Annotated in this window: 612 protein-coding genes, 3 tRNA genes, 1 other RNA gene, 6 pseudogenes and 1 riboswitch (2 of these 623 cut by a window edge); of the genes and pseudogenes, 346 read left to right on the top strand and 276 right to left on the bottom strand. The window is 51.3% G+C overall.

Annotation, left to right across the window (positions count from 1 at the left end; all coding sequences use genetic code 11):
- Positions 1-771: the 5' portion of a shikimate dehydrogenase gene (gene aroE, locus H1D31_RS17100; RefSeq protein WP_083847142.1), read on the bottom strand. The gene continues 45 nt to the left of window position 1, outside the view; the window shows 771 of its 816 coding nt (coding positions 1-771); the start codon lies at positions 769-771; the stop codon falls past the left edge of the window.
- Between the two features lie 31 nt (positions 772-802).
- On the opposite strand from aroE, the gene H1D31_RS17095 reads away from it, so the two are divergent.
- Positions 803-1,228 carry a group II truncated hemoglobin gene (locus H1D31_RS17095; RefSeq protein ID WP_008985065.1) on the top strand — a complete coding sequence of 142 codons (426 nt, stop codon included), beginning with the start codon at positions 803-805 and terminating at the stop codon, positions 1,226-1,228.
- Here H1D31_RS17095 and hemF read toward each other — a convergent pair.
- Positions 1,225-2,154 carry an oxygen-dependent coproporphyrinogen oxidase gene (hemF, locus tag H1D31_RS17090; protein WP_261260051.1) on the bottom strand — a complete coding sequence of 310 codons (930 nt, stop codon included), beginning with the start codon at positions 2,152-2,154 and terminating at the stop codon, positions 1,225-1,227. The genes H1D31_RS17095 and hemF overlap by 4 nt on opposite strands.
- Positions 2,155-2,288: 134 nt before the next feature.
- Here hemF and purE point away from each other — a divergent pair, with 134 nt between their 5' ends.
- Entirely contained in the window at positions 2,289-2,780 is a 492-nt protein-coding gene (purE, locus tag H1D31_RS17085) for a 5-(carboxyamino)imidazole ribonucleotide mutase (RefSeq protein WP_261260050.1), read from the top strand.
- Positions 2,777-3,907, top strand: a complete 1,131-nt coding sequence (locus tag H1D31_RS17080; RefSeq protein ID WP_261260049.1) for a 5-(carboxyamino)imidazole ribonucleotide synthase — start codon at positions 2,777-2,779, stop codon at positions 3,905-3,907. The genes purE and H1D31_RS17080 overlap by 4 nt, the downstream gene beginning before the upstream one ends.
- 21 nt (positions 3,908-3,928) lie before the next feature.
- Here H1D31_RS17080 and H1D31_RS17075 read toward each other — a convergent pair whose 3' ends face one another.
- Genes H1D31_RS17075 through H1D31_RS17060 form a run of 4 tightly spaced genes read right to left on the bottom strand, consistent with a single transcriptional unit; the run spans position 3,929 to position 7,207 of the window.
- Positions 3,929-4,468, bottom strand: coding sequence for a type I DNA topoisomerase (locus H1D31_RS17075; protein ID WP_008950627.1), 540 nt, complete (start codon positions 4,466-4,468; stop codon positions 3,929-3,931).
- 43 nt (positions 4,469-4,511) lie between these two features.
- Positions 4,512-4,985 (bottom strand): DUF494 family protein, encoded by a 474-nt coding sequence (locus H1D31_RS17070; protein ID WP_261260047.1) that lies wholly within the window; start codon positions 4,983-4,985, stop codon positions 4,512-4,514.
- A 2-nt stretch (positions 4,986-4,987) separates the two neighbouring features.
- On the bottom strand, positions 4,988-6,070 hold the full coding sequence (gene dprA, locus H1D31_RS17065) for a DNA-processing protein DprA (RefSeq protein ID WP_261260046.1): 1,083 nt from the start codon (positions 6,068-6,070) through the stop codon (positions 4,988-4,990).
- A gap of 27 nt (positions 6,071-6,097) precedes the next feature.
- Positions 6,098-7,207: a LysM peptidoglycan-binding domain-containing protein gene (locus H1D31_RS17060; RefSeq protein WP_261260044.1), complete on the bottom strand. Its 1,110-nt coding sequence runs from the start codon at positions 7,205-7,207 to the stop codon at positions 6,098-6,100.
- 123 nt (positions 7,208-7,330) lie between these two features.
- Between H1D31_RS17060 and def the strand changes: the two genes are divergently transcribed.
- From def to trkA, 4 genes are read left to right on the top strand one after another with little or no spacing between them, the layout of a single operon-like run.
- Positions 7,331-7,846: a peptide deformylase gene (def, locus tag H1D31_RS17055; protein ID WP_008606155.1), complete on the top strand. Its 516-nt coding sequence runs from the start codon at positions 7,331-7,333 to the stop codon at positions 7,844-7,846.
- Between the two features lie 12 nt (positions 7,847-7,858).
- The gene (fmt, locus tag H1D31_RS17050) at positions 7,859-8,800 is read left to right on the top strand and encodes a methionyl-tRNA formyltransferase (RefSeq protein ID WP_261260041.1); all 942 of its coding nucleotides are present in this window, start codon (positions 7,859-7,861) and stop codon (positions 8,798-8,800) included.
- Positions 8,797-10,089, top strand: a complete 1,293-nt coding sequence (gene rsmB / locus H1D31_RS17045) for a 16S rRNA (cytosine(967)-C(5))-methyltransferase RsmB (RefSeq protein ID WP_261260040.1) — start codon at positions 8,797-8,799, stop codon at positions 10,087-10,089. The genes fmt and rsmB overlap by 4 nt, the downstream gene beginning before the upstream one ends.
- Before the next feature lie 12 nt (positions 10,090-10,101).
- A complete protein-coding gene (gene trkA, locus H1D31_RS17040; RefSeq protein ID WP_261260038.1) occupies positions 10,102-11,478 on the top strand; it encodes a Trk system potassium transporter TrkA in 1,377 nt (458 codons plus the stop codon).
- Positions 11,479-11,483: 5 nt separating this feature from the next.
- Here trkA and H1D31_RS17035 read toward each other — a convergent pair whose 3' ends face one another.
- From H1D31_RS17035 to H1D31_RS17025, 3 genes are read right to left on the bottom strand one after another with little or no spacing between them, the layout of a single operon-like run.
- Entirely contained in the window at positions 11,484-12,935 is a 1,452-nt protein-coding gene (locus H1D31_RS17035) for a TrkH family potassium uptake protein (RefSeq protein ID WP_261260036.1), read from the bottom strand.
- Between the two features lie 28 nt (positions 12,936-12,963).
- Positions 12,964-14,289 carry a Xaa-Pro dipeptidase gene (pepQ, locus tag H1D31_RS17030; RefSeq protein WP_261260035.1) on the bottom strand — a complete coding sequence of 442 codons (1,326 nt, stop codon included), beginning with the start codon at positions 14,287-14,289 and terminating at the stop codon, positions 12,964-12,966.
- Between the two features lie 43 nt (positions 14,290-14,332).
- The gene (locus tag H1D31_RS17025; RefSeq protein WP_261260034.1) at positions 14,333-16,252 is read right to left on the bottom strand and encodes a transglycosylase SLT domain-containing protein; all 1,920 of its coding nucleotides are present in this window, start codon (positions 16,250-16,252) and stop codon (positions 14,333-14,335) included.
- A 197-nt stretch (positions 16,253-16,449) separates the two neighbouring features.
- Between H1D31_RS17025 and fadB the strand changes: the two genes are divergently transcribed.
- From fadB to H1D31_RS16990, 7 genes are all read left to right on the top strand, one after another.
- Complete coding sequence (gene fadB / locus H1D31_RS17020; RefSeq protein WP_261260032.1) at positions 16,450-18,603, top strand: fatty acid oxidation complex subunit alpha FadB; 2,154 nt, start codon at positions 16,450-16,452, stop codon at positions 18,601-18,603.
- A gap of 18 nt (positions 18,604-18,621) precedes the next feature.
- Positions 18,622-19,785 (top strand): acetyl-CoA C-acyltransferase FadA, encoded by a 1,164-nt coding sequence (fadA, locus tag H1D31_RS17015; protein WP_008950617.1) that lies wholly within the window; start codon positions 18,622-18,624, stop codon positions 19,783-19,785.
- 91 nt (positions 19,786-19,876) lie between these two features.
- The gene (gene tusA / locus H1D31_RS17010) at positions 19,877-20,125 is read left to right on the top strand and encodes a sulfurtransferase TusA (protein WP_065956229.1); all 249 of its coding nucleotides are present in this window, start codon (positions 19,877-19,879) and stop codon (positions 20,123-20,125) included.
- 126 nt (positions 20,126-20,251) lie between these two features.
- On the top strand, positions 20,252-21,826 hold the full coding sequence (locus tag H1D31_RS17005; protein WP_409976786.1) for an amidohydrolase family protein: 1,575 nt from the start codon (positions 20,252-20,254) through the stop codon (positions 21,824-21,826).
- Between the two features lie 127 nt (positions 21,827-21,953).
- Entirely contained in the window at positions 21,954-22,331 is a 378-nt protein-coding gene (locus tag H1D31_RS17000) for a BlaI/MecI/CopY family transcriptional regulator (protein WP_261260028.1), read from the top strand.
- Entirely contained in the window at positions 22,331-23,509 is a 1,179-nt protein-coding gene (locus tag H1D31_RS16995; protein WP_261260026.1) for a M56 family metallopeptidase, read from the top strand. The genes H1D31_RS17000 and H1D31_RS16995 overlap by 1 nt, the downstream gene beginning before the upstream one ends.
- Positions 23,510-23,597: 88 nt before the next feature.
- A complete protein-coding gene (locus H1D31_RS16990) occupies positions 23,598-24,026 on the top strand; it encodes a hypothetical protein (protein WP_008985044.1) in 429 nt (142 codons plus the stop codon).
- Here the strand turns inward: H1D31_RS16990 and H1D31_RS16985 are convergent.
- The gene (locus H1D31_RS16985; protein WP_261260023.1) at positions 24,019-26,049 is read right to left on the bottom strand and encodes a hypothetical protein; all 2,031 of its coding nucleotides are present in this window, start codon (positions 26,047-26,049) and stop codon (positions 24,019-24,021) included. The genes H1D31_RS16990 and H1D31_RS16985 overlap by 8 nt on opposite strands.
- A 65-nt stretch (positions 26,050-26,114) precedes the next feature.
- Here H1D31_RS16985 and rlmF point away from each other — a divergent pair, with 65 nt between their 5' ends.
- The 3 genes from rlmF to H1D31_RS16970 all read left to right on the top strand — a co-directional run bounded on the left by rlmF (position 26,115) and on the right by H1D31_RS16970 (position 28,355).
- Positions 26,115-27,002, top strand: coding sequence for a 23S rRNA (adenine(1618)-N(6))-methyltransferase RlmF (gene rlmF / locus H1D31_RS16980; RefSeq protein WP_261260021.1), 888 nt, complete (start codon positions 26,115-26,117; stop codon positions 27,000-27,002).
- Between the two features lie 87 nt (positions 27,003-27,089).
- Positions 27,090-27,818 carry a LytR/AlgR family response regulator transcription factor gene (locus H1D31_RS16975; RefSeq protein ID WP_261260020.1) on the top strand — a complete coding sequence of 243 codons (729 nt, stop codon included), beginning with the start codon at positions 27,090-27,092 and terminating at the stop codon, positions 27,816-27,818.
- A 192-nt stretch (positions 27,819-28,010) separates the two neighbouring features.
- Positions 28,011-28,355 (top strand): DUF3718 domain-containing protein, encoded by a 345-nt coding sequence (locus H1D31_RS16970; RefSeq protein ID WP_261260019.1) that lies wholly within the window; start codon positions 28,011-28,013, stop codon positions 28,353-28,355.
- 91 nt (positions 28,356-28,446) lie between these two features.
- Here the strand turns inward: H1D31_RS16970 and glyS are convergent, their stop codons facing one another.
- Genes glyS through dnaA form a run of 6 tightly spaced genes read right to left on the bottom strand, consistent with a single transcriptional unit; the run spans position 28,447 to position 37,510 of the window.
- A complete protein-coding gene (gene glyS / locus H1D31_RS16965; RefSeq protein WP_261260017.1) occupies positions 28,447-30,504 on the bottom strand; it encodes a glycine--tRNA ligase subunit beta in 2,058 nt (685 codons plus the stop codon).
- A complete protein-coding gene (gene glyQ / locus H1D31_RS16960) occupies positions 30,504-31,430 on the bottom strand; it encodes a glycine--tRNA ligase subunit alpha (protein WP_008606182.1) in 927 nt (308 codons plus the stop codon). Before glyQ ends, glyS begins: the two co-directional genes overlap by 1 nt.
- Before the next feature lie 59 nt (positions 31,431-31,489).
- Positions 31,490-33,907 carry a DNA topoisomerase (ATP-hydrolyzing) subunit B gene (gyrB, locus tag H1D31_RS16955; RefSeq protein WP_261260015.1) on the bottom strand — a complete coding sequence of 806 codons (2,418 nt, stop codon included), beginning with the start codon at positions 33,905-33,907 and terminating at the stop codon, positions 31,490-31,492.
- 2 nt (positions 33,908-33,909) lie between these two features.
- Positions 33,910-35,010, bottom strand: a complete 1,101-nt coding sequence (recF, locus tag H1D31_RS16950) for a DNA replication/repair protein RecF (protein ID WP_261260013.1) — start codon at positions 35,008-35,010, stop codon at positions 33,910-33,912.
- Between the two features lie 13 nt (positions 35,011-35,023).
- Positions 35,024-36,127, bottom strand: a complete 1,104-nt coding sequence (gene dnaN / locus H1D31_RS16945; protein WP_008606185.1) for a DNA polymerase III subunit beta — start codon at positions 36,125-36,127, stop codon at positions 35,024-35,026.
- Positions 36,128-36,139: 12 nt separating this feature from the next.
- Positions 36,140-37,510 carry a chromosomal replication initiator protein DnaA gene (dnaA, locus tag H1D31_RS16940; RefSeq protein ID WP_008606186.1) on the bottom strand — a complete coding sequence of 457 codons (1,371 nt, stop codon included), beginning with the start codon at positions 37,508-37,510 and terminating at the stop codon, positions 36,140-36,142.
- A 440-nt stretch (positions 37,511-37,950) separates the two neighbouring features.
- Between dnaA and rpmH the strand changes: the two genes are divergently transcribed.
- The 5 genes from rpmH to mnmE all read left to right on the top strand — a co-directional run bounded on the left by rpmH (position 37,951) and on the right by mnmE (position 41,773).
- Positions 37,951-38,088, top strand: a complete 138-nt coding sequence (gene rpmH / locus H1D31_RS16935) for a 50S ribosomal protein L34 (RefSeq protein ID WP_261260011.1) — start codon at positions 37,951-37,953, stop codon at positions 38,086-38,088.
- 19 nt (positions 38,089-38,107) lie between these two features.
- Positions 38,108-38,476, top strand: a complete 369-nt coding sequence (gene rnpA, locus H1D31_RS16930) for a ribonuclease P protein component (RefSeq protein ID WP_008606188.1) — start codon at positions 38,108-38,110, stop codon at positions 38,474-38,476.
- Entirely contained in the window at positions 38,431-38,694 is a 264-nt protein-coding gene (gene yidD, locus H1D31_RS16925; protein WP_008606189.1) for a membrane protein insertion efficiency factor YidD, read from the top strand. The genes rnpA and yidD overlap by 46 nt, the downstream gene beginning before the upstream one ends.
- Positions 38,695-38,697: 3 nt before the next feature.
- On the top strand, positions 38,698-40,335 hold the full coding sequence (yidC, locus tag H1D31_RS16920; RefSeq protein ID WP_008606190.1) for a membrane protein insertase YidC: 1,638 nt from the start codon (positions 38,698-38,700) through the stop codon (positions 40,333-40,335).
- Between the two features lie 76 nt (positions 40,336-40,411).
- Entirely contained in the window at positions 40,412-41,773 is a 1,362-nt protein-coding gene (gene mnmE, locus H1D31_RS16915) for a tRNA uridine-5-carboxymethylaminomethyl(34) synthesis GTPase MnmE (protein WP_261260108.1), read from the top strand.
- Positions 41,774-41,795: 22 nt separating this feature from the next.
- Here the strand turns inward: mnmE and H1D31_RS16910 are convergent, their stop codons facing one another.
- From H1D31_RS16910 to H1D31_RS16895, 4 genes are all read right to left on the bottom strand, one after another.
- The gene (locus tag H1D31_RS16910; RefSeq protein ID WP_008950606.1) at positions 41,796-42,971 is read right to left on the bottom strand and encodes a YbfB/YjiJ family MFS transporter; all 1,176 of its coding nucleotides are present in this window, start codon (positions 42,969-42,971) and stop codon (positions 41,796-41,798) included.
- Positions 42,972-43,064: 93 nt separating this feature from the next.
- Positions 43,065-43,556, bottom strand: coding sequence for a YbhB/YbcL family Raf kinase inhibitor-like protein (locus H1D31_RS16905; protein ID WP_261260009.1), 492 nt, complete (start codon positions 43,554-43,556; stop codon positions 43,065-43,067).
- A 98-nt stretch (positions 43,557-43,654) separates the two neighbouring features.
- Positions 43,655-44,077 carry a thioredoxin TrxC gene (gene trxC / locus H1D31_RS16900; RefSeq protein ID WP_008950604.1) on the bottom strand — a complete coding sequence of 141 codons (423 nt, stop codon included), beginning with the start codon at positions 44,075-44,077 and terminating at the stop codon, positions 43,655-43,657.
- Positions 44,078-44,209: 132 nt separating this feature from the next.
- Complete coding sequence (locus tag H1D31_RS16895; RefSeq protein ID WP_176714605.1) at positions 44,210-45,991, bottom strand: DEAD/DEAH box helicase; 1,782 nt, start codon at positions 45,989-45,991, stop codon at positions 44,210-44,212.
- A gap of 162 nt (positions 45,992-46,153) precedes the next feature.
- On the opposite strand from H1D31_RS16895, the gene mioC reads away from it, so the two are divergent.
- The 16 genes from mioC to glmU all read left to right on the top strand — a co-directional run bounded on the left by mioC (position 46,154) and on the right by glmU (position 61,995).
- Positions 46,154-46,615 (top strand): FMN-binding protein MioC, encoded by a 462-nt coding sequence (gene mioC / locus H1D31_RS16890; RefSeq protein ID WP_261260005.1) that lies wholly within the window; start codon positions 46,154-46,156, stop codon positions 46,613-46,615.
- Between the two features lie 452 nt (positions 46,616-47,067).
- On the top strand, positions 47,068-48,957 hold the full coding sequence (gene mnmG, locus H1D31_RS16885) for a tRNA uridine-5-carboxymethylaminomethyl(34) synthesis enzyme MnmG (RefSeq protein WP_065955564.1): 1,890 nt from the start codon (positions 47,068-47,070) through the stop codon (positions 48,955-48,957).
- Between the two features lie 16 nt (positions 48,958-48,973).
- Positions 48,974-49,600, top strand: a complete 627-nt coding sequence (gene rsmG / locus H1D31_RS16880) for a 16S rRNA (guanine(527)-N(7))-methyltransferase RsmG (RefSeq protein ID WP_261260003.1) — start codon at positions 48,974-48,976, stop codon at positions 49,598-49,600.
- Positions 49,601-49,631: 31 nt separating this feature from the next.
- Positions 49,632-50,429: a ParA family protein gene (locus H1D31_RS16875; protein ID WP_008950599.1), complete on the top strand. Its 798-nt coding sequence runs from the start codon at positions 49,632-49,634 to the stop codon at positions 50,427-50,429.
- Between the two features lie 25 nt (positions 50,430-50,454).
- Positions 50,455-51,330 carry a ParB/RepB/Spo0J family partition protein gene (locus H1D31_RS16870; RefSeq protein WP_008606210.1) on the top strand — a complete coding sequence of 292 codons (876 nt, stop codon included), beginning with the start codon at positions 50,455-50,457 and terminating at the stop codon, positions 51,328-51,330.
- Positions 51,331-51,462: 132 nt separating this feature from the next.
- Positions 51,463-51,837 (top strand): ATP synthase subunit I, encoded by a 375-nt coding sequence (locus H1D31_RS16865; protein WP_057788229.1) that lies wholly within the window; start codon positions 51,463-51,465, stop codon positions 51,835-51,837.
- Between the two features lie 15 nt (positions 51,838-51,852).
- A complete protein-coding gene (atpB, locus tag H1D31_RS16860; protein WP_057788231.1) occupies positions 51,853-52,719 on the top strand; it encodes a F0F1 ATP synthase subunit A in 867 nt (288 codons plus the stop codon).
- A 64-nt stretch (positions 52,720-52,783) separates the two neighbouring features.
- A complete protein-coding gene (atpE, locus tag H1D31_RS16855) occupies positions 52,784-53,023 on the top strand; it encodes a F0F1 ATP synthase subunit C (RefSeq protein ID WP_057788264.1) in 240 nt (79 codons plus the stop codon).
- A gap of 51 nt (positions 53,024-53,074) precedes the next feature.
- Entirely contained in the window at positions 53,075-53,545 is a 471-nt protein-coding gene (gene atpF / locus H1D31_RS16850; protein ID WP_057788233.1) for a F0F1 ATP synthase subunit B, read from the top strand.
- A gap of 12 nt (positions 53,546-53,557) precedes the next feature.
- Positions 53,558-54,091 carry a F0F1 ATP synthase subunit delta gene (gene atpH / locus H1D31_RS16845; protein WP_057788236.1) on the top strand — a complete coding sequence of 178 codons (534 nt, stop codon included), beginning with the start codon at positions 53,558-53,560 and terminating at the stop codon, positions 54,089-54,091.
- Between the two features lie 13 nt (positions 54,092-54,104).
- On the top strand, positions 54,105-55,646 hold the full coding sequence (atpA, locus tag H1D31_RS16840; RefSeq protein WP_057788238.1) for a F0F1 ATP synthase subunit alpha: 1,542 nt from the start codon (positions 54,105-54,107) through the stop codon (positions 55,644-55,646).
- A 54-nt stretch (positions 55,647-55,700) separates the two neighbouring features.
- On the top strand, positions 55,701-56,564 hold the full coding sequence (gene atpG, locus H1D31_RS16835) for a F0F1 ATP synthase subunit gamma (protein ID WP_008950594.1): 864 nt from the start codon (positions 55,701-55,703) through the stop codon (positions 56,562-56,564).
- 32 nt (positions 56,565-56,596) lie between these two features.
- Entirely contained in the window at positions 56,597-57,982 is a 1,386-nt protein-coding gene (atpD, locus tag H1D31_RS16830) for a F0F1 ATP synthase subunit beta (RefSeq protein WP_008950593.1), read from the top strand.
- A gap of 22 nt (positions 57,983-58,004) precedes the next feature.
- Positions 58,005-58,421, top strand: a complete 417-nt coding sequence (locus tag H1D31_RS16825; RefSeq protein ID WP_008606222.1) for a F0F1 ATP synthase subunit epsilon — start codon at positions 58,005-58,007, stop codon at positions 58,419-58,421.
- A gap of 149 nt (positions 58,422-58,570) precedes the next feature.
- On the top strand, positions 58,571-60,514 hold the full coding sequence (locus H1D31_RS16820) for an alpha/beta hydrolase family protein (RefSeq protein ID WP_261260000.1): 1,944 nt from the start codon (positions 58,571-58,573) through the stop codon (positions 60,512-60,514).
- 116 nt (positions 60,515-60,630) lie between these two features.
- Complete coding sequence (gene glmU / locus H1D31_RS16815; RefSeq protein WP_261259999.1) at positions 60,631-61,995, top strand: bifunctional UDP-N-acetylglucosamine diphosphorylase/glucosamine-1-phosphate N-acetyltransferase GlmU; 1,365 nt, start codon at positions 60,631-60,633, stop codon at positions 61,993-61,995.
- 65 nt (positions 61,996-62,060) lie between these two features.
- Here glmU and H1D31_RS16810 read toward each other — a convergent pair whose 3' ends face one another.
- The 10 genes from H1D31_RS16810 to H1D31_RS16765 all read right to left on the bottom strand — a co-directional run bounded on the left by H1D31_RS16810 (position 62,061) and on the right by H1D31_RS16765 (position 74,130).
- Positions 62,061-62,312: a DUF1289 domain-containing protein gene (locus H1D31_RS16810; RefSeq protein WP_261259997.1), complete on the bottom strand. Its 252-nt coding sequence runs from the start codon at positions 62,310-62,312 to the stop codon at positions 62,061-62,063.
- A 56-nt stretch (positions 62,313-62,368) separates the two neighbouring features.
- Positions 62,369-63,505, bottom strand: a complete 1,137-nt coding sequence (locus tag H1D31_RS16805; protein WP_261259995.1) for a dicarboxylate/amino acid:cation symporter — start codon at positions 63,503-63,505, stop codon at positions 62,369-62,371.
- A 115-nt stretch (positions 63,506-63,620) separates the two neighbouring features.
- The gene (locus H1D31_RS16800; RefSeq protein WP_261259994.1) at positions 63,621-64,070 is read right to left on the bottom strand and encodes a hypothetical protein; all 450 of its coding nucleotides are present in this window, start codon (positions 64,068-64,070) and stop codon (positions 63,621-63,623) included.
- A complete protein-coding gene (locus H1D31_RS16795; RefSeq protein WP_065955569.1) occupies positions 64,060-64,446 on the bottom strand; it encodes a GntR family transcriptional regulator in 387 nt (128 codons plus the stop codon). Before H1D31_RS16795 ends, H1D31_RS16800 begins: the two co-directional genes overlap by 11 nt.
- Positions 64,439-65,713, bottom strand: coding sequence for a hypothetical protein (locus H1D31_RS16790; protein ID WP_261259992.1), 1,275 nt, complete (start codon positions 65,711-65,713; stop codon positions 64,439-64,441). Before H1D31_RS16790 ends, H1D31_RS16795 begins: the two co-directional genes overlap by 8 nt.
- Positions 65,710-66,975, bottom strand: coding sequence for a hypothetical protein (locus H1D31_RS16785; RefSeq protein ID WP_261259989.1), 1,266 nt, complete (start codon positions 66,973-66,975; stop codon positions 65,710-65,712). The genes H1D31_RS16790 and H1D31_RS16785 overlap by 4 nt, the downstream gene beginning before the upstream one ends.
- A complete protein-coding gene (locus tag H1D31_RS16780) occupies positions 66,972-67,847 on the bottom strand; it encodes an ABC transporter ATP-binding protein (protein WP_261259987.1) in 876 nt (291 codons plus the stop codon). Before H1D31_RS16780 ends, H1D31_RS16785 begins: the two co-directional genes overlap by 4 nt.
- An 84-nt stretch (positions 67,848-67,931) precedes the next feature.
- Positions 67,932-69,023: an ATP-binding protein gene (locus tag H1D31_RS16775; RefSeq protein WP_008950585.1), complete on the bottom strand. Its 1,092-nt coding sequence runs from the start codon at positions 69,021-69,023 to the stop codon at positions 67,932-67,934.
- Entirely contained in the window at positions 69,023-71,272 is a 2,250-nt protein-coding gene (locus H1D31_RS16770; RefSeq protein WP_261259983.1) for an ATPase, T2SS/T4P/T4SS family, read from the bottom strand. The genes H1D31_RS16775 and H1D31_RS16770 overlap by 1 nt, the downstream gene beginning before the upstream one ends.
- On the bottom strand, positions 71,269-74,130 hold the full coding sequence (locus H1D31_RS16765) for an EAL domain-containing protein (RefSeq protein ID WP_261259982.1): 2,862 nt from the start codon (positions 74,128-74,130) through the stop codon (positions 71,269-71,271). Before H1D31_RS16765 ends, H1D31_RS16770 begins: the two co-directional genes overlap by 4 nt.
- A 172-nt stretch (positions 74,131-74,302) precedes the next feature.
- Here H1D31_RS16765 and H1D31_RS16760 point away from each other — a divergent pair, with 172 nt between their 5' ends.
- The 11 genes and pseudogenes from H1D31_RS16760 to H1D31_RS16710 all read left to right on the top strand — a co-directional run.
- Positions 74,303-74,917, top strand: coding sequence for a DUF1439 domain-containing protein (locus H1D31_RS16760; RefSeq protein WP_261259981.1), 615 nt, complete (start codon positions 74,303-74,305; stop codon positions 74,915-74,917).
- Positions 74,918-75,057: 140 nt separating this feature from the next.
- Positions 75,058-78,369 (top strand): two-component regulator propeller domain-containing protein, encoded by a 3,312-nt coding sequence (locus H1D31_RS16755; RefSeq protein WP_261259980.1) that lies wholly within the window; start codon positions 75,058-75,060, stop codon positions 78,367-78,369.
- 196 nt (positions 78,370-78,565) lie between these two features.
- Positions 78,566-82,360, top strand: coding sequence for an ATP-binding protein (locus tag H1D31_RS16750; protein ID WP_261259979.1), 3,795 nt, complete (start codon positions 78,566-78,568; stop codon positions 82,358-82,360).
- A gap of 51 nt (positions 82,361-82,411) precedes the next feature.
- Entirely contained in the window at positions 82,412-83,179 is a 768-nt protein-coding gene (locus H1D31_RS16745; protein WP_008950580.1) for a DeoR/GlpR family DNA-binding transcription regulator, read from the top strand.
- 54 nt (positions 83,180-83,233) lie between these two features.
- Positions 83,234-85,063 carry a glutamine--fructose-6-phosphate transaminase (isomerizing) gene (gene glmS, locus H1D31_RS16740; protein WP_261259978.1) on the top strand — a complete coding sequence of 610 codons (1,830 nt, stop codon included), beginning with the start codon at positions 83,234-83,236 and terminating at the stop codon, positions 85,061-85,063.
- Positions 85,064-85,329: 266 nt separating this feature from the next.
- Positions 85,330-88,290 carry a TonB-dependent receptor gene (locus H1D31_RS16735; RefSeq protein WP_261259977.1) on the top strand — a complete coding sequence of 987 codons (2,961 nt, stop codon included), beginning with the start codon at positions 85,330-85,332 and terminating at the stop codon, positions 88,288-88,290.
- A 60-nt stretch (positions 88,291-88,350) separates the two neighbouring features.
- Positions 88,351-89,952 (top strand): tryptophan halogenase family protein, encoded by a 1,602-nt coding sequence (locus tag H1D31_RS16730; protein ID WP_261259975.1) that lies wholly within the window; start codon positions 88,351-88,353, stop codon positions 89,950-89,952.
- Between the two features lie 10 nt (positions 89,953-89,962).
- Positions 89,963-90,670 carry a SapC family protein gene (locus H1D31_RS16725; RefSeq protein WP_261259973.1) on the top strand — a complete coding sequence of 236 codons (708 nt, stop codon included), beginning with the start codon at positions 89,963-89,965 and terminating at the stop codon, positions 90,668-90,670.
- Between the two features lies 1 nt (position 90,671).
- Positions 90,672-91,670, top strand: a complete 999-nt coding sequence (locus H1D31_RS16720) for a cupin-like domain-containing protein (protein ID WP_261259972.1) — start codon at positions 90,672-90,674, stop codon at positions 91,668-91,670.
- Positions 91,671-91,683: 13 nt separating this feature from the next.
- Positions 91,684-93,174 (top strand): tryptophan halogenase family protein, encoded by a 1,491-nt coding sequence (locus H1D31_RS16715; protein WP_261259971.1) that lies wholly within the window; start codon positions 91,684-91,686, stop codon positions 93,172-93,174.
- 93 nt (positions 93,175-93,267) lie between these two features.
- A pseudogene (locus H1D31_RS16710) lies at positions 93,268-94,332 on the top strand (family 16 glycosylhydrolase); the annotation flags it as partial.
- Between the two features lie 52 nt (positions 94,333-94,384).
- On the opposite strand, the gene H1D31_RS16705 reads toward H1D31_RS16710, so the two are convergent.
- Complete coding sequence (locus H1D31_RS16705; RefSeq protein WP_261259970.1) at positions 94,385-96,916, bottom strand: glycoside hydrolase family 3 protein; 2,532 nt, start codon at positions 96,914-96,916, stop codon at positions 94,385-94,387.
- Between the two features lie 4 nt (positions 96,917-96,920).
- A complete protein-coding gene (locus tag H1D31_RS16700) occupies positions 96,921-98,192 on the bottom strand; it encodes a sugar MFS transporter (RefSeq protein WP_008950557.1) in 1,272 nt (423 codons plus the stop codon).
- Between the two features lie 160 nt (positions 98,193-98,352).
- Between H1D31_RS16700 and H1D31_RS16695 the strand changes: the two genes are divergently transcribed.
- The 3 genes from H1D31_RS16695 to H1D31_RS16685 are packed head-to-tail and all read left to right on the top strand — an operon-like array spanning position 98,353 to position 102,086.
- The gene (locus tag H1D31_RS16695) at positions 98,353-99,687 is read left to right on the top strand and encodes a GH1 family beta-glucosidase (RefSeq protein ID WP_261259969.1); all 1,335 of its coding nucleotides are present in this window, start codon (positions 98,353-98,355) and stop codon (positions 99,685-99,687) included.
- 32 nt (positions 99,688-99,719) lie between these two features.
- Positions 99,720-101,060, top strand: coding sequence for a glycoside-pentoside-hexuronide (GPH):cation symporter (locus H1D31_RS16690; protein ID WP_261259968.1), 1,341 nt, complete (start codon positions 99,720-99,722; stop codon positions 101,058-101,060).
- A gap of 24 nt (positions 101,061-101,084) precedes the next feature.
- Positions 101,085-102,086: a LacI family DNA-binding transcriptional regulator gene (locus H1D31_RS16685; RefSeq protein ID WP_261259967.1), complete on the top strand. Its 1,002-nt coding sequence runs from the start codon at positions 101,085-101,087 to the stop codon at positions 102,084-102,086.
- A gap of 8 nt (positions 102,087-102,094) precedes the next feature.
- Here the strand turns inward: H1D31_RS16685 and H1D31_RS16680 are convergent, their stop codons facing one another.
- The 3 genes from H1D31_RS16680 to H1D31_RS16670 form a co-directional block, all read right to left on the bottom strand.
- Positions 102,095-102,613 carry a DUF3617 domain-containing protein gene (locus H1D31_RS16680; protein ID WP_261259966.1) on the bottom strand — a complete coding sequence of 173 codons (519 nt, stop codon included), beginning with the start codon at positions 102,611-102,613 and terminating at the stop codon, positions 102,095-102,097.
- 86 nt (positions 102,614-102,699) lie between these two features.
- Positions 102,700-103,347, bottom strand: coding sequence for a hexitol phosphatase HxpB (gene hxpB / locus H1D31_RS16675; protein ID WP_065955487.1), 648 nt, complete (start codon positions 103,345-103,347; stop codon positions 102,700-102,702).
- A gap of 24 nt (positions 103,348-103,371) precedes the next feature.
- Positions 103,372-105,393 (bottom strand): winged helix-turn-helix domain-containing protein, encoded by a 2,022-nt coding sequence (locus H1D31_RS16670; RefSeq protein WP_261259964.1) that lies wholly within the window; start codon positions 105,391-105,393, stop codon positions 103,372-103,374.
- 129 nt (positions 105,394-105,522) lie between these two features.
- On the opposite strand from H1D31_RS16670, the gene H1D31_RS16665 reads away from it, so the two are divergent.
- Positions 105,523-107,322 carry an alpha/beta hydrolase gene (locus H1D31_RS16665; protein WP_065955489.1) on the top strand — a complete coding sequence of 600 codons (1,800 nt, stop codon included), beginning with the start codon at positions 105,523-105,525 and terminating at the stop codon, positions 107,320-107,322.
- On the opposite strand, the gene H1D31_RS16660 is transcribed toward H1D31_RS16665, so the two are convergent.
- The 5 genes from H1D31_RS16660 to H1D31_RS16640 form a co-directional block, all read right to left on the bottom strand.
- Positions 107,317-107,913 carry a response regulator transcription factor gene (locus H1D31_RS16660; RefSeq protein WP_261259961.1) on the bottom strand — a complete coding sequence of 199 codons (597 nt, stop codon included), beginning with the start codon at positions 107,911-107,913 and terminating at the stop codon, positions 107,317-107,319. The genes H1D31_RS16665 and H1D31_RS16660 overlap by 6 nt on opposite strands.
- Entirely contained in the window at positions 107,910-108,803 is an 894-nt protein-coding gene (locus H1D31_RS16655; protein WP_261259959.1) for a histidine kinase, read from the bottom strand. Before H1D31_RS16655 ends, H1D31_RS16660 begins: the two co-directional genes overlap by 4 nt.
- 170 nt (positions 108,804-108,973) lie before the next feature.
- Positions 108,974-109,558: a DUF7010 family protein gene (locus H1D31_RS16650; RefSeq protein WP_065955514.1), complete on the bottom strand. Its 585-nt coding sequence runs from the start codon at positions 109,556-109,558 to the stop codon at positions 108,974-108,976.
- 220 nt (positions 109,559-109,778) lie between these two features.
- The gene (locus H1D31_RS16645) at positions 109,779-111,113 is read right to left on the bottom strand and encodes a sigma-54-dependent transcriptional regulator (protein WP_261259957.1); all 1,335 of its coding nucleotides are present in this window, start codon (positions 111,111-111,113) and stop codon (positions 109,779-109,781) included.
- Complete coding sequence (locus H1D31_RS16640) at positions 111,106-112,440, bottom strand: sensor histidine kinase (protein WP_261259955.1); 1,335 nt, start codon at positions 112,438-112,440, stop codon at positions 111,106-111,108. The genes H1D31_RS16645 and H1D31_RS16640 overlap by 8 nt, the downstream gene beginning before the upstream one ends.
- Positions 112,441-112,703: 263 nt before the next feature.
- Between H1D31_RS16640 and H1D31_RS16635 the strand changes: the two genes are divergently transcribed.
- Positions 112,704-113,186 carry a hypothetical protein gene (locus H1D31_RS16635; RefSeq protein WP_008950541.1) on the top strand — a complete coding sequence of 161 codons (483 nt, stop codon included), beginning with the start codon at positions 112,704-112,706 and terminating at the stop codon, positions 113,184-113,186.
- Positions 113,187-113,267: 81 nt separating this feature from the next.
- Here H1D31_RS16635 and H1D31_RS16630 read toward each other — a convergent pair whose 3' ends face one another.
- Positions 113,268-114,713: a capsule assembly Wzi family protein gene (locus tag H1D31_RS16630; protein WP_261259951.1), complete on the bottom strand. Its 1,446-nt coding sequence runs from the start codon at positions 114,711-114,713 to the stop codon at positions 113,268-113,270.
- Positions 114,714-114,842: 129 nt separating this feature from the next.
- Positions 114,843-115,505: an SDR family oxidoreductase gene (locus H1D31_RS16625; RefSeq protein ID WP_261259950.1), complete on the bottom strand. Its 663-nt coding sequence runs from the start codon at positions 115,503-115,505 to the stop codon at positions 114,843-114,845.
- A 196-nt stretch (positions 115,506-115,701) separates the two neighbouring features.
- Here H1D31_RS16625 and H1D31_RS16620 point away from each other — a divergent pair, with 196 nt between their 5' ends.
- Genes H1D31_RS16620 through H1D31_RS16610 form a run of 3 tightly spaced genes read left to right on the top strand, consistent with a single transcriptional unit; the run spans position 115,702 to position 119,235 of the window.
- Positions 115,702-117,261, top strand: a complete 1,560-nt coding sequence (locus H1D31_RS16620; protein WP_261259948.1) for an FGGY-family carbohydrate kinase — start codon at positions 115,702-115,704, stop codon at positions 117,259-117,261.
- A 29-nt stretch (positions 117,262-117,290) separates the two neighbouring features.
- Positions 117,291-118,778, top strand: coding sequence for a DNA-3-methyladenine glycosylase 2 family protein (locus H1D31_RS16615; protein WP_261259945.1), 1,488 nt, complete (start codon positions 117,291-117,293; stop codon positions 118,776-118,778).
- A gap of 10 nt (positions 118,779-118,788) precedes the next feature.
- On the top strand, positions 118,789-119,235 hold the full coding sequence (locus H1D31_RS16610; RefSeq protein WP_065955499.1) for a methylated-DNA--[protein]-cysteine S-methyltransferase: 447 nt from the start codon (positions 118,789-118,791) through the stop codon (positions 119,233-119,235).
- Positions 119,236-119,272: 37 nt separating this feature from the next.
- On the opposite strand, the gene H1D31_RS16605 is transcribed toward H1D31_RS16610, so the two are convergent.
- Entirely contained in the window at positions 119,273-120,925 is a 1,653-nt protein-coding gene (locus H1D31_RS16605) for a hypothetical protein (RefSeq protein ID WP_261259943.1), read from the bottom strand.
- Positions 120,926-121,169: 244 nt separating this feature from the next.
- Between H1D31_RS16605 and H1D31_RS16600 the strand changes: the two genes are divergently transcribed.
- From H1D31_RS16600 to H1D31_RS16585, 4 genes are all read left to right on the top strand, one after another.
- A complete protein-coding gene (locus H1D31_RS16600; protein ID WP_261259942.1) occupies positions 121,170-121,343 on the top strand; it encodes a DUF3012 domain-containing protein in 174 nt (57 codons plus the stop codon).
- Between the two features lie 113 nt (positions 121,344-121,456).
- Entirely contained in the window at positions 121,457-122,206 is a 750-nt protein-coding gene (locus H1D31_RS16595) for a hypothetical protein (RefSeq protein ID WP_261259941.1), read from the top strand.
- 55 nt (positions 122,207-122,261) lie between these two features.
- On the top strand, positions 122,262-123,311 hold the full coding sequence (locus H1D31_RS16590; RefSeq protein WP_261259940.1) for a sensor histidine kinase: 1,050 nt from the start codon (positions 122,262-122,264) through the stop codon (positions 123,309-123,311).
- Complete coding sequence (locus H1D31_RS16585) at positions 123,304-124,086, top strand: LytR/AlgR family response regulator transcription factor (RefSeq protein ID WP_261259939.1); 783 nt, start codon at positions 123,304-123,306, stop codon at positions 124,084-124,086. The genes H1D31_RS16590 and H1D31_RS16585 overlap by 8 nt, the downstream gene beginning before the upstream one ends.
- Before the next feature lie 4 nt (positions 124,087-124,090).
- Here H1D31_RS16585 and H1D31_RS16580 read toward each other — a convergent pair whose 3' ends face one another.
- Positions 124,091-125,398 (bottom strand): short-chain fatty acid transporter, encoded by a 1,308-nt coding sequence (locus H1D31_RS16580; RefSeq protein ID WP_261259938.1) that lies wholly within the window; start codon positions 125,396-125,398, stop codon positions 124,091-124,093.
- A gap of 187 nt (positions 125,399-125,585) precedes the next feature.
- Between H1D31_RS16580 and H1D31_RS16575 the strand changes: the two genes are divergently transcribed.
- From H1D31_RS16575 to H1D31_RS16555, 5 genes are all read left to right on the top strand, one after another.
- Entirely contained in the window at positions 125,586-126,374 is a 789-nt protein-coding gene (locus H1D31_RS16575) for a peptidylprolyl isomerase (protein ID WP_261259937.1), read from the top strand.
- Between the two features lie 45 nt (positions 126,375-126,419).
- A complete protein-coding gene (locus tag H1D31_RS16570) occupies positions 126,420-127,253 on the top strand; it encodes a kinase (protein WP_261259936.1) in 834 nt (277 codons plus the stop codon).
- Between the two features lie 13 nt (positions 127,254-127,266).
- Entirely contained in the window at positions 127,267-127,770 is a 504-nt protein-coding gene (locus H1D31_RS16565; protein ID WP_261259935.1) for a GNAT family N-acetyltransferase, read from the top strand.
- Positions 127,771-127,821: 51 nt separating this feature from the next.
- On the top strand, positions 127,822-128,916 hold the full coding sequence (locus H1D31_RS16560; RefSeq protein WP_261259934.1) for an SLC13 family permease: 1,095 nt from the start codon (positions 127,822-127,824) through the stop codon (positions 128,914-128,916).
- Positions 128,917-129,090: 174 nt separating this feature from the next.
- On the top strand, positions 129,091-129,984 hold the full coding sequence (locus H1D31_RS16555; protein WP_008950431.1) for a hypothetical protein: 894 nt from the start codon (positions 129,091-129,093) through the stop codon (positions 129,982-129,984).
- A 13-nt stretch (positions 129,985-129,997) separates the two neighbouring features.
- Here H1D31_RS16555 and H1D31_RS16550 read toward each other — a convergent pair whose 3' ends face one another.
- Entirely contained in the window at positions 129,998-131,755 is a 1,758-nt protein-coding gene (locus H1D31_RS16550; RefSeq protein WP_261259933.1) for a hypothetical protein, read from the bottom strand.
- Positions 131,756-132,079: 324 nt separating this feature from the next.
- Here H1D31_RS16550 and H1D31_RS16545 point away from each other — a divergent pair, with 324 nt between their 5' ends.
- The 3 genes from H1D31_RS16545 to H1D31_RS16535 all read left to right on the top strand — a co-directional run bounded on the left by H1D31_RS16545 (position 132,080) and on the right by H1D31_RS16535 (position 135,238).
- Positions 132,080-134,023, top strand: coding sequence for a DNA topoisomerase III (locus tag H1D31_RS16545; RefSeq protein WP_065955509.1), 1,944 nt, complete (start codon positions 132,080-132,082; stop codon positions 134,021-134,023).
- A 212-nt stretch (positions 134,024-134,235) separates the two neighbouring features.
- Positions 134,236-134,934 (top strand): AAA family ATPase, encoded by a 699-nt coding sequence (locus H1D31_RS16540; protein WP_008606331.1) that lies wholly within the window; start codon positions 134,236-134,238, stop codon positions 134,932-134,934.
- Complete coding sequence (locus H1D31_RS16535) at positions 134,921-135,238, top strand: hypothetical protein (protein ID WP_008950435.1); 318 nt, start codon at positions 134,921-134,923, stop codon at positions 135,236-135,238. The genes H1D31_RS16540 and H1D31_RS16535 overlap by 14 nt, the downstream gene beginning before the upstream one ends.
- A gap of 75 nt (positions 135,239-135,313) precedes the next feature.
- Here the strand turns inward: H1D31_RS16535 and H1D31_RS16530 are convergent, their stop codons facing one another.
- Together H1D31_RS16530 and H1D31_RS16525 are read right to left on the bottom strand one after the other, a co-directional pair.
- A complete protein-coding gene (locus H1D31_RS16530) occupies positions 135,314-135,736 on the bottom strand; it encodes a DUF3010 family protein (RefSeq protein WP_008606333.1) in 423 nt (140 codons plus the stop codon).
- A 13-nt stretch (positions 135,737-135,749) separates the two neighbouring features.
- Complete coding sequence (locus tag H1D31_RS16525) at positions 135,750-136,112, bottom strand: hypothetical protein (protein WP_261259932.1); 363 nt, start codon at positions 136,110-136,112, stop codon at positions 135,750-135,752.
- Positions 136,113-136,279: 167 nt separating this feature from the next.
- Here H1D31_RS16525 and ccoG point away from each other — a divergent pair, with 167 nt between their 5' ends.
- Genes ccoG through H1D31_RS16510 form a run of 3 tightly spaced genes read left to right on the top strand, consistent with a single transcriptional unit; the run spans position 136,280 to position 139,407 of the window.
- Entirely contained in the window at positions 136,280-137,713 is a 1,434-nt protein-coding gene (gene ccoG, locus H1D31_RS16520; RefSeq protein ID WP_008950438.1) for a cytochrome c oxidase accessory protein CcoG, read from the top strand.
- A 4-nt stretch (positions 137,714-137,717) separates the two neighbouring features.
- Positions 137,718-138,713, top strand: coding sequence for a serine/threonine protein kinase (locus H1D31_RS16515; RefSeq protein ID WP_261260107.1), 996 nt, complete (start codon positions 137,718-137,720; stop codon positions 138,711-138,713).
- A 58-nt stretch (positions 138,714-138,771) separates the two neighbouring features.
- On the top strand, positions 138,772-139,407 hold the full coding sequence (locus tag H1D31_RS16510) for a thiol:disulfide interchange protein DsbA/DsbL (protein ID WP_261259930.1): 636 nt from the start codon (positions 138,772-138,774) through the stop codon (positions 139,405-139,407).
- Between the two features lie 54 nt (positions 139,408-139,461).
- On the opposite strand, the gene H1D31_RS16505 is transcribed toward H1D31_RS16510, so the two are convergent.
- Both H1D31_RS16505 and H1D31_RS16500 read right to left on the bottom strand, forming a co-directional pair.
- The gene (locus tag H1D31_RS16505) at positions 139,462-139,857 is read right to left on the bottom strand and encodes a DUF4920 domain-containing protein (protein ID WP_261259929.1); all 396 of its coding nucleotides are present in this window, start codon (positions 139,855-139,857) and stop codon (positions 139,462-139,464) included.
- Positions 139,858-139,971: 114 nt separating this feature from the next.
- Positions 139,972-142,002, bottom strand: coding sequence for a prolyl oligopeptidase family serine peptidase (locus H1D31_RS16500; RefSeq protein WP_261259928.1), 2,031 nt, complete (start codon positions 142,000-142,002; stop codon positions 139,972-139,974).
- Between the two features lie 233 nt (positions 142,003-142,235).
- On the opposite strand from H1D31_RS16500, the gene H1D31_RS16495 reads away from it, so the two are divergent.
- A complete protein-coding gene (locus H1D31_RS16495; RefSeq protein ID WP_261259927.1) occupies positions 142,236-142,796 on the top strand; it encodes a DUF6942 family protein in 561 nt (186 codons plus the stop codon).
- On the top strand, positions 142,796-143,236 hold the full coding sequence (locus tag H1D31_RS16490; protein WP_261259926.1) for a hypothetical protein: 441 nt from the start codon (positions 142,796-142,798) through the stop codon (positions 143,234-143,236). The genes H1D31_RS16495 and H1D31_RS16490 overlap by 1 nt, the downstream gene beginning before the upstream one ends.
- A 21-nt stretch (positions 143,237-143,257) precedes the next feature.
- Here the strand turns inward: H1D31_RS16490 and H1D31_RS16485 are convergent, their stop codons facing one another.
- Complete coding sequence (locus H1D31_RS16485) at positions 143,258-143,485, bottom strand: hypothetical protein (protein WP_261259925.1); 228 nt, start codon at positions 143,483-143,485, stop codon at positions 143,258-143,260.
- A gap of 87 nt (positions 143,486-143,572) precedes the next feature.
- Between H1D31_RS16485 and H1D31_RS16480 the strand changes: the two genes are divergently transcribed.
- From H1D31_RS16480 to H1D31_RS16460, 5 genes are all read left to right on the top strand, one after another.
- Complete coding sequence (locus H1D31_RS16480; protein ID WP_261259924.1) at positions 143,573-143,800, top strand: helix-turn-helix domain-containing protein; 228 nt, start codon at positions 143,573-143,575, stop codon at positions 143,798-143,800.
- Positions 143,797-145,785: a DNA/RNA helicase domain-containing protein gene (locus tag H1D31_RS16475; RefSeq protein WP_261259923.1), complete on the top strand. Its 1,989-nt coding sequence runs from the start codon at positions 143,797-143,799 to the stop codon at positions 145,783-145,785. The genes H1D31_RS16480 and H1D31_RS16475 overlap by 4 nt, the downstream gene beginning before the upstream one ends.
- 179 nt (positions 145,786-145,964) lie before the next feature.
- Positions 145,965-147,287 carry an ATP-binding protein gene (locus tag H1D31_RS16470; protein ID WP_261259921.1) on the top strand — a complete coding sequence of 441 codons (1,323 nt, stop codon included), beginning with the start codon at positions 145,965-145,967 and terminating at the stop codon, positions 147,285-147,287.
- Between the two features lie 32 nt (positions 147,288-147,319).
- Complete coding sequence (locus tag H1D31_RS16465) at positions 147,320-147,784, top strand: methyltransferase family protein (protein ID WP_261259919.1); 465 nt, start codon at positions 147,320-147,322, stop codon at positions 147,782-147,784.
- 160 nt (positions 147,785-147,944) lie between these two features.
- Entirely contained in the window at positions 147,945-150,533 is a 2,589-nt protein-coding gene (locus tag H1D31_RS16460; protein ID WP_261259918.1) for a TonB-dependent receptor, read from the top strand.
- A gap of 50 nt (positions 150,534-150,583) precedes the next feature.
- Here the strand turns inward: H1D31_RS16460 and uvrA are convergent, their stop codons facing one another.
- On the bottom strand, positions 150,584-153,406 hold the full coding sequence (gene uvrA, locus H1D31_RS16455; RefSeq protein ID WP_261259917.1) for an excinuclease ABC subunit UvrA: 2,823 nt from the start codon (positions 153,404-153,406) through the stop codon (positions 150,584-150,586).
- Positions 153,407-153,428: 22 nt separating this feature from the next.
- Between uvrA and H1D31_RS16450 the strand changes: the two genes are divergently transcribed.
- The 7 genes from H1D31_RS16450 (at position 153,429) to H1D31_RS16420 (ending at position 162,018) form a co-directional block, all read left to right on the top strand.
- Positions 153,429-155,003: an MFS transporter gene (locus H1D31_RS16450; RefSeq protein WP_261259916.1), complete on the top strand. Its 1,575-nt coding sequence runs from the start codon at positions 153,429-153,431 to the stop codon at positions 155,001-155,003.
- Between the two features lie 22 nt (positions 155,004-155,025).
- Entirely contained in the window at positions 155,026-155,610 is a 585-nt protein-coding gene (gene ssb, locus H1D31_RS16445; protein ID WP_008606349.1) for a single-stranded DNA-binding protein, read from the top strand.
- Between the two features lie 329 nt (positions 155,611-155,939).
- Complete coding sequence (locus H1D31_RS16440; RefSeq protein WP_261259915.1) at positions 155,940-157,133, top strand: site-specific integrase; 1,194 nt, start codon at positions 155,940-155,942, stop codon at positions 157,131-157,133.
- Between the two features lie 246 nt (positions 157,134-157,379).
- Entirely contained in the window at positions 157,380-158,966 is a 1,587-nt protein-coding gene (locus H1D31_RS16435) for a site-specific integrase (protein ID WP_261259914.1), read from the top strand.
- On the top strand, positions 158,959-161,151 hold the full coding sequence (locus H1D31_RS16430) for a hypothetical protein (RefSeq protein WP_261259913.1): 2,193 nt from the start codon (positions 158,959-158,961) through the stop codon (positions 161,149-161,151). Before H1D31_RS16435 ends, H1D31_RS16430 begins: the two co-directional genes overlap by 8 nt.
- Positions 161,152-161,153: 2 nt before the next feature.
- Positions 161,154-161,564, top strand: a complete 411-nt coding sequence (locus tag H1D31_RS16425; RefSeq protein ID WP_261259912.1) for a hypothetical protein — start codon at positions 161,154-161,156, stop codon at positions 161,562-161,564.
- Between the two features lie 157 nt (positions 161,565-161,721).
- Entirely contained in the window at positions 161,722-162,018 is a 297-nt protein-coding gene (locus H1D31_RS16420) for a hypothetical protein (RefSeq protein ID WP_261259911.1), read from the top strand.
- Positions 162,019-162,037: 19 nt separating this feature from the next.
- On the opposite strand, the gene H1D31_RS16415 is transcribed toward H1D31_RS16420, so the two are convergent.
- Complete coding sequence (locus tag H1D31_RS16415) at positions 162,038-162,241, bottom strand: helix-turn-helix domain-containing protein (protein WP_251372534.1); 204 nt, start codon at positions 162,239-162,241, stop codon at positions 162,038-162,040.
- Positions 162,242-162,340: 99 nt separating this feature from the next.
- On the opposite strand from H1D31_RS16415, the gene H1D31_RS16410 reads away from it, so the two are divergent.
- Both H1D31_RS16410 and H1D31_RS16405 read left to right on the top strand, forming a co-directional pair.
- Entirely contained in the window at positions 162,341-163,372 is a 1,032-nt protein-coding gene (locus H1D31_RS16410; protein ID WP_215398980.1) for an Arm DNA-binding domain-containing protein, read from the top strand.
- Positions 163,373-163,378: 6 nt separating this feature from the next.
- On the top strand, positions 163,379-163,687 hold the full coding sequence (locus H1D31_RS16405) for a hypothetical protein (RefSeq protein ID WP_215398979.1): 309 nt from the start codon (positions 163,379-163,381) through the stop codon (positions 163,685-163,687).
- A 243-nt stretch (positions 163,688-163,930) separates the two neighbouring features.
- Here H1D31_RS16405 and H1D31_RS16400 read toward each other — a convergent pair.
- Positions 163,931-164,116: pseudogene (locus H1D31_RS16400) on the bottom strand (tyrosine-type recombinase/integrase); the annotation flags it as partial.
- Between the two features lie 74 nt (positions 164,117-164,190).
- Here H1D31_RS16400 and H1D31_RS16395 point away from each other — a divergent pair.
- The 3 genes from H1D31_RS16395 to H1D31_RS16385 all read left to right on the top strand — a co-directional run bounded on the left by H1D31_RS16395 (position 164,191) and on the right by H1D31_RS16385 (position 165,802).
- A complete protein-coding gene (locus H1D31_RS16395) occupies positions 164,191-164,703 on the top strand; it encodes an endonuclease I family protein (protein WP_261259908.1) in 513 nt (170 codons plus the stop codon).
- A 135-nt stretch (positions 164,704-164,838) separates the two neighbouring features.
- Positions 164,839-165,003 carry a hypothetical protein gene (locus tag H1D31_RS16390; RefSeq protein ID WP_157999935.1) on the top strand — a complete coding sequence of 55 codons (165 nt, stop codon included), beginning with the start codon at positions 164,839-164,841 and terminating at the stop codon, positions 165,001-165,003.
- A gap of 175 nt (positions 165,004-165,178) precedes the next feature.
- The gene (locus H1D31_RS16385; protein ID WP_261259905.1) at positions 165,179-165,802 is read left to right on the top strand and encodes a LysE family translocator; all 624 of its coding nucleotides are present in this window, start codon (positions 165,179-165,181) and stop codon (positions 165,800-165,802) included.
- A gap of 33 nt (positions 165,803-165,835) precedes the next feature.
- On the opposite strand, the gene H1D31_RS16380 is transcribed toward H1D31_RS16385, so the two are convergent.
- Together H1D31_RS16380 and H1D31_RS16375 are read right to left on the bottom strand one after the other, a co-directional pair.
- A complete protein-coding gene (locus H1D31_RS16380) occupies positions 165,836-167,227 on the bottom strand; it encodes a Cu(+)/Ag(+) sensor histidine kinase (protein WP_008950842.1) in 1,392 nt (463 codons plus the stop codon).
- Positions 167,220-167,906 (bottom strand): heavy metal response regulator transcription factor, encoded by a 687-nt coding sequence (locus H1D31_RS16375; protein WP_008950841.1) that lies wholly within the window; start codon positions 167,904-167,906, stop codon positions 167,220-167,222. Before H1D31_RS16375 ends, H1D31_RS16380 begins: the two co-directional genes overlap by 8 nt.
- 155 nt (positions 167,907-168,061) lie before the next feature.
- Here H1D31_RS16375 and H1D31_RS16370 point away from each other — a divergent pair, with 155 nt between their 5' ends.
- The 7 genes from H1D31_RS16370 to H1D31_RS16340 all read left to right on the top strand — a co-directional run bounded on the left by H1D31_RS16370 (position 168,062) and on the right by H1D31_RS16340 (position 174,454).
- Positions 168,062-169,873 (top strand): copper resistance system multicopper oxidase, encoded by a 1,812-nt coding sequence (locus tag H1D31_RS16370; RefSeq protein ID WP_008985531.1) that lies wholly within the window; start codon positions 168,062-168,064, stop codon positions 169,871-169,873.
- Positions 169,874-170,214: 341 nt separating this feature from the next.
- Positions 170,215-171,030 carry a copper resistance protein B gene (locus H1D31_RS16365; RefSeq protein WP_409976794.1) on the top strand — a complete coding sequence of 272 codons (816 nt, stop codon included), beginning with the start codon at positions 170,215-170,217 and terminating at the stop codon, positions 171,028-171,030.
- A gap of 49 nt (positions 171,031-171,079) precedes the next feature.
- Positions 171,080-171,475, top strand: coding sequence for a copper resistance protein CopC (locus tag H1D31_RS16360; RefSeq protein ID WP_057788395.1), 396 nt, complete (start codon positions 171,080-171,082; stop codon positions 171,473-171,475).
- Positions 171,476-171,492: 17 nt separating this feature from the next.
- On the top strand, positions 171,493-172,386 hold the full coding sequence (locus H1D31_RS16355; RefSeq protein ID WP_261259898.1) for a CopD family protein: 894 nt from the start codon (positions 171,493-171,495) through the stop codon (positions 172,384-172,386).
- Between the two features lie 38 nt (positions 172,387-172,424).
- Positions 172,425-172,910, top strand: coding sequence for a YybH family protein (locus tag H1D31_RS16350; protein ID WP_065955933.1), 486 nt, complete (start codon positions 172,425-172,427; stop codon positions 172,908-172,910).
- Between the two features lie 20 nt (positions 172,911-172,930).
- A complete protein-coding gene (locus H1D31_RS16345) occupies positions 172,931-173,437 on the top strand; it encodes a DUF411 domain-containing protein (RefSeq protein ID WP_008985536.1) in 507 nt (168 codons plus the stop codon).
- 606 nt (positions 173,438-174,043) lie between these two features.
- Positions 174,044-174,454, top strand: coding sequence for a DUF3703 domain-containing protein (locus H1D31_RS16340; protein ID WP_008985542.1), 411 nt, complete (start codon positions 174,044-174,046; stop codon positions 174,452-174,454).
- Between the two features lie 65 nt (positions 174,455-174,519).
- On the opposite strand, the gene H1D31_RS16335 is transcribed toward H1D31_RS16340, so the two are convergent.
- The 5 genes from H1D31_RS16335 to H1D31_RS16315 form a co-directional block, all read right to left on the bottom strand.
- Positions 174,520-177,642: an efflux RND transporter permease subunit gene (locus H1D31_RS16335; RefSeq protein WP_261259895.1), complete on the bottom strand. Its 3,123-nt coding sequence runs from the start codon at positions 177,640-177,642 to the stop codon at positions 174,520-174,522.
- A 9-nt stretch (positions 177,643-177,651) separates the two neighbouring features.
- A complete protein-coding gene (locus tag H1D31_RS16330; protein ID WP_261259893.1) occupies positions 177,652-178,671 on the bottom strand; it encodes an efflux RND transporter periplasmic adaptor subunit in 1,020 nt (339 codons plus the stop codon).
- A gap of 78 nt (positions 178,672-178,749) precedes the next feature.
- On the bottom strand, positions 178,750-179,994 hold the full coding sequence (locus H1D31_RS16325; protein WP_261259891.1) for a TolC family protein: 1,245 nt from the start codon (positions 179,992-179,994) through the stop codon (positions 178,750-178,752).
- A 51-nt stretch (positions 179,995-180,045) separates the two neighbouring features.
- Positions 180,046-180,411, bottom strand: a complete 366-nt coding sequence (locus tag H1D31_RS16320; protein WP_008985546.1) for a hypothetical protein — start codon at positions 180,409-180,411, stop codon at positions 180,046-180,048.
- 42 nt (positions 180,412-180,453) lie between these two features.
- The gene (locus tag H1D31_RS16315) at positions 180,454-181,359 is read right to left on the bottom strand and encodes a cation transporter (RefSeq protein ID WP_019677902.1); all 906 of its coding nucleotides are present in this window, start codon (positions 181,357-181,359) and stop codon (positions 180,454-180,456) included.
- Positions 181,360-181,381: 22 nt separating this feature from the next.
- Between H1D31_RS16315 and cadR (H1D31_RS16310) the strand changes: the two genes are divergently transcribed.
- Entirely contained in the window at positions 181,382-181,846 is a 465-nt protein-coding gene (gene cadR, locus H1D31_RS16310; RefSeq protein ID WP_011788525.1) for a Cd(II)/Pb(II)-responsive transcriptional regulator, read from the top strand.
- Between the two features lie 31 nt (positions 181,847-181,877).
- Positions 181,878-182,296 (top strand): annotated as a pseudogene (locus H1D31_RS16305) (cation diffusion facilitator family transporter); the annotation flags it as partial.
- Between the two features lie 204 nt (positions 182,297-182,500).
- On the opposite strand, the pseudogene H1D31_RS16300 reads toward H1D31_RS16305, so the two are convergent.
- Positions 182,501-183,328 (bottom strand): annotated as a pseudogene (locus H1D31_RS16300) (ISL3-like element ISPst2 family transposase); the annotation flags it as partial.
- Positions 183,329-183,352: 24 nt separating this feature from the next.
- Entirely contained in the window at positions 183,353-183,808 is a 456-nt protein-coding gene (merR, locus tag H1D31_RS16295) for an Hg(II)-responsive transcriptional regulator (RefSeq protein WP_008609174.1), read from the bottom strand.
- Positions 183,809-183,879: 71 nt separating this feature from the next.
- Between merR and H1D31_RS16290 the strand changes: the two genes are divergently transcribed.
- The 7 genes and pseudogenes from H1D31_RS16290 to H1D31_RS16260 all read left to right on the top strand — a co-directional run.
- The gene (locus tag H1D31_RS16290; RefSeq protein ID WP_001294660.1) at positions 183,880-184,230 is read left to right on the top strand and encodes a mercuric transport protein MerT; all 351 of its coding nucleotides are present in this window, start codon (positions 183,880-183,882) and stop codon (positions 184,228-184,230) included.
- Between the two features lie 15 nt (positions 184,231-184,245).
- Positions 184,246-184,521, top strand: coding sequence for a mercury resistance system periplasmic binding protein MerP (gene merP / locus H1D31_RS16285; protein WP_000732276.1), 276 nt, complete (start codon positions 184,246-184,248; stop codon positions 184,519-184,521).
- A gap of 27 nt (positions 184,522-184,548) precedes the next feature.
- Positions 184,549-184,956 carry an organomercurial transporter MerC gene (gene merC / locus H1D31_RS16280; RefSeq protein ID WP_000522993.1) on the top strand — a complete coding sequence of 136 codons (408 nt, stop codon included), beginning with the start codon at positions 184,549-184,551 and terminating at the stop codon, positions 184,954-184,956.
- A 38-nt stretch (positions 184,957-184,994) separates the two neighbouring features.
- Positions 184,995-186,677, top strand: coding sequence for a mercury(II) reductase (merA, locus tag H1D31_RS16275; protein WP_003055149.1), 1,683 nt, complete (start codon positions 184,995-184,997; stop codon positions 186,675-186,677).
- A gap of 17 nt (positions 186,678-186,694) precedes the next feature.
- Positions 186,695-187,060 (top strand): mercury resistance co-regulator MerD, encoded by a 366-nt coding sequence (gene merD / locus H1D31_RS16270; RefSeq protein ID WP_001277463.1) that lies wholly within the window; start codon positions 186,695-186,697, stop codon positions 187,058-187,060.
- Positions 187,057-187,293 carry a broad-spectrum mercury transporter MerE gene (gene merE, locus H1D31_RS16265; RefSeq protein ID WP_001087807.1) on the top strand — a complete coding sequence of 79 codons (237 nt, stop codon included), beginning with the start codon at positions 187,057-187,059 and terminating at the stop codon, positions 187,291-187,293. The genes merD and merE overlap by 4 nt, the downstream gene beginning before the upstream one ends.
- Positions 187,294-187,343: 50 nt before the next feature.
- Positions 187,344-187,475, top strand: a pseudogene (locus H1D31_RS16260) (DUF3330 domain-containing protein); the annotation flags it as partial.
- Here the strand turns inward: H1D31_RS16260 and lspA are convergent.
- Positions 187,475-187,987, bottom strand: coding sequence for a signal peptidase II (lspA, locus tag H1D31_RS16255; protein WP_004813174.1), 513 nt, complete (start codon positions 187,985-187,987; stop codon positions 187,475-187,477). The pseudogene H1D31_RS16260 and the gene lspA overlap by 1 nt on opposite strands.
- Positions 187,988-187,990: 3 nt before the next feature.
- Positions 187,991-188,887, bottom strand: a complete 897-nt coding sequence (locus tag H1D31_RS16250) for a cation transporter (protein ID WP_261259888.1) — start codon at positions 188,885-188,887, stop codon at positions 187,991-187,993.
- Between the two features lie 95 nt (positions 188,888-188,982).
- Between H1D31_RS16250 and cadR (H1D31_RS16245) the strand changes: the two genes are divergently transcribed.
- On the top strand, positions 188,983-189,390 hold the full coding sequence (gene cadR, locus H1D31_RS16245; RefSeq protein ID WP_024126910.1) for a Cd(II)/Pb(II)-responsive transcriptional regulator: 408 nt from the start codon (positions 188,983-188,985) through the stop codon (positions 189,388-189,390).
- 153 nt (positions 189,391-189,543) lie between these two features.
- Here the strand turns inward: cadR (H1D31_RS16245) and H1D31_RS16240 are convergent, their stop codons facing one another.
- Complete coding sequence (locus tag H1D31_RS16240; protein WP_261259887.1) at positions 189,544-191,868, bottom strand: heavy metal translocating P-type ATPase; 2,325 nt, start codon at positions 191,866-191,868, stop codon at positions 189,544-189,546.
- A gap of 315 nt (positions 191,869-192,183) precedes the next feature.
- Between H1D31_RS16240 and H1D31_RS16235 the strand changes: the two genes are divergently transcribed.
- Positions 192,184-192,867 carry a heavy metal response regulator transcription factor gene (locus tag H1D31_RS16235; RefSeq protein WP_261259886.1) on the top strand — a complete coding sequence of 228 codons (684 nt, stop codon included), beginning with the start codon at positions 192,184-192,186 and terminating at the stop codon, positions 192,865-192,867.
- 3 nt (positions 192,868-192,870) lie between these two features.
- A complete protein-coding gene (locus tag H1D31_RS16230; protein ID WP_261259885.1) occupies positions 192,871-194,277 on the top strand; it encodes an Imm58 family immunity protein in 1,407 nt (468 codons plus the stop codon).
- Between the two features lie 52 nt (positions 194,278-194,329).
- On the opposite strand, the gene H1D31_RS16225 is transcribed toward H1D31_RS16230, so the two are convergent.
- The gene (locus tag H1D31_RS16225) at positions 194,330-194,596 is read right to left on the bottom strand and encodes a four-helix bundle copper-binding protein (RefSeq protein WP_261260106.1); all 267 of its coding nucleotides are present in this window, start codon (positions 194,594-194,596) and stop codon (positions 194,330-194,332) included.
- A gap of 385 nt (positions 194,597-194,981) precedes the next feature.
- On the opposite strand from H1D31_RS16225, the gene H1D31_RS16220 reads away from it, so the two are divergent.
- Complete coding sequence (locus H1D31_RS16220; protein WP_261260105.1) at positions 194,982-195,488, top strand: TolC family protein; 507 nt, start codon at positions 194,982-194,984, stop codon at positions 195,486-195,488.
- 10 nt (positions 195,489-195,498) lie between these two features.
- On the opposite strand, the pseudogene H1D31_RS16215 reads toward H1D31_RS16220, so the two are convergent.
- A pseudogene (locus H1D31_RS16215) lies at positions 195,499-195,741 on the bottom strand (helix-turn-helix domain-containing protein); the annotation flags it as partial.
- Between the two features lie 524 nt (positions 195,742-196,265).
- Here H1D31_RS16215 and H1D31_RS16210 point away from each other — a divergent pair.
- The 4 genes from H1D31_RS16210 to H1D31_RS16195 all read left to right on the top strand — a co-directional run bounded on the left by H1D31_RS16210 (position 196,266) and on the right by H1D31_RS16195 (position 203,930).
- Positions 196,266-196,829: a recombinase family protein gene (locus H1D31_RS16210; RefSeq protein ID WP_261259884.1), complete on the top strand. Its 564-nt coding sequence runs from the start codon at positions 196,266-196,268 to the stop codon at positions 196,827-196,829.
- Positions 196,830-197,062: 233 nt separating this feature from the next.
- Positions 197,063-197,227 (top strand): hypothetical protein, encoded by a 165-nt coding sequence (locus tag H1D31_RS16205; protein WP_261259883.1) that lies wholly within the window; start codon positions 197,063-197,065, stop codon positions 197,225-197,227.
- A 72-nt stretch (positions 197,228-197,299) separates the two neighbouring features.
- Positions 197,300-199,339 carry a hypothetical protein gene (locus tag H1D31_RS16200; RefSeq protein ID WP_261259882.1) on the top strand — a complete coding sequence of 680 codons (2,040 nt, stop codon included), beginning with the start codon at positions 197,300-197,302 and terminating at the stop codon, positions 199,337-199,339.
- Positions 199,340-199,448: 109 nt separating this feature from the next.
- Complete coding sequence (locus H1D31_RS16195; RefSeq protein WP_261259881.1) at positions 199,449-203,930, top strand: NACHT domain-containing protein; 4,482 nt, start codon at positions 199,449-199,451, stop codon at positions 203,928-203,930.
- 141 nt (positions 203,931-204,071) lie between these two features.
- Here the strand turns inward: H1D31_RS16195 and H1D31_RS16190 are convergent, their stop codons facing one another.
- From H1D31_RS16190 to H1D31_RS16165, 6 genes are all read right to left on the bottom strand, one after another.
- Positions 204,072-204,530, bottom strand: a complete 459-nt coding sequence (locus H1D31_RS16190) for a Mov34/MPN/PAD-1 family protein (protein ID WP_261260104.1) — start codon at positions 204,528-204,530, stop codon at positions 204,072-204,074.
- A gap of 40 nt (positions 204,531-204,570) precedes the next feature.
- Positions 204,571-206,328, bottom strand: a complete 1,758-nt coding sequence (locus H1D31_RS16185; RefSeq protein ID WP_213997624.1) for an E2/UBC family protein — start codon at positions 206,326-206,328, stop codon at positions 204,571-204,573.
- 5 nt (positions 206,329-206,333) lie between these two features.
- On the bottom strand, positions 206,334-207,632 hold the full coding sequence (locus H1D31_RS16180; RefSeq protein ID WP_213997625.1) for a CBASS cGAMP synthase: 1,299 nt from the start codon (positions 207,630-207,632) through the stop codon (positions 206,334-206,336).
- A 20-nt stretch (positions 207,633-207,652) separates the two neighbouring features.
- Positions 207,653-208,711, bottom strand: coding sequence for a CBASS cGAMP-activated phospholipase (locus tag H1D31_RS16175; protein WP_261259879.1), 1,059 nt, complete (start codon positions 208,709-208,711; stop codon positions 207,653-207,655).
- Positions 208,712-208,902: 191 nt separating this feature from the next.
- Positions 208,903-209,664, bottom strand: coding sequence for a hypothetical protein (locus H1D31_RS16170; protein ID WP_261259878.1), 762 nt, complete (start codon positions 209,662-209,664; stop codon positions 208,903-208,905).
- 32 nt (positions 209,665-209,696) lie between these two features.
- Positions 209,697-210,047, bottom strand: a complete 351-nt coding sequence (locus tag H1D31_RS16165) for a YegP family protein (protein ID WP_261259877.1) — start codon at positions 210,045-210,047, stop codon at positions 209,697-209,699.
- A gap of 144 nt (positions 210,048-210,191) precedes the next feature.
- On the opposite strand from H1D31_RS16165, the gene H1D31_RS16160 reads away from it, so the two are divergent.
- From H1D31_RS16160 to H1D31_RS16115, 10 genes are all read left to right on the top strand, one after another.
- Entirely contained in the window at positions 210,192-210,779 is a 588-nt protein-coding gene (locus H1D31_RS16160) for a hypothetical protein (protein WP_261259876.1), read from the top strand.
- On the top strand, positions 210,776-211,213 hold the full coding sequence (locus H1D31_RS16155) for a hypothetical protein (RefSeq protein WP_261259875.1): 438 nt from the start codon (positions 210,776-210,778) through the stop codon (positions 211,211-211,213). The genes H1D31_RS16160 and H1D31_RS16155 overlap by 4 nt, the downstream gene beginning before the upstream one ends.
- Positions 211,188-211,991, top strand: a complete 804-nt coding sequence (locus H1D31_RS16150; protein WP_261259874.1) for an ImmA/IrrE family metallo-endopeptidase — start codon at positions 211,188-211,190, stop codon at positions 211,989-211,991. The genes H1D31_RS16155 and H1D31_RS16150 overlap by 26 nt, the downstream gene beginning before the upstream one ends.
- 58 nt (positions 211,992-212,049) lie before the next feature.
- Positions 212,050-212,394 (top strand): hypothetical protein, encoded by a 345-nt coding sequence (locus H1D31_RS16145; RefSeq protein ID WP_261259873.1) that lies wholly within the window; start codon positions 212,050-212,052, stop codon positions 212,392-212,394.
- 25 nt (positions 212,395-212,419) lie between these two features.
- Positions 212,420-213,211 carry a hypothetical protein gene (locus H1D31_RS16140; protein ID WP_213997633.1) on the top strand — a complete coding sequence of 264 codons (792 nt, stop codon included), beginning with the start codon at positions 212,420-212,422 and terminating at the stop codon, positions 213,209-213,211.
- Positions 213,212-213,306: 95 nt separating this feature from the next.
- Complete coding sequence (locus tag H1D31_RS16135) at positions 213,307-215,067, top strand: ATP-dependent nuclease (RefSeq protein WP_261259871.1); 1,761 nt, start codon at positions 213,307-213,309, stop codon at positions 215,065-215,067.
- Complete coding sequence (locus H1D31_RS16130) at positions 215,064-216,482, top strand: UvrD-helicase domain-containing protein (RefSeq protein WP_261259870.1); 1,419 nt, start codon at positions 215,064-215,066, stop codon at positions 216,480-216,482. Before H1D31_RS16135 ends, H1D31_RS16130 begins: the two co-directional genes overlap by 4 nt.
- Positions 216,483-217,944: 1,462 nt before the next feature.
- A complete protein-coding gene (locus H1D31_RS16125) occupies positions 217,945-218,232 on the top strand; it encodes a hypothetical protein (RefSeq protein ID WP_261259868.1) in 288 nt (95 codons plus the stop codon).
- A 10-nt stretch (positions 218,233-218,242) separates the two neighbouring features.
- On the top strand, positions 218,243-219,763 hold the full coding sequence (locus H1D31_RS16120; protein ID WP_261259866.1) for a hypothetical protein: 1,521 nt from the start codon (positions 218,243-218,245) through the stop codon (positions 219,761-219,763).
- A gap of 793 nt (positions 219,764-220,556) precedes the next feature.
- Positions 220,557-221,522: a cation diffusion facilitator family transporter gene (locus tag H1D31_RS16115; RefSeq protein ID WP_261259864.1), complete on the top strand. Its 966-nt coding sequence runs from the start codon at positions 220,557-220,559 to the stop codon at positions 221,520-221,522.
- On the opposite strand, the gene H1D31_RS16110 is transcribed toward H1D31_RS16115, so the two are convergent.
- From H1D31_RS16110 to H1D31_RS16100, 3 genes are all read right to left on the bottom strand, one after another.
- Entirely contained in the window at positions 221,519-223,840 is a 2,322-nt protein-coding gene (locus H1D31_RS16110) for a putative bifunctional diguanylate cyclase/phosphodiesterase (RefSeq protein ID WP_065955905.1), read from the bottom strand. The genes H1D31_RS16115 and H1D31_RS16110 overlap by 4 nt on opposite strands.
- A 136-nt stretch (positions 223,841-223,976) precedes the next feature.
- Entirely contained in the window at positions 223,977-224,714 is a 738-nt protein-coding gene (locus H1D31_RS16105; protein ID WP_065955906.1) for a YdiY family protein, read from the bottom strand.
- A complete protein-coding gene (locus tag H1D31_RS16100; protein ID WP_008950474.1) occupies positions 224,711-225,541 on the bottom strand; it encodes a mechanosensitive ion channel domain-containing protein in 831 nt (276 codons plus the stop codon). The genes H1D31_RS16105 and H1D31_RS16100 overlap by 4 nt, the downstream gene beginning before the upstream one ends.
- Before the next feature lie 158 nt (positions 225,542-225,699).
- On the opposite strand from H1D31_RS16100, the gene H1D31_RS16095 reads away from it, so the two are divergent.
- The 3 genes from H1D31_RS16095 (at position 225,700) to H1D31_RS16085 (ending at position 227,803) form a co-directional block, all read left to right on the top strand.
- Positions 225,700-225,775: transfer RNA gene (locus tag H1D31_RS16095), tRNA-His, on the top strand.
- A gap of 69 nt (positions 225,776-225,844) precedes the next feature.
- Positions 225,845-226,396 (top strand): DUF1285 domain-containing protein, encoded by a 552-nt coding sequence (locus tag H1D31_RS16090; RefSeq protein WP_065955907.1) that lies wholly within the window; start codon positions 225,845-225,847, stop codon positions 226,394-226,396.
- 117 nt (positions 226,397-226,513) lie between these two features.
- On the top strand, positions 226,514-227,803 hold the full coding sequence (locus H1D31_RS16085; RefSeq protein WP_065955908.1) for a metal-dependent hydrolase family protein: 1,290 nt from the start codon (positions 226,514-226,516) through the stop codon (positions 227,801-227,803).
- 17 nt (positions 227,804-227,820) lie between these two features.
- Here the strand turns inward: H1D31_RS16085 and H1D31_RS16080 are convergent, their stop codons facing one another.
- The 4 genes from H1D31_RS16080 to H1D31_RS16065 form a co-directional block, all read right to left on the bottom strand.
- On the bottom strand, positions 227,821-228,297 hold the full coding sequence (locus H1D31_RS16080; RefSeq protein WP_008950477.1) for a DUF2489 domain-containing protein: 477 nt from the start codon (positions 228,295-228,297) through the stop codon (positions 227,821-227,823).
- Positions 228,294-228,881, bottom strand: coding sequence for a Der GTPase-activating protein YihI (gene yihI / locus H1D31_RS16075; RefSeq protein WP_008950478.1), 588 nt, complete (start codon positions 228,879-228,881; stop codon positions 228,294-228,296). Before yihI ends, H1D31_RS16080 begins: the two co-directional genes overlap by 4 nt.
- Positions 228,882-228,916: 35 nt before the next feature.
- Positions 228,917-229,558, bottom strand: a complete 642-nt coding sequence (locus H1D31_RS16070; protein WP_065955909.1) for a class I SAM-dependent methyltransferase — start codon at positions 229,556-229,558, stop codon at positions 228,917-228,919.
- A 558-nt stretch (positions 229,559-230,116) separates the two neighbouring features.
- Positions 230,117-230,743 carry a c-type cytochrome gene (locus tag H1D31_RS16065; RefSeq protein ID WP_008606369.1) on the bottom strand — a complete coding sequence of 209 codons (627 nt, stop codon included), beginning with the start codon at positions 230,741-230,743 and terminating at the stop codon, positions 230,117-230,119.
- A gap of 182 nt (positions 230,744-230,925) precedes the next feature.
- Here H1D31_RS16065 and yihA point away from each other — a divergent pair, with 182 nt between their 5' ends.
- A complete protein-coding gene (yihA, locus tag H1D31_RS16060) occupies positions 230,926-231,558 on the top strand; it encodes a ribosome biogenesis GTP-binding protein YihA/YsxC (RefSeq protein WP_065955910.1) in 633 nt (210 codons plus the stop codon).
- 132 nt (positions 231,559-231,690) lie between these two features.
- Complete coding sequence (locus H1D31_RS16055; protein WP_065955911.1) at positions 231,691-231,873, top strand: hypothetical protein; 183 nt, start codon at positions 231,691-231,693, stop codon at positions 231,871-231,873.
- 136 nt (positions 231,874-232,009) lie between these two features.
- Here H1D31_RS16055 and polA read toward each other — a convergent pair whose 3' ends face one another.
- The gene (polA, locus tag H1D31_RS16050; protein ID WP_261259862.1) at positions 232,010-234,790 is read right to left on the bottom strand and encodes a DNA polymerase I; all 2,781 of its coding nucleotides are present in this window, start codon (positions 234,788-234,790) and stop codon (positions 232,010-232,012) included.
- 556 nt (positions 234,791-235,346) lie between these two features.
- Between polA and H1D31_RS16045 the strand changes: the two genes are divergently transcribed.
- Complete coding sequence (locus H1D31_RS16045) at positions 235,347-235,742, top strand: c-type cytochrome (protein WP_008606375.1); 396 nt, start codon at positions 235,347-235,349, stop codon at positions 235,740-235,742.
- A gap of 177 nt (positions 235,743-235,919) precedes the next feature.
- Positions 235,920-237,788, top strand: coding sequence for a diguanylate cyclase domain-containing protein (locus H1D31_RS16040; RefSeq protein WP_261259860.1), 1,869 nt, complete (start codon positions 235,920-235,922; stop codon positions 237,786-237,788).
- A gap of 22 nt (positions 237,789-237,810) precedes the next feature.
- On the opposite strand, the gene rep is transcribed toward H1D31_RS16040, so the two are convergent.
- On the bottom strand, positions 237,811-239,826 hold the full coding sequence (rep, locus tag H1D31_RS16035) for a DNA helicase Rep (RefSeq protein WP_261259858.1): 2,016 nt from the start codon (positions 239,824-239,826) through the stop codon (positions 237,811-237,813).
- A 117-nt stretch (positions 239,827-239,943) separates the two neighbouring features.
- On the opposite strand from rep, the gene ubiK reads away from it, so the two are divergent.
- Positions 239,944-240,231 (top strand): ubiquinone biosynthesis accessory factor UbiK, encoded by a 288-nt coding sequence (gene ubiK, locus H1D31_RS16030; RefSeq protein WP_008606378.1) that lies wholly within the window; start codon positions 239,944-239,946, stop codon positions 240,229-240,231.
- 46 nt (positions 240,232-240,277) lie between these two features.
- On the opposite strand, the gene H1D31_RS16025 is transcribed toward ubiK, so the two are convergent.
- The 5 genes from H1D31_RS16025 to H1D31_RS16005 form a co-directional block, all read right to left on the bottom strand.
- Positions 240,278-241,207 carry an SPFH domain-containing protein gene (locus H1D31_RS16025; RefSeq protein WP_065955916.1) on the bottom strand — a complete coding sequence of 310 codons (930 nt, stop codon included), beginning with the start codon at positions 241,205-241,207 and terminating at the stop codon, positions 240,278-240,280.
- Between the two features lie 20 nt (positions 241,208-241,227).
- A complete protein-coding gene (locus tag H1D31_RS16020) occupies positions 241,228-241,668 on the bottom strand; it encodes an NfeD family protein (RefSeq protein WP_261259856.1) in 441 nt (146 codons plus the stop codon).
- Positions 241,669-241,788: 120 nt separating this feature from the next.
- A complete protein-coding gene (locus H1D31_RS16015; RefSeq protein ID WP_261259855.1) occupies positions 241,789-242,850 on the bottom strand; it encodes a M20/M25/M40 family metallo-hydrolase in 1,062 nt (353 codons plus the stop codon).
- A 115-nt stretch (positions 242,851-242,965) separates the two neighbouring features.
- Entirely contained in the window at positions 242,966-243,313 is a 348-nt protein-coding gene (locus tag H1D31_RS16010; protein WP_065955918.1) for a RidA family protein, read from the bottom strand.
- A 141-nt stretch (positions 243,314-243,454) separates the two neighbouring features.
- Entirely contained in the window at positions 243,455-244,237 is a 783-nt protein-coding gene (locus tag H1D31_RS16005) for a YggN family protein (RefSeq protein WP_261259854.1), read from the bottom strand.
- A gap of 297 nt (positions 244,238-244,534) precedes the next feature.
- Between H1D31_RS16005 and H1D31_RS16000 the strand changes: the two genes are divergently transcribed.
- The 11 genes from H1D31_RS16000 (at position 244,535) to rsuA (ending at position 257,577) form a co-directional block, all read left to right on the top strand.
- Positions 244,535-246,349, top strand: coding sequence for an assimilatory sulfite reductase (NADPH) flavoprotein subunit (locus H1D31_RS16000; protein WP_261259853.1), 1,815 nt, complete (start codon positions 244,535-244,537; stop codon positions 246,347-246,349).
- Positions 246,349-248,067 carry an assimilatory sulfite reductase (NADPH) hemoprotein subunit gene (gene cysI, locus H1D31_RS15995; protein ID WP_261259852.1) on the top strand — a complete coding sequence of 573 codons (1,719 nt, stop codon included), beginning with the start codon at positions 246,349-246,351 and terminating at the stop codon, positions 248,065-248,067. Before H1D31_RS16000 ends, cysI begins: the two co-directional genes overlap by 1 nt.
- A gap of 27 nt (positions 248,068-248,094) precedes the next feature.
- On the top strand, positions 248,095-248,832 hold the full coding sequence (locus tag H1D31_RS15990) for a phosphoadenylyl-sulfate reductase (RefSeq protein WP_261260103.1): 738 nt from the start codon (positions 248,095-248,097) through the stop codon (positions 248,830-248,832).
- Between the two features lie 203 nt (positions 248,833-249,035).
- Positions 249,036-249,902 (top strand): hypothetical protein, encoded by an 867-nt coding sequence (locus H1D31_RS15985; protein WP_261259851.1) that lies wholly within the window; start codon positions 249,036-249,038, stop codon positions 249,900-249,902.
- Between the two features lie 292 nt (positions 249,903-250,194).
- A complete protein-coding gene (locus H1D31_RS15980; RefSeq protein WP_261259849.1) occupies positions 250,195-250,956 on the top strand; it encodes a substrate-binding periplasmic protein in 762 nt (253 codons plus the stop codon).
- A gap of 300 nt (positions 250,957-251,256) precedes the next feature.
- Positions 251,257-251,823 carry an alkyl hydroperoxide reductase subunit C gene (gene ahpC, locus H1D31_RS15975; RefSeq protein WP_008606394.1) on the top strand — a complete coding sequence of 189 codons (567 nt, stop codon included), beginning with the start codon at positions 251,257-251,259 and terminating at the stop codon, positions 251,821-251,823.
- Between the two features lie 178 nt (positions 251,824-252,001).
- Entirely contained in the window at positions 252,002-253,546 is a 1,545-nt protein-coding gene (gene ahpF / locus H1D31_RS15970; protein WP_261259848.1) for an alkyl hydroperoxide reductase subunit F, read from the top strand.
- A 227-nt stretch (positions 253,547-253,773) separates the two neighbouring features.
- Entirely contained in the window at positions 253,774-255,195 is a 1,422-nt protein-coding gene (gene cysG, locus H1D31_RS15965; RefSeq protein WP_261259847.1) for a siroheme synthase CysG, read from the top strand.
- Between the two features lie 36 nt (positions 255,196-255,231).
- Positions 255,232-255,843, top strand: a complete 612-nt coding sequence (cysC, locus tag H1D31_RS15960; RefSeq protein WP_261259844.1) for an adenylyl-sulfate kinase — start codon at positions 255,232-255,234, stop codon at positions 255,841-255,843.
- Positions 255,844-256,090: 247 nt separating this feature from the next.
- Positions 256,091-256,855, top strand: coding sequence for a 3'(2'),5'-bisphosphate nucleotidase CysQ (gene cysQ / locus H1D31_RS15955; RefSeq protein WP_261259842.1), 765 nt, complete (start codon positions 256,091-256,093; stop codon positions 256,853-256,855).
- A 26-nt stretch (positions 256,856-256,881) separates the two neighbouring features.
- A complete protein-coding gene (rsuA, locus tag H1D31_RS15950; RefSeq protein ID WP_261259840.1) occupies positions 256,882-257,577 on the top strand; it encodes a 16S rRNA pseudouridine(516) synthase RsuA in 696 nt (231 codons plus the stop codon).
- Between the two features lie 34 nt (positions 257,578-257,611).
- Here the strand turns inward: rsuA and H1D31_RS15945 are convergent, their stop codons facing one another.
- Entirely contained in the window at positions 257,612-258,160 is a 549-nt protein-coding gene (locus H1D31_RS15945) for a hypothetical protein (protein WP_008606401.1), read from the bottom strand.
- Positions 258,161-258,291: 131 nt separating this feature from the next.
- On the opposite strand from H1D31_RS15945, the gene H1D31_RS15940 reads away from it, so the two are divergent.
- A complete protein-coding gene (locus H1D31_RS15940) occupies positions 258,292-258,534 on the top strand; it encodes a GlsB/YeaQ/YmgE family stress response membrane protein (protein WP_008606402.1) in 243 nt (80 codons plus the stop codon).
- Here the strand turns inward: H1D31_RS15940 and H1D31_RS15935 are convergent.
- On the bottom strand, positions 258,531-258,773 hold the full coding sequence (locus tag H1D31_RS15935) for a DUF1289 domain-containing protein (protein ID WP_008984885.1): 243 nt from the start codon (positions 258,771-258,773) through the stop codon (positions 258,531-258,533). The two genes, H1D31_RS15940 and H1D31_RS15935, sit on opposite strands and share 4 nt — an antisense overlap.
- A gap of 401 nt (positions 258,774-259,174) precedes the next feature.
- Here H1D31_RS15935 and ilvG point away from each other — a divergent pair, with 401 nt between their 5' ends.
- The 5 genes from ilvG (at position 259,175) to H1D31_RS15910 (ending at position 264,830) form a co-directional block, all read left to right on the top strand.
- The gene (ilvG, locus tag H1D31_RS15930) at positions 259,175-260,821 is read left to right on the top strand and encodes an acetolactate synthase 2 catalytic subunit (protein WP_261259839.1); all 1,647 of its coding nucleotides are present in this window, start codon (positions 259,175-259,177) and stop codon (positions 260,819-260,821) included.
- A complete protein-coding gene (gene ilvM, locus H1D31_RS15925) occupies positions 260,821-261,075 on the top strand; it encodes an acetolactate synthase 2 small subunit (RefSeq protein ID WP_008606405.1) in 255 nt (84 codons plus the stop codon). Before ilvG ends, ilvM begins: the two co-directional genes overlap by 1 nt.
- 39 nt (positions 261,076-261,114) lie before the next feature.
- Positions 261,115-262,965, top strand: a complete 1,851-nt coding sequence (gene ilvD / locus H1D31_RS15920) for a dihydroxy-acid dehydratase (RefSeq protein ID WP_261259838.1) — start codon at positions 261,115-261,117, stop codon at positions 262,963-262,965.
- Positions 262,965-264,539 carry a threonine ammonia-lyase, biosynthetic gene (gene ilvA / locus H1D31_RS15915; RefSeq protein ID WP_261259837.1) on the top strand — a complete coding sequence of 525 codons (1,575 nt, stop codon included), beginning with the start codon at positions 262,965-262,967 and terminating at the stop codon, positions 264,537-264,539. The genes ilvD and ilvA overlap by 1 nt, the downstream gene beginning before the upstream one ends.
- 105 nt (positions 264,540-264,644) lie before the next feature.
- Positions 264,645-264,830 (top strand): ribosome alternative rescue factor ArfA, encoded by a 186-nt coding sequence (locus H1D31_RS15910; protein WP_008950507.1) that lies wholly within the window; start codon positions 264,645-264,647, stop codon positions 264,828-264,830.
- Between the two features lie 44 nt (positions 264,831-264,874).
- Here the strand turns inward: H1D31_RS15910 and H1D31_RS15905 are convergent, their stop codons facing one another.
- Entirely contained in the window at positions 264,875-265,657 is a 783-nt protein-coding gene (locus H1D31_RS15905; protein ID WP_261259836.1) for a substrate-binding periplasmic protein, read from the bottom strand.
- A 124-nt stretch (positions 265,658-265,781) separates the two neighbouring features.
- On the opposite strand from H1D31_RS15905, the gene yjjX reads away from it, so the two are divergent.
- Complete coding sequence (yjjX, locus tag H1D31_RS15900; protein WP_261259834.1) at positions 265,782-266,297, top strand: inosine/xanthosine triphosphatase; 516 nt, start codon at positions 265,782-265,784, stop codon at positions 266,295-266,297.
- Between the two features lie 61 nt (positions 266,298-266,358).
- Here yjjX and H1D31_RS15895 read toward each other — a convergent pair whose 3' ends face one another.
- Positions 266,359-266,775: an organic hydroperoxide resistance protein gene (locus H1D31_RS15895; RefSeq protein ID WP_261259833.1), complete on the bottom strand. Its 417-nt coding sequence runs from the start codon at positions 266,773-266,775 to the stop codon at positions 266,359-266,361.
- 156 nt (positions 266,776-266,931) lie between these two features.
- On the opposite strand from H1D31_RS15895, the gene H1D31_RS15890 reads away from it, so the two are divergent.
- Positions 266,932-267,378: a MarR family winged helix-turn-helix transcriptional regulator gene (locus H1D31_RS15890; RefSeq protein WP_008606411.1), complete on the top strand. Its 447-nt coding sequence runs from the start codon at positions 266,932-266,934 to the stop codon at positions 267,376-267,378.
- A gap of 4 nt (positions 267,379-267,382) precedes the next feature.
- On the opposite strand, the gene H1D31_RS15885 is transcribed toward H1D31_RS15890, so the two are convergent.
- Positions 267,383-268,363, bottom strand: a complete 981-nt coding sequence (locus H1D31_RS15885; RefSeq protein WP_261259830.1) for an MDR family oxidoreductase — start codon at positions 268,361-268,363, stop codon at positions 267,383-267,385.
- A 172-nt stretch (positions 268,364-268,535) separates the two neighbouring features.
- On the opposite strand from H1D31_RS15885, the gene H1D31_RS15880 reads away from it, so the two are divergent.
- Positions 268,536-271,373, top strand: a complete 2,838-nt coding sequence (locus H1D31_RS15880; RefSeq protein WP_261259828.1) for a M16 family metallopeptidase — start codon at positions 268,536-268,538, stop codon at positions 271,371-271,373.
- A 59-nt stretch (positions 271,374-271,432) separates the two neighbouring features.
- Here H1D31_RS15880 and H1D31_RS15875 read toward each other — a convergent pair whose 3' ends face one another.
- On the bottom strand, positions 271,433-271,678 hold the full coding sequence (locus H1D31_RS15875; RefSeq protein WP_261259826.1) for a GNAT family N-acetyltransferase: 246 nt from the start codon (positions 271,676-271,678) through the stop codon (positions 271,433-271,435).
- A complete protein-coding gene (locus H1D31_RS15870; RefSeq protein ID WP_065956219.1) occupies positions 271,678-271,944 on the bottom strand; it encodes a hypothetical protein in 267 nt (88 codons plus the stop codon). Before H1D31_RS15870 ends, H1D31_RS15875 begins: the two co-directional genes overlap by 1 nt.
- 117 nt (positions 271,945-272,061) lie before the next feature.
- On the opposite strand from H1D31_RS15870, the gene H1D31_RS15865 reads away from it, so the two are divergent.
- The 3 genes from H1D31_RS15865 to H1D31_RS15855 all read left to right on the top strand — a co-directional run bounded on the left by H1D31_RS15865 (position 272,062) and on the right by H1D31_RS15855 (position 275,415).
- Entirely contained in the window at positions 272,062-273,312 is a 1,251-nt protein-coding gene (locus H1D31_RS15865) for an NRAMP family divalent metal transporter (RefSeq protein WP_065956204.1), read from the top strand.
- Between the two features lie 10 nt (positions 273,313-273,322).
- The gene (locus H1D31_RS15860; RefSeq protein WP_065956205.1) at positions 273,323-274,591 is read left to right on the top strand and encodes a cation:proton antiporter; all 1,269 of its coding nucleotides are present in this window, start codon (positions 273,323-273,325) and stop codon (positions 274,589-274,591) included.
- An 80-nt stretch (positions 274,592-274,671) separates the two neighbouring features.
- Complete coding sequence (locus tag H1D31_RS15855; protein WP_065956206.1) at positions 274,672-275,415, top strand: hypothetical protein; 744 nt, start codon at positions 274,672-274,674, stop codon at positions 275,413-275,415.
- A gap of 81 nt (positions 275,416-275,496) precedes the next feature.
- Here H1D31_RS15855 and ilvN read toward each other — a convergent pair whose 3' ends face one another.
- Positions 275,497-275,988 carry an acetolactate synthase small subunit gene (gene ilvN / locus H1D31_RS15850; RefSeq protein ID WP_008606421.1) on the bottom strand — a complete coding sequence of 164 codons (492 nt, stop codon included), beginning with the start codon at positions 275,986-275,988 and terminating at the stop codon, positions 275,497-275,499.
- Between the two features lie 2 nt (positions 275,989-275,990).
- Entirely contained in the window at positions 275,991-277,733 is a 1,743-nt protein-coding gene (locus tag H1D31_RS15845; protein ID WP_008950521.1) for an acetolactate synthase 3 large subunit, read from the bottom strand.
- 286 nt (positions 277,734-278,019) lie between these two features.
- On the opposite strand from H1D31_RS15845, the gene H1D31_RS15840 reads away from it, so the two are divergent.
- The 4 genes from H1D31_RS15840 to H1D31_RS15825 all read left to right on the top strand — a co-directional run bounded on the left by H1D31_RS15840 (position 278,020) and on the right by H1D31_RS15825 (position 284,294).
- A complete protein-coding gene (locus H1D31_RS15840; RefSeq protein ID WP_261259823.1) occupies positions 278,020-278,865 on the top strand; it encodes a co-chaperone YbbN in 846 nt (281 codons plus the stop codon).
- A gap of 9 nt (positions 278,866-278,874) precedes the next feature.
- Positions 278,875-280,077 carry a class I SAM-dependent methyltransferase gene (locus H1D31_RS15835; protein WP_261259822.1) on the top strand — a complete coding sequence of 401 codons (1,203 nt, stop codon included), beginning with the start codon at positions 278,875-278,877 and terminating at the stop codon, positions 280,075-280,077.
- A gap of 104 nt (positions 280,078-280,181) precedes the next feature.
- Entirely contained in the window at positions 280,182-281,936 is a 1,755-nt protein-coding gene (locus tag H1D31_RS15830) for a putative bifunctional diguanylate cyclase/phosphodiesterase (protein WP_261259821.1), read from the top strand.
- Between the two features lie 9 nt (positions 281,937-281,945).
- On the top strand, positions 281,946-284,294 hold the full coding sequence (locus H1D31_RS15825) for an ATP-binding protein (protein ID WP_261259820.1): 2,349 nt from the start codon (positions 281,946-281,948) through the stop codon (positions 284,292-284,294).
- On the opposite strand, the gene H1D31_RS15820 is transcribed toward H1D31_RS15825, so the two are convergent.
- The 3 genes from H1D31_RS15820 to speA form a co-directional block, all read right to left on the bottom strand.
- Entirely contained in the window at positions 284,274-285,215 is a 942-nt protein-coding gene (locus H1D31_RS15820; RefSeq protein ID WP_261259819.1) for an acyltransferase, read from the bottom strand. The two genes, H1D31_RS15825 and H1D31_RS15820, sit on opposite strands and share 21 nt — an antisense overlap.
- Before the next feature lie 15 nt (positions 285,216-285,230).
- A complete protein-coding gene (locus H1D31_RS15815; protein ID WP_008606428.1) occupies positions 285,231-286,124 on the bottom strand; it encodes an acyltransferase in 894 nt (297 codons plus the stop codon).
- An 89-nt stretch (positions 286,125-286,213) separates the two neighbouring features.
- Positions 286,214-288,100, bottom strand: a complete 1,887-nt coding sequence (gene speA / locus H1D31_RS15810; protein WP_065956211.1) for a biosynthetic arginine decarboxylase — start codon at positions 288,098-288,100, stop codon at positions 286,214-286,216.
- 133 nt (positions 288,101-288,233) lie between these two features.
- Between speA and speE the strand changes: the two genes are divergently transcribed.
- A complete protein-coding gene (gene speE, locus H1D31_RS15805; protein ID WP_261259818.1) occupies positions 288,234-289,094 on the top strand; it encodes a polyamine aminopropyltransferase in 861 nt (286 codons plus the stop codon).
- A 72-nt stretch (positions 289,095-289,166) separates the two neighbouring features.
- On the opposite strand, the gene H1D31_RS15800 is transcribed toward speE, so the two are convergent.
- Complete coding sequence (locus H1D31_RS15800; protein ID WP_008606434.1) at positions 289,167-289,805, bottom strand: OmpA family protein; 639 nt, start codon at positions 289,803-289,805, stop codon at positions 289,167-289,169.
- A gap of 178 nt (positions 289,806-289,983) precedes the next feature.
- On the opposite strand from H1D31_RS15800, the gene proB reads away from it, so the two are divergent.
- Together proB and H1D31_RS15790 are read left to right on the top strand one after the other, a co-directional pair.
- A complete protein-coding gene (proB, locus tag H1D31_RS15795) occupies positions 289,984-291,090 on the top strand; it encodes a glutamate 5-kinase (RefSeq protein WP_261259817.1) in 1,107 nt (368 codons plus the stop codon).
- A gap of 40 nt (positions 291,091-291,130) precedes the next feature.
- Positions 291,131-292,201 (top strand): glycerol-3-phosphate dehydrogenase/oxidase, encoded by a 1,071-nt coding sequence (locus tag H1D31_RS15790; RefSeq protein WP_261259816.1) that lies wholly within the window; start codon positions 291,131-291,133, stop codon positions 292,199-292,201.
- 3 nt (positions 292,202-292,204) lie between these two features.
- On the opposite strand, the gene argA is transcribed toward H1D31_RS15790, so the two are convergent.
- The 4 genes from argA to H1D31_RS15770 all read right to left on the bottom strand — a co-directional run bounded on the left by argA (position 292,205) and on the right by H1D31_RS15770 (position 295,875).
- Entirely contained in the window at positions 292,205-293,524 is a 1,320-nt protein-coding gene (argA, locus tag H1D31_RS15785; protein ID WP_261259815.1) for an amino-acid N-acetyltransferase, read from the bottom strand.
- Positions 293,525-293,666: 142 nt separating this feature from the next.
- Positions 293,667-294,818, bottom strand: a complete 1,152-nt coding sequence (locus tag H1D31_RS15780) for a glutathionylspermidine synthase family protein (protein WP_261259814.1) — start codon at positions 294,816-294,818, stop codon at positions 293,667-293,669.
- Between the two features lie 3 nt (positions 294,819-294,821).
- The gene (locus tag H1D31_RS15775) at positions 294,822-295,439 is read right to left on the bottom strand and encodes a DUF1190 domain-containing protein (RefSeq protein ID WP_008606439.1); all 618 of its coding nucleotides are present in this window, start codon (positions 295,437-295,439) and stop codon (positions 294,822-294,824) included.
- A gap of 22 nt (positions 295,440-295,461) precedes the next feature.
- A complete protein-coding gene (locus H1D31_RS15770) occupies positions 295,462-295,875 on the bottom strand; it encodes a DUF350 domain-containing protein (protein WP_065956216.1) in 414 nt (137 codons plus the stop codon).
- A 198-nt stretch (positions 295,876-296,073) separates the two neighbouring features.
- Here H1D31_RS15770 and H1D31_RS15765 point away from each other — a divergent pair, with 198 nt between their 5' ends.
- Complete coding sequence (locus H1D31_RS15765; RefSeq protein WP_261259813.1) at positions 296,074-298,131, top strand: M13 family metallopeptidase; 2,058 nt, start codon at positions 296,074-296,076, stop codon at positions 298,129-298,131.
- 59 nt (positions 298,132-298,190) lie between these two features.
- On the opposite strand, the gene H1D31_RS15760 is transcribed toward H1D31_RS15765, so the two are convergent.
- Positions 298,191-298,766 carry a porin family protein gene (locus H1D31_RS15760; RefSeq protein ID WP_261259811.1) on the bottom strand — a complete coding sequence of 192 codons (576 nt, stop codon included), beginning with the start codon at positions 298,764-298,766 and terminating at the stop codon, positions 298,191-298,193.
- A 237-nt stretch (positions 298,767-299,003) separates the two neighbouring features.
- Here H1D31_RS15760 and H1D31_RS15755 point away from each other — a divergent pair, with 237 nt between their 5' ends.
- Both H1D31_RS15755 and H1D31_RS15750 read left to right on the top strand, forming a co-directional pair.
- Positions 299,004-301,424, top strand: coding sequence for an alpha/beta hydrolase family protein (locus H1D31_RS15755; protein WP_261259809.1), 2,421 nt, complete (start codon positions 299,004-299,006; stop codon positions 301,422-301,424).
- Between the two features lie 198 nt (positions 301,425-301,622).
- Positions 301,623-301,859: a hypothetical protein gene (locus H1D31_RS15750; RefSeq protein WP_261259807.1), complete on the top strand. Its 237-nt coding sequence runs from the start codon at positions 301,623-301,625 to the stop codon at positions 301,857-301,859.
- Between the two features lie 257 nt (positions 301,860-302,116).
- On the opposite strand, the gene H1D31_RS15745 is transcribed toward H1D31_RS15750, so the two are convergent.
- Together H1D31_RS15745 and malQ are read right to left on the bottom strand one after the other, a co-directional pair.
- Positions 302,117-304,018 (bottom strand): glycoside hydrolase family 13 protein, encoded by a 1,902-nt coding sequence (locus tag H1D31_RS15745; protein WP_261259806.1) that lies wholly within the window; start codon positions 304,016-304,018, stop codon positions 302,117-302,119.
- 110 nt (positions 304,019-304,128) lie between these two features.
- A complete protein-coding gene (gene malQ, locus H1D31_RS15740) occupies positions 304,129-306,267 on the bottom strand; it encodes a 4-alpha-glucanotransferase (RefSeq protein ID WP_261259804.1) in 2,139 nt (712 codons plus the stop codon).
- Positions 306,268-306,636: 369 nt separating this feature from the next.
- Here malQ and H1D31_RS15735 point away from each other — a divergent pair, with 369 nt between their 5' ends.
- A complete protein-coding gene (locus tag H1D31_RS15735) occupies positions 306,637-309,339 on the top strand; it encodes a TonB-dependent receptor (protein WP_261259801.1) in 2,703 nt (900 codons plus the stop codon).
- Between the two features lie 70 nt (positions 309,340-309,409).
- On the top strand, positions 309,410-310,921 hold the full coding sequence (locus H1D31_RS15730) for a tryptophan halogenase family protein (protein ID WP_261259798.1): 1,512 nt from the start codon (positions 309,410-309,412) through the stop codon (positions 310,919-310,921).
- Here the strand turns inward: H1D31_RS15730 and H1D31_RS15725 are convergent.
- Positions 310,918-312,351, bottom strand: a complete 1,434-nt coding sequence (locus H1D31_RS15725) for a hypothetical protein (RefSeq protein WP_261259796.1) — start codon at positions 312,349-312,351, stop codon at positions 310,918-310,920. The genes H1D31_RS15730 and H1D31_RS15725 overlap by 4 nt on opposite strands.
- Before the next feature lie 183 nt (positions 312,352-312,534).
- Here H1D31_RS15725 and H1D31_RS15720 point away from each other — a divergent pair, with 183 nt between their 5' ends.
- Together H1D31_RS15720 and H1D31_RS15715 are read left to right on the top strand one after the other, a co-directional pair.
- Positions 312,535-313,785, top strand: a complete 1,251-nt coding sequence (locus H1D31_RS15720) for a DEAD/DEAH box helicase (protein ID WP_261259794.1) — start codon at positions 312,535-312,537, stop codon at positions 313,783-313,785.
- A gap of 108 nt (positions 313,786-313,893) precedes the next feature.
- Positions 313,894-315,099, top strand: a complete 1,206-nt coding sequence (locus H1D31_RS15715) for an EAL and HDOD domain-containing protein (RefSeq protein ID WP_261259792.1) — start codon at positions 313,894-313,896, stop codon at positions 315,097-315,099.
- A gap of 63 nt (positions 315,100-315,162) precedes the next feature.
- Here H1D31_RS15715 and H1D31_RS15710 read toward each other — a convergent pair whose 3' ends face one another.
- Both H1D31_RS15710 and H1D31_RS15705 read right to left on the bottom strand, forming a co-directional pair.
- A complete protein-coding gene (locus H1D31_RS15710; protein WP_261259780.1) occupies positions 315,163-316,791 on the bottom strand; it encodes a methyl-accepting chemotaxis protein in 1,629 nt (542 codons plus the stop codon).
- Positions 316,792-317,049: 258 nt separating this feature from the next.
- On the bottom strand, positions 317,050-318,243 hold the full coding sequence (locus H1D31_RS15705) for a sensor domain-containing diguanylate cyclase (RefSeq protein ID WP_261259778.1): 1,194 nt from the start codon (positions 318,241-318,243) through the stop codon (positions 317,050-317,052).
- A gap of 181 nt (positions 318,244-318,424) precedes the next feature.
- Between H1D31_RS15705 and H1D31_RS15700 the strand changes: the two genes are divergently transcribed.
- From H1D31_RS15700 to dauA, 8 genes are all read left to right on the top strand, one after another.
- Positions 318,425-320,326: an alpha-amylase family protein gene (locus H1D31_RS15700; protein ID WP_261259776.1), complete on the top strand. Its 1,902-nt coding sequence runs from the start codon at positions 318,425-318,427 to the stop codon at positions 320,324-320,326.
- Between the two features lie 9 nt (positions 320,327-320,335).
- Positions 320,336-322,780 (top strand): TIM-barrel domain-containing protein, encoded by a 2,445-nt coding sequence (locus H1D31_RS15695; RefSeq protein WP_261259773.1) that lies wholly within the window; start codon positions 320,336-320,338, stop codon positions 322,778-322,780.
- A 156-nt stretch (positions 322,781-322,936) separates the two neighbouring features.
- Positions 322,937-323,860 carry an alpha/beta hydrolase gene (locus H1D31_RS15690; protein WP_261259771.1) on the top strand — a complete coding sequence of 308 codons (924 nt, stop codon included), beginning with the start codon at positions 322,937-322,939 and terminating at the stop codon, positions 323,858-323,860.
- Positions 323,860-325,746: a glycoside hydrolase family 13 protein gene (locus H1D31_RS15685; protein WP_261259769.1), complete on the top strand. Its 1,887-nt coding sequence runs from the start codon at positions 323,860-323,862 to the stop codon at positions 325,744-325,746. The genes H1D31_RS15690 and H1D31_RS15685 overlap by 1 nt, the downstream gene beginning before the upstream one ends.
- 60 nt (positions 325,747-325,806) lie before the next feature.
- On the top strand, positions 325,807-326,847 hold the full coding sequence (locus tag H1D31_RS15680; RefSeq protein WP_261259768.1) for a linear amide C-N hydrolase: 1,041 nt from the start codon (positions 325,807-325,809) through the stop codon (positions 326,845-326,847).
- Positions 326,848-326,980: 133 nt separating this feature from the next.
- Positions 326,981-328,477 (top strand): MFS transporter, encoded by a 1,497-nt coding sequence (locus H1D31_RS15675; RefSeq protein WP_261259766.1) that lies wholly within the window; start codon positions 326,981-326,983, stop codon positions 328,475-328,477.
- A 3-nt stretch (positions 328,478-328,480) separates the two neighbouring features.
- Complete coding sequence (locus H1D31_RS15670) at positions 328,481-330,187, top strand: alpha-amylase family glycosyl hydrolase (protein WP_261259764.1); 1,707 nt, start codon at positions 328,481-328,483, stop codon at positions 330,185-330,187.
- A gap of 139 nt (positions 330,188-330,326) precedes the next feature.
- Positions 330,327-332,102 (top strand): C4-dicarboxylic acid transporter DauA, encoded by a 1,776-nt coding sequence (gene dauA, locus H1D31_RS15665; protein WP_261259763.1) that lies wholly within the window; start codon positions 330,327-330,329, stop codon positions 332,100-332,102.
- 4 nt (positions 332,103-332,106) lie between these two features.
- Here the strand turns inward: dauA and H1D31_RS15660 are convergent, their stop codons facing one another.
- On the bottom strand, positions 332,107-333,147 hold the full coding sequence (locus H1D31_RS15660; RefSeq protein ID WP_261260102.1) for a LacI family DNA-binding transcriptional regulator: 1,041 nt from the start codon (positions 333,145-333,147) through the stop codon (positions 332,107-332,109).
- 81 nt (positions 333,148-333,228) lie between these two features.
- A complete protein-coding gene (locus tag H1D31_RS15655) occupies positions 333,229-333,906 on the bottom strand; it encodes a DUF3334 family protein (RefSeq protein WP_065955410.1) in 678 nt (225 codons plus the stop codon).
- 131 nt (positions 333,907-334,037) lie between these two features.
- On the opposite strand from H1D31_RS15655, the gene H1D31_RS15650 reads away from it, so the two are divergent.
- On the top strand, positions 334,038-335,243 hold the full coding sequence (locus tag H1D31_RS15650; protein ID WP_261259761.1) for a multidrug effflux MFS transporter: 1,206 nt from the start codon (positions 334,038-334,040) through the stop codon (positions 335,241-335,243).
- Here the strand turns inward: H1D31_RS15650 and H1D31_RS15645 are convergent.
- A complete protein-coding gene (locus tag H1D31_RS15645) occupies positions 335,240-335,392 on the bottom strand; it encodes a hypothetical protein (protein ID WP_176714600.1) in 153 nt (50 codons plus the stop codon). The genes H1D31_RS15650 and H1D31_RS15645 overlap by 4 nt on opposite strands.
- A 180-nt stretch (positions 335,393-335,572) precedes the next feature.
- Here H1D31_RS15645 and pyrC point away from each other — a divergent pair, with 180 nt between their 5' ends.
- Positions 335,573-336,616, top strand: coding sequence for a dihydroorotase (gene pyrC / locus H1D31_RS15640; RefSeq protein WP_065955409.1), 1,044 nt, complete (start codon positions 335,573-335,575; stop codon positions 336,614-336,616).
- 16 nt (positions 336,617-336,632) lie between these two features.
- On the opposite strand, the gene H1D31_RS15635 is transcribed toward pyrC, so the two are convergent.
- Positions 336,633-338,135, bottom strand: a complete 1,503-nt coding sequence (locus H1D31_RS15635; RefSeq protein WP_065955408.1) for a YifB family Mg chelatase-like AAA ATPase — start codon at positions 338,133-338,135, stop codon at positions 336,633-336,635.
- Between the two features lie 214 nt (positions 338,136-338,349).
- On the opposite strand from H1D31_RS15635, the gene H1D31_RS15630 reads away from it, so the two are divergent.
- From H1D31_RS15630 to H1D31_RS15615, 4 genes are all read left to right on the top strand, one after another.
- Positions 338,350-340,659 (top strand): efflux RND transporter permease subunit, encoded by a 2,310-nt coding sequence (locus H1D31_RS15630; RefSeq protein ID WP_261259759.1) that lies wholly within the window; start codon positions 338,350-338,352, stop codon positions 340,657-340,659.
- The gene (locus H1D31_RS15625) at positions 340,628-341,461 is read left to right on the top strand and encodes an outer membrane lipoprotein-sorting protein (protein ID WP_261259758.1); all 834 of its coding nucleotides are present in this window, start codon (positions 340,628-340,630) and stop codon (positions 341,459-341,461) included. Before H1D31_RS15630 ends, H1D31_RS15625 begins: the two co-directional genes overlap by 32 nt.
- Positions 341,462-341,470: 9 nt before the next feature.
- Positions 341,471-343,099 (top strand): FimV family protein, encoded by a 1,629-nt coding sequence (locus H1D31_RS15620; RefSeq protein WP_261259757.1) that lies wholly within the window; start codon positions 341,471-341,473, stop codon positions 343,097-343,099.
- A gap of 81 nt (positions 343,100-343,180) precedes the next feature.
- Positions 343,181-346,393 (top strand): DEAD/DEAH box helicase, encoded by a 3,213-nt coding sequence (locus tag H1D31_RS15615; RefSeq protein ID WP_261259756.1) that lies wholly within the window; start codon positions 343,181-343,183, stop codon positions 346,391-346,393.
- On the opposite strand, the gene H1D31_RS15610 is transcribed toward H1D31_RS15615, so the two are convergent.
- A complete protein-coding gene (locus tag H1D31_RS15610) occupies positions 346,380-346,736 on the bottom strand; it encodes a c-type cytochrome (RefSeq protein ID WP_261259755.1) in 357 nt (118 codons plus the stop codon). The genes H1D31_RS15615 and H1D31_RS15610 overlap by 14 nt on opposite strands.
- 194 nt (positions 346,737-346,930) lie before the next feature.
- Here H1D31_RS15610 and H1D31_RS15605 point away from each other — a divergent pair, with 194 nt between their 5' ends.
- Both H1D31_RS15605 and H1D31_RS15600 read left to right on the top strand, forming a co-directional pair.
- Positions 346,931-347,989, top strand: a complete 1,059-nt coding sequence (locus H1D31_RS15605) for a carboxysome shell carbonic anhydrase (protein WP_261259754.1) — start codon at positions 346,931-346,933, stop codon at positions 347,987-347,989.
- A gap of 166 nt (positions 347,990-348,155) precedes the next feature.
- Entirely contained in the window at positions 348,156-348,803 is a 648-nt protein-coding gene (locus tag H1D31_RS15600) for a hypothetical protein (protein ID WP_261259753.1), read from the top strand.
- Positions 348,804-348,806: 3 nt separating this feature from the next.
- On the opposite strand, the gene H1D31_RS15595 is transcribed toward H1D31_RS15600, so the two are convergent.
- The 4 genes from H1D31_RS15595 to H1D31_RS15580 form a co-directional block, all read right to left on the bottom strand.
- Positions 348,807-349,427, bottom strand: a complete 621-nt coding sequence (locus H1D31_RS15595) for a DUF2799 domain-containing protein (protein WP_261259751.1) — start codon at positions 349,425-349,427, stop codon at positions 348,807-348,809.
- A 28-nt stretch (positions 349,428-349,455) separates the two neighbouring features.
- Complete coding sequence (locus H1D31_RS15590) at positions 349,456-350,880, bottom strand: sensor domain-containing diguanylate cyclase (protein WP_261259749.1); 1,425 nt, start codon at positions 350,878-350,880, stop codon at positions 349,456-349,458.
- A gap of 92 nt (positions 350,881-350,972) precedes the next feature.
- The gene (locus H1D31_RS15585; protein WP_261259747.1) at positions 350,973-351,692 is read right to left on the bottom strand and encodes a polysaccharide deacetylase family protein; all 720 of its coding nucleotides are present in this window, start codon (positions 351,690-351,692) and stop codon (positions 350,973-350,975) included.
- A gap of 75 nt (positions 351,693-351,767) precedes the next feature.
- Positions 351,768-353,882 carry a DUF6351 family protein gene (locus H1D31_RS15580; protein WP_261259745.1) on the bottom strand — a complete coding sequence of 705 codons (2,115 nt, stop codon included), beginning with the start codon at positions 353,880-353,882 and terminating at the stop codon, positions 351,768-351,770.
- 62 nt (positions 353,883-353,944) lie between these two features.
- On the opposite strand from H1D31_RS15580, the gene H1D31_RS15575 reads away from it, so the two are divergent.
- The 4 genes from H1D31_RS15575 (at position 353,945) to H1D31_RS15560 (ending at position 355,918) form a co-directional block, all read left to right on the top strand.
- Positions 353,945-354,499 carry a histidine phosphatase family protein gene (locus H1D31_RS15575; RefSeq protein WP_261259743.1) on the top strand — a complete coding sequence of 185 codons (555 nt, stop codon included), beginning with the start codon at positions 353,945-353,947 and terminating at the stop codon, positions 354,497-354,499.
- 65 nt (positions 354,500-354,564) lie between these two features.
- A complete protein-coding gene (locus H1D31_RS15570; RefSeq protein WP_261259741.1) occupies positions 354,565-355,182 on the top strand; it encodes a hypothetical protein in 618 nt (205 codons plus the stop codon).
- Between the two features lie 27 nt (positions 355,183-355,209).
- Complete coding sequence (locus H1D31_RS15565) at positions 355,210-355,593, top strand: MAPEG family protein (protein WP_261259740.1); 384 nt, start codon at positions 355,210-355,212, stop codon at positions 355,591-355,593.
- Positions 355,580-355,918 (top strand): nuclear transport factor 2 family protein, encoded by a 339-nt coding sequence (locus tag H1D31_RS15560; RefSeq protein ID WP_261259739.1) that lies wholly within the window; start codon positions 355,580-355,582, stop codon positions 355,916-355,918. The genes H1D31_RS15565 and H1D31_RS15560 overlap by 14 nt, the downstream gene beginning before the upstream one ends.
- 406 nt (positions 355,919-356,324) lie before the next feature.
- Here H1D31_RS15560 and H1D31_RS15555 read toward each other — a convergent pair whose 3' ends face one another.
- Both H1D31_RS15555 and H1D31_RS15550 read right to left on the bottom strand, forming a co-directional pair.
- On the bottom strand, positions 356,325-356,606 hold the full coding sequence (locus H1D31_RS15555) for a type II toxin-antitoxin system RelE/ParE family toxin (protein WP_039924833.1): 282 nt from the start codon (positions 356,604-356,606) through the stop codon (positions 356,325-356,327).
- On the bottom strand, positions 356,603-356,875 hold the full coding sequence (locus H1D31_RS15550; RefSeq protein WP_261259738.1) for a CopG family ribbon-helix-helix protein: 273 nt from the start codon (positions 356,873-356,875) through the stop codon (positions 356,603-356,605). The genes H1D31_RS15555 and H1D31_RS15550 overlap by 4 nt, the downstream gene beginning before the upstream one ends.
- Positions 356,876-357,497: 622 nt before the next feature.
- Between H1D31_RS15550 and H1D31_RS15545 the strand changes: the two genes are divergently transcribed.
- A complete protein-coding gene (locus H1D31_RS15545; RefSeq protein WP_261259737.1) occupies positions 357,498-358,019 on the top strand; it encodes a DUF2442 domain-containing protein in 522 nt (173 codons plus the stop codon).
- A gap of 68 nt (positions 358,020-358,087) precedes the next feature.
- On the opposite strand, the gene H1D31_RS15540 is transcribed toward H1D31_RS15545, so the two are convergent.
- Both H1D31_RS15540 and H1D31_RS15535 read right to left on the bottom strand, forming a co-directional pair.
- A complete protein-coding gene (locus H1D31_RS15540; protein WP_261259735.1) occupies positions 358,088-358,573 on the bottom strand; it encodes a hypothetical protein in 486 nt (161 codons plus the stop codon).
- Positions 358,570-359,181 carry a DUF3885 domain-containing protein gene (locus H1D31_RS15535; protein ID WP_261259734.1) on the bottom strand — a complete coding sequence of 204 codons (612 nt, stop codon included), beginning with the start codon at positions 359,179-359,181 and terminating at the stop codon, positions 358,570-358,572. The genes H1D31_RS15540 and H1D31_RS15535 overlap by 4 nt, the downstream gene beginning before the upstream one ends.
- Positions 359,182-359,992: 811 nt before the next feature.
- On the opposite strand from H1D31_RS15535, the gene H1D31_RS15530 reads away from it, so the two are divergent.
- Entirely contained in the window at positions 359,993-361,030 is a 1,038-nt protein-coding gene (locus tag H1D31_RS15530) for an IS110 family transposase (RefSeq protein ID WP_008951932.1), read from the top strand.
- A gap of 296 nt (positions 361,031-361,326) precedes the next feature.
- On the opposite strand, the gene H1D31_RS15525 is transcribed toward H1D31_RS15530, so the two are convergent.
- The 15 genes from H1D31_RS15525 to H1D31_RS17340 all read right to left on the bottom strand — a co-directional run bounded on the left by H1D31_RS15525 (position 361,327) and on the right by H1D31_RS17340 (position 377,814).
- Positions 361,327-361,734, bottom strand: coding sequence for a GFA family protein (locus H1D31_RS15525; protein ID WP_261259733.1), 408 nt, complete (start codon positions 361,732-361,734; stop codon positions 361,327-361,329).
- 89 nt (positions 361,735-361,823) lie between these two features.
- Positions 361,824-362,192 carry a VOC family protein gene (locus tag H1D31_RS15520; protein WP_261259732.1) on the bottom strand — a complete coding sequence of 123 codons (369 nt, stop codon included), beginning with the start codon at positions 362,190-362,192 and terminating at the stop codon, positions 361,824-361,826.
- A 118-nt stretch (positions 362,193-362,310) separates the two neighbouring features.
- On the bottom strand, positions 362,311-362,760 hold the full coding sequence (locus tag H1D31_RS15515; RefSeq protein WP_261259730.1) for a hypothetical protein: 450 nt from the start codon (positions 362,758-362,760) through the stop codon (positions 362,311-362,313).
- Positions 362,761-362,857: 97 nt separating this feature from the next.
- On the bottom strand, positions 362,858-363,340 hold the full coding sequence (locus H1D31_RS15510; RefSeq protein ID WP_261259728.1) for a hypothetical protein: 483 nt from the start codon (positions 363,338-363,340) through the stop codon (positions 362,858-362,860).
- A gap of 101 nt (positions 363,341-363,441) precedes the next feature.
- Positions 363,442-363,711 (bottom strand): hypothetical protein, encoded by a 270-nt coding sequence (locus tag H1D31_RS15505; RefSeq protein ID WP_261257936.1) that lies wholly within the window; start codon positions 363,709-363,711, stop codon positions 363,442-363,444.
- Positions 363,712-363,843: 132 nt separating this feature from the next.
- A complete protein-coding gene (locus H1D31_RS15500) occupies positions 363,844-364,323 on the bottom strand; it encodes a hypothetical protein (RefSeq protein ID WP_261259726.1) in 480 nt (159 codons plus the stop codon).
- Positions 364,324-364,423: 100 nt separating this feature from the next.
- Positions 364,424-364,702 (bottom strand): hypothetical protein, encoded by a 279-nt coding sequence (locus H1D31_RS15495; protein WP_261259724.1) that lies wholly within the window; start codon positions 364,700-364,702, stop codon positions 364,424-364,426.
- Between the two features lie 108 nt (positions 364,703-364,810).
- On the bottom strand, positions 364,811-365,194 hold the full coding sequence (locus H1D31_RS15490; protein WP_261259722.1) for a DUF2750 domain-containing protein: 384 nt from the start codon (positions 365,192-365,194) through the stop codon (positions 364,811-364,813).
- 519 nt (positions 365,195-365,713) lie between these two features.
- A complete protein-coding gene (locus tag H1D31_RS15485) occupies positions 365,714-366,616 on the bottom strand; it encodes a DUF2220 domain-containing protein (protein WP_261259720.1) in 903 nt (300 codons plus the stop codon).
- Positions 366,616-367,863 carry a hypothetical protein gene (locus tag H1D31_RS15480; protein ID WP_261259719.1) on the bottom strand — a complete coding sequence of 416 codons (1,248 nt, stop codon included), beginning with the start codon at positions 367,861-367,863 and terminating at the stop codon, positions 366,616-366,618. Before H1D31_RS15480 ends, H1D31_RS15485 begins: the two co-directional genes overlap by 1 nt.
- Entirely contained in the window at positions 367,863-368,483 is a 621-nt protein-coding gene (locus H1D31_RS15475; RefSeq protein ID WP_261259718.1) for a hypothetical protein, read from the bottom strand. The genes H1D31_RS15480 and H1D31_RS15475 overlap by 1 nt, the downstream gene beginning before the upstream one ends.
- Positions 368,483-372,148, bottom strand: a complete 3,666-nt coding sequence (locus tag H1D31_RS15470; RefSeq protein ID WP_261259717.1) for an ATP-binding protein — start codon at positions 372,146-372,148, stop codon at positions 368,483-368,485. The genes H1D31_RS15475 and H1D31_RS15470 overlap by 1 nt, the downstream gene beginning before the upstream one ends.
- Before the next feature lie 83 nt (positions 372,149-372,231).
- A complete protein-coding gene (locus H1D31_RS15465) occupies positions 372,232-372,846 on the bottom strand; it encodes a YigZ family protein (RefSeq protein ID WP_261259716.1) in 615 nt (204 codons plus the stop codon).
- 92 nt (positions 372,847-372,938) lie between these two features.
- Entirely contained in the window at positions 372,939-375,119 is a 2,181-nt protein-coding gene (locus H1D31_RS15460; protein WP_261259715.1) for a S41 family peptidase, read from the bottom strand.
- Between the two features lie 205 nt (positions 375,120-375,324).
- Positions 375,325-377,814 (bottom strand): S8 family serine peptidase, encoded by a 2,490-nt coding sequence (locus tag H1D31_RS17340; protein ID WP_314733004.1) that lies wholly within the window; start codon positions 377,812-377,814, stop codon positions 375,325-375,327.
- Positions 377,815-378,101: 287 nt separating this feature from the next.
- Here H1D31_RS17340 and H1D31_RS15445 point away from each other — a divergent pair, with 287 nt between their 5' ends.
- From H1D31_RS15445 to H1D31_RS15425, 5 genes are all read left to right on the top strand, one after another.
- Positions 378,102-378,521, top strand: a complete 420-nt coding sequence (locus H1D31_RS15445) for a hypothetical protein (protein ID WP_261259714.1) — start codon at positions 378,102-378,104, stop codon at positions 378,519-378,521.
- Between the two features lie 23 nt (positions 378,522-378,544).
- Positions 378,545-379,972 (top strand): hypothetical protein, encoded by a 1,428-nt coding sequence (locus H1D31_RS15440; protein ID WP_261259713.1) that lies wholly within the window; start codon positions 378,545-378,547, stop codon positions 379,970-379,972.
- 72 nt (positions 379,973-380,044) lie between these two features.
- Positions 380,045-380,440, top strand: coding sequence for a curli production assembly/transport protein CsgE (locus tag H1D31_RS15435; RefSeq protein WP_238534530.1), 396 nt, complete (start codon positions 380,045-380,047; stop codon positions 380,438-380,440).
- A 13-nt stretch (positions 380,441-380,453) separates the two neighbouring features.
- Positions 380,454-380,840, top strand: a complete 387-nt coding sequence (locus H1D31_RS15430; RefSeq protein ID WP_409976793.1) for a curli assembly protein CsgF — start codon at positions 380,454-380,456, stop codon at positions 380,838-380,840.
- 2 nt (positions 380,841-380,842) lie between these two features.
- Entirely contained in the window at positions 380,843-381,595 is a 753-nt protein-coding gene (locus H1D31_RS15425) for a CsgG/HfaB family protein (protein ID WP_261259711.1), read from the top strand.
- A 7-nt stretch (positions 381,596-381,602) separates the two neighbouring features.
- Here H1D31_RS15425 and H1D31_RS15420 read toward each other — a convergent pair whose 3' ends face one another.
- The 5 genes from H1D31_RS15420 to H1D31_RS15400 form a co-directional block, all read right to left on the bottom strand.
- A complete protein-coding gene (locus tag H1D31_RS15420; RefSeq protein ID WP_008606566.1) occupies positions 381,603-382,265 on the bottom strand; it encodes a response regulator transcription factor in 663 nt (220 codons plus the stop codon).
- Between the two features lie 149 nt (positions 382,266-382,414).
- Positions 382,415-383,806 carry a class II fumarate hydratase gene (locus tag H1D31_RS15415; RefSeq protein WP_261259710.1) on the bottom strand — a complete coding sequence of 464 codons (1,392 nt, stop codon included), beginning with the start codon at positions 383,804-383,806 and terminating at the stop codon, positions 382,415-382,417.
- 1 nt (position 383,807) lies between these two features.
- Complete coding sequence (locus H1D31_RS15410) at positions 383,808-384,170, bottom strand: hypothetical protein (protein WP_261259709.1); 363 nt, start codon at positions 384,168-384,170, stop codon at positions 383,808-383,810.
- A 108-nt stretch (positions 384,171-384,278) separates the two neighbouring features.
- Complete coding sequence (locus H1D31_RS15405) at positions 384,279-385,352, bottom strand: DUF3083 family protein (RefSeq protein WP_261259708.1); 1,074 nt, start codon at positions 385,350-385,352, stop codon at positions 384,279-384,281.
- 101 nt (positions 385,353-385,453) lie between these two features.
- Entirely contained in the window at positions 385,454-386,086 is a 633-nt protein-coding gene (locus tag H1D31_RS15400) for a trimeric intracellular cation channel family protein (protein WP_261259707.1), read from the bottom strand.
- A gap of 139 nt (positions 386,087-386,225) precedes the next feature.
- On the opposite strand from H1D31_RS15400, the gene H1D31_RS15395 reads away from it, so the two are divergent.
- A complete protein-coding gene (locus tag H1D31_RS15395) occupies positions 386,226-387,176 on the top strand; it encodes a hypothetical protein (protein WP_261259706.1) in 951 nt (316 codons plus the stop codon).
- A 28-nt stretch (positions 387,177-387,204) separates the two neighbouring features.
- Here H1D31_RS15395 and leuD read toward each other — a convergent pair whose 3' ends face one another.
- From leuD to leuA, 4 genes are read right to left on the bottom strand one after another with little or no spacing between them, the layout of a single operon-like run.
- Positions 387,205-387,807, bottom strand: a complete 603-nt coding sequence (gene leuD, locus H1D31_RS15390) for a 3-isopropylmalate dehydratase small subunit (RefSeq protein ID WP_008950354.1) — start codon at positions 387,805-387,807, stop codon at positions 387,205-387,207.
- Positions 387,804-389,216, bottom strand: a complete 1,413-nt coding sequence (gene leuC, locus H1D31_RS15385; protein WP_261259705.1) for a 3-isopropylmalate dehydratase large subunit — start codon at positions 389,214-389,216, stop codon at positions 387,804-387,806. The genes leuD and leuC overlap by 4 nt, the downstream gene beginning before the upstream one ends.
- Positions 389,216-390,292 (bottom strand): 3-isopropylmalate dehydrogenase, encoded by a 1,077-nt coding sequence (gene leuB, locus H1D31_RS15380; protein WP_261259703.1) that lies wholly within the window; start codon positions 390,290-390,292, stop codon positions 389,216-389,218. Before leuB ends, leuC begins: the two co-directional genes overlap by 1 nt.
- Positions 390,289-391,875, bottom strand: coding sequence for a 2-isopropylmalate synthase (leuA, locus tag H1D31_RS15375; protein ID WP_261259702.1), 1,587 nt, complete (start codon positions 391,873-391,875; stop codon positions 390,289-390,291). Before leuA ends, leuB begins: the two co-directional genes overlap by 4 nt.
- Positions 391,876-392,247: 372 nt before the next feature.
- On the opposite strand from leuA, the gene H1D31_RS15370 reads away from it, so the two are divergent.
- The 5 genes from H1D31_RS15370 (at position 392,248) to H1D31_RS15350 (ending at position 397,084) form a co-directional block, all read left to right on the top strand.
- The gene (locus tag H1D31_RS15370; RefSeq protein ID WP_261259699.1) at positions 392,248-393,573 is read left to right on the top strand and encodes a hypothetical protein; all 1,326 of its coding nucleotides are present in this window, start codon (positions 392,248-392,250) and stop codon (positions 393,571-393,573) included.
- A gap of 83 nt (positions 393,574-393,656) precedes the next feature.
- On the top strand, positions 393,657-394,187 hold the full coding sequence (locus H1D31_RS15365) for a TIGR00645 family protein (RefSeq protein ID WP_261259698.1): 531 nt from the start codon (positions 393,657-393,659) through the stop codon (positions 394,185-394,187).
- Between the two features lie 63 nt (positions 394,188-394,250).
- Positions 394,251-394,337, top strand: a tRNA-Leu gene (locus tag H1D31_RS15360).
- Positions 394,338-394,422: 85 nt separating this feature from the next.
- Positions 394,423-394,498 (top strand) — tRNA-Gly (locus H1D31_RS15355).
- 480 nt (positions 394,499-394,978) lie between these two features.
- The gene (locus H1D31_RS15350; RefSeq protein ID WP_261259696.1) at positions 394,979-397,084 is read left to right on the top strand and encodes a methyl-accepting chemotaxis protein; all 2,106 of its coding nucleotides are present in this window, start codon (positions 394,979-394,981) and stop codon (positions 397,082-397,084) included.
- Here the strand turns inward: H1D31_RS15350 and H1D31_RS15345 are convergent.
- Genes H1D31_RS15345 through H1D31_RS15335 form a run of 3 tightly spaced genes read right to left on the bottom strand, consistent with a single transcriptional unit; the run spans position 397,081 to position 400,059 of the window.
- Positions 397,081-398,085, bottom strand: coding sequence for a cytochrome d ubiquinol oxidase subunit II (locus H1D31_RS15345; RefSeq protein WP_261259695.1), 1,005 nt, complete (start codon positions 398,083-398,085; stop codon positions 397,081-397,083). The genes H1D31_RS15350 and H1D31_RS15345 overlap by 4 nt on opposite strands.
- The gene (locus H1D31_RS15340) at positions 398,082-399,455 is read right to left on the bottom strand and encodes a cytochrome ubiquinol oxidase subunit I (protein ID WP_261259694.1); all 1,374 of its coding nucleotides are present in this window, start codon (positions 399,453-399,455) and stop codon (positions 398,082-398,084) included. Before H1D31_RS15340 ends, H1D31_RS15345 begins: the two co-directional genes overlap by 4 nt.
- 40 nt (positions 399,456-399,495) lie before the next feature.
- Entirely contained in the window at positions 399,496-400,059 is a 564-nt protein-coding gene (locus H1D31_RS15335) for a GbsR/MarR family transcriptional regulator (protein ID WP_008950343.1), read from the bottom strand.
- 270 nt (positions 400,060-400,329) lie between these two features.
- On the opposite strand from H1D31_RS15335, the gene H1D31_RS15330 reads away from it, so the two are divergent.
- Positions 400,330-401,949 (top strand): methyl-accepting chemotaxis protein, encoded by a 1,620-nt coding sequence (locus tag H1D31_RS15330; protein WP_261259692.1) that lies wholly within the window; start codon positions 400,330-400,332, stop codon positions 401,947-401,949.
- A 101-nt stretch (positions 401,950-402,050) separates the two neighbouring features.
- Here H1D31_RS15330 and H1D31_RS15325 read toward each other — a convergent pair whose 3' ends face one another.
- The gene (locus tag H1D31_RS15325; protein ID WP_261259691.1) at positions 402,051-403,895 is read right to left on the bottom strand and encodes a methyl-accepting chemotaxis protein; all 1,845 of its coding nucleotides are present in this window, start codon (positions 403,893-403,895) and stop codon (positions 402,051-402,053) included.
- Positions 403,896-404,061: 166 nt separating this feature from the next.
- Here H1D31_RS15325 and H1D31_RS15320 point away from each other — a divergent pair, with 166 nt between their 5' ends.
- From H1D31_RS15320 to H1D31_RS15290, 7 genes are all read left to right on the top strand, one after another.
- On the top strand, positions 404,062-405,288 hold the full coding sequence (locus H1D31_RS15320; RefSeq protein WP_261259690.1) for an adenosine deaminase family protein: 1,227 nt from the start codon (positions 404,062-404,064) through the stop codon (positions 405,286-405,288).
- Positions 405,289-405,646: 358 nt separating this feature from the next.
- Positions 405,647-405,835, top strand: a complete 189-nt coding sequence (locus H1D31_RS15315) for a hypothetical protein (RefSeq protein ID WP_008606601.1) — start codon at positions 405,647-405,649, stop codon at positions 405,833-405,835.
- A gap of 156 nt (positions 405,836-405,991) precedes the next feature.
- Complete coding sequence (locus H1D31_RS15310) at positions 405,992-407,413, top strand: sensor histidine kinase (RefSeq protein WP_261259688.1); 1,422 nt, start codon at positions 405,992-405,994, stop codon at positions 407,411-407,413.
- The gene (locus tag H1D31_RS15305) at positions 407,410-408,018 is read left to right on the top strand and encodes a hypothetical protein (RefSeq protein WP_261259686.1); all 609 of its coding nucleotides are present in this window, start codon (positions 407,410-407,412) and stop codon (positions 408,016-408,018) included. Before H1D31_RS15310 ends, H1D31_RS15305 begins: the two co-directional genes overlap by 4 nt.
- Positions 408,005-409,354: a sigma 54-interacting transcriptional regulator gene (locus H1D31_RS15300; protein WP_261259684.1), complete on the top strand. Its 1,350-nt coding sequence runs from the start codon at positions 408,005-408,007 to the stop codon at positions 409,352-409,354. The genes H1D31_RS15305 and H1D31_RS15300 overlap by 14 nt, the downstream gene beginning before the upstream one ends.
- Before the next feature lie 24 nt (positions 409,355-409,378).
- Complete coding sequence (locus tag H1D31_RS15295; RefSeq protein WP_261259683.1) at positions 409,379-409,735, top strand: DUF2288 domain-containing protein; 357 nt, start codon at positions 409,379-409,381, stop codon at positions 409,733-409,735.
- A gap of 24 nt (positions 409,736-409,759) precedes the next feature.
- The gene (locus H1D31_RS15290; RefSeq protein WP_008950338.1) at positions 409,760-410,317 is read left to right on the top strand and encodes an acyl-CoA thioesterase; all 558 of its coding nucleotides are present in this window, start codon (positions 409,760-409,762) and stop codon (positions 410,315-410,317) included.
- A gap of 62 nt (positions 410,318-410,379) precedes the next feature.
- Here H1D31_RS15290 and ggt read toward each other — a convergent pair whose 3' ends face one another.
- Positions 410,380-412,104, bottom strand: coding sequence for a gamma-glutamyltransferase (gene ggt / locus H1D31_RS15285; RefSeq protein WP_261259682.1), 1,725 nt, complete (start codon positions 412,102-412,104; stop codon positions 410,380-410,382).
- 74 nt (positions 412,105-412,178) lie between these two features.
- Positions 412,179-412,580 carry an acyl-CoA thioesterase gene (locus H1D31_RS15280; protein ID WP_261259681.1) on the bottom strand — a complete coding sequence of 134 codons (402 nt, stop codon included), beginning with the start codon at positions 412,578-412,580 and terminating at the stop codon, positions 412,179-412,181.
- Positions 412,581-412,595: 15 nt separating this feature from the next.
- Here H1D31_RS15280 and H1D31_RS15275 point away from each other — a divergent pair, with 15 nt between their 5' ends.
- From H1D31_RS15275 to H1D31_RS15250, 6 genes are all read left to right on the top strand, one after another.
- Positions 412,596-413,300 (top strand): 2OG-Fe(II) oxygenase, encoded by a 705-nt coding sequence (locus H1D31_RS15275; protein WP_065956024.1) that lies wholly within the window; start codon positions 412,596-412,598, stop codon positions 413,298-413,300.
- 112 nt (positions 413,301-413,412) lie between these two features.
- Positions 413,413-415,488: a TonB-dependent receptor family protein gene (locus H1D31_RS15270; protein WP_261259679.1), complete on the top strand. Its 2,076-nt coding sequence runs from the start codon at positions 413,413-413,415 to the stop codon at positions 415,486-415,488.
- Between the two features lie 188 nt (positions 415,489-415,676).
- On the top strand, positions 415,677-418,109 hold the full coding sequence (locus tag H1D31_RS15265; RefSeq protein WP_261259678.1) for a TonB-dependent receptor domain-containing protein: 2,433 nt from the start codon (positions 415,677-415,679) through the stop codon (positions 418,107-418,109).
- On the top strand, positions 418,096-418,722 hold the full coding sequence (locus H1D31_RS15260; protein WP_065956027.1) for a PepSY-associated TM helix domain-containing protein: 627 nt from the start codon (positions 418,096-418,098) through the stop codon (positions 418,720-418,722). Before H1D31_RS15265 ends, H1D31_RS15260 begins: the two co-directional genes overlap by 14 nt.
- 26 nt (positions 418,723-418,748) lie before the next feature.
- On the top strand, positions 418,749-419,240 hold the full coding sequence (locus H1D31_RS15255) for a DUF2271 domain-containing protein (protein WP_008606617.1): 492 nt from the start codon (positions 418,749-418,751) through the stop codon (positions 419,238-419,240).
- Positions 419,241-419,267: 27 nt separating this feature from the next.
- Positions 419,268-420,065 carry a DUF4198 domain-containing protein gene (locus tag H1D31_RS15250; protein ID WP_261259675.1) on the top strand — a complete coding sequence of 266 codons (798 nt, stop codon included), beginning with the start codon at positions 419,268-419,270 and terminating at the stop codon, positions 420,063-420,065.
- Between the two features lie 48 nt (positions 420,066-420,113).
- Here the strand turns inward: H1D31_RS15250 and H1D31_RS15245 are convergent, their stop codons facing one another.
- Entirely contained in the window at positions 420,114-420,587 is a 474-nt protein-coding gene (locus H1D31_RS15245; protein WP_261259673.1) for a GNAT family N-acetyltransferase, read from the bottom strand.
- Between the two features lie 167 nt (positions 420,588-420,754).
- On the opposite strand from H1D31_RS15245, the gene H1D31_RS15240 reads away from it, so the two are divergent.
- Positions 420,755-422,737, top strand: coding sequence for a PhoX family protein (locus H1D31_RS15240; protein WP_065956030.1), 1,983 nt, complete (start codon positions 420,755-420,757; stop codon positions 422,735-422,737).
- Here the strand turns inward: H1D31_RS15240 and H1D31_RS15235 are convergent.
- Complete coding sequence (locus H1D31_RS15235) at positions 422,734-423,621, bottom strand: DMT family transporter (RefSeq protein ID WP_261259672.1); 888 nt, start codon at positions 423,619-423,621, stop codon at positions 422,734-422,736. The genes H1D31_RS15240 and H1D31_RS15235 overlap by 4 nt on opposite strands.
- A gap of 157 nt (positions 423,622-423,778) precedes the next feature.
- Here H1D31_RS15235 and H1D31_RS15230 point away from each other — a divergent pair, with 157 nt between their 5' ends.
- Positions 423,779-425,896, top strand: coding sequence for a methyl-accepting chemotaxis protein (locus H1D31_RS15230; protein WP_261259671.1), 2,118 nt, complete (start codon positions 423,779-423,781; stop codon positions 425,894-425,896).
- A 21-nt stretch (positions 425,897-425,917) separates the two neighbouring features.
- On the opposite strand, the gene H1D31_RS15225 is transcribed toward H1D31_RS15230, so the two are convergent.
- From H1D31_RS15225 to H1D31_RS15215, 3 genes are all read right to left on the bottom strand, one after another.
- Positions 425,918-426,598, bottom strand: coding sequence for a TorF family putative porin (locus tag H1D31_RS15225; RefSeq protein WP_261259670.1), 681 nt, complete (start codon positions 426,596-426,598; stop codon positions 425,918-425,920).
- 71 nt (positions 426,599-426,669) lie between these two features.
- Positions 426,670-427,554 (bottom strand): cysteine synthase CysM, encoded by an 885-nt coding sequence (cysM, locus tag H1D31_RS15220; protein WP_261259669.1) that lies wholly within the window; start codon positions 427,552-427,554, stop codon positions 426,670-426,672.
- A 14-nt stretch (positions 427,555-427,568) separates the two neighbouring features.
- Positions 427,569-428,318: a TrmH family RNA methyltransferase gene (locus H1D31_RS15215; RefSeq protein ID WP_261259668.1), complete on the bottom strand. Its 750-nt coding sequence runs from the start codon at positions 428,316-428,318 to the stop codon at positions 427,569-427,571.
- 194 nt (positions 428,319-428,512) lie between these two features.
- Between H1D31_RS15215 and H1D31_RS15210 the strand changes: the two genes are divergently transcribed.
- A complete protein-coding gene (locus H1D31_RS15210; protein ID WP_065956032.1) occupies positions 428,513-428,878 on the top strand; it encodes an HPF/RaiA family ribosome-associated protein in 366 nt (121 codons plus the stop codon).
- Between the two features lie 23 nt (positions 428,879-428,901).
- Here H1D31_RS15210 and H1D31_RS15205 read toward each other — a convergent pair whose 3' ends face one another.
- The 3 genes from H1D31_RS15205 to H1D31_RS15195 form a co-directional block, all read right to left on the bottom strand.
- Positions 428,902-429,579 (bottom strand): hypothetical protein, encoded by a 678-nt coding sequence (locus tag H1D31_RS15205; RefSeq protein WP_261259666.1) that lies wholly within the window; start codon positions 429,577-429,579, stop codon positions 428,902-428,904.
- 76 nt (positions 429,580-429,655) lie between these two features.
- A complete protein-coding gene (locus H1D31_RS15200) occupies positions 429,656-431,308 on the bottom strand; it encodes an amidohydrolase (RefSeq protein WP_261259664.1) in 1,653 nt (550 codons plus the stop codon).
- A gap of 112 nt (positions 431,309-431,420) precedes the next feature.
- On the bottom strand, positions 431,421-433,391 hold the full coding sequence (locus H1D31_RS15195) for a polysaccharide lyase family 1 protein (protein ID WP_261259663.1): 1,971 nt from the start codon (positions 433,389-433,391) through the stop codon (positions 431,421-431,423).
- A 391-nt stretch (positions 433,392-433,782) separates the two neighbouring features.
- Here H1D31_RS15195 and H1D31_RS15190 point away from each other — a divergent pair, with 391 nt between their 5' ends.
- Complete coding sequence (locus H1D31_RS15190) at positions 433,783-435,144, top strand: peptidoglycan DD-metalloendopeptidase family protein (RefSeq protein ID WP_261259662.1); 1,362 nt, start codon at positions 433,783-433,785, stop codon at positions 435,142-435,144.
- Positions 435,145-435,243: 99 nt separating this feature from the next.
- On the opposite strand, the gene H1D31_RS15185 is transcribed toward H1D31_RS15190, so the two are convergent.
- The gene (locus H1D31_RS15185) at positions 435,244-436,776 is read right to left on the bottom strand and encodes a S10 family peptidase (RefSeq protein ID WP_261259661.1); all 1,533 of its coding nucleotides are present in this window, start codon (positions 436,774-436,776) and stop codon (positions 435,244-435,246) included.
- A 238-nt stretch (positions 436,777-437,014) separates the two neighbouring features.
- Between H1D31_RS15185 and bfr (H1D31_RS15180) the strand changes: the two genes are divergently transcribed.
- The 4 genes from bfr (H1D31_RS15180) (at position 437,015) to H1D31_RS15165 (ending at position 439,682) form a co-directional block, all read left to right on the top strand.
- A complete protein-coding gene (gene bfr / locus H1D31_RS15180) occupies positions 437,015-437,488 on the top strand; it encodes a bacterioferritin (RefSeq protein ID WP_008606631.1) in 474 nt (157 codons plus the stop codon).
- Complete coding sequence (gene bfr / locus H1D31_RS15175; protein WP_261259659.1) at positions 437,488-437,955, top strand: bacterioferritin; 468 nt, start codon at positions 437,488-437,490, stop codon at positions 437,953-437,955. The genes bfr (H1D31_RS15180) and bfr (H1D31_RS15175) overlap by 1 nt, the downstream gene beginning before the upstream one ends.
- A 233-nt stretch (positions 437,956-438,188) precedes the next feature.
- Entirely contained in the window at positions 438,189-438,797 is a 609-nt protein-coding gene (locus H1D31_RS15170) for a superoxide dismutase (RefSeq protein ID WP_261259658.1), read from the top strand.
- Between the two features lie 6 nt (positions 438,798-438,803).
- On the top strand, positions 438,804-439,682 hold the full coding sequence (locus tag H1D31_RS15165; RefSeq protein WP_261259657.1) for a ZIP family metal transporter: 879 nt from the start codon (positions 438,804-438,806) through the stop codon (positions 439,680-439,682).
- Positions 439,683-439,743: 61 nt separating this feature from the next.
- Here the strand turns inward: H1D31_RS15165 and H1D31_RS15160 are convergent, their stop codons facing one another.
- Entirely contained in the window at positions 439,744-440,334 is a 591-nt protein-coding gene (locus H1D31_RS15160; RefSeq protein ID WP_261259656.1) for a hypothetical protein, read from the bottom strand.
- 225 nt (positions 440,335-440,559) lie between these two features.
- Here H1D31_RS15160 and H1D31_RS15155 point away from each other — a divergent pair, with 225 nt between their 5' ends.
- The 4 genes from H1D31_RS15155 (at position 440,560) to H1D31_RS15140 (ending at position 446,079) form a co-directional block, all read left to right on the top strand.
- Positions 440,560-441,309, top strand: coding sequence for a ZIP family metal transporter (locus H1D31_RS15155; protein ID WP_261259655.1), 750 nt, complete (start codon positions 440,560-440,562; stop codon positions 441,307-441,309).
- An 81-nt stretch (positions 441,310-441,390) separates the two neighbouring features.
- A complete protein-coding gene (locus H1D31_RS15150; protein ID WP_261259654.1) occupies positions 441,391-443,850 on the top strand; it encodes a TonB-dependent receptor in 2,460 nt (819 codons plus the stop codon).
- A gap of 57 nt (positions 443,851-443,907) precedes the next feature.
- The gene (locus H1D31_RS15145; RefSeq protein WP_261259653.1) at positions 443,908-445,257 is read left to right on the top strand and encodes a 5-methyltetrahydrofolate--homocysteine methyltransferase; all 1,350 of its coding nucleotides are present in this window, start codon (positions 443,908-443,910) and stop codon (positions 445,255-445,257) included.
- A gap of 267 nt (positions 445,258-445,524) precedes the next feature.
- Positions 445,525-446,079 (top strand): phosphoribosyl-AMP cyclohydrolase, encoded by a 555-nt coding sequence (locus H1D31_RS15140; RefSeq protein ID WP_261259652.1) that lies wholly within the window; start codon positions 445,525-445,527, stop codon positions 446,077-446,079.
- Positions 446,080-446,248: 169 nt separating this feature from the next.
- On the opposite strand, the gene H1D31_RS15135 is transcribed toward H1D31_RS15140, so the two are convergent.
- The 6 genes from H1D31_RS15135 to H1D31_RS15110 all read right to left on the bottom strand — a co-directional run bounded on the left by H1D31_RS15135 (position 446,249) and on the right by H1D31_RS15110 (position 451,253).
- Entirely contained in the window at positions 446,249-446,923 is a 675-nt protein-coding gene (locus tag H1D31_RS15135) for a response regulator transcription factor (RefSeq protein ID WP_008606651.1), read from the bottom strand.
- Positions 446,904-448,511, bottom strand: a complete 1,608-nt coding sequence (locus H1D31_RS15130) for a sensor histidine kinase (RefSeq protein WP_261259651.1) — start codon at positions 448,509-448,511, stop codon at positions 446,904-446,906. The genes H1D31_RS15135 and H1D31_RS15130 overlap by 20 nt, the downstream gene beginning before the upstream one ends.
- An 80-nt stretch (positions 448,512-448,591) precedes the next feature.
- On the bottom strand, positions 448,592-449,230 hold the full coding sequence (locus H1D31_RS15125; RefSeq protein ID WP_261259650.1) for a DUF1826 domain-containing protein: 639 nt from the start codon (positions 449,228-449,230) through the stop codon (positions 448,592-448,594).
- Positions 449,230-450,429 carry a zinc metallochaperone GTPase ZigA gene (gene zigA / locus H1D31_RS15120; RefSeq protein ID WP_261259649.1) on the bottom strand — a complete coding sequence of 400 codons (1,200 nt, stop codon included), beginning with the start codon at positions 450,427-450,429 and terminating at the stop codon, positions 449,230-449,232. The genes H1D31_RS15125 and zigA overlap by 1 nt, the downstream gene beginning before the upstream one ends.
- A 312-nt stretch (positions 450,430-450,741) precedes the next feature.
- On the bottom strand, positions 450,742-451,005 hold the full coding sequence (locus H1D31_RS15115) for a type II toxin-antitoxin system RelE/ParE family toxin (RefSeq protein ID WP_261259647.1): 264 nt from the start codon (positions 451,003-451,005) through the stop codon (positions 450,742-450,744).
- A 5-nt stretch (positions 451,006-451,010) separates the two neighbouring features.
- The gene (locus H1D31_RS15110) at positions 451,011-451,253 is read right to left on the bottom strand and encodes a DUF1778 domain-containing protein (protein ID WP_008606656.1); all 243 of its coding nucleotides are present in this window, start codon (positions 451,251-451,253) and stop codon (positions 451,011-451,013) included.
- Between the two features lie 230 nt (positions 451,254-451,483).
- Between H1D31_RS15110 and H1D31_RS15105 the strand changes: the two genes are divergently transcribed.
- Entirely contained in the window at positions 451,484-451,660 is a 177-nt protein-coding gene (locus H1D31_RS15105) for a hypothetical protein (protein WP_008606657.1), read from the top strand.
- A gap of 135 nt (positions 451,661-451,795) precedes the next feature.
- Here H1D31_RS15105 and H1D31_RS15100 read toward each other — a convergent pair whose 3' ends face one another.
- Genes H1D31_RS15100 through H1D31_RS15080 form a run of 5 tightly spaced genes read right to left on the bottom strand, consistent with a single transcriptional unit; the run spans position 451,796 to position 456,609 of the window.
- A complete protein-coding gene (locus H1D31_RS15100) occupies positions 451,796-453,475 on the bottom strand; it encodes a M28 family peptidase (protein ID WP_261259646.1) in 1,680 nt (559 codons plus the stop codon).
- Complete coding sequence (locus H1D31_RS15095; protein WP_261259645.1) at positions 453,475-454,836, bottom strand: dihydroorotase; 1,362 nt, start codon at positions 454,834-454,836, stop codon at positions 453,475-453,477. Before H1D31_RS15095 ends, H1D31_RS15100 begins: the two co-directional genes overlap by 1 nt.
- A 60-nt stretch (positions 454,837-454,896) precedes the next feature.
- Entirely contained in the window at positions 454,897-455,973 is a 1,077-nt protein-coding gene (locus H1D31_RS15090; protein ID WP_261259644.1) for a CobW family GTP-binding protein, read from the bottom strand.
- Entirely contained in the window at positions 455,963-456,397 is a 435-nt protein-coding gene (locus H1D31_RS15085) for a TraR/DksA C4-type zinc finger protein (protein WP_261259643.1), read from the bottom strand. The genes H1D31_RS15090 and H1D31_RS15085 overlap by 11 nt, the downstream gene beginning before the upstream one ends.
- Positions 456,394-456,609 (bottom strand): hypothetical protein, encoded by a 216-nt coding sequence (locus tag H1D31_RS15080; RefSeq protein ID WP_138984207.1) that lies wholly within the window; start codon positions 456,607-456,609, stop codon positions 456,394-456,396. The genes H1D31_RS15085 and H1D31_RS15080 overlap by 4 nt, the downstream gene beginning before the upstream one ends.
- Positions 456,610-456,813: 204 nt before the next feature.
- Here H1D31_RS15080 and H1D31_RS15075 point away from each other — a divergent pair, with 204 nt between their 5' ends.
- Positions 456,814-458,868: a TonB-dependent receptor gene (locus tag H1D31_RS15075; protein ID WP_261260100.1), complete on the top strand. Its 2,055-nt coding sequence runs from the start codon at positions 456,814-456,816 to the stop codon at positions 458,866-458,868.
- A gap of 194 nt (positions 458,869-459,062) precedes the next feature.
- Positions 459,063-461,936 (top strand): insulinase family protein, encoded by a 2,874-nt coding sequence (locus H1D31_RS15070; protein ID WP_261259642.1) that lies wholly within the window; start codon positions 459,063-459,065, stop codon positions 461,934-461,936.
- 51 nt (positions 461,937-461,987) lie between these two features.
- Here H1D31_RS15070 and H1D31_RS15065 read toward each other — a convergent pair whose 3' ends face one another.
- The 4 genes from H1D31_RS15065 to gorA form a co-directional block, all read right to left on the bottom strand.
- Entirely contained in the window at positions 461,988-462,401 is a 414-nt protein-coding gene (locus tag H1D31_RS15065) for a phosphate ABC transporter substrate-binding protein (RefSeq protein WP_261259641.1), read from the bottom strand.
- A 10-nt stretch (positions 462,402-462,411) separates the two neighbouring features.
- Entirely contained in the window at positions 462,412-463,482 is a 1,071-nt protein-coding gene (locus tag H1D31_RS15060; RefSeq protein WP_261259639.1) for a porin, read from the bottom strand.
- 83 nt (positions 463,483-463,565) lie between these two features.
- Positions 463,566-464,912 (bottom strand): sensor domain-containing diguanylate cyclase, encoded by a 1,347-nt coding sequence (locus H1D31_RS15055; RefSeq protein WP_261259637.1) that lies wholly within the window; start codon positions 464,910-464,912, stop codon positions 463,566-463,568.
- A 122-nt stretch (positions 464,913-465,034) separates the two neighbouring features.
- Positions 465,035-466,390, bottom strand: a complete 1,356-nt coding sequence (gorA, locus tag H1D31_RS15050; RefSeq protein ID WP_261259635.1) for a glutathione-disulfide reductase — start codon at positions 466,388-466,390, stop codon at positions 465,035-465,037.
- 207 nt (positions 466,391-466,597) lie between these two features.
- Here gorA and prlC point away from each other — a divergent pair, with 207 nt between their 5' ends.
- The 7 genes from prlC to H1D31_RS15015 all read left to right on the top strand — a co-directional run bounded on the left by prlC (position 466,598) and on the right by H1D31_RS15015 (position 472,846).
- The gene (prlC, locus tag H1D31_RS15045; RefSeq protein ID WP_261259633.1) at positions 466,598-468,649 is read left to right on the top strand and encodes an oligopeptidase A; all 2,052 of its coding nucleotides are present in this window, start codon (positions 466,598-466,600) and stop codon (positions 468,647-468,649) included.
- A gap of 31 nt (positions 468,650-468,680) precedes the next feature.
- The gene (locus H1D31_RS15040) at positions 468,681-469,187 is read left to right on the top strand and encodes a hypothetical protein (RefSeq protein WP_261259632.1); all 507 of its coding nucleotides are present in this window, start codon (positions 468,681-468,683) and stop codon (positions 469,185-469,187) included.
- Positions 469,188-469,240: 53 nt separating this feature from the next.
- Entirely contained in the window at positions 469,241-469,942 is a 702-nt protein-coding gene (locus H1D31_RS15035) for a DNA-3-methyladenine glycosylase I (protein ID WP_261259631.1), read from the top strand.
- Complete coding sequence (locus H1D31_RS15030; RefSeq protein ID WP_261259630.1) at positions 469,939-470,682, top strand: class I SAM-dependent methyltransferase; 744 nt, start codon at positions 469,939-469,941, stop codon at positions 470,680-470,682. The genes H1D31_RS15035 and H1D31_RS15030 overlap by 4 nt, the downstream gene beginning before the upstream one ends.
- A gap of 45 nt (positions 470,683-470,727) precedes the next feature.
- The gene (locus H1D31_RS15025) at positions 470,728-471,201 is read left to right on the top strand and encodes a peroxiredoxin (protein ID WP_261259629.1); all 474 of its coding nucleotides are present in this window, start codon (positions 470,728-470,730) and stop codon (positions 471,199-471,201) included.
- A gap of 100 nt (positions 471,202-471,301) precedes the next feature.
- Entirely contained in the window at positions 471,302-472,042 is a 741-nt protein-coding gene (locus H1D31_RS15020) for a glycosyltransferase (protein ID WP_261259628.1), read from the top strand.
- Positions 472,043-472,054: 12 nt separating this feature from the next.
- Positions 472,055-472,846, top strand: coding sequence for a glycosyltransferase family 25 protein (locus H1D31_RS15015; RefSeq protein ID WP_261259627.1), 792 nt, complete (start codon positions 472,055-472,057; stop codon positions 472,844-472,846).
- 62 nt (positions 472,847-472,908) lie between these two features.
- On the opposite strand, the gene H1D31_RS15010 is transcribed toward H1D31_RS15015, so the two are convergent.
- Entirely contained in the window at positions 472,909-473,925 is a 1,017-nt protein-coding gene (locus H1D31_RS15010) for a glycosyltransferase (RefSeq protein WP_261259625.1), read from the bottom strand.
- Between the two features lie 110 nt (positions 473,926-474,035).
- Between H1D31_RS15010 and waaA the strand changes: the two genes are divergently transcribed.
- The 3 genes from waaA to H1D31_RS14995 are packed head-to-tail and all read left to right on the top strand — an operon-like array spanning position 474,036 to position 477,576.
- Positions 474,036-476,072: a lipid IV(A) 3-deoxy-D-manno-octulosonic acid transferase gene (waaA, locus tag H1D31_RS15005; protein WP_261259624.1), complete on the top strand. Its 2,037-nt coding sequence runs from the start codon at positions 474,036-474,038 to the stop codon at positions 476,070-476,072.
- Between the two features lies 1 nt (position 476,073).
- Positions 476,074-477,255, top strand: coding sequence for an NAD(P)/FAD-dependent oxidoreductase (locus H1D31_RS15000; RefSeq protein WP_261259622.1), 1,182 nt, complete (start codon positions 476,074-476,076; stop codon positions 477,253-477,255).
- Between the two features lie 12 nt (positions 477,256-477,267).
- On the top strand, positions 477,268-477,576 hold the full coding sequence (locus tag H1D31_RS14995; RefSeq protein ID WP_261259620.1) for a hypothetical protein: 309 nt from the start codon (positions 477,268-477,270) through the stop codon (positions 477,574-477,576).
- A gap of 77 nt (positions 477,577-477,653) precedes the next feature.
- Here the strand turns inward: H1D31_RS14995 and H1D31_RS14990 are convergent, their stop codons facing one another.
- Positions 477,654-478,319 (bottom strand): thiol:disulfide interchange protein DsbA/DsbL, encoded by a 666-nt coding sequence (locus tag H1D31_RS14990; RefSeq protein ID WP_261259618.1) that lies wholly within the window; start codon positions 478,317-478,319, stop codon positions 477,654-477,656.
- Positions 478,320-478,489: 170 nt separating this feature from the next.
- Between H1D31_RS14990 and H1D31_RS14985 the strand changes: the two genes are divergently transcribed.
- Together H1D31_RS14985 and H1D31_RS14980 are read left to right on the top strand one after the other, a co-directional pair.
- Positions 478,490-479,488: a DUF4862 family protein gene (locus H1D31_RS14985; RefSeq protein WP_261259616.1), complete on the top strand. Its 999-nt coding sequence runs from the start codon at positions 478,490-478,492 to the stop codon at positions 479,486-479,488.
- 1 nt (position 479,489) lies between these two features.
- Positions 479,490-480,509, top strand: a complete 1,020-nt coding sequence (locus H1D31_RS14980; RefSeq protein WP_261259614.1) for a zinc-binding alcohol dehydrogenase family protein — start codon at positions 479,490-479,492, stop codon at positions 480,507-480,509.
- A 91-nt stretch (positions 480,510-480,600) separates the two neighbouring features.
- On the opposite strand, the gene H1D31_RS14975 is transcribed toward H1D31_RS14980, so the two are convergent.
- Positions 480,601-481,203, bottom strand: a complete 603-nt coding sequence (locus H1D31_RS14975; RefSeq protein WP_008606693.1) for a YkgJ family cysteine cluster protein — start codon at positions 481,201-481,203, stop codon at positions 480,601-480,603.
- A gap of 114 nt (positions 481,204-481,317) precedes the next feature.
- Positions 481,318-482,499, bottom strand: a complete 1,182-nt coding sequence (locus tag H1D31_RS14970) for a 7TM diverse intracellular signaling domain-containing protein (protein WP_261259612.1) — start codon at positions 482,497-482,499, stop codon at positions 481,318-481,320.
- Positions 482,500-482,591: 92 nt separating this feature from the next.
- Here H1D31_RS14970 and H1D31_RS14965 point away from each other — a divergent pair, with 92 nt between their 5' ends.
- Positions 482,592-482,909, top strand: a complete 318-nt coding sequence (locus H1D31_RS14965; protein ID WP_261259611.1) for a c-type cytochrome — start codon at positions 482,592-482,594, stop codon at positions 482,907-482,909.
- On the opposite strand, the gene recQ is transcribed toward H1D31_RS14965, so the two are convergent.
- Positions 482,867-484,684: a DNA helicase RecQ gene (gene recQ, locus H1D31_RS14960; protein ID WP_261259610.1), complete on the bottom strand. Its 1,818-nt coding sequence runs from the start codon at positions 484,682-484,684 to the stop codon at positions 482,867-482,869. The genes H1D31_RS14965 and recQ overlap by 43 nt on opposite strands.
- A 126-nt stretch (positions 484,685-484,810) precedes the next feature.
- Between recQ and H1D31_RS14955 the strand changes: the two genes are divergently transcribed.
- Both H1D31_RS14955 and H1D31_RS14950 read left to right on the top strand, forming a co-directional pair.
- Complete coding sequence (locus H1D31_RS14955) at positions 484,811-485,263, top strand: thioesterase family protein (protein WP_261259609.1); 453 nt, start codon at positions 484,811-484,813, stop codon at positions 485,261-485,263.
- 43 nt (positions 485,264-485,306) lie between these two features.
- Complete coding sequence (locus H1D31_RS14950) at positions 485,307-485,984, top strand: DUF599 domain-containing protein (RefSeq protein ID WP_008606698.1); 678 nt, start codon at positions 485,307-485,309, stop codon at positions 485,982-485,984.
- A gap of 110 nt (positions 485,985-486,094) precedes the next feature.
- Here the strand turns inward: H1D31_RS14950 and dolP are convergent, their stop codons facing one another.
- Genes dolP through H1D31_RS14930 form a run of 4 tightly spaced genes read right to left on the bottom strand, consistent with a single transcriptional unit; the run spans position 486,095 to position 489,484 of the window.
- A complete protein-coding gene (gene dolP / locus H1D31_RS14945; protein ID WP_008606699.1) occupies positions 486,095-486,658 on the bottom strand; it encodes a division/outer membrane stress-associated lipid-binding lipoprotein in 564 nt (187 codons plus the stop codon).
- Positions 486,658-487,245, bottom strand: coding sequence for an SIS domain-containing protein (locus H1D31_RS14940; RefSeq protein WP_008606700.1), 588 nt, complete (start codon positions 487,243-487,245; stop codon positions 486,658-486,660). The genes dolP and H1D31_RS14940 overlap by 1 nt, the downstream gene beginning before the upstream one ends.
- Positions 487,246-487,256: 11 nt before the next feature.
- On the bottom strand, positions 487,257-487,604 hold the full coding sequence (locus H1D31_RS14935) for a YraN family protein (RefSeq protein ID WP_261259608.1): 348 nt from the start codon (positions 487,602-487,604) through the stop codon (positions 487,257-487,259).
- Positions 487,605-487,609: 5 nt separating this feature from the next.
- The gene (locus H1D31_RS14930) at positions 487,610-489,484 is read right to left on the bottom strand and encodes a penicillin-binding protein activator (protein ID WP_261259607.1); all 1,875 of its coding nucleotides are present in this window, start codon (positions 489,482-489,484) and stop codon (positions 487,610-487,612) included.
- Between the two features lie 75 nt (positions 489,485-489,559).
- Between H1D31_RS14930 and rsmI the strand changes: the two genes are divergently transcribed.
- Positions 489,560-490,408, top strand: a complete 849-nt coding sequence (gene rsmI, locus H1D31_RS14925) for a 16S rRNA (cytidine(1402)-2'-O)-methyltransferase (protein WP_261259606.1) — start codon at positions 489,560-489,562, stop codon at positions 490,406-490,408.
- A 39-nt stretch (positions 490,409-490,447) separates the two neighbouring features.
- Positions 490,448-490,822: RNase P RNA component class A (gene rnpB / locus H1D31_RS14920), an RNA gene on the top strand.
- A 39-nt stretch (positions 490,823-490,861) separates the two neighbouring features.
- Here the strand turns inward: rnpB and H1D31_RS14915 are convergent.
- Positions 490,862-492,121, bottom strand: coding sequence for an HD-GYP domain-containing protein (locus tag H1D31_RS14915; protein ID WP_261259605.1), 1,260 nt, complete (start codon positions 492,119-492,121; stop codon positions 490,862-490,864).
- A 167-nt stretch (positions 492,122-492,288) separates the two neighbouring features.
- Positions 492,289-495,132: a TonB-dependent receptor gene (locus H1D31_RS14910; RefSeq protein WP_261259603.1), complete on the bottom strand. Its 2,844-nt coding sequence runs from the start codon at positions 495,130-495,132 to the stop codon at positions 492,289-492,291.
- 228 nt (positions 495,133-495,360) lie between these two features.
- On the opposite strand from H1D31_RS14910, the gene H1D31_RS14905 reads away from it, so the two are divergent.
- Both H1D31_RS14905 and H1D31_RS14900 read left to right on the top strand, forming a co-directional pair.
- On the top strand, positions 495,361-496,716 hold the full coding sequence (locus H1D31_RS14905) for an SH3 domain-containing protein (RefSeq protein ID WP_261259602.1): 1,356 nt from the start codon (positions 495,361-495,363) through the stop codon (positions 496,714-496,716).
- A gap of 11 nt (positions 496,717-496,727) precedes the next feature.
- A complete protein-coding gene (locus H1D31_RS14900) occupies positions 496,728-497,822 on the top strand; it encodes a dipeptide epimerase (RefSeq protein ID WP_261259600.1) in 1,095 nt (364 codons plus the stop codon).
- Here H1D31_RS14900 and H1D31_RS14895 read toward each other — a convergent pair.
- Positions 497,819-498,664, bottom strand: coding sequence for a MurR/RpiR family transcriptional regulator (locus tag H1D31_RS14895; protein ID WP_008606713.1), 846 nt, complete (start codon positions 498,662-498,664; stop codon positions 497,819-497,821). The genes H1D31_RS14900 and H1D31_RS14895 overlap by 4 nt on opposite strands.
- A 350-nt stretch (positions 498,665-499,014) precedes the next feature.
- On the opposite strand from H1D31_RS14895, the gene mraZ reads away from it, so the two are divergent.
- The 16 genes from mraZ (at position 499,015) to lpxC (ending at position 516,577) form a co-directional block, all read left to right on the top strand.
- A complete protein-coding gene (mraZ, locus tag H1D31_RS14890) occupies positions 499,015-499,479 on the top strand; it encodes a division/cell wall cluster transcriptional repressor MraZ (protein WP_008606714.1) in 465 nt (154 codons plus the stop codon).
- Positions 499,480-500,418, top strand: a complete 939-nt coding sequence (gene rsmH / locus H1D31_RS14885) for a 16S rRNA (cytosine(1402)-N(4))-methyltransferase RsmH (protein ID WP_261259595.1) — start codon at positions 499,480-499,482, stop codon at positions 500,416-500,418.
- On the top strand, positions 500,418-500,726 hold the full coding sequence (ftsL, locus tag H1D31_RS14880; RefSeq protein WP_008606716.1) for a cell division protein FtsL: 309 nt from the start codon (positions 500,418-500,420) through the stop codon (positions 500,724-500,726). Before rsmH ends, ftsL begins: the two co-directional genes overlap by 1 nt.
- The gene (locus H1D31_RS14875; RefSeq protein ID WP_008950279.1) at positions 500,723-502,474 is read left to right on the top strand and encodes a peptidoglycan glycosyltransferase FtsI; all 1,752 of its coding nucleotides are present in this window, start codon (positions 500,723-500,725) and stop codon (positions 502,472-502,474) included. Before ftsL ends, H1D31_RS14875 begins: the two co-directional genes overlap by 4 nt.
- Positions 502,464-503,918, top strand: a complete 1,455-nt coding sequence (locus tag H1D31_RS14870; RefSeq protein ID WP_261259593.1) for a UDP-N-acetylmuramoyl-L-alanyl-D-glutamate--2,6-diaminopimelate ligase — start codon at positions 502,464-502,466, stop codon at positions 503,916-503,918. The genes H1D31_RS14875 and H1D31_RS14870 overlap by 11 nt, the downstream gene beginning before the upstream one ends.
- Positions 503,915-505,294: a UDP-N-acetylmuramoyl-tripeptide--D-alanyl-D-alanine ligase gene (gene murF, locus H1D31_RS14865; protein ID WP_008606719.1), complete on the top strand. Its 1,380-nt coding sequence runs from the start codon at positions 503,915-503,917 to the stop codon at positions 505,292-505,294. Before H1D31_RS14870 ends, murF begins: the two co-directional genes overlap by 4 nt.
- Positions 505,288-506,370 carry a phospho-N-acetylmuramoyl-pentapeptide-transferase gene (gene mraY / locus H1D31_RS14860; RefSeq protein WP_261259591.1) on the top strand — a complete coding sequence of 361 codons (1,083 nt, stop codon included), beginning with the start codon at positions 505,288-505,290 and terminating at the stop codon, positions 506,368-506,370. The genes murF and mraY overlap by 7 nt, the downstream gene beginning before the upstream one ends.
- Before the next feature lie 6 nt (positions 506,371-506,376).
- The gene (murD, locus tag H1D31_RS14855; protein ID WP_261259590.1) at positions 506,377-507,708 is read left to right on the top strand and encodes a UDP-N-acetylmuramoyl-L-alanine--D-glutamate ligase; all 1,332 of its coding nucleotides are present in this window, start codon (positions 506,377-506,379) and stop codon (positions 507,706-507,708) included.
- Positions 507,705-508,904 (top strand): cell division protein FtsW, encoded by a 1,200-nt coding sequence (gene ftsW, locus H1D31_RS14850; RefSeq protein WP_261259589.1) that lies wholly within the window; start codon positions 507,705-507,707, stop codon positions 508,902-508,904. Before murD ends, ftsW begins: the two co-directional genes overlap by 4 nt.
- The gene (gene murG, locus H1D31_RS14845; RefSeq protein WP_261259587.1) at positions 508,897-509,982 is read left to right on the top strand and encodes an undecaprenyldiphospho-muramoylpentapeptide beta-N-acetylglucosaminyltransferase; all 1,086 of its coding nucleotides are present in this window, start codon (positions 508,897-508,899) and stop codon (positions 509,980-509,982) included. Before ftsW ends, murG begins: the two co-directional genes overlap by 8 nt.
- Positions 509,979-511,433 carry a UDP-N-acetylmuramate--L-alanine ligase gene (gene murC, locus H1D31_RS14840; protein WP_261259586.1) on the top strand — a complete coding sequence of 485 codons (1,455 nt, stop codon included), beginning with the start codon at positions 509,979-509,981 and terminating at the stop codon, positions 511,431-511,433. Before murG ends, murC begins: the two co-directional genes overlap by 4 nt.
- Complete coding sequence (locus H1D31_RS14835; RefSeq protein WP_261259585.1) at positions 511,430-512,341, top strand: D-alanine--D-alanine ligase; 912 nt, start codon at positions 511,430-511,432, stop codon at positions 512,339-512,341. The genes murC and H1D31_RS14835 overlap by 4 nt, the downstream gene beginning before the upstream one ends.
- Before the next feature lie 3 nt (positions 512,342-512,344).
- Positions 512,345-513,097, top strand: a complete 753-nt coding sequence (locus H1D31_RS14830; protein WP_008606726.1) for a cell division protein FtsQ/DivIB — start codon at positions 512,345-512,347, stop codon at positions 513,095-513,097.
- Positions 513,094-514,329: a cell division protein FtsA gene (gene ftsA, locus H1D31_RS14825; protein ID WP_039924862.1), complete on the top strand. Its 1,236-nt coding sequence runs from the start codon at positions 513,094-513,096 to the stop codon at positions 514,327-514,329. The genes H1D31_RS14830 and ftsA overlap by 4 nt, the downstream gene beginning before the upstream one ends.
- Positions 514,330-514,357: 28 nt before the next feature.
- Positions 514,358-515,524, top strand: a complete 1,167-nt coding sequence (gene ftsZ, locus H1D31_RS14820; protein ID WP_008606728.1) for a cell division protein FtsZ — start codon at positions 514,358-514,360, stop codon at positions 515,522-515,524.
- A gap of 141 nt (positions 515,525-515,665) precedes the next feature.
- Positions 515,666-516,577 carry a UDP-3-O-acyl-N-acetylglucosamine deacetylase gene (gene lpxC / locus H1D31_RS14815; RefSeq protein ID WP_039924923.1) on the top strand — a complete coding sequence of 304 codons (912 nt, stop codon included), beginning with the start codon at positions 515,666-515,668 and terminating at the stop codon, positions 516,575-516,577.
- A 4-nt stretch (positions 516,578-516,581) separates the two neighbouring features.
- On the opposite strand, the gene H1D31_RS14810 is transcribed toward lpxC, so the two are convergent.
- Positions 516,582-517,049, bottom strand: a complete 468-nt coding sequence (locus H1D31_RS14810) for a DUF721 domain-containing protein (protein ID WP_261259584.1) — start codon at positions 517,047-517,049, stop codon at positions 516,582-516,584.
- 237 nt (positions 517,050-517,286) lie between these two features.
- On the opposite strand from H1D31_RS14810, the gene secA reads away from it, so the two are divergent.
- Together secA and mutT are read left to right on the top strand one after the other, a co-directional pair.
- Positions 517,287-520,007, top strand: a complete 2,721-nt coding sequence (gene secA, locus H1D31_RS14805; protein WP_261259583.1) for a preprotein translocase subunit SecA — start codon at positions 517,287-517,289, stop codon at positions 520,005-520,007.
- Positions 519,991-520,398, top strand: a complete 408-nt coding sequence (gene mutT, locus H1D31_RS14800; protein ID WP_261259582.1) for an 8-oxo-dGTP diphosphatase MutT — start codon at positions 519,991-519,993, stop codon at positions 520,396-520,398. Before secA ends, mutT begins: the two co-directional genes overlap by 17 nt.
- A gap of 9 nt (positions 520,399-520,407) precedes the next feature.
- Here the strand turns inward: mutT and yacG are convergent, their stop codons facing one another.
- The 9 genes from yacG to H1D31_RS14755 form a co-directional block, all read right to left on the bottom strand.
- Positions 520,408-520,641: a DNA gyrase inhibitor YacG gene (yacG, locus tag H1D31_RS14795; RefSeq protein ID WP_261259579.1), complete on the bottom strand. Its 234-nt coding sequence runs from the start codon at positions 520,639-520,641 to the stop codon at positions 520,408-520,410.
- 60 nt (positions 520,642-520,701) lie between these two features.
- Positions 520,702-521,451 carry a cell division protein ZapD gene (gene zapD / locus H1D31_RS14790; RefSeq protein WP_261259578.1) on the bottom strand — a complete coding sequence of 250 codons (750 nt, stop codon included), beginning with the start codon at positions 521,449-521,451 and terminating at the stop codon, positions 520,702-520,704.
- Complete coding sequence (gene coaE / locus H1D31_RS14785) at positions 521,441-522,082, bottom strand: dephospho-CoA kinase (protein WP_261259577.1); 642 nt, start codon at positions 522,080-522,082, stop codon at positions 521,441-521,443. The genes zapD and coaE overlap by 11 nt, the downstream gene beginning before the upstream one ends.
- Positions 522,079-522,957 (bottom strand): prepilin peptidase, encoded by an 879-nt coding sequence (locus H1D31_RS14780; RefSeq protein WP_261259576.1) that lies wholly within the window; start codon positions 522,955-522,957, stop codon positions 522,079-522,081. Before H1D31_RS14780 ends, coaE begins: the two co-directional genes overlap by 4 nt.
- The gene (locus tag H1D31_RS14775; RefSeq protein WP_261259575.1) at positions 522,957-524,186 is read right to left on the bottom strand and encodes a type II secretion system F family protein; all 1,230 of its coding nucleotides are present in this window, start codon (positions 524,184-524,186) and stop codon (positions 522,957-522,959) included. Before H1D31_RS14775 ends, H1D31_RS14780 begins: the two co-directional genes overlap by 1 nt.
- Positions 524,187-524,261: 75 nt before the next feature.
- Positions 524,262-525,962 carry a type IV-A pilus assembly ATPase PilB gene (pilB, locus tag H1D31_RS14770; RefSeq protein WP_261259574.1) on the bottom strand — a complete coding sequence of 567 codons (1,701 nt, stop codon included), beginning with the start codon at positions 525,960-525,962 and terminating at the stop codon, positions 524,262-524,264.
- A 188-nt stretch (positions 525,963-526,150) separates the two neighbouring features.
- Positions 526,151-526,960: a substrate-binding periplasmic protein gene (locus tag H1D31_RS14765; protein ID WP_261259573.1), complete on the bottom strand. Its 810-nt coding sequence runs from the start codon at positions 526,958-526,960 to the stop codon at positions 526,151-526,153.
- 99 nt (positions 526,961-527,059) lie between these two features.
- Entirely contained in the window at positions 527,060-527,797 is a 738-nt protein-coding gene (locus tag H1D31_RS14760) for a PilZ domain-containing protein (protein WP_261259572.1), read from the bottom strand.
- A 203-nt stretch (positions 527,798-528,000) separates the two neighbouring features.
- Positions 528,001-528,813, bottom strand: a complete 813-nt coding sequence (locus H1D31_RS14755; protein WP_261259571.1) for a nidogen-like domain-containing protein — start codon at positions 528,811-528,813, stop codon at positions 528,001-528,003.
- Between the two features lie 118 nt (positions 528,814-528,931).
- On the opposite strand from H1D31_RS14755, the gene H1D31_RS14750 reads away from it, so the two are divergent.
- Positions 528,932-529,750: an NF038132 family protein gene (locus tag H1D31_RS14750; RefSeq protein ID WP_314733008.1), complete on the top strand. Its 819-nt coding sequence runs from the start codon at positions 528,932-528,934 to the stop codon at positions 529,748-529,750.
- Positions 529,751-529,927: 177 nt separating this feature from the next.
- Here H1D31_RS14750 and H1D31_RS14745 read toward each other — a convergent pair whose 3' ends face one another.
- The 15 genes from H1D31_RS14745 to H1D31_RS14675 all read right to left on the bottom strand — a co-directional run bounded on the left by H1D31_RS14745 (position 529,928) and on the right by H1D31_RS14675 (position 544,981).
- Positions 529,928-531,265, bottom strand: a complete 1,338-nt coding sequence (locus tag H1D31_RS14745; RefSeq protein WP_261259570.1) for an O-antigen ligase family protein — start codon at positions 531,263-531,265, stop codon at positions 529,928-529,930.
- Positions 531,266-531,425: 160 nt separating this feature from the next.
- On the bottom strand, positions 531,426-531,785 hold the full coding sequence (locus H1D31_RS17335; RefSeq protein WP_314733002.1) for a pilin: 360 nt from the start codon (positions 531,783-531,785) through the stop codon (positions 531,426-531,428).
- A 192-nt stretch (positions 531,786-531,977) separates the two neighbouring features.
- Positions 531,978-532,844 (bottom strand): D-amino acid aminotransferase, encoded by an 867-nt coding sequence (locus H1D31_RS14735; RefSeq protein ID WP_261259569.1) that lies wholly within the window; start codon positions 532,842-532,844, stop codon positions 531,978-531,980.
- A gap of 17 nt (positions 532,845-532,861) precedes the next feature.
- Positions 532,862-533,734 (bottom strand): DUF4392 domain-containing protein, encoded by an 873-nt coding sequence (locus tag H1D31_RS14730; RefSeq protein WP_261259566.1) that lies wholly within the window; start codon positions 533,732-533,734, stop codon positions 532,862-532,864.
- Complete coding sequence (locus H1D31_RS14725) at positions 533,734-534,741, bottom strand: biotin-dependent carboxyltransferase family protein (RefSeq protein WP_261259564.1); 1,008 nt, start codon at positions 534,739-534,741, stop codon at positions 533,734-533,736. Before H1D31_RS14725 ends, H1D31_RS14730 begins: the two co-directional genes overlap by 1 nt.
- Positions 534,738-535,529, bottom strand: coding sequence for a 5-oxoprolinase subunit PxpB (pxpB, locus tag H1D31_RS14720; RefSeq protein WP_261259562.1), 792 nt, complete (start codon positions 535,527-535,529; stop codon positions 534,738-534,740). Before pxpB ends, H1D31_RS14725 begins: the two co-directional genes overlap by 4 nt.
- On the bottom strand, positions 535,520-536,275 hold the full coding sequence (locus H1D31_RS14715; RefSeq protein ID WP_261259561.1) for a 5-oxoprolinase subunit PxpA: 756 nt from the start codon (positions 536,273-536,275) through the stop codon (positions 535,520-535,522). Before H1D31_RS14715 ends, pxpB begins: the two co-directional genes overlap by 10 nt.
- A gap of 232 nt (positions 536,276-536,507) precedes the next feature.
- Entirely contained in the window at positions 536,508-537,302 is a 795-nt protein-coding gene (locus H1D31_RS14710) for a putative hydro-lyase (protein ID WP_261259559.1), read from the bottom strand.
- A gap of 125 nt (positions 537,303-537,427) precedes the next feature.
- Positions 537,428-539,512, bottom strand: a complete 2,085-nt coding sequence (gene recG, locus H1D31_RS14705; RefSeq protein WP_261259558.1) for an ATP-dependent DNA helicase RecG — start codon at positions 539,510-539,512, stop codon at positions 537,428-537,430.
- Between the two features lie 23 nt (positions 539,513-539,535).
- On the bottom strand, positions 539,536-539,928 hold the full coding sequence (locus tag H1D31_RS14700) for a RidA family protein (RefSeq protein WP_008984677.1): 393 nt from the start codon (positions 539,926-539,928) through the stop codon (positions 539,536-539,538).
- Positions 539,929-539,934: 6 nt separating this feature from the next.
- Positions 539,935-542,055: a bifunctional GTP diphosphokinase/guanosine-3',5'-bis pyrophosphate 3'-pyrophosphohydrolase gene (gene spoT / locus H1D31_RS14695; RefSeq protein ID WP_261259557.1), complete on the bottom strand. Its 2,121-nt coding sequence runs from the start codon at positions 542,053-542,055 to the stop codon at positions 539,935-539,937.
- Positions 542,056-542,228: 173 nt separating this feature from the next.
- Complete coding sequence (gene rpoZ / locus H1D31_RS14690) at positions 542,229-542,504, bottom strand: DNA-directed RNA polymerase subunit omega (RefSeq protein WP_261259556.1); 276 nt, start codon at positions 542,502-542,504, stop codon at positions 542,229-542,231.
- A gap of 58 nt (positions 542,505-542,562) precedes the next feature.
- Positions 542,563-543,195, bottom strand: a complete 633-nt coding sequence (gene gmk / locus H1D31_RS14685) for a guanylate kinase (protein ID WP_261260098.1) — start codon at positions 543,193-543,195, stop codon at positions 542,563-542,565.
- Positions 543,196-543,290: 95 nt separating this feature from the next.
- Entirely contained in the window at positions 543,291-544,280 is a 990-nt protein-coding gene (locus H1D31_RS14680; RefSeq protein WP_261259554.1) for a TerC family protein, read from the bottom strand.
- Between the two features lie 218 nt (positions 544,281-544,498).
- A complete protein-coding gene (locus H1D31_RS14675; protein WP_261259552.1) occupies positions 544,499-544,981 on the bottom strand; it encodes a PaaI family thioesterase in 483 nt (160 codons plus the stop codon).
- A 287-nt stretch (positions 544,982-545,268) separates the two neighbouring features.
- Here H1D31_RS14675 and H1D31_RS14670 point away from each other — a divergent pair, with 287 nt between their 5' ends.
- Both H1D31_RS14670 and H1D31_RS14665 read left to right on the top strand, forming a co-directional pair.
- Entirely contained in the window at positions 545,269-545,595 is a 327-nt protein-coding gene (locus H1D31_RS14670) for a helix-turn-helix domain-containing protein (RefSeq protein ID WP_261259551.1), read from the top strand.
- Positions 545,588-546,817, top strand: coding sequence for a type II toxin-antitoxin system HipA family toxin (locus tag H1D31_RS14665; RefSeq protein WP_261259549.1), 1,230 nt, complete (start codon positions 545,588-545,590; stop codon positions 546,815-546,817). Before H1D31_RS14670 ends, H1D31_RS14665 begins: the two co-directional genes overlap by 8 nt.
- A 198-nt stretch (positions 546,818-547,015) precedes the next feature.
- Here the strand turns inward: H1D31_RS14665 and H1D31_RS14660 are convergent, their stop codons facing one another.
- Both H1D31_RS14660 and H1D31_RS14655 read right to left on the bottom strand, forming a co-directional pair.
- Positions 547,016-547,930, bottom strand: a complete 915-nt coding sequence (locus H1D31_RS14660; protein ID WP_261259547.1) for a WYL domain-containing protein — start codon at positions 547,928-547,930, stop codon at positions 547,016-547,018.
- 54 nt (positions 547,931-547,984) lie between these two features.
- Positions 547,985-548,290, bottom strand: coding sequence for a hypothetical protein (locus tag H1D31_RS14655; RefSeq protein WP_261259546.1), 306 nt, complete (start codon positions 548,288-548,290; stop codon positions 547,985-547,987).
- Between the two features lie 317 nt (positions 548,291-548,607).
- On the opposite strand from H1D31_RS14655, the gene H1D31_RS14650 reads away from it, so the two are divergent.
- The 11 genes from H1D31_RS14650 to H1D31_RS14600 all read left to right on the top strand — a co-directional run bounded on the left by H1D31_RS14650 (position 548,608) and on the right by H1D31_RS14600 (position 564,535).
- A complete protein-coding gene (locus H1D31_RS14650) occupies positions 548,608-548,934 on the top strand; it encodes a hypothetical protein (protein ID WP_065954923.1) in 327 nt (108 codons plus the stop codon).
- A complete protein-coding gene (locus H1D31_RS14645) occupies positions 548,927-549,178 on the top strand; it encodes a hypothetical protein (RefSeq protein ID WP_261259544.1) in 252 nt (83 codons plus the stop codon). The genes H1D31_RS14650 and H1D31_RS14645 overlap by 8 nt, the downstream gene beginning before the upstream one ends.
- Before the next feature lie 239 nt (positions 549,179-549,417).
- The gene (gene hsdR, locus H1D31_RS14640; protein WP_261259542.1) at positions 549,418-552,855 is read left to right on the top strand and encodes a type I restriction-modification system endonuclease; all 3,438 of its coding nucleotides are present in this window, start codon (positions 549,418-549,420) and stop codon (positions 552,853-552,855) included.
- A 42-nt stretch (positions 552,856-552,897) separates the two neighbouring features.
- Positions 552,898-554,430 carry a type I restriction-modification system subunit M gene (locus H1D31_RS14635; RefSeq protein WP_261259541.1) on the top strand — a complete coding sequence of 511 codons (1,533 nt, stop codon included), beginning with the start codon at positions 552,898-552,900 and terminating at the stop codon, positions 554,428-554,430.
- The gene (locus tag H1D31_RS14630) at positions 554,427-556,058 is read left to right on the top strand and encodes a restriction endonuclease subunit S (RefSeq protein ID WP_261259539.1); all 1,632 of its coding nucleotides are present in this window, start codon (positions 554,427-554,429) and stop codon (positions 556,056-556,058) included. Before H1D31_RS14635 ends, H1D31_RS14630 begins: the two co-directional genes overlap by 4 nt.
- A complete protein-coding gene (locus H1D31_RS14625; RefSeq protein WP_261259538.1) occupies positions 556,055-557,647 on the top strand; it encodes an AAA family ATPase in 1,593 nt (530 codons plus the stop codon). The genes H1D31_RS14630 and H1D31_RS14625 overlap by 4 nt, the downstream gene beginning before the upstream one ends.
- A complete protein-coding gene (locus H1D31_RS14620) occupies positions 557,644-558,516 on the top strand; it encodes a hypothetical protein (RefSeq protein WP_261259537.1) in 873 nt (290 codons plus the stop codon). Before H1D31_RS14625 ends, H1D31_RS14620 begins: the two co-directional genes overlap by 4 nt.
- A gap of 46 nt (positions 558,517-558,562) precedes the next feature.
- Positions 558,563-559,444: a TIGR02391 family protein gene (locus tag H1D31_RS14615; RefSeq protein WP_261259535.1), complete on the top strand. Its 882-nt coding sequence runs from the start codon at positions 558,563-558,565 to the stop codon at positions 559,442-559,444.
- 71 nt (positions 559,445-559,515) lie between these two features.
- Positions 559,516-562,248, top strand: a complete 2,733-nt coding sequence (locus H1D31_RS17330) for an AAA family ATPase (protein ID WP_314733001.1) — start codon at positions 559,516-559,518, stop codon at positions 562,246-562,248.
- Positions 562,226-563,518 (top strand): McrC family protein, encoded by a 1,293-nt coding sequence (locus H1D31_RS14605; protein WP_261260096.1) that lies wholly within the window; start codon positions 562,226-562,228, stop codon positions 563,516-563,518. The genes H1D31_RS17330 and H1D31_RS14605 overlap by 23 nt, the downstream gene beginning before the upstream one ends.
- A 75-nt stretch (positions 563,519-563,593) precedes the next feature.
- Entirely contained in the window at positions 563,594-564,535 is a 942-nt protein-coding gene (locus H1D31_RS14600; protein WP_261259533.1) for a hypothetical protein, read from the top strand.
- A gap of 30 nt (positions 564,536-564,565) precedes the next feature.
- Here the strand turns inward: H1D31_RS14600 and H1D31_RS14595 are convergent, their stop codons facing one another.
- Positions 564,566-565,756 (bottom strand): IS4 family transposase, encoded by a 1,191-nt coding sequence (locus H1D31_RS14595; protein WP_261255181.1) that lies wholly within the window; start codon positions 565,754-565,756, stop codon positions 564,566-564,568.
- A gap of 133 nt (positions 565,757-565,889) precedes the next feature.
- On the opposite strand from H1D31_RS14595, the gene H1D31_RS14590 reads away from it, so the two are divergent.
- Positions 565,890-566,090, top strand: a complete 201-nt coding sequence (locus tag H1D31_RS14590) for a hypothetical protein (protein ID WP_261259532.1) — start codon at positions 565,890-565,892, stop codon at positions 566,088-566,090.
- A gap of 64 nt (positions 566,091-566,154) precedes the next feature.
- Here H1D31_RS14590 and H1D31_RS14585 read toward each other — a convergent pair whose 3' ends face one another.
- Entirely contained in the window at positions 566,155-566,514 is a 360-nt protein-coding gene (locus H1D31_RS14585; protein ID WP_409976785.1) for a hypothetical protein, read from the bottom strand.
- Positions 566,507-567,367 (bottom strand): YicC/YloC family endoribonuclease, encoded by an 861-nt coding sequence (locus H1D31_RS14580; protein ID WP_261259531.1) that lies wholly within the window; start codon positions 567,365-567,367, stop codon positions 566,507-566,509. Before H1D31_RS14580 ends, H1D31_RS14585 begins: the two co-directional genes overlap by 8 nt.
- Positions 567,368-567,578: 211 nt before the next feature.
- Between H1D31_RS14580 and rph the strand changes: the two genes are divergently transcribed.
- The 3 genes from rph (at position 567,579) to H1D31_RS14565 (ending at position 569,384) form a co-directional block, all read left to right on the top strand.
- Positions 567,579-568,298 carry a ribonuclease PH gene (gene rph / locus H1D31_RS14575; protein ID WP_008606814.1) on the top strand — a complete coding sequence of 240 codons (720 nt, stop codon included), beginning with the start codon at positions 567,579-567,581 and terminating at the stop codon, positions 568,296-568,298.
- Positions 568,299-568,300: 2 nt separating this feature from the next.
- Positions 568,301-568,945, top strand: coding sequence for an orotate phosphoribosyltransferase (pyrE, locus tag H1D31_RS14570; protein ID WP_008950182.1), 645 nt, complete (start codon positions 568,301-568,303; stop codon positions 568,943-568,945).
- Positions 568,946-569,012: 67 nt separating this feature from the next.
- Positions 569,013-569,384 carry a diacylglycerol kinase gene (locus tag H1D31_RS14565; protein WP_261259529.1) on the top strand — a complete coding sequence of 124 codons (372 nt, stop codon included), beginning with the start codon at positions 569,013-569,015 and terminating at the stop codon, positions 569,382-569,384.
- A 161-nt stretch (positions 569,385-569,545) separates the two neighbouring features.
- Here the strand turns inward: H1D31_RS14565 and slmA are convergent, their stop codons facing one another.
- Genes slmA through coaBC form a run of 3 tightly spaced genes read right to left on the bottom strand, consistent with a single transcriptional unit; the run spans position 569,546 to position 571,894 of the window.
- Complete coding sequence (gene slmA, locus H1D31_RS14560) at positions 569,546-570,139, bottom strand: nucleoid occlusion factor SlmA (RefSeq protein ID WP_008606820.1); 594 nt, start codon at positions 570,137-570,139, stop codon at positions 569,546-569,548.
- Between the two features lie 51 nt (positions 570,140-570,190).
- Complete coding sequence (dut, locus tag H1D31_RS14555; RefSeq protein WP_008606822.1) at positions 570,191-570,649, bottom strand: dUTP diphosphatase; 459 nt, start codon at positions 570,647-570,649, stop codon at positions 570,191-570,193.
- 36 nt (positions 570,650-570,685) lie between these two features.
- Positions 570,686-571,894 (bottom strand): bifunctional phosphopantothenoylcysteine decarboxylase/phosphopantothenate--cysteine ligase CoaBC, encoded by a 1,209-nt coding sequence (gene coaBC, locus H1D31_RS14550; protein WP_261259527.1) that lies wholly within the window; start codon positions 571,892-571,894, stop codon positions 570,686-570,688.
- 108 nt (positions 571,895-572,002) lie between these two features.
- On the opposite strand from coaBC, the gene radC reads away from it, so the two are divergent.
- The 5 genes from radC to mutM all read left to right on the top strand — a co-directional run bounded on the left by radC (position 572,003) and on the right by mutM (position 574,710).
- Entirely contained in the window at positions 572,003-572,677 is a 675-nt protein-coding gene (radC, locus tag H1D31_RS14545; protein WP_008984654.1) for a RadC family protein, read from the top strand.
- A gap of 206 nt (positions 572,678-572,883) precedes the next feature.
- On the top strand, positions 572,884-573,120 hold the full coding sequence (gene rpmB / locus H1D31_RS14540) for a 50S ribosomal protein L28 (RefSeq protein WP_261259526.1): 237 nt from the start codon (positions 572,884-572,886) through the stop codon (positions 573,118-573,120).
- 11 nt (positions 573,121-573,131) lie between these two features.
- Complete coding sequence (rpmG, locus tag H1D31_RS14535; RefSeq protein WP_008219722.1) at positions 573,132-573,287, top strand: 50S ribosomal protein L33; 156 nt, start codon at positions 573,132-573,134, stop codon at positions 573,285-573,287.
- Between the two features lie 114 nt (positions 573,288-573,401).
- Positions 573,402-573,857, top strand: coding sequence for a hypothetical protein (locus tag H1D31_RS14530; protein WP_261259519.1), 456 nt, complete (start codon positions 573,402-573,404; stop codon positions 573,855-573,857).
- A gap of 28 nt (positions 573,858-573,885) precedes the next feature.
- Positions 573,886-574,710, top strand: a complete 825-nt coding sequence (mutM, locus tag H1D31_RS14525) for a bifunctional DNA-formamidopyrimidine glycosylase/DNA-(apurinic or apyrimidinic site) lyase (protein ID WP_261259518.1) — start codon at positions 573,886-573,888, stop codon at positions 574,708-574,710.
- 13 nt (positions 574,711-574,723) lie between these two features.
- Here mutM and H1D31_RS14520 read toward each other — a convergent pair whose 3' ends face one another.
- The 3 genes from H1D31_RS14520 to H1D31_RS14510 all read right to left on the bottom strand — a co-directional run bounded on the left by H1D31_RS14520 (position 574,724) and on the right by H1D31_RS14510 (position 578,115).
- Positions 574,724-576,361 (bottom strand): BamA/TamA family outer membrane protein, encoded by a 1,638-nt coding sequence (locus H1D31_RS14520; protein WP_261259517.1) that lies wholly within the window; start codon positions 576,359-576,361, stop codon positions 574,724-574,726.
- 77 nt (positions 576,362-576,438) lie between these two features.
- Positions 576,439-577,305 (bottom strand): mechanosensitive ion channel family protein, encoded by an 867-nt coding sequence (locus tag H1D31_RS14515; protein ID WP_261259515.1) that lies wholly within the window; start codon positions 577,303-577,305, stop codon positions 576,439-576,441.
- Positions 577,306-577,314: 9 nt separating this feature from the next.
- Entirely contained in the window at positions 577,315-578,115 is an 801-nt protein-coding gene (locus H1D31_RS14510) for a hypothetical protein (protein ID WP_261259512.1), read from the bottom strand.
- A 317-nt stretch (positions 578,116-578,432) separates the two neighbouring features.
- On the opposite strand from H1D31_RS14510, the gene mgtE reads away from it, so the two are divergent.
- The 8 genes from mgtE (at position 578,433) to H1D31_RS14470 (ending at position 587,946) form a co-directional block, all read left to right on the top strand.
- Positions 578,433-579,776: a magnesium transporter gene (gene mgtE / locus H1D31_RS14505; protein WP_261259510.1), complete on the top strand. Its 1,344-nt coding sequence runs from the start codon at positions 578,433-578,435 to the stop codon at positions 579,774-579,776.
- 156 nt (positions 579,777-579,932) lie between these two features.
- Complete coding sequence (locus tag H1D31_RS14500; protein WP_261259508.1) at positions 579,933-580,346, top strand: hypothetical protein; 414 nt, start codon at positions 579,933-579,935, stop codon at positions 580,344-580,346.
- Positions 580,336-581,499, top strand: coding sequence for a hypothetical protein (locus H1D31_RS14495; protein WP_261259507.1), 1,164 nt, complete (start codon positions 580,336-580,338; stop codon positions 581,497-581,499). Before H1D31_RS14500 ends, H1D31_RS14495 begins: the two co-directional genes overlap by 11 nt.
- On the top strand, positions 581,499-583,868 hold the full coding sequence (locus H1D31_RS14490; RefSeq protein ID WP_261259506.1) for a putative bifunctional diguanylate cyclase/phosphodiesterase: 2,370 nt from the start codon (positions 581,499-581,501) through the stop codon (positions 583,866-583,868). The genes H1D31_RS14495 and H1D31_RS14490 overlap by 1 nt, the downstream gene beginning before the upstream one ends.
- Before the next feature lie 64 nt (positions 583,869-583,932).
- A riboswitch (TPP riboswitch) is annotated at positions 583,933-584,049 on the top strand.
- A gap of 72 nt (positions 584,050-584,121) precedes the next feature.
- The gene (locus H1D31_RS14485; protein WP_261259504.1) at positions 584,122-586,200 is read left to right on the top strand and encodes a TonB-dependent receptor; all 2,079 of its coding nucleotides are present in this window, start codon (positions 584,122-584,124) and stop codon (positions 586,198-586,200) included.
- A gap of 11 nt (positions 586,201-586,211) precedes the next feature.
- Positions 586,212-586,460 (top strand): hypothetical protein, encoded by a 249-nt coding sequence (locus tag H1D31_RS14480; protein WP_008606839.1) that lies wholly within the window; start codon positions 586,212-586,214, stop codon positions 586,458-586,460.
- Positions 586,457-587,086: a nicotinamide riboside transporter PnuC gene (gene pnuC, locus H1D31_RS14475; RefSeq protein ID WP_008606840.1), complete on the top strand. Its 630-nt coding sequence runs from the start codon at positions 586,457-586,459 to the stop codon at positions 587,084-587,086. The genes H1D31_RS14480 and pnuC overlap by 4 nt, the downstream gene beginning before the upstream one ends.
- Positions 587,035-587,946: a phosphotransferase gene (locus H1D31_RS14470; protein WP_261259501.1), complete on the top strand. Its 912-nt coding sequence runs from the start codon at positions 587,035-587,037 to the stop codon at positions 587,944-587,946. Before pnuC ends, H1D31_RS14470 begins: the two co-directional genes overlap by 52 nt.
- Here H1D31_RS14470 and H1D31_RS14465 read toward each other — a convergent pair.
- Complete coding sequence (locus H1D31_RS14465) at positions 587,920-588,102, bottom strand: helix-turn-helix domain-containing protein (RefSeq protein ID WP_008606842.1); 183 nt, start codon at positions 588,100-588,102, stop codon at positions 587,920-587,922. The genes H1D31_RS14470 and H1D31_RS14465 overlap by 27 nt on opposite strands.
- A 179-nt stretch (positions 588,103-588,281) precedes the next feature.
- Here H1D31_RS14465 and H1D31_RS14460 point away from each other — a divergent pair, with 179 nt between their 5' ends.
- The 7 genes from H1D31_RS14460 (at position 588,282) to H1D31_RS14430 (ending at position 596,525) form a co-directional block, all read left to right on the top strand.
- The gene (locus H1D31_RS14460) at positions 588,282-590,402 is read left to right on the top strand and encodes a S9 family peptidase (RefSeq protein WP_261259500.1); all 2,121 of its coding nucleotides are present in this window, start codon (positions 588,282-588,284) and stop codon (positions 590,400-590,402) included.
- A 269-nt stretch (positions 590,403-590,671) separates the two neighbouring features.
- Positions 590,672-593,467 carry a monovalent cation/H+ antiporter subunit A gene (locus tag H1D31_RS14455; protein WP_261259498.1) on the top strand — a complete coding sequence of 932 codons (2,796 nt, stop codon included), beginning with the start codon at positions 590,672-590,674 and terminating at the stop codon, positions 593,465-593,467.
- Positions 593,467-593,823, top strand: a complete 357-nt coding sequence (locus H1D31_RS14450) for a Na+/H+ antiporter subunit C (protein WP_008606845.1) — start codon at positions 593,467-593,469, stop codon at positions 593,821-593,823. Before H1D31_RS14455 ends, H1D31_RS14450 begins: the two co-directional genes overlap by 1 nt.
- On the top strand, positions 593,820-595,334 hold the full coding sequence (locus H1D31_RS14445) for a monovalent cation/H+ antiporter subunit D (RefSeq protein WP_261259496.1): 1,515 nt from the start codon (positions 593,820-593,822) through the stop codon (positions 595,332-595,334). Before H1D31_RS14450 ends, H1D31_RS14445 begins: the two co-directional genes overlap by 4 nt.
- Positions 595,331-595,867, top strand: coding sequence for a Na+/H+ antiporter subunit E (locus H1D31_RS14440; protein WP_008606848.1), 537 nt, complete (start codon positions 595,331-595,333; stop codon positions 595,865-595,867). Before H1D31_RS14445 ends, H1D31_RS14440 begins: the two co-directional genes overlap by 4 nt.
- Complete coding sequence (locus H1D31_RS14435; RefSeq protein ID WP_261259494.1) at positions 595,861-596,130, top strand: K+/H+ antiporter subunit F; 270 nt, start codon at positions 595,861-595,863, stop codon at positions 596,128-596,130. The genes H1D31_RS14440 and H1D31_RS14435 overlap by 7 nt, the downstream gene beginning before the upstream one ends.
- Positions 596,131-596,138: 8 nt before the next feature.
- Positions 596,139-596,525: a Na+/H+ antiporter subunit G gene (locus H1D31_RS14430; protein ID WP_008606850.1), complete on the top strand. Its 387-nt coding sequence runs from the start codon at positions 596,139-596,141 to the stop codon at positions 596,523-596,525.
- A gap of 17 nt (positions 596,526-596,542) precedes the next feature.
- On the opposite strand, the gene mnhG is transcribed toward H1D31_RS14430, so the two are convergent.
- From mnhG to H1D31_RS14340, 18 genes are all read right to left on the bottom strand, one after another.
- The gene (mnhG, locus tag H1D31_RS14425; RefSeq protein WP_008950159.1) at positions 596,543-596,926 is read right to left on the bottom strand and encodes a monovalent cation/H(+) antiporter subunit G; all 384 of its coding nucleotides are present in this window, start codon (positions 596,924-596,926) and stop codon (positions 596,543-596,545) included.
- On the bottom strand, positions 596,916-597,200 hold the full coding sequence (locus H1D31_RS14420) for a cation:proton antiporter (protein ID WP_261259492.1): 285 nt from the start codon (positions 597,198-597,200) through the stop codon (positions 596,916-596,918). Before H1D31_RS14420 ends, mnhG begins: the two co-directional genes overlap by 11 nt.
- Complete coding sequence (locus H1D31_RS14415) at positions 597,197-597,670, bottom strand: Na+/H+ antiporter subunit E (protein WP_008950158.1); 474 nt, start codon at positions 597,668-597,670, stop codon at positions 597,197-597,199. Before H1D31_RS14415 ends, H1D31_RS14420 begins: the two co-directional genes overlap by 4 nt.
- A complete protein-coding gene (locus H1D31_RS14410; RefSeq protein ID WP_008950157.1) occupies positions 597,667-599,166 on the bottom strand; it encodes a Na+/H+ antiporter subunit D in 1,500 nt (499 codons plus the stop codon). Before H1D31_RS14410 ends, H1D31_RS14415 begins: the two co-directional genes overlap by 4 nt.
- On the bottom strand, positions 599,166-599,510 hold the full coding sequence (locus H1D31_RS14405; protein ID WP_008606855.1) for a Na+/H+ antiporter subunit C: 345 nt from the start codon (positions 599,508-599,510) through the stop codon (positions 599,166-599,168). Before H1D31_RS14405 ends, H1D31_RS14410 begins: the two co-directional genes overlap by 1 nt.
- A complete protein-coding gene (locus tag H1D31_RS14400) occupies positions 599,510-599,947 on the bottom strand; it encodes a Na+/H+ antiporter subunit B (protein WP_008606856.1) in 438 nt (145 codons plus the stop codon). The genes H1D31_RS14405 and H1D31_RS14400 overlap by 1 nt, the downstream gene beginning before the upstream one ends.
- On the bottom strand, positions 599,947-602,304 hold the full coding sequence (locus tag H1D31_RS14395; RefSeq protein ID WP_261259487.1) for a putative monovalent cation/H+ antiporter subunit A: 2,358 nt from the start codon (positions 602,302-602,304) through the stop codon (positions 599,947-599,949). The genes H1D31_RS14400 and H1D31_RS14395 overlap by 1 nt, the downstream gene beginning before the upstream one ends.
- A 175-nt stretch (positions 602,305-602,479) precedes the next feature.
- Positions 602,480-602,758, bottom strand: a complete 279-nt coding sequence (locus tag H1D31_RS14390; RefSeq protein ID WP_065955446.1) for an HPr family phosphocarrier protein — start codon at positions 602,756-602,758, stop codon at positions 602,480-602,482.
- Positions 602,748-603,605 carry an RNase adapter RapZ gene (gene rapZ, locus H1D31_RS14385; protein ID WP_008606859.1) on the bottom strand — a complete coding sequence of 286 codons (858 nt, stop codon included), beginning with the start codon at positions 603,603-603,605 and terminating at the stop codon, positions 602,748-602,750. Before rapZ ends, H1D31_RS14390 begins: the two co-directional genes overlap by 11 nt.
- Entirely contained in the window at positions 603,602-604,075 is a 474-nt protein-coding gene (ptsN, locus tag H1D31_RS14380) for a PTS IIA-like nitrogen regulatory protein PtsN (RefSeq protein ID WP_008606860.1), read from the bottom strand. Before ptsN ends, rapZ begins: the two co-directional genes overlap by 4 nt.
- Positions 604,076-604,077: 2 nt before the next feature.
- Positions 604,078-604,365 (bottom strand): ribosome hibernation promoting factor, encoded by a 288-nt coding sequence (hpf, locus tag H1D31_RS14375; RefSeq protein ID WP_008606862.1) that lies wholly within the window; start codon positions 604,363-604,365, stop codon positions 604,078-604,080.
- Between the two features lie 25 nt (positions 604,366-604,390).
- Positions 604,391-605,908, bottom strand: coding sequence for an RNA polymerase factor sigma-54 (locus H1D31_RS14370; RefSeq protein ID WP_039924953.1), 1,518 nt, complete (start codon positions 605,906-605,908; stop codon positions 604,391-604,393).
- Positions 605,909-606,023: 115 nt separating this feature from the next.
- Positions 606,024-606,746 carry an LPS export ABC transporter ATP-binding protein gene (lptB, locus tag H1D31_RS14365; protein WP_008606865.1) on the bottom strand — a complete coding sequence of 241 codons (723 nt, stop codon included), beginning with the start codon at positions 606,744-606,746 and terminating at the stop codon, positions 606,024-606,026.
- Entirely contained in the window at positions 606,743-607,234 is a 492-nt protein-coding gene (gene lptA, locus H1D31_RS14360) for a lipopolysaccharide transport periplasmic protein LptA (protein ID WP_008606866.1), read from the bottom strand. Before lptA ends, lptB begins: the two co-directional genes overlap by 4 nt.
- Complete coding sequence (lptC, locus tag H1D31_RS14355; RefSeq protein WP_008606867.1) at positions 607,224-607,778, bottom strand: LPS export ABC transporter periplasmic protein LptC; 555 nt, start codon at positions 607,776-607,778, stop codon at positions 607,224-607,226. The genes lptA and lptC overlap by 11 nt, the downstream gene beginning before the upstream one ends.
- On the bottom strand, positions 607,775-608,329 hold the full coding sequence (kdsC, locus tag H1D31_RS14350; protein WP_008950151.1) for a 3-deoxy-manno-octulosonate-8-phosphatase KdsC: 555 nt from the start codon (positions 608,327-608,329) through the stop codon (positions 607,775-607,777). Before kdsC ends, lptC begins: the two co-directional genes overlap by 4 nt.
- On the bottom strand, positions 608,330-609,301 hold the full coding sequence (locus H1D31_RS14345; protein WP_008606869.1) for a KpsF/GutQ family sugar-phosphate isomerase: 972 nt from the start codon (positions 609,299-609,301) through the stop codon (positions 608,330-608,332). It abuts the gene before it with no gap.
- A 10-nt stretch (positions 609,302-609,311) separates the two neighbouring features.
- The gene (locus tag H1D31_RS14340; RefSeq protein WP_261259483.1) at positions 609,312-610,289 is read right to left on the bottom strand and encodes a calcium/sodium antiporter; all 978 of its coding nucleotides are present in this window, start codon (positions 610,287-610,289) and stop codon (positions 609,312-609,314) included.
- A 276-nt stretch (positions 610,290-610,565) separates the two neighbouring features.
- On the opposite strand from H1D31_RS14340, the gene mlaF reads away from it, so the two are divergent.
- From mlaF to murA, 7 genes are read left to right on the top strand one after another with little or no spacing between them, the layout of a single operon-like run.
- On the top strand, positions 610,566-611,372 hold the full coding sequence (gene mlaF, locus H1D31_RS14335; RefSeq protein ID WP_008606871.1) for a phospholipid ABC transporter ATP-binding protein MlaF: 807 nt from the start codon (positions 610,566-610,568) through the stop codon (positions 611,370-611,372).
- Positions 611,369-612,151, top strand: coding sequence for a lipid asymmetry maintenance ABC transporter permease subunit MlaE (gene mlaE, locus H1D31_RS14330; RefSeq protein WP_008606872.1), 783 nt, complete (start codon positions 611,369-611,371; stop codon positions 612,149-612,151). The genes mlaF and mlaE overlap by 4 nt, the downstream gene beginning before the upstream one ends.
- A 3-nt stretch (positions 612,152-612,154) precedes the next feature.
- Positions 612,155-612,619 (top strand): outer membrane lipid asymmetry maintenance protein MlaD, encoded by a 465-nt coding sequence (mlaD, locus tag H1D31_RS14325; RefSeq protein WP_261259482.1) that lies wholly within the window; start codon positions 612,155-612,157, stop codon positions 612,617-612,619.
- Entirely contained in the window at positions 612,619-613,284 is a 666-nt protein-coding gene (locus tag H1D31_RS14320) for a phospholipid-binding protein MlaC (protein WP_008606875.1), read from the top strand. The genes mlaD and H1D31_RS14320 overlap by 1 nt, the downstream gene beginning before the upstream one ends.
- A 3-nt stretch (positions 613,285-613,287) precedes the next feature.
- On the top strand, positions 613,288-613,581 hold the full coding sequence (locus H1D31_RS14315) for a lipid asymmetry maintenance protein MlaB (RefSeq protein ID WP_008606876.1): 294 nt from the start codon (positions 613,288-613,290) through the stop codon (positions 613,579-613,581).
- Positions 613,582-613,590: 9 nt separating this feature from the next.
- A complete protein-coding gene (locus H1D31_RS14310) occupies positions 613,591-613,848 on the top strand; it encodes a BolA family protein (RefSeq protein ID WP_008606877.1) in 258 nt (85 codons plus the stop codon).
- Positions 613,849-613,856: 8 nt separating this feature from the next.
- Entirely contained in the window at positions 613,857-615,113 is a 1,257-nt protein-coding gene (murA, locus tag H1D31_RS14305; RefSeq protein ID WP_065955448.1) for a UDP-N-acetylglucosamine 1-carboxyvinyltransferase, read from the top strand.
- A 121-nt stretch (positions 615,114-615,234) separates the two neighbouring features.
- Here the strand turns inward: murA and H1D31_RS14300 are convergent, their stop codons facing one another.
- From H1D31_RS14300 to H1D31_RS14290, 3 genes are all read right to left on the bottom strand, one after another.
- Complete coding sequence (locus H1D31_RS14300) at positions 615,235-616,320, bottom strand: trypsin-like peptidase domain-containing protein (protein ID WP_261259481.1); 1,086 nt, start codon at positions 616,318-616,320, stop codon at positions 615,235-615,237.
- Positions 616,321-616,411: 91 nt separating this feature from the next.
- Positions 616,412-617,773 (bottom strand): DegQ family serine endoprotease, encoded by a 1,362-nt coding sequence (locus H1D31_RS14295; RefSeq protein WP_261259480.1) that lies wholly within the window; start codon positions 617,771-617,773, stop codon positions 616,412-616,414.
- Between the two features lie 98 nt (positions 617,774-617,871).
- Positions 617,872-618,312: a YhcB family protein gene (locus H1D31_RS14290; protein WP_008606883.1), complete on the bottom strand. Its 441-nt coding sequence runs from the start codon at positions 618,310-618,312 to the stop codon at positions 617,872-617,874.
- A gap of 122 nt (positions 618,313-618,434) precedes the next feature.
- Between H1D31_RS14290 and zapE the strand changes: the two genes are divergently transcribed.
- The 8 genes from zapE to H1D31_RS14250 all read left to right on the top strand — a co-directional run bounded on the left by zapE (position 618,435) and on the right by H1D31_RS14250 (position 624,526).
- Positions 618,435-619,526, top strand: a complete 1,092-nt coding sequence (gene zapE, locus H1D31_RS14285; protein ID WP_261259479.1) for a cell division protein ZapE — start codon at positions 618,435-618,437, stop codon at positions 619,524-619,526.
- 189 nt (positions 619,527-619,715) lie between these two features.
- Entirely contained in the window at positions 619,716-620,144 is a 429-nt protein-coding gene (gene rplM / locus H1D31_RS14280) for a 50S ribosomal protein L13 (protein ID WP_008606885.1), read from the top strand.
- Positions 620,145-620,156: 12 nt separating this feature from the next.
- On the top strand, positions 620,157-620,549 hold the full coding sequence (gene rpsI, locus H1D31_RS14275; RefSeq protein ID WP_008606886.1) for a 30S ribosomal protein S9: 393 nt from the start codon (positions 620,157-620,159) through the stop codon (positions 620,547-620,549).
- Between the two features lie 241 nt (positions 620,550-620,790).
- A complete protein-coding gene (petA, locus tag H1D31_RS14270) occupies positions 620,791-621,381 on the top strand; it encodes a ubiquinol-cytochrome c reductase iron-sulfur subunit (protein ID WP_008606888.1) in 591 nt (196 codons plus the stop codon).
- Entirely contained in the window at positions 621,381-622,655 is a 1,275-nt protein-coding gene (locus H1D31_RS14265; RefSeq protein ID WP_008606889.1) for a cytochrome b, read from the top strand. Before petA ends, H1D31_RS14265 begins: the two co-directional genes overlap by 1 nt.
- 2 nt (positions 622,656-622,657) lie before the next feature.
- Positions 622,658-623,392, top strand: coding sequence for a cytochrome c1 (locus H1D31_RS14260; protein ID WP_065955466.1), 735 nt, complete (start codon positions 622,658-622,660; stop codon positions 623,390-623,392).
- 73 nt (positions 623,393-623,465) lie between these two features.
- Complete coding sequence (gene sspA / locus H1D31_RS14255) at positions 623,466-624,104, top strand: stringent starvation protein SspA (RefSeq protein WP_008606891.1); 639 nt, start codon at positions 623,466-623,468, stop codon at positions 624,102-624,104.
- A gap of 8 nt (positions 624,105-624,112) precedes the next feature.
- Positions 624,113-624,526, top strand: a complete 414-nt coding sequence (locus H1D31_RS14250) for a ClpXP protease specificity-enhancing factor (RefSeq protein WP_039924974.1) — start codon at positions 624,113-624,115, stop codon at positions 624,524-624,526.
- Between the two features lie 116 nt (positions 624,527-624,642).
- On the opposite strand, the gene ilvY is transcribed toward H1D31_RS14250, so the two are convergent.
- Complete coding sequence (gene ilvY, locus H1D31_RS14245; RefSeq protein WP_261259473.1) at positions 624,643-625,524, bottom strand: HTH-type transcriptional activator IlvY; 882 nt, start codon at positions 625,522-625,524, stop codon at positions 624,643-624,645.
- Between the two features lie 154 nt (positions 625,525-625,678).
- Here ilvY and ilvC point away from each other — a divergent pair, with 154 nt between their 5' ends.
- Together ilvC and H1D31_RS14235 are read left to right on the top strand one after the other, a co-directional pair.
- Positions 625,679-627,160, top strand: coding sequence for a ketol-acid reductoisomerase (gene ilvC / locus H1D31_RS14240; RefSeq protein ID WP_261260095.1), 1,482 nt, complete (start codon positions 625,679-625,681; stop codon positions 627,158-627,160).
- A 174-nt stretch (positions 627,161-627,334) separates the two neighbouring features.
- On the top strand, positions 627,335-627,763 hold the full coding sequence (locus H1D31_RS14235) for a methylglyoxal synthase (RefSeq protein WP_261259472.1): 429 nt from the start codon (positions 627,335-627,337) through the stop codon (positions 627,761-627,763).
- Positions 627,764-627,767: 4 nt separating this feature from the next.
- Here H1D31_RS14235 and H1D31_RS14230 read toward each other — a convergent pair whose 3' ends face one another.
- A complete protein-coding gene (locus H1D31_RS14230) occupies positions 627,768-627,965 on the bottom strand; it encodes a DUF2892 domain-containing protein (protein WP_261259471.1) in 198 nt (65 codons plus the stop codon).
- Positions 627,966-628,128: 163 nt separating this feature from the next.
- On the opposite strand from H1D31_RS14230, the gene H1D31_RS14225 reads away from it, so the two are divergent.
- From H1D31_RS14225 to H1D31_RS14215, 3 genes are read left to right on the top strand one after another with little or no spacing between them, the layout of a single operon-like run.
- Complete coding sequence (locus H1D31_RS14225) at positions 628,129-629,151, top strand: Fe(3+) ABC transporter substrate-binding protein (RefSeq protein ID WP_261259469.1); 1,023 nt, start codon at positions 628,129-628,131, stop codon at positions 629,149-629,151.
- 33 nt (positions 629,152-629,184) lie between these two features.
- Positions 629,185-630,828: an ABC transporter permease gene (locus H1D31_RS14220; RefSeq protein ID WP_261259468.1), complete on the top strand. Its 1,644-nt coding sequence runs from the start codon at positions 629,185-629,187 to the stop codon at positions 630,826-630,828.
- Positions 630,828-631,889, top strand: a complete 1,062-nt coding sequence (locus H1D31_RS14215) for an ABC transporter ATP-binding protein (RefSeq protein WP_261259467.1) — start codon at positions 630,828-630,830, stop codon at positions 631,887-631,889. Before H1D31_RS14220 ends, H1D31_RS14215 begins: the two co-directional genes overlap by 1 nt.
- On the opposite strand, the gene H1D31_RS14210 is transcribed toward H1D31_RS14215, so the two are convergent.
- The 3 genes from H1D31_RS14210 to H1D31_RS14200 form a co-directional block, all read right to left on the bottom strand.
- A complete protein-coding gene (locus tag H1D31_RS14210) occupies positions 631,886-632,653 on the bottom strand; it encodes a substrate-binding periplasmic protein (protein WP_261259466.1) in 768 nt (255 codons plus the stop codon). The two genes, H1D31_RS14215 and H1D31_RS14210, sit on opposite strands and share 4 nt — an antisense overlap.
- A 131-nt stretch (positions 632,654-632,784) precedes the next feature.
- Complete coding sequence (locus H1D31_RS14205; RefSeq protein WP_065955458.1) at positions 632,785-633,987, bottom strand: homoserine O-acetyltransferase; 1,203 nt, start codon at positions 633,985-633,987, stop codon at positions 632,785-632,787.
- An 11-nt stretch (positions 633,988-633,998) separates the two neighbouring features.
- Complete coding sequence (locus H1D31_RS14200; protein WP_065955459.1) at positions 633,999-635,300, bottom strand: GntP family permease; 1,302 nt, start codon at positions 635,298-635,300, stop codon at positions 633,999-634,001.
- Positions 635,301-635,486: 186 nt separating this feature from the next.
- Between H1D31_RS14200 and H1D31_RS14195 the strand changes: the two genes are divergently transcribed.
- Entirely contained in the window at positions 635,487-637,733 is a 2,247-nt protein-coding gene (locus tag H1D31_RS14195) for a TonB-dependent receptor (RefSeq protein ID WP_261259463.1), read from the top strand.
- Positions 637,734-637,797: 64 nt separating this feature from the next.
- A complete protein-coding gene (locus H1D31_RS14190; RefSeq protein ID WP_008950125.1) occupies positions 637,798-638,448 on the top strand; it encodes a response regulator transcription factor in 651 nt (216 codons plus the stop codon).
- Positions 638,449-638,527: 79 nt separating this feature from the next.
- On the opposite strand, the gene H1D31_RS14185 is transcribed toward H1D31_RS14190, so the two are convergent.
- The 5 genes from H1D31_RS14185 to H1D31_RS14165 form a co-directional block, all read right to left on the bottom strand.
- Entirely contained in the window at positions 638,528-640,615 is a 2,088-nt protein-coding gene (locus H1D31_RS14185) for a peptidase domain-containing ABC transporter (RefSeq protein WP_261259462.1), read from the bottom strand.
- A gap of 209 nt (positions 640,616-640,824) precedes the next feature.
- Positions 640,825-641,685, bottom strand: coding sequence for a hypothetical protein (locus H1D31_RS14180; protein WP_261259461.1), 861 nt, complete (start codon positions 641,683-641,685; stop codon positions 640,825-640,827).
- Positions 641,686-642,108: 423 nt separating this feature from the next.
- Positions 642,109-643,359 carry an HlyD family secretion protein gene (locus tag H1D31_RS14175; RefSeq protein ID WP_261259460.1) on the bottom strand — a complete coding sequence of 417 codons (1,251 nt, stop codon included), beginning with the start codon at positions 643,357-643,359 and terminating at the stop codon, positions 642,109-642,111.
- Positions 643,360-643,520: 161 nt separating this feature from the next.
- The gene (locus H1D31_RS14170; protein ID WP_261259459.1) at positions 643,521-647,003 is read right to left on the bottom strand and encodes a PAS domain-containing hybrid sensor histidine kinase/response regulator; all 3,483 of its coding nucleotides are present in this window, start codon (positions 647,001-647,003) and stop codon (positions 643,521-643,523) included.
- Positions 647,004-647,043: 40 nt separating this feature from the next.
- On the bottom strand, positions 647,044-647,793 hold the full coding sequence (locus H1D31_RS14165) for a 3-hydroxybutyrate dehydrogenase (protein WP_261259458.1): 750 nt from the start codon (positions 647,791-647,793) through the stop codon (positions 647,044-647,046).
- A 311-nt stretch (positions 647,794-648,104) separates the two neighbouring features.
- Between H1D31_RS14165 and H1D31_RS14160 the strand changes: the two genes are divergently transcribed.
- On the top strand, positions 648,105-649,703 hold the full coding sequence (locus tag H1D31_RS14160) for an AbgT family transporter (protein ID WP_008950118.1): 1,599 nt from the start codon (positions 648,105-648,107) through the stop codon (positions 649,701-649,703).
- A 160-nt stretch (positions 649,704-649,863) separates the two neighbouring features.
- The gene (locus H1D31_RS14155; RefSeq protein WP_008606922.1) at positions 649,864-650,589 is read left to right on the top strand and encodes a SapC family protein; all 726 of its coding nucleotides are present in this window, start codon (positions 649,864-649,866) and stop codon (positions 650,587-650,589) included.
- Positions 650,590-650,675: 86 nt separating this feature from the next.
- Here H1D31_RS14155 and coaD read toward each other — a convergent pair whose 3' ends face one another.
- Positions 650,676-651,161: a pantetheine-phosphate adenylyltransferase gene (coaD, locus tag H1D31_RS14150; RefSeq protein ID WP_008606923.1), complete on the bottom strand. Its 486-nt coding sequence runs from the start codon at positions 651,159-651,161 to the stop codon at positions 650,676-650,678.
- A gap of 107 nt (positions 651,162-651,268) precedes the next feature.
- Between coaD and H1D31_RS14145 the strand changes: the two genes are divergently transcribed.
- The 3 genes from H1D31_RS14145 (at position 651,269) to tdh (ending at position 654,304) form a co-directional block, all read left to right on the top strand.
- Positions 651,269-651,940: a TetR/AcrR family transcriptional regulator gene (locus H1D31_RS14145; RefSeq protein ID WP_008950116.1), complete on the top strand. Its 672-nt coding sequence runs from the start codon at positions 651,269-651,271 to the stop codon at positions 651,938-651,940.
- Between the two features lie 127 nt (positions 651,941-652,067).
- Complete coding sequence (locus H1D31_RS14140) at positions 652,068-653,264, top strand: glycine C-acetyltransferase (protein WP_261259454.1); 1,197 nt, start codon at positions 652,068-652,070, stop codon at positions 653,262-653,264.
- Positions 653,265-653,278: 14 nt separating this feature from the next.
- Positions 653,279-654,304, top strand: coding sequence for an L-threonine 3-dehydrogenase (gene tdh / locus H1D31_RS14135; protein ID WP_008984571.1), 1,026 nt, complete (start codon positions 653,279-653,281; stop codon positions 654,302-654,304).
- Positions 654,305-654,321: 17 nt separating this feature from the next.
- On the opposite strand, the gene H1D31_RS14130 is transcribed toward tdh, so the two are convergent.
- The 10 genes from H1D31_RS14130 to H1D31_RS14085 all read right to left on the bottom strand — a co-directional run bounded on the left by H1D31_RS14130 (position 654,322) and on the right by H1D31_RS14085 (position 662,780).
- Positions 654,322-656,028 (bottom strand): GGDEF domain-containing protein, encoded by a 1,707-nt coding sequence (locus tag H1D31_RS14130; RefSeq protein ID WP_261259453.1) that lies wholly within the window; start codon positions 656,026-656,028, stop codon positions 654,322-654,324.
- A 48-nt stretch (positions 656,029-656,076) separates the two neighbouring features.
- Positions 656,077-656,322, bottom strand: a complete 246-nt coding sequence (locus H1D31_RS14125) for a hypothetical protein (protein ID WP_261259452.1) — start codon at positions 656,320-656,322, stop codon at positions 656,077-656,079.
- Between the two features lie 76 nt (positions 656,323-656,398).
- Positions 656,399-656,959, bottom strand: coding sequence for a GNAT family N-acetyltransferase (locus tag H1D31_RS14120; RefSeq protein WP_261259451.1), 561 nt, complete (start codon positions 656,957-656,959; stop codon positions 656,399-656,401).
- The gene (locus tag H1D31_RS14115; protein ID WP_008606938.1) at positions 656,946-657,743 is read right to left on the bottom strand and encodes an SAM-dependent methyltransferase; all 798 of its coding nucleotides are present in this window, start codon (positions 657,741-657,743) and stop codon (positions 656,946-656,948) included. Before H1D31_RS14115 ends, H1D31_RS14120 begins: the two co-directional genes overlap by 14 nt.
- Positions 657,740-658,690: a tRNA dihydrouridine(16) synthase DusC gene (gene dusC, locus H1D31_RS14110; protein WP_261259450.1), complete on the bottom strand. Its 951-nt coding sequence runs from the start codon at positions 658,688-658,690 to the stop codon at positions 657,740-657,742. Before dusC ends, H1D31_RS14115 begins: the two co-directional genes overlap by 4 nt.
- A complete protein-coding gene (locus tag H1D31_RS14105) occupies positions 658,691-658,861 on the bottom strand; it encodes a DUF2256 domain-containing protein (RefSeq protein WP_261259449.1) in 171 nt (56 codons plus the stop codon). It abuts the gene before it with no gap.
- A gap of 9 nt (positions 658,862-658,870) precedes the next feature.
- Complete coding sequence (locus H1D31_RS14100) at positions 658,871-659,743, bottom strand: HDOD domain-containing protein (RefSeq protein ID WP_039924988.1); 873 nt, start codon at positions 659,741-659,743, stop codon at positions 658,871-658,873.
- Between the two features lie 69 nt (positions 659,744-659,812).
- Positions 659,813-660,277 carry a hypothetical protein gene (locus H1D31_RS14095; protein ID WP_008606942.1) on the bottom strand — a complete coding sequence of 155 codons (465 nt, stop codon included), beginning with the start codon at positions 660,275-660,277 and terminating at the stop codon, positions 659,813-659,815.
- A 106-nt stretch (positions 660,278-660,383) separates the two neighbouring features.
- Positions 660,384-662,186 carry a M48 family metallopeptidase gene (locus H1D31_RS14090; protein WP_261259447.1) on the bottom strand — a complete coding sequence of 601 codons (1,803 nt, stop codon included), beginning with the start codon at positions 662,184-662,186 and terminating at the stop codon, positions 660,384-660,386.
- Between the two features lie 3 nt (positions 662,187-662,189).
- Positions 662,190-662,780, bottom strand: a complete 591-nt coding sequence (locus H1D31_RS14085) for a LemA family protein (protein WP_008606944.1) — start codon at positions 662,778-662,780, stop codon at positions 662,190-662,192.
- Positions 662,781-662,921: 141 nt separating this feature from the next.
- Between H1D31_RS14085 and glpE the strand changes: the two genes are divergently transcribed.
- Positions 662,922-663,248, top strand: coding sequence for a thiosulfate sulfurtransferase GlpE (gene glpE / locus H1D31_RS14080; protein ID WP_261259444.1), 327 nt, complete (start codon positions 662,922-662,924; stop codon positions 663,246-663,248).
- On the top strand, positions 663,248-664,054 hold the full coding sequence (glpG, locus tag H1D31_RS14075) for a rhomboid family intramembrane serine protease GlpG (protein ID WP_261259442.1): 807 nt from the start codon (positions 663,248-663,250) through the stop codon (positions 664,052-664,054). Before glpE ends, glpG begins: the two co-directional genes overlap by 1 nt.
- A 30-nt stretch (positions 664,055-664,084) precedes the next feature.
- Here the strand turns inward: glpG and H1D31_RS14070 are convergent, their stop codons facing one another.
- Complete coding sequence (locus H1D31_RS14070; RefSeq protein ID WP_261259440.1) at positions 664,085-664,489, bottom strand: flagellar basal body-associated FliL family protein; 405 nt, start codon at positions 664,487-664,489, stop codon at positions 664,085-664,087.
- Positions 664,490-664,675: 186 nt separating this feature from the next.
- Here H1D31_RS14070 and H1D31_RS14065 point away from each other — a divergent pair, with 186 nt between their 5' ends.
- The 3 genes from H1D31_RS14065 to H1D31_RS14055 are packed head-to-tail and all read left to right on the top strand — an operon-like array spanning position 664,676 to position 666,481.
- Positions 664,676-665,200 (top strand): chorismate--pyruvate lyase family protein, encoded by a 525-nt coding sequence (locus tag H1D31_RS14065; protein ID WP_261259438.1) that lies wholly within the window; start codon positions 664,676-664,678, stop codon positions 665,198-665,200.
- Positions 665,197-666,060 carry a 4-hydroxybenzoate octaprenyltransferase gene (gene ubiA / locus H1D31_RS14060; RefSeq protein WP_261259435.1) on the top strand — a complete coding sequence of 288 codons (864 nt, stop codon included), beginning with the start codon at positions 665,197-665,199 and terminating at the stop codon, positions 666,058-666,060. Before H1D31_RS14065 ends, ubiA begins: the two co-directional genes overlap by 4 nt.
- A 1-nt stretch (position 666,061) precedes the next feature.
- A complete protein-coding gene (locus H1D31_RS14055; protein WP_008950101.1) occupies positions 666,062-666,481 on the top strand; it encodes a DUF192 domain-containing protein in 420 nt (139 codons plus the stop codon).
- Positions 666,482-666,488: 7 nt separating this feature from the next.
- Here the strand turns inward: H1D31_RS14055 and H1D31_RS14050 are convergent, their stop codons facing one another.
- Positions 666,489-667,106, bottom strand: coding sequence for a 2OG-Fe(II) oxygenase (locus tag H1D31_RS14050; RefSeq protein ID WP_261259431.1), 618 nt, complete (start codon positions 667,104-667,106; stop codon positions 666,489-666,491).
- Positions 667,107-667,204: 98 nt separating this feature from the next.
- On the opposite strand from H1D31_RS14050, the gene H1D31_RS14045 reads away from it, so the two are divergent.
- A complete protein-coding gene (locus H1D31_RS14045; protein WP_261259429.1) occupies positions 667,205-667,780 on the top strand; it encodes a DUF3833 domain-containing protein in 576 nt (191 codons plus the stop codon).
- A gap of 56 nt (positions 667,781-667,836) precedes the next feature.
- Here H1D31_RS14045 and H1D31_RS14040 read toward each other — a convergent pair whose 3' ends face one another.
- On the bottom strand, positions 667,837-668,415 hold the full coding sequence (locus H1D31_RS14040; protein WP_261259427.1) for a DUF4136 domain-containing protein: 579 nt from the start codon (positions 668,413-668,415) through the stop codon (positions 667,837-667,839).
- A 254-nt stretch (positions 668,416-668,669) separates the two neighbouring features.
- Between H1D31_RS14040 and H1D31_RS14035 the strand changes: the two genes are divergently transcribed.
- Positions 668,670-670,280, top strand: coding sequence for a hypothetical protein (locus H1D31_RS14035; protein WP_261259425.1), 1,611 nt, complete (start codon positions 668,670-668,672; stop codon positions 670,278-670,280).
- A 66-nt stretch (positions 670,281-670,346) separates the two neighbouring features.
- The gene (locus H1D31_RS14030; RefSeq protein ID WP_261259424.1) at positions 670,347-670,964 is read left to right on the top strand and encodes a YjaG family protein; all 618 of its coding nucleotides are present in this window, start codon (positions 670,347-670,349) and stop codon (positions 670,962-670,964) included.
- 6 nt (positions 670,965-670,970) lie between these two features.
- On the opposite strand, the gene rsmD is transcribed toward H1D31_RS14030, so the two are convergent.
- Positions 670,971-671,570, bottom strand: coding sequence for a 16S rRNA (guanine(966)-N(2))-methyltransferase RsmD (gene rsmD, locus H1D31_RS14025; protein ID WP_261259423.1), 600 nt, complete (start codon positions 671,568-671,570; stop codon positions 670,971-670,973).
- An 80-nt stretch (positions 671,571-671,650) separates the two neighbouring features.
- Between rsmD and ftsY the strand changes: the two genes are divergently transcribed.
- From ftsY to rpoH, 4 genes are all read left to right on the top strand, one after another.
- Positions 671,651-672,898 (top strand): signal recognition particle-docking protein FtsY, encoded by a 1,248-nt coding sequence (gene ftsY / locus H1D31_RS14020; protein WP_261259422.1) that lies wholly within the window; start codon positions 671,651-671,653, stop codon positions 672,896-672,898.
- Positions 672,899-672,903: 5 nt separating this feature from the next.
- Positions 672,904-673,587 (top strand): cell division ATP-binding protein FtsE, encoded by a 684-nt coding sequence (gene ftsE, locus H1D31_RS14015; RefSeq protein WP_008606962.1) that lies wholly within the window; start codon positions 672,904-672,906, stop codon positions 673,585-673,587.
- Positions 673,584-674,558, top strand: coding sequence for a permease-like cell division protein FtsX (gene ftsX / locus H1D31_RS14010; protein WP_261259420.1), 975 nt, complete (start codon positions 673,584-673,586; stop codon positions 674,556-674,558). The genes ftsE and ftsX overlap by 4 nt, the downstream gene beginning before the upstream one ends.
- A gap of 147 nt (positions 674,559-674,705) precedes the next feature.
- Positions 674,706-675,557, top strand: a complete 852-nt coding sequence (rpoH, locus tag H1D31_RS14005; protein ID WP_008950091.1) for an RNA polymerase sigma factor RpoH — start codon at positions 674,706-674,708, stop codon at positions 675,555-675,557.
- A 203-nt stretch (positions 675,558-675,760) separates the two neighbouring features.
- Here the strand turns inward: rpoH and H1D31_RS14000 are convergent, their stop codons facing one another.
- From H1D31_RS14000 to gpmM, 3 genes are all read right to left on the bottom strand, one after another.
- Complete coding sequence (locus H1D31_RS14000; protein ID WP_008950090.1) at positions 675,761-676,537, bottom strand: divergent polysaccharide deacetylase family protein; 777 nt, start codon at positions 676,535-676,537, stop codon at positions 675,761-675,763.
- A 114-nt stretch (positions 676,538-676,651) separates the two neighbouring features.
- Positions 676,652-677,791 (bottom strand): murein hydrolase activator EnvC family protein, encoded by a 1,140-nt coding sequence (locus H1D31_RS13995; protein WP_261259417.1) that lies wholly within the window; start codon positions 677,789-677,791, stop codon positions 676,652-676,654.
- A protein-coding gene (gene gpmM / locus H1D31_RS13990; protein ID WP_261259416.1) for a 2,3-bisphosphoglycerate-independent phosphoglycerate mutase crosses the window boundary here: on the bottom strand, positions 677,791-678,414 show its 3' end. 921 nt of this gene lie beyond the right edge of the window; the window shows 624 of its 1,545 coding nt (coding positions 922-1,545); its start codon lies beyond the right edge, outside the window; it ends in the stop codon at positions 677,791-677,793. Before gpmM ends, H1D31_RS13995 begins: the two co-directional genes overlap by 1 nt.

Raw genomic sequence — 678,414 nt, 5'->3', positions numbered from 1 at the left:
CTCCGGTAGCTTGCCACGCCAGATCCGAAAAGCTTCCGCTGCTTGCCCGACCAACATACCCAGACCATCAGCTATCTTTGGTACACCCTGCTGCTGACACCAAATTAAGAACGGGGTCGGCGTCTTACCGTACAACATATCATAAGCCAACTCACAGCTGGCCAGGTGCTGCGCAGCTAACTCAGGACGTGCACCGGTTAACCCAGATGAGGTAGCATTAATGATCAGTTGATACGCCAGGTCTGGGATCGCCGTTAAGGCACAAGCTATGACCTTTCCCGGAAAACTCGCTGCGATAGCCTGTGCTTTTTCGACTGTACGGTTGGCGAGGATCACCTCACTCACACCGGCCGCCAATAGCGGACCTATCACACCGCGACTGGCCCCACCGGCGCCCAGTAACAGCACCCGCTTTGCTTTTAGTGTTATGCCAAGCCGCTGCAGATCCGTCACCAGACCAATACCATCGGTATTGTCGCCCCATAGTTGGCCACTTGAATCAAAGTATAGAGTATTGACGGCGCCAGCTGCGCTGGCTCTTGCGGTTAACTGTTCAGCCAGATGAAATGCTTGTTCTTTAAAAGGTACAGTGATATTGCCGCCCTTTCCGCCAGCTGCCACAAAAGCATGCCAGTGTTCGGCAAAGCCGTCGACTGGTGCTAGAATGGCCTCGTATTGCATCGACTCTGCCGTTTGCTGTGCGAACAGGCGGTGAATAAAGGGTGATTTTGAATGCCCTATCGGATTTCCAAACACAGCGTAACGGTCCACTTTATTTATGCCTTTTAAAAAGTTAGTCCAAATGTTCAGTAAAAAAACCAGCAATCAGGATAATACGGCACATCCGACACCCGGGCAAACCCCTTACCAGCTAATGGGAGGGGAAACGGCAGTGCGGGCGCTGGCAAATCGCTTTTACGATATTATGGCAACCGCACCGGAAGCCAAAGAGTTGTACGCCATCCACCCACTGCCGCTGGATGGTATCCGGCAAAAGTTTTTTGAGTTCTTATCCGGCTGGCTTGGCGGCCCGGCCCTGTTCGAGCAGAAATATGGCCATCCGCGGCTGCGTGCCCGCCACCTACCCTTTACAGTCAATCAGCAACTCAGAGATCAGTGGATGTTCTGTATGGAGCAGGCGTTAGATGAGGTGGTAGAAAACAAAATGCTGCGTGATGGTATTCGCCAGTCGATTGGGCAACTGGCGAGTCATATGATCAACTGTTAGTTAGTCAGAATTTGCAACCAATCCTGCGGTTTTAAATAGCGTTCGTAGAGTAAGGCTTCCGGGCTGCCCGGCTCCGGCTGATAACCATATTGCCAACGTACCAGTGGCGGCATCGACATTAAAATCGACTCGGTACGGCCACCACTTTGTAAGCCAAACAGGGTGCCACGGTCATATACCAGATTAAATTCGACGTAACGGCCACGCCGGTATAGCTGGAACTGCCGCTCGCGCTCACCATAAGGTAGGTTTTTGCGCTTAGCTACTATAGGTAAGTAAGCTTGAGTAAAGGCTTCACCTACTGCTCGCATTAACGCAAAGCTTTGCTCAAAACCCGGCGCATTTAAATCATCAAAAAACAAGCCACCGACACCACGGGTTTCGCCGCGGTGTTTGAGATAGAAATAGTCATCACACCATTTCTTATAGTCTGGGTAGTAATTAGCGCCAAAGGGATCCACGGCCTGTTTCGCCGTTTGATGCCAATGGATCACATCTTCTTCAAATGGATAATATGGCGTCAGGTCAAAGCCTCCGCCGAACCACCACACTGGCTCAGCGCCTTCCTTTTCGGCAATAAAAAACCTGACATTAGCATGCGTGGTTGGCAGATAAGGGTTATGCGGGTGAATCACCAAGGATACGCCGCAGGCATTGAAATTACGCCCGGCCAGCTCCGGTCGGTGTGCTGTGGCCGAGGCAGGCATTTGCGCACCAAAGACGTGCGAGTAATTCACCCCTGCCTGCTCAAAGACCTGGCCTCCGGTGAGGACCCGGCTGCGACCACCGCCCCCCTCTGCCCGCTGCCAGGCATCTTCTACAAAGGCCGCGCCACCGTCAGCCTGCTGTAATTGTTGGCAAATCTGATCCTGCAGCGCCATTAAGAATGCCTGCACCTGCGCTAACTGGGTTTGATAGGATTGCATCAATACTCCTGACTGTCTAAGTCAGCGGGCTGTCTGGCAGCGCTGCTGTACTAAAAATTTTCTTCAGTTGCCGATGACGGGTATAATACCGCTTTACGGCCCGATGTTCATTATGTACAGAGAAGGAAACCACTATGCAGGTTGGTATTATCATGGGTTCAACGTCTGATTGGCCTACCATGAAACTCTCAGCAGATATGCTGGACCGGTTTGGTATTGCCTATGAAACCCGGGTGGTTTCCGCACACCGTACACCACAACTGCTGGCCGAGTATGCCAGCTCAGCCGCCAGCCGCGGTTTAAAAGTGATTATTGCCGGTGCCGGCGGCGCGGCACACCTGCCGGGTATGGCCGCTGCTTTTACCAGCCTGCCGGTACTGGGTGTGCCGGTACAATCGAAAGCCTTAAAAGGCATTGATTCGCTGCTATCAATAGTCCAGATGCCCAAAGGTGTTGCAGTCGGCACCCTGGCCATCGGCGAAGCCGGTGCTGCCAATGCCGGCTTGCTAGCGGCGCAAATTCTTGCCACCTCAGACGCGGCCTTAATGCAGCAAATTGATGCCTTCCGCGCCGCACAAACTGAAAGTGTATTGAGCCAACCGGATCCAGCACAGGTTGCACTATGAAAGTATTAGTTTTAGGCGCCGGGCAGCTGGCCCGGATGATGGCGCTGGCCGGTGCGCCGCTGAATATCAGCATCAGTGCTTATGATGTGAACAGCGACAATATCCTGCATCCATTGACCCAGCAATTACTGGGTAACGGTTTGGCACAAGCGCTGGCCGATGCCGATGTCGTAACGGCTGAATTTGAGCATATTCCACTGCCGGTGTTAGCACAATGCCAGCAAAGCGGTAAGTTTTTACCCGGTGCGCAGGCCATTCAGGTTGGCGGCGATCGCCGGCTGGAAAAAAGCCTGTTACAAACCGCGGGTGTCGCAACCAGTGCCTTTACTGTGATCAATAACGAAACGGACTTTAACGCCGCTATCGCGCAATTGGGTTTGCCACTGGTATTTAAAAGTGCGCTGGCCGGCTACGATGGCAAGGGACAATGGCGGTTAAAAGACGCGGCGGCCGCGCCGGCATTATGGCAAGAATTGGCGGCTTTCTTAGCAGCGGATCCGCAGCAGGCTATTGTTGCCGAGCAGTTTATTCGTTTTGACCGTGAAGTCTCACTGGTCGGTGCCCGTAACCGCCATGGCGAGATCAAGGTTTATCCTTTGACAGAGAACCACCATGTTAATGGCGTACTCAGTGTGTCGCTGGCTCGCCCGGTTGAAACCGCACTACAACAGCAAGCGGAGCAAATGTTTACCGCCGTCGCCGAGCAACTGAACTATGTTGGGGTGTTGGCTATCGAGTTCTTCGATGTACAGGGTAAGCTGCTGGTCAATGAACTGGCACCGCGGGTGCATAACTCCGGCCACTGGACACAGCAAGGCGCTGACTGTTGCCAGTTTGCGAATCATTTACGGGCTGTGTGTGGTTTGCCATTGGGCAGTACGGCTTTGATCCGGCCTACGCTGATGGTTAATATCCTTGGCGAAGATCAGGTCCCGAACAGTATCCTCGAACTACCGGCGCTGGGCTTACACTGGTACGGTAAAACCAAGCGCGCCGGGCGTAAAATGGGACATATTAATTTATCTGCCAACAGCACCGCAGAGTTAAAGGCCCGCTTTGCCCAGCTGATTGACCTGTTACCCGCCGCCACCTTCCCCGAACTGGAACAGATGCTACAGCAGCTATAACCGAGAGCACCATCTGGTGCTCTAGTCAGCCTTTGCCGGCTGCTTTTTCTGACAAGCTTTAGCGGCACAATACAGGCCGCTTTTCTTTTGCAGTAACAGTGGAAACTGACAGAACTGACAAGTTCCAAGCTGCGGCGCATCATTGACCAGAAAGCGGCAATCCGGATAACGGTTACAGCCCCAAAAGGTTTTACCAAACTTGCTCAGCCGCTCTGTTAACTGACCTTGCTGGCACTGCGGACAAGCAATGCTGCTACTGGCTGACGCTTCTTCGTGTACCACAAAATGGCAATCCGGGTAACGGGTACAACCGATAAACATGCCATAACGGCCGTGCTTCACCGCCAGCGGCGCGGCACATTCCGGGCAGGGTTCATCCTGCAGGATCTTGACCACCGTATTATCATGCTGATGTAGTGGCTTCAGATAGTCGCAGGCCGGATAACTGCTACAGCCCAGAAAAGGGCCGCTTTTACCGGAGCGAATAACTAAAGGCTGCCCGCATTGCGGGCAGGGTTCGGCGTGCTGTGGTAACTGAAACAGCGGGTTATGATCAGACATCCGTCTATATGATCTCTAGATAAGCGTAAAGTGGTGCCTTAGCTTAATGCAGCGGGCCGTCCACTTCGTCAAAGATTAAATCTTCCATCTGGGCGTAGGCGGTTTCTTTACCTGGTACATTGAACAGCACCATCAGCACTACCCACTTTAAATCTTCCAGACTGATGCTGGAGGCATCCAAATCCATCACCCGATCGATCACCATTTCCCGGGTGGTCGCATCCAGCACATTGATTTGCTCCAGAAACATCAGGAAACCCTGACCGGCAGTATCGATTTTCCGATATTCTTCTGCCGTATAAATCCGGGTGGCAGTACTGACTGCCTTGGTCAGATAGGGCTTGATATGATTTTCCTGCAACGCTGACAGGCGGTCCAGCCACTTCAGCGCACGGAAAATATCATCATCGTGAAAACCGGCTTTACTGAGCTCTTTGGTCAGATCCGCATGGTTCACATAAACATCGGCTTCGTTGTGGATGTAATTTTCGAACAGATAAACGAGGATATCAAACATCTTCAGGCACTCCTCACTCTTATGTAACCACCGGGGACTACTGCTACCCTGCCTGCAAGTTCTAGTTGCAGCAAGGCAATGGATACGTCTGTTACTGACATGCCGGAGCGTTCTGCCAACTGATCAGTGGCAATAGGCTCATCTCCTACGTTAGCTAACAACTGCTGTTCAGACAAGCTGATTTCAGGATTTTTTTCCGTTTTGGCTAAACCGTTATCGGCAAACAGCGCCCGCTCTTCCAGGATATCGGCCACGGAGGTGACAAGTTTAGCACCCTGTTGGATCAGATAATGGCAACCAGCGGCCTGAGTATTAAACAAGGCGCCAGGCACGGCAAAGACTTCGCGGTTGTACTGTACCGCCAGATGGGCACTGATTAAGGAACCGCTGCGCAGCGCCGCCTCCACCACCAGGGTACCAGTACTTAGCCCGACGACAATGCGGTTACGCTGCGGAAAAAACTCTGCCCGGGCGCGTACATCCGGAAAATACTCACTGACTAAGGCTCCGTGCTGCACTATTCTACCGGCCAGCGCCCGATTGCCTACCGGATAGATTTGCCGCAGGCCATGACCCAGTACCGCTATAGTCTTGCCACCCGCCTCCAGTGCCCCCAGATGACTCTCACTATCAATTCCCTGTGCCATGCCGCTGGTAATCACCATCCCCTGCGTACTGAGTTCAGCCGCAAACTGGCGGGCAATTTGCCGGCCACCCGGTGTCGGTGAGCGACTACCGACCATCGCAATTTGTGCCTGTTGTAAAAGCTCAGCATCGCCTTTCACAAAGAGCACAGCCGGTGGATGCGGCGTTTCTTTTAACAGCAGGGGATAACGGGGATCATCGAAGCTAAGTAAGTGATGCTGTGGGCTTTCAGCTTGCCAATGCAGCGCTTGTTCGACCCAGGGTTGGCTTTGATAACAAAGCAACTGAGCTTGTTTCGCTGTTAAGCCCAGTTGTTGCAGGGTACTGGCCGGCAGCCTGACTAAGGCTGCCAGTTCCAGATGTTGGCACAGCTGCCGGATGCGATGGCCATCTAAGCCATGTACAACGGCTGCGGCCAGCCAGTGTTGTAGCAGTTCCATCTTGTCGCATCATCCCTGAGCTACCGCTTACAGGTTGGTAATAATGTCTCCAACCCGGATCGGTTTATCGGTTTGCGTCACCACAGCGAAACTGACGTTATCTGATGTTTTAAATACCATCAGCTCGCCCACTTTTTCTTTTGGCATCTCTAGCACTTCACCGCCAAAGTCGCGCATCACTTTTTGTAATCTGGAAGCATCTTCCAGATATACCGGCTTGCCACCACCGTCAACCACAGTCGGCGATTGCCGGTAAATACCCAGCATATGGCCGGCGCGTAGCGCGCTCTGACCCAGATTTAATACCACCACATCCATCCGCGCAAACTCCCGCAAATCTGACGAGCTGGCAATAATCTTGCCGCTGACCGCCTGCTCGGGTTTCGTCATCACAAACTGAGCCGGTAAGGCCTGCTGATCATACGCCGGGATCACCTTATCACCCTGCCGGATTTCGCGGGTCACCGACAACACCCGCAGCGCAGCTGGTTCAAAACTTGAGCCCTCGCTGCCCGCCTGACCTGGTCGGAAAGCACGGGTGGTCGCAATTAAACGTGTCTCATAGCCCAGCACTTCGCCACTATCCGGGTCGACATAAGCACGGCCCGGCCGGTAAACTGCGTAGGCCGCACCCTCTACCAGTTCACCTTTCACATAAAGTGTATTGGTCTCATTGGCACTCTTCGCTGCCGAGTTACTGCCAAGAATATAAGGCAAGGCATCGATTTGCTGTTGTGACATCGCCTGATCGTAACTGAGAAATGGCCGGATAATGCCCAAAGGTAAGGTAGCAATAGCATCAGGGTTTTTGTGAATTGTCCGCCCCTGAGGGGTCAACCGCATAGCTCTTTTACTGCTGAGTCCCAAACGCGGGCGCCCTTCACTGTCAAAGGTGAGAGACAACACATCGCCGGGATAGATCAGGTGTGGATTATCCACCTGCGGATTCATTTGCCAGAGTTCTGGCCAACGCCAGGGTTGATTCAGATATAAACCCGAGATATCCCAAAGGGTATCTCCCGGTTTTACCACATAGGTTGCAGGCGCATCTGGGCGCACTTGCAATACATCCGCTGTTACCGCCGCAGAAAACCAGCATAACAAGGCCGCCAGTGTCAGTGTTATTTTTTTCAGCATGCCCGCATCCTTAACCCTATACTCATTTTTATTAATTACACGCTAAGCTGTTATTAAAGCGCAATAATGGCTAAAATTAAAACATACCACAGCGAACTAATTAAAGCATATTTTGTAGGTGTTATGGCAGTTTTAAAAGTATTACATTTTCCCGATGAGCGTTTACGCACCATTGCTAAGCCAGTGGCGGAAGTTAACGCCGAAATTCGTCAGCTGGTCAAAGACATGCTGGAGACCATGTATGACGAAAATGGCATTGGTCTGGCCGCAACTCAGGTTAACGTCCACCTGCGGGTGGTGGTGATCGATTTGTCGGAAGAGCGCAATCAACCGCAGGTCTTTATCAACCCGGAAATCATCGCCCATGATGGCGAGACCAGCTACGAAGAGGGCTGTTTATCAGTACCGCAGAACTATGCTTCGGTATCCCGGGCGAAAAATGTCACGGTAAAGGCGCAGGATATCGATGGTAACTGGTTTGAGTTACAAGCCGACGGCTTATTGGCGATCTGCTTGCAGCATGAACTGGATCATTTAATTGGTAAGCTATTTATCGATTATCTGTCACCGCTAAAACGCGATCGGATCCGGAAGAAACTGGAAAAAGAAGCCAAACTGGCTGAGCGCCACGCGCTGTAAACAGGATTTAATGTGACCACGCCTTTACGTATTATCTTTGCCGGTACGCCGGATTTTGCTGCCTGTCATTTACAGGCTTTATTAACTGGCCCACACCAGGTGGTGGCGGTTTATACCCAACCTGATCGCCCGGCGGGACGTGGCCAAAAGCTGCAGCCAAGCCCGGTCAAACAACTTGCCTTACAACATGATATTCCGGTTTATCAACCTAAATCGCTGAAAAAAGCCGCAGCGCAACAACAGCTGGCAGCATTAGACGCTGATTTGATGGTTGTCGTTGCCTACGGCCTGATCCTGCCTAAAGCGGTGTTAGATATGCCAAGGCTGGGCTGTATTAATGTGCACGGCTCGTTATTACCGCGCTGGCGGGGCGCAGCGCCAATTCAGCGCGCACTCTGGGCTGGCGACAGTGAAACCGGTATCACCATTATGCAGATGGATGAAGGTCTGGATACCGGCGCTATGCTCAGCAAAGTCAGTTGTCCGATTCTAGCCACCGACACCAGCGCCAGCCTGTATCAAAAGTTGGCGCAGCTGGGGCCGCAAGCGCTGTTAGCCGCCGTGGCGGATTTACCGGCACTGCAACAGCAGGCCGAGGCACAAAATGAGCAACTGGCGAACTATGCCGAAAAACTCAGCAAAGACGAAGCCCGGCTCGACTTTAACAAAGACGCCGCCGCACTGGAGCGTGAAATACGCGCCTTTAATCCCTGGCCAGTCAGTTACCTGGAGCTGCCACAAGGCACGGTAAAGGTCTGGCAGGCTCAGGTAGCCAGCAGCCTGTCAGGACCAGTGGGTAGCATTTTAAAAGCCGATAAAACCGGCATCTATATTGGCTGTCAGCAGCAGGTGCTACAGATCACCCAGTTACAGCCACCGGGTAAAAAACCGATGAGTGCAGCTGATTTTCTGAATGGCCGGGCCGAGTGGCTGACCGTGGGCCAGCAATTATGAGTGCTCAGTTACGCGCCCTGGCAGCAGAGATCTGTTATCAGGTGATTGATCAGGGCAAGTCTTTATCCGATGCCCTGCCGAAAGGCCAGCAAAAACTGGCGTTTGCACCGGACAAAGCCCTGCTGCAGGAAATTTGTTTTGGCGTGATGCGCCAGCTACCTCAACTTGAAACCGTCTGTCAGCAACTGATGGATAAGCCATTGATTAAACAGCTAAGGCCGCTACAGTTTCTGATCTATGTCGGCATCTATCAGCTCAAATTTTTACGCATCCCAGACCATGCCGCCATCAGCGAAACTGTAGAGGCGGCCAGATTATTAAAGGGTCAGAACCTGACCAAGCTGATTAATGCCGTGCTGCGTAATGTGCAGCGCAAGCCGGAGCTGTTTGATTTTAGCCAGGCCAGCAGCGCGGTGCAGTTTAACCATCCGGGCTGGCTGATCAGCGAGCTGCAACAAGCCTACCCACAGCAGTGGCAGGCGGTGTTAACGGCAAACCAGCAAAAGGCGCCACTGTGGCTTAGAGTTAACCAACAGCAAATCAGTGCCGCTGACTACCTGCAGGCATTACAACAGGCCGGTATCAGCGCCAGCCAGCCTTTTGCCTATTTGCCAGTGGCGATCAAGCTGGACCAGGCTTGTGATATCACCACCCTGCCAGGTTATGCCGCAGGCTGGTTTTCAGTACAGGACGCTGCGGCGCAGCATGCCGCGCTCTTTCTGGCGCCAGAGCCCGGTGAGCAGGTATTGGATGCCTGCAGTGCGCCCGGCGGTAAAAGCTGTCATTTGCTGGAGCAAACACCTGGCTTACAGCTAACAGCGCTGGATCGTGATGCGCAGCGTTTACAGCGGGTAACGGAAAATTTGCAGCGTTTGCAGCTGCAGGCACGGGTGGTAGCAGCCGATGTGCTGGATACCGCCAGTTGGTGGCAAGGTGAGTTATTTGACCGTATATTACTGGATGTGCCCTGCTCTGCAACCGGGGTGATCCGCCGCCATCCGGATATCCGCTGGCTACGCAAAAAAACCGATATCGCGCCACTAACCGAATTACAGCAGCAGATCCTGCAGTGTGCCTGGCGCCTACTTAAACCCGGCGGCACCCTGCTCTATGCCACCTGTAGCGTGTTACCGGCCGAAAACAGCGCTCAGCTGACACAGTTTCTGGCGCAGCAAAACGACGCCAGCTTGCTGCCGTTGCCGGAACTGGGCAGCAGCAGCTGGCAGATTTTACCGGGAGAGCAGGATATGGACGGCTTTTTCTATGCCTTGCTACATAAAGCGGTTTAACAGAGTACCAGTATGAAAATTATCATTCTCGGCGCCGGACAAGTGGGTGCAACCCTGGCAGAAAACCTGGTGGGCGAGCAAAACGACATTACTATTGTCGATACCAACCTCGATAAGCTGCGGGCATTACAAGACCGCTTTGACTTACAGGTGGTGTTTGGTCATGGCTCGCATCCGGATATCTTGCGCAAAGCCGGTGCTGAGGATGCCGACATGGTGGTAGCGGTAACCAGCAGCGATGAAGTGAATATCGTGGCCTGTCAGGTGGCATACAGTATGTTTAATACGCCGCTGAAAATTGCCCGCATCCGTACCAACCAGTATCTGAAATACCGCGATGAGCTGTTTCATAAAGACGATATGCCGGTAGACCACTTTATCGCGCCGGAAGCCCTGGTTACCAACTATATCCGCCGCCTGATTGACTATCCGGGCGCACTGCAGGTGGTAGAGTTTGCTGAAGGCAAAGTCAGCCTGGTGGCAGTACGGGCTTATTATAGTGGCCTATTGGTCGGGCACGCCCTGTCGGCATTAAAAGAACATATGCCGCATATTGAAACCCGGGTAGCGGCCATTTATCGTCGCGGCACGGCGATCAAGCCTTTAGGTACCACCATTATCGAAGCCGACGACGAAGTGTTTTTCGTCGCGGCAACCAAGCATATCCGGGCGGTGATGAGCGAGCTGCAAAAGCTGGAGCGCAGCTACCGCCGCATTATGATTGCCGGCGGCGGCAATGTCGGCTTTGGCCTGGCACGGGCGCTGGAGAAAACCCACAGTGTGAAGCTGATCGAACGCGGCAAAGAACGGGCAGAGTTTTTATCCAGCGGTCTGGATAATACTGTAGTTTATGTTGGTGACGCCTCGGATCCCGAGTTGCTGGAAGAAGAAAATATTGAGCAAATTGATGTCTTTATCGCCGTTACTAACGATGATGAAGCCAATATTATGTCGGCAATGTTGGCCAAGCGGATGGGTGCCCAAAAAACCATGGTACTGATTAAACGCGGCGCCTATGTCGATCTGTTACAAGGTGGCGAAGTCGATATCGCCATCTCCCCACAACAAGCTACCATCTCGGCATTGCTGACCCATATCCGCCGTGGCGACATTGTTAACGTTTACTCTCTGCGCCGTGGTGCTGCCGAAGCAATCGAGGCAATAGCGCATGGCGACAGCAGCACCAGTAAGGTTGTTGGCAAAACCATAGGCGAGATCCGGCTGCCGCCGGGCACAACCATCGGCGCCATAGTACGTGGTGACGAGGTGTTGATCGCTCACGATAATACGCGGATTGAAACCGACGACCACATTATCCTGTTTATGGTGGATAAAAAGCATATCGTTGAAGTGGAAAAGCTATTCCAGGTCAGCGCTATCTTTATTTAGGGTGTCTAATCTTTCCAAAATGCCGGCGTAAAGAGTACCAGCAAGGTAAAGATCTCCAGCCGGCCAAACACCATGGCAATAATCAGGATCCACTTGCTGGCATCCGGAATATTGCCAAAATGGGCCGCCACTTCACCCAGGCCTGGCCCCAGGTTATTCAGACAAGCCGCTGTAGCCGAAAAGGCGGTAATATTATCCAGCCCGGTAAAGATCAGCGCCAGCATAATCACCACAAATACCAGCGCATAAGCAGCAAAAAAGCCCCAAACCGCCTGTACAATACGATCTTCAACCGGCCGCCGGCCAAGTTTAATGGCATAGATAGCCCGTGGATGCACCAGCCGGTTTAACTCGCGCACCCCTTGCTTAAACAGCAGTAATACCCGAACCACCTTCATCCCGCCGCCGGTCGAACCGGCGCAGCCGCCGATAAAACTGGAGAAAATCAGTAAGATCGGTAAAAACAATGGCCAGGCAGCAAAGCCGTCAGTCGCAAAGCCTGCCGTGGTGGAAATCGATACCGCCTGAAAGGCGGCATGGTTCAGTGCTGTCAGAGCGTCCGGATAAACGCTGGTATGTAATAACACCAGAAAACAAATCAGAATCAGCGCCGCCTGAATGCCAAGAAAGGTTTTAAATTCCGGATCGCGGAAGTAGGTTGCCACACTCTTACCGCGGATAGCAGCAAAGTGCAGCGGAAAGTTCACCGCACTGATCAGCAGAAACACAATACAGATGGTATTAATCAAGCCACTGTCAAAATGACCAATGCTGGCGTCATAGGTCGAAAAGCCGCCAATGGCTACCGTTGAAAAGGCATGGCAAATTGCATCAAACCAGGACATCCCGGCTAAATAGAATGCCAACGCACAAGCCAGCGTTAGCGCCAGGTAGATATACCACAGATGTTTGGCGGTATCGGCAATCCGCGGCGTCATCTTGTTGTCTTTAACCGGCCCCGGCGTTTCCGCCCGGTACAGCTGCATACCACCGACACCTAACAGCGGCAGAATCGCAACCGCTAATACGATGATCCCCATACCACCTAACCATTGCAGCTGCTGCCGGTAGTAAAGAATTGCCTTTGGCAGTAGTTCAATGCCGGTTAATACCGTCGCACCGGTAGTCGTCAGGCCGGAAAAAGCCTCAAACATTGCCGAGGCCAGGTTCATATTGGGCCGCTCTGCCAATACCAGCGGGATGCCCCCTACCGCACCCAGCACGATCCAGAACAAAACCACGATCAGGAAGCCGTCGCGGACCTTTAGCTCAGCCCGATATTGCCGGTTTGGATACCAGATTAAAAAACCACTGAACAAGCAGAGTATAAAAGACAGGATAAAGGGCACGCCGGCACCATCCTGGTACCAGTATGCGACCAGCGCCGGCGGCACCATGGTGATGCTGAAAATGGCAATCAGCATCCCCAGGATCCGGATTATCGAACGATATTGCATAGGGTCCTTAATGCGCCCTTGCCACTGCTTATGGCAGCTGCAGCTCGCGGGTCATATTCTCATTACGTTCGCGATGGACAATAATATTGTCCTCAATCCGGATACCACCGTAAGTGCGGAATTGGTCAACCTTTTGCCAGTTGAGCTGTTTTGCCTCTGGTGTTGCCTGCAGATCGGCCAGCAACGACTCGATAAAATACAGCCCCGGCTCAATGGTAAATACCATTCCCGGCTCAATCAGGCGGGTACAACGTAAAAATGGATGCTCAGCCGGCGCCGCAACATGGGTGCCGCGCTCATCGGCCATAAAGCCACCGACATCATGCACCTGTAACCCCAAATGGTGCCCAACCCCATGCGGGAAAAAAGTCCGGCTAATGGCAGTTTCAACAAGGCTGTCGACACTGCCACGTACAAAGTCAAAGTCCAGTAACACCTGCGCCAGTAAACGGTGCGTCAACAACTGTAGCTCAGTATATTTGATACCGGGTTTAATAGTATCAACCACCTGCAGATGCACGGTATTCACCGCCTTAATCAGTTCGGCAAATTCATCTTGCCGGTTAAAGCTGTAGGTACGGGTAATATCCGCGGCATAGCCATAACAGGACGCGCCGGCATCAATCAAGAACGACTTATGCTGCGCCGGCTTAGCACGCTCCAGCGCGGTGTAATGTAAAATGGCGGCATGTTCATTCAGGGCGATGATATTGCCGTAAGGCACTTCATTTTCGCCCTGACCTACTGCTGAGAGATAGGCCAGTTGGATCTCAAACTCACTGCCAGCAGCGTAAAAGGCATCAGCGGCAGCACGGTGCCCGGCAACAGCCAGCCGGTTTGCTTCGCGCATCGAAGCCAGCTCATAAGCCGTTTTATAGGCCCGATGATAATGCAGATAGTTTAGTACCGGCTCCGGGTTAATTTCGGTAAAACCCAAAGCGCGGGCTACTTCCAGGTACTCCCCGATATAAGCCAAGCGTGCCTTATCGTACGGCAGCAAACTTTCTACCATATTGGCTTTTTCCAACAGCTGAATATCAAAGTATTCAGCCCAGAAATCTGTCGGTACCGGCGGTACCTTATGCCAGAAATCTTTTGGCCGGTAAAAAATCAGTTTCGGCTTATTAACGCCGTCTACCAACAACCAGCAATGCGGATTATCAACCACCGGCAACCAGGCTTTAAAATGCGGATTGACCTGAAACGGATAGTCCATATCGTCCAGAAACTTACGCTTGGCCTGGCCAGAGTGAATAACCAGCGCATCCAGATTTTCGCGCGCCAGCACGTTTCGGGTCCGTTGCTGCAGTTCCTGCACATGCGCCTGATACAGTTGAGGATAATTCGGGTTCATAAATACCTTATGCATTGCTGTAAAGGGAAAACCGATAATAGCATCATTTAGCTGTGCTCCCAATCTGCATGGCGACTAACGGCAGGAACACATCGTTCGGTTCATTTAAACGAATATTATAGATCTGATAATACGCCATTACCGCTTTCACATACTCACGGGTTTCGCGAAATGGAATGGTTTCTACCCAGACATCGACCGGCACGGCACGGTCACGCGGGATCCACTGTCTGACTCGGCTGTAGCCGGCATTATAAGCTGCCGTAGCCATAATCAGGTTGCCGTCGTTACGGCGCATCAGGTAGTTCAGATAGTCAGTACCAAAATCAATATTGGTGACCGGGTTATACAGCTGGCTCACCTGTACTTTCTTTTTGGCAATATAATTGGCGGTATCCGGCATAATTTGCATAAGACCACGGGCTCCAACCGGCGAGTTCGCATCCGGCATAAAGGAACTCTCACGGCGGGCAATGGCCATGGCCCAACCGGAGTCCACCTGCGCGCTTTTGGCAAAGCGTTGAATTTCTTCTTTAAAGGCCAGAGGGAACCGCAGCTCCACATCATCCCAGTAACCAGCATCGGCCAGTGTAAAAATGGCCCTTTCATGCCACTCTATGTCGTTGGCTAACTTGGCCGCCGCCAGTTTCTGCTGGCCATTGGCAGAGCGCTGCAGGAAATTCCACTCCCGCCGCGCTTCGGTTAAACGGCCCAGCGCCAGCCATTCCTTTGCCCGTTGTACCGCCGGATGCTGTTGGATCAAAGTTAAGTCTTCTGTACTCACAGGTACCGGGTTATGCGCCAGACTGGGCGGCAACCCCAGCTTGGCTGCGGCCATAAAACCATAAAAATGCCGCCGTTGCGCTAGCTCACGGAAGATACTGTCGGCTTCAGCCTGCTTACCCTGCTCTTCCAGCGCCCGGGCCCGCCAGTAACGCCAGTTAATATCCGCGGCCAGCTCCGCTGGAAAATTCTCAATCACCTGCTGTACCCGAGGCCAATCCAGCTCACGCAGGGCATGCCCAACCTGCCACTGCGCCAGGGTGCTATCCAATTGCTCCGGTGCGAGTTTGCGCATCCAGTCCGTTGCCCGGCTATCGCCGCGGTGCGCCAGAGCAATCGCAAACTGGCGCTGCACGTCCAACCGCTGCGCTGCAGTGAAATAAGGGTCACTGGTAAAACGCTGCCAGGTTTGTAATGCTAAATCAGGCGAGCGCCATACCAGACGTTTTAAACCGTAGGTCAGAATATCGCGCTCCACTACGTGACGGCCGGGGAAAAAACGTGGCCGGCTGATCACCTGCGGGTCCTGACGTACCTGCTGCCACAGATCAGCCAGATATTGCCGGTCGGCCGGTAACAGGGTTTTCAGATAGCGGATCAGGCCAACGTCGCCACCATCTGCGGCTAGCTGGATGCGGCGCAGCACAATTTCCGGCTTTAATTGCCCGGCCTGACGCCATTGGCTGAATAAAGGGTCGCAGGCTTTAGGTTGCGACTTACCTACAGTCCAGAGTGATGTCGTTTCCTGCCAGATGGCGGCCTTGGCGGCAGGCTCGGCTTTCAGACGTTGTAACAAGGCAATGCAGCTTAGCTCTGCATCATTCGAGCCGGGAAAATGCTGTAAAAAGCGCTCGGCCTGCTGGCTATTTGCTAAACTCATCAACCAGGGTCGGCGTAACGGCCAATCCAGCGGCGAACCCTGATGCTGTTGCAAAAAACCAGCTATCTCATCGTGGGCACTAAGGCGTCGCTGCAACCAGCGCTGTTGCAGGTAAGGACGTAACGGATAATCGCGTAATTCGGTCAGCCAGCTTTCAATCTGCGGTGCCGGCGCCGATCCCAGCTGCCGCTCAGCCTGTAAAAACAGCTGGCGTTGCTGTTGCAACACCGCAAGATCCGCGGTGCTGGCCAATAACCAGCCCGGTAGCAGGGTACAGCATAAAACAAGCAGGCGTTTCACAACAAAGGCTCCAAAATGCTAACTAACGATCGGATGAGAAATAGGTGGGGTCCTTCAGACTTTGCACCTACCCGGAATTCAAACACCTGTTTAAATAACTATTGATATTTTCATTAAAGCACGACACACTGGATGGGATAACCTCATCGTACCAGTTGCGAATAACCCTATAGCAAACGCGACCAAGGAGCATATTTATGATTTACCAAAGTAACAGCATCCAGGTGGAGTATCTGAAACCTGGTATTGCCAGGTTTACGTTTAACGCCCAAGGTTCGGTCAACAAATTTGATCAACAGACGCTGGCCGATTGTAAGGCAGCGCTGGCCAAGCTGCACGCGGATCCTGAATTAAAAGGCGTGCTGTTTGTCAGCGGCAAAGACAACTTTATTGTCGGCGCCGATATCACCGAGTTCTTACCTGTATTCGAGCGTCCGGAAGCCGAACTGGTTCCCTGGATTAAAACCGCTTCTGATGTATTTGATTACTGTGAAGATTTATCTGTGCCTTCGGTGGTTGCGATTAAGGGTTTTGCACTGGGCGGTGGCTGTGAGTGGACCCTGGCCTGTGATTACCGGGTGGCGGATACTACAACCCGTATCGGTTTACCGGAAGTAAAACTGGGTTTGATGCCAGGTTTTGGCGGTACTGTGCGTTTACCACGGATTATCGGTGCCGATAATGCGATGGAATGGATCACCACCGGCAAAGAGCGTGGTGCAGAGCAAGCGCAGAAAGAAGGCTTAATTGATGCGGTGGTGGCACCCGAGAAACTGGAAGCAGCAGCCCTGAGCATGCTGGAAGATGCCATCGCCGGTAAGCTGAACTGGCAGAAAAAACGTGCGGTGAAACTGCAACCGCTGAAACTGAACAAAACCGAAGCCACCATGAGCTTTAACACCGCCAAAGGTATGGTGTTCGCTACCGCCGGCAAACACTACCCGGCACCCATGGTAGCCGTGCAGACTATTGAAGCCGCTGCGACTTTAGGTCGTGACGCCGCCGTCGCACTGGAAAACAGCGGCTTTGCCAAACTGGCTAAAACCGATGCCGCAACGGCGCAAATTGGCCTGTTCCTGAATGATCAGGTGATTAAGGGTAAAGCGAAAAAAGCCGCAAAAGTTGCCACCAAGGCCGTGAAAAAAGCGGCTGTGCTGGGCGCCGGCATTATGGGCGGCGGCATTGCCTACCAATCCGCGTTAAAGGGTGTACCGGTAGTGATGAAAGACATTGCCGATAAAGCGTTGGAATTGGGGATGGGCGAAGCCACCAAGCTGCTGGGTAAACAGGTGGAGCGTAACAAGCTGGATGCAGTGGGTATGGCGAAAGTGATCTCTGCTATTACACCGACACTAAGCAACGAGCAGGTGAAAGGCGTCGATATCGTGGTGGAAGCCGTGGTCGAAAACCCGAAAATCAAGGGCGCAGTATTAAAAGAGGTTGAGGCCTTGCTGGCCGATGATGCCATCCTGACGTCAAATACTTCGACCATCTCAATCAACCAGCTGGCAGCGAATCTGAGCCGGCCACAGAATTTCTGTGGTATGCACTTCTTTAACCCGGTACCGAAGATGCCATTGGTAGAGGTGATCCGCGGCAAAGACACCAGTGAAGAAACCGTGGCCGCTGTTGTCGCTTACGCGGCAAAAATGGGCAAATCACCGATCGTCGTTAACGACTGTCCGGGCTTCTTTGTCAACCGGGTACTGTTCCCCTACTTCGCCGGTTTTAGCAAACTGGTGTTAGACGGCGCCGACTTCGCTCAGGTTGATAAGGTGATGGAAAAGCAGTTTGGCTGGCCGATGGGCCCGGCGTATCTGCTGGACGTCGTCGGTTTAGATACCGCTTATCACTGCACGGACGTGATGGCAGCCGGCTTCCCAACCCGGATGGCCAAACTGGACAATGATCCTGTTGCCGCCATGTATCAGGCTAACCGTTACGGTCAGAAAAATGGCCTCGGTTTCTATGCTTACAGCAAAGATGCCAAAGGCAAGCCGAAAAAGGATATTGATGCCGCCAGCCTTAACTTACTGTCCGGTATTGCTGCCGCCAAACAGGACTTCAGTGCCGAGGACATTATTGCCCGCCTGATGGTACCCATGATTAATGAAACAATCCGCTGTCTGGAAGAAGGCATTGTTGCCAGTGCGGCCGAAGCGGATATGGGTCTGGTTTATGGCCTGGGCTTCCCTCCGTTCCGTGGTGGTCCACTGCGTTATGTCGATACCCTGGGTCTGGCTAACTTTGTCGCACTGGCCGACAAGTACGCCCACCTGGGCGAGATTTACCAGGTAACCGAACAAACCCGCGCCATGGCCGCTAATGGCCAGCGTTTCTTCCCGGTTTAAGCGCAGGAGCAGCAGAATATGAAAAACGCCGTTATTGTAGATTGTATCCGTACCCCGATGGGCCGCTCTAAAGCTGGCATGTACCGCAATGTTCGCGCTGAACAGCTGTCAGCCCATGTTATGGCCAGCCTGCTGGAGCGCAACCCGGCTTTAAACCCGGCAGATATTGATGATGTGATCTGGGGCTGTGTGCAGCAAACGCTGGAACAAGGCTTTAATATCGCCCGCAATGCTTCTTTACTGGCGGGTATCCCGCACTCAGTACCGGGTGTCACCGTAAACCGCCTCTGCGGCTCTTCAATGCAGGCATTGCATGATGCCGTGCGCGCCATCCAAACCGGTATGGGTGAGGTCTATCTGATTGGTGGCGTCGAGCATATGGGTCATGTACCAATGAACCACGGCGTCGACTTCCACCCTGGCTTAGCCACCTCAGTGGCCAAGGCCGCCGGTATGATGGGCCTGACCGCCGAATTACTGGGCAAGCTGCATGGCATCAGCCGGCAGCAGCAGGATGAGTTTGGTGCCCGCTCGCATCGCCTGGCGCACGAAGCCACCCTGCAGGGCCGCTTTAAAAATGAAATTATTCCGACTGAAGGCCATGACGCCGATGGCGTACTGCGCCTGTTCGATTACGACGAAGTGATCCGCCCGGAAACCACGGTTGAAGCACTAAGCCAGCTGCGGCCGGTATTTGACCCGGCTAACGGTACTGTGACCGCCGGCACCTCTTCCGCCTTATCCGATGGCGCCTCAGGTATGCTGGTGATGAGCGAAGACAAAGCGAAGGCGCTCGGTTTACCGATCCGCGCTTATGTCCGTGGTATGGGTGTGGCTGGTTGTGATCCGTCTATTATGGGTTATGGCCCGGTGCCAGCCTCGAAGAAAGCGTTAAAGGCTGCCGGTATCAGCATTGCCGATATCGATTATGCCGAGCTGAACGAAGCCTTCGCGGCACAAGCCTTGCCGGTTATGAAAGACCTGGGTCTGCTGGAAGTAGCTGAGCAGAAAGTGAACCTGAACGGTGGCGCCATTGCTTTAGGCCACCCACTGGGCTGCTCCGGCTCACGCATCAGCACCACGCTGATTAATGTGATGGAAGCTAAGGGCGGTAAGTTTGGCCTGGCAACCATGTGTATCGGCTTAGGCCAGGGTATCGCTACGGTGTTTGAACGGCCTTAACCTAGCCGCAACAGCGCAGATAGCTTAAAATAGGGCCGTTTACGGCCCTTTTTTGTTACCCTTGTTATCAATTCGCGGAGCAGTTGCCATTATGGAAACCTTATTTCAGCAAGCCGATCATACGCTGGATGCCCTTGGGCTGCGCTGCCCTGAGCCGGTGATGCTGGTACGGTTGCAGATCCGCAAAATGCAGGCAGGTGAAACCTTGCTGATTATCGCCGACGACCCTGCCACCACCCGCGATATCCCGGCGTTTTGCCGCTTTATGGATCATCAGCTGGTCGGTAGTGATACCGCAGCCTTACCCTACCGCTACCTGGTTAAAAAAATCAGTAGCTAAAATTCGACTCTGCTCCAGCTATCGCAGATACGCCACCAGCCGGCTTATTGCATTGTATTTTCCCGAATTTCGGCTTAGCCTGTTTATTGCTCACCCGGCAATAATAACAACAAAACAGGTTTACCTATGCACCCGCTGCTACTGCTAATTCTTTGTCTCGCGTTATCCTTACCAATGGCTTACAGCCAAACCCCTGAACGCACGCCGTCGGCACCGACGCGAACGGAAGGTGACGGCCCCTATCCGCGTTTAATCCTGCGTGGTGGCATTTTGATTAGCGGCGAAGGGGCGCCACCGGTCGGCCCGGTGGATATCGTGATTGAGCAGGATCGTATTCGTCAGGTGGCCATTGTCGGTTATCCGGAGGTGCCGGTACTGGCGCAAAGTCGGCCTCAAGCTAAACCCGGCGATCAGGAATTAGATGTCAGTGGCATGTATATCCTGCCGGGTTTTGTCGATATGCATGGCCATATCGGCGGCTCTGCCAACGGAATACCGGCCGAATATGTGTTTAAACTCTGGTTAGCGCATGGCATTACCACTATTCGCGAGCCGGGCAGTTTTAACGGCCTGGCCTGGACCTTGCGCCATATGCAGGCGGCGGCCGCCAATCAGATTGTCGCGCCACGGATCGTACCCTATGTTGGCTTCGGTCAGGGCCTGGCGGAGCCGGTTTTTAACCCAAACCAGGCCAAAAAATGGGTGCAGGATATTAAGAAAGCCGGTGCCGCCGGGATTAAGTTTTTTGGTGCTACTCCGCAAATTATGGCCGCAGCGCTGGCCGAAGCCAAACAACAGCAGCTCGGTACCATGATGCATCACGCCCAGCTGAATGTTTACCGCACCAATGTGCTGCACAGTGCCCGCATGGGCCTGACGTCGATGGAACATTGGTATGGTCTGCCTGAGGCCTTGTTTGATGGCCAGACGATTCAGCAGTATCCGGCTAATTATAACTATCAGAATGAACAGGACCGGTTTGCCGCTGCTGGCCAGCTGTGGGCACAGGCGGCGAAGCCGGGCTCTGCCAAATGGCAGGCGGTACGGGATGAGCTGATCCAACTGGATTTTACCATCAACCCCACCCTGACCATCTACGAAGCCAGCCGCGATGCCGCTGCGCAGCGGAATGCCGAATGGCATCAGGACTATACCCTGCCCACACTACAGCGCTTTTTTACACCTAACCGCTATGCCCACGGTTCCTACTGGTTTGACTGGACGACCGAACATGAAATTCAGTGGCGGGAAAACTACCGGCTCTGGATGCAGTTTTTAAATGACTTTAAAAATCATGGCGGTCGCGTGACTGTTGGCTCCGACGCTGGTTATATCTATAAAATTTATGGTTTTGCCTATATTCAGGAGTTGGAGCTGCTGCGTGAAGCAGGCTTTAATGCGCTGGAGGTGATACAGGCCGCCACCTTAAATGGCGCTACTGCGCTTGGTTTAGATCAGGAAATTGGCAGCGTGGTCGCCGGTAAAAAGGCAGATTTGGTGATAGTGGCAGAAAACCCGCTGGCCAACTTTAAAGTATTGTATGGCACCGGCCATTACCGGCTCAATGCCGACAATCAACCGGAGCGCACCAAGGGCGTGCGCTATACCATCAAAGACGGCATTATCTACGATGCCCAGCGCTTACTGGCCGACGTACGGACTTTAGTGCAGCAGGCCAAGGCGGCAGAGCAACAACCCTAAATCAGGCTATTCCGGTGCGCTCTGCGCGCCGGATTCCCGCTGTCGAAAATAATTTAGCCGCAAGCTTGCTAAATTGGATTACATGTGTAATCTTTTAAAGACTACAAGTGTAATCTTCTGGTAAATAATGATTGAGATTAGTGATGCCGAACTGACGGTGATGCAGATACTCTGGCAGCAACATCCTAGCACGGCGGCAGAAGTAATTGCCCGGTTGCAACATAAAGACTGGCATGAGAAAACCATTAAAACCCTACTCAACCGCTTGGTTAGCAAGGGTGCCCTAAGCTATCAGAAGCAGGGCAAAGCCTATCTTTACTCACCCGCTATCGACTGCAGTCTCTATCAGCAGCAAGCAAGTAGCAGCTTTATTAAGAAGCTGTTCTCTGGCCAATTGACGCCTCTTGTTGCCAGCTTTACCGCACAGCATCAGGTGTCAGCAACCGATTTGGCGGCGTTAAAGGAACTGGTTAACCGCCTGGAGCAGGATAAGGACAACGGATAATGATTAACTGGTTATGGCAAGCCAATATCTGGCTAAGTATCCTGAGTGTGCTCTTGCTGAGCTTACACCCCCTGCTGCTCAAGTGGTACGGAGCCCGCACCCTGTATTCACTATGGTTACTGCTACCTGTTGCACTGCTGTTACCCTTGGTACCAGCGTTACCGGCTCAGAGCCCGGCCAATCTGCTGCCTGAATTCTGGCTGGTATTACCCGACGAGCCTGGCTTTGTACCACAAGCCAATGCTGTGACCTTTGTTGTGTTGCTGCTTTGGGCTACCGGCACTTTGCTGGTGTTTGGCTATGCCCTGCTCAGTCAGCTCAGACTACAACGCCAACTCAATGCCGGCCGCCATTACCGTAGCGGCACCCTGGTCTGTTACCGTACGGACAGCGCCCTGGGCCCGGCAATTTTTGGCTTACTAACACCACAACTGATTTTACCCGACAACTTTCTGCAACGTTTTGACCGGCAACAGCGGAAGTTGATCCTACAACATGAGCGTGCCCACTGGCAGAGTGCGGACCCACAGTGCAACCTACTGGCCTTAATACTGGTTGCGCTGTTCTGGTTTAACCCACTGAGTTGGCTGGCTTATCGTCGTTACCGCGCCGATCAGGAATTAGCTTGCGATGCCAGAGTTTTGCAACAACAAGACAATACCACTTTAGTTTGCTACGCCAGAACACTGCTGGCAGCAATGCAGTCGGCACCACCCACAGTGAACTTTAATTCGATTACTCAACATTATGGAGCTTTGGCTACGATGACCGAACGTCTAACCCAATTAAAGCAGCGCCGCCCGCTGTTAAAATATCCGGCGCTAAGCTGCGCCCTGGCACTCCTTTGCGCTGCATCACTACTTCAAACCACTGTCGCAGTAACAGAAAGCCAAACTACGGCAGCGCAGACGAAAACGGAAATAACCCCCATCGTCAGAATTAACCCGCGTTATCCGGTTAAGGCCGCAGCAGAGGGGATCAATGGCTGGGTACAGCTCAGTTTTAACATTGATGCACAGGGTAAGGTCGAAAATTTGCGAGTACTGGATGCCAACCCAAGAGCCGTTTTTAACGACGAGGCGTTACAAGCCGTCGCCAAATGGCGTTACCATCCCGATCACGCCGGCAGCAATCTGACCATTCAGTTAGCGTTCGAGCTGGACACTGACAGTCGCTAGCATCTGGTAAACAGCTTGTTACAATCCTCTCTTGACCCATACGAAAGCTCACATTAGTCTAAGCAGTATGATTCAGGGAGGATTTGTTATGTTATGGCCACTAATTAAGGCATCGCTGCCGGCAAAAAGCCTGCTGTTATTGGCGTTGGCCGTATTGTTCTGGTTTGCCGGCTTTCATACCTTGCTTGGTGTCGCACTCTTTCTGGCGCTGGAAGTGATAATGTGGCGCAATAGCGCGACCTATGCCAGTCAGGATTTTGTTTACAGCAAGGATATCCTGCGCCTGTTCAGTTGTGATGGCGGGCAGCTACGAGTTGGTATGGATACGACGAATATCCGCAATATTGATAAGATCAAACTGTGGCAAGACCAGCAATATGGTTTTATTGATTTTGCACTCGGTCAGCAGCTGCAAGTACGCTACAAATTTCCGCTGGAGCAATATCAGCCGCTGCGGCTTTGGCTACAACAACATCTGCCGGCGACTAACTTAGAAACCAGCTTAGCCCTTAATTAGGCTCTATTGCCAACAATAAGTTAGCTGAATGTTCCTCAGAGACACGCAATGCCGGCGCCAGTGCCACCAGCTCAGTATAGAGCGCGGGGTAATACAGCTGTAAACGTTTGGCGCGGCTAAGATGCGAGGGCTGTACTTGTAGCGGCTGGCGCAGGATCTCTGGCAAAAGAGGAAACAAGCGCCCCTGCTGGAAACTCCAGTCCAGTGCTAAATGCAGCGCATCCGGCCCGAAACGGTTTTGTTGCGGCATTACCCCCTGCTCTAACAATAATTGCACTACCTGCTCCGCCTGTTCGTGCGCAAAGGCTGGCCGGTATAGCGACATGCCAAACTGGTCGGTTAACCGGAAGTCAAAACGGCCGGCAGCCAGCTGTTGCCAATTCTCGGTGCTGGCAAAACTAAACCAGGCCATGGTCAAAGGGGCAACCGGTAAGGTTCGCCCTTCCCAGATACTGATATATTCCGGTTGCAGTAACACCCAGGCTAGCAGCTCGCTGGTCAGGAAAGGCGACAAAGGTGTACTGAACACCAATTGCTGCATCCGCTCCGCCGAGCGCCAGACCCGCATCAGCTCCAGATAGAGCTCCGTCTCCTCAAGTGCAATATCTTGCTCAATGTTTTGCCGTTGCCGGTGCTGTAACGCTACTAACAACGCTGGCTCATAGTCATGCAACGCCGCAAGCAAAGCTTCGCCGCTATAGTGCTGCTGAAACTGTGCCAGAATGGCCGCTACCTGCTGGTCACTCCACAACGCCCGGGATTGCCTTAGCTGCTGCTGCGCCGTCAGGCAAGCAGCCGTAGCGTCATCGACCGGCTGTACCGCTAATTGCCGGCGCAGCGCCGATACCAGCGCTGACTCTGGTTGCTCTGCTGCTGGCTCCAGCCATTGACCACTGGCAAGCTCATTCCGGCTATTTAGCCAGGTAAGGCGTAAATAGGGACTACTGAGGGCTGGCAATGGATGTAGCAGATGCCCCTGGTTAGCCAGCTGCTGCAGCTGCCGGACCTGTACTGCGCTGAGTTGATAGCAATTGTCCTGACATTGCCGGTTTAATTGGCGATTGCGGTTCTGTGCTGTCAGGCCCGAAATCAGATAATCCAACGCACTGACGGTGCCATTGAGCTGACTGGGTTCAATACCATATTGCGCCAGCACCGGCAGCAGGTTAGCCCGACCAGCGAGTAGCGCAGCATCAGCAAGGTTAAATACGGCTTTGTTATCCTCAGCCAGACGCCGGAATAGCGGCATGCCCTGCAGCTCTACCCCGCGCTCCAGTAATAGCATGATCAGTTCATCCGGCAGTTGCTGCTGGATAGCATGAGCGATATGTGTCGGATACAAGTTTAGGTTAGCTACCAGCTGACGGGCTTGCGACAACGGCACTGCATTAAGATTACTGACAAAGGCCAGCCCCGGCGATATACCCCGGCTACTCTGCCATTGATGCTGATGATTCAGGAGCACCATATCATAAAAGCGGCTACTATTTGCCAGGCTCTGCAGTAGCTGCAGCCAATCGGCTTCAGTTTGAGGTTCCGCTTGCGGATTAACTACATCACCGAACAAGGTTTCATAACTGGCTTCGCTATCATCCAGCACATTAAAACCCTGTTGCGCTGCCTGTTGCTGTGCAGCCTCATCCAATAGCAATTGCAGATAGGGCTGTAGTTCAGAAGATGCCTGCAACTCCTGATAAAGCCGTTCCAGGCTCTGCCCCTGCTGCAACAGCTCGCGCAAGGCGGTCGTAAGCTTTTGTTCCCGCTCCTGCTCATGCTGTTGTTGTCGCTGCTGTAACTGCGGTGTGCAGGCGACAACCTGCTGTTGCAACGCCGCATACTGCTCCGGCGTTACCTTTGGCGCAGCCAGTCCCCTTTCATCTCTGGCATCGGCGGCAGGCCGATACGGAGAGTCTGCTAATGACGGCACAACAGGGGCTGTTGCCCGGTTCTGACATTGGGTCAGGCCATAGCCGCCAGCTAAGAGCAGCAGGAGCAGTGCGGTAATTTTCAGAGGCTTTGACATATCACTGAAGGTCCTTTTCCGTTACACTGTCTGTTCGATTCCTGATTTATCATGCCTGAAAATTCATGTCATTACACCCCAATAACCCACATCAGGGCCGCTATGATTTCACCCGGCTATGCCGGCACTACCCTGCATTACAGGCTTTTGTGATTACCACAGCCGCTGGTGACAGTAGTATTGATTTTAGCCAGGCCTCAGCAGTACAGGCACTGAACGCGGCTATTCTGGCCAGCGATTATCAGGTGACATTCTGGCAATTACCACCGGGTTATCTCTGCCCGCCGATCCCGGGCCGCGCCGATTATTTGCATTATGCCGCCGATCTGGTTGCAGAACTGACCGGCGTGGCTAAAGCACAGGGTAAGCAATTTCGGTTGCTGGACCTGGGGTGCGGTGCGAACTGCATTTATCCGATCCTGGCTAGCCGCAGTTTTGGCTGGCGTGCTGTCGGTAGTGATATTGACAACACCGCGCTGAAAGTCGCCGGCGCTATTGTCAAAGCCAACGCCAATCTTAAAGGCTTAATCGAACTTAGGTTGCAGCCGAAGGCCACTGAACTGCTATTTGGTATTATCCAACCCGGTGAATACTATGATATCAGTGTCTGTAACCCGCCGTTCTATGCATCGGCGGCAGAGGCAGCGGCAGCTAATCAGCAGAAATGGCAGAAGTTAGGTAAGGCCGATCATGGCCGTAATTTTGCCGGTACCGCCAATGAGCTCTGGTGTGAGGGTGGCGAACTCGCCTTTATCAAAAAATTGATCGCAGACAGCAGTCTGTTCGCCAGCCAGGTTGGCTGGTTTAGCAGTCTGGTTTCGCAGCAAAAACACTTGCCGGCATTAGTCGCACAATTGCGGCGTCTGGCAGTAGCTGAAGTGCGGCAAATTAAAATGCAGCATGGTCAAAAAACCAGCACCATTCTAGCCTGGCGCTTTACGCCGACGACTTAATAAAGCTGCGGCAGGCCGCTCCGCTTTCTTGCAGTTCGGGGGCGGCTGACTATACTCTATTACTCTTATCTAAACTGTACTTTTCAGATGAAACCGCTAAGGGTTTTAATCGCCGATGATGAACCTATTACCAGTCAGTATCTGAAGATCCTGTTACAGCGCTTTCCTAATTTGTTATTGATCGGTACCACCACCACGGGCCGGGAAACCCTGAAATTCCTGCACCAGAATCATCTGGACCTGATTTTTCTCGATGTGGTAATGCCGGATCTCAGCGGTATTGATATTCTGCGTCAGTTCAACAAAACCTCATCTCTGACGCCACCACTTTTTATCATGCTGACAGCTTACGAGCAGTTTGCCTGTGCCGCCTATCACTTTCATGCTTTCGCCTATTTAACCAAGCCTGTCACGCCACAGCATCTGGAGCAAGTATTGCAGGATGCCAGTACCCTCCTCAGACCTGAGAGTCCGTTTAATCGTCAGGCTAAGCCACAGCTGGTATTTCAGACCGGGAGCAGTGAATTGATCTTTCAGGAGCAGGAAATTATCTTGATTGAAGCGGCCGGTAATTATCTCTGCTTACATACCCGGTATGATAATTACATTATCCGCAATACCTTAAAGGAGTTAACGGCGAGACTACCGCCGTTGTTTGTCCAGGTGCATCGCTCTGCTATTGTCAATATTCTGCATATTAAGCAGGTCGTCACTACTGCCGGTCTCTATCTGATGCTATCTAACAACAAACAGGTAAAGCTATCCCGCCGCTGTAAACCACAACTTGACGCCCTGCTCAATCTGCCTAACCGCTAAACTGCATTTTGCGACCATTCATCCCAACGCCCGGCTACTGGACGGTTCCGACCTTTCAGGATTGTTTTAGTAATCTTTAACCCGTTACCACAAGCCATTGCAGTTGACCCCAACTGCGATTTCATCCGGCAGCAAAGCTTCTACACTGGTGATGGCAGCAATTATGCCGCCACCATCAAAAGGATTGATATTATGAAACGTTATCTTACTCTGACTTCCATCTTAGCTGCAGCGCTTCTCGCTGTGCCCGCTGCTGCTGATTCCCGTTTTATTAAAGAAGGTAGTTACTTGCATACTGCGCTGGTTGAGGTGTGCACCCATACCAGAAACGATCAGCCCGCCAAGCTGTTTAATACGCTACGCGAGTATCGGATCAGCAAACAAAGCGCCGTTGATAAAGTAATGTGTAATAAGCAACAACTCCTGACCTTTGCCCGCAATAACAATGCACAGCGGGTCGTTGCGATGCTACAACCCTATGAAAGACTACCAGAGCGGAAAGTCACTATCAGCGATATTACGGCGCCAGCCAACTAGGCCAGCCGGACATCATCAGTTGCTTGCCTGAACTGGTATTGCAGGCAAAAAAATAGCCGGCATGATGCCGGCCATTTTGCTTGCTAAGCTGTTACTGCAGCACAGAGATATCGGCAACCTGTAAGAACAGTTCCCGTAATTGTTTTAACAGCGCCTGACGGTTAGCCCGCACTGCTGCATCTTCGGCGTTTACCATCACCTGCTCGAAGAAGGCATCGATAACGTCACGCAGTGCCGCCAGATGGGTTAAACCCTGACTGTAATCGCTAACCCCGGCTTGATATGCCTGCTCCGCGGTCAGTGCCTGATACAGCGCCTGCTCTGCCGCTTCCTGCAGCAGCGCCGGATTAACCGTATTGGCAATCTCGCCCTCAACCTTGGCCAGAATATTTGCCACCCGCTTATTGGCTGCAGCTAAAGCTGTTGCGGCTTCTAACTGCCGGAACTCGGCTACAGCCTTAACCCGGCGATCAAAGTCTGCCGGATTAGTTGGCCGGCGCGCCAGTACCGCCTGAATCACATCGACGCTATAGCCTTCGTCCTGATACCAGGCGCGGAAGCGGCCCAGCATAAAGTCCAATACTTCGCTGGCTACCTGCGGGTTGGTCAGTTTGCTGCCAAAGCTTTGCTGACTAACGGCAATCAGGTCGGTTAAATCCAAGGGTAGCTGTTGCTCCACCATAATGCGTAAGGCACCGATAGCAGCGCGACGCAGCGCAAACGGGTCCTTATCACCTTTCGGGATCTGACCAATGCCGAAAATACCGACCAGTGAGTCCAGTTTGTCCGCGATAGCCACCGCCGCCCCTTCCAGACGGCTGGGTAACTGGTCACCGGCAAAACGCGGCATATATTGCTCGTTCAGCGCCAAGGCTACTGCTTCCGCTTCGCCATCCAGCCGGGCATAGTGCATACCCATAATGCCTTGCACTTCCGGGAATTCGCCGACCATATTGGTCATCAGATCGGTTTTCGATAATAAGCCGGCACGGGCAGCGGCGGCCTGATCGGCACCAATTTTTGCGGCAATAAAGCCCGCAACCTTGCTGATGCGTTCCGATTTCTCAAACAATGTACCCAGCTGTTGCTGAAACAGCACCGTCTTTAAACTGTCTAACCGCTCAGCGAGTTTGACCTTGCGGTCTGTATTAAAGAAGAACTGCGCATCCGATAACCGCGGCCGTACCACCTTCTCGTTTCCGGAGATAATTTGCTGCGGGTCCTTGCTGCTGATATTGGCCACAAAAATAAACTTGTTCAGTAACTTGCCCTGACTATCCCGCAGCGGGAAGTATTTCTGATTATCCTTCATCGTCGAGATCAGCGGCTCAGCCGGTACCTGCAGGAAGCTTTCTTCAAAGCTACCCACCAGAACCACCGGCCATTCGACCAGCGCCGTGACTTCTTCCAGCAGGGCGTCATCCCATTGCGGCTGTGCTTGTAACTGCTGAGCGGTCGCTTGTACCTGCTCCGCGATATAGGCTTTGCGCTTAGCGAAATCAGCCACTACATAGGCTTGTTCCAGCGTTGGCAGATAGGCATCGGCATCTTTGATACTGACCAGCGCCGGTGCATGAAAACGATGGCCATAGGTCTGGTTGCCACTCTGCCGGCCAAGAATAGTGGCAGGCACTACCTGCTCGCCATACAGCATAATAATGGTATGTACCGGCCGGATAAATTCGGCATCTGAGCTACCCCAGCGCATCGGCTTGGCAATAGGTAGTTTGGCTAACGCTGTGCTGACCATTTCCGGTAGCAAGCTGACCGTCGCCTGCCCTTGTTGCTGTTGCCGGCATAATAGCCAGGCGCCCTTATCGGTTTCTAAACGCTCAGCCTGTGCCACCGTAATGCCACAGCCAGCGGCCCAACCCTCGGCAGCCTTAGTCGGATTGCCATTGGCATCAAAGGCCGCACTAAGTGCTGGCCCGCGCTTTTCTACCACTTTATCGGCCTGGGCTGCGGCTAACTGATTAATCCGCACTGCTAAGCGGCGTGGTGCCGCATACCAGCTAATTTCAGCATGGCTGAGCTCCTGCTTGGCTAATTCGGCTTGCAGATTGTCGGCAAAGGCTTGTGCCAAAGTGGTTAGCGATTTTGGTGGTAACTCTTCGGTACCAATTTCAACCAGAAAATCTTGTGAACGCATTAGTTCGCCTCCGACTGCTTGGCGCTCTGATTCTTGCAAAGCGGGAAACCCAGTTTTTCGCGGGCATCATAGTAAGCCTGCGCACAGGCCTTGGCCAGGGTGCGAACCCGCAGAATATAGCGCTGACGCTCAGTTACCGAGATAGCATGGCGGGCATCCAGCAAGTTAAAAGCATGTGAGGCTTTCATCACTTTTTCATAGGCTGGTAATGCCAGGCCTTGTTCAATCAGATACTGGCTTTCCTTTTCGCACTGGTCGAAGTAGGCAAACAAGGCGGCTACATCGGCATGCTCAAAATTGTAGGTCGATTGCTCGACCTCATTCTGATGGAACACATCGCCATAGGTTACCCGCCCCAAGGGACCGTCGGTCCATACCAGATCATAGATCGAATCCACGCCCTGAATATACATCGCCAGACGCTCTAAACCGTAAGTAATTTCGCCGGTTACCGGGCGACACTCTAAGCCACCCACTTGCTGGAAGTAGGTAAACTGCGTTACTTCCATGCCATTTAACCACACTTCCCAACCCAGGCCCCAGGCACCCAGTGTCGGTGATTCCCAGTTATCTTCCACAAAGCGGATATCGTGTACCAGGGTATCAATCCCCAGTTCCCGCAGCGAGCCCAGATATAGCTCCTGAATATTGTCTGGTGACGGTTTTAAGATCACCTGGAACTGGTAGTAATGCTGCAGCCGGTTTGGATTCTCGCCATAACGGCCATCAGTTGGCCGACGGCATGGCTGCACATAAGCGACGTTAGTCGGCTCTGGCCCCAGTGAACGTAAAAAGGTCATTGGATGGAAGGTACCGGCGCCAACTTCTAAATCCAACGGCTGCACGATAACGCAGCCCTGGCGTGCCCAGTAGTCTTGCAGGGCTAAAATTAGCCCCTGAAAGGTTTTAATATCGTACTTATGCATGGCGCAACAGACTCACTTTAAATGACTAAGGGGGCAAAGCTGCCCCCGTTTAATATTTATCAGACGTCGAGGTTAGCGACGTACAGCGCGTTCTCTTCAATAAAGGCGCGCCTTGGCTCAACATGATCCCCCATCAGGGTGGCAAACAATTGATCGGCGCCAATGGCATCTTCAATGGTTACCTGCAACATGCGGCGGTTTTGCGGATCCATGGTGGTTTCCCACAGTTGTTCCGGGTTCATTTCACCCAGACCTTTATAGCGTTGAATGTAGAGACCACGCTTGGACTCGGTCATTAACCAATCCAGGGCGTCTTTAAAGGTTTCAACCGGCTTCACCTTTTCACCACGGCGTATATAGCCACCCTCTTCAATCAGGTCACGAATTTCATCACCCAGTGCGACCAGACTCAGGTAATCCCGTGAGCTAATAAAGTCGTGATGCAGCAGGTATTCATTATCGATACCATGCTGACGGATAATCACCTTCGGCTGGAATAGATGACGCTCACGATCTTCAATCACATCGTACTTATAGATTGAACCGTCACCTTCTTTATCATCTAGACGTTTGGCCAGAGTTTTTACCCAGGCTTCAACGGCGGCTTGGTCTTTCATCAGCTCGGCGGTTAAACCAGTAACGTAGATCAGTTCGGTTAACAGGTTAACCGGGATCTTGCGGCTTAGGCGCTCGATAACCGCCATCACCTTATGATACTGCTGCACCAGTTTCTCCAGCGCTTCGCCACTGATCCCCGGTGCATTTTCGTTCACATGTAATGAAGCCTCATCCAGTGCTAAGGTGGTCAGATACTGCACCAGCGCCGGTTCGTCTTTGATATATTGCTCTTGCTTGCCTTTTTTAACTTTATACAGTGGCGGCTGCGCAATATAGATATAGCCACGCTCAATCAGCTCAGGCATTTGGCGATAGAAGAAGGTCAATAACAAGGTACGGATGTGCGAACCGTCAACGTCGGCGTCGGTCATTAGTACGATACTGTGATAACGGGTTTTATCCGGGTTATATTCTTCGCGACCGATGCCACAGCCTAAGGCCGTAATCAAGGTGCCGACTTCCTGCGACGATAGCATCTTATCGAAGCGCGCCTTTTCCACGTTCAGGATCTTACCTTTTAATGGCAGGATGGCCTGGTTTTTCCGGTTACGGCCCTGCTTAGCAGAACCACCCGCAGAGTCACCCTCGACGATATAGAGTTCAGATAAGGCTGGGTCTTTTTCCTGACAGTCCGCCAGTTTGCCGGGTAAGCCAGCAATATCCAGCGCGCCTTTACGACGTGTCATTTCACGGGCTTTACGGGCCGCTTCACGGGCACGGGCCGCATCCACTATCTTACCCACGATAATCTTGGCATCACCCGGATTTTCCAGCAGATATTCGTTCAGCTTTTCCGCCATCACGCTTTCTACTGCCGAGCGCACTTCACTGGATACCAGTTTGTCTTTGGTTTGTGAGCTGAATTTTGGATCCGGCACCTTAACGCTAATTACTGCGGTTAAGCCTTCGCGGGCATCGTCGCCCGAGGCCTGCACCTTCATTTTCTTAGCGTAGCCTTCCTGATCGATATAGGTATTCAGTACCCGTGTCAAAGCACCGCGGAAACCGGCTAAGTGAGTACCACCGTCACGCTGTGGAATATTGTTAGTAAAACAGAATACATTTTCCTGATAGCTATCGTTCCACTGCATCGCCACTTCAACCGCAATGCCGTCCTCACGCTGATCAGTAAAATAGAACGCCTTTGGGTGAATACTGGTCTTGCTGCGGTTTAAGTACTGCACAAAGGCTTCAATACCGCCATCGTACTTAAAGTGATCCGTCTTATCTGTGCGCTCGTCGGTCAGAATAATGCTGACGCCAGAATTCAGGAATGACAGCTCCCGTAACCGCTTCGCCAGAATGTCATAGTGGAAATTGATATCGGAAAAGATGGTTGGGCTGGGCCAGAAGCGAATTGCCGTGCCACTACCTTCCGTTTCGCCAATTACGGCTAAAGGTGCCTGCGGTACACCCAGATGATAGATCTGGCTGTGTACCTGCCCTTTACGGCGAATAGTCAGTTCCAGCACATCCGACAGGGCGTTAACAACCGAAACACCGACACCGTGTAAGCCGCCAGACACCTTATAGGAGTTGTCATCAAACTTACCGCCAGCATGCAGTACCGTCATAATAACTTCGGCCGCAGACACGCCTTCTTCGTGCATATCAGTAGGAATGCCACGGCCGTTATCACGTACCGAAACCGAGTTATCACTGTGGATGGTAACCCAGATATCGGTGCAGTAGCCAGCCAGGGCTTCGTCGATAGAGTTATCCACTACCTCGAACACCATATGGTGTAAACCGGTACCATCGTCGGTATCACCGATGTACATCCCTGGTCTTTTCCGGACAGCGTCCAGACCTTTTAATACTTTAATACTGGAGGAATCGTAGTTATGCTCTTCGGCCATCGTTATCTGTCCGTGCTGGTTATCTGACCATGTTCCACGTGAAACACTTGCCGGCAATCGGCAGCAATAAAGGGTGTCACCTGGTCAGCATTAATTGCAGTTATAAAAACCTGTGAATTAATATTAGTTAAAAAATCAAAAATCTTTTTTGTTGAACTAGGGTCGAGTTCCGACGCCAGATCATCAATCAATAGTATCGGCTGCTTTAGCCCACTTCCCGCGATCAGGTTATTTTGGGCAACTTTAAGCGCAAATAATAACACTTTTAGCTGGCCGCGGGATAATACTTCTTCAACTGAGTGGCCGGCGCTACGCAGTCGCAGATCGGCTTTTTGCGGCCCATACTGGGTAAAACCCAGCCGCAAATCTTGCTGAAAACTTTGGCTTAACAACTCCTGCAACTCAGCACTCGTCTGCAGCTTCTCCGGCCAGCCGGCGTAAAGCTGTAAGCTGACTGTCGACAGCAAGCTATCCTGATCGGTTAATGACGCAAAAGCATTTTGCAACAAGCTAATATAATGTTGGCGCAGCGCCTGCAGTTGCCAGGCCAGTTGCACAAACTGCGCATCCCAGTATTCAAATTGCTGGTTATACTGGCGGCTTTGCTTTAGCAGCGCATTACGTTGTTTAAGTACCCGGCTAAACTGCAGCCAGACGGCAAAAAAATGTTGTTCCACGTGGAACACACCCATATCAAAAAACTGCCGCCGCTCCTTAGGTCCACCAAAAAACAACTTAAAACTGTCCGGCGTTAACAACTGCACCGGCAACAACTCAGCAATATCCGCCAGACGACACTGGGCAGAGCCATTTAAGCGCAGCTGTAAATCGGCAGTCCGCTCCCGTTGAATACCGATACTATGTACTTGCTCCGCACTACTGACTTTGGCATGCAATACAAAGGCCGGCTGATCATGCTGAATTAAGCGCTGATGGCGGCTGGTGCGAAAAGAGCGGCCATGTGCCAGATAATAAATCGCTTCCAGCAAGCTGGTTTTACCGCTGCCGTTTTCACCAACCAACAGGTTAAATTGTGGATGTGGCTGCAAACTGAGTTCCGCAAAATTGCGAAATTGTTGCGCCTGCAGCAATAGCAGCGACATAACGGAGTAAAAATCAGAGACGCATCGGCATCACAACATAGGCCGCGCCATTGTTGCCGACCCCTTCGATCAGGGCGCTGGAATTCGCATCATTCAGATGCAAGATCACCAAATCGGTCGCCAGAGTATTTAATACATCCAGCAAATAGCCGACGTTAAAGCCTATCTCGAGAGTGTCGCCCTGATACTCAACTTCAATCACTTCTTCCGCTTGCTCATGCTCAGGGTTATTAGCAACGATCTGGACTTCGTGATTACTGAGCGTAAAACGCACGCCACGATACTTTTCATTCGATAAAATGGACGCCCGGATACAGGCATCCTTTAACACCGCGCGATGCGCAGTCACCAGCTTAGTGCTGTTACGTGGCAAGACGCGGCGGTAGTCCGGGAAGCGGCCATCGATCAGCTTACTGCTAAAACTAAAGCTGCTGTCGGTTAAACGGATATGATTCTGCCCTAAACTGAGGCTGACTTGCTGCTCGTCATTGGCCAGCAAGCGCATAATCTCCAACACACCTTTGCGTGGAATAATAATTTGCTTCTGTTGACCGCTGACGGCAGGTAACGCCAGCGTGCTCATCGCCAGTCGGTGACCATCAGTGGCCACTGCCGTTAAGGTGCCGTTGTCGACTTCAAACAACAAACCATTTAAATAATAACGCACGTCCTGATTCGCCATCGAGAACGCGGTGTCTTCTAATAACTTACGCAGTTGCTGCCGGCTGAGGTTAATCTCAACTTCGCCTTGCCAACTCTCTAAATTCGGGTACTCGGCAGCACTCAGGGTCGACAAGGTAAACTTACTTTTACCACTGGTCAGAACACAGTTCTCGCCTTGTACCGCGACCTGAATATCACTTTGCTCCGGCAAGCTGCGACAAATATCCAGCAGTTTTTTTGCCGGCACGGTAATCCGGCCCGGACTTTGGATCTGTAGCTGCTCGGTGCTGGCCACCAGCTCGACTTCCAGATCGGTTCCGGTCAGCGACAAAGTATCAGCCGTAACGTCCAGCAGCACATTGGATAAGATCGGCAGGTTATGCCGCCGCTCAATGGCACCAGAGACCATTTGTAATGGTTTAAGTAAAGCGTCACGGTTGATCAGAAATTGCATAACAACACCCTGTTAAGAGGACAAAGTACGAATTAAATTTTGGAAATCTTCTTTAATTTCATGAGTTTCTTCTTTCAAAGACTCAATCTTGCGGCAAGCATGTAATACCGTAGTATGGTCACGGCCACCAAAGGCATCGCCAATTTCCGGTAAGCTATGGTTAGTCAGCTCTTTCGCCAACGCCATCGCCATTTGCCGCGGCCGGGCAACCGAGCGGGAACGGCGCTTGGATAATAAATCCGCCACCCGGATTTTATAATACTCGGCTACCGTTTTCTGAATATTTTCAATGGTGACCAGCTTGTCCTGCAATGCCAGCAAATCACGCAGCGCTTCGCGCACAAAATCAATGGTAATGGGCCGGCCGGTAAAGTTGGCATTGGCTATCACCCGGTTTAAGGCGCCTTCCAATTCCCTAACATTGGAACGAAGCCGTTTCGCGACAAAGAACGCCACTTCTTCCGGCAAGCGGATCTGGTTTTCCTGCGCTTTTCGCATCAGGATCGCGACCCGAGTTTCCAGCTCTGGCGGCTCGATCGCAATCGTCAAACCCCAGCCAAAACGGGATTTCAGCCGATCTTCCACCCCGTCGATCTCTTTTGGATAACGATCGCTGGTCAGAATGATCTGCTGATTACCTTCTAGCAGGGCATTAAAGGTATGGAAGAATTCTTCCTGCGAGCGCTCTTTATTGGCAAAAAACTGGATATCGTCAATCAGTAAGGCATCAACCGAGCGATAGTAACGCTTAAATTCTTCGATAGCGTTATTCTGCAGCGCTTTCACCATATCCTGCACAAAGCGCTCAGAATGCATATAGATCACCTTGGCATCAGGCTTTTTCGCCAGAATACCGTTACCTACCGCATGTAATAAGTGGGTCTTACCCAAACCAGTACCGCCATAAATAAACAGCGGGTTATAGGCTGTACCGGGATTATCTGCCACCTGCGACGCAGCGGCCCGGGCCAGCTGGTTCGACTTACCTTCAACGAAGTTGGCAAAGGTATAGTTAGTGCGCACATTAGAGCGCACTATGCTTTTGGGGGCGGGTTCAGGCACCTCTGGCTCAGCAACCGGCGTTTCGGCTACTACTTTCTGTAGAGCCGGGCCAGGCGCGGTGACTTTATGCTGTTGATTGCTGCTGCCAACATCGAAGCGTAGCCGCGGTGCATTATCACCGCAATAATCGCGGATCAGCTCCAGGATCCGGTTCAGGTACTTTTCCCGAACCCAATCCAGCACAAAACGGTTAGGTGCGTAAAGGGTCAGCGCATCCGCTGAACTGTCGGCCTGTAGTGGGCGGATCCACATACTAAAGTGCTGCGCGGGTAGCTCTGCCTGCAATGCCTGCAAACAATTTTGCCAAACGGACTGGTACACCGTCTCTCCTGAAGCCTGAATTATGATTAATGATATAGGCTGGTGTAAAATGCCAAAACCGCATTATCGTACTATCTTATCCACAACTGCAATATTGACTTTTTAAAAAAAGCCGGGAGAAAAAGAAAACAAACCTAAGCAACTGTATTTTATAAATTTATTAGCCTTATTCTATTTCAGAATAGATCGCATAGACAGCTGTGATTTCTGGTTAAAAACAAAAGTAACTCACAATTTGTTCTATTTAACGACAGCAGCCTGTGGAAAACTTTGGATCGCCAAGGATCTATCAGCCGAAGATCGGATATTTAACTGAGGATCGCATTGACTTTCACCACCGAACTACTTAAAATTCGCGCTCATTTTTGTCAGCTGCGTTTTGGTGTATTTGCTAAAACACAGGTAACCTTAGTAAATATTTCGACCGGACGGATGAAATTATGAGTAAAAGAACGTTTCAACCAAGCGTGTTAAAACGCAAGCGCACCCACGGTTTCCGTGCCCGTATGGCCACTAAAAATGGTCGTCAGGTATTAGCACGTCGTCGTGCTAAAGGCCGCAAACGTTTAACTGCCTAAGCTGGCGGTTAAACGCTGCGTGGTCAGCTACAAATTCGGCCGGGAGTTAAGACTGTTAACTCCCAGTCAGTTTGATAATGTCTTCCAGAACCCATTTCGGGTTGCTTCTCCCCTGTTTACCATCCTTGCTAAGCCAAATCAGTTAACGCAGCCGCGAATTGGCCTTACTATCGCTAAAAAACGTGTTAAATTAGCCGTACAGCGCAACCGTATCAAACGTTGTGTGCGGAATAGCTTTCGTTTGCATCAGCACCAGCTTCCTGCTGTTGATCTGGTACTCATGGTAAAGGGGGATATCAGTAACACCCCGAATGATGAATTACTAAAACAACTGGAACGGCTATGGCAGAAGATCGCTCGCCAATACACCGCTTTGTCATCTGGTTAATGCTGGGTTTAGTGCGTGGCTATCAGTTAGTGATCAGCCCGTTACTGGGGCCACGCTGTCGTTTTCACCCCACCTGTTCGCACTATGCGATCGAGGCGATTCAACGCTTTGGTGCCGTGAAAGGGGCTTGGTTAGCCGGTAAACGCATATTAAAATGCCATCCGCTTCACCCGGGCGGTGAAGATCCCGTTCCTGATAAGCATAATGAGAAAAGCTAACACATGGATTCACAACGCAGTTTTCTAATAATTGCCCTGGCAATCGTCAGTTTTTTCCTCTGGCAGGAATGGCAAAAAGATTATGGCCCTAAACCGGCTGTCCCGCAGGTACAACAGCAGCAACAAGCCGCCGCTGACAGCAGTTCTGCGTCGTTATTTGTTGATAGCAACGAAGGACCACGCCAGACCGTGCAACCGGAAGCCACTGCCCGTCGGGTGAAAGTGCGTACCGACGTGCTGGAGCTGGAAATCGACACCCGTGGCGGCGATATTGTTGGCCTGACTTTACCACAATATGCCCTGACTAAAGGCAGCGCAGAACCTTACGTGTTGATGCGCCAGCTTGGTGGCTTTGAATATGTGGCCCAATCTGGTTTAACCGCCCGTGATGGTCCGGATCGTAGCGGTAGCCGCGCCCTGTACCGTACTGATGCCACTGAGTTTACCTTAAGCGGTGATACCCTGGTGGTGCCTTTATATCTGGACCACAATGGCCTGCAAATTGAAAAACGCTTTATTTTTACCGCTGGCCGTTATGATGTCCGGGTAGAATATTTGCTGGTGAACAACAGCAATGAAGTGAAAACGGTACAACCTTACCAACACCTGCTGCAAAACATCGATAACGGTGAAAGCAGCAGCATGTTTATGCCGATATACCGCGGCGCCGCCTATGGCAGCAGCAGCGAGCGCTACAAAAAGTATGATTTCAGCGATATGCAAAAGACCAACCTGGCAATTAGCACCCAGGGTGGTTGGGTTGCCATGCTGGAACACTATTTCGTTTCTGCCTGGATCCCCGATGCCAATAGCAATAACCAGCTATACAGCCTGGTGCATGGTGGCAACAAGGGCGTGATTGGTGCCCGCGGTGAAGCCGTGGATATCGATCCGGGTCAAACTCTGACCCTTAGCGCCGTGTTCTATGCCGGCCCGAAAGATCAGGATAATCTGGCACAGCTGGCGAATGGTCTGGATCTGACTGTCGACTACGGTTTCCTGTGGTTTATTTCACAACCACTGTTCTGGTTACTGACCTTTATCCAGGGCTTTGTTGGCAACTGGGGTGTCGCCATTATCATCATCACCCTGATTGTGAAGGGCCTGATGTATCCGCTGACCAAGATCCAATACGAGTCCATGGCCAAGATGCGCAACCTGAAGCCGAAGATTGAAGAGCTGCAGGCGCGCTACAAAGATGATCGCCAGAAGATGGGCCCGGCGATGATGGAACTGTATCGCAAAGAAAAAGTAAACCCGATGGGCGGTTGCTTACCGATGCTGATCCAGATGCCAATTTTCCTGGCGTTATACTGGGTATTTGTCGAGAGTGTCGAGTTACGTCACGCCCCCTTTATGCTGTGGATCACTGACCTGTCGGCAAAAGACCCACTGTATGTGTTGCCGGTACTCTTTGGTATCAGTATGTTCCTGATGCAAAAGCTGACGCCGATGCAGGTAACAGATCCGCTGCAACAGAAGCTGATGATGTGGATGCCGGTGGCGTTCTCAATCTTCTTCTTCTGGTTCCCAAGTGGTCTGGTGCTGTACTGGTTAGTCAGTAACCTGATTTCGCTGGCTCAGATGCTGTATATCTATAAAGGTATGGAAAAGAAAGGCATACATACCCGTAAAGCCTAATCTGCTTCCACAGTATCAGTAATCCTAGAGCCTGTTAGCTATGTCTGACAGGCTTTTTTGTTTAACCGAGGTCAAGATGTTTAGTACCGATACCATTGCCGCAGTCGCCACCGCCCCCGGACGGGCCGGTGTTGGCATTATCCGGATCTCCGGCCCGGACTGTAAAACCGTGGCCGCTGCTATTCTAAAACGCCTGCCTAAACCGCGCTATGCGGAATATCTGCCGTTTTTCGCAACAGACCAGGTACTGGACCAGGGCATCGCCCTGTACTTCCCCGGCCCGAATTCCTTTACCGGTGAAGATGTGCTGGAGCTGCAGGGCCATGGTGGTCCGGTATTGCTGGATATGTTACTGCGCCAGGTGTTGCAGACGCCAAATGTGCGGATCGCCCGCCCCGGTGAGTTTTCTGAGCGCGCCTTTTTAAATGACAAGCTGGATTTGGCACAAGCCGAAGCCATAGCCGATCTGATTGACGCCAGCAGCGAGCGGGCCGCACGCAGCGCCATGCAATCGTTACAGGGTGAGTTTTCCAAGCGCATTCATCAGCTGGTCGAAAAAGTGATTCACCTACGGATGTATGTCGAAGCCGCCATTGACTTCCCGGATGAAGAAATCGATTTCTTGTCTGACGGCAAGGTTGCCGCCGATCTGGCCGAGATTATCGACGATTTGGCACAGGTCAGAAAACAAGCCACCCAGGGCAGCATTTTGCGCGAAGGAATGAAAGTGGTTATCGCCGGGCGACCGAATGCCGGTAAGTCCAGCTTACTAAATGCCCTCGCCGGCCGCGAAGCCGCTATTGTTACCGAGATTGCCGGTACCACCCGCGATGTACTGCGCGAACATATTCATATCGACGGTATGCCGCTGCATATTATCGATACCGCCGGCTTACGTGATACCGAGGATCAGGTAGAGCAAATCGGCATTGCCCGTGCCTGGCAGGAAATTGCCAAGGCGGATCGGGTGCTGTTTATGGTCGACAGCACCACCACTGCTGATACCGATCCTCATGTTATCTGGCCGGAGTTTATCGATCGCCTGCCGCCAGGTTTAGGCATTACCGTGATCCGCAACAAGGCCGATCTGACCGGCGAAAGTCTGCAACCGGACGAACAGGCCGCCGTGCCTGTCTATCCGCTATCCGCGAAAACCGGTGCCGGTATCGATGCGCTGCGTGAACATCTGAAACGTTGTATTGGCTTTGATGCCAGTACCGAAGGCAGCTTTCTGGCCCGCCGTCGCCATTTAGATGCGCTGAACCGCGCCGCTGAGCATCTGGCAATAGGCCAGGAGCAACTGCATAGCTTTATCGCCGGCGAAATTCTGGCCGAAGAGCTGCGGCTAAGCCAACAGCACCTGAATGAAATTACCGGCGAATTTAGCTCGGATGATTTACTGGGGCGGATATTTTCCAGTTTTTGTATCGGAAAATAGTACGGTAAATAGCATTAAGCCACTACTGCAGCTGCGCTAAGGTCTGGTCAGTGCGTTTTAACCAATACAGCAAGAGTGCAGACAGCGCAACAAAACCAGCCGCCAGCAGCAAACCGGGTTGATAGGAACCAGTGGCTTTGGCCAGAACGCCGGTAATGGCCGGTGCAATAACCTGGGCTAAGCCATAGGCCAGCGTTAATTTTCCCATTAACCGCGCTGGCTTGGTCGGGTATAAACGCCCGGCCATGGTCAGTACTAAGCTGACGACCCCGATAAAGGTCGCGCCAAACAGCGCAGCACTAAATAGTACGGGCCAAAGTCCGGGCACAGTCAGCGGCAAAACGATAGCAAGGGTTTGTAATAGCAGCGCCAGAATAATTGCATTCAGAAAACCGAGACCTCTGGCCAGTAAATCCCACACTAATACCGCTGGCGCCGCCGCCAAGCCCAACAGCACAAAAGCCAGATTGCCGCTGCCTGTGAGTCCCGGCAGTCGTTCAACGATAGTAACAATAAAGGTTGCAGTGACAACATAGCCATAGCCGGCACCAAAATAACTGAATAACATCAGACGGATAAAACGACTGCCCGGCTCAGGCTGCATAGCAGTCTGTTGCTGACTGGTATCGGTCAAAACCGGCGGCGGTAACCAGCGCCAGGCCGGTACCGCCAGCGCTACGCCGAGTAAGGCTAATAAATACCACTGCTGCCGCCAGTCAAAATCCAGCCAGAGCATCAGCTCAACCGCCAGTGCAGCAAGAGCAATCCCCAGCCCCAACCCGGCAAAATGAACCCCAAGCTCGGCTCTTAGCTTATGCTGCAATAACCAGTGCAGGATCAAGCCGGAGGCAATCAGCATCGAACCGGCACTGCTAAGCCCGGCCAGATAGCGCCAGAATGCCCAGAGCCAGATATTTTCCGTTAGTGCCATACCCAAGGTGCTGATAATCGCTAACAGCAAACCAAAGCGATACAGGCGGTCTTTTAGTGCCAGTGAGTTCAGGCTGGCCGCCAATAAGGCACCGCTCATATAACCAAGGTAATTTACCGCGGCCAGATAACCGCCACTGGCGTCATCCAGCATACTTTGTTGCTGCATCAGTGGCAGTAAGGGGGTATAGGCGAAACGTGCCACTCCGAGACAGAGTAACTGACTGAAAAAGCCGGCCAGCAGAACTTTCAGGCGTAATGGCAGCAAAAGGAAGTAGCTAAGATCCTGGTAAACAGGATCTTAGCTTAGGCGATCCAAGATCCGCTGGCTATGCGCCGATAGTCTTAGTGCGGTATCGAATTAACGCGCATAGGTCGCGGTAAGGGTCGCTTTAGCCAATGCCATCGCATTTAGCATAAAGCCGACAACCGCCGCACTGGCGCCATCCGGGGCGGGTAAGGTTTCTTCCGGTAAGGCCCAGACCGTAAACTGATAGCGGTGCATACCATGACCTTCCGGTGGGCAGGCGCCACCAAAGTCTTTACTACCATAATCGTTGGTAAAACTGCGGCTACCCGGCGGTAAGCTGCCTTTACCGGCACCACGCGGCAAACCGGTAGCGGCCGCCGGAATATCGGTAACCAGCCAATGCCAAAAACCCGAACAGGTCGGCGCATCCGGATCAAACACCGTTACCGCAAAACTCTTGGTACCTTCAGGTGCATTCTGCCAGTTCAATGCCGGCGAAATATTGGCGCCGCTACAACCAAAACCATCAAATTCCTGATCTTTTGCCATAAAATGGCCTTCTTGCAGATCCGGACTACTCAGACTAAAACGGATGTTACTCATCATTCTCTCCCAGGTTTAGAGGCTGGCCTTACCTTACGCCGCGACAAGACGCAGATCAAGAGATCCGGCCAACGCCGGTAGTAAGTGGCCACTTACTTTCAACTGTAACGCTGTAGCCATTGATAGAATTGCGCCTTAGGTAAAGCACCAGCTTGCTGTGCCAGCACCTTCCCCTGGTGGATCAGCATAATGGTCGGGATCGAACGAATGGCAAAGCGCGCTGCCAGACTTTGCTGTTGTTCGGTATCGACCTTGCCGAAACGAAAGCGCGGCTCCAACTCTGCAGCGGCAGAAGCAAATACCGGTGCAAAACTGCGGCACGGACCACACCAGCTGGCCCAGAAATCCAGCACCAACGGCAGCTCAGACTTTTCAGCATGGGCGGCAAAATTCGCTGCCGTCAGTTCCAGCGGCTGGCCGCTGAACAAGGCATGTTTACATTTACCACAACGGCCGTCCTGCAGCGGGCGATCGGCAGGTAAGCGGTTGAGCGCATGGCAATGGGGGCAGGCAATAATCATCGGCAGTCTCCGCAACAGGTGATAGTGCAGATATAAGGTGATCGGACACAAATTTAAAGACGCGATAACCTACAACAGGCAGAAAAAAGCCCCGGCAGGCGGGGCTTGAACAGTTAAGTTATCGCAAAGGGATTATTCACGCGGTTTGCGTGGAGCCCGTGGCGCGGCACCCGGACGCGGGCCAGGGCCGGAACGGCGTTCACCAGCCGGTGCAGCACCGGTATCGACGGTAATATTCAGTTTTTGCTTACGCACATACACCTTTTTCAGATGCTGGAAAATCTCATTCGGGATATTCGCCGGCAGCTCAACAGTACTGAAATGGTCAAACAATTTGATATTACCGATAAACTGGCTATCAATATTGGCTTCGTTGGCGATAGCACCCACGATATCACCGGCGCGCACACCGTGCTCTTTACCTACTTCAATGCGGTAAGTGTTGTAATCACCCTGCAGCTCTCGACGCTGACGCGGACCGCGCTCTGGCCGATCACCGGCCGGACGGTCGCCAAAGCTACGCTCCGGACGATCACGGCGCTCACCACCACGATCATTGCGTTCAGCGCGGGCATGCGGCTGACGTAATTCCGGGAACTGTTTAGCCACATTTAACGGCTGATCTTTCTGTGCCAGATATAACAGTGCGGCCGCCATATCAGCATCAGTGGTTTCCAGCTTGTCACGCCAGTCGTTAATTAAATCAACAAAGAAACTCAGATTCTGGGTTTCAATGGTTTGCGCCAGTTGGGCACGGAAGCTTTCAATCCGTTTTTGCTCAATCACCTGACCAGTTGGCAGGTTCATTTGCTCGATCGGCTGCTTGGTCGCATATTCAATAGTGCGCAGTAAACGACGCTCGCGTGGCGACACAAACAAAATCGCCTTACCTTCACGGCCGGCACGACCGGTACGGCCGATACGGTGTACATAGGCTTCGCTGTCATAAGGAATATCGTAGTTCACTACCAGGCTGATACGCTCTACATCTAAACCACGGGCGGCAACGTCAGTGGCGACGATAATATCCAGCTGACCGGCTTTCATGCGGCGGATGGTTTGCTCACGGTGTGCCTGATTCATATCACCATTTAAACAGGCTACCGCATAACCGCGGGCACCCAGTTTTTCAGCAATTTCTTCGGTAGCACTTTTGGTACGCACAAAGACAATACTGGCATCATACTCTTCACCTTCCAGCAGCCGGGTTAACGCATCCAGCTTCTGGTTGGCATCCAGCATCACAAAGCGTTGTTCAATCCGCTCCACGGTGCTGGTTTTCGAGGCGATCTTAATTTCTTCGGCATTGGTTAGATGCTTCTGGGCAATAGCGCGGATCGGGGCTGGCATTGTCGCAGAGAACATCGCCACCTGACGACCGGCAGGCGTCGCATCCATAATGGTTTGCACATCATCGATAAAGCCCATCCGCAACATCTCATCGGCTTCATCCAGCACGATGGCACGTAGCTTATCCAGCTTCAGGGTGCCGCGATCCAGGTGATCCAGGATCCGGCCCGGTGTACCGACAATAACTTGTGAACCGCGTTTCAGCGATTTCAACTGATTGGTATAGCTCTGGCCACCGTATAACGGCAACACATGAAAGGCTGGCATATAGCGGGCATAAGCCTGAAAGGCTTCGGCGACCTGGATCGCCAGCTCGCGGGTTGGCGCCAGTACCAGAATTTGTGGATCATTCTGCGCCGGATCTAACCGGGCTAATAATGGCAGGGCAAAGGCGGCAGTTTTACCGGTACCGGTTTGCGCCTGGCCAAGGACATCCTCGCCAGCTAATAATTTGGGGATGGCAGCCGCCTGAATTGGCGATGCGGTTTCATATCCAAGTTCGGTGACAGCACGTACCAGGGGCTCCGGCAGCATTAGCTGGGAAAATGACATAGAGTCAGACATACTTTGTTTTAACCTCAATAACACGCAGGCTCAGTGGTCGTGCAATTGTCGTTTCTACTATGCCTGCAATGCAGTAAAAACGCGAAATCGAATAAACAGCGCTAGCGTTATTCAATTTTATTCCAGTAGTATAGCCAATCATTTCACTGGCAAGAGGCACAAATGATCGAAATCCTCGTCGGCAGCCAAATGGGCGCAGCGGAATATGTGGCAGAACAAGTTGCTGAAACACTGGTACAAGCGGGCTATGACGTTACAACGCATCTGAAACCCGAACTCAATCAGCTAAACCAGCATGCTATCTGGTTAGTGATTACATCCACCTATGGCGCAGGAGATCTGCCTGATAATATTCAACCCTTTGCGGATCAATTAGCACAAGATCAGGGCGATCTTACCACACTTTCTTATGCTGTGATCACTTTAGGTGATTCCAGTTACGATACTTTTTGTCTGGCAGGGGCGAAAATCGCCGCGCTACTGCAACTAAAGGGCGCACGTTGTCTGTTACCTGGGCTGGATATTGATGCTCAGGATCCAGAGCTACCAGAAGATCAAGCCTTGGTCTGGCTTCCACAATTTATCAACAGCTTATTCGGATCCACAGGCGCAGAAAACGCCTGACGATCCCAACTTAGGATCCGGCAAAACCCTATCAGCCCTGGCTTTGCCGATCTTATGATCCTGTTATCCTCAAATTACCCACAAAGAATACCAATTCGCTAGTCACCTGTTGATAACCGTGCTGTTTACTGCCTAACAAGCTGTACTTATCCAAAATATAACTTTATTTAAAAGCGACCATGTGGATAAGTAAGGATCTTATCCAAGGGTTAGATCCGATCAGATCCAAGCTTGATCACAGGATCTGATCCTTAATAAGCTACTGATCCTTTTTATAAAAAATGCCTTATCCACCGCAAAGCCCTTAGCTAATAAGAGTAATAACAGAAAAGATCTAAAAAGATCCTATATATATTAATCGGGATCCCGATCCGGTTTTAGCCATTTCACTCCGATGCGGATCAGGCTACAATATGTGCCCTATTTTTTATTGGTAACAGATCGAGGCAAGCATGCTCTATCAGGAATCTTTCGATGTGATCGTCGTTGGCGGTGGCCATGCAGGTACTGAAGCCGCGCTGGCTGCAGCTCGCACCGGTTTGTCTACCTTATTGCTGACACACAATATTGAAACACTGGGTCAGATGTCCTGTAATCCGGCCATTGGCGGTATTGGTAAAGGCCATCTGGTAAAAGAGATTGATGCCTTAGGTGGCGCTATGGCCATTGCAGCAGATAAAGGCGGGATCCAGTTTCGTACCCTGAACAGCTCAAAAGGCCCGGCAGTCAGAGCCACCCGTGCCCAAGCTGATCGCCAGTTATACCGTGCTGCAATTCGTCAAATGCTGGAAAACCAGCCCAATCTGAAAATCTTCCAGCAAGCCTGTGATGATCTGATCGTAGAACAGGATCAGGTCAAAGGCGTGGTCACCCAAATGGGTTTACGCTTTGAAGCCAAGTCAGTAGTACTGACAGTCGGCACCTTTTTAGGTGGTCAGATCCATATTGGTTTAGAGCAGTTTGCCGGTGGCCGTGCCGGTGATCCACCGTCGATCGCCCTGGCTAGACGTTTACGGGAACTGCCATTTCGGGTAGATCGCCTGAAAACCGGTACCCCACCCAGAATTGATGCCCGTTCCGTGGATTTTTCCGTGATGCAGGCGCAACCTGGTGATACCCCTACACCAGTATTCTCATTTTTAGGCAAGCAAAGCGATCATCCGATACAGATCCCTTGTTTTATTACTTACACCAACGAACAGACGCATCAGGTGATCCGCGATAATCTGGATCGCTCACCGATGTATACCGGTGTCATTGAAGGCATAGGGCCACGTTATTGCCCATCGATTGAAGATAAGGTCATGCGTTTTGCTGATAAAGATAAACATCAGATCTTTATCGAGCCAGAGGGCCTGACGACCCACGAATTGTATCCAAACGGTATCTCCACCAGTTTGCCTTTTGATGTACAGCTGTCGATCGTGCGTTCAATCAAGGGTATGGAAAATGCCTACATTACCCGGCCAGGCTATGCCATTGAGTATGACTTCTTTGATCCACGCGATCTGAAAGCGACGCTGGAAACCAAATTTATTAAAGGATTATTCTTTGCCGGCCAGATCAATGGCACAACCGGCTATGAAGAAGCTGGCGCGCAGGGTCTGCTGGCTGGTGTTAATGCCGCCCTCTATGCCAAAGAACAGGAGGGTTGGTCACCCAGCCGCGATCAGGCGTATCTCGGCGTATTAGTTGACGATCTGACCACCTTGGGTACCAAAGAACCGTACCGGATGTTTACCAGCCGTGCTGAGTACCGACTAATGCTACGTGAAGATAATGCCGATGCCCGCTTAACTGCCAAGGGCCGCGAACTGGGCTTGGTTGATGATATCCGCTGGACAGCCTTTAACCAGAAAATGGAACAGATCGAACTGGAGCGGCAGCGATTACGGCAAAGTTGGATCCATCCGCAACATCCAGCCTTAGCAGAGGTTAATACGTTACTGAAAACACCTCTGACCCGAGAAGCCAGCCTGGAAGAATTGATCCGTCGCCCAGAAGTCACTTATCAGCAGCTACTGGCCATTGACAGTTTAGGCCCGGTACTGGCGGATCCGGTAGCGGCAGAGCAGGTTGAGATCCAGATCAAATACGAAGGCTACATCAACCGGCAGCAGGACGAGATCGCCAAACAACAGCGTAATGAGGAAACCCGGCTACCGGCTAAGTTCGATTACAGCCAGGTAAAAGGGTTATCAAACGAAGTGGTCACCAAATTAAATCAAACCCAGCCGGAAACGGTAGGGCAAGCATCACGGATCTCCGGTATTACCCCGGCGGCGATTTCGTTATTACTGGTTTATCTGAAAAAGCAGGGTTTACTGCGTAAAACCGCTTAAGCGGAATTAAGGATCTATGGCTGAGTTGTTATCTAGGTTGCGCACCCTGGTCGCGCAAAGTGATTTAACCTTATCAGAAACACAGTTAGCGCAATGTATTCAGTATGTTACGCTGTTAGATAAGTGGAATAGCGCCTATAACCTGACATCAGTCCGCGATCCGGAAGAGATGCTGATCAAACATGTGCTCGATAGTCTGGTGGTAGCCCCCTACCTGATTGGCCAGCATTTTATCGATGTTGGTACCGGGCCGGGGTTACCCGGGGTGTTATTGGCGATCTACTACCCGGAAAAGCAGTTTACCTTGCTGGATAGTCTGGGTAAGCGGATCCGATTTTTAAATCAGGTAAAAATGCAGCTACAGCTGCAAAATATCCACCCGCTGCAAAGCCGGGTTGAAGATCATCACCCGCAGCAGGGTTATGATGGTGTGATCAGCCGGGCTTTTGCCTCTTTGAATGATATGCTGAATTGGTGCCGGCATTTACCAGCACCAGACGGCCGCTTTTTCGCCATGAAAGGGGCAGCGGTGCAAGAAGAAATTGCAGCTTTGCCGGATTTTGTTAAAGTAGACGCCATCCATCCGTTGCAGGTACCGCAACTGGATGCGCAGCGGCATCTTGTGGTGCTGAGCAAAGCCTAGCAAGCAAAGTCTGAACAGCAAGAGGGAAGCCGTGGGCAAAGTCATCGCAATCGCAAACCAAAAAGGTGGAGTGGGTAAAACAACCACTGCGGTGAATCTGGCTGCCTCAATGGCGGCCACCAAGCGCCGGGTGTTGTTGATCGATCTGGATCCGCAGGGTAACGCCACCATGGGCAGTGGTGTTGATAAATACGAACTGGCTGCCACCGCCTATGAATTACTGATTGATGAAAAACCGCTGGCGGAAGTCGTGGTAAAAGACACCAGCGGCGGCTATCACCTGGTTGGCGCTAACTCCGATGTCACTGCGGCTGAAGTCCGGCTAATGGATGTGTTTGCCCGCGAATTACGTTTGCGTAACGCCCTGAAAGCTTACAAAAACAGTTACGACTATATTTTTATCGACTGTCCGCCCTCGCTGAATATGTTAACCGTGAATGCAATGTCAGCCGCTGACAGTGTGTTAGTACCGATGCAATGCGAATACTTTGCACTGGAAGGCTTAACGGCGCTGGTCGATACCATCAACAAACTGGCCTCAGTGGTTAATCCGGAACTGAAAATCGAAGGCATACTGCGCACCATGTACGATCCGCGCAACCGGCTCGCCAACGATGTTTCCGAGCAGTTAAAGCAGCATTTTGGTGACAAAGTCTACCGCGCGGTGATCCCGCGTAATGTGCGGCTGGCCGAGGCGCCCAGTTTTGGCGCGCCGGTGATGTATTACGATAAAAGCTCTACCGGTGCCAAAGCATATCTGGCGCTGGCCGGTGAAATTCTGCGTCGTTCCGAAAAGAAAAAGCCTGTTGCCGGTGCGGTCGCTCAGTAACAGCATATAAGGATTATTTAATCGCATGTCTTTGAAAAAACGTGGTTTAGGTCGTGGACTTGATGCGCTGCTGACTGCCAGTAAACCTGCCGCTGCCGCCCCTGCCCGCGAACATTCGGAGCTTCAAAAGATCCCGGTTGAGTTTTTACAGCCCGGTAAATATCAGCCTCGCAAAGATATGTCGCAGGATGCGCTGGAAGATCTGGCCAATTCAATTAAAGCCCAGGGTGTTATCCAACCGATAGTGGTGCGGCCCTTGGCTGAAAACCGCTATGAAATTATTGCCGGTGAACGGCGCTGGCGGGCATCGCAGCTGGCGCAACTGGCCGAGGTGCCTTGTTTGATCAAGGATGTGCCGGATGAAGCCGCAGTCGCCATAGCGCTGATTGAAAATATCCAGCGTGAAGATCTGAACGCCATGGAAGAAGCCGTGGCGCTGCAGCGCTTACTGACCGAATTTGAATTAACCCACCAACAAGTCGCTGATGCGGTCGGTAAATCCCGCGCCGCAGTGAGTAATCTGTTACGGCTAAATCAGTTAAACGACGATGTGAAACTACTGCTGGAGCATGGCGATATCGAGATGGGGCATGCCCGTGCGCTGTTAGCACTGGACGGTGATGCCCAGTCTGACGCTGCCAGATTGGTGGCAGCAAAGCAGCTGACAGTGCGCGATACCGAAAATCTGGTGCGCCGCATTCTGGAGCCGGCACCGGCGAAAACGCCGCGTGAAAAGGATCCGGATGTTGCCGCACTGGAGCTGAAACTGAGTGAACATTTTGCGGCACCGGTACAAATTGATTACAACAAGAAAGGTAAAGGCAGTTTACTGATCAGCTATAACAGTCTGGATGAACTGGACGGCATTTTGCAGAAACTGAAAGCCCAGCAAAACGACTAGTGGCGTTCTGTTTACAAATCAGCGACAGGACTATAGTTGTAGCCGCTTTTTGTTGCAAAACAAGGCCAGTTCAGTATACTTGCCGCAGTTTTTTGCCTCGGATCCCAGGCAGCAAATGAAACCGGAGATGTAATGCAACCGAATCCGCGACAGGTTCGAATTTCAGCCTATAAATTAGTCGCTTTTCAGGTTGTGGTGGCGGTAATAACGGCCCTGGTGTTTGCTGTGATCTCAGGCGAGCTGGCAGCCAAGTCAGCCCTGAAAGGCGGCCTGATTGCCGCAGTACCGAATTTCGTCTTTGCCTTAATCGCCTTCTGGACCTTGGGTCAGGGCACGGCAGAGCAAGCGAAGGCCGCCATGATGCGCGGTCATGCGCTGAAAATTATTTTGACCATAGTGCTTTTTGTCGTCGTAATGCAACAGGATATCGCCGCTGGCCCGCTGATGGTCGGCTTTGTTCTGACGTTACTGGCACAATGGACAACAGCAATTTTCTTTAAACATTGATAATTGGGATGAAACATGGCTGCAGGTGAAACTAGCATTTCAAGTCATATTCAGCACCACCTAACAAATGCCAAAATGTGTACTGTCGATGGCAGTGTCGCATTTAACAAAGCATGTAGTGAGGCTGGGTTCTGGGTATTACACATCGACTCCTTAGCATGGTCTATTGGCTTAGGTGTGTTATTTCTTTGGTTGTTCCGCACTGCCGCGGTAAAAGCCACTAAAAATGAGCTGGCGGTGCCGGGCAAGTTCCAGTGTTTCGTAGAAATGCTGGTTGAATTCGTTGAAAGCAACGTCAAAAGTACCTTCCATGGCCGTAGCAAGCTGATTGCGCCACTGGCACTGACCATCTTCGTCTGGGTATTCCTGATGAACCTGATGGACTTGGTTCCGGTAGATGTGCTGCCTGCCCTTGCCGGTTGGATTGGCGCAACCTTCTTTGGTATGGACTCGCATGATGTTTACATGAAGATCGTACCGACCACTGATATCAATACCACTGCCGCATTGGCGCTGGGTGTCTTTGTATTGATGATCGGGTATTCGATTAAAATCAAAGGCGTTATCGGCTTTATTAAAGAGCTGACGCTGCACCCGTTCCACACCAAAAATGTGTTTGTACAAGCCCTGCTTGTGCCGTTCAACCTGTTATTGGAAGTGCTGGCGCTGATTACTAAGCCGTTTTCGCTGGCACTGCGTTTGTACGGAAACCTCTATGCCGGTGAGATGATCTTTATCCTGATCGGTATTATTGGCTTGTTACAGTTGCCTCTGCACTTTATCTGGGCGGTATTCCATATTCTGGTTATCGTGCTGCAGGCCTTCGTGTTTATGATGCTGACCATTGTTTACCTGAGCATGGCCAGTGCAGACAATCATTAATTTTTACCTTTATCTTTAACTTAACTTTAACTATCGGAGTAAAAAAATGGAAAATATCTTAACTATGCCAGAAGCAGTGGTAGAAGCGGTAAAACTGATCGCCGTAGCCCTGTTAATCGGTTTTGGTGCTATCGGTACTGCACTGGGCTTCGCCAACATGGGCGGTAAGTTCCTGGAGTCATGTGCCCGTCAACCAGAGCTGGCGCCTTCTCTGCAAGTTAAAATGTTCATCCTGGCAGGTCTGATCGACGCTATCTCGATGATCGCTGTTGGTATCGCAATGTACATCCTGTTCGTTGGTTAATTATCTGACGTTTTCTTAAACCAAGAACTAATTAACTAAGGAGGAGCGGACGTGAATCTGACTCTGACTATTATCGGACAGATGATTGCTTTTGCAGTTTTCGTCTTGTTCTGTATGAAGTTTGTCTGGCCACCTTTGATGAATGCCATCGAAGCGCGTCAGAAGAAAATTGCCGACGGTCTGGCTGCCACTGACAGAGCTGAAAAAGATCTGGCGCTGGCGCAAGACAAAGCTAAAGATCAGCTGAAAGATGCTAAAGCGCAAGCTGCCGCCATCATTGAGCAAGCGAAAAAGCGTGAAGCTAAGATGATCGACGAAGCAGTTGCTAAGGCAAATGCTGAGCGTGATCACATCCTGGCTCAGGCAAAGGCTGAAGTTGAAGCTGAGCGCAACCGTTTACGTGAAGATTTACGCAAACAAGTTGCTGCATTAGCGGTAGCCGGTGCAGAAAAGATCCTGCAACGCTCTATTGATGAAACTGCTCACGCAGACATTCTGGAAAAACTGGTACAAGAACTGTAAAGAGGATGAGCTATGTCTGATTTGACGAATATTGCTCGTCCGTATGCAAAGGCGGCCTTTGATTTTGCGGTTGAGCAAAATGCCTTGGACGCCTGGCTGCAAATGCTGGGTTTTGCTGCGGAAGTAGCAAAGCATGAGCAGGTTGCAGCCTTGCTTCGTACTACGGGCATTGCTGAACAGCAAGCCCACCTGTTTATCCAGGTATGTGGTGAGCAACTCAATGAGCAGGGCCAGAACTTGATTAAAGTGATGGCTGAAAATCACCGCTTGTTGGCGTTGCCGGAAGTATTAGCCGCTTTTGTTGAACACAAAGCCGCGTATGAAAAAGAAGTTACCGTTGACGTAACTTCTGCTACAGCGCTGAACGCCGCTCAACAGGACAAGCTGATTGCTGCATTGTCGCAACGTTTGCAACGCAAGGTTAAATTGAACTGTAGCGTCAACCCGGAAGTCGTCGGCGGTATGCTGATTAAAGCCGGTGACATGGTAATAGATGGCTCGGTCCGCGGTAAATTGGATCGCCTGGCAACTGCGCTGCAGTCTTAATGGGGAACAGAGAATGCAACTGAATTCCACAGAAATATCTGAACTGATCAAAAGTCGTATTGCTCAGTTCAACGTGGTCAGTGAAGCTCGCAACGAAGGTACTATCGTTCAGGTAACTGACGGTATCATTCGCATCAATGGCCTGGCAGACTGTATGCAAGGCGAGATGATTGAGCTTCCTGGCAGCCGTTATGCTATCGCACTGAACTTAGAACGTAACTCAGTGGGCGCGGTAGTAATGGGTCCGTATGCGGATCTGACGGAAGGCACTAAAGTTAAAAGCACTGGTCGGATCCTGGAAGTTCCAGTAGGTCCTGGTCTGTTAGGCCGCGTAGTAAATACGCTGGGTGCCCCTATTGATGGTAAAGGCCCAATCGATGCTGCTGGCTATGAGCCGGTAGAAAAGATTGCACCGGGCGTAATCGACCGTCAATCGGTAGATCAACCAATGCAAACCGGTTACAAATCGGTTGATGCGATGATTCCAATCGGCCGTGGTCAACGTGAATTGTTGATCGGTGACCGTCAGACCGGTAAAACGGCACTGGCGATCGATGCCATCATCAACCAGAAAGGTACTGGCGTTAAGTGTGTTTATGTCGCTGTAGGTCAAAAGGCTTCTACCATTGCTAACGTAGTACGTAAGCTGGAAGAGCACGGCGCCCTGGCCCACACTATCGTTGTGGTTGCGTCAGCGTCTGAAGCTGCTGCCCTGCAGTTCCTGGCACCCTACTCTGGCTGTACCATGGGTGAATACTTCCGTGACAACGGTCAAGACGCTCTGATCGTATACGATGACCTGTCGAAGCAAGCTGTAGCTTACCGTCAGATCTCGTTACTGTTACGTCGTCCACCAGGCCGTGAAGCTTACCCAGGTGACGTATTCTATCTTCACTCTCGTCTGCTGGAGCGCGCATCACGCGTTAATGCTGACTACGTAGAGCGCTACACCAAAGGTGCGGTAACAGGTAAAACCGGTTCATTAACCGCGCTGCCAATTATCGAAACCCAAGCCGGTGACGTTTCTGCGTTCGTACCTACTAACGTAATTTCGATTACTGACGGTCAGATCTTCTTAGAAACTGACTTGTTCAACGCCGGTATCCGTCCAGCGGTTAACGCCGGTATTTCGGTATCACGGGTAGGTGGTGCAGCCCAAACTAAGATCATCAAAAAGCTGGGTGGCGGTATCCGTCTGGCCCTGGCCCAGTACTCAGAACTGGCTGCGTTCGCGCAGTTCGCCTCTGACCTGGATGATGCAACCCGTGCCCAGTTAGAGCACGGTCAGAAGGTTACTGAGCTGATGAAACAGCTGCAGTACAGCCCGATGTCAGTTGCTGAGATGGGCGTGTCTATTTTCGCTATCGAAAAAGGTTTTATGAAAGACGTCGACGTGGCTAAAGTCCTGGACTTTGAAGCCGGTTTGATTGCCTTTATGAAAGCCGAACACGCTGAGCTGATGGCTGAGATCGACAAAACCGGTAACTACAACGACCAAATCGAGTCTACGTTTAAAGCCGCTATTGAGAAATTCAAGGCAACGCAGACCTGGTAAGCAATGTGGGTGGCCTGTGCCACCCCATTCGTTGAATAAATCGGAGATACAGTCATGGCCGGTGGTAAAGAGATAAAAAGTAAGATCGGGAGTATTAACAATACTCGCAAGATCACCAGTGCTATGGAAAAAGTTGCGGTCAGTAAAATGCGCAAAGCGCAGGACCGCGTGGCTGCAACTCGCCCATACGCTGAAGGTATGCGCAAAGTGATCGGTAACGTGGCACAAGGCTCGCTGGAATATCGCCATCCGTATTTAGCGGAGCGCGAAGTTAAGCGGGTTGGTTACATCGTTATTTCAACCGACCGTGGTCTTTGCGGTGGCCTGAACACCAACGAGTTTAAGAAAGTTGCTATTGAGCTGAAAAGCTGGAAAGAAAAAGGCGTGGATACCGAGTTTGCCATCATTGGTAACAAGGCTGCGGCGTTCTTTAAGCGGTTTGGTGGTAAGGTAGTAGCTGCCCAGGCCGGTTCAGGTGATGTACCACGGCTGGCGGACGTGATTGGTTCGGTACAGGTCATGCTGAAAGCATTTGACGAAGGCCGGATTGACCGCTTATTCCTGGTGTACAACAAGTTTGTTAACACCATGAAGCAAGAGCCAGTGATCGATCAACTGTTACCTCTGCCAAAAACAGACCTCGCGAAGCGTGAGCACAGCTGGGATTATATTTACGAGCCGGATCCAAAACCTATCCTGGATATGTTGCTGTCTCGTTATATTGAATCGCAAGTGTACCAAGGCGTTGTAGAAAATTCTGCCAGTGAACAGGCAGCACGGATGGTGGCGATGAAGGCCGCAACCGATAACGCCGGAAACCTGATGGATGACCTGAAGTTGGTTTACAACAAGGCACGTCAGGCTGCGATTACCCAAGAGCTCAGTGAAATCGTCGCGGGCGCGGCTGCTGTAGGCTAAGGTAAAGAGTTTTGCAAAATTGAGGAAACATCATGAGTCAAGGTAAGGTCGTCCAAATCATTGGCGCCGTTGTGGATATCGATTTTCCACAAGACGCGGTACCTGGTATCTATGACGCGTTAAACGTTACCGACGGTGACCTGCAAGGTCTGGTGCTGGAAGTTCAGCAGCAGCTGGGTGGCGGTACGGTGCGTGCAATCGCGCTGGGTTCTACTGACGGTTTACGTCGTGGCACTTCAGTTACCAATACTGGTAAAGCAATTCAGGTTCCGGTGGGTAAAGCCACGCTGGGCCGTATTATGAACGTTCTGGGTGAGCCAATCGACGAAGCTGGCCCAATCGGTGAAGAAGAGCGTTGGTCAATCCACCGCGCTGCACCAAGCTACGAAGATCAGGCAGCTTCAAACGCCCTGCTGGAAACGGGTATCAAGGTTATCGACCTGGTATGTCCGTTCGCCAAGGGTGGTAAAGTGGGTCTGTTCGGTGGTGCCGGTGTAGGTAAAACTGTAAACATGATGGAACTGATCCGGAACATCGCGATCGAGCACAGCGGCTATTCAGTATTCGCCGGTGTAGGTGAGCGTACCCGTGAAGGTAACGACTTCTATCACGAGATGAAAGACTCTAACGTACTGGATAAAGTATCGTTAGTGTATGGTCAGATGAACGAGCCTCCAGGAAACCGTCTGCGCGTAGCCTTAACCGGCTTAACCATGGCAGAAAAGTTCCGGGATGAAGGCCGTGATGTTCTGTTCTTCGTTGACAACATCTACCGTTATACTCTGGCCGGTACTGAAGTATCTGCACTGTTAGGCCGTATGCCTTCAGCAGTAGGTTATCAGCCAACGCTGGCGGAAGAGATGGGTGTACTGCAAGAGCGTATCACCTCAACTAAGACCGGTTCTATCACGTCAATCCAGGCCGTTTACGTACCTGCGGATGACTTAACTGACCCGTCACCGGCTACGACGTTCTCGCACTTAGATGCGACCGTTGTATTAAGCCGTAACATCGCGTCACTGGGTATTTACCCGGCGATCGACCCACTGGACTCTACCTCTCGTCAGTTAGATCCACTGGTTATCGGTAAAGAGCACTATGAAGTGGCGCGTGGCGTACAAACAGTACTGCAGCGTTACAAAGAGCTGAAAGATATTATCGCCATTCTGGGTATGGATGAACTGTCTGATGAAGACCGTACTACTGTATACCGGGCGCGTAAAATTCAGCGCTTCCTGTCACAGCCATTCTTCGTTGCTGAAGTATTCACTGGCTCACCAGGTAAGTACGTGCCGCTGAAAGAAACTATCCGTGGCTTCAAAGGCATCCTGGCCGGTGAATATGACCATATGCCAGAGCAGGCTTTCTACATGGTTGGTTCAATCGACGAAGCGATCGAAAAAGCGAAGAAACTGTAAGTTCAGGCTTTAGGAGAGCGAGATGGCGATGACAGTGCAACTGGATGTAGTAAGTGCCGAAGAAAAAATCTTCTCCGGCCTTGTCGAATCCGTGCAGGTCACAGGCAGTGAGGGCGAGTTGGGTGTGTTACCCTTTCACGCCCCTTTACTGACCACCCTGAAACCTGGCATGGTCCGTATCGTGAAGCAGTTTGGCGAAGAGCATCTGATTTATGTTGCTGGTGGTGTATTAGAAGTACAACCCGACAACATTACAGTGCTGGCCGATGTAGCGGTACGTGGCGAAGACTTAGATGAGCAGGCTGCTTTAGACGCACAAAAACGTGCTGAAGAAGCCATGCAGCATGCCAGCGCTGACTTTAATTACGCTGAGGCTGCGGCACAACTGGCGGAAGCCATTGCCCAGCTGCGCGTTATTCAGAAAATGCGGAAGAAATAAGTCTTGCGAGTTTAAAAAACCACCTGCGGGTGGTTTTTTTATATCAAAAAATTCTTTGTAACGGCCCTGTTACAACTTGTACCAAGCAGTAAACCTCCTTATAGTAAAACGGCTACGCATTCGATAATAACAACACAGGAAAACTCACCATGCGCCTGCTAATAGCCGCACTGTTTATGCTATGCCAGTTTGGTGTAGCGGCTCAAACCCTGACCCTGGAAGATTACGCCAGACAGGCTCAGTTTCTGGAGATAAAGATCTCGCCAACCGGTAAATATCTGGCTGCAACCACGCGCAGCGATGAAGGTAATATTTACCTGCAGGTTATCGATATTAAAACTAATAAAATCCTTAGTGTTCGTCACTTTACCGGAAAGGATTCGATTGGCGCCATTAACTGGGCTAATGCTGAACGGATTTTGATTAATCTGGTACGGGACATCGGCTCGCTGGAAACCCCTGTGCCAACCGGTGAAATTTTTGCGGTTAATGCTGATGGCTCTAATCCGCGGATGTTAACCGGTTATCGGGCGGATAACGATAAAGATCCGGCGGTCGTTATTAACTATCTGCCGGCGGAAGATAACTTTGTGCTGATCGTCAGCGCTACGCCAAATAGGGTGGGCTCTTTTAGCTTAATTAAGCGGCTAAATATCGATAACGGACGTACCCGGCAGATTGCGCGGGCGCCGATGCGTTCGTCGGATATGATCACTGATGGCAACGGTGTAGCACGTATTGCGGTTGGTGTTGATCAGAATAACGATAATGAAATGGTAATGATGTATCGCAAAGACGAGCGTAGCGAGTGGCAAACCTTACGTCGCTATGGTCAACGTGATGGCAGTTTTATTCCGCTACGTTTTATGGCTGATAATGTCCGCATCCTGGGTTTAAGTGACACTCAGACTGATACTCAGGCAATCAGCATTTTCAATCCTGAAACGGGTCAGGAAGAAATCATTGCTCACCATCCTAAAGTCGATGTTGCGCCAATTTATAGTGTCCGAAATGGCCTGGTTAATGAAGTCATAGGTGCTGCCTATGATTATGATATTTATGATGAAGTGTTTTTTGCTGATGTACAAAGTCAGGAGTTCAGTGCGCATTTGCAAGGATTGCGTGCCGCCTTTCCCGGTCGTCGCATAGGCATAACGTCAGGCACCCGTGACAACAGTCTGGCAATCCTCTCGGTGCGCTCTGCCAACCACCCAGTGGAATTTTATATCTATGATCTAAAAAATAAGCAATTAAGTTATTTGCTTAATGCCAGTCCCTGGCTTAAAGCTGAGCAGCTGGCGCAAACCCAGGCGATTTTTTATAAGAGTCGTGACGGCCTGGATATTCACGCCATCCTAACCTTACCCAACAACAAAGAAGCCAAAAATCTACCGCTGATTATGTTACCGCATGGTGGCCCGCATGGTCCTCGCGACTACCTGGATTACGACAGTGATGCTAAGGTTTTAGCGCAACACGGTTATGCTGTTTTACAGCCTAACTTCCGTGGTTCGGGTGGTTTTGGCCGCAGCTTTTTACAGGCCGGCTATCTGAATTGGGGCACGACAATGATTGATGATATGACCGATGGCGTGTTACATCTGGTCAAAGAGGGTATCGTCGACCAAAGCCGGGTATGTGCCTATGGTGGCTCTTACGGTGGGTATGCTGCTTTAATGAGTGCGGTGCGGGAGCCGGACTTATATAAATGTACTGTCGGTTTTGTTGGGGTCTTTGATTTGAATCTGATGTACACCGATGGTGATATTCCACAACGCAAAAGCGGGATTAACTATCTGGAAATGGCGATTGGCCGTGATAAAGAGCGGCTTGATGCCCAGTCACCGATCAAGCACTTAGACAAGCTTAAAGCACCGGTATTTATTATCCACGGTAAGGAAGATCAGCGGGTGCCTATTATTCATGCCGACCGTTTACGGGCCGAGCTGGAAAAGCGCAATCACCCGTTTGAGTGGTTGGTTAAAGAAAAAGAAGGCCATGGCTTTTACAAGCCGGAAAATAACGTCGAACGTTGGCAAAAAATGTTAGCCTTTTTCGACAAATATATTGGTGACGGCCGTGCCGCCAATTAACCAGCGATAGCTGCGATGCAGAGGGAGCCGCCAGGCTCCCTTTTTTCTGAGGGTTGGCTTACATCGCAGCCTATCCTTGTTAAAATACCGGCATCTTACACAACAGGATCGTTATTATGGGTTTAAATGTCGTCATTTTAGCCGCCGGTAAAGGCACACGGATGAAATCGGACTTACCTAAGGTATTGCACAAAGTGGCCGAGCGGCCGATGGTGCAGCATGTGATTGATACTGCCCGCGCGCTGGGGGCCGACAAGCCACAACTGGTTTATGGTTATGGTGCCGAGGCGTTAAAAGCAGCTATGGGCGAGCAGCCACTGCATTGGGTATTACAGGCGGAGCAGCTGGGCACCGGCCATGCGGTGGCGCAAGCCATCCCTAATATCGCTGACGAAGATACCGTATTAGTGCTGTATGGCGATGTGCCGTTAACCCGGCTGGAAACACTGCAGCAACTGCTGGTAGCAAAACCGGCTAACGGTTTGGCTATTCTTACTGTCAATCTGCCGAACCCAACCGGCTATGGCCGTATTGTGCGCGAAAACGGCAAGGTAGTCGGGATTGTCGAGCAAAAAGATGCTTCGCCAGAGCAACTGAAAATTCAGGAAGTAAACAGCGGCATTATGGCGTTGCCGGGTAAACAGCTAAAAGGCTGGCTGAGCCGGTTATCGAATAGTAATGCCCAGGGCGAATATTACTTAACCGATGTTATCGCTATGGCGCATAGTGAAGGCGTGGACATTGCCACTGCCCAACCGCAAAACCCGATGGAAGTCGAGGGCGCCAATAATCGGGTGCAGTTAGCCGCGTTAGAGCGCGCTTATCAGCAGCGTAAGGCTGAAGAGCTGATGCTGGCTGGCGCCAATCTGCGCGATCCTGCGCGCATCGATGTGCGCGGTACCGTTACAGTAGGTAACGATGTAATGATCGATATCAACGTGATTTTCGAAGGTAAAGTCGTGCTGGGTAAAGGCGTGACCATTGGTGCCAACTGTATTCTAAAAGACTGCAGCATTGGTGATAACACCGAAATTAAACCGAACTCGATGATTGAACAAGCGACAGTGGGCAGTGATTGCTCGGTTGGCCCTTATGCCCGTTTACGGCCAGACAGCGTAATGCTGGACGACAGCCATGTTGGCAACTTTGTTGAGATGAAAAAAACCACCCTTGGCAAAGGCTCTAAGGCTAACCATCTTACTTATTTAGGCGATGCGGTGATTGGCGATAAAGTGAATGTTGGTGCTGGTACCATTACCTGTAACTATGATGGTGCTAATAAGTTTGTTACTACTATTAAAGATGGCGCCTTTATTGGCTCTAACAGCTCACTGGTCGCACCGGTTACGGTAGGCGTGAATGCGACTGTCGGTGCCGGTTCAGTGCTAACCCGCGATGCCGCCGATGGCGAGCTGGTGGTAGCCCGCGCCAAGCAGAGGCATATCGAAGGCTGGCAACGGCCGGTAAAAATTAAAAAGTAATCGCTGTTATTAACCCCACCAAGTCGTGGGGTTAATTTTATGTCGGGACAGGCTTTGTGTAAGGCTCAATCTTGTGATCGTTTTGATGCTTGTTTTGCTGCCTGCCACTCGGCCTGCGTTATTGGGCTGGTTGTGATATTGGAGATATTTTGTTGCTGATAAGCGGCTTTACGTGCCGCCACCTGCTGCATAATAGCAGCCAGCTCAGCCTCTGAGCGACGGTTCCAGTCGACAATTTCACTGATATGCCGATAGCAGCCAATGCAGACCTTGGCACTATCTAACTTACAGCAGGCGACGCAGGGAGATTCGATCATCTTACGCTTATCTTTAGCCAAAAAAGCTGGCCGGGGAGCGCCGGCCAGCAGCTGCTTTAACTGTTATCTACCAGCACTGCTATGGCGCCATCACCGGTAACATTACAGGCCGTACCGAAGCTATCCTGCGCCATATAAAGCGCTATCATCAGTGCTATGGCGCCTTCGCCAAAGCCCAGCATTGAGCCCAATAATCCGACGGCCGACATCACAGCTCCGCCAGGCACGCCCGGTGCTGCCAGCATCACGACACCCAAGGTCAGAATAAAGGGCAGCATGGTTAGCAGAGACGGGATTTCGAGATTGCTCTTCATCATTATCACCGCAACAGCGCAGGATACGATGGTAATGGTTGAGCCGGCTAAATGGGTGGTCGCACACAGCGGCACGGTAAAGTTGGCGACATCTTCTTTTACACCATTATTTTTGGTGGCTTGCAGCGAGACCGGAATGGTAGCAGCGCTCGACATAGTCCCCAGCGCAGTAAAATAAGCTGGCAGCATATTCTTAATTAGGCTCAGTGGTGACTTACCGGCTTTCAGGCCGGCAATCAGAAAGAGCGTAATAATCCATAACCAGTGCAGTACTATCGCCATAATCAGCACTATGCCAAAGGTTTTTAAGGTAACAAAAACACTACCAGCGGCAGCCATCTGTGCAAAGACACCTGCAATATATAACGGCAACAACGGAATAATAATCCGGGTCAGTAACAGCTGAATAATATCGCGGCCCTGATCCGACAGTTGCTTTAGTGAGGTCGCCTGAGTACTGGCGATACCCAGGCCAAAGATAAAGGCCAGTGCTAACGCCGTCATCACGTTAAATAGTGGTGGGATATTCAGTTCGATATAAGGCGTTAAGTTAACACCGGCAGTACTGGCCAGATCGGCTGCCGCTGGCGCCAGCATAGGAATAACCCCGGCAGCAATTAAAAACGCGAAGCTACCGGCCGCGATAGTCGATAAGTAAGCTATGCCCAGGGTGCGGCCCAATAACTTACCAGAATTACGCGGCAGGGCGGCAATACCACTGGTAATAAAAAACAGGATAAGTAGTGGAATAGTAAAAAACAGCAACTGACCAAATAAGGCTTTAAAGGTGATCAGGATTTGCGTTAGCCAATGTGGCGCATACAGCCCCATCAGCATCCCCAGCACTATGCCGGCGACTAATTTCAGGATCAGTAACATAGGTGATTCTCGTTATTCTGGTTTGTCAGAGCACGGGTCGCTCTGCCCGGTTTTTCCCCAGGGCAGAGCATATCACACTCTGGCGCGCCTTAGCTGCTCTGGCTGGTTTAGCCAGTTAGTCGATAATCTCAGCCTGCGGTAGTTCCGTCGCCAGCCAGGCTTGCAAGGCAGCTAATTGCGCAGCCGGAAAGCGCATTGCGGTGACGCGGTAAAGGTTAAACGGGAAGTCCAGCAGCGCTTGCTGCTCATCCAGCCTACTGAGCGCCACCTTTTTAATCTCCTGCACTTTAAGTTGACGTTGTTTCACGTGGAGCACATCTTGCTCGCGCTTTAGCTGAGTAAAAATATCGGCTACCCATTCTGGCTCGTGCGAAGGGTTGAGCTTTAGGCCTAACAACAGGCTTTGCAGCAGACCATTTAATGCCGCAATCGTGAAGATAACCTCATGCTGCAGGGCATAATGTACTGTTGCAATTGCAAAAATAGTCGCAAGCAATACACGTAATGGGTGACGTTGGCAAAAGTTACGGATTTTCAGCAGTGGTGAGCGGTGTTTAAGCATCATCTGACATCCTGTCGAGTAGGTTTGATAACGTGGATATTACAATTTCTTTGGAAAGTTGCAACTGATCTGCGGCCAGCGCCAGTTGTTGCAATTGCGGCAACAGTTGCTGCAGGCGGCTGGCTTCGGTTTGGCTCGGCGCGCTGGCTGCGGCTATCGTCATCGGCTTGCCGCGCTGGCGCTCCAACAGGCCTTCGGCTTCCAGTAGGCTATAGGCTTTGGAAATGGTCATTGGGTTAATCGCATATTGCGCGGCTAATTCCCGCACTGAGGGCAGCTCAGCGCCCGGCTGCAACTGACCTCCTGCCACCATACGTTTGACCTGCTCGGTGAGCTGCCGGTATATGGGTTCGCCACTATTGGGGTTAATACTAAACATCCTGCTGCCTCACTGCTTTGGCGGCTTGGGTAAAATCCCGTTGTTGCCAGTTTTTAATTGCCCAGCCGCGTAATAACAGTGCCGTTAGCAATAAGCCGGCTAACAGCCAACTTTGGGTGTTGGCCTGGATAGATACAGGCCAGATCTCGATGCAGAAAGCAAAGATAAGTCCATAACCCCAATAAAAGCCTGATTTGGTTTGGGCCCCTAATAACAGGTAAGTACAACTGAGTAATAAAGCCAGACTAAGTAATAAGGCAACCAGCAGCTTCGCCTGAGTCAGGCCGTGGCTTAACAGCAAGAGGCATAGCGGTAGCAGTAGTAACAGCAGTTGCCGCAGATAGTAGTGCTCAAGATAGTAAAACAGTTGTTGGCGACTAAAAGGATAAAATAACCAGGCTTTACCTAAGTTCGTTAATTGGTGCCGAATTTGAAGTAACCAACACAGTAATGGGATAACTAGTAGCATATTCTTAAAGAGCGTCCAGCTGTCAGCCGGTTGCCATTGCCACTGACCAGCAGTAAGCAGGTAAACAGTGCTTTCGATCACAGGTAATGCAAAACAATAACAACAATAGATACAGAACCGGGAGAACCAGTGCCCGTTTTGTTGCAGGTGCAGACTCAGCGCTAAGGATGGCTGAATTATCCTCTGCGGCCAGCAAAATCTAACGTCAGGCTTTGATAGCTTACCTGATGCCAATAAGGTTTTGCTAACAACGGCGACGACACTCAGACTCGCAATCGCCAAAGTGAAACCAAACCATTGTTGATGGTCAAAAAACAGCAGAAAAAATCCGTTCGGCAGTATGTATAGGGTTACAACAAGCATCACCATACCTGCTTCGACTTTTTGCTTGGTTAACCATAACGCCAGAATATGCATTAGTGCATGGATGCCGGCCAATATCAGTATCAGTTGCCATAGCGGAACTGCGTTTAACTGCTCGCCAGTGACGTGAAGTAGACCCGGAATAGGTAACAGAACAACCACTGACGCCAGCAGTGTCAGACCTACCAGACGTTCAGTCTGGCTTAGCAATAACCGGCCATAACTACTGCGCATAAAATATAAGGCTTTTGGTAACAGGCTGCCGTAGTAATAGGGCAGCAACAGTAAGTTTGCCAGCACAAAACTAAAGGGAGCGGCAAAGCCTAGTAACCAGAAAAAACCGATCACCCCCCAGGCGAAGCTTCCCAGGGGGGTAAGGGTGAGTAGCCGGCCACAATTACTCACAGCGGCAGGTAGCGCAGCTTTATTACTCATAACCCACTCCTGATAGCATGTGGGTTGATTAACTTAAGTTGTCCCCAGTCCAATTGCTGCAGCTGGGCTTTAACATGGCGGCGCAATGCAGCTGCCAGCAACCATAGCCCTGCGGTGCTCAACAGTAACAGCCAGGAGCTGGTCCAGTGCGTCAGCAATAGTATGACACCGGCAAATTGCAAGCTTACCAACATCAGGCCACTTTGCCACAATGGCTGATTGATTAAACGCCAGTTTAGTAATACCGAACACGCCAGCAGGCTTGGCCATAGCAGCAAAGTGCAGGCGGCAGCGACCAAATCCGGTGCCAACAGCAGCACCAGCGGCGCTAAAATCAGGGTACAAAGCAGGATATGTTGCGCTGCCTGTTGTTCCAGCAGTGGATAAAGTTGCTCCCGGCTGACCGGCAGTTGTAACCAGGCACGTCTGACGCGTTTTAGCATCAGGGTCAGTTGTTCCAGCAGCAACACTGCGGGTAAGAAAATATATAAGGCTCGAAGCAGCAGATCTTCGGGCAAGCCGTTATTGCCAAATAAGGCACCCCAAAGCCACATTGCCGCCGGCAGATACCAGCAATAAGCCAGATAGCGTAAGCTGCGCGAAAGCCAGCTATCGCCCTGTCCCAGTAATAAGGTACCGGAAAGTGAACCTGCGCGGCGGGTCAGGCGCTGCATTGCGAGCCAGGGAGTACGGGCACCAGTGCTGCTCTGATAGCGCTTGTCCGGGGTTAACCAATTCAGGGCAAACCAGGCGAGTAGCAACATATTAAGCAGGCCAAGCAGCGTTAACAGCAATGGCAGGCTAAACAGGGGCAATTGTTGCGGTAGCTCAGCGGCCAATATCAGGATCAGTAAGCTGCTGCCAAACCAAAGTGGCCGCAAATGGCCCAGCACCAGACATGGCAGGATCAAGCTGGCAAAGGCCAGTACGCCTAATTGCAACCCCAGCATAAAGCTTTGCTCTGCCAACCCCAGCAGGGTGCCGGCTAAACAACCGAATAGTACCGCGCTCAGTAACAACTGCTGCCGGCTATGGCGGCGGAAATTGGGCAGTAAGCGCCAGCTGCCACGTCGGCAGAGCGTCATAAACTGCAACGGAATACAAAACAGCAATAACATCAGGCAAGCCAGAGGTACTACCATGGCTTTAGGGTAAGGGCTGAGCAAAGTAGCAATTAGCAGCAGTACTAGCAGGCCCCAAACAACTTTGATCACGATACTTGGCCATAACAGGCGGCCAAGCAAGGCAAACCAGGCGCTCATCGGTGCAGCTCCAGAAAAATTTCTTCCAGATTCAGGTGTTCAACCCGGATACTGGCGGCCAGCTGCTGTTCTAAGCCGGCCTGCCATTCTGGTTGCCAGTTGGTTACGGTAACAGTGTATTGAGATGCCTGTTGTTGCTGATGTAATATCTGTAGTGGTGGCAGCGATGCCGGCAAGCTTTGTTCGGTGCTCAGATGCAACCGTACCACGGACTCTTTTAGTTCATCCAGTTCACCCTGCCATAAAAACTGCTGATCTTTTAATAGCCAGACTTTATTCGCCACCCGCTCCATATCGGTAACGATATGGGAGGAAAAGATAATCGTTGTTTGCTGATCGGCGGCAATATTTACCAGCTCGGTCAGGAACTGCCGCCGTGCCAGCGGATCCAGACTGGCAACGGGTTCATCCAGAATCAGTAACCGGGGTTTGTGGCACAGCGCCAGCATGATAGACAGTTTTTGTCGCTGCCCGAGTGACAGCTTGCTAATACGGGTTGTCAGGGGGATTTCCCAGCTGCTACTCAGGCGATCTGCCAGCCGTGGGTCCCAGTTCGGTTGAAAGCGGGCGAATAACTCAAGTTGCTCGTACGGGGTCAGTTGCTCCAGCAGTTCATCTTGCTGGGGTACAAAGCCAATCAGTTGCTTTTCTCTGGCACCGATTTCGGTGCTTGGCGTGCCAAATAACCTTACCTCACCCTGCTGCGGCACTGCAAAACCAAGTACCGTTTCCAGTAAGGTCGTTTTACCAGCCCCGTTTTTGCCTAATAGCGCGACAACATCGCCTTCGTTGGCATTGGCCTGCAGTTGGTGCAGGACGGTACGGCCGCTAAAGTTGCGGCTTAAGGCGTTAATTTCGATCACTGCTGGCATATCCTTGTCTCCATCATAACTGTATTAATACACTAATACAGTGGTGGTGGTTCTGCAAGCAGTTAACAAGAAAAATTTACATTTCTATAAAATTAATTCGCGGTGCCGATACAATTGCTGCCAATGGCTACCGGCTTTGTTACTGATTTCGCTATCAAAATAGTGCAGTAAACGGCGTCGATCTTCGGGGTTATCTTTTAAAGCCGAACCCAGTAAGAAATGCAGCAACTGGCCATATTCCAGCTGGCCTTGCTGATAATAGTAACTATGTACGCAAAGCGTATGACCTACCACCACGGCTTCGGCGGTCGACATTGCCGCCGCAGCCAGCCGGTCGGTGCTGCGTCCGTCCAGTGTTTGGCCATTGCGCAGTTCATGGAAAATGGTCGCCAGCATTTCGAACAGCAATGGGTCGAGCGTGATGTCGATACCGGCTGCAGCATTCAGCTTGGCGGTTTCCCACATCACGACACTGATTTCATCGTCAATATGGCTGATCGGTTTAATATGTTCAAAGTTCATCCGGCGTTTCAGGGCGGCGCTCATTTTATGTAAGCCTTCATCGACACTGTTGGCGGTGGCGATAATATTGAAGCCTTTTTTCGCATACAGCACGCCCTGCTCGCCGCTGAGTTCAGGAATAGTAATTACCCGGTCGGATAGCAGCGACAATACTGCATCTTGCAGTGGTTGTGGGCAACGCGACATCTCCTCAAAGCGCACAAATTTGCCGTCACGCATTGCCCGGTACAGCGGGCTTGGGACTAAAGCCGCCAGACTGGGTCCTTCACGCTGCAAAATGGCCTGATTCCAGCTGTAGAGCAACTGATCGACGCTATTTACCGCCCCGCCCTGCACGATCAGTGAAGAGTCGCCGGATATAGCGGCACACAGTAATTCTGATAACCAGGATTTGGCAGTACCGGGTTCACCAATTAACAAGCAGCCGCGTTGGGTACATAGCGAGATTATGACCCGCGTCACGACATTGGGGGCGGCAATAAATTTTTTATGGATCCCGAGTGCCGGATCGCCGAGGATAAATTTTTCAGCGGCGATCGGCGATAGCTGCCAACCCGGCGGCACGGGTGCCGGATCCCAGTGCTGTAAACGCTGTAATTCTTCGGCAAAGCTCTGCTCAGCCGGCAGGCGTTGTTTATCTGCGGTAGTATGCATCAGCTTCTCCGGGTGCCGCCGCGGGCTTCAGGTGCCATCCGATCTTGCGGCAGAATTTTGGGTAGTTCAGATAGCGGAATAATGCCGTTAATTACCAGATCCAGTGCACTATCCCGCATGGTGATCAAGCCGGCATCGAGGGCTTGCCAGCGAATTTCGGTGATCGGGGGTTGGCGCGAAATGGCGCTGCGAATATCGGTATTAACCTGCATAAACTCCACCACAGCGGTACGCCCTTTGGTCCCGCGGTCATGACAATGGCTGCAGCCTTTACCCTCGTAGCAGCGGAAACTGGCTGGTACACCTTGCGGAAAGACTTCACGTAAAATCGCCGGGTCCGGGCTGGCTTCTGTTTTACAGTGCGGGCAGATGCGTTTGGCCAGACGCTGGGCAATCACCGCCAGTAATTCGCTGGCCAGCGAATTGGGATGAATATTCAAATCATACAGCCGTTGCAGCGCGTCCACCGCATCATTACAGTGCAGTGTAGATAGCACCAAATGGCCGGTTTGCGATGCGCGGATCGCTTCTAAGGCGGTTGGGTGGTCGCGAATTTCGCCAACCAGAATCACATCGGGATCTTCCCGTACAAAGGCCCGTAATGCCTCCGGAAAATCAAAGCCAATATCGCTACGGATACGGGTTTGTTGAATATTATCAATCGAATATTCGATAGGGTCTTCCACCGTGATCACTTTACGGGTGCCGTCATCAGCCAGCTCCTGTAGACCGGCATAGAGTGTGGTTGACTTACCGGAACCGGTTGGCCCTACGACCAGCACTAAACCGGCCGGGTTGTTCAGTAAGCGATGATAATAGCTGGCGACCTTGGGCGACATGCCCAGCTCCTGCATGGTCAGAGCGCGGCCGGTGTGTTTTAGCAGCCGGATCACCACATGTTCGGCATGTAATGCTGGCTGAGTCTGGATCCTCAGGTCGTAGGTGTTATTACCATGTTTTAATTGTGAGCGTCCGCCCTGGGGTAAGCGGCGCTCGGCAATATTGAGTTCTGCCCGGATTTTGATGATGTTGACCAGGCCCGCCATCTCCGCCAGGCTAAACTGAAAATGTGGCACGTTATGTAAATCGCCGTCTACCCTGAGCCGGACTCTGGCGGCATTATTATAAAACTCCAGATGGATATCGCTGGCATTTTCGCTAACTGCCTCCAGCAGAATGGCTTCATACAAGGCAACCAGATAAGGATTTACCGTATCGGCATTGGCTTCGCGGTTCTCGGCCGGTTCAGGGTTAGTGGCCGGTCGGGCAAAATTGCTGCGTTGAGTGACATCTAGATGTGACCAAAGACGTTTGAAGTCGGTTGGCGTGACCAATACACAGCGGATGCCACCGCTGCCATTCATTCCCGACAGCTCGTCCAGTTGAATATCAGGATTATCAGTGGCCAGTAACAGCTGCTGCTGTTGATAGGCAACAGGTAACACATGCTGACTGTCGAGGTATGTATGGGAGAACTGGTTGAACAACTGGCAGTCGAGCAGCTTTACCAGCTCGTCAAAATCCTGCAACGCCAACTGACGCTCTGCCGCCAGCGACGCATAGAGTTTGCGTTCATCCAAATTAAGTTTCTTGGTTAGCACCTGCAGCAGCGGTTTATGCTGTTTTTTGGCTTCCAGGCTGGCTTCACGCAGTAATTGCTCGTCGGCCAGTCCTAAATCGATAATGCTCTGCTGCAAACGGCGGCTAAAATCAATCCAGCCCAGATTTTGCCGTCGTTCCAGTTTGCCGGCGACCTTTTGATACAGTACCAGATTGGAAAATGCGGCCTGTTCTTGCTCCAGCAGCACCAAATAACCGTGTTCTGTTAACCAGGGCTCCAGATACTGCAGTTCCGTTAGCTGGCAGGTACAGAGTATCAGCTGGCAGGGTTCACGCACACTAAAAGCACTATTGGCATCGGCATGGATCAGTTCAATATTTTCCTGGCCATCAGCAGCCAGTCGTTGTGCCGCCTGATCAAGCCGCTGTTGGTCGCGTTCGACCACATAAACCCGGCGCACCAGCTTTGCCAGCACGGCTGCGACATAGCCACTGCCCCCACCGACGTGCAAAATGGCGCTGCCGGGATTGAGTGGTGGCAGTAAATTTAGCAAGCGTTGTAAAGCTGCCTGGGTTGGCATGCTGTGTCCGGAGATCAGGGCTTCACGACTCCGGTCGGCAACATAGTGTTGCCGAGGTGTAGCGGCTATCGCCGGGTGCAGCATGCTCTCTTCAGTCTGATAAGTCATATCGGATGATCTGCTATGGGTAAGGTTAACAACTGCTCAACAGGCTGTGGCAGGCAGAATTCGGGCGCGGGTTTACCGAACAGAAACCCTTGAAACAGGTCGCATTTTAGCCAGGAGAGCATCTTAAATTGTTCCGTGGTTTCCACGCCTTCTGCCACTACGGTTAGCTTTAGCGTTTTAGCCATACTGATAATGGTATCGACGATAGCGTAGTCGGTTTGGTCGCTCAGAAAATCACGGACAAAGGAGCGATCTATTTTCAGCACCTGGATCGGAACATTTTTTAAGAAAGCCAAAGACGAATAGCCGGTACCAAAGTCATCCAGTGCAAAGCGGATCCCCTGCTGATGCAGTTGCTGTAGTTTTTGCCGGGTTTGTTCGACATCCGTCATTAGCATACTTTCGGTAATTTCAAATTCCAGGCGTGAAGCCTTGATGCCGGCAGTCCTAATTTGCAGTAGCGTTTTCTCGACAAAATCAGGTGTTTGTAATTGTCGTTTGCTGACATTAATGGCTATGGTCAGCTGAGGATCGGTAAGGTGTTTAAGTGCGTTACAGGCTTCTGCCAGTATCCACTGGCCCAGTATGGTAATAAAGCCGGAAGTTTCAGCCACCGGTATAAAAAGCTCCGGACTGATCATACCGCGCTCAGGATGTTGCCAGCGCAACAGGGCTTCATAACCGGTCAGCTTGCCTTTGTTATTGACCTTAGGCTGAAAGAACAATTTGAACTGCTGTTGGCTTAATGCCAGATGCATTTCCGATTCCAACTGTTGTCGCAACAAGCTGCGCTGCTGCATACCAGGTTCGAAGAAATACAGCTGGTTTCGTCCTTGCTCTTTCGAGTGGTACATTGCCAGATCAGCAGATGACATCAGTTCATCTATGGTTTTGTTACTGCTATTAAATAATACAATGCCGATACTGGCGGTAATCTGATATTGGCGGTTTTTCAGTAAAAAAGGTTCGCGGATCTGGGTCAGTAACTTAGCGGCCAGCTGCTGGGCGTCGACTGCAGCTTCATCTAAAGTCGCTTTATAGGTTGGTGCCAGCAGGATAAATTCGTCACCACCTGGCCGTGCCAGAGTATCGGTTTGGCGCAAACTATGTTGTAAACGTGTGGAAAGCTGTTGCAGTAACTCATCACCATAGGAATGTCCCAGCGTATCATTCAGGCGTTTAAAGTGATCGAGGTCGATAAAGAGTAGCGCGGCATAAAAGCCGCTACGATCCGCTTCATGCTGGATGTCGGTGATCCGTTCCAGCAACAGACGACGATTGGGTAACTGGGTAAGAGGGTCATAATAAGCCAGTTTGTAGATCCGCTGCTGGTCAGATTTACTGGCGCTGATATCATTAAAACAGGCAATATAATGGCTGATTTCACCGTCGCTGCCCGTAATGGCATTGATGATTATCTGTTCCGGATAGATTTCGCCATTTTTGCGTTTATTGTACAGCTCACCACTCCAAACACCTTGCTGATAAAGCTGTTGCCACATTTGCTGGTAAAACTGCTCATCATGAAGCCCTGAGCGTAATATCGCCGGCGTTTTACCGCAAACATCTTGCTCGCTGTAGCCGGTGATCTCGGTAAAGGCCGGATTAACACGTACTATCCGCCGCTGGGCATCGGTAATCATAATGGCTTCGCGGGTATGAAATGCCAAGGCGTTAAGCTGTTCGGTTGCCTGGGTCAGCTTTTGTTCGGTGATATTTCGGGCGGCCAGCACAAAACGTGGTAATACCGAATCGCGGCTGGCGGGTTTTAATGAAGCTATCACCTGAAACCATTGGATTTCACCGTTTAAATCTAGAGTGTACTGTTTGGGGCTGGATAGCCCCTTGTTGTTCCAGGCTTCCCGAATCGCCTGCTGGCCGGCACTGGCGGCGGATTCCGGCAAGACTTCAGCCATGGTCTTGCCGAGGAAGTGTTCAGGCTGGAACAGCAGCTGTTGGTTTTGCCCGGTATGAGCCTGATAAAAACGACCGTTCAGGTCGACATCAAATAGTAAGTCCGGCACGGCATTCAGGGTGGCGGTCAGTTCTGCTGAGGAAAGACTGAGTTTGCGGAACGGCTCGGCCAGATTCTCATAAACCAGCGCGCGATACAAAAATAAGTAAGACAGTACCTTAAGCAAATGGCCGCTTAAGTTATATAGATCATTGGTATTCTGATATAGCGTAAAGAAAAACTCTGACAGTATAGTGGTGATCAGGGCGGCGATAAGCGCTGGCGCATGATAGGGGCGCGGTTGGTGCCGATAATGCCAGATAAAACCGAGACAAAGCAGACAAATGGCAATAACCAGATACTCGACCAAGATTTTCAAGGGCGTCAGGCCGGCACCGGGCTGATAGGTAGCAGGCACCGACTCCGGATAACCAATAAACCACAGGTGGCAAGCCAGCACCAGTAACACGCTGCCACTAATTGCCAGCCAGAGCTGAAATCGCCGCGCAGCTTTATCCGCTTGGGGTAATAATACGTACAACAGGGCGCAGGCGACAACCAGGCGGGCGGCTAACCAAAAATTAATCGCTTTTGCCGGCGAATTCGCTGTGAAGTAGGCAGGCATACCTTCAAAGGATAACAGATGCGCCAGGTCGAGCCAAAATACGGCAAAGAATGCGGCGGCCAGGACGACACTGCGCCGGCTTAGTTGGTAACGAGCCTGCTCACGTACCACAGTAAAAATCAGTGCGCTGATGGTGACAGCAATAATTTCCAGTGTCGTGTGCAGCGGCAAATAGTAATGGCTGGCAATACTGGGCAGGGTTGGTTGTAGCCACAGAGGTCCAAACGTCAAAGCGGTTAATGCCAGTAAAAACAACCCGAGTAATATTACGGAGCGCATGGGAAATGGCGACGAAGCGGTATGATTACTGGCTGGCATCAATAAGCTTAATTTGATTAATCTAATTTAAGAATACGCGCTTTTTGCTAAAACTCAATTGGCTTTGCATGACAGTTGATCCAGCACAAGCTTGCAGCTTGTTCAGGTTCTGCTAAGGTCAGAGCGGTACCTTATGCAAACTTTAGCAGCAGCCTCACCTGTCGGTGAGCAGAATCCGGAAACTCAGATGCGTAATGTCTTGCTTTTAATCCTCTCGCTGGTATTGGTTGCCTGTAGTCAACTGAATCAGGTCGCGGTGTACTCGGTCTCAGAAGCGCAGCTGGAGCAGGTGCTCCGGCAGCAAATTCCGCAATTAACCCGACAGGCTAATGTGGCCGGTATCCCGTTGAAAATGGCGGTAGAGCGGATGGCGGTGCAGATTGGCCCCGATAACTCTGATGTGGTGCGGATCGATACGGCGGCCAATGCCAGTTTAAATCTGTTTGGTTTAACCTATCCGGCCAGTCTGCAATTACAGGTAGAGGGGGTTCCTTACTATGATGCTGAGCAAAAGGCCGTGTTTGTGCGCTCAGTTAAGCTATTAAACTCAACGGTCGATGCGGCCGGCTACCGCGGCAACTTAACCCCGGTCAGCAATGAGTTATTGCAGCTGGTAAACCAGATGTTGGCGACGCAACCGGTATACCGGCTGGATACCGCTGATCCGGCTATCCGGATGTTAACGGCACTGCCTTTTGATATGGCAGTACAGCGTGGCAAAATCGCCTTTATTCCCAAAAGCCGCTAAATAAAGTGAGCGCTCAGCTTGCACAAAGGGGCGCTTTACACTAATACTTTCGGATAGTTTTTCTTTAACAGATCCGAGTCGTGCAGTTATCGGTTGCTATCCGTTTAGTTCTTATACTTTGTCTGGCTGTGTATAGTGCTGTGGCGCCAGCCAGCGCTGCAGAATCTGCTGAGCAGGATCCTGGTCGGGTATTCAGCCGCTTTATCCAATTGAGCGTGCCGGGGCGTACCCTGCCTGTCCCCACCACCATGACACAAGACCAGCAGGGATTTTTGTGGTTAGGCACCCAACATGGCCTGTACCGTTATGACGGTACCGATGTACTGGAGTTTAAAGCTAATCCGGCCCAAAGCGGTAGTTTGTCAGTCAGTTGGATTTCGGCGCTTGCCGCCGATCCGCAAGGTTGGCTCTGGGTGGGCACCCGCTACGGCGGACTTAACCGTTTTGATCCTGCAACCGAATCCTTTAGCCGGGTAGATTTACCGGCGACAGTAGACTCCTCGTCTGCTGAAATAACTTCCCTGGTGTTTGATCACTCGCAGCAGCTATGGCTGACGACTTACGGCGCCGGTTTGTTTAAGTGGCAGCAAGACCAGCTCCAGGCTGAACCCCTTCCGGCGGCTACCAGCGAGCTGGCTGTTAACTTTATTAATCATCTTTTTATTGATGCCAAGGGTGGGCAATGGCTGGCAATCGGCGAGGCGCCTATCCGCACCTATGGTCAACAGCAGGGTGGCGTCCTGTACCGCCCGGATCTGCAAAGTGCCTGGCGGGAAGTGACTTTTATTAATCAGAGTACGGCTAAAGTATCGGTCAGCCGGGTTAATCAGGGGAATGATGGTCAACTTTGGGCCGCAACCTATGGTCAGGGACTTTATCAGTTTGACCCTGTCAGTGCGACCTTCCGACTGGCAGAACAACCCGTACAGCTGCAGCAGGCGCTGTTGTCTGGTCTGCATTTGGATCCAGACGGCGGCCTCTGGCTCAGTAGCTATAATGCAGATTCCCGCGGTGGGCTTTGGTATCGCGACCCGGCGGGCAACTGGTTACATTACCCCTTTCATGCTGAGTTTAGTGAGGGGCTGGCGCGGGCTGATTTGCTGGGCCTGTTTCAGGATCAGCAGGGCATTTTATGGACCATCAGCCAGGGTGGTTTTCGCGGCTTAAGCCGTTTTGCCCGCACCATCCGGACCTTACCCAATGGCCAACTTAGCAGCGGTCTGTTGGCTGCGCCCAATGTTCTGAGCATTGATGCTGCGGCGGATGACAGTATCTGGCTGGCCAATCGCGAAGGTGGTGTGGCGCATTTTAATCCGGTTACTGCAACCTTACGTCACTGGTTGCTGCCGCAAGGACCCGAGCAACCGACCGTTGTGCAGGCGGTGCATCAGGACAGCGATGGTACTCTCTATGTCGGTACAGATCGTGGGCTTTACCAATTACAGCCTGCAACTGCGGAGTGGCGTAAAATCGGTCTGCAGACCAGTGAAGATCCCTTTGTCAGATTACTATACCGTGATAGCCGGCAGAATCTGTGGATCGGCACCCGTGGTCAGGGGGTATTCCGGCTGAGTCCGTCACGGCAGCAGGTAGAGCATTACCGCCAGGGTGGTCAGCATAGCGCTCAAATCCGGTTCGAAGATGTAAACAACCTGGCTGAAGACTATCTGGGAGCGATCTGGATCGGTTCAACGGATCAGGGAGTTGCCCGTTATCAACCCGACACCGGCCAGGTAGATTACTGGCTGCAACACCCCGGTAGCCAGCACGGTTTGCAGCTCAATGGCATTCAACTGATTTTTGAAGAGCAGCAGCAATTATGGGTTCGTGCAGGCAATATTAATCATCTTGTATTGCGTGACAGCGATGATCCGGGCCGCATTCTTGGTTTCAAACCCTATTTAACAGCCGCAGATGACGATGATGCGTTACGCCAGGCCGCCAGGTTCCGTTTGCTCTACCGCTTACACTGGCTGGACGAACAGCAAACCTATCTTGAACTGAACGAAATGCATGGTATGCAAAGTACCACCTGGATTGGCGCCTGGGAAATTGTCGGGAATACTATTTACCGGGGCGGAGCACGGGGATTTGACTACTTTGATATCAGTAAGCTACCGAAGAAAGTAGCCTTAAATAAAGTTCAACTGACCGCACTTTCCTTATTCAATCAACCCGTGCGTGCCGGTTCCGCCGTGTTACCGCAGGCACTGGCCAGTCTGGATCTGCTGACCCTGACTTACGACCAGGATATGTTTGGGATCCGCTTTGCCTCGCCGGAATATAAACAGCAGCAGCAAATCCAGTATCGTTACCAGCTAAAGAACTTCGACCGGGACTGGATCCAAACCTCAGCGCAAAGCCCGATAGCGACCTATACCCGCCTGCCACCGGGCGATTATCTGTTTCAGGTGGCGGCCCGCCTGCCCGGCGGCCAATGGACCGCGGCCACTGAACTGCCGGTGCGGGTATTGCCGCCCTGGTGGTTAACCTGGTGGTTTAAGCTGGGCATGTTATTGCTGTTAGTGCTGACGGTGATGATTGTATTGCGCTGGCGTTTACAGCGTGAATATCAACTACGCCGGAAATTAGAGTTGCTGGTTGAGAAAAGAACGGCGCAGCTGGCAGAGCAGAATCAGGCGCTGGAGTTGTCGTATCAGCGCTTGCAACAAACACAGCAGCAATTGATTACCCAGGAAAAAATGGCCTCGCTGGGTGGCCTGGTCGCCGGTGTCGCGCATGAAATCAATACCCCTTTAGGGATCTGTGTAACAGCCACCAGTCATCTGCAAACGGAGCAGGCCGAGATCGCGGCCGCCTTTGCTAACCGGACTATGCTACAAAGCCAGTTTAATCGCTTTATGCAACACCTGACCGAAGGCTTGAAAATTTTACAGGTCAATACTCAGCGTGCCGCCGATCTGGTTAACAGTTTTAAGCAGGTCTCTGTCGACCAGAGTCATGACAGTTATCGCGAGTTTGAGCTTTGTCAGTATCTTAGCGATGTTTTGCTGTCAGTGCGTTCCCGCCTGAAGCAACAACATTGCCAGCTATATTTTGATTGCCCGCAGCCGACTATCATGTTCTCAGATCCCGGCGCCATCGCTCAGGTGCTGACCAATCTGGTACTCAATGCCCTGATCCACGGTCTGGATGGTCATCCGGCACCGCAGATCCGCTTACAGGTTGAGGATACCCCAAGTGAAGTGATGCTTCATTTTAGCGATAATGGCAAAGGGATGGCAGAAGAGGAGCTGAAACAGCTATTTGACCCATTCTTTACCACTAAGCGCCATCAGGGCGGTAGCGGCTTAGGTGCCCATATTGTCTATAATCTGGTTACCGTGCGCTTGCAGGGGACTATTTCGGTGAGTAGCCAGCCTGGTCAGGGGGTACATTATTTGTTGCGTCTTCCGAAGCGGGTCACAGCTGAAAAAAATCGGGGAGCCTGAGCTCCCCGTCAATGCAGGACAAATTTCACAACGACCAGAAAAATCCCTCTCTGGGTCTAGACCCTAAGTCAAAATCCGTTGACCCACTCACTATAGCCGAATATTTTTTAAATGCAAACAATTATCATTAGTTTTTGCAAATTGTCTTTTTTGGATTAGCTGTAATACTAAATAATATCCATTCGGGGAAGTCGCTATGCCGTGCTGGTCGCCCGTTAAAGTCCTGCTGCTTTGGCTATTTTGTTTACAGGTAATGTTGCCGCTGGCTGCTAGTCCGCAGGCAGAACCTCATTTTGCCCGGATGCAACACCTGGCTGACACCCTTGCGCTGTCGCATCATGCGACGACAGTGGTGCAGGACCTGGATGGCTTTTTCTGGCCCGGCACCCAGCATGGCCTGTACCGGTTTGACGGCGCCGAGTTACGACAGTTTCGCGCCGATGCGCTGGATCCCGGGTCATTATCTGCAGATTGGATCACCGAATTGTTAGTCGATCGAGCCGGGAACCTGTGGATTGGCACCCGCTACGCCGGGTTAAATCGCTTTGATCCGCAAACTGAGCGGTTTGAACGGGTATCGGTGGCGGGTGAAACAGCCGCCAGCCGGTTAAATATCGCCCGGCTTTATTTGGATGGCGCTGGTGAGCTTTGGGTCGCAGCCTACGGCGAAGGGTTATTTCGCTGGTCTGATAGCCAGCAGCAGCTATTAGCCGTTGCGCTACCGGCAACGATTGACGGTGTTAGCACGGTCTATATCAACGATATTTTGCAGCAGGACGACAGTCTGTGGCTGGCGATAGGCAACGCCCCGTTACGCAGCAAAGCGCAGGCGACAGGCGGTTTGATCCGCTGGTCGCTAAGCCAGCAGCAGGGGGAAGCCTGGCAGCGCCAGAATAGCCCGTTAGATGTGGATTCTGTGACTTCCTTACTGCCGACAGCACAAGGCTTGCTAGTTGGCAGCTATGGTAGTGGTCTGTGGCAGATAACGGCCGCAGGTCCGTTGGCATTGCAGCAGCCAGCAGAGCTGCAGGATGCTCAGGTAACGGCGTTAAAACGCGATCAACAGGGGCTTTACTGGATCAGTACTTATGATCAGGGGCTCTGGAGTTGGCAGCCGGAAACAGCGACCTGGCGGCACTACCGGGCGCACCCCGAGGTACCGGTGAGCTTGCGCAGTAATGCGATCCAAAGCCTGTATCTGGACCCACAGCAAAGCCTGTGGCTGATTACGCCCTCAGGTTTTGTCTTATTCAATCAGATCGCCCGCGAAGTCAGGATCCTGCCTGCGGGTTCTGATCCACAACTGTTGCCGGCGGCTAATGTGCTGGGGATCAGTGTGGTGGCTGACAATGTCTGGTTAGCTAACCGCGAAGCCGGCGTCGTGCGTTTTCATCCTGCCAGTGGCGAGTTGCAGCATTTTCCGTTACCCGAGCTGGAGAACGGTCCGACTCTGGCGCGGGCGATCTTAGCTGACAATGGTTGGGTTTGGGTGGGTACAGATCGAGGGTTGTTTAAACTAAATCCGGAGTCTGGCTACTGGCAACGTTATGAACTTGGGCCCGAACTGGCGGCCGATCTCAGTGTTGGCGTGATAATCAGCGACCGCCAGCAGCGGCTCTGGTTGGGTACCCGTGGTCAGGGCGTATTGCTGCTAAGCCCTGAGCGGCAATTACTGCGTCAATTTGCTCAGGACACCGAGCCAGCCTTGCCGTTTAGCAGTGTCTCAACCCTGTTGTTTGACCAGCAAGACCGCCTCTGGGTTGGCTCGCCCGACAGTGGTTTATGGCGCTGGGATGAACGCAGCGGGCGCACCTCTTACTGGCTGCAGCGTGGGGATAGTCAGCACGGGCTGCTGTTTAACAATATCCAGCTGTTATTTGAAGAGCAGCAGCGTATCTGGATCCGCGCCGGCAATCTGAATCACCGCTGGTTGGATAATGCTGAGCCAGGCAGCGCCGAATTTTTTTCCTATCAGCCGATGCAGGCTGACGATGCGCTGATTGCCGCGCCCTGGTTTCGTCTGATGTACCGCCAGCAGTGGTTGGCTGAGATGCAGAGTATGCTGGAACTGGGCGCCGGCCATGGGATGCAGGAGGCGACCTGGATCGGGGCCTGGACGGTCGCTGATGGTTGGTTGTTTCGGGGCGGCAGTCAGGGGCTGGATATGTTCCGGCCACAGCAATTGCCAGCCAGCCTGGTGCTCCCGCAAGTTCGTTTAACGTCTTTTACGTTGTTTAATCAACAGGTGCCAGTGGGTTCCGCCTTGTTGCCGCAGGCTATTCATCGCCTGTCGTCTCTGACTCTGAAATATAAAGAAGATGTATTTAGCCTGCGTTTTGCCAGCCCGACCTTTTTATTGCCCTCACAACTGGAGTATCGCTATCGCTTGCTGGGGTTTGATCGCGACTGGTTAATGGTCAGTAATCAGGAGCGCCTGGCGACCTATACCCGGTTGCCGCCTGGTGACTATCAGTTTGAACTGGAGGTAAGGTTGCGTCAGGGCGAATGGCAACCGGGTCCACGACTGGCGATCCGTATTCTGCCGCCCTGGTGGATGACCTGGTGGTTCAGAAGCTTAGTGTTGCTGAGCCTGGGGTTTGCAATCTGGCTCTGGTTGCACCTGAAAGTAAAAGCGGAGCGACAGATGCGGCTGAAACTGCAGCAACAGGTGGCAGAGCGCACGCAGGAGTTAAAGGAAAAGCACGATGCTCTGCAGGCCTCGAATCAGGATCTGTTACTGCTGCAACAAATTGGCCGGGAAATTACCGGCTCCCTGCAGTTGGGGCAGGTGTTGTCGCGTTGCCATCAGATGCTGAGCCAACTGATTGATGTGCATGCGATGGTGATTGGCCTGCACCGGCCTCTTACCAATGAAATCGAGTTTGTGTTCTGGCTGGAAGATAGCCAGACTGCCAGCAGCTTTGCCATCGCAGCCAATGATGGTAAGGCGCCGGCGTCACTGTGTTTTTGTCGTGCCGAGGAAATTATTGTTAATCAGCATAGTGATTTTGCAACCTATTTTGATGAGTTACCCCAACCTCTGTGTGGTGAGGCTATGGAGTCGGTGGTTTATCTGCCGCTGATGTTGAATCAAAAGGTCGTGGGCGTATTCTCGGTGCAAAGCCCCAGAGCCTTTGCTTATAGCCCGTCGCAGCTAAATCTGCTGCGTACCCTGTCGAGCTATATTGCGATAGCTGTGGTCAATGCTGATACCTATACCCGCTTGCAGCAAACCCAGCAGCAATTGGTGATCCAGGAAAAGATGGCGTCGCTCGGAGCCCTGGTTGCTGGTGTGGCACATGAAATTAATACCCCACTTGGCATCTGTGTTACCGCTACCAGCCATTTGCAGGCCGAGTATGACGTGATCCAGCAGGCCTTTACCGACAAGAGTTTGCAGCAATCGCAGTTTCAGCGCTTTTTAAGTCATCTCGGTGATGGTTTAAAAATTCTGGCGGTAAATACGGAGCGCTCAGCGGCACTGATCCAAAGCTTTAAAAAAGTCTCGGTCGATCAATCGGCTGATGCACCAAGGCAAATTGAGCTGGCCTCATACCTGCAGGACGTGATGCTATCGCTGCAGCCGCAACTGCGGCCGCTGAACTGTCAGTTTCAGCTTGTTTGTCCGGCTGATATCCACTGGTACACCGATGCGGGTGCTCTGGCACAAATTCTTACCAATCTGGTAATGAACAGTGTGAAACATGCCTTTGCTGAGCAGAGCGCGCCAGCCATCAGCTTGCAGGTGCAACAGCAAGGGCGGCAGCTGTTGTTTGATTATGCGGATAACGGCTGCGGTATGGACGAACAAAATCTGGCGCTGATTTTCGAGCCTTTTTTTACCACTAAAAGAGCTGCCGGCGGCACCGGTTTGGGAGCACATATCGTGTTTAATCTGGTTACGGCGCGCTTTAAGGGGCAAATCCAGGTGCAGAGCACGCCGGGTCAGGGTTTACATTACCGTATTAGTTTACCGCTGGACGCTTGCTAAAATTCTGGCTTCGTTTAAAATATGTTTCGTTTCGAAACTTAAGCGAAAGAAATGAATAAGCGTAATACCCAGCAACGCCGCCATCTGATCGTCGCCCGCCTGCAACAACAGGGCGAAGTGACTGTTGAGCAGTTAGCCGAGCAATTTCAAACCTCCGAAGTGACGATTCGTAAAGACTTAACGGCATTAGAGGCCGCGGGGTTGTTATTGCGCCGCTATGGTGGTGCTGTGCCGGTGCCACAGGACTTTGTCTCAGACAGCAGCCTGGAAAAAGTTTCAGAGCGAAAGTTGGCGATTGCCAAAGCAGCGGCGGCGCTGATTAAAGATCATTACCGGATTATTATCGACAGTGGCCGCACCACGGCGGCCTTGTTACCTGAGCTGGCGCAAAAACGCGGTTTGGTGGTGATGACCAACTCGCTGGCCATTGCCAATGCGCTGCGCGAGCTGGAAAACGAACCGACGCTGCTGATGACCGGCGGTACCTGGGATCCGCAATCGGAAGCCTTTCAGGGCCAGCTGGCAGAGCAAATGCTGCGTAATTACGATTTTGATCAGCTATTTATCGGAGCTGATGGTATCGATCTGGCGCGCGGCACCACTACCTATAACGAGCTGTATAGTTTAAGCCGGGTGATGGCTGAGGTTGCGCGTGAGGTTATCGTGATGCTGGAGTCCGACAAGCTGGGGCGCAAAATCCATAATCTGGAGCTGCCCTGGTCACTGGTTAAGGTACTGGTTACCGACAGCGGCTTGCCGGAAAGCGCAGCGGCTGAAATTGCAGCACAAGGGGTAAGGGTGATCCGGGTTCAGGCCTGATTAACCTGAGAGCGATAACGTAGAATTTATTTATCAACTTATTGGAGTAAGAGTATGTGTGGCATTGTAGGCGCGGTCGCGCAACGGGATGTAGTGGATATTCTGGTTGAGGGTTTACGTCGGCTGGAATACCGCGGCTATGATTCTGCCGGTGTGGCAGTAGTTAACGACAGTGGCGAGCTGCAACGTTTGCGCCGCCTGGGTAAGGTTAAAGAGCTGGCAGATGCGGTTGCCGCGCAGCCGGTTCCAGGCGGTACCGGTATCGCTCACACCCGCTGGGCTACCCATGGTGAACCAAGCGAGCGTAATGCCCACCCGCATGTTTCCAGCAATATTACTGTGGTGCATAACGGTATTATCGAGAACCACGCCGTATTACGCGACGCCTTAAAGGCCAAGGGCTATATCTTTACCTCTGATACTGACACCGAGGTGATTGCCCACCTGGTCGAAGAAGAGCTAAAAAGCCACAGTTCGTTACTGACTGCGGTACAGGCCGCGGTAAAACAATTACACGGTGCTTACGGTACTGTACTGCTGGATAAAACCGATGCCAGCCGCCTGGTAGTGGCCCGTTCGGGCAGCCCGCTGGTGATTGGTCTGGGTATTGGTGAAAACTTTATTGCTTCGGACCAGCTGGCGCTGTTACCTGTTACCCGCCGCTTTATCTTTTTAGAAGAAGGCGATGTGGCGGAAATTACCCGCCACAGCGTTAGCATTTTTGATAAAAACGGCCAGGCGGTCGAGCGTGAAGTGCATGAGTCGAACGTTAGCTATGACGCCGGTGACAAAGGCCAGTACCGCCACTTTATGCTAAAAGAAATCTACGAGCAGCCAAGTGCGATCAACAACACGCTGGAAGGCCGGCTGAGCAGCGACAGCGTGCTGGATGAAACCTTTGGCAATGGCGCGGCTGAGCTGTTTAAAAAAGTAAAACATATTCAAATCGTCGCCTGTGGCACCAGCTACCACTCGGGTATGGTTGCCCGTTACTGGCTGGAAGCGCTGGCTGGCGTGTCTTGTAATGTCGAAATTGCTTCTGAGTTCCGCTACCGTAAATCCTTTGTGCAGTCAAACAGCCTGCTGGTTAGCATTTCACAATCCGGTGAAACAGCCGACACCCTGGCGGCACTGCGCTTGGCAAAAGAAGCCGGTTATCTGGGTAGCCTGACTATTTGTAACGTTGCCGGCTCGTCGCTGGTGCGCGAATCGGATCTGGCCTTTATGACCCGTGCCGGCGCCGAAATCGGCGTTGCCTCTACCAAAGCCTTTACTACCCAGTTAGTGGGCCTGGCGATGTTAACGTTGGCAGTAGGTAAATATAACGGTTTAACGCTGGAGCAACAGCGTGAGCTAACAGCCGCCCTGCGCAGCCTGCCAGCCAAGCTGGAAGAAACACTGACGCTGGCGCCGCAGATTGAAGCCCTGGCAGAAGAGTTTGCTGACAAGCACCATGCGTTATTCCTCGGTCGTGGCGATCAGTATCCAATCGCGATGGAAGGGGCGTTAAAGCTAAAAGAAATTTCCTATATCCACGCTGAAGCCTATGCCGCCGGTGAGTTAAAGCACGGCCCGCTGGCACTGATCGATGCCGATATGCCAATTATCGTCGTTGCTCCCAATAACGATCTGTTGGAGAAGCTGCAGTCGAACGTGGAAGAAGTGCGTGCCCGCGGCGGTATTCTGTATGTGTTCGCCGATGCCGACGCCCGCTTTAAATCAGATGCGACTATGCGCGTTATCAATGTGCCGCATGTAGCCGATATTCTGGCGCCCATCGTCTACACCCTGCCACTGCAGTTACTGAGCTACTATGTGGCCATTATCAAGGGCACCGACGTAGACCAGCCGCGTAATTTGGCAAAATCTGTTACAGTAGAATAATTTAGGGCATCTTTTCTAAGCTCTTGCTTCATATAATCAGGCGGCACTAATCTGGTGCCGCCTTATTTTTCTATCCCCTTTCTGTTCTTGTCTTTAAAACCTGCCAACTTAATCTGAGCTTTTTTTACACAGCGCATTGACGGCTGAAAATTCTTGTTCTACATTATGTAAGCGCTTACATTTGTGTTTCTTCCAGTGTAATTTAAATGTGAGCGTCACAGTATTATTAAAAACGACGCAAAGATAAGGTAATCCGGGAGAACACTATGAATCAAAAACGTTTCAAACTATCGCGTTTAGCGGTCAGTTTGTCACTGATCACCGGCGCGAGCGTGCTAGCCTCCGCTTATGCTCAGGAAGCGGAAGCAGAGAAAGCCAGTGAAGAGTTTGAAATTATTCAGGTATCTGGCATCCGTGGCAGTTTAGTCAAGTCGATGGATGTAAAGCGCAGTTCTACAGGCGTGGTGGATGCCATTTCTGCAGAAGATATCGGTAAATTCCCGGATACCAACTTAGCTGAGTCCCTGCAGCGGATTACGGGTGTCGCGATAGATCGTTCTAACGGCGAGGGTAGCCGGGTTACCGTACGCGGTTTTGGGCCAGAGTTTAACCTGGTAATGCTAAATGGCCGGCAAATGCCCGCTTCGTCATTGGAAGCCACAACAGCGTCATCATCACGCTCTTTTGACTTCGCCAACCTGGCCTCCGAGGGGATTGCCGGGGTTGAAGTATACAAAACCGGCCGTGCCAGCATCGCAACCGGTGGCCTGGGTTCAACCATCAATATTTTGACCACCAAACCGCTGAACGCGCCAGGTATGAAAGCCACTTTTGGTGTTAAAGGTGTGATGGATCAGTCTACTGACGAAGGGTCCAATATTACCCCTGAGCTATCAGGTTTATACAGTAACACCTTTAATGACAATAAGTTTGGTGTCGCGATCAGTGGTTCTTACCAACAGCGCGATAGTGGTAATAAACAGGCTAATACCGGCGGCTGGCGTACCTTCCCGGGCAATATTAATGGTTTTGACTGGGGTGGCGGCAATGCAGACTGGGGTGGTTTGATTCCGGATGGCCCTAATGCCCACCAAAATTACCCTGCTGTAGATTCGATTTATTCTGTGCCACAAAGCCTGGGTTATGCTTTTCACGAAGTGGAAAGAACCCGTACTAATGGCCAGTTAGTTCTGCAGTACAAACCTATTGATGCTGTTACTACGAGTCTAGATTACACCTACTCCAAAAATGAGGTGTCAGATCGATATAACGATGTGTCTGCCTGGTTTAACTTTGGTCCGTCAACGGGCCTCTGGAGTGATGGCCCGGTTGCAGCACCTATTGTCTATTCAGAGCGATTCGATGCGCCGGGCGATTTAGCGATGGGCGGTGGTCAATTCTCGACCATGAATGAGAACAAATCATTAGGTTTTAACACGCAATGGCAAGTGAATGATAACCTGAAATTAGAGTTGGATTATCACGACTCCTCAGCCGTGTCGCGCCCGAATAGTCCTTTTGGTAGTAACAATGTGATTGGCACAGCAACTTTCGTCCGTGCTGTAACAACTGCGCGTTTTGATAGTAAATTACCTACCTTAGCCATAACTTACCCGCCGGGTTTTACCGGCATCAGAGGGGAAGATATGCGCATTACCGGTAGCTCGTTCCGCAATAGCCAAATGCGTAGTGATATCGAGCAATTACAATTGCGCGGTAACTATGTGTTTGATACCGGCCTGTTAAACAGCATCGATTTTGGTGTGTCGAGTTCAGAAACTCGCAATCGTTCGGCATTTTCTAACGTGCAACAAGACAACTGGGGTGGTTTAGGCGCTGCCGGCGATATCAACCCGGCAGTCTTTAAGCTTGATCAATTAGCAGATAATTTTAATGCCTCAACCAGCAGCGATATGCTGAAAGAATTCTTCCGTTGGGATTTCAATACGCTGCGTCAAATTGCTAATGACACTTATGGCGCTCTGGGTGCAGTTGGCGACTGTGGTACCTCATTTTGTGCCTCCTCAAATATGACTACCGATCGCCGTACTACTGAAGAGCAGCGAGCAGCTTACCTGCAGTTTAACTTTGCCGGTGAGATGGGTTCGCGTCCTTATGGCTTAACTACCGGCATTCGCTATGAAAAAACCGATGTTACCTCCAGTGCTTTGGTGCCGGTATACAGCGGTATTGCCTGGGCGGGTGACAACGAGTTCAACCTGATTAGCACCGGTGAAAGTGACTTTACTGAGTTAACGGGTGGTTATACCAACCTGTTGCCAAACATCGACTTCAATGTGGAATTTATTGATGATGTGATTCTGCGTGCTTCGGTCAGCAAAACGATTGCGCGGCCAAGTTACGCCGATATCCAGGGTGGTCAGACACTTGACGCGCTGGTGCGTATCGATGGCGGCACCGGAGCTCGTGGTAATCCAGACTTAGATCCATTTGAGTCGACTAACTTCGACTTATCACTGGAGTGGTACTACGGTGAAGGCAGCTACATGTCGGTGGGATACTTCCGGAAAAAGGCGAAAAACTTTATCGGCCGTACCACTGTTGCGGAACCAACATTCAACTTGCCACACCCGGCGCAAGGTGCCCGTTATACCGAAGCGGTAGCTGCAGTGGGTAACAATGCGACCGCCATTCGTAACTATATCAGACAGAATTATCCGGATACGGTTGATGCTAACGGCTTTATTCTGGGCGTGCCCGGTGACAGACCGGCTAACTTTAATATCACTATTCCGGTTAACCAGGATGATGCGAAGTTAGATGGCTGGGAGTTGGCAGTGCAGCACCTGATTGGTGAAACCGGCTTTGGGGTTATTGCTAACGCAACCATCGTGAACGGTGACTTTAAATACGATAACTTCAGTTTAGGCGAGCAATTCGCGCTACTGGGTATGAGCGATACCTACAACCTGGTCGGGTTCTACGATCGGGATGGCATACAAGCCCGTATCGCCTATAACTGGCGGGGTAAGTTCCTGGCGTCAACGGTTAACGCTCAGGGCTTGCAAAATCCGATTTACGTAGAAGCCTACGGTCAGTGGGATGCCAGCGCCAGCTATGATTATACTGAGCAGCTGACGTTCTTTATTGAAGCCATCAACCTGACCAATGAAGCGGTACGTTCACATGAGCGCAACCCATTGCAATTAGTGAACTATACTGAAACCGGACGTCGCTTTGGTATTGGAGCCCGCTATACCTTCTAAGATGTTCTTGCCCTGAATCAGTAGCCATCGCAAGATGGCTACTTTTTAAAAGAAGTGGTCATGATGCAAGCAACCCAAACCCAGGCAACCGATAAGTTAACCGCGGCGGCAAAAGCGTCAGCCTTTGCCAATGGGCGGTTAAGTATTGTTGTGGTGGGTGGCGGCAGTGCCGGTTGGCTAACGGCTGCTTTACTGGCGGCAGATCATCAGGCCGATCCACGGGTCAGTGTGACCTTAATTGAGTCGGCTTCGGTGCCGACCATTGGGGTTGGCGAGGGCACCTGGCCATCAATGCGTGCCACCCTGGCGCGAATTGGTATTTCAGAAACCGAATTCGTTCTAAGCTGTGACGCCAGTTTTAAGCAAGGCAGTGTGTTTCGGCAATGGCGTAGCAATACACCAGCAGATTGTTATTACCACCCCTTTACCGCTCCGGTAGCGACCAATGAACTGGATATTGCCGATTACTGGTTTGCCTATCAGCAGCAGGTCGAGTTTGCCGCTGCGGTATCCAGTCAACCTGCCGTGATAGCTGCAGGTCTGGCACCAAAACGGATCGCGACACCGGAATATGCCTTTATCCAGAATTACGGCTATCACCTGGACGCCGGCAAATTTATCGCCTTACTCACGCACCATGCCAAGCGGCTGGGCGTGCAGCAGATAATCGATGATGTAGTGGCGATCCAGAGTCACCCAGATGGTCGTATTGCCGCCTTACAAACCACGCAACATGGCGCTTTGCCGGGTGATTTATTTGTCGATTGCTCCGGCTTGCAGAGTTTGTTAATCGGCCGGCATTACCAAACGCCGCTACTTAGCGTACAGCAGCATTTGCTAAATGATAGTGCCATCGCTGTACAGGTGCCCTACGATGATGAACAGGCGCCCATTGCATCGGCAACCCTTGCTACTGCGCAAGCACAAGGCTGGGTCTGGGATATCGGTTTACCTACCAGGCGTGGCGTCGGCTTTGTTCATCACAGTGGTCATACCGATGCAGCACAGGCGTTGAGCACCCTTGCCCAGTACCTGCAACTTTCAGAACAAGAGTTCAGTGCCCGTTACCAACCCAGAACGATCCGTTTCACACCGGGTTACCGCCAGCAGTTCTGGCGGCATAACTGCGTTGCGGTGGGTATGGCTGCGGGTTTTATTGAGCCACTGGAGGCGTCAGCTCTGGTAATGGTTGAACTGTCTGCCAAGTTTATCAGTGAGCAATTACCGCGCAGCCTGGCGCAACTTGACATTGTCGGTGCGCGCTTTAATCAGACGTTTCGCTACCGCTGGCAGCAAATTGTCGAATTTTTAAAGTTACATTATGTCTTGTCGACGCGCTCCGACAGTGATTATTGGTTAGCCCAGCGTGCAGAAACGTCTATTCCCGCGTCGTTACAGGAAAAGTTAGCGATGTGGCAAAACTTTGTGCCAAGCCGCTATGATTTGCCGATGGCGGAAGAGTTATTTCCTGCTGCCAGTTATCAGTATATTTTGTATGGCATGCGGCATTTCCCTGCCAGCGAACGGCCGACTAAAGCCAGCTTTCGTGCTAATCAGGCTTTTGCCGAAGTACAACAGAAAACCCAGCAACTTATGGCTGGCCTGGTCAGTAATCGCGAATTATTACAGCAAATTAAAGCCCATGGCTTACAAAAAATTTAAAGGGGAGCAGATGGCTAGTATCGAATTACTCAATAATGTTGACCATCCTGGCGTCAAAATCCGTACCGAGCGTAGTCTGCAGCTTGGCGATAACCAAATGTTTTGTTTGAGTTTCCCGGCCGAGTTTCGTACTGCTCAAGCCTATTACCCTATCTTGTTTTACAAAGACGGTAATACTGGTCAGTTTATGCCGGTGCTGTTGCTGGGTTTTCAACCCGGGGAAAATCTGTTCGTTAACCAGCAAGGCTGGCAGGTGAGTTATCTGCCATTAGATATGGCACGGCAGCCGTTTACCATCGGCTTACAACAGGGAGAGCGCGTTATCCACCTTGATACGGCGCATCCCAGAGTGAGTAGTACCGAGGGAGAGGCGTTATTTTTGGAATTAGGTGGTCATAGCCCGTATTTACAGCAAGTCGCGGCGCAACTGGAAACCTTGCACCATGGCATGACTGACGCCCGGCAATTTTGTCAGCAGTTGCTGGCTCTGGAGTTGATTGAATCCTTTGTGCTTGATGTCACCTTAAACAATGGTCAGCAGTATAGTTTGCATGGCTTTTACACCATCAACGAGCCGCGTCTGGCGCAGCTGACGGGCGAGCAATTACTGCAGTTACAACAGACAGGTTATTTAGAGGCAATCTATATGATGTTAGCCTCGCAAGCGCAATTCGCGCGCCTAATCGGCCTGAAAAATCAACAGCGGGTAGCGAACTAAGATGTGGTCTGCAGCACAACCGGTCGCGACACTGTCCGGAGTGACTGCGGATAGCATTGATATCACCACCCTGAATAGTGTCAAACCACTGTACTTGCCAGGCTTTGCTGCGCATTGGCCAGCAGTCAGCGCTGCTCAACAAGGCACGGCCGCAATCAGTGATTACTTATTGAGCCACTATAGCGGCGAACCGCTGACGGCCTATACAAGTAGTGCCGAAAGTGGCGGCCGGGTATTCTACAACACGGACTTTAGCGGTTTTAACTTTCAACCGGTACATGCCACCCTTGAACAGCTGCTGGCTGCGTCAGATAGTGGTCAGCATTGGTATGTTGGGTCGACCTTTATCCCGCGCTGGTTCCCGCATTGGTTACAACAGCAGCAGGTACCGGCGCTGGCGCAGCATGCTGATAATCCATTGGTGAGCCTATGGTTAGGTAATCAGAGTCGTGTTGCCGCGCACGCTGATCTGCCGCAAAACCTGGCGGTAGTGCTGGCTGGGCGCCGGCGTTTTACCTTGTTTCCACCTGAGCAATTAGCCAATTTATATATTGGTCCACTTGATGTAACGCCGGCCGGCCAGGCCATTAGCCTAGTCGACTTTACCAATCCGGATCTGAAGCGATTTCCCAAATTTGCCACCGCTATGGCACAGGCGCAGGTGATAGAGTTACGGCCCGGCGATGCGTTAATCATCCCGAGTATGTGGTGGCACCATGTTGAAGCGCTGAGCTCACTCAATGTGCTAATGAATTACTGGTGGCGGGATAGTCCGGGCTATGCACCCAGCCCGCAACTGGCGTTAAAGCTGGCGATGTTGAGTATCAAGGCCTTACCTGACGAGCAAAAAGCGGCCTGGCGGGCACATTTTGAACACTATGTGTTTGCTGACGATCAAGCTGAACATATTCCTGCCCATTTACGTGGTGTGCAGGGGCCGCTTTCCGAACCTTTAGCCCGCCAAATACGGGCTGAGCTATTAAATAAATTAAACCGATAACGACGAGGTTCATATGCAATCGCAAGCAGTTAAGCGAGTGGTGATTGCCGGTGGTGGCACCGCAGGTTGGATGGCGGCTGCTGCTATCGCCAAATTAATGGGCAAAAATTTACAAATTTGTTTGATCGAGAGTGATGAGATTGCCACCGTGGGGGTGGGTGAAGCGACCATTCCACCGTTATTAACGTTACACAAACTACTCGGCATTAACGAAGCGGAATTTATGGCCGCTACCCAGGCCACCTTTAAGTTGGGTATTCAATTTGAAAACTGGCGTGATCAAGGGCTGGATTATATTCACTCCTTTGGCAGTACCGGTCAGGACTGTTGGGCGGCGGGTTTTCAACATTTTTGGTTAAAAGGTCAGCAACTGGAGCTGGCCGCTGACTACGGCGATTATTGTCCGGAGCTGCTGGCGGCGAAAGCTAACAAGTTTGCCCACTTACCGGGTCGTTCCTTAAATTACGCCTTTCATTTTGATGCTGGCTTATATGCCAAATTCTTACGTGCTATGGCAGAGCAGCATGGCGCAAGACGGCTTGAAGGCAAAATTGCCCGGGTAGAAACCTGTGAGCAAACTGGCAATATCACCGCTGTGCAGATGGCCGATGGCGAACGTATTGCCGGCGATCTGTTTATTGACTGTACCGGCTTTCGGGCGCTGCTGATTGAACAAACCCTGCATACCGGCTTTGACGACTGGAGCCACTGGTTACCTTGTGATTCAGCTATCGCTGTGCAAACGCGCGCGACGCGTGAGCCGGTACCCTATACCCGCTCTATCGCCCATGGTGCCGGCTGGCAGTGGCAAATACCGTTGCAGCACCGTGTCGGTAACGGCATGGTGTATTGCAGTAAGTATTGGTCAGATGATCAGGCAAAAGCCGAATTACTAGCCAATATCAATGGTGACTTGCTGACAGAGCCGCGGGTTATTAAATTCCGTACCGGAATGCGCCGTAAGCACTGGAACAAAAATTGTGTCGCTCTGGGCCTGGCCAGTGGTTTTATCGAGCCGCTGGAATCAACCAGCATTCATTTGATCCAACGCAGTATTGTCCGGCTGCTGCAAATGTTTCCGTTAAATGGCATCAGTCAGGCTGATATTGATGAATTTAATCAACAAACGGAACATGAAGTGCTGAATATCCGGGATTTTATTATTCTGCATTATCATGTGACGGCGCGCCGGGACACTGGGTTCTGGCGTTATTGCCAAAATATGCCGATCCCTGAATCACTGGCACACCGCATCCGCTTGTTCAGGGAAACCGGCCGGGTATTTAAGGTGCCAAACGAGTTATTTGGTGAAAACTCCTGGACACAAGTGATGCTCGGACAAGGCATTACACCGCAGCAATATCATCCTATTGTTGAGCAGATGAGTAAGGAAGAGCTTAATCACTTCCTGTCGCAAATTAGGATGCAAAATCAGCGCTTTGTCGCTCAGTTGCCGAGTCATCACACCTTTTTGCAAAGCTACTGTCCGGCAATAAAAGTCTAACCGGCTGTATCTTCTGCACCATGCGACAGCCCGGAAAACGCCCTGTCGCATGGTGACCTTAAACAGTGGAAAGCAGGTATCCAGGGTATAACCATGCAAATAAAAACAACGGCACCAATGGGTGCAGTTTTACTGGCCGTTTGGCTGAGCGGCTGCAGCGGGGATTTGAAGAACGGCTCCGATTTTACCGCTAGCGACACCGTCAAACCGGTCAGTGGCTGGAAGCTGGTGTGGCGTGATGAGTTTGACGGCAGCAGTGTCGACCAGCGTAAATGGACCTTTGAGATCGATTGCCGTGGTGGTGGTAATCAGGAGCAGCAGTGTTACACCGACAGGGCGGAAAATGCCTTTGTTTCGAACGGCACCCTGAAGATTGTCGCCAAACCAGCGGCCGACGGTGCGCCCTTGCCATACACTTCAGCCCGCTTGAATACCAAATATCAGGGCGATTGGAAATATGGTCGCATAGAAGTCCGCGCTAAGATGCCGGCCGGTCAGGGCGCCTGGCCAGCGATTTGGATGTTGCCGACGGACGAGGTTTATGGCGGTTGGCCGAAGTCCGGTGAGATTGATATTGTTGAAGCCGTCAATCTGAAAACCCGGGATGCCGAAGGCAACATCGAATCGCGGGTGCACGGTACTTTACATTATGGCCGCGATTGGCCGGACAATGTTTATAGCGGCAAAGAGTACCGGCTGCCTAATGAGGCAAACCCGGCTGATGACTTTAATACCTATGCTATCGAATGGCAGCAAGGTGAAATTCGCTGGTATATCAATAATTACCTGTACCAAACACAGCAAGCTTCGCGCCTTAGTACCAATAGCAAGGGTGAGTTAATCGGCTTAAGTCATCGTGGCTGGTTTGCCGAGTACTTAAATAGTGCCACCGGCAAACGGGAAACCCAGTATAACGCGGCACCCTTTGATCAACGCTTTCACCTTATTTTGAACCTGGCGGTGGGTGGTAACTGGCCGGAAAACGTCAATAACCTCGGTATTGACGCTGATGCCTTTGCGAGCGGTCAAACGCTTGAAGTGGACTGGGTAAGGGTATACCAATGTCAGGTCAACCCCGATACCGGCATTGGTTGTGCAACGCTCCGCGCCGGCTATCTGGATGCGGATACGCTGGTACCTGGCTTAGCGCCGCTCCCCTTCTAGTTAAAAAGGCGCCATAACGGCGCCTTTGTTGGTGGGTGTTTAGATCTTACTGACAAGCCTGCGCAGTATTTTCGCTACCCCGCTGGATCCGCGCATCAGCCAAACTCAGGTTTAATTCGCCGGCGCTTTCTATCGTCAGCACATTAAATACCTGCGCCAGATTCAGCCCTTGCTGTTGTAAGCAACTGATACTGATTTGCAGCGTTTGCCATTCGCCTTCCGGCATTGCGGCCAGCGCAGGCGCAATATTCTGACTACCACGGCAGGCTTCGCCACAACTCATGCTTAGCGCGACTTGTTCTGGTACGGCACCACGGCGCATTAGCTGCAGTGTCAGCACACTGTCGGCACTGGCAAAGGCGCGCAAATCCCGTGGGAAAGGGCTACCGAAGTTCAGGCCGGCATTCGCTTTACCGCTAAATTCAAAGCGACGGGCATCTTCCTGTACCTGATTATCAAAGGTACGGCTACGAATAGCACCAAACTCCTGCACACTACTGGTTACGCCATTACGCTCTGCGCCACTCAGTAGCTGTAACTGCCAGGGTGAGCGTGGTGCGCGTTCAAAGATCACCAGCTCGCTATTGGCGGCATCGTCACCACTATCCTCTGACAGCGTATTGCTCAGGGTGCTGGCATCGCCATAGCGCAGGCCAAAGCCATAGGGCAGCAGCGGCTGATAGTCAGCATCACCAATATTGACAGTACTTTGCTGTGGTGTCGCTGGCCAGGAGAAGGATAACTTGCCGTGGAAATCATATTGCACCTCACCAGCGGCATTGCGCAGGATCACATCGGCTACGCCTTCGCCTTCACTACCCGGCAGCCAGACCGCAACAAAGGCATCAGAGGCATTGAGCTCCGGATTGACCCACATAGGCCGGCCACTGATAAAGAGTGACACCACTGGAATGCCCTGCGCTTTTAACTGTTGCAGCAGCGCCAGATCAGTTTTATTACCGCGCTGATACTCGAGGTTATCCAGATCACCATTGCCTTCGGCATAGGGTTCTTCGCCAAAGACCACGATAGCGACATCGGGTTTTTCCGTAAAGCTGCCATCACTTGATAACTCAACCTGCCCACCGGCTGCCGTAACCTGGCGGGCAATACCGCCATAGATCGAGGTGCCGCCCGGGAAATCTTCATTGGTATTACCGGTACCCTGCCAGCTGATGGTCCAGCCGCCGGATTGCTGGCCGATATTATCGGCACCAGGGCCGGTGACCAGAATACGTTGCTGTGGTTTCAGCGGCAGTAACTGCTCGTTATTTTTGAGCAGTACCAGCGACTGGCGCACGGCATCGCGGGCTACGGCGCGGTGTTCTGGCGCACCGATTAACTCGGTACGACCGGCCAGTGGGCGCTGTGCCGGGCTTGGCTTATCAAATAAGCCAGCACGTTTCTTTACCCGCAGAATACGCCGTACGGCATCATCAATCCGCGCTTCTGGGATCACGCCGGTTTTTACCTGCTCAATCAGATTGTAATACAGCGGCTTCCAGGCGGCGGTCGGCACCATATACACATCCAGGCCGGCATTTGCTGCCTGGGCGCAGTTATCATTAGTACAACCCGGGATCTGGCCATGACCATTCCAGTCGCCGACGACAAAACCATCAAAACCCATCCGCTCTTTGAGTACCTCGGTCAGCAGGTAGCGATCGCCATGAATTTTACTGCCATTCCAGCTATTAAAAGACGCCATTACTGTCTGGGCGCCAGCCTCTAAACCGCCGACATAACCCTGAGCATGGATGCGGAACAGCTCTTCTTCGTTGACCTCGGTATTACCCTGATCGACACCGCCGGTAGTGCCGCCATCGCCGACAAAGTGCTTTACCGTACTGATCACCCGCCGCTCACTGAGAAAATCCTGTTCGGCAGCGCCCTGTAACCCCCGCACGATAGCTGCGGCATAATCGCGTACGATATCCGGATTCTCGGAGTAACTTTCATAGGTGCGGCCCCAGCGATCATCGCGTACTACGGCCACGGTCGGCGCAAACACCCAGTCGATACCGGTCGCCATCACTTCGCGTGCGGTGGCTTCGGCGATCTGTTCAATCAGCGCCGGATTATTCGCGGCACCTAAACCGATATTGTGTGGAAAAATGGTCGCGCCAATCACGTTATTGTGGCCGTGCACGGCATCGGTGCCCCACATGGTTGGAATGGCAATGCCATCGCCACTGGTATCCATCGACGCCTGATACATGGCTTCGGCTAAGGCAATCCAGTCGGCCGGGGTGGCGTATTTATTGTCATTCGGGAAAGCGCCGCCGCCATTTAAATAGGAGCCAAAGCCGTATTTGCGCATATCTTCGACAGTGATATCGCGGATTTCCGGCTGGATCATCTGGGCAATTTTTTGCTCCAGCGTCATCTTCGCCAGCAGCTCACTGATCGCCTGCTCCATCGCCGGATCCTGTGCCACCGGCAATTTCAGCTGTGGCCAGACAGAGCTGGCTGCATTATCAGGCGCCACCGGCGCCGGTGCCTCGCTACAGGCGCCCAGCAGCAGGCTGCCACTGGCCGAGAGCATCAACATAGCCATAGCGGTTTTTTTTATCTTCATCCGTTTATTCCTTAGTTACAGCGGGAGTTTGCGGGATACAGCCTTTCAGGCCATAGAAGGCAATATACAGGTAACATACCAGTGGCAAGACAAAAGCCAGTTGCACCCCGATCTGGTCGGCTAACATACCTTGCAGCAGCGGCAGTATGGCACCACCCACGATAGCCAGACACAGAATACCTGAGCCCTGACTGGTATATTGTTTCAGACCCTGGATCGCCAGGCTGAAAATGGTCGGAAACATAATCGAATTACACAGGCCAACCAGCAGTAAAGACCACATCGCCAGCTTGCCGGAAGACAGAATAGTGATCGCCAGCAGCAGCACCGCCATAATGGCATTAAAGGCCAGTACCCGACCCGGATTCAGTTTTTGCATCACGGCCGCACCAATAAAGCGGCCGACCATAGCACCGCCAAAGTACCAGGAAATATAGTGCGATGCCGCCGCTGTGGTCATGCCCCCAATCTCGGGTTGCGACAGATAAATCGCTAAAAAGCTGCCGATACCGACTTCGGCGCCAACATAAACAAAGATACCAATAGCGCCCAGTACTAAATGCCGCTGCTGCCAGGCTTTACCACCCAGTGGCAGAGCCTCTGCCGGATCTTTCTTACCCATTGCCGGCAGTTTTAACCAGGCAAAAATGACCGCTAATACGATCAGACTGGCGGCCAGGATTAAATAAGGCACTTGTACGGTCGATTCGGTAACGGCACCCGGTACCGGCTCAGGGGCATTCATACCACCGAAAATCAGCCAGGCACCGAAGAAGGGCGCGACTGTGGTGCCCAGGGAGTTAAAGGCCTGCGTCATGGTCAAGCGGCTGGAGGCGGTTTCCGGTTTACCCATTACGCTGACATAAGGATTTGCCGCCACCTGCAAAATAGTAATACCTGAGGCCAGTACAAAAAGTGCAAACAGGAACATCGCATAGACATGCATCTGTGCTGCCGGTAAAAACAGCAAACAGCCGGCTCCGGCGATTAACAAACCGGTGACAATGCCCGACTTGTAGCCAATGCGGCTGACCAGCATACCGGCCGGCACTGACACCACAAAGTATGCGCTAAAAAAGCAGAACTGGATCAGCATCGCCTGGGTATAGTTCAGATCGAACAACAGTTTTAAATAGGGGATCAGGATGTCGTTTAAGCAGGTAATAAAACCCCACATAAAAAATAATGAGGTGAGAGCCGTTAACGCAAAGCGGTAGCTGGTTGGCGCGCCGGGCTGCGCCGCAGCGTCTGGCGTAATAATGGGTGTGGCAGCCATAAGGGTTCCCTTGTCGTTTCTGTTTTAATTGACGTTCGGCAAAGCGGCGTCTAGTATTAATGTAAGCGCTTTCATTTATAGCACACCTGCCGCTGAGCGCAATATTTTTTGGCGTCATTGTGTAAAAAGCATGTGCAAAAACCAGACAGAAGAAGCCTCTATGCAGAAGATTGTTTTAGCCGAAAACTCACCGCTGTTACGCTCAGATTTTATCTTTGGTGTCGCCACCGCCGCCTTTCAGATTGAGGGTGCTGCCGAAAGTCGCGAGCCCTGTATCTGGGATACCTTTTGCGCCGAGCCTGGCCGGATTCGCGACGGCTCTGATGGGCTGGTAGCCTGCGATCATCTGAACCGCTGGCGTGATGATATCGAACTCATCAGTAGCCTGGGGGTGGATGCCTATCGCTTTTCCGTGGCCTGGGGCCGGGTGATCCGCACCGATGGCAGCGTTAACCAGGCCGGCCTGCAGTTTTATCTGGATTTACTTGCTGAGTTGGAAGCACGGCAGATCAAAGCCTTTGTTACGCTATACCATTGGGATTTGCCGCAATATCTGCAAGATCAAGGCGGCTGGCTAAATCGGGACACTGCCTATCGTTTTGCCGAATATGCCGATATTGTCAGTCAGGCCTTTGGCGATAAAGTTTATTCATATGCCACCTTAAATGAGCCCTTCTGCAGCGCCTATCTGGGTTATGAGGCCGGCATTCATGCGCCGGGCGAACAAAACCGCCAGCATGGCCGGCAGGCGGCCCACCACCTATTGCTGGCGCACGGTCTGGCTCTACAGGTGTTGCGCCGTAACTGTCCGCAAGCGCTGAACGGCATAGTACTGAATTTCAGCCCTTGCTTTGCTGCGACCGAAGCCAAAGCCGATCAACAGGCCGCCTGGTTGGCCGATCAGTATCATAATCAGTGGTATCTGCAACCTTTACTGGAAGGTAGCTATCCGGATCTGAGCGCCTACCTGGCGCCAGCTGAATGGCCGCAGATCGCTGAGGGCGATCTACAAATTATTGCTCAGCCGCTGGATTTTCTCGGCATTAATTACTATACCCGTACCGTGTTTACTGCCGGTAAAGATGGCTGGTTTCATGATGTTAAACCGACACAACCGCCACTGACCGACATGGGCTGGGAAATCTATCCGCAAGGTTTAACGGAAATTCTGTTACAGCTACATCAGCGTTATCCGCTGCCGCCGGTCTACATTACCGAGAATGGCGCGGCCATGGTCGATCAACTGGTAGATGGCGAAGTACAGGACGCTGACCGACTGGCGTATTATCAAAGCCACTTAGTGGCGACCGAGCAGGCCATTGCTGCCGGCGTGAATGTGCGCGGTTATTTCGCCTGGAGTTTGCTGGATAATTTTGAATGGGCCGAGGGCTATGCCAAGCGTTTTGGTATAGTCTATGTCGATTACGCCAGTCAGCAGCGCATTGTTAAAGCCAGCGGCCGGGCATTGCAGCAACTTTGGCAAAGCAGAAAATAATAATAAGCAGCGCACTGCAACAGGGTAGAATTATGCTGACCAAAAAAGAAAAAATCGCTTATGGCCTTGGCGATACTGCCAGCAACATCATCTTTCAGACGGTGATGTTGTTTTTAACCTTTTTTTATACCGATATTTTTGGCATTTCGCCGGCTGTGGTCGGCACCATGTTTTTAGTGGTGCGGATTATCGATGCCATCACCGATCCGCTGATGGGGGCGCTGGCAGATAAAACCCAAAGCCGCTTTGGCCAATACCGGCCTTATCTGTTGTATCTGGCGCTACCCTTTGCTTTTATTAGCGTATTAGCCTTTACTACGCCGGATTTATCGCCCAGCGGCAAAATCTGGTATGCCTTTATTACCTATACCCTACTGATGCTGGCCTATACCGCTATCAATATTCCCTATTCGGCATTGGGCGGCGTGCTGACTGCCGATCCGGATGAGCGGGTGTCGGTGCAATCCTACCGCTTTGTGTTTGGTATGTTGGGGGGCTTGCTGGTCACCGCCTGCACTCTGCCCTTGGTGAGTTTTTTTGGGCAGGGCGATCAGGCCAAGGGTTATCAGCTGACGATAGCGGCAATGAGCGTGCTGGGTGTGCTGCTGTTTTTACTCTGTTTTAAAGGTACGCGCGAACGGGTTAAGCCACCTGCCGATCAGCAACTGACGTTAAAAGCCGGACTTAAGGCATTGTGGCAAAATCCGGCCTGGCGGGTGCTGAGTCTGGCGGCTTTGCTGCTACTCATCGGCATGGTGTTGAAAAACACCCTGGTTATTTATTATGTGAAGTATTTTTTGCAGCGCGAGGATCTGGTGACCACCTTTATGACACTGGGTATGCTGGGCAATATCGCCGGTTGCGCCTGTGCCCAGTTTGTTGCGGCGCGGGTAGATAAAGTGAAAGCCTATATTGCCCTGCAGCTGCTGGCTGCTTTACTTTGTGCCGCTGGCTTCTGGGTTGGTAGCAGTCAGTGGCAGCTGGCAATTGCCCTGCATATCGCCTGGTGTTTCTTTTTACAAATGGCGACACCAATGTTGTGGGCAAAAATGGCTGATGTGGTAGATTATGGTCAGTGGTTAACCGGTGTGCGCACCACCGGCCTGGTGTACTCTTCGGTGGTATTTTTTATTAAGCTGGGCCTGGCAGTGGGTGGTGCTTTAGCTGGCTGGTTATTGGCGTTTTATCAGTATCAGCCGGCGGCAGAGCAATCGGCGGTGACGCAACAGGGTATTTTATTGAGCTTTACGTTGCTGCCGGCGCTGGCTTCAGTATTGGTCGCCTGGGTAATGCGCTCTTATCCGTTGCACCGGCAGCGGGTGGCGCAGGTATCGGCCGATTTGGCGGCGCGGGAAGCCGCAATGAAAATCTGATTGAGGAAAGGATAAGTTCGCACTATGGCGACGATTTACGAAGTGTCCAAGCTGGCTGGTGTGTCACTGGCCACCGTATCACGGGTGATGAACAACAATACGCCGGTTAAGGAGTCGACCCGGCGTAAGGTGCTCGATGCCATGGCACAGCTGGATTACCGGCCAAATAGTATTGCGCAGTCGCTGGCCTCGAATCGCTCGAACAGTATCGGGGTGCTGGTATCGGAACTGCACGGTCCTTTCTATGGTGCCATGCTAACCGGTATTGAAGCCGAATTTCGCGCGGCTGGCAAACATGTGATCATTACCGCAGGTCACAGTGATCTGGCCACCGAGCAAGACGGCATCGACTTTCTGCAAAGCCGTAATTGTGATGCGCTGATCCTGCATGTCGAGGCGGTATCCGATGACTATTTACTGCAGCTAGCCGCCGGTGATACGCCCTTTGTGTTACTTAACCGCCATATTCCGGCCATTGCCGACCGTTGTATCAGTTTAAACAACGAGCTGGGTGGCTATTTGGCTACCCGGCATTTGTTGCAGCAAGGGCACCGGCAGATTGCCTATATTGCCGGCCCGATGTGGAAAACCGACGCCCGCGATCGTTATCATGGCCATCAGCGCGCGCTGGCGGAATATCAGCTTACTGCTGATCCGGCACTATTTTTTGAGGGTGATTTCCGCGAAACCGGTGGTAGCAAGGGCTTAGAGAGCCTGCTGAAAACGGGTAAAGCCTTTAGTGCGCTGGTGTGTGCTAACGATGAGATGGCATCGGGCGCCATTACTGCCGCGCGTGAGCTTGGGCTTAACATTCCGCAGCAGCTGTCGGTAATGGGCTATGACAATGTCAATTTTGCCTATTACACCTACCCGAAGCTGTCGACTATCGATTATCCGATCAGTGCCATGGGGCAGATGGCTGCCCGCTGGGTGCTGCGCGAGGTATATCAGCAAGAAAGCAACGAGGTGCAGCAGTTATTTGAACCGGCGCTAATTAGCCGGGATTCGGTGCTGGCTGCCACTTAGTCCCTTGACTAGGTGCAGTTACTACGTAACCAGCGCCCTTGCTGACTCATTTTCATCTGTTCTTGTTGACCATCAAAGTCGCTGCTAAAGCTGGCCGTGCCCTGATAGGTTTTGCGATCGATAATCAGCATTTCACCACTGCCACTGCTTGGCGGCTCCGAGCTACACTGGAAGGTATAGCTAAAGCGGTTTTTATCTTGCTGAGTCAGTTGTTGATTGCAGCCTTCCTGCTCCGGCAGCTTGCCCTGCTTCAGATCTTCTGCGGTCATACAAACTTCGATACTGCCATTCATGCCATCAAAGCTCATACCCTGTGCCTTTAGCATGTCCAGCATCATTTGCCGCTGCGCCTCTGGCATGGCGGCCAGTTGCTGCTGAAATTCCTGCATCATCTGTTCCAGCCTGCCGCTTTGGCTACTGACTTTAAAGCTGTGTTGCCACAGCCCCGGTTCCAGATCGAGTTCGATATTGGCACTGGCCATCATACTGACCAGTAACAGCGGGGTGAAAAGAAGGCGAATACGCATCAGGTTGCTCCCTGCAGTAGAGTGATTTATGGCAAGACTAGACCAATTTTCATTGTTCTGCCAGTCAGCTGTTGCTTAGCAGCAGGTTACAGCTGGGCCCAGTCAAACTCGCTAAAGCAGCGTATCTTATAATCGGCAATGGCAAATTTGCTGTGTTGCCATTCATGCTCTGCTGGAATGGCGACCACTGTCATCCCGGCGGCTTTGGCAGCCGTTACGCCGGCAAAGGAATCCTCAAAGACCAGACACTGCTCTGGAGCGACGCCAAGCTGGCTGGCCGCCAGCAGATAAATATCTGGCGCCGGCTTACCGCGACTGACCAGCTCTAAATGACAGTGCGCCTGAAAATACTGCCGGATTTGTAGTCGCTGTAAGGTGGTATCCAGCAGCAACTTAGGCGAGTTGGTGGCGACGGCCATCTTGAGCTGACGCCGTGCATTTTCGGCCAGCAGCGCCAGTAAGCCGGTTTTCGGTTCGCCGCTGCTGGCGACGCCCGAGGCAACAAAGTCGATAATCTGCTGATGCACCTGCTCCGGGCTGAGTAAGGGCCAGGGCTGATGCTGATACCAGTGCGCAATGACCGCAGCCGTGGTAAGGCCGGTACTTTGTAGTAGTGGTGGCCGGCTAAAATCAACGCCCAGCCCGCCGAGAATTTGCTGTTCGGCCTGATGCCAGAGTGGCTCAGAGTCGATCAGTACACCGTCCATGTCAAAAATTACTGCCTGAAATGCCATAGTCATCCGACGTTATACCAATGGTTAGGGCCTGAGCAGTGGGATCTGATAGATATCGCCTGCTACCCGGCCGCGTTTAACATAATAAATACTGTCTTTATTGACACTGAACTGATGAACAAAATCGGCAACCAGCGGCATCACTATTTGGGTCTCGCCAGTAGTTAAAGAATATTGCCAAATCCCGGATTGCGGACGGTAAAAATACAACCTATCGTCCAGCAGTTGCCAGTTTAACCAGTTAATCAGATCAAAATCAGCCAGTAGCAGTTCTTCATCGCCGTCAGGCAGGGTTTTGCGCCACAAGCCCTGTTGGTGATAGCGGCTAAAGTACAGTTGGCCGTCCCGGATCACGCCACTATAGCCGCCGCCCGAGGTTAATTGCGTCAGGGTCTGATCTGCTGGTTGATACTGCCAGAGCTGCCAATCACCACTGCGATCGCTACTAAACACCAGCCCTGCCGAATCATCTGTATAGTTAACCACATTAGCGCCACTGGTATTGTCGAGCAGTTGGTTTGGCCGTCTGTTACTAAGGTCAACTTCATAGGCGGCGCCATCCTGGCTAAATACCAGCTTAGTTTGATCTGGAGCCAGACTGAGTCGGGTGAAGTGCGGTCCAGCCGGCAGCTCAGCGATGGCGGCCAGCTCGCCTGCTGCCGTTTGTTGCCAGATTTGATACTGGCCGGAGCGGTTACTGAGAAAATACAGCGTCTGGCCGTCACGGCTAATCCGCGGCATGGTATTCAGATACTGTGCTGCGATGATAGCGTCTTGCTGGCCATTGGCCAGCTGATAGCGCCAGATCCCGGATTCGGCCTGTTGCTCTGCCACGTAGAGCTGATTTGCCACAGCGACAAAGGACTGAATACGCTGCTTAGCCTGATACAGCGGCTGCCATTGTGCGGATGGCAGGTGATACTGATAAAGGGTGGTGTCAGAGCTGAGCAACAGTAATTCCGGGGTTAACCATTGTAGATGACTGATCGCAAAAGGCAGTTTTTGCCGATGCGTGCTATGCCAGTTGGGTGCTTGCATTACCAGCAACTCGGTAGCCTGATGTCCGATATAGCGGGCGCTGGCCAGGGCTTCTGGCGCAGAGCCGACTGCGCTTGCCGGTGCCGCCGCCAGGCTGATTTCGCCAGCCAGATTATCACTGGCCGGTGCAGTCAGTTGTTGCCGCTGACCGGTTGCTAACAGATAGCGAAACAGCGCATAGGGCTTGGTTTTATCCTCGCGTTGCCGGAAATAAAAGCCCTCACTGCTGGCCAGCCAACTGGCCTGAAACACGCTGTCCGGCGGGCAGCCAAACAATACACGCTCAGTGCGCTGTTGCAGATCCATTAAGCTAACTTCACAGCGCTGCTGCTGATGGCGCGCAAAGACGATCCAGCGTCCGCTGGGATCCAGTGCGGCCCCCTGATGCTGCAGACTATCCATGGTTAACTGCGTTGCCTGCCCCTGTTGTAACAGCCAGATTTGACTGTGATTATGCGGATCAAGATGATGAAACAGTAACTGCTTGGCATTAGCGCTGATTGAAAACTCTGACCCCTCCAAATGCGTGAGCCGGGTTAACGGCGCACCACTGCCTAGCCACTGTGGGGCCGAGTCGGCCCGGAACCAACTGATGGCTAACCAACCAAGTAATGAAACCAATACCAGGCTCACGCCAATCATCACGGCGCCTGTTCTGGATTTGTGCTGATACTCAGGGCTGTGATCCGCCGGGCTAACTGGTGCGGCCAGGCGATAGCCCAGTTTCGGTAGAGTTTCAATATAAGGTGTGGACGGATCGAGATTGGCAAAGGCCTTTCTTAGCAATGAAATAGCCCGGTTTATCGCGCCCTCACTGACTACGCGTCCCTGCCACACCTCTGTGATTAATTGGTCACGGCTGACCTGGCCTTGTTCGGCGTTTACCAGTAATTCCAGCAAGGCAAAGAGTTTCGGCTCCAGATAGATCCGCTGCTGCGCAGTACAGAGTTCCCGACGTGAGCGGTCAAAGATCACTTGTCCAATATTCAAAAATTTTACGTCGGTCATTATTTTGCCCGGATATTCTGCATTAAGCGGCGCCCGTAAGCTTTTTATCATCTAAAAATCAGCTACACCGCTGTCGGCTAAGGCCGATGCTCACTAAGTTGGTAACTGACTTATGTTCAGGAGGTTACTATGCAACAGTTTCGGCCGATTTTCATTTTATTTGCGATAATGTTAACTGCTTGTGGTGGTGGCAGTAAATCGACCACGGGGACTGTCGTTACCCCCGGCGGCGGCAACACCAATAATGTGATCTTGGGTTCACGCAGCTATATTCTGGCTTTGCCGGCCGGATTTGAGGCCGATAAAGCATACAAGTTGTTATTGGCTTTTCATGGTTCAAGTGGCTCGTCTGCGGGCATGCAGCAAATTGCTGGCTTCGAAAAATTATCCGGTGACTATATTCTGGCGTATCCGCAATCAGAGCAAATCGAGTGGAATGAGGGCTGCGGTTGTAATATTGCACACCGGCTGGGTGCCGATGACCTTGGCTTTGTTGACCAGGTGATCGCCGATATTGCTAAAAAATACCGGCTGCAACCGGGCGAAGTCTATGCTGCCGGCTTCTCGCAAGGCGGCTTATTTACCCAAAACCTGGCCTGTAACCGCAGTACGGTGTTTAAAGCGGTCGCCGTCGTTGCTGCGCCGATGTCGAAACAACTTGCTGAGGATTGCTACCCTACCCAGCCTGTTTCCGTGATGATGGTGATTGCTAAAGATGATGGTGTATTGCCTTACTATGGCATGTTCCATCCGAATTTCGCATTGATCAGTGCCGAAGCCGCAATACGCTTATTTTCACTACGCAATCGCAGCTTACCTGAGCCGATCAAACGGAGCCTGTCGAACCAGGTTGAGCTGACTGCCTATACCAATGGCGTCGAAAAAGCGGAGTTGTATGCAATAAATAAAGGTGGGCACCAATGGCAGTTTAGTGGCTTTAATACCTCAGGCGAAGTGTTGCGCTTTTTCGCCGAGCTGAATAAGCCGACCTTGCCGCAGGGCTCGCAGCGGGTTGAGGTAGCTGGGCAGGGTTATCATGTGCGCAGCTTGGGGCAAACCACAACGGGACCCGCTGTGATCTTGCTGGCCGGACCGAATCAGAATTACCACAGCGACAGTGCCTGGTATAGCCTGCTGCAGCCTATGCTGGCACAGCAGTATCGGGTGCATGCCATTGACCGTTTGGGCAATGCCTGGAGTGACGCAGATCCTGAGCTGTCCTATCAACGCTTTGCGAAAGATTTACCGGCGATTATCAGCGCCCTGGGTGAGCAAGACATAGTGCTGGTTGCCTTTGCCAGCAGCAGCATCAGTGCCAGACTATTGTTACAGCAGGATAATCCGGGCTTTACTACCCAAGGTTTATTACTGATAGATCCGGATATTCCGTTGAGCCAATCGGTTGCGAGCTACAGCGGCTATCCGGTTGACTGGTATCAGGCAAATTTAGCTGCCTTGCTGCCGCATCTGGCCGAAGGACGCTGGACGCAGCGTACCGCCGACAAACTAGCAACAGAGCGGCAGCAGGTCGCGCAATTAGTACCGGCAGCGTATCAGCATTTGATGGATTGGCAGTACTTCGATTTAGTGCAGCAACAGCGGCTGCTGGTAGGGCACCAGCAAAGCCGGGCTCGCGAAATAGCGAACTATGCCAACGATTTACAGCTTTACAGCGAACTGGAGCTACTGACCTCTGTGCCGGTAACTATTATTGATACCGAATTCGAATTGGCGGAGATAGTAAAAAATCCGGACCAGGCAGCCAGCTATCAGCAGATGCGTGCTGAGGCAGCACAATGGGGGCAGCGCCAAGCTGAGGTTTCCGGTGGCCACTATATTGCGGTAGCCCAACAGGAGCATTTACTGATGCTGCAACAGCCAGAGCAGATTTTGCAGGCGTTGCAGCGGATGATCGAACCAAAACTATAACCAACCTTTTTGCCGCGCAATGCGCGCGGCATCAACGCGGTTAGCCGCGTTAAGTTTGCTGATGGCTTCCGACAAATAGTTGCGGGCGGTGCCTTCGGCAATATAGAGCGCACTGGCAATTTCGCCGGTGCTTTTGCCTTCAGCTGCTAACTGTAGTGCCTGGCGCTCTTTTTCGGTTAACGGGTCCTGCTCACCCAGTGAATTGAGTAACAGCTCACTGTCGACCACTTTTTTGCCTGTCATCACCTGTTGCATCGCCTGCACCAGCTGTTCGACCGGCGCATCTTTTAATAAAAAGCCGCCGACGCCGGCATCCATCGCCCTTTTGACATAACCGGCGCGGCCGAAGGTGGTAATAATCACTACCTTGGTAGCCAGCTTTTGCTGTTGTACGTACTGCGCCAGTTCAATACCGCTGGCGCCCGGCATTTCAATATCGGTGAGCAGCATATCAAAGCTGTGTTGCTTTAACTGTTGTAAGGCTGCGTTACCATCCACCGCTTCCGTCACCTGCATATTGGCTTCTAAGCGCAGTAAAGAAGCTAAGGCAGTGCGTACCATTGCCTGATCTTCAGCCAGTAAAATATTCATAGCGGCTCCTGTAGCGGTAAATCAATGATAGCCCTAAAGCCAGAGCCGTGTTCTAACGTTAACTGTGCGCCAATCGCAGCAAGGCGCTGCCGCAGGCCGGTTAAACCGTTGCCTTCTTTGAATGCTGCGGCTTTGCCGTTGTCGGTAAGTTGCAGCTGTAAGCGATGATTGTTTTGCATAAAACCTAATTGACAGCTATCGCCCTGGCTGTGACGCATAATATTAGTAACGAGCTCGGTCAGCGCCAGAATCACTGTGGTTTCACGGCGGCTATCCAGCTGTGGGATCTCACCGCTCAGTTCGACCTGAAAGCCGGCATCACGCAAGCGCGACAGCAGTTTCGCCACTTCGGCAGTTAACCCCTGATGTTTAAAACCGGAGACACTTTGCCGCACCTGACTTAATGCATCGCGGGCGATAGCGCTAAGTTCGGTCAGTTGCTGCTGTGCTGCCTCTGCTTGCTGGCGTGCCAGCAGTTTTTCCGCCAAATCAGCTTTTAAGATAATGCTCGACAGGGTGTGCCCTAAGATATCGTGCAGATCACGGCCAATCCGCTCGCGCTCGACCATGGCTCCCAGTTGCTTGATTTCGTCATGACTTTGTTGTTCCTGACGTAGGCGTAATTGCCGCTGTTGCTCAACTCTGCCCAGCAAGCTAACGCCTATTACAACAGGCAAACCAAGCAGTAAAAAGTATGGCCAGAGAATAAGACCCGTCACATCCAGCGTGATCAGGATGGCGCAAAGTGCAGCCATCAGTAACAGATAAAGCCGCAATGTACAGGCAAAGCCAATAAAAAATCCGGCAAAGCTAAACATGCTGATGGCGCCTGGGTTTATAGGAGCAATCAGGGTTGCAATCACCACCATGCCCAGCACGGGCCACAACATCTGTGAGCTATTTTGTCGGTATGCTACAAAATAGCAGTACAAAAAGCCGATAAGTGTCACAACCATGGCTGCGTAATGCCATAGCTGGTAAGGGACCAAGAGCAACGGAGCCAGGAAAAGCGTCAGATTTAACAGGTAAACCCAGCTCATTTTTTGTTCTAACCGCAGGTTCATCTTGCCACTTCCAGTTGTCCGTTGCTTTGCTGACGGTTTAACCGCTGCCAGCGCCTTTCCAGAGTAAGAATACTGATTAAATATATCGCAACAATCACCAGCGGTATCATTACCAGACTATGCTCCGGAAAGAAAACCCAGCAGAGTGTGCACAATAGAGTGCGGGCGACAGCATGGAAGAGGCCAATCCAGTGCTGAATAATCCAGCCCAGAGGTAGCCACATTAATCCGGTTAAGACCCCCACCGTGAATGGTAGCGAGCGGTAATCGGCCAGGAAAAATGGAATTGCCAGTGCGTAGACTAAAAACGCCATACCGACACCATGCAAAAATAAGGCGTCAAACGGGTTTTTCTGCTTTTTATTAAAGTTGAGACTTTCGCCGGTAAAACGGGCAAGCAGCATACCCAGATAAACAATGCCACCGGTGCCGAGAAAGATGGCAAGCGTCGCCTGATAAGGCGGTAATAACCAGCCAGTCAGTGCCAAAGTTAACCAGACCAAAAGCCCGCTTAACGGCATTGCCAGAAAACGTCTGTTACTAAAGTCTGTTCGTTGCTGTTCTAAGGTGTATTGCTGCATTTTATTACCCTCCATCTTGTTGGTAGGTAAAGTATCTGCTGTGAATGGATTGCCGGGCAGTGTCAGCTGTCAGGACTTTGTCATGACAAATGTCATCTGTATCGTTCGATAAGATCACCGCCAGCAGAGAGCGGTGATCCATAGCATGGATGAGCGGCTGTGTTGAGACTAGCAGTGGCAGGCACTAACCAGAACTTAAGCTTAGTGCTTCCCTTACGCACTAACTCAGTTGGTATTTCTCCAGCCGGTACAAAAATGCTTTATAGGGTAGCTGCAGTAGTTTGGCTGCCTGGGCGCGGTTGCCGTTGCTACGCGATAACGCCTGCAGCAGGCAGTCGCGCTCATGTTGTTGCCAGTTCAGGCCCTCCGCCGGTAATACAAAGCCGCTGCTGACGGTAGCTGCGGTGTTAAGATCGGCTAATAGCTCGCGCTCATCTGCCAGTAATACAAAGCGCTCAATACGGTTTGCCAGTTCACGCACATTGCCGGGCCAGGGGTAGTCCATTAGTTGGCGCAGCGCGGTTTTACTCAGCTCTGCTGCCGGCAGCTGATAGCGTTGCTGGCTTTTTTGTAAAAAATGCTGGATCAGTCGCGGGATATCTTCCCGTCGTTCGCGCAACGCTGGCATATGCAGTGGCACCACATTTAAGCGGTAAAACAAATCCTCCCGAAAGCGACCTTCCTGCACCGCCAGGGCCAGATCCTGATGGCTGGCTGCAATAAGCCGCACATCCAGGCTAATTTCCTGATGACTACCCAGCCGCGTGACCTTGCCTTCCTGTAGCAGTCGCAACAGTTTGGCCTGCAGCGCAGCCGGTAGCTCGGCCACTTCATCCAGAAACAGGGTGCCGCCATTAGCGGCTTCAAATTTCCCGGCTTTACTCTGATGAGCGCCGGTATAGGCGCCTTTTTCGGCACCGAACAGCTCAGCCTCGGCCAGTTGCTCCGGAATTGCACCGCAGTTAATGGCGATAAAGGGGCCCTTGCGCCCGGATAACTGATGCAATGCTCGGGCAGCCAGCTCTTTGCCGGTGCCACTTTCGCCGCTGATCAGCACAGTGGCGTGGCTGGCGCTGATACGATTGATGCGCTGAAACAACTGCTGCATACAGGGCGCATGGCCAATCAGCTCGACCAGTTGCTGTTGCTCGCTTAACTGTTCGGTGAGTTGTTGATTTTGCTGCCGTAACCGCCAGGCACTGAGGCCCTTGCTGATTGCCAGCAACAGCTCCTGCCGTTTAAACGGCTTGGTCAGGTAGTCGTCGGCACCGGCCTGAATGGCTTCTACCGCATGGCTGACCGAGCCATAGGCCGTCGCAACCACAAAACCCAGCTGCGGATAATGCTGGCGCAGATACTGCAGTACCTGCAGGCCACTGCCCTGACCCAGTTTCCAGTCACATAGCACCAAATCCAGCTGCTGTTGCTTAAGGGCCAGAATCGCAGTTTCGACACTGTCAGCGCTCTGTACCTGATAATCCTCAGCGCGTAGTAACTCACACAGCAATTGACGCTGCTGCGCATCATCTTCTACTACCAGTAGCCGCTCAGTCATGCTGTTGTGTCCTGTGAAAGGTGAGTGTCGCCACGCAGCCGCCTTGTGGGTGATTGTGTAACTGCACTTCGCCCTGATAATAGAGTTTAAGTAAACGGCTACACAGATACAGCCCCATGCCAGCCCCTTCGGCTTTGCCGGAACAATGTGGCTGAAATAAGCGGCTGGCAATAGCCGGATCCAGCCCTGGGCCCTGATCCCGGATCTGAATTTGTAGTGCGGTTGGCTGCTCCCTGACCTCAATCGTAATCTCGCCGCCAGGCGGGCTGGCCTCAACGGCGTTGGCCAGTATGGAATGTAAAATGGTTCTAAGCTCAGTTTCTGCGCCTGGTAGCCGCGCCTCCAGATCACCGGCTAAGTGAATCCGGGTCTGGTCTGAGCTAAATTCCAGTAGTAGGTCCTGTAGTACCGGCTTTAGCGCCACCAGCTTACTGCGTTCAATATCGGCACAGCTTAGCGTCAGCATTGCGGTCAGGCTGCGGTTGATATGCTGCATCTTGCGCTCGGCCTGTTCAGTTAAGCGTTGACGTAACGCAGGGTCATCACTGCAGGCAACCTGCTCCAATAACAGATTCAGGGTATGCAGCGGGTTGCGCAGCGCATGCACCATGCCGCGGCTGATTTCGCCCAGCTCCGCCAGATGTTGTTGCTGTTGCAGCCGTTGGCTTTGTTCGGCCAGTTCGGCCAGCCGGACGCTCATCTGGTTAAACTGGTCGCTAACATAACGGTACTCGCTTAAGCCGCTGACCGGCACCTGCTGTCCAAGCTGACCTTGCTGTATAGCCCGAAACCCCTGTACCAGATGCTGTAACGGCTTAATCAGACGATGCCCCAGTAGCAAGGCTATCAGTATCGCCAGCAAGGTGGTACTGACGATCAGCAGCACCGCGTAGCGGCTAAATTCGGCTAACAGCGGCGTACTTCTCGCTTGCTGGCGGCGTAGTTGTAACTGTTCCAGTTGTTGTTTTAACTGCTCGGGTTGAATTTGGGCGCGAATGCGCAATGCCGCCTCGCGTGCCAGCTCGGCCTGGCGCATCTGATCATTGATCAGCCTGACATCCAACTGTTTACCCTGATGCTCAATTTCAATAATTTCCAGTCTGGGCCGCGTAGCGGGAACCGGCGGTTCAGGTGGCAGAGGCGCCTTTGCCAATAGTTCCAGGTTAGCAGCAGTTTGCGATAACACCACCCGGGTGATTTCAGTACTTTGTTCTGTAACCTGCTGTGCCAGCTGATTTTCCAGCCGCTGTAACAGCCAGATTTGGCCAAGCGCCATTAACGCCAGCAAACAAATAATACCCAGGCTCAGCGCCCAGCGAATTGACATAACGAGGTCCTGCTTACTCTGATAATGGCTTTAGCTTACAAAGCTTATACCACTTTGCCCAGCAAGAAATTTATAAGCTTAATCAGCTGTTTAGCGAGAGTGTTGTCAAAGAGACTGTTGCGGATCTGCCGATATGGGGAAACTGATGTGCCGATATCGGGATGTTCGGTAAAGGTTTCATTTTAAGATTTTGAATTAAAAAGATAAAAATTCTGGCATTAAACTTTCATTAGCAGCTGGCCCAATCAACAGGAGGAATTGTTATGCGTCAGACCCTATTGGCGACCCTGATCGCCCTATTAACCGGCTGTGCCCTGCCAAAAGCTCAGGCAGAGCCGGCCCCGGAAGTGAGCAAAGCGCAGGAAACCCGCATTGTGGTGCTGCAGGATGGCGAGAAGCGCGAGCTACGTTTTAGCGGTAGCAACTGGCGGGAAAGCGCTGAGTGGCAAGCCTTATTGCAAGAGTTAGCACCGGAGCAGGCGGCACGGCTGGAAGCGCTGCTGGCAAAGGCTCCGTTACCGCCGTTGCCGCCGTTGCCAAAAAATGTCGAAATCATTGAGGAGAATGGTGTCCGGCGGGTAATGGTGCTGGATGCGGATGGTCAACCGCTGGAGCAAAAAATCATCAAAATTCGCGCCGAAGCTGCCGGCCACCGCTTTGAAGCAATTAAACGGCTGCTGGAAAGCGCGGAGTTGAACAAAGAACAACTACTGGAGCTGCAAAAAATCCTCGACGCTAAACACTGATCAGATGCAGGCCAGCACTGCCGTCCCAACCCGGCAGTACTGGCTTGTCCGGCATCGGTAGCGTTGCCGCTGTGATGCCAGTCAGAACCGGCCTTCCCAGCTTAGCGCTAACGCCGGCTCGATACGATCACCTTTAGCAATGCCCGGCCAGCGGCGATGTGTTAGCGCGGCGGTGATGCTCAGCTTGCCATCCTGCAACTGATACTGATAAGTCGTTTGCGCCTGTAGCACCTGTTCGTATCTACCGGGTGACACCTTGTTACCTCCGGGTTCACTGAGATCGAGACCATCGAGATTCAGGCGTAACCAGCGAACTTTGTTATGCCAGCTGATTTGAGTTGCCAGTGGCGTAATAATGCCGGCGACCCAGGTCAGGGCGTCATTATCATAGGTGCTGCCAAGGCTTTGTCGGTAATAGCGGTAGCCATCGAGGTGAAAGCTATGTTCATACAGGCAGTTATACAGCTTGCTGCTCTCAGCGGAACAGCCGACCTTGGTATCGGAAAATTCCAGGTAGATGCGGCTATCCAGTGCCTCCAGGTAGATATCCGCGCCGAGCAGAAAGGCGGTGTTAATCAGGCGCCGTTTTTCGCGGTGAAAGTCTTCTGCGGTGACCTGAGCATAGATGCCGTAAGGCACGCCTGCGATAACATCCGACCAGCGGATATCATAACCGGCCAGCATATTTTCGGTGCCTTGCTCACTGCCGCCTTGAAACAAATCTTGCCACCAATCTGAGAGGCCATTGCCATAACCTTCGCCACCCCACAGCATAGACCAGGAGGTGCCAATTTCCAGACCTGCCAACGGTTTAGCAGAAGCCCGCGCAGCCCAGAGCCTGGCATGTGGCACGGCCCGATCGCCCTCTAACTGCCCAAAGCCGGTAGTAAAGGTCCAGGGGCCCAGCCAGCGTAGCAGCGGCAGATCCAGAGTCTCCGAGTTGTAGCGGGTCAGGCTGAGCATAGGGACAGGTCTGGCATTCTGGCTAAATTGTAACGAGGTATCCCAGGATGGCCCCCAGTAGCGGTCTAGGCTGCCGGCACTGATCATCCAGTTACCCAGTCTGGCGGCGAGATAGCTATCGTCGGCACGCCAGCGCTGCCCTTCATCGCCCCGGGTTGTGGTCGTGGCGGCGAGTTTACCGCTCAGATGTTGGCTGCTGAACTGATAACGCACTTGGGCAGCGGCTTTGTCGCGGAAATGGTCGCCAAAGCTGTAAAAGCGGTTTTCGCTGGTCGCCGCATCTACCTGATAACTAAAGCCGAGCTGCTGATCTTGATGCCAGGCTGCCAGTAAACGCTGTCTGGCGGCTTGTTGCCGGGTACTCAGTGATTGTGGGTCCAGCGCTTGCAATTCTGTTGCGATAGCTGACCATACTAACGGATAGGTATTCAGTGGTTGTGACAATAAGCGGTGATCGGCCAGAAGCTGCAAGTCAGCCCTGACGGCAAGTTCACTGGGTTCAATCCACCATTTAGCAAAGGCCGGTGGTGCAATCAGTAACGCCAGGTAAATCAGATATTTCATGAAAAAGCCATAATTGGAAAGCAGGAGCGGTGCTGGCACAGCTCCTTTGAAAGATGATAAAAAACCATTGTTAGCATACAAAGATGAACAACAGATTAACTTTGTTGCGGCGCGCCGGGCAAACCGGCATTACCAGGGTAACTCGCTGCCGTTGCTGTGAAAAAAACGGCCACTACGGCTGGCATCCAGCTCATTGATGCGCTGAATTATCCGGCTGGCGGCTTCATCCGGGCTGATATCACCGGCAAAACCAACCATCTGGGTTTGCACAAAGCCAGGATGGTAAATACCGACATAAATGTTACGTGGCGCTAGATCACGGGCCAGGGACACACTGCCGGCATTCAGTGCGGCCTTTGCCATGCGGTAACCGTAGTAAGCTCCCGAGCCATTATCGCTGATAGAACCCATGCGGCTGGTGATCATGGCAATTTTGCCGCCGTTTTTGATGGCTGGCAGTAACAGCTGACTGAGTGCCAGTGGCGCCAGTGCATCAACCTGAAATTGCTGTTGGATCCGGGTCAGATCAAAATCGTCCAGCGTTTCATTGCTAAAGATCCCGGCGTTGTTGATCAGTAAGTCGATACTATTGGCAGCGAACTTGCCGGCCAGTTGCTGCAGTTGCCGGCTGTCGCTGAGCTCAATGCCGCTATAGACAGTAGCGCCACTTTGCTCCAGCTCAGCTGAGCTGTTGCGGCATAACACACTGACCAGATTGCCACGCGCCAGCAGCTGTTTCACCAGCGCCAGCCCAATACCTTTATTACCCCCAGTGATCACTATATGTTGCATTTTCGCGCTCCTGCTGCCAGTTCCGGTGTCTGGTCTGCGCCGCTGCTGCAGCAACTGACCAGGCATTTAGATAAATTAGGTACAACTTTGCCGATATCGGGTTAGCATCGCGCAATATCAAGTCTAATTGCTGAATTGACCCTCAGATTATCTGTGGTTAGAGTGAGGTTTTAGCAGGCAGATAATAACGAGAACTATGGCCAGCAACCCAACCTATGTCCTGGCGCTGGATTTTGGTACCCAAAGCGTCCGCGCCATTATTGTTGACGACAGCGGCAATATTATCGCTAAAGGTCAGCAAGCGATGCCGCCGTATCACTCACCTGAGCCCGGTATGGCGGAGTTGCCGGTTAGTGCGTATTGGCAAGCCTTAAGCGCAGCCTGTGCCGATTTATGGCAGCGCAGTCCGGTCGCTGCCAGCGACATTGCGGCCGTTACGCTGACCACCCAACGCGGCACCATGATTTGTCTGGATAAAGACCGCCAGCCGCTTCGCCCGGCGATGCTGTGGTTAGATCAGCGCACGGCCACAGTGTTGCCCCGGCTTGGTAGCTGGCGCAGTCTGTTCTGGCTAATGGGTATTACCGCAATCGTCGAGCGTTTTCAGCGCCGGGCGCCGTCAAACTGGCTCGCTGAGCAGCAGCCACAACTGTGGCAACAGACCGCCCATTATGTCTTACTCTCCGGTTACCTGACCTTACAACTGACCGGTGAGCTGGTGGATTGCAGTGCGGCCCAGGTTGGTTACCTGCCCTTTGACTTTCAACAACAGGGCTGGGCCAGCCGTTTTAGCTGGAAGTGGCAGGCATTATCGTTAAAACCAGCGCAGTTGGCGCCATTAAAGCCCCCAGCCACGGAATTGGGCAAGCTGACCGGCACCGCTGCGCAAGCGTTGGGACTGCCAGCCGGGATCCCGCTGTTTGCTGCCGCTGCTGATAAGGCTTGCGAAGTCTTGGGCTCTGGTGGTCTAACGCCTGATACCGGCTGTATCAGCTATGGCACTACAGCCACCATCAGCACCGCCAATCGGCGCTATATAGAACCCGGCCCCTGGTTGCCGGCTTACCCGGCGGCTCAACCCGGTTTCTACAATACTGAAGTGATGATTTACCGTGGCTTCTGGCTGGTAAGTTGGTTTAAAACCCAGTTTGGTTTGCAGGAGCAGCAGGAAGCGGCGGAGCTGGGCATCGCACCAGAGCAGCTGTTTGATGAACTGCTCAAAGCTGTACCGCCCGGCAGTATGGGGTTAATGTTACAGCCGTACTGGTCACCCGGTATTCGCGAGCCGGGGCCGGAAGCCAAGGGCGCCTTAATTGGCTTTGGCGATGTGCATCAGCGCGCTCATGTCTACCGGGCGCTGATTGAAGGTTTGGCCTATGCCTTGCTCGAAGGCCGCGAGCGTTTGGAGCGTCGCAATGGTGTAAAGATGCAGCGGCTGCGGGTATCGGGAGGCGGCGCGCAAAGCGAGCAAATTCTGCAGCTGACTGCCAATGTGTTTAATTTACCGGTGGAAAGGCCGCATACCAGTGAAACCTCAGCGCTGGGCGCTGCCATCACTACCATGGTGGGATTACAGCGTTATGCCGATTTCAGGCAGGCGCAGCAGGCGATGTGTCAAAGCCCGCAGCGTTTCTTACCAGAGCCAGCCGTGGCGGCACAATATCAACGCCTGTATCGCGAGGTGTATTTAAAAATGTACCGCCAGTTAAAGCCGCTGTATCAGAAAATCCGCGAGATCACCGGTTATCCGCAGTGAGGTGCTTGCAGTGGTGCGATAGCTAATCAGTGCCGAAAACTGCCAGTTATTTGGCCGGTTCTGGTTATACTGAGGCCAATTCGTTACCGGAGCCGGTTATGGTTTTTTCTGAGACAGAGTTGCAAATTTTCCAGCAGGCCCGATTAGCGCGTGATGCACGCTTTGATGGCAGCTTCTTTGTTGCGGTAACCAGTACCGGGATCTTTTGTCGCAATATTTGTCCGGCGCCGGCACCCAAAGAGCAGCATGTCCGGTATTACCCCTCTGCCGTGGCGGCGCTTGCTGGCGGTTTTCGTCCCTGCTTGCGTTGCCGGCCAGACAGCGCTCCCGGATCCGCGGCCTGGCGTGGCACAAACAGCACCCTGACGCGGGCACTGCGCTTGATTGACGAAGGCGCCTTGCAGCAGAGCGCGATGCCGGCACTGGCCGCACGACTGGGTGTCTCAGAGCGTTACTTACGGCAACTGTTTAACCGCCAGTTGGGGCTGTCACCCAAGCGTTATGCGTTATTACAGCAACTGCTGCTGGCGAAACAACTGCTGCAAAGTACCGCCTTGCCAGTGACTGAAGTGGCGCTGGCTAGTGGTTTTCAGAGTATCCGCAGTTTTAATGCGCAGTGTAAACAGGTCCTGAAACTCAGCCCCGGTGAAATTCGCAAGCGCGAGCTGCCCGCCGCAACCGGAATTAGCTTGTTTTTAGCCTATCGTCCGCCTTTTGCCTGGCAGCAGTTACGGCAATTTCTGCAGGCACGGTTATTATCGGGGTTGGAGTGGGCCGGCAATGATTATTACGGCAGAACCTTTACTTTGCGGCAGGCTCAGGGCCATTTTACGCTGTATCATCAGCCCGATTTACACCGTTTTCGGCTGCAGCTGGAGCTGGATCAATGGCCGGTATTGCCGGCCGTATTGCAACAGATCCGTCGCTTGTTCGATCTGGATGTGGACATTAATCAGGTCGAGCAGCATCTGGCCCCGCAGTTGGCCCGGCTACCCGGCTATTGCCAGGGCCTGCGCTTACCCGGCTTATGGAGCCCTTTTGAAGCTGGAGTGCGGGCAATTCTAGGGCAGCAAGTTAGCGTGCAGGCCGCCCGGCAGCTATTAAATACGCTGGTAAAACAGCTGGGTGAACCCTGTGGCGTGGCGGCTGCTATGGTGGAGGCGCCGCGTTTCTTTCCTACTGCGCAAGCAATCGCGGCTAGTGAATTAGGTTTTTTGAAAATGCCACAGGCGCGGCGGGATACCTTGCGTCGCTTTAGTGAACATATGCTGCATGATACCGAGCCGGATAATATCGACCGCTGGCAACAGCTAAAAGGTATTGGCCCCTGGACCTGCCAGTACGCCCGGATGCGCGGTTTGGGCGATCCGGATATCTGGCTGGCCGGTGACGCCGGTATTAAGAACGCTCTGCAGCAAACTGAGCTGGCGTTAACTGCAGAGAGTGGCCGGCCCTGGCGTAGCTATTTAACCCTGCAGTTGTGGCAGTCGCTGGCAAAACAGCCGCTGGCTGAATAGGAGAGTGAGAATGTATTACAACTATCTGCACAGTCCATTGGGACTGATTGAAATTGCGGCTAACGAGCAAGGTCTGACGGCTGTCAGCTTTTGTACTGCGGCGACACAGCCTTGCAGTGAGCACCCGCTGCTGCTGGCGGCCAAAACGCAACTGGCTGCCTATTTTGGCAAAGAGCTGACCGAATTTGATTTACCGCTGGCCGCAACCGGTACCGCCTTTCAGCAGCAGGTCTGGCACGCCCTGACCGGGGTGCCCTATGGTCGCACCGCCAGCTACCGTGATATCGCCATCGCCATTGCGAATCCTAAAGGCGTGCGAGCCGTCGGGCTGGCCAACAGTAAAAATCCGCTGGCGATTATTGTACCCTGTCATCGGGTGATTGGTGCTAACGGTACTTTGACCGGCTATGCCGGCGGGCTGGATAAAAAAGCCTGGTTACTGGCGCACGAGCAATGATGGGCGGCAGCTACCGCTGCCGCCAGTTGGATCAAGGCTAGGCTTCTACCCCGGCATTTTTGAGTTGCTGCTCCAGGGCGGCAATTTTTAACTGCGCCTGTTTGTTGGAGAAGGTTAAACGCTCAATGGTCGAACTGCTGTTATCTTTGACAAAGGTTAGCTGCTCTTCCAGTTTCAACACATGTTGCTGCAGCTGAGTTTTTTCCAGTAAGGCTTGCTGCTGGGCTTCGCGCAGTTGGTTGGTTTCTTCGCGTTGCAGTTTGATGGTCTCGCGCTGTCTGGTCATATTGGCGGCAGTCACTTCGCTTTGCTCTTTCAGCATCACGTTAGCATCACGTAAATGTGCCAGTTTGCTTTCAAACACCTGTAACTGGGCACGCAGCCGCTGTAATTCCTGCTCTTGCGCGGCGAATTCATGTTCAGAGCGCATTTCTGGCAATTGCGCAGTCAGTGACTCCAGTTGCCGGGTTTGGTTGGCGATTTGCTCGGCCTGCTCCTCTATCACTTCTTTCGCTTCTTTCAGCTGTTCAAGATAATGTTCCTGAGCCTGCTGCAGTTTAACCAGTTGCTGCTCCTGCTCGGCCAGTTGTGCCTGCGCCTGGTTAAAGGTTGCCAGTTGTTTTGCCGCGTCTTCCTGTTCCTGTTGCAGCTTTTTCTGCTGATTGTCATAGGCCTGCTCGGCCTTTTGTAATTGCTGCTCCAGCAAGGCAACCTGTTGTTTCTGCTGCGACAACTCCTGTTGCATCTGCTCCAGCCGTTGCTCCAGTTGAGTTACATGCTCAGATTGTTTTGAGCTGGATGAGGAGTGCAGCTCATTATAGGCAAGCTGCAGGCTGTCAAACTTCTGGGTCAGGATCTCCAGTTGCTCAGTTGCCGCTCTGGCGGCCTCATGAGCCGTGGTTTTCTGTTGTTCCAGCTGATGCAACTGTTGTTTTAATTGACTGATATCGGCCTGGTGCTGATTCAGGTTTTGCTGTAACTCATTCAGTGCTTTCTGGCGTTGGGTTGCTAACTTTTGTGCATCAGTAAACTGTTGATGCAGGTCACTGTTGTCAGCATTTTGTTCCTGAATTTGCTGTCTTAGCTGATTGAGCTGCTGTTGCAATTCCGCATACTGTTGTTCGTGCTCGGCCAGTTGCTCGGCATTAAGCTCTGTTACCGGCATTGGCGCTGCTGCAATAGTTGGCGCAGATTCTGCCGCCACCATCGCCGCAGTCTCTGTTGCTGTATTGTTCAGACTAACAGTTTCTGACTCATGAGCTGTCTCTTCGGGTGTTTCGGTTACCGCAGCCGTTACCTCAGCAACGGTTGGAGTTTGCTCCTCGGTCGCCAGCTCATGCAGCGCCTGCTGCAATTGTGGGTCTTCTGTGTTGCTATCTGCGCCGCTATGCTGTTCTGGCTGATCTTTCTCAACCTGCTGGCGTTTCCCAAGTTGTAATAATTTTGATAAAGAACCCGGTACTTTTTCTGACAGCGAAGAGAGTGCGCTCAGGCCCAGGCCACCTTTCGCGGCCTTGTCCTCATGATCGGCAGGCGGTTGATAATTATTTTTACTACACCACTGATCAAAGTGCACCATGATGCTGGTGCGGCTGCCACCGATCTGTTTAATAAGGCGTTCCAGAGTGATCGGCTGACCGCTTTGTTGTAATTGTTCACAGGCTGCTTTTACTTCATTGTAATTTGCCATGTCTTCCTCTGGTTTTTCACAAAAATGGATGCTCAGCATACTTATTTTTAACTTAAACGGAAATAGACATTTTGTGCTAGTTTCAGCACTTTTCTATTCGGGGTAAAAAAGCTGAATGCCGCGTTTTATCTTACTTGTCACGCTTTAAAATCAGGGTTTTGCCAGCAGTTCCGGCCGGGCTTCGGTTATGACTTAAAGTTCGTTATGATAGAACAGTGGCAGTGGCCCATATTAGGAGGAAAACATGAAAAAGGTATTGGCATTAGTGGCGTTAACTGGTCTGTTGTTAGTGGGTTGCGCCCCGGAAGTTGGATCAAAAAAGTGGTGTAAAGCCATGGAGGCCAAGCCGAAAGGCGACTGGACCGCCAACGAAGCGAAAGATTTTGCCAAGTATTGTTTATTCAAAGCAGAGGATTAATCAGTCTTTTTCCTTAACTCATCAGATTTTTTCCTTAGCCGGTCATAACTCAGTGGCTGGCTCTGTTGCTGTCGCAAATACTGGCTCGCGTTCAGACAGTTAATAGGAAAATAATGATGAAGATTGAAAAAGAACTAAAGTTACTGCGTATCGCTGTTGTTGCAAGCCTGAGCTTATCTGCTGTTATTCTGACTACAGGCATGAAAGCGAATAATGATGCTCGTTTTGAAACTCTGTCCGTAGAAAGGCTGAATATTATTGAAGCGGATGGTACGGTTAGAATGTTGCTTACCAATACCGCGCGCTTCCCAACCACTGAACAAGTCAATGGCAGAGTGCTAAACGAAGAACGTAAAAAGCGTGCTGGGATGCTGTTTTTTAACGAGGAGGGGATTGAAGCGGGCGGCTTTATTTACGACGGCAGCAAAACGGCTGACGGTCATAGTTCTGGTCTCTCGTTAACCTTCGATAAATACGACGGTGATCAGGTGATGCAGTTACTGACCGTTGATGAGAAGCGCGGTGATAAACGTGTTATCCGCTCCGGATTAGCGTTTAATGACCGGCCGGAATTCGAAACCCAGCAAGGTACTCGCGACATTATGCGCGAGCTGGCGCAAATTACTGATCGGGCGGAGCGGCGTAAAAAGATCAACGAATATCAGCAACAGGGCTTGATTGGTGGCGCACCACGGATCCTGCTGGGGAAAACAGCAGAACAAAATAATGGTCTGTTTTTATTTGCAAAAGACGGTTCACCCCGTGCCATGTTCTATGTAGACGAGCATGACCAGGTACAGTTACAGTTCTTAAATAGCAAAGGCGATGTAACTCACACCTGGTCGGGTGCCGACAGCAACTAAAGCTGAAATTGTGCCGGCGCCAGACGCCGGCAATGAAGCAAGGATGTTACCCCTAATGTGGCAAGCTTTTCTCAGATACTTACAGGTTGATCGCACTTTTCTGCTGCTGGTGTTTGTATTTAGTTATTTGCTGGTGATCAGTAACCGGGTGCGGGCAGGCATGATGTCCTGGTATGTGCTGACACCCGAGGGGCCGCTGGCCAGTTTTGCTGCGGCACTGCTGATTTTTGTGCTGTTGCGGTTTTGGTTAAATCAGCAACCAGAGGCGGCGCCATCCGGCAACCGCCACGCAGTATATCTACGCAGCTTTGCTCTGGGTTTGGGCGCCTACCTGCTCTTTACCAATGCTCTGGGTCTGCTGGTTGCCGCGCTGTTTGGTAATCTGGCCCGTAATTTTAATCCCGAAACGCTGCTGCATAGCAATCTTAGTCAGGTCGTTGATTTTGTATTGTATGCTGGGCTTTATCTGGCCTATCACCATAGTCAGCAGGCCGCGGCGTACCGTCAGCAACTGGCCGACTATCAGCAACAGCTGGCGGCGCTGCAATTACAGCAATTAAAAGCACAAATGAACCCGCATTTTGTGTTTAACGCCCTGAATACGCTGGATGAGTTGATTGCGGTGGCGCCGGAACAGGCCAGCAGTTATTTACAGCACTTTGCCAGTTTATACCGGATGTCATTGCGCTATGCTGAGCAGCAACTGGTGCCATTGAGCGATGAGCTTAATTTCGCCCGTCACTATTTTCAGCTAATGCGCCTGCGGCTGGGCGAGGGCTACCAGCTAGAAATCAGGGCCGATGACCAGGCCGCAATCTATTGGTTGCCCCCCTTTAGTTTGCAACTGCTGTTAGAAAATGCGCTGTTGCATAATCAGGGTTCAGTTGCTAAACCGTTAAGGGTCGAAGTGGTGGTACAGGATGGCCGGCTGGAGATCAGTAATCCGTTGCAACCCAAGCCGGTGCCGGTAACAGGCAATGGTGTTGGTTTAGCCAATCTGGCAAAGCAATGGTTATTTTTATCGGGTGAAAATATCCGCATCAGTCGTGACACAAATCAGTTCAGCGTTAGTCTGCCGTTATTAGAAGAACAAGCCCATGTTTAATATTGTCATTATTGAAGATGAACCGCTGGCGCGCAGTAAGCTGAAGCGTTTACTGCAGCAAATGGCGGATCCGATACAGGTGATAGCTGAGCTTAGCAGCGTCAGCGAGACGCAGGCCTGGCTAAGCAGCGGCGAGCGCGCCGATCTGATCTTTTCAGATATCGAATTGCTCGATGGCAATGTGTTTCAATGTTATCAACAGCAGACGCCGCCCTGCCCGGTTATTTTTATCACTGCTTATGATGACTTTATGTTGGCAGCGTTTGACTCACTCGGGATTGCCTATCTGCTAAAGCCCTACGATCTGACTAAGCTGCAGCAGGCCTGGCAGAAATTCCGGCTGTTAACCGCGAAACCAGAACATGGCAACAACGCCCTGGCGCAGCAGTTACAAACGCTGCTACAACATTTGCCCACTCCCCAGGCGTCTTACGTTACACGGATCCCAATCCGGCAGCAGCAACAGATCTACTTTCTTGATATAGCACAGATTTTGTATCTGCAGGCCGATGGTAATTTGGTGATGGCGTTTGATCAGGCCGGGAAACGGCATTTTCTGCCCTATGCCTCGTTACAGGCAGCTGAGGCGGCACTGGATCCGGCGCGCTTTTTCCGAATTAACCGTAGTGAGCTGGTACAGGGGTTACATATTCAGCGCTTAGAGCGTTATTGTAAAAACACCCTGACGCTCTATCTGCCGGCAGGTATCCAGCTGAAAACCAGTCAGAGCCGCACCAGCGAATTTAATCGCTGGTTAGGGCTAAGCGCCGGTTGAAGCATCAGGCAAAGGTCAGCACCAGACTGATAATGACACCACTGATTAGTAGCTGCAGCAGACAAAAGCCCATAATGTCCTTCGCTTTTAACCCGGCAATTGCCAGTACCGGCAGCGCCCAGAATGGCTGAATCATATTGGTCCAGGCATCGCCCCAGGCCACCGCCATCGCGACCCGATTGACATCGGCGCCCAGCTCTAATGCCGCAGGCAGCATTACCGGTGCCTGCACCGCCCATTGGCCGCCACCGGACGGCACAAAGATATTGACGATACCGGCACTGATAAAACTCCAGAACGGTAAACTCTGGGCACTGGCGAAACTGACAAACCACTCCGACATACTCTGCGCCAGCCCGGATTGAATCATTACTGCCATAATGCCGGCATAAAACGGGAATTGGATCACAATACCGGCACCACCCTGGATCGCCTGTTGCAGGCTGTGCAGTAACCGCCGCGGCGTGCCGTGTAGTACGATGGCCAGAAAGATAAACAAATAGTTGACGATATTCAGGTTTAAACTGCCGCCTTTGACAAAATACTGCACCAGATAGGCGATACCGGCAAATCCCACTAACAATGCCAGCAGCATACTGTTTTCCAGTTTATCGGCCGGCCGCTCATTACTGCCGGCCGGTGCCGGTTGATCCTGCAATTTAGCCGGGTCGACATAGATGCTGTCAGCGGCTTTGGGTAGCATTAAGCGGTTAACCAGCGGCACCGCGATAAACAGGATCGCGAGCAGCAGCAGATTAAAACTGGCAAAGATGGTGTCAGTCGTTGGAATCAGACCAATCAGGTTTTCGCTAAAGTGCCCCGGTGTGGCAATGGTCAGCGGCACTGAGCCGGCTAGGCCGCCATGCCAGACAATAAAGCCAGAATAGGCACTGGCTACCAGCAAGCGGTAATCGACCTGAATCTGTCGTGCCAGAGCTTTGGCAAATAAGGCGCCAACCACCAAACCAAAGCCCCAGTTCAGCCAGCTGGCCAGTAGTGAAATCAGTGTCACCAGTAAAATGGCCTGGCCCGGACTTTTCGCCAGCGCGGCCAAACGATTCAGCAAGCCGGTGACCAGTGGCGTACTGGCCAGCATATAACCTGCTACCAGCACCAGTAACATCTGCATCGAGAAGCTCAGCAGGCCCCAAAATCCATCGCCCCACTGCGTGACAACCGCCAGCGGGCTTTGTTGTTCAAATAACATGGCGGCAGCAAATACCACCAGGGTTAACAGCAACACAAAAATATAGGGGTCGGGCAGATAGCGTTCGACCAGTTTTACAAAGGGTTTAGCCGCAGTATTTAGCATAGGAGGCTCGCTTATCGCTGTATAGATGTGCTTTACCTTAAAGCATTTAGTTAGCCCATGCCAATTCGCAAGTTGCGATGTTCGCGCTGTTAGGACCAGCTGGCAGTGATATTGGCGGTTTTTTGGCTGGCTTCGATAGGGCGATTTGCAGTATGCTTGGCGCTCTGGGTCAGAAACGGATACAACAATGCAATTTACCAAGATGTTTGCCGGTGCGGCACTTTTAGTGGGTAGTCTGCTGCCCTTTTACACACAAGCGACCATAGTACAATTTAAAACCTCGTTAGGGACCTTTGAGGTCAACTTGTTCGATGAAACCACGCCGGAAACGGTAGCGAATTTTTTAAAATATGTCGAACAGGAACGCTATCACAATTCGGTGATCCATCGTATGGTGCCTGACTTTGTGGTGCAGGGTGGTGGTCTGTACTATCCCGGTGAATTGCCATTAAAGGCTATTCCTACCTTTGCCGCGGTGAAGAACGAGAAAAAGTGGTCCAACCGTCGTGGCACTATTGCCATGGCCAAACTGGACGGCCAGCCAGACAGTGCCACCAGTCAGTGGTTTTTTAATTTAAAAGACAACCATGCCGGTAATGCTCAGTTAGATGCACAAAACGGTGGTTTCACTGTGTTTGGCCAGATCTCAGAGCAAGGGCTGGAAATTCTGGATGAAATTGCCAAGTTAAAACGCTTCAATATGGGCGGTGCCGCGACCAGTATCCCGCTGCGCGATTACACCGCAGCGGATGCCGCGGCCGGTAAAACGGTGACAACCGATAATCTGGTGATGATTGAAAGTGTCGTGATTGTCGATGCCCGCCCGAATACGGCTGCCGGTTTATCACCTGCCCCGAATGAAGCTACAGTATTACCACCCGAAGAGGAAGAAGAGAAGAAAAGCTCTGGCAGTATGCACTGGTTAGTATTACTGCTGTTACCGCTGGCTCTGTTCCGCCGTCAAATCCGCCGGTAAAAATATTGCGGCAGTCAGTCCCCCGACTGCCGTAGGTGCTGCGATATGTTGGCGCGATCCACTCTCAGGCAGCTCGAACTCTCCCCGATAGATCGAGCTGCACTTTCAAACTATCAAGCAATATTAAGCACGCTCAGCCGGCAACTGCGGGCACAGAACACTCCCGCTGTTATTGGTATTACAGGTGCTCAGGGCACTGGCAAAAGCACGCTGGCCAGCTTGCTGGTTACTGAGTTGCTGGCGCAGGGGATGCGCTGTGCTGCGGTCTCATTGGATGACTACTATCTGACACGCCAGGCGCGGCAGCAGCTAGCCGGTACTGTACATCCGTTACTGGCGCAGCGTGGTGTGCCGGGTACACACGATATCGGTCGGGCGCTCAGTGATGCCAGACAGGTACTGGCCGGTGCAGCCGTCGCCTTACCACGGTTTGATAAAGCCCTGGATGATTCTTTGCCAAAACGGCCTGCTGCGCAGTTGGATCTACTGATTGTCGAAGGCTGGTGTTTGGGTTTGGCGGCAGAAGCAGAACCCGGGCTGGCATCGCCAGTGAATCAACTGGAGGCCACCGAAGATAGCAGCGGTGCCTGGCGCCGTTATGTCAACCAGCAATTGGCGGCAAGCTATCAACCCTACTTTGATTTGTTGCAGCCGCTGATTTGGCTTAAAGCGCCGGATTGGGACAGTGTTTGCCGCTGGCGCGCTAAACAGGAACAACAGCTGTGGCAGCAGCGTGGTACCGGGATGACGGCTGAGCAGTTAGCGCGCTTTATGTTGCCATTCCAGCGTCTGACTCAGCTGAGTTATCAGCAATTGCCGGCGCGGGTAAACTATACTATTGTGCTTAATCAGGCGCAGCAGCCGCAGTTAAGCGGCTAACCGAGGACGCACCGTGATTTATACCCACCGTTTAATTATGCGGCCGCTGACCCTGGCCGATGCCCCCTTTATGCTGCAGCTGTTAAACGACAATAGTTTTATCCGCAACATCGGCGATCGCGGGGTACGCTCAGAAGCCGAGGCGGCCGCCTATTTGACGGCCGGCCCCTTAGCCAGCTACCAGCAGTATGGTTTTGGTTTACGCGCTATCGAGTTGCAACAAGGCGGTCAGTTGATCGGGATTTGTGGCTTAATTCAGCGAGAGACGCTGGATGCACCTGATCTCGGCTATGCCTTGTTACCGGATTATACTGGCCAGGGCTATGCACTAGAGGCAGCCAAAGCTGCTGTGCAGTGGGCGGTAGCGTTAGACCTGGCGCAACTGTATGCGGTGGTCAGTCTGGAAAATGATGCCTCAAAGCGGTTGCTGGCGAAGTTGGGTTTTCGCAATCAAGGCGTGATTAACTGGCAGCAGGAAGAGGTATTATTGTACCAACTGCTGTTACCTTCCAGCTAGGCCTTATATCAGGCTTACTTTTTTTAGATTAGCACCCTAAAGATGCCATTAATGCGCCGGGTTTTGTCCCGCCTGACTGAAGATTACTTATTGCTGGCACTGCTTGGCTTGCTGCCGTTGTTGTGGTGGTTAAATCCAACCACTGCTGGCGGCTTGCTGGTGTTAATCGACTGGCAAACGGTTTCGGCGCTGGCCGGTTTAATGTTATTGAGTAGAGCGCTCGAGGAAAGCGGTTATCTGGCCCGTTTTGCCGGCTGGCTGGTGGCACTGTGTCATGTTGAGCGTTTGCTGGCGGCCATACTGCTGCTTTTTGCTGCGCTGCTGGCGGCTATTGTCACTAATGATGTCGCGCTCTTTATTCTGATCCCCATTACCTTAAGTCTGGGACGGTTAACTGGTATTGCGACCGGGCGGTTGATTATTTTTCTGGCGCTGGCGGTGAATGCCGGCTCGGCCTTAACCCCGATTGGCAATCCGCAGAATCTGCTACTGTGGCAGGCATCCGGCTACAGCTTCTGGCAGTTTACACTACTGATGGCGCCGCTGGCCCTGAGTTTGCTGGCGCTGATCCTGCTACTCAGCTATCCGGCATTCAGCGCCCGCCACTTAACGGTAACAGTGCCGCATCAGGTCAGCCTGGATAACCGGCGCTTATTTGGCTGGTCACTGCTTGGCTATCCGTTATTTATTCTGGCGATGGAACATCAGTTGGCGCCTCAGGCCGCCTTGCTGGTGCTATTAGCGTTTTTACTGTTCAAGCGCAGCGTAGTCAGCGGTATTGACTGGTTATTATTAGTGGTGTTTAGCCTGATGTTTATTGATCTCGGGTTATTAGCGCAGCTGCCGCTGATGCAACAGCTGGCGACCCAGTTGCTGGCCTTGCCTGGAGGCAGTTATACCGGAGCTGCTTTGATGTCGCAGTTGATTTCCAATGTGCCGGCAGCGATTTTTTTGCAGCATTTTACCGACGACTGGCGCGCCTTAAGCTGGGGCGTCAGTGTCGGTGGCTTCGGGCTGGCAATAGGTTCGCTGGCGAATTTGATAGCGTTACGGCTTAGCAAGCAGCCTGGTTTATGGCGTGAATTCCACTATTGGTCGCTACCGGTGTTTGCATTAAGTCTGGTGCTTGGCTGGTCCATGTTGTAATACAGGGTTGCGCCGATAACTGAAGTTGCTTGCGTTTGTTGTCAGTGGTTTCCTGAAGCGAAATGGTTGCTCCTGCCAGCGGCTATTATATGCACAACCAAAGTCGTAGTTGTGGTTTAAGCTTACTGAGTGTTAATGTCAGTAACGGACTCAGTGTTAAGAGGAAGGAACCCTATGCGTTTAGCTTGCTCCGGATTATTACTGGGCTGTTGGCTGGCATTGCAGCTCCCGGCGGTAGGTGCGGCTACGCCAATTATCGCTGCCGATTACCTGGAAACCTCACCGCACCGCGAATTGATTGAGTATGCGTTAAAGGTTACTGAAGCGGATTATGGGCCTGTTACCCTGACGTTCGGTGGTGAGATGGTGCAAGGCCGGGCCGAGCAACTGCTAAAAGACGGCAAGCTGTTACATCTGGTGGTGTTTGCGCCTTCGCCGGAACGCGAACGCGATCTGCTACCGGTGTATTTTCCATTAAGTCAGGGGCTGTTGGGTTATCGGATCTGCATTATCAATAGCGGACAGCAGTATAAGTTTGAGCCGGTTAAGACGTTACAGGATTGGCAAAAGGCCGATCTGACAATCGGACAAGGCACCCACTGGCCGGACGTAGCGGTGTTACGGCATAACAGCCTGACAGTTGTCACCAACCCCTTATATACGCTGCTGTTTGAGATGGTGCGCCAGCAGCGCTTCGATTGTTTTGCCCGCAGTGCGGATGAGTTAGCACGCGATTTGCAAAGTGAGCATGCAACGGGTCTGGTGGCTGAACGGCGCTTGTTATTGCATTATCCGCAGCTGTCGATGATCTTTGTGTCGCAGAGTTTTCCGCAGCTGGCCGAGCGTTTACAAAAAGGCCTGGAGCAGGCCTATGCCGATGGCGTGGTGCAGCAGCATTTTCGCCGCCATTATGGCACCATTGTTGACCAGTTACGCTGTGAGCAGCGGCAGCTGCTAAAACTGGAAAACCCACAGCTAAGTGAGGCCAGCCGTCAGGCGCTGCTGCGCTTTGCCTATACGCCGGAGCAGTTATTAGCGGCGCCGGCTGCGGCTTGCAAAGGGCAGTAAAACTACTGCCGTCTTAACAACATTCCTGTAATTTGCGTTCCAACTGCTCAATCCGCTCCTGCGCCTGTTCGCGGTAACGGGTTAGTCGTTCGATAGTGGCAGCAGAATTTGATTTCACAAAATTAACCTGTTCTTCCAATTGCAGTTTTTGCTTCGACCACTGATAACGCTCAGCCTGGATCTGCGAGGCCTGATCGCGTTGCTGCTGCAGCTCTTCCCGCAGTTGTTTAATGATTTCACGTTGCTCTGCCTGATGATTAGCCGTCAGGGCACTCTGATGTTTTAACAGCGCAATAGTGGCTCTTAATTGTTCCACATTGTCAGAGTTCTCAGTGGCCGGTGCGTTTAGCATCGCTTTTAACTGCGCCAGCTCCTGAGTTAAATCCGCCACCTGATCGGCTTGACGGGCCGCCGCTGCGATGGCTTCATCGCGTTCGGCGATCAGACTATCCAACTGGGTTGTATCAACGGTAGCTACCGCAGCCTGTTGCAGTTGCAGCTCGGCAAGCTGTGCCTGCGTCTGCTGTAACGCTTCCGTTTGCATGGTCTGTTGTGCAGTCTGTTCTGCCACAGCGGCCTGATGCTGCTGTTGCAGACTGGCCAGTTGTTCGCGCAGCTGTACCACTTCTTCAGTGTTTGCAACCGCCTCTGCGCTGATCCGTTGCTGCAATTCTTGCTGCAACTGCTGATTTTGCTGCCGTAATTGTGTCAGTTGCTGCGTTAGCTCTGCTGCGCCATTCTGGCCGCGACCAGCCAATTGCTCCAGTACCGCATCGCGTTCGGCAGTCAGTTCAGCACACTGATCGGCGTACTCGGCCAACTGTTGATGGATCTGTTTCTTCGCTTCGAAGTACTGGCGTTGCTGCTCGGTGCTGCGCTTGCGCAGTTGTTCATGCTCATCGTTCAGGCTATCAAAGCGCTGTTGTTGCGCCGCCAGTTCTTGCTGCCATTGCGCCTGTAACTGAGTTAATTGCTGTTGTTTCGCGTCGGCTTCCTGCTCTGCCAGTTGCAGTTGCTGTTGCAGCGCAGCGAGTTGGGCAGCATTGGCCGTCAGTTGTTGCTGATAAGCGGCGGTTTCATCCTGCAGCTGTTGCAACTGTTCCAGCCGGGTTAACGCTGCCTGATAGTTTTGTTCCAGCTGCTGTAACTCTTGCGTGGTGTCTTCCAGTTGCTGTTGTTGCTTCTGCAACTGCTGTTGATATTGTTGCAGTTGCTGCTGATTAAGTTCGGCTTCTGCTTCGGCATTGGCTAATTGCCGTTGCGCCTGCTCCAGCGCCTGCTGTTGGGTGGTTAACTGCTGTTGCAGCTGTTGCTGCTCTAGCTGTAACTGGTCACGCTCAAAGCTGACATTAGCAAAATTATCAGCTTGCAATGCCAGCTGCTGTTGCTGGTTAGCCAGTGCTTGTTCCAGTTCGGATTTACGCTGCTCTGCCTGGCGTAAATTTTGTTGCAACAGTTGCACCTGCTCCACCGCTTTAACTTCGGCTTGCAGTGCTTCGGTTAACTGTTTATTTAACTGGTCGGTTTGCCATTGGGTCTGCTTCAGGGCTTCCCGCTGAAAGGCGGCCATAAAGTCTTCGCTGAAAACCGACGCTGAGTTTGCAGCGTCCTGCTGTCGCTGTTGCACCTGCTCGGTGCGCCACTTTTTATAGTGCGACACCACGGTAGCCTGAGCATCTGATACTTTAGACAGCAAGTAATCCAGAGACACCGCCTTGCCAGAGCTCTCTAAATCATCACAGATCTTCTTAACATCAGTATATTGCGACATGATTCTTTACCTTTTACCAACCGATGGGCGTGTTCGCTATGCGCTGCCCGGAATGAAAGCTTAAGGAATGGCAGAGCCTTGCGCAAAGGCTAAATGCACAAAATTTGCACAGCGCAAGGTGTTAGCTGCGGATTTAATTCATAATATTGATCTTTAACAAATTATTTTTTTAACCAGCATTATTTTGCGCGCTGAAAGCGTGTAAAAAAGCAGCGGAATAGCCCGAAGGTATTAGGGGGTAAAACCTTGGTTTGCGCGATACACTTTGCCAAAGCTAAATTTTACCGCTAAATTAACTGATTATTTATACAGTTGTTGTGCCTGATGATCCTATATATCGCGGAAAAGCCCAGTGTCGGCCGTGCCGTGGCCGCTGTTTTGCCCAAGCCGCACCAGTCCGGTGACGGCTTTATCAAAGTTGCTACCGGTGATGTGGTGACCTGGTGCATTGGTCACTTATTGGAATTAGCCGAACCAGAGCAGTACGCGCCGGAATATAAAAGCTGGCGCAAAGCGCATTTGCCCATTATTCCCCAGCAATGGCAGCAACAGGTAAAACGCCAGACCAGTAAGCAATTTCAGGTAGTAAAGCAGCTGATCAAGCAGGCAACACAACTGGTGAATATGGGGGACCCGGATCGGGTCGGACAAATCCTGGTCGATGAAGTGATCCACTATGCCGGTGTCAGCCAGGCGAAACTGGCCGCTACCCGACGTTGCCTGATTAATGATATGAACCCGGCAGCCATTAAAAAGGCGCTACAGGATTTACGGCCAAATAGTGACTTTATCCCACTGGCGACCTCGGCACTGGCCCGCGCCAGAGCCGATTGGCTGTACGGCATTAATATGACGCGTTTATGTACACTTTTGGGTCAGGATGCCGGTTATAAGGGAGTGTTATCGATTGGTCGGGTGCAAACTCCGGTACTGGGTTTAGTGGTGCAGCGTGACCTCGAGATCGAAAACTTTGTCAGTAAGCCCTTTTATGAGGTGTGGGTTACGCTGCAAACGGCACAACAGCAGCAATTTCAGGCCAAATGGCAGCCCAGTGCTGCCTGCGCACCTTATCAGGACGAAGAGGGCCGGGTACTGCTGAAAAAACTGGCCGAGACCGTAGTACAGAAAGTCAGCGGTCAGGCCGCTGTTGTGAAAGCAGTGAGCCGCGAGCCGAAAAAGCATGCGCCACCGCTGCCATACAGCTTATCGGCATTGCAGATCGATGCAGCCAAGCGTTTTAATCTCAGCGCCCAACGTACGCTGGATCTCTGTCAGCAACTGTATGAGCGGCATAAGCTGATCACCTACCCCCGTTCAGATTGCCGCTATTTGCCAACAGGACATCTTGCAGACCGTCATAGCGTGAGTCAGGCCATTGCGAAAACGGCGGTAAATCTGGCCAGTGCGGTGACGACTGCTGATCTGAGTTTACATAGCAAAGCCTGGAATGACGCCCAGGTCGGGGCGCACCATGCCATTATCCCAACCTCGGCCAGTATCGATGCCAGCCGCTTAAGCCGCGAGGAGCAGCAGCTGTACGAACTGATTGCCAGACAGTACTTAATGCAGTTTTACCCCTCCTTTCAGTATGTCGAACATCAAATCGATAGCGAAGTCGCCGGCGGACTCTTTATTGCCAGGCAAAAGTCGGTCATTGCCGAGGGCTGGAAGCAGCTGTTATCCGGCGGCGTCAGCGCCGGCAAGGATAGTCAGCCCAACTCAGATTATGCGGCCAGGCCATTACCCGACGTAAAGCCCGGTGACGTCCTGCAATGTGTTGCCGGCAAGCTGGACGAGAAACAAACCAGTCCGCCCAAAGCCTTTACCGATGCCACCTTGCTGGCGGCCATGACCGGTATTGCCCGTTATGTGCAGGACCCGGAATTAAAAAAGATCCTGCGGGATACTGATGGCCTGGGTACTGAAGCGACCCGCGCCGGCATTATCGAGCTGTTGTTCAAGCGCCGGTTTTTACACAAGCAGGGTAAAGAGATCCGTGCTACTGCGGTAGGCCGGCAGTTTATTGGTTGCTTGCCGCCACGGCTGGTATTACCCGATATGACCGCGCAATGGGAAGCGCAGTTAGAAGCGATAGCTGAAAAAAAACTGGCGTACCGTGATTTTATGCAGCCGCTACAGCAGGAACTTACCAGCTTGCTACAGGATGTCGCCGCGCAGCCGCAGTCCTTTCAGGGGTTAGCCCAAAAGGGTTATGCGGTAACAAGGCGACGTGCCGCCAGGCCTCGCCGTGCCAAGCGTACCGCCTGATGCATATTGGCGAGATAGGCGTTGGCGATATTTTGCACTAGGCTCAACAAACCGCCGGCAGCCGCTTTTTTGGCTACTGGCTGGAGATAGCAGGAAATTCGCCTACACTTATGACGTGCCATCACTCTTCTGAGCAAGGGGTGGCACGCCCTGGCGGGTATGTCGTCAGAGCGGACAGCCAACGCTGTTTCTTCACAGAGAAGGTGCATAAAATGATATTGTTAGTTGGTGGTGAAAAAGGTGGCAGTGGCAAAAGCTGTCTGGCGCAAAATATAGCCGTCTACTTTTCGCGGGAAAAGAATGCCAATGTCATGCTGGTTGACTGCGATCCGCAGCGAACCACATCGGATTGGGTGCAAGAGCGCCATATGAATCCGGAATTACCCTGGATCAACTGCGTACAGATGTACGGTAAGATCCGTTACGAGCTGAAAAGTCTGGAAATGCATTATGATGTGGTGGTGGTAGACTGCGGTGGTCAGGATAGCGTAGCCTTACGTTCGGCGATGGTGGTTGCCAGCCATGTACTATTCCCGTTGCGGCCCAAGCGGCGTGATTTAAAAACGCTGGAGCATCTGGAAGATTTAGTCAGTGCCTGTAACGTGGTAAACCCGGAGATGATCGTCGGCTGTGTGCTGACGCAATGTCCGGCCCTGCCGAATCAGGCCAACCGCATTCTGGATGCGAAAGAAGTATGTAAAAGTTTTAATTTGCGGGTGCTGGAAAACATCACTTACAGCCGTAATATCTATGACGACAGTGAAGAAAAAGGCCTGTCGGTAATGGATGTGGATAACGATGGCAAGGCCGCCGGCGAAATCCGGGCAATTATTGAAGAACTCCTGTCGATGAAGGCGATTCAAGAAGATGGCGCTAAGCGACCTGAAGAAAAAGTCTTTGCAGTCAAATAAACCCAGCTTTACCGTTGATGAGTTTATTGATGATGCACATAACTACGCCTTGGGGCTGCCGCAAATCGTCAGCTTGCGGCAATTATTACCGGAAGAAGACGAGCCGCCGCGGCTCCCGATGCGCCATGCGACCTTTACCCTGAGTGAAGAAGCGATCAGCGCCCTGAGTGAGTTAAGTGAATTAACCGGTGAACCCAAATCTAAACTGATCCGCAAACTGATTTTGCGTGCGACCAAGTCAGTGCAGTTTGATTTAGCCAAGGTAAAAACGGCGAAAGCCAAATTACCGCCGGGTGGCAGTTAGGCTGTGGTTTAGTAACTGAAGTCTGAGCTCGTGCCGCAGCATCCCGCAGTGGCACGAGCAGAAAGTCTGTTTACGTTAACGCGCCAGAAAGGCGTAAGCGGTCAGAAAAGCAGTTTCCTGAAACGCCTTTAATCCGGTCGCTTTGAAATCGACCGGTAATGGAAAGCGTTTAATTTTTTCTTTTAGTTCAGTAGCCGATAACAGGCTAACATTACAATTGTCCAGCAGCTGTAACGTTGCCTCAATTTTAAAACCGACAGCACCACCGGCAAACTTACCTTTTTGTGGCCGCTCTTTAATCACCAGATGCTGGATCTTGTAATCCTCGACTAACTTGCGTAGTGCAAACTGAAATTTGCGCACCTGCTCAGTTTGTTGATCCTGACTCAGTGCGATCCGGGTTTGCCGGCAATCCGGCAGGTTAAATAAACCGTCCTGGTATTCCATTAAGCATAAAATTGCTTCACTGCCTTTAATCTCAACGCCACATACGCGCATCTTAGTATCCTGTTTAGTTGCCGCTCAGGCGGTCATAGTACTTTTCAATAATGGCACAGCTGCGCTGCAGGGGTTCACCAAAAAGTATCGGGTTAAAATCTCTGTTAATACAGTAATTTTGTCTGAAACGTAACACTGAGTCTTTATTCTCGGCCGCTGCGGCTAAAAACTCCTGTTGCCGCAGCCCCAGTGACTTACTGTAATCCTTAAGTTCACGTTGGATCGAGGCCAGCGCCTGTGAGTCAGACTGCCATTCAGTCGGGATCAGGCTCACCGCATAATCAACCACTTTGTCACGATAAGGCTTTAGCGGCGGCTCGCCGGAAAAGGTTAACAACAGCAAAAAAATGACGACGAACCAGAAAAAGGTTTTCATGTACTGACTCCGGCAACAACTTAGACGCGATCTTACCTGAATCCTGGCTAAACTGCATTAGCGGCAACAGCCGCTGCTTCAGTCTTTCCTGATGTACTTTTATTTTATATCAATAATTCGGTACGGGTTACTGATATACTAAGCAGGCTGGTAGTCATAGCTGGGGAATGATGGTGGACGAGCAAAAAATTGAAGTAAAAAATATTCCAACCGGAGTAAAAATTCACCGCCCGCCCGAGGGCAATCCAAATAAGTATGCTTCCCGGGATCGGATCTATGTCCGGGCAGTAAAGGGGTTACACCAAAGCCTGCGTCGCAATATTGGTTTTGTGTTTATGGCGTTGTTTTTCGTGTTGCCCTGGATCCAGTTCGATGGCCACCAGGCAATTTTGCTGGATATCTTTGAGCAAAAATTCAATATCTTCGGCCTGACGCTCTGGCCACAGGATTTTACCCTGCTGGCTTGGCTGTTTATGATTGCCGCCTACGCCCTGTTCTTTGTGACAACCTTCTATGGTCGGGTGTGGTGCGGTTATATGTGCCCGCAAACGGTCTGGACCTTTATCTTTATGTGGTTTGAAGAAAAGATCCAGGGTACCCGTAACCAGCGCATGAAGCTGGATCAGGAACCGATGAGCTTTAATAAGTTCTGGCGCAAGGCATTAACCCACTTCTGCTGGTTGGCATTTGCCTTATTCACTGCGTTAATTTTCGTTGGCTACTTTACCCCTATCGGTCCGCTGTTTGTTGAGTTCTTTACCTGGCAGGCCGGCTTCTGGGCTACCTTATCGGTGCTGTTTTTTACGCTTTGTACCTATGGTAACGCCGGCTGGATGCGGGAAATTATGTGTACACACATTTGCCCCTATGCCCGCTTTCAATCGGCGATGTTTGATAAAGATACCTACACCGTCACCTATGATGCCGCCCGTGGCGAGAACCGTGGCCCGCGTAGTAAAAAAGATGCGAACTATAAGGAAAAAGGCCTGGGCGACTGTATCGACTGTAACCTGTGTGTACATGTTTGCCCAACCGGCATCGATATTCGGAATGGCTTGCAATATGAGTGCATTAACTGTGGTGCCTGTATCGATGCCTGTGACGATACTATGGAGAAAATGGGCTATCCGAAAGGCCTGATCAGCTATACCACCGAACATACGCTGCAAGGCCGGCCGGCCAAGGTGTTACGGCCAAAACTGGTTGGTTATTTTCTGGTGTTGGTGGTGGTATGCGGTGCCTTTATGGTGAATCTGGCAATCCGCTCCCCGCTGGAGCTGGATATTATCCGTGATCGCGGCGCCTTGTACCGGGAAACGCCGGAAGGGCTGGTGGAAAACACCTATACCCTGGGTATTATCAATAAGTCACAACAGCCGAAGACTCTGGTATTAACGGTAACCGGTATTGATAACCTGCAATGGCTGGGGCCAACCGAGGTGGAACTGGCCGGTGGCGAGAGTCGCAATGTGGTAGTCAGTCTGGCGCTGGACCCTTATGAGGCGAAACGCCCGGTGCTGGACCTGACCTTTAGCGTGCATCACAAAGATGCGCCTGAGGTGCGGGCCGAGCAGGGTAATAAATTCTTCAGTGGTCGCTAAGCCAGTGCAGCAATTTGATTTCTCTACCCTGCAGCCGGAGCTGATTCTTGATGCGCTACACCACTATGGCCTGGACGTTAGTTCAGGCCTGCTGGCACTGAACAGCTATGAAAACCGTGTCTATCAGTTTAGTGCTTATCGCGATAATGCGGTCAGCGCCGCGCGCTATGTGGTGAAGTTTTATCGCCCGCAGCGCTGGAGTCTGGCGCAGATTCAGGAAGAGCATCAGTTTGCTTTTGAATTGCAGGCTAATGAGGTGCCGGTGGTGGCGCCATTGTGCTTTGATGGTGAGAGTGTGTTGCCGTTTCAGGGCTTTTATTTTGCGGTTTTCCCAAGCCGTGGTGGCCGAACCCTGGAGATCGACAATGACGACCAGCTGGCATTACTGGCGCGCTTTTTAGGCCGGCTGCATCAGGTTGGCCGGCAACAGGTGTTTCAGGCACGCCCCCAGCTGAGCATCGACAGCCATTTGCGGCATAGTCAGCAGGTACTGGCGGCGCTGCCTTTGATCCCATCCTATTTACGCCCGGCCTTTGATTCGGCGCTGCAGCAGGTGATTGCTGAAGCCAGCCGGCAATACCAACCGAAAACCCTGATCCGCTTACACGGTGATTGTCATGCCGGTAATTTGTTTTACAACGGGGAAAGTCCGTTCTTTGTAGATCTGGATGACTGTCGTAGCGGGCCGGCGATGCAGGACCTGTGGATGATGTTAAACGGTGACCGGCAACAGCAGCGTGATACGCTGGAGCTGATGCTGGAGGAATATGAGCAATACTGTGATTTCGACCGGGCCGAGCTGAAACTGATCGAACCACTACGGGCCATGCGGATGATCCATTATATGGCCTGGCTGGCGCAGCGCTGGCAGGATCAGGCCTTTGTAATGAACTTTCCGTGGTTTGCCACAGACAAATACTGGGAACAACAATGCCTGGCACTAAAAGAGCAGTTGGCATTGTTGCAACAACCACCGTTAAGTCTGGTGCCAGACTACTGAGAATTTGTTAAGCTTGCAGCTAAGCACCAAATAGTCCCGATTAATCAGAGGTTTTAGAATGAAAAAGTGGTTAGTAGCTGCTGCGGCAGCTGTGCTGTTACCCCTGTCTGCCGTTGCCAGTAATTTCCAGCTCGGTAAGCACTATGAAGTAATTGCTGAGCAGAAAACCGCCAAGCCGGAAGTAAAAGAATATTTCTCATTCTTCTGCGGTGGTTGTTACGCCTTTGAGCCTATTGCCCAGCGCCTGGCGCAGTCTCTGCCGGCAGGGGTAGAGTTTAAAAAATTCCATGTCGATTTTATTCGCGCTGCCTCACCGGAAATTCAAAATGCGCTGGCACGTGCTTATGTAGTCGCAAAAAATCTGGGTAAAGGTGATCAGGTATCCACTGCCATTTTTAACCAAATCCACCGCAGCCGCGTGCCGTTCCGCAGCGAAGACGATATCCGTAATCTGGTCCTGATTAACGATATTGATGGCGAAACCTATGATAAAGCCATGCGCAGCTTTGGCGTGCGTGGTGCGGTCAATCAGATGATGAAAGAGCAGCAGGAGCTGAGCGAACGCCGCGTGCTGACCGGTGTGCCCATGCTGGTGGTGAATGGTAAATATAAGATCCTGAATGAGAGCCTGAGTCAGCGTAATATGCAGCAGGAAATGCAGCAGTTAGTCGAATACCTGCTGAGTAAAGACTAATACCCTGTAGTCAGTTCAAGTCAAAAGGCCAGCGTAACGCTGGCCTTTGTCATTTTATTCGCTGGCAATTTCAACGGCGGTTGGCACCAGCTGATACGCGTCTGGCTTGCCTTCACCCTGTGGCCAGACTTTAACTGTGCCAGTGGCGTAGGCGGTTTTGCCCTTGGCGCTTAACGGAAACACCATATCGCCATCCCGCACCTTGATCCGAAAGCGCGGCTCATTTTCGGCGGTGGCCAGCGTCATCCAGCACTGTTGTTTAGTGCAAACCCCGGTGACTTCGCCTACTACGGTAACCTGTTGCTCCAGATACGCTGCCGGTTTAGCCAAAATACTGGCAACGGCGGTGATTTGTTGCTTGTTGACGGTGTCACCAAAGCTGACTGTGTTCTCAGCCAGCGCGTTAGCGGCAAGAGCCAGGCCCAGGGCACAGAGTATAGGTTTTAACATAGCGTTCTCCTGATTCAGTTGCCTGATTGTTATGCACTGTTGGCAGAAATACAAGCGGTTTTCCGGGATAAAAAAACGCAGCCTTGCGCTGCGTTTTAAAATGTTATTTAACCCTTAGCGGGCACCCGGCTCGGCAAAGCGGGTCATCCAGTCTTTCACCTGGTTATACCAATAAATCGAATTATTTGGCTTCAGGATCCAGTGGTTTTCGTCCGGGAAATAAATCATCCGCGACTCGACACCACGGCTTTGCAGGGTACGGAATAATTCAAAGCCCTGTCCAACCGGAACCCGGTAGTCTAGCTGACCATGGATCACCAGAGTTGGGGTATTAAAGTTGCCGGCATAGTAGTGTGGCGAAATGCTCTTATAGATCTCCGGCTTATCCCAGTAGTTGCCAAAGCGGGTGGAATGCACGGCAAAGTCAGCGGCCATCTGCGAGTACATATTGTATACCGCGGCATGGATCAGCAGGGCTTTAAACGGATGCTCGGTACCCAGCAGAATTGACGTTAAGTAGCCGCCATAGCTGGCACCACCGGCCACCATACGCTCGCTGTCAATCCAGGGCTGATTCTGGAACCAGGCTGTGGCGGCCTGAATATCAGCCAAAGGCTTGGTGCGCCAGTCCGGGTTAATCGCATCGGTAAAGTCCTGGCCAAAGCCACTGGAACCGTGGAAGTTAGGCCAGGCGGTGACATAACCCCAGGACGCGAAGGTTTGCGCATTCCAGCGGTAGCTAAAGCTGTCGGTAATGGCATTGTGTGGGCCGCCATGGATCAGCAGGAATAACGGATACTTTTTCGATTTATCAAAACCGGCCGGGTAATGTACCCACATCTGGATGTCATTACCATCAGCACCCTTATAGGTAACCGACTCGTAACTACCCAGCTCGGTTTTTGCCAGCAACTCATCATTAAAGCTGTCCAGACGGGTAGTGCGACCGTTACGGATATCCACTTTGACCAGCCGTGCCGGGAACATAAAGCTTTCGTTGGTGGCTACCAGCACGTTATTGCCAGCCAGGGCCGGGCTGTTAAAGCTGGTGTCTTTGGTAATGGCTCTTTCTTTACCGCTGCGGGCATCAATTTGATACAGGCGGCTGGTGCCGGCGTCATCAATGCTGGCGAAGAAGCTACGGCTATCGTTGCTCCAGACAAAGTTGCTAACTGAACGATCCCAGTTGCCCGTCAGTTCGCGCGTGGTTTTCGCTGCCAGATCATAAATCATCAGCCGGGCGGTATCGCCATAAAAACCCTGAATTTTCTGCCGGCTAAAGGCTAAGCTTTTGCCATCCGGGCTAAAGCTTGGGTTGCTGTCCGGTGCTTGATTATCCGGGGTGATATTTTCTGCTTTATCGCTGCCAATAGCCGCTAAGAAAATATCAATTTTTGGATCAACGGTATTATCTGAACCGTTAGCATTAAAGGCGATAAAGCGCTCTTGCGGGTGCACGTCGTAGCTGCTGGCGCTCTGGCTGGAGCGAGGCAGTTCCAGACCAAATTTCTGGGTTACCGGCTCAACAGTACCGCCTTTGGCCGGAATACGGAACACATGAGCCTGGCGGTTTTCGTCAATCCAGTGATCGAAATGGGAATAGGGTAAGGCGTTCCACTGCCAGGCCGAGACTTTTTTGTCTTTGTTGGCTTTTAACTCTGCCGCCATCTCTTCCCAGTTTTTACCCGGCCAAACGCGGCTGATAAAATACAGATGCTCACCTACCCATTTAATGCCATAAACCCCGGTTGGCACTTCGGTTAAGCGCTGGGCTTCACCCGGTGTGGTTAATGGCAGCAGGTAAATCTGGCCGGCTTCATCTTTATTACGCTGGCTGATAAAGGCCAGGGTTTTGCAATCCGGCGAAAAAGTTGCTTCGCTGGCGCGCATACCGTCCACTGTCAGTGGCCGCTGCTGGCCTTTGTCGTCAAATAACCATAGACGGGTATGGCCCTGATCGGCTTTCACATCAAAGCGGGTAACAGGGGCAACGATAAACTTACCGTCCGCGGAGGCTACCGGGCTGCCTATGCGCTCCAGTTGCCACATCCGCTCGACACTTAAGCTGTTATCCTGTTCGCTGCTGGCCAGTGCCGCCAGCGGTAGCCACAGAAGTAACAGCCAGAGTTGCTGTAGTTTTTTCATCTTGGACTCCGGTTGTTTTTTATTGTCGCAGCGATGTTAGCACAAGTGCGGACTGGCCCAAGCCGTTTTGCCGCAGCATGCGGCGTTTTAGTCGGAAATGCCACCTGGTGGTATTGCTACTGGCTTTATGATCCGGCCGCTTGATATCTGATGTGTATTGGAAAAGTCTGTCATAGGGCCTTAGGGATTTTGCTATACTGCCGGCCGTTGTAACGCCGGATATCAGACAGCCAATGGTGAGCAAGCCCAATCAAATACAGACAACAAGCCAGTATGGCCTGGGTGATCCCGATGCCCGCTTTTGTGTTTATGTCGCGAACCGACCACCCATGCTGGAATATCAGGCTCTGGCCCAGATTCAGCCGCTATGCCGCGGCGAAATCGCGCTGATCAATCAGGCCTGCGGCAATGGCTGGCGCAAGGTGTTTAATGTTTATGCCAAGCTGCTGTTTGCGCTGCCGCAAACGCCGTTGTTTACATTCCACCAGCATGCCGCCAGCTGGCAAGATTATCGCGATAGCCGGCTGTTACAAAACGGTAGTGATACTGCGCTATTATTTTCCGCACCACAGCTTGAGCCGGTAATAGATCGCATCCATATTATTGCCGGCCGCACCTTTGCCAAAGCGCTGCTGGAACAGGGATTAGCAGCACAGTTGCAGTGGCTAACTGCCGAATTTGCTATTGATAAGCGGCAACGGCTGTTGGTTTGCCCGTATTTTGACTACCGGCAGCTTAATAATGAGAAAATTGATTATCTGGTTAGCCTGATTCGGCAGTTGGAGACGTTTTAATGAACCTGTCTGCGCAGTTACAGCAGCTTTCGACTTTACTGCAACCCTACCCCTTTGGTATTGGTGGTAGTTGTTTGCTCTGGCAATTGGGGCTGGAGGCGAACCCGGGCGATATCGACGTGGTTTGCCGCGAGCAGGATTTCGACGCCATTTGCCAGCTGTTAGCTCAGCATTATTCACCAGAAGCCGTAACCTTTAACCCCGACTTTGTTACCCGCCACTTTGCCCGTTTTAGCCAGCCGGGTCAGCGTGATATTGAACTGATGGCCGGCATTGCGGTGCTACAGCAAGGCAAGCTAATCGAATGGACATTCCACCCGGAACGCTGCTACTGGCAAAACCAGATCTGCTTTATGCCCGCCAGCGACTGGCTGGAACTATATGGTCTGTTTAACCGCCCCAAGCGGGTGGAGACGTTAAAGCGGTATTTGGCGGAGTAGTTTGCCAGTAAAATCTCATGTTTATAAAGTCTTTTTATAGTTAAAAGAGGATGTAAGTAATTCAGACTTAGCAGTTAAATCATATTTTTGTGCGTATTCGGCTATTGCTTCGTCGACAGCTAGATCACCAAATCGTTGTAGCCATTCTGCTTCTGAGTAGCCGGTATCATCAAAATTAATACAGTAGCTTTGCTCCAGTTTTTGGCTTAATTGTTCAAAATAGCTTTCTTTATCAGCGCCTAGTTTCATTCCAATCTCAAAATGTGACTTATAGTCCGTAGCATTATAAGTCACATAGCATGACGATGTTAATCCAAATGGTAAATGGACAACGTCATGCTTCAGCAAGCTCAGCAGTACTTCGGCTTACGTGTTAAACAGCTCCGTCTTGCCAAAGGGATCAGTCAGGAAGATCTCGGTGCGCTGGCAAATTTGGACCGGACTTATATCAGTGGAATTGAGAGAGGTAAACGTAATGTAAGCCTGAAGAATATTCTACAGATTGCTAATGCGCTGGGTGTAAATCCCTCAGAGCTATTTAGCATTCCGGAGTTCGAAGTATGAGCCGCGCTTACTACTCAGCTCCCCTAAACTTGTTCCTTAGTTCAGATGAAAACGCGATCATCGGCATTATTACTGCTGCTCACGGTCAAAATTTACTGAATACTCAAACGCAAGCGTGGTCTGAACAGATCAAGATACTGAAACGGGCTCTTACTGAATTTCTTGTGGATGGATATATTCTATTTGAGTTTATGATCCCCAGAATGGGACGAAGAGCTGACGTCGTACTAATCATTGGCGGAGTTATTTTTGTTATTGAATTTAAAGTTGGTGCAGACAAATTTACTTATGCTGATCGCGTGCAAACTGCTGGCTATGCTCTGGACTTAAAGCATTTCCATGCTGGTAGCCATGATAAATTTCTCGTTCCTGTTTTGGTTTGTACCAAAGCAATTGAGCAGCCATCTGCAATTGAGTTTAATCATGAACAAGTGGCTAACGTTATTTGTACGTCTGGTGAAAAGCTGACTTCGATTTTAGAGCAAGCTCTAAGGCAGCAAGTTTTATCAGATATTGACTATATCGCTTGGGTTAGTTCTTCCTATAAACCGACCCCCTCCATAGTAGAAGCTGCTCAAGCATTGTATGCGAACCATAATGTAGTTGATATCACGCGTTCTGAAGCAGGCAGCCAGAATATCGCAGAAACTAGCTCAACATTACTTAAGCTTATTCATCAAGCGCGATTAACAAAGCAAAAAGTTATTTGCTTTGTTACCGGGGTACCTGGAGCGGGAAAAACATTAGTAGGCTTAAACATAGCGAATCAACACTCTAAACCAGAAGATGATGAGTATTCAGTTTTTCTCAGCGGGAATGGTCCTTTAGTTGCAGTTTTACAAGAGGCTTTAGCTCTGGACCTATATCAGAATCAGGGAAAACAACCTGACTTTGAGGCTTCGAGCGTCCTATCAAAAAAGGATGCACGTCGAAAAGTGGAAAGTTTTATTCAAAACATTCACAGATTTCGAGACCACTACTTAAAAGATCATGTTAAGCCGCCTGAGCACGTTGTCATATTTGACGAGGCTCAGCGTGCTTGGGATATGACACAAACGTCCAAGTTTATGCAGACTAAACGCGGAGTATCTGATTTTAAAATGTCTGAGCCGGAGTTCCTGATGTCAGTTATGGATAGGCATGATGATTGGGCGGTAATAGTTGCTTTAATTGGCGGTGGTCAAGAAATTAATGTAGGTGAAGCTGGTATTGAGGGTTGGTTTGACGCGGTTAGACAGACCTTCAAAGATTGGTTGGTATACTGTTCCCCTAATTTGTTATCTGGTGAGTATGTACGGTACGGTATTGATTTCAAATCAATTGAAAATTTTAACCAAGAGCCTAGCCTTCATCTCGCGACTTCGATGCGTTCGTTTCGAGCGGAAAAACTCTCATCTTTTATTCATTATCTTATAGCAGGAGACGTAGCAGCTGCTGCACTTACTTATTCAGAGATCAAAAACTTATTCCCGATAACTCTGACACGGGACATATCAACGGCAAAAGATTGGATCAAAAAGAAAACTTTGGCTAACAGGCGCAGTGGGCTCCTAGCATCCTCGAACGGTATTAGATTAAAAGCAGAGGGAGTATTTGTAAAAAACACCATTGAACCTGAGAAGTGGTTTCTAGCAGCAGGAAATGATATTCGTTCGAGTAATTTCTTAGAGGATGCGGCAACAGAATTTGATGTGCAAGGATTAGAGTTGGATTGGGCGCTCGTTGCATGGGATGCAGATTTGAGGTTCGTAAACGGAAAATTTCAACACTGGCAGTTTAAGGGAACAGATTGGCAGGTTAGGCACAAAAGAGAAAGCCAAAGATATTTAGAAAATGCCTACCGAGTTCTGCTTACTCGTGCTCGAGAAGGAATGGTCATTTTTGTACCAAAGGGCGACAGTTCAGATTCAACACGTTCGCCATCATATTATGATGGCGTTTATTCGTACTTGTTAGGATGTGGGCTAACGGAGCTTTTGAGTTAAAACTAAAAAACTATCTTCGTCCTTATCAACATTTGCCAATATTGAGCATTAATATCTTCACTTTTACGCGCACAAAAACGCAATTTTTTACACTTTTATGCGCGTAAAAATGTTGATTTGTTTGTTTTTATGCGCATAAAAGTGTAGTGTTGTTGCTGTTTCCCTTGCTGGAGCCTGCCATGCAACGTGAGTTACTGACTACCTTACTAAACTGGAAAGCCTTGCCGGAACGCAAGCCGCTGCTAATTGACGGCGCCCGGCAGACCGGTAAAACCTACTTACTGCAAACTCTGTTTGGTCAGCATTTCCCTAGAGTACTGCGTATCGATTTTCTGGAATCGCCACAGATGGCTGATGCCTTTGCCGGCTCTTTAGTACCGCAAGATGTACTGACCAATATAGAGCTGTTAACAGGCCAGCCGTTTAATCTGCAAACCGACTTATTAATCCTCGATGAAATTGGTGAATGCCCGCGTGCCGTTACCGCCCTAAAGTACTTTGCCGAGCAAACCCCGCAGGCGTTTATTGCTGCCAGTGGCTCTAATATTGGTTTGCTGAATACTTTCCCGGTGGGTAAGGTGGAACAATACAATTTACGCCCTTTAACCTTTCGCGAGTTTTTGTTGGCCGCCAATGAGCGGGCTTTACTAAAGGTGTATGACGCAGCGCAAAACTCCGCTGCTGCGCACAGCAGATTGTTTGATAAGTTAACTGATTATTACTTTACTGGTGGTATGCCGGAGGCGGTGAGCCTGTGGTTTAAATTGGTTGATCAGAGCATCTTGCAGCGGGTTAAAGCGGTTGCAAAAGTACAGGCGGATCTGCTGGCTGGTTATCGTCGGGATTTTGGTAAATATGCCGGTAAAACCGATGCGGCGCTGATAGAAGCTATTTTTACGGCTGTACCGTCACAGCTGGCAGCTGTGGTAGATGAGTCGGTTAAGCGCTTTAAATTTAAAGATGTTTATGCGCGAAAATCACGTTATCAGGATCTGGAAACCGGCATTGCCTGGCTGGAAAAATGCCGTCTGGTATTAAAAAATTATCCGCTTGAAGGGTTGCCCCGCAGCCCGCTGGCTGCTTATAAAAAGGATAATATGGTAAAGCTGTTTCTGTTTGATGTCGGTCTGCTAAACCACATGCTTGGTGTAAGTTATCTGGAGCTTAAGCAGCAGAATTTTGAGTATAAAGGCTATATTGCAGAAAATTTTGTACAGCAGGAGTTGGCTGCGCTGGGGATCGATCCATGTTTTTCCTGGCATGATGCCAGAGCGAAAATTGAATTTATTCTAACTGATGCGACAGGCAATATTGTTCCGTTGGAAGTGAAAAGCGGTAAGCGCACCCGTGCCCGATCGCTGCAATCCTTTATTGAAAAATGCCAGCCGCTAAAAACGATCAAATTAACGGGAGCTCAGGGCTCTTCAGCGCTGGAACAGCAACATCTGGTGTACCCACTTTATTACACCGCACATGCCGTTACTCAGCATCTGTTGACATAAAGGTTACACGTTATCGCTACAGGGAGCCAACTATGTCATTTTTAGAACTTAAAATCCCACCGCTGCTTTTAATGTTGTTATTTGCGCTTGGGATGTGGCTGTTGGCACCACTTACGGCGCCGCTCTCTACGCAACTAGCACTATATACCACTGTGTTGGCACTTTGTCTGGCAGTAACCGGCATAGCGGTGGCATTGGCCGGGGTATTGGCGTTTCGGCGTGCTAAAACCACAGTGGATCCGCGGGTGCCGCAACAAAGCTCCAGTCTGGTGCTAGTGGGCATATACCGCTATAGCCGTAACCCAATGTATCTGGGGTTTTTATTGTTGTTGGCTGCCTTTGCCTGTTATTTGCAGAGCCTACTGGCTTTGGCTTTGTTACCGCTGTTTGTACTTTACTTAAATCAGTTTCAGATAAAACCCGAGGAGCGTTTTTTACAGCAGAAGTTTGGCAAGGATTATCAGGTTTATTTACATAATGTAAGGAGATGGTTATAGCGATAATGCTTTGCTACTATTTGCCTGTCTTGCTATTTTCGTTTTTTATCAGTTATTTGTAGTTTCACTCCTATGGTGTTCTTGTTGTCATGTTGCCCATATGCTAATTTTTAATTGGCTAAAGTGTAGCCATGTAAATAAACATAAGAAAAGGACATCCATGAACATTCCATTTAAACTCTCACTGTGCGCTGTGGCGACGGCCTCCCTGCTTTTACCGCTCGATTCCATCGCACAACAACAAAATACTGAAAGCTCCGACCTGCAACAAGTTGAACGTATTGAAGTAACCGGCTCCCGGATCAAGCGTAATGATCTGGAAGGCGCCGTACCGATCACGGTGATTGACCGTGATGCCATTTCCAAGTCTGGTTTTTCTAATCTGCAACAGCTGCTGGAGCGGACGCCGGTAGCTGGTGTGGGCACGTTTTCTACCCGCGGTAATAATCAGGACTCCACCGCCAATGGCGGCGCGGCCATCAGTTTGCGCGGCTTTGGTGCTGATGCTACCTTGGTGTTGATCAATGGTCGGCGGGTTGCAGTAAGTGCCTTTGCCGAAAATATTGCCAATTCCTTTGTCGATATTAATAGTATTCCGGTAGCGGCCATTGAACGGGTGGAAATCCTGAAAGATGGCGCTTCTGCCGTGTATGGCTCTGATGCCGTTGCCGGCGTGGTCAACGTGATATTGCGTAAAGATTTTGAAGGCACCGAAATCTCCTTTAGTCACGGCGGTACTACAGGGCCTTCCTATGATGAAACGTCGGCCAGCATGGTTTGGGGTACTCAGGGTAAAGAGGCCAGCGCCACGCTGATTCTGGATTACTTTAAGAACACTACTATTCTGGGCTCGGAGATGGGCCGCTTTGGTACTGCCAATCAGGCACCTTATGGCGGTAATGATTTACGTTCATCGCGTGGCTATCCGGGTAACTTTATTGTCAACGGTGTCACCCGTATCGACCCGGGCTGTCCGGCAGATCAGGCTTTTGGCCAGACCTGTGTTTTTGATTATGGCCCCTTTATTATGGCCGCCACCCCGGCAGAGCGCGTAGGCGCGGTATTAATGGCCAGCCAGAACCTCGGTGCCAATACTCAGGCTTATGCCGAGCTGTCGGTGCAGCATAACCGGTCCAAGGCGCAGGGGGCGGCAACGCCGCTCGATGGTGATGCTGGTCTGACTGTACCAGGTACTCATCCCAACAATCCTTTTGGCACTGATATCAGAATTAACCGCTTCAGAACCGTTGATGCCGGCCCCCGTATCTGGGATATCGAGTCTGACTCATTACGCCTGGTATTGGGTGTAAAAGGCCAATTTAATGAATTGGATTGGGATATTTCAGCGCAAAAAGGCCGCAGCGAGTCGATGCAAACCGGCAGCAAGTCGCAGGGCTGGGTAAGAACCGACTTTTTACAGCAGCAGATCAACCTTGGTCGTTATAACCCCTTTGGCGGTTTCAGAAACTCTCCGGAAGTGATTGATGCGATTACCACCAGTCTGGTGCGTCGCGGCGAGTCACACCTGACCGCCTTTGATGCCAGTATCAGCGGTGATGCGTTTAAGCTGGGTGATCAGGTGGTGTCGTTCGCAGCCGGTGCGGAATACCGCAAAGAAGATGCCTTTGACCAGCCGGATGATCAGTTCCAGCGTGGTTTGATTTTTGGTACCGAATCGGTATCTGCTCAGGCTGAGCGCGATCAGTATGCCGCCTATATCGAGTTTCTGGTACCACTGAGCGACCAGTTAGAGTTAACCCTGGCTGGCCGCTATGATGATTACAGTGATTTTGGTTCGACCACTAACCCCCAGGTTAGTATCAAGTGGCGGCCGCAGGATAACTTTACTGTGCGGGCATCCTATGGTCAGGGTTTCCGGGCGCCATCACTGGCCCAGATTGGTTTAGGGCCGTCGCAGGAGTCGGTATTCTTTACTGATACTTTCCGTTGCCCTACCCCTGATGCCAGTAATCCGGCTTGTGCCGCAACTGACTATACCATCGTCTTTGTCGGCGGTGAGGGCTTACAACCGGAAGAGTCCGAGACCTTTAATATCGGCTTTGTCTGGCAGGTCACTGATCAGTTTGATATCAGTGCGGATGTGTGGAGCATCACTCAGGATAACAAGATCGACAAAAACGACTATGAAAACGTGTACGCTGCGGAGTGTAACCGTCAAAACAGTACGCTCTGTGTGCGGTTAGCGCCTTTGCCGGGTCAAACGCTGGGAGAGCTGTCCCGGATCTTCAATAGCTACATTAATATCAGCTCGCAGGAAGCGCGGGGCTTGGATCTGTCAACGGCTTACCGCTTCAATCTGCAGCAGTATGGTGCCTTGCGGCTTAGCCTGGACTACTCCTACACCGATTCATTTAAGAAGAACGGTATCGAGTACGCCGGCGAGTACAACTATCCGCAGCATCGCTGGTTAGCGACTGCCGACTGGAGCTACGGTGATTGGGGTCTGGTGACCAGCCTGAACTATGTAGGTGCCTTTGAAGATTATGCACCTCCGGCCGAAGTGATGAGCACCAAAACCCGCACCGTTAGTGCCCAGGCATTGCTGGATATTCAGGGGCGTTACAGTCTGAACAGCAATACCACTCTGATGCTGGGGATGAACAATGCGCTGGATAAGGATCCGCCATTTGCGATTGGTGATGGTGATGCCGATCTTTATGGCTATGCCTCTAAAGTGCACAACCCTCGCGGCCGCTTTATTTACGGTAAGATCAATTACCGTTTCTAATTCGCTCGTTAGCCAAACCAAGGCAGCACTGTTGTGCTGCCTTAATCGGTTTATCCCAACATCGGCTTTAAATATTTACCGGTATAAGACCGCTCACAAACTGCAACCTGCTCAGGCGTGCCGGCAATCAGGACTTCGCCGCCGCCGCTGCCACCTTCCGGGCCTAAGTCGACAATCCAGTCGGCGGTTTTAATCACATCCAGATTATGCTCAATGACCACTATGGTATTGCCGTGATCGCGTAGCCGGTGCAAGACATTCAGCAGCTGCTGGATATCGTAAAAATGCAGGCCGGTGGTCGGTTCATCGAGAATATACAGAGTTTTACCGGTATCGCGTTTACTCAGCTCGCGTGCCAGTTTCACCCGTTGCGCTTCACCGCCGGATAAGGTGGTCGCCGACTGCCCGAGCTTAATATAGGACAGGCCAACATCCATCAGCGTTTGCACCTTACGCTTAATCGCCGGGATGGCGTCAAAGAAATCCAGCGCATCTTCCACCGTCATATCCAGCACTTGGTGGATATTCTTGCCTTTGTATTTAATTTCCAGCGTTTCGCGGTTATAGCGTTTGCCCTTACAAACATCGCAGGGCACATACACATCGGGTAAAAAATGCATTTCCACTTTTATGACGCCATCGCCCTGACAGGCCTCACAGCGCCCGCCTTTGACGTTAAAACTAAAGCGACCTACCTGATAACCGCGTGAGCGCGCTTCCTGGGTACCGGCAAACAGCTCGCGTACGCCGGTAAAAATACCGGTGTAGGTTGCGGCGTTCGATCGCGGCGTGCGACCAATCGGGCTTTGATCGATATCGATTACTTTATCAAAATGCTCCAGTCCGCTTACCGCCTGATAGGGCGCCGGATCGTCACCCTCGGCTTTATTTAATACCCGGTGGGCGATGCGGAACAGGGTATCGTTGATCAGTGTCGACTTCCCGGAGCCGGATACCCCGGTAACACAGGTCATCAGGCCAAAGGGAATGGCGAGATCGACGTTTTTCAGGTTATTGCCGCTGGCGCCGGTCAGCTTTAACCATTTATCATTCAGTGGCGTACGCTTCGCTGGCACCGCGATTTTGCGCGCCCCCGACATATACTGGCCGGTCAGCGACTCTTCTACTGCCATCACCTGTTGCAGCGTACCCTGCGCTACGATATTGCCGCCATGCACGCCGGCACCGGGGCCGATATCAATAATATAGTCCGCGGCCCGCACGGCATCTTCGTCATGCTCAACCACGATAACGGTATTACCCAGATCGCGCAGATGATTCAGCGTCGCCAGTAAGCGGTCGTTATCACGCTGGTGCAAACCGATAGAGGGCTCATCCAGCACATACATCACGCCAACTAAACCGGCGCCGATCTGGCTGGCTAAACGGATGCGCTGTGCTTCGCCGCCAGACAGGGTTTCGGCGCTGCGCGACAGGTTCAGGTAGTTAAGGCCGACATTCACCAGAAACTGCAGCCGATCCTGAATTTCTTTTAATACCTTTTCGGCAATTTTGGCTTTCTGGCCGGTCAGGCTCAGTTGCTGGAAAAATGCCAGACAATCGCCAATCGCCAGTTCTACCACTTGCGGTAAGGTGGTTTTACCGATAAAGACGTGGCGGGCTTCGGTACGTAGCCGGGTGCCATGACAGCTGGGGCAAGGCTGGCTGGCCAGATATTTACTTAGCTCTTCGCGTACCGAGTTCGATTCGGTTTCGCGGTAGCGGCGCTCCATATTCGGTAAAATGCCCTCAAACGGATGGCTGCGCAGCACAATATCGCCGCGGTCATTCAGGTATTTAAAGTCGATAATGGTATTGCCGCTGCCATACAGGATCACGTCCTGCTGCTTTTTGCTCAGGCTGTTAAAGGGCACATCCAGCTGAAAATCGTAGTGTTCAGACAGTGCCTTTAGCATCTGAAAATAATAGAAGTTACGCTTATCCCAACCGCGGATCGCCCCGCCAGCCAGACTCAGCTCATCACTGACCACCACTTTTTTCGGGTCGAAGAATTGCTTGACGCCCAAACCATCGCAGCTGGGGCAGGCGCCGGCCGGGTTATTAAAGGAAAACAGCCGTGGCTCCAGCTCGGTCATGGAGTAACCGCAAGTCGGACAAGCATAGTTAGCGGAAAACACCAGCTCTTCAGCATCAGGCTGGTCCATCAGCGCCACCCGCGCCACGCCGCCCGACAGTTGCAGTGCGGTTTCGAACGACTCGGCCAGCCGCAGCTTAATATCATCCCGCACCTTAATGCGGTCCACTACCACTTCAATGGTGTGCTTTTTCTGCAGATCTAACTTTGGCGGATCGGACAGATCGCAAATTTCACCGTCAATCCGCGCCCGCACATAGCCCTGTGCCGCCAGGCTTTCCAGCGTTTTAACATGCTCACCTTTGCGCTCCTGCACCACCGGTGCCAACACCATCAGCTTGGTACCTTCCGGAAATTCGGTGGCTTTATCCACCATCTCACTAATGGTTTGCGCGGCCAGTGGCAGATCATGCTCCGGACAACGCGGCTCGCCGACCCGCGCAAATAATAAGCGCAGATAATCGTAAATTTCGGTAATGGTACCCACAGTAGAGCGCGGGTTATGGGAGGTCGACTTTTGTTCAATCGAGATCGCCGGTGACAAGCCTTCAATATGATCGACATCCGGCTTTTCCATCAGGCTTAAAAACTGCCGGGCATAGGCCGACAGCGATTCGACATAGCGGCGTTGCCCTTCGGCATACAGAGTATCAAAGGCCAGCGACGATTTACCGGAGCCGGATAAACCTGTTACCACGATCAGTTTGTCGCGTGGCAGGGTTAGCGAAATATTCTTCAGGTTGTGGGTGCGGGCGCCGCGGATCTCAATTTTGTCCATGGTGGTTCCATTTAGCCGGATAATGCTGTACAAATATACACTAGGCTGCGCAGTAATTGCCAGCGACAAGCGGATTAAAGCTGCTTATACGCCGCCAATCCGGCTTTGGCCCGCCGTAGGCAGAATTTCACTGTCGCAATGGCAGGCATTGCTGCGGGCGCTGCCGCCGGCCGGCTTTTTTATGCTAAACTGCCGCCCTGTTTATTTTGAACCTCTGGTGTTAGCTGTTCGCATGCATCATTTGAATGCCCTGGAAAAGCGCGCCGCCGTAGCGCTGGCGCTGGTGTTTTCTACCCGTATGCTCGGGCTCTTTATGCTATTGCCGGTGTTTGCGCTGTACGGCGAACAGCTGGCCGGTTTTTCCCCGCTGTGGATCGGGTTAGCGATTGGCGCCTATGGTTTAACCCAGGCGATGTTACAAATTCCTTTTGGTTGGCTGTCGGACAAAATTGGCCGGCATAGAGTTATGCTGCTGGGCTTAGCGCTGTTTGTGCTGGGTTCGGTCGTGGCGGCGCTGGCAGAGTCTGTTTATCTGGTGACGCTGGGCCGGGTATTACAGGGTGCCGGGGCGATTTCCGGAGCCGTATTAGCACTGGCGGCAGATTTGACGCGCGAAGAGCAGCGGCCGAAAGTGATGGCGATTATCGGCGCCACCATCGGTTTATCCTTTGCCTTGGCAATGGTACTGGGGCCCTTGCTGGCGAAACTGGCCGGTTTAAGTGGCGTGTTCTGGTTTACTGCGGTAATGGCGGTGGCGGCCATGTTGTTGGTTGCTTTCGTGGTGCCGAAAAGTGTCAGTAAGGCACCGGCTGCCGAAACCTTAGCTTTACCGCAAAGTTTGGCTGCGATGTTCCGGCATCGGCAATTATTACAGCTGGACTTAGGCGTATTATTGTTGCACCTGATGCTTACGGCGATGTTTGTTGCACTACCGCCGCTACTGGCGTCGCAGCAGTTCGCGGCAGAGCAGCATTGGCAGCTGTATTTACCGGTATTATTGCTGTCGTTTGTATTTATGGTGCCGATGATGCTTATTGCGATGCGCCGGCAGCAGGAAAAACGGTATTTTTTAATAAATATACTATTATTAGTTATTGCGATGTTAATCGCTTGGCAGGCAAACAGCTTCTGGTTGTTGGCGCTGGCCCTGCTGGTATTTTTTACCGGCTTTAATTTTCTGGAAGCCAGTTTACCGGCAATGGTGTCGCGGGTGGCACCCGCCGGCCAGCGTGGCAGTGCGATGGGGATTTACTCCAGCAGCCAGTTTTTCGGTGCCTTTTTAGGCGGCTTGCTGGGTGGTGCTATCGCCCAGCACTTTGGTTTTATGGCGGTGTATGGCGCCCTAGCAGTAATTGGTTTAGTATGGCTTATCATAGCCAGCACCATGCAGGTGCCCGCCCGTGCCCAGCGCTTATCGCTACCGGTTGCTGTCAGCACTGAGCAGCAAGCCGGCCAGCTGGCAGCCAGGCTCAGTAGCCTGGCCGGGGTACAGGAAGTCACTATTTTATTGGCCGATCAGCGCTGCTACCTGAAAGTCAGTTCGCAGCAGTTTGACATCGCACAGGCTCAGTCTTTGATTGCCGCTGGCAATCAGTAACAATTTTGCAGGAGAAATACGCATGGCGCGTGGAATTAACAAAGTCATTTTAATCGGTAATCTGGGCCAGGATCCGGAAGTCCGTTATATGCCGCAGGGCGGCGCCGTCGCTAACCTGAGCATTGCGACCTCTGAAAGCTGGAAAGATAAAGCTACCGGCGAAATGAAAGAGCAAACCGAATGGCACCGGGTCGTGATTTACCAGCGTCTGGCAGAAATTGCCGGCGAATATCTGCGTAAAGGCTCTAAGGTGTATATCGAAGGCAAGCTGAAAACCCGTAAGTGGCAGGATCAGCAAGGCGTAGAGCGTTACACCACTGAAATCGTTGCCAATGAGCTGCAAATGCTGGACGGTCGTGGCGAAGGCCAGGGTGGCGGCATGGGTGGTGGAATGGGCGGCGGCCAGCAAGGTTATCAGCCGCGGGCGCCACAACAAGCCGCACCGCAGCAAGCTGCCTATCAGGGCGCACCACAACAGAATTTCCAGCCGCAAGGTAATTATCAAAAGCCGGCACAGCCACAAGGTGGCTTCCAGCAACAACCGCCAGCGCAGCAGCGTCCGCCGATGGAACCACCAATCGACTTTGATGACGATATCCCGTTTTGACTCAACAGTTTTAGTTTTGTAAAGACAAATTAGAATATATTGAAAATTTCTCTTACAGAATAGCAGGTTACACTCAAAAATCAAGTTGTTTACCTTTTGGGTAATTTAGCTTGGTTTTTGAGGATTTCTTACGTTTTCAAAATGTAAAGACAAGTGTAAAGACGTCGATTGTTTGCGACGAAAGTGGGTTTTTAATCCCTTTTTGTATGTTGAAAAGCATATGAAGTTACGTTTTTTCGTGACAATAAAACCAAGTGTTTCAAAACTGAAACACCTTTAAAATCAGTGCTATACTTCCAACTTGTTGTTAGGTTGTCTGGAGTGATGCAATGGCCTATTCTGTTCGCCTCATAGAAGTCGAGTCGCATGGTGATCGTGAAGTGATCGTGTGTGACAAAGACGGTATGCCCCCCATTGATATCAACATGTACGTTGCCCGATTTCGTAATCGTTCGCATGCCTACCGATTGAAGATCTCCAACTCTATCGTCAAACTTTATTTGTGGGCTATAGACAATCAGATTGATTTGCTTGAACGCATGAAAAGTGGTGAGTTCCTAACCTTCGTCGAAATGGAGTCTTTGAAAGAATATCTTCGTTACCGGGTGAACGCGAAGACTCATGCGCCGCAAACGATCGAGATCGCTAAGAATACGTTTATCAGTATCGATACTTACCGGCAGCGTGCGAATCAAATTCTCAATTACCTTGAGTTTCATGGAAACGTTTTCGCCGGCAGTCGCAAGAAAACCGATCCTTATGCAAAGCGCATGAGAGACTTCATCACGCAGTTCCGTCAGATCTTGATTGAACGAGGTGGGTTAAAGCATGCTAAACAACGTTATGGTCTGACTGAAGAGCAGGTGACCAAGTTACTGTGGTGGGTCAATCCTGACAATCCACAAAACCCATTCCAAGACAGGGTCAGATTACGAAATCAACTTATCGTTCAGATCTTGATCCTGACAGGTGTCCGGGAAGGGGAGCTTCTTTCAATGCGTCCTGACGCATTAATCAAAAAGCCATATGGCTATGCACTTCGGTTAAGTCAGAACACCACTCTGGATTTAGATCCGCGGGCGTACCCGCCAAATGTCAAAACCTATACCCGTGATATTCCGATCAGCGATAAGGTCGCTCAGATGATCGACACCTATATCAGCACGGAGCGAAAACTACGTGGCAGGGCCGCAGCTAAGGCACCTCCCTACTTGTTACTAAACTCCTTCAAGGAGCCTAAACCGATGACCTATCGGGGGGTTTATCACATTTGTGAGCGTCTTCGTAAACTTGATCCTGACATGTTTAAGGGACTGCTCCCATATCAGTTCAGGCATACGTTTAATGATCTCATCGTGCTTGCCTCTGGCTTGGATGTGAATTCTGAGGAATTTAAAAATATGCAGCGGGAACTGTGCGGTTGGAGCTCAGACAGTGAGCAAGGTAAAAATTACACCAAACGTGCAAGAGAAATTTTAGCTTCCGAATACTTGCAAAAAATATCATCACGGTTTAATTTATAAACAACGTTTCCGCTAGGAGAGGAAATGTTCTATTGAAGGTTGACCGAGGAATGGCAACCGTGGCCGAGGATCAGGCTGATGTTAATCATCAGGTTATGCTCATTTAAAGATGGATCTTATAGATTGTTTGTGTAAAGCGTCGTTCAATTAAGACGCGAATTACCTTACTTAGCCATTTAACACAGAAGTCACTCAAGCCCTGTTTTTATAGGGAGGGGTACTTCATGGCTGATGAGGTAAGAGCCCATGACACAAGCAACCCGCGCTAGACTAAAACCCAACGCGATCATCTCCCCTATTGACAGACCCCTTTTCGACAAGGCGTCTATTATGGGCCGTTCCCGGCGGATCGATACGTCTGCAGAGGTGTGGCAAATCGGCGAAACCGAGCCCGTTTCACTGAACTGGTCTGCACTTAGCAGATTCCCAGAGTTGCTGGTAAGTGAAATCAAGTATGCATTGGAGTTCTTCCTCGAAAAAATGTCGCCGAATACGGTTGCTAATTTCTTTGAGATCCTCAAACGCCTGTGCAAATCAATTGATGAATGGGAGGACGAACCATCACTCGCCCAACAGTTGAGCGAGTTTGTCTTTGACTTCATCGTATCTAATCGAAATCGTGATGATGAGACACATCTAAACAACCTGAGGCATTGGTACCTTCGCTCGTACCATCTAGGGTTAACCCTCTTTGAGCGCAAAACCTGTCAGGTGCTTTCTAAATTGTCCTTTAAAGGCAATCACAAGGGCCTAGACGTCATGGTCTACATGGAAGGTCGCTCGCCACTTCGCTCGGATGAGATGACACTGTTACGCAAATCGCTATATGAGTGTCGTCAGCGTGTTACCCCTTATCACCCTATTTTCCCTAAACTTGTCGCAACCTGGTTGTTTGTGGTGCTGGGAGTAAGGCCGAAGCAACTACTACTACTAATGACCGCGGATTTCTCCGTCAATGTCGACGAAGATACCGGCAATAAGACGTACTTGCTGAACGTCCCCTCCGTTAAGAAGCGACATATGTTGCCTCGTACACAGTTTAAGTCACGGATCTTACCGGTGTTCTTAGGAGAGATGATAGAGCAGCTCATCTCCGTCACTTACGGCGACTTATTCTCAAGTCAGTTGATGGCTGGTAATGAAGAGCAACTGCTTTTCATCGGAAAAAATGACAATGGAAGGCGAAATCGGCAGGCCACTTTTGAGAGGTTCGAAGCTTCGCCTGGGTATTCATTTTTCCACAATTCACCCAGTGACGTCATAGCGTTCATTGATGAATGGCGAGTGAGCAAAGGACTGCCTGCTCTGGACCTTAAGCTAACGCCACGTCGACTTCGCAAGACCTTCGCGACCCACGCGGCTTTGATGGGGACGCCGGCGATCGCGTTGATGGAGTTACTTGACCATGAAGATCTGCAGCACATCATGGTCTACTACCAGCTAGGGGTGAATTTTGCCCTGCGCGTTGATGCGGTTTACAAAAAGTACTTCAGCGACCACCTGGCATTCTTTGAGGGAAAAATTACCCTGAAAGAGCTGGTGAAGCGAAAGAACATCAACACCGTCTTTGGTCCTGATTCGCTAAAAAAGCTCGTTGGCATTGGCCTTTGTGCCAAGGGCTCTCCCTGCTCATTGCAACCCCCCTATTCCTGTTATGGCTGCAATAAGTTTGAAGCATCCAATGACATCTCAGTTCATCAGGAGGTGCTAATGGCAATGCAAAACGAAGTGAGGGAAAAATTCGGGGACGATGCGCCCCCCGGATTCTATACCGTGCCGCACATCAATGCATGCAATGAACTCGTTCGTCGTCTGGAGGTGGATCATGAGTAAGACCAACGCACTGAAGCTGACATACACGTTACTGCCCGATCTCAGTGTTGAAGAGCGGGATACTCCGCTAAATAACATTGCTCGTTTGTGGTCTCCGACACAAAACTGCGAAGAGAACTTTGCCCAGTTAGTCGATTTGGGGCAAAAGTTATGTGCGCTGGTTTTTAAAGGCCAAGTTGATTGGCATCATCACGTTTGGGACATCACGGGCTTTGAATCGACAGTTGTGGCCAGAGGGTTAGCAGAGAGGAGTAATATTCTCTTCACTCAGCGCTCTGGGCTTAAAAAAGGCGTTAAACAAAAACGGGGTGATGAAAAGCCCTTTACGGAGCCGTTTGCCTCCTTCGCCAAAGCGTTGATTGTAACAGCGCATGCCAATCATCCTATTGGTCATAATGCCCATATGGTAATGATGCGGGCACTGCGTTATTTGTATGAAGTCGCTGAGCTGCATGGTTGCCAACATGTCATTCAATTCTCACCCGGGTTGTTTGATGAAGCGATGAAGCTCGCCATTCAGCATGGCGAGAAACGCTCTACGCTCTATGTCACTGGCGAAAGGCTAAGTTACATAGCGGATAGGATGCAAGAGCTTGGCTTAACTGTCATGCCAATGAGTTGGGTTAATCCAATTAGCCGCAGTGCAAAGCACGGTGGCAACCTTCAATCCCGTAACACGCCGGAGATCAGCAAACGACGGGCGGAAATGCTACCTAAGGCCGAGGTGCTGGTCTTCTTCTCTGCCCTCTGGCAGCACTATGACGAGCTGGAAGAGCGTGACAAGGCGCTCACCTGCATGGCTGTGATCTTGATGGCGTGCGGTTTCAGGATGGATGAGTTCGTGAGTCTGGATCTCAACTGTATTCCGACCCGGGATGAGTTTATGGCGTATGAGCCTGAACTTGATCCACAAAGTGGTCGCTATTGCCGGCTATTGAAGATCCGGGTTCTGGCCAGAAAACGATATGTCTGGGACAGTAAAATTGTCCCGCCCAGCATGACAGAGATCATATTCACGGCAATTGAACGGCTAATCGCCCTTTCTGAGGAGCAAAGGTATGTTTGCCGGATGTTGCTTCAGGAGGGCAAGTGGACCAAGTTCATGCACTTTGATGACAACGAGTTACTAACCTCACGGCAGATCATGGAGGTTATAGGGGCGTCGTCGATAAGTAATACCATCACGACCCTAAAGCGCTATGGAGTGATGCCAGCGCCAGGCTCAAAGCACAAGAGCACGTTCTTCAAAGTCGCCGACATTCATCAGGGCTTTACTAATGCCTACAGGGAACGCATTAAGCCAGTGATAGACGGGATCGGCATGGCAAAAATCAAGGTTCCCCTTTGGAATATCATCACACTGCGTTTTAAAGACCAGTACACGCCCAAAGAGATGTTGAACGTCTTTGCAGAGCCGCTTACCGGTACGCAGATCCGGGATTTCTTCAATGGCCGCGATTACGTCTCGCGCGTATCCGGTGATAGCGCCAGAATGCTTAACGTATTTGAGCGTTACAGCTTCCCTGAATTGGGGGAGATCCACCACGATGCTGAGGTGCGAACACATCAGTTCAGGCATCTGCTAAACACCATCATGCAGGAGTCAGACGCTTTTTCACAGGAAGAGATCGCGAAGAACTTTCTGCGCTCAGGCACCCGGGATAACAAGGCATACAACCATCGGTTGCCTTCCACCTCGGTTGAAACAGCACTAAGAAACGTGAATAACGCCGTTTTCAAAACGCCTCAGGATGTGCCGTTAGAGGAGGCTGCGGCATTAGCACGCCGCTTTCCTTTGCTCACGCCTAATGAGCTCACCAAAGATCTGGAGAGCTTTGGTAGTTCACACATCATGGATATTGGGCGCTGCCGACATGATTATGTTCAGGGACCCTGTGGCTTACATTACGCCTGCTTGCATAACTGCAAGCATTACCGGCGTACAAAAGGAGATGAGCAGGAAATAGCCCGCCTTACTACACGCAGAAATATCGCGCAGGCACAAATGGACCGGGCACTGGAAGATGCCCAGGAGGGCTTTACCGGCGCCAATGCGTGGTATTTACATCACAAGGAGTTGGTCGACGGATGCAATGCCGCATTAGCAATCGAGGAGGATCCTGACTACAAACCGGGTGACATCGTTCAAATCTTCCCCAATGGTCGTGATTCCTGCGAGGTATAAGGATGACGACAAGATATATCACTGATGAAGCGGAACAAAAAATTGTTCAGCTCCTTGATGAGTGGGCAACAGGGTGCTTCGGGACAGGATTGTCCTGGGCTAACCTGCAAAAAGCGTTTGGTTATAGCCGCCAGGCGCTTAGTGCAAATCCGCGTATTAAAACCAAATATCAGGAGGTAAAACAGGCTCTTAAGACACTCAAAACCCGCGTTCAGAAAGCCGGCTCTGTGGATAGCGAACTTGATCGCTTACGGGAAGAAAACGCCGAACTTAAAGCTCGCGTTGTCGAGTATGAGAAGCGCTTTACCCGTTGGATCCACAACTGTCATAAGCGGGCAATTAACCCCTTAGATCTTGATGAACCAATGGGTATAAGCTTGAAAACTGCCGCAAGATCGTTGGACGGGCGATAAATTTGGAGAAATTTTCACCATTTTGTGTCGCTTTTATTTGACATATGTCGAATAAAAGCTACATTCATGGTAGGCAACTGAACATGGCTAAGTAAGTGCTGATCATGGATGTGCCTGTTTGCCAGGGATGGTTTCGATTTGATGTTGGAGAAACGCGATGATGACTCAATCGGCAAATATCCTGACGCAATCAATGTTTGCGTTAAAAATCAAACAAACCCGCCTCAACAATGTTAAGGAGTATCTCTTAAACGCACTGCAAATCTCCCCTCAGCGAAAAGGGCTAGTCATGCTCTTGGGCCAAGGTACTGAGAAAAACAATGCTGAAGCACTTTACTGCTGGCTGGAATGCCAATCCAAAATTGATTCGGATTTCTCAACACTGTCACTTGGGGATATTGAGGGTCGTCTTCTACGGCACCTGGAGCGCGGCATGGACCAATGGCCTGACTAGTGGGCCTGTTGGAGCATCATCAATCGGGAATATGCTCGATCAGTTGCTCCACGGGAACCTCGAAGTAGGTGCAGAGGCGGTCGATGGTCTCGGTCGTGACGTTTCGGTGCTGCATATTTACCATCCGTGACAATGTCGCACGATGAATATCAGTGGCTAGCGCAACATCTTTCAACGTGATTTTTACTCCATCACGAATAGATTTTTGCTCGATTAACGTCATTAAGTGGTACCGGATCATCACCCCTCCTCAGGTTCCAATTCCTATCATAACCGGTTTTCAAAAAAATGAGCACCAATCTTCTGGTGCTGGAGGAAAAAGATGAGAGCAATTATCCGCGATACAGAAGGAAAGCTGACTCTTCGATTGAAGATGCTGGGTTGCCGGTTCAGTGAGAGCACTGGCTATGCCGATTCTACCGAGAACCGTTTACGCCTTAAAAACAAGTACCAACAGATCCAGAAGGAACTCCATCAAGGCACCTTTGATTACATGCTGCATTTTCCTCATAGCCGCAACGTATCGATGTTCAACGCATTGCAGTCTCGCTTTATTTCGCCAGGCTGGAGAGGCCTCCCGACCTTTGAGTCATTTTACAACCATCAGTTTGACAGAGCCCGCTATAAGCTTCCCAGTAAACTGATTTACCTCACGATGGGCTGTATTGGCAAAGAGAAAGTCGACGAGATCTTGGGGTTCCACCTCATGAAATTAGTAGAGGTGTTACGTACCGTGTTAAACATCAGTCAACGCGACCGCAGGGATACGATTGCCATGGTGATTGATGTGTTAGATTGCGCAGCCCTAACCTACGTATTTCCCAGACCATTTCAATTTAAGCCAGACTTTTCGGCATTAAGTGGGTTCCCGCTTACCCATGGCGATATGCTCAGCATTGCACATCATTTTCCTGTGAAGTACCGGGAGTACTTTCTTTTGCAATATTACCTCGGGATATCCGCGTCAGAGCTGCTGACACTTAAATGGGCCGATTACGACTTGCAAGCATCGTTGTTCAGAGTGGCTGGGCGGGAAATTAATGTTGTGCCTTATGCACGGCGTTTGCTCTTCGTGCAGATGAAGAAGACCGGTAACTATCAACACGTCTTTACTGATACACAGGGTAAAAGGCTTCGCATCAATTTAGCTTGGCTCTACAAAGAGTGTTGGCCAAAAGCATGCGCTCACGCCGGATTTCCGGGGATCGGGGCAAGTGCATTGAGGAGGGGATCCGTCGTTTACCTCTTCGAGTCAGGTTTAAGTGTCAATCAGATCTGCTCCCAGACCGGTATGTTTTATCGCCCGGCAATACATCGAATATTGACCCAACACCTTTTAAACCCGCAGGAGTAGTGTCCCGTGAAGAAAAATGATGGAGGTCTTCTGCTGGCATTCACATTCGTTAAAGATGATTTTTTTCCTTTTAGCTATGTATATGGTGTGCGCCTATCTGAGAAATATGGCGCACACTTTATCAGGACAACACCGGTAGAGAGAGTCGATTACGATGAGCAACGGATCTACACCATGCTCAACAGTTACCATTTTGTACTGCAAATCGACGATGAGGGTTACCGAAAACTCTTGTTTGAGCGGTTCGCCCATATTGTTATGCCGCTATGGGAGGAGGAACTAATCCTTTCCCCCGCAGGGATAATGTTACACTGATCTTGGGCGAAAGAGGTGAGTGTCTGATCAAGAGCAATCATTAACGGGTAATGCTCAATTCTTTTCATTTTAGTTTAAGTGTAGTAGCTATTATCAGATCTGACTGTATATGCGGAGGCTTCGGTCAACCCTGACAGTCAGTTATGAGCGAAAGCAGAGATTCAGCACCTCAACACAATCCGCATGCGAATGACCGCTTTTACCGCAAAACCGGACATGAAGCCCGGTTTATTTAAAACGAAATTATCGGTCTATAGGGCTAATTGTCCCTGATGAATGTTGACCGATGACATGTGTATATATTTGAGTTGTCTTCAAATCCGTATGCCCTAACAGCTCTTGAACTGTACGAATGTCTGTTCCCGCTTTTAAAAGCTGCGTTGCGAAAGAGTGCCTGAATGTGTGTGCGGTAACGTGTTTCTGAACACCTGACCGTATAATACCATTCCATCTTAAAGTTTGTTCAGTACAGCCCACTCTCTAGAGCACATCTTGATCACTCGATGGGTATCGCTGATAAAGCTGTTCCAGTCAATGCCGACCGCTCCAATTTCAACTTCACCATGCTTTCTAATGCCAAGCCGCAGCATGGTCAATGTCCGGTTAAAATCGATTTTAGTGCAAGAGCCGCAGAGCCGCGCGATGCGATTAAAGGGCAAATCGCTCGGATTTACTTTTACATGCACGACCGTTATGACCTCAACATGTCTCGCCAACAACAGCAGCTTTTAATGGCTTGGGATAAGCAGTTTCCCGTTACCGAGTGGGAGCGCGAGCGAGATAGACGCATTGCAAAACGTATGGGGCATTCAAATCCCTTTGTAACCGGAGAGCGCACCTGGTCTCTTGGGCATAAAAACCGCGCTGAGGGTGTGGTAACCCAGCTGCTATCAAGGCAAACACAGCAAACCCATGCACCCATTGAGATAAAAACATCTTTTAAAACAGATTGTTGCTCCATAGCACCGATTCCTTTTTTGTGCAACGTAATTAAAAAGTTAAATTATAGTGATTAATTTATGCATTAAAAGAGGCGAAAGCAAGAAATGGTGTCAGGGTAACTATCTAATAACAAATGCGGGAAGGTAATGCTTAAGAGTCTGCAACCAGCAACGTTATACTTACTCTCAAATAAGGGCTTGGAGCTAGCTATGACTGAACCAACTACTTATCCCGGTAACGAGCAAGACTACAAAGGCTATCACGCCGACTGGCCGCAAACCGTACGTGAGTTGGCAGGATGCTGGCAGGAGTTACCGCAGCAGGAAGAACTGCGTGCAGGGCAAGGCAAAGATATACCGCGAGAGTCGCTTTGATTTTTGGGCTAAATCCTTTAAATAGCGTTCCTACTTTGCCTGCTTACCATTGCAATAAAACCTCTTTGTGAATAATTTTGCTACTGCGCCGGGTTGACTAAAAACCCCCGCTTAACGCCCTTGCTGGCGCTGCTGCAACCGGCCAGAATAGCGCCATCTTGCAGTTGAGGTGGTTATGGTTAATCTGGCGTTGCTGGGCGCGTTTATTCCGACGTTTTTGTTTGTTTCGGTTACCCCGGGCATGTGCATGACACTGGCGATGACGTTGGGCATGAGCCAGGGCGTGCGCCGTACGCTGTGGATGATGTGGGGCGAAATGCTCGGCGTGGCGCTGGTGGCGATACTGGCGGTATGCGGTGTGGCGGCGATAATGCTGCAGTTCCCAACGCTGTTTCAGTGGTTTAAGTTGGTGGGTGCGGCATATCTCACTTACATAGGCCTGCAAATGTGGCGTGCTAAAGGCAAACTGGCGTTGCCGCAACCAGGCGAGCTGCCCGCCAGGCTGGCACGGCGTACTTTATTTAGCCAGGGCTTTATTACCGCGGTGTCTAACCCCAAAGGCTGGGCGTTTCATATGGCGCTGTTGCCGCCTTTTATCGACAGCCAGCTGGCGTTCTGGCCACAGCTGTTGGTGCTAGTGGCGATTATTCTGCTGCTGGAATTTGGCTCTATGTTGCTGTACGCCAGTGGCGGCAAAGCCTTAGCGCTGTTTTTCAGTAAAACTAACCGTGTGCAGTATTTAAACCGCATCGGCGCCAGCCTGATGTTTGGCGTGGCGCTGTGGATGTTACTTGGCTAATACCGCATAGCACCGCGGTGAGTTTAACCGACGTCACGCCAGTTTAAGCCTGATGCTAAAGCGGGTAGAGCGCGCATCTGATTCGACGCTTAACTGGCCCTGATGAGCATCGACTATGGCTTTGGTAATGGCTAGGCCCAAACCCGAGCCTTCTATCTGGCGTTGGCGCGAGGCGTCAGCACGATAGAAGCGATCGAATAAAAACGGCAAATGCTGTGGCGGGATCGGCTGGCCCGGGTTTTCTACCGTGATGGTGGTGCTGTCGGCTGCTGCGGTGGTGCTGACGGTAATGGTTTCGCCGGGCGGGGTATACCTAAGCGCATTGGATAATAAATTGGTCAGGGCGTGGCGCAGCAAGGTGCGATCTGCCTGCACAATAATATTGGCACCGTGATAGCTAAGGCCAACCTGACTTTCTGCCGCCCAGGCTTCGAAAAAGTTGAAAATTGCGGCCACTTCCTGCTTTAGCTCCAGCGGCTGCTTTTGCAGTGTTAACAGGCCATTGTCACTTTTGGCCAGCCACAGCATATCGCTAATCATTTTATTCAGCCGCTCCAGCTCTTCCAGATTGGAGAACAGCAGATTCTGGTACTCGTCGGCGCTGCGCGCGCGCGATAAGCTGACCTGCGTTTGCGTGATCATATTGGTCAGCGGCGTGCGCAGCTCGTGGGCGATGTCGGCACTAAAGTGCGACAGCTTGGTAAACCCCTGCTCCAGCCGATCTAACATCAGATTAAAAGACTGCACCATGTGGCGCAGTTCGGTCGGGACCTCGCCCGGGGACAAGCGAATATCCAGTTTACTGGTTTGAATATCACGCATTTGTTCGCTCAGGCCTCTGAGTGGATTCAACCCCTGATGCACCGCCAGCCAGGCCGCCAGCAAGGTGAGCAGTGCAGAGCCGAGTAAAATCAGCCCCAGGCTGCGCTGTAACTGCGCCAAGAAATGGGTATGAAAACTGATATCAATAGCAGCAATTACCTTATAGTGCTGATCTGCCGTGGTCAGGCGGCTGAACACACCGCGATAGGCTTTGCCGTCCAGCTGCCAGTGGTGGATGGTTTTGGCATTGTAGTCGGCGCTGGCCGGGGTGTTGGCAGCCAGCAGGCTTAAGTCAACGTCGGCATTGCGGTACAGTAAGCGGTTCTGGCTATCCATCACCTGATAGTAAACACCGTGATGGCCCGATACCGCTTTGGCCAGCGTCTGTGCCGGCTGTTGCTGGCCGTCCTGAGCGGTAGTCAGCGTGTGCTCAACCGCGTGCAGGATCACGGCTAATTCGTCGGCGTCCTGCTCGATAAAGTGATGTTCGACTGAGCTGAGCAGTAATTGCTGCACGAAGAACAGGCAAATCGAAATGGTTAGCGCGACAAAAAGTACCACGCGAACGGTGATCGAGAGAGGGCGTTTGCCAGCTTTATGCATCAGTTTGCTCATCGTCCAGTTTATAGCCCATACCGCGCACGGTGTGGATCAGTTTTGCCGCAAAGCCATCATCAATTTTGGCGCGCAAGCGGCGGATAGCTACATCGATAACATTGGTGTCGCTGTCAAAATTCATATCCCACACCTGCGAGGCGATAAGCGAGCGTGGCAGTACTTCGCCGCGGCGGCGCATCAGCAGCTCAAGCAAGCTAAATTCCTGATTACTCAATGTTATTTTGGCGCCGCTGCGGCTGGCTTTACGCTTGGCGATATCCAGTTGTAAATCGGCGACCTGCAATAATTCTGACTGCGGTACGGCCTGACCACGCCGTAGCAGGGTTCTGACCCGGGCCAGCACCTCTGAGAAAGCAAAGGGTTTGATCAGGTAGTCGTCGGCGCCAAGCTCCAGGCCTTTCACCCTGTCGTCGACGCTGTCGCGGGCCGACAGAAATAGTACCGGCGTATGGTTATGATTTTCTCTTAGCGCCTGAACAATACGTAAGCCGCTGACGTCCGGCAGCATCACATCCAGCATGATTAAATCGAAATCTTCTGTCATCGCCAGATGATGGCCATCCAGGCCATTTCTGACCAGTGACACCTGAAAACCGGCTTCGCTCAGGCCTTGCTTTAAATAGTCACCGGTTTTTTGTTCATCTTCTACAATCAGCAAACGCATCTTGTCATCTCCAAACATAGCTTTGGCAGTATTAGGCCATAAAACGCCAAACAGCAACATGACAGCAAGATTACAACTTTGTCATGTTCATGTCATGCTGCTGACAGTTTCGTCCTCTACACTGCTACGCATATAGAGAGTATTGGAGGTTGCAGATGATAAAGGCTAACACCATGATGCCGGTATCGATTTCACGGCGCCGGTTTGTGCAGGGGCTGGCGGTGGGCGGCGTGCTGGCCACTTTTCCGCATATCGTCAGGGCGGGTAGCGCCTTTAAAGATAATGCCTTTACCGGCTATGCCACTGAGCTCAGCGGTAACGTGATTGATTTAACCATCGGCGAAGCGCTGGTAAATTTTACCGGCGTGGTCCGTAAAGCCACCACCATCAACGGTTCGATACCGGCACCGACCTTACGCTTGCGAGAAGGCGATGACGTGACCATACGGGTAACCAATACCTTGTCGGTGCCCAGCTCAATTCACTGGCACGGTATTATTTTACCCTACCAGATGGACGGCGTACCCGGCATGAGCTTCAGAGGCATTATGCCCGGCGAAACCTTTGTCTATCGTTTTACGTTAAAGCAAAGCGGCACGTACTGGTATCACTCGCACAGTGGCTTTCAGGAAATGACCGGCATGTATGGCGCGCTGATCATTGAACCCAAAGCGCAGGATGTAATTGCCGCCGATCGCGAATATGTGGTGCAGCTGTCAGACTGGACCGATGAAGATCCACATACGGTGTTTCGCAAATTAAAAGTGCAAAGTGATTTGTACAATTTTAATCAGCCAACAGTGCAGGACATGCTGCGCGATATCACTGACAGAGGGCTGGACGCGGCGCTGGCGAAACGGCAGATGTGGCAGCAAATGCGGATGAACCCCACCGATCTGGCGGATATCTCCGCGGCCACTTTTACGTATTTAATGAATGGCAGTTCGCCGCTGGCAAACTGGCGCGGCCTATTTAAGCGCGGTGAGCGTGTGCGGCTGCGTTTTATCAATGGCTCCAGCAACAGCTTTTTTGATGTGCGTATTCCCGAGCTGAAAATGACTGTGGTGCAGGCTGACGGCCAGAATGTACACCCGGTAACGGTAGATGAGTTCCGCTTTGGCCCGGGCGAAACCTATGATGTTGTCGTCTCGCCGCAAAATGATGCCTACACCATTTTTGCCCAGAGCATGGACCGCAGTGGCTATGCCCGCGGTACCCTGGCCGTGGCCGAGAGCTTAAATGCACCGGTGCCTGCGCTGGATCCGGTGGAATGGCTGACGATGGCTGACATGATGGGCAATATGAACCATGGCGCAAGCGACAGCCACAGCCACGGCCACAGCGCGATGGCGCACGGCAATGGCGCGGAAGATCATAGCCAGCATGGTGCTATGGCTATCGATCACAGTCAGCATGGCCCGGCGGTGCCTTATGCCAAAGCCAGTTCAACTGTGCGTCATGCCAGCACCGAGTATGGCCCGTCGGTGGATATGCGGGTGGATATGCCAAGAACCAACCTGGACGATCCGGGCATTGGTTTGCGCAATACCGGGCGGCGCGCGCTGACCCTGGCCGATTTACATTCGCTGGACGGTATTATTGAGCCGGGCGGCCCGGAGGCGGAAATTGAGCTGCATCTGACCGGCAATATGGAGCGCTACACCTGGTCATTCGATGGCTTAGAGTTTAGTAAAAGCACACCGGTGCATATGAAGCACAATCAGCGTATCCGGGTGATCTTGCAAAACGACACCATGATGACCCACCCGATGCATTTGCACGGTATGTGGAGTGATCTGGAAAGTGACAACGGTGCCGTACAGGTACGCCGCCATACCATTCCGGTGCAACCGGCGCAGCGCATCAGCTTTTTAACCACGCCGCATGATGTCGGGCGCTGGGCCTGGCATTGTCATTTATTGTTCCATATGGATGCGGGTATGTTCAGAGAAGTGGTGGTGTCATGAAAACAGCCAACGTAACGCTAACCTTGTCGCTGCTGGCGCTGGCCTGTACTGTGGCGCTCAGCCCTGGCGTGGCAGCGCAGAACGCCACTGAGAAACCGCCGGTACCAACGCACAGTGGCATGGACCACAGCAAAATGGACCACGGCAAAATGGATCATAGCAAGATGAACCACGCTGAGCAGGCGGTTGACCATAGCCAGACGAACCCTAGTGACATGGATCACAGTCAGATGGATCATAGCGGCATGGACCACAGTAAAATGGGCCACGCTGAGCAGGCCGTAGACCATAGCCAGATGGACCATAGCAAAATGGATCATACCGAGATGAACCATAATGAAATGACCCATGCTGAGCAGGCCGTGGATCACAGCAGTATGGATCACAGCACGATGAACCATGCCGATATGCAGATGCAAGGCGGTAAGGCGCCGGCTAATGCCCGCGATCCACATGCCTACTCCAACGGCTACACCCTGACTGACGGGCCCTATGGCATGGCCGATTCACGCCATTTAAAGCACGGCGTTGAACATCCACAGTGGTCCGTGCTGGGCGATCGGCTGGAATACAATGCCGACAGTGAAGCTGGCGAACTGGAGCTGCAAGCCTGGTATGGTACGACCTATGATCGGTTGGTGCTGAAAACCGAAGCTGAAGTCAGTGACGGCAAGCTGGAAGAGAGCAGCACCGAGCTGTTATGGAGCCACGCGATAGCAGCCTATTGGGATGGTCAGCTTGGGCTGCGCCTGGATCAGGTTGCCGATGGCACCAACCGGCAGTGGTTAGCATTGGGTGTGCAGGGTTTGGCGCCGTACTGGTTTGAAGTGGATGTCACGGCTTATCTGGGCACTGGTGGTCGCACCGCGTTAAGTGCCGAAGCGGAATATGAGCTGCTGTTAACGCAGCGCCTGATCCTGCAGGCCCGGGCGGAGCTGACAGCCTATGGCAAAGACGATGAGGTCAATCAGCTGGGTAAAGGCCTGTCTTCACTGGGCGCCGGGCTTCGGCTACGCTATGAATTCTCCCGCCAGTTCGCACCCTATGTCGGGGTAGAGTGGCATAACAAATATGGTAACACGGCAGATTTTGCCCGCCTGCAGGATGCATCGACAGCAGAAACATCCTGGGTTGCCGGTGTGCGGTTCTGGTTTTAATAGATCAGGGTTTTAATCAATTTGGATGTTAATAAATAAGGTGATCAACATGAAAAAATTAATCCCGCTGCTTACTCTGCTCTGTTTGGCGTTTGCCGGGCCTGTGCTGGCGCATGTTAAACAAAGCGGCTCGGTGCCGGCGGATAACGCCATGCTAATGCAGGCACCGGATGTACTCAGTATCAGCTTTAGTGGCCCGATCCGGCTGACGAAAGTCACGCTGTTGCACGATAACGGTAACACTGTCGATTTTGGCTTTACGCCCACCGCTGTCGCCACGCAGTTTAGCTGGCCGTTGCCAGTGCTGGAGATCGGTAGTTATCAGGTTAACTGGGTAGGTTTGGGCGAAGACGGTCATAAAATGAAAGGTGATTTCAGTTTTATGCTCCACGCCAGCGCTGACGCCGGGGGGAAAGCTGATAGCGCGCACGCGCATCAGCACTAGATGGCTGGAGATTGGCGATGTTTAGCGATACCTGGGTATTAGCCTTATTCGCCCACAAGCTGCTGAGTTATTTAGCGGTTAGCGGCAGTATTGGTGCGGCGTTTTTGCTGCAGTTGCCGGCGCTGGCTCAGCCACAGTCTGATAGCCTTGCCTTTCGGCTGTGGTTAAAACGCCTTGTACTGGGGTGGTCGGCCGCAGGTATGGTGCTGGCGTTACTGTATCTGCCGCTGCAGGCTGGTGCGCTGGCCGAAACAGGCGTAGCTGGCATGGCCGACAGGCTGATGCTACAGATGGTTTGGCAATCGGCAATGCGCACCCAGCTGCTTTTATGGTTATGCGGTTATGCAGCGCTGTGGCTTTGGGCCTGGCGCGTTAAACACAGCGGCAAAGCGGTAGTGAGCATTGCGGTAGTTAGCCTGGCTGCGTTTTTGCTGGCCGCCAGTTTCAGCCAAACCGGCCATGTTGCCAGTTTGGCAGGCCTGTGGCCACTGTTACTGACGCTGCATGTGCTGGCAATTTCGGCCTGGGTAGGCGCGTTGCTGCCGCTATGGCAAAGCTGTTATCGCTTAGCACCAGACAGGCTGGTGGCGCTGATGGGGCAGTTTGGCCAGGTTGCGCTCTACCTGCTGGTACTGCTTATCAGCTGTGGCGTGTTGATTTTACTGCAACTGCTCGACTCGCCCAGTGCACTGTTTGTCACCGACTATGGCCGCTTAATGTTGTTTAAGTTGATGTTGGTAGCGGCCATGTTACTGCTGGCTGCCTGGCACAAATTTAGTCTGGTCAAAGCGCTGGCGCAACATCAGAACAGCCGGTTGCTGGCACGGTCTATTTTTATCGAAATGCTGTTAGCGCTATTGGTACTGGCAACCAGTAGCAGCTTTACCACTGTGGTGGGCTTAGCCCATTAAGCCCGCTTTATTCTAATAATTACAACAGGATACCTAATATGTTTCGCAATAAAATTCAAACGCTGTCTGCCATCAGCCTGGGCCTGGCGTTGCTATGCCCCGTTAGTGTGCAGGCGCACGGCAATGAAAAGCATGCCGCCCCGGCCTTGTTCGTCGGCGAAAGCACCGCTGCCGCTCAGGCGGTAAAAGCGTTTCATCAGGCGTTACGCGCTGGCGATGCCAAAGCGGTGCGCGCCATGCTGGCAGATGACGTGCTGATTGTCGAAGGTAATGGCGTAGAGCGCTCGGCTGACGAGTATGCCAGCCACCATATGCTGGCTGATATGAAATTTATGGCGGCGGTACAGGTAGAAGCGCTGGAGCATCAGACCAAGGTGCTGGGCAAGGTGGCCTATTCGGTTAGCCGTAGCCAACTGACTGGCGACTATAAAGGCAAGCCGGTTGACGTTATCAGTAAAGAAACGCTGGTGCTGGTAGATACAGGCGCCGGTTGGAAGATCGTGCATGTGCACTGGTCGCACTAAGACAACAGCAGGAGATCACTATGAAGCTAACTCTGGCAGCGGTTGTGTTGGTAGCTACTGCGTTACTGGCCGGCTGTAAAGACGCCGGCCCGGCTAAACCGGAAACTACAGCTGTGCCCGACAGTGCAGCAGCACTAACCCTCACGGTATACAAAACGCCAAGCTGCGGTTGCTGTAAAAAGTGGGTATCGCACCTTGAACAGCAGGGAGTGGTTGCACAGACGAAAGACTATGATGATCTAAGCGGCATAAAAGAGCGCTATGGCATCACGCCACAGTATTATTCCTGTCACACCGCCGTATCGGAGCAGGGATATGCCTTTGAAGGCCATATCCCTGCTAAATACATCCGGAAATTTCTTGCTGAGTCGCACCCGGACGCAATTGGCCTGAGTGTACCGGCGATGCCGCTTGGATCACCGGGTATGGAAGTGGAAGGCCGCTTTATGCCGTACGACATTCTGCTGCTGCATAAAGATGGCAGCGCCAGCGTTTACGCTCACATCAGTGATGCTGCCATGCAGTAAGTAGTGTAGTGTCAATCCTTGCTGCTACGCGGTGCTGTAATGACAACTAAATCACTGTTTTAGCTAAATTAGTACTATGAGCAGTGCGGTCAGGCTTGCAACCTGCCGCACGGCTTACCACAGCGAAATGTTAGTCCGCCATTTTTGCTGACTTGCAGCTTATTTCAGCATTGCAACACGACGCTACTGACGCTGCCGGCGAGCTGGGCACCTGTTCTCCTGAGATACCCTGAAATTCCCTCCTGAAAATACACTGCTATGTGCTTGAACTTACTTTAGTCACTATCTGCTGTTCAGCAGCGCTCAGAGCTTATCTGTGTTGCAGAAGTGTAAAGTTTAGCTAAAGTAGTGACAGTAGTATCGAAATTAACTATGTTAGTGACAAGGTATGCACTTTGTCGCAGATCCAGCTAAAAATCTGCACTTTAATGCACATTAAAGTGCAGAATAGAATCTATGTCTTATCATTATCTAATGTATGTAGTCTCTAAAGAGTACACTTAAGTTAAGCTTTAATTTAATAATCAGTGATATGCTTCGCGTCTCTTATTTAGCGATCGAGGATTGCTCTTTTCTTTCGCAGACTCATTATCTTAGTGATAGTAAATGAATAAAAAAATTAAACATGAGTACCAAATCAGTATGCGCTCAGCCATGGAGGCTGAACAAGTCAATGATTTAGACAATGCGTTTAAGTCTCTTGAAAGAGCGCATATTTTAGGGCAGAGATATTTTATACCGCACATAGCGACGCACTGGCAGATGTTACGAATTGGGCTTAAACGCAATGATAATCGCGAGGTTATTGGTCAGATCGTCCGTTTGATAGCAACGGTTCCGGGTTTTATATTTGGTTGGGTTCCAAGGGGAAATCCTGGAGGCGCGAATATCTCTGCTTTAAAGCCAGTGCCCTTGCCAGCTGACTTGCAACCCTTGCTAGCTGACAGCCCCATTTGGCGGGACGTCTTAATACGCCTGACTATTTACGCGGTTATCGTTTTAATCGTATTAGCATAAACACCCATACTATTGCCAAAACGTTCTTCGCTGCAGCCCAATGCTGCAGCGAAGCAGGTTAATGATTATTCCGTTTGCTGTTTGCGGTTATCGTTTTTGTGCACCCAATGATATAACACGGGCAATACCAACAATGTCAGCAAGGTTGACGAAATAATACCGCCAATCACCACTGTCGCCAGCGGGCGCTGCACTTCAGCACCGGTGCCAATATTAATCGCCATCGGCACAAAACCGAGGCTCGCGACCAAAGCGGTCATTAGCACAGGGCGCAACCGGGTAAGCGCGCCTTCCGTTATCGCTAACAGCAAGTCACCTTTCTCACGCCAGAGATCGCGAATAAAGCTCAGCATCACCAGACCGTTCAACACCGCTACGCCTGATAAGGCGATAAAGCCAATGCCAGCAGAGATTGATAAAGGCATACCCCTCAAATACAAGGCCAACACACCACCGGTGAGCGCCAACGGCACACCGCTGAAGATAATCAACGCATCTTTAAATGACGCAAAAGCCATCACCAGAATACCTAAAATCAGCAGCAACGTAACAGGCACCACAATGCTAAGGCGCTGACTGGCGGACTCCAGCTGCTCAAAAGTACCACCATAGTCCAGCCAGTAACCGGCTGGTAATGTAACGTCACGGTTGATTTGGGCCTTTACCTCTTCTACAAAACTACCAAGGTCTCGCCCGCGCACATTCGCGGTTACCACTACCCGGCGTTTGCCATTTTCACGACTAATTTGCGCCGGCGCAGGCGACACATCTAAGGTAGCCACTTCCTGTAACGGTACAAAGTCCCCATTTGGTAATGGCACCGGCAACACCGCCAGTTTGTCCAGATCGCGACGCAGGGTTTCCGGCAAGCGCACAATCAGCTCAAAGCGTCTGTCACCTTCATACAGAATACCGGCCGACGTACCTCCAATTGCCGCTGATACCCAGTCCTGTAGTTCAACCACATTTAAGCCGTAACGGGCAAGCGCAGTTCGGTTGGGGATCACCGACAAGGTTGGCAAACCAGTGACTTGTTCCACTTTAGTATCCGCAGCACCTTGCACCTTGTTGACGGCTTGCAGAATTTGATTAGCGCTTGTAACCATCTGATCTAAATCATCGCCAAATACCTTAATAGCCAGATCAGCTCGTACACCGGAAATCAGTTCATTAAAACGCATCTGAATAGGTTGGGTAAATTCATAGTTATTGCCCGGCAATGTCGCCAAAGCAGCCTCCATTTCAGCGACCAATTGGGCTTTGGTTTTATCCGGATTGGGCCATTCACTGCGCGGTTTTAATATCACAAAGTTGTCAGCCACATTGGGTGGCATCGGATCGGTCGCCACTTCTGCGGTACCAATTCTGGCAAACACTTTATCAACCTCAGCAAAGGTTTTGATCTTCTGCTCCAGAATTTCCTGCATTGCAACGGCTTGTTCTAAGCCGGTGCCCGGAATACGCATGGCGTGTAAAGCGATATCGCCCTCATCAAGCTGAGGCACAAACTCTGCCCCCAACGTGGTCGCCAACCACAGACACACACCAACCAGAGCACTGGCCAAACCAATCACCAGCCAGCGAAATTTGAGTGCCAGCGCTAATAGCGGTGCGTACAGGGTTTTAGCGCCTCTTATGACCGCACTTTCTTTTTCACTGATTTTACCATTTAAGAACACCGCCACAGCGGCAGGCACAATGGTCAGCGACAACACCATAGCGGATAACAGGGCCATCACCACAGTCGCTGCCATAGGATGAAACATTTTACCTTCGACACCGGTCAGCGAAAAAATAGGAATATACACGATAGTAATAATGGCCACACCGAACAAACTGGGCCGGATAACCTCTGCAGTTGCCAGATACACCGTATTTAAGCGCTCTTTTAGCGGTTGGATACGGCCGTTGTGCTGTGCCTGCGCCAGGCGGCGAACCGCATTCTCGACAATAATCACCGTACCATCAACAATTAAGCCAAAATCCAGCGCACCCAGGCTCATCAGGTTGGCAGAAACGCCGGCTTGTACCATGCCGGTAATGGTCATCAGCATTGATAGCGGGATCACCGCCGCAGTGATTAACGCCGCCCGCAGGTTGCCCAGCAGGATAAACAACACTACGATCACCAGTAATGCGCCTTCCAGCAGGTTTTTACTGACGGTTGCAATGGCTTTATCCACTAAGGTGGTGCGATCATATACGGCTTCAGCAATAATACCCTCTGGCAGAGAGCTTTTGATCTGCTCCAGCTTTTGCGCGACATCGCGTGCCACTGTGCGTGAGTTTTCATCAATTAACATCATGGCTGTACCCAGCACAGCTTCTTTACCATCCTGAGTTGCCGCACCGGTTCGCAGCTCTTTGCCAATGGCAACATCGGCAACGTCACTCAGCTTTACCGGTATTGTGTCGTATTGCGTAATAATGACATTAGCAATGTCATCCAGAGAGGTTAACTGACCGGGCGAGCGTACCAGCAGTTGCATGCCCTCACGTTCAATATAACCGGCACCCCGGTTGTCATTGTTGGCTTGCAGGGCCAGTACAACATCCTTAATACTCAGGCCATAATTAAGCAGTTTCAGTGGGTCGGGTAACACATGGTATTGCTTGTTGTAGCCACCAATACTGTTTACCTCCACCACACCTTTAACCTGTGCCAGCTGAGGTTTTATTATCCAGTCCTGGATTTCCCGCAGTGCCATGGCATCGTAAGGTGAACCATTTTGTTGCAGCGCGCCCGGCTTGGCCTGCACCGTATACATAAAGATTTCACCAAGACCGGTTGAAATAGGGCCCATTTCAGGCTCTATGCCCTCAGGCAACATATCCTTGATAGCGCTTAACCGGGTGTTGATTAAATTGCGGGCAAAGTAGATGTCCGTGCCTTCTTCAAACACCACCGTTACCTGTGACAAGCCATAGCGTGACAATGAGCGGGTATAACTTAAATTGGGTAAGCCATACAGGGCAGTTTCTACCGGATAGGTAATACGCTGCTCTGCTTCAAGTGGCGAATAACCCGGTGCCGCCGTGTTTATTTGTACCTGAACGTTAGTAATATCCGGCACTGCATCAATCGGTAACTGTTGGTAGCTCCAGCTACCAATGGCAATAATCAACAGTGTCAGCATTAAAAATAGATACCGCCTCGCAATAGCCAGGCGCAACATGGATTCAATCATAGTGCCCCCTTAATGATCATGCTCGGCTTCAGATTTTTCAATATCCGCTTTTAACAGATAGCTGTTTGTAGTGACATACAACTGGCCGGGCTTTAAACCGGCAATCACTTCGACATAATCCATGTCGCTACGGCCAAGCTGCAATGGGGAAAAGACATATTCGCTATTATTTTTCACGAAGACACCGCTTTTATTGTCCAGTATTTGAATGGCCGATTTTTTAACGGCAAGCTCAACGTTGAATTCACCGCTTATCACAGCACCTTCGATCAATTGCCCGGACGACAGTTTACCGTCACGGTTATCCAGCTTAACTCTGGCCAGTTGATAGGGCTGGGTTAATGATGGGATGATATGCGCAATTACGCCGTTAATCTCAGTGTCAGCGGCCATAATGACCACTTTTTGTCCTGTCGCGACAGCATCTTGTTGTGACGGGTACAGGCGAAAATCTGCCCACAGGCCGCCAAAATCAGCAATGCTAAACAGCGTCTGCTGCTGTGCGACTTCACCAACATTGGCGCTGCGCTGAATAATAACGCCGTCAATTGGCGCTTTAATGGTATAGGTATTTAAGCTCTCATTTGACTCGACAACGGCCAGTACATCGCCTGCTTTTACGCTGTCACCCAGCGAGAATTTCACCGAGGTAAGAATACCGGGAAAACGGGCATTAACATGGCTGATGCGGTTTGGATCAGCGCTAAGCTTGCCATAAACAACCTGATGTTGGCGTAATCGCTGGCTGTCAGCACGGTCTGTGACAATATTAACTGCCGTAGCCATATCATCACTAATGCGGCTGCTTAGGGTTTCGTTGTGTTCATGCTCGTCGTTTTCGTCGTGCCCTTCATGCTCATTGTGTTCTTCATGTTTTTTGTGCTCTTCATTTTTCTTAGTGTCAGATTGCGGCTTTACCGCTTGTTCTTTGGCATGGACGTGAGCTTGTTCTTGCTCATTGGCGGCCATTACATGCATCGGCATCAGCCAGGCTGCAATAAACATTGCCAGTGTTACATGTGGTTTCATAATGCTATCTTCCTGTATGTTCTGTTTGCCACGTCGCACAGTTAATGAAGTGCGGCAGCGGGGCAATAATCTTGTCAGTTACTGCGTTACCGGCTCGGCGGTAAGCTGTTCAATCGTCGCCTGGCTCAATAGCACCGCAGTGGCGGTTTCCAGTAAGTGTCTTTTTGCCTGCAACAATTCTTGCTGGGCATTAAGCCAATCCTGATAATTTGAGCGCCCGCGCTGGTATGCATCACGCGTAAGATCCAGCGCTTGTTCCAGGTTGGGGATCACGTACTGCGCCAACTGTTGGTGACTGGTAATAAATTGCTGTCGTTGCGAGTACGCATCAAACAAGCGTTCATGCAGGATCAGTAAGCTATCCTGCTGTCGATACTCGACATTGTTTCGCTCTGCCAGCGCAGCTTCGATGGCTGCACTATTGCGACGTTCAGCAAATAACGGCACTGAGATACCAAAGGTAAGGCCTGTATCATCACTGGCCTGATAGCGTCTTACCCCTACCTGCCAACTCAGATCGGCGCGATTCTGGCTTTGTGCCAGTCGCACTTCAGCGTCTTTTAACCGACGTTCAGAGGCAAAAATGGTTAACGCCGGCGATTGTTGCAGCCGCTGATACAGCTCAGCAAAAGGGCGGCTTTGGCCAAAAGCAAACAAGTTACCTGCCACAACGTTAAAGTTGGCGCTGGTATCACCCCAAAAACGTGCTATGGCTATTTTTTGCCGCTCAATGCGCTGCAACAGGGCGTCCCGCCCGATCTGAACCTGCGCCAGTTGCGCCTTTGCCCGCATGATTTCAGCATCTGACAAGGCACCGCTGGCAGCACGTTTTTCAGCGCTTTGCAGCAGGGCTTCTGAGAGCGCTACGGCCTCTTCTGTCAGTGTCAATTCCTGCTGGCTGGCCAATAGATTAATATAATTGCGGGTAAGCTCTGCCAGCACATCCAGGGTTTGCGCCTGTTGCTGCCATTCAAGAGTATTGAGCCTGGCGTCTACTACCGCAGCGCGCCATTGAGCTTTATTATCCAGCTCTATCACGGAAGATAAGGCGATTGTCAGCTCAGCACCGGCCAGCCCTCTGGCCTCTCCGGTGCCCGCAACATTCTCAAGCTCTACACCGAGTTGATAACCGGGTTTAAGGCTTTGCAAATCACGCTCTGCAAACAGACGCTGTTGCGTAAATTTAAACTGATGCAGCTGAGGGTTGTGTTGCAGCGTTTTATCTATTGCGTGTTGTAATGTCAGTGCTTGCGGCTCTGCACGTAGCGGAAGCGCGCAAAATACCGCCGCCAGTATTGCTGGCAGCATTAGTGTCATACGCATGGGTATGCTCCTGAAAGTTAATCGTTAATAAAAAAAGATAAACAAGCAGGATCAGATATTTGGCGGCGGCACCGGTGGGCGATAGCTAATGAGGTTTAACCCTGGTTGGGTAGCGGCTATAACACTGTCACGGAAGTTAAGCAGTTCCATGCCCTGAAAAAAAGCGATATAGCAGGTCACATGAGCATGATTACTGTGTTCGTCGGCATCATGCTCAGAGTTATGTGCAACGTTATGTGCAGTGACTTGCTCACTGCTTACGTCGAAAAGGGTATCTGAGTGGCAGTGTTCATGTTGCAGGTCAGTGTAGGCATGGGCATGATCAGGCAAATGCATAACTAACGCATCACAGGCCATCACGGCATGATTCAGCATAATCAGCAACAGTAATAATAAGCCTGATGTACGACCTAACATAAATCCCTCAGTAAGTTAGCGCTATGGTAGCGCTATTGCGACTTACGCTTTTAGCTGTAAAATCCTGCGCGCACCATTGAGTACAACTAATCCAATGATGAACCCTATTACCAGATCCGGATAGCGTGACCCGGTCCAGGTGACTAATAATCCGGCCAAAATCACCCCAGCATTTGCGATAACGTCATTTGCAGAGAAAATCCAACTGGCTTTCATATGCGCGCCGCTTTCTTTTTGTTGATGAATTAACGAAAGACAGATCACATTAGCAACCAAAGCAATAGCGCCCATAATTAACATCAACGTCGACACTGGCTCGTTACCAAACAGGTAGCGCCGTATCACCTCACTGATCACCCCAAAAGCTAAAATTAATTGCAGCCAGCCGGCAAGCTGTGCGGCGTTTAATTGAACCTTGCTACTACGCCCGACTGCGTATAGCGCAACCCCGTATACCGCTGCATCGGCAAACATATCCAAAGAGTCGGCTATTAACCCGGTTGATTGAGCCAGCCAACCGGTCACAAACTCTACTGCAAACATCACCGCGTTAATGCCCAGCAACCATTTTAAAATTAACTCCTCACGCAGCGAACCTGATGCTGTGGATTGTCTGGCCTGCGTTACCTCTTCGGGTTTCACCGGCCCGGTCTTTGTCAGCGATGCGCCCAGCCCTAAGCTGTGCATTTTTGTTGTAATTTCATTGGCATTCACCGTGTGAAAAACGCGAACCTGCCTTTGTCGGATATCAAACTGTAACAGAACACCGGGCTCAACTGTTTCCAGCGCCATACGGATCAAACGCTCTTCGGCAGGGCAGTCCATTTTAGGCACCCTAAATTCACTAAGGTAGGCATATTTTGCATGCTTATCAGGTGCATCAACGGCGCTATTTTCACTGTTGCCCGTTTCGCTACACTTATCATTGGAACAGCATTTTGCATTCATAACCGATAAACCTTGGGTTGATATGAAACCTAGTTTAAACTCTGTAGTTACTATAGAGTCAATAGGCAGTATCGAGATGATCAAGATTGGAGAGCTGGCAAAAATCTCTGGCTGTTCTGTGCAAACCATCCGTCACTATGAAAAGGAGCAGCTTCTTGCGGCGAAATTACGTAGCGATGGTAATTTCCGCCTCTACGATCACGCTGATATCGAGCGGTTGCTATTTATTAAACACTGCCGGAGTTTAGATCTGAGTTTGGCAGAAATTCGTCAGTTACTGAGTTTGAATGACTCGCCAATGTCGCAGTGTGATGATGTTAATCAGATGATTGAACAGCATATCGAGCAGGTAGAACGTCGCATAGCGGATTTAACGCAGCTTAATAAACAACTAAAGGCTTTACGTCTTAGCTGCAACTCGAAGCGCACGGTAGAGCACTGTGGTATTTTAAAACAATTGAATGAAGCCGTTAGTCAAACCAACTAAGTTGTTATCAGCAATAAATAGGTGAGTCTTAATGCACCAGCACAACCATTCATATATCAAAGACGACAGCGACAACCGGATCGCTATGGCTTTTTTCTTAATGTGGGTTTTACCCTAATTGAGTTTATCGGCGGTTGGTTAACCAACAGCACAGCAATTATGGCAGATGCAGTGCATGACCTGGGTGATAGCTTATCTATTGGCAGTGCATGGCTGTTGAACCGGCTTGGCCGAAAGTCTGCAAACCGACAATTTACTTACGGCTACCGCAGATTGTCATTGTTTGGCGCCTTAATTAACGGCTTGGTATTGATTGCCGGATCGGTTTGGGTACTGACTGAGGCAATACCGCGGCTGGCTAACCCGGTAATGCCAGTGACAGAGGAAATGCTGGCTTTAGCTGTGCTGGGTGTTGCAGTCAATGGCTTTGCCGCTTACCGCTTGAGCAAAGAAGGATTTCTGAGGTGTCTTCGAAGTTAGGAGTTCCGATTGATTTGTTGGCTGGTGATGATTTTGCTCGCTTCGTCTTAAGGTATGCACCCGAAATGTTATTCAGACTAGAAAGAAATGGGCAGTGACCTTTATCTAAAATTTTAGGGTATACGGATTTGATGGTTGATGGGGCACCTTCACCCCATCAATCTGATACCACCCTCAGATGGTTGATAGATCGACTCCGTAGTTGAGTTCCTCTGCGAAGTCCGGCAGTCCGTAACCGATGGTTTTCTTGTAGAAAGGAGAGACCTTCGCAGTCGGTGCCTTCTTCTTGTGCTTCGTGGTGTAGAGCATTCGTGCCCGCATCACCTCGAAGGAGTAACCGCGCCCTTCACGGTTCTTGTCCTTGGCCAGTCGGTTGATGGACTCCGTGTAAGCGTTGGTGACGGGCATGTCCGTCTCGAAGTAGGTCATGGTCTCTTCGCGCCAGTTTCCCACTGCCCTGACCAGATCGCTCCAGACTTCCTTTTGGCCCTTCGGGATGGTGGCTATCCACTCGTCCAGGGCGGCTTCTGCCTGGAGCCGTGTGGTGGCGTCCCAGATGCCGTAGAAGCGCTCCTTGTGCTCGTAGGCGGCCAGCAGTTGCGGGAACGCGCCTGTCCAAGTCTCCATGATGAGGCGCTCCCGGTCTGAGACTTCGTGAGCGCGTTTCAGCAGGATTTTCCGGTCTCCCTTGAGAGTCCGGCTCTGGGACGGTTTCAGCTCCTTTCTGAGGCCCTTGCGCACTCTCTCTAGGGCATCGTTGGCCATGCGCACCACATGGAACTTATCGACCACGATACGGGCCTGGGACAGCACAGCCTTGACCGCTGCCCGGTAGGGGTTCCACATGTCCATGCTGACGATCTCGACCTTCTGCCGGTCTTTCAGCTTCATCAGGTAGTTGGTCACCACGTCCTGGCGGCGGGTGGCCAGCAGGTCGAGCAGGGTTCGCTCCTCAATGTTGGTCAGAATGCAGCGGTAGCGCTTGTTCAGGTAGGGGTCGTCTCAGAATTCGGAAAATAAAGCACGCTAAGGCGTAGTCACCCCGTGACTCCCCCGCGCCGATGCAGCGAGCTTCGTTCCGTCTTGCAGTGACACAATCAGCGGGCAGGAAACGTTCCCTTTCCGCGCATGGCAGGCGCACACCAGTTCAGACAGCACGGCCTCCATGCGTGCCAAGTCGGCCATCTTCTCGCGCACATCCTTGAGCTTGTGCTCGGCCAGGCCGCTGGCTTCCTCGCAATGGGTGCCATCCTCCAGCCGCAGTAGCTCGGCGATTTCGTCCAGGCTAAAGCCCAGCCGCTGGGCCGATTTCACGAACCGCACTCGTGTTACATCCGCCTCGCCATAGCGGCGAATGCTGCCATAGGGCTTGTCTGGCTCCGGCAGCAGGCCCTTGCGCTGGTAGAACCGGATGGTCTCCACATTGACCCCGGCCGCCTTGGCAAAAACGCCAATGGTCAGATTCTCAAAATTAATTTGCATATCGCTTGACTCCGTACATAACTACGGAAGTAAGCTTAAGCTATCCAAACCAAATTTGAAAGGACAAGCGTATGTCTGAACCACAAAACGGGCGCGGCGCGCTCTTCGCCGGTGGGCTGGCCGCCATTCTTGCGTCGGCCTGCTGCCTGGGGCCGCTGGTTTTGATCGCCTTGGGGTTCAGCGGGGCATGGATCGGCAACCTGACGGTGCTGGAACCCTATCGCCCGATCTTCATCGGCGCAGCGCTGGTCGCGCTGTTTTTCGCCTGGCGGCGCATCTACCGCCCGGCGCAAGCCTGCAAACCGGGTGAGGTCTGCGCGATTCCCCAAGTGCGAGCTACTTACAAGCTCATTTTCTGGATCGTGGCCGCGCTGGTCCTGGTCGCGCTCGGATTTCCCTACGTCATGCCATTTTTCTATTAATCACAGGAGTTCATCATGAAAAAACTGTTTGCCGCCCTCGCCCTCGCTGCCGTTGTTGCCCCCGTGTGGGCCGCCACCCAGACCGTCACGCTGTCCGTACCGGGCATGACCTGCTCCACCTGCCCGATCACCGTCAAGAAGGCGATTTCCAAGGTCGAAGGCGTCAGCAAAATTGACGTGACCTTCGAGACACGCGAAGCGGTTGTCACGTTCGATGATGCCAAGACCAGCGTGCAGAAGCTGACCAAGGCAACCGGAGACGCGGGCTATCCGTCCAGCGTCAAGCAGTGAGCCACTGAACCCGAACCTGGGGCGATCATGGGACTGATTACACGCATTGCCGACAAGGCTGGCGCGCTTGGCAGCGTTGTTTCCGCGATGGGATGCGCTGCCTGTTTCCCGGCTATCGCCAGCCTGGGCGCGGCCATCGGCCTTGGCTTTCTACAGGAATACGAAGGGTTGTTTATCTCCAAGCTGCTGCCGCTGTTCGCAGTCGTGGCTTTGCTGGCGAATGCACTGGGCTGGCTGAGTCATCGGCAATGGTACCGCAGCCTGCTCGGGATGGTCGGCCCAGCCATCGTGCTGGCGGCCATGCTCTTGTTTTTTGGCAATTGGTGGACGGCGAACCTCCTCTATGTCGGTCTGGCCTTGATGATCGGGGTGTCGATCTGGGATCTGCTCTCACCGGCCAACCGCCGCTGCGAACTACCACCCAAACACGGCTAACTGCATTGGCAGTTGCCGAAACGAAAAGGAACGATGCAATGTATTTGAATATCACCGGAATGACCTGCGACTCGTGCGCGACACATGTCAAGGACGCCCTGGAGAAAGTGCCGGGCGTGCTGTCGGCGCTCGTGTCCTACCCGAAAGGCTCCGCGCAACTCGCCACCGATCCCGGCACCTCGCCAGAGGCGCTGACCGCCGCTGTGGCCGGCCTCGGCTACAAGGCCACACCCGCCGATGCCCCATCCACTTCAGCGCGGGGCAGACTGCTTGGCAAGGCGCTGGGATGGCTGGGCGGTGGCGACAAGGCTGGTGGTGATGGGGACGGACTGCACGTCGCCGTTATTGGCAGCGGCGGAGCCGCGATGGCGGCGGCGCTGAAGGCCGTCGAGCAAGGTGCGAACGTCACGCTGATCGAGCGCGGCACCATCGGCGGTACTTGCGTCAATGTCGGCTGCGTGCCGTCCAAGATCATGATCCGCGCTGCCCATATCGCCCATTTGCGCCGTGAAAGCCCATTCGACAGTGGCATCGCGGCGACTGTGCCTGCGATTGATCGCAGCAAACTACTGGCCCAGCAGCAGGCGCGCGTCGATGAGCTGCGCCACGCCAAGTACGAAGGCATCCTGGACAGCAACCCGGCCATCACCGTGCTGCATGGTGAAGCGCGTTTCAAGGACGACCAGAGCCTTGCCGTCCGTTTAAACGATGGCGGCGAGCGTGTGGTGGCGTTCGACCGCTGCCTGGTCGCCACGGGTGCCAGCCCGGCCGTGCCGCCGATTCCGGGCCTGAAAGAGTCACCCTACTGGACTTCCACCGAGGCCCTGGTCAGCGACACCATTCCCGAGCGCCTGGCCGTGATCGGCTCGTCTGTGGTGGCGCTGGAACTGGCGCAAGCCTTTGCCCGGCTGGGCAGCAAAGTGACGATCCTGGCACGCAGCACGCTGTTCTTCCGCGAAGACCCGGCCATCGGCGAGGCCGTTACAGCCGCGTTCCGTGCCGAAGGGATCAAGGTATTGGAACACACGCAAGCCAGCCAGGTCGCGCATGTTGACGGCGAATTCGTGCTGACCACCGGGTACGGTGAAATACGCGCCGACCAGCTGCTGGTCGCCACTGGCAGGGCACCGAACACGCGCAGCCTGGCATTGGAAGCGGCGGGAGTCGCTGCCAATGCGCAGGGGGCCATCGTCATCGACAAGGGCATGCGCACCAGTACGCCACACATTTATGCGGCTGGCGACTGCACCGACCAGCCTCAGTTCGTCTATGTGGCGGCAGCGGCCGGCACCCGTGCTGCGATCAACATGACTGGCGGCGATGCGGCCCTGGACCTGACCGCAATGCCGGCCGTGGTGTTCACCGACCCGCAGGTCGCCACCGTGGGCTACAGCGAGGCGGAAGCACATCACGACGGGATCGAGACCGACAGTCGCACCTTGACCTTGGACAACGTGCCGCGTGCGCTTGCCAACTTCGACACACGCGGCTTCATCAAGCTGGTCATCGAGGAAGGTAGCGGACGGCTCATCGGCGTGCAAGCGGTGGCCCCGGAAGCGGGTGAACTGATCCAGACGGCGGTGCTCGCCATTCGCAACCGTATGACCGTGCAGGAACTGGCCGACCAATTGTTCCCCTACCTGACCATGGTCGAAGGGCTGAAGCTCGCGGCGCAGACCTTCAGCAAGGACGTGAAGCAGCTTTCGTGCTGCGCCGGATGAGGAAAAGGAGGTGTTCAATGAGCGCCTACACAGTGTCCCGGCTGGCCCTTGATGCCGGGGTGAGCGTGCATATCGTGCGCGACTACCTGCTGCGCGGATTGCTACGGCCGGTCGCGTGCACCACGGGCGGCTACGGCTTGTTCGATGACACCGCGTTGCAACGGCTGCGCTTTGTACGGGCTGCCTTCGAAGCGGGTATCGGCCTGGACGCACTGGCGCGGCTGTGCCGGGCGCTGGATGCTGCGGACGGTGACGGTGCGTCTGCGCAGCTTGCCGTGTTGCGGCAACTCGTCGAGCGTCGGCGCGAGGCCCTGGCCAGCCTCGAAATGCAACTGGCCGCCATGCCAACCGAACCGGCACAGCACGCGGAGAGTCTGCCATGAACAGCCCAGAGCACTTGCCGTCTGAGACGCACAAACCGATCACCGGCTACTTGTGGGGCGCGCTGGCCGTGCTCACCTGTCCCTGCCATTTGCCGATTCTCGCCATTGTGCTAGCCGGCACGACGGCCGGCGCGTTCATCGGGGAGCACTGGGGTATTGCAGCCCTCACGCTGACCGGCTTGTTTGTCCTGTCTGTGACGCGGCTGCTGCGGGCCTTCAAGGGAAGATCATGACCGCTTCCCAGCCAGCCGAGAGTGGGCAGCTTTGAGCTTCGCTACCAATCTGGAGGAGTACCACCATGAACGCAAACGCCCCGAACACTGCCAGTTGCACCACCTGCTGCGTATGCTGCAAAGAAATTCCGCTCGATGCCGCCTTCACCCCGGAAGGCGCGGAATTGTATAGGCGTAGGTGTCAGTCAGATCCATCCGACTCGGCATTGGTGTTTGCTTTTTTACCCAACAAGCTGCTGGAAACTAAAAGTAAGGCACCGAGGACAATTGCAATATCAGCCAGGTTGAAGGCCGGCCAATGCCAGTCTCGCCAATAGAAATCAAAGGAATCCACAACATAGCCGCGAAAGACCCGGTCAATCAGGTTGCCCATGGCGCCACCGAGGATAAGACTGTAAGCGATGGCTTCTCCTTTATGACGATTTTCAAGGATCAGCTTGATCAGAAAAATCGAGACCACTACCGCGATTCCGATAAAAAAGTAGCGCTGCCAGCCTCCACCATTCGCAAAAAGACTGAATGCGGCACCGGTATTCCATACGTGTACCCAGTTAAAGAATGAGGTCACTGAAATAGACTCGCCATATGCCATTGATTGTTGCACCAGCCATTTTACGGCCTGATCAGACGCTGCCAGCAGGCCGGAGATGGACAACAGAGCGTACGGTGACAGATGTTTGCCAAAAATGGACATTGCTTAATCCTTGAGCGCCAGAATGCGTCTAGCACCGTTAAGTACAATTACCCCCGCGATGGTGCCGATAATCAGATCCGGATAATTGGACCCGGTCCACGCGACCAGAGCGCCGGCGGTGATGACCCCCAGGTTGATCACCACGTCGTTGGCCGAGAATATCCAGCTTGCCTTCATGTGCGCCCCGCCCTCCCGATGTTTGGATATGAGCAGCAGACAACTGGTATTGGCAATCAATGCGACGAATGCGATAGCCATCATCACCAGCGATTCAGGCTCACTACCGAATACAAAGCGTCTCACCACCTCTATGAGTACGCCCACAACCAAGATCAGTTGCAGTACACCAGCAACATGCGCGGCACGTAGCTGCATTCTCACGCTATGTCCAACCGCATAAAGTGCGAGCCCGTACACGGCCGCATCGGCGAAATTGTCCAGGGACTCTCCAATCAGGCCGGTGGACTGGGCGATCAGGCCGGCTGTCATTTCCACTACGAAAAGGAGCGCATTGATGCCGAGCAACCAGCGCAGAGTCCCGGATTCTTGCGTGGCAGAGGCTGCCGAGAACTCGGCCGCCTTGATGGTCTCCGGATCGGCAGCGACACTTTCCTGAAGCGAGGCGCCTAGCTCCAAGGTCTTCAGCTTCGCGGTGACGGGCTCGACCTCACCGTCATGCACGACCTTCAACCGGCGGTTCGACAAGTCGAAGGACAGTGCCCGAATCCCCTCAACGCCGTTCAGGGCCAGGCGAATCATGCGCTCTTCTGATGGACAGTCCATCTTCGGCACGGCATAAACACTGACCCATTCCCCCGACGCATCGGAGGAGGCCTGCATATCGGTATCCGCCGCAGGCCTTGCATGGTCGCCACAGGGGCCTCCGCAGTTTTTACTCATGATATGACTCCACTTGAATGTGATCGGGTTTTCATTTAAAACTATATAGTCGCTATAAGGTCAATAGCGTAGATAATCCGTTGCGGAGGAACCCGATGCGTATTGGTCAGTTGGCACAGTCAGTAGGGGTAGATACACAGACGATCCGCTTCTACGAACGGCAGGGCTTGTTGCCGCCGCCTGGTCGGCAGGAGAACGGTTACCGTGTCTATACCGAGAAACACGTTGAGCGGCTGGCCTTTATTCGTCGCTGCCGCATCCTGGATCTGTCACTGGCAGAAATTCACGAACTAAAGCGCTATCAGGACGACCCTCATCAGTCCTGTACCGCTGTCAACGCCTTGCTCGATGATCACATCTCTCATGTGCGGTCGCAGATAACCGCTCTGCAAGCGCTTGAGAAACAACTCGTTTCACTGAGAGCGAGTTGCAACGATGACCGGGAAGTTGAGGCGTGTGGGGTTCTTGCTGGAATTAGCGAAGGAAACATGCACCAGCAGTAGGTGAAGCATCAACCAGATAATCCGATGAGATGCCGGTCTGTCTCACTCTCATGCAAAGGTAAGATCAACCATTTAATCCGCTTACCCGAAAAACCGAAGAAAAATGGCGAGTAGAGACTCGCCATTTTCCGCTACCCCCTCGACGTATCCAGCTTAAACCGAACCACGAAGCCGCAGCGAGTTGAATACAACGGACGCTGAACTCAGACTCATCGCCAGGGCTGCAAACATGGGTGATAGAAGCAACCCGGCAAACGGGTACAGGACGCCAGCAGCCAGTGGAACGCCTAACGCATTATAAATGAACGCAAAACCAAGGTTCTGCTTCATATTGAGAACAGTCTTGTTTGACAGGTCCCGGGCAATCGAGATACCCCGCAGGTCTCCTTTTACCAAGGTGATTTGCGCACTGTTCATCGCTACGTCCGTCCCGGTTCCCATAGCGATACCGACATTCGCCTTGGCCAGTGCCGGGGCATCGTTGATGCCGTCGCCCGCCATCGCAACGATGCAACCTTCTGATTGAAGCTTATCAACCAGATTCAGCTTGTCGGCCGGTTTCACTTCGCCATGAACTTCGTCTATGCCTAGTTGTTCGGCGACCGCTTTTGCCGTTGAAATACCGTCACCAGTAGCCATGATGACCCTGATTCCCGCGGCCTTGAGCGCCTGTACCGCTTCAGGGGTGCTCTGTTTGATGGGGTCGGAAACGGCGAGTAGGCCGACCAGTGTGCCGTCAACCGCCAGGTACATCACACTCGCACCCTTTATCCTCCATCCCTCAGCGGTGGCAGCCAGGCCATCAACATTGACGTTATCCTGCTGCATGAACGCAGTGTTGCCCAACAGCAGTATTTTGCCTTCAACCTTGCCCCGTACGCCTATGCCGCTACCCGAGTCAAAGTCGTCCACTGGGCTGAGCACCAAATTACGTTCGCGCGCAGCGCTGACAATAGCGTCAGCCAAAGGATGCTCGCTGCCTTGATCGAGGCTGGCAGCCAGGCGCAAGATTTCATCGGCGTCCAACTCGCCAGCGGAAACAGCCTGATCGAATGCGGGTCGGCCTTCTGTCAAGGTGCCGGTCTTGTCTACGATGAGCGTATCGACTTTGCGCAGATTTTCTATTGCTGCTGCATCACGAAACAGAACACCCTGGGTTGCGCCTCGTCCGGTAGCAACCATGACTGACATGGGCGTTGCGAGCCCCAACGCACAAGGGCAAGCGATGATCAGAACAGCGACCGCATTGATCAGGCCATAGACCCAGCTTGGCTGCGGGCCGAACATGCCCCACACGACCAAGGTGAGGATGGCGATGGCTACCACCGCCATGACAAAGTAACCCGCCACCAAATCAGCCATCCGTTGCATCGGCGCCCGAGAGCGTTGGGCCTGAGCCACCAACTGGACAATTTGTGACAACACAGTGGCCGAGCCGACTTTCTCCGCCCGGATCACAAGTGCACCAGAGGTGTTCATCGTTGCCCCTATGACCTTGTCACCCGGGCGCTTGCTGATGGGTAACGATTCACCAGTCAACATGGATTCATCGAGAGAACTTGCACCCTCTTCAACAATGCCATCGACAGGAACTTTCTCACCGGGACGTACGCGTAAACGATCACCTTCATGCACATGCGTCAGCGGTACATCTTCTTCTGTTCCGTCTGCATTGATACGGCGGGCCGTCTTGGGCGCCAGACCGAGCAATGACCGGACGGCAGCGGATGTCTGGGAACGCGCGCGAAGCTCCAGCACCTGACCAAACAGCGTAAGGGAAATGATCACCACTGCGGCTTCGAAATAAACCGCCACACGCCCCATGGACATGAATGTTTCCGGAAATATACCGGGAGCTACGGTTGCCAGCGAGCTGTAGACGAAGGCGGCACCGGTACCCAAGCCGATGAGCGTCCACATGTTGGGACTGCGGTTGACCACTGATTGCCAACCCCGTACGAAGAACGGCTGTCCGGCCCACAGCACCACGGGAAGCGACAGTACAAGCTCTATCCACGTTTGCGTCGCCATCTCGAACCAGCCAAGCTGTGGCCCAAACATGGCAAGCACCGTGACAATGACGGTAAAAGGCAATGTCCACCAGAATCGCCTGGAAAAATCGTCCAGCTCGGGATTGTCATCTTCCAGACTGGGCATCAGGGGTTCAAGTGCCATGCCGCATTTAGGGCAGGTTCCGGGGTTGTCCTGACGTATTTCCGGATGCATCGGGCACGTATAAATTGTGCCTTTGACCGCTTCCGAGGGAGGTGGCGGGGTTGGTGAAAGTAACTTCTCAGGGTCATGCTGGAATCTATTCATGCATTTGGTGCTGCAGAAGTAGTAAGTTTTACCCGCATGCTCAACATGCTGGGCAGAGTCTGCCGTTACACCCATGCCGCAGACCGGGTCTGTAAGCCCTGAGCCCGTGTGGGAGGGTGTATGGTGATGACAATGAGACTCAGAATTATCGTGAACCATGGATAAGCCCTTTTCAAATAAGCAGGCAGTTTGCGCCGCGTTTTTTGCGGCTTCTTAAAGGAGGAGATTACATGAATCATGATACCATAAACTTATTAGTTAAAGATGACCAGGCTGCTCCCGCAAGCATTACATTTTAGTCATGTTATGCGAACAACGCTTTTCTCACCGATATAACCTAGCTTCCGGCCACCAACATTACATATTTGTCATTTTCTGGTCATGTTGTGGGCAGATTTCAGACTATAAAATTGATATTGACGACAATGAAATGGACTGGCTTCCTTGGCCTGAACTGTAGAGCGGAGTGGAACGATGAAGATTCTCATCGTAGAAGATGAAGTAAAAACTGGGGATTATATCCGGCAGGGCTTCATGGAATCCGGCTTTGTGGTAGATCTCGCCCGGACCGGGCTCGATGGTCACCACCTGGCGATTACCGGCTCGTATAACTTGATTGTCCTTGATGTAATGCTGCCTGATGTGGATGGCTGGCGAATTATGCAGTCATTGAGAGAGGCCAGATCCATCACGCCTGTGTTATTTCTCACCGCAAGGGACAGTGTAGAAGACCGGGTCAAGGGTCTGGAATTGGGAGCGGACGACTATCTGGTCAAGCCTTTTGCCTTTTCGGAGCTGCTGGCACGAGTACGTACATTGTTACGGCGCGGTGCTGCGCCGGTTTTTCAGGATCAACTCCAGGTGGCTGACCTGATGCTGGATATACCTCGCCGTCGCGCACAGCGACATGGCGTGAGTATCAACTTGACCAACAAGGAGTTCACCCTACTTGAACTCCTTGTGCGGCGCCAAGGGGAAGTGTTACCACGCTCATTGATCGCTTCCCAGGTGTGGGACATGAATTTTGACAGTGACACCAATGTCATCGATGTTGCTATCCGGCGGCTGCGCGCGAAGATCGATGATGATTTTGAACCAAAGCTGATTCATACCGTACGCGGCATGGGTTATATGCTTGACGTGACACAGCCAGGCTAGCCCATGAAAAGACGCCCGCCATCTCTGGTCGTTAGACTCACCGTCTCCATTGGCGCTGTGATAACCGCTGTTCTCCTCACCTTTGGCTGGATGATGGAGCGCTCTATCAATAATCATTTCGTCCAGCAGGATGTGGATGAGCTCAATTCAGTAGTTCAGGCGTTGCAATACCTCCTCGCGACCGTACCGGCCGATATACCCGCCGACGAACTGCATCAGCGTCTCGCTAGCGTGGTAACAGGCCATCGTAACGCTCAATACCGAATCAGTACCGATAGCGGGTCATTGATCTACTCAACACCGGGTTTCAATCTGGACACGTTCGCCCGCACTGCCCGACCTGTAGAAGAAATCACTATCGATACGGTTGAGAGCTGGAATGATCATCAAGAAGCCTTTCGTGGTGCGGTCTTGTGGATTGAATCAGACAGGCTTGAAGGCAAAGCCAGGTTCAGACTCGCGGTCGCCACAGGAATCGACTTTCATCTGCATTACCTGGACGGCTTTCGGAACCACCTTCGGATTGTCACCCTTGCCGCGTGCTTGATAGTTCTTCTGGCAACCTGGTTCGCGGTTTACCAGGGACACGCTCCTATTCGACGTATCAGCCGAGAGATGAGACGCATCAGGTCTGATCAGATGGATTTTCGCCTTGAACCGCGATCCGTCCCCGCCGAGTTGGTAGAGCTGACGATTTCCTTCAATGAAATGATTGGCAGGCTTGAAGATGTATTCCGACGCCTATCGGATTTTTCCGGTGACATCGCGCACGAACTGCGCACACCCATTACCAATTTGAGAACCCATACTGAGGTAGCGCTAACCCAGGCGCGCAGCGTGGAGCAGTACCGGGAAGTGCTGTATTCAAACCTCGAAGAATATGATCGCATGGCCAAGATGGTCGGTGACATGCTTTTTCTGGCTCAGGCTGATAATCAGCTGCTGAAACCGGAACTGGTCGATATCGATCTTCAGTCAGAGCTGAGAAACCTGTTCGATTATTTCAGCGCCTGGGCAGAAGAGCGGGAGGTGCTGTTAGAAAATACCGGAGAGCAAGTTCATGTCCTTGGCGACCGACTAATGATCCGTCGCGCCTTGAGTAACTTGCTGTCCAATGCAGTCCGGCATACGCCAGAGGGGCAGAGCGTAACCACAACCCTTCAAGTGAACTCCGGTAACGTAAGAATCCGCATACAGAACCCAGGGCCACCTATACCTGAAGAGCATTTGAATCATATTTTTGAACGATTCTACAGGCTCGACGCATCCCGCCAACGTAGCAGCGAAGGTGCCGGGCTGGGCTTGGCCATCACGAAATCGATTATCGAAGCCCACGGCGGGAAGATCAGAGCGTTCTCCACAACGGAGGCAACCACGTTTGAGGTTCAATTACCTCTAAAAATGGAGTAGATGACGACATTGCTGCCCTGGAGCTCCGCAACCACAGGGCAGCGGCCAGGAATTACGCTGCCATCCGCTCGCATTCCTCTGCACATTTCCTGCAAGCTTCCGCGCATTCTTGACAGTGATCCATCTGATGTTTCCCGCATTCCTCCGCACAGGCCCGGCACACCTTCGCACACAGCGCACAAAACTCCCTGGCCAGTTCACTATCACGGCTCATTAATACGGCCGCCAGCGAACAAATATCTGCGCAGTCCCGATCAAGCTCAATGCAACGAGCCATCGCTTTCACGTCTTCCTCACGCAGACACGCGGAAGCGCACATTTCGCATGCCTGAGCACATGTCCAACATGCCTGGATACAGGACTGATACATGGAATTAGTCATTGCGTTCTCCGGAATCGTTGTTCCATCGTTAAACATAGTTGCTTGAGAGCTCCTTCAAGAGTCGCCCACATGAAATACGACCGACATGAGCTGACCCCGTTCAGGCAATCTTCATTACAATTCTGTAAGGAACATAACCCTTCGCTTTTATTTCAGAAGTATCTCGGTGCGTTTTGTAGTGACGGATGGCCCAACCCCGATCTCTGACATAAATGTCATTTTCAGGTCAGGCTCAAGTCAGGTTATTTTCCATATACTCTGTGTAAATATGGCAAGAACCATAGGAAGGTTACATCGTGGTTTAGCTGCTTATGGATTAGCTATGAAGGCGGATGATCAGGAATTTAACATGAGATCTAATAAACCTAGGGCTCCGCTCTGCGCGGTAACCTTGATCGCGGGTGTGCTGTTATACCCAACATTCGCGGCGGCATTAACGCTGGAACAAGCTTTGCAGTTAGCCGAACAGACGGCTCCTTCGCTGGAGGCCAGGGCAGCAGATGTGCAAGCTGCGCAAAGCTCGGCGGTCTTTGCTGGCGAACTCCCCGACCCGAAACTGACGCTCGGGTTGCAAAGTGTGCCTATCGAAGGCGAGTCACGCTGGCGGGCAGACAGGGACGCCATGACCATGCAGATGATCGGAGTGATGCAAGAGGTTCCAAACCGTGCCAAAAGACGGGCGCGAACTGAAGCAGCACAAGCCGGCATCGAGGCCCGTGGTGTCCAGCAGTTTGCGGAGCTTTTAAATATCCGCCAGCAAACTGCCGAAGCATGGCTTGCCGCCTTCGCAATCGAGCAAAAGCTGACTCTTTTGAAAGCAGCTGTTTAATTGTTGCAGGGTTGACGCCAAACGCTTCCATTGCGGCACGGCAAAAATGGGCTTGATCGGCAAAACCGGCCGTCATTGCGGCATCCGTGAGTGACCGGCTTTGGGTGAGTTCGAATGCCAGCAGCAGCTTCAGCCACTTTTTGTAGCTCCTGAACGGCAAGCCGGCTTGCTCGCTGAACCAGTGAGAGAATCGGCTCAATGAGAGGTGGGCAAGTTCAGCCAGGACAGTGCGGGAAGGTTCCCGTCCATGCATTAACTCGGATCGCAACACTTCCACCACCGGTTGGAACCGATTATCCAGGCCAGATACGTCCCCACAGGTGCAGGCTTTCCGAAAATCCTCAAGCGCAGCTTGCAGATCGTCTGTGCTGCTTAACTGGATGAGTTGCTGCGTGCCGTCAAGCTCAATAATGGAGATGTTTTGTGCCATCGCCTGGGGGAGCAGGGTTTTACAGGCATTGTGGGTCGGATCGGCATAGAGGCACAACACCCTGGCAGAGTGTAACTGATGGATTTGCTATTGGCGGCACTGGCAAATTGGTTCCACTACCTGATGGGGGCCGCAGGTGAAATAGCGGGTGTGCATTTACGATATCAGGCCAACACGATAAAAAACCGACCGTTTTCTTTACACTCCTGGCCGACACTCAAATCAACTCACTTCAACCTCAAAACGTGTAAATAAATTCTGTAAAGAAATCTATGTAAAGGTTAGGTACCTTTTCTATGCGTTTGAGCTAAAATCACAGGAGGTGGGTCTGTTGTCAGAGGTGTGCAATGATTGTTGGTTATGCCCGGGTGAGTACTCAAGACCAATCACTTGATCTCCAGAGCGATGCATTAAGAACGGCCGGCTGTGATGAAATTTTCAGTGAGAAGATCACTGGTAAGCAACGAGAGCGGCCTGAATTGCAAAACTGCCTGCGGATGCTTCGTAAAGGTGATGTACTGGTTGTTTGGAAACTCGACCGCCTGGCACGCTCACTCAAAGATCTGGTAGAACTCATTACTGAGCTTGAAGCAAAGCAGGTAGGCTTTCGTTCTATTACCGAGGCTATCGATACCACTACCGCGGGCGGCAAGTTAGTGTTCCATATATTTGGTGCATTGGCAGAATTTGAACACAACCTGATCCGCGAACGCACACTGGCTGGTTTAGCTGCTGCAAGAGCGAGAGGACGCAAGGGTGGGCGCAAACCCTCTATGAGCCATTCCGATATCCAGAAGGCGGCGGCAATGTTGTTGGATCCTAAGATAACGAAGACCGAGGTTGCAAAGCACTTTGGTATTAGCAGAGTAACGTTAAATAATTCACTCATGCGAGAAAAAATTTCTAATTGATGGATTATCGGCGACTTAAAATCAACACTCTCTTAAAAACGAATCTCTAGCCCCTCTAAAAAAATATATTTCTAATAAATTTTTGAGAGGAAAGCTTGAATTAACATCTGAGAGCATGTTAGTTTAAATTTTAGTCCGTTTTAGTAAGACTTGAATTTGTAATTTAAGCTAAAATAGCTTTGAGAAATAGCTAAAACAGATTAAAATACGCGCGCCAAAAAAAAGGAACCGTCATGAGCTTTAAAGATTTGAGAAAACTCTCCGAAACCAAAGAGCAGAAAGAGAAAGCTGCACTGGGCTTTGAGAATCGTCTTAAGGCCTATGAGAAAAAGTTCGTTGAAGAGTCTAAGCAGTTGGCTCCGTCAGAAAAATTTTACTCGAGAAGCTACAATCTATAGTAGTTTGAACGAGCCAAAAGAGGCAGCATAGGCTGCCTTTTTTTATACTCAAATTTTAAATGAGGGTTAAGAATGCATTCACCTTTTCTAATCTGTCAGTTTGCAAAAGAGACTTTAAGCAATCTTGTTCGTGAGCGATTTGGTGACAACTTCCCTGATATTGTAAAAAAGCAGCAAGTTGGATTTATATACAACTATTTAAAAGAACTTAACGCAACATCCATTCTATTAGAATCTGAATATGTAGATAGAGATTATCTTGAGGATTACTCAAGGTACTATGTGAAATGTTTTAATCGCTATGGTGAACGATGCGCTCGTTTGCATTTTTTTTCTAGCGAAATACTCCACTCTCAAATCGAAAAAGGGTTAATGCAGGATCCTAAAAATCTCGAAAGTGAATTGCAAAATAGCTATCTCGGTTTTATGGTTATTAAACCTTTGCCAAAAACATTCATCGGTAAGACCTGCTTGAAGGTATATCCAAGAGTATGTGAGGATAAAAATAAATTTATTTTACACAAGCCCTACAATGTAAACTTATTTGGCTTAAAGCTCTCTGTAAACTCAATTCCTTTCCAAGAGCAAGATAAAGTTGTATCTGCATGTGCAACAACAGCTATTTGGAGCTTACTTCACGCCCAAAAGCATACCGACAGATATGGAGTACCGTCATCAAGCGAAATTACACTGTCTGCTATCAATCATATAGATAACTCATCAAACAGCTTCCCAAATAAAGGGTTGTCTAATAAACAAATACTAAGAGCAATTGATGTTCAGAGCTACAGAAATCATAAATTCGATTTCGATAAAATTGGAAATAATAAAAATAGGTATAGCCCAGGTAAATTTTTTGAGATATTAAAGCCATACTTGGATAGTGGGATACCGATGCTGTTAGGTTGTGATGTCTATTCTAAATCTGAGTCAAATTCTGAATCAGGATATTCTTTTGATGGTAGTCATGCGGTTACAATTCTTGGTTACAAAAATTCACCAGATGAGAAGGCTATATACATCCATGATGATCGGTTCGGTCCATATGCAAAAGCAATAATTCATACTAACGAAAAAAAATTTAGCTTTTCTGACCCAGAAGGAGTCATTATTTTTCCTTCTATTTTTATAACCCTGCATCATAAGAACCAAGAAGGTCATTGGTCTGAGCCTATTGAAATGCTTGTTCCAGACAGTTTAATTATCCCAACAAATCCAAAAATTAGGTTACCATTAAACAAGATAATTAACACTTGTGACATTATTGCTGAAGAGTTTTCTCATTACTATATGCAGACTCACTCTAGGGAAGAAAAAATATCTTTTGACATTAAGTTAATTACATTAGCGGAATTCAGGGACAGAATTATTTCTGATGCACGCATAGATAATAGGTACGAAATACTAACAAAAAATTCTCCTCGATTTCTGTGGGTTGCACGGTTTTTTGGGGATGGAAGTTCGCACTCAATATTTGAAATAGCTTTTGACGCAACTGATATACCTCAAGGTGAGGCTATTGCTCACTTAGTAGTTTTGGAGAAAGAGGACTTCGAAATTGTCAAAAATGTCGTACTGAACTTAAAGGAAGGAAGTATTATTCCGGCCAATAGTGTGGATAATTTCTTTCCCAACTTTGTTCGCTATTTGCAACCTGAAATTCCTAAATTTGAAGAGTACTTAAATAAAACTTATGGGGCAGCAAGAGCTCCATTGCGGCTTAAGCCAGAGGAGACTCTTAATGGTCAACTACATACTCAATCCAGTAATTTAAGAAAAATATTTTTTGGGCGAAGCTCCCCGTTAATTCAGCAGGAGTTTCCAGACCTAGGGGTTGGGCAGCATTTGATCTGGGCGATAAGCATAGAAGGAGCACTTCTAATTGGACATGAAGTAGGAGAGCTCGGGCATCCCACTTTAACTGGGTATAAATTTGCTAGGATTTCAGGTGAGTTACACAGAACTACTGACGGATGGGCTATTAATGCTAAATCAGGAAGATACAGTGGCGACTATTTAAATCAAAATGAACTACTAAGTAACGCGAGGCTCAAGTTCATGGAAGTATTTTATGAAGAAAAGAACATGGAGTGCAGTTTTTACATGAACTAAGCCAGATTTAGCATGTTGAGTGTAATAATCCGAACTTAGTGCCGCTCCGGCAGGAGCGAGTAGAGTGTGCATTCAAGACTTTGGAGTTTACCATCAAGGCATGCGCAGAATGACTATTCTGAGAACTGACATAGAAAGGGGGCTCGACGAACTCATATCTCAAGAAGAGGGTATGAGGTTTCAGGGGCTGGCGGTCGCGCTGGGCAAGAACCGTTGGCCTGAGCTAACTGCTCGCCAGCGCAAAAAGGATCTCGGCCTTGATGCTTACATCCCAGCCAGTTTAACGCATGACAGGATTGGCAAAGGACTCGCTGCCTCAATCACGCCAACGCTGAAGAAGATTTCAGATGACGTAGAAACTGCCAAGAAACATTTTCAAGATCTCGGAATGCTACTCTTCGTAACCCCAGCTAAGATCGGTAATGCTTACCGTAAGTTATGGGAAGAGACTATTTCAGAAAAGTACGGCGTTGTACTTCATATTATCGAGCGGGAAGACATCATCATAGAGATGTTGAGACCGGAAAATAAGTCGCTCTTGCCAAGCTTTCTCAACATCTATGTTGATAATGAACCATCTATTACTGATCTAAATGTCAGAACAAAAAAGGCCGCCAGCAACACCGTACAACGCTGGCTAGAAAAGACAAAAGGAATATCTCTTATCGATCTGAGTGCTGTGAGGCTTGAAGCAAATGGCACCGAGTCTACAGATGTTATGTCGCTTGAGCATATCGGCCTGCTGCTATCACAGTGCACCTGTCTTTTTCTCGAAGCGCCGGCTGGCGGGGGAAAGACCACTACGCTTGCACAATTAGCTCTCAGAATGCTTAATTGTACAACACCTTTTATTATCGAGTTATCCGCATGGATGTCTTCTGGCCGGAGTATCTTCGACTACATTGCATGCAATCCCTCATTTTTAGCTGAGCGACTTACTGCATCTGATCTCGCACGCGTTCAGCAGGTTGAACCTTTCGTATTTTTATTGAACGGTTGGAATGAAGTCGCTGAATCGCATGTGTCCCAGGTGAACAGTGCAGTTCGCGAACTTCAGCGTGATTTTCCTAATACAGGGATTATTATCACTACACGCACGCACCATTTAATGCCTCCGCTATCTGGTGCCGTAAGACTGAAATTGTTGCGAATTCAGCCAGCTCAAAGAGCTAGTTACATAGAGTCCCGCCTTGGTCAGCTTTACTCTGTGTTTAAACACCGTATTAATATTGATCCCGTATTAGATGATTTAACTAGAACACCACTTGTTCTATCAGAAGTTGCCTCATTGTTAGAAGCTGGTATAGAGATTCCGTCAACCAAAAATGGTATTGTCGAGAAAGTTCTCCAATTGCATGAGCAAATGAACGAACACAGAAACGCACTTCAAACAGCCCCCATTTTTGGTGAGCATGTAGAGTACTTAAAAGCTCTCGCGTTTGAGATGACACGTTGCGGCAATGTAATATTATCAGAGAACGATGCGCGTGGTGTTGTCGCAGCTGTTTCAAGAGCACTTACGGAGCGCGGACGAATAGAGCAAGTTGCTGCTCCACGGGTTCTGGCAACTCTTGCAGCCCATCATGTTCTGGAGCATATTGAATATCCTCACAAGGCCTATCGGTTCGGCCATCAGCAATTGCAAGAACATTACGCTGCGAAAGAACTCCATTCACGAATCTTTGACTTTCAGAGTAACAGCGAGTCTTACACTAACTTTATTGATGACTACATTAACGTTTCGAAATGGGCCGAGCCATTACGTATGCTTGCTGCGATGTTTTCCGAGCCGGCGGGTGACAGCGAATTAACTCAGAAAAACACATATGCAGGTAGAGCTCTGGTTGAGATGGCTCTTGAAGTCGATGTTGTTTTTGCAGCTGAGCTCTCGCAGCTTTGTGGGCCGGTTATTTGGGGTGAAGTGCGCGGTTCAGTTAATCACGGTATCCGAGCGGTTTACGATAGCCACAACGGTAGCTTTCGGCAGTATGCTATTGCAGCAATGTTAGCTACAGGGAAGACTGATTTCAGTGATATCCTTTTACCGCTTTTGTCGGCTGAAGATCAACAAACTCGGCTTAGCACCTATCGGCTCTGGCCAGATATTCAAGCTGTGTCAGTTGGCGAAAACTGGTCTGAACTGGTTCAAAATTGGAGAGAAGAAGCCCGCCAGGATTTCGTTTCTGAAATCCTTCATCATCGCTTCGACAGCAAGGTTGCGACTTTTGCTGCTGAAGATCGCAGCATTGCTGTGAAGAAAGCGGCGGTCTCCGGATTAATATGGACTGGATCTGACGATGCACTGATCCCTATTCTTGAGTCGATGGATGAACAGGCATTTGACGAGGTCGGGCGCGAGTATGCTGAACGTATGCCGTCAGTTTTCAGAACCAGAATCATTGCAGCAATTCGAAAGGTCGTCGACACAACTGAAGACAACTACGCCCGTTTGCGGAATCTACTCTACTTAATAGAGTTAGCTGAAACAGTTGAAGATGGTGTTGTTAAAAATGTATTGTCCGCAATTAAAAGAGAGAACTTGCGAGACTTGGAGTTCAACTACATAAAACCGGCTCTTGAGCTTTTGCACCAAACGGATCCTGTATGGGTAGGCGAATGGGTCGCTATGCAAATGGCTGAAGGCGCGCTTTACGAGCGAGAACTCTGGTTTTCATTCTTAACTGATCTTCCCGAAGAAGTGAGTGAAAAATACATTCAGCTGCTTGAAACTAAAGATCCTGATGGGGGGAGCTGTAACAGCTTAATAGCCGTTATCGCTGCACTTACAGACACCAAACTTGCTGAACGAATGTTTAAGAGACTGTGTGAGCTTCAACGAGATGTTGAGAGTAAAGGAACCAAATCGAAGACGATGCACCGGATAGAATCCGTATTCAACCGACTCCCTTGTGACATAACCATGACAGGTATTATATCTTCCCAAATAAGTGATAACCTCCCCGATATTAAAGCTACTACTTCGCTTCTCAGCAACATCTTTAACTCAAATGCTCGGGGGTTGAACATTGCGGATAATGCTTTGAAAGCGAGCCTCCGTGACTACCTTAAAAATAGTATCGATATTATTCTGCGCATAGAAGACTTCTCTGGAGAGGAAAAAGCCAATCTGGCTTCAGCGATCGCATTGATTGGGAAGCCTGAAGATCTGATTGATCTGATCAGGCTTCTCCGAGCAGATATTGAACGGGTGCGCCGAGGTCGAGCTGCGCGTGCAGCTGGGGATCATGGTCCTCTTGGCAATAGTGGCGCGATAAGTTGTGCTCGTCGGCACATCAACGCTCTAACACATATTGATTCTCCAAACACCATTCAGGCGCTCATTGACCTTTTGCCAGAGCCTGAATATTGTGTCGAAGTAGCGGAGGCAATGGCATGCGACTTTGCTCTAAAGCCGGAGAATCCTTTTGCCCAAGCGTTCCACTATGATTTGATCTGGGAGGCACGTGCCCAACAGGCCAAACGGACTAGTGACAATCACCGGTATAGCAAGTTTAAAACTGCACTCTGTACTGAAATCAGCCGTCGGATTGAGCTAAATGACGAAGGGAAGCACATTGCAGGGTTAAAAGAGCTGGCAAAAGCACTCTCGGCAATTGACGGTTATGGCTCTGCTAAAGTAATACTAGATGTTATTTCTACCCCTGGGATGTGGGACCATTATATATGCTTGGAAACCGCAGAGCGGCTACTAATGTCAGGGGTCATCTTTCCTACCGCAGTCGCATTCACACTAATTGATTCTGTCTTGGATCGAATTACGAGATGGAAGCAAAATGGAGATGAACGACTTTTAACGCGGGCGATGATAATTTGTCTGTTCGTCGAAACTCCAGAAGTAGGCGTCGCTAAAATACGCGAAGTGCTTGACCAAAGAAGATTGATAGGACATGAGCTTCGAGAGCTCATTGTCGCTCTTGGTGAGAGCAAATCCGACTCAGCCGTTACCCTGTTATACGATTTGGCATGTGATTCAAAGATTTTCAGGCAGTTCGAACAATACTTCATCAATTCTTTCGCCATTCTTGATACACAACATGCTCGTGAACTTCTCTTAAGCTTTGTAGATTCAGATATAAAAGGTTTTGAGCCGCAATATCGCCTTCAACGCCATGATGCTTTGGTTTTCCGTTTAAAGGAATTAACTAAAGGTAGAGCAGAAATCCTTTCGCGTCTTATAGACTTATGCCAACGAGATTTACCCGAGCCAAACCGGCAAATTTTGTCGAAAGTTATGGCGTCGATTGAAACGTTCGAAGCGCAGCAAGCTAATCTTTACTTGATCAACGACGCTAGAGACATACCAGTCCCTCAGGGGATTTTGGATCAATTCAAATCAGCGTTTATTGAGCGTCGGCCCTATGAGCAGAGTTCGGGAATGTTCACATTGCACTCGCGTCAATCAAATGAGCTTCGGGCCTTACTTTTTAGGATTGCAGTTAAGGACAAAAAAAGACAAAAGTCGGCGTATAAACTTCTAGGCCAAATAGAATGTTGGCGTTTGGAGTTTGGGAGGCCAATAGATGAGCAGCGACATCCTGATTTGAAGTCTGGCTTGTCATGGCCGTGTTAGTAATTTTGGCTTAGAAAACAACCTTCAATTGATCTCAAACTTGGCGTAGCATGGCCGTAGCTTGGTTTTATTTTTTACTAAAATCCAGTTCAATTATATATTCAATAGGCAGGTAGATGTCCAATAGTGGAACTCTGACGCTTAATTACTATTGAAGGGTTTTGTCTCTATATTGCTCAAGCAGTGGTAGCCCTCAATTTCTCTCAAAACGTATATTTTGCTACCTGTTATCTTCCCACACCACATCGCACATTGCCCGACAATGACCAATATCATTGGTTCTAAGGAGTTTATATCTTTATACCAGCTGGATTTGTCTATACCAGATGGGACAGGAAATCTCTCCGGATGAGTGTGCCACTCTCCCACATAGTTCATCGTTCCGTCAGAGGTGTGGTGTAACTCATTGACCAATTCTTGATGATGGGGACTTTTTCGGACGACGGTAAATCGACTCCGAATGTCACCCTGGCCTGGTTCTGAGATCGCATGAATTACAATATGATTCTCTCGTCTTTCACCGATTAATACTCCGGCAGCTTCACGGCTTACAGGAGATAACTGCCGGTAGGACTGTAATTTCTCTATTACGTTAGCCATGATGACGACTAAGTGGCCGTTATCATCTATGTATGTTATCTCAGACATGGCTATTACAGATCCGACAGTTAGTCGCAGCCTTTATTTTTGAAGGGCGCCGAGAGCGTTCACCGTCTAGTCTAACCTCGTTATAAGTCCAAAGTCTTTTATTTTCCAAAGTCTGAAGCACTGCATCCTGCATGAGTCCAGCTGTCATGACACTAACCGATGCGTCATATGGTACGAATGTACTACCACAACTCAGTCGTTTTTCTGATTGCAAATCAACTCCAACAAATCTCGAGTCAGTGCCATTCCGGTAAAAAGCCGGATCAGTATGTAAACATTCGTAGCAGGCGCAGCTATCGTCAACAAAGACTTTTGAGACCCGCCCATTTCCATCATTGTAACCGTGGATCAGAACAGGTCGTTTCTCTTTACTCAATATGCGCACAACATGAGCCAATCTCTTGGATACTGGTGGACGACCAGTGGCATCAATCACGATATCGTATTTTGCGAGCTCACAAGGCGTGATAGGAAAACAATCTTCTTTAGCCTGGATCTTAGTGTCAAAGTGAGTCGAGCGTTGCAGAACTTCTTTCAGACTGGTCGCTTTATTCTGGCCAAAATGCTCAGTATTGAGGCTATGACGGCTAAAGTTGTGGGGCATATAAGTATCGCCGTCAAAAAGGTCAAGCCTACCTGATCCGCAGCCTGCTCCCGCTCGAACTAATAATGGTGCCAGGTTACCGCCAATAGTGCCGCAGCCAACTAACGCTATGCGTAGTTTACCCAGATCTCCAATTTCAGGACGCTTTCGGTTCCGGCTTAGGATTGTTCCTTTGTCCGCACTGGTGACGCAGAGTCTCTTAAAAGCTTTAACACTTTGCCTTCCACCCAAGAGAACAGCTAGATCTTTGTACTTAGTTGATTTGCGTGCTTTTCCAGGCCTATTCTTAAATCGTTCAAGTGAGATAGCGTTTATATCAAGCTCTACGTATGCTGCTATTATGGCCTGATTATGAACATCCAGAAGAATGGCATGCTTCTTAACCGGAGCATTAACAAAATGGCTAATAACTTGAGACCAGGCGCCGTTATCGACGTGAAACAGCCAATCCAACAGCGATTTAAAAGTTTTTGGAGGCCACTCTGCGCCTGAAAGCTTATTCGGTTTAACCTTGATACGGGCTGTTACAAAAGTATTCCCGTTTGAGCTGAGCTTTCTCTGTTCCATCCAGCGACTAAGCTCGTTCTGCTGGTCTTTGGCGGATACAATCCACTCTGGTTGAGTATTCTTGATGTCGTTGCTTTCGGCTTTCGCTATCCGACAGATGAGTCCTGAGTTTTCATCGGTCAACAGATAAAGCGACTCACTAGCTAACCAATAGGCTGCAAATTCTCCCTCAAGCTCTGCGCCGGGTAACGCCGTTGCGCTTATTTGATTTACTGCGCTGTCGAGTGTTTGCTGGATTTGAAGATCGACAACCTGCAGAGTCCCTTGTAGATCGTTTGGGTTCCAGTCAGCCTCCATCTCTTGTATGTAGCAAAGATAGTAACCGTGATTAATATGCGGTATTAATTTGCCGGAGTACTGCTCGGGATAAGATATTACATAGGCATATGGCAACTGAATATGCGGGTCGCCGGAAAACCGAAGAGCAACCCTGAAATCTCCCCCTAAGGTTGAGTACACCTTTACGTAAAAGCCTGATGAATTATCATGCTTCAGCAGGGGGGAATCAGCTGGAATATGCTGTGCTTTGGTGCGTTCAAACCCTAAACATAGTAAATGGTAATGAAGATCTTCCTGCAATTTAGTTAACCACTTCTCAGCGTTGAACTGATAGTTGCCGGCGCTGGATCTTTGCGTGGTTCATGCAAAAATGCGGGCGCAGCTTCCTTCTTCACAATGAGCTCGTGCTTCGTTACACGCTGCCCAAAGGCTTGATTAATCACTATCAGCGCATAGGTATTGCTATGAGCACTTTCTGCTGTAGATAACACACTTCGTAAATCTAAGAGCTTTGCAACAATTTCTTCTTCCCTTGGTCCATGATTTACCTGGCTAGGAAACAATAGGTCTTTATCTGTATTGTCTGGACTCTCAATACCCGCTAAGAACTTCTGTGGCAGGTGGTTTGTGACAACCTTCAAGGCATGATTCAAATCGTTGCCTTTAGTCGGATGTTTATCGAGGATGTCTACAATGGCAGCCATTAAGGATATTGATGATGGTCCTTTCTCTGGCCACTGGGCGTCTCGCCATCCCTTAATAATCCGGCATATTTTCCGTAAATGCGGACCGATCCTGATACAGGCATCATTAAACCAATTTTCAACAATTTTAGGGTCGCTCTTTCGCCAGGCTTCTACACCATCCCGGATGGCAAGGTGAACACTTTTGGGATCTAAATTGTAGTCTCGCTTAGCCCTCGCCTCTGAAAACAGAGCGTCTTGATACATATCACTGTTGAAATGAATCGCCTTCAACGCAGCTTCATTTATCATGAACTTGTCTTCGGGCACTGCGTACATAGGCACATCAATGTGGACATACATTGACGGAATTCGGATGCGACCACATGTGTTCTTGGCCTCAAATTGCCAACCCTTGTTTTCTGCTACCAATGACTCCAGAGCTGTATCGACAAGTAATATAAGCAAGCTATGCCCTATAGCGGGCTGATCATTAAAAATTTCCATCGGCAAATATGTGCCGTCGTCGATGTCCATTTCTTGCGGTGGAGTTGTGTACGGTAGATTAAGGGTGTCGTACGCAAAACTGCCTTGAGTCCAAAAACGAGGTGATAACTTCTGAAAGGCTTTTCGCTGATTCTCATCCATACTGCTTATCAGCTCTGCTACCTTTTGTAGCGAAGCCGGCGTTAAATATCTAAATCTCGTGTTTGCTAATCTTTGCCTTATCTCAAAAACTGATAGAGACATAACGAACGTCGTTTTTACGACAGCCTTAGCTTCGTCAAATACATCTCTGATCCGTACACGAACCGTCTTTCTGAGTTCTTTCAATCCGCTATGCTGTGCATCGCTTAACTTTAATTTAGCGACTAGGCCATCGCTCGAATTGTTATAGTAATTGTGAAAATCCCATGTCATAACTCAACTCCTCGCGCGATTTATAGTGATTTACGGATAAAGGGTTTTGCAGGTTTTGCAAAAAATTTCTTCAGTTTAGTGTTAGTTGTGTACTCTGTTGTCGCTAGCTGTTTACCACGACTTGATAAATTCTTAAGGCTGGCTTCGCTGGCGTTATCAAGCGTGATATCCGATGCAGCTTCATTTGGAACAGTGTCATCCAAATAAACGTAATTTTCAGGATTACCTCTGGTTCTAAGCTCTCTGATTAGCATGCTTTTATGTAATATTTGATTAGCAGTCATTGTCGCCAATACCAACCGCTCGCCTTTACCCCATAGGCCAAAGTAACCACCTCTCCACCAGGAGTCTTTAGCTTCTAGTGAAGAAGGACTGATTGTGTACTCTTCACCTAGCGTGCCGATATTAAGTATGTGAATGTTCTCCATCTTTGCGTCTGGAAAATCAGATTGCATATCTAAAAACACTTCCAGCAAACCAATGAAGCTGGGGTTATTCGCTACCAAACCACCATCTGCAAAATAAGAACTTAAATCGGCGCAATAATGCGGAGAAAAATACGTTGGCGCTGCTGACGTGGCCATTGCCGCATCAATTAGTGTTAGGCGACCATCTCTATTAAACTGAGGGTTATGTGGTGTTTTGAAAAACTGGGGCTTACCGGTAGATAAATTGACGGCCGGTATCATCACCCGCCGCTCTAAGTCATTAAATGTAACCGACTCTCCAATCATGCTTTCTACGGTGTCCTTTAGCGGCTTACTCGCATAACGAGCACTAAAGATTGCTTTAATTGGAGCAAAGAAACGGTTACGTTTTGGGAAAATGAGAGGAGCTTTTTCCCTGAAAACAATTTCAAGTTCACGGGCACTTTTACCGCATGCTAAAGCTAGGGCCAGAATGCCTCCAATCGACGTGCCAGTGATGAGGTCAAAATAATCGCCAACCTTGACATTGGTTGCCCCCGTTTTGTCTTCAATGATCCGCTCAACTTCAGCCAATACGCTAATCGTAAACAATCCACGAACACCGCCGCCGTTAAGGCTTAAGATTTTAATTTTGTAATCATCGCTTTGCATGTTATGCCCTGTTTCTTAATGAATGCCAAACTGTATACTTATACAGGCTTTGTTGGCAACTCTTTACTTTTCATCTTTCGGGTAAATCATGTCGAGCCACGATTTACTTTAAAAGTGCTGCGTCCTGCGTGTTTTACCTTAGATTTATTTCTCTGAGGTAAAGCACGCTTCATTACCATTAAAGGGGGGGGTTACTGAGTAACCCACAGAGCAATTTTTCCGCTTACCAGCAAAAACGATAAAGTAAAAAACAATGCTGTGACGATATAAGCCCCTTTACCGGAAAACCTAAACGTTATACGAGTTAGAAAAAACCACACGTTAGATGTGGAGCTGTAATTGCGTTGATTCATTAACGAGAGGTAATGCAGTAAATTGAGAGTGTTGATAATCGCCACAAGGACCAGCAAACACACGCCCAGTACATGAGAGATGACTAAGTAACGCCCATATTGTGTTAACGAGGTAAAGAATTTAGTGATGTGGCTATTCTGTGCTAACTCAACTAAATCAGGGGTTATTTTTTGTTTAGCGACAGCCAAAACCATTAAACACAAAACAAGAATTGCTGTTGGTACGGCGACTCGAACAAACCAATCACTGCTTGTGAAATGACCTTTGATTGCTGACATAAAGAAACACGTTAAGCCGAAAGCAGTCATCGAAATCAGAGCCATTTGAATATAAGCAAGAACCTCTGGAGCGAACTGCAGGTACTTCCAGACCACAAAAGCCATTAAAATGGCGACACCAAAAACCTCACCTCCATCGCTTTGGCTCCTTCTATTGACCCTGGTGCGTTCAATAAAAACTCTGCGAGTCTCTACAACCGTGATCGTTGCGGTGGCTGATGGTCTCGCTGACAGGCCGGCGAATAGAGCACCAAAGACAACTCCCATAAGCGGAGAAAATAGAAAACTTTGCAGCACGGAATTTGAGAAAATTTCTAACATACAACCCCCAAAGTAAGCTAAGGCATAAAGCCTTAGCTAAACGCTCTGTGAGTTGTTAAATCGACAACCGGCGCGTCCGGTGCATCACGTTTCACAGCAGCAATCCCGTTGTTCCTGGCTGCTTCGGTGGTATACATTTCACTGACACCAATTACCTGTCCATTGGTGGCACTTAAAGTGAAAAAGTATTGATCATTACGCGCTACTTTTTTGCTGTAATAGACATCATACGGCGCATGCGTTTTAACAGATTGCACGCCATTAAGGCAGTTGGCTTTGGTTGTGTACCCTTCGCTTGCCAGGATAATTTCATGATTGGCTGCTTTCAGGCGGAAATAATATTGGCTGTTCGTCCCCAAAAAAACTTCAAAACGTTTTGACATTGTGGTGTCCTCATATAAGTTAATTGCTATCAACTGATAAGCACTGAGCTTTTTCTATCAGTGCTTATTAACTAAAGACTGAGGTAATTTATTTTCTGGACATTGTCCTGAAAATAATTTTTTTGCGTCATTAAGGAATGAGTAGTGAGTAAGGAATATTCGTATTTATCTGTTGATCAGTTTCTACAGGACTACCAGGCATTAACTGATGGAGACATAAGGCGGCTCGTTGGAGTTTGCTACAGTCTTCGTAATGTCTACCGCTTGCAGCTGGAACCCAAAGATTTAATGCAAGAGGCGCTTACCAGGATAATTGGGAGTGATCGCAGAATTCCGGAGGATGTTTCGCTAGTCGTCGGGATCGCTAATGTAATAAAGAGCATTGCAAACGATCTCGTAAACTCGGCGTCTAATAGATCTTGGCAATTAGAAGTTATTTCCGATGAGATAGACGGAGATATGCCAAACGTCTTAGTTTTTTCGGCATCACCTGAAGACGAATTGCTGGAAGAGCAAGAGGTTGCCGCTGTTAGCGAGAAAGTGAAGGCAATCTTTTTGTTTTTTGAACATGATGCTGAAGTCTTGAGTCTTCTTCGTTCGATAACGAAGGGACTTAAAGCAAAGGACATAGTGAAGGACACTTTTGGTGGTAGCCAAGTCAAATACGATACCACGCGGAAAAGGTTAATGAGAGGGATAGCTAAAATGAAGGTTGAAGGAGCAGAGATATGAGCAGGAAAAGCGCACATGAAAACCTCAGTGACTTCATTATCGACGATATTCTGATGTTAAGTGACGATGAGATTGAATCAGAATTGCAGATTATGGGGATCAATGTGGATGAAAAAGTTAGCGAGTTTCGCCAGCTTGTGGATGCCCCATCACTTGAATATCGTAAAGCGCGTTTGAGAAATGCTAAAGCTCAGTCTAAAAAATGCACTGATATAAAGTCTTCTGCGAATGTCGTTATCGAAAATTTTAAGGCCGCGGGAAAAGACATCCGGGCGGTACTTACTGAGCTCGTTTTCAGTGGGCAAGTGCCGGCACAGATAACGATGGCTTTTCGTGATGGTAAGGAAATCAGTGACGAAGAAGCAGAGAGCATATTGGAAGATTTGATTAGCCTGGGGGTCGTAAAGGATGACGAATCTGGCCGTTCAAAATGAGGTATTCAAGCTCTATTATGAGTTGGGTATTACTGAACCTGGTGAAATTGATCTTGAAGCAATTGCTTTTTACAAAGACGCGGTAGTAAAACGAAAGCCATTAACTGGTTGCGAAGCTCGTATAATAGGTGTGGATAGCAAGGCTATTATCACGGTTAATGAGGGTTCTTCATCGGAGCGACAGAACTTTTCTATAGGCCATGAGTTAGGGCATTGGTTTAAAGACAGAGGAAAAATCGGCAACCTCTGCTCAAAGTCTGATATGGATGAAAACTGCGGGCAAAAAATAAAACACAACGAAAAGGTCGCAAACAGCTTTGCATCAGAATTGATTATGCCGAACTTTATGATGAAAAAGCTTATTCTTGGGCGACCATTTACCCTTGATTCGATCCGGGAAATCAAAAGCCAGTTCTGTGGAAGTTTTATCGTAACGCTCCGACGATTGATTGCGATGGATACTTATATGGGCTTTTTTGCATCATATGATCGTGAGGGGAACAGAAATTATTTCAACCCGTCACCCAGCTTACCTGGCGAATTTTTTCCACCGAGATGTGCTCCGGTAGGCTCGGCTATCCATACCTTATTGCGTGACAATCGAGAAATGGGTCCTACCGTTGTTGACGGTAATACATGGTGTAGAGGCGATTTGGCGAGCAATGCGGTGGTGCACGAACATGCATTTCATTACTTTGAAGATGAGTTTCTAACCTTGGTTTGGTGGCAAGATGATGAGCCAATATGGCGTCACATGGAACGAAAGGGCGAGCTGTAAGCCTTTGCATAAAAATGCTCAGTTATCGGCTCAAATGTACATTGAGGAGGCATAGTAGTTGTCAAAATTAGAAGCTCTTATCGATAACGCACAAGCGTATGCGGAAATGCACGCGAAGCGTTGCTCTGAATTAATCTTGAAAGATGGTCTCGCTGCTGCTTTAAAATACTGTCAGGAGCAAGGAGTAGAGCCGCCACAGTGTTCGCTTACAGCTGACTCTAGGAATGCCAAAATGCTCAGAGAGAAAGCAGCCAGAATGCTGTGTGAAACCAGATGGTGGGAAAGGCGGTTGGGCGTGAAGGCAGGACGTGATTTTGAGTATCGACAGATAATTGAAGGGAAAGTGACAAACATCATTTCAGATGAATCTTTAGAATACTATTTATCTAAAAAACGTCGCTAGTTTTCAGAGCGCCAGAAGGTCGAGTATGGTATTTAGAGATTTAAAAGGGAAGAAAATCACTCTGTTTGAGATGTGGCAACCATTTCGGCAATCAATATTACACCGCCACAAATTTTATGTCGAACAAGCCCGCGTTCGATTATTTTCGCAGTTCGACAATATTCAAGAGGATGCTTTTGAAGCTTCGGAGGAGTGGTTAGAGGCTCAGTCACGTCATTTCGATCCCGATAGACATGACCCAGCAGACTTATGTGAGCGCGCCAATAACATACAAATTGAGTTTTACCAGTTACTTGTCGATATACATGAACGGACGCGCCTTAGCGTGGTTGCTGGTATTTATCATGAATGGGAAAAGCAATTCCGGCAATGGACTCATGATGAAATAAGACGTTGGTATCGCGGTGAAAATGTACTGTCAAAGATATGGTCAGTCGACGTTGGAAAACTCGCAGAGCTCTTCGCCTGCCTTGGATGGAATTTTAAAAATGAAAGCTATTTTCCGAAGTTGAATGCATGTCGTTTGGTGGTCAATGTATTTAAACATGGTGACGGCAGTTCACTCAATGAACTTAAGCAACGTAATCCAGAATATCTGTTTAATCCATTGCAAAACTTTGATGATATGTTCTCCGATGTAAATCATCTCGACCACACGGCATTAAAGGTTAGCGATGAGCATATCCGGGAATTTTCCGACGCGATAGCAGTGTTCTGGCAAGACGTACCCGAGCAAATAGTCAACGTACCTGAAGCATCTTTACCAAACTGGTTTGAGCGTGCAGTTGAGAGTGATAGAAAAGCCAACGACAAGTGAAAGCTTCCACCACTTCCATTGTTTAGGACTCTACTCGTTAACATCGAATCAAAATATGTAGTGTCAGCTTTTGAATTCTCATATAGTGCAGATAGTTGGTACAGAAAAGTTGCTCAAATATGGCTCTGATTAGGCACATTAAAGTTGAAAATTTTCGTTCAATTCGCAATGCAGAGTGGTATCCGAAACCGGGGCTTAACTGCTTAATTGGACCTGGTGATTCCGGTAAGTCGTCACTATTAGATGCAATTGACCTTGTACTTGGAGCTCGGCGCTCTTATCCCTTTAGTGACGCTGATTTTCATCTAATGAATACAAATACCCCTATAAAAATAACAGCTACGATAGGGGCATTAGATGAAGACCTGAAAAATCTGGAAGCTTACGGAAATTTCTTCCGAGGATTTGATGCGGTTCGCGAGAAAATTAATGACGAACCGGGTCAAAATGATGAGGTAGTGCTAACAATTCAGCTCATAGTTAGTGAAGATTTGGAACCTGAATGGTGGTTGTTCTCTGAGCGAGCAACTCAATCCGGGATCGAAAGACGCTTGCAATGGAAACATAGGGAATTGCTGGCTCCAACTCGATTGGGCACAACAGCAAGTCATCATTTGGCTTGGGGAAGTCGCTCAATACTCAACAAATTGTCTGAGGAAACCTTTGATGTCTCCACGATACTCGCGCAACTCAGTCGCCAAACTCGTGAAAGCTTTGCTGCACAGGAACTTCCCGAGTTAGCGGGAGTATTGGGCCAAGTTCGAACTATCGCCAATTCTTTGGGTGTTCCAGTGGGGGAGTTAAAAGCACTCCTTGATGTTAATGGCGTCTCACTAACAAATGGCGCTATTAGCCTACACAACACAGACAACACACCTCTACGTCAGATGGGGACTGGTTCGTCCCGGTTGCTTATCAGTGGTCTTCAGAAAGCTGCAAGTAGATCTAAGGTAATTATTGTTGATGAAGCGGAGTATGGGCTTGAACCTTACCGGATTACCCGACTGCTGAATGAACTCGGTTCAAAAGATACAAACCCTATACGACAGGTTTTCATAACCACTCATTCACCCTATGTGCTGAGAGAACTTCAAGCGAGCCAACTTCACGTGCTAAGAAAACATATTGCTCGCGCTGGCGAACCGCTATCTCTCGATTCACACACTGTATTTAGTCTTTCTAATGGAGATCAAGAGCAAGCAACGTTAAGGGCTTGTGCCGAAGCTTTTTTTAGCAAAGCGGTAATTGTGGGAGAAGGCAGCACAGAAGTAGGTATCGTACGAGGGTTGGATCTTTATTATCATGATATTGCAGCCCCAGGCTTCCATGATCGTGGAATATTTTGTGCTGATGGAGGCGGAGATAGTTTTTTCAAACGTGCCGAAGTGTTTGCTAGCCTCGGTTATCCCACCGCAGTAGTCAAAGACTCAGATATAACTACTGCAGCGCATCAATTGCAAATAGAACAGTGTCGTGCGAAAGGTGTATTTATATTTGAGTGGGGCCATGGGATGTCCACTGAAGGAGCTATTTTCAGATGGTGTCCATTAAATGTAATCCCCAGTATGCTTCAGTTGGTTGTCGCGCTTAACAGCGAACAAGAAGTGGATCAGCATATTCAAAATGTCTCAGGCAACCAGCTCAGCCTTCAAATGTGTATAGAGCAAACTGCTGATGCAGTAAGACAACCTTTAGCAGCTGCGGCTGGTAAGTACAAGTGGTTTAAGAACATAGCAAAAGCGGAGCTGCTTGCACGGCAGATTTTATTCCCAAGTTATCAGGATTTTTCTGATGAATTTAAGGCTGTCATCGTTAATTTATACCAATGGTCCGTTCAAAATGGTGATCCGCGTTGACTGTTCAAACGGTACTGGAGGCTGATCTTGGATTAGTCATTGCCCCAGCCGGCTGCGGCAAAACTCATCTAATAACCGAGACGCTTAGTATTTCCCAAGACAAACCATACTTGGTCTTGACCCATACAACGGCTGGAGTTGCCTCTCTTAAACAAAAGCTCAGACGTTTATCTGTGCCTGCGAAAAATTATGTGGTGACAACAATTGATGGGTGGGCGCTCCGCTTAGCAAATTACTTTCCAACATTGTGCCCTATTCAATCAAGACCAGAACAAGGAAAAGTTTACTACCCTGAACTCAGACAAAAAGTTGTGGACCTTCTTCGTGCAGGCCAAATCAGCGACATCATCCGAGCTTCGTATTCAAGGCTCCTCGTTGATGAATACCAGGATTGTGATCTGCTCCAACATCAGTTAGTCCAAGCGCTTTCCTTAACACTGCCAACAGTCGTATTCGGAGATCCAATGCAGTGTATATTTAGTTTTGGCGGACCGATGCCTGATTGGACGCAGGACGTTGAAGCATACTTCCCGACAATACAGGAGTTAAGTACACCATGGCGTTGGAGCAATGCGGGTGCTCCTGCACTGGGGGAATGGATACTTCATTGCCGGCAATTGCTTCAACAAGGAGATAAAATAGACCTTCAATCTTGCCCAGCACATGTTTTTTACCATCAACTAACAGGTAATGATCGCACAGATTTACAGGGCCAGCAAAGCATTCATTATGCTTTTCTCCAAGACTACCCAAGTGAGTCATTGCTTATATTGGGTGACTCTGCGAAACCTAAAGTCCGACATGAGTTTGCAAAACTGACAGCCAATTTGGATGTGGTTGAACCAGTAGAATTCAGAGACATAATCACATCCGCTGCACAGATAGATAACGCTAATGGAATAAATTTGGTTCAAGTCGTACTGAATACTGCAGCAAATATGATGACGAATGTTGAAGTTCCGCTAACCTTGCAAAGACTAACTACTATAATGGAGGGAAGAAATCGCACTCCGACAACTCCGGTAGAACATCATTTAATCTGTCTTGCTCAAGGCTCTACACGGGCAAATATCCTAAATGCACTTCAACAATTGGAGATCAAACCAGGTGTCAGGATCTATCGAAAATCCGCTTTGCATGCCCTTAAAGAAGCTATTTCTATTGCAATTCAATCACCGGAACAAAGCCTTTTTGATGCAGCATCCAAAGTGAGAGAACGTATGCGACATGCAGGTGATAAGCGCATACCCCACCGGGCAATAGGCTCAACTTTGTTGCTCAAGGGACTGGAATGTGATCGCACGATTATCTTGGATGCAGGAGCTTTGAACTCAAAAAACCTTTATGTGGCTCTGTCTCGTGGAGCTAAATCTATCACCGTTTTTGCTCGAAACAATCTTGTGGGTGGTTGGTAATATAAACTTTTTCGCCTCTAATATCAGCAACGTTAAGACGGTCTCTACGGCTTCTGTGGCGGGCAGCGTCACTCCAGTAGAATGAGAAAATACTTTTAATTTCCACTGCATATTATGGGACATAATAGCGGGGAATTTTCGATAAATTAGTAAAACGACTAATGATTTCGGATGAAATCGAGGCATGTTTGAGAATGTAACTTTGCGAAGTAGCGGCGTTTATTTGATGATTTTGCATTCCAATACGGTCAATGGGTGGACCTCCCCTAATTTCAAGATGTACTGCAAGGTAGAGAAGAACAAAGCTTGCCTCCCGAAAAATGATTGCAACACTTAGAACAACAGGACGTTAGTTAAAATGGCAAAAAATGATCAAGCTCGGCCTTTTAAGCAAACAAACAGAGTATTTGATTGGAGACAACGTCGAAGTTGGTTGGCCAGTATCCGTCATTATGCAGGACATGTTCTTACTTCAGATCTACGGACTTACCTCGCACAAAAGCGGCCGGAATGTTGGTCTGACAACGTTTCGTGGCTTCCTGATTCAGAATACATATTGCCAGAGCTCACGCGCAGCTTAACTAATTACTACACTCATTTTAAAGGCTTTCATGGTTGCCGTCCGTTAAACCTGAGAAGTTATTACGAGAGTGGTTTAATTGGGCAGAATAGCGAATTTCTGTGCAATATGTTTCGAGACATTTTTTCCGACATCCCCCAAGAAGAAGTAGAATACGTCATTAGTCAATTCGCGGACCGAGGCAACGCAGAGCATGGCGTACTGTGGTTTGTCGGGAGCGATAAGTTTCTTGTTGACGAGTGTGGGCATTACCTTATCCAGGGGAGTGAATATCTGATGTCGCTTGCGGCGAATCTCAGTTATCTACCTAATGGTGAGGACTACTGCCTTCGTCTTCGTAAATATGGCATCCCGACAGTTCTAGAGGTGGATATTCCAGTGAGCATGTTATCGTTATCGCAGTGCACTGAACTAGCAAAAATGATTGTGTCCGAGTGGGGGCAATTACTAGCACGACGTCCCTTGTCTCTTCGTGATGACCCACCATGTTATGTCATACGACAAAACATTCCTCCTGAACATTTGCGAAATCACTACCACCCCAATCGGATCATAGACCCTCACAAAGGGCGCAGCATCTATATAAACAGGCACCTGATATGCGACGTGTGCAGCTAAAGTATAGATGGTAGTGCTGGTAGATAATTTTTACTGCAAACAAGGAATACAGCTACCTACTGATCGTCACCACTACTAAGGCGACCTGGCTGAAAAAAGCTAGTGGATACCAAATCAGCTTACGATATTATTCCAAAACTAATGCACACAAAATTTTGTGTTTACTAGCATCTAGAGCAGTCATTAATTTTGCCTACCCTGAATTAGTATATTGAAACTTGTACATTTAGTCCTGCAATCATCAGATCAATGAGGAGTTAAACTATGAGTGTACTGCTGTCAACTAAATGTGCTGAAAAGGCACTTCGTTCAACAAGTGCTGTTTACCACATCGTCAAAGCCACATCTTTGCATGGTGAAGAGAAGGTTATCAATGAAATGGCGAGACGGGAGCGCGATAGTACCGGCGTGAGTTATGGTGAGGCAGTAACTCAAGCTGCCGCCCGACATAGAGAAATCATGGCACTCTCCGAAAAAGGAGAAGAATATAAGTCGCTCAGCGAAGGACTTTCACGCGAAAGTTCTTTACCACTGACTTGTATATCAGCCTGAGATTTAAACAATGACTAACTTACGCGATGAAATCTGGATTGATGTACTAAAGGAGAACCTTAAGCACTCAGCTCACCCACTCAGCGCTCATGCACTATTAAGTTTTGAAGAGCTCGAATTTCGGACGTTGTCTGGACGTTGGCTAGGTGGCGCATGCAGAGGGCACGCAGAGTTCATAGTCCACAATCTTCTTGATGTAGCTAAAAAGAGGGAAATTTTCGGCTCACCGTACGAACTTGGCAACCCAGATATACTTGATAAAAAAGCGGTCCGTCAAGGACCGCTGATTGCTCACTTAGAAACTATTCGACCTTTAGCCGGAGGTTCCGAGCTCAATAATATAGAGAGCGTTCTTAAAGCACTCAAGCGTGTAGTAAAGGATTTAACCGGGCATGAATTCAGGAGTTTTACTAGTTCTACTTCGAATCTCGTCCAAGACAGCCTTAATTATTCATATGCAATTAAGGCTCTTTGTACCTTATACCGTTATCGGATGTGGGAACCAAAAATTTTTAACCGATTTGCGAAACCGAAGCAATCGCGTAACTTCAGCTTGGAGCTACGCGATGCTCACCCATTACACTGGAAAGACGATTCGGCGCGAAATGGGGTGGCAATTTATTCTGACCTGAAACAGAGCCTAACTTTCGGAATGAGTAAGGATGAGGTCAATATACTTTTGCCTGCTATGCGGCAGCTATCCGAACGGTACGCTCAGAGCCAATTTGCTTCACCGCAGGTATTGACTTGGTGTCTGGCAAACTCGGAGAGTAACCACTTTTTCCGGCAGAAAGATGACATAATTTCTCTACTTCCGCTAGGAAAGAGCCCTCGAACCAATCGACTGGATATCGACTTGCACATAGGATTGACTCTGCGTGAGTTAGATATTCGATTGCTTGGCAAGGATGCAATCAATCGTCTTCTGATTAGCGATGAGGCGAAGGTGCCTACTTGCCCAGAATGGTCGAGTCAGAAGCTAATGGCAGTTATCTGCGCAATCAGCAAGAAAAACATTTCTGCTTTTAAAGTTGAGCTTCAACGCTTACTAGATTGTGAGTTTTCCGAAAATGAGTTCGAAGCTGTTTTGGATCGATATCTCAAACTCACCTGGATTGTAAAAAGTCCTCTCGACAAAGACGTATCATTCACCCATTTAGAGACCCTAGCGGCAATCATTGCTTGTATAGGAGAAGCTGCGGAATCTGTTCGCACAAAAGCGTATTGGTATGCGAAGAAAACCTCCTCTGACAATCCGATGTTTTATCTGGACAATATTGAGAACTTTACCAGTGTGTCTAGGATACCTGAGCACTACCTGGAGTACTGGTTTAGACGATTCATGCTGGTAATGTCTAGACTAGTAGGGCGGGAGGACTTATGGCATTACCAGAACACTCTCGAACAATTCGAAGGCTATCGGGTGATTGATGTATTTCGGACTCATGATGCTTTCAATGCGGCAAGAATCGTCACAGCATACTTCGATAAAACTCCAAATCTTGTGGACATGCAAGCCTTTAAGCAATAGGCAATAGCGACCACACAACTGCGGTATAAAATGAAACATGTGCCCTCTATTTCAAGGGCACAGTAATCATAGTAATTAGTTAGTCTATTGGGTATGCGTCTTCAAAATGGTCATCGCATACAGGATTGTCTTGAGCATAAGCCGTAGCAGGGTTTTCACAATACTCACACTGAGAACCTTTCGGTGGCGTTGTCTCGTCGCAGTATATGCAGTAGCCATCTTCAGCAGGATAGTCAGTGCCGCAGTCGTCACACGTTACAGATTTTGTCATTTTTTCCTCCATCAACAGTGTCAACCAGAACAATGGTTTATCACACAATCGAACAAGGTAAAAGTTACTTTTTAAAGTTATACGGATAGAGCATCATTTGTGTCAGTACAAACATTTCAAACACAAATTTAGGAAGGTAAACGGTACTTTTGACTTGATTTCGCGATTGCTACGGATACGTGTATCCGGCGGCTTGCTTGGTTATAATGTAGTGTAAAATCGCCAAAAATGCTAATGTATACCTTTAGAGAATGTAAAGTCAGTAGATCTTTCCGTACCACTTGCAGGTAAATGTAAAGTCATTTTGAGGTTTTCGGCGCGTCTTTACATTTTGGGCTCGGCAGGTTGAGATAATTAGTAAACACGTTGATTTTCTTAGATAACTGTCTTTACATTCTGGTAAGTGTAATAGTCCCGTTCTAAGGTTGTTAACTAAGCCCCTGCCACAGGGGCTTTTTTCTGCTTGCTATTCAATAGCGTCAGTGTCTATAGTCAGAGTAGTGCTCAGCAGGAAGCGCCACTATGACACCGCATTCACATCATCATTCTCACTCACACTCGCAGCACCCGCACTCGCAGCGTCAGCACGGTCATGGGTCTCATCGGCATTGCCATGGTTTAGCATCGACAGAGGATAGCGGTAGCCGGCTGGGTTGGGCGTTTTTTCTGAATCTGGGTTTTACCATTATTGAGTTTATTGGCGGCTGGCTGACTAATAGCACGGCCATTATGGCTGATGCGATTCATGATCTTGGCGATAGTCTGGCGCTGGGCAGTGGCTGGCTGTTGTATAAGCTGGGTAAAAAAGCGCCCACTGCACATTACACCTACGGTTATCGCCGGCTTAGTTTATTTGGCGCCTTGTTAAATTGTTTAATTCTGATTGGTGGTTCAGTCTGGATCCTGGCCGAAGCCATTCCGCGACTCAGTGAGCCGGTGATGCCGCTGACTGAGGGCATGATGGCGCTGGCCGTGCTCGGCGTAACCGTAAACGGTTTTGCCGCCTATAAACTCAGTGGCGGCAAAACCCTGAATGAGCGGGTACTGAACTGGCATTTACTGGAAGATGTGCTGGGCTGGGTCGCCGTGCTGCTGGCGGCGCTGGTGATGCATTTTGTCGACTGGCCAATCATTGATCCGCTGTTATCGATCGCCTTTACCTTATTTATTTTGTTTAATGTACTGCGCAATTTACGCAGCACGGCGCGACTGTTTTTTCAGGCGGTACCGGATACCGCCTTACTGGCGCAGATCGAACAACGTTTACTCACCCAGCCGCAGGTGCGTGAAGTGCATCATTTACACCTATGGTCGCTGGATGGTGAGCAGCATGTGCTCAGTGCGCATTTGGTAGTAGAGCTGGAAGAACTGAGCCAGTATCAGCAGTTAAAAAGCCAGGTTGAGCAGCTACTCAGCGACTTTTCACTACTGAATACTACGATAGAAATTGAGCTGGCCACTGAAGCTTGCCGTGATCGACGGCATTAGTGTGCCCGCACTCCAACTCCCTGTTGTTGTGCCAGTAACTGGCGGAAGGTTTCGGCGGGTACCGGCTTACTAAAATAGTAACCCTGATAGTAGTTACAGCTCATTTGTTGTAGCATCACCAGTTGCTCAGCGGTTTCAACACCTTCTGCCAGCACTTCAAACCGCAGTGTATGCCCTAACTCAATAATTGCCTTGGTAATTTGCTGATTATCCGGGTTGGTGGTCATATTGCAGATAAAACGCCGGTCTACTTTCAGGATATCCAGCGGCAGGCGCTGCAAATATGCGAGGGAGGAATAGCCGGTACCAAAATCGTCAATTGCCAATCTGACGCCGGTAGCCCGTAACTGCTGCATAGTTTCGATAACCTTGTCCTCGTCCTGCATCAGGGCGCTTTCGGTCACCTCCAGTTCCAGGAACTTAGCCGGAAAGCCGGTCTCCGCTAACAAGGTTCTAACTTGTTGTCCCAGTTCGCCGCGGCTAAATTGGTGAGCTGAGACATTGACCGCCAGGCTTATGGCGGGCAGACCCTCGTCCAGCCAGGCTTTGCCTTGCACGCAGGCTTGCTGCAATACCTGGATCCCCAGAGCATGAATAAGGCCCGAGCTTTCAGCCAGTGGAATAAAAATTTCCGGGCTGACAAAGCCCAGTTCAGGATCACGCCAGCGTAGCAACAGCTCTGCACCTATTATCCTGCCTGTTGCCACCTCCAGTTGCGGCTGATAATAACAATGTAATTGCCCGGTTTTAATGGCGTTACGTAACCGGCCTTCCAAAACCAGTCGCTGTCTGGCTTGGGCGGTTAGCTGGTCACTATAATAATAATAAGTATTACGGCCTTCAGCCTTGGCTTTATAAAGAGCCGCGTCGGCACCCTGTAGCAGGGCTTCGACGTTGTCGTGATGTTGCGGAAACAGGCTGATACCAATTGAGGCAGCCGCACTAAGCTCCAAATCCGGCGGTAACATCAGGGTTTGCTGCATGGTGCGCAGCAGTTCCTGTGCAAAACGGGCGGCATCTTCCGGTTGCTCCAGATGTTCGATCAAAATAGCAAACTCATCACCGCCCAGACGGGCCAGGGTATCAGTATCGCGGCAGCAAATCCTAAGCTTCTCAGCAACTTGCTTCAGTAGCTGATCACCAACATTATGGCCGTAAGAGTCGTTGATATTCTTGAAGTTATCCAGATCCAGAATCAGTACCGCCAGTTGTAACTGCTCACGGCGAGCGACTTTCAATGCCTGTTCCAATTGATTGGCAAAGAAGTGCCGGTTCGGCAGGTGGGTCAGCGGGTCATATTGTGCCAGAAACGCCAGCTGGGCTTCCTGCTGTTTATAGGTGGTCAGGTCAATGTCGATACAATAGATTTGCGGCTTTTTATCCGGCAAGATCACCACTGCATGCGAAGAATACACGGTAACCGGGCTGCCGTCCTTGCGTTTTAATACCAGCTCTTCAGCATGGCGGGCCTCGCCGCTGCTGGCCATCTGGCTTACTGCCTCCCTGACACCATCCTGCATTTTTTCCGGAATAATCAGATCCAGCAAATTACGGCCGATGGCTTCCTGGCTGCTGTAGCCGTACACCAGCTCACTGCCTTTATTCCAGAACAAGGTAGTACCATCTTCATCATAGCCCTGCACCGAGATCGTCGGCATGCTATCGAGCAGGGTACGAAAGCGCAGCTCACTCTCTTCCAGTTTTAGCTGCGCCAACTTCACATCCGAAATATCCTGAATAACAGACACAAAAAAAGTGTCGGAGATATCGGTGGCGGCAATTAATGACACGGATAATCTGGCCCAGATCACCTGGCCGTCCTTACGCAAATAGCGTTTTTCTAAAGAGTAGTGCTGACGCAGGCCACTTAAGGTCTCTTCTACTAATGCCTGGTCACGGGCTAAATCCATAGGGTGTGTTAACTGCTGGAAGCTCAGTTCCCGTAGTTCTGCCATGCTGTAACCCAGCAGACGACACAATTCCTGATTAACGCGCAAGAACTGACCGCTGGGGCTGACATGGGCAATACCGGCGGCCGCTTTTTCAATGGTCTGGTCCAGAATATACTCGGACTTGGTCAGAGAGCGCGAGAAATGCAGGCGTTGCTTGAGTAGCAGCCAGGCCAGTGCGGCGGTTAGCGCAATATAAAAATAGCCTTTATAGCTTTGATAACGGGACAACGTTTGTGGATCGTCAGCCAAAGTCAACAGTAATTGGTCGCTAAAGGTGATCCATAGCGCACCAAATAACAGGTAGATCAAGGCACCGAACAGAGGGTAATAGCGGAGCTTGTTGAGTTTAGCGTCCAATTGCTTCATAGCGTGTGGCGTTGTCCAGACAGATATTGCGAACCCTTTGCTATCAAGCATAGCTTAATTTTACTAACTGTATGGCGCTAGTGATAAAAAACGGGCTTAACGCCCGTTTTAAATCTCGCTGCAGACTACGACAGCATTAGAACGAATACACCAGTGTTAAAGAGGTTTGGGTATCAGTGCGCTTTTTATCAACCGGTACATCAGAGTCATTTTGTACCAAAAAGGCGGCTTTCATCTGCATGGCACCGTTGATCCGGGCACTTAGCGCCGTTTCGGCAATGGTACGGGTATTATCATCACCGTACTCGACACTCAGCGTTTGGGTAAAGGTCGCTGATTCACTCAGCGTCCATTTATAGGATGCAGCAGCACGGGCCAATAAACCGTTCTCGGTTTCATCATTGGCACGTTTAGCGGTGTAATAACCGGGACCGATCTCAACATCCAGTGACTGCTGTTCCAGATTTAACAGCCGGGTACCATAACCGGCCGCCAGCGTGGTGTAGCGGGTATAGGCACCAAACTTATCATCGGTGTAAGAACCCAATACAAACAAGTTATCGTGCTCTTCAGTCAGCTTATAAGCACCTTTGGCAGACACCAGATAGCGCTCGGCAGAGCGCTCTTTAATCTTGTTGCCATCGGCATCGGTTTTCTGATCTTCTTTAAAAAATGCACTCAGAATATACTGGTTGCTCCATTTGCGCAGATCTTGCTTTGCATCCAGCTTACCGGTGATCGAGGTACCTTCGGTATTACCGGTAGTAGTAATAGCGCCAAGCTCTGCCGAGGTGGTCCAGACTTTCTTATCGGCAGCCTGCGCCTGAGTGGTCGCGGCCAGCGCTGCCAGCATCGCGATAGTTAATGTTTTCATACAGCTTCCTTTACGTCTTTCTTGATATGTACATCCATTTGCGGGAATGGAATACCAATACCTTGCTCGTCGAAGGTTAATTTCACTTTTTCCAGCGTGTCCCAGTACACGCCCCAGTAGTCTTCGGTTTTTACCCAGGGCCGGACAATAATATTGACCGAGGAGTCCGCCAGCTCTGAGACCCGGATATTTGGCGCCGGTTCCGGCAATACCCGCGGATCGTCCTGAATAATCTGCTGTAGAATAGTTTTGGCTTTGCGTAAGTCCGAGTCGTAACTGATCCCGATCACCAGATCGACACGCCGGGTGCTTTCGGCAGAGAAATTGGTAATATGGCCGCCGGTAATCTTCGCATTCGGCACTATTACCCTTTTGTTGTCCGGCGTTTTCATAATGGTCTGAAAGATTTCGATCTTATCGACGGTGCCAGTAATGCCGCCGGCATCAATAAAGTCGCCTGATTTAAATGGCCGGAACAGAATAATCAGTACGCCGGAAGCAAAGTTCGCCAGCGAGCCTTGTAGCGCCAAACCAACGGCCAGACCCGCGGCACCTAAAATGGCAATAAAGGACGTGGTTTGTACCCCAATCTGTGACAGTGCCATCAAGGCCGTGGCGATCATCAGGATCGCATACAGGATACTGGACAGGAAGGAGACAACGGCTTTATCTATTTTGCGGGATAACAAGCCTTTTTCCATCAACCCAGACACACTACGGGCGATGATGCGGCCGACATAGAAAATCACAATAGCTGCGATAAGTTGTAGCAAATATCCCAGCAGTACTTCGTGGTTTTGCTGAAATAACTCGGTAATTTGCTCCATAGGTTCACTCCTGTGAAAGTGGTTCGAACCGGCATAGTATCATAAAATCTCGCCAATTTTGGCTGGCAAGTGAGCATTTGCCGCTATACTGGGGCTAGCAGCTAAAAAAAGCGCTTGGTAGCCGGTGTGCTTTTTGGTTAAAATAGCTCTTCGCGGTGGTGACTGTAGCTCAGTTGGTAGAGCCCCGGATTGTGATTCCGGTTGTCGTGGGTTCGAGCCCCATCAGTCACCCCACTTTTCTGCCTGCAACCCTGCTGCGCCCCCTGCTATACTTGACTAACATTTAGTCTGTTCTGGCAAACCATGGACTTAACTTCGTTACAGCAACAATTACAGCAACCCAAACTGGCTCCGGTTGAGCAATGGGATCCGCCTTTTTGTGGCGATTTACCGCTTCGCATTGATAGTCAGGGCCGCTGGTGGTATCAGGACGGCGAAATTACCCGTCCGGGCCTGATTAAACTCTTTGCGTCAGTGTTAATCCGCCAGGGTGATGATTATTTTTTACAGACGCCGGCAGAAAAGGTGCGGATCCAGGTGGAGGATGCGCCCTTTGTCGCAGTGAGTAGCGACTGGCAAGGCGGCCCTACTGGCCCAGAGCTGTGGTTAACCACTAATCTGCAAGACAAAATTCCGGTCTGTGCTGACTACCCGCTGTTGTTACAGCAGCATGGCGGACAGCAACTACCTTACCTGATGCTATGGCGCGGCCTGTCGGCCCGTTTACACCGAAATCTGTATTATCAGTTGTTAGATCAGGCGCAGCTGCAACAGGATGGCGCTGGTAGTCGTGCAGTACTCTACAGTGGTGGGCAACCTTATCTGCTGGCATCTTCGGATGAGCTGCCCGGGTAGCGGTTCAATGCTGTGACAGCGCGGCTTATCGCAAATTCTGGTCAGATATCGCAAGCCAATTGCGGGGCAGCCTGTCGCGTTTGATAGTGAAGCAACACTTGCCACAGGATAATAATAATGAAAACGTCACTCTCCGTGCTAACCCTTGCCTGTTTAACCGCGTTCAGCTTGGCTGATGCCGCCGCGACGACCTATATTCATGCCGGCCGCCTGATTACCGCTGAGCATACCCAGCCGCTGACCGAGCACACCATCATTGTTGATGGCAATAAAATTGTCGGCGTCGAGCGTGGCTACCAAACGCCAACAGCGGGTGCCACTTTGATTGATTTACGCCAGCATACAGTGATGCCGGGGCTGATGGATATGCATACCCATTTTTCGACCCAGATGAGTGCCACCTCCTATGGTGAGGGTCAGCGCCTGAATGAGGCTGATTTTGCATTACGCGGAGCCGTGTTCGCTGAGCGTACCCTGCTGTCTGGCTTTACCACAGTACGTGAGCTTGGCGACAGTCATCAGGTGAGTGTGGCGCTACGCAAAGCCATTGCTCAGGGCTATGTCAGTGGACCGCGGATCTTCGCGGCAGGTAAATCTCTGGCCACCACCGGAGGTCATGCCGATCCGACAAATGGCCTGGCTTACTTACTGCAGGGCGATCCGGGTCCGAAGGACGGGGTAATTAATGGTGCGGACGAGGCCCGTAAAGCGGTGCGGCAGCGCTACAAAGAAGGTGCGGATCTGATTAAGGTAACGGCCACCGGCGGGGTACTGAGCGTTGCGAAGAGCGGCATGAATCCGCAATTCACCGACGAGGAGCTGGCGGCTATTGTCAGCACCGCACGCGACTACGGTTTTAAAGTGGCGGTGCATGCGCACGGCAAAGAAGGGATGCAGCGCGCCATTAAAGCCGGCGTCGATTCGATTGAGCACGGCACCTTTATGGACAAAGAAACCATGGCGCTGATGAAAAAGCATGGTACCTACTATGTGCCGACGATCAGTGCTGGCAAATGGGTGCAGCAAAAAGCAGAAATAGACGGCTTTTTCCCGGATTTGGTCCGCCCGAAAGCCGCGACTATCGGGCCCCTGATCCAGCAAACCTTTAGTGAAGCCTATAAAGCAGGTGTAAAAATTGCCTTTGGCACCGATGCCGGCGTTGGGGCGCATGGTGATAACTGGCGCGAATTTGTGTATATGACCGAAGCCGGCATGCCGGCCATGGCAGCAATTCAGTCTGCTACTATTGAAGGCGCGCGTTTACTGGGCATGGAGCAGGAGCTGGGCTCAATTAAGGTGGGTAAACTGGCCGATATTATTGCGGTGCCTGGCAATCCGTTACAGGATATTCAGCTGATGGGCCAGGTGAGTTTTGTGATGAAGGATGGTCAGATTTACAAGCAATAAGGCCATTGCAGCAGGCACTAGGCCTGCTGAAACCGTGCCAGAATCAGTCGCAAATCGTCTTCGATTTGTGCTTTCAGATCTTTCTCGGCAGTCAGACGAACTTTATCCTGCTGCCGGGTCAGTTTTTTGTCCTGATCCTTGCGGGCCTGATGGGTTGGCATATCTTTAACCGTCAGATACATCTGATATATCCCGGGGTAACTGCTTACAGCATCGGGCTTATCAGCGGCCGGCCAGTGGTCCAGTAACACCCATAGCCTTAAGGCACCCTCGGAGAATTCACATTGTTGTTCCAGCATGGCGCGGCTAATCAGTACTATGCTCTCCTGCAGGTACGCTCTCTTTTCCTGCTGTTGCTGGCGGGCCTTTTGCTCAGCCAGCTGCTGCTGTTGTTTCTGTTGCTGCAGTAACCACAGCAGCTTGCCGGCATAAAATGCCAGGCCCGCGACAATCAACACTGCTGTAATCAGCAGTAATACTAACCACCAGGTCACGCCGGATCCTCATCACCTAACAAATCTTTACGCCAGTCAGTACGCTCGAAGCGACTCAGCGGATCCTCATCCTGCTCTGAAGTTGGTGTGTCTGGTTGCTCATCATCCAGCCCTAACAGAGCTAACAGTTCGCTGATGCGGGCGGTCTGGCGGTTAAAATACTTGGCATCTTTACCGGTTAACAGCTCATCGCGTTCTACCCGCTCCAGTAAGAGTTGCAGCTTAGGATCGTTTTCCAGTTGCAGCAGCTCCTGCTCAGGGCTTAGCGGTTCAGCCTTCGCCGGCTTCAGCTGTACCTTGGGTAACGGGGCTGGCGCTGTTGATGCAGGTAACAATTCCAGACTGGTTTCTGGTAGCAATGCGATAGGTTTTTTACTGCCTAAGCGCGGATCTTTCTTCTGCTTACTGCCAGCACTATCCTGACCGGTCTTGGCTTGCTGCATGCTGTTGCGGTTACCTGATTTCAGACCGGCGCCTTTTTTCTTGCTTTCATCCTTGTGCTCACGGATCTTACGGATTTCGCTGGCCGGCAAATGGCGTTGTCCGTTGTCGTTGGCCTTACGGGATTTTTTTTGACGCGTCATAGTGATCTGGATACCTGTAAAAAAGGGCGCACATTTTAACCAGCTTTGCGTAAGATCACCACATCCTTTGCAGGAAAACTTAGACTTAACTGATCGCGACGGGCTAAAAAGTTAAAGGTATCCGGGTGGAAAAAGCGGATATGGGTAGGATCCCGTTTATAGTGCCAGTTGGCAAATTGGCTAACGGCCGGATAGTGGCTGGTCATAATGGCCAGTACGCCACCGGGTTGCAGTAACCTTAACCAGCATTGCCATTCCTGCGCCGGATTGACAAAGTGCTCAATAGCCTCACTACAGCTAATAAAGTCATAGCGCCGCGTCAGCACCTCAGGGTTATTGGCAAAGAACGGGTCCCACAGCTGCATCTGATGACCGGCTTCCTGCAGCATCTGGGCTAATAACGGGCCGGGGCCACAACCAAAATCCAGCCCCTGCAGCCGGCCGGCGGGTAAAGCGGCCAATAAAGGCCCGGCCAGACGGCTTAAGAACTGTCGGTAGCCGGCATCGCTGACATCATTATTATGCAACTGATAATGTTGTTGTTCTTGTTCTGCAGTTAACAACTGGGCGCTGGGGACAAAAACAAGTGCGCATTGCTGACATTGCCGGTACTGACGCTGCGGGTCCTGGCTAAACAGGCTACTGTCCGGGTGCAGACAGAGTGGACATGGTTCCATCTAACTTTCCTAAAAAACAAAAGGGCGATAAGAATAACTTATCGCCCTGTTTATTTGTGCCTAGTGGTGGACACTTCTCTCGAATCGCTCAAATCATCCTGAAGCGCAGCCAACATCGTGTTGCCAGTTATCCGTATATTGTTGTTTGCTGTCCGTGCGCGCTCTTTTCTTATTCACGACCTTCCTGGTAACTTTCGTAATCATCCTTGTGCGCCTTAGCGCCTGACACCATCCGGGCATCTTAAAACACAGCGCACCCAAGGGTGCTGATAGCTTCCTTTACCGCATGTCCCTGTTGTTGTATCGCTTTTAGCGAACGGTTTAAATTTACTCTGTTCTGCGCAGATGGCAAGTCTTTGCTGCTAAAAAATACAAAAAAAATTCGACTTTAGTCTAGGCTTTTAATATTTTCAGTAACTTATACTGTATAAAATATAGCAAAAAAGTTCCTGAAAATTGAAAATCAGGTTGATATCGTACAGTGCCTGTGAGAGATCTCGCACAGCGGAAATAAAAAACCGGCCTGACAGCCGGTTTTTTATTCAGACTTTGTTCAGCTTAGTGTAAGCCACCCAGGTATTGCGACAGTACCCGAATATCTTCATCGGTCAGCTTTTTCGCTACTTCGCGCATCATACCGTTCATATCGTTAGCGCGGGTACCGGCGCGGAATTCTTCCAGCGTGGTTTTCAGGTAATCGGCATTCTGGAAACCGATACGTGGGAAGCCCGCCAGGCTGGTACCGGCACCACGCGGACCGTGACAGGCGATACAGGCTGCAATACCGCGCTCGGCATCGCCGCCACGATATAGTTTTTGGCCGGCTTCAATCACATCTTCCGGTGTCGTACCCGGTGTCATGCGCTGTGACGAGAAATAGGCGGCCAGATCTTTCATATCCTGATCAGACAGTGCGGCTACCATACCAAACATGATGGCATTCGAACGACCTTCTTTACCACCTGAAGTCATACCCAGTTTGTAGTCGGTCAGTTGCTTATACAGGTACTCAGCATGCTGGCCGGCAATTTTGGGGTAGATGGCTAACGGACTGTTACCATCCGGGCCATGACAGGCGGCACAGGTTGCAGATTTTGCTTTGCCAGCCTCGGCATCACCATCGAAAGCGTTTGCTGCACCGATTAAACCGAATAACAGCGTCAGAGGTAGTACGAGTTTTTTCATTTTTGATCCGTCTCAGTCCGCATTCAAACGCCAGTGAGCTGGCTATAATGAATAGTATTAAGGTGTTTTTTCGCCTATTTTACACGAAACTGCTCAAAGTAAAATCCCATCCTTTAGTCAAAAGCTTCTTCCGATCCTCCAGATCCGTTACAATAACCCTAATTTAACTGCCGGAGCAGCTTGTGTCACAACCTAAGTTCAATTTTCAGCAGGTCAGTTTTCTGACCAGTGCCCCTGATATCAGGGCCTTGCCAGCCGATACCGGTATCGAAGTCGCCTTTGCCGGCCGCTCCAATGCGGGTAAGTCGAGTGCGCTGAATACCCTGACCCGGCAAAATAATCTGGCCCGAACCAGTAAAACGCCTGGCCGGACCCAGCTAATTAATACCTTTACGCTGGCGCCGGAAAAAAGATTAATTGATTTACCCGGCTATGGTTTTGCCAAGGTACCGCTGGCGGTAAAAGAAAAATGGCAGAAATCGTTATCTGAGTACCTGCAGCAGCGGCAAAGCCTGAAAGGTTTGGTGGTGTTGATGGATATTCGCCACCCTTTGAAAGATCTGGATCAGCAGTTGATCTTTTGGGCCGTGGAGAGCCAGTTACCGGTGCTGATCCTGCTGACCAAAGCAGACAAGTTGGGGCCCGGCGCCCGAAAAAAGGTGTTGCTGGAAGTGCGCGAAGCCGCACTGGCTTTTATGGGCGACGTGCAGGTGCAGGTATTCAGTTCGCTGAGTAAGCTTGGCTTACCTGAGTTTGAGCAGGTATTAAACGGCTGGTTTAGCGACGAGTCGACAGCAGACGTCGACGCGCCCTAAGTAAACCCTTCAGGATCCCCAAAAAAAAACCGACCCAGCAGGGTCGGTCATAGCAATCGGGGAGAAGCTATATAAAAATCAAATCAACAGGGTGTCTTATCGCTAAGACGGCCACAATATAGCACTAATTTTGTGCTGTTTAAAGTATTTGCTCTAAAAAATGTTGTTCAGTTACGTGAACTGCAACTGGCTGCTGCGCCATTGGCTTGTGATCAGAAAAACGGGCATAAAAAAAACGCCCCGCTGCAAGCAGCGGGGCGGCTAAATAAAGCCTACTTTCAGAATCCGGGGTGCAACACCCTGGTTGAAAGATAGAATATCTTACCTCTGTACCCTACGACTCAAATTCTAGTCATTTTCTGAGCGATTGCAAGAATTTTTTGTAATAAAACTACATAAAAGTCTAAATGGTGCATTTTTAAGACTTTTTATGTAATTAAATTACCACGCCCTAGTGGGCTTCATCCCAGTTGTCGCCATAACCCACTTCGGCCAGTAAGGGTACATCCAGCTTAGCGGCACTGGCCATCAGCTGCTTTAACTCGGTCGCTAACCAACTGACATCGGCGGTGGTCACTTCGAACACCAATTCATCGTGTACCTGCATAATCATCGCTGCTTTGTCAGCGGCATGTTGCTGCAGCCAAGCCTGTACCTTAATCATCGCCAGTTTAATAATATCGGCTGCCGTACCTTGCATCGGCGCATTAATTGCCGCCCGCTCGGCGGCCTTTTGCCGGCCGATATTTTTGGTATTTATATCGGGCAGGTATAAACGCCGGCCAAACAGTGTCTCGACATAGCCCTGCTCATGAGCGTGTTTCCGGGTGCGCTCCATATAATCAAGCACACCGGGGAAGCGCTCAAAATAGCGATCTACATAATGCTGTGCTTCGCCCCGACCTATGCCGAGTTGTTTGGCCAGACCAAAGGCTGACATGCCATAAATTAATCCGAAGTTCACGGCCTTGGCACGGCGCCGCTGCTCACTGCTAACTTGATCCAGACTTACCCCAAATACCTCAGCCGCGGTTGCCCGGTGTACGTCCAGGCCTTTGGCAAAGGCGTCCAGTAGGGCTTTATCCTGCGACAGATGCGCCATAATCCGCAGTTCAATCTGCGAGTAATCGATGGCCATAATCAGCTTACCTGGCGGTGCAATAAAAGCCTGGCGGATCCGCCGCCCTTCTTCGGTGCGGATCGGAATATTCTGCAGGTTGGGTTCAGTGGAACTCAGGCGGCCGGTAGCGGCGACTGCCTGATGATAAGAGGTATGCACCCTGCCAGTTGCCGGGTTAATCATTTTCGGCAGTTTTTCGGTATAGGTGGAACGCAGTTTGCTCAGGCCACGGTGCTCCGTGATCAGTTTGGGAAATTCATATTCCAGTGCTAATTCTGCCAGTACCTCTTCCGCTGTAGAGGGCGTGCCGCTCGGGGTCTTTTTCAGTACCGGCAACTTCATCTGCTCAAACAGAATTTCTTGTAACTGTTTCGGGGAGGCCAGATTAAACTCTTTGCCGGCTTGTTGATAAGCCAGTTGCTCCAGTTCGGCAATCCGCTGACTTAACTGCTGGCTTTGCTCGGCCAGTAACTGGCTATCGATCAGCACGCCGTGCCGCTCGATATCCGACAGAATAGCAATCAGCGGCAGTTCAATCTCATTGAATACTTTGACCAGGCCGGGGCTTTGCTGCAACTGTGGCCACAATGTCTGATGCAGCCGCAAGGTGACATCGGCATCTTCGGCTGCGTATTCGGCTGCTTTTTCCAGTTCAATCTGGTTAAACGTCAGCTGTTTGGCACCCTTGCCGGCTAAATCTTCGAAGCTGATGGTGCTATGTCCCAGATATTTCAGCGCCAGGCTGTCCATATCATGGCGGCCGGCCACCGAGTTCAGCACATAGGACTCCAGCATAGTGTCAAACTTAACGCCCTTAAGTGCAATATTGTAACGTGCCAGCACACTTTGGTCGTACTTCAGATTTTGGCCTACCTTGGCTTTGGCTGGATTTTCCAGCCAGGGTGTTAGGCGTTGCAGACAGTCCTTACGATCCAGTTGTGCCGGCGCGCCCAGATAGTCGTGTGCCAGCGGCAGGTACCAGGCTTTACCCGGCGCGGTAGCGAAGGACATCCCGACCAGTTCCGCCTGCATATAATCCAGGCTGGTGGTTTCGGTATCAAAAGCCGTCAGTTCAGCTTGCTCCAGCTCGGCTAATAAGGCAGTCAAATCTGCTGAGCTCAGAATGGTCTGATACTGCTGGCGATCAATCACTTGTCTGACTTGCTCAGGGCTTTCTGTTGTTGGACTGTCTGCCTGCTCGGTCTTCGCTATTCCCGCCGCCGGCTCACTGTTGGCCAGGACTTCCGCCAGCCAGCGTTTAAATTCGCACTCCCGGTACAGCTCTGCCAGTTGTGCCCGGTCGGCGGGCTGGATCTGCAATTCGTCCAGCGTGCAGGGAAGCTCTACGTCACACTTAATGGTTGCCAGCTCATATGACAGCTTTAGTTGGGCTTCAAATTCCTGCAGCTTAGCGGCCATGGTTTTCGCACCACGGAAACTCAGGCCTGCGACCTGATCCAGCTGTTGGTAAATCTGTGCGATAGAACCCAGCCCCTGCAGCAGAGCCGCTGCCGTTTTCTCCCCCACCCCTGGTAGACCCGGGATGTTATCCACTTTATCGCCCATCAGCGCCAGATAATCGATAATCAACTCCGGGCCAATACCGAATTTTTCTATTACTGCAGGTGGATCGAGCAGCGTATTGGTCATGGTATTGATCAGTGTGACATGCTCATCAACCAGCTGCGCCATATCTTTATCACCGGTTGAAATCAGCGTATGGCGGCCAGCGGCACTGGCCTGGCGGGCCAGGGTACCTATTACATCGTCAGCTTCAACGCCGCTAATGCATAATAATGGCAGGCCCATAGCGCGAATAATCTTGTGCAGCGGCTCAATCTGGCTGCGAAGATCGTCTGGCATTGGTGGCCGGTGCGCTTTGTACTCAGCATACATTTCGTTGCGAAAAGTCGGGCCCTTGGCATCGAATACTACCGCCATCTGGGTTGGCTGATACTGTTTCAGCAAACTTTTCAGCATATTGACGACGCCATAAATGGCACCGGTCGCTTCGCCGCGGGAGTTAGTCAGATGCGGTGGCGCATGATAGGCGCGAAATAAATAAGAAGAACCGTCAACCAATATTAACGGATTTGTCGGGATATAAACCATGATGCTGTTCCTGCGCGGACTTGATGCTATAGCATGCCATAGCAGACCAGATCAGGCTAGCTGAACAAGTTTCCGGGATAGAGACTTATTAAGGCATAAGCTGTGGATAACTTTGTGCAAAACAATAGGAGATAACCACGCTGTAATTGACAGCATGGGGAACATTTTACTTCTAAGTGTTTGTCTTATAAAAGAAAGGTGCCTAACTGCAAGTGCCCTGATTCTTATTTTTTTAGCATTGCGTAATGTGGAAAACGCTTTAGCTTTCGCCCGGAGTCCATTCTCGACAGCAGCCTGCAACTCCGCGCAGGTTGAACAGACTATCACAACTGACGCTTTTGCCCAGAGCTAATTTTAAAAAATTTTGCTCCTAAAAAAATGCGCTTCTACTCAAAAAAGCATAAAGCAGATTTGACGGGCCTTTTAGCAGATTAGCATCGCGATTTGATCTTGGGTTATTGTTGTGCAAAGGCTGAACAGGGACTCTTCCGTTCTGCGGCAAAGGCAGGCTATAATGCCAGAAAATCAGTATGGCTTTTAGGATGGGATCATCACTATGAAGAAATTATCACTTGCAGTGGCATTACTGCTGACCACGCTGGGTATCAATGCCAGCACTGACCAGGAAAAAGATGCCATTGCCAAGCGTATTGCCCCAGTTGGCCAGGTTTATGTTGCTGGCGCAGCTGCCGCAACTGCTGCCGTTGCCTCGGGGCCTCGTAGCGGTGAGCAAGTATATCAGGCGGCTTGTTTTGCCTGTCACGGTACAGGTGCCCTGGATGCGCCTAAACCAAATTCAGCAGACTGGAAGCCGCGAATGGCACAGGGCTTTGACGTGTTGTTAAAGCACTCGATTGAAGGTTTCAACAATATGCCAGCAATGGGTACCTGTATGAATTGCTCGGAAGATGAGATCGCTGCCGCCATCCGTTTTATGACTGATGGTGTTTAACTGATACCGCTATACCGTGAAAAGCCGCGCAATAGCGCGGCTTTTTGTTTTCAGGCTGTTTTAAAGCCGGCTAAACTAATTCAGTTTTATTTCTTTACTCACTCTTCCATGCGTCTAAACTTTATGCATAATAACACTTTGTTATTATTGCTCTGACCAGTGTTTTTGCGCAACGGAATGGCGGATTTGAATAAGTTATCGACACTTCAGCATCAACTCAATAAAACCAATACCCGACTGCGGCGGTTATTGGCTTTAATTGCGCGCTATAAAGAAGCCTATACCATTCAGGGCGCCTTGTTGAAACTGTCGGAACTGGCGAGCAGTATCAGCGATATGGCAGAGTTTTATCCGGCGATCCACAAGATGGTGTCGGAGTTACTGCATGCGGAAAACTTTTATGTGGTGCTGTATGACAGCGAAACCACACAATATAGCCTGCAGTATTTTTCTGACGAAAAAGATCAGCAACTGATCGTGTCAGTGCCTTCCAGTGCTTTCTCCAGCGGCTTAACCGGTTATGTTGTGCGGACGCAACAACCTTTGCTCTGTGATGAGGCGCAGTTTGATGCGTTAGTCAGCAGTGGTGAAATCCAGTCGCAAGGCTCACCATCCGCGCATTGGATGGGGATCCCGTTATTGCGCGAAGACAAAGTTATCGGTGTGATGGCGATTCAGTCCTATGATCCGGCGTACCGCTATAACGAACATGATCTGAAACTGTTTAATAGCATTGGCAGTAATACCGTTATCGCACTGGATCGGGTAAAAAGCCGCGAATTGCTGGAAACGACAGTGCGGCAACGCACCTTGCAGCTGCGGCAAACTAACGAGTCGCTGCAAAAAGAAATCAAAGAGCGGATCCATGCCGAAAAGCTGCAAGCCGCGCTGTATGAAATTTCTGAGTTAACAGCCAGTAGCCAGGATATGCAAACCTTTTACCGCGCCATGCACAAGGTACTCTGTGGCTTAATGGCAGCAGATAATTGTTATATTGCCCTGCTGGACCAGGAAGGTACTAAACTGACTTTCCCATTTTATCTGGATCAATATAGTCCTGCCGCCAATGATCGACCTCTGGGTAAAGGTTTTACTGAGTATGTGATCCGTTGTGCCGAAGCGCGCTTGATTAACAGCGAAGAAGCGGCGCAGCTGGTGGAGCGAGGCGAGATCCGCCGGGGTATTGGTAGTTTAAACCAGCCGCATCGCATTTCGAGCAGCTGGCTGGGCGCACCATTAAAAGTTGATCAGCGGGTACTGGGCGTGATCGCAGTGCAATCTTATGAAACCGGCTATCAGTATACCGAGCAGGAATTGACTATCCTGCGTTTTGTTTCACAACATATTGCCGTTGCCATTCAGCGTAAATTAGCCTCGGAACGTCAGCGGCAACATCAGGAAGAGCTGGAGCGAAAAGTATTTGAAAGTACGCGGGAATTACGGCAAACCAATTTATTTTTACGTTTACAGGTAGAAGAGCGCAAAAAGGCCGAGCAGAAGCTGTTTTATGATGCCAATCATGACGTGTTAACCGGCCTCGCCAACCGGCAAATGTTTCTGCAGCAGCTCAAGCAGCAGTTTGCGCTGATCAAACGCCAGAGCCAACCGGGTATGGCGTTGCTGTTTCTCGATCTGGATCGCTTTAAGTTGATTAATGACACCCTGGGCCATCATATTGGTGATGCCTTTTTAATTGAGAGTAGCAAGCGGTTGCTCAGTGCCATCCGTGAACATGATGTGGCGGCGCGTTTTGGTGGTGATGAGTTCGTGGTAATGCTGCTGAATTTACAAAGCTTTCAGGATGCCGAAGAGGTGGCGCAGCGGATTATCGATAAATTCCGCCAGCCTTATCAGTTGGACGGGCATAAGACCCAGTCTGGGGTCAGTATCGGTATCGCCCCGCTGACCATGGAATATCATCATGCCGATGCGCTGCTGCGCGATGCCGATGCCGCGATGTACCATGCTAAAGCGCTGGGGCGTGGACGCTATGCGGTATTCCAGCCTGAGATGCGCGATCAGATGTTAAAGGCGCTCAGTAACTAAGCATCGCCTCACCGGGTGTTGTTTATCCTTTATTCAACAATTGCCGTAAGCGCGCAATATTCGCCGCGGCAGTTTGCTGGCGCTGTTCGGCCGTTTTCGGCTGGTCCGGCTTTTGCCACTCCAAGTCATCCTGCGGTAATTCCTGCAAAAAACGGCTGGGTTCAGGTCTGATGGTTTCACCAAATTGCCGGCGTTCGCGGGCATAGGTAAAGATCAGTTCGCGCTGAGCCCGGGTAATGCCGACATAGGCCAGCCGGCGCTCTTCCTCGACATTGTCTTCGTCAATACTGGTTTGGTGCGGCAAAATACCCTCTTCCATCCCAACCATAAACACGTACGGAAACTCCAGACCTTTTGAAGCATGCAGGGTTAATAATTGCACCTGATCGGCCTGATCCTCCTGTTCCTGCCGTTCTAACATATCGCGCAGACAGAGTTTACTGACCACTTCATTGATCGTCATGGCTGGCTCGTCATCTTTGCCTTCCAGCATTTCGACAATCCAACGGTACAGCTCGTTGACATTTTTCAGCGCCATTTCCGCTGCTTTCGGGCTGTTACTGGTTTCAAACAGCCAGGCTTCATAATGGCTTTGCCGGATCAGGTCACGTATGGCTTCGCTGGCCTCAGCACGCTGGGCATTATCTGCCAGCTGATTGATCCAGTCAGCAAATTGCTGTACTGCCTGCAAACTGCGCGCCGGTAAAATATGCGCTAATTCCGGGTGGCAGCAGGCGGCGAACAGGCTGATATGCAGTTGATTAGCCAGATTGCCAATTTTTTCTAAGGTAGCATGGCCGATTTCCCGCCGCGGCACATTAATAATCCGCAATAGCGCGTTATCGTCATCCTGATTCACCAGCAAGCGCAAATAGGCCATCACATCCTTGATTTCGCTGCGGGCAAAAAAGGAGGTGCCGCCGGAAATACGATACGGAATACGGTTAGTCATCAGTGCTTTTTCAAATACCCGCGCCTGATGGTTGCCGCGGTACAGAATGGCATAATCCCGGTACTGGCTGCGATTACTAAAGCGGTGCGAGATAATTTCGGCTACTACCTTGTCGGCTTCGTCTTCTTCGTGTTTGCACGGCAAGACTTTTAGCGGCACACCATAGCCGTTGACGCTAAACAGCTTTTTCTCAAACTCATGCGGGTTATTGGCGATCAGAATATTCGCCGCTTTTAAGATCCGCTCCGCTGAACGATAGTTCTGCTCCAGCTTGATCACCTGCAGTTCGGGAAAGTCTTTTTTCAGCAGCACCAGATTTTGCGGCCGGGCACCACGCCAGGAATAGATTGACTGGTCATCGTCGCCAACCACGGTAAAGCGGCGCCGCTCGCCGACCAGCCATTTCACCAGTTCATACTGGCTGGTGTTGGTATCCTGATATTCGTCGACCAGCAGATAGCGGATTTTCTGCTGCCAGCGTTCGCGGGTTTCGGTCTGATGTTGAAATAACAGGGTTGGCAGCAGAATAAGATCGTCAAAATCAAAGGCATTACACGCTTTTAGCATCTTGCTGTACTGCAGATAGTAATTCGCCAGGCTGATCGTTTCCGCATCCTGTGTTTGTTGCAGTGCCAGCTCAGGTAGCGTCAGGTCATTTTTCCAGCTGCTGATCCGGTTTTGCAGCTTACGGATCAGTTCTTTATCACCGTTATACTCGCCATCGGTCAGTTCCTTTAACAGCGCAAAGCTGTCCTGATCGTCAAACAAACTGAAGTTAGCTTTGTAACCAAGCTGGCGAAATTCTTTTTTCAGAATTTCCAGTCCCAGCGTATGGAAGGTCGAGATGGTCAGGCCACGGGTGGCGCTTTTGGGTAACTGGGCGTTAATCCGCTCCCGCATTTCACGCGCTGCTTTATTGGTAAAGGTCACCGCCGCGATATGCCGCGCCGGCAACTCGCATTCCTGAATTAAGTAGGCGATTTTATTGATAATAACCCGGGTTTTGCCACTGCCGGCACCTGCCAGCACCAGACAGGGGCCGCCAATAAATTTAACCGCTGCGTCTTGCTGTGGATTTAACTTCATCTGACCTGCCTTTTGTTCTGGGCTGGCATTGTAAGGCCTGACGGCAGAAATTTCATTCGCGTTCTGCCATTTAGGCCGTAGAATAGAGCAGAGCAATCGAAAACACCGGAGAAGATGATGCTGGATCCGAAAAAAATTGAAGAGATCGCCCGCCAAATCGGTGCTGTGATCCCACCGCAGCTAAAGCAGTTTGCCGATGAGTTGGAAAGCAAGGTTAAGCAGGTACTGCAAGCGAAGCTGGCCGATCTGGACTTTGTTAGTCGGGAAGAATTTGACGTACAGCGTCAGGTACTACTGCGGACCCGGGAGAAAGTTGAGGCGATGGAGCAGCAACTGGCAGCCTTACTGGCTGAAAAAACTCAGGATTTCCGCCAGAACGAGCTGCCAAGCTCAGATCAGCAGTAATGCAACCCTAAAAGCTGCGCCGGTGTTGGCCGGCGCAATTAAGCATTTATTTTTTTACGGATTTCAGAATTTCAGTTAAACCCGCAACCGCACCACCGATATTCGCCAGCTCGGCCGGCACTATCATCGTATTATTGGCCTTGGCCAGATTACCGAACTCTTTTACATATTGCTCGGCAACCCGCAAGCTAACGGCTTCCTGACCACCAGGCTGGTTAATGGACTCGGCGATTTTGCGCAGACCCTCAGCGGTAGCGATGGCAATCAGCTCAATTTCACGCGCCCGACCTTCGGCTTCGTTAATTTGGCGCTGCTTGTCAGCTTCCGACAGGTTAATCACTTCCTGCTTCTGACCTTCAGACACGTTAATCATCGCCTGACGTTCACCCTCGGACTTGGCAATGGCTGCCCGCCGTTCCCGCTCGGCGCGCATTTGTTGTTCCAGTGCATCTTTAATGCTAATTGGCAGCTCGATATCGGCAATTTCATAACGTAACACTTTAACGCCCCAAGGACCTGCTGCTTCGTCCAATGCCCGTACTACTTCTTCATTGATTTTTGCACGCTCTTCAAAGGTTTTATCCAGATCGGTCTGACCAATCACCGAACGCATAGTCGTTTGTGCCAATTGTGCCGCGGCATAGCGATAATCGTTGATGCCGTAACTGGCCTTCATCGGATCGATAACTTGCAGATACAAAATGCCATCAATACCGACCTGGATGTTGTCACGGGTAACACAGGTTTGGCGTTTAACGTCGATCACTTCTTCTTTCAAAGTTTGGATATAAGCAACTTTATCGACAAAGGGGATCAGAATGTGAAAACCTGAATCAAGCGTGCGTGAGTATTTACCCAAACGCTCAATCACATAATTACTTCGTTGCGGTACAACCCGGGCTGATTTGAAAATGGTGATCACGACCGCCAGCGCAAAGCCAAAGGTAAGAATGGTTTGAATATCTAATTGTTCCATAAGTTAAGACTCCTTTTTCGTTAGTTAACTTTGACAACAGTGAGATGAATACCCTCATTCGCAACAACACGCGCCAGATCGCCGGCTTTTAACTCGTCACTGGATTGCGCATCCCACTGTACACCGTTCAACACTACCCGGCCGCGGCCGTGCTGAAAGTCTGCTAAAACTGTGGCTGTGTCGCCGATGTCTTCAGTAAAACGCGATGGATGTTCGCCTTTGTCGGCGGTGAAACCAACAAACCAGCGTTTAAAACGGCCTCGGGCGGTAAATAGCAGTACCAGACTGACAATACCAAAGACGGTGTACTGAGTACTGGCCGATTCAATCCAGCCGAGCTGCAGTAACACGCCGACGACAATGGCGGCTAAGCCCAGAAACACTGCGACAATACTGGTGGCCAGTAATTCGCTAAGAATTAATGCCACACCGATAATAATCCAAATCATGGCTGTACTCATTTAAACCTCCTGTTACTAGCTTTAGGCTCACCGCCGCAGTGTAGCGCCAAAATGACAGCTTGCTAACTGTTAATTTACAACGAATTGTAAAAAGGTGTAACAATCTGCGCCGGACTCGTTCTAGAGCTTAGTCTTCGCCAGAGCCAGGTCAAGCTGTTGTAAAAAGCTCAGCACGGTTTCCACCACCTGATGATAAAACGCGACATCGACTTTATCTGCCGTGTCTCTTGGCGTGTGGTAATCGGCATGATCGGCCACGCCAAAGTAGATAAAGGGGACGCCCTGCTGATGAAAGACGCCGTGATCAGAGCTGAGCGTCCAGTCCTGACTGCGGCCGGCTTTGTACCAGGGGCGATCGTGGGCGGCGATTAACTTAACAGCACTCTGTTGTTGCAGCTGTTCCAGTAATGGCAGTAACCAGGGGTGATGATAACTGCCAACGGCAAACAGCTGCTGTTCGGTATCGCGGCTTAACATATCAATATTGATATTAAACCTAAGCTGGTCGGCACTGAGCAGGCCGGTACGAAACAGTGCTACCGCACCCTGCAAGCCTTTTTCTTCGCTATCCAGTGCGGCAAACAGCACCGGATGACGCAGCGGATGCTTGGTAAGGTAACGTGCCAGTTCTAACATGGCGGCGACGCCAGAGGCATTATCGTCGGCGCCATAGAAGATGGTATCGCCGTGCATGCCGAGGTGATCATAATGAGCGGTAATAATCAGTGGCTTTAAACCCGGCTCAGTACCCGGCAATAACCCGAGCACATTGGCTGCATCTTCCACTCCAGGAATAACGGCATTTTTGCGTCGAAGCCAGCGATTAAATGAAAAATGTTCCGTTACGCTATAGGGGTGCAGGTAACCCTCGCTGCCGGCGGGGGTTAAACCGATAGCGGCAAATTGTTCGGCAATCCATAATCTGGCAGCGATGCCGCCCGGCGTACCCGGGGCGCGCCCTTGCCGCTCTGCCGCGGCCAGCCAGCTAAGGTCGGCCATCATCCGCTCCGCATCAAGACGTTGCTGTGGTGCTGCCGGCACGGCCTGTTGTTTTAGCGCAGTAATTCTGGCGCTTTCCTGCTGGGTTAGCTGCGTTAACCAGTAAGGTTTCAGACCATAGTAAGCCAAGAGCGCTATGACTACGATAGCCAGGGGCCAACGTAATTTTTTCAGTAATAACATCTGAACGTCCAGTTATCGATAAGTTTCTGCAAGGCAGCAATTCGCGCTGCCAACTACGTTTATGTAGTTATCATACTGATAATGTCCGGCAAAGTAGTGTTTTTTCGACTAGTTCTTACTGCGCTGCGACCACTTTGATTTCGACCTTCCAATGCGGATCGGCCAGTTTAGCTGCTACGGTAGTGCGTGCCGGTGCTGCGCCTTCAACCAACCAGGCATCCCATACCTGGTTCATCGCGGCATAATCGGCCATATCAGCCAGAAAAATCGTGACGTCGACCAGCTTGCGTTTATGACTAAAGCAACGCTCCAGCAGGGCGTCAATCTGAGACAGCACATTTTCGGTTTGGCTTTTAATATCGGTTGCCGTGGTATCCGGCACCATGCCAGCGCAAAAGATCAGGCCATTGGTAATAACGGCTTCTGAATAACGGACTGTAGGATCAATATGTTGGATGCTCATCTTTATTGCTACCTTAGCCGGGAAAAGAGTAATGATAGGCTAACGCGCTTTATTGAAAACTGCCAGTTGCGGGCATAAAAAAGGGCGTACTGTCATGCGAAGCAGTACGCCAAGCCGTGGTTAGGAAATTGAACTCGTTGCTTAGTTTTTAGCGGTTTTTACATTATTAAATAAGTCGTAGGCAGCCATGGCCGGCAGACGTTGCTGGATTTGGCTTTCCAGTTGATCCAACTGCTGCACTTGCTGGCACATGGCTTCACCGCGCTGCTCCAGCACACTGGCTTTGGCCTGCATATTTTGCTCTAACTGTTCGCCAAACTTCTCCATGCGCTGGCCAAAGGCTTCCATCCGCTGCTCGAACGTGCCCTGGCCGCTGACCATCGCTTTGCCAATTTGCAGCATAATATTGCCCATGCTTTCTTCGACCAGGCTTTCTATCGCGGCATCAAATTCCGGACCAAAGGCTTGATCGAGTTTTGACAGGGCGCTGCCACGCACTTCCAGTTGCTCGCCGCGCCGTACAATAATCTCGTCAGTGCTTTTTTGGATTTTCGCAAGCACATCACGCATCTGTGGATGCTGTGCCAGCGATTTACCGGTCAGTTCGGTTAACACTTGTTCGACAGCGGTACCTGCCAGTTGTAAGCCTGCTTGCACCAGTTCGACGGTGTTGATTGCCTGCTCGCGCACACCAGCCTGATATTGTTGCAGTAAAGCGCGGCTCTCGGCATCGGTGCTTTGCTCTTTACCGGCTAACCACAGCCGACCTTGTTGGTCGATGGTCCACAGCGGCTGTTGCTGTTGTTGTAATATCACCTGCGTAGGTGAAATAACTAAATCGTGCTCAAGTTGAAACTGGCAGCTTTGCTCTGCGACAACCGGGTTAGCGAGGACGACAGTGGCGGTTAATACTAAGGCTTTCATTATTTTATCCTTCTTGCTGATTTGACCCTGTAAGTAGAGCAAAGTGAATGCCAACTATTAACACACTGATTTTAAACAATAAAATTGTCATGTCAGTGACGGGTTGAGAAGGTTTATTGTTGGATTGGCTAAAAAGTAGTGAGTTTGGCTAAGTAGTTGTCGCTGTCTTTAGAAAGAACTTATTCAGGCAGCCTGAGTTTTTAATTACTTTCTGGAATAACCAAGAGAGATCCATTCTTTTACCCGCTAGCATCTGGATGGCTAAAATGCCAATAATTAACTTAAGCAGGGTTTGTTATGCTGTTATCGTCACTGGTCGCTCAGGCCAGCCCGCTGTCTGAACAGCAGGTAAAACAATTACAGGGGCTGGTAAGCCAGCTTAATCCGATCCAGCAAGCCTGGGTTAGTGGCTATCTGGCGGCCAGTGCCCAATTGGCCGGTCAGAGTGTGGCAGTTGCTCCCTCCGCGGTAGCGGCACCTGCCGCTACCCTAACAGTGCTATATGGTTCACAAACAGGCAATGCCAAGCATGTTGCGGAAGATCTGGGCAAGGCCGCCAGCGGCAAAGGCTTTACGGTTAAGGTGCAGGATCTGGCCGAATATAAGGCGGCTAATCTGAAAAATGAGCGCTTTTTAGTGATTGTCACCTCGACCTATGGTGAGGGAGAGCCGCCGGAAAATGCCATCAGCTTTTATAACTTCCTGTTTAGTAAAAAAGCGCCACAGCTGCCAGAGCTGCGTTATGCGGTATTGGGCTTGGGCGATACCAGCTATGAATTTTTCTGTAAAACCGCACAGGATTTTGATCAGCGTCTCGCCGAATTAGGCGGCAAAGCCATTATTGCCCGGGCGGATCTGGATGTTGATTACAGCATTGCCGCCGCGAACTGGCAGCAGCAGCTCATCACTACCTTAGAGCCGGAGTTCGCGCAGGCGCCGGCGGCAACGGCTGATGTGATTAGCTGGCCGGGGGCCAGCCAAACGGCGGCGGCACAGAGCAGTTACAGCAAACAACAACCGTTTAGCGCTGAGCTGTATACCAATCAGAAGATCACCGGCCGTGATTCCAGCAAAGATGTGCGGCATATTGAGATTTCGCTGGCGGGCTCCGGGCTGCGTTATCAGCCGGGTGATGCCCTGGGGGTCTATTTCAGTAACGACCCACAGCTGGTAAAAGAACTCTTACTACTCACTGGTATTGCTGCTAATACCCCGGTGTTACTGGGCACAGAGCGACTGACTATTAGTGATGCCCTGACTGAACAGTTGGAGCTGACCCAGTCCTATCCCGCCTTCGTCGATAAATATGCCAAAGCCAGCGGCAGCGCCGCGTTACAAGCTTTAGTTGCTGATAAAACCGCGCTACGCAGCTACCTGAGTGAACGGCAAATTATTGATATCGTGCGTGAACATCCGGCGCTGATTAGCGCGCAGCAACTGGTGGATGCGCTACGTAAGCAGCAGCCTCGTTTATATTCTATTGCGTCCTCGCAGGCCGAAGTGGAAGACGAGGTGCATTTAACGGTGGGTGTAGTACGTTATGAGGCCTATGGCAAACCGCATCTGGGTGGCGCTTCCGGCTTTTTAGCCGAGCGGTTAGCAGAGGGTGGCAGTATTAAGGTGTTTGTTGAAACCAATAACAACTTCCGCTTGCCAGAAAATGATGACACCCCGGTGATAATGATTGGCCCAGGTACCGGCATTGCGCCTTTCCGCGCCTTTTTACAGGAGCGGGATGCCCGTGCCGCTAGCGGTAAAAACTGGCTATTCTTTGGTAACCCACACTTTACCCAGGATTTCCTGTATCAGGTGGAGCTGCAGAATTACTTAAAGCAAGGCTTGCTGACCCGGCTCGACGTTGCTTTTAGCCGCGATACGGCGGAAAAAGTCTATGTGCAGCATAAGCTGCTGAAACATGGCGCTGAGGTCTGGCAATGGTTAGAGCAGGGCGCACACCTGTATATCTGTGGTGACGGCGCCAGGATGGCGAAAGACGTGCATCAGGCGTTGCTGACCATAGTGCAGCAGCGAGGCGGTAAAGATGAAAAGGCCGCGCAACAGTATTTAGATCAGTTACGGATAGCCAAGCGCTATCAGAAGGATGTGTATTAATGAGTCAGTATCCTGTTAATCCTGAATTTGTCGCGCCGGGCAAGCTGTCGGACAACGAGCGCTTAAAGGCCGAAAGCGACCATTTACGTGGCACTATCACCAGCGACTTGCAGAATGAGATTACCGGTGGCTTTACCGGCGATAACTTTATGTTGATCCGTTTTCACGGTATGTATCAGCAGGATGACCGTGATATCCGCGCCGAGCGCGCGGCGCAAAAGCTGGAGCCGCTGCACAATGTGATGTTGCGGGCGCGGATGCCCGGCGGCATTATTACACCAGCGCAATGGCTGGCCATTGATAAGTTCGCGGCCGAGCACACCTTATATGGCAGTATCCGCCTGACCACTCGCCAGACTTTCCAGTTCCATGGCGTGTTAAAGCCGAATATTAAACCGATGCACCAGTTCTTAAACAGCATTGGCATTGATTCGATTGCCACTGCCGGAGATGTTAACCGTAACGTGCTGTGTACCTCTAACCCGGTCGAGAGCGAATTACATCAACAGGCGTATCAGTGGGCAATTAAGATCAGTGAACATTTGCTGCCAAAAACCCGCGCCTATGCCGAGATCTGGCTGGATGAGGAAAAAGTTGAAACCACCGAGACCGAGCCGGTGCTGGGTGATACCTACCTGCCACGTAAGTTTAAAACCACAGTGGTGATCCCGCCGCACAATGATGTTGATGTGCATGCCAACGATCTGAACTTTGTCGCCATTGCCGAGCACGGCAAACTGATCGGCTTTAATGTACTGGTTGGTGGCGGCCTGGCGATGACCTTTGGCGATACCTCGACTTATCCGCGCCGGGCGGAAGAGCTGGGCTTTATTAGCCTGGAGCATGTACTGCAAGTGGCCGAGCATGTGGTCACCGTGCAGCGCGATTATGGTGATCGGGTGAATCGTAAAAACGCCAAAACCAAGTACACCATCGATCGCATCGGCGTCGACAATTTCCGTAGCGAAGTGGAAAAGCGCGTCGGTGTCGCTTTTGAACCGGTACGCCCTTATGCGTTTACCAGCCGCGGCGATCGCTTTGGCTGGGTCGAGGGCATTGATGGCAAGCATCACCTGACGCTGTTTATCGAAAATGGCCGGGTGCTGGATTTCCCGGGCAAACCATTAAAAACCGGCTTAGCGGAAATCGCGAAGATCCATCAGGGCGATTTGCGGATGACGGCAAACCAGAACCTGATTATTGCCGGCGTGCCGCTCGAGCAAAAAGCGCAAATCGAACAACTTGCGCGTCAATACGGTTTGCTGGATGACAACCACAGTGAGCAGCGTAAAAACTCGATGGCCTGTGTGTCGTTCCCGACCTGCCCACTGGCGATGGCGGAAGCGGAGCGTTACCTGCCTGAACTGGTGACGAAAGTTGAAGGCTTGCTTAGCAAAAACGGTGTTGCTGATGATCATATCGTGCTGCGGGTCACCGGCTGTCCGAATGGCTGTGGCCGCGCCATGCTGGCCGAGGTCGGCTTAGTGGGGCGGGCGCCGGGTAAATACAATGTCTATCTGGGTGGTAACAAAGTCGGTACCCGGATCCCGAAACTGTTTTTAGATAACGTTGCAGAAGCAGAGATTTTAGCTCAGCTTGACCAGCTTATCGGGCGTTGGGCCACCGAACGGCAGGCCAGCGAAGACTTTGGTGATTTTGTGATCCGCAGCGGTGTGGTCGCAGAGGTCAAAGTGTCTAAAACCGATTTTCACGCCTGAGCCGGAGTAAGCAGCATGGGGCAAGTACTGAATGATTACCGGCAGATCCTGCAGCAGAGCACCGCAGTGCAGCAAGTCTGGCTGGCGGAAATTAACTCGCTGCTGGCGCCTCTGTCGGCGGCTGAGCGGGTGGCCTGGGCGCTGCGACATTTACCGCAGCAACCGATGCTCAGCTCCAGTTTTGGCATTCAGGCCGCGGTGATGCTGCATCTGGTCAGTGTGCAAAAAACGGATATTCCGGTGGTGCTGACTGACACCGGCTATTTATTTCCGGAAACCTATCAGTTTATTGACCAGCTGACTGAGCGACTGGGACTGAATTTGCAGGTTTATCGCGCTGCACTGAGCCCACAGTGGCAGGAAGCCCGCTATGGCCAGCTCTGGTTAAGCGCTGAGGGTATCAAGCAATACAATCAGCTTAATAAAGTCGAGCCCATGCAGCGAGCGCTACGCGAGCTCAATGTGGGCACCTGGTTTACCGGCTTGCGCCGCAGCCAGAGCAGCACCCGTGCCGATAAAGCCATAGTGGAAATCAGCCGGGGTGTGGTTAAGGTGCAGCCTATTATCGACTGGAGCAATAAGGACGTCTTTTACTACTTAAAACAGCATAACCTGCCTTACCATCCGCTGTGGGAGCAGGGCTATTTATCGGTCGGCGATACCCATTCCACCGCAAAATTTGAACCGGGCATGAGTGAAGAAGATACCCGCTTTAACGGCTTTGGCCGCGAATGTGGTTTGCATATCGATGGTGATGGTATTTGATTAGATAAAGCATCGCCGGTATCTGCTAAACTCCCAACATTCGGTCACCAAGTTAACTGTCGCTACTTTTGTTGCAAATGTGAATTTTTTGTCTACATTTTTGATGGCTTTCTATAGTCGGAATAACAGATGGAGAATGTTATGAAAATAGAAAATCGAGACTCAGTAGATACTCATATTAGCCCTAGCCAAGGAGGTGCAGTATGAAGCGCGTGTTCGGAATTCTGATTTTATTGACCGCCCTATTTGCTGCTCCTGTGATGGCTAATCAGTGCCTTAACTACTTAAACTTCAATCAAGGTTTGTGTGGCAGTTATAGATATCATCCTATAAACGTTTATTTCCGCGATCAAAATGGTGTACAGCAAGAGTTGACGGTGCATCGTATATACAATAGTAGTGGCGTACCTGTGCAGGCTGACCTAGATTTCAAAGTAAATTGTCTGGGCGGCTGTGGTTCGAATATTGAGTCCACCGTTAACACCGTGCTATGGGCATTCCGTGATGCTTACCTGAACAATAGATTCTACACTATAAGATATTGTGATCCTCTATATGAAGTTTGTTGTGACGGGTCCCAATGTATGGATATTCTGTCAGAGCCCCAGTCAAAGTTTAACTCTAACGACAGTTTCCAAGTTGAAGAGTTAAGTGGTCGTAGAGGGACACGGAGGCCAATTGAAGAAAATATCCCCATCGCAGACTCGGCCTTGAACCTATATGACAGAGCCGTGCGAACAAGTAACAATGAAGCTGAGTTGAGACAGCAGGTTGTTGCGCAACAACAAGCCTCTATGAAATTTATGATGACAGTTAGTACCAGTGGTGGTCATAACGTCTGCGTTATCACCGGAGATGTTTGTGCGGCGCTAGATGGTTATGTTTCTGTTTCAGATAGTTTCTCAAGTGTTCAATTGGAACACAATTATGGTCCTAAGTTTAATACAGAACTGGATAGATGGTTAAGAGATTGGTTTAGTAATCAAACGCAACAGAAAACATGCACTCAAAGTATGAGTTGTGATGTTACAGGCAGATGCACTATAACTATGCGATGCTCGATTCGTTAGTAGGTTGCGAATTGCGAGGCTGAAATCACTTTTCAGTCTCGCATAGTTTTTGTCTGCTGATGCCTTTACCGGAGAGGCAAGGCTTCATTTACAACATAAGCATTTAAGTCAATTGTGGCATGAAGCGCTAAATCATCCGTGGCCAGAGCTCCGACAGTATGGCGCTGATTGGCTAACGCAGTATTTCGAAACGATTAACGTTGAGCCAGTACAGAAATTATCCACTGAGGCTATCGTTTCTGCAGAAGATCAGCCATAGTAAGCCTTATCTACAGTCATACACGTAATCGCTATGAAATGGTTGTTGGGGGCTTTGCTGCTAAGCGCGAGTCTGGTACTGAGGGCGGAAAGCCTGATCATGTACACCGAGCATTTTCCTCCTTATAGTTTTGAGCAGAATCAGCAAATTACTGGCCTTAACACTGAACTGGTGCGGCGTAGTTGTCAGATTGCCAAGATCCAGTGTGAGTTCCGCTTATTACCCTGGCTACGTGCTTACGAAGCAGCGCAAAATGATCCCAAAGCCGGTTTGTACTCCACCTCACGTAATCCATTGCGGGAAGACGCTTTTCAATGGGTTGGGCCGCTGGCCCATGCCAGTGCCAATATGTACTGGCTAAAATCCCGCCCTGATGCACCGCCCCGTACCCTGGAGCAGGCAAAGCAGTATATCGTTGCTGTTGCCCGTGGCGATGTTTATGAGCTGTACCTGCAAAGTATGGGCTTTGAAGTCGATGTCAATTTATTGCGGTTTAATAGTAAATCCGATGCCGTATTGCCGTTTTTGCATGGTAAGGTTGACTTGCTGATTGCCTCGGAACTGATTCTGCCGGTATGGCTGGGCCAGCATCAGCAGCAACCCAGCGCAGTGGAAGCGGTAATCGATTTATCGGCCGTCGGGCATAATTATCTGGCATTACACCCACAACTGCCGTTGGAGCAGGTGCAGCGGTTACAACAAGCGCTGGACCAGTTAAAGGCCAGCGCGGAGTATCAGCAACTGATGCAACACTTTTTACAACCCAAGCCCTCCCTGATCCCCGCTCATCCGTAAAACGCCGCATGGCATTGGCGTCACGGCTTTGTCATGTTCTGGCGCTAAGTTAAGATTTTCTGCACTGTCAGGACATTGAAATTGCCAGCCTTAGCCCAAACCTCTGTGCTGGCTGACTAAGGCGAACTTTGCGACGCGCCGGTGGTCTGTTTTGGCGCTACGACGTATCAATCAAAGCTGAGTGTTATCAATTAAAACGATTAGTATGATTTGTTTTATTCGTTTTAAATGCTAGTGAGGCTTGGCTACACTGGCCAGCGTTGAAACATTAACTGTTTTATTAACTGTAAGGAGCAACACATGTCTTCATTAATCAATACCAAAATCAAGCCGTTTAAAGCCACTGCTTACCATCAGGGTAAATTTGTACCAGTAACTGACCAGGATTTATTAGGTAAGTGGACTGTTGTTTGCTTCTACCCGGCTGACTTCACGTTCGTTTGCCCAACAGAATTAGGCGACCTGGCTGACTTCTATGCTAAGTTCCAGGAAATCGGTGTTGAAGTGTACTCAGTATCAACTGACACCCACTTCACGCACAAAGCCTGGCATGACGCGTCAGAAACGATCAAGAAAATCAACTACCCAATGCTGGCTGACCCAACTGGCGCTATAACCCGCAACTTCGGCGTGATGATCGAAGAAGAAGGTCTGGCACTGCGTGGTACCTTCGTCATCAACCCAGAGGGTGTGATCAAGGTATGTGAAATCCATGACCTGGGTATTGGTCGTTCAGCTGCTGAGCTGTTCCGTAAAGTACAAGCTGCTCAGTACGTTGCTAACCACGACGGTGAAGTGTGCCCAGCTAAGTGGACTCCAGGTGAGAAGACGTTAGCGCCTTCTCTGGATCTGGTTGGTAAGATCTAAGTTTAATGCAACTTGCAGGCAACTGCAGTGTTGTAAGCTGATTACAGCCCCTCTGTGAAGCTGTAATCCAGCTTCACGCTGCCAAAGGAAACTTTGGTGTCTGGCCGGTGGAAACACCGGCCCGATCCTCCCTTGCCTTGCTGCGCCGCGACTTTCAGTTTTTAAGGACTTATTCTCTATGTTAGATACTAACCTGAAGCAACAATTACAAACCTATCTGCAAAACCTGAAAACCGAGGTTGAGCTGGTGGTATCTTTAGATGATAGCGCCAAAGCAGCCGAGGTAAATGAACTGGCAACTGAGATTGCCGAATTATCGAATTTAGTCACCTATCGTCGCGACGATAGTCAGGCCCAGCGTAAACCCGCTATGTTGGTGCGCTCTGTGGCCAAAAATACGCAAATTACCTTTGCCGGTGTTCCACTTGGCCATGAATTTACGTCGTTAGTACTGGCCTTACTGCATTCTGGCGGTCACCCGATTAAGATTGAAGCCGATCTGATTGAACAGATCAAAAATATCAGTGGTAGCTTTAAGTTTGAAACCTATGTGTCATTAAGCTGCCAAACTTGTCCGGAAGTGGTACAGGCGCTGAATATTATGTCGGCGATTAACCCGAACATCACTAACGTGATGATTGACGGCGCCATGTTCCAGGACGAAGTTGCAGCCAAAAATATTATGGCGGTGCCCTCGGTATACCTGAATGGTGAGCTGTTCTCTCAGGGGGCCATTACGCTGGAGAAAATTATCCAGAAAATTGACATTAACGCCGAAAAACGTCAGGCCGAAGCACTGAAAAACAAAGCGGAATTCGATGTGTTAGTAGTTGGCGGTGGCCCTGCTGGCGCAGCGGCGTCAATCTATGCCGCCCGAAAAGGTTTAAATACCGGGATCGTGGCTGAGCGCTTTGGTGGCCAGGTGGCAGATACCGTCGGCATCGAGAACTTTATTTCGGTGAAGTACACCGAAGGTCCAAAACTGGTAGCCGGTTTAGAAGCCCATGTGCGTGAATACGATGTGGACATTATGAATAATCAGCGTGCGGTGAAGCTGCGCAAGACCGATAAGGTTGAGCTGGAACTAGCCAATGGTGCGGTACTGAAAAGTAAAACCCTGATTTTAAGCCCTGGCGCCCGCTGGCGCGAAATGAATGTGCCGGGTGAACAGGAATACCGTGGTAAAGGTGTCGCTTACTGTCCGCACTGTGACGGCCCGCTGTTTAAAGGCAAGAAAGTCGCTGTGATCGGTGGTGGTAACTCCGGTATTGAAGCGGCCATTGATCTGGCAGGTATCGTTGAGCACGTGACAGTGTTGGAATTCGCCGCTGAGCTGCGGGCCGATGCGGTTCTGGTGAAAAAAGCCAACTCCATGGGCAATATCACCATTATCACCGAAGCCCAGACCACTGAAGTGACAGGTGACGGCACCCGGGTGAACGGTATTAACTATACCGATCGTAAAACCGGAGAAGCGAAACGGATTGAACTGGCAGGTATTTTTGTGCAGATCGGTCTGGTACCTAATACTGAGTGGTTACGTGGTGCAGTGGAATTATCGCCGCGTGGCGAGATTATCGTGGATGAGCGTGGTCAAACCTCGATCCCTGGCGTCTTTGCCGCCGGTGATGCCACCACAGCGCCCTATAAGCAAATTATTATTGCGATGGGTGCCGGTGCTAATGCGTCTTTGGGCGCGTTCGATTACCTGATCCGTCACTAAGCAACCGTTTTACATAGCCTGGGATACTCTCTCATCCCTGTTTGGCGGCACCTTTGGTTGCCGCCTTTTTTATGTCTGAAATATACCGCTACCTTATTAGCTTGAGTATAAATAACGCTATTTTTGATAGCCTTTGGTTATAACTGAGCGCAAATTGCTATTTCCGCTTTGCCACGCTGCTGGGTAAGCTGTCAGCCTGATGATAAAGGCTGCAACCCGAGGCGACTGTGCAGTATCTGCCACTTTTTGTAAAACTAACTGATAAGCCGGTGCTGATTGTCGGCGGCGGCAGTGTAGCGCTGCGTAAAGCCGGTACCTTATTGAGCGCCGGCGCCCGCTTAAGCGTGGTAGCGCCGGATTTTGCGCCGGAATTTCTTCAGTGGCAACAGCAGGGCAAAGCCGAGTTGTTACCAGGTTTTTTTACTCCTCAGCTGCTGGATGGCAAGTTGCTGGTGATTGCCGCCACCGATAATGACGAGGTTAACGCGGCGGTTTACCAGGCCGCGACAGAGCGCAATATGCTGGTTAACACCGTTGATGATCAGCCCAAGTGTGGCTTTATTTTTCCGTCGATTATTGATCGCAGCCCGATCTTAATTGCCATTTCCAGCTTTGGTACCGCCCCGGTATTAGCCCGTCGGCTTAGAGAAAAGTTAGAAACGCTGTTACCGCAACATCTGGGGCCACTGGCGGAATTGGTTGGGCGTTTTCGTGACCAGGTCAAAGCGAAATTTCAGGGCTTTGCGGCGCGGCGTCAGTTCTGGGAGCGGGTATTTGACTCAGATGTGGTACGGCAACTGGAGGCAAACCGGCCACAGCAGGCGGAGCAACAGTTGGCAGAGATGCTACAGAGTGAACTACCACGGCAGGGCGAAGTATGGATTGTTGGGGCCGGCCCGGGCGATCCGGAGTTATTAACGTTAAAAGCCTTACAACTGATGCAGCAAGCCGATGTGGTGGTTTACGATTATCTGGTGTCGCCACAGATTATGGAGTTGGTACGCCGCGATGCGGAACGAATTTGTGTTGGTAAAAAAGCCGGTGCGCATTCCATGCCACAGCAGGATACCAATGCGCTGCTGGTACAACTGGCGAAACAAGGTAAAAAAGTCTGTCGCTTAAAAGGCGGTGACCCCTTTATTTTTGGCCGCGGTGGCGAGGAAATTGAAGCCCTGCTGCCAGAGCAGATTCCGTTTCAGGTAGTGCCGGGTATTACCGCCGCAGCCGGTTGCGCCGCCTATGCCGGTATTCCGTTAACCCATCGTGATTATGCGCAAAGTGTGCAGTTTGTGACCGGTCATTGCCGTAAAGCCGGCGATGAGCCAGACTGGCACAGTATGAGCCGGCCACATCAGACGCTGGCGATTTATATGGGTATTCTAAAAGCAGCGGATATCCAACAGCAGCTTGTTAGTTTTGGCCGCGATCCGGCAACGCCGCTGGCGATTATTGAGAATGGTACCCGTCGTGAACAGCGGGTGATCACCGGCACTTTGTCTGAGTTAGCGCAATTGGTCGAGCAGCAACAGGTGGTTTCGCCAGCGTTATTGGTGATCGGTGAAGTGGTAGCGCTACAATCGCAGTTGCACTGGTTCGGGCAGCGTCCCGGCGCTGCGGTGTTTCAGCAGCCGCTAACCCGGCTTGCCTAGCGCCTTGCCGTAACAAACAGGAGAGTAGTGAGCGGTATGACAGAACTTAGCAAAGCGACGCATATTCAGTGGCAGCAATACCAGATTGATGCGGCCGCGCGCGCCCGGTTAAAGGGGCATCAGAGTGCCGTGCTCTGGTTTACCGGCCTGAGCGGCTCGGGTAAATCGACCGTGGCCAATGCGTTGGAGCAGGCATTGCTGGCGCGCGGTGTACACACCTATTTGCTGGATGGCGATAATGTGCGGCATGGCCTGTGCGCTGATCTGGGGTTTAGCGAAGCGGATCGGCGCGAAAATTTACGCCGGGTCGGTGCTGTTGCTGGCCTGATGGTCGATGCCGGCCTGCTGGTGCTGAGTGCCTTTATTTCGCCACTGCGCGAGCAACGCGAGTTGGTAAAAAGTATGCTGCCGCCGGGAAAGTTTCTGGAAATTTATATCGCCACACCGCTAGAAGTGTGTGAGCAGCGCGATGTAAAAGGTTTATATAAAAAGGCGCGCGCCGGGGAAATCGCAAACTTTACCGGCATTTCCGATCCCTATGAGGCGCCATTGGCCGCTGATTTGGTGCTGAATACAGCGCAAAGCTCGCTGGAGCAAAGTGTAGATAAATTGCTGGCGTTATTAGCCAATAAAGGGGTGATTGCCTAGTTGTTGCTTGCCGTTTGGCACAGCATTCTGATAGGTGCAGCGGCCTTGGCAGGGTAGTCTTTTCTCCACCGGCTTCAAGGATCACATCCCTGTGCCCTTTCAGCCTGCGCAGCCTCCCTGCTGCTGTTACGAAAAGACTACCCTACCAAGTCCTGAAGCAGCGTTGTTGAGTCGTCAGTTTCTTTCAATAGCGCTATTCTTAACAGCATGTGTTTGACTGCAATGCTATGATTTTCTGGAATATATAATGAACATATTAAACGCTATTATTGAGATTGCTGAACAGGCCGGTCAGGCGATCTTAGACATCTATCAGCGGGATCCGCGAGAGTTTAATATTACCGATAAAGCCGATGCCACACCGCTAACGGCAGCCGATCTGGCCGCGCATAAGCTGATTGTTAATGCCCTGACGGCGTTGACGCCGGACCTTCCCATTTTATCGGAAGAAGCCGCCGATATTAGCTGGGCAGTGCGGCAACACTGGCAACGTTACTGGCTGGTCGACCCGCTGGATGGCACGAAAGAATTTATTAAACGCAACGGCGAATTTACCGTCAATATTGCGCTGATTGAACAAGGTGAGCCGGTGCTGGGCGTAGTGCATGCGCCGGTGCTGGAAAAAACCTATTATGCCGCCAAAGCTCAGGGCGCCTGGTTAAAAACCGCCGCCGGTAGCCAGGTGATCCAGGTTAGCCAAACTGCAGAGGTGGTTAGAGTGGTTGGCAGTCGCAGCCACCCCAGCCCGGATCTCGCCGGTTATTTAGCCCAGCTGCCACAGTATCAACTGGTTGAAGTAGGTAGCTCGCTAAAATTTTGTTTAGTCGCCGAAGGGGTGGCCGATGTTTATCCGCGCTTTGGCCCGACTATGCAGTGGGATACTGCCGCCGGACATATCATTGCGCTGGAAGCGGGCGCCAGCGTACAATTTGATGGCATTAACGGCCCGGTTTATCAGCGTGAACAGCTACTTAATCCGAATTTTATGGTCTCGGCGCTAAGACAAAGCTAAACTGTCTTCATCAACTAAGGTGAATTATGCGTTTAGATAAGTTTATTTGTGATTGCACCGGTCTGACCCGTTCGCAGGCCGGCAAAAGTATCCGTCAGGGTTTAGTCAGTATTAATGGCGAGCCGGTTAAGCAAGCTGCCCGTCAGGTCAGTGTAACGGATCAGGTGGAGCTCGACGGTGAGCCACTACAGCTGATCGGCCCACGCTATATTATGCTGCATAAGCCTGCCGGCTACGTCTGTGCCAATGATGACCCCGAACACCCTATTGTTTTTACGCTACTGGATGAACCGCTGGTTGAACGTTTACATACCGTTGGCCGGCTGGATTTGGATACTACAGGTTTGCTGCTATTGACTGACGATGGTCAGTGGTCACATCGCTTAAGCTCACCAAAACACCATGTCGCCAAAACCTACCGGGTTTGGACTGCAGATCCTATCCCAGCTGAAGCCATTGCCCAATTTGCTGCTGGCGTGATGCTTCGTGGCGAAAAAGAGCCGACCAAGCCAGCACAATTAGAGCTGGTGGCAACGCATCAAGCCCTGCTCACCATTCACGAAGGCCGCTACCATCAGGTAAAACGAATGTTTGCCGCTATCGGCAATAAAGTTGAACGACTACACCGCGAGCGGATCGGTGCTTTGCAGCTGCCGCCAGAGTTGGCAGAGGGGGAGTATCGAGCTCTGACTGGGCCAGAATTAGCGTTAGTTGAAAGTTGAGCAGCAAGCGCGCGGCAAGCTGCTCAAAATCGCTCTAGACAAGTTTTTTGAAGTCAGGGTGATTTACAACTTCTTTTAACAGCTCTTGGACAGCAGGACCAAAGGCATCCGCGACGTTTTTACAAGCTGATGGCGCACTCCAGCTGGTACCGAACGGATATTTCACTGACACTTTATAGCCTTCAGAAAGATTCGACTTTACAGTCATTGATACTTCCCAAAAGGCTGGCGTAACTGAACTGAATTTCAGCTCCTCTACTACAGCTTGGATCTCAGTGCTGGCGCTTGGGTTATAAACCTGAGCTAAAAACAATTCTTCCTGGAAGGCCGCTTCAATATACTGAGGGATGGTTTTGCCCGGAGCTACTTTTACCGGCCCCATTAAGCGACACATTGGGCTTTCATCTACACCTTGTGCAATCTGTACCTTACCCATTTTAACTTTTTTATTTTCAGCCTGAAGTGTTTGCTGAATTGAGATCACATTTGCTGAAGATGCTTTGTAAGGAATGGAATTTGTTGTTTCACAGCCCGCCAGTACCAGGGTAGATGTGATAGCTAAAGCTGCAATCTTTAATTTCATAGATGACTCCGTAGTGTTATTGTTAGATCCGGTTTGAAGCTTGTTGAATTTATAGCTATCTTGATTGCTGGGCAAGATACTGTGTAAAAAATAGTTATCCGCTTTTTAACAAAAAATAGGTTAAAGCAATTATGAATTTTATTCTGTTTCTGATTATCGGTGCGGTCGCTGGCTGGTTGGCCGGCAATATTATGAAAGGTCGTGGCTTTGGTGTGCTGGGTAATATCGTAGTCGGGATCGTCGGCTCCTTCCTGGGCGGTATGCTGTTTGGTGCCTTGGGGTTAAAAGCCTTTGGTTTGATTGGCTCACTGATTACCGCAACAGTGGGTGCTGTGGTGTTGCTATATCTGATTAGTCTGGTGAAAAAAGCCTAGAACAAATCCAGTGAACCGGGTTGCGGCTCAGGTTGTGACCCGGCATTAGCCTTCTGCTGTAAGCGCGCCCGGCGCTGCGCCAGCAGTTTTAAAATACGCGCCCGCTCTGCTGCCGGCTTCAGATGCCAGTTAAAGCGCTCTTCGCGCGAGCGCAGGCAGCCCTTGCAATAACCGCGTTGATTGCTCTCACACACCCCAATGCAGGGGTTCGGTAGCTCAAATAACTCAAGTTGGTCCACGGCCGTGGCGACCTGCTGTTTTACACCTGTACAGATACTCTAGCGGCTCACTGCCGGCGATACAAATTTTAATTATTTTCAGGAAAAGTCATTTTTTCAGCAAAAAGCGGTTGACTCCGGACAGATAGACGTCTATTAATATAACCAATCTGCTTTTTGATTAAAGCAACAACAATTAACCGTAAGAGTTAGTGAGTATTAAATGCGTTTAGCAGCCGTTCTGAACATCATTGTCCTCGTAATCGTGGTGATTATTAATCTCCGCGGGGGCGGTGTATTGGAACGATAGCGCACACTAAGTCGACTTCCAGCAAAACCCCCGCTCCGCAAGGACCGGGGGTTTTGTCGTTTCAGGGCTGGTGAAAATTGATTCGGGCAACAAGCAAAAAGGGCAACAGCAAATGAAAGGCGCAGAATTGGTATTAAAGGTATTACAGCAGCAGGGGGTAGACACCATCTTTGGTTACCCGGGCGGCGCTATTATGCCAATTTACGATGCGATTTATCACAGCACGGTCAAACACTATCTGTGCCGGCATGAGCAAGGCGGCGCCTTCTCGGCTATTGGCTATGCCCGCGCCTCTGGCAAGGTTGGCGTCTGTTTAGCAACATCTGGCCCCGGTGCGACTAACCTGATTACCTCTCTGGCTGATGCCCTGCTGGACTCGGTACCGCTGGTCGCCATTACCGGTCAGGTATCACAAGCGGTGATGGGGACCGATGCCTTTCAGGAGGTCGATGTTTTAGGCTTATCGTTGGGCGTAACCAAGCACAGCTTTATGGTCCGCGATGTCAATGAGCTGGCGCATACGTTACAGGAAGCCTTCCGGCTGGCACAAAGTGGCCGCCCTGGCCCGGTATTAGTTGATATTCCGAAGGATATTCAACTGGCTGAGGTCAGTGAACCCGAGTGGCCAACGCTACCTGCTGCCCGCTTAGCGACCTCACTGGCTAACGCGGCCAAAGCGCGGCAGTTGATCGCACAGGCGAAGAAGCCGATTGCCTACATCGGCGGCGGTGTGCAGATGGCGGATGCGCTGCCACAGTTACAGGCTTTTCTGGCCGAAAGTGAGATGCCATCAGTCACGACGTTAAAAGGCATGGGCTCGGTGGCCCGCGCTAACCCGCACTATCTGGGCATGCTGGGGATGCACGGCACCCAGGCCGCTAATTTGGCGGTGCAGCAATCTGACTTACTGATCTGTTTGGGTGCCCGCTTTGATGATCGGGTAACCGGTAAGCTGGATAAGTTTGCGCCGCACGCCAAAGTGATTCATGTGGATATCGATCCGGCAGAAATTAATAAGGTACGTTTTGCCGACTGTGCCTTGCTGGGCGATATGAAGCAAATTCTGCCGGCGATCAGTACCGCCACCCAATGCGCTGACTGGCTGGTGTATTGTCAGCAATTAAAGCAGCAATATGGCTGGCGCTATGATCATCCGGGTGAACGGATTTTTGCTCCTCTTATGCTGAAACAACTGAGTGAACGGATGCCGGATAACAGCGTGGTGTGCTGCGATGTAGGCCAGCATCAGATGTGGGTGGCGCAGCATATGCGTTTTAATAGCCCGCGCAATCATTTATCCAGCGGCGGCTTAGGCACCATGGGCTTTGGTTTACCGGCGGCGATTGGTGCCAAGCTGGCACGGCCACAGGACACGGTTATCGCCGTCAGTGGCGATGGCTCCTTTATGATGAACGTGCAGGAGCTGGGCACCATCAAGCGCTTCCGGCTGCCGGTGAAGATCGTCATTATCGATAACCAACGGCTGGGCATGGTGAAGCAGTGGCAGCAACTGTTCTTTAATGAACGCTATAGCGAAACCGATTTATCGGATAACCCGGATTTTGTGGCGCTGGCAGCGGCCTTCGCCATTCCCGGCCATACCATTACCCGCAAAGATGAAGTGGCAAGCGCGCTGGAAGCGATGTTTAGCTGGCCGGGGCCCTATTTATTACATGTACGGATCGATGAAAAAGACAACGTCTGGCCTTTAGTACCGCCAGGTGCCGCGAACGAAGATATGCTGACGGAGACGAACTGATGCAACATACCCTGAATATCACTACCCGCAATGAAGCCAGCGTGGTCGAGCGTTTACTGCAGGTAACCCGTTATCGTGGTTATCAGCTGGCAGGTTTGGCGATGACCCCGCTAACTGACCGGGCCGGTTTACAAATTACCCTGACAGTGCAAAGTGAGAAACCCATTACGCTACTGACCAGTCAGCTGGTGAAGTTATATGACGTACAGCAACTGGAATTGGCTTCGGCTGATGTTGCTGTGCTGCGTGCCTAATCGTGCTTAATTGACTTACGTTTTTTACAGGATAACAAGATGCCAAAACTCAGATCCGCTACCGTCACCGAAGGCCGTAATATGGCGGGCGCCCGTGCCTTATGGCGGGCCACCGGTGTAAAAGATACCGACTTCGGCAAGCCGATAGTGGCGGTGGTTAACTCCTTTGTCGAATTTGTACCCGGCCATGTGCATTTGCGCGATCTCGGTAAGCTGGTAGCCGCCAGCATTGTTGAAGCCGGCGGTATCGCTAAAGAATTTAACACCATCGCGGTTGATGATGGCATTGCCATGGGGCATGGCGGTATGCTGTACAGCCTGCCGTCGCGGGAGCTGATCGCTGACTCGGTAGAATATATGGTGAATGCCCACTGTGCCGATGCCATGGTCTGTATCTCGAACTGTGACAAGATCACCCCGGGTATGCTGATGGCCGCGCTGCGGTTAAATATTCCGGTGATCTTTGTTTCCGGCGGGCCAATGGAAGCCGGTAAAACCAAACTCTCGGATCAAATTATCAAGCTGGATCTGGTTGATGCCATGGTATCGGCGGCCGATCCCAAGGTCAGCGATGCCCAAAGCGAACAAATTGAAAAAAGTGCCTGCCCAACCTGCGGCAGCTGCTCGGGAATGTTTACCGCCAACTCGATGAACTGTCTGGTGGAAGCATTGGGCCTGGCGCAGCCGGGCAATGGCTCTTTACTGGCAACCCATGCCGATCGCAAAGAATTATTTGTGCAAGCCGGTTTCCGGATTATGGAGTTATGTAAGCGCTGGTACCAGCAGGATGATGCCAGCGCCTTACCGCGTAGTATTGCCAATAAGGTTGCCTTTGAAAACGCCATGATGCTGGATATCGCGATGGGCGGTTCAACCAATACGGTGTTGCATTTACTGGCTGCCGCTATTGAAGCCGAAGTGGACTTTACCATGGCTGATATCGACCGCTTATCGCGTATCGTGCCGCACCTGAGTAAGGTGGCGCCCTCTACCCAGAAATATCATATGGAAGATGTGCATCGTGCCGGTGGCGTGATTGCGATCCTGGCGGAGCTGAACCGTGCCGGTTTGCTAAACCCCAATACGCCGCATGTTGCCGGTAGCTCACTGGCTGAGGTGTTGGCGAAGTGGGATATTAAAACCACCACTGATCAGCAGGTAAAACAGTTTTACCTGGCCGGTCCGGCCGGGATCCGCACTACTCAGGCGTTTTCACAGAATTGCCGTTACCCGTCATTAGATGATGATCGGGCCGGGGGCTGTATCCGCGATAAGGCGCATGCCTATTCGCAGGATGGAGGGTTAGCCGTGCTGTTTGGTAACCTGGCGCCAAAGGGGTGTATCGTTAAAACTGCCGGTGTCGAGCCGGAAAATCTGGTGTTTAGTGGCCGGGCGCGGGTATTTGAAAGTCAGGATGACGCTGTTGCCGCCATTCTGGGCGGCAAGGTCGTGGCCGGTGATGCCGTCATTATCCGCTACGAGGGGCCCAAAGGTGGCCCGGGGATGCAGGAAATGTTGTATCCAACCAGTTATTTAAAATCGATGGGGCTGGGAAAAGCCTGTGCGCTGATCACTGATGGTCGTTTCTCGGGTGGTACCTCAGGCTTATCAATTGGTCATGTGTCACCGGAAGCCGCCAGCGGCGGTGCTATCGCGCTGGTCGAAGAGGGTGATCGGATAGAGATTGATATTCCCAACCGCAAAATTGCCATTGCCGTCAGTGACGAGGTGCTGGCCAGTCGCCGCGCCGCGATGCAAGCCAAGGGCAGTAAAGCCTGGAAACCGGAAAACCGCCAGCGCGTGGTCAGCGCCGCGTTAAAGGCTTATGCCTTGCTAGCAAGCAGTGCCGACCAGGGTGCGGTACGCGATCTGTCAAAACTGGAGCAGTAATGGATAATCTGGCACGGGCAGCAACCGACAGCAGCGATGCTGAGGTGATGCAGCACTATCTGCGGGAAATTCTGTTGTCGCCGGTGTATCAGGCGGCGGTAGAAACGCCGCTGGATGAAATGCATAAGTTAAGCGCCCGCCTTGGGCAGCAGGTGCTGTTAAAGCGGGAAGATAAGCAGCCGGTTTATTCCTTTAAACTGCGCGGCGCCTTTCATAAACTGCATAAAGTGCAGCAACAGCAGCCTGATGCCAAAGTGATTTGCGCGTCGGCCGGTAACCATGCCCAGGGTGTGGCGCTGTCCGCCGCGAAATTAGGTCTGGACGCAACCATAGTGATGCCGATCACTACGCCGGAAATTAAAGTAGCCGCAGTGCGGGCCTTAGGTGGCAAGGTGGTGCTACATGGTACCGCCTTTGATGAAGCCAACAGCTTTGCGATGCAAAAAGCGCAAACCGAAGGTGCCATCTATATTCCGCCCTTTGATGATGCAGATGTGATAGCCGGTCAGGGCACCGTGGCCAAGGAGCTGCTAAGCCAGCATAACCGCCTGGATGCCGTCTTTATTCCGGTGGGTGGTGGTGGCCTGATGGCGGGGATGGCGGTCTATATCAAAGCCATTCAGCCTCATGTCAAAGTCATTGGTGTAGAGCCGGAAGATGCCGCCTGCTTAAAGGCGGCCCTGGCAGCCGGTGAGCCGGTGACCTTGCCGCGGGTGGGATTATTTGCCGATGGGGTGGCAGTAAAGCGGATTGGCAGCGAAAACTTTAATCTGGCCAAACGGTTTTGCGATGAGGTGGTCACAGTAAGCAGCGATGAAATCTGTGCTGCGATCAAAGATATCTTTGATGATTTACGGGCCGTGGCCGAGCCGGCCGGTGCTTTGGCCCTTGCTGGGCTCAAGAAATACAGTCAGCTGTTAAAGAACAGCACCTTACCGCGGCCGCAGCATTATGCCGCTGTCCTTAGTGGCGCCAATCTTAACTTTGATACCCTGCGCTATGTGTCAGAGCGCTGTGAGCTGGGCGAGAAAAAAGAAGCGGTGTTTGCGGTAACCATCCCGGAGGAAAAAGGCAGTTTCCGCCGTTTTTGCCAAACCCTGGGTGGCCGCGCCATTACCGAATTTAACTACCGTTATGCCAGCGAGCACAAAGCGCAGATCTTTGTCGGCATTAAATTGCGCCATGGTGAGACTGAACTGAATACGGTAAAAAAGGCGCTGACCGAGGCCGGCTATCAGTATCTGGATCTGTCGGACGACGAGCTGGCCAAACTGCATGTACGGCATATGGTCGGTGGCATGCCACCACGTAAGCTACAAGAGCAGGTGTATCAGTTTAACTTCCCGGAATACCCGGGAGCACTGATGAATTTTCTGAATACGCTGGGTGAACACTGGAATATTACGTTGTTTCACTACCGCAACCATGGTGCCGCCACCGGCGACGTGCTGGCGGGTTTTGAAGTGGCAGAGCACAGTGCCATCGCCGGTTATCTGGATAATCTCGGTTATGAATACCGGCTGGTAACAGATAATAGTAGCTATCAGGCGTTTTTAACCGCTGCTCAGCCCTAGATCCCTTTAGTACAGCAGAGCACTGTATATAAATTGAACTAATCACTATTGTGTTAACCTAAGCGTGCAGTTAGACTGCGCGCGTTTTTATACAGGAGAGCAATAATGAGTAAGCAAGCGGCAACCGAGCATGGCCGCGGGGAAATTCGCGACAATGCGCTAAAAGCCTTAGTGACCAGTAAGCTGTTTCAACCCCGGGTGGTAAAAGCGAAAAAGGGCAAAGGCTCCTACAACAGAAAAGGGCGTAACTCGAAAGATTACGCCCTTGTTGTTTCTGCCAGCCTACATTAAAAACTAAACCTAGCCTCATTGCTGCGTCGCAACAACGACCGAGTTTAGGGTTGCTTGTCTGTTACCTGCTCCACAAAATATTGCTGCTGTAATTGTTGTACCTTGCCCTCCGCAACCAGTTTTTGCCAGGCGTTGCTTAGCGCTTGCTGCTGGCTGTCTGACCATCTTTTTTTACTAAAAGCAAAGTAAACCGGATTTTCATATAAGGTAAACAATGCCTTGTGTTGCAATGGATTAAGAGTATTATGCAAATAGAGCTGTTGCAAATTAAGCTGATCTTCCAACATATATTGCACCCGGCCGCTTAAAAACAGCTCCAGTTTTTGCTGATTAAGGGTAACAAAGACTAAGCGTTGGCGAAAAGCGGGCGCTGTCTCCAACGCTTGCTCAAAAGCTGCGCCATAGTAAATGCCCTGCATAGCGGCAATCAAATCTTTGCCATTAACTAAATCAGTTAGCGAGGTTTTATCCGGTGCCGGAACCAGGTTAGTGACCAGCTTTACCTGTTCTTGCTGGTGTGGGCCAATAAAATAGGCAAATTCTGCCCGTTGCTCGTTATAAGACACATTGCTCATTGCGTCTAGTTCACCACTGGCAAGCAACTGCATCGAGCGCCCCCAAGGGGTTTCTAAAAACTGACTACTGCAGCCCAATTCTTTTGCCAGTGCTTGAAAAAGCTCAATATTGTAGCCGGTCCAGCTGCCATCAGCCGCTTTAATAAAGCGTGGCGGAAAATGTTGTGCCTGCATGGTGAGCTGGCAAGCTTGCGATACCGGCATAAATAGCAGCAACAGCAGAGTGATAAGCGCTAAGTGAAGTGACTTCAAAGCAGGAAAGCTCCGATTGGCATAAGTACTTTTTTGCTCGTGGTAGACAGCGATTGGCATGTCCTGCTCCGCTAAGGGCATTGTGTTAGCATGTGTTATTGAATTTTAGTCTGACGGTTTGAAAATGGTTTGGCAAATATTAGTTGCCTCGGCCAATCCGGCCAAAATCCGGGCGGTTGAGCAGTGTTTTCAGGTGAATTTCCCCGAGCGAGCTATTGCGGTGCGCGGTATTAGCGTGCCGTCCGGTGTTGCTGAGCAGCCGCTAAGTAGCGAAGAAACTTATGCCGGAGCGAAAAACCGCTTAATGGCGTTAAAGCAGCAGGGCGCAGCCGATTTTTATGTGGCCATAGAGGCCGGTTTGGATGGTGAGATGACCTTTGCCTGGATGCTAATTGAACATCAGGGCAAGCTCGGCAAGGCGCGTTCGGCCAGTTTAATGTTACCTAAGGCGGCGCTGCAGGCGCTGGAACAGGGCCAGGAGCTGGGCGATGTGATGGATGAGCTATTTGGTACCCAGAATATTAAACAGGCTGGTGGCGCTATCGGCTTATTAACCCAGAACCGGTTAAGTCGCAGTGGTGTTTATCAGCAGGCGTTGACGCTGGCATTAATACCATTTTTAAATCCGGACTGGTTTTAAACGTGTAGCGATTAAACCGGATACCGTCAACAGAGGTTGGCGACATCCGGCTCCGGCATAATCAGACGCTGGTATGCAACCTTACTTCGATATTGCCGCGGGTAGCATTCGAGTATGGGCAAACCTGATGTGCGGCCGCGACCAGTTGCTCAGCATCTTCCTGTGCTAAACCAGGCAAGCTAATAAACAGGTCGACATCCAACCCAAAGCCACCGTCAATTTTGCCAATCCCGACTTCTGCACGGATAGACACATCGGCAGGCAGGCTTTGCTTGTTTTGACCGGCGACAAATTTCAAAGCGCCAATAAAGCAAGCCGAGTAGCCGGCGGCAAACAGTTGTTCCGGATTAGTGGCATCGCCCTTACCGCCCAGTTCTTTTGGGGCCGCCAGTTTTGTTTGCAGTAAGCCATCGTTTGACTGCGCCTGACCATCACGACCACCGGTAGCGGTGACCACGGCTTTATACAGAATATCCATTTTGTTACCTCATTCAGTTAAAGGTTGATTGCCAGAGCATACTAACGGCAATTAATCTTGTGCGCAATATAATTGCGTGAAATATTTTTGCGCGATAGCGCCGGGCTTCAGTTATAATCAGTGCACTCATTACTTTACTCGCCCGAGGCTTGGTTGATGACGGCTAAAACACTCCCGCTACCACAGCAAGTATGCTTTGCACTCTATAGCGCCAATAACGCGATGATGCGGCTGTACCGGCCGTTATTGCAGCCTTTTGATCTGACCTATCCGCAATATGTGGTGCTGTTGGCATTGTGGCAGCAGGATAATATCAGCCTGGGGCAGCTTGGTGCGGCGACACTGTTTGACTCGGGTACCCTAACGCCTTTGGTAAAGAAGCTGGAACAAAAAGGTTGGCTGCAGCGGGTGAGTGATGCCAGTGACGAGCGGGTGAAAAAGGTGCTATTAACCGCGGCAGGTCGGGCTTTAGAAACTGAGGTCGCAACTGTGATGCCGGCTTTGCGTTGCCAGGTGGCACTACCGGAAAGCCAGCTGCTGGCGCTACGTGAGCAGGCGCAGCAGTTGCTGCAACAGCTGCAGCAACTGGAGGCTTGTCGTTAGGGCTTTAGCTGTTCACATTAACCAGTAAGCGGCCCTGAATGTCTCCGGCCAGCAACGCATGGGCTTGAGGTATGGCGTCTGCCAGGCTGATTTCCCGACTGAGTAAGGTAAAGTCGTCTGCGGTTAATAACCCGGCCAGTTGTGTCCAGGCCGCCAGTCGCGGTGCCATCGGTTGCATCACGCTGTCGATACCACAAAGTGTAATACCACGCAGAATAAAGGGTGCTACCGAGGCCGGGAAATCCATACCCTGTGCCAGACCACAGGCAGCCACCACACCGCCATAACGGCTTTGGGCACAGGCATTAGCTAGCGTATGACTGCCGACTGAGTCTACAACACCAGCCCATAGTTCTTTAGCAAGAGGTTTGCCCGGAGCGGATAGGCTATCACGACTGATAATCTCCGCAGCACCAAGTTGGCGCAGATAGTCTGCGGCACTGGCTTTGCCCGTCGCGGCTGTAACCTGAAAGCCCAGCCGCGCTAACAGCAATACTGCAAAGCTACCGACGCCGCCGGTCGCGCCGGTGACCAGTACCGGGCCGGCAGCCGGGGTTAACTGATGTTTTAACAAAGCCTGTACGCACAGCATGGCGGTATAGCCGGCAGTTCCGATAATCATCGCTTGCCTGGCAGTCAGTGGCGCTGGTATTGGCTGTAACCAGGCGGCAGGTACTGCAGCACGCTGCGCCAGGCCACCCCAGTGTTTTTCGCCCACGCCCCAGCCATTTAGCAGCACCTGATCACCGGTTTTAAACGCCGGATTCTGGCTACTAACCACAGTACCGGCCAGATCGATGCCTGGCACCATCGGAAAGTCCCGTACCACCGGCGCTTTGCCGGTAATCGCCAGCGCGTCTTTATAATTTAACGTGGAATAAGCGACGTCCACCACAACCTCAGCCGCCGGTAACTGGCTGGCATCGAGTTGCTGTAAACTGGCGCGATAATCAGGCGTTTTATCGATCACTAAAGCATTAAACATCAGATACCTCCGCAAAACTAAGTGATTAAGACTAGGCCAGACAAGGGCTTAGCGCTATGCGGCTTTGGTCGCATGCGCTGTCACTGATATATTTTGTTACATCTGTAAGGTTTTCATTAATAACTACAGCTGCTTTAATTCTTGAGCATCTATTTATGTTCAGGAGCTTATTTTGAAATATTCCGCCCTCTCGCTCGCCCTGCTAGTAGCGCTCGGCGTAGCTGGTTGCAGCAGCCAACAAGCAACAACCTTACCTGCAGGGGTAAAGTTAGTTGCGGTAAATCCGCAACAGGATGACCGCATTAGTCTGCCGTATAAAAAATATCAGTTAGAAAATGGCTTAACGGTAATTATCCACGAAGATCATTCTGATCCGCTGGTGCATGTCGACGTGACCTATCACGTTGGCTCAGCGCGCGAAGAGTTGGGCAAATCCGGTTTTGCGCATTTCTTTGAACATATGATGTTTCAGGGCTCGGACAACGTGGGCGCTGAGATGCACTTTAAGTACGTGACCGAAGCCGGTGGTACCCTGAATGGCACTACCAACAGCGATCGCACTAACTATTTCCAGACCGTGCCGGTCAATCAGTTGGAAAAAATGTTGTGGTTAGAGTCGGATCGGATGGGGTACTTCCTTGATTCGGTCACCCAGGAAAAGTTTGATATTCAGCTTTCGACGGTGAAGAATGAACGTGGTCAGCGCGTTGATAACCAGCCTTATGGCCGCTATTTTGAGCAGCTATTAGGTGCACTATACCCGTATGGGCATCCGTATTCCTGGCCGGTGATTGGTCATATGGATGATTTAAACCGCGCCACTATGCCAGATTTAAAACAGTTTTTCCTGCGCTGGTATGGCCCTAATAATGCGACCCTGACTATCGGCGGCGCAGTTAAAGCTGAAGAAATCCTGCCCATGGTGCAGAAATATTTCGGCACCATCCCAGCCGGTCCGGCGGTAGAGAAAATGGCTAAAGCCCCAGCGAAACTGGATGCAGATCGCTATGTGTCGATGGAGGATAACGTCCACCTGCCGCTGCTTAGCATGACCTTCCCTACTGTCTATGCTGGTCACCCGGATGAAGCGCCGCTCGATATCCTGGCGGATATTCTGGGCAACGGTAACAATTCTATGTTGTACCAAAGCCTGGTGCGGCCACAGATCGCGGTAAATGCCTCCGCCGGCCATCGTTGTATGGAGTTAGCCTGTACCTTTAGTTTAAACGCCCTGCCGCACCCGGCAGCCGGCAAAAATCTGGCCGATATCGAGCAATTATTGCGGCAAAATTTACAGCAAGTGGCAGAGCGCGGCGTTAAGCCGGAAGACCTGGCACGGGCTAAGGCGCGGGTTGAAGCGCGCAGCATCTTTGGTTTGCAGAGCGTGGCGGGTAAGGTCAGTCAGTTGGCCTATAACGAAATTTTCTTTGGTGAGCCGGACCGTATTGCCGCTGTGTTGGCAAGTTATCAGGCGGTAACCGCTGACGACGTGATGCGGGTTTACCGGCAATATGTGCAAAATAGCCCGGCCGTGATCAGCAGTGTGGTACCGCGTGGTAAAACTGCCCTGATTGCTGCCGCGGATAATTTTACGGCCCAGAAATTTGATCCGGCGGATAGTCAAGCTTCAGAACCATTGCCGATGCGTTACGCCGCGCAAACTTTTGATCGCAAAGCTGTACCACAGGCTGGTGCCAACCCTGCCATCCTGCTGCCAGCTACCTGGACGACTAAGTTAAGTAACGGTATTCAGGTATTGGGTGCCAGCAGTGATGAAACGCCGACTACCTCTATTTTATTGCGTATTCCGGCCGGAAGCTACCGTAACTCGGTTGAGCAAACAGGCGTGGCCGCGATGATGGCATCACTGCTGAATGAGAGCACTGAGAACTTCAGCACCGAACAAATGAGTATGGCGCTGGAACTGCTGGGTAGTTCGGTTTCAGTCAGTGCTTCAGATAATGAGTTAAATGTCTTTGTCAGCAGCCTGAGCCGTAATTTGCCGAAAACGCTGGAATTAGTGCAGGAGAAGCTGTTACGCCCGGCTTTTAAAGAGGAAGATTTTAACCGCTTGAAGCAGCAGCGTTTACAGTCGCTGGCGCAGGCACAAAAAAATGCCGGCTTTCTAGCGGATCAAGCAGTAAGAACCCTGATGTTTGGTGACAGCATTGCCGGCCAACCCGGTATTGGTACTGAGCAGAGCTTGCAGGCAATGACGCTGGAGCAGGTGCGGGCGTTCTATCAGGCCTATGTTAAACCTGAAGGTGCCCAGCTGGTGACCGTATCGGATTTATCACAGCAGCAATTAGAACCGCTGCTGGCTGGCATGGCACCGCAGTGGCAAGGTAAGGCGCCACAGCAGCAGCTGGATTTACCGGCACCACAGATCCAACAAGGTGCGATCTATCTGGTGCATAAAGATCAGTCGCCACAGTCAGAAATCCGTATCGTGCGCCGCGCTATGCCGCGCGATCTGACCGGTGACTTCTATCGCGCCGGCCTGATGAACTTTACGCTGGGTGGTAACTTTAATAGCCGGATCAACCTGAACTTACGCGAAGATAAAGGCTATACCTATGGTGCGCGCAGTGGTTTTGGTGGTGATCAGCTAGTGGGTCTGTTTACTGCCAGTGCCGCAGTTCGCGCTGACGTGACGCGCGAGTCAATCGAAGAGTTCTTAAAGGAGCTGAACAACTACCAGCAAAATGGTATGACGGCAGCAGAGTTGAGCTTTATGCGCAGTGCGGTCAATCAGTCAGAAGCGCTACGCTATGAAACGCCAAATGCCAAGCTGGGTTTTATGGCGCAGCTGCTGGAGTTTAATGTCGGTCCGGAGTTTACCCGCGAGCGCAATCAAATTCTGCAGCAGGCATCACTCGAGCAGTTAAATGCGTTAGCCAGCCAGTATCTGTCGCCGTCTGAGATGGTGATAGTGGTAGTGGGTGAAGCAGATAAGCTGAAGCCTGAGCTGGAAAAACTGCAGCTGCCGATTATCGAAATGAAGCTGTAATAGTCATCACACTGAGTAAAAGCGCCGGCTTCAGTCCGGCGTTTTTTTATGCCTGCAACTTATAAAAAACGCTGCACGTAAGAGCAACTGGCGTGAATTTGCAGCCCACTGCTTTGTGCCCAGCTCAGGGCATGGCGCACCAGCTTTTCGGCCAGGCCTTTGCCGCGAAACTCCGGTGGCACATAGGTATGGCAAAAATCGATGTGTTGGCCGTTTAGCTGATAGTCGAGTAAGGCGCTGGCGTTACCCTCGCTCAGAATAAAGCGCTGGCCGGCACTGTCATGCTGAATATTCAGCTGCTGCATTATTCTTCCTCCAGCCAGGGTGTGGCGGGCAACAAGGCTAAATGCGCCACATAACGTTCCAGATTAAAGCTTTCCTGACGTTCAATTACCGCATACATTTCCGGTGCCAGAGCGCAGGCCATCAGTTCCAGCGCTTCTTCACGGCTATGGCCGGTCATCCGCAGCCGCATTAGGGTTGCCGTCACTTCTTTGGGGTAATTGTCGGCGAGCTGGTTTTCCAGCACTTCAAACAGGGTACTCTGGTCAATAAAGTCGTCGTCTTGCATTAGGTTAGCCTTAGCTGAAAACAAAAAATAGTGATAAAAGCCCAAGCCGGGCTACTGCTTTGGTGTGTTGCTTAGGCTAAGCTAGCCCTCACTAAATAACAATCAAAAATCCGTATTATGCAGCAAGTTGTTTCACACTGGCGTTACCGGCTGCAAAGCCTGGGGCCTGGTATTCTTATGGCTACCGCCGCTATTGGTGGCTCGCATTTGGTGGCATCAACCCAGGCGGGCGCGCTCTTTGGCTGGCAACTGCTGTGGCTGATCCTGCTGGTAAACCTGCTGAAGTATCCGTTTTTCCGCTTTGGGGTACAGTATACGCTGGAGCAAAACGAAAGTTTGGTCGAAGGCTATTTGCGCAAAGGCCGTGGTTACTTTTACAGCTTTGTGTTGCTTAATATGCTGGCCGCGGTGGTAAACACTGCCGGGGTACTGATCCTGACGGCAGCCCTACTGCAATATGCCTTACCCTGGCACTTATCGTTAACACTATTGTGTTGGCTGATTCTGGCCAGTTGCCTGGCGATTCTGCTGCTCGGACATTACCGGGCACTGGATCAGGTGGCCAAGCTGATTATGCTGCTGTTAACGCTGACCACGCTGCTGGCCGCCGCTATTGCCGTTAGCAAAGGCGCGGCGGCGCCAGCCGATTTTCAGGGGCCCTCACCCTGGCAACTGGCAATGCTGGGGTTTTTAGTGGCGCTGATGGGCTGGATGCCGGCGCCGATTGAGATTTCGGCGATCAGTTCGCTGTGGCTGAAAGCCAAACTACGACAACAGCCCCTGACCCGGGCGCAGGGCCTGTTTGATTTTAATCTGGGTTATTGGTTAACAGCCGCTCTGGCGCTGGTATTTGTGGCTTTGGGTGCCCTGGTGCAATATGGCAGTGACCAGCCGATAGCGCTGGCCGGCGCGGCCTTTGCCCAGCAATTGGTTGAAATGTATGGTCAAACCATCGGCGCCTGGGCCAAGCCGCTGGTTTCACTGATCGCTTTTCTCTGTATGTTCGGCACCACCCTGACCGTATTAGATGGGTATGCCCGCACCTTGCATGAGTCAGGACGACTGCTGGGCTGGTATCGAGCTGATAACCGGCGGGTGCTGTCGGTCTGTTTGCTGCTGCAGGCCCTGGCAGGAATGGCCCTGATCCTGTTTTTCCGCTCGGCGTTATCGCCGATGTTGACCTTTGCCATGACGTTGGCGTTTTTAACAACGCCAATCTTTGCCTGGCTGAACTTTAGTTTACTGCGCGGTAACACAGCACGGCCACTGGCACCCTGGCTACAGGTGCTTAGCTGGTTGGGATTAGCCTATTTGTTTGGCTTTGCCGTACTTTATCTGGCCTGGTATTCAGGTGTGCTTAATTCCTAATGGAGTAACTATGGCCTGGTGGCAATTAGTTGGCTTGTTTTTAATACAGCTGATGTTGATTCTGTTGGCGGCGCAGCTGTTCGGTCGGCTGGCCAGATATGTAGGCCAGCCGAAAGTTGTTGGCGAGATGATTGCCGGCGTGACTCTGGGCCCGTCCTTATTGGGTTGGTGGTTGCCGGAGTTACAACAGGCGATCTTTATTCCGGAAACCCGCAGCTGGCTGTATTTCGGCGCCCAACTTGGCGTTGGGCTCTATATGTTTTTGGTCGGTCTGGAGTTTAATACCCGACTGTTCCGGCAGCAGGCACAGAGTGCGTTAACCGTGTCGCTGGCGGGCATGTTAGTGCCCTTTGCCGTCGCGGCTTTGTTAGCGCTCTGGTTATTACCTATGCCTGGTTTGTTTGCGCCCGGCATCAGCTATGCCAATGCGGCTCTTTTTCTTGGTGCTGCTATTGCCATTACGGCCTTTCCGATGCTGGCACGGATTATTTATGAGCGGGGCCTCGCCGGCACTAAACTGGGTACTCTGGCGCTGGCGGCCGGCGCTATCGACGATGCGGCAGCCTGGCTGGTCCTGGCGCTGGTATTGGCCAGTTTCGGTGGCGGTAGTGAGCTGCTGATTAAAGCGCTGCTGGGTGGTAGCCTCTATGCTTGGTTAATGCTGACCAAAATGCGGCTCTGGTTGCAACCGCTGGCGGATCGGGTGGCGCTAACGGAGCAATTGGCGGCCTGGCAATTTGTGCTGATCCTGCTGTTGTTCGCATTGTCGGCCTGGAGTATGGATTTTGTTGGCTTACATGCGGTCTTTGGTGGCTTTTTGCTGGGTGTGGCGATGCCACGCGGTACCCTGGTGAGCGTGCTGCAACGACGGCTGGAGAAGCCGGTGTTACTGCTGCTGTTACCGATGTTTTTTACCTATTCCGGGCTAAATACCCGGCTGGATGTGCTGGGCGCTGGTGGCCTGTGGTTGGTGACATTGGTTGTATTGGCGTGTTCCATTCTGGCCAAATTTGTTGCCTGCTGGGCGGCAGCCCGGCTAAAAGGCGCCGATAATCCAACGGCACTGGCGATCGGCGCACTGATGAATGCCCGGGGCCTGATGGAGCTGATTATTATCAATATTGCACTGAGCTATGGCGTGATAGAGCAAGGGCTGTTCTCGATGCTGGTGGTAATGGCGATTGTCACTACGCTGATGGCCGCGCCGCTATTTCAGTTGGTCTATGGACGCTTTCAAACCAAGGCGATCCAGAATAAGCCAGATCAAGCTAAGGTTTAACGCCGGATATTTTTACTCAGGTTGCCGCAGTTCTGGTTGTGTTGGTTATACTGACGTAAAGACAGAGAGGGGAAGCGGCGATGTTAGTACAAGCAGTACGCTGGATATTGGGTGTGGTGCTGGCTTTGTTGATAGCTGCTGCAAGTTGGGCAGCAACAGAACCAGCTCAATCCTCTTTGCAGCTGGTGCTGGGTGAATTGCCGCCATATAACTGTCAGGATCTGGCAACGACGCCGCGTTGTATAAATAATAAAATCGCCGCCAAACTGGCGCATTACAGTGGGCTGGAGATCAGCGTCAGCCTGGCGCCTTACGCCCGTGCTTTGCGGATCTTACAGCAACAGCAGACCGATTTAATGATAGTACTGCAAAATCAGGCGGTGTTGGCGCACGCTGATCCGCTGCTGGCTTTGTACGATGTTGATTTGGTGTTACGGCTGCACCATTCCGCGTCCCGTCTGGCACCACAGGATATCCGTTTGGGTGTGTTGCGAGGCCTTGATCAAGATGTCTATCGTTTGTTACCCGCCTATCGTTATGTCGAGTTATCAGACTATGAACAAGGGGTAGAGATGTTGGCTTTGGGGCGGTTGGATGCCATTTTAGCGCCGGCTGATGCCTTGACGTTTTTACTGCAACGTCATGGCGTTGCATCGCAGATGATGGCAGAGCCTCAGCTACAGGTCCGGCAACAGGTTTGGTTGTATTGCCGCAAGCAGGCGTGCAGTGCCGAGCAACAGCGCCAGCTGCAGCTGGCAGTGCAGCAAATTCTGCCGCACATGCCAGCGATACTGCAGTTGATGCCGATAACTTACTACCAGTAAAACCAGTTGGCCCTGTAGCTTCTTGCCATAACAGTACCGAGCGGGTAAAGCAGTTATATTCTGTAACTGCTCCTCTCTGTTTTATAATGCCAGCGTCTTTTCGCCGCGGGAGATGCCAGAGACGCCGCTGCGCACCACTTCCAGGATCTGGGTACCGCTTAACGCCTGAATAAAGGCATCCAGTTTGTCGCTGGTGCCCACCAGTTGCACGGTGTAAGTAGTGGCAGAGACATCGACGATCTGGCCGCGGAAGATATCGGCACTGCGTTTTACTTCATCCCGTTGCTCGCCGACGGCTTTCACCTTGACCAGCATCAGCTCGCGCTCGATATGGGCAGCCTCGCTCAAATCCGTCAGTTTTACCACTTCAATCAGTTTATGCAGTTGCTTGGTAATTTGCTCGATCACCTGATCATTGCCATGGGTCACCAGCGTTAAACGCGACAGCGTCGGATCTTCTGTCGGCGCCACGGTCAGCGAGTCGATATTATAGCCACGCTGGGCAAACAGGCCGACCAAACGTGCCAGGGCGCCGGATTCGTTTTCCAGTAATACAGAAATAATATGCCGCATGCTTAAGTCCTCTCTGTCTTACTTAAAAACATCTCATTGACCGCACCGCCCGGAATTTGCATCGGATAAACGTGCTCTTTCGGATCGATATGGATATCCAGAAACACCAGCTGATCTTTGAGCTCGACAAAGGCGCGCTGCAGTGCCGGTTGCAACTCTTCCGGTTTGGTGACCCGGATGCCGACGTGGCCATAGGCCTCAGCCAGTTTGATAAAGTCAGGTAACGAGTCCATATAGGAGCTGGCGTAGCGCGACTCATAGTTCATATCCTGCCACTGCTTAACCATGCCCAGATAGCCGTTATTCAGGTTGATAATCTTCACCCCCAAACCATATTGCTTGCAGGTCGACAGCTCCTGAATATTCATCTGAATTGAGCCCTCGCCGGTGACACAGACCACATCCGCCTGCGGGAAATTCAGCTTGACGCCCATCGCTGCCGGCAAACCAAAACCCATGGTGCCAAGGCCGCCGGAGTTGATCCAGCGGTTTGGTTTATTAAATTTGTAGTACTGTGCGGCAAACATCTGATGCTGGCCGACATCACTGCAGACAAAGGCTTCGCCTTTGGTGATCTTGCTGACCTGCTCTATCACATGCTGGGGCTTTAACAGCGCAGAGGTAGTGTCATAGCGGCCACCATGTACAGCGCGCCAGTCATTAATCTGCTGCCACCATTGCTCGAGCGCACTGCTATCCAGCTTTTTCTTTTTCTGCTTCACAGTCGCCAGCATTTCTTCCAGCACTGGCTGTACCAAGCCAACAATAGGGATATGGGCATTGATGGTTTTTGAGATACTGGCCGGGTCAATATCGATATGGATAATGGTGGCATTCGGACAGAATTTTTTGGTGTTGTTAGTGACCCGATCGTCAAAGCGGGCGCCGACCGCCAGGATCAGATCAGCATGATGCATGGCCTGATTCGCCTCGTAGCTGCCATGCATCCCCAGCATACCGATAAACTGCTTGTCCTCACCCGGATAGGCACCCAGCCCCATTAGGGTATTGGTCACCGGCAGGTTCAGGTATTGCGCCAGTTCAGTCAGCTCGGCGGCAGCGCCACCCATAATCACGCCGCCGCCCGAGTACAGCACCGGCTTTTTCGCTGCCAACAGCGCGCTAACCGCTTTTTTAATCTGGCCGCTATGGCCTTTTAGTTTTGGCTGATAAGAGCGCAGCTTAATTTCGTCCGGATAATGATACGGAAACTTATTGCTCGGAATCGTCATATCTTTCGGGATATCCAGCACCACCGGGCCCGGCCGGCCGCTTTGCGCAATGTAAAACGCCTTCTTAATCAGGTACGGAATATCCTCGGGGCGGCGCACCGACATATTGTGTTTCACAATAGGGCGGGAAATGCCCAGCATATCGGTTTCCTGGAACGCATCTTCACCAATCAGATGGCTCATCACCTGGCCGGTCAGCACCACCATCGGGATTGAATCCATATAGGCGGTGGCGATACCGGTCACCGCATTAGTGGCACCCGGGCCGGAGGTGACCAGTACCACGCCGGCCTTACCGGTGGCGCGGGCATAGGCATCGGCCATATGGGTCGCGGCCTGTTCGTGGCGCACCAGCACGTGTTTTACTTTATTTTGCTGAAATAACGCATCGTAGATATGCAATACAGCGCCACCGGGATAGCCATAGACGTATTCTACCCCTTCATCGGCCAGCGCACGGATCACCATTGCTGCACCCGATAACATCTCGGCATGTTTGGATTGGCTTGTCATAGTCAGGTCTCATCATTTTACTGAGGTCAAAGCGCCTGTTTTTTGGGTACAGGACGCTGTTGGCAGCCTAAATGCTACCTTGTGCTACGTGGTTGGCTGAACGGTATTGGCGAACCTTACCGGCGCTTTAGTGGTTAGCTCTGAGGCTTTTATAGTGCGCCTGATTAATTTACGGTAATGGCCGCGGAAAGTCGATGCCTTTTTCATGCTTTTAGACTTCTTTACTGCTTTGAAAAGCGGCACGTCGCCACCATAGTACAGGGAGTTAAAGCTAAGGAAGTGAAGTATGCAAAACCCTATTGTTGACGTCAGCCTGATCAATGCCCGCGAAGTGCTAGACCGTTCGTTACAGCAACTGGTGATCTTCCAGTTCTGGTCGGCGCGCAGTGCGCTTTGTCAGCAGTTAAGTCCGGTATTGGAAAAAATTGTCCGCCAGTACCCACAGCAATTGTGTCTGGCCAAAGTAAATTGCGATCAGGAGCAGGACTTGGCGATGCAGTTTGGTGTGCAATCACTGCCTACCGTCATGCTGATTAAAGATGGCCGGCCGGTCGATGGTTTTGCCGGTGCTGAGACCGAGCAGCAAATTCTGACCCGGCTGGCGGCTTATCTGCCAAAACCGGAAGATGAGTTGATTGCCAAGGCCCAGCAATATTTGGCACAGCAGCAACTCGCTGAAGCTTATCCGCTGCTGGCCGAAGCGCTGACGCTGGCGCCAGAGCGGATAGAAATTAAACTCTGGTTAGCCGATACCGCTATTGGCCTTGGCCAGTTAACCCAGGCTGAAAAGCTGCTGGCTGAAGTGCGGCTGGCTGATCAGGACGCCTTATATAAAACCGTACTGGCCAAGCTGGAGTTGGCGCAGCAGGCCAGCAATACACCGGAGATCCAGGCGCTGGAAGCCCGGCTGGCAGCAGCACCGGCAGATAACAGTTTAAAAGAGCAATTAGCTGTGCAGTACCAGGCCGTATTGCGCTCAGAAGAGGCATTGGCGTTGCTGCTGCAGATTCTGCAGCAGGACCTGAACTTTGGACAAAGCAAAAAGCTGTTTTTAGATATCCTGGCGGCCTTGCCTAAGGGCGACCCGCTGGCCAGCCAGTACCGGCGTAAACTCTATGCGCTGTTGTACTAAGGCCGCTTGTTGAGTGCCTTTAGCTGCAGTGATGCTGAGCTGGGTAAGCTGTTTACTCAGGTTGCTGCTGTCCTGCACCGTTATCAGCGCTATTGGCAGTTGCAGCCGATGGCGCGCTCGGCCCTACCCTTTGACGCTGCACTGAATAGCCTGCTGCAGAGCTTATCGCTTACTGAGCTGGCGGCACTGGAAGATAACCCAGAGCAGCAACAACAGCGGTTTGGCACCTTTTTCCCCGAACTCTTTGCGCTACCGGCGACCAGTCAGGCTGAGCCGGCAGAGGCCTTACCCGAGTGGCCATTTTGGCTCACCAATGGTATTGGCGGGCGTAAACTCTCGCAAATTCAGCATTTTTGTCAGCAGCTCGCCCCATCCGAGCTGCCGCTGTTGGAATGGTGTGCCGGCAAAGGCCATCTGGGGCGGCTACTGGCGGCGCAGGGCCGGCAGGTGACCAGTATTGAATGGCAGGCCGAACTGTGCCGGCAGGGCGAGGCACTGGCAGCACAATTTCAGTTGCCACAGCGCTTTGTCTGTGCCGATGTGCTGACGCCGGCGGGACGGGCAGTGCTGTCGCCACAGCAACAGCTGGTCGCTTTACATGCCTGTGGTGATTTACATTTGCAGTTAATCAAACATGCCGTTGCCGTCGGCACGCACGCCTTACAGCTGGCGCCTTGTTGTTACCATCTGATTGCCGCTGAACATTATCAGCCGTTATCGACGCTGGCGCAGCAACATAATCTGCAGCTGAGCCGACAGGATCTGAAACTGGCGGTGCAGGCTCAGGTTACCGGCGGTGAACGGGTCGCGCGGCTGCGGCAAACCGAAGTCAGCTGGCGGCTGGCGTATCAGTTATTACGGACTGAACTGACGGCTGATGCCAGCTATCAGCCGCTGCCATCTTTACCTAAACACTGGTTTAGCGGTGACTTTAGCGCTTTTCTGGCCTATGCAGCGCAGCTGCAACAACTGCCGTTACCGGCGGTTATCGATAATAACGCTTTGCTGGCGAGGGCTGACGAAGCTTATCTGCAACTGCAACGTATTGATGCGGTGCGGCATCTGTTTCGCCGGCCGCTAGAGCTGTATCTGGTGTTAGACAGGGCAATGTATTTACAGCAGCATGGCTATCAGGTACAGCTCAGTCTGCTCTGCGATTATACTATTACTCCGCGTAACTTCCTGCTAGAGGCGCGTAGACTAAGCCACTAGCCGGATGGCAAAAACCGCTAAAGTTCGCTGTGCCAATTACACTTTTCTAAATAAAGTATGCTATGTTGAAATAATCTACAATCGCAGTATCAACAGGTGTCAGCATGCAGGACGAGTTGTTTCAGTTTGCGGAGGAGTCTGCCAACACTGCTATCGTCAAACCAGAACTGCAGGTGTTGAAATTATTGATTGTTGATGATGACCAGGATGTGCATAACGTCTCGGAGTTGTTGTTACGCGATCTGGAATTTGACGGCTACCGGCTTCAGATGTTGCACGCTTACAACAGTCAGGAAGCCTTTGCCATTTTGCAGCAAGATGAAGAAATCGCCATTATTTTACTTGATGTGGTGATGGAGTCTGATGACGCTGGTCTGAAACTGGTAAAACGGATCCGAGATACGCTAAATCGTCGCAAGGTGCGGATTATCCTGCGCACGGGCCAGCCTGGTTACGCCCCCGAGCTGGAAACCATTGTAAACTATGATATCAACGACTATAAAACCAAGACTGAACTGACCCGCGAGCGGCTATTTACCTGTTTAATGGCGGCAGCGCGCAGTTATTTGCAGTTAGCGCAGTTGGAACGGCTGGCTTTTGATGATCATCTTACCGGCCTGCATAACCGCAATGGTTTGCTGAATGCGATGGCAATTGCCGCCGCCGGAGGCAAGATCCACACATTACAGCTGATAGACCTGGATCATTTCTCTGTTCTGAACGACACCTTTGGCAATGAGCTGGCAGATCAGTATCTGCAACAGGTGGCACAGCGTCTGCTGCAAGTTCCTTCACTGGTCACGGTCGCCAGACTGGCTGCTGATAAGTTTGCCCTTCTAAGTGAGGCGCCGGTAAGCCTGAGCGAGCAACTATTAAGGCAGCAGTTGTCACAGCGAGCTATCGAGCTTGCCGGTGTAAAACAAGAAGTTAGCTGCTGTCTGGGTATTGCTACAACACATGCTGATATCAGTCCTTCCGAAACCTTGTCCCATGCCTATATGGCATTAAAAAAAGCTAAACAGACCGGGATTGGTCAAACCGTGGTCTTTAATGAGGCGATGATCGAGGCGTTAAGGCAGAGAGTGGATCTGTTGTCATCGTTAAATAAAGGCCTGGAGCATGACCAGCTATATGTGGTGTACCAACCGCAGTTTGATCTTAATACTGGCCAGATAGTGGGGGTGGAAGCTCTTGCCCGCTGGGTTGATGAGACCGGGCGCCATGTCTCGCCGGCGATCTTTATTGAGCTGGCAGAGCAGGCAGGATTGATCCACCGCTTGGGTCTGCTGGTGTTACAAAAAGCACTGCGTGATTGTGCGCCGATCTGTCAGGCCCTACCCGACTTCAGACTGGCAGTAAATGTATCATCTGTACAATTTAAGCACCCTGATTTTCTGGATCTGGTATTGCACACTATTGCTGAATCGGGAGTACCGGCGCAGCAAATAGAAATTGAATTAACCGAATCGGCTGCGATGGATTTTTCGGCAGAAACCGAACAAAAGCTGGCCGCCTTAAGAGCGGCAGGTATTACGTTAGCGATAGATGATTTTGGTACCGGCTTTTCGTCTCTGGCCTATCTGGAACAACTGCAGGCGAATTGTCTGAAAATTGACAGAAGCTTTACCAATAAGCTGACTGAGTCGGAGTCTGGTTTACGGATTGTGCAAACTATCCTGGCTCTTGGGCAGCGGCTGAAAATGCGGGTCTTGGCCGAGGGTATTGAGTATCAGAGCCAGCTCAACGAATTAAAAGCCATGGGTTGCGACGAAGGGCAAGGTTACTTGCTGGCCAAGCCTATGCCATTGAGTGCATTATTACAATTTCCGGCACTACAGCAACGTCTGTCACCGACCTAGGGCAAAATAATGGCCAGACAGCTGAAGCGCAGCTTATTGGTATCCTCGCTCTTCCTACTGATTTCGTTTGGCAGTATGTTATTGGTTGCGGTTTTTTTATTGCGGCAAGCGGCCGAGCAAAGCCATCAGGATGCCAAAGAGCAGTTGCTCAGTTCGATAGAATTTCAATTGTTTCTGAATGCAGAAACCATCAGCAGTAATATCCAGAGCCATATCAAAAGAGCGATTGAGACGCCTGCCTTACTGGCATTAATGGCCAGCCGCACCGTCGAAAAAAATGAGCAACTTTCCCGCAATCAGCTGAAAACGTTGGTGGAAGAAGCACTACGTGCCAATCCAGTGATCAATGCCGCTTATATGCATTTTGAACCCAACGCTTACGATAACGCCGACCAACAGTATCTGGGGGACTATGACCATAGCTCAGATACCGGGACCTTAGAGATCTACTGGGTGCGACAGCGGCAAGATTTAAAATTTTATCCAATCGGCGATGCCAGTTTTAAATATCAAACGGCCGTCGATGCATATGGACAGGCTGAATCGGCCTGGTTTCTCTGCCCACGCGATACCGGCAAGAGCTGTATCACCGAGCCTTTCTGGTGGGAGTTGGAGCCGGATGTAAAGATACAACTGATGTCACTCACCTTACCGGTAAAAGCGGGTGAACGCTTTCTTGGTGTGGCAGGCGTCGATCTGGAGATGCCAGATTTTGTTGCTACTATTAATGATTTAATCCGGCCACTATATGGCGGTAATGTTCGCTATTATCTGCTATCTGGCAGCCAACGTTTGCTGGCTAGTAATGATTACCCCGGACGTAGTGGAGAATACCTAACGCAAATAGCGCCAGATATCGCAGAGTTGGCTGGCGACACCGGCAGCAGCTTGTTTCTGCAAGGGGAGCAGAGTTTTCGGGTAGAGCGCCTGCAATTGCCTATTTTAAATCAGCAATGGCAAATGTTATTGCTGATCCCACAACAGCTATTGATGCAAGAATTTAATCAGGTACAGCAGCAATTAACCCGGTTAAGTGTCCGCAATATGGTGTTTCTGATCCTTAGCTTTGGCCTGCTGATCCTGATTACGTTGGTGATTGCGCTGCGCTATTTGCACCGGCGGGAAAGCCTGCTAAGTCAAAGTCAGGCGGAACTGGCTTCGATCCTATTGGCGGCACCGACACCTATTACTGTAGCTTATCCAGCCGTTAAAGGTTTTACCTTAAGTAAGGTGAATCAGGCCTGGTTGCAGCAATTCGGCTTTCAGAGTGCCGAACAAGCCGTGGCACTTGCAGCACATGAGAAAATCTGGAGCTCGGCCGCCGATCAGCAGCGCTTAATGACGCAATTACAGCAGGAAGGCGAAGTAAATGCCTTTTTAAGTTGGCTGGTGCGGCAGGATGGGAGTGAATTTCTAGCCGAAGTTTCGGCGGCACTGCTTAGTGCTGAAACGCAGCCATTACTGATTATGGTGTATGAGGACGTGACCAGTCACTATCAGTTACAACGCCAATTACTACAAAGCAATGAGTTATTGGAACAACGGGTAGCGGAGCGCACCGGGCAATTAACAGATACTATCAACACCCTGGCTCGCACCCAACAAGAGCTGATTCATTCAGAAAAACTGGCCGCTTTGGGAAATCTGGTAGCGGGCATTGCGCATGAGTTAAATACACCGGTTGGCAATTCGGTGATGGCAGCCTCTAAGTTGAAGGCGGATATCCGGTTGTTAAATCAACAACTGAATAACGGTTTGACCAAAAAAGACTTACAGAATTTTATTAGCCAGGGTGCGACCAGCAGCGACATTATGGAGCGCAACTTACTAAGGGCCGCTGGTTTAATTAGTAGCTTTAAACAGGTTGCGGTCGATCAAACATCATTGCAGCGCCGGGAGGCAGCGCTGGCTGATATTGTGCAAGACGTGATGTTGATGCTGCAACCCACTATTCGCAAAAGCGGACATCAGGTTCAGCTCGAATTACCGCGGCAAACCATTCTTCTCAATACTTACCCGGGACCCTTGGAGCAGGTATTAATTAATTTAATTCAGAATGCGTTGTTGCATGCCTTCGATACGCCGGGGGGGACAGTGACTCTCAGCGCTGAACTACAAGATAGCCGATTACTTCTGAAGGTATCGGATAATGGCAAAGGTATTCCTGACGCGATTCAAAGCAAAGTCTTTGAGCCCTTTTTCACTACCCGATTGGGGCAAGGAGGCTCAGGGCTAGGCCTGAGCCTGGTACATAATATGGTTACCGGGATTTTGAAGGGCCATATCAGCCTGCACAGCACACCAGGGGAAGGCAGCTGTTTTAGTGTGGTGATCCCGTTAGTCGTGCCGGCTAAGTAGCGGCGTATTGGTTACAACGGCCTGATGCGCTTGTTGATAATAGGCACTGATTTGCTGATCTTTATGCTGCCAGCGCTGATTCAGCCACTGCTGGAAGTTATCGCGAAATACCGGATCATTAAAATAATCACCAATGACTGCGGCATCAACCGGCAGGATCTCGGCCTGGATCACCACCCGTTTTAACCGTCCCATCAACATATCCATGGCAATATGCTGGCTGTTATCCGGGTAAATCAGCGTGACGTCCAGGATAGCATTAAACTGCTCGCCCATACTGGCCAGTGTAAAGGCGATACCACCGGCTTTGGGTGGCAGTAAATGGGTAAAGGGGCTGTTTTTCGCGCGCTGTTTTTCTGGTGTACAACGGCTGCCTTCCACAAAGTTGATAATAGTCGTCGGTGTATGCACAAACTTAGCACAGCTGTTACGGGTAGTTTCGATGTCCTTGCCTTTAAGTTCAGGATGTTTGGCCAAAGTCGCGGCGCTATAGCGTTTCATATAGGGCATATCCAGCGCCCAGCAGCCGGTGCCAAGGAAGGGCACCCACTTTAACTCATCTTTTAAAAAGAATTTTGGCTCCGGGATCAGGTGATAAGCAAAGGTACTGACCACCGGAATGTCAACCCAGCTCTTATGGTTGGCGATCAGCAAATACCAGCTGTCTTTATCCAACTGCTGCTGACCACTGATTTGCCAGTCGACATTATTAAACAGGTTAATTAAAAAGGTGTTCACCGCCGTCCAGCCGCGGTAGCAGCGCCGGCCCAGAGCGGCAATCAGCCGGTGCGCAGCTTTAAAAGGTAACAGCAGTTTCAGGATGCCAAGCGGGGTAACCACTATGCCCCAGAATGCCAGATTTAACGCAAATAAACTAAAGCTGATCGGTAACAGTAAAAATCCGGGTAAAAAGCTTAGCATCGTTGACACACTCCGTTATTTGCCTGCGCTTGTCTCTAGCCTGGCCAGTTGCTGGTCTTTCTCTAACCACAACTGATTTAACCACTGCTGAAAGCGCTCACGATACGCCTGATCGTGGTAATCGCCTATTAACTCTTTCGCAATAGGCAGTACCTTAATATTGACTGTTATAGCATGAACCTTGCCGGAAATATAATCCCAAAATGTTGGAATGCCGCCAGGATAGTGAATGGTCACATCCAGCAGTTTATGTAATTGTTCGCCCATTGCCCCCAGCACAAAGGCGGTGCCACCAGCTTTGGGTTTTAACAGATGCCGGAACGGCGACTGCTGGCGATCGTGCTTATCACGGGTAAAGCGGGTGCCTTCGACAAAATTCATCACAGATACCGGCTTAAAGCGGAACTTGGCACAGGCTTTACGTGTCGTTTCGATATCCTTGCCCTGTAGTTCCGGACGTTTCTGTAGTAATTGTTTGCTATAGCGCTTCATAAAGGGGAAATCGAGCGCCCACCAGGCCAGGCCCATAAAGGGCACATACAGCAGTTCTTTTTTCAGGAAGAATTTAATAAAGGGGATCTTGCGGTTAAAAATATTCTGCAGAATTAAAATATCGGCCCAGGATTGATGGTTGGCGATAATCAAATACCAGTCTTTACGCGAGAGTTTTTCCAGTCCTTCAACCCGCCACTTGATCGAGGTAAAAATACGGGTCGTCAGGTTATTAACGCTGATCCAGGCTACCGCCATCGCATCCAGCAGATAGGTCATCCAGGCTTGCCAGCGTTGGATCGGCAGGAGTTTCAGAATCGCCAATAACATAATGGGTACAAACCAAAATAAGGTATTGACGACATACAGCAGAAAGGAAAGCGACCCCTTTATCGGGTGCGGTAACCAATTTAACATAAGGCACTTATCTCATTTTCAGGTGGCAATACCACCGGCTAAATGGGGAGGTGTAAGTGGTTACACCTCCGATCAGTGCCTATTCTAGCTTAATCTTCGAAGTAGGTGTAACCATAAACGCCGGCTTTCAGCTCATCCAGCAGTTCATCTTTACGCTCATCCTGCAGATCCAGTTTAGCCAGTTGTTTGGTGTAAGAGGCAATCAGCTTCTTGGCATCAAACTGCACATAGCGCAGCACATCGGCTACCGTATCACCCTTGATAATATTGGTCAGCTTGTAACTGCCATCTTCGGTCAGTTCGACATGCACTGAATCGGTATCACCAAACAGGTTGTGCAGATCACCCAGAATTTCCTGATAGGCGCCAACCATAAACATACCAAGCAGATATTGCTGATCGTCCTTGTATTCCGGCAGCGGCAGGCTGGATTCGATACCATTGCCATCCGCATAGCTCTTCAGCATACCGTCTGAGTCACAGGTAATATCCTGAATAATGGCGCGGTGATTCAGTGGCTCAGTCATCCGCTCCAGCGGCATTACCGGGAACAGCTGATCAATACCCCAGGCATCCGGCATGGACTGGAACAGCGAGAAGTTAACGAACAGCTTATCGGCCAGTTTTTCGTTTAACTCATCGTGAATCGCGCGGTGCGAGCGGGCATTCAGATCCAGATTCGCCCGTACCTTATTAATGGTGGCAAAGTACAGCTGCTCTAACAGCGACCAATCTTGTAACGTCAGCAGGCCATGCACATACTGGGCATGGGCATCGGTAAAGTAGTGTACAGCATCATGATAGGACTCGACGGCACTACGTGGCGTTACATTCTTGTAGGCATCCCACATCCCTAAAATGACCGTCGGCGCATCTTCGCTCGGCTCCGGCAGATTCACTAAACCAGGCGCCCGCTCGATATCGATGGCATCGGTTACCAGTACCGCATGGTGTGCGGTCATCGCCCGGCCAGACTCGGTAATAATATTCGGATGTGGTAAGTCGTACTCGTCACAAACTTCTTTTAAACCATTAACCACGTTGCGGGCATATTCATACATGGTGTAGTTCATCGAACAGGCAGAGCGAGATTTCGAACCTTCGTAATCGACACCTAAACCGCCGCCGACGTCTACTGTGGTAATAGGCACGCCGAGGGTACGCAGTTCAGCGTAGTGACGGGCACATTCGCGGATCGCATTGTGAATATCGCGGATATTGGCAATTTGCGAGCCGATATGGAAGTGCACCAGCTGCAGCAGGTCTAACTTGCCGGCATCACGCAGAATATCGATAGCTTGCAGTACCTGGGTGGCGGTGAGGCCAAATTTACCTTTTTCACCACCGGTATTTTGCCATTTGCCTTTGCCGACCGAGTTTAAGCGAATACGGATCCCGATCCGTGGCGCCGCACCCAGATTATCGATTTCGCGTAGCAAGGTTTTCAGCTCTGACAGCTTTTCAACAACCACATAGACCGTATGGCCCATCATCTGGCCAATGGTCGCCAGACGCAGGAACTCGCTATCCTTATAGCCGTTACAGACGATTTGTAGCGGCTGCTCGGTTACGCCAAGGATCGCCATCAACTCTGGCTTACTACCGGCTTCCAGGCCGACTTTGCCGCTATCATGGCTAATCAGGCGCTTAACTACTGAGAATTGCTGGTTTACCTTGATTGGATATACCGCAGTGTATTGGCCCTGATATTCTTTTTCGGCTTTGGCGCGTTGGAAAGACTTAATTAAGGTGTCGACCCGGTGTTGCAGAATATCGGTAAACCGCACCAATACCGGCAGCGTCAGGCCCTCTTCCTTAAAGCGTTGCGTCAGCTCCGGAAAGCTAATACCTGGCTTACTGTGATCCTGATCCGGATAGGCAATCAGATCACCAGCCTTGTTCACATCAAAATAGCCTTCACTCCACACGGCTACGTTATAGATGGAACGTGCCTTCTCAAAACCCCAGTCTGCCATTATCTTTCCTCAAAAAAATTAACTGCTATAGTTTAAAGCCATTAGCCGCAAGGTGCAGCAAAAAAGCCGAAAAATTTGTATGTCAGCGTTGTCGCAGGCAAAATACGCGCCTTATACGTTGCAGGGGGTAAAAATGTCAGTATTTGATGACAAAAAGTGGCTAACCGAGGTGTTTGCCGACAGCGGTAGTGTGTTTGGCCTGGCCATTACCAGAAAACTGGATGAAGTTCAGTCACCCTTTCAGAAAATTGCCATGTATGAAACCACCCATTTTGGCAATCTGATGGTGATTGATGATGTGATCATGCTTAGCAGCCGGGATAACTTCCTGTATCACGAAATGCTCAGTCATCCGGTGCTGTTTACCCATCCGAATCCGAAGAATGTGGTGATTATCGGCGGCGGTGACTGCGGTACCCTGCGCGAGGTGTTAAAGCATCCTGGCGTAGAGCGCGTGACGCAAATCGATATCGACGAGCAAGTGACCCGGATGGCAGAAAAGTACTTCCCGGAGCTGTGCGCGTCAAACAATGACTCGCGCGCGACGCTTAAGTTTGAAGATGGTATTAAATTTATGCGCGAAGCTGCGCCGGGTTCTATCGATGTGATTATTGTCGATTCGACTGATCCAATTGGCCCGGGCGAAGGCCTGTTTAACCGCGCCTTCTATGCCAGCTGTGTGGCGGCCTTAGCTAACGACGGTATTCTGGTACAGCAGAGTGAATCACCGTTGATCCATATGCCGCTGTTAAAAGCGATGCGTCAGGCTATGAGCGATGCTGGCTTTGCCAGCCTGCAAACACTAAACTTCCCGCAAATGGTGTATCCATCGGGTTGGTGGACCTGTACGCTGGCGAAGAAAAGCGGTGCATTTAACGGTTTCCGCGAAGCCGATGCGGCGGCTGCACCCTTTAGTACCGAGTACTACAATGTTGAGGTACATAAGGCGGCCGGTGCCCTGCCAAATTTTGTGAAAAAGGCCTTTGCTGAGTAGTCAGCTGTAAAATAGATACCTGTAAAACACAACGCCCGGCTTAGCCGGGCGTTTTGTCTTTAGCACAAGAAATTACTCGACGATCGGTTCGATATGCACTTCTACCCGGCGGTTGCGCGCGCGGTTGGCTTCTGAGTTATTCTGAAACGCCGGCCGGTCCGGGCCATAACCGATGGTTTCAATGCGGATCGGTTGCACACCCTGCGCGACCAGATAGCTTTGCACGGACTCCGCCCGGGCGCGTGACAGGTTCATATTAAACTGATACGGACCGGTATCATCAGTATGACCGGCGACTACCACCATGGTTTTCGGATACTCACGTAAGACCTTGGCGATATCGTTTAACGCCGGATACAGGCTGGGACGAATATCAGAGCGGTTAATATCAAAAGTCAGTTGCGCCGGAATATCCAGCACTAAACGGTCACCGTCGCGTTGTACGCCCACACCTGAACCTTTTAGCTCTTCGCGCAGCGCCTTTTCCTGGTTATCCATATAGCTGCCTACGGCCGCACCGGCCAAAGCGCCGACCGCGGCACCAATAACCACCCTTTTGTTTTTATGGTTGCCAGTTGCTTTACCTGCTATAGCACCGGCTACCGCACCGATGGCCGCACCGCGGGTGGTATTTTGGTTATCGGTAGTGGCACAGCCGGCCAATACCAGGCTGCCAGACATCACGGCTACTAGTGCAACTTTTGCTTTCATCTTGTTTCTCCATTACGCAATTGGCGCTAAGTATATAGCAGTTTAGGTTAAGGGTATGAATGATTGCTGAATTTGCGGATTAGCTGAAAGAAATAGCGTTAGACATATAGACTGCCAAAGATTAAGCTTTGGACCAGCAGAATAACCCAAAGCAGATGTTGGTAAGCAGGTAGCGAAGATGGCGGTATGTGGCTGGAAACGGATCGTTTTAAAAGTAGGCAGTGCGCTGATTGCGCCTTATGCAGCCGGCTGCTCTACCCGGTATTTGTTATCTATCGCCCGCTTTATTGCCGAGTGCCGGGCGGCCGGTACTGAGGTGGTGCTGGTGTCGTCAGGCAGTGTCGCCGCAGGTCGCAATGCCATTAGCTATAAGCAGTTGCCGTTGCCAATTAACGTGAAACAGGCAATGGCGGCAGTGGGGCAGAGTCGGATGATGGCAAGCTGGGCACAGCTATTTGATTTTGACTGTGCACAGATCCTGCTGACCCATGACGATTTAAAAGATCGCCGCCGTTATCTGAATATCGATAATACCCTGCGCACTTTGCTGGCGAATCAGGTGCTACCCATTGTTAACGAGAATGATACCGTTGCCACGGCCGAGTTAAAGGTCGGCGATAACGATAATCTGGCGGCGATGGTGGCGATTCTGGCTGATGCTGATGCCTTATTAATCTGCTCGGATATCGACGGCCTCTATACCGCCAACCCACGTACTGAACCTGACGCTGTGCTGGTGCCACAGGTTAGCCAAATTACGCCGCAGATTTATGCGATGGCCGGTGGCAGCCACCATGCTATTGGTACCGGCGGCATGCAGACGAAAATTCAGGCCGCCGATAAGGCAACCCGTGCCGGTGTTGATACGCTGATTATCAATGGCCAGAAAGCGGCAACCTTTGATGAATTACTGGCCAACCGGCATTGTGGTACCTTGTTTCAACGACAACAAGAACGGCTTAGTGCGAAAAAGCACTGGCTGCGACATAGCCTGAAACCGCACGGTCAACTGGTGATTGACGACGGTGCCGTGCAGGCACTGCTGGCCCGGGGGGCTTCGTTATTGCCGTCCGGTATCAGTGCTGTCAGTGGTGACTTTGATAAAGGCGATGCAGTACTGGTACTTAATATGGCCGGTCAGACGCTGGCACAGGGCATTAGCCAGTACAGTGCGTTGGAGCTTAGTAAGATCCGCGGCGTAAAAAGCCAGCAAATTGACACCATCCTTGGCTATTGCCCCAGTGAAGTTGCCATTCACCGCGACGATCTGGTGCTGCTTAACTAGACTACACTAAGGACGTAGTCAGCAATCGTTGGGGAATATAATGCAGATTGCGGTAGTCGGTGGTGGCATTAATGGTCTGTGCAGTGCCTGGCAGTTGGCGCTGGCTGGCCATCAGGTTACCTTGTTTGAACGCGACCAGTTAATGCAAGCCACCAGTGCTGCCTCTTCCAAACTGTTACATGGCGGCTTACGCTATCTGGAGCAAGGTGAGTTCCGGCTGGTGCGCGAAGCCTTACAGGAGCGGCGCTGGTGGTTAAAAAAGGCACCACAGTTAACCCGTCGCTTACCCATCCTTTATCCACTCTATCAGCATTCTCAGCGTGCCCGCTGGCAGCTGAAAATCGGACTCTGGTTATACGATAGCTTTGCCGGTAAAAAGGGCATTGGCCGGCATCGCTGGTTAACAGCAGCGCAGACGCTACGCTGCTCACCGCAGCTAAAAGCTGAAGGTTTATTGGGTGCCTATCTGTTTTTTGATGGCCAGATGGATGACCAAAAGCTCGGCCTCTGGATGGCAGAGCAGTGCCGCAAGGCCGGCGTCAATATTGTAGAGCACAGCCCGGTATTAAAAATTCAGCCAGATGGTGAACTGCAGCTGGCCACTGGCAAGCTGAAATTCGCCAGCATTATCAACGTTGCTGGTCCCTGGAGCAGTGCCCTGTTACAGCAATCCGGCCTGCTGGCGGCACCCCTGGACCTGGTGCGTGGCAGCCATTTGTTACTGCCTGCGATTAGCCGTTATGGCCATATGCTGGAAGTGCCGGGTGAGCGGCGTATCGTGTTTGCTTTACCTTATCAACAGCAGTGTCTGCTGGGTACGACTGAGGTGCGGCAGCAACTGGATGAGCCGGTGCAGTGCTCGCCGGCAGAACGTGACTATTTACTTGATGTATATGCACATTACTTTACGCCAGCGGCCACGCCAGAACAGTTGTTGGGGAGTTTTGCCGGCGTCAGGCCTTTGCTGGCTGGCAGTGAAGATGCCAGTCGCGCCAGTCGGGAGTATCAGTTTAGCTGGCAGGGGAAGATTTTGACCGTCAGTGGCGGCAAATGGACCACAGCACGGGCATTGGGTCAACAACTGGCGGCAGAGGTCAACCGCCAGTTATAGCCTTTACAGATCCAGCGCCAGGATTTTCGAGCGGCGCTGATAGTTATACAGCTGCTTTTTCTGGGCCGGCAGATCATCGACGGTCACCAGTTCAAAGCCTTGCTCCAGAAACCAGTGAATACTGCGGGTGGTCAGGGCGAACAGCCGGCTGTATTTGCGTTGCCGGGCCTGCTGGATCACACTTTTTAGCAGGGTAGTACCACGATCGGCATCGCGGTAATCCGGGTGTACCGCCAAACAGGCAAACTCACCAACATTCTCTTCCGGAAACGGATAGAGCGCGGCACAGCCGATCACCAGACCATCGCGTTCAATCAGCGTAAAGTAGTCGATTTCCATTTCCAGTTGCTCGCGCGAGCGGCGTACCAGTAAACCTTGCTGTTCCAGCGGCCGGATCAGATCCAGAATACCGCCGATATCGCTGATCACTGCACGGCGCAATTTTTCTGCCGATTCGGTCACAATTTGGGTACCGATACCATCGCGCGAGAACAGCTCTTGTAACAGCGAGCCATCTTCACTGTAACTCACCAGGTGACAACGTGGCACGCCGGAACGACAAGCCGTTACTGCAGCCCGTAAGAAGGCCGCGGTACCAATACAGTGATCGTCCTGTTGCTCCATTTCATACAGCATGGTTTCTGCCATATTTGGCATTAATTCTGCGGTGATATCCCCATTTTCGCCGACGATACCGCCCACTTCGTTAAAGCCAATCATCTTGTCGGCTTTCAGCCGGATCGCGACCTGGGTGGCAATTTCTTCGGCGGTTAAATTAAAACTCTCACCGGTGACGGAGGCAGCGATCGGCCCCATCAGCACTATGCCGTTATTATCAAGCTGCCGGCGGATACCGGCGGTATCGATCCGGCGCACCTTACCGCTGTGAAAATAATCGATACCTTCATCAACACCGAGCGGCTGGGCGATAACAAAGTTACCGCTGACTACGTTAATTTGTGCGCCCTGCATCGGGGTATTGCTTAAACTCATCGATAAGCGGGCGGTAATATCCAGCTGTAAAGCACCGGCAACTTGTTTGATCAGCCGGAAGGAGTCATCGTCAGTGACCCGGATCCGGTTATGGTATTGTGGCTCCAACCCGGCGTTAAGCAGCGCCTGATTGATTTGCGGCCGGGCGCCATATACCAGCACGACTTTAATTCCCAAGCTATTTAGCAGGGCAACATCGTTAATAATGCTACGAATACCAGGCTGCATAATGGCTTCGCCACCCAGCATCACCACAAAGGTTTTGCCACGGTGGGCGTTGACATAGGGGGCTGACTGGCGGAAACCGCTGACGAGTTCAGTTGTACGCACGGGCGAATATTTTCCTTGCTCGGTATACAGATAAGATAAGTCTGGCAGCATTCCGGGAAAACTGCCAGACCAGCGCAAAAAGTTGCGCAATTTTAGCAATAAAGTGGTTTTATATCCAATATTGCTGCATAAATATTCCCATTTAATCCAGAATAATATGCGGTAAAAAACGCGAACTGTCTTTGGTGATCAGGCTGTTATCTTCGCGAATGCCGATCCCTGCCGCTAAATCACCGACCACCCAGCTGCCAATCAGCGTATAGCTGTCACCAAAGCGTGGTAGCGGCGCAAAAGCCTGCCGGACATAACCGCTGTCGGTATAGGGGCCGCCCTGCTGCAACCGTTCTCCTTGTGGTGTAACCAACTCAACATTGGCGCCCTCCCGCGAGAACAGGGGTTTGCGAACCCAGCCCGGATCCAGTGGCGTCTTGCCATCATCAAAAAAGGCGGGTAGCAGATTCGGATGGCCCTGATACTTTTGCCACAATAACGGCAGTATCCCTTTATTGGAGAGCAGTAACTTCCATAACGGCTCTAAAAAACGGGTGTCGGAGCTTAAAATGGTGCTGGCGAATTCCTCCTGCAGCATAAACTCCCACGGGTAGAGTTTAAACAGCCCCTGGATCGGATAGCCTTCCAGGTCTACCAATTGACCGTCGATATCGCCAATCTGTTCCAGCTGGATATAGCGGCTGTCCAGGCCACTTTGCAGCGCAATATCCATCAGATAATCAACAGTGCCCTTGTCTTCCTGACTTTCGGTGACGCTACTGAAATAGAAAGGGCGTGGTAAAGGCAGCTCGGCAAAGGCCTGCTCCAGTTTGTCCTGCAACGAATTAAACTGATCGGCGCCCTCCGGCAACACACCACGCATTTGCTGGTCTTCCAACCACACCCACTGGAAAAAGCCAGTTTCATAAAGCGAGGTCGGCGTGTCGTAGTTCAGCTCCAGCAATTTCGCCGGGCCCTTGCCGTCATAGGCAAAATCCATCCGGCCATACAGGTGCGGCTCGGCACGCTGCCAGCTCTCTTTCACCGCGTCCCAGAACTGCTGCGGGATCCCGAGTTGGCTCAGCTGTTGTTCACTGCTAACGATATCCGGGATCAGGTCTAAGGCCATCTGATGCAGCTGTTCAGTCGGCGTTTCCAGATCATCTTCAATCTGCGCCAGACTGAACTGATAATAAGCCGACTCATCCCAGTAAGGCTCGTTATCAATGGTATGAAACTGAAAGCCAACACTTTCAGCAAAAGCCTGCCAGCCCGGGCGAGGTGCGATCGGAACCTTTTTCATTGTTTAGCCGCCATAGGTGGTTTGCCGCGGCGCAGCTGCTGCGCGTTGCTGTGCCTGAGCACCAAAGCCACCGCGACGGGCCAGGGTGGCAGGTTTGGGTTGTACTGCCGAAGGCCTGACCTGAGTTGGGCCGGGCTGACTGGCTACCGGCGTATTGCCGGCAGTGCGGAAAGTACTCTGATCATCCCGTGCTTTGTACAGAGGTTGGTTCGGTACCGTATTACGGCCACCGGCTGCGGCTGCACTTTGTTGCTGCTGTGGTGCCATACCGCCACGGTTTAGCATCTGTCCGGCTAAAAAGCCCATCATCATCGGCATAAAAAAGCTGCCCTGGGCATGCTGCTCGGGCGCGGTTTCACAGCGACCTACGCCAAAGTCCGCTTCACATTCCTGCTTATTGGCATACTTAGGTGCTACCTGTGGGTGTAATGCCTGGGCTTCGGCGAAGGCCGCCTGGCACTGAGCCGGTGGATTATAGAAGGCCGCACATTCATCCGGGGTATTAAATACCTGGGCTTCGACCGCTTGTTCGCTGCCACAGCCCTGCAACACCAGGGTTGCCGCCGGCACCATAAAGATCAGCGCCGCTTTGCGGCTGCGCTTAAAGACTTTTTTCTGCATCTCAGGCTCCTTAAATAATGCGCTAGTAGGTCATACAGGCAGCATTGAGCATACCAACACTGATTGAGCAGCCAGCGGAGAAAATACCGGCGGCGATATCACCCTGAGTGATACGTTGTGACAGGTTTTTCAGGGCCAATTGGCTGACAAAAAAGGTCAGCACTTGCACCAGCAGGGCAACCAGACCCCAGATAGCGCAATCGAGTAACGACATAGAGTGGGTAATGGCACTGGACAGCGGTAGCGCAAAGCCAATCAGGGCACCGGCAAAGGCCACGGCTGCAGCCGGATTATTGTCGCGGATCAGACCAAATTCGTCATGGGGCGTTACCCAGCTGTACAGCCGGACAAAGACCAGCACTGACACCACAGCCAGGGCAAAGTAGGCCAGAAAAGACGGTAAGCCCGCCAGTGAAGTTAAAGCGGTATCAAGCATGATAAAACTCCTGCAATAAGAACTGTGTTGATCCTGCGAAAAATTGCTGCCAATTACAAGAAAAACCGTACCTACTGGCGGCAGCACAGGTTACGACCGGCATTTATCGCATCTGGCTGGGCTCATATCCTGTTTCGGCAGCGGTAGCAGAGCAGATTTTCTACACTCGCCACGATAAAACATAATAAGGAACTTCGTATGACAAAACTTTCCGCGTTAGCACTTGGGGTGGCTTTGGCTCTGGGCATTGCAGGTTGCAGCAGTCAGCCGGTGACAGAACAAACTCAGCTCACTCAGGCTGACAGCCAGCGTGCTGGCTTTGAGCTGAGCAACTTTGACAAGAGTGTCGCGCCGCAGCAAGACTTTTTTCGTTTTGTAAACGGTAACTGGCTGGGCAACACTGAGATCCCGGCCGATAAGGCGCGCTGGGGCAGTTTTGACGAGCTGCGTGAAAACGCTGAGAAGCAAGTACTGGACATTATTCAGGAGCTGGCGGCCACTGAGCATCCGAAAAACTCTGACGCTCAGAAAATGGCCGATCTCTACAAGTCATTTTTAAACGAGCCGCTGATTAATACGCTGGGCCTGAATCCACTGCGTGGCGATATTGCCCGTATCGAACAGGTTCGCAACCATCAACAGCTGGCTGTGCTATGGGGCGAATTACAGCGCTACCGTTTCGGTACCCCGGTTGCCGTGTTTGTCGGTCAGGACCAGCGGCAATCTGATCAATATATTACCGGTGCCAGTCAGGGCGGCTTGGGTTTACCGGACCGCGATTATTACCTGAAAGATGATGAGCGTTCAGTTCAGTTACTCGGTCAATACCGTGACTTTATCGCCAAATTATGGCAACTGGCTGGCTGGGAGCAGCCAGAACAAGCGGCTGAACAGGTGATTGCGCTGGAAACCCAACTGGCCAAGGTGCAGTGGAGCCGGATCCAGAACCGGGATCGCAACGCCACCTATAACAAGCTCAGTGTTGCTGAGCTGGGTAAACTGGCGCCGGGTTTTGACTGGCCGGCGTTTTTACAAGCTGCCGAGCTGGGTCAGGTGCAGGAACTGGTGATCCGTCAGCCGTCGTACTTTACGGATTTTGCCAAGCTGCAGGCGCAATTACCGGTAAGCCAGTGGCAGACGTATCTGAAGTTTCACCTGCTGCGTGCCAATGCCGCTAATCTGAGCGAGCCCTTTGTCCAGGCCAGTTTTGATTTCTACGGCAAAACCTTAAGCGGCTTGCAGGAGCAGCGCAGCCGGGAAAAACGCGCCGTGAGTCTGGTCGATAGCAACCTCGGTTTTATGGTCGGTAAAGAGTATGTCGCCCGGCATTTCAAACCCGAAGCCAAGGCGCGGATGGATGAAATGATTGAAAATCTGCGTGGCGCCTTTAAAGAAGCCATTAACGAACTGGAATGGATGAGCGAGACGACCAAGGTCGAGGCTCAGGCCAAGCTGGCGAAGTTTAATACCAAAATCGGCTACCCGGATGTCTGGCGTGACTACGACTGTTTAACCATTGATGCCAACGATTTAATCGGTAACCTGCGCCGCAGCAGCGAGTGTGAGTATCAGCGGATGGTTAACCGTTTAGGTCAGCCGGTAAACCGGGATGAATGGGGTATGACACCGCAGACGGTGAATGCCTACTACAGCTCGACGATGAACGAAATTGTGTTCCCGGCCGCGATCCTGCAGCCGCCGTTCTTTAATGTCGATGCCGATGATGCGGTGAACTATGGTGCTATCGGTGGCGTTATTGGCCATGAATTTACCCATGGCTTTGATGATCAGGGCCGGCGCTCTGACGGTGATGGTAACCTACGCGACTGGTGGACACCGGAAGATGAGCGGCAGTTCCGCGAGCGCGCACAGCGTATGATCGATCAATACAATGCCTTTAATCCGATCGATAACCTGCATCTGCAGGGCGCTTTGGGTCTGGGTGAAAATATTGCCGATCTGGGTGGTTTAACGGTGGCGTTCCGTGCCTATCAAAACTCGATTAAAGATCAACCGCGGCAGACTATCGCCGGCTTTACCCCGGAGCAGCGTTTCTTTATCGGCTGGGCTCAGGTTTGGCGTATTAAGTTCCGTGATGAAGCTTTGCGTCAGCAAGTGATTACCGGGCCGCACTCACCGGGCATGTACCGGGTACTGGGTGTGTTGTCGAATATGCCAGAGTTTTATGAAGCCTTTGATGTTAAAGAGGGTGATGGTATGTACCGCAGCGAAGATGTGCGGGTCAAGATCTGGTAAGGTCGCATAACAATGCAAACCCCGGCAGTTGGCCGGGGTTTGTTTTTAATGGCGCTTAATCAGAACTGGTAATTAATACCCAGGCTCAGATTATTGGCTTTTAACTTGTAGCTGTCACTGCCGTCACGGAAGCGCTCCTGCGGTAGCTGTAAATATTCCAGGGTCGCGGTGAGTCTGGGCGTAAATTTCAGACCAGCGCCGACACCCCAGGCAAAGCCATCCAGCGTCTCACTATCGGTAAAACGTAAGCCCTCGTCCTGCACCTCATATTTAAATTTACTGGCACCATAACCGGCTAAACCGTACAGTGAAAAGTTATCTGAAAGTGGTACGCCGGCCTTTAACAGCAGCATACTTTGTTGCTCAACGGTCAGCTCCTCCAGATAACCCGGCTCGCGGTAACGCTCGCCTTTGACACCGGTACCAAAGCGGACTTCGGCGGCGACGTAAGGGTTAAACTGGTAGCCAGCCAGTACTGATAAGGTGGTAAAGTCGAAGGAAATACTCTCACTACTGTCCGTTTCTTTTAGTTTAGTGGCGCTGACCTGGCCACCGACATAGAAGGGCGAATCCATAGCCAGAGCTGGTGCAGCCAGACCACTGATCACGAAAAGCGCGACAAAGGGTTTTAACATAACAGCGTCCTCTTAGTTGGGGTAACGTTATCGATACTGCAACCCGCCCGCTGAATTGCACCTTAATAGCGCCGAACCTTTGCGTTATGTTTGCTAAGACAATGTAACAACTTGTAACTCCCCGCGCAGTCTTACTGGCGCTTATCTCAGTTTTTCTCAACATGGTCGAAAGCAAGCTGGTATTGCCGGCTAAAGCTGTTATAACAAAGGGCTAACAAAAAGACAGGGAATCCAACAATGAAGATGATCCTTCGCGCTGCCTTACTGGGCACCTTGCTCAGTTGCAGCCAACAGGCACTGGCAACGGCTGTGGATATTGGCTATCAGCAGCCGGTAAAAGAGATTGTAGCTATCGTCGATGCGGCACCGGCACCGGGGGCGATGTTAAGCCCGAATGGCAAGCTGATGCTAAGTACCGGTTTTTCTGCCTTACCAGATATTGCCGATCTGGCGGCGCCAGAATACCGGCTGGCTGGCGTAAGGTTTAATCCGGCGAATAATGGTCCGTCACAACCACGCTATGTCTCGTCATTACAATTGATCGAGTTGGATACGCAGCAGACAAAAACGATCAAAGGTTTGCCGAAGGATCTGAAAGCGGTCAATCTGAATTTCTCCCCGGACAGCCGTTATCTGGCTTTTATTCAACTGGAAGATAACGAAGCCCAACTGTGGCAGGTGGATCTGCAAAAACTGCGGGCCAGCCGCTGGAGCAATATCCGGTTAAATGCCATCTGGGGGGGCTCGCTGCAATGGACTGCTGATAGCAAAGCGATTTTTGCCGCCAGTATTCCTGCCAAACGGGGTGCTGAACCGGTGCAAAGCAAGGTGCCAACTGGGCCGGTAATTACTGAAGCCCGTGGCCGCACTGCACCAGCGCGCACCTATCAGGATTTGTTAAAAAACAAATATGATGAAGCCCTGTTTAGCTACTACTTTACCAGTCAGCTGGTAAAAGTCGGCCTGAACAATAAGGTGAATACACTGGGCAAGCCACAACTGCTGCGTGGTGCCGAGTTATCGCCGGACAATAACTTTATTCTGGTCAGCCGTATTGAGCAGCCGTTTTCCTATGCGGTACCGGTATCGCGCTTTGCTTATACCACCGAGGTGTGGGATGCCAGCGGCAAGCTGCAATATCAGGTGGTGCAGCAACCGGTAGCAGATAATTTACCGATAGCCTTTGATGCGGTTATCACCGGCCGCCGAAGTGTGGGCTGGCGCCCGGATCAGGCGGCAACGCTATACTGGGCTGAAGCGGCGGATGGTGGCGATCCGGCGAATAAAGTGACGGTACGGGATCAGCTGTTCCAACTGGCAGCGCCTTTTAACGCCGAGCCAGAAAAGCTGCTGGATTTAAGCTTCCGTTTCTCCTACCTGTTAGCGGCAGCCGATGGCAGCCTGTTGGTCTGGGAGCGCTGGTGGCAGGATCGCAATGAAAAAGTCTGGTATCTGGATCCGGCGCAGCAAGCCCGGGTATTCTGGGAGCGCTCCTCTGAAGATCGTTATAATGATCCGGGTAGTCCGTTATTAACCACGGCCGCTAACGGCCAGCGCTTATTACGGGTAGCGGATGGCGCTATTTATTTAACGGGCGTAGGCGCGTCACCAGAGGGTAACAGACCCTTTATCGATCAGCGTCAGCTTGCTACTGGTGAAACCCGCCGTTTATGGCGTTCGGAAGCGCCTTTCTACGAGTTCCCTTTTACGTTGTTACCGTCGGGCAAGCTGTTAACCCAGCGTGAGGCGCCGGATCTGCCGCCGGATTTCTACCTGCGCGATCTCAGCAGCGGCGAACTGACTGCCCTGACCAAAACACCGCACCCGATGCCGCATACCCAGGGTATTAGCCGCGAGCTGATTAATTATCAGCGTGCGGATGGTATTCCGATGTCGGCGACACTGCTGCTACCTGCCGGCTACGATAAAGCCCGCGATGGCGCGCTGCCGACCGTGATTTGGGCTTATCCGCGCGAGTTCCGCAGTGCTGACGCTGCCGGTCAGGTTAGTGATTCGCCGTACCGTTTTAACCGCATCAGTTACTGGACACCGCAGTTCCTGGCAACTCAGGGCTATGCGGTATTGGATAATGCCACCATGCCGATCGTTGGCGAAGGCACGCAGGAGCCGAATGATACCTTTATCGAGCAACTGATCCTAAATGCGGAAGCGGCGATTGCTGCAGGCGTAGAGCGCGGCGTAACGGACCCGAACCGGGTGGCGATTGGCGGCCATTCTTATGGTGCCTTTATGACAGCAAATCTGTTGGCGCACTCTAATTTGTTTAAAGCCGGTATTGCCCGCAGCGGCGCCTACAACCGTAGCTTAACGCCGTTCGGTTTCCAGATGGAGCAGCGTACCCTGTGGGATGATCCTGAGTTATATGTGCGGATGTCGCCGTTCTTCCATGCTGAAAAAATTAAGACGCCCATACTGCTGATCCATGGTAGTGATGATAATAACGCCGGCACCTTCCCTATGCAGAGCGAGCGCTTATATCAGGCGATTAAAGGTAATGGCGGTACCACCCGCTTAGTGATGTTGCCACTGGAATCACACGGCTACCGCGCCCGTGAATCTGTGCTACATATGCTGTGGGAAACCACGGCCTGGCTGGATGAGTTTGTTAAAAACGCTAAGGTCGATACTGCCGAGTAAGTTGTGTTGCAATAAAGTTAATCTATAATAAAAAGCGCTGCTAAACCCAGCGCTTTTTTTTGCTGCGACTAGGGCACGAGATCTGCGCAAAAGCGCGAACAGAGATTTCCGACATTGTTTTAGCGCATCGTCGCAGCTCATAAGTGAGGTGTTTGGTACTGAGTTTATCAACGCTGCGAGGCTAAATAAGGAGAGAGCATGCGGCCATATATCCCCATGATATTACTACTGCTATTTTTTGGCGGACTTGGATTATGGAATATTTTCGATAAGCTAAATACTGGTCAGGTGCTGATTAGTGTTGACTATTTAATCCCGGCAATTTTGCCGTTGGGCTTATTGTATAGTGGTCTGATATTCGCGCTTGTTAAGCTCGCAGACCGCTATCGGAAAATAGGCCAGCCATCATCGCAACATAAAAAGAATGACAATTGATCTGTTATTACAGCTGAGTTTTACATCAGTGGGAGCTGGTTTTGGCTATAAGTTTGCTTGTGCGCTGCAGAACAAAGAGCCTAAACCAGATGAAAATAAGCAGGCTCTTTACTGCGGTATCATTACCTGGTTGATCGGTTTGGTATTCCATTACCTCAATCTGTAGACAACACAAATGCGTTCTTTCAATCATGCAGAGCTCTGCATAAAGTGCGCACTTTTCAGAGCGGGTCAAAAACGCAGATCTTGTCTGGCCGTTAGTTAGCAACCAGTACAGCGCCCCATTTGGCTGGAATCGTTAGTTGCATGGTATCGCCGTTGTGGCTGATTGCTAGTTGGCTTAGCGCATCCTGCCAGTTGGCCTGCGCTTTTGGTAGGGTGATTTGCTGTGGCTGCTCGCTATTGTTTAACAGTACCCGTACCCGTTGTTGTTGGTAACGGCGCTCAAAGCCATACAGCTCGAGCTGGTCATCGACCAACAGGGTCTGATAATCCCCCAGCCGCAAAGCCGGCAGTTGATGACGCAGTTGGATCAATTGCCGGTAATGCTGCTGTAACTGACGATTTACCGCAACCTTGTCAGCTGGCCGTAAACTACCATCCGGGTTAGTGACTTCGTCTTCGTAACGAATATCGTCCCAGATCATTGGCTTACGATCATCAGGGTCGTTAGCGCCCCACATCCCGACTTCATCGCCATAGTAGACCATTGGCGCCCCGACATAGGTCATTTGAAAAATAACAAACAACTTTTGTAACCGCAGTTCCTCAGCGTTAGGTTTGCGCACCTGATACGCTGGATTCTGGCTGACTTGTGACAACTGAAAATAGGCGCCCCAGTCGCGGAAGTTACCGATGCCACGGTTCACAATATGGGAGCCAATCCGGTTCGAATCGTGACTGCCAAATAAATTCTGGGTGACGTAAGCCACGCCCTTGGGGTACAGCGCGCGCATTTCGGCCAGCTTGGCGTCAAATTCGCTTGCCTTAATTCGTTTTGGCGCTGGGTTAAACATAAACTCAGCGGCGGTGAAGGCAAAGTTATAATTCATTTCACCGTCAAACTCATCGCCCTGAAAATAAGGCTTTACCAACTCCGGCGGCATCACCAGTTCGGCGGTGATATAGGCGTCAGGGTTCAGTGTTTTGACATGCTGCCGCCAGTCTTTCCAAAAGCCATGGGCGACACAGAAAGCGACATCTAATCGCCAGCCATCAATACCGAATTCGCGGCCCTGACCTTTAGGGTTCATCCAGCGCTCAGTGGCGGCAAATACATAATCCCTTGGCCCGGCCACCAGACCCTGAGCATCCTCTTTAAACTCGGGTAATGAGGCGACACCAAACCAGCCCTCATACCGGAATTCACTGCCGGTTTTTTCATCCCGAAAGCTGTGTACAGTAAACCAGTCTTTGTAGGGTGACTGCTGCTGATGCTCTAGTAGATGCTGAAAAGCAAAGCTGTTGATACCCATATGGTTAAACACACCATCAAAAATCACCCGGATACCGCGCTGCTTCGCTTGTTTGATCAGTTCCAGCGCCAGTTCATCGGCTTTGGTCCAAACCCAGGTGCTGGGATCTAATGGATTCTCGGTGGCGATCAGTGCCCTGTCACCCGCCGGATCCGGACCGAAATTTGGGTCTATATGGTGAAAGCTGGCCGCATCGTATTTATGCAGTGAGGGGGCAGTAAAAACCGGGTTTAAATAGATCGCATTGAAACCCATATCTTGAATATAGTCGAGCTTGTCAATCACCCCCTGCAGATCACCACCGTAGCGGCGGCGCAATAGATGCTGCCATAACTCAGGTTCACCGTTGGCCACTTCATAGGGTTGGCGTTTGTACCAGTCGCTGCCCCATGGATGGATCTGCCAGACTTTAGGTGGCTCAGCCGGATCGGCACCGGCAATATCCTGTATGGTCGGGTTGTTGCTGGGATCGCCATCACGAAAGCGCTCTGGAAACACCTGATACCAAACCGCACTTTTTGCCCAGTCTGGCACGAATTCACCTTGTTCGTTTAACGCGATCGGACCTCTGGGAGTGGCATCGGATGTTTGCGGGCAGTAAGCCTGGGCAGGTTGCGGATAACACAACATAACGCCAGTGAAGGCGCTTGCCAGCATTAGAGCCAGGGTTTTTCTTAACATCATGTTCTCTCATTTATTGTTAGAAAAACGCCACCGTTTGGGGTGGCGTGGCGTTCTGCTGGCCGCTGCACGATACATTAAGCCCGCGTTTAATCTTAAACTGCTATTAGCAACTAGCTGCGCGCCTGCTTAATTTCTTGCATCAGCTGCAGTACCTTGTTATCGCTCAGAATCGTCTCGATATGCTGCGGTAATTTACGCTGCCAGTTCGCATATTCAGTGCTGGTACCCGGTATATTGACCGGAGTTTCCAGCAATACCAGGTCTTCCAACTGATAGGCGAATAAACGCGCCGGCGTCGCTGCGGTATACAGATGACAGGCACGAACCAGAGTTGCCGCATCCGGCTGCGCAATGCCGAGCTGCTGTTGCAGGATCTGCTTTTCGCTCTCTCGCAGTTGGTGCAGGCTGTCGGCCACAGCTGGACTGGGGAATAAATCCAATTGATGACGCAGCGCTAAATCCAGTTCCTGCCAGAAGCCGACCAGCGTAGGCATATCGTGCGTGGTCACTGTTGCCAGAGCCTGCGGTGGATAGGTCAGATCCCGATGCTGATAACTGCCAGCCTTTTGCTCCAGCATAAATACCCGGTAAGACAGCACCTGATAATGCTGCATCAGCTCACTGATTTCCGCCGGTACCGTGCCCAGATCTTCTCCAATGACGACGCAGTGATTACGTTGGCTTTCCAGCGCTAAAATGGCAAACAGCTCTTGCGCCGGCATCCGTAAATAACACCCGGCTGTAGCATCGGCGCCGAGCGGGCAACACCAAAGCCGCAATAATGCCATCACATGGTCCAGCCGTAGGGCGCCGGCATAGCGCATATTTGCGCGGATCAGTTCAATAAAGGGTTGATAGGCTTTTTGCCGCAGCGTCACCGGGTTGTACGCCAGCAAGCCCCAATTCTGGCCTTTTGGTGCCATAATATCCGGCGGTGCACCTACACTTAAATCTAATAAAAAATCATCTGGCGCGCCCCAGCTCTCGGCACTGCTACGGCTGGTGCCGACAGCGACATCACAGTATAAACCGATGGCCATACCTTGCTTGCGACACTCGGCTTTCACCTCTGCCAGCTGCAGCTGTGCTAACCACTGTAAATACAGCTGCTGTTCGATAGCGCTGGCATGTTGTTTGGCAAAGGCCGCAACGGCGGGGCTATTCGGGTTTTGTAGTTCTGGCGGAAATTGCTGCCAGGCGGCGGTTTGCAGATCTTGCCAGAACAATTGGCCCTGTAATACCGAAAATACCGCCCATTGATACAGACTGATGCCGGCCTCTGCCACGAAAACCTGAAACGCCTTGGCTCGTTCACTTTGCTGCGCCAGTTCGTGTTGCTGAAAATGCTGAAATAGCAAGGCCGCGACCTGCTGCTTTAAAGCGGCAACTGCCGGATAATCGACATTCGCTGTGGCACGACAAGCGGCGAGCTGCTGCTGAAAATCGGCACTGGCGACTAGCTGCTGTGCCGCGGTGCAGCTTTGATAATCCGGAGTTTCGTCCAGCGCCACATAAAGTGTGTTTAACCATAAACGGCTGCTGGGGCTGTATGGGCTGCAATCCTGTGGCAGCATCGGATAGAGCGCATGCAACGGGTTTAAACCGATAAAGTCATTCCCAGCGGCGGCCAGTGGCGCGACCATGGCTTTTAAGTCGGCAAAGTCGCCCATACCCCAGTTACGGGCAGAACGCACGGCATACAGTTGCACGGCTGGGCCCATGGTTTTATGCAGGATGGCGCTGTCATGCAGCTGAAAACAGCGGGCCGGCGTCACAATCAGTTGCTGGCTCAGAGGCTGCTTACCATCAGTTAGCGTCAACTGATGGTAGCCAAGCGGTAGGTCCAGCTGAAACGGCAAATTAAAAGCCAGCATCGCGACTGTATTTATTTCGGCCTGTTCCACAATATCTTTGGCCTGCAGTAATAATTCACCGCTCAGTACGTCGCCGTCTTCTAATGCGATCTGCCACTGCCAATGACTTGCCGCTTTGGCTGCTTCCAGCTGCAATCTGACACTAAAGGGTTGCTGTTGCTCAGCAACCGTTACGGCAGATAAGGGTTCCTGCCAGCGGGCTTGTTGCAGCTGCGCAATCTGGTTGGCAATAGCTTGCTCGCTACTGAGATCAAAGCCCATAGCCCGCAAAATGCTGGCCTGCACTTCTGCATCAATATGCTCTAACTGCCCATTGGCATGCACATAGCTGTCTTGTAAACCCGCCAGGGTGGCGAGTTGCTTAACTTGTCCCATAGACCACCTGAATTAAGGGAGTGGTGATTTTTGCCAAGCATAAACAGTGGCGGCTGAAGAAGAAACAACCTGCATACGTATGCAGTGCTTTACAGCGCTAAGCGTTTCAATATTGGCTTTTTCTGGCAACGGCTGCCGGCGTGTTCATACTTAAGGCAGTTGGCAGCCTGCCTGCTGCACAACGATAGTGCAGCTTGCCGGCAGTTGCACCCGCCTGGGGCATCTTTTGCACTATGAATACGTATTCATATTGAGCTGGCGACCGAATAAGTTTAATAAATGAGCATGGCAAAACTGCAGCTGACGAATTTCAGCATGGCTTTCAGTTTCGCAGTAATAAAACAACAACACTCCGGGGTAGGTAGGATTATGACAAAATTTAAACTCAGTATGCTAACGCTGGCGTTAGCCGCAGCTGGCAACAGTTCCATCGTGCTGGCTCAGGCCGCTGATGCAGAAGCCAAAGCACAGGAAGAAGCGGTTGAGGTGATCTCGGTTCGCGGTTTCCGCCGCAGCCTGCAGGAATCTCAGAACATTAAAATGTTCAACAGTTCGATTGTCGAGGCGGTTTCGGCAGAAGATATTGGTAAACTGCCTGACGTCAGTATTGCTGAATCATTAGCCCGCTTACCAGGTTTAACCGCACAGCGCTTAAATGGCCGTAGTCAGGTTATCAGTATTCGCGGTTTGGCGCCGGATTTCTCAACTGCACTGCTAAATGGTCGCGAGCAAGTCAGCTCCGGTGATAACCGTGGCGTAGAGTTTGACCAATATCCGTCTGAATTACTAAGTGGTGTGGTAGTTTATAAAACACCAGATGCCGGTTTAATCGGTCAGGGTTTGGCTGGTACTGCCGATATGCGTTTGGTTAGCCCGCTGGCACACGGCGAGCGTACTGTGGCGGTGAACGCTCGTTACGAGTGGAGCCAAATCAGTGCATTGAATGCCGGTGCTGACGACAATGGTAAGCGTTTCAGTATTTCTTATATCGATCAATTTGCCGATAATACCATCGGTGTGGCTTTAGGTTACGCCACCATCTCTAACCCAATGCAAATTGAACGTTTTGAAGCCTGGGGTTATGCCGACACTGCAGATGGCGATAAAGTGATTGGCGGAGCTAAAGTTTTTGCTAACTCCAATTTGCTGGAACGTGATGGTTTTATTGGTGTATTTGAATACAAACCAACCGATAGCTTTAGTAGCACGGTAGATTTCTATTATTCCAAGTTTGATGAAACACAGCGCACCAGCTTTATCGAATTACCGCTGTTCTGGGGTGGTGCACCGCTGGTAAACCCAACAGTAGAAAATGGTTTAGTGACTTCTGGTGGTTATACTGGGGTTAAAGGTATCGTCCGTAACCACGGTAACTTCCGCGAGGCCGATTTGTTCTCTGTCGGTTGGAAAACCGAATTCAAATTATCAGATAGCTGGGATGCCACTTTGGATCTCAGCCACTCTTCGCTGGATCGTACGGACCTGATTCTGGAATCTGATGCGGGTACCGGTCCTGCTGGTTCGGGAGCGCTGGATAACCTGTCGTTTGCGATGAGCGATCGTGGTCCCATTTTTAATTCTACGTTGAATTATGCAGATCCAAACTTAATTCGCTTGACCAGCCCGCAGGGTTGGGGTGGCGATATCATTCCTGGTGGTCAGTTGGGGTATTACAACTCGCCGTCGATTACCGATGATTTAAATCAGGTACGTTTAAGTGCCCGCACTATGCTGGAAAACGACAACTTCGATTCACTGGAAGTGGGTTTAAACTACAGCAACCGCGAAAAAGACAAGAAAGCTGATGAATTTTTCCTGGCGCTGCCTAATGGTGCTTTGTCAGCTCCTATCCCAAATATTGCCGGTACCACCAGTCTGGCTGCTTTTGGTATTCCGGGAATGGTTAGCTATGATCCACGTCAGCTAATCGACACCGGCGCCCTGGTGCGGGTACGTAACCCTAACGCTGATGTGCTGATTAAAGACTGGAATGTGGCGGAAGATGTGGTAACCGGTTATGTAAAACTAGGTATTAACAGCCGCGTTGGTGAAATCCCGGTTACTGGTAATATCGGTACGCAAATCGTCCATACTGATCAGTCGTCTTATGCTTTAGCGGCTTCAGGTACCGGTATTAATGTGTCGTCATTCCGGATTGATGGTGGTGATAAGTACTGGGAAGTGTTACCCAGCCTGAACCTGAACTTTGAAGTCGGTACCGGTAAATACGTACGCGTTGGTTTAGCCCGCACTATGGCCCGTGCCCGGATGGATCAGCTGCGAGCCAGTCAGGATTATAGCTTCAACCCGGCACTGAACAACTCGCAGGCAACACCAGAGCAGAACTCGCCTTGGAGCGCCTCTGGCGGTAACCCGGCGCTGCGGCCGTGGATTGCGAATGCACTGGATGTCTCTTACGAGCAGTACTTTGAAGACAGCAAAGGCTATGTGGCGATTGCGGCTTTCTATAAAGACCTGGAAAGCTATATCTACGACCAGCAAGTGATTCAGGACTTTACCGGCTTCCCATCTGGTGGTGAAGTACCAGTGATTAACCAGGGTGTCGCAACCACACCACAAAATGGTAAGGGTGGCCGCATCAATGGCGTGGAATTTACCCTGTCTGCCAGTGGCGCGATGATTATGCCTGAACTGGAAAGCTTCGGCGCCATTCTGACCGGCTCCTGGACCGACAGCAGCATTCAGTCTAACCCGAACGATCCTTCTACCCCGTTACCAGGTTTATCTGAGCGGGTAGCTAACCTGACGTTCTATTACGAGAACGATGGTTTCTCTGCCCGGGTCAGCAGCCGTTACCGTTCTGATTTCCTCGGTGAAATTTCAGGCTTTGGTAATGGCCGTGACCTGCGGATGATTGAAGCTGAGACCGTTGTTGATGCACAAATCAGCTACAGCTTCTCGGGTCGTTATGAAGGCTTAACCCTGTTACTGCAAGCAAACAACGTAACGGATGAGCCTTTTGTGCGGGTTGAAGGTGATGACAGCCGCCGCGTGATTGAGTATCAGCGCTATGGCCGTACTTATATGGCAGGTTTATCCTATAAGTTCTAATCACACCTGACGTGAGTAAAGGCCCCTGTTACTATCGAGTATAGACAGGGGCCTTTTTGTTGGAGGTAAGGTGAAGATTACAGATTTAAATCAGGTGCGCCGGGTATTGATAGTCGGCGGTGGTACTGCCGGTTGGATGACCGCAGCGATGCTGGCACGCATTCTTGGCGAACAGATCCAGCTACAATTAGTTGAATCGGATTCGATCGGTACCGTCGGCGTTGGCGAGGCGACAATTCCAGCGATTCAGCATTTTAATGCCGCTTTAGGCATTAATGAGGCCGAGTTTTTACGCGAAACTAAAGGCAGTATTAAGCTGGGTATTCAGTTTGAAAACTGGGGCCGGCAGGGTGACAGCTATATGCATGCCTTTGGTCCGGTTGGCCGCCAGCTCGGCATGGCATCTTTTCATCATTTCTGGTTAGCCGCAAAAGCCAGAGGAGATCAGAGTAGTTTTTGGGATTATTCACTTAACTATCAGGCAGCAAAAGCCGGAAAGTTTAACCCGCAGTCACAGTTGCCTGGTTCGCCGCTACCTGGGTTGCAATATGCTTATCATTTCGATGCCGGGCTTTATGCGGCCTTTTTACGCCGCTACAGTGAGCAACGTGGCGTAACACGGGTTGAGGGTTTAATTGCTCACGTTGAGCAACAACCGTCTGGCGACATTGCTACAGTGGTGCTGACAGACGGTCGGGTATTAGCGGCAGATTTGTTTATCGATTGCTCTGGCTTAAGAGCTTTGCTGATTGAGCAAACACTGGCTGCCGGTTATGACAATTGGCAGCATTGGTTGCCCTGTGACAGTGCGCTCGCGGTGCCTTCAGAAGCGCGTTACCCGATAGTGCCTTTTACCCGCTCTATTGCGCATGGCGGTGGCTGGCAATGGCGGATCCCATTGCAGCATCGTACTGGTAATGGTTTGGTATATAGCAGTCGTTTTCTCGATGATGAGCAAGCAAAGCAGACACTACTGACTAATCTTGACGCTCCGGCACTGGCTGAACCACGCAAAATCAGTTTTGTTACCGGGCGGCGCAAGCAGCAATGGCGGCATAACTGTGTTGCCGTTGGCTTATCCAGTGGTTTTTTGGAGCCGTTGGAATCAACCAGCATTCATCTGATTCAAAGTGCGGTGGTGCGATTGGTACAGTGTTTTCCGGCAACCCGGGATATGGTGGCGTTGAGCGCAGAGTTTAATCGCCAGTCACAGCTGGAGTTTGAAGCGATCCGCGATTTTATTATCTTGCATTACCACTTAAATCAGCGAACAGACCATCCACTATGGCAGTATTGTAGAGAGATGGATTTACCCGATACACTGGCACAGCGGTTGGATCTCTTCCGGCAAAGTGGGCAGGTGTTCAGACAGCAGGATGAACTATTTACAGAGGTTGCATGGCAACAAGTTATGTTAGGACAAAATACTTATCCAATCAGCCATCATCCGCTGGCAGAAGGTCTGACAGCAACGCAACTAAGCGGATACCTTAGTGATTTGCAGCAAGTCGTTAGCAAAACGGTAATGGCGTTGCCTACGCACCAAGCTTATTTACAAAACCTGGTAGGTAATTTGAGTTAGTTCAGACGTAAATGGGCGTTATTCCAGAGGTTCTGGTTAGCGCCCAGGCTAAAGAAGTTATCCGGCTCCCAGCACTGCGGCAGCAGATGCCGCAGATATTGCGCCTCGGCGTCTTTATATAGCAGTTGCAGTAATTCCTTCAGCTTTTGTTCTGGCACATTGCTTTTCAGGCGGTCACGTGCCGGCTTAAAGTACAGGTTATATTCCGGGCTCAGGCTCATGTTAAAGGTGGTATTTTTCAGCTCCTGGCTGCGGCTGACAATGCGGCATAACGGCCGGTCCGGCTTTTCCGGATAGAAGCTGTTGACGATAGCGAATTCATAGCGTGGCTGTGGTTTGCCATCGTCATTCAGCGGGATAAACACTAGCCCGAAGCCTTGCGGAAAGATCCCAACCAGCCGGAATAAGCGGTCGACAATCAAACCACTGTATTCACCCCGCTGCACAGCATCGCGCATCAACAGTGCAGCTTTGGGTAGGGTATCGTATTTATAGCGGCCACGGCCTGGCAAAACTATAGCTGAGTAGGCTTGGCTGACTTTAAATAAACTGCCAAGCGCACTGTCCGGGCGGGTACTGATAAAGAGCTGCAATTTATGCAGCAATTGCTGATGTTGCTGCTGGTGTTGCTCCCGCTCTTCTCTTTTGCTGCCACGATAAGGCAGATCGCCTAGTCCCTGCGCCAATAAGGTGGTACTGCCAAGGCGGCACAGTGTCAGAAACTGAGCACGCTCTTCACTATTCAGTACCCGATCGGCCGACTGCTGTCCATTATCCGTTAACAGGTTTTGCGCCTGGGTATCCAGCTTACCAAAGTGTTCCAGCAAGCAAGCCATCACCATTGGCAACTGCAGTTGCTGTCGGTACGGGCAGTGATCCGGAGTGTCAGGCGTACGCTGCTGATACCATTCCTGCCACTGTGGTTCGGTAAAAAACTTCTCGGCCAGTAGATGGTCGAGTAAGCGCAACAGCAGCACTGCCCGGTAGAGGGGCTTATAAGCAAACTCCAGCAGCAAGGGTTTGTTTTTCTTGCCATTCGCGGTGATAAACAGGCTACCCAGCAGGCGGGCACTCAGGTTTAGTGTTTCCGGACCTGTCTGGCCCTCGCTCTGTTGCAGCAGATTTTCTGCCGCCGCCATTAGAGCGCTCCAGCACTGCAGGCGTTGCTTTTCGTATTCAAACTGCAAATCGGTATAGCGTTTGCGACACTGCTGAATAACCTCTGTCGCCTCTTTTTGTTGCATAGCCTGCTGCCAGCGCTGCTCGGCACCAGACAATTCCAGCTGCTGCGCCTGATTTTGCGTAAAAAACCGTTTTACCAAACTATAAAAACAGCCGTGCCCGGGGTTGTATAACAGGGTCAGGGACTGCTCAAGGTTACGCAAAAATACACTTTTGCTCGCTGCCGCCAGATTCAAAACAGGCTCCATATCGGAAAGTCATTGCCACCGCTCAAAATAACATTGAGTGGCATTGCATAAAAGCGTCGCCGGTAACAAAATTTAGAGAAAACTCGCACCCTCAGCCAGTTTAGGGTAAGCTGCGCGCCCTTCCTTTTGAAGGGCACTGCAGCTGCGGGCAGAGATTTTCGCAGCACCATTGCGGGAATACGCATGCAATTTACTGATTTACCGTTAGCGGCTGAGCTGCTCAAAGCTGTAGCTGAAAAAGGCTACACCACGCCGTCACCTATTCAACAACAAGCTATCCCTGCGGTACTGGCGGGGCGGGACCTGATGGCCGCCGCCCAAACCGGTACCGGCAAAACTGCCGGCTTTACCTTACCGTTACTGCAGCGGTTGAATGACAGTCGCGAGCAAGGCCGTACAGTACAGCCGAATCAGGTACGGGCACTGATCTTAACCCCAACCCGTGAACTGGCCGCGCAAGTTGCCGAAAGTGTGCAACTGTATGGTAAGCATTTACCGCTACGCAGTACGCTGGTATTTGGTGGCGTTAAAATTAACCCGCAGATGATGGCGCTGCGTAAAGGTGTCGATATTTTGATTGCCACGCCGGGCCGGTTGCTGGATTTATACCAGCAAAACGCGGTGCGCTTTAATCAGCTGGAAATTCTGGTGCTGGATGAAGCCGACCGGATGCTGGATATGGGCTTTATCCGCGATATTAAGAAAATTCTGGCGCTGTTACCGCCGAAGCGGCAGAACCTGTTGTTTTCGGCCACCTTTTCTGAAGAGATCCGCACCCTGGCCAAAGGCCTGCTGCATCAGCCATTAGAAGTCACTGTAACGCCGCCAAATAGCACGGTAGAGCGAATTGAACAGTGGTTATACCCGGTTGATAAAGGCCAGAAAGCCAATTTATTGATCCAGCAAATTAAAGAGCACAACTGGCAGCAGGTGCTGGTGTTTACCAAAACCAAACATGGCGCCAATAAACTGACCTTATTGCTGGAAAAAGCCGGCATCAGCGCCATGGCTATCCATGGCAATAAAAGCCAGAATGCCCGTACTAAGGCACTGGCTGAGTTTAAAGCCGGCGGCATCCGGGTGTTAGTGGCAACGGATATTGCCGCCCGTGGTCTGGATATCCAGCAATTACCGCAGGTCGTTAATTATGAGCTGCCAAATGTTGCCGAAGACTATGTGCACCGTATTGGCCGCACCGGTCGCGCCGGTGCCGCTGGTTTGGCGGTATCACTGGTTTGCGCTGAAGAGTTAAAAGAACTGAAAGGCATTGAAAAGCTAATCAAGCTGCAATTGCCGCGCAAAGAAATAGCCGGCTTTGTTCCGCAGCAGCCGTTAGCCGAGACAGTGCTAAGTAGCGCACCGGCGAAACCCAAGAAGCCGAAAAAGCCCAGAGTGTTCACCCAAGCTAAAACAACTCACCGGGCGCCTGCCTAGTCTCAGAACGAGGTGCGCGGCAGCTGAGATAATTGCTGTCGCGCTCTTGTATCCCCGCTATATCGGCATATACTGAACTTCAGGCGTAGTACTTTGGAGTTAGCCGGGATGTATGGGTATATCGCGCGTCAGCCAATCTTTAACAAAGATAAAGAAACCATCGGATATGAACTGCTTTTCCGCGATGGTGAAGCAAACGCCTTTCCAAAAATAGATGCCGACGAAGCAACCTCGAAGCTGATTATGCAGCATCACCTGCTGATGGGGGTGGAGAAGGTCACCTCAAATAAACTGGCCTTTATCAACTTTTCTGAAGAAACCCTACTGCATCATTTCCCGACCTCGATTAAACCGGAATCAATGGTGATCGAGGTGTTAGAGACGGTACCGCCAACGCCCGAGCTGTTAGCTACTCTGAAGTATCTTAAGGCGCGTGGCTACCAGCTGGCACTGGACGATCATGATTTTGACCCGAAATGGGACCCGTTCTTACCTTTTATCAGCTATCTGAAGGTCGATGTGCAGCAATTTAACTTGTTGCAAATTAGCCGCCACTTGCGCCGGGTAGCGGATTATCCTTTTACGCTGCTGGCCGAACGGGTGGAAACAGCCGAGCAGTTTGAAAAATTAAAATTGATGGGCTTTCAGTTATTTCAGGGCTACTTTTTTGCCCGCCCGGAAATGCTAAAGCATAAGCAACTGAGTTCCAATAAAGCGAACTTGCTGGCGTTAATGGCGGAAGCCTCAGCCCGCACACTGGACTTTGAGCGGCTGGCCGATATTTGCCAGCGTGATCTGGGGCTGTCTTATAAGTTACTGCGTTTTATTAATCACAGTGGCCAGAGCCAGGCGATAACTTCAGTTAAACATGCAATGGTCTATATGGGCGAAGCCGAGCTGAAAAAGTTTCTGGCGCTGCTGGTACTGGCCAATTTACAGGATGGCGCACCTGACGAGTTGCTGCGCCAGTCATTGGTCAGGGCTCGCTTTTGCGATGCTTTGGCTAACCATGTTAAGTTAACTAAAAATCCACCCAGCAGCTTTTTAACCGGACTATTCTCCAATGTGCACCTGATAGTTGAGCAGCCGCAGGATGAGTTACTTGCTCAGCTGCCATTAGTGCCTGAAGTTAAGCTGGCACTGCTAAAACGCGAAGGGCAGTTCGGGCACTTTTTAAAACTCACCGAAGCGCTGGAACAAGCCGACTGGCCACTGACTGATGATTTACTGCAGTCGTTGCCTGAAGGCGCAGAGCTGGCACCGATATATCTGGAAGCCGTCGCCTGGGCAGAAAGTATTTTGCGGCAGGTATGAGAATTGTATTTTTGCTGCCCGAACGGTGATGCCGGCCAAAGTGCCGGCACCATAGTTCGCAAATCAGAATGTTTTAAACTGACTCACGTTTTTCTCCAGCACTTTGGCCAGGCTTTCGAGTTGTTTGCTCGCCGTGGTTATCTTTAACGCTTCCTGTTCGGCACGGCTGGCTGAACTGGTGATCTGATTAAAATTCTGGTTAATTTCGTTCGCGACCACAGCCTGCTCTTCAGCGGCGGTGGCAATTTGTGTATTCATATCACTAATGCGGGTAACCGACAGATTAATCGCATTCAGTGACTCACCAGCGCTACGCGCCTGTTCGACGCTGACCTGAGCCTGTGCTTGCCCCTCATCCATCACACTTACCGCTTTATTGGTGCTGGTTTGCATTTTCTCAATTACCGTCTGAATCTGACGGGTTGAATCCTGGGTTCTACGGGCAAGGTTTCTTACCTCGTCGGCAACTACCGCAAAACCTCTACCCTGTTCACCCGCCCGCGCAGCTTCAATCGCTGCATTAAGTGCCAATAAGTTAGTTTGTTCCGCTATCCCCTGAATCACTTCTAATACTGAACCAATCTGCCGGCTATCTTCAGACAGATTGTTGATCACTACCGAGGCGTCGGCTACTTTGGCGGCCAGTGCATTAATACTATTTTGCGTTTTCAGAACTTCGGCCTGACCTGCTTTAAACTCGGCAATAGCAAGTTGTGCCATATCGGCGGCATCTGTAGTGTGAGAAGCGACATCATGCACTGTATCTGTCATTTGCTGAATAGAGGTAGCACCTTGTTCGGTAGAAGATTTTTGTTGACTAATCAGTTGTTCGTTTAAATTTGCTGTTTTTAGCAGCTGCTCTGATGCGGTCAACAATTCGTTAGCAGCTTTCTTTGAGCTAAGCGTAATGTCATTTAAATGCACACTTAATAATTTAAGCGCGGCAAGGATACTGCTTTCGTGATTAGAGTGGATATTGCTTGTCAGATTACCTTTAGAAATTTCGGTAATGACTTGAGCGGCATACTCGGGTTCACCGCCGATTGTTAGGCGTAGTCGACGCACTGCCCGGTATGCAATGGTGCTGCCAATCACCACTCCAAGCAGTGTTAAAAATAGCATAACGCTTTGAAAACTATTGGTTTGATCTTTAGCGCTGGCAACTTGTTGTTGGATTAAGTTTTCTTGGTAGTCGATAAGTCTGTTGATACTTGCTAACCAGGCAGAGTAGGCCGGAGAGATATCTGACAACAGGAAGCTATTGGCTTCCTGAAATTGCCCCCGATTAATTTGTGTGACTAAGCGCTCAGTAAGCGCCAGAGTCGAGCGTTCAATATTTTTGATATCACCTAACAGGCGAATTTCATCCGGACTATGGCTTTCAGCCTGATACATCCGATCCAAAATAATGGCTGACTGTTGATAAAACTCGTTTAAACGCGCAACGTCGGACAGATGTGTCTGTGACTGTTGCACATTATTGACAAGCACCGCATCGCGCAGTGATATTGCTCTGTCATGCACAGAGCCGCGAAAGTTTATAGCTTGTCGCTGTTCTACGGCGGTTTGCTCGGACAACTGAGTCAGATTGGCGTCTGCAATACTAATTTTATATTGGCCAAATAAAGATAGCGCTATCATTAACACCAAGAGCGCTGCGTATCCGGAATATAACCGATTAATAATTTTCATTTTACTACCTTAATGAACAACAAATATGGGCGATAGGTGGCTTTGCTATCCATGGCGGGGTAATAATCCGATTAAACATCAAATCAGAAAAAGCAGACGCGAACTTTTCTGATGGTTAGGCTTGAACCTGACTTGTCGATTAGTTAATCGGTAAGGCAGTTAGCATAACAGACATCATCCCAGATTAAGTGCTTAAGAAAAAACTTAATTCTTTTATTTTGCGGTGTTGTACACTTAAGATTCCAATTCGGATCACTTTTAATTAGTGTGTGAGCTGGTATCGTTAGTGTGGGCGCTGTAGACAGCGTTCCGACCACTATCTTTAGCACGGTACATGGCCCGGTCGGCCTGTTCGATGAGTTCTGTTACGTTCTGTCCACTTTGATGCTCGGCGACCCCAATACTGACGGTCAGCGCCCTGGCAATAGGTGCTGGCATTGCTGTTTCTGCCAGCCTAAGACGTAGCCGTTCGGCGATTTCCAGCGCTTGCGCCTGCACTGTGTCGGGTAGAATTACGACAAACTCTTCACCACCGAAGCGCCCCAGCCAATCGCCCTGCCGCAGCTGTTGTTGCAAAACCTGGGTGGCAGCTTGCAACGCCTGATCACCACAAGCGTGACCGTATTGGTCATTAAGCTGTTTAAAATGGTCTAAATCCAGCAGCAATACCGTAAAGGGGCGCTGATTACGTTTACTATCCCGCAAGTAATATTCCAGCTGCTGCATAATGATCCGCCGGCTCCAGACGCCGGTTAATAAGTCCTTATCCGCCAACTGGCGAATTTTGCTGACTAAGCGACTGATCGCGTAACCAACCAGATTCAGATTCATGATCAGAATCAGCACGATAAAAAACCACAGTTGTTTCGCCGATGCACTACTTTGCAGCGATAGCGTAGCGATGCTGGGATTGGGTTGTAGCAGCGTATCAAGGCTACGCCATAGAAAAAACAGGCTAAACAGGCACAGTGGTGCGGCGAACAAGCCAGCGTAGAACTGGCCAAAGCTCTGACGAATGGTTTGCCATTCCACCTGAGCACAGCGGGCAAAGATCGCCATACTGACCAGTGAAAACACTACGCCGCCCAAACGCAGGCTGGCCGGACCGTCAATCAGCAGCAAGTACGCCAGCAGACAGCTGGCCGCCAGTAACACTTCAAACTGCAACTGTATCGCTTTGGTATAGAGCTTGGCGATGCCAAGATACAGCGAGAAAAAGCCACTTAGGATCAATAGGTCAGATAACTGCCAGTACCAGAATGCTGCTGCTTCAGTTCGCTGCTGCAGCAACAGCATGCCGAGTAAGACCTGAATATGCGCCAAGGCAAAAAACTTACTGGCTTTCGGGCAAATCTTTACCAACCAGGCCATCACCGCCCAGCCTGCGCCAGAAACCACCAATAAAAGCATTAAAAACGCAATGAGCTGCTGGATATCTGTTGGCGTCTGCATTATTACCTCAGGTTTTTCTTAACTATATGTCAGCTGCGGTGTGCACTCAATATTTCTGTATCTGTGGTATCGCTTGGGCCTGACGTTGCCGCTTTGCATACGTATGCACCAAAAAAAGGCATAACCTGCCCGGCGTTCTGCGGTAACTTAGCAAAAAAACAGCAAGACAAGGGGATTAGATATGCAAGCGAAGATCGCGGCCGGACTCAGTGCACTGGTACTGACCGTATTGGTGGCCTGTGACAATAAACCGCCAGCCAATCACAGCGCAGCAGCGAGCGCACCACAACAAGCCAGCCAATTTGATGCTGAAGGTAAGGCTGTGGTGTATCAGGTATTTACCCGCTTATTCGGCAACACCCAAACCACCAACAAGCCTTGGGGTACGTTGGAAGAAAATGGTGTTGGTAAGTTTAGCGACTTTACTGATGATGCCCTGCAAGGCATCAAAGCGCTGGGTACTACCCATATCTGGTACACCGGGGTGCCACACCATGCGGTGATCCGCGACTATACCGCCTATGGCATTAGCAACGACGATCCTGATGTGGTAAAGGGCCGCGCCGGTTCACCCTATGCAGTGAAAGACTATTACAGTGTGAATCCGGATCTGGCCGACGACCCGGCCAAACGGCTGGAAGAATTCCAGGCGCTGATCGCCCGTACTCATCAGCATGGCATGAAAGTGTTGATCGATATCGTTCCTAACCACGTGGCGCGGCGTTATGAGTCACTGGCCAAACCGGAAGGGGTGCGCGATTTTGGTGCGGATGACGATACAAGTGTGGAATATGCCCGCGATAATAATTTCTACTATATCCCCGGTTCCGCCTTTCAGGTACCGGCCTGGCCGGCCGATTATCAGGTGCTGGGCGGTGATGCTCATCCACTGGCCGATGGCAAATTTGCCGAAGTACCGGCGAAATGGACCGGCAATGGCGCCCGCTCGGTGCAGCCGGCCTTTGATGATTGGTATGAAACGGTAAAAATTAACTTTGGTGTGCGTCCGGATGGTAGTTACGACTTTGACAAACTACCGGCCGACTACGCTGAAAAGGACTGGCAGGCACACTATCAGTTCTGGCAAGGCAAAGAAGTGCCTGATACCTGGATTAAATTCCGTGACATCGTGCTGTATTGGACTGCAATGGGCGTCGATGGCTTTCGTTACGATATGGCCGAGATGGTGCCGGTAGAGTTCTGGAGCTATTTAAACTCGCATATTAAACAACAAAACCCGGACGCCTTTTTACTGGCCGAGGTGTATCAGCCGCATTTATACCGCGACTATATCAAGCTCGGTTTAATGGATTACCTGTACGATAAAGTCGAGTTTTACGACAGCCTGAAGCTGGTGATGCAGGGTAAAGGCCCGACGTCTGAGCTGGTGAGCATTCAACAGCGGATGGCTGATATTGAACATCATATGCTGCACTTTCTGGAAAACCATGACGAGCAGCGTATTGCGGCCCCGGAATTTGCCGGTGATGCCCGCAAAGGGATGCCGGCGATGGTGGTATCCACGCTGATCAGTACCTCACCTACTATGCTGTATTTCGGCCAGGACGTGGGCGAACCGGGTGCGGCTGACGCGGGGTTTGGTAAGGCCAGCCGCACCACCATCTTTGATTACTGGGGCGTACCGCATCACCAACGCTGGATGAATGGTGGCAAATTTGATGGCGGTGCCCTAAGCCCGGCAGAGCGTGAGCTGCGGCAATTCTATGAAGCCTTAATGCAATTTAGCCGCAACGCCCCGGCACTGAATGGCGCTTATCAGGAGTTACATACGCACAATTTGGCCGCTGGTAGCGTTTACTCGGAACAGCAACTGGCGTTTGCCCGCTATGTCGAGCGACAGCAACTGGTGGTGGTCAGCCATTTTAATCCGCAGCAGGCTGTTGAATTTACGTTACAGTTACCGGCCAGTCTGATCAGTGCCTGGCAGCTGGCAGATGGTACCTATCAGTTGCAGGATCAATTATCCGGGCAACAGAATCAGCTGCAGGTGAGCAATGGTCTGGGGCAGATCCCGGTGCAACTGGCCCCGCTGGGCTCGGTTGTGTATCAACTGGTGCGTTAAGGAGCCACTATGCAGCTTGTTATAATGCGGATCGCTGGTCTGCTGTTATTGCTGGGGCTGCTGTTTAACAGCAGTCAGGCCGTCGAACATTATCAAAGTCACCGCCAAACCGCGCAGGGCCTGATCCTGACCACGGATCAGGGTGAAGTGAGCATCGCCTTTTACAACGCCCACAGTGTCGCTGTCTGGTATCAGCGAAGCGCTGTGCTGCAACAAGACTCCTTGTTGATCGGCACAGCACCACAGCCGGTAGCCTTGCAATTGGCGCTTGATGAGCAACAACTGACCTTGCAAAGTGATGCCTTGCAACTGGTGATCAACAAAAGCCCGTTAAGTATTGCCTTTTACCGCGATGGCGAGCTGTTAACCCGCGATCAGGCCGGCCTGATTCAGGCGGATGGTCAGCTGGGTTTTGATTTTAGCCTTGCCGAGCAGGAAAAACTGGCCGGTGCCGGGCAGCGAGTGCTGGGTATGGATCGCCGCGGTCATAAGTTACCGCTCTATAACAAGGCGCATTATGGTTACAGTACCGAGTCGAGCCAGATGTACTTTAGTCTGGCCGGTATTTTATCCGATAAAAACTATCTGCTGCTGTTTGATAATGGCGCCACTGGTGAGCTGGATCTGGGCCATAGCCAGGCAGATCAGTTACGTTTCCGTGCCCAGGGCGGCCGCAGCAGCTATCTGCTGGTCGCCGCCGATACGACGCCTGAGTTGATCCAGCAGTATCTGGCGGTCAGTGGCAAACCGCCATTACCCGCGCGCTGGACCTTAGGCAACTATGCCTCGCGCTTTGGTTATCGCACCGAGGCAGAGGCGCGGGCGGTGGTGCAAAAATTCCGCGATCTTAAGCTGCCACTAGATGCCATTGTGATCGATCTATACTGGTTTGGACCGGATATTCAGGGCCATATGGGTAATCTGGACTGGGATCGTGAAGCATTCCCAAATCCAGAGCAAATGCTGGCCGATTTTGCCGCCGATGGTGTTAAAACGATCCTGGTGACGGAGCCCTTTATTCTGACAACCTCCAAGCGCTGGGATGAAGCGGTCGCGGCGAGTGCTATTGCGCCGGGGCCGGATGGTCAGCCAAAGACCTTTGATTTTTACTTTGGCAATACTGGTCTGGTTGATGTGTTTAATCCCAAAGCCGCCGATTGGTTCTGGCAGCGTTACCATCAGTTACTGACGCAAGGTGTTGGTGGTATTTGGGGCGATCTGGGCGAGCCTGAAGTGCACCCGGCCGATACCTATCATTATCTGCCGGGCATTGGCTTACAGCCTGCCGATGCAGTGCATAATGCCTATGGCCATCGCTGGGCTGAGTTGGTGCATCAGGGCTATCGCCGTGATTTCCCGGCACAGCGGCCCTTTATAATGATGCGCGCCGGCAGCTTAGGTTCGCAGCGCTTTGGTATGGTGCCCTGGACTGGTGATGTTGACCGCAGCTGGGGCGGGCTAAAGCCTCAGGTTGAACTGGCGCTGCAAATGGGCCTATTTGGCTTTGGCTGGATCCACTCTGACTTAGGTGGCTTTGCCGGTGGCGAAGTCTTTGATCCTGAGCTTTATATCCGCTGGCTGCAATATGGCGTATTTCAGCCGGTGTACCGGCCACATGCTCAGGAGCATATTGCCCCTGAGCCGGTATTCCATAGCCAGGAAGTGATTAACACCCTGCGCCCCTGGCTGGAGTTACGCTACCGCTTATTGCCATACAACTATACGCTGGCCTATCAGCATAGCCAAAGTGGTATACCGCTGATGCGGCCGTTGTTCTTCCTCGATGAGCAAAACCCGGCGCTACGCGATGAAGCCAACAGTTATTTATGGGGTGATGCCTTTTTAGTGGCGCCGGTAACGGAACCAGGCGTAACAAGCTGGCCGGTAAATCTGCCGCAAGGCATCTGGTTTGATTTCTTTAGCGGCGAGCGGCTGGAAGGTGGTCAGGTGCTACAGCGCCCGGTGACGATCGATACCATTCCGGTGCTGGTAAAAGCCGGTAGCTTTATTCCGATGACCGACAGCTTGCAACGCACCGCGGATTATCAGGGCAAGGCTTTAACGCTGCACTATTACGCCGATCAGAGTGTCGCTACCAGCCAGTACAGCCTGTTTGAAGATGATGGCGTAACGCCGGATTCGGTTGCGAAAGGCCAATATGAGCTGCTGCATTTCGCGGCCACGACGGAAGGCAACAGGCTAACGCTGAACTTTAGCCGCGAAGGCGGGGAGTATCAGGGCAAGCCGGCCAGCCGCGATTTAACACTGGTGCTGCATAACCAACGTGGCAAGGCGCGTAAAATCTATCTGGATGGCCGTTATATCCCGATTGTTGCCCAGCCGCAGCGCTTTGCCCGCGGTGAAAATATCGCCTGGTATGACAAAGCGAATAAGCAATTGCATATTAAGTTGCCTCTTAAGGCTGCAACTAAACAATTACAGCTTCACTATTAAACGTCGAGGCTAAACCCAAACGCCAAAGGTGACAGTTTTAAATGCTGTCATGTTTGGCGGGGGCATAGTACCGGAGACATAGTACCGGAGGCAAAGATGACGGCGCTTAGAAAATATTGGCGGCGGGGATGGCTAAGTGGTTTATTTTGCGGGTTAATGTTAAGTAGTACTGTGTTGGCAGCAGACGATAATACGGCAACTTTGCCAGGCGTTAAGGTTGGCCAACTTGTCAGGTTAGCGCAGATCGCGTCAGTCTATGTGCCCAGCCGCCCGATCGATGTCTGGTTACCGGAGGGCTATAGCAGTGCACAGCGCTATGCGGTGCTCTATATGCACGATGGTCAGATGTTATTTGATGCCCGTACCACCTGGAATGGCCAAAGCTGGCAGGTAGCCGAAACGGCGCAGCAGTTACAGCAACAGGGGCAGGTGCGGCCCTTTATTGTGGTGGGCATTCACAATATTGGTGCGGCGCGGCACAGCGAGTATTTTCCGCAGCAGCCCTTTTTAAGTTTACCGGAAGCGGTGCAGCAACAGCTGTATCAACTGGAGCGCGCGCCCGGTGTGCCGTTATTTGCCGGTGCCGTTTACAGCGATAACTATCTGCGCTTTTTAGTAACAGAACTAAAACCCTATATCGATCAGCATTTTGCTACTGATCCGGCACGCGAAGCGACCTTTATTATGGGCTCCAGTATGGGCGGCCTGATTTCCTGGTATGCGCAAAGCCGCTATCCGCAGGTATTTGGTGGTGCCGCTGCCTTATCCACCCACTGGCCCGGCACCTTTAGCGTAGAGAATAACCCGATCCCGCAGGCCTTTCTAAGCTATCTGGAGCAGCAGCTCCCCGCTGCCGGCCAGCATAAGTGGTACTTTGATTATGGTGACCAAACGTTGGATGCGCTCTATCCGCCGTTACAGCAGGAGGTCGATCGCTTATTCCGGCGCAAAGGTTTTAGCGCGCCCTTGTGGCACAGCGAGCTGTTTGCCGGTACCGATCACAGTGAACAGGCCTGGGCGGCCCGGTTAGCAACACCACTGCGCTTTTTACTGACTAAGCCAACGCAGGAGCAAAACTAATGCGTAATTTTTTGCAATTAAAGTTATTTGGCTTATTAGCTATCTATGGCCTGAGTTTTGGTTTGCAGGCGGCTAGTGAATACGCGTCTAGGGTACAGCGGGTTGAGCCACTGAACTGGTGGGGTGGTATGCAGCATCCGACTGTTGAGCTGATGCTGTACGGGGATAAGTTAGCGGAGTTAACACCTAAGCTCAGCTATCCCGGGGTTAGCATCAGTGCTGTGCATCGTACCGATAACCCGAATTATCTGTTTGTTGAGCTGACACTGTCTGCTGATGCGGCAGCGGGCACCTTGCCACTGCAGCTTTGGCGCGGCGCAAAGGCCGTACAGCAAGTCGATTACCCGTTATTGGCGCGAAGTGAAGGTTCAGCACAGCGCCAGGGCTTCTCACCAGCCGATGCGATTTATCTGATTACGCCGGATCGCTTTGTAAATGGCGACCCCAGTAACGACAGCGTACCCGAGATGCTGGAGCAGGCGAACCGGCAGGATGATAATGGTCGTCATGGCGGCGATCTGGCCGGGATGCAACAAGCGCTGCCGTATTTGCAGCAGCTGGGTGTCACCGCGGTTTGGCCAACGCCGCTAACCGAAAATAATCAACCGGCTTATTCCTATCACGGCTATTCCGCCACCGACTTTTACCGGGTGGATCCCCGCTTTGGCAGCAATGCGCAGTTCCGCGATTTTGTTGCGGCCGCCAATTCGCTCGGTATTAAGGTGATTCAGGATATTATCGTTAATCATATTGGCAGTAATCACTGGTGGCTGCCGGACTTACCGGCTAAAGACTGGCTGAACTTCCCCAACGGCGATGGCAATGGCAACTTTGTGCCAACCAATCATAACCGCAGCACCATTCAGGACCCTTATGCGGCCGATATTGATCGCGAGCTATTTACCGATGGCTGGTTTGTTGACACCATGCCGGACTTAAATCAGCGTAACCCCAGATTAGCGACCTATCTTATTCAGAATAGCATCTGGTGGGTGGAATATGCGGGGTTGTCCGGTATTCGGGAAGATACCTATTCTTACGCTGATAAAGCCTTTTTAAGCGAGTGGGGCCGGCGCATTATGCAGGAATATCCTCAGTTTAATATTGTCGGTGAAGAGTGGAGCCCGAATCCGCTTATCGTCTCGTACTGGCAGGCCGGCAAGCAGAATAAAGATGGCTATGTTTCGCATACTCCGGCGATGCTCGACTTCCCGCTGTATGACGCCCTGCTAAAATCACTGGCAGAGCCAGAGAGCTGGAATAGCGGCTGGATCCGCCTGTATGAAATGCTGAGCAATGACCATGTCTATGCCAACCCCTTTAATCTGGTGATCTTTGAGGGTAATCATGACACCGCCCGCTTGTTCTCTGTGCTGGGCGAAGATCAAGACTTGTTCCGGATGGCGCTGAGCTACCTCTTTACCATGCGCGGTATTCCACAACTGTTTTATGGCACTGAGCTGGCGCTGACCAGCCCGCCACAGCGCGATGATGGCAAGGTACGGGCTGATTTTCCCGGCGGTTGGGCGGGTGACAAGGTCAATGCCTTTACCAGCGTGGGGTTAACGGATACCCAGCGCATGGCGCAGCAACTGGTGAGCCGGCTGCTAAACTGGCGTAAAACTGCCAGCGCAATCCATCAGGGTAAGCTACTGCACTTTGCCCCGGATCGCGGCACCTATACCTATTTCCGCTATAACGAGCAGCAAACTGTGATGGTGGTGATGAATAAGCAACCGCATCCGGTAACACTGGAGCTGGCACGTTTTAGACAGGTGCTGCCAGCCAAGGTGCAAGCCACAGAGGTGCTAACTGGTGCAAAATTGCTGCTGCAACAACAGCTAACCGTGCCGGCGCGGGGCGTATTGGTATTAGATATTCGCTAAACTGCGACTGTTCTGCCATAGTTAGCAGTGAATTTTTCATTGTTTAACAGGGACTTTCCAATGCGAATTAGAAAACTGCTTGCTGTGACCTGCTTGGCCGCGCTACTGCCATTGGCAGTAAGTGATGCCTGTACCCGCGCTGTCTATAAAGGGCCGGAGCAAACCATTATTACCGCCCGCTCGATGGACTGGAAAGATGAAATTCCGGCGAATCTTTGGTTATTCCCGCGCGGTATCGAGCGCCAGGGCGAAGTCGGCGCTAACTCGGTACGCTGGACCGCCAAATATGGCAGTGTGGTGGCCAGCGCCTTTGATATTGCCAGCGCTGATGGCATGAATGAAAAAGGTCTGGTAGCGAATTTATTGTGGCTGGTCGAGTCACGCTATGCCGATTACGACGGCAAGGCGCCGGGGTTGTCTATCGCCGCCTGGGTGCAGTATATGCTGGATAATTTTGCCAGCGTGGCCGAAGCGGTGGCCTTTATGCGGCAAGAGCCTTTTGTTATTGTTTCGGCCGATATTCCGGGCACCAGTAAGTTTGCGACCCTGCATCTGTCGCTGTCGGATGCCAGTGGGGATAATGCGGTATTTGAGTATCTGGATGGCAAACTGGTGATCCACCATAGCCCTGACTATACCGTGATGACCAATTCACCGATTTTTGAAAAACAGCTGGCGATTAATGAATACTGGCAGCAAATTGGTGGCACCGTGATGTTACCCGGTACTAACCGGGCCGCTGACCGCTTTGTCCGGGCATCGTTTTACTTAAATGCGATACCGCAAACCAGCGATGCGAAACTGGCGGTGGCCAGTGTCTTTAGCGTGATTCGCAATGCCTCGGTGCCCTTTGGTATTTCCTCCGAAGCCGAACCCAATATTTCCTCGACCCGCTGGCGCAGTCTGGCGGATCATAAAAACCTGACCTACTACTTTGAAACGGCGCTAACGCCTAACGTATTCTGGGTTGATATCCGTCAGGTCGATTTTAGTGCCGGACAACCGGTGCGCAAGTTGCGGCTGGCAGAGCATCAGGTGTATGCCGGCGATGCGCTGGTCCAGTTTAAGCCGGCCCAGCCGTTTGTGTTTGCCGGACTCTAAAACCTCACAGCACCGGCGCCGCAGTGGCACCGGTGCTTGCTGAATACGTATTCATCTTGTCCTTGCCGGTAAATGCAGGTATCAAACAGCCTGACAGGTAAATAATTATAAAACCGCAAAAGAGAACAGCATTATGCAAACCAAACCAAACCTCAGCTTTTGGCAGATTTGGAATATGTGCTTTGGGTTTTTTGGTATTCAGTTTGGCTTTGCCCTGCAAAATGGCAACGTCAGCCGGATCTTCCAAACCCTGGGCGCCGACATGGAGCAAATTCCGATCCTGTGGATCGCCGCCCCGCTAACCGGTTTACTGGTTCAGCCGATCATTGGCCACTTTAGTGATAAAACCTGGACTAAGCTGGGCCGGCGCCGGCCGTTCTTTTTATACGGCGCTTTAGCCACCACCGCGGCGCTGGTGATTATGCCAAACTCGCCGACCTTGTGGATCGCCGCCGGTATGCTGTGGATTTTAGACGCCGCCATTAACGTGACGATGGAGCCGTTTCGCGCCTTTGTCGGTGATAACCTGAATAAACAGCAGCGGCCGACCGGCTTTGCCATGCAATCCTTTTTTATCGGTGTCGGTGCCGTGGTCGCGTCTGCCTTACCCTGGATTATGACCAACTGGTTTGGCGTCGCCAATACTGCTGCTGAAGGGCTGATCCCGGATTCGGTGGTGTACTCTTTCTATGCCGGTGGTGTGGTACTGTTTTTAGCGGTGGGCTGGACCATTATTTTCAGTAAAGAATATAGCCCGGAGCAACTGGCTGCTTTTGATGCCGCTGAGCGGGCAGAACACCCCAGTGCGCCTATGGCAACCCCGGCTCAGGATTACTGGCGCAGTGGCGCCGCCGCTGTGGTGATTGGCGTGGCAGCCTTTGCTGCGGTTGGGTTCTGGCAGCTGGATAAGCAACTGTATTTACTTGGCGCCTTAGTTGCCGCCTTTGGTTTACTGCAATGGGCGGCCAGCTGGTTTAAGCAACAGCAAAACCGCAATATGCTGGTACAGCTGACCGATGATTTATTTACCATGCCGAAAACCATGCGCCAACTGGCCGTGGTGCAGTTTTTCTCCTGGTTTCCGTTATTCGCGATGTGGATCTACACCACCGCCGCCGTCACCAGCTACCACTATGGCACCACCGATACGACTTCGGTAGCCTATAACAATGGCGCTGACTGGGTTGGGGTATTGTTTGCGGTGTATAACGGTTTCGCCGCCATTGCTGCCTTGCTGATCCCGCTACTGGTTAAAGCCACCAGTACGCAAAAAGCGCACTGCATTAACCTGCTATTCGGCGCTCTGGGTTTATTCTCCTTCTTCCTGATTAAAGATCCAGCGCTGTTATGGTTACCTATGATTGCAATTGGTATTGCCTGGGCCTCGATTTTGTCACTGCCTTACGCGCTGTTATCTAACTGTTTACCGGCCCATAAAATGGGGGTGTATATGGGCATGTTTAACATCTTTATCGTGTTGCCACAGCTGCTGGCAGCAGCCATTCTGGGCAGTCTGGTGGGTTATCTGTTCCAGGGGCAGGCCATTTATGCGCTGGCGATTGGTGGCGTCAGTTATGTGATAGCGGCACTTTATGTGTTGCGGGTAAAAACCGAAACAGTAAAGGGATAAACCATGTTAAGAACCTCATTAACCGCGCTGACGCTGGCGCTGGCACTTAGCGCCTGCAAGCCGGCGCCACAGCAAACTGAAACTGTTGCCGCACCACTGGCGGCTAGCGCAGCAGCTGAGTCTGGCCCCTGGTGGCAGGATGCGGTGTTTTATCAGATCTGGCCGCGTAGCTTTTACGATACTAGCGGCGATGGCCATGGCGATTTCAATGGTATGACCGCCAAGCTGCCGTATTTACAGGAGCTGGGTATTAACGCCATCTGGTTAACGCCGATGTTTGAAGCGCCCTCCTATCACGGTTACGACTTTACTGAGTTTTATCAGGTGGAGCGTGACTACGGCAGCATGGCAGAATTTGAAGCCTTTATTCAGGCGGCCGATGCCAAAGGCATTAAGGTGATTCTGGATTTAGTAATTAACCATATCTCGCGTGAGCACGAGTGGTTTCGTAAATCGGCCGAAGGCATCGCGCCCTATAAAGATTATTTTGTCTGGCGTAAGGATTTACCAGCCAAAGGCGAAGGCTGGGGCCACGCCTGGGCTGATAATGATCAGCCGGACGCAGTTTGGCACTTTGATGAACGGCGCGGTGAATATTATTACGCCGCCTTTGGTGCGACCCAGCCGGATCTGAATTTGGAACATCCGGATGTGGTGGCCGAAATGAAGAAGATGGCGAAATTCTGGCTGGACAAGGGTGTGGCCGGTTTCCGCTTAGATGCGGTGCGCTTTGTGATGGAAAGTGGCCCGGATGGTCAGGCCGATTTGCCGGCGACCATTGATTACTGGCGCGATTTTAATGCCTTTGTAAAAAGTGTGAACCCGGAAGCTTATTTAGTTGGCGAGGCTTGGGTAGATATCCCGATTGCCGCCAAATATTGGGGCAACGGTGAGGGGCTGGATCAGGGCTTTGACTTTGAAGTGGGTTATAAAATTATTGGTCAGCTGCAGCAAAATGCTGGCAATGCTGCGCAGTTTGGTACTATTAGCGGTACGCAAAGTGGCGAATTACACCCGCTACAGGAAAACCTGCAACGTCGTCTGGACTCGTCCGCGCCACTGGCATTCTTCACGCCGTTTTTAACCAACCATGATCAGGACCGCGTCGCCTTTCAGTTAAGCGGTGACCGCGCGACGGTACTGCAAAAATCCAAACTGGCCGCAGCCATGCTGTTTAGCTCGCCCGGTACTAAGTATCTTTACTACGGTGAAGAGATTGGCTTAACGCAGGCACAAAGTGGCCACGATGTATACAAACGCGCACCTATGCTGTGGAACACTGAGGCCCAGGCTGGCTTTACCGCAGCGCCGCTTAGCTGGGTAGAGCAAAAAGAGCAGTTTACCGTGCAGTTTGCCGATTGGTGGCCGGACTTTTTACAGCAGCAGTTAAGCGCCGGTGGTAATACCGTAGCAGAGCAGCAAGCCCAGCCAGATTCACTGTGGCGCCTGTATCAGTTCTTAATCGCGCAGAAAAAGCAGCGGCCTGAGCTAAAGCTGGCAGGCAGCTATCAGGTGACAGAGCCTGTTACCGGCCTGCTGCAGATTGACCGCGAGCTAAATGGCAGCCATACCCGCTTTGTGCTGAACCTGAGTGAACAGCCGTTAGATATCAGTGCCTCTCTGGAAAGCAAGCTCAATGCCAGCTGGGGCTTTGATCTTAATGCCAGTCAGCTGGCCCCCTATGGTTTAGTGGTGCTGCAAAGCCAATAAACTCTCCCGGACCCCGGCTGCACGAAGTTGTTGTAGCCGGGCGCTTCTCTGTGCAGATCTTTTGCGACTAAAAGCCGATAGTCCGCAGCCTAAGTCCGCGCTACACTTACTATATTATCCTTAGCTAAGAGAATGCCGGATGTCGCATCGCGCCCATTTATTTTCGTTACGGATTTGCCATGCTTTGCGTGAGAGTCTGGCCGAGGGTTATAACCGGCACAAGCTGGTAAAGGACTTACTGGCCGGTGTCACGGTTGGGATTATTGCAATTCCACTGGCGATGGCGCTGGCGATTGCATCCGGTGTACCGCCGCAGTATGGGCTTTATACAGCCATTATCGCCGGCTTTGTGATTGCCCTAACCGGCGGCTCGCGTTTTAGTATCTCCGGGCCGACCGCGGCCTTTGTGGTGATCCTGTATCCGATAGCGTTAAAGTACGGTTTAAGTGGTTTACTGCTCGCCTCAGTGCTGGCCGGGGTGATGCTGGTGGCGATGGCGCTGTTTCGCTTGGGCCGTTTAATTGAATATATCCCGGAGTCAGTAACCCTCGGCTTTACCTCAGGTATTGCGATAGTAATCGTTATTCTGCAAATCAAAGACTTCTTTGGTTTGCCATTGGCGGCGTTACCTGAGCATTTTGGCGATAAAATCTGGTTACTTGGCCAGCAATTACCACACTTTGCCTGGCCAAGCCTGTTGGTCGCAGCTGTGACACTGGCGGTAATGATTGGCTGGCGTCGCTTAAATACTGCTATTCCGCCGCATCTGCCGGCGCTCTTGGTCGGTACCTTACTGGGGTTGCTATTACTGCAATTTGGTATTGATTTACCGACGGTGGCCTCGCGTTTTAGTTATACCGCTGCTGATGGCAGCCTGGCTGCCGGGGTGCCGCCGTACTTGCCCTATTTTGACTGGCCCTGGAACCGCCCCGGCCCCGCAGGTGAGCCATTGAGTTTTAGCTGGCAGCTGGCAAAAGATTTATTGGCTGCCGCCTTTGCCATTGCCATGCTAGGGGCCATTGAATCGCTACTCTGTGCGGTGGTGCTGGATAATGCCAGTGGCCGGCGCCATAGTGCTAATAGTGAATTATTGGGGCAGGGTATCGGTAATATTATTACGCCGTTCTTTGGTGGCATTACGGCCACCGCGGCGCTGGCGCGTTCATCGGCGAATTTTAAAGCCGGCGCCCAGTCGCCCATCGCTGCTATGGTGCATGCAGTGGTGGTGCTATTCGCTTTATTACTGCTAACACCGGTATTGGCCTATCTGCCAATGGCGGCTTTAGCTGCGCTGTTGGTTATGGTGGCCTGGGGCATGAGTGAAGCGCCGAAAGCCTGGCACTTACTCAAAACCGCGCCACGTGGCGATGTGCTGGTGTTTTTAGTCTGCCTGTTACTGACGGTAGTATTTGATATGGTAATCGCTATTACTGCCGGTATTTTGCTGGCGACCATGCTGTTTATGAAAGATATTGCTGCGATGACTAAGGTCACCGATATCAGCGGCAACCGCAAGCAAGTTGAACAGGTATTACCTGAAGGTTGGAAGGTATTAAAAATCAGCGGCCCGCTGTTTTTTGCCGCTGCCGATCGGATTTTTGCCGAAGTGGCGCTGCTCAGCCAGCAACAACGTGGGCTGGTACTCTATATGGATGGGGTGCCACTGCTAGATGCCGGAGGTTTGGCGGCACTGGATAAACTGCTACATAACAGTTGTAAGCAAGGGGTGGAGTTACTGATCGCGGACTTACAGTTTCAGCCGTTAAAAACCCTGGCTAAGGCCGGCGTTAAGCCAGAGCCGGGGCAGCTGACCTTTTACCCGACCTTGCGCGAGGCGCTGGAGCAGCTGGCCGGCCGGCAAGCTGTGCCAACCACGCCAACTACGCCCGAGACTGCGGTATTACCGGCCAGTTAATGGGCTAGTTAGCGCTATTGCCGGCAGCACCACAGGATTGCCGCACCACCAGCTTAGGCTCAATCAGGTTGTCGGTAATGGGCTGGTTGTTGATCAGTTTCAGCAGGTTATTCACTAACAGCTCACCGGCTTTGCTGGTATCCTGTTGAATCGTACTTAAGCCCGGTGATGCAAAAGAGGCGGCTGGGATATCATCAAAGCCCATCACTGCGATCTGTTCCGGGACTTGAATACCACGACGTTTCAGACAGCGCATCACGCCAATCGCAATCAAGTCACTGGCACAGAAAATCGCATCGATACTGACACCACTGTCCAGCAAGGTAGCGGTGGCCTGATCGCCGGCACTTTCAGTTGAGATCGCATCAAAGTGCGGTACCTGTTGTGGTGTAATGCCGGCTTTGGCCAGCGCATCAATAAAGCCCTGATAGCGGGCGCTGAATTCCGGGCTGCCCTGTGAGGCATTGCCAATAAAGGCAAAATGGCGGTGGCCGGTATGCAGTAAATGCTCGCCGGCCAGATAGCCGCCCTGCCAGTTATTGCTGCGAATAGTAAATTCCGGATGGCCTAATACTTCGGCCCCCCAGCAGACAAAGTGAGTTTGCTGCGCCAGTAATTTGGCCAGCTTTTCCTCGTAATCAACATAGTCGCCATAGCCCAGCAGGATAATGCCATCGGCCTTTTTACTGTCTTCATAGTCGGCATGCCAGTCGTCACTGAGTTGCTGAAACGATACCAGCAGATCCTGACCGTTACGGGCGCAGGCGCGGGTAATGCTGCCAAGCATCGATAAAAAGAACGGATTGATCAGCGACTCATCGGTAGTGGGATCTTCAAACAGCAGTAATGCCAGCGTGCTGCTGCGCTGCTTGCGCAGATTACTGGCATTTTTATCCACCTTATAGTTCAGCTGGCGGGCAATCGCCTGCACTTTTTCGCGGGTTTCTTTGTTTACCTGGGGGCTGTCGCGTAATGCCCGTGACACCGTCGACTGCGACACGCCAGCCAAATAGGCAATATCAAAAGAGGTCGCTTTATCCTTCATCTTTTCCTGCTGTTTACCCAAAATCTCTGTCAAGGCCAGCTGGCTGCTCCGGCTGTCTGGCCTGGCTATTCTATGTTAGCTTTACAGCCCGAGATCACGCAAAAAGTCATCATCGGCTTGCTGAGCGGCGGCATTTGACTGCTCTTGCGCCTGGTCTTGCAGTGCCTGCTGCAGAATATCATCCGGGCTATTCTGTACCGCTTTTTCAAATTCGCCGAGCTGGATAAACTCGGTTTTATCCATCGCCAGTTCCATATAGAAAATATTATGATCCGGCGTGCTAAAGGTTACCCGTCGCGCCTGCGGTTGATCCAGTTGGGTGTTGATCAGGATCTGCACCTGTTTATTGATGGCCATCATTTTCGGCTGGCTTTGATTGATTGAGGTTTGCAGCTCTAAGCGCACCTGACCGGTAAAGTCACCGACAATCTGGTTCATCAGCTCACCCATTACGTTACCGACTTCATCCGAGGTGTGGAAAGAAGCCAGTTCAGACTCCGGCATACCCATACTAAGCAGATAGCGGCGGTAAATTTCCATCGCCGCCTGAGCGGTAAAGTTAATTACCACCAGGCCGGAAAAACCGCCGTCGAACAACACAAAACAGCCCAGGTCCGGGCGCAAACAGGTTTTCTGAATTTTTTGTACCATCGGGGAATGATTGACACCGGGATTACCAGCGGCGGCCAGTACCCGCTCAACCGAGCGACATAGTGTCAGCAAAATTTCATCAGTAGTAATAATATTATTTTTTTTCATGGTGCTATTCCACAACGGATCACAGAGTATTCAGACAAGGTTTTACCGCAGTTCTGACATTTTGGCTATGCTCTTAACGCAAAAGCCATGTGAAAAGCCGCAAAAATTACCGGCCTGAGCCGGTATTGGTTATGATGGCACTTTTTGGGGTACGGGTTCTGATGAACACTGCTTTACCTTCGCTGCGGATCGTGATGTTGCTGGCTGCGGTGATCGCAATCACGCCGCTGGCGATTGACATGTATCTGCCGGCGCTGCCGTTAATGGCAAAAGAACTGCAGACGACTAATGCTCTGGTGCAGCAGTCGCTGAGTATCTATCTGGCTGCCTATGCGCTGGGGATGCTGTTATTTGGGCCCTTGGCCGATATGCTTGGGCGCCGTCCGCTGGCGCTGTTTGGCTTAACCGGCTTTCTGGGCGCCAGTGTGGCGCTGAGTCTGGTAAGCAGTATTGAAGGTTTCTTGCTTTGGCGTGCGTTACAGGCATTTTGTGGTGCGGCAGCCACAGTGGTGATCCCCGGTATAGTGCGGCATCTTTACCAACAGCATACTGCTAAGGGTATGTCTTATGTGTCGATGATTATGATGCTGGCGCCGCTGATTGCACCTGCAATTGGCAGCGGCGTGATGTATGTCACCCACTGGCAGCATATCTTTTCGTTGCTGGCATTGTATGCCGCCATTATGCTGTTGCTGTGCTGGCACTTTTTACCAGAGATTAAGCAACAAAGTGGCAATAGCGCCCGGCCGGCATTTTTCAGTGGCTATCAGCAGGTGTTTGCTAACCGCTCAGCCTGGCCCTTTATTGCCATTTCGATGTTTGCGTCCTTTAGCTTTTTTACCTTTCTCACGGCCGTGTCTTTTGTCTATATCAGTTATTTTGGTGTCAGCGAGCAGTTATTCGCGCTGTTGTTTGGCCTGAATGTGTCGTCGTTGATGTTGGCGAATTATATTAATAGTCGCCTGGTGACCCGCCTCGGGCCACAGCGGATGCTGACACTGGGATTAGTGCTGGCGCTGTTGGCGGCGACCACGCTTAGCGGCGTCAATGCTGCCGGGCTGGGGCTGTGGTATACCGTCGCCAGTATTGCACCCTTAATGGCCAGTTTAGGCCTGATTGCGACCAATGCCGATGCGCTGATCCTGATGCAGTTTCCACAGCACAGCGGCACGGCGACGGCAGTAATTGGCACCCTGCGTTTTGGTAGTGGCGCGCTGGCTGGTCCCTTATTGGGCTTGCTGTATACCGGCACGGCATTGCCATTCTCGCTGCTGATGCTGGCCGGTACTCTCTGTATTCTGGCGTCTTTACTCTGGGCCAGGGCGTTACGCCGTTAAATTTTACAGGCGCCGCCGCTGCACTCGTCGTCGTCGTCGCCAAATTGTGGTTCGGCCGGTGCTGCGGCAGCGGCCGCTAGCTGAGCCGCGACAGAGTCTTCGGCAGCATCAAAATCCAGGTGATCTAAATCAAGGTCAAAATCAGACATGGTCGGTTTTCCTAATCGGCTGCCATCGCAACCTGGCTTACATTTGGGTTTATCTTATGGCACATACTGTCAGTCAGTGTAGCAGACCCGGCTGCCACTGAAAAAGCCCGGGCAGTAATTTCGTCGCTGCGCTATCCCTGCTATCATAGCGCAACTTTTCCAGCCGGCCGGAGCTTACCGATGACGACTTTAACGCTGCAAACCCCTGATGATTGGCACCTGCATTTTCGTGATGGCGATATGTTACTGGAAACCGTACCGGCCACGGCACGGGTGTTTCAACGCGCTATCGTGATGCCCAATTTAGTGCCGCCGGTCACTACGGCCGAGATGGCAGTCGCCTACCGCGAACGTATTCTGGCGGCGCGCCCGGCCGGTAGCCGCTTTGAGCCGCTGGTCACCTTATATTTAACCGACAAAACCAGCAAAGCCGATATTCAGCAAGCCAAAGCGGCAGGGGTCGTGGCGGCTAAGTTATATCCGGCCGGTGCGACGACAAACTCCAGCTCAGGTGTCGCGGCACTGGATGCCTTATACCCGGTATTTGAGGCAATGGCCGAAGCGGGTATGTTGCTGCTGATCCACGGCGAAGTGACTGATCACGAGATTGATATCTTTGACCGTGAGAAAGTATTTATTGATCGCTATTTGCAGCATATCGTTGCCCGCTTGCCGTCACTAAAGGTGGTGTTTGAGCATATTACTACTGCTGACGCCGCCAGCTTTGTCGCCGAAGCCTCAGCTAATGTGGCGGCGACTATTACACCACAGCATTTACTGTTAAACCGCAACGATATGTTAGTCGGCGGCATCCGGCCGCATAACTACTGCTTGCCGGTATTAAAACGCCGCACCCATCAGGAAGCGCTGCGGGCTGCGGTGGCAAGCGGTTCAGCCAAGTTTTTCCTCGGTACCGACTCGGCGCCTCATGAAAAGCACCGTAAAGAATCGGCCTGCGGCTGTGCCGGCTGCTACAGCGCGCATAGCGCGATCGAGTTATATGCGCAGGTGTTTGACGAGCTGGGCTGCCTCGATAAGCTGGAAGCCTTTGCCAGCCATTATGGTGCGGATTTCTATGGTTTACCGCGCAACAGCGGCACTATTACGCTGGTACAACAGGAATGGCAGGTGCCGGCCGAAATTATGCTGCCAAACGGTAATCCGATAGTGCCATTTTTCGGTGGCCAGACCCTGAAATGGAAATTACAGCGTGGTATTCAGTAAGTCCGCGGTGCAGGACTTATTGTTTCAGGTATTGTAATAAGCGGTCCAGTGCCCGGTAACTGAGCGCCTCCAGCAAATGGGGGCGTTCGATCCTGCTACTGTGCTGTAAATCGGCGATAGTACGGCTAACTTTTAACAGCTTGTGGTAGGTACGGGCCGAAAGTTTCAGCTTTAACAGGGTGTGCTCGAGGAAATCGGCATCGCTTTGGCCAAGTCGGCAAAACTGGTCCAGCTCCTGCCCCTGCAAACGGGCATTGGCTTTACCCTGGCGGTTCAGCTGTAGGTTTCGCGCCGCCAGCACCCGCTGTTGTACTACCTTGCTGCTCTCTTCGGCTTGCGGTTGACTCAGGCTTCCAGCCGGCAACAACGGCACCTCGATTTGCAATTCAATACGTTCTAAAAACGGGCCTGACAGGCGGTTCAGATAGCGCAGGATTTCGCCATGATTAGCGCGGCCATCTTCGTGATGACCGGTCGGACTCGGGTTCAGTGCCGCCACCAGTTGAAACTGTGCCGGAAACTCCGCCTGACGCGCCGCCCGCGACACGTGAATTTTGCCGGTTTCCAGTGGCTCTCTTAGTACATCCAGCACCTTGCGCGGAAATTCGGTCAGTTCGTCGAGAAACAGCACGCCGTGCTGTGCCAACGAAATTTCGCCGGGCCTTGGCACTGAGCCACCCCCAACCAGAGCTACAGCCGAGGCGGTATGATGCGGCGCCCGAAAAGGCCTTTGTTGCCAATCCTGATGATCGCGGGCAATACCGGCGATGGAATACACGGCAGCTGCGGCCAGGGCTTCCTGCTCGGTTAAGGGCGGTAAGATCCCGGCCAAGCGCTGTGCCAGCATTGATTTACCGGTACCGGGCGGGCCAAACATCAGTAAATTATGCTCACCGGCAGCGGCCAGCTCCAGCACCCGTTTCGCCTGCTGCTGGCCTTTAACATCGGCCAGATCCGGCAGTGCGTGACGTTGTCGTACCGGTAATGGCGGTATCGGTGGCAGGGCTTGCTGCGCCAGTAAGAAGCTATGTACCTGCAGCAGATGGGTAGCGCCATGCACCGCCGCATCCGGGATCAGCTGTGCTTGCTGCGCATTGCTCATTGGCAGGATGGCGGCACGGCCGGCGTCGCGGCTGGCAATCGCCAGCGGGATCTCGCCAAGGATCGGTCTTATTTCGCCGGATAGCGCCAGTTCGCCACAAAATTCGAAGTGATCGCTGCATTTTTCTGGGAGTTGGCCAGACGCGACGATAATTCCCAGGGCAATCGCCAGGTCAAAGCGGCCACCTTCTTTCGGCAAGTCAGCCGGTGCCAGATTAACGGTAATACGTTTATCCGGAAACTGAAACCCACTGTTTAGCAGGGCGCTGCGTACCCGGTCCCGGGCTTCTTTTACCGAGGTTTCCGGCAGGCCGACCAGCTGAAAAGCCGGTAAGCCATTACTCAGGTGCACCTCTACTGTGACCAAGGGGGCGGCCAGACCATAGCGGGCCCGGCTGTAGATAATCGCCAGTGACATCGTTGCTCCCTGCAAGCTACGCCTGGTTAAAGTTTATTTTAATGTTAAATAAATGCAAGTTTTTAGGGCGTGTAATGGCGGTTGACGCCGGCCAGCCGTGGCAAGCCATTCAACAAACAGAAATTTTGTAGTTTTTCAGCGGCAGGCCGATAATTCCGATATACACTTTAACCACATTCTTAAAGATGGAGTAAGCGGTAATGGAGTACGCCCTATGGCTTCAGTTCAGCCTCTGATCCTGCGCGGCCGCTGGTTAATTCTGGCGCTATCGCTTTGTTTTATCGTATTAAGCAGCATCGGGCTGGGCCAGTTGTATTTCCGCGGTGATTATCGGATCTTTTTTGCCAAAGATAATCCACAGCTGCAAGCCTTTGAACAGATGCAGCTGGAATTTAACAAAAGCGACAATATTCTGATCGGCATAGCCCCGCGCAGCGGTGACGTCTTTACACCAGAGATACTGCAGTTAGTACAGGAATATACCGAGGCTGCCTGGCAAACGCCCTATTCGATCCGGGTAGACTCGCTGAGTAATTATCAGCACACCACAGCCGAGGCCGACGATCTGGTCGTGGCCGATCTGGTGCCCGCCGAGCCACTTTCTGCCAGCGACCTGGCGGCGATCCGTCAGGTCGCCATTACTGAACCGACCCTGGTCAAGCGGCTGATTGCGCCCAACGGTGCCGTGACGGCAATCAATATCACAATGCAATTACCTGAGCCGACGCAGCAGCAACAGGTTACCGAGATCTGGAGTTTTGTCACTGAGTTATCTGCCCAGTTCGCAGAGCGCTACCCGCAGGTTGAGTTTTATCATACCGGTATCGTGGCACTGAATTATGCCTTTGCCTCTGAGGCTGAGCAGGATGTCCGCAGCCTGGTGCCGATTATGTTATTGGCAATAGTGCTGTTACTGGCCTTGTTATTACGCTCCGTTGCGGCGGCATTGGCGACCCTGCTGATTATTCTGGTCACGGTAACCAGCACGCTGGGCATTGCCGGCTGGCTCGGGATTTTCATGAGCACTGCGACCGTCAATGTGCCAACCATCCTGATGACGCTGGCGGTTGCTGATTCGGTACACCTGCTAGCATCGATGCAGTTTGCGCTCGGCGAGGGCAAAACGAAAACCCAGGCGATCCACTATAGTTTGCAGCGTAACTGGCAACCGGTAGTGATTACCAGTGTCACCACCGCCATTGGCTTCTTAACACTGAATTTCTCCGAAGTGCCTATTTTGCGCGATCTGGGCAACTTGACCGCACTTGGCGTAATGCTGGCATGCGTATTCAGCCTGACCCTATTGCCGATTATGATGAGTGTATTGCCGCTTAAAGCCGCTAAGGTACGGCAAGGCTCGGCCATGCTGGACCGCTTGGCAGAGTTGGTGATCCGGCGTCAGCGCCCGGTATTATGGGGCTTTGTGCTGCTGACGCTGCTTTGCTCTGCGCTGCTTAGCCTGAACAAAATTAATGACGAACCGAATAAGTACTTTGCCAGCAGCACCAGTTTCCGCCAGGCGAATGACTTTATGGAACAAAACCTCAGTGGCTTTACCAGTATTGATTTTGCGCTTAATGGTGGCGTTGCCGGCGCTGTTAATCAGCCGGAATTATTGCAGGCACTGGAAAGCTTCAGCAACTGGTTAGCAGAGCAGCCGGAAGTGATGCATGTCAATACGCTCAGTGATGTGCTGAAGCGGCTGAATAAAAATATGCATCAGGATGACCTGGCCTTTTACCGCCTGCCGGAAACAGCAGCAGAGGCGGCGCAGTACTTATTGTTATATGAAATGTCCTTGCCGTTTGGCCTGGATCTGAACAATCAGTTGAATATCGATAAAAGCGCTACCCGTTTAACCGCAACACTGTATAACCTTGGCAGCAAAGAATTAATTGCGCTGGAGCAGCGGGCGCTGGCTTATTTTGCCGCTAACTGGCCGGACTATCAGCTGTCCGCTGCCAGTGCCGCCCTGATGTTTGCCTATATCGGCGAGCGTAATATGGCCTCAATGTTAACCACCTTGCCGTTAGCCTTACTGCTGATTTCAGCGCTATTGCTGGTTAGCTTGCGTTCCTGGCGTCTCGGTCTGATCAGCATTATTCCGAATCTGGTGCCGGCAGTTATCGGTTTTGGTTTATGGGGGCTGTTGGTGGGGGAAATTAACCTGGCATTGTCGGTCGTGGCCAGCATGAGCCTGGGGATCATTGTCGATGATACCGTACATTTTCTCAGTAAGTACCGCCATGCGCGGGAAGAGGGGCGGGACAGCGAGCAGGCAGTGCGCTATGCTTTTCACAGTGTTGGCCGGGCGCTCTGTATTACCACGCTGGTACTGGTAGCCGGTTTTTCAGTGCTGATGTTTTCCGGTTTCCGGCTTAACTCCGATATGGGCCTGCTGACCTCAGGGATTATTTTGATTGCCCTGCTGGTTGATCTATTCTTTTTACCCGCTTGTTTACTCAAGCTCGACAAATCAGGGAGAACTGCCGATGTTAGTCCGGCAACAACAAAACACAGCTGACACCACCCGCCAATCTAGTCGTCTCGGTATGGCCTCTGGCTGGTTTTTAGCCGTAAGCCTGCTGTGCATGCCGCTGGCGCAGGCAGATGCTGAGAAAGGCCTGGCGATCGCCACCGAGCAAAAGGCGCGTGACCGCGGTTGGGGTGACAGTGAAAGCGAACTGCAGATGGTGCTGCGCACTGCTCAGGGCCGGGAAAGTGTACGCCGCATGCGCACCCTGGCGTTGGAAGTGCAGGGCGATGGTGATAAAAGCCTGACCATTTTTGATGAGCCGCTGGATGTGCGCGGTTCGGCTTTTCTAACCCATTCCCATCCCACTGCTGAAGATGACCAATGGTTATATTTACCCAGTGTGAAACGGACACGGCGGATTGCCAGCCGCAATAAATCCGGGCCCTTTATGGCCAGTGAGTTTGCCTATGAAGATATGACGTCCTTTGAGCTGGAGAAATTCAGTTTTAACTATTTGCGGGATGAGCCCTGCGCTGAGCTGACCTGCTATGTGGTTGAACAAACGCCAACCGATAGTTTTTCTGGCTATAGCAAGATTCTGGTCTGGGTAGATCAGCAACATTACCGCGTGATGCGCGCAGAGTATTACGACAAGAAACAAAGCCTGCTGAAAATTCTGGAGTTGAGTGATTACCGGCAGTATCTGGATAAGTTCTGGCGGGCGCACAAGCTGAGTATGCAAAACCAGCAAACCGGCAAAAGTACCGACTTGCTGCTGGAAAGCATCCGCTTTAATACTGGCCGCAGTGCAGCAGACTTTGATGTCGCTGCCTTAGAGCGGGCACGCTAGGGAGTGATGATGTTAGGTCGCACTAGCTGTATTGTTTTGCTGGCGTGGGCATTACAACAGCCGGCCCAGGCTGCCACCTTGGGGCCGGTCGATGCCAATACGACACTCTGGCGGCTGGCGCTGGCGGCGCGCCCCGATGAGCAGGTAACGATGCCGCAGGTGATCTATGCGCTGTGGCAGCACAACCCGGCCGCTTTTCGCGACCAGAATTTGCATTATTTATTAAAAGGCGCTCAGTTAAAGGTGCCAAGCCGCGAGCAAATGCTGGCCACTCCGGCGGAACAGGCGCATCAATGGTATTACGGCGAACTGGCGAAGCAACAATTACCGACCCGTTTAGCGGCTGCTCAACCGGCTAAACCTGAAGCCGTTGCCACGGCGCCGGAGCCTGAGGTAGCCGTGGCAGTACCGCAGCCAATCCGCCCTCCGGCACAACCGGCTAAACCTGTGGCAACAACACCCCGTCCTGCGCCGTCTCCTGCAGTAACACCCGCACAGGCAGCACAAGTTGCCAGCAGTTCCAGCCGGTTACAGCAGGAGTTGGGTTTTGAGCAACGCTTTTTTGCCAGCCGGGGCCTGGCCGCCGCCGATCGTTCGCAGCAGCTGTTAAGTTATCGCGCGCTATGGTCGTATGAAGATGCCAGTCGCAAGCATCAGCTTAATCTGGAGCCGTATTTACGCTGGCACAGATCTGACAGCGACAGCAATCTGGTCGATTTACAGCAGGCTTACTGGCGCTATATCGGTGATGGCTGGGAATTTAAAGCCGGTATCGATACGCTATTCTGGGGGGTAACCGAATCACAACATCTGGTGGATGTACTGAATCAAAGCGATTTAGTCGCCGGCGTTGAACTGGAAGCTAAACTGGGGCAGCCGATGCTGCAGCTTAGACGCAGTGGTAATGCCGGCACCCTGGATCTGTTTGTACTGCCGTATTTTCGCGAGCGCTTATTTCCCTCACCACAGGGCCGGCTTAGTCCGCCGCTGCCGGTAAACCATGGCCTGGCCTGGTATGAATCCAGCTCCGGTAAACACAATCTGGACTTTGCCTTGCGCTATAGCCAGCGCTTTGCCGGTTTGGATCTGGGGCTGAGTTTTTTTAGTGGTAATAACCGCGAGCCGGTTTTAGTACCTACCGCAAACGCCGGGTTACGACCACTTTATTACCAGATGGAGCAGTACGGACTGGATTTGTCATGGGTGCAGGGCGACTGGCTCTGGAAGCTGGAGTCGATTTACCGCCGTAGTGGGCCTTTTGACTATGTTGCCGCCACCGGTGGTTTTGAATACACCCGGGTCGGCGTCTTTGGGCAAAGCTGGGATCTGGGCTGGATTGCCGAATATCAGTACGATAGCCGCGGCAAGGCCGCGACCCTGCCGGGGCAGAATGATCTGTTCTTCGGTTGGCGGCTGGCGCTGAATGATATTGCCGGCACCGAGTTTTTATTTGGCGTGCTGCAGGATCTGGATCAGCGACAAAGCCGCAGCATCAAGCTGGAGGGCGCCCTGCGCCTGACTGACAGCCTGCGGTTAAGCCTGAACGGTTGGCTATTTCAGAGTAATAACCCGCAAGATGCGCTGTTCTGGTTGCGTCGTGATGATTATCTTGCGCTGCAACTGACCTACTTTTTCTGATTTCTGGTTATTTAGGCTTTGGTCTGTGCTGCCTTTACGGTAGCATAGGTCTTTTGCCTGTTGTGTTACGCCGAGAAAAACGTGTCTGAGCAAGATCCTGTTGATACCAATTTTCCATTGTCGGATGCCAAACTGCTGCAGTGGTTTGATCCGGCGACGGTCCATCGTGCCCGCGCTTATCTGCAGGCCGGTAAAGTGCTGAAACTGGAATACAACGACGATCTGAGTCAAATCAGCGCCCAGGTGTGGGGCGCCGGTTTTGCCCCTTACCGGCAAAAAATCAGTCTGCGTGAACAACAAGGGCATTGGCAGTTAGAAGATAGCTGCAGTTGCCCGGTCGGCGGCCGCTGTAAGCATGTGCTGGCCGTGCTGCTGCGCTTAAAGCGCGATTATGCGCAGCAGCAACTGCGGATCAAACAAATGCCGTTGTTGCAGCTGGATAACTGGTTTGCTGAAGTGGCCAGAGTACGTGAACCTGATGCTGCCAGCAGCGAAGAGAGTATCCTGTATTTACTGAGTTATGGCCAAAGTGGTTTGCAGCTCTATCCGCGACGGGTCAAGGTGCTGAAAAAAGGCGGCTACAGTAAAGGCCAGCCTTTGGGTAAGTACGATCTGGTCGCGCCACAGCCGCCAAGCTGGCTGGCCGAAGAAGACTACCGCTTACTGACATTATTCCGCTCCCACAATCAACAGGATCAGCATTTGCTTGAGGGCCGCTGGGGTTATGAGTTGTTACAGGCGTTTCTGGCAACCGGCCGCTGCTATTTTGGCGAGGCCCGGCAACCCTTAAGCTGGCAGGAGGCGCGACCGCTGCAACTGAGCTGGCAGGCCAGCAGTGGTGGACAACGGCTGCAGTGTCAGATCGCAGAAGACGAGGCGAACCAGCCAATCTTTACTGACCCCCCCTGTTTTATCAATACCGATCATTATGAACTGGGCCCGCTGGATACGGCATTAACGGGGCGCGAGTTAAAGCTACTGAGTAAGATGCCACTGATCCCGCCGGCACAGCTAACCCAGCGGCTGGGCCAGCTGCAAAAGCTATTCCCGGCAGTCACCTTACCGCTGCCGGAGGGCGCAGCCGCCAGTCAGCTGGATGTGGCACCGGTACCGGTGTTGGCACTGCAAATGCGGGTGCAACAACCGAAAATGCCGGCCAGACCCGTCGCTATTCTGGCCTTTGATTATGGTGCCCACCGGCTGCCGCTGAATTTACAGCAGCGGCAAACCGAGATCGTAACGGCGGCGCAGAGTATCTTTGTGCTACGCCAGCGTGGCGTGGAAGTGGCCGCTTTAGAGCAGTTGCTGGCACTGGGGCTGGTCAGTTGTGAACTGCCGGCACCGGCGAATACGCTAAGCGCCTTCTCAATAGGGGAAGGGCCGGATAATCCAGAGCTATGGCAACCGTTGCTGGAAGCCTTGCCCGAACTGCGGCAACAAGGCTGGCGCATTGAGCAGGACAGTGACTTTAATCTGCAAATTCTGGATGCCAAGCCCTATTTACAGGTCAGTGACGGTAAACACAGCGGTTTTGAGCTTGCGATCCAGGTCGATGTCAGTGGTCAGCAGGTGCCGTTATTACCGTTAATTAGCCAGTATCTGCGGCATTATGGCCTGCCCACCGCCGGTGAAACCATCTGGCTGAGTCTGCCGCAGGGCAAACTGGCGATCCCGATGGCGTTAATTCAGCCGCTGATTGATACCATCGTTGAGCTGCTGAACTTACAGAAATCGCCGCTAACGCTAGAGTTACCAGACTATAAAGCCGCGATCCTGCCGCCACCCGGCGCGGCGGAGATTCAGTATCTGAATGCCAACCGCCTGCAGCGTCTGAACGAGCAGTTACACAATTTTCAGGGTATCAGTGAAGTGCCGCTGCCAACAGGTTTGCAGGCGACACTGCGCAGCTATCAGCAGCAGGGCTTAAACTGGCTGGTGTTTTTACGCCACTTTGGCCTGGGCGGCATTCTGGCCGATGATATGGGCCTGGGTAAAACCCTGCAAACCTTAAGTTTCTTGTTGCACGAAAAGCAGCAAGGGCGTTTAACCCAGCCGGCGCTGATCGTTTGTCCGACCTCATTACTCGGCAACTGGCAGAATGAAGCGGCGCGTTTTACCCCGGCGCTGCGGGTCCTGCAAATTTACGGTGCCAAACGCCGGCCTTTATTTGAGCAACTGGCAGAGTTCGATGTGCTGGTGACCAGCTATCCGCTGCTGGTGCGGGATCTGCCGCTGTACCGGCAGCGCGCCTTTAGTGTGGTGGTGCTGGATGAAGCCCAGCATATTAAAAATGCCGGCAGTCAGGCCGCACAGAGCGTGCGGGCGTTAAAACGCGACTTTAGCCTGGCCTTGTCGGGCACGCCGCTGGAAAACCATCTGGGTGAATTAAAGTCACTGTTTGACTTTGTATTGCCGGGGCTGCTTGGCACCGAAGCCCACTTTACCCAGGTGTATCGCAAACCGATTGAGAAGCATGCCGATACCGAGCGGGCACAGGCATTAAAACAAAAAGTGGCTCCCTTTATGCTGCGCCGCACCAAACGTCAGGTGGCCGCGGAGTTGCCCGAGAAAACCGAAATTGTCCAGCTGCTGGAGCTGGAAGCCGATCAGCGCAACCTGTATGAAAGTATCCGCTTGATTATGGAAACCAAGGTACGGGAGCTGTTTTTGCGTAAAGGCGTTGCCGCCAGCCAGATCGAGTTTCTGGATGCCTTGCTGAAACTGCGTCAGGCCTGCTGTGATGCCCGCCTGGTACCGATCGAGCAGGCGCAGCTGGTGCGGCATAACGCCAAGCTCAGTTGGTTGCGGGAGAATCTGCCGGAAATGATTGAAGAAGGCCGGCGGGTACTGTTATTCAGCCAGTTTGCCAGCATGCTGCACCTGATTGAGCAAGAGCTGCAATTTCTCGGCATCAGTTACAGTAAGTTAACCGGCCAGACCAAAAACCGGCAGCAACAAATTGATGCCTTTCAACGGGGTGAAACAGAAGTCTTTTTAATCAGTTTAAAAGCCGGTGGTACCGGCCTGAACCTGACGGCTGCCGACACCGTGATCCATTATGATCCCTGGTGGAACCCGGCGGCAGAAAATCAGGCCACCGACCGCGCCCACCGCATCGGCCAGGATAAAGCGGTCTTTGTGTACAAACTGATTGCCCGCAATACGGTAGAAGAAAAAGTCCAACAACTGCAGCAATACAAGCAGGGACTGGCCGATCAACTGCTTAGCAGCGGCAAGGGCCAGCTATGGCAGGGGAATGCCGAGGACTTGCTGGCGCTGTTTATGGCTGACTAGGGCTGGGCAACAGCGCATAATAAGCGGCGAGCAGCGCAATATCGTCATCGGTCAGGCCGCGCGCCTGCGGGCTCATTAACGCATGTTTGCGACTGCCATCGCGATATTGCTGCAATGCCTCAGCCAGCTGTGCCTCTGGCAAGCCAGCCAGACTGGGATATAACGCCTGGCGCGAGATACCATTAGCGCCATGGCACGCGGCGCAACTGCGGGCACGCAGGCTGCCCTGCTGCAGCAATTGCTGCTGTTCCGGCGTGAAACGTGCCGCTAGCTCCGGCTCGGGGGCGGGCTTACCGCAGGCCGCTAAACCCAATACTGCTCCTAACAACAAACCACAGCGCATTACTCCGTTCCTTTTTTAAGCTGAATCCGCAAACATCAATATGCCTTAGCCTGCCATAAAATTTTACTATTGCCCAGTTAGCCAAAACGGGTAGTGACAAACGCAGTACCTCGACTAAAGTTGCAGCAGCAAGCGCCAACAAGCCCTGCTATTGTTCTGTTATGGTTAATGCAGCTTAACTTAACGGATGCCCTATGTCAGACGCTACCCCAGAGCTGCATCAACAACCCTTTACAGACCGGCTAAGCTGGCTGGAGCAGTTAGCCAGCCGGCATAGTGCGGCCTTTATTGCCGGCACCGCTGCCCGCGAGGCCTATCTGGCGCAGCATCCGACTAAAATTATTGCGCTAAAATGTATGGATGGCCGGATCCATTTGCCGCATGCTACCCAAACGCCGCTGGGGATTATTCAGCCCTACCGCAATTTGGGTGGCATTTTTAACCTCGGCTGGCCGTATCTGGGCGATTTGTTGTGCGATGATATCAATCAGGCGCTGGCGCAAGGCAGGCCGGTGCTGGTACTGATTAGCTATCATTTCTCAGCCGGTGCCAGAGAGCGCGGCTGTGCCGGCTTTCAACATGATCGTGATGCCGCACTGGCGCAAGCGCTGCAGATCCGCGACCAGCTACAGAGCATTTTTGCCGCCAGTGAGCAGTGTTATGCGCTGGTAGTTGGTTTTGAAACCGACAGCGACGCGCTGGTATTGCATGGCAGTACTGGCCGGATGCTGGATTTAAGCCAGTACAGTCCGGACCTGAGTCCGCAGTTACCGGCTTTGTTGCAACAGCTCTGCCCGTTATTGCCAGCGGCGATGCAGCGCGATTTACTACCGCTGTTGCTTGGTAATTTGTGGCACAGCGCCTTGCAGCGGCAACAACGGCGGCAGCTGGATATTGAGCATCGGGAGTGGATGCTCTGTCTGGGGCGAGGCTTTGATTTTTTGCATGTGCCTAATATTGCCCTTATTATCGGCCCCTTTAGCCCGGACCTGTCGCAGCCGGTGAAAAAGGCCGCCGCGATCATCCTCAATAATATTAAGCAGCAGCGGATCCCGGCAGATGGTGTATTACTGCTGGCCTCGGTACCTTATCAACAGGCCGGTATTGACCGGCGCCGCGCTGAGTTAAAGGCCGCGTTTTTTTGTCAGTTTGCTAAAACCGTGATTGCCGAACAGGAACCGGCATTATTGCCGCTGCTGCAAAGTCGCAGTGCCGTGATGTATTGGCCAGAGCGGCGGCTGGAGTGGTTATAAGCTGGCTAAAACTTGGTGATTTTTACTAAATAGTGGTTTTGACCTGGCAGCCTGCTGAGTTGGTGCAGTATAAGCATCTGTTTTTACTTGCTATAAATTTTGGCCATAAATTTGCATTAACCGGTTGATAGCAATCAACAAGCTTAAAACAGAGGCGAATAATAAAATGCATAACGTAAAAAATAAAAAACTATGGTTAGTGCCGGTATTAGTGTTAAGTGGTCTGTTAAGTGGCTGCATTGTCGTGGTCGACGCCGCGGAAAAAACCAACAGTAGTTATCAGGGTACGGCGCAGCAAGGTGATATTTCGCGGGTAAATGGCAGTATTAGCCTGAATGAACAAAGCCGGGCGGGCAAAGTCTCTACCGTTAATGGCAGCATCCGTCTGGCGGAGCAGGTACAGATTGACAGTGCCGAAACGGTGAATGGCAGTATTAAAGCAGGGCAAAATTTAACGGTACAACGCGGTTTAAGCACAGTGAACGGCAGTATTGAAACGGCGGCGGGCTCGACCATCAAAGCCGATATCAGTACGGTCAATGGCAGTATCCGCCTCAGTGGCAGCGAAGTCGGTGGCAAGCTGCAAACCGTCAACGGCAATATTAGTTTGCTGGCAGGGACAGTGGTAAAGGGCGATCTGATTTATGCTGAACGTAAACGCCAAAGCGGCTGGTTTGGTAAAGATGACAGCAAGCAACCGACCCTGACCATCAGTGCTGACTCGCGTGTGGAAGGTAAAATTATCCTGCGTCAGCCGGTACAGCTAAAGCTGGAAAATGCCAGTCTGGCTGCCCGGGTGGTGCGTGAGTACTAGGGTCTAGTAGCTAAAGTGTTGCTGCAGGCGGCTAAATTCGTTCTGATAGACGATGATAGCCGCCGCCAGCTCATCTCTCACCAGATTGGCCTGTCCCAGGCTTTCATTTAGTTTGGCTAGCTCATCGCGGATCTTAATCCGTTGCTCACGACTCAGGCCATCGGCAACCAACTGCTCATTTAACTGGCTAATGGTTATTTCCAGTTGTTGCAGTTCCTGCTGCACCTTGCGTAATTCGCTGCGCGCACCATCTAACTGGCTTCTGGCCTGGTAGAGGGTCTGACCATCGCGATAACCGACCATAAAGGCACTGGCAAATTCAGCCGGACAACTGTTCTGATAACTTTGGTTGCTGCTGCCCTGGGCAAAGCCATTTTTGGCGGTACAAAATTGTGCTGAGCCCTCGAAATGTCCGGCGCGGTAAGCATCCAGATCCGGCGCGATACCGTGTTTGGCACAGTCTTGCCGGTATTGCCGGATCTGGCTTTCGTTGCGGCCTTTAATGCCATCTTCAAAGCCCAGGGTGCGCCAGTCTGCATTGACGCAGCCGGCCTGATCCAGACTACTACAGCCGGTTAACAGCAAAGCGGCAAGCCAGAGTGGATAGGTTTTCAGAGACGGCATAGCGGGATTTCCTTTAATCAGTAGCGGACTAATCCGCCAAAATGGTTTCAATGCGGTTACGGCCACGTTGTTTCGCCTGCATTAAGGTTTTGTCAGCCCGGGCGAACAATTGGTTAAAGCTTTCATCGGTTTGCTGTTCACAGATACCGAAGCTGGCAGTAACCTGTTGTCCGGCTGCTGCGATATGCAATTGTTCGATGCTAAGGCGCAAACGCTCACAGATTTTACTGGCTTCGCGGGTATCGGTATCGGGCAACAATAGCATCAGCTCATCCCCGCCGAAACGCCCCAGCAGATCCTGCTGTCGCAACTGACGCTGTAAGGTTTGACATACCTGCTGTAGTACTTCGTCACCGATCTGGTGCCCCAGTAAATCATTCACCTGTTTAAAATGGTCCAGATCCAGCACCGCTAAACAGACTTTATCTTTGCGACGCCCGGCCCGGCCTAACAGTAAATTGGCCTGCTCGATAAAACCTTGCCGACTTAGCACGCCGGTTAGCGGATCGGTATGCAGGCTGCGTTGTAACTGTTGATTGGTATTCTGCAATAAGGGCACTGCAGTGCCATACAACATGGCAACCGCGATCATCGCAATGGTAAATTGATAAATGGCGGCATAACTATCCAGCTCCAGTAAGGCCGTTAGTAACACAATCGCCAGACTGATCACCGCCAGGCCGCTAAAGCTGCGCCAAATCGATTCGGTATAAACCAGCCACATCGCCGGTAAACTTAAGAACAGGATCAGAAAGGTAATTTCCTGCGCCCGAACCTGATGGGCCAGCAACATGCTAAAGGTGAGTAGCAACAGACACAGGACGAGTTTTAGCAGGAAGCTGTGTCGGGGGCCATGACCATGTTGCAGCAACCAGGGCGCCTGCGCAGCAATAGTTTTACCGGTAAAGCGATCAAGTAGCAGTACCAGAAACGGGCTCAGTGACAAAATGGCTACCAGATCGCCAATCCACCAACCCAGCCAGATCGCCAGGCGCTCGCTCTGTTCAATGACACCGGCCAGCTGTAAAGACCAGGCACCGCTGTAAGCGGCAAGCAAGGCGGCAATCGCCGCCAGGATCAAATAAGCAACCAGAGTGCCGGAGTAATTAACCCGGCCACTTTGGATCAGGATGCGCAACAATAGGGCGCCCAGCAGGTAGCTCAGACTATGCGCCATCGCTGGCAAGATGGCAGCGGTGTAAGGGATCTGCTCGGCCGGATGAAAACGCTGAAAATGCCATACGCTTACCAGAAAGCAAACCAGTAGCAAAGCCGGGAAGGCTCTTAAGCCAAACAGGGTTAAGGCGGCAAAACTCAACGCAGCCGGCGGATACCATAAGCTGGCATGGGGGCTGTACTCCAGCAACTCCGCACTCTGATAAAGCAGTATCCAAGCTAGCATCAGCGCCAGTTGTAAGCCGAGCTGAGAACTGATGCGTCCAACTGACGGCATAGCCGCATCCCTACGAAAACATTAGTAAATCGAGTTTAACGCGACTTTATGGCTTTGCCTAGTCACGATAATTTCTGGATTCGTTGTCGCTGTCAGGCCGGGTTGCGGTTTTGCAATAGTTCATTGACGGTGACAAAGCGATAACCTTTCGCCTGCAGCCCCTCAATAATGAGCGGCAGTGCCTCGCGCGAACTTTGCCGGCTTTGGTACATCACATGTAACAGGATAATACTACCGGGGCGGGCGTTGGCAATCACCGCCGCCGCCATCGCCTCTGGATCCGCTGCCAGCTTTGGCTCGGACTCGGGCTCTAAATCCCACATAATGGTTTTACGCTGCTGCCGGCTAAGATACCAGGGCAGGCTAAACAGCTTTTTGCCGTAAGGTGGCCGAAACTGGATCTCGTCAGTAAAACCGGCCTGCCGGATTTGCTGATCGGTGCGCTCCAGTTCTGACGCCACGGTAGCCGGTGATACCAGTAACATACGCTTATGGGTGTAGCTATGATTGCCTAACTGATGCCCGGCCTGCACCAGCAAGCGGCCTTGCTCTGGATGGCGCGCGAGCTCATGGCCGGTGACAAAAAACGTGGCTGGCACCTGATAGCGTGCCAGCAGTTCAACCACCTCGGCGGTATAACGCTCAGAGGGGCCATCGTCAAAGGTGAGGGCAATTAACGGCTGTTCTGTTTCCACCCGGGCGATCAGCTCGCCAAACAGTTGGTACTGCCGTGATGACGCCAGTTGATACAGGCCAAGTAACAGCAGTAAGAACAGTGAGACAGTTGTAACAGCGGCGGTGCGTCTTTGCATTGAACGTCCTTGTGCAATAAAGCTTAGTTATCAGTGTGGTACATCTGGCCTGAACTGCCAATTAATGTTGAAAATTTATTCTGCCAGTGCCGGCCACTCCGCCGGCCAGCCGTTGTCGCCTTGTTGATAATCACATACGCCATCTGGAAAGATTTGCTGTAATTCCGGCAAATATGGCGTCATTTCAACCGGTTGATAGTGCCCGGCGGCAATAAAATCGGCAACCGGTATTAACCGGCATTGCAGGAGTAAGCCATGTGTCGGTGCCCCGGCCTGGCGTCGGCTATTACTGAGCGGCGGGTAGTGCCTGGAGCAGCTGCCATTGGGCTGCCATACCGCTGTACCTGCGGCAATCAGGCTGCCATCGGCAGCAAAGCAGCGGTCACTGGCACTGTCCGGCGCAATACCTTGTTGCAGCCACTGCTCTAAGGCGGCAAAAGCTGCGGCCACCGGCGTATAGTCCGGGTGGCTGACCCAGATCCGCTGCCAATCGTCATTTCCCTGCATCGCCAGGCGTTGTCTGGCCATAAAGGACGGTTCCAGATGATGCATATCCAGCACCGGATCCAGATAGTGGCGTAAATCGATAATTGGGATCTGCGCCTTACCGAGAAACAGCTGGCCATAGCGATAAGCGCGGTTAATGGCGGCGGTATCGGTACGATAGCGGGGCGCCACCTGAAAATCTGCCGCGTTAGATTCAGGCTGGCTAATATTATGCCGGCCAAAGCTGCTAAGCCAAAGCGGCAGATCCAGCTGGCGGATAAAGCGTACTTTTTCAGGCTGCATCTGTGCCGCTGGCAGCCAGCTACCGATACGGGCATTAAGCTCCAGAAATTGCCGGGCACTCAGTTGGCCGTTACGCAGCGGCTGCAAGCCATACTGCACGCCGCTATTATCCCACAGGCTATGCGCGAAGCCGTGCTGATCCCGGCCATAAATTTCGACCAGATCCTGCCAGTAACTCCAATGGGTTTGTTGCCGCAACTCTGCACTGGTAAAGGGTTTTAAGCGGCCCTGATGCGGGTTATGCACCATCGAAGATAAACCAAACCAGGCGTTAATGCACTGGCTGGCGCCTCGTGCCGGGGTGGGCCATTGTCCGGCCAGTAGCTGTGTGGCGCTGATTTGCCAGCGAAACCTTACGCTCTGCTGCTCACTGGTGCTAAGCCCTTCTATTAGCTGGCGCTGTGCCATACTTTGCCAGCTGGCCTTATCACTGGCGGTAAAGTAGTAATAGTTATGCAGCAGGTCGCAGTCGAGGGCATAGACGACCTGGCTCAGCATATCCGGATAGCTGTATTGTGCGATAGCGGCGTCGAGCAAACCGGGCGCGTTCTGTGCCAGTAAATATTGTGCAATGCCGCCACCAGAGCCACCGATGCCAATGGTAAACCGCGGTTTGCCATACAAACTTTCAAAATGGCGTTTCAGCCTGACCGCCACCTCTTCGGCGCGCAAAAAATGGTAGGTGTGGCTGGTGCGGTTGGCACTGCTGCTAAGTACCGCATAACCCTGCCGCAGTTGGGCGGCGCGGTTGGCAATCATCCGCTCCAGATTAATGCTGCCTTGCCGAAAACCGATACCTACACCGCCATGAAACTGATAAATCAGCTGCTGATTCCAACGCTCTGCACTGTCGCGCTCACCGTATTCAGCGGCATTAACCGGCATCACCACAAAGTAAAAAAAGCGCAGCAGGGTACCTAACTCGACCCGGACCAGCTGCTCATCGTCGCCCAAAGGTTCGCCCTGATAAGGCAGCACCTGATTATCAGCCGTAAGCCGATACCAGAGCAAACGGCTGGGGTGCAGGCAATCCTGGCTGTAACCCAGCTGCTGCTTATCCTGCACCACGGCAATACCATAGCCTTGCTGATTATCAACTTGTGGTGGCTCCAGCCCCTGCTGCGAAAAGCCGCAATAAAACGGATACTGCAGGCTGCCGGAATACAGTGGCGTTACCGGGCCAACGGCACCGAGCGCGATCGGATAAGGATAAGGATCGGCCGGACGTGGGGTAGTGGCAATAAAATCGCTGACCTGCAGTAGCTCGCCCGACGAGTGCGGCGGCGCCGCCAGTACCGGGTGCGGCTCGATAAAGTGTGCCGGATAGTGGCTGCTGGGCCAGAAGTAATAAGCGAGCACCAGGATAGCGCCCAGCAAACTTAGCCATACTTTTCGTCGCATGTCAGCAATCTCTCCCCCGAGCTTTGTCGTACCAGCTAAATAATTTATAGCGGGATTTTGCGATGCGATCATTATTCTGTTGCTGGTTATTGCTACTCTCGACCGCTGCAATGGCCGATGATGCAGCCTGGCAGGCCTGGCGTGAGGGCAAGGCGGTACTAATGCTACGGCATGCCCTGGCGCCGGGTACCGGTGATCCGGCCGGTTTTCAGTTACAGGACTGTCAGACACAGCGCAATTTGAATCAACAGGGGCGGCAGCAAGCTAAAGCCTGGGGGCAAAAATTACGCCAGCAGTACAGTGGTGACATCCGGCTTTATAGCAGTCAGTGGTGCCGTTGCCTGGAAACGGCGCAGTTAATGGCGATAGCGCCAGTGCAACCGCTGCCGGCGCTGAATTCATTTTTTGCCGGGCGCGGTGACGGCCAACAGCAAACTCAGGCCCTGCTGGACTACTTTGCCAAGGCCAGCGAGATGCCGCTGGTACTGGTTAGCCATCAGGTCAACTTTACCGCGCTGACCGGTATTTTCCCACAATCGGCAGCCGGTGCCATTTTAGCCTTACCGCTAACCCAGCCGGCGACGGTACTCGCCAGCGTCAGTTTGGATCAGCGCTAGTATCTTGCAATGCCTATTAGCTGTTGTATAGTGGTTAACAGCTTTTCAACATTCAGGGGCGCGTTATGAGTAAAGCTGTGGTACTGGCCTTGTTAAGTGCCGGACTATTCTGTGCTGTGGGTAAGGTGCAGGCTGTTTCGGCAGAGTTACAATGTCAATTACAGGTGCCGGCGGCAGTGCACGGTACCTCTGTGTGGTATCAAATGGGTTATCCGTTTAACCTGACGGCCAATAATCTGGGCTTATTGCCGGGCAGCGCCCTGTATCAAATGGCGGAGCAGGCTTTTGGTTTATGGCAACAAGGTGTCAGCGAAACCGCCGTTATGGCGCAGGTAAGTCAGCGCTGTGCCAGCTTTAGTGCGGCTGAGCTGAATCGCGAGTATTCGTTTTTCGAAGAAGAGGGGAATACCCCAACGCACCTTACCGCCTGTGGTGATATGACTACCACCGTAGTGCAAAGCTTTGCGCTGTTGGATGGCCAACCGCTGACCCTGAGTAACTTTAAAGCGGTGATTATAGGTGAGGAACAAAAGCCGGCAATTACCCGGTTAATTGTGCAGGCCTTTAATTTAAAACAGCAAGGCCAGCTGGAAACCGCCATTCTGGAGCAAACCTTTGCCTATTGTCAGCAACAAAGCGCCGAATTTAAACAACAACTGGCAGCAGAGTTCTATGCTGAATAACCTCTACGTTGCGGGAGTCGCGAAATTATGATTACAGCAGTCTATGCCGCCTTACTGGCGGTGCTGTTTGTGGTATTAAGTGTGGCGGTGATCCGGCAGCGCCGTCGCTTACAGGTGGCATTAGGCTCGGGAGGCCATAGTGCACTGCAAAGGGCGATGCGGGTGCAGGCCAATTTTGCCGAGTACACGCCTTTTGCGCTGTTGCTGTTATTTCTGGCCGAATATAGCGGTTTGGCCGGGCTTTGGTTGCACCTGTTGGGCGCATTATTACTGCTCGGTCGCTTAAGCCATGCTTATGGGGTGAGTCAGGATCCTGAACCGCTTAAATTCCGGGTTATCGGCATGGCACTGACCTTTAGCGTGTTGTTACTTAGCGCGCTGGCGATATTGGTGCTCTATGTCAGTCGTTGAGCCGGTGGCGCGGCAACTCGCCGCTTACAATCAGCATAATCTGGCCGAGTTTATTGCCTGTTATGCACCGGATGTACGGATTTACCGCATGCCGGCTATTGAGCCCAGTTTGCAGGGGCGCGAAGCGCTGGCACACTTCTATGCTACCGAGCGTTTTACCCTGCCAAAGTTGCAGGCGGCAGTACTAAGCCGGCAGGTCGTTGGCAATAAAGTCATCGATCATGAACGGGTGACCGGGCTACGGGACGAACCTTATGAGGTAGCAGTGGTCTATGAGGTCCAGGCAGGCCTGATTAGCCAGGTCTGGTTTTTTGCTGCCGACTAATGGCAGTTTCTCGCTAGTCGCCGATACCGTGGCCTTACCCTATACCCTCTATCCCCAAAGCAAACATGGCAGTATTGCTGTGAAGTAACTGCATTTGCCAGTGTTAGTGGCAGAACATCATCCAGGTTAACCATAACCGAGCTCCGACTCCGGTATGCTTGTCGTACCGGAGTCGCAACCTGCGATAGTGGGATTGGCACTTTTAGTTGATGTGACGACTGATTTGTAGCGGAGAAAGACAACTTTGAGCCCTAGACCCACCCCCGCAAATTACACCTGACTCCGACTCCGGTATGCTTGTCGTACCGGAGTCGCAATCTGCGATAGTGGGATTGGCACTTTTGGTTGCTGTGACGCTAGATTGTGGCGGAGATAGGTCGCTTTGAGTGAACAACTTGTTAACTGACTATCGCTCATTTTCAAGCTCATGCCATACTCGAAGGACAATGACGGCACTGGCGTGAACAGAATAGCGAACAACATATTTTCCAAAAACCATATCACGGATGATATCTGGGACTGGAGCCATCTGAACCGGCGTTCCCATCCTTGGGAATGCTGGCAACAACTCCATTTTTGCGATCAATTCTGCCGCTATTTTGCTAGCTGCAGTTGGATTATGAACTGCAATAAACTCCCGCAAACGCTTTAAATCTTCGATTGCATCATTGGTATAGACTAGCTTCACTTACCAGACCCCGGCGCATCCTGTTCTTTTTCTGTACCCCAACTGCTTAACCAGTTGTGTACTTCACTAGCGTCAACCACTTTTCCTTGAGCAGCTGACTCCATCGCAGCCAAAGTTTGTTTCCACCGTTCTTGCTGTAAATTCTGCTTATCAATGTATTCCGATAAGGCTTGATTGATCACCCATCCTTTGCTCCGATGAAGCCTGCTCGCAATAGCTTCCAACTGATGCTCAACCTCTGCCTGTAAGCGAACTGTGGTAACACTCATGCTGATACCCCTCTCAACCAAAACACTGTAATACATTGTAGTCAAGAGGGGCTCGTATAGCAATTTAACGTTTGGTGAAGGGGCGGGCTTTAGCCCGTCCCAGTGAGCGAAGCTAACGATTTGAATCTATTGCGTACGCCCGGTATGGGCATGAACTTATGATGTGAAAGTCCTCTGTAGGAAGATCGCCCTTTACTATGTTGAACCAACACGCCCTAGCAAATGACAAGGGCAAAAATCGTGAGGTTTTGTCTGGAGGAAGCCGCTAGCAAAACTGCGAGCTGATGAACAAAAACCTCATATGAGGCGAACAATCTTATAGTAATTGCAGAGCAAGCCTGACTTCGACTCCGGTATGCTTGCCGTACCGGAGCCGCGATCTGCGATAGTGAAATAAGCACCTTTAGTTGATGTTGTTCCTGTCTTGCGGTATGCCATGCGTTTAGATATTGATGGCGCTTGTCTCTTCTAGGATACAGTGCTACAGTTTATACAGCACGATAAACCGACCCAATAAACAACGAAAACGAGCTGAAAGCCACATTTACGAACATCGTGAACAGTTGCTGGTGATGTGGAATAAAGCGGTGAACGGTGAAAATCCCGGGAAGTTAGGTGATGTATGTTGAAAGTCATAGATGTTGATTTTGTTTCAGACCACACATTAGAGCTGACCTTCAATGACGGTTACCAGGGGCATGCCGACTTGTCGGTATACTTTAAAAAGTTGCCATTCTCCGAAATTAAAGACTTTAAACGCTTTTCATTGACCAGTGACGGCGCTTTAAATTGGAGTGGTAATGAACTGTCAGCTGCGACATTGCGTGATATTACGCAGGGCTCTTATAAGCCGACAGAGTTAAGTTTTGACGTTCAGGAGATGGAAACTGTAATCAAGCAAGCTTCCTGGGAGTCAATGATGGAGGGGCGTCCCGATATCCTGCAAGCCGTTATTCGCGCTTATGTGGAGCAGTTTGGTCATGGACAGGTTATTGCTAAGGCCGGCATAAAAAGTCGCACCAGTGCTTACCGTTCCTTAAAGCCTGAAACCACGCCAAACTTTGGCACTCTCGTACAACTGGGGCATGCGGTCATTGAGCTTGCTAAAGATCGAACAGCGGCAAACAAGAAATCAAATATATAGTAATTGCAGGTCAGGTCTGACTTCGACTCCGGTATGCTTGCCGTACCGGAGTCGCGATCTGCGATATATTACAATGGCACGTCATACGATACCGACCTCAGCTTACAACTCTTGTTGTCGAAACCGATAAACAAACCAAAAGGTGAACCCAGTCCTGATGTGCCGCTAAAGTATGTGCCGATAAATTCACCCTCTAAAACACCACCATGGAAATATGCGGTTATTCGGTTGAACTGGATGTTTGAGAGATAGAACTGATTACCTCTCCTAAAATCGACTATGCTTCCAATAGACTGCAGTGCCTGTGTAACGGTGCTGTAACTTCCGCCTTCTTTCTCAACAAGCTCTATGAGTTCTTTAAAAGTTATTTCTGACGTTGCTTTTTCAATTTCACCCGTACAATTACCAGCGTAAACCAGGCAACTGAAAATGGAAGCAAAGATTAATACGAAATACTTCATATAACGCCCAAATTTAGCGCGGAAAGCCGCGCAGCGGGTTGACGTCGCAGCCAGCGCTTTTTGCTGGCGATAAAATTTGTTTGTTATATTCACGAGAAAACCGCATCCATCTCTTTCCGGTCATAATCTAATAACCAGTCGTTAAAACGCTCATAGATTGGCTTCAAAACTTCTGAAGTCGTAGATATTACATCCATACCACGATCATCATACAAATTGAGAATTAAACCAGATGTGACATTAATGAAATAACATTCACCATTTGTCGACGGCTGCCGAGCGAAGTCAGTATTTACTAGAGCAAGCAATATATTTGAGTAGTTGATATCGCTGCATTTTAGTCCTTGCACGATAACTCTTTTCCAGCACGTACATTTATACTCAAGCTCATAAATGTCACGTACATCATAATGTTCAAATATGCCTTTTTTTGAAATCTGCTTTAGTACATAGTTAGATTTTCTAATCTTTTTTCGACCATCAGAATACTGTTGATAAACAAAAATAATTTCATCATCTTTGGAGAAGCACGCTTCAAAGATTGCAACAGACCTTTTATGAGCCTCTTTAAAATACAGATCATTTAAACCTATGCCGGTGCCAATGTCTGGGGGCCCGATTTCAAAACGCAGTCCAATTGGCCAATTATAAAATAAGGGCTTTTGGATTTGTAAATTTGCAAAATCGCTTTCCAAGTGCATTTAGACCGAACTCTCTGAGTGAATATAACGCCCCAATCAGGGGCCGATAATAGCTTGCTAAAATGTGCAGCGAAGCGGAACCGAGCAAGCTGTTAGCGGTCCCATTTTTGTATTGACTTGTTATGTTTTTATTACTAGAAGCCATGAACTCAATGAATAATAAAACAAAAAAACAATGCCTATATAGTAAGCGTACTTTAAATCATTTTTTAATTCAAAGCGGGATAAAAATGGCCAAATAATTAAGATTAAGAAACAGAGCCAATCAAGAATATGATAGGAGTCAAAAGGTTGATCAATACCTTGTATTTTGGGTGAATCTAACCTTAGCCATCTCCCAAGGAATTTTGACTTAGTCAATGAAGCTGAGCCTGGAGCTTTAATTTTCCAACATACGCTTTCTGATGTTTTCCGGGTTTGCGAGCTCCCTTGGAAATTTATCGTTAAGTGGCATGTTTCCCCTTTTGAGTGCCTAATCATTTTTGCACTAACAATTTCAACATCGTACTTTTCTGTATAGAAAACCGAATCAACGAATAACAACAATAGCGAAGAGAAAAATAGACCCCATACAGGAAGATACTTATTCAAACCGAATTTAAAAAGCATATTTAATCATTACTAGTCGACTATAGAAAAACATAACGCCGCGCACAAGGGCGACCAAATAAGCGCAGCGTTTTGGTTGTCCCTGCCCGGCTGCCTTTTGCCGGGCGATTGATGCAATAACATGGACTCCCCCTCACTATCCGGCATCGATGTGCCACACTGAGAGTGTCAAAACAAACAGTCACAAGTGAGGGGAAGTCGCATGGAACAGTCTATACGTTGTGGGGTCGATATTGCAAAGATCGTGTTTCAAATTCATGGCGTTAATGCTAAATCTGGTGAAACCATCATGGTTAAAAAGTTAGCCAGAAACGAAATGCTGCGATATTTTGCCAATAAACCACCGATGCTTATCGGCATTGAAGCCTGCAGTGGCTCGCATTACTGGGCGCGTGAGCTCACTAAGCTTGGCCATACGGTAAAGCTGATGACACCGCAATATGTTGCACCCTATCGGCGTGGCGGTAAAAACGATGCCAATGATGCAGAAGCCATTTGTGAAGCGTTAGCCAGACCGAATATGCGCTTTGTTGCCGTTAAATCAGAATCACAACAAGCTGTGCTCGTCATGCACCGTATGCGCGACCAGTGGGTACGGGAACGTACTTCACTGATGAACCAAATCCGAAGCTACCTGCACGAGTTTGGTATTGTGATTAATCAGGGCCGCGCAGCACTGGCTAAAACGTTGCCTTTGGTGGCTGAATCGGAAATCTTACCGCTGCTATTTCGCCAGAGCATCGCCGACCTCGCAGATAGATTAACCGATTTAGAGACGAGGATTACTGCGCTCAACAAACGGATTGAAGACTGGAGCAAGCAAGATACCATTGCAAAAGCCTTACTTGAGCTCTGTGGTGTCGGTAGCATTACCGCCAGTGCTGCTGTGGCTACTGCAGGTGATGTCTCGGTATTTAAAAACGGCAGACAGTTTGCAGCCTGGCTCGGTTTAGTACCTAAACAGAATTCATCCGGTGGTAAAACCCAGCTGGGGGCGATTACTAAACGCGGTGACCGCTATTTGCGAACACTCCTGGTTCAAGGTGCCCGAACGGTAATGTTAGCCGCCAGCCGAGCACAAAAGTCCACGCAAACAACACCCATGTTTGACTGGATTTATAAGCTACAAGAGCGACGGCCAAATAATGTTGTTGCGGTGGCTATCGCCGCAAAACAAGCCAGAATGCTCTGGGCAATCATGGCAAAGCAGCAGCAAGATGCTTTAGGTTTAGCAATATGATGTAGAAGAAACATATTAGTAAAAACAGCGAGTTAACAATAACTCTCAACCAAAGAATTGCACTACAAAGTGGATAAATAAAGCGGCAACGACCGTGCACAGGAAGGGCCTGATAACAAGCCCGGTATTCATTACCGTTGACGCGATGAGGCACCTGTGCGCGAAAGTTATCAGGGCTGGAGCATGGCAAAACCATGAATCTCACGAGCCGAATAGACGTTTGCAGTCATTCACCGCCAAATTTGATCACTTTGTGCTTGCAATAGAGGGGGAGTCCATAGACGTTTGTTAGCTGCCTACGGTTGTGTGTCATAGGTCAACACACCTTCTGGTATTTGTAACCAGTCTTGCTTTTCACAAACCCAAACGTGAATGGTTGGGTTGATATCACTTGTATCTGAAAGCGTGGATGGCTTCAACATTAGGTGTTGAGGATTACTTGGATTGTAATGGTATATGTGGTTAGCGCACACCGGGCAAAACTTAGCTGAGCTTATATTTCCACTAGCAGCAACCCGGCTCCACTCACTCATTTCACCGTTTATCTCAATGGCGTCTGAATCTATCATGGCAGTAATGCTAAAAGCACTCGTTGAGAGCTTTTGACATTGCTTACAGTGACAGGCGGCTACAGCAATCGGGGGCTTAGAAAGCTTGTAGGTGACATGCCCGCATTGGCATGAGCCAGTAATTGGATATTTCATTCGTAATAGACCTCTATCTTTTGTACAGCTAACGCCCCGGTTAACCGGCGCGGGCTTTGCCCGCGTCCGAGTTGAACCGGTTGTTAGGTCTAGCCTTGATGGCACACCGCCTCAAGATTGTGCCCATCCGGTCCAATGATAAATGCTGCGTAATAATTAGCGTGATAGATGGGACGAATACCAGGTGCACCATTATCTTTACCCCCTGCCTCCAATGCAGCGCAATAGAATTCGTCGACTTGCCGGCGTGTTTCGGCGACAAATGCAATATGGAGTGGTATGGGCGTCTCCGTGGCTTGGTACAGACACAGCGAAGCATTATTTCTACCGCACAATTCGATTCCATAAGACGGCTCACCCTCGGCACCAGGTTCCACACCCAACGGTTCGAGCACCTTCAAAAAGAAGGCCTTGCTCGCTGCATAGTCGCTGACTCCAAACTTGATGTGATCAAACATGCACCCTCCGCGTTCGTGTGATTTCTAGGCCTAACGCCCCAATAACGGGCCGCAGTGTAGACGCGAAGCGCCGAAACGGAGGTCCGAGGCAGCTTGCTGCCGGGCGTTGATTGGTTTGTTAAGTGCTTTTAGCACGATCTACCCTTTCAATAAGTTCATTCACCATCGGGTTTTTAGAGAATAGGTTAAACCTCATTGGAGGATTGAAAGCTAGTTCTTTACCGATTGTACCTTCTGAGCGCAATTGGATGACAACCTTTTCTGGTGATTGCATTTGAGTATGACTAATATTAATGATCTCTTTGAGATAGACTCTTTGCTCCTTACCCCCCTTACGAAACAGCAATGAGTCTCCTTCGTCGTAAACCTCATCAGCCAGATCCCAAAGCAACTTTTTGAAAAATACGAAGCCAAATACTGCCATAAATACAGGAACCACCATGAACATAAATGATTCGCTCATAGCACCTGATGAAGCAGCAGTAATGATGAAGAAAGCTAGAAACCCGAACCACACCGTTGGGAATAACCTTTTAAAGTAAAATGTTGAACCTGATATTTTCTTCATACTCTTCCTTGCACTTAACGCAAAGCACACGGGTGACGACCGCGTAGCGGTTGGCATCCCAGCGGCCGCAGGCCGCGAGTGTTGCGCCTTGTTAGTTTCAATTTCCGAAAACTACTGCGACAGTTAGTCTTCTACCTGCTTTGTAGACCTTCAGATTTAACCCATTTTTGTCTTCGGGCCAAATAGCATAAACAGTTGTACCAAGAAATCCGGGTTCATGAAACATCGACACAGGCGTATACAATGCTTCGACAACTTCATGCGTTTTTGCAATATCAATATTTCCATGAGTTAATATCAAATTATTCTCAAGCGACTTGTACAAAGAATAAGCCATTTCAAAAGACTCTAACTCAAAAATAATCATCGCCTTTTTAAACAAATTTTCTTCACATATAACAGCAGCGATTCCCTCAACACCCTCAAAATGGATAACTCCAGCGGGATAATCTTTTTCTCGCTCGATAAAATTAAACGTATTAGTTATTTCTTCACAAGAACCGCTTAGCTTGGGAACTAAGCTTTCTGCAACAGAGCCACTACTAAATATGAGAGTTATCAGTACAAAAAGGTATTTCATAAAACTCCTAAAACTAACGCCGCCAGCATGCGCGGCTTTGTAGTGAAGGCTCAGCCGCAACGGAAAAGACGTCGCCGTGCCTGGCCTTGTTATAAGCCATTTTACTTGCGTAGCCCAATTACTTTTACGCCACTCTCTTCATAAACAACAATATCGGAGGTTTTAACCGAAAACAAAATGGTAACCTCTTGCCCCAGAGGAACTTGATTTAAATACGGCTCTAACGACTCAATAGCTTTCCATTGTCCGTCTATAAAGCCTTGGGATTGACCAAGATTAAATTTATTCTTTTGTTCAATCTTTAGAAGAGGGTAAAACACCGCTGCGCTTATTAAAACACCGATAATCACACCGATAACCAGATCTTTCACTGAAGCCTCCATGGCTTATAACGCAAAGCTAAGGGGCGCAAACACGTGGGGCATAATAGCGCAGCGCCCCGCGGGTTTGTGTCCCAGCAGGCCACGCCAGTGGACTGCGACTTGAGCGCCTTGTTAGTGCTACTAGCGCTCACGTGAAAAATACCAATGTTGATTCTCAAAATAACTTTCTTCCTCTGCATTATGAATCACAGTGAAATCCTGAAAGTTATCTATAACTAATCGATGCATGTTGTAACACATATTACCGTAAACAACTGTTATAACAGGAACTCCTGTAGCAAATCTATTGATTCCAAACTCAAGATATCTTTCGCTTGGTTCAAACTCATCTGCTATACCCAAGCTACTATGAAAAACAAGTTCATCACCATTCCATACTGAATAATAAGCACGATAAATTGAAATATCTTTATAGCTACTTGGTACATAAAACCTAAAAATATCTAAACCATTTTGACCAACAAAATCCTTATCAATCAATTTCAACGTGGATTTCTTCCTAAGTTCTAGTTGCTCACCGTCTGGTATTAACTCAGGTGCAGCGCAAGAAGCACTAACATAAGACGATATAAACATGGATAGCAAAACCAGTATTCTCATGGGTTGTTTCCTAGTAGCACTAACGCCCGCCACAAACGCGAGCAACTTGTTGCGAGTCGAGCCGCGAAGCGGCGTTTTGGTGGCGTTTGTTATACGTAGATTATGCACCGTACTTTATTCTAAAGAGCTGCTTCAGCAAATCAGTGCGTTTGACATTTGAATAACCAACACTACTAATAGCTATCGCAATTGGTAGTAATTGCATTGTTGTCCATGACACCGAAAACCAAGTAAACACAAATATCCAGATAATCATTCCCGCACAAAAAATTGCGGGTATATAACTCAGTCGATGTAATTGTCTCTCGATACGTTCAATTTGTTTTAGTTTTTGGTACTCATCGAGTGCATTAACATCTTCAATTGAATTAAGCTCCATCTGCTGAATCTCCTCTACGTATAACGCCCGCATTTGGGGCCGTAGTGAAGCGCAGCGTAACGGAGGTCCCAGCCCCGTAGGGGCGAGCAACATGCGCTTGTTATGTTTTTACTCGTATTTGGCCATTTCATTTAGCAACTCTTCTTTTAGGTCTTGCGGCTCGATACACCAAAAGGTCCACTCTTTATTCGGAAAGACAGCAACTTTAACGTTATCTTGCTCAAATAGTGGAAGCCAATGATCAAGTAATTCTTCTAGGCTAATTTCTGTTGCGGTGTGGCCCGGAAAATTCTCATCGGTGATTTTCTGGGCATACTCGGAATGTGGCCATAATGGAAAATATTCAAAGTCTTCAGGTGCGACTGGGACGAGCCAGCCTTTCTCACTTTTGACACCCCATAGTTGCTGCCAGTCCGCCACTTTACTGATGAAGTGATCGTATCTATCAAAGCTATCTAGTGCCAAAACAGCTTCATACTGCTTTTCATTCATCTTATAGGGCACTGTACTCTCCCTCAAACATAACGCTTATTCGACGGAAAGATCCGTATTTAAATACGGACTTTTCCGCTTTTTGTAAAATTAATGTATGGAACATTACATCGGTTTTTTATAGCGCACAATAGGTTATAGGTACAGCTGGTATTGGCATTTGCTGCAAATACGGATTAATCCGTCTAAAAGCGTTGGCTATGCTCAGATGCGAACAGGATGTTCATACAGCTCCAATATCCGCTTTTAGCACAAAGCGGCCGTTCTTCGTTAAAGTAATTCGTGCATACCTAACCAAAGCGGCCTAACCAGCTATCGCAGATTGCGACTCCGGTACGGCAAGCATACCGGAGTCGTGGTTTGGTGCTTTTAGGGAGAGCGGTTTAGCGTTTGGTAAAAAGTCATTATTCTTCGCTAAAGCTTTGATTGATCATGAGGGCGATGGTTTCTCTCTCACTATCGCAGGTTGCGACTCCGGTACGCTAGCATACCGGAGTCGGGGTGCGAGGCAGCATCAGGTTATGACTTTTGTTCGGCAAGTGCGCGTGTGTAGGATGGCGCTAGTAGCGGCACCGGCGTAAGTGGCATCGCCTGCATCTGTTGCTGGCGCAGGCCTTTTAGTTGTTGGCAGATTAGTTGCTGATAGGGGGTAAAAGCCGGGTGCATAGCCATGGCTACTAAGCCGGGTTTGAATTTTAACTGCTTGTCATCCAGGATCGCCGGGCTGGCAGCATGTTGAAATTGGCTTAGCTCGGGTAAGAGCATACTGCTGCAACCTAAACTGATGGCGATGCTTAACCCCGCTAAATCGGCATCGCCAAAATAGACACAGGGTTTACCGGTTTGCTGCCAGGCAGCAGACAGTGCCTTACCACCGCTACTATACTGGTTATCGCCACGATAGATGATCAGTAGCTGCGGGTACGGCATCGTGAACGTAAATCGCTCCAATTGATAGAAGCAATCCAGGTTTTCTACTACTAGTAGGGCGTCATAGGCGCTGAGCAGTATTTCCTGCCAGTCGAGATCGCTAAACTGCAGTGCTGGCAAGCCTTGAACGTAAAGTGGGGTGTTAAGCCTGACTAATACCCGATGCTGACGTGGGCTGGCGCCTGCGCTTTTTAGCTCTTGCTGGCTATGTAAGCTTTGTTGCAGCCGATCCTGGCTGCTTAAGGGCTGGCGGAAACACGCTTGCCCTAACGCTTGCTGGGCCTCTGCAATTTGCTCTAACAGCGCCCGATTAAATTGCACTGTAGCTAAGCGCGCACTGTGTGCCGGTAATAATTGCTGTTCAATACACCAGGCAATTACCTGGGCGGCGATCTTACTGTCGGCCTTGATGACAGCACTGCCGTCGCGTTGCAGGCGCTGCTCCAGCTTTAACAGCCAGTTTAGCGCCTGTAACCCCAGAGCCTGATGCATCAGGCTGCCTGCAAACCAATACTGATATCGCGGATCAGGTACAGGCTGTTAACGGCGCTGGCCGGGCTTTCTTCGCGTTGAAGCTGGAACATCTGCTTTTCTGCCACCGGTAATGCCTGATACTCGGCCAGGATCTGATAGAGCCAGATTTCGCTGTCCCAGGGCAGTTGTTGTTCTGTCAGATACTCCAGTGCACTTAAACTGCCGCCGCGGTCGATAACCCGCAAATAGAAGTTTTCGACATCGGTTTTTAGTGCCAACTGGCGGGCTGCAATTTCTTCATCCTGCAGCAGCTCACTAAAGCTGGCGCTTGGCGTATCAGACAGCGTTACCGCAACCTGCCGTGGCAAGGCGCGTACCAGTTCGGCCAGTATTTGCCGTTCACTGGCTTTATCCAGCGCGATAGCGGCCTGTGGCCGGATGGCACTGGCCTGGTTAAACAGGTCCGGTAGTTCGCTGCGGTTGGGATAATCGGCCGGCTGATATTTTGGATGCTGGCGTAAAAACGCCACCATATTGCTAATCAGCAAGGATCGCGATTGTTGCTGGCGGAACTTGGCCAGCAGTTCGACCAGGCGTTTTTGCACTTCCAGCAAGCTACTATGATGCGAGCTCAGCTGGCTTTGCAGCTGGCTGACCAGCAGCTTACGCAGATGGTTATTGCCTTCCGACAGTTCAATCAGCTCGGTAAAGTCGAGCAGATCCAGGCCATCGAGCAAGCGGCGCAGTTGTTTTTGTGCGCGCTCGTTTTCGCGAATTTTATCTTCCAGACTACTGACAAAGCCAAAGTCACTGTTGAGCCGGTGCCACAGGCTGTCGATCGCCTCTTCAAACTGGCCGCTTAAGTCATGCACATGCTCAGTTAACCGCTGCAGCTGTAACTCGGCCACCGCATAGTCGCCTTTGTACTGCGCATCGCGGTATGCCTGCACCCGGTTGCGGATTTGCTCCAGTTTTTCGGCCACGTCGGCGTTGATCTGGCGGCGGTTTTCATCAGCCACCATACTGGCGATCAGCTCGCTGACTAAAGGCCGCAGTGCCAGCGGTTGTTGTTCGTCTGGCCGCCACAAAATACGGGCGGCAATCAGCTTTTTCAGCGCCCCTTCGCTAAAGGCCGTTTCATCGACATAGCCATCCAGATAACCCTGCATCAGTTGCTTATGATACTTGCCGAGTAAAGCCAGCCGCTCAGCACCGGTATTAAACAGGTTGGAAGCGATGCCCGGGGTCGGATCCAGCGGCGCCATCAGAGTAATGCCTCCTGCTGCGGGGTGTCTTCTACCGGCAGATGTTCTTCATCGCGGATAAAGCGAATCACATCAATCAGATAATCAATTTTACCGGTAACGATATAGTACTGGCGGTCGGCATGCGGCTGCAGCAGATAGCCATGTTCTTTTAAGCGACGGAAAATCAGCTTTACCTGACTATCCAGTTGCTCGCTCTGGCTATTAAAAAAGCGGTCGCTGGCCAGTGTATTCAGGCGTTGGCGCAGGCTCTGGTTATCTTCGGTACGTAGCACAAACTCCTGCAGCTTGATGGTATCGCCGGCGGTCAGGGCGCTATCCCGGCCCAGGGTTTCCTGTACCAGTTGCAACCATTCCAGCAGCGGCAGCAGTGACTGCACCGTTTGCGCAAATTGCTGACTCAGCTGCTCGCGTGCCTCTTGGCTCAGCTCGTAGTAGCCAAGAAAATACACGCTCTGGTCATCATTACTAACCAGCCGGCGGTTAAGCGGCCGCAGGTAATGATTGATGTCCTGCTGGGTTTGCTCGTTACTCAGATGTCGGTAGGCATCTTCATCGGTAATGCGGCAGATGAAATCGCCTGCCAGCAGGCGTTCCAGTAAGGGTCCGTGTTGTAGCATCAGTTGGCCTCCTGCTGTTTACTGGCTAAGCGCTCGGCTAAGCGGCTGATTTTGGGTTGAATACGTTTCAGGCGGCGCAGGCTGCTATTCTGCTGGTCCGGCTCAATTAAATAGCGGTGCTGGAATAACATTAACACATCGGATTCCGGGTTCGGGAAGGCGCCGACTATCACGATCTGATTGCTGCTACAGGCCTTAAACAGTTTCTCGACGTTGTGATAGGCCAGGGTACCGATTTCATCGATCGGCCAGTGGATGGTGACCTTAGCTGCACCGCGCAATAAGCGGGTAAAGGCCAGCAGGTACTTACACAGAATCAGATAAGCCATACCATGGCTGGAGGACTCCAGTAGCTGACGGTCGTTTTTAATTACCAGCTCGGAGCCGCCTTCGCTTAAATGCAGCTCAAGGCGTAACAGCGATTCTATACTGTACTGCTCATCGGCGCGCAGCAGCTCTACCACATCGGCCAGAGCATTCAGATACTGCTCCGACGGTAAGGCTTTACCGGAGGCGCCCCAGTCATCATAGAGCTTGGCAAAATGCTTCAGCGGCTGCCAGAAACCCAGCTCGTCGATGGTCGATAAAATCCGTACTTCCGATTTGCTGATCCCTTCCAGTACCAGATCGTCGGCCACGGCTTCGCTTAAGCGGCGGCTTTGCAGTGCAATGCGGCGGTTAATATCACTAAAGACGGTAAAGAATTTTTTCAGATCGCCGCCGATATTCTCGCCCATTTCCAGCAACTGTTGCTGGGCATCTTTCAGAATTTGCAGCAGGTTTTGCAGAATCGGCAGCTGGTCGCGCTCTTTCGCGTATTCCGGTAGTTTGCGTTTTTCATGCTCCAGCCGGTCGAGGAATTCCGGGCCGGCGTCTTTACTAAGCATGCCCTCAAACTGCGCCAGTGCTTGTTTCAGCAGGCTTTCCAGTTTGTTACGCTGCTCCAGTGCTTCATTAGCCCGGGCCAAACGTTCAATGATATCCGCACTCGGGTTCGCCGCGGCCGGGCTAATGCTGGCCAGCTGCAGTTCCTGCAGCTTGTAGAGCACGGGCTTTAACTGCGCCAGTAAGTGCTCGGCTTGCTGCATCTGCTCCTGTACGCTGCGCTTTTGTTCTTCCAGCTGTTTGCTGTTGGCGCTGTATTCGGTTTTTAACTGCTCCAATGCCTGCTTGCTGCTACGCAGCTGCTGCTTTAAGCCGGTTTCCTGCTCCAGTAGCTGCGGCCGCAGTTTCTGCCAGTCCAGCGCCATAAAGCTTTGCCAGGCGGTTAGTTCATCCTGGCGGCTCTCAACGGCTTTGATCTCGCTGCGTAGCTGATCCTGTTTCTGTTTTAGCTCGGTCAGGCGGCGCGGATCGATACCTTTCGCCGACAGTTCTTCGTTAAAGGCTTGTTGCAGCTCTTTAATTTGCTGCTGGTTATCATCGCGTTTGCGCTCAAGCTGCCGTTCCAGCTCGTCGATCTGCTCGTCAAACACCTGTAGCTCAGCCTGCCAGTCGGCTTTTAGCTCCATGCGCTGGCTGTGGTGATCATCTTTCAGCGCCTGCAGGTCCTGCTGCTGTTGCTGCTTGGTTTTTTCCAACTGCTGCTGCTGCGCAGACAGCTCGGCTTTAACTTTGGCCTGGCGCTGGGTCACCAGCTCACGCTGCTGCGCTTGCAGGCGGTTACGGGCATCGCGGGCGTACTCGATATTCTGCTCGTACTGGGTAAACTGCCACTCGGCCTGCTCGACCTGAGCCCGCAATAGCTCGGCCTGTTCAAAGCGCTCTTTTAACAGCTTTTCGGCCTGCTGTTTCTGGCTTTGCAGTTGTTGCACCTGCTGTTCGGCGGCTTGAATACGGTGGCGGATCGCGGCTTCATCCTGGGCATAATCCGGGGTATCAATGGCAGTCAGCTCCAGCGTCAGGCCATAGAGGTTGTCGCTAAGCTCACTCAGATGCGGCTGTAAGTCCTGCCGGTCCAGCAGGCGCTCGTCCAGCACCTTACCGAGTTTTTGCTCCCAGCCGTTATAGTGCAGGCGCAGGAAATGCCGCAGACTGCCTTGTTCCGGACTGAGCTGGCGGTGTAGTTGCTGTAGCTGTTGCTCGGCACTGTGCAGTGCTTTGCGGCCTTGCTCCAGTTGCTGATCGGCCTGTTCGCGTGCTTCGCGGGCCTTTTGATACTGCTGCTGTAATTGCTGCAGTTGCCGGGCCTGCTGCTGTGCCTGTTGCTGCGCTTGCTCCAGCCGCAGCTCGGCAACGCGCTGCGCTTCCAGCTCCTCTTCGGTTAAAGCCGGGCTGTTAAGCTGGCTTTGTAATACGGCGATCTGGCTGCTTAGCTGGGTTAGCTGGTCGGCATATTGCTGCTGGGCCTCTTGCAGGCGGCCCTGGAAGCCTTGCTCCAGTGTCGCCAGCTTGTGTTCCTGCTGCTCACGGGTCTGATCTTTTTGTTGTTGTAAGGTGCGCGCCTTGGCGCGGTGTTGCTCACTTAAGCGGTTAAAGGCTTCGGCCAGTTTGGCTTTGCGTTGCTCCAGCTGGCGCTCTAAATCGCCATGCTGCTCCACCATCAATTGATACTGCTCGGCCAGCTCCTGCAGGGTTTCACGCCACAGAGGCAAGGCATCGGTATCCCGCTGCAGTTTTGGCATATCCTTGCTGTCGTAGTCGTCATAGCGCTGCTGCAATTGGTCCAGACGGGCGCTGGTTTCATGTAAACCGGCTTCGGCCTGGGCCAGCTTGCTGCTCAGCTCCAGCTGTTGGGCGCTATACACATCCTTGGCGGTTTGCAGCTGCCCCCGCAGCAGATGCACCTGTGCTTCAGCATCGGCTTTACGTTGTTTTTGCTGCTGCTCATCGTCTTGTAGCAGCGGTAGCAGCGCCGCTAACAAGGCTTCACAGCCGTCGAGTTGTTGCGCCAGTTGCTTCAGCCGCTCAAAATCCTGTTGCAGCCGGTCCAGTCGCATCGACTGCCGCATCTGCTGGATCCATTCCCGCGCCTTGGTGTTTTTAACCTTAGTGGTGGGCAGAGTGACGCCGTCTTCTTCAAAGATCGCTGCCAGCATCGCTTTGAGCGTATCCATTTTGCCTTCTTTGGCATGCACGGCGCTGACCAGCTTTTCGATATGCCGCAGTTTATGGCCACTGGCAACCAGGCTGTAACTGCTGGCCAGGCGGCGCAGTTTAAGACTATCGGCATTGTTGCCGCGCAGCGCGGCGGCATCGTTCTGAATAATGCTGCGATACTCGCTGGTGGCACTGATTTTTGGCGACACCTGTACATCCGGGCGGGCGCGCATTGCCGCTGCCCAGTCACTGTAGCTCATACCTTTGGCGCCTTCGCTGCTGTGCTGCAGATAAAAGTCGCTCTGGTAGGGCGCGCCGACAAAGCGGTAATCAACACCACCGTCGCTTTTCCGGGTTAGCACCACCTGGCAAATTTCGCCGCCTTCGCGCCGGTATTCATAGATCAGATAGCTGTTGGTATAAGGCAGGTAAAATTCATCGAATTTTTTGCGGGTTTTTGGCACCACCCGGTTCGGCTGTTCACCGTAAAATACCGGTACCAGCCGCTGCAGCGTGGTTTTACCCGAGGCGTTGGTACCGCATATATTAGTATGCTGATCCAGTTGTAATTCCACCACACCCGGCAGGTGGGTATGGATCAGCACAATACGAAGTAATTGAGACATAGCGCATCCTATCGGCGGCGCAGAATCGCAGCGCCGCTATCTTCTGATTTTGGCGGTTATTATCCATGGAATGACAGGAATTGCTAGTCGGCCAATTCTTTTACCACTATGGCACCGGCACTGATATTTTGCAGTTGCAGGCACAGTGCGTCATGCTGTTCCAGCGGGAGCTGCACTTGCAGCATAACTTGTTGTTGATAATCTGCTGTCAGTAGTTCCGCCTGATACTGTGCCATTAGCTGCCGCACCCGCGCTTCCAGCGCGAAATCAAGCTGCAGTTGTAGCCGGGCTTTTGGGCTGACAGTTTGCAGGCTGGCTTGTTGTGCTGCCTGCGATACTGCTGCGGAATAAGCGCGGACCAGGCCGCCGGCGCCGAGCTTAATACCACCAAAATAGCGTACCACCACCGCCAGACAATTTCCCAGTTCGCGCTCGGTTAGCACATGCAGCATCGGTTTACCCGCTGTACCACTGGGTTCGCCATCATCACTAAAGGCCTGAGTCTGTGGCTGGCGGGTATTGCCAATAATGTAGGCCCAACAGACATGGGCCGCGTCTTTATAGTGCTCGCGGTAGTGCTGCAGCCAGTGCAGCGCTTGTTCACGATCGCTTACCGGTTGCAAGAAGGTAATAAACTCGCTGTTTTTCTCCAGCAGCCTGTGTTCAACGGCGGCAGCCAGAATACTGTAATGGCTCATCGCTGGCCTGTGTTATCTGAAACCAGGTCGCTATTATAGGCCGAAAAAAACCGGCAGTCAGGCTGCCGGTTATGTTAAAGCGTGTTAGTGGATTAATCGGCTTGCAGATACTGTAGCGCCTGTTCCAAGACTTCATCACGCCCGGCTTTGATACCTGCTACCGTTGGGGTAACGACAACATCGGGCACTATGCCAACCCGCTGTGTCGGTGTCTTATCCGGATAAAACACCCCGATACCGGATAACCCAGTCCAATAGCCACCAGGCAAGACGATATACGAGAGGTTGCCATCCGCACCGGCTGTGGTGCTACCAAACACTTTCGCTTTAGGCGCACCGCGAAATGCCATAGTGGTATATTCCGCCATACTTTGCGTTTGTTCGTTGATCAAGATGGCGATCTTACCCTTATAGTGATTCGGGTTGCTGCTACCGATACTCAGTGCCGGTGTCCAGACGAACTTACCCGGGTGTTCAACCGCCATGGCACTAAAACGGACAAACTCATGGGCTTCCGGATACAAATGTTGTCCAAGGCTGAACACAACAAAATCGCCCGGATAATTGCGAATATCGAGTACCAGGCCCCTGGTATCGGCCAGTTGTTGCATCATATTGTCGATATTTACCCCGGCAATTTTATCTAGCCTGATGTAACCAATATCAGGTGTAATGTGATGATAGGCTGTATCCCCGTGTAGCTGATAATAATACTGGCGTTTTAGATCCTTTATTTTGATGGTGTCTAATTGCACCTCCAGCGATGCTGCGTCCCGTTGTAACTGAATTTTAGTTTGGTTACTGTTGGTCGCTAATAATATCTCGGCAAACTGCCGTAAGCGGGTGGGTTCATTAGAGGCGGCTGCTACGGGTTTTAAATATGCCAGACGGTCGCTGATGGTCTGATCGTTAATGTGGGTGATGACATCGCCTACCTGGATCGGTAAGTTTTCCTGATAAACCTGAAACACCACAGCCTGATTTTCAACAAAACGGACTTCGAGTGGTGGCATTTTTTCGCCAACATAGCTTTTCTGGATCTGATTATCTGTTGCGCTGAATTGGCTGTGAGTATCATTGATTGCATAGATCACAGCAGCCAGTGCCAATTGGTACTCAAGCTTTGATTTGGCGTTAATGACGGCAGCGATACCATGTTCCAGCACCTGTTCCCAGGGTTGCTCGACCAGGTCACGGTAAGGTGAATAATACTGGATGATATTCCAGAGCCGGAACAGTGCCAGTAAGCGAAACCCAGAGTCTTCGTGTTTTACGTTAGTGTAAGATTTTTCATTAAAAAACGGGTTGCCAACATTGGGTTCTGGTCTTACCCAGTAGTGGCGTGATGGCAGTTCACTGTTAAAAACTCTGGCAAGTAATTGTGATAGCTCAGCAGACAGCCCCCAACTGTGCCAGAATTGGTCTGGTAGCACCAGTGCTGCCTCAGCAGTGCTCTTACAGCGCTGACAAGGGGGCAACTCCCCCAGAGCGTTGATCCAGTTCGCCAACAATTGGTCGCGTTTGGTGTTATCGGCGTTAAGGATGGCGGGTAAAAGCCGGAACAGCTCGGCGTCCATGCTGATTTCGCCACGAGCTGAAGCCGGGTGATAATATTTGATAAAGCCCCAGACTTTGCCCAGTAGCAATAAGTTTTGTTGCTGTGTGGCGTTAAGTTCAGTAATTCTGATACCGGAGTCTTGTTCAAATGGGTGGGCGGCAGCAGCGGCAAAGCTGACTTTAGGCACCTCTGTTATAGGGACGCCATCAAGTTTAATGCTGAGATCTGCGAAGAATGCTTCGCCAGTACCCGCTAACACCACCCCGAATGTATAGGAATCCACTGTGTCGGTGAGCTGAACGCTGACCTGAACCTGCTGCCAATCCTGGCTGCCACTGATCTGCCTATCTTTCATATTGTCATGTGCAAGCTCGGATGAGCCCGCATTGATAGCAAGCCAGAGACTTGCCCCGTCACCTGTAACATCCCGGGTTTTAATCCAGCCAGTTAGCGTTAGTTCCTTGCCCTGATGCTGAAAAGGGGGCATTTGTATCGCAAAAGCAGAGTCACCGCCGGTATCAGCGTTCCGGCTTAAACGCAAACTTTGTCCGTTGTTAGTCGGATGCTCTGTACTTAGCATCCCGGGTTCACTGCCTTCGATATACCAGCCTTTAGGTTGCTGATTATCGATGTCTGAAAAGTCCAGATTGAATGTGTCCTGCGCGAACGTTAAAGTTGGAATATAAAGTACGAGACTGAGTAAAAATCCTTTCATTGTGTTTCCTTGTCTGGCTGTAATATGAAACAAATTAGTTTCTTTATTTCAGTTGGATACAATAGGATTGTTGTTTATTATTTGCAACAGAAATGAAACTGGTTAGTGATTTGCTCTGTGTCTCTATATTGGCCAATGATTCAACCATCTAATTAATCAGCATAAAAAAATCCCCGCAGATGCGGGGATTTAGGGTGTTGCAAAATTAGAAGTTAACGACTAATTCGCCTGAACATACCTGAGTACCAGCTAAACACAGTTTATAGGTACTGGTTGGCGCCGTTGAGGTAAAGCGGTCGCGGTAACGATCACCTTCCACTGTGTCGATTAGCGTACCATCGCGATACACATCTACAGCCGCACCAATATCGTTCATCCGTAAATCAACAATAGTTGAGCCTGTTCTGGCGCGGGTAGCACGCAGCAAACTCAGGTTAAAGTTGATGTCAGCAACAGAAACCTGTTGTGAACTGGTACTGGTTAAACCGGTATCATCTGTTACGGTCAGCGATACAGTGTAGTCACCAGCCGCAGCGAAGGTATGGCTTGGGTTTTGCTGTGATGAGGTTGCGCCATCACCAAAACTCCAATCCCAGGCTACGATACTGCTATCTTCATCTGTTGATAAGTCAGTAAAGCTGGCAGTTAAACCGGAGATGCTGTAGCTAAACGCAGCTACCGGTGCAATCGGATCTACCGGGCCATCGTTTAATGCCGACAGATTCAGACGCCAGCTGTTCAGAGTACCGGTATCCAGACTTGCATTATCCGATACGAAAAGCACCCAATCGCCACTCATCTGTTCGCCGTTAAAGCTGCTGATTGGATAGTTACCGATCAGATCCCGTGCGCTGCCCCCGGTGCGGTTATGCAGAACATGCTGGGTGCCCGTTGGTGAGGTTAAGCGAACAAGCAGATCACCACGCCAGGTGTGGGTAATATTCAGGTCCACAGATGCACTGAAAATGGTGCCGTCATCCGGTACTGAAATAACGCTGGTAATACCTGCCGCATTATTATCAGGAATAGCAACAGGTGTATCGTTGATATAGCTGTAATCCTGTAAGAATGCCGGCGTAATATTTAAGCTGGCATTAACAGTACGCTGCAGTTCGCCAGATGAGTCTGTTGCGGTGATCGCCAGATTATAATCACCCCAGGCCGTGGCGGTGTCGGTATTAACTGTGAGCACTACTACATCACCAGGCATAGCACTGTTTGCAGACAGCGTCGCGCCTGACAGAGCAGGAGATGCGTCCAGCGACAGGTTAACGACTTGCATCCAGTCGGCTACGCTGTTGATATCCAGCGTAAAGGTCGCAGTGTCGCCAGCGACAATATTCTGGTTACGTGGCGTAAGTGCCAGGCGGAAGCCCGGAGCCGGATCCGCTTCCTCAAGCGCTCTGGCTAAGTTTAAACGTTTACCAGAGACGGTCTTACCCTCAAGAGCTGGCAGGCTGTCACCCGTCTCCATCAGAATGGCTTTCATTTCTAACGGTGTAATATCCGGGTTGACTGACCACAGCAGGGCTGCAGCACCGGCGACGTGCGGCGATGCCATGGAAGTACCTGAGTATGCCGCATAGCCGTTATTCGGAATGGTCGACAAGATTGCTGAACCCGGCGCACCTAAGTCTACACTGGTTAAACCATAGTTTGATGCGCCACTGGTAAAGACTGACAGGTTGTCGTTACGATCAGTTGAGGCAACTGATACGATAACATCCAGGTCGTATGCGGCAGGGTACATGGGGTTAACATCAGCATCACGACCGGCATTACCTGCCGCGGCGATAAACAGAATACCTGCATCGCCACCTGACTGAATGGCGGCGCGCAATGTTTCAGAGAAACCACCACCACCCCAGGAGTTATTGGTCGCTTTAATATCTACACCATGGTTTAGCTTAAGGTTAGTGTAGTAGTCGATACATTCAATGGCACCAGCGGTTGAGCCGCCCTGAGGTCCAAGGAATGAACATGGCAGTAATGTGACATTCCAGTTTACACCAACAACGCCAATACCATTGTCACCTGCAGCACCGATAGTTCCGGCGACATGAGTACCGTGAGAGTCGGTATCCATTGGATCACGATTTGGATTTAATGATGAATAACCATATGGATGGCCTGGCAGATTGCCTGGGTTGACCCAGCGGTTAGCGATAAGATCCGGATGGTTGTAGTCCATACCAGAGTCGATTACCCCGATAATGACACTATGGTCGCCTGTCGTCGTTTGCCAGGCATCCAGAGCTTTAATATCTGCACCGGCACGGCCACCGGCTTGTCCCGTATTATGTAAACCCCATAAATCACCAAAGCGTGGGTCGTTTGGCGGGGTAACAGCTGCACGGGTACTCTGGACCAGGTAGTTTGGTTCTGCGACCTCAACAGCAGGATTTCGGGCCAGTTGCTTCATAACGAAGTCTTTATTCACGCCTTTCGGAACCCGAACTTTTACGATCCGGCCATCCGCAACGTGTTGAAATGCCAGATCACGACCTTGAGCATCTAATTGACGCAGGCTGGCGCCTGTTCTGCGGATCAGTGTTTCCCGTTGTTGTTTATTAACACCTGGCTTGAACATTACCAGTATTGAGTCATCTGCGGCTGGAGCCTGCTCTTTGGCGAAGGCGCTACCGCTGATTAGCGCAGTACCCACAGCCAGGGCAATGAGAGATTTTTTTATCATAAACGTACCTGTTTTATTTTATAAGTTTGTGAATGGTGCTAACAGATTGCACAAAGGATAAATATCACAAAAGCTTCTGCGCGGGAGAGGATGCGCAATTTATAGGCCGGAAGAGCTAGCTCTGAGGCAGGTGTCCATGCTAATGAAATGATATAAGTCATTGTTTTTTAATGTTAATATTATTTTTCGTGTTAAGGAAAATTTCCGTTAATTAGGCCGTTCTTCCGATTGTCTGTTTGCGTCACTGCATTAGTCTTGGTTAACCAATAGTAAAAAAGGGGGAGGGCATGCAGTTTGTAATTACAAGGTGCTGGCAAGGGCTGCTACTGGTATCGGCTCTCTTAGCGGGCGTCGCTGAGGTTAGTGCAAACGACGCCTCTATCTCGCTGGCACAGTTGTTGGACCGGCATGGTAACAGTAATGCTCTGGTCATTTTACAGCGCGGCACAGCAAACAGCGTTGATGTCACGCAAAGCGGTCTAGCTAATGTTGCTGAGTTACAACAAATCGGCATGTTGAATGAGATTGCATTACAACAAGTCGGGGTGGGGAATCAGGCAAGTGTCCGGCAAGTAGGATTTGGTAATCAGGCCAATCTCGCACAGCTGGGAAATGCTAACGCTATTTCGCTGGAGCAACGGGGAGGGCAAAGTTTCGACCTGACCCAGATTGGCAACGGCATTGAAATATCTATCGTCCAATACTAATTAAATCGAGAAAGGAAGAACCAATGTTTAAGTTCACGTCACGTAAAACACTACTAGCTTTATCTGTCGCCGCTTGTTTATCAGGTCAGGCAGTTGCCAACGATACAGCAATAGTATTGCAAACGAACACTGGTAATCAGGAGAATCTGGTACAACTGGTGCAAACCGGCACTGCCACTTCAGATAACTTTATTATCGCTCAGCAGGTCGGCAGTGGGAATGAGACAGACATTCAGCAGAGCGGCACAGCTAATGAGATCGACACTTACAGCGGTGGTGACGCCAACTCAGTGCTGTTAACACAAGATGGATCCAGTCATTTAATGCTGGTTGAGGTTGAGGGTAACAATAACCTGGTCGAAGTCAATCAGATGGGCGTTGCTCAAGAAGCAACAGCATTAGTGCAGGGTGATGACAATCAGATCTCTATTGTTCAGGACGGCGGTTTGAACTGGACTCTGGCCGAATTCAGAGGCAACGGCAACAGCTATGAAGCTCTGCAGGACGGTGTGTTCAACGAATCGGCAGTTATCGGTGGCCTGGGCAATGACAACACTGTTGCTATTGAGCAGGACGGTTTTGCCAACGTTGGCGGTATTGTTGGGCTGCGGGGTAACAATAATGATATTGCCATTCAGCAATTTGGTGATGAAAACGTATTTATTGCCCGTAATTTCTCGGGTAACAACAACGAATTAAATATTTTTCAGGATGGTTCTGGCAACGAGTTCCAGATTAATCCGTTAAATGGCAATGATAATGTGGTGTTTGTTGATCAGGTTGGTGCGAACAACCTAATTGAAGCACCGATCGGAATTAGTGGTGATAACAATACCTACGACTTCGTGCAGGCCGGTGACGATAATTACATTTTCTTTGCCAGTGTAGGATCAGGCCACGATCTGATGATTTCGCAAACCGGCAATAACAATAATGGCGAGATGATTCTGGTTGGTAATGCTAACGTTGGTACTATCGAAACAACCGGAGATAACAACTATGCCGGCATCGGCCTGGTTGGTAATGCCAACAATGGTCGAATCAGCCAGAATGGTAGTGATAACTTCGCGCTGCTTGATGTGGCAGGTGATCGTAACCGTTTAAATGTGAATCAAGCTGGTAATGCCAACGAAGTTATCGTCACCGGTGAATCGGTCAATAACAACAATGTTACTGTTAATCAGCGTAACGGCGATCTGAACCTGGTAGACGTGTTACTTGAAGGTAATGGCAATACATTAAATGTATTGCAACGTGGCAGCCAAAACTGGGTTGGCGGTGATAATGCGCCGTCGTTCCGGGTTGCCGGTGATAACGGCACAGTGTTAATTACTCAGCAAGGTAGCGACAACCTGGTACTGGGTGCTCAGGGTGGCGTTGATAATGTGCTGCAAGTGGTACAGATTGGCTCATTCAACACTGCTATTGTGAACCAAAACGCACCAAATTAAATATTTGGGTTGTTTGTTGATCAGATGTTTAATATAGTGCGATAAGATGTTTTGAATGTATAGAACGGAGCGGTGCAAGCCGCTCTGCTAATTATGAGAAATGGATTTTTCGCACTTATTATCCTTATTTGTTGCCTCTCGCCTGCGAAAGCAGAGATTGAGTTGAGCGGCATGGTGCTGGATAGAACGATTTCCCGCTTTGGCAAAGACTTTGTCTTTTACTTCTCTTCCTATTGGCGTGAAGTGCCGTCTACAGACGGCGTTACTATCGTCGTGTACGAGCAAATCTATCCTCAGGCAGGAACCTTTCTTTGGGTTGAGTTGGACCAAAGACGGATCTATCAAAACTATTTTGGTCGCCGGCAAAATGACGTCAAGCAGATGGCTGAGCAAGCGATCTTAATCGCGGTGGATGAATTGGTAAAAATTAAAACAGAGGAGTGGTTCGGTGCTGAATCGACTTTCTAAGCAAGCATGTTTTCTGACTTTGCTAGTGTGCAGCGGGACCTTAATGCCTGTTAGCCAGACGCTGGCGACTGAACTGGTGTACACGCCGATAAATCCCAGCTTTGGTGGTAATCCACTAAATGGCAATTTTTTGCTGCAAAAGGCGCAAAGTCAAAATGCGCATTCCTTACAAAGGCCTGCATTATCGTTTGTCGATAAATTCCGGGAAGCTCTGGAGCGCAATATTATCAACTCGCTGACCAGACGCATTGCAGATGGTGAGCTGGTTGAAGGTGTATACGACACTGGTGAATATCGCATCGAAGTGATTCAGGATACTGACGGCAGTGTCCTGGTCACGATAACCAATCAAAACACTGGTGATACCACCATTATTCGTATTCCCGTTTTACCGAGGTAAGTATGCGTTTTAGCATTGTTTTGTTATTCAGCGTATTGAGTAGTTGCGCTTTTGTACCTAAACCCACCTTAAATCTGACGCCGGCTGAAATCAATCCGACGTCTGCCGCTATGTTGAGCCTCAAATCAGATAAGCAGCCGCGACATCCTATCCCGGTTTCTGTTTATGCGTTTCGCGATCAAACAGGACAGTATAAGCCCCAGGCTAATGTGTCGAGTTTCTCAACGGCTGTGACTCAGGGCGCGACCTCTATTCTGACCCAAACGCTGATTGAGAGTGGCTGGTTTTCCCCGTTAGAGCGGGAAGGATTGCAAAATCTGCTTACAGAAAGGCGGATCTACACTTCAAACAAAGGCGCTCCTGAACTGCCACCGATGAAAGAAGCCCGGTTGTTGCTTGAAGGCGGCATTATTGGTTATGAAACCAATCTAACTACCGGTGGTATCGGTGCTGAATACTTCGGTATTGGTGCCTCAGAACTCTATCGCGAGGACCAGGTTACGGTTTATTTGCGTGCTGTTGATGTGTTCACCGGCCAGGTTTTACTCTCGGTATCAACGACTAAAAAAGTGTTCTCTCAAGAGTTGAGAGCTGGATTATTCCGCTTTGTCTCTCTCAATCGTTTGGTTGAAGCCGAAGCCGGTTATACAACCAACGAGCCGGTGATGTTTTCGGTTAAGCAAGCAATCGAGTTAGCAGTGATGGAATTGGTGGAGCAAGGTGTTGCGAAAGGCTTCTGGCGGCCAGAAGCCTAGTCAAGGCCTAGATATAAGAGGGGGAGCGTGCAGCTGGCTCTCCTTGGGCAATCTTAATTAATTCTACTCTGTTGCGGGCTTGGGTTTTGCGCAAAATAGTGGAAACATGAGCTTTTACCGTGTGAGTACTAATGTTGAGTTGGTCGGCAATTTCCTTATTGCGGGCACCCTCAGCAATAAGTTTAGTGATCCGTTTTTCCTGTTTGGTCAGGATCAGAAATTTTTCTGAGCTGAACAACACATCACTGCTTTCCTCCGGCATAAGTGTTTGGTCAACAAAGGCAGAGAGCTCTGCTCTTGAATAGTACAACTGACCTTTCATCATATTACTCAGAGCAGACAAGACTTTATCTAATTGCTCATCACGATAAATTACGCCCCGGATACCGGTTTTAATTGCCAGAGCGCTATTGATAACATCACGCTCGGCATTGAATAAAAAAACTGAGCCGCATTTCCGAACAGACTGTAATAAGGTATTGAAGCTGTTCTTACCCACACTGATATTTTTTAACTGTATACCGATCAAGGTGTTTTGCGGCAGATCTTGCTGCGCCTGGAATTCGGTTGCTGATAACTGCTTTACAGGTATGCCCAGCGATTTCGCTAGCAGCACCAAATTACAGCTGATACTGACATCCGATAAGATTAATAGTTGGTTATAAGGCATCACTGCGTTTTCTCCACTGTCATTCCAGACAAAACTCCCTGTGGACTTTGTATATCAAATTGTGAATAAGTTATCAATTTATATTTCCAATATGTATAGAACATATGGAGTTGATAGGTGTTCCATGGTTAGTATCAGCGCTACTGTGGTCAGAGCGATTGATTGGTAATAGTTGTAGCCGCGGCCAGATGCGCTGGATCCAACAAGCTGGCCAACTCCTCGCGATCGATCCCGGTTTGCTCGGCGGCGACATCCAGAATAGGGCGTTGTTGTTGGTAGGCTTGCTTGGCAATACGCGCTGCCTGTTCATAGCCAATACGGCTGTTAAGGGCTGTGACCAGGATCGGGTTTTGCGCCAGACTGGCAGCAATATGTGGCTCGTTGACGGTAAAGCCGGCGATGGCCTGTTTAGCCAGTGCGTCACAACTGCCACTGAGTAAAGCTATGGCGTGAAGTAAGTTATCGGCCACCAGCGGCAACATCACGTTAAGTTCAAAATTGCCGGATTGGGCAGCGATGCTAATCGCCGTATCACAGCCAAATACCTGAGCACAGGCCATAGCAACGGCTTCCGGAATAACCGGGTTCACTTTGCCGGGCATAATTGACGAGCCTGGCTGCAAAGCGGGCAGGCTGATTTCCGCTAAACCCGCTAGGGGGCCGGAATTCATCCAACGCAAGTCGTTAGCGATCTTTAGTAAGGCGGCGGCCAGCGTTTTCAGGCAACCTGATAACGCCAGGGCGCCGTCCTGCGAGCTGAGGTTAAAGAAAAAATCCGGGCTGACGCTCAGCCTCAGACCGGTTTGCTTACTGAGCTGTTGGGCGAACCTCGCCGCAAACCCGGGGTGGGCGTTAATGCCGGTTCCTACCGCGGTGCCGCCCTGCGCCAGTTGGCTTAACAGCGGTATCTGCTGCTGTAGTTGTTGTGTGGCATGTTGCAACTGACTGTGCCAGCCACCCAGTACCTGCGCGAAGGTCACGGGCATCGCATCCATTAAATGGGTGCGACCGGTTTTAACAATATGGCCGACAGTGGCAGATTTTTCGCTGATCGTCTGCTGCAAGCCCTGAATCGCCGGTAGTAACTGCTGCTGTAACGCCAGCAAGCTGCTGAGCTGGATCGCGGTTGGTATCGTATCGTTGCTGCTTTGCCCCAGATTTACCTGATCATTAGGGTGTATTTTGGCACCGCTGAGCTGGCTGGCCAACGTCGCCAGCACCTCATTCACATTCATATTGCTGCTGGTACCCGAGCCGGTTTGTAGCACCGGCACCGGAAATTGACTTAAGTCGGTGTCGTGCAGTAGTTGCTCTGCTGCCTGACTGATTGCCTGGGCCTGCGGCGCGGTCAGTAAGCCAAGTTCGGCATTGGTGAGGGCTGCGGCTTTTTTAATCTGCAGTAAGGCTTTGATAAAACCCACTGGCATTGGCTTGCGGCTAATCTGAAAGTTTTGTACGGCACGCTGAGTTTGTGCCTGATACAAGGCTTGCACAGGTACTTGCAGCTCTCCCATCGAATCATGCTCAATCCGAAAACTCATGTTACACCCCCTGATAAAAAATCTGGTTTAAACTGGCTTGTAGTGCCAGTTGCCGGCTTCTGCCGTCGTGCTGTTGCTGATAAAACCGGTTTAACGCCAGCAATAACAGGTACAGCTGATCCAAGCACGGTTGTTGTGCGGCAGGATAGCCTTTATGCCACATTGCGGCTTGAGCCAGATTAAACAGGCCCTGGCGTAGACACCATTCCTGCAATAACGGGTTAGCATTGAACGCCAGCTGACTGGCCAGGCGGCAACTACAGGCAACATAGTCCGATACCAGACGGCCATATTGTTGTTTTGCATCAAAGGGTTTAAACAACTGGTACTCCAGGCGCGACCAGCTTGACCACAGGTTTTGCATATTCCGATAGTTCTTGCTTGCGATTAAATGATAATAGTTATCATTAACCAAAAGTCAAGCTATCGATAATCAACAACGGCAGACCAGCTGCCGTTGCGATGCCGGGGATTAGGCCGCAGGCAGGATATAACTGATATGTTGATAAAAACGTACAATCAGATCCTGGCGCTCTGCCGGAATCTCCAGTTGCCGGGCGAAGCTGCGTAGCGCGTCTTCGACCTGGTTCATAAAGCGGCCATAGCCAAACTCGGTGTTGTCGTCTTTATCGGCCACAATAATAAAGTGTGCGCTCTCAACCAGCTTATCAGTCTGCCAGAAGGTGAGCAGCTGGGACTCAGTACAATCCGGGTTAAAACTAATTTTCTGCAGCTCGCGGTTCTGCTCGATTTGGTCCCACTTGCTGCTGCGCACTACCGGTGTCAGACCATTGGCAACGATGGCCAGCCGGTCCAGCTTTTTACCGGCACAGGCTTCGACAAAGCGTTGTTGCAGCTGCTGATACAGCGGGCTAAAGTCGATTGCACCCGCTGCAAGCCACTGCTGTTTTAGCTGCCGAGTAAGGGGCAGGGTAACAGTGACGTAAGTCAACTCGCTGTGTTCGTCCGGTAGTGCACAGTGCCGGGCCTTGTAGCGTGGGTAGAGGCCGCGCAGTTTATAGCCATAACTTTCTTTATGACCTTTAGTTTTTGCAAACAGATCATAAGACAGCTGCTGATGGTCGCGCAGTTTCAGTGCCGGCGTACCAGGTAACTGTTGCTGCCAGGCCTGCAGACACTGTACTACTTTGCTGTGAAAGGCCGCAGCCTGGGATCGCAGCTCTTCGCCGGTGGCCAGAAATACCACCCGGATCTTGCGTGCCTGATAATCAGGTTGGCTGAAGATACCCTGACCTTCATGGTATTTAGGGTTATAGAAAAACAGGATCTGCTTTTCAGTTTGTAAGGTATAGGCCTCCTGATGGAAACGGACCACCGGCAGTTTGTCATTGGCAATTAATTGCACATTGCGCAAATCATATTGCGGCAGTAGCGCAAACAGTTGTTGGGCTAACTGCTGGTAGCAGGCTTCATGACTGCTGAACTGCTGGTAGAACGCCGCGTCGGGCTTAAATTCTGCCAGTAAATACTGATTAGAACGGGCTGTGGTACTGATATAAACACGATGCGGATTGTGGCTGGCCATAGTAGCTCTCCTTAACCATTAACTGCGGCTAAGTGTAGCGAAAAGGGCCGGCCGGATTGTTGCGGTAGATTAAAGTATCGGCCGCCATTTTAGTACTCTGTTCAGGGTTCGTTCAGCTCCTGATGATGCTTGCCGAATACCGGAATGGTAATGTGCCAGCGGATCGCCGCCAGCCGCAACAATAACAAGCCCAGCATACCGGCCAGCATCGCGTACAGCTGCGGTACCGCCAGTGCCAGTAGCGAGGTATAGATAATGCCGCCGAAAATACAGGTTACGGCATAGAGCTCGCCGCGAAACACCATCGGTACTTCGCGGCACAGCACATCGCGGATCATGCCGCCACAGACGCCACTCATGGTGCCGAGCATAATGGCCACCATGCTGGAGGTACCATGATCCAGCGCCTTCTGGGTACCCATAATGACAAAGAACGCCAAACCAAAGGCGTCGGCAATTTGCAGGGTATTATTGGGAATGGTCAGCCGGTTACGCACCAGCAGGATAGTGCTGATAGCGGCAACAAAGATGGCATAAAAGTAGGCATTATTATTCATCCAGATCACCGGTACATCCAGGATCAGGTCGCGCAGGGTACCGCCGCCAATCGCCGTGACACTGGCCAGCACGATCACGCCAAAGCCATCCATATGGTTACGCCAGGCCGCCAGGGTACCGGAAATGGCAAACACCGCTATCCCCAGTAAATCAAACCATAAAAAATATTCCGGCATCTTCTGTATTCCATGGCGAACTTCGGTTAATTGTAACAGTCTGCTTTTAGCTACACCTTAAAATAACACTGTCAAAACTTTATTGCGACGATAAGGCTATGGTAGTCTGCACAATTTCGCGGAAGATGTTGTAGAACTGATGAAAAAAACACTGATTATTTCGCTCGGCGCGCTGCTGTTGGCAACCGCGGGGTTTTACTATGGCAATTATAAAGCTGAGCGTTTGATCGCCGGCCAGATTGAATTGATTAACAGCTCCTATGCCGAGATGGCGAGTCAGGGGCTGATGCCGGCAGTACAGCTAAATTACAGCAAAATCCGCGCGAACTACTGGCGCGATCATTACCGCTTAAGCGGTTTACAGCTGCAAATCGCCGGTGTTGGTACCGTGGCTGAAATTGGCCGTTTAAGTATCCGCGGTTTTAAACCCGGCAAGTTGTCGCAGCAGGGTGAATTACGCATCCAGCAATTGCAGCTGAGTAATCTGCTACAGCAGATGCTGCCGCCGGAGGTCGGAAAATTGCTGGCTGCATCGCCGCTATGGCTGGATTACCGGTATCAATACCAACCGACGCAGGATCTGTTGACCTTGCAGCAGCAACTGCGGGTTGGCGATGCCATGCGGTTAGAGCTGCAACTGCAACTGACAGCGGTACAGGCGTTATGGCAGTTAGGCAGTGAGTTGGCGGCGATGGATCTGGAACAGCAGCAGGCTTATCAGCAGGGTAAGCAGCAGCCGAGAGTGCAGCAGGCGCTGGCGGGGCTGCAATTGGTCAGTGGTGAACTGACGCTGGAAAATAACGGCTATTTGCAGCAACTGCAGCCCGTGCTGTTAGCGCAGCCGGCTACGGCGCAGCTGGCAGAGCTAAAGCCGCAACTGGAAGTCTATGTGCAAAGCACAGAGTTGGTGACCGAGCGCATTCGCGAGAATCTGCTGCTGTTTTTGCATGAACCACAGCGCCTGAAGCTGAGCTTTAATTTGCAGCGGCCGCTGACCTGGCAGCAGCTGCAAAGCGGTGAGCTGGCAGAGGAGCTGACCACCCCCGAACAGTGGGTGGCCTTTACCGGTTTACTGGTCGAAGCCAACTAATTCTGGCTTCGCTGCGACACGGCTAACGCTAACCCAACCAGGGTAAGTTACTACGCCGCTGCGCCTCGAAGGCGGCGATTTGCGGATTTAACTGCTCGCTGGAGCCGATAAAATCCAGCCCGGAGAGTAAGCGCTGTTTAATATCCGGGTCGATATTAAAGCCCATCGCTGCATTATTGCCGAACAGGATCTCCTGACTTGCCAGATCGATCTGCCACTGCTGCGGCCCCTGGGCACAGCGGTTAAACAACAGCTCGATATTGGTTTTGCTTAAGGTAATTAATAGCATGCCGTTATTTACACTGTTATTGAAGAAAATATCGGCAAAACTTTCGGCAATAATCACATTAAAGCCGTATTGCTGCAGCGCCCAGGGCGCATGCTCGCGGCTGGAACCACAGCCAAAGTTGGCGCGGGTTAATAAAATTGACGCGCCCTGATATTGCGGATAATTCAGCACAAACTCCGGGTTGGCTGCGCCATCAGCCAGATAACGCCAGTCATAAAACAGCGCTTCAGCAAAGCCATCGCGGCTCACCGAGGTTAAAAACTGCTTGGGAATAATCTGGTCGGTATCAACGTTATTTTTATCCAGCGGACACACCAGGCCTTGTTTAAAAATCTGGCTCATTGGGCGGCTCCTTCTAAACGGGCGACATTAACAAACTTACCGGCGATAGCGGCTGCGGCAGCCATCGCCGGGCTAACTAAGTGCGTACGGGCACCACGGCCCTGACGGCCTTCAAAGTTACGGTTACTGGTGGAAGCGCAGCGCTGACCGGCGGCGACTTGATCGTCATTCATACCCAGACACATTGAGCAGCCTGGTTCCCGCCATTCAAAGCCCGCTTGTTTAAAGATCTCGGCCAGACCTTCCTGCTCGGCCTGCCGCTTGACCACGCCAGAGCCTGGTACTACCAGGGCCCGCACGCCGGGCGCGACCTTGCGATCCCGCACGACGCTGGCGGCGGCACGTAAATCTTCAATCCGGCTATTGGTGCAGCTACCGATAAAGACCACATCAACAGCACAGTCGGTCAGTTTCTGGCCGGCGCTTAAGCCCATATACTGCAGGGCGCGTTCGGCGGCCTGACGCTTGGTGTCGTCGCTAAAGCTTTCCGGTGCCGGAATCGGCTCATCAACGGCAATCACCTGCTCGGGGTTAGTGCCCCAGGTAATTTGCGGGCTGATGCTGCTGGCATCCAGGCTGATAGTTTTATCAAATACGGCATCGGCATCAGAATGCAGGCTCTGCCAATAGCTAACGGCAGCGTCCCAATGCTCAGCCTGTGGCGCATTGGCTTTGCCTTTTAAATAGGCAAAGGTAGTGTCATCCGGCGCAATTAAACCGGCTTTGGCACCCATTTCAATACTCATATTGCACAGTGTCATGCGGCCTTCCATACTCATGCCGCGAATGGCGCTACCGCAAAACTCGGCGACATAGCCATTACCGCCAGCCGTACCTAATTTGCCAATTACCGCCAGGATCACATCTTTGGGCGTAACATGGGCCGGCAGTTCACCGTTAATTTCCACTTTCAGGGTTTTCGCTTGCTGCTGTGGCAGAGTCTGGGTGGCCAACACGTGCTCAACTTCCGAGGTGCCGATACCAAAGGCCAGAGCGCCGAAAGCACCATGCGTCGAGGTATGCGAATCACCACAGACAATAATCATCCCCGGCTGGGTTAAGCCTTGCTCCGGGCCAATCACGTGCACTATGCCCTGATCAGGGTGGGTCAGATCCAGCAGGGGAATACGGTGCTCATCACAGTTGGCGGCCAGGGCTTCTAATTGCTTGCGCGAGGTTTCACCGGCCGCATCCAGGCTGCGGCGCTGCGTAGAAACATTATGGTCCATGGTAGCAAAGGTCAGATCCGGGCGGCGCACCGCGCGGCCAGCCAGTTTTAAGCCGGAGAAGGCCTGCGGTGACGTCACCTCATGAATTAAATGCCGGTCGACAAATAATAAGTCGGTGCTGGCGTTTAATTTGCCAACCACATGGCTGTGGTAAATTTTCTGATACAGGGTCTGGCCCATCAGTGTGTCTCCTGCTGTAAGGTGGCGACAATGGCCGCGCCAACGGCGGCGGTGCCATAAGTAGATTTCGGGTCGATATCACGGGTGACGATATGCTGCTCTAAACACTGCTGCACCGCGCGCTCAATTGCCTGCGCAGCGGCTTCTTCGCCAAAGCTGTAACGCAGCATCAGGGCGGCACTTAATATTTGCGCGATAGGGTTGGCGATACCCTGGCCGGCGATATCCGGCGCACTGCCACCGGCGGGCTCGTACAAACCAAAGCCGCTGCCATTTAAACTGGCTGATGGTAACAGGCCCAAGGAGCCAGCGATGGCGGCAATTTCATCGGATAAAATATCGCCGAACAGGTTATCGCACAGCATCACGTCGAACTGCTGTGGGCTGCGGATCAGCTGCATCGCCGCATTGTCGATATACATATGCTCCAGTGTGACATCCGGGTAGTTTTTGGCCACCTGTTCCACGGTTTCGCGCCATAAAATACTGGTTTGCAGCACATTGGCTTTATCAATAGAGGTGACTTTTTTGCCGCGCTTTTGCGCCGCCTGAAAGGCTACCTCGGCAATGCGGGTCACTTCTGCCACGCTGTAGCGCTGGGTATCAAAGGCAGTGTCGCCGCTACGACCCTTTTCGCCAAAATAAATGCCGCCGGTGAGTTCGCGGATACACAGCACATCCATGCCTTTGCTGCTGACCCTTGGATGCAGTGGCGATAAGTCGGCAAAGGCCGGATAAATTTGCCCCGGACGCATATTGCAGAATAAGTCGAAGGTTTTACGCAGTGGCAGCAAAGAGCCGCGCTCAGGTTGCATATCCGGTGCCAGGCCAGTCCACTTCGGACCGCCGACGGAGCCAAATAAAATGGCATCGCTGGCTTTACACAGTGCCAGCGTTTCCGGCGGCAGTGGTACGCCGGTGGCATCCAGCGCGGCACCGCCAACCAGTGCTTCGGTTAACGTTAATTGGAACTGAAATTTATCAGCCACCACCTGCAGTACCTTAATCGCCTCGGCCATGACCTCCGGGCCGATACCATCGCCGGGTAATACCGCGATCTTGTAATGCTTACTCATATCTCACCTGCTGCTTGTTTAATTTGGGATTCGTTCGCTTTGGCCTGTTTATGGGCGTCGATGGTTTGGGCACGTTGGATCATATTCAGCACATGCACATAGGCCAGCACTGAGGCGCGGACGATATCGGTGGCCAAACCGGCACCGTGGAAGCGTCGCCCTTCATGTTCGGCAATAATATCGACCTGACCCAGGGCGTCTTCGCCGCTGCCTTTCGCCGACAGGTTAAAATCGACCATCCGGATCTGTAATTTGCTAATGCGCTGTACCGCCTGAAACGCGGCTTCGACCGGGCCATTGCCGGTGGCGGCTTCGGTAAAGATCTTGCTGCCGCAACTTAAGCCTACTGTGGCGCTGGCGACATGGCCGGTATGGGTCGAGGAGCTTAAAAACTCCAACTTGTAGAACTCGTCCTGCTCCTGCAAATTCTGGAAGAACACCAGGGCTTCTAAATCGTAATCAAACACCCGGCCTTTCTGATCGGCCAGTGCGACAAAGCTGCTGTACACCGCTTCCAGATCGTAGTCGTCTTTGGTGTAACCCAACTCAGCTAAGCGGTGCTGAATAACATGACGGCCCGAGCGTGAGGTCAGGTTTAATTCGTTCTGGCGGATGCCGACCTGTTCAGGCGAGATAATTTCATAGGTGCTTTGCGCTTTTAACACGCCATCCTGGTGAATACCCGAGCTGTGGGCAAAGGCATTTTCGCCGACAATGGCTTTATTGGGTTGGATTGGCATATTGCAGATCTGGCTGACCAGATGGCTGCTGCGGTAAATCTCGGTGGTTTTAATGTCGGTATACAGCGGCGCTAAAATATCCTTGCGGGTGTTGATAATCATCGCCACTTCTTCCAGCGAGCAGTTACCGGCCCGCTCACCAATACCATTGACGGTACATTCAATTTGCCGCGCGCCGGCCTGAATGGCGCTGATACTGTTCGCCACCGCCAGCCCCAGGTCATTATGGCAATGCACACTTAAGCGCGCCTTATCGATATTTGGCACCTTAGACCGCAGCGCATGAATGATGGCGGCAAACTCATTGGGAATGGTATAGCCGACCGTATCCGGAATATTAATGGTGGTGGCGCCGGCAGCAATGGCCCGTTCGACAATCCAGCATAAATCATCAATCGGGGTGCGGCCGGCATCTTCGCAGGAGAATTCGATATCATCGGTATAGCGGCTGGCCAGTTTAATGGCGGCGACCGCCTGATCTGAGGCTTCGGCCAGGGTTTTTCGCAGCTTGTACTGCAAATGCAGCGGCGAGGTGGCAATAAAGGTATGAATACGACGGCGTTCCGCATCTTTTAACGCGGCGCCACAGGCTTCAATATCGGCTGCCACTGCCCGCGCCAGGCCGCAAATGATCGGGCCTTTTACTTCGCGCGCGATACGCTGTACCGAATCAAAATCACCGGGGCTGGACACCGGGAAGCCCACTTCCATCACATCGACATTTAAGCGGGCAATGGCATGCGCCAGCTGGATTTTTTGCTTCTGGCTTAAACTGGCACGCAGTGCCTGCTCGCCATCACGCAGGGTGGTATCGAAGATCCAGATTTTGTTATCAGCACTCATTACGCAATCCTATGTTATCAAATCGTGGCGTACTGCTTGCCGGGATAAAAACAAAAAACCCCGGCCTTGGGCACGGGGTTTTAGGTTTATCGGTAAGGGTTTTTCACCAATAAGCACGGCCCCGCGCAGCGCAGAGGAGCACGAGGAGGAGGCTATTGAAACGCACTAATACCGAAGAAATCATTTACTGCCTTGAAAGTCGAAGTTGCAGAACGCCATTAGTAATACCATGGTTATTTTTTATCTGCAACAGTATAGATGGCTAAATGGATAAATTTTTGCAGAAACTTTAGTCGCACAAGGCAACGCATATTGCGTAACCTTTGACTCACCGCTAGATTAGCCGACATTCTTCCCATTGCAGGATTGCGAATGAAAACCCTATTCAAACCTTTAACAGCGTTGTTGTGCAGCACCCTGTTGCTGACGGCCTGTGATAAACCCGCCGCACCTTTAAACAGTGAGCCGGCCGCGGCGGTCAGTGTTGCCGTGTTGGATGAAGCCGCCGAGCACTATGTGAAACTGGTGCTGGCGCTCGGCCAATATGATAGTAACTATGTGGATGCCTATTATGGCCCGGCTGAATGGGCCGAGGCAGTAAAACAGCAGCCGCAACCCCTGCCAGAGCTACTTGCTGAAGCTCAGTTGCTGCGCGATGCGTTACAGGCGCATAGCGAAACCGATGCGATGTTAAAGTTGCGGCTGCATTATTTACAGCGACAACTAACGGCGCTGATTAGCCATGCCGATACGCTGCAAAACGGCACTGCGGCCAGCTTTGAACAACAAGCTAGCGAACTCTACGATACCCAGCCACCGCAACAGGACCTTAGCAGCTTTGCCCCTGTGCTGGCTGAGCTGGATCAACTGGTACCCGGCGAGGGCAGCCTGACCGAGCGGGTAGTAGCCTATCGCAAAAATTTTGTTATTCCGGCGGATAAATTGCAGCTGGTGTTTGAACGTGCGATCGCGGAATGCCGCGACCGCACGCTGCAGCGCATCAGCCTGCCGGCGCAGGAGAATTTTACGCTGGAGTTTGTTACCGATAAACCCTGGAGCGGCTATAACTGGTATCAGGGCAAGGCTTATAGCCTGATCCAGATTAATACCGAGCGGCCGATTGATATCTCCCGCGCCGTCGATCTGGGCTGTCACGAGGGCTACCCCGGCCATCACACCTATAATGCGCTACTGGAAACCGAGCTTAAACAACAGCGCAACTGGGTCGAGTTTAGTGTTTATGCGCTTTTCAGCCCGCAGTCGTTAATCGCGGAAGGCACCGCCAACTATGGTATTGATATCGCCTTTCCCGGTGAGCAAAAACTGGCGTTTGAACGCGACGTCCTGTACCCGTTGGCCGGGCTGGATCCATCGCAGGCCGCAAGCTACGACCGCTTTTTAAAACTGATGGCGCGGCTTAGCTATGCCGGTAATGAAACCGCCCGCTTATTGCTAAATGGCGAGATTGACGAAGAGCAATTTGTTGCGCTACAGCAGCAATATTTGCTGCAAAGCGAGGCCGAAGCGCGGCAGCGGCTGCGTTTTGTCAGAAGTTACGGCGCCTATGTAATTAACTACAACTGGGGCAAAGATTTGGTGAAACAGTATGTTGAGCAGACCAGCAGCGAAGATGAGCGTTGGCAGCGTTTTATTAGCTTATTATCGACGCCGAAACTGCCATCTTCATTAGACTGGTAACAGAGTAAAAACGCGGCCGCGTCGGGCTTGAAGGCAGGCGGCGCGCCCCCATTATTACGCAAGAAGTTTTAACAGGAATCGTTATGGAACGTTATTTTGAACGTTTAATGTATGCCACGCGCTGGATTATGGCGCCAATTTACCTTGGCTTAAGTCTGTGCCTGCTGGCGCTGGGTATTAAATTTTTTCAGGAAGTGTTTCACTTTATTCCGCTGATTTTTAGTATGAAAGAAGTGGAGTTAATTCTGATTACATTAAGCCTGATCGATATCGCCCTGGTTGGCGGCCTGATTGTGATGGTGATGTTTTCCGGCTATGAAAACTTTGTCTCGCGTTTAGACTTACATGGTCACGACGATAAGTTGGGCTGGCTGGGTAAGCTCGACTCCAATTCGTTAAAAAATAAGGTCGCCGCCTCTATTGTTGCTATCTCGTCTATCCACCTGTTGAAGGTGTTTATGAATACCGAGCAAATTGAGAATGATAAAATTATGTGGTACTTGCTAATCCACATTACCTTTGTGGTATCGGCCTTTGGCATGGGCTATCTGGATAAAATTCTGCGTGAGAAGCCAGACGCCAAAATAATGCTAACGGATAACCCACAGAAATAACTTGCATAATGGCGCGGCCTTAATTAAGATGCGCGCCGTTCTGTCGGTGCCCACGCACAGTATGCCCGGGTGGTGAAATCGGTAGACACAAGGGATTTAAAATCCCTCGGGGGAAACCCCGTGCCGGTTCAAGTCCGGCCCCGGGCACCATTTAAAGCTACTGTTCTCAGATCAGCTTTCGGCCAGAACCACACGCAATACCAGATTGCGATGTGGAGAAGATGTGTCACACAATGCGAGTTTAGCTCAGCTGGTAGAGCGCGACCTTGCCAAGGTCGAGGTCACGAGTTCGAACCTCGTAACTCGCTCCAAATTCCAAAAAAAGCCGCTTTTAACAGCGGCTTTTTGCGTTCTTACGCCAAAGCTGACGCTAAGCCGCACCGCGTCCCGTCTCCGGTATGCTGGCGTACCGGAGACGCGATCTGCGATTTCAAAAAGTAACTGACTCCTGCCGCAGTAATACTTCATTTCACGCAATTCCGGGAGGTATTGGGTGTTAGCTATACCCTATTGAAAACTACCATGCATTTCGTCGTAAGGTGCTCCTTAGCGGCACTAAAACTTTGCGTCAGGTTGGCAAAGCCTGGCAATCTCGTCAATACTTGCTCAAGGTTAGCGACAGCCTGCTATATGGCCGAATAACAGCATTTGGCCCCTGTCGGCTTATATTACCTAACCATATATAACAATAAATTAAGTGGCCCACCTGCCAACTTGATGCTTAACCTACCCGGGTACATGGATAGCATTCTGTCGTTTAATATTCAGCCGTAAGGCAGTAAGGATGTGAGATGCTCCAACTAACGATTCAACAGCGCTTTGCGTTTTGGGCAGGTATTTGCCTGGTTATCACTATCTTGGTGTGTGCTGGCGTAGGCTTATGGCAATTTTCCCGGATCAGCGGGCAACTCGCGGAGCAAAGTGAGCAAACACTGAAAGCGCAGGCCGACAGCTATCTCAGAGCGATCTCGGCACAGGAATCGCAACGGGTTGCCAGCCGCTTTGAGCAGGCGCTGCGGGCTGCCGCAACTTCAGCCGCGGTAATCAGCCGCGTAGCGCAAACTGACACGGTTGATAAAAGACCGTTATTGTTGGCGCTGCAGCGTGATGTGCTGCAAAGCAGCACTGACTATCTAGGCAAATATATTGCATTCGAGCCCAATGCACTGGATGGCAAGGATAGTGATTTTCAGGGCCAGCTGGCGCAGGATAGCCGTGGCCGCTTTCAACCTTATCTGGCACGCTCCGGCAGTCAGTTAGTGTTAGACACGCTGGAGGGGCTGGAAGATCAGAGCCGCGATGAAAATGGCCTGCGTGCCGGTGATTATTACCTTTGCTCGAAAGAGAGCCTGCGTCGTTGTGTGGTTGGGCCCTACCTTTACCCGGTAGATGGCAAAGAGGTATTGTTGGCCAGCTTATCGGCGCCCATTCTGGTAAATGGTCAGTTGGTTGGCGTGACGGGTTTTGATATGTCGGCCGCTTTTATCCAGCAGCTGACTCAGGAAACGGCAGCCCGCTTATATCAGGGGCAGGGCGCTGCGATACTGCTGAGTCCGTCTGGCACTGTCGCCGGCCATAGCAGCAAAAGCGAGCTGGTTGGCAAGAATATCAACGCCCTTAGTAGCCAGGAGCAACAGCAAATCCGGGCCACGATGTCCAGCAAGCAGGTGAGCACTAATTACAACAGCGAAAGCTTTATCATAGTGGCGCCCTTCCTGGTCGACCAGGATCCGCAACCCTGGGTGCTCTATATCGCCTTGCCGGCAGCGGTAGTCTTAGCCGAGGTAGCAACACAGCAGCAAATGCTGGCTGATGCCGGCGCGCAGTTTACCCGGGTGCTAATTGTCGTTGGTCTGATCCTGGCCGCTGCAGGTGTCGGCATTATCTGGTTAGTATCCAGCAGCAGTATTGCGCCGGTAAAAGGCATGACTAAGATGGTTGCCGCCATTGCCGAAGGCGAGGGCGATCTGACGCAGCGGCTGCAAATCAGCCGCCAGGATGAAGTGGGTGAACTGGCTTCCTACGTTAATAGCTTTATTACCCGGCTGCAAAGGATGATCAGCGAACTGGTCACGGTGGGTAAGCAGGTGCGCCAATTGGCAGCCGATGGCAACAGCATCAGCCAACAAACGGATCAACAAGTATCGGAACAGCAGCAGCTAATTGAGCAGGTGGTGACCGCTATTACGCAGATGTCGGCCACGGCACAGGATGTCGCGCGTAGTGCGGCACAGGCGGCTGAGGCGGTACAAAAAGCGGATCAGGCGGCAGATAATGGTAATCAAGTGGTTTTACAAACTGTGCAGGCAGTCTCCAATGTTGAGAGCAGTTCAGGGCAGGCCCGGGAAGCCATGCAACAATTGGAAAGCAATAGTAATGAGATTATCGGTATTCTGGCTGTGATCCAGGGCATTGCCGAGCAAACTAACCTGCTGGCGCTGAATGCGGCTATTGAAGCCGCCAGAGCGGGTGAGCAGGGACGTGGTTTTGCGGTGGTCGCTGATGAAGTCAGAGCTCTGGCCGGGCGCACCCGGGTTGCAACCGACGATATCCGGGTAATGTTAGGTACTTTGCAGGAGGGGAGCCGCAAAGCCGCGCAGATGATGCAAACCAGTACCGAGCGGGTGCAGGAGAGTGTTAAATTGACCCGCCAGGCGGAAGGGGCCTTGGCGCAAATAAAAGAATCGATTTCGCTGATTAGTGAAATGAACTTTCAAATTGCGACCGCGACTGAACAACAAAGTGCGGTTTGTGAGGATGTAAATAAAAATATTGCCCAGATTGCCAGCTCTGCTGCCGACACGGCGGGCTCTGCCAGTGCGTTACGGCAGTTAGGGCTGCAGCAGGATAGCGCGGCCACTACCCTGCAACAACAACTGGCGCAGTTTAAAGTTTAGTAATACTTCAAACCATCCGCCTTACCGCGAAACGCATAATAGGCGACCGCGGTATAGGCGGCGATAATCGGAATGACCACGACAGCGCCGAAGAAAATAATGGTCAGTGACTCTTTGGAGCTGGCCGCTTCATAGAGCGTCATTTGGTTCGGCACCACAAAGGGGTAGAAGCTTAGTGCTAAGCCGACAAAGCTGCAGACAAAGATCACCTTACAGATAAAGAACGGCAACCAGGCGCCGCGGTCATCGGGTAGCGGCAGCCGTTTTAAAGCCAGATAACCCAGCGCAAACATCGCAAAACACAGCAGCGGAATGGCGGCAAATAAATAGGCCAGTGGCGGCTCGGTCCAAACCTGATACACATTGGCATTTACCAGCGGATTGATAGCGCTGACAGCCAAAATACCGGCCAGCGTCCAAACCCCGGCCAATTTACACTGCCGGATGGCATGGCGCTGTAAATCGCCCGTCGTTTTGCCGATCAGCCAGGCATTGCCAATCATCGCATAGGCGGCGGTAACACAGAGGCCGCTAAAGCTGGCGAACACGACACTGCCAACGCTGTATTGCAAACCCATCACATAGATACCCAGCATAAAGCCCTGGCTAAAGGTTGCCAGCAAGGAGCCAAATTTAAAGGTCCAGTCCCAGCGGATTTTCCGCTCCGGTTTGACTTTGGCGCGAAAATCAAAGGCGACACCGCGTAAGATCAGGCCAATCAGCAACAAGGCGGCGGGCAAATACAGCGCATGCAAAATCGCGCTGTGTGCAGCCGGAAAAGCCACCAGCAGCAAGCCGACGGCCAGCACCAGCCAGGTTTCATTGGCATCCCAGAATGGACCAATAGAGGCAATGGCGGTATCGCGCCAGGGTTCTTGCTGCATCGGCAGCGTTATGCCCACGCCCAAATCATAACCATCCAGGATGGCATACAGCAGTACCGCCAGCGCCGTAAGGCCAGCGAACACCAGTGCCAGATTTTCTGCAGTCAGTATGCTCATGCTTCGGCTCCTTCATTGGCGACTTTGGCTTTCTGTTCCGGTAGGCCAGGCAACGACAAGTCATATTCCTCAACCTCAATCGCCCGTTTTGCCAACCAGAATAAGGTTTTGATATAGGCCAGCAGTAACACCACATAAAGCGCCAGATACATGATGAGCGTTAAGGCTACCTGCTCACTGGCCACAGTGGTCACGGCGTCACTGGTTTTTAGCACACCATATACCAGATATGGCTGGCGGCCGATTTCGGTCACATACCAACCGGCCAGGGTGGCGATCCAGCCAGAGAACGACATGCCGATTAATACCTTATATTGCAGCGGTGATAATTCGCCTTTTCGGTACAACCGCAGGCTACACCACCAGGCAACGGCCAGCATTAATACGCCGATACCCACCATTACCCGGAAACTGTAGAATACCGGGGCCACCGGCGGGTGTGCGCCCGGAAATTCGTTAATGCCTTTTAGCTCACCGTTTAAATCATGGGTCAGTATTAAACTGGCCAGTTTTGGAACTTCCAGCGCAAAGCGGTTAGTTTGAGTTTCAGCATCAGGGATCGCAAACAGCACCAGTGGCGCGCCTTGCTGGGTATGCCAGATCCCCTCCATCGCCGCGATCTTTTGCGGCTGATGTTCCAGCGTATTTAAACCATGCAGGTCGCCAACAAAGGCCTGGGTCGGTGCCAGCACTGCAGCGGTGAACAAGGCGGTTTTTAATGTCAGGCGCGGTGCTTTTTTATTATCCCCGCGATATAGCCGGTAAGCAGAAATGCCCGCCACCAAAAAACAGACCGTCAGTGCTGATGCCAGCAGCATATGCGTAAAGCGATACGGGAAGGAGGGGTTAAAAATAATCGCCAGCCAGTCAGTGGCATGCGCCACGCCATCACGCATTTCAAAGCCAACCGGAGTTTGCATCCAGGAATTGAGCACCAGGATCCAGAATGCCGACAGCGTAGTGCCTATTGCCACCAGCAAGGTGGCCAGCGTATGCAGCCAGCGCGGTACCTTATTAAAGCCAAACAGCATAATGCCCAGCATGGTCGCTTCGAGGAAAAAGGCGGTCAGAATCTCATAGGCCAGTAACGGGCCGGCAATATTACCGACGGTTTCCATAAAGCCCGGCCAGTTGGTGCCAAACTGGAACGACATGGTAATGCCACTGACCACGCCCAGTGCAAAGGTCAGCGCAAAGACTTTGACCCAAAAGCGGTAGGCGCGCATCCACACCGGATGCTGTGACAGGTCAAAGCGGATTTTAAAGTACACCAGCAACCAACCCAGGGCGATGGTAATGGTTGGAAACAGGATATGAAAACTGATATTGGCCGCAAACTGAATGCGTGACAGCAACAGGGTGTCTAACATGGCAACCTCACTACAATAGAACAACAGCTGGCAAAAACAGCTAGGCTTCTTTTGCCGGATCTTTTTTACCTAAAAACTTGTCGGTAAACTCCAGTACCTTGCCAACGCCAGAGCCTAACTTCATTAAGGTATTCAGCTTCTCTGGCGACAAGGACTGCAGGCTTTGCGTCCATTCGGTAATGTTTTCCAGCAGATCGTGAATTTCGGCGATACGCTTTTGGGCAAAGGCTTCTTCCGGGTTAGCGGCCTCGTCCATCATAATGTCGCGTAATAAACTTAAAGTCGGATCCATTTCCCGTTTGCGCCGCTCTTCAAATACCCGGTTGGCCATATCCCAGATACTGCCGCGGCTATGGTAAAACTCGCGCCGCTCGCCGGGTTTATGGCTAACCTGCACCAGCTGCCAGCTACCCAACTCTTTTAACCCCATACTGACATTGCCGCGCGAAATCCCCAGCAGCTCACCAATTTCATTGGCACAGAGCGGTTGCTCGCTAATCACCAGCAGGGCGTAAATTTGGCCAACGGTACGGTTAAAGCCCCAACGGCTGCCCATTTCGCCAAAGTGGTAAACAAAGGATTCAATCATTGGAGTCATTTGCATATGAGCGCCTCATTACTGAACTTTCAGAAATTTCTGAAACAATAATACGCTTGTTGCTTGATCCAGATCAACATAATTTGCAGGTATGACTGCGAACTAATTAAAAGAATTTAGTGGGCGTTGAGCGCACGATTCAGAAAAAAAGTTGGGCTTTTCTGTCGACAGGACTGTTAAGGCTTGATAGAACTGCTAAAGTAGTGAAACTCACCCGCGAAACATTCATTACGGATCAAGTTAGTTACGCCGTTAACTTAACGCAAGGTTTAACCTATGTTTAGAACAATATCCATTCAAAAACGTTTACTGGCAGCCTTTGGCGCGCTGGCTTTTATGCTGGCCGCGTTGGGGCTTTATAACCTGAATACTATGTCGCAGATTCGTGAACGGGCGAATTTGGTCGAAACCAATATCTTACCGTCACTGATGAGCCTGGCGGACTTAAATCTGAATGTTACCCGCCTGAGGGTCTTAACCTTACGCTTAATGTTAACAACCGACATTACGCAGGAAGGTGCCACACTGAACGAAGTAGAGCAGTTACGGACAGAGGTACGGCGTAATGAGCAGGCATTTGCTGCTAACATGTATCTGGATGAAGAGAGAAAAGTTTTTGCTGACTTCGAAAAAAGATTACAGCAATATTTGCAGTTACAGCAAGAAGCGCTCGAATTTCTGAAGCAGGATGAGACCGGCATGGCGCTGGATTTGCTGCAGCAAATTAACCCAATTACGGCACAGATGACAACGGATTTGCTCGATCTCACCCGTATCAACCAGCAAGCCGCCAATACCGCGCGTACCGAATCCGTCAGTGCTTATCAGGCCGCCCGTATTATTGTGATTGTACTAATAGTGTTAGTAGTGGCGGTTGCTATAGTGATTGCACTGGTGATTTCACGCGGTATCAATCAGCCGCTGGAGCAGGCGGTCGCCTCTGCGCGGCAAATTGCGGAAGGTGATCTGACACAGCGTATCAACAAAGACGGTGACGATGAATTAACCCGCCTGGCTGAAGCCTTACAACAAATGCAGCAAAAACTGCGTGATGCCATTGGCCATATTGCCAGCTCAGCCAGCCAGTTGGCCTCGGCAGCTGAAGAGCTAAATGCCGTAACCGATGAGTCCGCACGGGCTATTCAGCAACAAAATGATGAAGTACAGCAGGCCGCAACTGCGATCACTGAGATGAGTTCAGCGGTAGATGAAGTTGCGGCGACAGCGATGAAAACCTCTGATGCCTCGGCGCAATCGGCTAATCTGGCAAAAGATGGCAGTCACAAGGTTACGCAAACCCGTGCTGTGATCGGTAAGATGAATACCGAAGTGCAGCAAAGCGTTACTGTGATAAACGTACTGGCCGAGAAAGTATCGTCGATTAACCAGGTGCTGGAAGTGATTCGCAGTGTGGCCGAGCAAACCAACCTGCTGGCACTGAATGCAGCTATTGAAGCAGCGCGGGCGGGCGATGCCGGTCGCGGTTTTGCCGTGGTTGCTGATGAGGTGCGCAGTTTGGCGCACCGCACCCAAACCTCTACCGGTGAAATTGAGCAAATGATCCAGCAGGTGCAAGGCTCAGTGCGTGAGGCGGTGGGAGCCATGGGGCTGATTAGTCAGAATGCCGGTGATGCCCAAAATGTGGCAGAAGAAGCCGCGGCTGCGTTAAGTCGGATTGCCGAGAATATTACCAGCATCAGTGATCAGAACCATGTGATTGCCAGTGCTGCTGAAGAGCAATCTAAAGTGGCACGCGAAATTGACCGTAATATTATTACGATTAGCGATCTGGCCAATCAGACCTCTGCCGGTTCACAGCAAACGTCGGCCAGTGCCACTGAGTTGTCGCGCCTGGCGATTCAGTTAAATGAACTGGTTAATCGCTTTAAAGTTTAAGCCTTAGTCAGGTTGAAAAGGGCGCCATTTGGCGCCCTTGTTATTTTTGCGGTCTAAAACATCCGTTGTCGTATGTTGCAGAGTGTATCGGCTGCCTGGGTTTAAGCGCGGAACTTAATCACCTCAGCCCGTAAACCGCGAGCCTGCCTCGCCACCTGTTCACTCAGTTGGCTATTGTTGTCAGCGCTACGCAGCGTATCCTCTGACATATCACGGATTTTCACCACATTGCGGTTTACCTCTGCTGCTACCGAACTTTGTTCTTCTATGGCAGTGGCGATCTGGGTCGTCATATCCATAATGCGGGTGATATCGCTGGTGATTTGTTGCAGCAGCTGGCTGGCTGAACCGGCTTGTTCGGCGCTTTGCATACCATCATCACGACACTGAAGCATCACTTTGGCAATATCCTTGGTTCTGCCCTGTAAGCTCTGGATAATACCCTCAATTTCCCGGGTAGATTGTTGGGTGCGCTGTGCTAAGGTGCGGACCTCATCAGCAACCACGGCAAAGCCGCGACCTTGTTCACCGGCTCTGGCTGCTTCAATAGCCGCATTCAGTGCCAGTAAATTGGTTTGCTCGGCAATGGCGCGGATCACATCCAATACTGACCCTATGCTCACGCTGTCGCGTTCCAGCTCGGCGGTGGCGGTACTGGCTTGCTGTAACCGGCTGGCCAGGGCTTTGATATGACTGACTGTGTCATTTACCTGCTGCTGGCCAGCCTGAGCGCTTTGGTTGCTGGCTTCAGCGGTATTGGCGGTATTCTCGGTACTGGCGGCAATTTCCTCTATGGTCGCGCCCATTTCTGTCACTGCCGTGGCCACCATATCGGTTTCCAATTGCTGGCTACGCATGACCTGATTGGTGCTTTGCGCAGCCGCAGCCAGTTCATCAGTCACTTTGTCCAGCGTGGTCAACGATTGATTTACGGTTTGGATCAGGCCTTGTACATCAGACAGTACCGCATTCATATCAGAGCCAAGATTGCTGATTTCATCTTTGCCTTTTAACACCAGGCGATGGGTAAAATCTTTGTCAGAGCGGATCCGGGCCAAATCAGCAGATGCCTGCTGGATAGGGCGATGAATGCTGCGGGCGATCAGGCTGACCAGCACCACCACCAGCACCAGAATAACGGCGAAAATACCCAGGCTCAGCCGGTTGATTTGGGTGCTGGCAGCGGTTAACGCCAGATCCAGCTCTTCGGATAATTGCTTTAACAATGCCTCGGTGGCTTGAATTTCACGCCGCATCTTGCCTTCATTGCCCTGGCTTTCGTTATAGCCCCGTTCTGCCATCGCACTATCCAGCGCGGCTAAGCTTTGCCGGTATTCGTTCAAAATTGTGTTGGCATTGAATTCTGGTGCGGCCTCTAAAGCGGCAAAAAACGGCTGTTGCTCTGCCAGAAATTTATTATCGCGACGCAGCAGATAGTCTTTCTCCAATCGCCGTAACTGCAGATAGTGCACCATTAATGTTGGCTCATTATCAATTTGTTGTGCCAGGCGTTGAGCAGCCTGGCGCATGGAGCCGATGAGACCTTCGTCTACGGTTAGGCCAATTTTCTGCTGCGCCTGCACCAGAGCAGCGAACTCTGCTACATAGGCACGCACCTGGGTGGCAAACTGCTGGCTTTTACTGTCATCCAATCCAAGAGTTTGTAGCAAGCTTTGTAATGTACTCAGCTTAGTTTGCAGACTCTGCTGGGTATTCTGGTGGCGTTCTAAATACCGCAGTTCTTGTCGCAGTAAAAAGTCTTTTTCATGACGCCGTAGCTGTAGCATTTCGCTATTCAGTTCGGCAACTAAACGGCTGGCACCGGACAGGTTATTTAGCACTTTCGCCTGATGCTGCATCAGTACTAGCATCAATGCCAGGGCGACAATGGCTAGCGTGGCGATAATAATTAACCGGCTTTTGATAGAGATAGTATTTAACTGCATAGCATTACCTAAGGTGAACAGGAGGGCTCCTGTAGATAGCATAAGCCGAATTAATCCAATCTGCTAAGGGCGTTAGCAGGTATTTTTCAGTTGGTCCGGTTATCGGTTCAGCCGCTGCGCTGGTGAGTCTGTGGTATGCTATAGCTGTGTTAACAGAGGAATGACTATGGCCCGCTACTCCGCCGATTTTATTAAAATGATGCCTAAATCCGATCTGCATTTACACCTGGATGGCAGTTTGCGTCTGGACAGCTTAATCGAGATGGCGAAACGCAGTCAGGTGACCTTGCCGTCAGAGAGCGTCAGTGGTTTAAAAGAGTTGGTATTTAAAGACCGCTATCAGAATCTGGGGGAGTATCTGCATTGCTTCCAATATACCTGTGCCGTGTTACGCGACCCGGAAAACCTGCAGCAGGCCGCTTACGAGCTGGCACTGGATAATCAGGCGGAAGGGGTCAACTATATTGAAGTACGTTTCGCGCCGCAGTTGTTGATTGACCTAACGCGTGGTATTGATTTTGACCAGATTATGCATGCAGTTAACAACGGGCTAAAGCAGGCAATGCAGGAATATAATGCCACTGAAGCAGTGCTGAGCGGTCAGAAGCCGCCGTTCTACTATGGCATTATTAACTGTGCGATGCGAATGTTTGGTAATAAAGGTTTCTCACCTTATTACACCAACCTGTTTCAATTAATGCGTGACTTTGCGCCAATGGATGTGATTAAGCTGGCGGCGATGGAGCTGGTGCGCGCCAGTGTCCGGCTGCGTGATGAAGAAGGCATACCAATTGTTGGTCTGGATTTAGCCGGGCAGGAAGCAGGCTATCCGGCCGGTAAATTTAAAGAAGTATACGAATACGCTCACCAGCACTTTTTGCTAAAAACCCTGCATGCCGGTGAAGCCTACGGTGCCGAGAGTGTGTTTGAAGCCATTACCGAGTGCTATGCAGATCGTCTGGGGCATGGCTACTCAATGTTTATACCGGAGATGATTCAGGATCCGGCTATTTCCGATAAAACAAAATATATCAATAACCTGGCTTCTTATATCGCCGATAAGCGTATTGCGATTGAAGTCTGTTTAACCAGCAACCTGCAAACCAACCCGGCGATTACCGATATCCGCCAGCATAAGTTTAAAGATATGCTGGAGCATCGTATTGCTACAGTCATTTGTACCGATAACCGCCTGGTATCGAATACCACAGTCAGTAAGGAATACCAGCTGGCGCTGGATAACTTCGACGTGCCGTTAAAACGGTTAAAAGATATGGTGGCCTATGGCTTTAAGAAAAGCTTTTTCCCAGGCAGCTATGTCGAGAAACGTCAGTATGCTAAACAGTGCCTGGAGTATTTTGACCGTGTTGCCCAGCGCTATGGCTTTATTTGATTGAAATCAAAAGCTTACTGTTAGCTGGCCTTTATTTAGCTGCTAGCTATTTCTGCTGTCTGCGGTAGTGTCGCTTTTTGCATACAGCTTAAGCTGTTGATTTTAAATGGAAATTTTTTTACCCCGTTTTAAGTGTCGCTAATTAGCAACAGTTAGCGACACCCCTATCCGCATTACCCTGTCAGAAATCACCTAAGTTTTTGAATCTAAATTGAAATTAAATGTTGGCACGCAGCATGCATTAACTATGGTAACGCTGCAGGGGAATAGCGTAAAAGCAATGCAGTATTACTTTTACGCGATTCTCCTGAGACAGCAAAGTTGCTCCACTGCGGGAGCCCATAGCCGGAGAAGTACCATGGATATGTTCTTAAGTTTTATCACGCTGTTTTTAGTTGCCAATATGGCTATCGTTTTTACCTTACTGCGTCGGGTTGACCTGAATAATGCCAGCGTCCAGGCCTGGGAACAGCAGCAACTGGCGCATTCAACTCAGGCTACGCAAGCAGTTTATGCTCAGGGTATGAACACCGAGTTAGCCCAGTAACCTATCCCATAGATCAGCTGTCGAGCTGAATCTGCCTTGGCCAGTCTTAGTACTGGCCTTTTTTTTACCTGCAGCAGCTAATTTATGCGGCTAACGGCAATACAAGGCTCTGAATTTTCAGTAAACTAAAGTCAGAATTCTCTGAGGGTGGAGCCCATGCGCTTTTCCATTCAAACGGCGTCATTGCGACAGTTAGTACTACTTAGCTTTTTTCTGGCCCTGATCCCGGTCGGGGTTTTATTGTGGCAGAGTAATAAATCCTTAAGTGGTGTCAGTAATTATGCTATTACCTCGGCCGAGCAGGCGGTGTCTACCGTGCGCCAGGCAGAAAGTATGCAAAGCCTGGTGGTCGATATCGAGCGGGCGGTGCGCCAGTATGCGGTGGTGCGCACTGAGGCGCTGCAGCGGCTGGCTTTAAACCATATCGACAATCAGCTACAGCTGTTAGCTCAGCTCTGTAGCAGTTTACCCGAATTGGCGTTATGCCAAAGTCAGCGCGATGCTTTGCAAAGCCTCAGATTAAAATTTATCGAACCGACCAGCGAAGTACCTGAAGCCTTACTGCTGCAAGTGCGTACCCAGCAACAGCAAATCACTAAAGAAATCTGGGATCTGTTAGAGCGGCAATTGGAGAATCAGCAACAGCAGGTCGCGAAAACCCAGCAACAGCTGGCCTGGGAAACCTTTGCTCTGGTGTTACTCACCTTATTATTGGTGTTATGGGCCTCCGGCCGGATCACGGCGCCGGTACAGAAGTTGGACCGGATGATCCGGGCCATTGCGCAGCCCAAGCATCAGTTTCCGGACGAAAAACTGCGCGGGCCGCGTGAACTGGCGGAGCTGGGTGAACAATTACGCTGGCTGAGTTCCCGTCTGCAGCAATTAGAAGCCTTACGGCTGGTGTTGCTGCGCCATGCTTCACACGAGCTAAAAACGCCACTTTCCAGTATTCGCGAAGGTTGCGCCCTGTTAACCGAGCAGTTGGTTGGTCCGCTTAATGCGCAGCAGCAGGAGGTCGTTAGCCTGCTAAATGGCAGTGCCGATCGGCTCAGCGTGTTAACCGAGCAGCTCCTTGACTATAACCGCCTGCTACAACAAGCCCAGCCGAATTGGAGCCAGGTGGTGCCACAGCAACTGATGCAGGAGTGTTTTAGTGACCATGCGTTATCGCTACAGCAACGCCAGCAACAGGTGAAGCTTGATTGTCAGCTCAGTTCACTTTGTACTGATGCCACCTTGTTTCGGCGCATTCTGGATAATCTGATTAATAACGCCCAGGCCTATGGCGCCGAAGGCAGTCCGGTTTGGGTGAAATTATACCGACAGGACGAATCCGTGGTATTGGAGGTGGCCAATAATGGCACCCCGATCCCAGTGGCACTGCGTGAGAAATTATTTGAACCTTTCCAGCGGGGCACGACCCCACGTTTTGATGCAGTGCAAGGTTCGGGGTTGGGGCTGTCCATTGTGGCAGACTGCGCCCGCTTGCTTGGCGGGCATGCGGATATTGTTGACGTCGTCTATGCCGATGTCTGTATCCGGGTAAGGTTGCCGCTTTCAGGAGAAAAAATGGTATGAGAAATTTAGTCTGGGTAGCGTCACTGGCGCTGTTATCAGCCTGTCAGGTTACGCCGCCGCCGGCACCGCCGCCAGCCGAACCGCAGCTTGAAGTGATGCCGGAGCAGCCAGAGCCAGCGCCGCAGGAAGAGCCGCAGTTGCTTGATCTGCTAAAATTTACTGATGAGCCGGCAACGCTGCAAGCCTGGCTGGATTATAAACAAAGCATTCTGGCTGAGCCGGAGGCTGAGCGCCAACGTTTACTGCAACTGACGGAACCGGACGAGGTAGCGCAATTCCAGTTCGCGCTATTGTCGCTGCACCCGGATATGCCTTATGTCAGCCGCTTTAAGGTGCAAACGCAATTGGCTGAGGTGCTGCTGAGTTTCCCGCCGCGTTTGGCTGCTATCTTTAGCTGGGAGCTAACCTATAATCAGAAGCTATTGGAAGCTGAATCGGCAGTCAGTGCCGTTACCCGTTTAAATGCCCAGCAACTGGACCAGTTAGAACGGCTACAAAAAACCAACCGGGAATTGCAGAAGAAAATTGATGCCCTGACCCAAATCGAGGCCGAGTTAAACCAGCAACCGGTGGAAAATAACGGAGGCAATAATGGCCCGGGATAACCCTCGCTTATTGTTGGTCGATGATGATCCGAGTTTACTGCGGCTGTTAACCCTGCGTCTGGAAGGCGAAGGCTATCAGGTGATTAACGCCGACAGCGCTGAGACTGCCTTAGCATTGCTGGCGAAGCAGAGCGTTGACGTGGTGTTAAGTGATCTACGGATGCCAGGACTGGATGGTATGAGCCTGTTTGATGAAATTGCTAAACGCTACAAAGGCGTACCGGTGATCCTGATGACGGCGCATGGCTCTATTCCGGAAGCGGTCGCTGCCACGCAGCGCGGCGTGTTTGGCTTTCTGACCAAGCCTCTGAACCCGGCTGAGCTGCGCGAAGTATTACAACGCGCGTTGAATCAATCCTTACCGGAGCAGGAGCAATGGCGCGAGGCCATTATTACCCGCAGCCCACTGATGCAAAATGTGCTGGAGCAAGCGTATCGGGTGGCACAGCGGGATGTCAGCGTACTGATTACCGGTGCCAGTGGTACCGGTAAGGAATTGCTGGCCAAAGCCATCCACAATGCCAGCCCGCGGGCCGCTAAGCCTTTTGTGGCGATTAACTGCGGCGCCTTACCTGAGCATTTGCTGGAGTCTGAGCTGTTTGGCCACAGTAAAGGGGCCTTTACCGGCGCGGTCACTGAGCATGCTGGTTTATTCCGCGAAGCAGATGGTGGTACCCTGTTTTTGGATGAAATTGGCGATATGCCGGTAGCTTTACAGGTAAAATTACTGCGTGCGCTGCAGGAGCGGCAAATCCGGCCGGTAGGCAGTGCTAAAACGATCCCGATCAATGTGCGGGTGTTGTCTGCCACGCACCGGGATTTACAACAGGCGATGGCCGACGGCAGTTTCCGCGAAGACCTGTACTATCGGTTAAATGTGGTAAATCTGCCGCTACCCACATTAGAGCAACGGGCAGAAGATATCCCGCTATTGGCGCGCCATGTGTTGCAGCAAAGTGCCGAGCGGCATCATGTAAAGGTGACCCGCTTCTCCGATGATGCCCTGCAGCTGCTGGCTACCGCAAAATGGCCGGGTAATGTGCGGCAACTGGTCAATGTGATTGAACAATGTGTCGCCTTAACCCAGAGCCCGGTGATTTCAGCGTCCTTAGTAGAGCAGGCGTTATCGCAGAATAGCAGTTATTGGCCGACGCTAATCGAAGCGCGCGACCAGTTTGAACGCCAGTATCTGATCCGGGTATTGCAAATGACCGAAGGCAATGTCACCCGGGCCGCCGAACTGGCGGGACGCAATCGCACCGACTTTTATAAGTTGCTGAAGAAACATGAACTCAGTGCCCAGCAGGTCGCCGAACAGGGTGATGAGCTGGAATAGGGCACTGCGAAGGAAGAAACAAAGATGAATAAACCTACTCCGTCTGATGCCTGGCTGGCCGAAGAAGCGGAAAGTCCGGCGCTGGTCCGGGCAAAAATCGTTAGCGAGACAGCGCGGATCAGCTGGCTGGAGCTGCAAAAGTTTTATGCCGCCGGCAGTGTGATTAGCGTCGCCGCCGAGCTGGATTTAATTGACGTGGCCTTTGCATTTAGCCGCGATGATAAGCAGCAGGTTGCGCAGTGGCTGCAAAGTGCTCAGGTGGTTCGTACCAGCGAACAGCAAGCGCAGCAGTGGTATCAGCAACAGGCCGAACTGTGGGCCGTGGTCATTTCACCCTGGGTTCTGGTGCAGGATAAGCCATTACCGCAACAGTTAAATTAACCCCTACCTGCGCAGGAGCCTGTTATGAGCCTGGACTATAAAACCGTTGCCTGTTCTCACATTACGCTGTCGCAGTTGATGTTACCCTCCCACTCCAACTTTAGCGGTAAGATCCACGGTGGCTATCTGCTATCGCTGATGGACCAGATCGCCTTTGCCTGTGGCTCTAAATTTAGTGGTAAATACTGTGTCACGGCGTCGGTAGATCGGGTGGATTTTCTCAGTCCGATCGAAGTCGGGGAGTTGGTGACACTGAATGCTTCGGTGAACTATGTCGGTACCAGCTCAATGGTGGTCGGGATCCGGGTTGAAGCGCAGAATATTCAAACCGGCCAGATAAAGCATTGTAACTCGTCGTACTTTACGATGATTGCCAAGGACGCGGATACCGGCAAGCCGGTGGCGGTGCCACGCTTGATCCTGCGTAGCAAGGAAGAAGTGATGCGGTACCTGAAAGCGGCCGAGCGCATTGAACTGCGCAAGCAAAAGCCGGCATCGGCGGAACCCTTTGCCGGCTGTCTGGAGCAGGCAGTCTGCGAAATCCGCCAACATCATGATGCCAGAGTAGAATTGGTGATTTAACTGATAAAAAAGGGCGGCCATGAGCCGCCCTGATTTGCAGAAAACCACAGCAGGTGCCGGCGTTAGTAACCCGCGGCCTGACCATCTTTACGGGATTCGGAGGCGCCGATCCAAACACCATTGACATGGTCTTTCATAATCGCCTGATAGCCACCATAGCCACCTAAGCCATAACGTACGTCGTGACCACGTTTTTGTAATTCACGCACCGTTTCAAACGGAATACCACGCTCCACTTCAATATAGCCACCGTTTTTCAGATAGGCATCCTGGCCGTCCGTAGGTTCAGTGCTGCCCAGATGCTGCCAACGGGCGGCATCACCGGCTTCCTGCAGGTTCATACCAAAATCCACCATATTGACCAGAATTTGCACATGGCCCTGCGGCTGCATGGCGCCGCCCATTACGCCATAGCTGATCAGCGGCTTGCCGTCCTTGGTGACAAAGGCCGGAATAATGGTATTAAAAGCGCGCTTACCAGGCTCATAGACGTTGGCGTGATTTTTATCCATCGAGAACAACTGGCCACGATCCTGGAACACAAAGCCTAAGCCTGGCACCACCACGCCAGAGCCCATGCCACGGTAGTTGCTCTGAATTAATGACACCATATTGCCGTCTTTATCGGCGGTGGTCATATAGATGGTATCGCCTTCATACAGATGCGGGTTGCCGGCATCGACGCGCTGGGCGGCACGTTGGCTAATCAGCTTGGCGCGCTCGCGGCCGTATTCCTCAGAAATCAGTTTGCTGATTGGTGTTTTGTAAAAGTCCATATCGGCATAAAACTTGGCGCGATCTTCAAACGCCAGTTTTTTTGCTTCCACCATCAGGTGGATGCTTTCCGGGCTGTTAAAACCGAGGGCGGCCAGATCAAAGTTCTTGAGTATTTGCAGCATTTGTAAGGCAGCAATACCCTGGCCGTTTGGCGGCAGCTCCCAAAGGGTATAACCTTTATAGTCGACGCCCACCGGCTCTACCCAGTCTGAACGGTGATTCGCAAAGTCGGCAAAGCGCAGATAGCCACCGTTTTCCGTCATAAATTTATCGATTTTGCGGGTAATTTCGCCCCGGTAAAAAGCATCACGACCGTCTTTGGCGACGGTGCGTAGCGTGTACGCCAGGCCCGGGTTCTTAAAAATCTGGCCCTTAGCTGGCGCCTTGCCATTAATGGTAAAGCTGCCTTTAAAATCGCCGGGTTGTGGGCTTAACACTGGCACACTGCGATCCCAATAGTAGGCGATTAGTTCAGTAACCGGGAAACCTTTTTCGGCGTAATCGATAGTGGGTTGTAGCAGCTGTGGCATTGGCAGCTTGCCGAATTTCTGGTGCATTTCAAACCAGCCATCGATAGTGCCGGGCACGCTAATCGGCAGCATGCCATGGGGTGGTAAATCGCTGCGGCCCAGTTTATCCAGCTCGGCCTTTAAGGTGTTATAACTTAATCCCAGCGGCGAGCGGCCAGAGGCATTTAGCCCATAGAGCTTGCCGGTTTTGGCATCCCAGATCATCGCATAGAGATCACCACCAATGCCATTACCGGTCGGCTCCATTAAACCTAGGGCCGCATTGGCGGCAATGGCGGCATCAATTGCGTTGCCGCCTTGTTTCATAATATCCAATGCAATCTGGGTTGCCAGTGGGTGGCTGGTGGCCGCCATAGCTTCTGTTGCGATCACTTCGGAGCGGCTGGCAAAGTCTTTACCGGTAATGCGATCGAAAGCCTGTACCAGCGGCGAGGCGGTGATACCAAGCCCCAGCGCCAGCGTTAACAGTGTTTGCTGCATAAATTTTATCCCCTGTGGTTTTGGTTAAACTTAAGCAGTTGTTAATACGCATACCAGCGGCTTTCGCTCAGTGGTTAGTTTTCGGCGTTAAGCGGGTGGGCACTTAGCTGTTGGCGTTCCTGTTCGGTTAACAACGCCGCCTGTTGCTGTTGATAATCAAATTTCACCATGGCGGCAGTGCCCGATACCGTTTTCTGGCCGTTTTGCCAGGCTTCCTGATACACCTTAAACGAGCGATTACCCACTTCACTGATCCAGGTTCGAATTTCTACCGGCTCGCCATAATGGGTCTGGGCATGGTAATTCAGTTGAATACCGGCAATAATCAAAGCCCATTTTTTAACGTCCAGATCTGGGGTAAAGATTCGGAACACCGGCTGGCGGGCGCTTTCAAACCAGACGGCAAACACCGTGTTATTAATATGCCCTAAGGCATCAGTATCAGAAAAACGGGGCTGGATAACCTCGGTAAACATCAGTAGGACCTTGTAATGACCAATTTTATTGAAGTGTATGATAATGCGTTAAGCCCGGCACTTTGCCAACAGCTGATTAGCACCTTTGAGCAAAGCCCGCATACGCAAACCGGCCGTACCGGCGCAGGCGTTGATACCAGCAAAAAAATCAGTACCGATCTGTATCTGAATGAGCATGCTGAGTATCAGGCTTTGTTACAGCAGATTATTCAGGTTACCACCCACTATGCACATCAGTATTTTCAGAAGTACCATTTTGCCTTGATTGCGCCTGTGGGCATCACCACCCAGGATCCGGTCAGTGGCGCCCCCTTGCCGGTCACCCATGAAAATTTCAGCCAGTTTAGTGAGCAACAAACCTTTGATTTTATGCGTACCCTGTACCGGCTGGGGCCTATTCAGGCGCAAAAATATGCCGCCGGTAAGGGCAACTACAACTACTGGCATTGCGAGGTTTACCCCCAGCTGCCGGACAATGAACCGTTGCACCGCAGCTTGCTGTTTATGTTCTATCTGAATGATGTAGCCGAAGGCGGCGAGACCGAGTTTTATTATCAGCAGCAGCGTATTCAACCGAAAGCTGGCCGCATGGTAATAGCGCCGGCCTATTTTACCCACACTCATCGCGGCTGTATCCCGGTATCCGGTGACAAGTACATACTGACCAGCTGGATTTTACTGCAGCGGGCCGAAACCCTGTACGGGCTACCCACAAAGTAATAGTGACAGTAAAACAATCATAAAGCCAAATGATAATAATTGCTGTTTGAGTTATTAATTGCTAAGATGCGCGGCAATTTCAAACAGCATTAATTTATCCAGGTGAGGTTTTATGTTGTCGACTAAGCGTCAGCCCGTGGCTTTAGCCGTGGCGCTATCTTTAGGTGTGGTGAGCATGGCTGCAGCTGCGGAAGAAGCTGCCGCAGAAAGTAGTGCAGAAAAAGTGATGCCCTCTATTGAGGTGATCCGGGTCAAGGGTGATCAGCAGCTGCATCGTTTTGATGAAACCGGGTCGGTGATCCTGATCGACCGCGCCCAGATTGAGCAGGTGCAGCCACTGTCGACAGAGGATGTTTTGCGCCGGGTACCAGGTATCAATATTAAAGGTGAAGAAGAGACCTCCATTGTTGCGAATTTCGGTATTCGTGGCTTGTCTGCCAGTGAATCCAAATCCTTATTACTGGAAGATGGCGTACCGGTAGCACCAGGCTTATTTATCGGTAATGATCGCTACTTTAACACCCGTATTCAGCGGGTGGAGTCGGTTGAAGTGTTAAAAGGTTCGGCCTCTTTACGTTATGGCCCTTCGACTATCGGTGGCGTGGTGAACTATATCACCAAAACCCCTACCGATGGCGTACAGCTGTCTGCCCGTGCCGGTTCTTTTAATCTGCGGGAAATGACGCTGGAAGCCGGTGCTAAAAACCAGGCCGAAGATGCCTTCTTAGGCGTGGTGGCCACTAAAGCCAAGAGTGATGGCTTTATGGACAAGGGTTACGATATGTCCGATGTGATGGTTAAAGCCGGTTTAGCCATTAGCGATAAGCAAAAAGTCGGTATTAAGTTTGCCTACCATGAAAATGAGGCCAATATTTCTTACCGTGGAATTTTCCTCCAGCAATATCTGAACGGTGAGCGTAATAACCCGGCACCGGATGACTGGTATCTGACCGATAGAACAGCTTTTGATCTGAACCATGAGTATGTATTTGATAATAATGCTAAGTTAAATACCTTGGTTTACTGGAGCAATACAACCCGTGATTATTGGCGCTATGATGCCAACACCGCAGCTTCAAATGCCGCCGGGCGTTGGGTTTATACCGATAATATCGTCGGGAATAATCGCAGCTTTGAGCGTCTGGGGATTGAAAGCCGGTTAAGCTTTGATCAGCAACTGTTCGGCTATGCCGCCGCCACCGAGTTTGGTCTGCGCCTGATGGAAGAAGAAGCTGACGATACCCGGATCCGGGCAACGCGCGCCGCAGATCGCTCCGGTAACAATGACCGCCATATTATCGATTCCGCTAACAGTGTCGCCGGCTATGCGCAAAGCCGTATTCAGCTGACTGATGATTTTGCCGTTACCCCAGGTTTACGGGTTGAGTCTTATGAGCAAAAACGTACCATCCTGACGCAGAATGGCGATAGTGCTAAGACCTCTAACACCGAATTGCTACCTGGCGTAGGCGCAACCTACGAGTTAACCGCGAATGCACAACTTTATGGTGGTGTCTATCGTGCTTTCTCGCCAGCATCAAATGGTGTAGCACTGGATGGTTTAACCGATCAGCAGTTAGATGGTGAACGTTCAGTTAACTATGAGCTGGGCTTACGTGGCACAATGGGTGCGGCTAACTACGAAGTATCGGCTTTCTATATGGACTTTGCCAATCAGGTCGTTACCGGTAACAGTGATCCCAACCTGTCACAATCCAATGCAGGTAAAACCGAGCATACCGGTATGGAGTTCCTGTTTGGTTATAATCTGGGTGCTGGTTTCCGCTTAGATACCAATGCGACCTGGGTGCCGACTTCTGAGTTTAAAACAGGTGTCAATGCTGGCAACCGCCTGCCATATGCGCCTAAGGTGCTGGCTAATGTAGCCTTAAGCTACAGCGCTGATGCTTTTAGTGTCGCCCTGACCGCACACCACCGTGGTGAGCAATTCGGTGATCCAAGCAACCGCATCGATATTCCGGCTAACGCCGCTGGCGGTATCTGGGGTGGCTTATTACCGGCTTATACGGTCTATGATTTATTGGCGCAATATACTGCTTTTGAAGGCTTTACTGTGTATGGCTCAGTAAAGAACCTGACTGATAAGCAGTATGTCGCAGGTCTGCGTCAGGGCATTTATGTTGGCCCTGAGCGCGCCTTTGAAGCCGGTTTCCGTTACCGCTTCTAAAGCTGCCATTGGTATGACTAAGCCCGCTCTGTGCGGGCTTTTTTATTGACCGACTATTGATGTTAATCCGGCTTAAAAAAGTTCCCTAAATCAAAACAATTCTTGTTATTAATATTGATCTTAAAAATGATAATGGTTATCATTTGCGCCATCTTTTAAGGCGTAGCGCCATTACAGGAGTTAGGTTAATGTTGTTTGCTCAAAAGTCACTGCTTCGTCAAAGCTCTGTGGCACTGGCTATCGCCAGTGCGCTGAGTATTCCAGTTACCCAAGCGGAAGAGGCGACCGGTAGCCATATAGAGGTGATCGTGGTAACAGCCTCGGGTTACGAACAGAAACTGGTGGATGCACCGGCCAGTATTTCGGTGATTACTCAGCAAGATTTACGGGCAAGGCCCTATACCACACTGTTAGATGCGGTAAGAGATCTGGAAGGTGTCGACATTGGTGAAACCCGTGATAAAACCGGCCAGGGTACCATTAGCCTGCGCGGTATGGGCGCGGATTATACCCTGATCCTGGTTGACGGTAAGCGGCAGAATAACCATGGTGATATCTATCCTAATGCCTTTGGTGGCAATCAGTTTGGCCATATTCCACCGCTGGATGCCATTGATCGGATTGAGGTGATCCGCGGCCCGGCGTCAACCCTGTATGGCGCCGATGCACTGGGCGGCGTGATCAATATTATTACCAAAAAAGTGACAGAGAGCTGGCATGGTTCGGTGACTCATAGCCGCTCAAAACAAAGCGACAGTGCTTACGGCGATGATATTACCACCGACTTTAATGTAATGGGCCCGCTGATTCCCGGTGTATTGGGCGTGGCAGTGCGCGGCAGTGTTTATAATCGTCTGAGTTCGACGCCAGAATATGCACCTGTCGTTTATCCAAATGGTGAAACCCGCACCCGCTCGCTGGGCTTTGGTGCCGGAGGCAAAACCGTAGATAACGAAAACCGGGTACTGGGCGGGCGTTTAAGCTGGACGCCGACCGCGCAGCAAACGATTTGGTTTGATATCGAGTCTTCAACGCAGGACTATGATAATACGCCCTTTATTAATGCTAATGGCGTGCGCGAATTTCCGCTTGGTACAGTAGATAATATCAATACCATATGGGCCGCTGGCTTTTTCTGTAAAAACGGCGTTGGTAGTCGTGAAGCGGCTTGCGTACAAAGTGGCGGCACCTGGGCGCGGCGCGCTAACCCACAGGTCGGCTACAGTGAAACCCAGGAGTTTACCCGTGATACCTGGTCGCTGACGCATGAAGGTAAGTGGGACCAGCTCAACAGCTTTATCTCGCTCTCTTATGTCGATACTAATAACAACGGTCGAACTCTGCCTTTTAGTGTGGCAGAGCGGGCGTTACTGCTGCAAATGATTGATGGCACGGGGTCTTACACTGGTTTAACCGAAGCGCAGCGTAAAGCATTGGCGGAAGCGACCTTCCTGCCGCGACCTCAGCGGGTAATGAACAGTAACCAGTATACCCTGGATCTGAAAGTCGATTTCCCATTTGAAGCCGCCGGACGGCATACCATGGTTATGGGCGCGCAGCTGATCCGCGGTGAACTGGAGGATGGCGTTTTTGGGATTGAAAGCGGCACTCCGGGGGCAGTGCAGAAACATAATATGTGGTCCGTATTTGCTGAAGATACCTGGGATCTGACCGGCGCTTTCTCGCTAACTGCTGGCCTGCGGCATGATGATCATCAAATCTTTGGTAATCAGTTAAGTCCGAGAGTCTATGGTGTTTATACGCTAAGCGATGCCTGGACCATTAAAGGTGGCGTCAGTACCGGCTTTAAAACACCTAAAACTACTCAGTTGTATGATGGCGTAGTCGGTTTCGGCGGTCAGGGCACCTCGCCGATGTTTGGTAACCCGGATTTAAAACCGGAAACCAGTGTATCGACCGAGCTGGCGGTGTATTGGAGTCATCCAAACGGACACAACTTTAACGCCACAGTGTTTAAAAACGATTTTGATGACAAGCTCGCATCCCAGCCTTGCGGTGCGGGTACGAGTATTGTCTGTACTGAAACCGGTGAATTTGCCGAACTGGGTTATGCCACCAGCAGTAAGACCGTCAATATTGACAAGGTCACTATTCAGGGCGCTGAGCTGGCGGGCCGGGTCGAGTTGCTGGCGCAACTGGCGCTGCGTGCAAACTATACCTATACCGATAGCGAACAGAAAAGTGGTGCGTTAAAAGGCCGTCCGCTGGGTAATACCGCCAAACATATGGCTAACCTGACATTAAGCTGGCAGGCCAGTGATACATTAAATCTGTTCTTAACCTCTGAGTACCGCGACCGGCGCTACCGCTCCTGGGATACCGTGAACAACGAAGCGCTGTACTTTAAAGGCTATAACGTGCTGCATCTGGGTGCGGCTTATCAGGCCAGCGATGCGGTGAGTTTTAATTTCCGCATCAATAACCTGCTGGATAAAGACTTTACCTCATACAACATCGTGTTTACTGAGTGTAATGATACCGCCGCCAGCTGTGTTCGCGATAGCAGTGGCCAGAACGGTTACAGTGCCGCCTTTGTTGATGATTACAACAACAAGGACAAAAGTCGCAATTACTGGGTAGGGATGAATGTCCGCTTCTAATCGTAAGAAGCCGGCAGCAGCCATGGCGCGCCTGATGCGCGCCCTACACACCTACAGTGCAATGTGGGTGTTGTTGTTACTGCTGTTTTTCTCTGTTACCGGCATCACCCTTAACCATCCGGACTGGCAAAGCAAATGGGGAGCGCGACAGCAGTTGCAGCAGTTGCCGCTGCCTGAACCTCTGCAGCATTGGCCGCTTACCACGCAGCAGCAGGAATATGCAACAACGCTGGTGGACTGGTTGAAACGCACTCATGGCGTCGCTGGCATCAGCTGGCAAGCCCGTTTTGACAGCGATGAACAAACCCTGGAGCTGAGCTTTAAACGACCAGCGGGTTTTGCCGTAGCCCTGGTGGACTTTTCTGCCGCAGAAATAGAGCTGGAACAACAGTTTAACGGCTATCTGGCGTTGGCAAATGACCTGCACAAAGGGCGGGATAGCGGTGCCCTGTGGAAAGCCCTGATTGACATTACCGCTATCGCCTGCCTGTTGTTTGCGCTGACTGGTTTTTATCTGCTGCTGAAAATGCCATCGAAAAAGCAGTTAGGTAACGCCCTGGCTGTGCTTGGCGGCGTGATGGCCGTGCTGGCTTATCTGCTGGCCTTTCACTAAAGCCGATCATTAACAAGGAGAACATTGTGAGAAAACCGCTATTTGCCCTGGCATTGCTGCTCGGCCTGGGCAGCCAGCCGCTGTCGGCGGCACAGGCCGACATTGTGCTGACGATCCCCGAGATTGCTACGGCGCAGTACTACCGGCCTTATGTCGCTGTCTGGGTGGAAGACGCCCAGCAGCAACCGGTAAAACTGATTGCCCTGTGGCGTAAGGAGCCTGACTGGCTAAAAGATATCCGCCGCTTCTGGCGCAAAATCGGCCGTAGTGATACTGCGCTGGTTGATGCGATGACCGGTGCCACCCGCACCCCCGGTCAGTACCGGTTAAGCTGGGACGGCACCGATGATCAGGGGCAGGCGCTGGCCCCTGGTGCTTATACGCTCTATGTTGAAGCCTCGCGGGAGCAGGGGGGGCGTAGCCTGCAAAAAATTGATTTTCAGTTAAATGGTCAACCACAACAACTGAATGCGGCGGCGGCTGAAGAGCTGGGACCGTTGACGCTGACGCTTAAATAAGTGACTAAACAGAAGAAGGATATACCGATGAAGAAATTACTTACTGCTGCCATGCTGGCACTTTTTAGCCAGGCGAGTCTGGCCCATACCCTGTGGGTGATGCCAAGTCATTTTGTGTTATCAGGCGAAGACACCTGGATTTCGGTCGATGTGTCTGCCGCCAATATGACCTTTGTCGCCGATAAAGGGGTATCGCCTGACAATCTGAGCCTGGTGTTTCCTGATGGCAGCCGGCATAAGTTTAGTCAGAGTTATCAGGGCAAACGCAAATCCCAGGCCGACCATCAGCTGGTGCAGGAAGGCACTTACCTGATTGAAAATGGTGGCCCGGCGCGCTACTTCACTATGTTTGAGGTGAACGGCGAGCCTAAGCGCATTATGGCGGATAAGCGGGCGGCGGCTAAAGAGCTACCGGCTGGCGCGACTAAGGTGACGACCAGCCGGGGGCAGAGTAAAGCCCTGGCGGTGGTGACGGTAAAGGCACCGAATCGCACTGCGCTGGACCCGAAAGGGGATGGCTTTGAACTGAACTTTATTACCCATCCGGCGGATTATGTGGCAGAGGATAAGATTGAATGGCAACTGCTAATGGACGGCAAACCCGCTGCCGGTGTTAAGGTAGAGCTTTCTCAGCAGGATGAGTTATACCGTAATGCGGCCGGGCGGCAGATGCTGGAAACGGATGCGGCGGGCAAACTGGCTTTTACCCCGACGCAAGCCGGTCGTTACCTGATCGAGGCCAGCTATCAGTCAGCAGAAAAGACTGAACTGGCAGATCAGATCCGGGCGACACTGACCCTGACTTTTGAAGTCGGCTTACCTTAACGGGGGGTTGCGGTGACGGCTGTCTGTGCAGACTGCCGTCGTCGCACTTTATGCTGTCGTAGTCTGCTGAAAGTACTTAATCATCTGTAAATGAGGAATATCGTCTTCCAGGTAAGGCTCACTGGCGGCACGGAAACCGAGATCTTCATAAAACCGCTGCAAATAACACTGGGCTGAAATATAAATATCCGTTGCCGGCCACAGTTCATTGGCCACAGCCAGCGTACGCTCTACTAACACCCTGCCAAGCCCCAGGCGGCGTGCCGTTTGTGACACACAAACCCGGCCAATGCCCGGGTAGCCGGCAAAGCTGACGTTGGGGGCCAGTACCCTGGCGTAAGCAATCACCTTGTCGCCTTTCCTCAGCAGCACGTGGCGACTTTGCGGCTCTAAATCCTTTTCATCTAATTCCGGATAGGGACAGTTTTGTTCGACGACAAATACATCCACCCGCAATTGCAAAAGGGAGTACAGGGTTCGCGTGTCCAGCTCGTCGAAGGTCAACACCTGCCATTGCATCATTTGGGTTCCTCTGGTTTACTCTTTTTTACTATAGCAAAGCAGACTAGCCGGCGACCAGCCCGCTGTGCTGCGAAATAGCCCGAGCATAGCCTTGGTCGTCACAAATTTGCAATCAACTGCTGGCATATTACGACTATTTTCCCGAATGATAATGATGGCGAACGTGAATGACTAAATCTCAGCAAGTAAACTACGATATTTCTGGCGTTGAGCCACAGGCAAACTTTTCTGATAACCCCAGTTTTCAGCAGGTTGTCGCGCAGCGATTAGATCGGCGCCAGTTTTTGCGCGGTGCCATGGCACTGGCGGTCGGCAGTTTTATTGGTACTAGCCTGGTAGGTTGCGATACTAAGGTTAGCGCCGTTAGTTCGGCAGTCAAACAGGGTTTAATGGGCTTTGAGGCTGTGGCGGTAAACCGTTTTGACAGTGTCACTGTGCCAACGGGTTACACTGCTAAGCCATTTTTACCCTGGGGCACACCGCTGCTGGACGGCGCGGCGCCCTATAAAGCGGATGGCACTAATACCGCCGCCGATCAGGAAAAACAAATTGGCTCGCACCATGATGGCATGCACTTCTTCCCGATTGATTTAAAGGATGGTGGCACGGACTCGGGTGAAGGTTTACTGGTAATGAACCACGAATACTGTGATCCGATGATCCTGCATGCCTTTGGTGGTGCCGGCTTACCGCGGCAGGCGGAAGAGGTGCATAAGGAGCTGGCAGCACACGGCGTTAGTGTGGCGCATATCAAACGGGATGACAGTGGTCAGTGGCAACTGGTTAGCGGCAGTCAGTACAATCGTCGGATCACTGGCATGACACCGATGCAGCTGACCGGCCCGGTGCGCGGTCACGCCAAGGTTCGCACTCAGTACAGCCCGGATGGCACCGCCACCCGCGGCACGCTGAATAATTGTTCGCATGGTGTCACCCCCTGGGGCACCTATCTAACCTGCGAAGAGAACTGGGCGTTGCTGTTTGTAAACCGCGACCAACGGATGCCGCGTGAGCATCGCCGTTATAGCGTGTCAGATTTTAATAGCATTATGCATTGGGAAACGGCAGCCAGGCAGGATCAGGTGCTGGCGCGTTTTGATGCATCAGCAGTTGCCGAAACTGCGGAGCAGGATTTCCGGCATGAGCCCAACACCTTTGGCTGGATTGTTGAGATTGACCCCTTTAACCCGGGCAGCGTGCCGGTTAAGCACACCGCCATGGGGCGCTTTGCCCATGAAGGCGTAATTTTCGCCAAAGCAGAAGCCGGCAAGCCGCTGGTCGCCTATTCCGGCGACGACTCACGTTTTGAGTATATCTATAAATTTGTATCAAAAGAGCTCTATGATCCGGCAACGGCCGGTCCGCATCTGTTGGATAGCGGCACCCTCTATGTCGCCCGCTTTAATGACGATGGCAGTGGCGATTGGCTGCCACTGGACCTGGCAGATGCCGGCTTTCGGGCTAAGGCCGAGGCGGCCAAGGTCGAGTTCAGTGATCAGGCTGATGTGCTGTTAAATACCCGGTTAGCGGCTGATATCGCCGGTGCTACCAAAATGGACCGTCCGGAATGGGGCGCGGTACACCCACAAACCGGTGAAGTGTATTTTACGCTGACCAATAATGATCAACGGCATAGCTCACAGCTCAACGCCGCCAATCCGCGAGCCAGCAACAGCCAGGGCCATATTATTCGTTGGCGTGAGCAGGCGCAGCAGCGCTTTAGCTGGGATATCTTTATGTTAAGTGGCGACGTCTATACCTACACGCCGCAGCACCAATTTATGCTGACCGCTGAGAATCACCATGCCTCGCCGGACGGGCTTTGGTTTGACCCTAATGGCTTATTGTGGATCCAGACCGATATGTCCGGAGGCCAGTTAAGAGAGGGGGCCTTTGGTAACAACCAGATGCTGGTCGCCGATGTGGCAACACATCAACTGAAACGCTTCCTGGTCGGGCCGGTGGGCTGTGAAATCACCGGCGTGGTGATGACGCCGGACTGCCGTACTATGTTTGTCAATATTCAGCATCCGGGGGAGGGATCTGGCCCGTACAGCTTTAGCAGCACCTGGCCGGATCGCGGTACCCGTAGGCCACGCTCGGCAACGGTAATTATTACCAAGGATGATGGCGGTATCATCGGTAGTTAACGGATCAATAAGGCGATACCTGCCACGGTTAGCACGGCGCCTGCCCAGGCGCCCCAGGCTGGCCGGCGGCGGTATACCAACCATAACATAGGTAGAATCAACACCGGACTAACAGAGGAAAACAGCGCCACCATACCGGCGTCACCACTCTTTAGCGCCTGCAAAATTAACGTCATGCCCAGCACCATCGACAGACTGGCGTTAATAAACACATAGCCGAAGATTTTCGGTGTCAGGGGTAAATAGCTTTTCGCAATACGCCAACCCAGTAACCAAACCAGCAGGTGCAATGCAAAGCCGGTGCTCATCCGCACGGCAGAACCGGCTATTGCATCCAGGCCCTCTACCATCAGCGGTTTCAGCATCAGGGTTGAGACGGCCTGACACAGTGCCGATAACAATGCCAGCGCTATGCCAATCTTCAGCCCTTGCTGGCTGCTTTCCCACTGATGTTGCTCCTCTTTGCGCTTACCAAAGGCGATAGCAATCATCACACCGCCGACTAACAGGCTGCCGCCAACCAGGGTCAGTCCCCACAGGGTTTCTCCCAAAAAAAAGTACGCCAGCAGCACCGAGAACAGCGCATGGGTTGCGAACAACACACCGGCCCGGCGCGGACCCAGACGATTCATCGCGGCAAAGAGGGCAGTATCACCAATAAAGATCCCGATAGCACCGGATAGGATCAGCAGCAAAACCTGCGCTGAGGCCAAGGTCTGCCAACTACCACTGAGCAAGCTAAGTAGCCATAACAGCGACATAGCAATCAGCATCCGATAGCGGGTAAAGGCAAAGGCACCTAAATGGGTAGCGGCCTGCGCCGACAATAAACTGCCAAAGGCCCAGCAGGCAGCTGCCAATAGCGCCAGATATTCGTATGACAAAGCAGCATCCGTGAGTAACGCAGGAACCTGATTATACCGGCAGTCGCGGTATAAATTTTACCTAATTTTCAGACTTTTTTGTTTTAACTTAGTGCCAACTTGTATCTGTCATCTTTCAGGCTAATACTGATAGCAGTAGCCAGTTGAGGAAGTCGTTATGGCAGTAGTGCAGTGGCGTTCGATGCGTACCCAGATCGCGCTGATCGCAGCGAGTTGTTTAGTTATCGCGGTGTTGCTCAGCATAGTGTTTGGCGTTTGGAGTTCACAGAAACTGTTTAGCCTGAACCGGCAACAAAGCAGTGAGCTATTTTTACAACAGGTCAATCAGCGGCTGGATTATCAGCTGCAGCTGCAGGCGGATCAGCTAGAGCAGCTGATTGACCAGAGTTTAAGCCGCGCCGAGGCGATAGCGGTTGCGGCCCAGGCCATGCAACAGATGGCCATACCGCATAGCCGCGAACACTACAGCAGCCTGGTGGAGGCGGTAGTGCGGCAATATCCACAAATTCTCGGTGCTTATCTGGTATGGGAGCCGAATGCGGTGGATGGGCGTGACGCCGACTTCCTGCAAAGCCCCGGACATTCTACGCCGCAAGGGCAGTTTGGCCCTTACTGGACCCGCGATCCCAAAGGCAATATTGATTTGCAGCCGGTAGAAACCGAAGGGCTTTATGACGAAGCGCGTAATCAACGCGGTTTACGAGGCAGCGAATGGTACCTGTGTCCACGTGATCGCAAAGGCCCCTGTGTGGTTGACCCGGCAGTCTGGCAGGTGCAAGGGGTGCCGACCCTGATGACTTCGGTGGTACTGCCAGCCTATCAGGGCAGTCGCTTTACTGGCATTAGCGGCGTCGATATCTCGCTGGCTTTTCTGCAGCAACAGCTGGAGCAACTCGATCAGCAGCTGTTTAATGGCGTCGGTGAACTAAGAGTGTTGTCCTACCACGGCTTTATTGCGGCTGATACGCAGGCACCAGCACAGGTGGGCGAGATGCTGCCCGAGTCGGACTGGAGTGCATTGCGGGCTGTGGTGCAGGCAGGCCAGCGGCAAATACAACAACAAGGCGAGATGTTAAAGGTCGCCGTACCCATCCGCTTTAAACAATTTGGCACACCCTGGTTATTAGAGTATCAACTGCCGCTGGCGGTCGCGCTGGCCGAGATCAACCAGTTAAATGACCGTCTTAGCAGCGAGTTTAATACCAGTATCCGTTGGCAGATCCTGCTTGGCGCAGGCATTGCGCTGGCGGGAACCCTGATCCTGGCATTCTTCTCCGGCCAGCTGGCGCGGCCGTTGCAACAATTGACGGCAACAGTCGATAAGCTGGCGCAGTCTGACGGCGATCTAACGCAGCGGCTACAGAGTGAGCGGGCAGACGAAATAGGTCAGCTGGCACGGGCTCTGGATCTGTTTTTGGTCAAAACGCACAGCATAGTAATGGATACGGCTAAGTTAGTGACGGAACTGCAGCAATCGGCACGTACCAGCGCCGGTATTGCGGAGCGCACCCATCAGGATGTGGCTTTCCAGCAAAAATCCATCGAGCAGGTTGCGACGGCGGTGACTGAGATGTCGAGCACGGCATCGGAAGTGGCAACCCAGGCTTCGTTAACTGCCGATCTGGCGCAGCGCGCCGCCGATGCCGTAACCTATGGTGATCAGGCGGTTTCTGAAACCAGCCGTATCGTTGGCTCTCTCGATCAGAGTATGCAGCAAGCTTCGTCTATGATGGCCGAGCTGGAGCAAGCCAGTCAGAGTATCAACAATATTGTCGAGGTGATCCGCAATATCTCGGAGCAAACCAATTTACTGGCGTTGAATGCGGCAATTGAAGCGGCCCGGGCCGGTGAAATGGGCCGGGGCTTTGCCGTAGTCGCCGATGAGGTACGTAACCTTGCATCCCGCACCCAGCAATCTACCGGTGAAATTCAGCAGTTGATCACGGATCTGGCCGGGCGTACCCAATCTGTGGTGCAGGCGATGCAGCAGAATAGGGTGCTGACTTCAGATTGTCAGAGCAGTGTGGTTAGTGCTCAGGATAAGTTACAGCAGGCGATCCGGGCGGCGGCCAGTATCTCAGATGCGGCAACCCAGATCGCTAGTGCTGCTGAAGAACAAAGTGTGGTCAGCGAAGATATCAGCAAGAATATCGTCGAGATCAGCAGCGCAGTAACCGGACTGAGTAATAGTGCCACCGAGGGCGCGAATCAGAGCAGTCTGCTGGCGCGGGTTGCCGATGCCATCAGCCAGCAGATGAATCGCTTTAAGTATTAGTTTTACCAACAACGAATGGGGTCAAAATTGATAACCGAGTTGCAATAGCAAGGTATCGCGACCCCATTTCTCTTTTAGCGTTGTCATATGATAGCCAAAGGCCAGCTGCCAGCTTTGCCAGCTGCCTTGCAGCATCAGTTGGCCATGCCAGAAGTGGGATTTTCCTTCCCAATCCCAAGCCGACTTATCGCCGGTGATAGAGGTATCAATAGCGGCAAAGATTTGCCAATGTTCGGTCAGCGGTATTTGCCGGCTCAGCTGCAATACATAGTGCGCACCGCCAAAACCAAAATAATCCCAGGTATACCAGGCGTTAAAGCCCCAGTCGCCGACACTGAGCTTAGCTGACAGCTCCTGAAAATTCAGCTGTGAGCTATAACCGCGGCCATGATAGGTATATTGCGAAAACATCAGATCCAGACTCACGCTATCGCTGATCGTCCAAACGTAGCCCAGATAGCCATCCAGCTCTCTTTTGGTACCTTCGTCATAATCGACATTAGAGGTCCAGCTGCCGGTGTACCAGCCATTACCAAAATCGTAGCCCAGCCCCGCCTGCAGCGCCGGTCGGTTTAGGGTTTGGCTGACGCCATTAAACAAATAGTCACTGCTGGCGGTCAGGTTACCAAACCAATCGGCCTGAGCCTGGAACGACAATACACTGATGAGAGTTAAGGAGCAGAGCGGCGTTGCTTTGGCCATATTAAGTCACTTCTGGCAGGGCTTTGTGTTAAGCATGGCTGCTCTGCCAGAATATGCAAGTTGGGCAGGTATTAATAAATGCCGGACGACAAGTAGCGATCGCCACGGTCACAAACAATAGCAACGATTACCGCATTATCCAGCTGCTCTGCCAGTTTGATCGCCGCATAAACAGCGCCACCTGAACTGACACCGGCACAGATGCCTTCTTCCCGGGCCAGCCGGCGCATCATCTCTTCGGCATCTTTTTGGTAGATATCGATTACTTGATCGACGCGCTCAGGCTCAAAAAAGCCCGGCAGGTATTCTTTGGGCCAGCGGCGGATGCCGGGGATACTGGCGCCATCTGCCGGTTGCAAGCCAATAATCTGAATCGCCGGATTTTGCTGCTTCAGATAGCGGGAGGTGCCCATAATGGTGCCGGTGGTGCCCATGCTGGAAACGAAATGCGTAATGCTGCCATTCGTTTGTTGCCATAACTCTGGGCCGGTACTGACATAATGCGCCGCCGGGTTATCAAGATTATTAAATTGATCCAGTACTATGCCCTTGCCCTCGGCCTGCATTTGTAACGCCAGATCACGCGCGCCCTCCATTCCCTGCTCTTTGCTCACCAGGATCAGCTCGGCACCATAGGCGCGCATCGAGGCTTTGCGCTCTTCGGTGGCGTTCGCTGGCATAATCAGCGTCATCGGGTAACCTTTAATGGCGGCTGCCATCGCCAGCGCGATACCGGTATTGCCGCTGGTGGCTTCAATAATCCGATCACCGGGTTTGATAGTGCCACGCAGTTCGGCCTGCACAATCATATTCAGCGCTGGCCGATCTTTTACTGAGCCGGCTGGGTTATTGCCTTCCAGCTTGCATAGTACCGTGCTGTTGGTATGGTTCGCCAGCCGTTGTAAGCGGACCAGCGGCGTATTGCCCACATAGGCTTCAATAGTCGGAAAGTTCATAGCCAGTTCCCGGTTCAGGCGCCGCTTAAGCGACGCAGATTATCGCAAATAATAGCGCAGGCAATACCAACATTCAGCGATTCCGCCTGACCAAAGGCCGGAATCGTCACTTTACGGCTGATATGCTGACCGACAGCCGCGCTGATGCCATTGGCTTCATTACCCAGCACCAGGTACCCCCCGGGCGCAGCCAGCGCTAACTGATGCACCGACTCTCCGCCCAGGTAAGCGCCATATACCGGACGCGCGGCGTGTTCCAGCAGCGGTACTAACGGCTGATAATGCAACTGCACCCTTAAAAATGATCCTTTGGCGGCAGCAATGACCTTGGGATTAAAGGCATCCGCGGTATCCTCGGAGCAGAGAATGTGCCGGATGCCGTACCAGTCGGCAATCCGAATAATGGTCCCCAGATTACCCGGATCGTTAATGCTGTCTAAAACCAGCACCCACTCGTGAGGTGTCGGTGGGCTAAAACTTCGTTGCGGTATCCGTACCACCGCCAAGGCGGCATCATTGCTGCTAAAGGTGCCCACCCGCTCCAGCTCGCTACTGCTGCAGCTTTGTAGTAGGTCAGCGCGTTGACTGTGCACACCGTGCGCGGAAAGAAAGCTTTCAGTGGCAAATAAGGCGACGACCGGCCAGTCTGACTGTAACAGCTCCAACACCGCTTTCTCACCTTCGACGAAGAACAGTTGCTCGGCTTTACGATGCTTTTTCAGGTGCAGCGATTTAATGAGCTTGGTCCACTTATTACTGATCATGCGCTTATATTTGGGCTGTAAGGTATAGCGCTATTTTAACCAGTCTTGCCAAAGATGTCTGACTTTCTCGCTTTATTTTCTGCGTCAGCCCTTGAAGTTAGCGCCAAGCGGTGCCAATTATTCGTTAAGACGACGCAACCTATCGACTAAAACGGCGTCTTACTCTGCAGTCCCTATTGCCACAGGAGTGACCTATGCAAGTTCAGATTAACAGTGACCGCAATATTCAGGCGGATGAGCGCCTGGCCGAATTTGTCCGCGATACGCTACAGCATAAATTACAGCGTTTTGCTGATCACCTGACCCGGGTTGAGGTACACCTGAGTGATGAAAACGGTAGCACCAAACACGAAGGTAACGACAAGCGCTGCTTGCTGGAAGCCCGCCCGCAAGGGCTGGAGCCGGTAGCGGTAACCGAGTTTGCCCCGACAGTGGGGCAGGCCATTACCGGTGCGGCTGACAAGCTACAGCGCAAATTAAGTACGGTTATTGGCAAATTACGTGATAAGCAAAGCCACGGCCAGCGCCCGGACTTTGTAACAGAAGACGAAGCGAATTAACCGCTGCGGGCTTAGGCCCGCTGTTAATCCTGCGCGCGCTGCAACAGCTCGGCTAGCGGCGCCGCTAAATGCCCCAGCTGTGTGCTTAAAACATGGCAGATCGCAAAGGGCAATAGATCGGTTGCGACCAGTCCGGCATCGGTTAAACCGGCCTGATGCAGATAGGCAATCGCAGAGCGCTGATCTTCCAGTAAAATATCCGCGCGTTTTTGCAGCAGCATCCCAAACGCCTGTTGCAAATCACTGACCTCCACCCGGCTGCCGGCAAAAAGAGTAAGCTCCGCCATCTTCAAGCCGCGGATATGGACGATAATCAGCTCGCTGTTTTGCTGCCATTGCGTTAGGGTTTCTACCGACTGACTGTAGGCCTGTAACATCAGCTCGCCAAGCTTGGCCGGAACTGTTACCAGATTTTCCTGCTGTTCCAACTGACAGATCCGAAACAAGTCGGCATCCAGCTCATTATTAGTCAATAACCGTAACCGACGCTCTGATGGTAAAGCGATAAAGCGGGTACTAAAGCCTAGCCTGGCATAAGCCGCAGCTAACTGCTGCTCAATTCGGGTACTGAGGTCTGATGGGCTTTGCGTGGTACCAACGGTAATGGTGACCGGATCGGCAACTACCAGAGGTGGCCAGCAACAACTGGCGAGCAGTACAAAAGCCATTCCACGGCATTTGGCAATCAGCGTGTCAGTCATCAGTACTACCTACTCTGGGCGATGCTTTAAGCATAGCCGTTGGCCGTGATGGCTGCCAACGGCTATCTGCGCAGGATCAGCGGCTAAAACGTAGCTGACCGTGGATCCAGGTTTGCTGGGTGCGGGTTTGCCACAGTTGTTCTGCCGGTATCGCAAAAATATCGCGGTCGACCAGAATAAAATCAGCCCAGCTACCCGGTGCCAAGGTGCCCATTTTTTCTTCCTGAAAGGCACCGTAGGCGGCATCAACGGTAAAAGAACGCAGTGCTTCAACTAAGGTCAGGCGCTGTTCTGGCAACCAGCCACCGACCGGCTGATTTTGCTGATCCTGCCGGGTGACCGAGGCGTGTAAACCATGGAACGGATTGGCCAGTTCCACCGGAAAATCTGAACCGCCGACAATAATACTGCCCTGATCGGCAAAGGTGCGCCAGGCATAGGCGCCGCGCAACCGCGCTATGCCCAGCCGGTCACCGGCCATATTCATATCCGAGGTGGCATGTACCGCCTGCATCGAGGGCAGAATGTGCAGCGCTTTAAAGCGCGGAATATCCTGCGGTGAGACTATCTGCGCATGTTCGATACGGTGGCGGCCGGCAGCGCGCTGCTCGGCGGAGGCTAGCAATTCAAAGCGATCCAATACCAAACGGTTAGCCCGATCGCCAATGGCGTGCACATTGGCCTGATAGCCGGCGTTAATGGTCAGCCGCATAATCTCGGTCAGAGTATCGGGTTCGGTAACCAACAGGCCACGTTGGCCAGCCTGATCGCTATAGTCAGCTAACAATGCCGCACCGCGGCTACCCAGGGCTCCATCGCCATAAATTTTTACCGAGCGGATATCCAGCCAATCAGTCGGGTCGTCAACGATGCCGTTAGTAAACCACTGCTCCAGCGCCGGATCCTTGGCTGATAGCATCGGGTATACCCGGACGCCCAGCGCCTGCTCCTGCTGTAATTGCTGATAGAGCGCGACCAGTTCGCTGCTGACACCGGCATCATGCACGGCAGTGATCCCCAGTTCCTGCAAATGGGCAAATGCCGTTTGCAGAGCCGCTCTTTTATCGTCAGTGCTGGGGGCCGGGATTTTTTGCTGTACCAGGTACATAGCGTTATCAATTAATACACCTGTTGGTTCGCCGGCGGCATCACGGATAATTTCTCCGCCGGGTGGATCAAGGGTGTCTTTACTGATACCGGCCAAGGCCAGCGCTTTGCTATTGACCCAGGCCGCATGGGCGTCGATCCGCACCAGATATACCGGCTTATCCGGTAACAGTTCATCCAGTGTCTTTTTCGCCGGAAAAGCATTGCTATCCCATAACACCTGATTCCAACCACGGCCAATCACCCATTGCTGCTCCGGGTTCGCGTGGGCAAACTCCGCGACCTGAGCCGCTGAGGCCTGTTCACTGCTTAGACCCCGCAAGTCGGCTTGTTTCAGATATTCACCCAGCCCCAGTAAATGGCCGTGGCCATCGATTAAGCCCGGCAGCAGGGTTTGTCCCTGACCATCAATCACCCTGGCCTTTGGATAGTTGGCAGCAATGCCGGCTGCGCCGCGAGCCAGTACCTGGCCGCTTTCGTCATCAAATACCAGCGTCTGGAAGTTCACCAGTTGCCGCTGCTGGTCAAAACCATAGCCCTGAATATTTTTCAGCACTACAGGCGCGGCAGACAGACCAAAGCTTGTCAGCGTAGCGAGTAATAACAAGGGTTTAAGTTGCATACGGGATCCTGTTGTTGATTTTTTTCTGACTATAGCAACAAAGGCTGCCGGATACACTTTCGCTGCGATAAAAAAAGCCCGGACTAAGCCGGGCTGTCGGTAAGGTGTGCTACTAGTTCAGGTAACCACTAATATCGCCAATGCCGTTTGGCAGTAAACCTTTCAACATCTCTGGGGTATAGGCACCGGAATCAGTCCACAACACCCAGTCGATATCCCCTTTGTAGCTACTATTACCGGCATCGCCCAGTTGCAGATAGTTGTCACTACCATTGCTGGCCGGGCGCATGGTGACAGCTTCCAGTAATCCCAGCGGCGTATTATTGCCCTCGACATAGACGGCAACATTAGCGGTAGTAGGAGAGCTCAGTGCGATGGTGAAATGATAAACCCGATACTGTGTCATATCGATAGCATCGGCCTCATTGGCCTTGCCAAAGGTAACCGATGAGCCATTGTTGGCATTTTCCAGTTGGATCCCGGCATTATTACCATCGCCGCGGAACACCACTTTCAGACGGCTGCCGGCACTGGCGCCGCTATCGCCCAGTGCGATTTCGGTTTCGATAATACGTTGATTATCGCTATTACCCTTCAAGCCCATCAGCAGGGTAAAGTATTTGGGATAGACACCGTCGGCGGCGACCACGTTATCCAGTTTGGCGCGGCTACGGTCTGAGCCACTGGCGGTGCTATCGAAAGTAACGGTGCCATTGCCGTTAGCGCTGAATAGATTAGGCTCTGCCACACCACCACTTTGCTGCGCGGTAAACTGACTCAGGCTGCCATCGGCCAGAGTTACGGCGCCATTGGCGAAGGGTTCTAAATCTGCAGCATAGATATTCCAGTTCACCGCAACCGGCGGTTCAACCGGGTCAATCGGTACCGGTGGTGGGGTCGGCTCTTCCGGCGCGGTGGTTTCTGGTTCGGGTGCCGGGCATAAACCCGGACTTGGCGGCGTCTCAATTTTACCCACGCCAGCGTAACGTAACACGGTTTCTTTGACTTGCTGCACCGGGATCAAACTGGACTGATAGTTGTAAGGCACATTTAGCTCGCCGGTCGACTGATAGCTATCTGCAATCACTGAACCCGGTGCGCCCGGCTCCCAACTGATGTTTTCGAAGATATTATCAATCAATTGCCAGTAGCCAATTTGCTGGCTGTACATCGACATCACCGGGTTTTTCATATTGGCAAAGTGGTTTTGCTCAATCCGGATCACGGCGCCCATCCGTGAATTAATGCCACTTTCGACAGCGCCGTCATAGAAGTTGTTGTAGATATGGCCTTTACCAAAACGGAACAGTGGTAAGCGTGAGTTGACGTTATACCAGTGGTTATGATGATAAGTCAGGGTACGCTCGTAGTTATCACTGTCGGAGGAGCCGACCAGCGACGTCTTCCAGCTATTATGAAACTTATTGAAAGAAATCGTGATATAGCGGGCATCGCCCTTGGCATCGACCAGGCCATCATAATAGTCTTTCACCTGATCCAGTGTCAGGCCGGGGTCATCAACGGTCAGACTATTGTAAATTTCGTTATGATCGATCCAGATATTGCTCGCCGGCCCTTCGATACTAATACCATCCCCGGGTGCGCCCAGGTTGGCGCGAACATGATGGATACGCAGATTGCGGATAATAATATTGTGTGCCCGCACGATATTAAAGCCGATACCAGCCATTTCGCCCTGAGTGCCGAGACCAATAATCGAGACATCGCGCACATCTTTAATATCAATCCGGCTGTCCTTCGCATTTTGTAGGGTAATGGTGCCATTAACCCAGATCGTTAGTGGGCGATTCGGATCTTTGTTTTTCAGAGCGTTAATCATTTGCTCGCCAGTACAGACTACTACTTCTACCCGGTTTTCGCCACCGCCGCCGGTGGTACCGCCGTTTTCTGAGGCATAGCCGTACACGGTATCCAGATCGTTAAGAACCACAGCACTGGTATCAATTTTCGGTGGTGGTGTAACAAGGACCTCTTTTTCTACTTCCACCACCTTGGTTTCAGTATTACAGCCCAGCAGCACCCCGCTACCCAGTAATATAGTTAGTAGTTTTCGATTAAACATTTTTCTACCCTGTTGATTGTTATAGCTTATTGTTGATTTTTTTATCGTACACCGAATTGTCTACCGGTGGCATTTTCTCTTTAAACTCGTGCCAGAGGTGAGAGTGAAAGCGGCGGTTCAACTTTTTTATGGCGAAAAAGCGTGCTTAACACAAATTTTTTGTGTAATTTTTCACCGCTTTCTGGTAAAAGTTTCGTATCTGGCATAAAACCGGGCGCTAGCGCCTGCAGTGCTATGCCGCCAGGTGGCGGGTGCAATTATCGTTGCTATGTCATAGAATGAACTTATTGAGGGTACGGTTATCATAGGTAGCCAGAGCTGGCCGCCGTTGATAGCGGGTTGCGCCAGCGCCATCCACACTAAAATTAGAATAATGATTACGATTTAATTCATGCCGAACAGTTTAATTCAACAATTCCGGGACCGTGTGCCCGTAGTGCATCAGCGGTTGATGCTGGGCTGTGCGCTGGGCTTGAGCGTGTTGCTCGCCTGGCCGCAGCCTAAGCCAGCACAGAGTAGCCTGGGCTTTATGCCTTTAATGCTGGGTATGGGGCTACAACATGGGCCCCAGCAGCTGCAGCAATTTCCGGTGGCCGAGCTTACCGCCTGGTTGCAAAGCCAGTTGCATACTGCACCCGCCGAAGATCCCTTTATCAAAGTTTATAATATCCGTGCCGGTGATAGCCTGAGCCGGATCTTTGCCCGCTATGGCCTGAACTACCAAACTGTACAGCAGGTGATGGCGGCAGACGAGTCCTTGCTGGCTTTAGACGTACTGCGCCCCGGTAATCGTCTGACCCTGCAGCTGGATGAAAATGGCCAGCTACAGAGCATGGAGTTGTATGTGCATGCCGGCAAGAAAGTGCTGTATAAACGTGAAGCCGCCGATGAATTCAGTTATCAGGAACTGCTGGATGAAGGGGTGTGGCAAAATACGATTCTGGTGGGTGAAGTCTTTGGCAGCTTTTACGCTTCAGCCCAGCGAGCTGGTTTGAATGATGCTGATATTTACAATATTAATCAGTTATTTAAAGAGCGGATTAATTTCGCCCGCGACTTGCAAGCCGGAGCCCAGTTTCAGGTGTTGCGCAGTGAAAACTTTGTTGGTGAAGAAAGTACGGGCTTAAGCCGGATTGAAGGCATCCGTATTCTAAACCGGCGTCAGACGTTAACCGCCTTTATGCATGACGACGGCCAGTACTATGATGCCAATGGCGATAGTCTGGAGCGGGCTTTTTCGCGCTTACCTCTGGCCAGCCAGGTTCGGGTTAGCTCACACTTTAATCCACGCCGTCTGCACCCTATTACGCAACGGGTGTCGCCGCACAATGGTACCGATTTCCCGTTACCGATCGGGACGCCGATTATTGCACCGGCTGATGGTGTGGTTACCCGGATTGAAAACCATCCGTTTGCTGGTAAGTACATTGAGATCCAGCATTTTGGTAACTATAAAACCCGCTACCTGCACTTAAGCCGCTTTTTGGTTCAGCGTGGGCAACGTGTAACGCGGGGACAGCGTATTGCCTTATCCGGCAATACCGGGCGCTCCACCGGACCACATTTACATTATGAGCTGCATGTGAATAACAGACCGGTAAATCCGATGACCGCGCATATCCCATTGGCGCGGCCGGTACCGGCAGAATCCAAGGCCGCTTTTGCTGCTCGGGTGAAGCAGCTGACGGCGCAGATGGAGCAACAAACCCTGTTAGCCAAACAGCAAAGCGCCGAACAGGAACTGGCAGACTAAGTGAGTTACCGTAGATCTCAGACCTATAAAAAGCCCCCCGCTGTTGCGGGGGCTTTTGTTTCAAGTACTGACTGTACTCGGCAGTGTATCAAGTACGGTTTAGTATCTAGCGGGCTGGCCAGCAGCGGGTAATGATTGCAGGATAAACTCGCGCAGATCATCATTTGATTTCTTTAAATCTTCATAGCGTAAATACATCATATGGCCGCTGCGGTAGCCTTTGAAGCTGAGGCGATCTTTCATTTTTCCGCTCGGGTCCAGCTGCCACATATTGTACTTAGCATCAAAGTAGTTAGTGGCGCCGTCGTAATAACCAGCCTGCGTCAGCACCCGCAGATAGGGGTTTTGTGCCATCGCCTGGCGCAGGTTTTCACCGGTATTGTCGTTGCTGCGATCCCAGGGATGTACGTTACCGAACATGTTGTATTTAATGTCGGTTTTATAGTTTAACTCGGTGCGCAGGTAGTGATTAATTGCCGGGGTAAAAGAATGTAACCAGGAGGTCAGCTCGGCCCAGTAGTCCGGGCTGGCACCGACATCATTTTTATCGATCCCCAGATAACGTGAATCCAGCCGGCCAACGGTTTGACCACGGTCGCGTAATAGCTCTTTCCAGAAGTAGCTGGTGCTGATATCCAGATTAGAACGTAGCACATTCTGCACGCTGATACCGGAATAACGGCTAACCTGCTCGGCAATACGTTGCTTGTCCTGTGCCGGCAGCGAATTGCCGCGGGCCAGTGCTGGCAGGTATTCGTTCAGCGTAAAGTTTTCAACTTCCGGCAGAATATCATACAGATCTTTCTGTTGTAGATCGGCCGGCAGGGCTTGGTGATACCAGGCCGTCGCGGCAAAGTATGGCAGGCGATTCGCTACCTTGACCGGGCCCTGACGTTCAATGCCAATATCGGTCGGCGACACCAGGATCACACCATTTAAATACATCCACTGATTGTTTTGCAGTGCCAGCGCCAAGCCGGCGACCCGGGTGGTGCCATAGCTCTCACCAATCAGAAATTTAGGCGACGGCCAGCGCTCGTAGCGGGTGACAAAGCTGTTGATCCAGCCGGCAAGGTAGTTAACGTCAGCATTGACGCCAAAGAACATTTTCTGTTGTTGTTCACGGGATGGCATTTTACCGTCTGGCCCGGGCAGGACACGCGAATAACCGGTATTAACCGGATTTACAAAGACGATATCGGCGACATCGAGTACCGAGTAAGGGTTGGTTTTTACGCCGTATGGCTGAATAGGGTAGCCTTCGCTATCAATAATCAGTGCTTTGGGGCCGGTGTAGGCGATATGCATCCAAACCGATGCCGAGCCCGGACCACCGTTAAACGAAATCAGCAAGGGGCGCTTGCTGTTATCCTTAATATCAGTGCGCTGATAGTAGGTATAAAACAGCGTAGCAGTGGGATGGCCATTGTCATCCCACACCGGCTGGGTACCGGTATAAGCTTTGTAGCTGATCCTTTGGCCGTTAATCTGCGTGCGGTGTTCGGTAACCACCACACTATCGGCGTCGATACTGATCGCTTCGGTTTTGTTGTTAGCCAGCGCCGGTAGCGCGGGGCCCAGTGTTAGACCCAAACCCAGCAAGAGGGGCAGGGCGTAGCAGGATAGTCGCATAATGTTGTCCAAGGTCGATAATGAAAATCTTATGCTTACCATAACGTTAAATGCCAGCGCTGCGAAGCAACTTGCGATTGGTTGCAGATTTACAGGACGGAGGGCAGTGCTGAGCCTGGTTGACAGTAGAAATGCAAAGCATTATTAATTGCATATTTCTGATATTAAACATAATTTTGCTTAACTGCGCGGTTTGAACTAAGCTTAAAGCCTGCTTTTAATCTAGCCGGAGTCTGCTATGCACGGTCATCCACAGGTACTCAGTAAGCTGAATGAAGTACTGACTGCCGAATTAACCTCTATTAATCAGTATTTTCTGCACGCCAGGATCTATAAAAACTGGGGGCTGAAAGCCCTGAATGATGTTTGCTACAAGAAATCTATCAAAGATATGAAGCAAGCTGACGAACTGATTGAGCGTATTCTGATGCTGGAAGGGTTACCGAATTTGCAGGCGCTGGGTAAGCTCAGAATTGGTGAAGATACGCCGGAGATGCTGCAATGCGATCAGGATTTTCAGCTGGAGCAATTACCGTTACTGAAGGAAGCGATAGCACTGTGTGAGAGTTTGCAGGACTATGTTAGCCGGGATCTGCTAACGGAAATCCTGGAGTATGAAGAAGAACATCTGGACTGGCTGGAAACGCAACAGCATCAAATTACGGTGATGGGATTAGCCAATTATCTGCAAGCGCAGCTGGGAGGTGAATAATGCAGGGTAGTCCGAAGGTAATTAGCGCATTAAATGCGTTACTGGCCAATGAGCTGGCGGCAATGGATCAGTATTTTATTCACTCCAGAATGTATCACGACTGGGGCCTGCACAAGCTGTTTGAGCGCATCGATCACGAGTTCGACGATGAAAAAGGTCATGCTTCGGCGCTGATTGAGCGCATTATCTTTCTCGGCGGCACGCCGGATATGAGCAAACGCGACGCCATTCAGGTCGGGCAGACGGTGCCGCAGATGTTGCAGAATGATCTGAATGTTGAGTATGCGGTGCAAAAGCTGCTGAAACAAACCATGGCCTTGTGTGAACAGGAACAGGATTATGTAACGCGTAATATCCTGCAGGGGCTGCTGGATGATACCGAAAATGATCACGCGCATTGGCTGGAGCAGCAACTCCGCCTGATTAAACTTCTGGGATTAGAGAATTATCTGCAATCGCAGCTCTAATGGATAGCAGTACTCGCCATCTCGAATAGTACCGCTGAGCTGTGTTGCAGGCAGCGGTGACAATCCAAAGCATGCCGGCACTGTTCATGCCTGAGCCGGCAACGCAATCTTTTCCAATCCTCTAACCAACACATCTGTAGTCCTCCTTTGGCAGGTAATAACCACCAGTTTGGCTTGCCTTTTATCTTTTTGCAAATGATAATGATTTTCAATACGACAAAAAGGAGTGCAAGATGCCGTTCCAACTACCTGCTTTGCTCTATGCTTATGATGCACTGGAGCCTTATATTGATAGTCAGACCATGCAAATTCATCATCAGCGCCACCATCAGAGCTATGTTAACGGCTTAAATCAGGCGCTTGCCGATACTGAGTACGCTGACTGGACTCTGAATGCGTTGTTGCTGAATATTGCCATGCTACCGGTATCGATTCAGACTGCAGTAAGAAATCATGGTGGCGGGCATGCCAACCACGCCTTGTTCTGGCAGGTTATGTCACCCGATGGCGGTGGAGAACCTAAAGGTGAACTGGCCAAAGCCATTCAATGTGATTTTGATAGCTTTGCCGCCTTTAAACAGCAATTCATCCAGGCGGCTATCAGTCGTTTTGGCAGCGGCTGGGCCTGGCTAGTGATGACAGAAGAAGGGCGCTTAATGGTGACCAGTACCGCGAATCAGGACAGTCCGCTGATGGAAGGGCTAATTCCGCTGCTCGGCCTTGACGTTTGGGAGCATGCCTATTACCTGAAATACCAAAATAAAAGACCTGATTATGTGGCGGCCTTTTTTGAAGTCGTGAACTGGGCAGAAGTCGCAAAACGCTTTGAGTTAGCGGAGTAATTAGCCATGCAACAGGTACTTCCCGCCCGTTCTGTGCTGCGCCGGCTAAGCGGCTGGACCATCCTGCTGGCTGGCACGGCTTATGGGTTAAGCCAGTTCGTGCTGTTACTGCAGCAACAGCCGGCAGTGCGTTACGCCTTTTATGCCGGGTTGATCGCAGCGGCAGCGACGGCATTGGGGACTTTGCCTGCTTTAGTCTCAGCAAGGCTGTCGGCCAGAAGCAATGCCGCCATGTTGGGATTTGGTGGTGGTGTCATGCTCGCCGCCAGTATCTTTTCGTTATTGCTACCTGCGCAAACGCTGTTTACTCAATACAGTAGCGCTTTTGGCCATTACTATCTGGCGCTGGCCTTAGTTTCAGGTATGGCATTGCTGCTGCTGTTGGAGCGACTGATCCCACACGAACATTTTATCAAAGGCACTGAGGGGCAGCAGGCGTTGGCACTAAAGCGTAGCTGGTTATTTGTGCTGGCGATAATGTTACACAACATCCCGGAAGGACTCGCGATCGGCGCGGCCTATGCCGGTGGTGAAGCGGTGGGCGCCACAGCCTTGGCCATGGGTATCGCTATTCAGGATCTGCCAGAAGGTTTAGTCATTGCAATGGCACTGCTGGCGGTTGGCTACCGGCGGCGAACCGCGGTACTGGTGGGGAGTTTATCCGGCCTGACAGAACCGATTATGGCAGTGTTGGGAGCTAGTGTATTGGTGACAGCCAGCGTCTTTTTACCCTGGGGGCTGGCGCTGGCTGCCGGGGCAATGTTGTTTGTGATTAGCCACGAAATTATTCCGGAGTCGCACCGGCAGGGACATGAACTGTCGGCAACGCTGGGCTTGTTACTAGGCTTTATTCTGATGCTATTGCTGGATAGTCAGTTTGGCTAGATGGATATGACGTAGTAAACAATAGCAGATGAGTTATCAGGGCAGTTCGGCCAGGCCAATCTCATCCGCAGCGGATATAGATTAATTGAAACCGAATCGCCTGTTGCTGCAGCCAGTGATAGCAGGCGCGCGACATGCAATCTGTGGTGACGCAGTGTAGGTTGAGACTGTCGTCCGTTTCCCAAGATTCTAACACCTTAAAACGTCCCGCTGTTAGCCTGGGCTGTCTGGCCAGCCAGTCATTTAGCGCTGATGCCGGTATCTGGCTGGCAGCGCTAAGATCAATACAAGACAGCGCCTGACAAAGCGGGACCCGTTGCTGCGCAAACTGTACTGTCTGACAGCCGCTGAGCCCGAGACGGGTTAACCAGAGTGCTACCTGGCTATAGCTATTCTGCGGTTGTAATTCTAAGAGTGTTGGCAGTGCAAGTCTCTCTGATAGCGGTTCCAGTTTCAGCATAAACTCGTACCCCGCGTTATGTTCAGCCAGGCAGCGATAGCCGAGAATGCGTAAATGTTGCCAACCGGCAGCAGGAGGAAATAACACCTGTTGTTGACAGGGCGCGGGTGAGCTGTTGTTGCGTAAAGATGGCCAGCATTCGGCCAGGATACCAAGCGCTTTTTTCAGGGATCCGGCTTCCAGCAATGGCATAGTTAATTTTCCTCCAAAAAAAACGGGCAAGCAAGCTTGCCCGAACAATGCAGGACGAGCCACAAAGACCAGAGAGATGCCATCCATGACCGGCTCTTAATCCATTGCAGTGAGTATAGCGCAGCTTTTTGTAAATGCAAATAGTTATCATTAATAATTTGTGTCAGGTAGCCGCATCGACTACACTAGCAAGTGAAATGTTATATTATCACAATTTGGTGTCTTATGCTGCAGATCGTCTTTGCCTGTTTCATGGTTTGTTTGGTATCGCTAAGTGGTGGCTTGTTGCTGCGTTTATTCGGTAGCCTGTTGCACAGCGTTATCCCCTGGTTGTTAGCGGTGGCAATCGGCGTATTGCTTGCTGATGCGCTTTTTCATTTATTACCTGAAGCCCTTGCCAGTTCGGCGACGGTCTGGCCCGTTCTAAGCTGGCTGGCGGTGGGGCTGGGCGTATTCTTTATTTTCGAGCGGGGACTCAATTGGCAGCATCGCGTTTTTCATCGCGCTTATCCACCAGCAATGGCCAGCTTTGGTTGGGTAAGCCTGAGTGTTGATGCCCTGCATAATCTGATTGACGGCGCGCTGATTGCAACCAGTTTTCTGTTGGATCCGGCCTTGGGTTGGGCGACGACGCTGGCGATTCTACTGCATGAACTGCCCCAGGAAATAAGTGATACCGCCATTTTAGTGGCGGCGGGCGCGAGTTTGAAAAAGGCAGTTGGCTTGAATTTGCTGGCGGCGAGCACAGTTTTTATCGGTGCCGCTTTGGTGTTGAGTTTGGGCCAGATCCTAACTTTGCCGGTAGCAACCTTGTTGGCTATTACGGCCGGTGGTTTTATTTACATTGCATTATTCGATTTATTGCCCAGATTGCAGCGGCCGGTAAATATCAGAGTCCTGGGTTTGCAAATCTCCTGTGTAGCAGTCGGTATGGTGTTTATCGAAGTTTTACATCTGTTAAACGCACATCATTAATCCCCTGCATTGTTATATCATCACAAAAGTTGTATATTGTTACGATATAACATTTTGAGCGAATCCTGGAGTTAAGGACCAATGATCAAGCAGAGTGCGATAGCCCTAACCATAGCAGCAGCCTTGCATAGCGCCGCAGTACAAGCCAATACCATTAGCGGTGTAGTGAAAGATCCTAAAGGGCAGCCCGTTGCCAATGCAGAAGTCGATGTTATTGGCGCCGCGGCCAAAACACGCACTGACGAATTTGGCCGCTTTACATTGCGCAATGTGCCGGTGCGGGAGGTAGAGTTACATCTGGCGGCCCGTCGTTTTGGTCACAGCAACGTGAAATTATCTGTTCCGGCAGCCGGGTTAACTGATGTGGAACTGCAGCTGACGCCAAGCAGCTTTGAAATTATTGATGTTACGGCCAGCCCGTTACATGCCTCAGTAACAGAATCCGCCCTGCCAGTCAGCGTGTTAGTAGGTGATCGGTTAAAGATGCAACAAACTACCTCGCTGGGCGATACGCTACGTAAAGAAGTTGGTGTGCATTCGAATTTCCATGGCGGCGTTACCAGCAGCCCGATTATCCGTGGTCTTGATGGCCCGCGGGTACTGATTATGCAAAACGGCCTTGATGCCGGTGATGCCTCTCGCATCGGCCCGGATCACAGTGTGGCAACAGAAACCAGTACCGCAACCCAAATTGAAGTATTGCGCGGCCCCGCGACTTTGTTTTACGGCAGTGGCGCTATTGGTGGTGTGGTTAACGTAGTCGATGATAGGATCCCTACAGACAGTACACCACGTGCTGAGTGGCTCACCGAGCTACAAAGCGTCGACTCGGCAAAACTGGTTGCCGGCTCACTGGTTAATGGTAATCAGGACTATGCGGTTTATCTGGATGGTTTCTGGCGCGACAGCATTAATTACAAGGCACCGCACGATTGGATGCACCGCCAGGACGAGCACGATCATGATCACGACCATGCTGATGAGCATGATGAGCACGGTCGTCGCATTGCGAACACCTTCAGCACCAGCAAAGGCTTTACCGTTGGTGGCAGTCGCTTGTTAGATAATGGCTTTGTCGGGCTGTCATACGGTCGTTTAGAGCGGGAATATGGTATCCCTGGTCATAGCCATGGTGGCGAAGAAGATCACGCTGAGCATGACGAAGAGCTGGTCTATGCCGATAAAAAGCAGGATCGGCTGCAGCTACAAAGCGAGCTGTTTTTTGACAATCCCTGGCTACGTCAGCTGAATAGTCGTCTGGCCTATACCGATTATCAGCATGCTGAGATTGAAGACGGTTTTGTCAGTACGGTGTTCCGCAACAAGAGTCACGAAGCCCGTTTCGAGTTATTCCACCAGCCGGTATACGACTGGAAAGGCGGCCTGAGTCTGCACTATAAATTCAGCGATTTCGAGGCGGTTGGCAGCGAGGCCTTTACGCCACCATCTGAATCTACCATGTTGGCCTTGGGTTGGATGGCTGAGCGTCATTTTGGCCCGGTATTGTTGCAGCTGGGCGCCCGCGCTGAACGGGTAAAGATTAGCGCTGACCGGGTGCTGCTGCCGGAACTGGACATTCATGGCCATGACGATGACCATCACGACCACGATCATGACCATGATCATGGCGGTGTTGAGATCATCCGTGTGTTTGGTGTCGAGAATAAATACACGCCAGTCAGTTTATCTGCCGGTGTGGTCTGGGACTTTGCTGAGGGATATAACCTTGGTTTATCCTTATCCCAGGCTGAGCGGGCGCCGAGTGCGGCTGAGTTGTTCTCCTTTGGTCCTCACCTGGGGACTCGTAGTTATGAAATCGGCTCGTTATTCCGTCTCAATGCCGATCGGGATGGCTTTGAGTTAAACCGGGACGGCTTTGAATTAGAAAAATCACGCAATCTGGACCTGACGTTCCGCAAGTTTGGTGGTGATTTTGGTTTAGTACTAAATGCCTTCTACAACCGGGTTGATAATTACTTCTATCAACGTAACACCGGCTTATTTGCCGAATATAGCCACCAGCACGAGGATGAGCATGATGGTCATGACCATGGCGATCATGATCATGGTGGCCACGACCATGGCGGTGAATTGCCGGTTTATCTGTACGTTAACGAAGACGTTGATTTGCACGGCTTTGAAGCTCAGTTTATCTGGCAAATCAGCGCACCGTATCGGCTGACCATTCAGGGCGACTATATTCGGGCCCGGCTGCGCGCTGGTGGTGAGTTACCACGCACACCACCAATGCGTTTGATGACCGAGCTAGCGTATCAGGGTAATCATTTTGATGCTGATCTCAGTATCAGCCGTTACTTCCGGCAGGATAAAACCGCTGAATTCGAGCAGGCTTCTGCGGGGTACACCCTGGTTGATGCCAGTGTGAGCTATCGCTTTAACTTAGGTTCGCAGGATCTGGTTGCGTATCTGAAAGCGCAGAACCTGACCGATGAGCTGGCGCTGGTTCATACCTCCTTCTTACGTGACATCACACCACTCCCAGGTCGTAGCTTTGCTATTGGCCTTAGAGGTTCATTCTAACTTTAATCAACAATTAGGCGCCCTGGCGACAGGGCTCGAGTATCAGAGGAAGACACTATGCGTTATCTAACACCGACCCGGACTGTTGCCGTGGCCGTAGCCGCAGCTTTGCTTGCGGCTTGTGGAGATACGACAATTAATATTAACGAGCAGGAGCCGATTGTTATTGAGCGGCCGGGGCATGATCATGACCATGATAAGGTGAATCCGGTAGGCCGGTTAGTGTTAACCGCGATTGATAACCCTTTCGTGCAAATCTTAGAGTTACCCGCTAAAACCGAACTGAACACCTTTATGGTCAGTGCGACACCCAGTGATCTTTATGCCAGTGGCGATTACCGCTATGCAGCTGTGGTACAACGTACCCAGGATCTGGTGAACTTTATTGATGGTGGTTTATGGCAGGAAGACCATGTCGACCATCTACATGATTATCAGGAAGCGCCACGTTTTATGCCGTTTCAGTTAACGGGCGTCAGACCAACGCACTTTCAGCAGGGGCCGGGCCAGCTGGCGGTGTTTTTTGATGGTAATGCCGCAACAGGCGCGCCTGCCAGTGTCGCGGTGTTAACCGACGCCGATATCGGTGAAGATCGCACTGATTACCCGACATTAACGCTAACGACTCACCAGCATGGTGCGGCACAGGCGCGGGGTGAGTTTTTAATCAGTACCCTGCGCGATGTAAACAGCAGCACCACCCTGCCAAGTCAGGTGGCACTGTATAAACGTCATGGTGATCATTTCGATCAGGAACAAGTCTTTGCCGAAAACTGTCCTAACTTACATGGCAGCGCACAGAATCATGATTTTGTGGCCTTTGGTTGCTCGGATGGTGTACTGCTGATTGAACAGAATGGCAATACCTTTACGGCCAGTAAGCTGGCGAATACCGCTGACTTTACCGGTACGCTGCGTATTGGCACCCTGGCCGGCGACAAAGCCGCAGAGCATTTTATTGGTTTAGCGGGTGCTCAGGTGTTCGCGATTGATGCTGAAGATGCCAAAATGGAAAAGCTGGATTGGCAGCCAGGTACTGCTAATGCGATCTGGGGCTATGGCTTTGCAGACGGTGCCGAGAAGTTTGTCCTGCTGGATAACACCGGGCAACTGACCATTTTTAACTACCATGGTCATGCCCATGCCGGCCAAAGTGCCTTTACCTATGCGGCTAAAGTTGCAGTATCGAACGCTGATCTGAGCCTGTTACCGGCAGGGGCCCGTTTCCAATTAGCGATTTCGGCGGCCGATGACAAAGTTTATATCACCGATCCAATCCGTAAAGAGCTGATTACGGTGGATGTGCATGATGCAGAAATCAAAAGCCGCAAACAGCTAAACTTTACACCACACCGCATTACGTGGCTGGGTATTGCTGAGCCGGCAGATGATCATCACGACCATTAATTAACACCCTAACTTCCTGGTGGGTTTGGCCGCTGCAACTGCAGCGGCTTTTTTATTTGCGCTTTATCCTAACAGTTACGCTGTTGTCAGCCTTTGCCGGATTTCATTTGCACAAGCATCGCTGGATTTTCAGGTTAATTTAATCTAAACACTGTGGCTTATTCATCTTAGTCAGGCCGTTTTGTTCATCGCAGCGCTTTAATATGCACAGCAGTTAACAACAAACTTGGTGCCTGCGGAGTCGGGCCTGACTAAAAAGGTAAAACGATGAAAACAGCAAAATTATCATTCTTTACTGCCAGTTTTTTACTGGCCGCCGCAGTGCAGGCGGCACCCGGTTATAAAAATGTCATTACCGAAGCTGAACTGCAGGCCGCACAGCAGGCCTGGGGTGAGGCGCTGATCAGTATTAGTCAGGCTTATCAGCAAGGTGGTCGTGACCAGGCTACCAGCCGGGCGCGCGAGGTACTGGATGCCGCTTATGGCTATAACCTGGGCCCGGTATTGTTTAAACCGACGCTGACCAGCGGTGAGCAGACTTTCCGCACCAGTTACGATGGCGCCCTGGCGTACTTTGTCGGCGGTAACAGTGCCTTTGCCGATGACAGTGGTTTTGCCCTGAAAGGCTGGCAAGGTTATCAGTTCCGCAATGCTGCGGTGCATATTAACGGCGATCTGGCGTTGACGATGGGGCATGTGATGCTGACCAATGCGGCCGGCGAGGTGACCACTGTCGACAAAACCTGGGGCTTTAAAAAAGATGACCAGGGTGCGTTGCGGATCGTGTTACACCATTCCTCCCTGCCTTTTAGCGCAAACTAAAGGCAACAACATCCCCTCCTGAGTTCCCATCATGGCTTTTGGCTGGTAAGGCGCCTCTGCTTACCAGCCTTTTTTCGTCCGAAAAGACCACAGCCCGAGACAGCAAATGGCTAGGGCGTGTTGACGTTTGCTGCTTGTTTTTGCAGCAAACGTCAACACGCCCTAAGGTTTACTCGGCCTGCAGGCAATAGCCCAGACCGCGGCGGGTGTGTAACAGTTTTTGCGGATGGTGCTCGTCCACTTTTTTGCGCAGCCGGGCCATATACACATCCACGATATTGGTCAGCGGATCTTCGTTCAGCCCCCAAACATTGGTCAGGATCCGCTCGCGGCTGTAAACTTTACCGCTATTGGCCATCAGCAGCTCCAGGATCGCCAGCTCTTTGGCGGTAAGCAGTAAATCACGGCCGGCCCGCTGCACTCGCATGGTGTCTAAATCTAACAGTAAATCGGCAACCTGTAGCTGACGGCTTTGTACCGGGCTTAAGCCCCGTTTTGCCAGGCTTTCAATCCGGGCTAATAATTCCTCGAAATGAAACGGCTTGCCGAGGTAGTCATCTGCGCCACAGCGTAGGCCCTTTACCCGCTCTTCAACTTCCGATAACGCCGATAGCATCAGGATGCGGGCATTAACTTGCTGGCTGCGCAATTGCTGGCACAGCGTCAGGCCATCCACCTGCGGCAGCATCCGGTCCAGCACGATAATATCCGGCTCGAACTGACGTACAGCCTCCAACACATCCCGACCGTTAGTAATTACCTGCGTCAGATAGCCCTCAGCCTTCAGGCCACGGGCCAGAAAAGCGGCAACCTTATCATCATCCTCAACGATCAGAATCTTCATCATTCACTCCCGGAAACAGCGGTAAGGTTAGCGTTACGCAGGTACCACGCGGTTGGTTCGCTGACAGGCGGATGCTGCCATCATGAGCTTCCATAATATCTTTGGCAATACAAAGGCCGATACCCAGGCCATCCGGCCTGGCCTGCCGGGCAGCAGAGCTGCGGTAGTGTCGGGCAAAGACTTGGGCGATTTCATCCGGCTGGATCCCGATACCCTGATCCGCCAGCGTCAGCTGTAACTCGGTCTCAGTAGCATAGAGCTTCAGATTCAGCGCCGGACTATCTTTGGCATATTGCCGGGCGTTATCGACAATAATACGTAGCACGGCAGAAAATTTTTCGTCATCGACCAACAGGTAAAGTGGGTCGGCCGTACGACCTGAAATATCAGTATGCAGTGGCACAGCGGCGGGTAACCATTGCTGTATCGTGCTGATACTTTGCTGAATAAACTGTGCCAGCGGTTTGGTATGCAGCTGTACCTGACGCAGGCGATCCTCACCGCGAGCCAGCAGCAGTAAGTCGTCAATCCGGCGGCTAAGTTGCTGGCTGGCACTGAGGATCCGGCTAAAGGCGTCCTGATAGTCGCTGGTGCTTTTCGGCTGACCGCGTAAGCTGATTTCGGCCTCGCCCTGAATACTGGTCGCCGGTGTTCTCAGCTCATGGCTAATGTCCGCCAGCAGTTGCTTTTGCCGGTACTCGGCCTGATGTAACTGGTCCAGGGCCTGCTGTAACTGACTGGTGCGTTCGGCAACCAGTTGCTCGGCCGCCAGCTGGCTTTGCTTTTCGCGTTTGGCATAGTCCGCAATATAGCCGGACATCAGATTAAACTGGCGCGCCAGTTCAGCAAATTCGCCCGGGCCCTGCTCAGCAATGCGGTATTCAAAATGCCCCTGCTGCAGCTGTTTCGTGCCATCCAGTAACGATTGCAGCGGCCGGCTTAGCGCGCGCGCCAGATAAAAACCCAGCATAATCGCCAGTACCAACCCCAGCAGACTAATTAAAATGGTGGTGCGTTTGACACTTTGTACTGCACTCAGGGCATCGCTTTCGGTGCTTTGGGCCCGCTGGCGTTGTCCGACTATGGCTTGTTGCAGCAATTCTGCCAAATCGGTGTCCTGGATTTTATCAAATAAACTGATTAGCGCTGTCCAACGTTCGGCATCATCTTTGTAGCGGGCAATTTCGCGGGTTTTCAGCGCCTGCTCCAGAGTTTGCAGATTGGTTTGCAACAGTGAAATCACCTTAACCTGTTGCATAGTGTGTTGTAAGTCTGCTTCCTGACTGTGATACAGCTGATCGCGAATGGCCAGCTGCTCCAAAGTGCTCAGTTGCTGCTGCATCCGGTTGAACAGGGTATCGCGAAATTGGGTATTGGCGTCGTCTGTTAGCAGATATTCGGCCAGCCAGACTTTTAGCCGCTGTTTATCTGCCCTCAGCGAAATAAATTCGGCCAGCATCTGGTTGGCAACCCGGTTGCGTTCAGTATGGAACTCGGAATTTTGCTGCGCCCAAAACGCCATGCCTGCCTGCAGCAGGATAATGCTTAGCAGTACACAGAGCGAGACTGCCAACTTTCGTAGAAACATGCTGCGCTGCCTATCTGGTCAAGTGAACGACCAGTATAGAGCTTTCAGCGAGGCGGATCATGAAAATCAGGTTAACGTGATCAGTCTTGCCAAACCGGATCCAGTGTCAGTAGCAGGCGTGGTTCAGCCAGTGCCGGCGAGCGATGGCTAATGGCATAGGTGGCCATATTTTCCCAGCCACTGCCTTTAAGCAGTGCGACATCAGCCTGCTGTAGCTGCTGCACCCGGGCGTTGTTGTCAGTAAGGGCGCCGGCATGCCATTCCGTAGCCGGACCGTGGTAGGTGGTAACCAGGCGACAGCACAGATGATCGGTATGAAAGCGCGGACACATTGCCTGGTTTAATACTTTGAGGCGCAGACCGAGCTGTTGGCACTCCATCAAACAGGCAAACATCTGCGCTATCAGCGTCAGATCGGCGATAAAGTCTTCCTTACCCGGCGCATCCGGCAATGCCGGTTGCAGGTAATCCGGCAGCTGTTCCGGGCTGATAAAGTGTTGCAGCGGCAACCGCAGCAACGACAGCAGTTGCTGGCTATAGCTTGCCACTGCCGGAGCCAGAGAGCGTTGCCATACCGCCAGATTGACATCCGCACTAAAAATCTCTGTCAGTACCTCAACTGAAGAGGACAGCTGTTGCCGCGCCGGCAGTAAAGCGGGCTCAGGGGTAAATTGCAAAGGCACGCTGCTTTTTGTGTTGTTGGCCATCAGCTGGCTCATCAGGCGGGCTCCTGTCCGGCAAAGGGATTGGCGTACCGTTGCCACTCTGACGCACCTTTGGCTAATTCATGATCAGTCAGCAGCGCATCCTGCAATTGCTGTCGCAGGGCGGCCTGGTCGAGTTGCTGGCCAATAAACACCAGTTCCTGCCGGCAATCGCCAAAGGGATCATGAAATTGTGCCAAAATCGCTGCCTGCGATTCGGCATCGTCTGGCCACTCGTCGCGCGGCACGGCTTGCCAGAACAACCCGGCCATGCCATAGCGGGCAATGCCACCGGCCTGATGCCATTGCCAGGCGTAATCGGGGGTACTGGCTAACCAAAAATAACCTTTAGAGCGCAGTAATTTGCCGGTTGGCCAATCTTGATGTAAAAAGTCATAGAAACGCTGTGGATGAAACGGCCGCCGCGCGACAAAACTAAAGCTACTGATGCCATATTCTTCGGTTTCTGGTGTATGCTCACCGCGCAGCTCCTGTAACCAGCCTGGCGCCTGCGCCGCCTGCTCAAAGTCAAATAAGCCAGTATTAATAATCTCCGACAGCGCCACCTTACCCTGTTCGGCTAGCAGTTGTTTGGCTCTGGGGTTAAGGGATTTTAAGATGGCTTGTAATTGCGCCAGTTGCGCCGCATCGACTAAATCGGTTTTACTGATCACCAGCACATCACAAAATTCGACCTGTTCAATCAGCAAGTCGGCGATACTGCGCTCATCCTCTTCACCCAGGCTTTCCCCGGCACTGGCCAGATCGCGGGCTTCCTGATAATCCTTTAAAAAGTTAACCGCATCCACCACGGTCACCATGGTATCCAACCGGGCGATGTCTGACAGCCGGCTGCCGTCTTCATGTTCAAAAGTAAAGGTTTCGGCAATCGGCAGTGGTTCGGAGATCCCGGTCGACTCAATTACCAGATAATCAAAGCGTCCTGCTTTGGCCAGCTTGCCAATTTCCAGCAATAAATCTTCGCGCAGGGTGCAACAAATACAGCCATTGCTCATCTCGATCAGCTTTTCTTCGGCACGGTTCAGGCTGATTTCTTTATTGATCTGGGCGGCATCAATATTGATTTCACTCATATCATTAACGATAACCGCAATGCGCAGGCCATCGCGGTTATGCAAAATATGGTTTAGTAAGGTGGTTTTACCGGCGCCGAGAAAACCGGATAACACCGTTACAGGTAATGCTGTGGTCATGGAATAGCCTGTGCGTTGCTTTGTAATGTTATAGTGTATCAATTATAACCTGCCTGAGTGGCAAGTCTATAGCCAATAGATTTCGCGATAGCGGCTTAGCAAAGACCGAGTAAACAGACTAATCAGGGGAAATGGTGCAAATCTACGCCCACAAGTAGCAGATCACTGTGCCAAGGGAACTGGAGCAGCAGATATGAATTAAGTTAGGTGGACTCCGCTTCACACTGTTAGGGACATAACATTGAGCGGTCAGCATTCTGACGGCGATCTTAACCCAATCGCGCTTTCAGCCGAGTCACAATATCCCGGCGTTCATGGATGATGCCGATAATCACTGGTTTGGGGGATGCACCCTGAATAAAAAATATAGTGATATCGGTATTTTGCCACTAAAAGGTGAGGGAAAGTGCTTGAGAAAGATCTACCTGGTAGCGCTTTGGTAGCAATGGCATGGAAGGCCTCTTTAAGGCCGTCCCGGTACTGTTTCAGCATGTCGCTGCCCCAATGGTCGAGGGTATAACGTGCCACTTCCAGCAGGTCTTGTTCTGCGTCGGCGGTAAGCACATAGGGCAGCATTGTTGTTAACCCTTTTCCCGTTCAGCCTCGGCAAAAATCTCGTCAACCGTGCGGGTGGCAAACTTGCCCTGTTCGGCAGCCTGGATGCGCGGCGCCAGAAAGGTTTCCAGCGCTTTCAGGGCGCTTTCTTCATCACCATTAGGCAGTGTGCGCTCAAGTACATAGTCCTTGATGGATTTACCTTGCAGGGCTGCGGCGGCTTTCAGGCGCTGATGCTGTGCCGGGGTAACTTCGATGGAAAGGCGCATGGGGAGCTCCTCGTCGCGATAAGGGACTTATGCCAAGTATAGGTTGGCTGTAGCAAATGTTCAATAGTAGACATTTGTTGTTTTGTTGGCAGCCAGATGAATATGGTTATTGTGCTGCCGTAAGATAAATTCAGTGCCCAGTGCTTTAATCCCGCCAACATTGATTTGTATAGCTCTTTGTAATAGCGGGTGAGTAAAGACAGGGTAATTAGATTAGTTATTGAGTCTGTTTGGCTTTTCTTTTAGGTCTGCCTGTTGATGTGATTATTGGTGTGAATGCCAAGGTGTTTGCTCAGGCGCAGGGCGTACCCTTTGTTAATGCAGCAGGTGAAGCCCTGACGCCGGCAACAATGCATTACTATTTTACTTTTGTTTCAACTTTTGTATTGGCTGCCGTTGGCGCCTAGGTGACTAAAATCATCTAATAACTCCGTTTTCTATGGGGTTATGATAGAGAAATTTAGCGGTAAAGCACTGCGACAAATTGTCGCAGTGCTGGAACTACTCGGTGTGAGCCGCAGGGGACGTTGAAGGGAAGGTGCTTACTGCCTTGTTTGTCTTAATTGCTGTCCAAGCTGATAAAACTCACTTTGCGTTGACCAACTTGGCCATTGCCCGCTATTGGCCAGCTCTGCTAGCACCAGATAATGCAGCTGAGTGTCTTGCAGTAGGGCACCAAAGTCCCAATCCGGGGTAAAGATATCATCCGGCGTATGGTAGCGCGCCTGAGTGGCTTGCAAAGCCGCTTCACCTACCGCTTTTCCACCCTGCAGGCTGTCGGTTCCCGGCCCCATAAAGAGTCCTGGAATACCGACCTGGGCAAAAGCAAACTGATCTGAACGGTAGAAAAAGCCTTTTTCAACTTCAGGATTGCCTATCACCACCCGTTGCTGCTTAGCGGCCTGAGATCTGACAACATCATCCAGCTCGGATTGTCCTAAACCGATGATCCAGATATCACGGGTTTCGGGCACTGGGAGTAGGGCATCGATATTAATGTTAGCGACAATCTGTGCTAATGGCACTGTGGGATTGGCAACATAGTGCTTGGTACCGAGCAAGCCTGATTCTTCCAGCGTGATCACTAAAAACAGCAATGAGCGCTCAAAACCGCCCTGAGCAACGGCTTGCTCTGCGATAGCTAACAAGGCGGCAACCCCACCGGCGTTATCAATGGCGCCATTGTAAATCGCTAGCGCCCCATCCTCTTTTGGAATGGCTCCGAGGTGATCCCAATGCGCGGTTACCACTAACCATTCGTCTGCACGGCTTTTGCCGGGTAAGGCAGCTAACACGTTATTCGAGCTGCCGGTCTGCACATCTAGCTTGATGCTGGCACTAAGCTGATGGCCTTCCAAGGCGACCGCCTGAAAACCTGGTTGGGCGGCACGGGTCTTCAGCGCCTGAAAATCTAAACCGGCGCTGGCGAATAACTGCTCAGCACCTTCAGTAGAGAGCCAGCCGATCACCGGTGTTTTGGCACTTTGATTATTGGCTAAATCAAATTGGGCGCGCTGCATCATATTTTGCACCACATTAAAGCCATAACCGGCAGCTGCGGTATCGTGCACAATTAAACAGGCTGCGGCTTGTTGCCGGGCACATTCTTCATATTTGTAGGTCCAGCGGCCATAGTAGGTCATCTCCTCGCCTTTAAATAAGGCGGGATCTTTACTGGCAAAGCCTGGATCATTTACCAGCACAATAACCGTTTTACCTTTGGCATCCAGTGCCGCGAAATCATGCCATTGATACTCGGGAGCAACCACGCCATAGCCGGCAAACATAATATCGCTGGCACTCAGGTTTACCTCTGTTTGCCCGGTACGGGAGCTCACCACGATATCTGTTCCTACCTGCGGTTGCCAGCCATTAGCACTGCCTGTTAAACGGACTTGCGGCTGACCGATATTCGTGACCTGCATATAGGGTACAGCCTGAGTAAAACTGCCGTCGTTACCGGCTTGTAATCCCAGTTGTTGGAATTGTTGTACCAGATAATCGACGGTAAGAGTTTCGCCCTCGGTACCCGGCTGGCGGCCTAAAAAGGTATCGCTGGCCAGTTGTTGGATATGCCGGCTTAACTGCTCAGCCTGAAATTCAACCTGTGCTGTACTTTGATGGCCACCGGTATTTTGCGACAGGCTGGGTTCGGGGGCTTTGCCGCAACCGGCAATGATTACAGCCGCACTAAGTAGTGGTAGTACAAAATGTTTTTTCATCAAAACTCCTGCTTAAAGGTTTCTGCAAAACGAAAGGCTTGCCCTTGCGGCTGCCCCAGCACCTGATCACTGTGCATCACCAGTTTGCCGTTAATTAGGGTAGCAATAGGCCAGCCGGTTACTCTTGTACCATGATAGGGCGTCCAACCGACTTTACTGGCAATCCAGCTGTTGTCGATCTGACGTTGTGCCGCTAAATCAACCAGCGTTAAATCGGCATCATAGCCCACGGCTAGCCGGCCTTTGCCGATTAAACCAAAGATCCGTGCCGGATTGCTGCTGATTAAATCAACCAATCTTAATAGACTCAGGCGCCCGGCAGCAACGTGATTCAACATGATCGGCAGCAGGGTTTGTACCCCGGTCATACCGCTGGGAGAATCCGGATAGCTTCTGGCTTTCTCTGCCAGTGTATGGGGGGCATGATCGCTACCGAGGATATCGACAGTGCCATCGCTTATCCCCTGCCACAGCGCAGCTTGATGCCAGGCTTCCCTTACCGGCGGATTCATCTGTGCCAGGCTGCCTAATTGCTGATAGCAATCCGGTGCTACCAGTGACAAATGATGAGGCGTGGTCTCCACCGTAAGCCAGTGTTTAAAGGCTGCCAGATACTGCATTTCCTCCGCGGTCGACACATGCAGGATATGCAGCGGGCGCCTGGCTTGCTGGGCCAGTGCCACAATCCGTTGCGTGGCCAGGAAGGCACTTTCGCTATCGCGCCAGACCGTATGGTTACAAACATCATTAGCGGTTAACGGCTTGCGTGTTCTTAAGCGCGCTTCATCTTCGGCATGGATCGCTACCCGCCGCTTACCATCCTGTAAAATGCTTAACAGCAGTTCATCTTGCTCTGCCAGTAAGTCGCCAAAGGAGCTTCCCATAAATACCTTAATACCGGCACAGCCCGGTAGCTGCTCTAATTGGGCTAATTGCCCCAAATTTGCGGCGCTGCCACCGATATAAAAGGCATAGTTGCAGTAGCTGTTTTGGGCCGCGATATCGAGTTTCGCTTGCAGGCAAGCGGCAGACAAGGTCAGTGGATTGGTATTCGGCATCTCGAAGAAGCCGGTAATGCCGCCCAACACAGCGCCCTTACTGCCGTGCGCAATATCTTCTTTATGGGTTAAACCCGGTTCACGAAAATGCACCTGCGTATCGATAGCGCCGGGTAATAGGTGCAGACCAGTGGCGTCCAATTGTTCGGTAAAGGTCCAGCCGCTGGCGCCGATAGCGGCAATCTTGCCGGCAACCACCGCCAGATCTGCCTGGATAATGCCGGCCGGTGTGACCAGCTGTCCATTCCGAATCAAGAGATCGGCATGTTTTTGCTGTATTTGTTTAAGAAAAGCACTTGCCATCAAATTGCTCCTTAACAGGGAGGGGGGAAGCGGCAAACACGCTGTTTCACCACCTTGGGCTTAAAGCAAAAAGGTTTCTATGGTTCTGGCCAGTGTTTCCCGCTCGATATCATAGGTAATAAATACCAAACGGGTTTGCCGGTCAGCGTCAGGCCAGGCAGTTAAAAAGGCCGCCGGATGAAAGATATGTTGCACCCCATGGATCACCACAGGGCCGGAGTGCCCCACGACATTAACAATGCCCTTCACCCTGAGCATATTCGAGCCCATTAACTGCATCAGGATATTAAGCCAGCCTTCCAGCCGACCAGGTGTAATGGCTTGTGGCAGCGTAAAGCAATGCGCCTTGATATGATCATTATGGCGGTTGGGATCATTCTGGCTAAGCGTGGCACTGGGCGCGCTGAGACTGGCAAGTTGCCCCGGCACAGTGTCACTCAGGCTGGTCAGTGAAAAGGCGGCACTGTTTAGCCATTGCCGCAGCGGGATAGTGCTTTGCTGAGGTTCAATATGGTCAAGACTCAGCAGCGCTTGTGGTTCTAAGTTGCCTTGCTGGATGGTTCTGATCTGAGCGGCCGGATTAAGCTGCTTTAACCGTGCAGTAAGCTGTGTCAGCTCTGGTGTTGGCTCAGCTTGTAAATCGGTTTTAGTCAGTAGCAACAAATCTGCTACCGCCACCTGCTTTTGTGATTCCGGATGCCGGTCCAGGGTTGCGGCAGCATGCAGGGTGTCGAGTGTGGTAATAACACCTTGTAGCCGGTATTTGGAGGCGAGGGTAATATCCGTCATCAGGGTATGCATAATAGGTGCTGGCTCAGCCAGGCCCGTGGTTTCAATAATCACCCGATCGAAACTGCGCTCGCCCTGGCGGGAGAAGCGCCAGTGAATATCACGCAAGGTTTTAGCCAGATCGCCACGGATGGTGCAGCATAAGCAGCCGCTGGCCAATTCGATAATCGTATCGTCACTGGCATGGCTGACCAGTAAATGATCCAGGCTGACAGTGCCAAACTCATTAATAATAATCAGGGTTCTGGCCAGCTCAGGTTGTTTTACCAGCTGGTTTAATAAGGTGGTTTTGCCACTGCCTAAAAAGCCAGTCAGTAAAAATACCGGTAAACGGGTGTTATTCGTCATAAAAATGTTTCTCAGCGCCTTCGTGCAGTAGTTTGACATCGGCGCAGTATTCCGAGACCGGCCTGATAAATAAGCGCGCCAAACCAATAGGCTCACCCGTTTCCAGGCAGTAACCGAATTCCCTGCGGGCGATGCGCGTTAGCGCCTGATCAATTTTTGGTAATAGCTTACGCTCGCGATCCATAATGCGCAGGCTAAGCCTTGACTCTTCTTCATATTGCGCCCGATCAACTTCATCACTAAGCTCTGGTGGGCTACTAAGCTGCTGTTTTAGTTCATCGATATGCAACATAGTGCGTTGTTTTAAATCGAGTAAATACCCTTTAAAAAATTCGAGTTGTTCTTCATTCATATAGTCTTCGTCTGGCGAGGCGAGCAGCCTGGCATGCTGCTCTGCGCGTTGGCTCAGATATTCGGCAGTCATATCTTTACTCCTGTTGCAAGCCGGGCAACTGCATCGTGGGGATGCAAGCTGTCCTGATGCTTGAATTCAATTGAGAACATAGGAAATTGCGTGCTGGGTAAATCAATACCTTGCATACCCACATAATCTAAATCGTTCCCAGGGTTGCTAAGGTGAGCCGAGGTGATCTCAATTAGCGATGAAGGGCTGATTTCAGAGGATAGTTGCAACATAGTACGGTCTGCGAGCTGAACAATAATGTGATATTATCACATTATTGTTCAGGGCCAAGCACTTTGCGCAAATTAGCGCTTACTCCAGCTTGCACGGCTAACAAGCTTATAGCCCTGGTTTTTCTGGTGTTAATCGAACAGAGCTTGCAGCGCATTGCGCTGCACTTTAGTATGCGGCAACTCTTAGAAGGTGAATAAATTGTGATGTTTAGACTAGCCAAAATCTCGTTAGCCGTAGTGACGGTGCTGGCACATAGCCAGGTTGCGTATGCGGAGCAGTCAGAGGCCATTGCTTCAGAGGCTGCTGCTAAAGTGGAACGTATTGAAGTGCGCGCTTCAGGTTTAAAGCGCGAAGTGGTCGAAATGGCCGGTCCGGTTTCGGTATTAAGCGGTGAAGAGCTGCTGCGCCGCACCGACGTCAGTATTGGCGAAACGCTAAAATACGAAGTGGGCGTACATGCCAATTATTATGGCCCGGTGGCATCGAGGCCGGTAATTCGCGGTCTGGATGGTGCACGGGTGCAGGTCGTGCATAACGGCATGGGCACCGGCGATGTGTCGCGGGAGGGACCGGATCATACTATTACTGCCGATGCAGTAACGGCACAGCAAATTGAAGTGTTACGCGGGCCGGCAACGCTGCTGTACGGCAGTGGCGCTATTGGTGGCGTGATCAATGTGGTCGATAACCGCATTCCGCAGCGGGTACCAGTGCAGCGTGAAACGATTCTGCAAACTCGCTATGGTACCGCAGCGGGGGATCGCAGTCTGAGCTTTGCCCATGACAGTGGCCAGGGCAACCTAGCCTGGCATGCCGACGGTAGCTACCGCAAAGGTAACGACTATCGGGTGCCGCGCTATCAGAATGACGAGGGCGATAGCAGTCGTCGCTTGCAGAATTCCTGGTCTGAGCACCAGGTGTTGAATCTGGGTAGCAGTTATGTGGTAGAGCAGGGCTTTGTCGGCGTCAGTATTGGCAAAATCAAAACGGAGTATGGTTTGCCGGAGGGCCCGTCCAGCGAGCCGGCAGAAGGTGAGTATATTAAACTGAACCAACAGCGCCTGGCGCTGGCTTCAGAGTATCGGCCGCAGCAATCCAACTGGCAGAATCTGAACTTTGATCTGGCTTTTACTGACTATGACCACGCTGAGTTTGAAGATGATGAGGCCGGCACCGAATTTCTGAGTAAAGCCTGGGAGCTGCGCAGCTCGGCAACTTATGAGTTACCAGCCAGTTGGCGCGGCATCTTCGGTTATCATGCCATTCTGCGGGATTACCAGGCGCTTGGTGATGAAACCTTTACCCCGAACACTGACACCGACAGTCATGCCCTTTTTATGTTGCATGAAAAACGCTTTGGCCCGGTGAAGCTGGAGTTTGGTAGCCGGTTTGAGCGTTTAACCCATCAGGCGTATGAGCTGACCGATGATAACGGCAGCCGAGATCTGCGACAGCAGTTTAATCTGTTTAGCTGGTCTGTCGGTGCGGTTTACCAACTACAAAGTGAGCAGCAGCTGACGCTATCTTACAGCCAGGCGGAGCGGGCACCGGCTGCCAATGAGCTGTATGCCAACGGCATTCATATTGGTACCCGCTCTTATGAAATTGGTGTGGCTTATCAGGTTGCAGCAGAAAGCTCGGGGGCCAGTATTCTGCATGATGCTGCACTGGCGACTGCCGAGCGTGCCAACAATCTGGATTTAGGTTGGCGCGGTCAGTTTGCCGATGTCCGGGCCAATATCAACCTGTTCTATAATCAAATCGATAATTATGCGTTTTTAGCTAACCTGGGCTTTCAGATCGCCGGCTTTGCTGCCTATCAGTATCAACAGCAAGATGCGCGCTTGCATGGCGCAGAAGCCAGTATCAGCTGGCAGTTGACACCTGAACATCAGTTAACGGTGCTGGGTGATACCGTAGTAGCACGACTGCGCAGTGGTGGCTATCTGCCGCGGGTACCCTCATTCCGGCTGGGTGCTGAATATGAATACCGGGCGGATAACTGGGCCGGTCAGCTGGGGCTAACGCACTATGGTAAACAAAACCGGCTGGCCGAAAATGAAAGCGCGACCGCGGGCTACACCCTACTGGAAGCGGGCTTGAACTATTACTTCGACTGGCAGCAACAGGAAGTGATGGCCTTTGCCAAGGTGCAAAACCTGACCAATCGCCTGGGCTTTGTGCACAGCTCCTTTATTAAGGAAGACGCGCCTCTGCCGGGACGACAGTTGGTACTGGGTTTACGCTTAAGTTTCTAACCACCCCTCCATCCTCGATACACCATTGCCGGACGGCTTGCTGAACGGCAATGGTGCTCCTGCAGCTTAGCGCTGCCGCCCTTGTGACATATTTTCTTACAAATCCGCTACCGCTCAGACTGGCGTGTTATTAGCGTTTTCGTTAGTATCAGGCTACGTATTTTTTACATTTTTTCGGTAGAAGGATCCGCAAAATGAAAAAACTCTTTATTGTCAGTGCAGTAGCTTTAGCTGTAATCACTGGCTGTGCTCAGCAACAACCGGTGTCACAAGGAACCGTTGTCGAGCAACAACAAGCTACCGCGATTCTGGTTAGCCCTAACGATCAACGCCAGTATAAAACCCTGACCCTGCCGAATAAAATTGAGGTGATCCTGGTATCGGATCCAACCACTGAGAATTCAGCGGTGTCGCTGAGTGTCGGTGCCGGCATGTTGCAAGACCCGATGACACAGCAGGGCCTGGCGCATTATCTGGAGCATATGCTGTTTATGGGTACTGAACGCTACCCGGATCCGGCGGAATACAGCAACTTTGTCAGTCAGCACAACGGTGCCGCCAATGCCTATACCTGGCTTGATATCACCAACTATATGCTGCAGATCAACAATCAGGCCTTTGATGAGGCCTTAGATCGTTTTTCTGACTTCTTTAAAAGTCCGAAATTCTATCCTGAGTATTCAGATAAAGAGCGCAACGCCGTCAATGCCGAGCAATCGATGCGCCGTGAACAGGATTTCCTGGCGCAGTTTGAGCTGATGCGCCGGATGTTTGGCGAGCACCCGTCAAACCGTTTTCTGGCGGGCAGCCTGGAAAGTCTGAGCGACAAGCCTGGTAGTAAGCTGCATGATGAAATGCTGGCCTATTTTGATAAGTACTACTCGGCCAATAATATGAAGCTGGCGCTGATTAGTAATTTGCCACTGGCTGAGATGGAGCTGCTGGCGCGTAAGCATTTTGGTGAAATCGTTAATAAAGATATTGAGATCCCAAAGGTAACAGCAGAACTGGATAATAGTCTGTTTGGTGCGAAGCGCATTCACTATGTGCCAAATCAGGATGTGAAACAACTGCGGTTAGATTTTACCATCCGTGACAACAGCGATCAGTATGCCGTTAAACCCAATGAATTTATTGCGTATTTATTACGTTCTGAAATGCCGGGTACTGCCGCCGCTCAGCTAAAAGCGGCGGGCCTGGTTTCCAGCTTTAATGTGTCGGTGACCCCGGATCTCTATGGTAACTACGGTACCCTGGCGATAGATATGAACCTGACTGATGCCGGTATGCAGCAGCGGGAAGCCATCACAGCGGTGGTGATGCAGTATCTGGATCTGATTAAGCAGCAGGGTGTCGATAGCAAATACTATAACGAGATCAAAACCAGCCTGGCCAATCAGTTCCAGTTTCTTGAGAAAACCGATGGTTTTGGCTACGTTGCCGGTTTAACCGCCGCGATGTTAAAGCTGCCGGTAAAACATGTGGTGGCAGCGCCCTATATTTACGAACGTTTTGATGCACAGGCCATCAACGATGTGTTAACCCAGCTGACACCGGCCAATCTGCGGGTGTGGTATATCAGCAAGCAGGAGCCGCATGACAGTGAGCTGATCCGCCATGTCGGTAAATATAAAATCGTTGATATCACTGCCGAAGAAAAAGCCGCCTGGCAACAACCGTTGGTGGCGTTGAACCTGCCGATGGTCAACCGCTTACTACCGGAAAGCTTCGCCATCAAAGCCCGTAGCACGCAGCAAAAACCTGAGCTGGTTGTCGAGCAGCAAGGCATTAAGGCCTGGTTATATCCAAGCCAGGCGTTTGCCGACCAACCTAAGGGCCGGCTGGATATCGTGCTGAACAGCCCGGCGGCACAGCAGGATATTAAAGCCCGGGTTGCCTTTGCGCTGTGGCGTGATTTGTATAGCCTGGAGCAAAGTGCGTTACGCACCGAAGCCAGTGCTGCCGGCATGGATGTTTGGTTAAATGATGGTAATGGTCTGATTTTAAACCTGGACGGCTTTACCGATAAGCAGCCGCTGTTGCTGGAGCAGTTATTAGCCGGTTTAACACCGAAGATCACGGCGGACGGTTATGCGCAGGCGGTTGACCGCTATGTGCGTGGCCTGGCAAACCAAACCCGGCAGGTACCATTCCGTCAGGCATTCTGGGCCTTTAACAGCCTGTATCGTGGCGGCAGCTATAATCCGGAGCAGTTAATTGCGACAGCTCAGGCGATGACGGCGGCAGATCTGCAGCAATTTATCGCCAGTACACTGCAGCAAAATCAGGTACGGGTGTTTGCTTTTGGTAATTACGATAAGCAGGATGTGCAAACTCTGGTCAGTAAGTTACAGGCCGCCTTACCGGCTGATCGTACCGTAACGCCTTACACGCAAAGCCCGTTCTGGTTACCCAAGCCGGGTGATGTGATTACCCTGCAGCGTGATATTGATGTCACAGACGTGGCCTTAGTGGATATGCATGTACATCCGGTTAAAGGGATGGCAAGCCGGGCAGCGGCCAGTGTGCTGGCTTCGCACTTCTCCAATCAGGCGTTTGACAAGCTACGTACCGAAGAGCAATTAGCTTACGCTGTGGGTGGTACGGCGATTGATCTGAACGATTACACCGGTTTTGGTTTGTACATTCAGACCCCGGTCAAGGGCCCGGCTGATATGCAGCAGCGCTTTGAGGAATTTAAACAGCAGTATTGGCAAACCCTGCAACAGGTCACGCCGGAGCAATTTGCTACCTTAAAGCAAAGCTTGCTGATTAGTCTGAACGAGCCACCAAAAAATCTGCAGGAAGAAATGGGACCTTTAGTCAGTGACTGGTATCGCGAGCGCTTTGACTTCGATTCCAAGCAGCAACTGATTGCGGCTGTGGAGCAGGTAACCTTAAAGGATGTGCAGGATTTCTACCAGCAAACGCTGCTTAACCCGCAGGCCGCCCGCTTATCGGTGCAAATGCGTGGTACCAGCTTCCGCGAGCAACCCTTCGCCAGCTTGCCAAATCAGCAATTGGTAACGGATATTGCTCAGTTCCAGCGCCAGATGGCCAAGCAGTAAAGTGCATATCGGCTAACTAAATCAGAGCGCCGGCAATTGCCGGCGCTTTTTTTAGTCAATTTCCAATACGACCTTCACTTTATCCGTTGCTGCACCTTTGCTGACATAACCAATAATATTCGGGTTATTGGCGACCAGCTCCAGCACCTCCGCATCGGAGTCCACTTCTTTTGGCGGCGTACCCTTGCCGGTAAATACTAATTTTGACCAATGTGCTTTGATCTGGCTGGAGCTGCGCCCCAGTGCTTTTTCATCAAAGTCATTACGGGTCTTATGGGTTTCGACCAGATTAATTGGCACTGCCTGACCACCGCCCGGGAAGCTGGAAGCCCGACCGGTATAGAGACGGTTCACGTCATCTTTGCTAATGTTCGCGCTATTAGAAGGGTGCACTATCACCTGAACTGCGGCAAAGCTGCTGGCTGTCAGCCAACATAACATGATCGCAAGACTAAATTTCAACATGGCCGGCTCCTTAAAATACTAAATCGACACCAAGGGTAATAGCATTGCTGTCTCCTGCGACTTCGTAGCCCGGAGTGCCTTTGTCTTTCACCCGATCAAACTGCAATTTAAAGGCAGCCGACTTGTGAAAATCGTAACGTAAGCCGGCACTGGTGGTGTGGTGCCGTTCGCCTTCGCTATCGAAGTCTGCATAGGACAGAAAGGGCGTGATTTGATTGACGCGATAGCCGAACGACACCATATAGGTATCGAAATTTTCTCCGGCCAGATCCAGCCGGTTAAGCTCGGTTAGCACGATCAGATTATTGTAATCGATGTTAAAAGACGAGCCATAAAAACGCCCGCGGCGACTGCCCCAGGACGCGGGAGTACTAACGCCATTTTCAATAAAGAAGCGCTCATTAACGTAGGTCATGTAGGTTAGGCGGATATCCAGCCAGTCACGGTTAAAGTTGAGCACCAGCCCGGTAATATCCTTCCAGATCTCGCGGGTTTGCACACCAAAGAAATAGTCAGATAACAGTTTATTCCGCTTATCATCTTCACGGCCATAATACAGATTACCGCTTAAATCCCAACTCCCTAGCTGGTAGTTAAAAAGCGCATTGATGCCATCATAATTAAAAATCTGCCAGGTATAATTATCTGCTGGCGGCCTTAACCAAAGGTAGGCGTAACCCACATCAAAAAAGTCCGAATAGTAATACAGTGGCAAGCGCTTTTTACCGGCTTGCAAAGTCCAGTGGTCGTTCAGCCGGTAAGACAAATATGCCCACTCAAATTTGGCATCAAAATCATCGGCACCGCGGGAGACAATCTGGCCGGTAACGGATAAGCCCTCTAACAGATCGGCACTTAACTGTAAGCCCATCCGGGTTTCCGGTTTAAAACTCCAATCTTCTTCATATACGGCAACTAAGGGATAGTTGGCTAGAAAGCTTGGGTCCGCACCGTCTAAACCATCTCCTGATAGCACCTTACCGCCGGCGACCGTAGCAAAGCCGGAAATCTTTACCTCGGCCATGCTGCTAAAGCAGCTCATACAAGCGATAGACAGTGCAAGTAAAGCAGGTTTTTTCATAAATCACCCCGTTCTTTGTGACTGGCACTTTCAGCATAGCTGAGAAAAAATCGGGGCAAGGCTTTTTTAAGAAATGTCTGAATTTAAGGTAAATTACTGTTTGTCGGCTGATAAAAGCATACGGCCTGACCAGCATGGCGTTTCTTGGCCTGGTACATGGCAATATCCGCCAGATGCAGCAATTGCGGTTGTTCACGACTGTCCTGCGGAAACAGGGCAATACCGATACTGCAGGAGATATCGACCGTTAAACCAGCAACGGAATAAGGTTCGCTGATTTGTTGCTGAATCCGTTCCGCCAGCGGCAGCACCTGTGCCGGTAACGGCTGGCTGCTGATAAAGCCGGTGAGTACCACGACAAATTCGTCACCGCTTAAGCGCCCGCTAAGATCGGCGGCGCGGGTACTGTTGTGTAAGCGCTGTGCCACCTGCTGTAATACCAAATCACCCACCGCATGGCCATAGCAATCGTTAACCGGTTTAAAACGGTCTAAATCGATAAATAATAACGCCAGAGTATCGCCGCGTAACTGACACAAGGCCAGCTGTTGTTCCAGCATTTTATAAAACAGCGTCCGGTTGGCTAAACCGGTCAGGGGGTCATAAAAGGCTTGTTTGGCAAGCTCGAGATGTTGTTGTTTTTGTTCGGTAATGTCTCTGGCAACGCCGACGTATTTGAGCAAATGCCCCTCAGCATCAAAGATCGGTGCCGCAGTAGATGTATGCCAACATAACTGGCCATTTTTATGGAAGATCCGGTATTCAATACTGCCTTGTTTGGTGGCAGTTAGCAGCAAGCTTTGCATAAAGGCAAAGCAGCGCGCCAGATCGTCCTGATGTACAAAATGATCAAAGGTGTTGCCCATCACCTCAGTCGGATGATGACCCAAAATGTCCTGCCAGCTTGGTGAGACGTAGGTTAAGCAACCATCAGGCGTTAAGGTAAAAATGATATCGCGGGCGCTTTCAACCAGTGCCCGGAACTCGGCCTCACTTTGCCGTAATTTTTGCTCGGCATTTTTGCGCTGGCTGACATCATTGGCAAAGCCACTAAATAATATGCTGCCGTCTGGCAAGACTTTGGGAAAATCAAAGGCCTCTAACCAGACGATCCGCTCATCAGGGCGAATAATCCGCAGCTCGGCATGCCAGGGCTTAAGTTGGGCCGCACATTCGGCCGACGTTTGATACACCCGCTCGGCATCGGCCGGGTGGATACGGTCAAGCAGCAGGCTGGCATCCTGCATAATAGCCTGCGCCGGAATACCAAATAGGGCTTCGGTATTTTCCGAGGCATAAACATAATGGAACTTTTGATCTGGGGTTTGTTTTAACTGATATAAAAAGCAGGGTAAATGCCGCGCCAGTTCGGCCAATGGGCCGAACAACTGTTCGATAGAGGAACTAACAGGTGCTGACTTTTTGTCCATGCCCAGCCTAAACAAATTACAGTAAGGTTACTGTAACCAGACTCAGCCGGGCTTGCCAGTGATTCTGTGAAAAAAGTCTGTGAAAGTCAGATGCCGGCCGCACTACAGCCGGCGTCGTTGTACTAACGCATGGTAACAAACTCTTCCGCCGAAGTCGGATGCAGCGCGACGGTGGCATCAAAGTCAGCCTTGGTGGCGCCCATTTTAATGGCAACGGCAAAGCCCTGCAGCACTTCGTCCATGCCTTCGCCAATGCCATGCAAGCCAATAACTTTTTCTTCTGCGCCTAAGCACACCAGTTTAAAGGTACTGAGGGCGCGGTGCGGGGTAATGGCGTTGTACATGGCCGCAAAGCTGGAACGATACACTTTGATCTGCTCTTTGCCGTATTTTTCTACGGCTTCGGCTTCGGTTAAGCCGATAGTGCCGATGGGCGGGTGACTAAAGACGATAGTGGGGATCAGCGAATAGTCCATTTTCGCATCCGGCATAGCCGGATTAAATAAGCGCTCGGCCAGCATACGGCCGGCTTTTACGGCAACCGGGGTAAGCTGAGCTTCACCGGTAATATCACCCACAGCATAAATGCCAGGTACATTGGTATTTTGATAGGCATCGGTGCGGATATAGCCTTTGCTATCAGCCATCACGCCAGCGGCGGCAAGGTTAAGCTGATCGGTTGCCGGTTCGCGGCCAATGGCCCAGATCAGACAATCGACATTAAACAGGATACTGCCATTTTTCAGATAAACCGTTAGCCGGCCTTCGCCGGCGGCTTCTACTTTCGCCACTTCGGCTTCGGTATGCAATTGCAGTTCATCCTGCTGCATCCGGCTGAGCAGGGCGTCAGTAATATCGCGATCAAAGCTGCGTAGTGGCCGATCGCCCCGCACCAATAAATGCGTTTCAGTGCCAAGGGCATGCAACACACCGGCAATTTCTACCGCGATATAGCCGGCACCGACGACGACTGCTTTGGTAGGTTGTTGCGTCAGGGCAAAAAAGCCGTCGGAGTCGATCCCCAGCTCAGCTCCCGGAATATCAGGTTTGGTCGGGCGGCCGCCAACGGCAATAGTGATATGATCGGCGGTAATGTGCTCACCATTGACTTCCACTGTTCTGTGGTCGACAAAACGGGCAAAGCCCTGGATCAGTTCCACGCCATTACTGGCAAAACCACGCTGATAGGCGCCATGAATACGCTCAATATAGGCTTCACGGTTTTTGACCAGTGTGTCCCAGGCAAAGCCTTGCTGTTCTAGGTTAAAACCATAGCTGGGGCTATATTTTACCGCTTCAGCAATATGGGCACCGTACCACATTACCTTTTTCGGGACGCAGCCGACATTAACACAGGTACCACCTACGGCTTTGGCTTCAATAACGGCTGCTTTAGCGCCGCGTTGGGCGGCGCGGTTGGCTGAGGCGATACCGCCGCTACCGGCACCAATAGCAAGATAATCATAATGACGAGTCATAACAGGGCCTGTCAGTTAATAGGGTAGAGACTGAACCAGATTTAAGGTTAAACCCTAAGTTAATAGATAGAGCAGATATAGGGCTAACCGGGCGCTAATACAAGCGTCAAGCCGCAGGATTTAGCAAACACGCGGCTACCGGAGCTTGACAATATGCCCGCCGGCCCCAACATATCAGATATACAAGACTTTACAGGAACCCTGCCGATGACAGCCATGAGCGATAATCCGTTACTCAGCTTTACTGACTTACCACCTTTTTCGAAAATTCAGCCCGAGCAGATAAAACCTGCGGTGGAGCAGGCGATCGGTGACGCCAGAGCCGTGGTTGAGCAGGTGGTCGCCAGTAGCGAGATCAGTTGGCAGGCGATAGTGGAGCAGTTAGAGCAGGGTTCGGATCGGCTAAATAAGCTCTGGTCACCGGTATCGCATTTAAACTCTGTGGCTAACAGCCCGGAGCTGCGAGCGGCTTACGAGAGCTGTTTGCCGCTGTTATCTGATTTTAGTACCTGGCTGGGGCAGCATGAGGGCCTGTATCAAAAGTATCAGGCGCTGGCGAAAAGCGCCGACTTTAGCAGCCTGACTGCGGCGCAGCAAAAAGTGGTCACCAATGCGCTGCGTGACTTTAAGTTATCCGGTATCGGTTTGCCAGAGCAGAAAAAGCAGCGCTATGGCGAGATCCAAAGTCGGCTGTCGGAATTAAACTCTACCTTTTCCAACAATACGCTGGATGCGACTCAGGCCTGGTTTAAGCACGTCACAGATGAGGCTGAGCTCGCTGGTTTACCGGAAGATGCACGCTTAGCTGCTGCTGAAGAGGCGAAATCGCGTGAGCTGGAAGGTTGGGTATTTACGCTGGAGTTCCCCAGCTATATTGCGGTAATGACCTATGCCGATAATGCGGCCCTGCGCGAAACAATGTATAGCGCCTATTGTACCCGCGCTTCTGATCAGGGACCGACGGCCGGACAGTTTGATAACAGTGCCATTATTGAAGAAACCCTGGCCTTAAAACATGAGCTGGCGCAGCTGCTGGACTTTAGCAATGCCGCCGAAGAGTCGCTGGCAACCAAGATGGCTGATAACCCGGCGCAGGTGCTGGACTTTTTAACTGATTTATCGCGCCGGGCGAAACCACAGGCGCAGCGTGATTTGGCAGAGCTTAGCGCCTTTGCGCAAACTGAGTATGGTGTCAGCAGCTTAAACGCCTGGGATATCAGCTACTATGCCGAAAAATTGAAGCAAGCCCGTTACGCGGTATCCGACGAGCAGTTACGGCCTTATTTCCCGGCTACTAAGGTGGTGCCGGGCTTATTTACCGTGTTAGAAAAACTGTTTGGTATTCGGATTGCGGCGCGTGACGGGGTCGATGTTTGGCACCCGGATGTACAGTTTTATGATATTTTCGCCGCCGATGGCAGCTTGCGTGGCAGCTTTTATCTGGATTTGTATGCCCGCAGCAAAAAACGTGGCGGTGCCTGGATGGATGATTGCCGTGGCCGGCGTTGGCTGGCCGATGGCCAGTTGCAAACCCCGGTCGCCTATCTGACCTGTAACTTTAATAAACCGGTCGGTGGCAAGCCGGCCCTCTTTACCCACGATGAAGTGATTACGCTGTTCCATGAATTTGGTCATGGTTTGCATCATATGCTAACCCAGGTCGATGCCGCTGCGGTGGCCGGTATTAATGGTGTGGCCTGGGATGCGGTGGAGTTACCAAGCCAGTTTTTAGAAAACTGGTGCTGGGCGCCCGAAGCCTTGCAGCTGATCTCCGGCCATTATGAAAGCGGCGAGCCACTGCCGGCCGACTTGCTGCAAAAAATGCTGGCGGCGAAAAACTTCCAGTCAGCGCTGTTTTTAGTGCGGCAGTTGGAATTTGCCCTGTTTGATATGCGGCTGCATGCCGAGTACGATCCGGCGCTGGGCGGTAGGGTACAACACTTGCTGGATGAGGTGCGCAGCCAGGTATCGGTGATAGTGCCGCCACGCATTAACCGTTTTCAACACAGTTTTGGTCATATCTTTGCCGGTGGCTATGCCGCAGGCTATTATAGTTACCTGTGGGCCGAAGTGTTATCGGCCGATGCTTTTAGCCGTTTTGAAGAAGAAGGCGTATTTAACCCGCAAACCGGCCAGGATTTCCTGCACTGGATTTTAGAGCGAGGTGGCAGTGCTGAGCCGATGGAGCTATTTAAAGGTTTCCGTGGTCGTGAGCCATCAAATGAGGCCTTGCTGCGACATATGGGCATCGCCAGTTAAACTGGATACCGTATTACTTTAAGGACAATCTATGAGCAAGCTAATTCCGCGCAAGCTTTTCCCGTTGTTGTTGGCGACGGCAGCCTTAACACTCAGTGGCTGCCAACAGGCGGCCGGCACCGGTGAAGCCCGGGTTGCACCGGCGCCGCTGGTAGAAGCCATTGATCCGCAGCGAGACCCAATAAAAGCGACACAAGCGAGGAAGCAACTGATGAGTCAAATTGAGCAAGTCGCAGACGTCAACGAGCTACGCCGCGAGGTCTTGGCGCTAATCGCCGATAAAAGCGCCGATAATGTACAGCAGTGTCTGGTGTTACCGCTGGGGCATAAGCCTTGTGGTGGTCCGGCGGAATATGTTGCGGTCTCGACCAAAGGTAAGGATCAGGCGGCACTGTTAAAGAAACTGGAAGCCTATAATCAGGCAGCAGAGGCGGAAAATCTGCGGCTGGGGCTGATGTCCGACTGTGCAGTGGTGCCTAAGCCGCAGGTGCAACTGGTTAACGGTCAATGTACGCTGGTTAATGAAGCGACCTATTAATCCTTCCAACGCTTAGGGCCGTGACTGACACGGCCACAATCGAGGTTAGACGCTTGCGTCAGGCAGAATCTTTTAAACTGATTTTACAGCGTGCCGAGGCCCGTAAAGGCGGCCCGGCGGCGCTACGTGCTTTGCTGAGTGAACCTCGCACTACTGCTGAACTCTCGGCCTTACCGGATAATCTGCTGTTAGCCGAGCTGACCAAGAAAATTTTTCAGTCGGGCTTTGTCTGGCGGGTGGTACGGCAAAAATGGCCTGGCTTTTGTGAAGTGTTTTTCGACTTTGATATCGAAAAAATGCTGCTGCTCAGTGATGAAATGCTGGAGCAAAAAGCACAGGATCCCCGGATTATCCGCAATTTAAGCAAGGTGTTTACCATCCGTGATAATGCATTGATGATTTATCATCTGCAGCGTGAGCATGGCAGCTTTGCAAGCTTTATCGCCAACTGGCCAACAACCGATATTATCGGGCTTTGGGCTTATCTGAAGAAGCATGGTGCCCGGCTGGGTGGCAATACCGGTCCTTATGCGCTGCGTGCCATCGGTAAAGATACCTTTTTGCTGACTCAGGATGTTGAAGCCTATCTGAAAGCCTATGGTGTATTCGACGGCAGTAGCAGCAGTAAAAAGAGTCTGCAACAGATCCAACAGCAGTTTAATCAGTGGCAGCAGGAATCCGGACTGAGTTTGCAACAAATAAGTCAAACCATAGCGCTGAGTATTGGCGAAAACTATGCCGGGATGCAGCAATGAGTGTATTGCTCACCTCCTTACCGGCGGACTATGCCGATGAGCTGCAGCAGCGTTTCCCGTTAACCGTTATTACTGAGCCTGCTGGTTGGTACCTCTGTTGGGCAGATCAGGCGCTGGTATTGCGCCATGCCGATCTACCAAAGCAGGGCGATATTCTGGTCGATTTTGCCAGCGGTGCGGCCAGTTACCGGCGCCAGTTTGGTGGTGGCAAAGACGAAGCCATTGCCAAGGCCTGTGGCCTGAACAAAAAGCGTAACCTGAGTATTATTGATGCCACCGCCGGTTTAGGGCGTGATGCCTTAGTGCTGGCCAATCTCGGTGCCGCTGTGACCTTGGTAGAGCGCAATCCGCTGGTGGCGGCGCTGCTATATGATGGTTTACGCCGGGCCGCGGCCAATCCGGCGACAGCAGACCTCGCGGCGCGGATGCAACTGCATTTTGCCCCGGCATTGCAGGCGCTGACGGAACTGCCGCCAGCCGATGTGGTCTATCTGGATCCGATGTTTCCGCCACGCGAAAAATCGGCGCTGGTGAAAAAAGAAATGCGCGCCTTTCATGACGTGGTGGGCAGCGATACCGATGCTGATGCACTGCTGGCGCCAGCGTTACAGCTGGCGCGCTACCGGGTGGTGGTAAAGCGCCCCGGTTATGCGGAAGTACTGGCGCAACAAAGCCCGCAGTTGGTGGTAAAGGGCAAGAATAACCGCTTTGATGTGTATATAAAGCAGGCGATTGCCTGATGTTAATTTAATAGCTTTGCGCCATGGCGCACTAAGGAATAAATAATGATTAAAGTAGGCGATACCTTACCGGAAGTTAGCTTCGCACAACTTACCGCCGATGGCATGAAAAACCCCACTACCAGCGAAGTTTTCGCCGGCAAAAAGGTGGTGTTATTTGCCGTGCCGGGAGCGTTCACGCCGACCTGTTCTGCCGCGCATTTGCCAGGCTATATTGCGCTGGCCGATCAAATTAAAGCTAAAGGCGTGGACACTATCGTTTGTACCGCTGTCAACGATGCCTTTGTGATGAAAGCCTGGGCTGATAGCCAGAACGCGGAAGAAATTACCTTTTTAGCCGACGGTGGTGGCAGCTTTCATAAAGCCATTGGCTTAACGATGGAAACCGCCGACTTTGGTGGTTTACGGTCGCAGCGTTACGCGATGATTGTTGAAAACGGCGTTGTCACCTTACTTAATGTCGAGCCACCGAAGACCTTTGAAGTCAGTAAGGCCGAGACGATTTTAGCGGCGTTGTAATAACGCGCTACCTCTTATCAGGGCAGGGCCTGTGCCTTGCCCTTTTTCTTTATACCAGAACTGGTATCATAGTCTTATCTATTCCAAGGGTGAATGCCTGATGCAAACTGTAAATATTCTCTGTATTAAGTGGGGCAAGAAGTACGGTCCTGACTATGTAAACAAGCTGCATAATATGGTGCGGCGCAACCTCACGCTGCCACACCGCTTTGTCTGCTTAACGGATGATCGCGACGGCATTAACCCGGAAATTGAAGTTAAAGATATTCCAAAAGTCGGCTTTAAAGACTTTGATGAGCGCCAACCCTGGAGCTTTGGTCATGGTTGGTTAAAAGTTACCAGCTTTGCCGATCCGCTGTATGACCTGACTGGCCCGACACTGTTTATCGATCTGGACGTAGTGATTGTTGATAATATTGACTGCTTCTTTGAGCCTAAAGGCGAGTTCTTTGTGATTAAAGAATGGGATAAGTCAGATGATACTGGTAATACCTCGGTCTACCGTTATGACATTGGTGCCCACAGCGACTTAATTGAGCTGCTGAAAAACCACAAAGAGCGCGAGCTGGCTAAGGTGCGTAACGAGCAGGAATTCGTCACTCAAAATCTGGCGAAGCAGGGCAAGTTACAATACTGGCCGGAGGGCTGGTGTGTCAGCTTTAAGCGTCACTGTTTACCAAAAGGCATTATGAACTGGTTCAAGCCAGCCACAATTCCAAAAGGCGCTAAGATCGTGGCCTTCCATGGTAAGCCGAATCCACCAGATGCGATTGCCGGCGTCAGTGGCAAGTGGTATCGCCGTGTGCTGCCGGTGCAATGGGTTAAGGATATGTGGCAATAAGGCCGCGACCCGATGCGCTATAAAATCTTTATTATCAATCTGGCGCGCTCTCCAGAGCGCTACCAGCAGGCGCTGGCGCAATTGGCAGCCTGGCCGGATTTACCAGTGCAGCGCATTGATGCTGCCGATGGCCGCGCGCTGAGTGAGGCTGAGATCAATCAGTATTATTCCGCCGCTCTGAATCAGCGCCTGCATCATAAAATCCTCAAGCCTGGTGAAAAGGGCGCCTTTATCAGCCATATCCGCTGCTGGCAGCAAATTGTTGAGCAGCAACTCGATTTCGCGCTGATTCTGGAAGATGATTTTCTGGTTGATGGCGATCTGCCGGCGCTGCTTAAAGCCATTACTGAGCTGACGCAGCCCTGGCATTTATTAAAACTGGCGATGCCGAATAAGCAGCAGAAAATTATCGCCGGCAATCCGCAGCCCGCTTTTTCGTTAGTCCATTTTAAAAAGAACCCGATTTCTGCGGTGGCACAAGCTGTTAGCCTGGACGGCGCCAAACTCTTGCTGGCACGGGAGCTGCCTTTTGGCCGGCCAGTGGATGTCTCAATGCAATACAGCTGGCAGCTGGGCTTTCAGGCGATGGGGATGTGGCCGTTGATTTTTAAACCCGATCTGGGCTTTGAAAGCACTATCTCAGGTAAGCAAAATGAGCAGGTTAATCGCCGGGTGTTTTACTGGCGGCGGCTGGAGTTTAGCCTGGCAAACCTCTGGCATAACCTGCGTCACTATGGCTTAGTGGCCTTGCTGCAAGCTAAGAAGTGGCCCAATCCAACCGGACGCACCCGGCTCTCCAATTAGGGCGTGTAACACGCCCTGACACCTTGTTTTTCCGGTATTGTTACTCAGTGCTTGCAGGATACTTAAAGGCGTTGCGCTGCCAGTTGCTGTTGGTAAAACGCCAACACTTCGGCGGCTTTGGCGCTCGGTTCAAAGCGTTGCATCGGATATTGCCGGCGTGCTAAATCCTGGCTTTGCTGCTGTAAGCGTTTTGCCAAATGTGCGGCATTATCGATGCCCACCAGTTCATTATTAAACAGCGGTCGCAGGTATTTCGCCCCCTCAGAGGCGGTGGCAATAATCGGTAAACCGGCATGCATCGCTTCCAGAAACACCAGGCCAAAGGGCTCGGTACGGGCGGCACTGACAAAGCAATCAAAGCAAGCCAGCCAGTCCTGTGGGCTGGTGCTAAAGCCGGGCATAATAACCTGCGCCGGCGCTTTCTCGCGCAGCGCCTGCCAGTTTTTACCCTCACCAACAATCACCAGATAGCTGTTAGGAATTGCCGCCTGTTTAAAGGCGTCCAGCAACACATCCTGGCCTTTACTCTGTTCAACCCGGCCCAAAGTGCCAATCACGATGGCATCCGCTGGGATCTGATACTCGGCGCGCAGGCGTTGCCGGGCATCAGCAGTGGCAGGGCGCGCAGCTGACCAGTTATCCAGCTGCACACAGTGCTGGCGTAACGGCTCCGGGATCGCCGCCAACTGCCAGGGGGCGATGGCAATAAGTGCATCTAATTTGGCGTGCTGCTGTTTTTTATAGTGAATATGCAAGGTTGCTACCCGCAGACACAAACCCTTTACGCCCTGTAATACCCGGCAAGCAGCGCTTAAATGTGCATGGGCAACATCGGGTTTTAACTGGCGCAGCAGGCGACGGGCGCGATAGATCGCCAGCAGTTTAAAGCCACCAACCAGCAGCACTTTAACCTTGGGCGATACCCGGTGGGCAATGGCATTGGGCCGCTGTTCTGCGCCGCGCTGATGCAAAATCAAGGTGACATCATGTTGTTGCTCGGCTTGCAGATTGGCCAGCTCAACGGCATAGCGTTCGCTGCCGGCAAAGCTGTGGGTCAGGATAATATGGACAATTTTCATAGGCTTTTTGCAGTTTCCGCCGCTGCGCAGACTTTGGCTGCTCATGTTATACTAATTGCCATTTTCGCTAAAGCCCGGCTTGCTGGCCGGTTCGATAAAAGGATAGGCTGTTGCTCAGGCATCTGTATTCTGCATTGCTGTATTTAACGCTGCCGTTGCTGCTGCTGTATTTTGTTTGGCGTGCACGCAAGGACCCGGCGTACCGGCAGCGTCTGCTTGAGCGTTTTAGCTTGGGTTTAAAAAAACGTGGGCTGCAACCAGGCGGCATAGTGGTGCATGCGGTCTCAGTGGGCGAAACTATTGCCGCCACACCGTTAATTAAGCAGCTGCAACAGCAGCATCCATCCTTGCCGCTGACCGTTACCGGCACTACCCCGACCGGTTCGGCGACGATCGGTAGTCGCTTTGGCAACACTGTACAGCACTGCTATTTGCCACTGGATTATCCTGGTAGTGTCCGGCGCTTTTTAGACGCGCTTCAGCCAAAGCTGCTGCTGATCGTGGAAACAGAGCTGTGGCCTAACTTACTCGCTGCTTGCCGAAAGCGACACATTCCGGTGGTGGTCGTTAATGCCCGTTTATCGGCCCGCTCAGCTAAGGGGTATCGTCGTTTTAGTGCCTTAACCCGGCCGTTACTGAATAATATCAGCCTGTTATTAACCCAGGATCGCGCCAGTGCCTGCCGCTTTCGGGCGCTGGGTTTTGGTAATACCCTGCAAGTGACGGGTAATTTAAAGTTTGAACTGGCGATCCCAGCGCAAACCGCGCAGCTGGTAACGCAGTTTTCGCCGCTATTAAAAACACGGCTGGTATGGGTCGCTGCCAGTACCCATGCCGGTGAGGATGAGCAGTTACTGGCGCTTTATCCACGCTTAAAACAGCGCTTCCCGCAGTTATTACTGTTACTGGTACCACGCCATCCGGAGCGTTTTGACAAGGTCGCACAGCTGGCGCAAGCCCAGGGGTATAGCGTCTGGCGCCGCAGTAGCGGGCAGTTACCCGGAGCAGACACCGAAATTGCGGTCGGTGATTCGATGGGCGAGCTGCTGGCCTGGTATCAGCTGGCCGATCTGGTGTTTATCGGTGGCAGTTTAATCGAGCGCGGCGGCCATAATCCGCTGGAAGCCATTTGCTTTGGCAAGGCAGTACAAAGCGGGCCGCATATTTTTAATTTTAATGAGGCGTACCGGCAGCTGCAGCAACAGCAGGCCGTGGTGCTGGTGGCCGATAGTGAGCAGCTGTTTGCCAGCTGTTGTCAGCTGCTTAGCGATGTCAGCTTACGCCAACAGCTCGGGCAACGTGCCCAACAGTTTTTTTCCCGGCAGCAGGGCGCCACGGCGCGCACCCTGGATGCTATCAACCTTCTTGTTGCAGGATCTATTATGCCAAGCCAGCCTTTAGCGCACACGTCAGCCTATCAGACTAAGCAAGCCGGTAACGCCAGCTATTGGTACGATCCGGCGTTTTTTACTGATATCGCCGCTGAGCAGTTTCAAAGTGCCTGGTGGCAACAGCAGCAAGCGGTGATTGGTAGCTCCAGCGGCCGCAATACCGCCTATTTTATCCAACATGGCGGGCATAAGCTGGTGCTGCGGCATTATTACCGTGGCGGCCTGGTCGGCAAGCTGCTGCATGATCAATTCTGGCTGCAGCCGGTGGCACAAAGCCGGGCGATGCAGGAATACGAGTTATTAAGCTGGATGTGTGCGCAGGGCCTGGCGGTGCCAAGACCGGTAGCCGCGCGGTATCAGCGTAGTGGTTTAATTTATCGCGCTGACTTACTGATTGAGCTGATCCCGGACAGTAAAGATCTGGCGGCGATTTTACAGCAAAGGGCCATGACTGCTGAGGAATGGCGGGCTGTGGGCCAGGCGATCGCACAGATGCACCGGCTGGGGGTTTATCATTCGGATCTGAATTGTCGCAATATTATGCTGGATAGCGCTGGCAAGGTCTGGCTGATTGATTTTGATAAATGCGAGCGCCGTGAGCCGGGACCGTGGACAGAGCAGAATTTAGCGCGTCTGCTGCGCTCCTTTAATAAGGAGCGCGGTAAACTCGCCGTGTTCCACTGGCAGGATACTGACTGGGCAGCGCTGTTAGCTGGCTATCAGCAGTCGCTTAGCACTGTGGCGGAGCGCAACTAAGATGCAGCAGTGGGATGTGATTGTGGTCGGCGCGGGTGCGGCCGGTTTATTTTGCGCCATTGAAGCGGCGAAGCGTGGCCGTAAAACCTTAGTGCTGGATAATGGCAAGCGCATCGGCCGCAAAATTCTGATGTCGGGCGGTGGCCGTTGTAATTTCACCAATATCTATGCCAGCCCGGGCAATTATTTATCGCAAAACCGCCATTTCTGTAAATCGGCGCTGAGCCGCTACACGCAGTGGGATTTTATTGCGCTGGTGCAGCAATATGGCATTGCCTATCACGAGAAAACTCTGGGTCAGCTGTTTTGTGATGACAGCGCCAAAGATATCGTTGAGATGCTGCAACAGGAGTGTGATAAAGCCGGGGTGCAGATTGCACTACAGCAGGAGATCACAACGGTTAGCTATCAGGATGGTCAGTATCAGGTTGTTACGCCACAGCTTAGCCGGCAGTGCCAAAGCCTGGTGATTGCCAGCGGCGGCCTAAGCCTGCCCAATCTCGGTGCGACCGCCTTTGGTTATCAACTGGCTGAGCAATTTGGCTTAAAGGTGCTGCCACTACGCGCCGGCTTGGTACCTCTGACCTGGCAACCGGCTGATAAAGCGGTGTTTGAAGAAATCAGCGGGGTGTCGCTGCCGGTGACCGCCGAGGCCAATGAGGTGCTGTTCCCGGAAGATATGTTGTTTACTCATCGTGGCTTAAGCGGCCCGGCAATTTTGCAAATCTCCAACTATTGGCAGCCCGGCGATGAGTTGACGATTAACCTGCTGGCAGGCCAGGACTTAACCGCGCTGCTAACCGAGTTGCAGCAACAGCATCCGGCGCAGGAGCTAAAAACCGCACTGGCGCGGGTGCTACCCAAGCGGTTGGTGGAGAAATTATTAGAGCTTAATGTGTTTCAAAATCAGCCGCTGAAAGCGCTGAATCCGAAAAGTATCGAGCGGCTGGTCAGCAGCCTGCAACAGTACATTTTTAAACCGAACGGCACCGAAGGCTACCGTACGGCTGAAGTGACCTTAGGTGGTGTCGACACCGATGAACTGTCGTCCAAAACGATGGAGGCAAAAAAACAGCCGGGTCTGTATTTTATCGGCGAAGTGGTCGATGTCACCGGTTGGCTCGGTGGCTACAATTTCCAATGGGCCTGGAGCTCCGGCTGGGTAGCCGGGCAGTATTGTTGAATAAGAAGCAAGATGAAAAAACTTTCTAAGGTACAACTTAAACAACAGGCCGCCGTGATGGCGGCGGTGACCAGTCTGGAGCAGCAGGCGCTGGCGGAATTGGCGGGTGTCTTGCAGGCCTGGTTTAGTATGGAATATGAAGCCTTTCCGGGGTCTTTGCTGGTGCGGCTGCAATTTGCTGAGCAGGCTCAGTTAGAGGCAGCGCAGCCGCAGTTGTTGCTGTGGCAAAAGCGGCTGAGTGCGTTAATGCTGAAAAAGGGTTATGTGCTAAAAGATTTACGTAAACATCTGGTGTTTACGTTAAGCGGGCCGGACGATTAATCCGGCCTGTTTTGCTCTGGCGCTAACACTGCGCCTGACAGCCAAAGCTGAAGAGGTTTCAGCTTAGGCGCGCTGCGTTAGTCTTTTTGCAGCAGATAATCCAGTAACTGAAAATAATCTTCATTCGACTGAATATCGTCCGGTAACTCAGTACCGACCAGATACTTACCCTTTACCACAATCGCCGGCACGCCCTGAATACGGTTATCCAGCATCTCGCGGTTAGCCTGCTCCATTAGCGCCCGTGCCTGCTCTGAGTTTGCCAGTTCACTAAAGGCGCCGCTATCCAACTGATGTTGCGCCAAAAAGACATTGATAGCTGCCACATCAGGGAGCTGGTTTTTCTCTACCCGTGTGTCGCGGTACAGCGTAAAGAGCGCATCAGTCAGGGCAGCATTGCCCCCTAATTGCAAAGCATAAAACACACTGGCATCAAAAGCCCAACGCTCGCCTAAAGCAGGATGGCGGCGCAGCAATGAGACTTGTGGCCGCTCAGCCAGATAGGCTTTTAATAAGGGTTCAAAATTCTGACAATGCGGACAACCGAGCCAGAAATATTCGGTTAAGCCTTGCTGCGCAGCCGGCTCGGTGAGCGGCTTGCTTAATACCTGATAATGCTTACCACTGGTAAAGATGCGCGCCGGGGTGGCAGCGTCTGCACTAAGAGCCTCACTGACCGGTGGTGTTTGGGGTGAGCAGGCTGCCAGCAGCGCAAGCGGTAACAGCAGGTATAAGAACTTCATACAACAACCTTAACGTTAAAAGCGGGAGAGTGCAGTGTACGGATTTTCGCGGCCTACCACAATTATCCGGCGCCGCGCGGCAGATGCAAACCGATGAGCGGCTAACAGGCTGCGACTTTTCGCCTAATCAGGTTATGATAATGACATCACAGGTTAAGCGATGGAACAACATGGGATATTTTCTTGGTGCTTATGCCGCTTCGGCCAATATCAGCGATTGGGACGCGCAGCTGGAGGCCGACTATTATCGTGGGCTGGCAGGCTTAACAGAGGTCAAAGGGCTGGAGCATCCCTTTCTCGGGCAACTGCATCAGCATGATGATGCCTGGTTTTTACAGCATCTGGCGCCGCACTGGGATTATGTGTTTACGACTATTCCCGGGGTGATGAATGCACTGGCGACTCAGCCTAGCTTCGGGCTGGCATCGACCGATCCGGCAGGGCGCCAGGCGGCACTCGACTTTATGCAGGCCGCCCACCAGGCGATTTTGCAGTTAAATCAGCATCTGGGTCGACAGGCGGTTAAAGCTATCATGCTGCACACAGCGCCGGCGCGGGACAAGGTTGCAGGTAGCGCCGCTTGCTTTATGGCGTCGATGCAGCAGCTGCTCAGTTGGGACTGGCAGGGTGCCCAGCTGCTGGTCGAGCATTGTGATGCCTATCTGCCACCGCAGTTGCCGTCGAAGGGCTTTTTGAGCCTGAGCGATGAGCTTGCCGTCTTAAGTCAGTTAAAACAGCAGGGAGCTGCCCCGGTTGGCGTGGTGATTAATTGGGGGCGTTCGGTATTTGAAGGTCGTAACCCCGCTGCGGCTATTGCGCATATTCAGGCGGCAAAAGACGCAGGGCTGCTGGCCGGTCTGATGTTTTCCGGCGTCTCCGGCGAAGACAGTGCCTATGGTGCCTGGCGCGACAGTCATCAACCGATCCGTAATACCCAGGCACCTGAGTTGGGCTCGGCCAGTTCCTGGCTGACCGAGCAGCAGGTTGCCGCGGCGCTCAAGGCTGCCAGCCCGGTTGAACACTTAACAGTACTGGGCCTGAAAATCGGTGTGCGGCCAGTTACCGCTACTGTGGCCGAGCGCTTAACTTTATTGCAGGCGCAGTTACAGATCCTGACACAGCAACAGGCGTTAATCACGTCCATTTCACCAGTTAACGGGAGCATCTAAGATGAAAGCAGTCGGTTATCAGCAATCACTGGCCATTAGCGAGCCGGCGTCATTATTGGATATAGAATTAGCCACTCCGGTCGCCGCAGGCCACGATATATTGGTTAGGGTGGCAGCGGTTTCGGTTAATCCGGTGGATACCAAGATCCGCAAGAGAGTCACGCCCGCCGCCGGTGAATATAAGGTGCTGGGCTGGGATGCCGCCGGTGAAGTGGTGGCGGTAGGTGAGCAGGTGAGCCGCTTCGCGCCCGGTGATCGGGTGTTTTATGCAGGGGCACTGCAGCGGCAGGGCTCAAATGCCGAATATCAGCTGGTCGATGAGCGGATCGTGGGTAAGATGCCAGCGAATCTGAGCTTTGAACAGGCGGCGGCCTTACCGCTTACCGCCCTGACAGCCTGGGAGCTGTTGTTCGATCGGCTCGAGCTGGCGACGCCCAGCTTGAAACATCCCAAGCCGGTATTACTGGTAACAGGTGCGGCCGGCGGTGTCGGCTCTATACTGGTGCAGCTGGCCCGCCAACTGACGACAGTGACGATAGTGGCGACGGCGTCCCGGCCGGAGAGTCAGCAGTGGGTGCAAGAGCTCGGAGCGCACTATGTGGTTAACCACAATCTGCCATTAATACCACAGCTACAGCAGTTGGGGATCCTGGCGGTCAGCCACGTTGCCAGCCTGACCCAAACTGATCAGCACTACGCTGAGCTGGTGCAGTTGCTGGCGCCACAAGGCAAGCTGGCATTAATTGATGATCCTGTTGGCGGACTTGATATTATGCCGCTCAAACAAAAGAGCATTTCGCTGCACTGGGAGTTTATGTTCACCCGCTCGCTGTTTAGCACACCGGATCTGCTGACCCAACATCAAATTCTGACCGATCTTAGCCGCCTGATTGAGCAGGGCCAGATTAATACCACGCTCAAGCAGAGCTTCGGCAAGATTAATGCGGAAAATTTAAAGCAGGCGCATGCGCTGTTAGAGAGCGGTAAGGCAATAGGTAAGATTGTGCTGGCCGGGTTTTAAACCTGAGCCTGGTTGGCTCGGGGATGAAAAGTGCATGCCGGGTTTGCTAGCCCGGCATGCTGTCTGCTTAATTTAGATTAATTCAGTTAAATCAGGCGATTTGCTCGCCGTCAAAACTGCTGTAATAGGCTTTTAACAGCACCTTTTCCAGCGCCAGTTTAAAGGCCTGGTTAATCGGGTAGTGTTTATTGCCCAGCTCGTAATCCAATTGGCTGACTTGCTCTTTAATGCTCATCATCATTGGCGGTGGATTAGCGGTCAGCATAATTAAATGTTGCTGATATTTCTCCAGTTTATCCGCTTTAATCACCTTGCAGACCGACAGTGCAGCCTGGCCTTGTTTGTCGCGATAGCCGGCCGCGCCAAACATCCGGCAAATACTGGGTCTTTGCTGATACACAGTACAATGGCCTTGTTTACCATCAAAGGATAAACGCTGATAAAAAAAGCAGCCAGATACCTCTGGTAACTCTTCGAGTTGTGTCAGTGTCTGCTCTGCTTTACCCTGATCAAACAGGTGTAATGCCAGCGGCAACGCTTCCAGCACCGTCGCCTCAATGGTGGTTTGAGTGCAACACTCACCACAACTGTCACGGCAGGTTAGGCCGCTGGCACGTTGATAACCGGAAAAGGTGTCCGCCATTTCGCCATACACAGCCTCAACACGACGCGATAACTCACGCAGTCGTTGCATAAAGACTCCGAACGAAATAACTATTAATGAATTGTAGTCGTGAAACGGCGACTTGCCGCCGGCGCATTTTAGTGTGCCGGATGGCTGCTACGCAATAGGCTGTTGTAAAAATCGTCAGTTGAGGTGCTGTGACCGTGCCGGCTGCAACAGCAAGGCACTGGAGACTAACAGCAAAAAAATAGCCAGATTTAACCACTCGGCAAACCCCGACAGGTAGCGGGTTTGCACAAACAGCAGGCAGAAAGTGCCGAGCGTCGCCAATAATGCATAGCGGGGTGCGGCCTTCAGCTCAGTGGTCAGGCTGATATAGATGGCCTGAATAATGATGATACTGAGGGCTACACTGACACTGACGAACAACAACTGCAGCTTCAGCGGACCACTGGCAAATAAGGGGCTGAAGATTAGTAACAAGGCCGCGGCAGCAGCCAGCATATTGAGTTGTCTGGCTCTGGGGCCAGCGTATTGCAGCAGACTACGGCGGCTAAACAGGGTTAAACAGAGCAGGCAACTGCCGACTGCAATATAGAGAATCACCGGGTTGAGCTCAGGGTAAACCGGCCATAACTGATTAAAAGCCAGCCCGTTTAAAATACCCAATACCAGCGCAAAGCTCAGATAGAATCCGGCCAGAAAACACAGTGCCGTATTGCGCTGCAACCAACTACAATACAGGGTGGTTAAAACCAGCAACAATAGTACGCCACTGAGTAAGGCGTCTTCTAACAGCTGTTGCTGCGCTTCGGCCAGTAAGATCGGTAGACTGGCTAGCCTGAGCTCAGTGCCTAATAAGGAGGCATCCTGAATTTTCAACAATAAGGTTGCGCTGCCATTGGCCTCCAGAGAAATTGATTGTACATAGCCCCGTACCGGCAGGGCACGCTCGCTGTATGGCAACAAACTACCGGTTTTACCCAATAGCTGGGCGCTGGGGATCTCCGGTTGTAATTGGTAAAAGCTGAGGCGATCTGCCGGTAAAAATGGGTAATGCAGCCAGGCTTGCCAGGTTTCTGGAAACGGATTGTTTAGTTGCACCAGCAACCAGAGTGCTTGTTGTGCTGTAACTCTGAGTGTGGCCTTGCCGGCGGGTAAATCATTAAACTGGTGAAACAGCGCCCTGTCCCGTACTAACTCTTCGGCACTGAGTTCTACCGCCGTAATTTGATACTGCACCTGGGGTACCACTATGGAGCGTTGCAACAGTTGTTCCGCCAGCGGCTGCTCAATAGCGTAGCTATGTTGGCTAAAGGCCAGGGTTAGCATCAGACAGGCAAAATAACGTAACCACAGCAGCAAAAGAAACTCCGGAATAGACGTGCAGATGGCTTGAGCAGCAGGCCAGTTTGCGGATTAATAGGACGATAACGATAATAAACAGAGGGATCCTAATGTACAAGCATGTTCTATTACTGTTGCTGGCCTTAATCTGGCCCGCGTTGGCGGCGGATATTGAACAGGGCCGGCAAAAGGCCGCGGTCTGTGTCGCCTGTCATGGCGCTGATGGTATAGCGGTGATTGCCGAGTACCCGAATCTGGCCGGGCAGAAAGCGAAATATCTGCAGCTGGCGATTAAAGCCTACCGCGACGGCGAGCGCCGCCATGCGGTGATGTCACCGATGGCAAGCGGACTGTCAGAGCAGGATATCGCCGATCTGGCCGCCTTCTATGCCAGCTTACCACCTGCAGGCAATTCGGCGGCTAAGTAGTCGTTAATTTCGGTCAGAAAGTCGGCGCCGTAGCGGCCAAGCTTGGTATAGCCAACGCCGCTTACCGCCAGCATACCGGCATTATCAGTCGGCAATTTCTGGCACATATCAATCAGGGTGGCGTCGCTGAATACCACAAAGGGCGGCACATCATCGCGCTCAGCGATCCTTTTGCGCAGCGCCCTGAGCCGGGCAAACAGCTGACGGTCATAATTTTGATTGGCCAGTTTCGCCGGGGCCTTCGCCACGCTTTGTAGCCTGGGTACTGCCAGAGATAACTGTTGCTCACCGCGCAGCACCGGCCTCGCTGCCGGTAATAGCCGCAGTACCGAATGATGGCTGATATCCTGTTGTAATAAGCCAAAATGGATCAGCTGACGGAAGATACTCAGCCAATAATCGTGACTCAGTGCTTTGCCGAGGCCCCAGGTCGAGACCTTGTCGTGACCAAAATCGAGAATTTTCTGCGTCTGGCCACCGCGCAGTACCTCAATCACATGATGTAAACCGAAATTCTGATCAACCCGGTACACGCAGGACAGCGCTTGTTGGGCCAGCTCGGTGCCATCAAATTGTTGTGGTGGGTTAAGGCAGATATCGCAGTTGCCGCAGGCCTGTTGCCGCGCTTCACCAAAGTAATTCAGCAGTACCAGCCGGCGACAGGTTTGCGCTTCTGCAAAGGCGGCCATCGATAAAAAGCGCTGCCATACCACTTCGGCCCGGCCCGGGTTTTCTTCAGCTTCCAGCCAGCGCTTCATCCGGCCGATATCTGCCGGATCAAACAGCAGCACGGCCTCTGCCGCCACACCATCCCGACCGGCGCGGCCCGTTTCCTGATAATAGGCTTCAATGGTGCGTGGCAATTCAAAATGCACCACAAAACGGATATTCGGCTTATCGACCCCCATGCCAAAGGCCACGGTGGCGACAATCAGGTTGATATCGTCACGCTTGAAGGCATCCTGCACCCGTTGCCGTTCGGTTGAGTCATGGCCGGCGTGGTAGGCCGCGACTTTATAACCCCGTTCCTGCAGTTGCGCGGTCAGTTCATCGACTTTACGCCGGGAGCTACAGTAAATAATACCGCTCTGATTTTCCTGTTGCTTCAGGTAAGCCAATAGTTGTTCCAGCGGGCGGAATTTTTCCTGTACCGTATAGCGGATATTCGGCCGGTCAAAGCTACCACGATGAATATAAGGGTTGCTTAACCCCAGTTGCTGCAGAATATCCTGCTGAGTCGCCGGATCGGCGGTAGCGGTCAGAGCAATAAAGGGCACACCGGGAAAGCGTTGTTTCAGCTGCGACAAGGCCATATAGTCGGGCCGGAAATCATGGCCCCACTGCGAGATACAGTGGGCCTCGTCAATGGCAAACAGGCTGACGCCAACCTCCTGCAAGCGCTCCAGAAAGCTCGGTTGCAGCAAACGCTCGGGTGCGACATACAGCAGTTTCAGTTCGCCATAACGCAGCTGATTCAGCACGTCCAATACCGCTTCCCGGCTCAGACTGCTGTTGACATAGGCTGCGGCAATACCGTTGGCGCGCAGGCTATCGACCTGATCTTTCATCAGCGACATCAGCGGCGATACGACCAGGGTTACGCCGGGCAATTGCAGAGCAGGCAACTGATAACAGAGTGACTTACCGCCGCCGGTGGGCAATAACACAAAGCAATCCCGGCCCTGCAGCACAGCCGAGATAATCTCCTGCTGACCGCTACGCCAGCTGCTGTAACCGAAGCTTTGCTTTAATACTGCCAGCAGTTGTTCTGACACCCGAAATCCACCTCAGAAAAAACGCCTATTGTATGCAGAAAAGCCTGAGTTTTACAGCGGCATTGGCTTTGCAGCGGCCACCTTTGCCGCTACACTGGCAGAAAAGGTCTTACCACTGAGCTGAAAATGACGCCGGAACAACTACTTAACTATATCGCTGTCGCCTTTAACGAAATGCCGTTTAACAAACTACTGGGCCTAACGGTTACCCGCTTTGATGAGGAGGGGGCTGAAGTGCGTTTCCGTTGGTCAGCGCAGCTGGTCGGTAACCCGTTACAGCAAATTCTGCATGGCGGCGTGATTGCCTCGGTACTGGATGTGGCCGGCGGCTTAATGGCCGTTGCCAGTGCCCTGGGACGGGTTAGCAGCGTGGCGCCGGCTGAGCTGGCAGAGCGCTTTGGTAAGATGAGTACCATTGATATTCGTACCGACTATCTGCGGCCCGGTCGTGGTGACGAGTTTATTGCCACGGCGCGGGTGATCCGGGCCGGTAACAAGGTCGCAGTATGCCGCATGGAGCTGCATAACGAGCAAGGCTTGCATATTGCGCTCGGTACCGGCACCTATCTGGTCGGCTAAAGTGCTACAATAGCGCTCAGGTGTTAGTGATAGAGAGGCAAAGATGCTGAGTTGGCTAGATATAATAGCGGTGCTCTGGTTCAGTGTAGTTTGGTCTGGTTATACGCTGTATGCCAAGAAAAGAGCGAAAACGGCGACCTGTTTATCATTTGAAATGCGCCGCAAACGCAATGACTGGATGCAGCAGATGCTGCGCCGGGATAATAAGATGGCCGATGTCGGCTTGATCTCTACTCTGGAGCGCAATGTGTCCTTTTTTGCCTCCAGCTGTTTGCTGATCCTGGCGGGTTTACTGACAGTGCTGACTTCCAGTGAGCGACTCAGTACCATGCTCAGCGGCCTGATCCCGTGGAGTGTGCAGTCGGAAATGCAAATCCAGCTGAAAATCCTGTTATTGGCCTTTATTTATGTGTTTGCTTTTTTCCAGTTTACCTGGTCGTTACGGCAGTATGGTTTTGGCGGCGTGCTGATTGGTGCCGCGCCGGATGGTAAAGCCCTGACGCCGGAAGAGCAACAGCTCTATGCCAACCGCACTGCTAAGGTGATTGATCAGGCCGGACACTCTTTTAACTATGGTTTAAGAGCGATTTATTTTTCGCTCGCGGCCCTGACCTGGTTTATTGATGCCGCTTTGTTTATGGTGGTTACGGTGCTGGTGCTGCTGATCCTGAAACACCGCGAGTTTCATTCCAAGATCCTAAAAGCCTTGCAGGAGTGTTAATCCTGGCAGGTTGGATTTTGTTCGTCTGATGGTGTTTCGAGCGTGAAACGAGCAGGGCGTTAGCACAGTACCCGGCTGCGTGATAGAGCCGCCGGGTGTGTTAAGTTATGTTACGGGTTTTCAAAGGCTTTAATTACCCGCACTACACCTTCGACATTACGGGCAATATCCACAGCGCGATCGGCCTCAGCGCCACCAACTAACCCCATCAGAAACACTTCCTGGTTTTCGGTGACCACGCGAATATTCAGGCCGCTGACCCGCTCATCTGCCAGCAACTGTGTTTTTACCTTAGTCGCAATCCAGCTATCGCGGGTGCGGGTGGTCATGGAGGTATTGTTGCCCAGCCGGATTTGGTTATGCACCACCTTTACGCTCGGAATATCCTGCACCAGACGCTGCGCCTGCTCTTTAATTTGTTCGCTGCGGGTCTGCCCGGTAAGCAATACCACGCCGTTATAGCTGGTGATATTAATATTGCTGCCTTTGGCGGTCAGCTGATCGTCACTCAGCGCCCGGCGCGCCTTAATCACTATGCTATTATCGTCAATCTGTGAACCCAGGGTGCGTCTGTCATGGGCTGAGGTCACCGCAGTAGCGCCTCCGGCAACAACGGCAGCAGCACAGCCTTGTAGTACTAACAATGCAGCCAGTAACGGTAATAATTTAGCCATCAGAACTCTCCTTGCTGTGGAAACAGCGTCATATCAATTAATTCGCAGACACAATGTAACAGGAAGGTGTAACACTCCACTACCCGCGCCGGGCGATGCGCCGGCACCTTTAATTCCACATCCTGCTGATTAAGCAAACCGGATAACTCGCTGCTGTTATCCACGGTCAGCGCGATCACTTTCATATCTTTGGTTAAGGCTGCTTCGGTAGCCCGGATCAGGCTTTGCTCAGCGCCGTTGAGTGAAATCACCACCAACACATCCGCCGCTTGCCCCAGGGCGCGCACCTGACGCGCCAGATAATCATGGTTTTGCTGGTTACCCGGTTGCAAGCTGGATGCATCCGCCTGCAAGGCAAAGGCCGGCAGGCAAGGGCGTTCGGTTTCAAACTGATCTAACAATAATTGGGCGAAATGGCTGGCCAGGCTGCGGGAGGCACCCTCGCCACAGCAAATTACCTTGCCGCCATTAATCAGAGCGTCCACCAACAGTAAAGCACTGCTTTCAATCGGGCCGGCCAGCGCCTCGCTGGTGGCAATCATGGTTTGGATATTTTCACTAAACAGATGTCTGATATGTTCCTGCATCCTGATTCCTGTTAACTAAAGGCATTTTGCAGCCACTGGTATTGGTATGGCGCCGGGCCTTGCACGGCTAAGACATCGATCCGGCAAGGTTGTTCACTTAAACGGTGTAATTGACAATACCACTGTACCGCACGGCGGACCTTTTGTTGTTTGCTATAGGTTACGGCTGCCAGGGCGCCACCAAAGGCTTGGCTGGCCCGGTATTTTACTTCAACAAAGACCCAGCAGGAGCCTTGCCGCATCACCAGGTCAATTTCGCCGGCTTTGCACTGAAAGTTCTGTGCCACCAGTTGTAACCCCTGCTGTTGCAGGTAACTGGCGGCCAGTTGCTCGTAGTAGGCTCCCTGCTGCTGATTCAAGGTGTTTAAGGCTCCTGCACCGCAACCAGACGGTTGCTTTGGTAGCTGGCCCAGCTGAGTTGCCGGCTGATGCTGCCGTCACTCAGCACGCTGAGGCGGCCGGTAAAGCCGGGGAAGCTTAAAGACGGTAATTGCTGTTGCTGTTTCAGGCTGCCCACCAGCTGGTAGGCGTCAAAGCCCATCGCAAATAAGCGTTGCAGGCTTTCATCCTGCTCCGGAAATAGCTGCAGGTACTGCTCGCGTACCGCCAGAATATGTTGCTCACCCAGTAACCAGGGCGTTTCAGTAAAGGTCAGGCCATTTAAATCACGCAGATCATTGGCATCACCGCCAACGGTATAGCTGCGGGAGCTGGCGTAAATCGGTAAGCGTGGGCCATGCTGGCTGACGGAGACGTCCAGAAAGGGTTTAAACATCCGGGTTTGTACCGGATCGGCAATCAGATAAATGGCGTCAATATCGCGCCGGCTGTGCGGTTCGCTTTCGACCTTGCCGCTGATCAGGCCTGAGATCTGACGAATACGCTCGCGGCTGGCGTCGGTTTCTAACAGCCGGGTGACCAGCGCTTCCAGCTCGTCACGGGCAGTAAATTCGTAATTTTCCGGTGCCGCAAAGCCAAGTTGTTGCCACTGCCGGCTAAACTGCTGCAGCATACGCTGGCTAATGGCGTTGCGGGCACTGATCACAACTGGCCGTTGATAATTTTTACGGGCGAATAGCTGTGCCATCTGTGAGGCTTCATCTTCCATATTCAGCGCAAAGTAAAAACGATCAGCCTGAGGCTGCCGGCTGCTGTCGCGGCTGTTCAAAAACAGCGTCGGGTAACGCCAGTCCTGTAGTTGGCTGATGGCATCAACCTGATCCCGCAATAGTGGCCCTATGACAAAATCGACACCCGCAGTGGCAAGTTGTTGCTGCAGCGCTGCCATCGGTTGCTGGCTATCAAAAAACAGTAATTGGCGCTCAGAGGTCTGGTTCTGAGCCGCAGCGGCTAACAAGCCATATTGAATGGCCCGGGCCGGCTGACTGAACTGGCCGCTAAAAGGCAGTAATACCGCAATCTTGCGCGGTTGATAGGGCTCTAACGCCAGTTGCTGTTGTAAATTCGCCGGTAGCTCGCGCAGTGACGGCAGCTGCGGATAGCGCTGCTGCCAATCGGCCAGTGCAAATTGCAGTTGCTGCGGCGCTCCCAGGTAGTTGCGTACCAGCTCCAGCAAATTCAGCCAGCCGAGACTGCGTTGACTGGCGCCTACTTTCAGGTTGTTCAGCTCGGTATTATCCAGATTACTGAGCTGCTGCCAGAGTTGCGCCTGTAACTCCGGATAACCGGGTTCAGCCTGGCGGCTGTCGGCTAGCAGTTGATCCAATTGCAGTAAGGCACGGGCAGCAGCATAGCTACGGCCCAATTGCTGATACAGGCTGGCGCTGGCCCACAAAAATGCCGGCCGATCTGCCAGCGGCAGCTGAGCCGGATTGGTATTCTGGACTAAACGTTCAGCCAGACTCAGTTCGCTATGTGCCAGATAGGCTTGCAATAATGGTAATTGATTCGCCGAGCGGATAGCGGTTGTTTCGCTCAGCTGCAGGCTATCGCTGATGGCCAGTGCCAGTTCGGCATTTTGCTCTGCCAGGGCCTGGCGTGAGGCACGTAGCAGTAGGCGTTGCTGCCGTTCGCCGCTTTCGCTGGCTGCTTGCTGCAATAGCGACTCGGCGCTATCTGCACTCGGCGTTACCGAGGGGGCAGGCTTAGTCGGTGCGACAACTTGCGGACGCTCGACAGCGCTGACTTCCAGTTCAGATGGGGCCGGTGTTTGCGCGCAGCTGCTTAAAAGTGTGGCGCAGGACAACAGGAATACAGGCTTCAGTTTGCTGGTTTTCACAATGCACAGTACCATAAGGTGTTAATAGTGGTATCTTACTGACACTACCCGTTAAGCTCAATGAAATAGCGACTTATGACTAAACAAATCGGCTCACTTTATGTTGTAGCCACGCCAATCGGCAATCTGGACGATATCAGCCAACGCGCAATCCGCACCTTACAGCAGGTTAGCTGTATCGCCGCTGAAGATACCCGCCACAGTGGTAAGCTGTTACAGCATCTGGGAATTAGCAACCGTTTATTCGCCTTGCATGACCATAACGAGAAACAGCGCGCCGCCAGCATTATTGAAAAATGCCTGGCGGGTGAAGAGGTGGCACTGATTTCCGATGCAGGTACACCGCTGATCAGCGACCCGGGCTACAGTCTGGTACGGCAGTGTCGGGATGCCGGTGTGCCGGTAGTACCTATCCCCGGGCCTTGTGCACTTATCACCGCACTCTGCGCTGCCGGCCTGCCTACCGATAAGTTTCAGTTTATCGGCTTTTTAGCAGCAAAATCGACACAACGGCAAAACCAGTTAGCCGAGGTACCCGCCGCCGGTGGCACCATTATTTGTTATGACACAGCGCGACGTATTCTGGATACGCTGCAAGATGTGGTCGCGGTGTTCGGGGCCGAGCGTCAACTGGTGCTGGCAAAAGAACTAACAAAAACCTTTGAGCATTTTGCTTGTGGCACTGCAGCAGAGATCAGTAGCTGGCTGACGGAGGATCCGCAGCGCTGCCAGGGCGAAATGGTGCTGATGATTGCACCGGCACCAGCGAAAGCCGATGAGGCGGTCAGTGAGGAAGTGCAACGTACGCTAAAAATCCTGCTCGCTGAGTTGCCGCTGAAGCAGGCAGCCGCGCTGGCGGCACAAATTCATAACGAAAAGAAAAATGCGCTCTATCAGTTGGCGCTGAGTTGGCAAACAGATTAGCGTTAGCCCTTAACGCGATTCTCGCGTATAATCCACCACGGAGTCGGCCAGGGCAATCGCTGCTTGCGCAAGCAAGGGGAGGAAAGTCCGGGCTCCACAGGGCAGGGTGCCAGGTAACGCCTGGGAGGCGCGAGCCTACGACCAGTGCAACAGAGAGCAAACCGCCGATGGCCCAGCTGTTTACAGTTGGGATCAGGTAAGGGTGAAAGGGTGCGGTAAGAGCGCACCGCGCGACTGGTAACAGTTCGTGGCACGGTAAACTCCACCCGGAGCAAGATCAAATAGGCCCCCTATGGCGCGGCCCGCGTTGGGGGCGGGTAGATTGCTGGAGGCTTAGGGTGACCTAAGTCCTAGAGGAATGATTGCCACTCTGGCAACAGAGCACAGAACCCGGCTTACCGGCTGACTCCAACTTCTTCTGGCAGTGCAGTAACTTGTAAAAGCGTTACGGCACTAGCCTTTATCGCTTTGTACGTAATAACTGATTTGCGCCCGTGGGTTAAGGTAAGCCATCACTTCAGCCGGTATTGATGTTGGTTTTAATACTTTTTGCACTGCAAGCTTACCCTCTTCCAAGGTAATAACCGGCGCTTCCAGTCTTGGGATCTGCGAGTCATAAATCAGGACATTGGGGTAGAGTATCTTGTCACTGTTAACCGAAATCACCAGACCAATACGTTCATCGCTTAACTGAATAATGGTACCTGGAGGGTAAATCCCCATCATTTTAATCAGCTGAGCCATATAAGTAGCATCTAGTTTGCCTTTCATGCTTTTAAACATAAAAGACATCGCATGATGCGGCGAGCGTGCTTTACTGGGATCCAGCGGGTGGCACAGGTTATCAAATTCATTAACCACAGCAACGATCTTGGCTAACTTATCAATCTTATCTGCTTTTAGACCTGCCGGATAACCACTGCCGTCGAGCAGTTCGTGATGCTGCGCAATAATAGCAATTGCGTCTTCGGGGAAAGACTCTGTTAACTGCAACAAATCCACACCGTATTTGGGGTGCAGCTTAAGAAAATTGGCTTCTGCGGAATTAAGTTTTTCTGCTTTGCGCAGGATCTGGGTCGGTACTTTCAGTTTGCCCAAATCATGAAACAAGCCACCTAAACCGATCAGTTTGATTTGATCTGAGGTGAAGCTCAAATCTTTTGCCAGCAGCATCGACAGCATAGCAACGTTCAGCACATGATAATAAAGGCTTTCCTGTTCTTTTCCTGCCTGTGAAATCATATGCAACACCAAAGCGTCGGCATTGACGATAATATCAGCGATTTGCGAGATCATTTCTTTGGCTTCATCAACCGCCTGTAATGGCCTGCTGTTGATTTTTGACATGATGTTACGAACCTGCACCATCGATTGCTCAAAGGCTTTTTCAGTGCGCTGTATCTGTCGCCGTTGCTCTTTCGCTTTTTCTACCCGTTCGGCTTTATCCCGTTCCAAATCCAACCGGTAGTTCTCTGCGCGTTGCTCCAACACACTGTCTTCCGGTTCAGTCGCTTTTTTGCTCGCCGCTACGATAGTGCTTTTTTCAGGAAAGAAATAGACAAACTCAGTGTCCAGCTTACGGATAATCGCCACTTGTTCAATAGTTTCAACTTTGAACTTATTGGAGATAAAAGGGTGTTTAAACCAACTCAGTGGAATTTGAATAAAGTAACCTATCTGAACCTGATTCGGACTAATCTTAGCTGCGGCCACTCAACACCTGTATGCTTCTGAGAGGGTATATTCAAAAACTATAAAATAAGTTACGCCAGGCAACAAATGCTACCCCTAAAAATTCGCTACTAAAAACTGATTGTTCACTGCGTTTTAAGGATCAGATAAAAAAGGGCTGCCGCAGCAGCCCTTTCGTTGAGGTTGCGTTACATAAATTTATATTCCAGCAACAGGGTATAGGCCCGACCGCGTGGATCAGCAATCCGCGGTTCCCAGGCGGCACCGGCAGCAAAGTCGTTCTGATGCGCGGTGAACGGTGGGTCCTGATCAAACAGGTTTTTGATACCGAAGGTAAAGCTCAGGTTATCAAAACCACTGTAGGTCATGCTGTAGTTATAGGTGGTATAACTACTGACATTTGGATTCCAGCCACTTGGAATATAGCTACCATTACGCACACTAACCGGTAACTCATCCTTGTAGCCATCGCGGTAGATCTGGGTCAGGTTATGGGTCCAGTCACCTTTCACATAGCTCAGATTCAGCGTATGTTTCCACTTAATCGGTAAGTTAAAGTAACGTACATACTCGCCAACCAGGTTATCGCTATAGGGCAGAATTTCCAGCCCTTTAGTTTTAAAGGTATCAATATAACTTCCGTTCAGGTTCAGGCGCCATTTGCCATTAGCGAAATCACCGGTCAGGTTAGCATCAATTTCAATACCACGGGTCAGGGTGCCGCCTGAGTTAATAAAACGGCGGTCGATGGCGACGATCTGGCCATTACTATCCCGGATCCAGTTTGACTGGAATACCTCGTAGTTGTTGATCAGCACATCCCGTGGTGCAGAGCGAATGGTATCGGTACGTTCAATTTCCCACCAGTCCACGCTAAAGTTAAAGTTATCAAAGGGCGCAACCACCACACCGAAACTCTTCTGCTCCGATTCTTCCGGTTTCAGGTCCGGTTTACCGCCAAAAATCTCTACCGGCCGGATCGAGGCACAACCCGGAATCGTCTCACTGGCGACGGCGCCCGGACAGGTTGCCGGATCAGCCAAATCTAAACCGGTATACTGCGATTCGGTATTACCGTTAAATAACTGGTTAAAGGAAGGCACTTTAAAGCCGGTACTAAAAGCACCGCGGATCATCACTTCTTCTATCGGGCGATAGTTAAAGCTGACTTTCGGGTTAGTGGTGCTACCAAAGCCATCATACTTGTCGTAACGACCGGCCAGGCTGATATCCAAACTGTCCAGCAGAGGTACATAGAACTCGACAAACACGGCCTTGATATCCCGGCTGACTTTATCCAGCACGTTGGCGTTATCAAAGGGCGCGTTAAAGATCGGCCGCATTTGTGAGCGTTGGTCACCGTTAAACTTAAACTCCTCGCGGCGTAAGTCGGCACCGATCGCAGCCTGAATTTCACCACCCGGTAGTTCGAAACCTAAACCGCCGGTAAAGGTCGCATCCAGCTGTGTCATCAGCGACTCACCGTCATATAAGCGTACACCGTCAGCAGACGCGGCTTGTAAGGCTGCCATACCGGCATCAGACTGGCGTTGTCCCGGCAACAGGAAAGGGTTGATTAAACCGCTGCCCAGTACCTGTTGTAAAGCGTCAGTATAGTGATAGCCGCTGGCCAGCACCGAGTTTGAGGTACTGGAGGCGCGGGATAAGCCGACGGCATAATCCCAGTCAAAGGCACTGATAATACCTTCGAATGCTGCATTAACACGGTAGGATGTGGTTTCGGTATCAATCTGCCGTGGTCCACACGCCATACAGCGCCAGCGGTAGGCGATAGGTTCGCCATAGTTTAGCTGGCTGGTGCCAAAGTAGTTTGCCAGCGCCGTGTAGATTAAATCATAAGATTCACCGGTCGACGGATACCAGGTACTGCGGTTAAACACGGCACCCGGAGAGATTTGATTGGGTTCAAACGCCTTACTGACGTCGACTTTAGAGCCAACAAACTCAAAGTAGGCCATATGATCATCGCTGAGCTTAAAGGAAGCCCGGCTGATAAAATCCAGACTATCCATCGGCTGTTGGATCCGCGCTGCAGCCGGATAGTCCCAGGCACAGGCATAGCGTGACGAAATTGAACTCCAGAGCCGCTCATCATAAGGGCCCATCATATCGCCGCCGCGTTCACAACCCAAACCGCCTGGTAAATCCAGAATGTTAATGGCAATCATATTCAGGCCATCACGTGGATCGCGTAAGCCAGTGCCAATCAGGTTGCGTTCAGCCGCTGGCCGGTTAAACACCGTCGCAAAAGGGGTACCCCGGGTGTCGGGTGATAAACCACGTTCTGGCTGGAAGGTATTGGAGAAAGCCCGATCGGTACCTTCCAGAGTTTCATTTTTTTTGTAACTCAGAGTACCAAACACGTTCCAGCCATCTTTATTGATATCACCGGCACCGAGCAACAGGTTAGTACGGTAGATATTACCGCCACCGGCCTCGGTGGTATCGGCAAAGGCAGAAACTTCAGCACCGGTATAATCTTTCTTGGTGATAAAGTTAATAACACCACCGATGGCGTCGGTACCGTACATCGCAGAAGCACCATCACGCAGTACTTCAACCCGCTCCAGAGCGGCAAAGGGGATAGAGTTCAAATCTACTGCCCGGCCTTTTAAACCGTGCGTTGCTACCCGGCGGCCGTTTAACAGTACCAGGGTGGCATCGGCACCCTGACCGCGCAGGTTGGCACCGGATACACCGTTATTACCGCGTTGTTCATCCGAGACGATACCGCCATTACTGGCCAGGTTGTCTGACGAGTTACCGGCGATATTCAGTTGCATTAATAATTGTTCTGCCGAGGTAATACCCTGAGCATCGATTTCCGCTTTGCTAAAGACGGTCAGCGGCAGCGAACCTTCAATATTGGTTCTCTTAATGCTGGAACCGGTAACCCGGATCCGTTCTACTTTCGCATCCTCGGCGTCCGGAACTGCTGTGTCCTGCGCCATGACGACTGATGAGCCCAAGCCGGCAAGGGCAATGGACTGAATGAGCCTGTTCAACTTCATTGCAATCTCTCCTGGATATTACACCCTTTATAATTATTTCATCGTTACGCTGCTTAGCCGTGCGGCGCTGTGCAGGGATGTAGATTTTCTGCACAAAATTAACATAGCAATCTTTTGTTGGTTTTGAAAATAATTTATGCTAAAAAATAACAAATTCAGGAATATTTCATTCCGACGGAGTCTGGGTTGAACAGAATACTGGCTGTAAGCACCTGTTTTTGGCTGATAATGCTGCCATTATTGTTGCCGGGTAGTGGCCGTGCCCAAACCCCGGACTGGCAGTCTGACATTCCGCTACTACAGCAACAGCATCTGAGCGCAGACTACTGGCTGGCGAAACTGCCAGCAGCTCAGCAACTACTGCTCGACGCGCAACAAATCCGGGCTTTTAATCAGCGCACCTTTGCCGTGCAGCCAGAAATGCAACCCATCGCCGAAATACCGCTTAGCCATTCCCGCCAGCAGTTACTCGAGCGATTGGATAAGGTTAGCAGTATTCCGGGTAGTGCGCGTTTTTTTGCCAATGGCCGGGCGCTGGTTGAAGCAGATTGGCTGCCACTGCAAGCTGCGCTTAACCGCGATGGCATCGAAGACATCAATCCAACCCGCTTTGCATTGGTGACCCGCCGCAGCCTGCTGTTAGCTTTTCCAACCACCCTGCGGATCTTTAATGACGCCATGGCGCTGGATTTAAACCGCCTGCAGGAAACAGCGGTCTTTGTCGGTGAGCCGCTGGCTGTGTTACATCAAACCGCGGACCAGCAATGGGCACTGGTACAGAACTATCATTATACCGGCTGGGTAGAAAGCTCAGCGCTGGCGATTGGCGAGCGACAGCAGATATTAGCCTATGCCGCAGCTGAACCCTTTCTGGTGATCACCGGCGCCAGAGCACATACTAACTTTACACCTGAACTGGCTGCTATCTCTGAACTGCAGTTGGATATGGGGGTGCGGCTACCTTTATTATCGGCCGCCAGTCAGGGACACAGTATTTATGGTCAGAATCCGCATGCCAGCTATATTGTGCAGCTACCCATGCGGGGCGCAGATGGCGCCTTAGAGTTGGTGCCGGCTTTGATTGCGCGCAACCAGGACGTGTCGGTGGGCTATCTGCCTTATACCACAGAGCAACTGCTGCGCCAGGCCTTTAAGTATCTCGGGCAGCGTTATGGTTGGGGTTATGACTATAACAGTGTCGATTGCACCGGCTTGCTGGTCGATATTTTCCGAACCTTTGGTCTGCTGATGCCGCGCAATTCCGGTGAACAGGGCTATGGTGATTTTGGTCAAAACCAGCGTTTTGCGGAAGATTTACCAGTTGCGGACAAATTGGCGTTACTAAAGTCAGCACAGGTCGGTGATTTGTTGTATCGCCCCGGCCATGTGATGATCTATCTGGGCGAAAGTGGCGGTGAGCCCTTTGTGCTGCATTCGGTATTTGATCTGGCCTATTACCAACAGGATGGCCATTTTTATCGCGGTACCTTGAACGGAGTGGCTGTAACGCCGCTGACTCCGCTTTATCTGACAGCTGAACAGAATTATCTGCACCGGCTGTATAATATTAAATCGCTGCGTTAACCGAGGTGCGCATGAAAATTACCGATATCCGGCTGGGCATGCTACGGGTGCCGCTTAAGACGCCGTTCAAAACGGCATTGCGGACAGTGAATCAGATTGAAGATGTGGTGGTGGTGGTAGAAACCGATACCGGCCATCTGGGCTATGGTGAGGCGCCGGCAACAGCGGTGATCACCGGTGATATTCATGGCTCCATTATCGAAGCGATCCGCACCGTGATCAAACCCAAGCTGTTGGGGCAGGATATTAGTGATTTGAATCATATTATCCGGCTGATCCAAGGCTGTATTATGAAAAACTACAGCGCCAAGGCGGCGGTTGAGATGGCGGTGTATGACTTGTTCGCGCAGTCCTATCAGGCACCACTGTATAAGGTACTCGGCGGCGGCGTGCCGCGGCTGACCACTGACATTACCATCAGTGTCGATTATATCGATAAGATGGTCGCGGATTCACTGGATGCGGTCGCCAATGGCTTTGAAACCCTGAAAGTTAAGGTGGGTAAGGATATCGGCGTCGATATAGAGCGGGTAAAAGCTATTTATAATGCAGTGGCTGGCAAAGCTTTGATCCGGCTGGATGCCAATCAGGGCTGGACTGCCAAAGAAGCCGTTTATGCGCTGCATAAGCTGGAAGATGCCGGGGTGCGGTTAGAGCTGGTGGAGCAACCGGTTAAATACTACGATCTGGAAGGACTAAAATATATTACCGAGCGGGTTCATACGCCGGTGATGGCCGATGAAAGCAGCTTTGGCCCGCGTGAGGTGATTGAGCTTATCAAGATGCGGGCCGCCGATATCATCAATATTAAGCTGATGAAAACCGGTGGTATTTCCAACGCCATTAAGATCGCCGATATTTGCTCCTTCTACGATATGCAGTGCATGATCGGCTGTATGCTGGAGAGCAGTATCAGTGTCGCAGCTGCGGTGCATGTTGCGGTGGCGAAAGCGGATGTGATTACTAAGGTCGACCTGGATGGGCCCTCGCTCTGTGCCTTTAATCCGGTGCATTGCAGTGTGAACTTTAACGGCCCGGATATCACCATAGGAGAGGCGCCGGGTCTGGGCGTCACTGCGATTGATGGCCTGGAGTGGTTAAACTAACTCTTTTCCAGCAACGCCAGCAGCTTATTATGCTCAGTAATATGCTGGCGGTAACTCGGGCTTTGGCAGAGTAACAAATAGAGTAAATGACACAGATGCTGCTGTGCTTGCTGGGTGACCAGCCGCGCCAAATGCTCGTCGGTTTCGGTATCCAATGTAAATAAGGTCACGTCAGCCACCGCACTTTGCGCACTGGTTTGAAAACGGGTCAGGGAGATGATCTGCAATTGCCGGCGTTTGGCATATTTCTCCAGCCGCAGTAAATCTGCATTCTCACCACTATCAGAAATCAGCAGTACGATACTGCCCTCGGGCAGGGTGCGGGCCAATTGTAAACTGACCGCCGGATCACTGTGAAACAGCGCCAGTTTACCCAGCTCCAATAAGCGGCTTTGCATATCAGCCGCGACTACCGCGGAATGCGCACTGCCAGCCAACAGAATTTGCCGGGCTTGTTGTAGCAACTTGGCCGCTTGCTGTAGCCGGCTTTCCGGGTTGATGGTCAGCAAGCCGCGCAGGCCTTGCCATAAACTCTGCTGCAGTTGCTCAGCTAACTGCGCCAAGCCACTGAGTTCAGCATTATTTTCCGGTGCTTCCCGTTGCAGGGTGGTGGCAGTGACCACCGCTTCCGTGATCGCCAGCTTTAGATCGGGGTAGCCTTTATAACCCAGTTTCTGGCAAAATTTCACCACGCTGGACTGGCTGATCCCAACCGCATCCGCCAGTTGCTGTGACGAATAGTCGCGTAACAGGTTGGAGTTATCCAGAATAAAGTCTGCCAACTTACGCTCGCTGGCAGAAAGTTGGTCTAACATTCCTTTTATTTTCAACAGACTAAGCATCGAATGGCGCCTCATAATGTGCTGGCCAGTCTGGACAGAGGTTTTATATTGAATAATTTATTCCGCAATAGCAAGTTTCACTATTCCGTTGCCGCAGCGATTTAATTTCCCACTAAATCATTTACTTCCTCCAAGCCGCGAAATTAGCGGGATCTTATTCGATCTGTGATGCTGTTTTTACCTTGACAGGTGCCGAAGTGGCACCCTAAACTGTCTCATTGTGGGGATAAGTGGGTAATTGTGGATCATTTTGGAGTGCAGAACGCGCTTAGTGGGATAACTAAGGTGTCACTGCCACGCCATTGAGCGCCACTTTAACGACCGTTAACACTTAATACAGGCAAACAACGATGTTTCGTGGATCATTCACACTGACATTAGATGACAAGGGCCGGTTAGCGCTGCCAGCGCGTTACCGCGACCGCCTTTTGTCTGAAAATCAGGGGCAATTGATCTGTACCATCGACCTGCATGATCCCTGTTTATTACTGTTTCCGCTGGCAGAGTGGGAAGAAATCGAAGAAAAATTGCAGTCACTCTCCAGTTTGAACCCGCAGGAGCGCCGTTTACAGCGCATTTTGCTGGGTAACGCCACCGAATGCGATATGGATAAAAGCGGCCGGATCCTGCTGCCAGCCTTTTTACGGCAGCATGCCAGCCTGGGCAAAAATATCCGTTTGGTGGGCCAACTCAATAAATTTGAAATCTGGGATGAAACCACCTGGCAAGATCGTCTGGCCGCTGATATTGAGCTGGAACAGGCGCAAGCTGGCTCGGTGGAGTTATCCGAACGCTTACAGGATTTTGTACTGTAAATGACCACAACTGAGCATATTTCGGTACTGTTGGCGGAAACGTTGACAGGCCTGGCGATCAAGGCTGATGGCATCTATCTGGATGGCACCTTCGGCCGCGGTGGTCACAGCCGGGAAATCCTGAAACAGCTGGGCCCGCAAGGCCGGCTGTATGCCATAGATCGCGATCCTGCCGCCATCGCTGCCGCAGCCCCACTGCAAGCTGATGCGCGTTTTCATATCACCCACAGCCCCTTTGCCGCCCTGGCGAACATTGCCGAATCTCTGGCTATTTTTGGCAAAATTGACGGTATTTTATTGGATCTTGGCGTTTCTTCCCCACAACTGGATGAAGCTGAGCGTGGTTTTAGTTTTATGCGTGATGGTCCACTGGATATGCGAATGGATCCGACCAGTGGTTTGTCAGCCGCCGAGTGGTTAGCCAGTGCTGATGTTGAAGATATCAGTTTTGTGTTGCGTGAATATGGCGAAGAAAAGTTTGCCTGGCGCATTGCCAACAGCATTGTTAATAGCCGCGCCGAGCAGCCGTTAACCCGCACCGGCCAGCTGGCTGACCTGATTAGCCGCGCGGTTCCAAAGAGTGCCAAAGAGAAAAAGCACCCGGCTACCCGCAGCTTTCAGGCTATCCGTATCTATATCAACAGTGAGCTGGAGCAAGTGAACCTCGCACTGCAGGGCGCTATGGCGGCACTTAAACCTGGTGGCCGTCTGTGTGTCATTAGCTTTCACTCGTTGGAAGATCGGCTGGTGAAACAGTTTATGCGGCGTCATTCCAAGCCTGAAGCGGTACCGCGTGGTTTGCCGCTGACAAATGCCCAGCTGCAACAAGAGGTGCCGTTAAAACTGATCGGCAAGGCCATCATGTCATCTGATACTGAATTGGCGGTCAATCCGCGCGCCCGTAGTGCGGTGCTACGGATCGCTGAGAGGACTGGCTGATGAGCGAGATCCGGTTATCTACTCAAATCAGACAACAATGGCAGCAGCGCAAGCTGGTGCTGTTGTTGTTATTGGCTTGTGTGTTAACCGGCCTGGCCGTGGTGCAGATGGCGCATTTAAACCGGCAATTAACGATCCAGCAGGATCAGAATTACCAGCAGCGTGATCAGCTGGATACCGAGTGGCGCAACCTGTTGCTGGAGCAGCGGGCGCTGGCCGAGCATAGCCGGGTGGAAGAAATTGCCCGCCGGCAACTGAATATGGAAAGACCGAGCGGCAATCGGGATATCACGGTGAGGCAACCATGAAGCGGCCCGTAGCGAAAGCCCAGGCAAAAACCAGGAAGCAGCCGACAGTGTTGGGTTGGCGGTTTGCTTTTGTGATGCTCAGCTTAAGCGCGGTCTTTGTGGCGCTGGTTGCCCGGGCTGCCTGGTTACAGGTGCTGGAGCCGGACATGCTGGTCACTCAGGGCGATTTGCGTACCTTACGGATTGAATCCGACAAGGTGATGCGCGGCATGATCCTGGATCGGCATGGCCAGGCGTTAGCGGTCAGCGTGCCGGTGGAGGCGATCTGGGCCGATCCGAAAGAAGTGATCGAACGCAATGCCGCAGCCGATGAACGGCGCTGGCATGCGCTGGCTGAAATTCTGCAAATGACGCCGCAACAATTATTACAGCGGATTGGTGATAACCCGAGTCGGCGCTTTGTCTATTTGCAGCGTCAGGTAAATCCTGCCGTAGTGGAGTATGTGCGCAAATTAAAGGTGCCTGGAATTCACTTCCGTCAGGAATCGCGGCGCTTTTATCCGGCTGGAGAAGTTGCAGCGCAGTTGATTGGTTTTACCAATATTGACGATGTCGGTGTTGAGGGTATCGAGAAGCGGTTTAACGACTTATTAACCGGTACCGCCGGGCGCAAAGTGTTTCGTAAAGACGCCAAAGGCCGCGAAATTGAAGTGCTGGAGCGTGAAGCGTCACAGGAGCCGGCGGATGTTGTGCTGAGTATCGATCAGCGGATCCAGGCGGTCGCTTATCGCGAGCTGAAAAAAGCCGTGCTGGCGCATGGCGCAGCTTCCGGCTCTGCCGTGGTGGTCGATGTGCATACCGGCGAGATCCTGGCGATGGTCAACAGCCCGTCGTTTAACCCGAATAACCGCCGCAATACGCCAGTGCATCGTTTCCGCAATCGCGCCATCACCGATACCTTTGAGCCCGGTTCTACGATGAAACCACTGGCGGTACTCAGTGCGCTGGAATTTGGCAACGCCAAATTGGATAGCATGGTCGATGTTAGCCCCGGCGTAATGCGGATTGGCGGAAGCTGGGTGCGGGATCCGAATAACTATGGCAGCTTGAGCCTGGGCGGTATCATTCAAAAGTCCAGTAATATGGGCGTGGCCCGTCTGGTGTTACAGATCCCGCATCAAAATGTCATTGGCTTATACAGTAATCTGGGCCTGGGCCAGGATACCGGCACCGGCCTAACCGGCGAGAGCAGCGGTATTTTCAGTTTCCGTCAGCGTTGGTCTGATTTTGAACGCGCTACTTTCTCTTATGGCTATGGCTTATCCGTCACTGCAGTACAGCTGGCCAGAGCCTATGCCACCATTGGCAATGGCGGGGTCAACCGGCCACTGAGCATTCTCAAAGTGGAGCAGCCTGAACCAGGTGAGCGGGTATTAAAACAAGAATATGCGCTGGCGATGTTAGAAATGATGGAAAGCAGTATTGCGCCCGGCGGCACTGCAACCCGGGCACAAATTCCGGGTTACCGCGTCGGTGGCAAAACCGGTACTGCCCGTAAAGCCGTCGCTGGTGGTTACGGTAATGACTATATCGCCTCCTTTGCCGGTGTTGGCCCAATCAGTAATCCACGCTTGGTAACAGTGGTGGTGATTAACGAGCCGGCCGGTGATTTCTACCACGGTGGTGAAATCGCGGCCCCGGTATTTTCCCAGATTATGGGTGCTGCCATGCAGTTACTGAACTTACCGCCGGATGCGCAAAGCCGGCCCAGGATCTCTGCCGTAAGGAGTACACAAAATGCCGGTTAACAGTAAAGTCTGGTTAGCAGCGCAGTGCCCCCAGGTGCCGGAGTGCACACTGGCGGATTTGCGCATTGATAGCCGTCAGGTGCAAACAAATGATGTCTTTATTGCCCTGCCGGGTACCCATACCGATGGTCAGCATTTTATCAGTCAGGCGCTGGCACAAGGCGCAGCCCTGGTACTTACCCATACCGGTAGTTACAGCGATCCGCGGATTCAGGTATTACCCGAGCTGAATACAGTGTTACCCGAGTTGGCAGCCAGTTTCTATGGTCACCCGCAACAACAGCTGACGTTGGTGGGAGTGACCGGCACTAATGGTAAGTCCTCGGTCTGCAGTTTTATCGCGCAGTTGGCAGAGCAGCTTGGACTGAAAAGCGCCATTATCGGTACCCTCGGCTATGGTTCCTGGCAGCAATTAACGCCATTAAAAAATACCACGCCGCACTTTGTTGATTTGCAGCGGATTTTCGCCGAAATGCTGGCCAGTGGTGTACGTCTGGTGGCGATGGAGGTGTCATCTCATGCCTTAGTGCAGCAGCGGGTTGCCGGCCTGGAGTTCGCGGCCGCCGTCTTCACTAACCTGAGCCGGGATCATCTGGATTATCACGGTAGTATGCAGGCCTATGCTGAGGCTAAAGCATTATTGTTTCAACAAGCGCAAAGCCGGTTGGCGGTGCTGAATCTGTCTGATGAAACCGGTCGCATCTATGCCACCAATTGCCAGATCCCGGTGTTTGCTTATGGCAAAACCGCGGACTGTAACGACCCTGCCGCTCTGACCTATCAGTGCGCGGCGCCAAATGAGCAAGGCATTTACTGCGAGCTACAGGCTGACGGTGTGCATTATCAGTTGCAATTACCGCTACTAGGCGAATTTAATGTGCAGAATGCGCTGGCGGCGATACGTTGTCTGCAGGCGCTGGGGCAGCCATTAGCCGCACTGTTACAGGCAGCCGCCAAGCTGAAAGCTGTCGCCGGGCGGATGGAGCAATTTCCGTTTAAAACCGGCGCCACTGTAGTAGTCGATTATGCCCATACCCCGGATGCATTGCGGCAAACCTTACTGGCGCTGCGCGCCCACTGCAGTAACCATCTGTGGACCGTCTTTGGCTGTGGTGGTGATCGCGACAAAGGCAAGAGACCTTTGATGGGGCAACTTGCTGAGCTGTTATCTGATCATGTGATTCTGACTTCGGATAACCCGCGTACCGAAGATCCGCTGCAGATATTGCAGGATATCGCTGCCGGCTTTAGTAATGATCACTGTTATGTACTGGAGCCGGATCGCCGTTCTGCCATTAAGTTAGCAGTGGCACAGGCTCAGGCTGGCGACATAGTGCTGCTTGCCGGTAAGGGCCATGAAACCGAGCAAATTATTGGCCAGACTGCGCTGCACTATGACGAACGCGCCTATGTGCAGCAGCTGCAACGGGAGATGGCCCTATGATCCCGCTCCATTTATCCGAGTTGGCAACCATTCTGCAGGCCCCATTAGTCGGCGAAGACCGGCTGATTGAAAGCATCAGCACCGACAGCCGCACCCTGGAAGGTGCAGCGCTGTTTTTGGCGTTAAAGGGCCCGAATTTTGATGGCAATCAGTTTTTAGCTGAGGTGGCGGCAAAGGGTGCGGTAGCGCTGATTTGCAATCAACAGCCGCCGGTTGCCCTGCCTTATATTCTGGTACCGGATGGCCGCATAGCTTTGGGGCAGATTGGCGCGGCCCTGAAACAACGGCTGGCGCCAAAAACGGTGGCGATTACCGGTAGTGCCGGTAAAACCACGGTAAAAGAAATGCTGGCAGCGATCCTAAGCCAGCAAGGACCGGTATTGGCGACTGCGGGTAATTTTAATAATGACATCGGTGTGCCCCTGACCCTATTGCGGTTAATGCCGGAACACCAATATGCGGTACTTGAACTGGGGGCCAACCATCCCGGCGAGGTAGCTTATACCACGGCGCTGGTGAAGCCGGATGTCGCCTTGATCACCAATGCCGCCGCATCGCATCTGGAGGGCTTTGGCGATGTTTATGGCGTAGCCCGTGCTAAAGCAGAAATTTACAGTGGTTTAACCGATACCGGCAGCGCCGTAGTGTCACTGGACAGTGATTTTAGCGATTACTGGCTGGCGCAGGTCAGACAGCAAGCCTGCCAGACCTTTAGTTTACAAAATCCGGCAGCAGATTTTTATGCCTCTGACATTCGTCTGGATGCCAGTGGTTGTGCGCATTTTCTGTTACATAGCCCGCAGGGCAACGCGCAAATCCAGCTGAAAATCCCCGGCCGGCATAATGTTGCTAATGCGCTGGCCGCTGCGGCAGCCGCCCTCGGACTGGGCCTGAATTTACAGCAAGTACAGCGCGGCCTGCTCGGGATGCAAGCGGTTAAAGGCCGTACTAATTTGCTGACGCCCAAAGCCGGTCTGAAAATTATTGACGACACCTACAATGCGAATGTGGAATCGGTAAAAGCGGCCATTGACTTGCTGGCCAGCTATTCGGGCTTCCGCGGCTTGTTACTCGGTGATATGGGTGAGTTGGGTGCTGACGCCCGTTTATACCACGAACAGATTGGCGATTATGCCAAAAAAGCCGGTATTAATCTGTTATTCACTGTTGGTGTGTTATCACAGAGCGCCAGTGACCGCTTTGGTGTTACTGGTGCCCATTTTAGTCAACAGCAAACGCTGGTCGAGCATTTGCTACCAATCATTGCCGGTCAACAAGACGTTACGCTCCTGGTGAAAGGTTCACGCAGCGCGAGAATGGAAAAGGTTGTACAGGACTTGCTAGAACGTTGTCAGCAGGAGACTCAGCCATGTTAGTGTGGTTAGCAGAGTATTTAACACAGTATATCAGCGCCTTTAATGTGATCAGTTATCTGACATTTCGGGCGATTTTGGGCGTATTAACCGCCTTGTTACTCAGCCTGTATCTTGGGCCCAAGCTGATCGCCGCCTTACAGCGGATGCAAATTGGGCAGGTAGTGCGCAATGACGGTCCGGAGAGCCATTTCTCGAAGAAAGGCACGCCGACGATGGGCGGACTGCTGATCCTCGGTTCAATTCTGATTTCGACCTTGCTATGGGCTAACCTGAGCAATAAATACATCTGGGTGGTGCTGTTTGTACTGGTCAGCTTTGGCGCCATCGGCTTTATTGATGATTACCGCAAAGTAATCCGCAAGGATCCCAAGGGTCTGATCGCGCGCTGGAAGTACTTCTGGCAATCGGTATTTGCGCTGTTAACCGCGTTTTTCCTGTATGCCACGGCTGAGCGGCCGGCGGAAACTGCGCTGCTATTACCCTTTTTCAAAGAGGTGATGCCACAGCTGGGCTTACTGTTTATCGCGTTGGCCTATTTTGTGATTGTCGGTACCAGTAATGCCGTCAATCTGACCGACGGTCTGGATGGTCTGGCCATAGTGCCGACTATTATGGTCGCCGGCGCCTTTGCCATTATTGCCTATGCCAGCGGTAACGTGAACTTTGCCAACTATCTGAATATTCCTTTCCTACCTTATGCCGGGGAGCTGGTGGTGTTCTGCGCCGCCCTTATTGGTGCAGGTTTAGGTTTCCTTTGGTTTAACACCTACCCGGCGCTGGTGTTTATGGGCGATGTCGGTTCCCTAGCGCTGGGTGCGGTGCTTGGCGTGATTGCCATTCTGGTACGGCAAGAAATCGTGCTGTTTATTATGGGCGGTATCTTTGTGATGGAAACCCTGTCGGTGATCCTGCAAGTGGGCTCCTACAAACTGCGCAAACAGCGGATTTTCCGGATGGCGCCAATCCATCACCATTACGAATTAAAGGGCTGGCCTGAGCCACGGGTGATCGTGCGCTTCTGGATCCTGTCGATCATCTTTGTGCTGGTCGGGTTAGCCACCCTGAAACTGAGATAAGAAGCTATGCCAGATTTGTTGACTGCTAAACGTATCGCTGTCGTCGGGCTGGGCCAATCAGGTCTGGCCACGGTGCGTTTTTTGCTGTCAAAAGGTCTGAAGCCGGTGCTAATGGATACCCGTAAGCAACCGGCCGGGCTGGAACAGATCGCACCAGAAAAGGTAGATGGTATCTATTTAGGTGAGCTAGATGCCAACCGTCTGGCACAGATGGAGCTGATTATTGTCAGCCCCGGCTTATCAGTTAAGCATCCGGCGCTGCGTTTTGCCCGCCTGCAGGGTGCGACAGTGCTGGGTGATGTTGAACTCTTTGCCCGTTTCAACACTAAACCTGTGGTGGCAATAACAGGTTCTAATGGCAAATCTACCGTCACCCGCCTGACCGAAGCGATGTTACAGCAAAGTGGTATCAAAGCGCTGGCCGCTGGCAATATCGGTTTGCCGGTATTGGATGCGCTGGCGGAGCCAAGCGCAGAGGTCTATGTGCTGGAATTATCCAGCTTTCAGCTGGAAACAACCGACAGTTTACAGCTCGTTGCCGCGGCTAACCTGAATGTCAGTGCCGACCACCTCGACCGCTATAACGATTTGGCCGATTACGCAGCTGCCAAGCAACGTATTTATCAGCACAGCGCGTTGGCGGTTTATAACGCAGAAGATAACCTGACGCTGCCGGCAACCTCCGGGCCACGGCTTGGTTTGAGCTTACAGGATACTGGCAGTGGCTATGGCATAGTGCAGCATCAGCAGCAGGAGTATCTGCTGGTCGCTGGGGCGCCATTGCTGCCGGTATCTGAGCTGAGTTTATTTGGCAAACATAATCAGTTTAATGCGCTGGCTGCTGCAGCGTTAGCCTTAGCGGCAGGTGCCAGCCGCGAGGCAATTGCCACCACATTAAAAACCTTCCGTGGCCTGGCGCATCGTTGTGAGCTGGTGCTGGAGCGAAACCGCGTACGCTGGGTCAACGATTCCAAGGGCACCAATATCGGCGCAACCCTGGCTGCGTTGGCCGGACTGCGCAGCAGTGTCAAAGGCAAGTTGATCCTGATTGCTGGCGGTGATGCCAAGGGTGCTGATCTGACTGAATTGCAACCGGCGCTGCAGCGCGATGTGCAGCAACTGATTACGCTGGGGCAGGATGGCCCGGCGCTTGCGGCACTGTTACCTGACAGCATTCAGGTAAAAACGCTGCAGCAGGCGGTAAAAACAGCGGCGAGTCTGGCGAAACCCGGTGATATGGTGTTGTTGTCGCCGGCCTGTGCCAGCCTGGATATGTTTAAAAGTTATGCCGATCGCGGTGAGCAGTTCGCGGCTGCAGTCCGGGAGTTAAAGCCATGAAAGCCTTAACCCTGCCAGCACGTTTTAACCCCTTGCCACGTTTGGATGCCTGGTGGCAAGCCCGAGACGAGGGCACCTTTGATAATGTGTTCCTGACCGCATTGCTGCTGGTGCTGGCCTTTGGTCTGGTGATGGTGACCAGTGCCTCGATCCCGGTAGCAGAGCGGCTCTATGGTAATCCGCTGCACTTTACCATCCGGCATTTAATTTATATGGCGATGGGTTTTACCGCAGCCTATGTTGTGACCCGTTTACCGGTCAGTTTCTGGCACACTTACAATATGCAGCTGTTATTTGCTGCCCTGGCCTTACTGGTTGCGGTATTGATTTTTGGTAAAAACGTCAATGGTTCTACCCGTTGGCTGGCGTTAGGCCCGATTAATATTCAGGGGGCTGAGCCGGCGAAGTTATTCTTTTTTTCCTATCTGGCCAGCTATCTGGTGCGCCGGCATGAAGAAGTACGGGAAAACCTGATGGGCTTTTTAAAACCACTGCTAATGCTGTTTGTGGTGGCGGTACTGCTGCTGATGCAGCCTGACCTGGGTACCGTTATCGTGATGTTTGCGACAGCAGTGGTACTGTTATTTTTAGCTGGTGCCAAACTCTGGCAGTTTATTGCACTGATCCTCACCGGTCTGGCGGCGATCGCGGTGTTGATATTTTACAGCGAGTATCGCTGGCGTCGGGTGACTGCTTTCCTCGATCCCTGGGCCGATCCTTTTGGCAGCGGCTATCAGTTAACGCAGTCGTTAATGGCTTTTGGCCGTGGCGGCTGGTCTGGTCAGGGGCTGGGTAACAGTATTCAGAAGCTGGAATACCTGCCGGAAGCCCATACCGACTTTATTATTTCGGTGATTGCCGAAGAAACCGGTTTCTTCGGTGTGGCGCTGCTCCTCAGCCTGTTGTTCCTGATGGTGTTCCGCGCTTTATTGATGGGCAGCCGTGCCCTGCAAAAAGGCATGAGTTTCCATGGTTTTCTGGCCTATGCCCTGGCGATCTGGATTGGCTTTCAAACGGCGGTCAATGCCGGTATGGCCAGTGGCTTGCTACCAACCAAAGGTATGACCTTGCCCTTTGTCAGCTATGGCGGCAGTAGCCTGATTATTATGCTGATGGCTGCCGCTTTGCTGCTGCGGATTGATTTTGAAGTCAGGTTACAGGGTAAACAAGCAGTGAGTGGAGGTAAGCATGACTAAACCTCTGGCACTGATTATGGCCGGTGGTACCGGTGGTCATATCTTCCCGGCGCTGGCGGTAGCCAGAGCGCTGCAGGCGGATGGCTGGGATATCGCCTGGCTTGGTACTGCAGATCGGATGGAAGCACGGCTGGTGCCGGAATTTGGTTTACCCTTTTACCCGATCGAGGTAGCTGGGTTACGCGGTAAAGGTTGGCGCAGTAAGTTGCTGGCACCCTGGATGCTGGTCAAAGCTCTGCTGCAGGCCAAACGCCTGGTTACACAACTGCAGCCGACACTGGTATTGGGCTTTGGTGGTTATGCCAGTGGTCCCGGTGGTCTGGCGGCACGCTTAAGCGGCATCCCCTTGTTGATCCACGAGCAGAATGCGGTACCCGGCAGCACCAATAAACTGCTGGCACAGCTGGCCGTTAAGGTGTTGGTAGCCTTTCCGCAGGCCTTTGCCGAGTCGGTGAAACAGCAGCTGGTTGGCAATCCGGTACGCAATGAAGTGATTAATTGCCGTCTTGGCCGGCAGCAGAATCCTGAGCTGCGGGTACTGGTGGTCGGAGGCAGCCTCGGCGCCAAAGCGTTGAATGAACAATTACCAGCGCAACTGGCGCAGCTGGCCAGACAGGGGCAAGTTGCGGTCTGGCATCAAACAGGTGAAGCCATGCGCGATACGGTCGATGCCGCTTACCAACCACTACGTCAGCTTGGCATGACGGTTGAAGTTGAGGCCTTTATCAAAGATATGGCCGCTGCCTATCGCTGGGCCGATGTGGTGATTTGCCGCGCCGGTGCACTAACGGTGAGTGAAGTAGCCGCTGCCGGCATTGCCGCCATCTTTGTACCGCTGCCCACCGCCATTGACGATCATCAGACCGCCAATGCGCGCAGTCTGACCAGTGTCGATGCAGCCTGGCTATTACCGCAAAATCAGCTGACACAGCCGGGTATAGTGCCATTACTGGCCGGTGCTTTAACAGATAAAACCGAGCTGCAGCGCCGGGCAGATAAAGCCCGCGCTTTCGCACTCGATAATGCAGCGGCAGAGGTGGTGACCTTGTGCCGGCAAGTAACAGGACAAGTAGTATGATTACGACACTGCAACAGAAAAAACAGGCTATGCGCCGGGTCGAACGGATCCATTTTGTTGGCATTGGTGGTGCCGGTATGGGCGGCATTGCCGAGGTGCTGCTAAACGAAGGCTATAAAGTCAGCGGCTCTGATATCGCGCCAGGCGCGGTGACCGAGCGCTTAATCAGCCTGGGGGCTGAGATAGTGTTTGGTCATGCCGCCAGTCATGTCCAGGGCGCCAGTGTGGTGGTGGTTTCCAGCGCCATCAAACAGGAAAACCCGGAAGTGGCTGCGGCACGCGAACAGCGGATCCCGGTGGTGCGCCGGGCAGAAATGTTAGGTGAATTGATGCGCTTTCGCCATGGCATCGCCATCGCCGGCACGCACGGTAAAACCACGACCACCAGTTTAATGGCATCTGTTTTTGCTGAAGCCGGTGCCGATCCGACCTTTGTGATTGGTGGCTTGTTAAATTCTGCCGGCTCTAACGCCCGGCTTGGCGCCGGGCGCTATCTGATTGCCGAAGCCGACGAAAGTGATGCCTCCTTTTTACATTTACAGCCGATGGCGACGGTAATTACTAATATCGAAGCCGACCATATGGATACCTATCAGGGTGACTTTGAAAAGCTAAAAGCCACTTACCTGGAGTTTTTGCATAATCTGCCGTTTTACGGCTTAGCGGTTGTCTGCCTGGATGATGCTGTGCTACGCGGCCTGATCCCGCAAATTGGTCGTACTGTGCTGACCTATGGCTTTAGCGAAGATGCCGATTACCGGATCAGTGAGTTTAGTCAGTTAGGCACCCGCAGCCAGTTTGTGATCACCGATCCGGCCGGTAACCAGCGCGAAATCAGCCTGAATTTACCGGGCCGGCATAATGCACTCAACGCCACAGCGGTATTTGCGCTGGCGCAGGACGAGGGCATTGCAGAGCAGGCAATTTTGGCGGCATTAAATAAATTCGAAGGTATAGGCCGGCGTTTTCAACAATACGGCGAGTTTGACACCGGCCGTGGTAAGGTGCTGCTGTTAGATGATTATGGTCACCACCCGACCGAAGTGGCTGCTACTGTTGCCGCAGTGCGCAGTGCCTGGCCACAACGCCGTCTGGTAATGTGTTACCAGCCACACCGCTATACCCGCACCCGTGATCTTTATGACGACTTTGCCCGGGTGCTGTCAGAAGTGGATACGTTATTGCTGCTGGAAGTGTATGCTGCCGGTGAAGCACCGATAGCTGGCGCTGACAGTCGCAGCCTGGCGCGCTCTATTCGCGCCCGTGGCCAACTGGAGCCGATCTATGTTGCACAACCGGCAGATTTGGCAGCCAGTCTGGCAGAAGTATTACAGGATGGTGATGTGGTGCTGACACAAGGTGCCGGCAATATTGGTAGCCTGGTGAAACAGCTGGCTGCCATGCAACTCGATATTGAACAGTTAAAAGCAACCAAGGGAGCTGCGCAATGAGCCAGAATGCAAAAGTTGCCGTGATGTTTGGTGGCCGCTCGGCAGAGCGCGAGGTGTCGCTGCGCTCCGGTAAGGCAGTATTAGCGGCGTTGCAGGATGCCGGTATCAATGCCTTTGCTTTTGATCCGAAGGAACAACCACTGGCCAGCCTGAGCGCCGATAAAGTCTTTATCGTGCTACATGGTCGTGGTGGTGAAGATGGCACCATGCAAGGTGCTTTACAGCAACTGGGATTACCCTATACCGGCAGCGGCGTGCTGGGCTCAGCGCTGGCGATGGATAAAATTCGCTGTAAATGGCTGTTTCAGGCGCAGGGCTTACCAACAGCACCTTTCTTAGTAGTGCGTCCGGGCGATACCGATTATGCCGCCATGTTGCAACAGCTCGGCGGTAAGGTGATGGTTAAGCCTGCTAATGAAGGCTCCAGCATTGGCATGAGTGCGGCCAGCAATTCGGCAGAGCTGGCAACGGCTATCGCCACCGCCCATCAATATGATCAGGAAGTGTTGGTTGAGCGTTGGATTGACGGCCGGGAATTTACCATTGCCATTTTAAATGACCAGGTATTACCGATAGTTGAAATGCGCACGCCGCGCGCGTTTTATGATTACGAAGCCAAATATCAGGCCAATAGTACGGAGTATCTGTGTCCGGCGCCATTGACGGCGGAGCTTACCGCGGCAATGCAGCAAAGCGCGCTGGCCGCTTTTAAAGCGGTAGGTGCCAGTGGCTGGGGTAGGGTTGATCTGATGCTGGATCAGAGCGGACAGCACTATTTACTGGAAGTGAACACTGTACCGGGAATGACTGAGAAATCGCTGGTACCTATGGCGGCCAAGGCGGCCGGTTATAGCTTCCAGCAATTAGTACTGGCGATTTTACAACAAGCTGACAGCGCCCGGAGCTAATGGATGAAAGCTGAGCAGACGCAGATCACACCACGCAGCCGCACCGAGTTTGTGCTGGGCCTGGTGTTCTTTGTCTGTTCGATATTGTTTTTACTGTATCTGATTGCCGAGGTGCGCAACTGGGTACGGGATCAACAAAGTGCGCCGATTTCGCAGGTACGGTTGTATGGCAAGTTTCAGCAGTTGGATGTCAACAGCCTGCAGCAGCGCTTGCATCAGGAATATGTGGGTAATTTTTTTCGGGTGGACGTGGATCAGGTGCAGCAGTTCCTGCAACAGCAGCCATGGGTGTATCAGAGTGCCGTGCGCAAACTTTGGCCTGATACGCTGGTGGTAGTGGTAACGGAACAGCAGCCGGTAGCAATTTGGAATGGTGAGCAGTTACTGAACGAGAAAGGGCAGGTGTTTGCTGCCCCAATACAACAACTGAACCAACCCTTGCCCTGGCTGTACGGTCCGGATGGGACCGAGCAGGATGCCCTGAACATGTTCGGCCGCATGCAGCAGTTAATGGCGCTGCATCAGTTTGATGTGCAAAAAGTGTATTTAACCGAACGCTTTGCCTGGCGGCTGGAACTGGCCGATGGCCTGAGTTTGCAGCTGGGCCGCGAAGATACGCTGAAGCGGTTACAACGCTTTATTGAGTTGTACCCGACGATGCAACAGCACCAGGCCGGGATGGCTGAGGTGGATTTACGTTATGACACGGGTATTGCCGTGCGCTATGCAGTAACAGACACTAAGAGAAAAACATGACAAAGTCAGCAGAACGGGATTTGATTGTTGGTCTGGATATCGGCACCGCCCAGATAAAGGCGGTAGTGGGTGAGATCACCGCCGACAACCAGTTAAGCATCGTCGGCGTCGGCACTCATGCCTCGCGGGGTATGGATAAAGGTGGCGTCAACGATCTGAACCTGGTGGTGCAGGCGGTGCAACGCGCCATTAACGAGGCCGAACTGATGGCCGATTGCCAGGTCTCCTCGGTGTATCTGGGGATCACCGGTAAGCATATCCGCTGCCAGAACGAAAGCGGGATGGTACCGATCAATGATACCGAGGTAACGGCCGATGATGTGGCCAGCGTGATCCATGCTGCCAAGTCAGTGCCGATCTCTGCCGAGCGCCGGATGCTGCATGTGTTACCGCAAGAGTTTTCGGTTGATATGCAGGAAGGTATTAAAAGCCCGGTTGGCATGTCAGGTGTACGGATGGAGGCCCGTGCCCATATCATCACCTGCGCCAATGATATGGCGAAGAATATTGAAAAGTGTGTTGAGCGTTGCGGCTTACAGGTTGATCAACTGATTTTCAGCGCCCTGGCGTCCAGTTATGCGGTACTGACTGATGATGAGAAAGAACTCGGTGTCTGCGTGGTTGACATTGGTGGCGGCACCATTGATATCGCCATCTTCACCAATGGTGCTCTGCGACATACCGCAGTGATCCCGGTGGCCGGTAATCAGGTGACCAGTGATATTGCCAAGATTTTCCGCACACCAATCAGCCATGCTGAAGACATTAAGGTGCAGTATGCCTGTGCCCTGCGCAGTATGGTGGGGAAAGAAGAAAGTATCGAAGTACCCAGTGTCGGTGGCCGCCCAGCCCGTTCTATGTCGCGTCATACGCTGGCAGAAGTGGTAGAGCCGCGTTACCAGGAATTGTTTGAACTGGTGTTGGAAGAGATCCGCTCCAGTGGTTTGGAAGAGCAGATTGCTGCCGGTTTGGTGCTAACCGGTGGTACCGCCAAGATGGAAGGTGCGGTCGAGTTTGCAGAAGATATTTTCCAGATGCCGGTACGACTCGGTTATCCGATGCATGTTACCGGACTACGGGATTATGTCAGTGACCCGGCTTATGCCAGCGTCATTGGCTTATTACTTTATGGCAAAGATGTGCGCAGCCAGCAAAAAGCTGCCGGTCAGAGCCGGGAATCTGTCAGCGGCTGGCTGAAAAAAATCAGCAGCTGGTTTAACGGTCAATTTTAAGTAAGCGTAAAAAAACGGAGAGAGAGCTATGTTTGAGTTAATGGAAAACCACAGCGAAGAAGCTGTCATTAAAGTAGTAGGGGTTGGCGGTGGCGGCGGTAACGCCGTGGAATATATGGTCGCCAGTAATATCGAAGGGGTAGAGTTTATTGCTGCCAATACCGATGCCCAGGCGCTGCGTAATTCCTCAGCCAATGTCACCCTGCAGCTAGGCGCGGGTGTGACCAAAGGTCTGGGTGCCGGCGCCAATCCGGAGATCGGGCGTCGTTCTGCTGAGGAAGATCGGGAAACCATCAAGAAAACCCTGCAGGGCGCAGATATGGTATTTATCGCTGCTGGCATGGGCGGTGGTACTGGTACCGGGGCAGCACCTATCGTTGCCGAAGTGGCTAAAGAACTGGGGATCCTGACGGTTGCCGTAGTGACCAAGCCATTCCCGTTCGAAGGTAAAAAGCGCAGCGCCTTTGCCGACGAAGGGATTAGCGAGCTAAGCCAACATGTCGATTCATTGATCACCATCCCGAACGACAAGTTATTAAAAGTACTAGGCAAGGGTACGAGCTTGCTGGATGCGTTTAAAGCCGCCAATAACGTATTACTGGGCGCAGTACAGGGTATTGCCGAGTTAATTACCCGGCCGGGTCTGATCAACGTGGACTTTGCCGACGTACGTACAGTAATGTCGGAAATGGGCACTGCGATGATGGGTACTGGCCGCGCTACTGGCCCGGACCGTGCCGAAGAAGCCGCCGAGCAAGCCATTTCCAGCCCGCTGCTGGAAGATATTGATTTGTCTGGCGCTAAGGGCATTCTGGTTAACATCACTGCGGGTCTGGATATCAGTATCGAAGAGTTTGAAACGGTCGGTAACGCCGTAAAAGCCTTCGCGTCTGAAAATGCGACTGTGGTTGTCGGTGCCGTAATTGATCCGGAAATGCGTGATGAGCTGCGGGTTACTGTAGTAGCAACCGGTATTGGTGCTGATCGCAAGCCAGATATCAGCCTGGTACCAACTCACCGCCCTGAGCCGGTGAACCACGGTTATGTACAACATGGTAACACCATGCGGCAAAGTGCACCGCAGCCAGCAGTGCAGCGCGAAGAAATGTTACAGCCTAAGGTACAACCGGAAGTGAAAGGCGGCGGTATCGATATTTTTGATATCCCGGCGTTCTTGCGTAAACAAGCGGACTAAGGTCCGCGCTGTTGCACGGTAGACAGGCGTCAGGCAGCAGATGCAGTTCATCCGCTGTTCAGTCACTATTTGGCATAGTGTCTTGCATGTGTTATGCTGCGCGCCCATTTTGTTTGCTTAGATAATGAGCAGGATAAAATTATGATTAAACAACGTACCATCAGCCAAATCGTCAGCACCGTCGGTGTTGGATTACACAAAGGTGAAAAGGTTACGCTTACTCTCCGGCCTGCGCCTGATAACACGGGAATTATTTTCCGTCGTGTTGATCTGGACCCGGTAGTTGACTTTAAAATCACCCCCTCTCTGGTGGGTGATACGGTCATGTGTACCTGTTTAATCAATGAGCAGGGCGTGCGCCTGTCTACTACAGAACATTTAATGGCCGCTATCGCTGGACTTGGCATCGATAATCTGGTGATTGATGTCGATGCCCCGGAAATTCCGATTATGGACGGTAGCGCCAATCCTTTTGTTTACCTGTTGCTGGAAGCTGGCATCAGCGAACAGCGGCTGGCGAAAAAGTTTATCCGCATCAAGCGGCCGGTTCGGGTTGAAGATGGCGATAAATGGGCCGAGTTTAAGCCTTACAATGGCTTTAAGCTCGACTTTGCCATCAGCTTTAACCATCCGGTGATCTCTGAAACCACACAGCATCTGGTGATGGATTTCTCAGCTGCCGCCTTTATTAAAGAAATCAGCCGTGCCCGTACTTTCGGTTTCCTGCATGAAGTTGAGTATCTGCGGGCGAATAATCTGGCGCTCGGCGGTAGTATGGATAATGCGGTGGTACTGGATGAGTACCGCGTATTAAATCAGGATGGCTTGCGCTACGAAGACGAATTTATCAAGCACAAGATCCTGGATGCCATTGGTGACCTTTACATGGCTGGCTACAGTATTCTGGGTGAGTTCAAATCCTTTAAGACCGGGCATGCGCTGAACAACCAGCTGTTGGCTGCGGTACTGGCTAATCAGGAAAACTGGGAATTTGCCACCTTTGACGATAAAGCCGAGCTGCCAATCTCCTATCTGGCGCCGCAACTGGCGTAAATCGCTAATTTTTCCCCTGCAACAGGCGTTGTAATGCTTGTTGCAGCGGCCCTGCCGTTTGTTCTGCTAACTGCGATAATTGCTGTCTGGTTTGCTCGCTCAGCGCTGTTTTGCTGGGCTGATAAGGCTTAGCGGCCGTCTCCTGCACACTAAACCTGCTATTTTGCCCGTTTGGCGAAACCTCAATGTCAAGACCCGCTAAATCAGGCAAGATTTTTTGCCGGAAATTGGCTAAAATGGCGTCGCGCTGCATTTTCAGTCGGGTAGCCCAGGCTGCTGAGCTGCACAGGATCACCGCTCGTCCGTCTTTCAGATTCACCACCTGACAAAACCCCAGGTCCGGTAATTGGAGAAGGGCGGCCAGTTCGGTATTGAATTGCTGCAACAGGCTGTATTGCTGTTGCACTGTGGCCAGTGGACTGTTGCTCAGTAAATGAGAAAGATCTTCCGGTTTGTGATTATAACGTTTCATCGGATCATTGACCTGGCAGACTGAAGCTGCAGTTTAGCAGTTTTTTAGTGGTGGCCATAGCTTTGCCCTTGAAAGGCACTGTCAATAGCGCCATATCCTGCTAACATCTGCCGGTACTGGCCTGCTGCGCGGGTCACAGCATACGAATAACACTGGCGAAGCCAGGGCTGCAGCAACACTCAGGGCAAGTAATGCCGGCTGGGGCTGGCAGTTTCAACTAAGAATGGTATTGGGATAATGTTTGGAAAACTCTTCGCCAAATTGATTGGCAGCCGTAACGACCGCTTTTTAAAGAAACTCAAAAAAACTGTGCTTCAGATTAATGCCCTGGAAGAGCAGTTTACCAAGCTGAGTGATGAACAACTAAAAGAAAAAACCAGCGAATTTAAGCAGCGGGTTCAGGCCGGCGCTACTTTGGATGACATCCTGCCGGAAGCCTTTGCAACTGTGCGTGAAGCCAGTAAGCGGGTGTTCAATATGCGCCATTTCGACGTGCAGTTGATTGGTGGTATGGTGCTGCATCAGGGCAAGATCTCAGAAATGCGTACTGGTGAGGGTAAAACCCTGACCGCGACCCTGCCAGCCTACCTGAATGCATTAAGTGGTAAATCGGTGCATGTGATCACCGTTAACGATTACCTGGCCAAGCGCGACGCCCAAACCAACGAACCCTTATTTACCTTCCTGGGGCTAACCGTTGGCGTAAACGTGCCGGGGATGGCACATCATGAAAAGCAACAAGCCTACGCTGCTGACATTACCTATGGTACCAACAACGAATTCGGCTTTGACTACCTGCGTGATAATATGGCGTTTTCGCCGCAAGATCGCGTACAGCGCGATCTGGCCTATGCCATTATCGACGAAGTTGACTCCATTCTGATTGACGAAGCCCGTACGCCGCTGATTATCTCAGGCCCGGCTGAAGACAGCTCTGAGCTGTATAAGCAGATCAATAAGCTGGTGCCGTTGCTGGAAAAGCAGGATAAAGAAGACGAAGAAGGCAAACATGGCGACGGCCACTTTACCGTTGATGAGAAAGCGCGCCAGGTGTACCTGACCGAGCAAGGCCAGATCAAAGTCGAAGATATGCTGCGTGAGCAGGGACTGATCGCCGAACACGATACCCTGTTCTCTGCGGCCAATATTACCTTGTTGCACCACGTTTACGCTGCCTTACGTGCCCATCAGCTGTTTAAACGCGATGTGGATTATGTGGTAAAAGACGGCGAAATCGTGATTGTTGACGAGCATACCGGCCGTACTATGGAAGGCCGGCGCTGGTCTGAGGGCCTGCACCAGGCGGTGGAAGCTAAAGAAGGCGTACGGATCCAGAACGAGAACCAGACGCTGGCTTCAATTACTTTCCAGAACTATTTCCGTTTATACGACAAGCTGGCCGGTATGACCGGTACTGCCGATACTGAAGCCTTTGAATTCCAGCAAATCTATGGCCTGGAAACCATCGTGGTACCGACCAATAAGCCAATGGTGCGCGATGATATGGCGGATCTGGTGTATCTGACCGCCGAGGATAAATATAACGCCATTATCGCCGATGTGCTGCAGGCGCGCGATGCTGGTCGGCCGGTTCTGGTGGGTACTGCCTCAATTGAAAGCTCAGAGTATTTATCCAGCCTGCTGAATAAAGCCAAAATTAAGCATCAGGTACTGAACGCCAAATTCCACGCCAACGAGGCGCAGATTATTGCCGACGCTGGTCGTCCTGGCACCGTTACCATCGCTACTAATATGGCCGGCCGCGGTACCGATATCGTGCTCGGTGGTAGCTTACAAGCAGAATTAAAAGCGCTGGGACCTGATGCCAGCAGTGAACTGATCGAAAAAACCCGTACCGACTGGCAACAGCGGCATGATGCGGTGATCGCCGCGGGTGGCTTACATATCATAGGTACTGAGCGGCATGAATCGCGCCGTATCGATAACCAGCTGCGTGGCCGTGCCGGCCGGCAAGGTGACCCGGGTTCATCACGCTTCTATCTGTCACTGGAAGATGCGCTGATGCGGATTTTCGCCTCAGATCGCATGGCGGGCATGATGCGCCGTCTGGGTATGGCACCGGGTGAGGCTATCGAGCACCCCTGGGTTAGCCGGGCGATCGAAAATGCGCAGCGCAAAGTCGAAGCGCGTAACTTTGATATCCGTAAACAGCTGCTGGAATTTGATGATGTGGCTAACGATCAGCGTAAAGTGGTGTACGAGCAGCGTAATGACCTGCTGGATGCTACTGATATCGCTGATACGATTAATGCGATCCGTGAAGACGTGGTAGAGCGGGTCATTAACGAATATATCCCGCCACAATCGCTGGACGAAATGTGGGATATCCCGGGCCTGGAACAACGTTTACAGGCGGATTTCGGCGTTGAGTTACCGGTTGGTCAGTGGCTGAAAGACGATAAAAAACTGTTTGAAGAAAAACTGCGTGAGCGTATTCAGCAGGATGTGGCTGCGGCCTATGCACTGAAAGAGCAGATGGTTGGTGAGCAGGTGCTGCGGCAGTTCGAAAAAGCGATAATGCTGCAAAGTCTGGACAGCCACTGGAAAGAACATCTGGCGGCGATGGATCACCTGCGCCAGGGCATCAACTTGCGCGGCTATGCGCAGAAGAACCCGAAACAGGAATACAAGCGCGAAGCCTTTGAACTCTTTACGACGATGCTGGAAAACCTGAAGCTGGATGTGATCGGTATTTTAAGCCGGGTGCAGGTTCGTGCCTCAGAAGATGTCGAGGCAGTCGAAGCGCAGCGTCGTAAAGCCGATCAGGTACCACACCAGTATCAGCATGCTGAAGCCGAGCAAGTCGGCGGTGAGCTGCCAGACAGCGTACGTGGTACAGCCCCGGTATACCGGGATGGTATGAAGGTTGGCCGTAACGATCCCTGTCCTTGTGGCTCTGGTAAAAAATATAAGCACTGCCATGGTCAGCTCAGCTAAGCCCAGGTTGCATGTTGCTGTCGGCGTGATCCTGCAGCAACAACAGGTGCTACTGGCGAAGCGCCATGCCAGCAAGCATCAGGGTGATCGCTGGGAATTTCCCGGCGGCAAATTAGAGCAAGGCGAGTCAGTGTTATCCGCACTGGGGCGTGAGCTGCAGGAGGAAATTGGCATTACAGTCACCGCCGCTGAGCCTTTGATGCAGCTAAGCCATGATTATCCGGAGCGGGAAGTGTTGCTGGATATTTATCTGGTTACCGCCTTTAGTGGCGAACCGCATGGCGCTGAAGGTCAGCCATTGCTCTGGGTACCGGTGCAGCAGCTGAACAGCCTGGCACTGCCTGATGCCAACCAACCTATCGTTACCCGCTTACAACAGCAGTTCAGCTGAACTGCTGTCTTAGTCTTTAAAAAAGCGGTTATCCGCTGCCAGCATCTCCTGCTCCAGTTCAGCCAGAAATTGCTCTGACAACTCAGGATCAATACTGCTTTTATCGGCAATACGGTGGTTTTCCGCTGCCCAGTCGCCCAAATCAATTAACTTACAGCGCTCAGAGCAAAACGGGCGAAACGGTGAGGCAGCAGACCAGACAACTGTCTTTTGGCAAGTTGGACATAATACGGTCGCAGTCATAACGGCTCCTTTCAGACAACAGCTGCGCGATTCTAGCAGAATTTGGCTGCTGGCGCAGGTTTAGCAGCAGGCGAGCTGGAATTGAACCGATTCGGCACAGGCGCTACGGCCATCCTGCTCTGATAATTGCATAAAGCGGATCGCATAGCGGTATCTGTTACCGCTGACGGTGGGGAAGGAACAACAGGCGTGGGTATATTTAATCCGCAGCAACTCGAATTGTTCAGCGTTTTGCTGAAAGAAACCATTCTCTGCTTCAATTTGTGTAAATTCGCCGCGCTGGCGGATAAAATTCAGCACAAAGGCCAGCGCCTGCTCGGTCAGCGCGAGCTGGCTTAGCCAGTCACTAAATTGCTGTCGCTGCTCGGCATCTGGCAGGCTAAGCCAGTACTGCAGTTGTGGTACATCAAAATAGCAACAGCCACCGGGTAGCGCAAAACGCTGGCGTAACGGCGCCAGGAACTTATCTTCTTTTAACGCCTGTGCTAATTTGCCGGCGCGGAGTAATTCGGTTTGAAAACGCAGCGCTTGCTGCAGTAGGGCTTGTAACTTCTGATCGGAGACTGAAGGGTGGCGCGACCAGAGGACCAGTTGACTCTCGCAGCGCTCTAAATCTTTTAGCAGATCGGGTTTAATATCAGAGCGATCCAGCACATCAATCAGCGCAAACAGGGTAGTAAAGAAGCTTAGCTGCTGCGCTTCACCGCCTTGCTGGCCGAGCGCTGATAATTGGGTAAACAGATGCTCAATCCGCAGATAGGTACGGATTTTATTATTCAGTGGATGTTCGTATACTATTTCAGCAGTCATACTGCTCTTTGTGTCTTATTTCCTGGCTAAGTTCAAGATATTTTTCATGTAAATGCTGAATTTGTTCAATAAGTTGCGCCAGGTTGCCGTTATTGTCCAGCAAATCATCAGCTCGCGCCAGTCTGGCACTACGACTAAGCTGGCTCGCCATGATGGCTTTTACCTGTTCAGCACTGTTCTGATCCCGTGTCATAGTGCGGCTTAGCTGGGTTTGCTCGCTAATATCCACTACCAACACCCGATCGGTAAATTGGTCCAGCTGATTCTCCAGCAGCAATGGTGCCACCAGCAGCGCATAGGGCGTGGTTAACTGTTTTAATTGCTGAAACAGCTGCTCGCGGATCGCCGGGTGCAGTAATTGTTCCAACCAGAGTTTTTCTGCGGCATCGCTAAAGATCAGCTGGCGCAGCAGTGGGCGATTAAGACTGGCATCGCTATTCAGGATCTGCGGGCCAAAGTGCTCAACAATGCGCTGCAGGCAGGCAGAGCCTGGTGCGACCACCTGCCGTGCTACCTGATCGGCGTCAACATAGTCGGCGCCCAGCTCTCGAAATGCCTCGGCAACAGTACTTTTACCACTGCCGATACCACCGGTCAGGCCAATCAGCAGCTTGCCGGTAACCGCACTCATAACCCCAGATAGGCCAGGTAAGCGTTAGTCAGTTGTTCACCCCACAACAGGGCAATCCAACCGGCGGCAGCAATATAGGGACCAAATGGAATAGGAGTGGCTTTATCTTTGCCCTGGATCGCCAGCATCGAGGCACCGATCACTGCGCCAACCAGAGATGACAGCAAAATAATCAGTGGCAGTTGTTGCCAGCCAAGCAGGGCACCAAATACCGCCAGCAGTTTAAAATCACCATAGCCCATACCTTCTTTGCCGGTCAGCAGCTTAAAGGCCCAGTAAACTGACCAGAGGCTAAGATAACCGGCCGCAGCGCCGACAATGGCACTGGCAGGGTCTACCAGGGCCGCATCGGTTAGGCTAAATAGCAGGGCTAACCACAGCAGCGGCAGAGTAAGCTGATCGGGTAGCAGCATCTTATCAATATCAATAAAGGTGAGCGCCACCAAACCAAAGGTAACAACAATTAACACCAAGGTAGTCAAGCTAGGGCCAAACTGCCAGGCAACCATGGTTGCTAATAGTGCTGTCAGCAGCTCTACCGCCGGATAACGCAGGCTAATTGGTGCCTGACAATGCCGGCAGCGGCCTTTTAATAACAGATAGCTTAACAGCGGGATATTATCCCGCGCCGCAATAGGGGTATGGCAACTGGGGCAGGCCGAGCGCGGTACCGCCAGATTATAGCGGGCGGGTGCGGCACTTTGGCTCTCTGGTTGAAAATAGGCCTGAAATTCGCTTTGCCATTCCAGCTCCATCATCTTGGGTAGCCGGTAAATTACGACATTTAAAAAGCTGCCAATAACCAGGCTAAAGACAAAGATCAATGCCAAAAACAACCCGGGATGGCTGCTTATTAGAGCTATAAATTCAGTCATTAGATAATATTACCCATCTGGAAGATTGGCAGATACATCGCGACAATCAGGCCGCCGATAATCACACCTAACACCGCCATAATGAGTGGTTCCAATAGCGCTGTCAGGCCATCAACGGCATCATCGACTTCCTGCTCATAAATATTGGCAACCTTAGCCAGCATACTATCCAGCGAACCGGACTCTTCACCAATCGAGACCATCTGTACCACCATTTCCGGGAATTGATTGGTTTGTTTCATAGCAAAATGCATTTGGTTACCTGATGAAACTTCATCTCGCACGTCGAGGATAGCTTTCTTATAGATTTCGTTACCTGCTGCTCCGGCGGCGGACTCTAAAGCTTCAATCAAGGGCACACCAGCAGCGAAGGTGGTTGATAGCGTACGTGCGTATCGAGCGACCGCTGCTTTATTAAAAATCATACCAAATATAGGCGCTTTTAATAGCATGGCATCACAAGCGGTACGGAATTTCAAACTTGTTCTATAGCTCTTCGATGTTAAATAGCCAGCAATAATCACTAAACCTAATACAACCCACCAATACTCTTGCATTAATTCGGATATGCCCAATACAAACTGTGTAAACGCTGGTAATTCAGCCCCAAAACTACTAAAAATCTCGGCAAACTGAGGTACAACGAAGATCAACAAGACTGAAGTAACTAAGCCTGCAACAACCATAACTGCAGTAGGATAAAACATCGCTTTTTTAATCTTAGATTTTAACGCTTCCGCTTTTTCTTTATAGATGGCAATACGGTCAAAGATTTTATCTAAAGCACCGGATTGCTCACCGGATTTAACTAAATCACAGTACAGATCATCAAAATATTTGGGGTGTTCGCGTAAGGTATCGGATAGCGGTAAACCAGCCTGAATTTTAATTGAGATTTTTTGCATCAGGGCGCGTAGGCTTTTATTATCTGAGCCATTAGCAATCAAATCGATAGATTGCACCAGCGGTACCCCGGCACCCAACATGGTTGCAATTTGCCGGGTAACTACCGCGATATCCATGGCGCTAATACGTTTTTCGTCACCAAAGAGTGATTTCGGCTTTTTCTTCACGGCAGAAGGGGTGACACCTTGCTGGCGTAGTAATGCTTTGGCTTCAGCAATACTGGTGGCCTTAATTTCACCATTACGCTTATCGCCTTTGCGGTTAATCCCTTTATAGAGAAAGACCTGCAGTTCTTTAATTTTATATTTTGTTGACTGCGCCATCTGCTGATTCCTTGTATGCGCGGACCGCTCGAATAACTAGAGTATAGTGGCCAAAAGCTACCTTATAACAAACCTTTAGCCTTTCGTCACCCGGTTTACTTCCGCCAGGCTGGTCACGCCGGCTGCGGCTTTAATCAGGCCGGATTGGCGCAGGTTATTAATGCCTTCAAGCTGGGCCTGGCTGGCAATATCCAATGAATTACCGTTTTCCATAATAATATCGGCCATCTTGGGGCTAATCGGCATTACTTCATAAATACCGACCCGGCCTTTATAGCCGCCAGTACAATGCTCACAGCCCACCGGCTTAAAGATAGTAATTTTATCCAGCTGATCTTCGCGAAAACCCTGGCGTAGTAGCTCGGCCGGCGGAATATGCTCCGGTTGCTTACACTTGGGGCAAAGCCGGCGGGCCAGCCGCTGTGCAATAATCAGTGAGACCGAGCTGGCTACGTTATAGGCTGGTACGCCCATATTTAACAAACGGGTTAGCGTTTCCGGTGCGGAGTTGGTGTGCAGCGTCGATAATACCAGGTGGCCGGTTTGCGCCGCTTTAATGGCAATTTCAGCGGTTTCCAAATCCCGGATTTCCCCCACCATCACCACATCCGGATCTTGCCGTAAGAACGCTTTCAGGGCTGAGGCAAAGGTCAGGCCAGCGCGAGGGTTAACCTGTACCTGGTTAATCCCCGGCAGGTTAATTTCGACCGGATCTTCCGCGGTGGAAATATTGGTTTCTTCGGTATTTAGAATATTTAAGCCGGTATACAGCGATACCGTTTTACCGCTACCGGTGGGGCCGGTAACCAGGATCATACCCTGCGGCTGCGCCAGCGCATCCAGATAACGCTGCTTTTGCTCCGGTTCATAACCCAGCACATCAATGCCCAGCATCGCACTGTCAGAGTCGAGGATCCGCATTACAATTTTCTCTCCCCACAGCGTTGGCAGGGTGCTAACGCGAAAATCAATCGATTTTTTGGCGGAGAGTTTAAGTTTAATCCGGCCATCCTGCGGAATACGTTTTTCGGCAATATCCAGTCGCGACATCACCTTTAACCGTGCCGATAGACGGGTTGCTAAGGCAACGGGTGGGCTGGCGACTTCATTTAAAATACCATCAATCCGAAAGCGAATGCGGTATGCTTTTTCATAGGGTTCAAAGTGCAAATCGGACGCGCCTTTGCGGATGGCATCCAGCAGAATTTTATTGATAAAGGTAATAATCGGCTGATCGTCTTTATCCGGCTGCGCAGAAACGCCCTCGTCATCGGCTTCCTCCACCACCCCCATAGCAGAAAGATCCCAGTCGCTATCCCCTCCACCCAGGCTGTTATAGGCATTTTCAAAGAGTTTTTCGACCAGCTTATGTAGCTTATCGTAGTTTACTACCACGACTTCCGCATTCATGCCGGCATTAAATTCAAAGTCTTCGATAGCGGCGATATTGGTCGGGTCTACCACTGCCAGATACATAGTACGGCCACGTTTGTTTAGTGGCAGCATATCGGTTTTACGGGTTAGTTTTTCGTTACGCAGCTCATCGGGAATTGAAGCTGGGTTAAAATGCTCCAGATCTAAGGTCAAATGATTACCGACGCTGGCCGCCACTTCAGCCAGCGTATTGGCATCCAGTAATTTTTCAGCGATAAGGAGTTCTGGTAAGGTTTTGTATTGGCGGGATTTTTCTACCACCAGCCGCTGCGCTTTATCACCATCGATAAAGCCCTGCTGAATTAAGCGCTTAAGTAAGGTAGAGTTGGTATTTACTGCCATAACCGGCTATATATCCCAGAAAATATTCAATTATCAGATACCTCTGATTATGCCAGTATCCCTTAGTTATTCAAGGTTTACTGCTATATTCATCCCTGCCGGCACAGCCTGCTGCTAAGCGGGCTGTGCTGTAAATGTTAAAGTGTAAAAAAGCCAGTCAAATTGTTGCCAGCACGTTTCAATCAGAGTTAGCGCTGATATTGCCGGATTAGCTGTGTTAGCTTGCCATTTTGCTGTAAACGACTGATAGCATTGGCAATCTCTTGCAGCTGCGGCTCACCCATACTGGCCTTGCTTAGCATCAGATAAACATCCGAGGCCGGCAAACTGATAGCGGTGGCGCTAATATAGCGATCCAGCCCTTTGCGGCGCAAGATGGCGGTAGCGACCATACTGTCCTCCAACAACGCGCTGATTTCCTCATCCAGTAAACGCGCCATATTTAATTCACTAAGTTGAGCACTGACAAAGGCATCGGGTTGCTGCCCTAATAACTCATCAATCTCAGCGCCATAATAATAGCCGCTTACCAGGCCAACCTTATGGCCGGCAGCCACCAGGGCCAGCACATTAGGGAAGTTAAGTGCAGTCTCGGTACGGCCATACAGCACAAACTGTTCTTGCCGGTAGGGGCCGGCAAACCAGGCGTAGCGCTCACGTTCAGTACTGCGCGAGGCACCGGGTAAAATATCCAGTTCGCCACTTTGTAACCGCGCCAGCAAGGCGGCCCAGGTATCTTGTTGCAGGGTCAGCTCACAGTTAAGCTCAGCAGCAACTGCTTGCAAAATCTCGATATCCAGACCCTGCGGTTGTTCTGCCTGACCAAGATAGTGATAGGGTTCCCAGGCGTCAAAACCTGCTCTAAGGGTGCAGCCTGGCGCAGGTTGTACTGCCGCTGTGGTTGTCGTCTCTTCGATCTTGGTATGTTCGGCTGCTGGCTGGCAGGCCAGCAAAAAGAGTGTTAACAGTAGAACCAGCATTAAAGGAAGACTGCGCATAGCAAAACTCCTTACAGGTTTTGATTTTACCTTTAGTGTAGCTGGCACTTTGGGTAATGCCAGCTCGGATAGCTGAAGTTTTCCAGTTGGCAATAGGCGTCAGTCTGCCGGTTTGGACAGCCGGTATTGCAATGCTATACCGGTAGCGGCCGGATTTTGTTCGGCAAGTTGGGTGACCAGCTGCAGTTGTGGTGTTTCAAACTGAATGCCAGCGGTTAAGCCATATTCGTCAATTCTGGCATTGCGAATGGTGCCACTGAGTATCTTGGGTAGGCCCTCTGGTGCTTCGCTAAGCTGGACCAGTACAGCGGCCAGCCGGATTTGCTCGGGTTTAAACAGGGTGCTAAATAGGAAACGGCAGCCATTTTTCGAAATATCAATAATCTGCCCCGGTACTATTACCGGTTTGCTGGCTTTTACCAGATAGAGCTGCAAGCTGGCATCTAAGTAAATGCTGCTACGCTTTTCATTGCGCAGCGCCCGGCGCTGAACACTTTGTGGAAAACTTATCAATATCACCTTATCCGGAAAGCGGATAAGATGCAGTAACTCACTGCGAAAAGCAAAACACTCACCCAATGCATCTTCAATCAGAAAGCGACAAACCAGCGGCAGCCCTGCAATAAGCAAGGTATCTGGTATGGCGTCATCTTCCAGACGGAAGAGCACATATTTACCGGGCCTATAACCCAGCAACTCACAAACGCAGCGGATTTTGCGTTGACTGAGAAACTCAAGATCAAAGCGCTGGCCAATTTTAATAAAACCCAGCCAATCGTTGTTGTTACCACTAATAGTAGGGCTTTCTTCAAATAAAAGCTGTGAGGAGTCTGACATAAGCCGTCCCTGGACCTGAGATACAAACAACGGCTAATATGTTAGAAAAATCAAATTTATACAAGCTCAAGACGCAGAAAAATTGTGCAAGCAACGGCGGTAACTGATTTATTTACCTGGCGGCATAAAAAGCAAAACCGATGCAGCATTTTACTAACACTGCATCGGTTTGGATGATTTAAGCCATATTAACAGGCTTGAGACTAACGAGCTGATTGGCGCCGCAATAACAACAAGCCTGCTGCAAGTAAGGCCAGGCTGGCTGGAGCCGGTACCGGATTAGGTGTCGGATCAATACTGCCATTACGGGCATTAAAGATATAACGACCATCAAGATTGCTATTCAGGCGGTTGCTAATCAGTGCATTAGGGCCGCCATCTAAAAAGGCGCCGTTAATGGCTGAACCGGTTAGCTCAAAAAAAGTGCCGGCCAGACCGGTACCATTAGAGAAGCCAGCCCGCGCAGAGTTGCCGCCCAAGCCATCCGCATTGCCACCACTGGCAGTACCGGTTTCCCACTGAATTTTGTCGTAGTTAAAAATAATATCAAAATCACCTGCACCAATATCAGAGCGATCAACCAGGATTAGCTGAAAGCTATTTTTATTGGTATGTGCAGCCGAGCTGGAGTAATAGTCGACATCAATCCAGTTTACGCCAAAGGCGTTACGGCCATCCCATAAACCCTGACCATAAGTCACTGGGTTGCCGCTATTGCGGGTATCCACGTCAGCAAAAAAGGGCGCAATAATTTGCCGGTTGGTCGCAGTCAGGTTAAAAGGAGTAAAGGTGCTGAGTGCACTGTCAAAAGTCACGTTACCGTTATTATTGACATACAGCTGGGTAAAGTTAACGCCGAAAAAATTTGCAGTAAAACCAAGATCTATCAAACCGGTTGAGCCATCGTCATTGCGGGCTAAAGTGGCACTGTCGAAACCACTAACAATAGCGGCTGAAGCAGGTAGCGCAGTAAAAATAGTCAGGCAGGCACCGAGGCAAAGCGTTTTTAAGTTCATATAAAGTCCTTTTAAATGGGAGTTAGGTGATGTCTTCAATATAATGCCAGAAGCATGCCAATTAAAATTATTTATTATTATCAATTGCTTAATCTGGAAGGTGCCAATATTGTTGTAGATTTCGTTAAATAAGCTGACACCTAAAAATGAAATCAAAATAGCACAATTTACAGTAGCAGCTTCGCTGTTACTGACCGCGTCAGGTGCGGTACAAGCAGCACCGGTATTTGATATCGGTATTCCAGCCAGCTGGTCTTGTCAGGGTAGCTGTGGCGCCAGTGGCGCTGACGGTGTGGTAGCTTTGGCACCAAACGGAGGTAGTAACTATGCCTGGGTTTCTAGCTCTGGTGGGGTTGTAGGCTTAAGTTTGGCGGGTGTCGGTGGATCTGGTAGCCCGCAAAATGGCTCAGTATTACGCTCTGGCATATTTAATGCCAGCGTCGATGATGTACTACGCTTCTCCTTTAACTATATCACCTCAGACGGAGCCGGCTATGGTGACTGCGCCTGGGCGCGTTTATTGGATAGCAGTGCCAATCAGGTTGCGCTGTTATTTACTGCCCGCACCACACCAAATGGTTCTGTAGTGCCAGGCTTTAGTATGCCTGCACCCAGTGTCACTCTTGACCCACTAACAGTTCCAATTATTTCTGGTGCACCTGTGTGGTCACCATTAGGCAGTTCTTCGGGTACCTGTTTTAATGCTGGCTGTGGCTATACTGGTTGGGTAAATACCAGCTTTAGTATTGCCAGCACTGGCAGCTACTTTCTGGAGTTTGGTGTGGTAAACTGGTCTGATAACAATTTCCAGCCTGGTCTGGCCATTGATGCGGTAACCATTAATGGTACGCCGGTTGGCGCAGTATCAGTACCCTTTACTCTATTATTGCTGTCTTCTGGTTTGCTAATGTTGCGTCGTCGCCGCAATCTGCTTTAAGGCTTTTCAAAACCTGGGTTGCAATCCCAATTCTCCGGTAAATTAACATTGCCGGAGAATGTTTTACACGATAGAAAGTTCTTCTGCGGAGCCAGAAAACTCTTACCAGTTCCAGATTAGCTCTGCATGAGATATATTTTAATATTAGGTAGCAGGGCATATATGGTTCAATAAATTTTAATATGTATGCGGGGCGAATCTTTCTCCAGTTAACCAAAAGTACGGACCTCCATAGAATGGAGCTGGATTATTTTGCACTTGTATAAAATATGCCCAACATAACCACAAGTAAAACACTGCAAGGCAAAACAGGATAGTTGCGAAAAGGATTCTGGTATAGAGACCTAGTTTAAAGCTCAGAACTATTTCATTGCCTGAGAATGAAGCTCTGTTAAGTAGTAGCCCCAAGAATGTGAAACTTAGTAGCTGTCCAACAGGGTTGTGAAAAGTGCCATCGAATTGTGCATTAACAAGCGCAGCAATAAGGCCCAATAACAAAAAAGTATAGCTGCTTTTTTCTTTGCTAAATAGTGAAGAGGCATTTCTTTTAATGGCCAGAGCCAGTAAACCGAGAAAGCCAGCGCTAAAAATCAAACCCCACTCAGAAATTATTTGTAATATCAAATTATGCGGGTGAGACATCGAAGATATCTTTGTAAATTCATTATAGTTCCCACCTCCATATCCATAAAATATATTTGACCAGGTGATGTTGTTCAGCGCCTCAAGCCACATGGGCATTCTAAGGCTTGACGAACCTCTTAATAAAAAGACTTCAGTTAGATTCAAGGTTAAAAGGTAATTTACTAAGATGAATGCTAGAAATGATGCGAGAGTATACTTTAATGCTGTATGAGCTAAGCTCCTATGGTTTTTATTAATCATCAGCAAACCAATTAATATCAGCCAACTTAACGTTACACCCCTGCCACCAGTTAAAAATAAAAATAGCAGCTGTGAGAATAAGTTATACGAAGCTAGTCTTCCTAATTTTTCGTGATCTAAGTACTTTAAAGTGCAGACTAAGGCAAATATCTGGAACTGGTTAAAAAACCTGATATTTTCAAATTTCGCTATGAGTAGCAAGGGATCGTTAAAGTATCCCACGGTTATAGTAAAATAGAGGTAAAGGTAACACTTGGTTATCAGTATTGCTGATGAAAATAATATTGTAATAAATATTATATCGATGTCGCGGTCTTTGTGCTTGAAGCTGATGGCGAATATTGTTAGTAATAGTATGTTCGCTGCGTTTATTATGGTGTTGAAGTCTTGGTTTACTATTGTGGATAGTGCTAGCCCTGTCAAAGTCAATGCCAGTAGCATTGAGTTGCTCTTTGTTGTGTCGTTTATTTGATTTTTTAATATTGAAACGGCAGTTGCGATTGTTACAGTGAAAATAGCAAAAATAGAATAGATCCTGCTGTCGTCATAATAGTTTAATGTTAGTGTTCTCGCCAGTGGAGTAGTAGAAAGAATAACAAATGCTGATATCAAGAAAATTTTTATATTCATTTTCAACTTCAATTCAATCGAAAAATTTCCAGAGCGAGCTGCTTTTGTAGAAAACTATAAAGACAAGTGTATCAAAACAAGAAGCCAGCTAAATGCTGGCTTCTGAGATACTAAAAAATAGATTTAAAATTTATGCTAAATCAGTCTGGTAACTGCAGTCTTATGTTGAAAGTCCACAAGTACCTGAGCCAGCGCGGCAAACCACATTTCGCAGTTCACCTGCAGTACCACGAGTTCTTGAGGTAAAGCGTATCTCGGTATCTCCGTTATAATTCTCAATAGTTGGGACGGCAGAGATAGAAGCACATGATACAGCATTATATGCAGGCGCCTCACGGTTATCCGCCAAGTTCGAAACTGCTGCGCTCATATAAGAAGTTGCTTCAGCTAAACACGCGCCATTAGCACTACGTTGAGTATAGTCGCGGTAGGCAGGCAGAGCTACAGCAGCCAAAATACCGATAATCGCTACTACGATCATTAACTCAATTAAGGTAAAACCTTGTTGTGTACGTTTCATTTTAACATCTCCTGAGTTTAATTAGCCCAAGGGGCTAATATCCATTTTGGATGCTTTTTGTTAAAGCGCAAGCAAATTTTCAAGGCTTTTAACGTTTTTTACTAATTTATTGCTGTAGCGCAGATTTTTCCTGCTGCAGCCACGATCATTGTCACTAATAAGTATAGCCATAAAGTACTATTTGTTTCGTGATTAAGACTGATACTTATACTGGCTAAATAGCTGCTGCGCCGCCAGCCAGATATCGCCTACCTGCCCATTGCCTACCGGCTGGCCATTCACCTTAAGTACCGGCGCAATTTCTTTACTGGAACTGGTTAGCCAGATTTCATCTGCGCTAAGCACTTCGTCGAAGCTGATATCGCGCTCGACCACCTTTAAATCCGAGTGCTGGCGCAGGATCGCTAGTAGCAATAAGCGGGTTACGCCGGGTAAGAGTTTATTGCTAAGTGGTGGGGTGGCAATTTCGCCGTTTTTAATCACAAATACATTTACTGCCGCGCCTTCGGTTAAATTGCCGTCGCGGTCAAACAGCAGGGTTTCCTGCGCGCCCTGTTCCACGCCGTATTGATAGTGCAACACATTACCCAGCAAGGAGGTGGATTTAATATGGCAGCGCTGCCAGCGTAAGTCGTTGGCGGTAACCACACTATAGGTGCTGACCCTGGTTTTATCCGGCACCGGCTCGGCGGCGATGGCAAAGGTATAAGCAAAAATGGTTGGGCTGATGCCGGTTGGAAAGGCATGATTGCGTTTGGTATCGGCACCGCGGCTTACCTGAATATAGACGCCCAGATTCTCACCCAGCACTGGCCGGTTTAGCTCGAGCAGCTGATCGCAAAGCTCGCGCCAGTGCTGCTCGGTCATACCATGTTGAATATTAAGCGCGGCTAAGCCTTCGTGCATCCGTGCAATATGCGGTGCAAAGCCAACATAACGGCCATGATAGGTCGGGATCACCTCATAGATACCGTCACCAAATAAAAAGCCGCGATCCATTGGTGAAATCCGCGCTTCGCTGGCCGGCAGAAACTGGCCGTTTAAATATACTGTGCTCATAAGGCTCTCATTTCAGGTTACAGATAGGGCGCAGTAAGTGCCCGTAGCCGCTCAATCAACTGCTCGCCTGCGTTCATCGGCAGGCCGTCTTCGGTTAGGGTGGCCTGGCGGGTTACGCCGTCGATACAGCCATGGGCGATTAAAAACTGTAACAGACCGGCCAGATCGGCGTTGGTAAGCAAGTCCTGACCCCGTAATACACCTAACATGGCTATAATACCCCAGGCGGCCCAGTTCGACACATCGGCCACCACTAATTCGTCGCATTCGGTAATGCTGGGGGTAATATTCAGGCTGGCCAGCGCCGCGTGTACATTGCCCATGCCAATTTCGTTACCGCCATCACCAATCGCTAGCGTCGGGCAGGCGGCCTGATTTAATAGCTCGTCATAATTGCCGCAGCGCGCCGAGATATCCTCACCGCGCATATTCACGTAAATTCCGGCAGCACTCAGGCCCGGTCGTTCAATCGATACCACCAATGCCGGTTGCTGTTGTTGCAGCAGCTGCGCCGCCTGCTGCTGACTTAGCTCAGGTTGATTAATGGCCAACGGCAGGCATTGGTAATGCTGGCTAAGCAGCGAAAATAGCGGGTTACCACAAACCAGATAAGGCTTTAATTGCAGCTGTTGCGCGCATTGGTACAGCGCAATGGCGCCGACCGGGCCGTCGGTTTCAAAGGTATCCAGTACCGGAAAGCCGGTGCCGATCAGCACAGTGCTACCCGCGGGCAGGTTAAACAGCCGGGCAGCACGCAAGATATAACCGGGGCGTAGCTGCTGCTGCACCTGCTGCATACCACGTAAATTGCGCTCGGTAAGCAGATGCTCGATTTGGCGGCTTATCGCCAGCAGGTTTGGCCGCTTGGCTAAAGATAATGAGTTTGACATTAAAGGCTCCTGGCTAAGCGCGTGCTATTTGGCGCCATGCTGGCCTGATACAGCGCCAGCGCATTATGCGCCTGATAGCTGTCGATAGCACTAAACTGCACCAAACTGCCGGGTGCGGTTTGCGCCAGTTTCCAGCAATCCAGCGACAGCACAGCGCCGATCTTCGGATAACCGCCAAGGGTTTGCCGGTCGTTTAACAGTACTATTGGCTGACCATCGGGTGGAATTTGCACTGCGCCCAGGCTGATGCCTTCCGATAACAGGGTGCGGCTAGTGCATTGAATAGCGCTGCCGCTGAGTTTATAGCCCATTCGATCGCAACTGGCAGTAACCTGATAGGGATTAAGAAAAAAGCGGGCCTGCTCGGTTGGGCTAAAGCTTGCGGCCTGATAACCGGGTAATAGCCGCAGCTGCAGCGGCTGGGCCTTGTCTGTTGGCGGTAAGGTAAGTTGTTGTATTGCCAGTGTTGGTGTTGCCGCTGTTGTGGCAGCTAAGGCCAGTTCGGCTGCCTGGCCTAAGGGTAGCAGATCATCAGCCCGCAGCTTGCACCCATCCTGTGCTAAGCCGCCAATACCTTCACGCATTACCGTGGCACTGCTGCCAAATTGTAACGGTGCGGCAATACCGCCGCTGACAGCCAGATAAGCGCGCAGGCCGCGCGTCATATAGCCTAGTTCCAGTTCATCACCGCGGTTGAGTGATAGCGCCTGCCAGCAGGGTACCGGCTTGCCGTTAAGCTGTAGCGGCAGTTCGGCACCGGTAACGGCGACGGTGCAGGCGGTGGTGGCCTGCAGTACCAGGCCGCCAATACTATGTTCAATCAAGGTGCTGTTAGCTGCGTTGCCCACTAAGGCATTGGCCCAGACAAAGCTATGTGCATCCAGCGGGCCGCCCTGCGTCAGGCCAAGGGCAGTCATGCCAAAGCGGCCGGCATCTTGTAGCAAACTTAAGGTGCCGGGGCTAATAATTTTCAGGCCAGCGCCGGTGCTAGGGTTAAGGTGGCTCATAAGGCGCCTCCGAGTAACTGGAATTCCCGCTCGCTAACCGGCACAAACCGCACCTGATCACCCACTGCCACCGGCATTGCCGGCTCTTGCCGGGGGTTAAACATCCGGATTGGGCACAGCCCCAATAAATGCCAGCCACCCGGTGAGGCCGCCGGATAGACTGCTGTTTGCCGATCGGCTATGGCCACCGCACCGGCCGGTACTTTAGCTCGCGGGCTGCTCAAACGCGGCATGGCCAGTTCAGCCGGCAGCTCGCCCAAATAGGCAAAGCCCGGCGCAAAGCCAATCGCATAAACCTGATAACTTTGGTTGCTGTGCAGGCGAATCACTTCATCCGGTGTCAGGTTTTTCGCTTTGGCAACGCTAAGTAAATCGGCGCCGCTTTGCTCGCTGTACCATACTGGCAGCTCTACCAGCTTGCCGCTGCTGAGAGCCTGCGTCGCAGGCGAACTTTGTAGTAGTGCCTGTTGTAGCAGTGGTAGCAGACTGAGATGGCTATGCCGTAGTGGATTAAACAGGATCAGCACCGAGGCATAGGAAGGCAGTAATTCTACAATATCCAGGCCTAGCAATGGTTGTAGCAGGGCACAGCATTGCTGCACCGTCGCGGCATTACAAGGGTGGATTTGCTGGCTACCGGTATACAGAATAAAGGCGTTTTCAGCGGCAAGTTTAAGTTCCAGTGGCTGTAGCCCTGTTGGATCCGGCCTAAATACAGCGTTATCAGCACCGGCAGGCAGCAGCTCAGCCGGTAACAGTAATGGTGGTAGTGGCGGTATTACTGACATAGGCGCAGTAACTCACGAATTTCGGTAAGCTGCGTGATGGCAGCAACGTTATCGCCATGTACACAGAGCGTATCAGCGGCTAAGGGCAGCGTTTTGCCGCTGTCGGTGGTCACCGAGCCTTGCGTAACTAACTGTCGCACCTGGGTTAATACTTCAGCGCCATGCAACACCGCACCAGCTTGGCTGCGTGGTGTAAGCTTACCGGCCTCGGTGTAGCGACGATCGGCAAAGGCTTCCAACAGCAGATTGACGCCAGCCGCGGCGGCTTGCTGCTGATATTGCGCGGCATCGGCCGTGGCTAATATCATCAGCTTTAGCGGCTTATGATAGCTGGCGACTGCCTGCAGTACGGCCTGCCACACCTCTGGCTTTGCCATCATATCGTTATACAGGGCACCATGTGGTTTGATATAGCTAAGATTTAAGCCCTGACACTGCGCCATACCATCTAATGCAGCCACCTGGTAATGGATTAAATTAACGATTTCGCTGGCTGAGCAGTGCATACTGCGCCGGCCAAAGCCCTGTAAATCAGGATAAGACGGATGAGCGCCAATGGTGACGCCGTGTTGCTTGGCCAGCTTAAGGGTGCGTACCATCACATCAGGATCACCGCCATGAAAGCCACAGGCAATATTCGCCAGATCAATATGTGGCATGGCTTGTTCATCCAGCCCCATAGTCCAGCTGCCAAAGCTTTCGCCAAGATCACAGTTAAGTAATAAAGCAGGGCGGGATTTCGACATCGGGCTCTCCGGTTGCAGCTGACTGTAGGGCTCTAGCCCCGAGCAAGGTTCGGGGCAGCTCTCTATTTGTTGCTAGTTTGCGCGACTGGCTATGGCTTGTCCAGTAGCCGGCCGCCGCTTATGCATAAAAAATTCCAGACGGAAAACAAAAAAGAATAAAGTATTCGTCCTAACCCCACCATAGCCACCGCACTTATCCACAGCACTCCGGTACCGGTCTGACCAGTTTAGGTTAGAGCACCGCCAGTTTACTGTTGCTTAAGTCGGTAACCAGCATATGGCCTGGTGCATGGCTGATACAAAAATCCAGCTTGGCGTTGGCAATCGCCACCTGCGGTGTGACACCACAGGCCCAGAATACCGGCACTTCGCCGGGTTTAATCGTTACCGCATCGCCATAATCTGGCCGGTTGATATTCTGAATGCCGATAGCCGCCGGATCGCCAAAATGCACCGGCGCACCGTGTACTTGCGGGAAGCGCGAGCAAATCTGAATAGCGCGGATCGCATCGGCCGGTTTCATCGGTCGCATACTGACCACCATATTGCCGCTAAAGACGCCAGCGCTCTGGCAGGCCAGGTTAGTACGATACATCGGTACATTGACCTGCTCGGTAATATTGCGGATCTCCAGACCATCGGCCAGTAGCGCTTCTTCAAATGAAAAGGAGCAACCGATTAAAAAGGTCACCAGATCATCGCGCCAGACGGAAGTAAGGTCAGTCACTTCATCCACCAGTTCGCCATGGCGAAAAATGCGGTAACGCGGTAAGTCGGTGCGAATATCTAAATTCTGTGCCAGTGCTGGCAGCTCGACAGCGCCGGGGTGGGCGGCCATACCCAGCAGCGGGCAGGGCTTGGGGTTGAAGTGACAAAACTGCAGGAAGTCGGCGGCATAGGCGGCCGGAATAATCGCCATATTGGCCTGCACAAAACCCGGCGCCAGGCCCGAGGTATTGCTGGCAAACTCACCGCTGCGACAAAGCTGGCGGATTTTATAGGGCGACAGAGCAGTAAGATCTTGCATAGCATACCTCGTGGTTCGTCATGATCTGCCACACTGTTATCCACAGCACTCCGGTTCGGTGTTAGCTTTGTACCGGAGTGCTGTGGATAAACTGGTCAGACCGGTACCGGAGTGCGGTGGATAAGTTAGGCGTGGCCGTAAATTTCTTTGTTGGCGAGCCAGCGTTTAATCAGTTGCAGGCTGGCCGGCCGGTGTTGTTGCCACATTATTGCCGCCAGTTGCCGTGCTTGTGGCAGTAACTCGCTGTCGCGGGTCAGGTCAGCAATTTTAAACTGCATTAAACCGGTTTGCCGGGTGCCGAGCAGCTCGCCGGGACCGCGAATTTCCAAATCGCGCTGCGCAATAACAAAGCCGTCATTACTTTCGCGCAATACCGATAACCGCGCCTGTGCCGTGCGCGACAGCGGTGCATGATATAGCAGCACACAATGCGACGCGGCGCTACCCCGGCCAACCCGGCCGCGCAGCTGATGCAGCTGCGCCAGGCCCAGCCGCTCCGGGTTCTCGATAATCATCAGACTGGCGTTGGGCACATCGACACCAACCTCAATCACGGTAGTGGCGACCAATAAATCCAGCTCACCACTGCTAAAGCTTTGCATAATTTGCTGTTTTTCAGCGCTTTTTAAGCGGCCATGCACCAGACCAATCCGAAGCTCTGGCAGTGCTTGTTGTAGCAAGGTCGCGGTATCCTCCGCGGCCTGGCATTGTAGCGCTTCCGACTCTTCAATTAAGGTGCAAACCCAATATGCTTGCCGTTGTTGTTCGGTAACTACCTGCTTTACCCGGGCAATCACTTCGTCGCGGCGGCTATCCGGAATGGCGACGGTAGTCACCGGCGTGCGACCCGGTGGTAGTTCATCAATTACCGAGGTATCCAGATCGGCATAAGCCGTCATCGCCAATGTACGCGGAATAGGCGTGGCCGTCATCACCAGCTGATGCGGATAATGGCCGGCAATGCCGCCTTTTTCACGCAGTGCCAGGCGCTGATGCACGCCGAAGCGGTGCTGCTCATCGATAATCACCAGCGCCAGTTGTTTAAATTCGACCTGTTGCTGAAACAGCGCATGGGTGCCCACCACCATTTGGGCGCTGCCATCGCCGATCGCGGCCAAGCTTTGCTCACGCGCCTTACCTTTGCTTTTACCGCCCAGCCAGGCTAACTGAATACCGAGCGGTGCAAACCAGCGCTGAAAATTTAGCGCATGCTGTTCAGCCAGAAGCTCGGTGGGTGCCATTAACGCCACCTGATAACCATTGCCAATAGCCGTTAACGCCGCCAGCGCAGCGACCAGCGTTTTACCCGAACCGACATCACCCTGCACTAATCGCAGCATCGGCAGAGGCTTGGCGAGATCGCCTTGAATTTCCGCCACCACCCGCTGTTGGGCGCCGGTGGGTTGAAACGGCAGTTGGCTTAAAAAGTCGTTGAGTAATTTTGCCGGCGTAGGCAGCGCCACTGCCTGCTGTTGCTGGCCCTGACTACGTAGCTGATACATACTCAACTGCTGCGCAATCAGCTCTTCTAAAATCAGCCGTTGCTGCGCCGGGTGCTTGCCTTCTTCTAACAGCGTAAGTTGCGCATCCGGCGGCGGGCGATGAATATAATGTAGTGCCTCGGCCAGCGACCAGGGCTGGTGCATCAGCTCTGCTGGTAAATATTCGGTTGGTGCATATTGCTTTAAATACGTTAGGGCGGCATCGGTCAGGTTGCGCCAGGTGGCTTGTTTTAAACCTTCGGTAGTGGGGTAAATCGGCGTCAGGTTTTCGGCGACTTGCAGCTCTAATGCCTCATCCTGTAATACTTTGTATTCCGGATGCAGCATTTCCAAACCGCGCGGGCCACGTTTTACCTCGCCAAAGCAACGCAAGCGGCTGCCTTTTACCACCGCATTTTTTTGTGCCGCCGAAAAATGAAAAAAGCGCAGCGTAATGCTGCCGCTGCCATCTTTAAGGGTAACCAGCCAGCTGCGTCTTTTGCCAAAATGCACTTCGCTACTTTGTACTTCGCCTTGCACTGTGGCGTGCAACAGCGGCATCAAGTCGGCAATAGGGTACAGGCGGGTACGATCTTCGTAGCGCAGCGGCAGGTGAAATAAGATGTCCTGAATGCTAAAAATCGCCAGTTTCGCCAGGCGCTCAGCAACTTTGCTGCCGACGCCCTTAATGGCTGAAATGGCGATATTATCAAGACGGGTCTGGCTCAAAACCGGGCCTAAGTAGGTAGACGTTAGTAGGTTGACGGCACTTCCATCACGCCGTCGATTTCGATTTGCGCACCGCGTGGCAGGGCGCTGACTTGTACTGCCGCCCGCGCCGGATAAGGCTCCTGATAGTACTGGCTCATAATCTGGTTAACTGTCGCGAACTGGCTTAAGTCAGTTAAAAAGATATTTACCTTCACCATATTATTCAGAGTGCCACCGGCGGCTTCACACACCGCGCTTAAGTTTTTAAACACCTGATGGGTTTGCTCGGCAAAATCTTCTGACACCATTTGCATCGTAGCCGGCACTAATGGGATCTGGCCGGACAAATACACGGTAGTGCCGATTTTTACCGCCTGGCTGTAGGTACCGATCGCTGCGGGTGCGGCATCAGTACGGATAATCACTTTTGACATGAACAGTTATTTCCTTCTGTAAACTTTTTGCACATCAGGCATGACGCGAATTTTGCGCATCACATTAGCCAGATGTACCCGATCTTTCACCGAAAGGGTGATTTTTATCACATATTCGCCGGTATCGCGATCTTCGGTCGATAAATCCTGAATATTCGAGTCTTGCGAGGCAATCATAGTCGTCAGTTTCGCCAGTACGCCCTGTTTATTCAGAATAAACACCCGGATATCACACAGGAACTGTTTCTCTGTAGTGTTATCCCAACGCACCGGGAAGAACCGCGCCGGTTCGCGCTCCCAGCCTTTAATATTGCGACACTCAGCACGGTGCACGTTCAGGCCTTTGCCCGGTGTGGCATTGGCGACGATAGGATCGCCCGGTATTGGCCGGCAACACTTGGCAAAGGTGACTAACATACCTTCGGAGCCAACAATAAAGGTATTGCCTTTAGGGATAGCCGGCGCCTTACTTTGCGGCTCGTCACTATCAAACTCACCCAATAAGCGGCGGGCAATGGCGATAGGTAACTGATTGCCCAGGCCGATTTCGCTATACAGTGCATCCAGTGTTGGCTGTTGTAAGTTGGTCAGGACCTGCTCAATCCGCTCCTGGCTGATCTCTTCCAGTTTCACTGTACCCAAAGCGGATGTCAGTAAGCGTTTACCCAGGCTAACAGCCTCGTTTTGCTGTTGTTTTTTCAGATAGTTACGGATACCCAGAATGGCGCGGCTGGTCACCACATAGTTTAACCAGTTGGCATTGGGCTTGCCGCCGGGGCTGGTAATAATTTCGACCGTTTGCCCGGTTTCCAGTGGTTTGCTTAGCGAGTAGGGCCGCCGGTCAACCTTGGCGCCAACACATTTATTACCGATATCGGTATGTACCGCATAGGCAAAATCTACTGCAGTAGCGCCAATTGGCAGCTCGACAATACGGCCTTTCGGTGTAAAGACATAGAGCTCGTCCGGATACAGTTCGGATTTAACGTTTTCGACAAATTCCTGGCTGTTGCCCGCGCTTTGCTGTAACTCCAGCAGACTTTGCATCCAGCGCTGAGCACGGATCTGGGCGGTCGATTCACGCTGTACCTCGCCGTTGACCTTATACATCCAATGTGCGGCGATGCCTTTGTCGGCCATTTCGTCCATTTCGCGGGTGCGCATTTGGATTTCTACTGGTATGCCATGTGGCCCGATTAATGAGGTGTGCAGCGACTGATAGCCGTTTTGCTTTGGAATCGCGATATAGTCTTTAAAGCGGCTTTCAATCGGTTTAAACAGGTTATGCATCACGCCGAGGGTGCGATAGCAGTTGTCAATACTGTCGACCACCACCCGAAACGCATAGATGTCCATTACATCATTGAACATCAGCTCTTTGTTTTTCATTTTGCGGTAGATGCTATACAGATGTTTTTCGCGGCCACTGACTTCCGCCGCAATGCCGGCTTGTTGGATACGTTGCCGGATATCCTGCTGCACCTTTTCCAGCAGTTCGCGGCGGTTACCGCGCGCTTGTTTTACTGCCGAACTTAACGCGCGATAGCGCATCGGATACAGCGCCTGAAAACCCCAGTCTTCCAGCTCGTTTTTGATATTATGAATACCCAGGCGGTTGGCGATAGGGGCATACAGTTCGAGCGTTTCTTTGGCAATACGACGGCGTTTTTCCGGCTTTAACGCGCCTAAGGTGCGCATATTGTGGGTGCGATCGGCCAGTTTAATCAGAATAACCCGGATATCCTGGGTCATCGCCATAAACATTTTTTGCAGGTTAGTGGTTTCAAACTCTTTGATATCTTTAAATTTAACTTTATCGAGTTTGCTAACACCCTGTACCAGCTCGGCCACGGTCGCGCCAAATAGGCGGGTAAGATCTTCTTTGGTAACCGGGGTGTCTTCAATTACATCATGCAGCAATGCCGCCATCAGCGTTTCGTGGTCGAGTTTCATCTCGGCCAGAATACTGGTGACCGCTACCGGGTGGGTAATATAAGGCTCACCGCTAGAACGAAACTGCGGTGCATGTGCATCTCTGGCAACCACATAGGCCTGTTGTACCAGATTAACCTGCTCCGGGGGCAGATACGCACTTATCTGATTTTTCAGACCTTCAAACAGATACACGGGATCTCCAAACCAACACAGCACAGGATAAGCGCAATTTATGTTAACCCTGGCTACGCATGGGTGCGGCACAGGTTAACACAGCGACTATGCTGTTTAAGCTTAGAATATACGTGTAAATTTGGCGAATGCCAACGGCTGAGGTGCCGTTGGCAGCAGTTTGGCAGGCTTTTTTACTGATCTGAGCCGATAATGGCAGCCACAGCAGCCATTTCAGACGCTTCTTGCTGTAACTGATCGCGGCGTTCCTGTTGATCCAGGATGCTTTGATTGATAAAGCCTTTTTCAATTTCACGCAGTGCCACTACCGTTGGCTTGTCGTTTTCACGGTCAACCAGCGGCTCTTTGCCTTCCACTGACAGCTGACGAGCACGGCGTGCTGCAACCAGAATTAAGTCAAAACGGTTACCAATTTTATCTACAGCATCTTCAACGGTTACGCGAGCCATTCAGCACTCCGGAATAATTCAGTGTTAGTACAGGTATTACAAGACCGCCTAGTGTACGCTATTTTGCTGCTTTCGCCAACAATTGTTCCAGCAAAGCGCTATGCCGGTGTGTCTGACTGCTGCAGCGGTTACGCTGTGCCAGTACAATCCGTTCCAGCTCGTGATAAGCCTGCTCCAGTTGGTCATTAATAATCAGATAGTCATATTCAAAAGCATGTGACATTTCGCTTTGGGCCTGGGCCATGCGTTTGGCGATCACTTCGGCGCTATCGGTGGCGCGGTTCGTCAGTCGCTGCTGCAGTGCTTCGACACTGGGCGGCAGAATAAAGATACCGATGGTACCGGCGACTTTAGCGCGAATTTGCTCGGCGCCCTGCCAGTCGATATCCAGAAACACATCGATACCCTGACTCAGTAGCTCGCGAATGGCATGGGCTGAAGTGCCATAGTAGTTACCGAATACTTCGGCACACTCCAGAAATTCGCCATTGGCGATGCGCTGCTGAAAATCGGCGACGGTAGTGAAATGATAATGTACCCCATCCTGCTCGCCAGCGCGTGGCGCCCGGGTGGTGTGTGACACACTTAATCGCATATCGTTGTAGCGCTTTAGCAGCGCCTGGATCAGCGTCGATTTGCCGGCGCCACTGGGCGCCGAAATAATAAACAGGTTGCCGCTTAATTGCTGCATGCTGTGGTCGATCACGGGGAATACCTTGTTTCAGCTCAACTGGCGCTAAGTTTACTGCCTGCACCAGGCAGGCGCAAACTTAAACCGCAGGGGGCTTAGCCGGTGGTGTAGTGATTGTTAGTAGCTAAACGCGCTTTACGCAGCGATAACCAGATTGAACCACCAATAAAACAGGCTACTACTGGTAACGAGATGTAAACCGGAATATGGAACACATCGAGCAACAGCATCTTACAACCGACAAAGATCAGCACCAGCGCCAGGCCGTAGTTGAGCAGGCTAAAGCGATCGGCAAAGTCGGCCAGCAAGAAATACATTGCCCTTAAGCCCAGAATGGCGAAGATATTGGAGGTTAACACAATAAAGGGGTCGGTACTGATGGCGAAGATCGCCGGTATCGAGTCGACCGCAAAGATCAGATCGGTAATTTCCACCAAAATCAGCACCAGTAGCAGTGGCGTGCCGTAACGCACCAATTTGCCGGTTTTTTTATGTGGTTTTATTACGGTAAATTTTTCGCCGTCCAGCTCGTCGGTTAAGCGCAGGTGTTTGCGCAGCCAAAGCAGAGCGGCATTTTTTGACAGATCCGGCGAGGCTTCAGCGAATAACCACATTTTGATACCGCTAAACACCAGAAAGGCACCGAAAACGTAAAGTATCCAGTCAAAACGCTGGATCAGCCAGACACCGGCAAAGATCATAAGGGTGCGCATCACAATGGCACCCAGCACGCCGTAGATGAGCACCCGCTTTTGCAGTTCGGCCGGTACGGCAAAGTAGCTAAAAATCATTAACCAGACGAAAACGTTGTCTACCGCCAATGATTTTTCAATCAGATAGCCGGTCACAAACTCCAGCGTTTTCGCATTAGCCAGTGCCCGACCTTGTTCTGCATCCAGATAAAACCACAGGCCGGTGGCAAAGGCTATCGACACCGTCACCCAGATCACCGACCAGGTAGCGGCTTCACGTAAACTGACTTTATGTGCCTTACCGCCGCCGACCAGAAACAGGTCAATCGCCAGCATAATCAGCACGATACCAAAAAAAACGAACCAAAGTGTGGGGCTTGCAATAGATACCATATGGCTACCATTAATCTTGATTATGATTGCAGCAGGTAGTTTAGACGCAAAGACCTGTTGCCGTTAGGCAAAGGTCTTGCTTATTCAGATAGGGTCTGAACCTGGCAGCCGGGCAAAATGCCGTGATGACGACTAACCAGCGAGAAGCTACTCCCCTTTGAGTAAATTAAGTGTAGGAGAGTGCCGGATCGCACACAAGAGCCGGTTTAAAATATTTATTAACTGCGTGCTTTGGCTTTAATTGACAAGGTAAGGGTAAAACTCGCCATCACGTCGTCACCATTTTTTTCTGGGCAGGTTACCATTACCGACACCGGGCGATTGACCCGCTCGCCAGTCGCGATAGACTCATCCAGCATCTGGTCAATCACATCACCATCATGGCTAATAAAATGCACCGTGCTCTCCGGCCGTTTCAGGAATTTACCTTCAACATCTTTAAAGGCAAAGTTAGCATTTACACCACGCGCCTTGGCCTTGGTAAATACCAGAAAAGCACCGGCCAAATCGGCACCAATAGCTAAGGCACCAAAATAGATACTGCCAAGATGGTTTTTGGTGCGCCATTTATGCGGCATTGTTACTTCAACGGTTTTGTCATCCATACGGATAATTTTGGGCGAGCAAAAACCAATCAGTGGGATATAGCGCCAGGCAAACAGCTTTAGAAACCAATTCGCTTTACGTAACGATACCGCCATAACCACTCCATTTTTCCGAAAATGCTGCTAGTAAAGCGCTAGCTTAGCACTGGTCAGACCAAGAGGCTAGTGTTGGTTTTAGAGCCTGCGTATCTGGTATGGATTAGACGAAACCGGATGTTTTTCTGCGCACTGAATTTGCCGCAAGTAGGTGATGGTTTATCTGTAATCGCATATCAAAGAGTATTTATTGATATGTAATAACTAATCATTCTTGTGTTCTCTTGGTTAGGCTGATATGTTTATGCATATAATTATTTCTCAGTGATACATTAAGGCGTATTGAAATGAGCTATGTAACAGAGCAGATACTACAAAGCCTTCGAGAAGCGCGAATAAGTAAGGGTTTTAGCCAAAGAGAGTTGAGCGCGCGGTCGGGTGTGCCGCAAAGTCATATTTCGAAGATCGAGTCTGGTGGCGTTGATTTAAGAATGTCCAGTTTGATAGCGATTGCCCGCGTACTCGATTTAGAGTTATTTGTCGCACCTAAAAAATCTGTTCCTGCCATTAAGTCGATCATTCGAAGTAGCAAAGGTACTGATAATAAAGGCCTTGGTGATGAAACTGAGCCAATGTCGCCCGCATATCAGTTAGATGGAGATGACGATGACTAATAATGTCTCTACGCTCAACGTTTTGCTTTATGGTGAACCCATTGCAACGATCACTAACGTGGGCAATGACAGAACACTTTTCGCTTTTACAGATTCGTACATTAATAACAAATCGCGGCCTGTGTTGGGGCTGGGGTTTAAAGATTCCCTGGGTGGCTTGCTGACCAACTTCAAACCCACCCAAACAAAGTTAACGCCTTTTTTCTCCAACCTTTTGCCAGAAGAAACCATGCGTAAATACCTGGCAGAACGTGCCGGTGTGAACCCAGCGCGGGAGTTTTTTCTATTATGGGTGCTAGGGCAGGATTTAGCTGGTGCGGTCACGGTTGAACCCGCCAATGGTGAAGCGTTGCCGCCAGTCATACATCAAAGTATTAAAAATAAAGATAAAATTGAAGCGCCAATGCGTTTTTCATTGGCGGGTGTGCAGTTGAAGTTTTCAGCCGTGCAACAGGCAAACGGCGGTTTAACGATCCCTGTTACGGGTAAAGGTGGCTCTTGGATAGTGAAATTGCCGTCGTCTCGATTTGAAGCTGTGCCTGAAAACGAATATTCGATGATGGAATTGGCCCGAATGTTGGGAATGAATGTACCAGAGACGCAGCTACTTGCCATTGACCAGATTGCCAATATTCCAGAAGGTATTGGTAAATTCGGCAATTTTTTTAAAAATGCACAGGCTTTTGCGATTAAACGCTTTGACCGTGTTGATGGTAAAGCGATACATATCGAAGACTTTGCGCAAGTGTTTGGCGTTTATCCGCAAGATAAATATAAAAAAGCCAGTATGCGGAATATTGCTCAGGTTATCGGCATCGAAGGGCAAGACGAGGACATCGCAGAATTTACGCGTAGGTTGGTGTTCAATACGTTAATTGGCAATGCAGATATGCATTTGAAAAATTGGTCTGTGATTTATAAAGACAAGCGTACCGCATCGATTGCGCCTGCTTATGACTTTGTCTCAACCATCCCTTATATCCCCGCCGATAGCGCGTCTCTGAAGGTTAGCCGTAGCAAAAAGTTCAGTGATTTTACGTTGGATGAATTATCACACCTGGCGGCGAAAGCCATGTTGCCAGAAAAATTAGTATTGGATACTGCCAAGCAAACCGTGGCAGGCTTTCATGAGATATGGGCAAAAGAAAAAGCGCATTTACCGCTTAGCAAATCGATGATTGCTGCAATCGAGACGCACTTAAGCAGCATACCGCTTAGCTAATAAGCTGCAAGCGGGATGGTTGTCGCGGAGTAAGTCTTATTATTCACCTCACGATGTGAGTAGATTGTGCAATGTATTCACCTCAATCAGCAGGAGCCTTACCTATGTAGATCTGGCAACAACCAGACTGGCCTTGCCGTTAGCAAAAGGCATCACAAGTCTTTCGTTATGATATTGTCGTATTTTTGCTAATTAATCTCAAAACGCATGCCGCTTAACTTCATCTAAATTCGCCACCATAATCTGCTGCGCCTCCGGGCGTGCTTCAATTTTTGCTAAATCCAGGTTTAACGCCTGCACGGCATAAGGCACCAGTGCTGAGCGTACTGAGAACACCCGCTTGCCGTGTTGCATATTGTAATCTTCGGCAATAATGGCTTTTTGATAGTCGGTTAAGCGGGAATCGGGCATCAGCACGATATCAATAGTGGTGTTCCAGCGTTCGTCGCTATCTTTGGTCATCTCGGCATCACCTTCAATGCCATTGATGCCGCGAAAGCGGCTTAGCACAAAATCCCGAAAATCGCGGTTTTTCTCGCAGTAAGCGCGCACATGCCAGCGTAGTGGCGTGCAGACCAGTGTATGCGGGGCAATAATGCGGCTTTCTTCATCTGGGCTGGTAAGCGACACATAACCCATATCAATCTTTTTCCCGTCCCGCGCAGCTTGCACCAGTGCTCGTAGAATATCCGGGTTTACCTGGCGTAGTGGCGGCGTCAGCATTTCGGTATGGGCAAAGCCTAAATCGAGCTGGCTAAAGGTGTGGGCAAAATCTTTAGTGCTGGCCAGCGCATGCAGGTATTCATCGGCTAAGCCGCTGGTGACTTTGGGGGTAAAATTGGCAGCTGGTTTATAACCTTTTAGCTTACCGTCATACACCAGGTTACCCGGCGCAATATCGCGCAAATAGGCATTAATATCTTTCGATGCCTGCTGGCGTGCGATACCAAAGCTATTACATAAATGATTAGTGGTTAAACGGCCTTCCCATAGCGCGACAATTTCAATTAGCCGGTAACGCATTAATAGCTCCCAGCGCAGCGGCCAGCCGCTGGCGTCTAGGCTGCTACGGCTATCTGTTAAAAGTGGGGGCTGTGTTTGAGGGTTTTGCATCTAAACTCCTGTAAAATGTGTCTGATTAGCATACACACCTGCAATCAATACGTTTTAGGCGTTATCCGTTGCTGCATTTAAGGTGGCAACCGGCCAGGGTAAATTAAACTGCTTTAAAATAGCTTGTTCTGCCGCTAACCACTTACTGAAGTTATCAATCTTTAAGCCATAAGGAATAGCCAGCACATAATACTCATAAGCCAAATAAACCAAATCGGCATAGCGCCAAATGCGCCCAGCATACACCACTTTATCTTGCTTAGCTTTGGCTAAATGCTCTATAGCATTGAGAGTTTTACACAGCTCTTGTAAGCGGGTTAGCCGGGGTAAATCCTCAGCGCGAATGTGCTGGTTGTTCATGATTAGCTCGAATTAAGTTGAGTGTTGCGTCAACTCTAAGCCAGTGCGCGAACGTCTTAAAGGGGTTGGCGCAAACGCCAAAAAACATCTGCCTGAAAATCATACACTGAGTGCCTGCACAGTATGGCGTGAAAAAAGAAACAGCTTAAGATGCTCATTCAAGGATGACATGTCGCTAACCATGACAGTGTATGGACAAGCTAGCAGGATGCTATTGGCAAGGATGTTTTTTTTAAGGAAGCTATTAGCAAGGATGCTATTTGCTTGGATGCTAAGCGACAAAACGGCAAGGATGCCAACTACCAAAGGAGACTGAAATGAGCATGCTACAGCAAGACTTATTCTTAATAACCTTAGAAGCGCAATTTCGCGATCTGTTTCAGGCCAGTAAAGCGGGCAAAGATAACAGCGAGCAGCGCTTACGCGCGCAGGGCTTTATTCATGCCGGTGAGCTATTACAGCTATGCAGTCGCCAACAAGTGCAACAACTAATGGAAAAGGTACATCTAGAGGTATTTGGGATCAGCATTGCCGAACGCAAACCCTCAGCCCAGGCGCGCCGCCAGCAAGCGTTGCAGCTGGGCGATTATGCTTATTTTGAAGAGCCAGCGTTTAATCGGTTGTATCAAGTTTCTGATGAATAATAAAACTGCAAATCATTCTATTGACGACATGGCTGGATTAACACTGTTTAAACGCTTTGAAGGCGGAGCTGTGTACACCCAAGAGAACAATGGTAAATACGGAGTAGTCATTGATGAAAGTAGCATTGCCAGTCTGCTACCACCTGAAGAGCTGGATGGCATGGACTTTATCAAGGTGCTTGAGTTCAATACTGAGCATGAGCGGTCAGCGTATTTAGTTTCAAGGTTTGGCGGTAAAGATTAGTACATTGCCAGTTTGGGGTTATATCTTGGTTTTCTGTGTACCTTATTTAAGACAGATTGAGCTTTCTTAGCTGCATAGAAGTGATTGAGTTTAATAGCAAAGCTTGGCTATCTTCGAGATTCGTTTGGTTATTGATATTAAAGGCTAATCGTTCTTTCAACTTATAGCCTTACCTATCAAATGTTGTTATCTTAGTTACAAAGCTAAAGTTTAGATTTTACAAATGGAAGCGGCTATTGATGGGAAGCAATATCAGTAACTTCGAATTTCTAAAAAAGCACCACGAATGGCTATTTAAGCTCGCCGAGAGTGCGGAACGAAACTTTGTTCCGTTCCCAAATACGACGTTAGTGAACATGCGTCAGCTTGGCGAGGCCATTGCTCAGACCATCGCTTCGCGGGTGGGTATCGAGTGCGGTGTTGAGGTCAAGCAAATCGACCTTCTTAAAGAACTAGACTACGTTCTCCGCCTGGATGATAACGTTAGAGATGCTTTCCACACCATCCGCAAACTAGGCAATAGCGCAACACACGTTTTTGACAGTAGTACCCACAGAGATGCGCTCAAAGCACTGATGGTTGGCCATGCGCTTTCCATGTGGTTCCACATTACCTTCGGTGGCGACGACGCAAAAGGTTTTAAGATCTTAAAGTTCGTAAAACCAGAAGATCCGTCAGACTATGTTCGCCAGCTAGAAGAGCAAGTTGAGAGATTAAAGGTTGAATCTCAACGCACGCAAGATCGAATCAAAGCGGTAGAAGAACTCAGCAAAGTCGAAGCGGATAAGGCAGAAGCTGAGAAGCAACGTGCTGAAAAAATGGCTGAAGAAAAGGCGATATGGGAAGCGCTGGCAGAAGACCAAGAAAAAACCTTGTCTACATATCGCCGCAAGATGGATGAAGCAAACACCCTCTACCTTCAAACCTTCCAAGCTAAATCTAAACAAGATCAAGCATTAGAAATTCAGCGCATTGAAAAATCGCCATTTGAGATGGACGAAGCGGAAACGCGCGTCATTATCGACCAGCAATTAGTTAATGCCGGGTGGGAAGCTGACACTGAGAACCTCAGATTTTCCAAAGGGACAAGGCCAGAACCAAATAAGAATCGAGCAATAGCTGAATGGCCAACAAAGTCTGGCCCGGCTGATTATGCTCTGTTCATGGGGATGACACTGGTAGCAACCATCGAAGCGAAAAAATCTGCGAAGAATGTTTATGGGGCTATCGACCAGGCAAAACGCTATGCCAAAGGTATCCAGAATCTACCAAGTGATGTTGAGGTATCTAAACATAGCGAATATTCGGTTCCGGTGGTATTTGCCACTAACGGCCGGGCGTATTTAAAGCAACTGGAACAAGAAAGTGGTATTTGGTTTTTAGATGTCAGAGACAGCACCAATCGAAGAAAAGCGCTACAAGGCTGGTATACACCCGCTGAATTGAAAGATTACCTACGTCAAACGCCGCAGCAAGCCAACGCTGAGTTGGACGATATGGGGTTCGAGTACGAGCTAGAACTGCGTGATTATCAAAAAGAGGCCATTCTCTCAGTCGAGCAGGCCATTAAAGAGGGTAAGGACAAAGCCTTGGTAGCCATGGCAACAGGTACAGGTAAAACAAAAACCTGTATCGCCTTAGTTTACCGGCTATTAAAAGCACAACGCTTCCGTCGCATTCTGTTCTTGGTAGACCGCAGCGCCTTGGGCGTTCAGGCATCAACCGATTTTGGTGAAGTGAGAATGGAAAACCTCAATACCTTTGCCGATATCTTTGAAGTGATGGGAATGGAACCCGATAAAGCGTCGCAAGCGGTACCGAATGATGACACCAAAGTTCATGTTGCGACAGTGCAGGGCTTGGTCAAACGTATTATGTACCCTTCGGAAAATGGCGCAAAACCAGGTGTTGGGCAATACGATTGTATTGTGGTCGACGAATGCCACCGTGGTTACTTGCTTGATCGTGAGCTAAGCGATACCGAGATCAAATTCCGCGATCAAAAAGACTACATGTCAAAGTACCGGGCAGTTATCGAATACTTTGATGCTTTTAAGGTTGGCCTCACCGCGACACCCGCAATTCACACCGTACAGATTTTTGGCGAGCCTATATACTCCTATAGCTATACCGAAGCGGTGATTGACGGCCACCTAGTCGACCATTTACCGCCAGTGCGTATCCACACCAAATTGAACACCGACGGCATCAATTACCAAGTTAATGAAGAGGTTAAGGTTTACGACCCTCAGACTCAGCAGCTTGATCTTATCCATACCCCAGATGAACTGGATTTCGATGTATCCGACTTCAACAGAAAGGTGATTGCGCCAGAATTCACCAAAGTGGTTTGCAAATGGCTGATCGAAAGCGACTCGTTAAACCCTTACTCACAGGAAAAGTCCCTGATCTTCTGCGTTACAGATCGCCACGCCGATGAAGTCGTAGAAGCATTAAAACAAGCCTGTGAAGATTACCATGGCGAAGTAGAAGACGACGCCATCCAAAAAATCACCGGTGCTTCAGATAAGCCACTTGAGAAAATCCGCCTGTACAAGAATGACCGCCTGCCCAATATCGCGGTAACGGTAGATCTGCTGACTACCGGTGTCGATGTACCGAAAGTCTGCAACTTGGTGTTTTTACGGCGTGTTAATAGCCGTATCTTGTTTGAGCAAATGCTGGGGCGTGCAACGCGAAAATGCGATGCGATAAGCAAAGAACGTTTCCGTATTTTTGATGCAGTAGATATCTACAAGCAGCTTGAAAAAGTAAACACCATGAAGCCCGTGGTCACCAAAGTGGATATTACTTTCACTGAGCTGGAAAGCGAAATAACCCAAGGGGCCGACATCAAACTGCAAAAGCTGGCGAAAGATCAATTTCTTGCCAAGCTACAAAGCAAAAAAAACTACTTAACGCCAATTCAGCAGGATGAGTTTGAGCGTATCGTTGGCAAGCCACCAAAAGATTTCGCTAAAGAACTCAAAGCGATGAAAACTGAAGACGTGGCGAAATGGTTTGTTAGTCATCCTGGCCTGGGTGAACTTCTGGATATGAAAGTGCAGGGCGGCAATGGCCGAAATAAAATCGTGCTATCAGACAAACCGGACGAAGTTACTGGCACATCAACCGGCTATGGTAGCGGTCAGAGACCAGAAGATTACTTGTCATCATTCGCAGCCTTTGTGAATGCAAACAGCAACAGGATGGTGGCGTTAAAGACGGTTATTCAAAAACCGTGGGAGTTAACGCGTAGTGACCTTAAACAGCTCGTTGTTGAACTCGAGAAAAACGAGTTTAGGGAAGAGGACTTAAAAGTCGCTTGGAAAGAGGTGAAAAACGAAGATATCGCTGCTCGCATTATTGGTTTTATAAGGCAAGCCGCTATCGGCGAGGCGCTAATACCCTATGAGCAACGTGTTGATAACGCCTTGCAGAAAATACTGACCAGTCGCGTTTGGAAAACACCACAACGAGACTGGCTAGAAACTATCGCAGCACAACTCAAAGCCAATATCGTTGTCGATGCGACGAATCTGGATCAAGGTATTTTTAAGCAGCGTCTTGGCGGTATTCAGCGCGCAAATAAACTTTTCGACCAACCAGTTGTGGATGTGCTTGCACAATTCAACCGTGCTATTTGGTCGGATGATGACCGTCAGGCAACCGCATAATCGGTTACACTACCCAAAAAATTACATGGCCTAAGCAGAATTATGAGCACACAAGATTTAATCAACAAACTATGGGGCCTATGTCACCTGTTACGTGACGATGGCGTTACCTACCATGAATACCTTAACGAGCTGACCTTTCTCGTTTTTTTGAAGATGGTAGAAGAAACCGGCCAGGAAGAGCTGATCCCGGAAGGGTATCGCTGGAAAGATATCGAAAAATTTAATGCCGCGACACGGCTTGAAGAATACAAAAAGCTACTGGTTCATTTAGGCTCGCACGGCTCGCTTATTACCAAAGCCATTTTCAACAATGCTTCTACTTGCATTCGTAAACCAGCAACGCTCACTAAATTAGTAACAGAGATAGACAAGCTAGATTGGTACTCGGCTAAGCAAGAAGGCTTGGGCGATATGTACGAGGGCTTGCTGGAAATTAACGCTACCGAGAAAAAGTCTGGTGCTGGCCAATACTTTACTCCGAGGGTGTTGATTGAGGTAATGGTTGAGTTGATGAAGCCAACACCAAAAGACAAACGCAAAAAGCAGCCGGGTGATGTTATTGTTGACCCAACAGCAGGTACCGGCGGTTTCTTAATTGCAGCGCATCAATATATTGAAAAGAACTTCGATGTAAAAGGGCTGGATGACGACGATTACGACAACTACCAGCATAAAACTTTCTTTGGCATGGAATTAGTGCCTGATACTCGCCGTCTGGCCATGATGAACCTGATGCTACACGACTTAGCAGTTGATGATGAAAATTCAGGTGTGCTTTACGGTGATACCTTGTCAAACGAAGGTAAAGCTTTGAAGCCAGCCAGCCTGATCCTGGCTAACCCACCATTTGGTACCAAACAAGGTGGTGGTGTGCCGACACGCGACGACCTGGTGCATTACACCAGTAATAAGCAATTGGCATTTTTACATGCTATGTATCACGTTATGCTAAAACCTGGCGGAAGAGCTGCCGTAGTGCTGCCTGATAACGTGCTTTTTGAAGGCACGATAGGTCGTACAATTCGTAACGATTTAATGGATAAATGTAACCTGCACACCATCCTGCGTTTGCCAACCGGTATCTTTTACGCTGCTGGCGTTAAAACCAATGTGCTGTTTTTCAATAAGTCAACAGACATTAATAAAGACAAAGGCAACACCAAAAATGTATGGGTGTACGATCTTCGGGCAAATATGCCGCAATTTGGTAAACGTACGGTTTTAACCAAGAAGCATTTTGACGAGTTCTATGAAGCAGTAGGGCACGACCTAACTAAAGTTGATGAAGCGGCACGCCATGCCTTTATTGAAAAACATAAAAATGGCAGTGAAATAGGTAGTGTCGACACTTGCCGCCTGCGCTGTTTTAGCCGCGAAGAAATTGCTAAAAAAGACGACTCACTAGATTTAGCCTGGATCCGTGACGACAGCACTGAAGATAGCAATAACTTGCCAGAGCCAGATGTGCTGATTAACGAAGCACTTGAGGAAATGGCCGGCGCCATGCTGGAGTTAAAAGCGATTCTAGTAGAGTTGGGTGCCGCCGAAGAGTCTGAAGAGGTGGTGCTGTGAGCGAGTTGCCAAAAGGTTGGGCTTCAACAGAGCTTGCAAATTTATTTGAGTTTGTTTTAGGTGGTGATTGGGGGGAGGATACGACATTCAATGACGATGACTACGTTGAAGTATACTGCATTAGAGGAACCGAGTTTAAGCTTTGGAATAAGGAAAAAGGTTCTTCAAGTGTCCCCAGAAAAATACGGAAGTCTAGCTTAGAGAAAAGAGCCCTTGAAATCGGTGATATTTTAATTGAAATATCGGGTGGAGGGCCTGACCAACCTGTCGGACGAACTGTTTTAATTGATGAATGCGCCATTGATATTAATAAAGATTACCCGAAGGTGTGTACGAATTTTATTCGTTTGGCGAGGCCGTTTTCATCAGTTAGTTCAAGCTACTTAAACTATTATCTCCATTCGTTTTATCTGTCAGGTGAAGTCACCAAATATCAAGGTGGGAGCAATAACTTACGGAATTTGAAATTTAAAGAATATAACCAGATAAAGGTTCCGCTTGCCCCACTAAATGAACAAAAACGTATAGCAGATAAGCTTGATTCTATTCTGGCCAAAGTCGACCGCGCTCAAGCGCGCCTGGAAAAAATCCCCGGCGTTCTAAAACGCTTCCGCCAATCCGTGCTTGCAGCCGCGACGTCGGGCGAGTTGACTAGGGAATGGCGTGGCGGTGCCGACCATAACTGGCCAACTGTTGCGTTAGCAGATGTCGGTAAAGGTTTTAATTATGGTTCTTCAGCTAAATCTCAACCAGAGGGTGATATCCCTGTATTACGAATGGGTAATTTGCAGGGAGGGCAGCTCGATTGGGGAGATTTAGTTTATACCTCGGACAAAGCTGAAATAGAAAAGTATCTGCTAGAGAACGGTGATGTGTTGTTTAACCGCACAAATAGCCCTGAATTGGTAGGAAAGACTTCGATTTATCGCGGTGAGAGAAAGGCGATTTATGCTGGCTATTTAATTCGTGTTAAAGGTAGTGAGCGGCTAAATACTGAGTTTTTGAATATTCAGTTGAATAGCCCGCATGCCCGTGATTATTGCTGGCAAGTAAAAACTGATGGCGTCAGCCAATCAAACATTAATGCTAAAAAGCTACAAGCGTATGAATTTGATTTGCCGGCAATAGACGAGCAATTAGAGATAGTTAGAAGAGTGAGTGAGTTATTCTCACATGCGGCGTTATTCGAGCGCCAATATTTAGACGCAAAACGTCGATTTGATAGATTAACTCAGACTGTTTTAGCCAAAGCTTTTCGTGGTGAATTAGTCGAGCAAAATGCTGCAGATGAACCCGCAGATAAGTTATTAGAGCGAATTAAGCAACAGCAACTCGATACTCCAAAGTCGGTCAAGAAGCCTCGTAACACAAGTAAAAGAGCGAAAAATCCGGCAGTTCATTCAGCTGAGCCCTCTGCTGAATTAGATCAGCCACAAAGTGACATCTTGTCATTGTTGAAAAATTCGAAAGGTGAGTTAACCGTACAGCAGATCATAGATCAGTTGTCAGAAAAAACATTTGAACAGGTCGATGCTCTTTTCACCGAATTAAAACAGTTGCTTGATAGCAATTTGATTATAAAAATTGGCGCTGGTGAAGCTTGTGCTTTTAAGGCTGTTAAAAGATGAAGTTAGATTATCTGACCATTCGCTCGGGTTTTAAAAATATCAGTAATTTGACAGTGGATTTTGATGAGGAACACCTGTTAACAGTATTGGTAGGGCGCAATGGTTCGGGTAAGTCAAACATCATAGAAGCGCTGGTAAAAATATTTCGTGCTCTGGACTTAGGTGAACAGGCACCTTTTAGTTATGAGCTAATTTACTCTCTGGGTGCCGAAAATCGCATTTGGGTTAAAGTTGATGCCGACCCCGCCCGCGGCATCACGCCAAGATCACAGCATCAAATAGAAGTAACTGAAAAGCACGACGAGCATGCCATGCCGATGTGGAGTAAAGTTTCTCTGGCAAAAGTGCAGCGTGATAAAAAAGGCGCATCTCCGTATTTACCTAAACACCTTTTTGCTTATTATTCAGGACATAGTGACCGTCTTGAAGACTTATTTGTAAAGCATCGAACCAATTTTTATAGCAAATTACTAAAAAATAGAGTCAAGATAGAAGATGAGGTTCGGCCGCTGTTTTATGCTAAACCCTACCACAGTCAGTTCGTGTTATTGGCATTTTTTCTTAGCGGGCAAAGTGATATCGGGCGGAAGTTTCTCGAAACTCAACTCAGTATTAAGCGGTTTCATTCGGCACATTTCGTTTTTAGAAAACCATCATGGGAACGAAGCAAAACGGATGCCTTTTGGGGAGCTGATGGTGTAGTTCGGCAGTTTCTGGATCGCTTGCTACCACAAACATTTGGTTTAGTTAGAACAACGCGAGAGGAAACAACCTCTTTGACTGGTAAAGGAAAACCTAATGACTTTGTTCATCTGTACTTACCAGACATTACTGCATTAAACGCAACCGCTAAAGGCCTCGGCCCGAAAAACTTCTTTAAAATGTTGGAAAGCACTCTACTCTCAGAATTGATTTCCAGCGTGCATGTAAAAGTTGTACTTAATAACGATGAGATAGTTAGCTTTAGTGAGTTAAGTGAAGGCGAGCAACAGCTTTTAACCGTTTTTGGTTTGCTGCAATTTACTGCCGAGTCTGATTCGCTGTTTTTACTTGATGAACCAGACACTCACCTAAATCCGGCTTGGGCAGCTAAATACCATGCATTTTTGAATCGGTTTATTCCGAATAAAAGTCATTGCCATATTGTTATGGTGACACATCACCCGCTTGCTATAGCGGAGCTCACAAAAGATCAAATTCAAGTATTACATCGCGATACTAACGGCCTTTCCTACGCGGAAAAACCGGCTGAAAGCCCGATAGGTATGGGCGTAAACGGTATATTGACTAGTGATATGTTCGGTATGGCAACAACGCTTGATCAACGCACCAGTAAAGTGATTGAGGATCGCCGCACGCTTTTAGAAAAAGACATGCTCAGCGAGGAAGACAAGATTGAGCTAAGGAAGCTGAATTCGTCATTAGAGCGATTAGGTTATGGCTATACGCATCCTGATGAAGATTATCGGCAGTTTCTTATTGAGCGGAAAAAGGCTTTGCAAGATATGGAGTTGAAATCTATCGATACGACAGAAGTACGCTTGCAAATGGTAAGACGAATTCTTAAAGAGCGGGGTTTTTCAGTTTGAGGTTTATTGACCCCGTTTTAATCCCTGCATGTAAGCCGCTTGGTTGGGATGCCAAAAGCGCTCAGTGGTTGGCTCGTGTTGCAGCTGCCCATGATAAGTCTGCCGAGATCACAAAGTTAAAAAACCCTTGGAAAGACTTTAAAGTAAATTTTGCCCGTGCTTTTGGTGACAAGTGTTGGTACACCGAAGCTGCAAGAGTCGGAACTACTAATGATGTCGATCATTTTAGACCAAAAAATGCTGTTAAAAATCAACTTGGTAAAAATGTTGCTCGTATAAATGCCGCTGGCGATGTTGAGTACGCTAGCTATTGGTGGTTAGTCTATGATCCATTGAACTATAGGTATTCATGTATTTTTAGTAATAGAGCCAATGGTGCTGGCGGTAAACAAGAGTTTTTTCCGTTAGAGGATGAAAGAACACGTGCCTGGACACCAGCTTGCCCTTATTTAGATGAAGACATATCTTTTCTAGATCCTTGTAACATTAATGACGTTCAGTTGATTGCTTTCGACATCACGATTGGAATGGCTGTACCGCGCTTTAGCGAACAACAGAACCCAAAAGCATTTAGGCGTTTTCAATTAAGTAAAAAGTATTACAACCTCAATGAAAAATCGATAGTCGATGCTCGAACACAAGTGCTAAATGAGTTAATTAAAGATCTTAATCTTCTGCAGCTTACTTGGGATTTTGCTCCTGAAATTAAAGCAACAATGGCTCAGGCTTTAATCGATGCTGAAAATAGCATTGTTAAAAAATGCGAACGAAAATCTCCTTTTTCCGCTGCTGCAGTGTCATTGGTTAAAACTAAGCAGGCAGAACCATGGATGGCTAATGTATTGCCGCGTTTAGATTTAACACCTTAAACCGACGCAGCATTGTCGCAACATCAGTATCTTAGAGTTAATAAGCATGTTTATAGACCAAAAGCTTAAAATAAAAGACCTCGCAGGTATTGAGTATTACGGCACCTCTGGTATTACAGCTCGCTGTTTACGGGCATTAACTATGGCCATTCAAGCGGGCGATAAAATTGAAAAAGCTTATCTACTTTCCGACTTTGAAACTAAATCTGGTTGTGGCACCCACTGCTTTTTATTATTCACTGAATTTGGCGACCCTATCGCGATAAAATCTGGTTTTGCATCCGGCTATGGCGGTGAAGGCCCTCGCGGGTTATCTAGTGCGCTGCAAATTCTAATTCGCCACAATATCGATATTGAAGAATATGCCGTTGATAAAAATTTTATTCAAAGAATTGATCGTTCCTGTCTAATACAAGCAGACCTAGAAATGCTCGAAGCTCAGCGCCCAGTTCAGCCAACCCGATATTGCGATTTTATTTTACTAAGAGACGACCATCGTACTTATGATGACAATCTAGTAAAAAGCTTGTTTGCTCAGGAAGTTCTTTACCATATCGTTGATAATCGCATTATGGAACAAGCGATAAATTTAAAATACAACCCAGATGCAAACCTGATGACCTGCTATAAACGCCTGGAAGATACCATTCGTAAAAGAACGGGCCTCGATGGCGAAAGCGGCACTAAGTTATTTTCTCAAGCATTCCAGGCTAAAGACGCGCCGCTTTGTTGGCCAGAGCTGCCACAAGCCGAAGCTAATGGCAGGGCTGCGCTATTTAGCGCCGTTTACATGGCTTATCGCAATAGCCGTGCCCATAAAGAAAATGAAACCACCCCAGCAGATGCCATTAGAGAGTTTTTACTGATTAACCAGTTATTTATTCTGGAGCGCGAAGCTGTAGAGCGGCAATTGGAAGAGCTTAATTAAACTTAAATTACAGCGACGTTCACAGCCAGGACAATCAGTATCACCTGGCTGAAGATGCTAAAGAGGAACCCATGGCCAGATTTTGCGGTGAAAATAATTCAGAAGTCCTGTTGTCTAGTGCCTTAGCATTTCAACAACGCTGTTTACTGCAAGGTAAGTCTTTATTTACTGAGGAACTGGTTTGGACAAGCGAATGCTGCGAAGAGTTTGTTCACTATTTTATCGATAACCCAGATGAGAGTGACGCAGATTTTTTGCAAAAGCTTCAAGGGCAGTTGGTTAACGCATCAGCTGAAGTAAAAGTGCTGGCAGCAGAAATGCTTTGGTTAATGTTTTTATGCCCGAGCAATACCGGACCGGCATCCAAACGGCAAAGCATCGAACGTGTTTTCTCTTGGAGTGGTTATACGATAGACCAGACTAATAGAGAGCTGTATTTATCTGACGCCGCATTAACCGGTGTGGGCAGTGCTGGCACAGCCTACAATACCGGCCGTTGGCGAGAGCTGGTTTACTTAATTCGTATAACCCAAGCCTTATTAAAACTTGCACCACAACAACGAACAGCGCTATTTCAAAATCACCAAAATTTCGCTAAATGGTTGGAAGCCATTCCTGAAAATGAAAACCGGCAATTACGGCATATGCTGCTGTTTTTATTCTTCCCTGACTTTAATGAACGTATTTTTAGCAAAACTGACCGGTGTTCTATCTTATTGAACCTCGGCAAGATCAGTAATAAGCAGTACGGGAAAATGTCGGCATGCGAAATCGATCAAGCGCTGTTGGATTTGAGGAAGCAATTTGAAGCCGAGTATGGCACCAGTGACCTGGATTACTATGTTGAACCGTTGAAGTCTAGATGGAAAAATACAGAAGTGCAGCTTTCTGCTGGCGTAGAAGAGCTGAAGGAGGGTTACAAGGTGAGCCAAGCTAAAACCAACCAGGTTAGCCTTAATAGAATTCTTTATGGGCCGCCGGGTACCGGAAAAACCTACCATACGGTAAACGAAGCTTTAGCAATCGTGGATCCTGAATTTTTATCTCAACACTTCAAAGATAGAACAAAACTAAAAGCACGATTTGATGAGTTAGTGGCAAAGAATAAAATTGGCTTAGTGACATTTCATCAAAGTTTTAGCTATGAAGACTTTGTTGAAGGCCTCAAGGCCAGTAATACAGAGTCTGGCCAGGTTAGCTATGAAATAGAAGATGGCATATTCAAACGTATGTGTGCAGTAGGCAATGCCCGACCAGATATGCCGCAAGCCAGATCGCAAACCTCGATTGATATTGCAGGCCGTAAGGTTTGGAAAATGTCTTTAGGGGATACCCAAGGTGATGATGCCTTTATTTATAAACAATGTGTTGAAAGTGACTATGTGTTGCTTGGCTACGGTTACGACATCGATTTTTCTGGCGTTACTGACCGGCAAGGAATTATCAACACATATAAAGGTAAAGGTGTTGAGATCACCAATGAAAGTAATGACTATCGCGTAACGTCAGTACACTATTTTAAAAATGTGATGTCTATTGGGGATTTGATTGTAATCTCAGATGGAAACCGCAAATTCAGGGCAATTGCAGAAGTGGTAAGCGACTACCAGTTTGATGCGAATTTGGTTGACGATGTGAGTTATTCTCAAGTGCGTAAGGTAGTTTGGCATCGAGTTTACGAGCCTTCTCTGCCAGTAGATGAGCTGTTTACTAAAAACTTGTCACAAATGACGTTATATCGACTGCGTGAGCCTGTGCTGGATGCAGAAAAGTTGCAAGACTTACTAACTGAAAGTACGGTTCATGACGGTTCAGCCAAAGTCTCAGTTGGTTCTCAGATTGCGTCATATTTCGTTGAATCCTTATCCGAAGAGTTAATTACCTTACGCAAGCCAAATGGTAACGTATTACCCATGCCCAAGGTGATTGTTGATGAGCTAGTGGCACTAGTGAAAGCCAACATGCTAACTATCGACGACATCCGAACTAAGCAAGTTTTTGAGCGGGTTAGTAACAGCACGTTAGAAAAATATATTGTGAATGGTTATCCGAACGTGCTGGCACCCTTAGTTGAAGCTGTTATTAAGCAAGGTTTGGATCTAAGTGGTACGAACCTTTCTGACAACCGCGTATTAATAATTGACGAGATTAACCGGGGAAATATTTCGAATATTTTCGGTGAACTGATTACGCTAATCGAGCCTTCTAAAAGAACAGGAGCTGATGAAGCGCTATCGGTAAAGCTACCTTATTCGAAGGAACGTTTTTCTGTGCCCTCCAATCTTTACATTATCGGTACTATGAATACCGCTGATAAATCTCTGGCTCAGGTCGATATCGCGTTGCGCCGTCGCTTTGAGTTTGTGGAGATGATGCCAAAACCGACATTGTTAGCCGATATTGACTGTGAAGGTATAGACCTTGAGAAATTATTGTTTGTGCTTAACCAACGAATAGAGCTGCTATATGACCGAGAGCACACTATTGGCCACAGCTTTTTTATGCCGCTGCGAGGCGAACCGACAATCGAGCGGCTGGCACGTATTTTCGAGTTAGAGATTTTACCGCTGCTAGAAGAGTATTTTTTTGAGGACTGGGAGCGAGTGGGGCAAGTGCTCGGTGATCATCTGAAAAAAGATAATAGTTTAAAGTTTTTCTATGAGAAGTACTCTGAAAAAACGATTTTGGCGTTAATGGGAGTTGACTGGTCACCAAACGGAATAAGGCCCTATAAGCGGAATAAAGCAGCTTTGACGGATCCGCTAGCTTACATTGGCATTTATGACTCACTTGAAAGTGAATAATGTCACTGTTCGAGAGTTTGCTCTGCTGATTAAAGGAGGTGATCACTGCAGTATTGATTGCCATTCTATACCAGCTAGTGCATTTGACTGGCTAATGACCAACGGTGTTGGTAATGGTGAGAGCCAGCAAGAGCTAGTGAGAGTTAAGCGACACGGTAAAGCAATTGCGCTACAAGTAGTAAATTTTGTTGGCGTTCTGGAGACGCCTTGTTTTACACGTATTGAGATTTTGCCCAAAACCTCTATTGATACCTGTAATCCTGCGGAAGCTCGAAAAATCCTACTAAAAATGCTAGCGGCGGTCGATAACTTAAAGCTTCAGCAGTTTGAGCAATCGCAATTGCAAGTACTGAAGCAACCGTTATATGAGCTATTGATTTGGCACTTTTTACAGGCCTTAGTAAAGATGATTCGGCAAGGTATTCGAAGTGAATATCAACGTGTCGAGCGTCAAACCCCCTTTCTAAAGGGGCAGTTACAGCTGGATAAGCAAATAAACCAGCGCCCAGGCCGGCAACATTATTTTCATGTTTCTCATGATGTTTACAGCCAGGAGAGAGCTGAAAACAGACTATTACATGCTGCATTGAAACAAGTACTTAAATGGTCGTCCTCACATGCAAATCAGCGGTTAGCAAGGGAACTGCTATTTGTGTTCCACGACATTAAAGAGTCGAGCAACTTTGCTCTAGATTTTAGAGCTTGGAAAGACGATCGCAGTATTGCGCATTATCGCCCTTTAAGGCCCTGGTGCGAGCTAATTCTTAGTTATCAATCACCCGTTGCGATGGTGGGTAGCCATAAAGGTTTGTCCTTTTTGTTTCCAATGGAGCAGCTGTTTGAGCGCTACGTTGCCAAAAAGCTTGCGAGCTCGATGCCTAATGGCCTGCGTTTAAGAACCCAAATCGCCAGTCACAGCCTAGTTACCCACAATGATGAAAAGTGGTTTAAGTTAAAACCAGATATCGTTGTGTATGACCAGGATCGTGTTGTAACAGTGATTGATACCAAGTGGAAGCTGTTAGATCAACATCAAGATAATTCACGTCAAAAATACAATTTAAGCCAAGCTGACATGTATCAGCTTTTTGCTTATGGCGAGAAGTACCTTCAAGGCAAAGGTGAGGTGTATTTGATTTATCCAAAGCACCACACACTCTCAGCCACCTTACCGTCTTTTGAGTACCATGCCAGTTTGAAATTGCACGTAGTGCCTTATGACTTACACCAAGACGAGTGTGCAATTTTATCATCGCCAAAGCTATTGTAAAAATTACACTTAAATTACGTTTTTATCGTAAATGTTATTTTGTTATTGTGGCTCTCGTCAACCAAGGAGAGTTACATGGAACAATCTGATAAAAAGCTAAACAAGCAAATTTCAAAGTATTATGTGGATCACGCTTGTCAAATATCGAGCCCTGGCGTAGTTGCCAATGAACTCAATCTTGAGCCGTCGAGAGTTTCTGATTTGCGAGCTGGCCGCCGGCAACTGACTGTTGAGCAAGCTGAAAAAATAAAAGAAGTCTACGGTTTACCGTCCACCTCACAGGGGCATTGGATGGAGTGTGAGCTTTTGTCATCTCAAAATCTTCATAAGCAGTTTATAGACAATGGCTTAGCGCTGCATTACCTTCAGATTATTCAAGCGATTAAATCAGAGGATTTTATCAAGCAAATTATGCGTTGCTGTTATTTCAGCGACCAATCGGTGCCGGGTTATCAGAGTACAGCTGGAATTTATAATGAAGATTACCGAAAAGTACAAAATGAAAACGAGAAAATATTTTTGGAATTCAAACTAAAATATTTTAATGAACTGTTAGCGAGCGATAGTTTTCAAACTTATTGTGACAGCGAAAATAAGGATATGGATCCTGAGTTTTTGAACGGCCTTTGCAAAGAAATAAATCCTAACTTTAGTTTTCTTTTTAATCATAGTTCTAGTTTTAACTACAAGGCTCAATTTTTTAAGTTTTTTCGATATCTCCGTGTTTTTAGAGAATTGGTTTTATCAAACACTTACGCCAATCTCGTGGATTTTGACAAGGATTTAATAATAGGTGGGTCATACAAGATCAATTACATGGAATTGCCTAAGAAAGAATATGTGATTGTTGGTAAAGTGGTATGGGAGATTGGTGCAGAAGAACTACAGAAGTTAACCATGCCTATCGCTAATAAGGGGGTATGCGGCGCGCAAGTCGATGAGGACTGCTTACGTTTTTCTATGCCACTTTATCCCAAAGTTTTCACGCACTATTCGTTAAAACTCTATTATTCCTGAGGGATCCCCACAAATTTACACCTCATAGTATCAGCTCTTTGCCAACTTGATTTGCGCCCAGTCCCACTGAGCAGCCCAGTGCAAGATTTGCTTTAGCCCTTGCTGATAATGTTGCCTGCTGATTGGGAGCTTGGGTTCATTACATAGCAGGATGCCGAGGAAGTTCAGAGCAAGTACCCGTCGATTTCTTACTGTGTTAGCCTGATATCGTAAGTGCACACCTGCTATTTCACCTGCGGCTCCCATCAGGTAGTGGAACCAATTTGCCAGTGCAGCCAATAGCAGCAATATATTCAAACGTGATTTACACTTGGTGCCGTGCAAGTCACTCCCTAAGCCATAGCGCGGGCTTTTCTGGTCGCGGAAACTTTCTTCTATTTGCATCCGGCTGCTGTAGCATTTGGCGATTTTATCCGCATAGTCATGACACTCAGGTAACGATGACACCAATAACCAGGGTTCTTTGTAAGATTTATTTCTATCACGCTTCAAGAGCTTATAGCCTTTACCTACCAGAATAGCGCGGGTTTCATATTGCTGCGTCTGAGTCAGCACGATTGCGCCTACGTGTTTGGGTGTAGCGCGAGCCTTTTTATAAAGAGCATTCACGGTTATAAATTCTGTTTGCTCTGTAAGCTTAAGTTTCACGTTGCCTCTGACTCTGGCGACATAATGCCAGCCTAATTGGCGTACCTGTTTAAGCCAGGGCACCTTGAAGCCAGCATCGGTGACGATAACGGGCTTGCAGTCTTTGGGTAACATGGCCTTGAGCTGTTTTAAAAACGCGCGGTGCAAATGTGGGCAAGTATACTCTTCTGCTGCCGCCACTTTTTGTAATAGCGTCAATGCTCTGCCATCAGCGGCCATACTGGCTCGCAGTATAAAGTGCCGTTTCGCGGTATCAGCGTTGCTCCAGTCAACCAGAATGAGCGGTTGCGATTTACTGCTAACGACAGACTTAGTCATTGCTGCATAGATAAGAGGCAGTTCCCGTTGCAGATTGGCATTGCTGAGTAATCTATCCGCGCGCTTGATACTGATTTTGTCGGACGATCCTGGCATTGCGCGCCCTATGGCGGTCACAGTGCAACGCGCGTCTTTAGCAAGCGCAGTAACCGCGTCTAATAAGACAGAAAATCGCGCTTTATGCATAGTTTTGGGGGTGACAAATCCGAGGAAATCGGCGAGCATTCTTTTCACATTCATGGCTGTTAATGACATGGTTTAGTTTTGGCGAACGATCAGATCAGGAACGGCCATGAATGTTCCCTAATCGCCTAACTTTTTATTTTAAATGCAGAATTTCTGGGGATACCTCAGCTATTATTCAGAGCTTTATAGGTATTTTCTGCAGGTGGATTTATATGAAGATGAGGCTTGGTTTAAGCCACCGAGAAAAGTATTAGTGGAAATTGCTGACAGACAAAATATCTTTGATGAGCTTGTAAATATATTCAACTATTTTCAGATTGAAACTGGTTGGGCATTGAAGCGGATAAAATCTGCCGTTGCGCAAAATGGAGGCTATATACCAGGTGCAATCTATTTAGATTAATTAATATTTACTCTGCATGTTAATGCCTCAGCCTACAGGTTGTGTAGGCTGAAGTCTTATCTTCTCAGTTTATTATTGAAGCAAGATACTCGGCTAACTTAGCCAGCGCCTCTTTCCTCTCATCAAAATAATCATGCTGGTTATAAATCCCTTCCACACCCTGCAGCTTGTGGTTTAAACAGCGCTCGGCGACATAGCCTGGTACGCCTAGTTGCGCCAGCAAGGTGCGGCAGGTGCGGCGTAAGTCGTGTACTGAGAAGTGCTGTATATCGCCCATTTTGTTGGGTGGTTGCTTCTTTTTGCCTGCTTCATGGCCGAATAGCTTGGTGATGGTGCGGTTAGTTGTGTCGGCGCTATCTATGTTAGCGCCGATCACTTTTCTTGATTTGGGGGATAAATACGGATGCCAATAAGCATTATTCAATATTTTGGATCTGCTCCCGCATCTGCTCTATCAACACCTTAAGCTCCACCGCTGCATTGGTAATCTCAGTGCTGATGGCTTTGGAGGATAGTGTATTCGCTTCGCGGTTAAATTCCTGCATCATAAAGTCTAATCTTCTGCCGCAGGCGCCGCCTTTTTTTAGGGTGTGGCGGGTTTCTTTGATATGGGCATCGAGGCGGTCCAGCTCTTCGGCGACGTCGGATTTCGAGGCTAAAAACGCCATTTCCTGCTCTAAGCGGCCTTGGTCTAGGTCGGCTTTAATTTCATTTAAACGGCTGGTAATACGGTCGCGTTGCCATTGCATCGCTTGTGGCAGGTGGCTGCGCACAAAGGCGACTTGCTCGCTAATGGCGGTTAAACGCTGCTGGATCATCTCTTCAATGGCGGCGCCCTCGCGGCCGCGGCCGGCTAAAAAGTCTTGTAAGGCGGCATCGAAACCGGCCAGCAGTTCGGCTTGCAGGGTGTCTAGGTCTTCGCTTGGTGTTTCCATTACGCCGGGCCAACGTAGAATGTCGGCAATATTTAGCGTCGCTTGCGGTGCTTTTTGCAGTAATTGCTGCGCTTTTTGCAGCAGTTGTTCGGCAAACACATCATTTAATTGCAGTTCGCCGGCGGCCTGGTTGGCCTGATAGCGTAAATTCACCTCAATTTTGCCGCGTTGCAGGCTGTTACGCAGCTTGTCGCGCAGCAGGCTTTCTAAACCGCGGAACTGTTCGGGTAAGCGAAAGTAGGATTCTAAATAACGCTGGTTAACCGAGCGGATCTCCCACTGGGCGGTGCCCCAGCTGGCTTTGGTTTCGTGGCGGGCGAAGGCGGTCATACTGTGGATCATAAGGCGGTTCCAAAACGGCAAATAAATTGGAGTATACCTGAGTTTGGCGAATTTGGGGGCATGCTGCCAAATTCGTAAATAATGGCGCTTAAGCATGGCCTTAGGCACGGCCTTGCGCCGGGTTTAAAGCCGCAGTCAGCTGTTACAAAGATAGCCGTCAGCGGCTATAGCCCCTATAATGGTGGCTAATTTATCAGTCAGGAGTAGCCCAATGCGTCCAAGTGGCCGTACCGCCAGTCAAATCCGCCCACTCGCTTTTACCCGCCAGTTCACTGCCCATGCCGAAGGCTCAGTGTTAGTTGAGTTTGGCAATACTAAGGTGATCTGTACTGCCAGTGTTACCGAAGGCGTACCACGGTTTTTAAAAGGTAAGGGCCAGGGTTGGATTACCGCGGAATACGGCATGCTGCCGCGCGCGACGCATAGCCGCAATGACCGGGAAGCTGCCCGTGGTAAGCAGGGCGGCCGCACTATGGAAATCCAACGCCTGATTGGCCGCGCTCTGCGCACCGCCGTCGATTTAAGCCTGCTCGGCGAAAATACCATTACCATCGACTGTGATGTGATTCAGGCTGATGGCGGTACCCGTACCGCCTCGATTACCGGTGCCTGTGTGGCACTGGTCGACGCGCTGAACTTTATGCTGGCCAAAGGCCTGATTAAAAAGAACCCGCTGCGTTATATGGTGGCGGCGGTGTCGGTGGGGATCTATCAGGGTACAGCCGTTGCTGATCTGGATTATGCTGAAGATTCGGCTGCCGAAACCGATATGAATCTGGTGATGACCGAGCAGGGCGAAGTGATTGAAATTCAGGGCACCGCCGAAGAGGCGCCCTTTAGTTTTGCGCAGATGCAGCAAATGCTGGAGCTGGGCGCGGCGGCCATTACTGAGATCGTGGCTGAGCAAAAACGGGTATTGGCGAAGGAGTAACGATGAAAGCCTTTCAACGGGAATTTATTGAGTTTGCGTTATCACGCAATGTACTGAAATTTGGTAGCTTTACGCTGAAATCTGGCCGGATTAGCCCGTATTTTTTTAATGCCGGCTTATTTAATACCGGTGGTGATCTGGCAAAACTGGGCCGCTTTTATGCGGCTGCGCTGCAGGACTCGGGTATCGAATTTGATGTGCTGTTTGGCCCGGCTTATAAAGGCATTCCTATTGCTACTACCACCGCTGTGGCGTTGGCCGAGCACTATCAGCGCGACCTGCCATACTGCTTTAACCGCAAAGAAGCCAAAACCCATGGTGAAGGCGGCAATTTAGTCGGCGCAGCACTAAAAGGCCGTATTATGCTGGTGGATGATGTGATCACTGCCGGTACGGCGATCCGCGAATCTATGCAGCTGATCCAGGCGCAGGGCGCAGAACTGACCGGCGTGCTGATTGCACTGGACCGGCAGGAGCGCGGCCAGGGTGAGTTGTCGGCAATTCAGGAAGTCGAGCGTGACTTCAACACTAAGGTGATTTCAATTATCAGCCTGCCGGACTTAATTAGCTATCTGGCGGACAAGCCCGAGCTGGCCGAGCATCTGGCGGCGGTAAAGGCTTACCGTGCCCAGTACGGTATAGCCTGATTAAATCTCTTATCTGCGGCCAGCTCTTTGCTGGCCGTATTGTTATTAGCAGGGAATAGGATTAAGCATGCAAAAACCAAATGGGACTGGCATCGGGCGCATTGTTAAAGCGGCCCGTTGTTCAATGCAGGGTTTTAGTGCCAGCTGGCGCTATGAGTCGGCCTTTCGTCAGGAGGCGACGCTCACGCTGCTTTCCATTCCTGCTGCAATCTGGCTGGCAGACTCAGTAGCGCAGTTTGCCCTGCTGCTGGCGGTATGGTGCCTGGTTCTGGTAGTGGAGTTACTGAATTCGGCCATTGAGTCATTAACCGATCGGGTAGGTTTAGAGCGGCATGAGCTATCTGGCCGTGCCAAGGATATGGGCTCTGCTGCAGTTTTTGTCAGTTTAGTGATAGTAGCGCTGGTTTGGGGTGCGGCACTGTGGCAGAAACTGGCCTGATACTGCGATAGCCGCGGCTTAACGAGGCTGACGTTCGATTTATCGCTCTGCTTAAGTTCTGCTTGGGCTCTGTTTGGGTTCAGCCAGGGCTAGATTTGGCTAGCGCCGCCAGTGCTGTCGCGGGCGCCTTAGCTAGCACTGCCGCACTAACCAAGACAGCATTACGCAAACAGGCTTTGCTCGAGTAACGCCCACTGCGCCGCCCAATACTGGGTTGGCAGGCGTTTAAAGCCGGAACGGACAAACTGGCTGATCTTGCCTTCTATGGTGGCCAGCAGCAGGTTTGCCAGTTCCGCCTCATCGATAGTAAAGCTTTTGCCTTCCCGTAATTTGCGCTCGCGCAAACACTGTTTAAACTGGGTCTCCAGCCTTTCAAACAGTGCCGCGACGCGCTCCAGCAGGCGCTCTTGCTCGCCTTGTAGCGCATCGCCGGTCAAAATACGGCAAAAGCCCGGGTTACGCTCGGCAAATACCAGTACCAGCTGCAGCATCAGGCTGATACGGGTTTGGGTATCCTTGTGCTCTTCGGTAATGGCGTTAATGCGCGATAGCAGCGTATCTTCAATAAATTCTATCAGCCCTTCGTACATCCGCGCCTTGCTGGGGAAATGCCGGTACAGCGCCGCTTCCGACACGCCAACCTGCTCTGCCAGGGCGGCGGTGGTAATACGCTGGCCATTGCTGTGGCTTTGCAGCATTGCTGCTAACGCCTGCAGGATATCTTCTTTACGGTTTGATTTTTTTATTGTTGCCATGCGACTGCTCAGATCCTTAGCTAATTCAGAAGTAGGGACGCTTTCGCGCCCTTACTGCTTGCCAGAGTGACCAAAGCCACCTTCACCACGCTCTGAGCTGTCAAAGCCCTCGACCAGATTAAATTCGGCCTGTACCACCGGCATAAATACCAGCTGGGCAATGCGGTCGCCCGGTTCAATGCTAAAGCTGTCGCTGCCGCGATTCCACATCGACACCATCAAGGGCCCCTGATAGTCCGAATCAATCAGCCCCACCAGATTGCCCAGTACGATGCCATGTTTATGCCCCAGACCAGAGCGCGGCAGGATGGTTGCGCACAGGTTGGCATCGCCAATGTGAATGGCAATACCGGTTGGGATCAGCACGGTTTGGCCCGGTGCCAGTACCAGAGTTTGCTCCAGACAAGCACGTAAATCCAGGCCCGCTGAGCCGGGGGTGGCATAGGCCGGTAAAGGAAAGTCGCGGCCGATCCGCGGGTCGAGAATTTTCAGATCTATAGCTTTTTTCATCGGTTTTACTGCTTCGCTGCGTTATAAGTTAAGAATTTAGTTTTTATAATGTTCGCTGATCAGGGTGATCAGCTGTGTGGCTAACTGTTGCTTCGGTGCCTTCGGTAAATCCAGCTCGCCGCCGCGCCAGATCACGCTAAGGGCATTGTCATCGCTGTTAAAGCCACGATCGCTGGCCGACACATCATTGGCACAAATCATATCCAGCCGCTTATTCAGCAGCTTTTGCCGCGCATATTCCAGTACGTTACGCGTTTCGGCAGCAAAGCCGACGGTAAAGGGCCGCTGCTGCGGCAGGGCGGCGACGGCGGCAATAATGTCCGGGTTTTTTACCAGCGTCAGCTGCATCTCCGCTTCGGCGCCTTTTTTTAGTTTATCGGCCGCGATTTCCGCTACCCGATAGTCGGCGACAGCGGCACAGCCAATAAAAATCTCCGATTGCACCGCGGCAGATAGCGCCGCCTGATGCATTTGCTCGGCACTTTGCACATCAATCCGTGTTACGCCGGCGGGTGTAGCAAGTTGCACCGGGCCGCTAATAAGCGTGACCTCGGCGCCCATAGCCGCGGCGGCCTGAGCCAGCGCAAAGCCCATCTTGCCAGAGCTGTGATTACTGATATAGCGCACCGGATCAATCGCTTCGCGGGTCGGGCCGGCGGTAATGGTAATGCGTAAACCTTGCAGATTTTTGACCGGACTAAATAATTGCTCGGTCAGCGCGACCAGCTCCAGCGGTTCCAGCATGCGGCCAGCGCCGGTATCCCCACAGGCCTGCGCACCCACGCCCGGGCCAAAGATGTGAAAATTATGTTCTTTTAATGTTGCAAGATTCTTTTGGGTAGCTATATTTTTATACATCTGCTGATTCATCGCCGGCGCCACTGCAACAGGGGCACTACTGGCAAGTACACAGGTAGTAAGCAGATCATTGGCTAAGCCATGCGCCAGCCGGGCGATCACATCGGCACTGGCCGGGGCAATCAGGATTAAATCGGCCCATTTGGCCAGTTCAATATGGCCCATCGCTGCTTCTGCGGCCGGATCGAGCAGGCTGTGGCTAACCGGATTACCGGAGACGGCTTGCAGCGTTAGTGGGGTAATAAATTCCTGTGCCGCGCTGGTCAGGATAACCCGGACGTCGGCGCCGCGTTCGGTTAAGCGCCGCACCAGATCGGCACTTTTATAGGCAGCAATACCGCCGCTAATGCCAAGTAAAATGCGTTTATCAGCAAGGGTTTGCAACATGATTTCTGGTCCTGCTCCAGCCTCGGTCGGCATAAGATAGCACGGAAACTCCAATTCAGCACCCGTTCAGCGGCTAAGCGCTGACAACATCAACAACAGGAGGTCAGGATGGCAATTACAGACTGGCCGCTCAGTGAGCGACCACGGGAGAAACTGTTAACACTGGGGCCGGCCACCTTATCGGATGCGGAGCTACTGGCGATTTTCTTACGCACCGGTATTGCCGGTACCGACGCGGTGAGTCTGGCCAGGCAGTTGTTGCAGCAGTTCGGCGATTTACGCGCCTTGCTCGGCGCCAGTCGCAGCGAGTTTTGTAATGCCCGCGGTTTAGGTGAAGCCAAGTATGTGCAGTTGCAGGCGGTACTGGAGTTAAGCCGGCGTTTTCTGCAGCAGCAGCTAAAACGCGATACCGTCTGCTCAGAGCCTTCGGTAGTGCGAAAATATTTAGCTCACCAGCTCAGTGGTGAACTACGTGAAGTCTTCCTGGTACTTTATCTTGATAATCAACATCGTATGATTGGTTCTGAGCCATTATTTTACGGCACTATTGATGCCTCCCCGGTATACCCGCGTATTGTAGTTCAGCACGCTTTGAAGCATAATGCCGCCGCCGTTATTCTGGCGCATAATCACCCCTCTGGGGTGGCTGAGCCAAGCCGCGCCGACCGGGCAATAACGGAGCGCCTGACCCAGGCTTTAGCACTGGTTGATATCCGGGTGCTGGACCATTTTGTGGTAGGTGATGCGGAAGTGGTGTCTTTTGCAGAGCGTGGCTGGTTGTAGCAGGCAGTAAACCTGAATACAGCCCGGCGTGAGTCTCGATGCAAGGCGTTTTCGCAGCGCTGCCCGCTGGCCGGGAAAATGAATTTGTCTTGAGTTTAACCGTACTTTCGTGTATAAAGTGCGCCCTCATCCATTTTCGGGGCAACCTTCAAGGCCAGAAGGGTGAAAGATAGCTCGAGCTGACGTAATTTTGGAGAAATATTGACATGTCTAGAGTATGCCAAGTAACTGGCAAAGGTCCGATGGTTGGTAACCGTCGTTCGCACGCCAACAACGCGACTAAGCGCCGTTTCCTGCCTAACCTGCAAACGCACCGTTTCTGGGTTGAAAGCGAAAACCGTTTCGTCACTTTACGTACCTCTACCAAGGGTATGCGTATCATTGACAAGAAAGGTATCGACGCTGTGTTAGCAGACGTTCGTGCCAACGGTCACAAGGTATAAGGAATTAACAAATGCGCGATAAAATCCGTTTAGTTTCTTCTGCTGGCACTGGCTTCTTCTACACTACAACGAAGAACAAGCGCACTATGCCAGAAAAGATGGAAATCAAAAAGTTCGATCCTAAAGTGCGTAAGCACGTGATTTTCAAAGAAGCGAAAATCAAGTAATCGAATCCCAGAAACCCGGCGCTGCCGGGTTTTTGCTTTTTAGCCCTGCTGCCGTTACTATCTGCGTTATTCATACTCACTTGCGAACCACTGTGTTCTGCCGCTGCTAACCTTATGCTGAAACTGTCACGCCGTAACTGGAATAATGTGCTGATCTTTGTGGTGCTGTTACTGATGTTTAGTCTGTATGACTGGCGGGGTTCGGGCCAGGCACCAGCCACCACTAGCTTATTACCGGAACAATCGCAGCTGCTGAGTATTGCAGTAGGAGATGTGCGTTTAGTGCAGGCGGCCGGGCAATGGCAATTGCAGCCACGTTATGATGGCAGCGTTAGTGCCCAGCAAATGCTAAATGCTTGGCTCTATACCCCACTGCAGCCAGCCGTTGGCGCGGCTAAGCCCACTCAGGCGCCGGTTACCCAGGCCAGTGTGCAGCTGGCCGGTGAGTTTGCACCACAGATCTGGTTGCTCTATCCTGCTGCGCCGGACTACCTGTTACAACAGGTAGGTCAGCCCCAGCTCTATTTGCTGCCTGCCGCGCAGGCACGGCTGCTGTTTTTAATTGATTAACCTCACGCCCTAAATACCGGAGTATAAGATGCCAGAGTTACCTGAAGTTGAGGTCTCGCGTTTGGGGATCAGCCCGCATTTACAAGGACAACAGCTAACCAAGGTTGTTGCCCGGCAGCGTCAGCTGCGCTGGTGGGTACCGGATGAGGTGCTGCAGCAACAGCAGCAACCGATTTTAGCGGTAAGACGGCGCGCCAAGTACTTACTGCTCGATTTGCCCGGCGGTAGTATTATTTTGCATTTGGGCATGTCGGGGCATTTAAAGGTGGTGCCGGCGGATCTGGCGCCGGGTAAACATGATCATCTGGATTTGCTATTAGCAAACGGTACCGCACTGCGCTTAAACGATACCCGGCGCTTTGGTGCCGTGCTGTGGCAGGCACAAGGCGAGCAACATCCGCTGCTGGCACAGTTAGGGCCAGAGCCGCTAACGGCAGACTTTACCGCTGCAACCCTGATCCAGGCTTGTCAGCGTCGCGGCAGCGCGATCAAACTGGTACTAATGGATAACCATGTGGTGGTGGGTGTTGGTAATATTTATGCCAATGAAGCCTTATTTAAAGCTGGCATTAATCCGCAGCAACCCGCGCGCGACGTCAGTGCTGATAAGCTGGCGCTGCTGTGTACCATCGTCAAAGAAACCCTGGCGGCGGCAATAGTGCAGGGGGGCACCACGCTGCGTGACTTTAGTCAGGTAGACGGTAAGCCTGGCTATTTTAAACAGGAATTACTGGTATATGGCCGCGCAGGTCAGCCTTGCGTTAACTGCGACACTGCGCTGTCAGAAGTACGGTTGGGCCAGCGCAGTACGGTATTTTGCCCGCTCTGCCAGCCACTGCTGCAAAAGGTATAGTCAGGCGTTAGTGTTAAAAACGGCGTTTGGCAGTCATCCGCCACTGCCAGCTACCCAAATCCGGGTTATCACTGATTGGCCGCGTCAAATCGAGATGGATCATAGTGCCGCGGCTGGAGTGGCTGGACAGCAAGCGAATGCCGACGCCCAGGCCAAACAGAATTTCATCATCGATACCGGCTTTACCATTTAACGCGGCCAAATCATCTGCGGAGCGGCCGCCCCAGCTGCGGCCGGCATCGCCGAAGGCGGCAAAGCCGACATCAAAAATTTGCCATAAATTCCAGTCGGTATAGTGGCGATACTCAGCGGTCGCCACCATGCGGTTATCGCCGCGCTGATAGTACAGCGGGAAGGCACGCAGGCCGCTATCACCACCCAGATACAGCGCTTCGTCGGCAAACAAATTGCGGCCGCGTTCAGCTGAAATACTACCGACCAGACTATTACGGGCGTTTAGCTGATGATTCAGCTGCAAGCCCAGATGCCACAACTCTTGCTTACGCTGCTGCCAGTTAAGTTGCTGGTAAGCCAATTCCGAAAAAAGCCAGGTTCGGTTGTTAAGTGACCAGGCTTTGCTCACTTCCGCTTCCAGCCTTAAACCATCCTCATCGGCGCCCAGCCAGGGCTGCATTAAGCCCAACCGCAGCCGCAGTTGCCAGCCGGCATTAATATCCTCTACCCGGTTAAACTGATTGATATTAAACAGCTTGTAGAAGTCGTCCTGCAGTAACTGATATTCCAGATAGAGGTAAGACAGGTTGCGCTGCCCGGGTAAGGTTAAAACTGTGCTATCTAGTTCGTTAAAATCCACATCCTCCAGCTGCATACCAATATTTAGCCGTTGGATGGTGTGACCGCGCAGTGCCAGTTTAAAACCGGCGGAAGCATCAAACTGGTGCCGGGTACGGTTATATTCGTTCACGGTTTCCGATAATAAGTAATCAGTGACCTGTTCTTTGTTTTTCAGCAGGTCAGCATTAAAGGCCCAGTTCGAATCCAGCCGGTAGAATGGCCGCTGTACTGCGAAGCGATAGTTTTCACCATCTGAGTTATCGGCATAGCTCAGCAGGGTGTTCCAATGGCTACCAAAGATATTCGGACTGGCAAAGCTGAGCAAATAGCCACTGCGCTCACTGTCTTTGGCGTAATCGAGCTGGATCTGATTACCTGAACCCAGCAGGTTATCCTCGGCCACACCCAGCGAGTACTTGGTTTCACCCCCCTCGCTGGAAAAATCGATTTTCGGCAGTAATGACCAGTTATCCCAGGTCGTGACGCGCACCGTGACACTATTACTGGCGGCACAATATTGGACGACTTCAATCCGGGCATCGCGCAGATAGCGACGACTACGTAATAAACGCTCCGTTTCTGCCAGCTCGGCCAGATTGAGTGGCGCATCTTGCAGAAAGAGTAAATCATCGCGGATAGTTTGTTCGGTGGTAATAATATGGGTGCGGTTGGCAAAGCGGTGCAACCAGAATACGCCTGGCTCATTCAGATCAAAGACGTTTTCCTGCTGGAATTCAATGTTACTGACAAGAGGGCGCTTAGCTTTTAGCTCGGCAAGATCAAGGTCCTGCCGACAATCAGCCCACAAGGGTAAACTGGTGCAATAGCAACACAACAGGCTAATGGCTCGCCACATCTACTCCTCCTGTCCGCAGCTTAGCCTTTGATAACTATGGCTAACACACCGCTGATTTACCAGTTTTGACCGCATTGTCAGCCCTTAGTTGCAGCGTCAGCAGCGCCAGAAGTCGGCTCGCTGACAATCCGCACCGGAAAAGGCGGCGTTTCACTACCGGCATATAGCGTGCGGTGTGGGAACGGGATCTCGATACCGGCTGCATCAAAGGCTACTTTAATTTCTTCCTGTAGACTGTTGCGTAGCGCACGGAAGTTTTCGGTTGTGCTCCAAACCGAGAATTGAATATTCAGCGCTGAATCACCAAAGCCCATAAATAAGAAAGCCGGTGCCGGTTCATCCAGACTGAGTGGGTTCTGATCGGCTACGTCAAACAGCACTTTACGAACCTTAGCAATATCCTCTTTATAGGCCACCCCCAACAGCAGATCAAAGCGGCGGATCGGAAAGCGGGTCAGGTTGGTCACTTCCGATTTAATCAAACTTTCATTCGGGATCCGTACAAACAGATTGTCAAAGGTGCGTAATTTGACCGACAGTAAATCAATGGATAATACCTCGCCGGTGGTATTACCGACCTTGATCACATCGCCAATTTGAAAGGGTTGTTCGCCAATCAGAAATAAGCCACTAATCAGGTTGGAGGCCGAAGTTTGTGAGGCAAAACCGATAGCCACTGAGAGCACACCGGCCGCACCCAACAACACGCCGAGCGAAAAGCCCAGTTGATGCAGTGCCGAAGCGGCAAATAGCGCCAGAACCAGCCAATAGATGATGCGGCGGAACAACACGGCGTGGTGGCGGGAGAAATTCTTGCTGATCAGTTTTTCTGCCGCACGGGAAGCGGTTCGCGCCAGCAAAAAGCCGACACTGAGCAGCAATAATGCCTGCAAGCCATTTAGCACCATGTCAGATTGGATAAATTGCCAGAGTGTCTCAAGCATACGCTGCCCTTATTGATTAAAAATACCGGTAAAAGCCCGGATCAGCCCCTGTTTGTCCGGCGTACTGGCTGGCGCCGCCAACTGATGCCGGCTGGTAATACCCTGCGGCAGTTGCTGGTTTAGCTGAAAGCGGGTCAGGCTGGTCAGGTTTTCATGTTGTAGTGTAATAGGATCGGTCCACAGGCTGCCGTCATCCCCGCCGTAAAGCGCCAGATAGGGTAGCGGAATGCTCAGCTTATCAATGGTCAGCATCTTAACTGACCGATTTTCAATGGTAATAGGGGTGACTGCCCGATGTGGCCGCGCCGGAATTTCGGCCAAACTGTGCCGGGCCTGAGTTTTATCGGCATAGCACAGCTCACCCTGTTGGGTATTGGCACCAAACCAGGTATCGGACAAGCGTTGGATTGGCAGCGTAAACAATGACTGCAACGGATCCAACAAGGTCAGCTCCAGTTGCAGGGGTGAGCTGATATAAAATATGCATTGTTCGCCTGCCGGGATACTGACACTCTGCCGGGTTTTAATTACCACCGGCCGATCGAGCAGCCTGGGTTGTAAGCGAAAGGTGGTGGGACTATGCCGGAAAATAAAACGCTGACATGCAAGCAGTTCAGGTAAGCAAGCAGCAGCCTGACTATCGACGCGGTAGGCCGCGTCAGGATCTTTACTGTATTCATGGCTAAACAGCCATTCCTGTTGGCTGCGTTTGATATATAAGGTAAGCGGCCCCACGGCGTAGTGCCAGCATTCGTCCAGCGCTAACATCTGTGGTTGCCACCACAGTGGCAGGCCTGCAGCATGACTCATGGTTCATTTCCCCTATCCGTGCGGTATCACATCTTTACCGCAAATCCTGACCTAATGCTAACAGAAAGGCCGGGCCAGCCAAGAAAAGTTTTCCTGCTCAGGTTGAGTTAAGCTTGGTTAAACTATAAAATAACCAGCAATTTAGCCAGTTAGACGCTGGCTTGGTAATCATCATCCTTGCGGAGTTTGCTTCCTTTATGGACTTACCCAGTAGCAGGCCTGGCCTGCATATTCCCAAGATACTAATTAATCCAGGCTTAATAAGCTGACTTATTCCGGGTCTCTTATTAGGCTGAAAACGCTGATAAGAGGTCGTTATGGAATTACCCATTCTTATCGAAACCTTAAGTGCCGCCCTTGAGCACGACACGGTACATTTGCTTCGTGACCAGCTGGAAGATGTGCATCCGGCTGACTATGCCGCCGCGTTAACTGAATTTCCACCACAAGATTTATGGACCTTGCTCACTGCTTTGCCGCGAGCTGAACAAGCGGAAGTCTTTGGTTATTTACCGGCAGAGCAGCAGGTTAAACTGGCGATTAGCGTCAGTCGTCGTAAACTCTCGCCGATTATCCGGCAGATGTCGTCTGATGAACGCGCCGACCTGTTTAATCGTTTAACCGATGAACAGCGCGATACGCTGTTACCGGCACTGGCCCAGGCTGAGCGGGAGGACTTGCTGCGTTTAACCTCCTACGAGGAGGGCACCGCCGGTGCTATTATGACCTCGGATTACGCGATTTTGCCGCCGGATCTGACCGTGCGGGAGGCAATTGAAGTACTGCGCCGGGAAGCGCCAGACAAAGAAACCATTTATTCTGCCTATGTGGTGGATAAAGCCCGCAAGCTGATTGGTGTGGTCAGCTTACGCGACCTCATTTTGGCACCAGTCAGTATGCGGGTGGATGATTTAATGAATCACGACCCAATCTGGGCCAGTGTTGACATGCCGCAGGAAGAAGTGGCGGCGTTGATCGCCAAATATGACTTACTGGCGCTGCCAATTGTCAATGAGCTGGAGCAGATGGTTGGCATCGTAACCTACGATGATGCGATGGACGTCGCCGAAGAAGAGGCCACCGAAGACTTCCATAAAACCGCAACCATCGGCAAGCTGGAAAGTAGCGTCAAAGAGGCGGGCATAGGTTTGCTGTACCGCAAGCGGGTATTCTGGCTGGTGGTGCTGGTGTTTGGTAATATTTTTTCCGGTGCCGGTATCGCCTTTTATGAAGAAACCATTTCCAGTTATCTGGCCTTGTTATTCTTCTTGCCGTTACTGATCGCCAGTAGCGGTAACGCCGGCGCCCAGTCCGGAACGCTAATGGTTCGGGCCCTGGCCACCGGTGATATCAAACTGCGCGACTGGGGCTATTTACTGGGCAAAGAGTGTCTGGTTGCCGGTTTGCTGGGTTTAACTATGTCTGCCGCTGTGGTTGGCCTTGGCTTTTGGCGCGGTGGCGCTGATATTGCCGTCGTCGTCGCGTCCACTATGATGCTGGTGGTAGTGGTTGGTAGCTTAATAGGTATGTCACTGCCGTTTTTACTGAGTCGCTTTAATCTGGACCCGGCCACCGCCAGTGGCCCCTTGATTACCTCTATTGCAGACGTGGCAGGAGTGGTACTGTATTTTTCGATTGCTACCTGGTATCTGGGGTTATAAATTTTTTTATCTACCGGTAACAACCCAAAGGTACTATTGCGCAAGTATCGTGTATTCAATATCTTAAGCATATTAGGTTATTAAGTTGCAGAAAATGCCGGTCATTGACCGGCATTTTCGTGGCTGAGCGAAACGGCTTGTTTAAACGGATATGCGATGAGATTGTGGTTTGTGCTCTGTTGTCTGCTGCTGACGCTGCCCTGCCGGGCGGTGGAGGTCGTAGTACATGCCACGGTTGCAGATACTCAGCTTACTACTGCACAGTTAAGAGCCATATTTACCATGCGGCAAACCCGCTGGTCTGACGGCCAGAGCATTCAGGTATTGGTACTAGCCTCCGATCATGAGCTGCACCAGGCGTTTACCCGTAAATTTCTGAAGATGTTTCCTTACCAACTGGATGCAATCTGGCACCGGCAACGCTACTCGGGTATCGGCGGTTCGCCACTGCTGCTGGCGTCAGTCGATGAATTGCGTACCGCCCTCTCTCAAACTCCCGGCGCTATTGGCTATCTGCCCGCCGGTACCGGCACGGCTGAATTAAAAGTGGTGACACCGTATGAAAATTAGTTGGTCAGCCGCGGCAATGCTGGCGTTATCCGCTCATACTACTGCCTCTGCCAGCGTAGAATGGCATGGCTTTATTGCACAGGGGCTGGCGCAGTCCGAGAATTCCAATGCGATCAATAACTCTGGTAAGGTGTCATCGGCGCTAAGTGAACTGGGCTTAAATGCTAAATGGCAGCTCTCAGATCGCTGGCGATTTGCTGGCCAGGTTGTTTATCTGGACGGTGGGAATCGCTACCCACAGGGCGCTCGACTGGATTATCTGTTTTTGGATTTTAGTCTGGTTGAGCGCTTTGATCATCAGATCAATCTCTATCTTGGGCGTTATAAAAACCAACACTGGCTATTTTCCAGTACCCGCGATGTGCCCTTTACCCGCCCCAGCATTATTTTACCGCAATCGGTCTATTATGATGCCTTTCGCGATATTGCCGTGGCCAGTGATGGTATTGGCCTAAAGGGATATTGGCAGCACCCGGCCGGTGAACTGGAATATAACTGGAGTTATGGTGCGACCAAAATCAGTCGCGATCAAAGTCGTATTTTACTAAGTCCGCAGATCCAGGGTAAGGCGGAGCAAAAGTATGTGCATCAGGCCAGTGTGTTTTGGCAGGGGACTGGCAGTCAGGCCAGTTATGGGTTGTCGTTACTGGATTCCGAATTCAGTTACAACCCGGGCAATCCTGATGTTTTTGTTGCCAGCGAGGTGATTTTACAGCGGGTGATGCTCAATTGGCGGTACCAGTTGGAAAACTGGGAGTTTGCTTCTGAGTTGATGCAAGAGCGGATGTCGGTAAATGGCTTTTATCTGCCGGTATTTACCGAAACGCTGCACGGTCTGGGCGGATATTTATCGGCCCGTTATCGTTTTAGCGGGGGCTTATCTGCACTGGCAACGGTCGATTATTTAACCCGTAACAAGCATGATAAACGCGGCAGTAGCCTGGAACAGCTCGGGGTGCCGGCTTATTTTGGCTATCAGCAAAGTCTGATGCTGGGGTTGAGTTACGATTTGGCGCCAAATTTACGCTTACAGGCCGAGCAGCATTGGGTTGATGGCACCGGCCGTTTGTCGCCTAGCCTGGTACCAGATCTGAGCAGAAATCAGCAGCGCTACTGGCAGTTGTGGGCATTACAACTGATGTATTGGTTCTGATGCGCTTTCTAAGCTTTCCATCCAAGATCCTGGCATTAACCCTGGTGTTGATGCTGGTACTACTGATTGTGACGACCTCTATTTCCGTACAACGTCTGAACGATAGCTTTGCGACCCAACAACAGTTAAAGCAACAGCAGGTTGAGCAGCATTTCAGCCAGTATCAGCAATTATTACACAGCCAGCTGCAGGCCTGGTTTGACAGCTTCGCTGAGCTGATGCAACTGCCAGCACAACAAGGCTTTAGCCAGTTTACTGAGGCTCTGCAACAGCGCTACGACAGCTTTAGCTTATATCTGAATATTGAAGCCCTGTGGTTTTTTGCGCCCGAGCAGACGGAACCGCTATTCGCGACCAGTGCGCTGCCGGCTGAACTGGCCGAAATGGTAATCCAAACCCGACAGCAACAACGGCCGGTTACCCGTAATTATTGCGCTGAGCATTGTAGTACCCTGGTTAGTTTGCCGTTATCCGATGGTGATGGTCAGGTTGGCGTTTTAATTGCCAGTCAAACGCTGGCCGATATTGTTGTTGCGATGGGGCAGGCGTTGCGCAGTGAAGTCGTGATCGTCGCCACCGGTGGTCAGCAGACGCGTATTCTGTCAGCGACTTCCGCCGCGCCAACCGCGGCGTTAACCAATTTAGATGTCACCACCGGTTTGTTTCAGGCAGGCCCGGACTCATACTATCTGTATGCTTTGCCATTGACGGAGCAGCAGGGGCAGCACTATGCATTACTGCTGCTGGAAGATCTCAGTGCCTATCAGAGAGCTAACCAGCAATTTCGCTGGCAATTGATCGGTATGGCCTCGCTGTGCTTTTTGCTGTTTGCCTGGTTAACCTACTGGTTAACCCGACGCCTGACCGGTCGCTTATTAAAGGTGTCCCGGGTATTGCCACTGTTGGCTGAACATCAGTTTAAGGCGTTTCGGGCCGCCTTGCCGGTGAAAAGCCCGCTGCTGGTCGATGAGGTTGATCGCTTAAGTGAAGTCAGTCAGACCCTGAGCTTTCAGTTGGAGCAGCTGCAACATGACGTACTGACCCAAACCCGTGAGCTGGAAAATATGGCGATGTTTGACCTGCTGACCGGTCTGGCGAATCGCAATATGTTGCAGTTCCAGCTGAAAAAGCGGCTGGCCGCCTTAACACCGGCCGGGCACTTTCTCGGACTGTTCTTTCTTGATCTGGACCAGTTTAAACGCGTAAACGATATTCGCGGCCATGAGCAGGGCGATCAACTGTTAATTGAAGCGGCACAGCGTTTACGGACCGTGCTGCAAAAAACCGACTTAGCCTGTCGTTTTGGCGGTGACGAATTTGTGGTGGTCACCGAAGCGGCCGATCTGCAGCAACTGGAGCAGTTGGCGGCACGGTTGGTTGCGGTATTCCGGCAACCGATGCATTTACAGGGCGAGGAATATCAGTTGAACGTTAGTGTTGGTATCAGCTGCAGCCGGGATGCCAGCCTTAAACCGGATGATCTGGTGCGTCAGGCCGACCTTGCTATGTATCAGGCTAAGGCTCGCGGCGGCTGTTGCTGGCACTTCTATAGCCAACAGATGTTTGATGCGTTCCAGGATCGTTTGGCATTAGAGCAGGATTTGAAGCTGGCGCTGAGTTTGCAGCAGTTTGACTTACATTTGCAGCCGAAGATCCGCCTGACCGACCGGAAATTGGTCGGGTTGGAAGCATTGTTACGTTGGCAAAGTCCAAGCCGGGGTCTGGTACCGCCAGACGAATTTATCTCGGTGCTGGAATATGCGCAGTTAATGATCCCGGTTGGCTACTGGGTTATCGAACAGGGCTTTAGCCTGATGGCGGGCTTACGTCAGGCTGGGCTGGGCGATCTGCAGCTGGCCATTAATCTGTCGCCGGCACAATTAACTGATCCGGGCTTACCGGTGGTGCTGGAGCAGTTACTGCAGAAATATCAGCTGAACGCTGCGGATTTTGAGTTTGAACTTACTGAGAGTATGTTGGCAAAAAATCTGACCGAGACGATCAATAGTATGCAGCGCCTGAAAGCACAGGGGTTTGCACTGGCGATTGATGACTTTGGTACTGGCTATTCTTCGCTCAGTTATTTACGGCAACTACCGGTAGACACCATCAAAATTGATAAGAGCTTTGTATTTGGCATGCTGGATAATCAGGCCGACTACGACATCATTACCTCGACCATTGCCATGGTCCGCAAGCTAGGCTTACAGGTCGTGGCGGAAGGCGTGGAAACCCAGGCTCAGGCAAAAAGCTTGCTGCAACACCAATGTGATCAGGGCCAGGGCTATTTATTTGCCAGACCAATCCCGGCGGCTAATTTGGTGCAAACTCTGACGGAAAATATTAATCAGCTACAACAGTGGCGCTAGAGTAAGCTAGAGCAGGCTTACTCTTTTGCCGCTTGAATTTTGGTAATAAGTCCTCTAGACTGCCAGCGCAACCAAGGGGTGCCCCTCTGATAGATTCGGAGGTGTGCTGAGATGCCGTTTTGGTAAACCCTTAGAACCTGATCCGGATCATACCGGCGGAGGGATGGTGCTAACTCCCCAAAAAAGCGTGCCTGTGACTTTCGTGTCCTGAGCCATGCTGTGTGATCCGCTACACCTATTCGGAGTTGATCACATGCTGTTTCGTATTTCTGCATTATCTCTGGCGTTAAGCGCTGCCCTAGCGGTCAGCGCAACCGAAGCTGAACTTGAACATATCACGGTAAAAGGCGATTTCCGGCAACAGGATCTGCAACGTCTGGCAGGTAGTGTGGCGGTTTTATCCGAGCAGGATTTACAGCGCCAGTCGGTACAACACCTGGATGACGCACTGCGGCAATTCGCCAATGTCAACTTTGCCGCCGGGGCGTCCCGTGGCCGTTTTTTACAGGTGCGGGGTATTGGCGAGCGCAGCGAATTTATTGATGTGATTAACCCATCGGTGGGCATTCTGATTGATGGCATCGACTATGCCGGCTTGGGGATCAGCAGTCTGGCGCATCCGGAGCAACTGGAAATCTTCCGTGGCCCGGAAGCCACCCGTTTTGGTACCAATGCGCTGGCTGGCATGGTAAATCTGACCAGTAAGGCGCCTACCGCCGTGGCAGAAGGTAAGGTCAGTGCCACTGTGGCTAACTACGATAGCTGGCAGTTAACCGGGGTCTATAGTGCGCCGATCAGTGAACAGCTGGCGTACAGCCTGGCGCTGGATCAGAATAAATCAGCGGGTTTTATTCACAATGCCTATCTGAACCGCGATGATACCAATAATCTGGATGAATTTACTGCCCGGTTGCGCCTTAACTATCAGGCGTTAGCTGATCTGAAACTCGGCTTTACCGCGCATTTGATTGATCAGCAAAATGGTTACGACGCCTTTTCGCTGGATCGTAACCGCACCACCTTATCCGATGAACCCGGGCAGGATAAATTACGTAGCAAAGCCGTAGCTGTGACAGCAGACTATCAGGGGCTGGCGCTGGCGGATATGTTTACCCAGCTGAGCTATCTGAACGCGGATTCGGATTATGGCTTTGATGAAGACTGGAGTTATGTTGGTATCCATCCCTGGGGTTACTCCTATCAGGATCGTTACCTGCGCGGCCGTGAACAATGGACGCTGGATTACCGGCTAACCTCTAAAACCGACGGCCAGCTATGGGGGCAAACTGACTGGGTTGTTGGGCTTTATGCCAGTCAACGTGACCTGTCTCTGTCGCGATTACGCCGGGCCGAGAGTCGTTGGCGTTATTTTGATAGCAGCCTGGAGCGGCGTAATCTGGCGCTTTATGCTGAAACCCAAAGCCCGCTGACCGAAAAACTGACACTGGTGCTGGGCGGGCGTGTCGAGCGCTACCGCGATGACTATCTGGACTCGGGTAATATTAGTTTGCGCCCGAACGAAACCCTGTGGGGCGGTAAAATCAGTCTGAACTATCAGCTGAATCAGCAAGCGATGCTGTATGGCTTGTTATCACGCGGTTATAAGGTGGGCGGGATCAATGGTGAAGCTCTGGCCAGAGCCGGCGAAGATCGTTTTGCGCAACTGGCTGAAAAAGCCAGCTTTAAGTCGGAGAGCTTGCTCAATGCTGAGTTTGGCGTCAAGGGTAGTGCTGCCGATGGCAGTTTGACCACCCGAGTGGCTGCGTTTTATATGTGGCGGGATGATATGCAGGTTAAGGGTTGGTTAAATCCGGATCTGGGCCCGGAGTTTGCCGGCTTTATCGATAATGCCGCCAGTGGCCGTAACTATGGTCTGGAAGCCGAAACCCGACTGCTGTTGTCACCAAGTACACAACTTTTTGTCAATCTTGGCTATTTGCAAAGCAAATTGGGTCGTTACCAGACCGACAGTGGCCTGGATATGACCGGCCGCGATCAGGCGCATGCGCCACGTGTTAACTACAGTGTCGGTGCCGACTGGTATCTGACTGAACAGCTGACGCTGCAAGCGGGCGTGCAGGGTAACAGTGGTTTCTACTACTCAGATGGTCATAATGCTAAAGCCGGTAGCAGCCAACTGCTGAATCTGCGGCTTGGCTATCAGCTGGCACAGTGGGAGCTGGCAGTATGGCTGCGCAATGCGCTGGATAAAGATGTTGGGGTGCGGGGATTCTATTTTGGCAATGATCCCCGTGATGAATATGCGCCCCATGTTTATGAACAGTTTGCTGAACCGCGCCGCTTCGGTGCCACTATCAGCTATAGCTTCTAATGGAGGTTCGAATGCAACTCTCAGTTGAAATTAGTAAGTATCCGCTGGCCGAGGATTATAAAGGCCCTATTCTGGCCTTTCTTGGGCAGTTAGCGCAGGAGACGGAGATTGAAGTGCTGACCAATACCATGAGCACCCAGATCTTTGGTGAATACGACGCTGTGATGCAAGCCTTACAGCGTTGTATGCGCTGGTCGATGGAGCACTACGGTAAGCTGGTGTTTGTCTGTAAGTTTATTCCCGGTGATTTACGGCCATGAATGAACTGCTGAGCAAGCTGATTGCCGACTGGCAACTGTTGCACAGTATCGAGCTGGTGGCGACGGTACTGGCGATAGCCTATGTGTTACTGGCCCTGAAGCAGAGCATCTGGTGTTGGCCGGCGGCCTTGCTCAGCACCTTACTTTTTACTCATGTGATGTGGGATTCTGCCTTGTTATCCGATGCGCTGCTGCATCTGTATTATGCCGGTATGGCCTTGTATGGTTGGTGGCGCTGGCAGCAACTGAAGCAGCAACCCGGGCAGGCTCATACCGTGTTTGAATGGGCCTGGCAGCGTCATTTATTACTGATCAGCCTGACCGCGATGGGCGGTCTGGCATTAGGCTACCTGATGGCCAATTATACCCGGGCTGACTTTGCCTATCTGGATGCTCAAACCACAGCCTTTAGCCTGGTAGCCACCTGGCTGGTCGCGAAAAAGCTGTTATCAAACTGGCTATACTGGGTGGTGATTGATGCCGTGTCGATCTTTATCTATGCGCAAAAACATCTGTATTTTCTGACCGCGTTGTTTATGCTGTATACCATTATTGCCGTGGTGGGATATTTTGCATGGCGCAGCCATTATCAACTGCAGCTGACATTGCACAGCAAGACGCTGTAAGGCAGCTTTGCGAACAACTGGAGTTTTTTCAGCAGCACCCGCCGCTGGAGATCCGGCCCCTGGCTGCCGGCCAGAGTAATCTGAACTACTATCTGCGTACTGCACGTGGCGAATATGTGCTGCGGCGCTATGCCCGCCAACTTGGTATATGCCGGCAGCAGGAGTTTCGTTGCCAACAGGCTGCTGCCGCTAAACAGATCGCTGCCACACCTTTGCTGCTGCATAACCATCAGCAACTGCTGATTTCGGAGTTTCTACCCGGTGGCGAGCCGCTTCAGCTTACCGACAGTCGTTTGAGCTTGCTGGCGGATACCCTGGCGATTTTGCATAACCTAAGGGTGCAAACACCACTATTACAGCCAGCCAGTTACTTGCGGCAGTTATTGGCTCAGGGACAGCAGAGTACACTGCAACCTGCTGCTGACCTTTTCGCTGCCTTGCAGCGCTGTGCTGAGCAATTAGCGGGGATGGCAACGGATCTGGTGCTTTGTCATCTGGATCTGCACGCCGATAACTTGCTGTGGAACGGCGATAAAATCTGGTTACTGGATTTTGAGTACAGTCAGTTGTGCGACAACAGCTTTGATTTGGCGGCGATTATGCTGCATTTTGAGCTGACAGCAGCACAGCAGCAAAGGTTGTTGCGTCAATATAGCGCACAGCGGCGCTATCCGGACCGGCATACCGCAGAGCGTTTGGCAGCGACCTTGCCACAACGTCTGCAGTTGGCAAAATGCCTGTATAGTGGCTTTTGCTGGCTTTGGTATCAGGCTACGCCTGCCCTGCACCACAGGGCAAACAGTTGGCAGCAGAGATTACAGCAGTTACTGCATTCAGAGACCACCGAGCCGTTCCGCTAACACCTTGTAGCGTTTGACGTCTTCTTCGGCAAACATCGGCTTACCACTGGCATCTTTCTCCGCTGGCACCAGCAGGTGCTCGCGGGTTAAGCGTTCGACCCGGATCACCGGAATACCCAATACCTCTGCCACTTGTTCAGTGGTTAATAAACCCATTTTGACTCTCCCGTTTTTCTTATTATTTGCGATCAGCAGCTACTTTGCATCAGTATAAGTCATGCTGCAAGGGCTGCCAGGTCGGATGTTACAGTGTTTTACATTTTTTTGCTGGTAGCGGGTTAAAAAAACGTGCTAAATGAAAATGTGTTTATTAACGAAAGCAAAGCGAGGTTAAAATGTTTCTGAAACAGCCGCTGCTGTGGTTTGTTGCCATCCTCAGCGTTCCGGTGATGGCCAGCTCAGCAGTATTAACGGAGGCGCCACGAGCCGCCAAAGTGGATTTTCAGGTGGTCTCCCCCCATGGTACCCGTAACGATCCTTATTATTGGTTGCGTGATGATACGCGCTCTGAGCCAAAAGTCCTGGCGTATTTAGAGCAGGAAAATGCCTGGTACCGTCAGTATAGTGCGGGCTATCAACAACTTACGACGCAACTGACCGAAGAAATTATTGGTCGGGTAAAGCAGGATGACAGCTCAGTTCCATACCGCAAAGGCGATTACCTGTATTACAGCCGTTATGAAACCGGTAAAGAATACCCAATCTATGCCCGTAAGGCGGCTAGCGGCGGCGCTGAACAGGTGCTGCTGGATGTGAATCTACTGGCTGAGGGCAAGGATTTCTATCAGGTCGCTAATCTGGCGATCAGCCCGGACCAACAGTTACTGGCCTATATGGAAGATCTGAATGGCCGGCGTCAGTATACGCTGCGGGTACGGGATCTGCGTACCGGCAAAGAATTAACGGATTCTTTAAGCGGACTCTCGGCAGCCATTGCCTGGTCGGCGGATAGTAAACAGCTGTTTGTGGTACAAAACGATCCGGTGACCTTGCTTAGTAACAAGGTGCTGCGGCATACCCTGGGTCAGGATCCGGCCAAGGCGGCGCTGGTTTATGAAGAGTCAGACAACAGTTTCTATATGTGGGTCAGCAATAGTCAGGATAACCGCTATGTCATGATTCAGCTTGGTAGTACCGTATCTGACGAGCTTAGAGTGCTGGACGCGGCCAAAACTGATGGTCAGTTTCAGGTGTTAGCGCCAAGACAGCGTGATTTTAAGTACGGTGCTGAGCATTTGAACGGCCGCTGGATTATCCGTACTGACTGGGAAGCGCCGAACTATCGGCTAATGACAGTGGCGGCTGATAAAATCGGTGATCGCACGCACTGGCAGCCACTGCTGGCGCACAGCGAGCAGATTTTTATCCAGAATTTTGAGCTGTTTAATGAATATCTCGCGATCAGTGAGCGCAGTGACGGTTTACAGCGGATCCGGGTGATGCCATGGCAGGATCCGAGCAAGGCCTATTATATCAGCTCTGATGAAGCGGCGTACGTAACCGGCTTTGACATGAATGCCGAGCAGAATACCACTCTGCTGCGTTATACCTATACCTCTTTGACCACGCCGCCCAGCGTCTATCAGCTGGATATGGCAAGCGGTGAGAAGACGCTGTTGAAACAACAAGAAGTGTTAGGTGGCTTCGATAAAGCCAACTATGTGACAGAGCGGGTATGGGCAACGGCGCAGGATGGTACCCGGATCCCGGTATCACTGCTGTATCGCAAAGGCTTTAAACGGGATGGCTCTGCCCCCCTGTATCAATATGCCTATGGCTCTTATGGTATGTCGATGGATCCCTGGTTCCGGGCTAGCGTGTTATCGCTGGTGGACCGCGGCTTTGTTTATGCCATTGCCCATATTCGTGGCGGTCAGGAAATGGGCCGGCATTGGTATGAACAGGGTAAACTGCTGAATAAAATCAATACCTTTACTGATTTTATTGCCGTTACCGACCATCTGGTAGCCGAAAAATATGCCGCCAAAGATAAGGTGATTGGTATGGGTGGCAGCGCCGGCGGTTTGCTAATGGGTGCAGTGGCGAATATGGCACCGCAGAAATACCGGGCGCTGGTCGCACATGTGCCGTTCGTCGATGTGGTGACGACTATGCTGGATGAAAGCATTCCACTGACCACCAACGAGTTTGATGAATGGGGTAACCCGAAACAGCAACCTTTTTACGATTATATGCTGTCGTACTCGCCCTATGATCAGGTTTCTGCTCAGGCCTATCCGGCTATGCTGGTGACCACAGGCTTACATGACTCTCAGGTGCAATATTTTGAGCCGGCAAAGTGGGTCGCCCGCCTGCGCGAGCTGAAAACCGACAACAACCCCTTGCTGTTCCGCACCAATATGGAAGCCGGACACGGCGGTAAGTCAGGGCGTTTTGCCCGTCTGGCGGAAACGGCTGAAGAATATGCCTTTATTCTGAATCTGCTGGCAAAATAACCGCTACGTTTTGGGCAACGGCTGCATTGCCGGTCGTTGCCCCTGCATTTCGCGCTCCCTGCCTCGCTTTAGCCTGCCAGCGATAGACTTTTTTCAGCGCTACAGGTATAACTATAAGCATAATAATAAATTATTTTACCTGTCATGTCGGAATTCCCAGACATCCTCTATGCTGAAGTCAAATCGGTACCAGCTGCTGTCGTAAGGGTGGCGGGGTGCTGCTGTTACTCAGGTCAGCCACTTAATCACTTACAGGAACTTACTGCGCTATGAATGTGTTATGGATTTTGCTGCTACCGATGCTGGGGACCCTGGTGCCGTTATTGCTGGCCAAACAATCCCGCAGCCGTAATGCCTGGGGTACCGCGGCGGCGCCAGCGCTGGCGCTGGCGATCTTATTAAGCACCACGCAAAGCGTGTTTTCCGGCGAGGTACTGCTGCAGCAATGGCAATGGATCCCGCTGCTGGGGCTGGATCTGACGCTGCGGCTGGACGGTCTGGCGTACCTGTTTTCCTTACTGATCCTGGCCATTGGCCTGCTGATTATTTTGTATGCCCGTTATTATCTGTCTGAGCAGGACTCGATGCCGCGCTTTTACAGTTTTCTGATGCTGTTTATGACCGCGATGCTGGGGATAGTGCTGTCGGGTAATATTCTGCAAATCTGGTTGTTTTGGGAGCTCACCAGCATCAGTTCCTTTTTACTGATCAGCTTCTGGTGGCATAAGTCTGAAGCGCGCCGTGGCGCCCGCATGGCATTAACCATCACCGGTGGTGGCGGGCTTTGTTTGTTGGCGGCGTTTTTACTGCTGGGCAATATTGCCGGTAGTTACCAACTGGCTGATATCTTAGAGCAGGGTGCCTTAATTCAGCAGCACAGTCTGTATCCGCTGTTGCTGGTGCTGTTCTTACTGGGCTGTTTTACCAAGTCAGCACAGTTTCCGTTTCATTTCTGGTTACCCAATGCCATGGCGGCCCCGACGCCAGTCAGTGCCTATCTGCACTCTGCTACTATGGTTAAAGCCGGTATCTTTCTGCTGGCGCGCTTTTACCCGGCGTTGTCGGGCACTGAGCTCTGGTTCTTGCAGGTTAGCTTAACCGGCCTGACGACCTTATTGGTTGGTGCTTATCTGGCGCTGTTTAAACATGATTTAAAGGGCTTGCTGGCCTATTCCACCATCAGCCATCTGGGGTTGATCACCTTATTATTTGGTCTGAATGCGCCGCTGGCGGCAGTGGCCGGCGTTTTTCATATTATTAACCACGCGACCTTTAAAGCCTCACTCTTTATGGCTGCCGGTATTATTGACCATGAATCCGGTTCGCGCGATATGCGGCGCTTAAATGGTCTTTGGCAATTTATGCCGATCACCGCGACCCTAATGATGGTGGCGGCTGCCGCTATGGCCGGGGTGCCGCTGCTGAATGGCTTCCTGTCAAAGGAAATGTTTTTCGCCGAAACACTGCAACAGCACCTGCTGGGCGCCTTATCCTGGATTATTCCGCTACTGGCAACGGTGGCGGCGATTTTCTCGGTTGCGTACTCGTTACGTTTAATTCACGACGTGTTCTTTAATGGCCAGCCGAAAGGCCTGACCAAGACGCCGCATGAGCCGCCGCGCTATATGCGCTTACCGGTTGAGGTTTTGGTTGTGCTCTGTATTCTGGTTGGGATAGCACCCGCGATGCTGGTCGGTGGTTTATTAAATAGCGCAGCCAGTGCGGTGCTCGCCGGTAATTTACCGGAGTACAGCCTGGCGATCTGGCATGGCTTTAATCTGCCGCTGCTGATGAGTGCCATCGCGCTGGCCGGTGGTGTGCTGATGTATGTCAAACGCAAGCAACTATTTGATTTTCAGAGCGCGCTACCTGGTGTCGATACACTGAATATTTTTGAGCAGCTGATGAAACAGCTGACCCGCGGCGCTGAAAAGTTGTATAACTGGATTGATAATGGTTCGCTGCAACGCTATATGGCGCTGCTGTTAACCGCCTTTGTGATCCTGGCTGGCTTGCCGCTGATCCAAATGGATGCGCTGGGCGGCGGCCGGGCGGAAATTCCTATCGATGCCGTTAATGCGACCGGTGCCGCTATGCTGCTGATCAGTGCTTTTGCCACTGTGGTCTGGCATCGCAAACGGGTCGTGGCCTTACTGATGATTTCAGTGGTGGGCCTGATGGTGTCGATTGCCTTTACCCGCTTTTCGGCCCCCGATCTGGCACTGACGCAATTAAGTGTGGAAGTGGTGACCATTATTCTGCTGATGCTGGCACTGTTCTTCCTGCCACATAAAACGCCGAAACAATCTGAGCCATCTAAGGTGGTACGGGATCTGGGGCTGGCCTCTCTGGTCGGTATTATTGTCGGTAGCCTAAGCTATGCCATTATGACGCGGCCCTTTACCACCATTTCTGATTTCTTTATTGCCAATGCCAAAACCGGCGGTGGCGGCACCAATGTGGTGAACGTGATCCTGGTCGATTTCCGCGGCTTTGATACGCTGGGGGAAATCGCGGTACTGGGGATTGCTGCGCTGGGGATCTTTAAATTACTGACCCGTATTCCGGTATTTAAACCCAGCAGCGACGGCGAAGGCCGGCCCTGGGCCCGAGAGCGGCACCCGTTACTCTTGGCCACCGTGGCCCAGAGTATCCTGCCGCTGGCGCTGATGGTGTCTATCTATATTTTCTTCCGTGGGCATAACCTGCCGGGTGGTGGCTTTATCGCCGGCTTGATTACTGCGGTGGCCATTATCCTGCTCTATATCTCGCAAGGGGTGGACTGGGTTAAAGCGCGGATGAATATCGAGTATCAGCGGGTGGTGGCAGTGGGTCTATTGATTGCCTTTATGACCGGGTTAGCAAGCTGGCTGTTTGGCCGTCCTTATCTGACCTCCTGGTTCGACTACTTCCAGTTACCGCTATTCGGAGAAATCGAACTGGCCAGTGCTATTGCTTTTGATTTGGGCGTCTATGTCACTGTTGTTGGCGCGACCCTGCTGATCCTGGCCAGCCTGGGTAAGATGACCACCTCGTACCGGCCAACTCATAAGGAGCAATTGTAATGGAAACCCTGTTTGCCTTATGTATCGGTTTTTTAACCGCCTGTGGCGTGTTTTTAATGCTGCGTGGCCGTACCTTCCCGGTCGTGGTAGGTTTGACCATGCTGTCTTATGCGGTCAATTTGTTTATCTTTGCCTCCGGCCGCTTAAATCTGAAAGGTGCAGTGGTACTGGGAACGTCCGACAATTACGCGGATCCTTTGCCACAGGCCTTAGTATTAACCGCGATAGTAATAGGTTTTGCGATGACAGCCTTTTTAGTGATCCTGGCGATCCGGGCCCGGGCCGATCTGGGGAATGACCACGTGGATGGCAGTATGCCGGCACCGCGCCACGCCAAGCGGGAGCGCACTAAATGAACCATTTGATCCTGGTGCCGATTTTACTACCGTTTTTAACGGCGCTGCTGATTATGCTGCCGCCAATTCACTACTCAGCGCAGCGCCGGCGCTGGCTCAGTATGATCTCCACCGCGCTGTTGCTGGTGGTATCCGTCGTCTTGCTGTTCACTATTAAGCAGCAAGGGCTGACATTTTATGCCCTGGGCAACTGGCAACCGCCTTTTGGCATCATTATGGTGGCGGATCTGGTCAGCTGTATTATGCTCTGCCTGACGGCCTTTCTGGCCCTGGGCGCTATCAGCTATGGCAGTGCCGGTGAAGATGAAAAGGGTTCATTCTTCCACCCGTTGTTTCAGTTCCAACTGATGGGGATTAACGGCGCCTTCCTGACTGGCGACCTGTTTAACCTGTTCGTGTTTTTTGAAGTGCTGCTGATTGCTTCCTATGCGTTGCTGATCCATGCCGGTGGCAAAAATAAAACCCGGGCCGCTGTGCACTATGTGGTGTTAAACCTGACCGGCTCGGCGGTGTTCTTGCTGGCCCTGGCGATCCTGTACGGTACCCTGGGCACGCTGAATATTGCCGACATGGCACTGAAAGTCACCCAGTTGCCGGATGATAACCTGATGCTGGTTAAAGCCGGCGCCTTAATGCTGTTGATAGTCTTTGCGCTGAAAGCAGCTATTCTGCCGCTGCAGTTCTGGCTACCGGCTACCTATGCCTCCGCCTCGGCGCCGGTTGCCGCCCTGTTTGCGGTAATGACCAAGATTGGCGTTTATGCACTGCTGCGGGTGTTTACCACCATTTTTGGCGAGCAAGCTGGCCCACTACAAGGGTTAGCGAACAGTTGGTTGTGGCCCTTTGGCTTAGCGACGATGCTGCTGGGCGCCATTGGTGTGCTGGCCAGTCAGGATTTCCGTAAGCTGGTTGCCAATCTGGTGCTGGTTTCGGTCGGCAGCCTGGTGGTGCTGGTGGCAGTACAAAATACCGCTGCCCATGCTGCGGTACTGTATTACACCGTACACTCGACTTTGATCTGTGGCGCCTTATTCCTGCTGGCAGATTTGATTGCGACCCAGCGTGGCAAGGCACAGGATCGACTGGTCGCCGCGCGGCGGGTGAATCAACCGGTGTTGTTGGGCACGCTCTTTGTGCTGTGTGCTATTTCTGTCGCTGGCCTACCGCCGTTATCAGGCTTTATCGGCAAGGTGATGCTGCTGCAAGCGGCCTTTGGTGTCAGTGGCCAGTACTGGTTGTGGGCTATCCTGTTGTTATCCAGTCTATTGGTGCTGATTGGCCTGTCACGCGCCGGTAGTACCCTGTTCTGGCGGGTAAGTGGTATGCAAAAAGCCGAAGAGCGGGTGCAACCTTTACAATTATTTGCCGTGTTATGGTTACTCAGTGCCAGCCTGCTGTTAATGGTGTTTGCCGGCCCGCTGACTGAACTTAGCTTTGCCGCCGCCCGTCAACTGGCGGATGTGCTGGGTACCATCCAAAGCATTCTTCCCGGCTCAGGAGTCTTACCATGAGAATGACACCCCGCTTTAGCTGGTTGCCGACACCTTATCGTAGCCTGCTGTTATTTGTGATCTGGTTGTTGCTGAATCAGAGCCTGGCCTTGCTGCATTTGTTTTTTGCGACGGTATTGGCGATTGGTATTCCCTGGATCTGTTACCGCTTCCGCGATCCGCAGCCGTTAATTGAACGTCCGGGCCTGGCGCTGCGTTATATTCTGCGGGTATTTGCCGACATTATTACCGCTAATGCGCAGGTGGCGGTGTTGATCCTGGGACCGGTTAAGAAGCTGCGCCCCGCCTTTGTCCGGATCCCGCTGGATTTACAACATAATTTACCGCTGACCATCCTGGCAGCGTCAGTATCGATGACCCCGGGAACGGTAAGTGCTGATATTTACCCCAGCATCGAGCATCTGGCACCCGACGAACCGCTACCACAGCGCTGGCTGCTGATCCATGTCCTGGATATGGATAATGAAGCCGAGCTGATTGCCACCATCAAAAGCCGCTATGAAGCACCACTGAAGGAGATCTTCCAATGTTAGCGCAGGTGATATTTTTAGTGTTCGGGATGATTAGCCTGGCACTGCTGCTTAATCTATGGCGGCTGATGCGTGGTCCCAGCCTGCCGGATCGGATCCTGGCGCTGGATACCATGTATATCAATAGTATCGCGCTGATTATCCTCTATGGCTTGCTAATGGGCTCGCCGCTGTATTTTGAAGCGGCGCTGCTGATTGCCATGATTGGTTTTATCAGCACCGTCGCGGTATGTAAGTTCTTACTTCGTGGCGATATTATTGAATAGGAGGAAGCATGAACCATTGGCTTGAGTGGGCGGTTGCCTTCTTTTTATTACTCGGCGGCAGCTTTGTGTTGATTGGCTCTATTGGTCTGGTAAGGATGCCGGATTTCTTTACCCGCTTGCACGGCCCGACTAAGGCCACGACCCTTGGCATGGGAGGGATCTTATTGGGCTCGATTTTCTATTTCAGTATGTCGCCGGAAACGCTGAGCGTGCATGAAATGCTGATCACCATCTTTTTACTGATCACAGCGCCGGTAAGTGCCCATATGTTGATTAAAACGGCACTGCACCACCGCTTAAAAGCGGTGGAACATACCCAGGGCGAACAGGAATTAAAACGTGGTCAGGCGTTTGCCAGTAAAGAGGGCAATCGTAGTGAAACGCCGGATGATTAGTCCGGCGTTAGTGTAACTTAACTCTTCTGCTCGGTGTCCGACGCTTCCTGACTGCGTAGCGTATGGCTTTGCTCATCATAACGGCCTTGCAGTTCGTCTTTTAAGGTTTTCTCCCACAATGGCACACCAATAAAGTAGCCGGCGCGGCCTATAGTATGGGCGGCAATCGGCGAGGTGAGAGTGGTAAAAGCCATCACCGCCAGCGCCTTTAAGGTGACACTGCTTTCACCGAAGAACAGCATCACGGCACACATAATTAAACCGGCACCCAAGACCCCGGATTTGGTGGTGGCGTGCATCCGGGTCAGCAGGTCTGGCATCCGGAACACGCCGAGCGCTGCTACCAGCATAAACAGGCAACCGGCCAATAAGAAAATGGCGGCAAGTAGTTCACTGATCATGGCGTTGACCTCCTCGTTCCAGATAACGGGCAAACCCAATGGCGGTTAAAAAGGCGGTCAGCGCCAGCACCATGGTGACATCAATATAGGCATCTTTACCACTACGGATGGCATAAAGCCCGATAACACCGACGGTGATAGAGGCAATCAACTCCAGTGCCACGACCCGGTCCGGCAGGCTCGGGCCACGTAGCAGCCTTACCATGGCTAACAGTAAGGCTAACCCCAGAATGATAAAGCCGGCCAGTACGGCATAATCCAAAATGCTATTCATCGCATCACCCTTAAAATTTTTGCTTCCATCCGTTTTAGCTCAGACATCACCTGTTGCTCATCGTACAGGTACATTACATGCACATAGAGCACCTTGCGATCGGTTGACACGTCCAGACTCAGTGACCCTGGCGTTAACGAGATGGCATTGGCTACCATGGTAATTTCCATATCGGTTTCTGCCCGAAGCGGCATAGCGATAACGCCGGGTTTCATCAGATTGGTCGGTGTCAGCACGTCCCAGGCCACCTTCAGGTTGGCCATAATCAGTTCTTTGGTAAAGAACAGCATAAAATTTAGTAAACGTGGTACCTGTAATCGGTATTTACGCACCTCTGGCTGACCACGAAAGACGAAGATCAACACCAGATAAGACACGATAAAGCCGACCAGCAAACCCACACCACTCATGGTATCGGTCAGAGCGGCCCAGATCAGGGCCATCACCAGATTCGCTAATAGTGGATTCATTTCGCGCCTCCCAACACAGCCTCAATATAGCGCTGCGGCTCCAGTAACTGCTGCGCGGCGGTTTCGGCCAGCACATAGATTGGCTGGGCAAAGATACCGATGGCCACTGTCATCGCCGCCAGCAGACCGGTGGTCCAGTACAGGGCAGTATTACGGTACGGCGCCGGCACTTCGATTGCCGGCTCTGGTGCTTTCTTCCAGAACGCTTCATTCCAGATCTTGATCATTGAGAACAAGGTAAAGAGACCAACAAACAGCGCTATGGCCACCGCCCACCAGGCTTGTGCCTCGACACCGGCTTTAATCAGAATAAACTTGGCGAAAAAGCCGGAGAGCGGCGGCACCCCGGCCAGAGAAAACGCCGGGATCATAAAGAGTAGCGCCAGTCCAGGGTGTTTCTTATAAAGTCCACCCAGCTGCTTTAATTCAAAACTGCCACCCAGCCGGTACATCATACCGGCGACAAAGAACAGGTTCGCCTTCACGATAATATGGTGCATGATATAGAACACCCCGCCAATCAGTGCCAGCGGCGTAAAGAGCGCCAGGCCAAGCATCATATAACCAATCTGGCTGATAATATGGAAACTGAGGATGCGGCGCACTTCATACTGCGATGCTGCTCCCAGCACCCCGGTTAGCATGGTAAAGACCGCCATCCACAGCAGGATCTGATGCGTAAAGTCGACTTCGCCGGTAAACATCAGCGTAAATACCCGGTACAGCGCATAAACTCCGACCTTGGTGAGCAGGCCGGCAAACACCGCTGACACGGCAACCTGAGGCGTGTGATAAGAGGCCGGCAACCAGAAAAACAGCGGGAAGGCCGCCGCCTTGATCGAGAAAGCGATCAAAAACAGCATTGCCACCAGCGTTACCATTTTCGGATCTTCAACCTGCTGCAACCGTACTGCGATATCCGCCATATTCAGCGAGCCGACCAGACCATACAACAGGCCGATCGCGGTCAGGAACAGAGCAGAGGACAACAGGTTGAGCGTCACATATTTGATGGCGCCTTCCATTTGTGCCCGCTCGCCGCCCTGGATCAGCAGTGCAAAAGAGGCCACCAGCAAGACTTCAAACCAGACGTAGAGGTTGAAAATATCGCCGGTTAAAAAGGCACCGTTCACGCCGGCCAGCAGCAGGTGTAACAGCGGGTAGTAGCCAAAGCGCTCAAAGCGCTTACGCACCGTTTTCAGGCTGTAAACTGCGGTGGCGAAGCCGGTAATGGCGGCCAGCAACACCATAATGGCACCCAGTAAATCCGACACCAGCACTATGCCAAAGGGCGCTGGCCAGGAACCCACCTCCAGCACCTTAATGCCGTTAAGCCAGGTTTGCCAAAGCAGTACTATCGCCGCGACCAGCACTGCAGCTGTGCCCAGTACGCCCAGAATACGCTGTACACCATGGTTATTAAGCGCCACCAACGACAGGGCGCCGATAATCAGCGGAATAATCACCGGTAACGCAATCAGAACTGACATATCCATTAGTCGGTCCCTTTCATTTCGTTCATATCGTCGGTACGGATCACCTCATAGGCACGGTGCAGCAATACCACGGCAAAAGCCAGTACACCGAAACCAATAACGATAGCGGTGAGAATTAACGCTTGTGCTAATGGGTCAGCCGAGCCACCGACCACTGTTTCTGCACCTTTAGCAATCAGTGGCGGCACGCCACGTTCCAGGCCAGCGACGGTGAAAATTAGCAAGTTTGCCGCGTTCGACAATAAGATCAGACCGATTAACAGCTTTACCATTGAGCGGCGCAGCATCATATAAATGGCGGCGGCATAGAGGCAGCCAATCAGAATAGCCATCAGGGTGGTCATTAGTGTTCAGCCTCCACCAGAGTAAAAATAACAGTAAGCACGGTGCCAATCACGCCAAGAAAAACACCGATATCGAAGATCAGCGGCGTGCTGAGTTTTAAATCACCAAAAATTGGCAGTGGCAGTGTCCACCATTGAGCAGTAAAGAAGTTATCGCCTACCAACAACGAGGGCAGTGAAGATAAAGCTGCCAAAGCCAGGCCAATGCCAACCAGTTGCAGCGGATGCACCCTGAGCAGGGCTTTGGCAGAGGGGTAATCATCGGCAAATAATTTTAACGCGATAGCTGCTGCGGCGACCAGACCACCGATAAAGCCACCGCCGGGTTCATTGTGACCGCGTAACAGCAAGAACAAAGAAAACAATAACAATAGCGGCAATATAATAGTGGTGCCGGTGCTCAGGATCAGTGAGCGCATATTAAACTGACGGCTCATTACAGCTCTCCTTTAACAGATTGTTGCCGCTTCTGTTCGGCGGTCAACCTTTTATCGGCATTGGTTACCGGCTTGGCGCCGGTTCGCAGGTGTACCATGGCATAGACACCGATCGCCACCAGCGCTAATACGAAGATCTCTCCCAGCGTATCCAGGGCCCGGAAATCAACCAGGATCACGTTAACCACGTTGCGGCCATAACCCTCCGGGACGCTCTTCTCCAGAAAGTACCAGGCTATCCCTTCCATGGAGCGGGAGGCGGTAACCAGTAAAATCAACAGGGTAATAACGGTGCCACTGGCAATTGCAATCAGGGCGTCGCGGGCGCGGTGGGCGGTTGAAGATAGGCGACGGAATTCGGGTAACCGGTACAGTACCAATACCAGCAGCAACACAGTGATGGTTTCGACCAACACCTGGGTAATACCGACATCGACCGCGCTAAAGAACACATAAATCAGCGCTACAGCAAAACCCAGAGCGCCAAGCAGCGCCACCACGCCAAGGAAAGAGTTCAGTACCACTGCGCTGACAATAGTGGTTAGCAGGACCAGAAAAATCACGGCTTCCTGTACCCGGACATCGCTAAATTGCCAGTTAAGCTCAAAGTGCTCCAGCCTTAGCATCGCCCAGCCGACCAACAGTACCACTGTCGCCATTGTCGTCAGCAGATAGTTGCGTAAATAACCGTTCTGTAGCACCCGGGTTTGCCAGGCGGCAAAGCTGACCAGCGCTGCCATCAGTTTGTTGTAGCCGGCTTCCGGCCCGGCTTTACTCAGCGTCTCCACCACGGCGGTAAGTTTGCGCCACGGCTGCCAGAAGCGGAATAGTAATAAACCCAACACCAGACTGCCAAGGCTAAGCAGCAGTGGCAGGTTAATGCCATGCCACAGTGCCAGATAACCGCTAATAGGTTGGCCATAGACCGCGGTTGCTGCCGCATTTAATAAGTACTGATCCGGTAGCATCGGTAACAGACCGAAAATCAAGCCAAGCGTAGCGAGTACGGCGGGCCCGACTAACATTTGCCAGCCCGGATCATGCGCCGGCTTAGGTGTCGGTAACGCCTGACCAAACCAGGGTTTAATCGCCAACAGCGCAGCAACCAGCACCACAAAGATATTCGCCAGTACCGTAGCGGCGGTCAGTCCCAACTGCCACTGCGAGCCGCTTAACACTGCCTCCAGCAGCAGCTCTTTACCGACAAAACCAAATAGCGGGATCACTCCGGCCAGAGACAGAGCCGCCACTACCGCAACCAGGGTAGTGCGCGGCATCAGCTTACGTAAGCCGGATGCTTTCTCAAAGTCCTTAATGCCGGCTTCATGGTCGAGAATACCAGCAATCATAAACAGTGCCCCTTTATAGAGCGCATGCGCCAATAAGAAGGTGACTGCGGCCAGCGCTGCCTTTTCGGTACCTAACCCCAGTAACATGGTGAGGGTACCCAGCGCCATCACAGTGGAATAGGCCAACACTTTTTTGATGCCGGTGGCGCGGCTGGCCAGGAAAATACCGGTCAGCATAGTGAGTGCTCCCACTGCACTTAAGGTCAGCAACCAGACTTCACTGCCTCCCAGGCTGGGTTGCAGGCGCGCCAGCAGATAAACCCCGGCCTTTACCATAGTTGCAGAGTGTAAGTAAGCACTTACCGGTGTTGGAGCTGCCATCGCATTCGGTAGCCAGAAATGAAAAGGTGTTTGCGCTGATTTGGTAAAGGCTCCCAGCAGGATCAGGATCAGCATCGGCAGATAGAGGCTGTGACCGGTCAAATCCTGTTGCAGCACATCACTCAGTTGATAGCTGCCCGCGGCCATACCCAGCATAATCAGCCCTGTCATCAGCGCCAAACCACCCAGCACTGTTACCATCAACCCCTGATGGGCTTTTTGGCGTGACTCGCTATCTTCGTGATTAAAGCCAATCAGCATAAAGGAGCTGACGGTGGTCAGTTCCCAGAACACAAATAAGGTGATCAGATTATCGGATAATACCAGGCCGAGCATGGCGCCCATAAAGCTGAGCAAGAATAAAAAAAAGCGCCCCAGTGCCGGATGCCCTTGCAGATATTGGCCGGCATAGCAGAGGATAAAGGTGCCGATACCGGTGATCAGTAAGGCAAAGAGTAACGACAAGCCATCCAGCATAAAGCTGAGCTGAATACCCAGCCCCGGAAACCATGGCCAGCTTTGCAGCAGCGGCTGCCCCTGACTGACGGCACTGAGTTGGCTGGCGAAATAGATAAATAGCGTAGCGGGTAACAACGCTAGCACCAGACCAGTATGTTTACCGAGCAGTCGATACAGATGTGGCGCGATACAGGCGAGCAAAAAGATCGAGAGGACCACATATAACATAAGCTACTCCTGTTTAGATAGCCTGAAATTGCGGTTGATACGCACCCCAGCGTGGCGCGGATTGCTGTTTAAGAGTAGTTCAAGCTACTAATTTTCAATTAAAAAAACTGAACAAGGCAGTAAAGGTAGCAGATTTAGGGGGGGGAATAAAGAAAAACCGGCCGAAATCGCCGGTTCAGAGCTCGTCAAAGCCGGCGTCTATTAACGCCACTATCGCCTCTAGCGCTGCTGCAGCATCAGGCCCTTCAGTGGTAACAGTCAGGGTTTTGCCCTTGCTACTGGCCAGCATCAGCAGTGCCAGCACACTACCGGCATCGGCCGTTTTACCGTCATCCTGCACCAGTTCAACCTTAGCCGAAAATTTCTGGCACAGTTGTACCAACTTAGTGGCAGCCCTGGCATGTAACCCCAGCTGATTGATGATGGTAACCTGTTGACTGAGTTTAGCGGCCATGATGACGTTTTAACTCCCGGTGCCGGATTTGCACATCATCACGTTGACTGCGATAGCTTTCCGCCAGACTTTCCGCGATATAAACCGAACGGTGTTGGCCACCGGTGCAACCGATAGCGATTGTCAGGTAGCTGCGGCTATTACGCTCCAGATGCGGTAACCAACTGCTGATAAAGCTGTTAATTTGCCAGATATATTTACCTACTATGGCTTCTGCCGCCAGATAGTCCTTTACTGGCTGATCCAGACCCGTCAGGGGCTTTAACTCTGGTTCCCAATGCGGATTGGGCAGAAAACGGGCATCAAACACAAAGTCGGCATCCTTGGGAATGCCATATTTAAAGCCAAAGGACTCAAACAGGATCACCAGGCGACCGGTTTTCTGGCCAAGGATCCGTTCACGCAATACTTCTGCCAGTTGGTGTACGTTAAGGTCAGTGGTATCAATATAGAGATCGGCGCGGCTGGCAATAGGATCTAACAGTTGCTGTTCGCGGGAGATCGCTTCATCCAGTGACATCGCCTGGTGAGATAGCGGATGTAAACGCCGGGTTTCGCTAAAGCGTTTAATCAGGGTGGTATGGTCCGCATCCAGATACAGGATAGTCAGTTCCAGCTTACGCGGCAGGTAAGACAGGATCTCCGCCAGCTCTTCCGGTTCATTCGGCAGATTACGTACGTCAATACTGACGGCAACCCGCTCATACTGACCCATCACCGCATTAGCGAGAGTCGGTAATAAATTAACCGGAATATTGTCGACGCAGTAGTAGCCCAAATCTTCCATTACTCTCAGCGCCACCGATTTTCCTGAACCTGAGCGGCCACTGACTACCAGCAGTTTCATTTTTCACCCGTTTGTTGGCTATAGTCCATTAATAACTGATACAGCTCCTGATCAGAACTGGCATGTCGGATCTTTTTGGTCAGATCTTTTTGAGTCAGCAGTTTTGCAATACCAGAAAGTGTAGTTAAGTGAGCCTGACACTGATCTTTCGGGATCAGGATGGCACAAAAAATATCGACGCCCTGGTTATCGATAGCGTCAAAGGGGATCGGATCCTGGCTTACCACAAATATCAGGATCGGTGAGGTAACGCAGTCGAGCTTGCCATGGGGAATGGCAATACCACCACCAATACCGGTTGAACCCAACTTTTCCCGGGTCATCAGGGCTTCCAGAATGCTGTACTCAGACATCTCTGGCAGCTGTTGATGAGCCAGTTCGGCAATATATTCGAGGATCCGTTTTTTGCTGTTAAAAAGAACTGCACTCTTGGTGCAGTTCTTCTCCAGCATAGCGCTTAAATTTATCATGGTTAGTGTCGCGACAACTTTTCTTTGTGTTTAATCACTTGCCGGTCCAGTTTATCAATTAACTGGTCAATTGCAGCATACATATTTTCATCTTCTGACACCGCAAAGACTTCACCGCCGTTTAAATGTACTTTGGCTTCAGCGATTTGCTTCAGTTTTTCCACGTTCAGAATAACATGCACGTTATTGATATTCTCGAAATGACGCTCCAGCTTGGAAAATTTACTGTCTACATATTCTCTCAGAGAGTCGGTAATTTCTACATGACGGCCAGTTAAGTTGATTTGCATAGACTCTTCCTTCTTGTTAAGACACTTACAGCAAGGTCTTTCGTTGATTAGATGGCGCAATAAACAGCGATTCACGGTACTTGGCGATGGTACGCCTTGCGACATTGATCCCCTGTTCGGATAAGATTTCTGCCATCTTACTGTCACTCAGTGGCTTAGCCGGGTTCTCTGCTGCCACCAATTTCTTAATAAAGGCACGGATGGCGGTAGATGAACATTCACCACCACTCTCTGTACTAACATGACTGGAGAAGAAGAATTTAAGTTCAAAAATTCCGCGCGGCGTATGCATATACTTTTGGGTAGTAACCCGGGAAATTGTTGACTCATGCATACTTACCATTTCTGCCACATCATTTAATACCATGGGTTTCATGGCCTCTTCGCCATGCTCAAAAAAGGCTTGTTGCTGTTGCACGATACAGTTGGCGACCTTTAGCAAGGTTTCGTTGCGGCTTTCCAGACTTTTCAAAAACCATTTCGCCTCCTGCAGATGTGAGCGGATAAACTGGCTGTCGGCACTGCTTCTGACCGTTCTGGACAGCGCAGCATACTGCTGGTTGATTTTCACTTTGGGCATGGCATCCGGATTCAGCTCCACCTGCCAACGACCTTTAACCTTGGTAACCACTACATCAGGAATCACATATTGCTGTTCCTGCCTGATCACATCGGCGCCGGGGCGCGGGTTCAGGCTGTGGATCAGGCGCATCACTTCTTTTAACTCATCTTCTTTGAGTTTAGTCACCCGCATCAAAGAACGAAAGTCCCGGTTAGCTAAAAAGTCGGTATATTCGCTGATTATTTGTTTTGCATCATTTAAATAGGGGGTGGCAGGATCAAACTGCCGTAGCTGGATCAGCAAGCACTCTTTCACTGAGCGGGCCGCCACACCGACAGGGTCAAACAATTGGATCCGTTTTAATACAGCCTCGACTTCATCGGCTTCGACATCCGGCAGCTGCAGTGAGGCTAAGATATCTTCCACATCTATGGTCAGTAAACCGGCTTCATCGACGGCTTCAATAATGACTTCGGCAATGGCGCGGTCTGTCTCAGAAAAAGGGGTAAGGTCCATTTGCCAACGCAAATAATCCTGCAAGGTTTCAGTGGTTTCGCCCTGATATACCAGATCCTCGTCTGGCAGGGCGCCATTGCTGACCGGGGCGGCACTGACTAAATCGTCCCAGTTATTGTCCAGTGGTAAGTCCTCCTGGATATTCTGCTCGGCCATTGCCTCGCTGGTATCGCGCTCACTAACGTCATTAAATTCCGGATAATCGTCATTACCAGCCTGGTAGTCTTCACTGTCAGACGTTGACCCGCTGCTTTCTTCACGGTTGATATTCGACAGGCTCAGGTCGGTCTCGGGCGTGCCCGGTTCGAAGTCGTCGTCGGGCTCAAGCAAGGGGTTGGCATCCAGCGCTTCCTGAATTTCCTGCTGCAGCTCAATGGTGGAAAGCTGCAATAAGCGGATCGCTTGCTGCAGCTGCGGCGTCATTGTTAGCTGTTGGCCAAGGCGAAGTTGTAAAGACGGCTTCATGTAAGTCTGATTCTCTCCTGAGTATATCCCCTCCATCCTGGAAGTGGCTGCGGTCTGTGCCGCCTGATTGCGCCTTCCGTGTCAGCGGGTGGAGGACTTGACGCTGATTGCCCTACTATAGCCTGAATTGCTCACCCAGGTATACATCGCGGACCTGTTGATTCGCTAACACATCCTGCGGCGAGCCGGCGGCAATTAATTCACCATGACTGACAATATAGGCTATTTCGCAGACATCGAGGGTTTCCCGCACATTATGGTCAGTGATCAGTACCCCGATGCCGCGCTGGCATAGGTGCTGAATAATTTTTTTAATATCCAGCACCGAAATCGGGTCCACGCCGGCAAAGGGCTCATCCAGCAAAATAAAAGCCGGATCTGCGGCCAGGGCGCGTGCGATCTCTACCCGCCGCCGCTCACCACCAGACAGCGCCATGCCAAGACTATTCTTAATATGCCCGATATGAAATTCTTCCAGCAAGTCATCGGCGATTTCTTCCCGTTGCTGCCGGTTAAGTTCCTTTCGGGTTTCCAGAATTGCCAGCAAATTGTCGTATACCGTCAATTTGCGGAAAATCGAACTTTCCTGCGGTAAATAACCAATACCCGCCCGAGCCCGCTGATGAATAGGGGCGAAGGTGATATCTTGCTCGTTTAACGTGATCTGACCTTTATCGGATGGCACCAGACCAACAATCATATAAAAAGTGGTGGTTTTGCCGGCACCATTGGGTCCCAACAAGCCAACGATCTGACCTGCTTTGACTTCCAGACTGACATCTTTTACCACCTGCCGGCCTTTATAGCTTTTGGCCAGATGTGAAACCACTAACTTCATTGATTTTCCTTGGTTTCCGGCGTGAAAATGGTGGTTACCCGCCGGTTTTGTTCACTGCCGGCCGTTAACTGTTGTAACTCGATGTTATAACGAATCACATCACCACGCACCAGAGAACCGCTCTGGGTAAGCTCGGCATCCGCAGTCAGCGTCAGGGTCCGGCTGGCCAAATCGTAGCGGATCTCATTCGCCTGAGCCGTTACCGGCCGGTCGCCTTCCAGTAATTGGGAATAGGTAGCCGGACGACCGGTAAAAATAAACACCTCATTACCTTTACCGGCACTGGCATTGATCTCCAGCTTATCGGCTTTGATCAGCAAGGAGCCTTGGGTGACTTCCACATTGTTGACGTAAACCGCGATATTATCGCGAATGGACGCCTCGGTATTATCTGCGTTAATCGCAATCGGCAAAGTATGATCTGGCTTCGTCGCTGCCAGAGCTTGCGAACTAAAAAATACTGCAGCGATTAATAACTTAGTTTTCATTGGCGTATACCGTTTCCAGATGTTTTTGCAGCACTAAATGTTGTGCCGTGAGGTCGGCCTGCAGGCCGATGCCCAGAATATAAAAGCCTGGTCCGCTAAGCCGCACCCGCTCATGCGTTTGCAGCGTTTTTTCTGGCAACAGCATTTGTAATGAGGCTGTTTCAACCTGTTCAATAAACTCGCCAGGCAGCAAATTTCTGAGCAGGACTTGCTGTTCCAGAATAATTTTATCTTCCGGAAACCAAATACCTTGCTGACTGCTGATTTCCCAAGCGGCTTGATGTTCATCGTTAAACAGGGTGTAGCGCGGCAATTCAAACTGCGTAAAACCCAGTTGCTCAAAATGTTCCAGCCGTTTGGCTTGCAGATGATCCGCAATATAGCCCTGCTGGTCATAAACACGCAAGGTCAGGTTTTCCGCAATATAATCGGGCAGGAATTCGCGGTCGGCCTGGCGATCGGTATCGCCGCCTTGCGGCGCAAACCATAAGTAGGCCGCAAGCAGTACCAGGGCGGTGACACTTAATACGAAAAACTTTCTCATGTGCTGCTACCATCAAATTGCAGAAAGCGCTGCTGTGCAATCAGTAACAAATCACACAGTTCCCGCACCGCGCCATAGCCACCGGGTAAACTGGTGCAAAGGTGCGCCTGTTGTTGCAGATAGGGATGGGCATCCCGCACAGCGACAGCCAGGCCACAGTGCTGCATTACCTGCCAGTCGGCCAGATCATCACCTATATAGGCAACCTGATCTGGCTGAAGTTGCAACAGCGCCAGAATTTCCGCAAAGGCGGCCATTTTATTTTCCTGGCCCTGATAGATGTGCTTTACAGTCAGTGCCTTCATGCGCTGCTCTACAATAGCGGAACGCCGGCCGGTGATGACCGCCACCTCAATACCGGCCTGGCGCAATGCTTTGATGCCATAGCCATCGCGGGTGTGAAACGCTTTTAACTCTTCGCCGGCGTTGCCAAGATAGATCCGACCATCCGAGAATACGCCGTCTACATCACATATTAATAGGCGGATTTGACGGGCCAGGTTTGCTTGCTGGTCACTGAGTGGTTGATAAAGTTGCTGATACAGCTCCATTTATAGCACCCCGGCTTTTAATAAATCATGCATATTTAAGGCGCCCACCGGCTGGCGCTGCTCATCGACTACGATCAAGCCGTTAATCTTCTTTTGCTGCATAATGTTCAGTGCTTCTGCCGCTAACATATCGGCTTTGGCAGTAATGCAATTCGCCGTCATAACCTGTTCAATGGCTACGGTATGGATATCCAGGCGTTGGTCCAGAATACGTCGCAAATCACCATCCGTGAAAATACCGGCCAAACTGCCATCGGGATTGACGATAGTGGTCATCCCCAGGCCTTTCTTTGATATCTCCAGTAAGGCGTCTTTAATACTGGCTTGCCGGGCAACGATAGGGACCTGCTCGCCCTGATGCATAATATCTGACAGGCGCAGCAACAGCTTGCGGCCGAGACTTCCACCGGGGTGTGACAGCGCGAAATCATCAGCAGAAAAGCCTCTGGCATCCAGCACCGCGACGGCAATGGCATCACCCATAGCAAGGGTGGCGGTAGTGCTGGCGGTTGGTGCTAAACCCAGTGGGCAGGCTTCCTGTGCTACAGCGACACAGATATGCACATCGGCAACTTGTGCCAGAGTAGAGTCAGGTTTACCGGTCATCGCAATCAGCGGAATACCCAGGCGTTTGATCACCGGTACTATGGTCAAGACTTCCGCTGTTTCGCCGGAGTTTGAAATGGCAATCATAATATCACCGGCTGAAAGCATGCCCAGATCGCCATGGCTGGCTTCTCCGGGATGGACAAAAAACGCCGGCGTACCGGTCGAAGCCAGGGTCGCTGCGATCTTATTGGCAATATGACCTGACTTACCAATACCACTGACAATCACCTTGCCGCTGGCGTCCAGAATCAGTTGGCAGGCACGTTCAAAGTGCTGATCAAGGTATTGTTCCAGTTGCTGCACCGCCTGAGCTTCTATTCGCAGTACTTGCAGCGCCTGATCACGAAAAGTCTGAGAGGCCATAGTTCCTGTCTTACGCAAGTTGAGTAAATAATAAATATTGATAACCGACAAAGCCGCTTAGCAATAGACCACCTTCCAGCCGGTTAATCCGTTGCTGGCGCCCAAGCCGCAGTGACATCAGCAACATCAGCAGGGTGGCAGCAATCATCACATAGCTATCACGGGTCCCTGCGTTAATATCCAGGCTGCCCGGGCCAATCACGGCGCCTAAGCCCAGAACCGCTAAAATATTAAAGATATTGGAGCCGATAATATTGCCCAGCGCTAAATCATCTTCACCTTTTAAAATACCAATCACACTGGCTGCCAGTTCTGGCAGGCTGGTGCCGATGGCAATAATGGTTAAACCAATCACCAGATCGCTTAAGCCAGCATAGCGGGCAATAGTGACTGCACCATGAACCAGCAGTTGCGAACTGGCCAACAGCAATACTAAACCGGCGACGATCCAGAAAATGGCTTTAACGCTGGAGGTCGGTTCCGGCAATTCCGCTTCAATTTCGGCAATTAACGGATCGTCAGGTGTGGCATGTTTACCCCAATACACCAGTGTGGCGATAAAACCAACAAAGCACCCCAGTAATATCAAGCCTTCAGCCCGCGTTAAGTTATGGTCTGATATTAAGTAAAAGCCCAGAAAGGTAAACAGCAGCAGCATTGGAAATTCGCGCTTCAGGGTAAGAGAGGCGACAGCGATCGGTTTTAGTAAGGCTGCTACGCCAATCACCAGCAGGATATTGGTGATGTTTGAACCCAGGGCGTTGCCGACTGAGGTATCTAACCGGCCCTGAGCGGCGGCAGTGGCGGACACCAACATTTCCGGGGCGGATGAGCCCATGGCAACGATGGTTAAGCCGATAATCATTGGCGAGATACCGCTATTACGGGCAATTGAAGAAGCACCATAGACAAAACGGTCGGCGCTCCAAATCAACAAGACCAGGCCGACGATAACAAAGATGATGGCTAACGACAAAGGTGATATCATAGTGTCCGGTTTTAGGAGTAAACAACGAGCAGGTATTTTCCCGCTTCTTGTCAACAAATGCAAAAAAACCTCGGCTTTAGTGCAGTCAGGTACGGCTTTTCGAATTTGCGCATACTTTGTTACGAATTTTTGTAACCACTCCGCAGGTGATTCCGTTTACAATAATACAACCTTGACGTCTGGCAATGATTGCAAACATACAAATATGTATGTAAACATGCCAGTCTGACACTTAAGTTAGCCGTAGCCGGTATCGCGGTTAATTCATGGAGAACGATGTTGTCTGAGATACTAATAGATATTCAGGGGCTAAGCTTTTCGCGCGGTGATCGTCCGATCTACCGGGCCATGAATATGCAGGTGCAGCGTGGTAAGGTCACGGCCATTATGGGGCCAAGTGGCATTGGCAAAACCACACTGCTCAAGCTGATTGGCGGCCAGCTCAAACCTGACAGTGGTAAAATTCTGTTTGAAGGCCGGGATATCCCACGCCTGTCACGCAGCGAGCTGTATCAGGCGCGGAAAAAAATGAGCATGCTGTTTCAAAGCGGTGCCTTGTTTACCGAAATGACCGTTTTTGACAACGTAGCCTTTCCGCTGCGCGAACATACCAAGCTACCGGAGTCGCTGATCCGCCGCATTGTGCTGATGAAGCTGGAAGCTGTTGGCTTACGTGGTGCCCGTGATTTGATGCCAGCTGAATTGTCCGGTGGTATGGCCCGCCGTGCGGCGCTGGCCAGGGCCATAGCACTTGATCCTGAGCTGATTATGTACGATGAGCCCTTTGCCGGGCAGGATCCGATTTCGATGGGCGTGATTGTCCGTCTGATCCGTGAGCTGAATAATGCACTGGGTCTGACCTCAGTAGTGGTATCGCACGATGTGACTGAAGTGATGAGTATCGCTGATTATGTCTATGTGGTGGCGGATAAAACGGTGATTGGCGAGGGCACTCCGGAACAACTACGTAATGATCCTTCGCCGCTGGTGCAACAGTTCCTGCGCGGCGAAGCAGATGGTCCGGTACCTTTCCACTTTAAAGCCGCGGCCTATCAGGATGAATTAATGGAGCTGACAAGGTGATTGCTGACAGATTACAACGAATAGGTCATAGCACCATCAGCACAGTTGCCGGTTTTGGCCGCGCCGGCTTGATGTTGTTTGGTGCCTTACTGGGTAAGCCAGACTTCCGCAAGGGCTTTCCGCTACTGGTGAAACAGCTCTATGTGATAGGGGTTCTTTCACTGCTGATTATTCTGGTATCAGGCCTCTTTATCGGTATGGTACTGGCACTGCAGGGTTATAACGTACTGGTGAAGTTTGGCGCTGAAGGCATGCTTGGGCCTTTGGTTTCGCTGAGTTTACTGCGTGAACTTGGCCCGGTGGTGACAGCCTTGTTGTTTGCCGGTCGGGCAGGTAGTGCATTAACGGCCGAGATCGGCCTGATGAAGGCGACGGAACAGCTGTCCAGTATGGAAATGATGGCTGTCGACCCTTTACGCCGTATTATCGCCCCAAGATTCTGGGCCGGTGTGATCTGTATGCCATTGTTAGCACTAATTTTTAATGCTGTTGGTATTTTAGGTGGCCACCTGGTTGGCGTGGAATGGCTCGGCGTTGATGCCGGTAGCTACTGGTCAGCGATGCAGGCTAACGTCGATCTATATCAGGATGTAATGAATGGTGTCATTAAAAGTCTGGTGTTTGCGCTGGTGGTGATCTGGATTGCCCTGCACAAAGGCTATGATGCTGTGCCAACCTCTGAGGGGATCAGCCGGGCGACGACTGAGACGGTAGTGACGGCGTCGCTGGCTGTTTTGGGTTTTGATTTCATATTAACTGCAGTAATGTTTGGTGGATAAAAGATGACCACACGTAAAATGGAAATACTGGTAGGTGGCTTTATTGTGCTGGCGTTTGCCGCCTTTGTGATGTTGGCGTTACGGGTAGCGGATACCGGCTTTGGCGGTAATTCGCAAACCTATACGCTGTTGGCCAAGTTTGACAACATAGGTGGTCTGAAAGTGCGGTCACCGGTCAAAGTCGGTGGCGTCATCGTAGGTCGTGTCAGCTCGATCGAGCTGGATCGGGTCACTTACACGCCGGTGGTTCGCCTGGCGATTAATACCGAATACAGCAACTTTCCGGAAACCAGCTCGGTTGCCATCCTGACTTCAGGTCTGTTAGGTGAGCAGTATATTGGCTTGATACCGGGCTTTGTCGACGATACGGTCGAGATGCTGGCAGATGGCGACATGATTGAAGACACCCGTTCTGCCATCGTGCTGGAAGAGTTAATTGGTCAGTTTTTATTTAACCGGGGGAACTAATGAACGCCTTACTGAAAAATCTTACTGCCCTGCTTGCGGTTACCACGCTCTGGTTAGCGCCGGCGCAGGCAACGGAAACCTTTAGCGATCCGAACAAACTGATTGAAGTGGTTGCCGATAAAACCTTTAGTCGGATCAAGGCTGATCAGCCACTGATCCAGCAGGATTTAGAGCATCTGCGCACTATCGTCATTGAAGAGCTGCTGCCCTATGTCGATAGCCGCTATGCCGCTGCCACTATTGTCGGCCGCAGCGTAGATATCCGTGCCAATCAAGAAGCCTTTAATGAGTTTGTCAGTGCTTTTGAGCAGTATATGATTGGCTCTTATGCTGGTGCTTTAACTTACTACAAAGAGCAGAAGGTGATGATTGAGCCATCACGCGCCATTGGCAATAACCTGATCACCACAGTGCGTACCCGGGTCATTGATCCGGGCAAGCCGGATATCGTGATTGATTTTAAATTACGCCGGCCGCGTAATGCGGAAACCTGGCTGGTGATCGATATGATTGCCGAAGGTATCTCATTACTGGATAGCAAGCGTGCTGAGTTAAGTAATTTAATCCGCCAGCAAGGCTTGGAGCGGGTAACCGTGATGTTGCGCGAAAAAGCCAAAGATCCGGTAAAGATCCCGGAAGCTGAGCCAGCTGGTACGGCGGAGTAAATTGTGGCACTAACCATTACCCAGCAGGGGCAGGTTCTCGTTTTTCGCGGTGAGCTGGATCGGGAAACCCTGCTCGACTATTTGCCTTTTACGCTGTTAAAAAGCTTATCAGGGCAGGTTGTTTTTGATTTCTCCGCCCTAACCAATGTAGACTCAGCCGGGTTAGCCTGGCTGATCGAACAGCTGGCGCTGGCACAACAGCGGGATCTGCAGTTGCAGATCCGCCAGGCTCCGGCACAACTTCTGTCATTGGCACGAGTTAGCGCCGTTGCCGATCTATTGCCGATAGTCGATTAAGGTGCTCAGATGGAGTTACAACAGATTGAACAGCTGCTGCAAACCGAGCTGCAGCTGAGTGAAGTGTATGTCAAAGCAGAAGGTTCGCATTATGCAGTAACCGCCGTCGGCAGCTGTTTTGATGGGTTAAGTCGCGTTAAGCAACAGCAAATGGTCTACGCACCTTTGATGCAAGCCATTGCTGATGGCAGTATTCACGCGCTCAGTATTAAAGCCTTTACGCCAGAGCAATGGCGTAGAGAAAAGTTACTCAATCCTCCGTTCTGAGATTTTCTATGCAACAGTTTCTTGTTACCGCCAATGGCCCTCTGCAGGGAGAGGTCGTTATCTCCGGCGCTAAAAATGCCGCCCTGCCAATTTTATTTGCCAGCTTGTTGGCCGAGCAGCCAACAACGATCAGCAATGTGCCGCGCTTAAAAGATATTGAAACCACCCTGAAGCTGTTGCAACTTTTCGGTGCCAAGGTCTCACATCAGGATGATGTGGTTAGCGTTGACGCCAGTGCCATCAGTAATCAGTTCGCTCCTTACGAGCTGGTGAAAACTATGCGTGCCTCTATTCTGGCACTGGGCCCGTTACTGACGCGTTTTGGTCAGGCAGAAGTGTCCTTGCCAGGTGGCTGCGCAATCGGCGCCCGGCCGGTTAATCTGCATATCGATGGTCTGCGTAAGATGGGGGCAGAAATTACCGTTGAGAACGGCTATATCAAAGCCCGTGCCAGCCGTTTAAAGGCGGCACATATCGTAATGGATATGGTCAGCGTAACCGGTACTGAAAACCTGATGATGGCCGCCGTACTGGCAGATGGCAAAACCATTATTGAAAATGCAGCCCGCGAGCCGGAAGTGGTCGATTTGGCGGTCTATCTAAACAGTCATGGTGCAAAAATCAGTGGTGCCGGTACCGATACGCTGGTGATCGAAGGGGTGCCAGCACTGCATGGTGGTCAGCACAAGGTACTGCCGGATCGCATTGAAACCGGCACCTTCCTGGTTGCTGCTGCCGTCACCAAAGGTGATATTATTTGCCGTAATGCCGCACCAGCCGATCTGGAAGTGGTATTGGAGAAACTGCGTGAAGCCGGCGCCGAGGTTACTACAGGTGAAGACTGGATCCGCCTGAATATGACGGGCCGAAAGCTGAACTCCGTTGATGTGAAAACGGTACCGCATCCTGGCTTTCCAACCGATATGCAGGCGCAATTTACTGTGCTAAACGTGGTTGCCGAAGGCGTGGGTATGGTCACGGAAACGATCTTTGAAAACCGCTTTATGCACGTACCTGAATTACAGCGCATGGGCGCCCGTATTCGTCTGGAGGGCAATACCGCTGTTTGTCAGCACAGCCCTTCGCTGACCGCGGCTCAGGTGATGGCAACCGATCTGCGTGCTTCGGCCAGTTTGGTCATTGCCGGTCTGGTGGCACAGGGTACTACTGTTGTCGACCGGATCTATCATATTGATCGCGGCTACGAGCGCATTGAAGACAAGCTGCAGCGGCTGGGCGCGCATATCGAGCGGATTAACGCCTGATAGCGAGTTATCTGACCAACGAAAAATACCCGGTTTTAGCCGGGTATTTTTTTTGGCGACGCTTTGTTTGGCGGTGTCGTCGGTGTTAGTGGCAGCGCTATATCAGCGTGCACAAAGTAGTTTAACGGCGACGTTGTTCCCGCACTGTGGTCATGATCGTCAGGCGCTGACCGCCACGATCGATAGTAAAGGGTAGTTCAGTATCAGGCGCAGTTTCCGCGATAAAATTCATCGCTTGGCGCATATCAGCGAATTGTTGGCCAGCAATTTCCAGAATAATATCGCCGCTTTGTAAACCTGCGATGGCAGCCGGACCGCCTGCGGCGACTTCAGTTAGCATTAAACCGTACAGTGGTTGTCCGGTAGAAAACAGACGATCACCGGCAGAGTTCACCACTGCTTCGCCAGACACGCCAAGGTAGCTGCGGGTAACCCGGCCATATTTGATCAGTTTCTCCATAATATTGCGCGCCAACTGGTAAGGCACGGCAAAAAAGATGCCCTGAATGTCCTGATTTTGTACCTGAAAAGCTGCTGCATTAATGCCAACCAGCACGCCATTACTGTTCACCAGGGCGCCCCCTGAGTTCCCTTTGTTGATGGCAGCGTCCATCCGCATAAAATCCGGATAACCGCGTGAGCTCAAACCGGTATTGCCATTCGCACTGATAATGCCCTGAGTGATGGTTTGGCCTAAATTGAGTGGGTTGCCAATGGCCAGTACCAGATCACCGACCTGGGGCTCAATCGACGGATCCTGCGGGATCACCGGCAGATTATCTGCCTGCACGTATAGCACGGCTAAATCAGAGATTTCATCCTGGCCAATTAATACTGCTTCCAGCCAGCGGCCATCCTGCAGCGCCACTTCAATATGGTCGGCGCCATAAACGACATGATAGTTGGTGAGAATATAGCCCTCAGCCGACATAATGACGCCTGAGCCCAGCTCCTGGCGTTCAATAGTTCGGGGCCGCAGCGAACGGGGATCGACGATCCGACTACGGGTATAGACATTGACGACGGCGGGGGCCGCCCTTCTTACAGCACGGCTATAGGATACCGGCGCAGTGCTTTGTTCTTCAGCCTGGGACTGGAAACTGGGCAAGCTGATACCGGCCAGGTTCGGGAAAAACCAAACCAGGATAAATGCCAGGGCCAGGCCATAGGCAATGCTTCGCAGGATAAACAGCAGGCTGGTGCGCACAGTTTCATTTCTGAACGAGAATTAATAGCGCTAGCATAGCATTAAAAGCGGGCAGACAGTAGCGCTAAGCGACTGTTGCCCGCGAAGATTTTTAGCGGATCAGGATATAGAGCAGGCTATCTCCACGCTGGATATTCAGCGCCGCCACACCGCCGTCACGTTGTTCCAGTAAACGGCGTAGCTCATTCATATTGCTAACGCGTTGCCGGTTAACGCCAATAATCAGGTCGCCCTGGCGTAAACCCACCTGCGCAGCGGCTGAATTGGCTTCAATTGCGGTAATTTCAATGCCGCGCTCGGTATTACTGAGGGTTGCCCCTCTGAGCATCGGGTGCAGCTCAGTCGCTTCAACCGTGGTGCTGGCCGCTTCTTGCAGCGTGACTTTGATATTACGCTCACGGCCATCCCGCAGTACGCCAAGCGTCACTTCCCGACCGGCACCCAGGGTAGCAATTTTGGCGCGCAACTCATCAAAACTCTGAATGCGGTTGCTGTTAATGCTGACAATCACATCGCCGGATTGCAGCCCCGCCTTGGCAGCCGCACTGTCGGGCAGAACTTCACCGACAAAGGCGCCACGGTTGACGTTCAGATTTAACGCTTTAGTCAATTCAGCTGTGACATTGGAGCCACGCACCCCGAGGCTGCCACGGCGCACTTCACCAAACTCCAGGATCTGATCAACCAGATTTTTCATCATATTACTGGGAATGGCGAAACCAATACCAATATTGCCGCCGTTGGGGCCAAGGATAGCAGTATTAATACCGATCAGCTCACCACGCAGGTTCACCAGAGCGCCGCCCGAGTTACCGCTGTTAATGGCGGCATCGGTCTGAATAAAGTCTTCAAAGGCATCACCGCGGTTCAGGCCACTGCGGCTTAGTGAACTGATGATACCGGAGGTTACGGTTTGCTCCAGTCCAAAGGGGTTACCGATGGCGATGGCAAAATCACCAACCCGCAATTGATCAGAGTCGGCCAGCGGCAGTTGCACCAGATCTTTGGCTTCAATCTGTAACAGTGCGATATCGCTTTCCGGATCGGCACCGAGTTTTTTCGCGCTAAAGGTGCGGCCGTCTTTCAGCCGTACCTGAATTTCACTGGCGTCCTGTACCACATGGTTATTGGTAACAATATAGCCTTTGGCGGCATCGATAATTACGCCGGAACCCAGGCCACGGAACGGCCGCTCTTCACGCATTTCACCCGGACCGCGCGGCCCAAAGAAATGCCGGAATGCATCGGGTACCCGCTGCCGGACTTCGCGACTACCAGCCACTGAAATATAAACTACGGCTGGCGTTGCTTGTTCCAGCATCGGCGCCAGGGTCGGCATTTCCTGCTGATTGGCGCGATTGAGAAAGGGTAGGGCGGCATTCGCCGGCGTTACCGCAGTGAGGGTGAATGCTGCAAAAACTGCAGCGCTAAGCAAAGACAGTTTTTTATTCATCGTCTGATAGACTCCTCAAGAAAAGGTGAGACTAAGAGGCGCTTTAGATAAAAAAGTTCTGAATTAATCGCCGAAATTTATTGCTGTAAAGGACGAACTTAGTCGTCCTTACGCGGTTTTTCCTTAATCAGCCCGCTGGCCTCACCGGAGTAGTCGCGTGGTTGCTGTTCCGTTACCGAGTGCTGACGGCGACGCTCATCCAGCTGATGTAACGACTGTTTGATCTGGCGGTGGGTGTCGGCCGAAAAGAAATTAATTTCATCCCGCGGATTAACCGGTTGCTCAACCAGTTGCATCTTGGATTGCTGCACATGACGGGCGATCTTGGCGTAGTTATCCTGCAGCTGACTCATTAACTGGTGCGTGGTGTCCAGATGTTCAGACACATCCTGGCGATATTGCGCCAACTGTTTCTTACTTTCATCCAGTTCCTGTTGTAACTTGCTTTGCCCGAATTGGCGGATACTGATTAAACGGGTGGTTACGCCACCGACGATGATGCCAACAACTAACCAGACCAGAGACGTCGTTAAGTCCATGCTAACTCCTTAATTACAAAAATATGGCGTAGTCTACCCTAACTTCTTATACAAGGTGGTAAGGCATGTTAAGATTATGAACCTTAATTAGAGGTTAACCAGCAGACTTTCAAGTAAAACTTATGACGCCACTGGAAAAATATCAGCAAGATCTGAAACGTGCTGATTTTCATTATGATGCTGCGCAGGAGTTTGCGGTTAAGCAACTGCAGCGCCTGTTCGATGATTATATCAACCGCCCGCCTTACAAACCCAGTTTATGGCAGCGCTTGAGTGGTAAGGTGCAGCTACCGCAGCCATTGCTGGGCTTATATTTCTGGGGCGGTGTCGGGCGTGGTAAAACCTATCTGGTGGACACCTTCTACGAATGCCTGCCAGGCGAGCGCAAGCTGCGCGTGCATTTCCACCGTTTTATGCACCGGGTGCATGAAGAGCTAAAACAGCTGAAAGGCGTCAGTGATCCGCTGGAAAAAGTGGCCGATCGCTTTAAGGCGCAAACCGATATTATCTGTTTTGATGAGTTCTTTGTCTCTGATATTACCGATGCGATGATCTTGGGTACGCTAATGCAGGCACTGTTCGCCCGGGGTATCACGCTGGTAGCAACCTCAAATATTGAACCCGATGGCCTGTATCGCAATGGCCTGCAGCGGGCGCGCTTTCTGCCGGCAATTGAACTGATAAAACGCTACACCAAGGTGGTTAATGTCGACAGCGGTATTGATTATCGGCTACGCACCCTGGAACAAGCCGAGATTTATCACTACCCACTTGACCCGCAAGCTGATACCAATCTGGAACAGTACTTTCTGGCACTGTCAGTTGAGCCGCGGCAAAGCGCGGTCAGTATCGAAGTGGCGAACCGTAAACTGCAAACCCGTGCCGAGGCCGATGGCATTGTCTGGTTTAGTTTTTATGAGCTGTGTGAAACCGCCCGTAGTCAGTATGACTATATGGAATTGAGCAAGTTATACCATACCGTGCTGTTATCCGGTGTGCAGCCCATGGGGCAGCATAATGACGATGTGGCGCGCCGCTTTATTGCGCTGGTTGACGAATTCTACGAGCGGCACGTTAAGTTAATTATCTCGGCCGCGGTACCGCTGGAACAGCTATATCAGGGCGGTTTACTCAGTTTTGAATTTAAACGCTGTATCAGCCGGTTACAGGAAATGCAGTCGCATGATTATCTGGCCAGCGAACATTTACCCTAAGCTAAAAAATTTCGCGTCAGACTGCTGATCTTTATTGCTGTTTAATATATAATCCGCGCCCGGCCAACGTTACAGCCTTATACTGCCGTTAGCCCGGCAGTTTTTGCATTCGAAGGGGTGCGATAACGACAAAGTGCATCAGCCCTGCACTTTGTCAGGTGTAACTTTAGTTATTTTGGAATGAGTTTAATGAAAACTTTTACTGCAAAACCAGAAAGCGTAACTCGCGACTGGTACGTTGTTGATGCAAACGGTAAGACATTAGGTCGTATCGCTACTGAGATCGCTGCGCGTCTGCGTGGTAAGCATAAGCCGGAATTCACGCCGCACGTTGACACTGGTGACTACATCATCGTGGTAAACGCTGACAAAGTGGTTGTTACCGGTAACAAAGCTCAGGCGAAAATGTATTACTCGCACACTGGTTTCCCAGGCGGTATCAAAGAAATCAACTTCGAGAAGTTGATTGCTAAGAAGCCGGAAATGGTTCTGGAATCAGCTATCAAAGGCATGTTGCCTAAAGGCCCACTGGGTCGCGCTATGTTCCGTAAGTTAAAAGTTTACGCCGGCGCAGAGCATCAGCACGCTGCTCAGCAACCGCAAGTTTTAGATATTTAATCGGAGCATAACATGGCACAGAATCAATACTACGGAACTGGTCGTCGTAAAAGCTCAACGGCGCGTGTTTTCTTAAAAGCTGGTTCAGGTAACATCGTTGTTAACCAACGTGGCCTGAAAGAGTACTTCGGCCGTGAAACTGCCTGCATGGTAGTAAAGCAGCCGTTAGAACTGGTTGATATGGTAGAAAAGTTTGACCTGTACATCACTGTTAAAGGCGGTGGTATTTCTGGTCAGGCCGGCGCTATCCGTCACGGTATCACCCGTGCACTGATGGAATTTGACGAGTCACTGCGTCCAGCCCTGCGTAAAGCTGGCTTCGTTACCCGTGACGCCCGTCAGGTTGAGCGTAAGAAAGTGGGTCTGCGTAAAGCACGTAAACGTCCACAGTACTCAAAGCGTTAATTTCGTTTTGTACAGAAAAACCCGGTATTACCGGGTTTTTTTTTGCCTGCCGGTTAGCAACCGTGATGAGCTGGCACTGCGACTTTACAATCAGACTAAGATATTAGGTGTTCAGCGCGCCTTAATCCTTGTGCAACGCAAGGCTTTTCATTATGATCGGCAATATTTTGTAATTATAATAATGCTGAATTTCAGCCGCTTAATTTTTAATCGTTAAGCGTTTCAATGTGGAGATGAGTGGATGAGCAATGCGCCTGTAGATCATGGTCGCCGCCGCTTCCTGACCATTGCAACCTCTGTTGTGGGGGGCGTTGGTGCCATAGGAGCTGCTGTGCCCTTTATTGCGTCCTGGAATCCGAGTGAGCGGGCTAAACAAGCCGGTGCGGCAGTAAGTGCTGACATCAGTAAACTCGAAGATGGGCAACTAATCCGCGTAGAGTGGCGTGGTCGCCCGGTGTGGATCGTAAAGCGTACCGAAGAAATGCTGGCCCAACTGGCCGATACCGAGAACCGCTTACGGGATCCAGGTTCCAAGGAGCCGCAACAGCCCGCTTATGCCCAGAACCGTCATCGTTCCATCAAGCCGGAAATCTTTATTGCCGTCGGGATCTGTACTCACCTGGGCTGTTCACCAACCTATCTGCCAAGTGACTTTGCGGCACAGGTTGAAGGCATCCGCTCTGGTTTCTTCTGTCCTTGCCACGGTTCCCGTTTTGACATGGCTGGCCGGGTGTTCCAGAACGTACCTGCCCCAACCAACCTGATGATTCCTCCGTATATGTTTATCGATGACAACACCGTGCTGATCGGTGAAGACGAGGGGGCTGCCTGATGTTTAAGAATATTATGAGCTGGATTGAGTACCGCTTACCCTTTATGGATAAGATGAACCTGCATGTGATGCAGTATCCGGCACCAAAAAACTTTAACTTCTGGTACTTTTTCGGCTCGCTGGCGATGTTAGTGCTGGTAAACCAGATCGTGACCGGTATCTGGCTGACCATGAACTATGAGCCATCAGCCGAAGGTGCTTTTGCCTCTATCGAATACATCATGCGTGATGTCGAGTACGGCTGGTTACTGCGTTATATGCATTCAACCGGTGCCTCTGCTTTCTTCGTCGTGGTCTACCTGCATATGCTGCGCGGTATGATGTACGGCTCTTACCAGAAGCCACGCGAACTGCTGTGGATCTTCGGTATGCTGATCTTCTTAGTTCTGATGGCAGAAGCTTTCATGGGTTATATGCTGCCATGGGGCCAGATGTCGTTCTGGGGTGCGCAGGTAATTATCTCGATCTTCGGTGTTATTCCGTTTATTGGCGATGATTTAACGCTGTGGATCCGCGGTGACTATGTTATCTCTGGTGCTACCTTAAACCGCTTCTTTGCGCTGCATGTTATTGCCTTACCACTGGTGTTGGTGATCCTGGTGTTCCTGCACATTATGGCACTGCATGAAGTGGGTTCGAACAACCCGGACGGTATCGATATCAAACGCGATAACGATGGTTCTGTTGAACTGACCGAAGCCGACAAGAAGTTTACTTTCCACCAGTATTTCACCAAAGGTGGCAAGAAAGTGATTGTCGATGCGATTCCATTCCACCCGTACTACACGGTAAAAGACTTAGTGGGTGTTGCCGGCTTCCTGTTAGCCTTTGCTTTTGTGATCTTCTTTGTGCCTGAGGGCGGTGGTTTCTTCCTGGAGCCGCCAAACTTTGAAGTGGCTAACCCAATGAAGACGCCTGAGCATATTGCACCAGTTTGGTACTTCACGCCATTCTATGCCATCTTACGTGCTATTCCGGATCCGTTACTAGGCGCTATCGCGATGTTCCTGGCCATCCTGGCACTGGCGTTACTGCCGTGGATTGACCGTGGCAAGGTACGCTCTGTGCGTTACCGTTGTGAACTGCACCGCTGGAACCTGGTGATGTTCTGCATCAGCTTTGTAGCGCTGGGTATTCTGGGTGTGTTACCTGCGACACCAACTTATACCGTGTTGTCTCAGATCTTCTCATTTACCTATTTCGCGTTCTTCGGTTTGCTGTGGTTATACAGTAAAAATGAGAAAACCAAACCACTGCCAGTGAGGTTAACCTGATGATGAAAAAGTTACTTTCTGCTGTTGCATTATTAGCCTCATCGCTGGCAATGGCGGCGGGCCCGACGATTCCGCTGGACAAGGCGCCAATCGATCTACGGGATAAAGCATCATTACAAAATGGTGCCAAGTTATTCCAGAACTATTGCCTGGGTTGTCACCAGATGCAGTACCAGCGTTACTCCCGGACCTTTAAAGATCTGGGGATCCCGGAAGATCTGGGCATGGAGCATCTGATGTTTACCGGTGAAAAAGTCGGTGATCATATTACTAATGCGATGCCAGCGGACTATGCTGAAAATTCCTTCGGCGTGTTACCTCCGGATCTGACTAACGTTGCCCGGGTGCGTGGTGCTGATTGGTTATATACTTATCTGCGCACCTTCTATGTTGATGACAGCCGCCCGTTTGGCGTTAACAACAAGGTATTCCCGTTGGTAGGTATGCCGCATGTGCTGCAAGAGTTGCAAGGCGTACCTTATCAGGCTTATGAAACCCGCCTGGTGGATGGTCAGCCGAAAGAAATCTACGTTGGTATCCGTACTGACGGCAGCGGTGAGCTGAGCCCGGAAGAGTATGATCGTGCAGTGGCCGATTTGGTGAACTATATGGTTTACACTGGCGAGCCAACCAAACTGGAAGCCCGCTCTTTGGGGATCAAGGTGATGATCTTCTTATTGATCTTCTTCGTGCTGGCTTACCTGCTGAAGAAAGAATATTGGAAAGATGTTCACTAAGCATTTGTTTTTAAAATAGTTACTATCGGGGGCCTTGTGCCCCCTTGCCGTTTTAACTGTACCGGAGGAATAGATGGCGATCATTGCCAATAAACGCCCTGTGATGACATTATTTTCAGCTGTTGATGATATGTGTAGTCATCAGGTCCGCATAGTGCTAGCGGAAAAAGGCGTAACGGTTGATATTCTCCAGGTAACGCCGGACAACGTGCCGGAAGATCTTTACGAAGTTAACCCCTATGGCAGCTTGCCAACCTTACTGGATCGCGAGCTGGCGCTGTATCAGGCAGATATCATTATGGAGTACCTGGACGAGCGCTTCCCGCATCCGCCACTGATGCCGGTTTATCCGGTTGCCCGTGGTCAGGCACGCTTAATGATGTATCGCATTAAGCATGACTGGTACAGCCTGGCAGAGAAAATTCTGCAGGGTGATGACGAAGCGGCCATTGCGCGTCAGGAGTTAAAAGAAGGACTGCTGTCGATTGCACCGCTGTTTAGTGAAGCGCCGTTTTTTATGAGTGAAGAGTTTGGCCTGGTTGACTGTTATATGGCTGTGTTGCTGTGGCGCTTACCTTTACTGGGTATTGAGTTAAACGGCAGCGGTAGCAAACAACTGAAAACCTATATGAACCGCATTTTTGAACGCGATGCGTTCCAGGCCTCATTAACAGAAGCTGAGCGCGAAATTCGTAAGGGGATGCCGCTCTGATGCAAAAGATGACGGCCAACCGGCCCTATTTATTGCGCGCCTTTTACGACTGGATAGTCGATAACAAGTGCACGCCTTATCTGGTGGTCGATGCAACCTATCCGGCGGTAAAGGTGCCGCAGCAATTTGTACAAAATGGCCAGATCGTGCTGAATATTCTGCCTTCTGCCATTGGTAATCTGCAGCTGGGCAATGAGTTAATCACCTTTAATGCCCGTTTTAGTGGTCAGCCCTTTGCGCTGTCGATTCCGGTAAAGGCCGTGCTGGCTATCTATGCCCGTGAAAACGGTGCCGGCACTGTCTTTACACTGGAAGAAGACGAAGAGGATGATCAGGATTTTGTTTCTGATGCTACGCCGGATGACTTGCCGCCAGAGCCGCCGAAGCCGGGGCGCGGCAGCCACCTGAAAGTTGTGAAGTAATGTAAGTCAATAAAGCCGGGTTTCCCGGCTTTATGCATCTTATCCTGTTAGGTATTTCCAATCTTGTTTTAGCTGCTGCAAAGTTGGCGCGATGCCGGTGTGACCAACATGGGCTGTCAGTTTTTTTGCGCCAGCTGCCAAAAGCTTTTGATCAGCGGTTCCTGCTGCCGCTTTGCCAGCATACAGATCCCCAGGTCAAACGGCTGAAACGGATATTGATGTTCCAACACCCGTACCCGCTCTTTTACCGGGCTATGCTGCAACACCGGATCCGGCACTATGCTGACACCGCTGCCTAATGCCACCATCGACACCAGGGCTTCGTGGCCATCAACCTTGGCCACTACAGCCGGATTAATATTGCAGTCTTTCAGCCAACGGTCAAAACGACTGCGCGCCGGACCATGCTCGGGCAGGATCAGCGGTATCTCATTCCAGTTTACCTCTGCACCGGCCAGTAAATCATTAACCCGGCACGGGATCACCGGTGCAATCAACCGCACCGGCAGGCTGGCAATGCTTTGAAAGTACATGGTAGTTGGCAGCTGCTCCGGGCGGGCGGCGATAGCAACATCGGCTTCATCCTGCTTAATGCGGTCAATAGCCTGCGCCGCATCACCGGTACTCAGCTGAATTTCTGCCTTTGGGCAGTGCAGGCGAAATTTATCCAGCAGCGCCGGCAGATGGCTATAGCTGGCGGTAACGGTACAGTAAATCCTTAAGGTACCGCTAAGCTCGCTGCTGGCTAGCTGTAAATCCAGTTGCAGCTGATGCCATTCATCCAGCCACAGCCTTACAAAGCGTTGAAAGCGGCTGCCGGCCGTGGTCAGTTTCACCGTTCTGTTATCGCGTTCAAATAAGCTGCTGCCGAGCTCTTCTTCCAGCCGTTGGATCACCCGGGTCAGAGTGGAGGGGCTAACAAACATCTGCTCGCTGGTGCGGGCATAATTCAGGCTGCTGGCCAGATGTAAAAACAGTTGTGCGCTACGAATATCCATCTTTATTGCAGAATGTGAAATGCAGTGTTGAAAATATATCACTTCACGCAATAAAAGTCGCGTTATAGACTGATTTCATCAAAGCAGCGCATCCCTGATGAAAAACCCGCTGCTCCTGTTGGCAAAAGCCACAGCACGAATGTTGGAACTGACGATGAGCAATTACTTTAATACCTTAAATTTACGCCAGCAGTTACGCCAGTTAGGCCAGTGCCGCTTTATGGACAAAGCTGAGTTCGTTAACGGCTGCAGCTTTATCAAAGATTGGAATATAGTGATCGTCGGTTGTGGCGCGCAGGGCCTGAATCAAGGGCTGAATATGCGCGACTCAGGGTTAAACATCAGCTATGCGCTGCGTGATGAAGCCATCGCCGAAAAGCGGGCTTCGTACCAAAAAGCCAGTAGCAATGGCTTTACTGTCGGTACTTATCAGCAGTTAATTCCAGGTGCCGATCTGGTATTAAACCTGACCCCGGATAAGCAGCATAGCAGCGTAGTGGATGCCATTATGCCGCTGATGAAGCAGGGCGCGACCCTGGCTTACTCGCACGGCTTTAACATCGTCGAAGAGGGTAAGCAGATCCGGCCTGATATTACGGTGATTATGGTGGCACCTAAGTGTCCGGGTACCGAAGTACGGGAAGAATATAAGCGCGGCTTCGGCGTACCGACCTTAATAGCAGTGCATCCGGAGAACGATCCTAAAGGTCAGGGGCTGGAAATTGCCAAAGCCTATGCTTCCGCAACCGGCGGTGATCGGGCCGGGGTATTAGAGTCCTCCTTCGTTGCCGAAGTAAAATCCGATTTAATGGGCGAGCAGACCATTCTGTGTGGCATGTTGCAAACCGGCGCTATTCTGGCCTTTGACAAGATGGTTGCCGATGGTATGGAAGCCGGTTATGCCGCAAAACTGATTCAGTATGGCTGGGAAACCGTAACCGAAGCCTTAAAGCACGGTGGCATCACAAATATGATGGACCGGCTGAGCAATCCGGCCAAGATCAAAGCTTATGATCTGGCAGAGGAGTTAAAAGGCACCTTACGTCCGCTGTTTGAAAAACATATGGACGACATTATCAGTGGCGAGTTCTCCCGCACTATGATGGCAGACTGGGCTAATGATGATAAAAACCTGCTGACCTGGCGTGAGCAAACCCGTGACTCGGGCTTTGAACAGGCGCCGGTATCCAGCGAGCAGATCAGCGAACAAGAATATTTTGACCGCGGCATCCTGTTAGTGGCCATGGTAAAAGCCGGCGTCGAGCTGGCCTTTGAAACCATGGTCGATGCCGGCATTATCGAAGAGTCGGCTTACTATGAGTCGCTGCATGAAACGCCATTAATTGCCAATACCATCGCCCGTAAGCGCTTATATGAAATGAACGTGGTGATTTCGGATACGGCTGAGTACGGTAACTACCTGTTTGCTCATGCTGCAGTACCTTTGCTGCGCGATAAGGTAAATAGTTTAAGTAGTGAATATATCGGCAAGGGCTTAAGCAGCAGTCAGAATGGTGTCGATAACCTGAAGCTGATTGCCGTCAATGAAGCTATCCGCCAGCATCCGGTGGAAGTGGTAGGTAAAAAATTACGCGGCTATATGACAGCAATGAAACGCATTGTCGAGGCGAATTAAGCCAGCGCGCAAAGAATGATGTGGTTACAGGTCGTCAGGCCAGACACAGTGTGCCGCCTGACACCTGACCAATAATGATGTTATACGTGGACCTTGGTTGTTTTGCCCCGCTTGTCGGGGCTTTTTTTTGGGTGTAAGGTCAAGCACAACAGGCAGCTAAAGGAAATTGTAGAGATGAAAACCATAGCGCTGGTCGCGCATGATGGCAAAAAGGCCGCTTTACTGGATTGGATCGACCGGCACCGGCTGTTTTTTGCGGATAAGAAGCTGGTAGCAACCGGTACCACCGGCAAACTGATTAGTGAGCGCTTACAACAGCAGGTGCAGTGTCTGGCCAGTGGTCCGCTCGGAGGTGACCAGCAAATCGGCGCTTTAATTGCCGAACAGCAAATCGACTGGCTGATCTTTTTCTGGGATCCGCTGTCATCGCAGCCGCACGACCCGGATGTTAAGGCCTTGATCCGGCTGGCCGTGGTCTGGAATATTCCGGTGGCTTGTAATATCGCCACCGCAGACTTTATTATCCATTCCAGTTTGTACCAGCAGGACTACCAGCGTCAGATACCGGATTTTAAAGCTCATAACGACAGGTTTAGGGGTTAGGGCGTCAACCCGCCCTCGGCAGCTTACAGGTTTTAATGCCGAGCAGAGTATAGGCCGGACAGAAATTAAATAACCCGGTCAGCAGCGGGATCACGCCCAGCCAACCCCACCAGCCAATGACGCTGGTGGCGGCCGCTGCAATCAACACCACACCAACAATAATGCGTATTACCTTATCAATACCGCCAACATTTGCTTGCATTTTCGACTCCAGTTTAGCTTTACCTTATGTAAGATAGCGTTAATTCACCGCTCTGGCCAGGTACATCAGCGGAAAAGTTGCGCCAGCGCATAGTTTATTATTGAGAATTGTTCTTGTTTATGTTTAGATGTGCGCAATCGTTATTACCTAATGCGGAGCTGTGATGAAACTAAATAAAATGCTGTTATTGGTTGCCGCTAGCCTGGCATCCTGTGCTTTACACACCAGTGCTGCTTTTGCGGCTGAAGTGAATGTTTACTCCGCCCGACAGGAGGAGCTAATCAAGCCGTTACTGGACAAATTTACTGCTGAAACCGGGATCAAGGTCAACTTAATTACCGGCAATGCCGATGAACTGATCACCCGCATCAGCAGCGAAGGTCGCAATAGTCCGGCCGATCTGCTGTTAACCACCGATGTCGGCCGGTTAGCCCGCGCTAAGCAGCAAGGCGTATTACAGGCCGTATCCTCTGACACCTTACAACAACAGATCCCGGCCAATCTGCGTGATCCGGCTGGCGTGTGGTATGGCCTGACCGTACGCGCCCGGCCAATCATGTATGTCGAAGGTAAGGTTGATCCGAAGCAGTTATCAACCATGGCTGATCTGGCCGATCCGAAGTGGAAAGGCAAGATTTGCGTGCGTTCATCCAACAATGTCTATAACCAGTCGCATATTGCCGCCATTATTGCGCATGACGGTGTAGCAAAGGCCGAAGCCTGGGCGCGTGGTCTGGTGGCGAACTTTGCCCAGCCACCGCGTGGTGGCGACCGTGATCAAATCAAGGCGGCTGCAGCCGGGGTATGTGATATTGCCTTAGCGAATACTTACTATCTGGCTGGAATGCTGGCTGATCCAGCCGAGCAGGCTGCGGCGTCTAAAGTCAAAGTGTTCTGGCCGGATCAGCAAGGCAACGGTGCTCATATCAATATTTCCGGTGCCGGTGTGGCGACTTTTTCACCAAATAAACAGAATGCGGTGAAATTGCTGGAGTATATGGTACAGCCGGCAGCACAACACTGGTATGCTGAAGCGAATCATGAATATCCAATTCGCGCTGATGTGAAAATCAGCACGCTTCTTGAAGGTTTTGGCACCTTTAAAGCAGACAATTTAGAGCTGGAGCAGTTAGGTGAACTTAATGCCGAGGCAATCCGCGTTATGGATCGTGCTGGCTGGCGGTAACACTGTACCGCCAGAGCAAGGGGGTTTAGCCCCTTGCTAAAATCACTGTTGTTTGATCGTTGGCGCTGGGCAGTATTACTGCCCGCGTTATTATTAGCCCTGCCTGTTATTATTATCTTTGCCAGCTGGCTGGAGCCACAAACCGAGATCTGGCGGCATCTGCGTCAAACTGTGCTGGCCGACTATGTGGTGAACTCTTTGCTGCTGGCTGGCGGCACCGGTCTGGGAGCGCTGTTAATCGGGACCGGCAGTGCCTGGCTGATTAGTCAGTATCAATTTTTTGGCCGCCGCTATCTGCAATGGCTGTTGCTGCTGCCACTGGCGATGCCGGCCTATATTATCGCTTACACCTATACCGGCATGCTGGATTTTGCAGGGCCGGTACAAAGTCAGCTCCGTTCCTGGTTTGGCTGGTCTTTTGGCGATTATTGGTTTCCGGAGATCCGCTCGCTCGGTGGCGCTATTCTGATGCTGGCGCTGGTACTTTATCCCTATGTTTATATGCTGGCGCGCAACGCTTTCGCTGAACAATCGGCGTCTTTGTTGGAAGCCAGCCGCACGCTTGGCCTGACTCCGCGGCAGCATTTCTGGAAGGTGGCTTTGCCGCTGGCCCGGCCTGCTATTTTAACCGGCATGGCACTGGCGATGATGGAGGCCTTTGCCGACTATGGCACAGTGCAGTATTTTGGCGTGCCAACCTTTACCACCGGTATTTTCCGCACCTGGTTTGGTATGGGCAGTGCTCAGGCGGCCGCCCAGCTAGCGGCGTTATTAACCAGCTTTGTGCTGTTTTTGCTGTTACTGGAAAAATGGTCACGCCGCAAAGTCCGCTATTATCATCAGGGCCAAAAGCACAGTGCGCCGGCGCTTAGGCGGGTTGGGCCCTTGCGGCAGCTGACGTTGTTGGCGCTATGTTTATTACCGGTGGTACTGGGCTTTATCTTACCGGCCTGGCGCTTACTCAGCTGGGCGCTGGCCAACTGGCAGCGAACCCTGAATGCCAATTTCTGGCAGCTGGTGTGGAATAGCTTTTCCCTGGCGGCGATGGCCGCGTTGTTATCGGTGCTACTGGCGTTGTTGTTTGCCTACGCCAAAAGATTAAGACGCGATCCGCTGGTGCGCTTACCGGTGCAACTGGCGGCGCTGGGCTATGCGGTACCGGGCACTGTTATCGCTATTGGTGTGATGATCCCACTGGCCTGGTTTGACCGTCATGTCGATCTGCTGGCCGAGCAGTGGTTTGGCATTCGCACCGGTTTGCTGTTATCCGGCACCCTGGCGGCGCTGTTGCTGGCCTACAGTGTGCGCTTTCTGGCTGTATCCTTACATGGTATCGAAGCCGGCTTGGCCCGGATCAAACCCAATATGGATAACGCCGCCCGCTCTATGGGCTATAGTCCGCTGCAGGTATTGCGTAAGGTGCATGTGCCATTGTTAAAGGGCAGTGTTTTTACCGCGCTGCTGCTGGTGTTTGTTGATGTATTAAAAGAATTACCGGCCACGCTGATCTTAAGGCCTTTTAACTTTAATACTCTGGCGGTCAGGGCGCATGAACTGGCTTCTGATGAACGCCTGGCTGACGCAGCCTTACCTGCGCTGGCGATAGTGCTGGTTGGCTTGTTACCGGTGATCTTACTGGCACGCTCTACTGAGCGGCGTATGCAAGGAACAGAATAATGTTGGCATTAGAGCAGCTGGCTATCGCTTATGGCCGGCATACGGTTGTAAAAGACATTTCGTTGTCGCTGGCAGAGGGGCAGATTGGTTGTTTAGTCGGCCCTTCAGGCTGCGGCAAAACCACTATTTTGCGCGCTATTGCCGGCTTTGAAGCGCCGCAGAGCGGACAAATTCGCCTGCAGGGGCAAACGGTGAGTAGTGCTAACCAGCAGCTGGCGCCCGAGCAGCGGAAAATTGGCATGGTGTTTCAGGATTTTGCGCTGTTTCCGCATCTGACCGTGGCTGACAATATCAGTTTTGGCTTACAGCAGTACAGTAAGGCCGACAAGGCTGCTAAAGTAAAGCAACTGCTGCAGTTGGTTGGTTTGCCGGATCTGGGGGAGCGTTATATCCATCAGTTATCCGGTGGCCAGCAACAACGGGTGGCGCTGGCGCGGGCACTGGCACCGGAGCCAAAAGTTCTGCTGCTGGATGAGCCTTTCTCCAGTCTGGATGCTGAGTTTCGTGAAGTGTTGGCGCGCGATATCCGCAAAATTTTAAAGCAGCTACAGATTACGGCGGTACTGGTGACCCATGATCAGTTTGAAGCCTTTGCCATGGCCGATATGATTGGCGTGATGCAACATGGTCAGCTGCAGCAATGGGCGACGCCGTACGAGCTGTACCACCGTCCGGCCAGCCGCTTTGTCGCCGACTTTGTTGGCCGCGGAGTAATGTTACCGGGCACTATGTTGGATCAGCAACGGGTGGAAACCTGCCTTGGCATCTTCCGTCAGCGCTATTTGCCGGATGTGCAGGCGGGCGACCAGGTTGATGTCCTGATCCGGCCGGACGATATTGTGCACGATGATGAAAGTGCGATTCAGGCCACTGTTGCCGATAAAGCCTTTCGTGGCTCACATATCCTGTATACGCTGGCGCTGACTGGTGGCGAATTGGTCTATTGTCTGGCGCTGAGCCATCATAACCATGCTATTGGTGAGCAGATTGGCATCCGTCTGGATTTAGACCATCTGGTGCTCTTTCCGCGGACCCTAAGCGCAGCAAGCGGTTTAAATTAGCGGGCTGTTGGCTCCGGTAGCAACTCTGCCAGGATCTGCTGCAGTTCACCGCTTTGCCGCAACTGTTGCAGGCCGCGGTTAAAACGCAGCTGTAGCTCAGCACTTCCCGCTTTTTGACGCGGGAATGCCAAATGCATAGGTTTTTCCTCTATAGGTTCAGTGACCCAGTTAATCCGCACTTGCTGTAGTGGCTCGGGCAGTTGTCGCAGCAGGTACAGGCCGTTTTGTAAGTCGGCCGGTATCAAGTCGACCCGCTTTAACGCCAGCATCCGGAACACCTGATCATCGGTTGCGACACTCACCTTCTGTAGCGGACTATTTAGCAGCAGCGGGCTTTGCGCATAGCCAGTGACCATCCCCAGCGTGCTGTCACTTTGTAATACGCTGTTCAGATCATCTATCAGTTGTAGCTCACCGGCCCTTTTAAATAATACGATCTGATTGGCGTAGATAGCATCCGAATACAACAATTGCTGTTCCCGCTCTGCCGTATGCCAGATCGCCAGAATGCCATCGTAAAAGCCTTGCTGCGTATCATAAAGTGCCCGGGCAAAAGGCATAAAGGCAATCTCAATATCAATGCCTTCGTAGGCAAAGGCGCGGCGGACAATTTCGGATACAGCGCCTTGTCGCGGCAACTCAGTACCGTAATGCGGTACATAATCACTGCTGGCCAGTACAATACGCTGCTTATCCTGGGCCGGTAATGCCGTGGCCAACAGGCAAAGCAAAGATAACAAAGCAAGTTTCCACGAAAACGCCATAAATGCCTGAGTTAAAGCGGGTAGGGAAGTTAAGCTTAGCAGAGCAAATGCGAAAAATAAAAAAAGGTGCGCTAAGCCAAGCCGCACCTCCAGGAAGAACTGATTAACTGATACCGCAGTTTGGTGCTGGCTTAATCCTTTAAAAAGTCTGCGATCTGCGCTGCCACCGCACTGATATTGACCACCCCATCCAGATGCCCCCAGTCACCGGGAATTTCTGCCAGGGTCACCTGCGCCGGTGGCATGGCCGCTGCGCTTTGAACTGACATCTTGGGCAGTAGCAGTTGATCACCGCTCGCCGGCAAAAATAAGGTTTTCGCCTTGACCTGCTGTAACGCCTGTTGCCAGTTATCGCCCATACCGGCGCGCCAAAGCTGCGAGGCACGGATCAGATACAGGATATGGTTGGCGTCCTGCAATTTACTGCGCTCAGCGGCCTGAGCCAGTAATTGCTGCCAGGCAGAAAAGGGCGCTCGGATATCCTGCCGCGGCGCCTGATCCTGCAGCGGATCGGTAAAGCGCTGATTAAAAGCCGTTGGATAAAGGGCGTCCTGAGTGATATAGGCCACGGCCGTGCTCAGGCCCTGCACAGGTTGGCCATAGGCATAATAGTCGCCATCCCGCCAGGCTGGATCCTGTTTAATCGGATAGGCCCAACGCTCCAACCGCACTGCAGCCCAGGCGTCCATATAGGCCGTGCCAATCACCGGGATCAAGCGCTGCACCCGCTGTGGATAACGTACCGCCCACTCAATGGCCTGAAACGAGCCCATAGAGGCGCCAATCACCGCATGCAGTTGCTGAATACCCAGGCTATCCAGCAGCTGGCGTTGTACCTCGACAAAGTCGGTGATGGTCACCACCGGAAAGCTGAGCCCCCAGGGCTTGCCTGTTGCTGGATTGATGGTCGCCGGGCCTGTGGTAATTACCTTGGGATCAAACACATTCGCATTAACCAGGGTATCGACACTGATCACATAAAACTTATTGGTATCAATGGCTTTACCTGGACCAATAATGGCATCCCAGTAGCCGGCTACGGCATCATCCGGCTGGTATTTACCGGCGGCGTGCGAGGTGCCGGAAAAGAAATGGGTGATCAAAATGGCATTGGACTTGTCGGCATTAAGTTTGCCATAGGCTTCCCAGCCAACCCGTACCGGAGCAATCTGCTGCCCGGATTGGGTGGTAAAACTGGCAATTTCAAAGGCTTGCTTTTCCACCAGCAAGGATTCGGCCCGGCTGCAACTACTCAGCAGCAGTAAGCCAAGCAGTAAACTCACCTTGAGCAGTGGTAGCCGCAGTTGCACAAGTAGTTGCAGAAGCAGTAGCATCTTAAACTCCGTTAAAACCATTGAAATAACAGGATGGCCAGCACCACACCCAGTAATGGCATCAGCACACTGACTACCGCTACCGGCCAATAGGCGTTCTGGTGTGTTTCGCCACAAATTGCGCGGATGGTGGTGACCACATAGCCATTATGTGGCAGTGAGTCGAGCGCACCGGATGAAATGGCGACCACCCGGTGCAGTTGCTCGGCATCCACGCCACGTTCCAGATAGGTTGGCGCAATTTCCGGCAAGGCGATAGCCTGACCGCCAGATGCCGATCCGGTTAAACCAGCAATAGCACTTACCGCCACTGCGGCGCCAATCAGTTCCGGGCCGGGTAAGTGTGTCATAAAATGGACCACCTCGCCAAAGGCGGGAGTCAGTCGCGCCACACCGCCAAAACCGACTACAGCAGCAGTGTTACCTATGGCCAGCAAGGCACCCAGTACGCCTTCATTGGTGGCGGCGGCCGGGTTGTGCAGAAAGCGGAAATTCAGCAGATATAAACTTACCACACCACCAGCCAGCGCAATAATCAGCGCAGCTTGCTGCAGGCTGTCGTGCAACAGGAATGATGTAACCAGTACCACCAGCAGCGGGATTAAGCCGGTTAACCAATGCGGCAGGGCTTTATCGCTAAGTTCCGGATCTGTGGCGCGGGCAATAAAGTGCTCGCCGCGGGCTTGTGCGCCTTTGATCATCCACATTAGCGCGGCGTAACCGCCAATGGCCATAAAGGCGGCGACGACTAAACTGACTTCCCAGCCGGCATAAGGGGTGGTACCCAGATAAGGAATGGGGATCCAGTTTTGGATCTCGGGTGAGCCGGCAGAGGTCATGGTAAAGGTGACAGAGCCGAGCGCCAGTGTTGCCGGAATAAAGCGCCGCGGTAAGTTAGCGCCTTTAAACAGGCTTACGGCCATCGGGTAAGCGGAAAACGCCACCACAAATAAGCTGACGCCACCATAGGTTAACACCGCACAAGCCAGTACGATAGCCAGCACAGCCCGCTTATGCCCCAGTCGTTTCACAATCGCCAGTGCCACAGCATCGGCAGCGCCGGTATGCTCCATTAGCTTGCCGAACAGCGAGCCGAGCAGAAACATCAGAAACCAGTTGGCGACAAAACCGGAAAAACCGTTCATATAGCCGTGCACAAAATCAATCTTATCGGCTACCTGCCAGAACGGAATACCATTGGTCAGCGCCACCAGCAGGGCACAGAGCGGGGCCGTGATAAAGAGGTTAAAGCCGCGCATGGTCAGGACAATCAGCAGCCCCAGACCAAGCAGTAAACCGAGCAAACTTAACATCGGATAATCCTTGTTCTTGTTTTTTTCTAGTCTGATACAGTCTGCCCATGTCAGCCATAGTACTAAGGTACAGGTTAATATTTCTGCAATCGCGGCTACTCTAGACATATAACAACGCCGGAGTACCCAGGTAATCCGGTAACAAAAAGCAGACAGCACAACATCGACACAACAGGAGGGCCGGTTATGGCCAACAACAATAAGATTAACTATCGCGCCACTTATCCCCGTAATCTGAAGCCGAGCCTGCTGGCACTGGCTATTAGCAGCTGTCTGGCCATGCCAGCCCTGGCACAGGAAACCACCAGCAGCGATGATGAGGCGGTTAAGCTGGAGCGTATTGAAGTCACCGCCCGCCGCACTGTAGAAAATCTGCAAACAGTACCGGTAGCAGTAACCTCGTTAGGCGAAGAGCAGCTGGCACAGCGTGGTATCGATAATATTACTTCGGTACAACAGTACTCACCGAATACCACCTTGCAGGTATCGCGCGGCACCAACAGCACCCTGACCGCCTATATCCGCGGTATTGGTCAGCAGGACCCGCTGTGGGGCTTTGAGCCCGGCGTCGGTATCTATATCGATGATGTGTATCTGGCACGGCCGCAAGGTACGGCACTGGATGTGTATGATGTTGAACGCGTTGAAGTACTGCGTGGACCCCAAGGTACCCTCTATGGCCGCAATACCATCGGTGGTGCGGTAAAATATGTGACCAAGGAATTGTCGGGCGACACCCAATTTGCGGTACGTGGCACCCTGGGTAGCTACAAACAAAATGATCTTAAAGTATCCGGTCAAACCGGCCTAACTGACACCGTCTTTGTCGGCGCTGCGCTGGCCATGTATAACCGTGATGGCTTTGGCCGGTTCCTGAACACCGGCGACCATAACTACAATAAAGATTTGATGTCTGGCCGGGTCAGCTTACAATGGAACGCGGCGGACAATTTCAAAGTGCGGTTAGCGGCCGATAAAACCGTTGACGAATCCAACCCACGTGGCGGCTTCCGGTTGTTCCCCAGTGTACGGGCACCGAACGATGTGCGGCCAACCAAGGTTTATGATGCCAATATCAGTATGCCGGTAGAAAACAAGGTTGAAACTGAAGGCCAATCATTAACGCTAAGCTGGGATGTTAACGATAACTGGACCGTGAAGTCTATCACGGCCCGCCGTGAGGGTGTCACGGATACCAATATAGACTTTGACTCTACTTCGGTACCGACGCTGGATATTCCGGCTTTCTATGAAGATAAACAAACTTCACAAGAGCTACAGTTCCTGTACAACAGTGACCGTTTAAAAGTTGCCAGCGGTATCTATTATTACTCGGGCGAAGCTTGCGGCGCCTTTGGGCAGGTAGTTTATGGCCTGTCTACTACTGAGAACGGCGGCTGTGTCGATACTGAAAGCCGTGCTTTCTACTCCCAGGGCAGTTATCGGTTAGATGATAAATGGTCGGTGACACTGGGTGGCCGTTACACCAAGGATGACAAAGACGCTAATGTTTACCGTTATGTTTACAGCGGTTATAAATTCCCACGCCGGCCGGGCGGTACACGTATCGGTGTACAAACCGATTTTGCTGACAGCGCCAGCTTTAGTCATTTCTCACCTCGCTTAGGGGTAGAATACCAGCACAGTAACGATATGATGCTGTACGGTAGCTATACCAATGGCTTTAAGTCAGGTGGTTTTGATATGCGGGCCAACCAGGCAGTTAACCCGGATGCCAATAAGCCTTATACCGAAGAAACCGTTGATACCTATGAACTGGGGATGAAGAGCGAGTGGCTGAACCAACGTCTGCGCTTAAATGCCGCGGTCTTTATGTCTAAATATGACGATATGCAGGTTACAGTGCAACGCTCTGTTGAGCTGTCACCGGGTAATATCACGGTGGCGTCTCAGGTGCTGAATGCGGCCAATGCGGATATCAATGGTGCTGAGCTGGAAGCCACCTTTGCCGCGACCCGTGAGTTTAACTTAAGCCTGATTGTTGGTTATGTTGATGCCAAGTTTAACGAAGTCGAGTTCTTCGACCCGACCCAGCAACGGGTAGTGGATGTATCTAACCTGTGGTCCTTTGCTAATACTCCGAAAGTCACGGCGACCCTGGCGGGTACTTACAGCGTCGCGCTAAGCTCGGGTGAGCTGGTATTTACCGGTAATCTGGCGCACCGTGGTAAAACGCAGATCTTTGAAATCCCCTCGTTACTGGACTACGGCAGTTATACCTTGTTTAATGCCGGGGTAACCTGGTATTCCAACGACGGGCACTGGGATCTGTCGCTGCAGGGCAAAAACCTGGGTAATAAAGAAGCGCGGATTGCCGGTTATAACTTTGCCGGTGCGGCACTGGATAACTCGGTACTGGGGTTCTATATTGACCCCAGAACCTTTAGCTTCAGTGTAGGTTACCGCTTCTAAGCGAAAATACTTGCCGGGGCGTCTGCCCCGGTTCATTATTGGGTAAAAACCCCAAAGTGACCTTATGATTGCCATTATTGCTGATGACCACCCGCTATTCCGGGTGGCACTATCTCAGGCCTGCGCGGCCATACTGGGCAGTGATGCCACCTTACTGCAGGCGCAAACCATGCAGCAGGTCTGGCCCTTACTGCGCCAACATCCCGATACCCATTTAATTTTTCTGGATCTGAAAATGCCGGGTTCTGACGGCTTTACCGGCTTAACTGCGCTGCGCACTGAGTACCCCGATGTGCCGGTGGTAATGGTATCAGCCGAAGAAGATCCGGTGATTATTAAGCAAGCTCTGACATTGGGGGCGGGCGCCTATATTCCAAAATCGGCACCACTGGAATTGCTGTCCGAAGCCATTAATGCGGTATTAAACGGTGATAGCTGGTTGCCGGCTGAATTGTCTGAAGATGTAAAAAATGCCCGGCCGCTGATTGATCAGGATTTTGCCCAACGTCTCGAGCAACTGACACCCCAGCAGTTCCGGGTATTGAAAATGATTGCTGATGGCTTGCTCAATAAGCAAATTGCCTATGAGATGCAGGTGCAGGAAACCACCATCAAGCAGCATGTATCGGCGATTTTACGCAAGCTGAATGTGAATAACCGCACCCTGGCCGGAATACTATTTGATAAGTTGCGCTTGCCGGAGCAAGGGAGTTAGCCAAGTCACCTGGCCAACCAAGTCGCCTGGTCAGCGCAGCGTTAAGGCGTACTAGCGGATAGGTTGGCGATAGCTGTCGCTATGATGATGCCTGATACTGCGCGCGGTAGCTCTGACTGATATCAATAAGTTGCCCTTGTTGTAGCAGTAAAATCCGTTCTGCACTTAAGATGGTTTCCGGGCGATGGGCAATAATAATCCGGGTCATCTTTAGCTGCTGCACTGCCTGATTAACATAGTGTTCCAGCTGCACATCCAAATGGCTGGTCGCTTCATCGAGAAATAGGATCTTCGGCTGCCGGTACAGGGCGCGGGCTAGCAGTAAGCGCTGCTTTTGACCGCCGGATAAGGAACTGCCCATATCACCGACCAGGCTGTTATAGCCCATCGGCATCGCCAGAATATCCTGATGGATACCGGCCAGCTGCGCCGCTGTATAGATCTGCTCCAGCGAAGCTTCCGGGTCAAAAAAGCTAATATTTTCTGCTAAGGTACCCGACAGCAACTGGTCATCCTGCATCACCGCCGCGACCTGACTGCGGTAGTTACGCAAGCCAAGCTGTCTAATATCAACACCATCAACCTCAATTTTACCGCTTTCTGCGCTAAGCAACCCCAGTAACAGTTTCAGCAGCGTAGTTTTGCCACAGCCAGAGGGGCCAATAATGGCAATATTTTCACCGGCGTTAACTTCCAGAGTTAAGCCATTAAATAGCAGCGGCTCGTTGCTGGCATAACGAAAACTGAGCTCCCGTACGCTAAGATTGCCGCTAAGAATTCGGCTGCCATTAAGCTCACCTGTGTCTTCTTTCTCTGTTAGTGCGATATCCGCCAAGCGCTCGAGATGCAATTTGGTCATTTTTATTTGCACGACCAGACCAATTAAACTGCTCATCCTGCTGGTGAATTGAGCTTTGTACGCCATAAATGCAAATAGCATTCCGACAGTCATGGCACCTGCCATTACTTCCTGCGCGGCTAGGTACACAATGAGAATGCCTTCGATGCCAAATAATATTTGATTTGAGACACCAGCGCCGATGCCCCATTTCGCCAGACGGTATCCTTTATTCACCGCTTCAGCATGCCGGTTTTGCCACAGGTTTAAGCGCTGCGTTTCCTGGCCAAAGAGTTTTAGCGCCTGGTAGCCACGAATGGATTCCATAAACACACTTTGTTCTTTCGCACCGGCAACAATGCTTTCCTCTGTAAGCTGGCGCATTGGCCAGAAAAAAGCCCAGCGCAGCAGGGCATACATAATTACCACCAGAACCACTATTAAGCTCAGTTGTGGGCTGTAGAGGTACATCATGGCGAATACAATGACCACCATAATGCCGTCCAACACGCCTTCGACCAGACTGGTAGTGAGCAGCGACTGCACCGCCGACAGGGAGCCAAAACGCGAAGTAATATCGCCCATATGACGTTTCTCAAAATAAGCAGCAGGCAGATGTAGTAAATGTCGGAACAGATTCGTGACCATTTGCATACTTAGCATGGTACCCAAATGTAACGCTATCCAGCTTCGTAGCACGCCCACGACAATCTGAATCATCATTAATAAGCCAAAGCCCAGGGCGAGTACTACTAACAACGGTTGGTCATGACTGACCAGCACTTCATCGACGACAAGTTGGGTGTAATAAGGCGAGGCAAGGGCGAAAACTTGTAAAATTAACGACAAGACAAACAGCTTTATCAGCGCCGGTATGATGCCCTTGGCTTTATTCCAGAAGGCCGTTAAGCCAAGCTGCACCCGCTCATCGACCTTTTTAAACTCTGTTGTGGGGGTTAACTCAAGGGCAACGCCGGTAAAGGCTTTGTCCAGTTCAGCCATAGCAACTTTGCGCTCACCTATTGCCGGATCAAGAATAGTGACACTATTACGGCCTACTTTGGTCAATACGACAAAGTGGTTCATTTCCCAGTGCAAAATACAGGGCTTTTGTAATTTTGCCAGCTCATCAACTTCCAGCTTTAATGCCCGACTCGCCAAGGCTAATTGATTTGCTAACAGCATAAGTTGCTGCAGATTGGTGCCTTTTAGCGAGACGCTATAGCGATTACGCAGGGTGGCTAAATCCAGCTGATGGCCATAATAATTTGCGACCATTGCGACGCAGGCTAAACCACATTCTGCAGCTTCGGATTGGAGGAGAGTCATTCCATTATGCTTGTAAAAATTGTGTTAGATTTGATAAAAAGCCAGCATCACGATAAAAGCCGTAACACCACAGATAACAGCGTCTCGGTTTTCATTCTGAGATTTTTGGTTTCTAAATAATCTGCACGCAAATTTATAGCCGACCCCAACACCAAGAGCCTTAATAAATATAAAAAAGATGTCAATAACGTCCATATTCAATTACCTATTTAGAATTTTACGGGAGATGGCTTTGACATGACGCGCCAACTGGGGCATTCGCCGTTTGTTATCTTGCGATAAATTGAGCTAGCAATTTTATCAAAATCAGTCGCCTCAAAGGAGCCTTGCAAAAGTTCTAATATGAGGCACATATCAAACGGAGTAGGGACGCGCGCTCTTTCTGCGTGCGCAAATTGATTAAAAATTGAATGCTTGCCATGAATTAATTCTGCATCACGAAGGAAAAATGCAGCGTGTAGTAGCTCTTCGACTAAACACTCTTGAAGAATATCGCTTTTAATATTAGCAACACCACCAATAAAGACTAGCATTTGCGTCGGTTTTCTATTACCGCCGTCATTTTGCGTCGAAGCGTCGGTAAAGAACTCTTGCGTAAAGCAAGGGTGAACAGGCGCTTGTGGGTAAGCTTTAGGATCAAACAGAACTGGAGTTTTATTTTGAAACAGCTCAAGCCATGTGGGGCCGAGCACTTCAAGAAGGAATCTAGTAAAAAAATCCGATAATCTCTCTTGGCCTACTAAGGATGTTACAACAAATATTTTCGCCTGCCGATAGTCACTGGTTTCCAAAAAAATCGGAATACCAACGTTATACTCAATGGTGCGTATCGAATTTTCTATTTCGCTTCTGATACCAGCGTCGTGCAGGTCAAGATAAATCGGAATTGGCAACACCTCCCATGTTAAGGCTCTAGATCTAACACCATTCGCAAAAACCATTTGATGTATATAACCACGAACGTCCTCGTATTTTAGGGTATGCTCTCTCGCGCTTTCCGAAACAGAGTACTTGATGACGAGTATAACTAAAATTGAAACCAACAATCCGATAAAATAATATTGCTTCATACTATCCCCTGAGGCCATAAAATGCTGTGCCATAACTACTCGCACAGCATTTATTTTCTTTAGTTGAATAACTTTTTATTGAACGCCCCAGTAATCCCCTACGCTACCGGGTGTAGGCGACGCGGGAGCAGCTGGAGTGCTTGTGTTCAAGCATATTTGGGCACCTGTACCTACTCCAAAGATGGTGGCGGAAGGTCCATAGCACGTGCTGGTTGTCAGGGTGCCGTCACTTTGTAGGCAATAGGTTGTAGGCCCCTTGACAACGCACATGGCTGACGTCACAGTGGTTCCACCATCATTGGCTCTTTGCTCTCGCTCCGCTTGGCGACGTCTTCCTTCGTCTATTTTAGAGCCACCACTAATGCTCTCAACTTGCTCAAAAGTTAATTCTTGCATAATATTTCTCCTTGAGTTGGTAAGTAATTACAGCCTGCCTCTCAGGCTGCTAATCGGCTCAAGTAACCAGCTTAGTAAGCTGCGTTGCTCCAGCACGATATCTGCGCTTAGCAGCATGCCTGATTGCAGCGGGACGCTGCTGCCGTAAGCGCGGATCTCCTGACTATCCAGTGCCACTGCGACCCGGTATACCGGTTCCTGGATTGGCACTGGCATCTCTAATTCATTTGGTAACAAAATGGCCTGCCCGGTATGGATAACTTCGCCTTCATAGATACCAAAGCGTTGGTAGGGAAAGGCCTCAAAGCGTAAGCGGGTGCGTTGACCTGGTTGCACAAAACCAAAGGCCCGGGTGGGTACCAATAAAATGGCTTCCAGACTGGCAGTCGCGGGTAAAATGGTTAGCAGTGGTTGTTGACCGGTAATGGTTTTGCCCGGCTCAGCGATTAAGTTGGTGATGCGGCCTGCAACCGGTGCGCTTAGCAATAATTGGTGCCGGCCCTGTAATTCCAGTTGCTGTTGTTGCAGCCGGCTCTCTTCAGTCTCCAGCAGGCTCAGTTGCTGTTGTTGTTCGGCTGGCAGACGTTGCAGTTGGCCTGTCAGCTGTGCCTGATTCGCCAGTAATTGCTGCCGGCTACTGCTAAGCTCAGCCAACTGTTGCTGCAGTTGCAGCGCGGCTTCCTGTTGTGCCTGCAGATCCAGTTGGCTGATAGCACCATTCTCTGCCAGTTGCGTCAGACGGCTCACTCTTTGCTGTTGCAGTTGCCAGCGTTGCTCTAATAAGTGGATTTGCTGCAGTTGTTCGCTGAGTAGTAACTGCTGCAGCGCCTGACGTTGTTCAAGTTCCTGCTGTTGTTGTGAAAACTGTAGTTGCAGCTGTTGTTTACGCTCACTTAGCAGCTGTTGCTGCGACAGCAGGCTGGCTTGCAGGCTTTGCACCAGGCTTTCCCCGGCAGCCAACTGATCCGGAAATTGCAGCAGCACCAGGGGCGCACCCGCGACAACCTCTTTGCCATCCTGCACAAAGACTTCGCTGATCACACCACTGCGGCCAGCGTAGATTTTGGCCAGCCCGCTGTTGGGTTGCAGATAACCAGCCACCGTTTCTTTGCGGTTAAAATCTGCCAGTGCCAGAAAGCTGATTAGGCTGGCAACTATGGCTAACAAGCTGGCTGTCAGGACGGTACTGCTAAGCGGCTGGGCTATCAAGACATCGCCTTCCAGCCGGTTCGCCTGCTGTTTTACTGCGGCAAGCCGGAAAAGGTTATTCCCTGTCATTTGTGATAAATAAGTTAATCATTGGTGATTAATAAATAGCCAATGACGTTTGGCTGGTAAAGGCGACCTTAAGAATAATTTTTTCTAAAGTGGTATGTTTTTAAAACTGCTGGCGCTAAGTGTAAGTAAGGTTATGATTTTATGAGATTCATACAGTGGCGTTATTTCAACAACCGCTGAAATAAGCGCTTTAATGCTGCTGGCTTTAACGGTTTTAGTAAAAAGTAATAACCGCTATTTAGCGCTAACTCGCGGATCTGTTGGTCATGATCGGCAGAGTGGATAATCACCGGTGCGGTTAAGGCTAAATGGGCGCTGAGTTGATTGGCGACCTCGATGCCGGTGGCATTGTTATCCAGATGGTAGTCAAATAAACACAGGTCCGGCACAAAGCCCTGTTGCAGTGCCGTCAGCGCCTCGGCGGGTTGGCTTACGGCTTTTACTTCGCAGTGCCAGCTTTGCAGCAGACTCTGTACGGCCTTTAATAGCTGGGGTTCGTTATCCAGCAGTAGGATTTTTTTATCAGAAAAGCTGGCGCTGACCTCATTTGGCAGCAGGGCACTGCTGGCGGCGGTCTGGCTGGCTGCGCTGAGCGGTACTGCGACACTAAAGCAGCTGCCATGGCCTTCTACCGACTGTAGCTGCAGCGGGTGTTCCAGCATGGTACTAATCCGATGCGCAATGGCCAGCCCTAAGCCGAGGCCCTTTTGGTCGGGTTGGCTGCCTTGCTGGAATTCTTCAAAAATACGCTGCTGATCGGCAGCGGCAATGCCGACACCGGTATCCAGCACACAAATTCTGAGCTGGCCGCCGCTACGTTTAACTCCCAGTACCACCCGGCCGCTTGGCGTATAACGAATCGCATTGGCCAGCAGGTTTTGCAGCACCCGCTTTAGCAGCTTGCGGTCGGTATTTACCGTTAGCTTGCTGCTATGTAACCTGAAACTCAGCCCTTTACGCTCGGCCAACACTGCAGCGTCACGCGCCAGATCCTGCAGCAATTGCGCGACCGCCACCGGCTGATAATGCGGTTTCACAATGCCGGAGTCGAGCTTGGTCAGATCGAGAATGGCCGTCAGTAATTCTTCCGCCGAGTCCAGTGACTGACTAAGGTTACTGCTGAGCTGCTGCAGCTCAGGCTCTGTACACTTTTGCCGCAATAAGCTGGCAAAGAGGGCGGCGGCATTAAAAGGCTGCATCAAATCATGGCTGGCAGCAGCAAAAAAGCGGGTCTTGGCCTGGGTACTGGCCTCCAGCTGGCGCTGGGTTTTTTGCAGCTGATTATTCAACTGCTGCAGCTCGCTGGTGCGCTCCGTTACCCGTTGTTCCAGCAACTGGTTACTTTGCTCCAGCTGTTGCTGTACGGCAATAAAGGAGCTGACATCGGTATAGGTAGTGACAAAGCCGCCACCGGGCAGCGGGTTACCCTGAATTTCCAGTACCCGGCCATCCTGCTGCTGCCGCTGCACCTTATAGGGGCTGCCCTGGCGTAAATAGCCGATACGTTTTTGAATTTCAGCTTCAATATCGGCGCTGTCGATCAGGCCGCGCTGCAAATTAAAGCGGATCAGCTCGGCAACCGGTTTGCCGACTTCGACCATACCGGCCGGGTAGTCAAACATCTCAATATAGCGCCGGTTCCAGGCGATCAGCCGCTGCTCGGCATCCACCACAGCAATGCCCTGGCTGATATTGTCGATGGTTGATAGCAGCAAATTCTGGTTAAAGCGAAACACCTGGCTAGCCTCATCGACAAAACGTTCGACCGTTTCCATCGGCAGCGGATGATGGCGGCTCACCGCATCTATTACCAGACGCATCGAGGCACCACCCAGTACCGCTGCCAGGCTGCGCTCGGTGGCCTGGATCAGATTAGCCGGCGCCTGGCGCTGCAGCTCAGTTGCCGGTTGTTTAAGATTGCGCTGTAACAGCCGCTGCGCTTCGCGCTCGCCGGCAAAGCGCCTGACCAGTAAAACACACTCCTCGCTGGTCAGCTGTAATTGCGGTTTAGGGCCACTGGCACGGCTATGGCGTAAAAAGCGGCTGCCTTGCAGATATTCGCCCAAACCGGTCTTGCTAAACTGGCTCACCAGCAAAATCATCAGGCAGTTTACACTCAGGCTTAACAGCACCCCCAGCGTAATGCTGTCGCCCTGCCAGCCGAATAATTGCTGCGGTGCCAGCAGGCCGATACCAAAAGGCCCTTGCTGCAGCAAATCACTGTGGAAAACACCGGCCCGCACCAGTTCGGGCAGCAGCAGGATATAGGCCCAGATCAGCGCGCCGCTAATCAGGCCGGCAATGGCGCCGCTGCGGTTAATGCGCCGCGATAACAGCCCCAGGATCAGTACCGGTGCCAACTGGGCGACCAGGGCAAAGGCCATTAAACCCAGCTGTGCCAGTGCTGTGCCACTGCCGACGGCGCGGTAATAAATAAAGCCAATTAACAACACCAGTAGCATCGACAGCCGGCGCAGGGTGGCAATTTTAATCGGGTTCTGGTGAGTTTCGGTCAGCCGGCGGCGCCGGAATAACAGTGGCACCAGTAATTCGTTGGTGATCAGGATCCCCAGTACTACCGACGCCACCACCACCATACTGGTCGCTGCCGAAAAGCCGCCCAGATAAGCCAGCAGCGCAATATCAGTGCGGTTAGCCGCCAGCGGCAGCTGTAATACCACCAAATCAATATTGGCCTGACTGCCCAGTAACATTACCCCGGCCAGCCCCAGCGGTAGCGTAAAGATCCCCATTAGGAGCAGATAGAGCGGAAATAGCCAGCGTGCGCTGCGTAAATGGTTCAGGCGCTGGTTTTCGACAAAGCTGACGTGAAACTGCCGTGGTAAACAGAGGGTGGCGGCAAAACCGAGCAGCACATGCACCCAATAGGTATGTGCCGGCAGCGCACGCTGTTGCACCTGCTGCACGGCCTCGCTGTCGGCCGCGCGCTGGAAAATATCGGCAAAGCCATCAAACATGCCCCAAACCACAAAGGCCCCAATGGCCAGCAACGCCAGCAACTTGACCAAAGACTCAAAGGCGATGGCGGTCATCAGGCCGGGGTTAGGCTGGTGTGCCTTGGCACTTTTGCTGACAAACAACATCGCAAATACCGCCATCCACAGGCACACATAGAGCCCGGTATCGGTATACCAATGCTCACCGGTTTCGCTGCCAACCAGCGTATTAATACTGGTGGCCACCGCCTGCAGCTGCAGTGCGACATAGGGCATCACCGCCAAAAACAGGATCACGGTGGTTAATACCGCCAGCAGCCGGGAGTGACCAAAGCGGGTAGCGATAAAGTCAGCAATGGAGGTAATGCGGTAGCGGCGACAGGCAATGGCGATACGCGCCACCAACTTAAAGCCAAACCAGAACAGGATAAAGGAGCCGATATAGGTTGGTGGTAGCCACCAGCCATTAACCACCGCCTGCGCGGTCACGCCATAAAACGCCCAGGAGGTGCAGTAAATCGACAGCGCTAAACTAAAAACCCAGGGCGCCAGCGGATGGCCGGCACTGACCCGGCGGCCAAATAAGCCCACCGAATACAGCACCAGTAAATACAGCAATGAGATGGCAGCAAGGGTCGCCAGACCGATGCCGCTGGCGTTTTGAATCATTTCAGCCGCAGCTTGCATAAAAGATTATGCTGATTGTGCCGAAGAAGTGGGCAACTTGCTAGCGCGCCGTCCAGCCACCGTCCAATACCAGCGTTTGCGCGGTGATATGTTTGGCGGCGTCCTGGCATAAAAACAGCGCGGTCTGAGCAATTTCACTGACATCAATAAAGGCTTTTTGCGGCATTGGCGCTAGCATAATCTGCTCCACGACCTGTTGTTCGGTCAGATTATGCTCCTTGGCCTGGGCGGCGATCTGTTTTTCTACCAGCGGCGTTTTGACATAAGCCGGGCAGATCGTATTGATCGTCAGGTTACAGTCAGCATTCTCCAGCGCCACCACCTTACTAAAGCCCAGCAGGCCGTGTTTAGCGGCGACATAGGCCGATTTAAACGGCGAGGCGACCAGCGCATGAATAGAGCCTATATTAATCACCCGGCCAAAATTGTTGGCGCGCATCTGCGGTAGCATGGCGCGGGTCAGCATCGCCGGGCCGGTTAGCATCACCTCAATTAACAGCTGCCACTTTTCCGGTGGAAAATCTTCCAGCCGCGCCACATGCTGAATTCCGGCATTATTGACCAGAATATCGGCCGGGAAACGCGCGGCACAGGCCGCAATGTGCTCGGCATTGGTCACATCCAGCACGCAGCAGTCGGCCTGATAGCCACGGCTGCGCAACAACAACGCCTTGGTGTTGAGCAAGCCTTCATCCAAATCGGCCAGTACCACCTGATAGCCGGCGGCCGCAAAGGCCTCCGCTACCGCAAAGCCAATACCACCTGTTGCTCCTGTAATCAGTACCCGCATTTTCTCTCTCCGGCAAAGGGTTATGCTGCGATACTAGAAAAGCGTGGCCGCTTCCTCAACGGTACTTTAGTGCTATAACCCGCAGTTTGGTGCTGCTGCCGGCAGGCTAAAGCGCCGGTCAGCTGCGGCAGCGCGCCTTTGCTAAGGCGGCGTCTTATGATAACTTTAGCCACTTTATATAATAATCGGGCCTGGTTGCGCCATGACAAACTGTCGGCATTAGCTTGCTGAGCGTTGTTGTCCACTAAAAACCAGAGCCAGAACAAAGGCCTGCTAAGACAGTGCCTGCCGCAGACCAAGAGGATACACCTATGACAACTACCAGCAGGACGCCGCAAGGCGCCCCGGAACAACGTGGCTGGTTTACCCGCTTTCTCGATACCGTAGAATTTTTAGGTAATTTATTACCGCATCCGGTTACGCTGTTTGCCTGCTTTGCGCTGGCTGTGGTGATTGGCAGCGGTATTGCCGGTTACTTTGATTTCAGTGCTGTCGATCCCCGCCCGGAAGGTACTGCCGGTCGCGCTGCCGATGGCATGATCCGGGTAGTCAGCCTGATGAATGTTGATGGCTTGCAGCGTATTGTCTCGAATCTGGTCACCAACTTTACCAACTTCCCGCCGCTGGGCGTGGTGCTGGTTGCGTTACTGGGGGTCAGTATTGCCGAACATTCCGGTCTGATTTCTGCCGCCATGCGTGGCCTGGTGATGAATGCCTCCAAGCGCATGGTCACAGTCACTATAGTCTTTGCCGGTATTATCTCGAATACTGCGTCCGAGCTGGGCTATGTGGTACTGATCCCGATGGCGGCAGTGATTTTCCACTCGCTGGGGCGCCATCCGCTGGCGGGTTTAGCGGCGGCCTTTGCCGGCGTATCCGGTGGCTACAGCGCTAATCTCTTTATCGGCACTGTCGATCCGTTACTGGCCGGCTTTACCACCTCGGCAGCCAATCTGATTGACCCGAACTATGTAGTCGGCCCGGAAGCAAACTGGTTCTTTATGATTGTCAGCACCTTTGTTATTGCTGGCCTGGGCGCCTTTGTCACTGAAAAAATTGTTGAGCCGAAACTGGGCAAATATAACGTGAGTGAAGCTGCCGTCGATTTGGGCGAACAAAAGCTGGAGCAGCTTAGCGCGCAGGAGCGTAAGGGTTTAAAGCTGGCCGGTTTAGCGTTTCTCGGTATTTGTTTGCTATTGGCACTTAGCGTGGTGCCGGCCGATGGTGTGCTGCGCCACCCGGATACCGGTTTAGTCGCCGATTCGCCTTTCTTAAAAGGCATTGTGGTATTTATCTTTGTGTCCTTTGCTATTCCGGGCTTTGTCTATGGCAAGGTGGTCGGCACCATGCAAACCGACCGCGATGTGATTAATGCGATGGCGAAAAGCATCAGCTCGATGGGGCTCTATATCGTGCTGGTATTTTTTGCGGCGCAGTTTGTGGCCTTTTTTGGCTGGTCGAATCTGGGGGCCATTCTGGCGGTGAAAGGCGCGAACTTACTGCAGGATATCGGTTTAACCGGCCCGATGCTATTTGTGTTCTTTATTGCGATGTGCGCCATTGTTAACCTGTCGCTGGGCTCGGCCTCGGCACAGTGGGCAATTTTTGCGCCCATCTTCGTACCGATGCTAATGATTGTCGGCTACTCGCCCGAAGTGATCCAGGCTGCTTACCGCATTGGCGATTCGGTAACCAACCTGATCACCCCGATGATGAGCTATTTTGGCCTGATCCTGGCGGTTGCTGCCCGCTATAAGAAAGACTTAGGCATTGGTACCCTGATCGCTACCATGCTGCCCTATACCATGATCTTCTTTATCGGTTGGGTGGTGCTGTTTTATATCTGGGTGTTTTTACTGGGGCTGCCGGTTGGTCCGGGCTCACCGACCTATTATGAATTCACGCAGTAATAGGCAACAGGGTCTTACTGTGGTCATAAAGCTGTGATATAACACGGGCAGATTGCGCGGTCAGCTGCTCGCTAAACTGGCCCGAAAGCGCTGCCGATCTGCTACAGGCGCCCGCGACCGGCGGGCAATTAGAGAAAAAATTCAGAGAACAGAGTCGTTTATGGAACAGAATAAAGTTGTAGGGTTGCACAAAGAAAAACACGCGAAAACCAAAATCAGCTCAGTGCGGCCTTTTAGCCATATCGCGCAGGAGCATATGCTGCCGGTAGTAGTACATGAATTTGTGGTAGCCGGTGCCGAGTTCCCGGTAGTGTTTGTGAAAGATCAGCAAACTGAGCGTTTCCAGCCGGTTGTGTTACTGGGCCTGGCGTCGCAGCAAAACCTGATGCTGGTTGATGATAAATGGCAAGCCATGTACGTACCGCGCGTAGTGCGTAACTATCCGCTGGTGCTGGTACAGGAAGCACCGGAAAGTGACCGCCTGATGGTGGCGATTGATGAAGCCTCAGAGCGGGTAAATGAAGCCGAAGGCTTCCCGCTGTTTAACGATGATGGCAGCGAAAGCGAGTTTTTAACTGTGCGCAAGCAGCAAATGGGCGAGTACGTTGATTATGCCCAGATGACGCAGGTGTTTATGGAAAAACTAAAAAGCCTGGGTCTGCTGAAAGAGCAGGTATTAACAGTTACCATCAACGAAGAAAAGCGCAATATCAACGGCATCCATATGGTCGACGATCAAAAGCTGAATGAGCTGAGCGACGAAACCTTCCTGGAACTGCGTAAGCTGGGTTATCTGACGGCAATTTATGCGCACCTGATGTCACTGCAGCATACGCAGAAGCTGGTACAAAAACTGGCTGAGCGCGAAGAAGCCGCTAAGGCCTAAGCGTTATCGGCAAACAGCAACGGCAGCCTCGGCTGCCGTTTTGCGTTTGGTGGCTATCGCATACTGTTAAACGCGGCTAAGCGTGACTAAGCGCGGCCAAACTTTGCCAGTAAGGCCTGTTTCACATGCTCGGGGACAAAGCTGGCGACATCGCCGCCATGCCGGCACACTTCTTTAACCAAGGTCGACGAGATAAAGGTGTTTTTCTCCGACGGCGTCATAAAAATACTGTCCAGCTCCGGGTTTAACGAGCGGTTCATACTGGCCAGCTGAAATTCGTACTCATAGTCTGCTACCGCCCGTACACCGCGGATCAGCACCTGTGCCTGCTGGCTTTTGGCAAAATCAGCCAGCAGACCAGAAAACCCAATTACTGACACATTCTGGCAGTCGGCAAAGGCCTGCCGGGCCAGCGCGACCCGCTCATCCAGGCTAAATAACGGCTGTTTGCTGGGGTTGGCCGCTACCGCAACAATTACGGTTTCAAATAGCCGCGCGGCACGCAGTACAATATCAGCGTGGCCATTGGTTAAAGGATCGAAGGTACCGGGGTAAATCGCACGAATATGCATCAAAAGCAGTTCCTGTCAGGGCCAGCGCAGAGCTTGCTGGCATTTAACGTCAATTTGGCGTTACTATAGCAAAATAACCGCCTAAAAAAAGAAGCCTGCAGTTCGCAATGGAAAAGAAGCTCAGAACCAAAGACCGGATTATTCAAGCCAGTATTGCGTTATTTAATGAGGTTGGTGAGCGTCAGGTTACCACTAACCATATTGCGGCCCATCTGGGCATCAGCCCCGGCAACCTGTATTACCACTTTCGCAATAAAGAAGACATTATCCGGCATATTTTCCGTGAATATACCAAGCTGCTGGAAACCCGGATTAAACCGCCTTCAGCCCAGGCCAAGCCGCTGGATGCCCTGACTGATTATCTGGATATCGTATTTGAGCTGATGTGGCGGTTTCATTTTTTCTACGCCAATCTGCCGGATATCCTGTCACGGGATCCGGCGTTGCAACAGGATTACCTGCAGGTGCAGCAGGGCGTACTGGCGCGGGTGATGACGGTAATTAAAGCCTTAAAAGCCCAGGGCGTCATTGCAGTTGATGAGGCCGATATCCGCGATCTGGCGCACAATATCAAACTGCTGGTTACCTTCTGGATCAGCTATCTGAAAACCCAGGCGCCACAGGCTGAAGTGAATCAGGCCAACCTTTACCGTGGCGTACTAAAAGTACTGCTGTTATTTAAGCCCTATGCCACCGCTGCCGCCCGCGCCGATATGCTGCAACTGCAGCACTACTATAGTCAGCTGGTCGGAACAGATCAGGCGGCGGCCGATTTGTAGCCAATTCTTTACAAGCGGGGCAGGCAAGCCCCGCTAATCTTCGGTATAATCGCTGCAGCAAGGGCCGCTAAAAAGTACAATAGCGCGTCAAATCAACTTACCCGCCTACATTGCCAGAGGAGGCTTTATGCGCAATGGCGCTTTTCTGCACCATCTACAACAACAAATCGAAGAGGTGAAAGCAGAAGGTCTGTACAAAGCAGAACGTATTATCAGCTCACAACAACAAGCCAGCGTTACCGTTGGCAGCGAGCAGGTACTAAATTTTTGTGCCAATAACTATCTGGGCCTGGCCAATAACCCCGAGCTGATTGCTGCCGCGCAGCAGGGCCTGCAAAGCCACGGCTTTGGTGTTGCTTCAGTGCGTTTTATCTGTGGTACCCAGGATATCCATAAACAGCTGGAAGCAAAAATCAGTGCCTTTTTAGGTACCGAAGATACCATCCTGTACTCTTCCTGCTTTGATGCCAATGGCGGTTTGTTTGAAACCATCCTCGGTGCTGAAGATGCGGTGATCTCGGATGCACTGAACCATGCCTCTATTATTGATGGTGTGCGGCTGTGTAAAGCCAAACGCTACCGTTATGCCAATAACAATATGGCCGAGCTGGAAGCCCAGCTGCAGCAGGCCGATGCCGATGGCGCCCGTTTTAAGCTGATTGCCACTGATGGTGTGTTCTCCATGGATGGCGTGATTGCCGATTTAAAAGCGGTCTGTGATCTGGCGGATAAATACAACGCTATGGTGATGGTTGATGATAGCCATGCCGTGGGTTTTGTGGGTAAGAACGGCCGCGGCACCCACGAATACTGTGAGGTGATGGACAGAGTCGATATTGTTACCGGTACTTTGGGCAAGGCGCTGGGCGGTGCTTCCGGTGGTTATACCTCAGGTAAAAAAGAAATTATCGAATGGCTGCGGCAGCGTTCACGGCCTTATCTGTTTTCGAACTCGTTAGCGCCTTCTATTGTCACTGCGTCAATCAAGGTGCTGGAGATGCTGGAGCAGGGCGGCGCGCTGCGGGAAAAGCTGTGGCAAAACGCCAATTATTTCCGCGAGCAGATGACGGCCGCCGGCTTTACGCTAGCCGGTAAAGATCATGCCATTATTCCGGTCATGCTGGGTGATGCCAAGGTGGCCGCCGAAATGGCGAAACGTATGCTGGCCGAGGGCATCTATGTGGTTGGCTTCTCCTTTCCGGTGGTACCGAAAGGGCAGGCGCGGATCCGCACCCAGATTTCGGCGGCACATACAAAAGAGCAGCTGGATAAAGCCATTGCGGCCTTTATCCGCATTGGTAAAGACATGGGCGTGATCGCATAAGGCGGGGCGTAATAATGAAAGCATTAGCAAAATTAAAAGCAGAACCGGGCATCTGGCAAACCGAGGTTGAGAAACCGGAAGTGGGGCCAAACGATGTGCTGATCCGGATTAAAAAAACCGCCATCTGTGGCACAGACGTGCATATCTATAAATGGGACGAATGGGCGCAGAACACCATTCCGCATGGCATGGTAGTGGGCCATGAATATGTCGGTGTTATTGAAGGCATGGGCTCAGAAGTGCGCGGCTTTAAAGTGGGTGACCGTGTCTCCGGCGAAGGCCATATTACTTGCGGTTACTGCCGTAACTGCCGCGCCGGCCGCGTCCATTTATGCCGTAATACCATTGGCGTAGGGGTAAACCGTACCGGCTCCTTTGCCGAATATCTGGTGATCCCGGCTTATAACGCCTTTAAGCTGCCGGACAATATCCCGGATAATATTGCGGCGATCTTTGACCCCTTTGGCAATGCCGTACATACCGCCCTGTCTTTTGATCTGGTGGGTGAAGATGTGCTGATCACCGGGGCTGGCCCTATCGGTATTATGGCGGCCGCGGTAGCGCGCCATGTTGGTGCCCGGCATGTGGTGGTCACAGACGTTAACCCGTACCGGCTTGAGCTGGCGCTGAAAATGGGCGCCAGCCGCGCTGTTGATGTCAGCAAACAGAACCTGAAAGACGTGATGCAGGAGCTGGGCATGACTGAAGGCTTTGATGTTGGTCTGGAGATGTCTGGTGTTCCGGCAGCCTTTAACAGCATGCTGGATACCATGAACCATGGCGGTAAGATTGCCATGCTGGGTATTCCGCCATCGACCATGGCGATTGACTGGAATAAGGTCATCTTTAAAGGCCTGGTAATTAAAGGTATTTACGGCCGGGAAATGTTTGAAACCTGGTATAAGATGGCGAGCTTAATTCAGTCTGGTTTGGATTTAAGCCCGATTATTACCCACGAAATGCCAATGGAAAACTATAAAGAAGGCTTTGAGATTATGTGCTCAGGCCAGTCGGGTAAGGTGATCTTAAACTGGTCTTAAGCCAAGGCTGGTTTTAACTAAACAGCCCCGTCCGCTGTGGCGGGGCAGTACACCTGATTACGTCCCTGCTGTTTGGCCTTATACATAGCTGCATCGGCAGCTGCCAGCAAGGCACTGAGATCATAACCCGCCTGCTCACTGTCGCTAATGCCAAAGCTGGCCGTAACCTTAAATTTTGGCTGATAACCACTGGTATCAATATCTGCCAGTGCGGTACGACAAATATCAGCCAGCATCACCGCCTGCTCGGCCGTGCAGTCTGTCAGCAGGATCACAAACTCTTCGCCACCAATACGGCCAAAAATATCGCTATGCCGGATAAAGTTGCGGCAACTTAGCACCACCTGTTGCAAGGTCCAGTCGCCGGCGGCATGACCAAAGCGGTCATTAATTTGTTTAAAGTGGTCCAAATCAAACAGGATCAGCGCTACCGGCCGCTGCGCCCGGATGCAATGGGTAATTTCCCGCTGCGCCTGCTCGGTAAAATGATAACGGTTGCTAATGCCGGTAAGTTGGTCAAACTCGGCCATTTTGCGATAACGCTTACTGCGGGTCAGGCCACGGTAGGTCAGCAAGCCAAGGATTAAACTCAGGCTACCAATCAGTAATAGCAGCAGGTAACGGTTTTCTGCCTGCTGCTGATATAAATTACGCTCCAGCGTAAGCAGCTCATTATCTTTATCCAATAGCTGGATCCGTTGCTCTTTCAGACGGGCCTCGCCACTGGCCAGCTGGTAAGCCAATTGCTGCGAGGCTTTTTCTCGGGCAATTGCCAGCTCGGTATCACGGCGTTTTTCGCTGTAGCGCAGCAGGTTGTCAAAGTTACGTTCCGCCTGCGCCAGCAGCGTTAGTACCCGGTAGGTACTCAGCACCGCCGGGTCATTGCGATCGCTTGGCAAACTTTGCTCAGCGCGCTGCGCCAGCTCACTGGCTGCAGCAAACTCGCCCTGTTGTAATAGCGCTTCTGCGGCGGCGGCGTTAAAACCTGCGGTTAAAATCGGATAATTAATCTGTTCAACCTGAGGATAATACTGCTGGTAAAACGCCAGGGCAGCCGCGGCTTGCTGTTGTTCCAGTAAATAGAACATATGGTTGCGGATAATTAGCAGCGAGAAAATAGTTTCATTGTCGCGCTCGCAGCGAGAGAGTACTTCGTTAAAATTTTTACTATAGTTATCAAAGTTAGTTGTGTGATATTCGCCTTGTAGCTTCAACGCTTGCAGCCTGCATGTGAAATTGTAGGCATTAGTTAAGTTTTGCCTGCGTTCAATTAATTGCTTCGAAATATCGTATCGTTCAATGTTATTGAACAATACGATAATTTGACCAACAAGCTGGTAGTATTCATTTGCATTATTTAATGCTGGCAATGCATTTAATAGCTGTTCAATGTTGATAAATGCATCGGTGTATCTAAAGCTCAAAGCATAGATATTTACTTTCAGTCCAGTCATTCTGAGCGATAAATGGCTATCTGGCCGCAATTCGGTTTGCTCCAGCATATCAAGAGCAGTACTAAAATCTCCCCTGGCGGTAAGGTCGTATGCTTTCAGTAAATTTAGATACTGTTGTTCAGTAGGATTTAAAGCTTCCGGTTTTAACGTGTCCGCCAGCTCAGCAAGCGTGCGTCTGAACTCAGCGAAATCTTTTAATCTCAGCTCGTCCAGAGTGCTTAGTTGCTCCGATATTGACTGCGCAGGTGCCTGATATGGCCAAAAGCTCATCAGCAGAATAACGCACAGGAGCAATGAACTTCTCATCTGTATCGGCAGCTAGCACGCGAGTTTAACGTTAGAGGGCGCTTCCTCGGGGACCTGCTCAGGAGTATCAGGCTCGTCAGGTTCAGGTTGCAATGGCTCCTCTTCAGGGGTGATGATAAAGCAGATGATTTTGTCCCGCAATAATGCCTGCTCTGCCGTATTAAGCGTAGCCAGTAGCGCAGCATTATCGGATTCGACGCTGGGCTGCCAGAGCGGCGTAAGTGCCAGGCTTAGTAGTTGCTCGGATAAAGTAGACATTAGCAGGGCTCGGTAATTAAAGGTCGATATGTCTAATGTAGGCAGTTTTTATGACAGCAGCAAGGGGCCTTTGGTTTTATTTTCGGGATTCTTCCGCCGGGTTCAGCTTAAGTGGCCGGCTTAGCCGTAAAAAGCCATCCGCTAGTTCGGCACTGACCTTAAACCCCAGCTTGGCTGCCGAATGCAGGGCGGCGAGATTTTGCTGCTGGATCCTTTTGCTCAGGGTTTCAATTCCGCCCAGACACCCGGCCTGCGCAATCAACAATCGGCTAAGTTGGGTGCCGAGCCCCTGCTGTTGCCAGGCAGGTAACAACATACGGCCAAGCTCAGCCTCGCTGGCATTGGCGCCCGGTAATAACATCGCCAGCCCGATAGCGCCCACTCCGGCCAGTTGTACCTGAAAGTACGCTGCCGGCCAGCTGGTGGTTCTCGCTGTGGTCACAGGCAAAGAGGCAGGCTGCTGCAGGTGCTGTAGCAGCGTATTAAAACGCGCCCGCGCCTGCGTTATGCTTAGTGCCGGACCGATATGCCGCATTACCTGGGGTTCGCAAAATAACGCCAGAAATAGTGGCTCGGCCGCAGGGTCAAGAGCCTGTAACGTCAGGCTGGGTTGGCTGGTGCCGTTAACGGCTAACATCTGTTGCCTGATCCAGTGCGGCCAATTGTTGCAGCAGTTCCGTATTGGCCTGTAGCGCGCTGCAGGGCGGGATCACCAGTGTGGTTTTACCGCTGACAGTGGCCTGTGCCAGCTCTGATAGAGGCAAATGCTCAATGCGGGCTTGCTGGGTCGGCAGGCTGGCCGCTTCATACAGGGTAACCTGATGTGCCGGCGGATAAAAACGGCATAAATAGTCGCTTAACAGCTGCCGGTATTGGCCGGGGGTGGCAAAGCGTGCCAGGCTGCGGTCACCGGCAACACCCAGTTGCCATAGAATAAGGTAGGCGGCGGTATCGATAGTACGCTGATAAAACATAAACTGGCTGCATTCGTACAGCTGGCAACCATAGCGACCCGGGTCAATCCCCAGATCGGCATACAGACAGTCTTCGGCTGAGATCGCCGGTAGCATCCGGCTAAAATAACCTTGTTGCTGCGCCTGTTTCACTGCCTGATGCGGTACCCAGGCAAAGACCCCCGGATGACCATAAAAGGCACCAACCACCTTTTTACCGGCTACGACTTCAGCCAGCATCGCCTCAACCATCAGCTGATAGCTATGCTGGCGTGATGGCCCCTGGTGATAATAAGGCTGTAGTGAGCGGGCGTCCGGGTGCATCTCCAGTAACCATTGCTCGGTTAACGCATCGGCCATTAGCACAAAGACCACATCGGCAGCAGCGATATAGTTGCGGCTAAGCGGGTCCAGATGGGCGCCCAGCATAATGCCGGTACCGAGGCAAATCAGACTGCCCTGCGTCATGTGGCCTCCTGGTCGCTGCGTTGTTGCTCAAGTAACTGCAAAATATCCCGGCTTTTAGTCAGTAAGCGCAGCTGGCTAAATAACTGCTGCGCCTCGGGGTATTGCAGTTTTAGGAAACTAAACCATTGCTTTACCCGGTTAGCGTAATATTTGCCTTTATCGCCGGCAATTTCAAATTCGGAATAGTGCATCAATAACGCCAGCACCTCTGGCCAGGGCAGTGGAGCGGCCTGATCACGGATATGCCGCGCCAGATTGGGCATTGCCAGTGCGCCGCGGCCAAGCATAATATCCTGGCACTGACTTTGCTGCTGACAGAGCAGCGCTTGTTCGGCATTCCAGATCTCGCCGTTGGCAACCAGCGGTATTTTTACCTGCTGCTTTATTTTGGCAATCCAGGGCCAGTACGCCGGTGGCCGGTACCCATCGCTTTTGGTGCGGGCATGGATTGCCAGGCTGCTGGCGCCGGCCTCGGCAATAGCCTTAGCATTGTCAAGCGCCAGACTGGTATCGTCATAACCGAGTCGAATTTTGGCGCTGACCGGGAACTGCGCCGGTACTGCGTCGCGCACGGCTTTTACGATCCGATACAGGGTCTCGGTTTCTTTTAATAGCACAGCGCCGCCGCGACTTTTATTCACCGCCTTGGCCGGGCAACCAAAATTCAGATCGACGCCGGGTGAGCCCAGTTCCACCGCCCGCGCTGCATTTTCGGCCAGCCAGTGTGGTTCCTGCCCCAACAATTGCACCCGTACCGGGGTGCCGGCGCGGGTTTTACCACCTTGCAGTAGTTCCGGGCACAGCCGGGTAAATACTCTCGCCGGCAGTTTTTGGTCCACCACCCGCACAAATTCGGTAATGCACAAGTCATAGCCGCCAATTTGCGTCAGCATCTCGCGCATCAGGTGATCCACCACGCCCTCCATTGGGGCCAGTACGATTTTCATTTAGTCACTGTCTTGTGGCGAGGTGGCGTGCGCATGCTGGCGTTGCCGGCGGCAGCGCTCGGAGCAGTAGCGCACTTCATCCCAGTTACGCTGCCACTTTTTGCGCCAGCTAAAAGCTAACTGGCACACCGGGCAGATTTTTTGCGGCAGGGTGGTTTTGTGGTGGGCCATAAAGCCGCCTTAAACGCTATAGATGGTGCGCAGTTCCTGGCGGTGCAACAGCTCGGCCAGCTCCGGTAATTGCAGCGGCTCCAGCTCCAGCACATCCAGAATACGGCTTTGATGCAGCTGCCATTCCGGATCCAGATTAACCTGAAACAGCTGCCGGCTTTCACCACTGAAAAATTCGGCAATTTTTAAAATGGCAAAGCGCTGATGTTCGGCTTGGTTATCGGTTTCCAGCAACAGCGCCGGGCTGTGGTGATAGGCAATAATATTACACAGTGTCTGGGTTAGACCCCAGGATTCGGCAATCAGATAGCCCAGCACTTCATGACTGGTATGAAAATGCTGCTCTTCAATACTGCTGACCGCCTGCTGTTGCAGCAAACCTTGCTGCAACACAGTGGCATATTGCGGTGCCTGTTGGCTAATCAGTGCCATGCCGGCGTTGCGGAATAACCCCAGCGAGTAACAATCGTCCTGACATTGCTGATCAAAGTTCAGCTGTTTCGCCAGTGTCATCGCCAGGGTGGCGGTATGCAGAGCATTGGTCCAGAGCTTGCGGCTAAACTCATCCTGGCGGCCTTCTTCCAGCGTAAAGCGCAGCAGTACACTGCGTACCAGCATTACCACCCGGTTTAATCCCAGATAGCGGCAGGCTTGCTCCACCGAGGTAATTTTATTGCGCAGCCCAAAGTAGGCCGAGTTGACCACCTTTAGCGTAAAGCCGGCAATACCGATATCCAGCGCAATCAGCGAAGCAATACGGTTTAAGTCCGGTTCGGCAGCATTCAGTTGTTGCTGGATATGCCGCAGTACCTGGGGTTGTGGCGGAATGGTAAAGCCCTGCAGCGCATGCTCAACCAGGCTCATATCGATTGCTTTTACCATCTGCTTTACTCCCGGTTGTGCACTTTTGGGTATGCCTTTTGTCGTGCGCCGCTAATCAGAACTAAGGATTTACGAATCGAGGTAAGGCCGGCCCAGCATTAATTGCTGTGCCAGTTGCGTTTCTGCCTGCTGATCAGTGAGCTGCAGGTCGAGAAACTGCACATCAAATTGCAGCAGGTCGTCGTCTGCTAAATGCACCGCCACCAGCTTATCCGGTACCTGATGCACCTGACGGTAGGCATTAATCGCCACCTGGGCGGCTTGCTCCATTAAGGCGAGAAAATGCCCGAGCGGATAGCGCTGAAATACCGGATCATCCAGATGCGCCCAGCCTAATAAGTCACCGCTGATGCTGCCATCGGCATGATCGGTAAACAGCATTGAAACAGCGGCGCAGCTGGGGTTTTCACCCGGGGTAAATTGTTCGGCATCCTGCTCGGAAAACAGCAGCACATAGCCAAAACCCGGGCAGCCTTCGGCATCCATTTCGTCGAACGACGGATCGTACAACAGGAACAAACGATTATCAGACATGGCGACCCCGGCTTGCTAAACAAGCGGCTATTCTACCTGAGGTCGGAGCTGCACTAAAGCCCTCTGGCCGGATCTTGTAGCGATTTAACCGCAATTGCCGGCCCGGCTAGTGGAAATCCGCAGTCAGCGGCACCGGCAGCTCCAGCAGTAACGCCAGCAGGTTAAGTAAGCCCTGCTCTGCGGCCGTTGCCGCCTGATCGGCAGCGACTGCTGCCAGGATGCTCTGCCAGACCTGTTGTTTGATTGCCGGAGCCGCACTCAGTAGCGGCCGCAATGCCTGATCCAGGCGGCTAAAGTCTACCTGAGGTGCCGTGGTATCCGCTGGCAGTTGCAGCGCATTTAGCGCGGCCTGCCAGGCTTGCTGCTGCTTATTGCTGTCACCGGCGGCGCTGGCAACGGCGCTGAGCAAGGGCAGCAGGGCGGGCAACAGGTCGGCCAGGCTTTGGCGGTTATACTGGCGAACCAGTTCTTTGCTGTCGAATTCACTGGCCACCACATGCTCCAGCAAACTTAAGTTAAGCCACTGTGCCAGATCCGGCGTGTTACCGGCCAGTTGTCGCAGTAACTTATCGAAGGCGCGGAACTCTGACTCACTCAGCTGCTTTAACGCTGGCACCGACATTTGCAACAACTGCACCTGCTGTGGCAGGGCCAGGCGTTGTACCGCATCGGAGAGTTGATCAACTTCGGCCAGCAACTGGCTGCCGCCATAGGCTTTAATCTGGGCCAGTTGGTTGGCCAGCTGCTCAGTTCTGAGTAATAGCGCACAGGCGATAGCCTGTGCCGGACGGGTTTGATGGCTGCTTTGGCTTAGCAGCACCGGGATAGCGGCCAGCATGGCGCGACGCTGGCGCTCCTGCGGTTGCTCCGGGGTCTGGGATACAGTGGGTTTGACTGGCTGTTGGCTGCTTGGATAACGGCCATTCCAGCTTGGATCCAGCCGGCGAATACGTTTTTCAAGCGGCGGATGGGTAGCAAAGATCGCCACCCAGCGGCTTAGCGCTTCGCCAAAAAATAAATGGCTGACTTCATCGGCATTGGCGTGTTGTACTTTGGCGCCGTATTGATGGCCACCGATGCGCTTTAAGGCGCCGGCAATACCGCTTGGATTACGGCTAAACTGTACCGCCGAAGCATCGGCCAGGTACTCGCGCTGCCGGCTGACGGCAGCCTTAATCAGATTACCAAAAAACGAACCGAGATAGCCGATCACGACCAGGCCAAGACCCAGCAGCATAATGGCGCCGGCACCCTCATTATTATTGCGTCTGGAGCGGGCATAGCTGGCGCCACGACCGGCGCGTAACAGGTAATAACCAAGATGGCCGATAAATAAAATGCCATTCAGTACCGCGATCAGCCGGATATTCATGCGCATATCGCCGTTCAGAATATGGCTGAATTCATGGGCGATCACGCCCTGCAGTTCGTCGCGGCTCAGTTGCTCCAGCGCCCCCTGAGTGACGCCAATAACCGCATCGGCCGGGCTGTAACCGGCAGCAAAGGCGTTAATGCCGCGTTCGGCCAGCAGATAAACCGGTGGCACCGGCAGGTTAGCTGCCAGCGCCATCTCCTCTACCACATTCAGTAACCGGCGCTGCAGCGGATCTTGTGCGTCCGGTTTCAGACGCACCCCGCCAAGCGCTTCGGCTACACTGCGGCCGCCCAGTTTCAGTTGCTGCCACTTGGCCATAATCGCCAGGCCCACCACGGCAAGTACCACCAGGCTGATGCTGCTGATCACTTCCCATGGCAGTTGTACCGGGCCACCCTGAAACAGGCTGAAACTCAGCATCACCAGCAGATTGGTCAGGATGATCAGCGCCAGCACCGCCAAAGCGAACAGCGTGATCAGGACCCGGGTATTGCGCCGGGCCAGATCCTGTTGCTGGAAGAAATTGCTCGCCATTGCTTAAAAGCTGACTTTGGGAGCCTGTTGAATTTGCGCGCTGTCAGCGAATTCCAGCAGCTTGGCATCCTGTTTGTGGCCAAAGCTGGCGGCAAAGAACATCGGCGGGAAGCTTTGTTTATAGGTGTTATATTCGGTTACCGCATCATTAAAAGCCTGACGGGCAAAAGCAACACGATTTTCGGTGCTGGTCAGCTCTTCTGACAGCTGCTGCATATTGGCGCTGGCTTTCAGGTCCGGATAAGCTTCCATCACCATACTAAAGCGGCTCATTGCACCTTGCAGCGCGCCTTCGGCCTGGGCTAACTGGCTGATGGCACCGGCATCGCCCGGGTTATTGGCGGCCACTTTCAGCCCGGCTAGCGCGGCATTACGGGCGGCGATCACGGCTTCCAGCGTTTCGCGTTCATGCTGCATATAGGCTTTGGCAGTTTCCACCAGGTTGGGGATCAGATCATAACGGCGCTTAAGTTGTACTTCGATTTGCGCAAAGGCATTCTGAAAACGGTTCTTCAGTTTAACCAGCTGGTTAAAGATGCTGATCAGGTAAAATACCACCGCCGCCAGCAAGGCCAGAATTATCAGTAACGTCATTTTAAGCTCCTTACAGGATATCAAGGTGTATTGTTAATGAAAGTTTAACCTTCTGTCCAGTGTCTGCAGCCGGATTTCGCCGGATTAGTACTAAAGTGCGGCAACCTGCGGTATGATAACGGCCTTGCACCGGGAGTAGCTATGAGTGATTTTAAACGTATTTCAGTGGCAGAAACGCTGGAGTTATTAGCCCAGCAGGCAGTAATTGCCGATATCCGCGACGAGCAAAGCTTTGCCAGTGGTCATATCGCGGGCGCCTTTCATTTGACCAACACCAGCCTGGGCCAGTTTATGCGCCAGGTGCCATTTGAACAGCCGGTGGTCGTAGTGTGTTATCACGGTAATTCCAGTCAGGGCGCGGCGCGTTATCTGGCAGAGCAGGGCTACGAACAGGTGTACAGTATGGATGGCGGCGTTGAGAGCTGGCGCACGCAACAGCCTGTTGTCAGCGGGCACAGTGACGCCTGATGCTGACTAAGGTTGCGGAGTTTCGCGCCCAGCCGGCGGCGCTGTTATTTGCCGATTACTGCACCAGTCAGGGGCTGACCGTGCAGCTGCAGCTGGAGGGCGAGCTGACACTGCTGCTGGCCGACAGCGCGCAGTTGCCGCAAGTGGAAGCCCTGTTGACGGAATTTATCCGTGAGCCGGATCATCCGCGTTATCAGGCGGCAGCCTGGCAACAGAGTAACAGTGTGCAACTGGAGCCATCGATCCGGCTGCCGTCCAAGCAGCTGTGGCGCCAACTGCCGTTAACCCTGCTGCTGGTTTTGCTGACGCTGGCGGTCTATGGCTGGCAGCAGCTGGATTTTCGTGCGGCCGCCCAGGCGCTGCTGTTAACCAATAATGCAGAGCTCTGGCGTTGGCTAACTCCGATCTTGCTGCATTTTTCGCTCTCCCATCTGGTGTTTAATCTGGCTTGGTGGGGCTTGTTGGGCGCCAAAATCGAACGTTTCAGAGGCAGTGGCTTTTTATTGCAACTGACCCTGAGCAGTGCGGTGATTTCCAATGGCTTGCAACTGGCACTGGCCGGCCCCAATTTTGGTGGCTTATCCGGGGTGGTGTATGCACTGGTGGGCTATTGCTACCTGAGTGATGTATTAAGCGGTCGTCAGCGCTATCAGCTGGGTCATGGTCTGTTTGGCTTTATGTTGCTGTGGTTGCTGCTGGGCTTTTTCGATCTGTTGTGGGTCAATATGGCGAACTGGGCGCATCTGGGCGGCTTGGGCTGTGGCTTACTCTGGGCCTGGTTAAGCCGGGACCGGCGTCATCAATAATTCAGCTGGCAGTAACGGCAGGCTCTGCCGTTACTGATACAGATATTTGGTAAACAATACATCCTGCACCATTGGCTGCCCGGTTTCCCGGCGCAGTACCTGTTGCAGCTGTTCCAGAATAATCAGTCGGATCTCTTCGCGCCCATGCAGGGATTTGACCTTCTCTTCCGATTGCTTACTCAGAATGCCGATAATGGTATCCAGGATCAGCGGCTCATGGTATTCGATGGTTTTCAGCAGCTCACGACTGGGTAACATCAGCTCTACTGACACCCGCAAGTAACCCAGGGTGCGGCGGTTTTCGGTAACATAGTTGGTGACGATATCCGGGTCAAAGCCGTAATACACCACCTCAGGCACATTTTGCTGTGCTTGGGCAGGCAGCGCTGTTAATAACAGCAGCGGTGCAAAGATCAGGGGCAGTAATACGCGCAAGGTTAGCTTTCCTCATCGGAGCGGATTTCAGATAATCATATCAGTAGTCTCTTAGTTAGGCGAATTGCCGACTTAAAAAAGTTAGGCGAATGGCCGGGTAAAGAATAGTTAAACGAATTGCCGCTTAAAAAAATTCCTGCCCTTGCTATAATGCGGCAATTTTTGCATTCTGAACCCGACTAACTGATGACAGCAGTATTTTCGCTGGCGGCCTGTGCTGAACCCTGGCAACAGGCTGATGCCAGTAAGGCACCGGCTACCCTGTTACCCTGGCTGTTGGAGCCGGCGTCACTGACCGCCCGTTTAAAAGCGCACTGCCAGCAATTCCGGCTGCAGTTGCTGGCGGAACAATCCTTGCCACTGCCGCAGACCTTGCAGCCGCTGTTGCCGGCCAGTAGCCTTTGTACCCGCCGCGAGGTGTTAATGTGGTGCGATCAACAAGCGGCTGTCTATGCCCAGAGTTGGATCCCGCAGTCCAGCCAACAACGCTTGCAGCAGCTGGCTGCCCTCGGGGAACAGCCATTGGGCGAGTTGTTGTTTCAGTATCCGGATTTGCAACGTAGTCCGATTGAAATTGCCCGGCTTAGCCTGCCGCGGCCAAGCGCAGAGATCGCTGCGGGTGAATATTGGGCCAGACGCTCCGTGTTCTCGGTAGCCGGTGCGCCCTTATTAGTGGCAGAGGTTTTTCTGCCGGTGGTGGAGACGCTATGACAACGCTAAGCTGGCAACGACGCCAGGCCTACTGGCAATTGATGCGGCTGGATAAGCCGATCGGCACCTATCTGCTGCTATGGCCTACCTGGTGGGCATTATGGCTTGCTGCGGATGGGATCCCGCCTCTCGATTACTGGCTGATCTTTAGCCTCGGCGTGCTGTTAATGCGCTCGGCGGGTTGTGTGATCAATGATTATGCCGATCGCCATTTTGATGGTCAGGTGAACCGCACTAAAGCCCGGCCACTGGCCAGTGGCCAGCTACAGCCGGTTGAAGCGCTGCAGCTGTTTCTGCTGTTGCTGTTACTGGCTGCCAGCTTACTGCTGTTCTTAAACCGGCAAACCCAACTGCTGGCGCTGGTGGCCGTGCTGCTGGCCAGCAGCTATCCCTTTATGAAACGCTACACCCATCTGCCTCAGCTGGTATTGGGCGCGGCCTATAGCTGGGGGATCCCGATGGCCTTTATGGCGCTGCAGGGTGAGGTGCCACTGTACGCCTGGTGGCTGTATCTGGCGAATCTGCTGTGGACAGTGGCCTATGATACCTTTTATGCGCTGGTCGACCGTGACGATGATCTCAAGGCCGGTATTAAATCGACGGCGGTGTTGTTTGGCCGTTATGCCCAGCCGGTGATAGCGCTGTTGCAACTCGGCTTTTTAGGCCTGTTGGCATTGCTGGGGCAAACGCTGGCACTGGGCTGGCCGTTCTTTTTAGCCCTGGCGCTCTGTGTGCCGGCTTTTGCCTGGCAGCACTACCGGGCGACAAAGGGGCCTCAGGGCGCCTTTGCCGCGTTCCTGGATAACCATTATGTTGGTATGCTGCTGTTTGTCGGTTTGGCGGTGGCGCTGGGAGTCTAATATGAAAGCCTATTTACTCAGTTTACTGTTGTTAGCAGGTTGCAGCAGCGTGCAGGCAGAGCCGCCGTTTGGCAGGGCCCAGATCGCCTTTGCCGGACAGCAAGTTGCGGTGCAACTGGCCGATACGCCGGCGTTACGAGCCCGCGGTCTGATGTTTCAGCAAAGTGCCGAGCCGGGTATGCTGCTGTTATACACGGTGCCGGAGCCAATAAGTTTGTGGATGCGTAATACCGGTCTGGAGCTGGATGTCGCCTTTATTGATGCCAACTGGCAAATTCAGAGTATTAAGCCGCTTGAGCCTTATGATGAAAGCATTGTCAGCTCGGAAGGCCCGGTGATTGCCGCCCTGGAGAAACCGCGCGGCTGGTTTGCCGCCCGCGGCTTGACGGTCGGCAGTCAGCTCAGCTTAGTTCGCGACTGACAGCCGGCTAGCGGCTGGGATCAATCAGGCCATTCAGGCTGTTATTGCGCCGAAACCAGCCGGCTATGCTAAAGCGCGGGCTGCTGGCTGGCAACACTTCATGTGGAAAGCGCTCACTCTCAAACACAATTAACCCGCCGGCTGCTGGCTGAAACTGCCGGATCAACTGATCCTGCTCGTCATACAATGCCAGAGCGCCACCTTCAGTGACGCTGTTAAGATAGGTGACCGTGGTCAGCACCCGGTTGGAGCGGCCCTGAAAGGCGTCCAGATGCTTCTGATAGAAGTCACCGCTTTGATAACGCGCATAATGGCATTCAAAATCAAACAGGCCGAGCAGACAGCGTTGGTTAAATACCTGCTGTAACTGCTGCATCAGTGCCAGATACTGCTGTTGTGCCGGCGTACTGCCGTCCAGCCAGGCGGTGTGGTCGCGCCGGATCTGTTGATCCTGCAAATGCGCGGCCTGGCGGCCCACGCCTGCCGCGCGTAGCGGCTGCTGCTGCAAATCCTCCAATAGCGCAGAGGTTAGCGGCTCGGGTAAAAAAGTGGGTAGCCAAACCCAGCCCTGCTGATAGAAGGGGGTGATAATGCTGTCCCAGTCGGTTGCGGTTGGCGCTGACATAATGACTCCAAAAGCGGTAACGGACATAGTTTGCCATAGCAGTGAGCCAGCTCATAGCGACTCGCGTATCAGCAACATAAGAAACAGGAGGAATGACCATGCGCATCGCTTTACTTGCGGCGACACTGCTGCTGACCGCTTGCAGCAAAACTGTACTGGACTACCGGCAACAAACGCCGGTATTAAAACTGGATGAGTTTTTCGCCGGCAGTGGCCGCGCCTATGGCGTGCTACACGACTGGCGTGGCCGCCAGACGCTACGCTTTACGGCGGATCTGTGTGGCGAATGGCAACAAGGCCGTGGCGACCTGTACGAGGTGTTTTATTTTAGTGACGGCCGTATTGAGCAGCGGCACTGGCGGTTGCAGCAAGACAATTCAGGCAAAATTAGTGGTACAGCCGGTGACGTGGTAGGGGAAGCCAGCGGCCAACTGGCCGGTAATGCGTTGTATTGGCAATATGTATTGCGCATCCCTTACGACGGTAGCACCCTGGATGTGACAGTTAAAGACTGGCTATATCTGATTGATCCGCAAAATCTGATTAACCGCACCACGATGCATAAGTTTGGGTTGAAGGTGGCGGAGTTGACGTTATCGATCCAACAAACCGATAGCAGTGCAGACTGTACGCCTTTAAAGCAGCAGGTTGCTGAGCTGGCAGCCAAGTTGTAACAGGATCGGGTGTTGCACCGTTGAGCCCGCTGTGGGCTCAACAATGTTGAATACATTTAGCGGCGGCTGGGAAACTGCTGAAAAATATGATTGACGACCCGCGCGGTGGACTCGCGTGGTTGCTGCAGATCCTGCTGGCTTAATACACCCTCGGCAATCCCTTCCCACACCAGTTGCTTACGGCTGGCATCCACTAAATCAATATTCACGGTGCCAACGCGGTAATGTACTGTTTCGACATCGGTTTGATAATAGGGGAAAGGCGCATACAGACCACGGCGATAATAATAGTAGCTGTACGGATGCAGACTGGGTGAAGTGGTAGTGCGCACTTCTGAACGCTGTGCCACGTTAGAGTTAAAGTTAATCAACAGCTGTGGCTCATCGCTTAGCCGGTAACCGCGCGCCGTCATCTCCGCCGTAATAGCGGCTTTCAGGTGCTGGGTCACCAGGCTGGTATAACCGGCGCGATCAGTTGCCAACTCGGACATAAAGCCAAAGGTTTGATAACTACTCAGGTCGACGTTCGGCGCCTGATCGGTCCGCACTTTAGGGCCTGAGGCACAGGCTGTTAACCACAAGGCTGAGGCCAGCAGGATGCCGCGCCAGAGCCAGGAAGAATGCTGCTTATTCATAACTACCGCCATCTCAATCAACTTAGCCTTGATATCTTACTATACTGCGCCAGCCATTTCTGCGATCAACCCGGCTGCGACTTGCATATTTTGACGCTGGCAAGCAAACTAAGTTCCGGCTGGCACAGCAAATTACCCAGCCAGACAGGAGTCACTGACTTTGTGCTGCTAAGAAGTTAGCATTGCATGCGCGCTGCTATTACACTTAGCATAGTGTATTGCCAGCCTGTAACGGCAGATTTTACGAGATAATAATGAAAACAAAGGATAAAACGCCAACCAGAGCTGAACCTGAAGCAGTCAGTCAACAGGCGTCAGCCGCCCTGTCTGATGCACTGGCCAGCTTTGCCACCCAGTTACAGCAACAGCAGCAACTCTGGCTGCAACAAATGCAAACTGCGCTGGATGCTCAATGGCAACAGCGGCTTATCGCCCACGAACAGGCTTATCAAAAACTCTACAAAGATTGGCAACAAAGCCAGCAGCAGCTGGAGTTGGCTGTGCCGGCACCTGCTGCCGATCCGCGGCTGTTGCAGGAACAGGAACGGCAAAATCAGCAATTACGGCAAAGACTGCAGCAATTAGAAGCGCAGTTAGCCGGGTTGCAGCAACAACAAGCCAGTGCGGCAGAACAACACGCCTCAGAACAGCAAACGGCTGGTCAGTTGCAGCAACAGTTAGCCGAGCTGCAACAGGCAATGCAGGTGCAGCAGGAGGCGCTGACCGTGGCCGATACCGCTTATGCAGCGGAACGGCAAAAGGTGGCAGAGCTGGAGCAACAGCTGGCTGCAGCCAGTGTCGGCACTGCCAGTACGCTGAGTGCTGAACAGCAAAAAGTTACCGAGCTGCAACAACAACTGGCACAGACTACTACACAGCTGCAGCAACACGAACAACAGGCGGCCAAGGTACAGGCAGACGCCGAACAGAAACTGGCGGATTTAACCGAACAGCTACAACAGCGTGAACAGCAAACGCTGGCCGCTCAGGCAGAAGCCGAACAGAAACTGGCGGCGCTTAGCGAGCAGCTACAGCAACGCGAACAGCAAGTGACTGCCACCCAGGCAGAAGCCGAACAGAAACTGGCGGATTTAACCGAACAGCTACAACAGCGTGAACAGCAAGTGCTGGCCGCTCAGGCAGAAGCCGAACAGAGACTGGCGGCGCTAAGCGAGCAACTACAGCAACGTGAACAGCAGGTTACTGCCACCCAGGCAGACGCCGGGCAGAAACTGGTGGAATTAACCGAACAGCTACAACAGCGTGAGCAGCAAGCGGCAGCCGCCCAGGCAGAAGCCGAACAGAAACTGACCGAACTGACCGAACAGCTGCAGCAACATAAACAACAAGCGGCAGCAGCTGTTGCCGCTGAACAACAAAAGGCTGACGAACTGGCGGCTCAGGTGTCGTCATTACAACAACAACTGGAGCTGGTACAGGCTGAGTTTGAGTCGCAGCGCCAGCAGATACAGCAACTGACTGAGCAGCAGACAGAGCTGGGGCAGAAACTGCAATTTAAGCAGCAGATGTATCTGCAATTGCAGGAAGAAAATCAGGTGCTGAATCAGCAACAAAGCGAGCAGCTTGCCCAATTACAGCAACTGGCCGCCAGTGAACAGCAATTACGGGAACAACTGGAGCGGCAGGATTTACTGCTGCAACAGGCCCGCTTGCGGCTGGAGGTCACAGTTGAGAAACAGCAGTTGGAAGCGGATCAGGCCCGGGAGACCATTCGGGTGCTGCGGCAGGAATTAGCCAAAGGCCAGGAAGAGCATCAGGCGGCCTTATCCGATCTGCAAAGCCGGCTGACCGAATATAAGCTGAAATTTGAATATGCACAGCGTCAGCTGTCAACCATGCCATAATAGGCGCCAAAGCAGGCCGGCTAGCCTGCTATTTTTTTGACAGGAATACTCTTTTTTAGGAATGCTATGAAACAAAAAGCCAATAACTTTCAGCAGATGCGCGAACTTAATCTGGCGCAGCAGGCAGCTATTGCTGCCAGTTTGCTGGAGCGGATGTTACCGAATTATCAACTGTTTAGCGAAGTCAGTCAGTTCGGCGATCCGGTGTTGGTGCGCAAAATTCTTGATCTGTGCTGGGAGTGGCTGACGGTACCGAAAGCAAAAATCAATTTCGAGCGCCTGGCGGAAGAACTGGAGTTGGCGACGCCTGAGGTCAATCATTACGATATGTTCGGGGTCTATCCGGCGGTTGATTGCGCCACAGCGCTGGATATGATGCTTAATGGCATCCGCGAACAGGATGCCGCCGAATTTGTTAATGTGGCGAAGATTTCGCAGGCCACCGTGGCCCGGCTGATTGAATATGAAGCGGAAGACGCGGATATTACCACCGAAGCTGAGCTGAAAAAGCTGGTGCGGGATCACCCCTTGATGCAATACGAGATGGAATGTCTGGCGGAGCTGATCGAACTGGTCAAACCGATGACGCGGATCGGCCGCGAACAAATGCAGCAGTTAAAAGCCTGGGTCAAAGAGCAGGGGCTGACCAACCTCGGCATGGAGCTTAGCCCGGAGACAGAGTAACCCTATTTAGCGGCTACTCTGGCGCAGAAAGAGGCGATAGGCCAGCTGGCCGGCAACCTTTTCCTTTAGCAGCTGCCAGTTGGCGGGTATGGCGCCTAATGCCAGTTCTTTCTCGGTTTCCAGATAGATCAGGGCGCTGTCTGTCAGCCAGCCCTGTTGCTCTAACGCCAGACAGCAAGGCAGTGCCAAGCCCTGCCGGAATGGCGGGTCGATCAACACCAGATTATATTGCCGCTGTGCCGGGCGCTGCAGCCATTGCAGACAATCGGCATTGACCACCTCAGCATTGCTCGCGGCCAACGCTTTCAGATGTTGCTGCAGCTGCCGCGCCAATGCCGGCGCTTTTTCTACCAGTGTCAGATAAGCAGCGTAGCGTGACAGTGCCTCTAAACCCAGGCTACCGCTACCGGCAAAACAATCCAGCACCGTACTTTCTGCCGTATCCTGCATCAGCCAGTTAAACAGGGTTTCCTTAACGCGGTCGGTCGTGGGTCTGAGGCCCGCGGCATCGGCTACCGGCAGCTTTTTACCCCGCCATTTACCACTGATGATTCTGACGAAACCGCTGGGGCCGCCTGCGCTACCACGACTGCTCGATTGTTTCATTGATTCGTTTTTGCCTGACAGATAAAGGTGTTAGTATAAGGCCAATTTTATCCTAGTTTTCAGCTCTGACCTAACTGCATATGACAAAACAGAATAAACTCTTTTCCTGGCTTGGTTTTGGTAAGAAGCCATCAGACGCACCCGACACGGCAACTCAGCCCGAGTCTACAGCCGCTAACGCGACAGCAACAACGGAAACCCCAGCCGCTGCTACGCCGGTTGCAGATGCTGCGGTAACGGCAGCGCCAGTAACGGATGCGTCTGCGGCCGACGTGCCGGTCCAGGAGGATCCGGCCGCCGCACAGCAGGCAGACAGCAGTCCGGCGCTGGTCACCGCTGCACCAGCGCCAGCAGCACCGGCAGAGGCTGCAGCACCCAAGGTTAACCCGATCTTGGATAACCCGAAAAAGCCAGGTCTGTTTGCCCGCTTAAAGCAGGGACTGGCGAAAACCAGTCTGAATCTGGGGGCTGGTTTAGCCTCACTGTTCGTCGGCAAGAAAATTGATGACGAGCTGTACGAAGAGCTGGAAACGCAGTTACTACTGGCTGACGTCGGTATGGATACGACCCAGAAGCTGATTAAACAGTTAACCAGCCATGCTGATCGCAAGGCACTGAAAGACGCTGGTCTGCTGTATGAAAAACTGCAGCAGGATATGGCCGAGTTGTTGCAGCACGTGGAACAGCCGCTGCAACCTGAAGCCAGTGACGGCCCCTTTGTGATCCTGATGGTCGGGGTAAACGGTGTTGGTAAAACCACGACTATCGGTAAGATGGCACAGCAGTTTAAGCAGCAGGGCAAAACCGTGATGCTGGCGGCTGGCGATACCTTCCGGGCCGCCGCGGTGGAGCAGCTGCAGGTGTGGGGCGAACGTAATCAGATCCCGGTGATTGCCCAGCATACCGGCGCGGATAGCGCCTCAGTGATTTTTGATGCTTATCAGGCGGCCAAAGCCCGTAAAGTCGATGTGCTGATCGCTGATACCGCCGGCCGCTTACAAAATAAAGCGCATCTGATGGAAGAGCTGAAGAAGATTGTCCGGGTATTGCAAAAGATTGAGCCGGCGGCACCGCACGAAGTGATGCTGACGCTGGATGCCGGTACCGGCCAGAATGCGCTGAGTCAGGCCAAACTTTTTAACGAAGCGGTCCCCCTGACCGGTATTAGTTTGACCAAGCTGGATGGTACTGCCAAAGGCGGGGTGATCTTTGCGATTGCCGATCAGTTTAAGGTGCCGATCCGTTTTATCGGGGTGGGGGAAGCCATCGATGACCTGCGGCAGTTCCAGGCCCAGGACTTTATCCGGGCGCTGTTTAACAAGGAATAACCGCTATGCTGCAGTTTGATCAGGTAAGTAAAAGCTATCCGGGTGGCTTTGTAGCACTGGAGCGGATTAACTTTCGCATCGCGAAAGGCGAAATGGTGTTTCTGACCGGCCACTCCGGCGCAGGTAAAAGTACTATCCTGAAACTGATCAGCATGATTGAACGCCCCAGCACCGGCCGGGTGATGATTAACAATATCGATCTTAGCCGCTTAAAACGCAGTCAAATTCCCTATGTCCGGCGCGATGTCGGCATTATTTACCAGAATCACCGGCTGCTGATGAACCATACGGTATTTGATAATGTGGCCTTGCCGCTGGTGATTGAAGGTTTTACCGGCAAGGAAATGGTAAAACGGGTGCATGCCGCGCTGGATAAGGTTGGTTTACTGGATAAGCAGCGTTGTTTACCACAGACCTTATCAGGCGGTGAGCAGCAGCGGGTGGGTATTGCCCGTGCTGTGGTTAATAAGCCGCCGTTACTGCTGGCAGATGAGCCAACCGGTAATCTGGATCCGGAACTGTCACGCGACATTATGCGGGTGTTTGAAGCCTTTAATCAGGTTGGCGTCTCGGTGCTGGTGGCAACCCATGATTTGGGGCTGATTGCCCGGATGCGTTACCGCACCCTGACGTTAAAGCAGGGCCGGATGATTAATGACGGCCTGATGCCGGCACAGGAGCCGCTATGAGTATTTTGTTCAGTAGCCGGGCCCATGGCGCTAAGGCCAGCCGCGTTAATGCCATACAGCGTTTTGTGATGTTTTTTGTGCACCATATCCGCCAGGCGGTATTTAGTTTGGGCGAGCTCTGGCGGACGCCGGGTTCCTCGCTGCTGACGATAGCGGTACTGGGATTGAGCCTGACGCTGCCAACGACGCTGCACCTGCTGGTCAAGAATGTGCAGCAAATTAGTGGGGGCTTTGCCAAGGCTGCAGAAATCAATTTATTTATCCGTGATACCGCGACACCGCAGCAAGTGCAGAGCCTGAAAACCATTCTCGAAGCAGACAGTCAGATCGCCGGCGTGCGGCATATCAGTAAAGAGGCGGCGATGGCAGAATTTCGCGAGGCGTCCGGCTTTGGCGCGGCGCTAAATTATCTGACCGACAACCCGCTGCCGGATGTGCTGGTGGTGCTACCGGTGCATACTGAACCTGCTGCCGCCCGTCAGTTACAACAGCAGCTGGAAAAAGAGCGGATAGTCGAGTTTGCCAAGCTGGATCTGGAATGGCTGCAACGGCTGGATGCGCTGGTGCTGCTGTTACAGCAAGCTGTGGTGGCCATTGGTCTGCTGTTACTCAGTGCCGTGTTATTGATTGTCAGCAACACCATCCGCTTATCAATTATTAATAAACGCGATGAAATTGAAGTGATGAAGCTGGTCGGCGCGACCGATGCTTTTATTCAGCGACCTTTTCTTTATACCGGGCTTTGGTTCGGCGTCTTTGGTGGGCTATTGGCCTTTCTGGTCACCGAAGCCTTACTCTGGTGGTTGCGCGGCGCCATTGCCAGTATCAGCAGCCTGTACCAGAGCGATTTTCAGTTACAGGCGATGAGTCTGTATGAATTCGGCGGCTTGCTGTTACTGGCGATCCTGCTCGGGGTACTGGGATCCTATCTGTCGGTACGTCGTCATTTACGTGCCATTGAGCCGTCCTGAGCCAGTTGCCGCTAAGCTGACAGCTGGTTATAAAAATTGCTTATCTTATAAAAACCAGATCTATAAAGAGTTGCAACTAGTATTAGCACTCTCAGTCAAAGAGTGCTAATATCAGCTCACTTAGTTCAACACAGGATAAGCAATACCATGACGAAATCAGCTTACATGCCCCTTACGGTAGCAGCCAGCGGTAGTCTGGAGGCTTACACCCATGCCGTCAGTACTATCCCGATGCTGAGCGCTGAAGAAGAGCGCGGTCTGGCCGAACGCCTGCAGCAAGACGGTGATTTAGAAGCGGCGCGCCAGTTGATTATGTCGCATCTGCGTTTTGTGGTGCATATTGCCCGCAGCTATGCCGGTTATGGCCTGCCAATCAGCGATTTAATTCAAGAAGGTAATATTGGCCTGATGAAAGCGGTAAAGCGCTTTGACCCGGCGGTAGGCGTGCGCCTGGTGTCTTTCGCCGTGCACTGGATTAAAGCCGAAATTCATGAATATGTGCTAAAAAACTGGCGCATCGTTAAAATTGCCACCACTAAGGCACAGCGTAAACTGTTCTTTAATCTGCGTAAGGCCAAAAAGCATCTGGGCTGGTTTAATCAGCAGGAAGTACAGCAGGTCGCTGAATCACTGGGTGTGGCCGAGCACGAAGTGCGTGAAATGGAAGCGCGGATGAGCAACTATGATATGCCATTCGATGCGCCGGATGAGGACGACGAGCAGGCCTATACGGCGCCGGTATACTATCTGGAAGATAAAAGTTCTGATCTGGCGGCGCAGGTTGCCGATGATCAGTGGGACACTGCAGCAGTGGATCGGCTACAGGCGGCGATTCGCACCCTGGATGATCGCAGCCAGGATATCGTACGTGCCCGTTGGCTGGATAACCAGAAGCTGACCCTGCAGGAGCTGGCCGATCGCTATCAGGTCTCAGCTGAGCGGGTGCGGCAGCTGGAGAAAAATGCGATGAAAAAGCTGCAGCAGGCATTGCAGCACTAATAGTCAAAACAGACTGACAAAAAACGGCGCCGCAGCGCCGTTTTTGCTTATTATACCCAATGGATTTCAAGATGCACGTAGGCGGCAAGTTCGTTCATCCCCATGAGCTTAGCTTTACTAAGTGATTGGGCCGGGCTGGCGCTCCAGTGGACGGACGCAGCCAACACCCGTGCATCTTGAAAGACGAAGGGTATAAGCGATGATTATTCTTCCTGTGGTGCCGCGATCGCCGGTGCGGTCACACCTGCCGCTATCACCTGATGTTCCTGTGGCAGTAACGCCGAGATCCCCACCAGCTCAATGCCTTCTGCCTGCAACTGCGGCAAGCGGCGTTTTAGAAAGCGATAGGTTTCCGGGTACGGATGACCAATCGCAATCGCGACCTGATGGCGGCGGGCAATTTGCAGTAATTGTTTAAACTGCCGCTCCAGCGCCGCTTCGCTTAACTCATTGTCTAAAAATACATGCCGCGACAGCAGCGTCACGCCATGCTGGCTGGCGTACTTTTTGGCGGTACTTTGTGGGGTGGTCAGGCTGTCGACAAAGAACAACCGGCGCTGCTGCAGGTACTCCATGGTCCAGTCCATTGGCTGCTCCAGCGCGGTAAACAGACTTCCCATATGGTTGTTAATGCCAATAGCGTATGGGATATCTGCCAGCGCCTGCTGCAGGGTATGATGAATTTGCTGGCGGCTCATATTGCGGGTCAGCGCGCCCGGCCCCAGCGCATTTTGCTGGCTGGCTTCCATCGGCATATGCAGCATCACATCTTTTTTCGCCTGAGCGGCTTGTCTGGCGGCTTGCCGGCCATAGGGAGTATGCGGCAGTACGGCATAGGTTAGCGCATGCGGCAGCTCAACCATCTTCAGATCGGCGCGTTGATAACCAATATCATCGATAATGATCGCAATCCGGGGGCTGGCCAGTAGCGGTAAACTCAGACAGCACAGGCTCAGACATAACAGACGCAGCAGTCGCACTAGGATTCCTTTTATTGCTCCGGTTTTCCGCTTGTCATGCGCAGCATACTGAAAAACCTGATATTAACCTCACCCATTCAGGTTATAGGACAGCCTTAGTCGGGTGCAAGTTTTTTATTGTGCGCCCAGCCAATTTAACGGGTTAACTGCTTCGCCTTTTTCCCGGATTTCAAAATACAACCCCGGGTCTGCCTGACCACCACTGGCGCCAACCTGAGCAATGGCATCACCGGCGCGCACATTGTCACCGGGCTGCTTCAGTAAACTCTGGTTATGGCCATACAGACTCATAAAGCCTTTACCGTGGTCAACCACAATCACCCAGCCATAGCCTTTTAGCCAGTCGGCGTAGATCACCCGGCCATCCGCGATGCTCTGCACATTAGCACCGCTTACCCCCTGGATCAGGATACCGCGTGAGGCCAGGCCACCTTGGCGGTTTTGCCCAAAGCGCTGCAATACCCGGCCACGCAGTGGCCAGGGATACTTGCCCCGACCTGCGGTCAGCCCTGACAGATCGCGATTACGCTCCGCCAGACGACGTAGCTCGTTGATGGTATTTTGCAGCGTGGTTTCGTTTTGCCGCAGATAACTAAGCTGATTACCCTGCTGCTTTAACAGCGCCTGCAATTCATTGACGGACGCCTGCTGGCTACCGCGGGCTTCGCTCAGTTGTTGCTGTTGTTGTTGCAGGGCACTGAGTTCGGTTTGTAACTGCTGCTGTTGATTGGCCAGTTGCTGTTTGACCTGATCCAGTTCACTGACGGTATGATTGATTTGAGCTAGCTGACGTAATCTGGCCTGATTAAAGTACTGATAATAGGTCAGCACCCGTTCCAGCTTGCCGGTATCCTGTTGGTTTAACAGCAAGCGCGAGTAATCGTGCTGACCCAGGCTGTAGGCACTTTTTAGTTGTTCAGCCAATAATTGCTGCTGCTCTGCCAGTTGTTGCTGCAATTGCTGTTGCTGCCGGTTCAGGTTAGCACTTTCCCGCTCCAGCCGTTGCTGGCGGCCCTGAGTGTCCCTGAGTTTACGAGCGGCTTCCGCCAGAGCTTTGTCTGCGGCCTGCAACCGCTGCTCCGCCTGTTGCAATTGACGGCGTTGTTGCCGGACTTGCTGCTCGGTTTGCTTGATTTGTTGCTGTAGCTGCTGTAATTCCCGCTCAGCCTGCGGCGTCTGCTGGGCAGACGTGGCTGTGGACAGCAGGCTGAGCCAGAAACAGCCTGCGAACAGGTAAGGCAAGCGCTTTGACATTAACGCAATTGCATCAGGACTTTGCCGGTCATCTCGGCGGGGATCGGCATACCCATCAGCTGCAGCATGGTCGGCGCGATATCGCTGAGGATGCCACCTTCCACTGCCGTAGCCGGGCGGCCGACATAGATCAGCGGCACAGGATCACTGGTATGGGCGGTATGGGCCTGGCCAGAATCCGGGTCCTGCATTTGTTCGGCATTACCATGATCTGCGGTGATCAGGCACTCACCACCAACCTGTTGTAAGGCTGCAACCACCCGGCCAATACTGCGGTCAACTGCTTCGACGGCCTTGATGGCGGCTGACATAATGCCGGTATGACCAACCATATCGCCGTTCGGATAGTTACAGATAATCACATCAAACTTACCGCTGTGAATGGCGGCGACTAACTTGTCAGTCAGTTCTTCCGAGCTCATTTCAGGTTGCAGGTCATAGGTGGCGACCTGTGGCGACGGCACCAGGATCCGCTCTTCGCCGGCAAACAGCTCTTCGCGACCGCCACTGAAAAAGAAAGTCACATGCGCATATTTTTCGGTTTCGGAGATCCGCAGCTGGGTTTTCTGATGCTTAGCCAGCCATTCACCCAGCACATTGTTCAGACTTTCTGGCGGATAAGC

Source organism: Alishewanella sp. BS5-314 (genome assembly GCF_025377695.1).
Classification (GTDB): Bacteria; Pseudomonadota; Gammaproteobacteria; order Enterobacterales; family Alteromonadaceae; genus Alishewanella; species Alishewanella aestuarii.
Note: the sequence above shows the minus strand (reverse complement) of the source record. Positions and strands in the feature narration are given on the sequence as shown.

What these genes read in the sequence shown, in the direction of transcription:
- H1D31_RS14650 (WP_065954923.1), top strand. Translation starts at nt 548,608, where the DNA reads ATGAGCATGCTACAGCAAGACTTATTCTTAATAACCTTAGAAGCGCAA.
- H1D31_RS14160 (WP_008950118.1), top strand. Translation starts at nt 648,105, where the DNA reads ATGACAACTACCAGCAGGACGCCGCAAGGCGCCCCGGAACAACGTGGC.
- H1D31_RS16585 (WP_261259939.1), top strand. Translation starts at nt 123,304, where the DNA reads ATGTTTAATATTGTCATTATTGAAGATGAACCGCTGGCGCGCAGTAAG.
- cysC (WP_261259844.1), top strand. Translation starts at nt 255,232, where the DNA reads ATGACAGAACTTAGCAAAGCGACGCATATTCAGTGGCAGCAATACCAG.
- H1D31_RS14600 (WP_261259533.1), top strand. Translation starts at nt 563,594, where the DNA reads ATGGAACAATCTGATAAAAAGCTAAACAAGCAAATTTCAAAGTATTAT.
- trkA (WP_261260038.1), top strand. Translation starts at nt 10,102, where the DNA reads ATGAAAATTATCATTCTCGGCGCCGGACAAGTGGGTGCAACCCTGGCA.
- H1D31_RS15515 (WP_261259730.1), bottom strand. Translation starts at nt 362,760, where the DNA reads ATGAAGAAAATATCAGGTTCAACATTTTACTTTAAAAGGTTATTCCCA.
- H1D31_RS15345 (WP_261259695.1), bottom strand. Translation starts at nt 398,085, where the DNA reads ATGAGCATACTGACTGCAGAAAATCTGGCACTGGTGTTCGCTGGCCTT.
- H1D31_RS15760 (WP_261259811.1), bottom strand. Translation starts at nt 298,766, where the DNA reads ATGTTAAAACCCTTTGTCGCGCTTTTCGTGATCAGTGGTCTGGCTGCA.
- H1D31_RS14975 (WP_008606693.1), bottom strand. Translation starts at nt 481,203, where the DNA reads ATGCAACGACTGCGTGAGTTATCGCGTCGTGTTGAGGCTGTGTATGGC.
- H1D31_RS15420 (WP_008606566.1), bottom strand. Translation starts at nt 382,265, where the DNA reads ATGCCTTATAACCAACTATTAATCTTATCGGATGTCAGTATCAGCTGT.
- H1D31_RS15500 (WP_261259726.1), bottom strand. Translation starts at nt 364,323, where the DNA reads ATGAGAATACTGGTTTTGCTATCCATGTTTATATCGTCTTATGTTAGT.
- H1D31_RS15265 (WP_261259678.1), top strand. Translation starts at nt 415,677, where the DNA reads ATGTTGTTTGCTCAAAAGTCACTGCTTCGTCAAAGCTCTGTGGCACTG.
- mraZ (WP_008606714.1), top strand. Translation starts at nt 499,015, where the DNA reads ATGTTTCGTGGATCATTCACACTGACATTAGATGACAAGGGCCGGTTA.
- zigA (WP_261259649.1), bottom strand. Translation starts at nt 450,429, where the DNA reads ATGACCACAGCATTACCTGTAACGGTGTTATCCGGTTTTCTCGGCGCC.
- H1D31_RS16165 (WP_261259877.1), bottom strand. Translation starts at nt 210,047, where the DNA reads ATGTCAAAACGTTTTGAAGTTTTTTTGGGGACGAACAGCCAATATTAT.
- rpmB (WP_261259526.1), top strand. Translation starts at nt 572,884, where the DNA reads ATGTCTAGAGTATGCCAAGTAACTGGCAAAGGTCCGATGGTTGGTAAC.
- H1D31_RS16485 (WP_261259925.1), bottom strand. Translation starts at nt 143,485, where the DNA reads ATGAAACTAGGCGCTGATAAAGAAAGCTATTTTGAACAATTAAGCCAA.
- H1D31_RS16240 (WP_261259887.1), bottom strand. Translation starts at nt 191,868, where the DNA reads ATGGTTCACGATAATTCTGAGTCTCATTGTCATCACCATACACCCTCC.
- murF (WP_008606719.1), top strand. Translation starts at nt 503,915, where the DNA reads ATGATCCCGCTCCATTTATCCGAGTTGGCAACCATTCTGCAGGCCCCA.
- H1D31_RS15630 (WP_261259759.1), top strand. Translation starts at nt 338,350, where the DNA reads ATGGCTTCAGTTCAGCCTCTGATCCTGCGCGGCCGCTGGTTAATTCTG.
- H1D31_RS16180 (WP_213997625.1), bottom strand. Translation starts at nt 207,632, where the DNA reads ATGACATGGGATTTTCACAATTACTATAACAATTCGAGCGATGGCCTA.
- H1D31_RS14185 (WP_261259462.1), bottom strand. Translation starts at nt 640,615, where the DNA reads ATGACTCTCCTCCAATCCGAAGCTGCAGAATGTGGTTTAGCCTGCGTC.
- H1D31_RS16025 (WP_065955916.1), bottom strand. Translation starts at nt 241,207, where the DNA reads ATGGAACAATTAGATATTCAAACCATTCTTACCTTTGGCTTTGCGCTG.
- H1D31_RS16760 (WP_261259981.1), top strand. Translation starts at nt 74,303, where the DNA reads ATGCAAACTTTAGCAGCAGCCTCACCTGTCGGTGAGCAGAATCCGGAA.
- H1D31_RS15840 (WP_261259823.1), top strand. Translation starts at nt 278,020, where the DNA reads ATGCAAAACCCTATTGTTGACGTCAGCCTGATCAATGCCCGCGAAGTG.
- H1D31_RS14530 (WP_261259519.1), top strand. Translation starts at nt 573,402, where the DNA reads ATGCTGAAACTGTCACGCCGTAACTGGAATAATGTGCTGATCTTTGTG.
- H1D31_RS16410 (WP_215398980.1), top strand. Translation starts at nt 162,341, where the DNA reads ATGAGAGCAATTATCCGCGATACAGAAGGAAAGCTGACTCTTCGATTG.
- H1D31_RS16475 (WP_261259923.1), top strand. Translation starts at nt 143,797, where the DNA reads ATGAGCCGCGCTTACTACTCAGCTCCCCTAAACTTGTTCCTTAGTTCA.
- H1D31_RS16610 (WP_065955499.1), top strand. Translation starts at nt 118,789, where the DNA reads ATGTATTACAACTATCTGCACAGTCCATTGGGACTGATTGAAATTGCG.
- H1D31_RS14440 (WP_008606848.1), top strand. Translation starts at nt 595,331, where the DNA reads ATGAGAATGACACCCCGCTTTAGCTGGTTGCCGACACCTTATCGTAGC.
- H1D31_RS14655 (WP_261259546.1), bottom strand. Translation starts at nt 548,290, where the DNA reads ATGAACAACCAGCACATTCGCGCTGAGGATTTACCCCGGCTAACCCGC.
- leuB (WP_261259703.1), bottom strand. Translation starts at nt 390,292, where the DNA reads ATGAGTAAGCATTACAAGATCGCGGTATTACCCGGCGATGGTATCGGC.
- H1D31_RS15675 (WP_261259766.1), top strand. Translation starts at nt 326,981, where the DNA reads ATGCAAACCAAACCAAACCTCAGCTTTTGGCAGATTTGGAATATGTGC.
- H1D31_RS16290 (WP_001294660.1), top strand. Translation starts at nt 183,880, where the DNA reads ATGTCTGAACCACAAAACGGGCGCGGCGCGCTCTTCGCCGGTGGGCTG.
- H1D31_RS16795 (WP_065955569.1), bottom strand. Translation starts at nt 64,446, where the DNA reads ATGTTTAGTATTAACCCCAATAGTGGCGAACCCATATACCGGCAGCTC.
- H1D31_RS16820 (WP_261260000.1), top strand. Translation starts at nt 58,571, where the DNA reads ATGCGCCTGCTAATAGCCGCACTGTTTATGCTATGCCAGTTTGGTGTA.
- H1D31_RS14895 (WP_008606713.1), bottom strand. Translation starts at nt 498,664, where the DNA reads ATGCTTAGTCTGTTGAAAATAAAAGGAATGTTAGACCAACTTTCTGCC.
- H1D31_RS14225 (WP_261259469.1), top strand. Translation starts at nt 628,129, where the DNA reads ATGAAACTAAATAAAATGCTGTTATTGGTTGCCGCTAGCCTGGCATCC.
- H1D31_RS15145 (WP_261259653.1), top strand. Translation starts at nt 443,908, where the DNA reads ATGCGTTATCTAACACCGACCCGGACTGTTGCCGTGGCCGTAGCCGCA.
- fadA (WP_008950617.1), top strand. Translation starts at nt 18,622, where the DNA reads ATGAAAAACGCCGTTATTGTAGATTGTATCCGTACCCCGATGGGCCGC.
- H1D31_RS16375 (WP_008950841.1), bottom strand. Translation starts at nt 167,906, where the DNA reads ATGCGTTTGCTGATTGTAGAAGATGAACAAAAAACCGGTGACTATTTA.
- H1D31_RS14450 (WP_008606845.1), top strand. Translation starts at nt 593,467, where the DNA reads ATGGAAACCCTGTTTGCCTTATGTATCGGTTTTTTAACCGCCTGTGGC.
- H1D31_RS16325 (WP_261259891.1), bottom strand. Translation starts at nt 179,994, where the DNA reads ATGCGTATGACACTAATGCTGCCAGCAATACTGGCGGCGGTATTTTGC.
- H1D31_RS16730 (WP_261259975.1), top strand. Translation starts at nt 88,351, where the DNA reads ATGATGCAAGCAACCCAAACCCAGGCAACCGATAAGTTAACCGCGGCG.
- ubiA (WP_261259435.1), top strand. Translation starts at nt 665,197, where the DNA reads ATGACAACGCTAAGCTGGCAACGACGCCAGGCCTACTGGCAATTGATG.
- cadR (WP_011788525.1), top strand. Translation starts at nt 181,382, where the DNA reads ATGAAACCTAGTTTAAACTCTGTAGTTACTATAGAGTCAATAGGCAGT.
- purE (WP_261260050.1), top strand. Translation starts at nt 2,289, where the DNA reads ATGCAGGTTGGTATTATCATGGGTTCAACGTCTGATTGGCCTACCATG.
- H1D31_RS14155 (WP_008606922.1), top strand. Translation starts at nt 649,864, where the DNA reads ATGGAACAGAATAAAGTTGTAGGGTTGCACAAAGAAAAACACGCGAAA.
- H1D31_RS16990 (WP_008985044.1), top strand. Translation starts at nt 23,598, where the DNA reads ATGTTATGGCCACTAATTAAGGCATCGCTGCCGGCAAAAAGCCTGCTG.
- H1D31_RS15130 (WP_261259651.1), bottom strand. Translation starts at nt 448,511, where the DNA reads ATGTTTCTACGAAAGTTGGCAGTCTCGCTCTGTGTACTGCTAAGCATT.
- ilvC (WP_261260095.1), top strand. Translation starts at nt 625,679, where the DNA reads ATGAGCAATTACTTTAATACCTTAAATTTACGCCAGCAGTTACGCCAG.
- H1D31_RS16190 (WP_261260104.1), bottom strand. Translation starts at nt 204,530, where the DNA reads ATGGCTAACGTAATAGAGAAATTACAGTCCTACCGGCAGTTATCTCCT.
- H1D31_RS14660 (WP_261259547.1), bottom strand. Translation starts at nt 547,930, where the DNA reads ATGCAAAACCCTCAAACACAGCCCCCACTTTTAACAGATAGCCGTAGC.
- bfr (WP_261259659.1), top strand. Translation starts at nt 437,488, where the DNA reads ATGCAGGGTAGTCCGAAGGTAATTAGCGCATTAAATGCGTTACTGGCC.
- H1D31_RS14030 (WP_261259424.1), top strand. Translation starts at nt 670,347, where the DNA reads ATGAAACAAAAAGCCAATAACTTTCAGCAGATGCGCGAACTTAATCTG.
- H1D31_RS14230 (WP_261259471.1), bottom strand. Translation starts at nt 627,965, where the DNA reads ATGCAAGCAAATGTTGGCGGTATTGATAAGGTAATACGCATTATTGTT.
- H1D31_RS14955 (WP_261259609.1), top strand. Translation starts at nt 484,811, where the DNA reads ATGACGCCGGAACAACTACTTAACTATATCGCTGTCGCCTTTAACGAA.
- H1D31_RS15300 (WP_261259684.1), top strand. Translation starts at nt 408,005, where the DNA reads ATGGCCCGGGATAACCCTCGCTTATTGTTGGTCGATGATGATCCGAGT.
- slmA (WP_008606820.1), bottom strand. Translation starts at nt 570,139, where the DNA reads ATGGCAACAATAAAAAAATCAAACCGTAAAGAAGATATCCTGCAGGCG.
- merC (WP_000522993.1), top strand. Translation starts at nt 184,549, where the DNA reads ATGGGACTGATTACACGCATTGCCGACAAGGCTGGCGCGCTTGGCAGC.
- H1D31_RS15535 (WP_261259734.1), bottom strand. Translation starts at nt 359,181, where the DNA reads ATGCACTTGGAAAGCGATTTTGCAAATTTACAAATCCAAAAGCCCTTA.
- ccoG (WP_008950438.1), top strand. Translation starts at nt 136,280, where the DNA reads ATGATGGTGGACGAGCAAAAAATTGAAGTAAAAAATATTCCAACCGGA.
- H1D31_RS15025 (WP_261259629.1), top strand. Translation starts at nt 470,728, where the DNA reads ATGATTAAAGTAGGCGATACCTTACCGGAAGTTAGCTTCGCACAACTT.
- dprA (WP_261260046.1), bottom strand. Translation starts at nt 6,070, where the DNA reads ATGGAACTGCTACAACACTGGCTGGCCGCAGCCGTTGTACATGGCTTA.
- H1D31_RS15610 (WP_261259755.1), bottom strand. Translation starts at nt 346,736, where the DNA reads ATGCGCTGTGGTTTGTTGTTAGGAGCAGTATTGGGTTTAGCGGCCTGC.
- H1D31_RS14120 (WP_261259451.1), bottom strand. Translation starts at nt 656,959, where the DNA reads ATGTTAGCCGTTAACGGCACCAGCCAACCCAGCCTGACGTTACAGGCT.
- H1D31_RS14130 (WP_261259453.1), bottom strand. Translation starts at nt 656,028, where the DNA reads ATGAGCTTTTGGCCATATCAGGCACCTGCGCAGTCAATATCGGAGCAA.
- ahpF (WP_261259848.1), top strand. Translation starts at nt 252,002, where the DNA reads ATGTTAGATACTAACCTGAAGCAACAATTACAAACCTATCTGCAAAAC.
- pnuC (WP_008606840.1), top strand. Translation starts at nt 586,457, where the DNA reads ATGAATGAACTGCTGAGCAAGCTGATTGCCGACTGGCAACTGTTGCAC.
- H1D31_RS15155 (WP_261259655.1), top strand. Translation starts at nt 440,560, where the DNA reads ATGCTGCAGATCGTCTTTGCCTGTTTCATGGTTTGTTTGGTATCGCTA.
- H1D31_RS16560 (WP_261259934.1), top strand. Translation starts at nt 127,822, where the DNA reads ATGCGCCGGGTTTTGTCCCGCCTGACTGAAGATTACTTATTGCTGGCA.
- H1D31_RS14910 (WP_261259603.1), bottom strand. Translation starts at nt 495,132, where the DNA reads ATGAAGTTGAACAGGCTCATTCAGTCCATTGCCCTTGCCGGCTTGGGC.
- H1D31_RS15575 (WP_261259743.1), top strand. Translation starts at nt 353,945, where the DNA reads ATGCGATCATTATTCTGTTGCTGGTTATTGCTACTCTCGACCGCTGCA.
- H1D31_RS16390 (WP_157999935.1), top strand. Translation starts at nt 164,839, where the DNA reads ATGACTGAACCAACTACTTATCCCGGTAACGAGCAAGACTACAAAGGC.
- merR (WP_008609174.1), bottom strand. Translation starts at nt 183,808, where the DNA reads ATGCAAATTAATTTTGAGAATCTGACCATTGGCGTTTTTGCCAAGGCG.
- H1D31_RS15695 (WP_261259773.1), top strand. Translation starts at nt 320,336, where the DNA reads ATGCAGCTTGTTATAATGCGGATCGCTGGTCTGCTGTTATTGCTGGGG.
- H1D31_RS15115 (WP_261259647.1), bottom strand. Translation starts at nt 451,005, where the DNA reads ATGCTGCCCTATGTGCTTACCGCCGACGCAGAACAAGACCTGCTGGAA.
- mutM (WP_261259518.1), top strand. Translation starts at nt 573,886, where the DNA reads ATGCCAGAGTTACCTGAAGTTGAGGTCTCGCGTTTGGGGATCAGCCCG.
- H1D31_RS14420 (WP_261259492.1), bottom strand. Translation starts at nt 597,200, where the DNA reads ATGAATAGCATTTTGGATTATGCCGTACTGGCCGGCTTTATCATTCTG.
- H1D31_RS15775 (WP_008606439.1), bottom strand. Translation starts at nt 295,439, where the DNA reads ATGCAGAAAAAAGTCTTTAAGCGCAGCCGCAAAGCGGCGCTGATCTTT.
- H1D31_RS15945 (WP_008606401.1), bottom strand. Translation starts at nt 258,160, where the DNA reads ATGAAATTAAAGATTGCAGCTTTAGCTATCACATCTACCCTGGTACTG.
- H1D31_RS15245 (WP_261259673.1), bottom strand. Translation starts at nt 420,587, where the DNA reads ATGATGCAATGGCAGGTGTTGACCTTCGACGAGCTGGACACGCGAACC.
- H1D31_RS15370 (WP_261259699.1), top strand. Translation starts at nt 392,248, where the DNA reads ATGAAAACCCTATTCAAACCTTTAACAGCGTTGTTGTGCAGCACCCTG.
- H1D31_RS16495 (WP_261259927.1), top strand. Translation starts at nt 142,236, where the DNA reads ATGGTGAGCAAGCCCAATCAAATACAGACAACAAGCCAGTATGGCCTG.
- coaBC (WP_261259527.1), bottom strand. Translation starts at nt 571,894, where the DNA reads ATGTTGCAAACCCTTGCTGATAAACGCATTTTACTTGGCATTAGCGGC.
- H1D31_RS15000 (WP_261259622.1), top strand. Translation starts at nt 476,074, where the DNA reads ATGCAGCAGTGGGATGTGATTGTGGTCGGCGCGGGTGCGGCCGGTTTA.
- H1D31_RS14480 (WP_008606839.1), top strand. Translation starts at nt 586,212, where the DNA reads ATGCAACTCTCAGTTGAAATTAGTAAGTATCCGCTGGCCGAGGATTAT.
- coaE (WP_261259577.1), bottom strand. Translation starts at nt 522,082, where the DNA reads ATGAGTGCGGTTACCGGCAAGCTGCTGATTGGCCTGACCGGTGGTATC.
- zapD (WP_261259578.1), bottom strand. Translation starts at nt 521,451, where the DNA reads ATGACTGCTGAAATAGTATACGAACATCCACTGAATAATAAAATCCGT.
- H1D31_RS16995 (WP_261260026.1), top strand. Translation starts at nt 22,331, where the DNA reads ATGATTAACTGGTTATGGCAAGCCAATATCTGGCTAAGTATCCTGAGT.
- H1D31_RS16895 (WP_176714605.1), bottom strand. Translation starts at nt 45,991, where the DNA reads ATGTCTGACTCTATGTCATTTTCCCAGCTAATGCTGCCGGAGCCCCTG.
- H1D31_RS16750 (WP_261259979.1), top strand. Translation starts at nt 78,566, where the DNA reads ATGCCGTGCTGGTCGCCCGTTAAAGTCCTGCTGCTTTGGCTATTTTGT.
- murD (WP_261259590.1), top strand. Translation starts at nt 506,377, where the DNA reads ATGCCAGATTTGTTGACTGCTAAACGTATCGCTGTCGTCGGGCTGGGC.
- H1D31_RS15100 (WP_261259646.1), bottom strand. Translation starts at nt 453,475, where the DNA reads ATGAAAAAACATTTTGTACTACCACTACTTAGTGCGGCTGTAATCATT.
- H1D31_RS16745 (WP_008950580.1), top strand. Translation starts at nt 82,412, where the DNA reads ATGAATAAGCGTAATACCCAGCAACGCCGCCATCTGATCGTCGCCCGC.
- coaD (WP_008606923.1), bottom strand. Translation starts at nt 651,161, where the DNA reads ATGCATATTCGTGCGATTTACCCCGGTACCTTCGATCCTTTAACCAAT.
- H1D31_RS16175 (WP_261259879.1), bottom strand. Translation starts at nt 208,711, where the DNA reads ATGCAAAGCGATGATTACAAAATTAAAATCTTAAGCCTTAACGGCGGC.
- H1D31_RS14175 (WP_261259460.1), bottom strand. Translation starts at nt 643,359, where the DNA reads ATGACAGGGAATAACCTTTTCCGGCTTGCCGCAGTAAAACAGCAGGCG.
- H1D31_RS15830 (WP_261259821.1), top strand. Translation starts at nt 280,182, where the DNA reads ATGCAGGACGAGTTGTTTCAGTTTGCGGAGGAGTCTGCCAACACTGCT.
- mnhG (WP_008950159.1), bottom strand. Translation starts at nt 596,926, where the DNA reads ATGATCAGTGAACTACTTGCCGCCATTTTCTTATTGGCCGGTTGCCTG.
- H1D31_RS15405 (WP_261259708.1), bottom strand. Translation starts at nt 385,352, where the DNA reads ATGGCCAGCCACAATCCGCATCGTGTTTATATCAGTACCACAGCCCGT.
- H1D31_RS14470 (WP_261259501.1), top strand. Translation starts at nt 587,035, where the DNA reads ATGGCGCAGCCATTATCAACTGCAGCTGACATTGCACAGCAAGACGCT.
- mlaF (WP_008606871.1), top strand. Translation starts at nt 610,566, where the DNA reads ATGTTGTCTGAGATACTAATAGATATTCAGGGGCTAAGCTTTTCGCGC.
- H1D31_RS16605 (WP_261259943.1), bottom strand. Translation starts at nt 120,925, where the DNA reads ATGGCAAATTACAATGAAGTAAAAGCAGCCTGTGAACAATTACAACAA.
- merP (WP_000732276.1), top strand. Translation starts at nt 184,246, where the DNA reads ATGAAAAAACTGTTTGCCGCCCTCGCCCTCGCTGCCGTTGTTGCCCCC.
- hxpB (WP_065955487.1), bottom strand. Translation starts at nt 103,347, where the DNA reads ATGGCATTTCAGGCAGTAATTTTTGACATGGACGGTGTACTGATCGAC.
- H1D31_RS15520 (WP_261259732.1), bottom strand. Translation starts at nt 362,192, where the DNA reads ATGTTTGATCACATCAAGTTTGGAGTCAGCGACTATGCAGCGAGCAAG.
- H1D31_RS15015 (WP_261259627.1), top strand. Translation starts at nt 472,055, where the DNA reads ATGCGCTATAAAATCTTTATTATCAATCTGGCGCGCTCTCCAGAGCGC.
- atpA (WP_057788238.1), top strand. Translation starts at nt 54,105, where the DNA reads ATGCAACTGAATTCCACAGAAATATCTGAACTGATCAAAAGTCGTATT.
- H1D31_RS15090 (WP_261259644.1), bottom strand. Translation starts at nt 455,973, where the DNA reads ATGACGAATAACACCCGTTTACCGGTATTTTTACTGACTGGCTTTTTA.
- H1D31_RS16670 (WP_261259964.1), bottom strand. Translation starts at nt 105,393, where the DNA reads ATGACCGACGTAAAATTTTTGAATATTGGACAAGTGATCTTTGACCGC.
- H1D31_RS16235 (WP_261259886.1), top strand. Translation starts at nt 192,184, where the DNA reads ATGAAGATTCTCATCGTAGAAGATGAAGTAAAAACTGGGGATTATATC.
- merD (WP_001277463.1), top strand. Translation starts at nt 186,695, where the DNA reads ATGAGCGCCTACACAGTGTCCCGGCTGGCCCTTGATGCCGGGGTGAGC.
- murG (WP_261259587.1), top strand. Translation starts at nt 508,897, where the DNA reads ATGACTAAACCTCTGGCACTGATTATGGCCGGTGGTACCGGTGGTCAT.
- H1D31_RS16530 (WP_008606333.1), bottom strand. Translation starts at nt 135,736, where the DNA reads ATGCGCGTATGTGGCGTTGAGATTAAAGGCAGTGAAGCAATTTTATGC.
- H1D31_RS14495 (WP_261259507.1), top strand. Translation starts at nt 580,336, where the DNA reads ATGAAAATTAGTTGGTCAGCCGCGGCAATGCTGGCGTTATCCGCTCAT.
- H1D31_RS14900 (WP_261259600.1), top strand. Translation starts at nt 496,728, where the DNA reads ATGAAAATTACCGATATCCGGCTGGGCATGCTACGGGTGCCGCTTAAG.
- H1D31_RS15490 (WP_261259722.1), bottom strand. Translation starts at nt 365,194, where the DNA reads ATGAATGAAAAGCAGTATGAAGCTGTTTTGGCACTAGATAGCTTTGAT.
- H1D31_RS15595 (WP_261259751.1), bottom strand. Translation starts at nt 349,427, where the DNA reads ATGCCGTCTCTGAAAACCTATCCACTCTGGCTTGCCGCTTTGCTGTTA.
- H1D31_RS16090 (WP_065955907.1), top strand. Translation starts at nt 225,845, where the DNA reads ATGGACTTAACTTCGTTACAGCAACAATTACAGCAACCCAAACTGGCT.
- H1D31_RS15770 (WP_065956216.1), bottom strand. Translation starts at nt 295,875, where the DNA reads ATGCTTGATACCGCTTTAACTTCACTGGCGGGCTTACCGTCTTTTCTG.
- H1D31_RS14565 (WP_261259529.1), top strand. Translation starts at nt 569,013, where the DNA reads ATGCAAAAACCAAATGGGACTGGCATCGGGCGCATTGTTAAAGCGGCC.
- H1D31_RS16970 (WP_261260019.1), top strand. Translation starts at nt 28,011, where the DNA reads ATGAAACGTTATCTTACTCTGACTTCCATCTTAGCTGCAGCGCTTCTC.
- H1D31_RS15725 (WP_261259796.1), bottom strand. Translation starts at nt 312,351, where the DNA reads ATGGAGCCTGTTTTGAATCTGGCGGCAGCGAGCAAAAGTGTATTTTTG.
- H1D31_RS16715 (WP_261259971.1), top strand. Translation starts at nt 91,684, where the DNA reads ATGCAATCGCAAGCAGTTAAGCGAGTGGTGATTGCCGGTGGTGGCACC.
- H1D31_RS16645 (WP_261259957.1), bottom strand. Translation starts at nt 111,113, where the DNA reads ATGACTGAGCGGCTACTGGTAGTAGAAGATGATGCGCAGCAGCGTCAA.
- H1D31_RS17330 (WP_314733001.1), top strand. Translation starts at nt 559,516, where the DNA reads ATGGCCAGATTTTGCGGTGAAAATAATTCAGAAGTCCTGTTGTCTAGT.
- H1D31_RS15715 (WP_261259792.1), top strand. Translation starts at nt 313,894, where the DNA reads ATGTATGGGTATATCGCGCGTCAGCCAATCTTTAACAAAGATAAAGAA.
- H1D31_RS16545 (WP_065955509.1), top strand. Translation starts at nt 132,080, where the DNA reads ATGATCCTATATATCGCGGAAAAGCCCAGTGTCGGCCGTGCCGTGGCC.
- H1D31_RS14390 (WP_065955446.1), bottom strand. Translation starts at nt 602,758, where the DNA reads ATGGCCGCTAAACTCAGTCAACAGGTTACCATCATCAATCAGCTGGGG.
- H1D31_RS16695 (WP_261259969.1), top strand. Translation starts at nt 98,353, where the DNA reads ATGCAGAAGATTGTTTTAGCCGAAAACTCACCGCTGTTACGCTCAGAT.
- H1D31_RS14580 (WP_261259531.1), bottom strand. Translation starts at nt 567,367, where the DNA reads ATGATCCACAGTATGACCGCCTTCGCCCGCCACGAAACCAAAGCCAGC.
- H1D31_RS14665 (WP_261259549.1), top strand. Translation starts at nt 545,588, where the DNA reads ATGACTAATAATGTCTCTACGCTCAACGTTTTGCTTTATGGTGAACCC.
- glmU (WP_261259999.1), top strand. Translation starts at nt 60,631, where the DNA reads ATGGGTTTAAATGTCGTCATTTTAGCCGCCGGTAAAGGCACACGGATG.
- H1D31_RS16635 (WP_008950541.1), top strand. Translation starts at nt 112,704, where the DNA reads ATGCGTCAGACCCTATTGGCGACCCTGATCGCCCTATTAACCGGCTGT.
- tdh (WP_008984571.1), top strand. Translation starts at nt 653,279, where the DNA reads ATGAAAGCATTAGCAAAATTAAAAGCAGAACCGGGCATCTGGCAAACC.
- H1D31_RS16250 (WP_261259888.1), bottom strand. Translation starts at nt 188,887, where the DNA reads ATGAGTAAAAACTGCGGAGGCCCCTGTGGCGACCATGCAAGGCCTGCG.
- uvrA (WP_261259917.1), bottom strand. Translation starts at nt 153,406, where the DNA reads ATGGACAAAATTGAGATCCGCGGCGCCCGCACCCACAACCTGAAGAAT.
- H1D31_RS15750 (WP_261259807.1), top strand. Translation starts at nt 301,623, where the DNA reads ATGCGGCCATATATCCCCATGATATTACTACTGCTATTTTTTGGCGGA.
- H1D31_RS17080 (WP_261260049.1), top strand. Translation starts at nt 2,777, where the DNA reads ATGAAAGTATTAGTTTTAGGCGCCGGGCAGCTGGCCCGGATGATGGCG.
- H1D31_RS15580 (WP_261259745.1), bottom strand. Translation starts at nt 353,882, where the DNA reads ATGCGACGAAAAGTATGGCTAAGTTTGCTGGGCGCTATCCTGGTGCTC.
- atpB (WP_057788231.1), top strand. Translation starts at nt 51,853, where the DNA reads ATGGCTGCAGGTGAAACTAGCATTTCAAGTCATATTCAGCACCACCTA.
- H1D31_RS15210 (WP_065956032.1), top strand. Translation starts at nt 428,513, where the DNA reads ATGCAAGTTCAGATTAACAGTGACCGCAATATTCAGGCGGATGAGCGC.
- recF (WP_261260013.1), bottom strand. Translation starts at nt 35,010, where the DNA reads ATGTCGCTGCTATTGCTGCAGGCGCAACAATTTCGCAATTTTGCGGAA.
- H1D31_RS14445 (WP_261259496.1), top strand. Translation starts at nt 593,820, where the DNA reads ATGAACCATTTGATCCTGGTGCCGATTTTACTACCGTTTTTAACGGCG.
- H1D31_RS14500 (WP_261259508.1), top strand. Translation starts at nt 579,933, where the DNA reads ATGAGATTGTGGTTTGTGCTCTGTTGTCTGCTGCTGACGCTGCCCTGC.
- H1D31_RS15040 (WP_261259632.1), top strand. Translation starts at nt 468,681, where the DNA reads ATGAGCAAGCTAATTCCGCGCAAGCTTTTCCCGTTGTTGTTGGCGACG.
- pilB (WP_261259574.1), bottom strand. Translation starts at nt 525,962, where the DNA reads ATGGCAGTAAATACCAACTCTACCTTACTTAAGCGCTTAATTCAGCAG.
- H1D31_RS16905 (WP_261260009.1), bottom strand. Translation starts at nt 43,556, where the DNA reads ATGAGTAACATCCGTTTTAGTCTGAGTAGTCCGGATCTGCAAGAAGGC.
- H1D31_RS16785 (WP_261259989.1), bottom strand. Translation starts at nt 66,975, where the DNA reads ATGAGCGCCTGGTTTGCCTTGCTTGGCCGCCTGTTATGGCCAAGTATC.
- H1D31_RS15720 (WP_261259794.1), top strand. Translation starts at nt 312,535, where the DNA reads ATGCAATTTACTGATTTACCGTTAGCGGCTGAGCTGCTCAAAGCTGTA.
- ftsZ (WP_008606728.1), top strand. Translation starts at nt 514,358, where the DNA reads ATGTTTGAGTTAATGGAAAACCACAGCGAAGAAGCTGTCATTAAAGTA.
- H1D31_RS16365 (WP_409976794.1), top strand. Translation starts at nt 170,215, where the DNA reads ATGACCCATGCTGAGCAGGCCGTGGATCACAGCAGTATGGATCACAGC.
- H1D31_RS14170 (WP_261259459.1), bottom strand. Translation starts at nt 647,003, where the DNA reads ATGCAAGCTGCGGCTGAAATGATTCAAAACGCCAGCGGCATCGGTCTG.
- H1D31_RS16045 (WP_008606375.1), top strand. Translation starts at nt 235,347, where the DNA reads ATGAAGAAATTATCACTTGCAGTGGCATTACTGCTGACCACGCTGGGT.
- H1D31_RS16155 (WP_261259875.1), top strand. Translation starts at nt 210,776, where the DNA reads ATGAGCAGGAAAAGCGCACATGAAAACCTCAGTGACTTCATTATCGAC.
- H1D31_RS16490 (WP_261259926.1), top strand. Translation starts at nt 142,796, where the DNA reads ATGAACCTGTCTGCGCAGTTACAGCAGCTTTCGACTTTACTGCAACCC.
- mraY (WP_261259591.1), top strand. Translation starts at nt 505,288, where the DNA reads ATGTTAGTGTGGTTAGCAGAGTATTTAACACAGTATATCAGCGCCTTT.
- H1D31_RS15060 (WP_261259639.1), bottom strand. Translation starts at nt 463,482, where the DNA reads ATGAAAAAACCTGCTTTACTTGCACTGTCTATCGCTTGTATGAGCTGC.
- H1D31_RS15400 (WP_261259707.1), bottom strand. Translation starts at nt 386,086, where the DNA reads ATGCCGGAATATTTTTTATGGTTTGATTTACTGGGGATAGCGGTGTTT.
- H1D31_RS15200 (WP_261259664.1), bottom strand. Translation starts at nt 431,308, where the DNA reads ATGCAACTTAAACCCTTGTTATTACTCGCTACGCTGACAAGCTTTGGT.
- cysM (WP_261259669.1), bottom strand. Translation starts at nt 427,554, where the DNA reads ATGAACTTTCCGACTATTGAAGCCTATGTGGGCAATACGCCGCTGGTC.
- H1D31_RS16120 (WP_261259866.1), top strand. Translation starts at nt 218,243, where the DNA reads ATGACTAACTTACGCGATGAAATCTGGATTGATGTACTAAAGGAGAAC.
- H1D31_RS16630 (WP_261259951.1), bottom strand. Translation starts at nt 114,713, where the DNA reads ATGAAATATCTGATTTACCTGGCGTTACTGATTGCACCACCGGCCTTT.
- H1D31_RS15635 (WP_065955408.1), bottom strand. Translation starts at nt 338,135, where the DNA reads ATGTCACTGGCGATTATCTACAGCCGGGCCCGCTATGGTCTGGCCGCC.
- H1D31_RS16825 (WP_008606222.1), top strand. Translation starts at nt 58,005, where the DNA reads ATGGCGATGACAGTGCAACTGGATGTAGTAAGTGCCGAAGAAAAAATC.
- pyrC (WP_065955409.1), top strand. Translation starts at nt 335,573, where the DNA reads ATGACGACTTTAACGCTGCAAACCCCTGATGATTGGCACCTGCATTTT.
- yjjX (WP_261259834.1), top strand. Translation starts at nt 265,782, where the DNA reads ATGGTTTGGCAAATATTAGTTGCCTCGGCCAATCCGGCCAAAATCCGG.
- H1D31_RS14485 (WP_261259504.1), top strand. Translation starts at nt 584,122, where the DNA reads ATGCTGTTTCGTATTTCTGCATTATCTCTGGCGTTAAGCGCTGCCCTA.
- glpE (WP_261259444.1), top strand. Translation starts at nt 662,922, where the DNA reads ATGAGTGATTTTAAACGTATTTCAGTGGCAGAAACGCTGGAGTTATTA.
- ftsA (WP_039924862.1), top strand. Translation starts at nt 513,094, where the DNA reads ATGACAAAGTCAGCAGAACGGGATTTGATTGTTGGTCTGGATATCGGC.
- rph (WP_008606814.1), top strand. Translation starts at nt 567,579, where the DNA reads ATGCGTCCAAGTGGCCGTACCGCCAGTCAAATCCGCCCACTCGCTTTT.
- H1D31_RS14415 (WP_008950158.1), bottom strand. Translation starts at nt 597,670, where the DNA reads ATGAATCCACTATTAGCGAATCTGGTGATGGCCCTGATCTGGGCCGCT.
- H1D31_RS16465 (WP_261259919.1), top strand. Translation starts at nt 147,320, where the DNA reads ATGTCATTTTTAGAACTTAAAATCCCACCGCTGCTTTTAATGTTGTTA.
- H1D31_RS14810 (WP_261259584.1), bottom strand. Translation starts at nt 517,049, where the DNA reads ATGAAACGTTATAATCACAAACCGGAAGATCTTTCTCATTTACTGAGC.
- leuC (WP_261259705.1), bottom strand. Translation starts at nt 389,216, where the DNA reads ATGGGCCAGACCCTGTATCAGAAAATTTACCACAGCCATGTGGTTGGC.
- H1D31_RS15745 (WP_261259806.1), bottom strand. Translation starts at nt 304,018, where the DNA reads ATGATGTTAAGAAAAACCCTGGCTCTAATGCTGGCAAGCGCCTTCACT.
- H1D31_RS15550 (WP_261259738.1), bottom strand. Translation starts at nt 356,875, where the DNA reads ATGAGTGTTACCACAGTTCGCTTACAGGCAGAGGTTGAGCATCAGTTG.
- mlaD (WP_261259482.1), top strand. Translation starts at nt 612,155, where the DNA reads ATGACCACACGTAAAATGGAAATACTGGTAGGTGGCTTTATTGTGCTG.
- H1D31_RS16040 (WP_261259860.1), top strand. Translation starts at nt 235,920, where the DNA reads ATGGCGGATTTGAATAAGTTATCGACACTTCAGCATCAACTCAATAAA.
- H1D31_RS16360 (WP_057788395.1), top strand. Translation starts at nt 171,080, where the DNA reads ATGAAAAAATTAATCCCGCTGCTTACTCTGCTCTGTTTGGCGTTTGCC.
- H1D31_RS14140 (WP_261259454.1), top strand. Translation starts at nt 652,068, where the DNA reads ATGCGCAATGGCGCTTTTCTGCACCATCTACAACAACAAATCGAAGAG.
- H1D31_RS16600 (WP_261259942.1), top strand. Translation starts at nt 121,170, where the DNA reads ATGAAAAAGGTATTGGCATTAGTGGCGTTAACTGGTCTGTTGTTAGTG.
- H1D31_RS15495 (WP_261259724.1), bottom strand. Translation starts at nt 364,702, where the DNA reads ATGGAGCTTAATTCAATTGAAGATGTTAATGCACTCGATGAGTACCAA.
- H1D31_RS15225 (WP_261259670.1), bottom strand. Translation starts at nt 426,598, where the DNA reads ATGGCCAAAGCAACGCCGCTCTGCTCCTTAACTCTCATCAGTGTATTG.
- H1D31_RS17095 (WP_008985065.1), top strand. Translation starts at nt 803, where the DNA reads ATGTTCAGTAAAAAAACCAGCAATCAGGATAATACGGCACATCCGACA.
- bfr (WP_008606631.1), top strand. Translation starts at nt 437,015, where the DNA reads ATGCACGGTCATCCACAGGTACTCAGTAAGCTGAATGAAGTACTGACT.
- H1D31_RS15260 (WP_065956027.1), top strand. Translation starts at nt 418,096, where the DNA reads ATGTCCGCTTCTAATCGTAAGAAGCCGGCAGCAGCCATGGCGCGCCTG.
- H1D31_RS15395 (WP_261259706.1), top strand. Translation starts at nt 386,226, where the DNA reads ATGAAAAAAACACTGATTATTTCGCTCGGCGCGCTGCTGTTGGCAACC.
- atpH (WP_057788236.1), top strand. Translation starts at nt 53,558, where the DNA reads ATGTCTGATTTGACGAATATTGCTCGTCCGTATGCAAAGGCGGCCTTT.
- H1D31_RS15270 (WP_261259679.1), top strand. Translation starts at nt 413,413, where the DNA reads ATGTTGTCGACTAAGCGTCAGCCCGTGGCTTTAGCCGTGGCGCTATCT.
- H1D31_RS14940 (WP_008606700.1), bottom strand. Translation starts at nt 487,245, where the DNA reads ATGCAGGAACATATCAGACATCTGTTTAGTGAAAATATCCAAACCATG.
- ilvD (WP_261259838.1), top strand. Translation starts at nt 261,115, where the DNA reads ATGCCAAAACTCAGATCCGCTACCGTCACCGAAGGCCGTAATATGGCG.
- rlmF (WP_261260021.1), top strand. Translation starts at nt 26,115, where the DNA reads ATGTCATTACACCCCAATAACCCACATCAGGGCCGCTATGATTTCACC.
- H1D31_RS14395 (WP_261259487.1), bottom strand. Translation starts at nt 602,304, where the DNA reads ATGTTATATGTGGTCCTCTCGATCTTTTTGCTCGCCTGTATCGCGCCA.
- H1D31_RS15620 (WP_261259757.1), top strand. Translation starts at nt 341,471, where the DNA reads ATGTTAGGTCGCACTAGCTGTATTGTTTTGCTGGCGTGGGCATTACAA.
- atpD (WP_008950593.1), top strand. Translation starts at nt 56,597, where the DNA reads ATGAGTCAAGGTAAGGTCGTCCAAATCATTGGCGCCGTTGTGGATATC.
- H1D31_RS16005 (WP_261259854.1), bottom strand. Translation starts at nt 244,237, where the DNA reads ATGAAAGCCTTAGTATTAACCGCCACTGTCGTCCTCGCTAACCCGGTT.
- H1D31_RS15250 (WP_261259675.1), top strand. Translation starts at nt 419,268, where the DNA reads ATGAAGAAATTACTTACTGCTGCCATGCTGGCACTTTTTAGCCAGGCG.
- H1D31_RS15465 (WP_261259716.1), bottom strand. Translation starts at nt 372,846, where the DNA reads ATGAGCCATTACAGTATTCTGGCTGCCGCCGTTGAACACAGGCTGCTG.
- H1D31_RS16720 (WP_261259972.1), top strand. Translation starts at nt 90,672, where the DNA reads ATGTGGTCTGCAGCACAACCGGTCGCGACACTGTCCGGAGTGACTGCG.
- H1D31_RS14625 (WP_261259538.1), top strand. Translation starts at nt 556,055, where the DNA reads ATGAAGTTAGATTATCTGACCATTCGCTCGGGTTTTAAAAATATCAGT.
- H1D31_RS16590 (WP_261259940.1), top strand. Translation starts at nt 122,262, where the DNA reads ATGTGGCAAGCTTTTCTCAGATACTTACAGGTTGATCGCACTTTTCTG.
- H1D31_RS16765 (WP_261259982.1), bottom strand. Translation starts at nt 74,130, where the DNA reads ATGCGCTCCGTAATATTACTCGGGTTGTTTTTACTGGCATTAACCGCT.
- H1D31_RS14780 (WP_261259576.1), bottom strand. Translation starts at nt 522,957, where the DNA reads ATGACTGAATTTATAGCTCTAATAAGCAGCCATCCCGGGTTGTTTTTG.
- rsmH (WP_261259595.1), top strand. Translation starts at nt 499,480, where the DNA reads ATGACCACAACTGAGCATATTTCGGTACTGTTGGCGGAAACGTTGACA.
- H1D31_RS15290 (WP_008950338.1), top strand. Translation starts at nt 409,760, where the DNA reads ATGAGCCTGGACTATAAAACCGTTGCCTGTTCTCACATTACGCTGTCG.
- H1D31_RS16685 (WP_261259967.1), top strand. Translation starts at nt 101,085, where the DNA reads ATGGCGACGATTTACGAAGTGTCCAAGCTGGCTGGTGTGTCACTGGCC.
- H1D31_RS14180 (WP_261259461.1), bottom strand. Translation starts at nt 641,685, where the DNA reads ATGAAGCAATATTATTTTATCGGATTGTTGGTTTCAATTTTAGTTATA.
- ftsX (WP_261259420.1), top strand. Translation starts at nt 673,584, where the DNA reads ATGAGTATTTTGTTCAGTAGCCGGGCCCATGGCGCTAAGGCCAGCCGC.
- H1D31_RS16450 (WP_261259916.1), top strand. Translation starts at nt 153,429, where the DNA reads ATGCTGTACAAATATACACTAGGCTGCGCAGTAATTGCCAGCGACAAG.
- H1D31_RS16100 (WP_008950474.1), bottom strand. Translation starts at nt 225,541, where the DNA reads ATGGAGCAAATTACCGAGTTATTTCAGCAAAACCACGAAGTACTGCTG.
- H1D31_RS16500 (WP_261259928.1), bottom strand. Translation starts at nt 142,002, where the DNA reads ATGAAAAAACTACAGCAACTCTGGCTGTTACTTCTGTGGCTACCGCTG.
- ptsN (WP_008606860.1), bottom strand. Translation starts at nt 604,075, where the DNA reads ATGATAAATTTAAGCGCTATGCTGGAGAAGAACTGCACCAAGAGTGCA.
- rpsI (WP_008606886.1), top strand. Translation starts at nt 620,157, where the DNA reads ATGGCACAGAATCAATACTACGGAACTGGTCGTCGTAAAAGCTCAACG.
- H1D31_RS16470 (WP_261259921.1), top strand. Translation starts at nt 145,965, where the DNA reads ATGCAACGTGAGTTACTGACTACCTTACTAAACTGGAAAGCCTTGCCG.
- H1D31_RS15170 (WP_261259658.1), top strand. Translation starts at nt 438,189, where the DNA reads ATGCCGTTCCAACTACCTGCTTTGCTCTATGCTTATGATGCACTGGAG.
- H1D31_RS16620 (WP_261259948.1), top strand. Translation starts at nt 115,702, where the DNA reads ATGGCCAGCAACCCAACCTATGTCCTGGCGCTGGATTTTGGTACCCAA.
- H1D31_RS14775 (WP_261259575.1), bottom strand. Translation starts at nt 524,186, where the DNA reads ATGGCGCAGTCAACAAAATATAAAATTAAAGAACTGCAGGTCTTTCTC.
- H1D31_RS15910 (WP_008950507.1), top strand. Translation starts at nt 264,645, where the DNA reads ATGAGTAAGCAAGCGGCAACCGAGCATGGCCGCGGGGAAATTCGCGAC.
- dauA (WP_261259763.1), top strand. Translation starts at nt 330,327, where the DNA reads ATGTCGCATCGCGCCCATTTATTTTCGTTACGGATTTGCCATGCTTTG.
- H1D31_RS16680 (WP_261259966.1), bottom strand. Translation starts at nt 102,613, where the DNA reads ATGCGTATTCGCCTTCTTTTCACCCCGCTGTTACTGGTCAGTATGATG.
- H1D31_RS14830 (WP_008606726.1), top strand. Translation starts at nt 512,345, where the DNA reads ATGAAAGCTGAGCAGACGCAGATCACACCACGCAGCCGCACCGAGTTT.
- yacG (WP_261259579.1), bottom strand. Translation starts at nt 520,641, where the DNA reads ATGACTGCGACCGTATTATGTCCAACTTGCCAAAAGACAGTTGTCTGG.
- H1D31_RS15295 (WP_261259683.1), top strand. Translation starts at nt 409,379, where the DNA reads ATGAATAAACCTACTCCGTCTGATGCCTGGCTGGCCGAAGAAGCGGAA.
- rsmG (WP_261260003.1), top strand. Translation starts at nt 48,974, where the DNA reads ATGGCTGAGTTGTTATCTAGGTTGCGCACCCTGGTCGCGCAAAGTGAT.
- H1D31_RS14125 (WP_261259452.1), bottom strand. Translation starts at nt 656,322, where the DNA reads ATGTCTACTTTATCCGAGCAACTACTAAGCCTGGCACTTACGCCGCTC.
- gyrB (WP_261260015.1), bottom strand. Translation starts at nt 33,907, where the DNA reads ATGGCCGAAGAGCATAACTACGATTCCTCCAGTATTAAAGTATTAAAA.
- H1D31_RS14035 (WP_261259425.1), top strand. Translation starts at nt 668,670, where the DNA reads ATGAAAACAAAGGATAAAACGCCAACCAGAGCTGAACCTGAAGCAGTC.
- H1D31_RS15890 (WP_008606411.1), top strand. Translation starts at nt 266,932, where the DNA reads ATGACGGCTAAAACACTCCCGCTACCACAGCAAGTATGCTTTGCACTC.
- rsmI (WP_261259606.1), top strand. Translation starts at nt 489,560, where the DNA reads ATGACTAAACAAATCGGCTCACTTTATGTTGTAGCCACGCCAATCGGC.
- H1D31_RS15280 (WP_261259681.1), bottom strand. Translation starts at nt 412,580, where the DNA reads ATGTTTACCGAGGTTATCCAGCCCCGTTTTTCTGATACTGATGCCTTA.
- H1D31_RS14965 (WP_261259611.1), top strand. Translation starts at nt 482,592, where the DNA reads ATGTACAAGCATGTTCTATTACTGTTGCTGGCCTTAATCTGGCCCGCG.
- H1D31_RS14605 (WP_261260096.1), top strand. Translation starts at nt 562,226, where the DNA reads ATGACTCACTTGAAAGTGAATAATGTCACTGTTCGAGAGTTTGCTCTG.
- sspA (WP_008606891.1), top strand. Translation starts at nt 623,466, where the DNA reads ATGGCGATCATTGCCAATAAACGCCCTGTGATGACATTATTTTCAGCT.
- dnaN (WP_008606185.1), bottom strand. Translation starts at nt 36,127, where the DNA reads ATGCAATTTCTGATCAACCGTGACGCTTTACTTAAACCATTACAAATG.
- cadR (WP_024126910.1), top strand. Translation starts at nt 188,983, where the DNA reads ATGCGTATTGGTCAGTTGGCACAGTCAGTAGGGGTAGATACACAGACG.
- H1D31_RS15650 (WP_261259761.1), top strand. Translation starts at nt 334,038, where the DNA reads ATGATGGCACTTTTTGGGGTACGGGTTCTGATGAACACTGCTTTACCT.
- H1D31_RS16525 (WP_261259932.1), bottom strand. Translation starts at nt 136,112, where the DNA reads ATGAAAACCTTTTTCTGGTTCGTCGTCATTTTTTTGCTGTTGTTAACC.
- merA (WP_003055149.1), top strand. Translation starts at nt 184,995, where the DNA reads ATGTATTTGAATATCACCGGAATGACCTGCGACTCGTGCGCGACACAT.
- polA (WP_261259862.1), bottom strand. Translation starts at nt 234,790, where the DNA reads ATGGTTTATATCCCGACAAATCCGTTAATATTGGTTGACGGTTCTTCT.
- gmk (WP_261260098.1), bottom strand. Translation starts at nt 543,195, where the DNA reads ATGCAGCAATTAAGCGGCAACCTGTTTATTATTTCGGCGCCCAGTGGC.
- H1D31_RS16510 (WP_261259930.1), top strand. Translation starts at nt 138,772, where the DNA reads ATGAAAAAGTGGTTAGTAGCTGCTGCGGCAGCTGTGCTGTTACCCCTG.
- H1D31_RS14100 (WP_039924988.1), bottom strand. Translation starts at nt 659,743, where the DNA reads ATGGTAAAAGCAATCGATATGAGCCTGGTTGAGCATGCGCTGCAGGGC.
- rpmG (WP_008219722.1), top strand. Translation starts at nt 573,132, where the DNA reads ATGCGCGATAAAATCCGTTTAGTTTCTTCTGCTGGCACTGGCTTCTTC.
- H1D31_RS16105 (WP_065955906.1), bottom strand. Translation starts at nt 224,714, where the DNA reads ATGAAAACATTAACTATCGCGATGCTGGCAGCGCTGGCCGCGACCACT.
- H1D31_RS15765 (WP_261259813.1), top strand. Translation starts at nt 296,074, where the DNA reads ATGACAAAACTTTCCGCGTTAGCACTTGGGGTGGCTTTGGCTCTGGGC.
- H1D31_RS15710 (WP_261259780.1), bottom strand. Translation starts at nt 316,791, where the DNA reads ATGAAAATTATTAATCGGTTATATTCCGGATACGCAGCGCTCTTGGTG.
- H1D31_RS16200 (WP_261259882.1), top strand. Translation starts at nt 197,300, where the DNA reads ATGCATTCACCTTTTCTAATCTGTCAGTTTGCAAAAGAGACTTTAAGC.
- H1D31_RS14190 (WP_008950125.1), top strand. Translation starts at nt 637,798, where the DNA reads ATGATTGCCATTATTGCTGATGACCACCCGCTATTCCGGGTGGCACTA.
- trxC (WP_008950604.1), bottom strand. Translation starts at nt 44,077, where the DNA reads ATGATTATTGCCTGCCCCCATTGCCATGCGCTCAACCGCTTACCTGCC.
- atpE (WP_057788264.1), top strand. Translation starts at nt 52,784, where the DNA reads ATGCCAGAAGCAGTGGTAGAAGCGGTAAAACTGATCGCCGTAGCCCTG.
- H1D31_RS15560 (WP_261259739.1), top strand. Translation starts at nt 355,580, where the DNA reads ATGTCAGTCGTTGAGCCGGTGGCGCGGCAACTCGCCGCTTACAATCAG.
- H1D31_RS17070 (WP_261260047.1), bottom strand. Translation starts at nt 4,985, where the DNA reads ATGTTTGATATCCTCGTTTATCTGTTCGAAAATTACATCCACAACGAA.
- H1D31_RS15065 (WP_261259641.1), bottom strand. Translation starts at nt 462,401, where the DNA reads ATGTTGAAATTTAGTCTTGCGATCATGTTATGTTGGCTGACAGCCAGC.
- H1D31_RS14995 (WP_261259620.1), top strand. Translation starts at nt 477,268, where the DNA reads ATGAAAAAACTTTCTAAGGTACAACTTAAACAACAGGCCGCCGTGATG.
- H1D31_RS14195 (WP_261259463.1), top strand. Translation starts at nt 635,487, where the DNA reads ATGGCCAACAACAATAAGATTAACTATCGCGCCACTTATCCCCGTAAT.
- H1D31_RS15825 (WP_261259820.1), top strand. Translation starts at nt 281,946, where the DNA reads ATGGCCAGACAGCTGAAGCGCAGCTTATTGGTATCCTCGCTCTTCCTA.
- H1D31_RS15030 (WP_261259630.1), top strand. Translation starts at nt 469,939, where the DNA reads ATGAGTGTATTGCTCACCTCCTTACCGGCGGACTATGCCGATGAGCTG.
- pepQ (WP_261260035.1), bottom strand. Translation starts at nt 14,289, where the DNA reads ATGAACCCGAATTATCCTCAACTGTATCAGGCGCATGTGCAGGAACTG.
- H1D31_RS14950 (WP_008606698.1), top strand. Translation starts at nt 485,307, where the DNA reads ATGCTGAGTTGGCTAGATATAATAGCGGTGCTCTGGTTCAGTGTAGTT.
- gorA (WP_261259635.1), bottom strand. Translation starts at nt 466,390, where the DNA reads ATGACTCGTCATTATGATTATCTTGCTATTGGTGCCGGTAGCGGCGGT.
- H1D31_RS15940 (WP_008606402.1), top strand. Translation starts at nt 258,292, where the DNA reads ATGAATTTTATTCTGTTTCTGATTATCGGTGCGGTCGCTGGCTGGTTG.
- ftsW (WP_261259589.1), top strand. Translation starts at nt 507,705, where the DNA reads ATGAAAGCCTTAACCCTGCCAGCACGTTTTAACCCCTTGCCACGTTTG.
- radC (WP_008984654.1), top strand. Translation starts at nt 572,003, where the DNA reads ATGGCAATTACAGACTGGCCGCTCAGTGAGCGACCACGGGAGAAACTG.
- H1D31_RS16575 (WP_261259937.1), top strand. Translation starts at nt 125,586, where the DNA reads ATGCAATTTACCAAGATGTTTGCCGGTGCGGCACTTTTAGTGGGTAGT.
- H1D31_RS14250 (WP_039924974.1), top strand. Translation starts at nt 624,113, where the DNA reads ATGACGGCCAACCGGCCCTATTTATTGCGCGCCTTTTACGACTGGATA.
- H1D31_RS14370 (WP_039924953.1), bottom strand. Translation starts at nt 605,908, where the DNA reads ATGAAGCCGTCTTTACAACTTCGCCTTGGCCAACAGCTAACAATGACG.
- H1D31_RS14055 (WP_008950101.1), top strand. Translation starts at nt 666,062, where the DNA reads ATGAAAGCCTATTTACTCAGTTTACTGTTGTTAGCAGGTTGCAGCAGC.
- mnmE (WP_261260108.1), top strand. Translation starts at nt 40,412, where the DNA reads ATGTTTAGTACCGATACCATTGCCGCAGTCGCCACCGCCCCCGGACGG.
- H1D31_RS14490 (WP_261259506.1), top strand. Translation starts at nt 581,499, where the DNA reads ATGCGCTTTCTAAGCTTTCCATCCAAGATCCTGGCATTAACCCTGGTG.
- H1D31_RS14400 (WP_008606856.1), bottom strand. Translation starts at nt 599,947, where the DNA reads ATGAGCCGTCAGTTTAATATGCGCTCACTGATCCTGAGCACCGGCACC.
- H1D31_RS15195 (WP_261259663.1), bottom strand. Translation starts at nt 433,391, where the DNA reads ATGTTTAATCGAAAACTACTAACTATATTACTGGGTAGCGGGGTGCTG.
- H1D31_RS15305 (WP_261259686.1), top strand. Translation starts at nt 407,410, where the DNA reads ATGAGAAATTTAGTCTGGGTAGCGTCACTGGCGCTGTTATCAGCCTGT.
- ggt (WP_261259682.1), bottom strand. Translation starts at nt 412,104, where the DNA reads ATGCAGCAAACACTGTTAACGCTGGCGCTGGGGCTTGGTATCACCGCC.
- H1D31_RS15135 (WP_008606651.1), bottom strand. Translation starts at nt 446,923, where the DNA reads ATGAAGATTCTGATCGTTGAGGATGATGATAAGGTTGCCGCTTTTCTG.
- rep (WP_261259858.1), bottom strand. Translation starts at nt 239,826, where the DNA reads ATGAAGTTAAATCCACAGCAAGACGCAGCGGTTAAATTTATTGGCGGC.
- H1D31_RS14760 (WP_261259572.1), bottom strand. Translation starts at nt 527,797, where the DNA reads ATGTCAGACTCCTCACAGCTTTTATTTGAAGAAAGCCCTACTATTAGT.
- H1D31_RS14215 (WP_261259467.1), top strand. Translation starts at nt 630,828, where the DNA reads ATGTTGGCATTAGAGCAGCTGGCTATCGCTTATGGCCGGCATACGGTT.
- H1D31_RS15625 (WP_261259758.1), top strand. Translation starts at nt 340,628, where the DNA reads ATGTTAGTCCGGCAACAACAAAACACAGCTGACACCACCCGCCAATCT.
- H1D31_RS15415 (WP_261259710.1), bottom strand. Translation starts at nt 383,806, where the DNA reads ATGAGTTTTCGGATTGAGCATGATTCGATGGGAGAGCTGCAAGTACCT.
- H1D31_RS16085 (WP_065955908.1), top strand. Translation starts at nt 226,514, where the DNA reads ATGAAAACGTCACTCTCCGTGCTAACCCTTGCCTGTTTAACCGCGTTC.
- H1D31_RS15600 (WP_261259753.1), top strand. Translation starts at nt 348,156, where the DNA reads ATGCATAACGTAAAAAATAAAAAACTATGGTTAGTGCCGGTATTAGTG.
- H1D31_RS16345 (WP_008985536.1), top strand. Translation starts at nt 172,931, where the DNA reads ATGAAGCTAACTCTGGCAGCGGTTGTGTTGGTAGCTACTGCGTTACTG.
- leuD (WP_008950354.1), bottom strand. Translation starts at nt 387,807, where the DNA reads ATGAGCCAGATTTTTAAACAAGGCCTGGTGTGTCCGCTGGATAAAAAT.
- H1D31_RS17000 (WP_261260028.1), top strand. Translation starts at nt 21,954, where the DNA reads ATGATTGAGATTAGTGATGCCGAACTGACGGTGATGCAGATACTCTGG.
- H1D31_RS14235 (WP_261259472.1), top strand. Translation starts at nt 627,335, where the DNA reads ATGAAAACCATAGCGCTGGTCGCGCATGATGGCAAAAAGGCCGCTTTA.
- H1D31_RS16225 (WP_261260106.1), bottom strand. Translation starts at nt 194,596, where the DNA reads ATGTGCGCTTCCGCGTGTCTGCGTGAGGAAGACGTGAAAGCGATGGCT.
- H1D31_RS13995 (WP_261259417.1), bottom strand. Translation starts at nt 677,791, where the DNA reads ATGTCAAAGCGCTTGCCTTACCTGTTCGCAGGCTGTTTCTGGCTCAGC.
- H1D31_RS15820 (WP_261259819.1), bottom strand. Translation starts at nt 285,215, where the DNA reads ATGCTAAGCTTTTTACCCGGATTTTTACTGTTACCGATCAGCTTTAGT.
- H1D31_RS15545 (WP_261259737.1), top strand. Translation starts at nt 357,498, where the DNA reads ATGTTGAAAGTCATAGATGTTGATTTTGTTTCAGACCACACATTAGAG.
- H1D31_RS16540 (WP_008606331.1), top strand. Translation starts at nt 134,236, where the DNA reads ATGATATTGTTAGTTGGTGGTGAAAAAGGTGGCAGTGGCAAAAGCTGT.
- H1D31_RS15800 (WP_008606434.1), bottom strand. Translation starts at nt 289,805, where the DNA reads ATGAAAGCAAAAGTTGCACTAGTAGCCGTGATGTCTGGCAGCCTGGTA.
- H1D31_RS14715 (WP_261259561.1), bottom strand. Translation starts at nt 536,275, where the DNA reads ATGTCGAAATCCCGCCCTGCTTTATTACTTAACTGTGATCTTGGCGAA.
- dut (WP_008606822.1), bottom strand. Translation starts at nt 570,649, where the DNA reads ATGAAAAAAGCTATAGATCTGAAAATTCTCGACCCGCGGATCGGCCGC.
- H1D31_RS16870 (WP_008606210.1), top strand. Translation starts at nt 50,455, where the DNA reads ATGTCTTTGAAAAAACGTGGTTTAGGTCGTGGACTTGATGCGCTGCTG.
- H1D31_RS14670 (WP_261259551.1), top strand. Translation starts at nt 545,269, where the DNA reads ATGAGCTATGTAACAGAGCAGATACTACAAAGCCTTCGAGAAGCGCGA.
- H1D31_RS14410 (WP_008950157.1), bottom strand. Translation starts at nt 599,166, where the DNA reads ATGGATATGTCAGTTCTGATTGCGTTACCGGTGATTATTCCGCTGATT.
- H1D31_RS14430 (WP_008606850.1), top strand. Translation starts at nt 596,139, where the DNA reads ATGAACCATTGGCTTGAGTGGGCGGTTGCCTTCTTTTTATTACTCGGC.
- H1D31_RS17035 (WP_261260036.1), bottom strand. Translation starts at nt 12,935, where the DNA reads ATGCAATATCGTTCGATAATCCGGATCCTGGGGATGCTGATTGCCATT.
- H1D31_RS16370 (WP_008985531.1), top strand. Translation starts at nt 168,062, where the DNA reads ATGATAAAGGCTAACACCATGATGCCGGTATCGATTTCACGGCGCCGG.
- H1D31_RS14725 (WP_261259564.1), bottom strand. Translation starts at nt 534,741, where the DNA reads ATGAGCCACCTTAACCCTAGCACCGGCGCTGGCCTGAAAATTATTAGC.
- lptA (WP_008606866.1), bottom strand. Translation starts at nt 607,234, where the DNA reads ATGAAAACTAAGTTATTAATCGCTGCAGTATTTTTTAGTTCGCAAGCT.
- H1D31_RS15570 (WP_261259741.1), top strand. Translation starts at nt 354,565, where the DNA reads ATGAGTAAAGCTGTGGTACTGGCCTTGTTAAGTGCCGGACTATTCTGT.
- H1D31_RS15085 (WP_261259643.1), bottom strand. Translation starts at nt 456,397, where the DNA reads ATGACTGCCGAATATCTGAGCCAACGCGCAGAGCAGCATGCCAGGCTG.
- H1D31_RS16440 (WP_261259915.1), top strand. Translation starts at nt 155,940, where the DNA reads ATGGCCTATTCTGTTCGCCTCATAGAAGTCGAGTCGCATGGTGATCGT.
- rsmD (WP_261259423.1), bottom strand. Translation starts at nt 671,570, where the DNA reads ATGAAACAATCGAGCAGTCGTGGTAGCGCAGGCGGCCCCAGCGGTTTC.
- H1D31_RS14635 (WP_261259541.1), top strand. Translation starts at nt 552,898, where the DNA reads ATGAGCACACAAGATTTAATCAACAAACTATGGGGCCTATGTCACCTG.
- H1D31_RS15350 (WP_261259696.1), top strand. Translation starts at nt 394,979, where the DNA reads ATGCTCCAACTAACGATTCAACAGCGCTTTGCGTTTTGGGCAGGTATT.
- secA (WP_261259583.1), top strand. Translation starts at nt 517,287, where the DNA reads ATGTTTGGAAAACTCTTCGCCAAATTGATTGGCAGCCGTAACGACCGC.
- H1D31_RS15410 (WP_261259709.1), bottom strand. Translation starts at nt 384,170, where the DNA reads ATGCAAAACCTGTGGTCAAGCTGGTCGCGCCTGGAGTACCAGTTGTTT.
- H1D31_RS14675 (WP_261259552.1), bottom strand. Translation starts at nt 544,981, where the DNA reads ATGGCGGTATCGTTACGTAAAGCGAATTGGTTTCTAAAGCTGTTTGCC.
- H1D31_RS16015 (WP_261259855.1), bottom strand. Translation starts at nt 242,850, where the DNA reads ATGTTATTACTGAAAAAATTACGTTGGCCCCTGGCTATCGTAGTCATA.
- H1D31_RS14465 (WP_008606842.1), bottom strand. Translation starts at nt 588,102, where the DNA reads ATGGGTTTATTAACCACTGAACAAGTGGCAGAGGTATTGGGTATTCCG.
- H1D31_RS14710 (WP_261259559.1), bottom strand. Translation starts at nt 537,302, where the DNA reads ATGCAAGATCTTACTGCTCTGTCGCCCTATAAAATCCGCCAGCTTTGT.
- H1D31_RS16660 (WP_261259961.1), bottom strand. Translation starts at nt 107,913, where the DNA reads ATGAATATTTTACTGGCTGAAGATCAGGCAATGGTACGCACTGCCTTA.
- glpG (WP_261259442.1), top strand. Translation starts at nt 663,248, where the DNA reads ATGCTGACTAAGGTTGCGGAGTTTCGCGCCCAGCCGGCGGCGCTGTTA.
- H1D31_RS15315 (WP_008606601.1), top strand. Translation starts at nt 405,647, where the DNA reads ATGGATATGTTCTTAAGTTTTATCACGCTGTTTTTAGTTGCCAATATG.
- H1D31_RS14085 (WP_008606944.1), bottom strand. Translation starts at nt 662,780, where the DNA reads ATGACGTTACTGATAATTCTGGCCTTGCTGGCGGCGGTGGTATTTTAC.
- H1D31_RS16650 (WP_065955514.1), bottom strand. Translation starts at nt 109,558, where the DNA reads ATGCAGCAATACACCTTAGAACAGCAACGAACAGACTTTAGTAACAGA.
- H1D31_RS15095 (WP_261259645.1), bottom strand. Translation starts at nt 454,836, where the DNA reads ATGGCAAGTGCTTTTCTTAAACAAATACAGCAAAAACATGCCGATCTC.
- H1D31_RS15325 (WP_261259691.1), bottom strand. Translation starts at nt 403,895, where the DNA reads ATGCAGTTAAATACTATCTCTATCAAAAGCCGGTTAATTATTATCGCC.
- H1D31_RS16140 (WP_213997633.1), top strand. Translation starts at nt 212,420, where the DNA reads ATGGTATTTAGAGATTTAAAAGGGAAGAAAATCACTCTGTTTGAGATG.
- H1D31_RS14145 (WP_008950116.1), top strand. Translation starts at nt 651,269, where the DNA reads ATGGAAAAGAAGCTCAGAACCAAAGACCGGATTATTCAAGCCAGTATT.
- H1D31_RS16775 (WP_008950585.1), bottom strand. Translation starts at nt 69,023, where the DNA reads ATGCATACTACCGCAGATAAACAACGCCTGCCGGCTGAGCAGAGCTTT.
- H1D31_RS16555 (WP_008950431.1), top strand. Translation starts at nt 129,091, where the DNA reads ATGCGTTTAGCTTGCTCCGGATTATTACTGGGCTGTTGGCTGGCATTG.
- H1D31_RS16150 (WP_261259874.1), top strand. Translation starts at nt 211,188, where the DNA reads ATGACGAATCTGGCCGTTCAAAATGAGGTATTCAAGCTCTATTATGAG.
- H1D31_RS16725 (WP_261259973.1), top strand. Translation starts at nt 89,963, where the DNA reads ATGGCTAGTATCGAATTACTCAATAATGTTGACCATCCTGGCGTCAAA.
- H1D31_RS14050 (WP_261259431.1), bottom strand. Translation starts at nt 667,106, where the DNA reads ATGTCAGCGCCAACCGCAACCGACTGGGACAGCATTATCACCCCCTTC.
- H1D31_RS14680 (WP_261259554.1), bottom strand. Translation starts at nt 544,280, where the DNA reads ATGGTATCTATTGCAAGCCCCACACTTTGGTTCGTTTTTTTTGGTATC.
- H1D31_RS14435 (WP_261259494.1), top strand. Translation starts at nt 595,861, where the DNA reads ATGTTAGCGCAGGTGATATTTTTAGTGTTCGGGATGATTAGCCTGGCA.
- rpoZ (WP_261259556.1), bottom strand. Translation starts at nt 542,504, where the DNA reads ATGGCTCGCGTAACCGTTGAAGATGCTGTAGATAAAATTGGTAACCGT.
- H1D31_RS15705 (WP_261259778.1), bottom strand. Translation starts at nt 318,243, where the DNA reads ATGCAGACGCCAACAGATATCCAGCAGCTCATTGCGTTTTTAATGCTT.
- H1D31_RS14310 (WP_008606877.1), top strand. Translation starts at nt 613,591, where the DNA reads ATGGAGTTACAACAGATTGAACAGCTGCTGCAAACCGAGCTGCAGCTG.
- H1D31_RS15205 (WP_261259666.1), bottom strand. Translation starts at nt 429,579, where the DNA reads ATGACTGACACGCTGATTGCCAAATGCCGTGGAATGGCTTTTGTACTG.
- H1D31_RS14985 (WP_261259616.1), top strand. Translation starts at nt 478,490, where the DNA reads ATGGGATATTTTCTTGGTGCTTATGCCGCTTCGGCCAATATCAGCGAT.
- H1D31_RS15480 (WP_261259719.1), bottom strand. Translation starts at nt 367,863, where the DNA reads ATGGCGCCGCTGGATCCGACCCCGGGCATCGCTTCCAACCTGTTTAAT.
- merE (WP_001087807.1), top strand. Translation starts at nt 187,057, where the DNA reads ATGAACAGCCCAGAGCACTTGCCGTCTGAGACGCACAAACCGATCACC.
- H1D31_RS15185 (WP_261259661.1), bottom strand. Translation starts at nt 436,776, where the DNA reads ATGCGACTATCCTGCTACGCCCTGCCCCTCTTGCTGGGTTTGGGTCTA.
- H1D31_RS14595 (WP_261255181.1), bottom strand. Translation starts at nt 565,756, where the DNA reads ATGTCATTAACAGCCATGAATGTGAAAAGAATGCTCGCCGATTTCCTC.
- H1D31_RS16700 (WP_008950557.1), bottom strand. Translation starts at nt 98,192, where the DNA reads ATGGCTGCCACACCCATTATTACGCCAGACGCTGCGGCGCAGCCCGGC.
- atpG (WP_008950594.1), top strand. Translation starts at nt 55,701, where the DNA reads ATGGCCGGTGGTAAAGAGATAAAAAGTAAGATCGGGAGTATTAACAAT.
- H1D31_RS14745 (WP_261259570.1), bottom strand. Translation starts at nt 531,265, where the DNA reads ATGAATATAAAAATTTTCTTGATATCAGCATTTGTTATTCTTTCTACT.
- H1D31_RS16975 (WP_261260020.1), top strand. Translation starts at nt 27,090, where the DNA reads ATGAAACCGCTAAGGGTTTTAATCGCCGATGATGAACCTATTACCAGT.
- H1D31_RS14510 (WP_261259512.1), bottom strand. Translation starts at nt 578,115, where the DNA reads ATGAGTCATGCTGCAGGCCTGCCACTGTGGTGGCAACCACAGATGTTA.
- H1D31_RS16665 (WP_065955489.1), top strand. Translation starts at nt 105,523, where the DNA reads ATGCAACAGTTTCGGCCGATTTTCATTTTATTTGCGATAATGTTAACT.
- H1D31_RS16220 (WP_261260105.1), top strand. Translation starts at nt 194,982, where the DNA reads ATGAAGGCGGATGATCAGGAATTTAACATGAGATCTAATAAACCTAGG.
- H1D31_RS15860 (WP_065956205.1), top strand. Translation starts at nt 273,323, where the DNA reads ATGGCCTGGTGGCAATTAGTTGGCTTGTTTTTAATACAGCTGATGTTG.
- H1D31_RS14115 (WP_008606938.1), bottom strand. Translation starts at nt 657,743, where the DNA reads ATGACGCAGGGCAGTCTGATTTGCCTCGGTACCGGCATTATGCTGGGC.
- H1D31_RS16865 (WP_057788229.1), top strand. Translation starts at nt 51,463, where the DNA reads ATGCAACCGAATCCGCGACAGGTTCGAATTTCAGCCTATAAATTAGTC.
- H1D31_RS15670 (WP_261259764.1), top strand. Translation starts at nt 328,481, where the DNA reads ATGTTAAGAACCTCATTAACCGCGCTGACGCTGGCGCTGGCACTTAGC.
- H1D31_RS14460 (WP_261259500.1), top strand. Translation starts at nt 588,282, where the DNA reads ATGTTTCTGAAACAGCCGCTGCTGTGGTTTGTTGCCATCCTCAGCGTT.
- H1D31_RS16020 (WP_261259856.1), bottom strand. Translation starts at nt 241,668, where the DNA reads ATGAGTACAGCCATGATTTGGATTATTATCGGTGTGGCATTAATTCTT.
- H1D31_RS14645 (WP_261259544.1), top strand. Translation starts at nt 548,927, where the DNA reads ATGAATAATAAAACTGCAAATCATTCTATTGACGACATGGCTGGATTA.
- proB (WP_261259817.1), top strand. Translation starts at nt 289,984, where the DNA reads ATGGCGGTATGTGGCTGGAAACGGATCGTTTTAAAAGTAGGCAGTGCG.
- H1D31_RS15875 (WP_261259826.1), bottom strand. Translation starts at nt 271,678, where the DNA reads ATGCAGCAGCTGAATATTCAGCATGACAGTGCCGGCCAGCGCTTTATT.
- H1D31_RS15125 (WP_261259650.1), bottom strand. Translation starts at nt 449,230, where the DNA reads ATGAGCCAGCTGATGGCCAACAACACAAAAAGCAGCGTGCCTTTGCAA.
- H1D31_RS16705 (WP_261259970.1), bottom strand. Translation starts at nt 96,916, where the DNA reads ATGAAGATAAAAAAAACCGCTATGGCTATGTTGATGCTCTCGGCCAGT.
- H1D31_RS16195 (WP_261259881.1), top strand. Translation starts at nt 199,449, where the DNA reads ATGACTATTCTGAGAACTGACATAGAAAGGGGGCTCGACGAACTCATA.
- H1D31_RS15895 (WP_261259833.1), bottom strand. Translation starts at nt 266,775, where the DNA reads ATGGATATTCTGTATAAAGCCGTGGTCACCGCTACCGGTGGTCGTGAT.
- H1D31_RS14405 (WP_008606855.1), bottom strand. Translation starts at nt 599,510, where the DNA reads ATGACCACCCTGATGGCTATTCTGATTGGCTGCCTCTATGCCGCCGCC.
- H1D31_RS14515 (WP_261259515.1), bottom strand. Translation starts at nt 577,305, where the DNA reads ATGCTTGAGACACTCTGGCAATTTATCCAATCTGACATGGTGCTAAAT.
- H1D31_RS15365 (WP_261259698.1), top strand. Translation starts at nt 393,657, where the DNA reads ATGGAACGTTATTTTGAACGTTTAATGTATGCCACGCGCTGGATTATG.
- H1D31_RS14520 (WP_261259517.1), bottom strand. Translation starts at nt 576,361, where the DNA reads ATGTGGCGAGCCATTAGCCTGTTGTGTTGCTATTGCACCAGTTTACCC.
- lptB (WP_008606865.1), bottom strand. Translation starts at nt 606,746, where the DNA reads ATGAAGTTAGTGGTTTCACATCTGGCCAAAAGCTATAAAGGCCGGCAG.
- mnmG (WP_065955564.1), top strand. Translation starts at nt 47,068, where the DNA reads ATGCTCTATCAGGAATCTTTCGATGTGATCGTCGTTGGCGGTGGCCAT.
- H1D31_RS15755 (WP_261259809.1), top strand. Translation starts at nt 299,004, where the DNA reads ATGAAGATGATCCTTCGCGCTGCCTTACTGGGCACCTTGCTCAGTTGC.
- H1D31_RS15690 (WP_261259771.1), top strand. Translation starts at nt 322,937, where the DNA reads ATGTTAAGTAGTACTGTGTTGGCAGCAGACGATAATACGGCAACTTTG.
- H1D31_RS14265 (WP_008606889.1), top strand. Translation starts at nt 621,381, where the DNA reads ATGTTTAAGAATATTATGAGCTGGATTGAGTACCGCTTACCCTTTATG.
- H1D31_RS15275 (WP_065956024.1), top strand. Translation starts at nt 412,596, where the DNA reads ATGACCAATTTTATTGAAGTGTATGATAATGCGTTAAGCCCGGCACTT.
- H1D31_RS14615 (WP_261259535.1), top strand. Translation starts at nt 558,563, where the DNA reads ATGTTTATAGACCAAAAGCTTAAAATAAAAGACCTCGCAGGTATTGAG.
- speE (WP_261259818.1), top strand. Translation starts at nt 288,234, where the DNA reads ATGTCAGTATTTGATGACAAAAAGTGGCTAACCGAGGTGTTTGCCGAC.
- kdsC (WP_008950151.1), bottom strand. Translation starts at nt 608,329, where the DNA reads ATGGAGCTGTATCAGCAACTTTATCAACCACTCAGTGACCAGCAAGCA.
- H1D31_RS16340 (WP_008985542.1), top strand. Translation starts at nt 174,044, where the DNA reads ATGAATAAAAAAATTAAACATGAGTACCAAATCAGTATGCGCTCAGCC.
- H1D31_RS17060 (WP_261260044.1), bottom strand. Translation starts at nt 7,207, where the DNA reads ATGCTGAAAAAAATAACACTGACACTGGCGGCCTTGTTATGCTGGTTT.
- rsuA (WP_261259840.1), top strand. Translation starts at nt 256,882, where the DNA reads ATGCGTTTAGATAAGTTTATTTGTGATTGCACCGGTCTGACCCGTTCG.
- H1D31_RS17075 (WP_008950627.1), bottom strand. Translation starts at nt 4,468, where the DNA reads ATGTCTGATCATAACCCGCTGTTTCAGTTACCACAGCACGCCGAACCC.
- H1D31_RS14455 (WP_261259498.1), top strand. Translation starts at nt 590,672, where the DNA reads ATGAATGTGTTATGGATTTTGCTGCTACCGATGCTGGGGACCCTGGTG.
- H1D31_RS14765 (WP_261259573.1), bottom strand. Translation starts at nt 526,960, where the DNA reads ATGCGCAGTCTTCCTTTAATGCTGGTTCTACTGTTAACACTCTTTTTG.
- H1D31_RS16415 (WP_251372534.1), bottom strand. Translation starts at nt 162,241, where the DNA reads ATGACGTTAATCGAGCAAAAATCTATTCGTGATGGAGTAAAAATCACG.
- H1D31_RS16330 (WP_261259893.1), bottom strand. Translation starts at nt 178,671, where the DNA reads ATGAAACCACATGTAACACTGGCAATGTTTATTGCAGCCTGGCTGATG.
- H1D31_RS16385 (WP_261259905.1), top strand. Translation starts at nt 165,179, where the DNA reads ATGGTTAATCTGGCGTTGCTGGGCGCGTTTATTCCGACGTTTTTGTTT.
- H1D31_RS14980 (WP_261259614.1), top strand. Translation starts at nt 479,490, where the DNA reads ATGAAAGCAGTCGGTTATCAGCAATCACTGGCCATTAGCGAGCCGGCG.
- ftsE (WP_008606962.1), top strand. Translation starts at nt 672,904, where the DNA reads ATGCTGCAGTTTGATCAGGTAAGTAAAAGCTATCCGGGTGGCTTTGTA.
- H1D31_RS15660 (WP_261260102.1), bottom strand. Translation starts at nt 333,147, where the DNA reads ATGAAGGATAAAGCGACCTCTTTTGATATTGCCTATTTGGCTGGCGTG.
- H1D31_RS15605 (WP_261259754.1), top strand. Translation starts at nt 346,931, where the DNA reads ATGTCAGACGCTACCCCAGAGCTGCATCAACAACCCTTTACAGACCGG.
- H1D31_RS15585 (WP_261259747.1), bottom strand. Translation starts at nt 351,692, where the DNA reads ATGCAAAGACGCACCGCCGCTGTTACAACTGTCTCACTGTTCTTACTG.
- dolP (WP_008606699.1), bottom strand. Translation starts at nt 486,658, where the DNA reads ATGGCTAAATTATTACCGTTACTGGCTGCATTGTTAGTACTACAAGGC.
- H1D31_RS15240 (WP_065956030.1), top strand. Translation starts at nt 420,755, where the DNA reads ATGACTAAATCTCAGCAAGTAAACTACGATATTTCTGGCGTTGAGCCA.
- H1D31_RS16380 (WP_008950842.1), bottom strand. Translation starts at nt 167,227, where the DNA reads ATGCATAAAGCTGGCAAACGCCCTCTCTCGATCACCGTTCGCGTGGTA.
- yidD (WP_008606189.1), top strand. Translation starts at nt 38,431, where the DNA reads ATGGCAGAAGATCGCTCGCCAATACACCGCTTTGTCATCTGGTTAATG.
- H1D31_RS14755 (WP_261259571.1), bottom strand. Translation starts at nt 528,813, where the DNA reads ATGAACTTAAAAACGCTTTGCCTCGGTGCCTGCCTGACTATTTTTACT.
- H1D31_RS15075 (WP_261260100.1), top strand. Translation starts at nt 456,814, where the DNA reads ATGTTTAGACTAGCCAAAATCTCGTTAGCCGTAGTGACGGTGCTGGCA.
- H1D31_RS16435 (WP_261259914.1), top strand. Translation starts at nt 157,380, where the DNA reads ATGACACAAGCAACCCGCGCTAGACTAAAACCCAACGCGATCATCTCC.
- ilvM (WP_008606405.1), top strand. Translation starts at nt 260,821, where the DNA reads ATGCAACATACCCTGAATATCACTACCCGCAATGAAGCCAGCGTGGTC.
- cysQ (WP_261259842.1), top strand. Translation starts at nt 256,091, where the DNA reads ATGAACATATTAAACGCTATTATTGAGATTGCTGAACAGGCCGGTCAG.
- H1D31_RS15340 (WP_261259694.1), bottom strand. Translation starts at nt 399,455, where the DNA reads ATGTTAGACACCCTGTTGCTGTCACGCATTCAGTTTGCGGCCAATATC.
- H1D31_RS16505 (WP_261259929.1), bottom strand. Translation starts at nt 139,857, where the DNA reads ATGTTAAAACCTATACTCTGTGCCCTGGGCCTGGCTCTTGCCGCTAAC.
- H1D31_RS16115 (WP_261259864.1), top strand. Translation starts at nt 220,557, where the DNA reads ATGACACCGCATTCACATCATCATTCTCACTCACACTCGCAGCACCCG.
- H1D31_RS15685 (WP_261259769.1), top strand. Translation starts at nt 323,860, where the DNA reads ATGCGTAATTTTTTGCAATTAAAGTTATTTGGCTTATTAGCTATCTAT.
- H1D31_RS14875 (WP_008950279.1), top strand. Translation starts at nt 500,723, where the DNA reads ATGAAGCGGCCCGTAGCGAAAGCCCAGGCAAAAACCAGGAAGCAGCCG.
- ahpC (WP_008606394.1), top strand. Translation starts at nt 251,257, where the DNA reads ATGTCTTCATTAATCAATACCAAAATCAAGCCGTTTAAAGCCACTGCT.
- H1D31_RS16125 (WP_261259868.1), top strand. Translation starts at nt 217,945, where the DNA reads ATGAGTGTACTGCTGTCAACTAAATGTGCTGAAAAGGCACTTCGTTCA.
- H1D31_RS15885 (WP_261259830.1), bottom strand. Translation starts at nt 268,363, where the DNA reads ATGTTTAATGCTTTAGTGATCGATAAAACGCCTGATTATCGCGCCAGT.
- H1D31_RS16230 (WP_261259885.1), top strand. Translation starts at nt 192,871, where the DNA reads ATGAAAAGACGCCCGCCATCTCTGGTCGTTAGACTCACCGTCTCCATT.
- H1D31_RS16420 (WP_261259911.1), top strand. Translation starts at nt 161,722, where the DNA reads ATGATGACTCAATCGGCAAATATCCTGACGCAATCAATGTTTGCGTTA.
- speA (WP_065956211.1), bottom strand. Translation starts at nt 288,100, where the DNA reads ATGGCAGACTGGGGTTTTGAGAAGGCACGTTCCATCTATAACGTAGCC.
- H1D31_RS14205 (WP_065955458.1), bottom strand. Translation starts at nt 633,987, where the DNA reads ATGCTACTGCTTCTGCAACTACTTGTGCAACTGCGGCTACCACTGCTC.
- H1D31_RS16480 (WP_261259924.1), top strand. Translation starts at nt 143,573, where the DNA reads ATGCTTCAGCAAGCTCAGCAGTACTTCGGCTTACGTGTTAAACAGCTC.
- H1D31_RS14095 (WP_008606942.1), bottom strand. Translation starts at nt 660,277, where the DNA reads ATGTCTGATAATCGTTTGTTCCTGTTGTACGATCCGTCGTTCGACGAA.
- murA (WP_065955448.1), top strand. Translation starts at nt 613,857, where the DNA reads ATGCAACAGTTTCTTGTTACCGCCAATGGCCCTCTGCAGGGAGAGGTC.
- H1D31_RS16335 (WP_261259895.1), bottom strand. Translation starts at nt 177,642, where the DNA reads ATGATTGAATCCATGTTGCGCCTGGCTATTGCGAGGCGGTATCTATTT.
- H1D31_RS15070 (WP_261259642.1), top strand. Translation starts at nt 459,063, where the DNA reads ATGAAAAAACTCTTTATTGTCAGTGCAGTAGCTTTAGCTGTAATCACT.
- ubiK (WP_008606378.1), top strand. Translation starts at nt 239,944, where the DNA reads ATGCTGGATCCGAAAAAAATTGAAGAGATCGCCCGCCAAATCGGTGCT.
- H1D31_RS14730 (WP_261259566.1), bottom strand. Translation starts at nt 533,734, where the DNA reads ATGTCAAACTCATTATCTTTAGCCAAGCGGCCAAACCTGCTGGCGATA.
- H1D31_RS16350 (WP_065955933.1), top strand. Translation starts at nt 172,425, where the DNA reads ATGTTTCGCAATAAAATTCAAACGCTGTCTGCCATCAGCCTGGGCCTG.
- glmS (WP_261259978.1), top strand. Translation starts at nt 83,234, where the DNA reads ATGTGTGGCATTGTAGGCGCGGTCGCGCAACGGGATGTAGTGGATATT.
- H1D31_RS15980 (WP_261259849.1), top strand. Translation starts at nt 250,195, where the DNA reads ATGAAATGGTTGTTGGGGGCTTTGCTGCTAAGCGCGAGTCTGGTACTG.
- H1D31_RS15865 (WP_065956204.1), top strand. Translation starts at nt 272,062, where the DNA reads ATGCAGCAAGTTGTTTCACACTGGCGTTACCGGCTGCAAAGCCTGGGG.
- H1D31_RS15470 (WP_261259717.1), bottom strand. Translation starts at nt 372,148, where the DNA reads ATGTCTCAATTACTTCGTATTGTGCTGATCCATACCCACCTGCCGGGT.
- ilvA (WP_261259837.1), top strand. Translation starts at nt 262,965, where the DNA reads ATGGATAATCTGGCACGGGCAGCAACCGACAGCAGCGATGCTGAGGTG.
- H1D31_RS14290 (WP_008606883.1), bottom strand. Translation starts at nt 618,312, where the DNA reads ATGGACTTAACGACGTCTCTGGTCTGGTTAGTTGTTGGCATCATCGTC.
- rplM (WP_008606885.1), top strand. Translation starts at nt 619,716, where the DNA reads ATGAAAACTTTTACTGCAAAACCAGAAAGCGTAACTCGCGACTGGTAC.
- H1D31_RS16655 (WP_261259959.1), bottom strand. Translation starts at nt 108,803, where the DNA reads ATGTTGTGGCCCGTGCTGGGCATGGTGGTGATTGCAACCCTGATTGCT.
- H1D31_RS16640 (WP_261259955.1), bottom strand. Translation starts at nt 112,440, where the DNA reads ATGTCAATTCGCTGGGCGCTGAGCCTGGGTATTATTTGTTTGCTGGCG.
- pyrE (WP_008950182.1), top strand. Translation starts at nt 568,301, where the DNA reads ATGAAAGCCTTTCAACGGGAATTTATTGAGTTTGCGTTATCACGCAAT.
- leuA (WP_261259702.1), bottom strand. Translation starts at nt 391,875, where the DNA reads ATGAGTGCTGATAACAAAATCTGGATCTTCGATACCACCCTGCGTGAT.
- H1D31_RS15460 (WP_261259715.1), bottom strand. Translation starts at nt 375,119, where the DNA reads ATGAAAGGATTTTTACTCAGTCTCGTACTTTATATTCCAACTTTAACG.
- H1D31_RS16315 (WP_019677902.1), bottom strand. Translation starts at nt 181,359, where the DNA reads ATGAATGCAAAATGCTGTTCCAATGATAAGTGTAGCGAAACGGGCAAC.
- H1D31_RS16735 (WP_261259977.1), top strand. Translation starts at nt 85,330, where the DNA reads ATGAATCAAAAACGTTTCAAACTATCGCGTTTAGCGGTCAGTTTGTCA.
- hsdR (WP_261259542.1), top strand. Translation starts at nt 549,418, where the DNA reads ATGGGAAGCAATATCAGTAACTTCGAATTTCTAAAAAAGCACCACGAA.
- H1D31_RS14045 (WP_261259429.1), top strand. Translation starts at nt 667,205, where the DNA reads ATGCGCATCGCTTTACTTGCGGCGACACTGCTGCTGACCGCTTGCAGC.
- H1D31_RS15160 (WP_261259656.1), bottom strand. Translation starts at nt 440,334, where the DNA reads ATGCCATTGCTGGAAGCCGGATCCCTGAAAAAAGCGCTTGGTATCCTG.
- ssb (WP_008606349.1), top strand. Translation starts at nt 155,026, where the DNA reads ATGGCGCGTGGAATTAACAAAGTCATTTTAATCGGTAATCTGGGCCAG.
- H1D31_RS15870 (WP_065956219.1), bottom strand. Translation starts at nt 271,944, where the DNA reads ATGCAAGACGACGACTTTATTGACCAGAGTACCCTGTTTGAAGTGCTG.
- dusC (WP_261259450.1), bottom strand. Translation starts at nt 658,690, where the DNA reads ATGAAAATCGTACTGGCCCCAATGGAGGGCGTGGTGGATCACCTGATG.
- rpoH (WP_008950091.1), top strand. Translation starts at nt 674,706, where the DNA reads ATGACGAAATCAGCTTACATGCCCCTTACGGTAGCAGCCAGCGGTAGT.
- ilvY (WP_261259473.1), bottom strand. Translation starts at nt 625,524, where the DNA reads ATGGATATTCGTAGCGCACAACTGTTTTTACATCTGGCCAGCAGCCTG.
- H1D31_RS15310 (WP_261259688.1), top strand. Translation starts at nt 405,992, where the DNA reads ATGCGCTTTTCCATTCAAACGGCGTCATTGCGACAGTTAGTACTACTT.
- rapZ (WP_008606859.1), bottom strand. Translation starts at nt 603,605, where the DNA reads ATGAAACTGCTGGTAGTCAGTGGCCGCTCAGGTTCAGGAAAATCGGTG.
- ftsL (WP_008606716.1), top strand. Translation starts at nt 500,418, where the DNA reads ATGAGCGAGATCCGGTTATCTACTCAAATCAGACAACAATGGCAGCAG.
- H1D31_RS16805 (WP_261259995.1), bottom strand. Translation starts at nt 63,505, where the DNA reads ATGTTACTGATCCTGAAATTAGTCGCCGGCATAGTGCTGGGGATGCTG.
- H1D31_RS16320 (WP_008985546.1), bottom strand. Translation starts at nt 180,411, where the DNA reads ATGTTAGGTCGTACATCAGGCTTATTATTACTGTTGCTGATTATGCTG.
- H1D31_RS15590 (WP_261259749.1), bottom strand. Translation starts at nt 350,880, where the DNA reads ATGCCGTCAGTTGGACGCATCAGTTCTCAGCTCGGCTTACAACTGGCG.
- H1D31_RS14210 (WP_261259466.1), bottom strand. Translation starts at nt 632,653, where the DNA reads ATGGCGTTTTCGTGGAAACTTGCTTTGTTATCTTTGCTTTGCCTGTTG.
- H1D31_RS15525 (WP_261259733.1), bottom strand. Translation starts at nt 361,734, where the DNA reads ATGAAATATCCAATTACTGGCTCATGCCAATGCGGGCATGTCACCTAC.
- H1D31_RS15140 (WP_261259652.1), top strand. Translation starts at nt 445,525, where the DNA reads ATGAAAACAGCAAAATTATCATTCTTTACTGCCAGTTTTTTACTGGCC.
- pxpB (WP_261259562.1), bottom strand. Translation starts at nt 535,529, where the DNA reads ATGTCAGTAATACCGCCACTACCACCATTACTGTTACCGGCTGAGCTG.
- glyQ (WP_008606182.1), bottom strand. Translation starts at nt 31,430, where the DNA reads ATGCATAAGTACGATATTAAAACCTTTCAGGGGCTAATTTTAGCCCTG.
- H1D31_RS15165 (WP_261259657.1), top strand. Translation starts at nt 438,804, where the DNA reads ATGCAACAGGTACTTCCCGCCCGTTCTGTGCTGCGCCGGCTAAGCGGC.
- H1D31_RS14295 (WP_261259480.1), bottom strand. Translation starts at nt 617,773, where the DNA reads ATGAATAAAAAACTGTCTTTGCTTAGCGCTGCAGTTTTTGCAGCATTC.
- malQ (WP_261259804.1), bottom strand. Translation starts at nt 306,267, where the DNA reads ATGGGACAAGTTAAGCAACTCGCCACCCTGGCGGGTTTACAAGACAGC.
- H1D31_RS16800 (WP_261259994.1), bottom strand. Translation starts at nt 64,070, where the DNA reads ATGATGCTTAAACACCGCTCACCACTGCTGAAAATCCGTAACTTTTGC.
- H1D31_RS14835 (WP_261259585.1), top strand. Translation starts at nt 511,430, where the DNA reads ATGAGCCAGAATGCAAAAGTTGCCGTGATGTTTGGTGGCCGCTCGGCA.
- H1D31_RS15815 (WP_008606428.1), bottom strand. Translation starts at nt 286,124, where the DNA reads ATGTTAAATTGGTTACCGCACCCGATAAAGGGGTCGCTTTCCTTTCTG.
- H1D31_RS16205 (WP_261259883.1), top strand. Translation starts at nt 197,063, where the DNA reads ATGAGCTTTAAAGATTTGAGAAAACTCTCCGAAACCAAAGAGCAGAAA.
- H1D31_RS16010 (WP_065955918.1), bottom strand. Translation starts at nt 243,313, where the DNA reads ATGAGCATCCAACATATTGATCCTACAGTCCGTTATTCAGAAGCCGTT.
- H1D31_RS14990 (WP_261259618.1), bottom strand. Translation starts at nt 478,319, where the DNA reads ATGAAGTTCTTATACCTGCTGTTACCGCTTGCGCTGCTGGCAGCCTGC.
- H1D31_RS14870 (WP_261259593.1), top strand. Translation starts at nt 502,464, where the DNA reads ATGCCGGTTAACAGTAAAGTCTGGTTAGCAGCGCAGTGCCCCCAGGTG.
- H1D31_RS15330 (WP_261259692.1), top strand. Translation starts at nt 400,330, where the DNA reads ATGTTTAGAACAATATCCATTCAAAAACGTTTACTGGCAGCCTTTGGC.
- H1D31_RS17340 (WP_314733004.1), bottom strand. Translation starts at nt 377,814, where the DNA reads ATGATAAAAAAATCTCTCATTGCCCTGGCTGTGGGTACTGCGCTAATC.
- H1D31_RS17335 (WP_314733002.1), bottom strand. Translation starts at nt 531,785, where the DNA reads ATGAAACGTACACAACAAGGTTTTACCTTAATTGAGTTAATGATCGTA.
- H1D31_RS16595 (WP_261259941.1), top strand. Translation starts at nt 121,457, where the DNA reads ATGATGAAGATTGAAAAAGAACTAAAGTTACTGCGTATCGCTGTTGTT.
- H1D31_RS15230 (WP_261259671.1), top strand. Translation starts at nt 423,779, where the DNA reads ATGGCAGTAGTGCAGTGGCGTTCGATGCGTACCCAGATCGCGCTGATC.
- lpxC (WP_039924923.1), top strand. Translation starts at nt 515,666, where the DNA reads ATGATTAAACAACGTACCATCAGCCAAATCGTCAGCACCGTCGGTGTT.
- H1D31_RS15645 (WP_176714600.1), bottom strand. Translation starts at nt 335,392, where the DNA reads ATGTCTGATTTTGACCTTGATTTAGATCACCTGGATTTTGATGCTGCC.
- H1D31_RS15735 (WP_261259801.1), top strand. Translation starts at nt 306,637, where the DNA reads ATGACAAAATTTAAACTCAGTATGCTAACGCTGGCGTTAGCCGCAGCT.
- H1D31_RS15565 (WP_261259740.1), top strand. Translation starts at nt 355,210, where the DNA reads ATGATTACAGCAGTCTATGCCGCCTTACTGGCGGTGCTGTTTGTGGTA.
- mutT (WP_261259582.1), top strand. Translation starts at nt 519,991, where the DNA reads ATGGTCAGCTCAGCTAAGCCCAGGTTGCATGTTGCTGTCGGCGTGATC.
- H1D31_RS15080 (WP_138984207.1), bottom strand. Translation starts at nt 456,609, where the DNA reads ATGTTGCAACTATCCTCTGAAATCAGCCCTTCATCGCTAATTGAGATC.
- H1D31_RS15020 (WP_261259628.1), top strand. Translation starts at nt 471,302, where the DNA reads ATGCAAACTGTAAATATTCTCTGTATTAAGTGGGGCAAGAAGTACGGT.
- H1D31_RS15790 (WP_261259816.1), top strand. Translation starts at nt 291,131, where the DNA reads ATGCAGATTGCGGTAGTCGGTGGTGGCATTAATGGTCTGTGCAGTGCC.
- lptC (WP_008606867.1), bottom strand. Translation starts at nt 607,778, where the DNA reads ATGAGAAAGTTTTTCGTATTAAGTGTCACCGCCCTGGTACTGCTTGCG.
- H1D31_RS16355 (WP_261259898.1), top strand. Translation starts at nt 171,493, where the DNA reads ATGTTTAGCGATACCTGGGTATTAGCCTTATTCGCCCACAAGCTGCTG.
- prlC (WP_261259633.1), top strand. Translation starts at nt 466,598, where the DNA reads ATGACAGCCATGAGCGATAATCCGTTACTCAGCTTTACTGACTTACCA.
- H1D31_RS16625 (WP_261259950.1), bottom strand. Translation starts at nt 115,505, where the DNA reads ATGCAACATATAGTGATCACTGGGGGTAATAAAGGTATTGGGCTGGCG.
- H1D31_RS16170 (WP_261259878.1), bottom strand. Translation starts at nt 209,664, where the DNA reads ATGTTAGAAATTTTCTCAAATTCCGTGCTGCAAAGTTTTCTATTTTCT.
- H1D31_RS15510 (WP_261259728.1), bottom strand. Translation starts at nt 363,340, where the DNA reads ATGAAATACCTTTTTGTACTGATAACTCTCATATTTAGTAGTGGCTCT.
- H1D31_RS15655 (WP_065955410.1), bottom strand. Translation starts at nt 333,906, where the DNA reads ATGAAAAAAAATAATATTATTACTACTGATGAAATTTTGCTGACACTA.
- murC (WP_261259586.1), top strand. Translation starts at nt 509,979, where the DNA reads ATGATTACGACACTGCAACAGAAAAAACAGGCTATGCGCCGGGTCGAA.
- H1D31_RS15780 (WP_261259814.1), bottom strand. Translation starts at nt 294,818, where the DNA reads ATGAAAAAGGTTCCGATCGCACCTCGCCCGGGCTGGCAGGCTTTTGCT.
- fadB (WP_261260032.1), top strand. Translation starts at nt 16,450, where the DNA reads ATGATTTACCAAAGTAACAGCATCCAGGTGGAGTATCTGAAACCTGGT.
- H1D31_RS15215 (WP_261259668.1), bottom strand. Translation starts at nt 428,318, where the DNA reads ATGATCAGTAATAAGTGGACCAAGCTCATTAAATCGCTGCACCTGAAA.
- H1D31_RS14345 (WP_008606869.1), bottom strand. Translation starts at nt 609,301, where the DNA reads ATGGCCTCTCAGACTTTTCGTGATCAGGCGCTGCAAGTACTGCGAATA.
- tusA (WP_065956229.1), top strand. Translation starts at nt 19,877, where the DNA reads ATGGAAACCTTATTTCAGCAAGCCGATCATACGCTGGATGCCCTTGGG.
- H1D31_RS16790 (WP_261259992.1), bottom strand. Translation starts at nt 65,713, where the DNA reads ATGAGTAATAAAGCTGCGCTACCTGCCGCTGTGAGTAATTGTGGCCGG.
- H1D31_RS14905 (WP_261259602.1), top strand. Translation starts at nt 495,361, where the DNA reads ATGCTGCCATTATTGTTGCCGGGTAGTGGCCGTGCCCAAACCCCGGAC.
- H1D31_RS15110 (WP_008606656.1), bottom strand. Translation starts at nt 451,253, where the DNA reads ATGCGCCTTTCCATCGAAGTTACCCCGGCACAGCATCAGCGCCTGAAA.
- H1D31_RS15320 (WP_261259690.1), top strand. Translation starts at nt 404,062, where the DNA reads ATGGCCCGCTACTCCGCCGATTTTATTAAAATGATGCCTAAATCCGAT.
- ilvN (WP_008606421.1), bottom strand. Translation starts at nt 275,988, where the DNA reads ATGCGGCATATTATTTCTGTATTACTGGAAAACGAATCCGGCGCCCTG.
- H1D31_RS15440 (WP_261259713.1), top strand. Translation starts at nt 378,545, where the DNA reads ATGTTTAAGTTCACGTCACGTAAAACACTACTAGCTTTATCTGTCGCC.
- H1D31_RS15680 (WP_261259768.1), top strand. Translation starts at nt 325,807, where the DNA reads ATGCGAATTAGAAAACTGCTTGCTGTGACCTGCTTGGCCGCGCTACTG.
- H1D31_RS15475 (WP_261259718.1), bottom strand. Translation starts at nt 368,483, where the DNA reads ATGCTACAACACGGACCCTTACTGGAACGCCTGCTGGCAGGCGATTTC.
- H1D31_RS14700 (WP_008984677.1), bottom strand. Translation starts at nt 539,928, where the DNA reads ATGTCAAAAGTGATTATCCGTACTGATGCCGCACCCGCAGCGATCGGT.
- petA (WP_008606888.1), top strand. Translation starts at nt 620,791, where the DNA reads ATGAGCAATGCGCCTGTAGATCATGGTCGCCGCCGCTTCCTGACCATT.
- H1D31_RS16065 (WP_008606369.1), bottom strand. Translation starts at nt 230,743, where the DNA reads ATGAAAAAACTCGTACTACCTCTGACGCTGTTATTCGGTTTAATCGGT.
- H1D31_RS14165 (WP_261259458.1), bottom strand. Translation starts at nt 647,793, where the DNA reads ATGCGGGTACTGATTACAGGAGCAACAGGTGGTATTGGCTTTGCGGTA.
- H1D31_RS14735 (WP_261259569.1), bottom strand. Translation starts at nt 532,844, where the DNA reads ATGAGCACAGTATATTTAAACGGCCAGTTTCTGCCGGCCAGCGAAGCG.
- H1D31_RS15485 (WP_261259720.1), bottom strand. Translation starts at nt 366,616, where the DNA reads ATGCATCAGGCTCTGGGGTTACAGGCGCTAAACTGGCTGTTAAAGCTG.
- H1D31_RS16000 (WP_261259853.1), top strand. Translation starts at nt 244,535, where the DNA reads ATGCTGTTATCGTCACTGGTCGCTCAGGCCAGCCCGCTGTCTGAACAG.
- ftsY (WP_261259422.1), top strand. Translation starts at nt 671,651, where the DNA reads ATGACAAAACAGAATAAACTCTTTTCCTGGCTTGGTTTTGGTAAGAAG.
- H1D31_RS16570 (WP_261259936.1), top strand. Translation starts at nt 126,420, where the DNA reads ATGTTGGCGCGATCCACTCTCAGGCAGCTCGAACTCTCCCCGATAGAT.
- H1D31_RS16070 (WP_065955909.1), bottom strand. Translation starts at nt 229,558, where the DNA reads ATGGAACCATGTCCACTCTGTCTGCACCCGGACAGTAGCCTGTTTAGC.
- glyS (WP_261260017.1), bottom strand. Translation starts at nt 30,504, where the DNA reads ATGCGTTCACAAGATTTTCTGGTTGAAATTGGTACCGAAGAGTTACCA.
- H1D31_RS16780 (WP_261259987.1), bottom strand. Translation starts at nt 67,847, where the DNA reads ATGCCAGCAGTGATCGAAATTAACGCCTTAAGCCGCAACTTTAGCGGC.
- H1D31_RS15985 (WP_261259851.1), top strand. Translation starts at nt 249,036, where the DNA reads ATGAAGCGCGTGTTCGGAATTCTGATTTTATTGACCGCCCTATTTGCT.
- H1D31_RS14040 (WP_261259427.1), bottom strand. Translation starts at nt 668,415, where the DNA reads ATGAATAAGCAGCATTCTTCCTGGCTCTGGCGCGGCATCCTGCTGGCC.
- lspA (WP_004813174.1), bottom strand. Translation starts at nt 187,987, where the DNA reads ATGTCCATTTTTGGCAAACATCTGTCACCGTACGCTCTGTTGTCCATC.
- H1D31_RS15335 (WP_008950343.1), bottom strand. Translation starts at nt 400,059, where the DNA reads ATGCAAATGACTCCAATGATTGAATCCTTTGTTTACCACTTTGGCGAA.
- H1D31_RS15855 (WP_065956206.1), top strand. Translation starts at nt 274,672, where the DNA reads ATGTTAGTACAAGCAGTACGCTGGATATTGGGTGTGGTGCTGGCTTTG.
- H1D31_RS15700 (WP_261259776.1), top strand. Translation starts at nt 318,425, where the DNA reads ATGCAAGCGAAGATCGCGGCCGGACTCAGTGCACTGGTACTGACCGTA.
- H1D31_RS16770 (WP_261259983.1), bottom strand. Translation starts at nt 71,272, where the DNA reads ATGACTTATCAGACTGAAGAGAGCATGCTGCACCCGGCGATAGCCGCT.
- H1D31_RS16460 (WP_261259918.1), top strand. Translation starts at nt 147,945, where the DNA reads ATGAACATTCCATTTAAACTCTCACTGTGCGCTGTGGCGACGGCCTCC.
- H1D31_RS14260 (WP_065955466.1), top strand. Translation starts at nt 622,658, where the DNA reads ATGAAAAAGTTACTTTCTGCTGTTGCATTATTAGCCTCATCGCTGGCA.
- H1D31_RS15010 (WP_261259625.1), bottom strand. Translation starts at nt 473,925, where the DNA reads ATGAAAATTGTCCATATTATCCTGACCCACAGCTTTGCCGGCAGCGAA.
- H1D31_RS16580 (WP_261259938.1), bottom strand. Translation starts at nt 125,398, where the DNA reads ATGCTAAATACTGCGGCTAAACCCTTTGTAAAACTGGTCGAACGCTAT.
- H1D31_RS16690 (WP_261259968.1), top strand. Translation starts at nt 99,720, where the DNA reads ATGCTGACCAAAAAAGAAAAAATCGCTTATGGCCTTGGCGATACTGCC.
- def (WP_008606155.1), top strand. Translation starts at nt 7,331, where the DNA reads ATGGCAGTTTTAAAAGTATTACATTTTCCCGATGAGCGTTTACGCACC.
- hpf (WP_008606862.1), bottom strand. Translation starts at nt 604,365, where the DNA reads ATGCAAATCAACTTAACTGGCCGTCATGTAGAAATTACCGACTCTCTG.
- cysI (WP_261259852.1), top strand. Translation starts at nt 246,349, where the DNA reads ATGAGTCAGTATCCTGTTAATCCTGAATTTGTCGCGCCGGGCAAGCTG.
- hemF (WP_261260051.1), bottom strand. Translation starts at nt 2,154, where the DNA reads ATGCAATCCTATCAAACCCAGTTAGCGCAGGTGCAGGCATTCTTAATG.
- H1D31_RS16810 (WP_261259997.1), bottom strand. Translation starts at nt 62,312, where the DNA reads ATGATCGAATCTCCCTGCGTCGCCTGCTGTAAGTTAGATAGTGCCAAG.
- mioC (WP_261260005.1), top strand. Translation starts at nt 46,154, where the DNA reads ATGATCGAAATCCTCGTCGGCAGCCAAATGGGCGCAGCGGAATATGTG.
- mgtE (WP_261259510.1), top strand. Translation starts at nt 578,433, where the DNA reads ATGGAATTACCCATTCTTATCGAAACCTTAAGTGCCGCCCTTGAGCAC.
- H1D31_RS14065 (WP_261259438.1), top strand. Translation starts at nt 664,676, where the DNA reads ATGACAGCAGTATTTTCGCTGGCGGCCTGTGCTGAACCCTGGCAACAG.
- H1D31_RS16210 (WP_261259884.1), top strand. Translation starts at nt 196,266, where the DNA reads ATGATTGTTGGTTATGCCCGGGTGAGTACTCAAGACCAATCACTTGAT.
- rpmH (WP_261260011.1), top strand. Translation starts at nt 37,951, where the DNA reads ATGAGTAAAAGAACGTTTCAACCAAGCGTGTTAAAACGCAAGCGCACC.
- zapE (WP_261259479.1), top strand. Translation starts at nt 618,435, where the DNA reads ATGACGCCACTGGAAAAATATCAGCAAGATCTGAAACGTGCTGATTTT.
- yidC (WP_008606190.1), top strand. Translation starts at nt 38,698, where the DNA reads ATGGATTCACAACGCAGTTTTCTAATAATTGCCCTGGCAATCGTCAGT.
- H1D31_RS15530 (WP_008951932.1), top strand. Translation starts at nt 359,993, where the DNA reads ATGGAACAGTCTATACGTTGTGGGGTCGATATTGCAAAGATCGTGTTT.
- H1D31_RS16110 (WP_065955905.1), bottom strand. Translation starts at nt 223,840, where the DNA reads ATGAAGCAATTGGACGCTAAACTCAACAAGCTCCGCTATTACCCTCTG.
- H1D31_RS14320 (WP_008606875.1), top strand. Translation starts at nt 612,619, where the DNA reads ATGAACGCCTTACTGAAAAATCTTACTGCCCTGCTTGCGGTTACCACG.
- H1D31_RS14105 (WP_261259449.1), bottom strand. Translation starts at nt 658,861, where the DNA reads ATGGCCCACCACAAAACCACCCTGCCGCAAAAAATCTGCCCGGTGTGC.
- yihI (WP_008950478.1), bottom strand. Translation starts at nt 228,881, where the DNA reads ATGACGCGTCAAAAAAAATCCCGTAAGGCCAACGACAACGGACAACGC.
- H1D31_RS16550 (WP_261259933.1), bottom strand. Translation starts at nt 131,755, where the DNA reads ATGTCGCAATATACTGATGTTAAGAAGATCTGTGATGATTTAGAGAGC.
- ilvG (WP_261259839.1), top strand. Translation starts at nt 259,175, where the DNA reads ATGAAAGGCGCAGAATTGGTATTAAAGGTATTACAGCAGCAGGGGGTA.
- H1D31_RS15055 (WP_261259637.1), bottom strand. Translation starts at nt 464,912, where the DNA reads ATGGACAAAAAGTCAGCACCTGTTAGTTCCTCTATCGAACAGTTGTTC.
- H1D31_RS17005 (WP_409976786.1), top strand. Translation starts at nt 20,252, where the DNA reads ATGCACCCGCTGCTACTGCTAATTCTTTGTCTCGCGTTATCCTTACCA.
- H1D31_RS14200 (WP_065955459.1), bottom strand. Translation starts at nt 635,300, where the DNA reads ATGTTAAGTTTGCTCGGTTTACTGCTTGGTCTGGGGCTGCTGATTGTC.
- H1D31_RS14090 (WP_261259447.1), bottom strand. Translation starts at nt 662,186, where the DNA reads ATGGCGAGCAATTTCTTCCAGCAACAGGATCTGGCCCGGCGCAATACC.
- H1D31_RS15150 (WP_261259654.1), top strand. Translation starts at nt 441,391, where the DNA reads ATGATCAAGCAGAGTGCGATAGCCCTAACCATAGCAGCAGCCTTGCAT.
- H1D31_RS15445 (WP_261259714.1), top strand. Translation starts at nt 378,102, where the DNA reads ATGCAGTTTGTAATTACAAGGTGCTGGCAAGGGCTGCTACTGGTATCG.
- H1D31_RS15190 (WP_261259662.1), top strand. Translation starts at nt 433,783, where the DNA reads ATGCCGAACAGTTTAATTCAACAATTCCGGGACCGTGTGCCCGTAGTG.
- H1D31_RS14340 (WP_261259483.1), bottom strand. Translation starts at nt 610,289, where the DNA reads ATGATATCACCTTTGTCGTTAGCCATCATCTTTGTTATCGTCGGCCTG.
- H1D31_RS16425 (WP_261259912.1), top strand. Translation starts at nt 161,154, where the DNA reads ATGACGACAAGATATATCACTGATGAAGCGGAACAAAAAATTGTTCAG.
- H1D31_RS16430 (WP_261259913.1), top strand. Translation starts at nt 158,959, where the DNA reads ATGAGTAAGACCAACGCACTGAAGCTGACATACACGTTACTGCCCGAT.
- rsmB (WP_261260040.1), top strand. Translation starts at nt 8,797, where the DNA reads ATGAGTGCTCAGTTACGCGCCCTGGCAGCAGAGATCTGTTATCAGGTG.
- H1D31_RS16395 (WP_261259908.1), top strand. Translation starts at nt 164,191, where the DNA reads ATGGGTATCGCTGATAAAGCTGTTCCAGTCAATGCCGACCGCTCCAAT.
- H1D31_RS16985 (WP_261260023.1), bottom strand. Translation starts at nt 26,049, where the DNA reads ATGTCAAAGCCTCTGAAAATTACCGCACTGCTCCTGCTGCTCTTAGCT.
- H1D31_RS15425 (WP_261259711.1), top strand. Translation starts at nt 380,843, where the DNA reads ATGCGTTTTAGCATTGTTTTGTTATTCAGCGTATTGAGTAGTTGCGCT.
- H1D31_RS15845 (WP_008950521.1), bottom strand. Translation starts at nt 277,733, where the DNA reads ATGACAAGCCAATCCAAACATGCCGAGATGTTATCGGGTGCAGCAATG.